Here is a 724,885-nt window from a genome sequence, read left to right as displayed (position 1 = left end):
CTCCCGAAGATGCACGAGCGGTACTTCTACGCGTTCGAGCTTGCGTCGATCGCGCTGGCCTGCCTCAATCCGCGCTATGTGCCCTTCGCGGTGATTGCTCAGGTCGACGGCGTGTTATCCTATCTCGCGTTCGAAAACGGAATCGTCCTGGGCCTGCTGCCGGCGGCACTCTGCAACAGCCTTCTCGTGTACTACCTCGTGCTTGATCTTTGGCGCGGTGAACGTGGATTTCGCTTTCCGAAGCTTGCTTGGCTCGGCTTCATCGCGTCGACCGCGGGATTGTTCTCCTATCTGGTCATCGAAGGGCCCGGTTTGAACATATCGCCCCTGTACCTGCTCGCCACGGGTGTCGTGACAGCTGCGGCGCTGCTGCTCCTGAAAGAGTCGCAACAGGCTCCCACCAGCGGTCAAGAAGCAGGAACGCCTGGCGTTGCGGAAGCTTCGAGCAGCTAGTTAACTTAACCAACGAGACGTTCTCTTAGGTCAGTATCGTCGGTTCGAGAGTATGAGCGTCGTTTCAGGTCTTCCCGAGAAGCGAACAATCGCCGAACCAGTGGATAGGGCTCAAACGGGCCAAAAGGAGTCTTCCTCACACCGCCGGTTGACTGGCTTGAGCGCACCTAAATGTCGGTCCCTGTCATCGCGCCTTAAGAGTTTTGTGTGACTATCTTGGCACGGGCTTGTCCGATGCTGATGAAAGTTAGTGTCAATAACTGCTTTTTTCGGGCTCGGTATTCGCAATGGACGTCGACGGGAAAGCTACGTTCGCGTTCGAGGCGGAGAATTTCCGGAAGGCGTTCGAGTTATTCCAAGAGGACTGGTTCGTGAGGACCTGATGATGACGTCGAGCGGCGTGCCGCTTTGCTTCTCGACGGCGAAGTTGATAGTTCGCAGGGCTGACGAGTCCGAGATTGTCATCTATCGGAACGCCGCACTCCAGGCTCAGACCGAAGACTTGGTCCTAGCATATCTGGTCAATTTAGACCGAGCATGGTTCGTGATTTCATGAAATCCAGCAGTGGCTTATATTTTTCTCGCCTCGATCACATAAGAGCTCTGGCGGCCTACCTCGTTTTCGTGTGGCACTTCACCCATTTAACTACTCAATTTCCGGTGCCGTTCTCAACCGTGCCGCCATTCCCTTTCGCGCTGGTGGAAGAGGGCCACGTTGGCGTTGGGCTCTTCATGACACTGAGTGGCTATCTATTCGCCAAGCTGGTCAACGGGCAGGCGATCAACTATCCCGCGTTCCTTTGGAGTCGAGCAGTAAGATTAGTACCCTTGCTCGCCGGGTGTTTGGCCGCTTGGTATATTCTTGGCAAGCTTCACGTCGGGTCTCCAATTTACTTTAGTCAGATCTGGCGCGGAGTCATGTTGCCGACATTGCCGAACGGAGCGTGGTCAATCACGATTGAATTTCACTTCTACCTGCTGTTCCCGTACCTACTTGCGCTGAGCAACCGCTTTGGGCCTTGTGCCCTGCTCATCGGCACCTGTCTAAGCCTCTGCCTGCGTGCGCTCCTCTGGGTAAAATACGGAGAGGTCCAGCTCGTGGCGTATTGGACCATTGTCGGGGCGATCGACCAATTTCTTATGGGCATGTTCTTCGCAACGGCTGGACTTGGCGTAAAGGCACGTCGCATCCTGGCTTTCACGTGTGGGCTGCTGTTCCTGGTCTTCTGGCAAATATTCGATGCCAAGGGCGGCTTCTTCAACCTCGATGGGGCCTATCCGTCTCCCTCAGCATTGTGGATAATAATACCGTCGGCGCAGGCCGTCGCCTTTGGCAGTTTCGTGGCGTGGTACGACAACTCAGGAATAAGCGTTCCTCCAAAGGTTGATCTCTGCCTTCGCAAGGTCGGAGAGTGGTCATATTCGATTTATCTCCTGCATTTTTTCCTGCGCGAAGTCTCGATACCCCTCATCGAAGACCGTGCCGGCCAAGACGCCAATTTTTGGTGGGCACTCCCAGCTGCTAGCGTGCTTTTCGCGGCATTCGCACCGTTGGCGGGGCTGTCATTCGAGTTCTTCGAGAAACCGCTTCTACGACTGCGGAAGGCCTACATCGTGCGATCTAAAACGGGTTCGGCGGCGCCGCATACGCATTGAAATCCTGTCCGCTACCTCAGGGGCAGCTATGTCTGAGGTCTGCTATGGGTCGATTGCGTTGCAAAACTCGAAAGTTGCAGGCCTCAAGATTTTTCGCGAAAACAATACGGTTTGCGGGAGGCCGTGAGGTCCCTCGCATCTTGTTAGCGAAAGTCGCACCTCCGGCCCGTAGAATTTGGTCATCGGCTGAAAAAGGACTTTTGCAACAATATCGGTCACTTGTCGCCATCTCGCAATCCGCCGCTGACGTCCGATAAGCGCCCTTAACGGACTCCAGCCGGCGGCGGTGGCCTGGCTCCGCCTCATTGAGCCTGGGAGATCGTGCGTTTCCTGGGCCAGCCGATCAAAGCGGGCGGCACACCAAATCCAATGATGACCAGGATTATCGCCCAGTTTCGCGGGATGTAGCCTTCGAAGACAAGTATTCGAGCCACGACCACTAAAAAGCCCGGCACCAGCTGCAGTCCACTGCGCAGGCGTCAGATCGAGTCCTTTGTTGATCGGCAACCTCACGGCTATTTTCTTTCCGAGGGCGGTCCCGGTGAGATCCTCGACTGAAGTTGCAGACTAGTGGTTCCTGGCGCTTTCGTCGACCCGATGGCCGCGGTGCGGGCCTATCTCGAGGCGGAAAGGTCTCCTGAGTTCACAAACGAAGTGCAACACTTCCATCTGGAGGTGTTGCCATGGGGCGGACTTACAAACAGCTCTCCTTGACGATCGATGCGAGATTGCCCGCCTTTCGGCCAATGGCAGCTCGGTCGGGCCCGTCTTCCGCGAAGTCGATTGACACGGCCCCGTCGGCGCCCAGTCCCACAGATCCGTCGCGCGGATCGCGAAGCCCGATCGTGGCCGCCGGCCTCGGCGAGGCGGCCTTCTCCGGACATTCGATGCGCGCCGGTTTCATCACGTCGTCGTTGGATAATCGCGTCGATCCGCTGCTGGTCAGAAGTAAGTCCGGCCCAAGAAACTCAAAACGCTGGTGATCTACGACCGCCGCGACAACGAGCTCGAAGATCATTTCGGCGGTGACTTCCTCTAATCCCACGAGAGGCAACCATGAACGCGAAGACGAACGCCAAGCCTCCGGAGATGCGGGCCGATCAGGCGCCGCCGGCAGACGCAAGCGAGGCTGTGACCGAGCTGGGCGGCGTCGAACTCAACGACCGCAAGCGCCCGCGCATAGGCGAGATCAGGGCGGCCGAGGCCGCGTTCCTCGATCTGATCGCCTTTCTCGCGCCCAATGGCAACCCGATCCGCGAGCTCGACCTTTCCAAGACCAAGGTCGAAGAAGCCGCCATGTGGGCGTCAAGGGTGTGGTCGCGCAGTAAAGGGTTCGCACCCGTCTGTTCTGGAGGCATCATGTCAAACCTCTATCGATCTGGTATCTCCGCTTCGGCGAGCTTCCTTCGCCAGCATTCCACTCCTTTCAGGGCAGTCGCTGCTCCCACTCTCAGGGGAAGAGCACTGCAAGAACGCCGTCGACGAAGGCCTGACACTCAGCGTGCGTTTTGAAGGCGCCCTTGTACTTGCCGAACAGGAAAACCGTTCGGCCGTGTCCCTTTCCGAAGAAGTATTGGCCCACGTGCTGGCCGCTACCATCCTTGAGTTCAATGGTTAGGAGGCTCTGGGCTGATTTGAGGTCCGTTTCGGGTAGCTTAATCTGCACGGTATGTGTCCCCAGGATTGAGCTGCCCCGACAGTTTAGTATGGCCTGCACTGACTATGCATCAGACCGGCCGACTTGCAGGCATCCTTCATGTCTTGATCGCATACGACGTCAGCCTCGCTATGAGCCATACGAAAGATATGCGCTTTGCCGACTGCAGCCTCTGTAAAGATCAGCTTGGAGCCAAGCATGGTCAAGTAGACCTTCTTTCCAAATTTGAGGGAGCGAGGATCGTCCTCAGTTCGGATGGTCAAACGCGATTGCGCTTCATCAAGTGCATCAAGGACGCGAACAACATCGCAGATCCAATAGTCCGGGCCATCGTAGCTACCATGCGGCACTCGCACCGTGCATTGCACAAACACAAAGGCCTCCGGATCAAGCCACTCCAATACTGCTTTTGTCCGACCCGAAATGAGCTACCAGCCGTAGTAGGGCTCCAGGTCAATTGGCAAGCTGCCAGCCGATTTATCAAACACGAACCGCGCAGGCGCGGTAGAAGCCGGCAGACGGAATACCCTGTACGGAGGAAGGATACTTTCGTCCTCGAGCCAATCCCCCCTTTGCCTCCCACGCTGTAGTAGGGACCCAGTTCGTAAAAGCTGTGGTTTCGCGCTCTGGGTCGTTTCGCAATAGAAACTGCCCTATCCGCGCCCCTGACTACGTCCCATTGAACATCATGCCCATCGGGGCACGACGAAGAACGGCCATCAACTGCCAACAAAAAAGCCCGCGGCAACCCCCGCGGGCTCGATCCAAATTCATCTCGATCATGCCATTCTGCCAGTGTTTTGCCCGACGTGTCAAATGACGTATCCTGAATGGGACGCGCGCAACTCTCTCCGCGTATCGTTACAGTCAATTATGCCGAACCATCGGTACAGAAAAGAACGGGCAAGCCTTCGAATCGATCGGAGGCCTGATAACGAGCCGAGAAGCGCTCGCGCGAGTCGCGACCAAACGTATCGCCGTCTTTGACCACAAGCCCGTGCTCAACCAGATAGACGGCAAGACCGTCCACCTTATTGACCAGCGTGGGAAGTGTCAGCTTGTGGTCTCGAACTCGATTTCACGCTCAGCGAATGCTGACAGCCCCATCGTTACCGCTCCGATGCCTGTCTTTGATCGGAACGGCAATATGTCCACCCACAGTGAGGAAGGATAGTCTGGATACGGCGCAAACGATCGGCTGGACATGTCCAACCATAGATCGGCGGATCGTGCGACCTTGCCATTCCATACAACAGCGCAACATTCCGGCACCGTCGCAATCAATGCGCCGATAGCGGCAGTCGTGAGACGAGCGGCGGGCAACGGACGCTGATTTTGGCCAAGCACAGAGACGATCAGATGCCCTCGATGTCGCGCCGCGGCCGCCTTGGCCTGCGGCCATGTCGTGGAAGCGCGCGACCACAAGCCGGGATCGTCAGGAATGGGCGCCGGCATCGACATGACGGCAACAAGCTCGTTGCCACAGCGAATGAGCGGCGAGTTTGCCTGAGCCTGTTGCGCGTCTCCATTCTCTGCAACCTCAGTTGCCAGTTCAGGATGTCGAGCGCGGAGGGCCTTCGCAAGCGCCGCCATGTCCGGCATTGCCGGCGTGTCCGAAAGGACCAAAGCGAGCAGTGAATTGCTCATCGGCTACCCCGCACAAATTTTGGGAGCGAGATCAGATACACTGCTCTTCGCCCCGAGGTGAATTTTTGCCTTGCTAGATCAAACGCGAACACTGTCAACTCATCCTCTCGCCCGCATCGGGTGGCGAGCCACACGCACGTTGTTCTGAAATCTTCTCGCGCGTGACGATGACATCGGCTTTGCTGCACTGAGCTGGGCAGCGCTCGAGCCGGCGCAGAGACCACACATTCCACGCTGATCATCCGGCGCGTCCCTTCCCGCGCCAGCTCAGCTCGCTTCTGTCCAAAAGTGAACATTGCCTCAACTTGAGTAACCCGCTCAAACCACTGAACCTGCTCTCGCAATTTAATCCACCGACATATCATATGATATGTCTTCTTCTCAGACGACGGCTGTAAGCTTTATCCATTGGCATCTGCCGGTGATGAGAACGCCCAACAGCGCTCCCGCCCCACGCGAACGAGGGAGACGTGCATGCAGAAGCGACGACGATTCAAGCAGACCACGACACTCGACGAACGGCTCGCCGCGGAGGCCGCGCGGCTGCGCGAGGAGGCGCGCACGCTCGCGCCGGGGCGCCGCCGCGAGATGCTGCTGCGCCAGGCGCGGCAGGACGAGACCGCCATGCATATTGCCGCCTGGCTGCAATCGCCAGGGCTGAGGCCGCCGACATGACCCAGCAATATCGCGCTTACCTGGTCGGCGACAACGGCGTCTTCCGCTCCGCCGAAGCGTTCGAGGCCGCGTCGGATGCGATCGCCCTCACCTTCGCGCAGCAGTTCACGCGGCACGGCAAGGTCGAGGTCTGGCAGCTCGGCCGCAAGATCGCCGTGCTCGAGCCCGAGTCATCCCCGCCCGGCGTTCTCACGCGTCAATGATCGCGTGATGCCGCAGGCATCCTGAAGGTCTCGATCGCGAACGAGAACTTGACCTGCATCACGGGACCCCTGGCATCGCGAACGTCGATCGCCATTGTCTGCCTGCCGCCCGCGGCAGGCGCGGAGAGGATAGCATCGCGCGCCATGTCCGCGACCGACTTGGCGGCCTCCGCCTGAACGGCGCGCCAGCTGGCCAGCTCCAAGCCTTCCTCGTCGAGCGCTACACCAGTGTCGTCGCGCAGATCGAAATAATATCGGGGCATTGCAGCATCCTTTGCCCTAATAGGTCTGAAGCGGACAAAGGTTTCCGGAAGTCGCGAAAAAATCTATGCGGGATCAATGGGTTCCGGGAACTTCGCGGTTCCCTCCTGCCGCGTTCGTGCCTCTTCAGGAAGCCGAAAGCGACAGGGCGAAACGACATTCGGTCCCCTCACTCCTCCGCAAGCTTCCCGACGATGTAGGCATCCACCGTTTCCGCGAACGAGCGCTGCACGCCCACCGCAGTGCCATGCTGGTCGAGCGCGTCGCGCTGGAGCACGCGCAGGCCACGGCCGCGCATGCACACCGGCGCGGTGTTCAGATATTGATCGATGGCGCCTGTCGCGAGCGGGATGGCCTTCGGGTCGCCCCTTGCGATCAGAAGCCGCAAGAGGCTCTGGCATTCGGCCAAGCCTGGCATGGGATCAGCGCCTCACGCCTGCCGCGATTTCGCCGGCCGCTTGACCGGCTGGGTGTGGGTGCCGAACAGAGCCAGCAAAAACGCGACTTCTTCCTTCGAACCAACCTGGATCATGATGATCTCCTTTTCGCTAGGTTGGTCGGACGCAGCCGGCGGGGCGTTCGAGACAATCGGGTTTCAGAACTGTTTCAGACGTGTTTCATCGGGGCGCGCGATGTCCACGCTCGCCTGAAATAGGAACAGCTTTCGGGATCAAAAAGTTATTCGCGCGTCGGTCCGGATGCACGACCGGCGCCCCCCACGGCCTCAGCTCGCCCCCCGGGCTGGGGCCGTTTCTTTTCGACGCCTTAGTTTCGGCTTTGGCTTTGGCTTTGGCTTTGGTCTCGCCCGGGCGTCTCCCAGAACAGCTTGTTGCACTGGGAGCACCGAAAGATGGCCATCGCGCCGTCCGGTGAACTCACCGCGTCGATGAATGTCATGGGTTTGTTGCACGCAGCACAAATTGGCCGCTGCCTGGTGTCTTGATCCGCCATGCGCGCAAACGCGGGAACGGCGGAAGAGGTTTCTATCGTTCTGGAGGTTCAGGGTGCCAGATCTTCGGAACTTGCTGCTGAAGCAGTGAGATCGATGCCGCGATCTGCTCCCGCGAACGGCGCAGCAATTGTCGTGTCGTTTGGCTTGCATCGAGCTGGTGCATTTTCTGCCGGTCGAGATCCGTCTCGAAGTCCTCGCGGGTGAGCATGACAAGCTCCCGTGTTGCTGCCCATTCGCAGAGTACGTCGAGAGACGATTGAGGACCGTTCATAAGTGAACACAGGGCGGGATGCCCGCCTTCGACCCAGCTGGTCTTCAGGGTCCGCGCTTCTGCGTGACGAGGCGCAGCGCGATGCCGTGCTGCCACGCGCGCACCCTCACCGCGGCTTCACTGCGACCAAGTTCGCCCGCGATCTCGTCCGGCCGCCAACCGGCTTCGGCCAACGCCTTCAGCCGCTCGTGCTCTTCCGCTGTCCACTTCTTCAACAACGGGTAGCGTGATTGCATGGTCGGAAGCTGTCTCGCCTTGCGTGATCGGTGCAGGCGACAAGTGAGCGAAACAGGCGAAGTTCCTATCCGACATTCTTATGCGTTGTTTCCATGAGATCTACAGCGCGCCATCCCGCAAGCGGGCCGACCCCGAGGACGTGCCTCGCTCAGATCCAGACGTCCTCGCGGCACGAATCGCACCGATAGATCAGGACCGAGCGTTCGCGCCTCACGTCGAAGATCGAGGTCAGGCAGCGCGTGCCCCTCTCGCATTTGGGGCACGCCGGCCCCGGCTCGTAATATTGATCCGGCCGCGTTGCCGGGCCTGCTTGCTGTTCACTGCTCATCTCATCCCTCGTTGGAGGATTGAGTTCCAAAGTACCAAAGTGGACATTCGTTCCTATCACGCGGGTGGCGCTTCTGATGGAAGCGACGGCCTACGACGCCCCATGATCGCGCGCGCGGATCATCGGCTTCGTCCTGAACCATCAAGCGGGTTTGCCCTGAACGATCAAACCGGCTTGCTGTTGGCGGGCTCTCCCCGCAGTTCATCCAGGCTCTCGACGGTGCAGATGCGCGCGGCGCGGCGGGCCAGTTCGTCGTAGTTTTGCGCCACCTTGCGCAGCACGTCCCGCGTCTCGCGATATTCGCAATTGTCCGCCTTGGTGCGAAATTCTTCCGCCCGCATCCGCCAGTACCGCGGAGGGTGCATCCGCTCGGCGCCCATGGGCCCCTCCCCTCGATTGGTCTGTTCGTGTTCGTTAATGGAGAGCGCGTCCAACAGTTCCCGCGCAGATGTTCTGGCCCCGATCACACGTCCAGATTGCGGCCCGCGGGGACAGCATCTCCCGGGATTGGTCGACTTTAGTTCAAATGCAGCAGGGCGGGTTCGCCAGGATGCAATTGGTTCGCGCCATGCTGGACAATGACCCCTGCGACCAACGCAATCGGGAAAGGGCCGGAGAGATCATCGATGTATTACGTCGCCGCCGCGCTGCTGGTACTGTCGGGACTGTTCTACTCCGCGAGCCATCACGAGATCGGCTCGTTCGGCGTCACCATGTGCACCTATGGCAGTGCGTTCTGCAACAACCCGCTGATCGTCTTTGCCGGCGCCGCGCTGGCCGGCGCCTGGGGCATGTTCGTCAGCATCAAATAGTCCCGACCGCACGCGCTCAGGAGACAAACGTCTCGCCGGTGTCCGTGCGCGGGTTGCGCACTGGCCGGCCATCGCAGTCCGGTCGCGCTCGGAATGCGTGCAAACGCTGCACCGGGTATTCTTCGATGATGCACTTATACAGGTGTTTTGCCCGACGAGTCAAACGAAATTAGCTTTATCAGAAATCAACGAGGCGCGCCTTACCCGCAGCCCGGGAACCTTGTTCCCTCATTAGCATTTGTGAAGGACGCGCCCCGACCGAGATCCCTCCTGCCATGACCGACGATGCCGTCAGCCCCACGAAATCCGCACCGTCGCTGTTGCAGAGGCTGGGGCCGGGTCTCGTCACCGGGGCCGCCGACGACGATCCGTCCGGCATCGCCACCTATTCGCAGGCCGGCGCGCAATTCGGTTACGGACTGCTCTGGACGGTATTTCTGACTACGCCGTTCATGATCGCGATCCAGCTCGTCAGCGCCCGGATCGGCCGCGTCACCGGCAAGGGGCTGGCCGCCAACGTCATGCAGATCGCGCCGCGCTGGGCGGTGCTGTCGCTCGTCGCCATGCTGGTCGCCGCCAACACCTTCAACATTGCCGCCGACATCGCGGCGATGGCGGAGGCGCTCTCGCTGGTGATCGGCGGTCTCAACCACGAGCACGCGCTGATCTTCGCGGCGGGCTCGACCCTGCTGCAGGTGTTCCTGCCCTATCGGCGCTATTCGCCGGTGCTGAAATTCCTCACCTTGGCGCTGTTCGCCTATGTCGCGACCGCCTTCACCGTGAAGATTCCGTGGAGCACGGCGCTGCTCGCGGCGGTGTGGCCGAAGACGAATGTCAGCGCCGACTATTTCATGATGGTCGTCGCCGTGCTCGGCACCACGATCAGCCCGTATTTGTTCTTCTGGCAGGCCTCGCAGGAGGTCGAGGAGATGAACCAGGGCAAGCGCGACAAGCCGCTGCGCGAGCTGAAGCGCGGCGGCAGTCTCGAGCTGGCGCGCATCCGGGCCGACACCCTCTCCGGCATGCTGCTCTCCAACGGCATCGCCTTCTTCATCATCCTCACCACCGCCTCGGTGCTGCACGCGAATGGCGTCACCAACATCAACTCGGCGACGGAGGCCGCCGAGGCGCTGCGGCCGCTCGCCGGCGACTTCACCTTCGCCCTGTTCGCGATCGGCATCATCGGCACCGGCCTGCTCGCAATTCCCGTGCTGGCGGGCTCGGCCGCTTACGGCGTGGCGGAGATCTTCGGCTGGCGCGCGACGCTGGAGGCGAAGCCCGACGAGGCGGTCGGCTTCTACACCATCATCGCCGCCGCCACCATCATCGGCTTCGGTCTGGGGTTCACCGGGATCGACTCGATCCACATGCTGGTCTGGAGCGCGGTGCTCAACGGCATCGTGGCCGTTCCGATCATGGCCATGATGATGCTGATCGTCTCGAGCAAGGCGATCATGGGTCGCTTCAAGGGCCGGTCATGGCTCGTCGCGCTGGGCTGGCTCGGCACCGCGTTGATGGCGCTGGCTGTGCTCGCCCTGCTCGGCTCGTCATTGATCGGCTGACTAGCCTTTGCCTTGCGACAAGACTGCCGAGATCTGCGAGGCGATGATGAAGGCCGCAAACACGGCCGGCACGCTGATGAAGCGCAGGAATTGGTCGATCGAAAGCATCGCTGTCTCCCCCAAGACAAAAAACCTATACGCCCGCCGCGCTATTCCACCCCGTGCGCGACGTGCTGATCGGCCGTCAGAAACTGATCTGAAATGGCGGCTCCACTCATCGTGAGCAGCGCCAGGATCGAAATCACAGCCAGAAATCTCATGGCCGGAGGGTCGATCCCGATTGTGGCCAAAAAAGTCAGAGCATGGCGCCTTTTCAGGACGATCCCGGGCAAGATCATGGCTGTCCCCACCAGATTCCCCGCGTTTCTCGATAGAACGTTCGGAAGGGGCTTCCCTGCACACCTCGCCAGGCTTCACTGCGCAAGGCCGTTAGCCTAACAATCGTGGCTGGACCCGGGCTTGCGCCCGCCAAAGAAAAAAGCCCAGCCGGGCAACAGGGAGCGACATGACCAAATCGTCGAAAGCAACAAGTCTCGAAATTCTCGCCTGCGACGCCGGCTGGAGAAACTACCACTTCGTCAAGCTGACGACCGAGGACGGCATCGTCGGCTGGAGCGAGTTCGACGAAGGCTTCGGCTCGCCCGGCGTCGGTGCTGCGATCCAGCGCCTGTCTGCCCGCGTCGTCGGGCAGAACGTTTTCCGGCACGAGCGCATCTACGCCGAGCTGTTCGCGGCCACCCGCCCTGCCGCCGGCGGCGTGGTGGCGCAGGCGCTCGGCGCGATCGAGAATGCGCTGCTCGATGCCAAGGCGAAATGTCTTGGTGTGCCCTGCTACGAACTGCTCGGCGGCAAGATCCGCGACGATGTCAGGGTCTATTGGTCGCATTGCGCAACGTGGCGGATCAATCACCCGTCCTGGTACAAGCCGCCGATCGAGAACCTCGACGGCGTCAAGGCAATCGGACGCGAGGTCCGCGAGAAGAAGTTCACCGCGCTCAAAACCAACATCTTCTCCTATGATGACGGCAAACCGACCGGTTGGCGACCGGGCTTCGGCTCGCCCTTCGCTCCCGAGATCAACGTCGATCGCAAAATCCTGCGCGATCTGCGCATGCATCTGGAAGCGATCCGGGACGGTGCAGGCCCCGACGTCGACATCTTGCTTGACTGCAACTTCAACGCCAAGACGGAGGGCTATCTGGAGATCCTGCGCACCATCGCGGACCTCGACATGTTCTGGATCGAGATCGACAGTTTCAATCCGGAAGCGCTCGGTTACATCCGCAGGCAAAGCCCGCATCCGATCTCGTCCTGCGAGACGCTATTGGGCTTGCGGGAATTCCTGCCCTATTTTCGCGAGCAGGCCATGGACGTCGCGATCATCGACACGCCCTGGAACGGCGTCTGGCAGTCGATGAAGATCGCAGCCGCCGCGGAAGCGTTCGAAGTCAACGTTGCTCCGCACAATTTCTACGGCCATCTCTGTTCGATGATGAACGCGCATTTCTGCGCCGCCGTGCCGAACCTGCGCATCATGGAGATCGACATCGATCGCCTGGCGTGGGACCGCGAACTGTTCACGCATGAGCCCGACATTCAGAACGGCCATCTGGTCATTCCGGACCGGCCCGGCTGGGGCACCGATCCGAACGAGGAAGCCCTGCGCGCGCATCCGCCGAAGACCACCGGCGGATTGCTCAACTACGGCCGCAAGGGCTAGAGCGTCTTACGGCGTCACTGGATTGACGGTTGGGGACGTCTTCGGCCCCGGCCGCTCCGGCTCGATCGGGGAGTGCGGTTCGGTCGGGAGAATTTTGGCACCTGCGGCCCGCGCGGCTTCACCCGTGGTTGCGTACATCGCAACATGGGCGGGCTGCGTCTTGGCCCGATTCCATGGTCCGTGATCGACGATGAGCATCGCAGCAATCGTCAACGCGGCCACAATCAACGCGATTACGCCGGGATGGCGAAGCGCTGAGGACATGGAGTTTGCGAAGCGATCCGTTGCCATCGTGGAATCCATAGGCTTTTCCTCTCACAGGTTAATGCAATCGCGTCCTGCGAGTTCCGCCCTTGGCCAAGGCAAGTTCCAAGCCGATACGGGAACCTGGTCGCCCCAAGGCGCTCAGTGTTTCACATCCGGCCGCGCATCGCCGACGAACCGGTCGCGGTTCGGCATTTTGACAGCCGCAAGCGATTTGGCATCGAGCGTCGCATCCGCTCCGACCAGTCCATTCAGGTTCAGGATGTAGGCGGACACCGCATAAACCTCTTCATCGCTCAACGATTGCGGCGCGTTCTGCGGCATCGCGCGGCGGATGTAGTCGAACAGCGTCGGCGCGTACGGCCAATAGCTGCCGACCGTGCGGACCGGCTTTGGCGTTGCGATCGTGCCCTGCCCACCGACGAGCCGGTCACCGAGCCCGCCCTCGCCTTTGTCGCCATGGCATGATGCACATTGCTGCGCGAACACCTCGCGCCCTTGGCTCACCGAGCCGCTTCCCTTCGGCAGATTGCTGCCGTCGCGTCCGATATCGATATTCCAGCCCGCGATCTCCGCAGCCGTCGCGGGGCGTCCGATGCCGTACGAGGTCTGCGCCTGCGCTCCGCTCGGGAACGTACACAGCACAATGACGACAGCAATGCCGCAAGTCTCACGCCAGCGCATTGGTCACCTCGCCGTCAGCCCCGATGCGCCAGGGCCAGATCGCGTTATTGTGGTAGAAATAGTTCTCGCCGCGCACCGCGAGCAGCTCGGCCAGAGTCGGCTGCACATAGCCGGTTTCGTCAATGGCACGGCTCTGGATCACGGCAGGCTTTCCGTCCCACTGCCAGGGCAAGCGAAAGCGTGTCAACGCACGCGTCAGCACCGGCTCCTGCAATTGCGCGCTTTGCCAACTCTTTCCCTCGTCCACGGACATCTCGACGCGCGCGATCTTGCCATGCCCGCTCCAGGCGATGCCCGTGATCTCGTGGAAGCCGGGCGCGCTCAGACGTTGGCCGCCCGAGGGCCGCGTGATGATCGACTTCGCCTCCATGTAGAACGAAAATTCACGCGCGGTGCCGTCCGGCAGCAGGTCTGTGTATTTCGAGGTCTCCTCGCGCGAGTAAACCGGCTCCGCAGTCACATGCAGGCGCCGCAGCCACTTGACACTCATATTGCCCTCGAAGCCCGGCAGGAAGAGCCGCAGCGGATAGCCCTGCTGCGGACGCAGCCGCTCCCCGTTCTGGCTGTAGACCAGCATGGCGTCCTCGAGGCATTTCTCGATCGGGATGCTGCGCGTCAGCGCAGCCGCGTCGGCACCTTCGGCGACGATCCATTTGGCATCCGGCTTCAATCCGGCCTCCTGGAGCACCAGCTTGAGGCTGACGCCGGTCCATTCTGCACAACTGACCAGACCCACGAGGTCCGACGCGGTCTTGCCGTAAGGCTTGCTGTAGCCGGGATTGCCGGAGCATTCGAGAAAGTGGACGCGCGATTCCGACGGGAAACGCCTGAGATCATCCATTGTAAAAATCAGCGGGCGCTCGACCAGCCCGTGCAGCATCAACCGGTGCTGGGCCGGATCGATGGTCGGAACGCCGCCATGGTGCCGCTCGTAGAACAGTCCGTTGGGCGTGATGATGCCGTCGAGCTCCTGCAATGGCGTACGGCTGGAGGCCGAGATGTACTGCTTGAGCGTCTTCGAGATGTTCTTGACGACGCCCTTCTCGAACGGTGACGGCGCGCCGTAGGGCTGGCTTCCCATCGGTTCGCCGGGCGCCTTCATCCATTCGGGAATGTTGGGTGGAAGGTTGTCGGTCTCGGCGGCAACCGATGCGCGGGCGCCCAGGACGGTACCACCCGCCACCGCAGCACCGCCGCGCAGAAAGCGGCGGCGAGTCGTCCCCGCGGGTTTATCGTCGGCATCGAACGTGCGGCTCATTTGCGGACCCTCGGCTGAAGCGCGACCCGCATGAAACATTCTGCGACGAGCATTTGCAATTCGCACCTGTTTCAAAAACAGGCGATTTCCATCTGGACTGATCTAAATCCGGTGGCGGCGACGGCGGTTATCTTCTTCGCAATGCACAAACGGCTCGTCCGTCACTCGCCCGGCGCGATCGCATTGCTCGGGGTCGGCCGGTCGGCGATCTGCTGGCCGAACAGGCTGCCGATCAGTTCGACCGCGGTACGCGCGGTGCGGCCACGCTCGTCGAGAAACGGATTGAGCTCGACGATGTCGACTGATCCGACCACGCCGGAATCGTGCAGAAGCTCCATGATCAGATGCGCCTCACGATAGGTCGCGCCGCCCGGCACCGTCGTGCCCACTCCGGGTGCGACGCAGGGGTCGAGAAAATCGACATCGAAGCTGACATGCAGCACGCCGTTGCTAGCCCTGACGCGCTCGATGACGCGGCGGATCAGCACGGCGACGCCGAACTCATCGATCTGGCGCATGTCGACAACCCTGATCCGGCGCGTGCGCATCAACTCCTTTTCGAGCTTATCGATTGAGCGCGCGCCGAACAGGTCGAGCCGATCGGGACCGATCGGGGCACGGGGATCATCGCCGAGCAATCCGTCGAGGCCGGGTTCGCCGCACAGGAATGCCGCCGACATGCCGTGCATGTTGGCGGTGATCGTCGTCTCCGGCGTGTTGTAGTCGGCATGTGCATCGAGCCAGAGCACGAACAGCTCGCGTCCGCGCTCCTGCCAGTGACGCGCCATGGCATTCACCGATCCCATCGACAGCGTGTGATCGCCGCCGAGAAAAATCGGCAGCGCGCCGGTTTTTGCGATCTCGTAGCCTCTGCGGCTCAGGACGCGCGTCCAGCGCTGAATTTCGCGGTAGTGATTGGCCTTGTCTGGGGGCCTGTCGGCGAGGTCCCGGAGCTCGGCCACCGAGAGATCGCCATAATCGACGACCTCGAAATCCAGGCTCTCGAGCAGTGTCGCAAGGCCGGCGGTGCGGAGCGCCGCAGGGCCCATCAGGGTACCGCGCTGCGAAGCCCCCATGTCGATGGGAGCGCCGAGCAAGGCGATGCGCCGGGCTCGATCCGTCGTGGTCCGGTCGGTCACAGCTGTCTCCTGAGATCAGCAAGGTTGAGCCAGCCTAACAGAGATTCGCATCCGTCGTTTCACGGGGGGCGGTCCGCGCAGGGGCGCATCATCTCGGAACAAAAGCTTGCGCGCCGAATTGCTCATTCAAGGCCGGTACCCGCCGTAAAAACCACGGCGCCTGTCGCGGATAGCCAAAGGTCAAGCGACCCGCTGTTCAGAACGAGCGCTCGCGCGGATAGCCAAAGGTATCGGCCTCCGTCACATGATCAGCCTGGAGGTCGCGCACTTGAGCACGGAGATCCCGCAGTCCCCCTCGCATCCCGGCATGGCCGAGCGCGCCATCGACGCAGCGACGGACGTATCCCACACTGTCGGCGAGATCGCAGGTGGCCTTCATGCTGCTGTCGACCGCATAACCTCCGCAATCGACGACGCACGGAAGCCTGGAAAACCCCTCGCGACCGTCGCCGCAATCACGCGCGAAGCACCGCTTGCCAGCCTGTTCGTTGCTTTCCTGTTCGGCGTCGCCGTGGCACGTCGGCGCTAGAAGGACATCAAACTTTGCGCCACTTCGGCTTGGCGCCTGAGAGCTTCCGCGCAACGTCTTTAGCGTTGGGAGGCAAATAGCGCTTCTAGGAGTGCCCTTGGCGTACTTTCGGAAAAATACCCAGCAGGCGTGTCCCCGTCGGTCGCCGCAGAACAGGGCGACCTGCAGCGATTGGATCATCATCGCAATGAGAGCCGGACCTCCCCTCACTAAACCCATCCTAATTGTCGCGCGATAGGCAGCGGCGTTTTCGAGTGCCGCAGAATGATTGATCCGCACCAGGTGAATACGATTATCTCCACGACCATTTGCGCATTTTTTGCACATCACCCAGACGCAAAAATCGGAATTGAAGAAGCCAAGCTGCTCGCGAAGCAAATTGCGGATGCTCTCAACGAGGCGGGACTGCAGATTTCTGCCCCCGATACGGCGAGTCCAGAAGCTGACTAGATGCCGCTGGGCGATCGTCCAGAGCTCATGTGCGTCACTCTTCCTGACCGGAATCGGCTGACGTTCAGCTGGTTCGTTCCTGGCGCTCAGCCAGTTGGGTCCTCAATCACAGCTCCGACTCTTTCGATCCTCTTCGGCACCAGAATTGAGCTGCTTATGACAAGAAGGGCTTGCAGTAGCGGTGCACACCACGGACGAAGGTCGACGCCCGGGCCGCACGTGGGGTAGACCATAAGGCCACCTGCGCCCGTTGGCTGATATCTACTCCTATCGCAGCTGCCGCTAATGGCTCCTGAGTTGTATTGCGGTCTCGACTTTGACGAAGATCAGGTCGCGCTCTCGCCCATCCCAAGTGCGCTCTGTGGATCGAATCCACTGCGAAGCGGGTCATAGGAACAATTCAAAAAACCGTGAGTTTGAATACAAGAAATCCGAAAAGCGAGAGAGGGATGCGATGAGGCGGTCCGTGGAAGAATTGAGGCGTGAATCCGAGCGAAGTCGCGCTGAGTTGGCCGCTACGGTCGATCGGCTGAAAGAGCAGGTCTCGGAGACGGCCGAGGACATCCGCCATAAGGTGTCGCCGCAGCACATCAAGTCGGAAGTATCCGACTATGTCACCCACACGACAAAGAGCTGGGTGGACGGACTGAAACAGCAAGTTATGGACAACCCGATGCGGAGCGTGGCCGCCGGGACCGCCGTGGCGGTTCCACTCCTACGCTTAGCGCGTGGTGTCCCCTTGCCGCTTTTGATGATCGGTGCCGGCTTGGCGCTCACCTCGAAAACCGTGCGAGACCGCGCCGCCGAGGTTTCCGGCCCTGCGATGGACAAGGCGAACGAGGTTTTCGAGGACATGGCGGATCGAGCGCGCGCCATGCAAGGCGATCTCAGGGATCAACTATCTTCCGCCCGCAATCAGGCCGCGAGCATGGCCGACGAGGCGCAAGATTCGACTGCCGGTCTCGCGGCGGATTTACGCGCACGGGCCTCCCAGGCCGCCGAGACGATTGGCGAGAAGCTCAAGAGCGGGGTGGATGCGGCGAAGGACAGTGCCTCCGCAGCTAAGGACGCTGCCGGAAGGGCGCCCGAACAAGCTCGCGCGATCATTAGCGATAATGCCGCGCTAATCGCCGGTCTTGGGGTGGCGATCGGAGCCATTATCGCAGCCGCTCTTCCGGAAACCAAGGTTGAAGCCAAGGCAATGGGCCAAACGAGCGACGGCGTGAAGCGCGCCGCTGCCGAGGCCGCTCAATCGGGGTTTGACGCGGCCAAAGATGCCGCAATGTCGGCAGCCGACGCGGCAACAAGCAGAGTCGCTGAGGCCGGCCTTGGTGAGCATGCCAGCCGCATGACTCAGAACCTCGCTGACTCCCTCAAGACAGCCGCGGACGACGTCGTCGGAGCCGCTTTCAATCCCTCCCGCAATTCCAATACCTGAAGGAACGCACCATGAGCGATCTAGACCTGAGCAGAGGCACGAATTCAAATGAAGAGCGGAACGCGGGTTCTCCGAAGAACCTGAAGGACCAAATGGCGGAGGCTGGAGCGACTGTGAAGCAGCGGGCCGACGAGGCCTTCCGGGCAACCGCTGACATCGCCCAGGACAAGTTCAAGGAAGCCGGGGATGCGGCCAAGGACCTCGCTTCGGGGACCATGGACCAGATTCGCGGCCAGGCACGCGAGCAGCAGCGGACTGGAGCCGAGTTCATTGAGCGACTTGCCGGCAATGTTCGGGAAGCGGCTCGCGCCTTCGAGAGCGATGTGCCTTTTGCCGCCCGCGGCATCAACTCCGCCGCGGACTATGTTGAAGATACCGCCGAGAAGATCCGCAACGGCAGCTTCCGCGATCTCCTCGATGGCGCAACCGATTTCGCGAAGCGTCAGCCAGCTGCTTTCCTCGGCGTCTCGGTGCTCGCCGGTTTCGCCGCCGTCCGCTTCTTGAAGGCCTCCGGCGGTGACTCGCCTTCATCGCGACCTGGAACGAACAGTGGAACGTCCTCGACGCAGGGCAACGAATGGCGCGGAACCACGTCTTCCGCCAAGGCCGGTCACGCATCAATGCAGGGCTCATCGGCGCCCGGCAACAATCCGCAGCGAACAACGTCCTTCAAAGGCGGCAGCGTGTCATGACCATTCAGCATGATATCGAGACAAGCCAGAACGATCTTCGGACCATCTCCACGCTGGTAGCCGAAGCGATGGGCCAGTTCGCCAAGCTGTTCCAGAACGAGATCGACTTGGCCAAGGCTGAACTCAGCGACAGAGCGCAGAAGATAACGGGAGCAGCAGGCCTCCTTGCCGGTGGCGCTCTCCTGGTGATCCCTGCCCTTGTGATGGCGCTGTTGGCGCTGTCCGCGGCGTTGATCTCCGCGGGATGGTCTCAACCGCTTTCCTACCTGACATCCGCGATTGTCGCTGGCGCCATCGCGGGCGTGCTGTTTGCGGTCGGCATCAACCGGCTGGACGCCCGTAATCTTGCGCCGCGGGAGACCATCCGGCAGCTCGAAAAGGACAAGGACACTGTGAAGGGAATGGTCCGATGAGCAGCACGCAAACTGGCTTTTTCGATAGTCTGGTCGCAGCGGCCAAGGAAAATCCCCTCGCCGCCGTCCTTATTGGAGGCGGCGCGCTGTGGCTTATGGCTGGTGACGACAGGATCAAGGGCGCGGCTCGGTCCACGGCGGCTGCCGCGTCCGGTGTGGTCGATGGCGGAGTGAGCACGATGCGGACTGCGGCATCGGCGCTCCAGCGCACTGCGGCGCCTCCCACGGCGCCCGAAATGGATCACGTAGGGTCACTCGATGGCGACGATACGTTGCGGTCAGCCAAGGGCGCCGCATCCAGCGTTCTGTCAGACACCGCCGACAAGATGAGGGCCCAGTTTGAGAGCGGCGTAGAGATGGTGCGGGACGGCTTCGCCAAAGTAGGCGACCAGGTTCCGGGCGGCGAAGCCGTCTCAAAAGCAAAGTCGTCGTTGTCTGATATGCTCGAAAAGCAACCGCTGGTGCTTGGCGTCGTCGGCTTGGCCATCGGCGCTGCAGTCGCAGGGGCATTTAGAGCAACCGACATCGAAAATGAGTATGTCGGAGAGACCAGCGATGCTGTGAAGGCCGACCTGAACAGCCGTGTTGGTGCCGTCTCGCAGGCGTTGCGCGAAAACTCCGACACGCTGTTGGCAGAGGTTTCCGATACCGGCGGCGAGGCTCTGGATCGGATCAGGCAGACCGGGATCGATGCAGTCGAAGCAGCCCGTGAAAAGGCCAAGTCGTCCTGATGTGCTTTGGCCACGAAGAGTCGTCGCGGCGTCCGCGGCGACTCTTCCGAATTATTCCGCGTAAATCAGTGCATCATCCAGGTGCCCAGCTCGCGCTCCCCGATTCGTGATCAGCGCGCCTCGTAGCAGTAGATCCGCTTCGGGGATGCTGTGCGCGCTGTCGGTAAGAACAGCTCCTGGTCATCGCGATGACCGCTTGTGGTCACAGTGCCAAGATCTCAACGTCAGCAACTCTGGTCCGTCATGCCTTGATAAGCGGATCTCTTGGGAGGGGCCGACACTTCGCCGATAAGCCAGATACGGAAGATCGATCAGCTTTCCGGTTTTCCCGTCAGCGGCCGTCCTGCGACTTGAGCGATGTCGCGGGAACCTTCATCGAAGCTCAAGTGTTCAGGCGGCACTGACGGCGGCGCACTCGGCTGCGAGGAATTGCCGCTCGAATGCTTCCGCCGGCATCGGACGGCCGAAGAAATAACCCTGGCCTTCCTCGCATCCCATGCTCACCAGGAAGTCGGCCGTCGCGCGATTCTCGATGCCTTCGGCCACGACTGTCAGTCCGAGCTGTTTGCTGAGGCCGATGGTCGACCCGACGATCGCGGCATCGTCGGAATCCGCGAGCAGACCGAACACGAACGACCGGTCGATCTTGAGCCCGTCGAGCGGAAACTTCTTCAAATAGCTCAGGCTTGCATAGCCGGTGCCGAAATCGTCGAACAGGACGCGGACGCCGAGCTGCTGGATGCGTTTGAACATGTCGAGCACGCGCGCTTCATCATGAAGCAGGATGTCCTCGGTGACCTCGAGCTCGAGCAGCGACGGCGTGAGCCCCGTCGCTTCGAGCATCCCCGCAACCGAATGCGCCAGATCGCCGGAGTGCAACTGCGAGGGCGACAAATTGATCGCGACGCGCACTCTGTCGCCGGACAATTCCCAGGCGCGTGCCTGCCGGCAGGCGGTCTCCATCACCCAGTTTCCGATCCGCTCGGACAGGGCCGAGCTATTGACCACCGGCATGAACTCTCCTGGCGAAACGTAGCCGCGCACGGGATGCCGCCAGCGGATCAGCGCTTCGGCCCCGACCAGGCTGGCGTCGACCAGGCGAACCTGGGGCTGGTAGAACAGCTCGAACTCGCCGCGATCGGCGGCAAGCGCCAATTCACTCTCCAGCGTCAGCCGGTTCTCCAGCTCCTCCCGGATCGCGCTCTCGAAGATCACATGGCTGCCCCGCCGGGTCAGCTTTGCCTTGCTCAGAGCGAGATGGGCATTGCTCAGGAGATCGTCGGCGTTGTGCCCGCCTTCCGGATGGATGGCGACGCCGATGCTGATTCTGACGCGATGCTGCCGCGTGCCGGTCGCAAGCGGCGCTTCGAAGGCGCGCGCGATGCGCTCGGCGAACTCTGCGATTGGCGGGTCGCCATCGGCGCCTTTGCGCGCAATGGCGAATTCGTCTCCGCTAAGCCGGGCAACGACAGCGCCGCGCGCCTCGGCTCTCAGGCGACCAGCGACCGCCTGCAGCACGAGATCTCCGGCCGAATGACCCAGCATGTCATTGATGCTCTGGAAGCCGTCGAGCCCGATCACGAGCAGGGCGACCTCGCAAGGGCGCTGCCCCGCATCCGCGATCATGCCGACCAGCCCTGCATGCAGCGTGTTGCGGTTGGCAAGACCGGTCAGTGCGTCGTACTCGGCGAGATATCTGACGCGTTCGGCCTCACGCTTGCGGACCGAGATATCGCGCAGGATGGCTCCGTACTGGAAGCCGTCCGTTCCCTGCCAGCCCGAGAAGCTCGCCTCGACCGGGAAAGTTTCACCGTTCTTGCGCCGCCCTTCGAACTCGACGACGACCGCCCCGCCAGGGACCAGGAGGGCCTGGCGCGCGGCGTCGCGCATGGACGGCCTCGCGTCACCGTCCACCGACACGGCGCACAGCGTTTCGAACGGGCGGCCGATGATCTCGGCGGGCATATAGCCGAAGGTCGCACTGGCGCCGGGATTCCACACGGTGATCAGCTGACCTTCGTCGGTGCAGACGAGGCCATCGCCGAGCGACATCGCGATACGATGAAAGCGGCTTTCGGCGATGCGCCCCAAGAGACCGCGGAAATCGATTTCGTCGAGTGCGATCGCCGTCAGATAAGCCACAATCGCGATGTGGAACAACGATGTGTCGATGATGAAGGGCCATCTTGCTTGCACCAGGACCGCCAGCAGCTCGAAAACCGCCCCGGCCGAGATCAGGATTGCGGCGCGAATTCCCGGTCCGAAGCGGCGCCACGAATACACCATCAGCAGGCAGATCCCAGCGAGACCCAGGATCATGCCGGTATCGGAGGTCCAGCGCAGCATCCGGTTCTGGAGGATCGATTCCGCTGCCAGCGCCTGGAGGATGGGTCCGGAGATAATACGGCCATTCGGAACGCTGAAGCGGTCGCCGAGCTCGAGCGCCGTCGCTCCAATGATGATCTTCTTGTCTCTCAGCTTGTCCAGAGCGGCGGTTTCGCCGCGGAGCACGTCGACATAGGAGACACTCGGAACCGAGTTCGCCCGAATGCTGAAATCGATCAGGAAAGGCGGCCGCCGATTGGCGTTCTGCCCGGCCAGCACGACGGCCATCGACGGCATCACGGCATCGCCGAGCTTCTCGCCGAACGGATAGCGGCGAACGAGCCCGTCGGATTCGATCGCGACATTGACCAGCGCCGGCCACGACTGGTTGCCGAACGGCTTGAGGGGGCGATTGATGTGAGCTGCGCCGCCATTCGGCGCGGGCTGCTTGAAGGACGGCAGGATGGTCGAGCCGCCGGCCTTACGCAACGCGTTGACGAAAGCCTCGTCGGAGGCGGGATCGGATGGCGAGCTGAAATCGACGTCGAAAGCGACGTCCTGCGCCCCCGCGGCCTCTAACCTGTGCAACAATTCCGCGTGCAGCCGGCGCGGCCAGGGCCACACCCCGATCTGGTCGATCGAGGGCGCGTCGATGGCCACCACCACGACGTTGCCGCTCGCGGCACGCGGTTGCCATGCGAACCGCAGGTCGGTCAGCGCGTTGCGAAGCGCACCATGCCACCCCGTGGACAGCACGATCGCCAGCGCGGTCACGACTAGAATATGCGGACGATAGCGCGTCACTCCGATCCTCCCGCGCACCTGCTTCTGCAGGTACGCCCCCTCATCCCCTACGAAATCGCCTCAGTGCTTGTTGTGGCCAAAGGCATTGCCGTGGCCATTGCTGCCGTTGCCGCCGCCGTTGCCGTTGCCGTTGCCGTTGCCGTTGCCGTTGCCGTTACCGTTGTTGCCCCTACCGTTACCGGTGGCGCCGTTGTTGCCGTTACCGTCGCCGGAATTCCCATTGCCGGAATTGCCGTTACCGGAGTTGCCCTTGCCGGGGTTGGACTTGCCACTGGAATTTCCACTGCCGCCGCCAGAGCCGTCGCTGGACGCACCGGCCGTCGTCGCGGCTATTGTCGTGCTGGCGGCCGAGGAGCTGGTGCTGCCAGCCGTCACGCCGCTGCTCGTGGTGACCGCAGTCTGGCCGGTGCTGTTGGATGCCGTCGTGCTCGCTTTCGAGTCGCTCCAGACCGTCTCGGTGCCGGCGTGCGCGTTGCGCACTTGTCCGGGGGCACCGCCGCCGTGGGCGAGCCCGTGCGTGACCTTGTGGACGTTGAGCTTGACCTCGCCCAGCGAACTCGAGATGCGCACGACGCCGGGCTTTGCAGCACCGCCCTTGGACGCGTGAGCTCCGGCCGCCGGTTGCGACGGCTTGAGCGCGCCGGCCGCCTTGGTGCCCTTGTCGATCGGACCGAGCGCGTGGATCGCATGGCCGTTCGCTGCGTTGCGCGGGGCCGACAGGCCTGATTTCGGCACCGGGACGCGCTCGATGCTCGAGGCGCGCGGCTTGCCGTGCTCGATCGGATTGAACGTTCCGGAGCCGCTCAGAGACAGGCCAGACTTGCCATGCTCGAAGACGGTGGCGGCCTGCCCCGGCAGGACCTGGGCGATCTGCCCGGTCTTGAAGTCGGAGACCTCGACCTGGCCGCGAAGCACGCCCACCTTGGTGCTGCCCGCATTCACGGTGACGCTGAACTGGGTGCCCTTGACCACGGCGGCGAGATAGGGCGTCTCGACCTCGAAGTGCTTGACGTTGCGCTTCTCGACCTCGAGCAGGATCGAGCCCGCCTGCTGGATGATGGTGGTCGAGAGACCGTCCTTTTTCTCCGTCGGCAAGCCGACCACCGAGTTGGGAGAGATCAGGATGGTCTCCTCGCCGCGGACGAGGAGCACGCGGCCATTACGTCCGGTACGAATGGTGTCGCCGGGTTTGAGCGCCTCCTGCTGACTCAAGGACACTTGCTGAGCGCCGCTGGTGGCGACCCACACCTCGCCGGTGGCCTTGCCAACCGACCAGACGCCATCATCCGCAGCGGATGCGGCGGAAGCCGTTCCCAGCATCAGCGCGGCCGCCAAGGCGCACCGCATTCCAACCTTGTTCAGCATGACGATCCTCAGTCCGCGTTACAGCCGGCCTTGAGGGGTATCCGAAATCACTCAACATAGGATTAGCGGGAAGCGGCCAGCGGAGCGGTCGCGTTAACCATTCGTTGACCATAAAAAACTATGAAAAATCATGTGGCTAACGAACCCTTACCGCTTCACGGGCGCATCTCCGTCAAACTACGAGGACAAGCGAGTCGCGCGCGTTCGGAAGCGGCATCTCGTTACCGCAGCGGTGCTGTTGGCGCCGTTCTTCGCGGGAGTCCCTCAGGCTTTCGCGCAGCAGGCGAACCAGCCGGGTTTCGATCCGCGCCAACCTCAGAAATATTTTGAGAACCAAACCGAGCGGGAATCGCTGAGCCGTCCGCCGGTCAGGCTCCCAACAATCGACCAGCCCAGCACCGGCGGCGATACCAAACCTCAATTCGTGCTGCGCGGCGTCAACGTCAGCGGAGCCCGCGCCGTTTCCCCCGATCGCATCGCCGCGGTCTACCAGCCCTATGTCGGCAAGAAGGTTTCGCAGGCGGATCTCGCCGCGATCGCCGGCGCGATCAGCGATCTCTACCGCGCCGATGGTTTTCACTTGAGCCGTGCGATCGTGCCGCCGCAGGACATTGCCGACGGCCTGCTCCGGATCCAGGTGATCGAAGGCGCCATCGTGCAGGCCGAGCTGAAAGGCGATGGCGCCGAGCAGTTCGGCGTGAGACCGATGCTTGGGCCGGTTCTGGCCGAGCAACCGTCGCGCCTGGCAACGCTGGAGCGCCAGCTCTTTCTCGTCAACGGCAGACCTGGCGTCCGGATCACCGATACCGCACTGGAGGAGATCGGCGGTGCGACCGGCCGCTTCCGCCTCATCGTCTATTTGAAGACGTGGCACGTCTTCTCCTCATTCGGTCTGGACAATCTCGGCTCATCATCAGTCGGTCCGTGGCAGACCTACGCGACCGGCGCGTTCAACTCCTATCTCACACCCGGCGACACGCTGGCGGTCAACCTGTCGACCATCGCCAACGACCCCCGCCAGCTTGGCTTCGCGCGGCTGTCCTACGACGCACCTGTCGGCGTCGACGGCGTGCGTCTCGGCGGGTCCGTGCTGTACAGCGCGGTTCGGCCGGGCGATGCCCGCCGCCTCGACAGCGACATCACCACGACCGAGGCCTTCGAGCTGCGTGCCAGCATCGTCCCATTGCAGTCGCAATCCTCCTCGCTGACCTTGACCGCGGCGACGACCTTCAGCAACGTGTCCGAGCATGACCTTTACGGCCCCTGGTACAACGACCACATCAGGACCGCGAGCCTGACCGCCGACTATCGGCTCCAGGATCATTTCGGCGGCACCAATTTCGCGACGCTGACCTACCGCCAGGGCCTCGACATCTTCGGTGCCTCGCATTTCGACGACGACCTGTTGTCGCGCGACGGCGCGTCATCGAACTTCTCCGTGCTGAACCTCTGGTTCACGCGCTACCAGACGCTCAACGACGTCTGGTCGCTCAAGCTCTCCGCTGCGAGCCAGACGGCGTCACGGCCGCTGTTGACCTCGCAGCAATTCTATCTCGGCGGCGCTGCCTTCGGGCGCGGCTATGGCGCAGCCGAGATCAGCGGCGACAATGGTCTCGCCGGCTCGCTCGAACTGCGCTTCGACCAGAAACTCAATTTTCGCTACTGGACCGGCTATCAGCTCTACGCCTTCGGTCACGCCGGTGCAGTCTGGAACCACGGTTACCGCCTGAACGAGGGTCTGTCGCTGACCTCGGCTGGAGCTGGCGTGCGGTTCTTCCTGCCGGACGATTTCCAGGCCGATCTCGGCGTGGCCGTCCCCCTGAGCTACCGGGCGCCCGACAACGAGCGCCGCAGCCCGCGCTTTCTGTTTACGCTGTCAAGCGCATTGCGGCTCTGCTCCGAACGCGGCAAGGGCGGCTGTCTGTAAAACCCTTGTCCTTCGCGCTGTAGCCCCCGACATGCGGCCCTTTTTTGAGCCCAGCGCACAGTCTTGCCTAAATTTAATCCCGTAACCTGCTCACGATCGCTCGATCCGAGAGTTCCCAATGGCCATGTTCAGTCAAAAGTGATTTGAGACGGAACCATGAAGAGGGTGTTTGCAGTTCTGGCGTTTCTCTGCGTCCTCGGCGTCGGCCAGTATTTCGTGGTCAGCCGGTTCGCGATCCGCCATGAGGTGTTGCCCCTGTTCGACGCCGCCCGCCAGCGGCCGATTGCGGTCGAAATCGCTGTACGGCGCGACTACGAGACCAAGGCCAATCTTGGCCTCTGGAAGCTCCCGCTCGCCATCATCAGCAATGGCAATACCGTCAAGGCCACTGAATATTCCTTCCTGGCCAACGTGCTCGCCGCACGCGGTTATCTCGTCGCCAGCATCCAGCAGGATCTGCCGAGCGATCCGCCGCTGATGACCAAGGCCGGTCAGCAATATGTCGGCCGGCGCGAGGTCTATATCCGCTGCGAGGCCAACATCCTCTTCACCCTGGGCGAGTTGAAGCGGCGGCAGGAGAATGCCGACTACGACCACATCACGCTCGTCGGCCATTCCAACGGTGGCGACGTTTCGATGTATGTCGCCCATCAGCACCCGGAGCTGGTGTCGAAAGTGATCACGCTCGACAATCTGCGGGTGCCATTCGTGCTTAGCGACAACATGAAGATCCTGTCGTTCCGCTCGAAGGATCCGCAATTTGTAACCGATCCCGGCGTGCTGCCGACGCCGGAAGAGGCCAAGGCGCGCGGCATCGACATCATCCATACTGGCGCACAGCATACCGAGATGAGCGATCGCGGTCCCGATGCGGTCAAGGAGAAGATCCAGGCGACACTCGACCGCTTCCTGCGCGACAGCGCCAGCAGCGCGCTCGCCCCGGCCGATACACGAAGCCCGATGATCATGAACCCCGGCGACTATTAGTCCGGCCCCTTTGCGGCAGATCAAGGCTGCCGCAAGCCTACCCCGATAGAAAGAGCCTCGCCATCTCGGAGAGGCACGTGTCGCACTCCATCGAAAGCCTTGATACGAAAAGAATCGATACGACAAGCTTTGGCCTGCCCGCGGCAAGGACGCCGAGATTCGCCCGGCATCTCTATCGCTCGGCTCGCAAGCTGCTGCGGTCGATCATCGCCCGCATCGACCTCTCGCAGTTTCCGGGTTCGTGTTGCGGATGAGGACGGCGTCGCTAGCCAACAACACACAGGGTTGCCCTATGCACCGGCATTTGAGACGAATTTGCCTGCTGGTTGCCGTGGCCTTGAGCGTGGGCACGTCGTCCGCTCTCGCCGCCGACGCAGATCACGGCGCCGACCTTGCGAGGCGCTGGTGCGCCAGCTGCCATGTCGTGGCGAACGGCCAGACTCAGGCGAGCGCCGACGTCCCCTCTTTCGTGTCCGTTGCGCGCAGGCCTGACTTCAGTTCGGAAAGACTCGCCTTTTTCCTGCTAGACCCGCACCCGAAGATGCCGAATTTCCCCTTGAGCCGGATCGAAGCCGCCGATATCGCGGCCTACATCGCATCGCTGCGTTAGCAGAGCGACCGATTGGTCAAGACACCTGCGACAGATGCAAATCCCTGCCTGAGAACCGACAGGGATCAGCGGAAAGGGTGATGGGCGGCGAATGAGGTCCATTCGACGGCCCATCATGGACCGATACCAGTGCGGATATTCACGCCGTGCAAGTCCAATCTGTGGACGCGCCGTGAACACACCGAGAATTAGGACTTGCCCTTCCCCGGTTGCATCAGACTACCGGTCATCTGGCGCATGTGGTCTCCGGCACTGGTGAACTGGCTGCGCAGGAAATCCGATTGGATTCGCATCGCCTCCTGAAGGTCGGTCGCATGGACGAGCTTGCGGGCATGCTCGAACGCCGACTTCATGTTCTGCTCGGTGAAAGCGAGCGCCTGCTTCGACACGTCCGCCCCCGCGCCCGGAACGGTCGTCATCGATTTGGTGGCGGCTTCGAAAAACATGCCGAATGCCTTTTCCGCCTGGTCAATCGTCTTCTCGGCCAGGTCGCGCAGTTCGGCCGGAACTTCGAGCTTCGGTTCGATCATGGTCGCACTCCTCCCGTTTTCAGAACTGAATACCACACTTGCCGGATCGCCTGCCAGCGTCCAGCCCCGGGGAAGACGTCGCCCGGCGGCCTGCTGTGGCAGGAAAACATAAGGCCGGCGCGCAAGCCGGCTCAGGACAGGGGGTGTTCGGGGAGGGTTTCTTCGGTGGCGAGGTCTTCGACGAGCTTGATGACCTCGAAACGCTGCCGGGGCGCGAGCTTCAGAAAGGCGCGGAGCAGGCGCAGGCTTTCGACGGTGCCGCTTGCAGGCGCGCCGAGCTTGAGGTGCAGCTCAGCTGCGAAATTGAGGTTCTTCATCTCGCACCTATGACAAGCATCGGACTTCGTGATCCAACATCGAGGTCCCAACTAAGAACCCAACGCCACAACTGGATGCCATAACCGGATGCTATGGCGACGGCGCGCCTTCGGCCGGGGGGAAGCCCGATGTGTTCGCACGCCGAGCTACATGTGCAGCGCGCACACCTGAACAGGTTGCAACTATGTCAAGAAACAACCCCTCCGGCAAGCCTAACGGTTGGCGCAGCGATGCTTCGTCTGCATCGCACCACGGCAATTCCGGATAACAGGAATAGGGCCGGCCGTCACCCACCTGCGTCAAGAAGCGGCATCGATCAGGCATACAGCCTCGATTGCCGTCAATCGACGCTGCGTTTCGTGTTGTTTCGGATGTGAATGGACGTTGGTGGACGCGAACCAGTGCTTCTTCAGCGTATACACGTAATTGTTGAGTCTGGCATCGGCGGTTGTATCGTCGACGAAATAGGCGTCGATCTCGCGCTATGGATCGGCAGCCACAGCGCGGCCTTCTGACCAAGAGACAAACTATGACGTTTGGATTTCATCCAAACCCGTCCCCTCGAGCTCTTGGACTTGGACCCGCCTCTTCGCATCAGGATTCATCGGGCCGCATTTGTTTCCGGCCGTGAACCGTTTTCGAGGAGCAAACGACAAAGCGGAGGCGAAACAGTCACGCAGATCACGGGCGCCGTGGCCGATGCATTGATCGATTCGGGCGCCCCAGCACCAAAGGACGACGGCATGCTTTCTCGCTGCGATCTCATCAAGGGCGCCGCAGTCGCGCTTCTCACCTTCTCGACACAAAGCGCGTGGGCGCAGGAGACCAGGATGAACCTGTTCAAGATCGTCACCATCAAGGATGAAATCGTCGTCGGATTGTCGACGGAGGAGCTTCAGGCCCTCGGCGGCAATGATGCGAGCGCCGTTGCACATGCTCTGGCACAGAAGGGCGATCTCACCGTCTGGCAATACAACGTGCATCGCGGTCCGAACGGCGAATTGCAGCAGGCGCCGACCGCCAGAATCGGCCTTTTGGCCAACGCCTCGCTGCGGGTCGAGCCCTATGCCACGACCTACCAGATCCTACCGCATCCCTAAGCAGCGGACCGGCGCGCCCGCGACCGTGGTCGCGGGCGCGTTGTCATCTTCGTTGCCCTGCACGCAGTCTCCCCGTTTCCGTCGCAAAGCCATAGATCAGTGCCAACCGGTCCAGGCATTCACGGAAACGTCGGGCAAAATAGTCGATCCAGCGCTGCGTACGGAGGGCGCGACGCTGGCCGATCTCGTCCATGGTCAGGCCCAGCACCAACACGTCGTGCACTAGCGCAGCGCCGTCTGTGCCGAGTTCGCGCTCGATCCGGTTCAGCCGCAGCACCGCCTGGCGTTGGCTCTCGGTGACCGGCTCGCGCGTACGCGCGCCATCGACATATTCGCGAGTCGGGTCCATTGCCTGAGGGCCTCGCTCGGCCCTCTCCCAATCGTCCTGGAAGGCGCGCCCGCCCCGATACTGCGCCTCGTCGATCTGATGGTGCGCATGCAGCCGGCCGAGCGGATCACTGCGGATCGACCGCACGGCCATGATCTTCTCGCCGGGATCGAGCGCGAGCGGATTGTCCACCTCGACTTCCGCCACCTCCGCATTGAACGGTATCTCACGTGAGCGTCGGTCGTAGACATTCGCCAATTTAAAGGACCTGTTGCGTCGGACACGTGCCACTCGGATACTCCTTGCGAAATTGACGATTGAACGGGCGGTCGTCAGGTCAGGCGGCAGAGACCAGCCTCAGCACGACGGGGCCGGAGACGCGGGCGGATCCAGCCCCGGCGCGGCGCGTCAGGCGCGCATGCGGCGTGCAATAGCTCGAGCCCGGCTCACTTGGATGGCCGCAGAAGGTAATCTCCTCCCCGTCCTTGTCGCCGCCATAGGGATAGCGACAGTCCTCGGCAGCGAGTTCGACCAACGGGACCAGGCGCGGCTGGACGCCGACGCAGCGCAATTTGACCTGCGCGGCAGGCTTCGTCGCGGATTTCGGCGGCAGGTTCAGTAACGCGGGACGGTGCGGGAGGCTAAGACAGGCTCCAGACGGCAGCACCGGCACGATCGATGGACTCGTCGTCCGCACCTGCACGATCAGCCCGAGCCGCTTGGCGCGGCCGACCACCGCGTTGCGCGTGTAAGCCGTTCCGAACCTTGCGTTAATCTGTCTTCCGATCTCCGCATAAGACATCCCCTTGAGAAAATAGTCGCGAAGCGCGTCGGAGTGCTCCGACGGCCAATGAGCCGGTTCCATGCTGCTGTCCTGTGATGCGCCTCCTCCGATCGCACGACCGCGAGGCGGAGCATACATTCCGGTATTCCGAAGTCAGAGTCAAGCGATAATTCTGATATTCATAATTGCATCAATTCCGAATTTCGGATTACAAGAGACGGACGATGGACAATCGAGGGAATCACCATGTTGGACGCTGCAATGATCGAACGGGGCCTGGAAAAGACGGGCAAGAGCAAGGGCGGCCTGGCGGCTGCCATGGGCGTACGCCCCGGCGCTGTCTCGGAGATCCTCGGCGGCGAACGCCTGGTGAAGGCTTCGGAAATCATTCCGATCATGGAATATCTCGAGCTCAATCTCGCGCCGATCATGGGCCGCGTCGGGGCCGGTGCCGTGATCGAGCCGGATTATGAGCAGGTTCCCCCCGAAGGCCTTGGCGACATCGCGCTGCCCTTTCCGATCATGGAGGAGACCATCGCATTCGAGATCGTGGGCGATTCGATGCTGCCCAAATACGAGAGCGGCGACGTAATCGTAGTCTACAAGGACCAGCGCCATCCGCTGTCGAGCTTCTACGGCGAGGAGGCCGTGGTCCGGCTCAAGACCGGCGAGCGCTATCTGAAGACCATCGAACGAGGCAAATCCCCCTCCGTCGTCAATCTCAGCAGCTTCAATGCCAAGCAGATCGTCGGCGTGAAACTGGAGTGGGTCGGCGAGATCTGCCTGTCCATGCCCAAGGGGCAGCTGGAGCGGCTGCGCGCCAAGTCGGCGCGCCCGCGCAAGAGGAGCAAGTAGGCTGCAACTTCCGTTTTTACGAAATTCACCTGACTTGATTCCGTTTTTCGGAAATACTCTGCCGTTCCCGACCATGGGCACGGCAGGATCGTTTCATGCAGTATTTCGTCGTGATGATCGACTATGGGCGCCGCGGCCGCGAGGCAGTGGTCGACCCTGAAATCACCAGGCGCGAGGTCATTTCCCGCGTTGCCTCAGGTGAATATCGGAATATCTCGTTCATCCAGGAAATCGTGGAGAATTCGGTCGAAGACGTGACCGAGGCGATCCTCGCTGAGGCTGCCCTGCCCCGGATCCCGCCCGAAGAAGTCGACCTCCAGGCTCTCCGCCTCGATCACGCCCGCGATCTGCGTAAGCACGAGCGGACATAACGCAGGCCCAGGGCCGACCTTTTCCGGTCCGATCGAATCGGAACGGGCCCTGGATTTCTTATTTTGACGCGTTTTCTTTACGCGAACCGGAATCCAGTTCGCTCGAAATCGCTCTGCCAGCCTGCGCCACAGCCCGGTCGGAGATCACACCGTGAGGACGGTCGATCCCGTGGTCTTGCGCGCGGCGAGATCGGCATGCGCCTTGGCGGCGTCCTTCAGTGGATAGGTCTGGCGCACCTCGATCTTGACCGCGCCGGACTTGACGACATCGAACAGCTCGCCCGCCATCGCGACCAGGCTCTCACGCTTGGCGGCGTAGGTGAACAGCGTCGGCCGGGTGACGTAGAGCGAGCCCTTCTGCGCCAGCAGACCGAGATTGAGCGGCTCGACGGCGCCGGAGGACGCACCGAACAGCGCGGCGACGCCGAGCGGCGCGAGGCAGTCGAGCGACTTCAAGAACGTGTCCTTGCCGACCGAGTCATAGACCACCGGCACCTTCTTGCCGCCGGTGATCTCGTCCACGCGCTTCACGAAATCCTCGCGGCTATAGATGATGACATGGTCGCAGCCATGCGCCTTGGCGAGCTTGGCCTTCTCGTCGTTGCTGACGGTGCCGATCACGGTCGCGCCGAGATGCTTGGCCCACTGGGAGAGAATCAGGCCGACGCCACCGGCGGCCGCATGCAGCAGGATGGTATCGCCGGCCTTCACCCGATAGGTCTGCCGGATGAGATATTGCGTTGTGAGCCCCTTCAGCATCATCGCCGCCGCGGTCTTGTCGTCGACACCGTCCGGCAGCTTCAGCAGTCGGTCGGCCGGGATCAGCCGCGCCTCGGAATAGGCCCCGAGCGGCGAGGCGCCGTAGGCGACGCGATCGCCGGGCTTCAGATCGGTGACGCCAGGCCCGACCTCCTCGACGACGCCAGCAGCCTCGCTACCAAGCCCGCTCGGCAGTTGCGCCGGATAAAGGCCCGAACGATTGTAGATGTCGACGAAGTTGAGACCGACGGCGGTATGGCGGATTCGCGCCTCGCCCGGTCCGGGCTTGCCGACACTGACTTCTTCCCAGACCAGCACTTCCGGACCACCAGTCTTGTGAAAGCGAATGGCATGCGTCATGGGCGTTGTTCCCTTATCGTTGAGGTCAAAATCCGAATATCGGATTGGGCTTTGAAATAGGTATTTGGTCCACCCGTCACAGTACAGAGACGTAACAAGAATGTCACAGCGAACGACAAACCTCCGCCGTTCCGCCTCTGTTCGAAAGAGTTGATGTCGGCCTTTTGCCGGCCGGCAGTAGCCTTCGCGCGGGTTTGGAGGTCGTCTGCGAAGGAGAGCCGAGATGCCAGCTTATGTACAGCATCATCAGGATATCGAGATCGCGCCTGTGATTTGCCCTGCTTGCATGGGGTTCCTTCCAATGTATGTGCGCGAGGTCGAACCGCATTGGAGTCTTGCCAAGATCGACTTCGTCTATGAATGCGTCGATTGCGGCGCCGAGGTCAGACAGACGATCCGTAAGCCGGAGTTGCTGCGGCACTGATCGCGCGGCCGGTTGGCCGCCCGACTATTTGCGTTGAGCGGAAAAAACGCCCATTCGCGCGGGTCTGGCCTCTCCCAAACGAGGCTTGTTCTTTGCCGTGAACGCAGGCAGAACAAGCCTCAATCAAGACCTTTGGGAGCGCCTTTTCGTGGCTGAACAGAAGCCCTCGACAGCGATCGAGGCGGTGGAGAGCGGCCTCGCCGCGCAAGGCTACATCGCGAGCCGGCAGATCGCGACCGCCGTCTATTTGTCGCAACAGATCGAGAAGCCGATCCTGGTCGAAGGCCCCGCGGGCGTCGGCAAGACCGAGCTTGCCAAGGCGATCGCGGCCTGGCGCGGCCTGAAGATGATCCGCCTGCAATGCTACGAAGGCCTCGACGAGGCCAAGGCGCTCTATGAATGGAAATACGCCAAGCAGCTTCTCTACACGCAGATCCTCAAGGACAAGCTCGGCGAAGTCCTCGGCGGCGCGCAGACTTTGCACGCTGCACTTCATCAACTCCACGATTTCGGCGACGTGTTCTTCTCCAAGGAGTTCGTCGAGCCGCGGCCGCTGCTGCAAGCGCTGGAGCAGCCGGGCGGCTGCGTGCTCCTGATCGACGAAATCGACAAGTCGGATGCGGAATTCGAATCGCTGCTGCTGGAAATTCTCTCCGATTTCCAGGTCACGATCCCAGAACTCGGCACCGTCTCCGCGATCACGCCGCCAACGGTGATCCTCACCTCCAACAGCGAGCGCGATCTCGGCGATGCCCTGAAGCGGCGCTGCCTGCATCTGCACATCGGCTTCCCCGAGCAGCGGCTCGAGGAGCGCATCGTCGAGAGCCGCGTCCCCAACATTTCGCAGACGCTGCGGCGGCAGATGGTCGGCTTCATCCACGAAATCCGCTCGCTCGACCTGAAGAAGCTGCCTTCGGTCAGCGAGACCATCGACTGGGCACGCGTGCTGGTGCTCTTGCAGGCCTCGGAGCTCGACACCGAGATCGTCAAGGACACGCTCAACGTGCTCCTGAAATACGAGGCCGACATCGAGGCGGCTCAACCTCAGATTACGACCTTCATTGCCAAGGCAGCACGATCCAACGTCTTCGGTTGACGGCGATGCGCGAGAATATTCATCGTTTCTTCCGTGCGGCACGGGGCGCCGGGGTCCATGTCTCGCCGGCCGAAAGCATCGATGCGATGCGTGCGGTCGCGCAGGTCGGCGTCTCCGACCGGACGATCCTGCGCGATGCGCTCCTTCTGACGCTCGCCAAGTCGCAGGACGAAAAGCTCGCGCTCGGAGACTGTTTCGATCTGTTCTTCAGCCAGCCCGAGCCGCGGCAGGAACAGCCTGAAGCCGACAGCAACGATGTTTCGGAGGACGCGGATCAATCTCCGTCGTCGGGCGCGGCCAGCGATGCGAGCGCCGGTTCGCCTCCCGCAGAATTGGGTCCCCTCGCGCAGATGCTGCTGTCGCAGGATCGCAACGCGATCACCGCCGCGATCGCCAGCGCCTCAGGTGCGGCCTCCCTATCCGACATCCGCTACTCCACCCAGCGCGGCATCTTCTCCAGCCGCATCCTCGACGCCATGGGGCTCCAGCGGCTGCGCGACGATCTCGACGAGCTGACCGCGACCAATCCGGCACTGGCCGAGCGGCTTCGCGCCGCGCTCGATGCCTTGCGCGAAGCCGTCCGCGACACCGTCGCGCAGGGGCTTGCGCTCTATGCCCGCGAGGAAGCTGAAAACCTCCGCAACGAGATTCTACGCAACGCGCCGCTTGCCCGCATTGAGCGGCGCCATGTCGCGGAGATGCGCGCTCTCATCCGCCAGATTGCGCGGCGCCTGCGCGAGCGCTATTCGAAACCACGCAAGCGCCAACGGCGCGGTCATCTCGACGTCCGCCGCACGCTACGCCGCAACGCCGCCTGGGGCGGCATCCCCTTTCTCACGGCCTGGAAGCGCAAGCATCGCGATCGGCCGAAGATCGTGGCACTCTGCGACGTCTCGGGGTCGGTCGCACAGGTCTCGGATTTCTTCCTGCTCCTGATCCACTCGCTGCACGAGGTGGTCGACGACGTCCATTCGTTCGCCTTCTCCTCGCATCTGATCGAAGTCAGCGACATCCTGGAATCGAAACCGCCGGAAGAGGCGATGGCCGAGATCATGTCCAAGGTCGGCTTCGGCTCCTCCGACTACGGCTCGGCGCTGGCCGATTTCGAGAAGGAGTTCATGAGCACGCTGACGCCGCAGACCACGGTGATCATGCTGGGCGATGCCCGCAGCAACAATCTCGATCCGCGCGCCGACATCCTGCGCCGCATCTCTGAGCGCTCGAAGCGACTGGTGTGGCTCAATCCCGAAGGACGTCTCGCCTGGGGCTTTGGCGATTCCGAGATGCCGCGCTATGCGACCTTCTGCAGCGTGGTGCGCCAGTGCGCCACCGCGCAGCAGCTCGAGCGCGCGGTGTCCGATATTGTGGCGACTTATCAGTAGGCCTTACCCACAGCCGACGTCAGTTTCGCCCCAGCTCCGTCTGAGCCACATTGCACTCCCGGAAATGATAGGCGATCTCGTCAAGCGCGCGCTGCTCCCATTCCTGAGCTTGCGCAAGCCAGAAAACCCGGCGCTGGAAATCAAGCGCGGCGCGCTCCCGGCACAGGGATTCCTGACTGCGAATTTCGACCAGTCTGTTCATGCACTCCACTCCTGCCATGTGAAGCCATTCCCCGCGAATCAGCGTAACAGAATCCGACCCTTCGTCTCATGCTTTCTGTGCATATTGCGACGCAGAATGAGACAGCAGCGCTTCCCGTGCAGTGCGGTAATTCGCGCACCAACATCAAGCCCACATCATCAATATGTGATCGAGGCGCAGGACGATCCGCGGGAGCGAGCGATCTTAACTCTTGTGGCGCAATGGCGTGCAGCAATTTGTGAAGAGAAGTTCTAAACGCCTCACCGAATTCCCGACTCATTGTCGTCGCACGGTCTTCATGCAGCGCCTCTAACAGAGGCGCACGAACGGCACTACGGCTTGAGGCAACATGAGCAACGACATCGACTTCGATCTTTCGCCAGACCAATGGGAGGTTCTGAAGGCGCTTCGCAACCCGGTGTCGAACGGTCGGCTTTCCAAGGCCTATCTCATCGAGAGCCTCGTCAAGCTCGGTCTTGTCGTCGTCTGCGACGGCTTGCCGGTCATGACGCCGAATGGACGCAAGGTGCTGGTACGCGGATCGTGTCGGCTGCTGGATCTCGCGGCGTGACGCGGCCACCCGCGCGCAGAACGTGACTGTAGGACCGCAAAATCGGCTGTCCACGTGACCGACGGCACCTGGAACGGTTTCCCGGTGCCGATACGGATGCCGGTCGCACCGCAAAAAGACCGAATAGACCTCCTCCTCAGCGAAAACCGCGACAATCTGGCACGCTAGTTGCTCCTTTCGACGATCGAGACGTCGTCAAAACGGGGGAGTCACCATGTCGACCATTGCCGCGGCCCCGGCCGCCGAGCCAAAGCCGCTCTACACGTCGCTGTTCGTCCAGGTCCTGGCCGCGCTGATCCTCGGCATCATTCTCGGCGTGGCCGCGCCGGATTTTGCCATCTCGCTCAAGATTCTGAGCGACGCCTTCCTGAAGCTGATTTCCATGATCGTGGCGCCGATCGTGTTCTGCGTCGTCGTGCACGGCATTGCCGGCGCGGGCGACCTCAAGAAGGTCGGACGGGTCGGCGTCAAAGCGCTGGTCTATTTCGAGGTGATGACCACAGTCGCTCTCGTGGTAGGTCTCATCCTGGCCTACACTTTCGGCCCCGGCCATGGCATGAACATCGACCCCTCGACGCTGGACGCCAAGGCGCTCAATACCTATGCCGACAACGCCCACAAGCTTCAGGGCGGCGGCATCGGCTCCTTCCTCCTCAACGTGATCCCGAGCACCTCGTTCGACGCGTTGTCGCGCAACGACGTGCTCCAGGTGCTGTTTTTCGCCGTGCTGTTCGGCGTAGGCCTCGCACTGGTCGGCGGCGAGAAGGGCAAGCTCGTGACATCGATGATCGATGCCGCCTCGACCGTGCTGTTCCGTGTCATGGGGCTTATCGTCCGCGTTGCTCCACTTGGCGTGCTCGGCGCAGTCGCCTACACCGTCGGCAAATACGGCGTCGGCTCGCTCAAGCAGCTCGTCTCACTGGTTGCGCTGTTCTACGTCTCGGTCGGCATCTTCGTGCTGGGCGTGCTCGGCGGCGTCATGGCGCTTGCCGGCATCAACATCCTCAAATTCCTCGCCTACCTGCGCGAGGAGTTGACGATCGTGCTCGCGACCGCCTCGTCCGACGCCGTGCTGCCGCAGATCATGAAGAAGCTGGAGCGGATGGGCGTGAAGGACTCCGTCGTCGGCCTTGTGATTCCGACCGGTTATTCCTTCAACCTCGACGCGTTCTCGATCTACCTGACGCTTGCGGTCGTCTTTATCGCGCAGGCGACCAACACGCCGCTGTCCTTCGGCGACCTCCTGCTGGTGCTCGGCGTCTCCCTGATCACCTCGAAGGGCGCGCATGGCGTACCGGGCTCCGCGATCGTGATTCTGGCGGCGACGCTGAACGCGGTGCCCAGCATCCCTGCGATCGGCCTCGTGCTGGTCTTGTCGGTCGACTGGTTCATCGGCATGGCTCGCGCGGTCGGCAACCTCACCGGAAATTGCGTTGCGACCGTGGTGGTGGCCGCCTGGGAAGGCGATCTCGACCGCGCCAAGGCGGCCAAGGTCCTCGACGGTGGCGAGCTTGTGGACGTGACGGCGGGGTAACGACCGCCGTTCAGTCATTCCACTGGAGGAGCGGCGTTCCATGCGCCCTCCTCCAGACAGAGAGGAAACGCGGAAACCAGGAGTGGGCCACGGCGCCCTTGTAGGCCCAGGTGCGATATTGCAGGCCGTGCTCCGAGATCAGTTCCTGATAGCCGCCGTGGACTTCGATTGCGGTGCGAATGTCCTTCAGAATTCCCTGGGCGCAGGAACGGTAGGTATCGCTGCACGAGAATTCGTCATAGTCCAGCATGCGATCCGCGAATTCGACGTTGAACGTCGGCCAGGAGGACCGTCCCTGGTAGGCGGGAGCCGCGATCTTGTGGATCATCTTGTTCCGCGGATTATCCGCGGACACCAGGAAGTGGAATGTGCTGGGGATGCGAAAGCGCGGCTCCGCAATGATCATATCCGCCGTGGCTGCGAACAGCGCGCGCTCGGCCGGCTCGTTCATATCCCAGAAGCCGCGATGCACACTGACGAAATCCAGCGCGACCGAGGACACCGGCGAGCCTGGGGGGCCATCCAGGGAATGCCTGATATAGCCACCCTTGCCGAACAGGCGGAGCAGGTCCCTCTTGTACTGCGCCAGGTCGCGTCCGAGCCGCCGCTTCAGCTCGTTCTCGTCGATGATCCCGAGCCGCACGCCCCACACGAAGGTCGTGTAGACGCAGGCATTGGTGACGAAACGCCTGCGCTCGGCGCGCGTGTCGGTTGCCGCAGAGCGCGGAGCACTGGCATCGCACAGAAAATACGTAGAGCCATCATCATTGAACGGCTCGAGCTCGCTTGCGAGCTGGAGGATCGCGCGCTTCAGATCACCGCAATATTCGGCCAGCAGCAGGCGACCGGCATGCACGCATTGCGACATCGCCAGATAGGACGACGCTCTCTCCTCGGCAGAGATCATCTGCCGCAGGCCGGCCAGAATGCCGAGCAGCGTATCCGAAGGGCGCGAGAAATAGTTCACGCCGAGATACCGGGCGCGCGCCGCCGGGACGATCGTCGTCGTGACGACGTTGGCGCGAACCGCTTCCAGCAGCAGGCGGACGCTCTTTTCGAGCAGACGAGCCCGGCGAACCGCATCCTGCGAATCCATGATGGTGTCGGGGTCGAGGATGTCGGGATAGAACCAGGCAAAGTCGCGCGGATAGTACGCAGAAGCGTGCGGCGCGCCCGTAACGAGAAAGGACTCAGATACCGCAAAAGCACTGTCCATCGAGTGCCGGTAAAGGTCCTCGATGGCCGTGAACGGATGATGCGACTTCCTCAGGAAGCGATCACCGAGAAAGTTCACCGCCTGAAGCGCGTTGGCAACGAAGGTCGCCGCCATACCCTGGTAAAATCGGTTTTCGCCATGGGATGGAAAAGAGATGCCGCTGTTCATACGCGCCGTCGAATGTTGTCTCGTGGTCCGGCGGGACGCCGTTACGACGCCAGACCTGTCTGATTCTTATCTCTAGCCGGTGACGTGAGGAGCCGATTTACCCTTGCCGCGGCCGAAAATTCTCGATCAGCCCCAGCAACACTCGCGCGCCGGCGTCGGCATCGGCGAGCTCAACATGCTCGTCGGGGTGATGGCTGATTCCGCCGCGGCAGCGAACGAAGATCATGCCGACGTCGGCAATGTCGATCATGGCCATGCCGTCATGCCCCGCCCCGCTCGGCAGCTCGAACACGGAAAAACCTTCCGCTTTGATCGCCTGCGCGATCTGCTCCTTGAGCCAGGGCGCGCAGGGCGCGGTGCGGTTCTCGTGGGTGACGTCGAGCTGAAGTGTCAATTGGCGGCGCTTTGCGATGGCCTCGATCTGCCTGACGACATCGGCGACCGCGCGCTTGCGGTGCATGTCGGTCGGCGCCCGCATATCGATGGTGAACGACACCTCGCCCGGAATGACGTTTGTTGCGCCGGGCCTCGCCTGGATGTAGCCGACGGTGCCGACCAGCCCACCCTCGTCGGTGCGGCAAAACTGCTCGATCGCACCGATGCATTCGGCCGCGCCCGCCAACGCATCGCGCCGGAGCGCCATCGGCACCGTGCCCGCGTGCCCCGCCATGCCGGTCAGCCGCGCGGCAAGCCGTGTCGCGCCCGCGATCGCAGTGACAACTCCGACGGGGAGGTTTTGCGTTTCCAGCACCGGCCCCTGCTCGATGTGCAGCTCGAGATAGGCAAGCAGCTCGCGCCGGGCCCGCGCGGCCGCCCCGATATGATCGGGGTCGAGCCCGAACTGCACCAGCGCATCGCGCATCGCGACGCCATCGCTGTCGCGTGTGTTGAGGACGCTTTCGTCAAAAGTGCCGGCCACGGCGCGGCTGCCGAGCAGGGTCGAGGCAAAGCGCACCCCTTCCTCATCCGCAAAACCGACGATTTCAATCGCGAACGGCAGGCGCTTGCCGCGGCGCTTGAGATCGGCGACGCAGGCGATCGCCGTGATCACGCCCAACGGCCCGTCCCATTTGCCGGCATCGCGCACGGTGTCGTAGTGCGAGCCGAGCATCAGGCAGGGCGCGCCCGGCCGCTCCCCTTCGTAGCGCCCGCAGACATTGCCGATCGCGTCGAGACGCGCGCTCATGCCGGCGTCGCGCATCCAGCTCAGGATGAGGTCCGCGGCCTTGCGCAGCTCGCCGGTCAGATAGATGCGGGTGAGCTTGTCGCCTTCTTCCGAGATCGCCGCGAGCTCGTTGATCCTTCGCACGATCTCTTCGCCGAGCGAACCATTATGAACGGCGGTACCAGCAGCCATCTCGGCGGGCTTTCCATCTCTTGGGACCGCGGCGACGGCGGTCCTGGCGGCAATCGATTCAAGTTCGGTGCCAGCGAAATCACGCTACCGACATCGTTCCAATCAGCGCGTGGTTAGCATGAATGCGGTCGCCGGCAGACCACCCGGCCCTCGTCATGCACATGCCTAAGCCGGGTAAGACTGCTTAACTCCATTGCATACAATCATAAAATACTGCCTATATTTTCATCTGCTGCTTTCCTGATCAAGCTCGGATCACCGAAAATAGCAAATTACTCTCAATAACTTAAGTGGAAATCCTCCCTCGGTAGCCTCTGGCACGAAGCTTGCGACAATCTATCCCGGGCTCCGCCAGACCGGCGCAGCGCGAGATGAGGCGGTGCATCCGCCAAGGGGAGCAAGCAATGGAATTTGGCAGGATCTCACGACGTCATTTGTTGCAGGGCGGCGCGGCCGTCACCCTCGGTGCGGCGACGGGCATTCGTCCGGCCTTCGCGGCCGAGACCACCATCGGATTCATCTACGTCGGCTCGCGGGACGACTATGGCTACAACCAGGCGCATGCGCAGGGCGCGGCGGCGCTGAAGAAGATTCCCGGCCTCAAAGTCGTGGAAGAAGAGAAGGTGCCCGAGACCGACGCGGTCGAGAAGACGATCGAGTCCATGATCAATCTCGACGGCGCCACCCTGCTCTTCCCGACCTCGTTCGGTTACTACAATCCTCACATGGTCAAGATGGCCAACAAATTCCCGAAGCTGCACTTCGAGCACTGCGGCGGCCTGTGGAGCGACAAGGACCCGAAAAACGCCGGCAGCTATTTCGGCTATATCGATGAAGCCCAATACATCTCGGGCATCGTCGCCGGCTATAGCTCCAAGAGCGGCAAGCTCGGCTTCGTCGCCGCGAAACCGATCCCGCAAGTGCTGCGCAACATCAACGCCTTCGCGCTCGGCGCGAGGCTTGCCAATCCCAAGGCCACCACGCAAGTGATCTTCACTGGTGACTGGTCGATGCCGGTCAAGGAAGCCGAGGCCACCAACAGCCTGATCGATCAGGGCGTCGACGTACTGACCTGCCATGTCGACGGTCCCAAGACCATGGTCGAGAACGCCGCGCGTCGGGGCGCCATGGTGTGCGGCTATCACGTCAACCAGTCGCCGCTCGCGCCAAAAGCGTATCTCACGGGCGCCGAGTGGAACTGGGAAGCGCTGTACCCCAAGTTCGTCAAGATGATCGCCGCCGGCGAGAGCATTCCGAACTTCTATCGCGGCGGCCTCAAGGAGGAGATCGTCAAGACCTCGCCCTATGGCGAAGCGGTCTCCGCCGAGGCGCGCAAGCACGCCGACGACGTCAAGGCCAAGTTCTTGTCCGGTGACGGCTACGCCATCTTCAAGGGAGGGCTGGTCGACAACAAGGGCAAGACGGTGATCGCGGCCGGCACCGATCGCGGCCAGAAGGATCCCGAACTCGAGAAGATGGACTATCTCGTGGAGGGCGTGGTCGGGGCGACTTCGTGACGACGAAAGCTGCAGATCTCGCTGAAGCGGTCGGGACCGTTGCCCCGGCCGCCGATCCGGGATTCCTCCAGCGTCACGGCGGAGCGATCGAATATATCCTGATCCCGGGCGCGGCGCTGGCCGGCGCGCTCGGGGTCTTCGGCATCTTCGTCGCAATGTTCGGCAAGAGCCCGCTCGACCTCTATTTCTACATGTACTACGGCGCGTTCGGCACCTGGTTCTCATGGCAGAACACGTTGACGCGCGCGGCGCCGCTGATCCTTACCGCACTCTGCACGGCGCTGCCAGCGCAGCTCGGCATGGTTATCATCGGCGGCGAAGGCGCACTCCTGATCGGCGCGCTGTCGGCAACCAGCGCAGCACTGGTGCTTCAGGGCATGCCGCCGCTCATCGTGCAGATCGCCATGGTCGTCGCCGGCGTGATCGGCGGCGGCCTCTGGGTCATGCTTTCGGGCGCGCTACGGCAATATCGCGGCGTCAACGAAACGATCTCGAGCCTGCTGCTCGTCTATATCGCGCTCGCGGTCCTCAACCATCTCGTCGAAGGCGCAATGCGCGACCCCGGCAGCCTGAACAAGCCGTCGACCCGCGAGATCGGCGCGGCCAACATGATCGGATCGATCCCCGGTACCGATGTGCATTGGGGTCTCGTGTTCGGCCTGATCGCCGCGTTCGCCGCCTATATCCTGATCTATCACACTGTGTTTGGCTTCGCCGCGCGTGTTGCCGGCGGCAACATCCGCGCTGCGAAGATCGTCGGTCTCAATGTCAGCAAGCTGATCCTGATCGTCTGCTTCCTCGCCGGCGGCGCCGCGGGCCTTGCAGGCATGGTCGAGGTCGCCGCGGTGCAGGGGCGCACCAACGCGAACCTCGCCGCAGGCTACGGCTTCACAGGGATTCTCGTCGCCTTCCTGGCGCGGCAAAATCCGCTCGCCATTATCCCCGTCGCGATCCTGCTCGGTGGTATCAGCGCCAGCGGCGGGCTGTTGCAGCGCCGCCTCGGATTGCCGGATGCATCCGTGCTGGTGCTGCAAGGCATCATCTTCGTCTTCGTGCTGGCCAGCGATGCGCTCTACGGCCGCATCGGGTTTCTGAAGGGAAAGTCCTGAGATGGCAGACGGCTCGATCGGACTCTGGACGGTCCCGCTCGCCGTGCTCGGCGGCGCCATTCGTGTCTCGACGCCGTTCCTGTTCGTGAGCCTGGGGGAATGCATCACCGAGCGCTCCGGCCGAATCAATCTCGGCCTTGAAGGCACGCTGGTGATGGGCGCGATGAGCGCCTACGGGATTTCCTACCTCACGGGATCGCCGTGGCTCGGCGTGCTCGCCGCTGGCATCACCGGCGCGCTTCTGGGCGCCCTGCATGCCGGCATCTGCTCGTTGCCGCGCGTCAACGATATTGCGGTCGGCATCGCCTTGATGCTGTTCGGCACCGGGCTTGCTTTCTATCTCGGCAAGCCGCTGATCGAGCCCACCGCGCCGCGGCTGCCCGCGATCGATTTCGGCTGGTGGAGCGACATTCCACAGGTGCGCGCGGCACTACGGGTCAACGTGTTGTTCCTGATTGGTGTCGCGCTCGCCCCAACTCTCTACTGGGCCTTCCGGACCACGCGCTGGGGCCTCCTGATCCGCACCGCCGGCGAGAGTTCGGACGCCGCGCGTGCGATGGGCCACTCCGTGCTGCTGATCCGCTTCCGCGCGACCATGGTCGGCGGCTTCCTTGCCGGCATCGGCGGCTCCTTCCTGTCGCTGTTCTATCCCGGAAGCTGGAACGAGGGCCTGTCCTCCGGCCAGGGCATCACGGCCGTGGCGCTCGTGATCTTCGCGCGCTGGGACCCCTTGCTGTGTCTCTGGGCTTCGCTCGCCTTCGGCGGCGCCGCGGCGCTGGGCCCGGCGCTGCAATCGGTCGGCGTCACCTCCGGCTACCACCTCTTCAACGCAGCCCCCTACCTCCTGACGCTGGCGATCATGATCATCACCTGCTCGCCGAAACGCACGTTGACCGGAGCCCCGGCCGAATTGTCGATCACCCGCTAGAGAGCGAAATCATGCCCGAGCGCACCATCAAGTCCGAACCCTATGCATGGCCCTATAACGGCGATCTGCGCCCCGAGAACACCGCGCTCATCATCATCGACATGCAGACCGATTTCTGCGGCGTCGGCGGCTATGTGGACAAGATGGGCTATGATCTCTCACTGACGCGGGCGCCGATCGAGCCGATCAAGAAACTGCTGACGGCAATGCGCGCTCAAGGCTTTCACATCATCCATACCCGCGAAGGCCACCGTCCCGATCTCTCTGATCTTCCTGCCAACAAGCGCTGGCGTTCCCGGCAGATCGGCGCCGGCATCGGCGATCCCGGCCCATGCGGCCGGATCCTGGTGCGCGGCGAGCCCGGGTGGGACATCATCCCCGAGCTCGCGCCGCTGCCCGGCGAACCCATCATCGACAAACCCGGCAAGGGTTCGTTCTGCGCCACCGATCTGGAGCTGATCCTGCGCGTGCGCGGCATCGAGAACATCGTGCTCACCGGGATCACCACCGACGTTTGCGTTCACACCACCATGCGTGAGGCCAACGACCGCGGCTTCGAATGCGTGCTGTTGCATGACTGCTGCGGTGCGACCGACAAGAGCAACCACGATCACGCGCTGAAGATGATCAAGATGCAGGGCGGTGTGTTCGGTGCGGTCTCGACCGCCGACGCCTTCATCGGAGCGATTTCGTGATCGTCGGCGAAACGCCACCGCCATCGGGCGCCTTCGGCGTCGATGCCATCGCCATGACCATGCGTTTCGGCGATTTCCTGGCGCTGGACAATGTCGCGCTGAAAGTGCGGCCGGGTTCGTTCCATGCGCTGCTCGGCGAGAACGGCGCCGGCAAGTCGACGCTCGTCAAATGCATTATGGGCTATTACCACGCCACCGAGGGTGACATTCTCGTCGGCGGGCGCGAGCAGGCGATCGGCAATCCGAAGGACGCCCACGCCCTCGGCCTCGGCATGGTCTACCAGCATTTCACGCTGGTGCCCGCGATGACGGTCGCCGAAAATCTGGTGCTGGCGCGCGATGACGTGCCGGCTGTCGTGAACTGGCCGAAGGAGATGAAGGAGCTCGAGGCCTTTCTCGCGCGCATGCCGTTCAAGGTACCGCTCAGGTCAAAAGTCGCCGACATCTCCGCGGGCGAACGGCAGAAATGCGAGATCCTCAAGCAGCTCTACCTGAAGCGTCGCTTCCTGATCCTGGACGAGCCGACCTCGGTGCTGACCCCGGCGGAAGCCGACGAGGTGCTTGGCATGCTCCGCGACATGGTCGTCAAGGGCGAGCTGACCATCCTGATGATCACGCACAAGTTCCGCGAGGTCATGGCCTTCGCCGACGACGTCACAATCCTGCGCCGCGGCAAGCTCGCCGGTGCCGGCAAGGTGTCCGAACTGACGCCGGACGCCATGGCGCGCACCATGATCGGCGCCGAGGAGCTGACGCTACAGCCGCCGCGCACCGGTGAGGCCGGCAAGGCGAGGCTGGAGCTGGCGAAAATGCGCGCGCGCGACGACGCCGGCGCCATCGCCGTGCATGACGTCTCCCTTACGGTCCGTGCCGGCGAGATCGTCGGCATCGCCGGCGTCTCCGGCAACGGCCAGCGCCAGCTCGTCGAGGTGCTGGCCGGGCAGCGCGGGGCTGAGAGTGGCGAGATCCGCGTCGCCGGCGATCCCTATCACGCCAGCCGCGAGGAGATGCGGCGGCACAATATGTCACTCCTGCCGGAGGAGCCGCTGAAGAACGCCTGTGTCGGCGGCATGAGCGTCGCCGACAACATCGCCTTCCGCGAATTCGACCGCGCGCCTTTCGCTAGCCTCGGCTGGTGGCTCAACCGCGGTGCCTTCCGCGTCGACGCGCGGAAGAAGATCGCCCAGTACAAGATCAAGACCCGCACGCCCGACACGCCGATCTCGGCGCTGTCGGGCGGCAATGTCCAGCGCGCCGTACTGGCCCGTGAGCTCGGCGGCGACGTCGAGGTGCTGATCGCGGCCAATCCCTGCTTCGGGCTCGATTTCGCGGCGGTGGCGCAAATCCATGCCGAGATCATGGCCGCGCGCAACCGCGGCGCCGCGGTGCTGTTGGTCAGCGAGGACCTCGACGAACTCCTTGAACTCTCCGATCGGCTGGTGGTGATGTTCCACGGCGAATTCGTGTATGAAGCACGGACCAGCGAAGCCGATCTCACCGTGGTCGGCCGGCACATGGCGGGGCATTGACCAGGGAAGAGCGATGAGCGGCGGGTCCGAGCGTGACGAGCACTTCCTCCGCCTTTCCTTCGCGGTCGCCCGCCGTTCCCTCACGCACGGCAACCATCCCTTCGGCTGCATCGTGGTCGATGCCGAGGGCAAGGTCCTGATCGAGGCCGAGAACGGCTACATGCCGGATCACGACAGCACCGCGTATGCCGAGCGCCTCGCCGCCACGCAGGCCTGCCGCACGCTTGGCCGCGAGGTGTTGGCGAGAGCCACGCTCTATTCCTCCGCCGAGCCCTGCGCGATGTGCGCCGGCGCGATCTACTGGGCCGGCATCGGCCGTGTCGTCTATGGCCTCAGCGAGCAACGCCTGCGCGCCATCACCGGCGATCATCCGGAGAACCCGACGCTCGACCTGCCCTGCCGCGAGGTCTTTGCCAGTGGCCAGAGGCCGACAGAGGTTGCGGGGCCGCTGCTCGAAGACGAGGCCGAAGCGCTGCATGACGGCGTGTGGACGAAGTAGCAAACAAGAGCTCAACTTCATTGAGTGAGTTACGCCAGCGGACTGCGCTTCACGCAGCCGAGTGCCTATCTACCCTACTTGCCTTCCACACATGAAGATGACGCCGCGGAGGTTTGACGCGGCGCCATCGTCGTTCACCTGAAGCGTGTCAGGTGGCTAGAATTTCACAGTGACACCGGAGTAGAGCGAGGACTCGGTGCAGGAGCCTGTGCTCACCCTCGCGCCGCCGGCCAGGGTGGTGCAGGCCACGGCGTTGTTGTGATCGAGGCCGAACTTGTTCTGCCAATACCGGTAGGCGACCCAGACGTCCACGAAGTGCGAGTACTTCTCACCCCACACCGCCTTCGAGGCATCGAGGGTCAGGCGGATCGGCTCGGAGTTGAACTCGACCTTGGTGGGATAGACGCCGTTGGCGACGCTGGCGGGAAGCGGCTCAGTGTCGGTGCCCTTCTTGCCGTACCACGCCGCGCGGCCGCTGATCGAGAAATACTGCATGGTCTGCGGCAGGAAGCCGAGGTCCATATAGTAGTTGGTTTCGATCGCCCAGGTCGGCTTGAACGACGTGTTGCCGTCGGCAATACATGGAGCGGACCAGCCGGCGCCGCACTGCGAGAAGGAGTTGTGGTTGGCGAACTCCCAATACACCAGCGGCGCGACGTTGAAGTAGCCCTTGTAGGGAAGATCGAAGGCGAACTGCAGACCGGCAACGACGTCGCGCTTGGCGGCGCCGAAATACCGGTTCTCCGTGTTGGCATCCATCCCAACCTCGAACGAGATGTTATGCAGCGGGCCCTGGGTGAAGGCCTTGGTGTTGAAGATCTCGTTCCAGCCGAAGGTCGAACGGAAAAGACCGTAGATTTCTGTCGCGCCGGCACAGTTCGTCGGCGTCGCTGCGAAGCCCGCAGCCGGCGACACGACCACGCCTGTGGCGGTGCAGGGGCCTGCCGGATCGTTGTGGTCCGACTTGAACATCGAGATGGTGAAAAAGTTCGTGCCGTAAGTCCAGGCATCGAAGTGGGTGAAGGAGTACACCTGCTTCGTCGTCTTGGCGTTGATCACACCGTTGGTGTTCGTGAACGCACCGGGCTGCGAGGCATCGAAGATGTAGGAGAAGGTGACGCGGTCGTCGATCACCAGGAAGAACGGAAGGTCGGCCGCCTTCTTGGCAGCCTTGACCGGCAGATCCGCCGCCTGAGCCAGGCCACCGGTAGCAACTGTAGCAAGTGACAGCGCGCCTGCTGCAATTGCCTTGAAACGAAACGACATCCTGAATACCCCCAAGTTTGGACACGTAAAAACGAACGTCCCTTGGGTGCGACACTTGCGCCGATCTCCCGGAGCGAGAAGCCTCAACTTGTTTCAAGGCATGCCGCTTGTTTGCACAGGGCGCAGGGTTTCAACGGCGGATTTGGAAGGCCAAGCTTACCGCCACACGGTCAGGCGAGAGCGACCATTGCCGGATATTCCCGTTTGATTTCGCTCGCCTTTTCATGTCGAGCGGACGAGGCAGACAAGATGGGCGGGAGCTACTGTAGCGGTGTTCGCAAATGCATACGCGTGATGGCGCGTCTCTGCTTAACTTCACGCCAAGCCTGCATAGCGGGTTCCGATTTGGCTTGCGCCGTCACAAATTTGCAACAGGCGTCGCACGCAAGTCGGGGACTGCAAAGGCTGCTCGGCAGGCATTTGAGGACGATCGCCGCCGGCGAGAGCAGCGACTCGCCGACGCCACCTGCCTGCCGAAGCGTTGAGCAAGGGATGACGCTTTTTCACACCTTACGCGCCGGTTCAAACTAGCCCAGTATTGAGGCAATTCACCCCATGCAAGCGCATCAGCGAATGTTGGATCCCACGGCTAACAGCCTGCATTCCGGCGAGTCCCCGCTCCTCAGGACGGTCGGGCTCACCAAGCGCTATGGGGATTTCCTCGCCAACGACGCCATCGACATCGATATCTGGCCAACGGAAATCCACGCGCTGCTGGGCGAGAACGGCGCCGGCAAGTCGACGCTGGTCAAGGCGATCTACGGGCTGATCCAGCCCAGCGGCGGCCAGATTTTCTGGCGGGGCCAGCCGATCGTGCTGTCCGGCCCCTCGGAAGCGCGCAGCCGCGGCATCGGCATGGTGTTCCAGCACTTCTCGTTGTTCGACAATCTCACCGTCGCCGAGAACGTCGCGCTCGGCCTCGACGGGAAAGAATCCTTCAAGGACATGTCGGCGCGGCTTGAGCAGGTGTCGAAGACTTATGGATTGCCGCTCGATCCCAAACGCGAGGTCTGGCAATTGTCGGTCGGCGAACGCCAGCGCATTGAGATCGTTCGCGCGCTGATGCAGGATCCGCAATTCCTGATCCTTGACGAGCCCACCGCGGTGCTGACGCCACAGGAAGCCGACCAGCTCTTCGTCGTGCTGGAGCGGCTCAAGGCCGAAGGTCGCGCCATCCTTTATATCAGCCACAAGCTCGAAGAGGTGAAGCGCTTGTGCGACACGGCAACGATCCTGCGCGGCGGCAAGAAGGTGGAGACCTGCAATCCCAGGCTTGAGACCGCCGCTTCGCTGGCGCGCATGATGGTCGGCGGTGAGATCAAGGAGGTGAAGGCGGCCGCCGGCCGGCAGACCACGGTGCCGCGTCTCGTCGTCAACGACCTCTCGCTCGCCCCCGGCGAAGCGCATGGCGTGCGGCTCGAGCACATCTCGTTCGAGCTGAAAGGCGGCGAGATCCTCGGCATCGCCGGGGTCGCCGGCAACGGCCAGGACGAACTTTTCGCCGCGCTGTCCGGCGAACGCCTGTCGAGGGATCCCGGCACGATCGTCATCGAAGGCCTTGCTGCCGGCCATCTCTCGATCACGCAGCGCCGCAAGCTCGGCGCGGCATTCGTTCCCGAGGAGCGGCTCGGCCACGGCACCGCGCCGCGCATGAAGCTTTCCGAGAATGCGCTTCTCACCGGGCACGCCGCCAGCGGCATGGTCCATCACGGCTTCATCGATACTGCGGCCACCCTGAAGACGGTGGACCGCGCAACCGAGACATTCGACGTCCGCAAGGCCAAGCGCGATCCGGAAGCAGCATCCCTCTCCGGCGGCAATCTGCAGAAATTCATCGTGGGACGCGAGATCCTGCGCAATCCCGCGGTGCTGGTGGTGAGCCAGCCGACCTGGGGCGTCGACGCCGGCGCTGCCGCCGTCATCCGCCAGGCGCTGCTTGATCTCGCAACCGCAGGCGCCGCCGTGCTCGTGACCAGCCAGGACCTCGACGAGCTCGCGGAAATCGCCGACCGCATCGCCGTGATGTTCCATGGCCATCTGTCTGCGCCGCTCGCCACCAGCGAGGCGACGCGCGAAAAACTCGGCCTGTTGATGGGCGGCAGCACGCTGGAGCCGAAGGAGGCTGCGCATGCAGTTGGTGCTTGAGAAGCGCGCCGAACGCTCCAACACGATCGCGCTGATCTCGCCGCTGATCGCGATCGGCCTCACGATCGTGACCATGGTCATCCTGTTCGCGATCCTTGGCAAGAATCCGCTGCTCGCGCTGCACGCCTATTTCGTCGCGCCTTTGACCGACAGCTATTCGCTCCAGGAAATCGCGGTGAAGGCGACACCGCTGGTGATGATCGCGATCGGGCTGTCGCTCTGCTATCTCGCCAATGCCTGGAACATCGGCGCCGAAGGGCAGTTCCTGATCGGTGCAGTCGCCGGAAGCTGGATTGCGGTGAAGACGCAGGGCACCGACGCCGGTGTCTGGGTGCTGCCGGTCATGCTCGTGCTCGCCACCGCCGCAGGCGCGCTCTACGCACTGATCCCGGCAATCTGCAAGGTGAAGTTCGGCGCCAGCGAAATCCTGACCAGCCTGATGCTGGTGTATGTCGCCGATCTCTTCCTCGACTATCTCGTGCGCGGCCCCTGGCGCGATCCGCACGGTTTCAACTTCCCGACCACCGCCGAGTTCGACCCGGTCGCAACGGTGCCGCTGCTGATCGAAGGCGGCCGGCTGCATCTCGGCTCGATCATCGCCCTTCTCGTCGTCGCGGCGGTGGCGATCCTGCTCGGGCGCACCATCAAGGGATTCGAGATTCGCGTGGTCGGTGCGGCGCCGCGCGCCGCGCGGTTCGGCGGCTTCAATTCCAACCAGTTGATCATCCTGACCTTCGCCGTCTCGGGCGCGCTGGCAGGCCTCGCCGGCATCATCGAGGTTGCAGGTCCGGTCGGACATCTCCAGCCCGGCATCTCGCCGGGTTACGGTTTTACGGCGATCATCGTCGCCTTTCTCGGCCGGTTGAACCCCCTTGGAATATTAATTGCAGGCCTTTTTCTCGCGTTGACCTTTATCGGCGGCGAGCAGGCGCAGATCGCGATGAAGATCCCGTTGGACGTGACAAAGGTTTTTCAGGGCATCCTGCTGTTCTACGTGCTCGCCTGCGATTCCCTCATTCTCTACCGCTTCAAGCTGGTCTTCCCGAACCGACAGGTGGCTCGTGGAACTCATTGAAGCCATCATTCTCGCAGTGCTCGCCGCTTCGACGCCGCTCCTGATCGCGGCGACCGGCGAGCTCGTGACCGAGCGCTCCGGCGTGCTCAATCTCGGCGTCGAGGGCATGATGATCGTCGGCGCCGCATGTGGCTTTGCAGGTGCGTGGTTGACCGGCTCGATCTTTATCGGCGCACTGTTTGGCATCGTCGCCGGCACGCTGATGTCACTGGTCTTCGCACTGATGGCGCTCGGACTTGCGGTCAACCAGGTTGCAACGGGTCTTGCGCTGACCATCCTGGGCGTCGGACTCTCCGGCCTGATCGGCGCCGGTTTCGTCGGCGAGCGCATCACCCCGGCGCTGCATCTCAACATTCCCGGCCTCACGGATATTCCGCTGGTCGGCCGCATGTTGTTCGGCGAGGACGCCTTCGTCTATTTCTCGCTGGCGCTGGTCGCCGGCGTGTGGTGGTTCCTGTACCGCACGCGGCCAGGATTGATCCTGCGCGCCTGCGGCGACAATCATATCTCCGCGCATGCGCTCGGCTATCCCGTGCTGCGCATCCGCACCTTAGCGGTGATGTTCGGCGGCGCCTGCGCAGGACTTGCCGGCGCTTATCTGCCGCTCGCCTATACGCCCTTCTTCATTCCGGGCATGACCGCGGGCCGCGGCTGGATCGCGCTGGCGCTGGTGGTGTTCTCGTCCTGGCGGCCGGGCCGCCTCGTGGTCGGCGCGTATCTGTTCGGCGCGGTGACGATCCTGCAGCTGCACGCGCAGGGCTGGGGCGTCGGCATTCCCTCACAGTTGATGTCGGCGCTGCCCTACCTTGCGACCGTCATCGTCCTGGTCCTGCTCTCCCGCGCGCGCACGGGTGGATCGACCGCACCGGCTGCGCTTGGCACCGTGTTCGTGCCGGACCGCTAGCGTTTCATTTCCGCACCGTGCGCGATGGGGCGCGCACGTTGCGGATCGTGGCTTTCCCCTGATGTTTGGAGATTGATGATGAGGAAATCACTTCTTGCGCTGGCCGCCGGGCTCTTGCTTGCCGGGAGCGTCGGTGCAGCCTCCGCCGCCGACAAGCTGAAAGTCGGATTTATCTACCTCGGCCCGGTCGGTGACCTCGGCTGGACCTATCAGCATGAGCTGGCACGCCAGGCGCTGGTGAAGGAGCTCGGCGACAAGATCGAGACCACCTTTCTCGAAAACGTGCCTGAAGGCCCCGACGCCGAGCGCTCCATCGAGCAGCTCGTCCGCGCCGGCAACAAGCTGATCTTCACCACCTCGTTCGGCTACATGGATCCGACGCTGAAGGTCGCGAAGAAATATCCGAACGTGCATTTCGAGCACGCGACCGGATACAAGCGCAACCCGAACATGTCGACTTATTCGGCCAAATGGTACCAGGGCCGCTACATCCAGGGCCTGATCGCGGCCAAGATGTCGAAGTCCGGCGTGCTCGGCTATATCGGCTCGTTCCCGATTCCCGAGGTCGTCTCCGGCATCAACGCGACGATCCTCGCCGCACAGACCATCAACCCCAACATCAAGGTCAAGATCATCTGGGCCAACACCTGGTTCGACCCGGGCAAGGAGGCCGACGCCGCCAAGGCGCTGATCGACCAGGGCGCCGACATCATCATGCAACACACGGATTCGCCGGCGGCAATGCAGATCGCCAGCGAACGCGGCAAGCTCGCCTTCGGCCAGGATTCCGAGATGATCAAGTTCGGGCCGAAGACCCAGCTGACCTCGATCCTCGATACCTGGGGTCCCTACTACATCGCCCGCGTCAAGGCCGAGCTCGACGGAACCTGGAAATCCGAGGACAGCTGGGGCGGCCTCGACAGTCACATGTTCGCCATGGCTCCCTACACCAACATGCCTGACGACGTGAAGAAGATCGCCGAGGATGCCCAGGCCGCGATCACCGCGGGCAAGCTGCATCCGTTCAAGTGCCCGGTCCTTGGGCAGGACGGCAAGCCGATCGAGTGCAAGGGCGGCGCCAATCTCGACGACGGCCAGATCCTCGGCATGAATTTCTACGTCAAAGGCATCGACGACAAGCTGCCGGGCAAGTAGCACGCTTCTTGCATCGCCCAAATCACCTGCTCCTCCCGGAGGAGGTTCGGAGGGGGTGGCCAGAAGCACCCGGCACTTGTGGTCGCCCCCTCTTTCTATCTTCCTATCTTCGCCTGGATATTATCCCGCCTGCATGGCCCGCGCCGCCGAACTGTGGCGGTGGATGAGGTCTGCCACATCAAGACCGGGGATCGCGCCATCGATCACGGCCCATTTTCCCGCCACCATCACCCTGTCGGCCCGATGCGCGCCGCACAGCACCAGTGCGGCCAAGGGATCGCCATGGCCGGAGAAGCGCAGCTCGTCGAGCCTGAACAGCGCGAGATCTGCCGCCTTCCCGACGGCGATCTCGCCGAGTTCCGGCCGGCCGACGCAGGCCGCCGAGCCCTTGGTGGCCCAGCGCAGCGCATCCTTGTGACTGACCTTCGTCACCCCGTAGCGCGCCCGTTGCAGCAGGAACGCGGCCCGCACCTCCTGCATCAGGTTCGATCCGTCGTTCGAGGCCGAGCCATCGACGCCGATGCCGATGCCGACACCAGCCTCCTCCATCTCGCAGACGGGACAGCAGCCGGAGGCCAGGAGTTGGTTGCTGCAGGCGCAATGACTGATCGTCGTCTTCGCCCTGCCGAGCCGCTTCATCTCTTCTGCATTGAAGAAGATGCCATGGGCGAGCCACGTCCGCGCATTGAGCCAGCCGCATTGTTCGAGATATTCGAGCGGACGGCAGCCATACATCTCCTGGCAGAACCTGTTCTCGTCCTCGGTCTCGGCAAGATGGGTATGCAGGCGCACGTCGAGCTTGTCGGCCAGATCGGCGGTGGCGCGCATCAGGGACGTCGACACCGAGAAGGGCGAGCAAGGGGCGAGCGCGATCTGCACCATCGCATCCGCGCCGCGCTGGTGGTGCCTGGCGACCACGCGCGCGCTGTCCGCGAGGATGGTGTCCTCATCCTGCACGACCCTATCGGGCGGCAGACCGCCGTCGCGCTGCGACAGGTTCATCGAGCCGCGCGTGAGCAGCACACGCACGCCCAGCCGCCTGGCCACCGCCACCTCGATATCGACGGCGTCTTCGAGCCCTGCCGGAAATACGTAGTGATGATCCGTCGTAGTGGTGCAGCCCGACAGCAGCAGTTCGGCCATCGCCACCGTGACAGCGAGCTCGAGCGCAGCAGGCGTCAGCTTCGCCCACACCGGATAGAGCGCCTGGAGCCAGGGAAACAGCTCGCGGTCCATCGCCGCGGGTAGCGCCCGCGTCAGCGTCTGGTAAAAATGGTGATGGGTGTTGATGAGGCCGGGCAGCACGACGTGGTCGCCAGCATCGAACACCGCGACGTCAGCGGTTGCGGGCGCACCGCCGGCCGGCACCAGCTCGACAATTCGGCCGTCCCGCACCACGACGCCGCGCTCGGCGCCATCGGCGAGGATAGCCAGGGGATCCCTGATCCAGATCGGCTTTGCGTCGCTCATGAATCTGCTCCTCCTCACATCCGCTCCCGGCAGGCCTGCAAGGCAGGGGCCGGCCCGATTGCGCTTTTGCTGCGACTTGTTGTTGCGACTTGGCGCTCGTCTTGCAAGACTTTCTCCCGGCTCGATTCACTCGTTGGAAGCGTTGGCGTCGCCATGGACTTGAATACCATCACAGCGGTCGCCCATCCGCAAACGCGCGCGCAGCTGCCCGTTTGGACGCCAGGTGATGCTTGGCTCGCGGGCGGCACCTGGCTGTTCTCGGAGCCGCAAGTTCACCTGACTCGGCTCATCGATCTCGCCGACCTCAAATGGCCGGCGCTGACGGTCACCGAGAGCCATTTCAGCATCGCGGCCACCTGCACCGTTGCGCAGCTCGATGGATTCGCCTGCCCACCCGACTGGTTCGCGGCACCGCTGATCAACCAGTGCTGCCGCGCCTTCCTTGCTTCGTTCAAGATCTGGAAGACGGCGACCGTCGGCGGCAATCTCTGCATGTCGCTGCCGGCGGGACCGATGATCTCGCTCACCGCGGCGCTAGAGGGCGTCTGCACCATCTGGAAGGCCGGCGGCGGCGAACAGATGATGCGCGTCATCGACTTCGTCACCGGCAACCAGCGTAACCTTCTGGCGCCGGGGGATCTGCTCCGGCAGATCGATATTCCGATCGCCGCGCTGAAGCGTCGTACGGCCTTCCGCCAGATCTCGCTGGCGCCGCTCGGCCGCTCGGCGGCGCTCCTGATCGGCAGTCTGGATGCCGATGGCACGCTGACGCTCACGGTCACCGCGTCGACGGTGCGGCCGATCCGGTTGTCCTTTCGCGAGGCCCCCGACACGAAAGCACTTCGCGACGCCATCGCGCAGCAGATTACGGACGATCTGTACCACACCGACATCCACGGCAAGCCGCTCTGGCGCAAGCACATGACATTGCGGCTTGCCGAAGAGATTCGCGACGAACTCCTCGGAGCACCGTCGTCATGAGCTTCGAGGTCAATGGCACGACGTTTCCGCAGGAGCCACGCGCCGGCCAGTGCCTGCGCACGTTCCTGCGCGAGCTCGGCCATTTCGGCGTGAAGAAGGGCTGCGACGCCGGCGATTGCGGCGCCTGCACCGTGCTGCTGGACGGCGAACCGGTGCATAGCTGCCTGATCCCAGCCTTCCGCGCCGAAGGTCACGCCGTCACCACGATCGAAGGTCTGGGCGGAGACGGCGGCGCGCACCCGATGCAGCAGGCTTTCCTCGATGCGCAGGGCTTTCAATGCGGCTTCTGCACCGCCGGCATGATCCTGACCTGCGCCTCGCTGAACCAGGCGCAGCGCACCGATCTTGGCGTCGCGCTGAAGGGCAATATCTGCCGCTGCACCGGCTATCGCGCGATCGAGGACGCGTTGCTCGGCAAGACCAACATCGAGGAGAGCGTCGAGGCCGGCGCCGCATTCGGCCGCAGCCTGCCGGCGCCAGCTGGCCCCGATGTCGTGCGCGGCAAGGCGCGCTACACGTTCGACACGCAGATTGACGGCCTGCTGCATATCAAGCTGCTCCGTTCGCCCCACGCCCACGCGAGAATCGTCGCGATCGACAAGTCGGACGCGCTGGGCGTTCCCGGCGTGCAGGCGGTGCTGACGCATGAGGATGCGCCTACGATCCTGCTCTCGACCGCGCGGCATGAGAAGGACTGGATGGATCCCGAGGACACTCGTGTTCTCGACGAAATCGTCCGCTTCATCGGCCAGAAGGTTGCCGCCGTCGTCGCAGACAGCGAAGCCGCCGCCGAGGACGCTTGCCGCCGGTTGAAGGTCGACTACGAGGTCCTCCCCGCGCTGATCGACCCTGAAATAGCAATGGCGCCCGGCGCACCCATTATTCATCCCGACCGCACCACCGCGAACCGCGTCGCCGACGCCCAGCGCAACCTCGCCGCGGAGACGCATGGCGAATTCGGCGACGTGGCGGCTGCGCTCGCGACATCTGCCGTCACTTTCGAGGGCACCTTCCATAGTCACCGTGTGCAGCATGCCGCTTTGGAAACCCACGGCGGCCTCGCCTGGCTCGACGCTTCCGGCGTGCTCAATGTCCGCACCTCGACGCAGGTGCCGTTCCTGACCAGGCGCGCGCTGTCTGATATCTTCGAGCTTCCCATGGACAAGGTCCGCGTCTTCTGCGAGCGCGTCGGCGGCGGCTTTGGCGGCAAGCAGGAGATGTTCGTCGAGGACATTCTGGCGCTCGCCGCGCTCAAGACCGAGCGGCCGGTGAAGCTGGAGCTCACGCGCGAGGAGCAGTTCATCGCAACCTCGACGCGGCACCCGATGCGGGTCCACGTCAAGGCCGGTGCCGACGCGGACGGCAAGCTCACCGCGCTTCAGCTCGACGTGCTCTCCAACACCGGCGCCTACGGCAATCATGCCGGCCCCGTGATGTTCCACTCGCTGGCGGAATCCATCAGCGTCTACAATTGCCCGAACAAGCGGGTCAACGGCTACGCGGTCTACACCAATACAGTGCCGGCAGGCGCGTTTCGTGGTTACGGCTTGCCGCAAACACTGATCGCGGTCGAGGCCGCGATCGACGAACTGGCCAAGCAGCTTGGCATCAGCCCTTACGAGATGCGGCGGCGCAACGTCGTCAAGCCGGGCGACCCCATGGTGTCGCCACCGCCATCGGAATTTCACGACGTGCTCTACGGCTCCTACGGGCTCGACCAGTGCCTCGACCTCGTCGAGCGCGCGATGCAGGCTGATGGCCCGCAGCCGGACCTGTCGCCGGAGTGGCTGATCGGCGACGGCGTCGCGCTCACCATGATCGACACGGTACCCCCGGCGGGCCATCTCGCGGATGCGAGGATCGCACTCAACGAGGACGGCGGCTTCGACCTCACCGTCGGCACCGCCGAATTCGGCAACGGCACCAGCACCGTGCACCGGCAGATCGCGGCGACCACGCTTGCGACCACCGTCGACCGGATCCGCCTGCTCCAGTCCGACACCGCCCATGGCGGCCACGACACCGGCGGCTATGGCAGCGCCGGCATGTTCGTCGCCGGGAAGGCGACGCATGCGGCAGCCGTGCAGCTCGCAACCGAGCTGAAGGCGGCCGCCGCCGGCGCATGGCTCTGCGACGTCGGCAGCTGCACGCTCGAGAGCGAGGCCGTCGTCAGTGGCGTACGGCGCATGTCCTTTGTCGAGTTGGCAAAGCTCGCGCGCGAGCGCGGACAGCCGTTCGCAGGCGCCGGCAATTCCGGCGGCACGCCGCGTTCGGTCGGCTTCAACGTGCAGGGCTTTCGCGTCGCCGTGAACAAGGGCACCGGCGAGCTCCGGATTCTCAGGAGCGTGCATGCGGCGGACGCCGGCGTCGTCGCCAATCCCATGCAATGCCGCGGCCAGGTCGAAGGCGGTGTCGCGCAGGCGCTCGGTGCCGCGCTCTACGAGGAGATGGTGATCGACGCGGACGGCCGCGTCGCCAACCCCAAATTCCGCGACTATCACCTGCCCTCTTTCGCCGATGTCCCCCGCACCGAGGTCCTCTTCGCCGAGACCTCCGACACGATCGGCCCGCTGGGGGCGAAGTCGATGAGCGAGAGTCCGTACAATCCGGTCGCCGCCGCCCTCGGCAACGCGATTGCCGATGCCACCGGCATCCGCTTCACTGCGCCGCCCTACAAGCCGGACCGGCTGTTTCCGGCGCTGCACGAGAAGTTCGGCAATTAACTGCCGCGATAGGTTGAATAGCTCCACGGCGTGACGAGCAGCGGCACGTGGTAGTGGCTTTCCGGCTCGCTGATCGCAAAGCGTAGCGGGATCTCGTCGAGGAACGGCGGTTCGGTGAGCTGCACGTTGCGCTCGGCGTAATATTTGGCGACGCTAAACCGGAGCTCGTAGCGGCCGATCGGCAGCGGCCGGCCGCCGATCAGCGGCTGGTCGGTGCGGCCGTCCGCATTGGTCACCGCGCGCGCTATCACGCGGCTCTCGCCGAGATTCGCGAGCTCGACCAGCTCGACCGGAATGCCCGGTGCGGGCTTGCCGGCGTGGTTGTCCAGCACATGGGTCGAGAGCCGGCCGTGGACCTTGAGTTTGTCATCGGCTGCGACGAGTTGATCGAGCCGCAACGCCGAGATACGGCCGATCTCCTCGATCGCACGTCGCGTCTCGGTCTTGGCGATATTGCGCAATCGCGTCTCGAAATCGCGCAGCACGGAATCCCTGGTGTGACGGCGCACGCAGACGATATAGGGGATGTCGAACTTGTCGCGATAGGCATTGTTGACGCGCTCGAACGCCGCGTATTCGGCCTCCGACAGCCGGTCGAGGCCGGCGCTGTTCTGCTCGTCGGTCGATTCCGCGGTAAGCCCCGCCGCGCGCTGGGTCTTGTTGGCGAGGTCCGGATGCGCCCGGATCAACGCCAATTGCACCTCGGGTTCGGCACTCTGGATCGCCGCCATCAGCGCGGCGTGCAACTGGTTGATGCCGGCGAACGGTCGCTTCGCGGCCAGTTGACCGGCGATCCACGGCGAATATTCAACGACGTTGGCGAGCGCGGCAACGAAATCGGCTTCATCGGCGGCATTGAGATCAGACAGCGATATCTGCGACATCGTCCTCACCCGATCTCGAATGCGTCGGCCGCAAGGTGCGCGAGCTTGTCGTGCCAATGCTGGGCGATCTGCAATCGCGTCGGCACCCAGACGCGCTCGTGCTTGCCGATGTAGTCGAGGAAGCGGATCAGCCCCGCCGCGCGGCCGGGGCGACCGGCGAGACGACAGTGCAGGCCGACCGACATCATCTTCGGCGCGCTCTCGCCTTCGGCATAGAGCACGTCGAAGGCATCCTTCAGATAGGTGAAGAACTGCTCGCCTTCGGCAAAGCCTTGCGGATTGATGAAGCGCATGTCGTTGGCGTCGAGCGTATAGGGAATGACGAGCTGCTTACCGCTGGCGCCCTTGACCCAATAGGGCAGATCGTCGGCGTAGGAATCGCTGAGATAGAGGAAGCCGCCCTCCTCCATCAACAGACGGTTGGTGTTGATCGAGGAGCGCCCGGTGTACCAGCCGAGCGGCCGCGAGCCGGTCGCCGCGGTGTGGACGCGGATCGCTTCCGCGATCTCCGCGCGCTCCTGCGCCTCGGTCATGTCCTTGTGCTCGATCCACTTCAGGCTGTGGCTGGCGATGTCCCAGCCCGCTTCCTTCATGGCAGCTACGATTTCCGGATTGCGCTTCAGCGCTGTGGCGATGCCGAACACGGTCGTCGGCCACTTCCGCTCGCTGAACATCCGCCACAGCCGCCAGAAGCCGGCGCGCGAGCCATATTCGAACATCGATTCGATATTGGCGTGGCGCTGGCCGGGCCAAGGCTGTGCGCCGAGCACGTCGGACAGAAACGCTTCCGAGGCCGGGTCGCCATGCAGGATGTTGTTTTCGCCGCCCTCCTCGAAATTAACGACGAACTGCACCGCGACCCGCGCATTGCCGGGCCATTGCGGGTGCGGCGGGTTGCGGCCGTAACCGCGGAGATCGCGCGGGTAGCGGGTACCAGTCACTCAGACTTCCTCGAAGCGGATCGGCAGCGCGCCCTTCCACAGCACGCTCTTGCCGAGCGTCGCCAGATTCTCCAAGCCGGAGGTCAACGTGATGAAATGGTTGCCGGCGAGCTGGCCCATCTTGCTCGCGAAGTGCACGCCGCCATAGGCCATCAGGATCTCGGTCTCGCTGATGCCGCCGGGATAGAGGATGATCTGGCCGGGCGCGGGATAACTGGTATGGTTCTCGTAACCGACACCGAAGTCCAAGTCGCCGAGCGGCATCCACACCCCCTCGCCGCTCCAGCGCACGTGGATGATGTGGCTTTCGAACGGCAGCGCCTTGCGGAACGCGGCGACAGTCTTGGGCGCCGCTTGCTCCTCGAAACGGGCATCGAAGGTGAAGTCGCCGGCGCGGATAACGAGTTTGGTCATCTCATCTCTCTGGATCGGGGCGGTGGCCCCACGGGGAATTTTCAGGCAAAGAGCACTCCGTCGGGCTTCGCGCAAGGGGCGCGGCCCGTTACCTGCGGTCGTAGGACCAGCCGAAAACGCCACTCCGCCGCGTCTCGGGCTCCGGCTCGGCGGCGGGCTGCGGCGCCTCCCTCAGTTCCGCCTGCGGCGACGGAGGCGGCACAGGCAAATTCTCGCATTTCATGGAGTAGACCAGCTTGCCGTCCGCGGTCCGCCCGATCGGCGCGCAGGGGTCCGGATGCGCCGCCGATGTTTTTGGGGACAGCTTGACCTGCGCCACGGCCGGCGAGGCGATCAGCAGAAGGACCAGCAGATATTTCGACATCATTGTCGCCTGAAAACCAGATTTGGCCCATTGAACCGGATTGGAGCGGGCAAGTCCACCGGTGCCACCAGTCGCGATTGCCGAATATTTAGCCGAGGCTAGAAAATTGGCTCGCCCCAATGTGATGTCGCGGGCGGTGATATCGGCCGGGCGCGTCGCCATGTCAGCCGCGACGGCGACACACAAAACACACATCTCACAGCCGGGCGTCGTCATGGGAGAAAGAAACAATGCAAAAGACTTTCATCATTCTCGGCGCGACGCTGATTGCCGCCGCCACCATCCAGACTGCCGCGGCGAACGACCGCCGTCATGTCCGCAAGGCGCAACCCCATCCCATCACCCAGTCGGTGCGCGACTCCAACGCCGCGCTCTGGCCGTCGCAGCCGACCGGGCCCGACTGGTCGCGCTATTCCAACGGCGCGATGTCTGCACCAGCGGGACGGTGATGCCGGAAGCCTAGCGCGATCAGCGAAACTGCCTCCACGTCGTCATTGCGAGGAGCCCTTGCGACGAAGCAATCCAGACATTTTCCAGAGATGCATTTCTGGATTGCTTCGCTGCGCTCGCACGGAGTGTGAGGCGGCAGCGCCAGTCCAATCGCAGACACGTCTTCGCGTTCTCGCGGCTGATTTCGCCCGAGCTTTGCTTCGTCGCTTCACCCTCTTGTCCAAGAGGGCGCAGGGAAGGCCGGGTGCCGGCTGGCGCCCGCGGTCCGCTGCGCGAAAATGTAGCGCAAGGAAACCGCACAGCAGCATACAGGTGTAGCCAATCACTCGGCCTTCCCTGCGCGATGGTTGGACGGCTTATGCCGTGCTCTCCCGGGAGCCGAGTTCTCTCTGGCCTCCCTCACTCCAGCGAAAGTCACCGGCACCGCGCCGATTGACGCGGATGCCGCATTCGCCAGGGCTTGACCGTAGCAACGACGGCCAGGACCACACGTCTATATTTTGGCATTCGGTGAAACACGCCGAACTAAAAAAAGACTTTAAAACAAGCGCTTTTCGACTACCCTGATGCAGGCTGTTTCAGCGGGCTTCACCAAAATAGGGGCCCGGCCCTAAGCCTTTCAGCGTCCGCACGACAAACTGAAAGCCTTCAAGCCGAGCCCTTTGGTCCCAAGCCTTAGGAGCCGAAAACCACATGGATAGTAGCATCGCCCCCTCCCCCGCCGGCAAGCGCGGCCGCAACAGCAGCGTCATCCTGACCGACCGCCTGTGCGAGAAGCGGGTCGCCAAGCGGACCAAGCTCTACGACCGGAAGTGCCCTGGTCTCTACGTCAGCATCACCACGGCGGGCGTCGCGACCTTCTCGTTCAAGTTCACTGACCGGCAGACCGGCAAGCAGCGCACCGGCTGGCTCGGCGTCTACAATCCCGAGACCTTCACCGTCGAGGACGCCCGCGGCACCGTTTACGGCCTCAGGGGACTGGGTACCGATGCCCTCGCCGAGACCTTCCGCGACCAGAAGGCCGCAAAGGCGAGGCGGGGCAAGACCGTCGCCGAAATCATCGAGGAGCGGATTGACTGGATGAAGACGCCGGTCAAGAAGCCCGATGGCGAGATGCGGCCCCGGCTGGAGGCTTGGGAAAATACGGCGAGCCACCTGCGCCGGTTTCTCGGTGCGAGGCTTGGCAAAACACTCGCGAGAGACGTCACGAAGCATGACATCGCGACACTCTCGAATGACATCGTCGCAGGGAAGTTCGGCAAGCCGTCGGTCAGCAACGCACGTCACATGCGCAAGGCGGCCTCGGGGCTGTTCAACTGGGCGGCTGAAGCAGGCCGCGACTATGTGACCGGCAGTCCTTGCATCAACCTGCCGAAGCTCGATCCCGAGCATCCGCGCACCCGCGTCCTGTCCGAGGACGAGGTCCGCACGTTTTGGCATGGCCTCGACCGCGATGATCTGCCCTATGACCGCCGCACCCGCCTCGCGCTCAAGTTCGAGCTGGTGACCATGCTGCGATCACGCGAATTGCTCGGTGCGCATCGGGACGAGCTGTTTGACCTCGACGGCGACAACCCGCGTTTCGACGTCCCCCTCAGGCGGGTGAAGAAGCGGCGGGTGATCCAGCAGCCGTTGTCGGATCTGGCTCTCGAGATCATCAAGGAGGCGGTGACCTCGGATGATCAGCAGTTCGTATTTGAGAGCCCCATATACAAGGGCCAGCCGATCCACCGCAAAGCGATGGCCGACGCGCTGCGCGGCACGAAGCACGAGAATAACAAGGACAAAACCAAGACCGCGGGCCTTTGCGAGCTGCTCGGCCTCCAGCCGTTCACACCACATGACCTCCGCCGAACAGCCGCAACCATCGCCGGCGATCTCGGTTTCGACGATGCGTGGATCGCGAAATGTTTGGATCATGCCGCCAGCAAGAAGGCCGACGTCGTGGTGCCGACCGTCACCGGCAAGGTTTACAATCACAGTAAGCGGATGAAAGAGAAGCGCGCCGTGCTGGACGGCGTGGCGGCAGAGTTGCGGCGGATTGCCAGTCAGCCTCTCGCGAAGGACGGGCAACGTCAGGAGCTTCGCCTTATGGCCTGACGGATTGCTATGAGACCGCGAGAGCGTCGCGGATCGCCACCAACGACCGCTCGGCGAGGTCTGCCCCGGCGCTGCGACTGGGGGCTGAAAGAGAGCGCCGGCGCCGCCGCCTCTCCGCCGCCGAACAGCTATTGGAGGTAGGACATCCGTCGGCGGGCCGCGAAACCTCGATGCTGCTCTCCCTGACGCGTTCCCGCAATGCAGTTTGTGCCACCGGGTCGTACCAAAAACGGAAAGCCCATTGCCGATAATGGAGTCGCTGGGATCGGTGTGATTCTTAAAGCGCTGAACCATGGTATGTTCGCGAATCAATCGAAGGAGGCCGTCATGCTGTTCGATCGTCTCTTCGCAATTCTTGTTGTGGTGTCGGTTCTGTTTTCGGGCGCCCTCATCGGCGTCGTGCTAATTGCGTTGTGACGCGCTCGCGGTCTCTCTGGCGGCCTTATCAAGTCGCCGTCCACTCCAAAAACATCGCCAGTAGGGTTGGCGCGGCATTCGGTTGGGCTCCCTCGTTTTGAAGCTTGTTCTCCAGCTCCAGACCCCTATAGCAGAGCGTAGCAATTTCGGTCCGCGCCGCGCGGGAAATCTGTCAAAGAAACGAGAGGCTGGTCCCCCGCCCTCATCGCTGTCAGGGGCGGATGCCGGCGGCCGACTGCGCTGAGTAGGATCTACGAGGTGGCGCAGCCAGCGCCGGTCCTGCCCGACACCGCTCTTTATGCGGGGCCAGGGACGGAATTAACATGTGCCTTTCAGCCCCGGGTAAGCCTTGCTTTCACGGGGGCAGCGAGATGGGCTCAGCAGAACTCCCCTCTATCTCACAATGCAAAACTTTCGCGTTGAAAGCCAAAGAGCTCGATGCCGATCCAGCGAATTCGGCGCGTCGTTCCGCAGTCCTGCGAAGCATCGCGTAGCTGTACTGCGCTCGCGCACCAGCTTGAGATCCTAGCAGTCATATCGAAAGAGGAAGAAAAGCCGGTAAGTCGTAGAGAAGCAAGGGATGAGGCCTGAGCTTAGATCTCGGCTGAAGTGAAGCGGGCGGCACCGTGCGGCTTGTCGGCTCCGTCGATGCCACTCGCCCAGACGTTCACCTTGTGGTGGAGCGCCGTCGGGAAGTTCACCTTTCGGGTGGAGCCCCCGCGGCAGATTTATGAAAAACTATCGAATGTGTCCTGAACGGCGCAGCGTCCGGCTGAGGATGTCGATTCAGCAGCGACGCGCAAATAGGAAGAGGCTGAGGTGACCAGTCCCGCTCCTCCCCGTGCAGTGTCGGCACATGCGCCCTTAATCAACCCGCCAAGATCACGAGGCAACACCAACATCGTCCGTGCATTCTTTGATCTAGCAAACAGCTCCCACTCCGAATCTCGGACTCGCCTTGGTTGCTGATGAAGACGGCAAGGATCATGAACAACACGTTGGCGATTGGGATGATTGCCTTCGCGGTGATAGCGTTCATTTCCTTCTTGTTATGCCGCAAGTCCCCCGAACCACGCACCAAAATAGCCGGCGTAGAGCGCGGGCATTTCGAGGTTCATCGAATGCCCGATACCGGGCACCACGACGAGGCGGCAGTCCGGCATTGCCGCGGCCATCATATGAAGATCGGCGGGCGGGATCCAGCCGTCCCATTCGCCCCACAATACCAGGTGCGAATGCCCGATCTCCGGCATGCGGCTTTCCAGTTCCCGGCTGTCCCGTTCGCGCGTGAGATTCACGGGTGTCCCGATCCAGATGCCTTCGGAGACGCCAAAAGTTTGTTCGATGATCCTGTCGAACAGCGCCTGAATGTCCGCGCCCCCCAGACGGAACTGCGGAACTTTATTCGGCGCCATGCTTTCAGGCACGAACAGCGATGAGGCTGCGGTCGCCATCACCGAGCGGGTCAGCTCCTTGCTCGCCATCATGGCCCGAAACAGTCCGATCTGATCAGTATTGAAGGCCATGCCCAGCGGCGTGACCGGATCAAGCGCAAATACCCGTCCGAAGCGGCGCGGTTGCATCAGCAGCATACGGGCCGCGATGATGCCGCCCGTCGAATGCGTTGCAAGGTGGCAGTAATTGATATCCAGGGTATCGAGTGCAGCCAGCATGTCCTGTGCGTGCTGCTGCATCGTGTAGTTGGTGTAGTTAACCGTAGGCTTCGGCCGGTCGCTGTCGCCGCAGCCGCGCCAGTCGATGCCGATGACGCGAAGACCAGAAGGAAACAGCGGGGCAGCAAGCTCGATCCAGTCCTTGCTGGCTAGATTGCCGTGGATGAAGACGACGGTGACGTCGCCTCGTCCCCACTCTCGCCAGCCCAGCTGGACTTCGCCCGCCTGCACCCTTGGCATGAACCGGCCCTATTTGTTCAGGCCGGCGGTCGGCGCGGCGCCGGGCGGTGTCGGAGCCACCGGCAAGGCCGAGACCACCGCCCCCTTGATCATGCGGTCGGTCCCGACCGGCGACGAGGTGTCGACGCTTCCCCGCGTCACGAAATCCACGATGTCGGACGGGTATTCGACCGGATTGTCCGTGTGGATGAAATGCCCGGTCTCCGGATAGATCTTCAGGATCGGCCGATTGCCCGCATTAGTCATACGCGTCACGAACGGCGTGATGGCGTCGCGTCCGAGGTCCGTCAGCCCATTGAATGCCGGCGTCGGGATGAACGGCTCCTTGTCGCCGAATGCGAGGAAGATCGGCGCCTTTATCTGCGTGAGCCGCTCGTAGAGGTTCTTCGGATCATCCTGCTGGAGCTCGGCGCCGATCGTGTAGATGTCGTAGATAAAGATGTTACACCACTGCTCCAGCTCCTTCGGATTGCCCTTGGTCAGCCGGACGCGCTGCTCGGTGTGGAGGCGGGCATATTCGCTGTCGCTGAAGAAATAGCCGCTTTTGGCAGCCGACACCGCGCCGGTCTCCGGGTCACGCTTCTTGAAGTAGAAGAAGTCACGAATGTTCTGCTCGTCACGCGCCTTCTCCGCGGCAAGGATCCCGGTCTGGTCCCAGGTCGCCCTCCACTTGTCGAAGTCATGATCGAAGGATGGGTCGAACAGCGGCGCCTTCTTGCCCTTAGAGATGGTGATCTCGCGCGGATATTCCTCAAGACCGGACGGCGCCTCCAGCGCCACGCCTTGCACCGCATCCGGCCAGGTCAGGGCGTAGCCCATCACGAACTGCCCGCCGAGGGAATGGCCGAGGTAGTAAGCCTTCCTGACGCCGAGCTGGTTGACGACGAGGTCGTAGATGACCTCGCGCATGTCCTGCATCGTGCGCGCCGGACTCTTGTCGAGATTGCCAGGCCCGGACATGCCGTAATGCGGCAGATCGGGCACGATCACGCGAAGGCCGCTGCGCAGCGCATACTGCATGATGTTGCCGTAGTGACCGCCGAAAGCGCCTTTGCCATGGATGACGACGAGGACCTTCGGATCCTTATCCGTGCCAGCATATTCATCCATGTAGCCGATCTGCCAGGAATTGCCGCCCTTGTCTTTGGCATTGGCGTATTTGACCGGATAGGGGTAGGTGACGAACTCTTTCCAGAACGACTTTTTAGGGTCGATGTTCTCGGCGACGCCGGGCACCCGATAATTCTTGTCAACGAATTTCTGCGCGCGGTCGAGGCTCGCCACATCATCCATGAAGGAAACGAACTTCGGGTCATTCTTGCGCTGGTTGATGATCGGAAACACACCATAGTGGGCGACCGGGCTTTCCTGAGCAATAAGGTCTGCACCAGGCACGCGATCGACTGCCTTCTGAGCCAACTTGAAGTTCAGCCACAGGTCATTGGTGATGTGCATCACCAGCGTCCGGGCCTGGATGCGGCCGAGATAAGGGTTGATGTTGTGCGTTTCGCCGACACGGTTGCGCCAGACCAGGTCGACCGCATCGTAAAGCTTGGCACGGTTGACGACGTTTAACGCCGCCTTTTCGTTCGGGGGGTCCCAATAGAAGATTTCGGGCTGGACGGCGCCCCAATTCTGGGTCGTACGGAAGGCAAAGTCATAGCCCGTCATGCCGAGGATCGACCAGCCGAACGCCACGCCCGGCATCGGATGCTTCTCCTTGGGCAGCTTGTAGTAATCCCCCTTCGTTTCCTGCCACACCGGATCGGATTCGATCGCTGCCGTCATCATCTGGAATGTCCAGTTGCCGACTGGATCTTCGCCATCCGATTGCGTGGTGCCGCCGATCGGCATCATTGCGCCGATATATTCGGGATGCATCACGCCCCAGACATAGGTCTGCGTGCCGCCCATGGAAACGCCGGACACCAGCGCAACGCGCGCGACCTTCAGCCCCTCGCGCAGCATCCGGTAATTGGCCTGGACCATGTCATAGTAGCTGTACTGCGGAAACTTTACGCCGAGACCGTCCGAAGGTTTGCTGGCGCCCCAGGTTCCGAGCGGATCGACCATGATGACGTAGTAACGATCCGTATCGATCGGCCGGCCCGGGCCAATAATTGGCACGGTTCCTGACAAGGCTGCTCCTTTGACCCACTGCTCGTACATGTCGGTGGAGTCGCCGGAATAATATGAGTTGATGACAACGGCATTGGTGATCTCACCGGCGGCGTTGCGGCGCGGCGTACCGATCGCGATATAGGCCGTGTGCAGTTTCCCGGCACCAAGCGATTCCAGGGTGACACCGCCCTCCCCGCCATTCTCCCACTTGGAGGGATCGGCGAGATCGTACTTGCCGCCAAGTCGGAAATTCGCGATCTCATAGGTTTTCTTCAGCCCGTCATGCTGCATCTGCGACGAGCGGCGCGTGAAGGGCTGCGCGACCGCGAGCGAGGTCCCGATGAACAGCAGCAGCAGGCTGATGAGATATCGCCGCATGACATGTCTCCCGATCATGGCGAATTCCTCCGGCAGGCTTTGATTTTTGCCGCACGCTAGAATCAGACGCGGCGCGACCTTTGATCTAGCGCAAGGGAATTCGCACTGCCCGCGCGACAATTTCTGCGAACGAATTACATGCCGGGTCGCCGCGATGCCATTCCTCACGCACGGCTCCTACCGGATCCGGTATGAGCTCGACGGACCTGCGACGGCCCCGGCCTACGTGCTGGTCAATGGACTGACCCAATATTCCGAACTGTGGACTGCTTATCGTGACGCGCTCATCGCACGGGGATTTCGCGTTGCGTCATTCGATCTGCTCGGCCAGGGCGCCTCCGACAAGCCTACGCTTTTCATCAATCAGGACGACCATGTCGTTGCGCTGCATCGCCTGATCGAGATGCTCGGTGAAGGTCCGGTCTTCCTCAGTGGAATCAGCTTCGGTGGCCTGATCGCGCTGCGCTACGCGATCGAGCATGGAAGGCGCCTCTCGGGTCTGGTGCCCATGAGTTGCTTTGCCGAGCTTTCGCCTCAACTTCTTCTGATCGGCAACGCACTACGCACCGGCCTAATTCTGGGTGGAACCGGCTATCTCCAGGATCTGCTCCTCCCAATGAATCTGTCCGATGAATGGTTGAAGCCGCTGTTGGACAAGCTTGACGGGGTCAAGCGGCAGGGCTGGCTGGTCAATGACCTCTACGCGTTGCAGAACCTGATGGAGTCGTTCCTCGACTTCCAACCGCTGACGCCGCAACTCGCCTCGATCGCCGTCCCAACCATGATCCTGAACGGAGAGTTCGACTTCCTGACCCCGCGCGTCCTGCACGAGACGCTGCGAGTCGGAATCCCCAACAGCGCGCTCGTGATTATCCCGGGCGCCTATCATGCTTTCACGTTGGAAAAGGGTGCGCTCACAGCCGACCTGCTCGCGCGCTTCGCCGATGACGTGCTGGCCGGGCGCTGGCAAGGAAACAAAGCGGTCTGGATTGCGCCCGAAGATCCTGGCGGTGAGCTCACTCCATTTCCCGCCGGCTACGACCATCTGCGTGCCATCCCCGTCCAGAGGACCCCGGCATGAGCGGACTTCTCGGACCACTCGACTCCGAAGGCCGCGTGCCGCACGGTCAGCAGACCCGCGTCGCCGCTTTCCTGATCTCGGCCCATGGCGCTCTCGCAAGGCAATTCGGCCTCGCCCTGCCGGCGAAGTTCGAGGCCGGCTGGCAGACAGAATTGAACGCTCAATTCTACCGAGAGAGCGAGATCGTCTCGCTTCTGATGCGCGCAACCACATGGGTGCCGGATCTCGCCCTGGGCTACATGGCCATGTCTTGGGAGGCCGCCTGGCTTCCGACGCCGAACGAAGGCACTGCCGATCGCTCTCTTTGGCAAGCAGTACACCTCGCCGCGCTCGCGCATGCCGTCCACGCCGGGATCCGGCCAGCTGCGTTGCTACCGCTTGAGGCAAACGCGAATGACCCCTTCGTGATGGCGTTGCGCCGCATCGAGATCGAGAGCGGCCGTCTGTTACAGGCACAGATCCTGTTCCTGAAAGGTCCTGACTTGGTGCCCTTCCGCGATACCGTCAGCACAGTCTTGGAAAGCCGACACACCGAACTGCGCAAGCTCTGGCACGACACGCTCGCGAGCGTGGGAATCGTCCGCGAATGATGCGGAGCCTTGACGCAGATCAAAGCAGCGCGATTTCCGCCCTCCAGCATTCATTGACCGCCCTGCACGCGCCGACCGGAGTTCTCCCTCATGAAGGCCATTTCCCTCGAAGAAGCCGTCGCAATGATCCCGATCGGCGCGAGTGTCATGGTCGGCGGATTCATGGGTGTCGGAACACCGGAGCGTCTGCTTGACGAGGTGGTGCGGCAGAAGAAGGGCGGCCTGTCGCTGATCTGCAATGATGCAGCGATCCCCGGCAAGGGCGTCGGCAAGCTGTTCGATGCTGCGCTGGTCGCGCGATTGACCGCAACGCATATCGGTCTCAATGCGAAGGCACAGCAGCAGATGCTGGCAAACCAGATCGCCGTTGAACTGGTACCCCAGGGAACCTTCGTTGAGCGCATTCGTGCGGGTGGATGCGGGCTTGGTGGAGTTTTGACGCCAACCGGCGTCGGCACGCTGGTTGCGCAGGGCAAGCGCGAGATCGAAGTCGACGGAAAGCCTTTTCTGCTGGAGACAGCCTTGCGGGCGCAGTTTGCGCTAGTGCACGCCTTCCTTGCCGACTACCTCGGCAACTTGGCGTACGCACTGACCTCGCGCAATTTCAATCCAGTCATGGCGATGGCCGCCGACACCGTGATCGTCACGGCGGAGAACATCGTGCCAGTCGGGGTGATCGCGCCCGACCACGTCGTGACCCCGGCGCCGCTCGTCGACTACCTCATTACAAACGGGTGACGACATGGATCCGCAGATCATCATCGCCCGGCGCGTCGCCAAGGAGCTTCGGAGCGGCGACCTCGTCAATCTCGGCATCGGTATCCCGACGCTGGTCGCGAACTACGTTCCAACGGACCTGAAGGTATTCTTCCAGTCGGAAAACGGCCTGATCGGAACGGGGCCTATCCCAGAGCAAGGCCTGGCACATCCGACGCTAACGGACGCAGGGGGGCGCCCGATTAGCGCGCTGCCCGGGGCCTCAACCTTTGACAGCGCGATGTCGTTCGGACTGATCCGCGGCGGTCATGTCGACGTCACGGTACTTGGGGGCCTTCAAGTCGATGCCCATGGCCATCTCGCCAACTGGATGATCCCGGGCAAGATGGTGCCCGGCATGGGCGGCGCGATGGACCTGGTGAGCGGCGCCAAGCGAGTCATCGTCGCCATGCAGCATGCGGCGAAAGGCAAGTCGAAGATCGTCGCGAAATGCACGTTGCCACTCACCTCGGCACGGCCCGTCCATCTCGTCGTCACCGACATGGCGGTGATCGGCTTTCCCGACGGTAAGGCGACGTTGCTGGAGACTGCGCTGGGCGTCACGATCGGCGAGGTCATGGCGGTGACTGAGGCTGACCTCGTCGTTCCCGAACACGTGCCGGAAATGAATATCTGACCAGGTGACGGACATGCGAATATTTGGCGATTTCGACGAGATCAGATCCGCAGTCGGCACCGAGATCGGCGCCAGCGACTGGATCGAGGTGACGCAGGACCGGATCAACAAGTTTGCGGAAGCGACCTGCGATGAACAGTGGATCCATGTCGATCAGGAGCGCGCGAGGAAAGAGATGCCCGGCGGCACCACTATCGCCCATGGCATGCTGTCCCTGGCGCTGGCACCGATGTTCATCCGCTCTGTGATGGGGTTGAAAGGCCTCCGCAACACCCTGAACTACGGCGCGGATAGGATCAGGTATCTTTCGCCGGTCCCGGCGGGATCAAAGCTGCGCGGCCGCGTCAGCGTTGCTGAGACGGAGGATGTCCCTCCCGACGGGCTGCGCGTGAACTATCACCTGGTCATCGAGATAGAAGGGGGCAAACGACCGGCCTGCATCGCCGAGCTGATCGCCCTGCACTATCGCTGAGTCGCGTCCCGTCCTCTTCAATCGATGATGTGATAACCACCATCAATATAGAGAACGCTTCCCGTAATGAGCTTGGCGCCGTCGAGTGCGAGAAATGCCGTGGCGTTGCCGACATCATCAATGCTGACGAGGCTGCGCGACGGCGCCTTGGATTGCGCCTTGTCCATCAGTTCGTCGAACTCGGGAATGCCAGATGCCGCGCGCGTGGCCAGCGGTCCGGGCGAAATCGCGTGCACGCGGATACCCTTCGGGCCCAGCTCGGCGGCGATATAGCGCACCGAGGCCTCGAGCGCAGCCTTGGCGACACCCATCACATTGTAGTTCTCCACGACCATCTGGCTTCCATAATAGGTCATGGTAAACATGGTGCCGCCGTTCTTCATCAGCGGCTCGGCCAGATGAGCCATGCGCATGAAGGACCAGCAGGAGACCTCCATCGTCTTCAGGAACCCGTCGCGGCCGACGTCCACCACACGTCCGTGCAAGGCTTCCTTCGGTGAGAAGGCGATCGAATGGAGCAGGAAATCGAGCTGGCCCCAGTCCCTGTCGACCCGGGCAAACACTTCTTCGGTCTGCCCCTCCGTCATGACATCGAGCGGCATGAAAATAGACGCCTCAAGTGCCTGCGCAAGAGGCTCGACGTGCTTCTTCGCGCGGTCGTTGAGGTAAGTGACGGCTAGATCGGCACCAAGCGCACGAAAGGCCTTGGCGCATCCCCATGCGATCGACTGGTCATTGGCGATGCCCACGACGAGGCCTTTTTTCCCCTTTAGGGCAATCTTGGTATCCGGAAATACGGGAATCATGATGCCCTCTCCTGTCTTTGATTCGTCGATGTTCTGTTCATCAGCACTGACAGAGTGTGCTGCGCGATCATCAGCTCCTCGTCGGTCGGCACCACATAGACTGGAATGCGACTGTCGGGACCCGAGATCAGCTGTGAGTGGCGCGTATTCGCGGCTTGATTGAGGGTGACGCCCAGCCACGCGAGCTGGCCAGTGACATGCGCGCGAATTGTTGCGGAGTTTTCGCCGATTCCGGCTGTGAACACAAACGCGTCCAGCCCCTGCAGCGCTGCGGCAAGCATCCCCGCATTGAGGCCTATGCGATAGCCGAAACATTCGATCGCCAGTCTGGCTCTCGGATCCTCACTGCCCTCCAGCTCCCGCATATCGTTGCTGACCCCGGATAACCCCTTCAAGCCGCAATCGCGGTAAAGGAAGTTCTGGATGGTGGAGGCTGACATCCCCTTCTCCGAAATGAGGTAGAGCACCACCCCGGGGTCGATCTGGCCAGGGCGGGTTCCCATCGGAAGCCCGTCGAGAGCGGTGAATCCCATGGTGCTTTCGACGCTTCGTCCCGCGCTCAAAGCGCACATCGAGGCGCCGCTTCCGAGGTGAGCGACGATAACCCGCCCATTCGCAACTTTCGGCGCGACCTTTGGCAAGGTCTTCGCAATGTATTCGTAGGAGAGACCGTGAAAGCCGTAGCGGCGCACGCCCTCGGCATAAAGCTGATGCGGGATCGCATAATGATCGGCGACCGCGCTATGCGTTCGGTGAAATGCGGTATCGAAACAGGCGACCTGCAGAAGCTCTGGAAAATTGCCGAGAATCGAACGGATTGGCGCCAAATTATGCGGTTGATGCAGCGGTGCGAGCGCGATGAACCGCTCCAGCCGGGTCACGACACCATGATCGATTTGAATTGGGCGGTCGTAGTCCGGGCCACCGTGAACGACGCGATGACCGACAGCGATCGGGCGAATGCGTTGCTCGTCCCGCAACCAGGCACCGGCAATGTCCATCGCGGCCGGAACATCCGGCACCCCCTCGATCGGATAGGCGCGATCCGCAAGCGGATCGCCGGTGGAGCCACTCGCGCGCAAACGCGGGCGGCTGCCGATCCCATCCATCTGCCCTTTCAGCTGTCGCCGCAGTATTCCTTCGCCCTCGATCGAATAGACCTGGAACTTGACGCTGGAGGAGCCGGCATTAACCACAAGGATGGTGTCCATGGCGCTCACGCGGCAATCGTTGGAGCACGCCGGCGCCGGGCATGGGCATACAGCGCGGCGACCGCGCACGAGGCCATCCGCGCGCGCGCCGAATCCGCGCGTGAGGTCAGGACGACCGGGACCCGGGCTCCGAGCACGATGCCCGCGCCGTCCGCCTTGGCGAAATAGGCGAGATTCTTTGCAAGCATGTTGCCGGCCTCTAGGTCGGGAACGACGAGGATCTGCGCGCGACCGGCGACCTCGGACTTGATCCCCTTGATCCGCGCTGCCTCCACGTCGATGGCGTTGTCGAAAGCCAGCGGTCCGTCGAGGATCCCTCCGGTGATCTGCCCGCGATCCGCCATTTTGCAGAGTGCTGCCGCCTCGATCGTAGACGGAATCTTCGAGGTCACGGTTTCAACTGCTGACAGGATTGCCACGCGCGGCGACTTGCCGAATCCAGCTTCCACGTACAGATTGATTGCGTTCTGGATGATGTCGCGTTTGGCGTCCAGATCAGGGAAGATGTTGATGGCCGCGTCCGTCACGAAGATGGTCTCGGCATAGGCCGGCACGTCCATCACGAAGACATGGCTGATACGCCGATCGGTACGCAAGCCCCCGGCCTTCGCGGTGACGGCGCGCATCAATTCGTCGGTGTGCAAGCTGCCTTTCATCAACAGCTCACCTCGGCCGGCGTGGATCAGCTCGACCGCCTTTGCAGCGGCTTCATCGCTATGTGCTACGTCAACAAGCTCGAAGCCCGCGATGTCGAGACCATGCCTGCCGGCCGTATCCCGGATCTTCCTTTCAGGTCCGACCAGGAGCGGTCGGATAATGCCGGCCTGTGCACTATCGACAGCGCCGCGCAATGAGCTTTCATCGCAGGGATGCACGACGATGGTTGGGGCCGGCGGCACGGCCTGCGCAGCCGCGATCAGACGGTCGTACTTGCTCGGGGACTGTGCCTGCGACGTGTCGGCTGACATGAGCCGGTTCCTTCCAGACAGTGTTACGATGCCTTCGCCTTGGGGTCGAAAGGGGCAACGTTCGACGCCCTCCCCAACGTTTCGGCGTCGAGACCGAACAGCTGTGCGACACGCCGCAGGCGGCTGGCGCGCTCGCCTGTGATGTGCTCGCTGGCCGACAGCACCTCGCTCATCGTCATAAAAGCCGCGCGGCGTTGATTGACATCGTCGGGAAGCAACTTCGGGATAACGGCCAGGGCCGCCTCGCGATCGAGCAGCAGCATGAAGAACTGCTCGCGAACCAGCATCTTAAATTCCGCAAGCGTTAATCGCGCTCCGCTGTCGTCGCGACGAGCCTGACGCAACGCCTCGATGCTGCGTTCGTCCACCATTCCTCTCGCCGAGCCGACATAAAGCAGGGCACGGATGGCCACCTCGCGAAGCCCGCCTTCGCCAATCCTGGATCGGAGCTCGGCGACCCGTTTGTCGAGCATGGCACGGTGTTCGGGCGGCATCTCGCGCCGGCGCGACAGTTCGCCTTTCGGATCTATGCCGACTGCCGCCTGTAGCGCCGGCGAGCCGTAGACGTTGAGGAAGAGCGCCTCGCTCATCGCTTCCTGCGAATCGCGCCAGCTGTCCAGCGCATGAACGATTTGCTTGGAGACCTGCTCCTGAAACGCCAGGAACGGATTGTCGTTTGAAACCGGCTTGCGGTTCTCTTCCAGCCCTTCCGCTGCCGATTTCACCGCTTTCATCCACGGATTTTGACTGCTAAAGGCCTCATATTGCGTCCGCAGCGGGTGCAGGTTGCGCATCAACTCCGCCGTCTGCGGCGCCACCATGCCCTTGATCCAGGGCTGCACGAACTTGCGGTAGGCGGCTAGATTAAGCTCGGAGACGCGTTTGGCCGCGGCAAAGCGCCGCTCGTCCTCAGGCGAATTGCCGCCCATGGCACGAATATCCTCAAGCGTTCGAGCCTCGCAGCGCATCACCCATTGGCCAACAACGAGATCAGAACTGGTGGTCTCCTCGTCCTTGGCTTCGAACGTCGCTTCGTAAAGGCCGGGCGGTAGTACATCGATCAGATCGATGTTGCTGGAAAATTCAGCGTGCTCCTTCTTGGCGACGCCGCCTGAAACGAAGATGCCGAGATGGCCAACGCTCTCGTGAACCGTATAGACGATCGTCTGCCCAAAGGCCCTGATGTCATCCACGTCGGCATAGCATTCGAGGATCCAACCTAGCGCCTGCTGTGGCGGAGTGATGTTGTCGCCCTTGGAGCAGAACACCACGATCGGCGAACTGATGTTGCGCAGGTCTACCTTCTGCCCGTCGGACAGGGTGATATTGCCAGCGGCCAGGTTGTTGCCAACGAAAAGTTCGTCGACAATGAACTGAATCTCCTCGGCGTTGAGATTGACGTGCCCACCCCACCAGCGCTCGAACTCGAGGTAGCGATCGGCTTCGGTATCGACCTTAGAATAGACATTGTACTGCTTGGTCCAGAGCGTGTTCGACGGGTTTTGGCCTTCGAAGTTCTGGACCAGCCAGGCACCATCGAACTTCCCGCCGCCGAGATCGCTAACGAGCGCAGTCAGCCAGCTTCCGCCCAGCAGGCCGCCCGAATATCGCATCGGGTTTTTGCCATGCACGCCCGCCCAGTACGCGAGCGGGGCTCCGGCGATGATCAATGGGCCAAACAGTTCGGGCCGCACCGAAGCCAAAATCATGACCGCCCAACCGGCTTGGCAATTGCCTATGACGCAGGGTTTCCCGTCGGCTTCACGATGAAAACTGACTACCTTCTCGATGAACAATGCCTCGGCACGCGCGATACGCTCGATAGTCTGGCCCGGCACCGGCTCCGGCAGGAAGCCGATGAAGTAGCAGGGATGTCCCGCCTTCATCGCGACGCCGATCTCGCTGTCGGCCTTGAACCCGCCGATGCCTGGACCGTGCCCGGCGCGCGGATCAATCACGATGAACGGCCGCCGCGCGGAATCGATTTGGACGCCGGCTGGCGGGACGATGCGGACAAGCACGTAATTGACGGGTTCGTCCAACTCGCGGCCGTCGATGATCAGTTCGGCCGCATATTGCAGAACGTGTGGTGCGGTTTGGGCGACGTGCTCCCGATATTGGTCGCCGCGCCGGCGCATCACATCGAGAAAGAGTATGCTCCGTTGTCCCGCGTCGACCATGTATTCAACGGCCGAGGCGACGAGGCCGGACATCGGACCACCGGGCGATCCAGGCACTTCCATCTGCATGCTCCGACCTCAATGTCGTAGGAATGCATCCAAAGCCGGCCGCAACAGCGGGCCATTGATATAGGTCAATGCTGGACGGTCAGTACCCCGGCCCAGTCGTGTCACGTGGGTCATCCCGCCCGAATGTGTCGAGCTGCTGCTGAGATTCAGGCCGCCGGCTTTTTGCGGGCCCTTGAGACAAATCAAACGGGCGACCAACCGCCCTGTCATAGACCAGCCTCAGGCCGACGTGCTTTCCGGCCGCCCGAGCCGAGACCTCCATGTGGGACATCGCTAAATACAGCGTGACGGAACACTTGCGGGACGGCAGCACGGCCGAACTCCGAGCGCTGCGGCCGGCCGACGAGACGGCTGTCCTCGACGCGCTGGATCAGTCCAGCACGCAGTCGTTGCAGCGCCGTTTTTTCGGCATCAAGCGTCATTTCTCCGACAAGGAGCGCGCGTTCTTCATGAATGTCGACTTCAAGAATCACGTCGCGCTGGTGTGCGAGGTCGAGAGCCCCGAGCGGACAATGATTGTCGGAGGCGGCCGCTACGTCGTGTTTGAGCCCGGACGAGCCGAGTTGGCCTTCGTCGTCATAGACGCTTGGCAGGGCCGAGGCATCGGTTCCATCTTGATGCGCCACCTTGGCGAGATCGCCTCCAATGCCGGATTGCGTGAACTCACCGCGGAGGTCCTGCCCGAGAACAGGTCGATGCTGGCGGTGCTCGGCAAGTTTGGCTTTAAGCCGGCTAAGAACCGCGACCCACAGACGATGCGTTTGGCGCTATGCCTGGGCAAAGAGGGGCAGTGATCAATGAGCGGTGCATGGTTCGGGCTCGCGCTCAAGCTCAACGCTGGTTCAGTGACCACAATGACTTTCAGCAAGATCATGCCGCGCAATGCATCCGTCGGCGTCACGGAAAGCGTGGCCTCCCGCACGGGGCACGTGCGGTTCTCTGGCCTATCAGCGCGTTTTTGCGTTCAGCGTCACACCTCACGTAAAACGATGAATTTGTTCAGCTCGGTTGAGACCGCCTGGACCGGAACTGTCGAGGTGTCATTCCGGTCCATCGCTTGAACGCGTGTGTGAGCGAACTCAGTTCGCGATAGCCAAGCAGCCAAGAAACTTCGGACACGGGCAGCTGCTCCTCTTCGAGATAACGCTTGGCGAGCGCGGCGCGCAGTTGATCAAGAATTTCAGCGAAGGACGTCTTCTCTTCGCCAAGCTTGCGCGACAAGGTGCGGGTACTCAGTCCCAACTGCCGCGCGACTTCCTTCGCGACGCCTCTACCGTGAGGTAGCAGCGTGGTAAGCGTCTTCTCGACTTTTGAACGGAGCGTCGCGCCATGCGGCGCTTTCCGTACCAAGGCTTCATCCGCATAACGTCGCAACAAATCGTGCAGATAGCCGTCGCGGCCGACCAGCGGGAGCAGTGCCACTGGCACCGGAAAAGAGATAACATCGCGGTCCGCGCCGAACTCGACGTCCCTGCCAAAGAACATTCTAAATTCGGGGGGCATCCCGGCTCGCAGATGCCTCACCTGCAGCCGAGACGGCACCAAACGACCGTCCGTTACCTGCCTGCAGATCCGCACCAGCGTCACGATCCAAAATTCGATTTGTTGCCGGTCGCCCATTCGATCGACACCAACATATTCGAGCGCAATGGTCGCAGTATGCCCCTCCATGTTGAAGCGCAGCCGGACTCCCTCATTCATGATCCGGCTGTACCGCTCCGCGGCGCGAAGCGCATCGGCGACATTCTCAGACGACGCCAAAACGTAGTAAACAAGGCCGATTTGGCGCAAGTCAAAGCCTCGCGCGAGCCGAAAACCCAAGATATCGTCTTCCAATTCTATGGCGGCCAACTCGAGAAGCATGATCTGGGTCGACACTTCGAGCCGGACCGCGGGGTCGCTGAAGTCGTTCAGCGTCAATCCCGCTTTCGAAAGCAGCGCTGCTGGATCTTTCCCAGATTCCGCGACTCGCGCGCAGGCCAGCCGAGCAATACCACCAGTCGCGCTAGGTATCGCACTCAGGCATCCCGCCGACCGCATAGTCGCATTCCTGTCCTGGTCAAGACGTCAAAGCCTTTTATAACTACGATCACAAGAATGCCACCGCACGTCCGTGACAAACACATCTGTCTGCGCGCCGATCGAACTGAATGATTCTTCGCGGATATTGATTTGGATCAAACCGGTCGGCTGGCGCCGGGCGCGGGTCGGATCCGGCCCGGCTACTATGGCTAACGCGGATCGGAGCGGCGGCTGTTGTAGGAGCTGCCGGTCAGCCATCGCGGTTTACGGGGCGCCTCCCGTCCTAAGGGCGAAATCGGATCGATTGCAGACGCCTTTCGCCACAAAGAATTTGTGACCTCAAAGAACAAAAAATTGGCGACTTCTAGCAAGCACGTGTGAGCCGATCACTGCTACCTCCGGCCGACCCCATCCCAATGCGCAGGCTATCCCGCGAGCGACGCTCGCGCTTGGTCATCGATACCAACCCAAGGACCGAATTTTGATCGACCGCAGCACGCCCGGCAGGGCGCTTACGGAACTGAAGATCGCGCAGGCTTACGTTCGGCTCTCATGCATCCCGGACAACGATCAAGGTATGTCCGTTTCAGTCGCCACGGTCGCAAACTGTGAAATCCGCATGCTGCGAGGCTCCGAACTCGATCTGCATGGTGCGCCACTCTTTTGGCTAGAGCTGTTCGACCTCAATGCAAAGCTTTCGGTCGACAGCGGTTGTTGTCATAGGATTAAGGATGCGGTGTCCATATTCGAGGGCTTCGTCGAGCAGGCGCTTGCCCTGGGCCAGCCCGGTGGCGAGCCGCTGTGAAGGGTTACGGGGACCATCTGGAAGCACTGCGAAAGCAAGCAGCAGAGGCTGCGTTAATCAGCGCGCTAGCGACATCGCCGCAGAAGCGAGAACTTTTCGCAAAGATTGCGGAGCATCTCAACACGCTGGCGGCTGCGGTGGAGCAAGCATTGACGGCTGGCTTCGTGGTCGACGGAGGGCAAACGCACAAGGTAAGATCGGGAGCAGTCCCTCCCGTGAGTAAGTTGAGCAACACCTTTGGCTGCTGAGTTTTTGTTCCGGCGGCCACCGATCAAGGTGTTGCGAAATGACGATCTCTGCTACTGGCGGGCTTGGGCATGTGCGCGAGCCGCGCCCGAACTTGGTTACAAAAACTTACCGCGGCACTCTGTATCGTCGCGGACATGGGAGTACCCTCGCCTCCCCAGCTGCGTAGACACGTTCGACCACTTTCTGGGGACGCACTGGACCAGATGCAGTGAAGCTTCCTTCTCGCTGTCATTCACTTTCATCGGCTCGCCAATCATTGACTTAGATCAATGCCAGTCCCTACCCGCAGGCAAGCTTCTTCTGGGTTCCTGCCTTTAGCTGGATCGGAATGCCGGACGCCACAACTTGCTGGGCCGCGCATCGCGAAGCCGCGATTCCATCTCCCGCCAGTCAGGATCCCTGATGATAGTCGCTAGTGTTGCTAGTTGATGTCTCCGTCGGAAAAGGCAAAATATGAAAATACTTGCGCTGTTGCTCACTTCGGCAATTTTGCTCGTATGCGCTAGCGAGAGCCACGCCGTGGTGAGAATTGCCAATGATCGCGGTGGCTTGATCCAACGTTACCTTGATCGATATGATCAATTGAAGGACACGGGCCAGACGGTGGTCATTGATGGGCTCTGCGCCTCCGCCTGCACGATCGTGCTTTCGAAGATCCCGTCAAACAGGATCTGCGTAACCGAAAAGGCAGCCCTTGCTTTCCACGCAGCTTGGGACCTTGGTCCTCGTGGACGCCATATTACAAATCAAGAAGCCACACGGACGATGTATCTGATGTACCCAGCTCCAGTTCGGAATTGGGTATCAACGCAGGGCGGGTTGTCACCTCGCATGATCTTCCTTCGGGGCCCGAAGTTGGAAAACATGTTCGCACGGTGCTATCTGGATGCTGCAATCTTTCTAAGGCTATAACTGATCCGAGGCCCGTCTGCGAAGCAACGTAAGTGGACAAGCTCCGTAACCTCAGTACCACTGAGAACCCAGCATGCCGATGTTACTAGCATTGTGCGGGGCCGTCCGATGCATGACGTTCGGCAGATCCCGGCCCCGGACGAATTGACGGTTCGCGGCCAATCTTATTTCGCAATTCCAAGAGGTCGGTGAAGACATCTGCTTGGCGCCGCAGTTCGTCTGCGATCATCGGCGGCTTGGTCGAGAGCGTCGAGACGACCGTCACGCGCACCCCGCTCCGCTGCAATGCCTGGACCAACACCCGGAAATCTCCGTGGCCCGAGAACAGAATGATCTCATCGACGTGCTGAGCCGATTCCATTGCATGCACCGCGAGCTCAATAGCCATGTTGCCCTTGATCTTGCGGCGGCCATTGGCGTCGAAGAATTCTTTGCTGGCTTTTGTGATCACGGTGAAGCCGTTGTAATCGAGCCAATCGACCAGCGGGCGGATGGACGTGTACTCCTGATCTTCGATGATCGCTGTGTAGTAGAAGGCTCGGGTCAGTGTCCCTCGGCTGCGAAGCTCGTTCAGTAGCCGCTTGTAATCGAGATCAAAATCGAGGGCCTTCGCTGTAGCGTAGAGGTTGGGACCGTCGATGAAAGCTGCAATTCTGCTAAATCGGGATAGGGTCATAATGGAAACGACCTTGCTCACAAAACCGTCGGCCGGCAGCCAGCGCTGACATGAACGTCAACGTTCCTGCCGGCAAGCGCCATAACAAGCAGCGCGAATGAGCGCTTGTTCTAGAAGGCCAATGATTTGCTTTTGGGCGCCAACCGCTCCGCAGCTGTTCGTCGCGAGGGCCACACTCAAATCGTCAGTCGAGAAAAGTACCAACTTCAAAAGGTACGCGCCCGCCGGTCTCAGTCATCCAGGCCAGGGCCGTCCATTTTTCTGCACACCTGCCTTCTCGAAAAAGTTAAAGAATCCCTAAGCACGGTAGAGTGCATTCGGTTCCCTCCTAGCCATTTTGGCGGCGCAGTGTGGCAGGCAGGACACGGACGACAGGGAGCGAGTCGTATAGTTCTACTGGTGCAACTTGCGACAGCGTCGGCAATCGCAGGCGCATGGGGATGGAGACTCTGATGAAGACATTTCTGCTCGGTACCGTTGCGTTGTTTGCTTTGGGGCTCGCCGCCCCTGCTTCCGCTGCCGACATGGCAGCACGTCCGTACACCAAGGCCCCGCCGCCGCTGGCGGCTCCGATCTACGACTGGACCGGGTTCTACATCGGTGCGAACGGTGGCTGGGGTCAGAGCCGCAATTGCTGGGATTTCGTCGGCGCGGCCGGCGTGGTATTCGCTGACGGCTGTCGCGAGCGCTCGGGCGGCCTTGTCGGCGGTCAGGTCGGGTATCGTTGGCAGGCCAGCCAGTGGGTGTTTGGATTGGAAGCTCAAGGTGACTGGGCCGACCTCAGCAGCCAGCGTGTCAGCCTGATCAACCCCGCGTTTTCGACCCGGACGAAAACGGACGGCATCGGGCTGTTCACCGGCCAGATCGGCTATTCCTGGAACGCGTCCTTGCTGTACGTCAAAGGCGGCGCGGCGGTGACGAGCAACCGCTTTAGCATCCTCGACACGCTCACAGGGACTGAACTCGCAGCCGCAAGCGCAACCCGCTGGGGCGGGACCGTAGGTGTGGGCTGGGAGTATGGTTTTGCACCGAACTGGTCAGCTGGCATCGAGTACGATCATCTGTTCATGGGCAACGCAAACAACTCGTTCTCGGTTGCCAACCCCATCGTTGCCGGTGCGCTGAACCGGATCAACCAAGACGTCGATATGGTCACACTGCGCGTCAACTATCGCTTCGGCGGCTTCGGCGGGTACGGTGCGCCGGTGGCGGCGAGATACTAAGCCTCGTCGGACCGTCCTTTCTCCAGTAAATTAGGCCGGCAGAGATGCCGGCCTTTTTTTGTTGGAGAGAACATGTCCGAAAGATCTCTCAAATTGCCAAGCCGTCCCTCAAGCCGCCGCGGCGCAACCGACGCCATCAATCGCGCCCTTGAGGGGTCGGACATCACCGAAATCTGCCAGGCCATTGGCACTTCTATCAGTAATTATAACGTCTCCGACATCGCCAACGAATGCGGGATTGCAAGGCAAACCCTCTATCGCGCCTTTGCCGGTGGTCCAAAGCATCCAAATTTCACAACCGTTTTGACGGTCTTGGACGCGCTGGGCTTCCAGTTGCATGTCACGGTACGACGGAAGGCTCGGGCACGGTTGGCGCTTCCTAAGGCGGTTCCGCCATCACAGTAGTGACCTCTTGTCGAAGCTTTCCTTAAGTCGATCGTCCCGCAGAACGGGTTGCTGGCAGTACGATTGCCTTCTTGAGACTCGATTTGCTCGCCTGTGTCAGCGCATTAGACCGGCGGGTGGCCGCTGACCTAATAGGCTTTACCTCCCGACCATCGAGCTTTCACGGACGAGAGCCTCACCATGATGTATGAGGGTGTTCGCGGCGCTCTCCCGTCGGACGACGCGCAGAAAGCCGCCGGAGAGAATCCTCCTTTCCAAATTCGCGAAACGTCCGATCGGCAGGCGCATGCCGCCGATCTGGAAACCGAAATGCTTCGGCGCGATATGTGTCTTCGAGTCATAGATTGGCCCGAAAATCAGCGGCGACACCTCTCTAGAGTCCTGCGGCAGGGGGATTGATGGACCGCTGCCAACATTGAGATCATTGGCAATCGCTCGCGAAAGCCACACCGCTGGCGTTACCAATTGTCTGGACCTGCTCGGTTAACAGCCTCTTCAAGGAGAGACCGTTGCTAGAAGGTTACCTGATTGCCGCTGTCGCGCTGCTTTTCTTGAGCCGATGCGATCATCAAGTATCGCGACGCACATCACGCGCTGCTTCGGCGTCTGACAGTTCGTGACGCGCTCTAACTGCAACCGGTAATGCGCGCCACCGCCTTCATGTACTTGAGGTGAAGGCGGCGTCACCTCCCTCTGACGGAGGGTTGCGCGCGGTGCGTCGATCCGAATTCAAGCAGGTCTCAAGATCGAACCTGATATGCGAGCACCATCCTAAGGCGCTCTTCTCCGCCTCTTCCTTGAAGGGGCCAAACCCGACAAAGGTCTGAACATGCCCGGCTTGGCCATCGGCCGCCGACACAAGATTGATTCCTGAGATGTAGTAGGACGAACACTGGCCGGTCTGAGATTCGGCGCATGTTGCAACGCTTATCCCTAGAGCCACAACGGTGGTTATGAGGATGGCCCTCTCCATTTTCTCCTCCGCCAAGGGGCTTGCGTTCTATTTGATGGGGACGATACTGGCTATCGGCGCGCGCCTCATTTCCTCTGGGTCGCGATCTTCTTAAGTGTGACAATCTGTCGAAAGAAGGCTTTTATCGATTGAGCAGGGCTTCCCAGCACCTTGGCACCGGGTGCTAGATCTGAGATGACGCCCGCCTGCGCTCCGATTTCCGAACCTCGACCGATACGGAGATGCCCTGCCATAGCAGCCTGTCCCCCGACGCGGACGAAATCTTCAAGTACGGTTGAACCCGAGATCCCGACTTGTGCAACTACGACGCAACAGCGGCCGAGACTAACATTGTGACCGATTTGCACAAGGTTATCGAGGCGGGAGCCAGCGCCAATTACGGTGTCTCGCGATGATCCGCGATCAATCGTCGAATTGGCACCAACTTCAACATCATCTTCAAGAATAACTCGCCCAAGCTGGGGGATGGAGAGAAACCCGTCGCTGGTGGAGGCGAATCCGAACCCTTCCTGCCCAATCCGCGCACCCGGATACACGTAAACGCGTGCTCCCAAAACCGCGTAACTAAGGCTTACATGTGCGCCAATCCGGCAATCCCTGCCGATGGTGACGCCGCTTCCAATGACTGCGCAAGGACCGATCCGACAACCGGGCCCTATCTCCACTCCGCTTTCGATCACAGTCAGGGGTCCAACTTCTGTCGAGGGATCAATGTGTGCGTCATCCGCCACTATGGCGGACGGGTGAACACCGGGTCGCAGCGGCGGCACAGGATAGAAAAGGGCAGCAACGCGGCCCCAAGCGGCATAGGGTTCGCTCGTTATGATGGCCGCAGTGGCTGCTGGTACTCGCGCAGCCATATCAGGGTGAACGACCACAGCCCCGGCGGACGTTTGATCCAGCGCAGAAGCGTAACGTCGGTTGTCTAGGAAGCTCACTTCAGTTGGCCCTGCCGTTTGGAGAGGGGCCACGCCTTCCAGCAATAGTTCACCTCCGTCCGCCACACCCCGCGCCGCGCTGGCAACGAGCGCGAGCGGATGCGGCCCAGTTCGCCGGAAGAACCTTGCGCTCCCTAGTACTGCTTCGGTCATCCCATCCCCACCCGCAATGCGAGTTGAACTCGCGTTTCTTCCGACGTCTGTGTCATGCCAAGCCTCAGTTGGGTCCCAGTGGCTCGGGAGACGCTGATTCAATGGACTTTCCGGCACCTATCCAGTCACTGTGACTTGCAGTCTAGAGCGGGTTCGAAGCTTGCCGTTCCTGTGCTTCGTAGTATTCGGCCGAAAACTTGACTGACCACCGGGAAAAGAACAAACGCAATTTCTGCGTGGGTCTTTCCACGCCAAGATGTTCGGTGACGTGCGCGTTTTGGAGCCATCTACCCAGCGATGCAAAACAGGCCGACCTCATCAACGCGTGAAGCACTGCGACGCCGATCGTCTCTGCCTGCCGATAACGATAGCCTAGCTTTCTAGTGACGTACTGACGCTGAATGTTGTCGTAGGCCTTCCATGAACCGAGCGAACACACTTTTCTTTGCCTGCGGCCACGCCGCCGGATACACCGGTAATACGAGAAGCTTGCTCTTAGCGATGACCGTAGCCACCGGATGCAAAAGCTGCATCCAGGCTGGCCAGGACGCTAATTTGGCAAACAATACCGCATGCATCGCTGTCGCAACCCCGAAAGAGATCGGAAGCCACAGTACCGCAGCCAAGATTACAAGCAATGCGGTGTTCGGGGTGAGATGGCGACATGTTCGAAATACCCACGCCATACCGCTTGCGAAGGCAAGGTGCATGGTTCGCTCGAACGCTCGATAGCTAATCTTGCGCCGGAACCGCGACCAGCGGCGGCGCATCGATATGATCCACTTTCGACGTCTCGTCTCGGAAAGAGGAAGGATGCGCAGCGCGGCACCCACGGCAGCAACGACGAAGTTGCCCAGCACCTTGGCTGCGAAGAGCGGAAGCCAAACAATCTCCATCACCAGAGGGAAGGTATAGTCGAGCAGCCGCATCAACACCGAAATGGTGAAATGCAGAATCTTGTTTGCGGCGATCGCGATTAAAACGAGTGGAACGATGATCACGTCATCGAGAGCACCGCGCAGATGGCGCTCTTCGATGCGTGCTCGGCTTTGATCATGGGTCACGCTACTACCGGTCAAGGCGTGCTTTCGCCGCCCCGTCCGCCATCCCGACGGAGCTAAACTATTGCATTATTGACCAAACGCTAGCAGGTCATTCCAGTCGCACATCTGCGGACGGCTCGACGGGTTTGCCGGACGGTTGTTCGGGCCACGCAAACGCCGTTCACCCTAGTTCTGCCTGCGCCGCAGGCAGCGGCGATTTCCGTGATCATGCTGTCCGGCTGCGCGAGCATGGGAGCAATGGGTGTGGCTTGCGCCGACACCGCGAGAGACAGAGCGAACGCGCCAATTGCAATTAACCTGATCATTCTCACCTCCTCGAAGAGCGATGAATGGACCAAGCTGACGCCGCACTTGCTTGCAAGACTTGAGATGGATCAAGGGTTCTTAACTAACGCGGCTTCTTCATCCGTGTTGGGATAAGTAGTCTCGGCCCCTCAGGCGACACTTCCATATCGGTTCACGAGCATGCCTTCCCGCTGGCATTCACGCACTGGCACAAGGTGCACTAGTCAAATCCTGAGTTTCTGCTTGTCTACGGTGCGCCTTGCCGATTCTTTCCAGCCCCCAAGCTTCCAGGATTGGCGAGAACGTACAGGCCCCGGCGGGGCATCCGTTTCGCCGGGGCCGCGGATGCGGAGATAGTCTGGGTCTATGGACGCAGCGGCAGATCGACAAAAGGTTTGGAGTTGGCTCGCCGGTGGGCAGAGCATGCTTCGGCGCACGAGCTTGCCAGCATGGTGAGCGGGTCGCTTGATGATCTCAGCCAGATTTTGCCACCAGACGTATCCGATCGCCGTGCATGCGTGGAGCTGTCTGCGCCTCAATTTCACCATCCGACTCAGGCTGTGGTTGTATTCGTTGCCGGCGTCTCGTCTGCGACGGTTGTCGATCCCGAACCGGCGCGCGACGAAGCGGAGCCAGAGGCCCGGAGAGAACCCCATCAAACCGGGCCTTTGCGCTGTCCGTTGAGCGAAGCGCATCGCGCCTTACGTATGTCATCGCCGGTTGGTTCCGACGTCGCTTTGAGCAGGCAGCGCTGCATCGTGTCCAGGATAAATCCCGTCTAAGTTGGAGCGTTGAACTGGCCGGCTTTGGGCCACAAACAGAGATCGGCACCTTATCGATCGCCTCGTTAGCACGCAGCAGGAACGACCCGAGCGCGTCGTTGACATGTAAAGTGCAACCACGCGACCAGCGACGGTGAAGCCCCGCTCGCCCGTGGTGCGGCAACTCCTGCTAACCCCTCAACGGACATTCACTGGTACCTGCGCCCGCTCGGCGTCGGCGGTCGCGTTGCCCATGTATCTCGATTGGAAATGAGCAACCCGCTCGCGCCACATTCCGACGAACGCCTCCGACGTCAGCTTCTCCACCGATTTCCACGCCCCCTTAACGGCCGGAAGCGTATTGCCCCAGATCGCGCGCCTGCACCATTTTTCGCCCTTCTCCCTGCCTTCACTGGTGGCGCACATCGATTTCCAGGCCACGCGATTGGGTTCGCTGAGGTGCTCCGCGGCGCCTTCCCAGCCCTGCTGATGGATCAGGTAGAGATCGTTCAAGTCCGGCTTCCTGTGGGTCACCCACTCGAACAGAATCCCTTCGGTAATGATCTTGTAGGCCGCCGCAACGGCATTATCGCGGGGATTGAGAATATCTCCGGAGCCGAATTTGCCGAACTCGTATTTGCTCAGCTGGAACAGCCCGATATACGACCCGGTGCGTTGCTTTGGGTCGAAACCGGACTCGACCTTGGCCACCGCCTTCATGAAAGTGAAATCCAGACCGAAAGCGTCGGACGCGCGCTTGATCTCTTCCATCGGCGTTCCGACCGGGATGTCCTTGAACGAACGCAAGACGATCGCAGCCGGCTTCTCGGCAGGCGGCAGTTCGGACCAGATATAACAAATGAGATACCGGAAATCCTGCGGCCCCGAGTTGGAGGCACCGCCGGATGCACCGCACGTCGTCGGCGCCAGTTGGGCGACATCATGGTGGCCCAAGTCCACCGATTCCTGCACACGCGGTAAATCAGCCGACCGCGTCTGCGACGGATCGGGCAACGCGGCCACGACGATCGATTCCGATTTATCCGAGGCCGCCGTCGTGTCGGTAGCCGTCCCCGCCGCGGGTTCGGCGGCCATCGCCACTTCGGCGCTAGCGACAGCGGCGTTCGCGGGTCCGGTGTTGCCCATTGCGATTGCCTGCGGTTCATCCGCGAGCCTCGCGGTGGCGGCGAGAGATGCTGCGCGGTCCTGGATTGTCACTGCGCGAGCGTTCTCGGTGCCGGCGGGACCGAAGCCGGCTAGCCAGCCAGCGATCCACCCCGCGAGAACGACCATTCCGCAAAATGTCGGCGCCACTATCGTAAATCGCCGCGTGTTCATGATGCCGTCGCCCCCAATAGGCTCCACTGGAGCCGTGTAGAAAAGCCAAGCATGCGAAGCGGCTCATTCTTGGGATCAATGTGGGTGGCGCAATAGCGCAAACCGCCGCTCCTTGATATTTCCAAAGCATGTTGCCCGATTGCAACGCGTCGAATCGCAAGCAGTAGCGCCCCACTCCATGGCAACTCGCACTGCAATTGTGAGTACGGTCCAATTTTCGACCCACTGCGACCAGATTTGGAGGAGAGGCTTGGTGCGCTGTCAGGATGACGCATCAGGCGCCAGCTTCGCGCATCGTCTCGAACCGATGGAATCGCGCCTATGGGACCGGGCGATGTTCGTTAAGAAATTGTCAGCAATGCAGGGCGCGATAACAACCGCTGTATTCGCGATTTTCATGCTCCCTGCGGGGGTCGCACACGCTCAATTTCTGTTTGGACCCCAACACACGTTCTGGCGAAGCCAATACGCTCCGTACAAACACAAGCCCCACCACCGGCAGACAAACTCTGAAATGGCGAAGAGCCTTCGGCTCGAGCCCCTTCCGAAGGGCCCGCTCCAGATTATCATCTCGATAGCAGACCAACGGGTCTCCCTTTTTGACAACGGGGCCCTGATTGCACGCTCGCCGGTGTCCACCGGAACGGAGGGGCATCCGACGCCCCTCGGCGTGTTCAGCGTCATCAGCAAACAACGATGGCACCGTTCAAATATTTATAGCGGCGCCCCCATGCCCTACATGCAACGCATCACCTGGTCAGGTATTGCGTTGCACGCCGGTGTCGTGCCTGGGCATCCAGCGTCACACGGCTGCATCCGTTTGAAAGATAATTTTGCCGTTCGACTGTGGCATCTCACGAAGCGCGGCACGCGCGTGATTATTGCGCATGGTGATGTCCAGCCAGTCGAGATAACCAATCCGCATCTATTTCAACCGAAGGCCGCGGCTGGTTCGTCCGAATTCCAGAGTGCCACCGTCGCAACCGAGAGCATCGGTGCAGCCGCGGCAACGCAGGGATCACTGGTATCAAACGCCGAGACTCCAGAAGCCGCCAGCCTCCAGGAGCCGGGCTCAGCTCCCGCTGCAAGCGTGCCTAAAAAGATCGTTCCGATCTCCATCTTCGTCAGTCGTAAGTTGAGCAAGCTGTTCGTGCGTCAGGGCTTCACGCCGTTGTTTGATGTCCCGGTCAAGATCGAAAATCCGGAGGAGCCGCTGGGAACGCACGTGTTTACCGCACTGGAATTCCAGAACGAGAGAACCGCTATTCGCTGGAGCGTCGTGTCGATTCCAGATGAATTGCCCCCTATGTCCGGGGCTGCCACGAAAGGGCGAGAAGCGCCCGCGAAGCAAACCGTGCCGGCACCGCTTCCCGATCAGGCCGCCGCTGTCCTTAACCGCATTGAAATAGCACAGGATACGGTTGAGAGGATCTCAAAACTTCTGACGCCGGCCTCTTCATTGATTATTTCCGACCACGGATTTAGCCGTGAGACCGGAAAAGACACGGATTTCATCGTGCTAACGCATTGATGCGGCGGCGCAACTCACCAACACACGATGCCGCTGCGCAACCCGCTGGAATTGTTCGACCGCAATTCTGATGCAAATTCTTGATGTCTGCGGCCAAAGCAGCGCGAGGTCTGTTCTGGTTAATCACGTCGGTTTGCAACGACTGACGACTTCAGCTCCGCCCTCATAAACAAACGTCGATAACGCCCACCGGCAGCCAGCCGCTATTAATGCCGAGTCGGGAAACGTTGGTCGCCAATCGCAACCACTTCGGTCGCCAGACTTGCCGAACGGAGCAACTCTCTGGTGATTGGGGACAATCCGAGGAACCTCTGGGCTGACTAGTGCGGCGTCGCCCGTTGGCCGCCCACTGCGATCCGCATTGGCGCCGCTCACTGCCCAGCCCGCCTACTTGATCGTCGCGTGCACGGTGATTACTGACGTGCCAGAAGCTTTCGGCCCCTTACCCACTGCCTTGATGGCAAAGGTGTCACTTCCCTTGTACCGGGCCTTTGTCTTGTATTCGTAAGTCGCAACGTTAAGCTTCTTCAGTTTGCCGTGTGCTGGCTTCCGTGAGATTTCCGAGCTACTCGTCACGCCGCGCAGCGTGATCGGGAAAGTGCAACTTTCCCCAGACGCCACGTTGATGTCGCCCGTCGAATTCTCTCCCCAATCCGCCAGCTCCATCGATCTGGAACACTCCGGAGCTGCCAACGCGTTAGAAACGTACGTGGGGCTAGAAGCTCCCGCGATAAAGGCCACAATAGCTAGACTAGGCAACCGCACCACAGGCTCCTCGATATGGAATAGGCTGATCTTGGCCCTGCTCCGCCTTGTCGTCGAACCCTCCGCAATGCCAACGAGCGCCCGGTTCTAGTGACGGCGGTGATGGCGGAGCGAAGGAGCTATCGCCATTGAGGATCCAAACATTCCTAAAGGACGCATGACGTCCTCCGTCGGCTGGAAGAACCCTGGCAGGGCCGCCGCAGCGACGGGACGTTGGCGGCCTCGGTTCGCGACCAACGTCCCACCGGATCCCATTTGGACAACCATGGCAGTCACGTTGCGATGGGTGCAGCGGCAGCCGAGCGCACTCGCGGCCGCAGGCGATAGATCAAGGAACGCGCCGGTGAATGGACCGCGGTCGTTCACAGTGACCTGGACCGATCGGCCGCCGCTCTGAACCATCAGGACGGTGCCGAATGGCAGCGTCCGGTGGGCTGCCGTCATTGCAGCGCAGTTGAGCACGCCCCCGGAAGCTGTGCGGCGACCGCATAGGCGGTCACTCCCGCCGTAGTAAGTGGCGCTTCCGGAGAGACGATGCGCCTCGGCCACGGAAGAAAGCGAGAGAAGGACGATGCCGGCCACGACCATGCGTTTCATGCTGGGTCCCTCGGGTATGAAAGAGGCGCTGCGACAGCGTCGCCTCACCGCTAAGTCCAATCGGAGGTCCTACGAACGGGCGGGCGCGAGAGGTCAAACAGCCAAGCCCACCGGCAGCTTCTACTCTGTTGATCGGCAAAGGTTCCGGGAGGCGGCCAAAATGGAACAGTGGGGTAGGCTACACAGCCGGCATTTCCGCTGGGTAGTGCAGGGAGCCCGAGCAACGCGCAGACGGGCCAATTGATGGCAACTCTCGGCCCTCGGACACCCCGACCCAATCCGACGAGTTCATCATTGCTGAGCCGTTCGAGTAGAACGGAACAGGGCCCCACGCGGTAGATGATTTTCTCCACCGTCGTATCGACCAGCGCCTTCTTTTGCCAGCGTTGGATCGCCCTGATTGTCATCAACGCCAGCAGTTGGCGGCCCGTCGGATAGCTCGCTTCCGCTTTCCGGGCATAGCGGACATGGCCGGGTGGGGGCGAGCCGTGACGCGGTCCTGAATGACCATAGCGGCGCTGGCACTCTCCTCGTGCTTTTTAGTCCGCGACGAACTCTCAAATGCCGCATCGTCTCGTTACGTGCCCACGCTGAACGGTTTGATACGAGTGTGATCCGATTGCCGCGCCTGAGCGTTAAAGGAGTTTTGAAAGACAGCGCCTACAAGGTTAGCCGATGTCAGACCCAAATTCCGCTCATCATGACGCCGCCATTCAGTATTCGGCGTGGGCTCTCGAAGAGACGGAAAAATCAGGTAATGAAGAAGCCGCTCGACACGCTCGGGCTGCGTTGAAATGCTTGAAGAAGGCTACGGCGCCGCGAGATCGAATGCCGGTGCGAGGATAGCGCCGTCCGTGCGAGCCTTGAAACCTTGCGTCAGGGGCTTAAACGCATTAGCCCACCAAGCGAACCGACACGAACTCATCCGGCGAGCATGACCAAAGGGTGATTTTGACCGCTTGGTGGGCACAAAGCGTGTTGCGGAATTCGGTCTCTATCGGCGCATTGGGGCATGAGTGGAGCGCACCGCCCCCCTGTAACTGCGACCACGGATTTTCTCGGAGCAGATTTCCTGAAGGGCCGCGGTCGCGCGGTCCCCGCGATAGGCCATAGTCGCCGGAGAACCTGCCGACCGATGGCGCAGGGTCGCCATCGTCGGACGGTCACCGTCAGCGCTTGCGCGCACAGAGGGCCAAGCCGCGCTGTCGGGCGTCGCTACGGATCAATAGGCGCAGATATAGTTCCCGTACGCATCGTAGCAACTGCGGCGGTACGCAGCAGCGCCAACGGCAGCCGCGCCTGCCGCTGCCGCTCCGACACCATAGCCGCGATAGCCGTAGCCGCGATAGGCCCCACCACGATAGGCGTAGCGCCCGCCGCGCACTGCCACGGCTCCGCCACCCCGAGGTCCTCGAACTGCTACCGCGCCGCCGCGATAGCCTCCACCGCCCCGGTAGGCACCGCCGCCGCGACCGCGAGCATCGGCGTCGTCGGGAGTGAAGGTTACTACCAGCACGGCTGCAGCTGCCGAAGCGATGAGAATTCGACGCAACACTAGGGGTACTCCTTATTCTGGAGAGGAAGCCGCAGGACACCACACTTGCGCATCGCGCCGAACCGCGGTTCATCCGAAGCTCGCTCGCGAGAGCTCAGCACCTTTGACCTGAATCAAACCTCACGTTCATCTACGTGAAGGGAACTGCTCCATCACTCGCTCAATCGTGAGAAGCGATCCGTCCAGTCACGGCCGTTGCGGCTGAAACAGCGGGCCCGTGCGCCATCCCCGGCGCACCATCAGTAGCAATTATGCTTACGTACTTTCCCCTGGCCACTAAAACGACCCCGCACCACACCAATGACCGCACCCGGCGCGGCGTCACCGCTAAAGCTCCTTGGGCCCAAACCGAAATTGGGCCAGAGAGGGTTGCGGTAATGCCGAGAGCGGTCGTCGGCTGGCGGTCGCCATCGTTTCAAGCGCCCGGCAAATCAGGAGGCGCAGCCGCCGGTACCGCTGCTTTGACCTCCGCCAGAGCCGCTTGCAGGGCGGCTTCCTTGGTGTGGTCGAGAGAAGTCTTTAGCACCGTGCCGCCTTCGCCTTTGAGCCTCTCAAGAACCTTATCTGCCGTGACTTTGCGTACCAGTACGAAGAGCGCTGCGGTTCCGGGTTGAACGGCGGCGGCCGTCTCCTTCATCCATTTGTCGTCAATGCCGACATCCGTTAAATATCCGCTGAGCGTACCGGACGCGACGCCAAGGGCAGCACCAGCAAGCGGCATCAAAAAGATCAGGCCGATCAGCGTGCCCCAAAAGGCGCCAGTAGCGGCACCAGCAGCCGTGGTATTGATCAGTTGATTTAGTTTGACGTTTCCGTTGCTGTCTTTCACCGCGATCACGGCATCGCCGAGTTCGATCAAATACTCTTTCTGCATGGCCAGCAATTTTTGACGAACTTCCTCAGCCTTCGCCTCGGTCGGAAATGCAATTACGACAAGGTCACTCATCTGTACTTCTCCTCTACTCGAACGATTGCTGCCTAAGCGAGAGAGGATGCGCCCGGTCGTCCGGAATAGGCAAGCCGCTACAGATCAGCGGCACCCGATTTTCTTGACGTAGATCAATGCTGCCGTCGCTCGACAGCCGCCAAGGATGACGCATGCCATTTGACCCACAACGGGCTTTCACCATCGAAGTGGCGGGGATCGCCACCGTCATTTTGAGCGTGATCGTCTTGGCCACCGTCCTGTATTCCGTTTGGTAAGGCCGAAAGCGCACGTCAGGGTGCCAAGCCCTATGATGGTCCAGCGCTGTCGGTACATAGAGGAAGCCTGATCTGGAACGTCGCGCCGCCGTGATCCCGATTTCTTGCCGAAATCTGCCCATTGTGCGCCTCGATAATGGTGCGCGCGATGGACAGTCCCATGCCCATGCCTTCGGGCTTGCTGGTGAAAAACGGCTCGAAGACCTCCTTCAATTTGTCTTCGGGAATGCCCGAGCCGCGATCAGACACGGTTAGCTGGGCAAAGTTCTCGACGCGCGAAGTCCGAATGGTGATGATGCGGTTTTCGTCCGGCGTGTCCTTCATCGCATCGATGCCGTTCACGACAAGGTTCAGAATGACTTGTTGAAGTTGAATACGGTCCCCAAGGATCGGAAGCGCATTCTGCGTGAGCACGTTCGCCATTTTGAAGTTCCGGCTAACAGCCAACGCGGAAAAAAATCTGATCGTCTCTTCCACAACTTCATTGAGGTCGAAGTTTTTCAGTTCGAATGGTGCCTTTTTCAGCAGGCTGCGCATCCTACGGATAACTTCGGTAGCGCGCTGGTCATCCTTTAGAATATCCCCCAAGATTTCGTTTAGTTCGTTGATGTTTGGGTTTGGTGACTTCAAGATCGCCTGCGCGGTCTCGGTGTTGGTCAGAATAGCGCCGAGCGGCTGGTTGATTTCGTGGGCAATCGACGCGGTCAGTTCGCCAGCCGTCGAGAAGCGGTTGACATGCGCCAGCTCCGTCATGCGCTGCCGCGACTGCACTTCGGCAAGTTGACGCCGGCGATGCTCACTTAAAAGCCCTGCGATAAGTCCGGCCTGCAAGAGGATAACAGCGATGGTCAGCGCGATCTGCCAAGTGTAACGCTCCCACGCCGTCGGCTCCCGAAACAGAATTTCGCTACCCGGCGGAAGACGGCTCTCGCTGATGCCCCAACGCTGCATCTGATTCCAATCGAATCTTGGCAACGCGAAGCGCGTCGGTGGCGTCTTGATGTCGCCTGCCTGCTCGCCGTTTAGGATGCGAACCGCGACGGCCGCCGCCACTTCGCTTCCTTCCCGGATTGAATGCATCGGACCACCTACGAGCCCCTCGCCGAACGAACCGTCGCCTTGAGAGAAGATTGGTGCGCTCGATGCTTCAACGAGCCGTTTCAGAGCACTTTGGGTTTCGTGAGCAACCCCAGCGGCATCAACATTCATTAAGTGGAAGAAAATAGCACTATGAGGCGGAAGCTTCGAGGCATCCCCAAGAATCTGTTCGAATGACAGCTCATTGTAGAACTTTAGTTCGACTCGCTCGGCGAGAAAGGCAGTTTCGCGCTTTAGCTCGCCAAGCCAAAAACGTTCGTTTGGAGACGCCCCATTCACAATCGCAATCAGCTTGGTACGAGGCAAGACGTGCAGGATGCTCTCGAAAGCAGCCGGGAAGTCGTGAGCTGTCGCCACAACGGTGTCGTCCCTCGTCAGCTTGTCATACTGAACCCGGCGAGCCTCCACGACTGTGAACAGCATCGGCACGCCCGGGAAAATGCTTTCGCGATATCGCTGGACGAAGTTCGCAGCGGGAGCACCGATAGCAACTATCAGATCGGGAGCTTTCTTTGCGTAGAGGCTACGGAGATATTTGACGAAGGGCCGATCTGATTGGTCGTCATCCAGCCGCGCGGTGAGGAGCGAGTGATCGTGGAAGTCGATTGGCGCTTTGAACCTTCGGGAGATTTCAGATCGTATGATTTGGGCATACTCAGTCCACGGCTTGAAGCGGAGGCCAAACGAATGGAGCATCAGAACGCGCTTCGGCTCCGGATCAGCCGCACGATTTTGGCCGGTCGTCGCGATCAACAATGCGATGGCCAACACAGCCGTGAAGCTCCGCGCCGCGCGGGTTCGGGGTGGTGATAGAGCTGGCCAAAAAAGGCATCGCACTTCGAGCCCCAATCCAAATGCAGTACCGTAACTGGACCACGAGATGATTGACAAGAGAAAGCAAGGGGAAATTAAGGGCCGGTCAGACACAATCAAGGCGCCAGCACTTATCATGCAGCAGAGCAAATTGGTTCGACTGCTACCGATTGTCGCCAGATCGTTCGAGATCCTTTCTCAATATCCGTCGCCCCAACGATACTGCCATGCGATACCAACGGCGGTCAGTTCGCTTCCAGTGCGGGTGGTGACGCCGGTGCTGGCAGAGAGCTTAAGTGAGTTCTGTCGATTGATGGGTAAGGCAACCGTCAAGCCAGCCCGCGTTATCGCCTGCTCGTTGTCACTTTTGACGCCGTTGAGGGTCGTGCGGCCGCCCGCGAGATAGTGCCCGTCCAGCGCCATCCAAATGCCGGACTGGAACGTGTAAATGACATGTCCCTGCACGGCATAGATCGGAGCCTGCGAAAACGTATTGCCGCCGAAGAAGTCGGTGTTGTCGCTGAAAAACGTTACGCTTGGGGCCAGCTCGACAGTCCATGGACCCCAAGCCTTTGAAATGCCGAACTCGGGCCGGAATGACCAGCGATTTCCGCCCAGGTTGAGCAGCTTGGTGTTGTCATACTGCCCGAGAGGTGTGGAGACCTGCAAGCTTGCTCCGACGATTAGATCCTGCCGATAGTTGGCGAATTCCTTCGCCGATAGCGCGGGTGCCCCGAACAAGTTTACTGAGACGCGAAATCGAGGATCGCTCAAGCCAAATATTTCCCGCTCACGGGGCCCGCCGTTCACGAGTCCATGGGCGGCAAATGAGGATGTCGGCACGATAACATCCAGCTTGGCTGACTGACCTACAAGCTCGAAAGAACGAACGTAGGCCAGCACCCCGGTGTCGGAGCGGAAGGCGGCGTCGGCAATCGCCGTATTGGGGTCGAACGCGAGTTTGCCTTGCGAGTAGGCGTAGCCAGCAATCAGGAAATTCAATCCGATAGGCGTGTTGGAGTAGGATCGCGGTTCTGCCTCCTGTGCCTTCGCATTTGACACCACAGACACTACGGCGATCATTCCCAATGCCAAGCCGAGAGGGAGGCGCCCTGCGACACGCGCTTCAGGTGCGCCGGTGCCTGCATCGACTGCGATGGTTGCGTCGCTGACCGTCAAGTGCACCCTAACGCCATGCCGGTTCATGGAGACATCCTACCAAGGGACCCTGTCGGATCAAGTGATCGAACGGTCCATCGGCAAGCTTCGTCATCACTCACAAAAGGCAGATCATCTCACCGAAATCACGGCTGCGGTGTTCGAACACCGCCTTGTGTGTACTATCAAGCATAAAATCAAACGGAGAAGGCGCGAGTGCAACGGTGTCAAAGACGCAGCCGCGCGGTCCCGGCACAAGCCCGCACCTCCAAAGGAGCCTGCCGACCACCATTCGGAGGGTCGCCATCGTCGAAAGGGCCGCGCCGCAGGTGGGGGAGTGGCACAAACTGCATAGATCGCCTTCGAGCGGACAGATCAGCCATGCCCGAAAGAGCGCCGAAAGACACTTACTCCCCGCGGATTGCGCGATACCCTTGGTGGAACGAATGGAGGACCGGTGCCGGGGTTCGTGCACATTGTTGACGACGACCAGTCATTCCGAACGGCGATCGAACGCCGCCTGAAGAAAGCCGGGTACAAGGTCGAGACCTATGCTTGCGCCCAGCAGTTGCTGGACCACCTGCCAACCAGTGATGAGCCGAGCTGCATCATCCTCGATGTGCGGATGCCAGGCGTGGATGGCCCGGCCCTGCAGAAGCGCCTGGGCGAACTCAGCTCACCACTGCCGATCATATTTCTCACGGGCGTTCCCAACATTCCCGCCACCGTGCAGGCTATCAAGGCGGGCGCCGATGACTTCCTGACCAAGCCGGTGAACTCTGATGACCTCTTTCGCGCGATTGAAAGGGCCTGTGCGCACCACCAAACATTACGAGGTCTGAAGGAAAAGATGGACGACACGCGGGCTCGTCTCGGGCGACTGACGCCACGCGAGCGACAGGTCTTCGACCTTGTCGTTCGCGGTAACATGAACAAGCAGATTGCTCATACGCTGGGAACGACTGAGCGCACGATAAAAGCTCACCGTCACGGAGTGATGGAGAAATTGCAGGTGCGGTCGTTAGCCGAGCTGGTATCTCTTGCCGAGCGGATCGGGCTCCTAGGCGGCGCATCCGACTCTCAAGCTACGTTCTGAGCGCCAGGCCGCTCCATTGATCTACGTCAACATCGCTGAACTTTAGGCTCGAATTGTATTGCTGCGAAGGTGTGGTCGGTGCGATGCACCATGCGGTGTTAGGAGCATCGATGAGGATGCCCATAAGCGAGCTGCGCCGTTTGCGTGGAGAACGCATCGACTGGCTGCTCTCGATGCTGACGGGCGTGCTGGCATTACTGATTTTTGTCTTCGCCCCGCTACAAGCAATGGGCATTACCGCCTTCCATCTGTTTGCCGATGGTCTGTTGCTAACGATCATCGTCAGCATGGTGATCATCTCCAACAGCCCAACTGCCCTCGTTCTGATGTCGCTGGCGCTGGTTTTTAATGTCGCCGTATTCTTTCTGCGCATCTACTACCCTGTACCCTACCATCTTCACATTTTGGCGGGCGCTTGGTTGGTCATTGCCTGCACATTAGGAGTTGTCGTGCTTCAGGCCGTATTTAGGCGAGGTCTCGTAACATATCATCGAATTATCGGGGCGATCCTTCTGTACCTGTTGATCGCGGTGGCCTTTGCAACGCTGTTCCTGTTTGTAGGGCTAGCGGCTCCGGACGCAATCAAGGGAATAGCTTTCGAGGACGATCATTCAGTCGCCGCATCGCTTTTTTACATGAGCTTTGTCACGCTCACATCGACTGGGTATGGAGACATCGTTCCGGTACATCCGTTGGCACGAAGTCTCTGCAATATCGAGAGCGTGATCGGTCAGCTTTATCCGGCGACCCTTCTGGCGAGGCTCGTTACCCTCGAGCTCAGCAGTACCGGCTCAGCGCGCAAGCCGACCCATACCACCTGAACCGCAGGCGCTGAACCGACACGCGTGCGCTGCACTCGCGTCCTGTGAGCTTCCGGCGTGGCCATGCAAACACTCGGTTGATCTATGTCAACACCGGCGATCCTTCAGCGGACACGCTGCGTGCAGCCGCACCTGAGACGGCGTCCGTGCATCCGTTGCGCTTGCACGAAAAAGGGAGACCCGCACCATGCATCCTAAGAAGCATTTTTCGATCAAGTCGGCGACTGTTGCAGGGATAGCTGCCAGCAGCCTGTTGGGGCTTGCAGGTCTCACTCTCAGTCCAGGCCCGGCCAATGCGGTCGTGTATTGCCAATACACTGCCTACCCCGCCGGCTGCGTTGCTCGGCCCGGTGTGGTGCTCGGTGCGCGTCCGGTAGCCCGCGCTGCGGTGCGCCATAATGCCGGTGGCAATGCCAATGGTGGCGTCAACCGCGTCGGCGTGCGGCGGTAGACCAGTGGTTTGCAGGTAGCTGGGGAGAAAAAGAGCCGTCGCGGTTGGTCTCGGCCCGGAGGATAGCGACCGATGACGGGCAGCGGCCTCGCGGTATGAAGTACACGTGGTATGTCACCTTTGAAGTGCCGATGGACGGCACGCTGCTAAGACGGCGACATCCGCGCTTAACGAAGACGTTTGTCACCGAAGCACAGGCCCGGGATTTTGCGCGAGCCAGATTCACCGAAGGATTGATTGTCACTGCAGGCACCATCATCCCGCACCTGCCAAGAGCGTCAATTCCGTCGGAGGGAATTCCAGAGTGGCTAGAAGCCAACCATGTAAATGACTGATCAGCGGGCCAGCAAACCGGGAGCTTGAAGATGTCGGAGCCGAAACAGGTCTGTCGTCGCAACGCACTCACTTTCCTTGGATACGCAGGGATGTTCGGGCTTGTGGCTTCGTCCTCAATTTTTGCAGCCTCAGAGGCTGTTGCCCAAACCACCGCGCCAGCCGCCGCGCCTACGACGCCGCCAGCGGACGCGCCGAAGTCAGGCACAGAACGCCGTCAGGAGCGGCGCAGCGGGCGAACAGAGCGCCGACAGGAACGCCGCACGGGACGCACTGAGCGGCGTCAGGAACGGCGCACCGGGCGCGACGAGCGGCGGGACGCTCGCGACGGCACCCCGGCTGCCACGACGACCACCACAGAGCAGAAAAAGTAGGCCCTTCATTCGGCCAACCACAGGAGCCGGGCCACCTCAGCGGAGGCCCGGGAAGGCCGTACAGAAGCCCGCCAGCGCCGGGCTGCAGACACACCGGGGCAAGCCGGGCCAGTTTGCCAGCCGCTGCCTCAGTCGTGCGTCGTGGCAATGCGCTGGCAAGGCAGGCATCTGTACACGCGCACGGCTTTATGAATTCCGATCTCTGACAATCTTCCGAGCAGCGTCATTTCGCGCTCGCAGTTCTCGCACGCGGGAGGTCGCTGGGCATCATCGTGTGGTCGCATGACGATTGCGATTACTCGATCTGCGAAGGCCGGGACGCTCGGTTTTCTACGGGGGAGGCTTCCCCGGATAGCGAACGAGCCGCACGGTTGAGCGACTTGGGCAGGGGCGCCGCCGGCTGCTCATCGGCTACCTTACTTTCCGACGGGTTGGCTGCCGCTGGTCTTCTTTGAAGCGCAGCGCCGACTAACCCGACGAACACGAGCAAAGCGCCGCCGATCATAAGCCAGTGTGGGAATTCCATGTTTACTTCCCCAGCTCTGCAATCCATCCAGCGGCAGCCGATTGCAGTACTTGACCAGGATCAACGTTCGGCCACCAACTGGGACCGGGCGAGCCGCGGGCGACGGGCCACGCCGTCAGGCGTCAGTGTCGGGCCACAGGAAGACCGCAGGGAGGCCCCCACAGCGCGCTGCCAGCGCAGGGGCAAGCCCGGCCATCGCATCCAGCAGGGCCGCGCCGCGACCCGCCGGCCGACCGGGCGCAGTCCAGCCGGGTCACACCTCGCGCGGGCGCAGCCCCAACTCTCGCTTGACACGGCAGCTGTGAAACTAGGGCCTAATAGGGCCCGGCGATTTCGGGCTGGACGCAGCACCGGGCATCGATCCTGATAAGCCCTTCATTGGTCGACATTTTTTAGTTTTCCTCGACTGCCCGAAATGACTGGACGCCAGGACCACACGGTTTTGCCGTACGCACGGCTCGCCATTTTGCCGCAGTTTTCCCAGCCCTGTCGACGGAGCCGGAAACTTACAGACGAGACGAAGCCTAGCAGCGCCGCTCGTCGGAACGCAGCCTTGGGCTCACGGAGAGCAATCCGCCCTGCCCTTGGCCTCTCGCACCCGAACGCTGCCGCGTCCACCGCAAGCCCGGCTCGCGAACATGACGACCACAAGATCGCCCCTCAAGGATGAGCCGGGATGGGCGACACATACGCCGTTTCCGAATTTCGGTAAAGCGGAATATTTTTTCTGGAGGGGATTGACGCGCCCGCGACACAGGTCGCGCAATGAGACGCCTCGCGCAGAAGCAACAAGGGGCGGTGCAAAACACCGCCCCTTGGCGAGAACGAGACTGCGGCGAGGACAGGCGCCTAATACGGCTGATAATAGCCACGCGGACCATAGTAGGGACCGCCGCCGTAATATCCCTGGCCGCCGTAGTAAGGACCGGGACCGTAATTATAGCGGTCCTCGTAGTACTCCTGGCGCCTGCTCTCTGCGATCGCGCCGCCGATCAGACCTGCCGCCACGCCCATGAAAGCGAGGCCTGCAGCGTTCGGACCTCGCCGATAATAGCGGTGGCGGCGAGCCGCGCTGAAATCGGTGGCAGTCGGAGCGACCGAGCCCGCGGCAGCGGCTTTGGTGGGCGCGGGCGAGTTGGCAGCCGAAGGGGTGATCGGGGCCGTCATCAGAACAAGACTTGCGAAAGCTGCCAGCCCAACGTTGCGGCCGGCTGCAGAAATCATCGGTCCCTTATTCATCTTGACCTTCCTGTTCTCGCTCAAAGCGACATAATCAAACACCACTTAACGGGCAAACCATTGAAATGGTTTCGTGATCGCGGCAATCTGCCACGCGTTGAACGATTGTAAATCGAACGTCCAGATCCAGCTTGAACCATCCAACATGAGCGGATAATGAACAGGCGCACCGTTTTTCGGTCGCCGTAAGCGTTTTACGTGAACCAACGCATCAACCGACGCCGTCGGGATCGATGCCGTTCTTGGGTTCACCGTGACTGACGCGTCTTATTCCAAGAGAAACCGGATGATTGCGGTTCGTAAACTGCCGGCGCGCTATGCGTCGATCGTGATGCCATTTGTGCTGTCCATCCTCATGACGGCCGTGGTGTCGGTCATTTCCACCCTTCGAAGCCTCGGCGCAACGCCGGCGTTCCTCGCGACCTGGCCGGGCGCCTGGTTGCTGTCATGGCTCGTCGCCTTTCCGACGCTGCTGATGGTGCTGCCACTGGTCCGCCGGATCGTGGCTAGCGTCGTCGCTGCTCCCTTGCAGCCAGGCCGATAGCAGGCGCGGACGGCGGCGCATGACGCACGCCGTCCCGCTTCCGCGTGACCTTACGACAGCGCGCCGAGTACGCCGCGCGTCGCCTTGTCGATCTCCTCGACATAGCGGCGGCGGGCGAAGGTCTCGGTGAGGAAGCCAACCACCTTGCGGCTGTCGGTGGAATCGACCACCGCCAGCATCTCGGCCTCCGCCTCGTCGAACACCGCCATCGCCGACTTCACGTTCATTTCCGGGATCAGCACGATCTCGGTCAGGCGCGCGAGCTCGATCACCTGGATTTCGTCGGCGATGGTGTCGAGGTCGCCCGAGAACAGGTCGGGCAGCAGGACAAGGCCGACATATTCGTCCGCATTGTTGACGATGACGATCCCGGGCCGCGAGCCCAGCGCGAATTCGCGGCGGACCGCGGCGATCGTCGTCGTCGACGGCACCTTGCCAACATCTGAGCGCATCAGCCGCTCGACGGTGAGGTTGCGCAGCCAGCCGACGTCGTTGGCGCTGCGGATGGTCTCGCCGCGCAGATGCAGGCGCCAGGTCGAGAAGGAGTGCCCGAACATGAAGCGGACGCAGATCGAGGTGACGATGCAGCCGGCGAGCACCACGGCGGTAACGTCGACGTTGCGGGTCATCTCGAGCACGAGGAACGACATGGTCAAGGGACCGCCGACGATGGCGACGCCCAGCGTCGCCATGCCCGTCAGCATCGCGACCAGCGGATCGATCACGAAGTTCGGGCTGATCAAGAGCAGCACCGCGGAGAAGAACTTTCCGATCAGGCTGCCCACGAACAGCGAGGCAAAGAACAGGCCGCCGCGGAAACCGGAGGCGAGCGAGATCAGGCAGGCCGTCACCTTCAAGGCGATGATCAGCGCGATCAGGCCGATCGTCATGTCGTGAAAGAGATCGAGCACCATTGCGCCGTGGCCGGCCGCCAGCACCTGCGGCGTGACGATCGCAAAACTGCCGACGATGAGGCCGCCGATCACCGGGCGCAACCAGACCGGCAGCCATTTGAACAGGCGCTCGAACATCGAGGACGAGCGCATCACGGCGATGCCGACACCGCTGGTGACGAGCGCGAGACCGATCAGCGCCAGATATTGCTCGACGCCGACGGCGCTGACCTTGGGTATTTCGAGCGAGTATGGCGCGCCGCCGAGCCATTGCGCGGTCAGGGCGCCCGCGAGCGAGGCGGCGAGGATCGGCGCCGCGCTGCCGACCGAGTAGACGCCGACGATCAGCTCGCAGGCGTAGAAGGCGCCCGTGATCGGTGCACCGAAGGCCGCCGCGATCGCCGCAGCGGCACCGCAGCCGACGATCAGGCGCAGATCGTTGCGGCGCAGATTGAAGAACTTGCCGAGCAACGAGGCGATACCCGAGCCGATCTGGGTATAGCCGGCCTCGAGGCCGACGGAGGCGCCGCAGCCGTTCGAGATCAGCGTCTGGCTGGACACCACCACGCTGTCGCGCATCGACAGATTGCCGCCGCGCAGTGCGTTCGCCTCGATCGGATCGACCGCGCTGGAGAGCTTGAGCCGTCGCCGCCACCACTCCATGATCCCAAGCACCAACCCGCCCAGCGCGGGCGCGATCAGCGCGGCCCACGGACTGACGCTGGTATTGGCGGACAGGCGGACGTCGATGGGAATGCCGTAGATCACCATATGGGCAATCTGCGCAATCTCGGCCATCAGCGTCACGATGGCGCCGGCGAGCGTGCCGATCACCAGCGCCAGCGGGATCAGATAGAATTCGTTGCTGCGCAGCAGCGCCCGCAGCCGAACCATGATGCGGTTCGTCCCCTTGCGGTCGGCGAGATGTCTGATCCGCAGGAACACGTTCTGTCCGCCCTACTCTTCCGACATGCCGTAACCGGACATGCGCTGGCGGACCCGCTCGATCTCGGCGCTCGACAGCAGCGGCGGCTCTCCGATCTGGAGACAGCCGTGATATTGCCGCGCCAGCGTCTCGACCTCGACGGCGAGCCACATCGCCTTGTCCAGCGACTTGCCGATTGCGATCATGCCGTGATGGTCGAGCAGGCAGGCAAGCCGCCCCTCCAGCGCCCGCACGGCATGTTCGGACAGCTCCGCCGTTCCGAAGGTGGCATAGGGCGCGCAGCGGATGCTGTCGCCGCCGGCGGCTGCAATCATGTAGTGCACGGGCGGGATCTCCAGGCCCATGATCGCCAGGATGGTGCAATAGGTCGGATGGGCGTGGACGACGGCGTCGACGTCTGGCCGGGCCTTCAGGATGTCGAGGTGGAAGCGCCACTCGCTGGACGGCTTCTGATCGGGCGCGTGCGATCCGTCCATCGTCATGAACACGATCTGGTCCGGCGTCATGGCGTCGTAGGGCACGCTGGTCGGGGTGACCAGAAGCCCGTCCACATGCCGGACGCTGATATTGCCCGAGGTGCCCTGGTTGATGCCGAGCGCATTCATGCGGCGGCAGGCGCCGATGATGGCCTGTCTCTTGTCGAGCTCGTCCGCTGTCATCGACATCTCGATTTCCTGACGATGGGCGCCTGTCAGACGGGGAGTACGTCAAGCAATATGGCAGCGCAAGAGAAAGCGGACCGGATCGCGCGCGATCCCGCTAACCGCCTCATGGCATCATGGAATAAACATGAAAATCAACGCATTAACAGATTGTCGCAGCTCTACGGCAAGCTCGCCCGGACAGCAGCGAAGCCGTTGATCACGAACTGCACCGAATAGGCCGCGAGCAGCATGCCGAGCACGCGCGAGAGGACGGCGTTGCCGGTGCGCCCGAGGGTCCGCGCGATCATGTTCGCGGAGACAAAGCAGAGCATGCAGAGCAGGCACACGGCGAGCACGACCGCGATGATGATCGGGAGCCTCGGCCCGTAGCCGGCATCGCCGGTCAGGAGCAGCGTGGTGGCGATCGCGCCGGGACCGGCCATCATCGGGATCGCCAGCGGGAATACCGCGACGTCGGAGGCATGCTCCGACGTTGCCTTGTCGGCCTCGCGGGCCTCGCGATGCGGACGGTCGCCGAAGATCATCTGGTAGGACACGCCGAACAGCAGCAGCCCGCCGGCGATCTGGAAGGCGGGGATGCCGATCCCGAGCTGGCGCAGCAGCCAGTTTCCGATCAGGGCGATCACCACCAGGATCGACGCCGCAATCAGCGGCGCGCGTAGCGCGATGGTGCGTTTGGTCTTGTCGGGCATGCCTCCGGTCGCGGCGAGGAAGGCCGGCGCAAGGCCCACCGGATCGACCACGAGCAGCAGTGTCACGAACGCGGACAGGGTGAAGTCGATCATGTCTCGGTGGGCTCCCTGGACGCAGGAACGATGGCTGGCGGACTGACTTAGCCCGATAGAACCGCTTTGAAAATCACCGGAGATGCACAATGAGTGACAGTGGAATTGGAATGTTGCTGGGTCACCTTTCGGGCAACCTGCTCTGGCTCTGGTTCATCGGTGCCTTCGTGCTCGGTGCGGTCCTCGTCTACGGCGTGGCGAAGGCGGGGCGCCTGCGGCGCCGCGAGCGCGCGCAGCTCGACCGCAACACCGAGGCGCGGCAGCGGCAGGAAGATCCCTACAAGCGCCCGACCTGAGCGCAGGCTGCAGTTTGGAACTTTCGTTCTCCGAAAGCTTTTGATCGCCTGAGGATTGCGGAAGGCGATGCCTTCGCGCGTCACCTCAAGAGGAGGATGTATGGCAAAACGAGCAAAGAAGCGCACAAGCAAGAAATCGTCGACGGGCCGCGCCCGTCAGGCGCCGAAGATGTTGAGCGACCTATTCCTGGAGACGCTCAAGGACATCTATTTCGCCGAGAACAAGATCATCAAGACCCTGCCCAAGATGGCCAAGGCTGCCAACTCGAAGGAGCTCGCGGCGGCTTTCAACAAGCATCTGCGCGAGACCCAGGGCCAGGTCAAACGTCTGGACCAGATCTTTAAGATGCTGGGCAAGCCGGCCCGCGGCAAGCCTTGCGAAGCGATCAACGGCATCACCGACGAAGGTGCCGAGATCATGAAGGAGTTCAAGAACGCGCCTGCGCTCGACGCCGGCCTGCTCGCAGCCGCGCAGGCGGTCGAGCACTACGAAATCTCCCGCTACGGCACGCTGCGCACCTGGGCCGAGGAGCTCGGCATGCAGGACGCGGCAAAGCTGCTGCAGGCGACGCTGGACGAGGAAGAGGCGACCGATCACGCCCTGACCGAGCTCGCCACCTCCGTGATCAACCTCGAGGCGGAAGAGGAATACCGCCAGGCGGCCTGAGGCACACATAGGGTGACGACGGAACGCCGCGGCCCGGAAGGCCGCGGCGCTTGTTTTCGGATCGCACGATCCGCATGGCACCTGCGCGCAGCCGGGCTGGAATTCTCGGGAACCGGCCCCATATTCAGCGTTCCTCACCCGCCGAGCCCGCATCATGCAACCCAAAAATCCCCTCGACTGGATGCTGTCCGAAGCCTTGGACTCGCTGACCCGCGCCGAACGGCTGCGCCAGCAGTTCGGCCGGCAGGAAGCCTGCTGGGAGCCGCCGATCGACGTGCTCGAAACCGAGCATGAGCTCCTGATCCTGGTCGCGCTTCCCGGCGTCAATCCCGACAATGTCGAGACTGTCATCCATGACGGCGTGCTCGTCATCTCCGGCCAGCGCACCCTTCCGCCAGAGCTTCGCAACGCCCGCATCCACCGGCTCGAACTGCCGCAGGGGCGTTTTGAGCGCCGCATTGCATTGCCCGTTGGCCGTTACGCCATCAGCCGCTTCGTGATGGACGGCTGCGTCGCGCTGCGCCTCGCCAAATCCTGAGGTCGATCATGGCCACCGAACCAATGAATACCGCACCGACCAATCCCCAGAGCAATTCCGACGTGAAGATTCCCGAAGACGCGCTGATCATCATTCCCGTGCGCGAAATGGTGCTGTTCCCCGGCGCCATCGCGCCGATCGCGATCGCACGGCCGAAGTCGGTCGCCGCCGCGCAACAGGCGCTGCGCGAGCAGCGACCGGTCGGCATCGTCCTGCAACGCAGCCCCGAGACCGAGGAGCCCGGACCGGACGACCTCTATCGGGTCGCGACCATCGCCAACATCGTGCGCTACATCACCGCGCCCGACGGCACCCATCACATCGTCTGCCAGGGCGTGCAGCGCGCGCGCATCCTCGACTTCCTGCCGGGGACGCCGTTCCCGGCCGCGCGGATCCAGCAGATTCCGGAGCCGACCACCAGCACGCCCGAGATCGAGGCCCGCGGGCTGAACCTGCAGCGCCAGGCCATCGAGGCGATCGAGCTGCTGCCGCAGGCGCCGCCCGAACTGGTCGCGATGTTCCAGGGCACCACGGCGCCCGGCGCGCTGGCGGACCTGGCGACCTCGTTCATGGACATCAAGCCGCAGGACAAGCAGGAGGTGCTGGAGACCATCGACCTCGCTCTGCGTGTCGAGAAGGTGTCGAAGCATCTGGCCGAACGGCTGGAGGTGCTGCGCATCAGCAACGAGATCGGCCAGCAGACCCGCGCCAGCTTCGACGAGCGGCAGCGCGAAGCGATCCTGCGCGAGCAGATGGCGACCATTCAGCGCCAGCTCGGCGAAGGCGACGGCAAGGCGGCCGAGGTGGCCGAGCTGACGGCTGCCATCGCCAAGGCCAACATGCCGCCCGAGGCCGATGCACATGCGAAGAAGGAGCTGCGCCGCTACGAGCGCATGCCGGAGGCCGCCGGCGAGGCCGGCATGGTCCGCACTTACCTGGACTGGCTGATCGAGCTGCCGTGGGCACTGCCCGCGGAGAAGCCGATCGACATCAAGGAAGCGCGCCGCATCCTCGACGCCGATCACTTTGGCCTGGAGAAGATCAAGAGCCGGATCATCGAATATCTGGCGGTGCGCAAGCTGGCGCCGCAGGGCAAGGCGCCGATCCTGTGCTTCATCGGACCGCCCGGCGTCGGCAAGACCTCGCTCGGCCAGTCCATCGCACGCGCGATGGACCGTCCCTTCGTGCGCGTCAGCCTCGGCGGCGTGCATGACGAGGCCGAGATCCGCGGCCACCGGCGCACCTATATCGGCGCGCTGCCCGGCAACATCATCCAGGGCATCAAGAAGGCCGGCGCCCGGAACTGCGTCATGATGCTGGACGAGATCGACAAGATGGGCCGCGGCGTGCAGGGCGATCCTTCCGCCGCGATGCTGGAGGTGCTCGACCCCGAGCAGAACGGGACGTTCCGGGACAATTACCTGGGCGTGCCCTTCGACCTGTCGCGCGTGGTGTTCATCGCGACCGCCAATATGCTGGACCAGATCCCGGGTCCGTTGCTGGACCGCATGGAGCTGATCAGCCTCGCCGGCTACACCGAGGATGAGAAGCTGGAGATCGCGCGGCGCTATCTGGTGCGGCGGCAGCTCGAGGCCAACGGCTTGACGCCGGAGCAAGCCGAGATCGAGCCGGAGGCGCTGAAGCTGGTGGTCAAGGGCTACACCCGCGAAGCCGGCGTGCGTAACCTGGAGCGGGAGATCGGAAAGCTGTTCCGCCATGCTGCCGTGCAGGTCGCCGAGGGCACGGCTGCCAAGATCGTCGTGACGCCAAAGGACATCGGCACTGTGCTCGGCCAGCCGCGCTTCGAAGGCGAGATCGCGCAGCGCACCAGCATTCCAGGCGTGGCCACTGGCCTGGCCTGGACGCCGGTCGGCGGCGACATCCTGTTCATCGAGGCCTCGCGGGTATCAGGCCGCGGGGGCATGATCCTGACCGGCCAGCTCGGCGAGGTCATGCGCGAGAGCGTGCAGGCTGCGATGACGCTGGTGAAGAGCAAGGCCACGCAGCTCGGCATCGATCCGCAGCTGTTCGAAAAGAGCGACATCCACGTTCACGTGCCGGCAGGCGCGACCCCGAAGGACGGACCGAGCGCGGGCGTTGCGATGTTCACGGCGCTGACGTCCCTGCTCACCAATCGCACGGTGCGCAGCGACACCGCCATGACCGGCGAGATCTCGCTGCGCGGCCTGGTGCTGCCGGTCGGTGGCATCAAGGAGAAGGTGGTGGCAGCCGCGGCCGCGGGCCTGAAGCGGGTGATGCTGCCGGCGCGCAACAAGCGGGATTACGACGATATCCCGCAGAGCGCGCGGGACAACCTCGAATTCATCTGGCTGGAGCGCGTCGACGAAGCCATCGCCGCGGCGCTCGAGCCGGCCGAGGCCAAAATCGAGGCCAAGGTCGAAGCGGCGGAGTGAATGCGATGAAGAAACTGCTGGAAAAAGCGAAGCAATCGCGAAAGACGCAGCGGTTGCGCCAGTTGCTCGATCGCGCCATCGACGGGGTTCGCGATGCGCTGGCGGCATCCGGACCGCGGCTTCAGCCGATCCCGGTCCGCGCGAAGCGCCGCAAGGGTTGAGCCCTCCGTCTCAAGTCCTCGCGACAGCCCCGAACAAAAGGCCCCCTCGCTCGAGGGGGCCTTTGCGTTGTTAGCCCACGGCGTCCTTGGCGGCCTTGACCGGGCGGGCGCGGACGATCTTCCGGGCCGGCTTGGCCTTGAACATCATCTCTTCGCCCGTGAACGGGTTGGTGCCCTTGCGCGCCTTGGTGGCGGGCTTCTTGATGACCACGAACTTGGCGAAGCCCGGCACCAGGAACAGGCCGTTCTTCTTGAGCTCCTTGTGACCGACGTCGGTCAGCGTCTCCATGACGCTCTTGACGTCACGCTTGGAAAGCTCGGTGGTGGTCGCGATCTTTTCGATCAGCTGCGATTTCGACATTTGGGTGGCCATCGTGTCTCCTCTGATTCGTTGACGGCTGCATATTAGACCAACCGGTGAAGGCCTATAGCCTTCTGCACAGTTTTGTCGGGGTTTTACGGGCTTTTTGGCCCTCTGTGGCAAAAAACCCTGCTTTTTAGCCACTTCCGGAGCGGGAGAAGCCTCAGGCAGCGGATTTTACCTTGTTTCAAAGGCCCGCACGCAGCCTTGCTAAAGCTGATTCGATGCTTTCGACAAGCGATGACCGGCCTCTTTGTCGGAGTCCGGTCGCGATTCACCCTGGAAAATAAGCCTAGATCGTCGTGATGTGGCGATCGCGGGTACTTTCTCTCCCTTATTTCCAGGGAGCGCGACGAGCTTCGCTCGCGCTAGATACGTTCGATGATGACGGCCGGGGCCATGCCACCGGCCGCGCACATGGTGACGAGACCGCGCTTCAAGTCGCGCCGTTCAAGCTCGTCGAGCAGGGTGCCGATCAGGATCGAGCCGGTGGCGCCGATGGGATGGCCGAGCGCGATCGAGCCGCCGTTGACGTTGACCTTGGCGCGGTCGAGCTTGAGGTCGCGGATGTATTTTTCCGCAACCACGGCAAAGGCCTCGTTGATCTCGAACAGGTCGATGTCGTCGATGGTCAGCCCCGCCTTCGCCAGCACCTTGTGCGTCGCCGGTACCGGCGCGTTCAGCATCAGCGTCGGCGAGTCCCCCATATTCGCCATCGCGACGACGCGGGCGCGCGGCTTCAGGCCGTGCGCCCTGGCGTAGGCGGGCGAAGCCAGAAGGATCGCGGCGGCGCCGTCGACGACGCCGGACGAATTGCCGGCGTGGTGCATGAAGTCGATCTCGAGGTCGGGGTACTTCTGCAGAATCAGGCCGCGATAGGTCGTGCCCTTGTCGTCGAGCGCATGGTCGGCGACCGCGGGGAATGCGGGCTTCAACGCGCTCAGCCCTTCCATCGTGGTCTGCGGCCGCGGATATTCTTCATGGTCGAGCGCGAGGCTGCCGTCCTCGCGATGCACCGGCACGAGGCTCTTCTTGAAGTGGCCGTTCGTGATCGCATGCGCGGCACGCTTCTGACTTTCGAGGCCAAGCGCGTCGACGTCCCTTCGCGTGATGTTTTCAAGCGTCGCGATCGCGTCGGCGCAGACGCCCTGATGCGACTGCGGATGCCGCGCACGCAGGCGCAGATTGCCGTTGTCCATCATCATCGGGCCGCCCCCGCGGCGTCCTTCCATCGACATCATCTCGCAGCCGCCGGCGACGACGAGATCCTCCGTGCCCGACATGATCGAGCTTGCGGCCATGTTGACGGCGGTGATGCCGGAGCCGCAGAAGCGGTCGAGCGTCACGGCACTGGCGCATACGTCGTAGCCGGCGTCCAGCGCCGACATGCGGCCGAGATCGCCGCCTTGCGTTGCGACCTGCGCGCTGCAGCCCCAGATGATGTCGTCGACGTCGGCGGTGTCGATGCCGGTGCGCGTCGCGAGCGCGCGCAGCACGGTTGCTCCCAGCTGCTGCGGATGAATGCCCGAGAGCGCCCCCTTGCCGGCCTTGCCGACGCCGCGCGGGGTCCGGCAGGCATCGATGATGAGTGCGTCGGTCATTGGCGTTATCCTCTTGTTGAATGGTTGGAGGCGTTTTGAATCAGCGGGCGAAGGGAGTCAATGCGCGCTGGCGGAACCGTCTCACCCCGCCCTCTCAACGCGAGCCAAGCTCGTCGCCCTTCCGCAGAGCGGGGCGAGGGAGAGCGATCACACCCCCGCCGCGTTCTTCGCGATCACGTTGCGATAGAAGCTGGCGCTGAGTTTCGGCGTGCGCACCTGGGTGTCGAAATTGACGTGGTAAAGCCCAAAGCGCTTGTTGAGCCCGAACACCCATTCAAAATTGTCCATCAGGCTCCAGAGGAAGTAGCCGCGCACCGGCACGCCTTCGGCGGTGGCGCGCTGGAGCTGGGCCAGGTAGTTGCGCAAATACATGATGCGGTCGGTGTCGTAGATCTTGCCGTCGGGCGTCACGACGTCGTCGCCGGAGGTGCCGTTCTCGCTGATATAAATCGCGTCCGTTTTCCAGATCTTTGCCGCCAGCTTGGGTACCCAATAGATCGTCTCGGGGCCGACGCGCAGCCAGTCCGAATTCATGTGCGGGAAGGATTTCGGGATCGGCAGCGGCATGAAGCCCGCGCCCTGGTCGGAGGCCACCACATAGTTCTGCGGCGCGTAGATGTTGAGGCCGAGGAAATCGACCGGCGAGGAGATGATCTTCAGCTCCGCATCCGTGTATTTCGGCGCGTCGCGCCCGGCGAATTTCAGGAAGGCGTCGGTGTACTGGCCCGTCATGATGACGTTGAGATAGCCGGCGTTCATTTCGCGCAGCGCGATCTCTGCGGCGCGGACGTTCTCCGGCGTGTCGATCGCGGGGGCACAGGCATCGATGTTCTCCGCCGGCCCCACCCTGGTGCCACGGCGGCCATGGGCGCGTACCGCCTGCACCGCAAGCCCGTGCGCGAGCGCGCTGTTGTGCCTGATCTGGTTGACCTCGGCTTGTGGCAGCGTCACGCCGGGCGCGTCGATGCCGATGCCGTAGCCGAAATAGACGAAGCGACCGCTCTCGTTCAGTGTGAATACGTTCTTGACGCGATCGGTCAGGTGCTCGGCGACATAGGCCGCGTAATCACCGAAGATCTTGCAGGTCTCCGTCGACCGCCAGCCGCCAAACCGGTCCTGGAGCGATTGCGGCAGGTCCCAATGATAGAGCGTCAGCCACGGCTCGATGCCGTTCTTGAGGAGTTCGTCGACCAGGCGGTTGTAGAAATCGAGTCCCTTCGGGTTGGGCTTGCCGTCGCCGTCCGGAAACAGCCGCGGCCAGGCCACCGAGAAGCGATAGGCCTTGCAGCCGAGCTCCCTGATGAGCGCGATGTCCTCCTTGTAGCGGTGATAGTGCTCGTTGGCGCGGTCGCCGGTCGAGCCATCCTCGATCTTGCCGGGGATGCGGACGAACTTGTCCCAGATCGAGGCCCCTCGCCCGTCCTCGTTGACCGCGCCCTCGACCTGATAGGACGAGGTCGCCGTGCCCCAGACGAAGCCCGCGGGGAAACCGTCCACGTTTCGCGGCGGCGATGCGGGCTTGGCGTCCGCGACGTCGAGAGGATTGGCGATTCCGGCTGCGGACAATCCCGCCAGCGTGGCGAACTGGCGACGCGAGACCTTGTCCGACATTGATCGTGCTCCGGGGTGATGCTCTTTCGGTGGCACCATGGCGAATCGCGGGTCGTTTGAGAAGCGGGCGAGCCGAGGGCCGAGGATGCAGGATTGCGGAATGCGACAAAGTTGTCCGAAAGGGGCTAGGGCGATCGTCGGCAGAGCTACCCCAAAGCCGAAATACCAGCCCCACCGTCATTCGAATTCCAGCCCAATCCGGCAAGGAAGTTGTCAGTTCCCTCGATACGAGGGCCCGTAGGCTCACAGAATGCCATATACCGCTCGGAAATTACGACCAAACTTCGCAAATATGGCGTATGCTGCAGCCATCGCCGCTCCGCTCTGGGCGATTGTCTGTCTGCACCGGTCAAGCAAGAGAACGACTGACTTATGACGCGGTTTGACCGCATCAGACTGTGGTAACCTCTTCCGCTTGACCAAGCGCCTGTCCTGCCAGGGATACAATGACTGACCCGCGTCAGAGCCACCGTGAATTCGAGGTAGATATATGTCGTATGCCTACAAGCTGAATGAAGACGTTCGCCACCAGCCCCAAGGCCCACAAGGACGTGCCGCAACTGAGCCACCGATGATTTACACCATCGTCCAGCATATGCCCATCGAGTCCGATGGACGTCTCCGATACCGCATCAAGTGCAAGTCGGAGAAAATCGAGCGAGTCGTCACGGAAGATCAGCTTTCGTATTCACAGTGATCGCTTGATGACGGCGGGAATCCAGCGCGGATGAATTGGCTCGGTGTTGCCATGACCAACGACGGGACCGTTCTCGTTGCTTGGCGAGCCTGGATTGCGGAATGTCTGCCTGGGTCGGGAGCAGACATGAGGTCCTTCCGCCGCGGTGGCGCGCGGGCTTCCGCGATCAGCGCGAGCGCTTCGGCAACTTTGGCAGCTTGTCGGGATTGAACGGCGGCATCTGCCCGGTTCGTTCAGGTGCGGGCGCCTGCTGTTCCGTCAGAATCAGCGTACCCTGGAGGATCATTCCCGGCGCTTGCGCTGCCGTCGCCGTGTAGGTCGCCACCTTGCCCGGGCAGTTTCCCTCGATGTCCAGCGTGAGCTCATCGTCGACGCCGAACACGGTTGCGCGTCCGTCGGTATGGCGCTTCGTCGACACGGTGGCGGTGAAGCGATCGCCGTCGACCTTGCAAGAGCCGTGATAGGTCATCAGGCTGTCGCAGCCCCAGATCTGTCCGTCTGCGATATGGACGATCCCGGTCCCCTGATCGAGCGGCGTCTTGTACCAGGCGGCGTAGGTGCCGTCCTTCAACATGGGAGCAGTCTCCCCTGGTATTTCCTCGCGCATATCGACACGATCAGCGCTAACAAAGCGTTAATCGCGCGGCCCGAGCCAATCCGGGCTATTCCTGCGCAGCTCGGCCTCCAGGTCTTCAATGATGCTGTGAAGCAGACAGGCGGCAAGTGGATCGGTCACTTCGCGCTCCAAATGCCGGTACCGCGCGATCTGGAATTCCTGCTCTCTCAACTGGTGCTCTGTCATCGGACGGGCCCTCCGACGAACCGACGCAGAGACAGCCGAACAGTTTCGTTACAATTTTAGGATCATTCGCTATGGTTTCCGATCGGTAAAAACAACGCGACGCCAAGCTTCGCCGGCGGGCGGGATATCGGAGATGTCAAAAGGTCGATACGCTGACACGCACCGCTGTCACGGCACGTCGCCGCCGCTGCGACTTCCACCGATGCTGTGCGGCTTATTGAGGAAGAACTCCCGGTTACCGAGAGCCGCCTCCGCGTACTGATCAATCGCAACCTGGATGGCCTCGATGTGCATGCGGCACCAACCCTCGAGGCAGGACAGGCGCCGCGCATGATGAAGCGCCTTCAGAAATTCCGGCGGCTCCTGCATGTCGGAGAAGTAGGTCGGCCTCTCCCCCTTCATGCTCGTGCCATCTTTCGCGGCGGAACAAGGCTGCGCTTCTCAACCCCGACGCGCGATGGCATCGGCCGACGGCGGGGAACGAACAGGCTGGCGACGACGATCGGGTCGGTGTCTCCGAGCGCGGCCCGCTCCTGAACGAGCCCGCTCATTACCGTGCGCATCTTCATGACTTCGCCTGCGACGAAGCTGCAGTCCTCGTCCCTGTTGATCTGCTCATGCATGATCGCCTCGGCCTCACGCATGCTGACGCGTAACGCCCTGATGATCCTGCGGATTTCGTTGATGCGGTTGTCCATGGCTCGCTCCCTTGGCTGGACGAGCAGCATAAGAACAAAACATGAACAATGAGTCAATCGGCTTGAGGTAGAGCAGAGCCGGCGTGACACGCCATGCCGGGCGGCGCCAACCCGGGCTTACCGAGCCAAGATCAGAACGTCACCCGCATCCCCGCATAGAACGCACGCGGCCTTGCCGGACTGAGCGAGCGCGGGTCGGTGAACTCGGCACCGCCATTGGTGAAGTTGGGCACGGCTTCGCGGTCGAAGAACTGTCCGTAGGTCGCGTAGCGCCTGTCGAAGATATTGTCGATCTTGCCGTAGAGCTGGACGTTCTTGGTCACCTGGTAGGACGTGTGCAAGTTGAACACGGTGTAGGACGGCAGCTTCGTATATTGGTTGGACTCGTCGCCGACCAGATATTGGCTGGAGACGAACAGCGCGTTGCCGCCAACCTTCCACACGTCGGTGACGGCATAGTCGATGCCGACCTTGACGCGATGGCGCGGGATCGCGGGGAGCTGGTTGCCGGGTAGCACCTGAATGGTCTCGGTGACAGTATCCCTGAACGGGCTTTCGGAACCGAGCGCGAAAGCGTCGAGATAGCGTGCGTCGACGAAAGCGTAGCTCGCCTGAAACTGAAGCGTGGGCGACTTGATGTTGACCTCAGCTTCGAGCCCCTGACGCCTGGTACGGCCGACGTTGGAGAAATAGCCGAAGCCGGTGCGGCCGACTGCGGGAACGGCGACGATGTCGTCGTAATTGGTGGCGCGGAAGCCGCCGATTTTCCAGCCGAGCGTGCCGATGTTCAGCTCCCTGCTGCCGCGCAGGCCCGCTTCCACGGTCTTGGACACGACCTGCTTCAATGGCGGATCGGAGACGAGAAACGCGGCAATCAGACAGGGACGGGCTGGATCCGAGCAGCCGAGCTCGAGCGGCGTCGGAACGCGGTTGGCCTCGGAATAGCCGGCGTAGGCCGTCAGCTCCGGCGTGATCTTGTAGGTGCCGCCGATTACCGGATTGAAGCGGGTGAAGGTGTGATCGCCGTTGAGATCGGTCCCGAGCTGATCCTCCAGCGTGATGCGCGCGACGTTGAACCGGCCGCCGCCGGTGACGGCGAAGGCGTCCGTGATATTGAACGTGTCCATTGCGTAGAGGCCGTTATATTGATTGACGGTCCGCAGCGAGACAGGGCCGGCAACGGTATCAGGTACGCCAGTCGGCCCCAGGAAGAGGCCGCCGCCGCTGACGACGTAGCTTTCTCCGATCGTGCCGATTTCGGCGGTGGCGTTATAGCGCGTGACACTGGCGTCATAGGTCGCGCCCATCACGAAGCGGTTGTCGTGGCCGAACAGCTGGTCGGTGTTGGTGGCCTGCCCCGACACGCCGAAGGTGGTCGAACGTATCGAGCTCCGGTCGATCTCGCCGAGGATGGTCCCGGACGCGAAAGGATTGGCAAGCGGCAGGCCGTTCACGCCGTTTGCCGGTGTGGCGCCGTCGCCGAAGCAAAGAAGCCCAGCGAGCCCCGGGTCAGTGCATTCCTGCGCGTCGGTCGGATTGCCGTCGACGAGCTTCTGCTCGTACCTGCGCACATGCGCGGTGCCTTCGAGTGTCCAGGTCGGCGTCGCATCGACCTTGCCCGTCAGGTTGAGATAGCCGACGCGGTTGGAAGTGGTCTGCGGGGTCGTGTAGGTCGCGCCCCAATATTTGTCGAGCAGCTCGGCGGGAACGGTGGCGTTGGCGCCGAAATCGTTCTTGGCGACGCCCATGTTGGCGTGGAATTCGCTGTCGCCCGCCTTGTAACCGACGTCGCCGTAGAAGCGCCGCACGTCCGATTGGGAGAAATTGCGGAAGCCGTTGTCGTGCAGGCCTTCGAGCGCGGCATAGACGCCGTAGTTCTTGTCGACCGTCTTGCCCCATTGCGCCGAGCCCTGAATGCGGCCGAACGAGCCGCCCATGAGATCAAGCTCCGCGCCCTGATAGGTAAAACCGTCCTTCATTTGCAAATTGATCGCGCCGCCCAGCGCGTTGAGGCCGAAGGCGGGATTGTTGGTCACGAGCGTCACCGACCGGATCGCCGCGGTCGGGATCAGGTCCCAGTTGACGGCGTCGGAGAAGGCCTCGTTGATGCGAACCCCGTTCTGATACACAGCGAGGCCTTGCGGCGTGCCCGTCACCGGCGAGGCAACGAAGCCGCGGAATTCGACATCCGGCTGAAATGGATTGCCGGTAACCTCGCTGATGTTGACGCCGGCGATGTTGTCGCGAAGCGCGTCGGTGATGTTCAGCGAGCCGGTGCGCTTGATCTGGCTGGCGTCGACGGCGTTGATCGCCGAGGGGACCTTGTCGACGTCAAGACCTCTGCCGGTACCCGGCGCGGTCGGATAGACGTAGAGGCGCGTCTTGGGGCTGGCGGATGACGGCGCTCCGATGTGCGCGACCGGACGCGATGACGCGGTGCGCCGCGCCGTTGACCGCGGCGGCGCCGTCACCTCGACCGGCGGCAGGTTCTGGACGTTGGTTTCCTCGTCCTGCGCGGCCCCCGCGGGGATCGCGAAGACGGAGAGCAGCCCGGTCGAAACCAAGGCGATCAACAAACGACGATTGAACCCAAGAGGCTTGAACCCAATAGGCTTGAACCGAAAACGCTTGAACCAAACACGATCGCCCATCCCAGCCTTCCCATCCGTGACCACCGACTGTTTTGATCTTCCCCCGGTTGGTCGAGACGAGTGTAATCGGCAGGAATGCGTGCGCCAGCCACAAAAGGTCGGGCCGTATCGCACCAATTTTCCCGACCAAATCGGGAATTTTTCCCGACGCGATCAGGCCGCTGCCGTCGGGACCAGGGCCTCTACGGTCAGACCACCGTCACCCGAGACGACGTTGAGCGTGCCGCCCAGCGCGAGAATCCGCTCGCGCATGCCGACGAGCCCGAAGCCGAGCTTTTGGCCGGGCTCCATGCCGCGGCCATTGTCGCTGACCCGCACCCGGGCACAGCTGCGGCCGTCGCTTGCCGCCTCCGCCACCGGCTCGATGACGACGTTAACCGAGGTCGCGCCGGCGTGGCGGAACACGTTGGTGAGCGCCTCCTGCACGATGCGGTAGATGGTGAGGTCGGCGGTCTCCCCGGTGACGCCAAGCGCCGGCGAGATCACGGTCTCGATGGTGACATCGGGATGCGACTCCCGCCACAGCCGCGACAGCGATTCCAGCGCCTGGCGCAGGCCGAACTCGGCCAGGCCGACTGGCCGGAGGCGCTCCAGCACGCGGCGATTGAACTGCTGAAGCGCGTTGATCTGCTCCAGCATGGCACTGCCGTGTTTTCGCACGGCCTCCGCATTCGGGGCGCGTCCGTCCGCCTGCTTCGCCAGCGCGCTGGCATGCGCGCGTAGCGAGAACAAGTATGGCCCGAACTCGTCATGGAGCTCGCGCGCGATCTCCTTGCGCTCGACGTCCTGGAGCGACACCGTTCGCTCGGCGAGGCGCCGCTTGTCCTCGATGGCGTCACTGAGCGTTGCCGCAAGATGGTTGAGCTTGGTGCAGATCGCGGCGAGTTCCGGCGCGCCGCCCGGCGCGACGCGCGCCTGATAACGCCCGTCTTCGAGCTCGGCCATCACGTCCGCAAGGGATTGGAGCGGCGCCAATGCCCGGCCGATCACATTCATCATCACCAGGAACAGCGCCAGCGCGATCACCGAGCCGACCTCGAGCTGGGTCACGATGGCGTCCCAGATCTCGGCGATCTCGTCATCGGGATGGGAGGTGATCAGCAGCGAACCCGGCTTGCCATGGATCGAGACGGGCACGCTCACCGCGGTCTGCTCGGGATGAACCAGGCTGACGAACCAGGCCGGCGGCGCGCGGGTGTCGTCATCGGCGTCGGTCCGGGGCTGCGTCAGCGGACGGCCGGCTTCGTCCCGAAGCGCGATGCTGACATGGCGCAGGCGGCTGAGGTCGCGTGCGATCTGGTTCAGCCTGGCATCCGGATCGGGCGCCTCGTTGAGATCCGCAACGATCATCTCGATGAATTCGCGCGCGAGCCGGATCACGCTCTGGTCCTCGGCCTGCACGCGCGGCCCGGCTTCCGCGACCTGGCGGCCGATATTGACGGCGAGTCCCAGCGCCAGCAGCAGCGCCAGCAGCAGGTTGATGCGCCCGCGCAAGGATAGATTTTGCCACATTGGTATCGCCCGTGCCCCCGCGAAGGATTGGCCTGCCCCTTGTCCGATAACGTTGACAGAGGCGAAGCGCCCGATATCTAATCGAAAGCGTACAGCAATCCCGGCCGGGCGCGAAACAGGCCAAGACGCTGTCGCGAGGAACGCCTATGCGCATTTTGATCGTCGACGATCATCCCATCGTCGCCTCCGGCTGCCGTGCCGTGCTGGCGGACGAGGGCGAGATCGAGATTTTGGAGGCCGCCGACGCCGAAGACGGCGAGTGCGTCTTCATCGTCGAGCGCCCCGACCTCTCGATCATCGACATCAACCTGCCGACCGTGTCCGGCTTCGAGCTCGCGCGCCGCATCCTCGAGCGCGCGCCCGAGGCCCGGATCATCATGTTCAGCATGAACGACGACCCTGCTTTTGCCGCGCGGGCGATCGAGTGCGGCGCCAAGGGCTATGTCTCCAAGACCGGTGACCCCGACGATCTCGTCGAGGCGATTCGCACCGTCGGCGGCGGCGGCACCTATCTGCCGAGCGCGATCGCGCGCAGCATCGCCTTTGCGGGACCCGCGCTGGCGCAAAGCCCGCTGTCGAAGCTGAACGCGCGCGAGATGGAGATTTTGCGGCTGCTCAGCGCCGGAAAGAGCCTATCCGAGATCGCCTGGCTGGTGCAGTCGTCCTACAAGACTGTCGCCAACACCTCGTCCATCATGCGCCAGAAGCTCGGGGTGAAAACCTCTGTCGAGCTGGTGCGGCTGGCGATCGACAGCGGCGTGGCCTGACGGCCGCCGCGAATTCGGTCACACAAGCGTTGCAATCCTGATGTGGTTTGATGCCACGGAGCATAACGGCATGACGATCCAGACTGTCTCGACCAATACATCCTATGGCGGCGTGCAGGGCGTGTATCGCCATGCCAGCCAGGCGACCGGAACCGACATGACGTTCTCGGTCTATGTTCCCCCGCACGCACAGGGCGCCCAGCTGCCTGTGGTCTGGTATCTCTCCGGCCTCACCTGCACGCACGCCAACGTCACCGAGAAGGGCGAATTCCGCAAAGCCTGCGCCGAGCTCGGCTTGATCTTCGTCGCGCCCGACACCAGCCCGCGAGGCCCCGACGTGCCCGGCGATGCCAATAATGCCTATGATTTCGGTCTTGGCGCCGGCTTCTATGTCGACGCGACGGAAGCGCCGTTTTCACGCAATTATCGCATGTGGAGCTACGTCACCGACGAACTGCCGAAACTCGTGGCGGAAAATTTTCCGGTCGATGCGAAGCGCCAATCGGTGATGGGCCATTCGATGGGCGGCCATGGCGCGCTGACGGTCGCGCTGCGCAACCCGCACCGTTTTCGCGCGGCCAGCGCCTTTGCGCCGATCGTGGCGCCGTCGCTCGTGCCCTGGGGCATCAAGGCGTTGACCGGCTATCTCGGGCCGAACAAGGACATTTGGCGCAGCCACGACACGGTGGCGCTGATCGAGGACGGCGCGAAGTTTTCAGGCTTCCTCGTCGACGTCGGCGAGGCCGATAACTTTTTGAAAGAGCAGCTTCGTCCTGAATTGCTGCAGGCGGCCTGTGCCAAGGCCAACATTCCGCTGACGCTGCGGCGGCAGGCGGGATACGACCACAGCTATTATTTCATCTCGACCTTCATGGGCGATCACCTGCACTGGCATGCGGAGCGATTGAAGGGGTAAATATCTCCCTCACGGCTTGCCGTAGTTCGGCGCCAGCAAGCGGTTGCGGATCAGATAGCTCATCGTGCGCGTCCAGGATTCATCCGTGTTGCCGCGCATGTCGGCGCTCGCGGCCGTGATCATGTTTCCGGTCTTCACGTCGCGCAGGTAGATGTTCAGATTGATGATCAGGTTCGAGACCTTCTGCACCATGCCGGTGATTTCCAAATCGGCACCCAGCTGCCCGGCAAGCTTGAGGTCGCAGCCGCCGCAGGCCTGCAGATTGGCGTGACGGGCCGCGTCCCGGACCGGCGCGATATCGAGCAGCTGGAACCTGCCTGACTCAACCAGTGCCTTGCGCAACTGCTCGCTGATGAGGTCGAGCCGCGCTTCCTCGGGCTTGGAGCCGTAGAACTCGCCAGGCAGGCTGGTGTCGATCAGTTCGAAATCGAACACCGCGAGTTTCGGCGGGTCGGCGAATGCGGCCGAGCCCGTCAACAGCAAAGCGGCGAAACATATCAGCGCTCGCATGATCGTGATTCCCGGCGTGGCGGCGTGAGGACGAAATGCGGGGTTGCATGCCCTGACAAATCGGTCATGCTTTAGCAGAGACAATTCTCCATCGGCGGTCAAGCCGGGGAGAACATCTGGAGGAAACATGATCCGATGGTTGGTCGGCCTGATCGGCCTGGGTTTTGCTGCGACGAGTGCGCTCGCAGCCGACCCTGTCATGATCGGCGTCGGCTATCTCGGAATCGCCGGCACCAGATCAACGCTGTCGCTGGTCGAGCAGCCCGTGGAGAATGACGGCGTCGCCGGCGCACGCCTGGCCATCGAGGACAACAACACCACCGGCAAATTCCTCAACCAGCGATTTGCGCTGGAGGAGCGTCGTATCAAGGAGGGCGAAGATGCCGTGCAGGCCGCGACAGAGCTCGCCGCACGCAACGGCTTCATCATCGCCGACCTGCCGGCCGACACGCTGCTGAAGGTCGCCGACGCCCTGCGCGAGCGCGGCACGTTGCTGTTCAACGCCGGCGCGATCGACGAGCGGCTGCGCGAGGCCGATTGCCGTGCCAACGTCATCCACACCGCGCCGACGCGCGCAATGCTGGCCGATGCGCTCGGTCAGTATCTAATGTGGAAGCAATGGAAGCGCTGGCTGCTCGTGGTTGGCTCGCATGACGAGGACAGACTGTTCGCCGATGCGCTCCGGCGCACCGCGACGCGGTTCGGCGCCAAGATCGTGCAGGAGCGCAGCTTCGAAGACAAAGGCGGCGCGCGCCGCACGGACTCCGGCGTGACGCTGATCCAGCGGCAGATGCCGGTGTTCACGCAACAAGCTCCGGCCTATGATGTACTGGTCGCCGCTGACGAGAGCGAGGTGTTCGGCGCCTACCTGCCCTATCGCACCTGGGATCCACGGCCTGTCGCGGGCTCGGCCGGCCTCGTGCCGCGGAGCTGGGACGCTGCGCAGGACCAGTGGGGCGCGATCCAGATGCAGAACCGCTTCGTCAAGCTCAACGCGCGGCGGATGACTGCGCTCGACATGCAGGCGTGGACCGCCGTGCGCATGATCGGAGAGGCCACGTCGCGCACCAATTCCGGCGACGTCAAGAAGGTCACCGATTTCATCAAGGGCCCGGAGTTCTCGGTCGCCGCCTTCAAGGGCACGAAGCTGACCTTGCGCGACTGGAACCTGCAGCTGCGCCAGCCGATCCTGCTGGTCGATGGCCGCATGGTGGTGTCGGTGTCGCCGCAAGAAGGTTTCCTGCACCAGGTCTCCGAGCTCGACACGCTCGGCTATGACCGCCCGGAGAGCAAATGCAAGCTGAAGTGAGGAAGAAGATGTTGCGCTTGTGGCGCGTTGGATTGCTGTCCGGACTAGCGCTGGCGGCGGCGCCGGCGCATGCGTTCATCGCCTATGTCTCGAACGAGAAGAGCAACACGGTGTCGGTGATCGATACCGAAAGCTGGACGGTGACCAAGACCATCAAGGTCGGCCAGCGCCCGCGTGGCATCGACTTCACGCGCGACGGAAAGTTCGTGATGGTCGCGGTCGGCGACGACGACACGATCCAGATGATCGACGCGAAGACGCAAACCGTGGTGGACAGCCTGCCCTCCGGTCCCGACCCTGAATTGTTCGCCCAGGATGCCGCCGGCAAGGTCCTCTATGTCGCCAACGAGAACGACAACACAGTGACCGTGATCGACCTCGAGAAGCGCGCTCGCCTTGGCGACATCCAGGTCGGCGTCGAGCCCGAGGGCATGACCATCAGCCCGGACGGCAAGACGCTGATCAACACGTCCGAGACCACCAACATGGCGCATTTCATCGACACGTCGTCGCGCCAGATCGTCGCCAACGTGCTGGTCGACGCGCGACCGCGCTTTGCCGAATTCAAGCACGACGCTTCCGAATTGTGGGTGTCCTCGGAGATCGGCGGCACCGTCTCGATCATCGACCCCGGAAAGCACGAGGTGACCGGCAAGATCAATTTCGAGATTCCGGGGTTGAGGAAAGAGGCGATCCAGCCCGTTGGCATCGGCATGACCCGGGACGACAAGACCGCCTTCATCGCGCTCGGTCCCGCCAATCGCGTCGCCGTGGTCGATACCGCCTCGCGCAAGGTGACGAAATATCTGCTGGTGGGACAGCGGGTCTGGCACATGGCATTCACCCCGGACGAAAAATTTCTGCTCACCACCAATGGCGTCTCGAACGACGTCTCCGTCATCGACGTCGCCGCGCAAAAGGTGATCAAGACCATTCAAGTGGGCGAACTGCCCTGGGGTATCACGATCGCGCCATGACCAGCCCTGTTCCCATCGCCGAACAACGCGAAACACCAAGGCCCGATCCGGCGACCGTGCCCGCGCTATCGATCGACGACGTCAGCCACGCCTATGGACCGCGCCGCGCGCTGATGGACGTGTCCTTCAACGTGCAGCCCGCGAGCTTCACGGCCCTGCTTGGCCTCAACGGGGCGGGCAAGAGCACGCTGTTCTCGCTGATCACGCGCCTGTTCGGCATCCAGTCCGGCCGCGTCGGCATTTTCGGCCATGACATCAGCAAGAGTCCCGGCGAGGCGCTGCGGTTGCTCGGCGTCGTGTTCCAGCCGCGCACGCTCGATCTCGATCTGTCGCTGACGCAGAACCTGCTCTATCACGCCGCACTCCACGGCATCAGCCGCCGCGAAGCCGGCGCTCGAGCCGCCGAGCTGCTCGGTCGCATCGGGCTTACCGAGCGCGCCGGCAGCAAGGTGCGCGATCTCTCGGGCGGGCAGATGCGGCGGCTGGAGATCGCCCGGGCGCTGCTGCACCGGCCGCGCCTGCTCTTGCTGGACGAGCCGACCGTCGGCCTCGACGTCAAGGCGCGCGCCGACATCATCAGCCATGTGCGCCAGCTCGTGAGCGAGCAAGGCATCGGCGTACTCTGGGCCACGCATCTGTTCGACGAAATCATGGCCGGTGACGATCTCGTGGTGCTGCATCAGGGCAAGGTGCTGGCGCAGGGACCGATGAGCCGCGTCGTCGCGGAAGCCGGCGCGCAGGACGTCAACACCGCCTTCATGCGCCTGACCGGCGCGCAGACCCTGCCGGGCGGCGGCGCATGAGCAGCATCACCACGCGCGAGGCGCAGCGCGGCTTCTCGGCCGCCGAATACATGACCTGCCTCACGGGCATTGTCTGGCGCGAGGGACTGCGCTTCCTGCACCAGCGCGAGCGGTTCGTCTCGGCGCTGGTGCGGCCGCTGGTCTGGCTGTTCATCTTCGCCGCCGGGTTCCGCCAAGTGCTCGGCATCTCCATCATCCCGCCCTACGAGACCTACATCCTCTACGAGGTCTTCATCGCGCCGGGGCTGATGGCCATGATCCAGCTCTTCAACGGCATGCAGTCCTCGCTCTCGATGGTCTATGACCGTGAGATGGGGAACATGCGCACGCTGCTGGTGAGCCCACTGCCGCGCGGCTACCTGTTGTTCTGCAAGCTGCTCGCGGGCACCGCGGTGTCGCTGCTCCAGGTCTACGCGTTCCTGCTGATAGCCTGGTTCTGGGACATCACCCCTCCCCTATCGGGCTATCTCACCGTGCTGCCGGCCCTGATCCTGTCCGGACTGATGCTGGGCTCGCTGGGCATGCTGATCTCCTCCGGCATCAAGCAGCTGGAGAACTTTGCCGGCGTGATGAATTTTGTCATTTTCCCGATGTTCTTCGCTTCATCGGCACTCTACCCGCTCTGGCGGGTGCAGGAGGGCAGCCCATATCTCTACTATGTTTGCGAGGCCAATCCGTTCACCCATGCGGTCGAGCTGATCCGCTTCGCGCTGTACGGACAGATCAACTGGATCTCGCTGGCGGTGGTCGCGACCTGCACAATCGTCTTCATGATCGGCGCGATTCTGGCCTATGATCCCTCGCGCGGGCTGGCGCGACGGGGGCCTGCGGGAGGCGAAGGATGACGGTTCGGGTTCTGGCCATGGCCGCTCTGATGCTCGCAGCCGCGAGCACGGCGGCACGCGCGGCCGATCCGCGCTATCCGGATTGGCCCTGCACTCAGGCCAAAGTGCCGGAAATTTCGCTCGCCGCCGTATGGGCTGGTCCTCCGCTCGACGACGTGCAGAACAAATGGAAGGACGACGCCAAGGTCAGCGCGCTGGTCGCCAAACTGTCGGCACGCAAGACGCCGCTGGACGAGGGCGAGAAGTTGGTGAAGGAGTTTTTGGCGGGCTCCGCGGCCGACAAGACCACGAACGCAAAACTGCTGTTCGCAGGCCTGTTCGACACGCTCAACGCTCAGCGCTCGCAGGTCATGAGCGGGCTGGAACGCGTCAGCCGCAAGCAGCGGGAAGCCGCCGACAAGATCCGCGAGGAGAGCGTCCAGCTTCAGGCGCTCCAAGGCGCCACGCCGCGCGACGAGGCTAAGGTCGATGCGCTCAGCAACGAGCTGATCTGGAAGACTCGCATTTTCGAGGACCGCCACAAGGTGGTGCGATTCGTCTGCGAGGTTCCCACCACCATCGACCAGCGGCTGTTTGCGCTTGGACGCGTGATCCAGCAGGAAATGGAATAGAGTCAGCCTCATTGACCGCTTGCGGCCGGTTCCCGCGCCTCCATGGCGATCATTAACCTGCCGCCGTGCTATATGCCGGAACCAAATCGGTCTAGGATGTCTTGTCGACGGGTAATCCAAGGCATCGGGAGGCCTCGATGGGAACCACGAAATTCATCTTCGCAGGCGCTGCAGCCATCAGCATGCTCGCAAGCAGCGCATTCGCTGACGATCTGACCGGAATGGTCACCCGGATAGATCGGCTCAACAGCACGATTTCGATCCAGCAGACGCAGAAGGGCACAGTCGGCGGCAGCGCAGGCGGCGCCGGCGCGCTCCAGGAGTACAAGGCCAAGGATGCCGCGATGCTCGACGCCGTCCACGCCGGCGACAGGGTGAGCTACTCTGCGACCGACAATAACGGGACGGGCACGCTGACGAAGTTGCAGAAGCAGTAAGCTTTTCCTCGCCTCTTCCCACGTGCGACAGGGCGTCATGGCCGGGCTTGTCCCGGCCATCCAAGCACAGCCACGAGGCACGAAAAACGTGGATGCCCGGGACAAGCCCAGGCATGACGATCTCTTGCCTATTGCTCCGGCCGCCGCTCGGGCTGCGCCTCCTCAGTAGGAAGCTTTGCACGCTCCCAGCCATCGGTGCCATCGGGATACCAGGCGACGTTGGAATAGCCATACGCGAGCGCGCGCTTGGCGGCGTTCCAGGACATCCAGCAATCGGCCAGGCAATAGATCACGAGCAGCGCGGTCTTATCGCCGTGTGATGCACGCGCCAGGCCGCGCTGGAAATAGTCGTCCATGGCGGGCGGCAGCATGCCGTAGCCGGTATCCGGCAGCCAGATGCTGCCCGGAATATTTTTGCGCGGCGCCTCGCGCCAAACGGTACCCGCGGGAAGGTTCTTCGGCTTCGGCGCGCGCGGCAGCACGTCGATGAAGGCGCCGCTCTTCGCGTGCCAGATCGCCTCGGCTTCTGACGTCGACAGCACGCGCGCCTCGCCGAGCGTCGCCGGCACGGGCGCGCGGTAGTTGTCGGTGCGATAGCCCTCGGGCTCGAACGGCTCCTGCTGCTGCGCAACGACCGGCGCCACCAGCACGGCGGCGACCAGCGCAGCCGCAAGGTGCCGCCTCATGGCGTCTGCCTCATGGTGCCTTCTTGGCCGTCTCCGCGCCGAGCGGCCGATCATTCTCGTCCAGCAGCGGCACGCCGAAATCGAGCAGGATATTGTTGATCTCGCCCTGGTTCTCCTGGATCAGCTTGTTGAGCTGCCGCTTCCAGTTCTGGTCGGCGCCACGCACGCCCATGCCGATGCGATAGACCAGTTTTGGCCCGGTGGTTTCCTTCACCAGCGGCGTGACATGAAGCGACCCCGCCTTCTTCGCGTAGAACCCTGCCATCGGTCCCCACAGCACGCCGGCGTCGATCTTGCCCGCCGTGAGATCATCGATCATTGCCTGCGCCGAATTGTCGTAGCGCGTGTCGATCATCAGCGGATAGGGCTTTGCATCACCCATCAGTCCCGCGATGGCCATGTTGGTCGCAGGCGGCGTGCCGGCGACGATGCCGACATGCTTGCCCTTCAGCCTGGCATCCTCGAGCGTGTCGACCTCCTCCAGCCCGCTGCCTGTTTTCGCGACCAAGGCATAGCTCGTGCGGTAATAGGGATTGGTGCCTTGCACGAGGTCGTCGCCTTGGGGAAAACCCATGATGACGTCGCAGCGATGCGAGCCGAGCGTCATGCGCACGAAGCCGGTGGCTTGCGGAAAAAAGACATAGTCGAGCTTCTTCTGGAGCTTGTCCGCAAACAGCTCGGCAAGCTTGTTCTCGAACCCCTCGCCCTTCTCATTCGAGAACGGCAGATTGCGCGGGTCGGAACAGACGCGCAGCACCTTGGGGTCGACCAGCTCGAACGAGAGGTCACCCGTCTCGTTGGTCTGCGCTATGGCGACGTCGCCGAACGCGCAAGACGCAACCAGGATACTCAGTGAAAGCAACCAGCGACGATGTCGTCCGGCCTCCGTCATCGCGCTTCCTCCTAGGCTTGTTTGAATGCTAGCCATGCAACGCATGACGCGCCATGTTTTGCCAGACTTTGTGCTGGCTTTCTTTGTTGCAGTGCAATGCGCGCAACCTTTGAACTGAGGCTGAAAAGTGTCTCGCATCGCTCTCGTGATCGCAGCCTTGTCCCTGGTAACAGCGACGCTAGCATGCGCCGCAGCGGCCGAATTGCCTGTGAGCGAAGTCGCGCCGGGAATCTTCGTACACTCCGGGACCATCGCCCTGATGACCCGCGAGAACGAGGGCGACATCGCCAATGTCGGCTTCATCGTGGGCGAAGATGCGGTGGCCGTGATTGATACCGGCGGTAGCGTTCGCGAGGGCGAGGCGCTGCTGGCGGCGGTGCGGGCCCGCACCAGCAAGCCGATCCGCTACGTCATCAATACCCACGGCCATCCCGACCATGTTTTCGGCAATGCGGCTTTCGTCGCCGGGGACACCATTTTCGTCGGTCACAGCCGACTGCCGCGGGCGCTCGCTGCCCGTGGGCCGTACTATCTCGACAATTTTAGGCGCATCATGGGCGACGAATTGATATCTCCCGTGAAAATCGTGCCGCCCACAATGCTCGTCACGGACACCCTGATGCTCGATCTCGGTGCGCGCCGCCTGACCCTGCGGGCCTGGCCGGCCGGGCACAGCGACAATGACCTGACCGTGTTCGATGAGATGACGAAGACGCTGTTCACTGGCGACCTCATCTTCCTCCGCCATATTCCGGTGATGGACGGCAGCATTCGCGGCTGGCTTCGCATCCTCGCGGAACTCGAGAGCATTCCGGCGCAGCGCGTCGTTCCCGGTCACGGACCTGTGAGTGAATGGCCTGCCGCGCTGACCGATGAACGGCGCTATCTGACGGCACTGCTGGCGGACATCCGGGCGTCGAACAAGAAGGGCGAACGGATCCGAACCGCTGCAGACAAGGCCGCCGCCTCGGAACGGCCGCACTGGGAGCTGTTCGACGACTACAACGCCCGCAACGCAACCGCAGCATTTTCGGAAATTGAATGGGAGTAGCGGACGCGCTACGATGCGTGAAACGTTGCTTCGTCCGCGGGACCATGACCATGACGGGATGCACGCGCCGACTGCCTCTGATCGCCCTGCTCCTCGGCATTGCATTCGCCGTGCCGGCGCAGGCGGAAGAGGCTTACGATCCCTGGCCGGGCCTGGTGCAGGACATCTTCAGCAACCGTCCGATGAATGACGGCGGCAATGTCATTGGAATCGAGATGCCGTATCGTGCCGAAGACGCGGCCATCGTGCCGGTGACTCTGCGCAGCAAGCTCTCGCCCGGCGATGCCCGCCGCATCCGTTCGATCACGCTGGTGATCGATCGTAATCCCGCGCCGATGGCGGCGAAGTTCGAGCTCGGACCGGATGCCAACATCACTGAAATCTCGACCCGCGTGCGCGTCAACAATTACACCGACGTTCATGCGGTGGCCGAGCTCAGCGATGGCCAGCTCTATGTCTCGAAAGTCTATGTGAAGGCCTCCGGCGGCTGCTCGGCACCAGCAGGGAAGAATGCCGAGGAGGCCCAGAACCGGCTCGGCCAGATGCGCTACCGCCAATTCGCGCGCGAGGAGGCCCCGGCGAGCCGCATGCGGGAAGCGCAGATCATGATCGGCCATCCCAACAATTCCGGCCTGCAGATGGACCAGGTCACACAGCTCTACATTCCCGCCTTCTTCATCAACCAGCTCAAGCTGACGCAGGACGACAGCCCCGTGCTGTCGATGGAAGGCGGCATCTCGATCTCGGAAGATCCAAATCTGCGCTTCACCTATGTATCCAACGGCGCCAAGCGTTTTCGCGCGGAAGCCAAGGACACGGACGGACACGTGTTCCGGAACGAGTGGGACGTGGAGAAGCCGGGGACGTGAGGCTCCCGGTCGTCATGGCCGGGCTTGTCCCGGCCATCCACGATCTTAGGTGCCGCCAAGACGTGGATGCCCGGGGACAAGCCCGGGCATGACGAATACGATGGTCGTACAACCAAGCGGTCAGAAACACCTCACCTCGGCTTCCGCCTGGGCACGCCTCAAATCATTCACGGCCGAGTTCGCCTGCTCCGAGGTGCGGAACTGGACGCCGAGATTGCCGCGGACCTGGGACATGCTGAGCGCGGTTTCTGCGGTAACGTAGCGCTCATAGGACACGATCGAGGCCACCACGTCGATCGAGCAGGAACATTGTTCGATCGCCTGCCGGCTCTCGCCATTCGCCTTCATGCAGCCATAGACATACTCGGCACGCGCCGACGTCGGATAATCATTGGCCTGTTCAGCCTGCGCGGCGAGCGCGGTCGCAGCCCACACCGCCAATGCGGCGACAATCGGTCGTAGCTGTCCGGCCAGATTCATGAGCGTCCTCCCGCTGGTTGCGACGGAAGCTATGCTATGCGTATTGTCCTGAAAAGCACTTCTGTCAGAGGAAACGGCTCACAAGGTGATGAGAACATTTGGTCGATCATTGGCGCTCGCGGTGGCGCTGGCGCTGACGCTAACCGGGCCCGGCCGCGCCGCGGATACGATTCGCCTTGCGGTGCAGAAGACCGGAACATTCTCCTGGGAGCTGGCCGCGATCCGCGCCAACGGCCTCGACAAGGAGGCCGACCTGTCGCTCGACGTCGCCGAGCTTGCGAGCCCCGAGGCCGGCAAGATCGCGCTGCGCGCCGGCAATGCCGACATCATCCTGTCCGACTGGCTGTGGGTGTCTCGCGAGCGCACGCTTGGCGCCAAGCTCACCTTCTATCCCTATTCCAGCGCGCTCGGCGCGGTGATGGTGCCGGCCTCCTCGCCGATCAAGTCGCTCGCCGATTTGAAGGGCCGCAAGCTCGCCGTCGGCGGCGGTCCCATCGACAAGAGCTGGCTGCTGCTCCAGGCGCGCATGAAGCAGGACGGCATCGACCTGAAATCGGAGGCGACCATCGTCTATGGTGCTCCGCCTCTGCTCGCCGCCAAGGCGCTCGACGGCGAGATGGATGCGAGCCTCAATTTCTGGAATTTCTGCGCACAGCTGGAGGCCAAGGGTTTTAGACGCCTTGCCGGTATCGAGGACATATTGCCGAAACTCGGCGCCAAGGGCGCGGTCTCCGCGGTCGGCTATGTCTTCGACGAAACCTGGGCGGCAAGTCATCGCGATGCGGTGGCGCGCTTCATCGCGATGACCCGCAAGGCCAAGCAGCTGCTGGTGACCTCCGATGCCGCCTGGGACAAGATCGCACCGCTCACCGGCACGAGCGATGCCACCCTGCTCAAGACTTATCGCGAGCGCTATCGCGACGGCATTCCGCGCCGGAGCATCGATGACGAAGAAAGGGACGCGCGCGTGCTCTACCGCGTGCTGGCCGAGACCGGCGGCCGCGACCTCGTCGGCCCGGCTGCCGAGCTCGATCCCGGCACGTTCTATCACGCAGTTGCCGGGGAGTGAGGTGCTGCGTCTTCTGTCGTTTGCCCTGTTGCTCGCGATCTGGTGGATCGCCGCCCTCTTCGTCGGCGCCGCGAAGCTGCCCTCCCCGCCCGCCGTGCTCGACGTCGTCGTCGCGGAAGCATCGAGCGGCGCGCTGTTCCTGCATCTCGGCGCAACGCTTGCCCGCGTAAGCCTCGCCTTCGTGCTGGCGATGTCGCTCGGCAGCGCCATCGGCTATCTGATGGGACGGGTGAAGCTCGCCGACCGGCTCGGCGATCCCTGGCTAATCCTGCTCCTGAACCTGCCCGCGCTGGTCGTGATCGTGCTGGCCTATATCTGGGCCGGGCTCACCGAAGCCGCAGCGATCGCGGCGATCGCCATCAACAAGTTGCCGACCGCCATCGTCACCCTGCGCGAGGGCGCGCGCGCGCTCGACCGCTCGCTCGACGAGATGGCGAGCGTGTTCGCGATGCCGCGCTGGCGCGCTTTCCGCCACGTCGTGCTGCCGCAACTGGCGCCCTATATCGCAGCCTCAGCCCGCTCCGGATTGTCGCTGGTGTGGAAGATCGTGCTGGTCGCCGAACTCCTGGGGCGACCCAACGGCGTCGGCTTCGAGATCGGCGTCGCCTTCCAGCTGTTCGACACGCCGCGGCTGCTGGCCTATTCGCTAACCTTCGCCGCCGTCGTGCTCGTGATCGAGACCGCGCTGGTGCAACCGTTCGAAGCCCGCGCAACACGATGGCGACCCCGTGCGGCTTGAGGTCGATATCACAGGCAAGAGGTTCAAGAGTGCCGCGGGCGGGACGCAGGAGGTGCTCGCGCCGGTCAGCTTCGCGCTTCAATCCGGCGAGGTCGGCGTGCTGATCGGACCGTCCGGCTGCGGCAAGAGCACGATGCTGCGCATTATCCTCGGCCTCGACCGCGATTTCGAGGGACGCGTCTCGCGCCCGCCGGAAGCGCGGATCGGTATGGTTTTCCAGGAGCCGCGGCTGCTGCCATGGCGCTCGGTCGAGCAGAATGTGCGGCTTGCGGCACCCGATGTCACCGACGCCAAGCTCGCCGAGCTGTTCAGGATCCTGGAGCTGGACGCGCATCGCAGTCATTTTCCAGGCGAGCTGTCGCTTGGCCTCGCCCGGCGCGTCGCGCTCGCTCGCGCCTTTGCCGTCGAGCCTGACCTGCTCGTGCTCGACGAGCCCCTCGCCTCGCTCGACGACGCACTCGCCGGCCGTTTGCGCGACGAGATCGCGACGCTGGTGGCGCGCCGTCCGGTGATGACGTTGCTCGTCACCCACAGTCTGGATGACGCGATCCGGCTCGGCGACCGCCTGTTCTTGCTGTCGCCGCGACCGGCGCGCATCGTGCGCGAGGTGCCGATTGCCATCCCGCGCGCGGAGCGCAGCGAGGCCGAACTCGGCAAGATCAGGGCCGAGCTCGCGGCGTTGCAGCTTGAATCGCAATGAGAACTCATGGTCAATTGGACCAACGACATCTTCGCGGGAGGGTCATCATGCGGCGTACGCTGATTGCGATCGGCATCCTGTTGGTTGCGATGCCGGGCGCGGCGCTCGCCCAGGCCAAGGGCAAGGGTATCCGGCTCTGGAATCTGACGACGGAGGCGATCTCCGGCTTCCAGCTCTCCCCGGCCGGGAAGACCGAGTGGGGGCCGAACCAGTGCCTGAACGACAAAGACAAGGAGGTCGACCACGACGAGCGGCTGCGCATCACCGGCGTCGAGCCCGGCCGCTACGACGCCAGGGTCAGCTATCCCAATGCGCGGCAATGCATCGTGCGCGACATCGAGATCAAGGCGGATGCGGTGTTCTCGATCGCCGACAAGGATCTGAAGGACTGCACGAAATAACGCCGGCGACTCACGCTTTGTCGTTCGGGTGAGGATATTCGCAGCGCCACCGCACTGCCTGCCACTTCGGATGGTCGCCAACCCATTGCGCGATATAGGGCGGGGCAGCCATCGCGCATTGCGTCGGCGACCCCGCATAGTTGAACACCAGATGCTGCTCCTCGCAGGTCGCAGGCGAGAGCACCGCACACACAGTCACCACCAGGTCGATCGGATTCATGCCGGGATCCTCGCAGAGGCGATGAAGATTAGCACAAAAGATTACGTTCCCAGGAGCGGGAAGTTTCAATCCTGCCGCGCGAAATGGAGCGGGAATTGCCCCCGTCGCCTCTCCCCGCAACCGGGAGCGAGCGCTAGAAATTGACCCCAAACACCAGCCTCGCCTGATGGCGCTCGAAATTGACGAGGTCAAGATTTCCACCCGATCCGGCCGGACGGCCCCAGGCCTGCATGCTCCAGCTCATGGTCAGGCGCGAGCGCTCGGAAAGCTGGAAGTAAGCGGTCGGACCGACGAAGAGGGCCTGGCCTGCGAACTCGCCGAGGCCGATGCCTTCGTACTGCCGGAAGTAGCGCACCTCGCCGCCGAGCAGCACATCGGGCCGCACGCGCACGAGGCCCGCGAAGGCCGCGCCGATGGTTGAGCTCTTTTCGGACAACCCCGCCATCTCGAAGCGCGCCCATTCGGGTTGATAGATCAGGTTGAGCGCCCCGATGGCGAAGTTCGGGATCAGTTCGCGATCGAAGGCGAGCGTGAAATCGGTACCGTACATCCGCCCTTTTGCGCCAGAGGTCTCGTCGATGCGGTCGCCATGGAGTTCGGCGGCGACGGTCAACCCGAATGGCGCGCGCTCGCGATCGAGCAGGCGATAGCGCAGGTCGAGCGAAGCGCCCTGAAAATTGAACTGGCGGCGGTCGCCGATGTCGGGGACGCCGGTGATGTCGTGCAGGGTGGCGGTGCCGCCGACCTCGATGCGGAAGTTCGGCAGCGGCACGATCTCGATCTCGACCTCCTGCGAGAGGGCGCGATAGGTCCCGCCGCCTTTGCCGAATCGTCCTGTCGTCTGGGTCTGGAATTCGCGCTCGCCGGGATTGCCGACATCGGTGCCGATCATGAAGCCGAAGATGTGCTCGGTATCGAAGCCCTCTTCGGCGCTGACGCATGCCGGCGCGAGCGCGACGGTGCAGGCGGCTATGGTACAGAATGTAAGGGCTCTCGCGCGCATCCCCGACACTACCACGGCTTCGACGGTGGTTGCCATCGAAGCCGCGGCAGGTCGTCAGTCTTACTTGTGGTCTTACTTGCGCAAAGCGCAGGCGTACATGTTGATTTCCATGCCGACCGGCACTTCCAAGATCTTCGGAGCTTTCCAGGCCATTCGGGGACTCCCAAGGGATTGAGCGCGACATCGCGCCGGCCAAAACCTAGGGCTGCGTCAGGCACAGCGCAAGTCTGGAATCGCGCCGTTGACACAGCGAACTGTCGCATCGCGCTTGCAAATTTCTCTCTCGGGCAACTCGCCTTCGCTCCCAGTCAAGCGGCGCGGTTCTCACCGCAACAAGCGCAGCAGCGCGCGGCCGGCGCGCGAGTTCAGCTCCTTCGGATCCAGCGTTCCATCCTTGTCGGGATTCGCCGCGTTGAAGCGCTGCTCCACCACGGAGAGATATTCGTCGAGCGTGAGAGTCCCGTCGCGATCGGGATCGGCGGCGGCGAGTTCTTTCGCCGTTAACCGTCCGCGCAATTCGCGGGCGTCGAGCGTACCGTCGTGATCGGGATCAAGCTTGGCGAACAACGCGGCCGCCGCCTTCTTCACCTCGGCAAGATCGAGCGTGCCGTCATGGTCGGTATCGAACGTCTTGACAGCATTGCCGGAGGCCGACCATGCCGGACCGGACAGCAGTGCAATCGTGAGCGCAAGTGCAACAGAGCGACGCGACATCATGAAAACCTCCCTCACCAAGAGCTCCGATTCGAGCCGGATCGAAAGGACATAAGTCCACAAGCGAGCGTCGATTCAAGCCCCGAATTGCAGCCTGCGCCCGTACAACTTGCGGAACCCGTCGGTCCGACAGCTGTCGTCGCGCACGCGCCCTGCTCCATGCCGCGGAATTTCTTCAGCGCCTGCGCACAAGTGAGAGTTGCTTGTCAGGTTTCCGTCAGGTGACCGGCTTCCGGCCGCCAACATTCCGGCATCGCAATTACGACTTTCGTATTGACGCGTTTTGCATTCGGGCGGAGTGTTGCTGTCGCAGCGTCAATAGGCGCGCATATTGGGAGGGACGGATGAAACGCTTTGCGATGGCCGCGAGCCTCGTCATGCTTGCATCGACTTGTGCAAGTGCACAAACCAGCGAGCAGCTGGTCAAAGGCGCGACCGATACATCGAACGTTCTCAACTACGGGATGGGCTACAATCTTCAGCGTTTCTCGACGCTGAACCAGATCAACAAGGACAGCGTCAAGAACCTTGTCCCGGTCTGGAACTACTCTTTCAACGACGATCGCAGCGAGGAATCGCAGCCGCTGGTGTACCAGGGCGTGATCTACGTGACGTCGCACAACGCGACCATGGCGGTCGACGCCAAGACCGGCAAGCAGATCTGGAAATCCAAGGTCGAGTATCCTGCCGAAACGCCGCGCATCGTCTGCTGCGGCATCATCAATCGCGGCGCCGCACTCTATGACGGCAAGGTATTCCGCACCACGCTCGACGCCCACGTGATCGCGCTCGACGCCAAGGACGGCAAGGAGCTGTGGCGGCAGAAGGCCGCCGACATCAAGGAAGGCTATTCGATGACGGTGGCACCGTTGGTCGCCGACGGCGTCGTGATCACCGGCATCTCCGGCGCCGAGTTCGGCATCCGCGGCTTCATCGACGGCTGGGATCCGGCAACGGGCAAGCACCTGTGGCGCACCCATTCGATCCCCTCCCCGGACGAGCCCGGCGGCGACACCTGGAAGGGCGATACCTGGAAGCTCGGCGGTGGCTCGACCTGGATTACGGGCTCCTATGATCCCGAGCTGAACACGGTTTATTGGGGTATCGGCAATCCCGGCCCGTTCAATTCCGCAGTGCGCCCGGGCGACAACCTCTACACCTGCTCCGTGCTGGCGATGGATCCCAAGACGGGCAAGATCAAGTGGCACTACCAGTTCTCGCCGAACAATCCGTTCGACTATGACAGCGTGGCCGAGATGGTCCTCGCCGACATGAACGTCGAGGGCAAGCCGACCAAGGTGTTGATGGACGCCAACCGCAACGGCTTCTTCTACGTGCTCGACCGCACCAACGGAAAGCTGCTCGCGGCCAATCCTTACGTGAAGGTCAACTGGGCGACCGGAATCGACATGAAGACGGGCCGGCCGATCGAGACCGATGTCAGCAAGGACGCGCGCGAGGGCAAGAAGGTCGTTGTCTTTCCGTCGCTGCTCGGAGGCAAGAACTGGGAGCCGATGTCCTTCAACCCGCAGACCGGGCTCGCCTACGCCAACACGCTCGCCTTCGGCGGGCACTACAAGACGGAGCCCGTCACCTTCAAGCAGGGTGAATGGTATCTGGGAATGGACCTCACCGACCTCTGGGAATGGGGTGATGGTCCGCGCGGGCATCTGAAGGCGATCGACCCCATGACCGGCAAGGCGAAGTGGGAAGCACCAAGCGACATCCCGCGCTTCTCGGGCGTGCTGTCGACCGCGGGTGGCGTCGTGTTCTCGGGCGCGCTGACCGGCGAGTTCGAGGCCTTCGACGCCGACACCGGCAAGAAGCTCTGGCAGTTCCAGACCGGCTCGGGCATCGAGGGACAACCGGTGACCTGGCAGCAGGACGGCGTGCAGTATGTCGCCGTGACGAGCGGGTACGGCGGCGTCTACTCGATCTTCTCCGGTGACGAGCGGCTTGCCACGGTACCGGCTGGGGGCTCGCTGTGGGTTTTTGCGGTCAAGCAGTAGCCACGGCACGATGCTGAAAGAGGTGACGTACAGGACGGTGGCGATCCTCGCCACCGTCGCGGTGCTGACGGTCGCGCTTGCGGCGACCGTTCGTGCCGCGGATGATTCAACCGGCAATCCTGTGCAGGCGCAGATCGACCACGGCAAGTCGACCTATGCCGAGAAATGCTCGCACTGCCACGGCCCCAACATGATGAACCCCGGCACCATCACGCCGGACCTGCGCGCCTTCCCCGACGACAAGACGCGCTTCGTCACCACCGTGAAGAACGGCAAGAACAACAAGATGCCGCCCTGGGCCGACATTCTCAGCGACGAGGAGATCGGGAATCTCTGGGCCTTCATCTCGAGCCGGAGAAAACCATGAGGCGCTGGCTGGCCGCTTGGAGCATTGCCGCGATCCTCGCGGCGACGGCCGCCACTGCACGCGCGGCCGACGATCCGCTCAAGATTTGCCTCGACGAGGACAGGCCGCCGCTCTCGGTGCATCACAAGGGCAAGCCGGGCTCGGGTTTCGACGTGTTGCTGGCACAAGCGATCGCCGATCGGCTCGGACGACCGCTCACGATCCAGTGGTTCGAGAGCAAGCTGGACGAGGATTCGAGCCCGCAGCTCGAGGCCAATGCGCTGCTGTCCGACGGACGCTGCTCGCTCGTCGGCGGCTACGCGCTGACGACAGACTCCCTCGTCAAGCCCGGCATGAAAACGGCGCGCCTGCCGGATTTTGCCGGCGCCACGCGCGACGACAGGCGCCGCCGCGTCGCGCTCGGCGTGCTCGCGCCGAGCCAGCCCTATGTCTACTCGCCGATGACGGTCGTGCTCGGGCCGAAGGCGCGGGGTCGCAACATCGGCGATATCGGAGATCTCGCCGGCCTGCGCCTCGTCATCGAGAGCGGCTCGCTCGGCGATGCGATCCTCATGACCTTCGACAAGGGGCGCCTGATCGACGACATCACGCATCTCGTCCCCGGCCGCGATGATCTCCTCGGCGCACTTGCCCGTGGCGATTATGACGCGACGCTGATCGACCTCGGCCGCTTCGACGCCCATCGCGCCGCGCACCCCGACACGGCGATCACCGCGTCCGGCTATTACTATCCGATCGGGGCCAATCGCGGCTATGTCGGGCTGGCCAGCGATCCCGCACTGCTCGACGCCGTCAACAAGGCGCTGACCGGGCTTGCTGCCGAGGGCAAGATCGCCGAATTCGGCACACAGGCGGGGCTGAGCTATCTGCCGCCGCGGGAGCCTGCGATCCTTGGCGACGTCTGGTTGAAGATCATTCAGCGCTAGTGGACAGCTGGCGCACCCAGCGCGGCCCTTCGAATGCGCCAATCTGTCTCGCCAGCCACCCATGGCAGAGGCGACCCGATGCAGTACCGTCGGCGACAACCCGGGAGAGAATCATGTCCGCAAAACTCGATCGCCGCCGCTTCATCGCCGCCGGCACCACCACACTCGCGATGCCTTTCGTCTCGCGTGGCGCCTCGGCGCAGGCTGCGTGGCCATCGCGGCAGATCCGCATGATTTGCAGCTATCCCGCCGGCGGACAGACCGATCTGCTCGCGCGCGCCTATGGTGAATTCATTGCCAAGCAGGTCGGAAAGACCGTCGTCGTCGAGAACAAGCCCGGTGCCGCCGGCGCGATCGGGACGGCGGAGGTCGCCCGCGCAGAGCCCGACGGCCACACAATCCTGTGCTCGATCTCGACCACCTACATCATGAACCGGGTGGTGATGAAGACTCCCGGCTACGACATGGACAAGGATTTGACGCTGGTCAGCGTCATTCCGGGCGCCGGCCTGTTGCTGGTGGCGAACCCGAAAACCGGCGTCAAGACGCTGGAGGATTTCGTCGCCTTTGCGCGCAAGAGCGGCAAGGTCAACTTCGGCACCTATAGCGCGGGCTCGGCCCCGCATATGACGGTCCACGAGCTCAACAAGCAGTATGGCCTTGCCATCGAGCCGATCCACTATCGCGGCGAAGCCCCGATGTGGACGGGCATGCTGGAAGGTACGCTCGATGTGGCCATGGGCAGCTACACCGCAGCGCAATCGGTCTTGCAAAGCGATCGCGGCACCGTGTTCGCGGTGCATTCGAAGAAGGTCGACGCCATCCCTGATATCAAGACCCTCCCCGAGCAGGGCGCGACGTCGAAATTCTTCACCGTCAGCGGCTTCTCCGGTTGGGCCGTGCCGAAAGCGACACCGCAGCCGGTCGTGGACCGCCTGGCGGAGCTTTGCGTCGCTGCCAACAGCGATCCGAAGGTGAAGGAGGTTCTCAACACGTTCGTGCTCGAACCCGCGATCGGCTTCAAGGAAACCAACGCCCTGTATCAGCGCGAGCTGCCGATCTGGATCGAGAGCGCGCGATCGCTCGGCCTCGAACCCGCCTGAACCGCGAGGCATGACGCCCTTCGCAGCGCGGCATCCGACCAAAGCCTAGTGCCGGAAGCGCATTTTCCCGCTATGATTGTGCGACGCTGGCGGGAAGGTCTCGCCGGCGCGGACGAGAAAGGCCGATCCCATGACACCGGATGGCGTTGCCGTAGCCGTCATGATCATCCTACTCTTTCCGATGGGCTATTTCACCCTGGCGTCTCCGGCCTTCCTGCTGGTGAAGCTGGATATCCAGCCCGTCGCCCAGCTTTTGCGCGGAATGTTCAATGCGCATTTTCTGGTGATGCGCGTTGCCGGAATCATCGGAGCGGTCGCTTTCCTGCTCGACGGTCGTCTGGTCGCAGCGATGGGCGTTGGCCTCCTTGCAGCCTTGGCGATCTATGGGCGCCGCTGGTTCATGCAACAGATGGACGAACAGCTCAGCGCCAGGGACGCCGGCGATGCCGAGGCCCCGCGCCGGCTACGCCGACTGCATTGGAGTGGAATGCTGGGCAACGCGGTGTTGCTCGTCGCTCTCCTGACCAGCATTCCCTACATCGCCATATCGGCATGAGAGACATCGCGGGCGCGTGACGGTCAACCGTCGCGTCGACTCCGAACCTGGCGTTTGCCTAGTGCTCGTCCGCCGCAACCGCGCCCTGTTGCGCCTTGTGGATCGAGGACGGCACTACGCCGAAATATTTCCGGAACACCCGGCTGAAATGCGATGAGCTGGAGAAGCCCCAGGAGAACGCGACGTCGGTAATGGTCTTGCCGGCGTGGGCCTCGAGCTCCTGGCGGCAATTCTGAAGACGCGCCTGCCAGATGTAGTCGCTCACCGTGGTGCCGCGCTCCGAGAACAGCATGTGCAGATAACGCTTGGAGCAGCCCAGTTCGCCGGAGATCTGGTCGATGCACAGATCCGGATCGCGCAAATGCTCGCGGATGAAGAATTGCGCGCGCACATAGGTCGCTTCGGGTCCGACGCGATCGAGCATCGTGTCGGCCTCGCGCAGCGGCAGCAGCAAGAGGTCGATCAGCGAATCGGCGACGCCGACCGCACTGTTCGCCGACAGCTTGGCCGCCTCGTCGAAGGTCGCATGGACGAAATCATGGGCGATGCGCCCCGTCCCCGTGCGTGAGGTCAATTTGCAGGCGGGCATTCGCTGCGACGGGAATCCACGGTCGCGCAGCAGCGCCTTCGGCACGATCACCACGTCATGGCGCGTGAAAGCGGGACTGATGATCGAATGCGGACAGGAGACGTCATAGGCGATGATGTCGCCCGGGTTCAGCTCGATGTGGCGGCCTTCCTGCTCGAAATAGGACACGCCGTAAGTCTGGAAGTGGATCTTGATATACGGGTGTTCATTGGCCTTGGCGCGCGCCAGCGTGTGCGCGATGCGATGTTGGCTGACCTCGATCTGGCAGAGCTTCAGACGCGAGACGCTGGTGTAGTCGATGCGGCCTTCGAGCGAAGACGCTTCCAGCGGATCGACGTCGAAATGCCCACACAGGCTGGTCAGCCCGTCGATCCAGCTTTGGATCTGACGTTTCGGCGTCATGCCCGTCGTCGAGAGCGTGTGAATCGTGTCGGACATTAATCCAGCCACTGGTTTGATCCGGAGATTTGACGCGAATCGCGAGCCGCGCTGCCGGAGCCCTGAACCGTGATTGCGTGACGTTTACCTCGATTTTGAGCGATCTTCTAGAACGAGCGCCATCGTTCCATTGCCACCCTTGTAAGTTAATCCTCCGCCTTAGTTGCAGCGCCGTCAAGGGGAACCTGAGCGGTGAAGGCGCTGCCAAAGCGTTGCGGAAGCCGCTGAATTCGCTACTGCAAAATCAAAAACTTCCGACCCGTGCGCTGTCAAGCAAACCAGCTTCTCTCTTGGGCAAGTTTCCCGATGACGAAGTCGTTAGGGATTGTATCAGGAACAACAAGAACGGGCCGCTCCGCACGTGGACCCGTGGCTCTCATCAGGAGGAGGAAACACCACAGCATCGTTTCTGGTCCCAATCGTGACCGCCCTGCACGAGCAGACGCCGGACGAAAAGCCCGGCGATTAAGCAATGCTTCGGAAACAATAAACGAGACCAATGGAGGAATGACTATGCGCAAGGTACTACTCGCGGCCTATCTTGGCTCCGCGGCGGCTCTCGCCGTCGGCAGCGCGTCGGCCAACGACGAAGTGCTCAAGATGTCGCAGAACCCGAAAGACTGGGTGATGCCGACCGGCGACTACGCCAACACCCGCTATTCCAAGCTGAACCAGATCAACGCACAAAACGTAGGCAAGCTCCAGGTCGCCTGGACCTTCTCGACCGGCGTGCTGCGCGGCCACGAAGGCGGCCCGCTGATCATCGGCAACATGATGTACGTCCACACGCCGTTCCCAAACAAGGTCTACGCTATTGACCTTTCCAATGAGAACAAGATCGTCTGGAAGTACGAGCCGAAGCAGGATCCGAACGTAATCCCAGTGATGTGCTGCGACACGGTCAACCGCGGCCTGGCCTATGGCGACGGCAAGATCTTCCTGCATCAGGCCGACACCACGCTCGTCGCGCTCGATGCCAAGAGCGGTCAGGTGGCATGGACCGCGAAGAACGGCGACGCCAGCAAGGGCGAGACCGGTACTTCGGCCCCCATGGTCGTCAAGGACAAGGTGCTGATCGGCATCTCCGGCGGCGAGTTCGGTGTTCAAGCCCATATGACCGCCTACGACATCAAGACGGGCAAGCTGGCTTGGCGCGGCTACTCTGAAGGACCGGACGATCAGATCCTGGTCGACGCAGAGAAGACCACCGCACTCGGCAAGCCGGTCGGCAAGGACTCGAGCCTGAAGACCTGGCAAGGCGATCAGTGGAAGATCGGCGGCGGCGCCACCTGGGGCTGGATCTCCTACGACCCCGAGCTGAACCTCGTCTATTACGGGTCGGGCAATCCCTCGACCTGGAATCCGAAGCAGCGTCCCGGCGACAACAAATGGTCGATGACGATCTGGGCTCGCAACCCTGACACCGGCCAGGCCAAGTGGGTTTATCAGATGACGCCCCACGACGAGTGGGACTATGACGGCGTCAACGAGATGATCCTCTCGGACCAGGCCATCAACGGCCAGCCGCGCAAGCTGCTGACGCATTTCGATCGTAACGGCCTCGGCTACACGCTCGATCGCGCCACCGGTGAGCTTCTGGTCGCCGAAAAGTACGATCCGAAGGTGAACTGGACCTCCGGCGTCGACATGGACAAGAACTCGCCGACCTACGGCCGCCCGAAGGTGCTCGATGCAGCTTCGACCGACAAGGCGGGCGAGGACCACAACGTGAAGGGCATCTGCCCGGCCGCGCTCGGCACCAAGGACGAGCAGCCGGCAGCCTACTCGCCGGACACGCAGCTGTTCTACGTTCCGACCAACCACGTCTGCATGGACTACGAACCGTTCAAGGTGAGCTACACCGCGGGTCAGCCCTACGTGGGCGCAACGCTCTCGATGTATCCGCCACAGGGTGAAACCCACATGGGCAACTTCATCGCCTGGGACGGCAAGACCGGCAAGATCGTCTGGTCGAACAAGGAGCAGTTCTCGGTCTGGTCGGGTGCGCTCGCAACCGCGGGCAACGTGGTGTTCTACGGAACGCTCGAAGGCTACCTGAAGGCAGTCGACGCCAAGACCGGCAAGGAGCTCTACAAGTTCAAGACTCCCTCCGGCATCATCGGCAACGTCACCACCTATGAGAACGGCGGCAAGCAGTATGTCGCAGTGCTCTCCGGCGTGGGCGGCTGGGCCGGCATCGGTCTGGCGGCAGGCCTGACCGATCCGACCGCCGGTCTCGGCGCCGTCGGTGGCTACGCGGCGCTCAGCAACTACACGGCACTCGGCGGTACGCTGACCGTGTTCTCGCTGCCCAACTAGGCCTCTCAGCATCGCTCCGGCGCGTGGATCAACTCCACGCGCCGGCTCGTCTCACCGAATGCCTTCCGAGGAAAATCTCTTGCGTAAAATCTGCTCTGCCATTGCTGCGATGTTCTTGGTCGCGTCCGGGGGAATTGCCGTCGCTGACGGATCAGGTGACCCGACTGCCGTCAAGCAGAACGAAACCGGCGAATGGTCCGACAAGGAAGGCAACCCAACCTACAAGATCACCGACGGATCCGTCGACTGGTACACCTATTCCGGATACCGCCGCTATCACTCGGATTGCCATGTGTGTCACGGCCCGGACGGCATGGGCTCGACCTACGCCCCGGCGTTGAAGGATTCGCTGAAGACGATGAGCTATGCCGATTTTCTCGGCGTCGTCGCCTCCGGCCGCAAGAACATCTCGACTGCTGCAGAGAACGTGATGCCGGCCTTCGGCGATAACCCGAACGTCGCCTGCTACATGGACGATCTCTACGTCTACCTGCGCGCCCGCTCCAACGAGGCCTGGGGCCGCACAAGACCCGGCAAGCACGAGGACAAGAACGACGCCTATACCAAGAACGAAGATTCGTGCATGGGCAAGAAATGAACGTGCGGAGCCCGACCAGGACCTGGATCTGGGCGCCCTGCTGGAATTTAAGGAGCTTAAGATGAAGACACGTGCCGCCGTCGCTTTCGAAGCCAAGAAGCCGCTCGAGATCGTCGAAGTCGATCTGGAAGGACCAAAGGTCGGCGAAGTCCTGGTCGAGATCAAGGCGACGGGCATCTGCCATACCGACGCCTACACGCTCGACGGCTTCGACAGCGAGGGAATTTTCCCGTCGATCCTGGGCCATGAGGGCGCGGGCATCATCCGCGAGATCGGTGCTGGCGTGACCTCGGTGAAGCCGGGCGACCATGTCATCCCGCTCTACACGCCGGAATGCCGGCAATGCAAAAGCTGCCTCAGCCAGAAGACCAACCTCTGCACCGCGATCCGCGCGACGCAGGGCAAAGGCGTGATGCCCGATGGTACCAGCCGATTCTCCTACAAAGGCAAGCCGATCTACCACTACATGGGCTGCTCGACCTTCTCGAACTTCACCGTGCTGCCGGAGATCGCGGTCGCCAAGATCCGCGAGGACGCGCCGTTCGACAAGAGCTGCTACATCGGCTGCGGCGTCACCACGGGCGTCGGCGCCGTCGTTAACACCGCCAAGGTCGAGCCGGGCTCCAACGTGGTCGTGTTCGGCCTCGGCGGCATCGGCCTGAACGTGATCCAGGGCGCCAAGATGGCTGGCGCGGACAAGATCATCGGCGTCGACATCAACGACTCCAAGGAGGAATGGGGACGCCGGTTCGGCATGACCGACTTCGTCAATCCCAAGAAGATCACCGGCGACATCGTCCCGCATCTCGTGACCCTGACCGACGGCGGCGCCGACTATACCTTCGACTGCACCGGCAACACCACAGTGATGCGCCAGGCGCTGGAAGCCTGCCATCGCGGCTGGGGCACCTCGATCATCATCGGCGTTGCCGAATCCGGCAAGGAGATCGCGACCCGCCCGTTCCAGCTCGTCACCGGGCGAAACTGGCGCGGCACCGCCTTCGGCGGCGCGCGGGGCCGCACCGACGTGCCGAAGATCGTCGACTGGTACATGAACGGAAAGATCCAGATCGACCCGATGATTACCCACACGCTCAAGCTCGAAGACATCAACAAAGGCTTCGACCTGATGCATGAGGGCAAGTCCATCCGTTCAGTCGTCGTGTTCTAGTTCGAAAAGCGTCACCCCAAGGAGGATCGACCCATGACTGTTGCACTCCATCCCTCGATCGATAACGGCATCAAACAGGGCAGCGGCAGCTTCGCCGGCGGCACGCTCGCATGCAAATGCAAGGACCATCAGGTCAAGGTCGCCGTCAAGGGCGACGTCGCGCATAATCACGCCTGTGGCTGCACCAAGTGCTGGAAACCGCAGGGGGCGAATTTCTCCGTCGTCGCCGTGGTACCCCGCCAGAACGTCACCGTGCTCGAGAACGGCGACAAGCTCCAGATCGTCGATCCATCGGCGACGATCCAGCGCTACGCCTGCAAGGCCTGCGGCACGCACATGTACGGCCGCATCGAGAACAAGGATCACCCGTTCTACGGCCTCGACTTCATCCACCCCGAACTGTTCCAGGAGCAGGGTTCGCAGGCGCCGCAATTCGCCGCCTTCGTCTCGTCGGTGATCGAATCGGGCGTGAAGCCGGAGCAGATGGGCGGAATACGGGCTCGGTTCAAGGAGCTTGGACTTGAGCCCTATGACTGCCTGTCACCGGCGCTGATGGACGCGATCGCGACCCACGTGGCGAAAGCCAAGGCCGCTTAAGCAAAGGCCGCCTGAGCAAAGGTCGCCTGACGTTTGCTGCGCCCCGTCCGCTCGCGTTCCACCACACCCAGCGAGCGGACGGAGCCGGCCCGGGACAATCGCGGCGATGCCGCCGCTTTTCAACTGCACTTGTGTGGGGACCGTCAACTCCCTCAGTCCTGGTCTCTGAATGACTGCGCAGGGCCGCCGGCTTCCGGCTTGAAGTCCGCGGCCTGCGTTTCTCCCTCCCTCGACTGAGGCATCCTGCTTCGTCCGCACAGGTCTTCTGGCGGACGAAGCTCTTTTTTTAGTGCGCCCATCTCGAGAGGCGCGCGGCGCGATGGGGCGCCCTGCTTTTGACAAACCTTCGTTGCAATCTTTTCCCGTCGAGAACAGCTGATTGGAAAACACTTGGCTGTGAACGCCAGACCGAAGCGATCCTGCTACGATCGCGTCGTGACGATGCCGCGCGAAATTCAATAATCAAGAACACGACGGGAGGTATCGAGCACATCCGGACATGACATTGGCATTCCTCTGAGTCCTGCCGGGATCTGCCCGCGCGGGAGGACGGCTGGAACGCGACGCCGCGCAGCGGGCGTTCCACCGACCGGCATCTGGAAAATCTGAAATCGGCAAGCTTATGAAGAGCGAGGGACGATCATGATCAAGGTGAAGATCAATGGCCAGGAACAGAGCTGGGACGGCGACCCGGATCTCCCGCTACTCTGGTTCCTGCGCGACGAGGCCGGGCTGACCGGCACCAAGTTCGGCTGTGGCCAGGCCCTGTGCGGCGCCTGCACCGTTATCGTCGACAAGGAAGCCGTGCGCGCCTGCATCACGTCGATCAACGACGTCGCCGGCCGCGAGATCACGACGATCGAGGGACTGCATCCGAACGGCGATCACCCGGTGCAGAAGGCCTGGCGTCAGGTCAACGTACCCCAGTGCGGCTTCTGCCAGGCGGGCCAGATCATGCAGGCGGCTGCGCTGCTGATGGACAACCCGAAGCCGTCGCACGACCAGATCCGCGAGGCGATGTCCGGCAACATCTGCCGCTGCGGCTGCTACCAGCGCATCGAGAATGCGGTCCATCTCGCATCGACGGGAGTGTGACATGAATTTCATCGACAACCCGAAGAAGCTTCGTGGCTTCGAGAAGAACATCAAGGTCGAGAAGGTTTCGCGCCGCAGCATCCTGAAGGGGCTCGGCATCACCGGCGGCTTTGTGCTCGCGGCGCCCGTGATGTCGCGCCAGGCGTTCGCCTACGAGACCGGCGCCGGCAAGATGCCGCACGGCGTCGTGGTCGATCCGCGCGTATTCGTCGCGGTCGCGCCCGACGGCACCGTCACCATCCTCGCCCACCGCGCCGAGATGGGAACGGGCGTGCGCACCAGCCTGCCGCTGATCGTGGCCGAGGAGATGGAAGCCGACTGGTCACGGGTCAAGGTGGAACAGGCCCATGGCGACGAGGTCAAGTTCGGCAACCAGGACACCGACGGCTCGCGCAGCACGCGGCATTATCTGATGCCGATGCGCCAGATCGGTGCCTCCGCCCGTACCATGCTTGAGCAGGCCGCCGCGAAACGCTGGGGTGTGCCGGCAACCGAGGTCAAGGCCGTCAATCACGAAGTCGTCCACAGCGCGACGAGCCGCAAGCTCGGGTTCGGCGAGCTCGCAGCCGACGCTGCCAAGGAGTCGGTCCCGAGCATCGAAGGGCTCAAGCTGAAGGACCCCAAGGACTTCCGCTATCTCGGCAAGGGCCAGATCGGCATCGTCGATCTCCATGACATCACCACCGGCAAAGCGCGTTACGGCGCCGACGTGCGGCTGCCTGGCATGAAGTATGCCGTGATCGCGCGCCCGCCGGTGACCGGCGGCAAGTTGGTCTCGTTCGATCCGGACGCGGCGTTGAAGGTCCCCGGTGTCGAAAAGGTGATGGAGGTGCGCGGCTGGCCGTGGCCGTCGAAATTCCAGCCGCTCGGCGGCGTTGCCGTGATCGCGCGCAATACCGGCGCGGCGATCAAGGGTCGCGACGCGCTGAAGCTGACCTGGGACGATGGCGCCAACGGCAAATACGATTCCGTCGCCTACCGCAAGGAGCTCGAGGAGGCCTCGCGCAAGCCGGGCCTTGTGGTGCGCCAGGAAGGCGATGCCGAGGCTGCTCTGAAGGGCGCCGACAAGGTCGTCGTCGGCGAATATTATCTGCCGCATCTTGCTCATGTCAGCATGGAGCCGCCGGTGGCGGTCGCCGACGTCAAGGGCGACAAGGCGGAGATCTGGGCGCCGGTGCAAAGCCCGGGCGGTACGCGCGAGGACGTCGCGAAGACGCTCGGCATTCCCGAGGGCAATGTCACCGTCAACGTCACGCTGCTCGGCGGCGGTTTCGGCCGCAAGTCGAAATGCGACTTTGCGCTCGAGGCCGCGTTGCTGTCGAAGGAGCTCGGCGTACCCGTCAAGGTGCAGTGGACGCGCGAGGACGACGTCCGCCACGATTTCCTGCACACGGTCTCCGTGGAACGGATCGAGGCGGGGCTCGACAAGAGCGGCAAGGTGATCGCCTGGCGCCATCGCAGCGTGGCCCCGAGCATCGCCTCGACGTTCGCGGCGGGTGCAAAGCATGAGGCGCCCTTCGAGCTCGGCATGGGCCTCGTCGACATGCCGTTCGAGATCGCTAACATCTCCTGCGAGAACCCGGAAGCCGCGGCGTTCACCCGCATCGGCTGGTTCCGCTCGGTCTCGAACATCCCGCGCGCCTTCGCGGTCCAGTCGATGGTGGGCGAGATCGCCCATGCGACCGGCCGCGACCAGAAGGAGACGCTGCTCGCGCTGATCGGGAGCCCGCGCATCGTCAAGCCCGCCGTGAAGGACATGTGGAACTACGGCGAGCCCTTGGACAGCTATCCGATCGACACCGCGCGCCTGCGCAAGGTGGTCGAGCTGGTCGCCGAGAAGGGCGAATGGGGCCGTCAAGTGCCGAAGGGCCATGGCCTCGGCATCGCCGTGCACCGCAGCTTCGTCAGCTATATCGCGACCATCGTCGAGGTGGCCGTCGACGACAAGGGCAAGCTGGCGGTGCCGCGGGTGGACACCGCCATCGACTGCGGCACCTATGTCAACCCCGAGCGCATCGCCTCCCAGATCGAGGGCGCGGCGATCATGGGGCTCAGTCTCGCCAAATACGGCGAGATCACCTTCAAGGACGGCAAGGTGCAGCAGAAGAACTTCGACGACTTCCAGGTCCTCAGGATCGACGAATCCCCTGCCGTGACCAACGTCTACATCGTGCCGCCAGGACCCGACACGCCGCCGAGCGGCGTGGGCGAGCCTGGCGTCCCGCCATTCGCGCCGGCGCTGATGAACGCCATCTTCGCCGCGACCGGAAAGCGCATCCGCAGCCTTCCGCTCGGCAAGCAATTGGAAGCGTAAAGGCGGGAACACAAGGCGGCCTCGCGCCGTTTGCATCGATCTGACAGGAGCAGATCGATGACCCATATCCCAAAGGCGCTCGCAGTCTCGTTGCTGTCGAGCGCCTTTCTTTTGACGGCCACTGGCGCATACGCCCAGAGCAACACCACGCCGCCGACAACGGCGACGCGCCCCAGCACGCCGGACCAGAACTCGCTGCCCAACGCCAATGCCACGCCGCCCTCGACCACCCAGACTACCGGGCAGCACAATCCCGATCCCAAGGTTCGCGAGATGAACCAGAAGGAAAAGGACAAGGTCGAGCGCGAGGGGAAGTAGCGATCTGAGCATCGGCGTTTTGACATCGCGATTATCGGCTCTACTTCTTCGCCGAAGCGCATCGATGTGCCCTCTTTCCTTGCGGGAGAGGGCAGCGACGCCAGTTGCCACGATCACGCGTGGGTGGGGGGTATGCCGCGCGGGTCCGCACATTGAGACGCGCGGATAGAACCCCTCATCCGGCGCTTCGCGCCACCTTCTCCCGCAGGGGAAGAAGGGACAACGCCCACGCAAAATGCGGCGGACGTTGCCGTCCGCCGCATTTGCCCCCTGACACTCCGCTTCTTTCGATCCGCCAGCGGAGCCTATTTCTTCAGCGCGAACACCCAGATCACGCCGCCCTGCGGCACGTTGGCTTCGATGCCGATATTGTTGGTCACGAGGGCATCCTGGATGCGCTGCGCATCCACGCCCCATCCCGACTGGATCGCGATGTATTGCGTACCGTCGATCTCATAGGACACCGGCATGCCCATGATACCGGAGTTGGTCTTCTGCTCCCACAGCAGCTCGCCACTCTTGGCGTTGAAGGCGCGGAAGTTGCGGTCGTTGGTGCCGCCCACGAAGACGAGATCGCCCGCGGTCGCCGTCACCGATCCGAACAGCTGCGATTTCGGGAAGTTGTGTTGCCACATCTTCTTGCCCGTAACGGGGTCCCAGGCCTGGAGCTCGCCGAAATGATCCGCCCCGGGCTTCGTCTTCAGCCCGATGTCCTCCGGCTTGGTGCCGAGCCAGAGTTCGCCGGGCTTGAGCGGAACCTTCTCGCCGGTGAACCCGCCGCAGAAATTCTCGTTGGCGGGCACGTAGACGAGGCCGGTCTTCTGGCTGTAGGCCGCCGAGGGCCAATCCTTGCCGCCCCACAGCGACGGACAGAACTCCACGCGCTTGCCGACCATCGGCTTGTGCGCGGGATCGACGATCGGCCTGCCACTCTCGGCGTCGATGCCCTTCCAGACGTCGGTGGAGACGAACGGCCAACCGGCGACGTAGTTGATCTTGGTCGGCGTGCGCTCGAGTATCCAGAAGATCGCATCGCGTCCCGGATGGACCAGGCTCTTGATGTTGCGACCGTCGCGTTGCAGGTCGATCAACATCGGCGCTTCGACCTCATCCCAATCCCAGGAATCGTTCTGGTGATACTGATGATAGGTCTTGATCTTGCCGGTGTTCGGATCGAGCGCGAGCACCGACGAGGTATAGAGATTGTCGCCCGGATGCATCTCGCCGGGCCAGGGCGCGGCGTTGCCTACGCCCCAATAGATCGTCTTGGTGTCCTTGTCGTAATTGCCGGTCATCCAGGCCGAGCCGCCGCCGTTCTTCCAGTCCTCGCCCTGCCAGGTGTCGTGGCCGGGTTCGCCTTCGCCCGGAATCGTATAGGTCCGCCAGAGCTCCTTGCCGTCCTTGGCGTCATAGGCGGCGACATAGCCGCGCACGCCGAACTCGCCGCCGGAGCCGCCCACGATGACCTTGCCGTCGACGATCAGCGGCATCAGGGTCATGTACTGGCCCTTCTTGTAATCCTGAACCTTGGTGTCCCACACCACCTTGCCGGTCTTGGCGTCGAGCGCGACGACATGGTCGTCGGTGGTGGCCAGATAGAGCTTGTCCTCCCAGAGGCCGACGCCGCGACTGGTCGGATGCAACTGGAACAGGTCGTCGGGGAGCTGCCGCTTGTAGCGCCAATATTCGTCGCCGGTCTTGGCGTTCAGCGCGATCACCTGGCCCATCGGGGTCGCCACGAACATCACGCCGTTGTTGACGATCGGCGGCGCCTCGTGACCTTCGACCACACCGGTCGCGAAAGTCCAGACCGGGGTGAGGTTCTTCACATTCGAGGTGTTGATCTGGTCGAGCGGGCTGTAGCCCTGCCCGTCATAGGTCCGCCGGTAAAGCATCCAGTTGGCGGGCTCCGGGTTTTCCAACCGCTGCGCGGTAACCGGCGCGTAGTTCTCGATCGGGCCTGACATGGCGGCGGTCGATGCAAGACACGTGAAGGCGACGAAGCCGGACAGTAACCATTGCTTCCTGGTCATGGACGTTCCCCTTTTTTATCCGTTTGAATTCTTGTTTTGAATTCTTGTCGTTCGTCCCGTCGTCCGCCAATCGGCGGATGCGGCCTCTCGTGACGCGGGCACAACCCGCACGCCCATCATCCCGGCTGCGCGCCACCTACCTTTCCGATGAAGTTTCCGGCGACGCTGAGCGAGCCGTCAGCCAGCGCCAGCGCCAGCGGCAGCGCAGCGAGCCGTCGCGGCGCCGGCCCGAACACGACCTGTGCGCCCGCGCGAGGATCGTATTCGGAGTTGTGGCACATGCATTTGAGCACTTCCTTGTCGCCGACATCGCTCTTCACCCAGGCCGTGACAGGACAGCCGGCATGCGAGCAGATTGCCGAATAGGCGAGGATGCCGTCGACAGCGCGCGCTTTCGTCTGCTCGTCGAGCTCGGTGGGGTCAAGGCGGATGATCAGAATCTCATTGAGGCGCGAGGCGCTGCGCACGACCGATGTCTTCGGATCTTTCGGCCAGGCATGCACCGGCGGTCCGCCGGCCGACAGAGCGGCCGCGGTGACGGGCTTTCCCTCCTGATCGCCTTCGGAGAACACGAGCAGATCGCCCTTCTGAGGCCGTTCGTCGGAGCCGGGCGCATCCTCGCCCGCGTGGACCTGCGTGGAACAGGCGAGGCACGCCGTGGTGGCCAGCGCATTCATCAACAGCGCCCGCCGGGTTTGCTCCGTGCAGGTGTCAGCGTCGGATTCCGCTGTGTTGTCGGAGGATGAAGAGGATGTGTTGAACGATGCACGCGACATGCCCGCAAGCAGGCGCTGGAACTCTGCCGAAAAAAAGGCAAAGATTTTTTCCCGCAGTGCATCACATGGTTATGCTCGCACTGATTGAACGCGAACACGCGCATTTACGCGCATTTTTCTAATTGCAACGTCACGCTACGCGACCGGCATGATGATTTTGCAGATCAGATCAATGCTGCCGGTATTGGTGCAATGCGCCGACGCTCGGCGCCATCGTAGCGCCATCAGCGCGGCTGCGCATTTCTCAGGCAGGCGTTTTGTGTTCTAGGAGCGGAGCACGTGACGCGGCGCAGCGATACGTCCGGCCAACGTTGCCGACGCCATCTCAAAACTGTCGGCGATGCGGCGCGCCCTGTCGATGAAGAGCGCGGCTGCCGGCGGCGGGCAGACCTCGCGCGCCGTCTGTTCGAACAAATCGAGCCAGCGGTCGAAATGATCCCCGATCAGGTTCAGTGGAATATGCGCCCGCATCGGTGAACCATGGTAGCGGCCGCTCATCAGCACGACCGACGACCAGAAATCCCGGAGCTTGGCCAGGTGCTCGTCCCAATTCTGCACGATCGCGAACACCGGCCCCAGCAGCTCATCCTCGCGCACGCGCCCGTAGAAGCGGGTGACGAGTTCCCCGATCATCTCTTCGGTGATCCCCGTGCGCTCGATTGCATCCTGGGTCAGCAAATTCCGCCGCGCGGTCGCAGCCTCGCGCTCGGTCTTCAGTCGATCCGACATGTCCCTTGTTATCCGTTCCGTTGTTCCCGCAGGCCGCCCGTTCGACATTGTCGGGCCGATTGCGCGCGGCGTCTTTGTCGCAGCGCAAATCGCGGTGTCTGGCGGCGAGCACACTCAACGCCCGCCGCCCGCGCCGTTGTCAGGCGCTGTAGGTATAAAAGCCCTGCCCCGTCTTGCGGCCGAGATGGCCGGCATCGACCATTTCCTTGAGCAAGGGGGCCGGACGGTATTTGGGGTCGTTGAAGCCTTTGTAAAAGACCTCCATCACCGACAACATGGTGTCGAGCCCGACGAGATCGGCGAGCGCCAACGGGCCGATCGGATGGTTGCAGCCGAGCTTCATGCCGGCATCGATCTCTTCCGCCGTCGCAATCCCCTCCTGCAGCGCGAAGATCGCCTCGTTGATCATCGGACAAAGGATGCGGTTGACGGCAAAGCCCGGGCTGTTCTTGGCCGTGATCGCCACCTTGCCGACGCGCTTGGCAAAATCGAGCGCCTTGGCGTGGGTGTCGTCGGAGGTCTGCAAGCCGCGGATGAGTTCCAGCAGCGCCATGACTGGAACCGGATTGAAGAAGTGCATGCCGATGAATCGGTCGGGACGGTCGGTCGCCGCGGCGAGCTTCGTGATCGAGATCGACGAGGTGTTCGTGGCGAGCAGCGTGCGTGGCGACAGCGTCGCACAGAGATCCTTCAGGATCTTGACCTTGAGTTCCTCGTTCTCGGTCGCGGCCTCGATGACGAGATCGCAATCGACGAGCTTGGCGCGGTCGGTGGTGCCGGTGATGCGCTTGAGCGTGGCGTCGCGATCGCCCGCCGACATCTTCTCCTTCTTGACCAGGCGCTCGAGGCTGCCGCCAACCGTCGAAATCCCGCGGTTCACTGCCGCATCGGAAATATCGACCATCACGACCGAAAGCCCGGCCGCGGCACAGATCTGCGCGATGCCGTTCCCCATGGTGCCTGCCCCGATGATGCCAACGCTTTGGATCATTGCCTCAAATCCTTCATCCTTGCGGACGTGCCATGCCGGCCCGCCCCTTTGTTCCTGCATCAGGGTCTAGCACCGCCCCCGGGCGGGTGCGACCTGATCCTGTTCCTTCCTTAAAGCATCCAAGGCGGGAATAAAGCCGCCTTTCGGCCGCCACACGGCATGATTTGACGCCCCCGGCTGTTTGGCCCGGCCTATCCGCGGCATCCGTCTCCGTGAGCGCCGAGCGTTCGGGAGCACCGGACTTGAGGTGGGCACAGCTCAACCGAGACGAAGCACCTTGCCCGGATTCATGATGTTCTTGGGATCGAGCGCCCGCTTGATCGTGCGCATGATGTCGAGCTCGGTCCGAGAGCGATAGTGCTGGAGCTCGTCGAGCTTCTCAATGCCGATGCCATGTTCCGCCGAGATCGAGCCGCCCATGGAGGTGACGAGGTCGTTGACGGCCCGTGTGATGGCCGCGGAATATTGGGACAGTGTACCGAGATCCATGCCCTTCGGACCCATGAAGGAGAAGTGCACATTGCCGTCTCCGATGTGGCCGAGCGGATAGGGGCGGATCGCCGGCAGGATTGCGAGTACGGCCTCGAAACCGCTGGCGATAAACTCGGGAATCCTGGAGACCGCCACCGACACGTCGTAGCTCAAGCCCGGACCTTCGGTGCGCGATGCCTCGGCCACGCTCTCGCGAATCCGCCACATGTTGCGCGACTGCGCTTCGGTTTGCGCGATCACCGCATCCAGCACCCGGCCCGCCTCGAGTTGGTCGGCCAGGAACTGCTCCATCCTGTCCGACATGCCCGTGCCTCCGTCCTGTCGTGGCCGGGCCGATGACCATTCGAGAAGGAGATACCATTCGGTCTCGGCCTTGAGGGGATCCTGGGTGCCGGGAATGTGGCGCAGCACCATGTCGGTGCACGCGCGGCTGATGAGCTCACAGGAGCCGACATTGTCATCGGAAGCGGCATGCGCCTCCGACAGAAGGTCGATGGCTGCCTTGGGATCGCGAATTGCGAGCCATGCCGTGCACACGTCTTTCGGCGCCGGCCAGAGTTTCAGCACCGCCTTGGTGATGATGCCGAGCGTCCCTTCGGCGCCCATGAACAGATGCTTGAGGTCATAGCCGGTGTTGTCCTTCTTGAGTGCGCGCAGGCCGTCCCAGATATCGCCGTTAGCCAGCACGACCTCGAGACCCAACACCAGATTTCGCGCATTGCCATAACGCAGCACCTGCACGCCGCCAGCATTGGTGGACAGATTGCCTCCGATCATGCACGAGCCCTGAGCACCGAGGCTGAGCGGAAAGAGGCGGTCGTGGCGCGCGGCTGTGTCCTGAAGCGTCTCGAGGATGCAGCCCGCCTCCACAGTCATGGCATAGCCGACGGGATCGATATTCAGCACCTGGTTCATGCGACCAAGCGACAGCACGATGCCGCGGTGCATGGGCCACGGCGTGGCACCGCCCATCAGGCCGGTGTTGCCACCTTGCGGAACGATGGCAATGCCGTTGTCGTAGCAGAGCTTGACGACAGCGGAGACTTCCGCGGTGATGGCCGGACGCACGATCGCCGCGGCCTGCCCCGCCAGCGTGCCGCGCCAGTCGGTCACGAAGGGCAGCTTGTCCTGCTCGTCCACGATCAGGCCTTTGTCGCCGACGATGGCCCGCAAGCGGTCGAGAACGGCTGACGTCACCGGCGCGCTCGGAATCGAGGGGGCGGTGGGAAGGGCTGCACCCGGCATATGTTCCTCTCTTTTCGGCCGTTGCGCGCCTTGGGGCGCGCCGGCCTTCGTTCTTTTTCATTCTGGGCGGTGGTGCAATGACCCTAGCATAGGGGTCGCGCTTGCGGGAACGTCTCCGGCAGTAAGCCTCGTGCGGATTTGCCTGCAATGCTGAACGCAGGCGCACTTCCACCGGGCTCCCGCATACCCTACTGTGCCCCGATCAAATTCGGATTGGAGCTCATGAGCCGTTTCTGGAGTCCAGTCGTCCACACGCTTTCGCCCTATGTCCCCGGCGAGCAGCCCAAGCAGGACGGCATCGTCAAGCTCAATACCAACGAGAATCCCTACCCGCCCTCGCCGCGCGTGCTGGCGGGGATCGCATCGGCCGCAGAGCGGCTGCGCCTTTATCCCGATCCGCGCGCAACGCGCCTGCGCGAGGCCATCGCGGCCCATTGCGATGTGGCGCCCGAGCAAGTGTTCGTCGGCAACGGCTCCGACGAGGTGCTGGCCCACACCTTCCAGGCACTTCTGAAGCACGAACCACCGCTTCTATTCCCCGACGTCACCTACAGCTTCTACCCTGTCTATTGCGGCCTCTATGGAATAACGCATGACGAGGTGCCGCTCGATGCTGCGATGAGGATCGATATCTCCAACTACAGGCGACCATCGAGTGCCATCCTCCTCTGCAATCCGAACGCTCCTACCGGCATCGCCCTTCAGCGCGACGCAATCGCATCGCTGCTGGCCGAACAGCAGGACCGGCTGGTGGTGGTGGATGAGGCCTATGTCGATTTCGGCGCCGAGAGCGCCGTGCCGCTGGTTGCACGCCACGACAATCTGCTGGTTATCCAGACTTTCTCGAAGTCGCGCTCGCTCGCTGGCCTGCGGGTTGGTTTTGCAATCGGCCAACGACCGCTGATCGAAGCGCTGGAACGGGTGAAGGACAGCTTCAACTCCTATCCGCTCGATTGCCTCGCGATCGCCGGCGCCGTCGCCGCGATCGAGGACGACGGCTGGTTCCGAGACACCCGTGCCCGTATCATCGCAAGCCGCGAAACCTTGGCCCGCGATCTCAGACAACTCGGCTTCGATGTGCTGCCGTCGCTCGCCAACTTCGTTTTCGCGCGCCATCGAAGCCGGAGCGGAGCAGATCTCGCGGCAGCGCTTCGCCAGCGTGGCGTTCTGGTGCGGCATTTCGGAAAGCCGCGCATCGAGGACTTTCTGCGCATCACGGTCGGGACGGAGGCCGAGTGTGCCCGGCTTGTTGAAGTGCTGCGCGGCTTGATTTGAGCACCAACGGTCCCCGCATCGGGCAACGTCAAACGATGAGGCCGAACGCCACCTCGGGCCATGCCGCGCAAGGCTTTGATCTCCGGTCAAATTCGGGGTACCAAACCGCTCCGCCGCTGCCTTGCATGACGATGCCCTCAGGGAAATATACGTGAATCACCTCCGCAGTCCCGAAATCCGCGCACCCGAGGCATCGTGGCGGGCGCCGAAGCTCGGGCACGGATGAACGACTTCGCGCGATCCATCGGCGCCGCATTCACACTGATCGGCGAGGCCGACGCAGAGCTTTTGGGCATCGTCGGGCTGTCGGTGCGCGTCAGCCTGACCGCCAGTATCCTCGCCCTTCTGATCGGGGCGCCGTTCGGGGCGCTGCTTGCGATCACCCGGTTCCGTGGGCGGCAGGTCATCATCGTCCTGACCAATGCCTTGCTTGGCCTTCCGCCGGTCGTGGTCGGGCTCGCGCTCTATCTTCTGCTGTCGCGCTCCGGCCCGCTCGGGGCCGCCGGCCTGTTGTTCACGCCAGCGGCCATGGTGGTCGCGCAGACGCTGCTCGCCACACCCATCGTGGTCGCACTGGTGCACCGGCCGGCGAGCCTGCTGTGGGCGGAGTATGGCGACCTGGCGCGGATCGACGGGCTGTCAACGCTACGCAGCATCGGCTTGCTGTTCGCGCTGGGCCGGACCTCGCTGCTGACGGCCTTTCTCGCAGCCTTCGGGCGCGCGATCGCCGAGGTCGGCGCCATCCTCATCGTCGGCGGCAACATCCGCGGTTTCACGCGCACGATGACGACGGCGATCGCGCTGGAGACCAGCAAGGGCGACCTGCCGCTGGCGCTCGGGCTCGGGTTGATCCTGCTCGCACTCAGCGTCGCAGTGTCGACCATCGCCTTCCTGCTAGTGGGACGCGTCGGGGAAAAATAGCTGCTCGCCCCCGATCTTGTAGCCGGCGATGGTCTCCTGCCCCCCAGGAGAGATCAGCCAGTCGATGAAGGCCTGCCCGTCCCGCGCCTTCACGTTCATATGCTTGGCCGGATTGACCAGCATGACGCCGTACTGGTTGAACAGCCGCTTGTCGCCTTCGGTGAGGACGGCGAGCTCGCCGCGATTCTTGAATGACAACCAGGTGCCGCGGTCCGACAGGAGATAGGCGTTCAACGACGACGCCATGTTGAGTGCCGGGCCCATGCCCTGCCCGATCTCGCGATACCAGCTGTCCTTGGCGGCACCGAGGTCGATGCCTGCCTCCTTCCACAGCCGCAGTTCGGCCGCGTGCGTGCCGGACTTGTCGCCGCGCGAGATGAACGGCGCCTTCACGGCCGCGATCTTGCGCAGCGCCTCGGCCACGTCCTTGCCGCCGGCGATCTTGGCGGGATCGCTCTTCGGCCCGACAATGACGAAGTCGTTGTACATGACGTCGAAGCGCTTCACGCCCTCGCCTTCGGACATGAACTTGTCTTCGGCGGGCTTGTCATGGACGAACACGACGTCTGCATCGCCGCGCCGTCCGATGTCGAGCGCCTGGCCCGTGCCGACGGCCACGACCTTCACGTCGATGCCCGTGGCCTTCGAGAATAGCGGCAGCAAATAGCCGAACAGGCCCGACTGTTCCGTTGATGTCGTCGAGGCCACGGTGATGGCGCGCTCCTGCGCGATTGCGATCGTGGACCAGAGCAGAACCGCTCCGAGAGTCATAATCCTTTTCATGCCTCGTCCTTACACCAGATGCCCGATGTTCCAAACTCTGCCGTCGATAGAGCCGCACAGGGAACCTCGACAAGCGCCTCAGCGCGCTTGGTCATCATCCTCGCGACGCCCCCCTGTGAGGAACGTCCGCTCCGCGGGCAAGTTGTCCTCGAGTCAACCCAGGAGGAAACCAGATGAAGAAGATCATTTTGGCATCCGCATGCATCATGGCGCTGGCGACCGGCGGCGCCTTCGCTCAGACACAACCCGCCCCAGGCGCATCCGGCCAGGGCGACGTGGGCCCCTCGTCGCGGGGCCCCGCGACGAAGGGCATGACGACCGGCGCGTCGTCGAACATGCAGAACGAGGCCGCCGACAGCAAGGGCAAGCAGACTCCGTCGGCCGGCGGCAGCAACACCAATAACATGGGCAGCCAGGCCGGCGGCGGCGCTGGCTCCGGAAAGTAGCCTGGCATCGATCGGAATTCTGGAGAGGGGGCGATCGTCCCCTCTCCAGAAGTCTTCGTTGCATCAAAGCTTGTCGACGTCATACGCGAAGGTCTTGGTGTCGAACGAAGCGTATTGACGGTACTGCACCTTGATTACGGTCACGTCGATTACACTTACGTCGGCATTACAGTCACGCCGACTAAATTGCAGCCGTGCGCTCTGAAAAGCGTGAATGTTCTGCAATTGGTCCCACCTACATTGACATCAGTGTGACAGCCGGGGATTTTTACATTGCTGGCGAATCAGCGATGGCCTCAAGCCGAGTACCTCTTGGACAACTCCCAGTGCTTTCGAGACTGATATCGTTGCTGCGCCGCATTCCCGCGGTGAAATGGGCGTTCGCGCGGCTTCGGCCCGCGCCGCATGGCGGCAGCATCGACGTCGCGCCTGAGACGGCAGACGCCTCACCCGGCATTGTTGCCGAAATTGCAGACACGGCTCCGGCTCTCGACACCAGCATCAGCGCGGATCCGTCGCACTGCGACGCCGCCGTCGCGGCTTCAGCCGTCGAAGACGACGCCTCCAGCCCTGTCATCGCGGAGAGCCCGTCGGAAACGCTAGCCGATGTCAGCGGCAGCGACGATTCATCCCAAGAGACGCCGACGGAAGTCGAGCCGATCGTCGTGGAAGCTTCGGTTGCGACCATCGACGTCGAGCGCGAGCCGGTTGACGTCCCCGAACCCATCATCAACAGCGATCCAACTTCCGAACTCGCGGACGACGTTGAGCCCGTCGTCGCGGAGAAGGCCTCTTCTGTCGATGTCGAGGTCGCTCCGGTTGACGCTATCGCTCTGGTCGTCGACGTGGATACTTTCTCGACTCTGGACGACATGTGTGTCGCGTTCGCCGATCGCGATATCTCGCGGGAGCATGTCCCTGAGGATAGCATCGAGAGCGATCCCTCCCCCGGCGCCGCCGAAGACTCCACCGAGACCCTCGGCGTCGTCACAACTATCGAGCCGGCTCCGGCCCTCGTGTCTCCGGCTCCGGAGATCCCGTATGCACGGAAAGCTCGCGCGAGAGCCGCAGAGCCCGCCGACCGCGGCGCGCTGATCCGGCAGCGCTGGGCGGAGACCGGGATCAGGATGTGGAATCCGCGCCTCCACGGCGTCGGTGATGCCACGCTGAACATCCAGGGCAGCGTCGGGCTGCTGCCGCCCGCGCCCGGCGAGACGATGCCGCGCTACGACAAGCTGGAATTCCGGATGCTCGGCGGACAGATCGTCTGCGAAGGCGTGATTGTCGAAGCCCCCGCACATGCAAGCCAGCGCAGTTTTACGCCGCTCGCCGAGCCGGGGAAACTCGATCCGGTCCGCGAATTAACGCGGAAACGCCAAGCCGCTCTCGCCTGACCCTTTATTCCAGCGACGACCAGCCCATGCTAGGCTAACGCCCTGAATTTGGGAGATCGCATGCGCGCAAAATCTTTGCGACTGGTCGTGATTGCCGCCCTCTGCGTCTCGCAAGGAGCCTTCGCCGCATCCAGTAAACGCCATGCGCCCACGACCGATCAGGCCTCATCCTACAAGGCCGACCGCCTCTCCTCTTCGCGCGGAGAGACGATCCTCAACACGCCCGGCCAGACCACCGTGCTGACGCGAGAGGTCCTCGACGACAAGAACGCCACGAGCCTCAAGGACGCCATGCGCTCGACCGCCGGCGTGACAATCGGGCGCTAGGCCACTTTCGCTCAGGGGATAGGATAGCCCTTCCAGACCCACTCCAGCGCCGACGGCAGCGTCTGCGCGATCGTGGGACGGTCGACGTGCTTGGCGTTGCGTACGAACAGAAACTGATAGTGGTAGCCCTTCTCCGCCAGCACCTTGGCCATCAGCGCGTTGGAGAGGGTCCAGTCGTGCATGCCGTCGGGAATAGTGGGGTTCGGATAGAACAGGTCCTGGTCGCCGCCGAAGAACCAGAACCGGATCGGCTTGGTCGGCGCAGCGACGATCAGCGGCAGGCCGGGCGGCTCGGCCGGCGTGAGCACGCCCGCCTTGGAGATGAGATTGGGTGTGGCCGGCCCCGTCCATGCGCTGTGATACTCCCAGGCACCGCCGCGCAGCGACGGGTCATGCGGCCATTGCTGGTTGACCATGGTCGGCGAGAACGCCAGCACGCGGTGATAGAGATCCGGATAGAACCACGCCATGGTGAAGGCTGCCACACCGCTCGAACTCAGCCCCATGGTCGCACGCCCGTCGGGATTTCTGGTCAGCTTGACATCGGCGTTCTTTTCGACCAGCGGCAGCACTTCACGCTCGACGAACTGCGCGTAGGCACCTGACACCGCGTCATATTCGCGGCCACGCTGACTGCCCTGTGCGTCCTGCCCGCCATTGCCGATCTGAATCGCGATCATCGGCGGCACGCGGCGCTGCGCAATCAGATTGTCGAGCGTGACGGCGAGGTCCTTGTAGGCGTTGGAGCCGCCGTCGCCGACCACGATGAACGGCGCCTCGCTGCCGCGCACATATTGCGCCGGCACATAGACGTCGATGGTGCGCGACCAGACGCCGGGATGGCTGGTGGTGACGATCATGTGCGACTTGTCGTCCGGCGCCGTGACGGTCGTCATGATCGAGGAATTGGTGCAGCCGGCGGCGTCATCGCGGATCAGGCCAGGATTGTAGATGGTGCTCTCCTTCGACGACAGCGTGAAGGACTTTGTCGTCCCACGCGGCACGCCCTCCTTCGCGATCGTCTCCGGCGCAGGATTGTGGGTGGGACCGATGATGAAATTGCCCTCGGCACCCGGTGGCGGCAGCGTTCCGTCAGGAAGCTCTGTGGCGCGTGGATAATTGGGATTGGATGGATCGCGCGTCGGAGGCGCCGTCTTGAAGTCAAGACCCGTCGTATCAATGAAGAACGGGCCCGCCTTGTCGGTGGTGTTGGCCCCAGGCGGCACGGCCATGTTCTGGGTGACGCAGGCCGGCTGCGAGAAGGCAATCGAAGTGAAGGAGACGACGGAAATCAGCGTCCCCGCAAGGACGGAGAATGATTTGGTCATTTCAGCTCCCGATACCGACGAGTCTTTCTGGCTCGCCTTGGCGCAAAGTATGACGAGCCGACTGTGCGCGGTCAAACCTCAGCCGGCCGCGTTGCGGCTATGGCCGCCATGCTCAAAACGGGCAGGCACGGTTACTCCAGGCCGGCTGGGATGCGACTTCATCCAGGGCTACTACTTCGCAAAGCCCATGCACGGCGACGCGATCGACGAGTATCTCGCAAAGGAACGCCAGCGCCTCGGCAGCGCCGAAGCCAGGGTCGTGGCCTAAGTCGCGCCTAGCGCAGGCTCGGCAGGTCGAGCCCTTTGTCGCGGGCGCAGCCGATCGCGGTGTCGTAGCCCGCGTCGGCGTGGCGCATGACGCCGCTGGCAGGGTCGTTCCAGAGCACGCGCGCGATCCGCTTCGCCGCTTCCGGCGTACCGTCGGCGACGATCACCATGCCGGCATGCTGGGAATAGCCGATGCCGACGCCGCCACCGTGATGCAGCGACACCCAGGTCGCGCCGCTGGCGCAATTGAGCAGGGCGTTGAGCAAGGGCCAGTCGGACACAGCGTCCGACCCGTCCTTCATCGCTTCGGTTTCGCGGTTGGGGCTCGCCACTGAACCGCTGTCGAGATGATCGCGGCCAATCACGATGGGTGCCTTCAATTCGCCGCGCGCCACCATCTCATTGAAGGCAAGGCCCAGGCGATCGCGATCGCCGAGCCCGACCCAGCAGATCCGCGCCGGCAGGCCCTGGAACTTGATGCGCTCCCTGGCCATGTCGAGCCAATTGTGCAGATGCTTGTCGTCAGGCATCAGCTCCTTGACCTTGGCGTCGGTCTTGAAGATGTCCTCGGGATCGCCCGACAGCGCGGCCCAGCGGAACGGCCCGACGCCGCGGCAGAACAAGGGACGGATATAGGCGGGAACGAAGCCGGGAAAATCGAAGGCATTCTTCAGGCCCATGTCCTGCGCCATCTGGCGAATATTGTTGCCATAGTCGAGGGTCGGAATGCCCAGTGCATGGAAATCCAGCATGGCCTGGACGTGCTCAACCATCGAGGTCTTCGAGGCGCGCTCCACGGCCTTGGGGTCGGCAGCGCGCTTGGCTTCCCACTCGGCGAGCGTCCAGCCCTTCGGCAAATAGCCGTTGATCGGATCGTGCGCGCTGGTCTGATCGGTGACGATGTCGGGCCTGACGCCACAGCGGACCAGCTCGGGAAAAATCTCCGCGGCATTGCCGAGCAGGCCGACCGAGACCGCCTTCTTCGTCTTCGCTGCGTCGGCCATGATCGCAAGCGCCTCGTCCAGCGTTGCGGCCTGGCGATCGAGATACCCGGTGCGCAGACGCATCTCGATGCGGCTCGGCTGGCATTCGACCGCCAGCATCGAGGCCCCGGCCATGGTCGCAGCCAGCGGCTGCGCGCCGCCCATGCCGCCGAGACCGGCCGTCAAAATCCATTTGCCGGCGAGGCTGCCGCCATAGTGGCGGCGGCCAACTTCAACGAAGGTTTCGTAGGTGCCCTGCACGATGCCCTGGCTGCCGATATAGATCCAGGAACCCGCCGTCATCTGGCCGTACATCATCAGGCCCTTGCGATCGAGCTCGTTGAAATGATCGAGCGTCGCCCAGTGCGGCACGATGTTCGAGTTCGCGATCAGGACACGCGGTGCATCGGCGTGGGTCCGGAAAACGCCGACCGGCTTGCCGGACTGGACCAGCAGCGTCTGGTCGTCCTCGAGCTCGCGCAGCGAAGCAACGATCCGGTCAAAGCTCTCCCAGTCGCGCGCGGCGCGGCCGATGCCGCCATAGACGACGAGCTCGCTCGGACGTTCTGCAACGTCGGGATCGAGATTGTTCATGAGCATGCGCAAGGGAGCTTCCGTCAACCAGCTCTTGGCGCTGATTTCGCTGCCGCGGGGCGCGCGGATGGTGCGTTCATTGTCCAGTCGGCGGTTCATGCGGAACACCTCGTCAGGCAAGTGTCGGAAACGGGTCGGTTGAAAGCTTGGCGAGCGCCGCAGCCGGCAGCGCGTCGGCTTCGACCAGCGCTGCAGCCCTGGCGAGATCGCCGGCCATGTAGCGGTCGGCGCCGAGCTGCGGCACCTGCTCGCGCAGTGCGGCGATGACGGCGGCGAGCGGCGCGCTGGTCGCATGCGGCGCGCGCAGCGTGATGCCTTGGGCGGCGACCAGCAGCTCAATGCCCAGGATGGTGGCGAGATTGTCCGCCATGTCAGACAGGCGCCGTGCAGCATGCGCGGCCATCGAGACATGGTCTTCCTGATTGGCGCTGGTCGGCGTCGAATCGATCGAGCACGCGGCCGCGCGCTGCTTGTTCTCGGCATAGAGTGCGGCCGCCGTCACCTCGGCGATCATGAAGCCGGAATTGATACCGGGATCGGGAGTGAGGAACGGCGGCAGGCCGAAATTGAGCGCGGGATCGACCAGCGTCGCGATGCGCCGCTCGCTGATCGCGCCGATCTCCGACAGCGCCAGCGCGATGGTATCCGCGGCAAAGGCCACCGGTTCGGCATGGAAATTGCCGCCGGAGACGATCTCGCCAGTCTCGACCAGGACGAGCGGATTGTCGGTGACGGCATTGGCCTCGATGATCAGCGTCCGCGCCGCCTGCACGATCAGGTCGAGCGCCGCGCCTGCGACCTGCGGCTGACAGCGCAGGCAATAGGGATCCTGCACGCGCTCGTCGCCTTCGAGATGCGACAGGCGGATGTCGCTGCCGTCGAGCAGCGCCATCAAGGTTGCCGCGGCCGCGATCTGTCCCGAATGGCCGCGCAGCGCCTGGATTTCGGGGCGGAACGGCGCCGTCGAAGCCATCGCGGCATCGACCGACAGCGCGCCGGTGACGAGCGCGGCGCGGGCCAGGCGAAATGCGCGCAGCACGCCGGAGACGGCGTAGGCAGTGGAGAATTGCGTGCCGTTGATCAGCGCGAGCCCTTCCTTGGGACCGAGCGTCAATGGCGGTAGGCCGGCTGCGGCCAGCGCGTCGCTGCCTGATACGCTCTTGCCGTCGACGAACGCCTGTCCTTCGCCGATCATCACAGCGGTCATATGCGCGAGCGGCGCGAGATCGCCAGAAGCACCGACCGAACCCTGCTGCGGCACCAGCGGTGAGACGCGCCGCGCCAGCATGGCCTGCAGCTGCTCGATCACCTCGCGGCGCACGCCGGAAGCACCGCGCCCGAGCGAGATGATCTTCAGCGCCATCATCAGCCGGACAATCGGCTCGGGCGTCGCCGCACCGACGCCGCAGCAATGCGAGACGATGAGATTGCGCTGGAGCAGCGCGGTCTGGTCAGGTGGAATCCGCTTCGACGCCAGCTTCCCGAAGCCGGTGTTGATCCCGTACACGGGGACGTCGGCTCGCGCAGCCCTTGCAACGATCCCCGCGGCCGCGTCGACGCGCGGCCAGAACGAGGGATCGAGAACGACAGATGCGCCTTCGAGCACGCGCGCGAGATCGTCGAGGCTAACCGTTCCCGGCTTGACGACGATCGCTGCGCTCTCCTCCATCACTGTCCCCTCCACACCCGGCGGTGAAGCGGATTGAAGCCGATACGGTACACCAGCTCGGCGGGGCGATCGATGTCCCAGATCGCAAGGTCGCACCATTTGCCGGCCTCTAACGTGCCGGTATCATTGAGCACGCCGAGCGCTCGCGCGCCTTCGCGGGTGACACCCACAAGGCACTCGGCCACATTCATCCGGAACAGCGTCGCGCCCATGTTCATGGCGAGCAGGAGCGAGGTCAGCGGCGAGCTGCCCGGATTGCAGTCGGTCGCCAGCGCCATGGCAACGCCGTGCTTGCGGAACGTCTCGACCGGCGGTTTTTGCGTCTCGCGGATGAAGTAGAAGGCGCCGGGCAGCAGCACGGCCACCGTTTGAGCTTTTGCCATCGCCGCTGCACCGGCTTCGTCGGTGTGCTCGAGGTGATCGGCCGAGAGCGCCGAGAATTTTGCGGCGAGCGCAGCCCCGCCGAGGTTCGAGAGCTGGTCGGCATGCAGCTTAACCGGAAGTCCGAGCCGCCTCGCCGTCTCGAACACCCGCGCCGTCTGCTCGCCGGAAAATGCGATCCCCTCCATGAAGGCATCGACGGCATCGGCGAGGCCCGCCTTCGCGACCGCCGGCAACATCTCCCTGCAGACGAGATCGATGTAGCGATCCTTGTCGCCATCGGCCTCTGGCGGCAGCGCATGCGCGCCGAGAAACGACGTGCGGATCGCGACCGGCCGCTGACGGCCCAGGCTTCGCGCGGCGGCCAGCTGCCGCATCTCGGTCTGGGTGCCCAAGCCGTAACCGGACTTAATCTCGACCGTGGTGACGCCCTCGCCAATCAGCGCATCGAGCCGCGGCAGCGCGTGTGCTACGAGTTCGGCCTCGCTTGCCTTGCGCGTCGCGGCTACTGTCGAGACGATACCGCCGCCGGCGCGCGCGATCTCTTCGTAGCTCGCGCCCTTCAGGCGCAGCTCGAACTCATGGGCGCGGTTGCCGCCATAGACCAGATGGGTGTGACAATCGACGAGACCGGGCGTGATCCAACGCCCTCCGCAATCGATCCGGTCGGCTGCATCGGCGCTCGCCGGAAAATCGGTCTGCGAACCCGCATAAGCGATACGGCCGCCGCGCGCGGCGATCACGCCGTGCTCGATCTCACCGAGATCGGGACGGTCGGCCCGCATCGTGGCGAGCCGGGCGTTATGCCAGATCCGGTCGAAGCGCTCTGCCATGCAACTGTCCCTTCGCGGATGCCCCTGCGCCCTGGGATGCTTGACTTATATGTCTAGACATATAATCGTGTCGCGGTTCTGTCCAGCCGGCATGGAAACATGACACGACTGCATTTCGCCTCCGCGCTCCTTCCCTCGGGCTGGGCCAATGACGTGCAGGTGGTGATCACCGCCGGCGCGATCGCCGAGGTGACGCCGGGCATGGCCCCGGTCTCCGGCGACGAACGCCACGACATCGCGCTTCCGGGACTTGCGAGCCTGCACAGCCACGCCTTCCAGCGCGGCATGGCGGGTCTCGCAGAACTGCGCGGCGATAGCACCGACACCTTCTGGACCTGGCGCGAGACGATGTACCGCTTCGCGCTGGCGATGACGCCTGACGACGTCGCAGCGGTCGCGACACTGCTTTATGTCGAGATGTTGGAGCAGGGTTTTACCCGCGTCGGCGAATTCCATTATCTGCATCATGATCGCGACGGCTCGCCCTACGCCGACATCGGCGAAATGGCCGCACGCATCGCGCAGGCCGCCGAAGCTTCGGGTATTGCGCTGACGCTGCTGCCGAGTTTTTATGCGCATGGCTCATTTGGGGGCGCAGCACCGCATGCCGGCCAGCGCCGCTTCATCTGTACGGTTGATCAATTTTCCGCACTGATGGCTGCCTCGCGCAAGGCGATTGAACGACTGCCGGGCGCGAATATCGGCATCGCGCCGCACAGTTTGCGCGCGGTGACGCCGGCCGAGCTTGCACCGATCATTCCACTCGCGGAGGGCGGCCCGGTGCACATTCATGCCGCCGAGCAGGTGAAGGAAGTCGAGGATTGCCTGGCGTGGTCCGGACGACGTCCGGTGCAATGGTTGCTGGAGCACGCACCCGTCGATCAACGCTGGTGCCTCATTCACGCCACCCACACCACGGACGAGGAAGTCCGCGCCTTCGCTAGGACCGGCGCGGTCGCCGGCCTCTGCCCCATCACCGAGGCAAGCCTTGGTGATGGCATTTTCCCGGCGCGCGAATTCGTCGGTGCCGGCGGTGCCTTTGGCGTCGGCACGGATTCCAATGTGCTGGTCGGCGTCGCCGACGAGCTGCGTCAGCTCGAATATGGCCAACGGCTCAAGCACCGTGAACGCAACGTGCTCTCTGCCGGCGCAGGCCGCTCGACGGGACGCGCCCTGTTCGATCATGCGCTTGCAGGCGGTGCGCGGGCACTAGCCCAGATGTCAGTCGGTCTGACGCCAGGTGCACGCGCCGACATCGTCACGCTCGACATCACGCATCCCTCGCTGGCGGGGCGCGCGCGCGATGCCGCCATCGACGGCTGGATCTTCGCTGGGGGCAACGGCGCGATCGATTGCGTCTGGGCCGGCGGCGACAAGGTCGTCGCAGGCGGGCGGCACAGACTGCGCCAGGCCGCGCGCGAACACTTCAACGCATCGGTGCGGAGGCTCGTCGCATGAGCCTCGCCACAGATGCCGGCGACAAGCCGACGCTCTACAAGCGGATCCGCGCCGATATCGAGAAGCGCATTCTGACCGGCGAGTGGCCGCCCGGGCATCGCATCCCGTTCGAGCACGAACTGGTGGCGCGTTACGGCTGCTCGCGCATGACCGTGAACAAGGCGCTGTCGGAGCTCGCGCAAGCCGACCTGATCGAGCGGCGGCGACGTGCCGGCTCCTTCGTCCGCCGGCCGCAACACCAGTCCGCTGTGCTCAAGATCGCCGACATGCGCGCCGAGATCACCGCGCTCGGGCGCGATTACGGCTACGAGCTGATCGGCCGCAAGCTCCGCGCCGCGACTGCGGCCGACCGTGACCGCCTCGGTGTCAAGAAGGCCGGCAAGGTGGTCGCGATCACCTGCCGCCACAGCGCCGACAACGTGCCTTTCGCCGTCGAGGACAGGCTGATCGATCTCGCGTCGGTGCCGGATGCGGCGGCCGCAGATTTTTCACGTGAGCCACCCGGCTCATGGCTGCTTCACCATGTTCCATGGACAGAGGCAGAGCATACGATCAGCGCTATCGTTGCGGACGATCGCACGGCCGAAGCGCTCGACATCGCCGTCGGCGCGCCCTGCCTCGTGATCGACCGCTATACCTGGCGCAGCGCGCGCACGATCACCGCCGTGCGGCTGCTCTATCCCGGTGACTCTCACCGCCTTGTCGCCCGATTCAAGGGAGGCTGAGAGGACGATGTCGGCACAAATCGTGCAACGTTTCGGGCAACGGTCCATGAGGACCGACCAAGATCAACAGGACGTCAATCCATCGATCGGCAAGAGGACGACAATCATGCGTAGTTCGAAAGTATTTGCGGCAGTCATTGCACTTGCGGTCTCCACCCCCGTGCTCGCCGACGACGTCAAGGTCGGCGTCGGCATCTCCGGATGGACCGGGTTCGCGCCGCTGACGCTGGCGAAGGAAGCCGGCATTTTCAAGAAGAACGGCCTCGACGTCACCATCAAGAAGATTCCGCAGAAGGATCGCCATCTCGCGATCGCGTCCGGCGACGTCCAGTGCGCGGCGACCACCGTGGAGACCTGGATCTCCTGGAACGCCAACGGCGTCGCGACCAAGCAGATCTTCCAGCTCGACAAGAGCTACGGCGCCGACGGCATGGCCGTGCGCAACGAGCTTGCCGCGATCAAGGATCTGAAGGGCAAGACGGTTGCTGCTTCCGCGCCCGGTACCTCGCCCTATTTCGCGCTGGCCTGGATGCTCAAGAAGAACGGCTTGTCGGTGAAGGACGTCGCTGTCGTGAACCTCGAGCCGGCGGCGGCGGCACAGGCCTTTGTCTCCGGCCAGAACGATGCCGCGATGACCTATGAGCCGTATCTGTCGACGGTTCGTGCCGCCCCCGACAAGGGCAAGATCATCGCGACCACGCTCGACTATCCGATGGTCATGGACACGTTCGGCTGCACGCCGAAATTCCTCACCGAGAACCCGAAGGCCGCCAAGGCGCTCGCCGACAGCTATTTCGAGGCCCTCGACATGATCGCCAAGGACCAGGCCAAGGCCTACGAGATCATGGGTGCCGACGTGAAGCAGAGCGGCGAGGCGTTCGGCAACTCGGCAAAATATCTGCGCTGGCAGGACAAGGCCGCGAACCAGAAATTCTTCGCCGGCGATTTCCTGACCTTCAACAAGGAGGCCGCCGACCTCCTGCTCGAGATCGGGATCATCAAGGCCGCGCCGAAGGTCGAGGATCTCTTCGACGCCAGCTATATCAAGTAAATCTCCCAGGAGCCGCCGGCCCCGTCTCGCCGCGGGGCCGGCAAACTTGTTCACCGCCCGGATAGACAGTTTGATGCGTCCCCTCGATCCCGTGACGTCAAGGCAGCGCGTGGCTTACGGCCTTGCGTTCTTCGTGGTGTTCGTAGCCCTCTGGTCCTGGGCGACCTTCGGCGGCCATGTGTCGAAGGTGTTCCTCGCCAACCCGCTGACCATGGTGCAGGAAGGCGTCGATCTGATCATCAAACAGGGCTTCCTGTTCGACATCGGCATGACGATTTGGCGCGTCGTCGGCGGCTTCGTGCTGGCCGCAATCATCGCGGTGCCGTTCGGCGTGCTGATGGGCGCGTACAAGCCGGTCGAGGCCTTCCTCGAACCGTTCGTTTCCTTTGCGCGCTATTTGCCGGCCTCCGCCTTCATTCCCCTCCTGATCCTGTGGGCAGGCATCGGCGAGCTGCAGAAGCTGCTCGTCATCTTCATCGGCTCGGTGTTCCAGATCATCCTGATGATCGCGGTGACCGTCGGCACCACGCGGCGCGACCTGGTCGAGGCGGCCTATACGCTGGGAGCCAGCGACCGCGGCATCATCCGCCGCGTGCTGTTGCCCTCTTCCGCGCCGGAGATCGCCGAGATCCTGCGGCTGGTGCTGGGCTGGGCCTGGACCTATGTCATCGTCGCCGAACTGATCGGCTCCTCCTCCGGCATCGGCCACATGATCACCGACAGCCAGGCGCTGCTCAACACCGGCCAGATCATCTTCGGCATCATCGTGATCGGGCTGATCGGCCTCGTCTCGGACTTCCTGTTCAAGGCGTTCAACGCGTGGCTGTTTCCCTGGAGGCTCGCATGACGATCCTCAAGATCGAACAGGTCTCGCGAACTTTTCCCGCGCGCCACGGCAACGCGCCAACGAGGGCGCTGGAGCCGACCGACCTTGTGATCGGCAACAACGACTTCGTCACCATCCTCGGCCCTTCCGGCTGCGGCAAGTCCACGCTGCTTCGCATCGTCGCCGGCCTCGATCGCCCGACCGGCGGACGTGTGGTGCTCGACGGACGCGAGGTGACTGGCCCGGGCGCCGACCGCGGCATGGTGTTCCAGTCCTACACGCTGTTTCCCTGGCTGACGGTGCGCGAGAACATCGCCTTCGGCCTTCGCGAGCGCGGCGTGCCCGAGGTGGAGCGAAACAAGGTCGCCGATGCCTTCATCCGCCAGGTCGGTTTGTCCGGCTTCGAGAACCATTGGCCAAAGCAGCTCTCCGGCGGCATGCAGCAGCGCACCGCGATCGCGCGCGCGCTCGCCAATGATCCCAAGATCCTGCTGCTCGACGAGCCCTTCGGCGCGCTCGACAACCAGACCCGCGCCTTGATGCAGGAGATGCTGCTCGGGATCTGGGAGCGCGACCAGAAGACCGTGCTGTTCGTGACCCACGACATCGAGGAAGCGATCTTCCTCGGCAGCCGCGTCATCGTCATGAGCGCGCGTCCCGGCCGCATCAAGGCCGAGATCAATGTGGACCTGCCGCATCCGCGCTCCTACAAGATCAAGACCACGCCCGAATTCGTGCAGTTGAAGGAACGGCTGGTCGAGGAGATCCGCACCGAGGCGTTGAAGGTTGCCGAGCATGCCTAACACCTTTTCACGCGCAAACGGCGAGCGCGTTCTCGCCGATCTCAATGCGCTCCGTGCCATTGGCGCGTACAAGACCGGCGTGCACAAGCCGACCTTCTCCGAGCCGCACAAGCTTTCGCTGGATTGGCTGGTGCAGAAGCTGCCCGACGCAGGCCTCTCCGCCGCGATCGACGGCATCGGCAATGTCTTTGGCACCAGCGCAAAGTCGGGACCCAAGCTGCTCGCGGGATCGCACCTCGAAAGCCAGAACTACGCCGGCTGGCTCGACGGCCCGCTCGGGGTCGTCTACGCGCTCGAAGCGGCCCGCGTGCTCAATGCCGATCCCTCGCTCGAAGGCGCGGTCGAGGTTGCCGCCTGGTGCGACGAGGAAGGACACTTTGGACACTTTCTCGGTTCGCGCTCCTATGTCGGCCAATTGACCGAGACCGACATCGATGCCGCACGCGACCGCACCAGCGGCCGCACCATGCGGGCCGCACTTGCCGACATGGGGCTCGCAGGACGACCACGCATCGCCGCCGAGCCGGGCCGGCACGTCGGATATCTGGAAGCCCATATCGAGCAGGGCGACACGCTCGAAAGCGGTCGCCTTGCGATCGGCGTCGTCACCTCCATCGTCGGCATCTGGCAATACCAGATCAATTTCGTCGGTGAACAGAATCACGCCGGCACGACCCGCATGGCTGCACGGAAGGATGCCGGGCTGGCGCTGGCAAAGTTCTGCGTCGCGATCGACGAGCGTTTCCCCGAGAGCTGCGGCCCGCGCACGGTCTGGACCACCGGCCGCATCACGCTCGATCCGGGCGCACCGAGCATCATTCCGGGTGCGGCCGAAATGCTGTTCCAGATCCGCGACGACGATCCTTCCGTCGTCGCACGGCTGGAAGAACTGCTGCGGAGCATGGCGGACGAGGTCAGCGCGAACGGCCCCTGCACCGTCACCGTGGACAAACTGCGCACCGGTGCGCCGGCCATGATGAACGCGGGCATCCAGGACGCGATCGAAGCCGCGAGCAAGGCCCTGGCCGGCGGACGGTCCATCCGCATGCCCAGCGGCGCCGGCCACGACGCGCAGATGCTGGCGACAATCATGCCCGCGGGCATGCTGTTCGTACCGTCGATCGGCGGCATCAGTCATCACTGGACCGAGAACACCGCCGACGTCGACATCGTCACCGGCGCCCAGGTGTTTGTCGACGCTTGCCGGCGGATACTCGGCGGCTAGAACGATTACAGACACAGCTTCTCATCCTCGCGGCTGATTTCGCCCGAGCTTTGCTTGATCGCTTCACCCTCTTGTCCAAGAGGGCGCAGGGAAGGCCGGGTGCCGGCTGGCACCCGCGGTCCGCTGCGCGAAAAGCACACGCAGGAAAACCGCACAGCAGCATACAGGTGTAGCCAATCACTCGGCCTTCCCTGCGCGATGGTTGGACGGCTTATGCCGTGCTCTCCCGGGAGCCGAGTTCTCTTTGGCCTCCCTCGCCCCAACGAAAGTCACCGGCACCGCGCCGGTTGACGCAGATGCCGCATTCGCCAGGGCTTGACCGTAGCAACGACGGCCAGGACCACACGGTTTTGCCGTACGCACGGCTCGCCATTTCGCCGCAGTTTTTCCAGCCCTGTCGTGGAGCCGAAAACTTACAGACGAGACGAAGCCTAGCAGCGCCGCTCGTCGGAACGCAGCCTTGGGCTCACGGAGAGCAATCCGCCCTGCCCTTGGCCTCTCGCACCCGAACGCTGCCGCGTCCACCGCAAGCCCGGCTCGCGAACATGACGACCACAAGATCGCCCTCAAGGATGAGCCGGGATGGCCAACACATACGCCGTTTCCGAATTTCGGTAAAGCGGAATATTTTCATCAGTGCGGCTTGACACCGGTGCGGGTCGGGCTGTCAAGGTGTTTCGCCCGACGGCGCAGCCCACCGGCGCGCCGAGATGCCGGTGACGAGCCAAAAGGCCTGGTGTCCGCTTGCGGCCGCCCGGGGGCCGCCTGCGACAATCCGAGTCCGCCGCGGACATAAAGACGCGACAATTGCGGGGCTTGTCGATTGCCCCTGCCCTGATTCCCCCTTCCCGGAGTTCCCATGTCTTCTGCCGACAGGCCAGCGACACGCCTTGCGACCAGACTTGCCTTCCTCGTCGCGGGTTTCGGCATGGCGTGTTGGGCACCACTGGTGCCGTTCGCGAAGGCGCGGCTCGCCGTCGACGACGGCATCCTCGGACTGCTCCTGCTCAGCCTCGGCATCGGCTCGGTCGTCGCGATGCTTCTGACCGGCGTGCTGAGTGCGCGCTATGGCAGCAAGCCGATCATCATGGCGGGCGGGATCGGTCTTGCCCTGGTCCTGCCTCTGCTGACAATCGCGAACTCGCCCGCGATGCTGGCGCTGGCACTCCTCGCATTCGGCGCCGCGCTCGGCTCCATCGATGTCGCCATGAACATCCACGCGGTTGAGGTGGAGCGCGCCGCGGGACGTCCGCTGATGTCCGGCTTCCACGCGCTGTTCAGTATCGGCGGCTTCGCCGGGGCCGCGCTCATGACCGCACTGCTCTCGCTGCAACTCGGCGCGCTCGCTTGCACGCTGATCTGCTCCGTCCTGATGCTGATCGCGATGCTTGGGGCCTGGCCGCGGCTGCTTCGCTCCGTGCAGGTGCAGGAAGGACCGCTGTTCGTGCTGCCGCATGGCGCCGTGCTCCTGCTCGCGCTGCTTTGCGCCATCACCTTCCTCGTCGAAGGCGCGATGCTCGATTGGGGCGCGTTGCTCGTCATCGGCGCGGGTCTCGTTTCCGAAGCGCAAGGCGGGATCGGCTACATCGTGTTCTCGGTCGCGATGACGATTGGGCGGCTCGGCGGCGACGCCGTCGTCGCGCGCATCGGAGACCGCACGACATTGTTCTGGGGCAGCCTGATTGCGATCGCGGGTTTCGTGGTCCTGCTCACCGCTCCCGTCGTGGCGGTCGCCATAGGCGGCTTCCTACTCATCGGCCTCGGCGCATCCAACCTCGTGCCGGTGCTGTTCCGCCGAGCGGCGAGGCAGAAGGTGATGCCAACGGGCCTCGCCGTCGCGGCGATCACGACCGCCGGCTACGCCGGCGTTCTCGTGGGCCCCGCCGGTGTCGGCTTCATCGCACGTCTTGGCGGATTGCCGGTGGCGTTCTGGCTCCTGACCGCGCTGATGGGCCTCGTCACGCTGACGGCGCGCATTGTCACGCGCGCCGATGCCTGAGCGGCTTCACAAATTGATCAGCCCGATCGATTTGATCAGGGGCGCGAGGCTTGCGGATGTGGCCTCGACGATGCGCTGGAATTTGTCCGGGCTTGAATCGTTGTCCGGCTCCATGCCCTGGGCGCGATAGCTCGCCAGAAGCGCCCTATCGGCCATGGCGAGCCGCGTCGCCTGCGCGATCCGGTCGATGATCGCATCGTCGGTGTCCTTGGGTGCGAACAGACCGAACCATCCCTCATACCGGATGCCGGGCATGCCGGATTCGACGGCGGTCGGGATCTCCGGCGCGCCGCTCAGCCGCGTTTCGGTGGTGACCGCAAGCAGCCTGACTCTTCCCGCTTGGGCCAGCTGCTGCAATTGAACGGACATGACGGCAATGACGAGCGATATCTGGCCGCTGACGAGGTCGTTGGTCGCCTGCGCGATGCCGCGATAGGGCACGTGGACGATGTCCAGCGCGCCGGCCTGCTGCTTGAAGGATTCGCCGACCAGATGGTTTCCGGTGGCGATCCCCGGCGTGCCATAGGACAGCTTTCCTGGATTGGCTTTCGCATAGGTGATCAACTCGCGCAGGTTTGCGGCAGGCACCGAAGGATTGACGGCGAAAACCAGCGCGCTGTTGATCAGCCGGTAGATGGCGCGGAAATCGCCAACGGAATATCCGGGATTTGCCGCCGTCATGGGAATGATGACCTGCGTGCTGCCGTTGCCGAGCAGCAGCGAATAGCCGTCGGGCTCCTCGCGCGCGACCGCCGCGGTCCCGATGGCGCCGCCCGCGCCGCCGATATATTCGACGAAGGTCGGCCCGAGCAGCGACGGCATCCTGTCCACCCAGGGGCGCGCGATCTGGTCACCCGATCCGCCGGCTCCGTAGGGAATCACCAGGCGAATGGGACGAGACGGATAGTCGGCGGCTTGTCCGTTGCGGGGAAGCGCGGCGAGCGCCGCTGCGCCCGACAACGCGTGCACCAATTGTCGCCGCGTGAAAGAGGCCATGCTGGAAATTCCGGAAGTCGGCAGTCAATGTGGTGGCGGGACCGGCTCCCGGACCATGCCATCGCAGCAATCCGGCATCACAGTCAATGCTCCATCCGGCCGTGCCCCGGCGTCATCGCATTGTTCATGTCGGCCTAACTCTTTATTTCACAAGCATTATTTCGGCGAGCCATCCGTCCGCGCAGGGCTGTCAGCCCTGCCCACTGCTTTCGACCGGTTTACTGTACGCCTCGTTCTGTTAGATCAGAAAGTAATACCTTTTGACTCCCTTCGAGGGGGCGATGGCGCGTGCCAGATCGTAGCGAAGATTCGGCCATTTCCTTTGGGCCATTTCGACTGTTTCCGAAGTCCCGGCTCTTGGAGAAGGAGGGCTCGCCGCTTCATGTCGGCGGCCGCGCGCTCGACATTCTCATCTTCCTTGCCGGACGCCCCGGAGAAGTGGTCGACAAGAGAGAGCTGGTCAAGCGCATCTGGGCCGGCGTCAATGTCGACGAGGGTAGCCTGCGCTTCCATGTCGCAGCGCTACGCAAGGCGCTCGGCGACACCGGCAAGTCGGCGCGTTACGTCGTCAACGTGCCCGGCCGCGGCTATTGCTTTGTCGCCTCGTTCGCTCAAGCAGCTCCTCCGGCCGCCCCGCTCCCGGCCGAAAGCGCCCCTCCCCGCTCCTTGCCCGCTCAGCTCACCAGGATGGTCGGCCGGGAAGGTGTCATCGAGAAGATCTCGAACGGGCTTTCGCTCTATCGCTTCATGACCGTCGTCGGCCCGGGCGGCATCGGCAAGACCTCGGTCGCCGTCACCGTCGGGCATCGCCGCTCCCAGGATTTCGGCGGGCGAGTCTTCTTTGTCGATTTCGGTCCGCTGAGGGATGCCAGTCACATCGCGACCACCATTGCTTCGGCGCTCGGACTGACCATCAGCGCGGAGGATCCGACGCCGGCCCTGCTGACGTTTCTGAAGACCGACCCGGCCCTGCTGATCTTCGACGGTTGCGAACATGTGCTGGATCATTTGGCGCCGCTGGTCGAGCGCATCGTTCGCGAAGCACCGCAGCTTCGTGTTCTCGCAACCAGCCGCGAGTCGTTCCGGAGCGAAGGCGAGCGAATTTTCCGGCTGTTCCCGCTGGACTGTCCGCCCGAGCGCGAAGGGCTTGCTGTCGACGAGGTCCTTGCCTACCCTGCGGCTCAGCTCTTTGTGGAGCGCATTGCGCAGAGCTCGGGCCCGTTCCAGCTCAGCGCGGAAGAGGCCCCCCTCGTCGCGAGCATCTGCCGGCGCCTCGACGGCATCGCGCTGGCAATCGAGCTCGCGGCGGGCCGCGTCAATGCTTACGGCATCGCCGGCACGGCATCCCTGCTCGACAGCCGCTTTTCGCTGCAATGGCGCGGCCGACGCACCGCCGTGCCGCGGCACCAGACACTCGCTGCGGCGCTCGACTGGAGCTACGACCTTCTGCCTGCCGCGGAGAGCGCAACGCTGCGACGCCTGTCGGTCTTCGCCGGGCCTTTCGCGCCGGAGGCGGCTGCGGCGGTCGCGTCGGGTGACGGCCTCAACGCCTCCGAGACCCTCGAAGCAATCGACAGCCTGGTGACCAAGTCTCTGATTTCGCCGTCCGGCTCGCGGACGCTGCGCTATCGGCTGCTCGACACCACGCGCACCTATGCATACGGAAAACTCAACGAGCTCGGCGAAGCCGGGCAGTTCGCGCGGCGTCATGCCGAGCATTTTCGCGATTTATTCCAGCGCGCGGAGGCCGATATTTCGACGCCGCTGCCCGAATGGCTGAGCATGTATGGCGCGGAGCTGGACAATGTGCGCGCGGCGTTGGACTGGGCCTTCGGGCCCGACGGCGAGCCGAAACTCGGGATCGCGCTGACGTCGGCCGCAGTCACGCTGTGGGTGCGTCTTTCGCTGTTCGCGGAATGCCGTGAGCGCAGCAGAACGGCGCTCGCGGCGCTCGGAGACACCGCCGACGACGACCGCATCCGCATGCAGCTGCTGTCGGCGCTCGGATGGTCGCTGATGTATGGCGAGGGCCGCGCGCGCGAGGCGCGGCCGATCCTCGAGACGACCCTCGAGCTGGCTGACAGGCTCGACGACAAGGATTTCCGGCTGCGCGCGCTCTGGGGCTTGTGCATCGACCAGTTCAATAACGGACAGTTCGGCAAGGCCCGTGCGCTCGCCGATCGCTTTGCGAACGCAGCCGCGAACTCGCCCGACAGGACCGATGTCATGCTGGGCGACCGGCTGATGGCCGTCGCGCTGCATTATCTCGGGGATCAGAACGAGGCTCGGCTGCGCATCGACCGGGTCAATGCATCGTTGCATGTGTTGGCGGAGAAGCCGAAAATCTTCCCGCTCGATCTGAGAATATCGACGCAATATTTTCGAGCTCGCATCCTGTGGCTTCAGGGTCTGGCCGATCAGGCTCAGGCCCTCACCGCCAGAAACATCGAGGAAGGCCGCGCCAACGGCCACGCGCTGACATTCTGCAGCGTGCTCGGACAAGCCGCCTGCCCGATCGCCTTCTGGTCCGGCGATTTCGACGCCGCCGAGCGTCACGGCATCGAGCTGCTCGAACACACCGAGCGCCACGCCATCCGGCTGTGGGGCCTGTGGGCACGGGCCTTCAACGCCGCAGTCATGGTCAGGCGCGGCGACGTCACGACCGGCCTGCCGCTGCTGCGCGAGGAGCTCAATCGCGCCGGCGATGCGCGCTTCCTGCCGCGCTTTCTGCCCTTGCTCGGCGAGCTCGCCGCGTGTTCCGGAGAGGCCGACCAGGTCGATCGCGGGCTCGACGTGATCGAGGATGTCCTGACCCGCTGCAACGACCGGCAGGAGCTCTGGTATCTGCCGGAGCTGATCCGCATCAAGGGAGAGTTGATGCTCAGGAACGCCCGGCATTCAGAGGATGCCGAGGCGCGCTTTCGCGAGGCCATGGACATTGCCGTCCAGCAAGGCGCGCGTTTCTGGGAGCTGCGAAGCGCGGTCAGCCTGGCGCGGTACATGATCGGGGCCGGCCAGAGCGCGGAGGCCTTGGCAATTCTGCAACGCGCATGCGGGCCGTTCACCGAGGGCGCCGGCATTGCCGAGATCCGCAGCGCCCACGATCTGATCGAGCAGCTCCGGGCTTGACGAGTCGGCTGACCGGCGCCGATTCATCCGGCCCGCGGAATGAATCCGGGCACGCCGGTCTCGACGACCGTGTTGAACCTGATGTTTGTCGTAATCTGGTCCCTCATCTCTCGCATGGCGTCTTCGGGCAAGGCCGAAATATCGAAGTTTTCCTGGATGCGCCGGGAATTGGTCGAAGTCGTCAGGAAAGCGGTGCCGCGCTGGACGGCCCACGCCAGCGCAATTTGAGCCGGCGTCCTGTGCAAGCGCTCCGCGATGGCAGTGATCACCGGATCGGCTAGCACGTTCGGCTTCATGGCGTGTCCCAGCGCTGCAAACGCCTGCAAGACAATCCCGTGCTCTCGACAGAAGTCGAGCAGGTCCCATTCGGGAAGATACGGATGCGATTCGACTTGCACCATGGCGGGCCTGATCCGCGCGATCGAAACGATCTCGCGCAGCTTGTCCAGGGTGATGTCCGACAGACCGATCGACTTGCAGTGCCCCTCGTCGACGAGGCGCTCCAGCGCCCCCCATGTCTCCGCCAGCGTAACCCCTGAATCATAGATGACCCGACCGTGCTCATCCCTCGGGTCCTGCTCGTCGCCGGGTTGAAAGGCAAAGGGCGTATGGATGATGTAGCAATCGATCTCGTCGAGTTGCAGCCGCCGGCGACTGCCGTCGAAGGCAGGCCTGACCCGTTCCGGCCGATGATTGGTGTTCCATAGCTTCGTCGTAACGAACAGGTCCTTGCGCTGAAGCGTCCCCGCCTTGAATGCCTCCCGCAGCGCATCGCCGACCGCCTCTTCGTTGCGATAGCGCTCCGCGCAATCAAGATGTCGAAATCCGGCCTCCAATGCAGCCTTGGTGGCCCGCCTGGTCACGAGCGGATCCGGAATGAGCGTGCCAAATCCCACCGCGGGAATCGTCCCGGATTGATGAGTTGGAATTCTCGTATAACGAAGCGAATCCGACGTTGTCATGCTGATGCTCCTTTGTTTGCCCTCAGCTCCCTCAAAAGTAAGGGACGAGGTATTCGAAATTGACGATGCGATGTCATTCCACGACTCCAGGCGTTAACCGGTAGGCCGCGGCTTACGGAGAAAAAACACGAGCGGAATCATGACGAGCATGGCGAACATCAGGATCTCGAACTGGTCGATGACCGCGACGGTCGCCGCCTGACGCGTGACCATGCCGTTGAGGGCCGCAAGACCCGGCTTGCCGACCGAGCCCCCGACGTAAGCGGCGACACGATAGGGCGTGAGGTTCTTTGCGAGTGCGACATGCACAGCCTGCGTGTTGGCGTAGAAGAAGAGCTGGACGACCGCGATGCCAATGGTGCTGCCATAGAGGCGCGACAGGTTGATCAGCGCGCTGCCTTCCGGGCGGAGCTTCGGATCGAGCGTGCCGAACGCGGCCCTGGCGAGCGCGGGCAGCAACATGCCGAGACCCGCTCCCTGGAGCAGGCCGGCCTCGACGACCGGCCGCCAATCCATCGCCGGTGAATAGCCAAGCATCAGCCAGTTGGCATAGACCACCAGCGTCATTCCACCCACGAGGAACGGCCGGTAGTCGATCTGCGCCGGGACCAGGCTCGTCAGCACCAGTGCCCCCACCAGCGCGACGCCGCGAGGAACGGTCATGTATCCGGTGGTGTCGACGGGGTAGTTGAGCAATTCCTCCAGCATCGGGGACGTCAAGGCCAGGGTCGGCAGCAGCACGAAGCCAAGCGCGAAGGAGATGACCGTCGAGAGCACGAGATTGCGGTCCCTGAACAGCGCCGTGCGGAGAAAGTGCTCCTTTGTCGTCATGACGTGCACGATGAAGAGATAGAAGCCGAGCACGGAGGCGCCCGCCTCGATCCAGATTTCCGTCGAGGCGAACCATTCGAGGCGCTCCCCGCGGTCGAGCAACATCTGCAACCCGATCATGCCGACGGAGAACGTCGTCAGACCGAAGAAGTCGAAGGACCGGCTCCGCTCCGCCCGCTTCTCGCGGAGCAGCTGAGCCATCGTCAGGAAAATGAAGCCCGTCATCGGCAGGCTGAAATAGAAGATCGAGGGCCAGCCGTAATATTCGCTGAGCCAGCCGCCAATGGCCGGGCCACTGCTGATGCCGAGTAGGGAGCAGACGGTCCACGCCAGGCTCATGCGCGCATGTCGCACCGGCGATGTCGCCTCGAGCAGGATCGCCAGCGAGAGCGGTGCCAGCGGTCCGCTCGCCGCGCCCTGGAGGATTCGCGCCAGCACGAACTGAATCGACGTCGTCGCCAGCGCGTCGAGCGCGAGACCCAACACGAAGATCGTGACGGCGGCCTGATAGACCACCTTCCGACCGTAGCGTCCCGCCAGCCATTGCGTGATCGACATGGTCACGGCGCTCGCCGCGATATACGAGGAAAACACCCAACCGACCTCGTCATTGGCCATCGAGAGCGTCGCCTGAATATGGGGTAGCGCCGCGTTCGGTATCGAGATGTTGACGGCCTGCATGTAGGTCGCCATGAGGGCGGCCGCGGCGATCGCGTGATGACCGCCGGGCGCCGTGGACGATGGGAGGGGCGTACTCATTTGCCCTCCATCGCAAGCGCCGGTTGGAGCAGATGCGCCCAGCTGCGGCGATGGCCTGTATCGACCCGCGCCGTCACGCTGATGCCTGAGAACAGCGGCCGGTTTGGATCGAGATCGTCGAGTTCCAAGCGCACCGGCAATCGCTGGACGACCTTGACCCAGTTTCCCGTCGCATTCTCGGGCGGCAGGAGCGAGAAGTCCGAGCCGGTCCCCGGACTCATGCTGACGATGTGTGCCTTGAACTTGCGATCGGGATAGGCATCGACGTCGATCGTCGCCTCCTGGTCAGGGCGCATATGAGTGAGACCGGTCTCGCGAAAATTCGCCTCGACCCAGACGTGCCGGCTCGACAGCAACGAGAACGTCGGTGCCCCGGCATTGACGAAGCCACCAATCTGGAGATCGTCGACCTTGGTCACGATGCCGTCGTCCGGCGCCGTCACGGTGGCGTAGGAGAGATCCAGCCGCGCACGGTCGAATTGTGCCTTGGCTGCGCGGACTGCCGGATGGCGATCGACATCACCCTCAAGCTCGCCGTTGAGTGCGACGATCGTGGTGGCGATCTGCTGCTCGACCGACGCCACGCGCTGGCGAGCGACCTTGAGATCCGTCTCGGCCCGTTCATAGACCGCGCGTGGCGTGAAGTCGGAGGCAACCAGCATCCTCTTGCGGTCGAATTCGTGCTCGTCGAACGTAGCCGTCTCTTTGGCCGACTGCAGCTCCGCCTGCTGCTGACGGTGGGTCGCCTTGAGGGATTCGATCTGGAGCCGCGCACTTCCGAGGCGCGCCTCGGCCTGGTCGACGGCAATTTGATAAGGCTCCGGGTCGATGCGAAACAGCACCTGCCCCCGCCGGACGCGCTCGTTGTCACGCACGGCTATCTCGACCGCCTGGCCGGAAACGCGCGCGTTGATGGTCACCTTGGCGGCACGCACAAAGGCGTCGTCGGTCGAGACATATTGCTCCTGCGCCAGATAGATGAATGCACCGACCACGGCCACCGCCATCGGCAGCGCAAGCATCAGCGGCCGTCGCAGCCGCTTGCCGAGCCCTGCCCCAAACCATTGGGCGGCTGCCTCGCTCGGGCGGAAGCTGTTGCGAACGCCGAGCCCGCCGGCGATTGGCGCGAAATCGAAACGCATCGGAAGATCCTCGGGTTCAATCTATTTAAATAACGCTCGTTACAAATATTGTACTCCGACGCGGCGATCAAGTCCGCGACCTTGATTTTTATAACGATCCATACAAATATGCGTGTGGAACATGGCAACCGGGGTTCTGACGATATGGCACGGAAAAAGAGCGAAACGACCCCGGCGCGCCGGGGACGCCCACCGGCCTACGACGCAGAGACGGCCTTGAAGCGGGCAACGGAAACGTTCTGGAGGACCGGTTATTCCGGTACCTCCCTGGACAAGGTCGCTGCCGCGACCGGGATGAGTCCGCCGAGCCTCTACGCGGTGTTCGGCAACAAGCATGCGCTCTATCTCGAGGCGCTCGCGCGGTATTGGGAGATCAGCCTTGCCGCGACGCGTGAGGCTCTCGCCGGGGACCATTCCTTGGACGAAGCGCTGATGCTGGCCTATGACGCGGCGCTGTCGATCTACTTTTCCGGCAAGGGAGCCGCACGCGGCTGCTTCGTGGTGGGGACGGCGGTGACCGAAGTCGCAGAAGATGCCGCGATCCGGAGCAGCGTTGCGGCGGGACTGCGCATGATAGATGCCGATTTCGAAGCCCGCTTCCGCCTCGCGCAGGACAAGGGCGAGCTGAAGCGCGACGCCGATCCGGCGGCGCTTGCCATTCTCGCTTCAGCCACGATGCACACCATCGCCATTCGCGCCCGTGCCGGCGCCCGCCGCCCGGAGCTGAGGGAGATGGCCCGAAAAGCGGTCGATGTGATCTGCGGATGCCGGCGATGATCTCGCGGATTTCAGCCATGGCTCTCCCGGGCAATAGCGACGACCAGCTTTAGCCTGCCGCGGCAGCCCCGCGCCGCGGCAACTTCCAGTCGGGGCGGATGAAGTGGCAGGTGTACCCGTCCGGATAGCGTTCGAGATAATCCTGATGCTCCGGCTCGGCTTCCCAGAACTCGCCCGCGGGCGCGACCTCGGTCACGACCTTGCCAGGCCAGAGACCGGACGCCTCAACGTCTGCAATCGTGTCCTTGGCGATCCGCTTCTGCTCGTCGCTGGTATAGAAGATTGCCGAGCGATAGCTCGTGCCCAAATCATTGCCCTGGCGGTTGAGCGTGGTCGGATCGTGGATCTGGAAGAAGAACTCCAGCATGGTCCGAAAGCTGGTCTTGGCGGGATCGAAGGTGATCTCGATCGCTTCGGCATGACCTTCATGGTTGCGGTAGGTGGCATTCTTCACCGCGCCGCCGGTATAGCCGACGCGGGTGGAGACCACGCCCGGTTGCTTGCGGATCAGATCCTGCATGCCCCAGAAGCAGCCTCCGGCCAAAATTGCGCGTTCCGTTGTCATATCTCCACTCCCAATTGATCGGTCTGTCCGTTCTGAACCCGTCGCATCCTATGCTTTCGGCGGCCCAGTCGAAAGCCGGGCATTTGCCCATCCGGTTCCTCTCGTGGAGGCCAAAGCTTCGACGACCTCAGCTTCCCCAAGCAGAACCAGATGGACATAAATTGAGCGCGCCTTACGTCAGCTTCGCGTCGAGCGTGATTGCGGCGTTGAGCACCTTCGACACCGGACAGTTCTTCTCGGCCTCGCCCGCGATCTTGGCGAAACCAGCGTCGTCGAGGTTCGGCACCTTGGCACGTAGCGTCAGCGCCGATTTGCTGATCTTGAAGCCTTTGCCTTCCGGCTCGAGGCTGACCGCAGCTTCAGTCGTGAGCTCGTCCGGCGTGAAGCCGGCGAGTTGCAGGCCGAAGGCCAGCGCCATAGTGAAGCAGCCGGCATGGGCCGCAGCGATCAATTCCTCGGGATTGGTGCCCTTCTCGTTCTCAAAGCGGGTCTTGAACGAATAAGGCGTCGCGGCGAGCACGCCGGATTCGCTCGATAACTGACCAGTGCCATCGCGACCGGTGCCTTTCCAGACCGCTGTTGCCTTGCGGATCATCTCAATTCTCCTGGTTGATTTTTTTAGCACCGGCACTCGGTACGGTACGAAAGCGACATTGGCACGACCGCCTGTCGCCGTTCCAACCGGCCGAGCGCCGCAGCAGTTCCGCCAAATCCCGTTCCGATAAAATCGGAACGGGACTTGATTCTTGCTTTGACGCGTTTTCTTCACGCGAACCGGTATCCACTTCGCTTGAAAACGCTTTAGCTACCGATCTGTCCGACATGGAAGCCGAGCCGGTTCTCGACATCACCGGCGCGGTGGAAGCCGCGCGACATCAGCGCCTTGATGCGGCTCTGGCTTGCCGGGCGGCTGAGCGAGGCCAGGAACGCGTCCCATTCCGGCTTGATCTCGATATCCGGTGGCAGGCTCGCAACGTCGACGAGGCGCTTGGTCTCGGCAATCGCCTCCTTGTCGAAGGACGCGATGCGCATGGCCAGCGCCTCGACGAAGCCATCGAGCTCGGCATCCGGCAACGAGCGGTTCACATAGCCGTAACGTTCGGCGAGATCGCCGTGGATATCGTCGGCGCCAAGCAGAACCTCGAGCGCGCGGCCGCGGCCCATCAGGCGCGGCAACCGCGCCATCGGCCCGCCGCCGGGCACCAGGCCCGCACCGACTTCCCATTGCGACAGAATCGCCTTTTCGCGGCTGGCAAAGCGCATGTCGCTCGCGAGCGCCAGCTCGCTGCCGACGCCGGTCGCGCGGCCCCGGATCGAGGCAATCGAGACGACCGGCGCGCGGCTGAGACGCACCAGCATGTCGGGCAGTGCCTGCAGGCCGGTCGGCCCGGGCGGGATACGAAGCGAATCCTCCAGCGGCGCGAGGAAGTCGTAATGCGTGATGAAGAAGCCTTCGACGGCGCTGTCGAACACCACGACCTTCACCTCAGGATCGGTCTCGATCGCCGTGACGACGTCGTCGAGAAGCGGAAGCTGCTTGGGGCCGAAGATATTGACCGGGGGCATGTCGAAGGTGACGCGCCAGTACGACGGCAGGCGACGCTCCAGGCGGATTTGGTCCGTCGTGAAAGTGCGTTCGGGGCGGTTCATGATTGCATTCCTGTCTGTGGGGAAAGAAGGGAACGCGCGGAAGTGCGCGTCCCCGCAGTTCTCAGATCGACTGACGCAGCGGCCGGAAGGCGGTGCGCATTTCCGCGGAGAACAGTGCGGGCTGCTCCCAGGCGGCGAAGTGGCCGCCCTTGTCGAGGCGGTTGTAGTGCATCAGCTTCGGATAGGCCTTCTCGGTCCAGCTGCGCGGCGCGGCGTAGATCTCGTCCGGGAAGACGCTGACGGCGACCGGGATCTTGATGTGCTTGGGCTCGAAGAACACCAGCTTGTTTTCCCAGTACAGGCGCGCCGAAGACACCGCAGTGTTGGTGAGCCAGTAGAGCGTGATGTTGTCGATCACATCGTCCCGCGACAGCCCTTCCGTCTTGCCCGCGAACACCCGGGCGATCATCGCGGCGCTGCGCGCATCATGGTCGAGCATCCAGGACGCGAGGCCCGCCGGCGAATCCACCAGGCCATAGAGCGTCTGCGGCCGGTTGGACATCTCGATCGCGTAGCCGAGACCGTGCTTATAGAAATCATCGAGCTGATCGTAAGCGTAGCGCTCGTCGGCCGAGAGGTTCGAGGGCCGCGATCCGCCGAGCTGAAGCGCCTTGGCAATGTCGTCCGGAACGGTCGCGGGCATATTGGTGTGGATGCCGAGCAGTTCCGGCGGCGCGATCACCGCGATCTGCTCCGTCACGGCATTGCCCCAATCGCCGCCTTGCGCGACATAGCGGTTGTAGCCGAGCCGCTTCATCAGCACGATCCAGGCCCGCGCGACGCGCTGGGGGTCCCAGCCCAATTCCGTCGGCTTGCCGGAGAAACCGTGACCGGGCAGCGAGGGAATCACGAGATCGAAGGCGTCCGCCGCCGTCGCTCCGTGTGCGGCGGGGTCGGTGAGCGGGCCCACGATCTTCATCTGCTCGATGATCGAACCGGGCCAGCCATGCGTGACGATCATCGGCAAGGCATTCTCGTGCCTGGAGCGGACGTGAATGAAATGGATGTCGACGCCGTCGATCTCGGTGACGAATTGCGGCAAGGCATTCAGCCGCGCCTCGATCTTGCGCCAGTCGTAGTCGTTCTGCCAGTAGCTCACGAGCTGCTGCACTGTCGTCAGTTGCACGCCCTGCGATTGATCGGCAACGATCTCACGATCAGGCCAGCGCGTCGCGGCGAGACGGCGACGGAGATCGAGCAGATCCTGCTCGGGCACGCTGACGTGGAACGGGCGGACCGCCCCGCTCACGCCGGCCTTCGCAGAATGCAGCGGCAGCAGGCTCGACACGCTTGCCGCGACCGCGGTCATCGCGGCCTGGCTCAGCAGTTGACGGCGGTCTGGATTGAGAATGTCGGTACGTGCTTGCGTGGTCATGTTCGATCTCCCTGGCTTTGGTCGGTGACGCTGACCGAATTCGACATCAACGCCTCGGTTCGCCATGCCGAGAGATTGGCGCAGGCCCTGGCAATTTGCTCGTTATGGGTTGTTAGAGCGCGTTAGCCGTTGCGAGCCGCGCGACACCGAGGAGAGCGATCGTCGACTCGCGACGCGCGCCGCCAAAACAACACGGCGCGCGATGAGCTCAGTCATCGCGCGCCGTGTCGGCTTGCATCAGTCGAAGAATCCGTGCTGCCCAACTCAGGATGGCAGCGGCTCGCCTGCCTGCTCGCGGACGATATAATCGGCGTACCAATCGGCCCAGTTCTCGTCGTGCCCGCCGGTCCGCTTTTCGTGCTCGCCATGGGCCGCCGCCGCGCGGCGCAGTGCTGCGGCCAGCGCGGCCTGCGAAGCGAATGTCGTGCCGCCGCCCGCGATCCGTCCCGGCAATCGCGTCGTGACCTCCTGGAACAACCAGCCATTGCCGTCGGGATCGCTGAACGACGCATATGAGCCGTAGCTGCCGCGCTTCGGGTCAGCACCGCTCACCCGAACGCTGCCGGAGAGATAAGGCTCGTCGGTTCCGGCGTGAACATCGCCGGCACCATGGAATGGAGCGCTGACCTCGACACCGCGGTCGAGCAGATCCCTTCGCGCCGCCTCCAGATCGGAGACGATCAGGTAAAGGCCTCGCACCGAGCCCGGCGCTGCCGCCGTCACGTTCCTGCCGAAGATCACCGAGCAGGCCGAGCCTGGCGGCGTGAACTGGATCACGCGCCAATCATCGCCGGAGGCAAAATCGGCGTCCAGTCGCCAACCGAGGCGCGCGTAGAAGGCCTTGGCGCGATCGACATCGGACACGGGGATCACGATCACCTCGAGCCTCTGATCAACGCTAGGCGATGTCGAAGGCTTGTTCGCAGACGTGTTAGAAGACTTGTTTGAAGGCTTGGCCGCGGCATCGCGGTCGATTTCGGTGGTGGCCATATCGAACTCCCTGGGTTGGATCTAACACGAGCTTCAATTAGCTGCGATCGGCATCACGATCGTTACGCGTGTGCCGTCTTCTCCCGCCTCGCCCTGCAACCGGGCGTGAATGCTGCGTGCGAGTCCTTCGAGAATCCGGCTGCCGGTGCCCTGAAGCGGCCCGGTCGCGCCGATCCCGTTGTCTATTACCGTGCAGAACCAGGCGCTCTCGCGATTGGCCATCTCGATGCGGATCAGCGCATCATTCCGGTCCGGGAAGGCATGCTTGGCCGCATTCGTCACCAGCTCTGTCAGCATCAGCGCGACCCGATGGCATTGCGACGCCGGCAGCGTGCCGCTTTCGATCGCGGCCTCGCAGCGGATGCCCGCCGGCTCCAGCACCGCCTCGGAAATCGCTCCACACAGGTTTTCGAAGAAGGCCGCCACCGGGATCGCCGTATGGTCGTCATTGTCGGACAAGAGTTGATAGAGCCTGCCGAAGGCGACGATGCGCCGCTCGAGCCGGTCCGCCGCAAGGGATACGTCCTTGGTACCCGTTCGGGTGAAATCGCGGCGGACTGACGCACCCAGTATCGTCAGCGTGTTCTTCATCCGATGGTGGGATTCCCGCAGCACGAGCTGCCAGTCACGCGACTGATCGTCCAAACTGGCCATAAATTGAGATCGAACGACGTCGTCATTCGGCCGAGCATTGATACCTGACATCGTAGCCTCCCCGTTGGAATTAACGCCAAACTCGGGACAGATACTGGATGCAGTTCGCGCGTATTGCTCGTTAGACGTTGCAAGATTCTGTTATGATGGCGGTACGACGACCAGACTCCGAATTGTGAGCTGGGCGGTCAAGGACGCTGCCGGGTTGTCCCGATCGCTTCGCGAGATGCTCGCGTTTGAGTACAATTTGCGACGGATCGCCCCGCGCGACGGCCAATTGCCGGCACCCTCCACGCGATTTCGCCACTTTCGACCAGTTTACTCAGGGTTCCCTTCTGCTAGATCAAAGTGCAGAGTTCAGCTCTCACTGGAATGATTGGCCCGTGCCGGACACTAACGACCAGGATTCGGCCATTGCTTTCGGGCCTTTCCGGCTGTTCGCAAAGACGCGGCTGCTCGAGAAGGACGGCGCGCCGGTTCACCTCGGCGGCCGTGCTCTGGACATTCTCGTTTGCCTCGCCGAGCGAGCCGGCGAGGTCGTGGACAAGCGTGAGTTGATCCGGCGGGTCTGGGCCGATGTGAATGTGGACGAAGGCAGCCTGCGCTTTCACATCACGACGCTGCGCAAGGCCTTGGGCGATCCGGGCGAAGGCTCCCGCTACGTCGTCAACGTCCCCGGACGGGGTTATTGCTTCACGGCCGCGCTGCTCCGGGCCGCCCCATCGGAGAACCGGACCAGCCTGCCCGTTGCTGCGCCGCGCTCGCTGCCCTCGCCGCTCGCGAAGATGATCGGGCGGGACGATGCGGTCGAGAAAATATCCGCCGAGCTTGCCCTGCATCGCTTCGTCACGATCGTCGGCCCCGGCGGGATCGGCAAGACCTCGGTCGCGCTGGCGGTGGCGCATCGCGAGCTCCCGGCCTTCGACGGCCAGGTGTGTTTTGTCGATTTCGGCGCACTGAGGGAGACCCGGCTCGTTGCGGGAACGATTGCGGCCGCGCTGGGCCTGACGGTCAATTCCGACGACCCGATGCCGGGGTTGCTGACGTTCCTGCGCAACCGGCGGATGCTGCTGGTCTTCGACAGCTGCGAGCACATCCTCGACGATCTCGCCCCCCTGGCCGAACGCATCGTCCGGGAAGCGGGCGGGCTCCATATTCTCGCCACCAGCCGCGAATCCTTCCGCGCCGACGGTGAGCGTGTCCATCGGCTGTTTCCACTGGATTGCCCGCCACAGCGCGACGGACTCGGCATCGCCGATATCCTAGCCTATCCCGCAACTCAGCTCTTCGTGGAACGCATTACAGAGAGCCTGAGCGAATTCGAGCTCAGCGAAGAGGATGCGCCGCTCGTGGCCGACATCTGCCGTCGATTGGACGGCATTGCGCTCGCGATCGAGCTCGCGGCCGGGCGCGTGAACGCCTATGGCATTGCCGGGACCGCCTCTCTGCTCGACAGCCGTTTCTCACTGCTATGGCGCGGGCGGCGTACCGCTGTGCCGCGGCACCACACCCTGAGTGCGGCGCTCGCCTGGAGCTATGATTTGCTGCCGGCAGCCGAAAGCGCAACGCTGCGCGGATTATCGGCGTTCGTCGGACCGTTCACGCTGGAAGCCGCGCTTGCGGTCGCATCCTGTCAGGGCATCGGCGAGGCGGAAGCCGCCGAGGCGATCTCCAATCTGCTGTCCAAATCGCTGATCGCGACCTCGCCTGCGGAGCGGCGGCTGCGCTATCGCCTGCTCGACACCACACGTGCCTTCGTCGCGGAGAAGCTCGTCGAGAACGGCGAAGCTGACCGCGTCGCACGCGCCCACGCCGAATATTTCCGCGACTTCCTGCGCGACATCGCCCTCAAATCCACGGGCATGCAGAGCGCCGGCGGCTTTCTTCCCTATGCCGACCACCTGCCCAATGTCCGGGCCGCGCTGACCTGGAGCTTTTCGGACGGCGGGGACCGAACGATCGGCGTGGATCTGGCGGCGTCGGCAGCGCAATTCTTTCTCGAGCTGACATTGCTGACGGAGTGCTATCGCTGGACCCAGGAGGCGCTGGCGTCGCTCGATGCGAGCGCGGTGGACGGCCGCAACGAAATGATCTTGCAGGCCGCGCTCGGCGTCTCCGCGATGTTCACGCAGGGCAATACCGAAGCGGTCCGCTCGGCATTCACGCGCAGTCTCCAGCTTGCCCGGGAGCTCCAGGATCTGCACTGGCAGCTCTGGCTGCTGCGCGGATTACACATCTATCTCACCAGGGTCGGTGATTTTCACGGAGCACTCGGAACCGGCGAACAAGGCGAGAGCGTCGCGCGGAAGCTGAACGATCCCGCCAGCACGCTGAACGTCGAATGGATGCTGGGCGTCGCCCATCACTTGATCGGCAACCAGGACAAGGCGGTGCAGCTCTGCGAGAGCGCGATGTTGCATAATCCCGGCTCGCAGCGGCTGAATATCGGCCATCTCGGCTATGACGACCGCATCGTCGCACTGGTGGCGCTGGCACGCGGGCTTTGGCTCACCGGCCGGCCCGATCGTGCGATCGAGGCGTCGAGATACACCGTTCGCGAAGCCGAGCTGCTCGAACAGCCGCTCACTCTCGGTATTTCCTTGATCTGGACCATCTACGTGTTCCTCTGGGTCGGCGACTTGGCCAATGCGGAAATCCTGATCGAGCGGCTGATCGATCATTCCGCGCGGCACTTCCTCGGGCCCTATCACGCGGTCGGCATCGGCCAGAAGGGTGAGCTGCTGCTTCGCCGCGGCGACGTCGCCGCCGGCATCGAGCACCTCCGCCGCAGCCAGGCCACGCTGTACGCGACGCGACACCGGATCATGACCACGGTGTTTGCGACCGCGCTCGCGGAGGGACTTGTGGCGCAGAACCAGGCCGACGAAGCCTTGCAGACCATCAACGATGCCATCGCAGAGATCCCCGATCATGGCGAATCCTTCGACATGCCGGAGATGCTCAGGGTCAAGGGCGACATCCTCGCCCGGTCGGGCAATGCCGCGGAAGCCGAAAGCTGCTTCCTGGACTCGCTCGATCTGTCACGCCGCCAAAGCGCGCTCGGCTGGGAGCTGCGGGGAGCAATTAGTCTCGGCCGGGTTTGGCGCGGGGCCGGAAAAGCCGCCGACGCACGCGCCCTGCTCGCCCCCCTCGTCGCGCGGTACCAGGAGGGCCTCCAGACCCGTGATCTCGTCGCCGCCAGGGAGCTCCTTGCGGCCCTGAATTGAGAGTATCTTCAATGAGATACCGCAAGGCTATCCGCTCGCAACTCCTAACAAATTCTAACACGCCAAGCCGCATCCGCCCCGCCATGGTGGTGGCACTTCATGGTGGATATGGCGGGACATGGCGCTTCTTGACGATGTAATTGATGCCAGCGGCGGAATGGCCCGCTGGAATAGCTTGAGCCGGTTCACGCTTCACCTCTCCGTCGCGGGAACGCTGTTCTCCAGCACCGGACATGCCAGCGAATTCAAGGACGTGACGGCGGAGGGCTCGACCCGCACGCAATCGGTCCGCTTCACCGGCATCACCGGAGGCGAACACTCCGGCTCGTTTCAGCCGGACGCGATCACGATCGAAAGCCTCGAAGGTGAGATTCTGCGGACCTGGCGCAATCCGAGTCTTGCGTTCACCGAGGCCGGTTCGCCCGCGCTCGCGGGCGAGCTGCATCTCGTCTTCTTCTGCGGCGTCGCGATCTGGAATTATCTGACCAATCCATTCCTGCTCGCCCATCCCGATGTCTTGGTGGAGGAGCTGCCGCCGTGGCAGGAGAATAACGAGTCATGGCGGCGGCTGCGGGCGCAATTCCCACCGAGCCTGATCACGCTCGCGCCCGAGCAGATCTTCTATTTCGACGAGAACGCATTGCAACGGCGGACCGATCACGATCTGTTCGGAATGAAAGTCGCGCATTACTCCTGGGCCCATGACAGCTTCGGCGGCATCGTGGTGCCGACGCTCCGACGCGCGCAGACGCTGCGGCCCGACGGAACCGTGGTCGCCAAGCCCGTGCTGATGGATGTCGAGATCTTTGACGCCGTCTTCGAGTAGCGGCCCGCGCGATATCTCCAACTCTCAACGTCTAACAATACATAACGAGCCAACAGTCGGCCTTGAGCGCAGATTGGGTTCGCGAGCAACGAACGACGTGACGTGCTCGAACGAGACCCAGCTCGGCGCATCTCCACCGCAATGGAGCGCGTCATCGAGCAAACGCACTCAAGGAGAACGGTCATGAAAATATTGATGGTCATCACCTCGCACGACCAGCTCGGCAACACCGGGCGCAAGACGGGCTTCTGGCTCGAGGAGCTCGCCGCCCCCTATTTCATCTTCAGGGATTCCGGGGCCGAGATCACCCTCGCCTCGCCGAAAGGCGGCCGTCCGCCGCTTGACCCCAAGAGCAACGAGCGCGAATTCCGCACCGACCTGACGCTACGCTTCGAGGCCGAGGTCGCCGCCGAAGCCCAACTCGACAAGACGGTTCGCCTCGACAGCGTCAAGCAGGGAGATTTCGACACCGTCTTCTATCCCGGCGGTCACGGCCCGATGTGGGACCTCGCCGAGGACAAGGACTCGGTCAAGCTCATCGAATCCTTCCTTGCCGCCGGCAAGACAGTCGCCGTCGTCTGCCATTCGACTGGTGCGCTGCGCCACGTCAAGACGCCCGACGGCAAGCCCCTGGTTCAGGGCAAGGAGGTGACCGGCTTCACCAATGGTGAAGAGGAGGACGTCGGCCTCACCAAGGTGGTGCCTTTCCTGGTCGAAGACGAAATGCTGAAGCTTGGCGCCGTCTTCTCGAAGACGGCAAACTGGGGCGTTCACGTCGTCACCGACGGCCTCTTGATCACGGGCCAGAACCCGCACTCCTCGGGTCCGGCCGCGCAGGCCCTGCTCGCCGCCCTGAAGGGCGAGCCGCTGGCGCGCGCGTCGTAAAGCCCAGATGCGGCACATCGCGAGAGGCGCCCGCGATGGTGCCTCTCGACGCCGCCGTCACAAGCGGATGTCCCCTACTTGCGACACATCTTCACTTCACATGCCGGATTCGGAGCGATGACATGAACATCCCAGCCACTCTTGCCCTCTCGGCCGCTTTGGCCTGCGCGACCGTGCAGGCCTCGGCACAGGATCTGCGATCGAGCCGGCGCTCGATCAGCTATCACAAGACCGATATCCGGGGTCTCGAGATTTTCTACCGCGAGGCTGGGCCCACCGACGCTCCGACGGTGCTGCTGCTCCACGGATTTCCCTCGTCGTCGCGGATGTGGGAGCCGCTGATGCCGCTGCTCGCCGACAAATATCATCTCATCGCGCCGGACTATCCCGGCTTCGGCAACAGCAGCGCGCCGCCGCCATGCGACTTCACCTATACGTTCGACAACATCGCCGCCGTGATCGGCGAGCTCACAACGAAGCTCGGCCTCACCGACTACGTCCTGTTCATGCAGGACTACGGAGGCCCTGTCGGCTTCCGCATGGCGCTGGCGCATCCCGAACGCGTCCGCGGTGTCATCGTCCAGAACGCGGTTTCGCACGAGCAGGGGCTGAGCCCGCTCTGGAATGCGCGCAGGAAGTACTGGGCCGACCCGGCGCACGAGGTCGAGGCGCTCAAGGCCAACTTTACGTCCCTGGAGGCGACGCGTCAGCGGCATCTCGGCTCCAGTCCGCGTCCCGAGCGCTATGACCCCGACACCTGGATCGACGAATACGCGTTCCTGACGCGTCCCGGCCAGGCCGAGATTCAGACCACGCTGTTCCTGGATTACCGGACCAACGTCGCCTCCTATCCGAAATGGCAGGCTTGGTTGCGCCAGACGCGGCCACCGACGCTGGTGGTCTGGGGCGAATACGATCCGTCATTCGCCGTCGCAGGCGCGACGGCCTATCGCGACGACGTGCCGGATGCCGAGGTTCACATTCTCGAAGCCGGCCACTTCGCGCTGGATGAAGCCACCGACAGATCGCTTTGCTTGTCCGCGACTTCCTGGGGCAGCTGGCTGGACACAAGGGTTGAGCGCTGATGGACGCGCTCAGCAGCGAGAAGAGACGGTCGTATCGACTGTTCAGGCCCCCGGTTCGTTCAACATGCGTCGTGCTGCAATGAGATCGGCGGTCTCGAACCCTTCGGAGAACCGGGCATAGGTTTGAGCGAGCTGTTCGAGCGGATTTTGCACATGCTGCCGGGTTCGAAGCCGCGCCAGCGACATCTCGGCTCGCAGCCGCCACGATAGCGCGCCCTGCTGTTCGGCGAGCGAGATCGAGGCGACAAGATCGGCCTCGGCCGCGTCGGGATTGCCGCCCTGGACCTCCAGCTCTCCCCGCAGACGGAGCAGCTCGGGCATGTCGAACGCGCCGCCTTCCCGCTCGACCCGCAGAATGGTTTCGTGAAGAACCTGAATGCCTTCCGTCAATTGTCCCAAGCTGACCAGGCCCCGAGACAGATCCGCGGCGAACGCCGAGGCATAGAGTTCGTAGCGGTCGGCATGCAGGCGTGGAAGCGCACTCCGCATCAGGTCGACGCCGCCGGCCGCCTCGCCCCGAGCGATCATGCTCTGCGCCCGAAAACCCGCCGCGACGGCTTCGTAAGGCACGAGCCCGTGCATGCTCGCATGCGCGGTCAGACGACCGGTCATCGCCTCGACCGACGACCAGTCGCCGAGCCAGCCGAATACCGAAGCGGACCAGCATAATGCGATACAATGCATGACCACGTCATGCGGCGCCGAAGCGCCGACCAGCGGCCGGATGCATTCGAGCGCACGATCGGGAAAGCCGCGCAGCCATAGCACGCGCGCGAGCGGAATTTGCGGTGTGCGTGAGTAGGCGAAATGCCCGGGTTGGGTGCCGCGGAGCGCAGCGTCGTCTCGCAGGCCCTGGTGGAGATGAGCCTGCGCCGCGGCCTGGTCTCCGGCGAGGTGATATGACACGCCGAGCAGCGCTTTGCTCCCGGCGATGCCCGCGGTATCGCCGATGACGCGGGCAATCCGCTCGGCGTGAAGCGCAGTCGGCACCAGATGCCGATAGCGACCGGTCCGGCGGTAGAACATGTTGAGCCGGGACAACAGCCTGAATGTGTTGGCGTGATCGGAAAGCGCTTCCGCTATTTCCAGCCCGCGCCTGAGCGCCGCTTCCGCCTGCTCGCTGTTACGTTCGGTGAACATCAAGGCGTGACCGAGCGTCGACTGAAGTTCGAGCTCCCATGCGCCGCCCCGGTCGGCCTCGTCCAGCATTGCGAGTGCGCGATCGGACCAGATGCGGGCCTCGTTCAGCAAATTGAGTTCGACGAACAGCCTTGTGCAGCTGCCGGCGAGCGGCACGCGCAAGCCGGCGCCGTCGTCGTTGGCATAAGCCCATTGCAGCGCAGCGCGGGCATCGGCGAGCAGGCTCGCGCTTTCCTGCAAACGTGACGCATGATCGCCGCCCTCCTTGTCCCTCATGCCCGCTTCGAGCGTGCATTGAACATAGAGAGCATGACGATGCGCGATCTGCGCCAGCTGTCCGCCGTCGGCCAGTTTCTGCAGGGCATAGGCACGCGTTGCGTCGAGCAGGCGATAGCGCCGCGATGCGCCGTCCGGCTGGGTGGAAACCAGCGACTTCACCACGAGTTGCTCCAGGGCCTCGACGACGCGATCCTCCGCCATCTCCGCCCCGGCCGCGACTGCTATCGCGCCCCTCAACGTGAAGTGACCTGCGAAGACGGCGAGGCGCTGAAATACGATCCGCTCGCTCTCGCCGATCAGACCGAAACTCCAGTCGAGCGTAGCGCCGAGCGTCTGCTGCCGCGGCGGCGCCGTCCGCCGCCCGCGCCATTCGAGCTGCAGCCGGTTGTCGAGCAGCGCCGCCATCTCGCGCAGTCCATAGAGACCGACACGTGCGGCAGCCAGCTCGATCGCCAGCGCGATGCCGTCGAGCTTGCCGCAAATCCGGGCCAGGACTTCGGCATCCTCGTCGGTGATGTCGTCGCGATGCCCCGCCGCGACGGCGCGATCGACGAACAGGCGCACGGCGGGATAAGCAAGCACCTCGCCGGCACTGAGGCGGGTGCCCTGCGGCGGACCGGGGAGCGAAACGAGCTCGAAAATCTGCTCGCCTTCCACCAGCAGCGACTCGCGGCTGGTTGCGAGGATGACGATGCCAGGCGCCTCCCGGTAGATGTTTTCTGCAAGGCGCGCGACCTCCTCGATGACGTGCTCGCAGCTGTCGAGCACGAGAAGCAGCCGGCGGCCGCGCAGGAAATTGACGATGCTGGCCGAGGGGTCCTCGTGGTGCACGACGAGGCCCAACGCGGCTGCAACCGTGCTCGCGACCAGCGCTCCGTCCTTGAGCGGACCGAATTCGAGGAAATGGACGTTGCCGTCGAAGCTATCGCACATCTCGTGCGCGAGCGCAGTCGCAACGGTGGTCTTTCCGATGCCGCCCGGCCCTCGCAGCGTGACGAAGCGATCGCGGAGCAAGCGCGCTGCCAACTCGGCCACGGCGTCCTCTCGCCCGACCATCCGGTCCAATCGGCGCGGTAGCGACGGTGGCGGCGCGGCCCTTTCAGGCACACGCGACGCCGGTGTAGCCACCTCCGCGCGCCCGCCACGCCGCACGGGCGCGACAAAGCAATAGCCCCGGCCCGGGATGTTGGTGATGTAGCGGGCACCATCCTTTCCGTCGCCGAGCACCTTGCGCAGCTCCGCGACATGGACGCGCAGGCTGACCTCCTCGACGGAAAGTCCGGACCACGCATAGCCGAGAATTTCGTTCTTCGGGACCACTTCGCCGGCGCGACTGACCAGCAGGCGCAAAATATCCATCGCACGGCTGCCGAGCCTGACCGGCAAGCCATCCTTCTCCAGCAGCCGCGACCGCAGCGAAAATGGCCCGAACGCGACGGCATCGAAATCTGGGATCGCCGCGGCGTCGCGGCCGCGGGGGCCCTGTCCTGCCGAGAGCTCGATCACTTTTGGCTCATCTTGACGGCCGCTCCAGCGAAATGCGGCGCGACTATACCCGGCGCCAGTGCGAGGTCCAGCGAGGGCAACCCACAGAACTCACACCTCCACATCGATCTCCACGCCATGACCGGTGCTCTCCTGAGTCGTGTCGGGGATACGCAAATGTCTGATAAACTGTACAAAAACGACGCTTCCTGAGACGGGATGCCGCACCTGATGCGCTCCCACAAAAACTAACACATCCTAATCACCACTAACGAGCTTGCAGGTCAGCTCACGCCTATCCTCTCACCATGGAAAACGTGGGCTTTGCGCGTTTGCTGGTTGCAAACAGCGGAGAACGCCCGGAGAGGACGAACGATGTTGACCAATTTGCAGGCAGGTGATGCCTGGATTGAATTTCCGGGCACCTCGGGGGATTGCGAGTTCCCCCGGGCAACACACGCGATCATTCGGGAGCGTCAATGGCGTCAGATCGATCCGCGCACGGGAGCGGCGGCCGAGGACATCGCGATCTCGCGATGGGAAGACCCGCGGAGCACCTCGTCGCACCAAGCGACGACGCCCGAGGATCGCTATTTCGTCGGCATCGCCCTCAAGACCACGCGCGCGAAACTGACCCGGGATCGCCAGGTCATTTTCGACGGGACCATGCCCGCGGGCACACTGTATCTCACCGCGCCGTCAAAGCCCCTCGCCGTACAATTCCAGTCGCCATGCGCCTTCTTGCACTTTTACATCTCCGCGGATCAATTTCCGGCACAATTTTCCGGAACTGAAGGTTTGAATGATCTCGTCCTGTTGCGCGATCCGCTCGCGGCCGAGCTTGCCAAGGCGCTGATCGAACTTGGCGACGCCGCGGACCACGAGTTCACGCGCTGCATTGGCCAAACCCTCGCGATGCATCTGGCGCGGCTGGAATTGCCACGCGCCAAGGTCAATGCCCTGCCGAAATGGCGGCTGCGGCGCGTCGAGCAATATATCGCCGATCATTTCCACCGCTGCATCAGCCTGTCCGAGCTCGCCAATGTCGCCGGCCTGTCCAGAATGCACTTTGCGGCGCAATTCCGCGTCGCGACCGGTTATCGCCCCCGCGAATATCTGCTCAATCACCGGATCGAGCAGGCCAAGACGTTGCTGGCGACCACCGAGCGGCCGCTGGCCGAGATCGCACTCGCCGTCGGCTTCAGCACGCAGGCGCATTTTTCGACTGTCTTCAAGCGCATCACCGATCAATCCCCGGCACGCTGGCGCCTCGCCAGCAAGGGCGAACGGCGAGAGGTGCAAGCACTCCCGCCGCGTCGTCCTGCTACGGAGAGGGACTGGATCAGCGCAGCCGCGTAAGCATTCGCTCGCGCCCTCATCCTCCCGGGCCTGCGAGCCACTCGGGGCCGTCCCTGCACCCACACAGGACGGCCCCTTTTTTTCTACACCGGATCGAAAGCCCGGATCGGCGGCAGATTGCCGGTGAACTTCTCGACCTCGACTGTCGTGAGCTGACCGGTGCAGCCTTGCGCAAAGGACGACGTGCCGACGTCGCGGGTGAGCACGTTCGGATTGCCGTGCACGCAGAGCGGCGCGTCGTCTTCGGGGTCCATCGGGTCGTACCAGGCGCCGGTCGGGAGCTGGACCACGCCGAGCGCGATGCCGTCGGTGACGTGGACCGCGGCGAGACAGGCGCCGCGCGCGTTGAACAGCCGGATGATGTCGCCGTGCTTGATCCCGCGTGCGTCTGCGTCCTGCGGGTTCATGCGCGCGACCTCGCGGCCGCGATGTTTGCTTTGAAGCGAATGTCCGCCGAAATCGAGCTGGCTATGCAGACGCGTCACGGGCTGGTTGGCGACCAGGAAGCACGGCGCCCCCGGCTTGGGCGTGTCGGACTTCTCCAGCCAGACCGGATGGCCCGGGCAATCCGCATCACCATGACCTGCGATCTTGGCAGAGAATATTTCGATGCGACCGCTCGGCGTGGGCAAAGCATGATTGACGGGATCGTCGCGGAAGCGGCGCAGCCGGCCACCGTCGTCGGGCTGCTGCGGCACCACCAGGCTGCCGCGCCGCCAGAACTCTTCGAAGCTCGGCGCTTCCAGGCCGCGCGCTTCGAGCGAGGCGCGGGTCGGCTCATAAAGATGTTCCAGCCACTGACGTGACGTCCGCCCCTCGGTGAAGGGCTCGCGCGCACCGAGACGGTCGGCGAGATCGGCGAAGATCTCGTAGTCGTCGCGCGCAAGGCCGAACGGCTCGGCGATCCGGTGCATCGCGACCATCAGGGGATCGTTGCTGGAATAGCCGATGTCTTCGCGTTCGAGCGTCATCGTCGAGGGCAGCACGATGTCGGCATGCCGGGCCGTGGCAGTCCATGCGAGCTCGTGCACGACCAGCGTGTCGACTTTCGCAAACGCCTTGCGCAGGCGGTTGATGTCCTGGTGGTGATGGAAGGGATTGCCGCCGGCCCAGTAGACAAGGCGGATATCCGGATAGGTGCGCGTCTCGCCGTTGTAGCGATAGGCGCTGCCGGGATTGAGCAGCATGTCGGCGATGCGCGCCACCGGAATGAAATCGCGGACAGCGTTGCGGCCCTGCCCTAATGTCGGCCCCGGCACGTCGTTGACGCGGCGACCGTAATAGCCGATTGCCCCCAACGAATAGGCGTAGCCGCCGCCGGAGAGGCCGATCTGGCCGAGCGCTGCCGCCAGCACCATGCCCATCCACACCGGCTGCTCGCCATGCTCGGCGCGCTGGAGCGAATGAGAGACGGTGATGAGCGCGCGCTTGCCGGCGAGCCGGCGCGCCAGCTTGCGGATTGTGTCGGTGTCGACGCCGCAGACCGCGGCGGCCCATTCGGCGTGCTTGGGTTGGCCGTCGCTCTCGCCGGTGAGATAGCGCAGGAAGACCGGCCAGCCCTCGGTGTAGCGATCGAGGAAGGCCTGGTCGTGCAGGTTCTCCGCGATCAGCGTATGAACGATGCCGAGCATCAGCGCGGTGTCGGTCCCGGGCACGCAGGTCATCCACTCGGCGCCGGCCTCGACGGGCAGGTCTTCGCGCAACGGGCTGACCAGGATGAACGCGCAGCCGCGGCGGCGCGCAGCTTCCATCGCGCCGCGCTCGACATGCTTGCTGATCGAGCCGCCTGCGACCATCGAGTTCTTCAGCGCCATGCCGCCGAACGCCAGCACGATGTCGGTATCAGCCGCGATCTGCTCCCAGGTGACATTGCGCTTGGTGATATCCTCGTAGCCGCAGAGGATCTGCGGCAGCAGCACCGAGGACGCGCCGGAGGAATAGGAGTTCACCGAGCGCACATAGCCGCCCAAGGCGATGTTGAGGAAGCGATGCACCTGGCTCTGGGCGTGGTGGAAGCGGCCCGCGCTCGACCAGCCATAGGAGCCGCCGAACACCGCGCCGGGGCCGCGCGTGTCACGGATGCGTGCCAGCTCGTCGCCGAGCAGATCGAGCGCCTTTTCCCAGCTGACGGATACGAATTCATCGCGGCCGCGGCGATCGTCCGGACCCGGACCGCGTTCGAGCCAGCCGCGGCGGATCGCCGGCTGGGTGATGCGCGCCTGATGGCGTAGCGCGCCGGGAAAATTGTCGATGATGCGGTTCGGATCGGGATCGCGCGCATAGGCCCTGACCTCGAGCCCGGCCTCGCCTTGACGTGCCGAGAACACGCCCCAATGCGAGGTGTGCGGCTTGAAGCCGTCGGACAGGTCGAGGCCGGGGTCGGGGAAGCCAATCGTATCGTCCATCGTCGCATTCCTTGTTCCGGTCGCGGCACTGTCCCGGCCGCACCGATGTCATCCGCGTCGCAGTATAGCGATCCGCGCTTCGATGTCGTCGGGTCAGGGCCGGCGAAAATGCCGGGCGCTCGTGCAAGGACAGATTGGCGAACGTTCGCAGGAACGACCCGGCGGCGATTTTTCGTCCAATTTGTGCTTTTATTTTCAACGCTTTAGTCGGTTGCATTCAGAGCCGCGCGGTCCGTCTTTCGGTGAGACTTGGCGCGAGATCTCTTTGCGACGACACTGACATTGAAATGTGCGATATGCCGCCCGTCACACACAACATCGGTCCCATCATGATCAAGCGCGTCTTGCCCTACGAGGGTCTGCTCCACGAAGTGGTCGAGCATCATGGCGTGCTCTACATCGGTGGAATCGTCCCAGAGGACACGAGCCTCGACATGTCGGGCCAGGCAAATGACGTCCTCGGGCAGTTGGCGCAGCTGCTCAAGACCCTCGGATCCGATCTGAGCAACGTCTTGCAGGTGACCATCTACATGACGAGCCTCAAGGAGAAGGCAGACTTCAACGCGGCCTGGAAGGCGCATTTTGCAGAGGCTCATCTGCCGGCGCGCGCCGCAATCGGCGTGGCGGATCTCGGTCCCGGCGTCAAACTCGAGATCACGGCCATCGCCGCTCGACAATAGTGGCATGCCAGGGCGCCGCAAAGAACCTCACACCAAACCCATTGTGTTCTCGGCAAGATCCACCTCAGATTAGCGCCGCTCGTGAAGGATAACCGCCACGAGCGACGTTACTGTCAGCACGATTCCTAGCCCGACGGCCGGATCGCTGGCGACAATCGCCGCGAGAGAGGCACCGCATGCAGCGCCCGCCATTTGCGAGAATCCGAACAGGGCTGCGGCGATACCGGCCTTGCTGCCAAACGGCGACAGCGCTGCCGCGCTCGACAGCGGGCTCACTATTCCCACGCCGAACAGAAAGACGGAAGCCGCTAACAGAAATGGCAGCAGCGCGCCGTTCGCGAGCAGCACCGCGCAAAGCAGCCCGGCGCCTCCGAGGACGGTTAGTCCCAAGCCGACCGACGTCGCACGGCAGGAACCAACCCGCGCCGATAGCCTAGGCGCCAGCATGCCGGCCGCAAACACCAGGAAGACCACGCCCGCAAATAGCTCACCAAGTTTGATTGGCAAGAATCCAAACGATTCGAGCAGCACCCGCGGCGCGCTGGAGAAAATCGCGAAAAGACCGGCCATCACCAGTCCAGCGGTTCTAGCAGGCGCAACGAACCGGCGATCCCGAACAAGCTCCAGATAGAAGCCGGCAATTTTGAGCGGATTCAGAGAACGACGCGCGCCGTCATTGGTTTCGCCGACGAAGGTCGCATAGGCCAAAGCCGTGCAGAGCGCGAAGGCCGCGACAAAGGCAAATTCCGAGCGCCAGCCAAAGAATAGATCGAGCGCACTCCCCAGCAGCGGTGAAAAGCCTGGGGCGGCCGCGGTTGCCATGGTGATCGAGGCCATGACCTTTGCAAGTGCCTGGCCATCGAACAGATCCCGGGCGATCGCACGTGAAAGCACCGAAGCCGCACATGCGCCGCAAGCCTGCATTGATCGGCCGATCAGCAGGCTCGATAGATCGCGCGCGAAAGCGCACCAGATCGTACCGGCGATGAAAATTCCGAGCCCTATCAGAATCGGCATGCGTCGCCCGAACCGGTCCGACAGCGGGCCGGCAATCAATTGCCCTATGGCGAAAATCGCCAGAAAGATCGTGAAGGCCGACGTGACCGCCGCGCTGGATACATGCAAATCGGCCGCGATGACCGGCAGCGAAGGCAAGAAGATGTTGATCGCAAGGATTCCTGTCGCCGCCAGGGCACAAATCACTATTCTGCGCGCCGCCGCCCCTGCTTGACGTCCGTGCCCCGCCGCAGAAACCGTGCCCTCGACTTCAATGGACATGCTGCGCTCCCAAGTCCTGTCCAGATGCGGCGAGGCAGGGACGCCTGATCACCTACCCCACTGCATGCTGGCCGGACGCATGCCATCCTGAACAACCACTGCTTGGGTGTCGTCCTGCGAATGTGGGAGGAGCGCGCAAATATTTGCTGCTTCTGGGTGCTGCAATGAGCGCCCTCTCTCCTATCCCGCCAGGGGCGTCGTATAGCCTGCAACCAGCTTGACGAGATCCGCCTGGCGCGCGGTGCCTGTTTTTTCAAACAACCGGCTGACATGCGTCCTAACCGTGCTATCGGCGACCCCGAACGCCATAGCGACCTCAGGAACGCCACCGACCTCGACGATGGCCAGCAACACGCGGAGTTCGGTCGGCGTCAGCTTGAACGCGCTGCCGATGGCTCCGGGAATAGAAGCAACCGCCAGCGACGCCTTGCGAACGAACAAGGCCGCCGTGGCGGTGTAAACAATACCAGCACGCCGACGCGCGCCTGACGTGAGGGGCAATGCATGGGCCACATAGCGGTCGCCCTCCCTGCCGGTCAGCGGCAACGCGATGCCCCTTATACCAAGTGCGGCATCGCCCTGCCCCGCGGTGGCGAAGACATCTCGCAGGGTGCGGTCGACCTGAGGATCGCTGGCGACCAGCCGCCCGCCCACGGAACTCAGAATATCACGAGCGTCGAGAATGGCATTGCCGGCCGTATTGGCGTGAATGAGACGTCCACCGGGATCGACGAGATACATGCCAGCACCGAGCCCGTCCAGCGTGTCAACGAACGTCGCGAGTTCAGCGGCCTTGAACTCGAACATCTTGCCGATCACGACGGCACGCCTGATATGCGGCGCGATCAGCCTCATTTGCCGGCGCGCGTGCTCGTCGACGAGCCCATTTCGCCGGTGGCGGAAGACCCCGAAAATAGCTGTGCTGACCGTGGTCCTGTCGACAACCGCGCTGACAAAATCGACAAGCCCCTAGGGCTCGGCCCACTGCCGGTATAGTTCACTCTGGGTGAGTGCTGCGAAAGACATCAAATCGGTCGTCGCGATCGGCTGCTCGAGGTCACCGAGAAAGTGCCCCTCCGCGGAGGAATAAATCTGCCGAAAGAGTTCGACCCGCAACGGCACGTCAAATCCAAAGCGATGGGGCACCGTGGCGTGCTGGACACCGACGTCCTTGCAGAACAGCCCGCCTGCTGCGCCGCCAACGAATTGCACGATGCTGACGATGGCGTCTTCCCAACGAGAGGGATCGATGGCGGCATCGTAGATGACGCTGATCAGGTCGCTCAGTTGCTGCTGATCATCTGAATTGTCTTTCGACGATTCCGAAACCGACCGCGGATGTGAAACCCTGTTCATTCGAAGACGCGCCCCCGGTGTGAGGATAGCTGTGAGACAACTTTAAGCTTTTCCGCTGATAGCGAGCCGGTATCGCGCTCAAATCATTTTGATCGTGTCCCACCGGAGCCGCGGGGAATATCGGCCATCCTTCAAATGGAGGATGGTCATGCGGTCGGTGATCCTCTTGGCCGGACGCCGCAGGTTGAAATGAGTTGATCAGAACGCGATGCGCACGCCGCCCTGGCCGTGTCGATACGGCTGCGACCGGACGCCGCGCCGCTTGAATCCACCCCTGCTTGCGGACTGATTGGCCTGTCTTGACGAGCGTCTCGGGTCGGCGTCCTGGGACGCGGCGAAGCTTCGGCATGAAAGCGGGACGAGCATGGCCGCGTGACGGCGGTAGCGGCGATACCGGTTGCCGAACTGCTGGATCAGATCGTGCTCTTCCAACTGAATGCCGATCAGGATGTAGGCTGTGATGCCAAGCGAATAGACCAGATGACCGACCGTCATCGCAGGCGTGGCCCAGACTGCGAGCAGGATGCCGAGATAGATCGGATGGCGGACATACCGGTAGAGCAACGGCGTGCGGAATTTGGCTTCGGGCGGTTGTTTACCGAACAGGTGCATGAACACCTGGCTGAGGCCGAACAACTCGAAATGATTGAGAAGAAACGTGCTGACCACCAGCACGACCCAACCCAGCCAGAAGACGGCGTCGAGCGCCCCCGCCGCGACCGGGTGGTTCACGGTCCAGACCGGCGTGGGGATCGGCTGCCACTGCCAGTACAGCAACAGCAGTGCAAAGCTGGCGAACAGCACGTAGGTGCTGCGCTCGACCGAAGCCGGCACGATTCGCGTCCACCAGCGCTTGAAGCCCTGACGCGCCATCACGCTGTGCTGGATCGCGAACACTCCGATTAGCAGCACATCGATAACAATGCTTGCCAGAACCGGACCAATGGCCCCGGAATCGATAGACTTTGGAACGACCAGGTTCCCGGTGAAGGCAATGAGATAGAGCAAGGCGACGAGCGTGACACCGTAAGCGGCAGTGCCGTAGAGGACCGCAACTAGACCTGCCATCAATCTTCTCCCAGAGAGTTCATTTTTTTGCATCAATTCGTCCGATCGCGGCGGCGGCTGCGGCGGTGCTTACAATGAAGAGATTTCGAGCAGCGACTGGCGCGGGTACGTCACCCCCGGGGCCGCGGCGGTGATCCCGGATTCTGCGCGGTGACCATCCAAGAGCTTGAATTCATCATCACGCCTTCAGGGCGGACGAATTGTTTCAACTCGTCCTTCAAGGCCGCCACCAGCGTATCAAACAAACGAGCAGCCTTCGGACCGGCTTCGCGATAAACCTCCCCTGCGGGACCGATCGCGAGCTGAAACGCGACCGCTTCGTCAAGATCTCGCCCGACCAAGACTTCGGCATCGATCCGTTCGAACCTGATGCCGCCGTAGCCGGCAATCATCAATTGCCGAGTCACGGCCTCGGGATCGGTCATAGAAAACGGTCCGGGGCCGCAGGTTGCAGCGTCTTCCCTGACGGGGGGCAGGTAGCGAAGCAGAACCTCCTTCGACAGTGTAAGCCACGGATTGTCCGCCCGTTCGCGCCAGACGACCATCGTCATCAGTCCACCCGGCTTGAGCGCAAATCGCATGTTGCTCAAGCCAGCCGTTGGGTCTTCGAAGAACTGGGTTCCAAAGCGAGAGAAGCAAAAATCATGTACCGGCTCGAACGGATTGGTCTGAACATCCGCTTCGAGAAAGCTGAGATTGGTCACCCCTGCCTCCTTCGCATCTGCGCGGCCGACGTCGAGGAAGGCATTGCAGCAATCGAGGCCGAGGACGGATCCGGTCGGTCCGACGCGCCGCGCAAGTTCAATTGCGGTGTCGCCCCAGCCACATCCCACATCCAGGGCCCTGTCGCCGGCTCTGATCGGCAGCGACGGGAAGACTTCAGCGCTATGCAGGTGAAGGCCGCCGGCGAGGATGTGCCGCCACGCATTGAATTTCGGAGCCAGTACCGCGTTCCAGAAATCGATATACGGCGTGACGGTTGCGGTAGCCTGCGCGATGCTCATGATCGGGATATCCGTCTGCTTGGTTGCCATCCAGAACCCCGTCGTGGCGTCCCGCTTTTCCATTCTTCCGCAACCGGTTCCGCGTCCGCCTGACCGTCTGGACAGCGTCTCAAGGAAACGTGGAGGAATCGGTTGCTTGGCAGTTCATTCATGAGCCCCGTATAAGCGCGGGGACCGCCACGGTGAATGATCGCCCAGCCGGATCAGTTGACCGATCGTCCAAATCTGAGATTAGCCTAATGATCGATCCGCTATCGGAAGTGCTTCGATCGGTTCGCCTGACCGGCGGCATTTTTCTGGATGCGCGGTTCACCGCGCCGTGGAGCGTCCATACGCAGATCGTCGCTGAGGACTGCGTGACCTTCGCGGTCAAGCCCTCGCTGCTGATCGCTTACCACTTCGTCATCGCCGGAAAATTTCTGCTCAGCGTCGACAGCGAACCTACAGTCGAGGTGCGGGCCGGCGAGATCGTACTGCTGCCCAGAAACGATGTTCATACACTCGCCAGCGACGCGGGTCTGGTACCGACAAACGCGCGTCATCTCATTCAGCCGTCACCGGATGGGGGGCTGGCAAAAATTATGCACGGCGGAGGCGGTGAGCCGGCGCAAATCGTGTGCGGTTTTCTCGGCAGCGAGGAAACCTATAATCCGTTGATCGCGGCCCTGCCAAGAGTGCTGAAGCTCGACATTCGCGAGGGGGTCGCACGCGACTGGATCGAGGCTTCAGTGCGATATGCAGCCGGCGAACTGACGGCCGGCAGGTTCGCCTCGTCAAACCTGATGTCTCGGCTTTCCGAACTGCTGTTCGTAGAGGCGATGCGGCAATATTCCGTGACATACACCGATCAAGATGGAGGATGGCTGAAGGGGATTGCCGATCCGAAAATCGGACGCGCGCTCGCCTCCATTCATCATAACGTCGGGCTGCCGTGGTCCGCGGAGTCCCTTGCGAGAGAAGTCTCGATGTCGCGGAGCGCCTTCGTCGACCGCTTCACAACCCTGATCGGGGTGCCACCAATCCGGTATCTGACCATCTGGCGGCTTCAGGCAGCCAAGGTGAGCCTACGAGAAACACGCAAGCCGATCGACCAAATCGCAGAGGAAGTGGGTTACGGATCCGGAGAAGCATTCAGCCGGGCGTTCAGGCGTGAATTCGGCCTGGCGCCTGCGCGATGGCGGCAACGCTGACAACGCAATTGATTGCGCACGCGTCAAGTTTCAGAACGAGCCTCCATAGGGGGACGATCAGGAAATGATGCGTCGCCGTCGCGGCGAGAGCCGTAGCGGGTCAAACCGGCCCTGGACGGTCGGAATCGCACCTCTTGTCTATCTCGCACAGCGGAGCATGTGACCAGCTGATACGCACGTCCTAGTGCCCTCGGCGTGGACCTGGAGCACGGGCACGCGTCACGCACGCCAATTTCAGTGCGCACAAACCCGCGCGATATCGGCGACGGGTCGAGATCGGCGAAGGCACGCACATGGTCCTGCTGGAGAAGAACCGGTTGCAGGCCTTCGACGCGATCAATCAGTTTCTCTCGGAACAGTATGAGCATGACTAGCGCGATCTCCGCGGACCCGCCGCGAGAAACACAGATGCTTCGCCTGAGCGCGACTCGCGCTTCCGGTTCCCGAATCGTCCGATCCTTGAGGACGATCGCATGCGCCGTCTACTATTCCGGAACCGTTTGACCGATCGCCCTCGCACTTCTGGGCGCATGCTGGGCAGACAAACAATGACCTGCATGGAGTAAAACTATCAAAGTTTAATGCGCTCTGTCGTTCTCATCGATCAAATTGGGGACGGGTTCTGAGTTATTAGGCGACCAATGCAGGCAGGATTTGCGTTCTCCAAGCTCGCCGACCGGTTGGCGAGCCTCACTCCCGTAACGGCCGACGATCTCCACCTGCTCGCGGACATGGCAAGCACAATCGCGCATCTCGGTTCGCGTCAGGCCGTTTTGCGGCATGGCGATGATGCCACCCAGTGCTGCCTGCTCCTTCAGGGATATCTGTCGTGGCAGGATGCAGAGAGTGCGGACGGGCAGATCACGTCAATCCATGTTCCCGGTGACATCGCCGATCTACACACGCTTTATCGTCCTCGCGTTGACGGCAACCTGATCGCGCTCGGCCCTGCCATCGTCGCTCTCGTGCCACACCGCTTCTTTCACGATTTGTCCGCGCGTTCGCCCGCGATGTCTCGCGCATTGCTGCTGATGCTGCTCACCACCCACGCCATTCAGCGCAACTGGACAGTGAACCTGGGTAGCCGTGATGCATTGACGCGCGTGGCGCATCTGCTGTGCGAGATCACCACCCGGCTGCAAAGCGTCGGCTTGGCGAGAGATTTCAGACTGCCGTCACCCTTCACCCAATCGGACCTTGCGGCAGCATGCAGCATCTCCCCGGTCCACGCCAACCGCACGATTCAGGAACTGCGACGATGCAATCTCCTGCAATGGCAGGGCAAGACGGTAACGATCACGGACTGGCAGGGACTCGTGCGGCTCGCAAGATTCGATCCGACTTACCTGAGCATTTCGTCCAGCCGCGACGATGCGTCGTCCTCGCGTCTCAGGCCACTTACGGCGGACCTTGCGCTCGCTTGAGCTCCTTTCGGACGACACCTTGGAGACTTGCGGAGCGTGCAATCAGGGCCTCCCGCACCTCTTCAAGGACGCTATCCCAGTTGCCTGGTGTCCTCTGATGAAACAGCCGCAGGCTCGGATACCAAAGGGAATGGGCCTCGGATGCCGGCCAGCGCCAGTCGCAATCCGCATGCAATAAGACCCACGCCTCACAGCCGAGTGCTGCCGCGAGATGGGCCACCATAGTGTCGACGCAAATGACGAGATCGAGCCGCTGGAGGAGATGACCGAGAACCGTAACGTCAGGCGTGCTGACGTCCCTCGCGCCGATCTCGGCCAGTTCGCACGTTCGGGCCCCGCGTTGCAGTGAGCAGAGCGTCACGCCGGGAACGGCAAGATGTCCCAACAGGGACGGCGGAACGGTCCTCCGCTTGTCCCAATTGCCGACTTCCCAAACCAGGCCCACGGCAAGGCCCCTGAGTTCGAGACCTCGGTCTTGCGGGAGCGCTGGTTCGACCTTGGTCGGCAACGACAGGTAAGGTGCGCGCATCTCGACCTGCTCTCGCCTCGCCCTTATGGCATGCGGCACCTCCATAATCTCGATATCGACCTCGAAGTCGACCTCAGGTGCACCATCATGGAGCGCGAAGGCCCGATCGACGCCAGCCGCTCGCTCGACCAGCGGCAGAAGCTCGCCCTGGCACCAGACCGTGACGCGGCGCGCGACGTCACGAAGCGGCCGCATGAAGCGCAGGAACTGGATAGTGTCGCCGAGCCCGTGGTAGCAGCGGACCAGCACATCCCTGCCCCTCAGTTCCTCACCACGCCAGATCCGCTGCAGGTGACGCGGCCCGGTGTGCTTGGGTGGATACGCAAGCATTGCCAGATCGCGGTCATTGATTGCCCAGGCGCGTTCGAAGTCGCCTGCCCGCATCGCCTCGGTCCAGCTGCCCGACACGTGGTGATCCAACTAGCGCCGCACGAATTTGTGAAAGCGGCTCGGCTTACCATCCTTGGTCTCTTCCTGATGGAGGAAGGCAATGCCGGCCTCGTCGAACTTGGCGAAGAATTCGTCCCAGCTGATCCGATCGAGACCTTCGTCGGGCGGATCGAAATCGATGCGCAGGATACCGGCGTGTCCGTCCTCCTCCGTGGCCTTGACCGTCGCAGGCTTTCCGCCGCGCTCCTCCGCCCATTTCCGGATCACATCATGGCTGGTGGTCTGCTGGGCTTCGCTGGTTTGTGATTTGGATGACATGTGACACCTCGATTGCTGACAAGGAGCGAGCGACGGATCGGCCCTCGCGTCGGACTGTTTCGCCGTGAACGCCGGGCGCGAGCATTTGTTCTTTCGTAGGCCGGACTCTCTTCAAAACATCATCTTCTTCATCTTCATCATGGAAGCTTTTCGTTCCCACCAACCCGCCCGGGATTCTATCCCAAGTTAAGCGCGCGAGATTTTTTCGGCCGGAATCCGACGTGAGGCGGACATAGTGCAGTGAGTTCAGGAACGAACATACGTTCCCCACGTTCGCCGACGTACTTACGTCAACACTGCATCTCTTCAACACTGCATGCCTTAACGCTGCACGTCTTCCGGAGGGCCTCTAGCCATGCATTCTCGTCTTCAGGACAGGCGGCGCGTGCGCGTCGGCATCGTCGGTGTCGGCAATTGTGCGAGCTCCTTCGTTCAAGGGCTCTCCTATTACCGGGACGCCAAATCGAATGAACCGGTGCCTGGGCTGATGAACGCCGATCTCGGCGGCTACCACATCAGCGACATTCAGGTCGCGTCGGCCTTCGACGTCCATGCCGGCAAGGTCGGACGCGACGTGGCCGAGGCGATCTTCGCAGCGCCGAACAACACGCACCGCTTCTCCGACGTCGCCCCCACCGGCGTCATGGTCCAACGCGGCCCCGTCATGGACGGCGTCGGCCATTATCTCAAGGACGACGTCCCGATTGCGGATGTCCCGGAAGCCGACGTCTCCGAAGTGCTCGCGACCTCGCGCACGGACGTGCTTGTGTCCTATCTTCCCGTCGGCTCGCAGCGTGCGAGCGAATTTTACGCCGCGCGCGCGATCGAGGCCGGCTGCGGCTACGTCAATTGCATCCCCGTCTTCATTGCCTCGAATCCCGACTGGCGGCGGCGTTTCGAGGATGCAGGCCTGCCGATCGTCGGCGACGACATCAAGAGCCAGGTCGGCGCCACCATTCTGCACCGTGTGCTCGCCAATCTCTTCCGTGAACGCGGCGTACGGCTGGACAGAACCTACCAGCTCAACGTCGGCGGCAACACCGATTTCAAGAACATGCTCGAGCGCGAGCGGCTGACATCAAAGAAGATCTCCAAAACCCAAGCCGTAACCAGCCAGTTCGACGTGCCCATGGATGCCGATAATATCCATGTCGGCCCGAGCGACCATGTGCCGTGGCTGACCGACCGCAAGCTGGCCTTTATCCGCCTGGAGGGCACCACGTTCGGCGGTGTTCCCTTGAGCGCGGAAGTCAAGCTCGAAGTCTGGGACTCCCCGAACTCGGCGGGTGTCGTGATCGACGCGGTCCGCTGCGCCAAGCTCGCCATGGACCGCGGGCAGGCCGGCGCGCTGACGGGCCCCTCGAGCTATTTCATGAAGTCGCCGCCTCAGCAGTTCACGGACGAAGAGGCCGGACGGCGAACGCGCGCCTTCATCGACGACAAGGCGTATACCTGATGGCGAAGATCATTCATCTGATCCGCCACGGGCATCATGCCCTGCTCGGCCGCACGCTCTGTGGCCGGATGAAGGGCGTAGAGCTCGATGATCTCGGCTGCGAGGAAATCGCGCGATGCGCCGATACTTTCACGCCCCCGCCGAGCATGGTTCAGTCGAGCCCGCAGCGGCGCTGCATGCAGTCGGCCTGCATCCTGGCGGCGCGCTTCGGCTTGCCGGTCGAGATCGTGCCGGCACTCGACGAGCTCGACTACGGCGAATGGACCGGACTGTCGTTCGAGGCGCTCGCCCGGGATCCCCGCTGGTCGCGCTGGAACGAACAACGCGGAACGAACCGCCCGCCGGGGGGCGAAAGCATGCGGTCGCTTCAGAAGCGCGTCGTCGCCCATCTGGAGCAGCTGCGCAACGATCATGGTAGCGGCACCGTCGTCGTCGCCGTCAGCCATGCCGAACCGATCCGCGCGGCGCTGCTGCACTATTCCCGGAAAGAGCTCGACGACTTCCTCTCGATCGAGATCGACCCCGGCAGCGTCAGCACCCTCAGCGTGGACAATCGCGGACTCAAGATCACCGGGATCAATCAGCGGGTGCCAGCGTGAAGATCGTCATTTTCGGCCTGACAATTTCCTCGTCCTGGGGCAACGGTCACGCCACCCTGTGGCGAGGGCTTTGCAAGCATCTCGCGCGAGCCGGCCACAGCGTCGTCTTTTTCGAGCGCGACGTGCCCTACTACGCGGGCGCGCGGGATTTGCACGAACTGCCCGGCGGGCAATTGCGACTGTTCTCGAACTGGGACGATGTGCTGCCTTTGGCGCGGAGCGAAATTCGTGACGCAGATGTCGCGATCATAACGTCCTATTGTCCCGACGCGATCGCCGCGACAGAGCTTGTCCTGTCCGAGGGTCGTGCGGTGCCCGTGTTCTATGACCTCGACACGCCGGTCACGCTGGCGAAGCTGATGGCCGGCGAGGCCGTTCCCTATATCGGGCCGCGCGGCCTGCGGGATTTCGCCCTGGTCCTGAGCTTCGCCGGCGGCTCCCGCATCTGCAACGAATTTCGCGACAGGCTCGGCGCCTGCAACGTCCGCCCGCTCTACGGACACGTCGATACGGACATCCATCGGCCGGTGCCGTCGCAGCCGCATTACCGTGCGGATCTGTCCTATCTCGGCACATATTCGCAGGATCGCCAGCGCGCACTCGAGGCTCTGTTCGTCGAACCCGCACGTAACAGGCAGGATCTGCGCTTCCTGATTGGAGGTGCACAATATCCGGAAGATTTTCCCTGGTCGCCAAACATCTACTTCGTGCAGCACTTGCCGCCGTCGGAGCACGCGGCGTTCTTTGCGTCATCCCGGCTGACACTCAACGTCACGCGCCGCGCCATGGCCGAGATGGGCTGGTGCCCCTCCGGCCGCCTGTTCGAAGCCGCTGCCTGCAAGGCCCCGCTGCTCAGCGACGACTGGCCGGGACTCGATGAATTCTTTGTACCTGGGCAGGAGATCCTGATCGCATGCGATGCGAAGGACACGCTTGCTGCGTTGACGATGGCCGACGCCGAGCTTCAGCACATTGCCGGGCGCGCCTATGAACGGACCATGGATCAGCACACATCCGACAAGCGCGCAGCCGAACTGATTTGGCTGCTCGAGCAGACGGCATCGCTCGGCGCGCGCCGACAGCAACCCGAGGAGGCCTGATCATGTGGGGCATCGTTCCGGCCGCGGGCCGCGGCAGCCGCATCCAGCCGCTCGCCTTCTCCAAGGAGTTGCTTCCGGTCGGAAGCCAACGGGACGACGGCATCGACCGTCCGTGCGCCGTCTCCGAATATCTGCTGGAGCGGCTGATCCTTGGGGGCGCCGACAAGATCTGCTTCGTGATCTCCCCCGGCAAATCGGACATCCTCGAATATTTCGGCGATCATTATGGCAGCGCCCAGCTCGCCTATGTCGTGCAGCCCGATGCGTCGGGGCTGTGCGATGCCGTCTTCAGGGCGGGCACGGTCGTTGGCCACGACGAAGACGTCCTGGTCGGACTTCCGGATACCGTATGGTTCCCAAAGGCGGCCCTGCAGACGTTGCCGGCCGCCGACCTGTCGTTTCTGCTGTTTCCGGTCGAACATCCCGAGTTCTTCGATGCCGTCGTGCTCGACGGCGATCGCGTGACGGAGATCCAGGTCAAGCAGCCGGATGCGGCGTCAAAATGGATATGGGGCGCCTTCAAAATGTCCGGCAACGGATTTCGCGAGCTCCAGTCGCTGTGGACAAAGCGCGACCGCCGGGATGAATATTTCGGGACGCTCGTCAATGCCTACCTCGCGGCCGGCGGCCAGGGTCTCGGCGTCAAGGCCGGCGAATCCTATGTCGACGTCGGCACCATCGACGGCTACCGGACGGCAATGGCGCTGCTCGCGGAAAGCTCCGCCGGGAACGGACGCTCTCGACTGCTGGCCGGCGGTTCGCCGGAGGCAATCCGCCCTGCCTCCGCAATGAACAATGGAGTGACCGCATGAGCAGAGGCGCCCTCTCCCGCGAGGAAATCCGCCAGCGCGTCGATGCGCTCGGGCCATGGTTTCACAATCTGGACCTGAACGGCGTGCCGACAGCGCCTTCACACTTTCTCGGCGACTATCCCAACGTGAAATGGCGCCGCTTTTCCCGGATCATTCCGGACCGCCTCGAAGGCAAGACCGTGCTCGATATCGGCTGCAATGCCGGTTTCTACGCCATGGAGATGAAGCGGCGCGGCGCCGAGCGCGTCCTCGGCCTGGACACCGACGACGAATATCTCGCGCAAGCCCGCTTCGCGGCCGAGGTGAACGGGCTCAGGATCGAATTCCGCAAGATGTCAGCCTATGATGTCGGCCAGCTGCGCGAAAAATTCGATCTCGTGATCTTCATGGGCGTGCTCTACCACCTGCGGCACCCTCTGCTGGCACTCGACCTGATCCACGAGCACGTGGCTGGCGATCTCCTGCTGTTCCAGTCGATGCAGCGCGGCGACAGCCGCGTGGATTCCCTCGACAAGAACTATGACTTCTGGACCACCGATCAGTTCGATTCCCCGGGCTATCCAAAGCTGCACTTCATCGAGAACAAATATGCCGACGACCCCACCAATTGGTGGGTGCCGAACCGCGCCTGCGCCGAAGCCATGCTGCGCAGCGCCGGCTTTGCGATCGCGGCGCATCCGGAAGAGGAAGTCTATCTCTGCAAACGGGTGACAAGGCCGCAGGCGGAAGGTCCGGTTTATCCGTCGCGGGAGACTGGCCGATGATCGAAGCCGCCAAGATCTGGAACGAGCCCAACAACAAGTCGCACTGGGACATCCTGATCGATCCGGATTGGACCATGTTCGCGAGCCTGTCGCTCGCTGCCGGAAAGGCGATCCGCAGCGCGCATCCCACACTCCCACGTGTGCTTGGCGGCATATCGCCGATCGATCCGTCCTTCCTGCGCAACATGCAGGCGCGCGGCGTACTCGATCATGTCGATGCCGTGGCCGTGCACGGCTTTCCGCTGGACTGGAACCTGTGGCAGATCGCGGAATGGCCGGCCAAGATCGACGAGATCAAGGCCGTCACCCCGCTGCCTGTTTGGGTCACGGAGGTGGGAGTCTCGTCTTTCGGCGCCGAGGAGGTGCAGGCTTGGGGCCTGACCCGAACGGCGGAGTTGTTGATCGGCCGCGCTCCGCGCATTCACTGGTACAGCCTCTACGATCTGCCTTCGAGTTGGGAGGCCACGACCCGGCACAAGGAGGCTGAAGGTTCATCCTACTACAGGCATTTTCACATGGGCCTGCTACGCGAGGACGGAACGCCGAAAGCCTCGGCGGACCTGTTCGCCCAATATGCACCTGCGATGGGCCTGTGCCAGTGGTTTCACTTCGAGGACCACCGCCTCGACGACGCCGTGCGCTGGATGCGCCGGCTGGGCGTGCAGCATCTCAGGACTGGCCTGTCCTGGGCCGACAGCTTCCGTCCCAATGCGCTCGACTGGTTCGATCGGCAGATGGACGCGCTGGCCGAGTTTCAGGTCACGGTGACCTTCTGCTTCACCCCGGAACATCGGGGTATCGAGCCTCATCACACCAGCCCGCCGCTCGACGTGAACGAGTTCGCCGAGTTCTGCGCGCAGATGGTCGAACGCTATTGCGCGAAAACCGGGCTCGCGCCGTCCGCAGCGTCTTCGCGCCCGGCCATCTCGGAGCCGACATGCGCGCCGTGATCCTGGTGATGGACTCCGTCGGGATCGGCGCCGCGCCCGATGCCATCAATTACGGCGACGAGGGTGCCGATACCGTCGGCCACATTGCCGAGATGTGCATGGCCGGCAATGCCGACGGACCGCACCGGGAGGGGCCGCTTCAGCTTCCCAATCTGGTTGCGCTCGGCCTTGGCCAGGCTTGCCGTCTCGCCACCGGGCGCGTGCCGCCGGGGCTCGATGGCCCAACTGAGCATGCGCGATTTGGCTGCGCGAGCGAGATCTCCAAAGGCAAGGACACGCCCTCGGGCCATTGGGAGATCGCCGGCGTGCCGGTGCCATTCGACTGGGGCTATTTTCCAAGAACCAAGCCATGCTTCGCGCGCGACCTGACGGAGAGCCTGTGCGAACAGGCTCGAGTGCCCGGCATCCTCGGGAACTGTCACGCCTCCGGCACGGAGATCATCGCCGAATTCGGCGAGCGTCACATCAGAACGGGCGAACCGATCTGCTATACGTCGGCCGACAGCGTGTTTCAGATCGCAGCGCACGAGGAGACGTTCGGTCTCGAACGCCTCTATGAGGTCTGCCGTGTTGCACGCCGACTGGTCGACCCCCTCAACATCGGGCGCGTCATCGCACGCCCCTTCATCGGGACGTCGGCAGGTGACTTCAAGCGAACAGCGCACAGGAAGGACTTCTCCGTCCCCCCGCCGGAGCGAACGATCCTCGATCTTGCCGAGAGCGCAGGCCGTGACATCGTAACGATCGGCAAGATCGACGACATCTTCGCCCATCGCGGCACCGGGAGGAACCTGCGCGGCGATGGCAACCAAGCGCTGTTCGATGCCACGTATGATGGGCTGGCCTCTCTCGCGGAGGGCGGGATGTTGTTCGCCAATTTCATCGATTTCGACACGCTGTACGGCCATCGCCGAGATGTGGCAGGCTATGCAGCGGCGCTCGAAGCCTTCGATGCGCGAGTTCCGGATCTTTTGAACCGCCTGCGCGAGGATGATCTCCTGATCATCACGGCTGATCATGGTTGCGATCCGACCTGGAGCGGTACCGATCACACGCGGGAACAAGTGCCGGTTTTGGCGTGGAGCGCGCGGTTAACTTCTCCGATCGGCAAGCGCGCCGGATTTGCGGACATCGGCGCGACGGTCGCGAGCCATCTCGAGCTGCAGGCACCGGGTCACGGCGTGTATTTTTAGCCTGCTGCACCGCGCAGATTCACCTGGGTTATTGATCCAGGTTAGAGAAATTTTCGTTTGTAGGTTTCGCAGGAACGAACATTCCTTGCACCGCTTCTACTTCCAAATGTGACTGGCGCGCCGGTCGCTCGACCAGAACAGCAGCGCGCTTTCATTCTCATCACGGATTGATCCCGCAGGATCGATCTTACGGCGGCACGGAGCGGTGAATGACGCGAGTATTGATCACTGGAGGTGCGGGATTCATCGGATCGCATGCAGCGGACGAGCTGCTCGCGGCCGGCTACGAAGTCCGCCTGCTCGACAATCTCTCGCCGCAGGTCCACGGAGGCAACCGCCAGCGTCCCGCCTATCTTGCCAAAGACGCGGAGCTCGTCGTCGGTGACGTCACCGACGCTCTCGCGGTCGATCATGCGTTGCGCGGCACCGACATGGTCCTGCATCTCGCATCAGCGGTCGGCGTCGGCCAGAGCATGTATGACATCGAACCCTACGTCAGAACCAACGAGCTCGGTACCGCCGTGCTGTTGCAGGCACTATCCAAGCGCCCGGTCGCGCGGCTCGTGGTGGCCTCGTCCATGAGTATTTACGGCGAGGGCCTTTACCGGAGCGCCGATCAGAGCGTGGTCGCCTGCGAGGAGCGGGCTGTCGAGCAGCTTCGCCGCGGCGATTGGGAGCTGCGCGATGCCGCTGGCAACCCGCTCGATCCCGTCCCTACGCCGGAGACAAAGCAGCCTTCGCTGAGCTCGATCTATGCGCTCAACAAATATGCGCAGGAGCGCATGTGCCTGATCACAGGCAAGGCGTATGGCATTCCGACGGTGGCGCTACGCTTCTTCAATGCGTTCGGGCCACGTCAGGCCCTGTCCAATCCGTATACCGGCGTACTGGCCATCTTCGCCGCCCGGCTGCTCAACGGCCGTCCTCCCCTCGTGTTCGAGGATGGCCGGCAGCGCCGCGACTTCGTCCATGTCCACGACGTCGCCCGCGCCTGCCGGATGGCGCTGGAGGCGGAGCATGCGCAGGACGTCTTCAACGTCGGCTCTGGTCAGAGTCGCACCATCTTGTCGGTCGCGGAGGATCTGGCCGAAGTCATGGGGCGCCGCGACATTGCGCCCGAGCTGACGCGGAAATATCGCGCCGGGGACATCCGGCACTGCTTCGCCGACATGGGAAAATCCCGCGACGTGCTCGGCTTCGAGCCTCGCGTCGCATTCAGGGACGGGCTCGAAGAGCTGGCGGAATATCTCGCCGACCAGATCGCCGACGATCAGGCGGAGCGAGCCACCAAGGAGCTGCAGCAACGAGGATTGGTCGCGTGATGAGTGAACGAGACAACAGACCCGTCCTGATCACCGGCGGCTGCGGGTTTATCGGCTGCAACCTCGCCGACCGCCTCGCGGAGCGCGGCGAGCCGGTGCTGATCCTGGATAACCTCGCCCGCGCCGGCGTGCGGGAGAATGCGCAGTGGCTGAAGTCCCGGCATGGCGACCGGGTCACAATCACCGTGGCCGACATTCGCGAGCCGATCCCGGTGATCGACGCCGTACGCGAAGCCCGCGCCGTGCTGCACTTGGCCGCCCAGGTCGCCGTCACCGACAGCGTGAGCGATCCGGCCGCCGATTTCGAGATCAATGCGCGTGGCACATTGAACGTGCTCGAAGCCGTGCGCCTCCACAACAACGCCGCACCGATCGTGTTCGCCTCGACCAACAAGGTCTACGGACGCCTGATCGATGATGGCGACATCGCGCTCACCGGCCGCCGCTACACGCCGACAAGCGGCCTGCTGGCGGCCGGCATCTCGGAAAATGCGCCGCTCGACTTTTACAGCCCCTATGGATGCTCCAAGGGAACGGCGGATCAATACGTCCACGACTATGCGCGGGTCTACGGCCTCCAGACCGTGGTAATGCGCATGAGCTGCATCTACGGGCCCCGTCAATTCGGCACCGAGGATCAGGGTTGGATCGCGCATTTCCTGCTCAGCGCTATCCGCAGCAAAGAGCTGACGATCTATGGCGACGGCCATCAGGTCCGCGATGCGCTTCACGTCTCCGACGCGGCCGCGGCCTGGCTCGCCGTGCTCGATGGCATCGCGCTCGCCCGTGGGCGCGTATTCAATCTCGGCGGTGGTCCGGCCAACGCGATCAGTCTGCTGGAATTGATCGACCGCATCACCGATCTGACCGGCCGCAAGGTGGCCTATCGCTTTGCCGATTGGAGGCCCGGCGATCAGCCCTGGTACGTGACCGACACGCGCGCGCTCTCCAGCGCGCTCGGCTGGGCACCTCAGATTTCATTCGCAGATGGACTCCGATCCCTTCACACCTGGCTGGACGGCCGGTTCGGATCGTCACAAGACAACCGCGAGGCGCTCGCATGACGCGTGTTGCCCTCATCAACCCAAACTGGGACTTTGGCGGCAGCATCTATTTTGGCTGCCGATCGCCTCACCTTCCGCTCGAACTGGGGATCTCCGAGCACTACCTGAAGGCGGCCGGGCACAAGACGCTGCTGCTCGACGCCCACATGTTTGACCTTTCTCTCACCGAGATCGAAGCCGAGCTGCGCGCGTTCGGCCCCGACCAGATCGTCATCACGACAGCGCCGACCTATCTGTTCTGGCGCTGCGCCCCTCCCGAGCTCCGCGTTCCGCAGGAGCTTGCGATGGCGGTGCGCGACTTGGCTCCGATCCTCATCGCGGTGGGCCCCCATGGCTCGACCGTGCCAAGGGCGGCGCTTCGAAAGCTCGGCACCGACATCGTCGTGATGGGCGAGTGCGAGGCGTCCTTGCTGCGTCTAGCCAATGGCGAACGGGACTTTCCGGGCTTGTGCTTTGCCGATGGCGCATCGCTCCGCGTCAATGGCGGCCCGCAGGCCGTCGCGTTCATGGATCAGCCGCCGCTCGACTGGCCGGAGGAGATGATCCGGCGACACCACCATCACCATCACCGCTTCGAAGCCGAGCCGCAGGCGCCAGGCGCCGAGGTCGAATCATCCAGGGGATGTCCGTACAGCTGCACGTTCTGCGCCAAGGAGAACTTTCGCAACGCCTACCGCAAGCGGCCCCCCCTTATCGTTCTCGAAGAGATCGACGGTCTGCGCCGTCAAGGCATCGAATATGTCTATTTCATCGACGAGATTTTCCTTCCGAACGCGGAGCTGCTGGAAGGGCTGACCACACGCGGACTGAAGTTCGGGGTGCAGACCCGCATCGACCTTTGGAAGCCGGACATGCTGGCTCTGCTCGGCCGCGCCGGCTGCGTCTCGATTGAAGCCGGCATCGAAAGCCTCACCGTCGAGGGTCGCGCCGCGCTCGCCAAGAACTGCAAGATGACGACCGACCAGCTTGCCGAACGGCTGGTCGAAGCGCGCCGTCACGTTCCTTTCGTCCAGGCCAATTTGATCGAAGTCCCCGAGGACGATGACCCCATCGTGCAGCGCTGGCGCCGCACCATGCAGGATGCCGGCATCTGGGCCAACGATCCGGTCCCGCTGTATCCCTATCCCGGGTCGCCGGATTATCGAAAGCTGTGGGGCGAGCCTGACGATTTCGCCTGGGAGCGCGCACACCGGCACTATCTCGCGATGTTCGACCAGTTCAGCGACGTGCAGAACGATCGCCCGGTCCCGCTCGAGGCTCTCGAACTGCAGGTGGCATCATGAGCCGCAGCTCGCAGCTCAGAATCCTGATGACGACCGATACTGTCGGAGGCGTCTGGACCTACTCGTCCTCACTTGCTTCGTCCCTTGCTGCGAAGGGCGCCGACGTCACCCTGGTGATGATGGGTCCGCGCGCGCGGGCCGGCCAGCTTGAGATGCTGCGTGGCTCGCGGGTCCGCCTGATCGAAACGGACCTTGCGCTCGAATGGCAGGACCCGGAAGGACAAGATCTGGCCCAGGCCAGGCGCGTCCTTGCGAAGCTCGAAGCCGGAATCCGGCCTGACGTCATTCACCTCAACAGTTTTCGCGAGGCGGCCTTCGCCTGGCGCGCTCCGGTGGTGGTCGTCGCGCATTCCTGCGTCAACTCCTGGGGGCTCGCCTGCCGCGATACGAGCTGGCTCGGCGAACCGAAATGGCGCCGCTACACCGAACGGGTGACGGCCGCACTCGACACGGCACAGGCCTGGGTTTGTCCCAGCCAGTCCTTCCACGATGACATTGCGGAAATTTATCGGCCTCGCTCGCGCGGCATCGTGATCTGGAATGGAATTGGCCCTCAGGGCTTTGCGGGACGGAAGCAAGACGTGATCTTTGCGGCGGGCCGGATCTGGGACCGCGCCAAGAACATCGAGGTCCTGGCGGCTGCAGCGCCTGGGCTGGACTGGCCCGTTCAGGTCGCGGGCCCGGCGGATGAGTGCCCTTCGGCTTCCGTCACCTGGCTCGGGCATTTGCCTCACGAAGTCATGCGCGCGCATTTGCGGCAGGCCGCCATCTTCGCCAGCCCCGCGCTCTATGAGCCGTTCGGCCTCTCCGTTCTGGAAGCCGCGGCGGCGGGATGCGCTCTCGTCCTGTCCAACATTCCGACTTTCAGGGAATTGTGGAGCGGGGCCGCGCTCTTCGTCGATCCCACCGACAGCAAGGCGCTGCATCGAGCGCTCGCAGGTCTGTGCACCGACGATCGCGAGCGGGTGAGGCTGCAACGTGCCGCCTTTGAGCATTCCCTGACCTACTCGCTGACCCGAACCACGAGCGCCTATCTCAGCCTCTACGAGGAGCTGCTTGCCGTCCATCACGCGCCTGCCCCCATGGAGGTACGCGCATGAAATGCGTTCTATTCTATCACGCGTTCACCTCCTGCTGGAACAACGGCAATGCCCATTTCGTGCGCGGTTATGCCCGCGAACTTCACGCGCTCGGTCACGAGGTCGTCGTGTTCGAGCCGATCGACGGCTGGAGCCGATTGAATGCGATCCGCGAGGGTGGCAGTCAGACGATGGAGGATATTCCAACGCTGTTTCCCGGCATCGGCATCCGCCGCTACGACGCCTCCCTTGATCTCGATGAGGCATTGCACGGCGCCGATCTCGTCATCGTCCACGAATGGAATTCGCCTGATCTGATCGCAGACATCGGATCGAGACGGGCTCACGGCGCGCCCTTCACGTTGCTGTTCCACGACACCCATCATCGCGCCGTCAGCGCACCGGACGAACTCGCGCAGTTCGACCACGACGGCTTCGACGGTGTGCTCGCCTTCGGCGAGGTCCTTCGCCAAATATATATGAAGCTCGGCTGGGCGGACCGAGCCTTCACCTGGCACGAGGCGGCCGACATCGCCCTGTATCATCCGCTGCCGCATATCGAGCGCACCGACGATGTCGTCTGGATCGGCAATTGGGGCGACGGCGAACGCAGCGCCGAGCTCAACGAATTTCTGGTCGAACCCGTGGCCGAGCTGAAGCTGCGCGCGGGCGTCTATGGCGTCCGCTATTCGGACGCAGCCCTCGCGACCATTCAGGCGGGGGGCATTCGGTACGGCGGCTGGCTGCCCGCACACTGGGCTCCCATCGCTTTCGCCGGCGCACGCGCGACTGTCCACGTCCCCCGCGGTCCCTATGTCCGCTTGCTACCGGGCATTCCGACCATTCGCATCTTCGAGGCGATGGCGTGCGGCATTCCACTGGTCTCGGCCCCCTGGTCGGACGCGGAAGGCCTGTTCCCGGAAGGTGCCTATCTCAGCGCCTCCGACGGCACCGCAATGAAGCGGGCGCTTCGTGCGCTCCTCGATGACCGGGAATTATGGTCAGCCACGGTGGAGACTGGACTCCGAGCGATCAAGGAGCGTCACACCTGCCGTCACCGGGCGGAGCAGCTTGTCGGCATCGTGCAGGACCTCAGGGCTTCAAGCCAAGCGACACAGCCCCTGCGATACATCGGAGCCTCCGCATGAAGATCTGCTTCTTCGGATCCAGCCTCGTCTCATCCTACTGGAACGGTGCCGCCACCTATTACCGCGGCATGCTGAAGGAGATTGCGGCCCTCGGCCACGACGTCACATTCTTCGAGCCCGATGCCTTCGAGCGCCAGGCCCATCGCGACATCGACGATCCCGACTGGGCGAAGGTGGTGGTCTACGCCGCGACGCCCGAGGGCTGGCGTAGCTCGCTTGAGGAAGCCGCCCGCTCGACCGACATGCTGGTCAAAGCCAGCGGCGTCGGCGTCTTCGATCGGGAGCTGGAGAACGCGGTCGCCGACATTCCGTCGAATGCAATGCGCATCTACTGGGACGTCGATGCCCCCGCGACGCTGGAGTCCGTGACGGACAATCCAGACCATCATCTGCGCCATGTGATCCGATCCTACGACATGGTTTTGACCTATGGCGGCGGCGATGCTGTCGTATCCGCTTATCGCGGCATCGGCGCGCGAGACTGCGTGCCGATCTACAATGCGCTCGACCCCGCCACGCACTTTCCGGCGCCGCCCAATCCGCACTTCACGTGCGATCTGAGCTTGCTGGCAAACCGCCTCCCGGACCGCGAGCAGCGCGTCGAGCGGTTCTTTCTCGACGTCGCGCGCCAATTGCCCGACAAAACGTTCGTGCTCGGTGGATCGGGGTGGGACTCCAAAGACACGCCATCCAATCTGCATAAGGTCGGGCATGTCGGGACCGGCGACCACAACGCGTTCTTCGGCTCCGGTCTGGCTACGCTGAACGTCAATCGCGACAGCATGGCGCGCTACGGCTTCTCGCCGCCAACGCGCGTGTTCGAGGCCATCGGTGCCGGAGCCTGCCTGATCACCGACCAGTGGGACGGCATTGATCATTTTCTCGAGCCAGATCGCGAGGTGCTGGTGGCCGCGAGCGGGGCGGAGGTCGCAGAGCATCTTGCCGCACTGCGCCCCGAGCGGGCTCAGGCGATCGCAGCGCGCGCTCGTGCGCGCATTCTGAGCCATCACACCTACCGGCAGCGCGCCCGCCAGTTCAACGATCTCTTTGCCGCAAGCAGTTCGCGAATCGAGGCAGCAGAATGAACCTCACCATCGTCGTCGTCGGTCTTTCGGTTACTTCGTCCTGGGGCAACGGTCATGCCACGACCTATCGCGCCCTGATCGAAGCCCTGGCACGACGAGGTCACCACGTCACGTTTCTGGAACGCGACGTTCCCTGGTATCGCGAGCATCGTGATCTTGCCAAGCCTTCCGGTTGGACTGTCGAGCTTTACCAATCCTTGAAGGACATCCCGCAGCGTTTCGGAAAGATGATCCGGGATGCCGATCTGGTGGTCATCGGCTCCTACGTGCCCGACGGCATCGCGATCTCCGAATGGATCACGACCCACGCCCGGGGGATTACTGCCTTCTACGACATCGACACGCCTGTCACGCTTGCGAAGCTCGAGCAGGGCCTGGACTATCTGTCCGCGGCGATGATCCCGCGCTTCGACCTTTACCTGTCCTTTGCCGGCGGCCCGGTGCCCGGCATGATCGAGGAGAACTATGGCAGTCCGCTGGCTCGGGTGCTGTATTGCAGTGCCGACACCGACATCTACGCGCCGCAACGCGCGGAGAAGAAATGGGCACTTGGCTATCTCGGAACCTACAGCGAGGACCGGCAGCCGGTTCTGGAGCAGCTGCTGCTCGCCCCTGCTCGCACTCTCTCACGCGAGCAATTCGTCGTCGCCGGCGCGCAATATCCCGATGAGGTGGTCTGGCCCGCCAATGTCGCCCGGATCGAGCACCTCACGCCCAAACATCATCCGGGATTTTACGCAGAGCAACGCTTTACGCTAAACGCCACCCGCGCCGACATGCGCGCGCTCGGCTTCTCGCCCAGCGTTCGGCTGTTCGAAGCGGCCGCGTGCGGCACGCCCCTCATCTCGGACCGGTGGCCTGGAATCGAGACCGTCTTCGAGCCCTCCCGGGAAATCCTGCTCGCATCGAGCCCCCGCGACGTCGTGGAGATCCTGCGCGACATGCCCGAGGAGCAAAGGCGCACGATCGCGGAAAACGCACAGCGCCGCGTTCTGGCTGACCACACCTCCGACCATCGCGCCCGGCAAGTCGAGACCTACTACGCCGAGGCGTCGGTCCGCCGCCGCCGGAAAGCCCCGCAACTTCCCGCCTCGCGTCCCATGCAGGTCGCTCAAATCTGAAAGGCAGCACCATGACACTTCAGACCCGCATCAACGCGTCCCGCCGCTCTCCCACCGTTCTGGTGGCCGGCGGCGCCGGCTTCATCGGATCCCATCTCTGCGACGCGCTTTTGCAGCGCGGCCACACCGTGATCTGCCTCGACAACCTGTTTACGGGAAGGATCGACAACATCCGCCCGCTGCTCAATCATCCGAATTTTCGCTTCATCGAACACGACGTGCGCGATCCCATCGAGATCGAGGGCGACATCGACCGGATCTACAGCCTTGCCTGCCCAGCCTCACCCAGGCATTACCAGAAGGATCCAGTCGGCACGATGAAGACCTGCGTGCTCGGCACCATCAACATGCTGGAGCTCGCGCAACGGAAAGGCGCCCGGGTGCTGCAGGCATCGACCAGCGAGGTCTACGGCGATCCCGAAGTGCATCCCCAGCCGGAAACCTATCTCGGCAACGTCAATCCGATCGGGCCCCGGGCCTGCTACGACGAGGGCAAGCGGGCTGCGGAAACGCTGATGTTCGATTACCATCGCATGTACGGCGTCGAAATCAAGGTCGCGCGCATCTTCAACACCTACGGACCCCGTATGCTGGAGAATGACGGACGCGTGGTCTCCAACTTCATCGTGCAGGCGCTTCGCGGAGAGCCGATCACGATCTATGGAGGTGGTACGCAGACCAGGAGCTTCTGCTTCGTCGACGATCTCGTGCGCGGCCTCCAGCTGCTCATGGAGAGTCCATCCTCGATTACTGGTCCGTGCAATCTGGGCAATCCCCACGAGGTCGCCATCGAGGCTATTGCGCGCGACGTGCTGGCGTATACGGAGTCAATCTCGCCGCTCCGATTCGAGGAGTTGCCGAAGGACGATCCAAAGCGCCGCAAACCAGTGATCGACACAGCCGTTCGCGCGCTGGGATGGCGCCCGCGCGTGGCGCTCAAAGACGGTCTCAAGGCGACGATCGCCTATTTCGCCATGCGCATGGCCGGGGAAGCGCCGGCACTTGTTCCGGCCATTGCACCGCGCAGGAGCGGACGTACCGGGGCACGCGGACAGCTAACGATCGCCGATGGGCAGTAAACGGCAGAACGAGCCGAGGAACGCGCGGAACCCGCGCGAGCTCTCAAGCCCGTGAAGCAGCCGCGCCACGGGCCGGCTTGCAGAAGTTCTCGAGATGGTACTGGTATTCGGAGATCGCGCGATTGGCCATCCGGATCCGGTTTTCCTGGCCTTCCTCGACCATCATGGTGATGCGCTGGGCCAGAAACACGCACGCCTCGAACTCATCGTGGATCGCCCCGCTGCGGGCCAGAAAGTCCCACGCGATCTCATAGGCCTGTTCGGCAGCGGGACTACGGTAGTCGCTGAAAATGATGTGCGCCATTACAGCCAAACGTGGATAAGAGGGTTCCGGTCCTGCGAGCCGATATGAGACCGCAGGCGGACTCGGCGGCCGAAGCCGCCGGTCTCGCCGTGGTGGGTGTGGAGTGCGATCAGGCCGCCTGGCGCTGATGCGCCAGATATTCCATTGTCACCTTCTCGACGTTCGAGTCGATCCAGGCGGCCATGCGCTGCTCCTCCTTCAGCGACGTCTCAAGAGGCTCCTTGGCCTCCGCGAACCCAGCGGCGCCGCAGAGGGCGAGCAAAGACTTGTATGCAGCAATCTCGAAATTCTCGAAGGCATTGTTGGCGAATGTGTTCTTGAGAATCTCGTCGCCGGCGACAGAGTGTGCCATGGCTTGCATGTTCGCCATCATGGATTGCGTCGTATCCTTGAGGCTGGAGGTGCTCTCCCCGCAGGCTTCCAGGCATCTCTCCAGCCGCTTCAGCTGCTCGTTGGTTTCCTGAAGGTGGGCGGCAACCTTGGCCTTGACCTCGGGATATTCGTCCAATCGTTCCGACTGACGTTCCATCAACTCTCGCGCCTGCACTTCCATCGCATGCGCATTGCGTAATCCAACCACGAATGTATCGCGGGCTGCGTTCGTCATTTCATGTTCTCCATTTCACCGGCCTTGTCGCCGCCAACCGCAGTTTCGGTGGATCGTTCCTAGAGTGATCCGTGACGCCGACGCTGGGTTCCGGCCGCCGGACCCGAAGCTAACCTGCGATAACAGAACACAAATCCCGCTACCGCCGCAGGAACGCGGCATGCAAATGACTGTTTTCCCGAACGTGTGGTCGCATCGCCAAACGGCCGCAGCGCTTAGGGACAAGAATGACAGACAGCTCTCCGCACGTCGGCAGCTCAGGCGCTTCGCTTGGCCGGCCTGGACTTGGCCGGCCCGGACTTGGCCGGCCGGGCGAGGGACGGCCCGACAACACTTCCGATCCGTTCTTCATGACGATCCGCGACGATCTTGCGGACAAGGGCTTCTTCACGGCGAGCGCGGAGGAGCTGATCACCTGGGCGCGAACCGGGTCGCTGATGTGGATGACGTTCGGGCTCGCCTGCTGCGCGGTCGAAATGATGCAGATGTCGATGCCGCGTTACGACGCCGAACGCTTCGGCTTCGCGCCGCGCGCATCGCCGCGCCAGTCGGATGTGATCATCGTCGCGGGCACGCTCACCAACAAGATGGCGCCGGCGTTTCGCAAGATCTACGACCAGATGCCCGAGCCACGCTACGTCATCTCGATGGGGTCGTGCGCTAATGGCGGTGGTTACTACCACTATTCGTATTCGGTCGTGCGCGGCTGCGATCGTGTCGTGCCGGTCGACATCTACGTGCCCGGCTGCCCGCCGACCGCGGAGGCGCTGCTGTACGGCGTGATGCTGCTTCAGAGGAAGATCCGGCGGATCGGCACAATCGAGCGCTAGTGAGCTGACCAACTCGGACTTGAATGGACATGACGCAGATCCCGCTTCCCTCTTCCGCCGACGCGGAGCACGCGCAATCCGACCTCGACCGCAATGACAACACGCGGCAGATCGTCGCTGACGTCGCCTATCGTCAGCTCGCGATCGTCAACGTGATTTTCGTTGGCCTCGAAAACGCCGGCGACGGCAATTGGGTGCTGGTGGACGCCGGCATTCCCGGATCGGCTGGCGCCATCCGCTCCGCCGCGAAAGCCCGGTTTGGAGGAAACGGCCGGCCTTCCTGCATTGTCATGACGCATGGGCACTTCGATCACGTCGGCGTGCTCGAAACGCTAGGGAATGAATGGCACGTGCCGGTTTATGCCCATGCGGCCGAGCATCCCTATCTGGACGGAAGCCAATCCTATCCGTCGGCCGATCCCAGCGTCGGTGGCGGGCTGCTCGCTCGGCTCTCTCCGCTCTTCCCGACAAAGCCGGTGGATGTCGCATCGCGCCTTTATGATCTTCCCTGTGATCACAGCGTGCCCTTCATGCCGGAATGGCAGTGGATCCATACCCCCGGCCATACCCCAGGGCATATCTCGCTCTGGCGCGAACGCGACCGCGTGCTGATTGCCGGCGATGCCTTCATCACGACGCGGCAGGAATCCGTCTACGCCGCAGTGACGCAAACGCCGGAGATGCACGGGCCCCCGATGTATTTCACCCCCGATTGGGGAAGCGCCAAGACATCGGTGCGCGCACTTGCCGCACTCGCTCCGGAGATCGTCGTCACGGGGCACGGCGCGGCCATGCAGGGGCCGCAGATGCGCGCGGCTCTCGATGCTCTCGCCCAACGGTTCGACGAAGTTGCCGTGCCTTCGCAATATCGACGCGGAGTCGTCGACGACAGAGCTTGATCACGCTGCACGGCTAGGAACGGTGGATGCTTCACATGATTGATCCGACATCGAAACCTCAAGGAGAAGACAGATGCGTAAGACAATCCTGACGATCTTTACGGCAGCAATGCTTGCAGGCGCTTCAGTCGGCGCAGCGTTCGCGCAAGGTGCTGGCGGTGGCGCCGGTGGTGGCGCAGGCGGCGCCGGTGGTGGGGCCGGAGGCGGTGCTGGCGGCGGCGCGGGCGCTGGTGCCGGGGCTGGCGGCGCAGGCGCAGGCGCAGGCGGTGCTGGAGCTGGAGATGGCGGCTCAGGCGGAACCGGCGGCGGCGGCGGCATCACCCATGTCGAGCGGGGCGGACAAGGTGCTTCCAGTCCTTCCGGCATGCGCAACGAAACGACCCCACCGTCCAACGGCGCCACGCCGCGTCGCTAGCGGTTCGCGGTTAGCAATCCTCCAAAGCGCGCCCTTGCTGTTGCGCGCATGAGAGCGGCCTCGGTGAGATCCTCTCCTCGCCGGGGCCGCATCGCGTTCAGGTCGCAATTAGAGGAGTCGGTAAACGTTGCACTTGGAACGCCGCTTCACGAGGCACGTTCAATGTTGAAATGGAGATTTCCATGAAGCATCGATTGCTCCTGGCCGCCGCCTCTCTCGCGCTCGTGACGGGCCTCGGCTCCCCAACGGCGGCCGTCGCACAAGACCGCTACTGCCTTCAGGGCCGCGTCTGGGGCTATCCGGGCAACTGCCAGTTCGCCAGTTACGCTCAGTGCATGGCGACTGCATCGGGAACGCACGCCTATTGCGGCGTCAATCCTCGCTATGCCTATGCACGGCGATATAGGGGATATCGGTGACCGGCCCAGGTGCAGACTGGTCATCGATCCTCCTTCTGACCGATCCCGCCGCTGAGCCGAGCGGCCCCGCGGCAGCAGAGCAAACGCTCAAGGCGCGCCAGGGACCGCTTTAGCTCTCTCGCTCGATACGCCGGCGGATGTCCAGCAAAAACTGGCTGACACCATCATCTGGGCTGACGCCGTCAGGCGACGCTATGGTGGTGATGCCCCAGTTCGCCAATACAGCCTCCTGCACCGGATTGCGCTGCGTGACGAACGCGAAGGACCTCGGTCGGTCCTGGCGGTGCCCGGACTCATCCCAACTCTGCCAAATCCGATGCAGCAGGAGCCGAATGTTGGGATCGGACATGCTGTATCCGATGAAAAGCAGCGTGCTGCCCAAGGCATCGGCGCGAAACCGGATATCGAGTGGCGAGTCGAACGCGAGCCGGTTGAGGAAGTCGGTCTCGGTCAAGACGAGCGAGGCATCGTCGTCGAAGTCGCCATGAAATTTGATGATGTGCGTGACGCCGGAACGGGCGCTTGCAATGTCCTTTGCGTTGCTGATCTTGGCATAGGGCTTTTCCAGGACCTCGAAGGCCGTCTCGAGGTTGCGGTCGTAGTTCGTGGTGTAAATGGTCGGAAAATCGAGCTCCACGATCAGCCGGTGGAGCCGTGAGGCCGCGATCCTGTCCGGGTCGACGCGCCAGTTGCGGTCGAGCCAGCTGCGGAGCGGGCCGATTCCGCCGCGCTTCAGCCGGTAGTACTCCGCCAGCATCTGATAGCCGCCGTGCATCCCAGCGATCACGTCGCGCTCAAGTCCAAGGTCATCCAGCAGATGGTCGATCAGAGATTGCCAGGACGGCAGGCCGACAGCCATCGAGACGCCGGCGCCGACGAACAGGATCGCGCAGCGTCGCTTGATCGCCGCGGCCAAGACCTCATGAGGCGGTCGCTCCTCGAATGCGAGTCCGGTCGGTTGCTGGTTCATCTACCTTGAATAACTGGACGAGACGCGGGTTCCTGGAGCCATGCCATCGCTCAGCGGTGAGGGGGCGGTCTTCTCCGTCTGCGCCGCGAAGCGGGCGATTAGACGACGAAGCTGCGCCTTGTGCACCAGACGGCCCGCCGTCTTCGGCGAGACCCAGATTGCTTCACGCTCTCCCTTTTCCGGCCACCAGCGCTCCTGCCCGTGGACCCTCATGGGAAAGACGGCAACGTTCATGGTCCGCTTGCGATCACCCTTCCGCTTGCGATGCTTGAAGGAGCCCAGCGCGCGCTTTGCGGTGACGCCGACGAGACCGGCCTCCTCGTACGCCTCGAGCGCAGCCGTACGGTGCGGCTCCGTCTTGCGCATCGGCGATCCCTTCGGGACACTCCACCTGCGCTTGCGCCTGGTCGTGATCAGCATCACGCGCAATTCGGAATTGTTCAGCATGAACGGCAACGCGGCGAATTGTTTCTTGCCCATCAGGCGCCTCCAGTTTGGTCGATAAGCCTACCCCGCAGCCATCGTTCCTTTATGCGCGAGTGTCCGTCCCCGATCAGAACTTCCGTTCGACCATCTTGAGGCGCAATCCGGAAATGGCTTCGCCCGGATTCAAGCCCTTGGGACACGCCTTCGCGCAGTTGAGGATGGTGTGACAGCGATAAATCCTGAAGGGGTCTTCGAGCTTGTCGAGGCGCTCGCCCGTCGCCTCGTCGCGACTGTCATTGACCCAGCGGGCCGCCTGGATCAGGGCCGCTGGGCCGAGGAAACGCTCGGAATTCCACCAGTAGCTTGGACAAGATGTCGAGCAGCAGGCGCAGAGGATGCACTCGTAGAGCCCGTCGAGCTTGGCCCGATCCTCATGGCTCTGTCGCCATTCCTTCGGTGGTGTGGGTGACACGGTTTGCAGCCAAGGTTCGATCAATGCGAGCTGTGCGTAGAAATTCGTCAGGTCGGGAACGAGGTCCTTGACCACTGGCTGATGCGGCAAGGGCAGCACGCGCAGCGGCTCGCCGTTCGGAACGTCCTCGCTCATGGACTTGGTGCAGGCGAGCGTGTTCTGGCCGGCGACATTCATCGAGCAGGAGCCGCACACGCCTTCGCGGCAGGACCGCCTGAATGTCAGCGTGGAGTCGATGTTGTTCTTGATCCAGATCAGACCATCCAGAACCATGGGCCCGCAATCGCTCATATCGACGAAGTAGGTGTCGAGCCGGGGATTGCGTCCGTCGTCGGGATTCCAGCGATAGACCTGGAATTCGCGCAACGATTTGCTGTCCGGCTTGGGCCAGATCCTTCCCTTTTCGACGCGGGAGTGTTTCGGAAGCCTGAACTCGACCATGTTACCTCCGGGAAGACATGAGGCGTGATAACCGCGCATCAGCCGGGATTGAAGCAGCGTAGTTGCAGAAGATCATCCAGCGACACACCCAACAGCACGATGCGAAAGGCCGGTGCTGTAGCGAGCATCAGCAGCAATATAAAAATGGCATAGACCAGAGCTGGCGGGGTCTCTCTAGCGAGGCTGTAGACTGCTTTCCGCATGGACCCTCCCTTGCGTGCCGGCGCGTGTCATGGCGGCGCCGATGACCAACATGGCCGCACCCCATAGCAGGAAGCCGATGTCCCAGAAGATGCGCTGCTCGTGAGGCACGGTCTCATTCACCTGGTGCAGCTTGAAGACCTCATGGTCAACCACGCCTTCAACCAGATTGAAGATGCCCCAACCGAGCAACACCGCGCCGAGACACTGGCCGCGCGACCAGTGGATGTCAGACCCGCGCGCCCGTTGCCACAGCACATACAGGCCGAGGAGCACAACAACATAGGCCGCGCTGTGGAAGATGCCGTCCCAGGTCGTGTTGAGCTTGACGTTGTCGATGGAGTTGAGCGGATACCAGCCGCTTAACATATGATGCCATTGCAGCAGCTGATGAAACACGATGCCGTCAAAAAACCCGCCCAGACCAAGCCCGAGAAGGACGCCCGCGGAAATCGGAAAGCTGCGTGAATTTCTGTGTTGCATGATTTTGCTCGTGCGCCGGTCGGCATCTGGATGATGGACAAACCGTCCTCAGTGCTGCCGTTCCTATGATCATGACGCACTTCCCGTGCCAATAACCTGCGTTAACCTGCGGGCTCGTGCCAGGATGCCGACATCAGGTGGAGCATCGCCCGGCTGCTTACGGCGGCGATAGGAACGTTCGAAACGGTCGCAGCGTCTTGTGAATCCAACATTGGAGATTCCACGTCGTATTTGCGATCAGATGGCACCCCGGCGAACAGCAGGTCGCATAGATGTCGCCGCCGATCATTCAGCGTCACCTGGCGATCCTGAGCAATCTCAGGGAAGTCGGCTAGAGCTTCACCAAGCGACAAAGGAGCGACGGTGGCCGTGTGTGTCCGCCCACGTCAAAGTCTTCGATGATTCCAATCGCGAGGAGCCAATATGGCGTATGCCCTGTTCAAGGACGGCGAAAAACTGAGCCGGACGTTTTCAACCAAAGAGGAAACCCTGAAAAAGGCCGAAGACGCCGGTCTGGTCGAAAGCGGCGGGGGTCAGCCCAGGCTCGAGGATGACCTGAAGATCAAGCCCTGCTCGCCCGACCCCGAACCTCGAAGCGAGGACGACCTCGATTGGACGCCGGAAAACCCGGCGTCCTGATCGCCGATCTAACAGCCTTTGCAGATGCTCTTGATCTTTCGATCGACGTGGGAATCCTGAGAGTTCTCCGAGCGTATTTCGGCGTCGCCCGGGATCGACGGACCGGGTGTCGCAGTTCCGTCAATCCGTCCGCTGCTGGTCCCCCCTGCGGGATTGCCGGCCCGCCCGACGGTGGTCGATCCTCGCGGCCCGCCACCGCTCGATTGGGCCGTTCCAGCGGTGTTCGTGCCGGTAGCCGTCGTGCCACGCGAAGCCGCGGCCGCGTCGCCTGGATTGCCCAGGCTGGGCGATGCACCGCCCGTCTGGTTTGTAGCTCCTGCAGACCCAAGGCCTGCCGACCCAGGGCTTGTGGCACCGCCGGTGCCGCCGCTCGTGCTGCTCGCGCTTGCTCCGCCCGATCCTCCCGAACCGCCGCCACCGCCACTCTGCGCCGAGGCGGCCCCTATCGACGCGGTCGCCAGGAACGCGATCAGCATCAAGCTCGAAGTTGTCTTAGCCATTGCTCAGCTCCTCTCACGATCGTCGTGCGTGTGATGTTGATCGCGCTCACCACCGCCTCCCGAGACGTGTGATTTGCGGTCGTTGGTAGCCGTTCCGGGCGCAGGGCGCTCATGCTCGCGACCTCCCTTTTCGGGGTGCTTGCGATCCTGCCGCGAGGAGCCCGGACCACCGAAGCGTTCACTGTCTGAGTTCTTGTGTGGCATTCATCGGTCCTGCTGGTAGCCTTGGTTTGTCGTGTTCTGCTTGATGTTGCCGTGACGACCCTGGGTGTCGAAGTTCTCGCGGTCGGGGACTCTTTCATCCGTCTCGATCCTGGGATCAGATCCGGGTCCCTTGTCGCTGCGCTGCTCTGGCGGTATGGGGGGCAATTTGGACATTGCATGCTCCTTGTTTCGGTCTCGCGACCTCATGCGCTGGCAATGAGATGGGGCGGCGGTCGTTCCTGATCGATGCTGATGCATGCCCCTAGGAACGAACGATTCCTGCCCGTGTTGACCCCGCAGTTCATACGGAAGGCTTTTTGTTCATGGTCCAGGCTCTATCGCGGGAAACGGAGAAGGACGGCACCCGGAAGCTGATGATGGCGGGATCGCTGGCGTACGTTGATCGCGTGCCACCACACCGACAGATCGCAGAGAGGACAAGTTATGCCGAAAGCGAAAGCGCCTGAAAACGACCCGAGAGAAACACCGGTCGACGATCCGCGACAGCAGACGGATTTGCCAACCCACCGGCAGACGGACCAGCCTTGGCAGGGAAATCCCGAGAAGGAGCAGATCGACCCAAAGCGTCCCCCGATTGATCTGGAGCGATGGCAAAAGTCGAATACCCACTAGCTGCTACGCATGCGCTTCGTTCACGCGTCGAGCTCATGGATGGTGGGCCGCAGGTCGCCGCCCTCATCGAGATCGAGCGTTGCCAGCGTGATCGGCAGCTTGAATCGCCTTGGACCGGCGCTTCCAGGATTCAGGAAAAGCACTCCGTTGATCGTGTTGACCTGCACCCGATGCGAATGTCCTGATATCACCACGTTCACACCGGTTGCCGCGGGGTCGATGGCGAGCGCCTTGAGATCGTGAAGGAGGTAGAAACAACGAGCGCCGAGGTGCACTGTTTCGGTTTCGGGATAGCGCCTCGCCCAACTGCCGACATCGACGTTTCCCCTGATGGCGGTGACGGGCGCTATTCGGCAAAGCCTCTCCAGAACCTCCGGCGCGCCGATATCACCAGCGTGGAGGATATGCGACACCCCTGCAAGACGGCGTCCGGCCTCAGGTCTGAGAAGGCCGTGCGTATCCGAGATCACTCCGATCCTCAACGCCATGTCAGGCCGCGACTTCAGTGCAGGACATCCAGTGGCACTTTCCCGATCTCCTCACCCTGCTGGTTCGTGACCAGGATGGAAAAATGACGATTCCTGAGTTCGGGACGCTCCGCAAGGAGCCTCTTCGCGATCTCCTCGGCAACGTCCAGCGCCACGATGTCGTCGGGCAATTCAGCTCCTCCCTCGTCGGCGACGGTCTCGGAGTCGACCAGATCAAAATGATAGCGCGGCACGTGAACCCTCAATTCGTCGCAGGAACGCGCGATCTCGGGCCTTCGTTCCGGCGCTCGCACGTCAACGCCCGGCGTGTCCGCAGGAACCCTCAGGGTCATCGCGGCATTGCTGCTTTTTGGAGCCGACACATGCTTGGAGAGTTGCGCGTGCTTGCCCAGCCGGGCGCAATCATCGCCAGTCTCGCCGTCCTGTTGCTGATGGCCGCTGGCGATGCGGCGATCGTGATCGCCGTGAAGGGCTGGCCATTCTAGCCCGATGATTGATGTCGGACATCCCTCTTCGGCCCATCGCTCCGATTAGCGGATAGGAACCTTTGTAGGCCTGCCCGGTTCCGCCTGTGAAGCGGAGTGCGACAAGGCGTCAATGCAGGTCTGGGTGCGAAGGGTTCTGGTGTTGTGCACGATCTGGCCGCTCACGGCGTGTGCGGGCCGGCAATCGGCGCTCGATCCGCAAGGGCTGCAATCCGGCCAGATCTTGCACACGCTGTTCATCTTCCTCGCTGTGTCGGCGGTCGTCTGGACCGCCGTCGTGATCGCGCTCTGCATCGGAATGATGCGGCGAAAACGTTCGGCTGATCGGCCGCTTGACCTTCACCAAGCCTTCGAGGAACGCTCCGGGCGCGTCATCCTCGCGCTTGGGATTGCGACCACCGCCGTCGTGCTCGGTCTCTCCTTCGTGAGCTATGCCGGACAACGTACCGTCTTTGCCAAGGACGAGAAAGCCCACATCCTCAAGATCATCGGCCACCAATGGTGGTGGGAGGTCCGCTATGAGGCCGACAGTCCGCACCAGAGTTTCGTGACGGCCAACGAGATTCGAATCCCCACTGGCGAGCCGGTGAGACTGGAACTGGAATCGGCCGACGTGATCCACAGTTTCTGGGTGCCCAGCCTGACCGGCAAGATGGACTTGATCCCCGGGCAGAAGAACGAGCTGCAATTCACGGCGAAGAACGCGGGCATCTATCGCGGGCAATGCGCCGAGTTCTGCGGGATCCAGCACGCCCACATGGCATTTGCCGTGATCGCGATGTCACCCGACGAGTTCGGCCGCTGGCGTGACCATGCAAACCAGAGCGCCAACAGCCCTGCCGATCCGCTCGGCAAGCAGGGCGAGGCTCTGTTCCGGGCGCGCGGATGCGCCTTGTGCCACAACATTAGCGGCACGCTGGCCGGCGGGCAGCTCGGCCCGGATCTCACGCATATCGGCAGCCGCACGACCATCGCGGCGGGAACGTTGCCGAATAATTCGGCCACGCTCGGCGCCTGGATCGCCGATCCCCAGCACATCAAGCCCGGCAATCTCATGCCGAGGATGCCGCTGCAATCGGATGAAATGATCGCCATCATTCATTATCTGGAGCAGCTCAAGTGAGCATCGCCGCTGAACCAAATGAGTTGCGGGACGACGTCCTGAACGGCCTTCGACTTTCCACACAGCTGGAGAAAGTGTGGCGCACGCCGTCCGGCTGGATGGGCGCGCTGACGTCGGTCGACCACAAGGTGGTCGGCCGCCGCTACATCATCACGGCGTTCGTATTCCTGCTCCTCGGCGGCCTCCTCGCGGTCCTGATGCGCATTCAGCTGGCCGGGCCGGAGAAGACGTTTCTCTCCGCCGACAAGTACAATCAGGTCTTCACGATGCACGGCTCGACGATGATGTTCCTGTTCGCCGTGCCGGTCATGGAGGCGTTCGCCGTTTATCTGGTGCCGTTGATGGTCGGCACGCGGAACATCGCCTTTCCGCGACTGAACGCCTTCAGCTATTGGATGTTTCTGTTCGGCGGCTGCTTTCTCTGGATTTCCTTTGCGCTGAATGTCGGCCCGGACGTTGGCTGGTTTGCCTATGTCCCGCTCTCCTCGCTGCAATTTACGCCGACAAAGCGCCCGGATGTCTGGGCGCAAATGATCACCTTCACCGAGGTCGCGGCGCTCGCCGTCTCCGTGGAAATCATCGTGACCGTGTTCAAGCTCCGCGCGCCCGGCATGACGCTCGACCGCATTCCCCTGTTCGTCTGGGCCATGCTGGTGACGAGCTTCCTTGTGATGTTCGCGATGCCCTCGATCATGGTCGCATCGACGTCACTGATCCTGGATCGCCTCGTCAACACGCGCTTCTATGATTCCTCCTCGGGCGGACATCCCCTGCTCTGGCAGCATCTGTTCTGGTTCTTCGGCCATCCCGAGGTCTACATCATCTTCATCCCGGGCACGGGAATGGTCTCGGCGATCCTCGCGACGTTCGCACGACGGCCGGTGATCGGCTATCCCGTGGTGATCCTCTCGTTGATCGCGACCGGCTTCCTGTCGTTCGGTCTCTGGGTCCACCACATGTTCGTCACGGGCCTGCCCCAACTCGGCGCGGCCCTGTTCACAGCCTCCAGTATGCTGATCGCAGTGCCGAGCGGGCTGCAGATCTTCTGCTGGCTGGCAACGCTCTGGGACGGGCGTCCGGTCTACCGGACCCCGCTGTTGTTCGTGATCGGCTTCATCGTGATCTTCGTGCTAGGCGGGCTGTCCGGCGTCATGGTCGCCTCGGTCCCGATCGACACCCAGGTGCACGACACCTATTTCGTCGTCGCCCACTTCCATTATGTCCTGATCGGCGGCGCTGTGTTCCCGCTGGTCGGCGCGGTCTACTACTGGTTTCCCAAGATCGCCGGCCGCATGCTCAGCGAGCGACTCGGGCGCTGGAATTTCTGGCTCGCCTTCGTCGGCTTCAACGTCGCCTTCTTCCCGATGCACATCCTCGGGCTGATCGGAATGCCGCGCCGGGTCTACACCTACACCGCCGACATGGACTGGGCGCACCTGAATCTCGTGTCCAGCGGTGGTGCTCTCATTTTCGCGCTCAGCTTCGCGTTGCTTTTGGTCAACGTGATCTACAGCCTTCGCAAAGGTGCGCTTGCAGGCGACAATCCTTGGGATGCCTCAACGCTGGAATGGGCGACGTCATCGCCGCCCCCGCCGCAGAATTTCGACCGCATTCCGGTGGTCAAGCACCGCGATCCGCTGTGGGCCGATAGCGAGAGCCTGCCCGTGGTCGCGGGTCTGAGCGCCGAGCGGCGCGAGGTCCTGCTGACCTCGCTCGCGGAAGCTGAGCCGCAGATCCGGGAGGCTTCGCCCGAACCCAGCATCTGGCCGCTGCTCACAGCTATCGCGACGACAGTGTTCTTCATCGGCTCGATCTTCACGCCCTGGGCCGTGCTCTGGGGCACACCACCGATGGCCGTGACGTTGATCGGCTGGTTCTGGCCGAGCGGCAGCAAGGAGGACGAGGAGTGAGACAGACTATCGTCCGCAATGTCGCTGAACTGCCGACTTACGGCTATGGCCCGCGCAGCGGACCGTGGTGGGGCGCCATGGGCTTCATGGCGCTGGAGGGCATGGGCTTTGCCATTGCCATCGGTGCCTATCTCTATCTCTACGCCGTCAACCCAACTTGGCCGATCGGCGCCTCGCCGCCCGATCTCTGGCCGGGCACAGCCGAAGTCGTGATCTATCTGCTGAGCATCATCCCGAACGAGATCACCAACCGCGCCGCACACCGGCAGGATCTCGCGAAGGTGCGGACCGGACTCATCGTGATGGCCCTGATCGGCATTGCCCTGCTGGTGCTGCGCGGCTTCGAGTTCGCGCATCTCAACACCCGCTGGGACAATTCAGCTTACGGCTCCATTGTTTGGCTCATTCTGGGGCTGCACACGACCCACCTTGCCACGGATGTCGGCGACACGGTCGTGCTGGCGGTGTTGATGTTCACGCGCCATGCGAAACCGCGCCGGTTCAGCGACGTGACCGACAACGTGTTCTATTGGAACTTCGTCGTGCTCGCCTGGCTGCCGCTCTATGTCTTGCTCGATTGGGTGCCACGCCTATGACCGCAGCCGATCGACATTCCAGACTGCTTTATTGGGCCGGCGTTGCGCTCGGGCCCATCGCGTGGGGTATCAACTTGCAGGGCGTCTACGTGCTCGCGCACTTCTCCTGCGAACAGACCAGGCTCAGCGGCGCGATCATGAGCGCGGTTCTGGCTGTCGTCGCGCTGGCAGGCACTGTCATTTCGGCCCGCGCCGTTCGGCGCGGCGCGGGGGCTGAATGGGCCGATGCGCGGGGTGGCGGACCACGAACGTTCATGGCCTGGCTCGGCGTCGGCTCCGGCGTGTTATTTGCGCTGGTGATTGCGAACCAGTTCGCCGCCTCGCTCATGATCAGCCCATGCCTGCGCTGAGCTTTGCAGCACTGCTGCTCGCGCTGCTCGCGGCGCCGGCCGATGCGCACGGACTATCGGATGTCGATCCCGGTTCGCTCTGGAGCTACGATCCCTGGCTCATGGCCCCGCTCTATGCCGTCGGTATCGGCTTCTATGTCGGAACGCAGCGGCTCTGGCAGCATGCAGGTGGTGGCCGTGGCGTCAGCTTCCGCCAGGTGGCCGCGTTCTGGACCGGATGGCTGGTGGCCGCACTTGCCGTGACCTCGCCGCTGCACTGGCTCGGCGAGCGTCTGTTCACTGCGCACATGATCGAGCACGAACTGCTGATGGTGGTCGCGGCACCGCTGATGGCGTACGCCCGGATCAATGGCCCGCTGCTGTGGAGCTTGCCAGCCCGGCTGCGCCCGGCCGCGGGTCGCATGCTCAATTGGCCGATCCTGGCGTGGCCCTGGCGTTTTGTAAGCCACCCCATGAGCGCGACCATCCTGCACGGCGCAGCGCTCTGGGTCTGGCATGCACCGCCTTTATATGCGTGGGCGCTCGAGAATACGGCGATCCATCGTCTCCAGCACATCAGCTTCTTCGCGACTGCGCTGTTGTTCTGGTGGGTGCTGCTGCATGGCCGCGGTCAGGGCCGTAGCACTCGAATTCGCGACGGCATCGCTGTCGCGTGCCTTTTCATCACCATTTTGCATTCCGGCGTGCTCGGAGCTCTGCTGACCGTGTCGCCGCGGCTGTGGATCCCAGGCCAGGGCGCCCTCGCCGGGGAATTCGGCCTCTCGGCACTCGAGGACCAGCAGCTCGCCGGCATCCTGATGTGGGTGCCCATGGGCCTACTCTATACCGGCGCCGCGTTGTTCTTTGCTCACCGCTGGCTGACTGCGAACGGCGGTCATTCCCGCCTGCCGCTCCCTTCAACATCCGGGCTGAGCGACGCTGCATAGGAACCGCAACTTCTGTTCGAACGTTCGCCTGCCGACTGCGACACTCCACGGAGGCCACATGGAAAAACGATCCGTCATGGTGCTAACGGCAATCACCGCAGCATTCTTGGTGCCTGCAGTCTTGAGCGCGCAGGACCAACCCAAGTCAGGGATGTCGTGCCCGGTCGACCATGACAAGCTCGCCGATATCCTCAAGAAGAGTGTCAAGCCGGGCGGCGGCCCCAGCAACGGCGGTCTCGACAACAACGAGTGGGCTGCCGTCGTCAATCGGCAGGGCATCGTCTGCGCAGTTGCCTATAGCGGCGGCAAGGTCGACGACCAGTGGCTCGGCAGCCGGGCCATCGCGGCCGAGAAGGCCAATACGGCAAATGCGTTCAGCCTGAAGGACAAGGCGATCGCGACCGCCAATCTCTATGCCGGTGCGCAGCCCGGCGGGTTCCTGTTCGGAGCGGCACTCGGCAACCCGCCGTCTCCGGAAGCCTTGTACGCCGGATCTCCCGACAACTTCGGCACGGCCCAGGATCCGATGGTAGGCAAGCCGATCGGCGGCACCATCGTGTTCGGAGGCGGGTTGGCACTCTATGACGGCAACGGCGTGGCCGGGGCGCTGGGTGTGAGCGGTGACAGTTCCTGCGCGGATCACAACGTGGCCTGGCGCGTGCGTCACCAGCTCGGGCTCGACCGCGTGCCGGCCGGCGTCAGCCCCAACATGAAAGACGCAATCATCTATGACATCGGACCCGACGGCAAAAGTCCGTCTGGATTTGGCCACCCCAAGTGTAACGGCAAGGAAGATCAGATCGCAGTTGACCTCGGCGCCGGCGTATCCGGCAACGTCGTGAGATAGCTCGTCGTCGGTCTCACCTCTTTGGAACCAAGCGAAGTCGGAACGTTTGTAGGTTCGTAAACCGGCCTGCAACGGCGCACGGCCTCGTCACTGCCGTGGAGATCTTTACATATGTTAGTGCGTGGTCTCACGCGTTTGCTGGGCCGACTTCCAGGCTTCCTTTGTGCCCTTTGCGCGTCCTGCGCGTTGCTGTCGTCCGCCTCGGCACAGACCGATCTTGCCAGCCGCATGAAAGATCCAGGCCAATGGCCGATGGCGGCGCGCGATTACGCCAACACCCGTTATAGCAACCTTGATCAGATCAACACGTCCAATGCATCGCGCCTCCAGCTTGCATGGACGTTCTCGGTCGGTGCCGATCGCGGCCAGGAGGCGGCGCCGCTCGTGGTCGATGGCACCATGTATGTGGTCGGCCCTTATGCCGGCCCCTACCCCAACCGTGTGTTCGCACTCGATGCCACGAGCGGTGAATTGAAATGGTCCTACGCGCCAAAGCCTGAACCGGCAGCCGCGGGCGTTGCCTGCTGCGACGTGGTCAATCGCGGACTCGCCTTCGACAACGGCAAGGTCTTCCTCAACACGCTTGATAACCACACGGTCGCGATCGACGCCAAGACCGGCAAGGAGCTGTGGCATACGAAGCTCGGGGAGATCAACAAGGGCGAGACCATCACGATGGCTCCCGTCGTGGTCAAGGGCAAGGTGCTCGTCGGCAACAGCGGCGGCGAGATGGGCGTGCGCGGCTGGGTCACCGCGCTCGATGAAAACACCGGGGCCATTGCGTGGCGCGCCTACGCCACGGGCCCGGACAAGGACGTGCTGATCGGCGACGACTTCAAGCCGTTCTACGACAGTCTCAAGGGCAAGGATCTCGGCGTGAAGACGTGGCCGGCCGACCGCTGGCAGGTCGGCGGCGGCACGATGTGGGGATGGATCTCCTACGATGCCGAACTCAATCTGATCTACTACGGCACAGCCAATCCGAGCCCATGGAACGCCAACCAGCGCAGCGGCGACAATCTCTGGAGCACCACAATCTTTGCCCGCGACCCGGACACCGGCCGCGCCAAATGGGCTTACCAGATCAACCCGCACGACCTGTTCGACCACGACGAGATCAACGAGAATGTGCTCGTCGATCTCGAACTGAATGGACAGCCGCGCAAGGTGCTGATCCACCCGGGCCGCAACGGCTATATGTACGTGATGGATCGGGCGACCGGCGAAGTCATCTCGGCGGACGCGTTTGAATTCGTCAATGCCTATAACGGCGTCGATCTCAAGACCGGCAAGATCATCCCCAACGAGGAGAAGACGCCGCTCGCCGGCAAGACCGTCGAGAACATCTGCCCGGCCGCGCCGGGCGCCAAGGACTGGCAGCCAACCGCCTGGTCGCCCCGCACCAAGCTGCTCTACGTGCCGCATCAGCATCTTTGCATGAACTTCAAGGCATCGCAGGTCGGCTATATCGCAGGCACACCTTATGTGGGCGCCGATGTCGACATGTATGCAGGCCCCGGCGGCCACCGCGGCGAATTCATGGCGTGGGATCCCGTCGCGCGCAAGAAGGTCTGGGAGATCCACGAGAAGCTGCCGGTCTGGAGCGGCGCGCTGGTTACGGCAGGCGACGTCGCGTTCTACGGCACCATGGATCGGCTGTTCAAGGCCGTGGATGCCAAGGACGGGCATGTCCTCTGGCAATTCCGCGCCGGCTCCGGATTCATTGGCCAGCCGATCTCCTATCGCGGCTCCGACGGACAGCAATACATCGCGATCCTGTCGGGCGTCGGCGGCTGGCCGGGTGTGGTGGCCAACGCCGAGGTCGATCCGCGGGTGCGCAACGGCGCGCTCGGTTTTGTCGGTGCGACCCAGGATTTGCCGTTCTACACCGCGGGCGGGAGTGAGCTGCTGGTGTTCAAACTCGGCGGCGCGAATGGTGAGGACACCAGCCATGCGCCTTCGAAATAGTTATCCCGGCATCGCTCTTGGTTTTCTGGTCGGGCTTGCAACCACGGCGGCGGCAGCGTCGGATCGCGAGCTTCGCGTCTGTGCCGATCCCAACAATCTGCCTTTCTCGAACAGCGCCGAAGCAGGATTCGAGAACAGGCTCGCGGCCATGGTGGCCGAGCATTTCGGCCTGCAGGTCTCCTACACCTGGTGGGCGCAGCGCCGCGGCTTCATCCGTAACACGCTGAAAGCCGGCAAATGCGACGTCGTCATGGGCGTGCCGTCCGGCTATGATCTCGTCGAGACGACGAAGCCGTATTATCGCTCGAGCTACGTGTTCGTCACGCGGCAGGACCAGCACCTCGAGCTTTCGTCCCTGCTCGACCCACGCTTGCATCACCTCGCAATCGGCGTGCATCTGATCGGCGATGACGGCAACAATCCCCCGCCGGCGCAGGCGCTCGGCGAACAGGGCATCGTCGACAACGTCCGCGGCTACTCGATCTACGGAGATTATCGCGAGGCCAATCCCCCGGCGCGCCTGATCGAAGCCGTCGAAAGCGGCAGCCTCGATGTCGCCGCAGCCTGGGGTCCGCTCGGCGGATATTTCGCCCAGCGCTCTCTCGTCCCCCTGACGGTCATGCCGATCCGGGATTACGAGCGCTTTGCACCTCAGCAGTTCCAGTTCGCCATCGCGATGGGCGTGCGCAAAGGCGACGACGCCTTGCGCGACCGACTGAATGCATTCATCGACGAGCACCGGTCCGAGATCACTTCGCTGCTGCTCAGTTACGGCGTTCCGCTGGTGGACCAACCGGCTATGGTATCGGGAGGACATGAGTGATGTCTGCTCCAGTGCTGCGCGCAAGCGCCCTATCACTACTGCTGGCGGTCCTGCCGAATGGCGCGGGGCTGGCCCAGCAGACTTTGCCGCAGTCGCAGGAGGCGCAGATGCCGACGCTGTCTCCGCGCCCGAACTTCGGTGGCAGCGTCGGCAATGGCAGGCCCGGCGTCTTCATGCAGGTCCCGGTCAGTCACCTCCATCCCGGCGCGCAGCCGGACCCGCCGCAGATCAAGAACCCCGTGCAGGGCGATCCCAATGCGGAGCAGCGCGGGATGACCTACTACGTCAACTTCAACTGCGTCGGCTGCCACGCGCCAAATGGCGGCGGCGGCATGGGTCCGGCACTGAGCAACAACAACTTTACTTACGGCTCGCAGCCAGAGAACATTTTTCTCTCGATCTACCAGGGGCGGCCGAATGGAATGCCGGCCTGGGGCGGCGTGCTGCCCGACAGCGTGATCTGGGATCTCGTCACCTATATCGGCAAGATCAGCAACGAGCCGAGCCACCAATGGGGCCGAACCTTTTCCGCGAATCTGCCTTCGCCCGAAGTCGAGCAAGTCCCGAGCGAGCAGGTCTCGACGACCGATCCCTGGTCTGCCACCAAGTCTTTCAATTTCGGCCAGAAGCCCTGATCGCCGGGAAGCAGCGATGGCAAATCCGATCACGAGATTGCTAGTCACCGCGCTGCTGGCTACCACAGGCGCCGCCTGCAAGGCTGCGGGCCCGGACAACTTCACCGGCGACGCGCGTCGTGGCGCCGACCTCGTCAAGCAGTATCACTGCGGCGGCTGTCACGATATTCCCGGCATTGCCGGCGCCGAAGGCAATGTCGGCCCACCCTTGCATCGGATCGGCACGCGGACCTACATCGCCGGCTACATCCAGAACTCGCCGGACAACATGGCTGATTGGATCGAGGATCCACAGCGGGCGTTGCCGGGCAATGCCATGCCGAGAATGGGCATCCCGCAGAAGGACGCGCGGGACATCGCGGCGTTTCTCTATACGCTGAAGTGACCATCATGCCTCCCATGCATCGTTCAATGAATTGGCTCCGTGACGCGCCATTGCTGGCCATCACCATTGTGCTCGTCGCCATCATGGGACTGGGCCTCCTCGCGGGCGGTGCCTGGCTCGCGGCCCTCGGTGGCTCCGTCTACTATCTGATCGCGGGCGTCATGCTTCTGCTCACGAGTTGGCTGCTCGCGCGCCGTCGTGCCGAGGCGCTCTGGATCTATGCCGCGCTGCTGGCGGGAACGATGGCCTGGGCGATCTGGGAAACGGGCTTCGATTTCTGGTCTCTGGCGCCGCGCGGCGACGTGCTCGTGCCGCTTGGCCTGTGGCTGATACTGCCCTTCATTGCCTCCCGCCTGGGGCCTCGCTTGCGCGCGGCGCGATGGGCGCTTGGCCTTGTGTTGGTCGCCGCAGCCATCGTCGTCGGCATGTCCCTGACGAGCGATCGCCGCGATCTTGCCGGCACGATACCTGAGGGCGAAACAACGGGGGCCATTGCGTCTCCCGAACCGGAGCAGCCCGCTGCCGGCCAGAACTGGACGGCCTACGGCGGCAGCGGCTTCGGTACGCGCTTCTCGTCGCTGAGCCAGATCACCAAGGACAACGTCAAGGACCTCAAGCTCGCCTGGGAATTCCGCACCGGCGATCACAAGGGCCCGGACGATCCCGACGAGATCACCAACCAGGCGACGCCGCTCAAGGTGGGCGATCTGCTCTACACCTGCTCGCCGCACCAGATCGTGTTCGCGCTCGAAGCCGCGACCGGAAAACTGCGCTGGAAGTTCGATCCGCAGGTGCAGCACAACAAGGCCTTCCAGCACATGACCTGCCGCGGCGTGTCCTATCACGCGACCAAACCCGGCGCGATAACTGCCGACGGCACGCCGGCCCCGAACGATTGTGCGGGGCGCATTTTCATACCGACCAACGACGGACGGATGTTCGCGCTCGATGCGCAGAGCGGCGTGCCTTGCCAGGATTTTGGCAATCAGGGACAGATCGATCTCAAGCAGGGCAGCGAGATCCAGACACTCGGCTTCTACGAGGGCACCTCGCCGCCCGTCGTCACGGACAAGTTGCTGATCGTCGGCGGAGCGGTGATCGACAACTATTCCGATCGCGTGCCGTCGGGCGTGATCCGCGGCTTCGACATCTATTCAGGACGGCTGATCTGGGCATTCGATGCCGGCAATTCCGATCCGAACGAGATGCCCTCGGCCTCGCATCATTTCACGGCCGGCTCACCCAATTCGTGGAGCATTTCCGCGGTCGACGAGAAGCTCGGACTGGTCTATGTGCCGCTCGGCTCGAGTTCTCCGGATATTTGGGGCGGCGGCCGTTCGCCCGAGAACGAGCGCTACGATTCGGCATTGATTGCCCTCGATCTCATGACCGGGAAACTGCGTTGGTCGTTCCAGAACGTGCACCACGATCTCTGGGACATGGATATGCCGTCGCAGCCCAGTCTGGTCGATTTGCGCCTTAACGGCGGCGTGACGCCTGCGATCTACATCCCGGCAAAGACCGGCGACATCTTCGTGCTCGACCGCCGCGACGGGCGTCAGCTGGTGCCCGCACCGGAGAAGCCGGTGCCGCAGGGCGCCGCGAAGGGAGACCGGCTGTCGCCGACCCAGCCCTTCTCGGAGTTGAGCTTTCGCCCGCCCGGCATGCTGACCGACGCGCAGATGTGGGGCAGCACGATGTTCGACCAACTCGCCTGCCGGATCAAGTTCAAGCGCCTGCGCTATGAGGGGCCGTTCACGCCGCCGTCTGAACAAGGCACGCTGGTGTTTCCAGGAGACTTCGGCATGTTCGAATGGGGCGGCATTGCCGTCGATCCGCAACGCCAGATCGCGATCGCGAACCCTCAATCGATTCCCTTCGTCTCGCGTCTCGTGCCGCGCGGGAAAGACAATCCGGCAGCGCCGAACGCGGCGCATCCGCCGGGAACCGAGCTCGGCGTGCAGCCGATGTACGGCGCCCCCTATGGCGTCGACCTCGGCATTTTCCTCTCACCGCTCGGCATCCCCTGCCTTGCCCCGCCATGGGGCAACATCGCCGCGATCGATCTCAAGTCGCACAAGGTGGTCTGGCAGCATCGCATCGGCACGATCCGCGATCAGGCCCCGCTGCCGCTGCCATTCAAGCTCGGCGTTCCCATGCTGGGCGCTCCGATCGTCACCGCGGGCGGCGTCGTCTTCATCACGGGAACGATGGATGACTACATCCGCGCGTTCGACGTTCGCGATGGCAGACGGCTTTGGCAGGACCGCCTTCCTGCCGGCGGCCAGTCGACGCCGATGACCTATGAGGCCAACGGCAAGCAATATGTCGTCACGGTCGATGGCGGCCACGGCTCGTTCGGAACTAAACTCGGCGATTACGTGCGGGCCTACGCGCTGCCGTGATCTGCCTCGGCAGGACATGCTTGTGCTTGGCGACGGCTTGTCCCGATCTGCCAGCGCGACGCGCAACTGCTGAAGCCAGGAGAGCCACGCCCGCAGCTAGTCCCAGCGCCGCGAGCCCCTGACTGATGACCCCGGCAGGTGGGAGCTGCTTGCGTGACAGCCAACCGCCATCGATTGACGTGCCCTGCGGACCAGCTTCGATCATGGTGCCCTCGCTGCTCTTCGCCGGGCGCGCGCGCGACAGCAGGTAGCGGAAGGCTACCCCCAGGATGTTCTCGGTAATCTGCGGAGCCATCGCGTAGGCAATTTGGCCGGCACGCGCCGGCCAGCCCACGGCGACCTCGTCTTGGGGTGCGCGAACGAGGCTCACGAACGTCTCGGCAACGTCCTCCGCCTGATACAGCAGCGGACCGGGATCGAGCGTTCGGCCGGACATGTTGGCGCCGTGGACGAAGCCCGGCGTGTCGACCATGGCCGGGAAGACGCCGCAGACATGGATGTTGCGATGAGCCCTGAGCTCCTGACGCAGGCTCGCGGTGAAGCCCCGAAGGCCGAATTTGCTCGCTGTGTAGGCCGCAGCAAAAGGCGTCGGAGCCCAGCCGCCGAGCGAGATGTTGTTGATCAAGATACCGCGGTTCTGGCGCAGGAAGATCGGAAGCACCGCCAAAGCGCCATGCATCGTGCCGAGGAGATTGACCTCGATCGTTCGGCGATGAAGTGCGATATCCGCGTCCTGATAGGCCCCGAAAACGCCGGTGCCGGCGTTGTTGATCCAGACGTCGATGCCACCGAGCGCGTCTTCCGCCTCTCGGGCCAGCCGCTGCACCGCCTCGGCATCGGTGACATCGGTCGGGATTGCCAATGCGCGGCCTCCGAGCGCCTCGCATTCTGCAGCGAGGCTCGTCAGGACTTCGGCACGGCGTGCCGCCAGGACCACGCTTGCGCCCTTTCCGGCGAAGGCCAGCGCCGCAGCACGCCCGATTCCGCTCGAGGCACCGGTTATGACGACGCGCGTGCCAGTCATTTGCCGCGGCTCGGATCCGGAGCCGCCCGCCGGAAGCAGCCAGTGCAGGGATCGCCGGAGACGCTCGGTTCCGTCCGCTTCGAACCAGTCGCCATGCGCGAAGATCACCCGCTCCGGCGACAGCCGTATGAGCCGCTCGGCTGCCGACCGCACGGAACGGCCGCCGAGGCGCAGCAGCAGTCGGAGATAGACCGGCGCCGTTCCGTTTGGCTTGGAAATGCCGAGGAGGTTTGCCGCGGCCTCGTTTGACGCGCTGAGATCATCGGGATCGAGATTTTGCACCAGATCCGTCAGGATCAGTGTCCGGCTGCGCTTGTCGAACAGCTCGATCTCGGAGAACATCGGAGCGTTCACCGAGACGGCTTCGAGGTCGGCCCTCCATTCCTCAGGCGTCGCCTCTCCAAGCTCGCGGTCGATGTGGATCCGTGCTGCTCGAACTTGCCGACGCGCCGAAAGGCCGCGCGCCGCGAAAGTCGTCACCTGTGGCAGCTCTCTCTGCCAGTCGGACAGGAACATCCAGTGCGCGATATTCGGCGCGAGCAAGTACCTTATCGGCCCTAGCCGCTCCAGCTCACCACGGAGAGCCGGCGAATATCTCACCGGCGAATGCAGCACGAGATCGCCGTTCGAGAGCCGAATGACGGTCATGCGCACCGGAAGTTTCAGACCGGCAGCGCTGATCGGGGCATCGTCCACGACCCAGATATCGTCCGTCGCTCGCGACAAACGGGCCGTCGACAAGGTGGCGTCGGAACTTTGCATGAGCGTCTTCCATCACAAGGCGTTTGCTCAAGCTTCGGGAGCGACGCTCGTTCCTCGCTAGGACGCCCGAGCCTGCATGCGGGCATTGCGTCGGCGACGGCGCGCGGCGAGTCGTCCTCGGATCCTCTCCGCCGGAATGTGCCGCGAGACCGCCGGGCCAAGCTCTGGTTCTGAGGGAGGTTGTTGGGTGGCAATCGGCGCTTGGTCCGGACGAGCTTCCATCAGACCGAGCACGGCGCGGCCCTTGGCCGTGATGCGCCACCCGCCATTTGTCCGGTCGATCAGCCCTTGCGAAAAGATGTCCAGCCCCGGCACCCGCCCGGCGAGCCGCCGGGTGCGCTCGGTCCAGTCGCGACCGCTGGTCGCCAGAATGGCCATATCCCGCTTGAGATCCTCCATGGCGGCGAACCCATCCGGGTAGCTCACCAGGATCTTGAGGACCGTCACGTGGAAATTCACCCCTGCCCCCACATGACCATCATCACATCGTCGGGACTTCTGAAAGGGCATTGCGGGCCGCTAGTTTGAGACGATCCGCAGAGATGTCGCCCCTGCTTGCAGTCTCCAGAAGCTTCGAGGCTACGCGAGTCCTGGCGCCGATCTCACAGCGTGGAACAGCTTCACACACCTCGTCCAGAACGGTGCGCAACAACGCCTTGGTCGCGGTATCGATCATGGAAAGCCCCGGCGGAAAGGTTCACGGTAGGGCAATCGCTCCGGCCAGGGATTCAACATTGTTAATGATCTTAAAATTTCGCTGCCTGGCCACTGCCAGCTTGGCGATGTCTTGGGCCTGCTGTGCGCGACCTTGCGGACTCCTGCTCGGCATTGCTCGTGAAATCGGGGAACCTCCGTCGTCGGCCAATCGTTCGCATGCCATGGAGATTGTCGTTTTCGCGGTCCTCGTCCTCCTGGTTGCGACTGTAGTTCGGCATGCGTGATGGCGAACCGCGCAGCTTCGCATTCTCGCGGCTGATTCCGCCCGAGCTTTGCTTCGTCGCTTCACCCTCTTGTCCAAGAGGGCGCAGGGAAGGCCGGGTGCCGGCTGGCACCCGCGGTCCGCTGCGCGAAAAGCACACGCAGGAAAACCGCACAGCAGCATACAGGTGTAGCCAATCACTCGGCCTTCCCTGCGCGATGGTTGGACGGCTTATGCCGTGCTCTCCCGGGAGCCGAGTTCCTGCTGGCCTCCCTCACCCCTGCGAAAGTCACCGGCACCGCGCCGGTTGACGCAGATGCCGCATCCGCAAGAGCTTGACCGTAGCAACGACGGCCAGGACCACACGGTTTTGCCGTACGCACGGCCCGCCATTTCGCCGCAGTTTTCCCAGCCCTGTCGACCGAGCCGGAAACTTACAGACGAGACGAAGCCTAGCAGCGCCGCTCGTCGGAACGCAGCCTTGGGCTCACGGAGAGCAATCCGCCCTGCCCTTGGCCTCTCGCACCCGAACGCTACCGCGTCCACCGCAAGCCCGGCTCGCGAACATGACGACCACAAGATCGCCCCTCAAGGATGAGCCGGGATGGCCAACATATACGCCGTTTCCGAATTTCGGTAAAGCGGGATATATTTGTGGAGAGGGGTTGACGGGATGGCGGGTGTTTTGCCCGACGGGCAGTCCTCCCATTCAACCTGCCACGGCCCTCTAGTCAAGCGACGCGCCTGCTCCGATGGAGAAGGCGAGTTCACCCTCTATCCACCACGCACTCCGCACCATCAATAACATAGGCTGCGTGACGAAAATCCCTGATGGTGGCGAGCTTGCCGGCGGACCAGTCGAGAAGCATGAAATATTTCGCCCGCCCGGCCGGCTTATTCGGATCGAACACGAGGATCGCGGGACGTCCCTCGACCTGCCCCGTCACCAGGTGCCAGTCGCTGTTCTTCGAATAATTGCCGAAATAGTTCGACACCTCGGCCTTGCCTTTCAGCCTGGTACGGTTGACGAGCTCGAGCCTGACGTCGTCGGCGATCATGGCGCGGATCGCGTCGAAGTCGCGGGCATTGAAATGGCCGACATAGGCGTTGAGTCGCGTGCGATCTGCTTCCGACAGGCCCGGCTGCGGCACATCGTCGGGCTCTCCGGCGAACTCCCGCAGCTGCGTGCGTCCGCGATGCAGCGCGGCCTTCACCGCCGGCAGGCTGAAATCCATGATGTCGCAGACCTCGGCAAGCGAGCAGCCGAGCACGTCCATCAGGATCACGCTGGAGCGCTGCGCCACCGGCAGCCGCATGAAGGTGCGAAGGCTGGTCGCGGCGATCTGGCGGCTTTCCACATCATCGAGCTGGTCGGCAATCATCTCCACCTCCTCAGCCGAGTGCAGCGCCTCCTGCCGGTTGCGGCGACGCAGGAAATCCAGCGCGGTGTTATGCGCGATGCGAAACAGCCAGCCCTCCGTATTGACGGGCGTGACCGATTGCAGCGCTTCCATCGCCTTGATCAGCGCATCCTGCAACACATCCTCACCGTCGATGACCGAGCCGACCATGCGGGCGCAGTAGCGATGCAGTTTCGGCCGCATCCGCGCCAGCAGGGCCTCGGTATCGATGGTGGCCAGCGGGTCTGGCGCCATTGCTCCTCCGCTTCGCTTGTTCAGGACTCGTCCAGCATACGATAGTTGCCGACGATCCTCACATCACGAACCAGCGGCGGCTCCGTGCAGCGGTCGCGGATGCCGTCCTGGAACGTCTGAAATGCCTTGAGTTTCGGAATCGGGCTCGAGCCGTTTTCGGCCGCGGCCTCGACAAGATGGATGAAGGTGTCGTCCTCCAGCCGTAGCGTCAGGTAGCGCACGCCGTCCGGGCCGGCCGCCTTCAATTCGGCAAATACGGCCGAAACCAGCTCGGCATTCCGATCGGCCAGCTCCGGCCTGGCCTTGTACCTGATCAACGTCCTTCTCATCGCGCGCTCCTTGCTGATGTCGCGACCTGGTTCGCTCAAAATCGGGCAAATGGCCGCATCACCCCTAGGACGTTTGCCGGCAGGCGATGGATGCGGCCCGGAACAAATTATTATTGGGCGCATCCTTTGCCGCTCAGCCCTCGTCTAGCCCGCAGAACGCGCCGCGACAGGCTGGCGCGACACACGGAGACAGGGCGATGCAGACCCCGATCAATCGCGCCGCGCAGAACTGGGTGCTCGGCGTCACCGCGCTGGCATCCTTCATGATGGCGCTCGATGCCATGATCATCACGACAGCATTCGCGACCATCCGCGCCGAATTCGGCAGCCCGGTCGAGACGCTGCAATGGACCGTCAACGCCTTCAATCTGACCTTTGCCGTGCTGCTCCTGACCGGCGCCGCACTCGGCGACCGCTTCGGTCGCCGCCGGATGTTCGCGGCCGGGCTCGCCATGTTCGTCGTTGCATCGGCGGCCTGTGCGCTCGCAGGCAATGCCACCGCTCTGATCGCCGCCCGCGCGCTGCAGGGCGCCGGCGCCGCGCTGGTGATGCCGCTGGCAATGGCGATCCTGAGCGGCACGTTCGGCCGCGAGGAGCGCGCCCGCGCGCTCGGCATTTTCGCCAGCATCACCGGCTGCGCGCTGATCATCGGCCCCGCCATCGGCGGCTTCATTACCGAACATTTCGGCTGGCGCTGGGTGTTCTGGATCAACCTGCCGATCGGCCTGATCGCGATCGCCCTGGTACTGGCACGCTTGCGCGAAAGCTTCGGCCCGGCCGCCGCATTGGACATCCCCGGACTGGCGCTTGTCGCGCTTGCGGCGCTGGCGTGGGTGTGGAGTCTGTTGCGCGGCAACGCCGTGGGTTGGGCGAGCGCCGAAATCATGGCCGCGCTGATGGCAGGCCTGGTGTTCACAGCCGGCTTCGTTCTCTGGGAATTGCGCGCGACCGCGCCAATGGTGCCGATGCGGCTGTTTGCATCGCGGGCGCTTGCCTCCGGCATGTCCGCCAGCGTGCTGTTCTACGCCGCGATGTACGGCGTCTTGTTCCTGCTGCCGCAGTTCCTCCAGACCGCGCTGGGCTTCGACGCCTTCGGCGCCGGACTTCGCCTGCTGCCCTGGACCGCGACGCTGTTCGTCACCGCCCCGATCGCCGGCGCGGTCGTCAACAGGTTCGGCGAGCGGCCGCTAGTGGTGACGGGATTGCTGATGCAGGCGATCGGACTTGGGTGGATCGCGGAGCTCGTGAGCTCTGCGGTTACCTACTCCGCCCTGGTCGCGCCGCTGGTGCTGGCCGGCGTCGGCGTCTCGATGGCGATGCCGGCAGCACAGAACGCCATCCTGAGCTCGGTCGCGGTGGCCGAAATGGGCAAGGCGTCCGGCATCTTCAACATGGGACGCTTCCTCGGCGGCATGTTCGGCGTCGCCGCGCTGGTGGCGAACTTCTCGGCGCATGGCGGGGTCGATTCGGCCGCTCATTTCGAGAGCGGATTCGCCGCGGCGATGAGCCTTGCCGCAACGCTGTCGCTGGGCGGCGCGATTGCCGGGTGTTTCCTGCCGGCACGGCGGCGGACCGCTGGAGCAGCCGCGCCGCAGGATGCGTGACACTGACAGCCGTCATCAAAGCCGGAGGCGAGATGATCGCTTCGCGACCAAGTGCTGGCCTTCAATGATCGGCTAGCCGGCAGAATACCGGTTGCAGTTTCGACCACGTCCGCCGCCGCGCCCAAGGCACTGTCAGGGCGCGGCCCGGCCTTGCGGACGATGCCGGCTGCGCGATCGGACTCGCACTGGAGCTCTTCGCGGGTAACGATCCCGGTTGGCCCTGTGGCCGCGTCGACATCGACCGCGGCGACGCCCCCCGGCAGCGCCTTGACGTCGCTCCCCGATCACCTGCCCCGGCGAACAAGCGAATGCGCACGGGGCCGCGACGCCTTGGAGAAATTCTCTGGTTGGCGAAGCTATCGAGGCACGAAACCGAGAGATACTCGGTGATCTTCTCGGGCTCTAGGAGCCCGAGCTGGAACGAATGCGCAAAGACGGGGTCATCTAGCCCGTTGGGCAGCATCCTGTGACGATACCAACCGATTTTGCAGCAACGGTCCCCTGCGGCGACGGGGCAGAAATAAAGGAAAGTCGCGCAGCAATCCGACCGCAAAACCTCCGACAACAAAACGTCGCGCGAGACCCGTTTTGTTCTCAGCGACCCTTCTCGTCAGTTCTTGAAGAAGAGGGCTTATGCTTGGTGGGCGCACCAGGGCTCGAACCTGGGACCCGCAGATTAAGAGTCTCATCTTTCACAAGAACTTTCAGCTACTTAGCTATAAAACGCCGTCACAACAGCACTATCGAAATCAACAGGTTACAGACGAAATGTAAATTGCTCGGCGGCGCCTTCTGTACCTGCGACCCCTGCGTCCCGAACGCAGTGAACATCTTCTAAGTTGTTGATCTTTCTCTCATCGGCAGGTGCTTCCGTCCCGTTTTGTTCACGCTAGTTTCACCCAATTCGTTGCGTTTCGTTGCGGCGGCGGCGAGGGATAACGGCGCTCGGCGCGTCAGTGGGATCTTGGACTTGCGGCGGAGCAGCCGAGGCCTGCGAGGGTAAGCGTATTAGATTATGCGGTGATCTGTCGGGGGTTCGAGTCACTAAGGTGCTACCGTCTTTCCCCACACCAACCAGACCTGCGATATCTGATCCGATCCTTCGCGTGAGGCAGTTCATGGGCCTCGCACGATGGTCTGCACGGGTTGAACCATAATGGGCACGCACAGCAAACGGTCGCTGCCGTAGATGCTCGACACCCGGGCGCCACCGAAGTGCCGCCTACCGCGCGACACACGACACAACGACCCGGCAGAAATTGAAGGTGAAGCGTCCGTAGAGAAAGCCGCTTCCTGGCTCCAGTGCAGCCAGGCGATACGAATTGCCGAGAGCGCGGATAATCTCGACCATTTCCATGAATTCATGGTGCGTCAGCGCCGGGTGACGAAGCATGACATCGCGACACTCTCGAATGACATCGTCGCGGGCAAGTTCGGCAAGCCCTCCGTCAGCAACGCACGTCATATGCGCAAGGCCGCCTCGGGGTTGTTCAACTGGGCGGCTGAAGCGGGCCGCGACTATGTGACGGCCAGCCCCTGCGGACAAACTAAAACACCTGCACTAAGCCGACGTGCCCGAAATCCAACGACGGACGATCTGAATCGCGACGATTACGAGGAACGGTCGAAACAGAGTGCCACGATCACGTGGCAGAGCGGACGCTGAATCGGTAAACCGCCGAGGTCTGCTTAGGCCGGCGGCTCCTCCACCGCGTCTTCAATTAGCTTGGCGGGCCTCGATCTCACCTCTTTCAATGGTGAGCGTCACGTCGGCAAAGGTTTCGAGCAGCTTTGGATTCGACTCGGTGATCAGCAGCGTAATGTCCTTATCCTGCAAACGAAGCCGCCGGAGTGCTTCCGCATATCGCTGCGCTAACACAGGCGCGAGACCCTGAAATGGCTCATCCAGGATAAGCAGCCGGGTACCAAGCATAAGCGCCCTCCCAAGCGCCACCATCTTGCCTTGGCCGCCCGAGACCGATCCCGCCGGACGTTTGGCAAGCTCTTTGAGTTCCGGCAGCACCGAATACGCTCGCTCTAGCCGCCGCCGCGTCTCGTCCGGATTCAGCTTGGCGACACGACCGGGAAGCAAAATATTTTCTTCGACGGTGAAGGCGGAAAACAGACGCCGGTCCTCAGGCGCGTAGCCAAGACCCAGCGACGGCCGGCGATGCGGCGCGATCGCTCCAAGATCTTCGCCGCCCAGACGAACGGTGCCGCTCGCTTTTGTGAAGCCCATGATAGTGCGCACGGTCGTGGTCTTGCCGGCGCCGTTTCGCCCGATAAGCGCTGCGCTCACACCCGGCAGCAGCGAGAAACTCACATTTCGCAACACAGGCGCGTCAGCAATCGCGACGTTGACATTCTCGAAACTCAGCATCGGTGTCATATCCCGATCACCTGTTCCCGGACCTTCGGGTCCGCCAGAACCTCAGCCGGCGTCCCAACCATCTGGATCTTGCCGACATTCCACACGGCGACGCGGTTGGCATAGCGCTCCACCATATCCATGTCGTGCTCGACGAAGACCGAGGTGACTTTCTCCTTTGCCAGCGCCGTGGTTAGAATGTCCATGATGGTGAGTTTCTCTGATGACGCGACGCCCGAAGTCGGCTCATCCATCAGGAGGAGCTTTGGCTTCAGCGCGAGCGCGAGTGCAATATCGACCAGCTTGCGTTGCCCTTCGGGCAGTTCGCGCGCCGTTCGTTCCGCATACGATTTGACACCGACGAGATCCAGCAGCCGCTTCATTTCCGGCACTTCCGGCATGAGAGAAAGAGCCTGGAAACCAGACGGACGGCCTCGCAGGGAGGCGGCCGCGATCAACATGTTCTCCATCACGGTCTGGTCGAGGAACAGCTGTGGTATCTGGAAGGCGCGGGCAATGCCGAGCCTGGTGATCGTACGTGGCAGCTGCGCGGTGATGTCGTGGCCGAGAAAGGTAACGGTGCCGGCTTGCGGCCGAAGATAACCGGTCGAGATGTTGAGGAACGTCGTCTTGCCGGCCCCGTTCGGCCCGATGATGGCAAGGTTTTCGCCTTCCAGGACGTCGAGGTCGATGCCATCGGCGGCGATGACGCCGCCGAACCGGATCTTGATGTTCTTGGCAGAAAGCAGGACGTTGGCCATTAATGCCCTCCCCGCCCGGATTGACCGTAGCGCTGGCGGAGGCCGATAAGGCCGTTCGGCGCGTAAAGAATGATGACGACCAGCACGACGCCGAGAATGAGCTGCCAAGAATCCGCCAGATGCGCCGCGGCATAGAACCGTACGCATTCGAACATCGCCGCGCCTGCAAACGCACCGAAAGCATGGGCGCTGCCACCGAGGATCGCGATGAACACGAACTCGCCGGACTTGGTCCAGAAGCCGAATTCGGGGGTCGCGATCTGCTGAATGATCGATACCAGAGTGCCGCCTATGCCGCCGAGAAATGCGGAGAACACGTAGCCGATGAGCAGCACGCGCCGCGCCGACATGCCAAGATATTCGAGCCTGGTTTCGTTAGATTTCATTGCCCGCAACATGTGACCGAGCGGGCTGTCGAGATAGCGTTGCACGCCGTAGAAGGCAGCAATCGCGACCAAAAGGCTCACGTAGAGAATAACGTATTGGAACGTCTCCGGCGTGAACGAAAATCCAAACAAGCCAGGACGGGCGACCCGGATGCCGTCCGCGCCGTTAGTGTAGTGGAACATTTTCTCGAGCAGCGACCACAAGACCATGGAGAATGCCAGGTTCAGCATTCCAAAGAAAATTTCCCTGTAGCGAACCACGAACAGGCCGACGATCAGGCCAAAAACGGTAGAGGTTATGCCTCCCAGCGCGAGAAAGATCAGGATATCGCCGCCGCCGATGTACTTGCCCCAGAACGCCGCGGTATAGGCGCCGGTGGCGAAGAACATCGCGTGTCCGAACGATACTTGTCCCGCCTGCAGCAACAGGACGATGCCGAGCACCACGATGCCCTTGGCGAGGATGAGCGCGAATAACGTCGCCCAGCTCGCGACGAAGAGCGGCAGTACCGCGCTGGCCAGAAACAAGATGATTGCGACTGCCGTGATCGGCTTGATACGGCCCGCCATCAGATTTTTCTCATCTGCACCGTACCGAACAGTCCGAACGGACGCACCAGAAGCACCAGTACCATCAGCAGATAGGGTACGAGAACTTCGAACTCCGGCTGCAGATAGATGACGAAGGCGCGCGTCAAACCGATCATAAGGGCCGTAAGGGCGGTGCCCTCGATCTGCCCCAGACCCGCAGTGGCTGCCACCGCGAACGAGAGCACGATCATGTCCGCGCCCATGCCGGGCACCAGCGACGTGGTCGGCGAAGCAAGCGCGCCGCCGAGCGCCGCCAGGCTCGCCCCGATGATGAACGTAATAGAGTAGACGCGTTGGGCGTCGATGCCGATGGCGGTTGACGCCTCCCGATCCTCGGTTACTGCTAGAATCACGGCTCCCGCAAGAGTTTTCCGCAAGAAGTAACGCAGTCCGAACAGCGTCGCGACTGCCACGCCTGGAAGCAGGACGACCTGGTAGGACGTATAGTTCACGCCGAATACGCTGATGTTCGGCAACAGCTTCAAGGGCTCAGCAGCGAAGATGGGCTGCACGCCCCAGATCAGACGCTGCAGATTGTCCATGATCATGAAGGCCGCGAAGGTGATCAGGAGCTGCAACACGTCGTCTCGTCCGTAAAGCGGCCGCAACAGGAAGCGCTCGATGAAACCGCCGCACACAAACCCTATGACGATGGAGGCAACCAGCAATGCGGGATAGGTAAGCCACGGCGACACCTGCGCAATCACGAGGCTCAACGTCGCGGCGAGATAGGCGCCAAAGGCATAAAGCGACCCGTGCGCGACATTCACCACGCGAAGCACACCGAAAATCAGGCTCAGCCCGACGGAAACCAGGAACACCAAGGCGGCGTAACTGATCCCGTCAAGGACGGCCAATATGGCGAGAGTCGAATTCATGGAGACCTTCAGGAAAGCCGTCCTGCGGTTTTTGCCCGGAGGACGATGATCTGGCCTACTGCTTGAAGGTCGGAACGTCCATTTTAACGAATTCCGGCTTGAGCGTCTTCAGCCACTCGACCGAGCGCACGCCCGCCGGATTGGTGATCACCTTCGGATCAAAGATCATCATGTTGTCGAGCAGTTTGAAGTCATAGCCCGGGAAAGACTTGGTGACGCCGACGAGCTGCGCTTCCAGACCTTGGTTGTCCTCGGGCCTCAGCGTGATCGGCCGGCCGAAACCGGTCGCGAACTCGGTGCCGGAGGTTGCGTCTACGACCTGCTCCCGTGTCGGCCAGTTGCCGCCATTGGCCTTGATCGCCTTGTCATAGGCAGCTTGCAGCGCCGTGAAAGCCTGCGCCATGTGGTAGACGGGGTAAATCGGCCAGGCGCCGGTCTTTGCCTTGAATGCCTCGGCAAACGCCTTGAAGGCCGGATCGTTCTTCTTTTCAGGATGCAGGAACCAATGATCGCCACGCGCGCCGACGATCAGGCCTTCCGGCAGATCCTTGCCCAGTCGCTGGATGGAGGATTCGCCGATGCCCAACACGAAGGTCGACTGTTGCAGCAGGCCGCGTTGACCGGCCTGACGGACCAGCGTGTCGAGATCGCCGCCCCAGGAGGTGGTTAGAACGACATCCGGCCGCAATGCCAGTAAGCGCGAAACTTCGGTGGAATAGTCCGGCGCACCGAACTTCGGAAAAAGCTCCGCCAACACCTGAACGTCGGGCTTCAGCGCCTTCAATGCGGTGGAGAAGATCTCCCAGCTTTCGCGGCCCCACGCGTAGTCCTGATTGACGACCGCGATGGTCTTGAAGTCGGGCTTTGTCTTAAGGAGATAGACGAGCACCGCCAGCATCTCCGGCGTGCCGTTAGCCTGCGTGCGGAAATTGTAGCGATATTTCTTCGTCTCCAGAATAGAAGCCGCACCGCAATCCCACATAAAGTTCATGACTTTGAGGTCTTCGGCGACCGGGACAAGCTGATTGCAGCTGCCCGAGGAGATGGAGGCGAAAGTCACGTCGACCTTTTCGTCTTGCACCATGCGCCGGTAGTTCGAGACCAATGCCTCGCCGCCGGCGCCTTCATCGATGAAAGACAGTTTTACCGGTACACCGCCGATTCCGCCCTTCTTGTTGAGGTCTTCTGCAATCATCTCGGCCGCGGCCTTTGCCGGTACGCCGAATACGGAAGCCGGTCCCGACAGGAAAGTGGTGATACCGATCTTGATTTCCGGCGGCTTGCTCTGCGCAAGCGCAGCGCCCGTAAAAGCTGTGATGACTAGACCGGCTGCAACTGCGGCTTTCAGCAAAAGCATTTGAATCTCCCCATTTTTAACTTGCGTTGCCCGGGCGGCCATCGCGATTTTTCTTGCCGCGACGCTACTTATAATTCTGAAATATTGCCAGCACTTACTAGTTGCTGGGGTCGTGTCCCCGGTGGTGGTGTAGCTCGGTAGAGCAAAGCCGCCCGGATGCGCGCCTTCAAATAGCGCCGTCGCGGGCGGGCAGCTTTGCGGTGGTCACCGGCAGTTCTCCGGTAGGATCGGGTTGCGACACGCCAACGCAACCGAGGAACCACCGATGACCGAAGACATGATGAACCTGCGCACGCTCGTAGAGAAGACCCCCGACGCCGATCTGCTGCGCGAGATGATCGGCTTTGCCGCCCAGCGCCTGATGGAGCTGTGGAAGGCCAGACCGGGGCGGCCTACGAAGAGAAGAGCCCCGAACGCCTGGCCCAGCGCAACGGCTACCGCGACCGGATCTGGGAGACCCGCGCCGGCGCGGTTGAGCTGCACATTCCCAAGCTGCGCGAGGCTCCTACTTCCCGGGCTTCCTGGAGCCGCGACGCATGGCCGAGAAGGCGCTCACCGCCGTGGTGCAGGAAGCCTATGTGCAGGGCGTCTCGACCCGCTCGGTGGACGACCTCGTCCAGGCCATGGGCATGACCGGCATCTCCAAGAGCGAGGTCAGCCGGCTGTGCGGCGAGATCGATGACAAGGTGAAGGCCTTCCTCGCCCGTCCGATCGAGGGCGACTGGCCGTATCTGTGGATCGACGCCACCTACGTGAAGGTGCGCCAGAATGGCCGCATCGTCTCAGTCGCGGTGATTGTCGCGGTTGGCGTCAATAGCGACGGCCGACGCGAGGTCCTCCGCATTGGCATCGGCCCTTCCGAGGCCGAGACGTTCTGGACGGCGTTCCTGCGCCAGCTCGCCCGCCGCGGCCTGCGCGGCGTCAAGCTGGTCGTGTCCGACGCCCACGAAGGCATCAAGCCCACCGTGGCCAAGGTGCTCGATGCCAGCTGGCAGCGTTGCCGCGTCCACTTCATGCGCAACGCGCTGGCGCATGCCGGCAAGAGCGGGCGGCGCGTCGTCTCCGCCTTCATCGCCACAGCGTTTGCCCAGGACGACGCCGAGGCCGCGCGAACCCAGTGGCGCAAGGTCGCCGACCAGCTCCGCCCCAAGCTGCCCAAACTTGCCGGCTTCCTCGACGAGGCCGAGACCGATGTGCTCGCCTACATGACCTTTCCGCACAGCATCGGACCAAGCTGCACTCGACCAACCCGATCGAGCGTCTCAACGGCGAGATCAAACGGCGGACCGAGGTGGTCGGCATCTTCCCCAACGATGACGCCATCACTCGCCTCATCGGCGCGATCCTGCTCGAACAGAATGATGAATGGGCCGTCCAGCGTGCCCGCTACATGGCACTGGAAACCATCGCGCCGTTGAGCGATGATCCGAGCGTCAGCATCACGGCTATCGCCAGCTGACCAGCCCGGCTCTCCAGCCGGCGAACGCGGTGACCCGCCGCCAGCTACACCACGCCACGGGACACGATCGGTGCTGGTGGGAAGGGCTTCCGCGGCTCGACAGTATATAATGAGATTGGTTCAGTATGCTCATGAACCTTACCGACCGTCCCACTTGCCCCCACTCGGAGCGGTTATCGACTGCGAAGCGTGAATGCGCGCTTGGCTACGTATGCCTCTGGAGAGAGAAGTGATCAATTTAAAGGGTGTGATTGCACTCGCTTTCAAAGCGAACGCGCTGTCGCATCACCACTGTCCCCTGTGAGCCCTGCCGCGCATGCGATAGCAATCGTTCGACAGAGCCGTTTAGCAATTTCGAGTTCCGTTTTCCGCTTCTGCAGAATAGCTATCGCCATCGCAGAGCCAATAGTCGTCGAGCGGTTTGAAACCGTCAAAATTCACTGCCACCCCCACTGTCCAGTGGTGATCGAACCGGTCTCTGCCAATCGTCTCCACGGAAAAAGGTAATTTCTGCGGTTTGGGCTGGAGACTTTCGACGACTTCTCGCCAAGGTTGCCGGTTTCAGAGGAGCAGAGACTTTAGAGAGCCGCACAAAAATCCCGTAAAATGCGGCACTTTCAGCCAATACGGTCCCACTCTCTATAATTGAGTGACTGCTTGGCTGCGGCGGGAGAGATCGAACCTCCGAATGGCGGAATCAAAATCGCCGATGCACAAATCGGTCTATCGGCGCTTCGAGACCGGATCGGTTCTCCTCTATGACCGCATGGCGGCTTATTGGCCAGACAACATAAGAGTTCACATCGACTTCAAGCACTATTTCGGTGGAGGCGCTGCGCAGCTGCCCAATGCGTCGCTGATGAAATTGAACAGAAGTGGAAAAATGCGGGCTATGTCGGGCGGCTCTGATCTACATACAACATCAAGGAAGTGGTTCTGCCGGACGGCCTTCGAGTCGCCTTGGCCTCCGTCGAGACGGACAGAGTAGATCACAATGCCGAGAGTGGACTCGCCGGCTGGCCGTCAAGATCACCGTTTGAAAAACCGTTTTAGTCCGTCGGTCTCAAACGGTTTCTCTTGCTAAGGTCTTGATTTATTTGGTGGGCGCACCAGGGCTCGAACCTGGGACCCGCTGATTAAGAGATAGCGACGGGTAGAGAACAATCAATGACTTACCGATCGCACCACTGGGTTTATCCGGCCGAAAACGGGCCTTCGTCGCAGGATCATAGTGCTCCCAGCATTGTCTATCAGCGGCACCTTGATGGTTCGCCAAATAAAATATCGATACTTCAGCGTAGACACCTGTGCTTACCAGAGTCAAAACGACACGAGATCTCCGGTTTCCGCTGCGCGCTTGACCGCGTCGATCACCCTGAGCGTTTTTAGCCCTTCGCGCCCGCTCACCACAGGCGTGGCCGTGCCGCGGATAACGCCACAGAAATTTGCGATCTGCAGGCCAAGCGGGTCTTCTTTCTCGAACCTCAGCCGCTCGCGCTCGATCGGCGCCCACCAGCTGGCCTTGCTCGGGTGATGCCACAGATCGAGTTGCGGAATGGCCAGCGATGCCCTCGTGCCGCCGATCTGGTAGCAGGTCTCCAGCGTATGGCTGTAGGCCGGATCCTCTCCGGTGGTGAATTCCCAGCTCCAAGGCGACTGGATGGTATCGGAGACATTGACCGTTCCCAGCGCGCCGGACGCGAAGTGCAGGATGATCACCGCGGTCTCTTCGACCGCATTTCCACGCAGCCGATTGGATTGGGCAGCCTGTACCGCCACGATATCCCCGCACAGGTACCGCAGCAGGTCGACATCGTGGATGAGATTCACGAAAGCGGGACCCGCTCCTTTCTCGCGGCGCCAGGGCACTTCAAAATAATCGTCCGGCTTGATCAGCCAGAACATGCCATGCACTGACACGATCTGACCGAGCCGGCCGCTGTCGATCTCCGCCTTGGCGCGCTGGATCATCGGGTTGTGGCGACGGTGGTGGCCGGTTAGCAGCGGCACGCCCGCCCGCTCGGAGGCTTCGACCAACGTCTGTGCCGCCACGATATCATCCGCTAACGGCTTCTCGATCAGCGCCGGGATGCCCGCAGCGATACAATCCATGCCGTTGGCCACGTGCATCTGGTTGGGGGTGGCGACAACCACCCCCTCCGGCCGGTTTTCAGAGATCATGTCCTGAACGGACGAAAACCAGTCCACCTTGAGCGATACCGCCAACTCCCGTGCAACCGGCATCGGATCGACGATTGACGATAAGACCGCCTCCGGCCGCGCGAGAATATGTTCAATGTGTCGCTTGCCGATGAGACCCGCTCCCATGACCGTCAGGCGGACGGGTGCACTCATACGATTCTATCCCTTCTCATCGAGCAGCTTGGCCAACCGACGCAAACCGAGCAGATAACCCTGAGTGCCGAAGCCTGCAATAACGCCATCAGCTCGTTTGGAAACGAACGAGCGGTGGCGGAATTCCTCGCGCTTGTGCACATTGGAAATGTGCACCTCGATTACTGTCCCCTCGAACGTGTTCAAAGCGTCTAGGATGGCGACCGAGGTATGGGTGAAAGCCGCGGGATTCATGACGATGCCGACAGCCGTCTCGCGCGCCTCGTGGATCCAGTCGATCAGCTCGTATTCCCTGTTCGACTGGTGAAAGCGCATCTCCAGAGCCAGCTCCGTGGCTAGCCCCCGACAATCTCGCTCCACATCCGCAAGCGTCTCGTGGCCATAGATGTGGGGCTGACGCTTGCCAAGCAAATTGAGATTTGGCCCGTTGAGGACGTAGACAAGACGGCTCATGGAATAACTCCGTTCAGTGATGGGCGAGGATCTCGCCAAGGAACTGCTTGGTGCGAGCGTGCTGCGGATTGCGGAAGAAAGCGTCGGGCACACCTTCTTCGATGATCTGCCCTTCAGCCATGAAGATGACACGGTCGGCAACCTGGCGGGCAAAACCCATTTCATGGGTGACGCAAATCATGGTCATGCCGTCGTTGGCGAGGCCAATCATCGTGTCGAGCACTTCCTTGACCATTTCCGGATCGAGAGCCGAAGTCGGTTCATCAAACAACATGACCTTGGGCTGCATGCAGAGAGCACGCGCGATCGCGACACGTTGCTGCTGACCGCCCGAGAGTTGCGCCGGATACTTCTCGGCCTGCTCGCCAATGCGCACCCGCTCGAGATATTTTCGCGCGCTCGCCTCCGCTTCGGTCTTGCTGATGCGGCGCGCGCGAATGGGCGCGAGCATGCAGTTCTGCAAGACCGTCATATGCGGAAAAAGGTTGAAGCTCTGAAAGACCATGCCGACGTCCTGGCGTACGACATCGATGGCTTTGATGCTGTCGTCAAACCGATGACCGTTCACCACGATACTGCCCTGCTGGATTGCCTCCAGGCGGTTGATACAGCGTATCAGCGTCGACTTGCCCGAACCGGACGGACCGCAAAGCACGATCTTTTCCCCTCTGCGCACAGTGAGGTCAACGTTGCGGAGAGCCTGATACCCGCCGTACCATTTCTGCACGCCCTTCATTTCGATCAGGATCTGGTCCTGCATGGATTCGGCCTCCGTTATCGGACGGCGGCCAACGCGCCCAGCGCGTCGGCCGCTTGCAGTGACTATTGAACTGTGAACGGAACGCCGGGGACCGAGTCGGGGAAGACCGGCACGGGCGCCTTCATCCACTTGGCGTAGAAAGCGGCCAATTTGCCATTGGACTTGATCTGGTCGACGAATTTGTTCGCCGTCTCGTTCCACTCCTTCTCTCCGAGGCGCGTGCAGGCCCCGTTGTACAAGGCGGTGAAGTGAAGCTTGGGCTCGAACCCAAGTTCCGGCTTTGCAGCGTTCAGACGCTGCGGGTAGAAGCTGTTTGCCCCGACCGCCTGCACCTGACCCGAGAGCAGTGCCTGGATCGTGGCCGCGTCATCATCAAACCTGCGGATTTCGGCGCCCGCAGGAGCATTATTGGTTACCTGGGTGTCCTGCGTGGAGGAGCGTGGGACGCCGATAACGTACTTCCCCATATCGGCGTTACTGTTGATCGGCGTTGCCTGGGCAGCGACAAGTGTAATCTCATTGGCAACATAGGGTTTGGAATATTGTACCACCTTCGCACGCTCGGGCAGCATGGCCATGGTCGCGAACAGAATGTCTACGCGGCCTGTGGTCAGCGCCGGAATACGATTGGCCACCGCCAGCGGGACGAACTCGGCCTTCACGCCGAGATATTCAGCGAAGGCACGCCCCATGTCGGCATCGATCCCATCCTGCTTTCCTGAGCTATCGACATAGCCCCAGGGCGGATTATCGCCCTGAATGCCGATGACGACGACGCCCTTCTTCTTCACGTCCTCCAGAGTGCCCGCCTGCGAGCCGCCTGCGACAACGATGGCCGACAGCGTCAGCAGCGTAACGCCGAGTTGGCGCCGATTGAGCGAAAACAACATGAGTATCTCCTCCTGGTGATGGCTGTGTTTGATTGAGTAGGTGCGCCGAACCTACCTTTGACCGGCCAGGGCGAGCCTGGCCTCCATCCGACTGCCCCACCACGAGAGTGGCCAGCAGAGGATGAAATACATCGCGCCGACCACACCGAAGACGAGCAACGGCTGGTAGGTCTGGTTCGACACGATTTGACCGGCGCGGGCGAGTTCGATGAAGCCGACGATGGCAGCGAGCGAGGTACCCTTGATGAGCTGCACGAGATAGCCAATGGTCGCCGGCAGCGCGATGCGAATGGCTTGCGGCAGCACGATGTCGCGCATGCGCGCGGAATAGTGTAGACCGAGCGCCATCGCGGCCTCGGTCTGACCGCGAGGCACGGCCTGGATTGCGCCGCGCCAGATCTCGCCCAGAAAAGCCGAGGCGTTGACGGTGAACCCAATCGCGACCGCAACGAATGCTGACAGCTTCAATCCGAGGAGCGCCAAGCCGTAATACACCACGAACAGTTGCAGCAGCAGCGGTGTCCCCTGGAAGATTCCGATATAGATCCGAACTATCCATTCCACGGTCGTGCGACCGCAGGTGCGCAACAATGCGACGACCAGGCCGGCGGTACAGCCACCGACGAATGCAACCAGCGTCAGGAGTACCGTCCATTGCAGACCACGCAGGAGGAAGCCGAACTCGGGAACGCCGAAATGCGGTGTCATGATCTGTGCTCCTCAGCGCGTCGGATATGAGAAGAAGCGGTGAGAGATGATTGCGAAGCCCGCCATCAGCAGCCAGGAGATCGCGAGGTAGAGGAAAGTGACGAAAAAATAGACCTCGAAGCTGCGGAATGTGTCGCTTTCGATTCGCTGCGCGACCGACGTCAATTCGTAAGCCGACACAGCCGAACAGATCGACGAGGTCAGCGTCAGCATGATGAACTGTCCCGTGAGCGAGGGATAGATCGCGCGAAGCGCGGGCTTGAGTACGATGGAACGGAATACCTGCCCTTTGTGCAGTCCGAGCGCGTAGCCAGCCTCGATTTGCCCTTTGTGAATCGATTGCACGCCGCCGCGGATGATCTCGATGGCGTACGCGCCTCCGTTGACGCCGAGTGCGATAATGGCCGTGGCGGTCGGATTGAGCTTTACCCCGACGAGCGGCAGTGCAAAGAACAGAAAGAAGATCTGCACCAGGAACGGCGTGTTGCGCACGATTTCGACGAAGCCGATCACGATGGCGCGCAACCAGGCCGCCTTCGCATCGCGGGCCGCGACGCCCGCGACGCCGATGATCATTGCGAGCGTCATGCCAGCAAGCGCCAAACCCAACGTCCCCACGCAACCCCACAGCAACGCGGGCATTGCGTGCCAAACCACCGAGAAATCGAGCGTGTAGCCCATCTTGCGTTTCCTCTCGGGCGTTGTGCGTGCCGCTCGCCCATCGGCCGGGTGTCACCCTCCCAGGGATGCGAAAGTTGCGAAGAAGACGTCTGGATCAGGCGAGACGCCCGTGAACAGGCGGAACGCTTCGGTGCCCTGGAAGATAGCCATTCCGCCACCATCGACCGTGCGGCAGCCGAGGGCCCGCGCCGCGCGCAGCAGCGCGGTCTCCAGCGGGAAGTAGATGATCTCGGCAACCCAGAGACCGGAACACAGCATCGCCAGCGGCAGCGGCGTTCCCGGATATTTGTCCATGCCGATCGGCGTCGCGTTGACAATTCCGTCTGCGGCCGCCACGGCGGCGGCAACATCCTGGCCGACCCTCAAGCGCCCTTCTACAAATCGAGAGGACAAGCCGTCGACCACGCTCTGCGCCTTGGCCAGGTCGACGTCTATGATGGTCAGTTCCTGCACGCCAAGCTTCATCAGCGCGAAAGCAACCGCCGCACCGGCGCCGCCTGCGCCGAATTGCACGACGCGACCAAGTGGTGCACCTTGCATGTTGCGGCGGAAATTCTCCGCGAAGCCGAACCAGTCGGTGTTGTGGCCGGTCATTCGGCCGTTCCTGACGACCACGGTGTTCACCGCACCAAGCGCCTCGGCGTCGGGCGAAAGCTCGTCCAGCAGTGGAAGGATCGCCTGCTTGCAGGGATGGGTTACGTTCAAACCGTCAAAGCCCATCCGCCTTGCGGCCGTGAGCAATTCCGGCAATGCTTCGACGCCGAGGTTCAACTCGGTCAGATCGATCTTCTTGTAGAGATAGCGGATGCCAGCGGCGTCGGCGGCCGCTTCGTGCATGGGCGGCGTGCGAGACGCCGAGATGCCGCTGCCGATCAGGCCGACGAGAAAGCCGGGTTTGCGATGCATTGTCGGCGTCGTCCGTCAGCTCAATGGAACAGTCAATTCGGCGATGACCTGGGCCGTGCTCGGTCGCACGCCGCGCCACCAGACGAAGGCTTCCGCCGCCTGCTCGACCAGCATGCCGACGCCGTCAGCCAGTTTGGCCACGCCTTCGGCGCGGGCCGCTTGCAGAAAGCGAGTCAATCCTTTGCCATAGGCAAGTTCGTACGCCAGCTCCGCGCCCTGGAAGACATTCCCCGGAAGCGGCGGCATTTCACCTCGCAGGCTGGCAGAGGTCGCGTTGACCACGACGTCATAGCCCTCGGCAAGGTCCGCCAGTTCAGCGTAGCCGCTCACCATCAGGGGACCACAGCCGGCAAACTCTTCGGCCAATGCCACGGCTTTGGACAGCGTTCGATTGACGAGAACCAACTCGGACGGTTGCTGGCGCAGGAAAGGCAGCAACGCGCCACGCGCCGCTCCCCCGGCGCCGAGCATCAGGACGCGCCGACCGGCCATTTTGACGCCGAGATTGGCAGTGATGTCCTGCACCAGCCCTACCCCGTCGAAATTTTCGGCGATGATCCGGTCGCCCTCGAATTTCAGGCAGTTTGCGGCACCTGCCCGTCTGGCGCTCTCTGAAAGCTCATTTGCATAAGCGAAGGCATCGAGCTTGAAAGGGGCGGTGATGTTCAGCCCCTTGGCACCCTCTGTCCGGAATTGGTCGACCCGTCGGCTGAAGCCATCGATAGGTCCCTCGATCGCCTCATAGACGAGATCCTGTCCCGTCATTCTGGCGAAAGTGCCATGGATCAAGGGTGATTTGCTGAAGCCGATCGGATTGCCAATCACCGCATAACGATCGCTCATCGCTCACTCCCGCACTGCAGCTTCGTTGTAAAGCACGCCGTCGCGCACCATCGCGTCGACGGCTTCGGCCGACAGTCCCAGCGATGCGGCAATGCGGCGATTGTCCTGCCCAAGCAGTGGCGCCGGAGTACGCACCGTGGTGTCGCAATCGGAGAACCGGAACGGCAGGTTCGGCAGCGTTACTTTGCCGAGCACCGGATGCTCCTGCTCGACCAGCATGCCGCGCGCATGGATCTGCGGATCCCTCGCGACCTCTTCGATGGTCTGCACGGGAGCGGACGGCACACCTGCTTCCTCGAGTGCCGCAAGACACGCATCCCGAGACGGCTGTGATAGCGTCCAGTTGCGCACAATCTCCATGGCTTCAGCATAATGGGCGTTCCGCGCGGCGGGCTTGGCGAAACGCTCGTCCAATGCCAGCGTGTCTCCTCCAATCAGGCTCGCCAATCGTCGCCACGCATCATCGACTTGCGCAGCGATGACAAGATTGCCGTCCTTGGCCGGAAAGACCCCGTAAACGGTCGAGTCCGGCTGTCCGCTGCCGGTTTGCTTCGGCAGGTCAGCGCCGCCCGAGAGGAAGTAACGCTGAACCGCATAGTCGTGCATCGAGACCATGCAATCGTACAGCGCCAGATCGATATGTTGGCCGCGCCCGGACGACGCACGGCCAACCAGCGCCGCATTGATAGCAGCGACGCCATGAATGCCAGTGTACATATCGGCCAGCGGCATCCGCAGCAGTGGCGGCGCTTCGCCGGGATTGCCCAATTGCGCCAGGGCCCCCGACATCGCCTCTGCGATCAGGCCGAAGCCCGGACGATCGGCATAGGGACCGGTGTGACCATAGGCGGAGACCGAGCAATAGATCAGCTTCGGATTCCGCCCCGATAGCGCTTTGTAACCAAGCCCGAGACGTTCGAGTGCGCCGGGTCGGTAATTCTCGATGAAGACATCGGCTGTGTCGACCAGCTTCATCATCATGTCGAGACCACGCTCGTCGCGCAGGTCGATGCAAAGTCCCTGCTTCCCCATATTCTGCTGTAGGAAGTAGCCGGATTGTTCGTCCTTGAAATATCCATGGGCCCGGCCTGCGTCGCCGCCCTTTGGACGCTCCACCTTGATGACCTCCGCGCCCATCGCGGCGAGGCAACGGCCCATGAACGGGCCAGCCAGGAAATGGCTGTAGTCGATGACGCGGACGCCTTTGAGCGGCAGATCTTGCGCGGTCATGCGCGCTCTCCCGCGACGCTGGTCTTCGGGCGCATCGGAATCATCAGCCGATGCTCACCGAGCTGCACCACTTCGCCGCGCTGATTAATCAGCTCCGAGGGCAGCACCACGATGCCCCACCCGTCCCGCTTTGTCTCGCGCATTGAACCCACGCGGAACTTCACGTGCACGGTGTCCCCGAGCTTGATCGGCAGCTTGAAATCCCACGTCCAGCCCAGCGACATTCCCGGGAGGAAGCGGTAGTAGGCACGGGTCTTCAAACCGTCGGCCAGCGACAGACCAAACAGCCCGTGCGCGACGCGCGTGCCGAACGGCGTTGTCTTCGCGTACTCCTCGTCGACATGGACCGGCGTGAAATCGCCCGTCAGTTCGGCGTAGGCATTCACCATTGCTTCGGTGACCGTCGCCGAGGGCGTGACGCATTCATCGCCGACCTTGGCATCGTCCCAGTAGCGCTCATCAGTCATGTCGCGTTTTCCTTAGGCCCGTGGATTGATTGCCAAGGCGCCTTCCACAGCGCCGGCGCTGGCTTGCAAGATCTCGACGTTGAGCCCGCCCGGCAGTTCGAGCCAGTTCGCCCCAGCGGGCAACGCCTTGGCGCCCCAGGCAGCGGCACGGGTGAGCACACCTTCGTAATCGTCGACCATGATGCCGAGATGGGCGAGACGCCCCTCAGGTCCGACGAAATTTGGATCCTCGATGAGTTGCACGCTTCCGACCACCCAAACCTGGCGCGGGCGTGCACCGTCGGCGGGTTGCTCGTCGCGGATGGCGAGGCCAAGCACATCACGAAAGAAGGCGATGTGACAATCAACGTCCGGCACGCGGATCGCGACGTGTTCGACATAGGCGCGCGGCAGCGACATCGTCTCAGGCCTTTCCAGGATAGTCGCTGCGGGCGTATTCGATGCCCTTGACCAGCGCGACGAGGGTGGAATTGACGGGGGTCGGCACGTTGAGCCTGGCGCCCCAACGCACGACGGAGCCGTGGATGTAGTCAACCTCGGTCAGATTGCCGGACTGCAAGCTCTGCAGCATCGACGTCTTGAATTCGGGCGGCAGGCCAGCGGATGCCATCGTCCAGGCGCGTCGCGGGTCGGTAATCGAGATCTTCACGCCAGCAGCTTGCGCAACCGCGATGCCCTCCGAGATTGCGGCCAGCGCGCAATCTTCCAGAACTGGCAGCGAATACAGGCCGCCATAAGTCAGCCCGGTAACTGCGGTAATTCCTCCTCCGGCGACGTTGATGAACAACTTGTCCCACATCGTGCCCAAGATATTGTCGCTGAGCAGCGTGAGAATGCCGGCACGATTAAAGGTCTCGGAGATTCGCTGCGCACGTTCTGTCAAGCGCCCATCAAGCTCGCCGATGATGGTCTCCTTGCCGACGACCCCGGAACGAACATGCCCAGGGCCGAGCAGCACACCGCCGATGTAGGTCTTGCCCGCCATGACCCGGTCACGACCAACCTCCTCCGACAGGATGTCCTCGTGACCAAGACCGTTCTGAAGCGACATCACGACCGTCCGGGGCCCGATGATCGGCGCCGCGGCACGGATGGCATCCCGCGTGTGGTAGGATTTGACGAGGATAATGACGAGGTCCGCTTCTACGCCGACCTGAGCCGCGGAGGTGCAAGCAGTGACCTTCACGACGGTCTCGGCGCCATCTTCGAGTATCCGCAGGCCACCTGCATTGATTGCGCCGACATGGGCCTGGAACGGATCGATCAGCCAGACCTCGGCCCCGCCGCACGCCAGCGTACCGCCGATGGTCGAGCCCAAGGCTCCCGCTCCGATAAAGCAGATCCTCATCCGAACGCTTCTCCCGCGCCATTCTCGGCGTTGGAAGCACGGTAGCCGGCCGCTCGATATTTAGATATATTATGATCTTTATAGCAATTATTGTGAATCGCAATGAAGCACCAGGATCCCATCGAGACCAACCTGCTGGACCCGCGCCTGCTCAGGCTGTTCGACGCATTGTTCGCAACGGGTAGCGTCACCAAGGCAGCCGAGAAGCTCGGTCAAAGTCAGCCGACCATTTCGATCTGGCTGGCCCGTCTGCGAAAGGAATTAGACGATCCGCTCTTCGTCCGGTCAGCAGACGGCATGCTGCCGACGCCGCGCGCGGAGGCTCTGATCGGCACGGCGAGGCAGGCGCTGGAGATGCTGCGTCGCCTGGCCGAGCTTCGCAGCGACTTCGATCCGACAACCGCGAAACGCCGTTTCGCCATTTGCATGACGGATGGAAGTCACGTCACGCTGCTTCCCTCCATTCTCGCTCAGGTCCGTCGCGTTGCGCCTGGCGTTCGTATCGAGGCGACACAGATCGGCCCCGACACCCCAAGAATGCTGCAGTCCGGAAAGGCCGATCTGGCGCTCGGCTACATCTCGGATCTCGACGCGGGACACTTCCAACAGGCACTGTTTCCGCAGGATTGGGTCTGCCTGGCGAGCGCGAAACATGCCCGGATCCGCGACCGCATCACGGCAAAGGATTTCAGGCGTGAGGCACACGTCCTCATTCGCTCCGGCACCGGGCATCAGTTGCTCGCCGCTGCGCTGCAGGAGCAGAAATTAGTCCTAGACGTTGGGCTGGAGCTACCCGGCTTTTTGGGGTTGCCTGCAATCGTCGGGACGACTGACCTGATCGCCACCCTTCCAAGGCACATTGGTGAAACGCTGGCTCACTATTACGGACTGCGCGTGCTCGACTGCCCGCTGGCAATCGCCGGATTTACGGTGAAGCAATACTGGCACGCCCGCTTCCATCATGACCCGGCAAGCCAATGGCTGCGTGGCGTCTGCGCGGAGCTCTTTCAACAGCAGGAAGTGCGGGGTCTATATCGTTCCGGTCGGCCAAGGAAACGAAGGCCACGCGATTTGCAGTCGTAATGGTCCCCGGTAGCGGGGCAACGACCGCGCCCGAGGCCACCGGCCGGGCCGACTGCGGCACGGCTGCAATTCCGCACATGCGCATCTGGACCGGTTGTCCGCTTCGTTCGCCGTAGCACCCTATTCTACGATGAGGGCAAAACACCTGCCCGCCCAGCTTCCACGGTATATGTTCGGATGGAAGCCTCGGAGATAAGCCAGCATGGCCACGCCGTTTAGTTCGATTCTGGACCGAGCCTTAAAATCTGTGTTTCCAAACGCGCCCAAAGTGAAACTGCTTACCGAATGAACTCAACAGCTTGACATCTGGCTGGGGCGGGAGGGATCGAACCTCCGAAGACTCCTACGTAAGCCTATGAAAAATCGTGCTTTTCACGCTGCCTTGCTGAGGCTGTAATACACGTCCGTGAGACAATGCGCAAGACGCGCCGCCAATCGATTGTCTTGGTCCGTTGCACCCACCTTGTCGTCCCTAATGCCGTCGGCTGTTCAATCTGGCATGGCGGGAGGGACTCGAACTCCGATCCGAATTCGTGGCCGAGAACAGTAATCGGCACCGCGCGTACGAACTGTGTGTTGTGGCTGAGACAAACGAGGACCTAGAACGACAACCCGCGCAAATTCTAGATGCGAATTTATCGCACGCTAAGTTACACCTCACGTATCCTGCGATCCTCGCCGTGCCTGCCGGCCGCCCGGGCGTTTCGCTCTTGCCCAACACAACGATACAAGTTGGGGGTAGTAACGGGGGGCGTCGGCGAGCACCCGCCTACGGCGACACCGATTCAAGAGTATGAGGAGTGACCTTTGGCTGGATCGCGGACCCATCATTTGCCGGTGCGCAGGGGCGCCCGCCCCCGCGTGATCCTAGGTGGATTCGGGGCCAACTCGCAGACGGCTCCGCCGCACGGCGGCTGAAGGGGCCGCTCGCTGCGGACGCGCCCTCAGAGGTCCTGGATGGCAGCCCAATCATGTTGGGGACGACGGACCTGTGGGGATGCCTGACCCTCAACGCCTGCGGCAGTTGCTCATCCAAAAGGCACGGCGGCTGACGGCATAGCCAACCCGCTCCCGAGAAGTTTCTGCAGGCAAACTCCTCAGGCTTCGGAAATCTTGTGGAGTAATGAGGCTTGGTGTCCTTCTTGAAATTCCTTGGCTGCTCACTAGTTGCTTGTCGCCCTTCGCCGGCGTTTGGCTCAGACACCCAGCGGCGCAACGCCATTGGAGGTGTATTGGGACTGATACCATTTGACCCCTGCTCCCGCTGTATCGGGAGGATTCTATGCCGAACAAGATCCCAAATGTCAGACAATCCGGCAGTGGGTGTGGCGACCGGCAAGACGCGCTACGCGCTTCGGCGAGTGCCGTCGCCAGAAAGCCACCTCAACCTGCGGCCGCAAAAGGCCTAGCGGCCGAGGAGAGCGTGCAGGTCGAACTTGCGATCGCTATACGCGACCGAGCGAGGTTCTGCGCGACCCGACATTATGCGAGGAGCAGAAGCGAGATCTGCTCCGCCGGTGGGCGTTAGACGCATACCGCCTCGTAGCGTCCGCGAAGCAAGGCATGCAGTCGGATGCGGCCTCGGAGCTCAATGAGGCCATTGATGCGCTGATCGATCTCGACGGCGGCACGGCTCCCTTGTCCAAGCTTCCGACCGTATGCTCTGCAAGACCCGGAGAAAGTGCACGGGCTGCGTGATGCGGAAGCCCGTCCGCCGTCCGATCCGCGCAGTTCACTGAGCTCCGCGCGCCTGAACCGGTTCCAATTTCGAGCACCTTGTCCGTGGACTTCAGTGCGGCCGCTTCGGTCATCAGCGCGACAATGTAGGGCTGGGAGACAGTCTGGGCGTGCGCGATCGGCGGCGCGCCGTCCTCATCGCGCCGGCGAGGCCGATGCCGCTCGTGCCGCGAGCAAGAGATCGAGGAGTTCCAGCACAGGGGCGTCAAGCGCATTATCGATTACCTCGCAGATGAATTCAGGAAAGAAAGTGGCATCGAGCTGCGGAACGACCGCCTGGCGTTACAGCGTCTCAAGGACGCTGCGGAGAAGGCCAAAATCGAGCTGTCGAGTAGCACAGAGACAGATGTCAAATCTCCCGTTCATCACCGCGGACCAGCACGGACCCAAGCACCTCAACATCAGGCTGACGCGAGCCAAGCTGGAGGCGATCGTCGACGACCTCATCCAGAAAACCATTCCACCATGCCGGGCTGCCCTGAAGGACGCCGGTCTGGAGCCTGGTCAGATCGATGAAGTCGTGCTGGTTGGCGGCCAGACCCGCATGCCCAAGGTGCAGGAGACCGTCCAGGCCTTGTTCGGGCGCGAGCCGCATAAGGGCGTCAACCCCGACGAGGTCGTGGCCATCGGGGCCGCCATTCAAGCCGGCGTGCTGCAGGGTGACGTGAAGGACGTGCTGCTGCTCGACGTCACTCCCCTGTCCCTGGGTAGAGACGCTCGGCGGCGTGATGACGAAGCTGATCGACCGCAACACCACAATTCCCGCAAAACGCAGCCAGGTGTTCTCGACGGCAGAGGACAATCAGAATGCCGTCACGGTACGTGTGTTCCAGGGCGAACGCGAGCTGGCGGCCGACAACAAGCTGTTGGGGCAATTCGACCTCGTAGGAATTCCACCCGAGATGCTGTGGCCCTCGAAGACGTCCAGCAGGGTGGTAGGGCCATGTTGACGATGAGCGCATCATACCAATGCGCCGTCCATCGAGCAGGATGCCAGTTTCGAAATTCTTCCGCGGCGACCAGCGCATCTGCTACGCGAACAAGGAATTCGAAACGCTCTTCGGCCAGGACGCGAAAGACTGCGCCGACAAGGGCTGGTCGATCCTGGCCGGGTTCACGGACGAAAGCGATCCGAACGTCTCGCTGGATCTGGCCGTGCTGAAGGACGGAGGAGAGTTTCTCGGCACCTTCCGGGCGGAGCGGCCTAGACCGCTCCTGGTCGAGGCCTTCTCCGGTCTCATTCAAAACGAGGACGGGACCGAGAACTATCGCATCGCGGCGCTGATCGACATCACCGACAGGGCGCGTGCCGAGCGTGAGGAGTATGCGCGCCGGATCCGCGACAAGGACATCCTGCTGCGCGAGCTGCAGCACCGCGTGAAGAACAATCTTCAGTTGATCGTCGCCCTCATACGGCTCGAAGCACGCAACGAAAGACGGGGCGAGAGGGTCGACTTGCACACGCTGGCCGGCCGCATCGAATCCCTGCATCTGCCCTATCAGGCCTGTCGAACGAGGCCGCCGGCGACGAGGTCGATCTGGGCCATTACCTCAGCCAGATCGCCGCCGCGGTCATGAACACCTGCGCCGTCCAGGGAATTCGGCTCGAGCAGAAGACGGAGTATGCCCCGGTGTCGGTCAACACCGCGCGGTCGGTGGGGCTCGTTCTGAACGAGGTGCTGACCAACTCCTTCAAATATGCCTTCGAAGGCCGCGGCCACGGCGTGATCACGATCGAATGTCTGCGCCAGAGCGAAGACCGGTATCGCGTGGTCATCGCGGACGACGGAGTCGGGTTGCCTGAGGGCATTACATGGCCGATCCCGGGAAAGATCGGCGCGCTGATCGTGCAGACCTTGAGGGAAAACGCGAAACCGGACTTCAAGGTCGAGTCCGCGCCGAACAAGGGCGTTCAAGTGACGATGAACGTCGCTCGACGGGCGATTGCGTGATAACGAGCTGTCGGCCCGCTTGCGGGCAATTTCCCGGGTGATCAGGCGCTTCGGCGCGAGCGACTCCGCGACGGGTCTTCGCGGCCTGCCGAGCGACTCCCGGAAGCGAGCAGCATCAGAAAGAGCGCCCGATTGGCCTGGTACCGGGCAGCCGGCCGGTTGGCTTCCGAGCCTTGCATGATGGTTTGCCCATCAGTCGTGCAGAGACACCATCTGCATGCCCGGCGGCGCCGCCTGAGGTGGATTTCGAAGAGCGGCAATTCGTGCGGCATTCACGGCGTCCCCTACTGCATTGTCTTTGCAGCAGGCTCCTGGTTCAACTGTTCATGAAAAAGGATTTGAAAGCTCGAATTCTTGGATATAGCCTTGCTCCGTCGGAGCTCACGTTCTTGCCGCAACGCAGAATGCGAGTGAGCGGCGGGCCAAGGCCGCCCCGTGCCCAAACTCCATCTTTGAGCAAACCATCCGCCAAGCGGGAGCGGTGCTTCCGCCGGGATCATTCGGGCCTGCCAACATGTCGTCCTCGCCCAGCAAGATTGCCCTGTTCATCGATGGCGCCAATCTTCATGCCACCTCCCGAAGCCTTGGCTTCGACATCGACTACAAGCGCCTTCTGCAGGAATTCCAGAGCCGAGGTATCCTGCTCCGCGCCTTCTACTACTCGGCTGTCATCGAGGATCAGGAATTCTCCTCGATCCGGCCGTTGCTCGATTGGCTTGACTACAACGGCTACACCGTCGTGACCAAACCGACAAAGGAGTTCGTCGACTCGTTCGGACGGCGCAAGGTCAAAGGCAATATGGACGTCGAACTCGCGGTGCATGCCATGGAGATCACCGGCGACGTCGACGAAATGGTTCTGTTTTCGGGCGACGGCACTTTCCGTTCGCTGGTGGAGGCGGTGCAGCGCCGAGGCGTACGGGTGAGCGTGGTGTCGACCATGGCGACCCAGCCGCCGATGATCGCGGACGAACTCCGGCGGCAGGCGGACGTGTTCACCGACCTGATGGAGCTGCGAGCCGCGATCGGCCGGGACCTGTCCACGCGCCCACCACCCCGCGAGCGCGGCGATGTTCGTGGCCCGCCGCTGCGCCGCGCCGACACGGCGGCGCCGCGTCCAGAGCCCGACGAACTCATCCCGTAACATCGAGCGCACCTGCTCGGGGCGCGGGTTCGGCCGCCGGTACGATCATGAGCTCCGCCGAAGGCCCGGTGCTCCTGTCGGGAGACCGACGCGCAAGTGGAATATCCTGGTGCAGACGTAGCGCGACCACCCGGTTTCGTCGGATTTGGCCTCCTCGACCTGCCGCGCTGGCGAGGCCGTCAAGCGGCCTCCGCGGAACGGAACGAATCAGCGCGACGGCGTTGAATCGCCATGTGTGCCGTGGCGTTGCGTCAGTCTCGTTGGGGAGTATCGCGTGTCCATGGCGCCACCAAAGTTGCGATTCCTGGTTACATCGAGCCGTGTGATCCCACGCTGCGCGAGAATCCGCCGCGCGGCAAGGACTGGGTCTACGAGATCAAGGCCGACGGCTACCGCGCTCAACTGCACCGGGGAGATGAGGACGCCAAGGTCTATTCGAAGACCGGCCTGGACTGGACGGAACAGTTCTCCTCGATCGCGGTGGGCGCGGCCAAACTCAAAGCAAACAGCTTGGTCATCGACGGCGAGGCCGTGGTGTACGGCAGTGGCGGCCTGCCGGATTTCCAGCAGCTCAGGCGAGAGCTCGGCCCGAAGCAAAGCGAGCGCGTGCGCTATCACGCCTTCGATCTCTTGTACCTCGACGGCTATGACCTGCGTGGCGTCGTGTACGAAGAGCGCAAGCGGTTGCTGCAGCGGCTTCTGAAGGACGCGCCCGAGACGTTCATGTACGTCGAGGCGCTTGCGGGCGACGGCAACGTAATCTTCGAAAAAGGGTGCCAGCTGGGGCTGGAAGGCCTGATCGGCAAGCGGCTCGGCGAGCCCTATCGCTCGGGCCGACAGGAGAGCTGGATCAAGCTCAAGTGCAAGAAGAGCGACGCCTTTCCGATCGTCGCGTTCGTGGAGAAGTTAGGGGCGCGCCCCCGGAAAGTGGCCTCGCTTTACGTCGGCCGGCGCGAGAACGGCAAGCTGCTCTATGCCGGCAAGGTGCGGACCGGCTACACCGAGACGACCGCGCGCGAATTGCGCGAGCGGCTCGATCCGTTGATCCGCAAGACGTCTCCCCTGGACGTGCCAGTCAAAAAGCCGAAGGCGACGTGGGTCGATCCGATCCTCGAAATCGAGGTCCGGTATGGCGCGCTGACCGATGATGGCCTGCTTCGCGAGGCCGTGTTCAAAGGCTTTCGCGATGATCTTGCGGTGCGCAAGGTCAAGGCGCCGCGCCTCGTGCCCTGCGCGGCCGGCCGCCCGAAGCTCGGCGTCCCCAGAGAGAACATCCTGCAGCTTCTGCCCGAAGCCGTTGCACCGTCCAAAGAAGAACTCGCCGACTACTGGCGCAGGGTGTGGAAGAAGGCCCTCCCGCACCTCGGCCATCGCCCGCTCAAGCTGGTGCGCCACGTGCAAGGCACCACCTTCTACCACAAGGGGCCGCTGCCGAAGGACATTCCGGCGGCCGTGCACCAGCTTCGTATTCAGAAGCGGGAGGGCGGCCAGGGAACGCGCCTGTGGGTCGACAGCCTCGATGGCCTCTTTGGTCTCGTCGAGATCGGCGCTGTCGAGCTGCACCCGTGGAATGCGACCGTCGAGGACTTCGAACATGCCGACCGTATCGTGATCGATCTCGATCCCGGCGAGGGCGTCGGCTGGGAGGCCGTCGTGGAGACCGCGCTCGATCTGCGCACGCTGATGAAGTGCGAGGGTTTCGAGACCTGGCCCAAGCTCACGGGCGGCAAAGGAATTCATCTGATGGCGCCACTGGCTCAGCCGATGCTGCACGACAAGGCGCATCGGATCGCGCATCAGCTCGTCTCCGCGCTCGCAGCGCGTCATCCAGACCGCTACCTTCTGTCTGCGCAATCAAAACGTCGCGGCCGCATCTTCCTCGATTATCTGCGCAATGGCCGCGGGACGACGGCGATCGGCACCTATTCCCCGCGAGCGCGCGAGGGATTTCCGATCGCAGCGCCCGTGACCTGGAAGCGCATCGAGAGCGGGATCGCGCCGGACGCCTTCTCCATCGACAGTCCATTTCGCGTCAAGCCAAGGAGGTGAGCCGTATGTCGGATGCATTCGATCTATGGGTGGAATGGCGCCACAAAACTCCCAAGTTCACTCCCTTCAGGTAGGTGGCTGCCGTCCGCGTTGCATGAGTCGCTTGACCGCAGCAATGGTGCGAACGAGCTGTCTAGGCCAGAGCGACCTACGTGGCGGAGTGACTATGAGAATGTAGAGCAGGTTCAGCAGCAGCCAGCAGCCGACCGCGATGAATATGTATTTCATACAAAAATCCCGGAACACCCGGCGACGACGGCAAAGTCCAAAGCATAAACTTGCGGAGCAGCTTTCTTATGATCGCCCGGCAGTCGGTGATGTAAAAACCGGGAACGAAACCATATAGCGAACTGCGTTACGGCGTCGCTCGAAATAAACAGCCAACAGTGCTGACAGTTTTCTGCAGTAGACCCCAGCCAGGTTGGGAGAAACAGCCGGGGCCGGTGTCCCATTGCACGTGCCGCAATCGGCCGTAATCGACACGCCCCAAGTTTCACATGCACAAGCTCAAACTATTTCGCCGGCGCCGTACTAGGGCACGTACTCATGAAGCGGCGGCCGCCTGATGTCCGGTTTGCCGCCAACATCGGCCAAAGAGCGGGTGGGCTCCGAGGTCGGAGATGGGCCAACACCGGAAGTCGAGGAACGACGCCCTGCCCGGCATAGCACCGGCTCACGTCGGAAAACGACGTCGCCACGCCGGACCAGCCGCTGATACACTTCACTTCTGCCGAGGCGGTGGTGAGCGCGGCGTCACGCGTGCCGCTGGCTACGAAGCCGCCGTCGGCCAACGCGTGGAAGAATGCTGTCCTCATACTCGGTCGGCTTGCAACGAATGTTGCTCTCACTCAGTGGTAAAGTTATTCGCGCTGTGGTTGGATTTTCGTTGGCGTTCGGCGCCCTGGAGTTGTTTGACGAAGTTTTCCTGAAACAATGAGCTGCTATAGTCTGTGTTAGCGTGACTTTGTTTTTTCGGGCAGACAATCAGGTCAACCAATCGGCTGTTGAGCTTGGAACTGGTGCAGTCTGCGAACGGGCTCACATCGAAGAGCCGTCTGAAGTGGCTACAATCACGCGAAGATCGCGGTGGAAAGATCTGACACTGACACTCAAACGGTGGGGGTGACGATGCCCGCCATATTCGACCTGCTCTATCGTGAATATTGCCGCGCCTGCCTCGCTGAAATGCGAAAGCAGCTTCTGATCCCAGCTGAACGCCCTGAAGCTCCAGACATGTGGGATTACAATCCTGCGGATCACAGCAGCGACGACAGGACCAACACACCGCACCGAACCGGTCACAGGCGTGCCGAACAGCGGCCCCGAGACAGGCGGCCTCTCCCGGCGCAGCAGTGACAGGCAACAGCTCGGGAGGCAACTATGAACACCCCAGAATGCTACACTGTAACGGTGGCTTGCGTCTCGTGTTTGACCATTATCGGTCTAATGCTTGTCGGGGCGTGGTGAACGTGAGCTACTTACCGCTAGACCGCGACCGTCGGCCGTTACTGAGCCGCAGGCAAGCACGAAGGTCCAGTCAAACAAAGAGCGGCGGCTCACTTTCGCGGATCAGGCGGCCACCAGCTCCTTGTCATACATGCGCTTGATTCTGTGTCGCATCACGGCGTAGCACTCGCAAGCGATCTTCTCGAGCCGCCTTCGGTCGATGTCTAGCATTCCGCGTCGGTCCGATAAGACGCCGCCCGCGGCCTGAAGTCTGCCCATCGTTAGCGTCACGGTCGTTCGGCGGACCCCGAGAAGTTGTGCGAGCGCCTCATGCGTTAGCTGGATTCCGCTCTCTGCGGTGTGGTCGTGAATCTCAAGCAACCATCGAGCCATGCGGCACTCCACCGGATACACCGCGTTGCAAGCTGCCGCGTTGTTAAGCTGCAACAATTGTGTGCGGAGATGGAGCCGTAGAACACGCCTGATCGTGTCGCTTTGCTCATAAGCAAGCTGCAATTGCGAAACAGGGACCTGGAGCGCGGCTCCAAGGACGTAGGCAGTTGCTGTGACTGGGGAGCGTGAAGGACTTAGGACGGAGAGAGCGCCGACCGCCCCTTCCGAGCCCATGAGAGTTGACGCGACAATGCGTCCGTCCGACATTTCAACTAGGAACGCTATGGCCCCGCTGAGGGGGAAATAGACCAGCTTGAACTCATCTCCCGTTCGCACCAGTACAGTATCAAGGTCGAACGACGTTTTCTGGGTGTAGGGCGCGAGCAAGTTAAGGTCCGCTGGCGGCGTTGCCGCCAGCAGCCTATTCCCAAGGCCATTCTGGAGCGAAATCGCCGGTATTCCTCTCAAGCACGCAGAAACAACGCGGCTCAAACCCTCGCCCAGGAGGCAGTTCCAATTTACTGACCATTTGTTTTCCGCGTGCCTCGGCTCGAACTTCCGCTAATGGAATGGTCCGGCCGTGCTGCGGCCCTGGCGGTACGAGAAGCTGGCAAGGGCGCCCAAGACAAGGAGCACGCCATGTCTCAGAAACTCGACGCTTCGCCCGCCGTCATCGGCATCGATATCGGCAAGAACTCGTTCCACATCATTGGCCAGAATCAGCGCGGCGGCATCGTGCTGCGGCAGAAGTGGTCGCGCGGCCAGGTGGAAACCCGGCTCGCCAACCTGCCGCCGTGCTTGATCGGCATGGAGGCCTGCGTCGGCGCGCATCACCTCAGTCGCAAGCTGCAAACGCTTGGCCACGACGCCCGCTTGATGCCGGCGAAATACGTGCGCCCCTATTCGAAGGGACAGAAGAACGACTTCCGAGATGCGGAAGCCATCGCCGAAGCGGTCCAACGCCCGACCATGAAGTTCGCCGCAACCAAGACCGCCGACCAGCTCGACCTGCATGCGCTGCACCGCGTGCGCGAGCGATTAGTCGGTCAGCGCACCGGCGTCATCAATCAGATCCGTGCGTTCCTGCTGGAGCGGGGCATCGCCGTGCGGCAAGGCCTGCGCTCCCTGCGGTCCGAGTTGCCGAGTATCCTCGCGACGCGCACCGATGTGCTCTCGCCTCGCATGTTGCGCATCATTGAGGATCTGGCGGGCGACTGGCGCCGGCTGGATGAGCGTATCGAGGACCTCTCCAGCGAGATCGAAGCATTGCCCCGTCAAGACAAAAGCTGCGAGCGACTGATGACGGTGCCCGGCATTGGCCCGATCATCTCGAGCGCGATGGTGGCTGCCATCGGCACTGGAGACGTGTTCTCGAAAGGCCGCGACTTCGGCGCCTGGCGCGTTAGCGCGAAGGGCTTTCCGGTACCTTCGCTTGGCGCTTTTCGAGCTGCTCCTCGACGTAGAGAAAGATCATTCGCCGGGTGTCCTGGTCAGTTATTTTCTGGAATGCCTTGATCAGGCGCAGCATCTCCAGATCATCTTCGATTATTCTGTTCGACATTGCAAAAGCCTCAAGGGAAAAGCAGCAGTCTCAAATCGGGAAAAGTATGCAATATCTCACGTACTACGGGAACATGGAAAATCAGCAGAAAGCTAATCCGTGCCGGCCCACCGCCGAGCCGGCGGAGGCGGCTCCGGCCATCCGCCTCAGAGCCAAGCTGAAGCCGGGGCACTCTCCGCCATCGCGCAGGAGCCCGGCAACTGAGGTGGCGTTACTCTCTGCGGCGTACCTTCGGCACTCTGCCATTCGTCCGCGCCCTCTCGGCAACATCCCAAATGTTGTCGCCCTTCGGCGGAGCGCGACGAATATAACCCGAAATATCCAGTTCGTTTCACCCCTCGGGTGGAGGTTGGAAACGCCCTTGTCAGCTCTAGGCAACCCAGCAGCGGTCGTCGCGTTGCTCCGCGGAGGCCGTTCTATTTGCGAGGCACCATGGACGAGAGCCTGCTCGTAACAATGATGCGCCGTCCCCTCTGCAAACCGGCGCTGCTGCTTGCGCGTCAAGATTGATTGTCCAGGCAAAGCCCATCGCCCGTTGAAAGAAGTTTGACGAATGTCGTTCGACTGACAACGAATGGTTGATTCTGGAAGCCTCTGTTCACCATCCGGCAAGCCGGTCCTCCTTCGTTACCTAAAATCCACCACTTCCCCGCTCTGGTGATCGCAGGCCTTGGGGGATGCTGATGTATCAAGTGCTCTACTGTCTGACCGATGAACACGATTGGCGACTGGTCGCGCTTGGGGGCGCGCTCTGCCTGCTCGCAAGTACGGCTGCGATCAGCCTGTTTCACCGGGCGCGCGCGACGCAAGGATCGGGCCGCCTGGTGTGGCTGGCGCTCGATGCAGTCGTTGCCGGCTGCGGCATCTGGGCGACGCATTTCATCGCGATGCTGGCCTACGGACCGGGCGCCAGCGGCGCCTATAATGTTCCGGTGACGCTGTTGTCGCTAATCTTCGCCATCGCCATCACCTTTGTTGGCTTGAGCGTTGCGGTCTCGACCATGCGACCGGGCCTCGTCGCTCTTGGCGGGGCGATCGTCGGCGGCGGTGTGGCGGCGATGCACTATACCGGCATGATGGCGCTCGAGATCCCTGCGCGCGTCAGCTGGGCGACGGGCACGGTGGCCGCTTCGATCCTGCTCGGGGTGGTTTTCGGCGCATTCGCGCTCCATGTCGCTGAACGGCGAGACAACTTGTCCGGCACGCTCGGTGCTGCGGTGCTGCTGACGGTCGCCATCGTCTCGCATCATTTTACGGCGATGGGCGCGGTGCAGCTGACGCCGGATCCGACGCTGCCGATCAGCGGCCTGTCGATCCCGCCGACGTCGCTGTCGGTTCTGACCGCGAGTGCTGCGGCTGCGATCATCGTGATCGCATTGGTCGCCGCGCTGCTCGATCGGCGGGCCAAGGGGGAATTGGGCCGCCAGCAGAGGGTGCTGGACACGGCGCTCGAGAACATGTCGCAGGGGCTCTGCATGTTCGACGCGGACGGCAAGATCATCCTGTTCAACGAGCGTTATGCCGCGATGCTCGGCCGCACCGACATCCTGCTCACCGGCCGGCTGCTGGTCGACGTGCTGCGGGAGGAGCAGGCGAAGGGTCAGTGGCAGGGCGATGCCGGCGAATTCTTCGCCCGCCTCGTCGCCGACGCGCGCGAGAGCCGCACCACGACCGACATCGTGACCAGGTTCGGCCGCTCCATCCGGGTCGTCAACCAGCCGATGCAGGGTGGCGGCTGGGTCGCGACCTTCGAGGACATCACCGAGTGGCTGGAGGCGCAGGCGAGGATCTCCCATATGGCCCGCCACGACGCGCTGACCGGCCTGCCCAACCGCATCCTATTCCACGAGCAGCTCGAGCATGGGCTGCGCCGGACCAATTCAGGCGACCAACTCGCCGTTCTCTGCCTCGATCTTGACCACTTCAAGGACATCAATGACTCGCTTGGCCATCCCATCGGTGATGCCTTGCTGAAGGAGGTCGGGCGCAGATTGGAGGCGACCGTCGGCGAGAGCGACACCGTGGCCCGGCTTGGCGGCGACGAGTTCGCCGTGGTCCTGATCGGGCGCTCCGAGGAAACCGCTGCAAGGTTCCTGGCCGGCCGTCTCGTCGAGGCGATCTCGGCGCCTTACGAGATCGACCACCATCAGATCGTGATCGGCGTCTCGATCGGCATCTCGCTGTCGCCGCAGGACGGCAGCCATCCGGACGAGCTGTTGAAGAATGCAGACCTTGCGCTATACCGCGCCAAGGCGGACGGTCGCGGCACCTATCGCTTCTTCGAGACCGGCATGGATGCGCGCGCGCAGGCGCGGCGGCTGCTGGAAATGGATCTGCGCGCGGCGCTGCAACGGAACGAATTCGAGGTGCACTACCAGCCGATCCGCGACGTCGCCACCAACCGCGTCGTCGCCTTCGAGGCGTTGCTGCGCTGGTCACATCCGCAGCGTGGCCTGATCGCGCCGATCAACTTCATTCCATTGGCGGAGGAGACAGGTCTCATCATCCAGCTCGGCGAGTTCGTGCTGCGCAGCGCCTGCGCCGACGCGGCGACCTGGCCCGACGATATTGACGTCGCCGTCAATTTGTCGCCGGTGCAGTTCAAGAGTCCGAACCTAATCGCATCCGTGACCGCGGCGCTGGAGGAGGCGGGACTGGAAGCCCGTCGTCTCGAGCTGGAGATCACTGAATCCGTGCTGCTGCAAAACGGTGAGGCGACGCTGACCACGTTGCATGAGCTGCGCGCCATGGGCGTGGGTATCTCGCTCGACGATTTCGGCACCGGCTATTCGTCGCTAAGCTATTTGCGCAGCTTCCCCTTCGACAAGATCAAGATCGACCGCTCTTTCGTCTCCGAGCTGGCAACCCGCGCCGATTCCATGGCGATCATCCGCGCCGTGACCGGCCTCGGCCGCAGCCTCGGCATCGTCACGACCGCTGAAGGGGTCGAGAACGACGCGCAGCTCGAGTTGCTCCGGCGCGAGGGCTGCACCCAGGCACAGGGCTATCTGTTCAGCAAGCCGCGGCCTGCCTGTGACGTGGCACTGATGCTGGAAGGGCCGCGGCTCCGAGCGTTGGCTTAACGAAATTATCAGAATGCCATCGCGGCACCGAGGCACAGCGCGGTAAGTCCGGCGGGCACGCCTGAGACGGTCGGGATCGTCGCTGCACGTCGCGTTGTCTGAGGTGCACTGGTCTCTCCCGAGATCCATCGCCGCGTGAGGGTAGCGCTCGACCTTCCGGTCCTTACTGTCTTCGGTCAGACCGAGCTCAGCCCGATTGTCGCGCAGACGAGCGTCGACATCCGGAGACTGAGTTCGTCCGGACCGCGGGAAAGCGCTCTGGAACGTCGGAAGTGCGCGTTGCGGATCCGATGGATCTTCGTATTTTGCCGACCGGCACTTAGGGCGTAATTCAAGTCCGTGGATATCAGACCCACAATCGGCTATCTCGACGCGCCGGAGAATGCGCGTCCGGCCATCACGGCTGACGGATGGCTGCGCACGGGCGACCTCGGGACGCTGGATAAGCGCGGCTACTTGCGTGTCACGGGCCGCCTCGAGGACATCCCGCGGCGGAGAGAATATTTACCCGGCCGAGGTCGAAACCTGCCTGCTGCAGCATCCCAACATTGCCGATGTTGCGGTGATAGCTCTGGTGGGGTGCCAGAGACTGTCACAGCCGTAGCGCGTTCGACCTCTGAAGCCAACGCGCTCAGATGATCGGCAAGCCTCGCGAACAATTCTCGTTTTCGCAGATCAGTGGCTAGATCGCTGATCGATTTGCAGTCGGCGGCATCGTTGCGGAGTCTGTCCAACTGCTCACGGATGTCTCTCATTTTAGAGTGCCCCCGGCAGCATCCTCTTCATTCAGTTGAATTGATCGAGGTGTACTTGAGCTCACGCCGATCTATTTCCGAACGGAGCAACTCAGCATAGTTGCGAAGATTGTCACCAACAATGCGGGAGCGGCCGCCATTCGCGCGATCAGCCAACACTTGCCGCCGCACACTTTCCCAAAGAGACAATAACGTCTGATCTTCCAAGCTTGAAAAGTTCATCCGCAGGCCCTCAGTAATTGGTCGCGCGGATGCTACCGCGTACTCGTGAGCCGGATTGTTCGGTTGCCGACATAGCTGTGGTGAAGCTACGCGCTCGTTGCACATCGGTCACACCGCTTGCATTGGTGAAGGGAGATATCGCGACCGCGGGATCTACCGTCGCATTAGCTAATCGATCGCTCGCGTCGCCGCTATTGCTGTAACGGGTCAGAGCGGTCGTGCGGCCGATTCCGCGCGACGGGACAAGATGTGGCTGCGTGGTCACCGACACCTGCTTCGAAGTATTGAAGGACGAACGTACGCGCTGCAGTACAATCCGTCCCGTGTCAGGCATAAGGGAGCATCTCCTGCAGCAAGCGATCCGCGGCGGATAGCTGATCAAGCCGAAGCACGAGCAGCTCGTTCAGCCGCGCTACCCGAGACTGAAATTCCTCACGTATCGATCCGTTATCCACATCTTCAAGCAGGCCATTGAGAACTCTAAGACATTCGATAACGACATTGACCTTCCGTCGCAGCAACTTAGTCCGTTCTGGTCTGGACGATCAGGTATCGCTCTCGACTAAATGGCAGCGGGATGATGTTGGCAGCCACCGGCTCGGACGCTCCATCACGGATCCTCGCTGGGACACTTCCAGCGTGACTCGCTGCTGTTGAGGTACTTGTCATGGAAGCACCTCAAGCTGCGCGCACAGTGATCAGGAACTTCTCGACCTCTGTCTTTAGCCGCGCGCTGTCGTTCGACAGCGTTTGCGCCGAGGCAAGCACCTGACTAGAGGCAGAGCCGGTTTCCGTGGCCCCTTGCTGCACCTCCGTGATGTTGGAGGCGACCTCGTGGGTACCTTGCGCGGCCTGTTGGACGTTGCGCGATATCTCCTGCGTAGCCATTCCCTGTTCTTCCACCGCGGCTGCAATGGCGGAAGAGATTTCTGAGATCCGACCGATCGTGCCGCTGATTTCCTTGATCGCGACGACGGAATCCTGGGTGGCGGCCTGTATATCGGCGATCTGGTGGCTGATCTCCCCAGTCGCCTTGGCAGTCTGTTCGGCGAGCGCCTTGACTTCGGAGGCAACGACAGCGAAGCCGCGTCCGGCCTCGCCGGCCCGCGCCGCTTCGATCGTTGCGTTCAGCGCCAAAAGGTTGGTCTGCCCCGCGATCGTATTGATCAGTTCGACCACGTCGCCGATACGAGTTGCCGCCTGTGACAGCTTGTTGACGCGATCGTTGGTTTTCTGTGCCTGATCCACCGCTGCGCCGGCAATCCTGGCTGCGTCCTGCACTTGGCGGCTGATTTCGATGACTGATGAGCTCATCTCTTCGGTGGCGCAGGCAACCGATTGAACGTTGCTCGAGGCTTCCTCGGAAGCCGCAACGACCATGCTAGAGCGCTGCTGGGTGCTCTCGGCTGTCCTGCTCAGGGTCTTGGCCGCCGCTTCGAGCTCGGTCGAGGATGATGAGAGCGTCTGGATGATTTCTCCGACCGCATCCTCAAAGCGTCCAGCGAGCTGGTGCATGTCCGTCTTGCGCTGGGCGGCCGCACGGGCCTCTGATTGCGCCTGTTCGGCCCGCAGCCGGTCGGTTTCGAACATATTGTCTTTGAAGACCTGAACCGCCTCGGCCATCTCGCCGACCTCGTCAGCGCGGCCGACACCTGGGATCGAGGTCGACGTATCGCCGCTCGCGAGCCTGCCCATGGCGGCGGTCATCCCCTGGATCGGGAGGGCGATCGCGCGAGCGGTCAGCAGCGCAATGGCGGCCCCGAGGCCCAGTCCTGCCGCAAGCAAGCCCCACAGGACCAGCCTCAGGAAGGATATGCTCGTCTGCACCTGATGGCTTTCCTCGGCAAGCATGCTGTTCTGGTTCGTCTTGATGCCTCCAGAGCGGGTGCCGTCGGCGCCCTTCGGCCCGTCGAGCAGATCGAGAATCTTCACCGCGCGCGGCGCCGCTTCCGTTATGAGAATATGCACGGGTGCATTCCAGTCCGCTGACTCCCGGAACGCGAACATCTTCTCGTAAAGGAGAACAAATTCGCCCCGCGCCTTCGTGATCTTCTCGAAAGAGAGCAGCTGAGACGGCGTAAGCAGGTCCTTCTTCGCACTCACGGCGGTATAGCCTTTTTCAAAGAGCTCCCACGGCTTGAAGAATTTCTCCTTGTCGTTCTTTTCGCCCGACAGGAGGTACATGCGAAGTTGAGCGGTGGCAGCGGCAAAATTGCCGCGCGTGTCCGCCATTGCTTTCAGCAATCTCTTACGCTCCGCCGTCGCCTCCTGGCCCTCCTCCTCGTTGATCATCTTGGTGATCTCGGAAAACATTGTTTCGGTGCGCGGACCGGCTTCGGTCACAAGTAGCTTTGTCGCTGGATATGCATCGGAAGTGAACGCGACGGCTTCGGCTTTGTCTTGGGCAGCTCGGAACTCTGCGAGCAGCGCCTTGGCCTCGGCCCATTTTCGGCTGTTCTCCGGGTTGGTAAAATGTACCGCCTTCTCATCGAAGCCGGCAACTGTGGCATCCATTTCCTTCCACATCGCGGCCCGATCTAGCTTGCCTTGCGGATTTCCGGTCAAGAGATAGCCACGCAATGTCGCCAGTGTGGAATAGAGATTGCCGACCAGCTCTGTGCTCGCGAGCGCGACGGGTGTCCGCAGGTTCACCATGCGATCGACGGTCGTGGAAATCCCGCCGACCGCAAACACGGTGTATCCGACTGAAAGCGCGATGATCGCGCATACGGAAAGAAATCCCGAAATCAGCCGGCCACGAATCCGAAGTTTGAGTTTGAAGGGCATGGCAACACTCCGCGGGTCATTGGACCCTTAAAAAGATTGGCAAGAATGGATTTGGATGTGACGCGCTTAGTCGCCGCAACCGACGGCGGCTTTTAGGTCAGATGGCAAAAAGATCCCTCGTGGGGTCACTCGATAATAAAACAGTAGCTCAGGTTTCCCGTCCCTACTTGAGCGTGCAGACCATGGTGAAGACAATTGGCTGCGAGTTGGTTAAGAAGAAATCGACCCTGATTTTCCTCACGCGCGCAAAAATTGCTGCTTCAGCGCGTATGACGAAATTAGCTCGGCGCATTTCGCAAATTTTTGGTTCGCCCGGCCGCGAAATGCGCGAGCAACCCAAAAACTGAGCCCCAAGACGGTCCTTCCAAAGCTACCTATGGAAAGTGAGATAGCCAGCTTGCGACAACTTGTCTCAAATCATCGTCGCGGCCGAACTGCAGGCTCGCCGACAGACGGGAACAAGAACTCGATTCCCGCATCCGAAAAGACGCGACGAAGAATCTCCGTCGTCTCGTCCGACATTGGGGGAGCATCATCGTACTCTTCAAGCCGACGAATGATGGCGGACGAAATCCCCGTTCGCGCGGCCAATTGTTTCACAGACCAATTTAGGATGCCGCGGGCTGCGCGCAGTTGCGCGCCCGTAAGCTGCGATGTTGCCGCGTGTTGAACGGAGAGCTTTTCCTGATGCACGTCAATGGAGAGACCCATCCATTCCTGGATGCTGCCGTCCGCATTGGTGACAGGCACGGCCGTACAATGATACCACCGATATGTATTGTCGGGCTCTCGCAGGCGATGCTCGACGCTGTACCGCCGTCCGGTCTCGACCGAGGCCGTCCAGCTTCTCAAGGCCGCCTCACGCTCGTCTTCGTGAAGAAGATCAGCCCAGCCTTTGCCAAGCAACCGATGCGCCTCTGGTGTCTTCTCGCCATTCGGCAGTGCCGTGATTCGACCGTCGGAACTACCGATCCACAGCAGACCGCCTACCACCTGGGTCAAAGCGCTGTAGCGCTCGGCGTCACTTCGCAGCGTCTGGACCAACCGACGTTGCGCTGTAATGTCGAGAGCGATCCCCAAAATACATTCCGGCTCACCTGCGCTATTCAGTAGCACTTCGGTATGGCAGTTAATCCAGCGCAAAGCGCCATTGGGCCGAATGATGCGAAATTCACCGTCGAGCAACGTCCGATCTATCATCAACTCGCTGGGACCGCGAGTCGGACCGCGATCGTCCGGATGAATCCTTCGTTGGATTTCGGTGTATGACGGCGACACCGCATGCGGATCCAATCCGAGCAGCCTAAAAAAGCCACGCGACCATTGCATCTGGCCGGCTGCATCACAGCGCCAGACACCTGCTCCCAGCTTTTCTTCAATCAAACGAAGCACATCGGATATACCGAGATGTGCCTCCAACTGCAGCAAATTAACCCCCGTTCTCAAATACAAACATTCAACTCTCAATTGCAGAACAATTCAACACTGATGTTTGAGTGAACCCGGCCATACGGTCGCAGGCCGGTGGAACGTCTCTCCACGGGCAACGCCAACGAGAGAGGGCAACGTCGTGCGGTCCTAGAGACCGCCTACACCTCAACCCGGCCAATCGGCTGCGCGCCATTCGACGAGGCCAATGACCCGAAAATCCCTTCCGGCACTGCTGATTTTCTCGAGCATGGTGGCACTGGTTGTCGCATTCGGATTTCTAGCACAGTAAGACCCGCGGATTGTGTGCGACGTCCTCTTTTCCCCCGATAGCGACTCAAATAGCGGACGTCGTGCACTTCGCATTTGGGCCAAGCGGTAGAGTAGCGCTCTAGATATTTGGAGGGGCCTCTTACCAGGCAGGCCCTGTTGCCGCGAGATGGTCTATGGACGCGAAATCAGCCACACGATTTAAACAGCACGTAGATCGGATCATGGAGAGTTATCCCTGGCGCTCACGCTCGCCCAAGAATCTCCAGTAGCTGAGTTTCTGAGATTGAGGACATCGGTCGGCGATATCATCTCTCGGAATAGACTCCGTGCTTCAGGAAAACATTTACAAAGATTATCCCGGTCTGGATGGCATGAAAGGCTGACTGATAACTTCGGCTTCGGGTCAAAGAACGAACCCGCTCTCGCGGGAGGGCTGGCGGCGCGGTCCGCCGATCACGTCTACCGCTGTAACCGTTTGAACGAGCACAGGTGACGGGCGGGCGCTCCGTCTGCAGGATCGAGGGGTCAAGCACTCCAACCTCAAGACAGGAGCCCCCAATGAGCGAGAAGCCCATCAGCCCGCTGCGCCAACGCAGGCTCGACGACATGAACATGCGCAGGTTCGTACCCGATACGCAACGCGAGTATATCCGCGCCGTCAAGAGGCTTTCCTCAGCCCTTCCCCCGACAGTGCGACGGCGGAAGAGCTGCGCGCGTTCCAGCTGCATCTGACCGAGACCCTGAGGCGGTGGACGCCGGGTGCGTCGCCTATTTGCGCAAGCCGTTCGCACGGCAAACCTTGCGGGATGCCATTGCGAGAGTACTGGCGTAACAGGCGCGGCGCTCCATCGGGGTAGGTCAATTGGGCGCCCATAACCTCAGCAGACTGAACCGCAGGTTGTTCGGCTAGGTGTGAGGCTAGTGAGAACGGGGCTGTCCGTTTTGATCCTGCGCAAGCCGGAGAGTTGCGCTGCTTGAGCAACGGCCAATGGCGAACTAGACCATGTACTCCGCGAAGTGGACAAGTCCGTTCTGGCTTCAAACCGGAGATGGCCGGCTCGCTAGGGCGCTACGGAACTGCTCAATGTATTCCGCTGGCAGGTCCCTTTGAGATCGCGCGCGTTGCAGCTTCAAGACGGGCCGCGATCTCGCTCATCCGGCGCGCCAGATCTTGGAGCGTTGTTGGCTGTACTGGGCCGGCGCCCCTTGGGGAATTCAGCTCCGTTTGCAGGTGCTCGAACTCTGCCTTGCACCGCTCCAGCTCGGCGAGAAGCATTGCGAGATCATCCATTTGGCCGAATGCGCCTCATTCCGGTGAGCTGGGGCCGTCGTACCAGATCAGGGGCAGGCGCGGCACTTGGGAAATTTACGGGTGGGCCGACCCGCTCTCCGCCGCAGGTCGATGATCCCGAGACACACATCTGGGTAGGAGATCAGCCGGCATTCCTGCTGGGTTGGCGGTTGGCACGTGGGTACTGCGGCTAGTCTGTGTCTGTGGGTGGGCCCGCTGTCCAGGTTAGATCGGAATGGCATCGTGTGGGTTTTCATCGCCGATTTTGACCCCGAAGCTCACGCCGACCTTGATCTCACGTGACCGTAGTTGAACAATTAAATTTTGTGGTGGAGGACATAATGAACAAAGCCATTGTTGCTATCGGGCTTGGGCTTGCCCTGTCGGGCGCAGCATTCGCGCAAGAGAAGTCGGCTAAGGAACAGCTTGTTGGTGCGTGGACGCTAGTCGCTGTTACCAGTGAAATGGACGACGGCCAAATAGGCGAACCCTTCGGTCCTTCCCCAAAGGGTGTGATGATTTTCTCAGATGATGGCCATTTCTCGCTTTTCCAATCGCGCGCGGAAATTCCAAAGATTGCGGCTAATGACCGAGCCAAGGCGACGCCCGAGGAGGCGCAAAGTATCGTGGCGTCAAGCATTTGCCTATTACGGCACATACTCGGTTGACGAAAATACAAAAGGTATGATGGTCAACCTTGCAGCCAGCACCTCCGCGAACGTCGCCGCCATTCCCAATCAGAAAAGAACGATTACTTTGCTAAACTCAGACGAACTAAAATTCGACAATCCCTGAACTCCAAACGGTATGACGCTGCGAACCACTTGGAAGCGCGTAGCGGCGCCCCAGTCGAATTTGAACGGCGGCAATCGCACGCGACATAACGCCACTCTGTAAAAAACCGGAAAACCAACCGGCTGGTTCTCGTCAGATGGTGTCAGAGCGTTGGGCACCAGACGAAAATCGGCCCCGACCAACACGGGGGGCTGGCGGTCGGGGGCCGTCCCTTCCAGTGCGCCACAGGCGGCGGTCGTGGGCACACGCGCTGACGTTCGGGTAGCGACAAACCGGTACACCAGCTGGCGCGCGCTCTTTCAGGCCGCAACGTGTGGATTGACAACTGTATAGCCGCGCAACGATCGCGCGTGCATCCTTGTCGCGTGTCCGCCTGAGTTGGCGTCATACGCCATCCAAATGTCGCCTCTGAGATGCTGTTCTAGTACGAAGACGTGCCCACGGCGTGCCGCGACCATTCCGGGCGACGGCGACGTACGCGGAAAGCGTAGCCAGTTGGCTGCGAGGTTTAGTTCAGGCACCACACGACCAAACACGCGCAGCGCTGCGCCACAACCACAGAATGCCGCCGGGCAGCCGGGCGGCCGACCCCCGGCGATCCGGCTCTCAGCAGGGACCCTCATCGCCAAGCTGTTGGCTGCGGTTACTACGAGTTTTTTGGGACGATACGCCTGCAGAGAATATTGCGAAATTCGTTCGCCGCGCGTCTGCGCGGACGAGAAGTCACATGGCATGATCACGTTGCATTCGGGCGCGTGGCCGATGCGGTAGGGTCTTGCTTCCGAACAGATCGAGCTGAGGACAACGAAGAGACACGCAGAAAATACTTGCTTGAACATTGCAGGGCTCCAAAATGAGGTCCTGCCCGGAGTACCAAGCAACAAACAACAATTTGGCCGAAAAGCGGCCAAGGTTAACAGCGATCGCGGTCCAATATCGTCAACCCTCACGGCCAGACGTTGCGACGCTATCTGATTAACTCGCAGAGAGAGAGAGAGAGAGAGAGAGAGAGAGAGAGAGAGAGAGAGAGAGAGAGAGAGCCTTGCACTCGTCCGACTTGTCAAGTCTGCTCCGGGGTGACCACCGGCAACGCTCGGATCGAGCGATATAATTTCCGCTTCGCGCCCCTGAGCGGCTGCCGGTGTAGATGGAGCCCTAACAAAAGGCCCCGACGCATTCCACGTCGGGCCCTTAAGATCGTCGAGCCGGTTACATCCGCCGTGCCCTCTGATGCTTGATGTGTCGATTACCGCCCACGATCTAGTGCAGAGCGTGCACTGCGGCCGCAATAGCAAGGCCGTTTGAACAGTCGTCATAACACGCGCGTCGATGTTAATGCCACGAGGTTCCCGCACCTGGACGGTTGCTTGGGCAACAATTAAAAGTCGAACCGCTCGTTCCTGCGCGCCATGAAGATTTTGGAAGCCACGAGCCGCGGCGAAATGTCAATTCATGATCGTAAGCAGATCCGAACCAACCCGGCGTAGCTCTCGCTTTTTCTCGACCGGTCAGCCCGAGCTCTCACGCACCAGCCGGGCAATTCTGCGAGGACCATCCCACACCTCTACGGCGGGGTACGTATCGAGAAATTTCTCTGCTCGCGTTCTGGCGTCTTCATCCGTCGGACTGTCAATTTGATAAACCGCCCGAGCAACGCCGGATAAATCGACCACATACGCAACGTACCGCATGGCAGTTCCCAAGTGCCGGAAGCTACAATACGACTCCGCCAACTGTGACGGCCTTCGTTTCATCTTACTTTCGAACCTTTGACGAGCGCCGGCTGGTGATCGAGACTTGCTCTTGGACAACCTGCCGCGCCTCCACCTCGCCTGTTGGTTTAGGAGGGCAGGAACTCTCTTTCGGAGGTTCTCTTGCCAGCCATCGCAGTATTCTAGAACAATTTACGAGGCTCCCAAGATCGACCTATGGCTTAGGAACCAACCGGCGCCTACGGACCCGAATACCCGAATATCCGTTTCGGTTGGAGTTCGTTCCGCAATGGGGACCGGGGCGCCCCTTCCCCGGTTGCAGAGAGCCATGCTTGCGCAGGGGTCGAGGCCGTTCCGCGCGACGCGCGCTGCATTCACAAGATCCTCCGGCATCCGTTCTTCATGAGCTTGCGCGAGGATCTGTAATGGCGCGCCTCACCCCCGCCGAAAGTGGTTCGCTACAGAGGAGGTGGCGCAGGCTTGAATTGATGAGAACGATCGGGAGGGCGTCGGCTTCGAGTACGAGGTGATCGGCGCGCCAGCGTGACCTTCATTGGCAAGCCATGTCGCAGAGCCAGCGCGCGGCCGCCCGGCGGATAGGATCGAGAGAACAACCCCTCGCGCGTGGCCCAATTGTGCCGAAACATACAGCCAGCCAGGGCGCGCGCGAAAGCTGCGGCGTGGTCATCCGAGGTTCAGGAAGGAACGTCTAAGGTTGGTCAGCGGGGATGAGTTCCGCCGGAGTAGCATGGATGAAATACAAACTTACACTTGCCGCAATAACCGTTCTCGGTGGGGCGGCATTCTCAATTGCAACGGCATCGGCAATGCCCGTTGCTCCGTTGGGACAATCAAACATCGCGAACGTTGAGACGGTAGCTCTGGTTTGCGGCCGGCACGGATGCGTCCGAACTCGCCCGGTCTATCGTCCTGCCTATCGCCGCGGCGTAGTCGTTGTTCGTCGGCCTTATGCCCATCGGTACTATCGGCGGTACTGATCAGAGGTTTCGTTCACGTAAACTGGCGTATCCTACTTGTAAAAAGGCCGCCAACTGAGGCGGCCTTTGGTTCTTTGCTCAACGGTTTTAGTGAAGAGAGAGGACAGCGGCCACGTTAAACGCCAGTAGAACCAGAGCGCATGCGCCAGCTGACAGCAGTCCCTATGTCACCGGCCTCCTTCGCGCATGCATTCCTGTGGGAGAAGTGGTAGCCAACTGCTGAGGTCCGACATTTTCTGGCGTTATTTGGATGTCATCCAACAACTTCGCGAGTTCGTTTCGGAGATTTATGTTCATAACAATTGCTCCGAGGCAGTTTCGCTGAAGAAGCACGAAAGACGCAAACTGCCGGCGATTAGAATAACACAGAAGAGCCGTGTACGGTTGCGATCCACTGCGAGCGAGGCTGGATAACGCGCGGAGCTTCTTACGCGGCTCGCGGCATCTCGCCCCACGAGCTGCCCGTGGCCTGTTCAATGTCCTGCTCGTCTCTATAATCAGGCGAACTGATTTCGCCACTGAACCGCCAGGTTGACGCTGCTTCGCAAAGCGTGGAGCTCTAGAACGGCTCGCCGGTTCTCGTGAATGCGCTGCAGCGGACTATCTGCTTGTTGCACTGCTTCCACTCTTCGCCATGCAACACATTCAAATCGGTATCAAATCACCTCTCTACACATGAATCCCGATGTGCCGGAACGCGCCTTATGAGTTTGCATTGTTTCTCAGTTTGGTGATTTGTAGTGAGGTCGATCATGCGTCCGCTTTCTGGAATGATCGTGATTGCAGCGGTCTCAATCTGGACGGGGCTTCACGCCGCCCCAGCCGTTGGGCAAACATTCAATGATAGATGGTCCATCGTGCCAGACGCTCACGCCGAGCCCGCTCCTGAAGGACTCGATAAGACAAAGAAGGAGGAGCCGCAAGCGCAACGCCCGAGCGGACAAGAGCCCCTGAAAGATCGTTCAGGCGCTCAATTTTTCAATCGAGTTATTTCCGGAAAAGCCTCCTACTATTCGTATTCCAAAGGCAAGACAGCGAGCGGTTCATCGTTTGATCGGAATCTACTAACCGCGGCGCATCGCCGTCTGCCGTTCGGCACGAGAGTCCGCGTCATTGATCTCGAGACGAACAAGTCGGTGGTGGTTCGTATCACCGACCGCGGACCATGGGTCCGTGGCCGCGTCCTCGACCTCTCGCTGGCGGCTGCGCGCAGCTTGGGGATTACGAATCGTGGCGTGGCTCAGGTTCGTGCTGAGGTGTTGTAGCGGACGACCATGCCCTGCGAAAACACGCGACCGCCGCCCACGCGCCCTTACGTCAATAGTCCGCCTTTTGGCCTGAAACGAATCTGCCGTGTCTCTAAAGAACCCTGACGCTATCGCGGCCCTCGTATCCGTCCTCAGGCTCGTCCACGGAGACGAAGTCGCGCGAACCATGCTCCTGGAGGGTATGAGCCTCGCCACGCTGACGGACACGATGTTCTCCGCGCCGATAGCACATCGCGATGCCGTTCGATACGTCGCGAGTGCCTTAGATGACTTCGCCATTACACCAGAACTTGGCTCCGTCTGGCATCTTCGTTACCTGTATGATGATCAACCCGGCTCATTTCGCGTCGTCGATATGGAGATAGCCACGCCGGCCGGTACGCTGTCCAGCAACGACCTTTGGCTTCGGCTGCCCGTCTAACTTGCAATGCGGACCGTGCTTCGACGATTAGCCGGAGCCCCCTGCCCTACGTGCCGGCCTTGTAGGTCTGGATCGTGCCGGCCGTTATCTCACAGCATGAGAGGGCGCGGCTGCAGCTCATCGATGCCTTTCCCGGCAGGGCTGCGTCTTTACATGCCATGGCCTGAGCCCGGTTGGCCGCGATGATCCAACTGCTCCCGCGCCCGTTCACGTAGGCGAAATTGCGAGATCGGTGACGCCCAGCGAGCTCTGAAATCTTGATCTAACTTGCATCCTGCGTGCAGGCTGGCAGCTCTCTTAAATCCGCGGCGGATCGACCTTCCGAGCACGAACGCGACGAAGAGCGACTGCAAGGAAGATTTTAGAAGCTACAATCGAAACCGGCGTGTGCAGAAAGTATTCGCAGTTGAGCGGCACGAGGCGTGCCAAAGGACACTATGCCCGTCGAAGTCGGAAGAGCCCAGCAGGACAAAGAAGTTCAAATCCTTGCAGGCGGATGTCCACAGTGGCATCACGTATCGCCATTTAGCCGAGTTACCGTAGTTCCTTACTGTAGCTTATTTCTAGAGCCGTCCACGGTTTGCGAAAAATGAACGTCTTCGCGAAAGCTTAGCGCCCAGAGTTTGGAGGAGTGGATATCCTCGGCGCGGCGAGAACCAGGGACCAGTAGCTCGCCCCCTTCCGCGAAAGCGCTCTGCGTTTTTTCCGCGCGGAGCTTGCCACTTCTACGGTTCGAGCCACGTTGACACATTAGATCGCGGGAGCCGCTAGGCTCAGTCGCGCTTGACCCGAAGTGAGGTGTGGGGCTCCCGGCTGACGGTTAGCATCACAAGCCACCTGCGGAATCCTCCGCGAAAAGTGTGGAGAGGTAGTCTGGAGCGGCCGGATTATGGGCGCGATGATGATGCGCAAGGAGCCCGCGAGCGCGCCCAGGAGGCCGTTCGAGAAGCCGACGGGCGGAGGCGGAAGCCTGGTCCGTCCGCATGGAATGCTACGGTGGCCCTGCGCAGCCCTGCCCGACGATCGATCAATGCTTAGTGGCGGACTCGCCTGGCTGGAGGTTGAGTGCGCCCGCTGCAAGACACGCGAGCCTGCCATTCGACGTCATACATCGGCATAAGCACACGCCGCTCTGGAGTTTAGGCGCTTTTTCCTGCCTCGATCAGCCTCGAACTTTCGGCGATCGGACTCATTTGCCGACGGCGCCTTCGCGCGCAGCGCTGGGCCCGAGCGCACAGGCTAAAACTGTGCTAAACAACGAAAGTCAGCACCATCGTCAAGGGTTCACATGGAGCACCAAATGGCTTCCACGCGGGACGACAGCGTCGCGGAACGGCAGATCGCGGAGGAGCTTTCGCACCTGACGCGCAAGGCGGAAGACGGTGCCTCGGTCCAGCCGACCATGGAGACGTCTCGCGCACCGGCAACGAACCATCAACCGACGAAACAGCCCCACGTGGCCTTCGTCTGCTCTCTGTTGGCTGTGTCCTTTGCTGCTTGGTGGTGGTGGTCGTCCTCCGCACAACCGGCGATGAGGGCCCCTTCGGACCCTGCACCCCTGACGCGGGGCCCCCGAGATGCTGCGGCGCCGAAAGACGCGGCGCCGTCTTCAATCGCCCTGGTTTCCGACTTGACGCAGCAGCTGCAGTCGATGACGCGCGATCTCGCTGCCTTGAGGCAAGCAGTCGAACAGCTTAACGTGACGCAAGAGAAATTGGTCCACGACAATGAAAATGTGGCGCGCCAACTCAAGACAGGCCAGGAAGAACTCGCACGTAACAGCCGTGTCATCGACGATGTCAAAGGGATCCAGATCCAGATGGCCCGCGAAAGTCAAACGCTCACCGATCGCCTCAACGCAAACCAGGAGCAACTCGCCCGCGCCACGGCGAACGCCTCAGCACCAAAGGAGATGATGCCTGAAGGTACGAACGCAATCCCAGAAAAGCCACAGGTCATGCAGGAAGTACCATTGCCGCGTCCACGGCAGTCGGCCAATGTTGCCCAGGCGCCAAAGCCGGCGCCAATTGCCAGACCGCAAACTATAAAACCGCAACCGTCGTTATCGTGGCCATGGTCGCGCTAAGCCGCGACCGACCTGCTCCTGCGGCCGAAACTAAAGCTATGGAGACGGGCGCCGTTGACTGCGGCTCCTATTCAGACTTTCGGATCTGGCCCGCTGTCGCCCCGCGGTCCCTTTCGCTACGTAATCGCCCTCCCGTAGACCTTGTAAACCCGCGAAATCATCAGGATGATCAGCGAGTCGTAGCATCGCTCGCGAGGCCTTCATGCGAAAATGCGAAGTCGCCGTGCTGGGTCTAGGACTCATGGGCGGAGCAGCGCTCAACTCATTGTTGGATGCCGGCGTCGATGCGCTCGGCTTCGACCCTGTCGGACCCGGTTCGGATCGAGGCTCGTCACATGGTTCATGTCGAATTTTCCGTCGCTTCAATTTCGAAAACCCCAACTACACCAGCCTGAGCGACGAGGCTCATGCCGGTTGGATCCGGCTGCAGGCCGAAAGCCGTCAAACGGTTCTGACGGAAACCCCTGTTTTGGAGGCAGGCCTCCCCGGCTCTGCGATGGTGGCGTCGTCACGCGCGGCCGCGATCGCGAAAGGGCGCCCTGATCCGATGTTGACCGCGACCGTAGCGAACAAGGAATTTCCGGCTTTCGCCCTGCCCGACGACTGGGACGTCGTAGTACAAGACGGTGGCGCGATACTGCGGACCGGTGTCGTCATGAGACTGATGCGCTCACGCGCCGGCAACCGTGTGATTCCGGAACGCGCGAGCTTCACGCCGCACCACGACGGCGTATCGATCCGCACGGTGACCGAAGAGTTCTTCGCCGAGCGCGCGATTCTGGCGCTGGGTCCATGGCTCGGTCGCGCACTCCCGACACTGGGCGCGCTGCTCAACGTGACCCGACAGGCGGTCGGCTGGTTCAAGCCGACCCGCCCTGACACTGTGGCGCTCGGTCGTTTCCCGATCTTCATTCTGGACCGAGGTCCGAACGACGTGGTCTACGGCTTTCCGGACTTCGAACAGCGCGGCGTCAAAGCGGCGCCTCACAACCACGGGCCCGTCGTCGGCCCCGACGACTGGGGTCCGCAGGCCACCGAGGCCGAACTCCGCCCGGTCGGCGATGCGTTGGCGGCCCTTGTCCCGGGCGCGGCCGGGCCAATCATCGATCGAGACGTCTGCCTCTACACCAACACCGTGCCCGCCGACCGCCTGCCCGATGCGGGCGAGGAATTCATCATCGATCGCTGGCCGGATTCCCGCCTAATCGTCTGCTCCGCGTGTTCAGGCCACGGTGCGAAGTTCGCGCCTGCCATCGGGCAAAGGCTTGCCCGACTGGCCACCGATCCGTCCTACGAAGCGGAGTCCTTCTTTCAGCTTTCCCGATATTCTCAATTCGCCTGAGCGGATATCGCGGCGTGGCCGGATCGGCTACGTTACCCTGGCGGTGTCACTGGCCGATATGTTCTGCGCCGGCGAGCTTCGGCGCGGGACCTCCGAATTCGCGCGCGAAGACTATTGAAGCGCGAATTGAGCCTTGAGCCGTGGTGTGAATCGGCGTGGCCCGAGGCTGATCGGCACGATAAGTCTCTGATTCACATCACATTGGAGGGGGCATGCTTCGATGCCGATTCACATCCCGGCCTTCCGCCGACCTGCACGCTCGTCGGCCGGACGTGCCGCGGTGGTCTCGCAGCGGCGAGCAAATCCTGTAGCTTGTAACCGTAGTTAGTCACGTCAACCGCGCCTCACCCCACCGAAAATTTTAGAATCCTCAACGCCTTGGTCATTCCCGTTTGGAGGAGCGGTGATCCTCGGGTAGGCGGGATACGTACTCGTCCACATTCAGGACCAGCGGAGCACTGATAAGGTTTTGCGTACTACCTTATCAGTTGGCCAACTGACTCCGCTTCGTATGAAAGCTTATCAGTCGATCAACTGACCCCGTTTTGACTCGAAAGCTGATGAGTTCGCCATCTGGCTCCTTCGTACGTCTGCTTATCGGTTTTGTAGGAAGCAGAACCGTTTAGCATTTTTCGGGTATCGCTCGCTGGAGGGAAAAATCAATAAAAAAACTGCTCGACTGCTGCAGCTCAGGTTCTCTCGGTAGGGGAGAGATGGCATTCTCCGACGGGCACGCGTTGAGGACGGACTACGGTACGCCGTAGCGCGCGAATTCCTCGGCGATGTCGCCCCGGACAGCTTTCGCGGCCGCGACATCGGCTTCTCCCGAAGCCGTCTCGCCGCGGCGGATCTTTGCCCGGCCGCGACCGTACAGCGCGGCGGCGAGCGTGGGGTCGATGCGTAGCGCGGCGTCGTAGTCGGCGATGGCCGCATCGGTCCGTCCAGCCTTGAGGTGGGCGAGCGCGCGGGAATCGTAGGTCGCAGCCGTATGCGCGCCCGACCCGATCGCCTTGTCGCAGGCTTCCACCGCGCCTTGCGGGTCGCCCGTGCTCGCCCGGATCCAGCAAAGGCCGCTCCAAGCCACTTCCATGTCGGCGTTCAGACGAGTCGCGGCGGTGTAGTCGCTTTCGGCGCGTACGAGATCGCCCTTCTTCAGCCAGGCCTGGGCGCGGTTGACGAAGGCGGCGGGGTATGCCGGCTGGAGGGCGATGGCTCGGTCGAAATCCTCCATCGCGGCGTCGTAGTCGCCCGTCCTCAGTCTCGCCGCGCCGCGGTTGTTGACGGGCTTGGCGAAGGTCGGATCGATGCCTATGGCCGCCTCGAAGTCGGCGACAGCGCGGTCGTAGTCGACCTTCGCTGCGTAGGCGATGCCGCGGTTGTTGTGGGCGATGGCCAAGGCCTGTGGCCCGCCACGGCCGGCTGCGATGAAGGCAGAGCAGGCCTCGATCCTCCGGTCGGGGGACGAAGCGGCGTTGCAGAGCTCGACGTTTCGGAATTGACCTTCCGGCTTCTGCGCCGACGCGGGGGCGGCCAGCAGCAGGATCATAACTGGCGCCGTCCCGAAGACCTTCAGCATCCCCGGCAGATGCCGAGAGCGCGGTCGGCCCTCCGCTGCCGGGGAGGCGCAACGGTCGGACCGGCCTTCCGCTTCATGACCGCATCCTTGCCCTCCTCGATCAGGGTGGCGAACTTGACCGTGCCGTCGTCCGAAATCTCGATGTGGGGCGTGGTGCCCCGGATCCCCAACGTCGCCACCGGCGTGTCCACCTTCATGCTCCCGGTCTTGGCGACGCTGCCGGCGACGAAGGTGAAGGTGCCTCTGGTCAGGCTGATCAGGGTTGAATTGTCCTTGCCGTCCGGATCGTAGACGAACTCGCTCATTTCCATGCTGGCGTTACTCGACAGGCCGAAGGAGCTGCCGTCGGCGAAATTGATACCGAGGCGCCCGTCGGCGCCCGTCCTGACGACGTCGCCCCGATAGACTGGATCGCCGACCTTCGCGCTGGCCCCGTTCTCGGACAGTCTCGCCTGCACAACCGCGGCATCGATATGCTCGATCACTGCCTTGCCAGCGACGGTCACGACCTTGCCGATTGGCTTGACGTCCTGCGCCCGAAGCGGCGCAGGCGGATACGCCACTGCAACGAGCAAAAGGCAGAGAAGTCCTGCGACCGTCCTTAGTCCGTGCATGCGTCGCTCCCGTCCGTGAAGAGCCCGCTTCGGCGGAATGATGCCAGAGCGCGCCCGGCGCACCATACCGCATGTTGCGACCGCCACTCTTTAGTCGCAACGGACGATGGTCCCGACCGCTCAGCGCCAACAAAAGAGCGCATTTGCGCGCACTCAGTCAACATTTCGTGAAGGGGTCTCGGGATGACAAAGCGTAGTCTGATGCGCAAAACCGGACACCTCGGCGGGTGGACTCACACGCGATCCATGGGTCCGGCCGCTTCGGCGGAAGCGGGCAGCATGCGAGGCGTTCAAGATGTCGCTCGCACGTGTCTTCACCGGTCTTTGGCCGGCGCAGAACCAACGCAGTCCGTCGTCCGTCCGCGGCGGGCGCGCTGTAGAGTCGGCGGTTGTCGCGAGACTCGGATGGGCCGGAGCGCTGTCTTTCGTCCCGTTGATCCTGACGGCGCTGAAAGAAGCGTGGGCCGCCGATCCCGATCTCGCGTTGTTCGACGATGCCTCCATCACCTACAAGGGCTTCGAGCATGGCACCTTCGAACTCATCACGAAGGAGGCGGTGCCGCGCCACATCATCGTGGACGATCCCGGGCAGACGGTCATCCTCAGCAAGACCGGATCGTCCGTCAGCTTCGCGCAGGTCGCCAACAACGCTTCGCGGATGGAGGACCTGCAGAGCCGGCAGCAGGACGTGCTCGACAACTACTCGAAGGACCATGGGCCGTCCGGATCCGGCACGCCTCCGGGCGAAGCGGTCGATCAGACGCTGCAGCCGATCGATTTCCACGCGCCGGACGGGCCCAATCCACAACATGCCCTTCCCGGGCTGGTGGTGCCGGCCAGCTTCGTGCCGGATGGGCCGTTGATCCATTCGCCACCGACACTGACGCTCGGGTCGGGCCCCGTCGAGATCGACACAGTCGCGTTCGATGAGTTCTCGGCGAGCAGCGGCAGCTTCTCGGCCACGAGCTTCGGCTCCGGCACGACCCCGACCTTCGGCATCGCGGGCGGCGCGATCGGCGCTTTCACCGTCGCGGGCGCAAGCTACGACGTCGAGAAGGCCGGCTCCTTCGGAATCCTGTACTTGAACAGCGGGACCGGCGCCTACGCCTACGTACCGAACAACGACGCTATCAACGCGTTGAAGGCGCCGAACGCCGACAGCTTCACGATCACGGCGTCCGACGACTTTGCCTCGGCAAGCCAAACCTTCACGATCGACATCGCCGGCACCGACGACGCGGCAGCGATAAGCGGCGAGACCGGCGGATCCGTCGCCACGATCGCCATGACTGCCGCCGCAATCGCGGCGGCGGCCATGGCGCACCACGTCCCAACCGCGACCGGCAAACTCGCCGACACCGATGTCGACGATCCGGCCAACACGTTTACGGCGGTGAGTTCTCCGCATGCCAGCGACAAAGGCTATGGCAGCTTTACGATGACGTCCGACGGGCACTGGACCTATGCGCTGGATTCCGCCAGCGCCGCGGTGCTGGCGCTAACGGCGGGCCAGACCCTGACAGACATCTTCACCGTGACCACCATCGGCGGCACGCCGCAGGTCGTCACGATGACCATCCAAGGCGCCGACGATCCGGCCGTCATCTCCGGGGACACGCATGGTCGCGTGGTCGAAGCAGGCGGAGCCGACAATTCCGCGCAGGGCGTCCCAACCGCGTGCGGCCTTTTGACCGCCACCGACGTCGACGGCCCGTCGAACGCGTTCGATCCCGTCAAATGTCCGGAGCCGAGCGACCACGGTTACGGCAGCTTCACCATGGCCGCGGATGGGCACTGGACCTTCGCGCTCGACAACGGCAACTGCGCGGTGCAGGCGCTGAACGCAGGTCAATCGCTGACTGACGATTTCACCGTGAGGGCCGCGGACGGTACGGCACAGACGGTGACGGTCACCATCGAGGGCGCCAACGACGCCGCGGTCGTCTGCGGCGATATTTGCGGACGCGTGACCGAGCCAAGCAATTCCTGCGAACCCCCGCCAAGCGCCAGCGGCACCTTGTCCGAGCGGGACGTCGACAATCCCGACGACACCTTTACGGCCACGACATGTCCGCAGGCGAGCGACCACGGCTACGGCAGTTTCACGATGACGACCTGCGGCACGTGGACATATGTCCTCAACCCCGACAATCCCGCGGTCCAGGCCTTGAGGTCTTGTGACGCGCTGACCGACACCTTCACCGTGACCACGATCGACGGCACGCCGCAGATCGTGACCGTGGTCATTCAGGGCGCCGACGACCAAGGCTTTGACAACCGGGCCGAGCCCGCGTTCCATTTCGAGGCGGGTGCGGAACAGCAGCATGCCAGCTCGACGCCCCCGGCGGTCACTTCCTCGGTACCCGTCGCCGCGCTCAATCCGGAGTACGATTCCGCCGCGGCCGCATGGCCCCATCCGGCCGATGAGGCGCCGGAGGGTTGGCGTTTCGACGGGGAGGCTGCTGGCAAGGGCGGACAGCTACCCTTCCAACACGATCTGATCCTCTGAGAGCCGCCGACGCCTTCGCGCGTCCGGGCGGATTGGCGTTTTCCGGGGCGCTCCCATGGCTGCGCCGATCACATTCATGGACCCGCACCGCCATCAGCTGCACGGCCATCAAGAAGCTGCACGGCCATCAAGAGCCATGAAGGGGCGCTACTTCATTTCCGCTCCGAGGCACGATAATAATGAGTCATTGTAACCTCCAAGATCATACTCGGAAAGGCGACAGGAGCAGCACTTGCAGGATTCGCGATGTCCGCTTCGGGTCAATCGCGTCGGTCGGCCGTTCGGTTGACCACTTCTCGTCGGCCCGACAGCAGACATTCGCATCAGGCCGCCGCTCCGAAAAAAGGTCCAGCCGACCACGGCTCGATCGCGGATAGCTGTCCGCTTTGGGTCGCCAGAAGGAAAGCGTCCCGACTAAAGCGTTACGACACCCCGAACCAACTTCGGCTTTAAACCTTTGATTACCGACGGTGAGAATTGGCAGATTGCAGAGTAAAAGCCGCAAAAGGTTTACGTCACTTTGCCTCCTCGAGGCCCCTTGATATTTTCGAGCTACTTGGAACTTATCCTTTCGGAGGTTGTTTACTGCTGTTGTCTAAGTGGGGGAAACAATGAAAGCGTCGGTAGTCTCGACGGATTCGAGCGATAGCTCGACTGCAGGCGAATTTCTGGCCACCGAAATACGAAGATCCCTAAGCACACCGCCTGCTGCCTTGGTGTTATTTGCAGCTCCTCAGCATGACCACGGAGCGATACTTTCTGCCATAAAAAAGGAGCTGCCCGATACCATCGTTGTTGGAGCTTCATCTGCCGGCGAGTTTACGAATGTGAGCAGTGGTCAAGGCTTGGCGTGTGCACTGGGGTTGGTGGGCGACGATGTGGTCTTCTCATATAGTGTTGGACGTAACCTCGCGATGGATGCCACTGCGGCAGCCCAGGAGATAGTTTCGAGGTTTACACCAACACCGCCCGGACGATTTCCGTTTCGGGCTGCTCTCGTTCTAGCTGATGCTCTAGCTGGGCATGCTGATATTTTAGTAGATCAGTTGACGTTAGCTACAGCCGGTCAGTATCAGTTTTTTGGTGGAGGAGCGGGGGACAACGCTCAATTTCAAAAGACCACTGTATTTTGTGGAGAAGAAGTTTTGTCCGACGCCGCGGTGGCATTGGAGATTCTCTCCTCGAAGCCGATCGGCGTGGGTGTTAGTCACGGCTGGAAACCTGCGTCCCGAGCCTATCGCGTCACGGCGAGCGACGGCATGAAAGTGATAAGCCTTGATGGGTTTCCAGCGATCGAAGCATTCGTAGAACACGCGGAAGAGACTCATCAGAACTTGGATCGGAAAGAACCGTTACCATTCTTCCTGCACAATATTATTGGGGTTGATAGCGGAGCTGAACATCGCTTGCGTGTTCCTCTGGCTGTGGATGAGGAAGGCGCAGTTGTGTGCGCCGCTGAGGTCCCCGTTGGTTCAGTTGTAAGAATTATGAAGACTAGCACGGCATCCGCAGTTTCTGCCGCGAAGCAGGCTGCAAATGCTGCTTTGGATGCATTAGGCGGCCCCCCAGCGGCGGCCCTTTTCTTTGATTGCGTCGCTACTCGCCTCCGTATGGGAGACGAGTTCGGGTTGGAACTCTCAAGCCTGCAAGAACGATTTTCGGAAGTGCCGTTGACGGGGTGTAACACCCACGGTCAAATCGCCCGAGCGGAGGGGCAGTTCAGTGGCTTTCACAACTGCACTGCAGTCGTTTGCGTATTTCCCGAGTAGGTCACTTGAAGGATGACGGGGCTCATCTTTTAAGTGGTTTTGCCAACGCCAACGGGAGGCGAGAAGCTGCCGCGCGATTAGCCAAGTTTATGGGAGGCGATGCTTTCCTCATTTTCTTGAAGGATGAAGAAACGGGGAGTTTTACGCCAGCTCAGGGATTTGACCAGCGCCTGCCTGGCGGCCCGTCTTGGCGAGCGTTTTTGAAGCAAGCATCAAGCTGCTGTGAGTTCTTCGGAGAGGTAGCATTTCCCGACGCTAACACGCTCGTTCCCGCGGTCGCGCGTTCGACCCCTGCGGCAATCCTGGTATTTGTCGGCAGGAACTTGTCTATCCCTTGGAATGATATCGAATCGAGCCTTCCGCTTTTAATTGAACTACTAAAGACTGAAGCGCGGGTTCATATGGCCCTAGCGCGCGCAAGTTCTGCCACGGAGGCGGCTACTCACGCAACGCATCTTGCGAGAGCACTCGATGGTGCGCGTAAAGATGTGTCCGCTACGTCCTTAAAGCTACAGCAACTCAATGCGACGCTGGAACAGCGTGTAGCGGAAGAAATCGCGCGTCGAACGGAGGCCGAAGCAGCGCTGCGCCAAGCTCAAAAGCTTGAGGCCATCGGTCAGCTTACCGGCGGTGTTGCACACGACTTTAACAACCTGCTTACGGTGATCATGGGTGGTCTTGATACGATCGGACGGCAGATCGCAAGCATGTCCGATGCGCCACAGTTTGGGCGCATCATGCGAGCGCAGGCGATGGCGCATCATGCATCCCAGCGCGCGGCCACACTCACCGCCCGCTTGCTAGCTTTTTCACGTCGCCAACCGCTGGATCCAAAGTCCATTGATGTAGATCGCTTGCTCGGGGGAATGAGCGAACTGCTCAAGAGCACTTTAGGAGAGCAAATCAGGATCGAGATAGTTGGCAATGCCGGTTTGTGGAGCGCCTTTGCTGACGCATCGGAACTAGAACATGGCATCCTCAATCTGGCGGTTAACGCGCGGGATGCAATGCCCGGCGGCGGACGACTTACAATCGAGACCGGCAACACCTGGCTGGATGATGAGTATGTTGCCGCACTCCCAGAACCCGTGCCTCCCGGCCAATACGTTTTGGTTGCTGTCACCGACACTGGAACCGGAATGGATAAGGCAACCCTGGATCGCGTGTTCGAGCCGTTCTTCACGACTAAGGAGGTCGGCAAAGGAACTGGGCTGGGGCTAAGTCAAGTTTACGGGTTCGTGCGACAGACGGGTGGCCACATTAGGATTTATAGCGAACCGGGGCATGGCACGACGGTCAAACTCTATCTTCCTCGGTCCAAGACTGAACCCGACAAGCAGGAAGATCGCAGTATTCCGACAGCAACAATGTTACGGGGGAATGAGGCCATCCTCGTTGTGGAAGATCATGACGATTTGCGCGCGTATTCATCCGGTGTGCTCCGCGATCTCGGATATCAAGTTTTCGAAGCAGCCGACGCGGCATCAGCGATTGCTTTCCTTGAATCATCTCGCACCATCGATCTTCTCTTCACCGACGTCGTGCTCCCGGATGGCCTTCACGGACGTAAGATCGCAGATCGGGCTAGAAGGTTGCATCCAATGATCAAGGTGCTGTTCACGACGGGCTACACACGGAATGCGATAGTCCACAACGGTCGACTTGATGCGGGGGTCAACTTGTTGAGCAAGCCATTTACCTTTCGCGGTCTGGCGGAGAAAGTACGAAGAATTCTTGACGAACAAACATGACTGAAATCGGATCGAGGCTATTCATTTGCCCGCCTTCGGATGGGTGCCGTCCTTCTCCTCCCGAAGTTGATCGTTTTCCAGATGCCGGAATGCGCAAATCCTCTGCGGAATCGCGAGACAAAATATTCGCCATCATTCGTCCAATAATTTCGGGGTTGCATGCGCAACGACTTACGCGAGACGTATCTGTTTGAAGCCAGGCCAGTTCTGAAATGGCGCTTGCATTTTCAGTGCGAGTCTAATCCGCTGAACCGCAGCCTCCCCTTCACGGTTTCATCGGAAGCAGCCGTTATCGGCCGGCCGGGCAAGCCTTCCGGAATGGATAGGACACTGCCATCTGATTCCCCGCGCTGCCCATCAACGTCCTTCGCCACTGCGATCTCAAGTCGGTCGCAGAAAGTTGCGCGGGTGCGTCGGCTCTTCTTGACTACGCAACCGTAGCCTACTCAACTGAGAGCAGTGATGTTGCGAGGTGCGTCATGGAGCAGGAATTCTACCAGGGTCTCGCGCAGCGGGTCCGCGCCATCGCCCCGAAGGCCGATCCGTTCACCCGCCGTCGGTGGCTGGATCTCGCCAAGCGATACGATGCGAAGGGCAACCCGGCGTCCCGGTCCAGAGCAAGCGAGCGGCCGCTCCCGGGGCCGCGCACAACGCCACCGCCATCGATCTTCTCCGGACCGGGCGAGGCCTGAGGCACCGGCGCCAGCAGCCACCTCAAAGGCCGTTTGTGATGAGATCACTCTCACCCGCTCCACGAACTCGGCCGGGAATCAAGAGTGCCAGCAGTGCCCCTCGAAGAAATCGAAAATGAGAATTGAGAATATGCTGAAAGCAGCACTCTCCAGGAACGCCGGGGGAGAGGGTGCGATGCCGGAGGCACAGAGCGGAATCAGCCGGCGGATTCGCATTTGAAGCAGCGCCGCGTCGAGGGCGCGTTGCAATTGCAACTTTCGGCTTCTTGCAACCCGGACAGGCGGGAGTGGAGCGCGGCATCGGGTTCGAGACGCAGGAGCCGTGCAGAGAATTTAGCTGAAGGGATTCGACGCGCTGGCTAACTCAGGAGAACTTCGAATATGATCCTGCGGAGGCTTCCGTGGCAAGCCTTTCGGCCTGTTCGGCGAGTACGGGCCCGCTGATTGCGTATCCGGGATCAGTCTAAGCCCCACTGCGAGGACAAGGGCGCACCGGGCCGGACGGACACGCTGAAGATAAAGTTCAAGGACTTCGGGATCATCACCCCCAGCGGTCTGTCTCCGTGGTGGTCTCGAGCAGAGACGACCTCGAGCGCTGTCCATCGCACTGCATCAAAACGCGAGGCCGCTTCCCAGGCTGGTCCGGCTGTTGGACGTCTCACTCTCCTCGCTGCAAGGGGAGGGCTTGGCAGAGCCGCAGTTTGGCCTGCCGATCTGATGATGGAAGCCACTAACTTCCCTAGGCAGCCGCGCGGGTTCGATGCAGCGGGAGGGCCATCAGGTGTCCTGAGATCGACCTTCGCGCCGAGACTGCTCATGTCACATTCGACGTGAATAAAGGTGATGCAATCGCGGCTGCTCTAAGCTAATTTCAGTGCTACGGCGCCACGCAAGAGTGCCACACAAAAACAGATCGCCGGACCGAAAACATCAATAAAATCAATGAAAAGCAGGATTGTAATCATAGTTCAATCCTGTCTGGCAGCACCAGCTAATTCAAACACTTACCTCCATCGTGCTCTCCGCAAAATTCGCGCCGGAAGCACCCCGGAAGCACGGTGAGCGGATCTTCGCCGCTCACCGATGCCTCGTGCAGCAATCAGTGGAGCTGCAGGAGCTTCTACGACTGTTGCTCGGCACAGAAAGGCAGTCGCCTTCCTGCGCCAACGTCGGTCCGGCAGATAGGCCGACGGCAGGAAAAGTTCTGGTCATCGCAATATTCCGTCGGACCTGGTTGAGCTGATTCCCGCTTCGGTTGTATCGCATTCTCCTGAGAGATGGCGCCACAACCTTGGCCGGCTATCCCCTGAAAGAGCAAAATAGGATCGACGGGCGGAGTCGATACTTGGCATCTCGCGGCCCCGAGTCCGGAGTTCGAAATACCCCTACCCCTGACCCATCCGGCGATTTCGCTGAGGGGCGCCTGAAGCTCTATTCACGATGTTCGGCGCCGAGGACCGTATTGGTTGCAGGGTCGAATGGACAGCCTTGCGCGAACGTGCCGCCGCCGACCGCGCCGATCCGAATGATATTGCCGGCACGGTCAAAAGGCATCGGTCGACCATCGAGCAGATCGCAAGCGATCAGTACGACGACGGGCAACGAAATCCCGGTCGTTCGGACCGAGCAGCTCGTGCCAGCCGGCGGACGGCCCAACGACCGGACCGCGGCTCAAGCAGCGACACCCTGACGCAGTGAGCCTGACGTATCAGTCGGCTATTTTATCTGTGGTAGTCTTTTACTTTTACTACTCGCGATCTTTTGCTCTGACGCCGTCCTGATAGTGCCTTTTTTGTGCTGGGGAGGACATTTATGCGAGGCTCTCGCGCAATCCTTTACGTCGAACAACTTAGCGAACTCACTTCTCAGCTCTCAGAATTGGAAGATCTTCGAGGTCTGGTCGAAGAAGCAGAGCGTCACGCCCGCGGTGTGCCCCCATTTCGCTTCACACGCCCTACTTCGCGCCGCCTTCGAAGTCGCAAACCGAGCGCCCTCTCTGTCCCATTCCGCCGCCTCACGCCACCAAGCTGGAACGCAGGAGCTCTCAGCCCTCCTGACAACGACAACCAAATCGATCGGACCTTGCTTGAGCCATTCCCCGATGGATGATGGGCTTCCCCCTGAGCCGCTCCAAGCGCGACCTTGACGAACAGATCGATCCATGGTGACAGCCGCGCAAGAGGCGTCAAAGGTCCTTGCCGATCGCATCTTGGAACAATGCCCTTTCCACCCTGATTTGCCGGTCCATAAGATGGCTCGTGAGCATTGTGGCGGCGTTCTTGATCTGCCTCTTTATCTATGCCGGGTCCGTCTTCGTTGCGGCCTTGAGCCTAGTTTCGGCCGTGCGAAGCGGAGATGCCGCTGAGGTGATGGCCGTACGAATTTGCCGCGCATCCGGCATTCGATCGTCGACCAGCCACAATTTTTGGTCCGCGCTGCGCACGGGGAACGACCCGGTCGTCCCGGGGCTGGCGCCGGACGCGCCGGGGCCGCCCGACGTGCCACCGAAGCAGCGCGCCGTTGCCATCTTGCTTCCGGCAATAACTAGCTGGTGTATCATTTGATAGAACGGGCGCTAAATCCCGCTTCCCTCTTTCGAATGAATCCTCGGAGATGCCAGAACGGCACCAATCCCTCCCGACGCAAAAATGAGATATCCTGCCCCGACTCAGGGAGCCTCCCATGGCTAAAAAATCAATAGTCGAACGAATTTCAGACACTGTAAAAGAGATCGTGGACACCGCCTCGACTGCAGCCGCGGATGCTATGAAGCCCGATCCAGAAGCGGTTGCCGGAGTGACCAACGAGCAAGTCTACATTCCTGAAGCGACCGATGCTGCCGCTGTTCCGCCGCCGATCATCACTCGGAAGAAGAAGCGCGTTCCTGCCCCTATGAGAGCTAACAGACGGGTCGCAGCTGCTCGTACAAAGAAGACAGTATCCGCGGCGAAGAAGTCTGCCAAGAAGCCGGCTAAAACGCCACCCAAGGAGGCTGCAAAGAAAGCCGCACCACAGAAGGCGACCAAGAATTCTGCGTCTAAGAAGACCGCGAAGAAGAGCAAGAGTAAATCGAAGCGCTAGCGCTCCTTCGCGGAGCAGTTCGTTGCGACCACCAGAAACGACTCATGCTTTACTTCTGCGGCGCTCGGGTCTTCCTCCCCGTGTTCGTCCTTCACAGCCCGGCCGTCCTGACAGTCGGGGTAGAACCTTGTGATCCCCCAATGCGATGCCTTCACAACGGCTGAAGCTTTCTAGCCGGTTACTTTCACGTCTCGAACTGGGACGGGCGAAACCACATTTCTTTCAGACTCCTCTCCTAAGCATTACGCAGGAGGCCGATGATGAAGCCATCAGAGATTTACAAAGAGAACGCAGACAACTGCGCAACGCTCGCTGAAGGGGAACCATCTAAGAATAGTCCGGCTTACAAGCGGTACCGGCGCATGGAAGAGGCGTGGCGAGCTTTAGCCGAGGAGCAGGAATGGCTAGATGGGGAAGTGCCCCCCGTCGGGTCAAACCGAGCCGACACAACGAAAAAGCGGCCCGGTTAGGGCGGCTACGTCGGAGCATTCAATAGGTTGCGAGGTACTTCCGCTTTGATGGTGGCATGTCCCCTCCTGCTAGACGCCACACGCCAACGCACGCCGACGGCCGAGCGCTCAAGATCACCTTCGGCGAGATGCGCGAGATGGGCCTACGCGGTGTCCTGGTCTGCTGCCACTCCGGCCACAACGTTGCACTCAGCGCCGCTCGCTGGTCGGACGATGTTCGCCTGTCTGATATCGAGGCGCGTTGTGTATGCGCCGGATGCGGCAACCGAGGGGCTCAGGTCAGACCGGATTTTAGCACCGGCAAGCCGCCGCAGTTTGCGAGATCGAGCGCTCGTTGGAGGAACGAACGCGCAGAGGAAAAATTGCAGGTTTTGTTAGCTCTCTTCTTCGAGCTGGCGGAGCGGCCCCGGCATCAACCCTCAAGCCCCCAAGCCGGGGTCGTCTCTCAGTGCGCCAGCTTCCGCTGAATTGCCAACATATCCCGGATAGCTTCCGACCGCCACCCTTTCATCTGCCAAATTGACATAGGCGACCGCTAAATCAAACTGGGCGCCAAGACGGTCCTGGAAAAAGCCGGCCCCAGGCAGATGATTCCTGAGGCCGGAAGTTCTACGCGTCCGCTCCGAGACATCGCCCGGAGCTGGAGGCGAACGCACCCAGATTGCCGAATGTTCCCGATCCCCATGGACCTGAGAGCCGGGGCACTGATGCACGTTAAGCCTTCTGCCGATTGTGAAACTGATCATATTGCGAGCCAGAGATGCTGCGGTACGATCATCGCACCGGGGTTGGCTGCATATTTCACCTAGTCGTTTTTGACCCGGAATTTTTGACCGCGCGGGCCGCAGCAGCAGTCCCCCTGCTGCGGCCTTCGTGATCACGGCTCTTAGTACCAATGACTTCGCGTCCTGTGCCATTGGAGAAGGTATTATGCCCAAAGAGAAAAATTGCCTGATTGTTCGTGCTGCGGGAAGACAACTGGACCTGTTACGCGGCGAAGCCTCCCGCATCGCAAAAGGCAGTAACGTCGATTGGTGGATCGATCAGGCAGAGGTCGGCACTCGCTTTTGCTTCGAGGATACAAAAGCAAAAGAGTCATTCGCTCTCGCTTGTGACAACTTCGGTATTCCCTGCCAAGACGGCTAGTCCGCAGTTGAGCTGTAAGCCAGCGGCAGGGCCGCACAACCATCATAGCAGTCCAGCCCTATCCGGCTCCCGTGCCTGGAGGTCCGCACCTGATCCGAAGCACGTGAACCGAGCCCGTGTCAGCGCCGGCGCCGACAGCGGGCCATGAAGCAACGCACTGACCGAGATAAGGGCCAAGCTGTTCCCGTCTGAACTCGTTGTCACCCGCTCTGAGGCCATCGCACTGAGATCAGATTGCGCTGTGTAGAGCGCGCCTGAATGGGGCGCGAGATCAGAACCAAGTGCGGTTATTTTGGAAGCATGCCTGTTTGGTGCGGTCCCAGATGAAATCCCCGCCGCCGCAGGGTGGACGGGGGCGAGCGGTCGCCGGGCATTCGTTCCGAACCTTGGCTCCCGTGCCCCAGCCGTCGACGACACATGCGCCACCGGTTGTCCTATGACAGCCCTCGCCACAGCCACCCGCTGCGTGCGCCCCACTAGCAGCAGCCAGAACCGTGGTCGCGAGGAGCATTCCTTGTAAGATTTTTATCACGCCAGACTCCTTCGAAGCGAATGACCCGAGCGAGAAGGAACAGATCATAACTCCTGCCGTGCCTCTTAGCTACGATCAGCGCGGCGCGAAGTCCGCGGCTCCACACGAACCGCTCGATGGCTGCGCTCCCCGTTCGAAGCTGTTGATCCAGCATCTTTACAAACTACAACCAGGTCAGCACAGCTGCATTTTTCGAATCGTCCACCTGTCTCCGGACTGGAGGGACGTTCTGTTCCCGAGGCGCGTGTGAGCCACTTTGCCTCCGTCCTGCTCTTGCTGGCCAACTTGATGCTAACGCTATGTTTCGGCTTGGCAGCGTGGCGCGTTTCCGACGAGGGGACGCTGGTAAACCCGTAGCATTGGCCTAGGCTGGATGCAAACCTCGGCCAACTGACATATCCGCGTACCCCTCGCATTTTGATCTCGCGGGCTGCTGAGCGCAGGCGACCACCTGCCCCGCTATGCGCCGCGACGCTGCTACGCTCTCAACGGCAAGGCGGTCCTGAAGCATATGACGTCTAGAGTGGGTCACGAGCGGCCTTTGGTGTCCCAGGCTGCTTACTTCCGCTTGAGCTCCGGGGACGGACATCATCAGCGCCGGTCAGAATGTCCGAGATGGGCCCAACAGCAGACTCGTGCAGCGCAGAAGATCGTTATTCAATCACCTCGGCCGAGCAGCGTCGCAGGGAGATCGATGCCGAGCGCCTTGACCTTCGAGAACATCGGAATGCTCCCGGTCCTCAACCCGGAGGTCTGCAATCGGTGGTCATTAGCGGACAATCAACTCGTCAGCCCTCGCGACCAAATGCTGAGGAACAGATAGGCCCATATCTTTGGCAGCTTTGAGGTTGATCGCAAGATGGAATTCGCTCGGCCCTTCGACGGGCAAATCACTTGGCTTTGCCCCGTTGAGGATCTTCTCGATGAAATATGCGCCCCGACGCCATATTCCATCAATTGTAGGACCAAAGGCAAGCAGTCCGCCGCTCTGCACCCATGCTCGATATTCATGGGCGTTCGGAATTTTGTTTTCTATTCCGACGTCGACAATCCTTTTCCGATCAAAGACGAACATCGGATCGGTGACGGTAGTCATCGCATCAATCATCGTATCCTGCCTTTTGCGCAGGATTGAAGCAAACGCGACCTCAAATTCCGGCGGTGAACGAACTTCAAACGTTCCACGATCACGTCGACATTCTGCCGGACGAGATCGGCAGCCATCCCGGGCAGAAGTTCCGAATGTCCTTTGGCTCCCGCCATTCAATGGTGAGATTGTTGCCCTCCGAATAGCCGCGATCACTTAATTCGCGAACGAAGCCGTTTACCCAAGGATAGCTGCTCAAATTAGCCGTCAGATATCCAATGCGGTAAATCTTTTTAGATTGCTGCGCTTGAGCCGCCAGCGGCCACACCGCAGCGCCGCCGAGTGCCGTTATGAACTCGCGCCGCTTCATGTCTGATGCCTCGGCAAAGCCTAGAGACAACCTATCACTCGCCCCAAACTAACACATTGGGGCTGGCCGGCCATGACCTCTGCCACAGACTCTCGAGTACGCCTGCCAGCCGCGCGATGTGCGGTGCGGGTTCAAAAGCGAAAACCTCAACGCGAGCATATTCAGTCCGCTAAGCCCCATGGAACGGACCTCAATGAGACGTGGATGGGCCACTTGCAGACATCGCGCGAGCGGTGTGCATTTCGAGGCAACCGTATTTCGCTTTCGGACGCGTGCAGCAAGATCAAACGCCCACCCTCAAAGAGGATGGGCGCGTGGTGACTTACGACATGATGACGTCCTACTTCTTCTCGGCGCTGGCTTCCTTAGCTGGAGGCGGCTTCATGCCGACGGTCAACTGGCGGATTTTTAAAGCGCCGCCTTCACGTATGTCGATGCCGCCCCAGAACACTGTGACCTTGGTGGCGTCGCCGCTCTTAGGGTCCTTACCGAAGATGTCGGTCTCGCCGTTGGCAACGACCAGATCGTTGTTGATGACCGACATGTTGCCGACTCTGATCTCTATATGATCGGTGCCGTTCTTGAAGTTGTTTTCGTATACGGTCTTGAGATCGGAAAACACACCGCCCGGGTTGATCTGGACCCCGTCCTTTGTATAGAGCGCAGCGACACAGGCCGCGTCTTTCTTGGCGACGCAGTCGGTGTAGGCGACGGCTAATTTTTCGGCCTCCTGCTTGACCTCATCGGCCAGTGCCGGTGCAGAGATGAAGGCGGAAGAACACAATGCCAAGAGCAATGAACGTCGCTTCATAGCAACTTCCCCTCTGGTTGTGATGCACAATTGCATCGCGACGTCCTCCTGACGTAGGACGTCGCGTTGCATTTGTTCCGAAGGGCATTCTTTCGTTAGGCTTTAATACTACTGGCTTGTGAGTATATGCCATTTTGCACGGCTTGGCGCGCGCCTACCTTGATCATCTACGACGGGGGGCGGGCATTCCTCGATAATGCGGCGAATGCGGTCGGGAAAGACAGGCAAGTTGACGCATGTGACAGATGAAAGTGTCTTGCTCGACGCGCGCGATGGCCTTGTTATCCAGATTGTTTACCAAAGCGGCCGGCAAACGGCCCAAGCAATTGCTGGATCGCTATCAAGCGGCCAGAGGCACGCACATCCCGATCCAGCTACTTGTGCGCGACCGCACCGCTCGATAGGCCCACTAGTGAGAGGGAGTCTCGGAACTCGGCCTGCGGGACGCATAATGCGTTGCACTATCACTGATCTTGTCGGGGACCCATTCCTCCGCGGTTGAGTCCCAATGATGAGTATCGTCGAAATGTTTCCAGAGTGGCCGCTTTGGCTTGCTTTCACCCTTCTGTCGGTTTGCATTCAGTGTGCGGAGTTGGACGACGAGCACCCCAGCCATCATCACCCATTCGCGAGCGCTATATCGGGAGTTCCATTTGATTGCGGCGAGCATTGGATGCCTCCTTTAAAGTAAGAAGCCTCTGCCACATTAGGGTGGGCCAAGAATGCAGGGATATAAACTACCTCACAGTTTGCCAACATCTTCGACATAGCCGCGGGCGATCTCACTGCGCGGCGACTGTAACCTACGTTCGTTCGGTACTCGGGCGTCATTTGCCGGGCCATCAAAACGCCCGCGACGATGTGTAGGATTGTTTTTTGGTCGCAAAGGCACGTCTCTCTTAGAGAGTGGATTTTATCGATCGTAGGTGCGCTCTCCATGGAGGTCAGCGCATGCTCCGTCCAAGGACGACTTCGGGTCAAAATGCGAAGAACTCAACCGGAGCAAATCTGGTCCGCCTTGCCGTACAGAGCGGACCTCAACGAAGCGCTCAGCGAGTTCGCTGACGCGCCATTACCGGAAGTCACGAAATGGACTACAGCTACTCCTACTACCGTCAGCGATTAATATCTAACGCGAACTGGTTCACACCTGTACGAGAGGGTCAAACGTAATCGCACGATACCCAAGTCCTCGCGCTCCTAGCGTATGTGCGCTAGTTCGATGCGAAGGTCCAAGAAAGCGTCGAATATCCACCTCAACCGCGCTTTCCAATGATCCCAAAAACGATTAATCTCTTCCTCCTCACGCAATTCGGAAACTCGATCGGAGAATAAGCCACACGATAAAATAGATGGGAGGAACCAATGGTGAAGAGAGCGATTACGCTCGGCGGCGGCGGACCGGCAGCAGGGCTACACATCGGGGTTCTGAAAGCACTTGCTGAGGACGGCAAGACGTTCGACGATAAGTCTGATGTGTGGGCGTTGTCCTGCATCGGCGCCTGGGTTGGCATCGTCTACAATCAATTCGATGAAGAAAAAATCAAAAAAGAAAACAAAAGCAGAGCCGAGCTGACCTATGAATTCTTCAGGGACGGCGTGTTTCGGGACGATGAAGGCTATGAGCGTTTCCCCATAAACACCGTATTCGGGACGGATTGGAACGCCAACATCAAGGCCTTCCAGGACTTCGTCACCGATCCCAAAAGTTACAGTGATTTCCGATGGCAACCGTACAAAACGATGGAACAGATCCAGGGCAACATGTCCGCTTGGTTCAATCGTCTGCCTCGTGGTGAACAACCCTTCAAGGAATGGCGCGAAGGAGACATCAACAACTGGATACTCAATAAGGTGCTCGCACCTAATCCACTTGTCCGATACCTCACCTCCCTGATGTACTTGTCCAAGGTCAACGGCCTATCCAGGATCAACTATCCGGATAGCGAGTTTATGAAGAGCATAAACTTCGACGAGCTGAAAAAGGACGGTATGCCACACATCTATCACAACGCCTGGAATCTCGACGAACAGAAGCTGGCGTTGTTTTCCAATCGTCGGATGAAGGAGGACGAGAAAAAGCAGTACAGGGGAGCTATCGACTCACGCAGCCTGTGTGCGTGTTCGTCTCTTCCCTTCGTCGAAGGGACGGTTGAGATCGACCAAGTTACATATTGCGAAGGGGCGTTAGTCGATACTGTGAACTTCGATAGCTTGCTCGAGGAGCACCCTGATTTGGATGAAATCTGGGTGAGCCGGATCGTCGATGCGAAGCAAATCCGCGTTCCGGAAAATCTTCACGATGCACTAGCAAATCTCTGCCAACTGTTTGCGGCAACGGTCGGTGAGGATGACGTCAAGCTTTTCAAATATCACGTCAAAGAGGCGCACACACTCGACAGAGCAGCCGAAGCCGGAATACTTGAGAAAGCGGTCGAGTGCGGGATGCTCGACAAACCAGCCGTGGACAGGAGGAACGGGAAAACGCCTTGGAGAGGCGTAGTCGTCGAGATTCACGTGCCGGGGCACATCAATTTCAAGTGGAACCACAGCAATCTCGAAAATTCGATAACGCTAGGATACGCCGCCGCTAAACAAGCAATCGATGCATTTAACAAAGCGGAAAACGAGATTAAGGCGAATAGTAAAGACGACAAGCTGCTCAAGCCCATTTTCATAAACGAGAATCCACAGGACGACCCGAATTGGTTAGAGCTGCGAGATCGTACTTATGCGGCTCTAAAGAGGGCGGCTAGTGGTGCCAAGCCCAAGTAAGCAGATCGCGTTGCGATTTAAATCTGCGCAAGCGTTGTCCCGGCTTGATCACCGTAGCCCATCGAGAAGCACCTTTGCCACCTTTAGATCATGCGTCTCGAACCCTTCGGTGAAGCTGGCATAAATCGGCGCGAGAAAATTGAGCGCTTCCTCGCGTCTGCCCTGATGGATCCACAGAGCAGCTTGGTCCGTTGCGGCGCGGAGCTCAAGCGTCCTGGCGTGTTGACTTCTTCCCGTGCTCAATGCCCGGTCGAGCAGCGCCTGCGCCTCGGCTTCCACGGCCGGTCCACCGCGGGCGACCAGCACCCGTGCCTTTAGACGATACAGTTCGGCTTCTAGGATTCGTTCGCTGTTACGGTTAGCTGTAGCTAGGCCGTGCTCGATCAACTCCAGCGCGGCCTCGTAGTCGTGACTATTTAACAATGGCGGACACAACAACACGTCGAGCGCGGTGATGGCCAGCTGATAACCGGCGCTGCGATATCCGTCCAAGACGGCACCGATCTCCCCCAGTGCGCTGGGTGAAGGATCGAGCGAAGCCACGCATATGCCCCGAAGGGCGCGCGCCAGGCGCCATTGCCGGAATCCATGTTCCTCGGAAAGGGCGATGCAACGTTCGGCATGACCTTGCGCGACCAGGAACTCGCCGCGAAGCGCGTGAAGAATGCATGCGTAGTAACAGGCATACGCCTGGGAATGCGGATGACTTATAGCGTCTGCGCGCCGAATGGCAGCGTCCATTCGCACAATTGCCGTATCGGGCTGGCCGAGCAGCCAGAGCGCCCACGACATCAGCGCCAGGTCCGCCACGCCGGCATCCTGGCCGGCCGAACGCGCCGCCAGCCTGTCGTCCTCGCTGCTCGCCTCGAACGCTTCATAGGCGCGTCCAATCGCTTCATGGGCACCGGTAAGCTGTCCCATGAAGAGGCGGATCATTGCCTGCCCGCGCATCGCGTTGAGCAACGCCGGTAGATCGTCGCGCGCTTCGGCGAGCTGGAGCAGGGCCGCGATCGTTTCCTCGGCGACCGGCAACTCACCGCGCATTACGCTCGCAGTGGTCAACCAGAACATCACCTGGAGTTGCTCGGGAGGGTCTCCCAGGCGCTCGCACAGCTCGCGCGCGCGGGCAAAGGTTGCCATCGCCTTGTTCGAGGCTGGCCCTTGCGTAGCGATCAGGCAGGGCCCAAGGGCGAAGTGGAAGGCAAGTTCCAGCTTATCCTTTCCGGCGCCTTCTGGCAGATGGCCCGAGGCCTCGATACCCCGCTGCAAGTGTGCGATGGCTTCAAGGTTGGCCGAGCGCATGGCGGCCTTCTTGCCTGCCTGCAGCCAATATGCCTCCGCCTTTTGAAACAGGCCGGCCTCTGTCAGATGATGCGCAAGAGTTTCGGGTTGAGTCTCCACAAGGTCCGGGAACCGTTGCTCGAAGGCACCCGCGATCGCAGCATGCAGCGCTGCGCGTCGGCTCTTCAGGAGTCCCGAGTAGGCAGCGTCCCGCACAAGCGCGTGCTTGAAGGTATAGATTGCCTGCGGTATCTCGCCCCGGCAGAATATCAACTCCGAGCGAACCAACTGAGCAAGCGCCTCCTCAAGTCTCTCTTTTGACAACCCGGCTACGGTGCTCAGCAGTTCGTAGGAGAACTCGCGACCCACCACAGCGCCGATCTGAGCCACCTCCCTCACTGGAGCCAATCGATCGAGCCTTGCCATCAGCGATGCGTGCAAACTCGTTGGAATCGCCATCGGGGGGAGAGGACGGTTGAGGACGTAGTGATCGTCCTGTTCATTTAATAGCCCGGTTTCGAGCACCGTCTTGGTCAGTTCCTCCACGAATAGGGGCACGCCATCGGTGCGGGCGAGGATCTGGTCCATTACCTCTTCCGGGAGCGTCTTGCCAGCGGTGACGCGCTCGATTAACGCCGCCCCGTTGCGTCGGTTCAGCCGCGTGAGCGAGATCGTCGTCACATGCGCATGACCTGGCCACGGCGGAGTGAACTCTGGCCTCGCCGTGATGAGCAGCAGCCCCCGAAGCCGGGGTAGGTGTTCCAAGGTCATCGTGAGCAGCTCCAGCGACGTCGGATCTGCCCAATGGACATCCTCTACAATGACGAACACCGGCTGTCTTGCGGCCAAGCCAGTTAGCTGGGACAAAAACGCCGCTAACGTTAGCTCCTTGCGCTTCTGCGGGCTCAGCTCTGGCATACGGTAGCGGTTACTCGGTGGAAGGGACAGAAGGTTGGCCAGAGGTAGCAACACGCGGTCGGCATCAGCCCGCACGAGCAGAGCCTCGAGCTTAGCGAACTTCTCTGCGGGCGGGTCGCCCCGCTCGAACCGGGCAGCGCGTTCGAGCTGGCGGGTGAAAGGATACAGCGCACTGTTGGTGTGGTGCGCCGAGCAGAACTGGCGCACCGTTATATGCGGTTCGCCTTGGAGCCGCTCCTCAAGCGCCAGCGCAATGTGCGACTTGCCGATACCGGGCTCTCCGGTGAGCATCACCGCGCAACCTTCGCTACGCCTGGCGTGCTGCCAGCGACGCAAGAGCATCTCGATTTCCTCGTCACGCCCGATTGGCGGCGCCAATCGAGATTTGTGCTGTGCCTCGAAGCGGCTTTCCACTTCGGTTGTTCCCAGTACCTGCCAGGCTGGCATTGGCTCGGCCCATCCTTTAAGCGCGACAGGGCCGAGATTGCGGAACTCGAAGTGCCCATCAGTGAGGCGGTGCGTACTTTCGGAAATCAGCACGGTACCGGGATTGGCGAAGGTCTGCAGGCGCGCAGCCAAGTTTGGCGTCTCGCCAATGACCGTCTGCTCTTGAGCTGAACCTTCGCCGGTCAAATCGCCCACGACCACCATACCGGTAGCGATGCCAACGCGAACCTGCAGCTCGGTGGCGGGTTCTGTCCGGAGGCTAGCTACGGCATCGACCAGCGCCAGCCCGGCGCGTGTCGCTTGTTCGGCATCATCCTCGTGGGCCTGGGGATAACCGAAATAGGCGAGCACGCCATCTCCCATGTACCGCGCGATAACCCCTTCATTCCTGGCAACAACCTCTGCGATGCAGCGGTGATAGGTGCCCATTACGGCCCGCAGGTCCTCCAGATCAAGGCGGGCCGAAAGTGCCGACGAGCCGACCAAATCGCAAAACATGATTGTAAGCTGACGCCGGCCGGCGTGATCCGTCGAGGCCGGCTTAGCGCCCGCTTGAGGCGTTCGCAGGACCTCTCTCTGAAGTTCTACGATCGCGCGCAGCATCTTGCGGCGATGCCCAAGCAGGACGCCCAAATCCTTTAAATCCTGCTCCGTGAGATCGCGAACGACCGAGAGGTCGATGGCGTTTTCGCGGAATCGCTCGGCGTACTCGCCCAAACCGATCGATGCTAGCCACTCTGCAATACCTGCCATGGTATACCTATGGCTTATACGATGAGAATAGCACATTGGAGAGGCTTGCGAAGGCACATCTGTCGACCGAAGCGCCGGACGTCTTGCCCAATGTAACACAGTGGCCCAGGCGAAAAGTGAACGCCGCTGGGCGCGATGTCTGTTAGGGGTCAAAGTGCGAAGAACTCAACCTAAGCAAATCTGGTCCGCCATGCCTCATTAAGCGGACCTAGTCGAGATGTGCCGGTACTTCGCTAACGGGCCATAAGCGGGCAATCAATGCATGCCTCGTTAAGGGACCAGAAGCCCACATACCGAACAGCTCCCCCTCATCACCGAATCCCTTGGCACCTGGAGCTAAATGCGTAGACTGGGTCCGACCGAGCCAGGAGGGAGATTTGGCGATAGAGCGGCCAAATCGACGGCTGACGACGATCCTGGCGGCCGATGCAGTCGGCTAGCCCCCGCTGCAGCTTGCACGCTATCGGCTTCAGATCGACCTTGCGTTCGTTCAGCGACCTCGCACAGTTGATGTCGACTAGGGTGAAGAAGAAAACCTTCCTATCGGTCGCCCTAGTGGTGTTGTCGTAGCCAAAGTAAGGCTCCAGTTCCTCGCAGAGGAAATGGGCCCAGCATATCCGTGCCGAGCGACAGACCCTGAGCGGCGTAGGCGACGCCAAAAACTGCGAGACAGAGGGTGCGGCCTTGGACGAATGGAGGATGAACCGTGCGCGTCGTTCTGAAAGGAATTCATAAGGTCAAGAGACGGCTCGCAAATGGCGAGACGAAAGTACATTGCTACGCATGGCGTGGGGGCCCCGCCATCCATGCGCAGCCCGGTGCGCCAGACTTCGTTCGAGAGTATCACGATGCGCATGCGAGCCTTCGGCAGCCCCGCGCCGGCACCTTCATGACGATCGTTGCGCAGTACAAGGCCGCACCAGAGTTCACCGGACTAGCGGCATCGACCCGTCGTGCGTACCTCGCCTACATTAAGCTGATCGAAGATGAATTCGGCGACCTGCCGGTGGCAGCTCTGGCCGATCGTCGAGTGCGTGGTGAGTTCAAGGCCTGGCGCGACCTGTTCGCCGAGACACCACGTAAGGCGGACTACGCCTGGACCACGTTGGCGCGGATCATGTCGTTCGCAAAAGACCGCGGCATCATCGCGACCAACCCATGCGAGCGCGGGGGCCGCCTCTACGTAGCAGACCGCAGAGACAAGATTTGGACCGAGCAGGACATCGCAGCGGTTCTTGCGATCGCCTCTAGCGGGATCGAGCCCGCCTTAGTCCTGGCGTTGTGGAGTGGCCAGCGCCAAGGCGACTTGCTGCGACTGCCCTGGTCCGCCTACGAGAACCCCTACATTCGCCTGCGCCAGTCTAAAGGCGGGCGGCGCGTCGCGATGCCAGCCGGCGCGCCTTTGCGAACCCTTCTCGATATCACCGAGCGCCGAGGCCCCCTGATCCTGACCAACACGCTCGGTCGGCCATGGACGTCGGACGGCTTTCGCACGTCCTGGGGAAGGGCATGTGAGCGCGCCGGTATCGGTGAACTGACCTTTCACGACCTGCGCGGCACGGCAGTGGTGCGCCTCGCAATCGCAGGCGCCAGCGTGCCACAGATCGCAGCCGTCACAGGTCATTCGTTGAAAGACGTCGAGGCCATTCTCGATGCGCACTACCTCGGTCGCGACATTCAGCTCGCTGAAGCTGCGGTGGTGAAGCTCGAAGCGAGAACAAAACTGTAAACGGTGGTGTAAACGGCGCTGGTTTTGCCGTTTGCTCAGCCCGCTAAGTGTTTGAATTATATGGTGGGCGCACCAGGGCTCGAACCTGGGACCCGCTGATTAAGAGTCAGCTGCTCTACCAACTGAGCTATGCGCCCGAAAGGCGGTTAAAGCCTTGCGAGGCCGGTCGTTTAGCAAAGCGATCCGGGTCTGGCAAGCGATGGCTCGTAAGTTTTCCAAGGGTATGCCAAGGCTTTGCCAAGGGTTTGCCCACATCCCCCAAAAAAGCGAAAAGCCGCTGGATTCCAGCGGCTTCGCCAGGGTTGATCGGGGCAACGCTTGCAGGCTCAGAGCCGGCCCTCGCGGTCCCGGTCCGGGCCATCGTCGCGGTCGAAACGGTCACGGTGGAAGTGGTCCATGCCGCGCTCCATCATGCGGTCCATGCCACGTTCCATGAAGTGGCGGCGCGGGCCGTCTTCGCCGCCACCGAACGGGCCGCGGTGGCGGGTCAGCACGGCGAGGCGCCGCTTCTGGCCCTCGTCGAGGGTCTTGTAGAGCGGATCGGCGGCATCGGCGATCTTCTTCAGGGCCGCCGACGTTGCCCCCATGTCCTCGGCGCGCTGACGCAGGCGGGCGACCGGATCCTCCGGCCTGACGGCGTCCTTGTTAGCGTCCTTGCCGGCATCGCCGGCGCCGGCATTCATCCGCGCATTGGCGCGGTCGATGCGCAGCTTGGCGAAGTCGCGCACGGCGGCCTCGACCGGCGGCCACAGCTTTTCCTGGTCGGCGTTGAGCTTCAGCCCGGCATGGACGGCAGCGATCCGCGCGTCGGCCATGGCGGCGCGGTCTTCCGGGTTCATGCGGATGTGGCGCATGTGCTCGTGCATCCACGGGCGATGATACTGGGCATAGACCGCGCCCGAGCCGGCGATGCTGAGCACGGCGATGGCGGCGATGGTGAATTTCCTCATGCGAACTCTCCTCTGGAAGGATGTCGTGAGGATGAGCGCAGCGCGGCTTGCGCGCAACTTACAACTTGGACAGGGAGCGCGTCCTTTCCAAGATGTAACGCTCCTGAATTTTAGTTCAGTCGCAATCGGAAATCATTCGCAACAAAAAGGGGCTTCCGCGCCCGGCACGGAAGCCCCCATTCATCATCCGTTCAAATCAGTTCGTCGTGCTCTTCGCTTCCTTCTGGAATTCGTCGATCAGCGGCTGGCCGACGCGGCCTGCGGCGTCCTTGTAGACCGGCTCCATGGCCTTGCGCATCGCCTCGTCCTGCTCCGGCGTGAGCTTGATGATCTCGCTCTTGCCGCTCTTCCTGATCTCGGCGAGCGCGTCCTCGTTCTCCTTCTGCGACTGCGTATTGTTGAAGTCGGTCGCTTCCTTCATCGCCTTCGTCAGCTGGTCGCGGATGTCGGCCGGCAAATCGTCCCAGAACTTCTTGTTCACGATCACGACGTAGCCGATGTAGCCGTGGTTGCTCTCGGTGATGTACTTCTGCACCTCGTGCATCTTCTGGGTATAGATGTTCGACCAGGTGTTCTCCTGCCCGTCGACGACGCCGGTCTGCAGCGCCTGGTAGACTTCGCCGAACGCCATCACCTGCGGCAGCGAGCCGAGCGCCTTGAACTGGGCCTGGAGCACGCGCGAGGACTGGATGCGGAACTTGACGCCCTGATAGTCGGCCGGCGTCACCAGCTTCTTGTTGGCGCTCATCTGCTTGAAGCCGTTGTCCCAATAGGCGAGGCCGGTGATGCCCTTCGGTTCGAGCAGCTTGAGCAGCCTGGCACCGAGCGGACCTTCCGTCACCTTCCGCAGCGTCTTCAGATCAGGCAGGATGTAGGGGAGATCGAATACCTCGAACTCGCGGATGCCGAGCGGGCCGAACTTGGAATTGGACGGCGCCAGCATCTGCACGCTGCCGAGCTGGAGCGCCTCGAGTTCTTCCTTGTCCTTGTAAAGCGTCGAGTTCGGGTAGATCTCGACCTTGACCTTGCCGCCGGTGTACTTCTCGGCGAGCTCCTTGAATTTCTCCGACGCCTTGCCCTTCGGCGTGTCGGTGGCCACCACGTGGCTGAACTTGATGATGATGGGCGACTGGGCCGATGCCGGCCCGGTCAAGCCAAGTGCCAGGACCGCGATGGACGCAGCGATCGCGAAGGTGCGCATAATCTCTCCCTGTTGTTATTTGGGCCACCGGGCGCGCGGGTGGCCTATGCCGTCAGCATCAATACAGGTCGACATCACCAGCTGCTATTGGTCGTTAGCAGGGCAGCCATTCATGGTGAACGCCGCAAGCACCGCCTCTCCCGCTTCCGGAAGAGGCGGTAGTAGCAACCTCAGCTCGCCGCCGCGGTCGTTACGGTGTCGCGCTGGCGTTTCATGACGATCTTGTTGAGCGCGCCGAGATAGGCCTTTGCTGAGGCCACCAGCGTATCCGGATCCGCCGCGCGCGCGGTCATCGCGCGTCCCTCGTGCGACAGCCGCACCGAGACTTCGGCCTGCGCGTCGGTGCCTTGGGTCACGGCGTGGACCTGGTACAGCTCGAGCTTGGCTTCGTGCGGCACCAGGCGCTTGATGCAGTTGAACACGGCATCGACCGGCCCGTTGCCTTCGGCCTCCTCGATCTTGATCTGGCCGTCGACATCGAGCTTCATCGTCGCGCGCTGCGGGCCATGGGTACCGGCGATCACGGTCAGCGAGGTCAGCTTGATGCGGTCGTGCGAAGCCGCCATCTCCTCGTCGACCAGCGCCTCGATGTCCTCGTCGTAGATGTCCTTCTTGCGGTCGGCCAGCGCCTTCATCCGCGTGAACGCATCTTCCAGCTGGTTCGGACCGAGCTTGTAGCCCATCTCCTCCAGCTTGTGCACGAAGGCGTGGCGGCCGGAATGCTTGCCCAGCACCAGCGAGGACTGCTTGAGGCCGACCATCTCGGGCCGCATGATCTCGTAAGTGGAAGCGTCCTTCAGCACGCCATCCTGATGGATGCCGCTCTCATGCGCGAACGCGTTGCGGCCGACGATGGCCTTGTTGTACTGCACCGGGAACGAGGTCGCCGCCGACACCACCTTCGAGGCGCGGGTCAGCTGCGTCGTGTCGATCTTATTCCAGAAAGGGAATTTGTCGTTGCGCACGTTGATCGCCATCACGATCTCTTCCAGCGCGGCGTTGCCGGCACGCTCGCCGATGCCGTTGATGGTGCACTCGACCTGGCGCGCGCCGCCAATGACGCCTGCCAGCGAGTTCGCCACCGCCATGCCGAGGTCGTTATGGCAGTGCACGGAGAACACCGCCTTGTCCGAGTTCGGCACGCGCTCGATCAGCGTCTTCATGAAGTGGGTGTATTCGTCGGGCGTGGTGTAACCGACGGTATCAGGAATGTTCACCGTGGTGGCGCCGGCCTTGATGACGGCTTCGACGATGCGGCACAGATAGTCCATCTCGCTGCGAGTGCCGTCTTCGGCCGACCATTCGACGTCGTCGATCTGGTTGCGGGCACGCGCGACCATGGCCACCGAGGTCTCGAGCACCTGCTCCGGGGTCTTGTTCAGCTTCACCCGCATATGCAGCGGCGACGTCGCGATCACGGTGTGGACGCGGCCACGCTTGGCGAATTTCACCGCTTCTGCGCAGCGGTCGATGTCGGCCGGATGGGCACGCGACAGACCGGCGATGACGGCGTTCTTGGAGCGGCGGGCGATCTCGCTGACCGCCTGGAAGTCGCCTTCGGAGGTGATGGGGAAGCCGGCCTCGATGACGTCGACGCCCATATCGTCCAGCATCTCGGCGACCTCGAGCTTCTCCTCGAAGGTCATGGTGGCGCCGGGGCACTGCTCGCCGTCGCGCAGGGTGGTGTCGAAAATGATGACGCGGTCCTTATCGGACTTGTTCACGGGGGCCATTTGAATTTCCTTTTGAGCTTTTTGCGCCGTCAGTCTTCTGGGCGCTTGAGGTGTCCGGTGATCTCGACCAACCCCTGAGCGCCCAGGCGCATGGCGCCCAGCCGGCCCTCAGGGGCAAGTAAGAAGAAGCCCGCCAATCAGGAGGGTGGGCAGCAGCGCGGCCGGGATCGCGGCGGCGGCAAGAGCCACCTCCCCCGAAATCCCATCGATTTGGCCGCGAATCAGCATTACCGGACCCTTTGAGCCCTCAAATCCTCGGTCAAAACCGTTGACGGTTGGTTGCCGGGAGGCTCGATGCGTCGTTTCTAGACGAGAAATGGCAGCAACCGCAACGCCAAAAGATGGACAGAAGGGCTGACATGATCGCAGCGCCGGATGCGTGACCGGTGCCAATTGTTTGGCCGACCGAACGCCGGCAAGGCGGTCAAGCTATGCCGAGCGGCGAGCGCGAGCCCTGCTCTCCCAGCGGTTCAGCATCTGACCGAGCTCGCTGGTGGCAACCGGCGTAGCCGTGCCAGCGATCGCGATATCGTTGGTGTTGGCTGGTGCGTTGGCACTGAGCCAATCCGGCTCGCTGTACTCACGCCAGCGGCGCGCCTCGGCTCGTCTTTTTCGGGAGACGTAGTCGCGGGTGAAATAGCCGGCCGCAAATGCAATCCCGAGCAGCAAAACCAGTACGACGACAGCGACCACAGTAAACTCCGACTTACGCCCCGAATGACGTTCTGCCAGCATCGCGCAGGAGGTCAAGGCTTGACATTCCCCTGCTTGGCAATGTCCCGAAGACAGCTCCGGTAAACCCCGTCACGCCTGATGAATTTGTCGTTTCCATGTTCGACGTTGCAGCGCTTTGCCGCCCCGATCTCGCTGAGGATGCGTACCTCCCCCTCGCAACCGTCATCGGACCGGACTAACCTTGCCCTGCTCGGCCGGATCAACCGGCTAGCCGAACATGACCGGGAGGACGCGATGACACGCCAAAAGCAGCGTGACCAGGATGCTGCGCTTTCACGACGAACGCTCGTTCAGGGGTTTGCGCTCGGCGCCGCCACTTTTGCCGGCGCCGGCTCCGCGCTGGCCCAGACCGGACCAGCCGCGCCGCCGACGACGATTACCACCCCGCCACGCGATTTCGGTCCCAACGGCGCGCCGACCACCTATTTCTGGGACCCCGATGTCGTCACAGTCGATCCGTCCTTCAACGATCTCGCGCAGCCCAACACTGCGATCAAGCGTCTCTATACGGGTTTGCTGTGGGCTGAAGGCCCGGCGTGGAGTGCACAGGGCCGCTATCTGCTCTGGAGCGACATTCCCAACAACAGGCAGATGCGCTGGAGCGAAGACGACGGTCGCGTCAGCGTGTTCCGCTCGCCGTCCAACAATTCCAACGGCAACTCGTTCGATTTCCAGGGCCGTCAACTTTCCTGCGAACATTTGACCCGGCGGGTGACGCGTTATGAACATGACGGCACCGCGACCGTGCTTTGCGACAATTACAACGGCAAGAAGCTGAACTCGCCGAACGACGTCGTCGCGCATCCTGACGGCAGCTACTGGTTCACCGATCCGCCCTATGGCGGCCAGCTCTACGAAGGTGAGCCCGATGCCGCGGGCGGTCCGAGCAATTCCGGCGGCAAGCTCAATCCTCGGATTGGACAGCCGGCCGGCTTCGCACCGGGCAAGCGCGAGCTTCCGACCAATTGCTATCGCATCGACCCTAGCGGCCGTGTCGATCTCGTCGTCACCGAGGAGCAGGTGCCCGATCCCAACGGGCTGTGCTTCTCGCCGGACTTCAAGAAGCTCTACGTCGTCTCGACTGGCAAGGGACCCGGCGACACCGGCCCCGGCGGCAAGGGCGAAATATTCGTGTTCGACGTCGGCGCCGACAACAAGCTCACCAACCACAAGCGGTTCAGCGAGTGCGTGATTGACGGTGTGAAGTGCGGACCGGACGGCGTGCGCTGCGACGTCAACGGCAATGTCTGGGCCTCCAGCAATGCCGGCCGCGCCGTCGGCTACAGCGGCGTGACGACGTGGTCGCCGGAGGGCAAGCTGCTCGGCCGCATCCGGTTGCCCGAAGTGTGCGGCAACGTCTGCTTCGGCGGCCCCAAGCGCAATCGCCTGTTCATGGCGGCGAGCCAATCGCTCTATGCGGTGTACACGGCCACGCAAGGCGCCGGACCGGGCTGAGCCCGCGCGCAAGATCGCAAGCACGGGCGTCGGCGTGGATCGCCGGCGCCCGCGGTTCCCTGATCGCAATCAAATTACGCCGCGGGCAAATCTCCGCCATTAATCCAACGAAGATTGAATCGCGCGGCAAGGCCGCAGCGCGGTGCAAAGGCATGATGCTCTTCGTTCTCGCGCCCGACTTGAACCGGGAGTTGCGCGATGCGCCGTATGCCGAACGACACCATCATCGTCAGCGTGGGGAACCAGCAATTCGTGACGGAGTTCGGAGACCCGGGCCTTCCGAACGGAGGCCGCGGCGGCAGCGACAGGATGATCGCGACCGTCGACGGTGGCAACGCGGTCCTGATATTCGTTGGCGACGACCAGACCCTCCAAGGACATTCTCACGGAGGAGGCGACCATCTCGCCGCGACCGTCACAGGCTTCGGGGACTACGTGTTCCTGGACGGCGATGCGCAGGCGATGTCCGGCGACGCCCATGGCGGCAACGATGTGCTTCACGTCGATGCATCGACATCGATCTACGCGACTCTCGGCATTTTTGGCGATGCCGAAACCGCCATGTCAGCCGACACGGGGGGCGGCAATGACGTCGTCATTGCATCGATGGGAAACAGATCGTCCGGCACGTTCGGCGGAGATTCCGGCAGTTCCATGAGCGATCACGCGCGTGGCGGCAATGATATCCTCAGCGTGACCCAGGTCGGCAGTTACGGCGGCGCTTCAATCTCCGGCGATGCTCTCGTCTCCATGAGCGGCGATGCGCACGGCGGCAACGACATGCTCATCTACACCGTCGGTGCCCCAGCCCGATCCGGCGGCGCGTCTCTGGTCGGAGACGCCGGCTACATGAGCGACGATACCCGTGGCGGCAACGATATCCTGATCGCGACCGTCGACGGCAACCCGGACTCCACGTCCATCGTGCTCGTCGGAGACGCCTCGAACATGTCAGGCAATGCGCATGGCGGAGATGATATCCTCCTCGGCAGCAGCCGCGACGATTTCCTGTATGGCGACGCACAGACCTACGCTCCGTTCACAGCCGGCTCGATCACCGGCGGCAAGGACATGTTGAATGGCGGTGGCGGAAATGACCAGCTCTGGGGCGGACCGAACGACGACAGATTCGTCTTCGACAAAAATTCGGGCCTAGACGTGATCAACGATTTCGACCAGGGCAACAAGGCTGTCGGCAGCACGGCGCGAGAGCATGATTTGATCAATTTGCACGATTACGGCTTCGCAGACTGGGCGGCGCTGAAAAGCCTGATCAGCGATGACAGCACAGGAAACGCGGTGATCCACCTGACGGCGACCGATACGATTACGCTGGCGGGAATCCATACCGCGGATCTCCATGCGAAGGATTTCATTGTGTAAGGGAGCATTCATGCGCGTTGTGATCTGCGGCGGCGGCGTGATCGGCGCCTGCATCGCCTGGTTTCTCCGCCGCCGTGGCATCGAAATCGTCGTCGTGGAGCGGGCGGGCGTCGCGGCCGCGGCGTCAGGCAAGGCGGGCGGCTTCCTCGCGCGCGACTGGTGCGAGGGCTCGCCGCTCGATGCGCTGGCGCGACGGAGCTTCGCGATCCATGCGCAACTGCCGGAACAGATCGCCGGCGATTGGGGCTATCGCCCGATGACCGCCTATAGCGGCTCCGTTGCCGCCGACGGCCATCCGCGCCGGCATGCACCGTCCGCGCTCGGCTGGCTGGGCAACGGCGTCATCATCGCCCAGCGCATCGGCACGATGGAGACCACCGCGATCGTTCACCCCAAAAAATTCACCGTAGCCGTGATGAACGCGGCGATCGCGCTAGGCGCCGAGCTTCGCACCGGCCAGGTGACCGGCATCATGCGCGATGCGGGCGGCACGACCGCGACAGGCGTCGAGGTCGACGGCCGCATCGTCGAGGCGGACGCCGTCGTGATCGCGATGGGACCATGGTCGCTGCTCGCCGCGCAATGGATGAGTCTGCCCGCCGTCTACGGCCAGCGCAGCCCGAGCATCGTGTACGACACCGACACGGATGTGCCGGCCGATGCGCTGTTCCTGGAATATGAAGAGAATGGCAGTGCCGTGTCGATCGAGGTCTTCCCTCGCGCCGACGGCAGCACGCATATCACCGCTCTCTCCGACATCGCGCCGCTTCCGCTGGATCCGGCTGCCGTGACGCCGGACCACGACGCGATCGCGCGCCTGCAAACCATGTCCGAGCGGCTGTCGCCCCTGTTCCGCTCCGAGAGGATCATTGCGCGGCAAGCCTGCTTCCGGCCGGTGACACAGGACGGCCTGCCGCTGATCGGCAAGGTGCCGCAAAGTGAAGGTCTGTATGTTGCGACCGGGCACAATGTATGGGGCATCCTGAATGCGCCCGCCACGGGCGAGGCCATGGCGCAATTGATCGCGGAAGGTGCGACGCGCAACGTCGACATCTCGCCATTCGATCCGGCCCGGCTCGCGCCGCTCGATCCATCGCTGCTGCAAGCGCGCTGAGCCGACGCGACGGCATCGCAATTCAGCGTTCCGGTTGCTGTGCGCCCGCGATAGCTGCGCATGCCTACCGACGAAATCTGCATGCCTGCGCGTGAAACGGGTCCGACAGCTTTCCTGCCCGCTATTGCCCAGCGCTAGACTTTAGTTCGTGCCTCACAATCCTGAACGCGGTTTCACTTGCCGAGAATGTCTCCGCCGGTATAGTCGCGGCATAATGGCTCATAAGAGGCCTGTTAAGGGAGAGAACAAGATGAAGAAACCGCTCTCTGTTGCGTTGCGAATAGCACTCGGTACCGCCGCGGCCGCTGTGTTGATGAGCTCAGGCGCGGCGCTTGCGGCCGACCCGATCAGGATCGGCGTGATCGCGGAAGCGCAGGCGATTGCCGGCGCCTCCATCCCCCAGGCGGCACAGCTCGCCGCCGACGAGATCAACGCCAATGGCGGCGTCGACGGCCGCAAGATCGAGATCGTCTCTTACGACAATCATTCCTCCTCGGCAGATTCAGTGCGCGCCTTCCAGCGCGCGGTGAACGAGGACAAGGTCAATGCGGTCATCGCCAGCTACATCAGCGAAGTCGTGCTGGCACTGGAGCCCTGGGCCTCGCGGCTGAAGACGCCGTTCGTCACGCCCGGTGCCGCCTCCAACGAGATCAGCAAGAGCGTCCATGCCGACTACGAGAAGAACAAGTACACCTTCCACGGCTATCTGACCTCCGCCGCGCTGGCGCTTTCCGTCTGCGACGGCGCCAAGGACCTGCTGGTCGACAAGATGCACATGAAGACCGCGGTCATCATGAGCGAGGACGCCGCCTGGACCAAGCCGCTCGACATCGGCTACGAGGAATGCCTGCCCAAGATCGGGCTGAAGGTGCTCGACCACATCCGCTTCTCGCCCGATACCACCGACTTCACGCCGATCTTCAACAAGATCGAAGGCTCCAAGCCCGACGTGATCATCACCGGGATCTCCCATGTCGGCGTGCAGCCGACGGTGCAGTGGAAGAACCAGCAGGTGCCGATCCCGATGTTCGGCATCTCCTCGCAGGCCACCAACGAGACCTTCGGCAAGGACACCAATCAGGCGGCCGAGGGCGTACTCTACCAGGGCGTCTCCGGCCCAGGCGTCGCGGTGACGCCGAAATCAGTGCCGTTCGCCGAAGCCTTCAAGAAGAAGTTCGGCAACTATCCCTCCTATGCCGGCTACACCGCCTATGACGAGGTCTACTACATCGCCGATGCGGTGAAGCGCGCGGGCTCGACCGACGCCGACAAGCTGGTCGCCGCTCTGGAGACGACCGACTGGGAAGGCACGATCGGCCGTGTCCAGTTCTACGGCAAGGACGATCCGTTCACGCACTCGATCAAATACGGCAAGGGCCTGATCACCGGGCTGATGCTGCAATGGCAGGACGGCAAGCAGAGCGCGGTCTGGCCCAAGGAAGTCGCCAAGGTCGACGTCAAGTTCCCGAGCTTCATCAAGCTCTCGAACTAGCAGGACACGCTCCCGGGACCAGCTCCCGGGAGCTTCCACATGCGGCCCCCGCAGCACGTTGCTCCAGCAACATCGTCTCTCATAAATCGGATTGCCAACCCTAGATGCGTGCTTTCCAGATTCTGATCGATGGCTTTGCCATCAGCGCTCTCTATGCTCTCGGTGCCACCGGCTTCACGCTGATCTTCGGCGTCTCCGGTGTCCTCAACCTCTCCCACGGGGCCATCATGGTGGCTGCAGCGGTAGCGGCCTGGGCCGCCGCCAGCATCCTGAATGTCGGCACCTATGCCGGCGCACTGATCGGCGTCGGTGTCGCCCTCCTTACATCCTTTGCGACCTATTTCGCGGTGGTGAAGCCGATCCAGGATTCCCGGCGCATCCCGAATGAAGAGAAGGAGATCTTCGTCCTCACCGGCACGCTGCTATGGGGGATCATGATCCAGGAGGTGATCGCTTATTTGTTCACCAACAACGCCAAGACCGTACTGCCGATCGTCGAGGGCGTGGTCGAGATTCTCGGCGTCCGCACGCCCAGGAACGAGATCTTTACCGCGATCGTGTGCTGCTTCGTCATCGCTCTGTTGTGGCTCCTGGTGAACCGCACCCGCACCGGCAAGGCGGTGCTGGCGGCCTCGATGAACCCACGCGGCGTCACCCTGCTCGGCCTCGAGCTCACCAACATCTACGTCGTGGTGTGGGCGATCTACGGCATCCTCGCCGGTATCGCCGGCGTGCTGCTCGGAATGTTTCTCGGCGTCAGCTCCTACAGCGTCGGACCGCTGACCGCGAGCGCGTTCTCGATCGTCGTGCTCGGCGGCCTCGGCAGCGTCTCCGGCTCGCTGATCGCAGCCTTCGTGGTCGGCTACCTCGAAACGCTCACGGCCTATCTGGTCTCGCCGGCCTACCGCACCATTCCGGCGCTGCTGCTGCTCGTGTTCGTGATGTACATCCGGCCCCAGGGCCTTCTGGGGAGGCGCTGAGATGGCCAGCTTCTTTACGACACGCCTGTTCTTCATCTCATTCGCGCTCGTCGTCATCGCGGCGACGCTGCCGCTCTACGTCTCCGGCTACGTGCTCGGGCTTCTCACCGTCGCCTTCTATTTCGGCGTGTTCGCAATGGCGTGGGACCTGCTGTTCGGCTTCGCCGGCGAGGTCAATTTCGGGCCGACCTTCCTGATCGGCGTCGGCGCCTACACCGCCGGCATCCTGAATGCCCAGTTCGGCTGGTCAGTTTACGCTTGCATCGTGCTCGGCGCGCTCGCCTCCGTCATCGCCGGCCTCGTGCTGGCGCTGCCGGCGCTTCGGGTGCGCGGACCGTATTTCGGCCTGACCACGCTGGTCGCGGTGCTGATGCTGCAGAATTTCATCGTGGTGTTTGCCGACCTCACCGGTGGCGAGATCGGGCTGACCATTCCCGACGTCATCTCGATCAACGCCGGCGTCAATTACTGGATCGCGCTTGGCTTTATGACGATCTCGGCGGCCATTCTTTATGGCCTGTCGCAATCACCTGTTGGCTTGGTGCTGCAAGCCAGCGGTCAGGATCCGGTGCAGGCCGGCGCGCTCGGCTTCAACATCGTCAAGCACAAGCTCGCCGCCTTCATCGTCAGCGCGTTCTTCTCAGGGTTATCAGGCGCGCTGCTGGTGTTCTATTTCGGCACCGCCTCGGTCGGCACCGTCGTCGACGTCGCGGTCGGCGTCAACGTGATCGTCTCGGCCGTGCTCGGCGGCCGGCGTACCGTGCTTGGCGCGGCGCTGGGCGCGATCTTCCTGATCGTCGCCGGCGAGTTCCTCAGGCCCACCGGCGAGCTTGCGACCTTCATCGTCTCGGCCGTCGCGCTGCTCGTCGTGCTGTTCTTCCCCGGCGGCTTCCTCGGAGCGGCCCTCTCGCGTGAGGCGCGCTCGTGATGGATATGCGATCTTCAAACCGGGCCGTGCTCGAAGTCCGCGGCCTGACCAAGCGCTTCGGCGGATTGACGGCGGTGAAGAACCTGGGCTTCGAGGTCAATAGCGGCGAGATCTTTGGCCTGATCGGCCCGAACGGCTCGGGCAAATCGACCGCGATGAAGAGCGTCATGGGCATCGAACGCCCGACATCAGGCGAAGTCGTATTCGAGGGCGAGAACGTCGCGGGCTTGCCGGCGCACAAGATCGCGCGCAAGGGCTTTGGCATGGTGTTCCAGCATTCGCGACCGCTGAACCGGCAGACTGTGCTGGAGAACATCATGGTCGCGCTGCTGCCGGACAGCCTGTTCATGCTGTTTCCGGACAAGGCGCTGCTCGAGCGCGCCAAATGGATCGCCGATCGCGTCGGGCTCGGCAACGTGATGAACCGCCGCCCGCCGACGCTGCCCTTCGCCGACCTGCGCCGGCTCGAGCTGGCAAAGGCTATCGCGCGCGATCCCAAGGTCGTGCTGGTGGACGAGCCCTTTGCCGGGCTGACGCGGGCCGAGGTCGAAATGTTTTCCGACCTGATTCGCAGTTTCCGCGACGAGGGCCGCGCGGTGATGCTGGTCGACCACAACGTCAAGAGCGTCGCGGCGCTGGTCGACCGCGTGCTCGCGATGTATCTCGGCGAGGAGATCGTCACCGGCAAGGCCGAGGACGTCATGAAGAACGAGACGGTGCGGCGGGTCTATCTCGGCGGCGCCATCGAGACCCATGCGCGGCCCGAGACCAGCTTCAAGGACAAGGTGCCGCTGCTCCAGGTCGAGAATGTCAGCGTGTTCTACGGCAAGGCGCAGGCGCTGGAGAACGTCTCGATCCACGTCCATGAGGGCGAGTTCGTCTCGATCGTCGGTCTCAACGGCGCCGGCAAGACCACATTGTTCAACACCATCTCGGGCTTCCTGCCCTACAGCGGCGAGATCGTGCGCAACGGCGAGAAGCTGCGCGGCACGACACCGGCGAAGATCGCCCGCAGCGGCCTCGTGCAGTGCCCGGAATCGCGCGAGCTGTTCGGCGAGATGTCGGTACGCGAAAATCTCGACCTTGGCGGGCAACATCTGGCCGACGACAAGCGCGCGGCACAGCTCGCCTGGCTGTTCGAGCTATTCCCGATCCTGAAAGAGCGTCAGGGCCAGATGGCGCAAACGCTCTCCGGCGGCGAGCAGCAGATGCTTGCGATCGGCCGCGCGCTGATGATGCAGCCGCAGATCCTGATCCTGGACGAGCCGACGCTGGGCCTCGCCCCCGTCATCCTCGAACTCCTGTCCAAGGCCCTAACCAGGCTGCGGCAGACGACATCGATCACGGTGTTGCTCGGCGAGCAGAACGTGACCTTCGCGCTTCCGCATGCCGACCGCGTCTATGTGCTCGAGCATGCAAGGATCGTCTGGGAGGGCGATCCGGGCCGCTTCGCCGCGGAGGCTGGCGCCGATTTTCTCTAGTTCGCCCATACCAACAACAAAACAAGCAAAAGGAAACGACCATGCGACCATCGAAGAGTTTGAGCGGCAGCTTCCTCCTCGCCTCCGCGCTGGCGCTGTGCCTTGCTGCTCCCGCCTATGCGCAGTCGAACGATCCTATCAAGATCGGCGTCATCGCCGAGGTGCAGTCGATCGCTGGTGCCGCGACGCCCGGCGGCGCGCAGATCGCCGCCGACGAGATCAACGCCAAGGGTGGCATTCTCGGCCGCAAGATCGAGATCGTGACCTACGACAACAAGAGCTCCTCGGCGGACTCGGTGCGCGCGTTCCAGCGCGCGGTGAGCGAGGACAAGGTCTCCGCCGTGATCGCGAGCTATATCAGCGAGGTCGTGCTGGCGCTCGAGCCCTGGGCAGCGCGGCTGAAGATGCCGCTGATCACCCCCGGCGCCGCCTCGAACGAGATCACCAAGGCGATCCATAACGACTACGAAAAGAACAAATACACCTTCCACGGCTATCTGACCTCGGCCGCACAAGCGCAGCTCGTCTGCGACGCCGCCAAGGATCTGCTGGTCGACAAGCTCAAGTTCAAGACGGCCGCGATCATGAGCGAGGACGCCGCCTGGACCAAGCCGCTCGACGTCGGCTACGAAGCCTGTCTTCCGAAAGCAGGCCTCAAGGTCGTCGAGCACGTGCGGTTCTCGCCCGATACCACCGACTTCACGCCGATCTTCAACAATATCGAGGCCAAGAAGCCGGACGTGATCGTCACCGGCATCTCGCATGTCGGCGTGCAGCCGACGGTGCAGTGGAAGAACCAGCAGGTGCCGGTCCCGATGTTCGGCATCAGCGCGCAGGCGCTGAGCCCGACCTTCTGGAAGGACACCAATGGCGCCGCCGACGGCGTCCCGTCGCTGGCGGTCGCAACGCCCGACGTCGCCGTCACCTCCAAGACGAAACCGTTCGCGGCCGCCTTCAAGGCCAAGTTCGGCTCGCCGCCGGCCTACACCGGCTACACCGCCTATGACGAGGTCTACTTCATCACGGAGGCGATCAAGCGCGCCGGCTCGACCGATCCGGACAAGATGGTCGCTGAGCTTGAAAAGACCGACTACGAGGGTACGATCGGCCGCATCCAGTTCTACGGCAAGGACGACGAGTTCACCCACGGCATCAAGTCGGGTCCCACGACCGTATCCGGTCTGGTCTTCCAGTGGCAGGACTCCAAGCAGGTCGTGGTCTGGCCCGAGAAGATCGCGGAGGGCAAGCTGAAGTTTCCGAGCTTCGTGAAGCTGTCGCAGTAACACGCCGGGCTGGGCACCAGGGGCCCGTCCCGAGCGCCCCATCGCCCTTGCATGGCCCGTCGCTTCAATCGCGGCGGGCCTTCGCTTTGTGCAGAACGCAACCGATGCGCTGGCATCTGTGGACCCATCCTGCGATCCTGCCGTTATCTCCCATGCGTGGGCCGGAGCAGCGAGATGGACGACCGATCAAGACACCCCGATGACCTGATGCAGGATGACGGCTTCGTTCGCGTGCGGGGCGCGCGTGAGCACAATCTCAGGAACGTCGACGTCAGTATTCCGCGCAACGCCCTCGTCGTGTTCACCGGCGTGTCGGGCTCCGGAAAATCCTCGCTCGCCTTCGGAACGGTCTACGCCGAGGCGCAACGGCGATATCTGGAATCGGTGTCGCCTTACGCGCGGCGCCTCTTCCACCAGATGCAGATCCCTGAGGTGGACGACATCGAAGGCCTGCCGCCCGCCGTAGCGCTCCAGCAGCAGCGCGGCGCGCCGACGACGAGGTCGTCCGTGGGCAGCGTGACGACCATCTCGAACCTGCTCAGGATGCTCTATTCCCGTGCCGGCGAATACCCGCGCGGACAAAGGATGCTCTATGCGGAATCGTTCTCGCCGAACACGCCGGAAGGAGCCTGCCCGACCTGTCACGGTATCGGCAGGATGCTCGACGTCACCGAGAAGTCCATGGTGCCCGACGACACCCTCACCATTCGCGAGCGCGCCGTCGCGGCGTGGCCGAGTGCCTGGCAGGGGCAGAACCTCCGGGACATCCTGACCACGCTGGGCTACGACGTGGACAAGCCCTGGCGTGAGCTGCCCAGGAAGGACCGCGACTGGATCCTGTTCACGGAGGAGCAGCCGACCGTTCCGGTCTATGCCGGTTACGACTTGGCCGAGGTCAAACGGGCCCTGCGCCGCAAGGAGGAGCCGAGCTATCAGGGCACGTTCACCGGCGCCAAGCGCTACGTGATGCAGACCTTTGCCAAGTCCGAGAGTGCGATGATGAAGCGCCGCGTCGCGCAATTCATGATCACCCAGGACTGCCCGACCTGCCATGGCACGCGATTGAAGCCCGAGGCACTCAAGGTCAAATTCGCCGGACTTGATATCGCCGAGATGTCTCATCTGCCGCTCGAGAAGCTGCAGGAGGTGATGAACCCTTTCGCGGAGACTTCGACCGTCGGAGCATCGGAGAAAACCATCGTCGCCAGGCGCATCTGCGAGGATCTGTCGGCGCGGCTGGCCGTCCTGCTCGACCTCGGCCTCGGCTATCTCGCTTGCGAGCGCAGCACGCCAACGCTGTCGCCCGGCGAGTTGCAGCGGCTGCGGCTTGCGACCCAGGTTCGCTCCAACCTGTTCGGCGTCGTCTATGTGCTCGACGAACCGTCGGCAGGTCTGCATCCCGCCGACACCGAGGCGCTGCTGCGGGCGCTGGACCGGCTGAAACACGCGGGCAATTCGATCTTCGTGGTCGAGCACGAGATCGAGGTGATCAAGCATGCCGACTGGCTGGTGGATGTCGGGCCTGATGCCGGCGAAGGCGGCGGGAACATCCTCTATAGCGGACCGCCCTCAGGACTCGGGCAGGTCGCGCAATCGCGAACCGCCCATTATCTCGCGCATCCACGAAAGCCGCTGCCGATGGTCCGCCGCCAGCCGAAGGCGCATCTGAAAGTCCGGGGTGTGACCCGGAATAATCTCCGCGGCCTCGACGTCGATATCCCGCTCGGCGTTCTCGCCAGCGTGACCGGCGTGTCGGGCTCCGGCAAATCGAGCCTGATCAGCCAATTCCTCGTCGATGCCATGGCGGAGCATCTCGGCCATGCACGGGCTGCGGACGCGGACGAGGATAGCCTGGCACCCACGGTCGAGACATTGGGCGGCGAGATCGTCGCCGGCCTCGACCAGGTCGATCGTCTCGTCGTGGTGGATCAGAGGCCGATCGGCCGCACGCCGCGATCCAACCTTGCAACCTATACCGGCCTGTTCGACCACGTCCGGAAGCTGTTGGCCGTGACGCCGCAGGCAAAGTCCCGCCGCTACGATGCCGGGCGCTTTTCCTTCAATGTCGCGAAGGGCCGATGCAGCACCTGCGAAGGCGAAGGATTTGTCTGCGTCGAGCTTCTGTTTCTTCCCAGCGTCTATGCGCCCTGCCCGACCTGCAAGGGCGCGCGTTACAATGACAAGACACTGGAGGTGAAGATCCGTGGAAAATCCATCGCGGATGTGCTGGCGATGCGCGTCGACGAAGCCTTCGAATTCTTCCACGAAGATCCAACCCTCAACCGGTCGCTATCGGTCGTCCGCGAGGTCGGGCTCGGCTATATTCGTCTCGGTCAGTCCGCCACCGAATTGTCGGGCGGGGAAGCCCAGCGCATCAAGCTTGCGACCGAGCTCATGCGGCCGCAACGCGGTCACACGCTCTATGTCCTGGACGAGCCGACCACCGGTCTTCATCCCAGTGACGTCGAGCGGCTGATCGCCCAACTCGAGCGCATCGTGGACGCCGGCAACAGCGTGGTCGTGGTCGAGCACGACATGGATGTCGTCTCTCATAGCGACTGGATCATCGACCTCGGTCCCGGCGCCGGCGAGGAAGGCGGCCGCATTGTTGCGTCAGGGACACCGCGCGAGGTGGCCAAGGCCGGCGGGAAGACCGCCGGCTATCTCGCCCGTCGCTTGAAACAGTAACGGGCGCGCTCATCACCCATTTCGCAATTGCGTTCTGCGTCGCGGAGACCGGACCCCGACTTTCGCCATGTTGACTTTCCGCCGCCCCGCTCCCCATACTTCGAAAAAGACTAACAAGACCAAATCATAAGACGATCTTTGAGGGAGGATAGGATGCCCACTTCACGCAGGCAGCTGCTGAAGAGCTCGGCGGCTGCCGCCGCCGCACTCAGCCTCGATTGGACACGGGCCCAGGCGCAAGCCGAGAATTTGCGCATCGGCTTGATCTACGACCTCACCGGTCCGTTCGCCGCCGGCGGCTCGGTCGCCTCGTCGGTCGGCGCGCAGATCGCCATCGACCTCGTCAACGAAAAGGGCGGCATCGGCGGCAAGACCAAGATCGTGCCGGTCGCGGCGGACTCTCAGAGCAAGGCCGACGTCGCCATCAACGAGGCCGAGCGGCTGATCAGCCAGGAAAAGATCGACATCATCAACGGCGTCTATTCCAGCGCGCATGCGGTGCCGATGGCGGCGAAGGTCGAGCAGCAGAAGAAGATCCTCTGGATCACCACCGCGGTCTCGACCGCCGTGTTCAAGGACAAGAACCTGCAATATGTGTTTCGCGCGCAGATCCATTCCGATCAGTACGGCCAGGCCTTCGCGGGCTTCGTCGCCGAGCACGCGCAAGGCAAGCTCGGCATGGACCCGAAGGACGTCAAGGTCGCGCTGATCCACGAGGACGGCCCTTACGGCGTCGGCGTCGCGGCGGCCGACGAGGCCTATGCCAAGCAGGCGGGCATCCAGGTGGTGATGCGCGAAGGCTATTCGGCTTCCGCGCCCGATCTCTCGGTGCTCGTGACCAAGCTCAAGCGCGCCAAGGTCGATGTGATCTCGCACGCCGGCTACAACCCCGACATCACCCTGTTCCTGCGCCAGGCCCGCGAGAGCGGATTGCGCTTCAAGATGCTGTTCGGCGCGGGCGCCGGCTACAGCCAGCTCGACAAGCTGCGCGCGACCTTCGGCCCCGACATCGACAATTTCTGCAACATCGATCCGGTGCCGGCGCAACTGCTCGATGCCTCCAAGCTCGCGCCTGGAATCGGCGACCTGACCAAGACCATGGTCTCGCGCTACCAGGCCAAGACCAGCGCCACCGACGTGCCGCCGCATTGCTCGATGGGTTTCAACCAGACCTGGATCTTGCTCAACAACGTGCTGCCGGTCGCCAAGGAGAAGTACGGCAGCTTCGAGCCCGAGGCCATTCGCAAGGCCGCGCTCGACGTCGACATTCCAGCCGGCGGCACGATCCAGGGCTATGGCGTGAAATTCTTCCCGCCGGGCACGCCGATGTCCGGCCAGAACGAGCGCTCGACCCCGGTGGTGATGCAGAATGCCGGCGAACACATCTCGGTGGTGTGGCCGACGAACATCCGGACGCGGGACCCGGTGTTTCCGCTGCCGAAGGGCTCGACCTACGGGACGTGAGGCTACGCGCCGCGCCGACGGTGCACCCTTTCCCCTTGCTTGCGGGAGAGAGTGGCTCGCCGCGAAACGGCGAGACGGGTGAGGGTTGCCTCCGCGAGCAAACCTCTCTCATTTTAAACCGCGGAGAGAACCCCTCATCCGGCGCTATAGCCGAAGCTACGCTTCGGCGTTCTTGAGAACGGCGGCCGAAGGCCGCCTATGCCACCTTCTCCCGCAAGGGGAGAAGGATTGGCACCGTGCCTGCGGCTAGCTCAGTGACCCCTACATCACCACCCTTCGTCCCTCCTCCGCCGCCCAGTATCCCGCGTAGTTCACCTTGGTCGTCTCGTACGCCAGCGCGAGGTCCGACAGCGGCTGCCGTCCCGTCGCGGCGCATTCCATGAAGTCCTGGATCTCCTGGAGATAGCCGCGCGTCCATTCCTCTTCGAGGCAGACATATTGCCAGCCGGTTTTGCGGTCGACCTTCTCGGTGATGTAGACGGAGGCGAGTTTCTCCTCGGAGGTCTGGTAACTCATCAGATGATTATTCGGCGTGATGTTGGCGAACAGCGAGCCGCCTGACGTGTAGGTCTCGATCAGATTGCGCACGCCGCCCATGATCATGTCGCCGGAGAACACGGTGGCCTTGGTGCCGTCCGAAAACGTCGCGGTCAGCGTGCCCCAATCCTCGACGTCGACAGGATTGGCCTTGATGTAGGTGCGCTCCTCCGGCTTGAGGACGGCCGTGACATTGCCGACGTCGCCGCTGACGCTGGCGACGCGGATGGTTTCACCGCGCGCCTTGGCCTCGACCTGCTTGAGATACAGCACCGCCGAGAGCGGATGGCAGCCCATCCGGATCAGCGAGCCGCCCCCGGTCATCGCCCATTGCGCGGCATGGGCCGCGTGCGAGCCGGAATGGCTCTCCTCGCCCTTCATGAACAGGATTTTGTCCTTGGTCGCTCTCAGAATCTCCGCGGTCTTGGTCACGGCCGGCGCGTAGATCCAGTCCTCGGCATACATGAAGAGCTTTCCGGTGCGCTCGATCGCGGCACGCGTGGCGTCCATCTCCTCCAGCACGCGCTCATACATCAGCGCCTTCGGCACATGCTTGCCGATCGGCTGCCGGTCGCCGTCGCGGCCGAAATAGCCGGCGAACGGCTTTTCGCAGATGACATGCTTGCCGGCCTGCATGGCGGCGACGATCATCCCCGCATGAAGATTGGGCGGCGTGCAGATGTCGATGACATCGAGCTCGCGGTCTGCGATCAGCTCGGCGAAGCTGCGATAGACCCGTTGGATCTGGTGGCGGCCGGCGAATTCGACGACATGGTCGCCGCGCGCAGCGACCGCCGCGACCTCGACATCCACGCCGTAGACGCGCCGGAACGCATACATATGCAGCTCCGACACGAAGCCGCAGCCGACAAGTCCCACCCTGATCCTGGCCATAGCGCCCCCCGCTTTGGGCGGCACTATAGCGCGCTGGCAGGTCTATTCCACCGAGACCCGCACCACGCCGGCGCTCATCATGCCCAGCGCCTTGGCAGCTGGCACCGAGAGATCGACGATGCGGCCGCGGATGAACGGGCCGCGATCGTTGACGCGGCACTGAATCGAGCGGCTGCCGTAGGACACCCTCAGCACGCTTCCGAACGGACGCGTCCGGTGCGCGCAGGTCAGCTCGCCTTTCCCGGCTTTTCCGTATCCGTAATAGGAGGCAAGCCCGCTTTCGGCGTGGGCAAAGGAAACTGCAGAAAGCGAAAACGTAGCAAGGCAAGAAAATAACGTGGTCTGCGCTCGCACGGCACCCCTCCGGGTTGGCCTGCCCCGGGCGCAAACGTTTGTCGGTTCCCGTGGGTTCCTGAGCCACTGCCGGGCCGCGCCCGGCAGTGCTATCACAGTTTGTTACTGTTTGTGGAACACGAGCGTCCGAACCTCGATGCTCTCGCGCGGCGCAGCATCGGCCGGCGTCGTCGGATCGGCGAACGCGGCGTGCGGCCCGAAGCGGGTGCGGCCATCGGTCGCGGAATCGTAGCACTTGAGCAGCAGTGCTTCGTCCGCCGTCATCTCGGGGAAATAGAACCAGCGATGGTTCGGATTGTATTTCACCGAATAGATTTCGCCGCGACGGTTGGGATAGATCAGATCCGAGGCGACGAGATCGTCGGGCGCAACCGTCGTGCCGTCGGCCATCGCCAGCGGCGAATCTCGCAACGGACCGCGGATCGGCCGCCACAGATTGATCACTTGGACGCGGCCCTTCAGCAGCTCTTCGGCCTCATCGGGCAGATGCTCGCGCACGCGGTTGGCGCCTGAGACGACGGTCTGATCGACGTGGACGCGCGTTGCCGGCTGACGCGGGCCACCGTCGCGAATATCGAGGGCACCCTCGACGCGCCTACGCACGGTATGGTCGAAGATGACCACGCGGTCGGCTTTCAGCGTTGCGCGCAGGAAGGCCTCGACGGCGGGATAGTAGACCGCCTTGATTTCCTCCTCATTAGAGAAGTCCTTCACCTGATGTGGATGCCGCACCAGCGCAAAGCCTTCGCGGTCGAGCGAGATGTTTTGTGCGATCAGCCGGGCATCGAAGATCGGTACCTGATGCGGCTCCGGCAATGACGTGCTTTTGGGCTCGCCAGGCGGTGGATCGAAGGCGTAAGTGCGCGGCTTGCCCGAAACCGGCGCGAGGTAATTGAGTTCAGCGGTGACGAAGGGAAGCGATTCGATTTTTGTTTCTTGCAGGCCCATGGCCGGTCTCCCGATGTGGTCGTCTGGATGATTTTTGAGGACACCGGGCGTGCTGCAAGGGAGTTGGTGCAAATAGCAATGCGAGTGCTGTCGCTGGCATGAAACGCAGAACAAACGCATCGCGAAATCCGGCCGGGTTGGAATGCGCTCTGCCCGCTTCACGGATGCTTGAGAGCCTTTTGAGATCTCGTGCCCCGGACGCAGCGCATCACGCAGTGGTACGCTGCTGAGCCGGGGCCTATCTCACCGGGAGCATCTGTGCGGCATGGGTCCCGGCTCTGCGCAGTAGCGATCTCGGCCGCCTCGAGCTTCTGCTTGATCAGACCCCAGTGAAGGTAGAGGTCGATTTCGCTCTGCTCGTCCGCGACCAGCCGAACATTATCGCGTCGGCCAGCATGAGACGGATCATTCCGCCGCCTCGCCGCGAACAGCCTGGCGCTTGGCGATCAGCTCGCGCGTCAGCGGGATCAGCTCACGGCCATACTCGATGGCATCGGGAAGCGGATCGAAGCCGCGGATCAGGAAATGGCTGACGCCGAGGTCGTAATAGTCGCCGAAGACCTCGGCGACCTGCTCGGGCGTGCCGACCAGCGCGGTGGTGTTGCTGTTGGCGCCGGTGAGCTTTGCGATCTCGGTCCACAGCCGCTTGTCGATGCGGCTGCCCTGGTCGGCGAGCGAGAGCAGACGCCGCGCGCCAGCGGTGGCATGGCCGTCGGCGGGCTTGCGATAGCCGGTCTTGTCCTGGAGCGCGGTGGCGCGCGCAAGAATCTCGTCCGCCTTTTCCCAGGCCTGCTTCTCGGTCGGAGCGATGATCGGCCGCACCGAGAGGCTGAAGCGCGGCGTCCGACGGCCCTGCCTGACGGCCGCATTGTGAACCCGCGAGGTGACGTCGCGCACCTGCGCATAGGATTCACCCCACAGCGCAAAGGTGTCGGCATGCTTGCCCGCGACGTCGATCGCAGCGTCAGAGCCACCACCGACGAAGGTGTAGATGCCGGCCTTCTGCAGCGGCTTCACCTGCGAAAAACCGTTCTCGACGTTGTAGTACTTTCCGCTGTAGTTGAACGGCTTCTCGCTGGTCCATTCCAGCTTCACCACGTCGAGAAACTCGCTGGTGCGGGCGTAACGCTCGTCCTTGTCGTCGAGCGTATTGCCGTCCTGCCTGAGCTCGGCTGCATTGCCGCCGGTGATGACGTGGAGCGAGACGCGGCCTCCATAGAGTTGGTCAAGCGTCGCAAGCTGCCGCGCGAGCAGCGTCGGCGCGGTAAAGCCCGGTCGCTGCGCGATCATCACTTTCAACGATTTGGTGATGGTCAGCACATGCTGTGCGACCTGGAGCGCATCGGGCGTGGTCGAATGGAACGCCAGCAGCGCACGATCGAAACCCGCGAGCTCATGCGCCTTCGCGACCGTCTCGATATAGGCGGCATCGAGCACCGGGCCCTGGCGTACGATGGTCTCGGAAGCATTGCTGTTGGCGATAAAGCCGATGAACTCGACCGACATGATGTTCTCCCTGAATGTTTGGCGGCAGGCTAGAGGCCCAATGCGGCACGGCCGAGGCCGGTGCGCGTGGAATCGTCCTGCGGCGTGTGCACGCGACCGCACAGGACGTCGCGATAGTGCCGCTCCAGCGGATTGGCGCGGGACAGGCCGTGATTGCCGGTCAGCGACAAGGCATTCTCGACCGCGGCGACGGCGTTATTGGTGACGGCCAGCTTGATGACGTTGGACTCGGCCGCGGAAAGCGCGACACCGTCATCGAAATCACCGGCAAAGGATGCGATCAGCCGTGCATTGACGATGAGCCGCGCCTCGATCGCGCCAAGGATCTCCTGCGCCCGCGGCAAGGTCGCAAGCGGCGCGCCCAAGCTGGCAGGGACCCGCTGCTTCAGGAACCCGACCAGCCAGTCGCGTGCAGCCCGCGCAACGCCGTCATAGATCGCGGCGACAAAGATCGTGTGGACCGTCGCCTGCGCCACATCAGGTGCGCGCCAGTCCGCCGGCTCGCGCACATCGATCTCGGCATCGAGGGGTATCACGACGTCCTCGAAGATGACGTCGTGGCTGCCGCTGGCCCGCAGGCCGTGATGATCCCATGTCTCGACGATGCGCGTGCCTGGCAGGCCCGCCGGCACCAGGAACTGTCCAACGCGCGGCTCGGCTTCGTCGGTCCGCGCCCAGACCACATACCATTTCAGGATCGGCGATCCCGTCGAATAGATCTTGTGCCCCGAGAGCCGCCAGCCGGTCTCGGTCCGACGTGCAATGGTCGCGGGCAGGCCGCCGCGCGCAGGCGAGCCCAGTTCGGGCTCGACGCGGAGCGCATTGACGAGCGCAAGGCCTTCGACGCTCTCGCGCGCGAGCTTGCGCGACAGCCGCGCCGGCCAGGTCGGGCTCCGTGCCATCACCAGATGGTTGATATAGTGCATCGACAGCACCAGCGCGGTCGACGGATCGGCCTTGCCGATGATGCCGAGGACGCGTGCGGCGTAGCGTGCGCCCGCCCCGCTCCCGCCATGGACGGCGGGCACCGTCAGAGACAGCAGGCCCGCCTCGGACAGCTCGCGAAAGTTTTCGAAGGGGAAGCTGCCGGTGCGATCGTGCTCGGCCGCGCGGGCGGCGAAAGCCTCGGCCAGCGCCTCGGCACGTGCGATGTAGTCGGGCTCGTGATGCGCCGCGCGGCCCTTGGCGATCGAAGTCACCATGTGGCGTCCAACCCGAGCAGGCCAAGGATCTGGCGGCGCAAATCCACCAGATACGGATCGCCGCGATGGCGCGGATAGGACCGGTCGACACGGATGTCTGCCTTCACACGCGCCGGGCGGTCGCTGAACACGATGACGCGGTTGGCGAGCACCAGCGCCTCCTCGGCGTCATGCGTCACCAGCAGCGTGGTAAAACCCTTGCGCTGCCACAGTGAGACCAGCTCGGCCTGCATGGTGATGCGGGTCAGCGAGTCGAGCTTACCGAGCGGTTCGTCGAGGATGAGGATTTTGGGATCATTGACCAGTGCGCGGGCCAGCGCGACGCGCTGCGCCATGCCGCCCGAGAGCTGGTGCGGATAGGCATTGCGGAAGGACGATAGCCCGACGAGATCGAGCACGGCATCGACGCGGTGACGCTGGCTCTTCAAGATGCCCTGCGCCTCCAACCCGAGCGCGACGTTGTCCCAGACCGTGCGCCAAGGAAACAAGGTGGGATCCTGGAACACGACGACGCGCGACGGGTGCGGTCGCGTGATGCGCGCCTCGTGCTCGCGCAGCGTTCCGGACCGGGGCTTGTCGAGGCCTGCGACGAGGCGCAGCAGCGTGGACTTGCCGCAGCCGGAGGGGCCGAGCAGCGCAACGAACTCGCCCGGCTCGACGGAGATGCTGACGTCGCTGAGCACCGGCAACTCGGCGCCGTCGATGTCGAAGGCGTGGCTGACCTGCTCGATGTCGAGCGCGGCACCGGCCGCCGGGTGAGCGTCGAAGTCAGCCAGTGCGGTTGCGGCTACCATTTCACGGTCCCCTTTTGCCAAACCAGCAGGCGATCGCGGATCGCAAACAGCAGCGTGATCGCGCCGGAGCAGAGCAACGACATCACGATCAGCGCCGCATACATGTTGGCATAGGCGGCCCAGCCCTGCGCCCATTGCAGGTACCAGCCGAGCCCTGCCTTGACGCCGATCATCTCGGCGACGACGAGCACGGCAAAGGACGAGCCGAGCCCCATGAACAGGCCGACGAAAACGTGCGGCAAGGCCGCGGGGATCGCGACCTTCAGCACCAGGAAGGAAGGCTTCGCCCCGAGCGTCCGCGCGACGTCGTAATATGCGTTGCTCACGCTCGCGACACCCGACCAAGTCAGCACGGTGACCGGGAAGCCGGTTGCCAGCGCGATCAGAAAGGTCGATGCGCTCCAGCTCGACGGAAAGGTGAAGAAGGCGATCGGCAGCCAGGCGGTCGCCGGCAACGGGCCGATGAAGCGCAGCACCGGATGCACCCAATAGCCGACCGCGCGCGACCAGCCGATCGAGACGCCGGTCAGGAAGCCGACCGTCGCGCCGATCAGATAGCCGCCGAGCTGGAGCTTGACCGAGGCGAACACGCTGTCGAGCAGTTTTGGCAGATCGTCGGTGTAGACCTCGATGATCGATTGCGGCGGCGGAAAGAACGGCAACGGTAGCCAGGCGAATTTTGCCGTCGCGACTTCCCACAGGGTCAGGACAACGCCGAGCACGACGAGCCACGGCGCGCGCTGGCGCAAGGCCCGGCCCGTCGAACCGAGGTAATCGGCACCGACCGTCCCGAACAACGCGATCGCTGCGATGACAAACGCGGCAATGCCGAGCGAATGGGTCCGCGACCAGTCGCCGACGTCCTCCCACCACAGGCAGGACAGGCCGAAGGCAATCCACGCCACGCTGGCGAGAATGCCGGCACCGGAGTCCCGGACCCAGCTCGTCAGCCAGGGTGCGCGCGAGAGGCGCGGCGCGCCGGAGGCAAGGCCGTCAGACAGCGAATACGTCGACATAGATGCGCTCCGCGAATCTGGCCGTATCGGTGCTCTGCTTGAACACCTGCACGCTCTTGAGATCGTCGGCATAGGCCTTGAGCTCGCGCTTTAGCACTTCGCCGACGGGGTGATGGTGATGAGTGTGGTAGCGCACCATGCCCTCGATATCCGTGAGCGACGCCGTCTTCGGCGCGTAAGGCTGGAACGATTTCGCCGTCACAGACGGATTTTGCGCGGTGAACATCGCGGCATCAAGCAGCGCCTGCGTCAGGGCGCGCGCGACCAGCGGCTCCTCGCGCACCAGGCTGCCGCGCAGGCCGAGGATGCAGCAGCTCTTGTCGCGATACTCGCCATCGAGATTGGAGGCGACCTCCTTGTACTGGCTGTCCTTGAGCCAGAGATAACCCAGCGGGTCGGACGACAGGAATGCCTGCACCTCGCCCTTCTCGACGGCGACGTTGAGAAGGTTGCCGGGATAGGCGCGCCAGTCGACATCCTTGTTCGGATCGATACCGAGCTTGGCGAGCTGAATGGAGAAGAAATTCTTGTCTGGGCCGCCGAGATCACCGACCGCGACGATCTTGCCCTTGAGATCGGCAAGCTTGCTCACGCTGGAATCGGCGCGGGTCAGGACCCGCATGCAGCCACCGTGGGTGCCGGCGGCAATCTTGACGTCAAAGCCCTGCTCCAGCGGCTTTAGCCAGCGCAGCGCCATGCCGAGACCGGCATCGCTCTTGCCGGTTGCGATGGCCTCGAGCAGCTGGTCGGTCGAACCGGAATAATTGATGAGCTCGATATCGAGATTATGCTTCTGGAAGAAGCCGTGCTCGATGGCGACCGGCACCGGGGCGAGACAGACCGCGCCCGCGTTCCAGGATAGCTTGAGCTTGCGCGGCGCGCCGGTGAGCGCGGGCACATCCGACGCAGTCCGGCACAGCGGAAACTCCGAGAGATCGACGCCGGGCGCGATTGTCCGCGGCGCAAAGGCCTGTGCCGCACCGAAGGCACCGAGCGGCGCAGCGAATGCCGCAGCTAATCCCGCCTGGAGCAAATGGCGCCGGTCGAGCCTCGATCCGTCGCGCTTGTCGTCGTCGTTCATCCGTCTCCACTCCTGCGCTGGCACGGCTCCGCCATCGGCACAACAGCTTGCGTTGCGCCTGTTCCGTGCGGACCTTCGTCGAGAGAAAATCTTTTCGCCGGCGCCTGCTCGGTGCCTTGATGCGATGCGCAAATCATGCGGCGCGTTCGCCGTATCGTCAATGAAATGGAATTTCGAATGTGGCACGAAGCGAAGTCATTCTCTCCACCGATGCGTGCGAGGACGACGAAAGGATTTCCGCCGATGGATCGATTGACGGAGCACGGGGCTACTCCCTCTCCTGCTTCATTTTTGCGCAGCATCAGTGGCGCATACCGCAGCCATTTCATTGACCGCGCATCATGCGGCCATAGACTTGATCGTCTCGCTGCATCGTTCGCTCACGCGTCGTGGGCAAAGCAACAAGACAGGCCACATGAGCATCAACTCCCTCGATCATTCCATCGCGCGCCGGCTCGCTGCATCGCTGCTTGCCGCCGCCATCACCCTGTCGACGGCCGCGGCGTCGTTCGCAGCCGATGCCGTCGTGCTGCGGGTCGGCGACCAGAAGGGCGGCAATCGTTCGCTGCTCGAGATCTCGGGCTACGCGAAGGATCTGCCTTACAAGATCGAGTGGTCGGAATTCCCCGCGGCAGCTCCAATCCTGGAGGCGCTCAACGCCGGCGCGCTCGACGTCGACTGCACCGGCGACCTTTCATTCCTTTCCGTCTACGCGGCCGGCGCGCCGATCAAGGCGATCGGCGGCACAAGGTCGGATGCCAAGACGCAAGCCATCCTCGTGCGCCAGGATTCGCCGATCAAATCGGCGGCCGATCTCAAGGGAAAACGCCTCGCCGGCACGCGCGGCGGCTGGGGCCAGTTCCTGATCGACGCGACGCTGGAGAAGGCGCAGATCAGGCTGGAGGACGCGACGTTCGCGCCGCTCGGCCCGGTCGACGCCAAGATCGCGCTGGTCGCGGGCTCGATCGATGCCTGGGCGGTGTGGGAGCCCTACGTCTCGTTCGCGACGCTCAAGGACAAGGCCCGGGTAATCGCCAACGGCGAAGGCCTGACGCCGACCATCACCTTTATCGTCGCCTCGGACAGCGCCATCGCTGGCAAGCGTGCGGCGGTGCAGGACCTCGTCCAGCGGCTGAACAAGGCGCGGCTGTGGTCGCTGGATCATCTCGGCGAGTATGCCAAGAGCACGGCCGAGTTGACCAAGCTACCGGAGGACGTGCTGCTCTCGGCCTATACCGCGCAGCGCACCAGCCCGATTCCGATCGATGAGAACGTCGTGAAGGAGGTGCAGGAAGCCTCCGACCGCTCGACGCGCTACGGCATCCTGCCGAAGAAGCTCGACGTCAGCAAAGCCGTCGACCGCAGCTTCACCGCTGCGGCCGCGGGATCGAACTAGGCGGAGGCGGCGGGATGCGCGGGCTCCGTCTCAACGCTGGCCCGCTGCATCTCGCCGCGATCTTACTCGCGCATTTGGCCTGCATGAGCCTGATCGTGTGGCTGTCGCTTTAGACGCCAGCCAGGACCCCCGCTCGCCGGCCCGGCCTTAAGGAAAAAATCAGGACAACATAAGGAGCCCATAAGGACTTACGAGACGCCGCTGGCCTAGCATCGACCGTGTGATCGCGTCGGTAACAGGATGCCTCATCCCGCGGCTTGTCCAGGCAATCACAACTCGCTCTCGGGTTGCCGATCCCGACTGGACGGGCTTACAGTGATCCGCCCTGCGGCCGTCGACGCCTGCAATGGGAAGGCGACCTTCGGGCTGGAGATCAGCGCCATGTCAGCCGATCAGTATCTTCGTTACGATCCGTTCGTCGAACACATCCTGCCGGAGGAAGCGGCGGCGGTCGAGGAGATCGTTGCTTCGATTTCGCGAACGAGTGATCGCACTTTTCGCAAAGACAAGCACGGGACCCGGCAGCAGCACGCCAAGGGCGCCGGCTATCTCCGGGGCGAACTGATCGTCTACGACAATTTGCCGGATCATCTGCGCCAAGGCCTGTTCAAGCAGGCTGGCCACTTCCCGATCATCGTCCGCCTCTCCACCGCATTCAACAGGAGCGATCGTGTCCGTTCGCCGCGAGGGTTTGCCATCAAGGTTTTGGGCGTGACGGGGGCTAAGGCCCTCGGCGACGACGATTCGACGAACCAGGATCTCCTGCTCGTCAATCACCCCAGCTATTTCGCGGATGCGATGGCCTATATGCGCGCACAGCACAAGGTCGAGCACACCCTGTTCCTGCCTGATCTGGCGTACGGACCCATAGGCTTTTTGGCGCGCGTCCTGGTCGCCGCATCGGACAGAACAGGCATTCCGATCCCGATCGTCTTGAAAGCGCTCGGTGATGCCGGCAGCAACATCCTCGGAGAAACCTTTCACACGGAGGGAGCATTGCGGTTTGGCGATTATATCGCAAGGCTTCGCCTGGTGCCGATGTCGGCGTCGGTTCGCCAACTCACCGGCCGACCCTGCCACGATGCCGATGATGCCGTGCTGAACAGCGTCGTTGCCTTCTTCAAGGAGAATGCGGCCGAGTACGAATTATTCGCCCAGCTCTGCACCGACCTGGAGCGAACACCGATCGAAGATGCCTCGATCGACTGGCCTGAAGACGTCGCGCCGCCGCAAGCACTCGGCAAGATCACGCTTCCGCGCCAGACCGCCGACAGCCCCGCGCGTCGCGTCTATTCCGACGAGGTGCTTTCGTTCGATCCATGGCGATGTCTCGCCGCGCATCAGCCGCTCGGCTCGATCATGCGATTGCGCAGGGATGCCTACCGTGCCTCCCGCACGCTGCGGCAGCAGCAAAATCAATTCAAGGTCAAGCAACGGCCCGGCGAACCGCGAGAGATCGCGGACCTGCCGGATTGAGCCGATCAGCGTCCCGCAATATCGGGCCCGGTGTCCCGGCCTGCGTCGAAAAAGGATGCCGAGCGCAGCGGATCATTGGGATCAAGCGTCTCTGCCAGCGATGCGATCACCTGGCAGGAGCGGTCCCGCCACTTGGCAGCCCTTTGCGCTTGTCCGAGGCTCTCATAGAGCACCGCGGTCGTGCGGTAAACCCGCCAGGTGGCATGCGGCAACCTGGCATGGCGGAGGATCGACATGGCCGCCGACAAATGCCCGCCGGCGAGTTGCGCATCGTGCTTCAGCATCGCAATTCTCGCCATGGCCTCGTAGCAGAGCGCGAGAAACGGCCGGTCAGGTGCCGCGCTGGTCACCTCATGAAACTGGCTGGCCGAACTCTGGGCACGGTCCAGATCGCCGATCGCGATCCAATAGTCGCAGCAAGTCAGCAGATAATGGGGGATGACCAGCGACTCCATCGGCACCCGGTCGACCTCCATTCGCCGCTCCATCGCATCGAGATGCTGCCGCGCCCGAGCCAGGTCGCCCATCCTGACATAAGCTCGCGCCAGCAGGTTTCTGCCAACGAAGAACGTGAACGGATTGGCCTCGATCATCGGGCCGAGCGCATCCTCCGCACGCCGTGACGCGCTGCCATATTCCTCCGCCTCGGAGTACAGCCATCCGATCGCGAGATGACACAGCGCGACGGCCTGCGGATTTGCATTCCGTTCCGAGATAGCCAACGCGGAGACGAGGTTTCGTTGCGCCTGGCCCCATTCGCCGAGATAAATCTGGGCAAACGCCTCGACTGATTCATAAAGCACGAACAGATAGACGTCACCGACCAGGCGGGCGAGCTCCTTTCCCCTGGTCGTCGCATCGCAGCAGGCCGGATAGTTCGCGCGCAGAAACTCCAGCACCATCTCCATCGAGCAGCGTCGCAGCCGCATGCTCAGATCCTGCTCTCCGGTGATCAGTGCTGACGCACGCTCGGCAAGGTCCGCATTCTCACGATCCCAGCCGCGGAGCATCAGCTTCAAATTGGCAACGTTGCCCTGGACCAGAGCGCTGAATGCGGCGTCGTCGATCGCCCTGCTCTTGATAAGGGCCTGTTCCGCAACAGGCAGGCTCTGGCGCCGATCGACGTAAAGACAGAATCTGCTGAGATCGACCAGCGCGTTAACCTCTTCGCGCACGTGCCCGTTCTCCGCCGCGTGCGCCACGATAGCGCTGAGATCCTGCAGGGAATTCAGGAAATCTCCACTGGCCCGCCAGGCCCAGGCGCGCTGAAGCAGCAACTTCAGACGTGTCGTCACCCGAAATTCCGGCGGCAGATGCGGCACCAGCTCCAAGGCGCGGGACAGGTAATTGGCGGCCTCGCGCGTGCTGAACCTTCGCGCCGAGCCCTCGGCCGCCGCGCCCAGATAATGCATCGCTTTCGGGAAATCACGGCCCAGTTCGAAATGGCGCGCGATAACGGCGGCGATCTCCGCAGCCTGCGGCCCATAGCCCTGCTCGAGCCCCGCCCCAAGCAGCGCATGGGTTTTCGCGCAGCGCGCTGGTGCGAGCCGCTGGTAGAGGATCTCCTGGTAAAGCGCGTGCTGGAACGCATACCGACCGGAGACGCTTCCGTTCGGCCACTCGGTCATGCCGGCCCCGACGATGATGCGATCGGTCCGTGCCAGGTCCTCGCACATCTGCTCGACATCCAGCACGGGACGGTCCAGCGCACCGGCGATATGGAGCGCGGAAAACTCCGCTCCCGCCGCACTGGCGACCTCGAGCAGGCAGCGCTCGTCCACGGTGAGGTGATCGATCTGCTGCTTGATCATTCCTTCCAGATCGCGCGGCATGCTGTCATGCGAGGCTGCGTCTTCGCTGACCAGCCGCCAGCCCAATTCGTGCTCGACGAGCGCGCCTTGCGCCACGAGATGATCGAGCAGAGACGACACGAACAGAGGATGCCCGCCGGTTCGCGCGAAGATGCGCTCGACCAGCTCTCTGGCGAAATCGGCCGAGCTGAAGCGCAGGGACAGATAGCGTTCGACGTCGGTGCCGGTCAGTCGATCGAGCGCGAGCTCGGTGGCGTGTCCGTGAATCCGCAAGTCCTGGTGAACGGCACGGATAGGATGTCCGCCGACGGCGACTTCCATCGGCCGGTAGGTGGCGAGCACGAGGATAGAAGCCCTCCGATCCCGCCGCGCCAGCCGGGAGAGCACATCCACGGTGGCAAAGTCGCTCCAATGCAGATCTTCCAGGATGATCACCCATGGTCGCGTGACAGCGAGATGTTCCATGAGATCGGAAAATTCGCGCAGCATGCGCTCCCGCGTTGCGCCAAAGACCTCATGCTGGAATGTGGCCCGCTCTGCTTCGCCGAGGAAACCGGGCATCTGCGCGAGCCAGGTCGGCGCGTGCTCGCGGATGGACGTCAGCAGCGATGCTCCATCGGTGCGACGGCAGCACTCGTTCAGCGCTCCGATCAGCGGAAGAAAGGCCTCATGGGTGCCGAACAACTCGTTGCAGCTACAGTGCAGCACGCCCAGTCCCTGCTGGTTCATCCTGTCGAGCGTCATTTGCAAGAGTGTGGTCTTGCCGATCCCGGCCTCGCCGGTGATGAAGACGACCTGACGCTGTCCGGTGCGAGCGAGTTGCAATGCCTTGTCCAGCGTGTCGAGTGCCCCGGTGCGCCCGACTCTCCAGTGCCGGCGTCGATCGACGACCTGCTCCGTGACGGAAGCGGCCTCCTCTTCGGGCGCCCGCTCGATCGCAGGCAGGTCGGCGGTCGCGACCGGCGCAATGAAACGATAGCCGCGCCGCGTGACCGTCTCGATGTAATTGGGGGACTGCCTGTCGTCGCCGAGCACCGAGCGTAGCGCGTTCACGGCAACGGCGAGGCTCGACTCGCTGACGTGCAGATCGGACCAGACCGCGTCGAGCAACTCTTCCTTGGTGACGAGCTCACCGGGCCGACCGACGAGATAGCAAAGAACCTCGAACGGCTTCGGCGCCAGCGCGATCCGCTCCCCGCCTCGCCACAACAGCGCGTTGGCACGGTCGAGGCGGAATTCACCAAAGGCAAGCGCGTCTCTACGCACGGCTCAGACCCCCGGATGCTCGCCCATCTTAAGGGAAAGCTCAGCCAAATGTAAGGACGCGATAAAGACCTGCGCCATGCGCCGGCACTAGCATTGGCCTGTCCATTTCAGAGACGCCGGCAAGGCGTCGGACGGCCTTTTCATCACGCTGTCATTTCAGTCGGCAGGCAGTCGATGCCTGAATTTGGCAAGGAGTTGGCCATGAGCATTCTAAAACATCTGGCGATCTCGCCTCTCGCTTTTGCCATTCGCCATTACGACATCAGGGTCATATTGGGCCTCACCGTCCTCAGCCGCATCTTCCTCGTCGCCATCTACCTTGCGTGCGGCGGCCCGGGCCTGTCCGAGTTCGATCTCGCCAACGCCATCGCGCTGCCATGAGCTCGGGACCGCTCGAATGGTGCATCGAGATCGCGATCATCGTCGCGATCTGCATCGGGATTGTCGTGGGCGGGCATGGCCGGCTCGTCGTGCCGCATCACCGGGTTCAGCGCGCGCAAGCCGATCGGGCCGCTTGCATTCAGCGGCCCTCAAACCTCTTCAGCGTCGTCGCCCTGCGGCGAGCGGGTCCGCCCGTTTGATCGATCACCAATACGCGCGGTGATAGTGCCGGTAATACGGCCGGTAGTAGCCGTAACGAGGGCCGAAATACGGGCGGTAAGGCCGATAGTAGCGCGGATAAGCATAGGCCGGACCATAGCCGTAATAGGCCGGCGCATAACCATAGCCGTAGCCCGGGTATCCGTAGCCGCCATAATAGGGCCCGCCGCCATAGTAGCCATAGCCATAGGGCGCGCTGCTGGCGATGGCACCTGCGATGATCGCGCCAGCGGCAAGGCCGCCGAGACCCCATCCAAAACCTCGGCCGCGCCAGTGCACCTGCGTGACATCGTCGCCGACGGCGGCCTTCATGGTTGCGACATTGGTGGGCAGCGGAGCCGCCGCCGCCTGCTGAATCCCCCCCGCCATGACCGCGGCGGCGAGCGAACCGGCGACTGCCGTTTTCCAGACCCTCATCGTCTTACTCCTTTCTGACGTTTGGCTTGGACATGGATCGCAGCGCCATCATCGGGCATCCTGGCGCGAGGTCAAAGCCTCGAGTTTTGCGTGCACCGCACAAGACGCATGCCTCCATTCTGATCAACCGGTACCTGACGGGCTCGACAACCTCGCCGCGAGTGACACCGGCAGGACGGTGCCTGGGGCCCGATCACGGCGGCAAAGCATTAAGCTTCCGGCGCATTCGCAACCAACAACCACCTTCCCGATTTACTATTCGTGCCGTTACTATCGGTTCCAATGTGCGCGGCCGGGAGGCTTCTCGCGAGCGCAAGAGTTGTGGGAGAATGACATGAGTGCCGCGAGACCCGAGCCGCTTGCCCGTCAGGCGCTGGCGTTTGTCCTGGCCGGCGGACGCGGCAGCCGGCTGCTGGAGCTGACCGACCGGCGCGCCAAGCCTGCGGTCTATTTCGGCGGAAAATCTCGCATCATCGATTTCGCGCTGTCGAACGCGGTGAACTCGGGCATTCGCCGCATCGCCGTCGCCACCCAGTACAAGGCGCACAGCCTGATCCGGCACCTTCAGATGGGTTGGAACTTCTTCCGCCCCGAGCGCAACGAGAGCTTCGACATCCTCCCGGCGAGCCAGCGCGTCTCCGAAAACATGTGGTATGTCGGCACGGCCGATGCAGTCTACCAGAACATCGACATCATCGAATCCCACGCCTGCCGCTTCATCGTCGTTCTCGCCGGCGACCATATCTATAAAATGGATTACGAGGTGATGCTGCGCCAGCACGTCGACAGCGGCGCCGACGTTACCGTCGGCTGCCTGGAGATGCCGCGCCAGGAATCTTCCGGCTTCGGCATCATGCATATCGACGAGAACGGCTGGATCAAAGAGTTCCTGGAAAAGCCGAAAGATCCGCCGCCGATGCCGGGCAAGCCGGACGTCTCGCTCGCCAGCATGGGCATCTACGTGTTCGACGCGAAATTCCTGTTCGAAGAGCTCAAGCGCGACGCCGAGGATCCGAATTCCAACCACGATTTCGGCAAGGACATCATCCCCTACCTCGTCAAGAACGGCCGCGCCATGGCGCACCAGTATTCGACCTCCTGCGTTCGCTCCGGCAGCGACCCCCGCGCCTATTGGCGCGATGTCGGCACGGTCGACGCCTACTGGGCCGCCAATATCGACCTCACCGACGTGGTGCCCGAGCTCGACTTGTTCGACAGCGCCTGGCCGATCTGGTCCTATTCGGAGATCACACCACCGGCAAAATTCGTCCACGACGAGGAGAGCCGGCGCGGCCAGGCCGTGAGCTCGCTGGTCTCGGGCGGCTGCATCATTTCCGGCGCCTCGCTGCGGCGCTCACTGCTGTTCACCGGCGTGCGCGTCAACTCCTACGCCAATGTCGAAAACGCCGTGATCATGCCCTATGTCAATGTCGGCCGCGGCGCGCGCCTGAAGAACGTCGTGATCGATCGCGGCGTCGAGATCCCGGAAGGGCTCGTCGTCGGCGAAGATCCCGAGCTGGACGCAAGACGCTTCCGCACCACCGAGCAGGGCATTTCGCTCATCACCCAGCCGATGCTCGACAGGCTCAATACATGACGCCTGTTCGCGTCCTCGCGGTCGCCTCTGAAGTCTATCCCATCGTCAAGACCGGCGGCCTCGCCGATGTCGCGGGCGCGCTGCCGATTGCGCTCAAGGCGCATGGCGTCGAGATGCGCACCTTGATGCCAGGCTATCCCGACGTGATGCGGGTGCTGGGGGGAGCCGACGAAATCCGGCGCTGGCGGGATTATTTCGGCGGACCCGGACGTCTGCTCGCCGGCTCGCATGACGGCCTCGATCTGTTCGTGCTCGACGTGCCGCATCTCTACGCACGGCCTGGCAACCCCTACGTGACGCCCGAAGGCGTCGACTGGCCGGACAATGGCGTGCGGTTCGCCGCGCTCTCGCGCATCGCGGCCGATATCGGCCACGGCCTCGTTCCCTCCTTCGTGCCCGACGTGGTGCATGCCCATGACTGGCAGGCCGGGCTCGCGCCGGCCTATCTGCACTATGACAATCGGCCGCGGCCGGCCACCGTGATGACCATCCACAACATGGCCTATCAGGGCAAGTTCGTGCCCGAGCTGATTGGTTCGATTGGCCTGCCCTGGCGCGCCTACGGCGTCAACGACCTCGAATATTTCGGCGGCATCAGTTTCTTGAAAGCCGGCCTGCAATTCGCCGATCGCATCACCACGGTCTCGCCGACCTATGCGCAGGAGATCCAGACCGACGAGGGCGGCATGGGGTTCGGCGGCCTGCTTCGCGCCCGCGCGAACGTGCTGAGCGGAATCCTCAACGGCATCGATGTATCCGTTTGGAATCCGCAAGAAGATCCGCACATCGCCTACCGCTTCGGCGCGGAGGACCTCACGTTCCGGGCCGCGAACAAGGCGGTGCTTCAGCAACAGTTCAATCTGGATTCCTCGGACGAAGCGCCATTGCTCGGCGTCATCAGCCGCCTGTCGTGGCAGAAGGGGCTCGATCTCCTGCTCGAAGCCATTCCGACCATTTTGCGCGAAGGCATGCAGCTCGCTTTGCTCGGCAGCGGCGATCGCGATCTCCAGGATCGCTATCAGGCCGTAGCGCGCGCGAACCCTGGCCGGATCGGGGTCGTGATCGGCTACGACGAGATCATGGCGCATCTGATCCAGGCCGGCTCGGACGCGCTCATCGTGCCCTCGCGGTTCGAGCCATGCGGCCTGACTCAGCTCTGCGCGTTGCGCTACGGCGCCGTGCCCATCGTTTCGCGGGTCGGCGGCCTCGAGGATACCATCGTCGATATCGGCGAGGCCGATAAATCAGGCCGCGATGCCACCGGCTTCAAGTTCGCACCCGTCACCGCGGATGCCCTCGCCGGCACGCTGCGCAAGGCCAACATCGCCTTTCACGACAAGCTGACCTGGCGCCGGCTGCAACTGAGCGGCCTTGCGACCGACGTGTCCTGGCGCAACCGCGCCGGTGACTATGCCGCGCTCTATCGCGGCCTCATGACCGCGCGCGCCTGAGGCGCGACCATCCTCGAATCAATGCTATAGAGCCGCCATGGACCCGTTCTTGATCAAGCTGATCGGCTTTGCCGCCGCGACCTGCACCACCGTGGCCTACGCGCCGCAAGCCATCAAAGTGTGGAAGACCCGCTCCACCGGCGATATTTCGCTCGGCATGTTCCTAGTCATGGTGCTTGGGCTGGCGCTCTGGCTCGTCTATGGCCTGCTGTCGGGCGATGCGCCCCTCGTCGCCGCGAACGCCATCACCATGGTGCTCGCCGGCGGCATCCTGTTCATGAAGCTGAAATACGGGTGAGCCACTCTTCTTCACCTCTCCTCGCTTGCGGGAAGAGGAGAAGATCACCCGCCAAACACATACGACGCCATCGCGACATTCGCGACCTCGTCGACGAAGACGCGCTTGCCCGTGTCGCTGACGGCGGCGCCGGCGGCCACCATCAGCGGCAGCAGATGATCTTCGCGCGGATGGGCCAGGCGCGCACTCGGCGCGTTCTCCCAGTCAACCAGCATCGCGTTGCGCCGCGCCGCGTCCTTGTGGCTGATCGCCTCGTTCAGGTAAGCCTCGAAATCATACGAGACCGGCTTCGACTCGGCACGGCCGAACCCGCGCATGTTGTGATAGGTGAGTCCGCTGCCGACGATCAGAATGCCTTCGTCGCGTAGGGAGGCAATCGCCTGCCCCATCCTGATGTGCTCGGCCGGATCGTAATTCGATCTCAGCGACAGCAGCACGATCGGCATGTCGGCGTTCGGATACATCAGCCCGAGCGGCACGAACGTGCCGTGATCGAACCCCTGGTTGGGATCCTCCCGGCAATCAATACCCGCGCGCGTGAGCAGCGCCTTTACCTCCGCGGCGAGCTTGGGCCGCCCCGGCGCGGGATATTTGAGGTGATAGGTGTGCTCGGGGAAACCGTGATAATCGTACACCATCGGCGGATGCGCGGAAGTCGACACGGTGAAGGCGTCAGCCTCCCAATGTCCTGATATGACGAGCACGGCCTTGGGCCTCTCCGGCAAGAGCTGTGGCAGCCGGCCGAACGCCTCGGCGGTTTTCGCGTATTGCACCCGCCTGTCTTCCATGAACGGCCACGGACCGCCGCCATGCGACAGGAAGAAGGTGGGAAATCGCACCATGGGCGAAGGCTCGTTTCGTTGGCAACATGCGCGTGCGAGCTGCCCGCGCGATCGGCCGCGAGCATAGGCAAACCCGTATGGTTAGCAAGACGTTAACGATTTGCTGCCCAGAATCCCGGGCGTAGCCGAAGGAGTCGGCCAGCAGCCAGGGACGTGAAATGAAGAAGTTTGCGTTGGGGGACGTCGTCAACAGTGACAAGGGCCGCCGCGGCGTCGTTCGCGCCGCCTACAAGTCGAAGGAAGGCCAGCAGTTCTACGCCGTCGAGAAAGACGGCGCGATGGATTATCTGGAGGAAGACCGGCTAAGCCCGGCGCCGCGCGTCGAGCTCGCGGCTTAAGTCCAACTCATCCCCTCTAATGCGCGAACCGGTCCAGACGCTCCGACCAGGGGTCGTCTCCGCTCGCGATGCCATCGTTCGCGATCAGCAGCAGGCGATCGCTGCCTGCGGCCGAATCCCAATGCGGCAGGTCCGCACCGTTGGGATCGCCGCTCCTGGCGAAATTGATCCAGTAGGCGCGCATGCGATTTGCGACCTCGCGATCGGCTCCTGACAAGATGCCTGCACCGGGCATGCCTTCGACGCCGAAGATGAACTGCAATTCCCGCCCGTGACCGCCCTCGGGGTTTGCGCGCCGTGCCTCCGGCACATAGGCGAAGCGATAGCGAAAGGTCGGCGCACCGCTGGCGGCATGCAGGCGCGCCAGCAGTCTCACTGGCTCGGAGAAGACCTTGTCGGTGTAGAACCTTGCCGCGCGGTCCGAAGGTCTGGCGAGATCGGGATAGAGCCTGCGCAGCTCATCGCTGGTGGTGCCTGACGATGCCAGCTCTTCCCGGATATCCAGCTCGCTGTCGAAACCGGTCTCATCGTCGTTCGAGCCGATGATCAAGGGGATGCGGCTCTCATGTCCAGCTGCGAAACCCGCGGCGACCTCCTCGCCCACCAGACTCCCATCGATCGTCGGCGCGAAGCTGCGCGGCGATTTTTCCAGGAAATGTTTTTCGACGGCAAGCAGGCGTTGCGGTTCGGCTGTACGTAAATCGGCCTGTCGCCCCAGCACCGCCACGAATTGCCGCCCCACAATTTCGGCCTCTTGTGCCGAACGCAGGCGCGCACGGCCGGGGATCGATTGCAGAATGGCTTTCTGGAAGAGATCGCGCGATTGCTCCGACAGCATCAGCAGCGCGATCGACGTTGCGCCTGCGCCACTGCCGAACAAGGTGACGTTCGTGGGATCACCGCCGAAGGCCGCGATGTTGTCGTGCACCCAATGCAGCGCCGCGATCTGGTCCATCAGGCCGAAATTGCCGGAGCCGCCTTCCGACAGCGCGGGATCGCTGAGCCAGCCGAACGCGCCGAGGCGAAAATTCACGGTCACCACGATGAGGCCGGCTTGCGCGAGCCTGGCACCGTCGAACAGCGGATCATTCGCGGTGCCGCTGACGAAAGCGCCGTCGTGGATGAACATCATCACCGGTAGCGGGCCGTCGACCCCGAACGGACGAAACACGTTCAGCGTGAGGCAATCCTCGCTCGATCCCGGCAGCGAGGGCTGAAGACACGGCGCGCCATAGGCATAGGCGGTGCGCATCTCCGAGCTCTCGGGTGCAGCCTGCGGCGGACGCCAGCGCAGCGGTCCGATCGGCGCGGCCGCATAGGCCAGCCCCTTGAACGAGGCCACCTCGCCTTCGACGGCGCCAAGCATCTGTCCTTCGCGTGTCAGCGCAAATGGAAACTGGCCGACCGGCTGGGCCACGACCGAGCCGGCGCAACAGAGGACGAGAGACGTCGCAAAAAGCGCGAACACAGACCGCATCTTCGGAGCATCTCGACGCGCGGAAGGATTTTGGGCAGGTTATGTCCGTGGCCCGCCGCGAGGCAAGCGCCGCGGCTGCGCCTAGCTCCGCTTGGCGGCAAGCTCCGCCAGTGCGTGCCGTGCGATGATGCCGAGCTCGCCGAGCGTGGAGTGACCGGACCGCGCCGCCTCGATCAGCCGCTCGGCGATGAACCTGCGGCTGTCGTGATCGCCGCCGTGAGGCAGTTGGCGGCACGTCTCCTCCAGGACGACGTCCATGTTCGCTTTGGTCCGCTCACTCAACTCTGTCATGACGCCCGTTGCACGCGTGGCAAAAACAAGAGCATACACAGGTGGATCGACCCTGATTAGCCCGGGAAATCACGGCCCTTGTGCATCGCGATGCGTGTGCCGCCGCAACATTCACGCGGCCATGATGAAGCCGCAAATGGCTACCGAAGATTGCACATGCCGTGATGACAAGCCGAACCTGCAGCGATAGCCTGCGGGCAAAATAAAACACACGGGAGGAAATGCCATGCCTGATGCAATGGTTGCTGCACGTACTTCGGACACGGGGCGCGGAACCAGCCAGCAGGTCGATGTTGCCGTGGTCGGTGCCGGATTTGCCGGCCTCTATCTTCTGCATCGGCTGCGCAAGGCCGGCCTGACGGCGGTCGGCCTCGAAGAAGCCGGCGACGTCGGCGGCACCTGGTACTGGAACCGATATCCCGGCGCGCGCTGCGACATCCAGACCATCGATTACAGCTACACCTTCGATCCCGACCTCGAGACCGCCTGGACCTGGTCGGAGAAATACGCGACCCAGCCCGAGATCCTGCGCTATCTCGGCTTCGTCGCCGACCGCTACGATCTCAGGCGTGACATCCGCTTCAAGACCAAGGTCACGGAAGCGAAATGGGACGAGGCGATCGAGCGCTGGCAGCTCACCACCGACAATGGCGCAGCGGTCTCCTGCCGCCATTACATCATGGCCACCGGCTGCCTCTCGGCGCCGAAGCCGCCGGAGATCGACGGCGTGAAGGACTTCAAGGGCGAGGTCTATTTCACCGGACGCTGGCCGCATGACGGCGTCAATCTCGCCGGCAAGCGCGTCGCGGTGATCGGCACGGGATCGTCGGCCATTCAGTCGATCCCGCTGATCGCCGAGCAGGCTGCGCACCTGACCGTGTTCCAGCGCACGCCGAATTTCGCGCTTCCGGCGCACAACGGTCCCGCGCCGTCCGATCGCATGAGCCTGCTGCAAGGCGATCGCGCGGCCTATCGCGAGCAGGCGCGCCAGTCGATGGCCGGCGTGCCCTATCCGCAGCAGACGGTCGTGAGCTGGCAATTAAGCGATGCCGAGCGTCGTGAGCGGTTCGAACGCGCTTGGGCGGCCGGCGACCTCGTCCACATCCTGACCCAGCTCTGGGCCGACCAGGCGGTCGACATCGACGGCAACAAGATCGTCCAGGACCTGATCCGCGAGAAGATCCGCGCCGCCGTCAAAGACCCCGAGACCGCCGCGGCGCTGATGCCGGACGATCATCCGTTCGGCGCCAAACGCCCCTGCCTCGATACCAACTATTACGCGACCTACAACCGGCCGAACGTCACGCTGGTCAATCTGCGTCAGGAGCCGATCAAGGCGATCACCGCAAGTGGGATCACGACGGCCAAGCGCAGCGTCGACGTGGACGTGATCGTGTTCGCGACCGGCTTCGACGCCATGACCGGCGCGATCCGCGCCGTGCATCCGATCACCGGACGTGGCGGCAAGTCGCTCACCGACGTCTGGGCGCAGGGGCCGCAGACCTATCTCGGCCTCACCGTCGCAGGCTTCCCGAACTTCTTCATGATCACCGGTCCCGGCAGCCCGTCGGTGCTGTCGAACATGGCGGTGTCAATCGAGCAGCATGTCGACTGGGTCGTCGACCGGCTCAAAGCATTGCGCGACGGCGGCTTCACCACGATCGAGCCGACCGAGACGGCGCAGGCCGGCTGGAACAGGCACATGGCCGATTGCTCGATGGTGACGCTGCACCGGCTCGCCAACACCTGGTACACGGGCGCCAACGTGCCCGGCAAGGTGCAGGGCCTGATGCCCTATACCGGCGGCGTCGGTCCCTATCGCAGCATCTGCGACGAGGTGGTCAGCCGCGGCATGCTCGGCTTCAAGCTGACCGGCCCCGACGTCGCCGCGCAATGCAATGACGGCGAGGTGGTGCGGCTGCAGCCGGACGTGCGGCTGGTGCTGAACCTGCTGGCGTCACTCAACCTGCCGCCGATCGAGTCGATGGGCGCCCTCGGCGCCCGCGCCTTCGTCGACGAGTTCAACAAGGGCCGCCCGGCGGGACGGCCGATCGGCGAGATCGTCGACGGCACCCTGACAGGCGCCGACGGTCCGCTGCCTTACCGGGTATACCGGCCGGCAACGCCGGGGCCGCATCGGGTGGTGGTCTATTTCCACGGCGGCGGCTGGGTGCTCGGCGACGAGCAGTCGGACGAGCCGTTCTGCCGCGACATGGTGCGGCGGACCGGCATGATGCTGGTCAGCGTCGGCTATCGTCATGCGCCCGAGCATCGTTTCCCGGCCGCGGCCGAAGACGGCTATGCGGCGACGCGCTGGATCGCCGAGCACGCCGCCGAGCTCGGCGGCAGGCCGGGCCCGGTGCTGGTCGCGGGCTGGAGCGCCGGCGGCAACATCGCCGCCGTCACCTGCCAGCTTGCGCGCGATCGCGGCGGCCCTGAGATCGCGGGCCAACTCCTGATCTGCCCGGTCACCGACTGCACCTTCGACCGCCCCTCCTACAACGACAATGCGACCGGCTATTTCCTGACGCGCTCGCTGATGTACTGGTTCTGGGACCTCTACTGCTCGCCGACCGACCGCACCGATCCACGCGCCTCGCCACTCCGCGGCAAGGTCGAAAGGCTACCGCCGGCCTTCGTCGTCACCTGCGAATTCGATCCCCTGCGCGACGAAGGCATCGCCTATGCCGAGGCGATGGCAGCCGCCGGCGTCCCGGTCGAGCAACTCAAGGCGCGCGGCCATTTCCATTCATCCTTCACGATGGTGGACGTGATCATCACCGGCGCGCCGGGCCGGGTGCAGATGGCCGAGGCCTTGCGGCGCTTTGCCGGGTTGCCGCCGGAGGTCAGCCGCGGCGATGAGACCAGCCTCGGCCGCACTGGTACGGAGCACAGAATCGCGGCCGCCGCGAGCTGACAGCGAAAATTGGCGGAACCATTTCCCGGCCGCCGCGTTAAGGGGCGTGAGGCACTGAGATGCAGTAATGGGTGTAGGCCCCGGCACGCAGGCTTGTGTGCCCGGGGTCTTTTTGCGTGAGGCGGGACGATGGGGGACGTGGTCGGGGATTCAAAGGTCGACTTTGGTGTCCTTGCGGTGCTGCATAAATGGCCGTCGCTTGCGAACCAGCGACGGTCGGACCGAGCGTCCTACCAGGTGATCGAGGGTACGCTCGACGAATGCATCTCGGCGTTCATGGCGAAGCCGGCGGCGACCAGGCATCTCTATGAGATCCGCACCATCGCGCAACCGCCGCTGGTCACGGACATTCTCTCGCCCGAGCACATCACGGAGCTGGCGCGGCTGCGCGAATTTCTCTGATCCTCGCAGAAGCACCGGCTGAGCGCGGGAACCTTCTGCCGGTTTTTCCCGTTGATGGTGATCGGAAGCGAAGGCGTGAGTGCCTCACATGCTTGAAGCCGGCGTGCCAGCCCCTGTCGTGCCCTATGGCGCAGACCAGACCCTGTTCGTGGTGATCGACCGCCTCGACAAGGCGACCGAAATTCGCGTCGAGCGAAGCGATCTCGACGCCACGATCGGCGAGCTCGTCGCTGGCTGCTTCAACGACCCCATCAAGGTCATCTCGTTCAACACGCTGGAGCACTGGATGAAGGACATCTCGACCGATGTCGCCGGCGAGATCCGGGCGCGCTGTGACATTGATGGCATGACGCTGCCGGACTATCTCAGCGACTTCGTCGAAAGCCACAGCTGAGCGCGCATGGGGATGAGAATCAGGCGCGCCGGTACTTGCCGGCGATGACCTCGATCTCGCGGCGGCGTTCGTGCGCGAAGGTCAGGAGCTTTTCGATCGTCAATGTATCCGTGATCCGTTTGGCCAGCCGCTCGGCGCGTGCGGCCTGATCTTCGAGATACTGGATCGTGGTCAAACGCCGCCTCCCAAGAGCTTAGATCTAGTCCCGAATGATTGGGTATCCATGGTGGCTTGAGGCGGCTAACAGCCGGTTAAGCACAGCGCTTCGGATCGATGCAGCCGCAAATTATTGCACCACGTCGAGCCGGACATTGGTGACACCCTTGTCGACCATGCCGAGCGCCTCCGCCGCGGAGGGAGAGACGTCGACCACGCGTCCGCGAACATACGGCCCGCGATCGTTGATCCTGACGGTGACGAAGCGGCCGGATGAGACATCGGTGACGCGCAGCTTGGTGCCGAACGGCAGGCTGGGATGGGCCGCGGTCAATTCGTTCTTGTCGAACCTCTCGCCGCTCGCCGTCTCCGTGTCCGAATAGAAACTGGCGACGCCGTGGGAGACGCTCTGCTTTGCATCACCGTCGGGGATGCGCGCCCGGCTGATCGGACGCGGATGCAGCGCCGCCACCCTGTGCGGTCGTTCGACAGCGGCCTGGCGGTGGGTGCCGAGATCGGCCTTCTGGTGGCCGACCGGCGATTGCGCACACGCCGCAAGCGACGCCGCGCCGATGGTGGCGAGCAGGATCCGGCACAGGCTTGCCGGCGAAATCCGGGCATTTTCGGCACGTGCAAAGCAAGACATGATGCGCCCTCCGAATGGCCCCGAGTTTCGGTGGGCAATGAGGGCAGAACCTTGTCGGAACGAAAGCGCGCCTGAGGCCGCAGCCGTTTCGGGTTAGCTGTGGCGATTCCACCACACTGGCTTGTCCTGAATCGAGACAGGCTCGTGGGATAAGCCCGATACGACGCGCCAGATCGGGCGCGTCTCCGGCGGAACCTCGTCAGGTTCGGCGCCGCTCCTCGAGAGCCGCGCGAGCTCGCGCCGATAGAGCCGCTGCCAGCCGGTCTTCAAGCTGGCGAGAAAGTCGAGCTCCCGTTGTGTCAGCGTGCACATCATGAACCCGATCCGGTTGCGAGAGCCGCGTCGTCAGCCGACGAGGCCTCCCATCGGTTTGACGTCGGCGCTGCCCGGGAAGACGGCTTCTGCGAGCACCTTCTCCTCGACGCGCAGATGATCCCTCAGCAGGCCTTTCAGCACCGCGCGCAAATCCGTGGTCGGCTTGAGATCGCGATCCTCGAAGAGTTGCGCCGGCTTCAGACCGGGCCAGTCCGCGATCACGCGACCACCGTTGAGCCCGCCGCCGATCAGGAAAGCGACCGTGCCCGTGCCGTGGTCGGTACCCTGCGTACCGTTGATGCGCGCGGTTCGCCCGAACTCGGTGACGACGGCCACGACTGTTTCGCGCCACGCTTCGCCCATATTGCTCTCGATCGCGGCAAAGGCGCCGTCGAGAGCACCGAGCAGATTGTAGAGCTGGCCCGAGGCCACGCCCTCGGCGATGTGCGTATCCCAGCCGACGAAGCCCATGGCGCCGACACGCGGGCCGTCAGGCTTGGCGAGATAGCGCGCGGCCGTGCCGGCGGCTTCGGCGAAATAGGCGCGCACGCGCGCGATGCCGGGCGGCGGCAAGGTCGGATCGTCGGACATCGGATCGCCCGCGCCTGGTGCGCCGCCGAGCGAAGCGAGCCTCATGCGGGCCTGGAGCACGGTCGCAAGCTTCGGATCGGTGTGCTGGTAGAGATCGAGCAGGCGGTTCTGCGTGTCCTCGCTCGCCGGCAACAATCTCTGCGGCACCCATGTCATGACGGGCGCCGAACCGCGCACCACCAGCGGCGTCACGGAGCCGATGCCGAGCGCGCGGCTGCCGCGCGGGTCGACACGCCCGCTGGATTCCAGCGCGAGCAGCGCGCGGTTGAGCCATCCCGAGCTGGTCATGCCCGGCTTGACGAGCCCGCTTTCCAGCACGTCCTGGCCGTCGAAATGCGAACGCTCGCGATAGGGCGTCGCGGCGGCATGGACGATCGCAGCCTTGCCGCTCTTGTAGAGCCGATGCAGATTCGGCATCGCCGGATTGAGCGCGAAGAAGGCATCGAGCGGCAGCGCGGGCGGCTTGCCGTCCAGCACCAGCGCACGATCGCCGCGCAAGGAGATCCAGTCGGGATCGCCGACCGGCGCAACCGCGCCAAGGCCGTCGAGCGCGCCGCGCAGCACAATGACCAGCAGGCGCGGATCGCGCCCTTCGGCACGCGCGATCCGCGGCATCTGGCTCCACGCGAACAGCGCGCCGGAGCCGACCAGAAGCTCGCGCCGCGTGGGCAGATGATGGTCAAAGCCCATGGTCACCTCCTCTGGAAATCCGCCGACATGAACAACAGCGCGAGCGCCTGCTGCCGGCTCTCGGCGCGGCCGACGGCCTGCTTCACCTCGGGTGATATCTCCGATGCGAAGACGTCCTCGATGATCGCCTGCGGATCAGCCGTACCGGCGAGGCGCTCGGCAAAATTGTTGGCGATGTCGAGCCGCCGGCCGACGCCGTCGATCCAGCTCGCCTCGTCGTCCGGATAGCCCTTGGGCGCGGATGGACGCCACAGCGCCTCGCCGAGCAGCTCCAGCCCGCCGGTGAAGCGGACTGGATCGACCGTCGTGGCGCCGGTCGCGCGCACCATGCCAACGCCCCACTCGCTGGGGCGCTTGAGCTTCGACGGCGGCCGGCGCCAGGCCTCGTCCGAGGACACCATCGCGATCGCGACCTGCTTAAGATCGCCCTCGGTGTCGCGAAAAGTCTTCGCCATCTGCTCGATCAGCACAGGCGGCGGCTCGTCGGCGACGAAATGGCGCGCGAGCTTGGTCGCGATATGGGTTGCGGTCGCCGGATGCGCGGCGAGATCGCGCAGCACCGCGCGGCCCTGCTCGGCATCCTCCTGCTCGTAGCGCTTGCCGAGCACGGTTTGCCCGCCGGGCTCGTGCAGCCGCGGATTGAAGGTGAACTCGCCACCGTGCTCGGGATTGTCGCCGGGCGGCACCAGCGTCCATCCCGTCAACACATTGGCGAAGCTGATGACGTCGTCCTGGGTGTAGCCGGCGCGCACGCCGAGCGTATGCAGCTCCATGATCTCGCGCGCGATGTTCTCGTTGAGGCCGCGGCTGCGGTTGATGCCGGCGATCGAGTTCGCACCCATCGAGCCGAGGTTGTCGAGATAGAACAGCATCGCCGGATGGCCCTCGACGGCCAACAGGAGATCGACGAAGCGGCCGAGCATATTGGCGCGAACGGCTTCGCGCTCATAGGCGCCGGACATGCTCTGGATCTTGTTGGCCGAGATGCAGAAATGGTTGGACCAGAACCACACCAGCCGCTCGGCGAAGCCGATCTCGGCGGCAAGCGCGGCTTCCGTGCGCAGCTTGGCTTCCTGCAAATAGATCGGACGCCCGGGATCGGGCACGGCCTCGGCCGCCTGCTTGGCCGCCATCTCGGCGGCGTCCTTGTCCGCACCCTGCCCTTGCGTCTGGTCTTCCGACATTGTCGGCGCGGACGCCGTCTGCTGCCTCTTGGCCTGCTGCTGCGCCTGCTTGGCCCTAGCCGCGCGCCGCGCATTGGCGTCGGCAACGGTGCGATAGGCCTTTGCGCTGGTGGGAAGGACGGCGGCGGCGGTCAGCGTGAGCGGCCGGTCGAGATCGGCGATCAGTGCGCCGCGCGGGTCGGTGCCGACGGCGGCGATCGATCCCGGTCGCGGCCCCATCCCGAAGCGATGAAGCGCCAGCACAGCTTCGGCCTTTGCGGAATTGGTCATCGCGAACGCCTGATTTTCTCGAGCCTGCCAGCGGCACGCCGCAAAAGGCTACGAACCGTAATGTTACAGATCGTAGCATTTGCGGTGCTGGCCCGCAAGCAGAGATTGCGAGGTCCCGTCCGATATCGCGAGCCGCCCATCCGGCGTGACTGATGGACGGCCGCAACGCTCCTAGAAATTCGGCCCGAGCGCGATCTTGGTGATCGTGCCGTTCCTGACGCCGATCCGCCATTCCGCCGAGCCGTTGGCGAACTGGGCGATGTAGATGTCGCTGTCGAGCGCGGTGACGCCGCGGAACGAGACCGCACGCAGCGCGCCGAGCTTCGCCAGGATCGCCTGGTCGAACGGAAGCTGCTGCCGCGTGATGTCGGCGACTTCCGACGTCATGTGCTCGTAGTCCGGCTGGCCCTTGCCGACATCAGCGATATAGCGGCGCAGCATATCCTCGCCATTGGCGATCGGAACGGCGCGGCGGGCGGCGCGCCCCGGCTTCGCGCCCATGTTGGAAGCCTCGACATTGTGGAAGCGCGTCTGCCGGCCCGGCATCAGCACCTCGAGGCACCGTCCGGACTTGTCGGCGATCACCCAGGGATTGTTCACCGTGGTCGTGGCCGCCCAGCTCATGTTGGGCCTGACCACGCTCTGGGCCTTGCGATTGCCGTCGGCATCGAGATTGAAGACGCGGATGTCCTCGCCCATCTCGTTGTAGACCATGATCCGGATCGGCGAAGTGCCGGCGCGGCCGCGCACATTCGCCTCCTCGGCGCACGTGACGATGCCGCCGAGCTCGTCATTGCCGTCGGCCCGGAAGATGACGTCGCCGGCCTTGCCGTCTGGCTCGAGCAGCAGGCGGAATTCCGCCGTGCCGTTCTTGAATTTCGCACCATAGATGTCGTAGCCGCCCGGTCCGACGCCGCGGAAGAACAGCGACTCCACCGGACCGAGGGCGACGAAGGTCGCGTGCAACTCGTCGACCTGGCGGTGGACCTTGGCGGCGAGCGGTGCGCTCATCCGGTCGTAGTTCGGCGTGCCGCTGCGCAGATCCTCGATCCCGCGCAGGATCATCTCCTTGCCGCCGGAAACCGGGACCTGCTCGCGGAAACGATCGGGGACTTCCGCAACGCGACGCGCGAAGTCGGCCTCGATCGCCTGCGCCGCGGCCGCATCGATCCGCGGTGCGAGGCGGGCGCCGAACACCGCGTTCTGGACCAGCACGCGCGAGACCCTGGCCTGCTCGTCGCGCAGGAAAACCAGCAGATTGTCGCCACGGATCGAGAAGGCGTCGGCCCCCTCAGCGAGGAGCGCAGCCCGGCCCTGTACGGTTTCCTGCACCTGGAGCCGATCCCCGTCGCGGTCCACCGTGAGCACGCGGTTCGGTGCGATCCTGTACCAGCCCACATATTGATCGAGTGATCCGGAATCGGTGGCCGCCGTCGGCATCTCGGCAACGCGAAGTGCGCGGATGTCGCGTCCATTCATGCGCAGCATCAGCTCGGCGGAGCGGCGCTCCGCATCGAGCGGGAACGTGATCTCACCGGACGAGGCGGGGTAGGATGCGATGCCGTCAGTGCCGACCGTCAGGCGCAATTTGCGCTGCCCGGTGAGCTGGCCGTAGACCTCGTCGCCGTCGCGGAAGATCGCGAACACCGAGGTCGGACCCATGGCGTAGAAATTGACGAAGGGGCGGTAATGCTGGGCCGGCACCTCTCCACTATCCGCGGCGAGCGGCGCAGGCTGCGGCGTGCGATAGGCGATCATGCCGGCGGACACGATCACGGCCGGGACGATCGCAGCCGCGATCCACGCCCGCTTGCGCCAGCCGACCGCGACGGGCATCGCGGCGGCCGCGATGATGCGCTCGACGCGGGCGCGCACGGTCGAGGCCCGCGCCATCGCGAGCTCGACCGGCCGCGGGTTTACCGTGCTTGCAAAATCAAGCAGGATTTCCGCATAGGACAGCCGGTCGTCGATCACCTCGATGGCCTCGGCGTCGCTGATGATCTCGGCAAGTTCGGCCAGACGCGCGAGCTGCCACCACGAGAACGGGCTGAACCAGAACACCGCGCGATTGAGGGAGGCGAGCAGGAGTATATAGAAATCGCGGTTGGCGACATGCGCGCCCTCATGCGCGAGCACCGCGAGGCGCTTCTTGGCGTCCCAGCCGGAAAATTGCGGCGGCACCAGAATGGTCGAGCCAAACGTGACGGGACCGCCGACGTCGCGGCTGACGCGCACATCGGCGTCGACCATGCGCGGACCGTTGATCGGCCTTGCCGCGCGCGCGAGGCGCCAGGTCAGACAGAGGCCGATGGCCAGCCGCAGCAGCAACAGGCTGGCGACGCCGGCATGGACGACGGTAGCGATCAGCCACCAATTGATCGAGACGCCGTTCTTCGACGGCGGAATCGCCGCGCCGGGCGTCATCGGCTGCATGGGCTGCGGCATCTCGAACGTCGAGATATCAGCCGGCATGACATCAGCCGGCACCGATACCGGCGATGGCAGCCGGGTGATCGTGACCGTCGGCCAATGCATCACGAACGGCATCGCCAGCGATGCCAGCAGCACGACGACCCACGCCGTCATGTGGACGTGCGGATTGCGCACGCGAAACAGGTTGAGGCCGAACCAGACGACGCCTCCCAGCACAAGGGAGCGCAGCGCCGCCTCCGCCAGAGTTGCGATCATTCTTTCTTCACTCCCCTCGCCTTCTTCGCCTTGGCCACCTGGTCGGCCAGTGTGCGCAACTGCTGCTGATCGAGCATCGCATTGTCGACCATGCCGACGAGGACCTCCTCCATCGAGCCGTTGCAAAACCAGTCGACGATGCGCTGCACCGCCTTGGCCGCAACCCGCGCGCGCTCTTCGGCTGCGTGGTAGACATAGGTGCGTCCGTCCACCGTGTGCCGAGCATAGCCCTTTTCTTCCAGCCGGCGCAGCACCGTGCGGACTGTCGATTCCTTCAGCCGACGCGACAGCTTCTCGCGCACAATTTCGGCCGTCACAGGACCATGAGCCCAAACCAGTTGCATGACCTCGTGCTCGAGGTCGCCCAGTTCGGGCAAACGATCGTCCATGGCGGCTTACCTTGATTTCGAATTTCTTGTAACGCTACCGAGCGTCGCATATACGGCCGCGCCGCGCAACCGGGTTTCTACCTGAAATGGTATCGCTGTGCTGACCTAACGTGGCTTGCTTCAAGCGGTCGTCGGGCCCGGGCTTGTCCCGGGCATCCACGTTCTTCGTACCATCCGGCGAGGCGTGGATGGCCGGGACATAGGCGAGCGGAAGCGACGCCGTCCTTCGGACGGCTATGCCCGGCCATGACGAGGCGGAGGCCTCAGTACTGCGGCTCGTACATCTGGGACTGAACCAGTCCCTTCACGTCGTTCGGCGCGGGTCCGTCCGCGAGCCCGCGCTGAAAGGCGACATCGGCGACGGCGGCGGCGATACGCACCGAGACTTCGCGGATGCGTGGCAGCGCCGGGTAGAGGCTGCCTTGCGCGAGATCGTCCTTGCCGACGCAATCGGCGAGCGTATGGGCGGCCGCCATGAACATCTCGTCCGTGACCAGCCGCGAGCGGCTGGCGATGACGCCGAGGCCGACGCCCGGGAAGATGTAGGAGTTGTTGCCCTGGCGCGGCACGAAGGTTCGGCCGTTGAGCTTGACGGGGTCATACGGACTGCCGCAGGCAAACAGCGCGCGGCCTCCGGTGTAGCGGTAGGCGTCCTCCGCCGAACATTCGGCCTTCGAAGTCGGATTGGAGAGCGCGAACACGATCGGCTGCTCGTTGAGCTCGGCCATCGCCTTGAGCACGTCGGGCGTGAAGGCGCCGCCGACCGCGGCAACACCGATGATGGCGGTCGGCTTCAGCGTCCTGATCGCGGTGAGGAAATCGGCGATCGGCGCCTGACCGGCATGGGCATAACGGAGCTTGTGACCGGACAGGCCTTGGCGGGCGCCAACGACGAGGCCGCGGGAATCCACCAGCCAGTTGCGCCGAAGCGCCTCGGCTTCAGAGGCACCTTCCGCCATCATCGCGGACGTCACGAGATCGGCGATGCCGGTCGCGGCCTCGCCGGCGCCGAGGAACAGGATGCGCTGGTCCTTCAGCTTGCCGCCGTTGACGCGCAGCGCCGAAAACAGGCCGGCGAGCGCCACCGCAGCCGTGCCCTGGATGTCGTCGTTGAAGACGCAGGCCTCATCGCGGTATTTGTGCAGCAGCTTGAACGCCGAGTGGTTGGCGAAATCCTCGAACTGGATCAGCACACCCGGAAAGGTCTTTCGCGCGGCGACCATGAACTCGTCGACGAAGCTGTCATAGGCCTCGCCCGTGAGCCGCCGCTCGCGCAGGCCGAGATAATACGGGTCCTTCAGGAGCTCTTCGTTGTTGGTGCCGACGTCGAGCACGATCGGCAGGCACGTTTCGGGATGCACGCCGGCGCACGCGGAATAGAGCGAGAGCTTTCCGACCGGAATGCCCATTCCGTTGGCGCCGAGATCGCCGAGGCCGAGGATGCGCTCGCCATCGGTGACGACGATCAGCTTGGCCGGATAGGGCCAGTTCTTCAGGATCTCGGCGATCTGGCCGCGATCGCGCGAGGAGATGAACATGCCGCGTGGCCGCTGGAAAATCAGGCCGTATTTCTGGCAGGCGAGCCCGACCGTCGGCGTGTAGATGATCGGTTGAATCTCGTCGATATTGTCGACGACGACGCGGAAGAACAGCGCCTCGTTGCGGTCGTGCAAGGCATTCAGCGCGACATATTTCTCGAGATCGGTCGGCAGCGTGCGCAGATTGACCAGCACGCGCTCGACCTGGGTCTCCATCGTCAGCACGCAAGGCGGCAGCAGGCCGCGCAGGCCGAGATCGTCGCGCTCCTGCGCGGAGAAGGCGGTGCCCTTGTTGAGCAGGGGATCGCGCAGCAGCGCCATGCCGTGCACGGAATCGGACGATGTCGAATGGGCGCTGACCCGAGCAGGTCTATTCACGAATTCCCCCAGGGAGTTTCTTATTGAAGGGCGAGCATTGTCGGCCAGCACTCACCTGAGATCAAGGACGCAGAAAACTGCGGCAAGCATTGTGATCCCGCACCGCAGCGAGGTTTTGGTGACAGACCGGTCGTCGTTCGCACGAAAAGGTTAACGCCGCGAGGCTGTCGTTCTCCTCATGGTGAGGAGCGCGGAACGCGCGTCTCCGGACGATGCTTTGCATCGCCGGGCGAACCACGCAGGCCCTGCTCTCGCTTGCGGCGCATCCTTCGAGACACCCGCTCCGCGGGCTCCTCAGGATGAGGCAGTGGTATTATTCCGCCTTGATGTCGGCGGCCTTCACGATCGGCCACCATTTCTCGGTCTCGGCCTTCTGGAAGGCTCCGAGCGCTGCGGGCGTCTGCTGATCGGGCGGAGGAATCTCCTGCCCCAATTCGCCAAACCGCTGCTTGACGGTGGGATCGGCAAGCACGGTGACGATCGCCGCGTTGAGCTTCGTGACGATCTCCTTCGGCGTGTTCTTCGGTGCCCAGATGCCGTGCCAGTAGGAGATGTAGAGACCGGGCAGCCCCGCCTCGTCGACGGTCGGGATGTCGGGCGCGGAGGCGAGCCGCGTCGGTGACGTCACCGCGAACGCCTTGATCGCGCCGTTCTTGTAGTGCGGCAGCGAGTTCGAGGCCTGATCGAACATGATGTCGATCTGCCCGGCCACGAGATCGATCATGGCGGGCCCCGCGCCGCGATAGGGCACGAACTGGAAGTCGGTGCCGGTTCTCTCCTTGAAGAAGACACCGGCGACGTGAGCCCCCGTGCCGGCGCCGGCCGTTCCGGCCGTCACCTTGCCGGGATTGGCCTTCAGCCACGCGATCATCTCCTTCAGAGTGTTGGCCTCGAGCGACTTCCGGCCGACGATGAGCTGCGTGCCCATCGCGATCGTCGCGACCGGCTCGAAATCGGCGATCACGTCATAGGGCAGCTTGAAGATCGCGCCGTTGAGCACATGCGTGCCCCAATGGCCGATCGTGATCGTGGTGCCGTCAGGCGTTGCGCGCGCGACGCGGGCGCCGGCGATGCTGCCGGAGGCGCCCGCAACATTTTCGACCACGATCGTCGTGCGCAGTTCGGCGGCAATGCGTTCGGACAGGATGCGCGCCAAAGTATCGGTCGGGCCGCCCGCCGCGAACGGCACCACGAGGGTGATCGGCCGCGACGGAAACGGCTGGGCGCTTAGCGGCGCGATCAACCCATAGGCGATCAGCCCAGCAATGACGATCGCATGATTATGCAATCCGGCCCACAGCCCCCGCATCAGTCTCCCCCACGCTTTTTATCGCCCGCATGTTGTCAGCAGGCTGGAGCCGGAGTGAACGCTGCGGCGCGGGCCGAGGCAAGCTGAAAATGATGTCGGACAGCTTAGGACATGTACTCATAAACTCGCGCTGCACTTCGTCTGAGGTCCACTCTGCCTCCGATACCGGCCGCGTTGGCGCACCTCACCCTAGGTCCGAGTTGGGCCATGTGTGGAAATCGCGTGGGGCCCGCTCAGCTGGCGTTAGTGCTTCATTGGCGCGTGTCCGACCGATGACCCGCAGGCTCGGCAAATCGCACGATGGGACCCCGCCTGCTCAATCGCTCAAGAACTTCTTTCTTACTTTCAGCAAGCCGATCAACATTATTGACCACAAACGTGTGATTACCTCCGCACTACTGGTCGCACCCGCTCCACTGGGACATGGTCGCCGTTTTTGCTGACGACCTTCAGAAACACTTCTTCCCGAGTCGCTTTGTCGATCATGCGGGCAGATCCTTTGCCGAGATGCTCATCTCCCCATTGGCTCAATGCCATCAGCACAGGCAATAGCTTGATGCCGGCTTTGGTGGGTTCGTATTGATAGCGCTTTCGCGCCCCCGGCTCCTTGTAAGGAGTTTTTTCAAAGATTCCGTACTCAACAAGTTTTTCCAGGCGCTCAGACAGCACCGCTCTTGGTATGCCCAAAAACGTTTGAAAGTCCTGGAAGCGGCGAACCCCCCATGAGGCCTCGCGCAAGATCAACAAGGTCCAGGTTTCACCAACAATCTCGAGCGTTCGCTTGATGGAGCAGTTGTTTTTTAGCTCCAACATCAAGCGAAGATCCAGCTCGGGCGAATGCGCTTTTTCTGAGTTCATTTTTCATACACAGGTTGACGTTAATGACAGTTCGTTATATGAACTTAGCATGGTTTGGCGTCGAGCGGTCAGGGAACCGTAAGATTACTTGGCGGAATGAGCCATACAGCTCTCGCGGAGGGGACAATGAAGTTTCTGCAAATGTCTAAGTTTGGCAAACCCACCGAGGTGGTTGAAGTTGTCGAAAGCGATCCACCCCCACCGCCGGCAGCAAATGAAGCCACGGTCGCGGTCGAATACTCAGCGATCGGACTTGCTGAACTTCTGATGATCCGTGGCATGTATGCGATCAGGCCGCAGCCGCCCGCGCCGCTCGGGAACGAAGCTATTGGCCGCGTTGTCGCCGTAGGAGCCTCGGTTAAAAATGTAAGGACTGGCGATCGTGTCGCCATTCCGATCGGGCTTCCCGTGTGGAGACAGGCCATCACGGTGCCGGCCACCGATCTCATCGTCTTGTCTGAGCAAGCCGATCCCCAACAGATGTCAATGCTTCGGATCAATCCGCTCACAGCGGCATTGCTCCTAACCGAGTATGTCGAACTCGGCAAGGACGACTGGGTCATCCAGAACGCCGGCAATTCCGGTGTGGGACGCAGCGTCATTGCGTTTGCAAAGGAGTTCGGACTGCGCTCGGTAAGCCTCGTGCGCAGACCCGAGCTGGTGGATGAGCTGAAGTCAGCCGGAGCTGACGTCGTCCTTGTCGATGGACCCGACGTTGTGAAGCAGGTCGCAGCGGCGACCGGCAAGGCTAAAATCAAGCTGGGCATCGACGGCGTGGGTGGCGAGTCCTCGCACTCGGTAGCGTCTTGCCTCGCGTCGAACACCAAGATGGTCGTCTATGGCGGCGTCAGCGGAAAGCCCGCGGCCATGAGTCCTCTGAACATCATTTTCAAGCAGATGACCCTGGAAGGGTTTTGGCTGGGATTTCCGCGCTTTCGAGATGCACACGAAAAGCTTGCGGCTCATACGCGGACAGCCGAGCGACTGATCGCCGAAGGCAAACTGCACGTTCCGGTCGCCGGCGTTTATTCGCTCGAGCAGGCAACTCAGGCCATGGCGCATGCGCAAAAAGGCGGGAAAGTCCTTCTGAAACCCAACTAATGGATGATCAACGGTCAGGCGCCCTGAATTCTAAGCGCCTGAAACCGCAGCTAGTGCGATATCGAAAGCGATGGCCCTAATTCCAATAGGGCGAACCGGAGGACACATGACTGCTCTTTTAGATCTGGTGCTTGAGTCTCACGGAACTCTTGAACGATGGCGAAAATTCAACGCGATCGACGTGAACCTCTCGATGCATGGTTCGCACTGGACTAGAAAGGGATGGGATGGTGTCTTCGAAAATGTTCAATTGAAGGCGCAAACGAAAGAACAGCGAACTTGCTTTACGCACTTTACCGAAGAAGGCGTGCAAAGCATCTACGAACCGGATCGTGTTCGGCTAGAGACAATCGACGGGAAGCTTATCGAGGAGCGCGTACATCCAAGAAATGCGTTTGAAGGACATACTCTTCAGACGACGTGGGATAGGCTGCATCTGGCTTACTTTACCGGGTATGCACTTTGGAATTATCTGAATACTCCATTTATGTTTGTCACTGAGAGTGCCAAAGCGGAAGAGATAGACCCGGCGACCGACCAAGGCACGGTACGCCGGCGGCTCAAGATCACTTTTCCCGAGAAGGTTGGAACTCACTGTCCGGACCAGATATTCCACGTCGATGAAAACGGGCTCATCGCTCGTTTGGATTATACCACACTCGTGGCAGGTGGCGCTCCAGCCGCGCACTACATGTCCGAGTACAAGAACATTCAAGGGATTATGATACCAACCAAACGGCGCGCGTTCAGGAGAAACCCGGACGGAAGTATAAATACCGAATCTGTCCTCGTCGGTATCGATATCTCTGCAATTGCTTTGACTTAAAAAAGCATTCAGACGGCAGGAAGCACGCAAGCAAATGGGTACCCCCCGACTGCCCCATGGCGCGCGCCGTGGGTGTCATCGGCGATTGGGGTAGACACAATCGACTTGAGGAGCGCGTACATCCAAGAAAAACGTTTGAAGGACACGCGCGAGTACGTTCATGGCGTGGACACAAACGAACTTAAGGGCAAGGCGGGGCCAAAAGGCGCCACCTCCTCTGTTCTGAGTTATCGTTGGCATGCCGACTTCCGGTTTGGATCACGAGCCGCCGATCACACGCAAGGTCGGACACTTCCGCTTTCGATTGGCAAGCCGACGTTTATGGACAGACTCTCTAGCCGACCGCTCGCCTTGGCGTCAGATGAGCGGCGCCATCAGCCGGCGGCGCGATGTGCATCAGGATGGTCTGGGTGGCGGATGCGACCTCGATGCCGTTGTGCTGGAAACGCTGCTTCATGCGGCGGTTGAATTCGCGCTGCACCGGCCAGCGGCCGGCCTCGGTGCAGCGGATCTGGCCGACGATCGACACCATGGCGCCGTCGACCTTGTCGATGCCCCAGAGCTCGAGATCGCCGCGGATCAGACTGCGGAATTCCACCTCGCGGCGCATCTCGTCGACGATGTCCTTGAGGATCTGGCCGGCGCGGTCGGTATCCTCCTTGTAGGCGACGTTGACGCTGACGGACGCATTGCCGGCGCCGCGGCTGGCATTGGTGATAGTCGTGACCGCGCTGAACGGCACGATGTGCACGGCACCGTCGCCGGCACGAAGCCTGATCGTGCGGATCGAGACGTTCTCGACCACGCCCGATAGCCCGGACACGCTGACGCTGTCGCCGACCTGGACGGTGTTCTCCAGCAGCAGGAACAGGCCGGTGATGAGATCCTGCACCAGCTTCTGCGAGCCGAAGCCGATGGCGATGCCGACGATGCCGGCGCCCGCCAGCAGCGGCGCGACGTTGACGCCGATCTCGCTGAGCGCCGTGAGCCCGACGACAGTGGCGATCACGCACAGCAAGGCCGTGCGCAGCATCGGCTGAAAGGTCCGCAGCCGCGCGGCCCGGGCATAGTGCCCATCGCGCGACAGCGTATTGATCTGGCGGTCCAGCAGCGCGTTGCTGGCTTCCCAGATCGCAGCTGCGATGAACACGGCAAGTCCGATCGTCACCACCGCCGAGATCAGCCGGCTGCCGATCTGGCCCCCATAAAACCATACGATGGCGTCGACGCCCCAGACTTCGAGCACGGCCACCAGGCCGATGAAGGCGATCACGCCGGATACGATCTTGCGCAGCAGCGGCAGGTAGCGGTTGGCGCGGATCTCGAGGCCCGGAAAGCGCTGGAGGATCTCGGGCTTGATGCGGAAGCCGCGGTCGATCAGGCCCAGCGTCAGCATGATGGCGACACGCGTGATCAGCGCCACCGCGATGGTGCCGACGAAATATTGCAGCAGCAACGAATAGCCGTTGCGAATGTTCAGCGCCCACACGGCCCACAGCGCAAGGTCGAGCGCGATGGCGAGATAGTGCCAGCCGCCCGCGATGCGGTTGCGCAGTCGCGCCGCGATCCCCTGCCGGTCGGCCGGCGCGCGGATCGCTTCGGCGACCTGGCGGCGGCATTGCAGGATGATGACGACGATGAAGAGATGCACGACCAGCATCACCATGCGCAGGAGCGCGGCGTAGCCGCCGCGATGCAGGCCGAGCAGCAGCGCCACATTCGCAAAGGCGATGCCGGAGACGCCGACACCGACGATACGGCGCGCCCAGATCTCGATATAGGCGGCGGTTTCGGCCTTGACCGGAAACAAGCCGAACGGTCCCGCCAGCACACGGACCACACAGATGAGCCCGCGCGAGAACGCATAGGCGTTGACGACGGCGAGGATCACGAGACGGACGGTGGTGGGCCCGCCGATCTCGGTGCCGAGCAGCGCCGTGGCGACGCCGACAAAGACCAACACGGGTAGCAGCTCGAGCAGGAAGCGTCCCAGCACGAGCGGCAGCCGCAGCATGATTTGCCAGGCCCGCGCCAGGCTGTGGCGGCGCATGTGCAGTTCGGGCGCCGGGGTGACATCGGCCACGGATGACGGCGGATCGGCAATGGGCAACACCTGCACCGGCAGACGCGCCGTTTGCGGCATGCGCCCTTCCAGGAACACGACGGGGCGGCGGATCAGACGGAAGATCACCCATTCGGCGCAGAAGGCGCAGCCGAACACCAGCGCAAGCTTCCAGGCGATCTCGATCAGGAGATTGTAGGCCGCGGGATCGTTCGCGGTCCGCACGATCCAGTAATAGAACGCCGGGAAGTGCGTGAGCGTCCTGGTCATATCGGCGACGTCTCGCGAAATCTCGCCGATTTCCTCGGACACGGTGAGCATGAGCTGCGCACCGAGGCCGTCGGCCGCGAGCGGGATCGGCGATTTTGGCTCGGGCGCGGGCTGCTGTGCACCGGACGCATTGGCGATCGCGCGCAGCGTGTCGATCATCTGCGCGCGCTTCTTGTCGTCCTGCAGCGTTTCCAGCGCGCGCTTGGCCTCATCGGGCGACAACGCGGCAGCGCTACTCGTCGGCGGCGCGGCGCGGGCGCAGGAGAGAGATGAGATCGCGATCAAGAGCGCGGCGAGAAGCGCGAAGGCAAGCTTATGCGACACGAGGGATCCCTGGGAAAATGAATGCGACGGCGACGTCGGGCCCGTCACCGCCGAAGCACATGCATCATGTCGGATCGACGCTATTCGCCCGGGCGCTGTGTCGGAAGTTGGCCAATGAGGCGACATTCTCTTGGCATTTGCCGCGGTGCAGGAAACGGGAACCGCGGTCTCAAGGCAGGACGTGCAGCGATCGGAATGCGGGCACGCGGCTGGAAGCTCAACCGCGGCCATTCTTCGAGACGCCCGCCTGCGGCGAGCCCTCAGGATGAGGGATGAATATGCGGCAACATTTCAACGCAGATGGATGCAGCTGAGCCTCATCCTGAGGAGCCGCAGAACGCGGCGTCTCGAAGGACGAGGCGCTCGCTCAGGCGCCGCTGAGACGTCATATGCGACAGCCCTGATATGCGACAGCCCTCCGTCATTCCGGGAGTCGGCCCGGAATGACGGCCGTGAGGAGGAGGAAGAGAGAAGCACGATGTCAAAAGCACGGCGGCCGCGTCACGGCCCTCCGACGTGGATCGGTGTGCAATCGATGTGATGCACAATACAGCGCCGGGCAGGTAGGGGCTATGCCACACTGATGCAGCCCTCTAAACCTTGGCCCGGCGTGCCGTTCGCGGTTTTCTGCCGCTATGCGATAGTCCGAACGAGCTCCATCGCACTTAACGCGGCTGGATCTGCGGAGGTGGTGTCATAGACCTCCCCTTGCTCTTGATGTGGACGTTGCGCGTCGCTTGTTTGCGACCATTGAGATGGTCCTCCCGTGACGCAGAACTGTCAAGCAAGATCAACGGCGCGCAAATCACATTTGAGGGCGCGTTCCATCTGACTGCGACGGATTCGCTTGCAGCGAAATGCGAGAAGTGGGCGAATTGCGAGGCCGCCCTTCCCGCCAATGTAGAACGCTTCTGCTACCGGTGGACGCGAGTACTGAGGAATTTGGGGATGATCACATCATGCCCCTGTTTTGCCCGACGAGTCAAACGATTTCGTTAAATCCGCAAGCGCTCGCGCTGACCTTCAAGTCATTGATTTCGTTATCCCCGGCTACTGTGCATGGGGTTGTTTTCGCGTTTTTTGTTTCTTGCCCGCCTTCTCCTCCTTCTCCAGCGCCTTGCGCACCTCGTCGAATTCGCCCGCCGAGGCCTTGTCGGCGCGAGGGAAGCGCAGATCGAGCTTTTCGAGCGCCGCGACGATGGCCGACCCGATCACGACGCGCGCGAACCATTTGTGGTCGGCCGGCACGACATACCACGGCGCATGAGGCGTTGCCGTGTGCCGGACGATGTCCTGATAGACCGCCTGGTAGCGCGGCCACAGCGCGCGCTCCTTGATGTCGTCCATGGAGAACTTCCACTGCTTGGACGGATCCTCCAGCCGGTCGAGGAAGCGCTCGCGCTGCTCGTCTTTGGACAGGTTGAGGAAGAACTTCAGCACCACGGTGCCGTTGCGCGCGAGATAGCGCTCCCACGCACAGATGTCCTCGAACCGCTCCTTCCAGATGTTCTTGGTGACGAGCATTGACGGCAGCTTCTCCTTGGCGAGGACCTCCGGATGCACGCGCGTCACCAGGCATTCCTCGTAATGGGAGCGGTTGAAGATGCCGATATGCCCGCGCTCCGGCAGCGCGACCACGTGGCGCCAGAGGAAATCGTGATCGAGCTCCTTGCTGCTCGGCGCCTTGAAGGCACTGACTTCGCAGCCCTGCGGATTGATGCCCTCGAAGATCGCCTTGATCGCAGAATCCTTGCCGCCGGCGTCCATCGCCTGGAACACGATCAGTATCGACCAGCGGTCCTGGGCGTAGAGCTTCTCCTGAAACGCGATCAGCCGCTTCATGTTGGCATCGAGAATCTCCTGGCCCTTCTCCTTATCGAGGTCGCCCTTCTCGTTGGTCTTGTGATCCTTGAGATGAAACTTGCCCGAACCATCGTAGCGGAATGGCGTAATGTAGCGGTCAAGCTCCTGGGCGAGCGATTTGGACGACTTCTTGCTCATGAGCGCGGGACACCTTGCGTTGCGGCTTCAATCGGTCGAGCAAGCTACCAAGGATACCCTTCGGAAGGAATATGATGAAAAGCACCAGCAGCACGCCGTAGACGAGATTGTCCCAGCCGACCGCCTTGGTGCCGAAGCCGATGCGCAGGGTCTCGGCCAGCATAATCGTGATGATAGCGCCGAAGGTCGGGCCGAGCGAGACGAACAGGCCGCCGACGATGGCCGCGAACACCATCTGGAGCGACACCGCGATGCCGCTGACGGTATCGGGCGTGATGAACATCTGGTACTGGCAGTAGAGCGCGCCGGCCAATGCCGTCATCAGCGCGCTGAGCAGCGTGATCTTCAGCTTCTCCGCGGTGACGTCGACGCCGGCGGCGGCCGCGGCGTCCTCGTCCTCCGAGATCGCCTCCAGCGCATAGCGGGCCATGCTGCGGTCGACCCAGTGCCAGACCACGATGCCGAAAAGCCAGACCCCGAGCGCGATCAGGTACCAGGTGATCTTGTCGTCGAATTGGAGCGACCAGAGCTTGTTGCCCGCGGCCCGGTTCGGCGTGTAGCCGAGCGAGCCGCCGGTGTAGTCGCGCGTCGCCGTGATGACCTGGAGCACGATGCCTGAGAGCGCGAGCGTCACCAGCACGAAATAGTGCCCGGTGATGCGGAAGCGAAAACAGGGATAGCCGACGATCAGCGCCAGCGCGCCGGCCGCGACCATGCCGATGGGGATGCCGATCCAGGGCGACCAGCCCAGATGATTCCAGAGTAGTGCGGTGACATAGGCGCCTATGCCCATGAAACCGCCGTGGCCGAGCGAGACGAGGCCGAACCGCCCCATCATCGACCAGGACGTATAGGCGAACGACCAGATCAGGATCAGCACCAGGATGTGCAGATGATAGGGATCGCGATAGACGAAAGGCAGCGCGACCAGCGCCGCCAATCCGATCCCCCAAGCTGCAAGCCGTCTACGCCCCATCATCGGCGCCTCGCGAGCAGGCCCGCGGGCCGGATGAACATCATGACGATGAAGAACGCGAAGGCGAGCACATAGCCCCATTCGAGATCGGAGAACAAGCCGCCGAGCGAGATGATCTCGGCGAACACGAAGGCGGCGATGAAGCCGCCGATGAAATTGCCGAGGCCCCCGAGCACGCAGATCAGGAAGGTGATCGGACCGAACGACAGGCCGACGAAGGGATGCACGTCATATTGCAGAACCAACAGGCAGGCGGCGAGCCCGGCCAGCCCCCCGCCGATCGCGGAGGTGATGATATAGATCCGCTTCGTGTCGACGCCCATCAGCGCCATGATCTGTCGGTCCTGCGAGATCGCGCGGATCGCGGTGCCGGTGAAGGTCCGTGTCATGAACAGATAGACCGCGACCATGCCGACCAGCGCAGCCAGGAAGGACAGAAGTCGTGCGTAGCTGAAATTCATGTCGCCGAAGGCGAGCACCGGCAGGCGGATGCCGAGGTTGCGGAAGTCGATGCCGAAGGCGACGGTGGCAAAGCTCTGCAGCACGAACAGCACCCCGCCGGTCGCCAGCAACTGGTTGATCGGCGGCGCGGTGAGGAGCGGCGCGATCACGAGGTAATGTAGCGCCGCGCCGAGCACCGCGACCAGCAGGATGGTGAGCGGCGCGGCGACGAAATAGCTGATGCCGTAATACTGCACCAGGAAGTACATGGCGTACATGCCGATCATCACCAGCTCTGCGTAGCAGATCCAGGTCACGTCGATGACGCCGAAGATCAAATTGAGCCCGAGCGCGAGCAACGCCAGCACGCCGCCGAGCAGGATGCCGTTGATCACGGCCTCCAGCAGGTAGATGTCGAAAATGTCCAGAAATGCTTGCATGCCTGCATGAACCTCACACCCCGAGATACGCTTCCTTGACCGTGTCGCTCGCCAGCATCTCGGCCGAGGTGCCTGAGGACCTGATCGTACCCGCCTCGATCAGATAGGCGCGATCGACCACTTTCAGCACCTGCTGCACATTCTGCTCGACGATCAGCACGGTCAGCCCGCTGGCGCGGATCCGCTTCACCAGCTCGAACACCTGCTGCACCACGACCGGCGCGAGCCCCGCCGACGGCTCGTCGAGCAGCAGCAGCTTTGGATTCGACATCAGCGCGCGGCCGATCGCGCACATCTGCTGCTCGCCGCCGGACATGGTGCCCGCCATCTGGTGGCGGCGCTCCTTCAGGCGCGGAAACAGCTCGAACACCACGTCCAGCCGCTCGGCATAGTGGCCGCGCGCCTCCTGCATGAAGGCACCCATCTTGAGATTGTCGTCGACCGAGAGCTGCGGAAACAGCCGCCGGTTCTCCGGCACATGCGCGATCCCGAGGCTGACGATCTTGTGCGGCGGCGTGGCCACGACGTCGACGGCTTCCATTCTGATCGAGCCGCGCGAGGGGCGGATCAGCCCGGAGATGACGCGCATCAATGTGGTCTTGCCCGCGCCGTTCGGCCCGATGACGCCGACGGCCTCACCCGCCCTCACGTCGAGATTGACGTCGAACAGTGCCTGGAAGGTACCATAGCCGGCATTGACGCCGCGGAGCTCCAACATCACTGCACCCCCGCGCGGCGGCGCGCTGCGGCGGCCGCAGCCTGCGTGGTCTCGGCATCGGTGCCGAGATAGACCTCGATGACACGGGGATCGCCGGCAACGGCACTCGGCAAACCTTCCGAGATCTTCTCGCCGTGATCGAGCACCATGACGCGATCGACGACGCGCATCAGCACGCCCATGATGTGCTCGACCCAGATGATGGTAATGCCGAGCTCGTCGCGGATGTTGCGGAGCATGTTAGCCGCCTGCCCCATCTCGGCCTCGTCGAGGCCGCCGAGGCTCTCATCGGCCAGCAGAAGTTTTGGCGCGGTGGCGAGCGCTTTCGCCAGTTCGAGCTTTTTCAGGCCGGCTGCGCCGAGGCCGTCGACGCTGGCATGGCGATCGGTCGGCAAGCCGACCATCGCCAGCGAGCGCTCGGCCGCCTCCTCGGCCCTGGCACGGCTGTGGCGGCCCTGGCCGTAGAATCCGGCGAGCGCGACGTTCTCGAAGATCGTCAGGCGGCGGAATGGCCGCGGGATCTGGAAGGTGCGACCGATGCCGCTGTTGATGATCCGGTGCGGCGGAAGGCCCGCGATCTCGGAGCCGTCGAACAGGATCGAACCGGACGTCGGCGCCAGCGTGCCCGAGAGCATATTGAAGATCGTGCTCTTGCCCGAACCGTTGGGGCCGATCAGGCCGAGGATCTCGCCCTGGTCGACTTTGAACGACACATTGTTGACGGCGGTGAAGCCACCAAACCGCTTCACCAGCCCGCTGACTTCCAGCACCGTCCCGCTCTCCTCTCTGCGCGCCCTGGCGCTACTGGTTGCTGTAGGTGGTGCCCTTCGGCAGCGGCAGCACGGCCTCGCGCTGCGCCTGACTCTTGGGCCACACCACGGAGGATTTGTCGTCGATATACTGGATCACGACCGGGAATGAGCGCTCGTTCTGCCCGGCCATCGGCGTGCCCTCGCCGTAAAACTTGACGCCGAATCCGAGCATGGTGCCTCCTTCGGGAATATCGGTGTCGAGCGCAGCCTTGCGCAGCGCATCCGGATCGACCCCGCCATACTTCTTGATCGCGCGCGGCAGCACGTCGTTCATGAACACATACGTGTTGGACGCACCGATGCCGACATGCGCCGAGCGGATGGCGACCCCGGGCCGGATTTTGTCGAACTCCTCGCCGACCATCTTGATCACCGGCGGGAGCTTGGGATCCATGGTCTTCTGGTTGGCAAGCCAGATCGAGATCGGGTCTGTGTTGAAGATGTACGTGGCATCGGCTCCCATGCCTTCCTTCAGTTTTTCATAGACGCCGTAACCCGCGCCGTGCCCCATCAGCGCGCCGAACTTCAGCCCCTGCTCGCGCGCCTGACGCAGCAACAGCGTGATATCAGGGTTGTAGCCAGTGTGGAAAATGACATCAGGCTTGGCGCGCTTCAGCTTGGTCACCAGCGCGGAGAGGTCAGGCGCGGTGGCTGAATAACCCTCCTTCATCACGACGTTGAATCCCGCCTTCTTCGCGCCGGCCTCGTTGCCCCTGGACACGTCGACGCCATAGGCGCCGTCTTCGTGAATGATGGCGACGCGCAGATCCTTCGGCTCCTTGTCGAACTTCGCCTTGGCATTCTGCGCGATGAAATCCATGGTCATCATGCCGAACTGGTCGCCGCTCGCCTGCGGGCGGAAGACGTATTTGTAACCCTTCTCGTTGAACACGGCCGACGAGATGCAAGTCGTCATCCACATGAACTTCTTGAGCTGCTCGACGCGGGCCGCGACCGGCACACATTGCGCCGAGGAGAAGAAGCCGAGCACCATGTCGACCTTTTCCTGCTCGAGCAGGCGGACGGATTCGTTGATCGCGATGTCGGGCTTGCTTTGCGCATCGGCATAGACCGCTTCGATCTTGTAACCCTCGACGCCGGTCTTGGCGAAATGGTCGAGAATGATCTTTGCGCCGATATAGCCGAGTTCAGAGCCACCGCCGGCGAGAGGCCCGGTCAGATCGAAAACGACGCCGATCTTGATCTTCTTCTCTTTGCCTTGATCCTGGGCCTGGGCGGACAGCGCCAAGCCTGTCGCCGATACCGCGACCAACAGCCCACGTACCAAACGGGCAGCCATGCGCACGCGCATCAAAACCTCCCTGGACGATTGTGCATTGCATTCTTTTTGGTTTTATATTTTCGCCCATCACATGGGCTGAGCGCAGCGATGTCAAGCCTCGCGCATCAGCGCAACGCGAACTGCTGCTCGACGAAGGCCGTGACAAATCGCGGCATGGACGGCGTGAGATCGCTCACCCCGCGCACGAGATGAATGGCCGAGAGCTCTGGCTCGGCCTCGTCCGCCAGATTGGCTTCGATCCGCGCACGCGCCACATCACCCGGCATGTCCAGGTTGACGATTTGCAACATCGCAATCGTCGGGCCGGTGACGACGCAGTGCCAGTCCGGCTCGACCCGATAGTCGGCGGCGGTCAGGCCGGTCTCTTCCTCGAGTTCGCGGATCACGCTGCCGGGAATGTCCAGCGTGTGGCCCCTGACGTCTTCGAGATCGGGCGTACCGGACGGGAAATAAATCCGGCCCGCATTGGCGGTGTGCTGCGCCATCTCACCCATGACGAAGGCGCCGTCGGAGGCGCGCAACGCGCCCATGCCAAAACCGTTGAACACGGCCTTGTCGGGAAAACCCCAATCGCGCCAGGCGAGGAAGCTCGCGAAATCGGTCTCGAAATAGGTCGCAGAAAGATGCCCGTCGGCGAACGTTGCATCACGCCCGAGCAGGACGCGACCGTTCCAGATCTTTGGCCGCTCGCGCTGCTTCTCGGCGAAATGCGTGGCGATCTCGGCGCGCCGCTCCTCCGCGAACGCCCAGACGATCGGCCGCACGGCAAGTTCAAGCGTCGTGACCCGATGAATGATTGGTGACGTCATGACGCCTGATGACCACACCTTCGCGTCAGTTATTTGACGCTTCCCGTGGTCTTCTTGGCCTGCTCGACATACTTGTTGGTGAAGGTCTTGCTGACGTCGATCTTGGCGTTGGCGACCTCGGGCGATCCAACGCTGAACACCGCGAGCACGGCGTCGGCGCCCTTCGGGTCCATCTTGCCGGTCTCGGAGAACATTGGGATCGTGTTCTTCAGTGCCGCGAGATAGAGGTCCTTGTTCTTGCCAACCGTCTCCTCCGGCATCTTCGCCATGATCTCCTCGGGCGAGTGCGAGTGGATCCAGGCGAGCGTGCCCAGGATCGCGTTGGTCAGCGCCTGCGTCTCCTTCTCGTGGCCGGCGACCCAGGCCGCGGTCGAGTACAGCGCGCCGCCCGGATATTCGCCGCCGAACGTCTCAAGTGTATCCTTTTGCGTGCGGGTGTCCGAGAGGATGCGCAGATCCTTGTGGCTGCCCTGGAGCACGGTCACGGAGGGATCGAGCATCACGGCCGCATCGATCTGGCCCTGCTCCATGGCGGCGACCGCAGTGGCGCCGAGGCCAACGCCGATCACGGCGGTGCTGGCGGGATCGACGCCATTCTTCTTCAGCATATACTTCAGGAAGAAGTCAGTGGAGGAGCCGGGCGCGCTGACGCCGACCTTCTTGCCGGCGAGGTCCTTGATCGACTTGATCTCGTTGGTGTGCGACGGCGAAACCACCAGCACGAGGCCGGGATAACGGTCATAGACCACGAAGGCCTGAAGCTCCTGCTTCTTGGCCGCGAGGTTGACGCAATGGTCGAAATAGCCGGAGACCACGTCGGCGCTGCCGCCGAGCACGGCCTTGAGCGCGTCCGAGCCGCCCTTGAGGTCCACGAGCTCAACGTCGAGACCCGCCTTGTCGTATTCGCCGAGCTGCTTTGCCAGCACCGTCGGCAAATAGCACAAACAGGAGCCGCCGCCGATCGCGATCGTGACCTTGCTTTGCGCCGCGGCAAGACCGGTGGTGAGCGTCAGCGCGAGCAGCGCGCCCGCGAGCCTGGCTATCGTGTTCTTCATTGGTTTCCTCCGTTCGGCTGGCGGCACCATAAAGCAGCCGGGCTGGCTTGAGAAGCAGGACCGAAGGCGCTGGCCATCGGCCTTTCGGCGCAATAGCATGAAGCCCACAAGAACAATTCTTGATGGGGAGGATCATCCATGAATCGCCTTGCAATCGGACTGTCGATCGCCACCGCTTTTGCCGCCGGATGCGGCGCAACCCACCTGCTGCGGCCGGCGCTGGCCGCGGAGAACATCCCTCCGCAGATCATCCACACCGGCGAGATGGAGGGCGACGCGCTCGGGAATGCCAACGCCGTCGGCTACCGCTCCAAGACGTTCGCAAGCGCCGATGGCGCCACCATCTCGATCCAGGTCGGCAATGTGCCCAAGCACATGCATCCCAACACCAACGAGATCCAGTACATCTTAGAGGGCACCGGCACGATCTGGTTCGGCGACAAGGAGGTCACGGTGAAGCCGGGCGACCTCGTCATCATCCCGAAGGGGACGCCGCATGGCGGCACCAAGCCGATCAGCGGACAGGTCAAGGCGATCGCGATCAAGACGCCGCCGCAGGCCCCCGATGACACCAAGCTGCTGGATTGAGCTTTCGCGATCCGGGGCTCGCGCGGTGCGCGGGCCCCTCGCGGCTTAGCCACGCCCGTCCACGGTCGGGCGCCAGACCAGCAGTCTCCGCTCCACCAATGTCACGCCAAAATCGATCAGGATGACGAAGGCCGACAGCACGAACATGCCGGCGAAGACGCCGGCGACGTCGAATATGCCCTCGGCCTGCTGAATGAGGTAGCCGAGCCCCGCCGCCGATCCCAGATACTCGCCGACGACGGCACCGACCACGGCAAAACCGACCGACGTGTGCAGCGAGGAGAACATCCACGACAGCGCCGAAGGCCAATAGACGTGCTGCATCAGCTGCCGCTCGCTCATGCCGAGCATGCGGCCGTTGTCCAGCACGGTGCGGCTGACCTCCTTGACGCCCTGATAGACGTTGAAGAACACGATGAAGAACACCAGCGTCACGCCGAGCGCGACCTTGGACCAGATGCCCAGCCCAAGCCACAGCGCGAAGATCGGCGCCAGCACCACACGCGGCAGAGCGTTGACCATCTTGACGTAGGGATCGAACACCGCGGCGACCAGCGGCTGGCGCGCGAACCAGAAGCCGATCAGCACACCGCCGGCCGATCCGATCACGAAGGCCAGGATCGATTCCGTCAGCGTGATGCCGAGATGCTTCCAGATCACACCGGACGAGAACCATTTGACGATCTGGGCGAAGACATCGACCGGATTGGAGAAGAAGAACGGCGGCAGCAGGATCTTGCCGAACACGGGCACGGTCGACAGCAATTGCCACAGCGCGAGGCAGACCACCGCGACCAGCACTTGCAGCGTAAGCAGCGTGACGCGCGACATCAGACCGCCTCCGCCGCTTGCGTGGACTGCGCATAGCCCTTCATGACCTCGTCCTTGAGCACGCTCCAGATCTCGCGATGAAGCGCATGGAATTCCTTGTCCAGCCGCACTTCGAAAATGTCGCGCGGGCGCGGCAGGCTCACGCGCCAGTCGCCGATGATGCGGGAGGACGGCCCCGCCGACATGATCACGACGCGGTCGGCGAGCGCGATCGCCTCTTCCAGATCATGGGTGACGAACAGCACGGCCTTGCGGTCAGCGTTCCAGAGGTCGAGCAACAGGTTGCCCATCACCTGCCGGGTCTGTGCATCCAGCGGTCCGAACGGCTCATCCATCAGCAGGATCTTTGGATCGCGGATCAGCACCTGCGCCAGCGCCACGCGCTTGCGCTGGCCGCCCGAGAGCATGTGCGGATAGCGGTTGGCGAAGGCACCCAAGCCGACCGAGGTCAGCCATTTCTGCGCCCGCGGCAGTGCCTCGCTGCGCGGCGTGCCGCTGACTTCGAGCCCGATCGCGACGTTGTCGAGCGCGGTCTTCCAGGGGAACAGCGCATCGGCCTGGAACAGGTAGCCGGCGTCCCGGTTCAGCCCGGCAAGTGGCTGGTCGAATATCCTGACGCTCCCCGCAGCCGGCTTCAGCAGCCCGGCCGCGACGTTGAGCAGTGTTGATTTCCCGCAGCCGGTCGGGCCGACGATGGCGACGAACTCGCCCTGCGCCACCGTCAGATGCGCCTTCTCCACCGCCGTATAGACCCGCCCGTCCCCCAACTGGAACGCGACCTTGGCATCTTCCAGCGCCACTGCCGTAGGCGTTATCATATGCTTCCTCCGAACTTGGCCCGATGCCTTAGCCGCTCGCGCGACCAAGTTCAATCAAGCCGCCAAGCGTGCTACGCATGGGCCTTGTCATCCCCTCCCTTCCCCCTCCCTTCCCTGGGGCGGGTCAGCGCAGTGAGCCCCGCCCGATGCCGTCCAGGCCGATGATTGGCTATGCCCACGTCACCAAGAGCTTCGGCGCGCTCAAGGCCGTGGACGATGTGTCACTCGACATCGCCGAAGGCGAATTTGTAGCCGTCGTCGGCGGCTCGGGTTCGGGCAAGACGACGCTGCTGCGGCTCGCCAACCGCCTGATCGAGGCGGATGGGGGCACGATCACGGTCGAGGGCGACGACGTGCAATCCGTCGATCCGGTCGCGCTGCGGCGCCGCATCGGCTACGTTTTCCAGAGCGGCGGACTGTTCCCGCATCTGAGCGTCGCCGACAATATCGGGATCACGCCGAAGCTGCTCGGCGTCTCGGCAGCGGATATCGCAACACGGGTCGATGAGTTGCTCGAGCTCGTGCAGCTCGACCGGGCCGCCCATCGCGGGCGGTTGCCGGATGCGCTCTCGGGCGGCCAGCGCCAGCGTGTCGGCGTGGCGCGGGCGCTTGCGGCAAGGCCCCGCATCGTGCTGATGGATGAGCCATTCGGCGCGCTCGATCCCCTTACCCGCGATGCGCTCGGCGACGATTTTCGCGAGCTGCACCGCAAGCTCGGCCTGACCACCGTGATGATCACCCACGACATGACGGAAGCGATCCTGCTCGCCGACCGCATCGCGGTGATGCGCAGCGGGAAGCTGCTGGCGCAGGGCACGCCAGTGGAGCTCTCGAAAAGCAGCGACGCCTACGTGCTGGAGCTGCTGCGGACGCCGCGACGCCAGGTCGAGCGATTGAACGCGCTGCTGCTAAAGGGCGGGGCGGCATGAGCCTTTTCACGGATCCGCGTTGGGGCGAAGCGCTGGCGCATTTGCCCGACTATCTCGGCAACCACGTGCGGGTGAGTCTCGCCGCGCTTGCGCTCGGCCTGATCGTCAGCCTGCCGCTGGCGATTCTGACGCGCAACCGTCCCACGCCGCGCGCTGTGCTGCTCGCGCTCGCCAGCATCGTGCAGACGGTGCCCGGGCTGGCGCTGCTCGCGCTGTTCTATCCGCTCCTGCTGCTCGCGGCCTCCGTGGCGCTGGCCTGGTTCGGCGTCTCCTTCTCCGCTTTCGGCTTCCTGCCGGCGATGCTGGCGCTGGCGCTCTATTCGATGCTGCCGGTGCTGCGCAATGGCATCACCGGCCTCAACGGCATCGATCCCGCGCTGATAGAGGCTGCCAAAGGCGTCGGAATGACCGCGCGGCAGTCGCTGGTGATGGTCGAACTGCCGCTGGCGCTGCCGGTCATGATGGCGGGGATCCGCACCGCCGCGGTGTGGGTGATCGGCACCGCGACGCTGTCGACCCCGATCGGGCAGACCAGCCTCGGCAATTACATCTTTGCCGGGCTCCAGACCCAGAACTGGGTGTTCGTGCTGTTCGGCTGCTTTGCCTCGGCCCTGCTGGCGCTCGCCGTCGATCAACTGCTCGGCCTGGTCGAGAGCGGCCTGCGCTGGCGCAGCCGCGTGCGTGCGGCGCTTGGCGCGGCCGGGATCGCGGCACTGGTCGCCGCAACATTGGTGCCGACGATGGGGCGCTCGTCACAGAACTATATCGTCGGCGCCAAGACGTTCGCCGAGCAGTATGTGCTGTCGGCGCTGATGCGGGACCGGCTTCAGGCCGCCGGTCTCGCCGCCGTCGCACGCTCCGGTCTCGGCTCAAGCGTGATCTTCGAGGCGTTGAAAGCCGGCGATATCGATCTCTACGTCGATTATTCCGGCACGCTCTGGGCCAATCAGCTTCACCGCACGGACATCAAGCCGCGCGCGGAGCTGTTGGCGGAGCTGCAGACAACGCTTGCGAAGGAGAACATCACCCTGCTCGGCGAGCTCGGTTTCGAGAACGCCTATGCGCTGGTGATCCCGAAGAAGCGCGCCGAGGCGCTTGGCATCCGCACCATCGCCGATCTCGCCGCGCATGCTTCGACCCTGTCGATCGCCGGCGACTATGAGTTTTTCTCGCGACCCGAATGGGCGGCGCTGCAAAAGGCCTATGGCCTCTCGTTCCGCGCCCAGCGCCAGATGCAGCCGGACTTCATGTATGCGGCCGTCGCCAGCGGCGAGGTCGATGTCATCGCCGGCTACACCAGCGACGGGTTGATCGCAAAATACGATCTCGTTGCGCTCGACGATCCCAGGCACGCGATCCCGCCCTACGATGCGATCCTGCTGCTGGCCCCAAAGCGCGCCGGCGACGAACGGCTGCGGGCCGCGGTGAAGCCGCTGCTCGGCAAGATCGACATCGCGACCATGCGCGAAGCTAATTTGCGCGCCGCCGGCAATGACGCGAATTCGTCGCCGGATGCAGTGGCGAAATGGCTGTGGGAGAAGGTGGGTGGGCGGTAGCCGCGCCATTCGTTCGATGTCGTCCTGGCCTTCGCCAGGACGACGTTGGAGAGACGCTACAGCCCCCTGATCATCCCCGCATCGATCAGCAGCCGGTTAAGCCGGCGCGCTTCGGCCCCGTCCTTGCATCCGTAGAATATGCCCTTGCAGCGGAGCATGATCTCCTTCTGCTCGGCGAAGGACGGATCGAGCGGGATGCCGGCGGCTTCCTGGATAACCAGCGGCAGATACGGGCCGTCGACCGTGTCCATCACGGCCTCGCTTTTCACCGGCTCGAAATTGACGGCGTCGATCGCGTAGTAAGTCGCGTAGAGACGTGCGTCGTAGGCGTCGAGCTTCTTGCCGAGAGCGCCTTCGTCGAGCCCGGGCTCGAGGATACCGGGCGCGAATTCCGGCTGATGATCGCCGTAGCGCACGATCAGGAAGGGTTCGCCGGGAAATTTCTTCTTCAAGCCCGCGAGGAAAGCGTTGTACTGCTCGGCGCTCATCGCCTGCCGCCGCAGGTACTCGTCGATGGACGGCACATTGCCCGGTGCGCGCCAGTTCGGCAGCAGATCCGGGCGGAAGCGCGTCTCCCAGGGGAAATGATTGGCGCCGAGATAGATGAAGGTGAACAGCGGCTTGTTCGGCGTCCGCTCGCCCATCAGCCGGAGCGCCTTGTCGTAGAAGAAGCTATCCGGCTCGACATCCTTGGCGCCGAGATCCTTGGAGTCGAGAAAGCGTTCGATGCCGGTCGTCACCTGAAAGCTGCGCGCGGCCATGAAGCCGCCATAGGCGGGGTACAGCGACATCGTGTCGTAGCCGCAGCGGCGCAGCGCCAGCGGCAGGCCGCGCTCGACACGGCCTGTTGCAATGCGCGTCACGAAATAGGCGAAGCGGCCGAACGAGCGCGACGACAACCCCGCGAGCACGTTGTATTCGGTGAACCAGCTCGGCCCGCCATTGCTCTCGGCCAGGAACGCGCGCTCCTTGCCGTCCCAGGATTTGAAATGGCTGCCGTAGCCGGCCGGCACCTTGATGCCCTGCGCGGCGCGGATGTCGAAGCTCGATTCATCATGGACCATGATGATGTTCGGCCGCCGGCCGGCAGGATGGCAGGCATCGACCAGCGGCATGTTGAGCCGTTCGTTGGTCGAAGCGGCCGACTCCATGAAGCCGTATTGCGCGAAGTCGGAGACCGCGCTGACGCCGGAGCGGAAGAACTTCGAGAGATAGCCGTCGTCGTAATAGCCGCGCCAAGCCTCGTCCGGATGGTGGAGCGAATAGCCGACCAGCGCGGCGAGGCAGGCGAGCATCGAGGCGAGCGCCGGTAGCCTACGGATGCGGAATGGGTCGAGCCACCACAGCGCATACATCAGCGGCAGCGTGACCAGGCCGGCCCCGATCACCGACCAGCGCAAATTCGGGAAGATCGTGAACAGGAACGCCACCGTGTCGCGGTCGATCATCATCAGGTCGATGAAGTTGGCCGTCATCTGCACGACGTCGTGCTTCAGCCGTGACAGCAGCACCAGCACCACGACCATAGTCAGCGACAGCGCACCCGAGAGCGCCGGCCGCCGCAGCAGCGCGATCCAGAAGAAGTTGAGGATGCCCCAGGCCAGCACGAAGGAGAGCCGTGCGCCGAAATCCGTCTCGGTCTCGTACATCAGGACGAGCGCCGCGAGATGCGGCGCTGCAACCGCGAGCAGCCGCCAGATGCCGAGCGCAGCGACGCTTGCCAGCACGGCGGTCGTGGCAGAAGGACCTGGATTGGGCGCGGACGCCATCGACGACACGCAACTGCTGGTCCGGCACGGTGATGCCGAGCCGGCTGACCGGGCCTGCGGCGTTCGGCGCAGCCGGAAGGCCTGCACCGTGTCATAAAACTGTAATTGAACGGTCACGGACAAGCAACGCGTGTCGCGGTCCGACCTTCGCTTAATGTTAGCGGAAGCCGATCGGTCTCCGGGCCCAATTCGTCCCTAGGGCAAATCCCGCAGTGCAGAACCGACTTGCCGTCTAGTCGAGGCCTTCGACGCTGACCAGGCGGGCAGAACTGCAAGCGTCCCGGACCGCTTTGAGACCCTGGTAGGTCGCGCCTGTGTAAAATGCCTCCCAGGCTGCGACGGATGGGAATTCCAGCAGAACGATCCTGCGGGGCTGCCAGTCTCCCTCGTAGACCTTGTGGGCGCCCCCTCGCGCCAGATATCGAGCTCCAGCGGCCTCCAGGGCGGGCTTCACGCCCAACATGAAGCTTTGGTACTGCTGCAAATCCCTGATCTCGACGTCGAAAATCACATAAGCCGGCATCTCAAGACGCTCCCACGATCGGAAATTGATCACCTGTCCGGCAATGGTCTCACCTCGGAGGCTCAGCCCTGCGGCAGCAGCCCGAGCCGCTTGGCGATGATGCGGTCGACCACACGCTTGGGCAGCGTGGCCGTCATCAAATGCCGCATCCGGTCCGGCGTGATCTGGTAGCGAACCTTGGGCCTCTCGGCGGTGAGCGCCTCGAAAACGACCTCGGCAATCCGCTCGGCCGGCAGCCCGGTCTCGCCGAGCTTCATCATGAACGCCATGACCTTGTTCAGCGCCGGCAGATAAGGCGAGTTCTGGTAGACCGAAAGATCGATCTGCTCGGCCTTGCTCCAGATCGGCGTCTTGACGGCGCCGGGTGCGACGATAATGACGTCGGTGCCAAACAGCATCAATTCGCGGCGCAAGCTCTCCGACAGACCTTCGATGGCATGCTTGGAGGTGCAGTAAGGCGCCGACAACGGATTGCCGTTCTTGCCCGCGACCGAGCTGATCATCACGATCCGGCCCTTCGGTCCCTCCAGCGACGGGTCGGCGCCCAGCAGCGGCCCAAAGGCCTGCGTCGCGATGACCGGGCCGATGACGTTGATCTCCATCTGCCGGCGAAAGTCGTCGACCGACAATTCGAGCACGGGACCGGCGACCGCGACGCCGGCGTTGTTGACGAGACCGGCCAGCGTCTCGCCGCCCAGCGCCTCGCGGACTTTTCGCGCAGCCGCGAGGACCGCCGCCTCGTCGGTGACGTCGAACAGCAGCGCCGTGAAGTTCGTACCGAATTCACCCATGAGCCGATCCGCATCGGCCTGCTTGCGGACACTACCGAAAACACGATAGCCGCGCCCGATCAGAAACTTCGCAATGGCCCAGCCGATGCCGGTGGACGCGCCGGTGACGACGACGGATCGCATGATCTTCCTCCCCAAGAGCTCCCGCGATCATGCAGGCGAAAGGTGCCGGGGCGCAATGCCGTCCACCGCTCAAGGAGACGCCGCGGGTGTCAGTTCTTAAGTTGAAGGCGAGGTGCGAACCTCGCGACGTGCGATTGATTGCATCCTGAAGGTATGGATGAAGAGCCGAATCCTTGACCCTGAAGACGCTGGGCTTTTGAGGATCGGGAGCTTCTGAGAAATTCCGAAAACAACGCGAGACCAAGAATGTGGTTTAAGCGTCAGTTCTTCATGCTCAGGGAGCACTTCAGCTCGCGAAGAATTTGAATGAAGCAGCAATGCTTCGCGCGAGACGAAAAGAGCGAGACCGCTGGTTGCGATCTCGCTCGAATATAATCGCGAAGATTTAAGAATTGGTTTGGCGAGCGAAGCTTGTGTTTTCGCTCGCGTGTCCGGATGCGGCGCAACCGATACGCCGCATCCGAACGGCCGCTTAGTTCTTCGACTTGTCGACCAGCGCGCCCTTCTTGATCCAGGGCATCATGTCGCGCAGCTTGGCGCCGACTTCCTCGATCGGGTGCTCGGCGAGCTTGGCGCGGGTCGCCTTGAACGAGGTCTGGTTGACCTTGTTCTCGAGCATCCAGTCGCGGGCGAACTTGCCGGACTGGATGTCGTTCAGAACCCGCTTCATCTCCGTCTTGGTCTCGTCGGTGACGATGCGCGGGCCGGTGACGTACTCACCGTACTCCGCGGTGTTGGAGATCGAGTAGTTCATGTTGGCGATGCCGCCTTCATAGATCAGGTCGACGATCAGCTTCACTTCGTGCAGGCACTCGAAATAGGCCATCTCCGGGGCGTAGCCGGCTTCGACCAGCGTCTCGTAGCCGCCCTTGATCAGCTCGACCAGGCCGCCGCAGAGCACGACCTGCTCGCCGAACAGGTCGGTCTCGCATTCTTCCTTGAAAGTGGTCTCGATGATGCCAGCACGGCCGCCGCCGACGGCGGAGGCGTAGGACAGGCCGAGGTCGTGGGCGTTACCCGAGACGTCCTTGGCGATCGCGATCAGGCAGGGCACGCCGCCGCCACGCTGGTATTCCGAACGCACCGTGTGGCCGGGGCCCTTCGGCGCGATCATCAGAACGTCGAGATCGGCGCGCGGGTCGAGCAGGTTGAAGTGGACGTTGAGACCGTGCGCGAAGACGAGGGCGGCGCCCTTCTTCATGTTGTCGTGCAGGTGCTCGCGGTAAATGTCGCCCTGGAGCTCGTCCGGGGTCAGCATCATGACCAGGTCGGCCCATTTGGCGGCCTCGGCGACTTCCATCACCTTGAAGCCGGCAGCTTCCGCCTTCTTGGCCGAGGCCGAACCCTTGCGGAGCGCAATCGCCACGTCCTTGACGCCGGAATCCTTCAGGTTCAGCGCATGGGCGTGGCCCTGGCTGCCATAGCCGACGATGACGACCTTCTTGCCCTTGATCAGGTTCAGGTCGGCGTCGCGATCGTAATAAACACGCATGGTCGTTTCCTCGTTCAGGGGCCGGAATCGGCCGTTGGTCAGGTCTTGTCGGTCAGGTCTCGGACGGTGAAATTTGCGGATTTCGGGGGCTGTCTAGAGCATTTTCGGCCCCCTGGGAAACCCGTTTCTGCATGGAAAGCTGAGGCATCATGCATCCATAACGACGGGGTAGAGAGACGCCAGCAGCAGGATCGCCATCAGGATGTTGAAGGCGCGGACCAGCCGCTCGGAGGTCAGCACCGGCCGTAGTGCAGTGCCGAACAGGACCCAGACCACGGTCGAGACCGCGCCGACGAGTAGGCTGACCAGGGTCTGGATCGCGATATTGATGGGGAATCGGGCAATCGCCGCGTAGGCGGTGATTGTGCCGATCACGATCACCCAGCCCTTGGCGTTGATCCACTGGAACATCGCCGCGCCCCAGAAGGTCATCGGGCCGCGGCCGGTCTCGCCGTCCGGCGTGGTCGGGCCGGACAAAGCAATCACGGCGGCAAGGTAAATCAGATAGACCGCGCCGGCGTATTTCAGGATGGTCTGAAGGATCGGATAGGCCAGAAACACTGTGCCGAGCCCGAGACCCACGGCGGCGATCATGAAAGCAAAGCCGATGACGATACCGGCGATGTGGGGGATGGTGCGCCGAAAGCCGTAGGTCAGGCCCGAGGCCAGCAGCATGATGTTGTTCGGCCCGGGCGTGAAATACATCACGACCATAAAGGCGAGGAAGGCATAGAAGAGCGAATAGGCCATAGTCACCTCACGCGGTCTTCGGCAGGACTTGCGGACGCTTCGCGAGCACCATCACCGCGATACCGCCGATCACGGTGAGCATGCCGGCGAGACGCAGCGGGCCGAACCGCTCGCCGAACACGATGCTGGACGCAGCCGAGCCGACGAACGGCACCAGCAGCGCGAACGGCACCACTTGCGCAGGGGGATAGTCACGTAGCAGCCGGCCCCACAGCCAATAGGCGATGCTGGTGGAGATGCCGCCGATCAACAGCAGGCAAATGAGGCCGGTGAGCGACATGTGGATCAGCGACTGCCAGGTCGGCGTTGGTCCGTTGACGACCAGCGTGAGCGCGAACAGCGGCACCGCGGTGGCGAGGCACAACCAGGCGAACAGATCGAACATCGGCACGCCGCGGGCGCCGCGCAGCAGGACATTGCCGACCGCAAAGCTGACCGGCGCGATCATCAGCACGGCGAAGGCACCGACGCTGAAATCATAGCCGACCGTGCCGCAGATCATCAAAAGGCCGATGGCTGCGATGACGATGCCCAGCGTCTGCACCGGCGTCGGCCGCTCACCGAATGCGATCGCGGCAAAGCCGATCGTGAACAGCGCCTGGCTCTGCACGACGACGCTGGTCAGCCCCACCGGCACGCCATGGGCGATGCCATAGGCCTGGCTCAGAAATTGGCCGAGAAAGAGCGTGAAGCTGATCGCGATCAGGAGCGACCAGGCGACTTTGGGCTTGCGGATGAATAGGCACGGCACCGCGGCAATGGTGAAGCGCATCGCCGTCATCAGCTCCGGCGAAAATTCGTCGAGCGCGATCCGGCTCGCCACGAAGGCAAGCCCCCAGATGACCGCCACCAGGATGGCGATGAGGATGTCGGCCGGCTTCATTGTCGTTCCCGGTTCTGCCCTGTCGTGCAGCCCTGTTTGTTGTTCTGGTCGAGCCTTGCTCGCCGGCCGTTACGTGGAGGAATTGGGTTTCCGCAGCAGATAGGTGCCGTGCATCGGGGCGTGGTAATCGGCCGAGACCAGCGTGAAGCCGACGTCGGTCAGCATCCGCTCCATGACCCAGCCGAAAGTGGAATACTCGTCGCGCATGTGGGTGACGACGCTTTCACGCGGGACATCGTGGTTCTTGATCTCAAAGTCGGCCCATTGGTCAACGTCGCGCTCGACGGCATCGGGCATCGAGGCGTAGACGATGTCGCGCAAATAGAAAGTGGCACCGGGCTTGAGCGCGCGATAGATCCGCGACATGGCTACCGCCTTCCAGAAATCCGGCAGATGGTGCAGCGTGAACTCGCTGACGATCAGGTCATAGGATTCCGGCCGGTAGGCGAAGCTGAGCAGGCCGGCGGACTGCGTGCGCACGGGCGCCTTGCGGTCGCGCGCGTAGATCTCGGCGAGCGCCAGCATCGCGGGCGAGATGTCGATGGCATCGACCTCGGCGCCCATCAGCGCCGCCTCGGTCGCGAGCACGCCGTTGCCGCAACCGATATCGGCAATGCGCCAGCCGCGCTGGACGCCGAGCATTTTCAGCGCGGCGCGCGCCCGTAGATCGGCATCGTCATGACTGTCGTAGATCGAGGCCACTGCAGGCCCGATCCCCATCCGGTTCCGCTCGTTGTAATACCAGTCGCGCGCCAGCATGGCTCACATTCCCTCAGGCCCGCGACCAATCGCGGCAACACCGGTGCGCGACACTTCGACAAGGCCAAGCGGACGCATCAGGTCGATAAACTGATTGATCTTGTCTGTATTGCCTGTGATCTCGAACACGAAGCTCTCGGTGGTGGCATCGATCACGCGGGCACGGAACGCGTCCGCCAGCCGCAGCGCCTCGACGCGATGCTCGCCCTGCCCGCGTACCTTGACCATCGCCAGCTCGCGCTCGATCGAGCGCTTGGTCAGCGTCATGTCGACGACGCGATAGACCGGGATCATGCGGTCGAGCTGATGCTTGATCTGCTCGATCACCATGGGCGTACCCGTGGTGACGATAGTGATGCGCGAGAGATGCTTCTGGCTCTCGGTCTCCGAGACCGTGAGGCTCTCGATGTTGTAGCCGCGCCCCGAGAACAGGCCGATGACGCGCGCGAGCACGCCGGGCTCGTTCTGCACGAGCACCGAAAGCGTATGCGTCTCGTTCGGGTCGTGGCGCTCCTCGATGAAATAGGCGGATGCGGGCTGGTTCATTGTCGTCCCCTTCATTCTCGTCGTTACGCCGTCGCCTGATGAGCGACCGGCGCATCCGTCCCGACCCAACCGCGGAACAGATCGAAATCGATATTGCCGCCGGACAGTACGAGACCGACGCGCTTGCCCGACAATCCTGTCTTGTCCTGAAGCGCCGCGGCGAGCGCGGCGGCGCCGGCGCCTTCGGCGAGATTGTGCGTGTCGGTCCAGAGCGCATGGATCGCGAGCGCGATTTCATCGTCCGTCACCTGGACGATACGCGAGGCGCCCTTGAGGATGACCGCGAGCGCTTCCGGATCGGGAATCCGCGTCGCCATGCCGTCCGCGAGCGTGTTGCTGGTCTCGGTGGTCACCACCTGACCCGCCGCGAACGACAGCGCGTAGGACGGCGCCTCGGTCGACTGCACGCCCACGATCTCGGTCTTCAGGCCGAGCAGATCGCGCGCCATGATACAGCCGCAGATCCCCGAGCCTTGCCCGATCGGCACATAGAGGATGTCGAGATCGGGCGCGGCCCGGAACAATTCGAGCGCATAGGTCGCCACGCCCAGCACCAGGTCCGTATGGAACGACGGCACCATGTGCAGCCCGGCGAACTGCGCGTGGCGTCCGGCTTCCTCGCGTGCGGCCTGAAAGTCCTCGCCGTGCTCAACGAGTTCGGCGCCGAACGCCTTCATCGCGCGGTTCTTCTCGACCGAATTGCCGCGCGGCACATAGATCACGGCAGTTACGCCATGGCGGCTCGCCGCAAAGGCGAGGCTCTGGCCATGATTGCCGCGCGTCGCCGAGATGATGCCCGGAATGTTCGGCCGTTCGCGCTTCAGCCGATCGAGATAGACTAACCCGCCGCGCACCTTGAAGGCGCCCGTCGGCGTGTGATTCTCGTGCTTGACCACGACCTGCGTGCCGAGCCGCTCGGCGAGCAGCGGCCAGGCGTGCGCCGGCGTTGCCGGCACCGCCTGCCCCACGATCGCATGTGCGCGTTCGAGCTCGTTCAGGTCGAACATCACGCTCACACCAGCGCCTTACCGCCGGCGAACGCCTTCGCGGTGGCTTCGTCGTTGGCCTGCTCCGGCAACAGCATCTCGTTGTGCGCCTTGCCGGAGGGGATCATCGGGAAACAGTTTTCCAGCGACGCGACGCGGCAGTCGAACAGCACCGGGCGCTTGACCGAGATCATCTCCTGGATGGCGCCGTCGAGATCGCCGGGCTTGTGCACCTGGATGCCGACGCCGCCGTAGGCTTCCGCTAGCTTGACGAAGTCCGGCATCGCCTCCGAGTAGGAATGCGACAGGCGGTTGCCATGGAGCAGCTGCTGCCACTGCCGCACCATGCCCATGTACTGGTTGTTCAGGATGAAGATCTTGATCGGCAACTCGTACTGCACCGCCGTCGACATCTCCTGCATCGTCATCTGCACCGAGGCATCGCCCGCGATGTCGATGACGAGGCTGTCGGGATGGGCAACCTGCACGCCAACCGCGGCCGGCAGGCCGTAGCCCATGGTGCCGAGACCGCCCGAGGTCATCCAGCGATGCGGCTCCTCGAAGCCGTAGAACTGCGCGGCCCACATCTGATGCTGGCCAACCTCGGTGGTGATGTAGGTGTCCTTGCCACGCGTCGCCTCGAACAGGCTCTGGATCGCATGCTGCGGCAGGATGACGTCGTTGCTCTTCCTGTAATAGAGCGAGTTGCGGGCGCGCCACTGCGCGATCTGCTGCCACCAGGCCTTGATGTCGGGCTTCTTCGCCTCCGCCTTGAACACCTGGAGAATGTCGCCGAGGATGTTGCCGCAGTCGCCGATGATCGGCACGTCGACGCGGATGTTCTTGTTGATCGAAGACGGGTCGATGTCGATGTGGATCTTCTTCGAGCCCGGCGAGAACGCATCGACGCGGCCGGTGATGCGGTCGTCGAAGCGCGCGCCGACGCACAGCATGACGTCGCAATCATGCATGGTCATGTTGGCTTCGTAGGTGCCGTGCATGCCGAGCATGCCGAGCCAGCTCTTGCCCGAGGCGGGATATGCGCCGAGGCCCATCAGGGTGGAGGTGATCGGAAATCCGGTGACCTCGACCAGCTCGCGCAGCAGCCTGGTCGCCTCGGGACCGGAATTGATCACGCCGCCGCCGCTGTAGATCACGGGGCGCTTGGCGCCTGCGAGCAGCGCGACGGCCTTGCGGATCTGCGTCGCATCGCCCTTCACGCGCGGCGCGTAGGAGCGATGCACGTCGGATTTGCGCGGCGGATGATAGGTGCCGGTCGCGAACTGCACGTCCTTGGGCACGTCGACGAGCACCGGGCCCGGCCGACCCGTGGTCGCAACGTAAAACGCCTCGTGCAGCACCTTTGCGAGATCGTTGACGTCGCGCACCAGCCAGTTGTGCTTGGTGCAGGGGCGCGTGATGCCGACGGTGTCGCATTCCTGGAATGCGTCGTTGCCGATCAGATGCGTCGGCACCTGGCCGGAGATGCAGACCAGCGGGATCGAGTCCATCAGCGCGTCGGTGAGCGGCGTCACCATGTTGGTGGCGCCGGGGCCGGAGGTCACCAGTGCAACGCCCGGCCTGCCGGTCGAACGCGCATAGCCCTCGGCGGCGTGGCCGGCGCCCTGCTCGTGGCGGACCAGGATGTGCTGGACCTCGCTTTGCTGGAAGATCTCGTCGTAGATCGGGAGCACCGCGCCGCCGGGATAGCCGAAAATGTCGGTCACGCCATGATCGATGAGCGCGCGGACGATCATCGCGGCGCCGGTCATCTGGTTCGGATCGTGGCTCTTCTCGCTCATTGGCTTGCTCCGGATGCGCTGTTGGCAGCGGCTTCGTTCGTGTCGGTTTCGGGAAATAAAAAAGGCCCCGAAGAGGGCCCATGCACACCGCCTGTCATGTGGATGGCAGCTAGCCACCCCCGGCGGTGTGCCTGGGTACGACGGCGATAAGGAGGTTGGTAATAATGTTACGCATGGCAGGTGCCCGGCTTCCCAAAGGTTGCGCGAAACATAGCGGCCAGCGCCCCGATGTCAAGGCAATGCCGCCGTTCTCGCGCGATTTTGGCAGTGTAGCGGTGTTCCCGGGGTTGGGCGAGAGGTAAATTCGGGGCCCGAGGCACAAAAGCGTGTCAGCCGGGTTCCCGTGCCGCGTTCACGATCGCCGCCAGCCAGCCCCGCGTCTCCTCTAGCTTCACCCATTCGAATTGGGGCAATTGGTGCCGGAACCAGGTGAACTGCCGCTTCGCATAGTGGCGGGTGTCGGCCCGGCCGATGGTCGCCGCCTGCTCCAGGCTGAGCTCACCGCGCAGATGCCGGATCAGGGCCGGCACACCATGAGCCTTCATCGCCGGCAGCAGCGGATCGAGGTTTCGGGCAGCGAGACGCTCGACCTCCTCCAGCGCGCCGGCACCCAACATAGCCTCGAAGCGGGCGTCGATGCGCGCATAGAGCTCGTCGCGCTCGGGCGCGAGGAACACCGCGCGAAAGCTGTCCTTGGGGAGCAACGGCGGCTGGCCCTCATGATGCCAGTCCAGCAGTGAACGGCCGGTGGCTTCGGCCACTTCGAGCGCGCGCGCAATGCGCGTGCGATCGCGACGGTTCAAGCGCTCGGCCGCCCGCGGATCGGAGGCTGCGAGTTCGTCGTGCAGCGCTTCGACGCCGTTCCGCTCCAGCCGCGCCCGGACGTCCTCGCGCACCTCGAGAGGGATCGGTGGCACCACGGAAAGGCCCGCCGTGAGCGCCTTGAAATAGAGCCCGGTGCCGCCGATGAAGATCGGCAGGCGCCCTTCGGCTTTCGCCGCTTCGAGCGCCTTGGCCGCGTCGCCCACCCAGGCACCGGCCGAAAAATTCACGGCCGCATCGACATGGCCGTACAGGCGATGAGGCACCTGCGCCTCGTCGCCAAGGGTGGGGCGCGCGGTGATGATGCGGAGGTCACGGTAGACCTGCATGGAATCGGCATTGATCACGACCCCGCCCGCAGCGAGCGCAAGCTCGAGCGCCAGCGCCGACTTGCCGCTGGCGGTTGGGCCTGCGATAAGCACCGCCTTGCCAACATCCCTCCTGCCGACTTGCCCCTCGCTCACGAAAACCTCAAATGTCCCTCGTCGCCACGCTGATCTGCAACCCGAATAATCCCGCGCTCGACTCGACCATCGTCGATGGCGCCCGCGCCGTGCTGCCTCAGGCAGCTCCCGCGCACTGGCTGTTCGACGGGATTGCAGTCGATATCCCGTTCGGCGCCGACAGTAACCTCGAAGGCGACCGTCACGCCATCGAACAGCGGCTCCGCGAGCTTCGCGGGGACCTGCCCATCGACATCGTGGTGCAACCAGTCGGCTTCCGGCGCAAGAAGCTTTTTCTCGCCGACATGGATTCCACCATGATCGGCCAGGAATGCATCGACGAGCTCGCTGATTTCGTCGGAGTGAGGGCCCATGTGGCCGCCATCACCGAGCGCGCGATGCGCGGTGAGGTCGAGTTCGAGCCGGCGCTGCGCGAGCGCGTCGCGCTGCTCAAAGACCTCCCCGCCAGTGCCGTCGATGAAGTTCTGGCCAAGCGGATTACGCTGACCCCAGGTGGCCGCGAACTGGTCGCGACTATGCGCGCCCATGGCGCCTATGCCTGTCTCGTCTCCGGCGGCTTCACGCTGTTCACCAGTGCGGTCGCCGCAAGGATCGGTTTCCAGGAGAACCGCGCCAACGAGCTCGTCGTCCGCGACGGCAAGTTCACCGGCGAGGTGAGGGAGCCGATTTTGGGGCGCGCGGCAAAGCTCGCGACGCTGGTGGATCTGATGGAGTCGTTCGATCTCGACGACGTCGACTCGCTGGCGGTCGGCGACGGCGCCAATGATCTCGCGATGATCCAGGCGGCGGGGCTGGGCGTGGCGTATCATGCGAAGCCGGCGGTCGCGGCCGCAGCCGCGGCGCGGATCGATCATGGCGATCTCACCGCGCTGCTGTATGCGCAGGGGTATCGGCGCGAGGAGTTCGTGGAGGCGTAGCCTCCTCCTCTCCGCCGTCATGGCCGGGCTTGTCCCGGGCATCCACGTTACGCTCGTCCGCATGGCAAGGCGTGGACGGCCGGGTCAAGCCCGGCCATGACGAGAGGTGAAAGCGAGCGCTCTTACTGCACGCTCAGCGCGACAAAACGCAGCTCGCCGTCGGCGTTCGACACCAGCAGCAGCACCGATTTCTTGCCGTCTTTCTTGAGCTGGTCGACCCGTTTCTGGATGTCGGCGCCGCTGGAGACGGCCTCCTGCGCCACCTCGACAATGACGTCGCCGGCCGAGAGGCGCTTCTCGGCGGCATCCGAATTGGCGTCGACATTGGTGACGACCACGCCCTTGACGCTGTCCTTGATCTTGTAGCGCGCACGCAGGTCCTTGCTCAGCGCGGCGAGATCGAGGCCGAGCGCCTTCTGTGTCACGGTCTTTTCAGGCGGAGGCTCGTCGGTCTTCACCGCGGCCTGCACCTTGTCGGCATCCTGCAACCGGCCGAGCGTGACCTTCTTGGTTTCCTCCTGGCTCTTGCGGATGATGACGACGTCGACCTCCTTGCCGACCGCCGTGTCGGCGACCACGCGAGACAGATCCTTCGGGTCCTTGACGTCCTTGCCGTCGAACTTGACGACGACGTCGCCGGGCTCGATGCCGGCCGGTTTGGCCGGGCCCTTGTCGTCGACACCGGCAACCAGCGCGCCGCGCGGCGGCTTGATGTTGAGGCTCTCGGCGATCTCGTCGGTGACGCTCTGGATGCGCACGCCAAGCCAGCCGCGGCGCAATTCGCCGAACTGGCGGAGCTGGTCGACGACACCCGCCACCGTCTTCGACGGTACGGCGAAGCCGATGCCGATCGAGCCGCCGGACGGCGAGATGATCAGCGTGTTGACGCCGATGACGTCGCCATCGAGGTTGAACAGCGGACCGCCGGAATTTCCGCGGTTGATGGAGGCGTCGGTCTGAATGTAGCTGTCGTAGGGACCTGAGGAGATGTCACGGTTCTTCGCCGAAACGATACCGGCCGTCACGGTGCCGCCGAGGCTGAAAGGATTGCCGATCGCGACGACCCAGTCGCCGAGGCGCAGCTTGTCGGAATCACCGAACTTCACCGACACCAGCGGCTTCGACGGCTTGAACTTGAGCACGGCAAGGTCGGTCTTCTTGTCGACTCCGACCAGTTCGGCCTTGATCTTGGTCCCGTCGTTGAGAATGACGTTAATCTCATCGGCGTCCGCGATGACATGGTTGTTGGTGACGACGACGCCTGACGTGTCGATGATGAAGCCACTTCCGAGCGAGTTGGTCTTGCGCGGCGCCGGGCTGTTCTCGCCGCCCTTGCTGCCGCCGCCGGGACCCTTGCGGTTCTTGAAGAAGTCGTCGAAGAACTCCTCGAAGGGCGAACCGGGCGGCAGTTGCGGCATGGCATTGCTGCCGCCGCCCCCGCCCTTGGCTTCGACGGTCTGCGAGGTCGAGATGTTGACGACCGCGTCAATCACCTTCTCGGCGACGTCGGCGATGCCATCCGGTCCGCGCGCATAGGCCGGTGTGCCGAGTGCGCTGAAAGCGCCAACGGCGAGCGCGGCCAGCCCTAAGCGCAAACGGGTCGGGGCAATGGTGGCAGCGGTCATTGTGATCTCCAGGAAACAAGGATTCGACGTCAAGACTGCGCTCGAACGGGGGGACGGCGCAAGCGCGGACCTTAACGGGCCTCAAGACCCGGATAATAAGGCGAAAACCGGTCCCTCGCCTTCACTTTGGCGTTGGTGCGACGGCTAAATTGGACGTCGCATAACCCAGATCAGGACCAGGCCGGCCACGGCCGAACCAATGCCGACCGCCCGCAGGACGTTATCCGGCGTGGCCATCGCGCTTTTCATGGCCTTGCGCATCCAGGCCGGACTTGCCGCGAACATCAAGCCTTCCAGCACGAACAGGATGCCCAAACCGATGAGGAAGTCGGCGAACGCAATGGACCTCATCGGATTGGAACCTCCCGTTGTGCTGTTCTTGTCTGGACGAAGGGCGGCCAGACTTGCCGCCCTTGTCTCACTTACGGCTTCGCTGGCGTCGTGGTCGCCGTCTTGCCGGACGGGTTACCAAAGAACCGGAAGAAATCCGAGTCCGGGCGCAGCAGGAAGCGGGTGTCGTTCGCGCGCAGCCCGGTCTCATAGGCCGCCATCGAACGGTAGAAGGCGAAGAAATCCGCGTCCTGGCCGTAGGCTTCGGCGAACAGACGGTTGCGCTCGGCATCGCCGACGCCGCGCGTCTGCTCGGCCAGCGACCTTGCATCCGCCTCGATCACGGTCGCCTCGCGGTCGGCCTTGGAGCGGATCTCCTGGGCCTTCTGGCCGCCCTGCGCGCGGAACTCGGCGGCTTCGCGCTCGCGTTCCGTCTTCATGCGCTGATAGACCGCCTGGCTGTTCTGCTCCGGCAGATCGGCGCGGCGGATCCGGACGTCGACGACCTGGATGCCGTAGCCGTCGGCCTCGTGGTCGAGCTGATCGCGGATGCGCTGCATCAGCTTCTCGCGGTCGTCGCGGACCACGTTGATGAAGGTGACCTCGCCGAGCACGCGGCGCAGCGCAGCGTTCAAGAGCGTGGTGAGCTGGATGTTGGCGGCCTGGATCGAGCCGATGCTCTGATAGAAGCGGAGCGCGTCCTTGATGCGGTAACGCGCGAAGGCGTCGACCACGAGCCGCTTCTGGTCGGACGCGATCGCTTCCTGCGACGGGTTCTCCAGATCGAGGATGCGCTTGTCGATGTTGATCACCGAATTCCACGGCGCCTTGAAGTGCAGGCCGGGAGCGGTAACGACATCGACGGGCTTGCCGAACTGCAGCACGATGGTCTGCTCGGTCTGCGCCACCGTGAACAGGGACATGTAGCCCACGATCACGACGAGCAGGAGGCCGAGCAGCGTGACGATACCTGTGACCGGAGATCTCATCGGTTGCCTCCGGTCGTCTGCTGGCCGGTTGCAGGCGGCCGCTTGGCAGTCAACTCGCTGAGCGGCAGATAAGGCACGACGCCCTGGCCCGACTGGCCGCCGTCATAAATGAGCTTTTCCGAACCGCCGAGCACGCGCTCCATCGTCTCCAGATAAATCCGTTCACGCGTCACGTCGGGCGCCTTCTTGTATTCCTCGTAAACCTTCAGGAAGCGCGAGCTCTGGCCCTTGGCCTCGGCGACGGTCTGCTCCCTGTAGCCTTCGGCGGCCTGCATGATCTGCGCCGCACGCCCGCGTGCCTGCGGCACGACCTGGTTGGCATACGTCTGCGCCTCGTTCTGCAGCTGCTCGAGATTGGCGCGCGCCGCCTGGACGTCGCGGAAGGCGTCGATCACCTGCGCCGGCGGGTCGACCTTCTGCATCTGCACCTGGCTGATCTGAATGCCGGCGCCGTAGCTGTCCAGGGTCTTCTGGATTAGTTCCTGCACGCCTTGTTCGGTAACGTTGCGCGCGCCGGTCAGGATCGGCTGGATCTGCGAGCGGCCGATCACCTCGCGCATCGCGCTCTCGGCGACTGCCTTCACGGTGCCTTCGGGATTCTGGATGTTGAAGAGGAAATCGCCGACGCCGTTGGGCTTGATGCGCCAGAGCACGGTGAAGTCGACGTCGACGATGTTCTCGTCGCCGGTCAGCATCAGGCTCTCTTCCGGCACGTCACGAATGGAGCGGCCGCGCCGCGCCGGGTCGTCGATCAGCGTCATGCCGATGGAGATGGTGGAAACGCGCAAGGCCTTTGGCAGCAGCACGGTCTCGATTGGATAGGGCAGATGGTAGTTCAGGCCGGGCTCCACGGTGCGGACATGCTTGCCGAAGCGCAGCACGACGCCGAGCTCTTCGGACTGCACCCGGAAGAAGCCCGACAGCAGCCAGAACGCGACGATGAGCAGCACGATCAGCGTGATGCCGATGCCGGAGAAATAGCCACCCGGCATGATCTGCTGGAGGCGATCCTGGCCGCGCCGCAGAAGATCTTCCAGATCCGGCGGCCTTGGCCCGACCGGTTGCGGGCCGTTGCCCCATGGTCCCTTCGGACCCGAGCCCCATGGGCCACCGCCCTGATTCTTCCACGGCATTCGACGCTCTCCTCGGCAGGGTGAAATTGCCCCCGCCCGCTTTGTCCGGTCCGGCTTTATAGGGGACAGGCAGGTCCCTTACAACGCAGCCCTCGCCGCCCTCCGAGCTAAGCTTGGGGGCAGAAAAGTCAATGTTAACATTGGCAAATGCGGTTAATGGCCTGCCCGCCGACGATATGTCACATAGGAGTAGTCGGCGCTGTCGTGGGGTCCGGCAGGATGACGGATGCGTTCAACCTCATCCCACTCTGCCCTGTCGATGTCGAAATGCGTGTCGCCTTCGGGCCGGGCATGCACTTCGGTGATCTCGAGGCGATCGGCGCGATCGAGCCATTGCCGAAAGATTTCGGCGCCGCCAATCACGGCGATCTCGGCGACCGAACGCCGCAGGGCATCGCCGCGCGCGATGGCGTCTGCGGCGGCAGTCGATGTCGTCACGATGGCGCCGGCGGCGCGATAATCCGCATCGCGCGTGACGACGATGTTGGTGCGGCCGGGAAGCGGCCGGGGCAGGGATTCGAAGGTCCTGCGGCCCATGATCACGGGCTTGCCGATCGTGAGCGCCTTGAAGCGCGCCATGTCGGATTTCATTCGCCACGGCATTGCGTTGCCGGCCCCGATGACGCCGTTCTCCGCGATCGCGACGACGAAGACGATCTCCATCAGGTCGCGCTCCCGGCAAGCCGCGTCAGCGCCGGACCGGTGACGCGGCACAGCGTCCAGTCCTCCAGCATGATGGCACCGAGCGATTTGTAGAACGCGATCGACGGCGCGTTCCAGTCAAGCACCGCCCATTGCAGCCGCGACCAGCCGTTCTCGACGCATTCCCTGGCGAGGTGCACGAGCAGAGCCTTGCCGAGGCCCCTGCCCCGATGCGATGGCCGCACATACAAATCTTCGAGATAGATGCCGTGGCGGCCGCTGAACGTCGAAAAATTCGCAAACCACACCGCGAAGCCGACCGGCTCGCCGTTCCACTCGGCGAGAGCGCAATGGAGTTGCGGTCGTTCGCCGAACAGTGCGTCGGCGATGTCAGCCTCGGTCGCCTCGACCTCGTGCGAAAGTTTTTCGTACTCGGCGAGCTCGCGGATGAAAGCGAGAACCAGCCCGGCCTCACCGGGACGCACACGGCGGATGTTGAGCTGCATCGACTTCAGACCGCGACCGCGGCCTTGATGTGCGGATGCGGATCGTAGCCGACGAGCTCGAAGTCCTCGTAACGGAAGGAGAAGATGTCCTTCACGTCGGGGTTGATCCGCATCACCGGCAGCGCGCGCGGTGCGCGCGTGAGCTGGAGCTTCGCCTGCTCCAGATGGTTGGAATAGAGATGGGTGTCACCGAACGAATGCACGAAGTCGCCGGGCTTCAAGCCCGTGACCTGCGCCACCATCATGGTGAGCAGTGCGTAGGAGGCGATGTTGAAGGGGACGCCGAGGAACACGTCGGCCGAACGCTGATAGAGCTGGCACGACAGCTTGCCGTTGGCGACATAGAACTGGAACAGGCAGTGGCACGGCGGCAACGCCATCTTGTCGACCTCGGCCGGATTCCAGGCCGAGACGATCAGGCGGCGCGAGTCCGGGTTGCGCTTGATCATGTCGATCACATTCGCGATCTGATCGATGCTGCGTCCGTCCGGCGCGGGCCAGGAGCGCCACTGGTGGCCGTAGACGGGGCCAAGATCGCCGTTGGCGTCGGCCCACTCGTCCCAGATGGTGACGCCGTTGTCGCGCAGATATTTGATGTTGGTATCGCCTTTCAGGAACCACAACAGTTCGTGCACGATCGCCTTCAGCGGCAGGCGCTTTGTCGTCAGCATCGGAAAACCGGCGGACAGGTTGAAGCGCATCTGATGGCCGAACACCGACAGCGTGCCGGTGCCGGTCCGGTCGGTCTTTTCGGCGCCGTCTGAAAGAATCCGCTCGAGCAGGTCCTGATACTGGTGCATGTGCGTGAGCCTTTGGGGAGGCGGCGAACTTAGCGGCCGCCCCCGCGCTGCGACAGCGGCGATTCGCCATCCATGCGCATTATACCCGGAAAAGTGAGCGCTCCCGGTGCAAACGACAAGGGGCGGAACTCAGCGTCCCGCCCCTTGTCTATCAGATTGATCCTGCTGGCCAACTTGCCGGCTTGGGTTCGGGTCACGGCGCGCCGACGCTGGCGGCGCCCCTAGTTTTCGGATTCGGTGAACACCTCGTCGCGCTTGGCACGCAACGCCGGCAGCACCGTGAGCACCAGGAGGAAAGCGGCGATGCCGAGCAGCACGGCCGACAGCGGACGCGTCAGGAACACGCTCCAGTCGCCGCGCGAGATCAGCAGCGCGCGGCGCAGGTTCTCTTCCATCAGCGGTCCGAGCACCATGCCGAGCAGCAGCGGCGCCGGCTCGAAATCGTGCTTGATCAGCCAGTAGCCGACCAGACCGAACACGCCTGCCAGGATGACGTCGACCGGCGCGTTGTTCACCGAGTAGATGCCGATCGCGCAGAAGATCACGATCGAGGGGAACATCAGCCGGTAAGGGACGCGCAACAGCCGCACCCAGATTCCGACCAGCGGCAGGTTGATGATGATCAGCATCAGATTGCCAATCCACATCGAGGCGATCATGCCCCAAACCAGCTCCGGCTGCTTCTGCATCACCTGCGGACCGGGCACGATGCCGTGGATGGTCATCGCGCCCACCATCAGCGCCATCACGGCATTGGGCGGGATGCCGAGTGTCAGCAGCGGGATGAAGGAGGTCTGCGCCGCGGCATTGTTGGCGCTTTCCGGCGCCGCCACGCCTTCGATCGCACCGCGGCCGAACCGCGACGGGTTCTTGGCGATCTTCTTCTCGAGCGTGTAGGACGCAAAGGACGCGATGACCGCGCCGCCGCCCGGCAGGATACCGAGGATCGATCCGAGCACGGTGCCGCGCAGGATCGCAGGCGCCGAGTCGATCAGGTCTTTCCTGGTCGGCATCAGGCCGGTGATCTTCTGCTGCACGAGGTCGCGGTTCATCTCGGCGCCGGCGTCGAGGTTGCGGATGATCTCGGCGAAGCCGAACACGCCCATCGCCACCGTCGCAAAGCCGAGACCGTCGGCAAGCTCCGGAATGTTGAACGCCATGCGCGAGGCGCCGGTCTCGATGTCGGAGCCGACCATCGACAGCATCAGGCCGAACACGATCATCGCGATCGCTTTCAGGACCGAGCCCTTGGCCAGCACCACCGCAAAGATCAGGCCGAGCACCATCAGCGAGAAATATTCCGCCGGGCCGAACGCCAGAGCGAGCTTGGTCAGCGGCGCACCGAGCACGGCGATGAGCACGGTCGCAACGCATCCGGCGAAGAACGAGCCGATCGCCGCGATCGCCAGCGCCGGGCCGGCACGGCCTTGCTTCGCCATCTGGTGACCGTCGATGGCGGTAACGACCGACGTCGCCTCACCGGGAATATTGACCAGGATCGAGGTGGTGGAGCCGCCGTACTGGGCACCATAATAGATGCCGGCGAGCATGATCAGCGCGCCGACCGGCGGCAATCCGAACGTGATCGGCAGGAGCATCGCCACGGTTGCGACGGTGCCGATACCGGGCAGCACGCCGACCAGTGTGCCAACCAATGCGCCAATCAGGCACATGAGAATATTGATCGAGATCGGGAGCGACAGACCGTAGAGCCACCAGGGTGACCACCAGGAGATCTGAAACACCACACCGAAACCAAGGCCCAGATTGTGGAAGAGATCGAACATCACACCCTCACTGAACCAGGAAGCGCGGGAACATCGGCATCGGCAGGCCTAGCACGTAGGGGAAGAGCAGCGCGCAGCCGAGCGTCAGGCAGGCGCCGACAATGAGCGCTTCGACCCAGCGTGTCTCATGCGTACCCATCGCCGCGATCATGAAGCTTGCGAACGCCGTTACCACCACCCCAAGCGGACGAATCGCCAGCGCGAAGAAGACGATCGAGAACATCACGAAGAGCGGCCCACGCCAGGCATAGTGCGCCATGCTGGGCCCGTCGGTCAGCAGCCCCGTCAACGCGATGCCGGCGCCAAGTGCGACGAGGAGCCCGCCAAACATCCGCGGCGCCGTGCCGGCGCCAAAGGAGAAGCCCCGCATCCCCTGCAAATCGCTAGAGGCCCACAGTGCGAACAAGGCGAGCGCCATCAGCACGATTCCGCCGACATAGTCCTGCGCGGACCTGATCGTCATGAAGAACGTGAGAATCGCCACCGCAAAGATCGGATAGGAATAGATCAGCGCCAGCAGCACATCGGATGACGCCTTCTTGGTGTCACCGCCGACCGCCCCGAGCAACGCGCCGGGCGCCCCCGCGAGCAGCGCAGTCGCGTGGCTGATGACGACGGCGGCCGGCCCGCGTCCAGCGCCCCAGCCAAAGATCGTCCCGAACGACCAGATGAATTCGAAAATCTGCGGCGCTATGGCCAGCAGACAAAAGCTGATCACCACCGAGGTGTTTCGGTTGGCTGTCGCCGAGTGGCCCATCGTATCGGCCATGCATGTCTCCTCCGCGACCCGTAAGCCACGAGCACTGTTGTTCTAATCGGCTGGAAATCGATGCCCCCGCCCGGATCCCTGCCTAGCCATTTTCATTACACAATGCCAGCAAAACCCAACAAGCCCCCGACGAGCAAAATCCATAGTGGATTGATGCGCGAGACGGATGCGACCACTGCAACCGTCGCGGTCAGAAGCAGCGCAGCAAGCGTACGATCGGTCGACTCGGCGAGGATCAGGGCGCTCGCCGCCATCAGGCCGATCGAGAGCGGAACCAGTGCAGCCTGGATCAGCCCGGGCCAGCGCGATTGGTTCGGCCGGTTGAGGAGCCGGCTGACATAATAGGCAAGCAACGCGGTGGGCAGGGCACATGGCCAAAGTCGCCGCCAGGGCGCCGGGGATGCCGGCGACAGCATAGCCGATCAACGTGACGATAAGCACATTCGGACCTGGTGAGAGCTGCGCGATCGCATAGGCATCGGCGAACTGCTTGTCGGTCATCCAGTGATGCACATCGACCGCGATGCGGTGCATCTCGGGCACCGCCGCCGCGGCACCGCCGACCGCGAACAGCGACATCAGACCGAAGGTCGAGATCAGCCCCCAGATCGGGTTCTCCGCGTTCATGCTGCTACCTTCCGCCGCATCAGGAAAGTGGCGCCGACGCTGACGGGGATCGCGACCAAAAGCACGGCCTGGAGCGGCAGGCGAAGGACGCCGATGGCGAGGAACACGCCCAGCATCAGGATGAGCGCCAAGGCGTCCAGCCGCTTGAGCAGCGGCGTCATCATCCGGAAGACCACCGCGATCAAGAGGCCGACGGCCGCACAGGAAATGCCCGCGAGGATGCGGCGCAGCACGTCCACATCGCCGAACCGGGCGTAGATGATCGCGAGCACCGTCATGATCAGCGTGGGCGGCAGCAACAGCCCTGCAAAGGCGGCAATGCCGCCGGCGATCCCGCGCAGCCGCGCGCCGAACACCATCGAGAGATTGACGATGTTGGGCCCGGGCAGGAAATGGCAGAGCGCAAAAGTCTCGTTGAACTCGTCCGCCGTCATCCAGCGGTGCTGCTCGACGATGGCCTGCCGGGCGAATACCAAAACCCCTCCGAAGCCCGCCAGCGACATCCTGGCGAAGGCGAGGAACAGCGCGAGCAAGCCCGGCGGAACGGCGCTGGTGGCTGGACCGTCCGGCTCTTGAACTGGTTGTTGCGCGACCGGTGCGGAATCCTCGGACATGTCAGGAGCTTAGAACGCCGGCCGGCAGGCGGCCAAGCCTGCCGGGAACCTATCCAGAGGGAACCTCGGAATGATCGCTCGAAACACCTGTTATTTGAAACGTTTGCCCCCTATATTGGGAGTGCCGGTTCGCCGGCTATGGAAATAAACGGTCGTCGCAATAAACCATTCGGACCCGGGGGCGGTACCCGGCGCCTCCACCAAAGCCCACCAGCGGGCTGGCCCTGAAAGCGGGCTTTGGCGGGGGCGAAATAGGATCGACGAGGGCGTAAAGGGCGTTCTTTTTCCCGGTATTGTTCCGCCGTTATCGGGCTATGCAATAGTTGCCAACGACAACTTTGCTCCGGTTGCTCAGGCTGCGTAACGCAGTTTGAAAGACCATTCTGAAGTCCTAACGGGTTAAGCTCCGTTAGGCGGGGTTCGGAGGCACCTGGCAACAGAAGCCTCCACTTACCTCTTATTTCCTACCCCGCGGGGACTCCTGCTGACCCGTCAGGCGCGGTACTATTGCGACTTGGCGAGTCGGGCCGGCAGGGCCCAGCTCCTGGAATGCAACAGGACCACCATGGCGACCGATCATATCCGATACGATGTGCTGGCCCGCGACGCGCTGCGCGGCGTGTTGCGCAAGGTGCTGACCGACGCCGCGTCCCAGGGACTACCCGGCGAGCATCATTTCTTCATCACCTTCGTGTCGAAGGCGGAGGGCGTGAAGCTGTCGTCGCGGCTGCTGGCCCAATATCCAGAAGAGATGACGATCATCCTGCAGCACCAGTTCTGGGATTTGACCGTGCTCGAGGACCGCTTCGAGGTCGGCCTGTCTTTCGGCGGCATTCCGGAGCGGCTGATCGTGCCGTTCAGCGCCATCAAGAGCTTCCTTGATCCGTCCGTGAAATTCGGCCTCCAGTTCGACACCTCCGATGTCGCCGACGTCTCGGCCGAGACCTTGCCGGCCGCTCCCGCCCCGTCCGCGGTCGCGGTGGCCCCTGCCACTGACCCTGCGGAAGGCACTGAGGAGCCGGCGGCTCCGAACCAGGGCGGCGCCGAAGTCGTGCGATTGGATCGTTTCCGCAAGAAATGATCTAGATCGGGTCGGCGCCCGTCGCAGGCGGCCAAACTCCCTATATAGAGGCACATGATGAGGCCGCGCGGCATTTCGCGCGGCGGAATGGATGTGCTCATGGCCAAAACTTCCCTCTCGAAGACTTCCCCCTCGAAGACCGACGGCTCCTCGCGCCCGGCGACCCGCACCGAGACCGACAGCTTCGGCCCGATCGAGGTCCTCGCCGATCGTTATTGGGGCGCGCAGACCGAACGCTCGCGCCAGAATTTTCGCATCGGCATCGATCGCATGCCGATCTCGCTCGTGCATGCGCTCGGCATCGTCAAGCTCGCCGCAGCGCAGTCCAACCAGGAGCTCGGTTTGCTCGACCAGCGCCGCGCCAACGCCATCATCCGCGCTGCGCGCGAGGTGATCGAGGGCAAGCTGGACGATCATTTTCCGCTGGTGGTGTGGCAGACCGGCTCGGGCACCCAGAGCAACATGAATCTCAACGAGGTCATCGCCAACCGCGCCAATGAGATCCTGGGCGGCGAGCTTGGCGCCAAGAAGCCGGTGCATCCCAACGATCACGTCAACATGAGCCAGTCGTCGAACGACTCGTTCCCGACCGCGATGCATATCGCGGCGGCAAGCCGCATTACCGCCGATCTGGTCCCTGCCCTTGGCGAATTGCTGCGTGCACTGCGCAAGAAGGAGAAGGAGTTCGCAAAGATCGTCAAGATCGGCCGCACCCACACCCAGGACGCGACGCCGTTGACGCTCGGCCAGGAATTTTCCGGCTATGCCGCACAGGTCGAAAGCGGCATCGCCCGGCTCAAGGTCGCGGTGAAGGAGCTCTATCCGCTGGCGCAGGGCGGCACCGCCGTCGGCACCGGCCTCAATTCGAAGCCGCGCTTTGCAAAACTGTTCGCAAAGCACGTTGCCGGGATTACCAAGCTGCCGTTCACCAGCGCGGCCAACAAATTTGAGGCGCTGGCTTCGAACGACGCCTATGTATCGGCGCACGGCGCCATCAATTCGGTCGCGACAGGCCTGTTCAAGATCGCCAACGACATCCGCCTGCTCGGATCGGGTCCGCGTTCGGGCCTCGGCGAACTCATGCTGCCGGAGAACGAGCCGGGCTCCTCGATCATGCCGGGCAAGGTCAATCCGACGCAGTGCGAGGCGATGACGATGGTGTGCTGCCAGGTGTTCGGCAATCACACCGCGATCACGGTCGCCGGCAGCCAGGGCCATTTCGAGCTCAACGTCTATAAGCCCGTACTGGCCTACAACATGCTGCACTCGATCCGGCTGATGGCGGACGCCGCGCGCTCCTTCACCGAGCATTGCGTCAGCGGCATCCGCGCCGACGAGAAGCGCATCAAGGAACTGATGCAGCGCTCGCTGATGCTGGTGACGGCGCTCGCCCCCAAGATCGGCTACGACAACGCGGCCAAGGTGGCCAAGACGGCGCATGCCAACGGCACCACCCTGAAGGAAGAGGCGCTGCGGCTTGGCTTCGTCTCAAGCGAGGAATTCGACCGCCTGGTGCGCCCCGAGAAGATGACCAGCCCGGGATAAATTCCGAATTCCGATAGCCATCCGTAATGATACGGAGCCCCTAGCTCCATTAAATGTAGGGCTTAAAGGACGGGATTTGATTACCGTCAATGTCGCGGCGGGATTGCGTGTTACGTAGCCCCTCCGCCCCCACGGGGCGGAATTCATCGTTTGATGGCCCAAGGGTCGATTGACGAGGACAAGCGAATGGCGATCAAGTCTCATCGGGCGCAATTCGGCGCACAGTTTCTGAATGTTTCATCCTGCCCACGGAGGATCGGATGATGGAGACGCGACATGGCGAACGTCATCAACCTGAATCGTTTCCGGAAGCGCGCCGAGCGGGAAGCCACGGCGAAGCAGGCGGACGCCAACCGAACGAAGTTCGGCCGCACGAAGGCGGAGCGGTCGGCGGAGGAGACGCGCGCGGATCAGGCGAAGACGCACCTGGACCAGCACCGGATCGATTGCCAGGAGCAGCCATGAAGTCGCCCGTCGTGAAACGGTCGATCGTCGTCGCCGGCCACAAGACCAGTGTCAGCCTGGAAGAGGCGTTCTGGAACGGCATGAAGGAGATCTCGGGCCTGCGCAACATGACGCTGTCCGAGCTGGTCGGCGAGATCGACAGCAACCGCCAGCAGGGCAATCTGTCCTCGGCGATCCGCCTGTTCGTGCTCGACTACTTCAAGAGCCGCGCCATGGCCGCCATCCAGGCGGAAAAGGTCCCGGCCCAGTAGCCGTCTTTGCGCCGATCCTTGATGCCGATCCTGGCGCCGATCGCTTCTGTCACGAAGCTGGTACTTTAAAATCACTCTAAGGTGCAGTTTCAGCGACCGAGCGCGCTTGACCTCGATGCCCTGCGTTGAAAATACAGGGCATGACCGACATCCATGATACGCGTCCGCAGATGCCGCTGGGCCTGGCCCAGCGCGGCTATACCGGCGTCATCCAGCACCTTTCCCCCAAGGACGCAGGCTCGGCACTCTCGGACATCGAACTCGAGAGTCGGCTGATCGAGCTCGGCTTCGTCGAGGGCGCGCGGGTCGAGATCCTGCACGAGGGGTTGGTCGGCCGCGACCCGATCGCCGTGCGGGTCGACAGCATCACCATCGCGGTCCGCCGTCGCGAAGCCATGGCCATTATCGTCGCCTGAAGCGACCGGACCCCAATTCCATGGAAGCACCCCTGCTGCATCTCGCCCTGGTCGGCACGCCAAACAGCGGCAAGACCTCGCTGTTCAATGCGCTGACCGGCAGCCGGCAGAAGGTCGCGAACTATCCCGGCGTCACCGTCGAGCGCAAGGAAGGCTTCTTCGTCACGCCCTTGGGACGCCAGGTCTCCGTGGTCGACCTGCCGGGCACCTATTCGCTGCGCGGACGGAGCCCGGACGAGGAGATCACCCGGGACTTCGTGCTCGGCAAGGCCACCGGCGAGATCGTGCCCGACCTCGTGCTGTGCGTGGCGGACTCGACCAATCTGCGCCTGACCATCCGCCTGCTGCTGGAGCTCAAGCGCACCGGCCGGCCGATGATCCTCGTGCTCAACATGTTCGACATCGCGACCCGCCGCGGCATCACTGTCGACGTCGAGCGGCTCGCCAAGGAGCTCGGCGTGCCCGTGGTCACCTCGATCGCGGTGCGCAAGGGCGGCACGGCCGACCTGCTGTCGCTGACCGACGAGATTTCGGCAAAGCTCGCCGCCGAGCCGGGAGAGAACAATTGGCGGGCGCTCAGCGTGGCCGACTTGCGCGCCACCCAGCGCGAAGCCGACCGCATCATCGCCGACTGCGTCAGCCTGCCCAGCCGGCCCGACACCTGGACGGCGCGGATCGACGCGGTCGTGCTGCATCCCGTCGGGGGGCTGATCGTGCTCGCGGCGATCCTGTTCGTGATGTTCCAGGCGGTGTTCGCCTGGGCGCAGCCGCTGATGGAGTTGCTCAATTCCGGCTTCGACTCCCTCGGCGAGTTTGTGCACGCGACCTTACCCGCAGGCCTGCTGCAGAGCTTCCTTCAGAACGGCGTGATCTCAGGCGTCGGCAGCGTCATCGTGTTCCTGCCGCAGATCATCATCATCTTCCTGTTTATCCTGCTGCTGGAAGATTTCGGCTACATGGCGCGCGCCGCGTTCCTGATGGACCGCATCATGGGCGGCGCCGGCCTGCACGGCCGCGCCTTCATTCCGCTGCTGTCGAGCTTCGCCTGCGCCATCCCCGGCATCATGGCGACGCGCGTGATCGACAACAAGCGCGACCGGCTGACCACGATCCTGATCGCGCCGCTGATGACCTGCTCGGCGCGCATTCCCGTCTACACGCTGATCATCTCCGCCTTCATTCCGGCCAAAGACGTCTGGGGCTTCATCAACCTCCAGGGCCTCGTGATGTTCGGCCTCTACGCTGCCGGCATCATCAGCGCGCTGCTGGTCTCGTTTCTCATCAAATTCTTCATGCTGCGCGACTATGCGCCGGCGCCGTTCATGCTGGAGCTGCCGGACTACAAGATGCCGCGGCTGAAATCGATCGCGATCGGCGTCTACACGCGGGCCAAGATGTTCCTGCACCGCGCCGGCACCACGATCTTCTCGATGATGGTGCTGATCTGGTTCCTGGCCTCGTTCCCGCAGCCGCCCGCAGGCGCAACCGAACCGGCGATCGATTTCAGCCTCGCTGCGATCATCGGCAAGGCACTCGAGCCGCTGCTGGCGCCGGTCGGCTTCAATTGGCAGATCGCGGTCGCGCTGATCCCCGGCATGGCGGCGCGCGAGGTCGCGGTCGCGGCGCTCGGCACCGTCTATGCGATCGAAGGCGGCAAGGAAGCGGCCGAGCAGATCGGCCAGGTGCTGGCGACGAAATGGTCGCTCGCGACCGCGCTGTCGATGCTTGCCTGGTACATCTTTGCCCCGCAATGCGCATCGACGCTGGCCGTGATCCGGCGCGAGACCGGAAGCTGGACCTGGATGGCCGTCACCTTCTTCTACATGCTGGTGCTGGCCTATGCCGCGAGCCTTCTGACCTACAATGTCGCGGTCGCGTTCGGGGCGGGGTAGGCCCCAAACAAAAAACTGCGAAAACAACCCCATGCACAGTAGACGGGTGTTGTGAAATCAATGACTTACACTTGTGCGAAAATCGTCCGGCCGCAGGGCTGCGCCAGTTGCTCCGTCGGGCAAAACAGGAGCATGATGCCATCATCGCCACGACCGACCATATCTGGCGTCAAGCCGGTTTATGCGCCAGCACCGTTCCAATCCGCTCCTTCTTGAGCGCGAACTGCGCGGCCAATGCGAGGCCGAATGCCAGGCAGAACGTCGTCCCAGCCGCAATGAAGCGCAGCTTATTGGTTTCCCAGATTGCCCCCTCCTGTGCCATCAGCGACAGCAGTTGGGGCAGAAGCAAGAACACATTGGTTGCCGCAAAGCCGAAGCAATTGAACAGCCGCCACGCGACCGTTCGCATCGAATTGTCGATGTCCGGCAGATCGGAGCAGCTCTGCCTGTCGAGATAGTACGAAATATAGACTGTCACGAGCGCCGGCCCGAGGCCCCACCGCAACATCGCAAAGTAAAGGCTGGCAAGGGACATTTCCCGCAAATTGCCCTCGCCAAAGTTATGCACGGCCAACGTCAGACCAGCGGGCCCTACGGCGAGCGCGACCAGGAAGCTCCAGCAATAAGTGGTGAGGTGGGACTGATCTGAATCGCTTCCCAGAGATGACATCGCAAATCGAAGCAAGAGAACGACGACGATTGCCAATCCATAATTGCAAAGCGAATACATGACCCATGCAATCGAGCGATTGGGGTCCTGCGCCCAGACGACGCCTCTGCCTTGCAGCACGTCATAAATCACGGCCGAAATGGTCACGCCCAGATAAACGGAGCAGATCAAGGCAATGATATAGACGATCCAGTACCGTAGCGGATTGTCGTGAATGGGCGCATCGATTTCGATGCCGAATTTGCTGGCCTCATTGCGCAGGTCGATGCGGGAGCCGTTGCGATAGATCAGGTAACACGCGACAAGCCGGGCAAATCGGTTGTAGAGGTCCTTGATCAGTTGCGTGGCCTGGGGCGCAGCAAGGCCCGTCAACGTCCCAGCCTTCCACTGGCTCATCGTCGGCGCCCCCTGCTGGAAGTCTGCCATCAGCTTGTCGAAACCAAAGCTGTCCTCGGTGAAGAAGGTGGCGTCATCTCCGGTGTCGCGTCCCTGCGTCAGCCACCATTTCATGTAACAGATTTCCGCCCACATCCGATCCGGGGTGTTCGGATCCTTGCGGAAGTCCTGATCGACGACATCCGGAGAATTCGCGATGACTTTCGAGAGCACCTCCTGCGGCACACGCAGCGAAAAGCGGATTTGCGCCATGATCTGCTTCGCGAGCTGAGGCACGCTGATCCAGCTCTGGATCACATCGCGCACCATCAGCAGGACGTTCCATTGAGCCTCCTTCGTCAGGAGGAACAGATACACGATCCCCATTGCGGCGACGACGGTCAGGTACGGAGCAGACTGAATTTTCGCAGCCTCTATGAAGGCTACCGGAAATGCAGGAACCAGCGGCGCCAGGGCAATGACGTCGCGGTTCTCATGGATGAGAAGAAGGAAGAAGCCGCATGAGAATACGACAAAGATGAACCCGCCCAATCGATACTGCTGCCGGGTCGTCATGTATCGCGGGAAAGTCGGGACTTCGGCAATGTTGACCGCGCGGCCAAAAGCCTGCCAGGCCAACCGGCCTGCCACCACCAGGCCCAACAACGTGATGGACCAGCGCACCAGCGAAGGAACCAGGTCGGACGCGGCGTCACCGACCTGATCTGCGGAGGCTGGTGTCGATAGTAAAATGGAAATGACAATTCCCAACACGATGCTAGCCATAGCCTGAACTCCCTCTTGAGCGAGATAGTTCGAACGGGCCGCTCTACGCGGAATTAGGCGTACCGTAAATCCGGAGCGACCACGTGTGTGTGAACCAATTCACATCCTCTGGACGTTTTCGTGCAGCTCTCTCTCTGAAGAGGCACAATGCCTTGCCCGCAAGAAAATCGCCGGACCGCATCCGGAAAGAGCCTCGCACAATCAGCGCTATCAGCTGTTCGCCGGTTGCACCGTCGCGCAAAACAGGCGCATGATGGTATTGTCGGAGAATTGGCGCGACGCTTCGTGACGGCAAGCTAGGCCGGCGTAGCACGCCTTCTCAGCCGCGGGCCGGGCTCGCCGGAAACGTCGCGGTGAACACCGTTTCATCCCGCATCGACGACGCGACGATCAACCCGCCATGGGCGCGCGCGATCTCTTGGGCAATGTACAGTCCGAGCCCAAGCCCTTTCTGGTTCGGCAGAACGTCGCCGCGATCGAACGCAGTGAAAAGGCGCGGGATCGCATCAGCCGGAATTGGCGCGCCTTTGTTGGCAACGCTGAGATCAAAGCCAGCGCCGGTCGTCTGCGCCAGCACCCTGATCGGCTTGTCGGCGGCGCCATAGGAAATCGCGTTGCCGAGAAGATTGGACAGCATCTGACCTATGCGGTCGGCGTCGATTCTCACAGGTCCCGGAACGTTGACGACCGTTTCGATGACGCGATCCGGGTGCACGTTCTCGAACTCCGCGACAATTTGCCTGATGACAGGCTCGAGTGGCTGTTCTTTCAACTTGAGCTGCATCCCGGCGCCGAGCCGCGCGCGGGCGAAGTCCATGACATTGTCGATCAGGCCCGCCATCCGGCCCACGCTTCCCTGCAGGAGGTTGATCCAGTTCTTCCCCTCGTCATCGACCTTCTTGTTCAGAAGCCGCAGGCCGCCCTGGATCGAGGCAAGAGGGTTTCGGAGGTCGTGACCGAGCACGGCGATGAACTGCTCGCGCAGTTCCGCATTGCGTTGTTCCAGCGCGAGCCTGTTCTCGATCAGTTCGACGCGCTCGGCCGCGTCGAGATGAGACGCGATCAGCTCGGCAAAAAGCTTGAACATGCCGATGACTTCGGGAGTCCGAAGCTTGCGCGGCTTCGGATCGATCGCACAAAGAGTTCCGAAGAATGAACCGTCGGGCAGAATGATCGGCACGGAGATGTAGCTTTGGAAGCCATATTGTGCAGGCGTGTGATGCTTGCAGTAGCCGGCGTCTTTGCTGACATTCTCGATGACGACCGCCTCGCGGCTCTGCCGGATCTCATGGCAGATCGTGGTCTCAACCTTGAGCTCGTCAGCGGGTTTCAGCCCGAACGCAAGTTCGTCACGCGAGGCACATGTGATCCACCTGTCCTCGGTGACGCGGGCAACGGCCGTAAACCCCATGCCGGTGGTCCGGCTGACCACGTCGAGGATGGTCGAGACCGCAGCGATCCCGCTGATCTTGGCTATGTCGCGCTCGAAATCCATTGCCACTCCGCGTCGGAACTTCGCTGGACGACCGTGCCCCCCAACAAAGCGCGTCCTTGCAATGGTAAGAAGCACTGCCAGCCAAGTTATTCCGCGTCAATGTTACTCGACCCTCCGCCTTGGAAGGGGCTATCTGTTCCCAATGGAACATTTCAGCACGGCTAGGCTAACCGCCGACAGGCTTCGTGAGGATCACCTGGCCGACCTCGTCGCATTGCATCTCCATGCCGGGGTGTCCCGATATCTCGGCGGCGTGCGTCCGGCGGAGAGGACGAAGACCCACCTCGGAATTCGAAGCGAGCATCCGGCTCAGCGTACTCGCTCAGTGCGCTCGCTCGGTGTGGTGGAGCCTGAGACGCCTTCTTCGTTCGAATCGCTCTTGGGCTCCTGGATCAGCACCGCCGGTTCGTCATAACCCTTGCGGCTGCTGTAGAACACCAGCGCCATCAAGCCGATGCCGACCACCAGCGAAAACACGACACCGAGCACCAGTGCGACATAGCCCGACGCTGGCACCTCCGTTGTCGTGCTGAACCAGCCGAGATAGCCGAGCGCGCCGGCACCGACGAGGAAGGCGCATAGCACCGCTATGACCAGCCATCTGGCGATCTTGCCGTCTCCGGGAACGGGTGATTCAGGTTGCCCGTCTGTACTGTTCATGGATCTCTCCTCATGGCGCACGCGTCGCGCGGTCGTACCATTGCGCTAGGGGGCGGTGACTTTGGTCGCGATCGCGTGCAGGGCCGCCGTCATGGCGACAATTGCAGCCTTGGCCGGCTCGCCGATGTCGTAACGCCCGGCGATATACGCCGGATCATTGTAGGACAACCAGGTCGCGCCTTGTTCGTCCTGCCAGACCAGCGCCTTCAGCGGCAGATCGATGCCGCTGGTCTGCGACTGCTGCATCAATGGCGTACCACCCCTGGCGTTCCCGAAAATGATGAGATTGGTCGGGCGCAACGGCAGGCCGGCAGCGGCGGCGCCCGCGGCATGATCGACATGGGCGAATATTGTGAGGCCCTTGACTATCACTTCCTCTTCCAGCCGCTTCATCGTCTCTTCAGGCCCGAAACTGCTCCTGATCGTGATCAGTCCGTCGACGGCCATTGCATGGGTCTCCCATAAACATGTCGCAGCAACCAAAGCGAGGATCTTGACCAGCGCCGAAACCCTCATGATCACACGCTCATTTCTTGCGGAATAGTTTTGCCGGATCGAATTCCGGGTCCGGAATGAAGCCGTCGCGGTTGGGCATCTTGATCCTCGGCAAGCTGTCCTTATCAACCTTGCCGTCGGCGGAAACGATGCCATTCAGACTCAGGATGTAGGCGGTGACGGCATAGGTGTCGTCGGTGCTGAGCGAACCCGGTGTGGGATATGGCATCGCGCGGTGAATGTAGTCGTACAAGGTCGTCGCATAGGGCCAGAAGCTGCCGACGGTCTTGACCGGCGTGCTGGAGGCGAGTGTGCCCTGCCCACCGGCCAGACGATCCTTGATCCCGCCCTGGCCGTTGTCGCCATGACAGGCCGCGCAATTGTCGGCGAAGACCTGCTTACCCTGCGCAACCGTGCCGCCGCCGACAGGCAGACCCTTGCCATCGGGTGTGACGTCGATGTCCCATAGCTTGATCTCCTCCGGAGTCGCGGGACGGCCGAAATCGAATGCAAATGCGGGCGCCGCGAGCAGGCCGAGCGCGAGAGCCGCTGCGACAAGCCGATTATTATGCGAGGACATTGCGGACCCTCCCGGCCTCGTCGATGCTCCAGGTCTGCTGGGCGTTGTAGTGGAACAGCGCATTGCTCCCCATCGCGGCGATGAAGGACTGCCGGTCCGGCTGAACGTTGCCTTGCTCGTCGGTCGAGCGGCTCACGATCCTTGTCGGCTTACCGTCCCACACCCAGTCCATCTGAAATCGAACCTGGGCCTTCGACAGCACCGGCTGATTCAGCTGCGCCTGTTTCCAGATTTTCGCGCCGTCGGTCGATATCTCGACCCTGGCGATCTTGCCATGGCCGCTCCAGGCGAGACCGGAGATAATGTTGTAGCCGGGCTGGATCTGCATCGTGCCCGAGGGCTGTGTTATGACGGAGTTGGTTTCCATCCTCAGTTGGAACTGGCGGGCCTTGCCGTTGGCGAGCAGCTGCGTGTAGCGCGCCGTCTCCCAGCGGGTCATCCAGGGCTCAGTGCCGAACTTGAGACGGCGCAGCCATTTGATGTTGAGGTTGCCCTCGAAACCCGGCATCACCAGTCGCATTGGAAACCCGTGCGCGGGGCGCAGTGGTTCGCCGTTCTGACCGTAGGCGACAAAGGCCTCGTTCAAGATTTCGTCGGTCAACGGAATGCTGCGGTCGACGCCCGCACCGTCGCCTCCCTCCGCGAGCATCCAGTTCGAGATCTTCTCCTTGCCCGCGAGACCAATGAGGAACTTCAGCGGAACGCCAGTCCACTCATTGGTGCTGACGAGGCCGTGCGTGTTCTGCACCGTCAGGTCAGGGTCTGCCTTCTTCCAGTTTTCCCAGCCGTTTCCGGTACATTCGATGAAGACCACGCGCGTGACGGACGGCATCCGCTTAAGATCGTCGACGCTGAACACCAGCGGCTTCTGAACCAGGCCATGGATGAGCAGACGGTGCTGCGCCGGATCGATGTCCGGCACCCCGGAATGGCTGCGCTCGTAATGCAGATCGGTTGGTGTGATGTTGCCCACCAGCTTCTGATGCGGCGTCTTGGAGTTGATGGCATCACTGGGGTCGACGTTGCGCTTGCCTGGTGTTGCCTCGGGAATGCGATCGATCTTGACGAAGCGCGATCGTTCGCTGTGCGCACCGAGATCGGCCCCGGGCCCGCGATCAGGAATTTCGGCCAGGGTTTGCGCCGCCGCCGCTTCGGTCGCAACCGCCCCCAGAACGCCCGCCGACAGGCCTCCCACGAAGCCGCGGCGCGAGACGCTCGCGGGCCGTTGCAGTGATTCGATTTGCGTTTTGGACGTCATGCAATCTCCGTCGACCTTCGTGCTTGTTGGGAAATTCCACCGCTTTTCCATGGAGACATTGACCGGATGCCGCCGAAATGCCCGTTAGGATGTGTTAGAAATCATGAGGGGGCGGCGAAGGCGCGTCATCCTGCCCTGCTCCGAAAGCGGCTATCCGGATCCATGGATCATTTCAGCACCGAGAACCTGACGGCCGAGAGGCTGAACGAAAATCATCTCGCCGACCTCGTCGCGTTGCATCTCGATGCCGAGGTTTCGCGCTATCTCGGCGGCGTCCGTTCGGCGGAGAAGACGAAGACCTATCTCGACGCCAATATGGCGCATTGGGATCAGCATGGCTTCGGTCTGTGGGTGCTGCGAACGAAAGACGGGGCATTCGCCGGGCGAGCGGGCATCAGGCATATCCTCGTGGACGATGTCGACGAGATCGAGATTGCCTACGCGTTCAAGCGCGAATTCTGGGGCCGTGGCCTTGCAAGCGAGACCGCGACCGCACTCACCGATATTGGACTGTTACACCACGAGCTGCCGTCCCTCATCGGCCTGGTCTATGTCGGCAATGGCGCATCGCGCCGCGTTCTGGAGAAGTCCAACTATCTCCTCGAGCGAACCACGTTCCGTCACGGCGAGAACGGCGTCCTCTACCGGATCCGGCGGTGAGAGACGGCCTGACGATCACCCGGTGCGCAGCCGGATAACCGATTGCGGCAGGGAGGCCAGAAACAACACCGCGCAAACGCACAGCAGGACGATGTCCTTGAACAGAAATTCGCCGGTCAGATTCCACGCCATCGGATCGGATGAAAGGCTCCATTTGACCACGCCGGGCGTCGTGAAGAAGAACGACCAGGTGATCGCAAAGGTCACCATGCCCATGAATGAACCGAGGGCGGACGACACCGGGCTGAAGCTGCCTGCCGCGAGCAGCGCCGCAATCACGAATTCAGCGACACCGAGGACATAGGCCTCTCCCCTCAGGCCGAACACCGACAGCCAGGAGATGAACGGGCTGTTGCTGATGAACTGCGCGATGCCCTGCGCAGATTGCGGCGTGAATTTCTGCATGCCAAACGATACGAAGATGATCACCATGACCCAGCGCAGAATGGCAAGAGGACGATAGGAACCGCCCCCGACCTCAGCGACGTTGAACTCTTTCATCCGACCATGTCTCCCCGGTTTCACATCCATCAGCTCTGCGAGACTACGCTCGCTGAAGGCTGTACGAAGGGGAGCTTCGGTCGTTACCCGCGTCGGCCGGTTCCGGAGATCACAGCTGCGTGCGATGCGCGTGTTCGCGGGATGGCCGCGCGGTCTGGGGCTGTCGGCGCGTTAATGTGCCATTGAAGGAGCGACGGCGGTGCCCTGCGCTCGCAATGACGGTGTGGAAACAGCCGCTATCGCGCGGATGGAGCGGACGCCCGCGGAGTCTTACCTGAAATACCCGAGCACGAGATCGACATCCGCGCTGCCGGCCGCCGTGCCGTTCAGCTCCGCGTCGATGACGCGGCGGCAAGCCTCGATCGCGGCATGGTCGCCGAGGTCGTTGGCGGCTTCCAGCACGAGCCATGCTGCATCGACCGAGGTCTGGTCCGCTGCTCCGCCGCCGATCTCGCCGGCTGCGACGTTGTTGAGGTTCTTCTTGCGAACGGCGGTGCCGAATTGAGGCAACATTGCAAATACTCCCCTGCCAATTCCCGGATGATGCTCGGTGTACCTGTTCGGTGTACCGCTCAGTGCACCTGCAGCTCGGGCTGACGACCCGTGACGGGATCGGCGCCGGTCTTGCGCGACTGGTAGAACTTCAAGACGCTGCGCGAGGTCTCGATCTTGAGCTTGCCGAAATCGCGTTCGTTGTCGTGGAGCTCGCGCGCCGTGATCAGATGATCCTTGGCGCCGAGGAACAGCAGCGACATGGTGGTGTCCCAGGAGAAGTCGAGCGCCTTGCACAGCACCAGGATCATCTCGCGATTGCGGTCCATCATCGCACGCTCGATCACGTCGACCGGCAGCGACGACAACAGCGACAGGCCGATCTGCACCTCGTCGAAGCGGTGCTGGCGCGCATAGTTCGAGATCGAGTCCTGGTTGAGGTTGCCCTGCCGGTACTGCGTCGTCACCACGCGCTTGGCGACGAAATAGCTGCGCGAGGACGGGCCGAACTTGGACTGCAGGTCGCCGGTGACGTCGCTTACCGAGCTCTGGATCTGCGCCATCATTTCCGGGCGCTCGTGCTCGAGCCGGCGGCGGACGTCCTCCGACGCCTTCGAGATCAGCTGCTGGAAGATGTGACGCGGCACGTCCTTGCGCAGGCCAAGCTGCTCGGCGAGAATCGAGTCACCCTCGGCGCGGCGGACCATGTGGAGCAGGCCCGAACCTGAAAAGCGCGCGCCCTCGTTCCGGGCAACCGACGCCACGACCTCCTGGTCGCCGCGCTTGACCAGAACGTCGGTGACGGCCTCGCCGATCGACTTGCGCTGGGCGATCGCGAGCAGATGCGACTGGCTCTTGGTCATGGCGCTCTCGACCAGCAGCTTCTCGTCGATACGATTGGAATCGCGCAGCACGGGACCGGCGACCTCGATTTCGTCGGCGATCGCGAGTTGCGCAACGACATCGAGCGGAGCGTGATCGCAGGCTGCCATCACCTCGGAGAGCTGCACCCGTGCGGCGACCTCGATCTCGTCGGCGAGCCGGCCGATGACTTCGCCGAACGTGCTGATCTCGTCGTCGCTGTAGCGACCGGTGATCAGAATGTCGGTCGCGTGCCACAACGCCTTGGTCCGGCTTTCGTCGGTGCCGCGTGCGATTGCGTCGTCCAGATCCTGCAGAAGTGTTGTCGCGCCGTTCATCCCTATGACCCCAGTTCTTGGCTGGCCATCCTGCTTGTGCCGGCAGGACGCCGAGTTCCTCTGGGAACAGAGGCTAGGGAACAAACGCGAGAATCCGGTAAAGTCGGCAGATCAGTTTTGCCGGGGAAAATTCGATAAAAAGCGAGGGAATGAGTTTACCGGTACGTCACGAGGAAGCTGCGCCCCCTCTCCCGCTTGCGGGAGAGGGTTTGGGTGAGGGTGTCTCTCCGGCGTCATGGCCGGGCTTGTCCCGGCCATCCACGTCTCACCGCCTGGGACGGAGAACGTGGATGCCCGGGACAAGCCCGGGCATGACGGACTATCGCCTACGGATTTGACGGCGTCAGCACCAGCGGCGGCTTTGGCTTGGGCTTTGCGGGCGGCGGGCCCGGGGCCGGCCTCACGTCGATCGGCGGAGGCAGCGGCGCGATCTGCGTGCGTGCAAGCGGCGGGCTTGGTGCCGCGGGAGCGGCCTGCGGCGCCTTTGGCGTCGGCGCAACCCTGATATCGGACTTGGGCTTCGGCGGCGGCGCACGGCGCGGATCGCGGCCGGGCATCGGCACATCCGTGAGCGACGGCTCCGGCACCGGGTCTGGGGACACCAGGGTCGGCAACGCGGCGGTCGCCGGCGGCGGTTCGCCGCGCTCGATGGCGTCCAGCCGGCGCGTCTCGCGATCGATCGTGCGTACCGCGAGCCACGACGACAGCGGCCCGAGATCGACGGTGCGATTGAGCCTGTCGGGGGGACCGGCCGCGAACAGCTGGATTTCCGGCGGCGCGCCGGAGAGCCCGGTCATGATCGGCGTCAGGTTGGCGCGGATGTCGGCCTGGTCGGCGGGGATGTCGTAGCCGCCGGAGACGATGGCACGCGCGTTCTTCGCCTCTAGCGACGTTGCGCCGACGCGCAGGCGCCCGTCTCGGATCGTGAACGGGATCTGCGCCGAGGCCACTGCAATCGGACCCGCCGACAGTGCGGGCTCGACCAGCTGCCGCAATCGATTGTCGTCGGCAATTTGGCCGCCGTCGCTGGCGCGGATCGCGATTTCGAAGGCGCGCGGATTGAGGCCGGAGATTTCAGCGGATTCGAGCGTCACCGTGCCGTTGCCGGCGAGCGCACCGGTGAGCGCCGCAACGCTGCGGCCCTGGCTGGTCAGCGCCATCTGCGCCGAGGCGCGTCCCTTCGGCAGCGCGAGGTCGCGGTACCGCAGCGTCGCCGCGTCGACATTGCCGAGCTCGATACGCGCGTTCAGCGTCAGACCATTGGCGACATTGCGCGCATCGAGGCTCGCCGAGATCTCGCCGCCGCCGACGCCGCCCTTCATTGCGTCGAGCGCGAGCGACTGACCGTCGCTCCGGACCGTACCGCCGAAGGGGCGCAGCTCGATGCCGCCGGGCAACGTGCCGTGCAACGCCTGGAAGGCGACGCGGCCGCGCCATCCGCCGAGAAGCCCGGCACTCAGCGGCGCATTGGCATCGTGTCCGGCCGCGCCGATGGCCATCGCGAGCGCGGGCACGAGGTCGAGCGTATCGAGGCCGACTTCGCCGTCGACGGTCTTCTCCTGATCGAGCGTCACCGCCAGATGACCGCGCAAATGCGAGCCGGCCAGGGTGCTCTCGAGATCGTTGAAGGTCAGACGGTTGCCGGAGAGGCCGACGCGCGAGGACAGATTGACGCTCTGCACCGATTTATCGGCCGGGCTGGTCCCGAACAGCGGCCCCAGATTGGCGTTGCGCACGCGCAAATTTACGCTGCCTTTCGGCTCCGACAATTCGACGTTGCCTTGTGCGTCCGCATCCAGCCCGCCGCCGCTAAGCTTGGCATTCAATTGCAGCTGATGGCGCCACGCGCCGCTCAAGCGGCCTTCGAACTGCGAAGCGCCCTCGCCTGCGGCCACCACGCGATCGAGCCCGAGCAACGCCAGCAGTGCACTGGCTTGCGGTGTCGCGACTTTCGAGTCCAGCGTGAAGTCGCTGTTGCGCAAGCGGTCGACGTCGATGCCGTTGACGGCGGCCACCGGCGTCTGCGCAGCCAGCGTCGCGGTGGCCTTGAGCTGCGGCGCGTCGAGTTCGAGGACAGCGCGCGCGTCGTTGCGATCGGCGTGCTCGGCGTTCTTGTCGAGGCTGAGGTCGAGCTTCAGGCGGGTCGCACCCGGCAGCGACGGGATGGCGTCGAAGCGCGCGCGCACCGATGGCGCAAACGGCTCGAGCAGTGCAGTGAGATCGCGCAGCGAATTGGCGGAGGATTTCAGCGCGAGCTTGCCCGTGGCCTTGGCGCGGTCGAAGCTGCCACTTGCTTCCGTGGTCACGCCACTGGCCTGGCCGAACCGCAACTGCTCCAGCGAGAGCGATGCGGGGCCGTAGCCGAGTTTCGCGGTGAACGGCCGCAGCTCCTGCCCGGCCGAGATCGCGCGGCCGATATCGAGCGACAGCTTCGCTTCCTCCGGCCATTCGCCCTGCGGTCCCGAAAGCGCGCGCACAAAACTTGCGGCCGCATCGAGGTCAAGGCGGTCGGCCTTGAGCTCCGCGTCGATCCGCGAGCCCTTGCTCGCGCCGGTCTGGACGAAAGCGATGCGGCCTTCGACCGCGCCGCCGTCGATCTCGGCCTTCAGCCTGTCGATGGCGAAATGGTTGGCGGCGATGGTCACGTCACCGGCAAGGCGCAGCGGCCGCGTGCTGCGGCGGTTGACCTCGCTGCGGCCCTGGAGCCAGGCCACTAGCGTATCGGGATCGGAGGAATCGACGCTGAGACGGCCGCTGAAGCTGTCGGCGCCGGGCGTCGCGCCGTTGAGCGAGAGCTGCGTCTGTCCCGGCGCGCGCAGCTCGAGCCGCTGGAAGGTCCAGGATCGTCCGTCGGTCGCAAGCTCGGCCGTGATGTTCTGGAGCGGCCGTGCGCCGAGCATGATCTGGTCGGAGTTGAACTCGATCTGTGCCGGGATCGGCGCCTGCGGGATTGCGGCGAGGCCTGCGCGGAGCGCCGGAAGGATGCGCTGCGGCTCATCCTTGCCGGTCAGCTTGTCGGCATCGACCTGGCGCGCCGACAGCACCGCACGCAGCAGCGGCGAAGCCCCGAACCTGATATCGCCGACGCCGCCGAGCTTCAGCGCGGAGGCTTCGGACCCGAAGCTGGCGTCGACCTGCTCGAACTTGGCGCCGGCCGGATCAGCCTTGAGTTTCGTCGTGAGCTTCCAGGGCATCGGCCCCGCCTCGCTCGGCTTCTTCGGCGCCGGCACGGCGAACGTCAGCGCGCCCTCGAATTTCGGCAGGCGGTTGTCGAAGGCGAGCACGCCTTCGAGATCGGCGAGGATCGCGCGCTCGCCGGGATCGATGTTGAGGTGGAGGCGGGTGGCGTTGCCGTCGGCGCTCGGGCCGGAGGAGACGCGGAACGGATAGCGCACGCCGCTGAGGGCAAAACTGCCGTCGCCCCGGACCGAGCCGGCCAGCGAGCGCACATCGCCGGAGAAAGCGATGTCGTTGAGCTCCAGTGTCGAATGGCTGGCGGCATCATGCAGGGCGATGCGGCCGGTGAGGTTCAGCCGCTCGATCGCCAGCGATGCCAGATTGAAGCTGCCGCTCGCGGTGGACGGCAAATCGACCCGCCCGCGCGCGTCGAGACCGAGATCGACCGCCATGCCGTTGACCGAAAGCTCGGTGGCGCGCCATTCGCCGCGCATCAGCGAACTCAGGCTGAACTCGACGTCGAGCTTGTCGGCGCGCAGGCGGCCGAGATCGTTGTTGCCGCCGAAGGTGACCGCGCGCAGCCGCAGCGTCGGCGCCGGCAACAGCCGCGCGTCGAGCTCGCCCGCCACCCGCACCGGCACGCCGATGATCCTGCCGGCCTCTGCTTCGAACTGGGGCCTGAACTGGTTCCAGTCGACGAAGTACGGTCCGATCAGAGCGGCCAGCAGCGCTAAGATAAAGGCAATCGCCAATCCGAGCAGCGTCGTCTGCACGGGTCTCCCCTCGGCCAAACCGGATGCGGGCCTTGCCTGAGCCGCAGGGCCTCAGACGTACCGGAACAGCCCCTTATATAGGGGGAAGTGTGGCGAAGTCACAGCGACTGTTGCGCGCGGAGGTTAACGCCGGCGAGCCATCACCAGCTCGCAGGCAGCCGCTTCAGGCCGCGCAGCACGAAGGTCGGCCGCCATTCGGGGTTTTCGACGTCGTCGATGCGCAGGTCGGGCAGCCGACGCAACAGCGTGGCGATGGCGATCTCGGCCTCGAGCCGGGCCAATTGGGCCCCCAGGCAGAAATGGATGCCACCGCCGAACGACAGCGGCCTCACATTCTGGCGGGTGACGTCGAGCCGGTCGGGGCGGTCAGGATAGACCGCCGGGTCGCGGTTGGCCGAGCCCAGCAGGCAGAGCACGGTCTCGCCCTTGGGGATCTTGGCGCCGCCGAGATCGTCGATATCCTCCAGCGCGACCCGCCCGGTCATCTGCACCGAGGAATCGTAGCGCAGAAACTCCTCGATCGCGCCCACCATCAGGTCCGGCCGCGCCTTCAAAAGCGCGAGCTGGTCCGGATTGCGATGCAGCGCCAGCAGGCCGTTGCCGATCAGATTGACCGTGGTCTCGTGGCCGGCGCCGAACAAAAGGATGATGTTGGCGGTCAGTTCCTCGTTGGTGAGCTTGTTGCCGTCTTCCTCGGCCTGCACCAGCTGGGTGATGAGATCGTGGCCGGGATTTTTGCGACGAAGCTCGAACAGCTGCTGGAAATACATCTGCGCCATCATGTTGCCGGCGTTGCCCTTGGCGATCTCCTCCGGCGAGAGCGGCACGGGATCGAGCAGCCGTCCGCCATCGCGCGAGCTGTTATAGAAAGTCTCGCGATGGTCCTCGGGGATGCCGAGCATGTCGCAGATGATGGTCACAGGCAGGCGGAAGGCGAAGTCTTCGATCAGGTCCATGTGGCCGCGGTCGATCACGGCATCGATGGTCTGGTCGACGATCTCCTGGATGCGTGGCCGCATGTCCTCGACGCGGCGGGCGGTGAAGGCCTTCACGACGAGGCCGCGCAGGCGGGTGTGGTCGGGCGGATCGGCCTGCAGCATCCAGTGGCTCATGCTGCGGAAGACCGGCTCCTCCATGATCTTTTCGCTATAGCGGCGCCTGGAGCGCTCGACGAAATCCTTGCCAAAACGCTTGTCGCGCATCACGAGGCTGACATCGGCATGGCGGCTGGCGACGAACTGGCCGAACGGCGTCACGTGAATCGGGTAGATCGCGCGGAGCCGGTCATAATGCGGATAGGGATCGCGGATGAAGTCCGGCGACAGCGGGTTGAACAGCGGACCGCCGGTGCCCTGCACGTGCTCGTTCATGGTGACCTCATATCGGTTGCCGCATGAATCGCATACGCCGCAGCCCCTCTTGCGCAGCGTGACCATCCCGGAATTATCAACTCGATACATTGTTGTATCGAGTTGCATTTTGCCCTAAACTGCCCCGATGTCAAGGGTGAGAACTAGGCCGACCAGGGACGACACGCGCGACAGGCTGTTCGAGGCGGCGGCGCGCGTGTTCGAGCAGGACGGCATCGGCGGCGCCAGCATCGAGGCGATCGCGGCGGCGGCCGGATTTAGCCGCGGCGCGTTCTATTCCAACTTCAAGAGCAAGGACGAGCTGATTATCGCCATGCTCGAGGACCATGTCGCGCAGTCGATCCGGCGCAACATGGACATCCTCGCGCAGCACGACAATCTCGACGACTTCATCGCGGCGCTGAAGGCGATGGATCGCACAAGGCAGGATCCGCTCGGCCGCTCGCCGCTGCTCCACATGGAGATGATCCTGTTTGTCGCCCGCGCCGAGAAGCGCCGACCGGAGCTTGCAAAGCGCCTGCGCGCGCGGCGCAAGCTGGTCGCCGACATCATCGAGGCAACGCTGAAGAGCAACGCGAAGGGCGACACGCTCAATCCCCCCTGGATGGCCTCCGTCGTGCTGGCATTGGAAGACGGCTTTCGCCTGCACCGCCTGATCGATCCGGAGACGACGCCGGCCGACAGTTTTCTGCGCGTGATCACGGATCTGCGGCGCAGGACGGGATTGTCGTTGAAGTAGCGTTTGTTTTCTTCAGATCGTCGCGCTTCGCTGTTCCCGCTCGGCATCGGCGCGCCGCGCCGCTGGAACCTCGTCGCAATTCTCGCGCGCATTTTCCACATCCTCATACCGATCCAAGGAACGTTTCTGCAGCTTGCCACTTTATCCCGTGCCTGTTTTGGCAATTTGATCATTCGAGGAGACAGCGATGAGGATTCTGAAATTGTCTGCGGCCGCAGCTGCGCTGCTGGCCGGTACCGCGCTCGCCGTGGCGCAGTCGAGTTCGACGGTCGGCACTGGCGGGTCGTCAGCCGGCGGTGGCACCAGCAACTCGACCGTAGGCACGGGCGGTTCATCGGCGGGTTCGGGCAGCGGATCGGGCTCGGCCTCGACGCTTGGCACCGGCGGCTCGTCGGCGGGCGGCGGCACCAGCAGTTCGTCGATCGGCACCGGCGGCTCCGCCGCAGGCTCCGGCAGCGGCTCAGGCTCGGCCTCGACGCTCGGCACCGGTGGTTCGTCGGCGGGTGGCGGCAAGAGTTCGTCCAGCGTCGGCACCGGCGGCTCTGCGGCAGGCTCCGGTTCCAACTCGGCATCGACAGTCGGCACGGGCGGCTCGTCGGCCGGCGGCGGCAAGAGCGGCTCGACCGTGGGAGCGGCCGGCTCCTCCGCGGGACATGCCAGCGACATGGGCATGGAAAAGGGCAAAGGCCACCACAAGGACGAGATGAAGAAGGACAAGGACTGACATCCGGCCGGCGGAGCGGCAGCAATGCCGCTCCTTCGTCCTTCCTGAGGAGGACTGGCATGAACAGACCAATCGTTGCGATCGCAGTTTTGACTTTGATGAGCAGCGCCGCTGCGGGGGAAACCATGCAGAAAACCGGCAAGACCGCCTCCGGCGAGACCTGCCGGGTCACGGTGGAAAAACATCCCGACGGCAGCATTACCGCGCTGGGGTCATCGGGTTCGGGCACCACCGGCTCGACCTCATCGACCGGCTCGCTGTCGAGCTCTAGCTCGGCCGGCGGATCGTCGGTGCACGTCCAGGCCGGTGGCGGCAACGTGTCGAGTTCGTCCTCGACGGCCGGCGGCCCGGGTTCGACCAGCGCGAGCACCGTCACGGTCAACGGCTGCACCATCTCGACATCGTCGCCCTAGCAAAAGGATTTCACAGATGAGAATGTTGATCGCGACCTCGTCAGTCGCACTTCTGCTCGCCGCCGCCTCGCCGTTGTCGGCGCAAACCAGCATGACCGGCGGCACCGGGGGCTCGGCCGCGGCCGGCGGCACCTCGGCCAGCACGCTCGGCACCGGCGGCACGTCGACGTCGGGCTCCGGACAGACCGGCTCGTCGATTGCAGCGGGCGGCAGCGCCGCGTCTGCCAACGGCAAGGCGCAGTCCGGCACCAGCATGAACAAGGGCAACGGTCCGGTGCTCAATTCCAATGCGCGCGCGCAGGCGCATGAGGGTGGTACGTTCAGCCGCTCTCACACCCGCACGAAAGTCAAGGCGGGCGAGGAGGTCGGGTCGACCACCAAGACCATGTCGCACGTGCCGGGCTCCAAGCCGACCATGTCGACGACATCGACCAACGTGCGCTGAACCATCCTCACGAGACTGCTGCCCGCAACCTGCGGGCAGTTTTTCTTTGTGAGCAGGTTTTTCGTTGGTGAACGGATCAACCGCCGCTCAGCGTGCGGCTGACGCGGGTCACGAGTGCATCCCACTGCCGCTTCTCGGCGGCCGGATAGTTGATCAGCACGCAATGCACGTAGCGGCGGCCAAAGTTGCAGCGGTCGTACCAGATCTTGCCGCCCCGGGTGCTGGAGACCACGAAGAAGCGCGGCGTGATGCGCTTGTAGGTGATGCCGGGCGGCGGATTCTTCCGCGCCAGGAAAGCGGCCGGTGAGCTGCCGTCATTGGGAACGGCCTGCACCGTCAAATCCGCACGGCCGTCGCTGGTCCGGTACTGCATGCCATAGCCGTCGGGCCGGCCGGCTTGCTCGGTGAAGATGGACGAAGGGATATCGACGCTGGTCCCGGTCTCGGGAATGCGATAGCCACTCCAGCTGTCCGCGCGGGCGGCCGCCGGAAAGGCACAGAGCATGACAAGGATGGTGGCGATCTTCTTCATCGTAAGGACCGGCTTGTGCTGGTGGGCCGACAACGTGGGGAAACGCCGGACGTTCCTTTCCGCGATGTGAACGCGCGTTGCGCCCAAGCCGGATGATAGTCTCGAGCGCGCCCGCTAGCGAGCGCGTTTGCCCTTGTCCGTGGGCAAGGGGCAATTCGTACAAGCGCTGTCGTCGCACATGCGGCAGATCGTGAAGCGATCCATCTCGGAGGTATCCTGCCGAGCCAACAACTCATGGAGCAGCGTTTCAAGGCGCTTCGTTTCAGCCGGCGACAGTACATCCAGAAGCGACGCGACGGCCGAAATCCGCGAAGTCATCAAATCGTTGCGGGTTGCGGCGCCCTTCGCCGTCAGGTGCAAGGCAACCTCGCGGCCGTCCTGTCCGGGCCGACGTTCGACCAGCCGATCCGACACCAGACGGTCCACCAGCCGGACCGTTCCTGAATGCGACAGGCCAAGGATCCGCCGCAGCTTGTCGTTGGTCATGCCCTGGCCATAGCCGATGACGACCAGTGCCGCAGGGGTCTCGCCACCGCGGCCGATGACCTCGCGCGCGCCCTGCTCGATCCGATCCATGACGGCGAGCGAAAGCGCCCCCAGCAAATTTGCGATTCCAATTTCCATACACCGACAATATGTGCGGAGCGCACAAAAAACAACTTGACGATATGTGCGCTCCGCACATAATTTGGATCGCGGGGCTCGATCACATGGAGAATGACGATGAATACTCGGAGCGCGGCACGACAAGCGAATGCCCAAGCGGATACCAGGGGCACCGAACCCGCCTTGAAATACGTGCAGGCCAACGGCGTGCGCTTCGCCTATCTCGAACAGGGCGATGGCCCCCTGGTCATGTTCCTGCACGGCTTTCCCGACAATGCCTGGTCGTATCGAAAGCAGCTGCAGGTCTTCGCGGATGCCGGGTATCGTGCCGTCGCGCCGTTCCTGCGTGGCTATGCGCCGACCGAGATTCCGGCGGACGGCATTTTCGATCCGATCGTACTGGGCAAGGATCTCGAAGCCCTCATCGCGGCGCTGAGCGACGACGGACAGGCACGCGTCGTCGGCATGGATTGGGGCGGCACCTCGACCTTTCAGGCGCTGGCCACGGCGCCATCGGCAATCAAGGCCGCCGTGGTCATGAACACCGCGCACCCGATTACAATTTCGAGCATCAGACGGGATCCGGAGCTCGTTCGAGCCGTCTTCCACGTCTATTTTTTCCAGCTGCCCGGCGCCGAATCCGCGGTCAATACCGAGGGCCTCCCCTTTGTCGACTATCTCTGGAAGCTGTGGTCACCGACATTCAACAATGCCGAGCACATCCGTTCGATCAAGGAGACACTCAGCTCGCCCGGCACGATGGCCGCGGCGCTGAAATATTACGGAGGCCTGACCGATGCGGGGCTCACGGGCCGGCTGCCGATCAATGACATGCACACGCCGACGCTGACGATCTATGGCAGCAACGATCCGACAGCGAGGTACTCGGTCAAGGAGGAGCCGCTGTTCAAGGGGCCGCACAAGCGGATTGTCCTGCCCGATGTCGGGCACTTCCCGCACCTCGAGCGTGAGGAAGAAGTCACCGGCCTGATCATGGACTGGTTCAAGACGCACGCGCCTGACTGAACGCAGAGGGCGGTGGCCCACAACATCCTTCGATTTTCTAATCTGGAGTGCGCGCAATGGACGCCAAGACACAACATCAATATGCCGAGACCTTTCATGCCCTTCACAGGAAGGGCGATCCGCTCGTCCTGTTCAACGCCTGGGACGCCGCCACCGCCAAAGCCATCGCGAAGACCGCTCCGGCCATCGCGACCAGCAGCGGCGCGGTCGCCTCCGCACTTGGATACGCCGACGGAGAAAATGTCCCGTTCGACATGGTGACCGGCCTCGTATCGCGGATGACTGCGGCCGTGTCAGTTCCAGTCTCAATCGATCTGGAGGCAGGATATGGCGACACCCCGGAGGCCGCCGCCAGATCGGCGACCGAGATTTTGAAAGCCGGCGCCGTCGGCATCAATATCGAGGACGGGCTATCGGGGGGAAAGCGGCAACTGGTCAATCCCGAACTCCATGCCGCCAAGATCAAGGCCGTGCGCGACGCCGCGAAAGATCTTGGAGTTCAGCTGTTCATCAATGCGAGAACAGATCCGTTCCTGCTGAAATTCGGATCGCCGGACGAGTGCATGAACGAAGCGGCAAGGCGGGCGAAGGTCTATGCCGAGGCCGGCGCCGACGGAATTTTCGTCCCCGGCCTCACCGATCTCGCTCTCATTGAAAAGTTGGTTCAGCTCACGCCTCTGCCGGTCAACATCATGGTGACACAAGGCGTTCCCGCACTTCCGGATCTGGCTCGCGTCGGCGTTCGGCGGGTCAGCCTCGGGCCGTGGCCGATGATGGCCGCGATGCGGATGATCGGACAGGCCGCGGCCGCGGTCGCCGCGACCAAGCAGTTCGGCACGTTCCTGCAACCGGATGCCTGAGCCCGGATATCACCAGCTCGACGCAGTGTTCTGCGCCGACCGCTTCACGCTTTTCCAATCCACCGGATGGATGTCGAGAACGGTCAGCGCAGTTCCTATGCGCTCCTGTCCATGGCCGCGATCAAGGATCCGATCTCGATTGTCGCGACATTGCAGTAGCTGTCGGAGACCGCGTAGGGGAAGATGATCTTGTCGTGGTGGCGCATCGCGCCGCAAGTGTAGACGACGTTTGGAACATATCCTTCGCGTTCGGAAGGGTCCGGGCGCAATAGTGGCTCGCGCAGGCGGCCGAGCACCTTCGAAGGGTCGTTCTTGTCCAGCAGCGCGGCCCCGATCGAATATTTTCGCAAAGGTCCGACGCCGTGCGTCAGCAGCAGCCACCCGACGTCGAGCTCGATGGGTGATCCGCAATTGCCGATCTGCACGAATTCCCAGGGGTATCGCGGCTTCAGAATCGGCTGGCCGCCATCCCACGTCTGGAGATCGTCGGAAAAGATCAGATAGAGGTTCTCGTTATCCTGGCGCGCGATCATTGCATATCTGCCCCCGATCTTGCGCGGGAATAACGCCATGCCCTTGTTGCGCGCGGCACTGCCCTTCAGGGTCGATAGCCGGAACGATACAAAGTCGGACGTCTCGATCAGCTCCGACCGGATTGCCCGTCCGCTATAGGCGGTGTAGGTCGCGTAGTAGATCGTCTCGCCGGCGTTGCTGAAATGCACAAAGCGGGCGTCCTCGATCCCGTTCGACTGCGCTTCGGTGACCGGGAAAATCACCCGCTCGCTCAGATCCTGGCCGGCCGCGAATGTAACATCAATCTCGTCGCCGCCAGCGCCCGATGTCAGCCTGACGAGATCGGGGCTGGATGCAAGGCGCGCGGTCGGGTCGATGGTCACGGTCCCGTCTGCCGCAATAAGCCCCGAGCGAAATGTCAGGGACGACACGTGACCCTCGCCGACGGCACGAAGACTCAGGATGAAGCGAAGGCTGCCTTCCGGCGTTCCGGATTGATCGGGATGCGGCACGATACTCGGATTGAACAATGCCGAGGCCTCGAACGAATATTCGTTGAGAAAATAGGCGCCCGCGAGTTGGCGCTGCACCTGCGTGAATACAGCATGGTCGGCCAGCGCCTCTTCCATTTCCGCGGCGCGTGTCTCGAATATCTGCAACAGGTTGCGGTGACGGCCGAGGAAATTCTCCAGAACGTCGGCCAATTGCCGGTCAGCCGTCTCGGCATCGAGCGCGAGGACCCGTTCGACGATATGGTTGGCGCGGGTCTTGTCCGTCGGATTGAGGTCGCGCGGCTCTGTTGCCGGCTTGAAAGGCCGAACGATGACACGGGTCGGATCAGGCCGCAGCTGAAGGGCTTGACGTTTGAGGAAGGGAGATTGCGACAAGACGGCCTCGATGGGTTGAAGGAGGAAATCGTAATCCTGCTCCGTCAAGCGACGAGAGGAGCAGGCTTGGCCCGGCTTTCGCTCAGGCGGGCAATTTGCCGAATCTCGGAAAGCCCAAGCAAATAGGACACCGCGGATTCCCCTCCCCGGTTCTCATTGGGACGATCGGGATGCAGGCCATCCCGGCAGCTTCCGGTCTCCAGATCGACCAGCGAGGCCGACAGGTCGTTGCTGCCCAGAAACCACGCGAAGACCCGCGCGGCTTCGGCTTTCCATTCGACATCGTGATCGGCCCGCCACGCGGCGAGGCATGCCGCGATGGTCGCCGCGGCCTCCAGCGGCTGCTGGTCGAAGGCTTGCGACGGCTGGCGTCGATCGCCAAACCCCGCCGTGCCGATCGGGCGGAATTGGCCTTTCGCTGAGGTTTGCCGCTTCACAAGCCAGCGCAACGACTCCAGCCCGATATTGACATAGCGCGATGTCTTGCTGGCAAGACCGGTTATGATCAGCGCCTGGGGCAAGCGCGCGTTATCATAGGCCAACCCGTCCTCGAACCAGACCCAATCGCCGGTTGCCACGGTGTCGAAGATCAAGATCAACCGATCGGCAAGCACGGCACGCAGGCGGGTCGCCTGGACATCGCCCGGGACAGCCGAGCAGTAAGCATCGAGGCCCAGCAATACGAACGCCCACGCACGGGGCGAACGAAAATCTTCCACTGTCACCATTGCTTCGGAAAACAAGGCCGCGGCCCATGAGCGCCGCGACGAACTGGCGTCGGTCAACGCGCACACGCCCAAGGCCCAGAGCGTACGTCCGTGACTGTCCTCCGACCCCTTGTCCTCCAACCAGCAGCGGTTGAAGCCCATGAAATTGCGAAATCGTCGTGTATCCGGATTCCAGGCGTGCTGGACGAAAGCGGCAAATCGCGCCGTCAGCGCTTCCGGCAGCCGCTCTTCACCCGGATTGTTGAGCGCACAGGCCACGAGCAGCGCCCGGGCGTTGTCGTCGACGCAATAGCCGTGGGCACGATCCGGCACGCTATGAACGGCATGCTGAAACAGTCCCGTGTCGTCGCACATCGACAGGAAATGGCCGAGCTGCATTTCCGGCGGGGCGCGGCTGTCGCGCAGCAGCGTGCCAGTATCCATACGCGCGATGGTCTTGAGCCGATGCCGGCGGCCGGCGTTCTCGAAGACCGACATATAGCGCTCGGCGGTTCTTTCCCATGTCATCGCGCGGCTGCTCGAATAGGCGCGCTTGCGCATCGCCTGCCGAAGCACGTCGTTGGTGAGCAACTTGGCGATTTCGACGCCAAGCGCTGCCGCATCGCCAAACGGAACCAGGATACCGCGGCCATCGGCCAATAGTTCACGGGCATGCCAATACGGGGTGGACACCACGGCCTTACCGAGGCCGAAACTATAGGCCAGCGTGCCCGAGGTCATCTGGGCCTCACTGAGGTACGGCGTCACGTAGACGTCGGACATCGAGATGAAATCGAGCAGCGTCTTCTTGTCGACGAACTGATCGAGGAACACGACGTGATCCTCGACGCCAGCCTGGCGCGCGTGCGCGATCAGGGACTCACGATAGGCTTCGCCACGATCGCGCACGAGGTTGGGATGCGTCGCACCGAGGACGACGTAAACGGCGTCGGGTCGGGTCTTCAGAATGGAAGGCATCGCATCGATCATGACTTCGATGCCCTTGTTCGGCGACAGCAATCCGAAGGTCAGGATGACCGACTTGTTGCTGAATCCGAGCGCAGCCTTGGCCGCGTCGGGTTCGACGAACGCAAATTCCGGGATGCCGTGCGGGATGATCTCGATCTTCTCGTCAGCCACGTGATAGACGGAGCGCAACAACTCCCGGCCTTTTTCAGCCATCACGACGATCTTGGACGAGCACTCGACGATGCGCGTGATGACGTCGCGCTGAGCCTCGGTCGGCTCGGACAAGACCGTATGCAGGGTTGTCACGATCGGTATGGTCAGGCGCGACAGAAGCGCCATGATCTGGCATCCGGCTTCGCCGCCGAAAATGCCGAATTCGTGTTGCAGCGAAACGGCCTCGAAGCCGCCGCTATTCAGATAGGCAGCCGCACGGACATAATCATCTTGCCTGTCGTCGTTGATCTCCAGGCCCACGGTGGCAGGATAATCGTAGACCTGGCCGTGATCGGTCATCGCGACGATGACCGTCTCCAGATCACTCCGGGACGCCGCAACGGCGCTCTGCAAGTCGGTGGTGAAGGTCGCGATGCCGCAGCGGCGGGGAAGCGAATTGCCGATGAATGCAATACGATTTACGGCAGCCAATTTGGCGTCTCCGATTGTTTGAGCGTGGCGGTCTCGACGGGAGACGGGACCAGGGTGCCGGGAAAGGCGTGCGGTGCGCGACTGGCGCTCGCGGCGCTGCGCTCTGTTAGCGCAGCAGGGTTTATCTTCGGGCCGGGATAGGCCAGCAGCGCTTTCAAGCCGCTCGCACCGACCTCGATTTCCGCGTGGTCGGCTTCTAGGAAGAACGCCTCCCCCGGCGCCAGCCTCGTCGAGCCGAGTTGGGCGTGGCCTTCGATCGCCAGCAGCCAGGTCTCTTTCGGTGCGTCGAGCATCCAAACGGAGCCAGGAGCAAGGTCCGTCTGCTCCAGCGCAAAATAGGAATTGACCGTGAGGACCGTTCGCGCGCCGCTCAGGCGTTCGGACGGCGATTGAATCTGGCGTGGGCCTGCCGTCGCCACCGCGACGGCATGGTCGATGTGCAGTTCGCGCGCTCGTCCATAGTCGAACAGCCGGAACGTGGCGTCGCTGTGCTGCTGGATTTCCACGAGCACGATGCCGGCGCCGATCGCGTGGATCGTTCCAGCAGGAATGAGAATGACGTCGCCTGGATGAACCGGCTGCCAATCCACGATATCGGCGATCGAGCCATCAGTGATCGCGGTTCGCAACTCCGCGGCGGAGCGCAAATGGTTCAATCCCACCGCGACCCGGGCGCCGGGGATCGCGGAGACGATATACCAGGCTTCGGTCTTGCCATTGGCAAGCCCGATCGAGCGCGCGAACGCATCATCCGGATGAACTTGAATCGACAGCGGCTCGGTGGTGAAGAGCATTTTGAGCAGCAACGTCGTCTTGGGCGCAGCAAGACCCGGGCGCTCGAACCACAATTCCCCGATCGGCCCGTCGCTCGTCGACGTCTCACTCCAGGGCCGCAGATCGAGACTGCCCCAGGGCTTCGGCTTGGTTCGCACGATGGCATGTTCGACCGTCAAGCGGGCCTCCCCAAGGCTGTGCGATCAGTCGTTGGCTGTTCGTGCCGGGCGCGGACCGGTCCAGGGCGGAAGCGCATCCCATTCGGCCCTTCGCATGCGGCGCTCTTCATCGCCGACCTTGACGAAGACAAACGGAGCGTCGTCCTGCCCGGTCTTCGATCCCGTGAATGTGGCCGGAAGTCCGTTCGAATTTCGGATCGTTGCTGTGTTTGCCACGTAAACCTCCTGACGATCTGCGTGCGAGATCGCTGCCGCAGATCAATTGAAAATGGATTCCGCCGCATGCAGGCCGACGAAGCGACCCGCACCGGCACCCGAGATACCAATCAGTCCAGGAGATTTGTATTTTGGGATATCGGACATCCGACCGCCTGCGTGGTTGAGGCGGGAGCGCAATGCTCTCAGTCACCGATAACTGCCAAGGGCGGGCGGTGATCTCGAGCATATAGGAACGCCGTCACCCAATAGCGAGACGAGCGCATCGATCCGATCGGCTTTATTAGCTGTATCTTTGTGTTGGCATTGCTCTATGGTCACACGGCCTGACGTCTGAGTTGACGGGGCTCATCGCTCGATTTCAATACTGGCCGGCTGATCCCCCTCTCAGAAGGGTTTTCGGCTATCGGAGTCGCATGGTTTCAACGGATGGTTTCCGGCAAGAGATTCGATCCCGGCTCGAATTGGCGAACGCGCAAGGCCGGCCGAACCTGACCATCGAGTGTGGCGAGCTTTACCGCTCCATGAGCCAGTTGCCCACGTTCAATCGATGGATGATCTTCTGCTGCAACGCGATGCGCGCGGAAATGGCCTTGACCGATCACTTGATTTTCGATGACAGGAACGAAAGCCTGCTGACCGTTCACTATGCATTGCCGCGTCAATGCCGAGCAAAATCAAACCAGACACGATCGAAGTAACGCGTTTCGTTGATTTCGATGACTAGCCGGTCGTTGCTGCCGTGGCGGCTCCGAGAGTAGACGCCCTACGCCGACCGCTTCACCGCGGTCGCGCCGGCCGGTGCAATGTCGAGACGAGCGAGCATCGCCCGCGCCTGCTCGGCGCAGTGCTCGATCAGCCAGCGCTCAAACGCTAGGGGCGCGAGCGCGGGCGCGTAGAGGAAGCCTTGCACGACGTCGCAGCCGAGCTCGGCCAGCACCTTGCGCTGCGCCTCGGTCTCAACCCCTTCGCCGACGACGGTTATGCCGAGGCCCTGCCCGACGCGCACCACGGCGGTGGCGATCGCGAGCGCGCCAGCGTCACGCTCGATGTCGCGCATGAAGCTGCGGTCGATCTTGAGCTCGCGGATCGGCAGATGGGCGAGCCGGCTGAGGCTGGAATAGCCGGTGCCGAAATCGTCCACGGAAAGCCCGACGCCGAGCTCCCGGATCGCGTTCATCGTCTCGAGCGCGGCGACGCTGTCCTGCATGAACGCGCCCTCGGTGATCTCGAGCATCAGCGCATCCGCCGCCAGATCGTATTCGGCGAGGATGTCCTTGAGCCGCGCGGCCAGCGTGACGTTGCGGAAATTGATCGGCGACAGATTCACCGACACAGATGGAATGTTCAGCCCGGCGCGGCGCCAGCTCGCCATCTGCCGGCAGGCCTCGCGCACGGACCACAGGCCGATCTGCTCGATCAGGCCGCACTCTTCGGCGAGTGGGATGAATTTTGCCGGCGAGACGTCGCCAAGCTCGGCATCGTGCCAGCGCGCCAGCGCCTCGACGCCATGGATCGCGCCGTCGCAGCTGCGGATCTGCGGCTGATAGCGGAGGGTCAGCGTGCCCTCGGCGATGGCGCGGCGCAGCGCCGCAATCAAGGCCAGCCGCTGCTCGGTGAGCCCGTTCATCTCGGCGCTGAACAGGCGATGGGTCGAGCGGCCGGCCTGCTTGGCCATGTACATGGCCGCGTCCGCCTGCTGCATCAGGGTGTCGATGTCGGTGGCGTGATCGGGATAGAGGCTGACGCCGATGCTCGCCGACATCTGCAGTTGCCTGGAGCCGAGCCGCAGCGGCGCGGCCAGCGCTTCGGTGATTCCGGCCGCGACGCGCTCGGCACCCTCGGCGTTGCGCTGCGGCAGCAGGATCACGAACTCGTCGCCGCCGAGTCGCCCCAGCATGTCCTCGGGCCCGATCTGCTCGCGCAGGCGCTGCGCGAGCTGGATCAGGAGCTCGTCGCCGGCGGCATGACCGAGTGTGTCGTTGACGTCCTTGAAATGATCGACGTCGAGGAAGGCCAGCGCGACGTGGCTGCCGGTCGGGCAGGCATCGATGGCGGTGGTGATCAGGCGCCGCAATTGCGCGCGGTTCGGCAGGCCCGTGAGGATATCGTGATAGGCGAGCCGCGCGATCTCGGCGCGCGCTTCCTTGCGCTCGATCGCGAAAGCGCCGAGATTGACGCAGGCCTCGACGATGCGCCGATGCCAATTGCTCGGCGCGCGCGGCTCCCGGTAGTAGAAGGCGAACGTGGCGATGACCCGTCCGTCCTTGGCCTTGACCGGCGTCGACCAGCATGCGCGCAGGCCAATCGCGAGCGGCATCGCCTTGTACGGCCGCCAGCGCGGATCGGTCTCCAGATCCGTCGCCAGCACCGGCTCGCCGTAGAAGGCCGCGGTTCCGCACGAGCCGACATTGGGGCCGATGGCAACGCCGTCCAGTGCGCGGGAATAGTCCTCGGGCAGACTTGGGCCGCCGAGCGGATGGATCAGGCCCGCGGCATCGATATGAAGCAGCGAACAGACGACGTCGGGCGCGATCTGCTCGACACGGCGGCACAGCCGGTCGGCAATCTCGCCGATCGGAACCTCGTCGGCGAGCGCGCCCATGATGAGCTGCTGCAGCGAGCGCAGCTGCTTGGTCTCGGTGATATCCTCGAGCAGCGCGAAGATGTGCTTGACCTGGCCCTTCCTGTCGCGGAAGGCATCGATGCGGGCGCAGACCCAGATCTCCTCGCCGTCCTTGTCATAGGCGAGCATCTCGACCTCGCCGCGGTGGCCACCCTCCATCAGGCGCTTGACGAGCTTCGCAACGGCCTTGCGATCGGTGTGGCGGCCGGCGAGCAGGCCCCTGGCACGGCGGCCCTCGGCTTCCTCGCTGGTGTAGCCGAACAGCGTCGTGAAGGCGGCATTGACGTAGACGATGCTCTGGTCGGTGTCGGTGATGAGCACCGCGCGGTTGGTCTGGTCGGAGACGGCGTGGAGAAGCCCGATCCTGGCGCGGCGTTCGGCATTCGCGGTGACGTCGCGCGCGAACACGATGCGATAGGTGATGCCTTCACTTGCAATGGATGAAAGCGAGATGGCCGCCCGGATGCGGCTGCCGTCGTTTCGCACGAGGCTGATCTCGTCACGGAATTCTGCAACCGGATCGGCCTGAAGGCATTTGAGGGTGAGAATTTCGGCGTCGTGACCGAGCACATCAGCGCGTGCGAGTTTCCAGATCCGCTCCGCACCGGCATTGAAATGCGTGATGCGATGCGCGCTGTCGACGATGACGATGCCCTCGTCGGCGCGTTCGAGCGCGGCCAACAGCACTTCCGGAGTTTCTGTCATGGCACAATTGGAGGCGGACATCGCTAGACCCGGAGGCATCGGGAAAATATGCAACCGACGCTAGCGCCACCATGGTGTCCAAGTCGTTTTTGCAGTCCCCTCGCACCGCGCCAAGACGCGACATGATTAACATTCCGCGAAAGAAACGAAGGTAATTGGGCGCGCACGGAACCTATTCGGCGCCGGTTTCCACCTGAAGCTTGCCGGCAACGGCGCGCACCTTGCGGGGCGCAGCTTGCCAGATCGAGAGCGCCGACAATCCGCTCACGATGATGGCGACGCCAAAGGCCAGCGTGTAGTCGCCGACCCGATCGAAAAGCAAGCCGGTGACCCAGGGACCGGCAGCGCCGCCGGCCAATGCCGCCAGCATGATCGTGCCGAAAATGCTGCCCTGGTGCTTGCCCTGAAAAATCTCGAACACCACTGCGCCCATGATCGAGGTCAGGCCGTAACCGAGCGCGCCTTGCGTGAACACCATGAGGTAGACCAGCCACAATGACGGCTGGAATTTCAGGGCCATCAGCGCCGCGAAAGAGATCGCAAAACCCGCGCAGCTGATCGCCCACACCCATTCCCGCCCGATCCGGTCGGAGACATGGCCGAGCAGGATCTGGCCGGGAATGCCGAGCAGGCTGACGATGCCGAGTGCCCACACCGCGACACCCGGGCTGAAGCCGATGTCGAGCAGGAATTTGGTCTGGTGCACCTGCACCGCGTACCAGATGTAGAGGCCGCAGAAATAGCCGAGCGCGATCCACCAGAACCGTGTCGTGGCGACCGCTTTCCGGAGTGTCCATTCGGTCCCGGCCCAGACGGGATCGACGACGTTGGAGGCGGGTTTTGCGGCGCCTGCGGCCGGGGCCGCATCGCCGTCAGGCCGAAGGCCGATATCCTCGGGACGTCGATGCAGGAACAGATTGATCGGCGCCAGCACGATCAGGATCATCAGGCCCATCGCCGTGCAGGCGGTGCGCCAGCCGGTCCCTTCGATCATGTGTTGCACCCATGGCAGCAGCGTGACCGAGCCGATGCCGACCCCGGCGAAGGCGATGCCGATGGCGAGGCCGCGCGTGCGGATAAACCAGTTCGGCAGGAACAACGACTGTCCGGAATAGCCGAGACACACCGAGCCGGCACCGACCATGACGCCGATGGTGACGTAGAGATGCCAGGGCTGGCTCGTGAGCGGCGCGAGCAGCAATCCGCCGCCCATCAGAACCACGCCGAGCTCCATCACCGCGCGCGGGCCGGCGCGGTCCATCAGCCGGCCGATCAGCGGGCTGACCATGCCCGAAACGACGAAGCCGAAGGAGAAGGCGCCCGCGGTGACGCCGCGCTCCCAGCCGAATTCGGAGATGATGGGAGGAAAGAACAGCGAGAAGGCGGTGCGCGCGTTGACGCCGATGGCCATGGTGACGAAGGTCACCGCGACCACGACCCAGCCGTAGAAGAACGGAAGCCGCATTGTGTGTTTCATCCCTGGACGGTCCTTCCGACCATCCGGGACCGCCCGGGTCAAGCGCTTTTCGCGCATGCCTCATTGAGCGACCCTTGGGCGGCCGCCCTCAGGCCGCGTCGCGTTGCGACGATTTGGCGGGCGCGTCGAACAGGATCCGTTCGATCGGCTGCGGGCGGCCGAACAGATAGCCTTGCGCGAAATTGACGCCGAGCGCCTTCAGCCGCTCGTACTCCTCGCGGGTCTCGACGCCCTCGGCGGTGACCGACATGTCCAGCCCGCGCGCCAACGTCACGATCGAGGAGATGATGGCGGAGCTGCGCGGCTGATGCGTGAGGTTCCGGATGAACGATTTGTCGATCTTGATCTTGTCGAACGGGAAAGCGGTCAGATAGCTGAGCGACGAATAGCCGGTGCCGAAATCGTCGAGTGCGAGCGCGATGCCGATGCTCTTCAGCCGCTCCATGAAGGCGTGGTTCTCGACGCCACGCTCCAGCAGCACGGATTCCGTGATCTCGATCTCCAGCCGCTGCGGCGGCAATCCGGAATCGGCGAGCGCCGCGCTGATCATCTCGAACAGCTCGGCCTCCTTGAATTGGATCGGCGACAGGTTGACGGCGACCGCAAGATCGGACGGCCAGCCGGCCGCGTCCGCGCAGGCGCGCCGCAGCACAAACTCGCCGAGCGGCACGATCAGCCCGGTCTCCTCCGCAAGCGGGATAAACTGGTCCGGCGCAATCAAGCCGCGCGTCGGATGCCGCCAGCGCACCAACGCCTCGAAGCCGCGCCGCGTGCCGCTGAGGGCGTCGACGAACGGCTGGTAGTGCACCTCGAGCTGGCACCGCGCGATGGCGTCGCGCAGATCGCCTTCCAGCGTGCTGCGCGCCTCGAGCTCGGCCGACATCGCCTTGTCGTAGATGGTGAAGCAGTTGCGGCCCGACGATTTCGAGCGGTAGAGCGCCAGGTCCGCCTTCTTCAGCAGCTGCTCCTGATCGCTGCCATGATCGGGCGCGATCGCAATGCCGATGCTGGTACCGATCTCTACGCGGTGTCCGGGAAGAAGGAACGGCTCGGCCACGAGCTTGGCGATCCGCCCCGCCAGTTCGGTCGAGCAGACGCGCTGATCCTCGCAAGCTTCCTGGATGATGGCGAATTCGTCGCCGCCGAGCCGGGCCAGCACGTCGCTGGTGCGCAAAGCGGATTTCAGCCGCTGTGCGACCTGACGCAGCAGCGCATCGCCGGCACCGTGACCGAGCGAGTCGTTGACGTTCTTGAAGCGGTCGAGGTCGAGCATCAGGATCGAGAAGGTCGGACCGGTGTCCTTCAAACGGCCCTTGAGCTCGTCGAGCCGGGCCAGGAAGAAAGCGCGGTTCGGCAATCCGGTCAGGATGTCGGTCTGGGCTAGTTCGAGCACCCGCCGGTTCGCCAGTGACAGCCGCTGCGAATTGCGGCTTGCGAGCATGAGATAGGTCGAAAGCGACAGCGTCAGCAGCATGCCGACGATCAGCACCGCACCCGCGCGATCGTAAGTCGTCTCCAGCGGACCGCCGGCAGCCGGAACCGCCCGCACCTGCCAATCGGTGTCGCCGATCTTGAGATTGCCCGACCAGTGCAGGGTCCGCGCGACGTCCCGCATCGTCTGCGGCGCCGTCGCGGCCGACGAGTAATCCGGCAGCATTTGCTCCAGGCCGACGATCTGACCCGCGAACGGCGGATAGACGTTGACGCTGACCGCGGGGCTTGCCCCGGTGGTCACGCGAATGGACTGGATCAGCAGCGGCAGGTCGAAGACGCCGACGACGAAGCCGGCGAGATTGCGGCGCCGGTCCACGACCGCGTCGCGCGACGTTCCCTTGGCGTAGACGGGAATGGCGACGAGGACGTCGGGCAACCGGCCGCCCTCCTTCGGCTCGTAGAGGCGGGTGCGAATGGCCCCTATCCGGTCGGTGTCGCGCGCGCGCTCGAGGACCGCGCGGCGCTCCGGAACGGTCGCGTAGTCCATTCCGTAGACTGGAGACGTCTTCGGCTGGGTCGAGTAGAACACCGGAAAATATTCGTCGCTCTGCGGCGCGGTCGCGAACGCATCGCCCTGGAGCGACTTGATGCGATAGCCGGACACGCCGTCCGTGATCGCCGCGGCCTCGTATTCGGCGCGCTCCTTGCGGTTCACCCGCGGCACCCAGGAGATGCGCAGCATGCCGGGATGGCGCTCGAACAGGCGGGCGCTGAAGGTCTCGAATTCGCTGCGGGTGATCTCCTGATTGGTCGATTCGAACAGCGTGCGCAGCGCGACGAGCCTGGAGATGTACTCGCTCATGCCGTTCTGCATGACGATCACTTCGGTCTCGGCCGCGTTCTCGAACTCGATCTTGTTGACGCGGCCTTCCCATCGCGCCACGGCGGCTGCAGCCACGACCGAAAACAGAAGACCGACGCCGACTGCGACGAGCGCAGGGCGATAGAGCCCGAGCAGCGGCGCGGCACGCCACCATCCGGTCATACGCCCCCGATCCTGATCGTTCTGATCCCGACCGCCCATTCCAAAAACCGCCGTCCCCTGTCGCGCTCAACCGAACCTCTGGTTGAGCCGCCGGAGCCACTATCGGAACAGGACCGCGGTTAAGAACTGCACAATTTCGGAACCCGGCTTTTCCGCATTACCCGGTTTAGTTAATGAAGTGCAGGATGATGCGGGCTCTGTCGAAGCAAGTTGCCGGTTTTCCCCGGAGTAGTACGGAGCCGTCGATACATCGCCGATTCATCCCGTGGCGATAGCTTTCACGAAGCTACTCACCGCACCCGGCAAGACTTTTCTGATGTATCGATCTCGATCTGCGACATGCATCGTCATGACCGTCGCCGTCCTGGCAGCAATCATGCTGCCGGCGAAAGCCGACGAGATCGGCGTCAGCGAGGATGCGATCCTGTTCGGCCAAGCCGCAGCGCTCGAGGGTCCCTCCTCCACACTCGGACAGCGCATGCGGCAGGGCATCGTCGCAGCCTTCACCGAGATCAACGCCAAAGGCGGCGTCCACGGCCGCAAGCTCCAGCTCATCAGCCGTGACGACGGCTACGACCCCGACCGCTCGCTGGCGCAGACGCTGCGGCTGATCGAGGACGAGAAGGTGTTCGCGCTGATCGGCGCGGTGGGCACGCCGACCGCGGTGGCGACGATACCGATCACCAGCGCCAGGAACGTGCCCTTCATCGGTCCCTTCAGCGGCGCTGAATTCTTGCGCGACTTCGAGCTTGCGAACGTGGTCAACATCCGTGCAAGCTATGGCGCCGAGGCCGAGGCGTGGGTCAAGCATCTCACCGAGGATCGCCATTTCACCCGCATCGCCATTTTCTACCAGGACGACTCGTTCGGGCGCGACGGTCTTTCCGGCGTGAAGCGCGCGCTTGCCAGGCGCGGCCTCGAGCTCGCCGCCGAAGGCACCTTCGAGCGCAACACCCGCGCCGTCGCGTCGGCCTGGCGCACGATCAAGCGCGTCGAACCCGAGGCGATCGTCATGGTCGGGACCTACGGTCCCTGCGCCGAGTTCATCAAGCTCGCGCACCGCAGCGGCGCCAATCCGACCTTCGTCAACATCTCCTTTGTCGGCGCCGTTGCGCTCGCCAAGGAGCTCGGCCCCGAGGGCGAAGGCGTCGTCGTCACGCAGGTCGTGCCGTTTCCCTGGGACCGCTCGCTTAAGCTGGTCGCCGACTACCAGGCGGCGCAGACGGCGTTCGACCCGGCGCTGACACCGAATTTCGTGGCGCTCGAAGGCTATATCGCCGGCCGTCTCGCGGCCGCGGCGCTGGAACAAGCCGGACCGCAACCGACGCGCGCGAGCCTGCTGCGCACCATCAACGATGTCGGCCGCTTCGACATCAGCGGCAGCACCATCACCGTCGGCATGCGCATGCTCGACGCGCCGCCGAAGGTGTTTTTGACGGTGATCCAGAAGGACGGGACGTTCAAAGCTGTGGACCGGCTATAGAGCAGATCACGGCCGCCGCGTCCAGCGGTCGGCGTTGACGGCGCCTTGCGGGATCTCGCCTTTGACGATCGCTTCGACCTGCCGCACGGTTTCCAGCGACTGATATTCGATCGCCTGCGGCGTCAGGCCGCCGACATGGGGCGTGGCGATGACGTTGGGAAGCTTCGCAAGCTCCGGGCTTGGCATCTGGTCGGGCGCGCGGCCCACATCCATCGCGGCACCCGCGATTCGATTTTCAAGCAACGCCTTCGCCAGCGCCGCTTCGTCGACCAGGTTGCCGCGGGAGAGATTGATGAAGACCGCATGCTTCTGCATCCGCGCCAGCGCCGCCTCGCCGATCAGATTTTCGGTCTGCTCGTTGGCGATGGCAAGGCAGACGACATAGTCGGACGCGGCGAGGAGCTCGTCGAGGCTGACCTGCCGGATGGCACCGTCGGTCACGGTCGCAAAGGGATCTGCGACCAGCACTTCCATGCGCATCACCTTGGCGATTTCCCCGAGATAGCGCCCGATGCTGCCATAGCCAATGATGCCGATCTTGCTGCCGGCGAGTTGACGGCCCATCCGCGCTTCCGGCTTGCGGCCGGCGTGATAATCGGCCGTCGCTCGCGATACGCCGCGGGAGAGATCGACCATGAAGCCAACCGCGAGCTCGGCAACGGCTTGCACGAAGCCAGGCCCGGCGCGGGTCACGAGCACGCCGGCGTTCGAGGCCGCCTCGACATCGACGTTGCGGATGTCGACGGCGCAGCGGACGAAGGCGCGCAGGCGCGGCAGTTGCGCAAAGATCTCGCCGCGTCCCTCGGTCATGCGATCGGCCACGATGATGTCGACATCTTGCGCAGCGCGCACGAGGCTGGCTGAGACCAGCGTCTCATCGCTCTCGTGCAGGATCACCTCGGCGGTCGCGCGCAAGCCGTTCAGGCTGCGATCGCCGTAGTAATTGCGGCGCATCTCCGGCGTGTGGGCCAGCAGGACTTTCACGGCGATACTCCCTCAATAGCCGAACGCGCGCGGCAATGCCGTGCTGAGCCATGGCACGAACGCGATCACGAGCAGGCAAAGGAACAACAGGCCGAGATAGCCCATGATCGGCTTCACCGTCTGCTCGATCGGCACATTGCCGATCAGGCAGGCGCCGTAAAGCCCGAGCCCGAGCGGCGGCGCGAACAGGCCGATGCCCATCGCGATCACAAGCACCACCCCGAAATGCAGGGGATCGATGCCGAGCTGCACGGCCACCGGCAGCAGCAGCGGCCCGAAGATGATCAGCGCGGCCGCCCCCTCCAGCACCGAGCCCATCACGATCAGCACGCCGATCGCGAGCAGGATGAACAGCCAGGTGCCGCTGGTCTTGGACAATCCCAGCATGAAATCGCCGACCGCATGCGGCACCTGCTGCAGGGTCAGCGTGAACGCCAGCGATTGCGCTGCGGCAACGATGAACAGCACGAGCCCCGCGCGCGTCGCTCCCTGGACGAAGCTGTGCGCAGCCGATGTGAAGCTGAGTTCGCGGAACACCACGCTGCCGACGACGAGCGCATAAGCCACGGCGAAGGCCGAGATTTCCGTGGCGGTGGCAAAGCCGCTCTTGAAGCCGAAGAAGATCATGAAGATCAGGCCGAACGAGGCGATCGCACCGCTCCACAGGCCCGACACCGGCATCTGCGGCGCGATGACCTCGGCATCAGCTGGAGACTCAGTTGGAGTCTCAATTGGAGTCTTGCCGAAGATGATGGAGACGGCGATCAAGGCCAGCGCCATCAGCGCCGCGGGCAACAGCCCTGCGACGAACAGACCACCGATCGACAGGTTCGCGACGAAGCCCAGGATGATCAGGTTGATGCAGGGCGGAATAGTCTCCGCCATCACCGCGGAGGCTGCGAGCAGCGCCACGGCGCCGCCCGGATTCTGCTTGGAGCGGCGCGCGGCCGGAATCAGCACGGAGCCGACCGCGGCGACGTCGGCCATCTTCGAGCCGGAAATGCCGGAGAACAGCACCATCGAGGCCACCATCACGACGTTCAAACCGCCGCGCATGCGGCCGACCCCGCGCTGCAACAGCTCGATCAGCCGCACCGACATGCCGTTGGCTTCCATGAGGTAGCCGACGAGAATGAAGAACGGAATCGCGAGCAGCACGAAATTGTCGATGCCGCGCGCCATCTGCTGGGCGAAGATCACGCCGGGCAGCGCGCCCTCGACCCAGATGAAGATCAGCGCGGCCAGCGCCAGTGCAAAGCCGATCGGCAAGCCACCGACCAACGTCGCAAAGAAACCGATCAGCATCAGCGTGCCCGCCGACGGCACCGTGGCGGGCGACAGATAATCCCAGGCGAGATAAAGGCCGGTCACGACGGCAATCGCGACGAGGCCTCTGACGATGTCAGGGAGCGGCCTGGCGCAGAGCTGGTCGATCGCAAACACCGTCATGAACAGCGCGCCGGCGCCCATCGGGTAGAAGGTCAGCTCCAGCGGCAGGCCGGATCCGGTGGTCTGGCCCGCCGTCAGCGAGCCGAGCTTGATGGCGTTGTAGGCGACGTAGCCCGAAATCAGCACCACCAGCAGCGCGCTCGCGGCGTCGACCAGCGCGCGCAGCCGTACCGGAGCCAGATCGCGGAAGAAAGAGACGCCGACATTCTCGCCGCGCGCGAGCGCGCTCGCCGCGCCGAAGAAGGCCGATCCGACCATCAGTCCGCGCGCGACGTCGTCGGACCACTCCACCGGCGCGTTGAAGCAGAAGCGCAGCAGCACGGAACCGCAGACGACGACGAGATCCGTGGCCAGCAGGATGGCCGCGATCGCGTCGCTGAAGCGAAGCAGCAGGGCGATGCTCCCGTGGCGGCCGCCCGAGAGAGGTACGGCAGCTGTCATTGCCACGTCAGGCCTGCGTGGCGCGGATGATGTCGATCACGGCCTTGGATTCCGGCCGCGCCTTCATGAAGTTCTCGATCTGCGGCGCGACGCGCTTTTTGAACGCCTCGCGGTCGCATTCGGCCACCGTCACGCCCTTTTCGGTCAAGGCCGACAGCGCTTCCTTCTCGACGGCGAGCCCGTGGGTCCGCGTGTCGGCCGCAGCCTTCTTCGCGGCATCGAGAAATCCCTCGCGCAGCTTCGGATCCATGCGATTGTAGGTCGTGTCGCTGAAATAGATCGCGAGCGGCGAGAAATTGTGCTGCGTCAATGCATAGAATTTCGCCGTTTCGAAGAACTTGCTGGCCAGGATGGTCGGCGGGTCGTGCTCTAGCCCGTCCAGCACGCCGGCCTGCAATGCCGTGTAGATTTCGCCGAACGCCAGCGGCGTCGCGGCGGCTCCCATCAGGCGCAGGCATTCCGTGATGACGGGATTTGGCAGCGTGCGGATCTTGAGACCGGCGAGATCTTCCGGCGTCTTCACCGGCTTCCTCGCAAGTACGCTGCGTGAACCGAAATTATAGGCCCAGGCGATGATGCGGATGTTGCTGCCCTTGAGCAGCGCGTCCTCGATCGGCTTGGCCGCGCCAGCGTCGAACGCCTTGGTCTGCTGCGGAAAGCTCGAGAACAGAAAGCCGAGGTCGTAGGTGCCGACCAGCGGCACCAGATTCGCCGAGATCGAGGAGCCCGACACCATGAGGTCGATGACGCCGAGCTTCACTGAGTTGATGACGTCGATTTCCTGACCCAATTGGTTGTCGGGAAAGAACGCGACCTCGACCTGCTCACCGAGGCCGTTCGCCTTCAGGTTCTTCACCAGATTGTCGTAGTAGACCCGGCCGTTGGCGAATTTGGGATCGTTCGGCAGCGACGAGGAGCATTTCAGCTTCAGCGTCGCGGCTTCGGCGCGGCCGATGAGTGCGGGGGAAAGCACGAGGCCGGCGGCAAGTCCCGTCGACGACTTGATGAACGCGCGACGGTTCACGGGCACGATGGACATAATGCGGTTTCTCCCCAATTATTGTTTTTCGAGCAACGGTCGTTGCCGCAGCCCGTTGCGCGGACTGTATGGCCAAAGCGACGGCGCAGGCAAGGCTTGCGGCCGGCCGTTGCAAAGCGGCGTGTCGCGAGGATCAACGGCATCAGCGCGCGGCAAAACAGCCATGTTTTTGCGGGATTCTCGATCAGATCGGCATGGGGCCGATGCGCGAGAAGATGCTTTCGCGCAGCGTTGGGCATCGATCCAATTGGCGCATGGATCAATGCGCAATTCACATGGATGGCGCCAGAACGATGCCGCACCAGCTCTGGCAGACCTTCTGCCCCATTTTGCCGCAGCTCAACGTGATCCAGTGCACAGACAGACGCATGGCGGCCACCTAGAAAAGGTGACATCATCGCGCGCATTGCCGATGGAGGTGACACCATGCGCCGTCCAGTCTTTCGCAATTTGTTTCTTGCATCCGCTCTTCTCGCGCTCACGCAATTGACGATGCCGACGGGGGCCGCGGCCGAAGCGCGGCTCGCACTGGTGATCGGCCAATCGGCCTATCGCACCGTGCCGGAACTCCCCAACGCAGCCAACGACGCCAAGGGCATGACGGAGCTGCTCGGCAATGCCGGCTTCACCGTCACCACGGCATCCAATCTGGCGCAAAACGATATGCGTCAGGCGATCTCGGATTTCGCCGGCAAGGTCAGCGCCAGCGGCGCCGACACCGTCGCGCTGGTGTTCTATGCCGGCCACGGCCTCCAGATCGACGGCGAGAACTATCTCGTTCCCGTCGATCTCGACCCCAAGCGCGAAGCCGACATTCCGCTGCAGGGTGTGCGACTGAACGATTTGCTCAACACGCTCGGCGCACTGCCGACGCGGGCGCGCATCTTCATGCTCGATGCCTGCCGCAACAATCCCTTCCCTGCGCTCAGCGGCGCCGGACACGGGCTTGCGATCGTCGACACCAAGGCCGGCGCGCCGGGCTCCTTCATTTCCTATTCGACCTCGCCGGGCTCCGAAGCCGAGGATGGCTCCGGCATCGACAGCCCCTATACCACCGCGGCGCTGACCGTCGCCAAGCAGCCCAATCTGCCGATCGAGGAAGTGTTCAAGCGCATTCGCGTCGCCGTGGCGCAATCGACCGACGGACGCCAGATCCCCTGGGAAAGCTCGTCGCTGACGACTGACTTCAAGTTCTTCGGCGGCGACAGCAGCGGCAGTCAGACTGCGCTTCCTGGCGCATCCTCCATGGCACTTGCGAGCGGCACGCGCAGCCTCGAGGACTGGCGCAAGGATTTGCAGGGCAAGCCGGCCATGGTCGCCTATGAGATAGTGATCACCGACGACACCGTGCCGGCCTATCAGGCCTATATCGAGTTGTACGCTCAGGATACCCGTACGCCGCGGCTGCGCACGATTGTGGAGCGCCGGCGCCAGATGCTGGCGTGGGAGCGCGCCACCGCGATCAACACCCGCGCCTCGTTCGAGGCGTATCTGGCGAACTGGGACAACAGCGATCTGGCCGCGACCGCACGCCGGCTGCTGCTCCGCGTGCAGAACCGCAACTACGTCTTGCCTGCCGCGGTCGCGGCCGCTCCTGCCCCGGTCGCCGTCGCGATGGCCCCGACCTGCCCGTGCTCGACGCCCACACCACCGGCTTCGCCGATCAACCCGACGATCGCGCCTGTGATCAAGAAGCGCGTCGACGACACACCGCCGAAGCGCAAGGTGGTCGACACGCCGCCCAGGCCGCGCCGGCCGCCGCCTGATGAGGTGATCTACGAGCGCGCGCCGCCACCGGATCGCGGCCCGCCGCCAGAAGCCTTAGGTGTCGGAATAGGCATCGGAATTGGCATGGGCATGGGCGGTCGAGGCGGCAACTACGGCGGCCCGGGACACGGCGATGGCTACCGCAGCCGTTACTGAGACCGCTCGCGCGGCAGCCGGACGCGGACACGGGTGCCGCCACCGGGACGATCCTCAATGGCGACCGTGCCGCCGTTGCTTTCGACAACTTGCCTCACGATTGTGAGTCCCAATCCTGCGCCGCCGCTCTCGCGGCTGCGCGAGGTCTCCAGCCGGTAGAATGGATCGAATACGCGGGTGCGTTCGTCAACCGGGATTCCCGGCCCGCGGTCCTCGACCAGGAGTTCGATCACATCGGTCTCGGCGTACAACGAGATGTCCGCGGCGCCACCATAGAGGATCGCGTTGTTGACGAGATTGGCAACGACCCGAGCCATGCCCGCAGCCGAGCCGCGGATGAGGAGAGCCGGATCTTCGCAGGTGAGCGTCAGCGCTGCGCAGGCGCCCTTGCGCGCTTCGTACTCGGTCCGCGCGACGCGGGCAAGATCGACGGTTTCCGCCGACGGGCCTGCGAACGAGGCGCGGACAAAGGCGAGCGCATCATCCATCAGCGATTGCATGTCGTCGAGATCGACGGTTGCCTTGTCCCGCTGCACGCTTTCGGGCAGCAGCTCGAGACGTAGCCGCAGCCGCGTGACATAAGTGCGCAGATCATGGCTGATCGCGCCGAGCACGAGGGTGCGGCTGCGCAGCAGTTCGGCGATGTTCGCCTGCATGGCGTTGACGGCGCGGATCAGCGCCCGGACGTCGGGAGCACCCCGCTCGCTGACCGGCATGGTCTCCATGGCAGCGCCGAAGCGCTCGATGGCGACGGTCAACTCGGACAGCGGCCTGGTCTCGTGGCGGACCGCGAGCAAGGCCGCCAAAGCGACGACGAAGCCGAGAATTCCGGCCAGCAGGCCGACAGGAATGCCGAGCAGGCGAAGGCTGAGCTCACCTGCGGTCTCGATCACCAGATAGCCGCCGCCAGCAAGTTCAATGACAGCTTGCAGGCGCGAGGTGACGAGATCACGCAAGCGGGCCACCTGTTGGCCGTCCCTGACGTTGACGAAGGACAGTGCGACCAGCCGCTCCGCTGGCACACCGCTCTGCGCGCGCAGCCGTTGCTCCGCGCTGCTCAGGAAACGGCCATGCAACGGGTTGGGCGGCACGTCCTGACGCACGACCGGCTTGAATCGCGCCGTCGTGGCCGCGCGCAGCACCAGGTCGCGATCGTCGCGCGGTACCCTGTCGATAGCCTCCGCCAAGGCGGCGACCTGCGCGAACAAAGCGGCAAATCCGGACGGCTCGCCGCGGCCGCGCTGCTCCACGAAATAGATGGCGACCGACAGCAACTGCACGAGAATGATGGCGCCGACGACGATAAGGCCGAGGCGGGCGGCGATGTGAAGCCTGCTCATCCCGCACAGGCTCCGTGCTCAGAGCGGGCGAACGTCAGCACTGAAGAGATAGCCGCCATTGCGCACGGTCCTGATCGAGAACGCAGCCTTGGGATCGGCGGCGACGAGCTTGCGGCGCAGCCGGCTGACCGACACGTCAATGACGCGGTCGAACGGATCCGCAGTCCGGCCGCGCGTCCAGTCGAGCAACTGGTCGCGGGACAGCACCCGCTTGGGCCGTTCGAGGAAACATGCCAGCAGATCAAACTCCGCTGCCGTCAACTCGACGATACGGTCCTGGTCGTTGGTCAGGCTGCGCCCGTCGAGATCGGCCACCAGCCTGCCGAAAGCAATTCGCCGCGGCGGCGGCATCTGCAGCGGGCCGTCCACACGCCGCAAGACGGCCTTGATGCGCGCCAGCAATTCCCGAGGATTGAAAGGCTTCGGCAGATAATCGTCGGCGCCGAGCTCCAGGCCGATGATGCGGTCGACATCGTCGGCCTTGGCCGTCAGCATCAGGATCGGCGTGCGGCTCTTGCCGCGCAGGCGCTGGCAGATCGACAGTCCGTCCTCGCCCGGCAGCATGATGTCAAGCACGATGAGATCCGGGCATGCCTGCATCAGCGCCCGGTCCATCGCCGCGCCGTTCTCGACGCAAACCGGCGCATAGCCCTCCCGCGTCAGCAGGTCCGCCAAGAGCGCGCGGATCTCGCGGTCGTCCTCCACGATCATGATCGTCCGAGTGTCCATCGCGGCCTCTATCGAGCAGCCCGCTGGCAGGAATGTGGCGACCCCGTCACTCGTTACAAAACGTTACACTTCCGGCCTCGCCGGCAACATCACGGCAAAAGATCGAGGCGAGATTGGCCCCATGCGGCGACCGGTCTCGTTCCGGCGCGTCCTCACAAACAGGAGTATCCGATGAAACCCATTCTGGCTTCGCTATCACTCGCAACGGTGCTGGCCCTCACGGGAGCCTCCGGTGCAAACGCCTGGGTTCGCAGCGGCAGCGTCACGACTTGGCGAGGTACCTACTACGGCAGCGCCAGCGGCGGATGCGCCGGCGGAACCTGCTCGCGTTCGGCTTCGGTGACGGGACCTTATGGCGGCACGATCGCACGCAGCGGCAGCATCACGCGCGTGGCTCCGCATGCATTCGACTACACGCGCACCACGACGGGTCCGAACGGCAACAGCGTGACGCGCAGCGGCACGGTCGGGACTCATCCTTATTACGGTTACCGGTACTGACCGCCGCGCCGGACACCGTGAAATTCCGGCCGGGGTCAGAACACTGGCCGCGGACTGCCTTCCTCCAACTTGCAAGCAGGGATATCTCGAATGCGACGATTGACGATCTTGGCGTCGGCCGCGGCAGCCGCACTGGCCGCAGGTTCGACCGCGCTAGCCTTCACCCCCAGCCCTCACCCCGGCATGTCCGACGGCCTCACCGAAGTCAGCGGCGGCTGCGGACCCGGCTGGCACCTGACGGCCAACGGCCTGTGCCGGCGGACCATCGTGCCCTACGCCCATCCACCCTATGCCTATGCGGCGCCTCCCTATCCTGGGGCCTGTTGGTGGACCAGCACGCCATTCGGCGTGCGGAGGGTCTGCGCATGGTGAGACCAGTACAGCTGCGGGAGCTGCGACGCGCGATCGCGGCCATCATCGCCGCGTTGGTCGCGATATCGTCCGCGGGCGCCGCGTCCGCCCAGCAACCGCGACAGGAGATACGCCAAGCGTGCACCGCGGACATGCGCGCGCTGTGCTCCGGCATCATGCCGGGAGGCGGCCGCGTCAAGCAGTGCATGATCGAGCATTTCGACCAGCTGTCGGATGGCTGCAAGAGCGCGCTGAAGCAGGCGCAGGCGTCGAAGCCATAGGGCGTGCCTCGCGGGAGTGCGCGTGGGGCTCGCAGACGCGATAAGTGCCGCGAGCCCTGCGGTGTCGCACGATATACAGGCGAGGCCGGCAACCCCATGTTTGCCGACGACCGGCAGCTGTGGTCTGGTCGGCCAACGGAACACTTCGGGGATTCGCTGCTGATGGCGCAGGACGCTCACACCGCAACATCATGGCCGCTGTTTCGCTCACTCGCGTCCTATTCGCTGCCGGGCGATTTGATGGCCGGCCTGACGCTCGCGGCAATCGCGATCCCAGAGCAGATGGCCACGGCGCGGCTCGGCGGCTTCGCGCCGCAGATCGGCTTCTTCGCCTTCATGGCGGGATCGCTCGGCTTTGCGATGCTCGGCGGAAACCGCTTCCTGTCCTGCGGCGCCGATTCCACGATCACGCCGATCTTCGCCGGCGGGCTGGCGGCGCTGGCCGCCGCCGGCTCGCCTGAGTATCAGGGCCTCGCGATCGCGCTGGCACTGATGGTCGGCGCAATGATGCTGGCCGGCGGCGCCTTCCGCCTCGGCGGCATCGCCAATCTCTTGTCCGTGCCCGTCATGGTCGGTTTCCTCGCCGGCATCTCCGTCCACATCATCGTGTCGCAATTACCGGGCGTGCTGGGCCTGGACTCGCCGAACGGGCCGACGCTCGATCGCATCGCTGTGCTCGCAAGCGAGCTCGGCCGCACCAATCCCTTCACGCTATGCATCGGCTTCGGTGTGCTGGCCGTGGTCTTCGTCGCCGAGAAGATCAGCGCAAAAATTCCGGGCGCGCTGATCGGGCTCGTCGCCGCGACCCTGGCCACGATTGCGCTCGGCCTCGAGAGCAAGGGCGTCAATGTCGTAGGCCTCGTGCCGGGGACGCTGCCGCGGCCGACCTTCCCCGAGCTTGCACCGGAGCAATGGGTCCGCCTCGTGCCGCTCGCCTTTGTCATCACGGTCGTGGTGATGGTGCAGACCGCGGCGACGACGCGCTCATTCCCGTCCGATCCCGACAAGCCGGCCGATGTCGATCGCGATTTTCTCGGCGCGGGCGCCGGCAGCGTGCTGTCGGGCCTGTTCGGCGCGTTTCCGGTCAACGCCAGCCCGCCGCGGACGGGCATTGTCGCCGAGACCGGCGGACAATCGCAGCTCGCGGGTCTCGCCGCCGCTGCGATCGTGCTGGCGCTGCTCGCGTTTGGAACGGGATTGCTGCAGCACGTTCCAGACGCAGCCCTCGGCGGCATCCTGCTGTTCGTCGCGCTGCGCATCATCCGCGTGAAGCAGATCGTCACGATCTATCGCCAATCCCCCAGCGAATTCCTGCTGATCGCCGCCACCGCCGCGCTGATCATCGTGCTGCCGATCCAGCAAGGCGCGTTCCTCGGCATCGTGCTGTCGCTGCTGCACGGCATCTGGAGCACGACGCGCGCGCGGCTGGTCGAGTTCGAGCGCGTGCCGGGCACCACGATCTGGTGGCCGGCACATCCGCACATCGCCGGCGAGCGCATCGCCGGCGTCGCCGTGCTCGGGCTGCAGGCGCCACTGTCCTTCCTCAACGCGCCCGGCTTTCGCAGCGACGTGATCAAGGTGCTCGGCACGATGCCGCCACAGCTGCTGGTGCTGGAGGCGAGCGGCATGGTCGAGATCGACTTCACCGCCGCGCAGATCCTGCTGGACGTGTTCAGGGCGTGCAGCGAACAGGGCGTCACCGTCGCGCTGGCCCGGCTGGAATCAGTGCGCGCGCAGGACGCGTTCGAGCGGTTTAGATTGTTCGACGCCCTGCCGAGAGAGCGTGTCTTCCACAGCGTCGACGAGGCCGTGCGGAAGTTGGCGCGATAACTGGGCTCACTGCGCCAATGGCGGGTGATCGCGCTGGATCGTTTCGCGGATCCAGCTGGCATGGATCGCGCGAAACAGGATTTGCGCCGTCTTGAGGTCGTTCGCCTTCATGCAGAGATCGACGATGCGACGGACTGCGTCGTCGCGCATCAGTCCATCCGAGATCTTCATCGCGATTTCCATCGCGACTTTCGCCGCGCGCTCGTAGCGCTCGCTGTCGCGCTTGTCGCTGCGCGCGCTACCTGCCGCGCTCGCCGCAGCGGCGTCACAGATCGCACGGATGCGCTCGGCGGCCTCGATGTCGCCGAGCGGCCGTTCGATCGCTTCGTCCCAGACGTCCTGACGCGTCTTGCGCGCGAACCACTGCATTGCCTGCTCCGTGGTGAGGGAGCGAGCATAAACGGCGGCCACGCCGCGCGCTACGCCTCCGGTACGATCTTCCCGGGATTGAAGATGTTCTGCGGATCGAGCGCCTTTTTCAGCGCCCGCATCGCGTCGATCGCCTCGGGGCCGAGCTCCGCCTTGAGGTATTTCTGCTTGCCCTGACCGATGCCGTGCTCGCCGGTGCAGGTGCCGTCCATCGCCTGCGCGCGCTCGACCAGCCGATGCATGAACTCCTCGCCGCGCGCCATCTCGTCGGCATCGTTGGTGTCGCAGACCAGCGAGCAGTGGAAATTGCCGTCGCCGACATGGCCGACGATCGGCGACAACAGGTTGAGGCGCTTGAGATCTTCCTCGGTCTCGCCGACGCATTCGGCAAGCCGCGAGATCGGCACGCAGACGTCGGTCGCGACCACCCCGATGCTGTCGCCGGGCCGCAGCGCTTTCACCGACCAATAGGCGTCGTGCCGCGCCTGCCACAGTTTTGTGCGGTCCTCCGGCTTGGTGGTCCAGGAGAAATCGCCGCCGCCGCAATCCCTGGCGATCTCGCCGAAGGCCTTGGACTGTTCGGCGACCTCTATCTCGCTGCCGTGGAATTCCATCAGCAGCAGCGGCGTTTCGGGCAGGGTCAACTTCGAATAGGCGTTGCAGGCCCGCACCTGCGCGGCGTTGAGCAGCTCGATGCGCGCCACGGGAATACCGGTCTGGATTGCCAGGATCACGGCCTGACACGCCCCGTGCACGGTCTCGAACGACACCGCTCCGGCCGCGATCGTATCGGGGATGCCGCGCAGGCGGATGGTCAGCTCCGAGATGATGCCGAGCGTGCCCTCGGCGCCGACGAACAGATGCGTCAGGTCGTAGCCGGCGGATGATTTCTTCGCACGCGTGCCGGTCGTGATGATCTCGCCGTCGCCGCGGACCACTTTCAGCGCCAGCACACTGTCGCGCATGGTGCCGTAGCGCACCGCATTGGTGCCGGAAGCGCGGGTCGAGGCCATGCCACCGAGGGAAGCGTCCGCGCCGGGGTCGATCGGGAAGAACAGGCCCTGGTCGCGCAGATGCTCGTTGAGCGCCTTGCGGGTGACCCCGGGCTGGATCACGCAATCGAGGTCCTCGGCATGCACCGCGAGCACCTTGTTCATGTCGCGCAGGTCGATGCAGATTCCGCCGGCGGGTGCGTTGACCTGGCCCTCGAGCGAGGTGCCGGTGCCGAAGGCGATGACGGGCACGCCGTTTTTCGCGCAGATCCGCACCACGTCCTGGATGTCGGCAGTCTCCAGCGCCGTCACCACGCCGTCCGGCGGCTGGTTCACGATCCATGTGGTGGTATGGCCGTGCTGCTCGCGGACGGCTTGCGAGGTGATGAGGCGGTTGCCGAACCGCGCGGCAAGTTGCTCCAGCGCGCTCGCGAGGGCTTTCGGCGCCGGCCGCGGCGGATTATTGGTGATGGTCGTACCCACGGACGTTCCTCCCGACGAGACGAACCGTGGCAAAGGACATCTCACCGGTCAAGTCAAGCGACCGGACGCATAGCTGGGGAAGGACACATGCCGGAGACTGCTGCCACAACGATCGAGGGCGTGCCGTTCCGCTCGTCAATCATGCAGATCGAGCCGCAATGGATCGACTACAACGGCCACCTCAACATGGCCTATTACAACGTGATGTTCGACCGCGCGATCGACCAGATGTGGCTGACGCTCGGGATCGGACCGGGCTACATGAAGGAGCGCGGCGGCTCGACCTTCACCGCCGAATGCCACGTGCGGTATTTGCGCGAAATCCACCTCGACGATCCCGTGCAGGTCTCGGTCTGGCTGCTGGAAGCCGACGACAAGCGGCTGCACACCTTCCAGGAGCTGCGGCACGCGACCGAAGGATGGCTGTCCGCCACATCGGAAAACATGTCGCTTCACATCGACATGGGCTCACGAAAGGTGGCGGCTTTTCCCCCAGACATCCGTGAGCGCATCGCAGCGGTGGTCAAGGCCCACAGCGCCGTCCCGCGGCCCGAGGGCATCGGCCGGAACGTGGCGATGCCCTCGAAGCGGTAAGCGCGCTAAACCCTGTTACGACCCCGTGCCAGTCCGACAACGGCCGAGACCAGGAACAACACGACGGCGATGAAGAAGATGATCTTGGCGATTTCGATCGACGCGCCGGCGAGGCCGCCAAAGCCCAGGATACCGGCGATCAGGGCGATAACCAGAAACGTAACTACCCAGCTAAGCATGATCCGAACCTCTGTTTCGATGTCTGTCTGCGATCGGCGCGGCTGACGCGCCTCACTTGCAGAACCAATCGCCAACTCGGAACAATGGTTCCGGGCCGCTGAAGCCGGAAATTCGCCTGACCGACAGGAACAAATTGGCTTTCGGCGCACGTGGAAAACCCCTGTCCGCGGCCCCATATAGGGACCAATCCCTGTTAAGAAGGCTCCCCTTTCACCACCCCGCGGTGCCAACGTGGGGCAAATGATTCGCATGACCGAGCCGAGCAAGATCACGTCCCAGAGCGTCCCCGACCACCAGCCCGCAGCCGGCGGCATCGCCGCGCGTGCGCGCGCCTCGGTAGGCCCGCAATACCTGTCCGGGCTCAATCCGGAGCAGCGCGAGGCTGTGGAGACGCTGGACGGGCCGGTTCTGGTGCTGGCCGGCGCCGGCACCGGCAAGACCCGCGTGCTGACCACGCGCATCGCCCACATCCTGAGCCAGGGCCGCGCCCGCCCATCCGAAATCCTGTCGGTGACCTTCACCAACAAGGCCGCGCGCGAAATGAAACATCGGCTCGGTCAGATGCTCGGCCATGCCGTCGAAGGCATGCCGTGGCTCGGCACCTTCCACTCCATCGGCGGGCGCATCCTGCGCACCCACGCCGAGCTGGCGCAGCTCAAGTCGAACTTCACCGTGCTCGACGTCGACGATCAGGTCCGACTGCTCAAGCAGCTTCTGCAAGCCGACAATATCGACGACAAGCGCTGGCCGGCGCGCATGCTGGCCGGGCTGATCGACGGCTGGAAGAACCGCGGCCTGACGCCGTCGCAGGTGCCGTCGGGCGAAGCCGCCGTGTTCGCCAACGGCAAGGGCGGCAAGCTCTATGCGAGCTACCAGGAGCGGCTGAAGATCCTGAACGCCGCCGATTTCGGCGATCTGCTGCTCGAGGACATCCGCATCTTCCGCGAGCACCCGGATATCCTGCGGCAGTACCAGCAGCGCTTCAAATTCATCCTGGTCGATGAGTATCAAGACACCAACGTCGCTCAATATCTGTGGCTGCGGCTGCTGTCCCAAGCGCCGACTTCTTTTGCCTCTCCCCGCGTGCGGGGAGAGGTCGGATCGCCCGGCAGCGCAATTGCGCGCCCGAGCGATCCGGGTGAGGGGGACTCTCAGCAAGCTGAGCTCGTGGAGGCAGCCCCTCATCCTGACCTTCTCAGCGCGAGCGAAGCTCGTCGCGACCCCGCAAGCGGGGAGAAGGAGCAGACGCGCCACGTCAAAAACATCTGCTGCGTCGGCGACGACGACCAGTCGATCTATGGCTGGCGCGGCGCGGAGGTCGACAACATCCTGCGCTTCGACCATGATTTCCCCGGCGCCAAGGTCATCCGCCTCGAGCGCAACTACCGCTCGACGGGCCACATCCTCGCCGCCGCCTCGCACCTGATCGCCCACAACGAGGGCCGGCTCGGCAAGACGCTGCGCACCGAGGACCAGGACGGCGAGAAGGTCACGGTAACAGGCTCTTGGGATTCGGAAGAGGAAGCCCGCGGCATCGGCGAGGAGATCGAGCAGATCCAGCGCCAGGGCGACAAGCTCAACGAGATCGCGATTCTGGTGCGCGCCTCCTACCAGATGCGCGAGTTCGAGGACCGCTTCGTCACGCTCGGCCTGCCCTATCGCGTCATCGGCGGCCCGCGCTTCTACGAGCGCGCCGAGATCCGCGATGCGCTGGCTTATCTCCGCGTCATCAATTCACCGGCCGACGATCTCGCCTTCGAGCGCATCGTCAACACGCCCAAGCGCGGCCTGGGCGATGCCACCGTGCAGATGCTGCACGATCACGCCCGCAAGCGCCGCATCCCGCTGTTCGAGGCGGCGCGCGCGGTGGTCGAGACCGATGAGCTGAAGCCGAAGGCGCGCGGCTCCTTGCGCGACGTCGTCGCCCAGTTCGACCGCTGGCGCGCCCAGCGCGAGGTCACCTCGCACACCGAGCTCGCCGAGATCGTGCTCGACGAGAGCGGCTACACCGAGATGTGGCAGAAGGACCGTTCGGCGGACGCCGCGGGTCGGCTCGAAAACCTCAAGGAGCTGGTGCGCTCGATGGAGGAGTTCGAGAACCTGCAAGGGTTTTTGGAGCACATCTCACTGGTGATGGACCGCGACAGCGGCGCCGACGAGGACGCGGTGTCGCTGATGACGCTGCATTCGGCCAAGGGGCTGGAATTCGACAACGTGTTCCTGCCCGGCTGGGAGGAAGGCCTGTTTCCGAGCCAGCGCACGTTGGACGAACAGGGCCGCGCCGGCCTCGAGGAAGAGCGCCGGCTCGGTCATGTCGGCCTGACCCGGGCCCGCCGCCGCGCCAAAATCTATTTTGCCACCAACCGCCGGATCCACGGCACCTGGTCGACCACGATCCCCTCGCGCTTTCTCGACGAACTGCCCGCGGCCAATGTCGAGATCACGGAATCCAAGGGCGGCTCGGCCTGGGGCGGCACCGGCGGCTACGGCGCCTCCCGCTTCGACGACATGGAAGCGTTCGGCTCCACCTATTCGACCCCGGGCTGGCAGCGCGCCCAGGCCAATCGCAATCGCGGCGGCGGTGGCGGCGGCAATGGCGGCCGCGGCAGTTTCGAGGAACAGGCCTCGTCGTTTTCGTCCCAGTCGTCCTCGCCCGATTTCGGCAGCTTCTCCTCGCGCCGCCGCGGGCCGCTGACGATCGAGGGCGAGCTGGTGGCCAAATCCACCGGCACGACCTCGGAATTCTCCCTCTCCGACCGCGTCTTCCACCAGAAATTCGGCTATGGCCGCGTCACCAAGATCGACGGCAACAAGCTCACCATCGCCTTCGACAAGGCGGGGGAGAAGAAGGTCGTGGACAGTTTTGTGCAGCGGGCGTGAGGCCTGCATGCCGCACTACATCGCCATCATCGAGGACGCCGGCCCGGACGAAGCCGTCGGCGTGTGGTTTCCGGACCTGCCCGGCTGCATTTCCGGCGGCGACGACGTCGATGAGGCCCTGGAGAATGCGCCCGAGGCACTCGCGTTCTATGCACAGGAACTGACCGCGGACGGCCGCCAGCTTCCCCCGCCGCGGACATTGGACGAGCTCAAGGCCGACCCTGATGTCGCCGACGAGCTCGGGAAGCACACGGTCGCCCTGATCGAATGGCCACCCCTCACTGAGGCCACGGAGTGAGGACTGTTCGCCGCACTGGTCGGACTCTCGACAGTTCAGGTCCGAACAGCCCTTGACCACCGTGAACTTCCCCGTATCAGATGCGGCCATGGTCCGGGGCTCCATCACACTGATCTTGCTGGCATTGGGTATGCCGTCGCTTGCGGCGGCGGAGACCATGAGCTTTGGCGATGCGATCGGGCTGCTGGCGAAAAGTTGCGGCGCGGAAATCGTCGCCAATTGCCGCGGCGTCAACCCGGATTCGACCCGCCTGAAGGAGTGCCTCTCGCGCAACCGCGACGTGCTCTCGCAGCAGTGCCAGAGCGATTATCTCGGTGCCTTCGACGCCATCCAGAAGCGCGTCGCAGCCCGTGTCACCGTGGCGAACGTCTGCCAGCGCGAGATCGTCAAGGTCTGCGGCGGCTCGACCAAGGAGACCAGCAAGGCGGTCCCCTGCCTGGTCTCGACGCCCAAGGGCATCAGCAACAATTGCCTGAAGGCCGTTGACGACGCGGGGTATCGGTGATGCCAGCGACGAGGCTTTCCACCGCCGGAATATGCATCGCGCTCGGCCTCGCTTTGCTCGCGGGCACAGCGGAAGCGCAGACGGCGCCGCCAACCCGCGACGACATCGTCGGCAAGCTCAACCATTTCGAACAAGCCGCCGAGATCGATCTCCCCGCGCTGAAGCTGCAGGTGATGGAGCGGGCCAAGGCCAGGATCAAGAACGATCCCGGTCCGGTGAACCGGCCGCTGATCGCGCCTGATCTGGTCAATCTGCCGACCTTCACTGCGCAGATCCAGTTCGACGCCGACACGCCGATCATCCAGCCGGCGTCCTACCAGACCGTCGGCCGCCTCGCCGATGCGCTGGTCCATGCCTCGCTGCTGCCCTACACGTTCCTGATCGTCGGCCATGTCGAATCCAACGCGAAGACGCGCGAGGCCAACGCGATCCTGAGCCAGCGCCGGGCGGACGCGATACGCGACGTGCTGGTGAACACGTTCAAGATCTCGACCAAGCGGCTGCATCCGATCGGCCTCGGCGAGGAGCAGTTTCTCGACCGGGCCAGGCCGACCTCAGCCGCCAACGCCCAGTTGCAAATCCTGACCTACGCCAAGGTACCGGAGGAAGCGCCTGCGCATCCGGCTGCGACACCTGCGCCTGCGGCGAAAAAGCCCGCCAAGAAGCGCTGAGCGGACGCGCCACGGCGTCTGACGCAACCCTTTGAAGTCACGTTTCTTTTGTGACCTGTCTCACAGCGCAACAGCGCGGTTTCGCGCGACAATTACGCCGGTTTGTGCACCGCCCTATCAGGTGCTATAGGCTTTTTTCGCCCTGCCCGACCCCATGCGCACGAGACCGAGATGGCCAGTTATTTTCAACGTCAGCTGGCCGACTACGTCGAATATCATCGCGATCCCTGGAACTGCGCGATGCACGTGGTCGGCATCCTCCTGCTCTTCACCGGCGCCGTGCTGCCGCTGACGCTGGTCCATTTCCCGGTGTTCGGGATCGAGGTCAGCCTGGCCATGGTTCTTGCCCTGCCGGTGCTGGCCTACTGGCTGATGCTGGACGCCGGGATCGGGCTCGGCATCCTCGCCTCGATGATCGTGCTGCTTTCGGTCGCAACCGCGATTGGCAATCAGGTCTCGATCGTCATGATGTGGTCGATTTTTGTGGTGCTGATCGGGCTCGGCGTCGCGTCGCAAATCGTCGGTCACAAGGTTTTCGAGGAGCGGCAGCCGTCGATGGTCGACCACCCCACGCATTTTCTGCTTGGACCGATGTTTGTCATGGCAAAATTATTCATTGCATTGGGCTTCCGTCGCGACCTTGCCGCGATTCTGGCGCCTGCTCCGACCAATTCCCTTTCAACCCGATAGTTCTAGACGCGAAACAGCAAACCTACTGCATGGCTCTCGTACTGGTTACCGGTGGCAGCGGCTTCATCGGACATCATCTTGTAGAAGCGCTCCGCGCCCGTGGGCAGCGGGTGCGTGTTCTCGACGTCCGTGCGCCTGCCGCGCCGTATGCCGACGTTGAATATGCCCAAGGCTCGGTGCTCGACGGTGCCGCGGTCGATGCCGCGATTGCTGGGGTCGATCAGGTCTATCACCTCGCGGGCCTGCCCGGCATGTGGGTCGCCGACAAGCAGGCCTTTCACGACGTCAATTGCCGCGGCACCGAGATCGTGCTCGCGGCCGCGATGAAGCGCGGGGTCTCGCGCTTTCTGCACTGCTCGACGGAATCGATCCTATTCCCCTATTCCGACCTCAACGGTGTTCCCGCCGAAGAGGCGCTGCAGCCGGCCGATGCGATGCCGGGCGCCTACACGCGGTCGAAATCGCTGGCCGAGCATTGCGCCGCGAAGGCCGCAGCTGAAGGTTTTCCGCTGGTGATCGGCACCCCGACCATGCCGATCGGTGCTGCCGACCACAATCTGACGCCGCCGACTGCGATGCTGTGGTACTTCCTGCAGAAGAAAGTGCAGCCGCATCTCGACTTCCCGGTCAATCTCGTCGACGTTCGCGACGTTGCCATGGGCCTCGTGCTGACCATGGAACGCGGGCGTAACGGCCAGCGCTACATCCTCGGCGGCGACTGCGTCAGGCTCGGCCAGATTCTGCGGATGATGTCCGCGATGAGCGGCCGCCGGCAATTCCCGGTCGTCGTTCCCGGCAAGATGGCCGAGCTGTCCGGCATCATGCTTGAATATCTCTCTGACCGCATCACGCGCAGGCCGCCCAACGGCACCGCCGAGGGCGTGCGCATTGCGCTCGCCGCGAGCGACCTCTCGATCAGCAAGGCGCGCACCGAACTCGGCTACGCGCCGCGCCCGATCGAGCCGGTCCTGCGCGAAACCATCACCCATCTTCTCGCCCGCGGCGGCGCGCTTGCCTCCGGCGCCATCGAGCATCACGCGCTCTCCTCGCGCGCCAGCTGAGCTGCCGCCCAACCCAAAGAACCTTTCCGCATGTCCTTCGATTTCAGCAAGCTTCTCTCTGTCGCCTGGGGTGGTTGGACCACGACTTGGCCGACGCAACTGCTCGCCCTGATCTGGCTCGCCTGGCTCGCAAGCTGGGTCGGCGCCTCGTTCTGGCAGGGCCGCACCCAGAAGCAGGTAATGACGCTGGAGTCCGGCCGCTATCGCATCCCGATCCTGGTCGGCGGCATCCTGTTCACGCCATGGACCGCGGAAGTGCTCGGCGAGAAGCCGCTCTGGGTGTTCAGCAATACAGCTGTCTACGTGGTGGCGCTGATCGTGCTGGCCGGCATCTCCTTCACCTGGTGGGGACGGCTGCATCTCGGACAATTCTGGTCCAACACCATCACCCACAAGCAAGACCACCGCGTCATCGACACCGGCCCGTACGGCATCGTACGCCATCCGATCTACACCGGCCTGATCCTCGGCATGCTGGTGACCGGCATCGCGGTCGGCACGGTGACCGCGATGCTCGGCGCGATCCTGATCTCGCTCGGCATGTGGCAGAAGGGCCGGATGGAAGAAGTGTTCCTGTCCAAGGAGCTCGGCGAAGACGCCTACGGCGCCTATTGCCGCCGCGTGCCGATGATCATCCCGTTCCTGTCGCCGCGCTGAGAGCGGCGGACGCGCCCCACATTCGCTGTCGTCCCGGCCCCCCGTGCGCAATTGCGCACTCGGCCGGGACGACAGCGAGAGGAACTGCCTTCCCTCCAGCCCGTTAGCCTCTCGATACCTGCCACTGACCGCAGAGCATCGAGCCATGTCCGACGCCTACGATTATTTTCGCGAGCACGCGATCGCCGCCGTCCGCAAGGCGCGGGCGCTGCCGCCGGGGCGGCCGAAGCAGAAGCAGCGCACCGTGGCGCGTGTCTATCATCTCCTGTCCAGGGAGGCCGCGCTCGCGCCGAACATCCATCATCTGGACGATTTTCGCGCGGCGCGCCGGGCAGAGCGACAGATCGGCCACTGATCTCCGGGCCCCGCTTGCCGGCATTCGTCCCATGCAAATTCGAACGGCTGCCATTCCACGGGAATAGAGCCCCGCGGCCCATCGCACAGGTTGACGTCTGCCCCGCCAGCCCGTTGGATGCGCCCGCAAACAGGGGCTTCTCATGACGTTTTCCAGCATCTTTGCGCAGTTCGTTGCGCTTCTCGGCGGCATCGCGCTGCAATGGCGGAAGCTGTCAGGCACCGTGCCTGCGCCGGCCTGGGGCCAGTCGCCCGCGATTCCCGAAGCAAAACCGCAAGGCGCCATTCCGACACTGAAGATGCCGACGGCGCGGGGCTGGAGCGAAGGACAGAAGCCGACGGTCGCACCCGGGCTCAAGGTCAATGCGTTCGCGACCGGCCTCGACCATCCGCGCTGGATCGAGGTGCTGCCCAATGGCGACGTGCTGATCGCGGAGGCGACGCAGATCGCGGGGGCGCCGCGGTCCGTGTTTCACTACGCAATGCAAGCGACGATGCGGCGCGCCGCCGCGCTCGGCGTCAGCGCCAACCGCATCACGCTGCTGCGCGACAAGGATGGCGACGGCGTCGCGGAGTATCGCGGCGCGTTCATGGAAAACCTCAGCCAGCCGTTCGGCATGGCGCTGGTCGGCGACACCTTCTATGTCGGCAACACCGACGGCGTGATGGCCTTCCCGTACGTGGCGAATGCCGATCGCATCACCGCGCCGGGCAAGCGCCTCACCACTTTCAAGCCGAGCGGCCACTGGACCCGCAGCCTGCTCGCAAGCCCCGACGGCAAGAAACTCTATGCCGGCGTCGGCTCGCTCAGCAACATCGGCGAGATGGGCATGGAGGTCGAGGAAGGCCGCGCCGCCGTCTACGAGCTCGACCTCGTCGCCGGTACGCACCGCATCTTCGCCGCCGGCCTGCGCAACCCGGTTGGTCTCGCCTGGGAGCCGACGACCGGTGTGCTCTGGACCGTCGTCAACGAGCGCGACGGCCTCGGCGACGAAACGCCGCCGGACTATCTGACCTCGGTGCGCGATGGCGGTTTCTACGGCTGGCCCTATTGCTACTGGGGCAAGACGGTGGATGACCGCGTGCCGCAGGATCCGGCGATGGTCGCCAAGGCACTCACGCCTGACTACGCGCTCGGCGGCCACACCGCCTCGCTCGGCCTGTGCTGGATGCCCGCGGGCACGCTGCCGGGCTTCCCCGACGGCATGGCGATCGGCCAGCACGGCTCGTGGAATCGCAGCACGCTGTCCGGCTACAAGCTGGTGTTCATCCCGTTCGAGAACGGAAAGCCTTCGGGTCCAGCACGCGACATCCTGTCCGGCTTCCTCGCGCCGGACGAGAAAGAATCCTACGGCCGTCCGGTCGGCGTCGTGATCGGTCCCGACAAGAAATCGCTGCTGATGGCCGACGACGTCGGCAACGTGATCTGGCGCGTGACGGGCGCTTGAAGGTTATGTTCCAACGCTAAGCGTGGTGCGCTGCTTGCGGAGCAGCGCGATCACCGACAGTGCCGTGATCAACCCGGTCTTGGGATTCTCGGAGGGGACGTTCTCGATTGACATCGAGAAGCGCGCGGAATCCGACTCGACCTCGATGCGATGAACATTGCGCGTCACGGTCGGGTCGGCCCAGATTTGCACCTGGGTGCGATCCGGCCCGACGCCCGCGAGCGACAGCGCGACCGCGACGTTGAGATTGGCCGGAAAGCCTTTCGCTGCCTCTCGCGCGGTCCCCTCGAACAGCTTGAGCGGCTCGCGCAGATTGTCGATATCGATGTTGTTCTGGACGATGAGCGGCGCGCCCTTCAAGCCGTCGATCGGCTTGCGCGTCACCATCTTCACCGAGTGAATTGTGCCGATCGCGGCGGCGTTGACGGCGTCGAGCCCGATCAGCGCGCCGGTCGGCACGAGGATGCGGCCGCCATTGGCCCGGGCGAGATCGACGAGATCAAAATTGTCGAGCAGCCCACCGACGCTGACAACGACCGCGGCCCTGCCGCGTTTCACCGCGGGTTCGACGATCGCGCGGAGTTGGCTGCTCGGCGCGCACTCCACCACGATATCGGCGGCGTCGCCGAGCTGGTCGAGCGGCAGTAGGGATGGCGGACGACGCAGGCTGCCGAGCAATTTCTGATGCTTTGCAGGATCGCGCACCGCCACGGCGGAGAGCGTCAATCCTTCGATGCCCTGATCGAGCGCGGTCGCGATCTTGGTGCCGATCGAGCCGAGCCCCGCGACGGCAACCCGCAATTCGTTCGAAGCTGTCCGTTCAGCCATCGCATCACCCCTCTCGCCAAGTCGATGTCATAGCGCCTCAGGCGTCGCGCGCATAGCTGCGCAGGCGCGTCTCGAGCACGGAGAGCATTGCGTCGCGGGCGGGGTCGCGCGAGCCGCGCAGCCATGCGGCAGCGAGCGGCAGCCGGCCGACGGGCCCGATCTGCTTTGGCCGCAGCGGCACGAAGCGCACGCCTGACACCGCCATCCGCATGGTCCAGCGCGGCACGATCGCGACCCCGAGCCTGGTTGCGACGAGATTGATGATGGTCTGCTTCTCGTCGGCGACCTGCACGACGCGCGGCGTGAGGCCTGCCTGCTCGAATAGTCTTATCGTGAGGTCGTGGCTGTGCGGCCGCGAGCGACGATCCGGCACCAGCATCGCCTCCTCGGCGATCTCCGCCAGCGTGATCGACTTGCGTTTGGCCAGCGCGTGGCGCTGCGGGAAGGCCACGATGGCTGTTTCCTGCAGCAGATCGCGGAATTCGAGCCGCTTGTCCCGCTGAGCCGGTGGACGCACGAAGGCAAGATCGAGCGCGCCGGTCAGGATCTTTGGCAGCAGCCGGACGGTCTTCTCTTCCAGGAGCTGCACTGCGATATCGGGATGCTTTGCGCGAAAATCGCGCAGCAGCGCCGGTAACAGCCCCGCCGCGGCACTGTCGATGGCGCCGACCCGGAGTTTTCGAGCAGCCCCCGCGCGCGCGCGATTGCGCAGGTTGGTCTCGACCGCCTCGACGCGGGCGAGGATGGCACGGGCATCACGCAGCAGCGTCGCGCCATCTTCCGTCAGCGACACCGCACGCGTCGTCCGTGCGAACAGTCGCGTGTCCAGATCCTGCTCCAGCAGCTTGATCTGGCGGCCCAGCGCGGAGGGCAGCATCTGGAGATGCTGCGCCGCGTGGCCGAAATGCAACTGCTCGGCCGCCGCCACGAAGCATCGCAACTGATGCAATTCCATCCACCGGTCCTCTGATCCTGTGACGGGATTATATCATTTTTTTGTATAAACCAGCGCCGATTGAGTCCCGGCCCCTAGGTTCGCTAGCGTTACGCAACCCCACCGACATCTGGACGGAGCCCTTCATGCGCACCCATTCGATTGCAGCGATCCCCGCGGACGGCATCGGCCCCGAGGTCATCTCCGCCGGCGTCCGCGTGCTGGAGGCGCTGGCCAACCGCAGCGGTGACCTCGCCTTCAACATCAAGACCTTCGACTGGGGTTCGGACTATTACAAGAAGCACGGCGTGATGATGCCGGCCGACGGTCTCGCGGAGCTCAAGAAATTCGACGCGATCTATTTCGGCGCGGTCGGTGCGCCCGACGTGCCCGATCACATCACGCTGTGGGGCCTGCGGCTGCCGATCTGCCAGGGCTTTGACCAATACGCCAATGTGCGGCCGACCAAGATCTTGCCGGGCGTCGCCTCGCCGCTGCGCAATGTCGGCGTCGGCGACCTCGACTGGGTGATCGTGCGCGAGAATTCCGAGGGCGAATATGCCGGCATGGGCGGCCGCGCCCACAGGGGTCTCCCCGAAGAGGTCGGCACCGAGGTCGCGGTGTTCACCCGCGTCGGCGTGACGCGGATCATGCGCTATGCATTCGAGCTGGCGCGGTCGCGCCCGCGCAAGTTCCTGACCGTGGTGACCAAGTCGAACGCGCAGCGCCATGGCATGGTGATGTGGGACGAGATCGCAGCCGAAGTCGCGGCCGAATTCCCCGATGTGACCTGGGACAAGATGCTGGTCGACGCCATGACGGTGCGCATGACGCTGCATCCGAAGAGCCTCGACACCATTGTCGCGACCAATTTGCACGCCGACGTCCTCTCCGACCTCGCCGGGGCGCTGGCGGGCAGCCTCGGCGTCGCGCCAACCGCCAATATCGACCCGCAGCGCCGCTTCCCCTCGATGTTCGAGCCGATCCACGGCTCGGCCTTCGACATCACCGGCAAGGGCATCGCCAATCCGGTCGCGACGTTCTGGACCGGCGCACAGATGCTGGAGCATCTGGGCGAGAAGGACGCGGCGGTGCGGTTGATGGCCGCGGTGGAGCGCGTCTGCGCGGCCGGCGTGCTGACGCCCGATGTCGGCGGCAAGGCGACGACGAAGGACGTGACCGATGCCGTGATCGAAGCGATCCACGGATCGAACGTGTAATCCGAGCTACGTCAGCGGGAGCGCCAGGGTTTCCGAAAAATTTTGAGCCCCCCTCTTGAAACCAAAACGGGCTTTTTTTATTTTTCCGCTGCCGCCGAGAGGTGGCGTTCCCGACGCCTGGTGGGTCGGGAAGCTGAGACGGGCACCGGTCGTGTCCGGTGTCGTTCGTATCCATTTTGCTCCTTGGAGGATCTGGCTATGCGCGCTTACGACTTCTCTCCCTTGTGGCGTTCGACCGTTGGTTTCGACCGCCTTTTCGACCTCGTTGAAACGGCACAGCGTGCCGGCGAGGACAATTATCCTCCCTACAACATCGAACGTCTCGGCGAGGATCGCTACCAGATTTCGCTTGCGATTGCGGGCTTCTCACCCAACGAGGTCGCGGTGACGGCCGAGCAGAATGCGGTGACCGTCGAGGGAAACAAGCCGGACAGGACCGAACGCGAGTATCTCTACCGGGGCATTTCCGCGCGACCGTTCAAGCGGCAGTTTAACCTGGCCGAGTATGTTCAGGTGCACAGCAGCTCGTTCGAGAACGGCTTGCTCAAGATCGAACTGGTCCGGGAAATCCCTGAAGCCATGAAGCCGCGGCGAATTGCCATCAATGCCGCGCCGTCCGACAACGTGCATCAACTCGAGGGCAAAGCCGCCTGAATTCGGTCTGTCGGAGGCCGGTGATCCCGCCCGATCGTCGGGCGGCATGGGCCATGGCCTTCGATCGCGTACCCGAATGCAAGTCAGAGGTTTTAGAGAAAGGAGGAGGACCTCTCATGCTCGATCATGCCGACAACATCATCGATCTGAACGCGATATTGCACCCTGGCTCCGTCTATGATCATCCCCGCGACGTCATAGCCGATCCAACTTTGTCGATCGGCGAGAAGCGCGCGATCCTAGCGTCCTGGGCTTCGGACGCAGCCAGTGTCGCCTCGAGCCCGACATTGCGGGAGCTGCCCGGCTCGGACAAAGCCGTCACCATCGACGAAATTCTGGAAGCGCTCGCGAGCCTCGACCACCATCCGAAGGGCCCTCCGGGCGGCAAGCCGGTCCGCACGCGATCCGTCGAACGAACCGGCCTCGCAGCCTAGGCAACGACAGCTCAACGGGGATTGCGATGATGCTTGATGAAGAGCTGGCCTTGTTGCGCGGCCACCGCAGCAACATCAGCCGCTATCAGCGGTTGCTCAAGACCGAGCTGACCGAGTTCGAACGGCGGTTCATCGAGAGACGTGTGTCCGAGGAGCGCTCGGCGATCGAGAAGCTCGCCGTCTCCGCCTTTCCGCTCACCTTTCAGGCTCCGAGCCGGGCGATGGGGAACGCCACCACGCGCCTGACGGCAAGCCGGCACGGGTGATCGACATGCCCGAACACCTCCCGACATTCGAAGTGTTCCTGAAGAAGTGCGGTCGAAGGACATGGCGATGGCGTGTCTGCACGACGGAAGGACGCCTGGTCATGCACGGCTTCGAAAATGGCCGACCCGCTGCCAAATATGCGGCTGACAGGGCCTTGTTTATGATGCTTCTCGCCGCGCCCTATCGCCCGGCGGGCCGGGCTTCCGCCACGGCTCGCTCCTCCTTGGCGACACCCGCATCAAGATGGCTGCCGCGGCACAAGATGCGTGAATGACAGGTGCCGCGAGGGATGGTGCCTGCATCAGCCCATCCCGACCATCTCCGTTGCTGACTGCTTACCGCCGTCCCGGCGGCGGGTTCGCCATAACGGCTGTCGGCTCCGGCGGCGTCAGGTGGCGTGGAACGATGATGGACTGGCCGGGGGTGAGCGTCGCGTTCTCCGGCAGCGAGTTGCTCTGCGCCAGCGACCACAGCGGCACGCGATTGGCTGCCGCGATGCTCTCCATGGTGTCGCCGCGGCGCACCGGTAGCCGCACGCCACTGTCCCACAATTCGACCAGCGTATTCGCCGGCACGAGATAACGCAGCGGCACGGCATCGACCTGCGTCTGGGGCGGAATGCGCGGCAACTGCGTGACCATGTCGACGATCTGACGGTGGATGTCGTCGGACTTCTCGATGTTGATGTGGCTGACCCGCGCGTTCTCCTTCAGGTCATAGCTCGCATAGTGACCGCGATAGCCCGGCACCGCGACCACGTTGCCGCCGCCAAGCACGCTGTCGGAGAGATAGATGTTGATGAAGCGCTCGACATTGAGCGGCACGTCGCCGGTCGCATGCGCGGGATCGATGGTGATGACGAGGCTGATCGGGATGTTCTCCTTGGCCGCCATCTCGGAGATGACGATCGAGCAAAGCCCGCCCATCGAATGCCCCATCAGCACGATCGGCGCCGGCGCTTCCTTGTAGCTGGAGATCGCACGATCGCCGATCCATCGGCAGATGGTGAATTCATAGACGTTGGCCGAAAAGCCGGCCTGCGTCAGCTTCTCTTCGAGCCGGTCCATGCCGGTGGAGAAGAACGGCCCCATGGCGCCACGGAACAGGTAGATCTTCGGCGGCGGCAATGGCTCGAACGGTGGGGGCGGCGGCGCGACGGGTGCGGCCGCGGCGGGCTTCGTCTTGGCAGGTGAGGCAGCGGTCGTCCCGGTGCTCAAGGCGAGCAGCGCAACGGCTGCCAGCGCGAGAAGTCGCCTCAAATCGATCATCAGTCCAGCAGTCCCACTCCGGGAGGCTGCAGCCTCCCCCAAAGGCGCTTAGTGACGGTCGATTGGGTGGAATTTGGGGCACGGAACCGGGGCTCGATCCGCGCTCATTCCAGCATCTCGCCCCCCAATCACTGCATGCTCTTGAGCCTGCTGCGGTGTGCGGCCTGTTTCGCGCGGTTGCCGCAGACCGCCATGATGCACCATCGCCGCGCGCGTCTGCGCGTGTGGTCGGCGAACAGCATGGTGCAGTTGTGCCCCTCGCACGCCTTGACGTTCGAAAAATCCTCGTCGCAAACGAACTTCGCCATGGCTTCGCCAACCGGCAGCAATAGCGCCTCCGGCGATCGCCAGCGCCGCCTCATTCGCAATGCCAGAGCGCCGCCATCGGCATGGCCCGGCTCGATCCGGCTGAACGCTTCGTCGCGCTCCAGCAGGCTGTTCAACGGATCGAGCTCGCGCAATGCATCCGTCGTGAGCGGTCGGCCTGCATGCTTGCGCACGAAGCCCCTGAACCATTCGCGCAAGGCGCGCGCCTGATCCGCAACCTTGTCCAGCTCCTCCGGCGTGGCGCGCGCCGTCAGCGCGTGCAGATCATCCGCGGGCACCAGCTTCGCCTGCGCCAGCCAGTCGATCAGGCCATGACCATCATCGATCCAGTCGACCGGCGTATCGAGCGGCGTCGCCACCGAGTTGAGGAAGTCGAGGCCGAGGGAGTCGGCGATGAACATGGCGGGCGGGCGGTCCATGAGCGGTCCTTGGCCGGTCGGGAGCTTGGACTCGGATAACCTGATAGAACGGCGTTGACAAGTTACGGTAAGGGGACGTAACCTCTTAGTAGGCAATTTAGTGGTTACTAAGATGGAGAATGTCATGGCCGCAATCGCGTACCGGACCGCGGATGTCGAGGGCTTCAAGGTGTTCTATCGCGAGGCCGGTCGTGTCGGAGCGCCAAAACTCCTGCTGCTGCACGGCTTCCCCAGCGCAGGCCACATGTTTCGTGACCTCATCCCGCTGCTGGCGGACAGGTTTCATATCGTGGCGCCCGACCTTCCCGGCTTCGGCCAATCCGACATGCCTTCGCGCAAAAGCTTCCGTTACACGTTCGACAATTTCGCGCGCGTGATCGAACGCTTCACCGAAATGATCGGGTTCGACCGTTTCGCGGTCTACGTTTTCGATTACGGCGCGCCGACTGGTTTCCGGCTTGCGCTCAGTCACCCCGAGCGGATCACGGCAATCATCTCACAGAACGGCAACGCCTACGAGGAAGGGCTCAGCGACGACTGGACTCCGCTCAAGACCTATTGGCAGGATCCGTCGCCGGCCAATCGCGACGCGCTACGCGCGCTCCTCACGCCGGAAGCGACGCGCTGGCAGTACACGCATGGCGTCCCCGATCCGATGACCGTGTCACCGGACGGCCAGAGCCTCGACAACTTCTACCTTGCGCGCCCGGGCTCGGACGACGTGCAGCTCGACCTGTTCGGCGACTACAAGAGCAACGTCGCGCTCTATCCGGCCTTCCAGGACTATTTCCGCAAGCACACGCCGCCGTTCCTCGCGGTCTGGGGCAAGAACGACCCATTCTTTATTCCGCCCGGCGCCGAAGCGTTCAAGCGCGATAATCCGAACGCCTTGGTGCAGTTCTTTGACACCGGTCATTTCGCGCTGGAGACGCACGCGAAGGAAATCGCGGACAGCATTCGTACCTTCCTGACGTAACGGGGGCTGTCCTCCGCGAAAGTTACGCCGCCAGGCTCTGCTGAGCGCGGAATGCGCTGATCGCCATATGGACGAGATGCAGCTTGCCTTTGACCGCCGGCGATATGTCGAAGGGATATGCATCGCTCATCCCGAGCGAGCGGTTGAGTTCGTTGATGCTGCGAGCAAGCGGCATCCACAGTGCTAGGAGTGCCTCGAAGTCGCTCTCGAGATAGGGATCCGTCAGGGTCTGCCGGGCGCGCTCGTCCAGCGCCAACGGCAAACCTGCCAGCGAGTCGAGCGTCGACACGATATGCAGGAAATGCGCGAACGTTTCCGCCCAATCCTCCCAGGGGTGGGACGTGGCGTACTCGCTGATGAAGCCGCTTCGGTCGTATGAACGATCGGCGCGGCTGTAATAGGAGTTGATCGCGGCCTGATAGTCCTGCGCTTGGTCACCGAAGATCAGCTTGAACGGGGCCTGGAATGTCGTGCCGTCGACGAGCAGGTCCCAATAGAAGTGACCGATCTCGTGCCGGAAATGCCCGAGCAGCGTGCGGTACGGCTCCCGGAACGCCACGCGGCGAGATTCCCGTTCGACATCGTCGGCCTCCGCAAGGTTGAGCGTGATCAGGCCCGAGAGATGCCCCGTCACGATGGGACCGACCTCGTCCGAAAGAATGTCGAAAGCCAATTCTGCGCCGGTGCGCGATACGAGCGGAAGCCTGAGGCGACTGAGATCATAGAGAAGACGGCGCTTGGCTTCCTCCATGCGGCGCCAGAGCATGATGTTTCTGGTGCTGCCAAGGTTTGGAATCGTGCGCGTGAGGCGGCACGAGCCGCAATACCAGTCCGCGCCCTCGACACACCAGTTGCAGCCGATGATCTCGCGGTTACGGCAAGATTGATGGGATGCAAGTTTCGTCATCTCGATGCGCGAGGAATCGAACGCCAGCTCGGTGCTGCAATTCGTGCACGCGACGTGCTCGAACGAGACAGGATGGCGGCATGACGGGCACTGAAAAAACTTCACGTGGACTGGCCTCAGACAGACGGCATACCGGAAACCCGGCGTATCACTTCGAGGAACTCGTGCGACCGTCGCTGTTGTCGGCGAGCAACGCCCGCTGGGTTCGGAGCGCGTGCCGCCTTAACAGGACGGCTCGCGTCGCGCTCAACTGGCCCGATTGAGGCTGCGGCTTTTTCTCCAGGACATGTTCGGAAACAGGCCGGCCGGCCCAGGTTCGCTCGGGCTGAACCGCCATGGGGCCGACGTCTCGTCTCCTCGTCATGGTGTAACAACACCAGATCGTGTGCCGAGTTCCCTTCGTTCGACCGGCGGGTGATCAAGTCCCGGCTTGTGCAGATACGACAATGCCGCCGTCGGCATGACGGCGGCATTGTCAATTCAGTGGCTTGCGGCGAAGGGCTTAATTCCGGGGAGCCGTTGCCGCCGCCGAGCGCGCCGGCCCGGGCCCGCCGGGTTCGGCAACCGGAGCAGGTGCGCGCGAGCGCATGATTGCGGCGTCGATCTCGGCAATCACGCGGCGCTGGATCGCCTCGTTCTTGTCGATCGAGATGTGGCCGACGCCGGAGCCGCGGACGTCGACATTGTCGAGCTTGCCGCGAAAACCGTCTGCGCGCTTCACCGGCTCGCCGGGGCCGTCGCCGATATAGATGTTGATGTAGCGTTCAGCGCCGGTCGACAGCTTGGTCTTGAACACGGAGTCGAGCCCGATCGCGAGCTTCACGGGCACGCCAAGACGGTTGAGCTTGGCGATCATGTCCGGCAGAGCGGTCGCGCCGGAGGAGTGCCCGACCAGCACGATGGTCTTGAGCCGGCCGGCCTTGTAGGCAGTGGCGGCCTCATCGGCGAGCGAGGACCAGGACACGAAGTTCGAGACGGTCACCGGGATGCCCTGCGCCTGGAGCCGGGCGCCGATCGTGTCGAGCCCGAGCGAGAAGATGTTGAGCACGCCGCGGAGGAGGTAGACATGCGTGGTCGCGACCGCAGCCTGGCTCGGCGCCGCCCTGGCGGTGGTCGGGCTGATGGCAACAGCTGACAGCAGGAGCAGGCCCATCGCCCAGGCACGGAGGGCGGACAACTGGCTGACGCCAGCGGTGTGACGGCCGTTCGGTCTCATCGATCTTTTCCCTGGGAATATGCTTCGGCCGGAATCGTAGCCATGGCCTGCTCGCAGACGCAACAAAGAGCCGCGTGAACGACGATCTTAGCATCAAGCCGTGACCATCGCGCAACACTTGCCCGAAACCTGCCACGGAAGGAGCTGTTTCGAGGCCATTTTTCTCCCGCTAATTGCAGCCGCGCAAGGGCCTTCCTATGTCAGGGCTCCGCTGACCCGCCCCTCCCGGTAGGTTCCAGCCTCCCCTCCCCAGCCTTAGCCCCTCAGACTTGCGGCAATCATGTCCTCCATCATTTCCGTCGCCAATTTGTCGAAGACCTATGGGTCCGGCTTCAAGGCGCTCAAGAACGTCAATCTCGACATCACGCGCGGCGAAATCTTCGCCTTGCTCGGCCCCAACGGCGCCGGCAAGACCACGCTGATCTCGATCATCTGCGGCATTGCCAATCCGAGCGAAGGCAAGGTCCTCGTCGGCGGCGAGAACATCCAGACCTCCTATCGCAAGGCGCGCTCGCTGATCGGGCTGGTGCCGCAGGAATTGCACACCGATGCCTTCGAGAGCGTGTGGGCGACCGTGAGCTTCTCCCGCGGGCTGTTCGGCAAGCCGAAGAACCCCGATCATATCGAGAAGGTGCTGAAAGACCTCTCGCTGTGGGACAAGAAGGACAGCAAGATCATCACGCTCTCCGGCGGCATGAAGCGTCGCGTGATGATCGCCAAAGCGCTGTCGCACGAGCCGCAGATCCTGTTCCTGGACGAGCCGACCGCCGGGGTCGACGTCGAACTGCGCAAGGGCATGTGGGAGGTGGTGCGCACGCTCCAGCAATCCGGCGTCACCATCATCCTGACCACGCATTACATCGAGGAAGCCGAGGAGATGGCCGACCGCATCGGCGTCATCAACAAGGGCGAGATCGTGCTGATCGAGGACAAGGCCACCTTGATGCAGAAGCTCGGCAAGAAGCGGCTGACGCTGCATCTGCAAGGCAAGCTCGATGCGCTGCCGGAGAGCCTCAGGCATTACGAGCTCGACCTCTGCGACGGCGGCGCGACGCTGGTCTACGACTACGACACCCAGGGCGAGCGCACCGGCATCACCAGCCTGCTCGGCGATCTCCGCACGGCCGGCATCCGCTTCAACGATCTCGACACGACGCAATCGTCGCTCGAGGACATCTTCGTCGATCTCGTGAGGGCCTCATGAACTACCGCGCTGTCCGCGCCATCTACCTGTTCGAAATGGCGCGCACCTGGCGCACGCTGCTGCAAAGCATCGTCTCGCCGGTGGTCTCGACCTCGCTGTATTTCGTGGTGTTCGGCGCCGCGATCGGCTCGCGCATCAGCCAGGTCGAGGGCGTCAGCTACGGCACCTTCATCGTGCCAGGCCTGATCATGCTCTCGGTGCTGACGCAGAGCATCGCCAACGCCTCGTTCGGCATCTACTTCCCGAAATTCACCGGCACGATCTACGAGATCCTGTCGGCGCCGATCTCCTATTTCGAGATCGTGCTCGGCTATGTCGGCGCGGCCGCGACCAAATCGATCATCCTCGGCCTGATCATCCTCGCCACGGCTGGCCTGTTCGTGCCGCTGCACATCCATCATCCGGTCTGGATGCTGGCCTTCCTTGTGCTGACGGCGGTGACGTTCAGCCTGTTCGGCTTCATCATCGGCATCTGGGCCGACGGATTCGAAAAGCTGCAGATGATCCCGATGCTGGTGGTGACGCCGTTGACCTTCCTCGGCGGCAGCTTCTATTCCATCGACATGCTGCCGCCCGCCTGGCGCACGGTGGCGCTGCTCAATCCGGTCGTCTATCTGATCTCCGGCTTCCGCTGGAGCTTCTACGAGATCGCGGACGTCAGCATGGCCGTCAGCATCGGCATGACAACGGCGTTCCTGGTGATCTGCCTGGTCGTGATCTGGTGGATTTTCCGCACGGGATATCGGTTGAAGAACTGATCCGGCCGTCATTCCGGGGGGCACGCGCGCGCCCCGGAATCGCAAGCTCTACCGATAGCAGTGGAAGCGGTTGTATCCGTCGTAATAGCCGCGACACCGACGGTGGCCGCGATGGGGAATGCCGAACACCCCCTCGACCGCGCCGACGGCACCGCCGACACCGGCGCCGACCGCGCCCCCAACCACGCCGCCGACGGGGCCGGCGATCCGGTTGCCTTCGTAAGAACCTTCCTGGGCGCCCCGAACGATGCCTTGGGCATGGCCAGGCTGGGGGACGCAGGACAGCGCGGCCAGAACGGCCGCGCCAGCGAAGAGCACACGGAAAGGCAGACCAGCCGGCCGAGAAGCGGCGGCGACGCAAACTTTGTTCATCTTCATTCCCAAAGGTAAAACCGGCCGCGGAAGCGGCCGGTCGAGGCAGCGATCGTCAACGCCGATGCGGCCAAATGGTTGCGCCCCGGATGGTTGCACCATTGTGATGAATTGTCGGCGTTGTGAACGCATCTCCCGCTCGCGAAAATGTCAGCGCTGCCGCTCGCTTTGCGGCACAAAGCGGCCTTGCTTACGCCGGGCGTCCCGTTAACGATGGCAATAAGGTTAGCTTTGCAGGCCGCTGGAACGAAAGCGCGATTGCAGGCATAATGCACGCCGGGGGACGGAGAGCCGCGGCGCCTAGTATGAACAGGCCGGAGGCCACGAGTCAGATGCGTTCGTTTTTTATTGCTTTCACCTCCCTGATGCTTTTGAGCGCGGGCGCCGCGCAGGCCAAGGTCGACATCACCGTCGACAAGGACAATCAGCAGATGACCGTCGCCGTCGACGGCGTCGCGCGCTACCACTGGCCGGTGTCGACAGGCATCCCCTCGCGGGAGACGCCGAACGGCGCGTTCCGCGCCTTCCGCATGGAAGAGGATCACTATTCCAAGGAATTCGACGACGCGCCGATGCCGCACGCGATCTTCTTCACCAAGGTCGGGCACGCCATCCACGGCACCGACTCGGTCGGCCGGCTCGGCACGCCCGCCTCGCATGGCTGCGTGCGGCTGTCGCGCCAGAATGCCACCACGCTCTACGCGCTAGTGCAGCAGCAGGGCGTGCTCAACACCACGGTAACGCTGACCGGCTCGGCGCAGGTGGCGCTCGCCCGCAATCCGCGTGGCCGCACTCCCACGGCAGTGGCCCGCGCGCCGCAGCCCGCCGAAGAGCAGTACGCCACATCAGGCGATCCCGTGAACCTGACGCCTCAGGCCGCACCTGCCCGCCGCTACATGCCGCAAGACGACAACTACATCTATCCGGCCGACGGCAGCGACACCGGCGCGCGCTACCCCGCGCCGCGCGGCAACCGCCCGCTCTATGACGCACAGGTCTATCAGCCGCAGCCGCAGCAATACTACAATCAGGGCTACGGCCAGCAGGGCACCTACTATCAGCCGCAGCCCCGGCAGGTTTACCAACCGCGGGGCTATTACTACCAGAACTGACCTACTTGAACGCGCCGTTGCCGCGCCAGCGAATCAGGAAGCCGCTGCCGCGACGGGCGCTTGCCGCAATCGACCGCAGGAAATGGCGCCAGCCCGTGCACGGATTGGGCACCGGCCGACGCAAGGAAGCAACAGTCCACAACCTTCAACGCAGCGGCGTTCCGACCAAATTGACAACCAGGGGCTCGCCCCTATTGTCGTTCCCATTGTTTCTGGGACATGACATGACACGCGAGCAGATTTCGGATTTCTGCGTTACCGCCCTGGCAAATATCCTGCGAATTTCGAGCGACCGCGTCGATATCGGCACGAAATTCAGCCGCCTCGGCCTCGATTCGGCGATGCTGGTCTACCTGATGATGGAACTCGAGGAGAAGCTCGACCTCGAGCTATCGACGGACGACTTCTACGACCATCCGACCGTTGAGGCGTTGTCGCGGTTTCTCGCCGACAAGCGCGCAATCCGCCCCGCCGCCTGAGGGCGGTTGAAGTCGGCGCAACCCATGGAAACCTTCCGCTCGCTCGTGGCATTGCTGGCCTGGCGTGCGGCGGAGCAGGCCGACGACCGCGCCTATGTCTTCGTCTCCGATCGCGGGACGGAGGACGCTGTCCTCAGCTTTCGACAGCTGCACGATGCCGCGGGCGCGCTCGCGTCGCGACTGACCGTGGCCGCGCGTCCCGGCGATCGCGCCATCCTGGTGTTTCCGCCCGGCATCGAATTCATAGTGGCGTTCTTCGGCTGTCTGATGGCCGGCATCATCGCCGTGCCGATGATGATGCCGCGGCGAAACGGCGCGCGCGATGCCAGCGCCGCGATCCTCGCCAATTGCACGCCGGCGCTGGCGCTGACCAATTCGGCCGTCGCGCTCCGCGGTGATTTGCGGGCACGCTTCGCGCATGAGCACATCCGCTGGATCGAGGTCGATCTCGCCGCGGCCGTAGGTGAGACAATCGAACTACCCGAGCCGGCGCCGGACGACATCGCCTTCCTGCAATACACCTCCGGCTCGACGTCCGCGCCCAAAGGCGTGATGGTGAGCCACGCCAATCTGCTCGCTAATCTCGAGATGATCCGGCTCGCGCTCGGCAACACCCGGCAATCGACTTACGTCAATTGGGTGCCGCTCTATCACGACATGGGGCTGATCCTGAACGCGCTGCAAGCGCTCTATGTCGGCGCGACCTGCGCGCTGATGGCGCCGAATGCGTTCATGCAGCGGCCGCTCGGCTGGCTGCGCGCGATCGCGCATTATCGCGCGGAAGTGGCGTGCAGCCCGAATTTCGGCTTCGACCTCTGCGTCAGCCGCTATCGCGCCGACCAGATGGAGGGCATCGATCTGTCCTCGCTCAGGATCGCGCTGAACGGCGCAGAACCGGTGCATGCGGAAACCATCGAGCGGTTCACCCAGACATTCGCGCCGCACGGCTTCGATCCGCGCGCAATGTATCCCGCCTACGGAATGGCGGAAGCGACGCTCCTGATTTCCGGCGGACGCCGTGGCGGCGGTCATGTCACACGCAGCGTGAGCCGCACGGCGCTGCAGGCGCATGCGGCGCAGGCGCCTTCCGACGCCGAAGATACACAGGTCGCCGTCGGCTGCGGGCGCCCGCTCACCGGCGAACGGATCGCCATCGTGGACGCGGACAACCGCACGCGGCTGCCCCCGGATCGCGTCGGTGAGATATGGGTGAGTGGGGCCAATATTGCCCGCGCCTATTGGCGCAACGACGAGGCGACGCGCGAGGGGCTCAATGCGCAGATTGCCGGCGAAGACGGAGCGTGGCTGCGCACCGGCGACCTCGGCTTCATCGACGTCACAGGCGAATTGTTCGTCACGGGACGAATCAAGGACCTCATCATCATCCGTGGCATCAACCATTATCCGCAGGACGTGGAGCGCACGGTGCAATCGCTCGATGGAGCTTTGCGCGAAAACTGCGGCGCGGCGTTCTCGGTGCCGGACGAGACCGGCGAAGAAATGCTCGTCATCGTCCAGGAAATCGAGCGCACCGCGCGCCACTCGATCGACACCGAAGCGATCAAGGGCCGAATTCGCGAGGCCGTCGCCGACAACCACGAACTCTTCGCGCGCCACATCGCGCTGATCAGGCCCGGCACGCTGCCGAAGACCACCAGCGGCAAGATCCAGCGCAAACTGGCGCGCAAGCTCTGGCTCGATGGCGGTTTCGAGCAGCTCGGCTGAGACGATTCAGAAATCGATCATCGCGCGCTCCCCATCGCGCAGGCTCACGGCGATCCCCTGCTCGATCTTGCGCGCGAGGATTGGGCGATAGTGGATGAAGTCGGCAAAATTGGCGCGGTCGCGCGTGAGATCGTTGTCGACGCGATAGCTGATGAAATTGCTGCGCGGTCGGCCCGCGACCACTTTCTTCAGCGCGGCATCGCAGGCGCTGCGCTCCAGGGCGGCTTCCGTACCGGGCTTCGGCACGGTGGTCGCCAAGGTCGGCGGCACGATGATGACGACGGGCACATCGGCCGGCAATGCCCTGACGATATCTGCCAGCGCAGCGATCTCGGGAAATGTCGCCCGCATCTCGGCAGACGAGGCCGGCGCCGGATCCCTGGGCCAGCCGACTTCCTTGAATTGGCCCGGCGGCCAGATGTCCTCGTAGCTGACAAAGCCGTCAGGGTTCATCCGTGGTCGCCGGCCAAGGCCGATACTGATGCGTTGAAAGGCGTGCTCGATTGCCTGCCAGGAGATCAGCCGTGCGGCGTAGGCGACGACGCTTCTGTCATAGAGCCAGTCGGGAAACGGGACGCCGCCCTCCTCCTTCGCCCGTGCATGCGTGCACCAGCCAGGGTCGGTCACGATCACCAGTGCGCCGACCTCCCGGTGATTCCGCAGGAAGAAGTCCAGCACTGCGAGCTCCTGGCGGGGAAATGCACCGGTCATGTAGAGCTGCACGAACCGCAGGCCGGTTGCGCGCGACAATTCCGCCGGCTCGACCATCTGCGCCGTCGAATTGCCCAGGATCGCGGCATTGAAATCCGGATCCCGCGCGCGGCTCGCGGCCGTGATTTTGGTCAGACGATTATCGACGCCGTCGATGCCAAGCAGGCCGAGCTTGCCGCTGTCATAGGGATCGACCGCCACCATCAGTGCGAGCACCAGCAGCGCAGCCCCGATCAGCGTGCCCAGACACGCCAGCAAGCTCCGGCCCCAGCCGAGATCGGTCTCAGAACTTGAAGTAGACGAACTCATGGAGATCCCGACCACCCATGTGAAGCAGCAATGCGAATAGCCCAAGACCGAGCAGACCCGCAAGCCACGGATTGGGACGGCGCGTGAGCACCGCCACGATGTCCTGGCTCGCCGGCAGCAGGAAGGCGAACAGCGGCGCTGCGATTAGCGGCCACAAATGCTTTCCGCGCTCGAGCGGGAGCGGCGAAGCCAGTCCGGCGAAGACATGCCAGGCCGCCTCCACCGATCCCGCACGAAAGATCACGCCGGTCGCGAGCACGAACAGCACGGTAAGCGCCCAGCCGAGCCATGACGGGAACTCCGGGCCATAGCGACGCCACAGCGTGCAGGCGACCAGCGCAAGCCCGTGCAGCACGCCCCACAGCACGAAGGTCCAGCTCGCGCCGTGCCAGAGGCCACACAGCGCCATCGTGATCATCATCGCGCCGAAAAACTGCACCGGCAGCCAGCGCCGCGGCAGCAGGCGCAGATTGACCAGCGGATAAAACACGTAATCGCGCAGGAACAGCATCAGGGTGATGTGCCAGCGCTGCCAGAAATCCTGGATATTGGTCGAGCGCAGCGGCGCATCGAAATTGTACGGCAGCTGCACGCCGAACAGCAGGCCGAGGCCGATCGCGATGTCGGAATAGCCGGAGAAATCGAACAGGATCTGGAAGGAGAAGCAGAAGGCGAGCCAGGCGTCACCGCCCGCGAGCGGCCCGTTCGCGGCCTGCGCGTAGATGGGATCGAGCAGATGCGCGAGGCCGTCGGCGATCACGATTTTCTCGAACAGGCCGATCGCGATGAAGCAGGTGGCGATGCAGAACTGACGCTGCCAGCCCGGAACGTAGACCTGCCTGCCGAACTGATGCATCACCTCCGACCAGCGCGCCAGGGGGCCGGCGATCGCCTGCGGGAAGAAGGCGATGTAGAGCGCATAGCGGTCGAACGCATAGAGCGGCGCCCTGCCGCGCTTCAGGTCGACCAGATACATGATGTGATGGAAGGTGAAGAAGGAGATGCCGAGCGGCAGCCCGACGTCGAGCACCGGCAGCGTCGTACCGAGCACGAGACCCAGATTAGCGAGAACGAAGTTGGCGTATTTGAACAGCGCCAGCACCGCGAGATCGAGCGTGATCACCAGCGTCAGCAGCGCCGGCCATTTCACGCGCCCATAGGCAAACGAGGCGAGCCAGTTGATCGCGATCGAGCCGATCAGGAGCAGGATGAAGGACGGGCTGCCCCAGGCATAGAAGGCGAGCGACAGCGCGACCTGCACGCCGATACGCAAGCCCGGATAGGGGTCGGCCAAGCGATAGATCAGCAGCGCCGCGGGCAGGAAGACCAGGAGAAAGGGATAGTCGTTGAACAGCATCGGTTCACAGCCGCGCCATCGCCGGCGTGAGCCGGCGGATGATGCTCAGCCCGTTTCGAGGTCGGGCGCAGCGTCACCCGGCTGCCGCAGCATGCGTCGCGCAATCTTCTCCTCGCTCGGCACCTTGACGTCCCAGGCCAGTCCCAGCGCTTCCAGCGCCCGGATGAAGACAAAGCCCGGATCGAACTCGAACCAGCGCAAGCCGAAGGCCGCGGAATAGGGAAAGGCGTGGTGGTTGTTGTGCCAGCCCTCGCCCCAGGCAAGCCAGGCCACCACGCCGAGATTGCGGCTGTTGTCGTCGCGGGTGACGAACGGCTGCGCGCCAAAGCTATGCATGACGGAGTTGATGGCGGACATGGTCTGCTCGACCACGAACATGCGCACCACGCCGCCCCAGAGCAAGCCGGTCAGCGCGCCCCACGGGCTCATCGTGGCGAGGCCGCCGATCGCGGCCGGCAGCACCAGGCCGAGACCGACCCAACTGTAATAGTAGCTGTTGACTGCAACCAGCCTGCGATCCGCCATCAGGTCCGGGACATAGTGCGCAACGTTGGGATAATCGTGCGCGATCATCCAGGTCAAATGCGCGTGCAGGAAGCCGCGCAGGCGGCCGAATGCGCCGTCGCCGTGCAGCCGCGGCGAATGCAGATCGCCGTCGTGATCGGACAATTCGTGGTGCCGGCGGTGCATTGCCGCCCAGGACAGCATGGGACCGCGGCCGGCCATCGATCCCATCACGACCAGGATCGCACTCATCGCCGTGGAGGTCGCGAAGGCGCGGTGGGTGAAGAGCCGGTGATAGCCGACGGTAAGGCCGAGGCCGGTCACCAGCCAGAAGCCGACGAACAGGCCAAGCTCCATCGCGCCGATCGGGCGGTAGAACAGAAGGACCAGCGCCAGCAGCGTGCCGACGAAGGGCAAAACGTCGAAGATCATGAAATGCCGGCGCTGCATCCGGCGAAAATGCCGGCTGCGGATAATTCGATGATCGCGTTGCTGCTGCACGGGCGGGATTCCAGGGCACCGACTATGAGTACATACCCCCGCGGCGGCCGCAACCCAAGCCGCCGCCCAAGGTTTCAACAGCCACGAAAACCTATACGATCGGCCGGACGCGCCAAAACGCGTTGAAATATGGCCCCTTTCCCTTGCCCCACGAGCCGCCATGCCGTCACGTGCTGCGACGATCTTGACCGTACTGTCACTTCTCATTGCGGGACCGGCCATGGCATTTGATTCGGCTTTCGACCTCGAGGCCCATCGCGGCGGGCGGGCACTGCTGCCGGAAAACACGCTTCCGGCCTTCGCCAACGCGCTGTCGATCGGCGTGGACACGCTGGAGCTCGATGTCGGCATCACCGCCGACGGCGAAGTCGTCGTCTCGCATGAGCGCGGGCTCAATCCTGATATCACGCGGGATGCGAACGGCGCCTACGTCACGCCTCCCGGCACTCCCTTCGTGAAACTGCGGCTCGCCGACGTCAGGACCTATGACGTCGGCCAGATCCGGCCAGACAGCCCTTACGCGAAGCAATTCCCCGACCAGCGCGCCATGCCCGGGACCCGTATTCCGACCTTGAGCGAGCTGTTCGCGCTGGTGCGCAAATCCGGCAATACGCGCGTGCGCTTCAACATCGAGACCAAGATCGATCCGAACCATCCGGACGAGACGCTCGATCCGCAATCTTTCGTCACCAGGCTGCTCGGCGTGATCGAAGCCGAGAAATTCTCCGACCGCGTCATGATCCAGTCGTTCGACTGGCGGACCCTGCTGCTCGTCCAGCAGCGGGCACCAAAGATGCCGACGGTGTACCTGACGCTCCAGCGCGGCTCGGGCCAGACGGTGGCGCTGGACAAGGCGACCAATTGGACGGCGGGCTTCAGCCCGGCCGATCACGGCGGGTCGCTGCCGCGGACCATCAAGGCTGCGGGCGGCGCGGTCTGGTCACCCTATTTCGGCGATGTGACCGCGGCACTGATCGCCGAGGCCCATGCGCTCGGGCTGCGTGTCGTGGTCTGGACGGTCAACAAACCCGAAGACATGGCGCGCATGATCGAGATCGGCGTCGACGGGATCATCTCCGACAGGCCCGATTTGTTGCGGCAGGTCGCGGGCGAGAAGGCAATCGCGTTGCCCGCGGGGACGCCGGTGGAGCCGTAGAAGCGGGCCCTACTCCCCGTCCCGCAAGCGCCGGTACAGCGCGCCCAAAATGTTGGAGTAATCGTCGGTCCAGACCCGCACCCGGTCGTCGGCTTCGGTCTGCTCCCATGTTTTCGACGATGCGAGCCTGCCGACGTCGGCATCCTCGCGGGCGGAGATGACGACGTCGGTCGAGAAGATGTAGTCACCATCGCGCCCGGAATCCTCGTTGTAGACCCAGCTCTTGAGATCGTTGGCATCGGCGATACCGACCACGACCGTCTCGAGATCGAGGTGGCGGTTGGAGACGTGCATCACCACGGCGCCGTGCGGAGCGAGCTTGTCCTTGTAGATCTTCATCGCCTCTTCGGTCGCAAGATGGATCGGGATCGCATCCGACGAATAGGCATCGACGATGATGAGATCATAGGCGCCGTCCGGCTCCTTCGCGAAGGTGAGGCGGGCATCGCCGATCACCGGCTTCAGGCCCGGCATGCAGCTCGAGATGTAGCGGAAATTCTTCGGATCGCTTGCCGCGTCGACCATGGACTGATCGATCTCGAAGAATGTCCAGCTCTCGCCGGGCTCGGCGGCGCAGGCGAGCGTGCCCGATCCGACGCCGATCGCCGCGACGTTCAGCGGCGCGCCCTTGCGCTCGCGCATCGCGGTCACGGCCTGACCGATGCCGCCGTCCTTGTGATAGTAGGTGATCGGCTCCGGCCGGCCGGTGACCGGCGTGCCGTCATTGTTGAGGAAGCGCTCGGCGCCGTGAATCGTGGTGCCGTGCATCAGCACGTGGAAATAGCCGCCGGGCGTCACCACGATCTTGTGCACGCCGAAGAAGCTGCGCACCGTGGTGACGCGGCCTTCGTCCGCCGGATAAACCCGGATCAACGCCAGCGCGAGCGCGACGGTGGCGAATATCTTCCAGCGGCCGGCGTTGACCGCCAGCGCCAGCAGCGCGGCGAGCACGCCGACGCCGCCGGCTATCCAGACCCGGTGATCCTCGAACCAGGTCGATAGCCCGCCCGTCGTGGTGGACGGCACAACGAGCACGACGGCGAGCGCGGCAAGCGCCAGCCAGTACCATTTGACGATGCCCGCCAGCCGCTCGTTCGCGGGCGGCCGGCACAGCGCGGCAAGCGCAACCAGGATCGGATATTCGGCGATCCAGGAGAATGTGAACGGCGCAAGGAGCCCTGCGAACAGGCCGCCGACCATGCCGCCGAACGATAGCGCGACATAGAATCCGGTGAGATATTTGGCGGCCGGCCGGGTTCGCGCCAATTCGCCGTGGCAGGCCATCGCGATGACGAAGAAGCACAATTGATGACCGCCGAGCGTCAGCAGCAGGTTCTGTTCGCCGCCGAACGCCAGCAGGAAGACGACGCCCGCGATCGCGACCGGCTGGAGCATCAGCATCCATTTGTGCGGCAGTAGCGGCCGCGACTGGAACACCACCACCCAGGTCAGGAGATACAGCGACAGCGGCAGCACCCACAGCAGCGGCGCTGCCGCAACATCGGTCGAGATGTGCGCGGTGACGGCGATGAGCAGGCCGGACGGCACTCCGGCGAGGAATATCCAGCGCAGCCGCATCATGAGACCGGGAGCCGGCGCATTCAAATCCTCGGTTCGCGCATCGACCATGGCCAGTTTCGGCGAGCGCAACAGCAGCACGCCGCAGGCGGCGATTAGGAGGATCAGGATGCCGTAACCGCCGGTCCAGAGCCGGTTCTGCGTGTGCAGCGTGAACATCGGCTCCAGCAGGAACGGATAGGACAGCAGGGCTAGGAAGCTGCCGATGTTGGAGGACGCATAGAGGAAATAGGGATCGTGTCCGGCAGGATGCCCGGTGCGGACGAACCAGGCCTGCAGCAACGGATTGTTGGCGGCAAGCGCGAAGAACGGCAGCCCGATCGAGATCACGAACAGACCGAGCAGCCAGACCGCGTAGCCCGAAGCGGGCGGATCGCCATAGGCCGAGGCGATGCCGAGCGGCAACGTGACGAACGCTGTAATCAGCAGCAGGAGATGCACCACCACCGGAACGATGCGGTTCCTCACCTGCATCAACAAATGCGCATAGGCGTAGCCCGCCAGCAGCAGCGACTGGAAGAACACCATCGCCACCGACCACACCGCCGGCGAGCCGCCGAGCCGCGGCAGGACCATCTTCGTGAACAGCGGCTGCACCGAGAACAGCAACAGCGCGCTGACGAAGATCGCGGCGGTGTAGACCGTCAGCAGCAGCCGGTTGCGTGACGATGACGGCTGCTCAGTGGCGGCGGGTTGCACGATCGAATCCATGGAAGCTCCAGCATATCCCGGCAGGCGCCGGGCGCGCGCAATGGAGCACAAGGCGCCTGAACGGGCAATAAAGGGTCTCGTGATGTTGCAGCGGGGAATGCTTGATATACAGATGTTCCGAGCCCGGTCGTTCAGACCATCCGGGAATGAGCTTGACCCCTTCATGATCGAAACCGACGTCATCATCATCGGCGCTGGCCATAACGGCCTCACCTGCGCGGCCTATCTCGCGATGGCCGGCTTGCGCGTGCGCGTGGTCGAGCGCCGCAAGGTGGTCGGCGGGGCCGCGGTCACGGAGGAATTTCATCCCGGCTTCCGCAATTCGGTCGCGGCCTACACCGTGAGCCTGCTTAATCCGCAGGTGATCCGCGACTTGAAGCTGGCCGAACAGGGCCTGCGCATCGTCGAACGGCGCGCGCAGAATTTTCTGCCCGCCCCCGACGGCAGCTATCTGCTCACCGGCGAGGGGCGGACACAGGCGTCCGTCGCGCGGCTGAGCGCGCATGACGCAAACGCGCTCGACGGGTTTTCGCGCGAGCTGGAAGATATCGCCGACGTGCTCCGGCAATTCGTGCTGCGCGCGCCGCCAAACCTGCTCGATGGTTTCGGCACGGCTTCGATCCGCGAAGCCGTGAACGCATTCCAGAGCGCCAACATCCTGCGTGGGCTGTCGCTGGAGCAGAGCCGCAGCCTGCTCGATCTCTTCACCCGCTCGGCCGGCGAGATGCTGGACGAACGTTTCGAGCATGATCTGGTCAAGGCGCTGTTCGGCTTCGATGCCATCGTCGGCAATTATGCCAGCCCTTACGCCGCGGGATCGGCCTATGTGATGCTGCATCACGCCTTCGGCGAGGTAAACGGCAAGAAGGGCGTCTGGGGTCACGCCATCGGCGGCATGGGCGCGATCACGCAAGCCATGGCGCGCACCGCACGCGACCGCGGCGTTGTGATCGACACCGATGCGGGCGTGCGCGAGGTCATCGTCGAGCGCGACCGCGCCGTCGGCGTGGCGCTGGAGAACGGCACGGCCATCCGCGCGAAATATGTCGCAGCCAACGTCAATCCGAAGCTGCTCTATACGCGGCTGGTCGCCGCCGATGGGCTTCCCCAAACCTTCCTCGACCGCATCCGGCACTGGAAGAACGGCTCCGGCACCTTCCGCATGAACGTGGCGCTGGACCGCCTGCCCTCCTTCACGGCGCTGCCGGGCGACGGCGATCATCTCACCTCCGGCATCATCCTGGCCCCTGATCTCGGCTACATGGACCGCGCTTTTCTCGACGCCCGGGCCCACGGCTGGAGCCGGGAGCCCGTCGTGGAAATGCTGATTCCCTCGACGCTCGACGACACGCTCGCGCCCGCTGGACACCATGTCGCGAGCTTGTTCTGCCAGCATGTCGCGCCGGAGCTTCCCGATGGAAAGTCGTGGGACGACCATCGCGAAGAAGTTGCCGACCTCATGATCGCGACGGTGGACAAATACGCACCGGGTTTTGCGACAAGCGTGCTCGGCCGCCAGATCCTGTCACCGCTCGACCTCGAACGGCAGTTCGGCCTGTTGGGGGGCGACATCTTCCACGGCGCGCTGACGCTGAACCAGCTGTTCTCGGCCCGGCCGATGCTGGGTCACGCCGATTATCGCGGACCCGTGAGGGGCCTCTATCACTGCGGCTCCGGCGCCCACCCCGGCGGCGGCGTCACCGGCGCCCCCGGCCACAACGCCGCGCAGGCGATCCTGAGGGATCACCGCAGCCTGTTCGGAAGTCGTGGATAAGCCGGTGGATAAGCTGTGGACAAGCTGTTGGCAGAGCTGTGAAAGAGCGGTGGGTTACGCCCCTCCAAGCCTGGTACAAATTGGTGGAAATCCGGGGATGAACGGCGGGATAGTCCGTGGGCAAAGTCCGGACAAACCACGGATGGCCTGTGGGCATTCTGTGAAAACCTCTGCCCAAAACGACTTCGCCCGCCAGGGGGCAATTCCCCCGACGGGCGCGGCTCGAAGCAGTGCTATGGAGAATTGGCCCCGCCCGGAAATGGGAGGCGGAAATTACTTCAAGGAGCTGCTAATCGAAGTGAACTTCTCGTTCATGGTGGTGCCCAGGCCGTTCACCACGGTGATGATCGCCAGGGCGATGCCGGCTGCGATCAGGCCGTACTCGATTGCGGTTGCACCTGAATCGTCGGTCCAGAATTTCAAAATCATGCGCTTCAAGTCTCGCCTCCTTTTCCATTTCAAGCTGTGCAGGTCGTTCAACACCCGCAAATCTACGTGGCACAACCTGCGGTCGGGTTAACTTCATAAATGCAAGTTATTAGAAAAATCGGGAACAAAAGTTCCAAAAATTGAACCGGACGGAACCCTGAGGATGCAACCTTCCCCCACCCATCGGGCCAGTTTTTCGATCGGCAGCGAGATCGCCGCAAGGCGCATTGTCGACGTCCTCACCGAAATGTTCTTCGAGGATGATGCGGCGGTCGCCGCCTTCGAGCAGCCGAATGGACAGTGGGACGTCGCGCTGCATTTCGCCCACGCGCCGGACCGGGCGTGGCTGCGCGAACTCGTTGCAACATCAGCAGGAAATGAGATCGCGGACACGCTGGCCTTCGACACCGTCGAAGCCAGGGACTGGGTCAAGTCGAGCCTTGAAGATCTCGTCCCGGTGCCGGCCGGGCGCTTCGTCGTCCACGGCAGCCATGACCGCGACCGCGTGGCCCCGAACAAGCTCGCCATCGAGATCGAGGCGGCTCTCGCCTTCGGCACTGGCCATCACGGCACCACACGCGGCTGTTTACTCCTGCTTGACCATGTCCTGAAACGCACCCGGCCGGACCGCGTGCTCGACCTCGGTACCGGGACCGGCGTGCTCGGGATAGCGGCGGCGAAAGCGCTGCATCGCGCGGTGCTGGCCTCCGACATCGACCCGGCCTCGGTCAAGGTGGCAGCCGAGAACGCCGTGTTGAACGAGGTCGGTCACCATGTGCGAGTGATCCGCGCCATCGGCTTCGCGGCGGCTGATTTCGGCAGACGCGGCCCGTTCGACCTAGTGCTGGCCAACATCCTTGCCAATCCGTTACGGCAATTGGCGGGCCCGATGACGCGCCACCTCGCCCCTGGCGGGCGCGTCATCCTCTCCGGCCTGTTGACGCCCCAGGTCCCCGCCGTGATCGCCGCCTACCGCGCGCGCGGCCTCGTGCCTCTGAAGCACATGCGAATCCAGGGATGGAGCAGCCTGTTGCTGCGGAAGATGGGGTGAGTACGGCTGCTGCCGTAGATGCCGCTACTTTGCCGTCTCTTCGTCCCGGCGCATCGCGCGCTCGGGCTGCGAGGCGCGCCTCGCGCGGCGTTCGGCGAAACGGTCGATCATCTGGCTGATCAGGCCGCGCGGTTTCTTCGGTGTTGCCGCAGCCGGGGCGCGGCGCACCGGCGGCGTAATCTTTTCAAACGTGAACGCTGGCATCGAGTGTCCCCTCGTCGTTGAGATGAACAACTTGCTCGAATTTCCCTGTCATCTGGACGAAGCGCAACTGCCGCATCCTGTACTCCACTCAATTCGAATGGAACTTGTTCAAGCACAGTCCATGCCAGATGCGACCTCAAATGCGTCTACATTGCGGACTGATCCGCATGATCCTAAAGTGATCCACCATGTTCGAAGCGCATTTCCAGACATTCGAGGAGCCCGAGGCCGGCGTCGCATTGACAGCCCGGCTGGCCGCGCTCCGTGAAGAACTCGCCCGCCGCAAGCTGACCGGTTTCGTGATTCCACGCGCCGATCAGCAGCAGAATGAGTACGTGCCGCCGTCCGAAGAACGTCTCGCCTGGCTGACCGGTTTTACGGGCTCTGCGGGACTGGCGGTGGTGCTGACGCACGAGGCCGCGGTCTTCGTCGACGGCCGCTACACGATCCAGGCGGCCAAGCAGGTCGATTCAAGGGCCTGGGCCGTGGAATCTCTGATCGATCCCCCGCCGGAAAGCTGGATGTCGGCACACCTGAAGGCCGGCGACCGCCTAGGATTTGATCCGTGGCTGCACACTTTTGCAGCAGCCGAGCGTTTGGCCGCCGCCTGCACCAAGGCCGGTGCCGAACTGGTCGCCGTCGACAGCAATCCGGTCGATGCGATCTGGCAAGACCGGCCACAGCCGCCGATTGCGCCGGTCACGGTGCACGGAATGCAACATGCCGGCGTGACTGAAGCCGAGAAGCTGACGCAGATCAGGAGCGAGATCGGCAAGCTCGGCGTCGATGCGTTGGTGCTGTCCGACAGCCATGCCGTGGCCTGGACCTTCAACATCCGCGGCGCCGACGTCGCGCATACGCCGCTGCCGCTGTCCTATGCGCTGGTGCCGAAGGACAGCCGTCCCACCATCTTCATCGATCACCGCAAGCTCTCAAATCTGACCCGCGACCATCTCGAGCAGTCCGCCGACGTGCGCGAGCCCGATGCGATGGCGCCGACGCTGATGGCGCTCGCCAAGAGCGGTGGATCGATCGCGCTCGACAATGCGACCGCGGCCGACGCCCTCAGCCGGCTGATCACGGGCGCCGGCGGCAAGCCGGTCCGCGGCAGCGATCCGATCGCCCTGCTCAAGGCGGTCAAGAACACGACCGAGATCAAGGGCACGCAATCGGCGCACCGGCGCGACGCCGTGGCGCTGGCACGCTTCCTCGCCTTCATCGACCGCGAGGCGGCAAGCGGCAAGCTCACCGAGATCGACGCGGTCGAGGCGCTGGAGACATTCCGCCGCGACACCGGCGCGCTCAAAGATGTGTCGTTCCCGACCATATCGGGCACCGGCCCGAATGGCGCGATCGTGCACTACCGCGTCACCCGCAAGAGCAACCGGCGGATCGTCCCCGGCGATCTGCTGCTGATCGATTCAGGTGCACAATACGAAGACGGCACCACCGACGTCACCCGCACCATGGCCGTGGGCGAGCCGACCGACGAGATGCGCGACCGCTTCACGCGTGTGCTGCGCGGCCACATCGCGATTGCGCGGGCGATCTTTCCCGACGGCGCCACCGGCGCGCAGCTCGACACACTCGCACGGCAATATCTCTGGGCCGCCGGCGTCGATTTCGAGCATGGCACCGGCCACGGCGTCGGCAGCTATCTGAGCGTGCATGAGGGGCCGGCGCGAATCTCGAAGCTCGGCACTACGCCGCTGAAGCGCGGCATGATCCTGTCCAACGAGCCCGGCTACTACAAGACAGACGGTTTCGGCATCCGCATCGAGAACCTCGAACTGGTGGTCGAAGCCGATATCAAGGGCGCGGAAAAATCGATGAACGCGTTCGAGACGCTGACCCTGGCGCCGATCGACCGCCGGCTGATCGATGTCGGCATGCTCAGCAAGGACGAGCTCGACTGGCTCAACGCCTACCACGCGCGCGTCAGGGCCGAGGTGCGGCCGGCGCTGGATGAGACGACCAAGGCCTGGCTGGACCAGGCCACCGCGGAGTTGAAGGCGTAAGCGCGTCGTCGCAAAGCCGCATGGCTCCACGCGCTTTGCGCAAGGCTGCTTCTCCACCACAGCTGTCATGCCCCGCGAAGGCGGGGAATCCAGTATTCCAGAGACAGGAAACGCATGCGAAGAAGCCGCGGCGTACTGGATCGCCCGGTCAAGCCGGGCGATGACACCGACTTTTTGACGCGAGCAACGCGCCCAATCGGCGCTATGGCGCCCTCATCATAACCGTCCCGGAATCCGTATAGCCGCATTCCGAAACGCCGATATGCGTCTTGCGCGAGCGCGCTACAGTCCGATTCGAATTTCTACGAGTCGGACACGCATGCACGGCATGATCAGCAAGCCGCCGGACACGGCGAAGAACCTCGCGACCTCGCGCGTGGTGTTGCTGCTGCTCGTCGTCATGACCGGCATCGCGCCGATCTCGCTTTACATGCTGGTTCCGGCGCTGCCGGTGCTGGCGACGACCTTTGGCAGCGACATCTCGGTCGCGCAGATGACGGTGTCGTTTTATATGGTCGGCATCGCGCTGTCGCAACTCATCATGGGCCCGCTGTCGGACCGTTTCGGGCGGCGACCGGTGCTGCTCGGAGGACTGGCGCTGATGGTGGTCGCCAGCGCCGCCTGCATCTTCGCGGAAACCCTGCCGCAGCTGATCGCCGCGCGCTTTTTCCAGGCGTTGGGCGGCGCCGCGGGCATGGTGGTGAGCCGCGCCATCATCCGCGACATCTACGAGCGCGACCGCGTCGCCTCGATGATCAGCCTCGTGGTCGCGGCGCTGATGATCGGGCAGATGGTCTCTCCGCTCACCGGCGGCCTGATCGAAACCGCGTTCGGCTGGCGCGCGATCTTCTACGCCATCACCGTCGCCGCGATCATTGTCGCCGTCGGAATCGCATTCGCGCTGCCCGAGACCCGCCGAGACCGCGTCGCCGGCAGCGGCTTTCGCGGCGATGTCGGCATCCTGATCCGCAACCGCGCCTTCGTCGGCTACGTGATGTGCCAGGTGCTGGCCTCGCAGATCATCTTCACCTTCGCCGGCGGCGGCCCCTATATCGTGGTGACGCAGATGGGCAGGACCAGCGCCGAATACGGCGCGTGGTTCGCGACGACGGGTTTTGCGTATCTCGTCGGCAATCTGCTCTGCGTGCGCTTCGCGCCCAGGCACTCGCTGGAGAAGTTGATCTGGTTCGGCCTCGCGCTCCAGCTTTGCGGCAGCCTGTTGAATCTGCTCTGGAGCTTCACCGGCTGGAACGAGGCGCCCGCCTGGCTGTTCGGCACGCAGATGATCGTGATGGTCGGCAATGCCTTCGTGATGGCGAACTCGGCCGCCGGCGCGATCAGCATCCGTCCCGAGGCCGCCGGCACCGCGTCAGGTGCGATGGGCTTTCTCCAGCAGGGCATCGGCGCGCTGATGTCGCAATTCGGCGCCTATCTCGGCGGCCATTCCGCGACCACGCTGCCGCTCACCGCCGCGGTACTGGCGATCTCCCTGCTCTGCGCCTGCACGATGACCTTCGTCGTCCCCCGCCGCGAGGTCATGGTGAGCGAGACGCTGATCGAGCGGGCGGAAGAGGAAGAGAGCGGGATGATGTGATCGGGCGCGGTGAGGCCTTCTTCCTTCTCCCCTTGTGGGAGAAGGTGGCGCGCGTAGCGCGCCGGATGAGGGGTCTCTCCGCACGGGTCCCCTCTCAAAGTTTGAATTCGAGGATAGAACCCCTCATCCGGCGCTGCGCGCCACCTTCTCCCACAAGGGGAGAAGGGAAGAGTCACTCCCCGATCAGCTGCAGCCACTCGTCCTCGGTCAGCACCTTGACGCCATGCTTGTTGGCCTCCGCGAGCTTCGAACCCGCGCCGGGGCCTGCGACGACGAGATCGGTTTTCTTGGACACCGATCCGGACACTTTTGCGCCTAGCCGCTCAGCGGTGGCCTTGGCCTCGTCGCGCGTCATCTTCTCCAGCGAGCCCGTGAACACCACGGTCTTGCCGGCGACGGCGGAGTTGCTCTTCGGCTTCTCCGCGTCGATGATCTCGACCTCCCTGGTGAGCCGCTCGACGATGCCGCGATTGTGGCTCTCGCCGAAATAATCGGCGATGCTCTTGATAACAGTCTCGCCGATCTGGTCGAGCGCGTCCATCTCGGCCATCGCCTCCTCGTCGCCCTTGGCGACCTTGAGGCTGGCATCATGGAATGCGTCCCAGGAGCCGTAGCCGCGTGCCAGCGCCAGCGCCGTGGTCTCGCCGATATGGCGCATGCCGAGCGCGAAGATAAAGCGCTCCAGTGCAATCTTCCGACGGCTCTCGATCGCGCTGAACAGATTGCGCACCGAGGTTGCCCCGTAACCCTCGATGTCCTCGAGCTTAAGTTTCGAATTGCGCTTTTCCAGCGTGAAGATGTCCGCTGGCTCCTTCACAAAGCCGTCGTCGAAGAAATACTGGAGCTGCTTCTCGCCAAGGCCGTCGATGTCGAAGGCGCGCCGCGACACGAACAGCTTCAAATGCTCGATCTTCTGATAGGGGCAGGCGAACTCGCCGGTGCAGCGGGCGCGTGAGCCCTCCTCTCCCGCCGCCGTCTCCTCGCGCGTGACGTCGGTGTGCAACGGGCACGGGCACTTCTTCGGAAACTGGAATTCCCTGGCAGCCTTCGGCCGCTTGTCGAGGACGACGTCGACCACCTGCGGGATGACGTCGCCGGCGCGCTGGATCACGACGGTGTCGCCGATCCTGATGTCGCGGCCCTCGCGCAGCACTTCGCCCTTGTTGCCGATGCCCTTGATGTAGTCCTCGTTGTGCAGCGTGACGTTCTGCACGATCACGCCGCCGACGCCGACCGGTTCGAGCTTGCCCACCGGCGTGAACGAGCCGGTGCGGCCGACCTGGATCTCGATGTCGCGCAACACCGTCGTGGCGCGTTCGGCCGGGAATTTGTGGGCGATGCCCCAGCGCGGCGTGCGCGAGACGAAGCCGAGCCGCTCCTGCCAATCGATGCGATCGACCTTGTAGACGACGCCGTCGATGTCGTAGTCGAGCTTTGCGCGCTGCTCCTCGATCGCACGATGAAACGCCAGCAGCTCCTCGACGGAGTGACAGAGCCTGGTCAGCGGGTTGGTCTTGAATCCGCAGCGCTCGAACCAGCCGATCATGCCGCTCTGCGTGCCCTCCGGCATCGCGCTCATCTCGCCCCAGGCATAGGCGAAGAAGCCGAGGGGGCGCGAGGCGGTGATGGTCGGATCCTTCTGCCGGAGCGAGCCCGCGGCCGAATTGCGCGGATTGGCGAAGATGGTGCTGCCTTCCGCCTTCTGCCGCTCGTTGAGCGCGAGGAAGGCCTTCTTGGTCATGTAGACCTCGCCGCGCACCTCGCAGATGTCGGGGACGTTGCGGCCCTTCAGCCTCTTCGGCACGTCCTCGAGCGTGCGGATGTTGGCGGTGACGTCCTCGCCGACCGCGCCGTCGCCGCGAGTCGCCGCGGTGACGAGTTCACCGCCCTCGTAGCGCAGCGACATCGAGAGGCCGTCGATCTTCGGCTCGGCCGAGAAATCGATCTTGTCGTCGTCGAGCTTCAGGAAGCGCACGATGCGGCCGACGAAGTCGCGCAGATCCTCTTCCGCAAAGGCGTTGTCGAGCGACAGCATGGGGACGGCATGCCGCACCTTCTTGAAGCGGCCTGATGGTGCAGCACCGACTTTCTGCGACGGCGAGTCCGCGCTGACGAATTCCGGAAAGCGCTTCTCGATCGCGTTGAAGCGCTGGCGTAGCGCGTCATACTCGGCGTCGGTGACGGTGGGCGCGTCGTCCTGGTAGTAGCGTTCGTTATGCCCCTCGATCTCGAGCGCGAGCCGCATGTGCTCGACCTTGGCCTGCGCCTTGGTGAGGTCGGCGACGTCGCGAAGCGGCGTTGGTTTCGATTTTGCTGCTCTGGCCATGGTGCTTGGATACGATGGAGCGGGCGGGAGGGTAAAGGCGTGTTGAGGTCTTGCGCCCCGGACGCAGCGCAGCGCTTCTTTGGCGGTGCGCTGCAGAGCCGGGGCCCATCGGGGCGACATTCTGTATCCCGGCTCGCGCTTGCGCGCGTCCGGGACACGAAATCAAGCCGTCGCCGCCTTGAGCAGCCGGTCCGCGGCAGCCCTCGCCTCGGCGGTGATCTCGGCGCCGGCGAGCATCCGTGCGATCTCCTCGCGGCGGTGGTCGGCGGCAAGCGCATTGACGCGGGTCGCAACGCGCTTGCCCTTGTCCAGTGCGTCCTTTGAGATCAGCAAATGCTGGTCGGCACGGGCGGCGACCTGCGGGGCGTGGGTGACGGCCATCACCTGGACCTTGCCGGCGAGCCGCGCCAGCCGTCCGCCGATGGCGTCCGCGACCGCGCCGCCGACGCCGGTGTCGATCTCGTCGAAGACCAAGGTCGGCGCCGAACCGCGGTCGGACAGCACGACCTTCAGCGCCAGCAGGAAACGCGACAGCTCGCCGCCGGAGGCGACCTTCATCAGCGGCCCCGGCTTGGTGCCCGGGTTGGTCTGCACCCAGAACTCGACGCGGTCGAACCCTTGCGGGCCCGGAGCTGCCTCGTCGGTCTCGACCTGGGTCATGAACTTTGCGCGCTCGAGCTTGAGCGGCGCGAGCTCGGCATTGACGGCCTTGTTGAGCTTCTCCGCCGATTTCTGCCGCGCCATCGACAGCTTCTTCGCAGCCGCCGCATAGCGCGCATCGGCCTCGATCGCGGCCTGCTCCAGCTTCTTCAGCCGTGAGGCGCCGGCATCGATCAGAACGACATCGGCGGCGTATTTTGCGGCGAGCGCGGCGAGCCCGTCGACCGGCGTCGAATATTTGCGCGAGGCGGCGCGCAACGCGAACAGGCGCTCCTCGATGCGTTCGAGCTCCGAGGGATCAAAATCGGTTGCCGCAAGCGCCGCCTGGAGATGCTGGTCGGCTTCCTCCAGCGCGTTGATGGCGATGTCGATCGCCCTCACCGCGGGTTCGACCAGCGCCGGCGAGTTGACGCCGCGACGCTCCAGCCGCCGCACGGCCGCCGACAGCGAGGCGACCGGCGAATGGTGGCCGCCGACCGCCTCCTGCGCCTCGCGCAGGTCGGAGGCGATCTTCTCGCCCTGCATCATCGTGGTCCGACGGGAGGCCAGCGAAGTCTCCTCGCCGTCCTTGGGCGCGAGCTGCTTCAATTCGTCGGAGGCGTGGCGGAGGTAATCGGCTTCGCGCGCAGCGCGCTCCATGCCGGCGCGATGCTCCTCCAGCGCAGTGTTGGCGGTGCGGCGCGCGTCCCAGAGCGTCTCGACCGCCGAGACGTCCTTTTCGAGACCTGCGAAGGCATCGAGCAGGCGGCGGTGGGTGGCGGCATCGACCAGCGCGCGCTCATCGTGCTGACCGTGGATCTCGACCAGGGCGGCACCGACAGCCTTCAGCGTCTGCACGCTGATCGCCTGGTCGTTGATGAAGGCGCGGGTGCGGCCGTCGGCGAGCTGGACCCGGCGGAGAATCATCTCGCCGGTATCGTCCAGCCCGTTCTCCGCGAGGATTTTGGCCGCGGGATGGTTTTTTGGGATATCGAATACGGCAGTGACCTGCCCCTGCTCCGCCCCATGCCGCACGAGGCCGGCATCGCCGCGGCCGCCGAGCGCCAACGCAAAGGCATCGAGCAGGATGGATTTGCCCGCACCGGTCTCGCCGGTCAAAACCGCGAGGCCCGGTGCGAATTCGATATCGAGCCGTTCGATCAGGACGATGTCACGGATCGACAGACGCGCCAGCATGGAATTCTATTTCCTAGCCGAGACCCATTTTCTTGAAGGTCTTGCTAATCCAGGACCCCTGATTCTCGCTCGGTTCGAGACCGCCTGATTTTACAAGATTATAGGCGTCCTTGTACCAGCGACTGTCAGGAAAATTGTGCCCGAGCACGGCGGCGGCCGTCTGGGCCTCGCCAACGATGCCGATCGCCATATAGGCCTCGGTCAGGCGGTACAGCGCCTCCTCGACATGGCGGGTGGTCTGGTACTGCGTCACCACGGCCTTGTAGCGGTTGATCGCCGCCGTGTAGTCGCGCTTCTGCGCGTAATAGCGGCCGACGTTCATTTCCTTGCCGGCGAGCTGGTCGCGCGCACCTTCGATCTTGGCCTTGGCCGAGGTCGCATATTCGGAGGTCGGATATTTGCGCACCACCTCTTCCAGCGAGGCGATCGCCTTCTCGGTCCGGGTCTGGTCGCGGCTGATATCCGGAATCTGGTCGTAATGCGAGGCGGCGATCAAATATTGCGCGTAAGCCGCATCCGGGCTGCCGGGATGCAGCGTGACGTAGCGGGTGGCCGCGCCGATACAATTGTCATAATCGCCACCCTGGTAGGACGCGTAGGCCGACATCAGCAATGATTTGCGGGCCCAGTCGGAATAAGGATGCTGGCGGTCGACCTCTTCGAACTTCTTGTTCGCCGCCTTCATGTCCTTCTTCTCGTTCATGAGGTACAGGCCCTCATTGTAGATCTTGTCAGCGGGCTCCTCGACGAAGGTGTCGTCCTTGGCGGTGAACTTGTCCCAAAGCGCGCCGGTGCCGCAGCCGGCCAGCGGCAGCGCGAGCACGAAGAGGGCGACAACCTGAAGCAGCCCACGGGCTCGAGACGAGACTTCTCGAGACGGGACTTGAAGATATCCGCGCGTCATACGCTGTGCCGACATGAGTATTGCCCTGACGCCCTGTGGTGCGGTGTCCGCCAGCCCATGAACCCCGTCCTGGGCGCGAAATATAGCCGTGGTGCCTACCGTGCGACCACGCCGGTGTAACCGAAAAACGATCTTCAACCAACCGGATAGGCAGGCATTCCGCCCGGATTAAGGCGAACGCGCCGCAATCCTAGCCGATCATCGTTACCAGGAGTTTCCCGGGGAAAGCCGCCGCCAAACGCCCGCGGCGACGGGTCTCTTCAGGACGCGTCTCTCGTCTAGGAAACGTCCGCTGCAGGAAACGTCTCTCTTCAGGAAACGTCCGGCCCGTAGACCGCGGCGATCCGGCCACCGACGATGCCGCGACCGGTTTCGGCCACCGGACGCGTGGTGCGGCGGGCTGCCTCGCCCTCGACCACCCGCCAAGCGGTGCGGTCGGCGAGCAGCGCGGTCAGAACGGCGTGGTTGAGCTTGTGGCCGCCACGTACCGAGCGGTAGGCGCCGAGCAGCGGCAGACCCGCCAGCGCGAGGTCGCCGATCACGTCCAGCACCTTGTGGCGGGCGCATTCGTCGGCGTAGCGCAGGCCCTCGGTGTTGAGCAGCCGCTCCTCGTCGAACACGACGGTGTTGTCGAATGAGGCACCGAGCGCATAGCCGGCGCTCCAGAGCCGCGCGACGTCGCACATCAGACCGAAAGTCCGGGCCCGGCCGACTTCGCGGCGGAAACGCTCCGGGTTGAGGTCGAAGGCATAGCTCTGCTGGCCGATGACAGGATTGGTGAAGTCGATCTCGACCTCGGCGCGGAACCCGTCGGCATAGGGCCTGATCTCACCGAAGGAGTCGCCGATCTTCACCGAGATCGGCTTCAAAACCTGGATGAAGCGGCGCTGCGCCGGCTGGGTCACGATGCCGGCCTGGTCGATCGCCGCAACGAAGGCTGCCGCGCTGCCGTCCATGATCGGCACTTCCGGCCCATCGATCTCGATGATGGCGTTGTCGACGCCCATGCCCCGCAGCGCAGCAAGCACATGCTCGGCGGTGGAAACCAGCGGACCGTTGCGATCACCGAGGACAGTGGCGAAATCGGTCGCGATCACCTGCTCGGCGGTGGCCTGAACTTCGCGGTCGCTTCCCTCGAGCCCGGTGCGGATAAAAACAAATCCCGCGTCGACAGGCGCGGGTCCAAGCGTGAGCGTGACGGGAAGACCGGAATGAACGCCGACGCCTGCCACACTGGCTTGCGCGCGAAGCGTTGTTTGCCGGCTAAATTTCATCAGGAACCGCCCCACTACGACCATCGCGACTTATACTGAACCCGACTGCGGCCTAGACCGCTGTTCCGAATCCGTATCCCCAAGTCACGGCAAACCATAGTCACTGCCCCAAACAGCGCCAACTCACGCTTTTTTACCGATTGTTACCCCAAACCCGCCGTATTCGCGCCAAGGCTTAACCAAATTGGACCGGAGTTCGGGACCGTTTTCGGTAGTTTTACTGAACCATCGAATACGTAATTAATGATTTAAAATCAGTTGCTTGGCCACGCAATCCGGATATGCACGGGGCAAAAGAAAAGGTCCCGGCAAGCTTCCCGCCGGGACCTTTTTTCGTCTGCCTTATTGTAACAATCCTCAGGTCGCCTGCCGCCGCAGGAAGGCCGGGATATCAAGATGGTCATCTCCCTGTGGCGCCGGGGCAACAGGCGCGGGACGGCCGTGCATGTCCAGGCCCTGCGGCGCGGGACGACGTGCATACTCGGACACCGGCTCGGTAGAAGCGATTTGCTGCGCCACGGTCTTCTGGGGGCGGCGATCGGGCAGTGGCGGCATCGCGGGACCGGCGGTGCGGGCCGCGATCGGCGCCTCGGTCTCCTCGTCACGACGGCCGAGGCCGACATTGGCGAGGCGCTGCAGCAGCGACAGCCGGGTCTTCTGCGGGGTCTCCTCCTCGACCTCGCCGCGGGCCTGGCGAAGCTCGGCCTGGGCGGGCATCGGAAGTTCCTCGATCCGCGGCATCCGCGGTGTGCGGACCGGTGCACGCTCGGCCTGCGGAGGGATGAAGGTTTCCGGCGTCATCGGCTCTTGCATGGCCATCGGCGCCTGCTCGGGCTCGGGGAACAGCGTGGGCTTCTGCGCGATCGGGCGCACGGTAACGTCGCCATAGGTCTGCATCGGCGCGGGAGCCTGCGGAACGTCCGCAACGGCGGCGGCGATGGCGGCAAGCGCAGCGCGCTCGACGTTCGGACGCGGAGCCGTGGGAGCGGCGGCAAATTGGCCCGTTCCTGTGGCCGGGGTCTGTCCTTCGAACTTCTGGGCGCGCTCGGCCATGCGCTGATTGTCAGCGCGCAGCCGCGCGGTCAAATCGGCAAGACGGCTCTCGGCAGCCGCGGCGGGAGCGGCGGGAGCCTGCTGCGCCTGCGGAGCAGGATTCGCCACGGGAGCGCTGGTGGCCTGGCTGTTGCGCGCGATCGCGGCCTGTTCGATGCCGGTGGCGACGACCGAGACGCGGATCAGACCGTCGAGGGCTTCGTCGAAGGTCGCGCCGACGATGATGTTGGCGTCCTGATCGACTTCCTCGCGGATGCGGGTCGCAGCTTCGTCGACCTCGAACAGGGTGAGATCCTTGCCGCCGGTGATGGAGATCAGGAGGCCCTTGGCGCCCTTCATCGAGCTATCGTCGATCAGCGGGTTGGCGATCGCGGCTTCGGCGGCGGTCAGCGCGCGCTTGTCGCCGGAGGCTTCGCCCGTGCCCATCATCGCCTTGCCCATCTCGCGCATGACGGCGCGGACGTCGGCGAAGTCGAGATTGATCAGGCCTTCCTTGACCATCAGGTCGGTGATGCAGGCAACGCCCGAATAGAGCACCTGGTCGGCCATCGCGAAGGCGTCGGCGAAGGTGGTCTTCTCGTTCGCGACCCGGAACAGGTTCTGGTTCGGGATGATCAGCAGCGTATCAACGACCTTGTGCAGCTCATTGATGCCCGCTTCCGCGGTGCGCATGCGGCGGCCGCCCTCGAAGTGGAAGGGCTTGGTCACGACGCCGACGGTGAGGATGCCCATCTCGCGCGCGATCTTGGCGATCACGGGAGCTGCGCCGGTGCCGGTGCCGCCGCCCATGCCGGCGGTGACGAACACCATGTTGGCGCCCGAGAGATGGTCACGGAGTTCGTCCATGACTTCTTCGGCCGCGGCCGCGCCGACCACCGGCTGCGAACCTGCGCCCAACCCTTGCGTGGCCGCCGTGCCCATCTGCACGATGCGCTGCGCCTTCGACATCGTCAGCGCCTGCGCGTCGGTGTTGGCGACCACGAAGTCGACGCCCTGGAGGCCCGCCGTGATCATGTTGTTGACGGCGTTACCACCGGCGCCGCCGACGCCGAACACGGTGATGCGGGGCTTCAGTTCGTGAATATCAGGAACATTGATGCTGATGGTCATGTTTGCCTCTCGATCACGCGCGCGTGGGTTCGCCCCGGCCGGCGGCCGCGGGAGTTGGTGAAAATCGAATATTGCGGGAAGGAGTCATCAGAAGCCCTCGCGTAGCCATCGTCCGACCTTTCCGAAATACCCGCCGGTCCCCGTCCTGACCTGCTGCCGCGTATGCCGCGGTTCGACATGTTCGTGGTGAACATATTGCGGGTAGACGAGCAGTCCGGCCGGCACCGCGAAGGCGGCGTTCTTCGCCTCGTTGGGCAGCCGGCCGAAACCGAGCGGACGTCCGACCCGCACGGGCCGGCCGAGAATCTGCGTTCCGAGCTCAACGAGACCCGTGAGCTGCGAGGCCCCGCCCGAGAGCACGACGCGGCCGTTCGGCTCCGAGGCGAAGGGCGAATCCTTCAGCTTGTCCCGAACCATTTCGAAGACTTCCTCGGCACGATGCTTGACGATGTTGGCGATGGTAGCGCGGGAGACGATCTGCGGCAGATCCTGCTCGTCACCGGCTGTCGGTACAGACATCAGCTCACGCGAGTCCGATCCGCCGGTGATGACGGTCCCGTATAACGTCTTGATTCGCTCGGCATCGGCAATGGTCGCGGAGAGTCCGCGCGCCAGATCCATCGTGATGTGTTGCCCGCCGACCGCAAAACCCGCGGCATGCACGAAGTGGCCGCCGGAAAAGACCGCGATCGTGGTGGTGCCCGCGCCCATTTCGACCACGGCGGCGCCGAGATCGGCCTCGTCGTCGGTCAGCACCGACAGGCCTGCCACATAGGGGCTTGCCGCCATGGCTTCGACGTTGATGTGGCAGCGTTCGACCGCCAGCATCAGGTTCCGCGCCACCGTGGCGTCGCAGGTGACGACATTCATGTCGATGCCGAACTGATGCGCAACCATGCCGCGGGGGTCGCGGATACCTTTGACGCCGTCAAGCGTGTAGCCGACCGGCAGCGCGTGCAGCACGGTGCGGCCTTCGCCGGTGGCGTGGCGCATGCCGGTGGAGGTGACGCGGCTGACATCGGCCGGTGTCACGGCGCCGCCGCGGATGTCGGCCGCAGCTTCGACCAGCTGACCGGAGAGCCGGCCGCCGGAGACCGACAGCAGCACGGACTCGACCCGCACCTTGGCCATTTTCTCTGCAAGCCCGACGGCCTGTCGCACCGCCTGCTCGCATTCGCCGAGATCGATCACGGCGCCGGCCTTCATGCCGCGCGACTGAATCTGGCTGTAGCCGATCAGCTCCACCGCATGGGTCCGGTCGCGCAGGGCTTCGCTCGGCGCCGACGGCTTCAGCCGCGCGATCATGCAGGCGATCTTGCTGGTGCCGATGTCGAGGCAGGCGACGAGGCCGCCGCGCTTGTGCGGCATCGGGCGTGTCTTCGGTGTCTGGGTGCGATCAAGACCGGTCATGCAGCGTCCCCGGCCTTTTTCTTCTTCTTGTCCTTGAACAAATCGTCGCGCGCCTTGGCGGCGTCCTCGGACAGCTGCACCACCAGCCGATCGGGCAGGCGCAGGTCGACGGCGACGATGTCGCGGGAGAACAGCCTGTCCTCCTTGTCGAGCCTGGACAGCATCGCAAGCGCGTTGCCGACGTCCTGTTCGGGCAGGCGGATGTCGAGGCCGTCCTTGAGCCTCAGGTTCCAGCGCCGCTCACCGACGAAGATCGCGGCCTTGGTAATGGAATTGACCTGCGGATAGCGCGCCAGCAAAGCGAGGAAATCGCGGGCCTGCGTCTCGGCGCCCTTGCCGACCACGAGCGGCAGCGACAGGAAGCGGCGCGAGACGTAGGGTTCGAGCACGGCGCCGTCATCGGCGATGACGGAGAGCCGGCCGGCCTCCTGCCACAGCGCGAACGCCTTGCGCTCGGTGAGCTCGATCATGAGCTGGCCCGGATAGAGCTTCAGCACGGTCGCATCCGCGATCCAGGGATTGGCCTTGAGCTTGTCGCGCACGGCGTCGGCGTCGAGGAACAGAAGCGAGGATCGGCCGCTGACGCCGCCGATCGCGAGGATTTCGTCCTGGCTGAGCTGCTTGCGGCCGTTGATCACGACGGAGGTGATGCGGAAGCCGGCGGAATTGGCCAGCGCGTTGCGGGTGTCGTTGACCGCCGTGATGAAATCCTGGAGATGGCCGCCCTTGACGATACCGAAGCCGCAGCTTCCGATCAGGAGCAGCACCGTCATGCTGATCCCGACCCGGCGCGGCAGATAGCGCTCGACCAGCGCGACCAACCGCGGCGGCGGCTCGCGCTCGACGATGGCTTTGGCCCTGGTCTTTTCCTTGGCGGCAGCACGGGCGCCGAGAACTCTTTCCTGACGCTTGTCCTGCACCCACTCGCGCAGAAGCACGACCGCTCCGATAGCGGCCGCCTTCAGGTCAGCTTGGGGCCTCAGCGATCTGAAAAGCGACCGAGTGAGGCTTCCTGCTCCATCCATTGCACGAGCTCGTCAACAGTTTGCCCGCGACATCGCGCGGGTCCTGGCGAACATGACGTCTCGGACTTACCGGGCCGGGTGCTGGTCTTCAGCAGAAGAAAACCTCTCCCCTTCAGAGCGTTCGCTGGAGGTGACAACACCCGCAACGGTCCACGCGCCGGCAGCCAAAGCGTCATATGCGCCGCCAGCGTTAACCTTCGGACGTCCTGGTAAACAAAAGGTAAAGTTCGTTAACGACGTGAGCTTTTTGCCCAGGCCTGTGAGGCATTTATGCCGCAATATCCGGCATTTTACCGGTTTTGGGTTCCAAAACCGGCCGTTTCGCCGGTTCGGCCGTTAACCAGTCCTAATTATTTTCGCACACCGGCCACAGCGAGCTCGACCAGGCCGCGCAGGAAGTCGACGAACTCGATGCTCTCGGCCTTCAGCGCCTTGGGGTAGAGCGAAGATTTGGTCAGGCCGGGCAGCGTGTTGGTTTCGAGATAGACCAGCCCCTTGTCCGAGACGATGAAGTCCGAACGGGAATAGCCGGTGCAGGACATCGCCCGGTGCGCCAGCATCGCCTGCTGCTTCAGTGCGGCGGTGATCTCCGCCGTGAAGCGGCCTGGACAGATCTCCTGGGTCGACTTCAAAAGATATTTCGCCGCGTAGTCGAAACTGCCCTCACCGGGAATGATCTCGATCGGCGGCAGCGACATGATCGTGCCGTCCGGCCGCTCCAGCACGCCGCAGGTCGCCTCGACGCCGGCGATGTAGGGCTCGATCACGTACTCTTCGTGCTTGGCCGCATTGCGAACGGCGACGAGATCCTGCTTGGCGTTGACGAAGATCAGGCCGTAGCTCGAGCCATCCCTGGCGGGCTTTGCGATCAGCCGGCCGTATTCGGCGAAGGCCTCGTCGATCTGGTCCAGCGCAATGTTGGCCGGCGGCGTCACGCCGCCGAGCGCGGCGAAATGCTTGGCCGCGATCTTGTCGAACGCGAGATGCGAGGAGGCCGAGCCCGATCCGGTGAACGGCACGCCGCGCGCTTCGCACATCACCTGCAATTCGCCGTTCTCGGCACGCCCGCCATGCAGGCCGAGCACCAGCACGCGGTCCTCCGCCCTGGCCTGGTCGAGCGCCTGCTCCAACGGAATGCCCGACGTGCCCGGCTTGAACTCGTCCTCGAACGGGCGGGCATGTTCGAGCAGCTGTTTGGACTGCACGACATGCACCTTGTCCTCGACGTCCCACCACCAGAGATCGGCCTCGGGCAGCGCCTGATGCAGCGCCTGGGCTGAGGCGACGGAAACCAGACGTTCGCGGTTGGAGCCGCCGAAGAGGATGGTGATGCGCATGTTCTCTCGTCGCTTGTCCAAATTAGCCGGGAATTCCGATCCGCTTGATTTCCCAGTGTAGCTCAATTCCGGAATTTGCCTTCACCCGTTCACGTACGGTCTCGCCCAGCGTCTCGATATCGTGCGCGGTGGCATTGCCCGTGTTGATCAGGAAATTGCAGTGCATCTCGGAGACTTCTGCACCGCCGACGCGCAAACCGCGGCAGCCGGCGGCATCGACCAGCTTCCAGGCGGAATGGCCGGGCGGATTCTTGAAGGTCGAGCCGCCGGTCTTTTCGCGGATCGGCTGCGCGGTCTCGCGATGGGTTTGCACTTCCGCCATGCGCGCGCGGATCGCCTCGGCATCCCCCATCTCGCCGCGAAAACGCGCGGAGGTGAAGACGATGGAAGCATCGACGCCGCTGTTGCGGTAGACAAACTTCATGTCGGCATTGGAGAAGATGTGCTTCGTGCCGTCGCGCCCGACGCCACGCGCCTCGATCAACACGTCCTTGGTCTCGCCGCCATTGGCGCCCGCATTCATGCGCAGCGCGCCGCCGATCGTGCCGGGAATGCCGAAGTAAAATTCGAGCCCGCCGATATTGGCCGACGCGGCGACTTCCGCCACGCGCTTGTCGAGCGCGGCTGCGCCCGCGGTGACGACATCGCCGCTCGCGCTCGCCTCGCCAAAGGCGCGCGGCGCAAGCCGGATCACCACGCCCGCCATGCCGCCGTCGCGCACGATCAGGTTGGAGCCGACGCCGACGACATAGACGGGAATGTCGCTTGCGAGATGCGCGAGGAAATAAGAGAGATCGTCCTCATCCGTCGGCGTGAACAGCACCTGCGCGGGACCTCCGACGCGAAACCAGGTGAGCTCGGCGAGCGACTGGTTCGCCAGCAGCCGGCCGCGAAGATCGGGCATCACGGCTTTGAGGTCGGGTGTGATGTCGGGGAAGCTCACTGCGCTACCCCAGCGCCTTCAATTCGCCGGGCAAGGCATACGCCCATTGCGTGATGTTGCCGGCGCCCAGACACACGACGAGATCGCCGGACTTCGCCACGCCCTTGACGATGCCAGCGAGATCGGACGCCGCGGGCAGCGGGATCACCTCGCGGTGGCCGTGGGCGCGCAGGCCCGCGGCGAAATGGTCGCGATCGATGCCTTCGATCGGCGTCTCGCCCGCAGCATAGACCTCGGCGACGATCACCGCATCCGCATCGTTGAAGCAGGTGCAGAATTCCTCGAACAGCGACTGCAGGCGGGTGTAGCGATGCGGCTGCACCACCGCGACGATCTTACCGTTGGTGGATTCCCGCGCCGCCTTCAGCACCGCCGCGATCTCGACCGGATGATGGCCGTAGTCGTCGATGACGGTGACGCCGTTCCACTCGCCGGTCTTGGTGAAGCGGCGCTTGACGCCGCCGAAGCCGGCGATCGCCTTGCGGATCGCCTCGTCCGACACGCCGAGCTCGCGCGCGACCGCAATCGCGGCGGTCGCGTTGGAGGCATTGTGGCGCCCCGGCATCGGCAGCATGAGATCGGAGATCTCGTGCACGGCGCCCGTCTTGCGATCGCGGAAGGCAACCTTGAACTTCGATCCGCCGCCCGTCGGGGTCAGGTCGACGAAGCGCACATCGGCCTGCGGATTCTCGCCATAGGTGATGATGCGTCGATCCTCGATCTTGCCGACAAGGGTTTGCACCACGGGATGATCGATGCACATCACGGCGAAGCCATAGAACGGCAGGTTCTCGACGAAATGGCGGAAGGCGTCCTGCACCGCCTCGAAGGTCTTGAAGTGATCGAGATGCTCGGGATCGACATTGGTGACGATCGCGACCTCGGTCGGCAGCTTCAGGAACGTGCCGTCGCTCTCGTCCGCTTCGACCACCATCCAGTCACCCGCACCGAGACGCGCATTGGAGCCGTAGGCATTGATGATGCCGCCGTTGATCACGGTGGGATCGAGGCCGCCGGCGTCGAGCAGCGTCGCGACCATCGTGGTCGTGGTGGTCTTGCCGTGGGTGCCGGCGATGGCGACGCAGCTCTTCAGCCGCATGAGCTCGGCCAGCATCTCGGCGCGGCGCACCACGGGGATGCGCCGTTCGCGCGCCGCCGTCAGTTCCGGATTGTCGCGCTTGATCGCGGTAGAAACCACGACGACCTCGGCGCCGTCGACGTTCTCCGCCTTGTGGCCGACCGAGACCCTCGCACCGTTCTTGCGCAGGCGGTCGAGATTGTAATTGTCGGAGGCGTCCGAACCCTGCACGGAATAGCCGAGATTGAGCAGCACCTCGGCGATTCCGCTCATGCCTATCCCGCCGATCCCGACGAAGTGGATAGGTCCGATCTCGCGCGGCAGTCTCATGGTGTATCCCGCAGTTCCCTTCGTCATGCCCGGGCTCGTCCCGGGCATCCACGAATCCTTACCACTTCTTGCAAGACGTGGATGGCCGGGACAAGCCCGGCCATGACGGCAAAAGTAGGAATTCCGGCCGATTTCGCGTCAGATTCCCGCGATTTTGGCCACCAGATCGGCCAGCCGCTCCGCTGCGTCGAGCCGGCCGGCGCCGCGGGCGGCCTGCGCCATGGCGGCAAGACGCGCGGGCTCGGCGGCGAAGGCGGAGATCTCGGCGGCGAGGCGATCGGAGGAAAACTCGGTCTGCGGAATGCGGATCGCACCGTCGACCTTGGCCAGCACGCCGGCATTGGCGAACTGGTCCTGGTCGATCGCGCCCGGCAGCGGCACCAGGATCGAGGGCCGCCCGATCGCGGCAAGTTCGGCCACGGTGCCGGCGCCTGAGCGCGACACCACCAGATGGTTGGAGGCCAGCCGTGCCGGAAGATCGGTGAAAAACGGCGCGAGCTCGGCCTTGATCTTCAGTCTGTCGTAGACCGCACGCACGCGCGCCATATCCTCGTCGCGCACCTGCTGGGTGAGGACGAGCCGGCTCCACAGCGCAGGCTCGAGGCGCTCGATCGCGCCCGGCACGATGTCGGCCATGATGCGCGCGCCCTGGCTGCCGCCGACGACGAGCAGGCGCAGCGGACCGTTCACTTCAGGCGCAGCATATGGCACGCCAGCTGCGGCGAGGATCGCCGGACGCATCGGCGTGCCGACCGTCGTGGTCTTGCCTGATAGCGCCGGATCGCGATCGAGCACGCCGGGCAACGACGTCGCGATGGCTTGGACGCGGCTCGACAGGAACCGGTTGGCGCGGCCGAGCACCGCATTGGCGTCATGGATGATGCCGGGCACGCCGGCGAATTTTGCGGCGACCAGCGGCGGCAGCGTGGGATAGCCGCCGAAGCCGACGACGGCGACCGGCTTCAGTCGCTTGATCAGGCTGTAGGCGGACAGCGTGCCGGCCGCGAGCGTCAGGCCGGCATAGGCGAGCTGCAGCGGATTGCGTCCGCGCGCAGTCTCGCTCGAGACGACGTCGATCATGTCCTTGGTGAACAGTCCGCTGTAGCGCAGCGCGCGCTCGTCCGTGACGAGGCGGACGCGGAAGCCGCGCCGGATCAGCTCGACGCCGAGCGCCTCGGCTGGAAACAGATGGCCGCCGGTGCCGCCCGCGGCGAGAAGAATCAGGGGGGAGGTGTCCATGGTGGCGAGTTTTACAAGGACTCTTTCGTCATTGCGAGCGCAGCGAAGCAATCCAGACTGCCACCGCGGAGAGATTCTGGATTGCTTCGCTTCGCTCGCAATGACGAAAAACTATGCGTAGCTGCGCATCGCCTCGGCGTGGCCGCTCGCCTCGACTTCGGTGCGCGGGCGCAGCCGCGTCAGCGCGAGCATCATGCCGACACCATAGGCCAGCGACACGATCGAGGAGCCACCATAGGAGATGAAGGGCAGCGTCATGCCCTTGGCGGGGATGAGCTGGAGATTGACCGACATGTTGATGGCGGCCTGCACGCCGAACAGGATCGCCAAGCCCGAGGCCGCGAAGCGCGAGAACATGTCCTCGTTGGCATAGGCGCGCGACAGCGTCCGGATGACGACGAAAGCAAACAGTGCCAGCATCGCGAGGCACAGGATGATGCCGAACTCTTCGGCGGCAACCGCGAACACGAAATCGGTGTGGCTGTCGGGCAGGCTGCGCTTGGCGATGCCCTCGCCCGGTCCGAGGCCGAACCAGCCGCCATTGTAGAAGGCCTCCATGGCGGTATCGACCTGGAAGGTGTCGCCCGAGGCCGGATTCATGAAGCGCTTGATGCGGCCGGCGACGTGGGGAACAAAAAGATAGGCGCTGAACAGTCCGGCGGCGCCGAGGCCGGCGAGCCCGAACACCCAGATCATCCGCATGCCCGCGATGAAGAACAGCGAGCCCCACACCATCAGGATCAGCATAGTCTGGCCGAAGTCGGGCTCCATCACCAGCAGCGAGACCAGCATCAAGAGCAGCACCAGCGCCATCGAGGTCGCCGGCATTTCTGGCCGCCTAGTGGATTCCGCGAACAGCCAGGCGGCCATGACGACGAACGACGGTTTTGCGATCTCGGAGGCCTGGATATTGAGGCCGAGTAGCGTGATCCAGCGCCGCGAGCCCTTTACTTCGGGGCCGATCGCGAGCGTCAGCACGATCAGGACGATGCTGACCGCAAAAATGATCAGCGCCGAGCGACGGATCGCCCGCGGCGACAGGAAGGACACCCCGAGCAGCACGATGCAGGACGGCACCAGGAATAGCACGTGGCGGCTGAAGAAGTGGAAGGGATCGAGCCCGATGCGGGTCGCAACCGGCGGGCTCGCCGCCAGCGACAGGATCACGCCGGTCAGCATCAGCGCCAGGATGGCACCCATCAGCGGCTTGTCGACGGTCCACCACCACTCGGAAAAGGGGGTGCGTTCTTCACGGGAGAGCATGGCGGCCGCTTTCGGACAGAGGTCGGTCCATTGGTCGCCGAGGTTGGTTACCGGGGGGTTAAGGAAACGGGGATGATTGGAGATGAAGGCGAGCGCTTACCTCAAATGCCCGTCATGCCCCGCGAAAGCGGGGCATCCAGTATTCCAGAGACGTCGAGGGTTCATAACCACAGCCGCGGCGTACTGGATCACCCGGTCAAGCCGGGCGACGACAGCGGAGCAACAACCAGCAGCGTCCCTACACCACCGGCTTCATGCCCGGCAGCGCCTGCACCAGCTCGCGGAACCTGGTGCCGCGAATTTCGAAGTTGCGATACTGGTCGAAGGAGGCGCAGGCGGGCGACAGCAGGACGACCGCGTCAGCGATGCCTGACGCCTCCGCATCGCATGCGGCTTGCTCGACGGCGACGTCGAGGGTCTGGCTGATCTCGTGCGGCACCTTCGTGCCGAGCGTGCCCGAAAATTCCTGCGCGGCCTCGCCGATCAGATAGGCTTTTCGGATGCGCGGGAAGTAGCCGGTGAGGCCGGTGATTCCGCCGGCCTTCGGCTTGCCGCCCGCGATCCAGAAGATGTCCGAAAAGGACGACAGCGCATGCGCGGTGGCGTCGGCATTGGTGCCCTTGGAATCGTTGACGAACAGCACGTTGCCGCGGCGGCCGACCTGCTCCATGCGATGCGCAAGGCCGGGGAAGCTGCGCAGGCCGTTCTGCAAGACGTCGAGGCCGATGCCCATCGCGAGCGCGGCGGCTGCCGCGCACGCCGCGTTCTGCGCATTGTGCAAGCCGCGCAGAGAACCGATGCCGCCGAGCGCCGCGATTTCGCTGCGCGCGCCGCCCGAATTGCGCACGATATGGCCGTGCTCGACATGGATGCCGCTGGCCAGCGGATTCTTGACGGAGATCCGCACCACGTTCTTGCCGGCGCGATCGAGCCGGTCGGCGATATCGCGGCAAAAGCCGTCGTCGACGCCGACGATCGCGGTGCCGCCGGCCTGCACACCGGCAACGAGTCGCTCCTTCACCGCGGCGTAATGCGCGATGGTGCCGTGGCGATCGATGTGGTCTTCGCTGACATTGAGCAGAATGCCGACGGAGGGATCGAGTGAAGGCGTGAGGTCGATCTGATAGGACGACATCTCGATGACGTGGACGCGGCCCATGCCCGGCGGCTCCAGCGACAGGATCGCGGTGCCGATATTTCCGCCCATCTGGGTGTCATAGCCGGCGACCTTGGTGAGATGCGCGATCAAAGCCGTCGTCGTCGATTTGCCATTGGTGCCGGTGATGGCGACGAACGGCGCATCCGGCGCGTGCCGGCGCCTTTCGCGGCAGAACAGCTCGATGTCGCCGATCACCTCGATAGCGGCCTCGCGCGCCTTCAGCACGCTCCAATGCGGGACTGGGTGGGTCATCGGCACACCGGGCGCGAGCACCAGCGCGGCGAAATTCGCCCATGAGACGTTGCGCAAATCAGCCGTGATGAAGCCCGCTTGCGCGGCCTTGGCGACATTCTCGGCGCTGTCGTCGGCGGCGATCACCTCGGCGCCGCCCGCTTTCAACGCGTGACAGGAGGCGAGTCCCGAGCCGCCGAGGCCGAACACCGCGACCGTCTTGCCGGCAAAGGACGTGACAGGGATCATCGAGCGCTCACCGCAGCTTCAGCGTGGATAGGCCGGCGAGCGCCAGCATCACCGAGATGATCCAGAACCGGATCACGATCTGCGGCTCGGTCCAGCCGAGTTGCTCGAAATGGTGATGGATCGGCGCCATCCGGAAGATGCGTTTTCCCGTCATCTTGAACGACACCACCTGCACGATGACGGAGACCGCCTCCAGCACGAACAGGCCGCCGATCACCGCGAGCACGATCTCGTGCTTCACCGCCACTGCGATCGCGCCCAGCATGCCGCCGAGCGCGAGCGAGCCGGTGTCGCCCATGAAGATCGAGGCCGGCGGCGCGTTGAACCAGAGGAAGCCGAGGCCCGCGCCCAGCAGGGCGCCGCAGAGCACGGCGAGCTCGCCGGTGCCGGCGACATATTTGATCTGGAGATAGTCGGCGAACACCGCGTTGCCGGCGAGATAGGCGATCATGGCAAAGCTCGCGGTCGCGATCATCACGGGCACGATGGCAAGGCCGTCGAGACCGTCGGTGAGGTTCACCGCATTGCCGGCGCCGACGATGACGAAGGCGCCGAACACGACGAAGAACCAGCCGAAATGCAGCACGGTGTCCTTCAGGAAAGGAATCGTCAGCGCGGTCGACGCGGGATCGCGGTTCAGCCGCACCAGCGCGTAGCAGGCCACCAGCGCGATCGCCGCCTCGATCAGCAGGCGAAGCTTGCTGCCGAACCCGGTCGTGGTCTGCTTCGTCACCTTGAGATAATCGTCATAGAAGCCGACGAAGCCGAAGCCAAGCGTCACCGCCAGCACGATCCAGACGTAAGGGTTGAGCGGATTGGCCCACAGCACCGTGCCGACCGTGAGACCGGACAGGATCATCAGCCCGCCCATGGTGGGCGTGCCTTTCTTGGCGAGATGCGATTGCGGACCATCGGCCCGGATCGGCTGGCCCTTGCCTTGCCGGATGCGCAGATGGTCGATGATCCAGGGTCCGAACAGGAATACGAACAGCGCGCCGGTGACGACGGCGCCGCCGGTGCGGAAGGTGATGTAGCGGAAGACGTTCAGGAAGGTGCGAACGGCACCGAAGCCCGGAAATGTGTTGGAGAGCTCGATCAGCCAGTAAAACATTCAGACGGTCCTATGGCGCCTTTGCACGCGCCTTGATCTTGGCCTTGTCAACCTGCCTCACGCGCATTCGCTGGTCTTCATCATCGGGTCGGGCGACCTCTAAAGAAAACGAACGGCTTCGCGCCGGAAAGGGGATTCGGGAACAGCGCCTTCCAAGCAGTTTACGCCCTTGCCTGCAAGGCGGCCACTAGGCCCGGCACAAACTTGTTGACCCAGAACATCTTCTTGCTGCCCTTGACAACCACGACATCGCCTGCCCTCAGCAGATTTGCGACCTCGCCCGGCTTCAGCGTGACGGGGTCGTCGTGCCAACCGAGACCCTTGCCGGCTGGAAGCACCTCGAACAGGTGACGCATCAGGGGTCCGACGCAATAGACGCCGTCGATGCCGTCGAGATGCCTGGCGAGGTCGATGTGATAGGTTGGTGCGCCGTCGCCCAGCTCCAGCATGTCGCCGAGCACGGCAATGCGGCGGCCACCGGTCGTGTTGCGCGCCTGCAAGCTTTGCAGCGCGGCAGCCACGCTGGCCGGATTACCGTTGAAGCTGTCGTCGATCACGGTGACGCCACCGGCCGCCTGCTCGACGCCACGGCCGCTCATGATACCGACCCGGTCGAGCTTGATCGCAAGCGTCGCCGCATCGAGGTTGGCCGCACGGATCGATGCGAGCGCGGCCAGCGCATTCTGAACGCGATGCGGCGCGCCCGGCGTCAGGCTGAACGCGATCTCCTTCTTGCCGAGCGCGGCCACGACCTGCCAGCTGTCGCCGTGCGGCGCGTGCGCGACTTCATGCACCTCGGCTTTCTCGCCGAAGCGTATGACCTTGCCCTTCCAGTCCGGCGCCTTGATCCCGGCGGGCAGCACCAGCACGCCTTCCGCGGGCAGGCCGAGTGCAATCGACACCTTCTCGCGACGGATGGCTTCGAGCGAGCCGAGCTTCTCCAGATGCACCGGCTGGACGTTGACGACGAGCGCGACCGTCGGCCGCGTCAGTTCGCTGAGCCGCGCGATCTCGCCGGCCTGGTTCATGCCCATCTCGACGACCCAGAGACTGGCATCGGGGCGCGCATTGCACAGCGTCAGCGGCACGCCCCAGAAATTATTGAAACTCGACGGGCTGGCATAGGCATTGGGATAGGCCGCGAGGAATTCCTTGGTGCTGGTTTTGCCCGCGCTGCCGGTGAGCCCGATCACCGGCCCGTTGAAGCGCGCGCGTGCTGCGCGCGCTAGGCCCCAGAGCCCGTCGATCAGCGTGTCCTTCACGACGATCTGGGGAATGCGGATGCCCGCGATCTCGTGCGGCACGATCATCGCGACCGCGCCCGAGGCTTCCGCCTTGTCCGCGAACTCCCAGCCGTCACGCGCGCTGGCGAAGGCCGAGATGAAGCCGCCGCTCGGCGTGCCGCTCAGCGCGACGAACAGGCTGCCCGGCTTCGCCAGCCGACTGTCCTGGGTGACGAAGTCGATCGGCGTGTCCGGGAACGATCCGGCGGCGCCCAGCGCGCGCGCCACTTCGGCCACCGTCCATATGGGCGCGCTCATGCAATCCTCGACGCTAATGCGGCGGCGACCGCCTCGTGATCACTGAAGGGCAAAACCTCTCCGCCGACGATCTGCCCGGTCTCGTGGCCCTTGCCGGCGATGAGCAGCGCATCGCCATCTTCCAATTCGGCGATCGCGGTGCGGATCGCCGCGGCCCGGTCGCCGATTTCGCGGGCGCCCTTGGCGGCGGCGAGAATTTCGGCGCGGATCGATTCCGGCTTCTCGCTGCGCGGATTGTCGTCGGTAATGATGACACCGTCGGCGTTGCCGGCGGCGATCTCGCCCATGATCGGACGCTTGCCGGCATCGCGGTCGCCGCCGGCGCCGAACACGACGACCAGCCTGCGCCTGGCGTAGGGACGCAGCGCCTGCAGCGCCTTCGCCAGCGCATCGGGCTTGTGCGCATAGTCGACGAAGATCGGCGCACCGTTGCGCTCTCCGACGCGCTCCAACCGGCCCTTGGCGCCTTCGAGATGTTCGAGGCTCGCGAACACGGCCGCGGCGTCGCCGCCGGTGCCGATGGCGAGGCCAGCCGACACCAGCGCATTCTCGATCTGGAACTCGCCGACCAGCGGCAGCCGGATCGTATACCGCTTGCCGCGATGTTCGAGCGCGAGCACTTGCGAAAATCCTTCGACCTCCGCACCGGCGAGACGAATGCCCTCGCCCGCCCCGTCGCCGTTGCGACCGACTGCCATCACGCGCAAGCCGCGCGAATTCGCAGCACTGATCGCCTCCGCCGAGCAATCATGATCGGCGGAGATCACGGCCGCGCCCCCCGGCGGGACAAGTTCGCGGAACAGCCTGAGCTTGGCCGCGAGATAATGCGCGACGGTCGGATGGTAATCCATGTGATCGCGCGAGAGATTGGTGAAGCCGCCGGCGGACACGCGCACGCCGTCGAGGCGATATTGATCAAGCCCGTGAGAAGAGGCCTCGAAGGCGAGATGCGTGACGCCCTCGCGTGCGATCTCGTCCAACTGCCGGTGCAGGGCGATCGGATCGGGCGTCGTCAGCGAGCCGTAGACGGTACGCTTCGGCGAGACCAGGCCGATGGTTCCGATACTGGCGGAGGCGTGCCCGAGTCGTTCCCAGATCTGCCGGGTGAATGCGGCGACCGAGGTCTTGCCGCTGGTGCCGGTCACCGCCGCAATTGTCGCGGGCTGCGCGGGAAAAAATCTTGCCGCGGCCAGCGCCAGCGCGCGGCGCGGATTGGCAACTGTGATGAACGGCACCTTACAGCCATCAGGCGCATGGTCGCCGACGACCGCCACCGCGCCGGCGGCAATCGCCGCATCGATGAAGCGCGCACCGTCGGTCTTGCTGCCCGCAAGTGCGAAGAAGAGGTCGCCCGGTTTGACCGCGCGGCTGTCGAGGGCAACGCCGGTCACGTCGAGCGCCGCGACCGCGGGCTCGATTGCGGCATCATTGCCCTGAACGTCCTGATCGAGGAGGTCGCGCAGCTTCATGGTCTTCCAGTCGACATGCCGGACCGCATCGCCGAATCTGCAGGGAAATCACGACTCAGCAGCGGCAACGGCCCACCCGGTTGATTACTGGGTTGTCCTGGATGCTGCAAGAATAAGGCGCTCGGACGGCGGCAGGTCGAACCGCGGTTCGACGCCCAATAGCGGCGCGATCCGCTCGATCACCTTGCCGCCGGTCGGCACCGCGTTCCAGCCCGAGGTGATGAAACCTTTCGTTTCGGGAATCGCCTGGGGCTCGTCCAGCATGATCAGGATCTGATATTTCGGATCGTCGCAGGGCATGATCGCGGTGAAGGAGTTGAGCACGCGCTTCTTGGCATAGCGGCCGTTGATGACCTTCTCCGACGTGCCGGTCTTGCCGCCAACGTAGTAACCCTTGACGTCGGCGGTCTTGGCGGTGCCGATTTCTGCATTGAGCCGCATCAGGAACCGCATCTTGTCGCTGGTCTCCGTCTTGATCACGCGCTTGGCCATCGCCGCCGCTTCGGACTCGCTGCGCTTCATGAAGGTCGGCGGAATCAAATAGCCGCCGTTCACCAGCGCGTTGATGCCCATCACCGCCTGCAGCGGCGCCACCGACATGCCTTGGCCGAACGCGATGGTCACGGTGTTCAGCTCGCCCCAGCGGCGCGGTATCAGCGGAGCCGCGCTTTCCGGCAGTTCGGTGCGCAGCCGCGTCAACTGGCCCATCTTGCCGAGGAATGCCTTGTGGGCCTCGACGCCCTGTCCGAGCGCGATCCGGGCGGCGCCGATATTGGACGAGAACGTGAACACTTCCTTGGTGTTGATGAAGCGTCCGAGCGGATGGCTGTCGTGGATCGTGAACTTGCCGTAGTGCAGGTTTCCGCGTGCATCCCACGACGTGTTCAGATTGATCTTGCCGGAATCGAGCGCCATCGCCAGCGTGAACGCCTTGAAGGTCGAGCCCATCTCGTAGACGCCGGTGGTCAGGCGATTGATGCGGTCGGGGTCGTGCGCTTCCTTCGGATTGTTGGGGTCGAAGTCCGGAAGCGAGACCATCGCCACGATCTCGCCCGTTTTGACGTTGGAGACGATGCCGGAGGCAGCCTTGGTGTGGTATTTCTCCTTGGCCTTCAGCAGCTCGTCACGCAGGGCGTGCTCGACGCGCAGATCGACCGAGAGCTCGATCGGCTTTTGCAGCCGGTCGGTGGCAAAGCCCGCGCGGTGGAGATCGGCCAGCCCTTGATTGTCGAGCCACTTCTCCATGCCCGCGATGCCCTGGTTGTCGATGTTGACGAGACCAATGAGGTGGGCGACCTCGTTGCCGGTCGGATAGACGCGCTTGTTCTCGCGCAGGAAACCGATGCCGGGAATGCCGAGCTTGTGGATGTCCTGCTGCTGCTTTGCCGTAATCTCGCGCTTGAGCCAGACGAAGCCCTTGCGCGTCTTCAGGCGCTCGCGCACCTCGGCCTCGTCGAGGTCGGGCACCGTGGCGGTCAGAAGTTCGATTGCCTCGTCCTTGTCGATGATGCGACGCGGCTCGCCGAACAGGCTCGACGCCTTGACGTCGGTCGCGAGGATCGCGCCGTTGCGATCGACGATGTCGGGCCGCGCGGTCGCGACCACCTCCTGCGCCGCGGCGCGGCGCGCGCCGTGGGCGTCGGCGCCGATCGCGAACATCACGAGCCGGCCGCCGATCAGGGCGTAGACCGCGCCAAAGGCGAGCATCGCCAGGCCGACGCGCGCCCGCGCCTTGGCCGCGCGATCGACGTTGCGCCCGTACAGCAGGCTGCGGATCAGGCGCTGGCGCCAAGGCTCAGTCGGCTTTTCTGCCGGTTTGGCCGGGGTCACAGCATTCATGGCTTGTCCTCGGGCTGAGGTACGGAGCCCGTCACATTATCGGGATCGCTGGCGGCTTCGATGGTGTTGAGCATGGCGCCGATCGGATCCGGCTCGCCCGGCCTGAACATCCGCGGCGGGCGCTCGGGCAGATTCTTCAGTGAATCATATTGCGTGCCGTTGACCGGCTTGAGCTGCAGATGCCGGTCGGACAGGCCCTGCAGGCGCAAGGGCGCATCGAGCTTGGCCCATTCGGAGCGCAGCGCCGCGATCGCATCGCGCTGCTCGCGGATCTCCGCATGCAGCCGCAGCACCTTTTCAGTGCGCGCCGTGGAGTCCATCTTGATCCTATAGACATAGGCTGCCGCGAAGATCAGCGCGCCGATGACGAGGAGGTGGATGAAGCGCATGCGCTAGCCACCTCTCATGACGTCGGAGAGTTTTGGCCAGGACGATTGCTCGCGCTCGTCATGCGCCGGCGCCGAGGTGCGCTCGCCGGCGCGCAGTTTTGCCGATCGCGCACGCGGGTTATGCGCGACTTCGTTTTCGCCCGCGATCACCGGCCGCCGCGTCAGCAGCTGAAAACTCGGCACCGCCTGCGACACTTCCGGCAAATGGCGTGAGCCACCACCCGTCTTGCTGCGCAGGCTAAGGAAATTCTTGACGATGCGGTCTTCCAGCGAATGGAACGAGACGACAACGAGGCGACCACCGGGCTTGAGCACGCGCTCGGCAGCGATGAGCGCGCTCTGGAGTTCCTCGAGCTCTTCGTTGACGAAGATGCGCAGGGCCTGGAACGTCCGCGTCGCCGGGTGAATATCGCCGGGCTTGGACCGAACCACCCTGCCGACGAGCTCGGCGAGCGCGCGCGTGGTCGTGAACGGCGTCTCCTGACGGTCCGCGACGATAGCGCGGGCGATCCGGCGCGACTGCCGCTCTTCGCCGAGAAGATAAATGATGTCGGCGAGATCGCCTTCCGAGGAGCGCGCCACGACATCGGCCGCAGTCGGGCCTGCCTGCCCCATCCGCATGTCGAGCGGACCATCGAGGCGGAACGAGAAGCCGCGGCCGGCCTGGTCGAGCTGCATCGAGGATACCCCGACGTCCATCACGACGCCGTCGACGCTATCGATGCCTTGAGCCGCGCAGACCTCGGCGAGGTTGGAGAAACGATCTTCAACGAGGGTCAGCCTGCCCGCCGAGCGTGCGACGAGCTCGGCGCCGCCCTCGATCGCAGTACGGTCGCGATCAATGGCAATCACCTGGGTTCCCGGCACGTCGAGGATCGCGCGGCTGTAGCCGCCGGCACCAAAGGTCGCGTCGATATAAAGGCCGCCTTCGCGCGGGGCGAGGTGGTCGATGGCCTCGCGGCCAAGAACGGGGATGTGCGGAGCCGAGCTCATGCGCCAGGCCTGCCGATCGCCCCGCCGGACTCCCAAGTGAGATCGGGGACGAACAAGCTCATAACGCCTCGAATGATTCCGCGTCGCGGCGGTTCCACGACCCAACCCCCGTCCGATATGGTTACCGTGCCCGGTCGTCCCGGGCCACCAACCCAGTATTCCCCTTGGAATTTGTCGGGCAGCCATGGGATTTCGAGCCAAAATACGCTTTGGCCGCCTCCGGACGCGGGTCGGCTCTTCATCTCTCAGTAACGGCCCTTAGCGTTAAGAAAGCGTTGATCGGCTCGCGACAAGTCGAAAAGCTGACGCGGCGGTGATGCTTCATCCACACACATGCGCCAAAATGCATCCGTTAACCTCGTCGCGCGGTTGCGCACGGTGGAGGGTAAAGGAATAGTAAAGAAAAGGGCTTGGCCCACTCTCTGTCTGTCTCGAGCTATTTATGTCGTCCGGTTCGTCCACGCCGTCTGGATCTGATTCGAAGCGTCAACGCGTTCTGCCGGTTCCCAAAGCCGCCGCGAACATGCGGACGTTCGAGCCGGATTCCTCGATCGTCTCCGACATCATCCCCTCACCGAACCATGGCGACCGCAACAAGGGCCGCCAACCCGATATGATTGTGCTGCACTACACCGGCATGCCCGACGTCGAAGGTGCGCTGGCGCGGCTCTGCTCCGCGGGCACAGAGGTATCGGCACATTATGTCGTGCTGGAAGACGGCCGCATCGTGCAATGCGTGCCGGAGGCCAGGCGCGCCTGGCATGCCGGCGTCTCGTCCTGGTCCGGCGAGGACGACATCAATTCCTGCTCGATCGGGATCGAGATCGTCAATCGCGGCCACGACTGGGGCTATCCGGAGTTTCCGCTGCGCCAGATCGCCGCCGTGATCGCGCTGTGCCGCGGCATCATGCTCCGCCGCAAGGTGCCCGCGCACCGGGTGCTCGGCCATTCCGACGTGGCGCCCGCGCGCAAGAAAGATCCCGGCGAGAAATTTCCGTGGCATTCGCTGGCCAATTCCGGCGTCGGCCACTGGGTCACGCCCGCACCGGTCGTGCGCGGCGAGAGCCTGATGCTCGGCACCATCAGCGACGAGGTGCTGAGCCTGCAGCAAGCGCTCGCCAGATACGGCTACGGCGTTCCCCTCACCGGCAAATACGACGCCGCGACCATGGAAGTCGTCACCGCGTTCCAGCGCCATTTCCGCCCGGCGCGACTGGATGGGGTCGCGGATCACTCGACGCTCTCGACCTTGCAGGCGCTGTTGGGGAGTCTCCCTCAGGAGACAACGACCATCGCGACGAAGTAGCTGACGTCTTCGAGAACGTGACCTCTTGCTCCGTCATGCCCGGGCTTGTCCCGGGCATCCACGTCTTTGTCGCGCAGGAAGAACGTGGATGGCCGGGACGGCCCGGCCATGACGGAAACTCAGTTCATCTCCCTGATCCTTCGCGCATAAAGTCGTCGCAGCGGCTCTAATTGCGTCGCCTCCGTCGCAGCGCGATAGGCCTCGCGCGCCTCCTCATTCCGGCCGAGCCGCCGCAACAAATCCGCCCGCACCGCTGGCAGCAGCTCATAGCCATGAAGCGCGCCGCGTGCGGCGGTCGCATCCACGAGATCGAGCGCGCGCGCGGGCCCATCGACCATCGACACCGCCGCCGCGTGGTTGAGTTCGATCACCGGCGACGGATTGATCCGCAGCAGCACTTCATAGAGCCCGGCAATCTGCGGCCAGTCTGTCTGCTCGTAGCTCGGCGCACGCGCATGCAGCGCAGCGATCGCGGCTTGGACTGCATACGGCTGCGGCCGGCCGGGCACGCGCAGTGCGTCGTCCACCAGGCGCAGACCCTCCTCGATCTGTGCATGGTCCCACTGCGAACGATCCTGCTCTTCCAGCAGCACGATGTCGCCGGCGGCGGTCTGGCGCCCTGCGCGGCGCGCATCGTGCAGCAGCATCAGCGCCAGCAGGCCCTTGATCCCGGCTCGATCGGGTAGCAGCCGGTCGAGCAAGCGGCCAAGCCGGATCGCCTCGGCGGCAAGATCGGGTCGCATCAAATCCGCACCGGACGTCGCCACGTAGCCTTCGGTGAAGACGAGATAGATCACGGCAAGCACACCATCGAGCCGCGGCACCAGCGTGTCGCGCTCGGGGACCTCATAGGGAATGCCGGCGAGCCTGATCTTCTGCTTGGCGCGGACGAGACGCCGCCCCATCGCCTCCTCAGTGACGAGGAAGGCGCGCGCGACCTGCGCCGTGGAGAGCCCGCAGACGGTGCGCAGCGTCAGCGCGACCTGGACTTCGGGCGCGAACGCAGGATGGCAGCAGGTGAAGATCAGCCGCAGCATGTCGTCGTCGAGCATTGCCGGCGGCTCGGCGGGCGCCTGCGCGTTCAGCTCGAGCTCGTGCACGAGCGCCTGCTCCTTGCCGCGGAAAACGGCCTGGCGCCTGATACGGTCGATCGCCTTGTGCCTGGCGACATTGACCAGCCAAGCACGCGGATTGTCGGGGACGTCGCACGCCGGCCAGCGCGCCAGTGCCACCGCAAAGGCGTCCTGGAGCGCGTCCTCGGCGAGATCGAAATCGCCGACGAGGCGGATCAGCGTGGCCAGCGCCCGCCCCGCCTCGTCGCGGAAGATCTTGTCGATCTCGGACAGCGTCATGCGCCGATGCGCGACGGCGCCGTCACTTGTCGTAGACCCAGATCGGCCGCACCTCGATCGAGCCGATACGCGCCGACGGAATCCGCGACGCGATCTCGATCGCAGCATCGAGATCCTTGGCCTCCACCAGGTAATAGCCGCCGAGCTGCTCGCGTGTTTCGGCAAACGGGCCGTCGGTCGTCAGCGTCTTGCCGTCGCGCACGCGGACGGTCGTTGCGGTCGTGGTCGGCTGCAAACGGTCGCCGGCCTTGAAATTGCCGCTCTGGATGATGCCTTGCGTGAAGGTCTGATATTCCGCCGTCATCTGCTGGCCGGCCGCCGGACGCATATTCGCGTACTCGGCTTCGTTCTGGTAGATCATCAGCAAATACTGCATCGCTTAACTCCTGTTGCACGGCTGGATCGCCGACATCCAGTCGAACGGGACACGCGCCCAACGACATCTTCAGGATAAATTATTTCGGGCGAACCGTGCATGGCGATATCGGCTTGCGGAACCGACACAAATGCTTCATGCGTAAGCCGTCAGTCGGCCGGACGGCCGCTCCGGCAAGTGCCGAAAGGCCGCCGGGGAGGAAAGTCCGGGCTCCCTTGACATACGGTGCCGGATAACGTCCGGCGGGGGCGACCCCAGGGAAAGTGCCACAGAGAACGAACCGCCCGCCGTCGCCCCTTCGGGGCTTTGGCGCGGCAAGCCCTCGGGCCTGCCGTGCCGTAGCAGCGCAAGCTGCGTAGGCAGGTAAGGGTGAAAAGGTGCGGTAAGAGCGCACCGCGGCTGCGGCAACGGAGCCGGCATGGTAAACCCCACCGGGAGCAAAACCGAATAGGGACGGCATAGCGGAGTGTTCGCGAAAGCGATAACGCCGCGGGGCGATGTCAGGCCCGCCGTCCGGGTAGGTTGCTCGAGGCCATGTGCAAACATGGTCCCAGAGGAATGGCCGTCACGTATCGTTCGCGCAAGCGGACGGTGCCCTACAGAACCCGGCTTAGAGGCCGGCTGATATCTTCAACGAGGGGTTCGATGCTGACTGCATCGGGCCCCTCACCATTTGGGGGCTTGCTATCCGACGATCTCTTGCAACACACCCATCAGCGCCTCCGGCGCTGTCACATTCGGCGCATGGCTCGCATCGAGTTCGAAAGTGCGCCAGCCATCCTCGGTCTTGGTGCGCTTCGCGAACTGCCCGAACACGTCGCCCGGCGGAATGCGCGTGCAATAGATGTAGCTGCGCGGCATCGCCGGCTCGCCATGTTCGAGCGTTAGCTTCGTCTCGAAGCATTTGATCGGCATGTTGATCCGGCGTGCGTTGAGCCAGTCGAGATCGGCCTGCGGGGTATCCGGCGGCGGCGGGTTCGGCGGGATGCGGTAGCCGTCGCCTGAGCTTGCAGCCTTGCGCATCGGCTCGCGCCCGCCCTCGTGGAGATCGAACAGCGATTGGCCGTCACGCGGCACGAAGGCGTCGAGATAGATCAATTGCGTCACCCGCTCGCGCGCGCGATCGGCGACACCGGTGGCGACCATGCCGCCATAGCTGTGGCCGAGGAGCACGATGTCCTCGAGATCCTCGAACCTGATGACGTTGAGAATGTCCTGGATGTGCGTGTTGAGATCGATCGCGGGACTGGCCAGATGCGCGCGCTCGCCGAGCCCGGTATAGGTCGGCGCAATGAGGCGATGGCCGGCCTTTGCCGTCAACGGATGCATCTTCTTCCAGGCCCACCCGCCGGACCACGCGCCGTGACAAAGCAGGAAGGTTTTTGAGCGTGCGGCCATCGGCGTTTCCATCGTTCTTGTTTGTACGATGGAGTGTAGCGGCCGGTCCCGCGATGTAAACGCTACGGCCCCTTAAGCCGCGCGCGCGTTCACCTTCACCAGGACGGCTGCAGGCCGACCAGCTTCGCGCCGCAGCTTGCCCGCCTCAAAACCATGCATGCCGATCTGCCATTGCAGCCCGACGATGGCACCCTTGGTCGGCTGCAACAGCGCGAGCGAAGCGAACAACGTCACCGGCAGCCACACCACCAGTTGCAGCCAGACGGCCGGCGCATAGGCGGTCTCGACCGCGAGGATTGCCGGCACCACGAGATGGCCGACGACGACCATCACGAGATAGGCCGGGAAATCGTCGGCGCGCTGGTGGAACAGCTCCTCGCCGCAATGGTCGCAGGTATCCGCCACCTTCAGGAAACGGCCGAACGCGTGGCCTTCGCCGCAGTTCGGGCACTTGCCGCGAAATCCGCGCCACATCGCCTTTGCCAGAGAGACTGAACCGGTTGCCATGACCCCACCTCTTCCTTTTCTACGATCCATACAATAATATCTTGCGTCCATACATTCAAAGGATATAGGCCTTAATTGCATGGATTGGACCCCTACAATTTCGGAGCTGAGCGGGCCGCGCTATCAGCGCATCGTCGAAGCCATGGAGGCCGACATCGCCGCCGGCCGGCTGGTGCGCGGCCAACAATTGCCGACGCAGCGGGCGCTGGCAAAGGCGCTCGGCATCGACCTCACCACGGTGACACGCGCCTACACCGAGGCGCGGCGCCGCGGCATCATGGAGGCCCGGGTCGGCCAGGGCTCGTTCGTGTCGGAGACCAGCGCGCGCCGCGTGGTCGATCTGCCGCATCCCGTCGCGATCGACCTCTCGATGAACGTGCCGCCGCAACCTCTCGAAGCGCAGCTCGACGAGCGCATCATCGCCGGGATGGAAGCCATCCGCGCGCAATCGGGCCTGACCGCGCATCTCAACTACCAGCCGCCCGGCGGCAGCGCACACGAGCGCGAGGTCGCGGCGCGATGGATGCGCCCCCGCGTGCCGCATGCGCATGCCGACAGGCTCGTGATCTTTCCCGGCGCACAGACGATCCTGTTCAACCTGCTCGCCCACCTCGCCCGGCCCGGCGACATCGTGCTGACGGAAGCCCTCACCTTCCCCGGCATCAGGGCCGCCGCCGCGCGCCTCGGCGTCAGACTTGTCGGCGTCGCGATGGATGACGGCGGCATCCTGCCAGAGGCGCTGGCAAAGGCTTGCCGCACGCATAGACCGAAAGCGGTCTATCTCATTCCGACGCTGCACAATCCGACCACCGCGACGCTTCTCCCCGAGCGCCGCAGCGCCATCGCCAAGATCATCAACGATGCCGATACGATTCTGATCGAGGACGATGCCTACGGGCTGCTCGATCGCTCGGCATCGCCGATCGCCAATCTCATTCCGGATCAGACATATCTCGCGACCACGCTGTCAAAATGTATCGCGCCCGCACTACGGGTCGCCTATCTAGTGACGCCCGACGGCAGCTCGCAGCGGGAGATGCGTAGCTCTTTGCAGGCGACGGTGCAGATGCCGGCGCCGCTGATGGTCGCGCTGGTGACGCGTTGGATCGAGACCGGGATCGCCGACCGCATCATCACCGCCATCAGAAGCGAGGCGATCGGCCGCCAGCAGCTCGCGCAACGGGCGCTCAAGGGATTTGAGTTCCAGGCCAAGCCCGCCGCGCATCATCTGTGGCTGCGGCTGCCGGAGGACCGTCCCGATGTCGCGGCGCATCTGCTGCGGAATGGACTGGCAGTCGTCGCCGGCGAGGCCTTCACCGTCGACGGGACCGCACCACACGCGGCACGCGTCTCGCTAGGCGCGGCGCGCAACCGGGCGGAATTGACGGAGGCGCTGCGCATCCTCGTGAGCGCGCTGCACAGGCCCGCCGACACCCGGCAGATCGTCTAGCAAATACCTATCGATGCTGCCGGCGATGGTGGGAGCGCACGACCGGCGCAACAGCCGATGGATAAGCTTGCGATGCGTAGGCATCGCTCGGCTGGCCGAGAGCCCCGCGCGCGGCGGGCGTGAGCTGGCCGCCATTCAGAACGTCGCGGTCGGGATGGGCAGCCTGATAGGCAGCAGGCTCGGAAAACTGGGCCTGCGCCATGATCGGCATCAAGGCCGCCGCCGACACTAGTGCGGCCGCGACGGCAATCTTCGTGCGGGTCATCGTCCTTCTCCATATTTCATTCGGGAGACTGGCCGATCGAACCGCATGATGGCGTCGAGCGGGCCCCCAGTTTGAAGTACGAGCGTCATGTAGGCCTGTCTTTCGCGAACGCCCGCCGTTGGGGATCACGCTTGCGTGCGGTTTTGAAATTGACCTGCACGGCCGCAGCTGTGCTATGCGAGCGATCGCGATCAACAGTTCGGGATCGTCAAGATAACAGGGACAATCTGTTGGAAATACTCACCTACGGGCTGCTGCTGCTCGGCGCACTGGCCGGGGGCTTCGTCTCGGGCCTTGCCGGTTTCGGCACGGCGCTGATGGCGCTCGGCATCTGGCTCTACGTGCTGCCGCCCTCGCTCGCGGTGCCCCTGGTGCTGATCTGCTCGGTGATCGCGCAGAGCTCGACGCTGCCGTCGATGTGGAAGAGTTTTGATCTCTCGCTGGTCTGGCCGTTCCTGATTGGAGGACTGCTCGGCGTGCCGCTGGGCACCATGCTGGTCGCCTCCGCCGATCCAAAAGTGTTCAAGCTGAGCGTCGGCGTGCTGATCCTTGTTTTTTCGACGGCTCTCTATCTGAACAAGCGGCCGCTCGCCGTCACGTTCGGCGGCCGCATTGCCGACGGCGCGATCGGTTTTGCCGGCGGCATCTTGGGTGGCCTTGCCGGACTGTCGGGGCCACTTCCGATCCTGTGGGCAAACATCCGAGGCTGGAACAAGCACGAGCGGCGCGGCATCTTCCAGCTCTTCAATTTCACCGTGCTCGCCGCCGCCTTGGTGTTGCAGACCGCCTCGGGCCTCGTCGCGTTCAAGGTGGTCTGGCTCGCAGTGATCGCATTTCCGGGCACGCTGATCGGCGCATGGGCCGGCGCGCGCGTCTATCATGCGCTGAGCGACAAGCATTTCGGCGATGTCGTGCTCGGTCTGTTGTTCCTGTCGGGCCTCGGCCTGGTCTGGAACAGTTTGGGCACGCACTAACTCCGTATTGTCTTCGCGGCGAGCGCCATGCCGCCGGCAATGCCGACGCCAAGCACGTAGATCCAGCCCTCGGCGAAATCGAACAGATGCGAGTTGAGCAGCGAGGACAGCATGTTCTGCACCACGACCAGAAGGCCGACCCAGCAGGCCAGCCCCTCTCCGCGAAACAGCGAGAGGTGCGCGAACCAGAGCGCATAGAGGATCACGACGCCCGACGCGCCCCACTGCACGGCGACATTGAGCGTCTGGTTGTGGGGATCACCGACGATTTCCGCTCGAACCCCGCTCTCGCCGACAGCCGCGCGCGCGAACAGGCCGCGGATCGCCCCGGTGCCGTGACCGAGCAGCGGCGCGTCCGCGGTGAACGCCAGCGATTTGCGCCAAAACTCCAGTCGTGACCCCATGCCGCTGACATCATTGCCGGCGATGCTGACCTCATAGTCTCCGTTGAATTTGGCGACTGTTGCGCGCAGACGCGGCGAGGCGGTCCACAGCAGCACGGCCAACAGCCCCATCGCGCCGACGGCGAAGAGTGCGGTGCGGCGGCGCAAATGCAAAAGCGCGAAGACCACGATCAGGATCGGCAGCGTCACCAGCGCTGTCCGCGAGACCACGACGAACATCATGTTGGCGAGGAATCCGATCGCGAGCGCCACGAACAGCGCCGCGACGCGGTAGCGGCCTCGTCGCAGCAGCGACACGATCGGGTAGACCAGCGCGATCGCACAGAGCGCGAACTCCTGGCTCTGGTCGATATAATTGCGCACCGCGATCCCGCTTTCGACCTTGTAGGGCCCGCGCGACAGATAGAGTTTCAGCGACAATGCGGGATCGACGGCGACGGCGAAGGAATAGAGCATCAGTGCCGTGCAGGATACCAGGAACGCGGAAAACACCCAGCCGCCAAACGGCCAACGCTCGAACTGGTAGATCAGAAGCGGAATTACCAGCAGCTTCGCCGCCGGGCCGATCGCATGGATTCGGTCCGGCCACGGCGCATCCGACCAGAGCGTGCCGATGGCGGCGAGTAGGACCAGCGCAATCGGCAGCAGGCAGATTGCCCGAAGCAGCGAACGCGGAAATTCGCGAAGGTCGAGGAACGCGAACGCGATCAGCCAGGGAATGAGCGCGAAAATGAGCCCGGTCGTGGTCCACGGCAACAGCAACGCGATCAGCGCGACGGAGCGGGCTGGCGTGCGATAGCGTGCCGCCCAGATCGCGGCGAGCCAGGAATTGGGCCGCTGCTCGTTCAACACCTCGGTCATTTGGCCCCTGCAGCCGATCCCCACGGCGCGGCAAGTTTGCCGCAGCCGTGGGGCGGGGACAAGCGATCGCTACGCTGGCGCGCGTACAGGAGACGCCACGCGCTTGGGCGCAGCCGGCTCCGGGGACTTCTCATGCCGGAGCGTGGCAAGGCGCTTCCTGAATTCACGCCGTAGCAGCCACAAGCTCAGGGCCGCCTGCAGCGTGGTTGCCGCGATCGACAGGTACCAGACGTGCTCGATCCGGAAGCCCGGCCGCGTCGACAGCCAGATCGCCGGCAGCGAATAGGTGAGCACGCGCGTTGCCGAACTCCACAGCACCGGCTTGGTATTGCCGAGGCCCTGGAACATGCTCGAGCAGGTGAAGATCACGCCCTGCGCCACCATGTTGAGCGAGATGATCCGCAGGAACAGGAACGCGATCTCCATGGTTTCCCGGTCGTTCGAGAACCCCGAGAGCAGGAGCTGCGGCTTCAACTGCGCGAGGCACATGAAGCCTATCATCACGACACTGGTGATCAGCGCCGCCTTGACGAAGGTTTCGCGCACGCGCTCGCCTTTTCCGGCGCCCATGTTCTGGCCGGCGATCGGCCCAGCGGCGAGCGCAACTGCAAGCCCCGGCATCTGGATCAGGCCCAGGACCCGTTGTCCGATCCCGAAACCGGCCTGCGCCGCCGCACCGAAATCGCGCAGCACGAAATAGACCACCGCCATGAGGATGAACATCATCGCGAACTCGCCGCCGGCAGGCAGGCCGACATTGAGGATGCGCCTCAGATGCTGCGCCTGCGGACGCCACTGCGCCGGATTGAAGGCGACATAGCGTTCGACCTTACGAAAATGCGCAAGCAGCATCACGACGCCGATCAACACCGCGATCGAGCTCGCCAGCCCCGCACCGGCAACGCCGAGCGCATAGCCCGTGCCCAAGCCCGCGATCAGAACCGGCGCCAGCGCGATGTTGATGGCCACCGCAAGCGCCTGCACCAGCATCGTGGGACGCACGATGCCGGTAGCGCGCAGCGCGGATCCCATCACCTGGCTCGCGAATTGCAACGCGAGCGCCGGCATGAACCACAGCAGATACGTGGTCCCCGCCTCGATCGTGGCTTCGTCCGCGGCGATCGCATGCATGTAGGCGCGCGACAGCGCCGCGCCTGCGACCAGGGTCAACAGTCCGAACAGCACCGACAGCACGATCGCCTGATTGAAGATCAAATTGGCATCCGGCCGATCCTTGCGTCCCACGGCATGCGCGATCAACGACACCGCGCCGACGCCGAGCACCTGCATCAGCGCGTTGATGAGAAAGCCGGCATTGCCGGCCGCCGCCACGCCCGCGACCGCGGCATCGCCCAAGCCCGAGACGAAGTACAGATCGACCAGCTGGCAAAGCATGATCGTGACCATACCGACCATGATCGGCGGTGCCATGCCCAGAATGTGCTTCGCGACGGAGCCGTTGGTCAGGTCTTTCATGTCACCCGTCCTTGACCGATTCCTTGGCGACGCGGCCGACATTGGTCCGCCGGCCGCGCGCCACTCATTCCGCTGCTGCGATCTGTCCGAGCTCCACCACCTGGCGCTCGAACAGGCCGCGATAGATGCCGCCGGGCCTGGCCGCGAGCTTGGCATGCGTGCCTTGCTCGACGATCTCGCCGCGGTCGAACACCAGGATGCGATCGAGGCTCTTCACCGTCGAGAGCCGGTGCGCGATCACGATCGAGGTGCGGCCTCGCATCAGCCGCTCCATCGCCTGCTGGATCAGCGCCTCGGATTCCGAATCGAGGCTCGAGGTCGCTTCGTCCAGGATCAGCACCGGCGCGTCCGCCAGGAAGGCGCGCGCCAGCGCCACGCGCTGCCGCTCGCCGCCGGAGAGCTTGACGCCGCGTTCACCGACCAGCGTGCCGTAGCCCTTGGGCAGGCGCAGGATGAAGTCATGCGCGTTGGCCAGCCGTGCCGCCTGCTCGATCGCCTCCAGGCTGGCGCCGGGCCGGCCATAGGCGATGTTCTCGGCGAGCGAGCGGTGGAACAGGATCGGGTCCTGCTGCACGACCGCGATCTGGCTGCGCAGCGAATGCTGCGTGGCCTTGGCGATGTCTTGCCCATCGATCAGAACGCGGCCGCCGGTGACGTCGTAGAGCCGCTGCACCAGCTTGACGAAGGTGGTCTTGCCGGAGCCGGAGCGGCCGACGAGACCGACGCGTTCGCCGGCGCGGATCGTGACCGACAGTCCGTCATAGAGCGGCGCATGATGGCCGCCATAATGGAACGTGACGTCGTCGAACACGAGCTCGCCGCGCTCGATCGGCATCGGCCGCGCGTCCGTCGCATCCGCAATCCCGATCGGCTCGTCGTGGATCGCCACCAGCTCCTCCATGTCATTGACCGAGCGCTGCAGGTTGTTGATGTGCATTCCGACGTCGCGCAAATAGGCATGGATGACGTAGTAGCTCGTCAGCACATAGGTGACGTCGCCGGGCGAGGCTCGCCCCGACATCCACAGCAGCACGGCGCCGCCGATCACGGAGGCACGCAGGGCCAGCAGCACCGAGAGCTGCGCCAGATTGGTGTAGTTGTAGCGCAGCCAGGTCCGCCGCACGCGCACGCGCCAGCGGTTGACGACACGGGCAAGCCGCGCATCCTCGCGCGCTTCCGCGCCGAACGATTTCACCACCGCGTTGCAGGTCAACGCATCCGCCAGCGTGCCGCCGACCTTGGTGTCCCAGGCATTGGAGATGCGCGCGGCCGGCGCGATGTAGCGCGTCGAGAACAGCACCGTCATCGTGACATAGGCCAGCGCGCCCAGCGCGATCACCGCGCCAAGCGAGGCCCAGTGCAGGCCGAGCAGGATCATCGACCCGATCAGCACCAGCAGCGACGGCGCCAGCGCCATCAAGATGGTGTCGTTCAACAGGTCGAGCGCCCACATGCCGCGGGTGACCTTGCGCACCGTGGATCCCGCAAAGGAGTTGGCGTGCCAGTCGGTCGAGAACCGTTGCACGCGCATGAAGGCTTCCTGCGCGACCTCGGTCATGATCTTTAGCGAGAACGGCACGATGGCCTGGAGGCCGGTCAGCCGCAGCACCATGGAGGCTGCGCCCAGCGCCACGATACCGCCCAATGCCATCAGCGCCGCGTGCCGCGCGGCGGAATCGGATGGGCCGCGCGTCAGGGCGTCGACCAGATGTCCGGAGAAGACCGGCATGAACAGGTCGGCGATGGTCGCACCCAACAAGCCGCCGGCGACGATGAGGGTACGCCCCGGCTGCTTCAGCCAGTGCCGGAACACGAAGGGCAGCACCACGCGTATCGCCGCGGGCCTTTTTGACAGAGCGGTCATGGCATCATCCGGCCGCTTATGGCGCGGGCCGGCTCCATTGATGGACGCAGGCCGGCCGCGAGGGCCGAGACGGCGTCACTTAAAGTTGGTTTTGACTTGGGAAGCGGGGCGATCGGGACCAGGAGCCCAATCGAAGCTGGCGGAAGAGGCCTCTAGGAGGCCGAGCACATACCGAGCCAGAACATCATCGAGCGCGGGCGTGCGATCTGCGAATGCGACGAAATCATGCAAATCCTCCCGGTTCGATGGAATGAGGTGCGCTTTATAGATGTGTCAGCGGTGATTTGCAACGGGGCTCGCGCGAGATCACGCACGAGTGTTGCAAATTAGTGCGCGTCGCCGCTGGCGCCGAACGGCGAGGCCGGCCTCTTCAACAGTGTGACGAGCAGGGTGAGGCCGAGATAGAACAGCGTCAGGATGAAGAAAGCATCGCCGAAGCCCATCACCACGGCCTGGCGATGCACGAGCTGGCTGAGCTGCTTCATCGCCATCAGCGTGGAATCGCCAAGCCCCTGAAACTTCTGCATGAACATGGTCAGGGTTTCGGTCGCGGTCGCGTTGCCCCAGGTCACACGCTCCTGCAGGCGCGTAATGTGCAGATCGGTGCGGTCATTGAGCACGGTGTTGATGACGGCGAGACCTACGGCACCGCCGAGATTGCGCATCAGGTTGAAGAGGCCCGAGGCGTTCTTCACCCGGTCGGGCGCCAGCGTGCCGAGCGCGATGTTGTTGGTCGGCACCATCGCGAACATCATGCCGATGCCGCGCAGGATCTGCGGAATCAGCAACTCATAGAAATCGTAGTCGCGCGTGATCCAGGTCATCTGGTAGGAGCCGAGCGCGAACACGACGAGCCCGAACGCGATCATGTAGCGCATGTCGTACTTCGCCATGAGACGCCCGACCACCGGCGCGATCAGGAACATGGTGATGCCCGAGACGAACATGGTCTCGCCGATCATCAGTGCGCTGTAGCCACGCACTTCGGCGAGGTAGCGCGGATAGATGTAGGTCAGGCCGTAGAGGCCGATGCCGATGCAGAACTGAAGGACGCAGCCGATCGCGAAATTGCGGTTGGAAAAGGTGCGTAGATTGACGATCGGCTCGGCCGCCGTGAAGACGCGCCAGAAGAAGGCGATCGCCGAGATGCCGCAGATCCAGGCGCAGATCGCGACCGAGGGGTCCTGCATCCATTCATATTGCGGGCCTTCCTCCAGCACGTATTCCAGCGTGCCGAGGAAGCCGGCCATGAACAGCAGCCCCCACCAGTCGAAACGGTCGAGCAACTCGAAATGCGGCTCGTCGAAATCGACCAGCGCCAGCACGCCGATGGTGATGCCGATGCCAGGCACGATGTTGATGAAGAACAGCCAGTTCCAGGACATCAGGTCGGTGATGTAGCCGCCGACAGTTGGCCCGATGGTCGGAGCCAGCGTTGCGACGAGCCCGATGATGGGACCGACGATGTGGAATTTGGTGCGTGGGAAGACGGTGTAGGCCGAGGCGAACACCGTCGGGATCATGCCGGCGCCGAGAAAACCTTGCAGCGCGCGCCACAGGATCATCTCCTCGATGGTGGTGGCGAAGCCGCAGAGCAGGCTCGATGCGGTAAAGCCTGCCGCCGAGATTGCGAACAACAGCCGCGTGCCGAAGGCGCGCGACAAGAATCCCGACAGCGGGATCGCGATCACTTCGGCGATCAGATAGGCGGTCTGGACCCAGGAGACCTCGCTAGAGCTTGCCGACAGGCCGGCCTGGATTTCACTCAGGGACGCCGAGACGATCTGGATGTCCAGGATCGACATGAACATCCCGAACACCATGATGATGAAAGCGAACAGCCGCTTCGGCGCGATGCGCTCCGAAGCGGGGTCCGCCATCATGGCAGGTGAAGCGGTCGTGGCGTTCGCCATGGTCTGACCTCGCGGCGCAGGCGCGCTACTGCGGATGGATCATGGTGGCGTCGTCGAGATCGACCTCGCTGTCGGCGTCGGCCGCGCCCTTGTTGGTGTCGACGGTCGCAGTGACCGACATGCCGGCGCGGAGCAGGTTTTGCTTCGCGACCGACTTCGGCACGCGGATGCGGACCGGCACGCGCTGCACGATCTTGGTGAAGTTGCCGGTGGCGTTGTCAGGCGGCAGCAGCGTGAACACCGAGCCCGCGCCCGCCGCGATGCTGTCGACGACGCCGGAGAACTTGCGCATGCCGTAAGCATCGACCTTGATCGTCACCGGCTGGCCGGGACGGATGCGCTTGAGCTGGGTCTCCTTGAAATTGGCATCGATATAGACATTGTCGAGCGGCACGACATTGCCGAGCCGCTGGCCCACCGCGACGAAATCGCCGGCACTCACGAGGCGGTTCGAGAACGTGCCGTCGACCGGCGCACGAACCGCGGTGAAGGCGAGATCGCGCTCGGCCTTGGCCAGCGTGGTCTTGAGCTCGGCGAGTTGCGCCTGCGCTTCGGCCTGCTGCGCCTTGGCGACGTCGACATTGCTGAGCGCGACGTCGTAGGCGGCCTGCGCAGCCTTGACCGCGGCGGCGCCCTGGTCGCGTCCGGCTTCGGAGCTCTCGAAGGTGGCGCGCGAGGCAAAACCCTTGTTGCTCAGCGCCTGCTGGCGCTCATAATCGAGATCGGCGCGCTTGAGGCCGGCTTCCGCGGAGACGAGCTGCGCCTTGGCCTGTGCGACCTGGCTGTCGAGCGCCGCGACCTGGCGGCCGATGCGATCGATGGTGGCCTGCTGGGTCGCGATCCTGGTCGCGGCGGCGTCGACCGCGATCCTGTAGTCGCCGTCGTCGATGCGGAAGACGATGTCGCCGGCGCGCACCGTCGTGTTGTCGCCGGCGAGGATCGAGGAGACGTGTCCGGCAACGCGCGCGCCCAGCATGGTGTTGTTGGCGCGGACATAGGCGTCGTCGGTCGCGACGTAGAAGCGGCCGACCAGCGTGTAATAGCCGGCATAGCTCGCGGCCGCGAGCGCCAGCACGAGCCCTACTCCCATCATCACGAATTTGCGCTTGCCGGACTTCGGCACGCCGGCGGCGGGCGCGTCTGGGGCTGCGGCCGGCTTGTCGGTCACGGGCTTCTCCGGCGCCTCGCTGGGACGGCGCTTGGTTTCCTCGGCCACATGAGAGCGCAACTGCTCGGCGAGAGCCACAGACGTCTCGGTGGCAGCGTCACCACCCGCGGGCGTCGGCGTCTCCACGGCGTCCGGGCGAAGGACGCGCGCAGCCTGGTCTCTCACTACGGCCATGGAGGCCTCCCCAAAAAAGCGCGATGAGGGACGGCCGCCCTGCGGCCGGGTCCCTCTCGCCTATCCCAAAATATCATTGACCGAACGGTTCGGTCAATATAGATAATATGCCCGGGCAGACCCTACTGGGCCGATCCTTTATTTCGGTTTCATCACCTTGGACCGATGCAAAAACTTTCCGAGACCCTGAACCAATGGTTGTAGCCGGCCGCGAACATCTCCACGTCGTCCAGGAGGAGGACAGCTCCAAACGCCGCCAGATCCTGGACGGGGCCCGCAAGGTGTTCATGGATCTCGGGTTTGACGGTGCCAGCATGGGCGAGATCGCCCGCGCGGCGCAGGTCTCCAAGGGCACGCTTTACGTCTACTTCGCCGACAAATGCGCGCTGTTCGAAGCGATCCTCGAACAGGAGGCGCTCCAGCACGGTCAGGTCGCGTTCAATTTCGATCCGGCACGCGATGTTGAAACCACGCTGAAGGATTTCGGCCGGGCCTACAACCGTCTGCTGTGCCGGCCCGGCGGCGGATCGGCGATCCGCACCGTGATGGCGATCGCCGAGCGAATGCCCGATCTCGGCCGCCGCTACTATGCGCGGGTGCTGGACAAGTCGATCAACCGCCTCTCCGACTATCTCAAAGCCCACGCCGCCGCCGGCGATCTCGAAATCGACGATTGCGATCTGGCGGCGTCGCAGTTCATGGAACTGTGCAAGGCCTCGCTGTTCCTGCCCTTCGTCTTCCAGGCCGCGCCCGCACCGTCGGAAGAGCGCATGAGCGAAGTCGTCGACAGCGCGACGCGGATGTTCCTCGCGGCGTACGGGGCGAAGTAGCGGCAAGTCGGGCCTGCGTTGCAGGCCGCTCCGGCGGCATTATATTCGGGCTCATGTCCCGTGATCTCCGCCCGCCCGTCGATATCCTCCATTACGAGATTGTCCAGGAACAGGCCTCCGCGCTCGGACGGATGGGCCGCACGCTCGAACAGGCGCTGGCGCGCCTGCGCGAGTTCGACGCCGCCCATGCCCTCCCCGAGGTGCCGGCCGCGATGCAGCCGGCCCGACGCAAGCTGGTGATGGAAGCCGGCCACGCGCTCTGGATGTTGGTGGTGCAGCGTGAGGCATCCGGCTTGCGCGACAGCCGCCACATCATGCGGACCTACAATGTCCCGGCCGAGGTGCAGTGCTGCATGGGGCTGGTGCCGGCAGCGTCGAAGCCGGCCTGAAATGATTTCTACGGGGCGCTAGACAAGGCCAGCCGTTACCACGGCAACGATTGCGATGGCTGCGAGCGCCTAGAAAGAGGCCATGGTCGAATGGCCGCTTGGGCACAGATTCTGATGATGGCAATACGTTTCGATCGCCGAGGTAGCAACAGCTACGCCAAACCTTCATCGGGAATATTGAGAACAGCGCCGCATGCTTTGCAATGCACGGCATCGCTCTCATGCCGCTGCAGTCCGCAAGTTGGGCAAGGAAATCTGACCTTATTCGGACTCAACAATGCGCGCGCAAGATTGAAGAACAGGGTTACGCCGAAAATCATGATCACGACGGTTATCAAACGACCTATTGTGCCTGGCAGGGTGATATCGCCAAAGCCAGTCGTCGTCAGCGCGGTCACAGTGAAATACAGCGCGTCAGCATAATTCCGAATCTGATCGTTACGAAACTTCTGGGTCTCGTAGACTATCCCCGTCATGACAAATATGAAAACCGCAAGATTGGTGACGGCAAAGATGACCTCCTCGTTGCGACGGAAGAACGACGAATCCATGCGCAACCTGGCGAGCATCTGGTAGTCACGAAGCATTCCCAGCGTCCGCAAAATCCGCAGAAAGCCGCCAGCCTCGCCAGGCAGGGGCGCCAGGAATGAAACGATGGCGACCATGTCAGCCCATGTCGAGAGGCGGCCGAACTTTCGAAGCGGATGCCGGTCGGCGAGTAGCCGTGCTGAAAAATCGGCCAATATCATTGCGCCGAATAGCAGGTCGAAGGTTTCGATGATCTCACTGGGGTGCAGGAACGACGTCCCGATGATGAACAGTATGGTCACAACATCAAACGCGAGCAAAGCATAGCGGAAACCAACGGCGCTGGGCGTTGTACCCTCGTAGAGGCGACGGACGCGGCTTCTCAGGGAGGTGTGGTTCACAGCTGCCATGCTCGCAGTTTGCACAGATGATAGCAGCTGGGACAACCTCGCGCCCTGGGAGATCTAAGTCAGTGCGACGAGTTCGAGCTAGTCGACGCTTCCGTGACAGTCCGCAGCACAAGCGTCAGGTGGCTGTTACCGGGATGGATTGTCGTCGGCACAACCTCGATGCTATCGGCTCCAAGTTCGCCTGCTTTCTTCCACTGAAACGCAGCGCCGGATCTGCTGTAGACATTCACCCTTTTTGTTTCTCTTCCGCGCTTCTTCCATCCGAGCTTTTGGAGCGTTCTTCGAAGCGGTCAGCGCCCTTCGCTAAATCGTGTCCCGTCTTGCTCTCGTTTTTCGCTTCGTCCTTAGCAGCCGCCTCGCGCAGGCCTTCAGCGGCGCGTTCCCCAGCTTTTGACGATTTTCGTTCGTCATCCATGTGAAGCACCTTTCCTGATAAACAACACGCTTCTCCAGGACTAATCCGTGCCTGTCCCAGATTGGCCATAACAAACTTCAACCGGATCGCTTGGAGATTGTTCCAGTTCGGTTGAAGCTAGTGCGTTTGCTGGCCCAAAGCTGATGTCAGACGAGCCGCGCAGTCCCTGTGCGCTAAAGGACTATCGAAGATTACAAGCAGCATGTGCGCTCCGGTCACAAGCGCCCATCATGCTCAAGGCGGAGACTTCCGTTGCGTCGGTAAGCTGACCCTACTGGTCCACGCCTACTGCTACCTGCTTGCGGAGCGCGGCGAGATCGTTGACGACCATCTTGGTCGGGCCGGTCCAGATGATGCCGTCGTCCTGGAGGCGGCTGAGGATCAGGCTGATCGACTGGCGCGTCGCGCCGATCATGCGCGCGAGATTGGCCTGCGTGATGCGGCCGAGCGATATCGGGCCGCTCTCGTCCTGGGCCGCGTTCTCGCACAGCTTGACCAGCAGCAGCACCAACCGTTCCGCCGCCTTCTGCCCGGCCAGCGTCTGCGCCAGCATCGAATAGGTCTCGCCCTTGAAGCCGAGGCACTCGATCAGCGCGACTGCGAACGGCGGCGACTGCGCGATCAACCGGCGGACCGCATCCTGGTCGAGATGCAGTGCTTCGACGCGCCCGAGCGCGCGGGCCGACCAGCTGTGGCGGTGATCGCCGAGGATATAGGGCGCGCCGACGAAGTCGCCGGCCTCCCAGGTCGACAGCATCAGTTCGCGCCCCTGCGTGCCGGCATGGGTGCTTTCGACGATCCCGTTCAGGATGATGTGGATGCCGTTTGCGGGCTCGCCCTCCCGCAGCAGATATTCGCGGTTCTGGTAGGTCGCGAGCCTGCCGGTTCGCATCACCAGCTCCAGATCGGGCTTGTCCAATGCCTTCAGCACATAACGTCCGGTCCCGGGCCGTGGCAGGTCGGCGCGCGGCTCAGCTGGATCGGCCACCTCATGCGCATCGCTGCGCCCCACGATCGGTCTCCCTTCGAGTGACGGCTCGAAGGCTAGGAGGTCTCCGCTCGGATTGCAACGCGGCGCAGATGTTCTGGCTCGGCCGAAGCCCCCATGAAAGCGCAAGCCAGATCGGTGAGCAGGCGCTCCCGGCCGGCCGGCGCCAGGAACGTGATGCCATAGGGCACGCCGGCTGCGGTGACGGCGTTCGGAACGGCGATGGCGGCCAGCCCAAGCGGGTTGGCGTAGTTGGTGTAATAGCCGTTGTTGAAGTTGGCCGTCAGCGGATCGCGCGCGACGTCGTCGATGCTCAGCACGGTGCCGACCGTCGGCACGACCAGCGCATCATGAACTTGCCAGAAATCGCGCAGCGACCGCTGGACCTCCTTGACCTTGTAGAGCGCACGATAGGCGTCGGCCGCCGTGAACTTGCGGCTGCCGATGACGAGGTCGCGCACGATCTTCACGCCCGCCTCCGGGTTGGCGTCGAGGAATGCGCCGACCGAGACGTCCCGCTCGGCGAGGAAAGGTCCGAAAAACATCAAATCGTTGACCGAAATGAACGGCGCGAAATCGACCAATGCGACCGACAGATCGAGCTGCCGCAGCTTGCGGAGTCCATCGCCGAACAGCGCCTCCGTCTCCGCATTGCCGAAGAACCTGAGCTGATCCGGACGCGGCGTTGCGATGTTGAGCGGCCGCGCCGGAGATGCCTGCTCCGTCCATCCGGCGGAATCCACCGGTGAAAAACAGTCCTCGACGTCGCGCCGCGCCAACACGCGATAGATCTCGTGGCCGTCGCGGGGATCGCGCGTGTAGAGCGAGATGGTATCGAAACTACGGCACGCGTAGACCATGCCGCGCTGACTGAAGGCGCCGGGCGCCGGCTTGAAGCCGGTCACGCCACAATAGGACGCCGGCACCCTGCCCGATCCGCCGGTATCGGTGCCGAACGCAAAGGACGAGGTGCCCGTCGCGACCGATACCGCTGCGCCCGAGCTGGAGCCGCCGGGGATGTAGTCGGGGTTGTGCGGGTTGCGGGCGATGCCATAGGGCGAGCGCACGCCGACGAGGCCGGTCGCGAACTGATCCATATTGGTCTTGCCGAGATAGATCGCGCCGGCGGCGATGGCGTCGGCAACAACCGGGCTCGTGTCTTTCGCGGTGTAGGCGAATTCCGGGCAGGCCGAGGTGGTCCGCTCGCCGGCCACGTCGATACAGTCCTTGACCGAGAACACGAGGCCGTAGAGCGGCAGTTCGCCGATCTCGCCAATGCGCGCATCGAGCGCGCGGGCCCTTGCCATGACGCTTTCGGGATTTGCCGTCGAGATCCAGACGCCGCTCTGGTCGGCGTCATCGAGGCGCGACAACAAGTGCGCGGCGACATCGGACGGCTTGAGCTCGCCGCTGCGATAGGCGGCGCGGAGGTGGCGAGGTGCGAGATTCATGTCGGTCACGTGCTTGCAGGAATTGACAATGTGCCGGCGAGGCAAGCCCGCCGGCACCGACCCTAGCGGCCGATCACCTTCTCCAGATAGGCGGGCTGGATGAAGGCTTCGAAGTCGGCGCGCGGCAGCAGCTTCGGCAAGCGCTCCTGCTTCACCAGGAAATCGGCGGTCGAGATCAGCGTGTCGACGAACTTGCCCTTTTTCGCGGATGTGCCGAGATACTCCTCCGTGAGCTGCGTGCTGCAGGGGATCATCCCGGTGCCCTTCATCATTCGCTGCGCGTCCTCGAGAGGCAGCGAAAGCTCTTCCGCGATGATTTCGGCAGTCTTCTCCGGGTTCTTCAGCCAGAAATCGATGCCTTCGCATTCGGCCTTGATGAACTTGTCGACGTAGGACGGATACTTCTCCGCGAACGCGTTCATGACGACGCCGATGTCCCAGGTCGGGTAGCCGCGCTTGGCCATCTCGCCCGAGGTGACGAGGATCTTGCCGCCGTTCTTCACCGCCTTGCCGAGATTCGGCTCCCAGAACCAGGCCGCGTCGATGTCGCCGCGAAGCCAGGCCGCCGCGATGTCCGACGGCGCGAGGTCCAGAATCTTCATCGAGGCGGGATCGACACCCTCCTCCTTGAGCGCCTGGAGCAGGAGGTAGTGCGTCGTGGAGCCGAACGGCGCCGCCACGGTCTTGCCCTTGAGGTCCTTGAGCGAGGTGATGTTCTTGTCGGCGCGGACCACCATCGACTCGACGTAGTCGAGCATGTTGATCACCAGGATGCCCTTGATCGGCAGGGAGCGCGTCGCGCCGATCGCGGTCGGCGGGTTGCCGAGGCCGCCGAAGTCGACATCGTTGCCGGCGATCGCGCGCAGCATGTCGCCGCCGCCGCCGATCTTGACGTATTTGATGTCGACGCCCGGCATCTCCTTGGCGAGCAGGCCAAGATGCTTGGTGACCAGTTGCGCATTCACCAGGTTCAGATAGCCGACGGTCACCTTCGCCGGCTTGTCCTCGGCGCGGACTGCGGCCGTGAGCGCCAACGTGGTTACCGCGAGCGTCGCAATCAGTCTCTTCATGGAGGTCTCCCCTACGATCAGAATTGGATTCAGGCCCACGGCATCAACAGTTTCGCGATGCCGCGCATCATGAGGTCGAGCACGACGCCGGTGAGACCGAGCACGATCAGCCCCATGATCACGACGTCGGACAGCAGGAACTTTGCGGCGTCCCAGATCATCCAGCCGATGCCGGCGGAGGCCGCGACGATTTCGGCGGCGACGAGAACGGTGTAGGTGAAACCGAGCGAGATGCGCATGCCGGCGAGAATCAGCGGTCCCGCCGCCGGCAAATAGACGTGAAACAGCAAATGGCGCCGGGTCGCGCCGAGCGACTGGGCGGCGCGCACATAGACCGGGTCCACGCTGGTGACGGCCTGGATGGTCGAGATGACGATGCCCGGCAAACCGGCAAGAAACAGCAGCGACAGCTTCGAGCTCTCACCGATGCCGAGCCACATCACCAGCAGCGTATAAAGTCCGAGCGGCGGCAGTGGCCGGTAGAACTCGATCAGCGGATTGAGCAGCGCGCGCGCGTTGCGCGACACGCCCATGAGGACGCCGAGCGGGATGCCGATCAGGCAGGCCAGCGTGAAGGCCGTGAGGATGCGATAGAGGCTTGCGCCGAGATGCTGAAGCAGGGTCGCGCCCTGATATCCCTTCGTCATCGTCTTGACGAACGCGGCCCAGACCGCCTGCGGCTTCGGCAGGAACAGCTCGTTGGCCCAGCCCATCTCCGTGACGATGGCCCAGCCGGCCAGCAGCACGGCCACGGTCAGCGTCGAGAGCAGCACCGATCGCGAGACCTTCGGAAGCCGCAGCCGGAAGCTGCCGCGTCGGGTGCGATCCGGCGAGATTGGAATCGTCATGTGGGTCGCCTCGACGCTCATGTCCGCACTCCCAGGATCTGCATGATGGTCAGCGCGTAGATCCGCGTCGCCATCACCGACTTGGTGATCGAGATGTTCTCGTTGTCGACGGCCCAGCCGTCTTCTCCGGGACCGAACGTCACCGCATTGATCCCAGCTTCGCGGAAGCGGATCGTGTCGTTGAAGGCATTCTTGCGGTTGACCCCGGGCTCGCGGCCCATCAGACGCCGGTAAACCGCGCGGAGGGAGCGGCAGGGCTCCTCCTCGATTGGCACCGGTTCGGTGGCGTTGACGAACAGCGAGCCCGGCACCTGGCGCACCTCCACCTTGACGTCGTTCACGCCCCCAAAAGTGTCCCGTCCGAGACGCTCGATATCCGCAATCACGCTCGACAGCGTCATGCCGGGCACGATGCCGACCACGGCAAGCGTGATGGTGCAGGCATCCGGCGAGAACTGCATCTCGCCAGGCAGGCCGGACCGAATGCGCACCACGGCGCAGCAGGGCGGCGTATGTCCCATGAACTTGCTGGGGACATGCGTGAACGCCATGTCCTTCAGTTTCGGCAACAGCTTTGCCGCTTCCATGATGGCGTTGACGCTGATGTCCGGCCGCCAGATGTGCGACTTGATGCCGTGAACGGTGAGCTCGATCAGGCAGTGGCCGGAATTGGCCACCGACAGGTTCATGCCCCAGTCCTTGTTGACGTCACCCCAGGCGGTCGGCTCGGCGGTGATCTCGTAGTCGGCGGTCAGGCCGACCTTGTTCAGCATGTAGATGGAGCCCTCGGTGCCGTTCCGCTCCTCATCGACGGTGTAGCAGCACATCAAGGTGCCATCGAACTTCACGCCCGCTTCGGTCAGGGCCTGCACTGCGAGCAAGGATGCAGCGAGGTTTCCGCGCGTGTCGGACGTGCCGCGCGCATAGAGCAGATCGCCGTGGCGCGTCGCCTTGAACGGATCGAAATCCGTCATGTGCCATTTCTCGGGCTCGACGGCAGGATAGGTGTCGAGATGGTCGTTGAGAATGAGCGAGGGGGCGCCGTCCCGTCCCTTGAGCACGCCGAGCACGTTCGGCCGGTGCGGCTGCGCGCTGTGCTTGGTGACCTCCATGCCGAGCGCTTCGAGCTTGCCCGCGACCAGCATCGAGATCGCCTCTTCCTCGGCGGGCGGCAAATCGGGATCCAGCGGATTGCCGGAACGGGGCTGACCGGTGCGGATCAGCTCGGATGCCAGCTCAAGCCAGCGCTCCTCCGTGATGCGCGACAGCACGCGCTGTTCGAGATCCGAATAAGGAGGGCTGACAGGCATCTGCATGACGGGATCCGCTGGCTCACGGCGCCGGCAGCGCCGCTTCGTGGCGGCCTCCTCATTGCAGCGACCGTGCCAACTGCGGGAAAAGCCCGTCACGGCAGGATTGTATTGATGATTTCAATGGCTTAGGCGAGATTTGCGCGTGCGCAAATTTTTGCGCCCGAGATGCGCTCTGCCAAAGACGCGGCGTCGACTGAACAGGCAGGGCTCAGCGCGAGGCGGGCCGGCATGGGGTCGTAGCCCGCATGGAGCGAAGCGGAATGCGGGAACGCCTTGCCTGGATTGCGCCGCCCGTAATCCAGGCTACGGGCCACGCGCAATCCTCAATCGTCGGCGTACTCGTCCTCTTCGTGCTTTCGCGCCATGCTCTTGCGCGTACCCAGCGAGCCGGTCACGGAGGGATCGCGTGCATTCGCATAGGGATTGCGCCCGCCCGCGCGCCCGGCGACCTCTTCGCCGGAGACGGCGGCGGGCTGGCAGATCAGCCGGCGGCTGGCGCGGCGCATCAGATCGACGTGGATGTGATCGTAATGATAGACGTTCGAGCCCGGCGCCAGCACCGTGGTGAAATGCACGCACGCGCCCGACTGCACGTCGCGCAGGAAGCCCTGCTCTTCCGGCATGCCGCGCCAGCCATCCTTCACGGTGACGCGGCGGCCGTCGGCGAGCACGAAGGCGGCGATGTCGAGCGCATTGCCGAAGGCGTGCTCGGAAATATGGGCATGCGAATTGCCGTTCATGCCGCGGCAGGAATAGGCGGAGATCTGCTTGATCTCCGCGACGCGGGTGCCGAACCAGCGCATCGCCGAGGGCTGCACGGTGTCGGCGAGCCAGCGGTCGAGCTCGGATACGATCGGACAGGCCAGCGTCGCAACCGGCTTGATCGCAACAGGGCCGACGGCGGTGACGGGATCGCCCCGTGCCGGACCAAGACGCGGCGGCGGTTGCTGCGCGGGCGCCTGCGAATACGGCGCCGGCCGCGCTGGATAGCTCGGCGCATTCATGTAGCGCGACGCGCCCGCGGCATCGGTGCCCTCGGGCGGCAAATCGATCTCGTCCTCCTGCTGCGCCACGCCGGGCGCATTCAACGGCATCGGGCCAGGCGAAGCGCCATAGCCGGAAGGCTGCCGCACCGCGCTCTCGGGATAGTTCGAGCGTTGCGGATAGTTCTGGCTTTGCGGGTAATTCGATCGGGGCTGCGTCACCGGCCAGCGCGGCTGGTTGCCGATGCTCCCGGGTGGTCGCAAATCCTCATCGGCAAAGCCGTAACTGCTCGAGCCTTCGCCGAGGGCGGCGACCTTGAGCGGAAACTCCGCGCCGCACATGCCCGGCCCGGAAATCGGGTCGATGCGGACGAGATCCGGCCCTTCTTTCACCGCGCCTGATTTCAGGCATGCGGCTTCGGCCTCGGCCCGCCACGGTTCACGTTCGGCCTGGAAGACGCCGCGTCCGCAACCCGCTAACGAAACAAGGACGATGGAGCCGACGAGATACAAACGAACTCCGCGCGTCATGCACGCACGTTCGGTGAATTTACTTAAAGACTCTTCAACGTGTTGATTTCAGTGTTCTTTAACCATGTCGGCCGGCGCCAGCAGGAGCGCTGCCGGTGACGAGCGACAGCAAGGCTGACTTTTTCGAAAAGAGACTCTCTGTTAACCATGATCCTCTCGCGCAAGGCGGCGCGACAGCGGGAGCGACCTCATGACGTTCGCCGGGAGACTGAGCGTTATCACCGCGTACCTCGCCATGGCCTTTGTCGGTGCCATCGTGCTCGGCATGATCTAGCGGCTTCAGCCGGAGGTATCGAACGCTTCCCTTACGACCGCGCGCTCCACTGCCGCGACGTCGTGATCAGCTTCTCCGGCCGCTCTTCGGCTCGCGTCCAGTCGTTGCCGGAACACCAGAAATGGCCCAGTGCGCAGGCTTCGACGTGAAGCTTGCCGGAGCTCTTCAGCGTCATCCTCGCATAATAGGTACTGCCGCTGGAGCGGCTGTAGATGTTGCCGGTCCAGACGTCGTGCGTTTTCGGCTTCATGTTGACGAGCACGCTCTCGCCCCTGGTCGATGCTTCAGTCAGCGCGAAGCCGCACAGTGCAGGACCGCAGCGTTCGATGCGGACCGTGCCCTTGGCGCCTGCGCTCTCCCATTCGCCGAGCGGCAAATAGGAGAGTTCGTCGTCGCCGCGCTCAGGGCTCGTCACGGCCTGCTCGAGCTGCGGCCTTGGCGCGACGACGGGTGCCTCCATGCGCGGCGGATCGAGCGCGACGGTCTTCGGCGGATCCGTCTGCGGTAGCTCCACCCGTGGCGGATTGGAGCTTGGCGCCTGCGGCAGGACAATTGGCTGCGAGGTCGTTGAGGCAAGGACAGGAGCCGTCTGCGCCGTCGCAGGCGCGACCGCAATCGCTTGCGCTGGCCTGACCGGAGCCACGGGATAGAGCGGCTGCGGCGGCGGAAGCACCGGCGCAGGGGCTGGCGTCGTGTCGACGTCAGGCCGAAAGCTGCGATGGGAGGAAACCGAGACACAGGAAGCCGATCGGCAATTCCTGGGCGCCTCGACCTGAAATCGATGACCGCCAATCGAGAACGCGTAAGACCCGGCCTCGGCTGCGGGCGCAATCGCCAGCAGCGCGATCAATGTGCCAAGCGAAGTCACAAGCCGCGTCATCGGCGCCTCCCTCTGTGTGGCGACGACGTTACGCAAATGGAATCGCGACCGAATGTGCGCTGCGTCACCCAGCCGCGGCGAGCCGTTGTGACGTCTATCACAGAACGTCCGGCCAGCCCGGCGTAGGGTCGAACCACGCTTCATCCACCCGCGACTTCAGTCCCATCGGGACCACACATCTTCGGAGGTTGTCATGAACAAGCTCACCATCGCCGCCACCGCCCTCTTCCTCGCGTCCACCGCCGCCGCGCATGCCGGCAATGCGATCTCGTTCCAGATCGAAGGCCAGAACATCCGCATCGAGACGCCACGCAACTGCGCCTCGCTCAATTGCGTGACCATCGTCGCGCCGGGCCTCTCGGACAAGCCGATCAAGCTGAACAACATCAACCTCAAGGGTCTTGGCTCCAAAGACGATGACGTCGACACCACGCCGGCTCCTGCCACGACCGCGCAGCCCGCGCCGGCTCCGGTGCAGCAGCATCCCGTGCAGCAGCCCCCGGTGCAGGCGACTGCGCCGGCAGCGCCGGCTATCGCGGCACCGAGCACGACGGTTGCCGCTGTTCCGTCCGTCGGTTACGACGCCACGACGCAGACCGCGCCCGTTGCGGCTCCCGCTCCTGCGCCCGCGCCGGTCGCGGTTGCTCCGGCCCCGGTGCCCGCCGTGCCTGTCGCGGTTGCCAACACACCGATCGGCGTCTGGGCCACCGAAGAGAACAAGGGCAATGTCCGCGTCGAACAGTGCGGCGTCAATCTCTGCGGCTACGCCGCAAAGACCAACGAGCGCATCCTGATCAACATGAAGCCCGACGGCGCGAAGTGGAGCGGCCGTATCCACGATCCCGACTCCGGCCGCAATTACGACTCGACGATCGCGATGAAGGGCCCGAATGCAATGCGCGTGCAGGGCTGCGCCTTCGGCGGCATGTTCTGCGGCGGCCAGACCTGGAAGCGCGTGAGCTGACGCCGCAGGCGTCGTCTCCAACACATGCACATTCTTCGTCATGCCCGGGCTTGTCCCGCCTGCGCGGCCGAAGCCGCTTCGGCGAGGCGAAGGCCCGGGCATCCACGTTCTTAGTCCCGCGCTTCAAGGCGTGGATCGCCGGGGCAAGCCCGGCCATGACGGTGGAGAGGCTTGGCCGCAAGCTAGCATCGCGTACCGTTTGAACGTTCACCGCCTCCGTGCGATAGACATTCATCCGCCGTTCAGCTGTACGCGGCTGATATCGGTCGATCTCTCACCGGGATTCTTCGTGACTCTTACCGTGGCCTGGCGCCGCTTCATGTTCGCGCTTGTGCTGCTGGCGTCGCCGCCGGCCGGCGCGAGCGTTGCGTTCGGATTCGATGCGATCGAGCTTGCGCAGGCGCAGCCAGAAGCGCAGCCGTCGCCCGCCCCTTCGCCGACGCCATCGGCTTCGCCCGCTCCCGCGACCGAGGCGCAGCCCGCTGCCGTCGAGCCGATCGGCAACGTTGCGACGGTGACGGGCATCGCGACCGTGATCCGCGACAAAAATTCCTATCCGCTGCGCGTGCGCGACGACATCTATCTCAACGACGTCGTGCAGACTTCGTCGAACTCATCGCTCGGCATCACCTTCGACGACGCGACCACGTTCAACCTCTCCGCCAGCACGAAGATCACCATCGACACTTACGTCTATGAGGACGGCGGCAAGCACAACACAGGCATCTTCGACATCGGCAAGGGCACGGTCGCCTTCGTCGCGGCGGCGGTGGCAAAGACCGGCGACATGAGGATCACGACGCCGACGGCCACGCTCGGCATCCGCGGCACCACGGGCGTGGTCGAGGTGCCGGAAGGCGCGGCCGCGAACAAGACCAACAACGTCAACATCAAGCTCTATCCCGATGCCGACGGACGGGTCGGACACATCGACGTCGACGACCGCACGAGCGGGACGCGGCTCGGCGCGCTGACCCAAGGCGCGAGCGGTTTTGCGATCCGGCCGGGCGCGGCCGCTGCCGGGGTCATGCGCTTTGCCGCGGTGCCGATCACGATAGCGCCACAGCAGATCGCGCGCGACCGCGGCTTCGTCAGCCAGGTGCATCTGGCGCAAACCACGGGCCGGCAGATCGTCACCGAGCAGCGCGACTTCCGCCGCGCCAATCCGACCGCGAGCCCGCGCATTCCGCGGCCGTTCCAGCCGCCGCAACAGCAATTGCGGCCGAACACGGCGCCCGGACAACAGCCGCAGCGGCCGAACGGCCAACCCGGTCAGAACAACCGTCCAGGGCAGCAACAGCCAGGCACGCCAGGCCGTCAAGGCGCCCAGCCGCAGCGGCAGGGCCAAGGCGGCGCAGTGCAACCAGGCGCGCCGCGCGTGGGTCAAGGTCAGCAACAGCAAGGCGCTCGGCGACCGGCGGGAGGTACGCCGCGCATCGGGCAAGGCACGCAGCCTAACGGCACGCCACAAAACCAGCCGCAGCGCGGTGGGCAGATTCCGCCGCAGCCCGGCGGAGTCGCGCCGCCGCAGCCGGGCGGCACGCAACAGCAGCCCGGTCCGCAGCCGCAACTTCCGCGCACCGGCATGCAGCCCGGCCAGCCGCCCGCTGCTCAACAGCCGGGCATGCAGCGCCCGGGCGGATTCCAGCAGCGCCTCCCCGCCGCACAACGCCCCGCAGCGCCGCGAAGGCCAGCTCCAGTTCCGAAGGAGAAGGAGCGGCGATGACTTTCTTCCTTCTCCCCTTGTGGGAGAAGGTGGCGCGAAGCGCTGGATGAGGGGTTCTCACCGCGAATCCATTGCGACAGCTTCGCGCGTGGAGAGACACCCCTCAGCCGCCTCGCCGCTTCGCGGCGAGCCACCCTCTCCCACAAGGGGCGAGGGTGCACCGTCAACGCGGGGCGAGGTGAAGAAAACTCACGCCTCTCCGCGTAGCCAGGCTTTCATCTTCTGCAACAGACCGTGCCGCAACTCGCCCACCGAGGCTGCTTCAGCCGGTGTCAGTGTCTGCAAAGCCGCATCGACATCGTCGGTCGCCAGCGGTGGCGGCTCGGGCGCAGGCGAAGATGTAAGCCCCGCCGCGGCGAGCGCGATCGGGCCAACCTGGGTCAGGAACACCCGCTCATACTCGCGCGACAGGCGCGCGAGCGCGTCTTCCAGGGGCAGCCAGTCGACCGCCTTGATGTCGTTCATCAGCTTGCGGACGGGACCGCCCCCGGCCTCCATGCGCCAGAAATGCACGACCTTGGAGCGGCCACCGGACTGATAGACGAGCGTACCCAGGAATTCGTGGATGGCGACGTCGTGGCCGGTCTCTTCCAGCACCTCGCGATGCGCGGCTTCTCTCGGCGTTTCGCCGTCGTCGAGCTTGCCCTTGGGCAAAACCCATTCGTTGCGCTTGCGCTGGCGCACGACGGCAATCAGCGGCGGCGCACCTCGCCGCAGCACAATACCACCCGCCGCCATGACCGGCGCCCGCGCCATCACCCAATCCGTCGTCGTAGACGTCCCCACGAACGATATAGGCGGCCGACCCGGCAGATTGAAGGCTAGTTTTTTCTCAGCAACGCTTGACCCGCGCGAATGCGCGTGCCTTCGGCGATGCCGTCGCAGAAGGTGAAATCGCCGGGCGCGAGGATGATGATGGTCGAGCCGTGCTCGAACCAGCCGAGCTCCTCGCCCTTGCTCACGTTGACGTCGCAGGGAAAATTGACCGGCCCCCTGGTCTGCGCATTCAGCACCATGTCGAGGAAGTGCAGGCGGATGCTTGCCACCAGGATCGCGGCGACCGGCACCAGTGTCACAGCTTCGCCGGTGGACAAATGCGTGCGGATCACCGTGCGCTCGTTCTTGCAGAACAGGCGCTCGACGCGCTTTAGCGCGATCGGGTTGACGTTCCAGACATCGCCATGGATCAGCGTGACGCGCTCGATATGCGCGTCATAAGGCGCGTGGAAGCGGTGATACATGCTTGAAGTCAGCCGCAGCGTGACGAAGGAGCCGTTGCGGTGCTGGTCGACCAGTACGGAATCGCCCAGCAGATCGAGCAGCGAGTACGGCGCGCCCTTGACCTGGAACAGCTCGGTATCGGCGATCCGGCCATGGGCGCCGACGATGCCGTCGGACGGACTGGCGACAATGGAGGGGTCCGGATCAAAGCGCCGCAAGCCGGGCTTGAGCTCCCGGGTGAAGCAGTCGTGCAGGCTCCGGAAATGGGTCTTGCGCGCCTCCGTGAGATCGAGGTCGGAGAACAGCTTCCACAGCGCGATGGAGCCGTCCCGCACCAGCGGGTTCTCGATCTTGGAGAACCAGCCCATGAACCGGGTCAACGCGGCGCGCGGGATGCGGTTGGTCAACAGGAAGTTGAGGTCTTCCTGCTGGGTGAAAGAGGCGATGAGGGCTTTGACTGTCATGAATCTGTCAGCTCACAGTATTAGCGCTTGTTGTCATGGAAACGACACTCCCGATTCTTTCTTTGTCCGTGGCCGCCGCAGCGTCCGCTGCCGCCGCCTTCCCGAAGATCAAGGCGCGGATCGAATTGTCCCGCGCCAAGCACCGCTCGCTCGCCGGGCACTCCAAGATGTCCCGCCGGGTGGCAAAGCTGCTTCCGTTCTACGAATTCGAAGGCGATGCGTACTTCGCCTGCGACGGCGCGCCGGCGAACATCGCAGGCCTGCGCAGGGACGGCTTCTTCCGCCTCGCAAGCCTCTACGCCGAGCGCTACCCCAAGGGCCGCGCGATGACGAAGGACGCGGCGGAAAAGATCTCCGACCTGCACTTCACCGAAACATACCGCGTGCCATTCCAGTTCTCGCGTCTCGTCCGCGAGCATTTGGGCACTTCGACATTCGTAGAGTCGTCGCGCGGTGTCACCATTACGGATGTCGACGGCAACACCTCCTACGACCTCACGGGGTCCTACGGCGTCAACATCTTCGGCAACGACTTCTACAAGGAGTGCATCGAGGGCTCCGAGAAGCGGGCGCACGCGCTCGGACCGGTGCTCGGACCCTACCATCCCGTCATCCTCGAGAACGTGGCGCGGCTGTGCCAGATCTCGGGCCTCGACGAAGTGTCCTTCCACATGTCCGGCACCGAAGCCGTGATGCAGGCGGGGCGGCTCGCGCGCTACCACACCAGGCGCACGCATCTGGTCCGTTTCGCCGGCGCCTATCACGGCTGGTGGGGCGACGTGCAGCCCGGCGTCGGCAATCCGATTCCTGCGCACGAGACCTACACCCTCGCCGAGATGTCGGAGAAGACGCTGCATGTGCTGCGGACGCGCAAGGACATCGCCTGCGTGCTGGTCAATCCGCTGCAGGGCCTGCATCCGAACGCCAACGCGCCCGGCGATTCCTCGCTGGTCGATTCCTCCCGGGGCGGTAATTTCGACCGCGCGGCCTACACCGAATGGCTCAAGAAGCTGCGCGACGTCTGCACGGAGCGCGGCATCGTGCTGATCTTCGACGAGGTCTTCGTCGGCTTCCGTCTCGCTGCCGGCGGCGCCCAGGAATACTTTGGCGTCAAGGCCGACATGGTGACCTACGGCAAGAGCCTCGCCGGCGGCCTGCCGGTCGGCGTCGTCTGCGGCAAACGCGAGCTGATGCGCCGCTTCCGCGACGACCGCCCCGCCGACGTCTGCTTCGCCCGCGGCACCTTCAACTCGCACCCCTACGTCATGACGGCGATGGATGAGTTTCTGAGCCGGCTCGCCAGCCCGAATTTCCGCGCCGTCTATGACGGACTGGACGAGACCTGGAACGGCCGCGCGCAAAAGCTCAACCGAATGATGAGCGATGCCGACCTGCCGGTGCGGTTTGCAAATTTCTCGTCGATCTGGACGGTGAAATACACCACGCCGTCCCGCTACAACTGGATGCTGCAATATTATCTGCGCGCCGAAGGCCTGTCCTTGAGCTGGGTCGGCACCGGCAGGCTGATCTTCAGCCTGAACTACACCGACGCCGATTTCACCGAGGTCGCCGAGCGTTTCGTCCGCGCGGCCGAGAAGATGAAGGCCGACGGCTTCTGGTGGCACGATGGCGTCCTCACCAACAAGACCATCAAGCGGCAGATCCTGAAAGAGATGCTGGCCAAGCGCTTCGGGCGCTGAGGCTGGTTCCTCCAACGGCGTCATGGCCGGGCACAGCCGTCCGAAGGACGGCGTCGCTTCCGCTCGCCTATGCCCGGCCATCCACGCGTCTCCGCGCGAGACCTCCAAGACGTGGATGCCCGGGCCTTCGCCTCGCCGAAGCGGCTTCGGCCGCGCAGGCGGGACGAGCCCGGGCATGACGCAACCATCAGACATCGGAGGCCTTGGTGAGAACGGCGCGCTCAGGCGTGCTGCTCTTCGAGCGTGGGCTCACCGATGAGGCCCAGCGTGTGCTCGGGCTTGAGATGCAGGCCGGGATCCATCAGCTCGCCACGCATCAGCGCCAGCGGCGCGTTGCGGTAGAGCATCAAATCGTGGAAGGGGTCGGTCAGGATCTTCGTCATCCAGACGAGACCGGTCTCGACGTCGCGGATGAAGAACAGGTGCACCGTGCGGAACATGAGACCGCCGCCGCCGACGACGAGCCAGATCTTGGCCACTTGCCGCATGAAGTCGGTCGCGCCCGCCCAAGGCGTGAACAGTCCGAACAGAGTCGGATCGACCAACAGCACCACCGGCGACAGCGCCCAGATCGACATCAGCACCACCTTGCGCCGAAGGTTGTAGCCGACCTTGATCTCTTCCTTGTGCTCGTGCGTCGCCTGGTTGATCTGGTCGTAGCCATGCGGCTCGAAGAAGAAGTGGCCGGCCTGGCGCGAGGTCATCGAGACCAGCCAGCCCACCAGCGCGGAGACCATGGGGTCGACGAACAGCCAGACATAGGCGAACAGGAAGCTCAGCGCGCTGACAAAGTGCAGGCTCTGATTGATGCGGCTGTGGTGATAGTAGCGATGGTCGTCCCAGCGCTGGATCCGCAGCTGCTCGAGATAGTTCTTGATCATGCTCTCCCCCAAATGCTTTCGGGTTCAGGATTTACAGGGATTCGATGTAGGCCGTGTGACATCATCATTTTGTCATGTGACGATGCGCAGCGGCGCGATGACGCACGGGTTACGTGAGCTTGGATCAAGCCGCCTTGGCGACGTCGATCTTGCGGAATCGCACCAGCGAGAAATGACCGAGCGGCGGGATCAGGCGGCGCTCGGCGAGCTCGATGCCGTCGGCACCGGCCAGCCATTTGGCATAACGCGACCAGGCGAACTCGGCGGTGCGGAAACCGAGCGGACGTACCACCGGCTGCAGCTTCTGCTCGATGAAGCGGCGCATGCCGGTATCGGCGCTGACGCGGGTGAGGATGATCAGCTCCCCGCCCGGGCGCAGCACGCGGGCGAATTCGTCAAGCGCGACTTCCGGATTCGGCACGGCGGTGACGACGTATTGCGCCATCACGACGTCGAAGGAGTTGTCGGGGAATTCGAGCTTCTCGGCATCCATCACCGCGAGGCCTTCGACGTTCTCTAGGCCGCCCTCGACGACGCGCTGGCGCGCCTTGTCGAGCATCGCCTCCGAGATGTCGGTGCCGAAGATGCGCAGATGCGGCGCGTAGAGCGGCAGCGAGATGCCGGTGCCGACGCCGACCTCGAGCACCCGGCCGCCGATCTTGTTGGTGGCCGCGATCGCGGCCTGCCGGCCTTTTGCGAACACGCCTCCGAACACGAGGTCGTAGACCGGTGCCCAACGATCATAGGCCTGCTCGACCGTGCCACGGGTGAGGTCGAGCTGCTGGGTGCCGTCAAGGTTCATGATCTTAGCCATCGATGAGGTTCTCGCTGTGGTCGAACGGGATCAGCCGCGCACCGGCCGCCGCGCCATGCGAGGCGAGGCGCGCAAGGCACGGCTGGGCTGAAGTGAAGTGAGGTTGCCGACGAATTGGCGCGCGCTGTTTTCCCAGGAGCGCTCCAGCGCGAAGTTGCGGCAGGTCTCGCGCGACATGGTCAGTGCGCGCAGGCACGCGGCGCGCAAATCGTGGTCGATCGCGCCGATCGGGTGATCTGCGATGACATCCTTCGGACCCGTCACCGGGAACGCCGCAACCGGCGTGCCGCAGGCGAGCGCTTCGAGCTGCACCACGCCGAACGTGTCGGTCAGGCTCGGAAACACGAACACGTCAGCGGCGGCGAGGTGCGCGGTGAGGTCAGCGCCCTTCTTCTCGCCGAGGAAGACCACGTCGGGATATTTCTTTTCAAGGCCGGCCTTCTGCGGACCGTCGCCGATGACGACCTTGGTGCCGGGCAGGTCGAGCGAGAGGAAAGCCTCGAGGTTCTTCTCCACCGCCACGCGGCCCATCGTCATGAAGATCGGCCCGGGCAGATCGAGCTTGGCTGGAGAGTCCGGATGAAACAGCTCGGTGTTGACGCCGCGGGTCCAGAAGCCGAGCCGCTTGAAACCGCGCTCGGACAGCTCCTGCCGCAGCGAGGGCGTCGCGACCATCGTCATCGCGGCGGCATCGTGGAAGTGGCGCAGCACGGCGTAGCCGACGCTCGCGGGGATGCCGGTTCGCACCGAGACGTATTCGGGAAAGCGCGTGGTGTAGGAGGTGGTGAAGGCGAGCCGGTTGCGACGGCAATAAGCCCGCGCCGCCCAGCCGATCGGCCCTTCGGTCGCGATGTGCAGCGCCTCCGGCGCCGCCCTCTCGATCCGCCGCCCAATCTCCCTGCCGCTCGGCAGCGCAATGCGCAGCCCTGGATAGGTCGGCAACGGCCATGACCGAAAGCCGTCCGGCGTCAGGAAGTCGATCTCGACATCCAATGCCTTGGCCGCGCCAGCCAGCGAGGTCAGCGTCCGCACCACACCGTTGACCTGCGGATGCCAGGCGTCAGTCGCGATTAATACCCGCATGGGGAAATCCCGAGATTTTTATGATTCTCGGCTTAGGACCATCAACCACGGATATTTCAGGCGTGTGACGTCATGGAAGTGTCGGCCCGCTGTTTTGTTCGTTAACGGGTCCGCGCAGCCACGAAACCGTCATGAAACAATCCTTTCCGCCACGAAACCGTTTTCGGTTTTCCGCGCAAACGTCCCGAAACTTCTTGCCGTTAGTGATCTAGGCAACAGAGCACCGCAACGGTGCCGGGTGACCAAGAAACACCGCGCAAACAGGGGCGACCGATGATGAATCTGGAGACGTTGAAGACTTATTCGCGCGCCGTTGCGTTTGGCGCAGTGGCTGTCACCGCGATCGCGTTTGCCGGCCCGGCCAAGGCCGCGCCTGTGCAGCTCTTCCCCTTCTTCCGGCCGCTGCCGCCGATCGCAGCGCCGCAGCCGTACCAGCCTTATCAAGCGACGCCCTATCAGGCCGCGCCGTCCGAGGAGCAGGACGCGGTCGAAACGCCGGCCCGCTTCCGCCGCCAGACCGTCTCCTATGCGACGCGTGAGGCGCCGGGCACCATCATCATCGATACGCCCAACACCTATCTCTATCTCGTGCTCGGCAATGGCCAGGCGATGCGCTACGGCATCGGCGTCGGCCGCGACGGTTTCACCTGGTCCGGCACCCAGTCGGTGACCAAGAAGGCGGAGTGGCCGGATTGGACCCCGCCGCCGGAGATGATCGCCCGCCAACCCTATCTGCCGCGCCACGTGGCCGGCGGTCCCGGCAATCCGCTCGGCGCCCGCGCCATGTATCTCGGCGGCACCATCTACCGCATCCACGGCACCAACGCACCCGACACCATCGGCAAGCACGTCTCCTCCGGCTGCATCCGCCTGACCAATGACGATGTTGCGGACCTGTACTCCCGCGTCAACGTCGGCACCAAGGTGATCGTGCTGCCGATGACGGAGCGCCGCGCCGACCTCGGCGCCGCGACGCGGTAAGCGACAGGACATTGTGACGCAAACGGCCCCGGAACTCACCGGGGCCGTTTTCGTTGGCCCTCGGCATACCGATGCGCGCGCGTGCTGCGGCGCGATCCCCGATGGAGGCGCGAATGCAATCACGTCCGCAAACGCCGCAAGGCAAATGCCTGCGCTCGATCGCTGCCGCGGTGGCACTGCTGCTGAACGCGCCCACCTCGCGCGCACAGCCGCCGGGGAGTGACGACGCAGCCCAGCAGGCCTTCAACAATTCCTGCCGAACCTGCCACTCGGTGAAAGAGGGCGACAATCGTCTGGGCCCCAACCTCAACAAAATCGTCGGACGCAAGGCCGGCGCGCTGCCGAACTACAACTATTCTTCGTCGATGAAGGAAGCCGGCTTCGTCTGGGACCAGGACAAACTCACCCGCTTCATGCTCAAGCCGGACGAGGTCGTCTCCGGCAACAAGATGCAGCCCTATGGCGGCGTCTCGGCGGAGGAAGCGGGCAAGATCGTTGCCTATTTGCAGGCGGCTTCGCAGTAGGGCCACCGGCCCCGCCGCTCTGCGATCAGCCTCAGCCACGCCGCCGAATGAAACGCGCTCATCAGCAGATACATCGGCACCATCCCGCCGAGCATCGCCCCATGTCCGGAGCCACACAGCATGTCCGCCGGGCCATCAAGCATGGCCGTCAGCACGGCCATGATCGCGAAGGTCGGCGTCGCCGCCAGCCCCAACCATCTGGCGAGGTGGCGCGCGGCCACCACACCGTTGCGGCTCGCGCCGGCCATTGCGCTGACGGGACTAGTCACGTCCTTCAGCCGCCTCCTCGCGAAAAGCCTTCTCGCCCGCGGTCAAGATCTCGACCCATTTCTTGTCGGGCGCCGCACCTTCGGTGTAGCTGTCGTGCCAGTTCCACCATTTGTAGGTCGGCGTCTGCGGATAGCCTTTCGGCGAATCCTCCCAGACCTCCTGCCGTCCCAGCGGCGTGATGTCGAGGTAATTCCAGGTGCCGCCCATCTGCTCGTCGCCCCGGCTCTTGACGAAATAGGTGCGGAAGATCCGGTCGCCGTCGCGGAAGAACACGTTGGTCCCGTGCCACTCGTCGACGCCGAAATCCGCATCGAAACTGTCGGTGACGGTGACCCATGGCATGGTCCAGCCCATCCGCTGCTTCAGCCTGCTGATATCGGCCTGCGGTGCGCGCGAGGCGAACACCAGCGTGGTGTCGCGGGCATTGAGGTGCGCGACATGCGCGACCTGGTCGGCCACCATGGAGCAGCCGCGGCAGGCATGATCCGGCCAGCCGAACACGCCCGGCTCGAAGAACGCACGGTAGACGATCAGCTGCCGCCGGCCCTGGAACAGGTCGTGCAGACTGACCTTGCCGCCAGGCCCCTCGAACGCATAGGTTTTGGTCACTTCCATCCAAGGCATGCGCCGGCGCTCGGCGGCCAGGGCGTCGCGGGCACGGGTATGCGCCTTTTCCTTCACGAGCAGTTGCTGACGGGCGGCCTCCCAGTCCTGCGGCGACACCACCGGCGGTGTTTGCATGGCGGCTTGTCCGTTGTTTCCTGCGTTGTCAGCTGATGTCATCATGGCTCTCCAACTTTTCCCGGGCGGCCGTTCCGTATCTCGCTGTGTGAGATGCGGAACCGCTCGTCCCTCGCCGCACATTGTCGGCCGTCAACGATCTCTCGCACCGGACGGTTGCGTGGTGGGAGTAACAAGTGTGGCGGGATTTGAATGGAGTCGCTGATCACGGCCGCGGCGCGCGCGCTCCAAGCCGGCGATCCGCTCGGCGCGCTGAACCGCGTTGCGCTGCGCAACGATGCACCTTCGCTGGCGCTGCGCGGCATCGCGATGGCGCAACTCGGCGATCTCGCCAAGGCGAAGACGTTGCTGCGCAGTGCCGCACGCGCCTTCGGCCCGAAAGAGGCGGTCGCGCGGGCAAGATGCGTCGTCGCGGAGGCCGAGATCGCACTCGTCTCGCGCGACCTGAATTGGCCGGCCAACACGCTCGTGGCCGCGCGGGCGACGCTCGCAAGCCACGGTGACCTCGCCAACGCGGCCCATGCGGGTCACATCGAGGCGCGCAGACTTCTCCTTCTCGGACGCCTCGACGAGGCCGAGCGCACGCTGGCCGAGATCAAGACCACACCGCTGCCCCGGGCTGCGCAGGTCGCCCGCGAGCTCGTGATTGCCGGCATCGCCATCCGGCGGCTCCGAACGAAAGACGCGCGCGCGGCGCTCGGGCGCGCGGCGAGCGCAGCACGACAGGCCGGCATTCCCGCGCTTGCGGCGGAGGTCGAAGGCACGAGCCGCGTGCTCGACACGCCCGCAGCGCGCTTGATCACGCGCGGGCACGAACGGCCGCTACTGCTCGAGGAGGTCGAGGACCTCGTGACATCGGAGGCGCTCGTGGTGGACACGTTCCATCACGCGGTTCGCAGGCGAGGCATCCTCGTGCCGCTCGGAACGCGGCCGGTGCTGTTCGCGCTCGCGCGCATCCTGGCGCAGGCCTGGCCGGCCGATGTCTCGCGGGAAGCGTTGATCACGGGAGCGTTTCAGGCAAGGCACGTCGATGAATCGCATCGCGCCCGGCTGCGCGTCGAAATCGGGCGGCTCCGCACCAAGCTCAAGCCTCTGGCCGACGTCAGCGCGACCAGGCAAGGTTTTGCGCTGACGCCGCGCAACACGCGGCAGGTTCTCGTCCTCGCACGGCCCGTCGAGGAGAAGCACGCCAATGTGCTCGCCTTCCTCTCTGATGGCGAGCCCTGGTCGAGTTCGGCGCTCGCGCTGGCGCTGGGAACGAGCGCGCGCACCGTGCAACGGGCCCTCGAAGAGCTGGCGCGATCGAACAAGGTGCAGTCCTTCGGACACGGACGGGCGCGGCGCTGGATGACGCCGCCCGTGCCGGGTTTCCCGACAGGCTTGTTACTCCCCGGACCGCTCATGAAGACGTAAAGTGGGATTCACACCGCAGGGACCGAGCAGATGAAACGTTCAGCCGCCGAGATCGTCAGGGAATACGGGCCCTATGCAGGCGTCGAAGCCGTGCACGGCGTCACCTATGACGGCAGCCTTATGTGGTTCGCATCCGGCGACAGATTGAACGCGGTCGACCCGGCCGACGGCAACATCACCCGCTCCATCGATGTCGCCGCGCATGCGGGAACGGCGTTCGACGGCCGCCACCTGTTCCAGATCGCCGAGGACCGCATCCAGAAGATCGACGCTGTGACCGGCAAGGTGCTCGCCACCATCCCGGCACCCGGCGGCGGTGGCGATTCCGGACTGGCCTGGGCCGAGGGCTCGCTCTGGGTCGGACAGTATCGGGAGCGCAAGATCCATCAGGTCGATCCCCAGACGGGAAAAATTCTCCGCACCATCGAAAGCAAGCGCTTCGTCACCGGCGTGACCTGGGTCGACGGCGAGCTCTGGCACGGCACCTGGGAAGGCGAGGACAGCGACATCAGGCGGATCGACCCCGAGACGGGCAAGGTGCTGGAGCAGCTCGACCTGCCCGCCGGGACGATGGTGTCAGGATTGGAGTCCGATGGCGGCGACCGTTTCTTCTGCGGTGGCGGAGATCGCGGCAATGTGAGGGCGGTGCGCCGTCCGAGGCGCAGCTAGGGTGTGCCATGACGCATGCGCGGCAACGGTGCGTTCGCGGCCGTTAATATGTTTGCCCCAATTCCACCCCATCGGTGGGCTCTAGCGCCCTCCTTGCCTGCCCTGTAGACTTCTGCCCCGGGGCGGCCTGGGGGATTGATGCGACTGACGCTGAACTTAAAAACTGTCCTGATCGCCGTCGCGGTGCTCTCGGCGTCGTTTTTCATCAGCCTGAAGGCGATGGACTGGCTGTCGCCGCGGGCAACGAATTCCGCGCCGCCGGTCGCGCAATTGCCGCCGCTGCCGCCAGTCTCGAAGAGCTCGATCGTGGTGGCGCCGGTCGCCATCGCGCTGTCGGCGATCCGCGAGCAGGCCGAGAAGGCCGCTCCGCGCAATTTCGCCGGCAAGGCCGAGAACCCGATTTCGCAAATCCTGGAGAACGCCGACATCGGCTGGTCGGCGGTACGCGGACCGATGGCGACTGCCGGCGACAAGGACGTGCTGACGATCTCGACGCCGCTCACGGGCAAGCTGAACGTGACGGGCTCGCTGTCGTCGAAAGCCACCGGCGCGCTCGGCGAGGCGCTCGGCAGCGTGCTCGGCGGCAATGCCGCGAAACAGATCGGCGCGGTCAACATCAAGAATTTGAACGCCAGCGCCGAGATCAAGGGCAACGTCGTCGTTACCTCGCGGCCGAAGCTTGCCGCCAACTGGCATCTCGAGCCCAATCTCGGCGCCCAGGTCAATCTTGGCGATACAAACCTCAACATTTCGGGCGCCAAGGTCAACGTGCCTGCGCAGGTGAAGCCGCTGATCGACAAGACCGTTGGCGAACAGATCAACGCCGTTTCCGAACGCATGCGCAACGATCCGACCTTGCGGGACAACGCGAAGCTGCAATGGGCCAAGGCCTGCCGCTCGATCCCGCTGCAAGGCTCGGGGTCTTCCGCCGCGCTGCCGCCGCTTTGGCTCGAGATGAAGCCGACCCGCGCCATCGCGGCACAGCCGCGCGTCGACGCACAGAACGTGACGCTGCTGCTTGGCCTCGAGCTCGAGACGCGCGTGATCTCGACGCCGACCAAGCCCGACTGCCCGTTCCCCGACAAGATCTCGATCGTGCCGCCGACCGGCACCGGTGTGAACATTGGCGTGCCGATCGACGTGCCCTTCACCGAGATCAACAAGCTCATCGCGGCGCAGATGGTCGGCCACACCTATCCCGAGGACGGCTCCGGCCCGGTCGATGTCACCGTCAAGAGCGTCAACGTGATCCCGTCGGGCGAGCGCCTCCTGATCTCGCTGCTGGTGCGCGCCAAGGAGAAGAAGAGCTGGCTTGGTCTCGGCGCCGAAGCGACCGTGCACATCTGGGGCCGGCCGATGCTCGACCAGGCGCAGCAGACGCTGCGGCTCGCCGACATCCAGCTCGCCGTGGAATCCGAGGCGGCCTTCGGCCTGCTGGGTGCCGCGGCGCGCGCGGTGGTGCCGCAGATGCAGCAGGCGCTGGTGCAGAAAGCGACGGTCGATCTGAAGCCGATTGCCGCCAACGCACGCGAGAAGATCGCCGCCGCGATCGCCGACTATCAGAAGAACGAGGATGGCATCAAGGTCGAGGCGAAGATCGACAGCCTGAGCCTCGCCGACATCGCCTTCGACTCCAAGACGCTGCGCGTGATCGCGGAAGCCGGGGGCTCGCTGAATGTATCCGTGACGAAGCTGTCGGGGATGTAGCGCGCGCCTTTTCCCGACGGGTCCGTGCGCGCAGTCGCTTGCGCCGCTGGCAATCTGGTCGGACGATGCTAAGCTGTTCCTCGCACCCCGGGGACGGGGTGCTGACAGCACTGTGGCTGACAACGCGAGGATGACATGGAAGCCGGCATGGTTACGCCTGCGCCGGCGCTGGTGCGCTTTTCCGGCATTCAGAAGACCTATGATGGCGAGCACCTCGTGGTGAAAAACCTCGATCTCGACATCAGGAAGGGCGAGTTCGTCACCCTGCTTGGTCCGTCGGGCTCGGGCAAGACGACCACCCTGATGATGCTGGCGGGTTTCGAGGTTCCGACCCACGGCGAGATCTTCCTCGCGGACCGACCGATCAAGAACGTGCCGGCACACAAGCGCGACATCGGCATGGTGTTCCAGAACTATGCCCTGTTTCCGCACCTGACGATTGCGGAGAATATCGCCTTCCCGCTCTCCGTTCGCAACACGAACAAGGCCGAAGCGCAGGATCGTGTCAAAGCGGCATTGCGCATGATCAAGATGGAAACTCTGGCGCAGCGGCGGCCCGGGCAGCTGTCCGGCGGTCAACAGCAGCGCGTGGCACTGGCCCGCGCCCTTGTTTTCAATCCGCAACTCGTGCTGATGGACGAGCCGCTGGGCGCCCTGGACAAGCGCCTGCGGGAGCAGATGCAACTGGAGATCAAGCAACTGCACGAGACGATGGGCATCACCGTCGTCTACGTCACCCACGATCAAAGTGAAGCGCTTACCATGTCGGATCGCATCGCCGTATTCAACGACGGCATCGTGCAGCAGATCGACAGGCCCGCCGCGCTGTATGAGCATCCGGTGAACAGCTTCGTCGCCCATTTCATCGGCGAGAACAATGTGCTGGCCGGCACCGTCGAGACGGTCGAGAAAGAATATTGCCGAGTTGCGCTGGCTGGCGGCGGCGCCGTGACCGCACGAGCCGTCAACGTATCAGGCGCGGGCGCATCGACCTCGCTGTCGGTGCGGCCGGAGCGGATCGCCATTATCCCGGATGGCATCTCCAGCGACGAACCGAACCGACTGCCGGCCAAGGTGCAGAACACCATCTATCTCGGCGACCACGCGCTGGCCGTGCTCGACGTCGCCGACAACAAGGAGTTCATGGTCAAGCTTCAGCCGGGGACACATGACAGCCTGAGAGCTGGCAGCCTTACAGCTGGCAGCCTGAGACCTGGCGATGACGTGTTCATCACCTTCCGCCCGGAGGACTGCCTGGCCCTCGATCCCGTCTGATCCGACCATGCAGCATCGCTCCAAGGTGGGCGGACCTGCACCGACCAAGCTCAACGTCACGTGAAGAAGGAACAAAGACCATGCTGAAGCGCAAGATTATTCTGGGTTTCGCCGCGGCATTCACTGCCAGCGCGACGCTGGCCACGGTCGCGCAGGCGCGTGACCTCACCGTTGTGTCGTGGGGCGGCGCCTATCAGGATGCCCAGAAGAAGGTCTATTTCGAGCCGTTCAAGAAAGCGACCGGTGTTCCCTTGAATGACGAGTCCTGGGACGGCGGCGTCGGCGTGTTGCGCGCCAAGGTGCAGGGTGGTGCCGCCACCTGGGACGTCGTCCAGGTCGAGAGCGACGAGCTGGCGGTTGGCTGCGAGGAAGGCCTGTTCGAAAAGCTCGACTATTCGAAGATCGGCGGCGAGGCCGCCTATATCCCACCGTCGGTCAATCCTTGCGGCGTCGGCGCCATCCTCTACGATTTCGTTCTCGGCTACGACAAGGACAAGTTGAAGGAGGCCCCGAAGGGCTGGGCCGACTTCTTCGACACCAAGAAGATCCCGGGCAAGCGTGCCCTGCGTCAGGGGCCGAAGACCACGCTGGAGATCGCCCTCATGGCCGACGGCGTCGCGCCAAAGGACGTCTACAAGGTGCTGGCGACCGACGAGGGCGTCGAGCGCGCGTTCAAGAAGCTGGACACCATCAAGGGCGACATCGTCTGGTGGAAGGCCGGCGCTCAGCCGCCGCAATTGCTCGCCTCCGGCGAGGTGGCAATGACCTCGGTCTACAATGGCCGCATCGACACCGCGAACAAGAACGAGAAGAAGAATTTTGGCATGGTCTGGGACGGAGCGCTCTTCACCCTCGACACTTGGGTGATCCTGAAAGGCAGCCCGAACAAGGACGCGGCCTACAAGTTCCTGGACTTCGTCGGCAAGGCTGAGAACCAGTCGAAACTGTCGGAGAACATTGCTTATGGCACCTCGAACAAGGACGCAGCCGCCCTGCTCGCGCCTGCTGTTCTGAAGGACCTGCCGACAGCGCCTGACAACATCAAGAATGCGGTCGAGATCAATGTTGCCTTCTGGCTCGAGAACATCGACCGCCTGACCGAGCGCTTCAACAAATGGGCCGCGAAATAGCGTCCCCACAAAGCTCGACCCAAGGTTAGACCAATGACGGATGCGCTCTTGACCGGCGCCCATGGCCCGACCGAGGTGCCGCTCAAGCGCCGATTGCGGCGGGCGGAGCGAGCACGCCAGGTCAAAGCATTGGCGCTGGTTCTGCCGCTTCTCGTCTTCCTGCTCTTCACCTTCGCTGGGCCCATCGCCGGCATGCTGTGGCGTGCCGTCGATGACCGCGAGGTGCGTCTGGTTCTGCCTCAGACCATCGCGGCTCTCGCCAGTTGGGACGGCAGGGATCTGCCGAACGAAAAGGCCTACGCGGCGCTGGCGGGCGACATCATGGCGGCGCGCGATTCCGGCACCATTGCGCTTGCGGCCAAGCGGCTCAACTACGCACTGAACGGCTTCCGCACGATCCTGACCAGCACCGCACGCAATCTGAAGACTGCGCCCGAGCCCGGCACGGCCAGGGAGACGCTGGGCAAGATCAACCCGGCCTGGCGCGAACGCGCCACCTGGACCACGATCAAGGACGCCAGTGGTCCCATGACCGGCTTCTATCTTTTGTCGGCGCTCGATCTGACGCGGAACGTGGACGGCGCGATTGTCGCAGCTCCGCCCGATCAGGCCATCTACCGCGACGTTTTCGTCCGCACCTTCCTCATCAGCCTCAGTGTCACGGTGCTGTGCCTGATCCTTGGCTTTCCGGTCGCCTACTTGCTGGCCGCGCTGCCGCCCGGCCGGTCGAATTTGCTGATGATCTTCGTCCTGCTGCCGTTCTGGACGTCGCTGCTGGTCCGCACCTGCGCCTGGATCGTTCTGTTGCAGAGCAAAGGCGTCGTGAACGACAGCCTGCTCTGGCTTGGCATCATCGACGAGCCGTTGCGCCTGATCTACAACCGCTTTGGTGTCTGCGTGGCCATGACCCACGTTCTCCTGCCGTTCATGATCCTGCCGCTGTACAGCAGCATGAAGGCGATCTCGCCGGCTTACATGCGTGCCGCCGCCTCGCTCGGTGCACCACCGCTCACCGCCTTCCTGCGGATCTACCTGCCTCAGACGCTGCCGGGCATCGGCGCGGGAAGCCTGCTCGTCTTCATCCTGGCGCTCGGCTATTACATCACGCCAGCACTCGTCGGGGGCGCCGCCGATCAGATGATCAGCTACTTCATCGCGCTCTACACGACCGAGACGGCCAATTGGGGCCTTGCTTCGGCACTGGGTGCGGTGCTGCTGCTCGCCACTATTCTGCTCGCGCTCGTCTACGGAAAGCTGATGCAGGGACAGCAGGTCACGGGAGGGATGAAGAATTGAGCGACAATTCCTCCATCCGCACCCCGAGCCAACGTATCGCGTGGACCGCGACCGTTGTGATCTCCACGCTGGTGTTCATCTTCCTGATCGCGCCGATCCTTGCGATCATGCCGCTGTCGTTCAGCTCGGGCTCGTACCTCACCTATCCGCTGCCGGGCCTCTCGCTGCGCTGGTACGACGACTTCATCAATTCGCCGCGCTGGATGAATTCGCTGAAGAACAGCATGATCATCGGTGTCGCCTCGACCCTGCTGTCGATGGTGCTCGGCACGCTGGCGGCGTTGGGGCTGGCGCAGTGGAAGAGCCGGTTCAAGCCGCTCGTGCTGGCTTTCGTGCTGTCGCCGGTCGTCGTGCCCGGCGTCATCACTGCGGTCGGTCTCTATTTCTTCTTCGCGCCGATCGGATTGACTGGCAGCTATCTCGGCCTGATCCTGGCCCACACCGCTCTGGCGACGCCCTTCGTCGTCATCACGGTCGGCGCGACGCTGCAGAGCTTCGACACCAATCTGGCCCGCGCTGCCGCCTCGCTCGGTGCCTCGCCGCTTGACGCCTTCCGCCGCGTGATCCTGCCGCTGATCCTGCCCGGCGTGGCATCGGGGGCCCTGTTCGCCTTCGCGACCAGCTTCGATGAGGTGGTGATCGTGCTGTTCATGGCAGGTCCCGAGCAGCGCACCCTACCGCGCGAGATGTTCAGCGGCATCCGCGAGAACATCAGCCCGACCATCACGGCGGCGGCGGTGATCCTGACGACGGTCTCGGTCATCCTGCTCGCCACCCTGGAAGGCCTGCGCCGGCGCAACGAACGGCTCAAGGGCAGCAGCGCGTGAGCTTCTTCCTTCTCCCGGGGAGAGGGTGAAAACACTGCCGCGCCCTGCTTATTTCTCAACCCTCCTCGCGCATTCCCGGGCTTTGCTCCGGGGACCGATTGTCGTTAGAACGGTCCCCGCAACAAAACCCAAACAACAACGCTGAGGGAGAAACAAAATGCAAAAGCTCATCGCCGCGATCGCGGCCGGTCTCGCGCTCGCCGCCACGTCAGGCGCCGCCCAGGCGCAGATTTCCGACGACGTCGTCAAGATCGGCGTGCTCACGGACATGTCGAGCCTCTATGCGGACGCGACCGGCAAGGGCTCGCTCGCCGCCGTGGAGATGGCGGTCGCCGATTACGGTGCCAAAGTCGCGGGCAAGCCCGTGCAGGTGGTCTCCGCCGATCACCAGAACAAGCCCGACGTCGGCGTCAACATCGCCCGCAACTGGTACGACAACGACAAGGTCGACGCGATCTTCGACGTGCCGACCTCGTCGGTGGCGCTGCCGATCTCGGCGTTGACGCGCGAGAAGAACAAGATCCACATCAATTCCGGCGGCGGCTCATCCGATATCACGGGCGTCGCCTGCTCGCCCAACACGGTGCACTGGACCTACGACACCTATGCGCTGTCGAACGTCGCCGGCAAGGCGATGGTCAAGCGCGGCGAGGACACCTGGTTCTTCGTCACCGCCGACTACGCCTTCGGCATGGCGCTGCAGCGCGACGCCGCCAACGTCGTCAAGGAGAGCGGCGGCAAGGTGCTCGGCGAGGTCCGCCATCCGCTCAACTCGTCGGACTTCTCCTCCTTCCTGCTCCAGGCCCAGGCCTCCAAGGCCAAGGTGGTCGCACTGGCCAATGCCGGCGGCGACACCACCAATGCGCTGAAACAGGCGGCCGAGTTCGGCCTGACGGAGGGCGGCCAGAAGATGATCGCCTTGCTCATGGAGATCACCGACGTTCATTCGCTCGGCATCAAGTCGACGCAAGGCCTGATCATCACCGACGCGTTCTACTGGGACACCAACGAGGAGACGCGCGCCTTCTCCAAGCGCTTCAACGAGAAGGTCGGTCACATGCCGACCATGATCCAGGCGGGGCTCTATTCCGCGACCATGCATTACCTGAAGGCGATCGACGCCATCAAGACCGACGAGGCACCGAAGGTGATGGAGCAGATGCGCAAGACACCGGTCAACGACTTCTTCGCCAAGAACGGCAAGATCCGCATCGACGGCCGCATGGTCCACGACATGTATCTGTTCGAGGTCAAGAAGCCCGAGGACTCCAAGGGCGAGTGGGACCTCTACAAGCTGATCGCCACCGTGCCCGGCGACGAGGCCTTCCGTCCGCTCGACAAGGGCGGCTGCCCGCTGGTGACGCACTGAAGTTCTTCTCCCTCTTCCCGCTTGCGGGGAGAGGTTGGGAAGAGCACGACAGCGCGCCCGGCAAAAACCGGGCGCGCTTCGTTTAGCCGTTCAGAGCCGCGTTACTCCGAGTATTTGAACTCGGGCATGTTCTTCAGCTCGTCCTTGCTCGCATTGAACACGGCGTGGTCCGGATACCATTTCGACGCGGACGTGGCCGTCGTCGTCGTCGCGGGCTTGTTGTCGGTGCCGGTCGCGGCACCCGTCGTGGTAGTCGCCGCGGGCCGGTTGGCTGCGCTGTTCGGGTTGTTCCCGGCAGCGCCGGTGTAGGCAACCGCCTCGTTGACGAATTTCAGCTTCTCAAAGGGCACCGCAACCAGATGCTCGCCCAGGCCGAGGAAGCCGCCGACGCCGATCACGGCGATCTTGATGTTACCGCTCTTGTCCATCAGCAGATCGTTGATCGAGCCGATGTTCTCATTGGCGTCGTTATAGACCTTGATGCCGTCCATCTTGGACGTACGCCACTGTCCCGACGCGGTCGTGGTCGTCGTCGTCGCCGCGGCAGCCGGCGCCTTGTCGGTGGTGGCGGTCGGATTTTGCGCGAACGCAACGGTTGCGAGCAGTGCGGTACCGGCAAGACCGGCCGCGATCGATTTCATCAACATATTGTCCTCTCCTTCAGCAGAAAACTTGTGCGGAGAAAACAGCTCGGATCAGTCCCAGTTCCGCGCGTGCTGCAATTTCGTCGCGTGCTGCGCGAGCATCTGGGCTGCGTTCAATTGTTCCTAAGTCACTCAGGAACATTTCGCAGCGCACGATTTCGTCGATAAATTCATGCGGCGCGCGCGATCGCGATCGCCCACGGCGGCGAGCTGTCGCTGCACGACCGGGAGCCGGATGGGCTGATCGTGCGGATGCAATTGCCGGTACGGCAGCAGCCGCAGCTTGCGGCTTAAGCCATGATCCGGACCCGAAGGGCCGCGCCAGCGCAAAGTGTGCAGCGGTTTTCCGAAAAGATCATGCCCGAAGACTAAACCTCAGGCCGCAAGCGGCGGGTGCGCGACGGCTCCCTCATCAAAAATCGCAACCGCCTCGAAGCGATAATTGCAAGCACGGCATGTCCAAAGATAGGAGATGCGTCCGTCGCCCGCCTCGATCCAATCAGGTTGGGGGATCGGCGCGCCGCATTGCGCACAGGGATTTTGCCTGGGAATGTCGCCGATGTGTGCCTTTGTCATGGCACCTCTCCCGATTTGCGCCGCTCTCTTACTCGCTTTCGGGCCCGCACGCGAATAGACAGGCCCGCTGTCGCGAATGACGGCTTCGTCTGCATGACAAGCCCTACGCCGGCCTTGCGTCCGAATGACGGCTCTGCGCTGCAAAAACGTAATCGGAGGCGTTTCGCCACATCATCGCCGCGTTCGCGGGGCCTAACGCGAGCGGGCGCAGGTGAGCGGTGCCGAGGAACATTTGATGAAAATTTTACATGTCGCCGCGCTGCTCGCGGCCGGACTGACGTTGCCACAGGCCGCATTCGCGGGCCAAGCGGAGTACGCCGAGATGGTCGCGGCCCATGCCCGCGCCAACGGCGTGCCGGAGGCGCTGGTGCATCGCGTCATCATGCGCGAAAGCCGCTATCAGCCCGGCCTGGTCGGCCATGGCGGCACCATCGGGCTGATGCAGATCAAGCTCGCGACCGCGCGCGGGGTCGGCTACACCGGCGACGCCGCCGGCCTGCGCGATCCCAATACCAACCTCACCTATGCCGTGAAATATCTCGCCGGCGCCTATCACGCCGCCAATGGCGATCACGCCCGCGCCGTGCGTTATTTCGCCGGCGGCTATTACTACGCCGCAAAGCGGCAGCGGCAGGAGGCCGTGCAGGTCGCCAATACGAGCGAGGCCAATATTGGCGCCCCTTGGCTCGAGCCGAACGGCAATCCGCAGCCGATATTCGGCGCCGCGCCGCACCGCAAGCTCGCCCAGCGCGTCCGCAACGCCCGGGCACAGGCGCCCAGGTAAGCCCGGTTCCCGCCAAGCGCGTTGACCAGCCTGTCCCACTGGCATACATTAGAGCCGTTCCGAGGGGTGCTCCGAGGAGGAGCTGAGATACCGCTAAATGGGCAAATCCGCCCAGGACCGCGGTGACCCTTTGAACCTGATCCGGGTCATGCCGGCGAAGGGACAGGGATGTTGCAGACGACCAAGCGACCGGATTCCCCGGTATCCATCATCGGCGCAGGCATTGCGGGCGCCTGGCAGGCCTTGCTGTTCGCGCAGGCCGGCCACGCCGTCACCCTGCACGAGCGCGGTGACGCCGACATGACCGACGCCACCAGCCATTGGGCCGGCGGCATGCTCGCGCCCTATTGCGAGGCGGAGGTTTCCGAACCCATCATCAGCCGCCTCGGCCTGCGCTCGCTCGACATCTGGCGGCGCGAGCTGCCCGACACGCCTTTCAACGGCTCGCTGGTCGTCGCCCACCCGCGCGAGCGCAACGACTTCGAGCGTTTTGCCCGGATGACCGAAGGCCATCGCCGGCTCGATGCCGCCGGCCTTGCCGAGCTCGAGCCGTCGCTCGAAGGCCGCTTCCGCGACGCGTTGTTCTTCCCGACCGAGGGTCATGTCGAGCCGCGCCGCGTGCTGCCGAAACTGCACGAGCGCATCCGCGCCGCCGGCGGCACCATCAAATTCGAAAGCGACGTCGCCGCGGCCGAACTCGCAAAACTTGATCCTAAAGGCATCGTGATCGACTGCCGCGGCCTTTCTGCGCGCGACGAGCAGCCCGGCTTGCGCGGCGTCAAGGGCGAGATGATCCTGATCGAAACCGCCGAGGTGCAGCTCGCGCGCCCGGTGCGGCTGATCCATCCGCGCTGGCCGCTCTATGTGATCCCGCGCGAGGACAATCTGTTCATGCTGGGCGCGACCTCGATCGAGGCCGAGGACACCGGCGTCAGCGTGCGTTCCGCGCTGGAGCTGTTGGGTGCGGCCTATGCCGTGCATCCCGCCTTCGGCGAGGCCCGCATCGTCGAATTCGGCTCCGGCCTGCGCCCCGCTTTTCCCGACAATTTGCCGCGCATCGGCATCCGTGACGGCACGATCAGCGTGAACGGCCTCTACCGACACGGCTTCTTGATCGCCCCGGCGCTGGCCGAGCTGACGCTGAGCTTTGTCGAGCGCGGCCAGATCGACAATGAGGTGATGCAATGCGCGTGATCGTGAACGGCGAGCAACGCGACGTGAATTCGGCCAGCGTCGACGCGCTGCTCAGCGAGCTCGACTACGAAGGCACCCATTTCGCGATCGCGCTCAACTACGACGTCGTGCCGAAGAGCCGCTGGGCCGAGACGGCGCTGAAGCCCGGCGACGAGATCGAGATCATCACGCCGCGGCAGGGAGGGTGAAGATGGCTCTCCATTTATCGCCTTGGCGCGCGCCACACACTCCGCTGTCATCGCCCGGCTCGACCGGGCGATCCAGTACGCCGCGGCGCCTCCGTATCATCGCACGGCCTCTGGAATACTGGATCCCCGCCTTCGCGGGGATGACAGCGTCAATTGAGGAGACACCTTCCCCATGGTGACCTTCTACGGCAAGACCTTCCCCTCCCGCCTCCTCATCGGCAGCGCGCTCTATCCCTCGCCTGCGATCATGCAGGCGGCGATCCGCGCCTCGGGCTCGAACATCGTCACGGTGTCGCTGCGGCGCGAATCCGCCGGCGGCAAGACCGGCGATGCGTTCTGGAATCTGATCCGCGAGCTCGACGTCACCGTGCTGCCGAACACCGCCGGCTGCCGCAGCGTGCGCGAGGCAGTGACCACCGCCAAGCTCGCACGCGAATTGTTTGGCACATCCTGGATCAAGCTCGAAGTCATCGCCGACAACGACACGCTGCAGCCCGATGTGGTCGGGCTTGTCGAAGCCGCAAGCCTCCTGATCAAGGACGGCTTTGAGGTGTTCCCCTATTGCACCGAGGATCTCTCGGTCGCGAACCGCCTGGTCGATGCCGGCTGCAAGGTGGTGATGCCCTGGGCCGCGCCGATCGGCAGCGCAAAAGGCATCACCAACCGCGACGCGCTCAAGCTGATGCGCGAGCGGCTGCCTGACATCACGCTAGTGGTCGACGCCGGCATCGGCGCGCCGTCGCATGCGGCGCAGGCGCTCGAGCTCGGCTACGACGCCGTGCTGCTCAACACCGCCATCGCAAAAGCCGCCGATCCCGTTGCTATGGCCAATGCCTTCCGCCTCGGGATCGAGGCCGGCCGCACCGCATTTGAGGCCGGGCTGATGAACGCCCGCGATTTCGCTTCCCCCTCCACCCCTGTCGTTGGGACACCATTTTGGCATGCCGTATCCTGATCGCTTTTATCCCGTCGTCGACAGCCTCGCCTGGGTCGAGCGCCTGACCAGGCTCGGCGTCGGCACCATCCAGCTGCGCGCGAAAGATCTCGACGATTCGCAATCGCTGCAGATGGTCACCGATGCGCTGGCGATCACCGCGGACACGCAAGCCAAGCTCGTCGTCAACGACTATTGGCGTGCCGCGATCGTCGCCGGGGCGAAATATCTGCATCTCGGCCAGGAGGATTTGGCCGACGCTGACCTCGCTGCCATCCGCGAGGCCGGGCTGTCGCTCGGCGTTTCCACCCATGACGAGGGTGAGCTGGACACCGCGCTCGCCGCCGAGCCCGATTATGTTGCGCTGGGCCCGATCTTCTTCACCACCTTGAAGTCGATGCGCTTCGAGCCGCAGGGCATTCCGAAGATCACGGAATGGAAGAAGCGCATCGGCAATATCCCGCTGGTCGCGATCGGCGGCATCAAGTTCGAGCACGCCGCGGAGATCTTTGCCGCGGGCGCGGATTCCATCGCCGTCGTCAGCGACGTCACCCAGAATGCCGACCCGGATGCGCGGGTGCGGCAATGGCTCGGCCTGTCCGCGGAGGCGGCGTGATGCGCCTCACTCTCTCACCCCGCACGCCACCGTCATCGCCCGGCTCGACCGGGCGATCCAGTACGCCGCGGCTTCTCGGCTTGAGCCGCACCGTCTCGGAGTACTGGATCCCCGCTCCCGTGCGCAATTGCGCACTAGGCGGGGATGACAGCCGAATTTGCCTCTCGCACAGCGACATCAACGAATTAAACCGGAGGATCCCATGAACATCCGCTCCAATCCCGACAAGACCGTCCCGGCCGTCACCACCGGCCCGCTGCCCTCGTCGCGAAAAATCTTCGCCTCGCCCGATGCCGCGCCCGACCTGCGCGTGCCCCTGCGCGAGATCATCCTGTCCGAAGGCGCCGGCGAGCCGAACCTGCCGGTGTACGACACCTCCGGCCCCTACACCGACCCGAGCGTGACCATCGACGTCAACGCCGGTCTCGCGCGCGGCCGCAAGGCCTGGGTGCTCGAGCGCGGCGGCGTCGAGGAATATCAGGGACGGCAGATCAAGCCGGAGGACAATGGCAGCGTCTCCACCGGCAAGGCCGCGCGCGCCTTCTCGGCCTATCACCAGCCGCTCCGCGGCCTCGACGGCCACAAGATCACGCAGCTCGAGTTCGCCCGCGCCGGCATCATCACCAAGGAGATGATCTACGTCGCCGCGCGCGAAAACCTCGACCGCAAACAGCAGCTCGAGCGTGCGGAAGCAGCCCTTGCCGACGGCGAAAGTTTCGGCGCGGAAGTCCCCGCGTTCATCACCCCGGAGTTCGTCCGCTCCGAGATCGCGCGCGGCCGCGCCATCATCCCCTGCAACATCAATCACAGCGAACTCGAGCCGATGATCATCGGCCGCAACTTCCTGACCAAGATCAACGCCAATATCGGCAACTCGGCGGTCACGTCATCGGTCGAGGAAGAGGTCGAGAAGATGGTATGGGCGATCCGCTGGGGCGCCGACACCGTGATGGACCTCTCCACGGGCCGCAACATCCACACCACCCGTGAATGGATCCTGCGCAACGCGCCGGTGCCGATCGGCACCGTTCCGATTTATCAGGCGCTGGAGAAGTGCGACGGCGATCCGGTCAAGCTGACCTGGGAGCTCTACAAGGACACGCTGATCGAGCAGTGCGAGCAGGGCGTCGACTATTTCACCATCCACGCCGGCGTGCGCCTGCAATACATCCACCTCACCGCCAACCGCGTCACCGGCATCGTGTCGCGCGGCGGCTCGATCATGGCCAAGTGGTGCCTGGCGCATCACAAGGAAAGCTTCCTCTACACCCATTTCGACGAGATCTGCGATCTCATGCGCAAGTATGACGTCTCGTTCTCGCTCGGCGACGGCCTGCGTCCGGGCTCGATCGCCGATGCCAACGATCGCGCGCAATTCGCCGAATTGGAGACGCTCGGAGAACTCACCAAGATCGCGTGGGACAAGGGCTGCCAGGTCATGATCGAAGGCCCCGGCCACGTGCCGATGCACAAGATCAAGATCAACATGGACAAGCAGCTCAAGGAATGCGGCGAAGCGCCGTTTTACACCCTCGGGCCCCTGACCACCGACATCGCGCCGGGCTACGACCACATCACCTCGGGCATCGGCGCCGCCATGATCGGCTGGTTCGGCTGCGCCATGCTCTGCTACGTCACGCCGAAGGAGCATCTCGGCCTGCCCGATCGCAACGACGTCAAGGTCGGCGTCATCACCTACAAGATCGCCGCCCACGCCTCCGATCTCGCCAAGGGTCACCCGGCAGCCCAGCTGCGCGACGACGCGCTCTCCCGCGCCCGTTTCGACTTCCGCTGGAGCGACCAGTTCAACCTCGGCCTCGACCCCGAGACCGCCAAGAACTTCCACGACGAGACCCTGCCGAAGGAAGCCCACAAGGTCGCGCATTTCTGCTCGATGTGCGGCCCAAAATTCTGCTCGATGAAGATCACGCAGGACGTCCGCGACTACGCGGCGACGCTGAACGACCCGAACGGCGTGGGCATGTCGATGAGCGGCACCGCCGAGGACGGCATGGCCAAGATGAGCGCGAAGTTCAAGGAGATGGGCGAGAACTTGTATCTGGATGCGGAGAAGGTGAAAGAGAGTAATCGGGTGCTGTGAGCGGGCCCGTGCGAACTTTGGGGGCGACGATCGTCGCCCCCAAAGTTGGAAACGCAATGCGAACGGCCCATGCGGTCTGAAATACTACCAGGACTACCACCGTACGGACCTCCGGCCATCTCTTTGACCGGACACGGTGAGCGCGAATTTCGGGAAGGTTTGGTTGTCCGCTTCTATCCCAAGGGTTCCGATCCATGGATCGGCAATTTCGTGGGAGGCATCTTCGATTGCACCACTGTGCTCGATCATCCCAACGGAAGGGACGTGATCGTTGTCGCTCGCGGCGATACTTGCATTATCGATCCGGAACACCACGCCATTCGAGATCGCATTGCAAGTGACACTGCGCGTGCAATTGGCGTACCGGCTCTTGGATTAGTCGTTTTCCAAGGGTCGGTCGATTTCAGCGCGGTTCGGTCAGATAATTTGCGATGGAATAGTCCGCAGATTTCGTGGGATGGCTTCCGCAAGATAAATGTTCAAGAAACCATGCTCACCGGCGAGGCATGGTCTCCCATTGGAGACTCTTGGATATCATTCAGCCTCGATCTTTTGACAGGACACTGCACCGACGGAATTTATGAACTAGAAGCGGCTCGGGCGTTGCGTGTGACGCGTAAATCGGACTAACGCCAGCAAGCGTAGCCCGGATGAGCGCAGCGACATCCGGGTCTTTGCCATCCCGCATATCGCTCCGCTCATGCGGGCTACAGCCGCGGATAATTGACGTGCCCGATACATTCCCCCACCGCCTCCCCGACCAACTCCTTCCCAACCTCCGTCTCGTCTTCGTCGGCACCGCCGCCAGCACGCGGTCGGCCAAGCTCGGGCACTACTACGCCCATCCCGGCAACCGCTTCTGGCGCGCGATCCATGAGGCCGGGATCACGCCGCGGCGCTATCAACCGAGCGAGTTTGCAAGCTTGCTTGAGCTCGGGATCGGCTTCACCGATCTCTCCAAGTCGGGCGCCGGGATGGATCACCAGATCGCGGCTGAGACGATCGACGTGCCGGGGTTCAGGGCCAAGATCGAGAAGTTTCGCCCGAGGACGATTGCGTTCACGAGCAAGAAGGCGGCGAGCTTGTTTTACGGCAGGCCGTCGGCGGCGATTGCGTTGGGGCGGCAGCAGCGGGATGAGAGTTTGCCCGAAATGTTCGTGCTGCCCTCGCCGTCCGGCGCGGCATCCGGGCATTGGACGCTGCAGCCGTGGCGCGAGCTTGCGGCGTGGATTGCGGCGTAGCGTGAATTTGCGATAGCGCTCCACCCTCGGGCGTCGTCCCGGCGAAGGCCGGGACCCATAACCCCAGGGAGTGGTTTGGCGGGGAGTCGAGGTCCGGTACAGCGACCATTCGTAATCGATGGATTCCGCGGTATGGGTCCCGGCCTTCGCCGGGACGACACTGCCGATTTGGCAACGCATCCCGCGACAAGTTCACCCCGCATACGCCCTATCCAGATCCGCAATCACGATCTTTCTCATCTGCATCATCGCCTGCATGACGCGGTTCGCCTTGCTGCGGTCGGGGTCGCCGAGGTAGCGGCCGAGCGCTGATGGGATCACCTGCCAGGACAGGCCGAACTTGTCCTTGAGCCAGCCGCAGCGGGACTCCTCGCCGCCGTCGGCGGTGAGCCTGTCCCAGAAATAATCGACTTCCGCCTGCGTCTCTACGCTGATGAAGAACGACACCGCTTCGTTGAACTTGTATTGCGGGCCCCCGTTGAGCGCGTTGAAGCGCTGGCCTTCGAGCTCGAACACCGCCATGAAGTCGCTGACGGTCTCAACCTTGGCGTTGGGGAACACCGATTTGTAGAAGGCGACGGCCTCCGGCACGTTGTTGTCGAACCAGAGGAACGGCGTGATGGAGGTCATTAACGTGTATCCTTTCGCCTCGGCTGGACGCGCCGCAGGGTGCCAGTGTTCCAAGGACGAGGCAGGGGGCAACGATCCGACAGTGGCCGCGGGATTTTCTTGTAGCCCGGATGAGCGACAGCGACATCCGGGGCCCGCAGCTGCCCCGCATATCGCTATCGCTCATGGGGCTACGGGGTCCACGAAAACCCATTAACCTGTCGGAATCCACTCATTCCATTCGTCCTCCGAACGCAAAACGCGATCAACCCCGGAGCCCCTCCCAATGCCCCCCACCATCACCGCCTTCGCAAACTCGCCCGACCGCGGCAAGGGACAGGCGCGCGACATGCGGGTTCGCTGGGCGCTCGAAGAGGTGGGGCAGCCTTACGACGTTCGCCTCGTCTCGTTCGCAGCGATGAAAGAACCCGCGCATCTTGCCCTGCATCCGTTCGGGCAGATTCCGACCTATGAGGACGGCGACCTCGCCTTGTTCGAGTCCGGCGCGATCGTACTCCATCTCGCCGACCGCCATGCCGGGCTGCTGCCGATGGAGCCGCACGCCCGCGCCCGCGCGATCGCGTGGATGTTTGCCGCCCTGAGCACGCTGGAGCCGCCGATCGTCGAGCTCGGGATGGCCATGCTGTTCGAGCGCGACAAGAGCTGGTACGGGCCGCGGCTGCCGATGCTGCAGGATCGCGTCCGTGTCAGGCTCGGTGAATTGTCCCGCCAACTCGGCGATGCCAACTGGCTCGACGGTGCGTTCAGCGCCGGCGATCTCATGATGGTGACGGTGCTGCGCCGGTTGCACACATCGGGCCTGCTGAACGAATATCCAGATATCGCCGCCTATGTCGCCCGCGGCGAAGCGCGGCCGGCTTTCAGGCGGGCGTTCGATGCGCAATTGGCGGTGTTCACCGGGGCACGCTTGGCGCCCTAAAGATCGAAATTGGTCGGCAGCATCACCACGTCGCGGATGGTCATGCCGCGCGGCCGCGTCAACATGAACATCACGACCTCAGCCACGTCGCTGGCCTCCAACAGGCTTCCGGAGTCCCTGGCTTCCTTCAGCTTCTCCGGCGGCCAGTCCGCGAGCAGTGAGGTCACGACCGGGCCGGGCGAGATCGAGCCGACGCGGATGCCGTGCTTGAAGACCTGGCGCCGCACCGTCTGGACGAAGCAGTTGACCGCCCATTTGGACGACGCATAGACCGGCTCCCATGGCGTCGGAAAATGCGCCGCCAGCGAGCTCGTGACGATGATGTCGCCGGTCCCGCGCGCGATCATGTGCGGCAGCACGTCGTGCACGTTCTTCATCACGACGTTGACATTCAGGTTCAGCATCCGGTCGATCGCCATGGTGTCGGCATCGACCAGATCGCCACCGACATACGTCCCGGCATTCGCATGCAGGATATCGAGCTGGCCGGCCTGCTCCAGAACGCGCGGCAGCAGCGTTGCACAGTCTTTTGGGTCCAGCAGATCGATGAGCAGCGGGATCACCGCGTCGCCGTGCTTGTCGCGGAGCGCCTTCAGCGCGGCCTCATCGCGGTCGACCATCACCACGCGCGCGCCGGCGGCCAGCATCGCCTCGGTGCTGGCCAATCCGATGCCCGACGCAGCCCCGGTCACGGCCGCCACCTTGCCGTCCAACTCTCTCGCCATGGGATCCCCATCTTGCCGAGGTCACTGGGATCGTGAGTATAGCGACCCCGGCCGGAATTGTCGGGAAGAGATGGTGGGCGCGGCGCTTGCGCCCCATTTCCCCCTACGACATCGGCCTTACCGCAGCGTGATCGCAAGCCCGCTCAGATCCGCATTCGCCATCAGGCCGACCTGCGTGCCGGACAGCTCGAGCACGGCGCCCTTCTGGTTGGTCAGCACGATCGCACGCGCGCCGCGGCCCACTGCGATGCCCGCACCGGCGGCGCCATAGACGCCGGCGATGTCGGAGGGCCGGTTGATGTTGGAGACGCGGCCGCGCAACACGGTCTTGGAGCCGCCGAAGACGAGGCCGTAGTCGAGACCGCCGGTCGAGAGCGAATAGGCGCGGCCGCGGAAGTTCAGCACGCCCGAGCCGCCGGAGCCACCGATGATCCAGCCCACCTTGTAGATCGTCAGCACCACGGTGCCGCCGTCGGCCAGCGCCGAGGTCGAGAGGCCGGCGAGCGCGGCAATGCCGACCAGCGCGGCGCGAAGGGTGGATGCGAACTTCATGAAGAATCTCCGGGGGCTATCTTTCAAAGGGAAAGCGAATCAGACGAGCGGAATCTATCCGATGGATCGGGGCGGCAACATGATGGGCTGGGCGTGAGTCGCGGTCTGTAGCAACACACTCAACTGTCATCGCCCGGTTTAACCGGGCGATCCAGTATTCCGGAGGGGGCGATGGCGAACCGAGACGCCGCGGCGTACTGGATGCCCCGGTCGAGCCGGGGCATGACGGCGGAGTTTGGCGCAACGAGACGCTCACCCGCCATCATGCCATTCTGCCCCTGTTTTGCCCGACGGGGCAACGATTATTTTGTTTTTCCCGAAGTGAAAAAGGAAGGCTCAATGATTTCTGCTGGATGCCTACTGTGCATGGGGTTGTTTTCGCGTTTTTTGTTGGAGGCGCCCCGGCCTGCCGCTACGCTTGCGCGTCCAGCCGTCCATCCGAGGTGATCCCATGCCGATCCAGCATTTCGCGCCCCCGCCGCACGTCAAGGCGCCGCCGCTGTCCTTTGCCACGCGCGCCGGCGATCTCCTGTTCGTCTCCGGCATTCCCGGCTTCGACGCGACCGGCGCGCTGCCCGACGGCTTCGATGCGCAGTTCGCCAACGTCGCCGTCAACATCAAGCGCGTGCTGGCGGAGGCCGGCGCCGAGATCCGCGATCTCGTCAAGGTCAACGTGCTGCTGACCCGCGCCTCCGACGTGGCCGCCATGAACGCGCTCTATGCCGGCGCCTTCGGCCCGCCGCCTTACCCTGCCCGCACCACCTGCGTGGTCCACGCACTGCCTGATCCGAAGATGCTGATCGAGATCGAGGCGGTGGCGTCGCTGGCCAAGAGTTAGACGTGTGATCGTCAGGCGATAGTCAAGGGATAAGGGTCGTCCGAACAGCCGACCAACGGCTGACATATCCGTGAACGGTCGCCGCCCCGCTTGCCAGCCACGCAGATTTGCCGCACCAGTTTCCTCTCACGTTCCCATCAGGAGATATTTCATGCGTCGCGTTCTCGCCCTTTGTGCCGTTGCCGGCATCGCCACCTCCGTGTTCGCCGTGCCGGCCTCCGCGGCAGTCGGCTATTACGTGATCCGCTGGGACAACACCGGCATCTGCCAGGTCTGGAACGAGGACCTCAAGTACAAGCCGTTCCAGTGGGGCGTGTCGACCTACAAGGTCGTCAGCAAGCCGCTCCCGACCTTCACGGCCGCCTCGGAGCTCCAGATCAAGCTGCGCGCGGAGCGCCGCTGCACGCTCTAGGCGTGAGGCGACAGACCGGATTTCAAAGGGCGGATCGCGCAAGCGGTCCGCCCTTTTCTTTTGGACGGACCACCGGTTTTTCGGCCGACGTCACGCATTTTCCGCGCACACGCTTTGAACCTGGCCGGTTGGCGGACCCACTCAGATCTTGTCCGGGGCGCACCAGCGTCCGACTCCAAGTCTGACGTCCGTAGCCCGGATGAGCGAAGCGATATCCGGGAATTCCCGGTCAGCCTCCCTCGGCTCGCTCACCGAAAGCAATCCCACTTTCGCCGGCATCGCCCGCCCAGTCTTCCGAGAGCAATCCCGCCCGCGCATATCGGTGAAAGGACGAATGCGGCCAATCACAAACGCGCTGGACGTAGCGATGCTTGACGGGGTTGAAGTGAATGTAATCCACGTGGCGGGCGAAATCATCTTCGTCGCGAACCGTGTGCTCCCAGTAGCGTCGTTGCCACAAAGCCAATTCTCCATTGGAGTGGCGGGCTACGTCGATACCCGCATGCAGTAGTGCGCTGCTGAAATGCCCCTTGATCCTTCGCCAACGTCCCGCGAAATCGGCGTCATGCGGCGGGAGGCTCATGACGACATGCAAATGGTCCGGAAGGATCACGATCGCATCGACCTCGAACGGGCGCTCCCTGCGAGCGGCCCGGAAGGCATCACGCAGGGCGCCAACGTTTTCAATCAAAATGGTCGATCTGCGGTCGAAGAGCGCTACAGTGAAAAAGTAGGTGCCGCCGGGAAGAAAATTTCTGCGATACAAAACCATGGGCTAGACCCGTCCCGGATGTCGCTTCGCTCATCCGGGCTACAGGATAGCACATGAGCCCTCACGCGTCCTTGTACGCGCGGGGATGGATCAGGATATCGCGCGCGGCGGCGAGGTCGATGAAGGCTTCCGCGCTGCCGCCCCGGTCGGGGTGCATGCCCTTGGCGGCGCGGCGATAGGCCTGATTGATGTCCTCGCAGGTGAGCTGCACCGCGAGCGGCAGGCCGAGCACCTTGCGGGCGCGATCTTCGCTGGACAATTTTTTCGGCGCAGCATTGCGGCGCCCGAAGCGCGGCGCGGTCAGGTCGTGAACGACATCGAGCACCACGCCGAGACGGCGCCGGGCCGCCAGCGTGACGCTGTGATCGTCATTGTCCACGGCCTGGCGCAGCACAGGAAGCGCCTGCTCGGCGGCCTGACGCAGCATGGTATCGGTGCTCATCCGCGCGATCTCGGCCACCAGCCGGCCCGCCTCGGCCCAACCGGCGCCGTCCGCCGACCGCAGGCGTTCGAGTGCGAGTTTCCAGGATTCGAGCCGTTCCATCATGCGCGCAACGTTTAGCAATCAAGATCAGTATGCCAAGGGCGCCGTTTCCGACCCCTTAATTTCGAGTTAGCCTTTCATGAAACTTCGAAAAGAAATCGGGAGGAAATTGTCATGGCATTGCTCGCAAACCACATCGCGATCGTCACGGGCGCCGGTTCCGGCATCGGCCGGGCCATCGCGTCCGGCTACGCCCGCGAGGGCGCGCAAGTGGTGCTGCTCGACGTCAACGCCGACACGGTCGCGGAAGCCGCCGAGGGGATCCGCAAGTCCGGCGGCAAGGCCGAGAGCTTTGCACTCGACGTCACCAAACGCGACGACTGCTTCGCGCTCGCCAGGCAAGTCGCCGACAAGGTCGGGCAGGTCTCGATCCTCGTCAACAATGCCGGCATCACCCGCCGCAACGCCTTCACCGCCGATACCGAGACGGTGGCGAAGGATTGGAATGACATCATCTCGCTCAACCTCAACGGCGTCTTCAACATGACGCAGGCGTTCCTCGCGCCCTTGCGAGCAGCCAAGGGCCGCATCGTCAATATCGGATCGATCCAGTCCTTCGTGCATCTGCGCACGCCGAGCTCGGCGGCCTACACCACCTCGAAACACGGCGTGCTCGGCTTCACCAAGGCGCTCGCGGTCGAGCTCGGCAAGGAGGGCGTGCGCGTCAATGCAATCGGGCCGGGCTTCATCGAGACTAACATCAACGCCAATGTGCGTGCGACCAATCCGGCGCTGGTGCAGGCTTTCGTCGATCACACCCCGCTGGCGCGCACCGGCAAGCCCGAGGACATCGTGGGTCCCGCGATCTTCCTTGCGTCGGACATGTCGGCCTACGTCACGGGAACGATCGTGATGGTGGATGGCGGATACCGGACGGTGTGAGCGGGAGGGATGCCTGCTTTGCGGGGTATGCTCGCAGGAATATGCAATCCGTGCCAATCGCGGCAGCGCGGCGGCATTCCCAAGGTCAATTCGTGCGATCGCCCGCAGTTAACCTTTCGTTAACCAAACCCGCCCACCGTAGATCTAAGGCTTGGGGGTCGTTTGTTCTCGATCCGCTTCCAAAGACGGAAGCGGGCGTCGATCGGGGAGTGTGTCGATGACCACTGTTCATGTCGCTGCGTCCGAACCGGGCGCGTATGTCCTTTCACCGAACCAGATCGTTCCGCTGCTGATCGGCGCGACCGTCGACGAGGTCGAGCGTGAGCTCGTGCTGCAGACGCTCGCCCGCTGCGACGGCAATCGCACGCGCGCCTCGCGCGTGCTCGGCCTCTCGGTGCGCACGTTGCGCAACAAGATCAGGCTCTACGCCGCCTCCGGCATCGAGGTGCCGGCCTATCACGACTAGCGCGCGACGTGCCGCCGATTGATGTTGATCCAGCCGGCGCGCTGTCCGAGTGGAATTGCTGCTGTCGTCAAACGCCGCTAATTACTTGCTTCCGGTCAAGGGAGCAGCGGCGTGGCAGACGAACAAAAACGGCAGGGACCTCAGGGACCGCGCGGTCGGCAGGGCGAACCGGGGCGGCCGGGACCGCAGGGTCATCCAGGAAAGCGCGGGCCCGATGGCGCGCGTGGCAAGCCAGGTCCGCAGGGCAAGCCGGGCCCGATCGGAAAGCCTGGACCGCTGGGCAAGCCCGGTCCGCAAGGCAAGCAGGGCGAAGCCGGCCCGCGCGGGGCGGCCGGTGCACAGGGACCTGTCGGACCGCAGGGGCCGGCGGGGCCGCAGGGCCCGCGCGGCGAGGCCGGTCCGCCCGGCCAGTTGCCGTCGATCGAACAGGTGCTGCCGTGGCTCGATCAACTGTTCGACGCCTGGGACGAACGCCGCCGCCAGCGCGAGCGTGAAGCTGCCGAGCGCGAGGCGCTGGAAGCCGCCGTGCAGGAGACCGACGACCTGCCCCTCGGTGACGAGGACGATGGTAGCGAAGGCGACGATCACAGGAAAAAGAAGAAAAAGAAGAAGCACGGCCACAAGGACTGACGGACGAATCTATTTCGTCCCATTCTCGCGTCGCGGCAGCATGCCCATGCGCTCGAACTGCCAGCGCATGGCGCGGTACCAGAGATAGCCGACCGCTGCGCCGCACAAGGCCAGGATCACCACGTTCGCGCTCGAGAACGAGCCGCTCCACCACGTCATCCACGCGGTCCACAGCAACGTGAAAACGATGGCACCTGCTTTCAGCGGAAGAAGGGGGCGGCTCATGGTCGTGCTCCGGGGTGTCAAAAGCCCGGCGAACATCATCGCGCGCTGAGACCGTTGTCACCGTGAGGCAGGTCACGGAACGGACCTTCGAGCCGCCTAACCGAACCGCAGCCGCGAACGTTCCTTGGCCTTTTCCGCTTCGACCTCACGATCACGCGCCGGCGCATGGGTGTGCAGCGACGTCAGGAGTTTTCGCGCAGCCTCCGAGACCTCCGCCACCGCACGATCGAAGGCCGCCTCGTTGGCCTGCGACGGCTTGTTGAAGCCAGACAGTTTTCGAACGAACTGGAGCGCGCTGGCGTGGATCTCATCCTCAGTCGCCTCCGGCTCAAAGTTGAATAGCGTCTTGATGTTGCGGCACATGCAGTCTCTCCTGACCTTTCCCTCAAGGACGACCGGCGAAAACGAAATCCTACATCCTTCCGGACAGTTCTGCTAAGTTCCGCCGCAACGCGGCCGCCGACCAGAGCCGCACGGGGGAAATCGACATGAAAGCTTCTTGCGCGGCGCTGTCAGCCATCCTGTTGTCCGTCTCGTTGGCGGCCATCTCGACATCCGCATGGGCGGCCGATTATCCGATGCCGAAGCAGGGCGACTGGATCGCCAGGGATTTCAAGTTCCACACCGGCGAGACCATGCCGGAGCTCAAGCTGCACTACACAACCGTGGGTGAGCCGAGCGGCCAGCCGGTCCTGGTGCTGCACGGCACCGGCGGCTCGGGCGCGAGCATGCTGTCATCAGCCTTTGCCGGCGAGCTGTTCGGCGCGGGGCAGCCACTCGATGCCTCCAAATATTACATCATCATCCCCGATAATATCGGTCATGGCAAATCGTCAAAACCGTCCGACGGGATGAAGACGAGCTTCCCGAAATACGACTACAACGACATGGTCGAGGCCCAGTATCGCCTGGTGACGGAAGGGCTCGGGGTCAAGCATCTGCGGCTCGTCATCGGCAATTCGATGGGCGGCATGCACACCTGGCTGTGGGGCGAGAAATATCCGAAGGCGATGGACGCGCTGATCCCGATGGCCTCGCAGCCGACCGAAATGGCGTCCCGCAACTGGATGCTGCGGCGGATCATGCTCGACACCATCCGCAACGATCCCGACTACAATGGCGGCAATTACACCAGCCAGCCGCGCATGATGAAATACGCCATCACCGCCTACGGCATCGCGAGCATCGGCGGAACGCTTGCCTATCAATCGCAGGCGCCGACGGCGGCGAAGGCCGACAAGATCGTCGACGAGCGGCTGGCCATGCCGATCACGGCAGATGCCAACGACTTCGTCTACCAGTGGGAGTCTTCGCAAAACTACAATGCCGGCGAGAAGCTGGAGGCCATCGAAGCGCCGCTGCTGCTGATCAATTCAGCCGACGACGAACGCAACCCGCCTGAGACCGGCATCACGGACGCTGCGATGACGCGGGTGAAGAACAGCAAACTGTATCTCATCCCGGCAAGCACCGAGACGCGCGGCCACGGCACCACCGGGAACGCCAAATTCTACAGCGAGCAGGTCCAGCAATTTCTGCAAGCCGCGCCGCAGCAAACGATCGAATCTGCGCGCCGCTGATTTTGCATCGCATCAACGGCCGTCTAGCCCGCATATTATTTGAGCATGCATTACACTGACGGCTCGGGCTTAATTGCGTCGATGTCCGAATCGACGCGCGGGATAATCGCGCGCCAACGGCACGACACGCGATGAGGAGGATCGCATGCACAGGCTCGCACTGTGCGTTTGGCTGGCCACGCTGACGAGCGCCGCGTTCGCGTTCGACAACGGGCAATACGATCACGTCCCGCCCGACATCCGCGCCTGGTTCAAGAGCGTGATCGCACCGAACGGCGTGCCCTGCTGTGACGTCTCCGACGGCCATCGCACGGAGTACGACGTGCGCAGCGGCGCCTATTGGGTGCCGATCGAGGGACAATGGATGGAGGTGCCCGAGCGCGCCATCATCCGCGACCGCGGCAATCCGGTCGGTCAGGCCGTTGTGTGGTACGTCCGTCACCGCGGCGCCATCATCATCAGTTGCTTCGTGCCGGCGGATGCGGTGTAGCGCGATAGCGCCTCGACGCGGCGCGTGCTAGCTCGGCCGATAGCTCCTGTGAACGACAGAACGCGAGCTCGCGCTCTATCCGCCTTGCGTGTGGGCGGCAAGCATCAAGCAGGTCCTGGAGGGCATCGACCTTCCACCCATCCCCAACAGCTGGCTCTATCACGGGCCGCGGCTGGCGCTGCAGCCAGTCCTGATCTGGTGGGCTCTGAACTGCGCTGGCGTGATCGACTGGACGCGGCGGCGTGACAAAGGGGGATAGCGATCGGGCCGAGAGATGATATTCTCGGGGCATTCCACCAGGGAGACCTTCGTGACTGATCTTTGCGCCGAAGACCTCGCCACCATCTATGCCCAGCCGAGCCCGCGCGTGATCGCGAAAGCGCGCCCCGCAATCGACACGCATGCGAAGAAATTCATCGAGATGTCGCCGTTCTGCGTGCTCGCGACATCGGGAGCGGACGGCAGCGTCGATGCCTCACCACGCGGCGGCGGCGTTGGCTTCGTCCACGTCGCCGGCCCCAACCAGCTGCTGATGCCTGATCGCTCCGGCAACAACCGGATCGACAGTTTTCGAAATGTCGTCGAGGGCTCGGGCTTCGTGCATCTGTTGTTCTTCGTCCCCGGCATCGACGAGACGCTGCGCGTCGGCGGCCGCGGCTCGCTGTCCGCCGATCCGGACCTGCTCGCCTCGATGGTGGAGTTTGGCAAGTCGCCGCGCGCGGTGCTGAACGTCGCCGTCAGCGAAGTCTATTTCCACTGCGGCAAGGCACTGATGCGCTCGAAGCTTTGGTCGTCCGAGAAGGTGCCGCGCTCGGTGATGCCGAGCATCGTCGAGGTGGTCCACGAGCAGACCGGCCTTGGTGAGCCGCAGAGTCAGGAGATCGTGGAAGAGCTCTACAAGACGCAGTTGTAGCTGGCGTCCAGGCTGTCGTCCCGGCCTGGTGCGCAATCGCGCATCAGGCCGATACGGAGTTGTGCCATCGCTAACGCGCCGAACTAATGCCCGTCCCCCTCGAGCCCGCCAACGTGCTTCTGGGTGTAGAGTTCGAGGCCGATGCGGCCGATCAGGTCGAGCTGGGTCTCGAGGAAGTCGATGTGGTGCTCCTCGTCGCTCATCAGCTTCTCGAACAGATCACGCGTCACGTAGTCCTTGACGCTGTGGCAGTAGGTCGCCGCTTCCTGATAGAGCGCCCGCGCGCTCATCTCGGCGGCGAGATCGCACTCGATGATCTCCTTGACGTTCTGGCCGATGCGCAAGGGATCGAGCACCTGCATGTTCGGGAAGCCGTCGAAGAACAGGATTCGCTCGGTGAGCTTATCAGCGTGCTCCATCTCCTCGATGGACTCCTTGCGCCAGACCTTGGACATGTCCCGCAGGCCCCAATTGTCGAGGAAGCGGTAGTGCAGCCAATACTGGTTGATCGCAGTCAGCTCGTGACGCAGTGCCTTGTTGAGATAGTCGATAACTTTTGCGTCGCCCTGCATGGTTCACTCCAGCTCTTGCAGTCCAAATCGGCCGTAAACCGAATTTAGAACGCTTCTAAATGAGTTTGAAGACTGGAGCAACCGGCTACGGGGACGCAGCCGGGGAAAAGCTCAGCCAGGGTTGCGGAGCATTTCAGCAGGCCGCGAGGGCGAACTCGGCCGGCTGGGCCGTCTCGTCGTTCGCCGCCACAGTGTGGTTGTGCGGGCAGCCGGAGCAGCAGGACGTGGCACAGGTGCCAAGCGCTTCGTCGATAATGGTCTTGATCGTCCGAGCGCAGCGGCCGCATTCGGCGCTACAGCCGAGACACCCATAGACCTGCTTGGCATGGCGCACAGCGTCGTCGGACTCGGCGACGGCGGCGCGGATGTCGTCATCGCTCAGCACGTTACAGGAACAAACGATCATGGAAGCGGCAGGCCCTTTGGTGATGCGCCATCATCGATATTTAAGGGGCCGGCCGGATGCAAAAGGAAAAAGCGGAATTTGAAGCTATTCCAAACTAGCCCGGAAACAGCCTAGAACGGCTCTAAAGTAGGGCCTTGCACTGGATCAAGATTGCGGCGGACCTAGTCGCCCCCACCGCCTCCACCATCGCCGCCGCCCCCGCAATCTCCGCCACTACTGCCGCTATCGCTGCTGGAACAGCTGCCGCCGTCGGTCGCGCAGCCGGAACTATCGCTGGAAAACCAACTCCCAAACGAGAAGCCGTCGCTCGTGCCGGTGGCGGTGTCGCCGCCGCCATTGACGCTGGCCCCGGCGCGGGAGCCGCGCTGGCCGCGGTTCTGGAGATGGGTAATCCAGCCGTAGCCGATCGCGAAGACGATCCCGGCAGCGATCAATGCATTTATCATCGCGTTACCCATCATCGCCCTCCCCTGGCTGGGCTGCGGTCCTTACCGATTGGTCGCCCCGGCAAAGGTGCCGTTCATTGATCATTCAAACGAAGTATGGAACTTTACCCTCAAAGAGTTCCCGCGTGTTTGCTCGAAAGGTCAGCCAATGAAGAAGTCGCTCCTGGCAATTGCTACCGTCGCCGCTGTGGCCCTTAGCGCCATTACACCAGCCCAGGCGCAACGCGGCGTCGCCGCGGGTGTGGCAGCCGGAATCATCGGCGGCGCCATTGTCGGTGGGGCGCTGGCCTCTCCGTATTATTACGGTCCAGGCCCTGGCCCGGGCTACGCATATGGTCCCGGATATGGCGCCGGCTACTATCCGCCGCGCTACTATGCGCCGGGCCCGGGCTACGTCGCGGACGACTATTACGGCAACGGCTGCGTCTGGCAGAAGCAGCGCTTCTGGGACGGTTATGCCTGGCGCGTCCGCCGCGCCAGAGTCTGTGGCTGAAGTCGCCCCAACTGGCTCATTCCAGATGCGCCGTTCATTTAGGGGCCTGAAAAAGACCGCTTTTTCTCGTCACAGCTCCGTGTGCGTTTACCGCGGATTGACCATTTGCGCGCTTCCTAGCTGCAAGGCCAATTCCATCAGAGTCTGCGTGAACCTTTGAACCCCGGGCGCTCCTAACAAGGAGCATCCATCTCTCAGGAGAGCCAAGAGTATGAAGAAGACTTTAGTTGCCGCCCTCACGGTTGCGACGATCGCCGGTTCGCTGGTGACCGCCACGCCGTCCGCCCAGGCCCATGACGGGGTCGGCGTCGGCATCGCAGCCGGCCTGATCGGCGGCGCGATCGTCGGCGGCGCCATCGCATCGAGCCGTCCCGCCTATGGTGGACCGGTTTATGTGGCCGAGCCCGGCCCGCCGCCCCCGCCCTGCTACTGGCAGCGCCAGCGCTACTGGGATGGCTACGGCTGGACCGTCCGCCCGGTTCGCGTTTGCTACTGATCTGATCGCATGGCGCTCATGAGCGCCGCGATCGAAGCCCGGCCGAGCACCTCGGCCGGGCTTTTTCTTTTGCCAACCCTGCGTTATCAGCCCTGCGCACCTATCGCGCCGCCTGGATCGAGCGCAGCACCTCTTCGCTCGGCCAGCAATCGACCTTGAGGCCTGCCGACTTCTGGTAGGCGCCGAGCGCAGCGCGCGTCTGCATGCCGGCCTTGCCGTCGACCTTGTCCTTGTAGAGCCCGACGCGCGTGAGCCCCCGCTGCATCGCCTCGACGTCCTTGGTCCGCAATTGCTTCGAGGCAGACCATGGGGTCGCGAACGGTTGCGGGCTCGTCATGCGGTCGGCGAGATGTCCGACGAACAGCACGTAGAGGTCGGAAAAATTGTATTCCTTGATCACGAAGTAGTTCTTCGTGGTCAGGAAGGACGGGCCGTAGATGCCTTCAGGCTGCAGCAGGGAGGCCGGCTGTGCCTGCTCGGCGGCAGTGAGCTTTTGTCCACGCACCGGTACAAAGCCTTCGCGCAGCCATTGGCCGATCGGCTTCGTCACCTCGGGCACGCCGGCGGTGCAATCGACTTTGGCCGGTGCCTGCACCTCGTAGGCCCAGCGTACACCGCTCTGCCAGCCCTTGTTGACGAGCTGCTGCGCGGCGGAGGCCAGCGCATCCGGCACCGAGTGCCAGATGTCGATGCGGCCGTCGCGGTCGAAATCGACGCCATGCTTGTAATATTCGGACGGCAGGAATTGCGTGAGCCCAGTCGCACCGGCCCAGGACGAGCGCATGTCCTTGCGTGTCACTACGCCGTCACCGAGAATTTTCAGCGAGAGGATGAACTCGTTGCGATAGCTGTCCTTGCGGCGGCCGACATAGGCCTGCGTCGCCAGCACGCGGACGAGATCGTAAGGCAGCGTATAGCGGCCATAGTCGGTCTCGCGGCCCCAGATCGCCAGCATCACGGTAGCAGGCACGCCGGAGTTTTTCTCGATCTCGGTCAGCGCCTGACGATATTTTTGCAGCAACCGCTGCCCCTCGCCCGCAAGCCGCGCGATCGAGGCTTCCCTGACATAGTCAGCCGGCACCTGCACGAACTCGGCCTGCGACGGCGCCCCCGTTGCAGGACGCCCCGGCAGGATCAGATCCGGCAGCTTGTAGTCCGGCTCGAGCCCGCGCGTCTCTCGCTCGAACGTCGCGCGCGACACGCCGGCGGCCTCCGCCTCCGGCCACAGCGAGGCGATGAACTGCGCGAAGGCGGCGTCGGCAGCGCCGGCGGGCGACAGGCCGCAGGTGATAGCGATCACCGCAGCTATCAGCACCCGCCGCATCATGCTGAGATCACCGCGTCAGCTTCTTGTACTTCACGCGGTGCGGGATGATGCTGTCCTGGCCGAGCCGGCGCATCTTGTCCTTCTCGTAGTCCTGGAAGTTGCCCTCGAACCATTCGACATGACTGTCGCCTTCGAAGGCCAGGATGTGGGTCGCGATGCGATCGAGGAACCAGCGATCATGGCTGATGATGACGGCGCAGCCGGCGAAATCCTCCAGCGCCTCTTCGAGCGCACGCAGCGTGTCAACGTCGAGGTCGTTGGTCGGCTCGTCGAGCAGCAGAACGTTGGCGCCGGATTTCAGCATTTTCGCAAGGTGCACGCGGTTGCGTTCACCGCCCGAGAGCGCGCCGACTTTCTTCTGCTGGTCGGCGCCCTTGAAATTGAACGACGAACAATAGCCGCGTGAATTGACTTCCCTCTTGCCGAGCAGGATCAGCTCGTTGCCGCCGGAGATCTCCTCCCACACGTTCTTGCTGCCGTCGAGCGCGTCGCGCGACTGGTCGACGTAACCGAGATGAACGCTCTCGCCGATCGTGATGGTGCCCTTGTCCGGCTCCTCCTGCTTGGTGATCATCCTGAACAGCGTGGTCTTGCCGGCGCCGTTGGCGCCGATCACGCCGACGATACCGCCGGGCGGCAGCTTGAAAGTGAGATCGTCGATCAGCATGCGATCGCCGAAACCTTTGCTGAGCCCTTCGAAGTCGACCACGTGCTGACCGAGTCGCTCGGCCACCGGAATCGTGATTTGCGCGGTCTGTGTCTGCTTTTCGCTCGCCTGTTTCAGCAGTTCGTCATAGCGCTGATAGCGCGCCTTGGACTTGGCCTGGCGGGCTTTCGGCGAGGACGCGATCCATTCCTGCTCGCGGGCCAGCGTCTTCTGATGCGCAGCGTCCTCGCGGCCCTCCTGCTCGAGCCGCTTCTGCTTCTGCTGCAGCCAGGACGAGTAGTTGCCCTCATAGGGAATGCCCTTGCCGCGATCGAGCTCGAGAATCCAGCTCGTGACGTTGTCGAGGAAGTAGCGGTCATGGGTGACGATCAGGATCGCGCCGGGATAGTTGCGCAGATGGCCTTCCAGCCACGACACCGACTCCGCGTCGAGATGGTTGGTCGGTTCGTCCAGCAGCAGAAGCTCGGGTTGGTCGAGCAGCAGCTTGCAGAGCGCGACGCGGCGGCGCTCACCGCCGGAGAGTTTCGACACGTCGGCATCGTCGGGCGGACAGCGCAGCGCGTCCATGGCCTGGTCGACCTTGCTGTCGAGATCCCAGAGGCCCTGGGCCTCGATCTCGTCCTGCAGCTTGGTCATCTCGTCGGCGGTCTCCTCGGAGTAGTTCATCGCCAGCTCGTTGTAGCGATCGAGGATGGCCTTCTGCTTGGCGACGCCCAGCATGACGTTCTCGCGCACGCTCAATGCCGGATCGAGATGCGGCTCCTGCTCGAGATAGCCGACGCGGGCGCCCTGGGCGACCCAGGCCTCGCCGTTGTACTCCTTGTCGAGGCCGGCCATGATTTTGAGCAGCGTCGACTTGCCCGAGCCGTTGACACCGAGCACGCCGATCTTGGCGTCCGGGTAGAAGCTCAGATGGATGTTATCGAGCACCTTCCGAGTCGGGTAGCTCTTGGTCAGGCCCTGCATGAAATAGATGAACTGGCGCGCCATCGGTCCCGAAAACCTTCGATTTGAGGAAATTTGCTTGCCGCCGATGTAGCGACCCCGCCCCCAAAGGGCAATGTTTTCCCTCCGTTCACCACGGATGAATACGGAACGGACACCATCCCACCGCCGATCCGGACAATTGAAACCATCTTTTAATAAATCAGGCCAAAGCTCGGTTTCGCGCGGAAACAGCGCCACCCGCTCAGAATGAACGGGAGCACAGCGAGACAGCGTCATGGCCATGATCGAGACCAACTCCCTTCCCGTTCCGGCGGAAGCCGGCAGCGCCTCCGCATTTGCCTCGGAGATCAAGGGCTTCTGGAAGCGCTTCTTTGCCACCGCTTTCAACCCCTACCGGCCCGAACTGCATTACATGCGCGGCCCCGGCCCGGCCTGGCGCGCCAAGCACGGCATGAATGCGCCGTTCCGGCTCAAGCCCCGCGACCTCTGAGCCTTTATCACCTGTCGGATTTTTGAAGACGCGAACGGCTTGCGCACGGTCCTGATTGCGCGCAACCATGGCCTGGTTCCACCTCTCGCCATGGAAGAACGCTGATGACGCGGCTGCGCTGTGCAATTCTCGACGACTATTTCAACCTCGCCCTCGACGTCGCCGATTGGCAAAGCCTGTCCGACCGCATCGACGTCACCGTGTTCAGCCATCCCTTCGCCTCCGAGCAGGCCGCGGCGAGCGCGCTGGCCGATTTCGAGATCGTCTGCGCGATGCGCGAGCGCACCGCGTTCCCCAAGAGCCTGTTCGAAAGCCTGCCGAAGCTGAAGCTCCTGCTGACGTCAGGCATGCGCAACGCCTCGATCGACATGGAGGCCGCCAAGGCGCGGGGCGTCACGATCGGCGGCACGCAATATTCGCGCGATCCGACCGCGCCCCTCACCATGGGCCTGATCCTGGAACTGACCCGCGGCATCGGCCGCGAGAACGCGCGCATGCATGCGGGCGAGCCCTGGCAGGCCTTTGCCGGCGTCGAGATCGAGGGATTGACGCTCGGCGTCGTCGGGCTCGGCAAGCTCGGCAGCAAGATGGCTGATATCGCGAAGGCGTTCGGCATGAACGTGATCGCCTGGAGCCCGAACCTGACCCCGGAGAAGTGCAAGGACGTCGGGGTCGGCTATGCCACCAAGGAGGAGCTGTTCACCAAGGCCGATATCGTCAGCATCCATGTGGTGCTGAGCGAGCGCTCGCGCGGGCTGGTCGGGGCTGCCGATCTCGCGCGGATGAAACCGACGGCCTTCCTCGTCAACACCGCGCGCGGGCCGATCGTGGACGAGCAGGCACTGCTCGAGGCGTTGCAGCAGAAGAGGATTGCAGGCGCCGGCATCGACGTGTTCTCGGTCGAGCCGTTGCCGACGGACCATCCCTTCCGCAAGCTCGACAATCTCGTCCTGACGCCGCATCTCGGCTACGCCACCGCGGACGGCTTGCGCATCCATTACGGCCAGATGGTCGAGGCGATCGACGCTTTCACCAAGGGCGGTGAGCTGCCGCGCAAGCTGGCCTGATGCCTCAGGCCGCCGAGCGCTGGCTGGTGGGCTGCCGTGCCGCATCGGCAAAGCCGTCGCGCCAGGAGGCATGCGCCGGCAGCCAACCGAGCTCGCGCTTGGCCTTGCCGTTGGAGGCTCCACGCACCTCCGTCATCATCGCAACCATATGCTCGCCCGCAAGCAGGCGCCCGAGCCAGGCGGGGATGTGACGCGGCGGCTTGGCACCGAGGAGTTCGGCCAGCGCGGGCAACCAATCCTTCACCGGCGCCGGATGATCGTCGACGATATTGTAGATGCTGCCAGTGCGTCCGCGTTCAAGCGCGGCGAGCGTGGCAGAGGCTGCATCTTCGGTGTGAATGAACGACCACGTGCCGCCGCCGTCACCGATCACCGGCACACGCCGGTGGCGCAGCTGGTCGATCATCGCCGGCGAGAGCGTGCCGGTGCCGGGTCCATAGAAGAATCCATAGCGCAGCACGATGCCCTCCGGCTTCGTCGAAGCGGTGATGATTCGCTCCAGATAGCGGATTGCCTCGAGCGTGCGTCGCAGCTCTCGCGGTGGATTCGAGTCGAGTTCATCGGTCTCGATCTTGACCGTTCCGCCGGCGCGACTGAAGGTCCAGCCGCAGAAGCTTTGCGCGATGAAGCGCTTGGCGCCGGCCTCGCGCGCGGCGTTGAGCAGAATGTCGGTTCCGCGGGTGCGGAGCTCGTTGGTTCGCTTGAAAGCCCGATCGAAATGCCGGAGGTCCGTGGCGGCCGCGAGATCTGTCATCTGGTGGATGACGGCGTTGGGCTTTGCCGCAATCACCGCAGCGCGCATGCTGTCGGCATCGAGACCGTCGGCAACGACCGGCTCCGCACCCGATCGCCGTACAAGGTCTGTTTTTGCCGCACTCCGTGTCGTGCCGATCACCGAATGACCCGCGGCGACCAGCGCCGGAACAAGATACTGACCGACCGCGCCGGTCGCGCCCGCAACAAAGATGCGCATCCTGTGCTCCTCAATTCGTTGCAATCCTCCCGGACGTAATCGAGGTGCGGAGCCGTTCAAGTATGCGCAAGTGCGACCTGCACGCATGCGTCAAATGATGACGGCGCGTGACCGAAGGCCACGCGCCGTCATCAGATCAATTCTTGCGAAGCCGATTCAGCGCACGGTGACGGGCGCGGGCAGCGGCGGCACCACTGTCGGCTGGGTGCCTCCGACCGGGCCGGCCTGCGCGGCCATTGGTGCGGGGCCGGCAGTGCCGGGCATGGGCGCGGCGGATGCGGTCGCCGTTCCCGGCGGCGGACCACCCGGCATCACGACCACGCGGGTGCCGACCTTGACGCGATCGAACAAGTCGGAGACGTCCTCGTTCAGCATGCCGATGCAGCCGGACGACACGAACTTGCCGATCGTCGAGGGCTGGTTGGTGCCGTGGATGCGGTAGACGGTCGAGCCGAGATACATCGCACGGGCGCCGAGCGGATTGCCGGGACCGCCGGCCATGAAACGCGGCAGATAGGGCTGGCGCTCGATCATCTCGGTCGGCGGATGCCAGTCCGGCCACTCGGCCTTGCGGGTGATCTTCTGCACGCCGGTCCAGGTGAAGCCGTCCCGGCCAACGCGGACGCCGTAGCGGATCGCACGGCCGTTGCCCAGCACGTAATAGAGGTAGGTATTTGGGGTATCGACGATGAGTGTTCCGGCCGGCTCCTTGGTCGCCAGCGAGACCTCCTGACGGCGCAGGTTCTGCGGCAGCTGCGCCGGAGCAGCGTCAGGCTGCTCCTCGGGCGGCAGCGAGGCGATCGCCATCGGCCGACCGTCGGCACCAACGGGCGGCTGCCCAGCCTGGACCGTTCCGGTCGCGGCGGGACCACCGACCGCCTCGGGCGGACGCAGGCCATCACTGCCGGGCGCCTGAGCCGGACGATCGGCGTAGATCACCGCGGGCGGGCCGGCAGGGCGGCCGTAGCGCGGGTCGTCGGGCGACGTCACGGGACCCTGCGGCGGCGCGGCCGAGTAGACGGGGGCACCTGCGGGACGGCCATAACGGGGATCATCGGGCGACATCACCGGACCCTGCGGCGGCGCGGCGGAATACACCGGGGGAGCGCCGGGCGGACGGCCGTAACGCGGATCCGGACCGGGCGGCGGCAGCGCTGCCTGCGGCATCGCGTCATCTTCATCGTCGAGCGCGTCGAAACTCGGCGCGCGGTCGCCGGGCCGATATTCGGCCGGCGGCGCGCCATAGCTCGGCGCCTGCTGGACCGGATAGCTCTGGGCCTGTGCGAGCGAGGTTCCCGCCGCAGCGACTGTTGCGGCAGCGCATATCGTCAGAAAATGTTTGATCATCATCGCTCTTGTATAGTCCCCGGGCCCGTCCGGACCGTTAACGGCCAGATGACGGAAGATAGCGGCACATTCAAGACATTACAGGCGGATTTGTGCCTGATTTGCCGATTTGTGATCCGCAAGACTACCGTTGCCTCCTTGCATCATGGGGCGAAAATCAGCCCACGCCCGAGATCGCCGCAGTCGCCGGCTCCGTTTTTTACGGAACGGCGCGGAATCGTTGCGGTATGTTCGAATCAGCCTGATTCGCCTCCGCTTTGAGCTTCGATCCCCGCGTGGCGAACGCGGCAAGCAGTACCGTCACCGCGTTCAGATGGCTCATGGGCCCTGGCCACTTCACCGCCGGGGCGGAAATTCGCAATCCCTCGATGCTTCCCGGCTTTCGCTTCCTGTTTGCCGCGATCCTGCTGTCAGCCTCCATCCTGGTATTCGGCCTGGGCGCCGCCGCGCTGCTGCGGGCGAGCCACGAGCAGTATGTCAGCAACCCCTCCTGGCGGAACGGCCCGCAGGAGCAGGTGTTTGCACAAGCTCCCGAGCCGGCCCAGCCGGTGCTCGCGGTCCTCCGCGTCGAGCCGGAAGCGGCCACCGATCCGACGCCGTCGCTGCGCGATCAAGTCCCGACCATCGCACTGCCGATGAGCGAGCCCGAACAAGTGGTCGCGCTGACGACTGAGACCGACGGTCAGCCGCAGGTCGTTGCACCTCCGGCTGACGTCCCGGCCGAACCGGCCAATGCGGAGACCAAGGCCGAGACGACGACGGACGCCGCGGTGCAGGCCTCAAGCAACACGCTTACTCCGGCCGACGCCAGCGCATCCATCGCCGAGGCCAAGCCCGTTGCGATCGCTCTCGCGAGCAAACCAACACCTGCCGCCCCCAGCGGAGCCTCGGCTTCGTCCAGGTTCGACATGGCGAGCGCGAAGTTCGCCGCATTGAACGACCCGGCGACCACGGCTTGGGAGGGTCCGCCGGCGAAGGCCAAGGCCGGCTCTAAGGCCGACAGCAGGTCGCCGGAGAGCAAGGCGACCAAGCCGCGGGCGCATCGCGTCAAGAAGCGCCGCCGCATTGTCCGGCGCGCGCCGCCGCCGGTTCAGCAACTCGATCCGTTCGGACAACCGCAACCCACGCTCGCCGCAACGACGACCGCGCGCGCACGTCAGTAGGGTTACGCCGGCCCGGTTGCGATCGGCGGTCCCTTTTCCTGGCCCCATTCCGACCATGAGCCATCGTAGAGCGCGGTGTCGGTGATGCCGAGGCGATAGAGCGCCAATGTCAGCACGCCGGCGGAGACCCCGGAGCCGCAGCTCGTCACGATCGGCGCATCGAGCCTGACGCCGGCGTTGGTAAAGGCAGCGCGGAGATCATCAAGCGGCTTCATCGTGCCGGTCGCGGCGTCGAACAGGAGATTGTAGGGCACGTTGCGCGCGCCCGGGATATGGCCGGAGCGGATGCCTGCGCGCGGCTCCGGCGCCCGGCCCTCGAACCGGTCGGCGGCGCGCGCGTCGATCACCTGCTCGGCACGGCTTTCGACGTTGGCGATCAATTGCTGCATGCTGCGCACGCGTTTTGAATCGTAGCTGGCCGTGAACGTCGCAGGCTTCGGCTTCGCCTCGCCACTCTCGACCGGACGCCCCTCGGCGCGCCACTTCTTCAGGCCGCCATTGAGGATGCGCACATTGCCGTGCCCGAAAGCCAGGAACATCCACCACGCGCGGGGAGCAGCGACCCAGCCGCCGGCATCATAGATCACGACGGTGTCGGCATTGGAGATGCCGAGATGACCGACGTCGCGGCCGAACTGCTCGGCACTCGGATACATGTGCGGCAGCGGGTTGGAATGGTCCGAGATCGCATCGACGTCGAAGAACACCGCGCCCGGCAGATGCGCGGCGAGATAATCGTCCTTCGGCAATGGCAGCACACCCGGCAGCTTGAAGCTGGCGTCGAGCACCTTGACGTTGGCGTCATTGATGTGGGCGGCGAGCCATTCGGTAGAGACGAGGGGATCGGTGGGCATGCGAGATCTTTCTATTATTCCGCGCGAGCGCAACGTGAGCGAGGTTGAAGCAGTGCGCATCCAACTCCGCTGTCATCGCCCGGCCAGTGCGCAATTGCGCACTAGGACCGGGCGATCCAGTATTCCAGAGGCGATTGTAATTGAGCCGAGAGGCCGCGGCGTACTGGATTCCCCGCTTTCGCGGGGAATGACGCCGGAGATTGGAGCGGCAGCGCAGCACCCTCACCCCTTCTTCTTCGGCTCCCACTGTTGGGTCGGCCCGCCGGCGTCGCGCCAGGCGGCGTAGCCGCCCGCGATGTGGGCGACGGGCTTGAGGCCCATGTCCTGCGCAGTCTTGGCGGCGAGCGCAGAGCGCAAGCCGCCGGCGCAATGGAAGACGAACTTCTTGTCCTCCTGGAACACCGGCTTGGCATAAGGGCTCTGCGGATCGATCCAGAATTCGAGCATGCCGCGGGTGCAGGCGAACGCGCCGGGGATGCGGCCGTCGCGCTCGATCTCGCGGGGATCGCGGATGTCGACGATGACGACGTCGCCGTTCTTGGAGATCTCGATGGCGTCTTTGGCGGTGAGCGTCTCGATCTCGGCATTGGCCTCGTCGATCAGCGCCTTGATGCCACGGGTGATGGTCTGGGGCACGTGGTTCTCCCTCTTGTAGTCATTCCCGGCGCGGAGCGCGAGCTAGTGCGTTAATTCCTTCATCGCACCTTCAAGTCCCTCGATCGTGATCGGATACATGCGGTTGGCGAAAATGCGTTTGATGATGGTGGTGGATTCCGAATAGTCCCAGTGCTTCTGTTGCACGGGGTTCAGCCACACCGAATGCGGATAGGTACGGATGATGCGGTCGAGCCAGACCGAGCCGGGCTCCTCGTTGACGTGCTCGACCGAGCCGCCGGGCACCATGATCTCGTAGGGCGACATCGAGGCGTCGCCGACGAACACGATCTTGTAATCGTGCGGGTATTTGTGCAGCACGTCCCAGGTCGGGGTGCGGTCGGTAAAGCGCCGCTTGTTCTGCTTCCACACGCCTTCATAGAGGCAATTGTGGAAGTAGAAATACTCCATGTGCTTGAACTCGCTCTTCGCCGCCGAGAACAACTCCTCGACCTGCTCGATATGCGCGTCCATCGAGCCGCCGATGTCGAAGAACACCAGCAGCTTCACCGCGTTGCGGCGCTCGGGCCGCATGTGCACGTCGAGATAGCCGTGATTGGCGGTCTCGCGGATGGTGGTGTCGAGATCGAGTTCATCCGGCGCGCCGGTGCGCGCGAATTTGCGCAGGCGGCGCAATGCCACCTTGATGTTGCGGATGCCGAGCTCGACATTGCCGTCCAGATCCTTGAACTCGCGCTTGTCCCACACCTTGACGGCGCGGTTGTTGCGGTTCTTGTCCTGGCCGATGCGAATGCCTTCGGGATTGTAACCATGAGCGCCGAACGGCGAGGTGCCGGCGGTGCCGATCCACTTCGAGCCGCCCTGATGACGGCCCTTCTGCTCCTCGAGACGCTTCTTCAGGGTCTCCATGAGCTTGTCCCAGCCCATGGCCTCGATCTGCTTCTTCTCTTCGTCGGTCAGGTATCTCTCGGCGAGCTTCTTCAGCCACTCCTCGGGGATCTCGGCTCCCTCCATGGCGTCGAGCAGGCTTTCCAGCCCCTTGAAGACGGTGCCGAAGACGCGGTCGAACTTGTCGAGGTTGCGCTCGTCCTTCACCAGGGAGGTGCGCGAGAGATAGTAGAAGTTCTCGACCGAGTAGTCCGCGAGGTCGGCGTCGAGCGCCTCCATCAGCGTGAGGTATTCGCGCAGCGTCACGGGGACCTGCGCATCGCGCAGAGAAGTGAAGAATTGCAGGAACATGGGTGACAGATTGCCCTTTGGATTGTCGGCGTCAAGGGGCGCCTCGGAGACCCCACCCGACGAGCTCTGGGCAGGATTGTCCGCCAGGCGGGATTGGCGGAGCGATTGTGCTCGTCATCCTTTCGCTGATAAAACGGGTCTGAAAGCCTGACCGAACCTAGGAACGGCCGCTACGCGCGGCCGTTCCGTTTGTTGGACCAGGGCCATGAAACTGGCAATTCCTGGGACGACGACCAACAAGGACGCGCGATGAAATTTACCGGCACCAAGGACTATGTTGCGACCGACGATCTCAAGGTCGCGGTCAATGCCTCGATCGTGCTGGAGCGCCCGCTGCTCATCAAGGGCGAGCCCGGCACCGGCAAGACGGTGCTGGCGGAGGAAGTGGCGAAGGCGCTGAACGCCCCGCTTCTGACCTGGCACATCAAGTCCACCACCAAGGCACAGCAAGGCCTCTATGAATACGACGCGGTATCGCGCCTTCGCGACAGCCAGCTTGGCGATGCCCGCGTGTCCGACATCAAGAACTACATCAAGCGCGGCAAGCTGTGGGATGCCTTCACCGCCGAGCAGCGCCCGGTGCTGCTGATCGACGAGATCGACAAGGCCGACATCGAATTCCCAAATGATCTCCTGCTCGAGCTCGACCGCATGGAATTCCACGTCTACGAGACCGGCGAGACGATCAAGGCCAAGCAGCGCCCGATCATGATGATCACCTCCAACAACGAGAAGGAGCTGCCGGACGCGTTCCTGCGCCGCTGCTTCTTCCACTACATCAAGTTCCCCGATGCCGACACCATGACCCGGATCGTCGACGTCCACTTCCCCGGCATCAAGAAGCGGCTGGTCGAGGAAGCCCTGCGCATCTTCTTCGAGGTCCGCGAAGTGCCCGGGTTGAAGAAGAAGCCCTCCACCTCAGAGCTTCTGGACTGGCTCAAACTGCTGCTCAACGAAGACATGAGCGTCGAGCAGTTGCGCGAGCGCGACCCGCGCAAGCTGATCCCACCACTGCACGGTGCGCTGCTCAAGAACGAGCAGGACGTGCATCTGTTCGAGCGATTGGCGTTCCTGAGCCGGAGGGAAGTGTAGGTTCGAGCGCACTCCGCTGCCGCCCCACCTTCCGGTGTCATTCCCCGCGAAGGCGGGGAATCCAGTACGCCGCGGCTTCTCGACTCAATCATAACCGCCTCTGGAATACTGGATCGCCCGGTCAAACCGGGCGATGACACCGAGAGTGTGGCGCACTCTCTCCACCTCGTCATTGCGAGCGCAGCGAAGCAATCCAGGCTGCCTCCGCGGAAAGATCCTGGATTGCATCGCTGCGCTCGCGATGATGGAGCAAGGGCGAGCATCGCGCTCTCCAACTCGCGCTTCAAATCGCGAGGGGCGACCAAGGTCGCGTGAGATGGGCCTCCGGCTCTGCAGCGCACAGCTGCACCGGACGATGCTTCGCATCGCCGGGGAAGCGCTGCGCTGCGTCCGGAGCACGAGACCTTGCTACGCCACCGCCGCATCCGGCACGCGCGCGGCTTCCATCGGCTTCTTGCCGCGGATCAAGTCCGAGGCGCGGTCGGCGATCATCATGGTTGAGGCATTGAGGTTCGCCGAGATCATGCGCGGCATCACGGAGGCATCGATGACGCGGAGACCTTGCAACCCGTGAACGCGGAGCTGATCGTCGACCACCGCCCAGGTGGAATCCGCCGGGCCCATGCGGCAGGTGCAGCCGGGGTGGAAGGTGGTGGTGCCGCGCTCGGTGGCGGCCGCCAAAAACTCGTCGTCGGTATTAACGTTGGGTCCGGGGAAATCCTCGTAGGCGTAATAGGGCGACAGCGGCGCGCTCTTCAAAAGCCTGCGCGCGAGCTTCATGCCGCCGACGATGACCCGGCGGTCGAGCTCGGCGTCAAGATAGTTGGTCTGGATGATCGGCGGCGCAAACGGATCTGCCGAGCGGATGCGGACATAGCCGCGGCTCTCGGGGCGCTGCTGCCAGGACGCCACCGTCATGCCGGGCTCGTCCTCGAGCTGGCCCTGCACGCCTTCCTTGTAGCTCGCCGGTGTGAAGGTGAGCTGGAGGTCGGAGCTCTCCGCACTCTCGCCGGAGTGCCAGAAGCAGTAGACCATGGTCGGCGACAGCGACAGCAGGCCTTTGCGCGCGGTCGCCCACTTCATCGCCTCGACCCAGAGACGCCAGCCGCGGCGGAGCTCGTTGATGGTCCTGATGTCCTTGACGCGCGCGACCGTGCGCGGGGCGTAGTGATCTTGCAGGCCTTCGCCGACCGGAAGCGCGTGACGCACGGCGATGCCGTGGGCCTGCAACAGATCCGGTGAGCCGATGCCGGACAACTGGAGCAGCTGCGGCGAATTATAGGTGCCGCCGGAGAGGATCACTTCCTTGTTGGCGCGGACCTCGACCGGCGTGCCGCCATGACCGCCCTTCATGTAGCGCACGCCGACGGCGCGCTTGCCCTCGAAGATGATCTCGGTCGCATGCGCGTGGGTGCGGACATGCACGTTCGGCCGCTTCATCGCGGGCTTGAGGAAAGCGGTGGCGCCGGAGACGCGCAAGCCCTTGTCGATGGTGCGCTGGCAATAGGAGACGCCTTCCTGGGTCTTGCCGTTGTAGTCGGGGTTGCGCGGAATGCCGAGGCTCACCGCGCCTTCCATGAAGGCTTCGCAAAGCGGATCGCGCCAGTTCATGGTGGTGACGGTGAGATTGCCTTCGCGGCCGCGATAAATGTCCTCGCCCTCGCCGACCCGCTTCTCCAGCCGCCGGAAGTAGGGCAGCACGTCGGCATAGCCCCAGCCGCGATTGCCCATCTGCGCCCAGGTGTCGAAATCCATGCGCTGGCCGCGGTTGTAGATGTGGCCGTTGATCGAGGACGAACCGCCGAGCGTCTTGCCGCGCGGCGCGTAGATGCTGCGGCCGCCGGTCCAGGGTCCGACCTCCTGCTGGTAGGCCCAGTTGATGCTCTTCATGTGGAAGGTCTTGATGAAGCCGGCCGGCAGATGGATGTAGGGATGCCAGTCGCTCGGGCCGGCCTCGAGCACGCAAACGCTGGTCGCAGGGTTTTCGCTCAGCCGGCTGGTGAGCACGCAACCGGCGGAGCCCGCGCCGACGATCACATAATCAAATCTGTCCATGGTGCCTCGGCCGCCTCTAGCGCGGCTTGTCGTTGAGTTGATAATTCAAATGCGTTCGCACCGTAGGCCATTCGGCCGCGGTGATGCTGTAGACCACGGTGTCGCGTAGCGTGCCGTTCGGCGCGACCTGGTGGCTGCGCAGGATGCCGTCCTGCTTGGCGCCCAGACGCTCGATGGCGCGGCGGCTCTGGTGATTGAAGAAGTGGGTGCGGAATTCCACCGCGATGCAGTCCAGGGTTTCGAAGGCGTGGGTGAGCAGCAGCAATTTGCACTGCGTGTTGAGCGGGCCGCGTTGCGCGCTCTTACCATACCAGGTCGAGCCGATCTCGACGCGGCGGTTGGCCGCATCGATGTTCATGTAGGTCGTCATGCCCACGATCTTGCCGCTGCCATCGAATACGGTGAAGGGGAGCATCGAGCCGGCGGCCTGAAGACCGAGCCGGCGGTCGATTTCCTTGCCCATGTTGTCCGGCGTCGGGATTGCGGTGTACCAGATGGTGGAGAGCTCACCATCCTTCACGGCCTCGCTCAGCCCCTCGCGGTGCTGATGCGACAGCGGCTCCAGAGCGGCATGCTGTCCGCGCAGGGTGATGGGATCAGGCCAGGGCATTTGAAACTCTCTCCTTTGTCATTGCGAGGAGCGAAGCGACGAAGCAATCCAGACTGTCACCGCGGACGCATTCCTGGATTGCTTCGCTTCGCTTGCAATGATGGTCACTAGCACCGTTTACTTGTTAAGGAAATTCAACGGCAAACCGCTGCGCGGCCAGTCCATGGCGATCAGTTCGCCCTTGCCGGAGAGCGTGATGTAGGCGGTCTTCAGCTCGGGGCCGCCGAAGGCGATGTTGGTGGTGACGCGGTCGCCGGTCGGGATCTGCTCGACCAGCGTGCCATCGGGCGCGATCACCGAGATGCAGCCGGAGACGAGGGTGGCGACGCAGACATTGCCGTTGGCTTCGACCGCCAGCGAATCGAACATCTGGTAGCCGCCGAGGCCGCAGATCGGTTTGCCCCGCTCGCCGCGATAGATCGCGTCGCGCGGCTTGAGCGTGCCGGGCGCGGAGAGCTCGTAGGCCCAGAGCCGGCCCGTCGGCGTCTCCGCGATGTAGACGGTGGTCTCGTCCGGCGACAGGCCGATGCCGTTCGCCGGCAACACGCCGTGGACGACCTCGACGATCTCCTTCATGCCGGGCTTGAGATAGTACATGCCGCCGACGTCCATCTCGCGCGCGCGGCGCTTGCCGAGATCGGAGAACCAGAGGCCGCCCTGCTTGTCGAACACCAGATCGTTCGGCCCGCGCAGATCGTGCTCGCCGCAACTGGTCACGACGGTTTCGATCTGGCCGGATTGCAGATCGACGCGCTGGATCGAGCCGCCGAGATAGTCGTCGGGCTGCGGACCCGGCATGATCATGTTGCGGGTCGGGATCCAGGAGAAGCCGCCATTGTTGCAGATGTAGATCTTGCCGTCGGGGCCGAGGGCTGCGCCGTTCGGGCCGCCCGGAATCTTCGCGACGATCTCCTTGCGCCCGTCGGGATGGATTCGGGTGAGGCGCTGGCCGCGGATTTCCACCAGCACGACCGAGCCGTCCGGCATCACGACCGGACCTTCGGGAAATTCGAGGTCGGTGGCGAGAACGCGGACGTTGGACATGTGGGGACCCTCCCGGCTGCTTGTTATGACTTGCGCGGGATGTCCGGCACGGGCCCCACAGGCAAGATTGCCTGCGGTTATGACAAAGTCACCGGGGCTTGCCAAGCAAGCCGGATGGTATGCCAGCGTTGCGCGCTAATCTCGCACGGGTATCCAAATCTCCAGGCCGCCATTGGTGGCGGGATCGAATTTCTCGTCGTAGCGCTCGAAGTTCGGCGCATCGGCAGCTTTCAGGCCGGAGGCCGGCAGCCACTGATTCCAGATCGCGTTGACGGTGCGCCTGATCGAGGCGACGTGGTCGGCGTGGGTGAACACCGCATAGCGCTGCTCGGGGATGCGGATACGGCCGAAGGGGCGCGGCAGTTCGGAGAAATCGGCGACCTCGACGCCGGCAATGTAGTCGAAATTGCCGGCATCGTCGCCGTTGCAGCAGACGCCATAGGCGACCGGTCCAACGCGCGCGGGAATGTCGGCGACCTCCTGGTGGAAGCGCTGCCACAGTCCAGGAATGGCCGCGCCGTTGTCGCAGGAGATGCGCTCGCTGATGCCTGCGACGAGGAAGGCCTTTGTGGTTTCGAAGCGCGGGTTGGCGAGTTTGTCCGAGATGGTTGAATCCATGAGGATCGGCTCCTGAAGCTTGAGATGGCCGGTGCATTGCGCGGCGCGCACCGCTTCGGGCGTGGTGCCGAACTGGTCGCGGAACGCGCGGGTGAATGCTTCGTGCGAGCCGTAATCGGCCTCCAGCGCCAGCGACAGGATGTCCGGCGCGCCTTTCGCAAGACTGCGCGCCGCTTCGCTCAGCCGCCGCGCGCGCACGTACCGCATCACCGGCAGGCCGGTGGCTACGGCAAACGCGCGCACGATGTGGAACCGCGACACGCCCGATATCGCAGCGATCTCGTCGAGCGTCATCGGCTCGACCAGATGGCTCTCGACATACCAGAGCGCGCGCTGGGCTGGGTTCATGGCGTTTCTCGTTCGAAGCGCGACCATGATGCACGGAAGTCCGCGGGTTTCGCTTGATCGGCGTTGCGGTCCCGCAGGAGGATAACGCCGGAACAGCCACTGGCAACGTCCGGGCATTCATGGCTACACTCGGGACGTCCTTGAAACCGCTCACAAGAAAGCAGGAGGAACCGCGTCATGAAAATCACCGATGTGCGGGCGCACCATATCCGCATCCCCTATGACGCTGGTGTCGCGAACTTCCGTCAGGGCGCCTCCGCCATCACTGCCCTCGACATGGTGATCCTCGAGGTCACCACCGACGCCGGGCTGACCGGCTGGGGCGATGCCTTCGCTTATGTCTGTCCCCGCACCACGCGCAGTGCCGTCGAGGAAATGATCGCACCACAAGCCCGTGGGCTGGAGGTTCCCGATGCCGCCGGCATCCCCGCGGTGATGGAGCAGATCCAGCGCAATCTGCATCTCTTCGGGCGTTACGGCATCACCATGTTCGCGATCTCCGGGCTCGACATCGCGCTGTGGGACCTCGCCGCCAAGATCGAGGGCGTGCCGCTGCACCGCCTGCTCGGCGGCACCAGGCGCCCGGCCATTCCGGCCTATGCGAGCCTGTTGCGGATCGGTTCGCCCGACAACATCGCCGCCGAATGCAAGAAGGCGCTGGCGCTCGGCTATGGCGCCATCAAGCTGCACGAGACCACGGCGCCGGCGGTGTTTGCCGCGCGCGCGGCGATCGGGCCCGGCATTCCGCTGATGGTGGACATGAACTGTCCGCTCTCGGGCGAGCAGGCGATCGCATTCGCCAGGACATGCCATGACGCGCAGCCGATGTTCCTGGAGGAGCCGGTCTGGCCGCCGGAGGATTTTACGGCGCTCGCCGAGGTCCGCAGCAAGGGCGGGCTCGGCGTCGCCGCCGGCGAGAACGCCTGCACGGAATATCAATTCCGCCAGATGATGGAGGCGGGCGCGGTCAGCCACGCCCAGCCGTCGGTGATCAAGGTCGGCGGCATCACGGAATTTCTGAAGGTTGCGGCGCTCGCGGATCGGCAAGGCGTCAAGATCGTTCCGCACTCCCCGTATTTCGGCCCCGGCCTGCTGGCGACCTTGCATCTCCTGGCGGGGCGCGACGACGGGTTGGTCGAGATGTTTTACCTGAAGCGCGAGGCCTGCCTCTGGGGCGGCCGCGCCGATGTCGATGCCACCGGCCATGTCGCGGTGCCGACCGGACCTGGGCTCGGCTATGAGCCCGACCGCAGCGTCATGGAGCGATATCGCGTCGCCTGAGCGCGGCGCCTATTTCGCCGCATCCTTCGGCGGCGGCGCATCCTGTTTCTTCTTCACATCCTCCGCGGTCTTCGCCTGCGCGGCCTGGAGATCGCCGAGCATCTTCTGCAAGCCGGCCACGGTCGTCTTCAACGCATCGATCTGGCGAGCCGCGGCGTCCAGCTTCTGCTGGTGATCGAGGTTGAGCTTGGTGACCGTCTTCTGGAGGAAGTCGACGTTGCTCTGGAGGCAGCTGGTGCGGCGCTCCATGGTCTTCTCGACGGTGCAGATCTCGATACCGGGCACGTCCTGCGCGCGGACCGGCACAATCGCCAGCGTAGCGAGCAGCAACATCGCGAAACAAACGCCGGCGCTTCGAAGCAGCATACAGGTTCCTCGTCAAATCAATCACGGCAATGTGCGCTTTTTGCACGCAGCCTGTCGAGGCTACCACACTCGCACCGCATTCTCGCGTTGAGCTTGCGGCTGTTCCCTCGCACGGGGAGCGATGATCTGCACGCGGAGGAAATGGGCACTCTTTCCGCGGCTTTGTTTAAGGGGAGTTTTTTGATGGCAACGCGCGACAGACGACTGGCGGAATTCGACGGCGCCGGAGAACCGCCGCCCGGCCTTGCAGTCGAAGTGCTGTGCGAGGACCACAGCGGAACGTATCAGCTGCCGTTCGCCTGCCGCTATATCGAGGGACGCTGGCAGAACCACGCGGCCGGCGTCGCAGTTGAAGCAACCGTCATCGGCTGGCGCGTCCCGCGCATGAAGCATTCGGGCGTGGCCTGAGCACTGATTTCTGTCTCAAAATGCAACGGGGCCGCGTCCCGGCTTTAACCTTCGGAACGCGGCCCGAACGAATCACGTCCGAATCAGCCGTAGCGCCCCGTACGCGCCTGTTCACGGCTAGATGTCGCAACCGGCCAGCGCGCGCATACAATATCTGCACAGCGCGTGAGCGGGCTCAGCCCACCACGGGCGTCAAACGTTAACGCCTTCAATGACATGACCGCGGGGTGCGGCGGTTGGATGCTCGCTCCCAAAACAGGCAGATGGCACCCGGCCTGCCTAATATTCGACCTCGAGCTCCTCGATCTCGGCCGGCTCATCCCGTGCCGCCGCGATCCATTCCTTCATCTCCGGCATGGCCATGATGGTATCGGCATAGGCCTGCAGCTGTGGCTCGAGCTTGACGTTATAGGTCACGAAGCGCGTCACCACCGGGGCGTACATCGCGTCAGCCATGGTGCGGGTCTCGCCGAACAGGAAGGGCCCGCCCGATTTGTCCAGGCAGTCGCGCCAGATCGCCCAGACGCGATCGATGTCGGCCTGCGCGCGCGACCAGATCTTGAAGCCGGGGAAGTGCCCCTTCAGATTGACCGGCAGCGAGGCGCGCAAGGTGGTGAAGCCGGAATGGATTTCGCCGCAGATCGAGCGGCAATGCGCGCGCTGAACGCGATCCGCGGGCAGCAGCCCGGCATCCGGCATCGCCTCGTTGAGATATTCGGCGATCGCCAGCGTATCCCAGACGATCGCGCCGTCGTGCCGCAGGCACGGCACCAGGATCGACGACGACAATAGGAGGATTTCGGCACGCGCCGACGCGTCGTCCGGCGCGGTGACGATCTCATCGAAATCGAGCCCGGAAAATTTCGTCAGCAGCCAGCCACGCAGCGACCAGGACGAATAGTTCTTGCTGCTGATGGTCAGTGTCGCCTTCGCCATATGGCCTTCCCTCACGCCTAAGACTTGCACCCGCCTGGACTGCGGGAGTGCGCACCGCCTGTGCTTCCCGCCAAAAGAGCAGCAAGCGACGTGCCAATCTTGAGGACGGCCCATCTCCGGTTTGGCTCCGATATTGCATAGCAGCACGGGGACAGGTGGGCGTTTCAGTATGATGTCGATGTATTATCAGGCCTTTCAGAACCATATGGACCTGACGGCGCCGTGGCGGTCGGGGGCTTCGTCCGCACTCAAATTCCTCAATCTGGTGCCGCAGGGCTTATCGGATCAGGTCGTCGGCCGGCTGTCGGCCGCGCTGGAGTTGATCTCCCGCTCCACCCTCACCTATCACCGCCCCGCCTACGGCATCGACAGCGTCATGGTCGGCAATCGCGAGGTCGCCGTAACCGAGGAGATCGCTTACGCGACCCCGTTCGGCTCGCTGCTGCGTTTCAAGAAGGAAGGCGTGGGCGAGCAGCCGCGCATGCTCCTGGTGGCGCCGATGTCCGGCCATTTTTCGACGCTGCTGCGCGGCACCGTGAAGACGCTGCTGCAGGATCACGACGTCTACATCACCGACTGGCACAATCCACGCGACATTCCCCGCAGCGAGGGCCGTTTCGGGCTCGACGACTACACCGAGCATCTCATCGACTTCCTCGGCCAATTAGGCCCCCGCCCGCATATGGTCGCGATCTGCCAGCCCTCGGTCTCCGCACTCGCGGCCGCCGCGATCATGTGCGAGGGCAACCATCCTTCGCGGCCGGCGACGCTGACGCTGATGGCCGGCCCGATCGACACGCGCATCCAGCCGACGAGGGTCAACGAATTCGCCAAGAGCAGGCCAATCGACTGGTTCGAGCAGAACCTGATCAACTACGTGCCGATGCAGTGCCGCGGTGCCCTGCGGAAAGTCTATCCCGGCTTCGTGCAGCTCACCGCCTTCGTCTCGATGAATCTCGAGCGCCATATCAAGCAGCACATCGATCTCGCCGATCACATCGCCAAGGGCGAGAAGGAGAAGGCGGCCAGCATCAAGACCTTCTACGACGAATATTTCGCCGTGATGGACCTGCCCGCGGAATTCTACATCGAGACCGTGCGAGACGTGTTCCAGGAGCATCTTCTGCCCCAGGGCAAGCTGATGCATCGGGGACGTCCGGTGAACACCAAGGCCGTCAGCCGCATGGGGCTGATGACGGTCGAGGGCGAGAAGGACGACATCTGCTCGATCGGCCAGACGCTGGCCGCGCAAGACCTCTGCACCGGCGTACGCGCCTACCGCCGCGTCCACCACATGCAGGCCGGCGTCGGCCATTACGGCGTGTTCTCGGGCAAACGCTGGAACAACGAGATCTACCCGCTCTTGCGGGATTTCGTGCACGTGAATTCGTAACCCGTCAGCCCCTGGCCCGTACGTCACGTGCGAACCTCAACGCGCAATTGCAGTGAGGCGACCGGAGATGGGTCAGGGTCGAGACGTCTCTCCTGACCAAACGGCTAGCTAAACAAACCGCACGTGCCTAATGCACTTGCTTGAGCAGCTCTCTGGCTTCAACGACTTCGGGAAGATTGCGCTCCGCATCGAATTCAGCGAGCACGGGAGCGAGCACCTCGGATACCGCGCCCGCTCCGCCATTTGTCTTATGCAGGCGTGCAAGTCCAATGGCGCTGCGCAGCTCGAAAGTCTTCACCCGTTGGTGCCGTGCGATTTCAAGCGCTCGGCTTAGCGCAGTTTCGGCCCTGGCTAGGTCCGAAGGATCATGACGCAACAAAAGCTCCCCGTAGACGCGATGCAGCTCGGCATCAAGCCAATGCTGACCGGATTGCCCCGCCCATGCGATCAATCCGCTCAAGATTTCCAGCCCGTTTTCGAGTTGGCCCGACTCTGCATCCGCCATAGCGACATGCATCCCCCAAAACGGCTCACAGAGGTAGCAGTCATTCTCGTGCAGCAAGGTCCAGCCGCGACGCATTTCCGTTAGCCCGGCCATTCCGTCGCCGGCGCGCCACTTGGCCAGGCCATTCAGGTAGGTGCCGGCGGCCACATACAGCGGCATCGTGTGGTCGCGAGCGAGACCAAGCGCCAGGATCGTCTCTGTTTGCTGCAACATGCCCCCGCATAGTCCGTCGAACACAGCTCGATGAACAAGCGCATTGGCCTGAGAAAGCGCCCGTTTTTCTCCGGAAGCACTTATCGCTTCCGCGGCGAGGCGGCGTGCGCGGGCGATCCTGCCAAGCGGCCAAAGCACCAGGGCAAGAAACCTCATGATCACGAATGGGAGATCCAGCGCCGAGCCCCTGAACGTCGCGGGATCCGGCTCGTCACCATAGATCTCTAGTGCCTTCTCAAGATGTACTCTCGCGTTCAAGTAGTCGCCCCCGAACCAGCAGGTAACCCCGCCCGTCCAATTTGCAACGACGGCGGCCACCGGTGAGGCCGGTCGCCGGTCAGCGGCGTTCACGATGGCATCCACCAGCGCCTGCATCGGCGCGAGTTCGCCGTGTGTCAGGCAGGCATTGAAGAGACCCGAATGGACCGGCGCAAGTTCAACCGGATCATTGATGTCGGCTGCGAACTGTCGGGCGCGCGTCCATGCGGCGACCGTTTCGGGAGCGCTGTGCCCGAGGCTGCCCCGTAATGCACGGCCATATGCGATTTGAAGATGTAGCCTACCCATCATCCGGTCGTGCTCATCGGGCAGGTCATCGGCGATGGCAATCGCCTTGCCGAGATGTGCAATCGCCTCGGAATAAGCGGAGCGTTTCAGCGCCTGCAGGCCCGCCTTGCGCCACCATTCGAGGGCGACCTCGCTCAGCCCCGCCTCAGTGAAGTGGTGTGCCAGAACTTCCGGCTCAGTCTCGGCGACGACTGGAAACTTCTCGCGCAGGACATCGCCGATGCGCTTGTGAAGCACCTGCCGTTTGCTCTTGAGCAGGCTCTCGTAGGCCGCTTCCTGAACGAGGGCGTGCTTGAAACTATAGTTTGCTTCGGGCGGAGCCCCGCGACGCACCAGCAGTTCGGCCTCTTCGAGTTGCGCTAGCGCAGCGCTCAGCGTCAGATCATCGCGTCCCGCCACATATCTCAGCAGCGCGTATGAAAAGTCGCGACCGATGGCGGCGCCTATCTGCGCTAACTCCTTGACGGGGGCCAGCCGGTCAAGCCGCGCCATCAGCGAATCCTGCAGCGTCGCGGGAATAGCGAGCGGCGGGAGCGGATTATCGAGACGATAACGCCCGGCATCTTCGACGAGTAGCCCGGACTCCAGCACCATCTTGGTCAATTCCTCGACGAATAGTGGGATGCCATCCGTCCTATCGATGATCTGCTTCATCATCTCGCGTGGCAGCTGGCGACCAACGGCCACCTGTTCGACCAGCGCGCGCGAGTCCCGCCGATCGAGTCGGTCGAGCCGCAACAGACTGACGTTGGCAAGGCCCGACCAGGAGGGCTCGAACTCTGGCCGGGATGTCATGAGCACGAGTATCGGCAGTCCTCTGATACGATCGACCGCGAGATCGAACAGTTCAAGTGTCGTGGCATCGGCCCAATGCATATCCTCGCAGATAATCAGCAGGGGTTGCTCTCGCGCCAACCCCTCAAGCTGATCCAGAAGGGCGGCAAATGTCTGTCGCCGCTGCTGCGCCGGGCTCAAAGCCAGCGGCGGACAATGGTCGCCGGTGGGAATCGAAAGGAGAGCCGCAATGAGCGGTGTCGCTTGGGCGACCTGCTGTGTTCCAAGCGACAGCATTGCCTCGAGCTTGTCGAGCTTTTGCCCAGGCGTGTCGTGCGACCGGATGCCGGCGGCGCGCTCGAGCTGCGCGACAAAGGGATGGAGCACACTGTTGGTATGGTAGGGCGAACACTGATATCGCACCCGGCGGTGCGCCCCCAACGAGGGGCTTTCGGACAGGGTTGCGACAATGCGCGACTTGCCGATGCCCGCTTCGCCAGAAATCAATACCATCTGGCCCTGCCCCTGCCATGCCAGCCGCTGGCGCGAGAGAGTGAACTCGATCTCGTCCCTGCGGCCGACAAAACCGATCGAGCGTACCGCGCGGACCGCCTCGAAGCGACTCTCGGATGCGATCGCCCCCTCCACCGCCCAGACTGCGATTGGTTCGGCTATCCCCTTGACCTCACGGCGGCCGAGATTGCGAAACGTGAAGAGATCACCAAGCAGCCGGCGCGTCGACGAAGCAACGACGACCGCGCCCGGTTCCGCCAGGCTCTGGAGCCGAGCGGCGAGGTTTGGTGTGTCGCCGACGGTTGCCTGCTCCTCTGATGCATCTCCACTGATGAGGTCACCGACCACCACAAGCCCTGTCGCAATTGCGATGCGCAGTTCAACCCGTTCGTCGGCGCCCGTTTTGAGCTGCCCAATTGCGGAGATAGTGTCGAGGGCAGCTCGTACTGCGCGCTCCGCATCATCCTCATGCGCGCGAGGATAGCCGAAATAGACGAGTATTCCGTCGCCAACGAACCTGGCTATCCTGCCGTCATAAGCGGCAATGACGCTCGCGCAGGCGGCGCGGTAGGCCCGGATCACTTCCCACATATCCTCGGGATCGAGACGCGCCGAGAGCGCGGTCGAGCCGACCAGATCGCAAAACATAACAGTGAGGTGGCGCCGCTCGGCGTCCTGAGGAGGGGTCGGCGATGCGATCAACGCGGCTGGATCGAGGTCGGCAATAGCACGCAGCATTTTGCGGCGATGGCCTAGCAGGACTCCGAGCTTTTCAAAGTCCTCGTCCATCAGTTCGGGGAGGACGCCCACGTCGATTCCATTCTGGGCAAAACGCTCTGCGTATTGCCCAAGCCCCAGTTTCTCGAGCCACTCCGCAATCTGCATTGGCTCCACCGATCGTGTGGTTGGCGGTTAGCAGGATTTTGGACCACGGCGCGGGGACGATATCCCAACACCGCCATGATGGCACGTCTTGTTTGTTGTGCGATAATTTAGGTTACTCAGTACCGACACGGCTTCCAAGCCGGGTCGCCGCCCGATGCGAACGACTGCGCTACCAAAAATCGTCTTCCCGCAGCGTTGGACGACAAAGGTTGCGATGAGTGGTCACTACTCACTCCGGACCTGAAATCGAATCCAACACTGCGGCTTGTGCACTCGTCATGACGCCAAGCAGACGTTCTTGCGTGAGGACAATTCCTTCATTGCTTGTCCATGCGCGCTTCGTAGTTGCGAGCCATCATGCCCGCCGCAACTTGGAGCGAGGAACCAACCACCCAACAGCCGGCAACAAAGGTTATCAGGCCATTGGCTGGGTTTTGATCAAGGACAAGGATGCTGACGGACAGAGTTGCGGCAATCGCGGCGCCGAACGTTCCAGCCGCACTCATGATCTCAGCCGGCTCGGAACCATTCCACTCTTCCGAGTTGCTCGAGATCGACTTCCGCGCGACACTGCGAGACAAATCAATTCCGACATAATAGCTGAGAGCTCCATAGAGCATCGTTATCAGCACGATCCAGCCGCTTTCAAACAGTCCGCCTTTCTCACGCAACAGGGTCGCACCCACATAGAGGCCACAGGAGGCCCCAACGGCTGCGAGCCCAATTCTTTCAAGAAGATGGGCCGACCTGATCAGACCGGAACGAGCGATCCGAAGATTGCCGGAGCCCCTCGTTAGGGAAAATGCGCTGGAAACTGCATCACTAATTTTCATTGGGGGTCTCCTTCTTAGGTAAGTAGCGGCCTACCGGCCGACCCCGAATAGAGGCAGCCTCGTGGACGCGTTTTGCGATTGCCTTGATTCCAATTTCTGAAAAATCTGTGCTGAGTGATGGGGCTGGCTTGCTCGTGAGCAAGACGAGAGCCAATCCAAAGCTGCGAGCACGCGGCTACGCAGGCATTGCATCTCACCCGTGTCGGTCAGTTAGGTCCGGGTGCGGCAATTTCTTGCGGGAGTGATAGCTCGAAAGAGAGTGATGAAATATGAGACGGTTCACATAACGCGGTTCCCCGTCGCTCTATCCGATCACAATTTCCGGAGGACAAGTCTGCATCGTCGCGAGACCCGGGAGCACGGGAGCACGGGAGCTGAATCAGTAAACAAGTTGTCCCGCGTCTCGCCGACATCAGATCTATCCCCTCATACCGTGTTTCGTGCACGTGAATTCCTGAAGCGCGAGCAAGCAATCAGCAGGATCGGACAAGGCAGCGCGGCTTTAGGAAAGACGCCGGCGCTCCGCCAGCCCTAACACACGGACATGCCGCTTTTGCCGGAGGCCAAGCCATGTCCGAACTTCCCACCCCCGCTGCAACACCCGCCGCGGTCGTCGATGCATTGAAGGCGGTCGCAGGCAATCCGCCGAAGGTGCGCGCGAGCTTCGCCAAGGGTCGATGTGTGCGCGGGACCTATGCCCCGTCCGACCGCGCGGCAGAGATTACGCGATCGCTGAGCTTCACAAAACCGTCGCGCGTGCTGGCGCGCTTCTCCGTCGGCGGCGGCAATCCCGGGGTGACCGACACCAACAACCTCGTGCTGCGCGGCTTCAGCTTCAGGCTGGGCGACGACGCCCATCGCTCGGACATCCTGACGGAAACCGCTCCGGTGCATTTTGCACGGACGCTCGACCAGATGCTCGCCTTCCTCGAGGCGCGCATTCCGGGTGCGGACGGCAAGCCTGACATCGAGAAGGTCCGGGCCTTTTCGGCAGCCAATCCTGAAACACTGAACCAGGCGAATTACGTCGCGGCACGCCGGCTGCCCGGCAGCTTTGCCGGCACGACCTATTGGGGCGTGCACTCCTTTCCCGCGACGAACGCGAAGGATGAGACCCGCTTCATCAAGTTCAAGGTCTCGCCGGTCGGCGGCGACGTCACCTTGAGCGAGGACGAAGCGAGGGCGAAGTCGGCCGATTTCCTGCATGACGATCTCGCGCGGAGGATCGTAGCCGGCGACGTCCGATTCAATGTGATGGCCTTGCTCGACCGTCCCGGCGATCCCACTATGGACGTGACCCTGCGATGGCCGGACGAGGACAACCGTGAGCAGGTGCGGCTGGGGACGATCGTCATCACCAGCCTCGAAGCCAACGCGGCCTGCGACGGCTCCATCTTCAATCCAGCCAATCTTGCCGACGGCATCGGCCATCCGCCGGACGAGATTTTTGCGGCGCGCCGCACGGCCTACACGATCTCGCTGGCGAAGCGTCGGTAACTTCAAGTCTTGTCCCGTCCACCATCCGTTTCTCGGCGCCATGCGCCCGGACTGACGCCGACGATGGACGAGAACACCCGCGTGAAATGGCTCTGATTGGCAAATCCGGCCGAGATGGCAATCTCGGATAACGGCAGGTCGCGGACTGTCATCAGTTGCTTGGCCGCCTTGACGCGCTGTTGGAGCAGCCATTGATGCGGCGGCAGGCCGGTGGAGATCCGGAATGCGCGTGAGAAGTGGCTGACTGACAGGCCAAGCTCGGTCGCGATCAGCTGCAGCGCGATCTTGCCCGAGAGATCGGAATCGAGCCGGTCACACGCACGCTTCACCTGCCATGGCGCGAGACCGCCGCGGCTCGGTTCCGCGGCCGGCTTCAGCCCACCATAGGTCTGGGCGACATGGGCGGTGAGCGCGAGCATCATGTGATCGACGAAAAGCTGGTTGGTCTCGTCGGGCCGACACAGTCCTTGCCGCAACGAGGCACCGACATGTCGAACGACCTCGTCGTCATGACCGACACCGGGCTCGTAGCTGAGCTCGCCTACGCGCGGCCCGCCCGGTTGCCTGGCAACGCTGTTGAGCGCCGAGCGCGGCAAATAGAAGAAGAGCGAGTGAAACGGCTTGTCGATCACATAGCGCGGGTCACGCTTGAGGTCGTACAGATAAGTCGCACCTGCGCGAACATCCGCCTTGGTGACACAGCGGCCCTCCTCCCAGCATTCGCAATCCGGATAGTCGCGGAGTTTCAGGCTGAGGAGATAGGCATCTTCCGCAGCCAGCGATCCGGAAATATCCGGTGTCGGATCGTCGTTGCGGACTTCGGTGACCGCGAGCTCGGCGCTGTGCAGCGAACGCGTGATCAGGACCGGTGCTTGCTTGGAGCGAAGGCCCTGCCCGAGCCTCTGCCCGTAGACGCCTGCTTGTGTCATTCTAGTAAATCCATCCGTAAAGGCACGTCTTCGCCGGCCTTCCCGAGATCCGCGCATTATCGGAGATCGCCGGCCGACGGTCCAGCTGCAGCGCATAACACGAAGCTGGCGCGGCCAGCCGTCGCACCGGGCCGTGCCGCGATGATTTCATTGTGATTTCAGCGTGATGTCACCGGCCTGGCGTCGCGAAGGACACCACCGTTGACCTGCCCGGCAGATCGCGGGGCGACTTCATCGTGCATTTTGGAAATAATTTGCGGCCTGCGCACGTCAGTTGGACCATTCCTCGCCCCAGAGCTGGACGACATGGCCCGGCGACACCTCACGAAATTGACGCACGGGCGGCTGGTAATCGGGCGCGCGCACCGGGCTTCTGATCTCGTCATTCGTGGCCTCGCGCCTGGTGCCGCGGCGCGCTGGATCGGGCACTGGCACGGCCGCCATCAGCTTCTTCGTATAGGGATGCTGCGGATTTCCGAACAGGGCCGCGCGTGGACCGGTTTCGACGATCTCGCCGAGATACATCACCGCGACGCGATGGCTCATGCGCTCGACCACCGCGATATCGTGGGAAATGAAGAGATAGGCAAGTCCCATGCTGGCCTGAAGGTCCAGCATCAGATTGACGACCTGCGCCTTGACCGAAACGTCGAGCGCCGAGACCGCTTCGTCCGCGACGATCAGCTTCGGTCCGAGCGCGAGCGCGCGGGCAATGCAGATGCGCTGGCGCTGGCCACCGGAGAATTCGTGCGGAAAGCGCGCGGCCATGTCGGCGGTGAGACCAACGCGGACAAGCAGGTCGGCGACCTTCTCCCGTGCCTGCGACGCCGTGACGAGCCCGTTGGCGAGCAATGGGGCCGCAATCGCCGTTCCCACCGACATGCGCGGGTTGAGGCTCGCGAACGGATCCTGGAACACGATCTGCATCTGCTTGCGAAAGTCACGCAAGGTGCGGGCATTCATCGCCAGCACATCCTGCCCGTCCACCAGAACGGTGCCGCTGTCCGGCTCCGTCAGCTTGAGAATGGAGCGGCCCGTCGTCGACTTGCCGCAGCCGGATTCGCCGACCAGCGCCAGCGTCTCCCCGGCGCGCAAGGTGAAGGAGATGTTCTCGACCGCATGGACGCGGCCCGAGACCTTGCCGAACAGGCCCGAGCGGATTGGAAAGCGCGTCGTGAGGTTGGAGACCTCGAGCAGCGGTCGCTCGGCAATCGAGACCGTATCGGGCGTCTCCGCCGGCTCGTCAGAGGTCCCCGTCACCTTGTCGACGGTCGGAAAACGCATCGGCCGCGTCCGCCCGTCCATCGAGCCGAGGCGTGGCACGGCCGCGAGCAGCGAGCGGGTATAAGGATGCGAGGGTGAAGCAAAGATGCGCGCGGTCGCATCGGTTTCCACTGCCTGGCCGCCATACATCACCACGGTGCGGTCCGCGATCTCGGCCACCACCCCCATGTCGTGGGTGATGAAGAGGATCGACATCTCCTCTTCCTGCTGAAGCTCCTTCAGAAGCTCCAGGATCTGGGCCTGGATCGTGACGTCGAGCGCGGTGGTCGGCTCGTCTGCGATCAGCAGCCTCGGCTTGCAGGCCAGCGCCATCGCGATCATTACGCGCTGGCGCATGCCGCCGGAGAAGCGATGCGGATGCTCGTGGAAGCGCGATTTCGCCGCAGGTATCCGCACGCGGTCGAGCAGGCATATGGTCTCGACCTCCGCCGCCGCGCGCGACAGGCCGCGGTGCTGGATCAGTGCTTCCGCAATCTGGAAGCCGATGGTCAGCACCGGATTGAGGCTCGTCATTGGCTCCTGGAAGATCATGGCGATTTCGTTGCCACGAACATCCTTCATGCTCGCTTCGGGCAGCGTCAGCAGGTCGCGACCGGCAAGCCGGACGCTGCCTTCGACGCGGCCGTTCTCCTTCGGAATGAGCCGCATGATCGAGAGCGCAGTGACGCTCTTGCCCGAACCGGACTCGCCGACGATCGCCACGGTTTCCCGCGAGGCAATATCGAACGACACGTCGCAGACGACGGGAATCCATCGCCGCTCACGCAGGAAGGACGTCGTCAGGCCGGAAACCGACAGCACCGGCGACTGCGCGTTGGCAGCGATTTGATCAGCTCCGCTTGCGCCCATGCTCATGCCAGTGTCCTAATAGCCGCGACTACGATCGACACGCCCCGGCAATTCTTCACCGCGGCGGTGGCGCGCAATCACATCCAGCACGAAATCGACCGCCGTATCCGGCGTCGTCATGCTGGCATTGTGCGGCGTGACCAGGATGCGCGGATGGCTCCAGAAAGGGTGACCCGCAGACAGCGGCTCCGGCTCGGCGACATCGAGGACAGCACCCGACAACGCGCCGCTGTCGAGCGCCGCGAGAAAGTCGGCTTCGACCAGATGCGGGCCACGCCCGACGTTGACGAGCGACGCGCCGCGCGGCAGGCGCGCGAACAAGTCCGCATTGAGGATGCCGCGGGTCTCATCCGTCAGAGGCAACAGGCAGACGAGAATGTCGGTCTGCGCAAGGAAATCCGGCAACGTCCCCATGCCCGTATAACAGGTGACGCCGTCGATCTCGCGCATCGATCGGTTCCAGCCGAGTAGTGGAAAGTCGAAAGCCGTGAGGCGTTCGAGCACGGCCTGGCCGAGTTGGCCGAGACCCATCACGCCGACGCGCCGCCGCTTCGCCGGCGTGATCCGGATCTCGCGCCAGACCTGCGCCTTCTGCTGGGCGATGAAGTGCAGGAGATCGCGATGCAGGGCGAGCACCGCCATGGTGACGTATTCGACCATGGTCTCGGCGATGCCAGGCTCCAGCATGCGAACGAGCGGAATGTGCGCTGGAAGTTTTTTCGCGTCGAACTGATCGACACCCGCACCGACCGAGAAGACCAGCTCGAGATTTGGGAAAGTCGTCGCGATGTCGTCGGGCGGCACCCACGCCACGAGATAGCGGATGTCGGCGGGATCGCCGATGTCGGGCCAGAGCCGGAATGGCACATCGGGCGCGCGCTCGGCGAAGAAGCCCGCCCATTCAGCGCCCCGAACCATGTTGGCCTTGTAGAGAACCGTCATGCCGCCAAAACTCTCAGAACGGGCTGACCGGCGCGAGCCGGCGGCCGTCGATCAGGCGCTTGTGGCTGTAGGCCGCGGGATCGACCAGCGGCGTCGCGCCCGTCACGATGTCCGCCGCGAGCTTGCCGGCCGCAGGACCGATGCCAAAGCCGTGGCCGGAGAAGCCGGTGGCAAGGAAGAAGCCAGGCATGGCATCGACCGGCGAGATGACCGGAATGGTATCCGGCGTGCAGTCGATCGTCCCGCCCCAGGCTTCCGCGATCTCGATGTCCTTCAATTCAGGGTTCGACTTGATCAGCGAAGCCAGCGCGGCATTGACCAGCGACATGTCAGGCGCGGGATCGCGCACCCGCTCGGTCTCGAATGGCGACGGCTTGTCCAAGCTCCAGTTCGTGCCGCGCATGAGCTGGTCGAAGAAGGATTTGCCGAACGACAGTTTCAACCCGTTCTTGCGATGCAGATAGGTCGGCCAGAAAGTTCGCGCGTACCGGAACAGATCAGGCGACAGTTCGACCGTGCCGCGGTTGCGTAGCGCCAGGGTAAAGCCGCCGTCGAGGCGGCGGCGGATGCAATAGAAATCGGTGCCGAGCGCACCGGAGGTGATCTCCGGCCCCGGCGTGGTCCGGCACGCGGTCGCATTGACGAGGCCGATCGGCAGCTCGATGCCGTGGCGACGGCAGAATAGCGACGACCAGGCGCCGCCGGACAGCAGCACCGATTGCGTGCGAACGGTGCCCTTCTCGGTGACGACGGCGCTCACCCGTCCACCTTGCGTCTCCAACCCACGCGCGGCGCAGCCCTGATGAATCGTGACGCCGTGCTTTCGCGCGGCGGTCGCAAGCGCCGGCACGGCCATTGAGGGCTCGGCGCGCCCGTCGCTCGGCGTGTGCAATCCGCCAACCCATGTCTCGGCATTGCCGGGCAGGCGCTCGGCGACCTCCGCCGGCGTCAGCACGGTCGAGTGAACCTGCATCTCGCGCGCCGTTGCGGCCCATCGCTCCCAGCTGGCGAGCTCGTCCTTGCTCTTGGTCAGGAACAGCACGCCGGTACGGCGGAAGCCGGCATCGACGCCGGCATCGTTTTGCATGTCTTCCCACAGCCGCAGCGCCTCGCGGGCCAGCGGGATCTCCTCACGCGCGCGGCCCTGCTGGCGGCACCAGCCCCAATTGCGGCTCGACTGCTCGCCGCCGACATGGCCCTTCTCGACCAAGGCGACGGAGAGGCCCTTCTTTGCGAGATGATAGGCCGCGGAGACGCCAATGACGCCGCCGCCGATGACGACGACATCCACCTGCGCTGGCAGGCGCTCGTCACTGTTTATGCGGGTGAGCGGCGGGGACATGGGAAACTCCAGATATTCAGTTCGATCGAGACAGCTCGGCTCGTCGCTAGTTTGCAGATCATGGGATGTTCATCCGCGGATCGAGCGCGTCGCGCAGGCCGTCGCCGAGGAAGTTGAAGCTCGTCACCGCAAGCGTGATGGCGAGGCCCGGTGCAATCGCGAGCCAGGGCGCGCTGGTGAGATAGATCTGCGCGTTATTGAGCATGTTGCCGAGGCTCGCGGCCGGCGGTTGGATGCCGTAACCGAGATAGCTGAGATAGGATTCGAGCAGAATGGCCTTGGCCACGTTCAGCGTCGCCGCCACCACGATCGGCGCGATCGCATTGGGTACGAGCTCGCGGAACATGATCCGCAGATTCGACGAGCCGAACGCGAGTGCAGCAACCGCAAACTCGCGCTCCCGCAGCGAGCGCACCTGGGCCTCGACGACGCGGGCCACCCACATCCAGGCGGTTGCCGCGATCAGCACGGTGGTGGTGATGAAGCCGGGCTCGATGAGCGCCGCGAGCGCAAGCAGCAGGAAGATGGTCGGAAAGCAGAGCATGGCATCGACGAGCCGCATCAGCACCGCGCCGACCACGCCGCCATAGAAGCCGGCGAAGGCCCCGACGACGATGCCCACCGCCATCGCCATCACCATCGCGACGAAGCCGATCGACAGCGAGACGCGCGCGCCCATCATCAGCCGCGCCAGCACGTCGCGGCCGAGTTCGTCGGTGCCGAGGATGTGCGCGCCCGACAGCGGCGGTGCGAACCGCTTCATGATATCGATGTAGGTGTCGTCGAACGGCAGGAGGTACGGGCCGAATGCCGAACCGAGAACAAGGACGAGAATGATCACCGCGCCTGCAAGTGCAAGCCGGTGCCGACGAAATCGCCGCCACGCGGCCTGGCCGGGTGCGGGTTGAGCGCTGGACAAGTCTACGGTCGTCATCCCTAGCCCACCCGGATGCGCGGATCGACGACCGCATAGAGGATGTCGGCCAGCAGCGACCCGATCAGCACCATGATCGCCGAGAACATCAGAATGCCCATCACCACGGGATAGTCGCGATATCCGATGGAATCGAGGAACAGCCGGCCCATGCCGGGCCAGGTGAACACGGTTTCAGCGACCAGCGCACCACCGAGCAGCGTCGGAAACTGAAGGCCGCCCATCGTGATCATCGGCAGCAGCGCGTTACGCAAGGCGTGAACCGTAAGGATTCGCCATTCCGGCATGCCCTTGGCGCGCGCGGTGCGAATGTAGTCCTGGTTGATGACTTCGAGCATCGAGGAGCGCATGAAGCGGCCCCACATCGCGGTCTCCACCAGCGCCAGCACCAGCGCCGGCGCAATGAGATGATGGAGCAGATCGAGCAGGGAGCCATCGCCGACGGTCTGCCGGTTGCCGGCCGGCAGCCAGCCGAGCTTCACCGAGAACACATAGATGGTGACGAGGCCGAACCAGAAGGTCGGGATCGACAATGCGATCATGGCGCCGACGGTTGCGAGCGAATCGAACAGCGAATAGCGGCGCAGCGCACCGAGCACGCCAATCCAGCAGCCGAGCAGCACCGCGATGATGGTCGCAGTCGCCATCAGTTCCAGCGTGGCGCCGAGATGCGACGAGATCACCGCCAGCACCGCCTCGCCGTCACGATACGAGCGGCCCCAATCGCCCCTCAGCATCCGGCCGAACCAATCGAGATACTGGATCGGCAGCGAACGATCGAGGCCGAGTTGCCGCGTGACGCGGTCGAGATCCTCCTGCGTCATCTGCGCGGACGCCGCGAATTGCGAGAGCGGACCGCCGGGCGCCAGATGCAGGATGGCGAAGCCGATCGCGGACACGATCACCAGCAGCATGATCGCCTGCGCCAGGCGATTGGCGACGTAACGGGCCATCTCAGGCGATCTCGCGCGCCTGAACCATCAGGCCCAATACCATTCGCGAATGTTCCAGCAGTTGATCGACATGTTGATGTTGGGACGGAAGCCTTGCAGCCCTTCCTTCACACCTTCGGCGATGAAGCCCTGGAACAGCGGCAGGATCGCGAGGTCGTCGCGGATGAGCTTTTGCAGAGCGCCATAGGTCGTCTTGCGCTGCGCCAGATCGAACTGCTTGGCACCTTCGGCGAGAAGCCGATCCGCCTCCGGGTTGCGATACTGATAGGTGTTGTAGCCGCGGCCACCTTTGGCAGGAATGGCGCCGGAGCCGAAGCGGGGCGTCACGTCGGGGTCGCTGCCGAGCATGAAATTCACTCCCACGATCACCGAATTGAATTTCGATTGCTGCCAGAAGTCGCCCCAGATCACGGCGGCCGGCATGTTGTTGACGCGCATCGCGGCACCGATCGCGCGCCAGTCCTGGATCAGCAGCTGCTGGGTCTGCTCACGCACCGCATTGCCCGACGTCGTTGAATTGGTGAATTCGAGCTTGACGCCGCCTTTCTCGCGCACGCCGCCGGCGCCGCGGACCCAACCGGCCGCATCGAGCAGCGTGTTGGCCTTGGCCGGATCGTATTTGTGCTGCGGCAGTCCCTGCTGGAACGACCAGGCCTGTTGCGGCACGAAGCTTTCGGTCTGCGTCGGCAAGCCGTAGTTCAGCGCGTCGATGATCGCCTGCTTGTTGATCGCGAGATACAGCGCCTCGCGCACCGTGCGGTCCGCCAACGCGCCGAACTCCAGATTGGGCGCGATGTGCTCCACCGACGACGTGGATGAGACGAAGATCTTGCGGCCCTTCAGCGTCTTCGCTTCCTGCACGAAGTTCGGCAGAATGCCTTGCAGGCCGGTGTAATCGACCTGGCCGGTGCGGAACTGGGTGTAGAGCACGGTCAGGTCTGGAATGTATTTGAACACCACGCGCTCAACGTAGGGTCCCTTGGCGTGATAGCCGGTATGGGCATTCAACTGAATGTGGTCGCCCGGCACGCGCTCGCCCCAGCGGAACGGTCCGGTGCCGACAGGCGCATTGTGGAACGGCGAGGCGTTCGGATCGGTCACCTTCTCCAGGATGTGCTTGGGCACGATGAAGGTCAGCGATCCCAGGATCGACATATAGGGCGAATAGGGAGCTTCCATGCGCCAGTGAATCTCGTCGGGCGCGACGATCTTGATGTCCTTGACGAGACTATGGCCGACGCGGCTGCGCGCGCGAAAATCGGGGTTGTTGATCAGCTCAAGCGAGAACTTCACGTCCTCGGCCGTGAACGGCGTGCCGTCGTGCCATTTCACGTCGCTGCGGAGCTTGATCTTCCAGGTCAGGCCGTCGGCCGAGAGGCCGCCATTCTCGACCGTCGGGACTTCGCGGGCGAGGTCGGGAACGAACTTGCCGTCGGGATCGATGAACCAGAGCGGCGAGAACACCTGCCACCAGATGCCCTGATCGACTTCGATGCCCGGCATCAGGGGATGAAAGACCGTCGGCTCCTGCGACAGCGCCGCGATCACCTGTCCGCGCGGCTTGTCCGGCGGATTGGTCGGGCGTTCTGTCTGCGCAAATGCGTTGCCCGATAGCGTCCATCCCGCCGCGGCGCCGGCCCCGAGCTGAAAGATCTGACGGCGATTCGGATTGCCGAGATGCAGTGCCCCAACGCCGAACTTCCCGGTGTCGTCCGCCATGACCACTCTCCGTTGTCGCACGCGGCACCGTCTCCCGGGCCCCGAGACCCCGGCAAAGGGACAGGAATGGGCTTTAGTGCTTCTAAATTTTCTATCAAAAGTTCATCACGACTAAATACAGCTGTCAATCATATTGCTAGGATGCGCGACCTTTTCACTCCGACTGAAGCTCCGGAACGTCATTGTCCGGGCTGAGATGATGCATGGGAGAGCGACATGGATGGTCGCGGCGAGATCAACGATCCGAAGGATGCCCCGCCGACCGAAACCGACGATGCCGTCGACCAGCGCCTCGGCGAGACCGTGCGGCTGCTGCGGCAGCGCGCGGGCCTGTCGATCCAGGACGTCGCCAAGAAGACCGGCCTCTCCAACGGCATGATCAGCCAGCTCGAACGCGCGCGCGCCATGCCGTCGATACGCACGCTGCGCCTGCTCAGCATCGCGCTCGACGTTCCCATCTCCTATTTCTTCGAGACCACCGATCCCGCCGACGTGCAGCGCTATATCGTGCGCAAGAACGGCCGGCGCCTGCTGCGGCTCACCGCCAGCGGCGTCGTCAAGGAAGCGCTGACGCCGGCAGACAAAGGCCAGCTCGAATTCTACGAGCTCACGCTCAATCCCGGCGCCTCGTCCGGCACCGACTTCCTGCAGCACACCGGCGAGAAGGCGGGCTACATCCTCTCAGGCAGCCTGCGGCTGTGGCTCGACAACCAGGCCCATCTGCTCGACGCCGGCGACAGCTTTCGCTTTCCGAGCATCGTGCCGCACATGTTCGACAACCCGACCCAGCAGACGGCCCGCGTGATCTGGGTGACGACGCTGCGCCAGACCGATTCGCCGGCAGGTTGAAAGCGCCGCCAGCCCGGCACCACCGCAAATTGCCCCTCGACGCTGCCGCGCGGAATCTGTAGCTCACATCTGTAGCTCACGTGGAGCCGGTCATTGACAGGGCGGACACGAGGGTCTGCCACTGACGCGTTGGTGTGAGACCATGAAACTCAGGCGGCTTCTGACACTCGCGATGGCCGCGCAGGTCATCGTGACCGCGGCGGCTCTCCTCGTCTCCTATGCCGCGACCGGAACCGGGTTCGGCATTGCCCAGATCGTCGCCATGCTCGCAAGCGGCGCCATTGCGGTCCTGCTCGCTCGTCTGTGCACGCGCGCGATCGAAACGGCGCAGGAAAAACGGGCCGCCGCGCTACTGACCGAGCAGGCGCGGGCCAGCGCACAGATGACGCAAGCGGTCATCAAGACCGCGCTCGATGCCTTCGTTCAGACCGACCAGAACGGCATCGTGCTGGAATGGAGCCTTCAGGCCGAGGCCCTGACGGGATGGACGCACAAGGAGGCGCTCGGCACGGACGTCGTCAATCTCCTCATCGCCGAGCCGCTGCGCGACGGCTTCAGGCAACGCATGATGCGGCTGCTGCCGGAATTGTCGGATACGCCGATCGGCATCCGGTTCGAAGCGACCCTGCTGCACCGGGACGGCGACGAGATCCTGATCGAGGCCTCCAGCACGGCGCTCCACATCGGGGGGCGCACCCTCATCAACAATTTCGTCAAGGATGTCACCCAGAAGCGCGCCGCCGAGGAGCAGCTGATCCAGGCCCAGAAGATGGAGGCGATCGGTCAGCTCACCGGCGGCATTGCGCACGAATTCAACAACATGCTCACCGTGATCACGGGCACGATCGAGATCCTCGCCGACGCCGTGAAGGATAATCCGCCGCTCGCGACCATCACCAAGCTGATCAGCGACGCCGCCGGTCGCGGCGCCGCGCTGACGTCGAGCCTGTTGTCCTTTGCCCGCAAGCAGGCGCTCAAGCCGGCCGAGAGCGACATCAACGAGCTGCTCGAAGAGCTCGCAAAGCTGCTGCTGGCAACCTTCGACAAGAAGATCGAGATCGTGACCCGGCTCGACGGCAACATTTGGCTCGCCCTCGTCGATCGCGGCCAATTGAGCTCGGCGCTTCTCAACCTCGCGATCAACGCCCGCGACGCGATGCTGGACGGCGGCAGACTGACGTTGACGACGCGCAACGTCGTGTTCGGCGTCCGCGAGGCCGTGGCGGTCGGGGCCGGCTATGCCGGCGACTATGTCGAGATCGAGATAGGCGATACCGGCACTGGCATTCCGCCGGCCATTCTGGAGCGGATCTTCGATCCCTTCTTCTCGACCAAGGACATCGGGAAGGGCACCGGGCTCGGGCTCAGCATGGTGTTCGGATTCATCAAGCAGTCCGGTGGCGGAATCAAGGTCGCTTCCGAAGAAGGACGCGGCACGACTTTCACGATCTATCTGCCGAAGGCGGAGGCGAGCACGCTTCGCCCCACCGGCTATGACGAGCGCAAGGTCGTGGGCGGGACGGAAACCATTCTTTGTGTCGAGGACGACCGCGACGTCCGCCAGTACGTCACGGTTCAGCTCGAAAGCCTCGGCTACAAGGTCATCTCGGCCGCCAATGCAGCCGAGGCACTGGCCATCGCGGCCGAAGGCACGCCCTTCGACCTGCTTTTCACCGACATCGTGATGGCCGGCAGCTTGAACGGACGAGAGCTCGCCGACGAGATGGTGGCATCGCGCCCCTCGCTGCGGGTGCTCTTCACGTCGGGCTATGCCTACGACGCCCCGCATGCGCAGGGGCGCGCCACCAAGGGCGCACCGCTTCTGACAAAGCCCTACCGCAAGGCCGAGCTCGCGCGCATGCTGCGCCGCTCTCTCGACACCGCTGTCGACGACGCGGGCGATCCGATCCCGACGCCCTATTCCGTGCAGGCCGATCTCGAAGGCTTTCTGCGCAGGCAGGCGGCTGAACGCGATGGCGCGACAAGGTCGCGGAAGACCTAGGCCATCCGCTGCGAATTCCAACGCGGGTGGCATGGTTGAATGGTCAATCAACGACAAGCTAAAAGACTGCGACGATCAGTATTGCTGGGGCGATGTTACTCAGGCGACGACGTTCAAATGATGCCGCGTCTTCGCGCCGCGCGCTCCCCAACCGACATCGGGAAGCCGCCGGCGCATCAGCTCATCTTCCGCCGCAGCGTCGCTGACGGCGTCTCGCCGAATTTTTCGCGATAGGCGCCGGCCATGCGGCCGAGATGGGTGAAGCCGAGATCGAAGGCGATCTCGGTGATCGAAGTGTCCAGCTCGGCTTGCGTGAGCCGGGTGTGGAGATTGGCGAGGCGCATGTCGAGCAGCATCTGCGAGATCGACACGCCGAAATGACGGCGGAAACCGAGCTGTAGCGCGCGGATGCCGATCCCGGACTCACAGGCGAGGTGCGCAACGTCGAGCGGCTCGCAGGCATTCGCCGCGAGGCAGTCCCGCGCAGTGTGCAGCGCGCGCGGCAGACGCTCGCCCTGGCCCGAGAACGTTCTGATCGCGTCGGACAGGCCGTGCCGCTGGCCGTCGAGGAGGTAATGAAGCAGCGCCTCGCGCCAGCCCGCGGTCGCGACCGGTGAAAGCCTGCCGGACGCTCCGAGACCTTCGGCGAGCATCATCAGCTCGACGAGCTTCGCCGCGAGGCCGCGCGCGGCCGGCACGTTCAGGTCGAGCGTAGGGTCGAACTCGACCGCGCCGGTCGCCCTGCCCGACAATGCCGCTGCGCGCTGCTCGACCATGCGGCGGTCGAGCAGCAGGATCGCTTGCGCCGACTCGGTCCAGATCATCCGGGTCGGGATGGTCGGCGACAACAGCGACGCCGTCCGTTCCGGCGCTGTGTCGAGTTCGCGGGTACCTGCGCGGATACGGGCCGTGCCGGCGAGCGGGATCTGCACCAGGAAGAAGCGGTCGAGGCAGCCGGGATCGATGGTGACGGATCCGCCATAGGCGACATAGTTGATGGAAAAGCCGTCGAAGGCGGCACAATTGTGCCTGGCCGAGAAGCCCGACCTCCGCATCGGCGTCAGATCATGCGGGCAGAAGATGCGCCCGACCTGCTCGGCCGCCTCGTCGGCGTCGTCGGTGGTGACGCGGGCGAAAGCCGCGAGCCTTTCGGCCGCGGATCGAGGCGTGCTCATTTCCAGCTCGGCTGCGGACATCGCCGACCACGCTTGGCATCACGGAATATTTTAAACCTATAATAGTTCCCCGTCCCCGGAAAGAGCCCTGTCGCAAAAACGTCGTGCCGCACGGCACAGGACGTGTCCGGATTCGTTTAGCGGATAGACAGCAGCCCGCGCCTGACCGAAGCTCCACCCTCGTCGGGATCCACGATGGAGGCGAGCCATGACTGCACTCGAGAAGGGCATTACCGCGAACGGCACGGGCTATGGCGGCAAGACCTGGAATATTCTGGGCCAGGTCTATTTTCCCAAGGCCGTCACCGATTCCACCTTTGCCTTCGAGACCAACAGCGAGCCGGGCCAGTTCGTGCCAGTGCACATCCATCCGACCCAGGACGAATTCATCCTGGTGCAGGAGGGCACGCTCGACCTCAAGCTCGACGGCAAATGGGTCAAGGCCAACGCCGGCGATCTCGTGCGCCTGCCGCGCGGCATCCCGCACGGCTATTTCAACAAGTCCGACAAGCCGGCCCGCGCGCTGTTCTGGGTCTCGCCGATGCAGAAGCTGGAGGCGCTGTTCAACCAGCTCCACAATCTGGCCGACCCCGCCGAGGTCGTGCGCATCTCGGCCCTGCACGAGGTCGACTTCCTGCCGCCTGAAGCCAACGACTAGGCGGCCGCCCCACTCCCATTTCTGTTTCGTCGCAGGTCCAGCGGCGGCGCAGCGCGGCCGAACGCGGCCTGCTGTGCCCAGAACATTCGAGCTCGCGAGCAATCCCATGGTCAACCCAAAGCATGTCTGCGTGATCGGCGCCGGCGTCTCCGGCCTTGCCGCCGCAAAGGCGTTCTCGACCCGCGGTCACCGGGTCACCATCATTGAACGCAGCGCCGATCTCGGCGGCGTCTGGGAGCCGGCGCGCTCCTATCCGGAGGTGCAGACCCAGAGCCCGAAGGAGCTCTACCGCTACACCGACCGCGCCATGCCCGAAGCCTATCCGGAATGGCCGACCGGATCGCAAGTCCACGCCTACCTCGCCGACTACGCACGAATTTTTGGCCTCGACCGTATGCTGCGTTTCAACACCAGCGTGTCGGGCATGGCGCGACGCGCCGACGGCAGACCAGGCTGGACGCTCGCGCTCTCGGACAAGAGCGGCGCCAGCACAGCTGAGGATTTCGACTTCGTCGCGGTCTGCACCGGACAGTTCAACGAGCCGCGGGAGCTGCACTGCCCAGGCGAAGACGGCTTTCTAGCACAGGGCGGGCAGATCCTGCATTCATCGAAATACAACGATCCTCAAGTGGTGAAAGGACGGCGCGTCGTCGTGCTCGGCGGATCGAAATCGGCAACCGACATCGCGGTGAACGCCGTGAAAGCGGGCGCGCGTGAGGTGACGATCGTGATGCGCGAGCCGGTCTGGCGCATTCCTTATTTCATCGGCGGTCTCGTGAACTTCAAGCGCATCCTCTACATCCGTGCGCAGGAGGAGATGTTTCCGGGCTGGGGCATCGGCGCGATGTCGCGCCTTGCGCATCGCATCGCAGCACCGTTCGTCTGGGCAAACTGGCGCGGGCTGGAAAGCCTGTTGAAGGCGCAGCTCAAGCTGAAGCAATGCAACATGGTGCCGAAGGAGCGGATCGAGGACGGAGTCAACTGCTCGGTGCCGATCGCAACACCCGGCTTCCATCCGATGGTAGCCGACGGCCGCATCAAGGCCGTGTTCGGCAGCTTCGATCATTACGACGGTGACACCATCGTGATGAGCGGCGGCGAGCGCGTGGCGGCCGATGTCGCGGTGCTCGCGATCGGCTACAAGCTCGGCGTGCCATTCCTGCCCGCCGCGTACCAGGCAAAACTGGTCGATGCGGATGGGCAGTACCGGCTCTATCGCCTGATCGCCAATCCCGACCTGCCGGAGCTCGGTTTCGTCGGTTTCAACTCCTCGTTCTGCACCGTGCTCTGCGCCGACCTCGCCGCCAACTGGCTGGTCCGTTACGCCGACGGACAGCTCGCACGCCAGCCGACCGCGCAACAGATGCGCGACAACATCGAGATGATGCTGCACTTCAAGCGGGTCGAACGGCCGGCTGCGGGCGTCTATGGCGGCCTCTGCGTCGCGCCCTATCACTACCGTCACTTCGACGAGCTGATGGCCGACATCGGCGCCAAGGAGCAGAAGCGCGGCGGGCTCGCGGGCCACTTCCGGCCGCCGGACGCGGACGCCTATGCGCGGTTTCTCGCCTCCGCGCCGGATTACCAAGCGGCGTGAGGCCGCGAATTCGGGCCGAGTGGGATTTGCCGCTCGCCAGCCCTCGCCTCCGATGCTTACGATCCCCTTGGCCATCGAATCGACAGGCCCAGGGAACCGGCCATGAGAGCACGACATCGCGCCGCCGCAGTCATAACGGCGCTTGGGCTGATCCTTGCGACCTTCGTCCCGAGCCTGGCGCAAACGCTCACGGCCAGGCAATCGGAGGCGGTTGCGACCTACGAGCGTGCGCTCGGCGATTTCAAAGCGATTCTCTCCGAGCGGCGCCGCCAGATCGACGCCAAACAGCCGCTGCCGAACCTGCCGGGCCAGGCGCTCTATCTGGCACGCGTCGCCGTGATCAGTGCTTACAAGGATCTCACCGACGTCATGCCGTCGCGGACCGGCAGGCCCAACAAGTTCGAGATCCCGCCGGCCTATTTCGATGCCGACATCGAACCGCTGGTGGACGAATACTCAAAGCTGTTCGAGATCATGGAAGCGCCGCCGGCCGGCGCGCAGAACTCGGCGACACCGTTCAAGGACGTGGTGGATCTCGCGGTCGCGATCGCACGCGCCAAGGGGTTGGCGCCTGACCACGCCGAAGCCGCGGGCCGGATCAGTCTGGGGCTGTTCTTCGCCGAGACCAACGGCAAGCAGAACGTCCGCAACGGGCGCTCGAACACCTATATGGGCAGCTTCCAGACCGGCCCGTCCGAGGACCGCAACGGCCATAGGAAATGGGACGCCATCAAGGGCGAGATCGCGGCCGCCGATCCCGGGTTGAGCGCGCGCGACGACAAGGAGGAGGCGCGGGCCCGCGGCACCGATCATCGCTTCAATCACTGGACCAACGTGCGCGACGGCCTGATGAACGCGCATGCGGATATTTTCCGGGAGATCCCAGGAATCGTGAAGACGCTGCCCGACCCGATCGACCAAATGAAGCTGTTCGAGCTGATCCAGATCGTTCCCACGCCGACGCGGGCGGCGCTCAGGTCCGGCGATCTCCTGAACTACAGGGTGTCCAGTCCGACGATCATGAAGCACCTGCGCAACAACAGCATCTTCGCATTCGGACAGGCCGACCGGGCGCGCACCTCGGCAAGCTTCCGGGAAATCCTTGGCGCGATGTGGCTGTTCAAGCGGAAGTTCGAGAAGGCGATGGCGAAATACGCGGAGATCAAGCCACGCTGAGGGCCCTCGCCGCGCGGCACGCGACTGAGAGGCGAGCTCCCGCCTTGTAGCCGTCCGTCGGCGTCTTCAAAGGCAAACGCTCGCCACCTGGTCATTGCGTCCTGCTACCGGTGCATTTAGCTTCTCCGGACAAGAACAAATCTCGGGGGGACACATGACAGCCGCTCTTCGCAAGCGCACGCGCCGTGCCGCATGTGCTTTGATCTCAACATCCCTGGCGGGCCTCGCCAATTTCGCCGCGCACGCCGAGATCGTCGTCACGGCCAATGACGGCAAGATGGTGCTCGAGAACGGCAGCGCCCTGGTGCGCAAGCAACCACTGCCGGACACGGTGAGCGTCATCGACTTCACCGACGGTGCCTTGAAACTTCTAGGCGAGGTGCCCGCCCCGGCCAGCGTCGTCGGACCGCCGCCGAGCGTGGCAATTGCGCCGGATGGCGCGTTCGCCCTCGTTACCGGCGCGATGAAGCTCGATCCCGCGGATCCGACCAAGACGGTGCCCGACGACAAGCTTTCGGTCATCGACCTGAAATCCACGCCGCCCAAAGTACTGGCGACCTTGCAAGCCGGCGCGGGCGCTGCCGGCGTTTCGATCAACCGTTCGGGCACGCTGGCCCTGGTTGCGAACCGCAGCGAAGGAACGGTCTCGGTCTTCACCATCAGCGGGCGCACGCTTGCGCCCGTCGGCAAGATCCAGCTCGGCGACGCCAAATCAGGCCCCAGCCACGCGGTCTTTTCCCGTGACGGCGCGACCGCGCTGGTCACGCGCGACGGAGACAGTAAGATCTCGCTTCTGACTGTGGACGGGAGCAAGGTCGAGTACGCCAAGCGCGATCTCTCCGCGGGCATCCGCCCCTACGGCATCGATCTCACCGGCAGCGCCGCCGCCATCGTCGGCAATGTCGGCGCCAGCAGCGGCGACAACGACTCGATCAGCCTGATCGACATGACGGCGAAACCGATCCGCGTCGTCACGACAGTCACCGTCGGGCAGACGCCGGAAGCCGTGAAGATGTCCCCGGACGGCAACTACGTGGCCGTGACCGTCATGAACGGTTCGAACAAGCCGTCGGCGTCGCCGTTCTTCAACGATTTCGGCCTGCTCAAGGTCTACAAGATTTCGGGCACTGACCTTACGCCGGTGACGGAAGCGAAGATCGGCCATTGGTGCCAGGGCATGGTGTGGTCCAAGGAGTCCAAATATGTCGTGGCCCAGTGCATGGTCGAAAACGAGCTGATCGCCTTCTCGTTCGATGGCAAGGCGCTGAACAAGACATCCACGCTCAAGATGCAAGTGAGCCCCGCGGGCATCCGCACCGCGGAGCCGTAGGGCCGGAGCGCGGCGCAGTCATCCTGCGCCGCCATCCTATTCGGTGCGGATCGGCGCGTCCTTCAGGCCATTGCTGTCATAGGCCTTGCGCAAGGTGCCATTCGTCACCGCCTCGTTCATGAATTTGGTGACGAAGGTCAGCGCTTGGGGGTGGCCGAGCGGCACAGCGACCGCCGTGACGGTCTTCTTGAAGGTCTCGTCGAGCACGCGCGTGCCCGGGATCTTCTGCGCCATCTTGTTGAGCTGGTCGCGCGACAGCGCAAACGCATCGATCTGGCCGCTGCTGAGGAGGCCGAAGATCTCGTCATAGGTCTGATAGCCCGTGACCTTCGCATTCTTCAGATGCGCGGCCGCGCCGCGCATCGTGGTCGTGGCGTTCACGGCCGCGACCTTGATGCCCACCTGATCGAGCGTGGCGAAATTGGTGACGTTCGAGCCTGATTTGACGATGTAGGTGGCGTCCGCGACCTCGTAGATCGGGCCGAACATCATCCTGCTCTCGCGCTCAGGATCTTTGGGCAGCCAGGTGACGTCCCAGTTGCCGTTCGATGCCGCGTCAGTGATCTGCCCTGAATTCTGGTACACGACATATTCGACGGGCACGCCGAGTTGCCCGGCCATCTCCCTGCCGAGATCGACCGGCACGCCGGCATAGCCGTCTCCGGTCTTGGTGGACCAGAACGCGCCGCCAGCCAGGCTGATCGCAATCGCGACCCGCAGCTTGCCGGTCGGTGCGATCTCGTCCTTAAGTCCATCGCCTAGCGCGGGCATGACGACCGCCGCTGCGAGAATGAGGCCGGCAAGGACCGACTTAAGGACCGACGTGGGCATGTCATGATCTCCCGACCTTTTCTTCTTGTATTCTTCTCTTGTTCGTCCCGACCGCTTCGCGCGCCGTCGCTCGGCCTGTGACATAATTCTGGTCGATCGGGTGCGCGATGAAAAGCGGTTTGTGATGGCAAAACTGCCAAAGGCCACAGCGCGGTCCGCAGCGCAAGGCCGACGACTGCCATGGCTATGGTGTTCCACGTCCGGGCATTTGTTGGTAGCCTCCCGCCTCGACAGACAGCAACCGGGGGCCACCGAATGACCTGCGCGAATCCCGCATCTCCCGCACGGCGCAACGAAGCGTGGAGACATGTCAGGCAGGCACTGGCCGCCGCGATGGCCGTGGCCGCGCTCGCCGGCTGCGAGGACAAGAACAGTTTCGTCGCTCCGCCGCCGCCCAAGGTGGACGTCGCCGCGCCGGTGCAGCGCCCGGTGACGCGGTATGTCGAGGCCACCGGCAACACCGCGCCGTTCAAGAATGTCGATCTCGTCGCGCGCGTGCAGGGATTCCTGCAATCGATCGACTACCAGGACGGCGCCTTCGTCAAGCAGGGCACCCAGCTGTTCACGATCGAGCCCGAGACCTACAAGCTCAAGCTCGACCAGGCGCGGGCGGCCGAGGCCGGCGCGCAGGCCTCAGTCCGGCAGGCGGAAGCCGACTACAAACGGCAGGCTGAGCTGGTGCAGCGCCAGGCCGTCTCGCAGGCCACGCTCGACACCTCGACATCGACGCGCGATAACGCGCAGGCCAATCTCCAGCAGGCCGAGGCCAACACCAAGCTCGCCCAGGTCAACTACGGCTACACCAACGTGACCGCGCCTTTCGACGGCATCGTCAGCGCTCACATGGTCTCGGTCGGCGAACTCGTCGGCGTCTCCTCTCCAACTCAACTCGCGTCCATCGTCGCGATGGACCCGATCTATGTGAATTTCACCGTCAACGAGCAGGACGTGCTGCGCATCCGTGCCGAGGCCGCCCGCCGCGGGCTCACCGCCGCAGACATGAAGCAATTTCCGATTCAAGTCGGTTTGCAGACCGAGGCCGGTTATCCGCATGAGGGCAAGCTTGACTATGTCGCCCCGACCCTCACCCAGTCGACGGGCACGCTCGCAGTGCGGGGCCTTGTCCCCAACGACAAGCGGGTGCTGCTGCCCGGCTATTTCGTCCGCGTTCGCGTGCCCTTCACTCAGGAGAAGGACGCCCTGCTCGTGCCCGACACCGCGCTCGGCAGCGATCAGGGCGGCCGCTATCTCCTCGTCGTCAATGGCGACAACGTTGTCGAGCAGCGCAAGGTGCAGATCGGTCCCGTGGACAACGGTTTGCGCGTGATCGAAAGCGGCTTGAAGCCGGAGGACCGCGTGGTGACCGCGGGACTGCTGCGGGTGATTCCGGGCCAGAAGATCGACCCGCAGGTGACGAAGATCGAGCAGCCGCAGGCGTCTGCCAAGTAAGATCTGCAAGTAGGAGCGCCGGCCATGATCTCAAAATTCTTCATCGAGCGGCCGGTCCTCTCGAACGTCATCGCGCTGCTGATGATCCTGATCGGCGGCGTCGCGCTGTTCAACCTCGCGATCGCGCAATATCCCGACGTGGTGCCGCCGACGGTGCAGGTCACCACACGCTATCCCGGCGCCAGCGCCAAGACCGTGATCGACACAGTTGCCTTGCCGATCGAACAACAGGTCAACGGCGTCGAGGACATGCTCTACATGCAGTCCTACAGCGGCTCCGACGGCACCTATACGCTGACCGTGACCTTCAAGATCGGCACTGACCTGAACTTCGCGCAAGTGCTGGTGCAGAACCGCGTCTCCAGCGCGCTGTCGCAATTGCCCCAGTCGGTGCAGAACCAGGGCGTCACCGTACAGAAGCGGTCGACGTCGATCCTGCTGTTCGTGACGCTGACCTCGCCTGACAAGACGCTCGACAGCCTTTATCTGAGCAACTACGCCACCATCAATCTCCGCGACGAACTCTCGCGCCTGCCCGGCGTCGGCAACGTCACCGTGTTCGGCGCCGGTCAGTATTCGATGCGGGTGTGGCTCGATCCGAACAAGCTGCAGGTCCGCGGCCTGGTGCCGCAGGACGTCATCCAGGCGATCCAGCAGCAGAGCCAGCAGGTCTCCGCCGGCCAGGTCGGCGCACCGCCGACACCGCCGGGACAGGCGTTCCAGTATACACTCAACGTCAACGGCAGGCTCGACGACACCACCGAGTTCGAGAACATCATTGTCAAATCAGGCACCAGCGGCGACGTCACGCGGGTGCGCGACGTCGGCTGGGTCGAATTGGGCGCGCAGACCTACAGCCAGATCTTCTCGCTTAACAAGCAGCCGGCCACCGGCATCGGCGTGTTCCAGTCGCCCGGCGCCAATGCACTCCAGGTCGAGCAGGCCGTTGAGAAGAAGATGGCGGAGCTTGCCAAGGCCTTCCCCCAGGGCATGAAGTACGACACGCCGTTCGACACCACCAAATTCGTGCAGGCCTCGGTGCACGAGGTCTACATGACGCTGATCGAGGCCGGCCTGCTGGTGCTGGTCGTGATCCTGGTGTTCCTGCAGGACTGGCGCGCGATGCTGGTGCCGGCGACCACTGTGCCGGTGACCATCATCGGCGCCTTCGCCGCCATGGCCGCGCTCGGCTTCACCATCAACATGTCGACGCTGTTCGCGATCGTGCTAGCGATCGGCATCGTCGTCGACGATGCCATCGTCGTGGTGGAAGGCGCGGCCCACAACATCGAGCAGGGCATGAACGGCCATGACGCCGCGATCAAGGCGATGGACCAGCTGTTCGCGCCGATCGTCGGCATCACGCTGGTGTTGATCTCGGTGTTTTTGCCAGCGTCGTTCCTCGCCGGGCTCACCGGCCGCATCTATTCGCAATTTGCGCTGGTGATCGCGGCGACCGCGCTTCTGTCCGCCATCAACGCGGCGACGCTGAAGCCGACGCAATGCGCTCTCTGGCTGCGGCCGACGGTGCCGCCGGAGCAGCGCAACTTCTTCTATCGCGGCTTCAACGCGGTCTACAACCGCGTCGAGCGCGGCTACATCCGACTGATCGGCGTGCTGTGCAGGAACAGCACGATCTCGGTCGCGATCGCGCTGGTGCTGATCGGGATCGGCGGCTACGGGCTGTCCCGGGTACCGACCGGCTTCCTGCCGATCGAGGACCAGGGCTACCTGATCGCCGCCGTGCAACTGCCTGACGGTGCCGCGCTGGAACGGACCCAGAAGGTGCTCGACAGAGCGAGCGAGCTGATCAAGGACACGCCCGGAGTCCAGCAAGTCATCACCATCGCCGGCATCTCCGCGCTGGACAACAGCGCCAGCCTTGCCAATGCCGGCGTCGCCTACATTATCCTGAAAGATTGGGACGCGCGCAAAGGACCGGGCGAGGATCTGCGCTCACTGGTCTACGGGCTGAACGACAAGCTCGCGGCCATCATGGAAGCGCGCACGCTGGTGCTGCCGCCGCCGCCGATCCAGGGCATCGGCAACGCGGCCGGCTTCTCGATGCAGGTCGAGCTGCGCGACGGCAACAGCGATTTCGCCAAGCTCCAGGCCATCACGGGCGCGATGGTCAGCAATGGCCAGAGCCAGAGCGCGCTGCAGCGCGTCCAATCCTCGTTCCGCTCCTCGGTGCCGCAATTCAACGTCGAGATCGACCGCATCAAGACCCAGACGCTGCACGTGACGACGGACCAGGTGTTCGCGGCGCTCTCGACCTATCTCGGCTCGTCCTATGTCAACCAGTTCAACAAGTTCGGCCGCGTGTTCCAGGTCTACACCCAGGCCGATCCCGCCTTCCGCGTCACCGAGCGCGACATCGCCAACATGATGGTGCGCAACTCGAACGGCGACATGATCCCGATCGGCACGGTTGCCACGATCACGCCCGCCACCGGCCCGTCGCTGATCAGCCTCTACAATCTCTATCCATCGTCGACCGTGATCGGCCTGCCGGCGCAGGGCTACTCCTCTGGCCAGTCGCTGAAGCTGATGGAGGAGATCGCGGACAAGACGCTGCCGCCGGGCACCGGCTTCGAATGGACCGCGATGTCCTATCAGGAGAAGGCCGTCTCCAACCAGATCTACTGGGTGTTCGGGCTCGCCATGCTGCTGGTCTATCTCGTGCTCGCCGGCCAGTACGAGAGCTGGTACGCGCCGATCTCGGTAATCCTGGCGGTGCCGCTGTCGTTGCTCGGCCCCATGCTGATCCTCAACGCACTGAAGATCGACAACAACCTCTATTGCCAGATCGGCCTGATCCTGCTGATCGCGCTGTCGGCCAAGAACGCCATCCTGATCGTCGAGGTCGGGCTCGAGCTGCACGGCCGCGATGGCAAGCCGGTGCTGGAATCCGCGGTCGAAGCTGCGCGCGCCCGCTTCCGCCCGATCCTGATGACGTCGTTCGCCTTCATCCTCGGCGTGGTGCCGCTGGTGATCGCGACCGGCGCCGGTGCCAGCGCGCGCAAGTCGATCGGCATCACGGTGTTCTCGGGCATGCTGGCCTCGACCTGCCTCGCGGTGCTGTTCGTGCCGGCGTTCTTCGTGGTGGTGCAGCGCTTCGAGAACTGGCGTGCGTCGAAGAAAACGCCGAAGGCGGTGGCAGTGGCCGAAGTGAAATCCTAGGCTTTCTCCGTGGACGTCGGCCGCGCCTCCCCGCTCGAGACCAGGAGCACCGACACCTTCGCTTGCCTGAGCACGGCGTCGGCGACGCCGCCGAAGGAGAGATGATCGGCCTGGATGCGATCGACCCCCATCACCACGAGATCGACGGCGGTGGTCTCGATCTCGCGCAGGATCGCCGCTTCAGGCGCCCGGTTCGCGCGCAAGGTCGTGGTGATGTCGACCTCGTAACGGGCGGCGAGATCGCTGGCGTCCTTCAGGATGCCGGCCTCCTGGTTCAGACCACGCGAGGCGCCGCGCTGCGCGCCCTTGTCGCGCGTCGTCGCGACATAGATCACCCGGAGCGAGCCTGATCCCGCCTGCGCCAGCGCGACCGCGACCTCGGCGCCGCGCTTGGAGACGCCGCTGCCGGAGACCGGAACGAGGATGTTGAGCGCCTCGGGCGTCGGCTGCTTCAGGTGCTTGCCCTTGGCCGCCACGACCGCGAGCGGTCCCTCGAACTTCGCTGCGATGTCCTCGATCCTCCGATCGAAGCGATCCTTGGCGGCAGCAACCTTGTCGACGCCGATGACCAGAAGATCGAAGCCCTTGCGCGCTTCGTCGGCGATGGACTCGCCGAGCTCCGCACGCCTTGCCCGGGTGACGACGTCGACGCTGCCGACATCGCCATCGCCATGGGCCGATACGATCTCGGCGGCCTTCTTCACCACGGTTTCCGCGCTTTCCTCTTCATCGCGGCCCTTCTCCTGATCCTTGGCGCGCTTGCCGATGTGCAGCACGGTGATTGGCAAGCCGCGCATGCCGGCGATCAGGCCGGCGATGTGGGCAGCGAAGGTGGCGTTCACGCTCTCGTCCACGGCGAGCAAGGGGCGTTCGAGATTGCCGACGAAGCCGCGCTTCTCGAATTCTTCCCGCTCCAGGCGCTCTTGCTCGTCCTTGTTCATCGGCAGCTTTGCCAGCGCGGCGCGCAGCATCGGCGGCATCGCCATCGTGGTCACGATCGCCATGGTCACAATCATCGTGAACAGGTTCTGGCTGAGCACGCCGATCGAAAGACCGATGGTGGCGATGATCACCTCGGTCGAGCCGCGCGCGTTCATCCCGCTTGCGAGGGCCAGCGACTCCCTTGTGTTCAGCCCGCCCACGGTTCCGCCGACGAAGGCGCCGCCGAACTTGCCGACGCTGGCGATCACGACCAGCAGGCCGGTGAGCATCAGCAGATGGGGATCGCGCAGCACCGTGAGGTCGGCGCTCAGGCCGGCCAAACCGAAGAACACCGGCATGAAGAAGCTCGAGATCAGCCCGCGCAGCCGCTCGTCGATCTGCCGCGTCAGGATCGGGGACTCCCCGACCAGAATGCCGGCGACGAAGGCACCGAGCACGGTGTGGACGCCGATCAGATGCGTGACCAGCGCCATCGCGCACATCAGCAGCAGGATCACCGTGATGACCGGGGCGGTGCTGACGAGATTGTCGTTGGCCCATCGAATGAGCTGGAACACGATGCGGCGGCCGATGGTGAAGCTAATCGCGAGGAAGGCCAGCGTGCCCAGCACAGCTTTCGCCACCGAGGCGATATCCAGCGCGCCGTGCGAAGCGAGGCTGAAGATGACGGCGATGATGATCCAGCCGATGGTGTCGTCGATGACGGCGGTGGCGACGATGATCTGGCCGACATTGCGGCGCATGAAGTTCATCTCGCGCACAACCACCGCGACGATCTTCACCGAGGAGATTGACAGCGCCGTGCCCATGAACAGCGACGCAACCAGGCGGGCTTGCGGATTCGGCAACAGCGCATCTGGCAGGAATTCGCCGAGCGCAAAACCGCAGGCAAAGGGCACGAGGATGCCGGCAATCGAGATCGCGATCGCGGCCTTGCCGACCTTCCTGACCAGCTTGAGGTCGGTCTCCATGCCGGTCAGCAGCAACAGCAGCAGGATGCCGAACTGCGCGATGCCGTCGATCATCGCTTTCTGCTCGGGCGTTTTGGGGAAGATTGCCTGCTGTGCGTCAGGCCAGACCCAACCGAACAGCGAGGGACCGAGCAGGATGCCGGCGAGCAATTCGCCGATCACCGAGGGCTGGCCGAGGCGCTGCATGATCTCGCCGAGACCGCGGCCGACCGCGATCAACAGCACGATCTGGGCCACCAGCAGGAATTCCGAGGGACCGGCCGATTTGCCGCCCTCGGCGCTGGCCGCAACGGTGGTGAGGACAAGCGCCGCGGGGACAAGGCCGACCGGTCGGAGCAGGCTCCACTGCATGCAGGAATTTTACCCCTTCATCTGCCCCGGCGAGGTGCCGGGATGACGGGGATAGAACCCGCGGCAGGCAACAGGAGTTCCTTGACTTCGCGGCGGGTAAGGGGCCTCAACAAAAAAACGCGAAAACAACCCCATGCACAGTAGAGATGAGGTTGAAAAGACTGGAGAAAATTTCGTCTTTGCCGAAATCTAATTTCGCTTTGCCGAAAATGCTTGCCCCGTCGGGCAAAACACTGGCATGATGGCATCATCGGCAGACTACGCGAGCCGCCGCCACTCCCACGTCATTGCGGGCGCGGCGACTTGACAGCCGAACCTTTAGCGAAGGCGGAAGCAATCCAGAATCCGTCCGCCGAAAGATTCTGGATTGCTTCGTCGCTACGCTCCTCGCAATGACGGGATTGAAACGGGCGCGCGCCTCACGCCGATCCCTCACACCGCCTGCGGTGTCCTGATCTCGCGCGGGAGAATGATCGCGGCTGCGATCGCGAGCAGGCAGAGTGCGGCGAAGGCATGCAGCATGGTGACGAAGCCGCCCTGCTCGTAGAGCCAGGCGACCAGGCCGACCGAGGCGCCGGCCGCGGTGAAGCCGATGAAATAGCGCACGGCATAGGCGCGCGAGCGCCATTCCTCGCTGGTGTATTTGCCGACCATGGCGTCGTTGACCGTGACCTGTCCGAACGCGCCCATGACGATGCCGATCGAGACCAGGATCAGCGGCAGATTGGACAGGCTCGCGGCGAGATACAGGAACGGCGCCAGCATGAAGGACAGCGGCAGCGCCACTGTCTTCAGCGAATAGCGGTCGAGCAGCCGGCCGATCGTATACTGCGTCATCGCGCCGAACACGTAGACGCAGGCCGCGATGACGCCGAGCAGCGCCGGGCTTTTGGTGAGATCGGCAAGCCGCTCCGCGAACAGCTTTGGCAGCGCCACGGTGACGGCGTTGAACGTCGTGGAGATCGCGATCACCACGATCAGCAGCGACAGGATCACGCGCCACATGTCCTGCTTGGCGACCCGCGCCTGCGCTGCCGCCTGCTTCGAGCCCTTGCGGTCCTCGTGAACGACCATCGTCGCGAACGCGATGCCGATCAGGATGGTGACGATGCCGGGGACGATGAAGGCGAAGCGCCAGCCGAGATACTGGCCGATCACGCCGGTGACCAGCGCCGACGAAGCGACGCCGAGATTGCCCCAGACGCCGTTGATGCCCATCTCGCGGCCGAGCCTGTCAGCGTAGGAGACGATCATGGCAGTGCCGACGGGATGATAGATCGAGGCAAAAATGCCGATCGCGAACAGCGCCGCGCCGAGTTGGGCCGGGGTCTGCACGAAGCCAACCGAGATCATGGAGGCGCCGATGCCGACGAAGAAGATCAGCATCATGTGGCGACGGCTCCAGCGGTCGCCGAGCCAGCCGGTGAGCAGCGAGCCCGCGCCGAAGGCGACGAAGCCCGGCGTCGCGTAAGGCAGGAGTTCCGAATAGGCCATGCCGAGCGCCGGTCCCATGATGATCACCGCGGCGGCGAAAATCAGCATCGCGTAATGGTCGATGAAATGGCCCGCGTTGACGAAACTGATCACCCGGCTGGGGCTGTTCATGGGAATCCTCTCCTGCTCCGAAATGAGTTATATGTCTTGGGCATGACGGGATGCTGCCAATGACTGTCGTCGAGACGCCAATCCTCCGGGCGGTCCGGAGCAATCATCGCTCGCCCGCGGGCGTGCATCTGGTCGCACGCGACTATCCCAAGGGCATGCGGATCGATCCGCATATGCACCGCGAGGCACAGCTGATCTATGCCGCCAGGGGCACCATGCAGGTGACGACGCCCGGAGGGCGCTGGCTGGTGCCGCCGGACCGCGCGGTCTGGGTCCCCGCCGGGCTCCAGCACGCCATCGATCTGCTCGCCGACATCGAGATGCGGACGCTGTATTTCGACTTGGCCTGGCTGAAGCGCGCGCAGCGCCATGAGGGACTGACCAAGGAATTCGTGGTGCGGGTGTCGCCGCTGCTGAACCAGGCGATCCTCGCGCTGTTCGACGCGCAAAATACCGAGGAGCGGACCGATCTGCTGGTTCGGCTAGTGATGCTGGAACTGGTCCGGGCCGAGGATTCCGCGACCTTCGTGCCGCTGCCACACGAGCCGCGCTGCCGGCGCGCGGCCATGATCGTGCTCGACGATCCCACCGGCCTGCACGACATCGACGCGCTGGCGCGCGAGGTCGGAACCTCCGCGCGCACACTGTCGCGGCTGTTTTCGACAGAGACGCAGCTGAGCTTCAAGAGCTGGTGCCAGCGTGCGAGGATTGCGGCGGCGATCCAGCGGCTGTCCACCGATGCCAATGTGTCCGTGAAGCAGCTCGCGACCCAGCTCGGCTATGCCAGCGTACCGGCGTTTTCGGCCGCGTTCCGTCAGGTGACGGGACGGACGCCGACGGAGTTTGCCACACACTCGGTGTCATCGCCCGGCTTGACCGGGCGATCCAGTACTCCGAGACGGCGCGGCTAGAAGCGAAAAGCTGCGGCGTACTGGATGCCCCGGTCAAGCCGGGGCATGACAACTCACTTGGGGCGCATAGCCCCGCTAAACTTGCCAAAATCCCCCGCTTGATTGTGATCGGATTCCGCCCAAATCCCGTGTAAGATTCCCGCACCGCACAAACCCGACACGAAAGCCCCGATGGCCAACGCCTTCTTCTCCGACTTACTTACTACCATCTCCGAGCGCGGCCGCACGCTGCTTCGCCGCGGGGATTCTGCCGACACCAAGCCGGACGCCGATGGGCTGATCGAGCTCTGTGGCGCGCTGCTGTCGGGCCGGGGTGAAGCTTCCGGCACCGCCATGGCGCGTGAGGTGCTCGACATCTACCAGGACCTGGATGCGGCGGGACGTCGCGCCTTTTTCGAAGCCCTGGTGCGCGATTTCGGCCCGGATCGGGAACGCCTGTCCAAGGCGATCGAGACATGGCGCGCCAAGCCGGCCGACGAGGATGCCAGCGCCCTGCACTTCGCCTCCGAGCCGCGCCGGCAGGAGCTGATCCGCCGCCTCAACCGCGCACCCGGCGGCACCGGCGATCTCGTCAAGATGCGCGCCGACCTGCTCGACATGATGAACAGGCACGCCGATCTCGCCGCACTCGATCGCGACGTTTCGCATCTTCTCTCGTCATGGTTCAACAGGGGGTTTCTCGTGCTGCGCAGGATCGACTGGTCGACCCCGGCCAACATCCTCGAAAAGATCATCCGTTATGAGGCCGTGCACGAGATCAGCGACTGGGACGATCTGCGCCGCCGCATCGATCCGGTCGACCGCCGCTGCTACGCCTTCTTCCATCCCGCGATGGTGGACGAGCCCCTGATCTTCGTCGAGGTCGCGTTGACCGAGACGATCCCCGGCGCGATCGCGCCGCTGCTCGCGGTCGATCGCCCATCCGTCCCGATCGAGCGCGCCCGTACCGCCGTGTTCTACTCGATCTCCAACACCCAGCGCGGTCTGGGCGGCATCTCCTTCGGCAGCTTCCTGATCAAGCAGGTGGTGGAGGAGCTGCGCCGCGAATTGCCCAAGCTCGACAATTTCGTGACGCTGTCGCCGGTGCCGGGCTTCATGCCATGGGTGAAGCAGGACAAGGATTTGCCGCTGTCGGACGAGGACCGCGAGATCCTGAAGCGCCTCGACGATCCCAAATGGTTCGAGAACCCCGAGACAACGACACTGCTACGTGGCGTGATCGAACCGCTCGCGGCGCACTATTTCCTGAAGGCGCGCACACCCAAAGGCAAGCTGATCGACTCCGTCGCGCGCTTCCATCTCGGCAATGGCGCCCGCCTCGAGCGCATCAATTGGTTAGGCGATCTCTCGCCGAAGGGCGTGCGCGAGTCCGCCGGCGTGATGGTCAACTACCTCTACCGCCTCGACGACATCGAGAAGAACCACGAAGCCTACGCCAATGACGGCGAAGTCGTGGCCTCGAGCGCGGTGAAGAAGCTCTTGAAGGGCGAAGGGCGGCGGCTGATGGATATGCGACTGTCGTAAGGGACGACCTCGGCTGATTGCGTTGGTTCGTCCACAATCTCGGTGTCATCGCCCGGCTTGACCGGGCGATCCAGTATTCCAGAGGCCTCCGTTGAAGCGCTCGCTCTCGCCACATTCGCCACGGCGTACTGGATGCCCCGGTCAAGCCGGGGCATGACAGCGGAAAGCATGGCGTGGCCGTCGCGCCCCCTACTCCGCCAGCGCCTTCATCTCCTTGTAGAGATCCGACTTGCCTTCGAAGCCGATGCCTGACAGCTCCGGCATGGTGATGTGGCCGTTCTCGACGCGGACGCCGTCGGGGAAGCCACCATAGGGCTGGAACAGGTCGGGGTAGCTCTCGTTGCCGCCAAGGCCTAAGCCGGCTGCGATGTTGAGCGACATCTGGTGGCCGCCGTGGGGGATGCAGCGGCTCGGCGACCAGCCATGAGTTTTCAGCACCTCCAGCGTGCGCTGGTATTCGCACAGGCCGTAGGACAGGGCGCAATCGAATTGCAGCCAGTCGCGGTCGGGGCGCATGCCGCCGTAGCGAATCAAATTGCGGGCATCCTGGTGGCTGAACAGGTTTTCGCCTGTTGCCATCGGGCCCGGATAGAATTCGGCGAGGGCTGCCTGCAGCGCGTAATCCAGGGGATCGCCGACTTCTTCGTACCAGAACAAGGGATAATCCCGCAGCATCTTGGCATAGGCGATGCCGGTCTCGAGATCGAAGCGGCCGTTGGCGTCGACGGCGAGCTGCGCGTCCTTGCCGATTTCCTTCAGCACCGCTTCGATGCGGGTGCGGTCGTCCTCGATATCAGCACCGCCGATCTTCATCTTCACGACGTTGTAGCCGCGATCGAGATAGCCTCGCATCTCGCCGCGCAGCATCGAGAGGTCCTTGCCGGGATAGTAGTAGCCGCCGGCAGCGTAGACGAACACGCGCGGATTGGCTTTGACGCCGTGACGCTCAGCCAGCAGGCGAAACAGCGGCTGGCCCGCAATCTTCGCGACCGCATCCCACACCGCCATGTCGATGGTGCCGACCGCGACCGAGCGCTCGCCGTGACCGCCCGGCTTCTCGTTGGTCATCATCGCGGCCCAGACCTTGTCGGGGTCGAGATTGTCGCCGGCCGCGTTCAGCAGCGATTTCGGATCGGCCTCCAGGATGCGCGAGGCAAAACGCTCGCGGATCAGGCCGCCCTGCCCGTAGCGGCCGTTGGAGTTGAAGCCGTAGCCGACGACGCGCTTGCCGTCGCGAACGACGTCGGTGACGACGGCCACGAGGCTCGTCGTCATCTTGGTGAAATCGATATAGGCGTTGCGGATCGGCGAAGAGATCGGCTTCGTGATCTCGCGGACGTCGACGATGCGGACGGACATGGGGTTTGGCTTTCTGCGGGCTCCCTCCTCTCGTCATGGCCGGGCTTGTCCCGGCCATCCACGTCTTAGCCGCTCGAAGAACGTGGATGCCCGGGACAAGCCCGGGCATGACGGCGTGCCCCAAGCACGCTTCGCATTCCAAAACTACTTCTTATCCCTGAAATACGGCTCGACCGGGCCGTGCACCTTGATGGTCAGCGGGTTGCCGTGGCGGTCCTTGGCGTTGCCTGCGGTGACGCGGACCCAGCCTTCGCTGATGCAGTATTCCTCGACATTGGTCTTCTCGACACCCTTGAAGCGGATGCCGACGTCGCGCGCCAGGATGTCCGCATTGTAAAAGGGGCTGTTCGGATCGACCGAGAGGCGGTCCGGAAATTCGTCGCTCATGATTGTCTCGCTCATAACAGGGTCTCGATTTGCTGCCGCAATCCTTCGGGCCGCGCGGTCGGCGCATAGCGCGAAACCACCTTGCCGGCGCGGTCCACCAGGAATTTCGTGAAATTCCATTTGATGGAGGCGCCCAGCAGGCCGGATTGCTGGCGTTTCAGGTACTCATACAACGGATGGGCATTGCTGCCGTTGACGTCGATCTTCTCGAACAGGGGAAAGGTGACGTCGTAATTGGTCGAGCAGAACGCCTGGATCTCGCTCGCCTGCCCTGGCTCCTGCGCACCGAACTGGTTGCAGGGAAAGCCGAGCACCGAGAAGCCGCGCGGGGACAGGTCGCGATGCAGATCCTCCAGCCCGCGATATTGCGGCGTGAAGCCGCATTTGCTCGCGGTGTTGACGATCAGCAGCACCTGCCCCTCGAAGCTGCGCATCGGCACTTCTTCGCCGAGAAGCGAGTTGGCCTTGAAGTCGTAGATCGCGGACATCGCTAACCTACGGGATCGATCGGCGACGGCGGCACGCCGCCCGCCTCGATCGCCTCGCCTGCGAGCAGGCAGAGATCCTCGCGATAGCGGCCCGACACGATGTGCACGCCGACCGGCGCCTTGCCGACGAGGCCCGTGGAGACCACGAGGCCCGGCAGGCCCATGAAGGGAATGGCGATCTGCGGCAACTGCGCTTCCCAGACGCGTTTGAAGGAAGAGTCGTCCTTGCGGTCGAGATGATCGGGGAACGGCAGTTCGCCGGAGACCGGCGTCAGCAGCACGGCATAGGTCTCGAAGAACAGCATCCAGTCGCGGGTCAGCGTGGCGCGGCGGGTCAATGCCTTGGCGTAATTGGCCTGGTCCATCGGCGTGACCCTGGCACGGTTGCCACGCAGGCACGCCAGCGCGCCGGGATCGCCTTCACGCTCGGCCATCTCGAGCTGTGCCTCATAGCCGTCGCCGAGCCAGAGCTTGATCTGCCACTCGACCGCTTCGCGCATCGGCGGGGTGTTCTCGATTGTCTCGACGGTCCAGCCGGCCCGTTCGAGCCGCTTGCCGGCGTCGATGACGGCGGCCTTCACCTCGGGCGCGCTGGCCAGGCCGTCCGGGTCGAGACAGAGCGCGGCGCGCTTCGGCCGCGCGGGGCCTTCCAGCGGCACCGGCACAAACCAGGGATCGCGGATGTCGCGGGCCGACATGGCCGCGAGCGAAATCCTGATGTCGTTGACGGTGCGCGCCAGCGGCCCCGACACCGCCATGATCTGCGGCCCGATCGGGCGCTCCGGCAGGGCCGGATTGAAGGCCGGGATGCGGCCCAAGGTCGGGCGCAAGCCATGCACGCCGCAGGCATAGGCGGGATAGCGGATCGAGCCGGCAATGTCGGTGCCATGGGCGATATGGCCGATGCCGGCCGCGACCGCCGAGCCCGCGCCGCCGGACGAGCCGCCCGGCGTCAGCGAGGCGTCGCGGGGGTTCTTGGTGTCGCCGTGGACCAGGTTGGTGGTGAACCAGCGATAGGAAAAGGCCGGGCAATTGGTGCGCCCAAGCAGAACGGCGCCGGCTTTGCGGAAATTGGCGACCACCGGATTGTCCTCGCGCGCGATCAGGTCGCGCTGGAGTTTGAGGCCGTTGGTGGTGGCAAAGCCCTCCTGGTCGACATTGGCCTTGATGGTGACGGGCACTCCGGCCAGCACGCCGGGGTCCTCGCCCCTGGCGATGGCGGCATCGACGGCGTCGGCCTGCTTGAGCACGTCCTCGGGCCGGTGGTCGATCACGGCGTTGAGGCTCGGATTGACCGCGTCGAGCCGGCCGAGGCCGGCCTGCGCGGCCTCCCTGGCGGAGACCTTTTTGGTTTTGACGAGATCGGCGAGGTCGGCCGCCGACAGGCGCCAGAGATCTTGCATGACTTGCTCCGTGTAACCGGCGTCTTTTAGCCCCGGGAACGCGGCAAAGCCATGCGGATTTCGCAGGGATTCCTCCGCCATTGCGACGGTGGCGAGAGCAAGCCTTAATGCCGGGTGGCGGACTGGTCCGGAATGTCCAGGAGTGCCTCGGTGAAGGGGAATTCGAGCACGATCTCGCCTTCCCGGTCGGTGACCTCGATGACGGCCTCAAGCAGGGCCGGCTGGGTGCCTTCCGATCTCAGCACCTCCAGAATCATCTGGCGGGCAACCTCCCAGGCGCGATCGGGATTGCGCAAATCCTCTCCCTCAGGATCCACGATCAGTTCGTCGCCGATACGGGTGTTGAAGAAATATCTGGGCATCACGAAGTTCCAGTTGGGTCGCCTGTACCGGATTGAAAGCTGCACTGCACTCACAACCGCTTTATCAGGACAGGGTTCGCGACCGAATGCGCCGGGCGCAAGGCAGCATCACCAGCAAGTATCGTTCCGGCAGCATTTTTTGCGCCGCAACATGGCTTTCTCGCGAAAATTTCACTGGCGAACTTTTCCACCCGCACTAACTTAAGGATTGGGCGGATACGTCCGAATTCTCGAAAATGGAGAGCCGAAAATGGCCTGGAAAGCCCCGAAGATCGTCGAAGTGCCCTGTGGCATGGAAATCAACATGTATGTGAGCGCCACCCGCAAGTAAGCGGTTGGTGAGTTCGCGTTCTGCGCAGGTGGATCTTTCGGTCACGATGCATGTCCGGAAGACAGGATTTGTGTTTGCGTGAGGTCCACCTCGCGACATTGCCTCCAGGAGACGGATCATGCTTCGCGTCGTCGTCCTGGGCGCCGCAGCCGGCGGCGGAGTGCCGCAATGGAATTGCGGCTGCGAGGGCTGCCGGACGGCCCGTGATAACGGCCAAGAGCTGCAACGGACCCAAGCCTCGGTCGCCTTCAGCGGCGACGGCGAGCACTGGTTCTTGATCAACGCCTCCCCCGACCTCCGCCAGCAATTGAATGCGACGCCACAGCTGCATCCGAAGGCAGGCGCGCTGCGCCATACGCCGATCGCAGGCGTGATCCTGACCAACAGCGAGGTGGACGCAGTGGCCGGCCTGCTGTCGATGCGCGAGGGTTCGCCCTTCACGGTCTATGCGCACGAGAAGGTGCTGGCGATCCTGAAGGCGAACAGCATCTTCAATGTGCTGAACGAGAAAAACGTGCAGCGCCTGCCGGTCGACATCAATGAGCCGTTCGAGCCGCGGCTGCCGGACGGGGCGCGCTCAGGACTTGAGGTGCTGCCCTTCGCGGTCTCGGGCAAATCGGCCTGGTACCTGGAAGGCAAGACGCATCCGGGCGGCGACAGCGGCGAAGGCGATACGCTGGGGCTGAAGATCACCGACAAAGCAACCGGCAAATGCTTCTACTTCATCGCCGCCTGCGCCGAGGTCACCGACGCGCTCAAGGCCGAGATCGACGGCGCTGCGCTGGTGTTCTTCGACGGCACGGTGTGGCAGGACGACGAGATGATCAAGGCCGGGCTTAGCCACAAGACCGGCAAAAGCATGGGCCACGTCGCGATGTCCGGCGACCACGGCGCCATCGCGCGGCTCGCCGACCTCACACTCGACAGGAAGATATTTCTGCATATCAATAATTCGAATCCGGCGCTGCTGCCCGCTTCCCCGGAGCGCAAGGCCGCTGAAGCGGCGGGCTGGCAGATACCCGCGGACGGAACGGAGATCGTGCTGTGAATGCCGCGTCACTGACTGGAATGACCGCGCTCTCGATCGGCAAGGACATCAGGCTCACTAGCGCCGAGGAGCTGGAGGCGGCGCTGCGTCACATCGGTGCGACGCGCTATCACAGCCTGCATCCGTTCCATAGACTGCTGCATGGCGGCAAGCTCAACAAGGGCCAGGTGCAGGCCTGGGCGCTGAACCGCTACTATTACCAGAGCACCATCCCGATCAAGGACGCGGTGGTGATCTCGCGCTTCCGCGACCGCGCCACGCGGCTGGAATGGCGCCACCGCATCGAGGATCATGACGGCGACATCGGCTCCGAAGGCGGTATCGAGCGCTGGCTGAAGCTGACCGAAGGCCTCGGGTTGGACACAGCTTACGTGGAATCGACCGAAGGCATCCTGCCGGCGACGCGCTTTGCGGTGGAAGCCTATGTGCACTATTGCCGCGAGAAGTCGCCGCTGGAGGCGATCGCGTCCTCGCTCACCGAATTGTTCGCGCCGAACCTGCACGAAGAGCGCATCTCCGGGATGCTGGAGCACTACGACTTCGTCAATCCTGATATCATGAGCTACTTCAACCGCCGGTTGGCGCAGGCGCCGCGCGACGCCGGGTTTGCGCTCGACTATGTCAAGGCGCATGCCACCACGCCCGAGCAACGCGCGTCCGTCTGCAATGCGCTGATCTTCAAGACCAACGTGCTATGGGTGCAGCTCGACGCACTCCAGCACGCCTATGTCGAGGGCCACATTCCGCCGGGCGCGTTCGTGCCCCAAGAACACCAAAAGGCGAGCTAAGGAACGAGCGATGGCCGAGCCGCGTCACATCAGCGTCAGCGAGACCAGCCGGCCGGTTCTGCCGCGGCACGCCAAGCTGAAATATGACGAGACGCGAAAAGTCTGGGTGATCCTGGCGCCCGAACGCGTGCTGGCGCCGGACGAGATCGCGGTCGAGGTCTTGCAGCTCTGCGACGGCGAGCGCAATGTCGGCGAAATGTCCGACCAACTCGCGGCAAAATACGCCGCGCCGCGCGAGGCGATCCTGGCCGACGTCATTGTCATGCTGCAGGATCTCGCCGACAAGGGCTTTCTCACGGAGGCCCGGGAGAAGACGTCATGAGCGATGTGCTCGGCAATCCCACCATCCCGCCCGACGCCAGCGACAGCCTCGCGGTGCTGGAGAAGAGCCGCTCGACGGCAGAGACATTCGGCATTCCGCTCGCCGTGCTGCTCGAGATCACCCATCGCTGCCCGCTGCAATGTCCCTACTGCTCCAACCCGGTCGAGCTCGACCGCTCGGGCAAGGAGCTGACCACCGAGGAATGGAAGAAGGTATTGAGCGAGCTCGCCGAGATCGGCGTGCTGCAGGTGCATTTCTCCGGCGGCGAGCCGACGGCGCGCAAAGACCTGGTCGAACTGGTCAAGCATGCGAGCGACGTCGGGCTCTACACCAACCTCATCACCTCGGCGGTGCTGCTGACGCGCGAGCGGCTGAGCGAACTTGCCGATGCCGGGCTCTGCCACGTCCAGATCAGTTTTCAGGGCGTTGAAGAAGCCCTCGCCGACCGCGTCGGCGGCTACAAAAACGGGCACCGCAAGAAGCTCGAAGTCGCAAAATGGACGCGCGAGCTCGATTTGCCGCTCACCGTGAATGCGGTGATGCATCGGCAAAACCTGCACCAGCTGTCTGATATCATCCAGATGTCGGTGGACCTCGACGCCGACCGGCTCGAGGTCGCCAATGTCCAATATTACGGCTGGGCGCTAAAGAACCGCGCCGCGCTGATGCCGACGGTGGCGCAGCTCGACGAGTGCACCCGCATCGTCGAGGAGGCGCGCGAGCGGCTGAAGGGCCGGCTCACGATCGACTATGTCGTGCCCGATTATTACGCGCTGCGGCCGAAGAAGTGCATGGGCGGCTGGGGTCGGCAGTTCTTCAACATTTCGCCGGCCGGCAAGGTGCTGCCCTGCCACGCCGCCGAGAGCATCACCGGGCTCGACTTCGAATCCGTGCGCTCCAACCATTCGATCGCCTGGATCTGGCAGAACTCGGACGCCTTCAACCGCTACCGCGGCACCGGCTGGATGAAGGAGCCGTGCAAGAGTTGCGAATTCCGGGAGATCGATTTCGGCGGCTGCCGCTGCCAGGCCTTTGCGCTGACCGGCGACGCCGCCAACACCGATCCCGCCTGCGCGCTGTCGCCGCTGCACGAGACCATCTTCAAGCAGGCCGAGCGCGAGGCTGAGGGCGAAACCAACCGCTTCCTCTATCGCAATTTCGCCGGCGGCACCCTGGAATCCGAGAATGGTGCCTGACGCCGACGCGGCCAGCTCAGTCAAGCGCGCCGATCCCTTTGCACCGCTGACCTCCGACATGCTCGACGTCGGCGACGGCCACGAGCTCTATGTCGAGAGCGTCGGCCGCACCGACGGAATCCCGGCGGTCTATCTGCATGGCGGCCCCGGCAGCGGCTGCCAGCCCGACCACCGCCGCCTGTTTGATCCCGACCGTTTCCATGCCGTGCTGTTCGACCAGCGCGGCTGCGGTCGCAGCCGGCCGAAGGGATCGCGCCAGCACAACACCATACAGCATCTGATCGCGGACATGGAAAAGATCCGCGAGAAATTCGGCGTCGCGCGCTGGATGGTGGTCGGCGGCTCCTGGGGCGCGACGCTGGCGCTGGCTTATGCGCAGGCGCATCCCGAGCGCGTCTCCGGAATTGCGCTGCGCGCGACCTTTCTCGGCACGCGTGCTGAAGTCGAGATCGCCTTCACCTCGCGCCTGTCGCAATTCTACCCCGCGCTCTACGACGATTTTCTGAGCGTGCTGCCGGTCGAGGAGCGCGCGCAACCGGTGGAAGCCTACTATCGCCGCATCCTCGATCCCGATCCGGCGGTGCATGGCCCGGCCTCGCGCGCCTGGCACGATACCGAACGCGCCTTGTCGGAGCACAAGGCGGCAAAGACACGGCTGGATCTGGCGTCGCTGAACGTGTGGCGCACATTGCCGGCGACGCCGTTCATGGAGGCGCATTATTTCGTCCAAGACAGCTTCATGACGGAGAACGAGTTGTTGCGGAACGCCGGCAAGCTCGACGGCATTCCCGGCATCATCGTCCAGGGCCGCTACGATCTGTTGTGCCCTCCCGAGACATCGCAGGCGCTCGCGAAAGTGTGGCCGGGTTCCGAGATTCGCATCGTGGAAGAAGCTGGCCATTCGCTCTATGATACCGGCGTGCGGGACGCGGTCATGAAGTCGATCGCAGATATCGCTTCGAAGATTTCGCGATAGCGGGACAAGAAAATGCCACTCGCCGGGAAGGGCATGTTGCTCACGTCGATGAATATCGACGTTCCAAATGAACCCGATTTCAACCGCTGGTACGATCGCGAGCATCTGGAAGAGCGCGTTGCGATCGAGGGCTTTCTCGAAGCGCGGCGCTATGTCGCGCACGCCGCCAATCCCAAATATCTCTCGCTGTATTCAACCGCGACGCTCGACGTGCTCGACAGTCCCGCCTACCGGGCGCGGCTCGCCAATCAGACCGAATGGTCGCGGCGGAGCATGGCGCATTTCAAGGACATGCTCCGCGTGGTCGCCCGCATCACGATCAGCAGGGGCACCGGCCGCGGCGCGGCGCTCGGCCTCGTGCGGCTGCGGCCGACGCCGGACAATGCAGTCGCGTGGCGTGACGCACTGCAAGAACGGCTGGCGCCGGAAAAACACGACGGCATCATCTCCATGCATCTGCTCGAAAGCGAGCCGGAACTATCAGGCGCGACCGCGGATATTCCGGCGGTGCGCAACGAAGGCGCGCGCGACTGGTTCGTGCTGATCGACGGCACGCATGTCGGCGCGGTCTCGTCCGTGATCGCCGAGCGCTTCACCGGCCCTGCCGCCTCGCCATTCCCGCTTCCCGTGTCGGTCGGCTCCTACTGCCTGATGTGGGACCTCGCGAAGAGCGACATCGCGCGCAACTAAGCCATCGGACGCATCGCAACATGCTGCACCGCCACATACCGCGCACGGCCGTTAATGCTGTGCGCGCGTAGCTCCCATGAAAGAGGGGAAGCGCGAAATTTGCCGTTGTACTTCGGAGCGGTTCTAATAAGCTAACCCAATGAGGTCATTCAGAAACCAGATCGCCGCGCGTTAGCGTTCGCAAGCTCAAGAAAAGGCCGCGGGGTCTTTGAGCCTGCGCGGACAGGGTAGGAATGAAACCGACCGATATTGCGGCCCCCGACTACTTTCACAAAGTGGTCGATTGCCAATGGGCCTGTCCTGCGCACACTCCCGTTCCCGAATACATCCGACTGATCGCCCAAGGCCGCTACAGCGACGCCTATATGATCAATTGGAAATCGAACGTGTTTCCCGGAATTCTGGGACGGACCTGCGATCGTCCATGCGAGCCGGCGTGCCGCCGCGGACGCGTCGAGGAGACGCCGGTCGCGATCTGCCGCCTGAAGCGCGTCGCCGCCGACTTCAAGGACGACATCACGCAGCGCTTGCCGCGCCCCTCGGCCAAGAACGGCAAGCGCGTTGCCTTCGTGGGCGGTGGTCCCGCTTCGCTGACGGTCGCCCGCGATCTCGCGCCGCTCGGCTATCACTGCACCGTGTTCGACGCCGATGCCCAAGCCGGCGGCATGATGCGCTCGCAGATCCCGAAATTCCGCCTGCCGGATTCGGTCATCGACGAGGAGACCGGCTACATCCTGGGTCTCGGCGTCGACTTCAAGGGCGGCCATCGCATCGAGAGCATGAAGGCGCTGCTCGCGGAGAAGTACGACGCAATCTTCGTCGGCTCCGGCGCACCGCGCGGCCGCGAGCTCGACATCCCCGGACGCAAGGAAGCAGCCGCCAACGTCCATATCGGCATCGACTGGCTGTCCTCGGTCTCGTTCGGTCATACCGACAAGATCGGCAAGCGCGTCATCGTGCTCGGCGGCGGCAACACCGCGATGGATTGCTGCCGCACTGCGCGTCGCCTCGGCGGCGAAGAGGTGAAGGTCGTCGTGCGCTCCGGCTTCGAGGAAATGAAGGCCTCGCCCTGGGAGAAGGAAGACGCGCTCCACGAAGACATTCCGATCCTCAATTTCCTCGTTCCCACAGCGTTCGTCCACGAAAACGGCAAGCTCACCGGCATCACCTTCCAGAAGGTGAAGGCCGAATACGACGCCAAGGGCCGCCGCAACCTCGTCCCCTCGGGCGAGCCGGACCAGACCATCGAATGCGACGACGTGCTGGTCGCGGTCGGCCAGGAGAACGCCTTCCCCTGGATCGAGCAGGACTGCGGCATCGAGTTCGATAAATGGCACATGCCCAAGGTCGATCCGCAAACCTTCGTCTCGACCAACCCGAAGGTGTTCTTCGGCGGCGACGCCGCGTTCGGGCCGAAAAACATCATCTGGGCGGTGGCGCAGGGCCATGACGCCGCGCTGTCGATCCACAAAATGCTCTCGGGCGAGGACATCACCGAGCGGCCATTGCCCGACGTGTACATCTCCTCGCAGAAGATGGGCATCCACGAATGGAGCTATGACAACGACATCTCCAACGACAAGCGCTACAAGGTGCCGCATCGCGACAAGGTGATCGCGCTGAAGGACATCCGCACCGAGGTCGAGCTCGGCTATGACGTCAAGCTGGCGCTGGGCGAAGCTCATCGCTGCCTGAACTGCGACGTCCAGACCGTGTTCTCGACCTCGCTCTGCATCGAGTGCGATGCCTGCGTCGACATCTGTCCGATGGATTGCATCACCTTCACGGACAACGGCGAGGAAGGCGATCTCCGTCAGCGCCTGAAAGCACCCTCGCTGCATCCGGACCAGGATCTCTATGTGTCCAGCGACCTCAAGACCGGGCGCGTGATGGTGAAGGACGAGGATGTCTGCCTGCATTGCGGGCTGTGCGCCGAGCGCTGCCCCACCGGCGCCTGGGACATGCAGAAATATTTGATCGAGATGACTCACGCAGGTTCAGCATGTCCGACAAAAAGCCGATCAGCAGCGTAAACGACTTCGTCGTCCGCTTCGCCAACGTCAACGGATCCGGCTCGGCCAGCGCCAACGAGATGTTTGCGCGCGCGATCCTGCGCCACGGCGTTCCGGTGAGCCCCCGTAACATCTTCCCCTCCAACATCCAGGGCCTGCCGACCTGGTACGAGGTGCGGGTGACCGAAGACGGCCATCTCGGCGCCCGCGGCGGCGTCGACATGATGGTCGCCATGAACCCGCAGACCTGGGACAAGGACCTCGCCGGCATCGAGCCCGGCGGCTACCTGTTCTATGATTCCACCAAGCCGATGCCGTCGACCAAATTCCGCGACGACATCACCGTGATCGGCGTCCCCCTGACCGCGATCACCAACTCGACCTATACCGATCCGCGCCAGCGCCAGCTGTTCAAGAACATCATCTATCTCGGGGCGCTCTCGGCGCTGCTCGACATGGATCCGAAGCTGATCGAGCAGCTGATCGGCGAGCAGTACAAGGGCAAGGAGAAGCTGCTCTCGTCCAACGTCCACGCGCTGCATCTCGGCCGCGACTGGGCGCTGCAAAACCTGAAATGCCCGACCGGGCTGCGGGTGAAGAAGTCCGACAAGGTCGGCGACCGCATCTTCATCGAAGGCAACAGCGCCGCCGCGCTCGGCGCCGTCTATGGCGGCGCCACGGTGTGCGCCTGGTATCCGATCACGCCGTCCTCGTCGGTGGCAGAAGCTTTCACCGCCCACTGCAAGAAGTACCGGCACGACCCGGAGACCGGAAAGGCGAAATACGCCATCGTGCAGGGCGAGGACGAGCTCGCCTCGATCGGCATCGTGATCGGCGCCTCCTGGAACGGCGCGCGCGCCTTCACCGCGACCTCCGGCCCCGGCATCTCGCTGATGACCGAGTTCATCGGGCTGTCGTATTTCGCCGAAATCCCGGCCGTGATCATGAACATCCAGCGCGCCGGTCCCTCGACCGGCATGCCGACCCGCACCCAGCAATGCGACATCATCGCCTGCGCCTATGCTTCGCATGGCGACACCAAGCATGTGCTGCTGTTCCCCGAAGATCCCGCCGAAGCGTTCGAGTTCGCGGCCGCGGCTTTCGATCTCGCCGAGCGGCTTCAGACCACCATCTTCCTGATGCTCGACCTCGACATCGGCATGAACCACCGGCTCTGCCGTCCGCTGAAATGGGACGACGCCAAGCAATATGACCGCGGCAAGGTGATGACCGCGGAGATGCTGGACGAAGGCCGCGATTTCGGCCGCTATCTCGACGTCGACGGCGACGGCATCCCCTACCGAACCTATCCCGGCACGCATCCGACCAAGGGCTCCTATTTTACCCGCGGCACGTCGCGCGACCGCTATGCGCGTTACTCCGAAGAGGGCTCGGTCTACGCCGACAACATGCAGCGCCTGATGCGCAAGTTCGAGACCGCGCAGGATCTGGTGCCGCGGCCGCTCCAGGCCAATGCGGAACGGCCAACCAAATACGGCGTGATCTATTTCGGCTCGACCACGCCGGCGATGGACGAGGCGATCGGATTGCTGGAAGCGCGCGGGCATCAGCTCGACCGCCTGCGCATCCGCGCCTTCCCGTTCCACTCCAGCGTGGCGAGCTTCCTCGCCGAGCACGATTTCGTCTATGTGGTCGAGCAGAATCGCGACAGCCAGCTGCGCCAGCTCATCGTCAACGAAAACGGCATCGACCCGGTGCGGCTGGTGCCGATCGTGCATTACGACGGCTCGCCGATCACCGCCCGCTTCATCGCAAAAGCCATTGGCGACCACCAGGATCACATCAAGGTGACCCCGCTCCGCAAGGCCGTGTCATGACCTACATTGCAAAGCCGAAATTCCACCATCCCGGGCTGAAGAAGAACGAGCTCGGCTACACCCATCGCGATTACGAGGGCAAGATCTCGACGCTGTGCGCCGGCTGTGGCCATGACTCTATCACGGCCTCCATCATCGAGGCCTGCTATGAGCTTTCGATCGAGCCGCACCGGGTCGCCAAGATTTCGGGTATCGGCTGCTCGTCGAAGACGCCGGACTATTTTCTCGGCAATTCGCACGGCTTCAACTCCGTGCACGGCCGCATGCCCAGCGTCCTGACCGGCGCCAATCTCGCCAATCGCGACCTGATCTATCTCGGCGTCTCCGGCGACGGCGATTCCGCCTCGATCGGCTTCGGCCAGTTCGCGCATTCGATCCGGCGCGGCGTCAACATGACCTATATCGTCGAGAACAACGGCGTCTACGGTTTGACCAAGGGCCAGTTCTCGGCGACCGCCGACCGCGGCTCGAAGTCCAAGAAGGGCGTCACCAACACCGACAACGCCATCGACCTCGTCGCGATCGCGCTGCAGTTGGGGGCGACTTTCGTCGCGCGCTCGTTCTCCGGCGACAAGACCCAGCTCGTGCCGCTGATCGCGGCCGCGATCCGCCACAAAGGCGCGTCGTTCATCGACGTCATCAGCCCCTGCATCGCCTTCAACAACCATGCCGGCTCGACCAAGAGCTTCGACTATGTCCGCGAGCACAATGACGCGGTGAACCGGCTCGATGTGCTGGTCGGCCGCGATCCGATTGCGGTGGATTACGCACCGGGCACCGTGCAAATGGTCGAGCAGCATGACGGCAGCAGGATCGCGCTGCGCAAGATCGACGCCGACTACGATCCGCACGACCGGCTCGGCGCCCAGACCTTCCTGCAAAAGCACGCCGCCAAGGGACAGATCGTCACCGGCCTGCTCTATGTCGATCCCGACGCGGAAGACCTGCACGAGCATCTCAACACGGTCGAAACGCCGCTCAACACGCTGGAAGCCGACACGCTCTGCCCGGGCTCGGCGGCGCTGGACAAGTTCAACGCCAGCCTGCGGTGATTGCCTATCGTGCCGCGGCCGGCTGCCGGACGCGTATGGTGATCTTCTCCGACACGATGGGCGGCTCGAACGGATAGTGCTTGGCATCGCCCAGCACGAGTTGAAGCGTGTGCGTCCCGGGCGGAAGCTCGAGCAGCGTTTCGGTCTGCCCTGCCCCGAAATGCAGATGCGACTTGTCCTGCAGGATCGGCTCCTTGGGATCGATGGGGTCGTTGACGTCGATCAGCAGATGATGGTGACCGGCGTTCTGGTACTCGTCGCCGGCATGGGTCACTCCCATGTTGCGCAAGCCGAACCGGACCCAGAATCCGCCGCGCACCTTCTGCCCGTCACGCGGGGTGATGAAATAGAGCTTTGCGTCCTTGGGCGCTGCCTTGCCCTGCGAAAAGGCTGCCCCCGGAAGCAATGCGAGCGCCGCCGCCAGCGCGACGCAACGAAGGATCTGCATCAAACCAACTCCACCACTTAAGGACTGAGCGCCACGCGGAATCCGTGCGTGGGGTAACGAACATTGGTGTCGTAGCCATCGCGGTTGGACGGCCGCACATATCTCGAATCGTTCTTCCAGGAGCCCGAGCGCAGGACATGAGCGCTGCAGTCCCCGCTGCTCCATGCCGAGCCGTCGGTGGGCGCGCCCTGATAGGTCTTGTGCCAGCAGTCCTCGACCCACTGATCGACGCCGCCGCCCATGTCGTGGAGCCCGAACGGGTTCGGCTTGAAGCTGCCGACTTTCGCTGGCTGCTCGGCCGCGAGATCACCGCAATCCTTGCAACCGGCCATGCCCGGCTGCAGCTTGTCGCCCCACCAATATCTGGTCTGCGTTCCGCCCCGCGCGGCATATTCCCATTCGGCTTCGCTCGGAAGCCGATACGTCTTCTTCGTCGCCTTGGCGAGATAGGCCGCATATTGCTGCGCGTCGGTCCAGCTCACATTGCTGACCGGCGCATCGTCCTTGCCGATGGCGGTGAAGCTGCACGCCTTTGCAGCGGCGCACTCGTTCCATTCCTGCACGGTCACCGGATATTTGCCGATCGAGAACGGCTTGACCGTGACCTGATGGACGGGACGCTCGGTCGGATCGTCGTTGCTTCCCATCGCAAAGCTGCCGCCGCGAATGGCGACCATCTCGGGTTCGCGGACGGGAATGGGCGATTGACTTACCGATTGACTCGTCGATTGATTTGGCGCCTGAGCGGGCGATGGAGATGACGAGGCCGACGAGGGAGAAGGCTGCGGCGTCTGCGGCGCCGCTTCGCGCGGCGGAGGCTGCGGGCTCGGCGATGCGGCAGGAGAAGCGGGAGTGACGGCGGCCTGCTCGCCCACCCTGCCCGGCGCCTGAGCCAGAAGATACCACAGCACGCCGGCGGCCATCACCGACAGCGTGATACCCAGGAGAAAGATCAGGGCATTCTCGCGCCGCCCCCGCGTCCTGCCGACCGCGTCTGCATCCGGCAGCACTTTATAAACGCGCACGGGATCGGTGATGTTCTTGACCTTGCGGTCCCCGAGCGACTCGTAACCGCACACGACCTTGTGCTTGATCTGCTCGTAGATCGCGCCGGAGATAAAGACCTGGCCTGGCTCGGCGATGCCCTCGATACGCGTGGCGATATTGACGCCGTCGCCGTAGACGTCGTCAGGCTCCACGATGACGTCACCGAGATTGACGCCAATCCGGTACTCGATCCGGGTGTTCTTCGGAAGCGAGGCGTTGCGGCCGATGAGATTCTGCTGGATGACGATGCTGCATCGGACGGCCTCGACCGGACTGTCGAAAATCGCGATGAAGCCATCGCCCGTCGTCTTCACCAGACTTCCGTTGTGCTCGACGATGCTGGGCTGGATGAGATCCCGCTCGATCCGCTTGACGCGGACGTGCGTGCCCTCTTCGTCGGCCTGCATCAGGCGGCTGTAGGAAGCGATGTCACCGACAATGATGGCCGCGAGGCGACGAGGCATAGGGCCGTGCGAAGGCGGCTCGTCATTCCCGGATCTGAAGTTGCGAATTTCGCCCATTGCGGGGACTCCACAAACTTGCAAAGGCAGACCCCAGCCTACGACTGCCAAAGGCGATCGTCTGTGAAGGCTATCACATCGATGGAATCGGGCAATGTCCGTGGAATCGCAGGCGCCGAGTTCCGAAAGGCGAAGGCGTCACGTCGAATGAACCTTCAGGACCCCACCGACGACTAATGCCGGGCGTGGAACTAATCACCTCGCTCCGCCCTGCGATGATGCTGTCAGCTGTGCGGACGTTGAACGCGTCGCACCGGGGCTGCGTCTACAGCGTACAGCTCAGCTGCTGCACGCGAGGCCATCATGAAGTCTTTTCTCGTTGCGGCCGTCTTCCTTGCCGCGCTCGGCGGCGCCGCTCACGCCGAGGAGGCCGACGATATCCGTGAGGCCAGCAAGGCCGAAGCCGAAACCTTCAACGTGCGCATGTATGCCGGCGAACCCGGCAACAAGGCCTATGCCTGCTTCGTGCGCCGCTACGATGCCGAGCATCTGGCGCACCATCCGAAGCAGAAGGTCGCCTCGATGAAGCTGCTGATCTCGGCGGAGATGGACACCGAAGACAAGCAGCTCCACAACTCCTTCCGCCTCGGCTTCAGATATCGTCACCGCTCCGGCGATTTCGATTCCAGCGGCTCCTGTCATCACGCTGTGTTCACCAAGGACGGCACCGAAATCCGCCTCGGTTGCGGCGTCGACTGCGAGGGCGGCGGCATCGGCGTCGCGCTCTCGAAGGATGACAAATCGGCGATCGTGCGGCTGGCGCGGGTCAGGGTCTGGCAGAACAACAAGCCGGACGACGATGCCGAACTGTCACTGGTCGCCGGGGCCGACGACGGGATTTTCCGGCTAGATCGAACGGACAATAAGGAATGCGCCTCGCTCGTGACCGACCGCAAGGAACTCGCCGCGCTCCGCCACAAATGATATGTGTCCGGCACAATCGAGGGGAGATCGTCATGAACCGCCGGAACATCTTGTGGAGCGCCGTCTCAGGCCTGGGCGCGGCACTTGGCGCCTCCAGCGCGAAGGCCGCGACCGAGGCCGGCACGGGCAACAAGCTGAAGGTGGTCTATCACCTGAGCGATGCCGAGAAGGTCAACTTCGTCCTCGGCAACATCCAGAACCACATCGATGGCGTCGGCGGCCCCGACCATGTGACGATCGCGCTGGTGATCCACGGCCCGGCACTGAAGGCGTTTCACTCGGCGCAGGCCAACCCTGACATTAGCAAGCGCGTCGGCGATTTTTCCAAGGATGGCGTCGAGCTTGCCGCCTGCGGCAACACGATGAAGGCGCAGAACGTCACGCTCACGGATCTCCTGCCGGGCTTCGTCAGCGCGGAGAAGGGTGGCGTCGTCCGTTTGGCCGAGCTCCAGTCGCAGGGTTATCTCTATCTGCGGCCGTAGGAGCGCGCGCTCGACATCCCCTTGACGTACCCATAACCCCAGGGTTATTAATATATCCATAACTTGCAGGTTATGGATTTTATGCCCGCCATCGCCCACGACCTTCTGTTCAGGACGCTCGCCGACCCCACTCGTCGGGCGATCTTCGAGCGATTGTGCCGCGAGGGCGAACAGACGGTCGGAGCCCTGACAGCACTGTCGGGCGTTTCCCAGCCCGCAGTCTCAAAACATCTCGGCGCGCTGAAGCAGGCTGGTCTGGTGCGCGACCGGCATCAAGGGCGGCAGACGCATTACAGCGCCCAGCCCGGCGCGCTCAATCCGCTGATCGACTGGACCAGCCAGATGACCGGATTCTGGCAGAACCGGCTCGATGCGCTCGACGATCTCCTGAAGAGGATGGACCAATGAACGAATCCCCCACCGAAACCCGATCTGTCGTCGTCGAGCGCGAATATGCCTTTCCGGCAGAGCGGATCTGGCGCGCGCTGACGCAGCCGCATCTGATCGAGGAATGGCTGATGAAGAACGACTTCAAGCCGACCGTGGGCCACCGCTTCAACCTTCGCGGCGAGTGGGGCGGCGTGCTGGACTGCGAGGTCCTCACCATCGAGCCGCAGAAGACGCTCGCCTACACCTGGAATTTCTCGCATGACGACGCGGCGTTCGATCTCAAGAGTGTCGTGACCTTCACGCTGACGCCGGCGGACGCAGGCACGCATCTGCGCGTCGAGCAAGCGGGCTTCAGCCCGACGCAGAAGCAGGCTTTTGGCGGCGCGCATGCCGGCTGGAAGCAGTTTCTCGCCAAGCTGGACGAGCTGCTGGCAAGGGCAGACTAGCTCGGCCGCCGGCCTTCATTCAATCATCTCAAGAGGAGGTTTCATTGACCGGAAACATGTGGGTTCGACAGATCCATCGTTGGCTGTCGATCGCTTTCACGCTTGCCGTCATCGCCAACATCGTCGCCCTGACGCTGCAAGTCCAGGCGACGTGGATCGGCTTGCTCGCCTTCGTCCCATTGATCCCATTGCTTGCGACCGGACTCTACATGTTCGCGCTGCCATATCTCGGCCGCCGCCGCGGCGCCCGACAAGAGGCGTGAACATGAAGAAGGCCGTCACCGTGAAAAACAGCAGCGCGACGAAGGCGGATGGCGCTTCGCCATCCAGGATGATCGACGGCAGGATCAAGGAGCTCGGCGACTGGCGCGGCGACATGCTCGGACGAATCCGCGGCCTGATCAAGGAGGCCGATCCTGACGTCGTCGAGGAATGGAAATGGCGCGGCGTTCCGGTGTGGGAGCACGACGGCATCATCTGCACCGGCGAGACCTACAAGGCCGTGGTGAAGATGACGTTTGCCAAGGGCGCAGCGCTGGACGATCCAGCCGGCCTGTTCAACTCGAGCCTCGACGGCAACGTGCGGCGCGCGATCGATATTCGCGAAGGCGAGAAGATCAACGAGAAGGCGTTGAAGGCGCTGATCCGCGCAGCCGTGGCGCTGAATGCGTCCAAGAAGAAGCCGGCGAAACGTTCCGGATAGAACAGCCGTTGTGGAGCCACGAACGCTTTCCTTCTCCCCTTGTGGGAGAAGGTGGCGCGAAGCGCCGGATGAGGGGTCTCTATCGACACGGGAAACGTTGAGAGATACCCCTCACCGCAGTGAGCTTGTGTCTCCGAGCGTCGCCGCCCTCTCCCACAAGGGGCGAGGGCGCATCAACGCGCATCTCGCCGTATTGCTCCGCATAGTCAGCAGCGTCAGGCCACCGCCGAGATCGGGCGCGGGCTCACGACATATTCGCGCAGCACCTTGTCATTGGCGTCGACCTCGATCAGTGCGACGTCGTAGGTCCAGAGATCGGCCAGATGCTGGAGCACGCGCTTGGCGTCGGTCTCGTTGAGCTGCGCGCCCTTGATGACATGGTGATGCAGGATCAGCCGCCGGTCGCCGGAGAGATCGACGTCGACCACCTCGATATTCGCGTCGATGTAGCCGACATCGTGCTGCCGTGCCAGCTCGCGCCGAACGCGGCGGAAGCCCCGCTCGTCGTGAATGGCGTCGACCCGGATGCCGGCGCGTTCCTCGGGGTCATCATGCAGGTGGAACATGCGGAGGTGCCGCATCAGCTTCGGACTCAGGAACTGGGCGATGAAACTCTCGTCGCGGTAGTTGGCCCAGACGTCGCGCAGCACGCCCATCACGTCGTTCTTGCCGGCGATGTCCGGGAACCATTCGCGGTCCTCGTCTTCCGGCCTGGTGACGATGCGCTCGATGTCCTGCATCATGGCGAAGCCGAGCGCATAGGGATTAAAGCCGGAAAAGCGCTGGTCATCGAATTCGGGCTGGAACACGACATTGGTGTGCGACTGCAGGAATTCGAGGAAATTGCCGTCGCTGATGCGGCCCTGCTGATGCAGCTTGGTCATGATGCGATAGTGGACGTAGGTCGCCGTCCCCTCGTTCATCACCTTGGTCTGGCTCTGCGGATAGAAATATTGCGCGATGTGGCGGACGATGCGCAACAGCTCGCGCTGCCAGGGCGCCAGCCGCGGCGCGCTCTTCTCGAGGAAATACAGCAGGTTCTCCTGCGGCAGGCCGAGCAGCTTGCGGCGGCGTTCGATGCTGAGCGCGGACCGGGTCTTGCTCTTTCCCGCCGGCACGGTGCGCCAGAGGTCGTTGAAGACCTCCTCCTCGTGCTGGCGGCGGCGCCCTGCCCGCTTCTCTTCGGCGCGGAGGTCGAGCTTCTTCTTGCCGGGATAGCGGTCGATCCCATGCGACATCAACGCATGCGCGGCATCGAGGGTGCGCTCGACCTCCACCCGGCCGTAGCGATCCTCGCATTGCATGACGTAGTTCTTGGCGAAATCCAGATAGTCCAGGATGCCGTCGGCGTCGGTCCACTGCTTGAACAGATAGTTGTTCTTGAAGAAGTGATTGTGGCCGAAGGCGGCGTGCGCGATCACCAGGGTCTGCATCGTCGCCGTGTTCTCTTCCATCAGGTAGGAGATGCAGGGCGAGGAGTTGATCACGATCTCATAGGCGAGGCCCATGAGGCCCTTGCGGTATGAGGCCTCGTGATACGCAAAGTGCTTTCCGAACGACCAGTGCTTGTAGAACAGCGGCATGCCGACCGACGAATAGGCGTCCAGCATCTGCTCGGCGGTGATGACTTCGATCTGGTTCGGATAGACGTCGAGCCCGAGATCTTTCGTCGCCACCTCCTCGCAGGCATCCGTGATGCGCTGCAAGGTGTGAAAATCCCAATCGGCGCCTTCGAACAAGCGTTCCGTCATGGAGCGGCTTTCTCCTGGGCAGTGTCGCGGCGCTGAAACAGATCGTGGAACACCGGAAAAATTTCGCTGCGCTCGCTGACCTTGCGCATCGAGAGCGGTGCGCCGCTGTTGCGCAAGCGCTCGTAGAGGGTCCAGAGCGAGGAGTCGGACAGATCGAAGGCGCTGCCGCCGGACTCGCCGACCTCGAGATAGGCGAAGAACTGGCAGACCGGCAGGATTTTGTCGGTCAGCAGCATGCCCGCGAGCTCGCCGTCGGAATAGGAATTGTCGCCGTCGGAAGCTTGCGCAGCGTAGATATTCCAGTCCGACGGGCTGAAGCGTTCGCGCACGATCTCGTGCATGGCCTGCAGCGCGCTGGAGACCAGCGTGCCGCCGGAAGCCGGGCCATAGAAGAAGGTCTGCTCATCCACCTCCTCGGCGCGATCGGTGTGGCGGATGAAGACGATGTCGACATGCTTGTAGCGGCGCTTCAGAAATACGTAGAGCAGCATGTAGAAGCGCTTGGCGAGATCCTTCATGTGCTCGGACATCGAGCCCGACACGTCCATCAGGCAGAACATCACAGCCTGGGCAACGGGCTTTGGAACCGTCTCGAAGCGGCGGTAGCGGATGTCGAGCGGATCGATGAAGGGAATGCGCTTGGATTTCGCCTTCAGTTTTTCGAGCTGGGCTAGCAGCAGCAGACGCTCGTCCTCATCTGCGCAGGCAGCGATGGCGGATTCAAGCTCTTCGATCTCCTCCTTGCTGGGACGCTTGAGCGCGATACGGCGCGCCATTGCGCGCCGAACCGTCCGGCTCACCGAGATGTTGGATGGCGAGCCCGACGTGGTGTAGCCGGCGCGCTGGATGCCCTCGCTCTCGGTCTGCGCGATCTTGCGCTTGGCGAGATCAGGAAGTTCGAGGTCATCGAGGAAGAGATCGACGAATTCGTCGCGGCTGAGCACGAAGCGGAAGGCGTCCTCGCTGTCGCCTTCGCCCGGACCGGAATCCTTGGCACTGCCCTGGCCGGAGCGCTGGAGATAGTCGCCCTCGATGAACTTCTTGTTTCCGGGCAACACCATGTCGCGCGTTCCGCCGTCGCGGCGGAAACGCGGCTCGTGCATGCCGTCGAGCGGAATGGTGACCTCGCCACCCTCCAGGACGTCCTTGATGTCGCGTTCCTGCGAGGTCTTCTTGACGGCGCCCTGCACCAGGGATTTGGCCCGACGCAAGAACCGCTGCCGGTTCTCGAGACTCTTGCCGCCTGGATTCAGGCGCCTGTCAATAATGTGAATCGGCACTTTTCCATCCGCCTCAACCGGCCTGCTTCACGCGCATGTACCATTCGACGAGCCGGCGAACCTGACGCTCGGTGTAGCCGCGCTCCACCATGCGTGCGACGAACTCGCCGTGCTTCTTCTCCGTCTCGCCGTCCTTCTTCGACCCGAAGGAGATGACCGGAAGCAGGTCCTCAACCTGGGAGAATATCCGCTTTTCGATCACATCGCGAATCTTCTCGTAGGAGATCCAGGTCGGATTCTTGCCGCCGTTCTGGGCGCGCGACCGTAACGAGAATTTGACCACCTCGTTGCGGAAATCCTTCGGGTTGGCGATGCCCGCCGGCTTCTCGATTTTGGTCAGCTCCTGGTTCAAAAGCTCACGATCCAGCAGCTGGCCGGTGTCGGCGTCCTTGAAATCCTGGTCCTCGATCCAGGCATCGGCGTAGTCGACGTAGCGGTCGAACAGGTTCTGGCCGTAATCCGAGTAGGATTCGAGATAAGCCTTCTGGATCTCGTTGCCGATGAACTCGGCATAACGCGGCGCAAGGTCGGCCTTGATGAATTCGAGGTAGCGCTTCTCGACTTCCTCGGGCAGTTGCTCGCGCTTGATCGATTGCTCCAGCGCGTACATCAGATGCACGGCGTCGGCGGCGACTTCCTGCGGATCGTGGTTGAAGGTCGCAGCCAGGATCTTGAAGGCAAAGCGGGTGGAAACACCGTCCATGCCCTCGTCGACGCCGGCGGCATCGCGATATTCCTGGACGCTGCGCGCCTTCGGATCGGTCTCCTTCAGGCTCTCACCGTCGTAAACCCTCATCTTGGCGTAGATCGTGGAATTTTCGTGCTTGCGCAGGCGCGACATCACCGAGAACCGCGCCAGCGTTTCCAGCGTCGCGGGCGCGCAAGGCGCGGCCGCGAGCTCGGAGCCCTGGATCAGCTTCTCGTAGATCTTCTGCTCCTCCGTGATCCGCAGGCAGTACGGCACCTTGATCACGCAGATGCGGTCGATGAAGGCCTCGTTGTTCTTGTTGGCCTTGAAGCTCGACCACTCGGCTTCATTGGAGTGCGCGAGGATGACGCCGGTGAACGGGATCGCGCCGATGTTCTCGGTGCCGATATAGTTGCCTTCCTGCGTCGCGGTGAGCAGCGGGTGCAGCATCTTGATCGGCGCCTTGAACATCTCGACGAATTCGAGCACGCCCTGGTTGGCGCGGTTGAGGCCGCCGGAATAGCTGTAGGCGTCGGGATCGTTCTGCGCGTAGGTTTCGAGCTTGCGGATGTCGACCTTGCCGACCAGCGAGGAGATGTCCTGGTTGTTCTCGTCACCCGGCTCGGTCTTGGCGATCCCGATCTGGCGCAGCCGCGACGGCTGGATCTTTGCAACCCGAAACTGGGAAATGTCGCCGCCGAAGGCTTCCAGCCGCTTGTAGCACCACGGGCTCATCAGGCCGGTGAGACGGCGGCGCGGAATGCCGTATTTCTCTTCCAGCATCGGGCCGAGCTGATCCGGATCGAACAGGCTGAGCGGGCTTTCGAACACGGGCGAGAGCTCGTCGCCGGCCTTGAGCACGTAGATCGGATGCACTTCCATCAGCGACTTGAGCCGCTCAGCGAGCGAGGATTTGCCGCCGCCGACCGGACCGAGCAGATACAGGATCTGCTTGCGCTCTTCGAGGCCCTGCGCCGCGTGACGGAAGAAACCGACGATGCGCTCGATGGTTTCTTCCATGCCGTAGAAACCGGCGAAGGCCGGATAGGTACGGATCGTGCGGTTCAAAAAAATACGGCCAAGGCGTGGGTCCTTGGCCGTGTCAATCGTCTGGGGCTCACCGATCGCTGCTAGCAGTCGTTCGGCCGCGTTTGCGTATTTCATGGGATCGCTTCGACACGATTCCAGATATTCCGCCATCGACATGTCGTGTTGGCTTCTCGCCTCGAACGACTTAGCGAAAGCGTTGAATAGAGAATCGTTGTACATGATCCCTCTCCGCGTGAGTTCCGCTACACAATTGAACGAAAGCAGCGACCGGACCGTTCCTTAGCGCCACTCTCGAATCAGCGTGAGCACATGACGATCATTCGACACCCGGGCGCCTTCTCGGCGCAACGCACAACGTAGGCACAGGGTGAGTTACGAACAGGCACCTGCCTGATATTTGAGCGAATCTTTGTCTATATTGGCTCATTTCCAGAAAATGTCACTCGCTCGCAACATCCGGGCATTACCGGGGATGCGTTCATCCGGCGCCGCATCATAGCCGTCTGCGAACGGCGATCTTATGACGCTTGTGCGGCGAAGCCTTGCGTGGCGCGTTCATCTTCCTGCTGCAATGCGGTGCGTGGACCGCCGGCGGCGTGACAGTCGCGGCAAACGCGCAGCAGTGTATCAAAATCGGTCGCCAGGCCCTCCGACCGGATGACGATGCGATCGTCCGTCGCACCGCGGGCCAAGCCGCGGATGCTGCAGAGCTGCCTCTGCAAGGCCGGCGTCGGCGTCAGCACGATCACCTTGCGCCCGCGGCGTTCTTCAGCCGAAATCTCCGCGATCGAGTCCCACAGCAGAAATTCATTGCCGATGCGAAGGTCGCGAATGCCATAGGGGGTGACGATCACCACCGATGCCCGCTCGGCGGGGAGCATCCAGATCAGCCGGCCGGTCATCGCGGCGAACGCCACCACGCCGGCATAGCCGACCGTCGTGTCGTAATCGCCAAAAGCATTCCACCAGCCCAAGGCGAGCGTTGCGCTGAGCAGCGTCATGGCGAAACCCGCAACGATCAGCAACCGCAGTTGGGTCGTACATGGACCGATTTCGAGATCGTGGGACGCATCGACGCATCCGGTCGACGTGACCGACTGGGGGCTGTCTGTGACAGCGAGCGCCAGACGGTCATGATGTGCTTGCATGCTTTCCCCCAGCATGGCCATTCGCGACCGAGCCACGATGCATCAGGCGGACCGGAATCCGCTGATGAGTACTCCGCGCAGCCACTGGCGGCGAGGCGAGGCAGCTGGCGTTACACAACAAGGGCGTAGCCGATTCCTCACGGCCAACGACCTTTTACGCAACTCGGCTCCCTCTACGCGGATCGCCATGATCGCGACGGAGTTACACTGGAGGATATGACGCCCATACCCTTGATTGGTTCCCTCAAGGAAGCATGTAAGCTAGAGGATAGCGCGTCAGGACCGGCGCGGAAACCCCTCGCCCGCAGGCTTGGAGATAAATTAGCATCATGAATCCCGTCAAAGAACTGGAAAAGCACGGACAAGCCGTCTGGCTGGACTTCCTGGCCCGCGGCTTCATCGCCAAGGGCGACCTGAAGCGGCTGATCGACACCGACGGCGTCAAAGGCGTCACCTCCAACCCCTCGATCTTCGAGAAAGCGATCGGCAGCTCGGACGAGTACGACGCGCCGATCGGCAAGGCATTGAAGCGCGGCGATCGGTCGGTCGCCGACCTGTTCGAGGCCGTCGCGGTCGAGGACATCCAGAACGCCGCCGACGTGCTGCGCCCGGTCTACGACCGCCTCAAGGGGGGCGACGGCTATGTCAGCCTGGAAGTCTCGCCCTATCTGGCGATGGACACGGGTGAAACGGTCACAGAGGCGCGGCGGCTCTGGAAGGACGTCAACCGCAAGAACCTGATGGTGAAGGTGCCGGCAACGCCGGAGGGCCTGCCGGCGATCGAGACCCTCATCGGCGACGGCATCAGCATCAACATCACGCTGCTGTTCTCCAGGGACGTCTATCTGCAGGTTGCCGAGGCCTATCTCGCCGGTCTGGAGACATACGTCGCAGGTGGCGGCGATCCCTCGCACGTGGCGAGCGTGGCGAGCTTTTTCGTCAGCCGCATCGACTCGGTGGTCGACAAGCAGCTCGACGAGAAGATTGCCCGCGCCAACGACCCGAGCGAGAAGGAACGGCTCGCCGCGCTGAAGGGCAAGGTCGCGATCGCCAATGCGAAGGTCGCCTACCAGGATTACAAGCGCCTGTTCTCAGGTCCGCGCTGGGACAAGCTCGCGGCCAAGGGCGCCAAGCCGCAGCGCATGCTGTGGGCCTCGACCGGCACCAAGAACAAGGACTACAGCGACGTCCTCTATGTCGAGGAATTGATCGGTCCCGACACCATCAACACCGTGCCGCCGGCGACATTGGATGCGTTCCGCGACCACGGCACGCCGCGGGACAGCCTGGAAGAGAATGTCGACGACGCCAGGCGCGTGCTGGAAGAACTGGAGCGCTCCGGCGTCTCGCTCGATGCTATCACCGAGGAACTCGTCAAGGACGGCGTCAAGCAGTTCGCCGACGCCGCCGACAAGCTCTATGGCGCTGTCGCCCACAAGCGCGCCACCGTGCTCGGGCCTGCGATCGACCGCCAGCTTCTCTCGCTCGGCGACGGCCTCGGCAAGGCCGTGGCCAAGAGCACCGAGGAATGGCGCGCGTCGGCAAAGATCCGCAGGCTGTGGCAACGGGACAAATCGGTCTGGACCGGCACCGACGAGGACAAATGGCTCGGCTGGCTCGACAGCGCCGCCAAGGCCGACGTCGCCGATTATGAGGATTATGCCAGCCGCGTGAAAGGCCAGAAATTCTCCGACGCCGTCGTGCTCGGCATGGGCGGGTCAAGCCTCGGGCCGGAGGTGCTGGCCGAGACCTTCGGCAAGAAGCCCGGGTTCCCGAAGCTGCACGTGCTGGATTCCACCGATCCGGCGCAGGTGCGGGCAATGGAGGCCAGGATCGACATCGCCAACACCGTGTTCATCGTCTCCAGCAAGTCCGGCGGCACCACCGAACCGAATGCGATGAAGGATTATTTCCACCAGCGCGTCGCGCAGGCGGTCGGACCGAAGGTCAAGACCGGCCATCGCTTCATTGCGGTCACTGATCCCGGATCGTCGCTGGAGACGGCGGCGAAGACGCTAAGCTATGCGCGCATCTTCCACGGCGAGCCCTCCATCGGCGGACGCTACTCGGTGCTCTCGCCATTCGGCCTGGTGCCGGCGGCAACCGCGGGCGTCGATATCAAGACCTTCATCAAGCACGCGCTTGCGATGGCCCGCTCCTGCGGACCGGACGTGCCGCCGGCCGAGAACCCCGGCGTGCAGCTCGGCCTTGCCATGGGCCATGCAGCGCTCGAAGGCCGCGACAAGGTGACGATCCTGTCGTCGAAGAAGATTGCCGATTTCGGCGCCTGGGCCGAGCAGCTCATCGCGGAATCGACCGGCAAGGACGGCAAGGGCCTGATCCCGATCGACGGCGAGCCGCTGGGCGAGCCGGCGGTCTACGGCAATGACCGGCTCTTCATCGACATCCGTATCGAGGGCGAAGCGGACGCCGCCCATGACTCGCAGCTTGCTGCGATCGAAGCGGCCGGCCATCCCGTCGTGCGCATCGTGATGAAGTCGATCGACCATCTCGGCCAGGAGTTTTTCCGCTTCGAGATGGCAACGACGGTCGCGGGCAGCATCCTCGGCATCAACCCGTTCGACCAGCCGGACGTGGAAGCGGCCAAGATCAAGACCCGAGAGCTCACCGCCTCGTTCGAAAAGACCGGCGCGCTGCCGGCCGAGCAGCCGGTGGTCAGCACCACCGAGGCCGATCTCTACACCGACGAGACCAATGCCGCAGCCCTGCGCGCCGCCGGCGCCAACGGCGACCTCACCTCGTGGCTGAAGGCGCATCTGTCGCGCTCCAACCATGGCGATTATGTCGCCCTGCTCGGCTACATCGCGCGCGACAAGGCGACGATCGACGCGCTCCAGACCATGCGGCTCGAAGTGCGCGAGAAGCGACATGTCGCAACCTGCGCCGAGTTCGGACCGCGTTTCCTGCACTCGACAGGACAGGCCTACAAGGGTGGCCCCGACAGCGGCGTGTTCCTCCAGATCACCGCCGACGATGCCAAGGACCTGCCGGTGCCGGGCCAGAAGGCCAGCTTCGGCGTCATCAAGGCCGCGCAGGCGCGCGGCGACTTCGACGTGCTTACCGAGCGCGGCCGGCGCGCGCTGCGGGTCCACTTGAAGGGCGGGCTCAAGAAGGGTCTCGCGGCGCTCAATGCGGCGCTCAACGAGGCACTGAACTAAGGGAATTCCTCAAATGCAACTCGGCATGATCGGCCTCGGCCGGATGGGCGGCAACATCGTTCGCCGCCTGATGCGCCACGGACATTCGACCGTGGTCTACGACAAGGACGCCAAGGCCGTCGCCGGCATTGCGGCAGACGGCGCGGTCGGCTCGGCGACGCTCGAAGAGTTCATTGCGAAACTGGAGCGGCCGCGCACGGCCTGGGTGATGCTGCCGGCCGGCCACATCACCGAGACCACGATCGACACGATCGCGGGCGCGATGCAGGAAGGCGACGTCATCATCGACGGCGGCAACACGTTCTGGCAGGACGACGTCCGCCGCGGCAAGGCGCTGAAGGAGCGCGGCATCCACTATGTCGACGTCGGCACCTCCGGCGGCGTCTGGGGCCTCGACCGCGGCTATTGCATGATGATCGGCGGCGAGAAACAGGTGGTCGATCGGCTCGATCCGATCTTCGCCGCGCTCGCGCCCGGCGCCGGCGACATTCCGCGCACGGAGGGACGTGAGGGGCGCGATCCCCGCATCGAGCAGGGCTACATCCATGCCGGCCCCGTCGGCGCCGGTCATTTCGTCAAGATGATCCACAACGGTATCGAATACGGCCTGATGCAGGCCTACGCCGAAGGTTTTGATATCCTCAAGAACGCCAACATCGAGGCCTTGCCGGTGGATCATCGTTACGAATTTGATCTCGCCGATATCGCCGAGGTGTGGCGGCGTGGCAGCGTGATCCCGTCCTGGCTGCTCGACCTTACCTCGACCGCGCTCGCGGATAGCCCTGCACTGGCGGAGTATTCGGGTTTCGTGGAGGATTCCGGCGAAGGACGCTGGACCGTGAACGCGGCGATCGACGAGGCCGTGCCGGCCGAAGTCCTGACCGCGGCGCTGTTCGCACGTTTCCGTTCCCGCAAGGAACACACTTTCGCCGAGAAAATTCTCTCAGCGATGCGAGCCGGCTTCGGCGGCCACAAGGAGCCGAAGCAGCCGGCAGCTTCGAAGCCGAAATAGCAATTAGCAGAGCGAAGGCCAATAGTTCGTGACAAAAGACCCGCAAGCCAAGCGCAAGCCGGAAAATTGCGCCTTCGTCATCTTTGGTGTCACCGGCGACCTCACCCATCGGCTGGTGATGCCATCGCTCTACAATCTGGCGGCCGAGCATCTGTTACCGGAAAAGTTCTGCGTCGTCGGCGTCGCCCGCCGGGGCCAGTCGGACAACGAGCTGCGCGACAGCCTGTTGAAGGGCTTGCGCCAGTTCGCGACCCGGCCGGTGGACGACGACATTGCCAAGAAGCTGCTGGAATGCGTGACCTTCGTCGAAGCCGACGCAAAGGATCCGCCATCCTTTGATCGCCTGCGCGAGCATCTGGATTCCCTGGAATGCGCGCAGGACACCGGCGGCAACCGGCTGTTCTACCTCGCGACCCCGCCGGCTGCGTTCGCGCCGACCGCGCGCGAGCTCGGCCGCACCGGCATGATGAAGGAGAACGGGGCGTGGCGGCGCCTGGTGATCGAAAAGCCGTTCGGCACCGACCTCGCCTCGGCGCGCGCGCTGAATGGCGAGCTGCTGAAGATCATGGACGAGCACCAGATCTACCGGATCGATCACTATCTCGGCAAGGAGACGGTGCAGAACATCCTGGTGCTGCGCTTTGCCAACGGCATGTTCGAGCCGATCTGGAATCGCAACCATATCGATCACATCCAGATCACCGTGGAGGAAAAGCTCGGCGTCGGCCATCGCGGCGGCTTTTACGACGCCACCGGCGCGCTACGCGACATGGTGCCGAACCACCTGTTCCAGCTGATGTCGCTGGTCGCGATGGAGCCGCCGGCGCGTTTCGACGCCCATTCCGTGCGCTCCGAGAAGGCCGAGATTCTGACCTCGATTCAGCGCCCGAGCGAAGAGGAAGCGCTGAAGAGCTCGGTGCGCGCCCAATATCTCGCAGGGCGCATCGGCGACGATGAGATCCCGGACTATCGCAAGACCGAGGACGTCAAACCCGGCAGCACTACCGAGACCTATGTCGCGCTGAAGCTGATGATCGACAATTGGCGCTGGGCCGGCGTGCCGTTCTATTTGCGCACCGGCAAGGCGCTCGGCCACAAGCGCACCGAGGTCGCGATCAAGTTCAAGCAGGCGCCGCTGTCGATGTTCTCAGGCACGGCTGTCGATCGTCTCTCTCAGAACTTCCTCACGATCGGCATCGCACCGACCGAGACCATCGAGCTCCAGTTCAACGCCAAGATCCCGGGGCCGAGCGTCACCATCGACGGCGTCGAGATGAAGTTCCGCTATGGCGACTATTTCCGGGCCGATCCCTCGACCGGCTACGAGACGCTGATCTACGACTGCATGATCGGCGACAACATCCTGTTCCAGCGTGCCGACGGCATCGAAGCCGGATGGGAGGCGGTGCAGCCGTTCCTTGACGCCTGGAAGAACGCGGGCAGCAACGGCATCGAGACCTATCAAGCCGGCAGCGACGGCCCCGCCTGCGCCGATGAATTGCTCCGCCGCGACGGCCGAAGCTGGCGTAAATTTTCGTGACCGCGACGGCCGGACAGCCGAAGCTGATCGTCGAGGCCGACGCCGAGGCTCTCGCGCGGACCGCGGCCGGACGGGTGATGGCGCGAATCGCGGCCAATCCCGGGCGCATTGCGATCTGCCTGACCGGCGGCTCCAGCCCAAAGAGGCTCTACCAGCTGCTGGGCAGCGAGGCCTGGCGCGAAAAAATCCCGTGGGAGCGCGTGCACTGGTTCATCGGTGACGAGCGCTTCGTGCCCGAAAGCGATCCCCTCAACAACATGGCGGTCGCGCGCGCGACCTTTCTCGATCGCAACGCGCCCTCCGGCCATGTTCACCCGATCCCGACGACGGCTGACGACCCTGATCAGAGCGCCGAGGCCTATGCGCGCGAGCTGCAGTCTTTCTACGGCGCGGAAAGCCTGGATCCGGCACGGCCGCTGTTCGACATGGTCTTGATGGGCGCGGGGCCGGACGGCCACACGGCTTCGCTCTTCCCGGGCTACCCCGCGATCGAGGAGACGGGACGCTGGGTGGTCGGCGTCCCCAAGGCCAATGTTGCCCCCTTCGTGCCGCGGGTCTCGCTCACCCTGCCCGCACTGGCGTCCTGCCGCGAAATGCTGTTCGAGATAGCGGGGCACGACAAGCAGCCGATCTTGACGCGCCTGCTCAATGGCGAGACTCTGCCGGCTGTACGCGCGCGCTCGAATGGCGAGACCGTCTGGCTGGTCGACCAGGCCGCGCTTCCGGAGGGAATTCGTGGCCGGCGTTGAAGCACCTTGTGCATTGATCGTGATGGGCGTGTCGGGCTCGGGCAAGAGCACGGTTGCAAAAGCGCTCGGCGAGCGCCTCGGCTGGCGTTTCGAGGACGGCGACAGCTTTCATCCCGCCAGCAATGTCGAGAAGATGCGGGCCGGCCATCCCCTCACCGACGAGGACCGCTGGCCCTGGCTCAACGCCATTGCCGACGAGATCGCGAGGGTCTGTGACAAGGGCGAGCACGTCATCATCGCCTGCTCGGCGCTGAAGCATACTTATCGGGACGTGCTCCTGCGCGGACGCGACGACGTCCGCTTCATCTTCCTGAGGGGGACGAAGGAGCTGATCGCCGCTCGCCTCGCGCAACGTAAGGGGCACTTCATGCCGCCCGGCCTGCTGACGAGCCAGTTCAACACGCTGGAGCCGCCGGAGGCTGGCGAGCACGTGATCACAGTCTCGATCGACGAATCCGTGGAAGCGATCGTAGACGGCGCGGTGCGGCAGTTGAAACTGGGCGGCGCGAAACGCTGAGGCCAAACACCCAAGAAACACCCAAGGGACCGTCATGACAAAAATCTCGCTCGTCGTCTCCGACGTCGACGGTACGCTGCTGACCAAGGACAAGACGCTGACCGACCGCGCGAGGTCCGTGGTTCAGCGTCTGCACCAGGCCGGCATCGGCTTCACGATTACGTCGAGCCGCCCCGCGATCGGCATGCGTTTCCTGATCGAACCGCTGGCGCTCTGGCTGCCGGTCGGCCCGTTCAACGGCTCCTCGATCGTCGACCCCGAGATGAATCCGGTCGAACAGCATCTCATCCCCGCCGCGGCGGCCGAGCGAAGCTTGCAAATTCTGCGGGACTTCGGCGCCGACATCTGGCTGTTCACCACCGACAAATGGCTGATCGACAAGCCTGATGGCCAATACGTGGCACATGAGCAGCACACCATCCGCTCCGACCCGACCATCGTGACGGATTTCTCGCCGTATCTCGCGAGCGCCTGCAAGATCGTCGGGGCCAGCGCCGATGCAGCCGGCCTCGAAGCTTGCGAGAAGGCGATGCAGAAGGCGCTCGGCAGCGAGGCGATGGCGGTGCGCTCGCAGACCTATTACCTCGACATCACCCCGCCCGGCTTCGACAAGGGCACATTCGTGCAAGCCATGGCCAAGCGCCTCGGCATTTCAACGGACGCGGTCGCCACGATCGGCGACATGCAGAACGACCTCGCGATGTTTCGCGTCAGCGGCGTTTCGATCGCAATGGGCAATGCGGCCGACAACGTCAAGGACCAAGCCACCCACGTCACCGCGACCAACGAGCACGACGGTTTTGCGGAAGCGATGGAGATGATTTTGAAGCGGAACGAGGTCGCCTAGGTCACTGCTTCGACCGCTGCATCGCAGGCTTCTTGCTGCCCTGCCTTGCGGCCGACAGGTTATGCGCGGTGTTGACCAGCGCGATATGAGTCAGCGCCTGCGGGAAATTGCCGGTCTGACGCCTGGCGCCTGAATCATATTCCTCGGCTAGCAGTCCCACATCATTCGCGACACCGACCACGCGATCGAACAAGGCTTGCGCCTTGTCGAGATCGCCCGCCAGTACATGGGCATCGGCCAGCCACAGGCTGCAGGCGAGGAAGGCGCCCTCGATCGGCTGCTTCTCCTCGGACACTTCGCGCGGATCGTGCCGCAGCACAAAGCCGTCAGGCATCATGTGCTTTTCCATCGCCGCGATGGTGCCGCGAATGCGCGGATCCGACGCTTCCAGGAAGCCAACGGACGGCAGCAGCAGCACGCTGGCATCGAGCAGCTTCGAGCCGTAGGACTCCACGAAGGCATTCTCCTCCGCGTCGAAGCCGCGGTTGCAGACGTCGCGATGAATGGCGTCGCGCAAGGTGCGCCAGTGCAGCAGCGGCGCCTTGAAGCCGAAGGTCTCGGCGCTCTTGATGCCGCGGTCGAAGGCGACCCAGGTCATCACCTTGGAGAAGACATAGTGCTTCGGCTGCCCGCGCCGCTCCCAGATGCCGTGATCGGGCTGGTCCCAGACTTCGGCGAGATGCTTGAGCACGGCGCATTCCAGCGCCCAGCTCTCGTCGTCGAGCTTGAGCTTGGCCATCCGCGATTGGTGGAAGGCGTCGATCAGTTCGCCGTAGACGTCGAGCTGGAGCTGCGCATGCGCGGCATTGCCGACGCGCACCGGCTGTGCGCCCTCGTAGCCATCGAGCCAACCGGCCTCCCATTCCAGCAGCCGCCGCTGGCCCCAGATGCCGTACATGATCTGCATGTTCGCCGGTGAGCCTGCCGCCGCACGCAACAGCCAATTGTGCCAGGCCGAGGCTTCCTCGGTGTAACCCGAGTTCATCAGCGCCAGCAGCGTGAAGGTGGCATCGCGCAGCCAGCAGAAGCGGTAGTCCCAATTCCTGGCGCCGCCGAGCTTCTCCGGCAACGAGGTGGTCGGCGCCGCGACGATGCCGCCGGTCGGAGCGAAGGTCAGCGCCTTGAGTGTGATCAGCGAGCGCACGATCAGGTCGCGATAGTCGCCATCGCGATTGCAGTGGCTGCACCAGTCCTGCCAGAATTTCTCGGTCTCCTTGAGTGCGACCTCCGGATCGATTGGCGCGGGCGGCTCGAGATGCGAGGGGCCGTAGGTCAGCACGAACGGCACGGTCTCGCCGGCCTTCACCTCGAAATCGGAAACCGTGGTCAGATCCTCGCCTCGGGTCTTGGCCGGTGTCCGCAGCACGGTCATGTCCTGCCCGGCGACCGCCAGCAGGGAATGGTCGATCCGCCGCACCCACGGGATGTCGACGCCGAAGCCGAAGCGGATGACGAGTTCCATCCGCATCTTCACCGTGCCGCTGACACCGCGGACCAGCCGCACGATGTCGGAGGCCTTGCCGCGCGGCGGCATGAAGTCGATCAGCGCAACGGTGCCGCCGTCAGTCTCAAAGCGCGTTTCGAGGATGAGGGTGTCGCCGAGATAGCGGCGCGACGTCGCGGTGACGTCCTCGCTCGGCGCGATCAGCCAGCGGCCGTTCTTGTGCGTGCCGAGGAGCGCGGCAAAGCAGGCATCGGAATCGAAGGCCGGCCAGCACAGCCAGTCGATCGAGCCGTTGCGGCCGACCAGCGCCGCGGTCTCGCAGTCGCCGATCAGCGCATAATCTTCAATCCTCTGAGACAATGTCGTGCGAGCCTCGAAAACGACGTCCGGAGACCCCGGCGATCAACGCCCGCCGGGTAACGAGCGTTCCCGTGTCGCGGCCTTCAAGGCTGCGACATCGACCTTCGAAATGATCTTGTCGAGCGTCACAGGCAGGCGCTGGCGCCAGTTCGGATGCTCGTCAATCGTACCGGGAATGTTGGGCTGGTCGATCACGCCGAGCAGATCCTCCAGCGACACCGCAAGCAGCCGCGACGGCGTGCGCGACAGGAAGGCGAGCACCGAATAGACATCATTGGCACGGATGCCGTTGGCACGCAGGATCTCGTCGAGCAGGCCGAGCGCATCCCAGCGGGCCTGATCGTTCTCGCCGGGATCGAGCCCGAGCGAGCGCTTCATCTTGAGATCGCTGAAAGAGCGCCAGCCGGCATAGGTCGACAGATCATGCGTGTTCAACGTCACCAGCGCGTTGGGCCGGTAGTGATCGACGGGCCGGAAGTGACCGGCATCGTCGCGCTCGAACATCATGACGAGGTAGGACCAGATGCCGAAATCCTGCATGGTCTCGCGAAAACCTTCCGGCACCGTGCCGAGGTCCTCGCCGATGACGATGCACTTATGGGCAGCGCTCTCCCGCGCCACGGTCGCCAGCAGCGCCTCGAACGGCATCTGCACATAGGCGCCGTTGTCGGGCTTGAAGCCGCGCGGCACCAGATAAAGCCGCTTCAAGCCGAGCACGTGATCGAGACGGATGGCTCCGGAATGGCGCATCGAAGCCGCGAGCATATCGGCGAATGGCACGAAGGATTGCGCCTCCAGGCCGCCGGCATTGAAGCCGGCCAAGCCCCAATCCTGGCCAATGGTATTGAGCACGTCCGGCGGCGCGCCGACGGCGAGATGACGAGAAATCGCCTCCTGCTCGTTCCAAGCATCGAAGCCGTTCGACTGCACGCCGACGGCAACGTCAAGATAGAGCCCGACCCGCATGCCGAGCTGGCCGGCCAGCTCCTTGGCCGCATGCAACTGGCTATCGGCGGTCCATTGCACGAATTCGACGAACTCGACCTCGTGCTTGTCCGGGCCGTTGCGCAGCTCGGCGCATTTCGTCTCATCCGGCTTTTGCCATTCCTGCGGCCATTCCCACCACGGCGCCGCAAAGCGATGGCGTAGCACCTCGAAGCAGGCAAAACGGGACAACAGCGGCGCGCGAGCCGCCCGGAAGGCGTCGAACTGGTTGCGGCGGACGCCGCTCGCGGTTTTCACGAAGCTGTCGAAGGCGGCACGCAAGGCCAACCATTTCAAGGCCGCCATGTCCGGATAGGGCACACGATCACCGTCGCGGAGCCGCGCGGCGGTCGCGGCCGCATCGGGGACGAGGTCGGGGGAAAATTCCGGGATCGCCTCGACGTCGATATAGAGCGGATTGAGAAACAGCCGGCTGTTCGGCGAATAGGGGCTGCAATCGGCCGGATGGTCATCGAACAACACATGCAGGGGATTGAGCCCGACGCCGTCGGCGCCCAACTGCTTCGCGAGCCGGACCAGACCGGCGAGGTCGGTGAAATCGCCGATGCCCCAATTGCGGTCCGAGCGGACGCTGTAGAGCTGCACGGCAAGCAGCCAGCCCCGGTCGAAATCGCCGCCGAAGGCCCGCTCCGGCGCCACGATCATCGGCACCTCTTCCGTCACGCCTCCGGCATCCGTCAGCGTCAGCCGGTGATAGCCGAGCGGCAGGCCGGCCGGCCAGGCAATCACGGGCTCGCGCGTCTCACCTTGCGCGATCAAATTGCCGTTGCCGGTCATCTTCCATTTGAGCGGCGGCGCACCGATCGTCACCAATTCGGTGCGCGGATGGCCCAAGGCGCGTACCACCACAGGCCCGCTGACGAAGCGGTAAACCCGCTTTTCCGGCAAGGCGTCGAGGATGGATTTGAGGGCCACGGGATCGGTGACCCGCAGCTTTCCGAGGGCATCGACGAATTCGGATTGAACGCCCTTGATCCGGGCTTGAGCTAAAAGATCCATTCGGCACGCAGCTTGCAGGCCATTTTGTGGCCGGGGGCATCGATTTTAACGAGGTCGCGGAAGAGGTTAGTCAGGGTTAACTCGCGAGCCGCGCCTGCCGTTCCCCAGGGAACCAATGACACACAAGCGGCTTTCTATAGTGGTATCAAGCGTAGGTTCCCGGCAAGGGAAACGGGCTCCTGCTTTCTTGTCAATGGCATCACCGTGAACAAGACAATTCAAACTGTCGAGAGTGCCGCAGCCGGCAGCACTTTCCTCATCGAGGACGTCTATCCCCTGATCGACGGCGGGCGCTTCCCCGTGAAGCGGATCGCGCGCGAACCGGTCGAGGTCTGGGCCGACATCTACCGGGACGGCGACGCCGTGATCGGCGCAGCGCTGATCTGGCGACAGGAGCAGGACCGCGAATGGCAGAGCGAGCCGATGATCCCTCACGGCAATGACCGCTGGTCCGGCGCGTTCACACCCGTCGAGCCCGGCAAATATGTCTATGCGATCGAAGCCTGGACCGACGAATTCGCCACCTGGTCGCACGCGGTCGCGCGCAAGCAGCGCTCCGGTGCCGACGTCACGCTCGATGCGATCGAGGGCGCCGGCCTTTTGACCAAGGCGCATGGCGCGCAGCAGGACGCCGCCGCCGTCATCGTCAGGCGATGCGAGGACTATCTTCAGACCGGCGACGTTGCCCCGCTGCTGGCAACCGAGCTCGGCGCAGCCATGGCCGAGAGCCAGTTGCGGCCTGATCTCACGCGCTCGGCGCTATTCCCACTGTTCGTCGACCGCGACAAGGCACGCTTCGGCGCCTGGTATCAGATGATGCCGCGCAGCCAGAGCGTGGTGCCAGGACAGCATGGCACGCTCCGCGACTGCATCGCGCGCGTGCCCGACATCGCCGCGATGGGCTTTGACGTGCTGTACTTCACGCCGATCCATCCTATTGGCCGCACCCGGCGCAAGGGCCGCAACAACATGCCGGTGGCGGGCGACGGCGATCCCGGCTCGCCTTATGCGATCGGCGCCATCGAGGGCGGGCACGACGCGCTGCACCCCGAACTCGGCACGATCGAGGATTTTCGCGCGCTGGTCGCGACCTGCCTGGAATACGGCCTCGAACTCGCGCTCGACTTCGCCGTGCAATGCTCGCCGGACCACCCGTGGCTGACGCAGCATCCGGAATGGTTCAAATGGCGCCCGGATCGGTCGGTGCGGACGGCTGACGGGCCCTATTCCGATATCGTCATCCCCGATTTCGCGTCCGTCGACCGGGCTGGACTGTGGAACGCGTTTCGCGACGCCATGCTGTTCTGGATCGACCACGGCGTCACCATCTTCGCCATCGACAATCACGACACCGCGCCGCTCGCCTTCTGGGAGTGGCTGATCCGTGACATCCGCCGCCGGCATCCCGAGGTGATCCTGTTTTCCAAGACGTTCGCGCGCCCGAAGCTGATGAAGGGCCTCGCCAAGCTCGGCTTTGCGCAATCGTTCAGCTATTTCCCCTGGCGCACGGCGAAGTGGGAGCTGGAGCAATATCTCGGCGAGCTGACGCGCTATCCCGAACGTGACTTCTATCGGCCGAACCTGTTCGTGAATACGCCCGATCTTTTGCCCTATCATCTCCAGGGCGGCGAGACATGGGCGTTCAAATCGCGCGTCGCGCTGGCGGCGACGCTGTCCGGCAATTACGGCGTCTACAGCGGGTTCGAGCTGCTGGAGCACGACGCGATCCCCGGCCGCGAGGAATATCTCAACTCCGAGAAATACCAGATCAAGCAGCGCGACTGGAACAAGCCCGGCAACATCAAGGCCTACATCACGGAGCTCAATCGCATCCGCAGCGAGAATGCTGCGCTTCAGCGGACGGCGAACCTGCGCTTCCTCGGCATCGAAGAGGGCGAGACGATCGCCTTCGTCAAGGAAGCGACCGACCCGGCCAACATCGTCGTGGCCGTGGTTGCGCTCTCGTGCCACGTGCGCGAATTCTGGTTGCCGCTCGGCGACGTCATGGTTGACGCCGGCGGGCAGCGACACCATGTGTCGGCACTCGAAAACCTCCTCACCGGCGAACAGGCCCGCATCGAATGGGGCGGGATCAAATTGCGTATCGATCCCGAGCGCGATCCGGCGCTGCTGTTCCGCTGCCTGGCGTAAGGGCGCACGCCATGAACGTATTGTCTTCCGTCGACACCAAGAAAGCCGAGGCTGCCGAGATCGTGGACGAGCTCTGGTACAAGGACGCCATTATCTATCAGCTTCACGTCAAGGCGTTTGCCGATAGCAACAATGACGGCATCGGCGACTTCGCCGGGCTGACCGAGAAGCTGCCCTATCTCCAGGAGCTCGGCGTCACCGCGCTCTGGCTGCTGCCGTTCTATCCCTCGCCCGGCCGCGACGACGGCTACGACATCGCCGACTACGGTTCCGTCAATCCCGATTTCGGGACGATGAAGGATTTCAAGCGCTTCATCCAGGAGGCGCAGAAGCGAGGCTTGCGCGTCATCACCGAGCTCGTCGTCAACCACACCTCGGACCAGCACAATTGGTTCAAGCGTGCTCGCCGCAGCCCGGCAGGCTCGAGCGCCCGCAACTGGTATGTCTGGAGCGACACCGACCAGAAATACCAGGGCACCCGCATCATCTTCACCGACACGGAGAAGTCGAACTGGACCTGGGATCACGAGGCCGGGGCGTTTTATTGGCACCGCTTCTTCTCGCACCAGCCGGACCTCAATTTCGACAATCCCCGCGTCGTCAGCGCGCTGATCCAGGTGATGAAGCGCTGGCTGGATGCCGGCGTCGACGGCTTCCGTCTGGACGCCATTCCCTATCTCTGCGAGCGCGAAGGCACCTCGAACGAGAACCTCCCCGAGACGCATGCCATCATCAAGCGGCTCCGCCACGAGCTGGATTCCTACTCCAAGGGCAAGCTGCTGCTGGCCGAGGCCAATCAATGGCCGGAGGACGTGCAGGAATATTTCGGCCGCGGCGACGAGTGCCACATGGCCTACCACTTCCCGCTGATGCCGCGCATCTACATGGCGATCGCCCAGGAGGACCGTTTCCCGATCACCGACATCCTGCGCCAGACGCCGGATATTCCGGCGAGCTGCCAATGGGCGCTGTTCCTGCGCAACCATGACGAGCTGACGCTGGAGATGGTGACCGACGTCGAGCGCGACTATCTGTGGACCACCTACGCCAACGATCCGCGCGCCCGCATCAATGTCGGCATCCGCCGGCGCCTCGCGCCGCTGATGGACAACGACCGGCGCAAGATCGAGCTGATGAACTCGCTGCTGCTGTCCTTCCCCGGCACGCCGATCATCTACTACGGCGACGAGATCGGGATGGGCGACAACATCTATCTCGGCGACCGCAACGGCGTGCGCACGCCGATGCAGTGGAGCCCGGACCGCAACGGCGGCTTCTCGCGCTGCGACCCGGCCCGCCTCTATGCGCCGCTGATCATGGATCCGGTCTACGGCTATGAATCGGTGAACGTGGAGGCGCAGTCGCGCAGCCTGTCCTCGCTGCTCAGCGCGACCAAGCGTCTGATCTCGGTGCGCAAATCGACGCTCGCCTTCGGCCGCGGCACCATGACCTTCATCCGCCCGGCCAACCGCGCCGTGCTGGCCTATGTCCGGCAGTACCGCGACGAGGTGATCCTCTGCGTCGCCAATCTGTCGCGCGCGGCCCAGGCGACCGAGCTCGATCTGTCGCCCTGGAAGGACCGCATCCCGCAGGAGATGCTCGGCCGCACGCGTTTTCCGGCGATCGGCGAACTGCCCTACATGGTCACGCTGGGGCCCTATGGCTTCTACTGGTTCCAGCTCACCGAGCGCGACAAGTCCGAGCCGGTGACGCCGCGCGCAGTGCCCGAATTCGAGACGCTGGTGGTGCCGGTGAACTCGACCTGGGTGTCGCTGGCGCGCGAGCGCGGCGTGTTCGAGCACGAGGTGCTGCCGGGATTCCTGTCGCGCACGCGATGGTATCCGGAGCACAATCCCAAGCACATCAAGCCGACGCTGACCTCGGCAGTACCGTTCTGCGACATCGGCGACAACAGGCCCTGGATCGCATTCTTCGAGGCCGCGCAGGGCGACGTCACCACGCGCTACGTGCTGCCGATGCAGATCGAATGGGTGCGCTTCGACCGCGAACGTTTCAATCCCAGGGCGCTCGCCGCCGTGCGTCAGGGGGCCCGCGAAGGCACGCTGCTGGACGTGGCAACCGAGCAGATCTTCATCGGCCTGTTCCTGCGCAATCTGTCGCAGAATCTGGTGGTGGAAGAAAACAATCTGCGGCTGGAGTTCAAGGCGACCAGCCGGTTTGCCGAGTACACCATCAAGGAGCCCGAACGCATCCGCACGATCGAGCAGTCGAACAGCACCGCGCTGGTCGACAACCAGTATGTCGCCAAGATCTATCGCCAGCTCGAAGCCGGCATCAATCCCGAGATCGAGATCGGCTCCTACCTCACCGAGATCGCCCGCTTTGCCAATACGCCGGCACTGCTCGGCAGCGTCGAGCTGGTCGAAGACGACCGTCGCAGCGCAGTCGGCGTGCTGCACGCCTATGTCGAGAATCAGGGCGACGGCTGGGGCGTCACCGCGGGCTATCTCGACCGCTATATCGACGAGCAACGGGTGCTGCCACCGGGCGAGATGCCCCGCGAGACCCAGGAGCAAGCGCCCTATCTGCACTTCATTGCGCAGATCGGCCGACGGCTCGCCGAGCTGCATGTGGCTCTGGCCGCTGCAAAGCCCGGAGATCTCGCGCCGGAGCCCATTGGCTCCGCACACGTCAAGCGCTGGTCATCCGAGCTCGAGACACGGGCCGAGCGGGTTTTCGAGCGGCTGGCCGCCAGCACCGACCGCCTGCGGGAGGTGGACCGACCGCTGATCAATCAGCTCGCCGCGGAGCGCGCGATCCTGTCCGGCCGGCTCAACGCGCTCTTACCTTCCGAGCTCGGCGGGTTGAACATCCGTCATCATGGCGATTTCCGCCTCGGGCAAACTCTGATCGTGAAGGACGATATCTTCATCATCGACTTCGACGGAGATCCGCGTTTGCCGCTGGCCGACAAGCGGCGCAAGCTGCCTGCGGCGCGTGACGTTGCCGGCCTGATCCGCTCGATTGATCTTTCGGTTAACGCGGCGCTTCACCGCGCGCTCACGGGCGCCTCCGACGAACAGGGCCGTCTCACGGCTGCGCTCGACGAATGGCGCGAGCGCACCACCGCGACGTTCCTCACCGCCTACCGCGAAGCCATGACCGATCGGCGGCTGTGGCCGGAAGATCCGCAATCTGCGGCTGGCCTGTTAAGGTTTTTCCTGCTTGATCAAGCGTTCGAGGAAGTAGAGTACGAGCTGTCCCACCGGCCTGAGGGGCTCCATGCGCCGCTGTCCGGACTGCTTCGCATTCTGTCCAGTATCGAGAGCGAAGCCCATGCCTAAACTCCCTGCCGAGGCCTATGCGATCATCGAGGGTCGCCACTCCGATCCGTTCCACTATCTCGGGCTGCATCCCGAGGGCGACAAGAGCGTGGTGCGCGCGTTTCTTCCCGATGCTTCCAACGTCGAGGCGGTGGGCGAGCACGGCGAGGTGGCGAAGCTCGATCGCGTCCATGATGCCGGCCTGTTCATCGGAGCTCTGCCGAACGGCGCGAAGCACTACCAGCTCCGCGCGAAGTTCGGCGACAACGTCATCGAATTCGAGGACACCTATCGCTTTCCGCCGATCCTGACCGATTTCGACCTCTATCTGCTTGGCGAAGGCACCCACCAGCGCCTTTACGACAAGCTCGGCGCGCATCCGATGCGGCTCGAAGGCATCGATGGCATCGGCTTCGTGGTGCTGGCGCCCAACGCCCGGCGCGTCTCCGTGGTCGGCGATTTCAATTTTTGGGACGGACGGCGCCATCCGATGCGGGTGCGCGGCGCGGGTTATTGGGAATTGTTCATCCCGCACGCCAAGGCCGGCGACCACTACAAGTTCGAAATTATCGGACCGCATGGCCATCTGCTTCCGCTGAAGTCCGATCCGATGGCTTTTGCAAGCGAGGTGCGCCCGAAGACCGCTTCTATCGTGTTCGACGAAGCACATCTGCCCCGGCCGCGACCGGCGCCCGACGGCATCAACGCGTTGTCCGCGCCGATGTCGATCTACGAGGTCCATCTCGGCTCATGGCGGCGCAAGAACGGCAATGAATGGCTGACCTATCGCGAGCTGGCCGAGCAGCTGCCGGCCTACGCCCGCGACATGGGCTTCACCCATCTCGAATTCCTCCCCGTCAGCGAGCATCCTTTCGACGGCTCGTGGGGCTATCAGCCGACCGGGCTGTATGCGCCGACCAGCCGCTTCGGCACGCCGGAGGATTTTGCCGCGCTGGTCGATGCCTGCCACCGCGAGGGCGTCGGCGTGCTGCTCGACTGGGTGCCCGGCCACTTCCCGGACGATCCGCACGGGCTCGGCAGCTTCGACGGCACAGCGCTGTACGAGCACGCCAATCCGCTCCAGGGCCGGCATCTCGATTGGGGCACGCTGATCTACAATTACGGCCGCACCGAAGTGACGAACTTCCTGGTCTCGAACGCGCTGTTCTGGCTCGAGCGCTACGCGATCGACGGACTGCGAGTCGATGCCGTCGCATCCATGCTCTACCTCGACTACAGCCGTCCGCCCGGGGCGTGGATTCCGAACCAGCATGGCGGCCGGGAGAACATCGAGGCGATCGCATTCCTGCGCCGCTTCAACACCGAGCTGTTCGCGCGTTTCCCGCAGGCGACCACGGCCGCCGAAGAGTCCACCGCCTGGCCGCAGGTCTCGCGCCCGGTCGAATTCGGAGGGCTCGGCTTCGGCTACAAGTGGAATATGGGCTGGATGCACGACACGCTGAACTACATCAGCAAGGACCCGATCCACCGCAAGCATCATCACGGCGACATCCTGTTCGGCCTGCACTACGCCTTCTCGGAGAACTTCGTCCTGCCGCTGTCGCACGACGAAGTCGTGCACGGCAAGCGCTCTATCCTCGGGCGCATGCCCGGCGACGAATGGCAGCGCTTCGCGAATTTGCGCGCCTATTACAGCTTCATGTTCGGCCATCCCGGCAAGAAGCTGCTGTTCATGGGCGCCGAGATCGCGCAAAGCCGAGAATGGAATCACGACCAATCGCTCGACTGGCACTTGCTCGAGTACAAGCCCCATTCAGGCATCCAGGCGTTGATCCGCGATCTCAACCGGCTCTATCGCGCGGTGCCCGCCCTGCACCAGATGGACTGCGAGCAGGCCGGCTTCGAATGGCTGATCACCGACGACGCCAACCGCAACGTGTTCGCCTGGCTGCGCAAGGGATTTGACGAGCACGCCCGGTGCATGGTGATCGTCAACTTCTCACCCAATGTCTATCGCAATTACCGCGTTCGCGCGCCGTTCGGTGGCAAGTGGAAGGAAGTGTTCAACTCGGACTCCGCCCATTACGGCGGCAGCAATGTCGGCAACATCGGCGAAGTCCACGCCGTCAATGGCGAGCTCCGCCTCACCATTCCGCCGCTCGCCGCGATCTTCCTCGTTCCGGAAAGCTGAACGATGCGCCTGACTGCTGGATCGCCCGCACGCCTCGGCGCAAGCTGGGACGGACGCGGCACCAATTTCGCGCTGTTCTCCGCCAACGCGCAGAAGGTCGAGCTGTGCCTGTTCGACATGCAGGGCCGCCGCGAACTCGAGCGCGTCGAGCTGCCGGAGCGCACCGAGGATGTCTGGCACGGCTATCTCAACGACGTCTCGCCCGGCCAGCTCTACGGCTACCGCGTGCATGGCCCCTACGAGCCGGAGCACGGCCACCGCTTCAATGCCAACAAGCTCGTGCTAGACCCCTATGCCAAGCGGCTTTCCGGGCGGCTGGTCTGGAGTGACGCGCATTTCGCCTATCGCACCGGAAGCCCGCGCGAAGACCTGTCGTTCGACCGGCGCGACAACGCGCGCGGCATGCCGAAGGCCGTCGTCGTCGACGAGACCTTCAACTGGGGCCGCCGCGAGATCCGGCCCAACATTCCCTGGGAAGATACCATCATCTACGAGGCCCACGTCAAGGGACTGACACAGAAGCGCGACGACGTGCCGCCGAATTTGCGCGGCACCTATGGCGGCCTGTCCTCGCCCGCGATGATCGAGCACCTGAAGAAGCTCGGCGTCACCACGGTAGAGCTTCTGCCGGTGCACAGCTTCGTCGACGACCGCATCTTGGTGGAGAAGAAGCTCGTCAACTACTGGGGCTATAACACCCTGTCCTTCTTCGCGCCCGAGCAGCGCTACGCCCAGGACAACGCTCTCGATTCCTTCCGCACCACGATCGCACGTCTGCACGATGCCGGCATCGAGGTGATGCTCGACGTCGTCTACAATCACACCGCCGAGGGCAATCATCTCGGTCCGACGCTGTGCTATCGCGGCATCGACAACGCCTCCTATTACTGGCTGAACCGCGAAAACCCGCGCTACTACGACGATTTTACCGGCTGCGGCTCGTCGGTGAACCTCACCCACCCGCGCGTGCTGCAGATGGTGATGGATTCACTGCGCTACTGGGTCGAGGTCTGCCACGTCGACGGCTTCCGTTTCGACCTCGCCACCACGCTGGCCCGCGGACCGAACGGTTATGATCGAGGCAGCTCGTTCCTGACCGCGATCCGCCAGGACCCGGTGCTGGCGAGCGTCAAGCTCGTCGCCGAACCCTGGGATCTCGGCCTTGGCGGCTATCAGGTGGGCGCATTTCCCTCGCAATGGTCGGAGTGGAACGACCGTTACCGCAGCGCCATGCGCCGCTACTGGAGCGGCGAAGGCAGCCTGATCGGCGATATCTCCAGCCGCATGACGGCGTCCTCCGACCTGTTCAACCACGACGGACGGCGGCCGCGCGCCAGCATCAACCACATCACCGTGCATGACGGCTTCACCCTGACCGATCTCTTCAGCTACAACGAGAAGCATAACGAGGCCAATGGCGAGGACAATCGCGACGGCTCCAACGACAACCACAGCAACAATTGCGGTGTCGAGGGTCCGACCGACGATCCCCAAATCGTCAGCTTGCGCCGGCAGCTTCGCAAGAACGTACTGGCCTGCCTCATGCTGGCGCAGGGCATTCCGCTGATCCTCGCAGGCGACGAGGTCGGGAATTCGCAATCAGGCAACAACAACGCCTATTGCCAGGACAACGAGGTGGGCTGGGTCGGCTGGGACAATCTCGGCAAGGACGGCGACGACATGGTCGGTTTTGTCGCCGAACTCGCCGATATCCGCCGCCGGTTCTCGCAGCTTCGCAGCCATCGCTGGCTCGACGGCCGCCCCAAGGACGGCATCTCCTATGGCGCGCTGTGGCTGACGCCGGCCGGCGACGAAATGACGGAAAGCGACTGGAAATTCCCGGAAGGGCGGTTCCTCTCCTATGTGATGGGGCCGATGGAACCGGGCAGCGCCGCGATCTTTATCGTACTCAACGCAGCCCCCGAAGAGATCGCATTCAAATTGCCAAAAATGACTGAATACAAGAGCTGGCAGCAGATCCTGAACACGACCGACGCCAAGCTGAATACGATCGACTTCCAGCCCGGGAGCGACAGCAAGGCGCCGCCGCGCTCCGTGCTCGCTTTCGCGGGGGCGCTATGAGGCCATCCTTCGGGGCGAGGCCGACGAGGGACGGCGTATCGTTCCGGCTGTGGGCGCCTGCCGCGCGCCGTGTCGATCTCCTGCTCGACAGACGACACGCGATGCAGCGCCGGCAGGATGGCTGGTATGTCGCCGAGATTGCCAATCTGCCCGTCGGCAGCAACTACAAATTCAGGATCGATGACGAGATCGACGTGCCCGATCCGGCGTCTGCATTCCAACCCGACGACGTGTTCGGCCCGAGCGAGGTGATCGATCATGACGCCTTCGACTGGCGCGCATCCGATTGGCGCGGCCGCCCCTGGGAAGAGACGGTGCTGATCGAGACGCATGTCGGCACCTTCACTGCGGAAGGCACCTATCGTGCGATGATCGACAAGCTCGATCATCTCGTCGCGACCGGCATCACCGCGATCGAACTGATGCCGCTGGCTGACTTCGCCGGTCGCCGCGGCTGGGGTTATGATGGCGTGCTGTGGTACGCGCCCGACAGCGCCTATGGTCATCCCGATGAATTGAAGACGCTGATCGACGAAGCCCATCTGCGCGGGCTGATGGTGTTCCTCGACGTCGTCTACAATCATTTCGGCCCCGAGGGAAATTACCTCGGCCGCTACGCGCCGGCCTTCTTCACCGACGCGCACACGCCATGGGGCAGTGCGATCGATTATCGCGTGCCGCAGGTTCGCGCTTTTGCCGTCGAGAACGCGCTGTCGTGGCTCAGCGACTATCGCTTCGACGGCCTGAGGCTCGATGCCGCCAATCACATCATGGCGGTCCCCGGCGAGCAATCGATGCTGCAAGACCTTAGCGTCGCCGCGGGCGAGCTTGCCAAGGCGACGGAGCGCCATATCCATCTCGTGCTGGAGAACGGCGACAACCGCGCGAGCCTGCTCGACGCGGCGCAGGAGCCTCCGAACGGCAAATATCGCGGCCAGTGGAACGACGACTACCACCACGTCTGGCACGTGATGCTGACGGGCGAGCTCGCCGGCTATTATGCGGACTATCAAACGCCGCGGCTCGATCTCGCACGCGCGCTCGCCTCCGGCTTCGTCTATCAGGGCGAGATCTCGGAATTCTGGGGCAAGAAGCCGCGGGGCGAGAACAGCGGCGAGCTGCCGCCGGCAACCTTCGTCAACTTCCTGCAGAACCACGACCAGATCGGCAACCGGCCGCTTGGCGACCGGCTCGAAAGCCTGGCATCGCCCGAGCAGATCGAAGCCGCACTCGCGGTGACCCTGCTCGCACCGATGGTGCCGATGCTGTTCCAGGGCGAGGAGTGGGGCTCCATCGCGCCCTTCCCGTTCTTCTGCGACTTCCAGGGCGGACTGGCTGATGCCGTCCGCAAGGGGCGCAGGCAGGAATACGCCTGGGCCTATGAAAAGTACGGCGACGAGGTGCCCGACCCGCTCGATCCGGCAACACTGCAATCGGCCGTGCTCGACTGGACCGACCACACGCCGGAGCAGGATGCGCGTCTCGCGCTGGTGCGGGAGCTGCTCGCACTCCGCCACAAGGAGATCGCGCCACGACTGAAAGGTGCGCGCTTCGGTGATGCCGCCGTGGCCGATAGCGGCCTGCTCACCGCACATTGGCACATGGGAGATGGCGCGACGTTGCGCCTCGTGGCCAATCTCTCCGACAAGGACATCGCGTGTTCCGACGCCGGTGTGGGGACCCTGATCTGGGGCGGCGCGGCCGGCGACCGGCTTGCGCGCTGGTCGGTGGTCTGGCGCCTCGGAGGTTGAGATGGCTCCAGCCATTCCTCTCGCAACCTACCGGCTTCAGCTCACCGCGGATTTCGACTTCGACAAGGCCGCCGCGGTGGTGCCCTACCTGAAGGCGCTGGGAATCACGCATCTCTACACCTCGCCGGTGATGAAGGCCCGCAAGGGCTCGACGCACGGCTATGACACCGTCGACCACAGCCAGTTCAATCCGGAGCTCGGCGGCGAGGCCGGCTTCGCGCGGCTGAGCGAGGCGCTGACGCGACACGACCTCGGCCTCATCATCGACTTCGTACCGAACCATGTCGGCGTGCACTTCGCCGACAATCCTTGGTGGCTGGACGTGCTGGAATGGGGCCAGGCCTCGCCGCACGCCGTCTCCTTCGATATCGACTGGGATCAACTGGCCTTCCGCGCCCGCGGCGGCGTGCTGCTGCCGATCCTCGGAGCGTCCTATGGCGAAGCGCTCGAGAGCGGCGATATCGAGCTGCGCTACGATCCCAACGAAGGTAGTTTTTCCGCCTGGTATTTCGAACATCGATTGCCGATCGCGCCGGAGCGCTATGGCGAGGTGCTGCGGATGATCGTGAAGGACGCCGACGCCGCCGAGACCGAGACGGGCAAGCGCCTGCTGTCGCTCGCGGCGCGCTACACGGGACTGCGCCGCCCCAACCGCAAGGAAGCACCCGGCTTCAAGGCGGAGCTCAGGGAGATCGCAGGCAGCGCCGATATCATCGGGCGCGGCCTCGGCGCCTATCGCGCGGCCAAGGACCGTCCCGCGCAGACGCTGGCGCTGCATCATTTGCTGGAGCGCCAGCACTACAAGCTGGGGCACTGGCGGCTTGCCTCCAGCGACATTAACTATCGACGTTTCTTCGACGTCAACGGGCTCGCCGGCATGCGCGTCGAGGATCCCGGCACGTTCGCCGCCACGCACCGGCTGGTGAAGCAACTCATTGCCGACGGCAAACTGCAAGGCATCCGGCTCGATCATATCGACGGCCTGCGCGATCCCGCGCAATATTGCCAGCGGCTGCGCCGGCTGGTGCGCGACGCTCAGGGCACCACAAAGCCGTTCTATACGGTGATCGAGAAAATCCTGTGCGAGCACGAGCGCCTGCCGCATTTCGCCGGCGTCCAGGGCACCACCGGCTATGAGTGGATGAACGCCATCACTCACGTTCTGGTCGACGCCAAGGGGCTGGAGGCCATGGACGAGACCTGGCGGCAGATCAGCAACCGGCCGCCGCGGCTCGCGCCTTACGTCAAGGACGCCAAACGGCGCGTGCTGGAGACGCTGCTGACCAGCGAATTCACGGTTCTGACGCGCCTGCTTGCGCGCATCGCCAACGGGCACTACTCGACCCGCGACTTTTCCGCTGACAGCCTGCGGCAGGCGCTCGAGCTCTATGTGCTGCATTTCCCGGTGTACCGCACCTATTTGACGACAAGCGCGCCAACGGCGAACGATCGTAAGCTGATCGACAACACCATCGAGCACGCTCGCCGGGAATGGTTCGCCGCGGACGAAGGCATTTTCGACTTCCTGCGCGACGCCCTCACCATGGACCTGCTCAAGCCCGGTCGTCCCCCGCACAGCGCCCCGCGGGTGCGCCGCTTTGCGCTGAAGGTGCAGCAATTCACCGGGCCGATGATGGCGAAGTCGTTGGAGGACACCGCTTTCTATCAATTCCACCGGCTGCTCGCCCTGAACGAAGTCGGCGGCGATCCCGCGAGCAAGGGCCTCACCATTCCCGCTTTCCACGAGACCATGCAGGCCCGCGCCAGGGAATGGCCGCAAGGGATGACGGCGACCGCCACGCACGACACCAAACGTGGCGAGGACGCCCGCGCGCGGATTGCTGCCTTAAGTGAAATTCCCGGCGAATGGACCAGCGCCGTGGCACGCTGGAAAGTCCTGAACGCGCCGCACCTCGCGCTCGACGGCAATCTGCGCGCTCCGTCGGCAACGTTCGAATACATGCTCTACCAGACGCTGCTCGGCGCCTGCTCCCTCCAGGAGCCGGCCGATGCCGGTTTCGTCGCGCGTATCCAGGCCTACGCGCTCAAGGCCGCGCGCGAGGGCAAGGAGGAGACCAGCTGGCTCAACCCGCACGAGGTCTATGAGAACGGCGTCAAGAGCTTCATTGCGAAGATCCTCGATCCCGCGCAATCAGGCGAATTCCTGGAGGCGCTGAACACGCTGGCTCGCCGCGTCGCGCTGCTCGGCGCGCTGAACGCGCTGAGCCAGCTCACGCTCAAGGCGACATTGCCGGGCGTACCCGACTTCTACCAAGGCACCGAATTCTGGGACCTGTCGCTGGTCGATCCCGACAACCGCCGCCCGGTGGATTTTTCCGCGCGACATGCGGCGCTGGGCAGGCTGGAGAATCCGGATTGGAATCACCTAATCAAGAGCTGGCCGGACGGTCAGCTCAAGCTGGCCTGGACGCGGCACCTGCTCAAGCTGCGCAACGAGCTGCCCGACGTCTTCGCGCGAGGTGACTACCAGCCGCTTCAGGTGCGGGGCGCACATGCCGACCATGTCGTAGCGTTTGCCCGCCGCCACGGCCGGGCTGCGGCGATCGTCGTGGTCGGGCGCCAGTTCGCACCTTTCACGCAAGCAGGCCGCGAATGGCCGGCGTTCGATGGGGCCGACGCCACTATTGACGTCACGGGCTATAATGTGCCGGGTTTCGCCGGCAACGATCTGCCGCTCGCGCAGGCGCTTCGCGGTTTTCCCGCTTCGGTCATCCCCGCGCGCCCAGCGGGCGCGGCGAAGCCGGTGCGACAGCGCACCCGCGCTTGAACGCTAGCTTTTCCCGTCCTTGCCCAACAGCAGCTGGCCGCGCTTGCGAATCGTGGCCTGCGCCATCTCCGCAAAGCGCTGCAATAGCCAGGGCAGCACCACCTGCACCTTGACATGGTCGTCGGCGACGTCGACCTGCCCCGTCGCGATCTGCCCGAGCGCGCGGATGCGGAAATTCATGCTGTCGCCGCTCCAGCTCTCCTCCTCGACCTGCATCACGGGAATGCTCGCCGCAGCGCGGCCTAGCCCAGTCTTGAGCCGGCGCACCGCCTCCTCGCGGCCCAAGCGGTGGGGAATGGAGACGACAAGCGGTGCTGACATGGCTCTGCCCGGTTAGTGATTGAACCTCACATAGTCATGCCCGGCGGTACCACAAAGGTTCCATGCAAGTTGCGCGTGCACCCGGTGTTTCATTGGCGGAACTTTAGAACCTGCGGCAAGTTGCCCTCGCACCACGGGACAGGTTGCAAACGACCCTTCTAACGAAGGGCTGGAGGAGATTTCCGCATGTCTATCGGTACGATCATTCTGATCATTTTGGTCATCGCGCTGCTCGGCGGCTTCAGCGGCATCGGCGGCGGCCCGTTCTACGGCACCGGCTATTACGGCGGCGGCGGTCTCGGGCTCGTCATCGTGATCCTGCTGATCCTGCTCCTGCTGGGACGGATCTAGCCACCAAACGAAGATCTAGTAGGGTGGGCAAAGGCGCAATGCGCCGTGCCCACCTTTTTGCTCGGCTGAGAGAAGATGGTGGGCACGCTTCACTTTACCCACCCTACTTCGTTTTCCCGGCGAGCTTCTTGATCGCCGCCTTGATCGACGCGGCTGCATCGTCATAACCATCCCACGCCTTCGATCGCGCCAGCAAGCCGGGCACCGTCCGCACCGTGTACCGCTTCGGATCGAGGTCGCTCTTCACCTGCGCCCACGTGACCGGCATCGACACAGTCGCACCATCTCGCGCACGCGGCGACAGCGGCGCCACCGCCGTCGACATCCGATCGTTGCGCAGATAGTCCAGGAAGATCTTTCCGTTGCGCAGCTTCTTCGACATGTTGAGCAGATAGCGCTCGGGAGCGTCGTCCGCCATCCACTGGCAGACGCCTTGCGCGAAGGCCTTGGCCTCCTTCCAGCTCACCTGGTCGCGCGCGCCGTGACGCAGCGGGACCACGACGTGCAGACCTTTGCCGCCGGTGGTCTTGCAGAAGCTTTCCATGCCGATGTCGGTCAGCCGCTGCCGCATCTCCTTGGCGGCCTCAACGACCTCGGCGAAGACGACGTCGGGCGCGGGATCGAGATCGAACACCAGCCGGCCCGGGGTATCGTAGGCGTAGGGCGCGCAATTCCAGGGATGCAGCTCGACGCCGCCGATCTGCGCCACGGCCGCGAGCCCTTCGATGCGGTCGATCTGCAAATAGGGCTTGCGGTCGCCGGAGACCCGCGCGAGCTCCAGAAGGTTCGAGGTGCCCTGCATGGCGTGGCGCTGGAAGAAGCATTCGCCCTTGATGCCATCAGGGGCGCGGATCAGCGAGCACGGCCGGCCCTTGAGGTGCACGATCATCCATTCGCCGACGGCTTCGAGGTAGCGCGCGAGATCCAGCTTGGTAACGGGATCGCCATTGCCGTCGTCCGGCCACAGCGCCTTGTCCGGCTTCGAGAGCACGACACCCATCACTTCGGCAGTGCCGGCTTGCGCTGTTCGTGCACCGGTCTTCGCTTGCGCGCGCGGCTTCGCGCGCTGCTTCGTCGAGGGCTCGGCAAGCTCGGTATCGACCGGTGTCTCGGCCTCGACCTCCTCCGCCGGCTTGTCCTGCCGCAGACCCTTGAAGGCGGCCTGGCGGATATTGCCGTCGGCAGTGAAGCCGGCGAACTCGATCTCCGCCACGAGCTCCGGCTTCAGCCAGTGCACCTCGCGCGTCTTTTTCGGTGCGTTCTTGCCGCCGAAGGGGCTTTGCTTCGCCTCCATAGCCTTCAAGGACGGCATGATGCGCTTGACCTTGTCCGCGCCGAAGCCGGTGCCGACCATGCCGACGAAGGCGAGATGATCACCGCGGTGCACGCCGGCCATCAGCGAACGGAATTTGCCATTGGTGGTCTTGTAACCGCCGATCACGACCTCATGGCCGGCGCGGCATTTTGCTTTGGTCCAGCTTTCTGTCCGCCCCGAACGATAGGGCGCGTCCAGCTTCTTCGACACCACGCCCTCGAGCTCGAGCTTGCAGGCGGATTGCAGCACGGCGTCGCCGCCGCTTTCGAAATGCTCGACATAGCGAATCTGGCTCGATTTGCGCTTACGCGCTTCCAGCAGCTCCTTCAAGCGCGCCTTGCGCTCGCCGAGCGGCAGCCGGCGATAATCGAGGCCTTCCGCAAACAGCAGGTCGAACGCAAAGAAGATGAGCTCCTCGGTCTTGCCGTCCGACAGCGCCGCCTGGAGCGACGAAAAATTGGGTGCTCCATTGTGGTCGAGCGCGACGATCTCGCCGTCGACCATCATATCCGGCAGCGCGCCCGCCTCCTTCGCGATAGTTGCGAATTTTTCGGTCCAGTCGAGGCCTTTGCGCGTCTTCAACGTCGCCTTGCCGCCCTCGACCCGCAGCTGCACGCGGTAGCCGTCGAACTTGATCTCGTGGCACCAGCCGTCGCCGCTCGGCGGGCGCTCGACCGACGTACAGAGCTGCGGCGCCACGAAATCCGGCATCTCCGCCGCCTTGTTCGCGGTCGTCGCGGTCGTCGCTTTCTTCTTGACTGTTTTGCCGGTTTTCAACGCCGCGCGGGGCGCCGGCTTGACCGTGCGCTCTTTCGCCTCGTCCGCCCGGTTGGACTGCCAGACCGCGTCGGCCTTGGCCTTGGTGCCCTTCGCCAGCATGAACGGTTTTGGCGCACGGCCCTTGCCTTCGGCGATCTGATCCATCGCGCGGCCGGAGGCGACCGATTTGTCCTCCTCGAGAATGTCGTTGTCTGCGCCCTCGCGGACATATTCGTCGCGGTGCTTGATCAGGAGCCAATTGGTCCGTTTGCCGCCGGTGCGGTCGTTGCGCATGCGCACCAGGACCCAGCTGCCGTGCAGCTTCTCGCCATGCAGGGTGAATTTCAGATCGCCCTTCTTGAAACCGCGTTCGGGATCTTCGGATTCCCAGGTGCCGCGATCCCACAGCATGACCGTGCCGCCGCCGTACTGGCCTTCCGGAATCGTGCCCTCGAAGTCGCCATAGTCGAGCGGATGATCCTCGACCTCGACGGCCAGCCGCTTGTCGTGCGGATCGAGCGAGGGCCCTTTTGTCACCGCCCAAGACTTGAAGACGCCGTCGAACTCGAGCCGCAGATCGTAGTGCAGCCGCGAAGCGTCATGCTTCTGGATCACGAAGCGGCGCTGCTTCGATGGCGCCACCGCGGTCTTGCCCGACGGCTCCGGCGTCTTCTCGAAATCACGTTTCTGTCGATACTTGGAGAGCTTTTGCAGCACGACTGGTCCCGGATTCTCTTTCGGCGTGGAAGCCTTATCACGGCCCGCATCCCACCCGGAACCAAAACCCCGCGGGACGGTTGGGGTTCCAAAATGACTCGCAGACGCTGGAGAACGGAATGGCACCGCGCGCCTATTGGAAGGGAACGTTGAAGCTCTCGCTGGTCAGTTGCCCCGTTGTGCTTTATCCGGCGACCACCGCGGCCGAGAAGACCCGGTTTCACATGATCAACCGCGAGACCGGCAACCGATTGAAGCAGCAGATGATCGACGCCGAGACCGGCGACGTCGTCGAGAGCGACCAGAAGGGACGCGGCTACGAGCTGCGCAAGGGCAAATATGTCGAGATCGAGCCGGAGGAGCTCGAAGCGGTCCAGATCGAGAGCAACCACACCATCGACATCGAGAGCTTTGTGCCAAGCGACGAGATCGACCAGCGCTATCTCAACCATCCCTACTACATCGCGCCCGACGGCAAAGCCGCGGTCGATGCCTTTGCCGTGATCCGCGACGCCATGAAGGACCAGGATCGCGTCGCGCTCGCCAAGATCGTGCTCACCAATCGCGAGCACATCATCGCGATCGAGCCGCTCGGCAAGGGTCTGCTCGGCACCACGCTGCGCTTCCCCTACGAACTGCGCGACGAGGACCAGTTCTTCGACGACATCAAGAGCCCGAAGATCACCAAGGACATGGTTGAGCTCGCCGGCCATATCCTCCAGACCAAGGCCTCCCATTTCGATCCCAGCAAGTTCAAGGACGACTATGAGAACGCGCTGAAGGCCCTGGTGAAGCGCAAGGCCAGCGGCAAGACAATCGAGCTGCCGGAGCCTGAGGAGAAGCCAAGCAACGTCGTCAGCCTGATGGATGCGCTGAAGCAGAGCTTGAAGGGGCGCGGCGGGAAGAAGACGGCGGCGAAGTCCCATGCGCGCCGGGCGTCGGGACGAACGCGCGCCGCGAAGAAGACGCATCGGTCGACAGCGCGACAGAGGAAGGCGGGTTGAGGAGACTGCTCGCCTAATACTAGATCTCGTAGGGTGGGCAAAGCGGAGCGTGCCCACCACCATGCGCACTGCGACTGAAATGGTGGGCACGGCGCTTTGCGCCTCTGCCCACCCTACAGGTCTATGGAGCGTCAATCCCCCGCCTTCAGCCGATAGCCGATCCCCGTTTCCGTCAGCACATATTGCGGCCGCTCCGGATCGGCTTCGATCTTCTGCCGGAGCTGGCGGACATAGACGCGCAGATATTGCGCGTCGGTCAGCTCGTCCCAGAGCTCCCTCAGCAGGAAGCGATGAGTGAGCACCTTGCCGGCGTGCTGCACCAGCACACGCAGGAGGTCATATTCCTTCGGCGACAGTTTGACGTCGCGCTCTCCGACCCTGACGATCCGGCGCACCAGATCGACCGAGAGATCGCCGGCACGAAACACCGGGCGTTCGCCCTGGATCTGAAGCTGGTGCCGCAGCGCGGCGCGCAGGCGCGCCAGCAGCTCGTCCATGCCGAACGGCTTTGTCAGGTAATCGTCGGCCCCGAGATCGAGCGCCTCCACCTTGCCGGCCTCGTCGCCACGGCTCGACAGCACCACGATCGGCACAGCTTCGTTGCGCGCGCGGATGGTGCGCAACAACTCATGGCCCTGGATGTCGGGCAGGCCAAGATCGAGGATGATCAGCGCGGGATCCTCGCTGAGCTTCTCCAGCGCGGTCTTGCCGTTCGACGCCTCCAGGATCTCATAGCCTTGCGTCGAGAGCCCCATCCGCAGCAACTTTCGGATCGGCGGCTCGTCGTCGATGACCAGCACCTTGATCGGGGCAGCGCTCATGCGGCGGTATCCAATGCGTGGGTCCGGGCCGGAATGGGTAGACGAATGGTCAGAACCGCGCCGCTCCGGTCGCTGCGGTTCGCGGCCGAGATCGTGCCACGCATCGCCTCGACGAAGCCGCGGGAGATGGCGAGCCCGAGCCCGGTGCCGGGACGGACATGGTCGCCCTTCTGCGCGCGATAAAACTTGTCGAACACGCTCTCGAGCTCCTCGGACGGAATGCCATCGCCCTCGTCGGCAATCTGGAGCACCACATGATCGCTGTCGCGCCGGCTGCGGATAGAAACCGTCGCGTGGGGTTGCGAATATTTGGCGGCGTTGTCGAGCAGGTTGAACAGCACCTGCTCAAACAGCACCGCATCGAGCTGGAGCATGGGAAGGTCTGCGGCCAACTCCAGCTCCACCTTGTGGGCGGTGAGGATCTTGGCTGCACGCCGGAGCGCGCTGCCGACGATCTCTCCGAGATCGTGCAACGCAGTGTTGGGCACGATGGCGCCGGATTCGAGCTTGGTCATGTCGAGCAGATTGGCGATGAAGCGGTTGAGCCGTTCGGATTCGTCGATCACGGTCGCGAGCAGGTCGCGCTTCTCGGTGTCGGAGAGCGCGCTGGCGAGATCGCGCATGGTCGAGGCAGCACCCAGCACGGATGCGAGCGGCGTCTTCAGGTCGTGTGAAATCGAGGTCAACAATGCGGAACGCAGCCGCTCGGATTCGACGGAGCGCTTGACGCGATCGACGTCCTCGACCAGCAGCACGCGCTCGATCGCCAGCGCGCCCTGGTCCACCAGGGCGTCGAGCAGCCGGCGCTGGTCCGGCGTCAACAAGGGACCAGTGCGGTCGTTGTCAATGCCGATGACGCCGATCGAGCCCCGCCCCGTGCGCATCGGCAGGAACAGCCGTTTTGCGCCGGGCAGCGTGTCCGAGCCGCGGCCTGCAGGGCGGTCATTGCTCCAGGCCCAGTTGGCGGCGGCAAGGTCGGCCTGATCGAGATCGTCCTCGGGGGGATAGCCCGATTTCACCGTGAGCAGACCTTCGTCCGGCAACAGCAGCACCACACGGACTTTCAGCATCAGCGCGATCTGGTAGGCGGTCGCCCACAGCACGTCATCGAGCGTGCCGGTGCCGGCGAGCTTGCGGCTGAAAGCATAGAGCTGCTCGGTGGTCCGGATGCGGCCGATCGCAGCATCAGCCTGGGTGCGGACCCGCCCCGCCACGCTCGACACCACGAACGCAATCAGCATGAAGAAAAAGAACGCCGCGACATTGGTCGGATCGGTGATGGTGAAGGTATAGACCGGCGGCAGGAAGAAGAAATTGTAGGCGAGCGATGCCGCGACACTCGCGAGCAACGACGGCCACAATCCGTAGCGCACGGCAACCGTCACCACGGCGGTCAGAAACATGAGGTCGACGTTCTCAATGCCGAAATACGGCTTGATCGCCACGGCGGCAGCGAGGCCAAGCGCGGTGATCCCGAGTGCCTTCAGATAGGGCCGCGCATCGAGCGGGTCCGATCGCGTTGCGGTCTGCACCGCCGTCTTCGGCGCCGGCTCGCTCGTGAGTTCGTCGCCAGGGATGACGTGCACGCTGATATTGCCGGCGCGGCGCACCAGATCGTGCACGACGGAGCCGCGCGTCATCTCGAACCAGAGCGAGCGCGTCGACTTGCCGATCACGATCTGGGTGACGTTGTTGCCCTGCGCGAAGTTGATGACGTCGTCGGCGAGGCGGCGGCCGACGCCCGGGATCGTCAGCGCCTCACCGCCGAGCGATTCCGCGAGCCGCAGCGTATCGGCCAGCCGGTCGCGCTGCTCGTCGGAGAGCTGGAGCGAGCGCCGCGTCTCGATCGAGACCGCGATGAACGGCGCGTGCAGCCGGTCGGCCAGCCGCTTGGTGTAACGTACGAGGCTGGCCGCGCGCGGATCTTCGCTGACGCAGACGAGGATGCGCTCGCCTGCGGCCCAGGGACCGGCGATCGCGTTCGCCTGCATGTGGGTGAGCAACTGCTCGTCGACCCGTTCGGCGGTGCGCCGCAGCGCGAGTTCGCGCAGCGCGGTCAGGTTGCCCGGCGAGAAATAATGCTCCAGCGCCCGCTCGGCCTGCCTGGGGACATAGACCTTGCCCTCTTTCAGCCGCTGGATCAGGTCGTCGGGCGTGAGGTCGATCAGCTCGATGGCGTCGGCGCGGTCGAACACCGAATCCGGCACGGTCTCCCGCACCCGGACATGGGTGATCTGCGCGACGACGTCGTTCAGGCTCTCGATGTGCTGGATATTGACAGCGGTGTAGACGTCGATGCCGTGGGACAGCAGCTCCTCGACATCGAGATAGCGTTTCGGATGGCGGCTACCGGCGGCATTGGTGTGAGCGAGCTCGTCGACCAGCGCGATTTCCGGCCGGCGCGCGATCACGGCGTCGAGGTCCATTTCCTCGACAATCTGGCCGCGATAATCGAGCTTCTTGCGCGGGATCACTTCCAGCCCGCGCACCAGCGCCTCGGTCTCGGCGCGGCCATGGGTCTCGACGAAGCCGACCACGACGTCGATGCCGGCCTTG

The 724,885-nt window shown here is 63.4% G+C and carries 668 protein-coding genes, 1 tRNA gene, 2 other RNA genes, 7 pseudogenes and 1 riboswitch (1 of these 679 only partly in view); of the genes and pseudogenes, 330 read left to right on the top strand and 348 right to left on the bottom strand.

Going from position 1 to position 724,885, the window contains the following annotated elements:
* Both ACIPUD_RS03665 and ACIPUD_RS03660 read left to right on the top strand, forming a co-directional pair.
* A pseudogene (locus tag ACIPUD_RS03665) lies at nucleotides 1–453 on the top strand (hypothetical protein); the annotation flags it as partial.
* Nucleotides 454–990: 537 nt separating this feature from the next.
* Entirely contained in the window at nucleotides 991–2,109 is a 1,119-nt protein-coding gene (locus ACIPUD_RS03660; protein ID WP_446480133.1) for an acyltransferase family protein, read from the top strand.
* 694 nt (nucleotides 2,110–2,803) lie between these two features.
* Here the strand turns inward: ACIPUD_RS03660 and ACIPUD_RS03655 are convergent.
* Nucleotides 2,804–3,127 (bottom strand): hypothetical protein, encoded by a 324-nt coding sequence (locus tag ACIPUD_RS03655; RefSeq protein ID WP_446480132.1) that lies wholly within the window; start codon nucleotides 3,125–3,127, stop codon nucleotides 2,804–2,806.
* A gap of 38 nt (nucleotides 3,128–3,165) precedes the next feature.
* On the opposite strand from ACIPUD_RS03655, the gene ACIPUD_RS03650 reads away from it, so the two are divergent.
* On the top strand, nucleotides 3,166–3,621 hold the full coding sequence (locus ACIPUD_RS03650) for an Acb2/Tad1 domain-containing protein (protein ID WP_446480131.1): 456 nt from the start codon (nucleotides 3,166–3,168) through the stop codon (nucleotides 3,619–3,621).
* A gap of 189 nt (nucleotides 3,622–3,810) precedes the next feature.
* On the opposite strand, the gene ACIPUD_RS03645 is transcribed toward ACIPUD_RS03650, so the two are convergent.
* The 3 genes from ACIPUD_RS03645 to ACIPUD_RS03635 form a co-directional block, all read right to left on the bottom strand.
* A complete protein-coding gene (locus tag ACIPUD_RS03645; protein WP_446480141.1) occupies nucleotides 3,811–4,191 on the bottom strand; it encodes an imm11 family protein in 381 nt (126 codons plus the stop codon).
* Between the two features lie 446 nt (nucleotides 4,192–4,637).
* A complete protein-coding gene (locus tag ACIPUD_RS03640; RefSeq protein ID WP_446480130.1) occupies nucleotides 4,638–4,796 on the bottom strand; it encodes a hypothetical protein in 159 nt (52 codons plus the stop codon).
* A 23-nt stretch (nucleotides 4,797–4,819) separates the two neighbouring features.
* Complete coding sequence (locus tag ACIPUD_RS03635; RefSeq protein WP_446480129.1) at nucleotides 4,820–5,413, bottom strand: DUF4261 domain-containing protein; 594 nt, start codon at nucleotides 5,411–5,413, stop codon at nucleotides 4,820–4,822.
* A 474-nt stretch (nucleotides 5,414–5,887) separates the two neighbouring features.
* On the opposite strand from ACIPUD_RS03635, the gene ACIPUD_RS03630 reads away from it, so the two are divergent.
* Nucleotides 5,888–6,088: a hypothetical protein gene (locus ACIPUD_RS03630; protein ID WP_018454858.1), complete on the top strand. Its 201-nt coding sequence runs from the start codon at nucleotides 5,888–5,890 to the stop codon at nucleotides 6,086–6,088.
* Entirely contained in the window at nucleotides 6,085–6,291 is a 207-nt protein-coding gene (locus ACIPUD_RS03625; protein WP_085361080.1) for a hypothetical protein, read from the top strand. Before ACIPUD_RS03630 ends, ACIPUD_RS03625 begins: the two co-directional genes overlap by 4 nt.
* On the opposite strand, the gene ACIPUD_RS03620 is transcribed toward ACIPUD_RS03625, so the two are convergent.
* The 6 genes from ACIPUD_RS03620 to ACIPUD_RS03595 form a co-directional block, all read right to left on the bottom strand.
* Nucleotides 6,285–6,554, bottom strand: coding sequence for a DUF6894 family protein (locus ACIPUD_RS03620; protein ID WP_446480128.1), 270 nt, complete (start codon nucleotides 6,552–6,554; stop codon nucleotides 6,285–6,287). The two genes, ACIPUD_RS03625 and ACIPUD_RS03620, sit on opposite strands and share 7 nt — an antisense overlap.
* A gap of 167 nt (nucleotides 6,555–6,721) precedes the next feature.
* A complete protein-coding gene (locus ACIPUD_RS03615; RefSeq protein WP_085350655.1) occupies nucleotides 6,722–6,970 on the bottom strand; it encodes a hypothetical protein in 249 nt (82 codons plus the stop codon).
* A 565-nt stretch (nucleotides 6,971–7,535) separates the two neighbouring features.
* Nucleotides 7,536–7,712, bottom strand: coding sequence for a hypothetical protein (locus ACIPUD_RS03610; protein ID WP_166517529.1), 177 nt, complete (start codon nucleotides 7,710–7,712; stop codon nucleotides 7,536–7,538).
* A gap of 107 nt (nucleotides 7,713–7,819) precedes the next feature.
* Nucleotides 7,820–8,011 carry a hypothetical protein gene (locus ACIPUD_RS03605; protein ID WP_027519295.1) on the bottom strand — a complete coding sequence of 64 codons (192 nt, stop codon included), beginning with the start codon at nucleotides 8,009–8,011 and terminating at the stop codon, nucleotides 7,820–7,822.
* Between the two features lie 149 nt (nucleotides 8,012–8,160).
* Entirely contained in the window at nucleotides 8,161–8,340 is a 180-nt protein-coding gene (locus ACIPUD_RS03600) for a hypothetical protein (RefSeq protein WP_085350653.1), read from the bottom strand.
* Nucleotides 8,341–8,504: 164 nt separating this feature from the next.
* Nucleotides 8,505–8,720: a hypothetical protein gene (locus tag ACIPUD_RS03595; protein ID WP_085384813.1), complete on the bottom strand. Its 216-nt coding sequence runs from the start codon at nucleotides 8,718–8,720 to the stop codon at nucleotides 8,505–8,507.
* Nucleotides 8,721–8,966: 246 nt separating this feature from the next.
* Between ACIPUD_RS03595 and ACIPUD_RS03590 the strand changes: the two genes are divergently transcribed.
* Both ACIPUD_RS03590 and ACIPUD_RS03585 read left to right on the top strand, forming a co-directional pair.
* Nucleotides 8,967–9,152 (top strand): hypothetical protein, encoded by a 186-nt coding sequence (locus ACIPUD_RS03590; protein WP_018454867.1) that lies wholly within the window; start codon nucleotides 8,967–8,969, stop codon nucleotides 9,150–9,152.
* Between the two features lie 275 nt (nucleotides 9,153–9,427).
* Nucleotides 9,428–10,714, top strand: coding sequence for an NRAMP family divalent metal transporter (locus tag ACIPUD_RS03585; RefSeq protein ID WP_085384814.1), 1,287 nt, complete (start codon nucleotides 9,428–9,430; stop codon nucleotides 10,712–10,714).
* Nucleotides 10,715–10,863: 149 nt separating this feature from the next.
* Here ACIPUD_RS03585 and ACIPUD_RS03580 read toward each other — a convergent pair whose 3' ends face one another.
* Nucleotides 10,864–11,052: a hypothetical protein gene (locus ACIPUD_RS03580; RefSeq protein ID WP_085350650.1), complete on the bottom strand. Its 189-nt coding sequence runs from the start codon at nucleotides 11,050–11,052 to the stop codon at nucleotides 10,864–10,866.
* Nucleotides 11,053–11,219: 167 nt separating this feature from the next.
* Here ACIPUD_RS03580 and ACIPUD_RS03575 point away from each other — a divergent pair, with 167 nt between their 5' ends.
* On the top strand, nucleotides 11,220–12,434 hold the full coding sequence (locus ACIPUD_RS03575) for a mandelate racemase/muconate lactonizing enzyme family protein (RefSeq protein ID WP_446480127.1): 1,215 nt from the start codon (nucleotides 11,220–11,222) through the stop codon (nucleotides 12,432–12,434).
* A gap of 6 nt (nucleotides 12,435–12,440) precedes the next feature.
* Here ACIPUD_RS03575 and ACIPUD_RS03570 read toward each other — a convergent pair whose 3' ends face one another.
* The 4 genes from ACIPUD_RS03570 to rocF form a co-directional block, all read right to left on the bottom strand.
* Complete coding sequence (locus ACIPUD_RS03570; RefSeq protein ID WP_018454872.1) at nucleotides 12,441–12,737, bottom strand: hypothetical protein; 297 nt, start codon at nucleotides 12,735–12,737, stop codon at nucleotides 12,441–12,443.
* A 102-nt stretch (nucleotides 12,738–12,839) separates the two neighbouring features.
* Nucleotides 12,840–13,382, bottom strand: a complete 543-nt coding sequence (locus ACIPUD_RS03565) for a c-type cytochrome (protein WP_446480126.1) — start codon at nucleotides 13,380–13,382, stop codon at nucleotides 12,840–12,842.
* Nucleotides 13,369–14,640 (bottom strand): sulfite dehydrogenase, encoded by a 1,272-nt coding sequence (gene soxC, locus ACIPUD_RS03560; protein WP_446480125.1) that lies wholly within the window; start codon nucleotides 14,638–14,640, stop codon nucleotides 13,369–13,371. The genes ACIPUD_RS03565 and soxC (ACIPUD_RS03560) overlap by 14 nt, the downstream gene beginning before the upstream one ends.
* Nucleotides 14,641–14,801: 161 nt before the next feature.
* Nucleotides 14,802–15,779 (bottom strand): arginase, encoded by a 978-nt coding sequence (gene rocF / locus ACIPUD_RS03555; RefSeq protein ID WP_026232832.1) that lies wholly within the window; start codon nucleotides 15,777–15,779, stop codon nucleotides 14,802–14,804.
* 244 nt (nucleotides 15,780–16,023) lie between these two features.
* Here rocF and ACIPUD_RS03550 point away from each other — a divergent pair, with 244 nt between their 5' ends.
* From ACIPUD_RS03550 to ACIPUD_RS03525, 6 genes are all read left to right on the top strand, one after another.
* Nucleotides 16,024–16,308 carry a hypothetical protein gene (locus ACIPUD_RS03550; protein ID WP_085361071.1) on the top strand — a complete coding sequence of 95 codons (285 nt, stop codon included), beginning with the start codon at nucleotides 16,024–16,026 and terminating at the stop codon, nucleotides 16,306–16,308.
* Between the two features lie 264 nt (nucleotides 16,309–16,572).
* Nucleotides 16,573–16,758, top strand: a complete 186-nt coding sequence (locus tag ACIPUD_RS03545) for a hypothetical protein (RefSeq protein WP_085395299.1) — start codon at nucleotides 16,573–16,575, stop codon at nucleotides 16,756–16,758.
* 454 nt (nucleotides 16,759–17,212) lie between these two features.
* A complete protein-coding gene (locus tag ACIPUD_RS03540; protein ID WP_377791748.1) occupies nucleotides 17,213–18,196 on the top strand; it encodes a DUF3618 domain-containing protein in 984 nt (327 codons plus the stop codon).
* Between the two features lie 11 nt (nucleotides 18,197–18,207).
* Nucleotides 18,208–18,888, top strand: coding sequence for a hypothetical protein (locus tag ACIPUD_RS03535; RefSeq protein ID WP_446480124.1), 681 nt, complete (start codon nucleotides 18,208–18,210; stop codon nucleotides 18,886–18,888).
* Nucleotides 18,885–19,301, top strand: coding sequence for a phage holin family protein (locus ACIPUD_RS03530; RefSeq protein ID WP_085361068.1), 417 nt, complete (start codon nucleotides 18,885–18,887; stop codon nucleotides 19,299–19,301). The genes ACIPUD_RS03535 and ACIPUD_RS03530 overlap by 4 nt, the downstream gene beginning before the upstream one ends.
* Nucleotides 19,298–20,032, top strand: coding sequence for a hypothetical protein (locus tag ACIPUD_RS03525; RefSeq protein ID WP_085361067.1), 735 nt, complete (start codon nucleotides 19,298–19,300; stop codon nucleotides 20,030–20,032). The genes ACIPUD_RS03530 and ACIPUD_RS03525 overlap by 4 nt, the downstream gene beginning before the upstream one ends.
* A gap of 390 nt (nucleotides 20,033–20,422) precedes the next feature.
* Here ACIPUD_RS03525 and ACIPUD_RS03520 read toward each other — a convergent pair whose 3' ends face one another.
* Nucleotides 20,423–23,161 (bottom strand): EAL domain-containing protein, encoded by a 2,739-nt coding sequence (locus tag ACIPUD_RS03520; protein WP_446480123.1) that lies wholly within the window; start codon nucleotides 23,159–23,161, stop codon nucleotides 20,423–20,425.
* Nucleotides 23,162–23,221: 60 nt separating this feature from the next.
* Entirely contained in the window at nucleotides 23,222–24,526 is a 1,305-nt protein-coding gene (locus ACIPUD_RS03515) for a FecR domain-containing protein (protein ID WP_446480122.1), read from the bottom strand.
* A 130-nt stretch (nucleotides 24,527–24,656) separates the two neighbouring features.
* On the opposite strand from ACIPUD_RS03515, the gene ACIPUD_RS03510 reads away from it, so the two are divergent.
* From ACIPUD_RS03510 to ACIPUD_RS03495, 4 genes are all read left to right on the top strand, one after another.
* A complete protein-coding gene (locus ACIPUD_RS03510; RefSeq protein WP_446480121.1) occupies nucleotides 24,657–26,453 on the top strand; it encodes a ShlB/FhaC/HecB family hemolysin secretion/activation protein in 1,797 nt (598 codons plus the stop codon).
* A 156-nt stretch (nucleotides 26,454–26,609) separates the two neighbouring features.
* Nucleotides 26,610–27,440 carry an alpha/beta fold hydrolase gene (locus ACIPUD_RS03505; protein ID WP_085350638.1) on the top strand — a complete coding sequence of 277 codons (831 nt, stop codon included), beginning with the start codon at nucleotides 26,610–26,612 and terminating at the stop codon, nucleotides 27,438–27,440.
* Between the two features lie 77 nt (nucleotides 27,441–27,517).
* Nucleotides 27,518–27,694, top strand: coding sequence for a hypothetical protein (locus ACIPUD_RS03500; RefSeq protein WP_446480120.1), 177 nt, complete (start codon nucleotides 27,518–27,520; stop codon nucleotides 27,692–27,694).
* A 38-nt stretch (nucleotides 27,695–27,732) separates the two neighbouring features.
* On the top strand, nucleotides 27,733–28,050 hold the full coding sequence (locus tag ACIPUD_RS03495) for a c-type cytochrome (RefSeq protein WP_085350637.1): 318 nt from the start codon (nucleotides 27,733–27,735) through the stop codon (nucleotides 28,048–28,050).
* Between the two features lie 188 nt (nucleotides 28,051–28,238).
* Here ACIPUD_RS03495 and ACIPUD_RS03490 read toward each other — a convergent pair whose 3' ends face one another.
* Nucleotides 28,239–28,580, bottom strand: a complete 342-nt coding sequence (locus ACIPUD_RS03490) for a phasin (protein WP_007601491.1) — start codon at nucleotides 28,578–28,580, stop codon at nucleotides 28,239–28,241.
* A 131-nt stretch (nucleotides 28,581–28,711) separates the two neighbouring features.
* Nucleotides 28,712–28,897 carry a hypothetical protein gene (locus ACIPUD_RS03485; protein WP_007612798.1) on the bottom strand — a complete coding sequence of 62 codons (186 nt, stop codon included), beginning with the start codon at nucleotides 28,895–28,897 and terminating at the stop codon, nucleotides 28,712–28,714.
* Nucleotides 28,898–29,641: 744 nt separating this feature from the next.
* Here ACIPUD_RS03485 and ACIPUD_RS03480 point away from each other — a divergent pair.
* On the top strand, nucleotides 29,642–29,998 hold the full coding sequence (locus tag ACIPUD_RS03480) for a hypothetical protein (protein ID WP_026233220.1): 357 nt from the start codon (nucleotides 29,642–29,644) through the stop codon (nucleotides 29,996–29,998).
* A gap of 43 nt (nucleotides 29,999–30,041) precedes the next feature.
* Here ACIPUD_RS03480 and ACIPUD_RS03475 read toward each other — a convergent pair whose 3' ends face one another.
* Nucleotides 30,042–30,617, bottom strand: a complete 576-nt coding sequence (locus ACIPUD_RS03475; RefSeq protein ID WP_446480119.1) for a hypothetical protein — start codon at nucleotides 30,615–30,617, stop codon at nucleotides 30,042–30,044.
* 46 nt (nucleotides 30,618–30,663) lie between these two features.
* Nucleotides 30,664–31,191: a GcrA family cell cycle regulator gene (locus tag ACIPUD_RS03470; RefSeq protein WP_446480118.1), complete on the bottom strand. Its 528-nt coding sequence runs from the start codon at nucleotides 31,189–31,191 to the stop codon at nucleotides 30,664–30,666.
* Between the two features lie 165 nt (nucleotides 31,192–31,356).
* On the opposite strand from ACIPUD_RS03470, the gene ACIPUD_RS03465 reads away from it, so the two are divergent.
* Together ACIPUD_RS03465 and ACIPUD_RS03460 are read left to right on the top strand one after the other, a co-directional pair.
* Nucleotides 31,357–31,965 (top strand): S24 family peptidase, encoded by a 609-nt coding sequence (locus ACIPUD_RS03465; RefSeq protein WP_007612810.1) that lies wholly within the window; start codon nucleotides 31,357–31,359, stop codon nucleotides 31,963–31,965.
* Nucleotides 31,966–32,060: 95 nt separating this feature from the next.
* Nucleotides 32,061–32,336 (top strand): hypothetical protein, encoded by a 276-nt coding sequence (locus tag ACIPUD_RS03460; protein ID WP_085395314.1) that lies wholly within the window; start codon nucleotides 32,061–32,063, stop codon nucleotides 32,334–32,336.
* A 144-nt stretch (nucleotides 32,337–32,480) separates the two neighbouring features.
* Here the strand turns inward: ACIPUD_RS03460 and ACIPUD_RS03455 are convergent, their stop codons facing one another.
* Complete coding sequence (locus tag ACIPUD_RS03455) at nucleotides 32,481–33,455, bottom strand: quinone oxidoreductase family protein (RefSeq protein ID WP_446480117.1); 975 nt, start codon at nucleotides 33,453–33,455, stop codon at nucleotides 32,481–32,483.
* Nucleotides 33,456–33,678: 223 nt separating this feature from the next.
* On the opposite strand from ACIPUD_RS03455, the gene ACIPUD_RS03450 reads away from it, so the two are divergent.
* The 3 genes from ACIPUD_RS03450 (at nucleotide 33,679) to ACIPUD_RS03440 (ending at nucleotide 36,357) form a co-directional block, all read left to right on the top strand.
* Complete coding sequence (locus ACIPUD_RS03450) at nucleotides 33,679–33,879, top strand: hypothetical protein (RefSeq protein ID WP_446480116.1); 201 nt, start codon at nucleotides 33,679–33,681, stop codon at nucleotides 33,877–33,879.
* Nucleotides 33,880–34,027: 148 nt separating this feature from the next.
* Nucleotides 34,028–34,975, top strand: coding sequence for an AAA family ATPase (locus ACIPUD_RS03445; RefSeq protein ID WP_085395396.1), 948 nt, complete (start codon nucleotides 34,028–34,030; stop codon nucleotides 34,973–34,975).
* A gap of 5 nt (nucleotides 34,976–34,980) precedes the next feature.
* The gene (locus ACIPUD_RS03440; RefSeq protein WP_446480115.1) at nucleotides 34,981–36,357 is read left to right on the top strand and encodes a vWA domain-containing protein; all 1,377 of its coding nucleotides are present in this window, start codon (nucleotides 34,981–34,983) and stop codon (nucleotides 36,355–36,357) included.
* A gap of 19 nt (nucleotides 36,358–36,376) precedes the next feature.
* Here ACIPUD_RS03440 and ACIPUD_RS03435 read toward each other — a convergent pair whose 3' ends face one another.
* A complete protein-coding gene (locus ACIPUD_RS03435; protein WP_377791734.1) occupies nucleotides 36,377–36,559 on the bottom strand; it encodes a hypothetical protein in 183 nt (60 codons plus the stop codon).
* A gap of 349 nt (nucleotides 36,560–36,908) precedes the next feature.
* On the opposite strand from ACIPUD_RS03435, the gene ACIPUD_RS03430 reads away from it, so the two are divergent.
* Nucleotides 36,909–37,130: a hypothetical protein gene (locus ACIPUD_RS03430; protein ID WP_446480114.1), complete on the top strand. Its 222-nt coding sequence runs from the start codon at nucleotides 36,909–36,911 to the stop codon at nucleotides 37,128–37,130.
* Nucleotides 37,131–37,344: 214 nt separating this feature from the next.
* Nucleotides 37,345–38,664, top strand: coding sequence for a dicarboxylate/amino acid:cation symporter (locus ACIPUD_RS03425; RefSeq protein WP_018456682.1), 1,320 nt, complete (start codon nucleotides 37,345–37,347; stop codon nucleotides 38,662–38,664).
* A 10-nt stretch (nucleotides 38,665–38,674) separates the two neighbouring features.
* On the opposite strand, the gene ACIPUD_RS03420 is transcribed toward ACIPUD_RS03425, so the two are convergent.
* Together ACIPUD_RS03420 and ACIPUD_RS03415 are read right to left on the bottom strand one after the other, a co-directional pair.
* On the bottom strand, nucleotides 38,675–40,048 hold the full coding sequence (locus ACIPUD_RS03420; RefSeq protein ID WP_446480113.1) for a hypothetical protein: 1,374 nt from the start codon (nucleotides 40,046–40,048) through the stop codon (nucleotides 38,675–38,677).
* A gap of 97 nt (nucleotides 40,049–40,145) precedes the next feature.
* On the bottom strand, nucleotides 40,146–41,405 hold the full coding sequence (locus ACIPUD_RS03415; RefSeq protein WP_446480112.1) for an allantoate amidohydrolase: 1,260 nt from the start codon (nucleotides 41,403–41,405) through the stop codon (nucleotides 40,146–40,148).
* Between the two features lie 404 nt (nucleotides 41,406–41,809).
* On the opposite strand from ACIPUD_RS03415, the gene ACIPUD_RS03410 reads away from it, so the two are divergent.
* The 6 genes from ACIPUD_RS03410 to ACIPUD_RS03385 are packed head-to-tail and all read left to right on the top strand — an operon-like array spanning nucleotide 41,810 to nucleotide 47,682.
* The gene (locus tag ACIPUD_RS03410; RefSeq protein WP_085350628.1) at nucleotides 41,810–42,922 is read left to right on the top strand and encodes a BMP family ABC transporter substrate-binding protein; all 1,113 of its coding nucleotides are present in this window, start codon (nucleotides 41,810–41,812) and stop codon (nucleotides 42,920–42,922) included.
* Nucleotides 42,919–44,031, top strand: a complete 1,113-nt coding sequence (locus ACIPUD_RS03405; RefSeq protein ID WP_446480111.1) for an ABC transporter permease — start codon at nucleotides 42,919–42,921, stop codon at nucleotides 44,029–44,031. Before ACIPUD_RS03410 ends, ACIPUD_RS03405 begins: the two co-directional genes overlap by 4 nt.
* Nucleotide 44,032: 1 nt before the next feature.
* Complete coding sequence (locus ACIPUD_RS03400) at nucleotides 44,033–44,959, top strand: ABC transporter permease (protein ID WP_446480110.1); 927 nt, start codon at nucleotides 44,033–44,035, stop codon at nucleotides 44,957–44,959.
* Nucleotides 44,960–44,970: 11 nt separating this feature from the next.
* The gene (biuH, locus tag ACIPUD_RS03395) at nucleotides 44,971–45,654 is read left to right on the top strand and encodes a biuret amidohydrolase (RefSeq protein ID WP_247777238.1); all 684 of its coding nucleotides are present in this window, start codon (nucleotides 44,971–44,973) and stop codon (nucleotides 45,652–45,654) included.
* Nucleotides 45,651–47,183: an ABC transporter ATP-binding protein gene (locus tag ACIPUD_RS03390; RefSeq protein ID WP_446480109.1), complete on the top strand. Its 1,533-nt coding sequence runs from the start codon at nucleotides 45,651–45,653 to the stop codon at nucleotides 47,181–47,183. Before biuH ends, ACIPUD_RS03390 begins: the two co-directional genes overlap by 4 nt.
* 13 nt (nucleotides 47,184–47,196) lie before the next feature.
* Nucleotides 47,197–47,682: a nucleoside deaminase gene (locus tag ACIPUD_RS03385; protein WP_446480108.1), complete on the top strand. Its 486-nt coding sequence runs from the start codon at nucleotides 47,197–47,199 to the stop codon at nucleotides 47,680–47,682.
* Nucleotides 47,683–47,838: 156 nt separating this feature from the next.
* On the opposite strand, the gene ACIPUD_RS03380 is transcribed toward ACIPUD_RS03385, so the two are convergent.
* Nucleotides 47,839–48,948: a hypothetical protein gene (locus tag ACIPUD_RS03380; RefSeq protein WP_446480107.1), complete on the bottom strand. Its 1,110-nt coding sequence runs from the start codon at nucleotides 48,946–48,948 to the stop codon at nucleotides 47,839–47,841.
* 573 nt (nucleotides 48,949–49,521) lie between these two features.
* Between ACIPUD_RS03380 and ACIPUD_RS03375 the strand changes: the two genes are divergently transcribed.
* The 4 genes from ACIPUD_RS03375 (at nucleotide 49,522) to ACIPUD_RS03360 (ending at nucleotide 54,227) form a co-directional block, all read left to right on the top strand.
* Nucleotides 49,522–51,093, top strand: a complete 1,572-nt coding sequence (locus ACIPUD_RS03375; protein ID WP_446480106.1) for an ABC transporter ATP-binding protein — start codon at nucleotides 49,522–49,524, stop codon at nucleotides 51,091–51,093.
* Nucleotides 51,077–52,168: an ABC transporter permease gene (locus ACIPUD_RS03370; RefSeq protein WP_446480105.1), complete on the top strand. Its 1,092-nt coding sequence runs from the start codon at nucleotides 51,077–51,079 to the stop codon at nucleotides 52,166–52,168. The genes ACIPUD_RS03375 and ACIPUD_RS03370 overlap by 17 nt, the downstream gene beginning before the upstream one ends.
* On the top strand, nucleotides 52,155–53,072 hold the full coding sequence (locus ACIPUD_RS03365; protein WP_446480104.1) for an ABC transporter permease: 918 nt from the start codon (nucleotides 52,155–52,157) through the stop codon (nucleotides 53,070–53,072). Before ACIPUD_RS03370 ends, ACIPUD_RS03365 begins: the two co-directional genes overlap by 14 nt.
* Nucleotides 53,073–53,150: 78 nt before the next feature.
* Nucleotides 53,151–54,227: a BMP family ABC transporter substrate-binding protein gene (locus ACIPUD_RS03360; RefSeq protein WP_446480103.1), complete on the top strand. Its 1,077-nt coding sequence runs from the start codon at nucleotides 53,151–53,153 to the stop codon at nucleotides 54,225–54,227.
* 120 nt (nucleotides 54,228–54,347) lie between these two features.
* Here the strand turns inward: ACIPUD_RS03360 and ACIPUD_RS03355 are convergent, their stop codons facing one another.
* Nucleotides 54,348–55,697 carry an 8-oxoguanine deaminase gene (locus ACIPUD_RS03355; RefSeq protein WP_446480102.1) on the bottom strand — a complete coding sequence of 450 codons (1,350 nt, stop codon included), beginning with the start codon at nucleotides 55,695–55,697 and terminating at the stop codon, nucleotides 54,348–54,350.
* A 153-nt stretch (nucleotides 55,698–55,850) separates the two neighbouring features.
* Here ACIPUD_RS03355 and ACIPUD_RS03350 point away from each other — a divergent pair, with 153 nt between their 5' ends.
* Nucleotides 55,851–56,678, top strand: coding sequence for an FAD binding domain-containing protein (locus tag ACIPUD_RS03350; RefSeq protein ID WP_446480101.1), 828 nt, complete (start codon nucleotides 55,851–55,853; stop codon nucleotides 56,676–56,678).
* Nucleotides 56,675–59,401 (top strand): molybdopterin-dependent oxidoreductase, encoded by a 2,727-nt coding sequence (locus tag ACIPUD_RS03345; protein WP_446480100.1) that lies wholly within the window; start codon nucleotides 56,675–56,677, stop codon nucleotides 59,399–59,401. The genes ACIPUD_RS03350 and ACIPUD_RS03345 overlap by 4 nt, the downstream gene beginning before the upstream one ends.
* Here ACIPUD_RS03345 and uraD read toward each other — a convergent pair.
* From uraD to ACIPUD_RS03325, 4 genes are all read right to left on the bottom strand, one after another.
* Complete coding sequence (uraD, locus tag ACIPUD_RS03340; RefSeq protein ID WP_446480099.1) at nucleotides 59,398–60,285, bottom strand: 2-oxo-4-hydroxy-4-carboxy-5-ureidoimidazoline decarboxylase; 888 nt, start codon at nucleotides 60,283–60,285, stop codon at nucleotides 59,398–59,400. The two genes, ACIPUD_RS03345 and uraD, sit on opposite strands and share 4 nt — an antisense overlap.
* A gap of 5 nt (nucleotides 60,286–60,290) precedes the next feature.
* Nucleotides 60,291–61,226 (bottom strand): allantoinase PuuE, encoded by a 936-nt coding sequence (gene puuE / locus ACIPUD_RS03335; RefSeq protein WP_085395344.1) that lies wholly within the window; start codon nucleotides 61,224–61,226, stop codon nucleotides 60,291–60,293.
* Nucleotides 61,227–61,640 carry a DUF3830 family protein gene (locus ACIPUD_RS03330; protein ID WP_007601448.1) on the bottom strand — a complete coding sequence of 138 codons (414 nt, stop codon included), beginning with the start codon at nucleotides 61,638–61,640 and terminating at the stop codon, nucleotides 61,227–61,229.
* A gap of 88 nt (nucleotides 61,641–61,728) precedes the next feature.
* Complete coding sequence (locus ACIPUD_RS03325) at nucleotides 61,729–62,007, bottom strand: hypothetical protein (protein WP_085395397.1); 279 nt, start codon at nucleotides 62,005–62,007, stop codon at nucleotides 61,729–61,731.
* 227 nt (nucleotides 62,008–62,234) lie between these two features.
* Between ACIPUD_RS03325 and ACIPUD_RS03320 the strand changes: the two genes are divergently transcribed.
* The 3 genes from ACIPUD_RS03320 to ACIPUD_RS03310 all read left to right on the top strand — a co-directional run bounded on the left by ACIPUD_RS03320 (nucleotide 62,235) and on the right by ACIPUD_RS03310 (nucleotide 64,971).
* Nucleotides 62,235–62,453 carry a hypothetical protein gene (locus tag ACIPUD_RS03320; protein ID WP_007612884.1) on the top strand — a complete coding sequence of 73 codons (219 nt, stop codon included), beginning with the start codon at nucleotides 62,235–62,237 and terminating at the stop codon, nucleotides 62,451–62,453.
* Nucleotides 62,454–63,147: 694 nt separating this feature from the next.
* Nucleotides 63,148–64,554, top strand: a complete 1,407-nt coding sequence (locus ACIPUD_RS03315) for a tyrosine-type recombinase/integrase (protein ID WP_085395345.1) — start codon at nucleotides 63,148–63,150, stop codon at nucleotides 64,552–64,554.
* Nucleotides 64,555–64,752: 198 nt separating this feature from the next.
* Nucleotides 64,753–64,971, top strand: coding sequence for a hypothetical protein (locus ACIPUD_RS03310; RefSeq protein WP_143275414.1), 219 nt, complete (start codon nucleotides 64,753–64,755; stop codon nucleotides 64,969–64,971).
* A 1,049-nt stretch (nucleotides 64,972–66,020) separates the two neighbouring features.
* Here the strand turns inward: ACIPUD_RS03310 and ACIPUD_RS03305 are convergent.
* Both ACIPUD_RS03305 and ACIPUD_RS03300 read right to left on the bottom strand, forming a co-directional pair.
* Nucleotides 66,021–66,884, bottom strand: coding sequence for an alpha/beta fold hydrolase (locus tag ACIPUD_RS03305; protein ID WP_085395347.1), 864 nt, complete (start codon nucleotides 66,882–66,884; stop codon nucleotides 66,021–66,023).
* A gap of 9 nt (nucleotides 66,885–66,893) precedes the next feature.
* Nucleotides 66,894–69,401, bottom strand: a complete 2,508-nt coding sequence (locus tag ACIPUD_RS03300; protein ID WP_085395349.1) for an alpha/beta hydrolase — start codon at nucleotides 69,399–69,401, stop codon at nucleotides 66,894–66,896.
* Between the two features lie 208 nt (nucleotides 69,402–69,609).
* Between ACIPUD_RS03300 and ACIPUD_RS03295 the strand changes: the two genes are divergently transcribed.
* The 5 genes from ACIPUD_RS03295 to ACIPUD_RS03275 all read left to right on the top strand — a co-directional run bounded on the left by ACIPUD_RS03295 (nucleotide 69,610) and on the right by ACIPUD_RS03275 (nucleotide 72,919).
* Nucleotides 69,610–70,464 carry an alpha/beta fold hydrolase gene (locus ACIPUD_RS03295; RefSeq protein WP_446480098.1) on the top strand — a complete coding sequence of 285 codons (855 nt, stop codon included), beginning with the start codon at nucleotides 69,610–69,612 and terminating at the stop codon, nucleotides 70,462–70,464.
* A complete protein-coding gene (locus ACIPUD_RS03290; RefSeq protein ID WP_085350608.1) occupies nucleotides 70,461–71,054 on the top strand; it encodes a hypothetical protein in 594 nt (197 codons plus the stop codon). The genes ACIPUD_RS03295 and ACIPUD_RS03290 overlap by 4 nt, the downstream gene beginning before the upstream one ends.
* A gap of 90 nt (nucleotides 71,055–71,144) precedes the next feature.
* Nucleotides 71,145–71,792 carry a CoA transferase subunit A gene (locus ACIPUD_RS03285; protein ID WP_085395352.1) on the top strand — a complete coding sequence of 216 codons (648 nt, stop codon included), beginning with the start codon at nucleotides 71,145–71,147 and terminating at the stop codon, nucleotides 71,790–71,792.
* 4 nt (nucleotides 71,793–71,796) lie between these two features.
* Nucleotides 71,797–72,447: a 3-oxoacid CoA-transferase subunit B gene (locus tag ACIPUD_RS03280; protein WP_446480097.1), complete on the top strand. Its 651-nt coding sequence runs from the start codon at nucleotides 71,797–71,799 to the stop codon at nucleotides 72,445–72,447.
* A 13-nt stretch (nucleotides 72,448–72,460) separates the two neighbouring features.
* Entirely contained in the window at nucleotides 72,461–72,919 is a 459-nt protein-coding gene (locus ACIPUD_RS03275; protein WP_085350605.1) for a MaoC family dehydratase, read from the top strand.
* A 17-nt stretch (nucleotides 72,920–72,936) separates the two neighbouring features.
* Here the strand turns inward: ACIPUD_RS03275 and fabI are convergent, their stop codons facing one another.
* The 4 genes from fabI to ACIPUD_RS03255 are packed head-to-tail and all read right to left on the bottom strand — an operon-like array spanning nucleotide 72,937 to nucleotide 78,153.
* Nucleotides 72,937–73,725, bottom strand: coding sequence for an enoyl-ACP reductase FabI (gene fabI / locus ACIPUD_RS03270; protein ID WP_085350604.1), 789 nt, complete (start codon nucleotides 73,723–73,725; stop codon nucleotides 72,937–72,939).
* A complete protein-coding gene (locus ACIPUD_RS03265; protein WP_446480096.1) occupies nucleotides 73,722–74,936 on the bottom strand; it encodes an acetate/propionate family kinase in 1,215 nt (404 codons plus the stop codon). The genes fabI and ACIPUD_RS03265 overlap by 4 nt, the downstream gene beginning before the upstream one ends.
* A 5-nt stretch (nucleotides 74,937–74,941) precedes the next feature.
* Nucleotides 74,942–75,904: a phosphate acetyltransferase gene (locus tag ACIPUD_RS03260; RefSeq protein WP_085350602.1), complete on the bottom strand. Its 963-nt coding sequence runs from the start codon at nucleotides 75,902–75,904 to the stop codon at nucleotides 74,942–74,944.
* Between the two features lie 23 nt (nucleotides 75,905–75,927).
* Nucleotides 75,928–78,153, bottom strand: a complete 2,226-nt coding sequence (locus tag ACIPUD_RS03255) for a DUF3141 domain-containing protein (RefSeq protein ID WP_446480095.1) — start codon at nucleotides 78,151–78,153, stop codon at nucleotides 75,928–75,930.
* 260 nt (nucleotides 78,154–78,413) lie between these two features.
* Here ACIPUD_RS03255 and ACIPUD_RS03250 point away from each other — a divergent pair, with 260 nt between their 5' ends.
* Nucleotides 78,414–78,947 (top strand): N-acetyltransferase family protein, encoded by a 534-nt coding sequence (locus ACIPUD_RS03250; RefSeq protein ID WP_446480094.1) that lies wholly within the window; start codon nucleotides 78,414–78,416, stop codon nucleotides 78,945–78,947.
* Between the two features lie 205 nt (nucleotides 78,948–79,152).
* On the opposite strand, the gene ACIPUD_RS03245 is transcribed toward ACIPUD_RS03250, so the two are convergent.
* Nucleotides 79,153–80,073: a helix-turn-helix domain-containing protein gene (locus ACIPUD_RS03245; RefSeq protein WP_240543328.1), complete on the bottom strand. Its 921-nt coding sequence runs from the start codon at nucleotides 80,071–80,073 to the stop codon at nucleotides 79,153–79,155.
* A 583-nt stretch (nucleotides 80,074–80,656) separates the two neighbouring features.
* Here ACIPUD_RS03245 and ACIPUD_RS03240 point away from each other — a divergent pair.
* On the top strand, nucleotides 80,657–80,980 hold the full coding sequence (locus tag ACIPUD_RS03240; RefSeq protein WP_085395362.1) for a hypothetical protein: 324 nt from the start codon (nucleotides 80,657–80,659) through the stop codon (nucleotides 80,978–80,980).
* A 1,246-nt stretch (nucleotides 80,981–82,226) separates the two neighbouring features.
* Here ACIPUD_RS03240 and ACIPUD_RS03235 read toward each other — a convergent pair.
* Nucleotides 82,227–82,817 carry a LabA-like NYN domain-containing protein gene (locus ACIPUD_RS03235; protein WP_446480140.1) on the bottom strand — a complete coding sequence of 197 codons (591 nt, stop codon included), beginning with the start codon at nucleotides 82,815–82,817 and terminating at the stop codon, nucleotides 82,227–82,229.
* A gap of 452 nt (nucleotides 82,818–83,269) precedes the next feature.
* On the opposite strand from ACIPUD_RS03235, the gene ACIPUD_RS03230 reads away from it, so the two are divergent.
* Nucleotides 83,270–84,040 carry an outer membrane protein gene (locus tag ACIPUD_RS03230; protein WP_085350678.1) on the top strand — a complete coding sequence of 257 codons (771 nt, stop codon included), beginning with the start codon at nucleotides 83,270–83,272 and terminating at the stop codon, nucleotides 84,038–84,040.
* Between the two features lie 72 nt (nucleotides 84,041–84,112).
* On the top strand, nucleotides 84,113–84,445 hold the full coding sequence (locus ACIPUD_RS03225; RefSeq protein ID WP_377791707.1) for a helix-turn-helix domain-containing transcriptional regulator: 333 nt from the start codon (nucleotides 84,113–84,115) through the stop codon (nucleotides 84,443–84,445).
* Between the two features lie 138 nt (nucleotides 84,446–84,583).
* Here the strand turns inward: ACIPUD_RS03225 and ACIPUD_RS03220 are convergent, their stop codons facing one another.
* From ACIPUD_RS03220 to ACIPUD_RS03210, 3 genes are all read right to left on the bottom strand, one after another.
* Complete coding sequence (locus tag ACIPUD_RS03220) at nucleotides 84,584–84,814, bottom strand: hypothetical protein (protein ID WP_446480093.1); 231 nt, start codon at nucleotides 84,812–84,814, stop codon at nucleotides 84,584–84,586.
* Between the two features lie 669 nt (nucleotides 84,815–85,483).
* Nucleotides 85,484–86,509: a UDP-3-O-(3-hydroxymyristoyl)glucosamine N-acyltransferase gene (lpxD, locus tag ACIPUD_RS03215; RefSeq protein ID WP_377791705.1), complete on the bottom strand. Its 1,026-nt coding sequence runs from the start codon at nucleotides 86,507–86,509 to the stop codon at nucleotides 85,484–85,486.
* 380 nt (nucleotides 86,510–86,889) lie between these two features.
* Complete coding sequence (locus tag ACIPUD_RS03210) at nucleotides 86,890–87,588, bottom strand: hypothetical protein (RefSeq protein ID WP_446480092.1); 699 nt, start codon at nucleotides 87,586–87,588, stop codon at nucleotides 86,890–86,892.
* A 186-nt stretch (nucleotides 87,589–87,774) separates the two neighbouring features.
* On the opposite strand from ACIPUD_RS03210, the gene ACIPUD_RS03205 reads away from it, so the two are divergent.
* On the top strand, nucleotides 87,775–87,993 hold the full coding sequence (locus tag ACIPUD_RS03205; protein ID WP_161495139.1) for a hypothetical protein: 219 nt from the start codon (nucleotides 87,775–87,777) through the stop codon (nucleotides 87,991–87,993).
* Between the two features lie 824 nt (nucleotides 87,994–88,817).
* Here ACIPUD_RS03205 and ACIPUD_RS03200 read toward each other — a convergent pair.
* On the bottom strand, nucleotides 88,818–89,957 hold the full coding sequence (locus tag ACIPUD_RS03200) for a transglycosylase (RefSeq protein WP_446480091.1): 1,140 nt from the start codon (nucleotides 89,955–89,957) through the stop codon (nucleotides 88,818–88,820).
* Nucleotides 89,958–90,210: 253 nt separating this feature from the next.
* Here ACIPUD_RS03200 and ACIPUD_RS03195 point away from each other — a divergent pair, with 253 nt between their 5' ends.
* Nucleotides 90,211–91,488 (top strand): L,D-transpeptidase, encoded by a 1,278-nt coding sequence (locus tag ACIPUD_RS03195; RefSeq protein WP_446480139.1) that lies wholly within the window; start codon nucleotides 90,211–90,213, stop codon nucleotides 91,486–91,488.
* 387 nt (nucleotides 91,489–91,875) lie between these two features.
* Here ACIPUD_RS03195 and ACIPUD_RS03190 read toward each other — a convergent pair whose 3' ends face one another.
* The 7 genes from ACIPUD_RS03190 to ACIPUD_RS03160 form a co-directional block, all read right to left on the bottom strand.
* Nucleotides 91,876–92,154 (bottom strand): hypothetical protein, encoded by a 279-nt coding sequence (locus ACIPUD_RS03190; RefSeq protein WP_377791702.1) that lies wholly within the window; start codon nucleotides 92,152–92,154, stop codon nucleotides 91,876–91,878.
* 186 nt (nucleotides 92,155–92,340) lie between these two features.
* Nucleotides 92,341–92,841: a septal ring lytic transglycosylase RlpA family protein gene (locus tag ACIPUD_RS03185; RefSeq protein WP_446480138.1), complete on the bottom strand. Its 501-nt coding sequence runs from the start codon at nucleotides 92,839–92,841 to the stop codon at nucleotides 92,341–92,343.
* Between the two features lie 1,231 nt (nucleotides 92,842–94,072).
* Complete coding sequence (locus ACIPUD_RS03180; RefSeq protein ID WP_446480090.1) at nucleotides 94,073–94,405, bottom strand: hypothetical protein; 333 nt, start codon at nucleotides 94,403–94,405, stop codon at nucleotides 94,073–94,075.
* A gap of 415 nt (nucleotides 94,406–94,820) precedes the next feature.
* The gene (locus ACIPUD_RS03175) at nucleotides 94,821–95,351 is read right to left on the bottom strand and encodes a DUF1269 domain-containing protein (protein WP_377791700.1); all 531 of its coding nucleotides are present in this window, start codon (nucleotides 95,349–95,351) and stop codon (nucleotides 94,821–94,823) included.
* Nucleotides 95,352–95,364: 13 nt separating this feature from the next.
* Nucleotides 95,365–95,586: a hypothetical protein gene (locus tag ACIPUD_RS03170; protein ID WP_377791699.1), complete on the bottom strand. Its 222-nt coding sequence runs from the start codon at nucleotides 95,584–95,586 to the stop codon at nucleotides 95,365–95,367.
* Between the two features lie 52 nt (nucleotides 95,587–95,638).
* Complete coding sequence (locus tag ACIPUD_RS03165; RefSeq protein WP_446480137.1) at nucleotides 95,639–97,402, bottom strand: sensor histidine kinase; 1,764 nt, start codon at nucleotides 97,400–97,402, stop codon at nucleotides 95,639–95,641.
* Between the two features lie 315 nt (nucleotides 97,403–97,717).
* Entirely contained in the window at nucleotides 97,718–98,725 is a 1,008-nt protein-coding gene (locus tag ACIPUD_RS03160) for a transporter (protein ID WP_377791698.1), read from the bottom strand.
* 409 nt (nucleotides 98,726–99,134) lie between these two features.
* Here ACIPUD_RS03160 and ACIPUD_RS03155 point away from each other — a divergent pair, with 409 nt between their 5' ends.
* The 4 genes from ACIPUD_RS03155 to ACIPUD_RS03140 all read left to right on the top strand — a co-directional run bounded on the left by ACIPUD_RS03155 (nucleotide 99,135) and on the right by ACIPUD_RS03140 (nucleotide 101,380).
* Complete coding sequence (locus tag ACIPUD_RS03155) at nucleotides 99,135–99,773, top strand: response regulator transcription factor (RefSeq protein ID WP_377791697.1); 639 nt, start codon at nucleotides 99,135–99,137, stop codon at nucleotides 99,771–99,773.
* Between the two features lie 110 nt (nucleotides 99,774–99,883).
* Nucleotides 99,884–100,594 carry an ion channel gene (locus ACIPUD_RS03150; RefSeq protein ID WP_377791696.1) on the top strand — a complete coding sequence of 237 codons (711 nt, stop codon included), beginning with the start codon at nucleotides 99,884–99,886 and terminating at the stop codon, nucleotides 100,592–100,594.
* A gap of 187 nt (nucleotides 100,595–100,781) precedes the next feature.
* On the top strand, nucleotides 100,782–101,045 hold the full coding sequence (locus ACIPUD_RS03145) for a hypothetical protein (protein ID WP_085350588.1): 264 nt from the start codon (nucleotides 100,782–100,784) through the stop codon (nucleotides 101,043–101,045).
* Nucleotides 101,046–101,140: 95 nt separating this feature from the next.
* Nucleotides 101,141–101,380 (top strand): hypothetical protein, encoded by a 240-nt coding sequence (locus ACIPUD_RS03140; protein ID WP_317245909.1) that lies wholly within the window; start codon nucleotides 101,141–101,143, stop codon nucleotides 101,378–101,380.
* A gap of 198 nt (nucleotides 101,381–101,578) precedes the next feature.
* Here ACIPUD_RS03140 and ACIPUD_RS03135 read toward each other — a convergent pair whose 3' ends face one another.
* Both ACIPUD_RS03135 and ACIPUD_RS03130 read right to left on the bottom strand, forming a co-directional pair.
* Nucleotides 101,579–101,761: a hypothetical protein gene (locus ACIPUD_RS03135; RefSeq protein WP_377791695.1), complete on the bottom strand. Its 183-nt coding sequence runs from the start codon at nucleotides 101,759–101,761 to the stop codon at nucleotides 101,579–101,581.
* A 1,366-nt stretch (nucleotides 101,762–103,127) separates the two neighbouring features.
* The gene (locus ACIPUD_RS03130) at nucleotides 103,128–103,517 is read right to left on the bottom strand and encodes a hypothetical protein (RefSeq protein ID WP_446480089.1); all 390 of its coding nucleotides are present in this window, start codon (nucleotides 103,515–103,517) and stop codon (nucleotides 103,128–103,130) included.
* Nucleotides 103,518–103,803: 286 nt separating this feature from the next.
* Here ACIPUD_RS03130 and ACIPUD_RS03125 point away from each other — a divergent pair, with 286 nt between their 5' ends.
* Nucleotides 103,804–104,061, top strand: coding sequence for a DUF2798 domain-containing protein (locus ACIPUD_RS03125; RefSeq protein ID WP_446480088.1), 258 nt, complete (start codon nucleotides 103,804–103,806; stop codon nucleotides 104,059–104,061).
* A 50-nt stretch (nucleotides 104,062–104,111) separates the two neighbouring features.
* Here the strand turns inward: ACIPUD_RS03125 and ACIPUD_RS03120 are convergent, their stop codons facing one another.
* The 3 genes from ACIPUD_RS03120 to ACIPUD_RS03110 all read right to left on the bottom strand — a co-directional run bounded on the left by ACIPUD_RS03120 (nucleotide 104,112) and on the right by ACIPUD_RS03110 (nucleotide 107,350).
* Entirely contained in the window at nucleotides 104,112–105,899 is a 1,788-nt protein-coding gene (locus ACIPUD_RS03120) for a chloride channel protein (RefSeq protein ID WP_377791694.1), read from the bottom strand.
* Between the two features lie 12 nt (nucleotides 105,900–105,911).
* Nucleotides 105,912–106,565 (bottom strand): class II aldolase/adducin family protein, encoded by a 654-nt coding sequence (locus tag ACIPUD_RS03115; protein WP_247475178.1) that lies wholly within the window; start codon nucleotides 106,563–106,565, stop codon nucleotides 105,912–105,914.
* Nucleotides 106,566–106,723: 158 nt separating this feature from the next.
* Nucleotides 106,724–107,350 (bottom strand): MarC family protein, encoded by a 627-nt coding sequence (locus tag ACIPUD_RS03110; protein WP_446480087.1) that lies wholly within the window; start codon nucleotides 107,348–107,350, stop codon nucleotides 106,724–106,726.
* A gap of 89 nt (nucleotides 107,351–107,439) precedes the next feature.
* Between ACIPUD_RS03110 and ACIPUD_RS03105 the strand changes: the two genes are divergently transcribed.
* The 5 genes from ACIPUD_RS03105 (at nucleotide 107,440) to ACIPUD_RS03085 (ending at nucleotide 111,426) form a co-directional block, all read left to right on the top strand.
* A complete protein-coding gene (locus tag ACIPUD_RS03105; protein ID WP_007601434.1) occupies nucleotides 107,440–107,646 on the top strand; it encodes a hypothetical protein in 207 nt (68 codons plus the stop codon).
* Nucleotides 107,647–107,746: 100 nt separating this feature from the next.
* Nucleotides 107,747–108,313 carry a YciE/YciF ferroxidase family protein gene (locus ACIPUD_RS03100; RefSeq protein ID WP_085384836.1) on the top strand — a complete coding sequence of 189 codons (567 nt, stop codon included), beginning with the start codon at nucleotides 107,747–107,749 and terminating at the stop codon, nucleotides 108,311–108,313.
* A 154-nt stretch (nucleotides 108,314–108,467) separates the two neighbouring features.
* Nucleotides 108,468–108,851 carry an Hsp20/alpha crystallin family protein gene (locus ACIPUD_RS03095; protein WP_007601432.1) on the top strand — a complete coding sequence of 128 codons (384 nt, stop codon included), beginning with the start codon at nucleotides 108,468–108,470 and terminating at the stop codon, nucleotides 108,849–108,851.
* Nucleotides 108,852–108,859: 8 nt separating this feature from the next.
* Nucleotides 108,860–111,265, top strand: a complete 2,406-nt coding sequence (gene lon, locus ACIPUD_RS03090) for an endopeptidase La (RefSeq protein ID WP_247295098.1) — start codon at nucleotides 108,860–108,862, stop codon at nucleotides 111,263–111,265.
* A gap of 5 nt (nucleotides 111,266–111,270) precedes the next feature.
* Nucleotides 111,271–111,426, top strand: coding sequence for a hypothetical protein (locus ACIPUD_RS03085; RefSeq protein ID WP_247295101.1), 156 nt, complete (start codon nucleotides 111,271–111,273; stop codon nucleotides 111,424–111,426).
* Nucleotides 111,427–111,496: 70 nt separating this feature from the next.
* Here the strand turns inward: ACIPUD_RS03085 and ACIPUD_RS03080 are convergent, their stop codons facing one another.
* The 9 genes from ACIPUD_RS03080 to ACIPUD_RS03040 all read right to left on the bottom strand — a co-directional run bounded on the left by ACIPUD_RS03080 (nucleotide 111,497) and on the right by ACIPUD_RS03040 (nucleotide 121,359).
* Nucleotides 111,497–111,799, bottom strand: coding sequence for an HU family DNA-binding protein (locus ACIPUD_RS03080; RefSeq protein WP_007601427.1), 303 nt, complete (start codon nucleotides 111,797–111,799; stop codon nucleotides 111,497–111,499).
* A gap of 356 nt (nucleotides 111,800–112,155) precedes the next feature.
* Nucleotides 112,156–113,388, bottom strand: a complete 1,233-nt coding sequence (locus tag ACIPUD_RS03075; RefSeq protein ID WP_446480086.1) for an acetyl-CoA C-acetyltransferase — start codon at nucleotides 113,386–113,388, stop codon at nucleotides 112,156–112,158.
* A gap of 147 nt (nucleotides 113,389–113,535) precedes the next feature.
* Nucleotides 113,536–114,999, bottom strand: coding sequence for a GH1 family beta-glucosidase (locus ACIPUD_RS03070; protein ID WP_446480085.1), 1,464 nt, complete (start codon nucleotides 114,997–114,999; stop codon nucleotides 113,536–113,538).
* Nucleotides 115,000–115,862: 863 nt separating this feature from the next.
* A complete protein-coding gene (locus tag ACIPUD_RS03065) occupies nucleotides 115,863–116,270 on the bottom strand; it encodes a hypothetical protein (RefSeq protein ID WP_018460275.1) in 408 nt (135 codons plus the stop codon).
* A 60-nt stretch (nucleotides 116,271–116,330) separates the two neighbouring features.
* Nucleotides 116,331–116,498: a hypothetical protein gene (locus tag ACIPUD_RS03060; RefSeq protein WP_162847266.1), complete on the bottom strand. Its 168-nt coding sequence runs from the start codon at nucleotides 116,496–116,498 to the stop codon at nucleotides 116,331–116,333.
* 168 nt (nucleotides 116,499–116,666) lie between these two features.
* Entirely contained in the window at nucleotides 116,667–116,900 is a 234-nt protein-coding gene (locus ACIPUD_RS03055) for a hypothetical protein (protein ID WP_018460276.1), read from the bottom strand.
* Nucleotides 116,897–117,196: a hypothetical protein gene (locus tag ACIPUD_RS03050; RefSeq protein ID WP_085384859.1), complete on the bottom strand. Its 300-nt coding sequence runs from the start codon at nucleotides 117,194–117,196 to the stop codon at nucleotides 116,897–116,899. Before ACIPUD_RS03050 ends, ACIPUD_RS03055 begins: the two co-directional genes overlap by 4 nt.
* Nucleotides 117,197–117,327: 131 nt before the next feature.
* Nucleotides 117,328–119,847, bottom strand: a complete 2,520-nt coding sequence (locus tag ACIPUD_RS03045) for a TonB-dependent receptor (protein ID WP_018460278.1) — start codon at nucleotides 119,845–119,847, stop codon at nucleotides 117,328–117,330.
* A 153-nt stretch (nucleotides 119,848–120,000) separates the two neighbouring features.
* Nucleotides 120,001–121,359 carry a histidine kinase gene (locus tag ACIPUD_RS03040; RefSeq protein WP_026233990.1) on the bottom strand — a complete coding sequence of 453 codons (1,359 nt, stop codon included), beginning with the start codon at nucleotides 121,357–121,359 and terminating at the stop codon, nucleotides 120,001–120,003.
* Nucleotides 121,360–121,505: 146 nt separating this feature from the next.
* On the opposite strand from ACIPUD_RS03040, the gene ACIPUD_RS03035 reads away from it, so the two are divergent.
* Nucleotides 121,506–122,126, top strand: coding sequence for a response regulator (locus tag ACIPUD_RS03035; RefSeq protein ID WP_018460280.1), 621 nt, complete (start codon nucleotides 121,506–121,508; stop codon nucleotides 122,124–122,126).
* 70 nt (nucleotides 122,127–122,196) lie between these two features.
* Nucleotides 122,197–123,042 (top strand): S-formylglutathione hydrolase, encoded by an 846-nt coding sequence (gene fghA / locus ACIPUD_RS03030; protein ID WP_085361085.1) that lies wholly within the window; start codon nucleotides 122,197–122,199, stop codon nucleotides 123,040–123,042.
* Nucleotides 123,043–123,051: 9 nt separating this feature from the next.
* Here fghA and ACIPUD_RS03025 read toward each other — a convergent pair whose 3' ends face one another.
* On the bottom strand, nucleotides 123,052–123,552 hold the full coding sequence (locus ACIPUD_RS03025) for a DUF3280 domain-containing protein (RefSeq protein ID WP_085350576.1): 501 nt from the start codon (nucleotides 123,550–123,552) through the stop codon (nucleotides 123,052–123,054).
* Nucleotides 123,553–123,679: 127 nt separating this feature from the next.
* Between ACIPUD_RS03025 and ACIPUD_RS03020 the strand changes: the two genes are divergently transcribed.
* The 6 genes from ACIPUD_RS03020 to ACIPUD_RS02995 all read left to right on the top strand — a co-directional run bounded on the left by ACIPUD_RS03020 (nucleotide 123,680) and on the right by ACIPUD_RS02995 (nucleotide 128,534).
* On the top strand, nucleotides 123,680–124,861 hold the full coding sequence (locus ACIPUD_RS03020) for an ABC transporter substrate-binding protein (RefSeq protein WP_085361041.1): 1,182 nt from the start codon (nucleotides 123,680–123,682) through the stop codon (nucleotides 124,859–124,861).
* On the top strand, nucleotides 124,846–125,838 hold the full coding sequence (locus tag ACIPUD_RS03015) for a YVTN family beta-propeller repeat protein (protein WP_446480084.1): 993 nt from the start codon (nucleotides 124,846–124,848) through the stop codon (nucleotides 125,836–125,838). Before ACIPUD_RS03020 ends, ACIPUD_RS03015 begins: the two co-directional genes overlap by 16 nt.
* The gene (locus ACIPUD_RS03010) at nucleotides 125,835–126,641 is read left to right on the top strand and encodes an ABC transporter ATP-binding protein (protein WP_018460285.1); all 807 of its coding nucleotides are present in this window, start codon (nucleotides 125,835–125,837) and stop codon (nucleotides 126,639–126,641) included. The genes ACIPUD_RS03015 and ACIPUD_RS03010 overlap by 4 nt, the downstream gene beginning before the upstream one ends.
* Nucleotides 126,638–127,486, top strand: coding sequence for an ABC transporter permease (locus ACIPUD_RS03005; RefSeq protein WP_018460286.1), 849 nt, complete (start codon nucleotides 126,638–126,640; stop codon nucleotides 127,484–127,486). The genes ACIPUD_RS03010 and ACIPUD_RS03005 overlap by 4 nt, the downstream gene beginning before the upstream one ends.
* Entirely contained in the window at nucleotides 127,483–128,097 is a 615-nt protein-coding gene (locus tag ACIPUD_RS03000) for a hypothetical protein (protein WP_026233992.1), read from the top strand. Before ACIPUD_RS03005 ends, ACIPUD_RS03000 begins: the two co-directional genes overlap by 4 nt.
* A gap of 137 nt (nucleotides 128,098–128,234) precedes the next feature.
* Nucleotides 128,235–128,534, top strand: coding sequence for a copper-binding protein (locus ACIPUD_RS02995; protein ID WP_085395379.1), 300 nt, complete (start codon nucleotides 128,235–128,237; stop codon nucleotides 128,532–128,534).
* Nucleotides 128,535–128,662: 128 nt separating this feature from the next.
* On the opposite strand, the gene ACIPUD_RS02990 is transcribed toward ACIPUD_RS02995, so the two are convergent.
* Together ACIPUD_RS02990 and ACIPUD_RS02985 are read right to left on the bottom strand one after the other, a co-directional pair.
* A complete protein-coding gene (locus ACIPUD_RS02990; protein ID WP_085395381.1) occupies nucleotides 128,663–129,220 on the bottom strand; it encodes a PQQ-dependent catabolism-associated CXXCW motif protein in 558 nt (185 codons plus the stop codon).
* A gap of 10 nt (nucleotides 129,221–129,230) precedes the next feature.
* Nucleotides 129,231–130,112 carry a substrate-binding domain-containing protein gene (locus tag ACIPUD_RS02985; protein WP_085350572.1) on the bottom strand — a complete coding sequence of 294 codons (882 nt, stop codon included), beginning with the start codon at nucleotides 130,110–130,112 and terminating at the stop codon, nucleotides 129,231–129,233.
* Nucleotides 130,113–130,239: 127 nt separating this feature from the next.
* On the opposite strand from ACIPUD_RS02985, the gene ACIPUD_RS02980 reads away from it, so the two are divergent.
* Both ACIPUD_RS02980 and ACIPUD_RS02975 read left to right on the top strand, forming a co-directional pair.
* Nucleotides 130,240–131,163 carry a quinoprotein relay system zinc metallohydrolase 2 gene (locus ACIPUD_RS02980; RefSeq protein WP_085350571.1) on the top strand — a complete coding sequence of 308 codons (924 nt, stop codon included), beginning with the start codon at nucleotides 130,240–130,242 and terminating at the stop codon, nucleotides 131,161–131,163.
* A gap of 50 nt (nucleotides 131,164–131,213) precedes the next feature.
* The gene (locus tag ACIPUD_RS02975; RefSeq protein ID WP_446480083.1) at nucleotides 131,214–132,032 is read left to right on the top strand and encodes a quinoprotein dehydrogenase-associated SoxYZ-like carrier; all 819 of its coding nucleotides are present in this window, start codon (nucleotides 131,214–131,216) and stop codon (nucleotides 132,030–132,032) included.
* Nucleotides 132,033–132,152: 120 nt separating this feature from the next.
* Here ACIPUD_RS02975 and ACIPUD_RS02970 read toward each other — a convergent pair whose 3' ends face one another.
* Nucleotides 132,153–132,512: a hypothetical protein gene (locus tag ACIPUD_RS02970; RefSeq protein ID WP_018460292.1), complete on the bottom strand. Its 360-nt coding sequence runs from the start codon at nucleotides 132,510–132,512 to the stop codon at nucleotides 132,153–132,155.
* Between the two features lie 88 nt (nucleotides 132,513–132,600).
* On the opposite strand from ACIPUD_RS02970, the gene ACIPUD_RS02965 reads away from it, so the two are divergent.
* From ACIPUD_RS02965 to ACIPUD_RS02950, 4 genes are read left to right on the top strand one after another with little or no spacing between them, the layout of a single operon-like run.
* Complete coding sequence (locus ACIPUD_RS02965; RefSeq protein WP_446480082.1) at nucleotides 132,601–133,581, top strand: ABC transporter substrate-binding protein; 981 nt, start codon at nucleotides 132,601–132,603, stop codon at nucleotides 133,579–133,581.
* Between the two features lies 1 nt (nucleotide 133,582).
* Nucleotides 133,583–134,320 carry an ABC transporter permease gene (locus tag ACIPUD_RS02960; RefSeq protein ID WP_018460294.1) on the top strand — a complete coding sequence of 246 codons (738 nt, stop codon included), beginning with the start codon at nucleotides 133,583–133,585 and terminating at the stop codon, nucleotides 134,318–134,320.
* Entirely contained in the window at nucleotides 134,310–135,020 is a 711-nt protein-coding gene (locus tag ACIPUD_RS02955; protein ID WP_018460295.1) for an ABC transporter ATP-binding protein, read from the top strand. Before ACIPUD_RS02960 ends, ACIPUD_RS02955 begins: the two co-directional genes overlap by 11 nt.
* 47 nt (nucleotides 135,021–135,067) lie before the next feature.
* Entirely contained in the window at nucleotides 135,068–135,421 is a 354-nt protein-coding gene (locus tag ACIPUD_RS02950; protein WP_446480081.1) for a hypothetical protein, read from the top strand.
* Nucleotides 135,422–135,431: 10 nt separating this feature from the next.
* On the opposite strand, the gene ACIPUD_RS02945 is transcribed toward ACIPUD_RS02950, so the two are convergent.
* The 4 genes from ACIPUD_RS02945 to ACIPUD_RS02930 all read right to left on the bottom strand — a co-directional run bounded on the left by ACIPUD_RS02945 (nucleotide 135,432) and on the right by ACIPUD_RS02930 (nucleotide 137,361).
* Complete coding sequence (locus ACIPUD_RS02945; RefSeq protein WP_027566545.1) at nucleotides 135,432–135,641, bottom strand: hypothetical protein; 210 nt, start codon at nucleotides 135,639–135,641, stop codon at nucleotides 135,432–135,434.
* A gap of 133 nt (nucleotides 135,642–135,774) precedes the next feature.
* The gene (locus ACIPUD_RS02940; RefSeq protein WP_446480080.1) at nucleotides 135,775–136,680 is read right to left on the bottom strand and encodes a hypothetical protein; all 906 of its coding nucleotides are present in this window, start codon (nucleotides 136,678–136,680) and stop codon (nucleotides 135,775–135,777) included.
* A gap of 36 nt (nucleotides 136,681–136,716) precedes the next feature.
* Entirely contained in the window at nucleotides 136,717–136,797 is an 81-nt protein-coding gene (gene pqqA / locus ACIPUD_RS02935) for a pyrroloquinoline quinone precursor peptide PqqA (RefSeq protein WP_446480136.1), read from the bottom strand.
* A gap of 171 nt (nucleotides 136,798–136,968) precedes the next feature.
* Nucleotides 136,969–137,361 carry a calcium-binding protein gene (locus ACIPUD_RS02930; RefSeq protein WP_446480079.1) on the bottom strand — a complete coding sequence of 131 codons (393 nt, stop codon included), beginning with the start codon at nucleotides 137,359–137,361 and terminating at the stop codon, nucleotides 136,969–136,971.
* Nucleotides 137,362–137,702: 341 nt separating this feature from the next.
* On the opposite strand from ACIPUD_RS02930, the gene ACIPUD_RS02925 reads away from it, so the two are divergent.
* From ACIPUD_RS02925 to ACIPUD_RS02905, 5 genes are all read left to right on the top strand, one after another.
* Nucleotides 137,703–139,367 carry a methanol/ethanol family PQQ-dependent dehydrogenase gene (locus ACIPUD_RS02925; protein WP_247475187.1) on the top strand — a complete coding sequence of 555 codons (1,665 nt, stop codon included), beginning with the start codon at nucleotides 137,703–137,705 and terminating at the stop codon, nucleotides 139,365–139,367.
* Nucleotides 139,368–139,377: 10 nt separating this feature from the next.
* On the top strand, nucleotides 139,378–139,734 hold the full coding sequence (locus ACIPUD_RS02920) for a c-type cytochrome (RefSeq protein ID WP_247475188.1): 357 nt from the start codon (nucleotides 139,378–139,380) through the stop codon (nucleotides 139,732–139,734).
* Nucleotides 139,731–140,660 carry a substrate-binding periplasmic protein gene (locus tag ACIPUD_RS02915; protein ID WP_247565373.1) on the top strand — a complete coding sequence of 310 codons (930 nt, stop codon included), beginning with the start codon at nucleotides 139,731–139,733 and terminating at the stop codon, nucleotides 140,658–140,660. Before ACIPUD_RS02920 ends, ACIPUD_RS02915 begins: the two co-directional genes overlap by 4 nt.
* Nucleotides 140,661–140,773: 113 nt before the next feature.
* Complete coding sequence (locus ACIPUD_RS02910; protein ID WP_085384845.1) at nucleotides 140,774–141,763, top strand: Bug family tripartite tricarboxylate transporter substrate binding protein; 990 nt, start codon at nucleotides 140,774–140,776, stop codon at nucleotides 141,761–141,763.
* 130 nt (nucleotides 141,764–141,893) lie between these two features.
* Nucleotides 141,894–142,319, top strand: a complete 426-nt coding sequence (locus ACIPUD_RS02905) for a hypothetical protein (protein ID WP_085350671.1) — start codon at nucleotides 141,894–141,896, stop codon at nucleotides 142,317–142,319.
* Between the two features lie 58 nt (nucleotides 142,320–142,377).
* Here ACIPUD_RS02905 and ACIPUD_RS02900 read toward each other — a convergent pair whose 3' ends face one another.
* Nucleotides 142,378–143,346, bottom strand: coding sequence for a helix-turn-helix domain-containing protein (locus ACIPUD_RS02900; protein ID WP_007601369.1), 969 nt, complete (start codon nucleotides 143,344–143,346; stop codon nucleotides 142,378–142,380).
* 513 nt (nucleotides 143,347–143,859) lie between these two features.
* Between ACIPUD_RS02900 and xoxF5 the strand changes: the two genes are divergently transcribed.
* The 7 genes from xoxF5 (at nucleotide 143,860) to ACIPUD_RS02865 (ending at nucleotide 151,758) form a co-directional block, all read left to right on the top strand.
* A complete protein-coding gene (xoxF5, locus tag ACIPUD_RS02895) occupies nucleotides 143,860–145,665 on the top strand; it encodes a lanthanide-dependent methanol dehydrogenase XoxF5 (protein WP_018460306.1) in 1,806 nt (601 codons plus the stop codon).
* 109 nt (nucleotides 145,666–145,774) lie between these two features.
* The gene (locus ACIPUD_RS02890) at nucleotides 145,775–146,263 is read left to right on the top strand and encodes a c-type cytochrome, methanol metabolism-related (RefSeq protein WP_007601366.1); all 489 of its coding nucleotides are present in this window, start codon (nucleotides 145,775–145,777) and stop codon (nucleotides 146,261–146,263) included.
* Between the two features lie 61 nt (nucleotides 146,264–146,324).
* Nucleotides 146,325–147,434: an S-(hydroxymethyl)glutathione dehydrogenase/class III alcohol dehydrogenase gene (locus tag ACIPUD_RS02885; protein ID WP_018460307.1), complete on the top strand. Its 1,110-nt coding sequence runs from the start codon at nucleotides 146,325–146,327 to the stop codon at nucleotides 147,432–147,434.
* Between the two features lie 33 nt (nucleotides 147,435–147,467).
* A complete protein-coding gene (gfa, locus tag ACIPUD_RS02880; protein WP_018460308.1) occupies nucleotides 147,468–148,031 on the top strand; it encodes an S-(hydroxymethyl)glutathione synthase in 564 nt (187 codons plus the stop codon).
* 642 nt (nucleotides 148,032–148,673) lie between these two features.
* Entirely contained in the window at nucleotides 148,674–149,126 is a 453-nt protein-coding gene (locus tag ACIPUD_RS02875; protein ID WP_007601363.1) for a (2Fe-2S)-binding protein, read from the top strand.
* Between the two features lies 1 nt (nucleotide 149,127).
* Nucleotides 149,128–151,440 (top strand): xanthine dehydrogenase family protein molybdopterin-binding subunit, encoded by a 2,313-nt coding sequence (locus tag ACIPUD_RS02870; RefSeq protein WP_085384846.1) that lies wholly within the window; start codon nucleotides 149,128–149,130, stop codon nucleotides 151,438–151,440.
* Nucleotides 151,441–151,497: 57 nt separating this feature from the next.
* Complete coding sequence (locus ACIPUD_RS02865) at nucleotides 151,498–151,758, top strand: hypothetical protein (protein ID WP_018460310.1); 261 nt, start codon at nucleotides 151,498–151,500, stop codon at nucleotides 151,756–151,758.
* A 305-nt stretch (nucleotides 151,759–152,063) separates the two neighbouring features.
* On the opposite strand, the gene ACIPUD_RS02860 is transcribed toward ACIPUD_RS02865, so the two are convergent.
* The 5 genes from ACIPUD_RS02860 to ACIPUD_RS02840 form a co-directional block, all read right to left on the bottom strand.
* Nucleotides 152,064–153,791 (bottom strand): methanol/ethanol family PQQ-dependent dehydrogenase, encoded by a 1,728-nt coding sequence (locus ACIPUD_RS02860; protein ID WP_018460311.1) that lies wholly within the window; start codon nucleotides 153,789–153,791, stop codon nucleotides 152,064–152,066.
* A gap of 116 nt (nucleotides 153,792–153,907) precedes the next feature.
* Entirely contained in the window at nucleotides 153,908–154,567 is a 660-nt protein-coding gene (locus ACIPUD_RS02855; protein WP_446480078.1) for a QcrA and Rieske domain-containing protein, read from the bottom strand.
* A gap of 264 nt (nucleotides 154,568–154,831) precedes the next feature.
* Nucleotides 154,832–155,296, bottom strand: coding sequence for a group III truncated hemoglobin (locus tag ACIPUD_RS02850; RefSeq protein WP_085350559.1), 465 nt, complete (start codon nucleotides 155,294–155,296; stop codon nucleotides 154,832–154,834).
* A gap of 139 nt (nucleotides 155,297–155,435) precedes the next feature.
* A complete protein-coding gene (locus ACIPUD_RS02845; protein ID WP_085350558.1) occupies nucleotides 155,436–156,287 on the bottom strand; it encodes a 3-hydroxybutyryl-CoA dehydrogenase in 852 nt (283 codons plus the stop codon).
* A gap of 258 nt (nucleotides 156,288–156,545) precedes the next feature.
* The gene (locus ACIPUD_RS02840) at nucleotides 156,546–158,024 is read right to left on the bottom strand and encodes an FAD-binding oxidoreductase (protein WP_085384848.1); all 1,479 of its coding nucleotides are present in this window, start codon (nucleotides 158,022–158,024) and stop codon (nucleotides 156,546–156,548) included.
* 222 nt (nucleotides 158,025–158,246) lie between these two features.
* Between ACIPUD_RS02840 and hisC the strand changes: the two genes are divergently transcribed.
* Nucleotides 158,247–159,299, top strand: coding sequence for a histidinol-phosphate transaminase (gene hisC, locus ACIPUD_RS02835; RefSeq protein ID WP_085384862.1), 1,053 nt, complete (start codon nucleotides 158,247–158,249; stop codon nucleotides 159,297–159,299).
* 222 nt (nucleotides 159,300–159,521) lie between these two features.
* The gene (locus tag ACIPUD_RS02830) at nucleotides 159,522–160,220 is read left to right on the top strand and encodes an ABC transporter permease (protein ID WP_085384849.1); all 699 of its coding nucleotides are present in this window, start codon (nucleotides 159,522–159,524) and stop codon (nucleotides 160,218–160,220) included.
* Here the strand turns inward: ACIPUD_RS02830 and ACIPUD_RS02825 are convergent.
* The gene (locus tag ACIPUD_RS02825; protein ID WP_085384850.1) at nucleotides 160,194–161,003 is read right to left on the bottom strand and encodes a substrate-binding domain-containing protein; all 810 of its coding nucleotides are present in this window, start codon (nucleotides 161,001–161,003) and stop codon (nucleotides 160,194–160,196) included. The genes ACIPUD_RS02830 and ACIPUD_RS02825 overlap by 27 nt on opposite strands.
* A 173-nt stretch (nucleotides 161,004–161,176) precedes the next feature.
* On the opposite strand from ACIPUD_RS02825, the gene ACIPUD_RS02820 reads away from it, so the two are divergent.
* From ACIPUD_RS02820 to ACIPUD_RS02810, 3 genes are all read left to right on the top strand, one after another.
* Nucleotides 161,177–161,449, top strand: coding sequence for a hypothetical protein (locus ACIPUD_RS02820; RefSeq protein ID WP_085384851.1), 273 nt, complete (start codon nucleotides 161,177–161,179; stop codon nucleotides 161,447–161,449).
* A 326-nt stretch (nucleotides 161,450–161,775) separates the two neighbouring features.
* Nucleotides 161,776–162,843: a hypothetical protein gene (locus tag ACIPUD_RS02815; RefSeq protein ID WP_377791848.1), complete on the top strand. Its 1,068-nt coding sequence runs from the start codon at nucleotides 161,776–161,778 to the stop codon at nucleotides 162,841–162,843.
* Nucleotides 162,844–162,903: 60 nt separating this feature from the next.
* On the top strand, nucleotides 162,904–163,170 hold the full coding sequence (locus tag ACIPUD_RS02810) for a TonB-dependent receptor plug domain-containing protein (protein ID WP_198957639.1): 267 nt from the start codon (nucleotides 162,904–162,906) through the stop codon (nucleotides 163,168–163,170).
* A gap of 11 nt (nucleotides 163,171–163,181) precedes the next feature.
* Here the strand turns inward: ACIPUD_RS02810 and ACIPUD_RS02805 are convergent, their stop codons facing one another.
* A complete protein-coding gene (locus ACIPUD_RS02805) occupies nucleotides 163,182–164,498 on the bottom strand; it encodes an alpha/beta hydrolase (protein ID WP_085384854.1) in 1,317 nt (438 codons plus the stop codon).
* Here ACIPUD_RS02805 and ACIPUD_RS02800 point away from each other — a divergent pair.
* Nucleotides 164,491–164,766, top strand: coding sequence for a hypothetical protein (locus ACIPUD_RS02800; protein ID WP_083926599.1), 276 nt, complete (start codon nucleotides 164,491–164,493; stop codon nucleotides 164,764–164,766). The genes ACIPUD_RS02805 and ACIPUD_RS02800 overlap by 8 nt on opposite strands.
* A 7-nt stretch (nucleotides 164,767–164,773) precedes the next feature.
* On the opposite strand, the gene hutU is transcribed toward ACIPUD_RS02800, so the two are convergent.
* Genes hutU through hutI form a run of 3 tightly spaced genes read right to left on the bottom strand, consistent with a single transcriptional unit; the run spans nucleotide 164,774 to nucleotide 169,225 of the window.
* Nucleotides 164,774–166,441 (bottom strand): urocanate hydratase, encoded by a 1,668-nt coding sequence (gene hutU / locus ACIPUD_RS02795; RefSeq protein WP_085350669.1) that lies wholly within the window; start codon nucleotides 166,439–166,441, stop codon nucleotides 164,774–164,776.
* A gap of 13 nt (nucleotides 166,442–166,454) precedes the next feature.
* Complete coding sequence (gene hutH, locus ACIPUD_RS02790; RefSeq protein WP_446480077.1) at nucleotides 166,455–168,011, bottom strand: histidine ammonia-lyase; 1,557 nt, start codon at nucleotides 168,009–168,011, stop codon at nucleotides 166,455–166,457.
* Nucleotides 168,011–169,225: an imidazolonepropionase gene (gene hutI, locus ACIPUD_RS02785; protein WP_446480076.1), complete on the bottom strand. Its 1,215-nt coding sequence runs from the start codon at nucleotides 169,223–169,225 to the stop codon at nucleotides 168,011–168,013. Before hutI ends, hutH begins: the two co-directional genes overlap by 1 nt.
* Nucleotides 169,226–169,324: 99 nt before the next feature.
* Between hutI and ACIPUD_RS02780 the strand changes: the two genes are divergently transcribed.
* From ACIPUD_RS02780 to ACIPUD_RS02750, 7 genes are all read left to right on the top strand, one after another.
* Nucleotides 169,325–170,683, top strand: coding sequence for a formimidoylglutamate deiminase (locus tag ACIPUD_RS02780; protein WP_446480075.1), 1,359 nt, complete (start codon nucleotides 169,325–169,327; stop codon nucleotides 170,681–170,683).
* Nucleotides 170,680–171,408, top strand: coding sequence for a histidine utilization repressor (hutC, locus tag ACIPUD_RS02775; protein ID WP_085350550.1), 729 nt, complete (start codon nucleotides 170,680–170,682; stop codon nucleotides 171,406–171,408). The genes ACIPUD_RS02780 and hutC overlap by 4 nt, the downstream gene beginning before the upstream one ends.
* A gap of 106 nt (nucleotides 171,409–171,514) precedes the next feature.
* A complete protein-coding gene (locus tag ACIPUD_RS02770) occupies nucleotides 171,515–172,459 on the top strand; it encodes an ABC transporter substrate-binding protein (RefSeq protein ID WP_446480074.1) in 945 nt (314 codons plus the stop codon).
* Nucleotides 172,460–172,532: 73 nt separating this feature from the next.
* Nucleotides 172,533–173,306: an ABC transporter permease gene (locus ACIPUD_RS02765; protein ID WP_007601313.1), complete on the top strand. Its 774-nt coding sequence runs from the start codon at nucleotides 172,533–172,535 to the stop codon at nucleotides 173,304–173,306.
* Nucleotides 173,303–174,088 (top strand): ABC transporter ATP-binding protein, encoded by a 786-nt coding sequence (locus tag ACIPUD_RS02760; protein WP_018460330.1) that lies wholly within the window; start codon nucleotides 173,303–173,305, stop codon nucleotides 174,086–174,088. The genes ACIPUD_RS02765 and ACIPUD_RS02760 overlap by 4 nt, the downstream gene beginning before the upstream one ends.
* Nucleotides 174,081–175,313: a Zn-dependent hydrolase gene (locus ACIPUD_RS02755; RefSeq protein ID WP_247475199.1), complete on the top strand. Its 1,233-nt coding sequence runs from the start codon at nucleotides 174,081–174,083 to the stop codon at nucleotides 175,311–175,313. The genes ACIPUD_RS02760 and ACIPUD_RS02755 overlap by 8 nt, the downstream gene beginning before the upstream one ends.
* 859 nt (nucleotides 175,314–176,172) lie before the next feature.
* Nucleotides 176,173–177,312, top strand: a complete 1,140-nt coding sequence (locus tag ACIPUD_RS02750; RefSeq protein ID WP_026234004.1) for an MFS transporter — start codon at nucleotides 176,173–176,175, stop codon at nucleotides 177,310–177,312.
* Nucleotides 177,313–177,318: 6 nt separating this feature from the next.
* Here ACIPUD_RS02750 and ACIPUD_RS02745 read toward each other — a convergent pair whose 3' ends face one another.
* Nucleotides 177,319–178,308 (bottom strand): Bug family tripartite tricarboxylate transporter substrate binding protein, encoded by a 990-nt coding sequence (locus tag ACIPUD_RS02745; RefSeq protein WP_085349002.1) that lies wholly within the window; start codon nucleotides 178,306–178,308, stop codon nucleotides 177,319–177,321.
* Between the two features lie 288 nt (nucleotides 178,309–178,596).
* On the opposite strand from ACIPUD_RS02745, the gene ACIPUD_RS02740 reads away from it, so the two are divergent.
* Complete coding sequence (locus tag ACIPUD_RS02740; RefSeq protein WP_247473845.1) at nucleotides 178,597–181,437, top strand: ATP-binding protein; 2,841 nt, start codon at nucleotides 178,597–178,599, stop codon at nucleotides 181,435–181,437.
* A 23-nt stretch (nucleotides 181,438–181,460) separates the two neighbouring features.
* On the opposite strand, the gene ACIPUD_RS02735 is transcribed toward ACIPUD_RS02740, so the two are convergent.
* The 3 genes from ACIPUD_RS02735 to ACIPUD_RS02725 all read right to left on the bottom strand — a co-directional run bounded on the left by ACIPUD_RS02735 (nucleotide 181,461) and on the right by ACIPUD_RS02725 (nucleotide 185,131).
* Nucleotides 181,461–182,399, bottom strand: a complete 939-nt coding sequence (locus tag ACIPUD_RS02735) for an aldo/keto reductase (protein ID WP_446480073.1) — start codon at nucleotides 182,397–182,399, stop codon at nucleotides 181,461–181,463.
* Nucleotides 182,400–182,492: 93 nt separating this feature from the next.
* The gene (locus tag ACIPUD_RS02730; protein ID WP_085361028.1) at nucleotides 182,493–183,989 is read right to left on the bottom strand and encodes an MDR family MFS transporter; all 1,497 of its coding nucleotides are present in this window, start codon (nucleotides 183,987–183,989) and stop codon (nucleotides 182,493–182,495) included.
* On the bottom strand, nucleotides 183,986–185,131 hold the full coding sequence (locus tag ACIPUD_RS02725) for an HlyD family secretion protein (RefSeq protein WP_446480072.1): 1,146 nt from the start codon (nucleotides 185,129–185,131) through the stop codon (nucleotides 183,986–183,988). Before ACIPUD_RS02725 ends, ACIPUD_RS02730 begins: the two co-directional genes overlap by 4 nt.
* 48 nt (nucleotides 185,132–185,179) lie before the next feature.
* Here ACIPUD_RS02725 and ACIPUD_RS02720 point away from each other — a divergent pair, with 48 nt between their 5' ends.
* Complete coding sequence (locus ACIPUD_RS02720; RefSeq protein WP_231190506.1) at nucleotides 185,180–185,908, top strand: TetR/AcrR family transcriptional regulator; 729 nt, start codon at nucleotides 185,180–185,182, stop codon at nucleotides 185,906–185,908.
* A 49-nt stretch (nucleotides 185,909–185,957) separates the two neighbouring features.
* Here the strand turns inward: ACIPUD_RS02720 and msrA are convergent, their stop codons facing one another.
* The 6 genes from msrA to ACIPUD_RS02690 form a co-directional block, all read right to left on the bottom strand.
* Nucleotides 185,958–186,473, bottom strand: a complete 516-nt coding sequence (gene msrA, locus ACIPUD_RS02715) for a peptide-methionine (S)-S-oxide reductase MsrA (RefSeq protein WP_026234007.1) — start codon at nucleotides 186,471–186,473, stop codon at nucleotides 185,958–185,960.
* A gap of 172 nt (nucleotides 186,474–186,645) precedes the next feature.
* Entirely contained in the window at nucleotides 186,646–187,068 is a 423-nt protein-coding gene (locus ACIPUD_RS02710; protein ID WP_018460340.1) for an OsmC family protein, read from the bottom strand.
* Between the two features lie 206 nt (nucleotides 187,069–187,274).
* A complete protein-coding gene (locus ACIPUD_RS02705) occupies nucleotides 187,275–188,123 on the bottom strand; it encodes an enoyl-CoA hydratase/isomerase family protein (protein ID WP_446480071.1) in 849 nt (282 codons plus the stop codon).
* Nucleotides 188,124–188,184: 61 nt separating this feature from the next.
* Complete coding sequence (locus ACIPUD_RS02700) at nucleotides 188,185–189,498, bottom strand: epoxide hydrolase family protein (protein WP_446480070.1); 1,314 nt, start codon at nucleotides 189,496–189,498, stop codon at nucleotides 188,185–188,187.
* A gap of 264 nt (nucleotides 189,499–189,762) precedes the next feature.
* On the bottom strand, nucleotides 189,763–190,488 hold the full coding sequence (locus tag ACIPUD_RS02695; protein WP_446480069.1) for a VOC family protein: 726 nt from the start codon (nucleotides 190,486–190,488) through the stop codon (nucleotides 189,763–189,765).
* A 33-nt stretch (nucleotides 190,489–190,521) separates the two neighbouring features.
* Nucleotides 190,522–191,193, bottom strand: a complete 672-nt coding sequence (locus tag ACIPUD_RS02690; protein ID WP_446480068.1) for a sensor histidine kinase — start codon at nucleotides 191,191–191,193, stop codon at nucleotides 190,522–190,524.
* A gap of 332 nt (nucleotides 191,194–191,525) precedes the next feature.
* Here ACIPUD_RS02690 and ACIPUD_RS02685 point away from each other — a divergent pair, with 332 nt between their 5' ends.
* The 4 genes and pseudogenes from ACIPUD_RS02685 (at nucleotide 191,526) to ACIPUD_RS02670 (ending at nucleotide 197,158) form a co-directional block, all read left to right on the top strand.
* On the top strand, nucleotides 191,526–194,369 hold the full coding sequence (locus tag ACIPUD_RS02685; RefSeq protein ID WP_446480067.1) for an ATP-binding protein: 2,844 nt from the start codon (nucleotides 191,526–191,528) through the stop codon (nucleotides 194,367–194,369).
* A 118-nt stretch (nucleotides 194,370–194,487) separates the two neighbouring features.
* Nucleotides 194,488–195,195 (top strand): hypothetical protein, encoded by a 708-nt coding sequence (locus ACIPUD_RS02680; protein ID WP_085348991.1) that lies wholly within the window; start codon nucleotides 194,488–194,490, stop codon nucleotides 195,193–195,195.
* A 183-nt stretch (nucleotides 195,196–195,378) separates the two neighbouring features.
* A complete protein-coding gene (locus ACIPUD_RS02675; RefSeq protein WP_446480066.1) occupies nucleotides 195,379–196,080 on the top strand; it encodes a type 1 glutamine amidotransferase domain-containing protein in 702 nt (233 codons plus the stop codon).
* 122 nt (nucleotides 196,081–196,202) lie between these two features.
* A pseudogene (locus ACIPUD_RS02670) lies at nucleotides 196,203–197,158 on the top strand (alpha/beta fold hydrolase).
* A 49-nt stretch (nucleotides 197,159–197,207) separates the two neighbouring features.
* Here the strand turns inward: ACIPUD_RS02670 and ACIPUD_RS02665 are convergent.
* Entirely contained in the window at nucleotides 197,208–200,090 is a 2,883-nt protein-coding gene (locus ACIPUD_RS02665) for an ATP-binding protein (RefSeq protein WP_446480065.1), read from the bottom strand.
* 354 nt (nucleotides 200,091–200,444) lie between these two features.
* Here ACIPUD_RS02665 and ACIPUD_RS02660 point away from each other — a divergent pair, with 354 nt between their 5' ends.
* Complete coding sequence (locus tag ACIPUD_RS02660) at nucleotides 200,445–201,428, top strand: helix-turn-helix domain-containing protein (RefSeq protein ID WP_018460351.1); 984 nt, start codon at nucleotides 200,445–200,447, stop codon at nucleotides 201,426–201,428.
* Nucleotides 201,429–201,511: 83 nt separating this feature from the next.
* Here the strand turns inward: ACIPUD_RS02660 and ACIPUD_RS02655 are convergent, their stop codons facing one another.
* On the bottom strand, nucleotides 201,512–203,833 hold the full coding sequence (locus tag ACIPUD_RS02655) for a molybdopterin guanine dinucleotide-containing S/N-oxide reductase (protein ID WP_446480064.1): 2,322 nt from the start codon (nucleotides 203,831–203,833) through the stop codon (nucleotides 201,512–201,514).
* A gap of 287 nt (nucleotides 203,834–204,120) precedes the next feature.
* Here ACIPUD_RS02655 and ACIPUD_RS02650 point away from each other — a divergent pair, with 287 nt between their 5' ends.
* Nucleotides 204,121–204,513 carry a RidA family protein gene (locus tag ACIPUD_RS02650; protein WP_018460353.1) on the top strand — a complete coding sequence of 131 codons (393 nt, stop codon included), beginning with the start codon at nucleotides 204,121–204,123 and terminating at the stop codon, nucleotides 204,511–204,513.
* A 69-nt stretch (nucleotides 204,514–204,582) separates the two neighbouring features.
* On the opposite strand, the gene ACIPUD_RS02645 is transcribed toward ACIPUD_RS02650, so the two are convergent.
* The 5 genes from ACIPUD_RS02645 to ACIPUD_RS02625 all read right to left on the bottom strand — a co-directional run bounded on the left by ACIPUD_RS02645 (nucleotide 204,583) and on the right by ACIPUD_RS02625 (nucleotide 209,249).
* Nucleotides 204,583–205,791 carry a multidrug effflux MFS transporter gene (locus ACIPUD_RS02645; RefSeq protein ID WP_446480063.1) on the bottom strand — a complete coding sequence of 403 codons (1,209 nt, stop codon included), beginning with the start codon at nucleotides 205,789–205,791 and terminating at the stop codon, nucleotides 204,583–204,585.
* Between the two features lie 180 nt (nucleotides 205,792–205,971).
* Nucleotides 205,972–206,646, bottom strand: a complete 675-nt coding sequence (locus ACIPUD_RS02640) for a helix-turn-helix transcriptional regulator (protein WP_039801392.1) — start codon at nucleotides 206,644–206,646, stop codon at nucleotides 205,972–205,974.
* A 114-nt stretch (nucleotides 206,647–206,760) separates the two neighbouring features.
* Nucleotides 206,761–207,147 (bottom strand): hypothetical protein, encoded by a 387-nt coding sequence (locus ACIPUD_RS02635; RefSeq protein WP_446480062.1) that lies wholly within the window; start codon nucleotides 207,145–207,147, stop codon nucleotides 206,761–206,763.
* Between the two features lie 198 nt (nucleotides 207,148–207,345).
* On the bottom strand, nucleotides 207,346–208,248 hold the full coding sequence (gene mddA / locus ACIPUD_RS02630) for a methanethiol S-methyltransferase (protein ID WP_198957638.1): 903 nt from the start codon (nucleotides 208,246–208,248) through the stop codon (nucleotides 207,346–207,348).
* Nucleotides 208,249–208,325: 77 nt separating this feature from the next.
* A complete protein-coding gene (locus ACIPUD_RS02625; protein WP_240543173.1) occupies nucleotides 208,326–209,249 on the bottom strand; it encodes a class I SAM-dependent methyltransferase in 924 nt (307 codons plus the stop codon).
* A gap of 209 nt (nucleotides 209,250–209,458) precedes the next feature.
* Here ACIPUD_RS02625 and ACIPUD_RS02620 point away from each other — a divergent pair, with 209 nt between their 5' ends.
* On the top strand, nucleotides 209,459–210,409 hold the full coding sequence (locus ACIPUD_RS02620) for an AraC family transcriptional regulator (RefSeq protein WP_085395395.1): 951 nt from the start codon (nucleotides 209,459–209,461) through the stop codon (nucleotides 210,407–210,409).
* Nucleotides 210,410–211,050: 641 nt separating this feature from the next.
* Nucleotides 211,051–211,833, top strand: a complete 783-nt coding sequence (locus ACIPUD_RS02615; RefSeq protein ID WP_085348983.1) for a Crp/Fnr family transcriptional regulator — start codon at nucleotides 211,051–211,053, stop codon at nucleotides 211,831–211,833.
* Here the strand turns inward: ACIPUD_RS02615 and ACIPUD_RS02610 are convergent.
* A complete protein-coding gene (locus tag ACIPUD_RS02610) occupies nucleotides 211,808–212,770 on the bottom strand; it encodes a hypothetical protein (protein ID WP_446480061.1) in 963 nt (320 codons plus the stop codon). The genes ACIPUD_RS02615 and ACIPUD_RS02610 overlap by 26 nt on opposite strands.
* A 12-nt stretch (nucleotides 212,771–212,782) precedes the next feature.
* Nucleotides 212,783–213,070, bottom strand: a complete 288-nt coding sequence (locus ACIPUD_RS02605; RefSeq protein WP_446480060.1) for a hypothetical protein — start codon at nucleotides 213,068–213,070, stop codon at nucleotides 212,783–212,785.
* A 355-nt stretch (nucleotides 213,071–213,425) separates the two neighbouring features.
* Between ACIPUD_RS02605 and ACIPUD_RS02600 the strand changes: the two genes are divergently transcribed.
* The 15 genes from ACIPUD_RS02600 (at nucleotide 213,426) to ACIPUD_RS02530 (ending at nucleotide 229,125) form a co-directional block, all read left to right on the top strand.
* Complete coding sequence (locus ACIPUD_RS02600; RefSeq protein ID WP_085348982.1) at nucleotides 213,426–214,526, top strand: inositol-3-phosphate synthase; 1,101 nt, start codon at nucleotides 213,426–213,428, stop codon at nucleotides 214,524–214,526.
* Entirely contained in the window at nucleotides 214,526–215,125 is a 600-nt protein-coding gene (locus ACIPUD_RS02595) for a histidine phosphatase family protein (RefSeq protein ID WP_018460365.1), read from the top strand. Before ACIPUD_RS02600 ends, ACIPUD_RS02595 begins: the two co-directional genes overlap by 1 nt.
* Nucleotides 215,122–216,225, top strand: coding sequence for a CgeB family protein (locus ACIPUD_RS02590; RefSeq protein WP_446480059.1), 1,104 nt, complete (start codon nucleotides 215,122–215,124; stop codon nucleotides 216,223–216,225). The genes ACIPUD_RS02595 and ACIPUD_RS02590 overlap by 4 nt, the downstream gene beginning before the upstream one ends.
* A gap of 2 nt (nucleotides 216,226–216,227) precedes the next feature.
* Nucleotides 216,228–217,037, top strand: coding sequence for a nucleotidyltransferase family protein (locus ACIPUD_RS02585; RefSeq protein WP_085361005.1), 810 nt, complete (start codon nucleotides 216,228–216,230; stop codon nucleotides 217,035–217,037).
* Nucleotides 217,034–217,801: a TIGR04290 family methyltransferase gene (locus ACIPUD_RS02580; protein ID WP_085361003.1), complete on the top strand. Its 768-nt coding sequence runs from the start codon at nucleotides 217,034–217,036 to the stop codon at nucleotides 217,799–217,801. The genes ACIPUD_RS02585 and ACIPUD_RS02580 overlap by 4 nt, the downstream gene beginning before the upstream one ends.
* Complete coding sequence (locus ACIPUD_RS02575) at nucleotides 217,798–218,751, top strand: beta-xylosidase (RefSeq protein WP_085348978.1); 954 nt, start codon at nucleotides 217,798–217,800, stop codon at nucleotides 218,749–218,751. Before ACIPUD_RS02580 ends, ACIPUD_RS02575 begins: the two co-directional genes overlap by 4 nt.
* Nucleotides 218,739–219,944, top strand: coding sequence for a phosphopentomutase (locus ACIPUD_RS02570; RefSeq protein ID WP_085349003.1), 1,206 nt, complete (start codon nucleotides 218,739–218,741; stop codon nucleotides 219,942–219,944). The genes ACIPUD_RS02575 and ACIPUD_RS02570 overlap by 13 nt, the downstream gene beginning before the upstream one ends.
* Before the next feature lie 209 nt (nucleotides 219,945–220,153).
* Nucleotides 220,154–221,266, top strand: a complete 1,113-nt coding sequence (locus tag ACIPUD_RS02565) for an NAD-dependent epimerase/dehydratase family protein (protein WP_085361001.1) — start codon at nucleotides 220,154–220,156, stop codon at nucleotides 221,264–221,266.
* The gene (locus tag ACIPUD_RS02560; protein ID WP_085360999.1) at nucleotides 221,266–222,330 is read left to right on the top strand and encodes a GDP-mannose 4,6-dehydratase; all 1,065 of its coding nucleotides are present in this window, start codon (nucleotides 221,266–221,268) and stop codon (nucleotides 222,328–222,330) included. The genes ACIPUD_RS02565 and ACIPUD_RS02560 overlap by 1 nt, the downstream gene beginning before the upstream one ends.
* Nucleotides 222,327–223,613: a TIGR04295 family B12-binding domain-containing radical SAM protein gene (locus tag ACIPUD_RS02555; RefSeq protein ID WP_085360997.1), complete on the top strand. Its 1,287-nt coding sequence runs from the start codon at nucleotides 222,327–222,329 to the stop codon at nucleotides 223,611–223,613. The genes ACIPUD_RS02560 and ACIPUD_RS02555 overlap by 4 nt, the downstream gene beginning before the upstream one ends.
* A complete protein-coding gene (locus tag ACIPUD_RS02550; protein WP_085360995.1) occupies nucleotides 223,610–224,713 on the top strand; it encodes a glycosyltransferase family 4 protein in 1,104 nt (367 codons plus the stop codon). Before ACIPUD_RS02555 ends, ACIPUD_RS02550 begins: the two co-directional genes overlap by 4 nt.
* The gene (locus ACIPUD_RS02545) at nucleotides 224,710–225,840 is read left to right on the top strand and encodes a CgeB family protein (protein WP_446480058.1); all 1,131 of its coding nucleotides are present in this window, start codon (nucleotides 224,710–224,712) and stop codon (nucleotides 225,838–225,840) included. The genes ACIPUD_RS02550 and ACIPUD_RS02545 overlap by 4 nt, the downstream gene beginning before the upstream one ends.
* The gene (locus ACIPUD_RS02540; protein ID WP_085364612.1) at nucleotides 225,837–226,925 is read left to right on the top strand and encodes a CgeB family protein; all 1,089 of its coding nucleotides are present in this window, start codon (nucleotides 225,837–225,839) and stop codon (nucleotides 226,923–226,925) included. The genes ACIPUD_RS02545 and ACIPUD_RS02540 overlap by 4 nt, the downstream gene beginning before the upstream one ends.
* On the top strand, nucleotides 226,922–228,046 hold the full coding sequence (locus ACIPUD_RS02535; RefSeq protein ID WP_446480057.1) for a CgeB family protein: 1,125 nt from the start codon (nucleotides 226,922–226,924) through the stop codon (nucleotides 228,044–228,046). The genes ACIPUD_RS02540 and ACIPUD_RS02535 overlap by 4 nt, the downstream gene beginning before the upstream one ends.
* An 11-nt stretch (nucleotides 228,047–228,057) precedes the next feature.
* Complete coding sequence (locus tag ACIPUD_RS02530) at nucleotides 228,058–229,125, top strand: UDP-glucuronic acid decarboxylase family protein (RefSeq protein ID WP_085360990.1); 1,068 nt, start codon at nucleotides 228,058–228,060, stop codon at nucleotides 229,123–229,125.
* Nucleotides 229,126–229,168: 43 nt separating this feature from the next.
* Here ACIPUD_RS02530 and ACIPUD_RS02525 read toward each other — a convergent pair whose 3' ends face one another.
* Together ACIPUD_RS02525 and ACIPUD_RS02520 are read right to left on the bottom strand one after the other, a co-directional pair.
* The gene (locus ACIPUD_RS02525; protein WP_085348969.1) at nucleotides 229,169–229,429 is read right to left on the bottom strand and encodes a hypothetical protein; all 261 of its coding nucleotides are present in this window, start codon (nucleotides 229,427–229,429) and stop codon (nucleotides 229,169–229,171) included.
* Between the two features lie 109 nt (nucleotides 229,430–229,538).
* Nucleotides 229,539–230,036 carry a ferritin-like domain-containing protein gene (locus tag ACIPUD_RS02520; RefSeq protein WP_026234016.1) on the bottom strand — a complete coding sequence of 166 codons (498 nt, stop codon included), beginning with the start codon at nucleotides 230,034–230,036 and terminating at the stop codon, nucleotides 229,539–229,541.
* A gap of 227 nt (nucleotides 230,037–230,263) precedes the next feature.
* On the opposite strand from ACIPUD_RS02520, the gene ACIPUD_RS02515 reads away from it, so the two are divergent.
* The 4 genes from ACIPUD_RS02515 to ACIPUD_RS02500 all read left to right on the top strand — a co-directional run bounded on the left by ACIPUD_RS02515 (nucleotide 230,264) and on the right by ACIPUD_RS02500 (nucleotide 232,599).
* A complete protein-coding gene (locus ACIPUD_RS02515) occupies nucleotides 230,264–230,866 on the top strand; it encodes a NuoB/complex I 20 kDa subunit family protein (protein ID WP_085348967.1) in 603 nt (200 codons plus the stop codon).
* A gap of 29 nt (nucleotides 230,867–230,895) precedes the next feature.
* On the top strand, nucleotides 230,896–231,765 hold the full coding sequence (locus ACIPUD_RS02510; protein WP_166517552.1) for an MBL fold metallo-hydrolase: 870 nt from the start codon (nucleotides 230,896–230,898) through the stop codon (nucleotides 231,763–231,765).
* Nucleotides 231,766–231,838: 73 nt separating this feature from the next.
* Complete coding sequence (locus tag ACIPUD_RS02505; protein WP_247473888.1) at nucleotides 231,839–232,180, top strand: hypothetical protein; 342 nt, start codon at nucleotides 231,839–231,841, stop codon at nucleotides 232,178–232,180.
* A gap of 182 nt (nucleotides 232,181–232,362) precedes the next feature.
* Nucleotides 232,363–232,599 (top strand): DUF3551 domain-containing protein, encoded by a 237-nt coding sequence (locus ACIPUD_RS02500; protein WP_083926601.1) that lies wholly within the window; start codon nucleotides 232,363–232,365, stop codon nucleotides 232,597–232,599.
* Nucleotides 232,600–232,708: 109 nt separating this feature from the next.
* On the opposite strand, the gene ACIPUD_RS02495 is transcribed toward ACIPUD_RS02500, so the two are convergent.
* From ACIPUD_RS02495 to ACIPUD_RS02475, 5 genes are all read right to left on the bottom strand, one after another.
* Nucleotides 232,709–233,569, bottom strand: coding sequence for an SIR2 family NAD-dependent protein deacylase (locus ACIPUD_RS02495; RefSeq protein WP_018460384.1), 861 nt, complete (start codon nucleotides 233,567–233,569; stop codon nucleotides 232,709–232,711).
* A complete protein-coding gene (locus ACIPUD_RS02490; protein ID WP_018460385.1) occupies nucleotides 233,570–234,049 on the bottom strand; it encodes an NUDIX hydrolase in 480 nt (159 codons plus the stop codon). It lies immediately after the preceding gene.
* A gap of 73 nt (nucleotides 234,050–234,122) precedes the next feature.
* Nucleotides 234,123–234,908 (bottom strand): succinate dehydrogenase iron-sulfur subunit, encoded by a 786-nt coding sequence (locus ACIPUD_RS02485; RefSeq protein ID WP_018460386.1) that lies wholly within the window; start codon nucleotides 234,906–234,908, stop codon nucleotides 234,123–234,125.
* Between the two features lie 38 nt (nucleotides 234,909–234,946).
* On the bottom strand, nucleotides 234,947–235,111 hold the full coding sequence (locus ACIPUD_RS02480) for a hypothetical protein (protein WP_204511968.1): 165 nt from the start codon (nucleotides 235,109–235,111) through the stop codon (nucleotides 234,947–234,949).
* On the bottom strand, nucleotides 235,083–235,592 hold the full coding sequence (locus tag ACIPUD_RS02475; protein WP_204511969.1) for a DUF2243 domain-containing protein: 510 nt from the start codon (nucleotides 235,590–235,592) through the stop codon (nucleotides 235,083–235,085). Before ACIPUD_RS02475 ends, ACIPUD_RS02480 begins: the two co-directional genes overlap by 29 nt.
* A 423-nt stretch (nucleotides 235,593–236,015) precedes the next feature.
* Between ACIPUD_RS02475 and ACIPUD_RS02470 the strand changes: the two genes are divergently transcribed.
* Nucleotides 236,016–236,231 (top strand): hypothetical protein, encoded by a 216-nt coding sequence (locus ACIPUD_RS02470; protein ID WP_018460391.1) that lies wholly within the window; start codon nucleotides 236,016–236,018, stop codon nucleotides 236,229–236,231.
* A 704-nt stretch (nucleotides 236,232–236,935) separates the two neighbouring features.
* Here the strand turns inward: ACIPUD_RS02470 and ACIPUD_RS02465 are convergent.
* Nucleotides 236,936–237,109 carry a hypothetical protein gene (locus ACIPUD_RS02465; protein WP_162847264.1) on the bottom strand — a complete coding sequence of 58 codons (174 nt, stop codon included), beginning with the start codon at nucleotides 237,107–237,109 and terminating at the stop codon, nucleotides 236,936–236,938.
* Nucleotides 237,110–237,379: 270 nt separating this feature from the next.
* Between ACIPUD_RS02465 and ACIPUD_RS02460 the strand changes: the two genes are divergently transcribed.
* Entirely contained in the window at nucleotides 237,380–237,568 is a 189-nt protein-coding gene (locus ACIPUD_RS02460) for a hypothetical protein (protein WP_083926604.1), read from the top strand.
* Between the two features lie 20 nt (nucleotides 237,569–237,588).
* Here the strand turns inward: ACIPUD_RS02460 and ACIPUD_RS02455 are convergent, their stop codons facing one another.
* Complete coding sequence (locus ACIPUD_RS02455) at nucleotides 237,589–238,056, bottom strand: metallophosphoesterase family protein (RefSeq protein ID WP_247295139.1); 468 nt, start codon at nucleotides 238,054–238,056, stop codon at nucleotides 237,589–237,591.
* Between the two features lie 14 nt (nucleotides 238,057–238,070).
* On the bottom strand, nucleotides 238,071–238,388 hold the full coding sequence (locus ACIPUD_RS02450; protein WP_231190486.1) for a DUF6894 family protein: 318 nt from the start codon (nucleotides 238,386–238,388) through the stop codon (nucleotides 238,071–238,073).
* Nucleotides 238,389–238,418: 30 nt separating this feature from the next.
* Here ACIPUD_RS02450 and ACIPUD_RS02445 point away from each other — a divergent pair, with 30 nt between their 5' ends.
* The 12 genes from ACIPUD_RS02445 to ACIPUD_RS02390 all read left to right on the top strand — a co-directional run bounded on the left by ACIPUD_RS02445 (nucleotide 238,419) and on the right by ACIPUD_RS02390 (nucleotide 250,509).
* Nucleotides 238,419–238,541 (top strand): hypothetical protein, encoded by a 123-nt coding sequence (locus tag ACIPUD_RS02445; RefSeq protein WP_018460395.1) that lies wholly within the window; start codon nucleotides 238,419–238,421, stop codon nucleotides 238,539–238,541.
* 112 nt (nucleotides 238,542–238,653) lie between these two features.
* Nucleotides 238,654–239,664 carry a cytochrome c oxidase subunit II gene (gene coxB / locus ACIPUD_RS02440; protein WP_446480056.1) on the top strand — a complete coding sequence of 337 codons (1,011 nt, stop codon included), beginning with the start codon at nucleotides 238,654–238,656 and terminating at the stop codon, nucleotides 239,662–239,664.
* The gene (ctaD, locus tag ACIPUD_RS02435; protein WP_247473895.1) at nucleotides 239,661–241,574 is read left to right on the top strand and encodes a cytochrome c oxidase subunit I; all 1,914 of its coding nucleotides are present in this window, start codon (nucleotides 239,661–239,663) and stop codon (nucleotides 241,572–241,574) included. Before coxB ends, ctaD begins: the two co-directional genes overlap by 4 nt.
* On the top strand, nucleotides 241,571–242,170 hold the full coding sequence (locus tag ACIPUD_RS02430) for a cytochrome c oxidase subunit 3 (protein WP_247473897.1): 600 nt from the start codon (nucleotides 241,571–241,573) through the stop codon (nucleotides 242,168–242,170). The genes ctaD and ACIPUD_RS02430 overlap by 4 nt, the downstream gene beginning before the upstream one ends.
* Complete coding sequence (locus tag ACIPUD_RS02425; RefSeq protein ID WP_018460399.1) at nucleotides 242,167–242,520, top strand: hypothetical protein; 354 nt, start codon at nucleotides 242,167–242,169, stop codon at nucleotides 242,518–242,520. The genes ACIPUD_RS02430 and ACIPUD_RS02425 overlap by 4 nt, the downstream gene beginning before the upstream one ends.
* Nucleotides 242,508–243,446: a cytochrome c oxidase assembly protein gene (locus ACIPUD_RS02420; protein ID WP_446480055.1), complete on the top strand. Its 939-nt coding sequence runs from the start codon at nucleotides 242,508–242,510 to the stop codon at nucleotides 243,444–243,446. Before ACIPUD_RS02425 ends, ACIPUD_RS02420 begins: the two co-directional genes overlap by 13 nt.
* Before the next feature lie 58 nt (nucleotides 243,447–243,504).
* Complete coding sequence (locus ACIPUD_RS02415) at nucleotides 243,505–244,293, top strand: GlcG/HbpS family heme-binding protein (RefSeq protein ID WP_085348954.1); 789 nt, start codon at nucleotides 243,505–243,507, stop codon at nucleotides 244,291–244,293.
* Nucleotides 244,294–244,404: 111 nt separating this feature from the next.
* Nucleotides 244,405–246,261 (top strand): PQQ-dependent dehydrogenase, methanol/ethanol family, encoded by a 1,857-nt coding sequence (locus tag ACIPUD_RS02410; protein ID WP_204511979.1) that lies wholly within the window; start codon nucleotides 244,405–244,407, stop codon nucleotides 246,259–246,261.
* A complete protein-coding gene (locus tag ACIPUD_RS02405; protein WP_085348952.1) occupies nucleotides 246,245–247,084 on the top strand; it encodes a substrate-binding domain-containing protein in 840 nt (279 codons plus the stop codon). The genes ACIPUD_RS02410 and ACIPUD_RS02405 overlap by 17 nt, the downstream gene beginning before the upstream one ends.
* A complete protein-coding gene (locus ACIPUD_RS02400; RefSeq protein WP_204511980.1) occupies nucleotides 247,084–247,719 on the top strand; it encodes a c-type cytochrome in 636 nt (211 codons plus the stop codon). Before ACIPUD_RS02405 ends, ACIPUD_RS02400 begins: the two co-directional genes overlap by 1 nt.
* A gap of 16 nt (nucleotides 247,720–247,735) precedes the next feature.
* Nucleotides 247,736–248,104 (top strand): c-type cytochrome, encoded by a 369-nt coding sequence (locus tag ACIPUD_RS02395; protein ID WP_018460405.1) that lies wholly within the window; start codon nucleotides 247,736–247,738, stop codon nucleotides 248,102–248,104.
* A gap of 26 nt (nucleotides 248,105–248,130) precedes the next feature.
* Nucleotides 248,131–250,509, top strand: a complete 2,379-nt coding sequence (locus tag ACIPUD_RS02390) for a glucose/quinate/shikimate family membrane-bound PQQ-dependent dehydrogenase (RefSeq protein WP_446480054.1) — start codon at nucleotides 248,131–248,133, stop codon at nucleotides 250,507–250,509.
* Here the strand turns inward: ACIPUD_RS02390 and ACIPUD_RS02385 are convergent.
* The 5 genes from ACIPUD_RS02385 to ACIPUD_RS02365 all read right to left on the bottom strand — a co-directional run bounded on the left by ACIPUD_RS02385 (nucleotide 250,469) and on the right by ACIPUD_RS02365 (nucleotide 255,198).
* The gene (locus tag ACIPUD_RS02385) at nucleotides 250,469–252,295 is read right to left on the bottom strand and encodes an SDR family oxidoreductase (protein WP_446480053.1); all 1,827 of its coding nucleotides are present in this window, start codon (nucleotides 252,293–252,295) and stop codon (nucleotides 250,469–250,471) included. The genes ACIPUD_RS02390 and ACIPUD_RS02385 overlap by 41 nt on opposite strands.
* A 57-nt stretch (nucleotides 252,296–252,352) precedes the next feature.
* On the bottom strand, nucleotides 252,353–252,754 hold the full coding sequence (locus tag ACIPUD_RS02380) for a hypothetical protein (RefSeq protein ID WP_377791641.1): 402 nt from the start codon (nucleotides 252,752–252,754) through the stop codon (nucleotides 252,353–252,355).
* A gap of 22 nt (nucleotides 252,755–252,776) precedes the next feature.
* Nucleotides 252,777–252,971 carry a hypothetical protein gene (locus ACIPUD_RS02375; RefSeq protein WP_018460409.1) on the bottom strand — a complete coding sequence of 65 codons (195 nt, stop codon included), beginning with the start codon at nucleotides 252,969–252,971 and terminating at the stop codon, nucleotides 252,777–252,779.
* A 1,010-nt stretch (nucleotides 252,972–253,981) separates the two neighbouring features.
* Entirely contained in the window at nucleotides 253,982–254,869 is an 888-nt protein-coding gene (locus tag ACIPUD_RS02370) for a sigma-70 family RNA polymerase sigma factor (RefSeq protein ID WP_018460410.1), read from the bottom strand.
* Between the two features lie 20 nt (nucleotides 254,870–254,889).
* Nucleotides 254,890–255,198: a hypothetical protein gene (locus tag ACIPUD_RS02365; protein ID WP_204511983.1), complete on the bottom strand. Its 309-nt coding sequence runs from the start codon at nucleotides 255,196–255,198 to the stop codon at nucleotides 254,890–254,892.
* 197 nt (nucleotides 255,199–255,395) lie between these two features.
* Between ACIPUD_RS02365 and ACIPUD_RS02360 the strand changes: the two genes are divergently transcribed.
* Together ACIPUD_RS02360 and ACIPUD_RS02355 are read left to right on the top strand one after the other, a co-directional pair.
* Nucleotides 255,396–256,802 carry a DHA2 family efflux MFS transporter permease subunit gene (locus ACIPUD_RS02360; RefSeq protein ID WP_446480052.1) on the top strand — a complete coding sequence of 469 codons (1,407 nt, stop codon included), beginning with the start codon at nucleotides 255,396–255,398 and terminating at the stop codon, nucleotides 256,800–256,802.
* 1,189 nt (nucleotides 256,803–257,991) lie between these two features.
* The gene (locus ACIPUD_RS02355; protein WP_231190480.1) at nucleotides 257,992–258,468 is read left to right on the top strand and encodes a hypothetical protein; all 477 of its coding nucleotides are present in this window, start codon (nucleotides 257,992–257,994) and stop codon (nucleotides 258,466–258,468) included.
* Between the two features lie 51 nt (nucleotides 258,469–258,519).
* Here ACIPUD_RS02355 and ACIPUD_RS02350 read toward each other — a convergent pair whose 3' ends face one another.
* Genes ACIPUD_RS02350 through ACIPUD_RS02330 form a run of 5 tightly spaced genes read right to left on the bottom strand, consistent with a single transcriptional unit; the run spans nucleotide 258,520 to nucleotide 263,143 of the window.
* On the bottom strand, nucleotides 258,520–259,191 hold the full coding sequence (locus ACIPUD_RS02350) for an ABC transporter ATP-binding protein (RefSeq protein ID WP_018460415.1): 672 nt from the start codon (nucleotides 259,189–259,191) through the stop codon (nucleotides 258,520–258,522).
* Complete coding sequence (locus ACIPUD_RS02345) at nucleotides 259,188–259,931, bottom strand: ABC transporter ATP-binding protein (protein ID WP_018460416.1); 744 nt, start codon at nucleotides 259,929–259,931, stop codon at nucleotides 259,188–259,190. The genes ACIPUD_RS02350 and ACIPUD_RS02345 overlap by 4 nt, the downstream gene beginning before the upstream one ends.
* Nucleotides 259,931–260,887, bottom strand: coding sequence for a branched-chain amino acid ABC transporter permease (locus tag ACIPUD_RS02340; RefSeq protein WP_085359164.1), 957 nt, complete (start codon nucleotides 260,885–260,887; stop codon nucleotides 259,931–259,933). The genes ACIPUD_RS02345 and ACIPUD_RS02340 overlap by 1 nt, the downstream gene beginning before the upstream one ends.
* Nucleotides 260,887–261,786 (bottom strand): branched-chain amino acid ABC transporter permease, encoded by a 900-nt coding sequence (locus tag ACIPUD_RS02335; RefSeq protein WP_018460418.1) that lies wholly within the window; start codon nucleotides 261,784–261,786, stop codon nucleotides 260,887–260,889. The genes ACIPUD_RS02340 and ACIPUD_RS02335 overlap by 1 nt, the downstream gene beginning before the upstream one ends.
* A 55-nt stretch (nucleotides 261,787–261,841) precedes the next feature.
* A complete protein-coding gene (locus tag ACIPUD_RS02330) occupies nucleotides 261,842–263,143 on the bottom strand; it encodes an ABC transporter substrate-binding protein (RefSeq protein ID WP_018460419.1) in 1,302 nt (433 codons plus the stop codon).
* A gap of 265 nt (nucleotides 263,144–263,408) precedes the next feature.
* On the opposite strand from ACIPUD_RS02330, the pseudogene ACIPUD_RS02325 reads away from it, so the two are divergent.
* A pseudogene (locus ACIPUD_RS02325) lies at nucleotides 263,409–264,602 on the top strand (IS256 family transposase).
* A gap of 1,320 nt (nucleotides 264,603–265,922) precedes the next feature.
* On the opposite strand, the gene ACIPUD_RS02320 reads toward ACIPUD_RS02325, so the two are convergent.
* The 12 genes from ACIPUD_RS02320 to ACIPUD_RS02265 all read right to left on the bottom strand — a co-directional run bounded on the left by ACIPUD_RS02320 (nucleotide 265,923) and on the right by ACIPUD_RS02265 (nucleotide 275,243).
* Nucleotides 265,923–266,957 carry a Gfo/Idh/MocA family protein gene (locus ACIPUD_RS02320; RefSeq protein WP_085359168.1) on the bottom strand — a complete coding sequence of 345 codons (1,035 nt, stop codon included), beginning with the start codon at nucleotides 266,955–266,957 and terminating at the stop codon, nucleotides 265,923–265,925.
* Nucleotides 266,958–266,963: 6 nt separating this feature from the next.
* Entirely contained in the window at nucleotides 266,964–267,410 is a 447-nt protein-coding gene (gene aroQ / locus ACIPUD_RS02315; RefSeq protein ID WP_018460420.1) for a type II 3-dehydroquinate dehydratase, read from the bottom strand.
* Between the two features lie 13 nt (nucleotides 267,411–267,423).
* Nucleotides 267,424–268,170 carry an amino acid ABC transporter ATP-binding protein gene (locus ACIPUD_RS02310; protein ID WP_018460421.1) on the bottom strand — a complete coding sequence of 249 codons (747 nt, stop codon included), beginning with the start codon at nucleotides 268,168–268,170 and terminating at the stop codon, nucleotides 267,424–267,426.
* Nucleotides 268,171–268,232: 62 nt separating this feature from the next.
* Nucleotides 268,233–269,060 (bottom strand): transporter substrate-binding domain-containing protein, encoded by an 828-nt coding sequence (locus ACIPUD_RS02305; protein WP_018460422.1) that lies wholly within the window; start codon nucleotides 269,058–269,060, stop codon nucleotides 268,233–268,235.
* Between the two features lie 51 nt (nucleotides 269,061–269,111).
* Nucleotides 269,112–269,768, bottom strand: coding sequence for an amino acid ABC transporter permease (locus ACIPUD_RS02300; protein WP_018460423.1), 657 nt, complete (start codon nucleotides 269,766–269,768; stop codon nucleotides 269,112–269,114).
* 12 nt (nucleotides 269,769–269,780) lie between these two features.
* Nucleotides 269,781–270,449: an amino acid ABC transporter permease gene (locus ACIPUD_RS02295; protein WP_007601261.1), complete on the bottom strand. Its 669-nt coding sequence runs from the start codon at nucleotides 270,447–270,449 to the stop codon at nucleotides 269,781–269,783.
* Between the two features lie 51 nt (nucleotides 270,450–270,500).
* Nucleotides 270,501–271,355, bottom strand: coding sequence for a shikimate dehydrogenase (locus tag ACIPUD_RS02290; protein ID WP_247299819.1), 855 nt, complete (start codon nucleotides 271,353–271,355; stop codon nucleotides 270,501–270,503).
* Between the two features lie 15 nt (nucleotides 271,356–271,370).
* Nucleotides 271,371–272,198 carry a shikimate dehydrogenase gene (gene aroE / locus ACIPUD_RS02285; protein WP_018460426.1) on the bottom strand — a complete coding sequence of 276 codons (828 nt, stop codon included), beginning with the start codon at nucleotides 272,196–272,198 and terminating at the stop codon, nucleotides 271,371–271,373.
* 3 nt (nucleotides 272,199–272,201) lie between these two features.
* The gene (locus tag ACIPUD_RS02280) at nucleotides 272,202–273,428 is read right to left on the bottom strand and encodes a CaiB/BaiF CoA transferase family protein (RefSeq protein WP_446480051.1); all 1,227 of its coding nucleotides are present in this window, start codon (nucleotides 273,426–273,428) and stop codon (nucleotides 272,202–272,204) included.
* A complete protein-coding gene (locus tag ACIPUD_RS02275; RefSeq protein WP_446480050.1) occupies nucleotides 273,425–273,895 on the bottom strand; it encodes a MaoC family dehydratase in 471 nt (156 codons plus the stop codon). The genes ACIPUD_RS02280 and ACIPUD_RS02275 overlap by 4 nt, the downstream gene beginning before the upstream one ends.
* 12 nt (nucleotides 273,896–273,907) lie before the next feature.
* Nucleotides 273,908–274,294 (bottom strand): VOC family protein, encoded by a 387-nt coding sequence (locus ACIPUD_RS02270; RefSeq protein ID WP_085359182.1) that lies wholly within the window; start codon nucleotides 274,292–274,294, stop codon nucleotides 273,908–273,910.
* A 4-nt stretch (nucleotides 274,295–274,298) separates the two neighbouring features.
* Nucleotides 274,299–275,243 (bottom strand): ketopantoate reductase family protein, encoded by a 945-nt coding sequence (locus ACIPUD_RS02265; RefSeq protein ID WP_446480049.1) that lies wholly within the window; start codon nucleotides 275,241–275,243, stop codon nucleotides 274,299–274,301.
* A 102-nt stretch (nucleotides 275,244–275,345) separates the two neighbouring features.
* On the opposite strand from ACIPUD_RS02265, the gene ACIPUD_RS02260 reads away from it, so the two are divergent.
* Entirely contained in the window at nucleotides 275,346–276,326 is a 981-nt protein-coding gene (locus ACIPUD_RS02260; RefSeq protein WP_018460432.1) for a LysR family transcriptional regulator, read from the top strand.
* 1,445 nt (nucleotides 276,327–277,771) lie between these two features.
* Here the strand turns inward: ACIPUD_RS02260 and ACIPUD_RS02255 are convergent.
* Nucleotides 277,772–278,278: a protein-L-isoaspartate O-methyltransferase family protein gene (locus tag ACIPUD_RS02255; protein WP_083926605.1), complete on the bottom strand. Its 507-nt coding sequence runs from the start codon at nucleotides 278,276–278,278 to the stop codon at nucleotides 277,772–277,774.
* Nucleotides 278,279–278,285: 7 nt separating this feature from the next.
* On the opposite strand from ACIPUD_RS02255, the pseudogene ACIPUD_RS02250 reads away from it, so the two are divergent.
* The 5 genes and pseudogenes from ACIPUD_RS02250 to ligD (ACIPUD_RS02230) form a co-directional block, all read left to right on the top strand.
* A pseudogene (locus tag ACIPUD_RS02250) lies at nucleotides 278,286–278,962 on the top strand (Hsp70 family protein); the annotation flags it as partial.
* A gap of 91 nt (nucleotides 278,963–279,053) precedes the next feature.
* Complete coding sequence (locus tag ACIPUD_RS02245; protein WP_446480048.1) at nucleotides 279,054–279,641, top strand: histidine kinase dimerization/phosphoacceptor domain -containing protein; 588 nt, start codon at nucleotides 279,054–279,056, stop codon at nucleotides 279,639–279,641.
* Nucleotides 279,638–280,015 (top strand): ATP-binding protein, encoded by a 378-nt coding sequence (locus ACIPUD_RS02240; protein WP_446480047.1) that lies wholly within the window; start codon nucleotides 279,638–279,640, stop codon nucleotides 280,013–280,015. The genes ACIPUD_RS02245 and ACIPUD_RS02240 overlap by 4 nt, the downstream gene beginning before the upstream one ends.
* Before the next feature lie 514 nt (nucleotides 280,016–280,529).
* The gene (locus ACIPUD_RS02235) at nucleotides 280,530–281,159 is read left to right on the top strand and encodes a LabA-like NYN domain-containing protein (protein WP_368507311.1); all 630 of its coding nucleotides are present in this window, start codon (nucleotides 280,530–280,532) and stop codon (nucleotides 281,157–281,159) included.
* Nucleotides 281,160–281,390: 231 nt separating this feature from the next.
* Nucleotides 281,391–283,208 (top strand): DNA ligase D, encoded by a 1,818-nt coding sequence (gene ligD, locus ACIPUD_RS02230; RefSeq protein WP_018460435.1) that lies wholly within the window; start codon nucleotides 281,391–281,393, stop codon nucleotides 283,206–283,208.
* Between the two features lie 1,569 nt (nucleotides 283,209–284,777).
* Here the strand turns inward: ligD (ACIPUD_RS02230) and ACIPUD_RS02225 are convergent.
* On the bottom strand, nucleotides 284,778–285,434 hold the full coding sequence (locus tag ACIPUD_RS02225; protein ID WP_446480046.1) for a Crp/Fnr family transcriptional regulator: 657 nt from the start codon (nucleotides 285,432–285,434) through the stop codon (nucleotides 284,778–284,780).
* Nucleotides 285,435–285,686: 252 nt separating this feature from the next.
* On the opposite strand from ACIPUD_RS02225, the pseudogene ACIPUD_RS02220 reads away from it, so the two are divergent.
* Together ACIPUD_RS02220 and ACIPUD_RS02215 are read left to right on the top strand one after the other, a co-directional pair.
* Nucleotides 285,687–286,445: pseudogene (locus ACIPUD_RS02220) on the top strand (IS110 family transposase); the annotation flags it as partial.
* 846 nt (nucleotides 286,446–287,291) lie between these two features.
* Nucleotides 287,292–289,691: an EAL domain-containing protein gene (locus ACIPUD_RS02215; RefSeq protein ID WP_026234031.1), complete on the top strand. Its 2,400-nt coding sequence runs from the start codon at nucleotides 287,292–287,294 to the stop codon at nucleotides 289,689–289,691.
* Between the two features lie 1,655 nt (nucleotides 289,692–291,346).
* On the opposite strand, the gene ACIPUD_RS02210 is transcribed toward ACIPUD_RS02215, so the two are convergent.
* Entirely contained in the window at nucleotides 291,347–293,455 is a 2,109-nt protein-coding gene (locus tag ACIPUD_RS02210) for a HAMP domain-containing methyl-accepting chemotaxis protein (RefSeq protein ID WP_085360752.1), read from the bottom strand.
* 119 nt (nucleotides 293,456–293,574) lie between these two features.
* Here ACIPUD_RS02210 and ACIPUD_RS02205 point away from each other — a divergent pair, with 119 nt between their 5' ends.
* Nucleotides 293,575–293,802: a hypothetical protein gene (locus tag ACIPUD_RS02205; RefSeq protein ID WP_143273025.1), complete on the top strand. Its 228-nt coding sequence runs from the start codon at nucleotides 293,575–293,577 to the stop codon at nucleotides 293,800–293,802.
* Between the two features lie 70 nt (nucleotides 293,803–293,872).
* On the opposite strand, the gene ACIPUD_RS02200 is transcribed toward ACIPUD_RS02205, so the two are convergent.
* Nucleotides 293,873–294,883: a PAS domain-containing protein gene (locus ACIPUD_RS02200; protein ID WP_039801407.1), complete on the bottom strand. Its 1,011-nt coding sequence runs from the start codon at nucleotides 294,881–294,883 to the stop codon at nucleotides 293,873–293,875.
* Between the two features lie 1,905 nt (nucleotides 294,884–296,788).
* Here ACIPUD_RS02200 and ACIPUD_RS02195 point away from each other — a divergent pair.
* Nucleotides 296,789–297,115 (top strand): lipocalin-like domain-containing protein, encoded by a 327-nt coding sequence (locus ACIPUD_RS02195; protein ID WP_143274136.1) that lies wholly within the window; start codon nucleotides 296,789–296,791, stop codon nucleotides 297,113–297,115.
* A 426-nt stretch (nucleotides 297,116–297,541) separates the two neighbouring features.
* On the opposite strand, the gene ACIPUD_RS02190 is transcribed toward ACIPUD_RS02195, so the two are convergent.
* A complete protein-coding gene (locus ACIPUD_RS02190; protein WP_162847259.1) occupies nucleotides 297,542–298,081 on the bottom strand; it encodes a hypothetical protein in 540 nt (179 codons plus the stop codon).
* 2,623 nt (nucleotides 298,082–300,704) lie between these two features.
* On the opposite strand from ACIPUD_RS02190, the gene ACIPUD_RS02185 reads away from it, so the two are divergent.
* The 4 genes from ACIPUD_RS02185 to ACIPUD_RS02170 all read left to right on the top strand — a co-directional run bounded on the left by ACIPUD_RS02185 (nucleotide 300,705) and on the right by ACIPUD_RS02170 (nucleotide 305,069).
* On the top strand, nucleotides 300,705–301,217 hold the full coding sequence (locus ACIPUD_RS02185; RefSeq protein ID WP_085360748.1) for a septal ring lytic transglycosylase RlpA family protein: 513 nt from the start codon (nucleotides 300,705–300,707) through the stop codon (nucleotides 301,215–301,217).
* A gap of 184 nt (nucleotides 301,218–301,401) precedes the next feature.
* The gene (locus ACIPUD_RS02180; RefSeq protein ID WP_143274137.1) at nucleotides 301,402–301,641 is read left to right on the top strand and encodes a hypothetical protein; all 240 of its coding nucleotides are present in this window, start codon (nucleotides 301,402–301,404) and stop codon (nucleotides 301,639–301,641) included.
* 1,300 nt (nucleotides 301,642–302,941) lie between these two features.
* Complete coding sequence (locus tag ACIPUD_RS02175; protein ID WP_446480045.1) at nucleotides 302,942–303,727, top strand: hypothetical protein; 786 nt, start codon at nucleotides 302,942–302,944, stop codon at nucleotides 303,725–303,727.
* Nucleotides 303,728–303,929: 202 nt separating this feature from the next.
* Nucleotides 303,930–305,069 (top strand): FAD-dependent oxidoreductase, encoded by a 1,140-nt coding sequence (locus ACIPUD_RS02170; protein ID WP_083926610.1) that lies wholly within the window; start codon nucleotides 303,930–303,932, stop codon nucleotides 305,067–305,069.
* 748 nt (nucleotides 305,070–305,817) lie between these two features.
* On the opposite strand, the gene ACIPUD_RS02165 is transcribed toward ACIPUD_RS02170, so the two are convergent.
* Both ACIPUD_RS02165 and ACIPUD_RS02160 read right to left on the bottom strand, forming a co-directional pair.
* Complete coding sequence (locus tag ACIPUD_RS02165; RefSeq protein WP_085350192.1) at nucleotides 305,818–306,645, bottom strand: tetratricopeptide repeat protein; 828 nt, start codon at nucleotides 306,643–306,645, stop codon at nucleotides 305,818–305,820.
* The gene (locus ACIPUD_RS02160) at nucleotides 306,639–307,259 is read right to left on the bottom strand and encodes a FecR family protein (protein ID WP_446480044.1); all 621 of its coding nucleotides are present in this window, start codon (nucleotides 307,257–307,259) and stop codon (nucleotides 306,639–306,641) included. Before ACIPUD_RS02160 ends, ACIPUD_RS02165 begins: the two co-directional genes overlap by 7 nt.
* Before the next feature lie 295 nt (nucleotides 307,260–307,554).
* On the opposite strand from ACIPUD_RS02160, the gene ACIPUD_RS02155 reads away from it, so the two are divergent.
* The 7 genes from ACIPUD_RS02155 to ACIPUD_RS02125 all read left to right on the top strand — a co-directional run bounded on the left by ACIPUD_RS02155 (nucleotide 307,555) and on the right by ACIPUD_RS02125 (nucleotide 318,677).
* Nucleotides 307,555–309,768: a VCBS domain-containing protein gene (locus ACIPUD_RS02155; protein ID WP_446480043.1), complete on the top strand. Its 2,214-nt coding sequence runs from the start codon at nucleotides 307,555–307,557 to the stop codon at nucleotides 309,766–309,768.
* 611 nt (nucleotides 309,769–310,379) lie between these two features.
* Entirely contained in the window at nucleotides 310,380–311,537 is a 1,158-nt protein-coding gene (locus ACIPUD_RS02150; protein ID WP_026234039.1) for an FIST signal transduction protein, read from the top strand.
* Nucleotides 311,538–311,542: 5 nt separating this feature from the next.
* Entirely contained in the window at nucleotides 311,543–313,288 is a 1,746-nt protein-coding gene (locus ACIPUD_RS02145; protein ID WP_240543266.1) for an ATP-binding protein, read from the top strand.
* A 479-nt stretch (nucleotides 313,289–313,767) separates the two neighbouring features.
* Nucleotides 313,768–313,980, top strand: coding sequence for a hypothetical protein (locus ACIPUD_RS02140; protein WP_446480042.1), 213 nt, complete (start codon nucleotides 313,768–313,770; stop codon nucleotides 313,978–313,980).
* 1,440 nt (nucleotides 313,981–315,420) lie between these two features.
* A complete protein-coding gene (locus tag ACIPUD_RS02135; RefSeq protein ID WP_085360739.1) occupies nucleotides 315,421–315,678 on the top strand; it encodes a DUF1488 family protein in 258 nt (85 codons plus the stop codon).
* 984 nt (nucleotides 315,679–316,662) lie between these two features.
* Nucleotides 316,663–317,061 (top strand): hypothetical protein, encoded by a 399-nt coding sequence (locus tag ACIPUD_RS02130; RefSeq protein WP_094183477.1) that lies wholly within the window; start codon nucleotides 316,663–316,665, stop codon nucleotides 317,059–317,061.
* A 1,400-nt stretch (nucleotides 317,062–318,461) separates the two neighbouring features.
* Nucleotides 318,462–318,677, top strand: a complete 216-nt coding sequence (locus tag ACIPUD_RS02125) for a hypothetical protein (RefSeq protein ID WP_083926613.1) — start codon at nucleotides 318,462–318,464, stop codon at nucleotides 318,675–318,677.
* Nucleotides 318,678–318,948: 271 nt separating this feature from the next.
* Here ACIPUD_RS02125 and ACIPUD_RS02120 read toward each other — a convergent pair whose 3' ends face one another.
* From ACIPUD_RS02120 to ACIPUD_RS02105, 4 genes are all read right to left on the bottom strand, one after another.
* Entirely contained in the window at nucleotides 318,949–319,188 is a 240-nt protein-coding gene (locus ACIPUD_RS02120) for a hypothetical protein (RefSeq protein ID WP_083926619.1), read from the bottom strand.
* Between the two features lie 790 nt (nucleotides 319,189–319,978).
* A complete protein-coding gene (locus ACIPUD_RS02115; RefSeq protein ID WP_085360735.1) occupies nucleotides 319,979–320,317 on the bottom strand; it encodes an ABC transporter substrate binding protein in 339 nt (112 codons plus the stop codon).
* A gap of 79 nt (nucleotides 320,318–320,396) precedes the next feature.
* Nucleotides 320,397–320,666: a hypothetical protein gene (locus tag ACIPUD_RS02110; protein ID WP_085360733.1), complete on the bottom strand. Its 270-nt coding sequence runs from the start codon at nucleotides 320,664–320,666 to the stop codon at nucleotides 320,397–320,399.
* 340 nt (nucleotides 320,667–321,006) lie between these two features.
* Nucleotides 321,007–321,477 carry a nuclear transport factor 2 family protein gene (locus tag ACIPUD_RS02105; protein WP_085349989.1) on the bottom strand — a complete coding sequence of 157 codons (471 nt, stop codon included), beginning with the start codon at nucleotides 321,475–321,477 and terminating at the stop codon, nucleotides 321,007–321,009.
* A 1,365-nt stretch (nucleotides 321,478–322,842) separates the two neighbouring features.
* Between ACIPUD_RS02105 and ACIPUD_RS02100 the strand changes: the two genes are divergently transcribed.
* Nucleotides 322,843–324,252 (top strand): patatin-like phospholipase family protein, encoded by a 1,410-nt coding sequence (locus tag ACIPUD_RS02100; protein ID WP_446480041.1) that lies wholly within the window; start codon nucleotides 322,843–322,845, stop codon nucleotides 324,250–324,252.
* 48 nt (nucleotides 324,253–324,300) lie between these two features.
* Here ACIPUD_RS02100 and ACIPUD_RS02095 read toward each other — a convergent pair whose 3' ends face one another.
* Nucleotides 324,301–327,651 carry an adenylate/guanylate cyclase domain-containing protein gene (locus ACIPUD_RS02095; RefSeq protein ID WP_085350202.1) on the bottom strand — a complete coding sequence of 1,117 codons (3,351 nt, stop codon included), beginning with the start codon at nucleotides 327,649–327,651 and terminating at the stop codon, nucleotides 324,301–324,303.
* A 706-nt stretch (nucleotides 327,652–328,357) separates the two neighbouring features.
* Between ACIPUD_RS02095 and ACIPUD_RS02090 the strand changes: the two genes are divergently transcribed.
* Nucleotides 328,358–329,380, top strand: a complete 1,023-nt coding sequence (locus ACIPUD_RS02090; protein ID WP_446480040.1) for a tyrosine-type recombinase/integrase — start codon at nucleotides 328,358–328,360, stop codon at nucleotides 329,378–329,380.
* Between the two features lie 61 nt (nucleotides 329,381–329,441).
* On the opposite strand, the gene ACIPUD_RS02085 is transcribed toward ACIPUD_RS02090, so the two are convergent.
* From ACIPUD_RS02085 to ACIPUD_RS02065, 5 genes are all read right to left on the bottom strand, one after another.
* Nucleotides 329,442–329,517 (bottom strand) — tRNA-Lys (locus ACIPUD_RS02085).
* A gap of 189 nt (nucleotides 329,518–329,706) precedes the next feature.
* Entirely contained in the window at nucleotides 329,707–330,330 is a 624-nt protein-coding gene (locus ACIPUD_RS02080) for a Spy/CpxP family protein refolding chaperone (RefSeq protein WP_085350207.1), read from the bottom strand.
* A 196-nt stretch (nucleotides 330,331–330,526) separates the two neighbouring features.
* Nucleotides 330,527–331,531, bottom strand: coding sequence for a TRAP transporter substrate-binding protein (locus tag ACIPUD_RS02075; protein WP_085350209.1), 1,005 nt, complete (start codon nucleotides 331,529–331,531; stop codon nucleotides 330,527–330,529).
* 170 nt (nucleotides 331,532–331,701) lie between these two features.
* Nucleotides 331,702–333,264 (bottom strand): 2-isopropylmalate synthase, encoded by a 1,563-nt coding sequence (locus ACIPUD_RS02070; RefSeq protein ID WP_018457500.1) that lies wholly within the window; start codon nucleotides 333,262–333,264, stop codon nucleotides 331,702–331,704.
* A gap of 429 nt (nucleotides 333,265–333,693) precedes the next feature.
* On the bottom strand, nucleotides 333,694–333,957 hold the full coding sequence (locus tag ACIPUD_RS02065; protein WP_018457498.1) for a hypothetical protein: 264 nt from the start codon (nucleotides 333,955–333,957) through the stop codon (nucleotides 333,694–333,696).
* A 276-nt stretch (nucleotides 333,958–334,233) separates the two neighbouring features.
* Between ACIPUD_RS02065 and ACIPUD_RS02060 the strand changes: the two genes are divergently transcribed.
* The 10 genes from ACIPUD_RS02060 to ACIPUD_RS02015 all read left to right on the top strand — a co-directional run bounded on the left by ACIPUD_RS02060 (nucleotide 334,234) and on the right by ACIPUD_RS02015 (nucleotide 348,267).
* Nucleotides 334,234–335,454, top strand: coding sequence for an SMP-30/gluconolactonase/LRE family protein (locus ACIPUD_RS02060; RefSeq protein WP_085350211.1), 1,221 nt, complete (start codon nucleotides 334,234–334,236; stop codon nucleotides 335,452–335,454).
* A gap of 198 nt (nucleotides 335,455–335,652) precedes the next feature.
* The gene (locus tag ACIPUD_RS02055) at nucleotides 335,653–336,837 is read left to right on the top strand and encodes a calcium-binding protein (protein ID WP_085350212.1); all 1,185 of its coding nucleotides are present in this window, start codon (nucleotides 335,653–335,655) and stop codon (nucleotides 336,835–336,837) included.
* Nucleotides 336,838–336,847: 10 nt separating this feature from the next.
* Entirely contained in the window at nucleotides 336,848–337,951 is a 1,104-nt protein-coding gene (locus ACIPUD_RS02050; protein ID WP_085350213.1) for an NAD(P)/FAD-dependent oxidoreductase, read from the top strand.
* Nucleotides 337,952–338,201: 250 nt separating this feature from the next.
* Nucleotides 338,202–339,443: an ABC transporter substrate-binding protein gene (locus ACIPUD_RS02045; RefSeq protein ID WP_085350214.1), complete on the top strand. Its 1,242-nt coding sequence runs from the start codon at nucleotides 338,202–338,204 to the stop codon at nucleotides 339,441–339,443.
* A gap of 104 nt (nucleotides 339,444–339,547) precedes the next feature.
* Nucleotides 339,548–340,423 carry a branched-chain amino acid ABC transporter permease gene (locus tag ACIPUD_RS02040; protein WP_018457493.1) on the top strand — a complete coding sequence of 292 codons (876 nt, stop codon included), beginning with the start codon at nucleotides 339,548–339,550 and terminating at the stop codon, nucleotides 340,421–340,423.
* Between the two features lies 1 nt (nucleotide 340,424).
* A complete protein-coding gene (locus ACIPUD_RS02035; RefSeq protein WP_018457492.1) occupies nucleotides 340,425–341,351 on the top strand; it encodes a branched-chain amino acid ABC transporter permease in 927 nt (308 codons plus the stop codon).
* On the top strand, nucleotides 341,351–342,832 hold the full coding sequence (locus tag ACIPUD_RS02030) for an ATP-binding cassette domain-containing protein (RefSeq protein ID WP_026233383.1): 1,482 nt from the start codon (nucleotides 341,351–341,353) through the stop codon (nucleotides 342,830–342,832). Before ACIPUD_RS02035 ends, ACIPUD_RS02030 begins: the two co-directional genes overlap by 1 nt.
* A gap of 41 nt (nucleotides 342,833–342,873) precedes the next feature.
* Entirely contained in the window at nucleotides 342,874–344,115 is a 1,242-nt protein-coding gene (locus tag ACIPUD_RS02025; RefSeq protein WP_085350217.1) for an ABC transporter substrate-binding protein, read from the top strand.
* A 174-nt stretch (nucleotides 344,116–344,289) separates the two neighbouring features.
* Complete coding sequence (gene uvrA / locus ACIPUD_RS02020; protein ID WP_446480039.1) at nucleotides 344,290–346,803, top strand: excinuclease ABC subunit UvrA; 2,514 nt, start codon at nucleotides 344,290–344,292, stop codon at nucleotides 346,801–346,803.
* Nucleotides 346,804–346,956: 153 nt separating this feature from the next.
* Nucleotides 346,957–348,267, top strand: coding sequence for an ABC transporter substrate-binding protein (locus ACIPUD_RS02015; RefSeq protein WP_018457488.1), 1,311 nt, complete (start codon nucleotides 346,957–346,959; stop codon nucleotides 348,265–348,267).
* A gap of 261 nt (nucleotides 348,268–348,528) precedes the next feature.
* Here ACIPUD_RS02015 and ACIPUD_RS02010 read toward each other — a convergent pair whose 3' ends face one another.
* From ACIPUD_RS02010 to ACIPUD_RS01975, 8 genes are all read right to left on the bottom strand, one after another.
* On the bottom strand, nucleotides 348,529–349,698 hold the full coding sequence (locus ACIPUD_RS02010; RefSeq protein WP_446480038.1) for a Gfo/Idh/MocA family protein: 1,170 nt from the start codon (nucleotides 349,696–349,698) through the stop codon (nucleotides 348,529–348,531).
* A 42-nt stretch (nucleotides 349,699–349,740) separates the two neighbouring features.
* The gene (locus ACIPUD_RS02005) at nucleotides 349,741–350,052 is read right to left on the bottom strand and encodes a septal ring lytic transglycosylase RlpA family protein (protein WP_085350223.1); all 312 of its coding nucleotides are present in this window, start codon (nucleotides 350,050–350,052) and stop codon (nucleotides 349,741–349,743) included.
* 102 nt (nucleotides 350,053–350,154) lie between these two features.
* On the bottom strand, nucleotides 350,155–351,000 hold the full coding sequence (locus ACIPUD_RS02000) for a CmcJ/NvfI family oxidoreductase (protein WP_085350225.1): 846 nt from the start codon (nucleotides 350,998–351,000) through the stop codon (nucleotides 350,155–350,157).
* A 405-nt stretch (nucleotides 351,001–351,405) separates the two neighbouring features.
* Entirely contained in the window at nucleotides 351,406–352,506 is a 1,101-nt protein-coding gene (locus ACIPUD_RS01995) for an LLM class flavin-dependent oxidoreductase (RefSeq protein WP_085360719.1), read from the bottom strand.
* A gap of 29 nt (nucleotides 352,507–352,535) precedes the next feature.
* On the bottom strand, nucleotides 352,536–353,708 hold the full coding sequence (locus ACIPUD_RS01990; protein ID WP_446480037.1) for an acyl-CoA dehydrogenase family protein: 1,173 nt from the start codon (nucleotides 353,706–353,708) through the stop codon (nucleotides 352,536–352,538).
* Nucleotides 353,702–354,502, bottom strand: coding sequence for an ABC transporter ATP-binding protein (locus ACIPUD_RS01985; RefSeq protein WP_085350228.1), 801 nt, complete (start codon nucleotides 354,500–354,502; stop codon nucleotides 353,702–353,704). Before ACIPUD_RS01985 ends, ACIPUD_RS01990 begins: the two co-directional genes overlap by 7 nt.
* Nucleotides 354,496–355,518 carry an ABC transporter permease gene (locus tag ACIPUD_RS01980; protein WP_085360715.1) on the bottom strand — a complete coding sequence of 341 codons (1,023 nt, stop codon included), beginning with the start codon at nucleotides 355,516–355,518 and terminating at the stop codon, nucleotides 354,496–354,498. Before ACIPUD_RS01980 ends, ACIPUD_RS01985 begins: the two co-directional genes overlap by 7 nt.
* Nucleotides 355,496–356,599, bottom strand: coding sequence for an ABC transporter substrate-binding protein (locus tag ACIPUD_RS01975; protein WP_085350230.1), 1,104 nt, complete (start codon nucleotides 356,597–356,599; stop codon nucleotides 355,496–355,498). The genes ACIPUD_RS01980 and ACIPUD_RS01975 overlap by 23 nt, the downstream gene beginning before the upstream one ends.
* A gap of 415 nt (nucleotides 356,600–357,014) precedes the next feature.
* Here ACIPUD_RS01975 and ACIPUD_RS01970 point away from each other — a divergent pair, with 415 nt between their 5' ends.
* Both ACIPUD_RS01970 and ACIPUD_RS01965 read left to right on the top strand, forming a co-directional pair.
* Nucleotides 357,015–357,995: an ABC transporter substrate-binding protein gene (locus ACIPUD_RS01970; RefSeq protein WP_446480036.1), complete on the top strand. Its 981-nt coding sequence runs from the start codon at nucleotides 357,015–357,017 to the stop codon at nucleotides 357,993–357,995.
* A gap of 381 nt (nucleotides 357,996–358,376) precedes the next feature.
* Nucleotides 358,377–359,471: a catalase family protein gene (locus ACIPUD_RS01965; protein ID WP_446480035.1), complete on the top strand. Its 1,095-nt coding sequence runs from the start codon at nucleotides 358,377–358,379 to the stop codon at nucleotides 359,469–359,471.
* A 5-nt stretch (nucleotides 359,472–359,476) separates the two neighbouring features.
* Here ACIPUD_RS01965 and ACIPUD_RS01960 read toward each other — a convergent pair whose 3' ends face one another.
* Nucleotides 359,477–362,548, bottom strand: coding sequence for an ATP-binding protein (locus tag ACIPUD_RS01960; protein WP_446480034.1), 3,072 nt, complete (start codon nucleotides 362,546–362,548; stop codon nucleotides 359,477–359,479).
* Nucleotides 362,549–362,749: 201 nt separating this feature from the next.
* On the opposite strand from ACIPUD_RS01960, the gene ACIPUD_RS01955 reads away from it, so the two are divergent.
* Nucleotides 362,750–362,929 carry a hypothetical protein gene (locus ACIPUD_RS01955; protein WP_018457475.1) on the top strand — a complete coding sequence of 60 codons (180 nt, stop codon included), beginning with the start codon at nucleotides 362,750–362,752 and terminating at the stop codon, nucleotides 362,927–362,929.
* A gap of 204 nt (nucleotides 362,930–363,133) precedes the next feature.
* Here ACIPUD_RS01955 and ACIPUD_RS01950 read toward each other — a convergent pair whose 3' ends face one another.
* A complete protein-coding gene (locus tag ACIPUD_RS01950; RefSeq protein ID WP_018457473.1) occupies nucleotides 363,134–363,565 on the bottom strand; it encodes a hypothetical protein in 432 nt (143 codons plus the stop codon).
* Between the two features lie 334 nt (nucleotides 363,566–363,899).
* Between ACIPUD_RS01950 and glgC the strand changes: the two genes are divergently transcribed.
* The 3 genes from glgC to ACIPUD_RS01935 are packed head-to-tail and all read left to right on the top strand — an operon-like array spanning nucleotide 363,900 to nucleotide 366,911.
* Entirely contained in the window at nucleotides 363,900–365,162 is a 1,263-nt protein-coding gene (gene glgC / locus ACIPUD_RS01945; RefSeq protein WP_007613273.1) for a glucose-1-phosphate adenylyltransferase, read from the top strand.
* Nucleotides 365,159–366,613 (top strand): glycogen synthase GlgA, encoded by a 1,455-nt coding sequence (gene glgA / locus ACIPUD_RS01940; RefSeq protein WP_085360709.1) that lies wholly within the window; start codon nucleotides 365,159–365,161, stop codon nucleotides 366,611–366,613. The genes glgC and glgA overlap by 4 nt, the downstream gene beginning before the upstream one ends.
* A 37-nt stretch (nucleotides 366,614–366,650) precedes the next feature.
* Nucleotides 366,651–366,911, top strand: coding sequence for a SemiSWEET transporter (locus tag ACIPUD_RS01935; protein ID WP_018457471.1), 261 nt, complete (start codon nucleotides 366,651–366,653; stop codon nucleotides 366,909–366,911).
* A gap of 44 nt (nucleotides 366,912–366,955) precedes the next feature.
* On the opposite strand, the gene ACIPUD_RS01930 is transcribed toward ACIPUD_RS01935, so the two are convergent.
* Entirely contained in the window at nucleotides 366,956–367,753 is a 798-nt protein-coding gene (locus ACIPUD_RS01930; RefSeq protein ID WP_377829573.1) for a DODA-type extradiol aromatic ring-opening family dioxygenase, read from the bottom strand.
* A gap of 158 nt (nucleotides 367,754–367,911) precedes the next feature.
* Between ACIPUD_RS01930 and ACIPUD_RS01925 the strand changes: the two genes are divergently transcribed.
* On the top strand, nucleotides 367,912–368,091 hold the full coding sequence (locus tag ACIPUD_RS01925; RefSeq protein WP_007601069.1) for a hypothetical protein: 180 nt from the start codon (nucleotides 367,912–367,914) through the stop codon (nucleotides 368,089–368,091).
* Between the two features lie 16 nt (nucleotides 368,092–368,107).
* Here ACIPUD_RS01925 and ACIPUD_RS01920 read toward each other — a convergent pair whose 3' ends face one another.
* Both ACIPUD_RS01920 and ACIPUD_RS01915 read right to left on the bottom strand, forming a co-directional pair.
* Entirely contained in the window at nucleotides 368,108–369,568 is a 1,461-nt protein-coding gene (locus tag ACIPUD_RS01920) for a carboxylesterase/lipase family protein (protein WP_085360703.1), read from the bottom strand.
* 81 nt (nucleotides 369,569–369,649) lie between these two features.
* The gene (locus ACIPUD_RS01915; protein ID WP_085350308.1) at nucleotides 369,650–369,859 is read right to left on the bottom strand and encodes a hypothetical protein; all 210 of its coding nucleotides are present in this window, start codon (nucleotides 369,857–369,859) and stop codon (nucleotides 369,650–369,652) included.
* Nucleotides 369,860–370,085: 226 nt separating this feature from the next.
* Here ACIPUD_RS01915 and ACIPUD_RS01910 point away from each other — a divergent pair, with 226 nt between their 5' ends.
* The 3 genes from ACIPUD_RS01910 to ACIPUD_RS01900 all read left to right on the top strand — a co-directional run bounded on the left by ACIPUD_RS01910 (nucleotide 370,086) and on the right by ACIPUD_RS01900 (nucleotide 373,572).
* Nucleotides 370,086–372,776, top strand: coding sequence for a flavin-containing monooxygenase (locus ACIPUD_RS01910; RefSeq protein ID WP_446480033.1), 2,691 nt, complete (start codon nucleotides 370,086–370,088; stop codon nucleotides 372,774–372,776).
* 129 nt (nucleotides 372,777–372,905) lie between these two features.
* On the top strand, nucleotides 372,906–373,178 hold the full coding sequence (locus tag ACIPUD_RS01905; RefSeq protein ID WP_018457466.1) for a hypothetical protein: 273 nt from the start codon (nucleotides 372,906–372,908) through the stop codon (nucleotides 373,176–373,178).
* Between the two features lie 88 nt (nucleotides 373,179–373,266).
* Nucleotides 373,267–373,572, top strand: coding sequence for a hypothetical protein (locus ACIPUD_RS01900; RefSeq protein ID WP_018457465.1), 306 nt, complete (start codon nucleotides 373,267–373,269; stop codon nucleotides 373,570–373,572).
* Between the two features lie 19 nt (nucleotides 373,573–373,591).
* On the opposite strand, the gene ACIPUD_RS01895 is transcribed toward ACIPUD_RS01900, so the two are convergent.
* From ACIPUD_RS01895 to ACIPUD_RS01850, 10 genes are all read right to left on the bottom strand, one after another.
* Nucleotides 373,592–373,747, bottom strand: coding sequence for a hypothetical protein (locus ACIPUD_RS01895; protein ID WP_018457464.1), 156 nt, complete (start codon nucleotides 373,745–373,747; stop codon nucleotides 373,592–373,594).
* Nucleotides 373,748–373,858: 111 nt separating this feature from the next.
* Nucleotides 373,859–374,374 carry a septal ring lytic transglycosylase RlpA family protein gene (locus tag ACIPUD_RS01890; protein WP_018457463.1) on the bottom strand — a complete coding sequence of 172 codons (516 nt, stop codon included), beginning with the start codon at nucleotides 374,372–374,374 and terminating at the stop codon, nucleotides 373,859–373,861.
* 93 nt (nucleotides 374,375–374,467) lie between these two features.
* The gene (locus ACIPUD_RS01885) at nucleotides 374,468–374,689 is read right to left on the bottom strand and encodes a hypothetical protein (RefSeq protein ID WP_026233375.1); all 222 of its coding nucleotides are present in this window, start codon (nucleotides 374,687–374,689) and stop codon (nucleotides 374,468–374,470) included.
* A 30-nt stretch (nucleotides 374,690–374,719) separates the two neighbouring features.
* Entirely contained in the window at nucleotides 374,720–375,970 is a 1,251-nt protein-coding gene (locus ACIPUD_RS01880; protein WP_085360697.1) for a DUF1501 domain-containing protein, read from the bottom strand.
* 2 nt (nucleotides 375,971–375,972) lie between these two features.
* The gene (locus ACIPUD_RS01875) at nucleotides 375,973–377,424 is read right to left on the bottom strand and encodes a DUF1800 domain-containing protein (protein WP_368507283.1); all 1,452 of its coding nucleotides are present in this window, start codon (nucleotides 377,422–377,424) and stop codon (nucleotides 375,973–375,975) included.
* Nucleotides 377,425–377,595: 171 nt separating this feature from the next.
* Nucleotides 377,596–380,112 (bottom strand): M56 family metallopeptidase, encoded by a 2,517-nt coding sequence (locus ACIPUD_RS01870; protein WP_446480032.1) that lies wholly within the window; start codon nucleotides 380,110–380,112, stop codon nucleotides 377,596–377,598.
* Nucleotides 380,109–380,501 (bottom strand): BlaI/MecI/CopY family transcriptional regulator, encoded by a 393-nt coding sequence (locus ACIPUD_RS01865; RefSeq protein WP_018457458.1) that lies wholly within the window; start codon nucleotides 380,499–380,501, stop codon nucleotides 380,109–380,111. The genes ACIPUD_RS01870 and ACIPUD_RS01865 overlap by 4 nt, the downstream gene beginning before the upstream one ends.
* Before the next feature lie 263 nt (nucleotides 380,502–380,764).
* On the bottom strand, nucleotides 380,765–382,417 hold the full coding sequence (locus tag ACIPUD_RS01860) for an NAD-dependent malic enzyme (RefSeq protein WP_083926483.1): 1,653 nt from the start codon (nucleotides 382,415–382,417) through the stop codon (nucleotides 380,765–380,767).
* Nucleotides 382,418–382,730: 313 nt separating this feature from the next.
* Nucleotides 382,731–383,726: a tripartite tricarboxylate transporter substrate-binding protein gene (locus ACIPUD_RS01855; RefSeq protein ID WP_247475463.1), complete on the bottom strand. Its 996-nt coding sequence runs from the start codon at nucleotides 383,724–383,726 to the stop codon at nucleotides 382,731–382,733.
* A 384-nt stretch (nucleotides 383,727–384,110) separates the two neighbouring features.
* The gene (locus ACIPUD_RS01850) at nucleotides 384,111–384,584 is read right to left on the bottom strand and encodes a winged helix-turn-helix transcriptional regulator (protein WP_018454364.1); all 474 of its coding nucleotides are present in this window, start codon (nucleotides 384,582–384,584) and stop codon (nucleotides 384,111–384,113) included.
* 126 nt (nucleotides 384,585–384,710) lie between these two features.
* On the opposite strand from ACIPUD_RS01850, the gene ACIPUD_RS01845 reads away from it, so the two are divergent.
* Both ACIPUD_RS01845 and ACIPUD_RS01840 read left to right on the top strand, forming a co-directional pair.
* Nucleotides 384,711–385,685, top strand: a complete 975-nt coding sequence (locus tag ACIPUD_RS01845; RefSeq protein ID WP_018454363.1) for a zinc-dependent alcohol dehydrogenase family protein — start codon at nucleotides 384,711–384,713, stop codon at nucleotides 385,683–385,685.
* Nucleotides 385,686–385,791: 106 nt separating this feature from the next.
* Nucleotides 385,792–386,511: a hypothetical protein gene (locus ACIPUD_RS01840; protein ID WP_446480031.1), complete on the top strand. Its 720-nt coding sequence runs from the start codon at nucleotides 385,792–385,794 to the stop codon at nucleotides 386,509–386,511.
* A gap of 334 nt (nucleotides 386,512–386,845) precedes the next feature.
* Here ACIPUD_RS01840 and ACIPUD_RS01835 read toward each other — a convergent pair whose 3' ends face one another.
* The 9 genes from ACIPUD_RS01835 to ACIPUD_RS01795 all read right to left on the bottom strand — a co-directional run bounded on the left by ACIPUD_RS01835 (nucleotide 386,846) and on the right by ACIPUD_RS01795 (nucleotide 397,722).
* Entirely contained in the window at nucleotides 386,846–389,167 is a 2,322-nt protein-coding gene (locus ACIPUD_RS01835; protein ID WP_446480030.1) for a mechanosensitive ion channel domain-containing protein, read from the bottom strand.
* Between the two features lie 1,050 nt (nucleotides 389,168–390,217).
* Entirely contained in the window at nucleotides 390,218–391,168 is a 951-nt protein-coding gene (locus tag ACIPUD_RS01830; protein ID WP_446480029.1) for a polyphosphate kinase 2 family protein, read from the bottom strand.
* Nucleotides 391,128–392,147, bottom strand: coding sequence for a branched-chain amino acid ABC transporter permease (locus ACIPUD_RS01825; protein WP_085350250.1), 1,020 nt, complete (start codon nucleotides 392,145–392,147; stop codon nucleotides 391,128–391,130). Before ACIPUD_RS01825 ends, ACIPUD_RS01830 begins: the two co-directional genes overlap by 41 nt.
* Entirely contained in the window at nucleotides 392,144–393,025 is an 882-nt protein-coding gene (locus tag ACIPUD_RS01820) for a branched-chain amino acid ABC transporter permease (protein WP_368507277.1), read from the bottom strand. The genes ACIPUD_RS01825 and ACIPUD_RS01820 overlap by 4 nt, the downstream gene beginning before the upstream one ends.
* 13 nt (nucleotides 393,026–393,038) lie before the next feature.
* On the bottom strand, nucleotides 393,039–393,743 hold the full coding sequence (locus tag ACIPUD_RS01815) for an ABC transporter ATP-binding protein (protein WP_085350252.1): 705 nt from the start codon (nucleotides 393,741–393,743) through the stop codon (nucleotides 393,039–393,041).
* A complete protein-coding gene (locus tag ACIPUD_RS01810) occupies nucleotides 393,743–394,513 on the bottom strand; it encodes an ABC transporter ATP-binding protein (RefSeq protein ID WP_018454356.1) in 771 nt (256 codons plus the stop codon). Before ACIPUD_RS01810 ends, ACIPUD_RS01815 begins: the two co-directional genes overlap by 1 nt.
* Before the next feature lie 31 nt (nucleotides 394,514–394,544).
* Nucleotides 394,545–395,867 (bottom strand): ABC transporter substrate-binding protein, encoded by a 1,323-nt coding sequence (locus ACIPUD_RS01805; RefSeq protein ID WP_247294813.1) that lies wholly within the window; start codon nucleotides 395,865–395,867, stop codon nucleotides 394,545–394,547.
* A gap of 95 nt (nucleotides 395,868–395,962) precedes the next feature.
* On the bottom strand, nucleotides 395,963–396,667 hold the full coding sequence (locus tag ACIPUD_RS01800) for a hypothetical protein (protein WP_018454354.1): 705 nt from the start codon (nucleotides 396,665–396,667) through the stop codon (nucleotides 395,963–395,965).
* Nucleotides 396,668–396,696: 29 nt separating this feature from the next.
* Nucleotides 396,697–397,722: an ABC transporter substrate-binding protein gene (locus ACIPUD_RS01795; protein WP_018454353.1), complete on the bottom strand. Its 1,026-nt coding sequence runs from the start codon at nucleotides 397,720–397,722 to the stop codon at nucleotides 396,697–396,699.
* A 138-nt stretch (nucleotides 397,723–397,860) separates the two neighbouring features.
* Here ACIPUD_RS01795 and ACIPUD_RS01790 point away from each other — a divergent pair, with 138 nt between their 5' ends.
* Nucleotides 397,861–398,310: a cupin domain-containing protein gene (locus tag ACIPUD_RS01790; RefSeq protein ID WP_018454352.1), complete on the top strand. Its 450-nt coding sequence runs from the start codon at nucleotides 397,861–397,863 to the stop codon at nucleotides 398,308–398,310.
* A gap of 45 nt (nucleotides 398,311–398,355) precedes the next feature.
* Here the strand turns inward: ACIPUD_RS01790 and ACIPUD_RS01785 are convergent, their stop codons facing one another.
* Nucleotides 398,356–399,141, bottom strand: a complete 786-nt coding sequence (locus ACIPUD_RS01785; RefSeq protein WP_018454351.1) for an ABC transporter permease — start codon at nucleotides 399,139–399,141, stop codon at nucleotides 398,356–398,358.
* Nucleotides 399,141–399,959 (bottom strand): ABC transporter ATP-binding protein, encoded by an 819-nt coding sequence (locus ACIPUD_RS01780; RefSeq protein WP_026232716.1) that lies wholly within the window; start codon nucleotides 399,957–399,959, stop codon nucleotides 399,141–399,143. Before ACIPUD_RS01780 ends, ACIPUD_RS01785 begins: the two co-directional genes overlap by 1 nt.
* Nucleotides 399,960–400,105: 146 nt before the next feature.
* On the opposite strand from ACIPUD_RS01780, the gene ACIPUD_RS01775 reads away from it, so the two are divergent.
* Together ACIPUD_RS01775 and ACIPUD_RS01770 are read left to right on the top strand one after the other, a co-directional pair.
* Nucleotides 400,106–400,888 carry an ATP-binding cassette domain-containing protein gene (locus ACIPUD_RS01775; protein ID WP_018454349.1) on the top strand — a complete coding sequence of 261 codons (783 nt, stop codon included), beginning with the start codon at nucleotides 400,106–400,108 and terminating at the stop codon, nucleotides 400,886–400,888.
* Complete coding sequence (locus ACIPUD_RS01770; protein ID WP_446480028.1) at nucleotides 400,885–402,444, top strand: glycine betaine ABC transporter substrate-binding protein; 1,560 nt, start codon at nucleotides 400,885–400,887, stop codon at nucleotides 402,442–402,444. Before ACIPUD_RS01775 ends, ACIPUD_RS01770 begins: the two co-directional genes overlap by 4 nt.
* 56 nt (nucleotides 402,445–402,500) lie before the next feature.
* On the opposite strand, the gene ACIPUD_RS01765 is transcribed toward ACIPUD_RS01770, so the two are convergent.
* The 11 genes from ACIPUD_RS01765 to miaA all read right to left on the bottom strand — a co-directional run bounded on the left by ACIPUD_RS01765 (nucleotide 402,501) and on the right by miaA (nucleotide 414,154).
* Nucleotides 402,501–404,213, bottom strand: coding sequence for a sulfatase-like hydrolase/transferase (locus ACIPUD_RS01765; RefSeq protein ID WP_018454347.1), 1,713 nt, complete (start codon nucleotides 404,211–404,213; stop codon nucleotides 402,501–402,503).
* A gap of 232 nt (nucleotides 404,214–404,445) precedes the next feature.
* Entirely contained in the window at nucleotides 404,446–404,736 is a 291-nt protein-coding gene (locus ACIPUD_RS01760) for a DUF1330 domain-containing protein (RefSeq protein WP_018454346.1), read from the bottom strand.
* Nucleotides 404,737–404,798: 62 nt separating this feature from the next.
* Nucleotides 404,799–405,650 carry an SDR family oxidoreductase gene (locus ACIPUD_RS01755; protein ID WP_085360673.1) on the bottom strand — a complete coding sequence of 284 codons (852 nt, stop codon included), beginning with the start codon at nucleotides 405,648–405,650 and terminating at the stop codon, nucleotides 404,799–404,801.
* 472 nt (nucleotides 405,651–406,122) lie between these two features.
* Nucleotides 406,123–407,142, bottom strand: a complete 1,020-nt coding sequence (gene ilvC, locus ACIPUD_RS01750) for a ketol-acid reductoisomerase (RefSeq protein ID WP_446480027.1) — start codon at nucleotides 407,140–407,142, stop codon at nucleotides 406,123–406,125.
* Nucleotides 407,143–407,289: 147 nt separating this feature from the next.
* The gene (locus tag ACIPUD_RS01745; protein WP_018454344.1) at nucleotides 407,290–407,892 is read right to left on the bottom strand and encodes a LysE family translocator; all 603 of its coding nucleotides are present in this window, start codon (nucleotides 407,890–407,892) and stop codon (nucleotides 407,290–407,292) included.
* A gap of 7 nt (nucleotides 407,893–407,899) precedes the next feature.
* A complete protein-coding gene (locus tag ACIPUD_RS01740; protein WP_018454343.1) occupies nucleotides 407,900–408,775 on the bottom strand; it encodes an EamA family transporter in 876 nt (291 codons plus the stop codon).
* Nucleotides 408,776–408,844: 69 nt separating this feature from the next.
* Nucleotides 408,845–409,534 (bottom strand): class I SAM-dependent methyltransferase, encoded by a 690-nt coding sequence (locus ACIPUD_RS01735; protein WP_007613338.1) that lies wholly within the window; start codon nucleotides 409,532–409,534, stop codon nucleotides 408,845–408,847.
* 3 nt (nucleotides 409,535–409,537) lie between these two features.
* Nucleotides 409,538–410,080 carry an acetolactate synthase small subunit gene (ilvN, locus tag ACIPUD_RS01730; RefSeq protein ID WP_007613340.1) on the bottom strand — a complete coding sequence of 181 codons (543 nt, stop codon included), beginning with the start codon at nucleotides 410,078–410,080 and terminating at the stop codon, nucleotides 409,538–409,540.
* A 23-nt stretch (nucleotides 410,081–410,103) separates the two neighbouring features.
* Nucleotides 410,104–411,087 carry a threonine dehydratase gene (locus ACIPUD_RS01725; protein WP_026232715.1) on the bottom strand — a complete coding sequence of 328 codons (984 nt, stop codon included), beginning with the start codon at nucleotides 411,085–411,087 and terminating at the stop codon, nucleotides 410,104–410,106.
* Nucleotides 411,088–411,092: 5 nt separating this feature from the next.
* Entirely contained in the window at nucleotides 411,093–412,868 is a 1,776-nt protein-coding gene (locus tag ACIPUD_RS01720; RefSeq protein WP_446480026.1) for an acetolactate synthase 3 large subunit, read from the bottom strand.
* A gap of 329 nt (nucleotides 412,869–413,197) precedes the next feature.
* Entirely contained in the window at nucleotides 413,198–414,154 is a 957-nt protein-coding gene (gene miaA, locus ACIPUD_RS01715) for a tRNA (adenosine(37)-N6)-dimethylallyltransferase MiaA (RefSeq protein ID WP_231190455.1), read from the bottom strand.
* A gap of 11 nt (nucleotides 414,155–414,165) precedes the next feature.
* Between miaA and serB the strand changes: the two genes are divergently transcribed.
* Nucleotides 414,166–415,071 (top strand): phosphoserine phosphatase SerB, encoded by a 906-nt coding sequence (serB, locus tag ACIPUD_RS01710; protein ID WP_085360665.1) that lies wholly within the window; start codon nucleotides 414,166–414,168, stop codon nucleotides 415,069–415,071.
* A 122-nt stretch (nucleotides 415,072–415,193) separates the two neighbouring features.
* Here the strand turns inward: serB and ACIPUD_RS01705 are convergent, their stop codons facing one another.
* The 11 genes and pseudogenes from ACIPUD_RS01705 to ACIPUD_RS01655 form a co-directional block, all read right to left on the bottom strand.
* The gene (locus tag ACIPUD_RS01705; RefSeq protein WP_018454338.1) at nucleotides 415,194–416,696 is read right to left on the bottom strand and encodes a Do family serine endopeptidase; all 1,503 of its coding nucleotides are present in this window, start codon (nucleotides 416,694–416,696) and stop codon (nucleotides 415,194–415,196) included.
* A 144-nt stretch (nucleotides 416,697–416,840) separates the two neighbouring features.
* The gene (locus ACIPUD_RS01700; protein ID WP_018454337.1) at nucleotides 416,841–417,047 is read right to left on the bottom strand and encodes a DUF2065 domain-containing protein; all 207 of its coding nucleotides are present in this window, start codon (nucleotides 417,045–417,047) and stop codon (nucleotides 416,841–416,843) included.
* 71 nt (nucleotides 417,048–417,118) lie between these two features.
* Nucleotides 417,119–418,015 (bottom strand): protease modulator HflC, encoded by an 897-nt coding sequence (gene hflC / locus ACIPUD_RS01695; RefSeq protein ID WP_018454336.1) that lies wholly within the window; start codon nucleotides 418,013–418,015, stop codon nucleotides 417,119–417,121.
* On the bottom strand, nucleotides 418,012–419,148 hold the full coding sequence (gene hflK / locus ACIPUD_RS01690) for an FtsH protease activity modulator HflK (RefSeq protein WP_007600977.1): 1,137 nt from the start codon (nucleotides 419,146–419,148) through the stop codon (nucleotides 418,012–418,014). Before hflK ends, hflC begins: the two co-directional genes overlap by 4 nt.
* Nucleotides 419,149–419,301: 153 nt before the next feature.
* The gene (locus tag ACIPUD_RS01685; protein WP_018454335.1) at nucleotides 419,302–419,811 is read right to left on the bottom strand and encodes a dihydrofolate reductase; all 510 of its coding nucleotides are present in this window, start codon (nucleotides 419,809–419,811) and stop codon (nucleotides 419,302–419,304) included.
* Nucleotides 419,811–420,296 carry a GNAT family N-acetyltransferase gene (locus ACIPUD_RS01680; RefSeq protein WP_018454334.1) on the bottom strand — a complete coding sequence of 162 codons (486 nt, stop codon included), beginning with the start codon at nucleotides 420,294–420,296 and terminating at the stop codon, nucleotides 419,811–419,813. The genes ACIPUD_RS01685 and ACIPUD_RS01680 overlap by 1 nt, the downstream gene beginning before the upstream one ends.
* A gap of 5 nt (nucleotides 420,297–420,301) precedes the next feature.
* Nucleotides 420,302–421,096, bottom strand: coding sequence for a thymidylate synthase (locus ACIPUD_RS01675; RefSeq protein ID WP_007613362.1), 795 nt, complete (start codon nucleotides 421,094–421,096; stop codon nucleotides 420,302–420,304).
* 221 nt (nucleotides 421,097–421,317) lie between these two features.
* Complete coding sequence (locus tag ACIPUD_RS01670; RefSeq protein WP_018454333.1) at nucleotides 421,318–422,883, bottom strand: tripartite tricarboxylate transporter permease; 1,566 nt, start codon at nucleotides 422,881–422,883, stop codon at nucleotides 421,318–421,320.
* A 7-nt stretch (nucleotides 422,884–422,890) separates the two neighbouring features.
* A complete protein-coding gene (locus ACIPUD_RS01665; protein ID WP_018454332.1) occupies nucleotides 422,891–423,652 on the bottom strand; it encodes a tripartite tricarboxylate transporter TctB family protein in 762 nt (253 codons plus the stop codon).
* 95 nt (nucleotides 423,653–423,747) lie between these two features.
* A pseudogene (locus tag ACIPUD_RS01660) lies at nucleotides 423,748–424,279 on the bottom strand (chromate transporter).
* Nucleotides 424,276–424,893, bottom strand: a complete 618-nt coding sequence (locus tag ACIPUD_RS01655) for a chromate transporter (RefSeq protein ID WP_018454330.1) — start codon at nucleotides 424,891–424,893, stop codon at nucleotides 424,276–424,278. Before ACIPUD_RS01655 ends, ACIPUD_RS01660 begins: the two are co-directional and overlap by 4 nt.
* Before the next feature lie 84 nt (nucleotides 424,894–424,977).
* Here ACIPUD_RS01655 and ssrA point away from each other — a divergent pair.
* The 7 genes from ssrA to feoB all read left to right on the top strand — a co-directional run bounded on the left by ssrA (nucleotide 424,978) and on the right by feoB (nucleotide 430,543).
* Nucleotides 424,978–425,344: a transfer-messenger RNA gene (gene ssrA / locus ACIPUD_RS01650) on the top strand.
* A gap of 114 nt (nucleotides 425,345–425,458) precedes the next feature.
* On the top strand, nucleotides 425,459–425,974 hold the full coding sequence (locus ACIPUD_RS01645; RefSeq protein ID WP_018454329.1) for an SspB family protein: 516 nt from the start codon (nucleotides 425,459–425,461) through the stop codon (nucleotides 425,972–425,974).
* A gap of 99 nt (nucleotides 425,975–426,073) precedes the next feature.
* Complete coding sequence (gene fumC, locus ACIPUD_RS01640) at nucleotides 426,074–427,519, top strand: class II fumarate hydratase (RefSeq protein WP_244561280.1); 1,446 nt, start codon at nucleotides 426,074–426,076, stop codon at nucleotides 427,517–427,519.
* Between the two features lie 276 nt (nucleotides 427,520–427,795).
* Nucleotides 427,796–427,984: a DUF4169 family protein gene (locus tag ACIPUD_RS01635; RefSeq protein WP_446480025.1), complete on the top strand. Its 189-nt coding sequence runs from the start codon at nucleotides 427,796–427,798 to the stop codon at nucleotides 427,982–427,984.
* The gene (locus tag ACIPUD_RS01630; protein WP_018454326.1) at nucleotides 427,981–428,235 is read left to right on the top strand and encodes a ribbon-helix-helix domain-containing protein; all 255 of its coding nucleotides are present in this window, start codon (nucleotides 427,981–427,983) and stop codon (nucleotides 428,233–428,235) included. Before ACIPUD_RS01635 ends, ACIPUD_RS01630 begins: the two co-directional genes overlap by 4 nt.
* A 140-nt stretch (nucleotides 428,236–428,375) precedes the next feature.
* The gene (locus ACIPUD_RS01625; RefSeq protein ID WP_018454325.1) at nucleotides 428,376–428,651 is read left to right on the top strand and encodes a FeoA family protein; all 276 of its coding nucleotides are present in this window, start codon (nucleotides 428,376–428,378) and stop codon (nucleotides 428,649–428,651) included.
* A 20-nt stretch (nucleotides 428,652–428,671) separates the two neighbouring features.
* Nucleotides 428,672–430,543, top strand: a complete 1,872-nt coding sequence (feoB, locus tag ACIPUD_RS01620; protein WP_018454324.1) for a ferrous iron transporter B — start codon at nucleotides 428,672–428,674, stop codon at nucleotides 430,541–430,543.
* A gap of 169 nt (nucleotides 430,544–430,712) precedes the next feature.
* Here feoB and ACIPUD_RS01615 read toward each other — a convergent pair whose 3' ends face one another.
* From ACIPUD_RS01615 to soxC (ACIPUD_RS01590), 6 genes are all read right to left on the bottom strand, one after another.
* The gene (locus ACIPUD_RS01615) at nucleotides 430,713–432,374 is read right to left on the bottom strand and encodes a hypothetical protein (RefSeq protein WP_446480024.1); all 1,662 of its coding nucleotides are present in this window, start codon (nucleotides 432,372–432,374) and stop codon (nucleotides 430,713–430,715) included.
* Nucleotides 432,375–432,693: 319 nt separating this feature from the next.
* Nucleotides 432,694–433,869 carry a GAF domain-containing sensor histidine kinase gene (locus ACIPUD_RS01610; RefSeq protein WP_446480023.1) on the bottom strand — a complete coding sequence of 392 codons (1,176 nt, stop codon included), beginning with the start codon at nucleotides 433,867–433,869 and terminating at the stop codon, nucleotides 432,694–432,696.
* Between the two features lie 309 nt (nucleotides 433,870–434,178).
* Nucleotides 434,179–434,529, bottom strand: a complete 351-nt coding sequence (locus tag ACIPUD_RS01605; RefSeq protein WP_247820422.1) for a hypothetical protein — start codon at nucleotides 434,527–434,529, stop codon at nucleotides 434,179–434,181.
* Nucleotides 434,530–434,574: 45 nt separating this feature from the next.
* Nucleotides 434,575–435,045: a DUF302 domain-containing protein gene (locus ACIPUD_RS01600; RefSeq protein ID WP_247820423.1), complete on the bottom strand. Its 471-nt coding sequence runs from the start codon at nucleotides 435,043–435,045 to the stop codon at nucleotides 434,575–434,577.
* A 10-nt stretch (nucleotides 435,046–435,055) separates the two neighbouring features.
* Nucleotides 435,056–435,604 (bottom strand): c-type cytochrome, encoded by a 549-nt coding sequence (locus tag ACIPUD_RS01595; protein ID WP_446480022.1) that lies wholly within the window; start codon nucleotides 435,602–435,604, stop codon nucleotides 435,056–435,058.
* A complete protein-coding gene (gene soxC / locus ACIPUD_RS01590; RefSeq protein ID WP_247820425.1) occupies nucleotides 435,591–436,862 on the bottom strand; it encodes a sulfite dehydrogenase in 1,272 nt (423 codons plus the stop codon). The genes ACIPUD_RS01595 and soxC (ACIPUD_RS01590) overlap by 14 nt, the downstream gene beginning before the upstream one ends.
* A 162-nt stretch (nucleotides 436,863–437,024) precedes the next feature.
* Between soxC (ACIPUD_RS01590) and ACIPUD_RS01585 the strand changes: the two genes are divergently transcribed.
* Nucleotides 437,025–437,522 carry a GNAT family N-acetyltransferase gene (locus ACIPUD_RS01585; protein ID WP_446480021.1) on the top strand — a complete coding sequence of 166 codons (498 nt, stop codon included), beginning with the start codon at nucleotides 437,025–437,027 and terminating at the stop codon, nucleotides 437,520–437,522.
* 15 nt (nucleotides 437,523–437,537) lie between these two features.
* Here the strand turns inward: ACIPUD_RS01585 and ACIPUD_RS01580 are convergent, their stop codons facing one another.
* The 5 genes from ACIPUD_RS01580 to ACIPUD_RS01560 form a co-directional block, all read right to left on the bottom strand.
* Nucleotides 437,538–438,023, bottom strand: coding sequence for a YkgB family protein (locus ACIPUD_RS01580; RefSeq protein ID WP_446480020.1), 486 nt, complete (start codon nucleotides 438,021–438,023; stop codon nucleotides 437,538–437,540).
* A gap of 270 nt (nucleotides 438,024–438,293) precedes the next feature.
* Complete coding sequence (locus tag ACIPUD_RS01575) at nucleotides 438,294–438,536, bottom strand: hypothetical protein (protein WP_446480019.1); 243 nt, start codon at nucleotides 438,534–438,536, stop codon at nucleotides 438,294–438,296.
* 59 nt (nucleotides 438,537–438,595) lie between these two features.
* Complete coding sequence (locus tag ACIPUD_RS01570) at nucleotides 438,596–439,714, bottom strand: DUF2336 domain-containing protein (protein WP_446480018.1); 1,119 nt, start codon at nucleotides 439,712–439,714, stop codon at nucleotides 438,596–438,598.
* A 326-nt stretch (nucleotides 439,715–440,040) separates the two neighbouring features.
* The gene (locus ACIPUD_RS01565) at nucleotides 440,041–443,664 is read right to left on the bottom strand and encodes an AsmA family protein (RefSeq protein WP_446480017.1); all 3,624 of its coding nucleotides are present in this window, start codon (nucleotides 443,662–443,664) and stop codon (nucleotides 440,041–440,043) included.
* Between the two features lie 140 nt (nucleotides 443,665–443,804).
* Entirely contained in the window at nucleotides 443,805–445,034 is a 1,230-nt protein-coding gene (locus tag ACIPUD_RS01560) for a cytochrome P450 (RefSeq protein WP_162496488.1), read from the bottom strand.
* Nucleotides 445,035–445,161: 127 nt separating this feature from the next.
* Between ACIPUD_RS01560 and ACIPUD_RS01555 the strand changes: the two genes are divergently transcribed.
* From ACIPUD_RS01555 to ACIPUD_RS01540, 4 genes are all read left to right on the top strand, one after another.
* Nucleotides 445,162–445,773 (top strand): TetR/AcrR family transcriptional regulator, encoded by a 612-nt coding sequence (locus tag ACIPUD_RS01555; RefSeq protein ID WP_085350275.1) that lies wholly within the window; start codon nucleotides 445,162–445,164, stop codon nucleotides 445,771–445,773.
* A 187-nt stretch (nucleotides 445,774–445,960) separates the two neighbouring features.
* On the top strand, nucleotides 445,961–446,497 hold the full coding sequence (locus ACIPUD_RS01550; RefSeq protein WP_018454314.1) for a hypothetical protein: 537 nt from the start codon (nucleotides 445,961–445,963) through the stop codon (nucleotides 446,495–446,497).
* A gap of 59 nt (nucleotides 446,498–446,556) precedes the next feature.
* Nucleotides 446,557–446,910, top strand: coding sequence for a hypothetical protein (locus ACIPUD_RS01545; RefSeq protein ID WP_085354337.1), 354 nt, complete (start codon nucleotides 446,557–446,559; stop codon nucleotides 446,908–446,910).
* A gap of 22 nt (nucleotides 446,911–446,932) precedes the next feature.
* Nucleotides 446,933–447,355 carry a hypothetical protein gene (locus ACIPUD_RS01540; protein WP_018454312.1) on the top strand — a complete coding sequence of 141 codons (423 nt, stop codon included), beginning with the start codon at nucleotides 446,933–446,935 and terminating at the stop codon, nucleotides 447,353–447,355.
* Between the two features lie 76 nt (nucleotides 447,356–447,431).
* Here the strand turns inward: ACIPUD_RS01540 and ACIPUD_RS01535 are convergent, their stop codons facing one another.
* A complete protein-coding gene (locus ACIPUD_RS01535; RefSeq protein WP_026232713.1) occupies nucleotides 447,432–447,887 on the bottom strand; it encodes a hypothetical protein in 456 nt (151 codons plus the stop codon).
* 114 nt (nucleotides 447,888–448,001) lie between these two features.
* Nucleotides 448,002–448,463 carry a MarR family winged helix-turn-helix transcriptional regulator gene (locus ACIPUD_RS01530; protein WP_247371899.1) on the bottom strand — a complete coding sequence of 154 codons (462 nt, stop codon included), beginning with the start codon at nucleotides 448,461–448,463 and terminating at the stop codon, nucleotides 448,002–448,004.
* A 147-nt stretch (nucleotides 448,464–448,610) separates the two neighbouring features.
* Here ACIPUD_RS01530 and ACIPUD_RS01525 point away from each other — a divergent pair, with 147 nt between their 5' ends.
* Both ACIPUD_RS01525 and ACIPUD_RS01520 read left to right on the top strand, forming a co-directional pair.
* Complete coding sequence (locus tag ACIPUD_RS01525; RefSeq protein ID WP_085350310.1) at nucleotides 448,611–449,519, top strand: alpha/beta fold hydrolase; 909 nt, start codon at nucleotides 448,611–448,613, stop codon at nucleotides 449,517–449,519.
* Nucleotides 449,520–449,575: 56 nt separating this feature from the next.
* Nucleotides 449,576–450,379, top strand: a complete 804-nt coding sequence (locus ACIPUD_RS01520) for an isocitrate lyase/PEP mutase family protein (protein ID WP_446480016.1) — start codon at nucleotides 449,576–449,578, stop codon at nucleotides 450,377–450,379.
* 95 nt (nucleotides 450,380–450,474) lie between these two features.
* On the opposite strand, the gene ACIPUD_RS01515 is transcribed toward ACIPUD_RS01520, so the two are convergent.
* Genes ACIPUD_RS01515 through ACIPUD_RS01500 form a run of 4 tightly spaced genes read right to left on the bottom strand, consistent with a single transcriptional unit; the run spans nucleotide 450,475 to nucleotide 455,269 of the window.
* Nucleotides 450,475–451,779, bottom strand: a complete 1,305-nt coding sequence (locus ACIPUD_RS01515) for a glycoside hydrolase family 130 protein (RefSeq protein ID WP_446480015.1) — start codon at nucleotides 451,777–451,779, stop codon at nucleotides 450,475–450,477.
* A gap of 44 nt (nucleotides 451,780–451,823) precedes the next feature.
* Nucleotides 451,824–454,100, bottom strand: a complete 2,277-nt coding sequence (locus tag ACIPUD_RS01510) for a glycosyltransferase family 4 protein (protein ID WP_446480135.1) — start codon at nucleotides 454,098–454,100, stop codon at nucleotides 451,824–451,826.
* Nucleotides 454,088–455,053: a class I mannose-6-phosphate isomerase gene (locus ACIPUD_RS01505; protein WP_377829545.1), complete on the bottom strand. Its 966-nt coding sequence runs from the start codon at nucleotides 455,051–455,053 to the stop codon at nucleotides 454,088–454,090. The genes ACIPUD_RS01510 and ACIPUD_RS01505 overlap by 13 nt, the downstream gene beginning before the upstream one ends.
* A gap of 24 nt (nucleotides 455,054–455,077) precedes the next feature.
* Nucleotides 455,078–455,269, bottom strand: a complete 192-nt coding sequence (locus ACIPUD_RS01500; protein ID WP_018454304.1) for a hypothetical protein — start codon at nucleotides 455,267–455,269, stop codon at nucleotides 455,078–455,080.
* Nucleotides 455,270–455,685: 416 nt separating this feature from the next.
* On the opposite strand from ACIPUD_RS01500, the gene ACIPUD_RS01495 reads away from it, so the two are divergent.
* Nucleotides 455,686–455,970, top strand: coding sequence for a hypothetical protein (locus ACIPUD_RS01495; RefSeq protein ID WP_377829544.1), 285 nt, complete (start codon nucleotides 455,686–455,688; stop codon nucleotides 455,968–455,970).
* Nucleotides 455,971–456,035: 65 nt separating this feature from the next.
* Here ACIPUD_RS01495 and ACIPUD_RS01490 read toward each other — a convergent pair whose 3' ends face one another.
* The 3 genes from ACIPUD_RS01490 to ACIPUD_RS01480 all read right to left on the bottom strand — a co-directional run bounded on the left by ACIPUD_RS01490 (nucleotide 456,036) and on the right by ACIPUD_RS01480 (nucleotide 462,556).
* Nucleotides 456,036–458,621 (bottom strand): EAL domain-containing protein, encoded by a 2,586-nt coding sequence (locus ACIPUD_RS01490; RefSeq protein WP_446480014.1) that lies wholly within the window; start codon nucleotides 458,619–458,621, stop codon nucleotides 456,036–456,038.
* Nucleotides 458,622–458,772: 151 nt separating this feature from the next.
* Nucleotides 458,773–460,065: an MFS transporter gene (locus ACIPUD_RS01485; RefSeq protein WP_377830523.1), complete on the bottom strand. Its 1,293-nt coding sequence runs from the start codon at nucleotides 460,063–460,065 to the stop codon at nucleotides 458,773–458,775.
* A gap of 100 nt (nucleotides 460,066–460,165) precedes the next feature.
* Nucleotides 460,166–462,556, bottom strand: coding sequence for a bifunctional diguanylate cyclase/phosphodiesterase (locus tag ACIPUD_RS01480; protein WP_231190441.1), 2,391 nt, complete (start codon nucleotides 462,554–462,556; stop codon nucleotides 460,166–460,168).
* 316 nt (nucleotides 462,557–462,872) lie between these two features.
* Here ACIPUD_RS01480 and ACIPUD_RS01475 point away from each other — a divergent pair, with 316 nt between their 5' ends.
* Nucleotides 462,873–464,039 carry an ABC transporter substrate-binding protein gene (locus tag ACIPUD_RS01475; RefSeq protein ID WP_026232708.1) on the top strand — a complete coding sequence of 389 codons (1,167 nt, stop codon included), beginning with the start codon at nucleotides 462,873–462,875 and terminating at the stop codon, nucleotides 464,037–464,039.
* Nucleotides 464,040–464,045: 6 nt separating this feature from the next.
* On the opposite strand, the gene ACIPUD_RS01470 is transcribed toward ACIPUD_RS01475, so the two are convergent.
* Genes ACIPUD_RS01470 through ACIPUD_RS01460 form a run of 3 tightly spaced genes read right to left on the bottom strand, consistent with a single transcriptional unit; the run spans nucleotide 464,046 to nucleotide 467,952 of the window.
* Nucleotides 464,046–465,023, bottom strand: a complete 978-nt coding sequence (locus ACIPUD_RS01470; RefSeq protein ID WP_018454299.1) for a hydroxyacid dehydrogenase — start codon at nucleotides 465,021–465,023, stop codon at nucleotides 464,046–464,048.
* A gap of 12 nt (nucleotides 465,024–465,035) precedes the next feature.
* Nucleotides 465,036–466,913 (bottom strand): TRAP transporter large permease, encoded by a 1,878-nt coding sequence (locus tag ACIPUD_RS01465; protein ID WP_018454298.1) that lies wholly within the window; start codon nucleotides 466,911–466,913, stop codon nucleotides 465,036–465,038.
* A gap of 7 nt (nucleotides 466,914–466,920) precedes the next feature.
* Entirely contained in the window at nucleotides 466,921–467,952 is a 1,032-nt protein-coding gene (locus ACIPUD_RS01460; RefSeq protein ID WP_085350285.1) for a TRAP transporter substrate-binding protein, read from the bottom strand.
* Nucleotides 467,953–468,020: 68 nt separating this feature from the next.
* Here ACIPUD_RS01460 and ACIPUD_RS01455 point away from each other — a divergent pair, with 68 nt between their 5' ends.
* Nucleotides 468,021–468,335, top strand: coding sequence for a hypothetical protein (locus ACIPUD_RS01455; RefSeq protein WP_026232707.1), 315 nt, complete (start codon nucleotides 468,021–468,023; stop codon nucleotides 468,333–468,335).
* A gap of 43 nt (nucleotides 468,336–468,378) precedes the next feature.
* Nucleotides 468,379–469,875 carry a caspase family protein gene (locus ACIPUD_RS01450; protein WP_018454295.1) on the top strand — a complete coding sequence of 499 codons (1,497 nt, stop codon included), beginning with the start codon at nucleotides 468,379–468,381 and terminating at the stop codon, nucleotides 469,873–469,875.
* On the opposite strand, the gene ACIPUD_RS01445 is transcribed toward ACIPUD_RS01450, so the two are convergent.
* Together ACIPUD_RS01445 and ACIPUD_RS01440 are read right to left on the bottom strand one after the other, a co-directional pair.
* A complete protein-coding gene (locus ACIPUD_RS01445) occupies nucleotides 469,869–471,215 on the bottom strand; it encodes a sensor histidine kinase (protein WP_085350287.1) in 1,347 nt (448 codons plus the stop codon). The genes ACIPUD_RS01450 and ACIPUD_RS01445 overlap by 7 nt on opposite strands.
* Nucleotides 471,216–471,233: 18 nt before the next feature.
* The gene (locus tag ACIPUD_RS01440) at nucleotides 471,234–471,944 is read right to left on the bottom strand and encodes a response regulator (protein WP_085350288.1); all 711 of its coding nucleotides are present in this window, start codon (nucleotides 471,942–471,944) and stop codon (nucleotides 471,234–471,236) included.
* Between the two features lie 171 nt (nucleotides 471,945–472,115).
* On the opposite strand from ACIPUD_RS01440, the gene ACIPUD_RS01435 reads away from it, so the two are divergent.
* The 4 genes from ACIPUD_RS01435 to ACIPUD_RS01420 all read left to right on the top strand — a co-directional run bounded on the left by ACIPUD_RS01435 (nucleotide 472,116) and on the right by ACIPUD_RS01420 (nucleotide 474,907).
* Nucleotides 472,116–472,445 (top strand): hypothetical protein, encoded by a 330-nt coding sequence (locus tag ACIPUD_RS01435; protein ID WP_085350289.1) that lies wholly within the window; start codon nucleotides 472,116–472,118, stop codon nucleotides 472,443–472,445.
* A 90-nt stretch (nucleotides 472,446–472,535) separates the two neighbouring features.
* Nucleotides 472,536–472,817 (top strand): GCG_CRPN prefix-to-repeats domain-containing protein, encoded by a 282-nt coding sequence (locus ACIPUD_RS01430; protein ID WP_143273231.1) that lies wholly within the window; start codon nucleotides 472,536–472,538, stop codon nucleotides 472,815–472,817.
* Nucleotides 472,811–473,077: a hypothetical protein gene (locus tag ACIPUD_RS01425; RefSeq protein WP_085360625.1), complete on the top strand. Its 267-nt coding sequence runs from the start codon at nucleotides 472,811–472,813 to the stop codon at nucleotides 473,075–473,077. Before ACIPUD_RS01430 ends, ACIPUD_RS01425 begins: the two co-directional genes overlap by 7 nt.
* 162 nt (nucleotides 473,078–473,239) lie before the next feature.
* Entirely contained in the window at nucleotides 473,240–474,907 is a 1,668-nt protein-coding gene (locus tag ACIPUD_RS01420; RefSeq protein WP_085360781.1) for a SulP family inorganic anion transporter, read from the top strand.
* 6 nt (nucleotides 474,908–474,913) lie between these two features.
* Here the strand turns inward: ACIPUD_RS01420 and ACIPUD_RS01415 are convergent, their stop codons facing one another.
* Together ACIPUD_RS01415 and ACIPUD_RS01410 are read right to left on the bottom strand one after the other, a co-directional pair.
* Nucleotides 474,914–475,276 carry a hypothetical protein gene (locus ACIPUD_RS01415; RefSeq protein WP_026232706.1) on the bottom strand — a complete coding sequence of 121 codons (363 nt, stop codon included), beginning with the start codon at nucleotides 475,274–475,276 and terminating at the stop codon, nucleotides 474,914–474,916.
* A gap of 50 nt (nucleotides 475,277–475,326) precedes the next feature.
* On the bottom strand, nucleotides 475,327–476,751 hold the full coding sequence (locus ACIPUD_RS01410) for an FAD-binding oxidoreductase (RefSeq protein ID WP_446480013.1): 1,425 nt from the start codon (nucleotides 476,749–476,751) through the stop codon (nucleotides 475,327–475,329).
* 87 nt (nucleotides 476,752–476,838) lie between these two features.
* On the opposite strand from ACIPUD_RS01410, the gene ACIPUD_RS01405 reads away from it, so the two are divergent.
* Nucleotides 476,839–477,345 (top strand): thioesterase family protein, encoded by a 507-nt coding sequence (locus ACIPUD_RS01405; RefSeq protein ID WP_018454287.1) that lies wholly within the window; start codon nucleotides 476,839–476,841, stop codon nucleotides 477,343–477,345.
* Nucleotides 477,346–477,350: 5 nt separating this feature from the next.
* On the opposite strand, the gene ACIPUD_RS01400 is transcribed toward ACIPUD_RS01405, so the two are convergent.
* On the bottom strand, nucleotides 477,351–477,524 hold the full coding sequence (locus tag ACIPUD_RS01400) for a DUF1328 domain-containing protein (protein ID WP_007600914.1): 174 nt from the start codon (nucleotides 477,522–477,524) through the stop codon (nucleotides 477,351–477,353).
* Between the two features lie 241 nt (nucleotides 477,525–477,765).
* Here ACIPUD_RS01400 and ACIPUD_RS01395 point away from each other — a divergent pair, with 241 nt between their 5' ends.
* The 9 genes from ACIPUD_RS01395 (at nucleotide 477,766) to ACIPUD_RS01355 (ending at nucleotide 486,089) form a co-directional block, all read left to right on the top strand.
* Complete coding sequence (locus tag ACIPUD_RS01395; RefSeq protein WP_018454286.1) at nucleotides 477,766–480,405, top strand: ATP-dependent helicase; 2,640 nt, start codon at nucleotides 477,766–477,768, stop codon at nucleotides 480,403–480,405.
* A 7-nt stretch (nucleotides 480,406–480,412) separates the two neighbouring features.
* The gene (locus tag ACIPUD_RS01390; RefSeq protein ID WP_018454285.1) at nucleotides 480,413–480,703 is read left to right on the top strand and encodes a type II toxin-antitoxin system HicB family antitoxin; all 291 of its coding nucleotides are present in this window, start codon (nucleotides 480,413–480,415) and stop codon (nucleotides 480,701–480,703) included.
* A gap of 88 nt (nucleotides 480,704–480,791) precedes the next feature.
* Nucleotides 480,792–481,208 (top strand): hypothetical protein, encoded by a 417-nt coding sequence (locus ACIPUD_RS01385; RefSeq protein WP_018454284.1) that lies wholly within the window; start codon nucleotides 480,792–480,794, stop codon nucleotides 481,206–481,208.
* Nucleotides 481,208–481,879 (top strand): OmpA family protein, encoded by a 672-nt coding sequence (locus ACIPUD_RS01380; protein ID WP_018454283.1) that lies wholly within the window; start codon nucleotides 481,208–481,210, stop codon nucleotides 481,877–481,879. Before ACIPUD_RS01385 ends, ACIPUD_RS01380 begins: the two co-directional genes overlap by 1 nt.
* A 171-nt stretch (nucleotides 481,880–482,050) precedes the next feature.
* Nucleotides 482,051–482,569, top strand: a complete 519-nt coding sequence (locus ACIPUD_RS01375; RefSeq protein WP_026232705.1) for an Mpo1 family 2-hydroxy fatty acid dioxygenase — start codon at nucleotides 482,051–482,053, stop codon at nucleotides 482,567–482,569.
* 29 nt (nucleotides 482,570–482,598) lie between these two features.
* Nucleotides 482,599–483,630, top strand: a complete 1,032-nt coding sequence (locus ACIPUD_RS01370) for an NAD-dependent epimerase/dehydratase family protein (RefSeq protein WP_018454281.1) — start codon at nucleotides 482,599–482,601, stop codon at nucleotides 483,628–483,630.
* Nucleotides 483,631–483,660: 30 nt separating this feature from the next.
* Nucleotides 483,661–484,287, top strand: a complete 627-nt coding sequence (locus ACIPUD_RS01365) for a methyltransferase family protein (protein WP_007600907.1) — start codon at nucleotides 483,661–483,663, stop codon at nucleotides 484,285–484,287.
* Nucleotides 484,288–484,432: 145 nt separating this feature from the next.
* Nucleotides 484,433–484,642: a hypothetical protein gene (locus ACIPUD_RS01360; RefSeq protein WP_018454280.1), complete on the top strand. Its 210-nt coding sequence runs from the start codon at nucleotides 484,433–484,435 to the stop codon at nucleotides 484,640–484,642.
* Between the two features lie 142 nt (nucleotides 484,643–484,784).
* Nucleotides 484,785–486,089, top strand: a complete 1,305-nt coding sequence (locus ACIPUD_RS01355; protein ID WP_018454279.1) for a PQQ-dependent sugar dehydrogenase — start codon at nucleotides 484,785–484,787, stop codon at nucleotides 486,087–486,089.
* A gap of 3 nt (nucleotides 486,090–486,092) precedes the next feature.
* Here ACIPUD_RS01355 and ACIPUD_RS01350 read toward each other — a convergent pair whose 3' ends face one another.
* Entirely contained in the window at nucleotides 486,093–486,917 is an 825-nt protein-coding gene (locus ACIPUD_RS01350; RefSeq protein ID WP_446480012.1) for an aspartate dehydrogenase, read from the bottom strand.
* Between the two features lie 37 nt (nucleotides 486,918–486,954).
* Complete coding sequence (locus ACIPUD_RS01345) at nucleotides 486,955–487,872, bottom strand: LysR family transcriptional regulator (RefSeq protein ID WP_085350297.1); 918 nt, start codon at nucleotides 487,870–487,872, stop codon at nucleotides 486,955–486,957.
* A gap of 125 nt (nucleotides 487,873–487,997) precedes the next feature.
* Here ACIPUD_RS01345 and ACIPUD_RS01340 point away from each other — a divergent pair, with 125 nt between their 5' ends.
* The 4 genes from ACIPUD_RS01340 (at nucleotide 487,998) to ACIPUD_RS01325 (ending at nucleotide 490,425) form a co-directional block, all read left to right on the top strand.
* On the top strand, nucleotides 487,998–489,071 hold the full coding sequence (locus tag ACIPUD_RS01340; protein ID WP_377788761.1) for a tartrate dehydrogenase: 1,074 nt from the start codon (nucleotides 487,998–488,000) through the stop codon (nucleotides 489,069–489,071).
* 198 nt (nucleotides 489,072–489,269) lie between these two features.
* Nucleotides 489,270–489,725, top strand: a complete 456-nt coding sequence (gene hspD, locus ACIPUD_RS01335; protein ID WP_446480134.1) for a small heat shock protein HspD — start codon at nucleotides 489,270–489,272, stop codon at nucleotides 489,723–489,725.
* Between the two features lie 116 nt (nucleotides 489,726–489,841).
* Entirely contained in the window at nucleotides 489,842–490,159 is a 318-nt protein-coding gene (locus ACIPUD_RS01330) for a hypothetical protein (protein WP_018454274.1), read from the top strand.
* A gap of 26 nt (nucleotides 490,160–490,185) precedes the next feature.
* Nucleotides 490,186–490,425, top strand: a complete 240-nt coding sequence (locus tag ACIPUD_RS01325) for a hypothetical protein (protein ID WP_018454273.1) — start codon at nucleotides 490,186–490,188, stop codon at nucleotides 490,423–490,425.
* A 336-nt stretch (nucleotides 490,426–490,761) separates the two neighbouring features.
* Here ACIPUD_RS01325 and ACIPUD_RS01320 read toward each other — a convergent pair whose 3' ends face one another.
* Both ACIPUD_RS01320 and ACIPUD_RS01315 read right to left on the bottom strand, forming a co-directional pair.
* A complete protein-coding gene (locus tag ACIPUD_RS01320) occupies nucleotides 490,762–491,694 on the bottom strand; it encodes a LysM peptidoglycan-binding domain-containing protein (protein ID WP_446480011.1) in 933 nt (310 codons plus the stop codon).
* A gap of 128 nt (nucleotides 491,695–491,822) precedes the next feature.
* Complete coding sequence (locus tag ACIPUD_RS01315; RefSeq protein ID WP_085350313.1) at nucleotides 491,823–492,440, bottom strand: CGNR zinc finger domain-containing protein; 618 nt, start codon at nucleotides 492,438–492,440, stop codon at nucleotides 491,823–491,825.
* Between the two features lie 124 nt (nucleotides 492,441–492,564).
* On the opposite strand from ACIPUD_RS01315, the gene ACIPUD_RS01310 reads away from it, so the two are divergent.
* Complete coding sequence (locus ACIPUD_RS01310; RefSeq protein WP_085360779.1) at nucleotides 492,565–493,416, top strand: alpha/beta fold hydrolase; 852 nt, start codon at nucleotides 492,565–492,567, stop codon at nucleotides 493,414–493,416.
* Nucleotides 493,417–493,438: 22 nt separating this feature from the next.
* Here ACIPUD_RS01310 and ACIPUD_RS01305 read toward each other — a convergent pair whose 3' ends face one another.
* On the bottom strand, nucleotides 493,439–494,428 hold the full coding sequence (locus ACIPUD_RS01305) for a zinc-binding metallopeptidase family protein (RefSeq protein ID WP_085360610.1): 990 nt from the start codon (nucleotides 494,426–494,428) through the stop codon (nucleotides 493,439–493,441).
* Nucleotides 494,429–494,825: 397 nt separating this feature from the next.
* Nucleotides 494,826–495,539 (bottom strand): hypothetical protein, encoded by a 714-nt coding sequence (locus ACIPUD_RS01300; protein WP_446480010.1) that lies wholly within the window; start codon nucleotides 495,537–495,539, stop codon nucleotides 494,826–494,828.
* Between the two features lie 280 nt (nucleotides 495,540–495,819).
* On the opposite strand from ACIPUD_RS01300, the gene ACIPUD_RS01295 reads away from it, so the two are divergent.
* Together ACIPUD_RS01295 and ACIPUD_RS01290 are read left to right on the top strand one after the other, a co-directional pair.
* The gene (locus ACIPUD_RS01295; protein WP_085361388.1) at nucleotides 495,820–496,743 is read left to right on the top strand and encodes an ABC transporter ATP-binding protein; all 924 of its coding nucleotides are present in this window, start codon (nucleotides 495,820–495,822) and stop codon (nucleotides 496,741–496,743) included.
* Nucleotides 496,740–497,501, top strand: coding sequence for an ABC transporter permease (locus tag ACIPUD_RS01290; RefSeq protein WP_018454266.1), 762 nt, complete (start codon nucleotides 496,740–496,742; stop codon nucleotides 497,499–497,501). The genes ACIPUD_RS01295 and ACIPUD_RS01290 overlap by 4 nt, the downstream gene beginning before the upstream one ends.
* Nucleotides 497,502–497,549: 48 nt before the next feature.
* On the opposite strand, the gene ACIPUD_RS01285 is transcribed toward ACIPUD_RS01290, so the two are convergent.
* Nucleotides 497,550–497,873 carry a hypothetical protein gene (locus ACIPUD_RS01285; protein WP_085349135.1) on the bottom strand — a complete coding sequence of 108 codons (324 nt, stop codon included), beginning with the start codon at nucleotides 497,871–497,873 and terminating at the stop codon, nucleotides 497,550–497,552.
* 305 nt (nucleotides 497,874–498,178) lie between these two features.
* Between ACIPUD_RS01285 and ACIPUD_RS01280 the strand changes: the two genes are divergently transcribed.
* The 3 genes from ACIPUD_RS01280 (at nucleotide 498,179) to ACIPUD_RS01270 (ending at nucleotide 501,189) form a co-directional block, all read left to right on the top strand.
* Nucleotides 498,179–498,985: a L,D-transpeptidase gene (locus tag ACIPUD_RS01280; RefSeq protein ID WP_085361389.1), complete on the top strand. Its 807-nt coding sequence runs from the start codon at nucleotides 498,179–498,181 to the stop codon at nucleotides 498,983–498,985.
* Nucleotides 498,986–499,209: 224 nt separating this feature from the next.
* Nucleotides 499,210–499,464 carry an acyl carrier protein gene (locus tag ACIPUD_RS01275; protein ID WP_018454262.1) on the top strand — a complete coding sequence of 85 codons (255 nt, stop codon included), beginning with the start codon at nucleotides 499,210–499,212 and terminating at the stop codon, nucleotides 499,462–499,464.
* Between the two features lie 24 nt (nucleotides 499,465–499,488).
* On the top strand, nucleotides 499,489–501,189 hold the full coding sequence (locus tag ACIPUD_RS01270) for a fatty acyl-AMP ligase (protein ID WP_085361390.1): 1,701 nt from the start codon (nucleotides 499,489–499,491) through the stop codon (nucleotides 501,187–501,189).
* A gap of 6 nt (nucleotides 501,190–501,195) precedes the next feature.
* Here the strand turns inward: ACIPUD_RS01270 and ACIPUD_RS01265 are convergent, their stop codons facing one another.
* From ACIPUD_RS01265 to ACIPUD_RS01255, 3 genes are read right to left on the bottom strand one after another with little or no spacing between them, the layout of a single operon-like run.
* Nucleotides 501,196–502,209, bottom strand: a complete 1,014-nt coding sequence (locus ACIPUD_RS01265) for a hypothetical protein (RefSeq protein WP_446480009.1) — start codon at nucleotides 502,207–502,209, stop codon at nucleotides 501,196–501,198.
* The gene (locus tag ACIPUD_RS01260; RefSeq protein WP_085361392.1) at nucleotides 502,184–503,566 is read right to left on the bottom strand and encodes an MBOAT family O-acyltransferase; all 1,383 of its coding nucleotides are present in this window, start codon (nucleotides 503,564–503,566) and stop codon (nucleotides 502,184–502,186) included. Before ACIPUD_RS01260 ends, ACIPUD_RS01265 begins: the two co-directional genes overlap by 26 nt.
* A 45-nt stretch (nucleotides 503,567–503,611) precedes the next feature.
* Complete coding sequence (locus tag ACIPUD_RS01255) at nucleotides 503,612–504,571, bottom strand: acyl-CoA desaturase (protein ID WP_240543381.1); 960 nt, start codon at nucleotides 504,569–504,571, stop codon at nucleotides 503,612–503,614.
* Nucleotides 504,572–504,731: 160 nt separating this feature from the next.
* Between ACIPUD_RS01255 and ACIPUD_RS01250 the strand changes: the two genes are divergently transcribed.
* Nucleotides 504,732–505,727 carry a glycerophosphodiester phosphodiesterase gene (locus ACIPUD_RS01250; RefSeq protein ID WP_085361394.1) on the top strand — a complete coding sequence of 332 codons (996 nt, stop codon included), beginning with the start codon at nucleotides 504,732–504,734 and terminating at the stop codon, nucleotides 505,725–505,727.
* A 9-nt stretch (nucleotides 505,728–505,736) separates the two neighbouring features.
* On the opposite strand, the gene ACIPUD_RS01245 is transcribed toward ACIPUD_RS01250, so the two are convergent.
* Nucleotides 505,737–508,016 (bottom strand): spermidine synthase, encoded by a 2,280-nt coding sequence (locus ACIPUD_RS01245; protein WP_446480008.1) that lies wholly within the window; start codon nucleotides 508,014–508,016, stop codon nucleotides 505,737–505,739.
* A gap of 163 nt (nucleotides 508,017–508,179) precedes the next feature.
* Between ACIPUD_RS01245 and ACIPUD_RS01240 the strand changes: the two genes are divergently transcribed.
* Nucleotides 508,180–509,790, top strand: coding sequence for a phytoene desaturase family protein (locus tag ACIPUD_RS01240; protein WP_085361396.1), 1,611 nt, complete (start codon nucleotides 508,180–508,182; stop codon nucleotides 509,788–509,790).
* 273 nt (nucleotides 509,791–510,063) lie between these two features.
* Here ACIPUD_RS01240 and ACIPUD_RS01235 read toward each other — a convergent pair whose 3' ends face one another.
* A complete protein-coding gene (locus ACIPUD_RS01235) occupies nucleotides 510,064–510,219 on the bottom strand; it encodes a Flp family type IVb pilin (RefSeq protein WP_085349137.1) in 156 nt (51 codons plus the stop codon).
* A 163-nt stretch (nucleotides 510,220–510,382) separates the two neighbouring features.
* Between ACIPUD_RS01235 and ACIPUD_RS01230 the strand changes: the two genes are divergently transcribed.
* Nucleotides 510,383–511,270 (top strand): 50S ribosomal protein L11 methyltransferase, encoded by an 888-nt coding sequence (locus ACIPUD_RS01230; RefSeq protein WP_085361397.1) that lies wholly within the window; start codon nucleotides 510,383–510,385, stop codon nucleotides 511,268–511,270.
* Between the two features lie 24 nt (nucleotides 511,271–511,294).
* On the opposite strand, the gene ACIPUD_RS01225 is transcribed toward ACIPUD_RS01230, so the two are convergent.
* The gene (locus ACIPUD_RS01225) at nucleotides 511,295–511,474 is read right to left on the bottom strand and encodes a hypothetical protein (protein WP_085361398.1); all 180 of its coding nucleotides are present in this window, start codon (nucleotides 511,472–511,474) and stop codon (nucleotides 511,295–511,297) included.
* A gap of 188 nt (nucleotides 511,475–511,662) precedes the next feature.
* On the opposite strand from ACIPUD_RS01225, the gene ACIPUD_RS01220 reads away from it, so the two are divergent.
* A complete protein-coding gene (locus tag ACIPUD_RS01220; RefSeq protein WP_085361399.1) occupies nucleotides 511,663–513,492 on the top strand; it encodes an aminopeptidase P family protein in 1,830 nt (609 codons plus the stop codon).
* Nucleotides 513,493–513,811: 319 nt separating this feature from the next.
* Nucleotides 513,812–515,086, top strand: coding sequence for a multidrug effflux MFS transporter (locus tag ACIPUD_RS01215; protein WP_446480007.1), 1,275 nt, complete (start codon nucleotides 513,812–513,814; stop codon nucleotides 515,084–515,086).
* Nucleotides 515,087–515,258: 172 nt separating this feature from the next.
* Here ACIPUD_RS01215 and ligA read toward each other — a convergent pair whose 3' ends face one another.
* The 19 genes from ligA to rsmH all read right to left on the bottom strand — a co-directional run bounded on the left by ligA (nucleotide 515,259) and on the right by rsmH (nucleotide 541,195).
* Complete coding sequence (gene ligA / locus ACIPUD_RS01210; protein WP_446480006.1) at nucleotides 515,259–517,412, bottom strand: NAD-dependent DNA ligase LigA; 2,154 nt, start codon at nucleotides 517,410–517,412, stop codon at nucleotides 515,259–515,261.
* Nucleotides 517,413–517,574: 162 nt separating this feature from the next.
* Complete coding sequence (recN, locus tag ACIPUD_RS01205; RefSeq protein ID WP_018454248.1) at nucleotides 517,575–519,248, bottom strand: DNA repair protein RecN; 1,674 nt, start codon at nucleotides 519,246–519,248, stop codon at nucleotides 517,575–517,577.
* A gap of 13 nt (nucleotides 519,249–519,261) precedes the next feature.
* Entirely contained in the window at nucleotides 519,262–520,167 is a 906-nt protein-coding gene (locus ACIPUD_RS01200; protein ID WP_026232697.1) for an outer membrane protein assembly factor BamD, read from the bottom strand.
* 296 nt (nucleotides 520,168–520,463) lie between these two features.
* Nucleotides 520,464–521,426, bottom strand: a complete 963-nt coding sequence (gene lpxC / locus ACIPUD_RS01195) for a UDP-3-O-acyl-N-acetylglucosamine deacetylase (RefSeq protein ID WP_026232696.1) — start codon at nucleotides 521,424–521,426, stop codon at nucleotides 520,464–520,466.
* 357 nt (nucleotides 521,427–521,783) lie between these two features.
* Nucleotides 521,784–523,589 carry a cell division protein FtsZ gene (gene ftsZ / locus ACIPUD_RS01190; RefSeq protein WP_018454245.1) on the bottom strand — a complete coding sequence of 602 codons (1,806 nt, stop codon included), beginning with the start codon at nucleotides 523,587–523,589 and terminating at the stop codon, nucleotides 521,784–521,786.
* 87 nt (nucleotides 523,590–523,676) lie between these two features.
* Entirely contained in the window at nucleotides 523,677–524,999 is a 1,323-nt protein-coding gene (gene ftsA, locus ACIPUD_RS01185; RefSeq protein ID WP_018454244.1) for a cell division protein FtsA, read from the bottom strand.
* Nucleotides 524,996–526,024: a cell division protein FtsQ/DivIB gene (locus ACIPUD_RS01180; RefSeq protein WP_026232695.1), complete on the bottom strand. Its 1,029-nt coding sequence runs from the start codon at nucleotides 526,022–526,024 to the stop codon at nucleotides 524,996–524,998. The genes ftsA and ACIPUD_RS01180 overlap by 4 nt, the downstream gene beginning before the upstream one ends.
* Nucleotides 526,025–526,374: 350 nt before the next feature.
* Nucleotides 526,375–527,361 carry a D-alanine--D-alanine ligase family protein gene (locus tag ACIPUD_RS01175; RefSeq protein ID WP_446480005.1) on the bottom strand — a complete coding sequence of 329 codons (987 nt, stop codon included), beginning with the start codon at nucleotides 527,359–527,361 and terminating at the stop codon, nucleotides 526,375–526,377.
* Between the two features lie 22 nt (nucleotides 527,362–527,383).
* Nucleotides 527,384–528,304: a UDP-N-acetylmuramate dehydrogenase gene (murB, locus tag ACIPUD_RS01170; protein WP_247337758.1), complete on the bottom strand. Its 921-nt coding sequence runs from the start codon at nucleotides 528,302–528,304 to the stop codon at nucleotides 527,384–527,386.
* A 4-nt stretch (nucleotides 528,305–528,308) separates the two neighbouring features.
* Nucleotides 528,309–529,712, bottom strand: coding sequence for a UDP-N-acetylmuramate--L-alanine ligase (gene murC, locus ACIPUD_RS01165; protein ID WP_026232694.1), 1,404 nt, complete (start codon nucleotides 529,710–529,712; stop codon nucleotides 528,309–528,311).
* Nucleotides 529,713–529,850: 138 nt separating this feature from the next.
* The gene (gene murG, locus ACIPUD_RS01160; RefSeq protein ID WP_085349085.1) at nucleotides 529,851–530,951 is read right to left on the bottom strand and encodes an undecaprenyldiphospho-muramoylpentapeptide beta-N-acetylglucosaminyltransferase; all 1,101 of its coding nucleotides are present in this window, start codon (nucleotides 530,949–530,951) and stop codon (nucleotides 529,851–529,853) included.
* Between the two features lie 111 nt (nucleotides 530,952–531,062).
* The gene (gene ftsW / locus ACIPUD_RS01155) at nucleotides 531,063–532,214 is read right to left on the bottom strand and encodes a putative lipid II flippase FtsW (protein WP_018454238.1); all 1,152 of its coding nucleotides are present in this window, start codon (nucleotides 532,212–532,214) and stop codon (nucleotides 531,063–531,065) included.
* A 238-nt stretch (nucleotides 532,215–532,452) separates the two neighbouring features.
* Nucleotides 532,453–533,853, bottom strand: coding sequence for a UDP-N-acetylmuramoyl-L-alanine--D-glutamate ligase (murD, locus tag ACIPUD_RS01150; protein ID WP_018454237.1), 1,401 nt, complete (start codon nucleotides 533,851–533,853; stop codon nucleotides 532,453–532,455).
* Nucleotides 533,854–533,860: 7 nt separating this feature from the next.
* Nucleotides 533,861–534,964 (bottom strand): phospho-N-acetylmuramoyl-pentapeptide-transferase, encoded by a 1,104-nt coding sequence (gene mraY, locus ACIPUD_RS01145; RefSeq protein ID WP_007600847.1) that lies wholly within the window; start codon nucleotides 534,962–534,964, stop codon nucleotides 533,861–533,863.
* Between the two features lie 161 nt (nucleotides 534,965–535,125).
* On the bottom strand, nucleotides 535,126–536,505 hold the full coding sequence (locus ACIPUD_RS01140; RefSeq protein WP_085361405.1) for a UDP-N-acetylmuramoyl-tripeptide--D-alanyl-D-alanine ligase: 1,380 nt from the start codon (nucleotides 536,503–536,505) through the stop codon (nucleotides 535,126–535,128).
* A complete protein-coding gene (locus tag ACIPUD_RS01135; protein WP_446480004.1) occupies nucleotides 536,502–537,974 on the bottom strand; it encodes a UDP-N-acetylmuramoyl-L-alanyl-D-glutamate--2,6-diaminopimelate ligase in 1,473 nt (490 codons plus the stop codon). The genes ACIPUD_RS01140 and ACIPUD_RS01135 overlap by 4 nt, the downstream gene beginning before the upstream one ends.
* Before the next feature lie 84 nt (nucleotides 537,975–538,058).
* Complete coding sequence (locus ACIPUD_RS01130) at nucleotides 538,059–539,813, bottom strand: peptidoglycan D,D-transpeptidase FtsI family protein (RefSeq protein ID WP_446480003.1); 1,755 nt, start codon at nucleotides 539,811–539,813, stop codon at nucleotides 538,059–538,061.
* Nucleotides 539,810–540,202 carry a cell division protein FtsL gene (gene ftsL, locus ACIPUD_RS01125; protein WP_007600843.1) on the bottom strand — a complete coding sequence of 131 codons (393 nt, stop codon included), beginning with the start codon at nucleotides 540,200–540,202 and terminating at the stop codon, nucleotides 539,810–539,812. Before ftsL ends, ACIPUD_RS01130 begins: the two co-directional genes overlap by 4 nt.
* 3 nt (nucleotides 540,203–540,205) lie before the next feature.
* Nucleotides 540,206–541,195 (bottom strand): 16S rRNA (cytosine(1402)-N(4))-methyltransferase RsmH, encoded by a 990-nt coding sequence (rsmH, locus tag ACIPUD_RS01120; RefSeq protein ID WP_247475510.1) that lies wholly within the window; start codon nucleotides 541,193–541,195, stop codon nucleotides 540,206–540,208.
* 523 nt (nucleotides 541,196–541,718) lie between these two features.
* Between rsmH and ACIPUD_RS01115 the strand changes: the two genes are divergently transcribed.
* Nucleotides 541,719–542,501, top strand: a complete 783-nt coding sequence (locus ACIPUD_RS01115; protein ID WP_106945339.1) for an N-acetylmuramoyl-L-alanine amidase — start codon at nucleotides 541,719–541,721, stop codon at nucleotides 542,499–542,501.
* Between the two features lie 119 nt (nucleotides 542,502–542,620).
* Here the strand turns inward: ACIPUD_RS01115 and ACIPUD_RS01110 are convergent, their stop codons facing one another.
* Entirely contained in the window at nucleotides 542,621–543,853 is a 1,233-nt protein-coding gene (locus tag ACIPUD_RS01110; protein WP_247475511.1) for an RNA polymerase sigma factor, read from the bottom strand.
* Between the two features lie 22 nt (nucleotides 543,854–543,875).
* Nucleotides 543,876–544,229, bottom strand: coding sequence for a YciI family protein (locus tag ACIPUD_RS01105; protein ID WP_018454229.1), 354 nt, complete (start codon nucleotides 544,227–544,229; stop codon nucleotides 543,876–543,878).
* 149 nt (nucleotides 544,230–544,378) lie between these two features.
* On the opposite strand from ACIPUD_RS01105, the gene rnpB reads away from it, so the two are divergent.
* Nucleotides 544,379–544,858: RNase P RNA component class A (gene rnpB / locus ACIPUD_RS01100), an RNA gene on the top strand.
* A gap of 55 nt (nucleotides 544,859–544,913) precedes the next feature.
* On the opposite strand, the gene ACIPUD_RS01095 is transcribed toward rnpB, so the two are convergent.
* Nucleotides 544,914–545,627 carry an alpha/beta fold hydrolase gene (locus ACIPUD_RS01095; protein ID WP_162496555.1) on the bottom strand — a complete coding sequence of 238 codons (714 nt, stop codon included), beginning with the start codon at nucleotides 545,625–545,627 and terminating at the stop codon, nucleotides 544,914–544,916.
* Nucleotides 545,628–545,699: 72 nt separating this feature from the next.
* Nucleotides 545,700–546,164: a DUF983 domain-containing protein gene (locus tag ACIPUD_RS01090; protein WP_162496554.1), complete on the bottom strand. Its 465-nt coding sequence runs from the start codon at nucleotides 546,162–546,164 to the stop codon at nucleotides 545,700–545,702.
* Nucleotides 546,165–546,213: 49 nt separating this feature from the next.
* Between ACIPUD_RS01090 and ACIPUD_RS01085 the strand changes: the two genes are divergently transcribed.
* Nucleotides 546,214–547,584 carry an aminotransferase-like domain-containing protein gene (locus ACIPUD_RS01085; protein ID WP_247475512.1) on the top strand — a complete coding sequence of 457 codons (1,371 nt, stop codon included), beginning with the start codon at nucleotides 546,214–546,216 and terminating at the stop codon, nucleotides 547,582–547,584.
* A gap of 7 nt (nucleotides 547,585–547,591) precedes the next feature.
* On the opposite strand, the gene ACIPUD_RS01080 is transcribed toward ACIPUD_RS01085, so the two are convergent.
* Nucleotides 547,592–547,849 carry a hypothetical protein gene (locus ACIPUD_RS01080; protein WP_446480002.1) on the bottom strand — a complete coding sequence of 86 codons (258 nt, stop codon included), beginning with the start codon at nucleotides 547,847–547,849 and terminating at the stop codon, nucleotides 547,592–547,594.
* A gap of 230 nt (nucleotides 547,850–548,079) precedes the next feature.
* Here ACIPUD_RS01080 and ACIPUD_RS01075 point away from each other — a divergent pair, with 230 nt between their 5' ends.
* A complete protein-coding gene (locus tag ACIPUD_RS01075; protein ID WP_204512078.1) occupies nucleotides 548,080–548,823 on the top strand; it encodes a sulfite exporter TauE/SafE family protein in 744 nt (247 codons plus the stop codon).
* On the opposite strand, the gene ACIPUD_RS01070 is transcribed toward ACIPUD_RS01075, so the two are convergent.
* From ACIPUD_RS01070 to ACIPUD_RS01050, 5 genes are all read right to left on the bottom strand, one after another.
* Nucleotides 548,820–550,088 (bottom strand): O-antigen ligase family protein, encoded by a 1,269-nt coding sequence (locus ACIPUD_RS01070; protein ID WP_446480001.1) that lies wholly within the window; start codon nucleotides 550,086–550,088, stop codon nucleotides 548,820–548,822. The genes ACIPUD_RS01075 and ACIPUD_RS01070 overlap by 4 nt on opposite strands.
* A 69-nt stretch (nucleotides 550,089–550,157) precedes the next feature.
* Nucleotides 550,158–551,564, bottom strand: coding sequence for an MATE family efflux transporter (locus tag ACIPUD_RS01065; protein ID WP_085349096.1), 1,407 nt, complete (start codon nucleotides 551,562–551,564; stop codon nucleotides 550,158–550,160).
* Nucleotides 551,565–551,628: 64 nt separating this feature from the next.
* The gene (locus ACIPUD_RS01060) at nucleotides 551,629–553,428 is read right to left on the bottom strand and encodes an ABC transporter ATP-binding protein (RefSeq protein WP_162496552.1); all 1,800 of its coding nucleotides are present in this window, start codon (nucleotides 553,426–553,428) and stop codon (nucleotides 551,629–551,631) included.
* A gap of 326 nt (nucleotides 553,429–553,754) precedes the next feature.
* Nucleotides 553,755–555,341 (bottom strand): DHA2 family efflux MFS transporter permease subunit, encoded by a 1,587-nt coding sequence (locus ACIPUD_RS01055; RefSeq protein ID WP_085349098.1) that lies wholly within the window; start codon nucleotides 555,339–555,341, stop codon nucleotides 553,755–553,757.
* Nucleotides 555,342–555,366: 25 nt separating this feature from the next.
* Nucleotides 555,367–556,683 (bottom strand): efflux RND transporter periplasmic adaptor subunit, encoded by a 1,317-nt coding sequence (locus tag ACIPUD_RS01050; RefSeq protein WP_446480000.1) that lies wholly within the window; start codon nucleotides 556,681–556,683, stop codon nucleotides 555,367–555,369.
* 194 nt (nucleotides 556,684–556,877) lie between these two features.
* On the opposite strand from ACIPUD_RS01050, the gene ACIPUD_RS01045 reads away from it, so the two are divergent.
* Together ACIPUD_RS01045 and ACIPUD_RS01040 are read left to right on the top strand one after the other, a co-directional pair.
* The gene (locus tag ACIPUD_RS01045; RefSeq protein WP_085385393.1) at nucleotides 556,878–557,513 is read left to right on the top strand and encodes a TetR/AcrR family transcriptional regulator; all 636 of its coding nucleotides are present in this window, start codon (nucleotides 556,878–556,880) and stop codon (nucleotides 557,511–557,513) included.
* A gap of 53 nt (nucleotides 557,514–557,566) precedes the next feature.
* A complete protein-coding gene (locus tag ACIPUD_RS01040) occupies nucleotides 557,567–557,902 on the top strand; it encodes a DUF6665 family protein (RefSeq protein WP_085361419.1) in 336 nt (111 codons plus the stop codon).
* A 152-nt stretch (nucleotides 557,903–558,054) separates the two neighbouring features.
* Here the strand turns inward: ACIPUD_RS01040 and ACIPUD_RS01035 are convergent, their stop codons facing one another.
* The 9 genes from ACIPUD_RS01035 to ACIPUD_RS00995 form a co-directional block, all read right to left on the bottom strand.
* Nucleotides 558,055–558,840 carry a potassium channel family protein gene (locus tag ACIPUD_RS01035; RefSeq protein ID WP_446479999.1) on the bottom strand — a complete coding sequence of 262 codons (786 nt, stop codon included), beginning with the start codon at nucleotides 558,838–558,840 and terminating at the stop codon, nucleotides 558,055–558,057.
* A 226-nt stretch (nucleotides 558,841–559,066) separates the two neighbouring features.
* Nucleotides 559,067–559,255 carry a hypothetical protein gene (locus ACIPUD_RS01030; RefSeq protein ID WP_085385390.1) on the bottom strand — a complete coding sequence of 63 codons (189 nt, stop codon included), beginning with the start codon at nucleotides 559,253–559,255 and terminating at the stop codon, nucleotides 559,067–559,069.
* Nucleotides 559,256–559,526: 271 nt separating this feature from the next.
* The gene (locus tag ACIPUD_RS01025; protein ID WP_085349104.1) at nucleotides 559,527–560,267 is read right to left on the bottom strand and encodes a Crp/Fnr family transcriptional regulator; all 741 of its coding nucleotides are present in this window, start codon (nucleotides 560,265–560,267) and stop codon (nucleotides 559,527–559,529) included.
* A gap of 32 nt (nucleotides 560,268–560,299) precedes the next feature.
* Nucleotides 560,300–561,694, bottom strand: coding sequence for an amidase family protein (locus ACIPUD_RS01020; RefSeq protein WP_446479998.1), 1,395 nt, complete (start codon nucleotides 561,692–561,694; stop codon nucleotides 560,300–560,302).
* 62 nt (nucleotides 561,695–561,756) lie between these two features.
* Nucleotides 561,757–562,764: a taurine ABC transporter substrate-binding protein gene (locus ACIPUD_RS01015; protein WP_085349140.1), complete on the bottom strand. Its 1,008-nt coding sequence runs from the start codon at nucleotides 562,762–562,764 to the stop codon at nucleotides 561,757–561,759.
* A 29-nt stretch (nucleotides 562,765–562,793) separates the two neighbouring features.
* Nucleotides 562,794–563,633 carry an ABC transporter permease gene (locus ACIPUD_RS01010; protein WP_085349106.1) on the bottom strand — a complete coding sequence of 280 codons (840 nt, stop codon included), beginning with the start codon at nucleotides 563,631–563,633 and terminating at the stop codon, nucleotides 562,794–562,796.
* Entirely contained in the window at nucleotides 563,630–564,928 is a 1,299-nt protein-coding gene (locus ACIPUD_RS01005) for a M20 family metallopeptidase (protein ID WP_446479997.1), read from the bottom strand. The genes ACIPUD_RS01010 and ACIPUD_RS01005 overlap by 4 nt, the downstream gene beginning before the upstream one ends.
* Before the next feature lie 320 nt (nucleotides 564,929–565,248).
* On the bottom strand, nucleotides 565,249–566,439 hold the full coding sequence (locus tag ACIPUD_RS01000; RefSeq protein WP_085361424.1) for an extensin-like domain-containing protein: 1,191 nt from the start codon (nucleotides 566,437–566,439) through the stop codon (nucleotides 565,249–565,251).
* A 305-nt stretch (nucleotides 566,440–566,744) separates the two neighbouring features.
* Nucleotides 566,745–567,593 carry a DUF2147 domain-containing protein gene (locus ACIPUD_RS00995; RefSeq protein ID WP_018454210.1) on the bottom strand — a complete coding sequence of 283 codons (849 nt, stop codon included), beginning with the start codon at nucleotides 567,591–567,593 and terminating at the stop codon, nucleotides 566,745–566,747.
* A 193-nt stretch (nucleotides 567,594–567,786) separates the two neighbouring features.
* Here ACIPUD_RS00995 and ACIPUD_RS00990 point away from each other — a divergent pair, with 193 nt between their 5' ends.
* Nucleotides 567,787–568,557: a DUF2147 domain-containing protein gene (locus ACIPUD_RS00990; RefSeq protein WP_085361425.1), complete on the top strand. Its 771-nt coding sequence runs from the start codon at nucleotides 567,787–567,789 to the stop codon at nucleotides 568,555–568,557.
* A gap of 319 nt (nucleotides 568,558–568,876) precedes the next feature.
* A complete protein-coding gene (locus ACIPUD_RS00985; protein WP_085361536.1) occupies nucleotides 568,877–570,283 on the top strand; it encodes a FecR family protein in 1,407 nt (468 codons plus the stop codon).
* 189 nt (nucleotides 570,284–570,472) lie between these two features.
* On the opposite strand, the gene ACIPUD_RS00980 is transcribed toward ACIPUD_RS00985, so the two are convergent.
* Nucleotides 570,473–571,039 carry an NUDIX hydrolase gene (locus tag ACIPUD_RS00980; RefSeq protein ID WP_085361426.1) on the bottom strand — a complete coding sequence of 189 codons (567 nt, stop codon included), beginning with the start codon at nucleotides 571,037–571,039 and terminating at the stop codon, nucleotides 570,473–570,475.
* Between the two features lie 65 nt (nucleotides 571,040–571,104).
* Complete coding sequence (gene asd, locus ACIPUD_RS00975) at nucleotides 571,105–571,968, bottom strand: archaetidylserine decarboxylase (protein WP_085361427.1); 864 nt, start codon at nucleotides 571,966–571,968, stop codon at nucleotides 571,105–571,107.
* A 35-nt stretch (nucleotides 571,969–572,003) separates the two neighbouring features.
* Between asd and ACIPUD_RS00970 the strand changes: the two genes are divergently transcribed.
* A complete protein-coding gene (locus tag ACIPUD_RS00970) occupies nucleotides 572,004–573,668 on the top strand; it encodes an aminotransferase class III-fold pyridoxal phosphate-dependent enzyme (RefSeq protein WP_085361428.1) in 1,665 nt (554 codons plus the stop codon).
* Nucleotides 573,669–573,889: 221 nt separating this feature from the next.
* On the opposite strand, the gene ACIPUD_RS00965 is transcribed toward ACIPUD_RS00970, so the two are convergent.
* The 3 genes from ACIPUD_RS00965 to ACIPUD_RS00955 all read right to left on the bottom strand — a co-directional run bounded on the left by ACIPUD_RS00965 (nucleotide 573,890) and on the right by ACIPUD_RS00955 (nucleotide 576,446).
* Nucleotides 573,890–574,549: a hypothetical protein gene (locus ACIPUD_RS00965; RefSeq protein ID WP_085349114.1), complete on the bottom strand. Its 660-nt coding sequence runs from the start codon at nucleotides 574,547–574,549 to the stop codon at nucleotides 573,890–573,892.
* A gap of 124 nt (nucleotides 574,550–574,673) precedes the next feature.
* Complete coding sequence (locus tag ACIPUD_RS00960) at nucleotides 574,674–575,363, bottom strand: class I SAM-dependent methyltransferase (RefSeq protein ID WP_085349115.1); 690 nt, start codon at nucleotides 575,361–575,363, stop codon at nucleotides 574,674–574,676.
* Nucleotides 575,364–575,393: 30 nt separating this feature from the next.
* Nucleotides 575,394–576,446, bottom strand: a complete 1,053-nt coding sequence (locus tag ACIPUD_RS00955; protein ID WP_018454173.1) for a glycosyltransferase family 4 protein — start codon at nucleotides 576,444–576,446, stop codon at nucleotides 575,394–575,396.
* Between the two features lie 273 nt (nucleotides 576,447–576,719).
* Between ACIPUD_RS00955 and ACIPUD_RS00950 the strand changes: the two genes are divergently transcribed.
* Nucleotides 576,720–577,427 carry a L,D-transpeptidase gene (locus ACIPUD_RS00950; RefSeq protein WP_085361430.1) on the top strand — a complete coding sequence of 236 codons (708 nt, stop codon included), beginning with the start codon at nucleotides 576,720–576,722 and terminating at the stop codon, nucleotides 577,425–577,427.
* 113 nt (nucleotides 577,428–577,540) lie between these two features.
* Nucleotides 577,541–577,951 (top strand): c-type cytochrome, encoded by a 411-nt coding sequence (locus tag ACIPUD_RS00945; RefSeq protein WP_162496551.1) that lies wholly within the window; start codon nucleotides 577,541–577,543, stop codon nucleotides 577,949–577,951.
* Here the strand turns inward: ACIPUD_RS00945 and ACIPUD_RS00940 are convergent.
* Nucleotides 577,927–578,220, bottom strand: a complete 294-nt coding sequence (locus ACIPUD_RS00940) for a hypothetical protein (protein ID WP_085361432.1) — start codon at nucleotides 578,218–578,220, stop codon at nucleotides 577,927–577,929. The two genes, ACIPUD_RS00945 and ACIPUD_RS00940, sit on opposite strands and share 25 nt — an antisense overlap.
* Nucleotides 578,213–579,007 (bottom strand): DUF899 domain-containing protein, encoded by a 795-nt coding sequence (locus tag ACIPUD_RS00935; RefSeq protein WP_085361433.1) that lies wholly within the window; start codon nucleotides 579,005–579,007, stop codon nucleotides 578,213–578,215. The genes ACIPUD_RS00940 and ACIPUD_RS00935 overlap by 8 nt, the downstream gene beginning before the upstream one ends.
* Nucleotides 579,008–579,154: 147 nt before the next feature.
* Between ACIPUD_RS00935 and ACIPUD_RS00930 the strand changes: the two genes are divergently transcribed.
* The 8 genes from ACIPUD_RS00930 (at nucleotide 579,155) to ACIPUD_RS00895 (ending at nucleotide 588,648) form a co-directional block, all read left to right on the top strand.
* Nucleotides 579,155–580,375 carry a helix-turn-helix domain-containing protein gene (locus ACIPUD_RS00930; RefSeq protein ID WP_085361434.1) on the top strand — a complete coding sequence of 407 codons (1,221 nt, stop codon included), beginning with the start codon at nucleotides 579,155–579,157 and terminating at the stop codon, nucleotides 580,373–580,375.
* Nucleotides 580,376–580,405: 30 nt separating this feature from the next.
* On the top strand, nucleotides 580,406–581,044 hold the full coding sequence (locus tag ACIPUD_RS00925) for a Vgb family protein (RefSeq protein WP_085361435.1): 639 nt from the start codon (nucleotides 580,406–580,408) through the stop codon (nucleotides 581,042–581,044).
* 138 nt (nucleotides 581,045–581,182) lie between these two features.
* The gene (locus ACIPUD_RS00920; RefSeq protein ID WP_085361436.1) at nucleotides 581,183–582,751 is read left to right on the top strand and encodes a DUF4403 family protein; all 1,569 of its coding nucleotides are present in this window, start codon (nucleotides 581,183–581,185) and stop codon (nucleotides 582,749–582,751) included.
* A gap of 135 nt (nucleotides 582,752–582,886) precedes the next feature.
* Nucleotides 582,887–584,026: an ABC transporter ATP-binding protein gene (locus ACIPUD_RS00915; RefSeq protein WP_085361437.1), complete on the top strand. Its 1,140-nt coding sequence runs from the start codon at nucleotides 582,887–582,889 to the stop codon at nucleotides 584,024–584,026.
* 80 nt (nucleotides 584,027–584,106) lie between these two features.
* Entirely contained in the window at nucleotides 584,107–585,156 is a 1,050-nt protein-coding gene (locus tag ACIPUD_RS00910) for an ABC transporter substrate-binding protein (protein ID WP_085361438.1), read from the top strand.
* Between the two features lie 33 nt (nucleotides 585,157–585,189).
* Nucleotides 585,190–586,452, top strand: a complete 1,263-nt coding sequence (locus ACIPUD_RS00905; RefSeq protein ID WP_446479996.1) for an ABC transporter permease — start codon at nucleotides 585,190–585,192, stop codon at nucleotides 586,450–586,452.
* A complete protein-coding gene (locus ACIPUD_RS00900; RefSeq protein WP_162496385.1) occupies nucleotides 586,449–587,279 on the top strand; it encodes an ABC transporter permease in 831 nt (276 codons plus the stop codon). Before ACIPUD_RS00905 ends, ACIPUD_RS00900 begins: the two co-directional genes overlap by 4 nt.
* A 157-nt stretch (nucleotides 587,280–587,436) precedes the next feature.
* Nucleotides 587,437–588,648 carry an ABC transporter substrate-binding protein gene (locus ACIPUD_RS00895; protein WP_018454161.1) on the top strand — a complete coding sequence of 404 codons (1,212 nt, stop codon included), beginning with the start codon at nucleotides 587,437–587,439 and terminating at the stop codon, nucleotides 588,646–588,648.
* Nucleotides 588,649–588,749: 101 nt separating this feature from the next.
* Here ACIPUD_RS00895 and ACIPUD_RS00890 read toward each other — a convergent pair whose 3' ends face one another.
* Entirely contained in the window at nucleotides 588,750–589,295 is a 546-nt protein-coding gene (locus ACIPUD_RS00890) for a PRC-barrel domain-containing protein (RefSeq protein WP_018454160.1), read from the bottom strand.
* 372 nt (nucleotides 589,296–589,667) lie between these two features.
* Nucleotides 589,668–589,868: a hypothetical protein gene (locus ACIPUD_RS00885; protein ID WP_446479995.1), complete on the bottom strand. Its 201-nt coding sequence runs from the start codon at nucleotides 589,866–589,868 to the stop codon at nucleotides 589,668–589,670.
* Between the two features lie 235 nt (nucleotides 589,869–590,103).
* On the opposite strand from ACIPUD_RS00885, the gene ACIPUD_RS00880 reads away from it, so the two are divergent.
* The 8 genes from ACIPUD_RS00880 (at nucleotide 590,104) to ACIPUD_RS00845 (ending at nucleotide 596,926) form a co-directional block, all read left to right on the top strand.
* On the top strand, nucleotides 590,104–590,652 hold the full coding sequence (locus ACIPUD_RS00880; protein ID WP_162496550.1) for a lytic transglycosylase domain-containing protein: 549 nt from the start codon (nucleotides 590,104–590,106) through the stop codon (nucleotides 590,650–590,652).
* Between the two features lie 52 nt (nucleotides 590,653–590,704).
* Nucleotides 590,705–590,833, top strand: a riboswitch (TPP riboswitch).
* Nucleotides 590,821–591,846, top strand: coding sequence for an FAD-dependent oxidoreductase (locus ACIPUD_RS00875; RefSeq protein WP_085361442.1), 1,026 nt, complete (start codon nucleotides 590,821–590,823; stop codon nucleotides 591,844–591,846). Its footprint overlaps the riboswitch before it by 13 nt.
* Nucleotides 591,837–592,034 carry a sulfur carrier protein ThiS gene (gene thiS / locus ACIPUD_RS00870; RefSeq protein WP_085361443.1) on the top strand — a complete coding sequence of 66 codons (198 nt, stop codon included), beginning with the start codon at nucleotides 591,837–591,839 and terminating at the stop codon, nucleotides 592,032–592,034. Before ACIPUD_RS00875 ends, thiS begins: the two co-directional genes overlap by 10 nt.
* A gap of 172 nt (nucleotides 592,035–592,206) precedes the next feature.
* Nucleotides 592,207–592,989, top strand: coding sequence for a thiazole synthase (locus ACIPUD_RS00865; RefSeq protein WP_085361444.1), 783 nt, complete (start codon nucleotides 592,207–592,209; stop codon nucleotides 592,987–592,989).
* A complete protein-coding gene (locus ACIPUD_RS00860; protein WP_085361445.1) occupies nucleotides 592,976–593,584 on the top strand; it encodes a thiamine phosphate synthase in 609 nt (202 codons plus the stop codon). Before ACIPUD_RS00865 ends, ACIPUD_RS00860 begins: the two co-directional genes overlap by 14 nt.
* Nucleotides 593,585–593,786: 202 nt before the next feature.
* Nucleotides 593,787–595,685, top strand: coding sequence for a phosphomethylpyrimidine synthase ThiC (thiC, locus tag ACIPUD_RS00855; RefSeq protein WP_446479994.1), 1,899 nt, complete (start codon nucleotides 593,787–593,789; stop codon nucleotides 595,683–595,685).
* 69 nt (nucleotides 595,686–595,754) lie between these two features.
* Nucleotides 595,755–596,315, top strand: coding sequence for a hypothetical protein (locus ACIPUD_RS00850; protein WP_446479993.1), 561 nt, complete (start codon nucleotides 595,755–595,757; stop codon nucleotides 596,313–596,315).
* Nucleotides 596,316–596,413: 98 nt separating this feature from the next.
* Nucleotides 596,414–596,926, top strand: a complete 513-nt coding sequence (locus ACIPUD_RS00845) for a mismatch-specific DNA-glycosylase (RefSeq protein ID WP_162496387.1) — start codon at nucleotides 596,414–596,416, stop codon at nucleotides 596,924–596,926.
* Between the two features lie 192 nt (nucleotides 596,927–597,118).
* On the opposite strand, the gene ACIPUD_RS00840 is transcribed toward ACIPUD_RS00845, so the two are convergent.
* Nucleotides 597,119–597,556, bottom strand: a complete 438-nt coding sequence (locus tag ACIPUD_RS00840; protein ID WP_085361449.1) for a VOC family protein — start codon at nucleotides 597,554–597,556, stop codon at nucleotides 597,119–597,121.
* 265 nt (nucleotides 597,557–597,821) lie between these two features.
* On the opposite strand from ACIPUD_RS00840, the gene ACIPUD_RS00835 reads away from it, so the two are divergent.
* Nucleotides 597,822–598,475: a glutathione S-transferase family protein gene (locus ACIPUD_RS00835; RefSeq protein WP_446479992.1), complete on the top strand. Its 654-nt coding sequence runs from the start codon at nucleotides 597,822–597,824 to the stop codon at nucleotides 598,473–598,475.
* On the opposite strand, the gene ACIPUD_RS00830 is transcribed toward ACIPUD_RS00835, so the two are convergent.
* Nucleotides 598,472–599,200, bottom strand: a complete 729-nt coding sequence (locus ACIPUD_RS00830) for an SDR family oxidoreductase (RefSeq protein ID WP_085361451.1) — start codon at nucleotides 599,198–599,200, stop codon at nucleotides 598,472–598,474. The two genes, ACIPUD_RS00835 and ACIPUD_RS00830, sit on opposite strands and share 4 nt — an antisense overlap.
* Before the next feature lie 117 nt (nucleotides 599,201–599,317).
* Nucleotides 599,318–599,752 (bottom strand): hypothetical protein, encoded by a 435-nt coding sequence (locus ACIPUD_RS00825; RefSeq protein ID WP_446479991.1) that lies wholly within the window; start codon nucleotides 599,750–599,752, stop codon nucleotides 599,318–599,320.
* A 451-nt stretch (nucleotides 599,753–600,203) separates the two neighbouring features.
* Between ACIPUD_RS00825 and ACIPUD_RS00820 the strand changes: the two genes are divergently transcribed.
* Complete coding sequence (locus ACIPUD_RS00820; RefSeq protein WP_085361452.1) at nucleotides 600,204–600,590, top strand: RidA family protein; 387 nt, start codon at nucleotides 600,204–600,206, stop codon at nucleotides 600,588–600,590.
* 151 nt (nucleotides 600,591–600,741) lie between these two features.
* Nucleotides 600,742–601,002 carry a hypothetical protein gene (locus tag ACIPUD_RS00815; protein ID WP_007613673.1) on the top strand — a complete coding sequence of 87 codons (261 nt, stop codon included), beginning with the start codon at nucleotides 600,742–600,744 and terminating at the stop codon, nucleotides 601,000–601,002.
* Nucleotides 601,003–601,231: 229 nt separating this feature from the next.
* On the opposite strand, the gene ACIPUD_RS00810 is transcribed toward ACIPUD_RS00815, so the two are convergent.
* Nucleotides 601,232–601,774, bottom strand: coding sequence for an REP-associated tyrosine transposase (locus ACIPUD_RS00810; protein ID WP_085361453.1), 543 nt, complete (start codon nucleotides 601,772–601,774; stop codon nucleotides 601,232–601,234).
* A 61-nt stretch (nucleotides 601,775–601,835) separates the two neighbouring features.
* On the bottom strand, nucleotides 601,836–602,321 hold the full coding sequence (locus ACIPUD_RS00805) for a molecular chaperone DnaJ (protein WP_085361454.1): 486 nt from the start codon (nucleotides 602,319–602,321) through the stop codon (nucleotides 601,836–601,838).
* A gap of 111 nt (nucleotides 602,322–602,432) precedes the next feature.
* Here ACIPUD_RS00805 and ACIPUD_RS00800 point away from each other — a divergent pair, with 111 nt between their 5' ends.
* From ACIPUD_RS00800 to ACIPUD_RS00790, 3 genes are all read left to right on the top strand, one after another.
* Nucleotides 602,433–603,200 carry an SDR family NAD(P)-dependent oxidoreductase gene (locus ACIPUD_RS00800; RefSeq protein WP_085361455.1) on the top strand — a complete coding sequence of 256 codons (768 nt, stop codon included), beginning with the start codon at nucleotides 602,433–602,435 and terminating at the stop codon, nucleotides 603,198–603,200.
* Nucleotides 603,201–603,417: 217 nt separating this feature from the next.
* Complete coding sequence (locus ACIPUD_RS00795; protein WP_018454141.1) at nucleotides 603,418–603,666, top strand: helix-turn-helix domain-containing protein; 249 nt, start codon at nucleotides 603,418–603,420, stop codon at nucleotides 603,664–603,666.
* A 111-nt stretch (nucleotides 603,667–603,777) separates the two neighbouring features.
* On the top strand, nucleotides 603,778–604,296 hold the full coding sequence (locus ACIPUD_RS00790) for a collagen-like protein (RefSeq protein WP_085361456.1): 519 nt from the start codon (nucleotides 603,778–603,780) through the stop codon (nucleotides 604,294–604,296).
* Between the two features lie 9 nt (nucleotides 604,297–604,305).
* Here the strand turns inward: ACIPUD_RS00790 and ACIPUD_RS00785 are convergent, their stop codons facing one another.
* Together ACIPUD_RS00785 and ACIPUD_RS00780 are read right to left on the bottom strand one after the other, a co-directional pair.
* The gene (locus ACIPUD_RS00785) at nucleotides 604,306–604,521 is read right to left on the bottom strand and encodes a hypothetical protein (protein WP_018454140.1); all 216 of its coding nucleotides are present in this window, start codon (nucleotides 604,519–604,521) and stop codon (nucleotides 604,306–604,308) included.
* 96 nt (nucleotides 604,522–604,617) lie between these two features.
* The gene (locus ACIPUD_RS00780) at nucleotides 604,618–604,884 is read right to left on the bottom strand and encodes a DUF2277 domain-containing protein (RefSeq protein WP_018454139.1); all 267 of its coding nucleotides are present in this window, start codon (nucleotides 604,882–604,884) and stop codon (nucleotides 604,618–604,620) included.
* 125 nt (nucleotides 604,885–605,009) lie between these two features.
* Between ACIPUD_RS00780 and ACIPUD_RS00775 the strand changes: the two genes are divergently transcribed.
* The 4 genes and pseudogenes from ACIPUD_RS00775 to ACIPUD_RS00760 all read left to right on the top strand — a co-directional run bounded on the left by ACIPUD_RS00775 (nucleotide 605,010) and on the right by ACIPUD_RS00760 (nucleotide 607,504).
* Nucleotides 605,010–606,101, top strand: a complete 1,092-nt coding sequence (locus ACIPUD_RS00775) for an alpha/beta fold hydrolase (RefSeq protein WP_085361457.1) — start codon at nucleotides 605,010–605,012, stop codon at nucleotides 606,099–606,101.
* A 145-nt stretch (nucleotides 606,102–606,246) separates the two neighbouring features.
* On the top strand, nucleotides 606,247–606,591 hold the full coding sequence (locus ACIPUD_RS00770; RefSeq protein WP_018454137.1) for a hypothetical protein: 345 nt from the start codon (nucleotides 606,247–606,249) through the stop codon (nucleotides 606,589–606,591).
* A 67-nt stretch (nucleotides 606,592–606,658) separates the two neighbouring features.
* Nucleotides 606,659–606,850 (top strand): annotated as a pseudogene (locus tag ACIPUD_RS00765) (hypothetical protein); the annotation flags it as partial.
* A gap of 51 nt (nucleotides 606,851–606,901) precedes the next feature.
* Nucleotides 606,902–607,504: an MSMEG_1061 family FMN-dependent PPOX-type flavoprotein gene (locus ACIPUD_RS00760; protein WP_026232674.1), complete on the top strand. Its 603-nt coding sequence runs from the start codon at nucleotides 606,902–606,904 to the stop codon at nucleotides 607,502–607,504.
* An 83-nt stretch (nucleotides 607,505–607,587) separates the two neighbouring features.
* Here ACIPUD_RS00760 and bfr read toward each other — a convergent pair whose 3' ends face one another.
* From bfr to ACIPUD_RS00745, 3 genes are all read right to left on the bottom strand, one after another.
* A complete protein-coding gene (gene bfr, locus ACIPUD_RS00755; protein WP_018454135.1) occupies nucleotides 607,588–608,076 on the bottom strand; it encodes a bacterioferritin in 489 nt (162 codons plus the stop codon).
* Nucleotides 608,077–608,209: 133 nt separating this feature from the next.
* Complete coding sequence (locus tag ACIPUD_RS00750) at nucleotides 608,210–608,482, bottom strand: (2Fe-2S)-binding protein (RefSeq protein ID WP_026232673.1); 273 nt, start codon at nucleotides 608,480–608,482, stop codon at nucleotides 608,210–608,212.
* Between the two features lie 161 nt (nucleotides 608,483–608,643).
* Nucleotides 608,644–608,943 carry a hypothetical protein gene (locus ACIPUD_RS00745; RefSeq protein WP_018454133.1) on the bottom strand — a complete coding sequence of 100 codons (300 nt, stop codon included), beginning with the start codon at nucleotides 608,941–608,943 and terminating at the stop codon, nucleotides 608,644–608,646.
* 133 nt (nucleotides 608,944–609,076) lie between these two features.
* Between ACIPUD_RS00745 and ACIPUD_RS00740 the strand changes: the two genes are divergently transcribed.
* A complete protein-coding gene (locus ACIPUD_RS00740; RefSeq protein WP_085361458.1) occupies nucleotides 609,077–609,421 on the top strand; it encodes a hypothetical protein in 345 nt (114 codons plus the stop codon).
* A gap of 211 nt (nucleotides 609,422–609,632) precedes the next feature.
* Nucleotides 609,633–609,917 (top strand): hypothetical protein, encoded by a 285-nt coding sequence (locus tag ACIPUD_RS00735; protein ID WP_007613695.1) that lies wholly within the window; start codon nucleotides 609,633–609,635, stop codon nucleotides 609,915–609,917.
* Between the two features lie 100 nt (nucleotides 609,918–610,017).
* Here the strand turns inward: ACIPUD_RS00735 and ACIPUD_RS00730 are convergent, their stop codons facing one another.
* Nucleotides 610,018–611,244, bottom strand: coding sequence for a lytic murein transglycosylase (locus ACIPUD_RS00730; RefSeq protein WP_018454131.1), 1,227 nt, complete (start codon nucleotides 611,242–611,244; stop codon nucleotides 610,018–610,020).
* A 7-nt stretch (nucleotides 611,245–611,251) separates the two neighbouring features.
* On the bottom strand, nucleotides 611,252–612,901 hold the full coding sequence (ettA, locus tag ACIPUD_RS00725) for an energy-dependent translational throttle protein EttA (RefSeq protein WP_446479990.1): 1,650 nt from the start codon (nucleotides 612,899–612,901) through the stop codon (nucleotides 611,252–611,254).
* A gap of 232 nt (nucleotides 612,902–613,133) precedes the next feature.
* Here ettA and ACIPUD_RS00720 point away from each other — a divergent pair, with 232 nt between their 5' ends.
* Both ACIPUD_RS00720 and ACIPUD_RS00715 read left to right on the top strand, forming a co-directional pair.
* A complete protein-coding gene (locus ACIPUD_RS00720) occupies nucleotides 613,134–613,349 on the top strand; it encodes a hypothetical protein (RefSeq protein WP_018454129.1) in 216 nt (71 codons plus the stop codon).
* 104 nt (nucleotides 613,350–613,453) lie between these two features.
* Nucleotides 613,454–614,416, top strand: a complete 963-nt coding sequence (locus ACIPUD_RS00715) for a D-2-hydroxyacid dehydrogenase family protein (protein ID WP_085361460.1) — start codon at nucleotides 613,454–613,456, stop codon at nucleotides 614,414–614,416.
* 4 nt (nucleotides 614,417–614,420) lie between these two features.
* On the opposite strand, the gene ACIPUD_RS00710 is transcribed toward ACIPUD_RS00715, so the two are convergent.
* Both ACIPUD_RS00710 and ACIPUD_RS00705 read right to left on the bottom strand, forming a co-directional pair.
* Nucleotides 614,421–615,389, bottom strand: coding sequence for an NAD-dependent epimerase/dehydratase family protein (locus tag ACIPUD_RS00710; RefSeq protein WP_446479989.1), 969 nt, complete (start codon nucleotides 615,387–615,389; stop codon nucleotides 614,421–614,423).
* Nucleotides 615,390–615,545: 156 nt separating this feature from the next.
* On the bottom strand, nucleotides 615,546–616,736 hold the full coding sequence (locus ACIPUD_RS00705) for a L,D-transpeptidase family protein (RefSeq protein ID WP_162496397.1): 1,191 nt from the start codon (nucleotides 616,734–616,736) through the stop codon (nucleotides 615,546–615,548).
* 320 nt (nucleotides 616,737–617,056) lie between these two features.
* On the opposite strand from ACIPUD_RS00705, the gene ACIPUD_RS00700 reads away from it, so the two are divergent.
* Nucleotides 617,057–617,899 (top strand): hypothetical protein, encoded by an 843-nt coding sequence (locus ACIPUD_RS00700; RefSeq protein WP_085385360.1) that lies wholly within the window; start codon nucleotides 617,057–617,059, stop codon nucleotides 617,897–617,899.
* A gap of 2 nt (nucleotides 617,900–617,901) precedes the next feature.
* Here ACIPUD_RS00700 and sseA read toward each other — a convergent pair whose 3' ends face one another.
* From sseA to ACIPUD_RS00685, 3 genes are all read right to left on the bottom strand, one after another.
* The gene (sseA, locus tag ACIPUD_RS00695) at nucleotides 617,902–618,753 is read right to left on the bottom strand and encodes a 3-mercaptopyruvate sulfurtransferase (protein ID WP_085361463.1); all 852 of its coding nucleotides are present in this window, start codon (nucleotides 618,751–618,753) and stop codon (nucleotides 617,902–617,904) included.
* Nucleotides 618,754–618,975: 222 nt separating this feature from the next.
* The gene (locus tag ACIPUD_RS00690) at nucleotides 618,976–619,389 is read right to left on the bottom strand and encodes a rhodanese-like domain-containing protein (protein ID WP_018454122.1); all 414 of its coding nucleotides are present in this window, start codon (nucleotides 619,387–619,389) and stop codon (nucleotides 618,976–618,978) included.
* A gap of 42 nt (nucleotides 619,390–619,431) precedes the next feature.
* The gene (locus ACIPUD_RS00685; protein ID WP_446479988.1) at nucleotides 619,432–620,607 is read right to left on the bottom strand and encodes a vWA domain-containing protein; all 1,176 of its coding nucleotides are present in this window, start codon (nucleotides 620,605–620,607) and stop codon (nucleotides 619,432–619,434) included.
* A 249-nt stretch (nucleotides 620,608–620,856) separates the two neighbouring features.
* Here ACIPUD_RS00685 and ACIPUD_RS00680 point away from each other — a divergent pair, with 249 nt between their 5' ends.
* Nucleotides 620,857–621,699 (top strand): AAA family ATPase, encoded by an 843-nt coding sequence (locus tag ACIPUD_RS00680; RefSeq protein ID WP_007600695.1) that lies wholly within the window; start codon nucleotides 620,857–620,859, stop codon nucleotides 621,697–621,699.
* Nucleotides 621,700–622,107: 408 nt separating this feature from the next.
* Here ACIPUD_RS00680 and ACIPUD_RS00675 read toward each other — a convergent pair whose 3' ends face one another.
* The 4 genes from ACIPUD_RS00675 to ACIPUD_RS00660 form a co-directional block, all read right to left on the bottom strand.
* On the bottom strand, nucleotides 622,108–623,754 hold the full coding sequence (locus ACIPUD_RS00675; protein ID WP_018454119.1) for a GMC family oxidoreductase: 1,647 nt from the start codon (nucleotides 623,752–623,754) through the stop codon (nucleotides 622,108–622,110).
* Nucleotides 623,755–623,770: 16 nt separating this feature from the next.
* Nucleotides 623,771–624,364, bottom strand: a complete 594-nt coding sequence (locus ACIPUD_RS00670) for a GNAT family N-acetyltransferase (RefSeq protein WP_018454118.1) — start codon at nucleotides 624,362–624,364, stop codon at nucleotides 623,771–623,773.
* A 117-nt stretch (nucleotides 624,365–624,481) separates the two neighbouring features.
* Nucleotides 624,482–625,408, bottom strand: coding sequence for an SMP-30/gluconolactonase/LRE family protein (locus ACIPUD_RS00665; protein WP_085351869.1), 927 nt, complete (start codon nucleotides 625,406–625,408; stop codon nucleotides 624,482–624,484).
* A gap of 135 nt (nucleotides 625,409–625,543) precedes the next feature.
* Nucleotides 625,544–626,374: a GyrI-like domain-containing protein gene (locus ACIPUD_RS00660; RefSeq protein ID WP_446479987.1), complete on the bottom strand. Its 831-nt coding sequence runs from the start codon at nucleotides 626,372–626,374 to the stop codon at nucleotides 625,544–625,546.
* Nucleotides 626,375–626,551: 177 nt separating this feature from the next.
* On the opposite strand from ACIPUD_RS00660, the gene ACIPUD_RS00655 reads away from it, so the two are divergent.
* Nucleotides 626,552–627,655, top strand: coding sequence for a mandelate racemase/muconate lactonizing enzyme family protein (locus ACIPUD_RS00655; protein ID WP_085351871.1), 1,104 nt, complete (start codon nucleotides 626,552–626,554; stop codon nucleotides 627,653–627,655).
* A 9-nt stretch (nucleotides 627,656–627,664) separates the two neighbouring features.
* Here the strand turns inward: ACIPUD_RS00655 and ACIPUD_RS00650 are convergent, their stop codons facing one another.
* Nucleotides 627,665–628,021 carry a hypothetical protein gene (locus tag ACIPUD_RS00650; RefSeq protein ID WP_085385355.1) on the bottom strand — a complete coding sequence of 119 codons (357 nt, stop codon included), beginning with the start codon at nucleotides 628,019–628,021 and terminating at the stop codon, nucleotides 627,665–627,667.
* 183 nt (nucleotides 628,022–628,204) lie between these two features.
* On the opposite strand from ACIPUD_RS00650, the gene ACIPUD_RS00645 reads away from it, so the two are divergent.
* Nucleotides 628,205–628,429 (top strand): hypothetical protein, encoded by a 225-nt coding sequence (locus ACIPUD_RS00645; protein ID WP_018454113.1) that lies wholly within the window; start codon nucleotides 628,205–628,207, stop codon nucleotides 628,427–628,429.
* A gap of 279 nt (nucleotides 628,430–628,708) precedes the next feature.
* Here the strand turns inward: ACIPUD_RS00645 and ACIPUD_RS00640 are convergent, their stop codons facing one another.
* Complete coding sequence (locus ACIPUD_RS00640) at nucleotides 628,709–629,365, bottom strand: glutathione S-transferase family protein (protein WP_085361466.1); 657 nt, start codon at nucleotides 629,363–629,365, stop codon at nucleotides 628,709–628,711.
* A gap of 169 nt (nucleotides 629,366–629,534) precedes the next feature.
* Between ACIPUD_RS00640 and ACIPUD_RS00635 the strand changes: the two genes are divergently transcribed.
* Nucleotides 629,535–630,758, top strand: a complete 1,224-nt coding sequence (locus ACIPUD_RS00635) for a polyhydroxyalkanoate depolymerase (protein WP_018454111.1) — start codon at nucleotides 629,535–629,537, stop codon at nucleotides 630,756–630,758.
* 127 nt (nucleotides 630,759–630,885) lie between these two features.
* On the opposite strand, the gene ACIPUD_RS00630 is transcribed toward ACIPUD_RS00635, so the two are convergent.
* The gene (locus tag ACIPUD_RS00630; RefSeq protein WP_446479986.1) at nucleotides 630,886–634,215 is read right to left on the bottom strand and encodes an adenylate/guanylate cyclase domain-containing protein; all 3,330 of its coding nucleotides are present in this window, start codon (nucleotides 634,213–634,215) and stop codon (nucleotides 630,886–630,888) included.
* Between the two features lie 317 nt (nucleotides 634,216–634,532).
* Entirely contained in the window at nucleotides 634,533–635,048 is a 516-nt protein-coding gene (locus ACIPUD_RS00625) for a hypothetical protein (RefSeq protein ID WP_204512115.1), read from the bottom strand.
* A 570-nt stretch (nucleotides 635,049–635,618) separates the two neighbouring features.
* Here ACIPUD_RS00625 and ACIPUD_RS00620 point away from each other — a divergent pair.
* Nucleotides 635,619–636,545, top strand: coding sequence for a catalase family peroxidase (locus ACIPUD_RS00620; protein WP_085361470.1), 927 nt, complete (start codon nucleotides 635,619–635,621; stop codon nucleotides 636,543–636,545).
* 2 nt (nucleotides 636,546–636,547) lie between these two features.
* On the opposite strand, the gene ACIPUD_RS00615 is transcribed toward ACIPUD_RS00620, so the two are convergent.
* The 7 genes from ACIPUD_RS00615 to ACIPUD_RS00585 all read right to left on the bottom strand — a co-directional run bounded on the left by ACIPUD_RS00615 (nucleotide 636,548) and on the right by ACIPUD_RS00585 (nucleotide 645,497).
* Nucleotides 636,548–637,474 (bottom strand): AraC family transcriptional regulator, encoded by a 927-nt coding sequence (locus ACIPUD_RS00615; RefSeq protein ID WP_085385352.1) that lies wholly within the window; start codon nucleotides 637,472–637,474, stop codon nucleotides 636,548–636,550.
* 270 nt (nucleotides 637,475–637,744) lie between these two features.
* Nucleotides 637,745–639,613, bottom strand: a complete 1,869-nt coding sequence (locus tag ACIPUD_RS00610; protein WP_204512116.1) for an ABC transporter ATP-binding protein — start codon at nucleotides 639,611–639,613, stop codon at nucleotides 637,745–637,747.
* Between the two features lie 9 nt (nucleotides 639,614–639,622).
* Complete coding sequence (locus tag ACIPUD_RS00605) at nucleotides 639,623–640,549, bottom strand: 2-hydroxyacid dehydrogenase (protein WP_204512117.1); 927 nt, start codon at nucleotides 640,547–640,549, stop codon at nucleotides 639,623–639,625.
* A 13-nt stretch (nucleotides 640,550–640,562) separates the two neighbouring features.
* Entirely contained in the window at nucleotides 640,563–641,891 is a 1,329-nt protein-coding gene (locus ACIPUD_RS00600) for an NAD(P)/FAD-dependent oxidoreductase (protein WP_247294987.1), read from the bottom strand.
* A 58-nt stretch (nucleotides 641,892–641,949) separates the two neighbouring features.
* Nucleotides 641,950–642,825, bottom strand: a complete 876-nt coding sequence (locus ACIPUD_RS00595) for an ABC transporter permease (protein ID WP_085361475.1) — start codon at nucleotides 642,823–642,825, stop codon at nucleotides 641,950–641,952.
* Between the two features lie 2 nt (nucleotides 642,826–642,827).
* Nucleotides 642,828–643,778, bottom strand: a complete 951-nt coding sequence (locus ACIPUD_RS00590; RefSeq protein WP_204512119.1) for an ABC transporter permease — start codon at nucleotides 643,776–643,778, stop codon at nucleotides 642,828–642,830.
* 27 nt (nucleotides 643,779–643,805) lie between these two features.
* Complete coding sequence (locus tag ACIPUD_RS00585; protein ID WP_085351879.1) at nucleotides 643,806–645,497, bottom strand: peptide ABC transporter substrate-binding protein; 1,692 nt, start codon at nucleotides 645,495–645,497, stop codon at nucleotides 643,806–643,808.
* A gap of 216 nt (nucleotides 645,498–645,713) precedes the next feature.
* Here ACIPUD_RS00585 and ACIPUD_RS00580 point away from each other — a divergent pair, with 216 nt between their 5' ends.
* Together ACIPUD_RS00580 and ACIPUD_RS00575 are read left to right on the top strand one after the other, a co-directional pair.
* A complete protein-coding gene (locus ACIPUD_RS00580) occupies nucleotides 645,714–646,346 on the top strand; it encodes a cupin domain-containing protein (protein ID WP_446479985.1) in 633 nt (210 codons plus the stop codon).
* A 142-nt stretch (nucleotides 646,347–646,488) separates the two neighbouring features.
* Nucleotides 646,489–648,348 carry an ATP-binding protein gene (locus ACIPUD_RS00575; protein WP_446479984.1) on the top strand — a complete coding sequence of 620 codons (1,860 nt, stop codon included), beginning with the start codon at nucleotides 646,489–646,491 and terminating at the stop codon, nucleotides 648,346–648,348.
* A gap of 176 nt (nucleotides 648,349–648,524) precedes the next feature.
* On the opposite strand, the gene ACIPUD_RS00570 is transcribed toward ACIPUD_RS00575, so the two are convergent.
* Nucleotides 648,525–649,544, bottom strand: a complete 1,020-nt coding sequence (locus tag ACIPUD_RS00570) for an AraC family transcriptional regulator (protein WP_446479983.1) — start codon at nucleotides 649,542–649,544, stop codon at nucleotides 648,525–648,527.
* 187 nt (nucleotides 649,545–649,731) lie between these two features.
* On the opposite strand from ACIPUD_RS00570, the gene ACIPUD_RS00565 reads away from it, so the two are divergent.
* The 4 genes from ACIPUD_RS00565 (at nucleotide 649,732) to ACIPUD_RS00550 (ending at nucleotide 654,284) form a co-directional block, all read left to right on the top strand.
* A complete protein-coding gene (locus ACIPUD_RS00565; protein ID WP_018454097.1) occupies nucleotides 649,732–650,181 on the top strand; it encodes a cupin domain-containing protein in 450 nt (149 codons plus the stop codon).
* 106 nt (nucleotides 650,182–650,287) lie between these two features.
* Nucleotides 650,288–651,778 carry a flavin-containing monooxygenase gene (locus tag ACIPUD_RS00560; RefSeq protein WP_085351881.1) on the top strand — a complete coding sequence of 497 codons (1,491 nt, stop codon included), beginning with the start codon at nucleotides 650,288–650,290 and terminating at the stop codon, nucleotides 651,776–651,778.
* Between the two features lie 102 nt (nucleotides 651,779–651,880).
* A complete protein-coding gene (locus ACIPUD_RS00555; RefSeq protein WP_018454095.1) occupies nucleotides 651,881–652,954 on the top strand; it encodes a hypothetical protein in 1,074 nt (357 codons plus the stop codon).
* A 154-nt stretch (nucleotides 652,955–653,108) separates the two neighbouring features.
* Nucleotides 653,109–654,284, top strand: a complete 1,176-nt coding sequence (locus tag ACIPUD_RS00550; protein ID WP_446479982.1) for a beta-propeller fold lactonase family protein — start codon at nucleotides 653,109–653,111, stop codon at nucleotides 654,282–654,284.
* A 36-nt stretch (nucleotides 654,285–654,320) separates the two neighbouring features.
* On the opposite strand, the gene ACIPUD_RS00545 is transcribed toward ACIPUD_RS00550, so the two are convergent.
* A complete protein-coding gene (locus ACIPUD_RS00545; RefSeq protein ID WP_018454093.1) occupies nucleotides 654,321–655,115 on the bottom strand; it encodes an ABC transporter substrate-binding protein in 795 nt (264 codons plus the stop codon).
* 255 nt (nucleotides 655,116–655,370) lie between these two features.
* Here ACIPUD_RS00545 and ACIPUD_RS00540 point away from each other — a divergent pair, with 255 nt between their 5' ends.
* A complete protein-coding gene (locus tag ACIPUD_RS00540) occupies nucleotides 655,371–656,564 on the top strand; it encodes an efflux RND transporter periplasmic adaptor subunit (RefSeq protein ID WP_446479981.1) in 1,194 nt (397 codons plus the stop codon).
* Between the two features lie 24 nt (nucleotides 656,565–656,588).
* A complete protein-coding gene (locus ACIPUD_RS00535; RefSeq protein WP_446479980.1) occupies nucleotides 656,589–659,747 on the top strand; it encodes an efflux RND transporter permease subunit in 3,159 nt (1,052 codons plus the stop codon).
* Here ACIPUD_RS00535 and ACIPUD_RS00530 read toward each other — a convergent pair.
* Entirely contained in the window at nucleotides 659,744–662,011 is a 2,268-nt protein-coding gene (locus tag ACIPUD_RS00530) for a cation:proton antiporter domain-containing protein (protein WP_247295001.1), read from the bottom strand. The two genes, ACIPUD_RS00535 and ACIPUD_RS00530, sit on opposite strands and share 4 nt — an antisense overlap.
* A 432-nt stretch (nucleotides 662,012–662,443) precedes the next feature.
* Nucleotides 662,444–663,616 carry an MFS transporter gene (locus ACIPUD_RS00525; protein WP_018454089.1) on the bottom strand — a complete coding sequence of 391 codons (1,173 nt, stop codon included), beginning with the start codon at nucleotides 663,614–663,616 and terminating at the stop codon, nucleotides 662,444–662,446.
* Nucleotides 663,617–663,675: 59 nt separating this feature from the next.
* On the opposite strand from ACIPUD_RS00525, the gene ACIPUD_RS00520 reads away from it, so the two are divergent.
* Nucleotides 663,676–664,527: an AraC family transcriptional regulator gene (locus tag ACIPUD_RS00520; protein ID WP_026232669.1), complete on the top strand. Its 852-nt coding sequence runs from the start codon at nucleotides 663,676–663,678 to the stop codon at nucleotides 664,525–664,527.
* Between the two features lie 171 nt (nucleotides 664,528–664,698).
* Nucleotides 664,699–666,051, top strand: a complete 1,353-nt coding sequence (locus ACIPUD_RS00515; RefSeq protein ID WP_446479979.1) for a malonyl-CoA decarboxylase — start codon at nucleotides 664,699–664,701, stop codon at nucleotides 666,049–666,051.
* Between the two features lie 189 nt (nucleotides 666,052–666,240).
* Here the strand turns inward: ACIPUD_RS00515 and tarD are convergent, their stop codons facing one another.
* The 5 genes from tarD to ACIPUD_RS00490 form a co-directional block, all read right to left on the bottom strand.
* Nucleotides 666,241–667,410 carry a D(-)-tartrate dehydratase gene (tarD, locus tag ACIPUD_RS00510; protein ID WP_085361487.1) on the bottom strand — a complete coding sequence of 390 codons (1,170 nt, stop codon included), beginning with the start codon at nucleotides 667,408–667,410 and terminating at the stop codon, nucleotides 666,241–666,243.
* Between the two features lie 144 nt (nucleotides 667,411–667,554).
* On the bottom strand, nucleotides 667,555–667,812 hold the full coding sequence (locus ACIPUD_RS00505) for a DUF3297 family protein (protein WP_007613756.1): 258 nt from the start codon (nucleotides 667,810–667,812) through the stop codon (nucleotides 667,555–667,557).
* Complete coding sequence (locus tag ACIPUD_RS00500; protein WP_018454085.1) at nucleotides 667,809–668,285, bottom strand: glutathione peroxidase; 477 nt, start codon at nucleotides 668,283–668,285, stop codon at nucleotides 667,809–667,811. Before ACIPUD_RS00500 ends, ACIPUD_RS00505 begins: the two co-directional genes overlap by 4 nt.
* Before the next feature lie 2 nt (nucleotides 668,286–668,287).
* Entirely contained in the window at nucleotides 668,288–669,688 is a 1,401-nt protein-coding gene (locus tag ACIPUD_RS00495) for an amidase family protein (protein WP_085395718.1), read from the bottom strand.
* Nucleotides 669,689–669,792: 104 nt separating this feature from the next.
* Nucleotides 669,793–670,050: a DUF6894 family protein gene (locus tag ACIPUD_RS00490; protein ID WP_007613759.1), complete on the bottom strand. Its 258-nt coding sequence runs from the start codon at nucleotides 670,048–670,050 to the stop codon at nucleotides 669,793–669,795.
* Between the two features lie 250 nt (nucleotides 670,051–670,300).
* Here ACIPUD_RS00490 and pqqA (ACIPUD_RS00485) point away from each other — a divergent pair, with 250 nt between their 5' ends.
* The 10 genes from pqqA (ACIPUD_RS00485) to ACIPUD_RS00440 all read left to right on the top strand — a co-directional run bounded on the left by pqqA (ACIPUD_RS00485) (nucleotide 670,301) and on the right by ACIPUD_RS00440 (nucleotide 680,303).
* Entirely contained in the window at nucleotides 670,301–670,381 is an 81-nt protein-coding gene (gene pqqA, locus ACIPUD_RS00485; protein ID WP_007595659.1) for a pyrroloquinoline quinone precursor peptide PqqA, read from the top strand.
* Nucleotides 670,382–670,499: 118 nt separating this feature from the next.
* Nucleotides 670,500–671,429, top strand: coding sequence for a pyrroloquinoline quinone biosynthesis protein PqqB (gene pqqB, locus ACIPUD_RS00480; RefSeq protein WP_085361488.1), 930 nt, complete (start codon nucleotides 670,500–670,502; stop codon nucleotides 671,427–671,429).
* A 20-nt stretch (nucleotides 671,430–671,449) separates the two neighbouring features.
* Nucleotides 671,450–672,217: a pyrroloquinoline-quinone synthase PqqC gene (gene pqqC / locus ACIPUD_RS00475; RefSeq protein WP_249799690.1), complete on the top strand. Its 768-nt coding sequence runs from the start codon at nucleotides 671,450–671,452 to the stop codon at nucleotides 672,215–672,217.
* 10 nt (nucleotides 672,218–672,227) lie between these two features.
* Nucleotides 672,228–672,539 (top strand): pyrroloquinoline quinone biosynthesis peptide chaperone PqqD, encoded by a 312-nt coding sequence (gene pqqD / locus ACIPUD_RS00470; RefSeq protein ID WP_247295006.1) that lies wholly within the window; start codon nucleotides 672,228–672,230, stop codon nucleotides 672,537–672,539.
* Nucleotides 672,536–673,735, top strand: coding sequence for a pyrroloquinoline quinone biosynthesis protein PqqE (pqqE, locus tag ACIPUD_RS00465; protein WP_018454081.1), 1,200 nt, complete (start codon nucleotides 672,536–672,538; stop codon nucleotides 673,733–673,735). Before pqqD ends, pqqE begins: the two co-directional genes overlap by 4 nt.
* Nucleotides 673,725–674,711 carry a prolyl aminopeptidase gene (gene pip, locus ACIPUD_RS00460; RefSeq protein ID WP_085395689.1) on the top strand — a complete coding sequence of 329 codons (987 nt, stop codon included), beginning with the start codon at nucleotides 673,725–673,727 and terminating at the stop codon, nucleotides 674,709–674,711. The genes pqqE and pip overlap by 11 nt, the downstream gene beginning before the upstream one ends.
* 12 nt (nucleotides 674,712–674,723) lie before the next feature.
* Nucleotides 674,724–675,401, top strand: a complete 678-nt coding sequence (locus ACIPUD_RS00455) for a DUF4286 family protein (RefSeq protein ID WP_085361491.1) — start codon at nucleotides 674,724–674,726, stop codon at nucleotides 675,399–675,401.
* 233 nt (nucleotides 675,402–675,634) lie between these two features.
* On the top strand, nucleotides 675,635–677,434 hold the full coding sequence (locus ACIPUD_RS00450) for an FAD-dependent oxidoreductase (protein WP_018454078.1): 1,800 nt from the start codon (nucleotides 675,635–675,637) through the stop codon (nucleotides 677,432–677,434).
* Nucleotides 677,404–679,251: a 2-oxoacid:acceptor oxidoreductase subunit alpha gene (locus tag ACIPUD_RS00445; RefSeq protein ID WP_162496392.1), complete on the top strand. Its 1,848-nt coding sequence runs from the start codon at nucleotides 677,404–677,406 to the stop codon at nucleotides 679,249–679,251. Before ACIPUD_RS00450 ends, ACIPUD_RS00445 begins: the two co-directional genes overlap by 31 nt.
* Nucleotides 679,248–680,303, top strand: a complete 1,056-nt coding sequence (locus ACIPUD_RS00440; RefSeq protein ID WP_018454076.1) for a 2-oxoacid:ferredoxin oxidoreductase subunit beta — start codon at nucleotides 679,248–679,250, stop codon at nucleotides 680,301–680,303. Before ACIPUD_RS00445 ends, ACIPUD_RS00440 begins: the two co-directional genes overlap by 4 nt.
* A 4-nt stretch (nucleotides 680,304–680,307) precedes the next feature.
* Here ACIPUD_RS00440 and ACIPUD_RS00435 read toward each other — a convergent pair whose 3' ends face one another.
* Both ACIPUD_RS00435 and ACIPUD_RS00430 read right to left on the bottom strand, forming a co-directional pair.
* On the bottom strand, nucleotides 680,308–680,751 hold the full coding sequence (locus ACIPUD_RS00435) for a DUF4399 domain-containing protein (RefSeq protein WP_018454075.1): 444 nt from the start codon (nucleotides 680,749–680,751) through the stop codon (nucleotides 680,308–680,310).
* Between the two features lie 17 nt (nucleotides 680,752–680,768).
* Nucleotides 680,769–682,319 (bottom strand): SUMF1/EgtB/PvdO family nonheme iron enzyme, encoded by a 1,551-nt coding sequence (locus ACIPUD_RS00430; protein ID WP_085361493.1) that lies wholly within the window; start codon nucleotides 682,317–682,319, stop codon nucleotides 680,769–680,771.
* Between the two features lie 303 nt (nucleotides 682,320–682,622).
* Between ACIPUD_RS00430 and ACIPUD_RS00425 the strand changes: the two genes are divergently transcribed.
* The 6 genes from ACIPUD_RS00425 (at nucleotide 682,623) to ACIPUD_RS00400 (ending at nucleotide 685,264) form a co-directional block, all read left to right on the top strand.
* Complete coding sequence (locus ACIPUD_RS00425; protein ID WP_446479978.1) at nucleotides 682,623–683,243, top strand: hypothetical protein; 621 nt, start codon at nucleotides 682,623–682,625, stop codon at nucleotides 683,241–683,243.
* A 32-nt stretch (nucleotides 683,244–683,275) separates the two neighbouring features.
* Nucleotides 683,276–683,725, top strand: coding sequence for a DsrE family protein (locus tag ACIPUD_RS00420; RefSeq protein ID WP_085385332.1), 450 nt, complete (start codon nucleotides 683,276–683,278; stop codon nucleotides 683,723–683,725).
* A gap of 81 nt (nucleotides 683,726–683,806) precedes the next feature.
* Nucleotides 683,807–684,133 carry an ArsR/SmtB family transcription factor gene (locus ACIPUD_RS00415; RefSeq protein WP_085361496.1) on the top strand — a complete coding sequence of 109 codons (327 nt, stop codon included), beginning with the start codon at nucleotides 683,807–683,809 and terminating at the stop codon, nucleotides 684,131–684,133.
* Nucleotides 684,130–684,561, top strand: coding sequence for an SRPBCC family protein (locus ACIPUD_RS00410; RefSeq protein ID WP_446479977.1), 432 nt, complete (start codon nucleotides 684,130–684,132; stop codon nucleotides 684,559–684,561). The genes ACIPUD_RS00415 and ACIPUD_RS00410 overlap by 4 nt, the downstream gene beginning before the upstream one ends.
* A gap of 44 nt (nucleotides 684,562–684,605) precedes the next feature.
* Nucleotides 684,606–684,824, top strand: a complete 219-nt coding sequence (locus ACIPUD_RS00405) for a hypothetical protein (RefSeq protein ID WP_085385331.1) — start codon at nucleotides 684,606–684,608, stop codon at nucleotides 684,822–684,824.
* Nucleotides 684,825–684,826: 2 nt separating this feature from the next.
* Nucleotides 684,827–685,264 (top strand): DUF1801 domain-containing protein, encoded by a 438-nt coding sequence (locus ACIPUD_RS00400; protein ID WP_085352024.1) that lies wholly within the window; start codon nucleotides 684,827–684,829, stop codon nucleotides 685,262–685,264.
* A gap of 215 nt (nucleotides 685,265–685,479) precedes the next feature.
* Here ACIPUD_RS00400 and ACIPUD_RS00395 read toward each other — a convergent pair whose 3' ends face one another.
* From ACIPUD_RS00395 to ACIPUD_RS00380, 4 genes are all read right to left on the bottom strand, one after another.
* The gene (locus ACIPUD_RS00395) at nucleotides 685,480–687,015 is read right to left on the bottom strand and encodes a SpoVR family protein (protein ID WP_007613791.1); all 1,536 of its coding nucleotides are present in this window, start codon (nucleotides 687,013–687,015) and stop codon (nucleotides 685,480–685,482) included.
* The gene (locus ACIPUD_RS00390) at nucleotides 687,012–688,289 is read right to left on the bottom strand and encodes a YeaH/YhbH family protein (RefSeq protein ID WP_026232663.1); all 1,278 of its coding nucleotides are present in this window, start codon (nucleotides 688,287–688,289) and stop codon (nucleotides 687,012–687,014) included. Before ACIPUD_RS00390 ends, ACIPUD_RS00395 begins: the two co-directional genes overlap by 4 nt.
* A gap of 19 nt (nucleotides 688,290–688,308) precedes the next feature.
* Entirely contained in the window at nucleotides 688,309–690,252 is a 1,944-nt protein-coding gene (locus tag ACIPUD_RS00385; RefSeq protein WP_018454065.1) for a PrkA family serine protein kinase, read from the bottom strand.
* A 299-nt stretch (nucleotides 690,253–690,551) separates the two neighbouring features.
* Nucleotides 690,552–691,202: a hypothetical protein gene (locus ACIPUD_RS00380; protein WP_446479976.1), complete on the bottom strand. Its 651-nt coding sequence runs from the start codon at nucleotides 691,200–691,202 to the stop codon at nucleotides 690,552–690,554.
* A 308-nt stretch (nucleotides 691,203–691,510) separates the two neighbouring features.
* Here ACIPUD_RS00380 and ACIPUD_RS00375 point away from each other — a divergent pair, with 308 nt between their 5' ends.
* The 6 genes from ACIPUD_RS00375 to ACIPUD_RS00350 are packed head-to-tail and all read left to right on the top strand — an operon-like array spanning nucleotide 691,511 to nucleotide 699,025.
* On the top strand, nucleotides 691,511–694,360 hold the full coding sequence (locus ACIPUD_RS00375) for a bifunctional transaldolase/phosoglucose isomerase (RefSeq protein ID WP_446479975.1): 2,850 nt from the start codon (nucleotides 691,511–691,513) through the stop codon (nucleotides 694,358–694,360).
* 13 nt (nucleotides 694,361–694,373) lie between these two features.
* On the top strand, nucleotides 694,374–695,372 hold the full coding sequence (gnd, locus tag ACIPUD_RS00370) for a phosphogluconate dehydrogenase (NAD(+)-dependent, decarboxylating) (RefSeq protein ID WP_446479974.1): 999 nt from the start codon (nucleotides 694,374–694,376) through the stop codon (nucleotides 695,370–695,372).
* A 28-nt stretch (nucleotides 695,373–695,400) separates the two neighbouring features.
* The gene (gene zwf / locus ACIPUD_RS00365; RefSeq protein ID WP_018454061.1) at nucleotides 695,401–696,912 is read left to right on the top strand and encodes a glucose-6-phosphate dehydrogenase; all 1,512 of its coding nucleotides are present in this window, start codon (nucleotides 695,401–695,403) and stop codon (nucleotides 696,910–696,912) included.
* Nucleotides 696,909–697,661 (top strand): 6-phosphogluconolactonase, encoded by a 753-nt coding sequence (gene pgl, locus ACIPUD_RS00360; RefSeq protein WP_085351903.1) that lies wholly within the window; start codon nucleotides 696,909–696,911, stop codon nucleotides 697,659–697,661. The genes zwf and pgl overlap by 4 nt, the downstream gene beginning before the upstream one ends.
* Nucleotides 697,648–698,178, top strand: a complete 531-nt coding sequence (locus tag ACIPUD_RS00355) for a gluconokinase (protein ID WP_026232661.1) — start codon at nucleotides 697,648–697,650, stop codon at nucleotides 698,176–698,178. Before pgl ends, ACIPUD_RS00355 begins: the two co-directional genes overlap by 14 nt.
* Before the next feature lie 34 nt (nucleotides 698,179–698,212).
* Nucleotides 698,213–699,025 carry an HAD family hydrolase gene (locus tag ACIPUD_RS00350; protein WP_446479973.1) on the top strand — a complete coding sequence of 271 codons (813 nt, stop codon included), beginning with the start codon at nucleotides 698,213–698,215 and terminating at the stop codon, nucleotides 699,023–699,025.
* A 1-nt stretch (nucleotide 699,026) separates the two neighbouring features.
* Here the strand turns inward: ACIPUD_RS00350 and ACIPUD_RS00345 are convergent, their stop codons facing one another.
* Nucleotides 699,027–700,829, bottom strand: a complete 1,803-nt coding sequence (locus ACIPUD_RS00345; RefSeq protein WP_018454059.1) for a glycoside hydrolase family 15 protein — start codon at nucleotides 700,827–700,829, stop codon at nucleotides 699,027–699,029.
* Nucleotides 700,830–700,871: 42 nt separating this feature from the next.
* A complete protein-coding gene (gene malQ / locus ACIPUD_RS00340) occupies nucleotides 700,872–702,833 on the bottom strand; it encodes a 4-alpha-glucanotransferase (protein WP_446479972.1) in 1,962 nt (653 codons plus the stop codon).
* Between the two features lie 204 nt (nucleotides 702,834–703,037).
* Between malQ and ACIPUD_RS00335 the strand changes: the two genes are divergently transcribed.
* From ACIPUD_RS00335 to treY, 6 genes are read left to right on the top strand one after another with little or no spacing between them, the layout of a single operon-like run.
* A complete protein-coding gene (locus ACIPUD_RS00335; RefSeq protein WP_446479971.1) occupies nucleotides 703,038–704,984 on the top strand; it encodes a maltotransferase domain-containing protein in 1,947 nt (648 codons plus the stop codon).
* Between the two features lie 11 nt (nucleotides 704,985–704,995).
* On the top strand, nucleotides 704,996–708,289 hold the full coding sequence (gene treS, locus ACIPUD_RS00330) for a maltose alpha-D-glucosyltransferase (protein WP_446479970.1): 3,294 nt from the start codon (nucleotides 704,996–704,998) through the stop codon (nucleotides 708,287–708,289).
* Nucleotides 708,282–710,420 carry a 1,4-alpha-glucan branching protein GlgB gene (glgB, locus tag ACIPUD_RS00325; RefSeq protein WP_018454055.1) on the top strand — a complete coding sequence of 713 codons (2,139 nt, stop codon included), beginning with the start codon at nucleotides 708,282–708,284 and terminating at the stop codon, nucleotides 710,418–710,420. The genes treS and glgB overlap by 8 nt, the downstream gene beginning before the upstream one ends.
* A gap of 3 nt (nucleotides 710,421–710,423) precedes the next feature.
* Nucleotides 710,424–712,502, top strand: a complete 2,079-nt coding sequence (gene glgX / locus ACIPUD_RS00320) for a glycogen debranching protein GlgX (protein WP_446479969.1) — start codon at nucleotides 710,424–710,426, stop codon at nucleotides 712,500–712,502.
* The gene (treZ, locus tag ACIPUD_RS00315) at nucleotides 712,499–714,253 is read left to right on the top strand and encodes a malto-oligosyltrehalose trehalohydrolase (RefSeq protein WP_446479968.1); all 1,755 of its coding nucleotides are present in this window, start codon (nucleotides 712,499–712,501) and stop codon (nucleotides 714,251–714,253) included. Before glgX ends, treZ begins: the two co-directional genes overlap by 4 nt.
* Before the next feature lies 1 nt (nucleotide 714,254).
* A complete protein-coding gene (treY, locus tag ACIPUD_RS00310) occupies nucleotides 714,255–717,041 on the top strand; it encodes a malto-oligosyltrehalose synthase (RefSeq protein ID WP_446479967.1) in 2,787 nt (928 codons plus the stop codon).
* A 3-nt stretch (nucleotides 717,042–717,044) separates the two neighbouring features.
* Here the strand turns inward: treY and ACIPUD_RS00305 are convergent, their stop codons facing one another.
* Entirely contained in the window at nucleotides 717,045–717,362 is a 318-nt protein-coding gene (locus ACIPUD_RS00305; RefSeq protein WP_085351913.1) for a polyhydroxyalkanoic acid system family protein, read from the bottom strand.
* Between the two features lie 186 nt (nucleotides 717,363–717,548).
* Here ACIPUD_RS00305 and ACIPUD_RS00300 point away from each other — a divergent pair, with 186 nt between their 5' ends.
* Nucleotides 717,549–717,713: a DUF3309 family protein gene (locus ACIPUD_RS00300; protein WP_007595743.1), complete on the top strand. Its 165-nt coding sequence runs from the start codon at nucleotides 717,549–717,551 to the stop codon at nucleotides 717,711–717,713.
* Nucleotides 717,714–717,816: 103 nt separating this feature from the next.
* On the opposite strand, the gene ligD (ACIPUD_RS00295) is transcribed toward ACIPUD_RS00300, so the two are convergent.
* Nucleotides 717,817–720,504: a DNA ligase D gene (gene ligD, locus ACIPUD_RS00295; RefSeq protein ID WP_446479966.1), complete on the bottom strand. Its 2,688-nt coding sequence runs from the start codon at nucleotides 720,502–720,504 to the stop codon at nucleotides 717,817–717,819.
* 119 nt (nucleotides 720,505–720,623) lie between these two features.
* On the opposite strand from ligD (ACIPUD_RS00295), the gene ku reads away from it, so the two are divergent.
* Complete coding sequence (gene ku / locus ACIPUD_RS00290; RefSeq protein WP_446479965.1) at nucleotides 720,624–721,508, top strand: non-homologous end joining protein Ku; 885 nt, start codon at nucleotides 720,624–720,626, stop codon at nucleotides 721,506–721,508.
* A 131-nt stretch (nucleotides 721,509–721,639) separates the two neighbouring features.
* Here the strand turns inward: ku and ACIPUD_RS00285 are convergent, their stop codons facing one another.
* Together ACIPUD_RS00285 and ACIPUD_RS00280 are read right to left on the bottom strand one after the other, a co-directional pair.
* Nucleotides 721,640–722,329, bottom strand: a complete 690-nt coding sequence (locus ACIPUD_RS00285) for a response regulator (RefSeq protein WP_446479964.1) — start codon at nucleotides 722,327–722,329, stop codon at nucleotides 721,640–721,642.
* Nucleotides 722,326–724,885, bottom strand: partial view of a DUF4118 domain-containing protein gene (locus tag ACIPUD_RS00280; RefSeq protein ID WP_446479963.1) — the 3' portion only. It continues 164 nt past the right edge of the window; the window shows 2,560 of its 2,724 coding nt (coding positions 165–2,724); its start codon lies beyond the right edge, outside the window — the gene reads right to left on this strand; its stop codon occupies nucleotides 722,326–722,328. The genes ACIPUD_RS00285 and ACIPUD_RS00280 overlap by 4 nt, the downstream gene beginning before the upstream one ends.

It is taken from the genome of Bradyrhizobium sp. CAR08 (assembly GCF_052871955.1).
This window is presented reverse-complemented; position numbering and strand designations above follow the sequence as displayed.

Bases quoted from the DNA above. Each gene is read 5' to 3' on its own strand.
- ACIPUD_RS03660 (WP_446480133.1), top strand. From the start codon at position 991: ATGGTTCGTGATTTCATGAAATCCAGCAGTGGCTTATATTTTTCTCGC.
- ACIPUD_RS03655 (WP_446480132.1), bottom strand. From the start codon at position 3,127: ATGATCTTCGAGCTCGTTGTCGCGGCGGTCGTAGATCACCAGCGTTTT.
- ACIPUD_RS03650 (WP_446480131.1), top strand. From the start codon at position 3,166: ATGAACGCGAAGACGAACGCCAAGCCTCCGGAGATGCGGGCCGATCAG.
- ACIPUD_RS03635 (WP_446480129.1), bottom strand. From the start codon at position 5,413: ATGAGCAATTCACTGCTCGCTTTGGTCCTTTCGGACACGCCGGCAATG.
- ACIPUD_RS03630 (WP_018454858.1), top strand. From the start codon at position 5,888: ATGCAGAAGCGACGACGATTCAAGCAGACCACGACACTCGACGAACGG.
- ACIPUD_RS03625 (WP_085361080.1), top strand. From the start codon at position 6,085: ATGACCCAGCAATATCGCGCTTACCTGGTCGGCGACAACGGCGTCTTC.
- ACIPUD_RS03620 (WP_446480128.1), bottom strand. From the start codon at position 6,554: ATGCCCCGATATTATTTCGATCTGCGCGACGACACTGGTGTAGCGCTC.
- ACIPUD_RS03615 (WP_085350655.1), bottom strand. From the start codon at position 6,970: ATGCCAGGCTTGGCCGAATGCCAGAGCCTCTTGCGGCTTCTGATCGCA.
- ACIPUD_RS03610 (WP_166517529.1), bottom strand. From the start codon at position 7,712: ATGCTCACCCGCGAGGACTTCGAGACGGATCTCGACCGGCAGAAAATG.
- ACIPUD_RS03605 (WP_027519295.1), bottom strand. From the start codon at position 8,011: ATGCAATCACGCTACCCGTTGTTGAAGAAGTGGACAGCGGAAGAGCAC.
- ACIPUD_RS03600 (WP_085350653.1), bottom strand. From the start codon at position 8,340: ATGAGCAGTGAACAGCAAGCAGGCCCGGCAACGCGGCCGGATCAATAT.
- ACIPUD_RS03595 (WP_085384813.1), bottom strand. From the start codon at position 8,720: ATGGGCGCCGAGCGGATGCACCCTCCGCGGTACTGGCGGATGCGGGCG.
- ACIPUD_RS03590 (WP_018454867.1), top strand. From the start codon at position 8,967: ATGTATTACGTCGCCGCCGCGCTGCTGGTACTGTCGGGACTGTTCTAC.
- ACIPUD_RS03585 (WP_085384814.1), top strand. From the start codon at position 9,428: ATGACCGACGATGCCGTCAGCCCCACGAAATCCGCACCGTCGCTGTTG.
- ACIPUD_RS03580 (WP_085350650.1), bottom strand. From the start codon at position 11,052: ATGATCTTGCCCGGGATCGTCCTGAAAAGGCGCCATGCTCTGACTTTT.
- ACIPUD_RS03575 (WP_446480127.1), top strand. From the start codon at position 11,220: ATGACCAAATCGTCGAAAGCAACAAGTCTCGAAATTCTCGCCTGCGAC.
- ACIPUD_RS03570 (WP_018454872.1), bottom strand. From the start codon at position 12,737: ATGGATTCCACGATGGCAACGGATCGCTTCGCAAACTCCATGTCCTCA.
- ACIPUD_RS03565 (WP_446480126.1), bottom strand. From the start codon at position 13,382: ATGCGCTGGCGTGAGACTTGCGGCATTGCTGTCGTCATTGTGCTGTGT.
- soxC (WP_446480125.1), bottom strand. From the start codon at position 14,640: ATGAGCCGCACGTTCGATGCCGACGATAAACCCGCGGGGACGACTCGC.
- ACIPUD_RS03550 (WP_085361071.1), top strand. From the start codon at position 16,024: ATGATCAGCCTGGAGGTCGCGCACTTGAGCACGGAGATCCCGCAGTCC.
- ACIPUD_RS03545 (WP_085395299.1), top strand. From the start codon at position 16,573: ATGATTGATCCGCACCAGGTGAATACGATTATCTCCACGACCATTTGC.
- ACIPUD_RS03540 (WP_377791748.1), top strand. From the start codon at position 17,213: ATGAGGCGGTCCGTGGAAGAATTGAGGCGTGAATCCGAGCGAAGTCGC.
- ACIPUD_RS03535 (WP_446480124.1), top strand. From the start codon at position 18,208: ATGAGCGATCTAGACCTGAGCAGAGGCACGAATTCAAATGAAGAGCGG.
- ACIPUD_RS03530 (WP_085361068.1), top strand. From the start codon at position 18,885: ATGACCATTCAGCATGATATCGAGACAAGCCAGAACGATCTTCGGACC.
- ACIPUD_RS03525 (WP_085361067.1), top strand. From the start codon at position 19,298: ATGAGCAGCACGCAAACTGGCTTTTTCGATAGTCTGGTCGCAGCGGCC.
- ACIPUD_RS03515 (WP_446480122.1), bottom strand. From the start codon at position 24,526: ATGCTGAACAAGGTTGGAATGCGGTGCGCCTTGGCGGCCGCGCTGATG.
- ACIPUD_RS03510 (WP_446480121.1), top strand. From the start codon at position 24,657: ATGTGGCTAACGAACCCTTACCGCTTCACGGGCGCATCTCCGTCAAAC.
- ACIPUD_RS03505 (WP_085350638.1), top strand. From the start codon at position 26,610: ATGAAGAGGGTGTTTGCAGTTCTGGCGTTTCTCTGCGTCCTCGGCGTC.
- ACIPUD_RS03495 (WP_085350637.1), top strand. From the start codon at position 27,733: ATGCACCGGCATTTGAGACGAATTTGCCTGCTGGTTGCCGTGGCCTTG.
- ACIPUD_RS03490 (WP_007601491.1), bottom strand. From the start codon at position 28,580: ATGATCGAACCGAAGCTCGAAGTTCCGGCCGAACTGCGCGACCTGGCC.
- ACIPUD_RS03485 (WP_007612798.1), bottom strand. From the start codon at position 28,897: ATGAAGAACCTCAATTTCGCAGCTGAGCTGCACCTCAAGCTCGGCGCG.
- ACIPUD_RS03480 (WP_026233220.1), top strand. From the start codon at position 29,642: ATGCTTTCTCGCTGCGATCTCATCAAGGGCGCCGCAGTCGCGCTTCTC.
- ACIPUD_RS03470 (WP_446480118.1), bottom strand. From the start codon at position 31,191: ATGGAACCGGCTCATTGGCCGTCGGAGCACTCCGACGCGCTTCGCGAC.
- ACIPUD_RS03465 (WP_007612810.1), top strand. From the start codon at position 31,357: ATGTTGGACGCTGCAATGATCGAACGGGGCCTGGAAAAGACGGGCAAG.
- ACIPUD_RS03460 (WP_085395314.1), top strand. From the start codon at position 32,061: ATGCAGTATTTCGTCGTGATGATCGACTATGGGCGCCGCGGCCGCGAG.
- ACIPUD_RS03455 (WP_446480117.1), bottom strand. From the start codon at position 33,455: ATGACGCATGCCATTCGCTTTCACAAGACTGGTGGTCCGGAAGTGCTG.
- ACIPUD_RS03450 (WP_446480116.1), top strand. From the start codon at position 33,679: ATGCCAGCTTATGTACAGCATCATCAGGATATCGAGATCGCGCCTGTG.
- ACIPUD_RS03440 (WP_446480115.1), top strand. From the start codon at position 34,981: ATGCGCGAGAATATTCATCGTTTCTTCCGTGCGGCACGGGGCGCCGGG.
- ACIPUD_RS03435 (WP_377791734.1), bottom strand. From the start codon at position 36,559: ATGAACAGACTGGTCGAAATTCGCAGTCAGGAATCCCTGTGCCGGGAG.
- ACIPUD_RS03430 (WP_446480114.1), top strand. From the start codon at position 36,909: ATGAGCAACGACATCGACTTCGATCTTTCGCCAGACCAATGGGAGGTT.
- ACIPUD_RS03425 (WP_018456682.1), top strand. From the start codon at position 37,345: ATGTCGACCATTGCCGCGGCCCCGGCCGCCGAGCCAAAGCCGCTCTAC.
- ACIPUD_RS03420 (WP_446480113.1), bottom strand. From the start codon at position 40,048: ATGAACAGCGGCATCTCTTTTCCATCCCATGGCGAAAACCGATTTTAC.
- ACIPUD_RS03415 (WP_446480112.1), bottom strand. From the start codon at position 41,405: ATGGCTGCTGGTACCGCCGTTCATAATGGTTCGCTCGGCGAAGAGATC.
- ACIPUD_RS03410 (WP_085350628.1), top strand. From the start codon at position 41,810: ATGGAATTTGGCAGGATCTCACGACGTCATTTGTTGCAGGGCGGCGCG.
- ACIPUD_RS03400 (WP_446480110.1), top strand. From the start codon at position 44,033: ATGGCAGACGGCTCGATCGGACTCTGGACGGTCCCGCTCGCCGTGCTC.
- biuH (WP_247777238.1), top strand. From the start codon at position 44,971: ATGCCCGAGCGCACCATCAAGTCCGAACCCTATGCATGGCCCTATAAC.
- ACIPUD_RS03385 (WP_446480108.1), top strand. From the start codon at position 47,197: ATGAGCGGCGGGTCCGAGCGTGACGAGCACTTCCTCCGCCTTTCCTTC.
- ACIPUD_RS03380 (WP_446480107.1), bottom strand. From the start codon at position 48,948: ATGTCGTTTCGTTTCAAGGCAATTGCAGCAGGCGCGCTGTCACTTGCT.
- ACIPUD_RS03375 (WP_446480106.1), top strand. From the start codon at position 49,522: ATGTTGGATCCCACGGCTAACAGCCTGCATTCCGGCGAGTCCCCGCTC.
- ACIPUD_RS03370 (WP_446480105.1), top strand. From the start codon at position 51,077: ATGCAGTTGGTGCTTGAGAAGCGCGCCGAACGCTCCAACACGATCGCG.
- ACIPUD_RS03360 (WP_446480103.1), top strand. From the start codon at position 53,151: ATGAGGAAATCACTTCTTGCGCTGGCCGCCGGGCTCTTGCTTGCCGGG.
- ACIPUD_RS03355 (WP_446480102.1), bottom strand. From the start codon at position 55,697: ATGAGCGACGCAAAGCCGATCTGGATCAGGGATCCCCTGGCTATCCTC.
- ACIPUD_RS03350 (WP_446480101.1), top strand. From the start codon at position 55,851: ATGGACTTGAATACCATCACAGCGGTCGCCCATCCGCAAACGCGCGCG.
- ACIPUD_RS03345 (WP_446480100.1), top strand. From the start codon at position 56,675: ATGAGCTTCGAGGTCAATGGCACGACGTTTCCGCAGGAGCCACGCGCC.
- uraD (WP_446480099.1), bottom strand. From the start codon at position 60,285: ATGTCGCAGATATCGCTGTCTGATCTCAATGCCGCCGATGAAGCCGAT.
- ACIPUD_RS03330 (WP_007601448.1), bottom strand. From the start codon at position 61,640: ATGACCAAACTCGTTATCCGCGCCGGCGACTTCACCTTCGATGCCCGT.
- ACIPUD_RS03325 (WP_085395397.1), bottom strand. From the start codon at position 62,007: ATGATGTCGAAATATCTGCTGGTCCTTCTGCTGATCGCCTCGCCGGCC.
- ACIPUD_RS03320 (WP_007612884.1), top strand. From the start codon at position 62,235: ATGCAAAAGACTTTCATCATTCTCGGCGCGACGCTGATTGCCGCCGCC.
- ACIPUD_RS03315 (WP_085395345.1), top strand. From the start codon at position 63,148: ATGGATAGTAGCATCGCCCCCTCCCCCGCCGGCAAGCGCGGCCGCAAC.
- ACIPUD_RS03310 (WP_143275414.1), top strand. From the start codon at position 64,753: ATGCAGTTTGTGCCACCGGGTCGTACCAAAAACGGAAAGCCCATTGCC.
- ACIPUD_RS03305 (WP_085395347.1), bottom strand. From the start codon at position 66,884: ATGCCAAGGGTGCAGGCGGGCGAAGTCCAGCTGGGCTGGCGAGAGTGG.
- ACIPUD_RS03300 (WP_085395349.1), bottom strand. From the start codon at position 69,401: ATGATCGGGAGACATGTCATGCGGCGATATCTCATCAGCCTGCTGCTG.
- ACIPUD_RS03290 (WP_085350608.1), top strand. From the start codon at position 70,461: ATGAGCGGACTTCTCGGACCACTCGACTCCGAAGGCCGCGTGCCGCAC.
- ACIPUD_RS03285 (WP_085395352.1), top strand. From the start codon at position 71,145: ATGAAGGCCATTTCCCTCGAAGAAGCCGTCGCAATGATCCCGATCGGC.
- ACIPUD_RS03280 (WP_446480097.1), top strand. From the start codon at position 71,797: ATGGATCCGCAGATCATCATCGCCCGGCGCGTCGCCAAGGAGCTTCGG.
- ACIPUD_RS03275 (WP_085350605.1), top strand. From the start codon at position 72,461: ATGCGAATATTTGGCGATTTCGACGAGATCAGATCCGCAGTCGGCACC.
- fabI (WP_085350604.1), bottom strand. From the start codon at position 73,725: ATGATTCCCGTATTTCCGGATACCAAGATTGCCCTAAAGGGGAAAAAA.
- ACIPUD_RS03265 (WP_446480096.1), bottom strand. From the start codon at position 74,936: ATGGACACCATCCTTGTGGTTAATGCCGGCTCCTCCAGCGTCAAGTTC.
- ACIPUD_RS03260 (WP_085350602.1), bottom strand. From the start codon at position 75,904: ATGTCAGCCGACACGTCGCAGGCACAGTCCCCGAGCAAGTACGACCGT.
- ACIPUD_RS03255 (WP_446480095.1), bottom strand. From the start codon at position 78,153: ATGCAGATGGAAGTGCCTGGATCGCCCGGTGGTCCGATGTCCGGCCTC.
- ACIPUD_RS03250 (WP_446480094.1), top strand. From the start codon at position 78,414: ATGTGGGACATCGCTAAATACAGCGTGACGGAACACTTGCGGGACGGC.
- ACIPUD_RS03235 (WP_446480140.1), bottom strand. From the start codon at position 82,817: ATGACCCTATCCCGATTTAGCAGAATTGCAGCTTTCATCGACGGTCCC.
- ACIPUD_RS03230 (WP_085350678.1), top strand. From the start codon at position 83,270: ATGAAGACATTTCTGCTCGGTACCGTTGCGTTGTTTGCTTTGGGGCTC.
- ACIPUD_RS03225 (WP_377791707.1), top strand. From the start codon at position 84,113: ATGTCCGAAAGATCTCTCAAATTGCCAAGCCGTCCCTCAAGCCGCCGC.
- lpxD (WP_377791705.1), bottom strand. From the start codon at position 86,509: ATGACCGAAGCAGTACTAGGGAGCGCAAGGTTCTTCCGGCGAACTGGG.
- ACIPUD_RS03200 (WP_446480091.1), bottom strand. From the start codon at position 89,957: ATGAACACGCGGCGATTTACGATAGTGGCGCCGACATTTTGCGGAATG.
- ACIPUD_RS03190 (WP_377791702.1), bottom strand. From the start codon at position 92,154: ATGGAGCTGGCGGATTGGGGAGAGAATTCGACGGGCGACATCAACGTG.
- ACIPUD_RS03185 (WP_446480138.1), bottom strand. From the start codon at position 92,841: ATGGTCGTGGCCGGCATCGTCCTTCTCTCGCTTTCTTCCGTGGCCGAG.
- ACIPUD_RS03175 (WP_377791700.1), bottom strand. From the start codon at position 95,351: ATGAGTGACCTTGTCGTAATTGCATTTCCGACCGAGGCGAAGGCTGAG.
- ACIPUD_RS03165 (WP_446480137.1), bottom strand. From the start codon at position 97,402: ATGCTCCATTCGTTTGGCCTCCGCTTCAAGCCGTGGACTGAGTATGCC.
- ACIPUD_RS03160 (WP_377791698.1), bottom strand. From the start codon at position 98,725: ATGAACCGGCATGGCGTTAGGGTGCACTTGACGGTCAGCGACGCAACC.
- ACIPUD_RS03150 (WP_377791696.1), top strand. From the start codon at position 99,884: ATGAGGATGCCCATAAGCGAGCTGCGCCGTTTGCGTGGAGAACGCATC.
- ACIPUD_RS03145 (WP_085350588.1), top strand. From the start codon at position 100,782: ATGCATCCTAAGAAGCATTTTTCGATCAAGTCGGCGACTGTTGCAGGG.
- ACIPUD_RS03140 (WP_317245909.1), top strand. From the start codon at position 101,141: ATGAAGTACACGTGGTATGTCACCTTTGAAGTGCCGATGGACGGCACG.
- ACIPUD_RS03135 (WP_377791695.1), bottom strand. From the start codon at position 101,761: ATGAAGGGCCTACTTTTTCTGCTCTGTGGTGGTCGTCGTGGCAGCCGG.
- ACIPUD_RS03130 (WP_446480089.1), bottom strand. From the start codon at position 103,517: ATGAATAAGGGACCGATGATTTCTGCAGCCGGCCGCAACGTTGGGCTG.
- ACIPUD_RS03125 (WP_446480088.1), top strand. From the start codon at position 103,804: ATGATTGCGGTTCGTAAACTGCCGGCGCGCTATGCGTCGATCGTGATG.
- ACIPUD_RS03115 (WP_247475178.1), bottom strand. From the start codon at position 106,565: ATGTCGATGACAGCGGACGAGCTCGACAAGAGACAGGCCATCATCGGC.
- ACIPUD_RS03110 (WP_446480087.1), bottom strand. From the start codon at position 107,350: ATGATCGACTTCACCCTGTCCGCGTTCGTGACACTGCTGCTCGTGGTC.
- ACIPUD_RS03105 (WP_007601434.1), top strand. From the start codon at position 107,440: ATGAGTGACAGTGGAATTGGAATGTTGCTGGGTCACCTTTCGGGCAAC.
- ACIPUD_RS03100 (WP_085384836.1), top strand. From the start codon at position 107,747: ATGGCAAAACGAGCAAAGAAGCGCACAAGCAAGAAATCGTCGACGGGC.
- ACIPUD_RS03095 (WP_007601432.1), top strand. From the start codon at position 108,468: ATGCAACCCAAAAATCCCCTCGACTGGATGCTGTCCGAAGCCTTGGAC.
- lon (WP_247295098.1), top strand. From the start codon at position 108,860: ATGGCCACCGAACCAATGAATACCGCACCGACCAATCCCCAGAGCAAT.
- ACIPUD_RS03085 (WP_247295101.1), top strand. From the start codon at position 111,271: ATGAAGAAACTGCTGGAAAAAGCGAAGCAATCGCGAAAGACGCAGCGG.
- ACIPUD_RS03080 (WP_007601427.1), bottom strand. From the start codon at position 111,799: ATGGCCACCCAAATGTCGAAATCGCAGCTGATCGAAAAGATCGCGACC.
- ACIPUD_RS03075 (WP_446480086.1), bottom strand. From the start codon at position 113,388: ATGACCGACGCACTCATCATCGATGCCTGCCGGACCCCGCGCGGCGTC.
- ACIPUD_RS03070 (WP_446480085.1), bottom strand. From the start codon at position 114,999: ATGTCGGACAAGGTCTCGCGTCGCCAGTTCGCCACGCTGGCGGGATTG.
- ACIPUD_RS03065 (WP_018460275.1), bottom strand. From the start codon at position 116,270: ATGTTGAAGGACGGCACCTACGCCGCCTGGTACAAGACGCCGCTCGAT.
- ACIPUD_RS03060 (WP_162847266.1), bottom strand. From the start codon at position 116,498: ATGACAGAGCACCAGTTGAGAGAGCAGGAATTCCAGATCGCGCGGTAC.
- ACIPUD_RS03055 (WP_018460276.1), bottom strand. From the start codon at position 116,900: ATGAAGGGGGAGAGGCCGACCTACTTCTCCGACATGCAGGAGCCGCCG.
- ACIPUD_RS03050 (WP_085384859.1), bottom strand. From the start codon at position 117,196: ATGGACAACCGCATCAACGAAATCCGCAGGATCATCAGGGCGTTACGC.
- ACIPUD_RS03045 (WP_018460278.1), bottom strand. From the start codon at position 119,847: ATGGGCGATCGTGTTTGGTTCAAGCGTTTTCGGTTCAAGCCTATTGGG.
- ACIPUD_RS03040 (WP_026233990.1), bottom strand. From the start codon at position 121,359: ATGTGGCAAAATCTATCCTTGCGCGGGCGCATCAACCTGCTGCTGGCG.
- ACIPUD_RS03035 (WP_018460280.1), top strand. From the start codon at position 121,506: ATGCGCATTTTGATCGTCGACGATCATCCCATCGTCGCCTCCGGCTGC.
- fghA (WP_085361085.1), top strand. From the start codon at position 122,197: ATGACGATCCAGACTGTCTCGACCAATACATCCTATGGCGGCGTGCAG.
- ACIPUD_RS03025 (WP_085350576.1), bottom strand. From the start codon at position 123,552: ATGCGAGCGCTGATATGTTTCGCCGCTTTGCTGTTGACGGGCTCGGCC.
- ACIPUD_RS03020 (WP_085361041.1), top strand. From the start codon at position 123,680: ATGATCCGATGGTTGGTCGGCCTGATCGGCCTGGGTTTTGCTGCGACG.
- ACIPUD_RS03015 (WP_446480084.1), top strand. From the start codon at position 124,846: ATGCAAGCTGAAGTGAGGAAGAAGATGTTGCGCTTGTGGCGCGTTGGA.
- ACIPUD_RS03010 (WP_018460285.1), top strand. From the start codon at position 125,835: ATGACCAGCCCTGTTCCCATCGCCGAACAACGCGAAACACCAAGGCCC.
- ACIPUD_RS03005 (WP_018460286.1), top strand. From the start codon at position 126,638: ATGAGCAGCATCACCACGCGCGAGGCGCAGCGCGGCTTCTCGGCCGCC.
- ACIPUD_RS03000 (WP_026233992.1), top strand. From the start codon at position 127,483: ATGACGGTTCGGGTTCTGGCCATGGCCGCTCTGATGCTCGCAGCCGCG.
- ACIPUD_RS02995 (WP_085395379.1), top strand. From the start codon at position 128,235: ATGGGAACCACGAAATTCATCTTCGCAGGCGCTGCAGCCATCAGCATG.
- ACIPUD_RS02990 (WP_085395381.1), bottom strand. From the start codon at position 129,220: ATGAGGCGGCACCTTGCGGCTGCGCTGGTCGCCGCCGTGCTGGTGGCG.
- ACIPUD_RS02985 (WP_085350572.1), bottom strand. From the start codon at position 130,112: ATGACGGAGGCCGGACGACATCGTCGCTGGTTGCTTTCACTGAGTATC.
- ACIPUD_RS02975 (WP_446480083.1), top strand. From the start codon at position 131,214: ATGACGGGATGCACGCGCCGACTGCCTCTGATCGCCCTGCTCCTCGGC.
- ACIPUD_RS02970 (WP_018460292.1), bottom strand. From the start codon at position 132,512: ATGAATCTGGCCGGACAGCTACGACCGATTGTCGCCGCATTGGCGGTG.
- ACIPUD_RS02965 (WP_446480082.1), top strand. From the start codon at position 132,601: ATGAGAACATTTGGTCGATCATTGGCGCTCGCGGTGGCGCTGGCGCTG.
- ACIPUD_RS02950 (WP_446480081.1), top strand. From the start codon at position 135,068: ATGCGGCGTACGCTGATTGCGATCGGCATCCTGTTGGTTGCGATGCCG.
- ACIPUD_RS02945 (WP_027566545.1), bottom strand. From the start codon at position 135,641: ATGAATCCGATCGACCTGGTGGTGACTGTGTGTGCGGTGCTCTCGCCT.
- ACIPUD_RS02940 (WP_446480080.1), bottom strand. From the start codon at position 136,680: ATGGCAACCACCGTCGAAGCCGTGGTAGTGTCGGGGATGCGCGCGAGA.
- pqqA (WP_446480136.1), bottom strand. From the start codon at position 136,797: ATGGCCTGGAAAGCTCCGAAGATCTTGGAAGTGCCGGTCGGCATGGAA.
- ACIPUD_RS02930 (WP_446480079.1), bottom strand. From the start codon at position 137,361: ATGATGTCGCGTCGCTCTGTTGCACTTGCGCTCACGATTGCACTGCTG.
- ACIPUD_RS02925 (WP_247475187.1), top strand. From the start codon at position 137,703: ATGAAACGCTTTGCGATGGCCGCGAGCCTCGTCATGCTTGCATCGACT.
- ACIPUD_RS02920 (WP_247475188.1), top strand. From the start codon at position 139,378: ATGCTGAAAGAGGTGACGTACAGGACGGTGGCGATCCTCGCCACCGTC.
- ACIPUD_RS02915 (WP_247565373.1), top strand. From the start codon at position 139,731: ATGAGGCGCTGGCTGGCCGCTTGGAGCATTGCCGCGATCCTCGCGGCG.
- ACIPUD_RS02910 (WP_085384845.1), top strand. From the start codon at position 140,774: ATGTCCGCAAAACTCGATCGCCGCCGCTTCATCGCCGCCGGCACCACC.
- ACIPUD_RS02905 (WP_085350671.1), top strand. From the start codon at position 141,894: ATGACACCGGATGGCGTTGCCGTAGCCGTCATGATCATCCTACTCTTT.
- ACIPUD_RS02900 (WP_007601369.1), bottom strand. From the start codon at position 143,346: ATGTCCGACACGATTCACACGCTCTCGACGACGGGCATGACGCCGAAA.
- xoxF5 (WP_018460306.1), top strand. From the start codon at position 143,860: ATGCGCAAGGTACTACTCGCGGCCTATCTTGGCTCCGCGGCGGCTCTC.
- ACIPUD_RS02890 (WP_007601366.1), top strand. From the start codon at position 145,775: ATGTTCTTGGTCGCGTCCGGGGGAATTGCCGTCGCTGACGGATCAGGT.
- ACIPUD_RS02885 (WP_018460307.1), top strand. From the start codon at position 146,325: ATGAAGACACGTGCCGCCGTCGCTTTCGAAGCCAAGAAGCCGCTCGAG.
- gfa (WP_018460308.1), top strand. From the start codon at position 147,468: ATGACTGTTGCACTCCATCCCTCGATCGATAACGGCATCAAACAGGGC.
- ACIPUD_RS02875 (WP_007601363.1), top strand. From the start codon at position 148,674: ATGATCAAGGTGAAGATCAATGGCCAGGAACAGAGCTGGGACGGCGAC.
- ACIPUD_RS02870 (WP_085384846.1), top strand. From the start codon at position 149,128: ATGAATTTCATCGACAACCCGAAGAAGCTTCGTGGCTTCGAGAAGAAC.
- ACIPUD_RS02865 (WP_018460310.1), top strand. From the start codon at position 151,498: ATGACCCATATCCCAAAGGCGCTCGCAGTCTCGTTGCTGTCGAGCGCC.
- ACIPUD_RS02860 (WP_018460311.1), bottom strand. From the start codon at position 153,791: ATGACCAGGAAGCAATGGTTACTGTCCGGCTTCGTCGCCTTCACGTGT.
- ACIPUD_RS02855 (WP_446480078.1), bottom strand. From the start codon at position 154,567: ATGTCGCGTGCATCGTTCAACACATCCTCTTCATCCTCCGACAACACA.
- ACIPUD_RS02850 (WP_085350559.1), bottom strand. From the start codon at position 155,296: ATGTCGGATCGACTGAAGACCGAGCGCGAGGCTGCGACCGCGCGGCGG.
- ACIPUD_RS02845 (WP_085350558.1), bottom strand. From the start codon at position 156,287: ATGATCCAAAGCGTTGGCATCATCGGGGCAGGCACCATGGGGAACGGC.
- ACIPUD_RS02840 (WP_085384848.1), bottom strand. From the start codon at position 158,024: ATGCCGGGTGCAGCCCTTCCCACCGCCCCCTCGATTCCGAGCGCGCCG.
- hisC (WP_085384862.1), top strand. From the start codon at position 158,247: ATGAGCCGTTTCTGGAGTCCAGTCGTCCACACGCTTTCGCCCTATGTC.
- ACIPUD_RS02830 (WP_085384849.1), top strand. From the start codon at position 159,522: ATGAACGACTTCGCGCGATCCATCGGCGCCGCATTCACACTGATCGGC.
- ACIPUD_RS02825 (WP_085384850.1), bottom strand. From the start codon at position 161,003: ATGAAAAGGATTATGACTCTCGGAGCGGTTCTGCTCTGGTCCACGATC.
- ACIPUD_RS02820 (WP_085384851.1), top strand. From the start codon at position 161,177: ATGAAGAAGATCATTTTGGCATCCGCATGCATCATGGCGCTGGCGACC.
- ACIPUD_RS02810 (WP_198957639.1), top strand. From the start codon at position 162,904: ATGCGCGCAAAATCTTTGCGACTGGTCGTGATTGCCGCCCTCTGCGTC.
- ACIPUD_RS02805 (WP_085384854.1), bottom strand. From the start codon at position 164,498: ATGACCAAATCATTCTCCGTCCTTGCGGGGACGCTGATTTCCGTCGTC.
- hutU (WP_085350669.1), bottom strand. From the start codon at position 166,441: ATGAACCGCCGACTGGACAATGAACGCACCATCCGCGCGCCCCGCGGC.
- hutH (WP_446480077.1), bottom strand. From the start codon at position 168,011: ATGGAGGAGAGCGCAGCGATCGTCGTCAAGCCGGGAACGGTTAGCCTC.
- hutI (WP_446480076.1), bottom strand. From the start codon at position 169,225: ATGGCAGAGCGCTTCGACCGGATCTGGCATAACGCCCGGCTCGCCACG.
- ACIPUD_RS02780 (WP_446480075.1), top strand. From the start codon at position 169,325: ATGACACGACTGCATTTCGCCTCCGCGCTCCTTCCCTCGGGCTGGGCC.
- hutC (WP_085350550.1), top strand. From the start codon at position 170,680: ATGAGCCTCGCCACAGATGCCGGCGACAAGCCGACGCTCTACAAGCGG.
- ACIPUD_RS02770 (WP_446480074.1), top strand. From the start codon at position 171,515: ATGCGTAGTTCGAAAGTATTTGCGGCAGTCATTGCACTTGCGGTCTCC.
- ACIPUD_RS02765 (WP_007601313.1), top strand. From the start codon at position 172,533: ATGCGTCCCCTCGATCCCGTGACGTCAAGGCAGCGCGTGGCTTACGGC.
- ACIPUD_RS02760 (WP_018460330.1), top strand. From the start codon at position 173,303: ATGACGATCCTCAAGATCGAACAGGTCTCGCGAACTTTTCCCGCGCGC.
- ACIPUD_RS02755 (WP_247475199.1), top strand. From the start codon at position 174,081: ATGCCTAACACCTTTTCACGCGCAAACGGCGAGCGCGTTCTCGCCGAT.
- ACIPUD_RS02750 (WP_026234004.1), top strand. From the start codon at position 176,173: ATGTCTTCTGCCGACAGGCCAGCGACACGCCTTGCGACCAGACTTGCC.
- ACIPUD_RS02745 (WP_085349002.1), bottom strand. From the start codon at position 178,308: ATGGCCTCTTTCACGCGGCGACAATTGGTGCACGCGTTGTCGGGCGCA.
- ACIPUD_RS02735 (WP_446480073.1), bottom strand. From the start codon at position 182,399: ATGACAACGTCGGATTCGCTTCGTTATACGAGAATTCCAACTCATCAA.
- ACIPUD_RS02730 (WP_085361028.1), bottom strand. From the start codon at position 183,989: ATGAGTACGCCCCTCCCATCGTCCACGGCGCCCGGCGGTCATCACGCG.
- ACIPUD_RS02725 (WP_446480072.1), bottom strand. From the start codon at position 185,131: ATGCGTTTCGATTTCGCGCCAATCGCCGGCGGGCTCGGCGTTCGCAAC.
- msrA (WP_026234007.1), bottom strand. From the start codon at position 186,473: ATGACAACGGAACGCGCAATTTTGGCCGGAGGCTGCTTCTGGGGCATG.
- ACIPUD_RS02710 (WP_018460340.1), bottom strand. From the start codon at position 187,068: ATGATCCGCAAGGCAACAGCGGTCTGGAAAGGCACCGGTCGCGATGGC.
- ACIPUD_RS02705 (WP_446480071.1), bottom strand. From the start codon at position 188,123: ATGAACCGCCCCGAACGCACTTTCACGACGGACCAAATCCGCCTGGAG.
- ACIPUD_RS02700 (WP_446480070.1), bottom strand. From the start codon at position 189,498: ATGACCACGCAAGCACGTACCGACATTCTCAATCCAGACCGCCGTCAA.
- ACIPUD_RS02695 (WP_446480069.1), bottom strand. From the start codon at position 190,488: ATGGCCACCACCGAAATCGACCGCGATGCCGCGGCCAAGCCTTCAAAC.
- ACIPUD_RS02690 (WP_446480068.1), bottom strand. From the start codon at position 191,193: ATGTCAGGTATCAATGCTCGGCCGAATGACGACGTCGTTCGATCTCAA.
- ACIPUD_RS02680 (WP_085348991.1), top strand. From the start codon at position 194,488: ATGGCGCTTCTTGACGATGTAATTGATGCCAGCGGCGGAATGGCCCGC.
- ACIPUD_RS02675 (WP_446480066.1), top strand. From the start codon at position 195,379: ATGAAAATATTGATGGTCATCACCTCGCACGACCAGCTCGGCAACACC.
- ACIPUD_RS02660 (WP_018460351.1), top strand. From the start codon at position 200,445: ATGTTGACCAATTTGCAGGCAGGTGATGCCTGGATTGAATTTCCGGGC.
- ACIPUD_RS02655 (WP_446480064.1), bottom strand. From the start codon at position 203,833: ATGGACGATACGATTGGCTTCCCCGACCCCGGCCTCGACCTGTCCGAC.
- ACIPUD_RS02650 (WP_018460353.1), top strand. From the start codon at position 204,121: ATGTGCGATATGCCGCCCGTCACACACAACATCGGTCCCATCATGATC.
- ACIPUD_RS02645 (WP_446480063.1), bottom strand. From the start codon at position 205,791: ATGTCCATTGAAGTCGAGGGCACGGTTTCTGCGGCGGGGCACGGACGT.
- ACIPUD_RS02640 (WP_039801392.1), bottom strand. From the start codon at position 206,646: ATGAGGCTGATCGCGCCGCATATCAGGCGTGCCGTCGTGATCGGCAAG.
- ACIPUD_RS02635 (WP_446480062.1), bottom strand. From the start codon at position 207,147: ATGAACAGGGTTTCACATCCGCGGTCGGTTTCGGAATCGTCGAAAGAC.
- mddA (WP_198957638.1), bottom strand. From the start codon at position 208,248: ATGCAAAAAAATGAACTCTCTGGGAGAAGATTGATGGCAGGTCTAGTT.
- ACIPUD_RS02625 (WP_240543173.1), bottom strand. From the start codon at position 209,249: ATGGCAACCAAGCAGACGGATATCCCGATCATGAGCATCGCGCAGGCT.
- ACIPUD_RS02620 (WP_085395395.1), top strand. From the start codon at position 209,459: ATGATCGATCCGCTATCGGAAGTGCTTCGATCGGTTCGCCTGACCGGC.
- ACIPUD_RS02615 (WP_085348983.1), top strand. From the start codon at position 211,051: ATGCAGGCAGGATTTGCGTTCTCCAAGCTCGCCGACCGGTTGGCGAGC.
- ACIPUD_RS02605 (WP_446480060.1), bottom strand. From the start codon at position 213,070: ATGTCATCCAAATCACAAACCAGCGAAGCCCAGCAGACCACCAGCCAT.
- ACIPUD_RS02600 (WP_085348982.1), top strand. From the start codon at position 213,426: ATGCATTCTCGTCTTCAGGACAGGCGGCGCGTGCGCGTCGGCATCGTC.
- ACIPUD_RS02595 (WP_018460365.1), top strand. From the start codon at position 214,526: ATGGCGAAGATCATTCATCTGATCCGCCACGGGCATCATGCCCTGCTC.
- ACIPUD_RS02585 (WP_085361005.1), top strand. From the start codon at position 216,228: ATGTGGGGCATCGTTCCGGCCGCGGGCCGCGGCAGCCGCATCCAGCCG.
- ACIPUD_RS02580 (WP_085361003.1), top strand. From the start codon at position 217,034: ATGAGCAGAGGCGCCCTCTCCCGCGAGGAAATCCGCCAGCGCGTCGAT.
- ACIPUD_RS02575 (WP_085348978.1), top strand. From the start codon at position 217,798: ATGATCGAAGCCGCCAAGATCTGGAACGAGCCCAACAACAAGTCGCAC.
- ACIPUD_RS02570 (WP_085349003.1), top strand. From the start codon at position 218,739: ATGCGCGCCGTGATCCTGGTGATGGACTCCGTCGGGATCGGCGCCGCG.
- ACIPUD_RS02565 (WP_085361001.1), top strand. From the start codon at position 220,154: ATGACGCGAGTATTGATCACTGGAGGTGCGGGATTCATCGGATCGCAT.
- ACIPUD_RS02560 (WP_085360999.1), top strand. From the start codon at position 221,266: ATGAGTGAACGAGACAACAGACCCGTCCTGATCACCGGCGGCTGCGGG.
- ACIPUD_RS02555 (WP_085360997.1), top strand. From the start codon at position 222,327: ATGACGCGTGTTGCCCTCATCAACCCAAACTGGGACTTTGGCGGCAGC.
- ACIPUD_RS02550 (WP_085360995.1), top strand. From the start codon at position 223,610: ATGAGCCGCAGCTCGCAGCTCAGAATCCTGATGACGACCGATACTGTC.
- ACIPUD_RS02545 (WP_446480058.1), top strand. From the start codon at position 224,710: ATGAAATGCGTTCTATTCTATCACGCGTTCACCTCCTGCTGGAACAAC.
- ACIPUD_RS02540 (WP_085364612.1), top strand. From the start codon at position 225,837: ATGAAGATCTGCTTCTTCGGATCCAGCCTCGTCTCATCCTACTGGAAC.
- ACIPUD_RS02535 (WP_446480057.1), top strand. From the start codon at position 226,922: ATGAACCTCACCATCGTCGTCGTCGGTCTTTCGGTTACTTCGTCCTGG.
- ACIPUD_RS02530 (WP_085360990.1), top strand. From the start codon at position 228,058: ATGACACTTCAGACCCGCATCAACGCGTCCCGCCGCTCTCCCACCGTT.
- ACIPUD_RS02525 (WP_085348969.1), bottom strand. From the start codon at position 229,429: ATGGCGCACATCATTTTCAGCGACTACCGTAGTCCCGCTGCCGAACAG.
- ACIPUD_RS02520 (WP_026234016.1), bottom strand. From the start codon at position 230,036: ATGACGAACGCAGCCCGCGATACATTCGTGGTTGGATTACGCAATGCG.
- ACIPUD_RS02515 (WP_085348967.1), top strand. From the start codon at position 230,264: ATGACAGACAGCTCTCCGCACGTCGGCAGCTCAGGCGCTTCGCTTGGC.
- ACIPUD_RS02510 (WP_166517552.1), top strand. From the start codon at position 230,896: ATGACGCAGATCCCGCTTCCCTCTTCCGCCGACGCGGAGCACGCGCAA.
- ACIPUD_RS02505 (WP_247473888.1), top strand. From the start codon at position 231,839: ATGCGTAAGACAATCCTGACGATCTTTACGGCAGCAATGCTTGCAGGC.
- ACIPUD_RS02500 (WP_083926601.1), top strand. From the start codon at position 232,363: ATGAAGCATCGATTGCTCCTGGCCGCCGCCTCTCTCGCGCTCGTGACG.
- ACIPUD_RS02495 (WP_018460384.1), bottom strand. From the start codon at position 233,569: ATGAACCAGCAACCGACCGGACTCGCATTCGAGGAGCGACCGCCTCAT.
- ACIPUD_RS02490 (WP_018460385.1), bottom strand. From the start codon at position 234,049: ATGGGCAAGAAACAATTCGCCGCGTTGCCGTTCATGCTGAACAATTCC.
- ACIPUD_RS02485 (WP_018460386.1), bottom strand. From the start codon at position 234,908: ATGGTCGAGTTCAGGCTTCCGAAACACTCCCGCGTCGAAAAGGGAAGG.
- ACIPUD_RS02480 (WP_204511968.1), bottom strand. From the start codon at position 235,111: ATGCGGAAAGCAGTCTACAGCCTCGCTAGAGAGACCCCGCCAGCTCTG.
- ACIPUD_RS02475 (WP_204511969.1), bottom strand. From the start codon at position 235,592: ATGCAACACAGAAATTCACGCAGCTTTCCGATTTCCGCGGGCGTCCTT.
- ACIPUD_RS02470 (WP_018460391.1), top strand. From the start codon at position 236,016: ATGGCGTATGCCCTGTTCAAGGACGGCGAAAAACTGAGCCGGACGTTT.
- ACIPUD_RS02465 (WP_162847264.1), bottom strand. From the start codon at position 237,109: ATGTCCAAATTGCCCCCCATACCGCCAGAGCAGCGCAGCGACAAGGGA.
- ACIPUD_RS02460 (WP_083926604.1), top strand. From the start codon at position 237,380: ATGCCGAAAGCGAAAGCGCCTGAAAACGACCCGAGAGAAACACCGGTC.
- ACIPUD_RS02455 (WP_247295139.1), bottom strand. From the start codon at position 238,056: ATGGCGTTGAGGATCGGAGTGATCTCGGATACGCACGGCCTTCTCAGA.
- ACIPUD_RS02450 (WP_231190486.1), bottom strand. From the start codon at position 238,388: ATGACCCTGAGGGTTCCTGCGGACACGCCGGGCGTTGACGTGCGAGCG.
- ACIPUD_RS02445 (WP_018460395.1), top strand. From the start codon at position 238,419: ATGCTTGGAGAGTTGCGCGTGCTTGCCCAGCCGGGCGCAATCATCGCC.
- coxB (WP_446480056.1), top strand. From the start codon at position 238,654: ATGCAGGTCTGGGTGCGAAGGGTTCTGGTGTTGTGCACGATCTGGCCG.
- ACIPUD_RS02425 (WP_018460399.1), top strand. From the start codon at position 242,167: ATGACCGCAGCCGATCGACATTCCAGACTGCTTTATTGGGCCGGCGTT.
- ACIPUD_RS02420 (WP_446480055.1), top strand. From the start codon at position 242,508: ATGCCTGCGCTGAGCTTTGCAGCACTGCTGCTCGCGCTGCTCGCGGCG.
- ACIPUD_RS02415 (WP_085348954.1), top strand. From the start codon at position 243,505: ATGGAAAAACGATCCGTCATGGTGCTAACGGCAATCACCGCAGCATTC.
- ACIPUD_RS02410 (WP_204511979.1), top strand. From the start codon at position 244,405: ATGTTAGTGCGTGGTCTCACGCGTTTGCTGGGCCGACTTCCAGGCTTC.
- ACIPUD_RS02405 (WP_085348952.1), top strand. From the start codon at position 246,245: ATGCGCCTTCGAAATAGTTATCCCGGCATCGCTCTTGGTTTTCTGGTC.
- ACIPUD_RS02400 (WP_204511980.1), top strand. From the start codon at position 247,084: ATGTCTGCTCCAGTGCTGCGCGCAAGCGCCCTATCACTACTGCTGGCG.
- ACIPUD_RS02395 (WP_018460405.1), top strand. From the start codon at position 247,736: ATGGCAAATCCGATCACGAGATTGCTAGTCACCGCGCTGCTGGCTACC.
- ACIPUD_RS02390 (WP_446480054.1), top strand. From the start codon at position 248,131: ATGAATTGGCTCCGTGACGCGCCATTGCTGGCCATCACCATTGTGCTC.
- ACIPUD_RS02385 (WP_446480053.1), bottom strand. From the start codon at position 252,295: ATGCAAAGTTCCGACGCCACCTTGTCGACGGCCCGTTTGTCGCGAGCG.
- ACIPUD_RS02375 (WP_018460409.1), bottom strand. From the start codon at position 252,971: ATGATCGATACCGCGACCAAGGCGTTGTTGCGCACCGTTCTGGACGAG.
- ACIPUD_RS02370 (WP_018460410.1), bottom strand. From the start codon at position 254,869: ATGGCGCCAGACCCGCTGGCCACCATCGATACCGAGGCCCTGCTGGCG.
- ACIPUD_RS02365 (WP_204511983.1), bottom strand. From the start codon at position 255,198: ATGAGAAGGACGTTGATCAGGTACAAGGCCAGGCCGGAGCTGGCCGAT.
- ACIPUD_RS02360 (WP_446480052.1), top strand. From the start codon at position 255,396: ATGCAGACCCCGATCAATCGCGCCGCGCAGAACTGGGTGCTCGGCGTC.
- ACIPUD_RS02355 (WP_231190480.1), top strand. From the start codon at position 257,992: ATGCTCGACACCCGGGCGCCACCGAAGTGCCGCCTACCGCGCGACACA.
- ACIPUD_RS02350 (WP_018460415.1), bottom strand. From the start codon at position 259,191: ATGACACCGATGCTGAGTTTCGAGAATGTCAACGTCGCGATTGCTGAC.
- ACIPUD_RS02345 (WP_018460416.1), bottom strand. From the start codon at position 259,931: ATGGCCAACGTCCTGCTTTCTGCCAAGAACATCAAGATCCGGTTCGGC.
- ACIPUD_RS02340 (WP_085359164.1), bottom strand. From the start codon at position 260,887: ATGGCGGGCCGTATCAAGCCGATCACGGCAGTCGCAATCATCTTGTTT.
- ACIPUD_RS02335 (WP_018460418.1), bottom strand. From the start codon at position 261,786: ATGAATTCGACTCTCGCCATATTGGCCGTCCTTGACGGGATCAGTTAC.
- ACIPUD_RS02330 (WP_018460419.1), bottom strand. From the start codon at position 263,143: ATGCTTTTGCTGAAAGCCGCAGTTGCAGCCGGTCTAGTCATCACAGCT.
- ACIPUD_RS02320 (WP_085359168.1), bottom strand. From the start codon at position 266,957: ATGAGTGCACCCGTCCGCCTGACGGTCATGGGAGCGGGTCTCATCGGC.
- aroQ (WP_018460420.1), bottom strand. From the start codon at position 267,410: ATGAGCCGTCTTGTCTACGTCCTCAACGGGCCAAATCTCAATTTGCTT.
- ACIPUD_RS02310 (WP_018460421.1), bottom strand. From the start codon at position 268,170: ATGCAGGACCAGATCCTGATCGAAATGAAGGGCGTGCAGAAATGGTAC.
- ACIPUD_RS02305 (WP_018460422.1), bottom strand. From the start codon at position 269,060: ATGTTGTTTTCGCTCAATCGGCGCCAACTCGGCGTTACGCTGCTGACG.
- ACIPUD_RS02300 (WP_018460423.1), bottom strand. From the start codon at position 269,768: ATGACACCGCATTTCGGCGTTCCCGAGTTCGGCTTCCTCCTGCGTGGT.
- ACIPUD_RS02295 (WP_007601261.1), bottom strand. From the start codon at position 270,449: ATGGGCTACACGCTCGATTTCTCGGTGGTTTGGCACGCAATGCCCGCG.
- ACIPUD_RS02290 (WP_247299819.1), bottom strand. From the start codon at position 271,355: ATGCATCGCAAACCCGGCTTTCTCGTCGGCCTGATCGGCAGCGGCATC.
- aroE (WP_018460426.1), bottom strand. From the start codon at position 272,198: ATGAGCGATCGTTATGCGGTGATTGGCAATCCGATCGGCTTCAGCAAA.
- ACIPUD_RS02280 (WP_446480051.1), bottom strand. From the start codon at position 273,428: ATGACCGCGCAAGATCTGCCGCTCAAAGGCGTCCGCGTCATCGACTAC.
- ACIPUD_RS02275 (WP_446480050.1), bottom strand. From the start codon at position 273,895: ATGACTGATGAGCGCTACTGGGACGATGCCAAGGTCGGCGATGAATGC.
- ACIPUD_RS02270 (WP_085359182.1), bottom strand. From the start codon at position 274,294: ATGTCGCTGCCGCGCGCCTATGTCGAACACGTCGCGATCCGCGTGCCG.
- ACIPUD_RS02265 (WP_446480049.1), bottom strand. From the start codon at position 275,243: ATGAGGATCTGCTTTATCGGAGCGGGAGCCTTGGGCTCGACCATCGGC.
- ACIPUD_RS02260 (WP_018460432.1), top strand. From the start codon at position 275,346: ATGAAGCACCAGGATCCCATCGAGACCAACCTGCTGGACCCGCGCCTG.
- ACIPUD_RS02255 (WP_083926605.1), bottom strand. From the start codon at position 278,278: ATGCGCTTGACGCCCCTGTGCTGGAACTCCTCGATCTCTTGCTCGCGG.
- ACIPUD_RS02245 (WP_446480048.1), top strand. From the start codon at position 279,054: ATGCCAGTTTCGAAATTCTTCCGCGGCGACCAGCGCATCTGCTACGCG.
- ACIPUD_RS02240 (WP_446480047.1), top strand. From the start codon at position 279,638: ATGAACACCTGCGCCGTCCAGGGAATTCGGCTCGAGCAGAAGACGGAG.
- ACIPUD_RS02235 (WP_368507311.1), top strand. From the start codon at position 280,530: ATGTCGTCCTCGCCCAGCAAGATTGCCCTGTTCATCGATGGCGCCAAT.
- ligD (WP_018460435.1), top strand. From the start codon at position 281,391: ATGTGTGCCGTGGCGTTGCGTCAGTCTCGTTGGGGAGTATCGCGTGTC.
- ACIPUD_RS02215 (WP_026234031.1), top strand. From the start codon at position 287,292: ATGTATCAAGTGCTCTACTGTCTGACCGATGAACACGATTGGCGACTG.
- ACIPUD_RS02210 (WP_085360752.1), bottom strand. From the start codon at position 293,455: ATGCCCTTCAAACTCAAACTTCGGATTCGTGGCCGGCTGATTTCGGGA.
- ACIPUD_RS02195 (WP_143274136.1), top strand. From the start codon at position 296,789: ATGAACAAAGCCATTGTTGCTATCGGGCTTGGGCTTGCCCTGTCGGGC.
- ACIPUD_RS02190 (WP_162847259.1), bottom strand. From the start codon at position 298,081: ATGTTCAAGCAAGTATTTTCTGCGTGTCTCTTCGTTGTCCTCAGCTCG.
- ACIPUD_RS02185 (WP_085360748.1), top strand. From the start codon at position 300,705: ATGCGTCCGCTTTCTGGAATGATCGTGATTGCAGCGGTCTCAATCTGG.
- ACIPUD_RS02180 (WP_143274137.1), top strand. From the start codon at position 301,402: ATGAGCCTCGCCACGCTGACGGACACGATGTTCTCCGCGCCGATAGCA.
- ACIPUD_RS02175 (WP_446480045.1), top strand. From the start codon at position 302,942: ATGGCTTCCACGCGGGACGACAGCGTCGCGGAACGGCAGATCGCGGAG.
- ACIPUD_RS02170 (WP_083926610.1), top strand. From the start codon at position 303,930: ATGCGAAAATGCGAAGTCGCCGTGCTGGGTCTAGGACTCATGGGCGGA.
- ACIPUD_RS02165 (WP_085350192.1), bottom strand. From the start codon at position 306,645: ATGCTGAAGGTCTTCGGGACGGCGCCAGTTATGATCCTGCTGCTGGCC.
- ACIPUD_RS02160 (WP_446480044.1), bottom strand. From the start codon at position 307,259: ATGCACGGACTAAGGACGGTCGCAGGACTTCTCTGCCTTTTGCTCGTT.
- ACIPUD_RS02155 (WP_446480043.1), top strand. From the start codon at position 307,555: ATGTCGCTCGCACGTGTCTTCACCGGTCTTTGGCCGGCGCAGAACCAA.
- ACIPUD_RS02150 (WP_026234039.1), top strand. From the start codon at position 310,380: ATGAAAGCGTCGGTAGTCTCGACGGATTCGAGCGATAGCTCGACTGCA.
- ACIPUD_RS02140 (WP_446480042.1), top strand. From the start codon at position 313,768: ATGGAGCAGGAATTCTACCAGGGTCTCGCGCAGCGGGTCCGCGCCATC.
- ACIPUD_RS02135 (WP_085360739.1), top strand. From the start codon at position 315,421: ATGTTCGGCGCCGAGGACCGTATTGGTTGCAGGGTCGAATGGACAGCC.
- ACIPUD_RS02130 (WP_094183477.1), top strand. From the start codon at position 316,663: ATGGCTAAAAAATCAATAGTCGAACGAATTTCAGACACTGTAAAAGAG.
- ACIPUD_RS02125 (WP_083926613.1), top strand. From the start codon at position 318,462: ATGCCCAAAGAGAAAAATTGCCTGATTGTTCGTGCTGCGGGAAGACAA.
- ACIPUD_RS02120 (WP_083926619.1), bottom strand. From the start codon at position 319,188: ATGCTCCTCGCGACCACGGTTCTGGCTGCTGCTAGTGGGGCGCACGCA.
- ACIPUD_RS02115 (WP_085360735.1), bottom strand. From the start codon at position 320,317: ATGATTGATGCGATGACTACCGTCACCGATCCGATGTTCGTCTTTGAT.
- ACIPUD_RS02110 (WP_085360733.1), bottom strand. From the start codon at position 320,666: ATGAAGCGGCGCGAGTTCATAACGGCACTCGGCGGCGCTGCGGTGTGG.
- ACIPUD_RS02105 (WP_085349989.1), bottom strand. From the start codon at position 321,477: ATGAAGCGACGTTCATTGCTCTTGGCATTGTGTTCTTCCGCCTTCATC.
- ACIPUD_RS02100 (WP_446480041.1), top strand. From the start codon at position 322,843: ATGGTGAAGAGAGCGATTACGCTCGGCGGCGGCGGACCGGCAGCAGGG.
- ACIPUD_RS02095 (WP_085350202.1), bottom strand. From the start codon at position 327,651: ATGGCAGGTATTGCAGAGTGGCTAGCATCGATCGGTTTGGGCGAGTAC.
- ACIPUD_RS02080 (WP_085350207.1), bottom strand. From the start codon at position 330,330: ATGAGGAAATTCACCATCGCCGCCATCGCCGTGCTCAGCATCGCCGGC.
- ACIPUD_RS02075 (WP_085350209.1), bottom strand. From the start codon at position 331,531: ATGCGCACCTTCGCGATCGCTGCGTCCATCGCGGTCCTGGCACTTGGC.
- ACIPUD_RS02070 (WP_018457500.1), bottom strand. From the start codon at position 333,264: ATGGCCCCCGTGAACAAGTCCGATAAGGACCGCGTCATCATTTTCGAC.
- ACIPUD_RS02060 (WP_085350211.1), top strand. From the start codon at position 334,234: ATGACACGCCAAAAGCAGCGTGACCAGGATGCTGCGCTTTCACGACGA.
- ACIPUD_RS02055 (WP_085350212.1), top strand. From the start codon at position 335,653: ATGCGCCGTATGCCGAACGACACCATCATCGTCAGCGTGGGGAACCAG.
- ACIPUD_RS02050 (WP_085350213.1), top strand. From the start codon at position 336,848: ATGCGCGTTGTGATCTGCGGCGGCGGCGTGATCGGCGCCTGCATCGCC.
- ACIPUD_RS02045 (WP_085350214.1), top strand. From the start codon at position 338,202: ATGAAGAAACCGCTCTCTGTTGCGTTGCGAATAGCACTCGGTACCGCC.
- ACIPUD_RS02040 (WP_018457493.1), top strand. From the start codon at position 339,548: ATGCGTGCTTTCCAGATTCTGATCGATGGCTTTGCCATCAGCGCTCTC.
- ACIPUD_RS02035 (WP_018457492.1), top strand. From the start codon at position 340,425: ATGGCCAGCTTCTTTACGACACGCCTGTTCTTCATCTCATTCGCGCTC.
- ACIPUD_RS02030 (WP_026233383.1), top strand. From the start codon at position 341,351: ATGGATATGCGATCTTCAAACCGGGCCGTGCTCGAAGTCCGCGGCCTG.
- ACIPUD_RS02025 (WP_085350217.1), top strand. From the start codon at position 342,874: ATGCGACCATCGAAGAGTTTGAGCGGCAGCTTCCTCCTCGCCTCCGCG.
- uvrA (WP_446480039.1), top strand. From the start codon at position 344,290: ATGGACGACCGATCAAGACACCCCGATGACCTGATGCAGGATGACGGC.
- ACIPUD_RS02015 (WP_018457488.1), top strand. From the start codon at position 346,957: ATGCCCACTTCACGCAGGCAGCTGCTGAAGAGCTCGGCGGCTGCCGCC.
- ACIPUD_RS02010 (WP_446480038.1), bottom strand. From the start codon at position 349,698: ATGGCCAGGATCAGGGTGGGACTTGTCGGCTGCGGCTTCGTGTCGGAG.
- ACIPUD_RS02000 (WP_085350225.1), bottom strand. From the start codon at position 351,000: ATGGGCCTGCAAGAAACAAAAATCGAATCGCTTCCCTTCGTCACCGCT.
- ACIPUD_RS01995 (WP_085360719.1), bottom strand. From the start codon at position 352,506: ATGTCGGTCGAGTTCATCGGCTTTATCGCCAACAGCAATGCTTCCGAG.
- ACIPUD_RS01990 (WP_446480037.1), bottom strand. From the start codon at position 353,708: ATGGTGACTTCGATCGCCAAGGGCCGCGCGGCGCATCACGAGCCCGAC.
- ACIPUD_RS01985 (WP_085350228.1), bottom strand. From the start codon at position 354,502: ATGGTAGCCGCAACCGCACTGGCTGACTTCGACGCTCACCCGGCGGCC.
- ACIPUD_RS01980 (WP_085360715.1), bottom strand. From the start codon at position 355,518: ATGTCGACGTATTCGCTGTCTGACGGCCTTGCCTCCGGCGCGCCGCGC.
- ACIPUD_RS01975 (WP_085350230.1), bottom strand. From the start codon at position 356,599: ATGAACGACGACGACAAGCGCGACGGATCGAGGCTCGACCGGCGCCAT.
- ACIPUD_RS01970 (WP_446480036.1), top strand. From the start codon at position 357,015: ATGAGCATCAACTCCCTCGATCATTCCATCGCGCGCCGGCTCGCTGCA.
- ACIPUD_RS01965 (WP_446480035.1), top strand. From the start codon at position 358,377: ATGTCAGCCGATCAGTATCTTCGTTACGATCCGTTCGTCGAACACATC.
- ACIPUD_RS01955 (WP_018457475.1), top strand. From the start codon at position 362,750: ATGAGCATTCTAAAACATCTGGCGATCTCGCCTCTCGCTTTTGCCATT.
- ACIPUD_RS01950 (WP_018457473.1), bottom strand. From the start codon at position 363,565: ATGAGGGTCTGGAAAACGGCAGTCGCCGGTTCGCTCGCCGCCGCGGTC.
- glgC (WP_007613273.1), top strand. From the start codon at position 363,900: ATGAGTGCCGCGAGACCCGAGCCGCTTGCCCGTCAGGCGCTGGCGTTT.
- glgA (WP_085360709.1), top strand. From the start codon at position 365,159: ATGACGCCTGTTCGCGTCCTCGCGGTCGCCTCTGAAGTCTATCCCATC.
- ACIPUD_RS01935 (WP_018457471.1), top strand. From the start codon at position 366,651: ATGGACCCGTTCTTGATCAAGCTGATCGGCTTTGCCGCCGCGACCTGC.
- ACIPUD_RS01930 (WP_377829573.1), bottom strand. From the start codon at position 367,753: ATGGTGCGATTTCCCACCTTCTTCCTGTCGCATGGCGGCGGTCCGTGG.
- ACIPUD_RS01925 (WP_007601069.1), top strand. From the start codon at position 367,912: ATGAAGAAGTTTGCGTTGGGGGACGTCGTCAACAGTGACAAGGGCCGC.
- ACIPUD_RS01920 (WP_085360703.1), bottom strand. From the start codon at position 369,568: ATGCGGTCTGTGTTCGCGCTTTTTGCGACGTCTCTCGTCCTCTGTTGC.
- ACIPUD_RS01915 (WP_085350308.1), bottom strand. From the start codon at position 369,859: ATGACAGAGTTGAGTGAGCGGACCAAAGCGAACATGGACGTCGTCCTG.
- ACIPUD_RS01910 (WP_446480033.1), top strand. From the start codon at position 370,086: ATGCCTGATGCAATGGTTGCTGCACGTACTTCGGACACGGGGCGCGGA.
- ACIPUD_RS01905 (WP_018457466.1), top strand. From the start codon at position 372,906: ATGGGGGACGTGGTCGGGGATTCAAAGGTCGACTTTGGTGTCCTTGCG.
- ACIPUD_RS01900 (WP_018457465.1), top strand. From the start codon at position 373,267: ATGCTTGAAGCCGGCGTGCCAGCCCCTGTCGTGCCCTATGGCGCAGAC.
- ACIPUD_RS01890 (WP_018457463.1), bottom strand. From the start codon at position 374,374: ATGTCTTGCTTTGCACGTGCCGAAAATGCCCGGATTTCGCCGGCAAGC.
- ACIPUD_RS01885 (WP_026233375.1), bottom strand. From the start codon at position 374,689: ATGATGTGCACGCTGACACAACGGGAGCTCGACTTTCTCGCCAGCTTG.
- ACIPUD_RS01880 (WP_085360697.1), bottom strand. From the start codon at position 375,970: ATGGGCTTTGACCATCATCTGCCCACGCGGCGCGAGCTTCTGGTCGGC.
- ACIPUD_RS01875 (WP_368507283.1), bottom strand. From the start codon at position 377,424: ATGACCAATTCCGCAAAGGCCGAAGCTGTGCTGGCGCTTCATCGCTTC.
- ACIPUD_RS01870 (WP_446480032.1), bottom strand. From the start codon at position 380,112: ATGATCGCAACTCTGGCGGAGGCGGCGCTGCGCTCCCTTGTGCTGGGA.
- ACIPUD_RS01865 (WP_018457458.1), bottom strand. From the start codon at position 380,501: ATGGACGATCGTTTGCCCGAACTGGGCGACCTCGAGCACGAGGTCATG.
- ACIPUD_RS01855 (WP_247475463.1), bottom strand. From the start codon at position 383,726: ATGCGGGGGCTGTGGGCCGGATTGCATAATCATGCGATCGTCATTGCT.
- ACIPUD_RS01850 (WP_018454364.1), bottom strand. From the start codon at position 384,584: ATGAACTCAGAAAAAGCGCATTCGCCCGAGCTGGATCTTCGCTTGATG.
- ACIPUD_RS01845 (WP_018454363.1), top strand. From the start codon at position 384,711: ATGAAGTTTCTGCAAATGTCTAAGTTTGGCAAACCCACCGAGGTGGTT.
- ACIPUD_RS01840 (WP_446480031.1), top strand. From the start codon at position 385,792: ATGACTGCTCTTTTAGATCTGGTGCTTGAGTCTCACGGAACTCTTGAA.
- ACIPUD_RS01830 (WP_446480029.1), bottom strand. From the start codon at position 391,168: ATGAGCAAGAAGTCGTCCAAATCGCTCGCCCAGGAGCTTGACCGCTAC.
- ACIPUD_RS01825 (WP_085350250.1), bottom strand. From the start codon at position 392,147: ATGATGGGGCGTAGACGGCTTGCAGCTTGGGGGATCGGATTGGCGGCG.
- ACIPUD_RS01820 (WP_368507277.1), bottom strand. From the start codon at position 393,025: ATGCAAGCATTTCTGGACATTTTCGACATCTACCTGCTGGAGGCCGTG.
- ACIPUD_RS01815 (WP_085350252.1), bottom strand. From the start codon at position 393,743: ATGTTGGAGCTCCGCGGCGTCAATGCCGGCTATGGTACCTTCCAGGCA.
- ACIPUD_RS01805 (WP_247294813.1), bottom strand. From the start codon at position 395,867: ATGCGCGTGCGCATGGCTGCCCGTTTGGTACGTGGGCTGTTGGTCGCG.
- ACIPUD_RS01800 (WP_018454354.1), bottom strand. From the start codon at position 396,667: ATGACGTCACCAATCATTCATCGGGTCACGACGCTTGAACTTGCCGTG.
- ACIPUD_RS01795 (WP_018454353.1), bottom strand. From the start codon at position 397,722: ATGAAGAACACGATAGCCAGGCTCGCGGGCGCGCTGCTCGCGCTGACG.
- ACIPUD_RS01790 (WP_018454352.1), top strand. From the start codon at position 397,861: ATGAATCGCCTTGCAATCGGACTGTCGATCGCCACCGCTTTTGCCGCC.
- ACIPUD_RS01785 (WP_018454351.1), bottom strand. From the start codon at position 399,141: ATGTCGCGCGTCACGCTGCTTACGCTGCAAGTGCTGGTCGCGGTGGTC.
- ACIPUD_RS01780 (WP_026232716.1), bottom strand. From the start codon at position 399,959: ATGATAACGCCTACGGCAGTGGCGCTGGAAGATGCCAAGGTCGCGTTC.
- ACIPUD_RS01775 (WP_018454349.1), top strand. From the start codon at position 400,106: ATGCCGTCCAGGCCGATGATTGGCTATGCCCACGTCACCAAGAGCTTC.
- ACIPUD_RS01770 (WP_446480028.1), top strand. From the start codon at position 400,885: ATGAGCCTTTTCACGGATCCGCGTTGGGGCGAAGCGCTGGCGCATTTG.
- ACIPUD_RS01765 (WP_018454347.1), bottom strand. From the start codon at position 404,213: ATGGCGTCCGCGCCCAATCCAGGTCCTTCTGCCACGACCGCCGTGCTG.
- ACIPUD_RS01760 (WP_018454346.1), bottom strand. From the start codon at position 404,736: ATGCCGGCTTATGTGATTTTCGACGTCGAGATCAGGGATTTGCAGCAG.
- ACIPUD_RS01755 (WP_085360673.1), bottom strand. From the start codon at position 405,650: ATGCGATCCGTCGTCGTCACCGGCGCGTCCACCGGCATCGGCTGGGCC.
- ilvC (WP_446480027.1), bottom strand. From the start codon at position 407,142: ATGCGTGTTTATTACGATCGCGACGCCGACCTGAACCTGATCAAGGGC.
- ACIPUD_RS01745 (WP_018454344.1), bottom strand. From the start codon at position 407,892: ATGGCCTATTCGCTCTTCTATGCCTTCCTCGCCTTTATGGTCGTGATG.
- ACIPUD_RS01740 (WP_018454343.1), bottom strand. From the start codon at position 408,775: ATGAAGCCGGCCGACATCCTCATCGCCATCCTGGTGGCGGTCATCTGG.
- ACIPUD_RS01735 (WP_007613338.1), bottom strand. From the start codon at position 409,534: ATGCTGGCGCGCGACTGGTATTACAACGAGCGGAACCGGATGGGGATC.
- ilvN (WP_007613340.1), bottom strand. From the start codon at position 410,080: ATGAACCAGCCCGCATCCGCCTATTTCATCGAGGAGCGCCACGACCCG.
- ACIPUD_RS01725 (WP_026232715.1), bottom strand. From the start codon at position 411,087: ATGTTCGACCTGAACGAGCTCGAACGCGCACATGCGATCGTGGGGCAG.
- ACIPUD_RS01720 (WP_446480026.1), bottom strand. From the start codon at position 412,868: ATGAGCGAGAAGAGCCACGATCCGAACCAGATGACCGGCGCCGCGATG.
- serB (WP_085360665.1), top strand. From the start codon at position 414,166: ATGTCCCTCGTCGCCACGCTGATCTGCAACCCGAATAATCCCGCGCTC.
- ACIPUD_RS01705 (WP_018454338.1), bottom strand. From the start codon at position 416,696: ATGACCGCTGCCACCATTGCCCCGACCCGTTTGCGCTTAGGGCTGGCC.
- ACIPUD_RS01700 (WP_018454337.1), bottom strand. From the start codon at position 417,047: ATGAGGTCCATTGCGTTCGCCGACTTCCTCATCGGTTTGGGCATCCTG.
- hflC (WP_018454336.1), bottom strand. From the start codon at position 418,015: ATGAGATCTCCGGTCACAGGTATCGTCACGCTGCTCGGCCTCCTGCTC.
- hflK (WP_007600977.1), bottom strand. From the start codon at position 419,148: ATGCCGTGGAAGAATCAGGGCGGTGGCCCATGGGGCTCGGGTCCGAAG.
- ACIPUD_RS01685 (WP_018454335.1), bottom strand. From the start codon at position 419,811: ATGGAGATCGTCTTCGTCGTCGCGATCGCGGAGAACGGCGTCATCGGG.
- ACIPUD_RS01680 (WP_018454334.1), bottom strand. From the start codon at position 420,296: ATGCAGCTCAACATCCGCCGTGTGCGTCCCGGTGAGGCCGGGCTGGTT.
- ACIPUD_RS01675 (WP_007613362.1), bottom strand. From the start codon at position 421,096: ATGCACCAGTATCAGGACCTGCTCGAGCGGATTCTTTCAGACGGCGCC.
- ACIPUD_RS01670 (WP_018454333.1), bottom strand. From the start codon at position 422,883: ATGTTCGATCTCTTCCACAATCTGGGCCTTGGTTTCGGTGTGGTGTTT.
- ACIPUD_RS01665 (WP_018454332.1), bottom strand. From the start codon at position 423,652: ATGGCCGATACGATGGGCCACTCGGCGACAGCCAACCGAAACACCTCG.
- ACIPUD_RS01655 (WP_018454330.1), bottom strand. From the start codon at position 424,893: ATGTCCGAGGATTCCGCACCGGTCGCGCAACAACCAGTTCAAGAGCCG.
- ACIPUD_RS01645 (WP_018454329.1), top strand. From the start codon at position 425,459: ATGGCGACCGATCATATCCGATACGATGTGCTGGCCCGCGACGCGCTG.
- fumC (WP_244561280.1), top strand. From the start codon at position 426,074: ATGGCCAAAACTTCCCTCTCGAAGACTTCCCCCTCGAAGACCGACGGC.
- ACIPUD_RS01635 (WP_446480025.1), top strand. From the start codon at position 427,796: ATGGCGAACGTCATCAACCTGAATCGTTTCCGGAAGCGCGCCGAGCGG.
- ACIPUD_RS01630 (WP_018454326.1), top strand. From the start codon at position 427,981: ATGAAGTCGCCCGTCGTGAAACGGTCGATCGTCGTCGCCGGCCACAAG.
- ACIPUD_RS01625 (WP_018454325.1), top strand. From the start codon at position 428,376: ATGACCGACATCCATGATACGCGTCCGCAGATGCCGCTGGGCCTGGCC.
- feoB (WP_018454324.1), top strand. From the start codon at position 428,672: ATGGAAGCACCCCTGCTGCATCTCGCCCTGGTCGGCACGCCAAACAGC.
- ACIPUD_RS01615 (WP_446480024.1), bottom strand. From the start codon at position 432,374: ATGGCTAGCATCGTGTTGGGAATTGTCATTTCCATTTTACTATCGACA.
- ACIPUD_RS01610 (WP_446480023.1), bottom strand. From the start codon at position 433,869: ATGGATTTCGAGCGCGACATAGCCAAGATCAGCGGGATCGCTGCGGTC.
- ACIPUD_RS01605 (WP_247820422.1), bottom strand. From the start codon at position 434,529: ATGAACAGTACAGACGGGCAACCTGAATCACCCGTTCCCGGAGACGGC.
- ACIPUD_RS01600 (WP_247820423.1), bottom strand. From the start codon at position 435,045: ATGAGGGTTTCGGCGCTGGTCAAGATCCTCGCTTTGGTTGCTGCGACA.
- ACIPUD_RS01595 (WP_446480022.1), bottom strand. From the start codon at position 435,604: ATGTCCTCGCATAATAATCGGCTTGTCGCAGCGGCTCTCGCGCTCGGC.
- soxC (WP_247820425.1), bottom strand. From the start codon at position 436,862: ATGACGTCCAAAACGCAAATCGAATCACTGCAACGGCCCGCGAGCGTC.
- ACIPUD_RS01585 (WP_446480021.1), top strand. From the start codon at position 437,025: ATGGATCATTTCAGCACCGAGAACCTGACGGCCGAGAGGCTGAACGAA.
- ACIPUD_RS01580 (WP_446480020.1), bottom strand. From the start codon at position 438,023: ATGAAAGAGTTCAACGTCGCTGAGGTCGGGGGCGGTTCCTATCGTCCT.
- ACIPUD_RS01575 (WP_446480019.1), bottom strand. From the start codon at position 438,536: ATGTTGCCTCAATTCGGCACCGCCGTTCGCAAGAAGAACCTCAACAAC.
- ACIPUD_RS01570 (WP_446480018.1), bottom strand. From the start codon at position 439,714: ATGAACGGCGCGACAACACTTCTGCAGGATCTGGACGACGCAATCGCA.
- ACIPUD_RS01560 (WP_162496488.1), bottom strand. From the start codon at position 445,034: ATGAACGAGCACGTGCAGGGCACCGGCGGTCCGCTGTTCAACCCGCTG.
- ACIPUD_RS01555 (WP_085350275.1), top strand. From the start codon at position 445,162: ATGTCAAGGGTGAGAACTAGGCCGACCAGGGACGACACGCGCGACAGG.
- ACIPUD_RS01550 (WP_018454314.1), top strand. From the start codon at position 445,961: ATGAGGATTCTGAAATTGTCTGCGGCCGCAGCTGCGCTGCTGGCCGGT.
- ACIPUD_RS01545 (WP_085354337.1), top strand. From the start codon at position 446,557: ATGAACAGACCAATCGTTGCGATCGCAGTTTTGACTTTGATGAGCAGC.
- ACIPUD_RS01540 (WP_018454312.1), top strand. From the start codon at position 446,933: ATGTTGATCGCGACCTCGTCAGTCGCACTTCTGCTCGCCGCCGCCTCG.
- ACIPUD_RS01535 (WP_026232713.1), bottom strand. From the start codon at position 447,887: ATGAAGAAGATCGCCACCATCCTTGTCATGCTCTGTGCCTTTCCGGCG.
- ACIPUD_RS01530 (WP_247371899.1), bottom strand. From the start codon at position 448,463: ATGGATCGGATCGAGCAGGGCGCGCGCGAGGTCATCGGCCGCGGTGGC.
- ACIPUD_RS01525 (WP_085350310.1), top strand. From the start codon at position 448,611: ATGAATACTCGGAGCGCGGCACGACAAGCGAATGCCCAAGCGGATACC.
- ACIPUD_RS01520 (WP_446480016.1), top strand. From the start codon at position 449,576: ATGGACGCCAAGACACAACATCAATATGCCGAGACCTTTCATGCCCTT.
- ACIPUD_RS01495 (WP_377829544.1), top strand. From the start codon at position 455,686: ATGGTTTCAACGGATGGTTTCCGGCAAGAGATTCGATCCCGGCTCGAA.
- ACIPUD_RS01490 (WP_446480014.1), bottom strand. From the start codon at position 458,621: ATGTCCGCCTCCAATTGTGCCATGACAGAAACTCCGGAAGTGCTGTTG.
- ACIPUD_RS01485 (WP_377830523.1), bottom strand. From the start codon at position 460,065: ATGCGGCTTCCGTTCTTCTACGGCTGGGTCGTGGTCGCGGTGACCTTC.
- ACIPUD_RS01480 (WP_231190441.1), bottom strand. From the start codon at position 462,556: ATGACCGGATGGTGGCGTGCCGCGCCGCTGCTCGGGCTCTATCGCCCT.
- ACIPUD_RS01475 (WP_026232708.1), top strand. From the start codon at position 462,873: ATGTATCGATCTCGATCTGCGACATGCATCGTCATGACCGTCGCCGTC.
- ACIPUD_RS01465 (WP_018454298.1), bottom strand. From the start codon at position 466,913: ATGACAGCTGCCGTACCTCTCTCGGGCGGCCGCCACGGGAGCATCGCC.
- ACIPUD_RS01460 (WP_085350285.1), bottom strand. From the start codon at position 467,952: ATGTCCATCGTGCCCGTGAACCGTCGCGCGTTCATCAAGTCGTCGACG.
- ACIPUD_RS01455 (WP_026232707.1), top strand. From the start codon at position 468,021: ATGGCCAAAGCGACGGCGCAGGCAAGGCTTGCGGCCGGCCGTTGCAAA.
- ACIPUD_RS01450 (WP_018454295.1), top strand. From the start codon at position 468,379: ATGCGCCGTCCAGTCTTTCGCAATTTGTTTCTTGCATCCGCTCTTCTC.
- ACIPUD_RS01445 (WP_085350287.1), bottom strand. From the start codon at position 471,215: ATGAGCAGGCTTCACATCGCCGCCCGCCTCGGCCTTATCGTCGTCGGC.
- ACIPUD_RS01440 (WP_085350288.1), bottom strand. From the start codon at position 471,944: ATGGACACTCGGACGATCATGATCGTGGAGGACGACCGCGAGATCCGC.
- ACIPUD_RS01435 (WP_085350289.1), top strand. From the start codon at position 472,116: ATGAAACCCATTCTGGCTTCGCTATCACTCGCAACGGTGCTGGCCCTC.
- ACIPUD_RS01430 (WP_143273231.1), top strand. From the start codon at position 472,536: ATGCGACGATTGACGATCTTGGCGTCGGCCGCGGCAGCCGCACTGGCC.
- ACIPUD_RS01425 (WP_085360625.1), top strand. From the start codon at position 472,811: ATGGTGAGACCAGTACAGCTGCGGGAGCTGCGACGCGCGATCGCGGCC.
- ACIPUD_RS01420 (WP_085360781.1), top strand. From the start codon at position 473,240: ATGGCGCAGGACGCTCACACCGCAACATCATGGCCGCTGTTTCGCTCA.
- ACIPUD_RS01415 (WP_026232706.1), bottom strand. From the start codon at position 475,276: ATGCAGTGGTTCGCGCGCAAGACGCGTCAGGACGTCTGGGACGAAGCG.
- ACIPUD_RS01405 (WP_018454287.1), top strand. From the start codon at position 476,839: ATGCCGGAGACTGCTGCCACAACGATCGAGGGCGTGCCGTTCCGCTCG.
- ACIPUD_RS01400 (WP_007600914.1), bottom strand. From the start codon at position 477,524: ATGCTTAGCTGGGTAGTTACGTTTCTGGTTATCGCCCTGATCGCCGGT.
- ACIPUD_RS01395 (WP_018454286.1), top strand. From the start codon at position 477,766: ATGATTCGCATGACCGAGCCGAGCAAGATCACGTCCCAGAGCGTCCCC.
- ACIPUD_RS01390 (WP_018454285.1), top strand. From the start codon at position 480,413: ATGCCGCACTACATCGCCATCATCGAGGACGCCGGCCCGGACGAAGCC.
- ACIPUD_RS01385 (WP_018454284.1), top strand. From the start codon at position 480,792: ATGGTCCGGGGCTCCATCACACTGATCTTGCTGGCATTGGGTATGCCG.
- ACIPUD_RS01380 (WP_018454283.1), top strand. From the start codon at position 481,208: ATGCCAGCGACGAGGCTTTCCACCGCCGGAATATGCATCGCGCTCGGC.
- ACIPUD_RS01375 (WP_026232705.1), top strand. From the start codon at position 482,051: ATGGCCAGTTATTTTCAACGTCAGCTGGCCGACTACGTCGAATATCAT.
- ACIPUD_RS01370 (WP_018454281.1), top strand. From the start codon at position 482,599: ATGGCTCTCGTACTGGTTACCGGTGGCAGCGGCTTCATCGGACATCAT.
- ACIPUD_RS01365 (WP_007600907.1), top strand. From the start codon at position 483,661: ATGTCCTTCGATTTCAGCAAGCTTCTCTCTGTCGCCTGGGGTGGTTGG.
- ACIPUD_RS01360 (WP_018454280.1), top strand. From the start codon at position 484,433: ATGTCCGACGCCTACGATTATTTTCGCGAGCACGCGATCGCCGCCGTC.
- ACIPUD_RS01355 (WP_018454279.1), top strand. From the start codon at position 484,785: ATGACGTTTTCCAGCATCTTTGCGCAGTTCGTTGCGCTTCTCGGCGGC.
- ACIPUD_RS01350 (WP_446480012.1), bottom strand. From the start codon at position 486,917: ATGGCTGAACGGACAGCTTCGAACGAATTGCGGGTTGCCGTCGCGGGG.
- ACIPUD_RS01345 (WP_085350297.1), bottom strand. From the start codon at position 487,872: ATGGAATTGCATCAGTTGCGATGCTTCGTGGCGGCGGCCGAGCAGTTG.
- ACIPUD_RS01340 (WP_377788761.1), top strand. From the start codon at position 487,998: ATGCGCACCCATTCGATTGCAGCGATCCCCGCGGACGGCATCGGCCCC.
- hspD (WP_446480134.1), top strand. From the start codon at position 489,270: ATGCGCGCTTACGACTTCTCTCCCTTGTGGCGTTCGACCGTTGGTTTC.
- ACIPUD_RS01330 (WP_018454274.1), top strand. From the start codon at position 489,842: ATGCTCGATCATGCCGACAACATCATCGATCTGAACGCGATATTGCAC.
- ACIPUD_RS01325 (WP_018454273.1), top strand. From the start codon at position 490,186: ATGATGCTTGATGAAGAGCTGGCCTTGTTGCGCGGCCACCGCAGCAAC.
- ACIPUD_RS01320 (WP_446480011.1), bottom strand. From the start codon at position 491,694: ATGATCGATTTGAGGCGACTTCTCGCGCTGGCAGCCGTTGCGCTGCTC.
- ACIPUD_RS01315 (WP_085350313.1), bottom strand. From the start codon at position 492,440: ATGGACCGCCCGCCCGCCATGTTCATCGCCGACTCCCTCGGCCTCGAC.
- ACIPUD_RS01310 (WP_085360779.1), top strand. From the start codon at position 492,565: ATGGCCGCAATCGCGTACCGGACCGCGGATGTCGAGGGCTTCAAGGTG.
- ACIPUD_RS01300 (WP_446480010.1), bottom strand. From the start codon at position 495,539: ATGAGACCGAACGGCCGTCACACCGCTGGCGTCAGCCAGTTGTCCGCC.
- ACIPUD_RS01295 (WP_085361388.1), top strand. From the start codon at position 495,820: ATGTCCTCCATCATTTCCGTCGCCAATTTGTCGAAGACCTATGGGTCC.
- ACIPUD_RS01290 (WP_018454266.1), top strand. From the start codon at position 496,740: ATGAACTACCGCGCTGTCCGCGCCATCTACCTGTTCGAAATGGCGCGC.
- ACIPUD_RS01285 (WP_085349135.1), bottom strand. From the start codon at position 497,873: ATGAACAAAGTTTGCGTCGCCGCCGCTTCTCGGCCGGCTGGTCTGCCT.
- ACIPUD_RS01280 (WP_085361389.1), top strand. From the start codon at position 498,179: ATGAACAGGCCGGAGGCCACGAGTCAGATGCGTTCGTTTTTTATTGCT.
- ACIPUD_RS01275 (WP_018454262.1), top strand. From the start codon at position 499,210: ATGACACGCGAGCAGATTTCGGATTTCTGCGTTACCGCCCTGGCAAAT.
- ACIPUD_RS01270 (WP_085361390.1), top strand. From the start codon at position 499,489: ATGGAAACCTTCCGCTCGCTCGTGGCATTGCTGGCCTGGCGTGCGGCG.
- ACIPUD_RS01265 (WP_446480009.1), bottom strand. From the start codon at position 502,209: ATGAGTTCGTCTACTTCAAGTTCTGAGACCGATCTCGGCTGGGGCCGG.
- ACIPUD_RS01260 (WP_085361392.1), bottom strand. From the start codon at position 503,566: ATGCTGTTCAACGACTATCCCTTTCTCCTGGTCTTCCTGCCCGCGGCG.
- ACIPUD_RS01250 (WP_085361394.1), top strand. From the start codon at position 504,732: ATGCCGTCACGTGCTGCGACGATCTTGACCGTACTGTCACTTCTCATT.
- ACIPUD_RS01245 (WP_446480008.1), bottom strand. From the start codon at position 508,016: ATGGATTCGATCGTGCAACCCGCCGCCACTGAGCAGCCGTCATCGTCA.
- ACIPUD_RS01240 (WP_085361396.1), top strand. From the start codon at position 508,180: ATGATCGAAACCGACGTCATCATCATCGGCGCTGGCCATAACGGCCTC.
- ACIPUD_RS01235 (WP_085349137.1), bottom strand. From the start codon at position 510,219: ATGATTTTGAAATTCTGGACCGACGATTCAGGTGCAACCGCAATCGAG.
- ACIPUD_RS01230 (WP_085361397.1), top strand. From the start codon at position 510,383: ATGCAACCTTCCCCCACCCATCGGGCCAGTTTTTCGATCGGCAGCGAG.
- ACIPUD_RS01225 (WP_085361398.1), bottom strand. From the start codon at position 511,474: ATGCCAGCGTTCACGTTTGAAAAGATTACGCCGCCGGTGCGCCGCGCC.
- ACIPUD_RS01220 (WP_085361399.1), top strand. From the start codon at position 511,663: ATGTTCGAAGCGCATTTCCAGACATTCGAGGAGCCCGAGGCCGGCGTC.
- ACIPUD_RS01215 (WP_446480007.1), top strand. From the start codon at position 513,812: ATGCACGGCATGATCAGCAAGCCGCCGGACACGGCGAAGAACCTCGCG.
- ligA (WP_446480006.1), bottom strand. From the start codon at position 517,412: ATGGCCAGAGCAGCAAAATCGAAACCAACGCCGCTTCGCGACGTCGCC.
- recN (WP_018454248.1), bottom strand. From the start codon at position 519,248: ATGCTGGCGCGTCTGTCGATCCGTGACATCGTCCTGATCGAACGGCTC.
- ACIPUD_RS01200 (WP_026232697.1), bottom strand. From the start codon at position 520,167: ATGTCGGCACAGCGTATGACGCGCGGATATCTTCAAGTCCCGTCTCGA.
- lpxC (WP_026232696.1), bottom strand. From the start codon at position 521,426: ATGAAATTTAGCCGGCAAACAACGCTTCGCGCGCAAGCCAGTGTGGCA.
- ftsZ (WP_018454245.1), bottom strand. From the start codon at position 523,589: ATGACCATCAGCATCAATGTTCCTGATATTCACGAACTGAAGCCCCGC.
- ftsA (WP_018454244.1), bottom strand. From the start codon at position 524,999: ATGACCGGTCTTGATCGCACCCAGACACCGAAGACACGCCCGATGCCG.
- ACIPUD_RS01180 (WP_026232695.1), bottom strand. From the start codon at position 526,024: ATGGATGGAGCAGGAAGCCTCACTCGGTCGCTTTTCAGATCGCTGAGG.
- ACIPUD_RS01175 (WP_446480005.1), bottom strand. From the start codon at position 527,361: ATGCGCATCACCATCCTCTTCGGCGGCTCCAACCGCGAACGTCTGGTT.
- murC (WP_026232694.1), bottom strand. From the start codon at position 529,712: ATGAGACTGCCGCGCGAGATCGGACCTATCCACTTCGTCGGGATCGGC.
- murG (WP_085349085.1), bottom strand. From the start codon at position 530,951: ATGGACACCTCCCCCCTGATTCTTCTCGCCGCGGGCGGCACCGGCGGC.
- ftsW (WP_018454238.1), bottom strand. From the start codon at position 532,214: ATGCTCTCCCGTGAAGAACGCACCCCCTTTTCCGAGTGGTGGTGGACC.
- murD (WP_018454237.1), bottom strand. From the start codon at position 533,853: ATGATCCCTGTCACGTCCTTTGCCGGCAAGACGGTCGCGGTGTTCGGC.
- mraY (WP_007600847.1), bottom strand. From the start codon at position 534,964: ATGTTTTACTGGCTGATCGAGCTCTCCAACACATTTCCGGGCTTCGGT.
- ACIPUD_RS01140 (WP_085361405.1), bottom strand. From the start codon at position 536,505: ATGAGCGCGCCCATATGGACGGTGGCCGAAGTGGCGCGCGCGCTGGGC.
- ACIPUD_RS01135 (WP_446480004.1), bottom strand. From the start codon at position 537,974: ATGAAGCTGCGCGACCTCCTCGATCAGGACGTTCAGGGCAATGATGCC.
- ACIPUD_RS01130 (WP_446480003.1), bottom strand. From the start codon at position 539,813: ATGAATGCTGTGACCCCGGCCAAACCGGCAGAAAAGCCGACTGAGCCT.
- ftsL (WP_007600843.1), bottom strand. From the start codon at position 540,202: ATGCGCTTCATCCACCTCCTCGTCATCGGCGCGCTGATCTTCGCGGCA.
- rsmH (WP_247475510.1), bottom strand. From the start codon at position 541,195: ATGAGCTCGGCTCCGCACATCCCCGTTCTTGGCCGCGAGGCCATCGAC.
- ACIPUD_RS01115 (WP_106945339.1), top strand. From the start codon at position 541,719: ATGCGGACGTTCGAGCCGGATTCCTCGATCGTCTCCGACATCATCCCC.
- ACIPUD_RS01110 (WP_247475511.1), bottom strand. From the start codon at position 543,853: ATGACGCTGTCCGAGATCGACAAGATCTTCCGCGACGAGGCGGGGCGG.
- ACIPUD_RS01105 (WP_018454229.1), bottom strand. From the start codon at position 544,229: ATGCAGTATTTGCTGATGATCTACCAGAACGAAGCCGAGTACGCGAAT.
- ACIPUD_RS01095 (WP_162496555.1), bottom strand. From the start codon at position 545,627: ATGGCCGCACGCTCAAAAACCTTCCTGCTTTGTCACGGCGCGTGGTCC.
- ACIPUD_RS01090 (WP_162496554.1), bottom strand. From the start codon at position 546,164: ATGGATCGTAGAAAAGGAAGAGGTGGGGTCATGGCAACCGGTTCAGTC.
- ACIPUD_RS01085 (WP_247475512.1), top strand. From the start codon at position 546,214: ATGGATTGGACCCCTACAATTTCGGAGCTGAGCGGGCCGCGCTATCAG.
- ACIPUD_RS01080 (WP_446480002.1), bottom strand. From the start codon at position 547,849: ATGACCCGCACGAAGATTGCCGTCGCGGCCGCACTAGTGTCGGCGGCG.
- ACIPUD_RS01070 (WP_446480001.1), bottom strand. From the start codon at position 550,088: ATGACCGAGGTGTTGAACGAGCAGCGGCCCAATTCCTGGCTCGCCGCG.
- ACIPUD_RS01065 (WP_085349096.1), bottom strand. From the start codon at position 551,564: ATGAAAGACCTGACCAACGGCTCCGTCGCGAAGCACATTCTGGGCATG.
- ACIPUD_RS01060 (WP_162496552.1), bottom strand. From the start codon at position 553,428: ATGACCGCTCTGTCAAAAAGGCCCGCGGCGATACGCGTGGTGCTGCCC.
- ACIPUD_RS01055 (WP_085349098.1), bottom strand. From the start codon at position 555,341: ATGGCGAACGCCACGACCGCTTCACCTGCCATGATGGCGGACCCCGCT.
- ACIPUD_RS01050 (WP_446480000.1), bottom strand. From the start codon at position 556,683: ATGGCCGTAGTGAGAGACCAGGCTGCGCGCGTCCTTCGCCCGGACGCC.
- ACIPUD_RS01045 (WP_085385393.1), top strand. From the start codon at position 556,878: ATGGTTGTAGCCGGCCGCGAACATCTCCACGTCGTCCAGGAGGAGGAC.
- ACIPUD_RS01040 (WP_085361419.1), top strand. From the start codon at position 557,567: ATGTCCCGTGATCTCCGCCCGCCCGTCGATATCCTCCATTACGAGATT.
- ACIPUD_RS01035 (WP_446479999.1), bottom strand. From the start codon at position 558,840: ATGGCAGCTGTGAACCACACCTCCCTGAGAAGCCGCGTCCGTCGCCTC.
- ACIPUD_RS01030 (WP_085385390.1), bottom strand. From the start codon at position 559,255: ATGGATGACGAACGAAAATCGTCAAAAGCTGGGGAACGCGCCGCTGAA.
- ACIPUD_RS01020 (WP_446479998.1), bottom strand. From the start codon at position 561,694: ATGAATCTCGCACCTCGCCACCTCCGCGCCGCCTATCGCAGCGGCGAG.
- ACIPUD_RS01015 (WP_085349140.1), bottom strand. From the start codon at position 562,764: ATGAAGAGACTGATTGCGACGCTCGCGGTAACCACGTTGGCGCTCACG.
- ACIPUD_RS01010 (WP_085349106.1), bottom strand. From the start codon at position 563,633: ATGAGCGTCGAGGCGACCCACATGACGATTCCAATCTCGCCGGATCGC.
- ACIPUD_RS01005 (WP_446479997.1), bottom strand. From the start codon at position 564,928: ATGCAGATGCCTGTCAGCCCTCCTTATTCGGATCTCGAACAGCGCGTG.
- ACIPUD_RS01000 (WP_085361424.1), bottom strand. From the start codon at position 566,439: ATGACGCGCGGAGTTCGTTTGTATCTCGTCGGCTCCATCGTCCTTGTT.
- ACIPUD_RS00995 (WP_018454210.1), bottom strand. From the start codon at position 567,593: ATGACGCGGCTTGTGACTTCGCTTGGCACATTGATCGCGCTGCTGGCG.
- ACIPUD_RS00990 (WP_085361425.1), top strand. From the start codon at position 567,787: ATGAACAAGCTCACCATCGCCGCCACCGCCCTCTTCCTCGCGTCCACC.
- ACIPUD_RS00985 (WP_085361536.1), top strand. From the start codon at position 568,877: ATGTTCGCGCTTGTGCTGCTGGCGTCGCCGCCGGCCGGCGCGAGCGTT.
- ACIPUD_RS00980 (WP_085361426.1), bottom strand. From the start codon at position 571,039: ATGGCGCGGGCGCCGGTCATGGCGGCGGGTGGTATTGTGCTGCGGCGA.
- asd (WP_085361427.1), bottom strand. From the start codon at position 571,968: ATGACAGTCAAAGCCCTCATCGCCTCTTTCACCCAGCAGGAAGACCTC.
- ACIPUD_RS00970 (WP_085361428.1), top strand. From the start codon at position 572,004: ATGGAAACGACACTCCCGATTCTTTCTTTGTCCGTGGCCGCCGCAGCG.
- ACIPUD_RS00965 (WP_085349114.1), bottom strand. From the start codon at position 574,549: ATGATCAAGAACTATCTCGAGCAGCTGCGGATCCAGCGCTGGGACGAC.
- ACIPUD_RS00960 (WP_085349115.1), bottom strand. From the start codon at position 575,363: ATGGCTAAGATCATGAACCTTGACGGCACCCAGCAGCTCGACCTCACC.
- ACIPUD_RS00955 (WP_018454173.1), bottom strand. From the start codon at position 576,446: ATGCGGGTATTAATCGCGACTGACGCCTGGCATCCGCAGGTCAACGGT.
- ACIPUD_RS00950 (WP_085361430.1), top strand. From the start codon at position 576,720: ATGATGAATCTGGAGACGTTGAAGACTTATTCGCGCGCCGTTGCGTTT.
- ACIPUD_RS00945 (WP_162496551.1), top strand. From the start codon at position 577,541: ATGCAATCACGTCCGCAAACGCCGCAAGGCAAATGCCTGCGCTCGATC.
- ACIPUD_RS00935 (WP_085361433.1), bottom strand. From the start codon at position 579,007: ATGATGACATCAGCTGACAACGCAGGAAACAACGGACAAGCCGCCATG.
- ACIPUD_RS00930 (WP_085361434.1), top strand. From the start codon at position 579,155: ATGGAGTCGCTGATCACGGCCGCGGCGCGCGCGCTCCAAGCCGGCGAT.
- ACIPUD_RS00925 (WP_085361435.1), top strand. From the start codon at position 580,406: ATGAAACGTTCAGCCGCCGAGATCGTCAGGGAATACGGGCCCTATGCA.
- ACIPUD_RS00920 (WP_085361436.1), top strand. From the start codon at position 581,183: ATGCGACTGACGCTGAACTTAAAAACTGTCCTGATCGCCGTCGCGGTG.
- ACIPUD_RS00915 (WP_085361437.1), top strand. From the start codon at position 582,887: ATGGAAGCCGGCATGGTTACGCCTGCGCCGGCGCTGGTGCGCTTTTCC.
- ACIPUD_RS00910 (WP_085361438.1), top strand. From the start codon at position 584,107: ATGCTGAAGCGCAAGATTATTCTGGGTTTCGCCGCGGCATTCACTGCC.
- ACIPUD_RS00905 (WP_446479996.1), top strand. From the start codon at position 585,190: ATGACGGATGCGCTCTTGACCGGCGCCCATGGCCCGACCGAGGTGCCG.
- ACIPUD_RS00895 (WP_018454161.1), top strand. From the start codon at position 587,437: ATGCAAAAGCTCATCGCCGCGATCGCGGCCGGTCTCGCGCTCGCCGCC.
- ACIPUD_RS00890 (WP_018454160.1), bottom strand. From the start codon at position 589,295: ATGTTGATGAAATCGATCGCGGCCGGTCTTGCCGGTACCGCACTGCTC.
- ACIPUD_RS00885 (WP_446479995.1), bottom strand. From the start codon at position 589,868: ATGACAAAGGCACACATCGGCGACATTCCCAGGCAAAATCCCTGTGCG.
- ACIPUD_RS00880 (WP_162496550.1), top strand. From the start codon at position 590,104: ATGAAAATTTTACATGTCGCCGCGCTGCTCGCGGCCGGACTGACGTTG.
- ACIPUD_RS00875 (WP_085361442.1), top strand. From the start codon at position 590,821: ATGTTGCAGACGACCAAGCGACCGGATTCCCCGGTATCCATCATCGGC.
- thiS (WP_085361443.1), top strand. From the start codon at position 591,837: ATGCGCGTGATCGTGAACGGCGAGCAACGCGACGTGAATTCGGCCAGC.
- ACIPUD_RS00865 (WP_085361444.1), top strand. From the start codon at position 592,207: ATGGTGACCTTCTACGGCAAGACCTTCCCCTCCCGCCTCCTCATCGGC.
- ACIPUD_RS00860 (WP_085361445.1), top strand. From the start codon at position 592,976: ATGCCGTATCCTGATCGCTTTTATCCCGTCGTCGACAGCCTCGCCTGG.
- thiC (WP_446479994.1), top strand. From the start codon at position 593,787: ATGAACATCCGCTCCAATCCCGACAAGACCGTCCCGGCCGTCACCACC.
- ACIPUD_RS00850 (WP_446479993.1), top strand. From the start codon at position 595,755: ATGCGGTCTGAAATACTACCAGGACTACCACCGTACGGACCTCCGGCC.
- ACIPUD_RS00840 (WP_085361449.1), bottom strand. From the start codon at position 597,556: ATGACCTCCATCACGCCGTTCCTCTGGTTCGACAACAACGTGCCGGAG.
- ACIPUD_RS00835 (WP_446479992.1), top strand. From the start codon at position 597,822: ATGCCCCCCACCATCACCGCCTTCGCAAACTCGCCCGACCGCGGCAAG.
- ACIPUD_RS00830 (WP_085361451.1), bottom strand. From the start codon at position 599,200: ATGGCGAGAGAGTTGGACGGCAAGGTGGCGGCCGTGACCGGGGCTGCG.
- ACIPUD_RS00825 (WP_446479991.1), bottom strand. From the start codon at position 599,752: ATGAAGTTCGCATCCACCCTTCGCGCCGCGCTGGTCGGCATTGCCGCG.
- ACIPUD_RS00820 (WP_085361452.1), top strand. From the start codon at position 600,204: ATGCCGATCCAGCATTTCGCGCCCCCGCCGCACGTCAAGGCGCCGCCG.
- ACIPUD_RS00815 (WP_007613673.1), top strand. From the start codon at position 600,742: ATGCGTCGCGTTCTCGCCCTTTGTGCCGTTGCCGGCATCGCCACCTCC.
- ACIPUD_RS00810 (WP_085361453.1), bottom strand. From the start codon at position 601,774: ATGGTTTTGTATCGCAGAAATTTTCTTCCCGGCGGCACCTACTTTTTC.
- ACIPUD_RS00805 (WP_085361454.1), bottom strand. From the start codon at position 602,321: ATGATGGAACGGCTCGAATCCTGGAAACTCGCACTCGAACGCCTGCGG.
- ACIPUD_RS00800 (WP_085361455.1), top strand. From the start codon at position 602,433: ATGGCATTGCTCGCAAACCACATCGCGATCGTCACGGGCGCCGGTTCC.
- ACIPUD_RS00795 (WP_018454141.1), top strand. From the start codon at position 603,418: ATGACCACTGTTCATGTCGCTGCGTCCGAACCGGGCGCGTATGTCCTT.
- ACIPUD_RS00785 (WP_018454140.1), bottom strand. From the start codon at position 604,521: ATGAGCCGCCCCCTTCTTCCGCTGAAAGCAGGTGCCATCGTTTTCACG.
- ACIPUD_RS00780 (WP_018454139.1), bottom strand. From the start codon at position 604,884: ATGTGCCGCAACATCAAGACGCTATTCAACTTTGAGCCGGAGGCGACT.
- ACIPUD_RS00775 (WP_085361457.1), top strand. From the start codon at position 605,010: ATGAAAGCTTCTTGCGCGGCGCTGTCAGCCATCCTGTTGTCCGTCTCG.
- ACIPUD_RS00770 (WP_018454137.1), top strand. From the start codon at position 606,247: ATGCACAGGCTCGCACTGTGCGTTTGGCTGGCCACGCTGACGAGCGCC.
- bfr (WP_018454135.1), bottom strand. From the start codon at position 608,076: ATGCAGGGCGACGCAAAAGTTATCGACTATCTCAACAAGGCACTGCGT.
- ACIPUD_RS00750 (WP_026232673.1), bottom strand. From the start codon at position 608,482: ATGATCGTTTGTTCCTGTAACGTGCTGAGCGATGACGACATCCGCGCC.
- ACIPUD_RS00745 (WP_018454133.1), bottom strand. From the start codon at position 608,943: ATGATGGGTAACGCGATGATAAATGCATTGATCGCTGCCGGGATCGTC.
- ACIPUD_RS00740 (WP_085361458.1), top strand. From the start codon at position 609,077: ATGAAGAAGTCGCTCCTGGCAATTGCTACCGTCGCCGCTGTGGCCCTT.
- ACIPUD_RS00735 (WP_007613695.1), top strand. From the start codon at position 609,633: ATGAAGAAGACTTTAGTTGCCGCCCTCACGGTTGCGACGATCGCCGGT.
- ACIPUD_RS00730 (WP_018454131.1), bottom strand. From the start codon at position 611,244: ATGATGCGGCGGGTGCTGATAGCTGCGGTGATCGCTATCACCTGCGGC.
- ettA (WP_446479990.1), bottom strand. From the start codon at position 612,901: ATGGCGCGCCAGTTCATCTATTTCATGCAGGGCCTGACCAAGAGCTAC.
- ACIPUD_RS00720 (WP_018454129.1), top strand. From the start codon at position 613,134: ATGGCCATGATCGAGACCAACTCCCTTCCCGTTCCGGCGGAAGCCGGC.
- ACIPUD_RS00715 (WP_085361460.1), top strand. From the start codon at position 613,454: ATGACGCGGCTGCGCTGTGCAATTCTCGACGACTATTTCAACCTCGCC.
- ACIPUD_RS00710 (WP_446479989.1), bottom strand. From the start codon at position 615,389: ATGCGCATCTTTGTTGCGGGCGCGACCGGCGCGGTCGGTCAGTATCTT.
- ACIPUD_RS00705 (WP_162496397.1), bottom strand. From the start codon at position 616,736: ATGATCAAACATTTTCTGACGATATGCGCTGCCGCAACAGTCGCTGCG.
- ACIPUD_RS00700 (WP_085385360.1), top strand. From the start codon at position 617,057: ATGGGCCCTGGCCACTTCACCGCCGGGGCGGAAATTCGCAATCCCTCG.
- sseA (WP_085361463.1), bottom strand. From the start codon at position 618,753: ATGCCCACCGATCCCCTCGTCTCTACCGAATGGCTCGCCGCCCACATC.
- ACIPUD_RS00685 (WP_446479988.1), bottom strand. From the start codon at position 620,607: ATGTTCCTGCAATTCTTCACTTCTCTGCGCGATGCGCAGGTCCCCGTG.
- ACIPUD_RS00680 (WP_007600695.1), top strand. From the start codon at position 620,857: ATGAAATTTACCGGCACCAAGGACTATGTTGCGACCGACGATCTCAAG.
- ACIPUD_RS00675 (WP_018454119.1), bottom strand. From the start codon at position 623,754: ATGGACAGATTTGATTATGTGATCGTCGGCGCGGGCTCCGCCGGTTGC.
- ACIPUD_RS00670 (WP_018454118.1), bottom strand. From the start codon at position 624,364: ATGCCCTGGCCTGATCCCATCACCCTGCGCGGACAGCATGCCGCTCTG.
- ACIPUD_RS00665 (WP_085351869.1), bottom strand. From the start codon at position 625,408: ATGTCCAACGTCCGCGTTCTCGCCACCGACCTCGAATTTCCCGAAGGT.
- ACIPUD_RS00660 (WP_446479987.1), bottom strand. From the start codon at position 626,374: ATGAACCCAGCCCAGCGCGCGCTCTGGTATGTCGAGAGCCATCTGGTC.
- ACIPUD_RS00655 (WP_085351871.1), top strand. From the start codon at position 626,552: ATGAAAATCACCGATGTGCGGGCGCACCATATCCGCATCCCCTATGAC.
- ACIPUD_RS00650 (WP_085385355.1), bottom strand. From the start codon at position 628,021: ATGCTGCTTCGAAGCGCCGGCGTTTGTTTCGCGATGTTGCTGCTCGCT.
- ACIPUD_RS00645 (WP_018454113.1), top strand. From the start codon at position 628,205: ATGGCAACGCGCGACAGACGACTGGCGGAATTCGACGGCGCCGGAGAA.
- ACIPUD_RS00640 (WP_085361466.1), bottom strand. From the start codon at position 629,365: ATGGCGAAGGCGACACTGACCATCAGCAGCAAGAACTATTCGTCCTGG.
- ACIPUD_RS00635 (WP_018454111.1), top strand. From the start codon at position 629,535: ATGATGTCGATGTATTATCAGGCCTTTCAGAACCATATGGACCTGACG.
- ACIPUD_RS00630 (WP_446479986.1), bottom strand. From the start codon at position 634,215: ATGCAGATTGCGGAGTGGCTCGAGAAACTGGGGCTTGGGCAATACGCA.
- ACIPUD_RS00625 (WP_204512115.1), bottom strand. From the start codon at position 635,048: ATGAAAATTAGTGATGCAGTTTCCAGCGCATTTTCCCTAACGAGGGGC.
- ACIPUD_RS00620 (WP_085361470.1), top strand. From the start codon at position 635,619: ATGTCCGAACTTCCCACCCCCGCTGCAACACCCGCCGCGGTCGTCGAT.
- ACIPUD_RS00615 (WP_085385352.1), bottom strand. From the start codon at position 637,474: ATGACACAAGCAGGCGTCTACGGGCAGAGGCTCGGGCAGGGCCTTCGC.
- ACIPUD_RS00610 (WP_204512116.1), bottom strand. From the start codon at position 639,613: ATGAGCATGGGCGCAAGCGGAGCTGATCAAATCGCTGCCAACGCGCAG.
- ACIPUD_RS00605 (WP_204512117.1), bottom strand. From the start codon at position 640,549: ATGACGGTTCTCTACAAGGCCAACATGGTTCGGGGCGCTGAATGGGCG.
- ACIPUD_RS00600 (WP_247294987.1), bottom strand. From the start codon at position 641,891: ATGTCCCCGCCGCTCACCCGCATAAACAGTGACGAGCGCCTGCCAGCG.
- ACIPUD_RS00595 (WP_085361475.1), bottom strand. From the start codon at position 642,825: ATGACGACCGTAGACTTGTCCAGCGCTCAACCCGCACCCGGCCAGGCC.
- ACIPUD_RS00590 (WP_204512119.1), bottom strand. From the start codon at position 643,778: ATGGCCCGTTACGTCGCCAATCGCCTGGCGCAGGCGATCATGCTGCTG.
- ACIPUD_RS00585 (WP_085351879.1), bottom strand. From the start codon at position 645,497: ATGGCGGACGACACCGGGAAGTTCGGCGTTGGGGCACTGCATCTCGGC.
- ACIPUD_RS00580 (WP_446479985.1), top strand. From the start codon at position 645,714: ATGGATGGTCGCGGCGAGATCAACGATCCGAAGGATGCCCCGCCGACC.
- ACIPUD_RS00575 (WP_446479984.1), top strand. From the start codon at position 646,489: ATGAAACTCAGGCGGCTTCTGACACTCGCGATGGCCGCGCAGGTCATC.
- ACIPUD_RS00570 (WP_446479983.1), bottom strand. From the start codon at position 649,544: ATGTCCGCAGCCGAGCTGGAAATGAGCACGCCTCGATCCGCGGCCGAA.
- ACIPUD_RS00565 (WP_018454097.1), top strand. From the start codon at position 649,732: ATGACTGCACTCGAGAAGGGCATTACCGCGAACGGCACGGGCTATGGC.
- ACIPUD_RS00560 (WP_085351881.1), top strand. From the start codon at position 650,288: ATGGTCAACCCAAAGCATGTCTGCGTGATCGGCGCCGGCGTCTCCGGC.
- ACIPUD_RS00555 (WP_018454095.1), top strand. From the start codon at position 651,881: ATGAGAGCACGACATCGCGCCGCCGCAGTCATAACGGCGCTTGGGCTG.
- ACIPUD_RS00550 (WP_446479982.1), top strand. From the start codon at position 653,109: ATGACAGCCGCTCTTCGCAAGCGCACGCGCCGTGCCGCATGTGCTTTG.
- ACIPUD_RS00545 (WP_018454093.1), bottom strand. From the start codon at position 655,115: ATGCCCACGTCGGTCCTTAAGTCGGTCCTTGCCGGCCTCATTCTCGCA.
- ACIPUD_RS00540 (WP_446479981.1), top strand. From the start codon at position 655,371: ATGACCTGCGCGAATCCCGCATCTCCCGCACGGCGCAACGAAGCGTGG.
- ACIPUD_RS00535 (WP_446479980.1), top strand. From the start codon at position 656,589: ATGATCTCAAAATTCTTCATCGAGCGGCCGGTCCTCTCGAACGTCATC.
- ACIPUD_RS00530 (WP_247295001.1), bottom strand. From the start codon at position 662,011: ATGCAGTGGAGCCTGCTCCGACCGGTCGGCCTTGTCCCCGCGGCGCTT.
- ACIPUD_RS00525 (WP_018454089.1), bottom strand. From the start codon at position 663,616: ATGAACAGCCCCAGCCGGGTGATCAGTTTCGTCAACGCGGGCCATTTC.
- ACIPUD_RS00520 (WP_026232669.1), top strand. From the start codon at position 663,676: ATGACTGTCGTCGAGACGCCAATCCTCCGGGCGGTCCGGAGCAATCAT.
- ACIPUD_RS00515 (WP_446479979.1), top strand. From the start codon at position 664,699: ATGGCCAACGCCTTCTTCTCCGACTTACTTACTACCATCTCCGAGCGC.
- tarD (WP_085361487.1), bottom strand. From the start codon at position 667,410: ATGTCCGTCCGCATCGTCGACGTCCGCGAGATCACGAAGCCGATCTCT.
- ACIPUD_RS00505 (WP_007613756.1), bottom strand. From the start codon at position 667,812: ATGAGCGAGACAATCATGAGCGACGAATTTCCGGACCGCCTCTCGGTC.
- ACIPUD_RS00500 (WP_018454085.1), bottom strand. From the start codon at position 668,285: ATGTCCGCGATCTACGACTTCAAGGCCAACTCGCTTCTCGGCGAAGAA.
- ACIPUD_RS00495 (WP_085395718.1), bottom strand. From the start codon at position 669,688: ATGCAAGATCTCTGGCGCCTGTCGGCGGCCGACCTCGCCGATCTCGTC.
- ACIPUD_RS00490 (WP_007613759.1), bottom strand. From the start codon at position 670,050: ATGCCCAGATATTTCTTCAACACCCGTATCGGCGACGAACTGATCGTG.
- pqqA (WP_007595659.1), top strand. From the start codon at position 670,301: ATGGCCTGGAAAGCCCCGAAGATCGTCGAAGTGCCCTGTGGCATGGAA.
- pqqB (WP_085361488.1), top strand. From the start codon at position 670,500: ATGCTTCGCGTCGTCGTCCTGGGCGCCGCAGCCGGCGGCGGAGTGCCG.
- pqqC (WP_249799690.1), top strand. From the start codon at position 671,450: ATGACCGCGCTCTCGATCGGCAAGGACATCAGGCTCACTAGCGCCGAG.
- pqqD (WP_247295006.1), top strand. From the start codon at position 672,228: ATGGCCGAGCCGCGTCACATCAGCGTCAGCGAGACCAGCCGGCCGGTT.
- pqqE (WP_018454081.1), top strand. From the start codon at position 672,536: ATGAGCGATGTGCTCGGCAATCCCACCATCCCGCCCGACGCCAGCGAC.
- pip (WP_085395689.1), top strand. From the start codon at position 673,725: ATGGTGCCTGACGCCGACGCGGCCAGCTCAGTCAAGCGCGCCGATCCC.
- ACIPUD_RS00455 (WP_085361491.1), top strand. From the start codon at position 674,724: ATGCCACTCGCCGGGAAGGGCATGTTGCTCACGTCGATGAATATCGAC.
- ACIPUD_RS00450 (WP_018454078.1), top strand. From the start codon at position 675,635: ATGAAACCGACCGATATTGCGGCCCCCGACTACTTTCACAAAGTGGTC.
- ACIPUD_RS00445 (WP_162496392.1), top strand. From the start codon at position 677,404: ATGTCCGACAAAAAGCCGATCAGCAGCGTAAACGACTTCGTCGTCCGC.
- ACIPUD_RS00440 (WP_018454076.1), top strand. From the start codon at position 679,248: ATGACCTACATTGCAAAGCCGAAATTCCACCATCCCGGGCTGAAGAAG.
- ACIPUD_RS00435 (WP_018454075.1), bottom strand. From the start codon at position 680,751: ATGCAGATCCTTCGTTGCGTCGCGCTGGCGGCGGCGCTCGCATTGCTT.
- ACIPUD_RS00430 (WP_085361493.1), bottom strand. From the start codon at position 682,319: ATGGGCGAAATTCGCAACTTCAGATCCGGGAATGACGAGCCGCCTTCG.
- ACIPUD_RS00425 (WP_446479978.1), top strand. From the start codon at position 682,623: ATGAAGTCTTTTCTCGTTGCGGCCGTCTTCCTTGCCGCGCTCGGCGGC.
- ACIPUD_RS00420 (WP_085385332.1), top strand. From the start codon at position 683,276: ATGAACCGCCGGAACATCTTGTGGAGCGCCGTCTCAGGCCTGGGCGCG.
- ACIPUD_RS00415 (WP_085361496.1), top strand. From the start codon at position 683,807: ATGCCCGCCATCGCCCACGACCTTCTGTTCAGGACGCTCGCCGACCCC.
- ACIPUD_RS00410 (WP_446479977.1), top strand. From the start codon at position 684,130: ATGAACGAATCCCCCACCGAAACCCGATCTGTCGTCGTCGAGCGCGAA.
- ACIPUD_RS00400 (WP_085352024.1), top strand. From the start codon at position 684,827: ATGAAGAAGGCCGTCACCGTGAAAAACAGCAGCGCGACGAAGGCGGAT.
- ACIPUD_RS00395 (WP_007613791.1), bottom strand. From the start codon at position 687,015: ATGACGGAACGCTTGTTCGAAGGCGCCGATTGGGATTTTCACACCTTG.
- ACIPUD_RS00385 (WP_018454065.1), bottom strand. From the start codon at position 690,252: ATGTACAACGATTCTCTATTCAACGCTTTCGCTAAGTCGTTCGAGGCG.
- ACIPUD_RS00380 (WP_446479976.1), bottom strand. From the start codon at position 691,202: ATGGCCATGCTGGGGGAAAGCATGCAAGCACATCATGACCGTCTGGCG.
- ACIPUD_RS00375 (WP_446479975.1), top strand. From the start codon at position 691,511: ATGAATCCCGTCAAAGAACTGGAAAAGCACGGACAAGCCGTCTGGCTG.
- gnd (WP_446479974.1), top strand. From the start codon at position 694,374: ATGCAACTCGGCATGATCGGCCTCGGCCGGATGGGCGGCAACATCGTT.
- ACIPUD_RS00350 (WP_446479973.1), top strand. From the start codon at position 698,213: ATGACAAAAATCTCGCTCGTCGTCTCCGACGTCGACGGTACGCTGCTG.
- malQ (WP_446479972.1), bottom strand. From the start codon at position 702,833: ATGGATCTTTTAGCTCAAGCCCGGATCAAGGGCGTTCAATCCGAATTC.
- treS (WP_446479970.1), top strand. From the start codon at position 704,996: ATGAACGTATTGTCTTCCGTCGACACCAAGAAAGCCGAGGCTGCCGAG.
- glgB (WP_018454055.1), top strand. From the start codon at position 708,282: ATGCCTAAACTCCCTGCCGAGGCCTATGCGATCATCGAGGGTCGCCAC.
- glgX (WP_446479969.1), top strand. From the start codon at position 710,424: ATGCGCCTGACTGCTGGATCGCCCGCACGCCTCGGCGCAAGCTGGGAC.
- treZ (WP_446479968.1), top strand. From the start codon at position 712,499: ATGAGGCCATCCTTCGGGGCGAGGCCGACGAGGGACGGCGTATCGTTC.
- treY (WP_446479967.1), top strand. From the start codon at position 714,255: ATGGCTCCAGCCATTCCTCTCGCAACCTACCGGCTTCAGCTCACCGCG.
- ACIPUD_RS00305 (WP_085351913.1), bottom strand. From the start codon at position 717,362: ATGTCAGCACCGCTTGTCGTCTCCATTCCCCACCGCTTGGGCCGCGAG.
- ACIPUD_RS00300 (WP_007595743.1), top strand. From the start codon at position 717,549: ATGTCTATCGGTACGATCATTCTGATCATTTTGGTCATCGCGCTGCTC.
- ku (WP_446479965.1), top strand. From the start codon at position 720,624: ATGGCACCGCGCGCCTATTGGAAGGGAACGTTGAAGCTCTCGCTGGTC.
- ACIPUD_RS00285 (WP_446479964.1), bottom strand. From the start codon at position 722,329: ATGAGCGCTGCCCCGATCAAGGTGCTGGTCATCGACGACGAGCCGCCG.